The 922,746-nt window shown below is 62.4% G+C and carries 795 protein-coding genes, 20 tRNA genes, 1 other RNA gene, 2 pseudogenes and 1 riboswitch (1 of these 819 only partly in view); of the genes and pseudogenes, 393 read left to right on the forward strand and 425 right to left on the reverse strand.

Annotation, left to right across the window (positions count from 1 at the left end; all coding sequences use genetic code 11):
* Window positions 1–7 precede the first annotated feature (7 nt).
* From OUZ30_RS07915 to gyrA, 13 genes are all read left to right on the forward strand, one after another.
* On the forward strand, window positions 8–526 hold the full coding sequence (locus OUZ30_RS07915; RefSeq protein WP_266181686.1) for a ribosome maturation factor RimP: 519 nt from the start codon (window positions 8–10) through the stop codon (window positions 524–526).
* A 47-nt stretch (window positions 527–573) separates the two neighbouring features.
* Entirely contained in the window at window positions 574–2,079 is a 1,506-nt protein-coding gene (gene nusA / locus OUZ30_RS07920; protein WP_266181687.1) for a transcription termination factor NusA, read from the forward strand.
* Window positions 2,080–2,204: 125 nt separating this feature from the next.
* A complete protein-coding gene (infB, locus tag OUZ30_RS07925) occupies window positions 2,205–5,096 on the forward strand; it encodes a translation initiation factor IF-2 (protein ID WP_266181688.1) in 2,892 nt (963 codons plus the stop codon).
* 138 nt (window positions 5,097–5,234) lie between these two features.
* Entirely contained in the window at window positions 5,235–5,621 is a 387-nt protein-coding gene (rbfA, locus tag OUZ30_RS07930) for a 30S ribosome-binding factor RbfA (RefSeq protein ID WP_266181689.1), read from the forward strand.
* Window positions 5,618–6,568, forward strand: coding sequence for a tRNA pseudouridine(55) synthase TruB (gene truB, locus OUZ30_RS07935; RefSeq protein ID WP_266181690.1), 951 nt, complete (start codon window positions 5,618–5,620; stop codon window positions 6,566–6,568). The genes rbfA and truB overlap by 4 nt, the downstream gene beginning before the upstream one ends.
* A gap of 138 nt (window positions 6,569–6,706) precedes the next feature.
* Window positions 6,707–6,976: a 30S ribosomal protein S15 gene (rpsO, locus tag OUZ30_RS07940; RefSeq protein ID WP_266151271.1), complete on the forward strand. Its 270-nt coding sequence runs from the start codon at window positions 6,707–6,709 to the stop codon at window positions 6,974–6,976.
* Window positions 6,977–7,056: 80 nt separating this feature from the next.
* Window positions 7,057–9,162 carry a polyribonucleotide nucleotidyltransferase gene (gene pnp / locus OUZ30_RS07945; RefSeq protein WP_266181691.1) on the forward strand — a complete coding sequence of 702 codons (2,106 nt, stop codon included), beginning with the start codon at window positions 7,057–7,059 and terminating at the stop codon, window positions 9,160–9,162.
* Between the two features lie 198 nt (window positions 9,163–9,360).
* Window positions 9,361–10,440 carry a poly(R)-hydroxyalkanoic acid synthase subunit PhaE gene (locus OUZ30_RS07950; protein ID WP_266181692.1) on the forward strand — a complete coding sequence of 360 codons (1,080 nt, stop codon included), beginning with the start codon at window positions 9,361–9,363 and terminating at the stop codon, window positions 10,438–10,440.
* Window positions 10,441–10,449: 9 nt separating this feature from the next.
* Window positions 10,450–11,517 (forward strand): class III poly(R)-hydroxyalkanoic acid synthase subunit PhaC, encoded by a 1,068-nt coding sequence (phaC, locus tag OUZ30_RS07955; RefSeq protein ID WP_266181693.1) that lies wholly within the window; start codon window positions 10,450–10,452, stop codon window positions 11,515–11,517.
* Between the two features lie 26 nt (window positions 11,518–11,543).
* On the forward strand, window positions 11,544–11,729 hold the full coding sequence (locus OUZ30_RS07960; RefSeq protein ID WP_266181694.1) for a PspC domain-containing protein: 186 nt from the start codon (window positions 11,544–11,546) through the stop codon (window positions 11,727–11,729).
* Window positions 11,730–11,797: 68 nt separating this feature from the next.
* Window positions 11,798–12,811, forward strand: a complete 1,014-nt coding sequence (mtnA, locus tag OUZ30_RS07965; RefSeq protein ID WP_266181696.1) for an S-methyl-5-thioribose-1-phosphate isomerase — start codon at window positions 11,798–11,800, stop codon at window positions 12,809–12,811.
* A complete protein-coding gene (locus tag OUZ30_RS07970) occupies window positions 12,808–13,218 on the forward strand; it encodes a GtrA family protein (RefSeq protein ID WP_266181697.1) in 411 nt (136 codons plus the stop codon). The genes mtnA and OUZ30_RS07970 overlap by 4 nt, the downstream gene beginning before the upstream one ends.
* A gap of 138 nt (window positions 13,219–13,356) precedes the next feature.
* Window positions 13,357–15,945 (forward strand): DNA gyrase subunit A, encoded by a 2,589-nt coding sequence (gyrA, locus tag OUZ30_RS07975; protein WP_266181698.1) that lies wholly within the window; start codon window positions 13,357–13,359, stop codon window positions 15,943–15,945.
* A gap of 171 nt (window positions 15,946–16,116) precedes the next feature.
* Here gyrA and OUZ30_RS07980 read toward each other — a convergent pair whose 3' ends face one another.
* Window positions 16,117–16,596 carry a peroxiredoxin gene (locus OUZ30_RS07980; protein WP_266181699.1) on the reverse strand — a complete coding sequence of 160 codons (480 nt, stop codon included), beginning with the start codon at window positions 16,594–16,596 and terminating at the stop codon, window positions 16,117–16,119.
* 230 nt (window positions 16,597–16,826) lie between these two features.
* Between OUZ30_RS07980 and OUZ30_RS07985 the strand changes: the two genes are divergently transcribed.
* Complete coding sequence (locus OUZ30_RS07985) at window positions 16,827–17,729, forward strand: DnaJ C-terminal domain-containing protein (protein WP_266181700.1); 903 nt, start codon at window positions 16,827–16,829, stop codon at window positions 17,727–17,729.
* Window positions 17,730–17,790: 61 nt separating this feature from the next.
* Here the strand turns inward: OUZ30_RS07985 and pilH are convergent, their stop codons facing one another.
* From pilH to OUZ30_RS08030, 9 genes are all read right to left on the reverse strand, one after another.
* Window positions 17,791–18,156 (reverse strand): twitching motility response regulator PilH, encoded by a 366-nt coding sequence (gene pilH / locus OUZ30_RS07990; protein WP_266181701.1) that lies wholly within the window; start codon window positions 18,154–18,156, stop codon window positions 17,791–17,793.
* A gap of 68 nt (window positions 18,157–18,224) precedes the next feature.
* On the reverse strand, window positions 18,225–19,232 hold the full coding sequence (locus OUZ30_RS07995) for a YhdH/YhfP family quinone oxidoreductase (RefSeq protein ID WP_266181702.1): 1,008 nt from the start codon (window positions 19,230–19,232) through the stop codon (window positions 18,225–18,227).
* Between the two features lie 31 nt (window positions 19,233–19,263).
* Window positions 19,264–19,860 (reverse strand): LOG family protein, encoded by a 597-nt coding sequence (locus OUZ30_RS08000; protein ID WP_266181703.1) that lies wholly within the window; start codon window positions 19,858–19,860, stop codon window positions 19,264–19,266.
* A gap of 177 nt (window positions 19,861–20,037) precedes the next feature.
* Window positions 20,038–21,462 (reverse strand): dihydrolipoyl dehydrogenase, encoded by a 1,425-nt coding sequence (gene lpdA, locus OUZ30_RS08005; protein WP_266181704.1) that lies wholly within the window; start codon window positions 21,460–21,462, stop codon window positions 20,038–20,040.
* 125 nt (window positions 21,463–21,587) lie between these two features.
* Complete coding sequence (gene odhB / locus OUZ30_RS08010; protein WP_266181705.1) at window positions 21,588–22,811, reverse strand: 2-oxoglutarate dehydrogenase complex dihydrolipoyllysine-residue succinyltransferase; 1,224 nt, start codon at window positions 22,809–22,811, stop codon at window positions 21,588–21,590.
* A 144-nt stretch (window positions 22,812–22,955) separates the two neighbouring features.
* On the reverse strand, window positions 22,956–25,796 hold the full coding sequence (locus tag OUZ30_RS08015) for a 2-oxoglutarate dehydrogenase E1 component (protein ID WP_266181706.1): 2,841 nt from the start codon (window positions 25,794–25,796) through the stop codon (window positions 22,956–22,958).
* Window positions 25,797–26,054: 258 nt separating this feature from the next.
* A complete protein-coding gene (locus OUZ30_RS08020; RefSeq protein WP_266181707.1) occupies window positions 26,055–27,002 on the reverse strand; it encodes a GNAT family N-acetyltransferase in 948 nt (315 codons plus the stop codon).
* On the reverse strand, window positions 26,999–28,192 hold the full coding sequence (locus OUZ30_RS08025; RefSeq protein ID WP_266181708.1) for a cupin domain-containing protein: 1,194 nt from the start codon (window positions 28,190–28,192) through the stop codon (window positions 26,999–27,001). The genes OUZ30_RS08020 and OUZ30_RS08025 overlap by 4 nt, the downstream gene beginning before the upstream one ends.
* Before the next feature lie 45 nt (window positions 28,193–28,237).
* Complete coding sequence (locus tag OUZ30_RS08030) at window positions 28,238–28,993, reverse strand: sulfite exporter TauE/SafE family protein (RefSeq protein WP_266181709.1); 756 nt, start codon at window positions 28,991–28,993, stop codon at window positions 28,238–28,240.
* 192 nt (window positions 28,994–29,185) lie between these two features.
* On the opposite strand from OUZ30_RS08030, the gene OUZ30_RS08035 reads away from it, so the two are divergent.
* The 4 genes from OUZ30_RS08035 (at window position 29,186) to OUZ30_RS08050 (ending at window position 35,210) form a co-directional block, all read left to right on the forward strand.
* Entirely contained in the window at window positions 29,186–30,955 is a 1,770-nt protein-coding gene (locus OUZ30_RS08035) for an assimilatory sulfite reductase (NADPH) flavoprotein subunit (protein WP_266183135.1), read from the forward strand.
* Between the two features lies 1 nt (window position 30,956).
* Complete coding sequence (gene cysI / locus OUZ30_RS08040; RefSeq protein WP_266181710.1) at window positions 30,957–32,651, forward strand: assimilatory sulfite reductase (NADPH) hemoprotein subunit; 1,695 nt, start codon at window positions 30,957–30,959, stop codon at window positions 32,649–32,651.
* Window positions 32,648–33,370, forward strand: coding sequence for a phosphoadenylyl-sulfate reductase (locus tag OUZ30_RS08045; protein WP_266181711.1), 723 nt, complete (start codon window positions 32,648–32,650; stop codon window positions 33,368–33,370). The genes cysI and OUZ30_RS08045 overlap by 4 nt, the downstream gene beginning before the upstream one ends.
* A gap of 70 nt (window positions 33,371–33,440) precedes the next feature.
* Complete coding sequence (locus tag OUZ30_RS08050) at window positions 33,441–35,210, forward strand: bifunctional sulfate adenylyltransferase/adenylylsulfate kinase (protein ID WP_266181712.1); 1,770 nt, start codon at window positions 33,441–33,443, stop codon at window positions 35,208–35,210.
* Between the two features lie 121 nt (window positions 35,211–35,331).
* Here OUZ30_RS08050 and OUZ30_RS08055 read toward each other — a convergent pair whose 3' ends face one another.
* Complete coding sequence (locus OUZ30_RS08055) at window positions 35,332–36,351, reverse strand: LysR substrate-binding domain-containing protein (RefSeq protein WP_266181713.1); 1,020 nt, start codon at window positions 36,349–36,351, stop codon at window positions 35,332–35,334.
* A gap of 347 nt (window positions 36,352–36,698) precedes the next feature.
* On the opposite strand from OUZ30_RS08055, the gene cysG reads away from it, so the two are divergent.
* Both cysG and cysK read left to right on the forward strand, forming a co-directional pair.
* Entirely contained in the window at window positions 36,699–38,135 is a 1,437-nt protein-coding gene (gene cysG / locus OUZ30_RS08060; protein ID WP_266181714.1) for a siroheme synthase CysG, read from the forward strand.
* A gap of 88 nt (window positions 38,136–38,223) precedes the next feature.
* Window positions 38,224–39,165 (forward strand): cysteine synthase A, encoded by a 942-nt coding sequence (gene cysK / locus OUZ30_RS08065; protein ID WP_266151296.1) that lies wholly within the window; start codon window positions 38,224–38,226, stop codon window positions 39,163–39,165.
* A 175-nt stretch (window positions 39,166–39,340) separates the two neighbouring features.
* Here the strand turns inward: cysK and purB are convergent, their stop codons facing one another.
* Window positions 39,341–40,708 carry an adenylosuccinate lyase gene (purB, locus tag OUZ30_RS08070; protein ID WP_266181715.1) on the reverse strand — a complete coding sequence of 456 codons (1,368 nt, stop codon included), beginning with the start codon at window positions 40,706–40,708 and terminating at the stop codon, window positions 39,341–39,343.
* Between the two features lie 136 nt (window positions 40,709–40,844).
* On the opposite strand from purB, the gene OUZ30_RS08075 reads away from it, so the two are divergent.
* Complete coding sequence (locus OUZ30_RS08075) at window positions 40,845–42,242, forward strand: class II fumarate hydratase (protein WP_266181716.1); 1,398 nt, start codon at window positions 40,845–40,847, stop codon at window positions 42,240–42,242.
* A 24-nt stretch (window positions 42,243–42,266) separates the two neighbouring features.
* On the opposite strand, the gene OUZ30_RS08080 is transcribed toward OUZ30_RS08075, so the two are convergent.
* A complete protein-coding gene (locus OUZ30_RS08080) occupies window positions 42,267–42,833 on the reverse strand; it encodes a DUF2884 family protein (protein WP_266181717.1) in 567 nt (188 codons plus the stop codon).
* Window positions 42,834–43,419: 586 nt separating this feature from the next.
* Here OUZ30_RS08080 and OUZ30_RS08085 point away from each other — a divergent pair.
* On the forward strand, window positions 43,420–43,779 hold the full coding sequence (locus OUZ30_RS08085) for an outer membrane lipoprotein (RefSeq protein WP_266181718.1): 360 nt from the start codon (window positions 43,420–43,422) through the stop codon (window positions 43,777–43,779).
* A 99-nt stretch (window positions 43,780–43,878) separates the two neighbouring features.
* On the opposite strand, the gene OUZ30_RS08090 is transcribed toward OUZ30_RS08085, so the two are convergent.
* Genes OUZ30_RS08090 through OUZ30_RS08105 form a run of 4 tightly spaced genes read right to left on the reverse strand, consistent with a single transcriptional unit; the run spans window position 43,879 to window position 46,408 of the window.
* Window positions 43,879–44,847, reverse strand: coding sequence for a hypothetical protein (locus OUZ30_RS08090; protein ID WP_266181719.1), 969 nt, complete (start codon window positions 44,845–44,847; stop codon window positions 43,879–43,881).
* A complete protein-coding gene (locus OUZ30_RS08095) occupies window positions 44,844–45,701 on the reverse strand; it encodes an ABC transporter ATP-binding protein (protein ID WP_266181720.1) in 858 nt (285 codons plus the stop codon). The genes OUZ30_RS08090 and OUZ30_RS08095 overlap by 4 nt, the downstream gene beginning before the upstream one ends.
* Window positions 45,698–46,084 (reverse strand): GntR family transcriptional regulator, encoded by a 387-nt coding sequence (locus tag OUZ30_RS08100; RefSeq protein ID WP_266181721.1) that lies wholly within the window; start codon window positions 46,082–46,084, stop codon window positions 45,698–45,700. Before OUZ30_RS08100 ends, OUZ30_RS08095 begins: the two co-directional genes overlap by 4 nt.
* 6 nt (window positions 46,085–46,090) lie before the next feature.
* Window positions 46,091–46,408 carry a hypothetical protein gene (locus tag OUZ30_RS08105; protein ID WP_266181722.1) on the reverse strand — a complete coding sequence of 106 codons (318 nt, stop codon included), beginning with the start codon at window positions 46,406–46,408 and terminating at the stop codon, window positions 46,091–46,093.
* 289 nt (window positions 46,409–46,697) lie between these two features.
* Between OUZ30_RS08105 and OUZ30_RS08110 the strand changes: the two genes are divergently transcribed.
* Complete coding sequence (locus OUZ30_RS08110; protein WP_266181723.1) at window positions 46,698–47,483, forward strand: SDR family NAD(P)-dependent oxidoreductase; 786 nt, start codon at window positions 46,698–46,700, stop codon at window positions 47,481–47,483.
* Window positions 47,484–47,756: 273 nt separating this feature from the next.
* On the opposite strand, the gene OUZ30_RS08115 is transcribed toward OUZ30_RS08110, so the two are convergent.
* The 4 genes from OUZ30_RS08115 to ssrA all read right to left on the reverse strand — a co-directional run bounded on the left by OUZ30_RS08115 (window position 47,757) and on the right by ssrA (window position 52,941).
* The gene (locus OUZ30_RS08115) at window positions 47,757–47,978 is read right to left on the reverse strand and encodes a TonB-dependent receptor (protein ID WP_266181724.1); all 222 of its coding nucleotides are present in this window, start codon (window positions 47,976–47,978) and stop codon (window positions 47,757–47,759) included.
* A 367-nt stretch (window positions 47,979–48,345) separates the two neighbouring features.
* Window positions 48,346–49,527, reverse strand: a complete 1,182-nt coding sequence (locus tag OUZ30_RS08120) for an FG-GAP repeat domain-containing protein (protein ID WP_266181725.1) — start codon at window positions 49,525–49,527, stop codon at window positions 48,346–48,348.
* A gap of 158 nt (window positions 49,528–49,685) precedes the next feature.
* A complete protein-coding gene (locus OUZ30_RS08125) occupies window positions 49,686–51,857 on the reverse strand; it encodes a choice-of-anchor tandem repeat GloVer-containing protein (RefSeq protein ID WP_266181726.1) in 2,172 nt (723 codons plus the stop codon).
* Window positions 51,858–52,550: 693 nt separating this feature from the next.
* Window positions 52,551–52,941: a transfer-messenger RNA gene (gene ssrA, locus OUZ30_RS08130) on the reverse strand.
* 119 nt (window positions 52,942–53,060) lie between these two features.
* Here ssrA and OUZ30_RS08135 point away from each other — a divergent pair.
* Entirely contained in the window at window positions 53,061–53,513 is a 453-nt protein-coding gene (locus tag OUZ30_RS08135) for a GNAT family N-acetyltransferase (protein ID WP_266181727.1), read from the forward strand.
* Window positions 53,514–53,528: 15 nt separating this feature from the next.
* Here the strand turns inward: OUZ30_RS08135 and smpB are convergent, their stop codons facing one another.
* Entirely contained in the window at window positions 53,529–54,017 is a 489-nt protein-coding gene (gene smpB / locus OUZ30_RS08140; protein ID WP_266181728.1) for an SsrA-binding protein SmpB, read from the reverse strand.
* A gap of 81 nt (window positions 54,018–54,098) precedes the next feature.
* Between smpB and OUZ30_RS08145 the strand changes: the two genes are divergently transcribed.
* The gene (locus tag OUZ30_RS08145) at window positions 54,099–54,530 is read left to right on the forward strand and encodes a type II toxin-antitoxin system RatA family toxin (protein WP_266181729.1); all 432 of its coding nucleotides are present in this window, start codon (window positions 54,099–54,101) and stop codon (window positions 54,528–54,530) included.
* Window positions 54,523–54,804 (forward strand): RnfH family protein, encoded by a 282-nt coding sequence (locus OUZ30_RS08150; protein WP_266181730.1) that lies wholly within the window; start codon window positions 54,523–54,525, stop codon window positions 54,802–54,804. Before OUZ30_RS08145 ends, OUZ30_RS08150 begins: the two co-directional genes overlap by 8 nt.
* 21 nt (window positions 54,805–54,825) lie before the next feature.
* On the opposite strand, the gene OUZ30_RS08155 is transcribed toward OUZ30_RS08150, so the two are convergent.
* Window positions 54,826–55,275 carry an outer membrane protein assembly factor BamE gene (locus OUZ30_RS08155; RefSeq protein WP_266181731.1) on the reverse strand — a complete coding sequence of 150 codons (450 nt, stop codon included), beginning with the start codon at window positions 55,273–55,275 and terminating at the stop codon, window positions 54,826–54,828.
* Window positions 55,276–55,351: 76 nt separating this feature from the next.
* Here OUZ30_RS08155 and fur point away from each other — a divergent pair, with 76 nt between their 5' ends.
* Window positions 55,352–55,768 (forward strand): ferric iron uptake transcriptional regulator, encoded by a 417-nt coding sequence (fur, locus tag OUZ30_RS08160; protein WP_266151316.1) that lies wholly within the window; start codon window positions 55,352–55,354, stop codon window positions 55,766–55,768.
* 341 nt (window positions 55,769–56,109) lie between these two features.
* Here the strand turns inward: fur and OUZ30_RS08165 are convergent, their stop codons facing one another.
* Window positions 56,110–57,705 carry an MASE1 domain-containing sensor histidine kinase gene (locus OUZ30_RS08165; RefSeq protein WP_266181732.1) on the reverse strand — a complete coding sequence of 532 codons (1,596 nt, stop codon included), beginning with the start codon at window positions 57,703–57,705 and terminating at the stop codon, window positions 56,110–56,112.
* Window positions 57,706–57,787: 82 nt separating this feature from the next.
* Here OUZ30_RS08165 and OUZ30_RS08170 point away from each other — a divergent pair, with 82 nt between their 5' ends.
* Window positions 57,788–58,423, forward strand: coding sequence for a response regulator transcription factor (locus OUZ30_RS08170; protein ID WP_266181733.1), 636 nt, complete (start codon window positions 57,788–57,790; stop codon window positions 58,421–58,423).
* 37 nt (window positions 58,424–58,460) lie between these two features.
* Here OUZ30_RS08170 and recN read toward each other — a convergent pair whose 3' ends face one another.
* A complete protein-coding gene (gene recN, locus OUZ30_RS08175) occupies window positions 58,461–60,131 on the reverse strand; it encodes a DNA repair protein RecN (protein WP_266181734.1) in 1,671 nt (556 codons plus the stop codon).
* A 120-nt stretch (window positions 60,132–60,251) separates the two neighbouring features.
* Between recN and hrcA the strand changes: the two genes are divergently transcribed.
* The 6 genes from hrcA (at window position 60,252) to OUZ30_RS08205 (ending at window position 67,544) form a co-directional block, all read left to right on the forward strand.
* Window positions 60,252–61,316, forward strand: a complete 1,065-nt coding sequence (gene hrcA, locus OUZ30_RS08180) for a heat-inducible transcriptional repressor HrcA (protein ID WP_266181735.1) — start codon at window positions 60,252–60,254, stop codon at window positions 61,314–61,316.
* An 87-nt stretch (window positions 61,317–61,403) separates the two neighbouring features.
* A complete protein-coding gene (grpE, locus tag OUZ30_RS08185; RefSeq protein WP_266181736.1) occupies window positions 61,404–61,922 on the forward strand; it encodes a nucleotide exchange factor GrpE in 519 nt (172 codons plus the stop codon).
* Between the two features lie 158 nt (window positions 61,923–62,080).
* Window positions 62,081–64,009 carry a molecular chaperone DnaK gene (gene dnaK, locus OUZ30_RS08190; RefSeq protein ID WP_266181737.1) on the forward strand — a complete coding sequence of 643 codons (1,929 nt, stop codon included), beginning with the start codon at window positions 62,081–62,083 and terminating at the stop codon, window positions 64,007–64,009.
* A 128-nt stretch (window positions 64,010–64,137) separates the two neighbouring features.
* A complete protein-coding gene (gene dnaJ, locus OUZ30_RS08195) occupies window positions 64,138–65,265 on the forward strand; it encodes a molecular chaperone DnaJ (protein WP_266181738.1) in 1,128 nt (375 codons plus the stop codon).
* Window positions 65,266–65,388: 123 nt separating this feature from the next.
* The gene (dapB, locus tag OUZ30_RS08200) at window positions 65,389–66,192 is read left to right on the forward strand and encodes a 4-hydroxy-tetrahydrodipicolinate reductase (protein WP_266181739.1); all 804 of its coding nucleotides are present in this window, start codon (window positions 65,389–65,391) and stop codon (window positions 66,190–66,192) included.
* Between the two features lie 98 nt (window positions 66,193–66,290).
* Window positions 66,291–66,435: riboswitch (yybP-ykoY riboswitch) on the forward strand.
* Window positions 66,436–66,536: 101 nt separating this feature from the next.
* The gene (locus OUZ30_RS08205) at window positions 66,537–67,544 is read left to right on the forward strand and encodes a sodium:calcium antiporter (protein WP_266181740.1); all 1,008 of its coding nucleotides are present in this window, start codon (window positions 66,537–66,539) and stop codon (window positions 67,542–67,544) included.
* 56 nt (window positions 67,545–67,600) lie between these two features.
* Here the strand turns inward: OUZ30_RS08205 and OUZ30_RS08210 are convergent, their stop codons facing one another.
* Window positions 67,601–68,296 carry a 2OG-Fe(II) oxygenase gene (locus OUZ30_RS08210; RefSeq protein WP_266181741.1) on the reverse strand — a complete coding sequence of 232 codons (696 nt, stop codon included), beginning with the start codon at window positions 68,294–68,296 and terminating at the stop codon, window positions 67,601–67,603.
* Between the two features lie 212 nt (window positions 68,297–68,508).
* Here OUZ30_RS08210 and carA point away from each other — a divergent pair, with 212 nt between their 5' ends.
* The 3 genes from carA to greA are packed head-to-tail and all read left to right on the forward strand — an operon-like array spanning window position 68,509 to window position 73,338.
* Window positions 68,509–69,636, forward strand: coding sequence for a glutamine-hydrolyzing carbamoyl-phosphate synthase small subunit (gene carA / locus OUZ30_RS08215; protein ID WP_266181742.1), 1,128 nt, complete (start codon window positions 68,509–68,511; stop codon window positions 69,634–69,636).
* Between the two features lies 1 nt (window position 69,637).
* Complete coding sequence (carB, locus tag OUZ30_RS08220; RefSeq protein WP_266181743.1) at window positions 69,638–72,865, forward strand: carbamoyl-phosphate synthase large subunit; 3,228 nt, start codon at window positions 69,638–69,640, stop codon at window positions 72,863–72,865.
* Complete coding sequence (greA, locus tag OUZ30_RS08225) at window positions 72,862–73,338, forward strand: transcription elongation factor GreA (protein ID WP_266181744.1); 477 nt, start codon at window positions 72,862–72,864, stop codon at window positions 73,336–73,338. The genes carB and greA overlap by 4 nt, the downstream gene beginning before the upstream one ends.
* 76 nt (window positions 73,339–73,414) lie before the next feature.
* Here greA and OUZ30_RS08230 read toward each other — a convergent pair whose 3' ends face one another.
* Window positions 73,415–74,191 carry a CPBP family intramembrane glutamic endopeptidase gene (locus OUZ30_RS08230; protein ID WP_266181745.1) on the reverse strand — a complete coding sequence of 259 codons (777 nt, stop codon included), beginning with the start codon at window positions 74,189–74,191 and terminating at the stop codon, window positions 73,415–73,417.
* A gap of 68 nt (window positions 74,192–74,259) precedes the next feature.
* Between OUZ30_RS08230 and OUZ30_RS08235 the strand changes: the two genes are divergently transcribed.
* The gene (locus OUZ30_RS08235; RefSeq protein WP_266181746.1) at window positions 74,260–74,907 is read left to right on the forward strand and encodes a TetR/AcrR family transcriptional regulator; all 648 of its coding nucleotides are present in this window, start codon (window positions 74,260–74,262) and stop codon (window positions 74,905–74,907) included.
* Between the two features lie 59 nt (window positions 74,908–74,966).
* Here the strand turns inward: OUZ30_RS08235 and ykgO are convergent, their stop codons facing one another.
* From ykgO to OUZ30_RS08255, 4 genes are all read right to left on the reverse strand, one after another.
* Window positions 74,967–75,092, reverse strand: coding sequence for a type B 50S ribosomal protein L36 (gene ykgO, locus OUZ30_RS08240; RefSeq protein WP_029213509.1), 126 nt, complete (start codon window positions 75,090–75,092; stop codon window positions 74,967–74,969).
* Between the two features lie 80 nt (window positions 75,093–75,172).
* The gene (locus OUZ30_RS08245) at window positions 75,173–76,069 is read right to left on the reverse strand and encodes a LysR family transcriptional regulator (RefSeq protein WP_266181747.1); all 897 of its coding nucleotides are present in this window, start codon (window positions 76,067–76,069) and stop codon (window positions 75,173–75,175) included.
* A 238-nt stretch (window positions 76,070–76,307) separates the two neighbouring features.
* Window positions 76,308–78,326 (reverse strand): NADPH-dependent 2,4-dienoyl-CoA reductase, encoded by a 2,019-nt coding sequence (locus tag OUZ30_RS08250; protein ID WP_266181748.1) that lies wholly within the window; start codon window positions 78,324–78,326, stop codon window positions 76,308–76,310.
* A gap of 336 nt (window positions 78,327–78,662) precedes the next feature.
* Entirely contained in the window at window positions 78,663–78,920 is a 258-nt protein-coding gene (locus OUZ30_RS08255; protein WP_266181749.1) for an acyl-CoA-binding protein, read from the reverse strand.
* Between the two features lie 116 nt (window positions 78,921–79,036).
* On the opposite strand from OUZ30_RS08255, the gene cmk reads away from it, so the two are divergent.
* The 11 genes from cmk to OUZ30_RS08310 all read left to right on the forward strand — a co-directional run bounded on the left by cmk (window position 79,037) and on the right by OUZ30_RS08310 (window position 89,418).
* Entirely contained in the window at window positions 79,037–79,717 is a 681-nt protein-coding gene (gene cmk, locus OUZ30_RS08260; protein ID WP_266181750.1) for a (d)CMP kinase, read from the forward strand.
* Between the two features lie 164 nt (window positions 79,718–79,881).
* Complete coding sequence (gene rpsA / locus OUZ30_RS08265) at window positions 79,882–81,555, forward strand: 30S ribosomal protein S1 (RefSeq protein ID WP_266181751.1); 1,674 nt, start codon at window positions 79,882–79,884, stop codon at window positions 81,553–81,555.
* Between the two features lie 75 nt (window positions 81,556–81,630).
* Complete coding sequence (locus OUZ30_RS08270; RefSeq protein ID WP_266181752.1) at window positions 81,631–81,918, forward strand: integration host factor subunit beta; 288 nt, start codon at window positions 81,631–81,633, stop codon at window positions 81,916–81,918.
* Between the two features lie 181 nt (window positions 81,919–82,099).
* Window positions 82,100–82,366 (forward strand): lipopolysaccharide assembly protein LapA domain-containing protein, encoded by a 267-nt coding sequence (locus tag OUZ30_RS08275; protein WP_266181753.1) that lies wholly within the window; start codon window positions 82,100–82,102, stop codon window positions 82,364–82,366.
* Window positions 82,363–83,538, forward strand: a complete 1,176-nt coding sequence (gene lapB, locus OUZ30_RS08280) for a lipopolysaccharide assembly protein LapB (protein WP_266181754.1) — start codon at window positions 82,363–82,365, stop codon at window positions 83,536–83,538. Before OUZ30_RS08275 ends, lapB begins: the two co-directional genes overlap by 4 nt.
* A gap of 7 nt (window positions 83,539–83,545) precedes the next feature.
* Window positions 83,546–84,574: an MraY family glycosyltransferase gene (locus OUZ30_RS08285; RefSeq protein WP_266181755.1), complete on the forward strand. Its 1,029-nt coding sequence runs from the start codon at window positions 83,546–83,548 to the stop codon at window positions 84,572–84,574.
* A complete protein-coding gene (locus OUZ30_RS08290) occupies window positions 84,564–86,459 on the forward strand; it encodes a polysaccharide biosynthesis protein (protein ID WP_266181756.1) in 1,896 nt (631 codons plus the stop codon). Before OUZ30_RS08285 ends, OUZ30_RS08290 begins: the two co-directional genes overlap by 11 nt.
* On the forward strand, window positions 86,460–87,332 hold the full coding sequence (gene galU / locus OUZ30_RS08295) for a UTP--glucose-1-phosphate uridylyltransferase GalU (protein ID WP_266181757.1): 873 nt from the start codon (window positions 86,460–86,462) through the stop codon (window positions 87,330–87,332).
* A 155-nt stretch (window positions 87,333–87,487) separates the two neighbouring features.
* Complete coding sequence (locus OUZ30_RS08300; protein ID WP_266181758.1) at window positions 87,488–87,691, forward strand: hypothetical protein; 204 nt, start codon at window positions 87,488–87,490, stop codon at window positions 87,689–87,691.
* A gap of 84 nt (window positions 87,692–87,775) precedes the next feature.
* On the forward strand, window positions 87,776–89,065 hold the full coding sequence (locus tag OUZ30_RS08305) for an NAD(P)/FAD-dependent oxidoreductase (RefSeq protein WP_266181759.1): 1,290 nt from the start codon (window positions 87,776–87,778) through the stop codon (window positions 89,063–89,065).
* Window positions 89,062–89,418 carry a tRNA-binding protein gene (locus OUZ30_RS08310; RefSeq protein WP_266181760.1) on the forward strand — a complete coding sequence of 119 codons (357 nt, stop codon included), beginning with the start codon at window positions 89,062–89,064 and terminating at the stop codon, window positions 89,416–89,418. Before OUZ30_RS08305 ends, OUZ30_RS08310 begins: the two co-directional genes overlap by 4 nt.
* 18 nt (window positions 89,419–89,436) lie before the next feature.
* Here the strand turns inward: OUZ30_RS08310 and OUZ30_RS08315 are convergent, their stop codons facing one another.
* Together OUZ30_RS08315 and OUZ30_RS08320 are read right to left on the reverse strand one after the other, a co-directional pair.
* Window positions 89,437–90,384 carry an MBL fold metallo-hydrolase gene (locus OUZ30_RS08315; protein ID WP_266181761.1) on the reverse strand — a complete coding sequence of 316 codons (948 nt, stop codon included), beginning with the start codon at window positions 90,382–90,384 and terminating at the stop codon, window positions 89,437–89,439.
* A gap of 116 nt (window positions 90,385–90,500) precedes the next feature.
* A complete protein-coding gene (locus OUZ30_RS08320; protein WP_266181762.1) occupies window positions 90,501–91,202 on the reverse strand; it encodes a pirin family protein in 702 nt (233 codons plus the stop codon).
* A 292-nt stretch (window positions 91,203–91,494) separates the two neighbouring features.
* Here OUZ30_RS08320 and OUZ30_RS08325 point away from each other — a divergent pair.
* From OUZ30_RS08325 to OUZ30_RS08350, 6 genes are all read left to right on the forward strand, one after another.
* Window positions 91,495–91,570 (forward strand) — tRNA-Gly (locus OUZ30_RS08325).
* A gap of 84 nt (window positions 91,571–91,654) precedes the next feature.
* Window positions 91,655–91,728 (forward strand) — tRNA-Cys (locus tag OUZ30_RS08330).
* Between the two features lie 114 nt (window positions 91,729–91,842).
* Window positions 91,843–91,929: transfer RNA gene (locus OUZ30_RS08335), tRNA-Leu, on the forward strand.
* Window positions 91,930–91,953: 24 nt separating this feature from the next.
* Window positions 91,954–92,292, forward strand: coding sequence for a hypothetical protein (locus tag OUZ30_RS08340; RefSeq protein ID WP_266181763.1), 339 nt, complete (start codon window positions 91,954–91,956; stop codon window positions 92,290–92,292).
* A gap of 258 nt (window positions 92,293–92,550) precedes the next feature.
* Complete coding sequence (locus OUZ30_RS08345; RefSeq protein WP_266181764.1) at window positions 92,551–92,796, forward strand: hypothetical protein; 246 nt, start codon at window positions 92,551–92,553, stop codon at window positions 92,794–92,796.
* Window positions 92,797–93,032: 236 nt separating this feature from the next.
* Window positions 93,033–93,686 (forward strand): response regulator, encoded by a 654-nt coding sequence (locus OUZ30_RS08350; protein ID WP_266181765.1) that lies wholly within the window; start codon window positions 93,033–93,035, stop codon window positions 93,684–93,686.
* Window positions 93,687–93,765: 79 nt separating this feature from the next.
* Here the strand turns inward: OUZ30_RS08350 and OUZ30_RS08355 are convergent, their stop codons facing one another.
* Entirely contained in the window at window positions 93,766–96,921 is a 3,156-nt protein-coding gene (locus OUZ30_RS08355; protein WP_266181766.1) for an Rne/Rng family ribonuclease, read from the reverse strand.
* Window positions 96,922–97,261: 340 nt separating this feature from the next.
* Between OUZ30_RS08355 and OUZ30_RS08360 the strand changes: the two genes are divergently transcribed.
* Complete coding sequence (locus tag OUZ30_RS08360; protein WP_266181767.1) at window positions 97,262–98,275, forward strand: RluA family pseudouridine synthase; 1,014 nt, start codon at window positions 97,262–97,264, stop codon at window positions 98,273–98,275.
* Here the strand turns inward: OUZ30_RS08360 and OUZ30_RS08365 are convergent.
* Both OUZ30_RS08365 and OUZ30_RS08370 read right to left on the reverse strand, forming a co-directional pair.
* Window positions 98,243–99,748 carry a CPBP family glutamic-type intramembrane protease gene (locus OUZ30_RS08365; RefSeq protein WP_266181768.1) on the reverse strand — a complete coding sequence of 502 codons (1,506 nt, stop codon included), beginning with the start codon at window positions 99,746–99,748 and terminating at the stop codon, window positions 98,243–98,245. The two genes, OUZ30_RS08360 and OUZ30_RS08365, sit on opposite strands and share 33 nt — an antisense overlap.
* A 32-nt stretch (window positions 99,749–99,780) precedes the next feature.
* Complete coding sequence (locus tag OUZ30_RS08370; RefSeq protein ID WP_266181769.1) at window positions 99,781–100,122, reverse strand: 4a-hydroxytetrahydrobiopterin dehydratase; 342 nt, start codon at window positions 100,120–100,122, stop codon at window positions 99,781–99,783.
* 142 nt (window positions 100,123–100,264) lie between these two features.
* On the opposite strand from OUZ30_RS08370, the gene OUZ30_RS08375 reads away from it, so the two are divergent.
* Window positions 100,265–100,873 carry an NfuA family Fe-S biogenesis protein gene (locus OUZ30_RS08375; protein ID WP_266181771.1) on the forward strand — a complete coding sequence of 203 codons (609 nt, stop codon included), beginning with the start codon at window positions 100,265–100,267 and terminating at the stop codon, window positions 100,871–100,873.
* An 81-nt stretch (window positions 100,874–100,954) separates the two neighbouring features.
* On the opposite strand, the gene OUZ30_RS08380 is transcribed toward OUZ30_RS08375, so the two are convergent.
* Complete coding sequence (locus OUZ30_RS08380) at window positions 100,955–101,308, reverse strand: c-type cytochrome (RefSeq protein WP_266181772.1); 354 nt, start codon at window positions 101,306–101,308, stop codon at window positions 100,955–100,957.
* Window positions 101,309–101,326: 18 nt separating this feature from the next.
* Complete coding sequence (locus OUZ30_RS08385; RefSeq protein ID WP_266151365.1) at window positions 101,327–101,650, reverse strand: c-type cytochrome; 324 nt, start codon at window positions 101,648–101,650, stop codon at window positions 101,327–101,329.
* Between the two features lie 185 nt (window positions 101,651–101,835).
* Here OUZ30_RS08385 and OUZ30_RS08390 point away from each other — a divergent pair, with 185 nt between their 5' ends.
* Complete coding sequence (locus tag OUZ30_RS08390) at window positions 101,836–103,002, forward strand: glycoside hydrolase family 18 protein (protein WP_266181773.1); 1,167 nt, start codon at window positions 101,836–101,838, stop codon at window positions 103,000–103,002.
* Between the two features lie 236 nt (window positions 103,003–103,238).
* On the opposite strand, the gene OUZ30_RS08395 is transcribed toward OUZ30_RS08390, so the two are convergent.
* The 4 genes from OUZ30_RS08395 to OUZ30_RS08410 form a co-directional block, all read right to left on the reverse strand.
* A complete protein-coding gene (locus tag OUZ30_RS08395) occupies window positions 103,239–104,471 on the reverse strand; it encodes a TraB/GumN family protein (protein ID WP_266181774.1) in 1,233 nt (410 codons plus the stop codon).
* Between the two features lie 93 nt (window positions 104,472–104,564).
* A complete protein-coding gene (locus OUZ30_RS08400; RefSeq protein ID WP_266181775.1) occupies window positions 104,565–105,455 on the reverse strand; it encodes a carbon-nitrogen hydrolase in 891 nt (296 codons plus the stop codon).
* Window positions 105,456–105,608: 153 nt separating this feature from the next.
* Window positions 105,609–106,643 carry an agmatine deiminase family protein gene (locus tag OUZ30_RS08405; RefSeq protein ID WP_266181776.1) on the reverse strand — a complete coding sequence of 345 codons (1,035 nt, stop codon included), beginning with the start codon at window positions 106,641–106,643 and terminating at the stop codon, window positions 105,609–105,611.
* Window positions 106,644–107,158: 515 nt separating this feature from the next.
* Window positions 107,159–107,500 (reverse strand): hypothetical protein, encoded by a 342-nt coding sequence (locus OUZ30_RS08410; protein ID WP_266183137.1) that lies wholly within the window; start codon window positions 107,498–107,500, stop codon window positions 107,159–107,161.
* Window positions 107,501–107,674: 174 nt separating this feature from the next.
* On the opposite strand from OUZ30_RS08410, the gene OUZ30_RS08415 reads away from it, so the two are divergent.
* The 4 genes from OUZ30_RS08415 to OUZ30_RS08430 all read left to right on the forward strand — a co-directional run bounded on the left by OUZ30_RS08415 (window position 107,675) and on the right by OUZ30_RS08430 (window position 114,025).
* A complete protein-coding gene (locus OUZ30_RS08415; RefSeq protein ID WP_266181777.1) occupies window positions 107,675–109,585 on the forward strand; it encodes an ABC-F family ATP-binding cassette domain-containing protein in 1,911 nt (636 codons plus the stop codon).
* Between the two features lie 8 nt (window positions 109,586–109,593).
* A complete protein-coding gene (locus OUZ30_RS08420) occupies window positions 109,594–110,514 on the forward strand; it encodes a phosphoglycerate mutase (protein WP_266181778.1) in 921 nt (306 codons plus the stop codon).
* On the forward strand, window positions 110,511–112,226 hold the full coding sequence (gene recJ / locus OUZ30_RS08425; protein ID WP_266181779.1) for a single-stranded-DNA-specific exonuclease RecJ: 1,716 nt from the start codon (window positions 110,511–110,513) through the stop codon (window positions 112,224–112,226). Before OUZ30_RS08420 ends, recJ begins: the two co-directional genes overlap by 4 nt.
* Before the next feature lie 122 nt (window positions 112,227–112,348).
* Window positions 112,349–114,025, forward strand: a complete 1,677-nt coding sequence (locus OUZ30_RS08430; protein WP_266181780.1) for an amidohydrolase — start codon at window positions 112,349–112,351, stop codon at window positions 114,023–114,025.
* A gap of 158 nt (window positions 114,026–114,183) precedes the next feature.
* On the opposite strand, the gene OUZ30_RS08435 is transcribed toward OUZ30_RS08430, so the two are convergent.
* Window positions 114,184–114,768 (reverse strand): FMN-dependent NADH-azoreductase, encoded by a 585-nt coding sequence (locus OUZ30_RS08435; RefSeq protein ID WP_266181781.1) that lies wholly within the window; start codon window positions 114,766–114,768, stop codon window positions 114,184–114,186.
* 114 nt (window positions 114,769–114,882) lie between these two features.
* Between OUZ30_RS08435 and OUZ30_RS08440 the strand changes: the two genes are divergently transcribed.
* The 3 genes from OUZ30_RS08440 (at window position 114,883) to OUZ30_RS08450 (ending at window position 117,839) form a co-directional block, all read left to right on the forward strand.
* Window positions 114,883–115,836 carry a LysR substrate-binding domain-containing protein gene (locus OUZ30_RS08440; protein WP_266181782.1) on the forward strand — a complete coding sequence of 318 codons (954 nt, stop codon included), beginning with the start codon at window positions 114,883–114,885 and terminating at the stop codon, window positions 115,834–115,836.
* A gap of 66 nt (window positions 115,837–115,902) precedes the next feature.
* Window positions 115,903–117,048, forward strand: coding sequence for a pyridoxal phosphate-dependent aminotransferase (locus OUZ30_RS08445; RefSeq protein WP_266181783.1), 1,146 nt, complete (start codon window positions 115,903–115,905; stop codon window positions 117,046–117,048).
* Entirely contained in the window at window positions 117,036–117,839 is an 804-nt protein-coding gene (locus OUZ30_RS08450; RefSeq protein ID WP_266181784.1) for an amidohydrolase, read from the forward strand. Before OUZ30_RS08445 ends, OUZ30_RS08450 begins: the two co-directional genes overlap by 13 nt.
* Window positions 117,840–117,991: 152 nt before the next feature.
* Here the strand turns inward: OUZ30_RS08450 and arsC are convergent, their stop codons facing one another.
* From arsC to OUZ30_RS08470, 4 genes are read right to left on the reverse strand one after another with little or no spacing between them, the layout of a single operon-like run.
* Window positions 117,992–118,339, reverse strand: a complete 348-nt coding sequence (gene arsC / locus OUZ30_RS08455; RefSeq protein WP_266181785.1) for an arsenate reductase (glutaredoxin) — start codon at window positions 118,337–118,339, stop codon at window positions 117,992–117,994.
* 14 nt (window positions 118,340–118,353) lie between these two features.
* Entirely contained in the window at window positions 118,354–119,904 is a 1,551-nt protein-coding gene (locus OUZ30_RS08460) for a pseudouridine synthase (RefSeq protein WP_266181786.1), read from the reverse strand.
* Window positions 119,901–120,776, reverse strand: coding sequence for an SMC-Scp complex subunit ScpB (scpB, locus tag OUZ30_RS08465; RefSeq protein WP_266181787.1), 876 nt, complete (start codon window positions 120,774–120,776; stop codon window positions 119,901–119,903). The genes OUZ30_RS08460 and scpB overlap by 4 nt, the downstream gene beginning before the upstream one ends.
* Before the next feature lie 59 nt (window positions 120,777–120,835).
* A complete protein-coding gene (locus OUZ30_RS08470) occupies window positions 120,836–121,741 on the reverse strand; it encodes a segregation and condensation protein A (RefSeq protein ID WP_425601485.1) in 906 nt (301 codons plus the stop codon).
* A gap of 472 nt (window positions 121,742–122,213) precedes the next feature.
* On the opposite strand from OUZ30_RS08470, the gene dinB reads away from it, so the two are divergent.
* Together dinB and OUZ30_RS08480 are read left to right on the forward strand one after the other, a co-directional pair.
* On the forward strand, window positions 122,214–123,389 hold the full coding sequence (gene dinB, locus OUZ30_RS08475) for a DNA polymerase IV (RefSeq protein ID WP_266181789.1): 1,176 nt from the start codon (window positions 122,214–122,216) through the stop codon (window positions 123,387–123,389).
* Between the two features lie 97 nt (window positions 123,390–123,486).
* The gene (locus OUZ30_RS08480) at window positions 123,487–123,858 is read left to right on the forward strand and encodes a PilZ domain-containing protein (protein ID WP_266151387.1); all 372 of its coding nucleotides are present in this window, start codon (window positions 123,487–123,489) and stop codon (window positions 123,856–123,858) included.
* A gap of 74 nt (window positions 123,859–123,932) precedes the next feature.
* Here the strand turns inward: OUZ30_RS08480 and OUZ30_RS08485 are convergent, their stop codons facing one another.
* Complete coding sequence (locus OUZ30_RS08485) at window positions 123,933–125,621, reverse strand: AMP-binding protein (protein ID WP_266181790.1); 1,689 nt, start codon at window positions 125,619–125,621, stop codon at window positions 123,933–123,935.
* A 137-nt stretch (window positions 125,622–125,758) separates the two neighbouring features.
* Between OUZ30_RS08485 and OUZ30_RS08490 the strand changes: the two genes are divergently transcribed.
* Window positions 125,759–126,202 carry a phosphoheptose isomerase family protein gene (locus OUZ30_RS08490; RefSeq protein WP_266181791.1) on the forward strand — a complete coding sequence of 148 codons (444 nt, stop codon included), beginning with the start codon at window positions 125,759–125,761 and terminating at the stop codon, window positions 126,200–126,202.
* Between the two features lie 184 nt (window positions 126,203–126,386).
* Here OUZ30_RS08490 and acnA read toward each other — a convergent pair whose 3' ends face one another.
* A complete protein-coding gene (gene acnA, locus OUZ30_RS08495) occupies window positions 126,387–129,137 on the reverse strand; it encodes an aconitate hydratase AcnA (protein WP_266181792.1) in 2,751 nt (916 codons plus the stop codon).
* 406 nt (window positions 129,138–129,543) lie between these two features.
* On the opposite strand from acnA, the gene OUZ30_RS08500 reads away from it, so the two are divergent.
* Both OUZ30_RS08500 and OUZ30_RS08505 read left to right on the forward strand, forming a co-directional pair.
* The gene (locus OUZ30_RS08500) at window positions 129,544–132,135 is read left to right on the forward strand and encodes a bifunctional aconitate hydratase 2/2-methylisocitrate dehydratase (protein ID WP_266181793.1); all 2,592 of its coding nucleotides are present in this window, start codon (window positions 129,544–129,546) and stop codon (window positions 132,133–132,135) included.
* A gap of 92 nt (window positions 132,136–132,227) precedes the next feature.
* A complete protein-coding gene (locus OUZ30_RS08505) occupies window positions 132,228–133,139 on the forward strand; it encodes a LysR family transcriptional regulator (protein ID WP_266181794.1) in 912 nt (303 codons plus the stop codon).
* 747 nt (window positions 133,140–133,886) lie between these two features.
* Here OUZ30_RS08505 and hflD read toward each other — a convergent pair.
* Genes hflD through OUZ30_RS08520 form a run of 3 tightly spaced genes read right to left on the reverse strand, consistent with a single transcriptional unit; the run spans window position 133,887 to window position 136,157 of the window.
* Window positions 133,887–134,510, reverse strand: a complete 624-nt coding sequence (gene hflD, locus OUZ30_RS08510; RefSeq protein ID WP_266181795.1) for a high frequency lysogenization protein HflD — start codon at window positions 134,508–134,510, stop codon at window positions 133,887–133,889.
* A 10-nt stretch (window positions 134,511–134,520) separates the two neighbouring features.
* Entirely contained in the window at window positions 134,521–135,666 is a 1,146-nt protein-coding gene (gene mnmA / locus OUZ30_RS08515; protein WP_345781043.1) for a tRNA 2-thiouridine(34) synthase MnmA, read from the reverse strand.
* The gene (locus tag OUZ30_RS08520; RefSeq protein ID WP_266181796.1) at window positions 135,663–136,157 is read right to left on the reverse strand and encodes an NUDIX hydrolase; all 495 of its coding nucleotides are present in this window, start codon (window positions 136,155–136,157) and stop codon (window positions 135,663–135,665) included. Before OUZ30_RS08520 ends, mnmA begins: the two co-directional genes overlap by 4 nt.
* A gap of 156 nt (window positions 136,158–136,313) precedes the next feature.
* Between OUZ30_RS08520 and clpS the strand changes: the two genes are divergently transcribed.
* Window positions 136,314–136,640, forward strand: a complete 327-nt coding sequence (gene clpS / locus OUZ30_RS08525; protein ID WP_074546739.1) for an ATP-dependent Clp protease adapter ClpS — start codon at window positions 136,314–136,316, stop codon at window positions 136,638–136,640.
* 61 nt (window positions 136,641–136,701) lie between these two features.
* A complete protein-coding gene (gene clpA / locus OUZ30_RS08530; protein ID WP_266181797.1) occupies window positions 136,702–138,969 on the forward strand; it encodes an ATP-dependent Clp protease ATP-binding subunit ClpA in 2,268 nt (755 codons plus the stop codon).
* Between the two features lie 152 nt (window positions 138,970–139,121).
* Here the strand turns inward: clpA and infA are convergent, their stop codons facing one another.
* Both infA and OUZ30_RS08540 read right to left on the reverse strand, forming a co-directional pair.
* Window positions 139,122–139,340, reverse strand: coding sequence for a translation initiation factor IF-1 (infA, locus tag OUZ30_RS08535; RefSeq protein ID WP_019466733.1), 219 nt, complete (start codon window positions 139,338–139,340; stop codon window positions 139,122–139,124).
* A gap of 83 nt (window positions 139,341–139,423) precedes the next feature.
* Window positions 139,424–139,699 carry a polyhydroxyalkanoic acid system family protein gene (locus OUZ30_RS08540; protein ID WP_266181798.1) on the reverse strand — a complete coding sequence of 92 codons (276 nt, stop codon included), beginning with the start codon at window positions 139,697–139,699 and terminating at the stop codon, window positions 139,424–139,426.
* Between the two features lie 100 nt (window positions 139,700–139,799).
* On the opposite strand from OUZ30_RS08540, the gene OUZ30_RS08545 reads away from it, so the two are divergent.
* The 5 genes from OUZ30_RS08545 (at window position 139,800) to kdsB (ending at window position 145,110) form a co-directional block, all read left to right on the forward strand.
* Window positions 139,800–140,567, forward strand: a complete 768-nt coding sequence (locus OUZ30_RS08545; RefSeq protein ID WP_266181799.1) for an FHA domain-containing protein — start codon at window positions 139,800–139,802, stop codon at window positions 140,565–140,567.
* Between the two features lie 104 nt (window positions 140,568–140,671).
* The gene (gene serC, locus OUZ30_RS08550; RefSeq protein WP_266181800.1) at window positions 140,672–141,757 is read left to right on the forward strand and encodes a 3-phosphoserine/phosphohydroxythreonine transaminase; all 1,086 of its coding nucleotides are present in this window, start codon (window positions 140,672–140,674) and stop codon (window positions 141,755–141,757) included.
* Window positions 141,758–141,837: 80 nt separating this feature from the next.
* Entirely contained in the window at window positions 141,838–142,926 is a 1,089-nt protein-coding gene (gene pheA, locus OUZ30_RS08555; protein ID WP_266181801.1) for a prephenate dehydratase, read from the forward strand.
* 39 nt (window positions 142,927–142,965) lie between these two features.
* Entirely contained in the window at window positions 142,966–144,276 is a 1,311-nt protein-coding gene (aroA, locus tag OUZ30_RS08560) for a 3-phosphoshikimate 1-carboxyvinyltransferase (protein WP_425601510.1), read from the forward strand.
* A 60-nt stretch (window positions 144,277–144,336) separates the two neighbouring features.
* Window positions 144,337–145,110, forward strand: coding sequence for a 3-deoxy-manno-octulosonate cytidylyltransferase (kdsB, locus tag OUZ30_RS08565; RefSeq protein ID WP_266181803.1), 774 nt, complete (start codon window positions 144,337–144,339; stop codon window positions 145,108–145,110).
* Window positions 145,111–145,152: 42 nt separating this feature from the next.
* Here kdsB and OUZ30_RS08570 read toward each other — a convergent pair whose 3' ends face one another.
* Window positions 145,153–146,379 carry an MFS transporter gene (locus OUZ30_RS08570; RefSeq protein WP_266181804.1) on the reverse strand — a complete coding sequence of 409 codons (1,227 nt, stop codon included), beginning with the start codon at window positions 146,377–146,379 and terminating at the stop codon, window positions 145,153–145,155.
* A gap of 160 nt (window positions 146,380–146,539) precedes the next feature.
* On the reverse strand, window positions 146,540–146,698 hold the full coding sequence (locus OUZ30_RS08575) for a hypothetical protein (protein ID WP_266181805.1): 159 nt from the start codon (window positions 146,696–146,698) through the stop codon (window positions 146,540–146,542).
* 138 nt (window positions 146,699–146,836) lie between these two features.
* Between OUZ30_RS08575 and OUZ30_RS08580 the strand changes: the two genes are divergently transcribed.
* From OUZ30_RS08580 to OUZ30_RS08595, 4 genes are all read left to right on the forward strand, one after another.
* Window positions 146,837–147,313 carry a low molecular weight protein-tyrosine-phosphatase gene (locus OUZ30_RS08580; RefSeq protein WP_266181806.1) on the forward strand — a complete coding sequence of 159 codons (477 nt, stop codon included), beginning with the start codon at window positions 146,837–146,839 and terminating at the stop codon, window positions 147,311–147,313.
* A 19-nt stretch (window positions 147,314–147,332) separates the two neighbouring features.
* Window positions 147,333–149,159, forward strand: a complete 1,827-nt coding sequence (uvrC, locus tag OUZ30_RS08585) for an excinuclease ABC subunit UvrC (protein WP_266181807.1) — start codon at window positions 147,333–147,335, stop codon at window positions 149,157–149,159.
* 50 nt (window positions 149,160–149,209) lie between these two features.
* Window positions 149,210–149,818 (forward strand): CDP-diacylglycerol--glycerol-3-phosphate 3-phosphatidyltransferase, encoded by a 609-nt coding sequence (gene pgsA, locus OUZ30_RS08590; RefSeq protein WP_266181808.1) that lies wholly within the window; start codon window positions 149,210–149,212, stop codon window positions 149,816–149,818.
* Between the two features lie 56 nt (window positions 149,819–149,874).
* Window positions 149,875–149,950, forward strand: a tRNA-Gly gene (locus OUZ30_RS08595).
* A gap of 84 nt (window positions 149,951–150,034) precedes the next feature.
* Here OUZ30_RS08595 and OUZ30_RS08600 read toward each other — a convergent pair.
* The 4 genes from OUZ30_RS08600 to OUZ30_RS08615 all read right to left on the reverse strand — a co-directional run bounded on the left by OUZ30_RS08600 (window position 150,035) and on the right by OUZ30_RS08615 (window position 153,384).
* A complete protein-coding gene (locus tag OUZ30_RS08600; protein WP_266181809.1) occupies window positions 150,035–150,784 on the reverse strand; it encodes a 2OG-Fe(II) oxygenase in 750 nt (249 codons plus the stop codon).
* The gene (locus OUZ30_RS08605; RefSeq protein WP_266181810.1) at window positions 150,781–151,233 is read right to left on the reverse strand and encodes a methylated-DNA--[protein]-cysteine S-methyltransferase; all 453 of its coding nucleotides are present in this window, start codon (window positions 151,231–151,233) and stop codon (window positions 150,781–150,783) included. Before OUZ30_RS08605 ends, OUZ30_RS08600 begins: the two co-directional genes overlap by 4 nt.
* Before the next feature lie 227 nt (window positions 151,234–151,460).
* Window positions 151,461–152,399, reverse strand: a complete 939-nt coding sequence (locus tag OUZ30_RS08610) for an AraC family transcriptional regulator (protein ID WP_266181811.1) — start codon at window positions 152,397–152,399, stop codon at window positions 151,461–151,463.
* A gap of 100 nt (window positions 152,400–152,499) precedes the next feature.
* Window positions 152,500–153,384, reverse strand: a complete 885-nt coding sequence (locus OUZ30_RS08615; protein ID WP_266181812.1) for an oxidoreductase — start codon at window positions 153,382–153,384, stop codon at window positions 152,500–152,502.
* Window positions 153,385–153,774: 390 nt separating this feature from the next.
* Here OUZ30_RS08615 and OUZ30_RS08620 point away from each other — a divergent pair, with 390 nt between their 5' ends.
* Window positions 153,775–154,698: an alpha/beta fold hydrolase gene (locus OUZ30_RS08620; protein ID WP_266181813.1), complete on the forward strand. Its 924-nt coding sequence runs from the start codon at window positions 153,775–153,777 to the stop codon at window positions 154,696–154,698.
* Window positions 154,699–154,802: 104 nt separating this feature from the next.
* Here OUZ30_RS08620 and OUZ30_RS08625 read toward each other — a convergent pair whose 3' ends face one another.
* The 3 genes from OUZ30_RS08625 to OUZ30_RS08635 all read right to left on the reverse strand — a co-directional run bounded on the left by OUZ30_RS08625 (window position 154,803) and on the right by OUZ30_RS08635 (window position 159,190).
* A complete protein-coding gene (locus OUZ30_RS08625) occupies window positions 154,803–156,011 on the reverse strand; it encodes an acetyl-CoA C-acyltransferase (protein ID WP_266181814.1) in 1,209 nt (402 codons plus the stop codon).
* Window positions 156,012–156,101: 90 nt separating this feature from the next.
* Window positions 156,102–158,489, reverse strand: a complete 2,388-nt coding sequence (locus tag OUZ30_RS08630; RefSeq protein WP_266181815.1) for a 3-hydroxyacyl-CoA dehydrogenase/enoyl-CoA hydratase family protein — start codon at window positions 158,487–158,489, stop codon at window positions 156,102–156,104.
* Between the two features lie 77 nt (window positions 158,490–158,566).
* Window positions 158,567–159,190, reverse strand: coding sequence for a TetR/AcrR family transcriptional regulator (locus OUZ30_RS08635; protein ID WP_266181816.1), 624 nt, complete (start codon window positions 159,188–159,190; stop codon window positions 158,567–158,569).
* Window positions 159,191–159,425: 235 nt separating this feature from the next.
* Between OUZ30_RS08635 and ndk the strand changes: the two genes are divergently transcribed.
* The 8 genes from ndk to moeB all read left to right on the forward strand — a co-directional run bounded on the left by ndk (window position 159,426) and on the right by moeB (window position 167,480).
* Entirely contained in the window at window positions 159,426–159,851 is a 426-nt protein-coding gene (gene ndk, locus OUZ30_RS08640; RefSeq protein WP_266181817.1) for a nucleoside-diphosphate kinase, read from the forward strand.
* A gap of 6 nt (window positions 159,852–159,857) precedes the next feature.
* Complete coding sequence (rlmN, locus tag OUZ30_RS08645) at window positions 159,858–160,991, forward strand: dual-specificity RNA methyltransferase RlmN (RefSeq protein ID WP_266181818.1); 1,134 nt, start codon at window positions 159,858–159,860, stop codon at window positions 160,989–160,991.
* The gene (gene pilW / locus OUZ30_RS08650) at window positions 160,981–161,778 is read left to right on the forward strand and encodes a type IV pilus biogenesis/stability protein PilW (protein WP_266181819.1); all 798 of its coding nucleotides are present in this window, start codon (window positions 160,981–160,983) and stop codon (window positions 161,776–161,778) included. The genes rlmN and pilW overlap by 11 nt, the downstream gene beginning before the upstream one ends.
* A 71-nt stretch (window positions 161,779–161,849) precedes the next feature.
* Window positions 161,850–162,809 (forward strand): helix-turn-helix domain-containing protein, encoded by a 960-nt coding sequence (locus tag OUZ30_RS08655; protein WP_266181821.1) that lies wholly within the window; start codon window positions 161,850–161,852, stop codon window positions 162,807–162,809.
* A 150-nt stretch (window positions 162,810–162,959) separates the two neighbouring features.
* Window positions 162,960–163,604 carry a YfgM family protein gene (locus OUZ30_RS08660; protein ID WP_266181822.1) on the forward strand — a complete coding sequence of 215 codons (645 nt, stop codon included), beginning with the start codon at window positions 162,960–162,962 and terminating at the stop codon, window positions 163,602–163,604.
* Complete coding sequence (bamB, locus tag OUZ30_RS08665) at window positions 163,601–164,827, forward strand: outer membrane protein assembly factor BamB (RefSeq protein ID WP_266181823.1); 1,227 nt, start codon at window positions 163,601–163,603, stop codon at window positions 164,825–164,827. Before OUZ30_RS08660 ends, bamB begins: the two co-directional genes overlap by 4 nt.
* 21 nt (window positions 164,828–164,848) lie before the next feature.
* Complete coding sequence (gene der / locus OUZ30_RS08670) at window positions 164,849–166,246, forward strand: ribosome biogenesis GTPase Der (protein WP_266181824.1); 1,398 nt, start codon at window positions 164,849–164,851, stop codon at window positions 166,244–166,246.
* 64 nt (window positions 166,247–166,310) lie between these two features.
* A complete protein-coding gene (gene moeB / locus OUZ30_RS08675; RefSeq protein WP_266181825.1) occupies window positions 166,311–167,480 on the forward strand; it encodes a molybdopterin-synthase adenylyltransferase MoeB in 1,170 nt (389 codons plus the stop codon).
* 90 nt (window positions 167,481–167,570) lie between these two features.
* Here the strand turns inward: moeB and OUZ30_RS08680 are convergent, their stop codons facing one another.
* Window positions 167,571–168,692, reverse strand: a complete 1,122-nt coding sequence (locus OUZ30_RS08680; RefSeq protein WP_266181826.1) for a GNAT family N-acetyltransferase — start codon at window positions 168,690–168,692, stop codon at window positions 167,571–167,573.
* Between the two features lie 65 nt (window positions 168,693–168,757).
* Between OUZ30_RS08680 and folD the strand changes: the two genes are divergently transcribed.
* The 3 genes from folD to guaA all read left to right on the forward strand — a co-directional run bounded on the left by folD (window position 168,758) and on the right by guaA (window position 172,917).
* Complete coding sequence (gene folD, locus OUZ30_RS08685; protein ID WP_266181827.1) at window positions 168,758–169,627, forward strand: bifunctional methylenetetrahydrofolate dehydrogenase/methenyltetrahydrofolate cyclohydrolase FolD; 870 nt, start codon at window positions 168,758–168,760, stop codon at window positions 169,625–169,627.
* A 112-nt stretch (window positions 169,628–169,739) separates the two neighbouring features.
* Window positions 169,740–171,197 carry an IMP dehydrogenase gene (guaB, locus tag OUZ30_RS08690; RefSeq protein WP_266181828.1) on the forward strand — a complete coding sequence of 486 codons (1,458 nt, stop codon included), beginning with the start codon at window positions 169,740–169,742 and terminating at the stop codon, window positions 171,195–171,197.
* A gap of 139 nt (window positions 171,198–171,336) precedes the next feature.
* The gene (gene guaA / locus OUZ30_RS08695) at window positions 171,337–172,917 is read left to right on the forward strand and encodes a glutamine-hydrolyzing GMP synthase (RefSeq protein ID WP_266181829.1); all 1,581 of its coding nucleotides are present in this window, start codon (window positions 171,337–171,339) and stop codon (window positions 172,915–172,917) included.
* 81 nt (window positions 172,918–172,998) lie between these two features.
* Here guaA and OUZ30_RS08700 read toward each other — a convergent pair whose 3' ends face one another.
* The gene (locus OUZ30_RS08700; protein WP_345781044.1) at window positions 172,999–173,700 is read right to left on the reverse strand and encodes an SDR family NAD(P)-dependent oxidoreductase; all 702 of its coding nucleotides are present in this window, start codon (window positions 173,698–173,700) and stop codon (window positions 172,999–173,001) included.
* 75 nt (window positions 173,701–173,775) lie between these two features.
* Entirely contained in the window at window positions 173,776–174,639 is an 864-nt protein-coding gene (locus tag OUZ30_RS08705) for an NmrA family NAD(P)-binding protein (RefSeq protein WP_266181831.1), read from the reverse strand.
* A gap of 112 nt (window positions 174,640–174,751) precedes the next feature.
* On the opposite strand from OUZ30_RS08705, the gene OUZ30_RS08710 reads away from it, so the two are divergent.
* Window positions 174,752–175,663, forward strand: a complete 912-nt coding sequence (locus OUZ30_RS08710; protein ID WP_266181832.1) for a LysR family transcriptional regulator — start codon at window positions 174,752–174,754, stop codon at window positions 175,661–175,663.
* A gap of 115 nt (window positions 175,664–175,778) precedes the next feature.
* Window positions 175,779–176,267 (forward strand): tRNA adenosine(34) deaminase TadA, encoded by a 489-nt coding sequence (gene tadA / locus OUZ30_RS08715; protein WP_266183143.1) that lies wholly within the window; start codon window positions 175,779–175,781, stop codon window positions 176,265–176,267.
* On the opposite strand, the gene OUZ30_RS08720 is transcribed toward tadA, so the two are convergent.
* From OUZ30_RS08720 to OUZ30_RS08730, 3 genes are all read right to left on the reverse strand, one after another.
* Window positions 176,264–177,187: a CHAD domain-containing protein gene (locus tag OUZ30_RS08720; RefSeq protein WP_266181833.1), complete on the reverse strand. Its 924-nt coding sequence runs from the start codon at window positions 177,185–177,187 to the stop codon at window positions 176,264–176,266. The two genes, tadA and OUZ30_RS08720, sit on opposite strands and share 4 nt — an antisense overlap.
* Window positions 177,188–177,261: 74 nt before the next feature.
* On the reverse strand, window positions 177,262–178,116 hold the full coding sequence (locus tag OUZ30_RS08725; protein ID WP_283256020.1) for an NAD-dependent protein deacetylase: 855 nt from the start codon (window positions 178,114–178,116) through the stop codon (window positions 177,262–177,264).
* Window positions 178,106–178,822, reverse strand: a complete 717-nt coding sequence (locus OUZ30_RS08730) for an HAD family hydrolase (RefSeq protein WP_266181835.1) — start codon at window positions 178,820–178,822, stop codon at window positions 178,106–178,108. Before OUZ30_RS08730 ends, OUZ30_RS08725 begins: the two co-directional genes overlap by 11 nt.
* Window positions 178,823–179,069: 247 nt before the next feature.
* On the opposite strand from OUZ30_RS08730, the gene OUZ30_RS08735 reads away from it, so the two are divergent.
* Together OUZ30_RS08735 and OUZ30_RS08740 are read left to right on the forward strand one after the other, a co-directional pair.
* Window positions 179,070–180,095: a LacI family DNA-binding transcriptional regulator gene (locus OUZ30_RS08735; RefSeq protein WP_266181836.1), complete on the forward strand. Its 1,026-nt coding sequence runs from the start codon at window positions 179,070–179,072 to the stop codon at window positions 180,093–180,095.
* A 20-nt stretch (window positions 180,096–180,115) separates the two neighbouring features.
* Window positions 180,116–182,686 (forward strand): glycoside hydrolase family 3 protein, encoded by a 2,571-nt coding sequence (locus OUZ30_RS08740; protein WP_425601486.1) that lies wholly within the window; start codon window positions 180,116–180,118, stop codon window positions 182,684–182,686.
* A gap of 10 nt (window positions 182,687–182,696) precedes the next feature.
* On the opposite strand, the gene OUZ30_RS08745 is transcribed toward OUZ30_RS08740, so the two are convergent.
* The 4 genes from OUZ30_RS08745 to OUZ30_RS08760 all read right to left on the reverse strand — a co-directional run bounded on the left by OUZ30_RS08745 (window position 182,697) and on the right by OUZ30_RS08760 (window position 186,378).
* Complete coding sequence (locus tag OUZ30_RS08745; protein WP_266181837.1) at window positions 182,697–183,101, reverse strand: group III truncated hemoglobin; 405 nt, start codon at window positions 183,099–183,101, stop codon at window positions 182,697–182,699.
* Window positions 183,102–183,243: 142 nt separating this feature from the next.
* Entirely contained in the window at window positions 183,244–183,993 is a 750-nt protein-coding gene (locus OUZ30_RS08750; protein WP_266181838.1) for an SDR family oxidoreductase, read from the reverse strand.
* A gap of 238 nt (window positions 183,994–184,231) precedes the next feature.
* Window positions 184,232–186,082 (reverse strand): amidohydrolase, encoded by a 1,851-nt coding sequence (locus OUZ30_RS08755; protein WP_266181839.1) that lies wholly within the window; start codon window positions 186,080–186,082, stop codon window positions 184,232–184,234.
* Window positions 186,083–186,102: 20 nt separating this feature from the next.
* Window positions 186,103–186,378, reverse strand: coding sequence for a DUF1427 family protein (locus tag OUZ30_RS08760; protein WP_266181840.1), 276 nt, complete (start codon window positions 186,376–186,378; stop codon window positions 186,103–186,105).
* 341 nt (window positions 186,379–186,719) lie between these two features.
* Here OUZ30_RS08760 and OUZ30_RS08765 point away from each other — a divergent pair, with 341 nt between their 5' ends.
* Complete coding sequence (locus OUZ30_RS08765; RefSeq protein ID WP_266181841.1) at window positions 186,720–187,964, forward strand: OprO/OprP family phosphate-selective porin; 1,245 nt, start codon at window positions 186,720–186,722, stop codon at window positions 187,962–187,964.
* A gap of 23 nt (window positions 187,965–187,987) precedes the next feature.
* On the opposite strand, the gene OUZ30_RS08770 is transcribed toward OUZ30_RS08765, so the two are convergent.
* The 3 genes from OUZ30_RS08770 to OUZ30_RS08780 all read right to left on the reverse strand — a co-directional run bounded on the left by OUZ30_RS08770 (window position 187,988) and on the right by OUZ30_RS08780 (window position 190,276).
* The gene (locus tag OUZ30_RS08770) at window positions 187,988–189,280 is read right to left on the reverse strand and encodes an acetyl-CoA C-acyltransferase (RefSeq protein WP_266181842.1); all 1,293 of its coding nucleotides are present in this window, start codon (window positions 189,278–189,280) and stop codon (window positions 187,988–187,990) included.
* A 37-nt stretch (window positions 189,281–189,317) separates the two neighbouring features.
* The gene (gene msrB, locus OUZ30_RS08775) at window positions 189,318–189,806 is read right to left on the reverse strand and encodes a peptide-methionine (R)-S-oxide reductase MsrB (RefSeq protein WP_266181843.1); all 489 of its coding nucleotides are present in this window, start codon (window positions 189,804–189,806) and stop codon (window positions 189,318–189,320) included.
* A gap of 77 nt (window positions 189,807–189,883) precedes the next feature.
* Complete coding sequence (locus tag OUZ30_RS08780; protein ID WP_266181844.1) at window positions 189,884–190,276, reverse strand: TraR/DksA family transcriptional regulator; 393 nt, start codon at window positions 190,274–190,276, stop codon at window positions 189,884–189,886.
* A gap of 259 nt (window positions 190,277–190,535) precedes the next feature.
* On the opposite strand from OUZ30_RS08780, the gene fusA reads away from it, so the two are divergent.
* From fusA to OUZ30_RS08830, 10 genes are all read left to right on the forward strand, one after another.
* On the forward strand, window positions 190,536–192,665 hold the full coding sequence (gene fusA / locus OUZ30_RS08785; protein WP_266181845.1) for an elongation factor G: 2,130 nt from the start codon (window positions 190,536–190,538) through the stop codon (window positions 192,663–192,665).
* Between the two features lie 429 nt (window positions 192,666–193,094).
* Window positions 193,095–193,445, forward strand: a complete 351-nt coding sequence (locus OUZ30_RS08790) for an alpha/beta hydrolase (RefSeq protein ID WP_266183146.1) — start codon at window positions 193,095–193,097, stop codon at window positions 193,443–193,445.
* Between the two features lie 69 nt (window positions 193,446–193,514).
* Window positions 193,515–194,168 (forward strand): hydrolase, encoded by a 654-nt coding sequence (locus tag OUZ30_RS08795; RefSeq protein WP_266181846.1) that lies wholly within the window; start codon window positions 193,515–193,517, stop codon window positions 194,166–194,168.
* 57 nt (window positions 194,169–194,225) lie between these two features.
* Window positions 194,226–194,504 carry a XapX domain-containing protein gene (locus OUZ30_RS08800; protein WP_266183147.1) on the forward strand — a complete coding sequence of 93 codons (279 nt, stop codon included), beginning with the start codon at window positions 194,226–194,228 and terminating at the stop codon, window positions 194,502–194,504.
* Window positions 194,501–196,384 (forward strand): amidohydrolase, encoded by a 1,884-nt coding sequence (locus OUZ30_RS08805; protein WP_266181847.1) that lies wholly within the window; start codon window positions 194,501–194,503, stop codon window positions 196,382–196,384. The genes OUZ30_RS08800 and OUZ30_RS08805 overlap by 4 nt, the downstream gene beginning before the upstream one ends.
* A gap of 52 nt (window positions 196,385–196,436) precedes the next feature.
* On the forward strand, window positions 196,437–196,892 hold the full coding sequence (locus tag OUZ30_RS08810; protein WP_266181848.1) for a DoxX family protein: 456 nt from the start codon (window positions 196,437–196,439) through the stop codon (window positions 196,890–196,892).
* A gap of 68 nt (window positions 196,893–196,960) precedes the next feature.
* Complete coding sequence (locus tag OUZ30_RS08815) at window positions 196,961–197,887, forward strand: glyoxalase (RefSeq protein WP_266181849.1); 927 nt, start codon at window positions 196,961–196,963, stop codon at window positions 197,885–197,887.
* 235 nt (window positions 197,888–198,122) lie between these two features.
* The gene (locus OUZ30_RS08820; protein ID WP_266181850.1) at window positions 198,123–199,388 is read left to right on the forward strand and encodes an alginate export family protein; all 1,266 of its coding nucleotides are present in this window, start codon (window positions 198,123–198,125) and stop codon (window positions 199,386–199,388) included.
* Window positions 199,389–199,440: 52 nt separating this feature from the next.
* Complete coding sequence (locus OUZ30_RS08825) at window positions 199,441–200,133, forward strand: YoaK family protein (protein ID WP_266181851.1); 693 nt, start codon at window positions 199,441–199,443, stop codon at window positions 200,131–200,133.
* Between the two features lie 46 nt (window positions 200,134–200,179).
* Window positions 200,180–200,698, forward strand: a complete 519-nt coding sequence (locus OUZ30_RS08830; RefSeq protein WP_266181852.1) for a Dps family protein — start codon at window positions 200,180–200,182, stop codon at window positions 200,696–200,698.
* A 94-nt stretch (window positions 200,699–200,792) separates the two neighbouring features.
* On the opposite strand, the gene OUZ30_RS08835 is transcribed toward OUZ30_RS08830, so the two are convergent.
* On the reverse strand, window positions 200,793–201,476 hold the full coding sequence (locus OUZ30_RS08835; RefSeq protein WP_266181853.1) for an aspartyl/asparaginyl beta-hydroxylase domain-containing protein: 684 nt from the start codon (window positions 201,474–201,476) through the stop codon (window positions 200,793–200,795).
* A 271-nt stretch (window positions 201,477–201,747) separates the two neighbouring features.
* Between OUZ30_RS08835 and OUZ30_RS08840 the strand changes: the two genes are divergently transcribed.
* The 4 genes from OUZ30_RS08840 (at window position 201,748) to OUZ30_RS08855 (ending at window position 205,278) form a co-directional block, all read left to right on the forward strand.
* Window positions 201,748–202,005: a hypothetical protein gene (locus OUZ30_RS08840; RefSeq protein ID WP_266181854.1), complete on the forward strand. Its 258-nt coding sequence runs from the start codon at window positions 201,748–201,750 to the stop codon at window positions 202,003–202,005.
* 265 nt (window positions 202,006–202,270) lie between these two features.
* Entirely contained in the window at window positions 202,271–203,047 is a 777-nt protein-coding gene (locus OUZ30_RS08845) for a ferredoxin--NADP reductase (RefSeq protein WP_266181856.1), read from the forward strand.
* A 62-nt stretch (window positions 203,048–203,109) separates the two neighbouring features.
* The gene (gene ispC / locus OUZ30_RS08850; RefSeq protein WP_425601511.1) at window positions 203,110–204,327 is read left to right on the forward strand and encodes a 1-deoxy-D-xylulose-5-phosphate reductoisomerase; all 1,218 of its coding nucleotides are present in this window, start codon (window positions 203,110–203,112) and stop codon (window positions 204,325–204,327) included.
* A gap of 72 nt (window positions 204,328–204,399) precedes the next feature.
* Window positions 204,400–205,278, forward strand: a complete 879-nt coding sequence (locus OUZ30_RS08855; RefSeq protein WP_425601487.1) for a polyprenyl synthetase family protein — start codon at window positions 204,400–204,402, stop codon at window positions 205,276–205,278.
* 51 nt (window positions 205,279–205,329) lie between these two features.
* On the opposite strand, the gene OUZ30_RS08860 is transcribed toward OUZ30_RS08855, so the two are convergent.
* The 6 genes from OUZ30_RS08860 to OUZ30_RS08885 all read right to left on the reverse strand — a co-directional run bounded on the left by OUZ30_RS08860 (window position 205,330) and on the right by OUZ30_RS08885 (window position 214,059).
* Complete coding sequence (locus OUZ30_RS08860) at window positions 205,330–206,997, reverse strand: copper resistance D family protein (RefSeq protein ID WP_266181859.1); 1,668 nt, start codon at window positions 206,995–206,997, stop codon at window positions 205,330–205,332.
* 49 nt (window positions 206,998–207,046) lie between these two features.
* Window positions 207,047–207,418 (reverse strand): copper resistance CopC family protein, encoded by a 372-nt coding sequence (locus tag OUZ30_RS08865; RefSeq protein ID WP_266181860.1) that lies wholly within the window; start codon window positions 207,416–207,418, stop codon window positions 207,047–207,049.
* Window positions 207,419–207,448: 30 nt separating this feature from the next.
* Window positions 207,449–210,076 carry an MMPL family transporter gene (locus tag OUZ30_RS08870; RefSeq protein ID WP_266181861.1) on the reverse strand — a complete coding sequence of 876 codons (2,628 nt, stop codon included), beginning with the start codon at window positions 210,074–210,076 and terminating at the stop codon, window positions 207,449–207,451.
* Between the two features lie 79 nt (window positions 210,077–210,155).
* A complete protein-coding gene (locus tag OUZ30_RS08875; RefSeq protein WP_266181862.1) occupies window positions 210,156–210,893 on the reverse strand; it encodes a phosphorylase family protein in 738 nt (245 codons plus the stop codon).
* On the reverse strand, window positions 210,890–212,860 hold the full coding sequence (gene shc / locus OUZ30_RS08880; RefSeq protein ID WP_266181863.1) for a squalene--hopene cyclase: 1,971 nt from the start codon (window positions 212,858–212,860) through the stop codon (window positions 210,890–210,892). Before shc ends, OUZ30_RS08875 begins: the two co-directional genes overlap by 4 nt.
* A 32-nt stretch (window positions 212,861–212,892) precedes the next feature.
* The gene (locus OUZ30_RS08885; RefSeq protein WP_266181864.1) at window positions 212,893–214,059 is read right to left on the reverse strand and encodes a phytoene/squalene synthase family protein; all 1,167 of its coding nucleotides are present in this window, start codon (window positions 214,057–214,059) and stop codon (window positions 212,893–212,895) included.
* Window positions 214,060–214,376: 317 nt separating this feature from the next.
* Here OUZ30_RS08885 and hpnA point away from each other — a divergent pair, with 317 nt between their 5' ends.
* Window positions 214,377–215,354 (forward strand): hopanoid-associated sugar epimerase, encoded by a 978-nt coding sequence (hpnA, locus tag OUZ30_RS08890; RefSeq protein WP_266181865.1) that lies wholly within the window; start codon window positions 214,377–214,379, stop codon window positions 215,352–215,354.
* A 6-nt stretch (window positions 215,355–215,360) separates the two neighbouring features.
* On the opposite strand, the gene OUZ30_RS08895 is transcribed toward hpnA, so the two are convergent.
* The 5 genes from OUZ30_RS08895 to hpnI all read right to left on the reverse strand — a co-directional run bounded on the left by OUZ30_RS08895 (window position 215,361) and on the right by hpnI (window position 220,825).
* Entirely contained in the window at window positions 215,361–216,254 is an 894-nt protein-coding gene (locus tag OUZ30_RS08895; protein ID WP_266181866.1) for a ferritin-like domain-containing protein, read from the reverse strand.
* Between the two features lie 28 nt (window positions 216,255–216,282).
* Window positions 216,283–217,317 carry a flippase-like domain-containing protein gene (locus OUZ30_RS08900; protein ID WP_266181867.1) on the reverse strand — a complete coding sequence of 345 codons (1,035 nt, stop codon included), beginning with the start codon at window positions 217,315–217,317 and terminating at the stop codon, window positions 216,283–216,285.
* The gene (gene hpnK / locus OUZ30_RS08905) at window positions 217,314–218,144 is read right to left on the reverse strand and encodes a hopanoid biosynthesis-associated protein HpnK (RefSeq protein WP_266181868.1); all 831 of its coding nucleotides are present in this window, start codon (window positions 218,142–218,144) and stop codon (window positions 217,314–217,316) included. The genes OUZ30_RS08900 and hpnK overlap by 4 nt, the downstream gene beginning before the upstream one ends.
* A gap of 22 nt (window positions 218,145–218,166) precedes the next feature.
* Window positions 218,167–219,594, reverse strand: coding sequence for a hopanoid biosynthesis associated radical SAM protein HpnJ (gene hpnJ, locus OUZ30_RS08910; protein WP_266181870.1), 1,428 nt, complete (start codon window positions 219,592–219,594; stop codon window positions 218,167–218,169).
* Window positions 219,595–219,667: 73 nt separating this feature from the next.
* On the reverse strand, window positions 219,668–220,825 hold the full coding sequence (hpnI, locus tag OUZ30_RS08915) for a bacteriohopanetetrol glucosamine biosynthesis glycosyltransferase HpnI (RefSeq protein ID WP_266181871.1): 1,158 nt from the start codon (window positions 220,823–220,825) through the stop codon (window positions 219,668–219,670).
* 47 nt (window positions 220,826–220,872) lie between these two features.
* On the opposite strand from hpnI, the gene OUZ30_RS08920 reads away from it, so the two are divergent.
* From OUZ30_RS08920 to OUZ30_RS08945, 6 genes are all read left to right on the forward strand, one after another.
* Entirely contained in the window at window positions 220,873–221,472 is a 600-nt protein-coding gene (locus OUZ30_RS08920) for a DUF2147 domain-containing protein (protein WP_266181873.1), read from the forward strand.
* A gap of 135 nt (window positions 221,473–221,607) precedes the next feature.
* Window positions 221,608–222,264 (forward strand): isopentenyl-diphosphate Delta-isomerase, encoded by a 657-nt coding sequence (idi, locus tag OUZ30_RS08925; protein WP_266181875.1) that lies wholly within the window; start codon window positions 221,608–221,610, stop codon window positions 222,262–222,264.
* Window positions 222,265–222,388: 124 nt separating this feature from the next.
* On the forward strand, window positions 222,389–223,531 hold the full coding sequence (hpnH, locus tag OUZ30_RS08930; RefSeq protein ID WP_266181876.1) for an adenosyl-hopene transferase HpnH: 1,143 nt from the start codon (window positions 222,389–222,391) through the stop codon (window positions 223,529–223,531).
* Between the two features lie 5 nt (window positions 223,532–223,536).
* On the forward strand, window positions 223,537–224,643 hold the full coding sequence (locus OUZ30_RS08935; protein WP_266181877.1) for a glycosyltransferase: 1,107 nt from the start codon (window positions 223,537–223,539) through the stop codon (window positions 224,641–224,643).
* A 118-nt stretch (window positions 224,644–224,761) separates the two neighbouring features.
* A complete protein-coding gene (fabV, locus tag OUZ30_RS08940) occupies window positions 224,762–225,967 on the forward strand; it encodes an enoyl-ACP reductase FabV (protein ID WP_266181879.1) in 1,206 nt (401 codons plus the stop codon).
* Between the two features lie 168 nt (window positions 225,968–226,135).
* A complete protein-coding gene (locus OUZ30_RS08945) occupies window positions 226,136–227,554 on the forward strand; it encodes a cryptochrome/photolyase family protein (RefSeq protein ID WP_266181880.1) in 1,419 nt (472 codons plus the stop codon).
* A 1-nt stretch (window position 227,555) separates the two neighbouring features.
* On the opposite strand, the gene OUZ30_RS08950 is transcribed toward OUZ30_RS08945, so the two are convergent.
* A complete protein-coding gene (locus tag OUZ30_RS08950; protein ID WP_266181881.1) occupies window positions 227,556–228,764 on the reverse strand; it encodes a cation:proton antiporter in 1,209 nt (402 codons plus the stop codon).
* Between the two features lie 63 nt (window positions 228,765–228,827).
* Window positions 228,828–230,306, reverse strand: a complete 1,479-nt coding sequence (locus OUZ30_RS08955; protein WP_266181882.1) for an MFS transporter — start codon at window positions 230,304–230,306, stop codon at window positions 228,828–228,830.
* A 237-nt stretch (window positions 230,307–230,543) separates the two neighbouring features.
* Here OUZ30_RS08955 and rnk point away from each other — a divergent pair, with 237 nt between their 5' ends.
* The 4 genes from rnk (at window position 230,544) to gloA2 (ending at window position 234,934) form a co-directional block, all read left to right on the forward strand.
* Entirely contained in the window at window positions 230,544–230,954 is a 411-nt protein-coding gene (rnk, locus tag OUZ30_RS08960; protein WP_266181883.1) for a nucleoside diphosphate kinase regulator, read from the forward strand.
* A 236-nt stretch (window positions 230,955–231,190) separates the two neighbouring features.
* Window positions 231,191–233,581: an NAD-dependent DNA ligase LigA gene (ligA, locus tag OUZ30_RS08965; protein ID WP_266181885.1), complete on the forward strand. Its 2,391-nt coding sequence runs from the start codon at window positions 231,191–231,193 to the stop codon at window positions 233,579–233,581.
* Window positions 233,578–234,534 carry an EF-P lysine aminoacylase EpmA gene (gene epmA / locus OUZ30_RS08970; protein ID WP_266181886.1) on the forward strand — a complete coding sequence of 319 codons (957 nt, stop codon included), beginning with the start codon at window positions 233,578–233,580 and terminating at the stop codon, window positions 234,532–234,534. The genes ligA and epmA overlap by 4 nt, the downstream gene beginning before the upstream one ends.
* Window positions 234,535–234,538: 4 nt before the next feature.
* Window positions 234,539–234,934, forward strand: a complete 396-nt coding sequence (gloA2, locus tag OUZ30_RS08975) for an SMU1112c/YaeR family gloxylase I-like metalloprotein (RefSeq protein ID WP_266181887.1) — start codon at window positions 234,539–234,541, stop codon at window positions 234,932–234,934.
* 198 nt (window positions 234,935–235,132) lie between these two features.
* On the opposite strand, the gene aqpZ is transcribed toward gloA2, so the two are convergent.
* The gene (gene aqpZ / locus OUZ30_RS08980) at window positions 235,133–235,831 is read right to left on the reverse strand and encodes an aquaporin Z (protein WP_266181888.1); all 699 of its coding nucleotides are present in this window, start codon (window positions 235,829–235,831) and stop codon (window positions 235,133–235,135) included.
* A gap of 311 nt (window positions 235,832–236,142) precedes the next feature.
* On the opposite strand from aqpZ, the gene OUZ30_RS08985 reads away from it, so the two are divergent.
* Window positions 236,143–237,468 (forward strand): MFS transporter, encoded by a 1,326-nt coding sequence (locus OUZ30_RS08985; RefSeq protein WP_266181889.1) that lies wholly within the window; start codon window positions 236,143–236,145, stop codon window positions 237,466–237,468.
* Between the two features lie 691 nt (window positions 237,469–238,159).
* Here OUZ30_RS08985 and OUZ30_RS08990 read toward each other — a convergent pair.
* On the reverse strand, window positions 238,160–238,846 hold the full coding sequence (locus OUZ30_RS08990) for a DUF2461 domain-containing protein (RefSeq protein ID WP_266181890.1): 687 nt from the start codon (window positions 238,844–238,846) through the stop codon (window positions 238,160–238,162).
* An 11-nt stretch (window positions 238,847–238,857) separates the two neighbouring features.
* Window positions 238,858–240,306 (reverse strand): exodeoxyribonuclease I, encoded by a 1,449-nt coding sequence (gene sbcB, locus OUZ30_RS08995; protein ID WP_266181891.1) that lies wholly within the window; start codon window positions 240,304–240,306, stop codon window positions 238,858–238,860.
* Between the two features lie 125 nt (window positions 240,307–240,431).
* Between sbcB and orn the strand changes: the two genes are divergently transcribed.
* From orn to OUZ30_RS09015, 4 genes are all read left to right on the forward strand, one after another.
* Entirely contained in the window at window positions 240,432–240,995 is a 564-nt protein-coding gene (gene orn / locus OUZ30_RS09000; RefSeq protein WP_266181892.1) for an oligoribonuclease, read from the forward strand.
* Between the two features lie 51 nt (window positions 240,996–241,046).
* A complete protein-coding gene (gene folP / locus OUZ30_RS09005; RefSeq protein WP_266181893.1) occupies window positions 241,047–241,955 on the forward strand; it encodes a dihydropteroate synthase in 909 nt (302 codons plus the stop codon).
* Between the two features lie 58 nt (window positions 241,956–242,013).
* Window positions 242,014–243,366 carry a phosphoglucosamine mutase gene (gene glmM, locus OUZ30_RS09010; protein ID WP_266181894.1) on the forward strand — a complete coding sequence of 451 codons (1,353 nt, stop codon included), beginning with the start codon at window positions 242,014–242,016 and terminating at the stop codon, window positions 243,364–243,366.
* A gap of 102 nt (window positions 243,367–243,468) precedes the next feature.
* Window positions 243,469–244,404, forward strand: a complete 936-nt coding sequence (locus OUZ30_RS09015; protein WP_266181895.1) for an isopenicillin N synthase family dioxygenase — start codon at window positions 243,469–243,471, stop codon at window positions 244,402–244,404.
* 138 nt (window positions 244,405–244,542) lie between these two features.
* On the opposite strand, the gene OUZ30_RS09020 is transcribed toward OUZ30_RS09015, so the two are convergent.
* Window positions 244,543–245,358 carry an SDR family NAD(P)-dependent oxidoreductase gene (locus OUZ30_RS09020; protein ID WP_266181896.1) on the reverse strand — a complete coding sequence of 272 codons (816 nt, stop codon included), beginning with the start codon at window positions 245,356–245,358 and terminating at the stop codon, window positions 244,543–244,545.
* A gap of 121 nt (window positions 245,359–245,479) precedes the next feature.
* Here OUZ30_RS09020 and tpiA point away from each other — a divergent pair, with 121 nt between their 5' ends.
* The 9 genes from tpiA to OUZ30_RS09060 all read left to right on the forward strand — a co-directional run bounded on the left by tpiA (window position 245,480) and on the right by OUZ30_RS09060 (window position 252,822).
* Window positions 245,480–246,229: a triose-phosphate isomerase gene (gene tpiA, locus OUZ30_RS09025; RefSeq protein ID WP_266181897.1), complete on the forward strand. Its 750-nt coding sequence runs from the start codon at window positions 245,480–245,482 to the stop codon at window positions 246,227–246,229.
* 24 nt (window positions 246,230–246,253) lie between these two features.
* Window positions 246,254–246,712 (forward strand): preprotein translocase subunit SecG, encoded by a 459-nt coding sequence (gene secG / locus OUZ30_RS09030; RefSeq protein ID WP_266181898.1) that lies wholly within the window; start codon window positions 246,254–246,256, stop codon window positions 246,710–246,712.
* A 7-nt stretch (window positions 246,713–246,719) separates the two neighbouring features.
* A tRNA-Leu gene (locus OUZ30_RS09035) sits at window positions 246,720–246,804 on the forward strand.
* A 472-nt stretch (window positions 246,805–247,276) separates the two neighbouring features.
* Window positions 247,277–247,657 carry a pentapeptide repeat-containing protein gene (locus OUZ30_RS09040; RefSeq protein WP_266181899.1) on the forward strand — a complete coding sequence of 127 codons (381 nt, stop codon included), beginning with the start codon at window positions 247,277–247,279 and terminating at the stop codon, window positions 247,655–247,657.
* 282 nt (window positions 247,658–247,939) lie between these two features.
* The gene (locus OUZ30_RS20410; protein WP_486599072.1) at window positions 247,940–248,125 is read left to right on the forward strand and encodes a ParB N-terminal domain-containing protein; all 186 of its coding nucleotides are present in this window, start codon (window positions 247,940–247,942) and stop codon (window positions 248,123–248,125) included.
* Window positions 248,126–248,229: 104 nt separating this feature from the next.
* Entirely contained in the window at window positions 248,230–248,517 is a 288-nt protein-coding gene (locus OUZ30_RS09045; RefSeq protein WP_266181900.1) for a hypothetical protein, read from the forward strand.
* Window positions 248,518–248,944: 427 nt separating this feature from the next.
* Complete coding sequence (locus tag OUZ30_RS09050) at window positions 248,945–249,337, forward strand: hypothetical protein (RefSeq protein WP_266181901.1); 393 nt, start codon at window positions 248,945–248,947, stop codon at window positions 249,335–249,337.
* Window positions 249,338–249,879: 542 nt separating this feature from the next.
* Window positions 249,880–251,643, forward strand: a complete 1,764-nt coding sequence (locus OUZ30_RS09055; protein WP_266181903.1) for an aspartyl protease family protein — start codon at window positions 249,880–249,882, stop codon at window positions 251,641–251,643.
* A 75-nt stretch (window positions 251,644–251,718) separates the two neighbouring features.
* A complete protein-coding gene (locus tag OUZ30_RS09060) occupies window positions 251,719–252,822 on the forward strand; it encodes a M50 family metallopeptidase (protein WP_266181904.1) in 1,104 nt (367 codons plus the stop codon).
* 514 nt (window positions 252,823–253,336) lie between these two features.
* On the opposite strand, the gene OUZ30_RS09065 is transcribed toward OUZ30_RS09060, so the two are convergent.
* A complete protein-coding gene (locus OUZ30_RS09065; protein WP_266181905.1) occupies window positions 253,337–254,098 on the reverse strand; it encodes a DUF2971 domain-containing protein in 762 nt (253 codons plus the stop codon).
* A gap of 325 nt (window positions 254,099–254,423) precedes the next feature.
* Here OUZ30_RS09065 and OUZ30_RS09070 point away from each other — a divergent pair, with 325 nt between their 5' ends.
* Window positions 254,424–255,263 (forward strand): hypothetical protein, encoded by an 840-nt coding sequence (locus OUZ30_RS09070; RefSeq protein ID WP_266181906.1) that lies wholly within the window; start codon window positions 254,424–254,426, stop codon window positions 255,261–255,263.
* Window positions 255,264–255,489: 226 nt separating this feature from the next.
* Here the strand turns inward: OUZ30_RS09070 and OUZ30_RS09075 are convergent, their stop codons facing one another.
* Window positions 255,490–256,071 (reverse strand): hypothetical protein, encoded by a 582-nt coding sequence (locus OUZ30_RS09075; protein WP_266181907.1) that lies wholly within the window; start codon window positions 256,069–256,071, stop codon window positions 255,490–255,492.
* Between the two features lie 512 nt (window positions 256,072–256,583).
* On the opposite strand from OUZ30_RS09075, the gene OUZ30_RS09080 reads away from it, so the two are divergent.
* Window positions 256,584–256,931, forward strand: coding sequence for a hypothetical protein (locus tag OUZ30_RS09080; protein WP_266181908.1), 348 nt, complete (start codon window positions 256,584–256,586; stop codon window positions 256,929–256,931).
* Window positions 256,932–257,055: 124 nt separating this feature from the next.
* Here the strand turns inward: OUZ30_RS09080 and OUZ30_RS09085 are convergent, their stop codons facing one another.
* The 4 genes from OUZ30_RS09085 to kdpA form a co-directional block, all read right to left on the reverse strand.
* Window positions 257,056–257,637: a DUF998 domain-containing protein gene (locus tag OUZ30_RS09085; RefSeq protein WP_266181909.1), complete on the reverse strand. Its 582-nt coding sequence runs from the start codon at window positions 257,635–257,637 to the stop codon at window positions 257,056–257,058.
* Window positions 257,638–257,815: 178 nt separating this feature from the next.
* Complete coding sequence (locus OUZ30_RS20365) at window positions 257,816–259,894, reverse strand: alpha/beta hydrolase domain-containing protein (protein ID WP_266181910.1); 2,079 nt, start codon at window positions 259,892–259,894, stop codon at window positions 257,816–257,818.
* A 162-nt stretch (window positions 259,895–260,056) separates the two neighbouring features.
* A complete protein-coding gene (locus tag OUZ30_RS09095) occupies window positions 260,057–260,389 on the reverse strand; it encodes a YnfA family protein (protein WP_266181911.1) in 333 nt (110 codons plus the stop codon).
* 73 nt (window positions 260,390–260,462) lie between these two features.
* Complete coding sequence (gene kdpA / locus OUZ30_RS09100) at window positions 260,463–262,265, reverse strand: potassium-transporting ATPase subunit KdpA (protein ID WP_266181912.1); 1,803 nt, start codon at window positions 262,263–262,265, stop codon at window positions 260,463–260,465.
* Between the two features lie 738 nt (window positions 262,266–263,003).
* Between kdpA and OUZ30_RS09105 the strand changes: the two genes are divergently transcribed.
* Window positions 263,004–263,351, forward strand: a complete 348-nt coding sequence (locus OUZ30_RS09105) for a hypothetical protein (RefSeq protein WP_266181913.1) — start codon at window positions 263,004–263,006, stop codon at window positions 263,349–263,351.
* 76 nt (window positions 263,352–263,427) lie between these two features.
* Here the strand turns inward: OUZ30_RS09105 and OUZ30_RS09110 are convergent, their stop codons facing one another.
* On the reverse strand, window positions 263,428–263,694 hold the full coding sequence (locus OUZ30_RS09110) for a hypothetical protein (RefSeq protein WP_266181914.1): 267 nt from the start codon (window positions 263,692–263,694) through the stop codon (window positions 263,428–263,430).
* Between the two features lie 186 nt (window positions 263,695–263,880).
* Here OUZ30_RS09110 and OUZ30_RS09115 point away from each other — a divergent pair, with 186 nt between their 5' ends.
* The gene (locus OUZ30_RS09115; protein WP_266181915.1) at window positions 263,881–264,393 is read left to right on the forward strand and encodes a PepSY domain-containing protein; all 513 of its coding nucleotides are present in this window, start codon (window positions 263,881–263,883) and stop codon (window positions 264,391–264,393) included.
* A gap of 423 nt (window positions 264,394–264,816) precedes the next feature.
* Here the strand turns inward: OUZ30_RS09115 and OUZ30_RS09120 are convergent, their stop codons facing one another.
* The 5 genes from OUZ30_RS09120 to OUZ30_RS09140 are packed head-to-tail and all read right to left on the reverse strand — an operon-like array spanning window position 264,817 to window position 267,317.
* Window positions 264,817–265,521 carry an aquaporin gene (locus OUZ30_RS09120; protein ID WP_266181916.1) on the reverse strand — a complete coding sequence of 235 codons (705 nt, stop codon included), beginning with the start codon at window positions 265,519–265,521 and terminating at the stop codon, window positions 264,817–264,819.
* Window positions 265,521–265,913 carry an arsenate reductase ArsC gene (locus OUZ30_RS09125; protein ID WP_266181917.1) on the reverse strand — a complete coding sequence of 131 codons (393 nt, stop codon included), beginning with the start codon at window positions 265,911–265,913 and terminating at the stop codon, window positions 265,521–265,523. The genes OUZ30_RS09120 and OUZ30_RS09125 overlap by 1 nt, the downstream gene beginning before the upstream one ends.
* Complete coding sequence (locus OUZ30_RS09130; protein WP_266181918.1) at window positions 265,913–266,407, reverse strand: arsenate reductase ArsC; 495 nt, start codon at window positions 266,405–266,407, stop codon at window positions 265,913–265,915. Before OUZ30_RS09130 ends, OUZ30_RS09125 begins: the two co-directional genes overlap by 1 nt.
* 23 nt (window positions 266,408–266,430) lie before the next feature.
* The gene (locus OUZ30_RS09135) at window positions 266,431–266,919 is read right to left on the reverse strand and encodes an ArsI/CadI family heavy metal resistance metalloenzyme (RefSeq protein ID WP_266181919.1); all 489 of its coding nucleotides are present in this window, start codon (window positions 266,917–266,919) and stop codon (window positions 266,431–266,433) included.
* Window positions 266,916–267,317: an ArsR/SmtB family transcription factor gene (locus OUZ30_RS09140; RefSeq protein WP_425601488.1), complete on the reverse strand. Its 402-nt coding sequence runs from the start codon at window positions 267,315–267,317 to the stop codon at window positions 266,916–266,918. Before OUZ30_RS09140 ends, OUZ30_RS09135 begins: the two co-directional genes overlap by 4 nt.
* 92 nt (window positions 267,318–267,409) lie before the next feature.
* Here OUZ30_RS09140 and OUZ30_RS09145 point away from each other — a divergent pair, with 92 nt between their 5' ends.
* The gene (locus OUZ30_RS09145; RefSeq protein ID WP_486599070.1) at window positions 267,410–267,676 is read left to right on the forward strand and encodes a GDCCVxC domain-containing (seleno)protein; all 267 of its coding nucleotides are present in this window, start codon (window positions 267,410–267,412) and stop codon (window positions 267,674–267,676) included.
* A 25-nt stretch (window positions 267,677–267,701) separates the two neighbouring features.
* On the opposite strand, the gene OUZ30_RS09150 is transcribed toward OUZ30_RS09145, so the two are convergent.
* The 8 genes from OUZ30_RS09150 to OUZ30_RS09185 all read right to left on the reverse strand — a co-directional run bounded on the left by OUZ30_RS09150 (window position 267,702) and on the right by OUZ30_RS09185 (window position 276,358).
* On the reverse strand, window positions 267,702–270,881 hold the full coding sequence (locus OUZ30_RS09150; protein WP_266181921.1) for an efflux RND transporter permease subunit: 3,180 nt from the start codon (window positions 270,879–270,881) through the stop codon (window positions 267,702–267,704).
* Window positions 270,878–272,161 carry an efflux RND transporter periplasmic adaptor subunit gene (locus OUZ30_RS09155; RefSeq protein ID WP_266181922.1) on the reverse strand — a complete coding sequence of 428 codons (1,284 nt, stop codon included), beginning with the start codon at window positions 272,159–272,161 and terminating at the stop codon, window positions 270,878–270,880. Before OUZ30_RS09155 ends, OUZ30_RS09150 begins: the two co-directional genes overlap by 4 nt.
* Window positions 272,158–273,450, reverse strand: coding sequence for a TolC family protein (locus tag OUZ30_RS09160; protein WP_425601489.1), 1,293 nt, complete (start codon window positions 273,448–273,450; stop codon window positions 272,158–272,160). Before OUZ30_RS09160 ends, OUZ30_RS09155 begins: the two co-directional genes overlap by 4 nt.
* A gap of 72 nt (window positions 273,451–273,522) precedes the next feature.
* Window positions 273,523–273,942, reverse strand: a complete 420-nt coding sequence (locus OUZ30_RS09165; protein WP_266181923.1) for a hypothetical protein — start codon at window positions 273,940–273,942, stop codon at window positions 273,523–273,525.
* Between the two features lie 182 nt (window positions 273,943–274,124).
* On the reverse strand, window positions 274,125–274,544 hold the full coding sequence (locus OUZ30_RS09170) for a DUF1801 domain-containing protein (RefSeq protein WP_266181924.1): 420 nt from the start codon (window positions 274,542–274,544) through the stop codon (window positions 274,125–274,127).
* 54 nt (window positions 274,545–274,598) lie between these two features.
* Window positions 274,599–275,009 carry a VOC family protein gene (locus OUZ30_RS09175; RefSeq protein ID WP_266181925.1) on the reverse strand — a complete coding sequence of 137 codons (411 nt, stop codon included), beginning with the start codon at window positions 275,007–275,009 and terminating at the stop codon, window positions 274,599–274,601.
* Window positions 275,010–275,048: 39 nt separating this feature from the next.
* Window positions 275,049–275,498 carry a helix-turn-helix transcriptional regulator gene (locus OUZ30_RS09180; RefSeq protein ID WP_266181926.1) on the reverse strand — a complete coding sequence of 150 codons (450 nt, stop codon included), beginning with the start codon at window positions 275,496–275,498 and terminating at the stop codon, window positions 275,049–275,051.
* A 71-nt stretch (window positions 275,499–275,569) separates the two neighbouring features.
* A complete protein-coding gene (locus tag OUZ30_RS09185; RefSeq protein WP_266181927.1) occupies window positions 275,570–276,358 on the reverse strand; it encodes a DoxX family protein in 789 nt (262 codons plus the stop codon).
* A gap of 537 nt (window positions 276,359–276,895) precedes the next feature.
* Here OUZ30_RS09185 and bcsB point away from each other — a divergent pair.
* The 9 genes from bcsB (at window position 276,896) to OUZ30_RS09230 (ending at window position 291,315) form a co-directional block, all read left to right on the forward strand.
* On the forward strand, window positions 276,896–279,208 hold the full coding sequence (gene bcsB / locus OUZ30_RS09190; RefSeq protein WP_266181928.1) for a cellulose biosynthesis cyclic di-GMP-binding regulatory protein BcsB: 2,313 nt from the start codon (window positions 276,896–276,898) through the stop codon (window positions 279,206–279,208).
* Window positions 279,209–279,235: 27 nt separating this feature from the next.
* A complete protein-coding gene (bcsZ, locus tag OUZ30_RS09195) occupies window positions 279,236–280,396 on the forward strand; it encodes a cellulose synthase complex periplasmic endoglucanase BcsZ (RefSeq protein ID WP_266181929.1) in 1,161 nt (386 codons plus the stop codon).
* The gene (locus OUZ30_RS09200; protein WP_266181930.1) at window positions 280,378–284,169 is read left to right on the forward strand and encodes a cellulose biosynthesis protein BcsC; all 3,792 of its coding nucleotides are present in this window, start codon (window positions 280,378–280,380) and stop codon (window positions 284,167–284,169) included. Before bcsZ ends, OUZ30_RS09200 begins: the two co-directional genes overlap by 19 nt.
* 30 nt (window positions 284,170–284,199) lie before the next feature.
* Complete coding sequence (bcsE, locus tag OUZ30_RS09205) at window positions 284,200–285,948, forward strand: cellulose biosynthesis protein BcsE (protein ID WP_266181931.1); 1,749 nt, start codon at window positions 284,200–284,202, stop codon at window positions 285,946–285,948.
* 7 nt (window positions 285,949–285,955) lie between these two features.
* Window positions 285,956–286,159: a hypothetical protein gene (locus OUZ30_RS09210; RefSeq protein ID WP_266181932.1), complete on the forward strand. Its 204-nt coding sequence runs from the start codon at window positions 285,956–285,958 to the stop codon at window positions 286,157–286,159.
* Window positions 286,156–286,962 (forward strand): cellulose biosynthesis protein BcsQ, encoded by an 807-nt coding sequence (bcsQ, locus tag OUZ30_RS09215; protein ID WP_266181933.1) that lies wholly within the window; start codon window positions 286,156–286,158, stop codon window positions 286,960–286,962. The genes OUZ30_RS09210 and bcsQ overlap by 4 nt, the downstream gene beginning before the upstream one ends.
* 365 nt (window positions 286,963–287,327) lie before the next feature.
* Window positions 287,328–289,526: a UDP-forming cellulose synthase catalytic subunit gene (gene bcsA, locus OUZ30_RS09220; protein WP_425601514.1), complete on the forward strand. Its 2,199-nt coding sequence runs from the start codon at window positions 287,328–287,330 to the stop codon at window positions 289,524–289,526.
* Window positions 289,527–289,537: 11 nt separating this feature from the next.
* On the forward strand, window positions 289,538–291,121 hold the full coding sequence (gene bcsG / locus OUZ30_RS09225; protein WP_266181935.1) for a cellulose biosynthesis protein BcsG: 1,584 nt from the start codon (window positions 289,538–289,540) through the stop codon (window positions 291,119–291,121).
* On the forward strand, window positions 291,121–291,315 hold the full coding sequence (locus OUZ30_RS09230) for a hypothetical protein (protein WP_266181936.1): 195 nt from the start codon (window positions 291,121–291,123) through the stop codon (window positions 291,313–291,315). The genes bcsG and OUZ30_RS09230 overlap by 1 nt, the downstream gene beginning before the upstream one ends.
* Window positions 291,316–291,355: 40 nt before the next feature.
* Here the strand turns inward: OUZ30_RS09230 and OUZ30_RS09235 are convergent, their stop codons facing one another.
* The 3 genes from OUZ30_RS09235 to OUZ30_RS09245 form a co-directional block, all read right to left on the reverse strand.
* On the reverse strand, window positions 291,356–293,113 hold the full coding sequence (locus OUZ30_RS09235) for a GGDEF domain-containing protein (protein WP_266181937.1): 1,758 nt from the start codon (window positions 293,111–293,113) through the stop codon (window positions 291,356–291,358).
* A 476-nt stretch (window positions 293,114–293,589) separates the two neighbouring features.
* Entirely contained in the window at window positions 293,590–293,979 is a 390-nt protein-coding gene (locus OUZ30_RS09240; RefSeq protein WP_266181938.1) for a hypothetical protein, read from the reverse strand.
* A 226-nt stretch (window positions 293,980–294,205) separates the two neighbouring features.
* Complete coding sequence (locus OUZ30_RS09245) at window positions 294,206–295,048, reverse strand: hypothetical protein (RefSeq protein WP_266181939.1); 843 nt, start codon at window positions 295,046–295,048, stop codon at window positions 294,206–294,208.
* Window positions 295,049–295,280: 232 nt separating this feature from the next.
* Between OUZ30_RS09245 and OUZ30_RS09250 the strand changes: the two genes are divergently transcribed.
* Both OUZ30_RS09250 and OUZ30_RS09255 read left to right on the forward strand, forming a co-directional pair.
* Window positions 295,281–296,735, forward strand: a complete 1,455-nt coding sequence (locus OUZ30_RS09250) for a DUF3300 domain-containing protein (RefSeq protein ID WP_266181940.1) — start codon at window positions 295,281–295,283, stop codon at window positions 296,733–296,735.
* Between the two features lie 2 nt (window positions 296,736–296,737).
* Window positions 296,738–297,637: a DUF2950 domain-containing protein gene (locus OUZ30_RS09255; protein ID WP_266181941.1), complete on the forward strand. Its 900-nt coding sequence runs from the start codon at window positions 296,738–296,740 to the stop codon at window positions 297,635–297,637.
* Between the two features lie 132 nt (window positions 297,638–297,769).
* Here the strand turns inward: OUZ30_RS09255 and OUZ30_RS09260 are convergent, their stop codons facing one another.
* From OUZ30_RS09260 to OUZ30_RS09275, 4 genes are all read right to left on the reverse strand, one after another.
* On the reverse strand, window positions 297,770–298,228 hold the full coding sequence (locus OUZ30_RS09260; protein WP_266181942.1) for a hypothetical protein: 459 nt from the start codon (window positions 298,226–298,228) through the stop codon (window positions 297,770–297,772).
* Window positions 298,229–298,546: 318 nt separating this feature from the next.
* Complete coding sequence (locus OUZ30_RS09265; RefSeq protein WP_266181943.1) at window positions 298,547–299,191, reverse strand: hypothetical protein; 645 nt, start codon at window positions 299,189–299,191, stop codon at window positions 298,547–298,549.
* 104 nt (window positions 299,192–299,295) lie between these two features.
* Window positions 299,296–300,000 carry a response regulator gene (locus OUZ30_RS09270; protein WP_266181944.1) on the reverse strand — a complete coding sequence of 235 codons (705 nt, stop codon included), beginning with the start codon at window positions 299,998–300,000 and terminating at the stop codon, window positions 299,296–299,298.
* 226 nt (window positions 300,001–300,226) lie between these two features.
* On the reverse strand, window positions 300,227–302,479 hold the full coding sequence (locus tag OUZ30_RS09275; RefSeq protein WP_266181945.1) for a patatin-like phospholipase family protein: 2,253 nt from the start codon (window positions 302,477–302,479) through the stop codon (window positions 300,227–300,229).
* A gap of 465 nt (window positions 302,480–302,944) precedes the next feature.
* Here OUZ30_RS09275 and OUZ30_RS09280 point away from each other — a divergent pair, with 465 nt between their 5' ends.
* The 3 genes from OUZ30_RS09280 to OUZ30_RS09290 all read left to right on the forward strand — a co-directional run bounded on the left by OUZ30_RS09280 (window position 302,945) and on the right by OUZ30_RS09290 (window position 305,704).
* Entirely contained in the window at window positions 302,945–304,543 is a 1,599-nt protein-coding gene (locus OUZ30_RS09280) for a sensor histidine kinase (protein ID WP_266181946.1), read from the forward strand.
* Window positions 304,495–305,142 (forward strand): response regulator, encoded by a 648-nt coding sequence (locus OUZ30_RS09285; RefSeq protein ID WP_266181947.1) that lies wholly within the window; start codon window positions 304,495–304,497, stop codon window positions 305,140–305,142. Before OUZ30_RS09280 ends, OUZ30_RS09285 begins: the two co-directional genes overlap by 49 nt.
* A gap of 154 nt (window positions 305,143–305,296) precedes the next feature.
* Window positions 305,297–305,704, forward strand: coding sequence for a response regulator (locus OUZ30_RS09290; protein ID WP_266181948.1), 408 nt, complete (start codon window positions 305,297–305,299; stop codon window positions 305,702–305,704).
* A gap of 94 nt (window positions 305,705–305,798) precedes the next feature.
* Here the strand turns inward: OUZ30_RS09290 and OUZ30_RS09295 are convergent, their stop codons facing one another.
* The 6 genes from OUZ30_RS09295 to napE all read right to left on the reverse strand — a co-directional run bounded on the left by OUZ30_RS09295 (window position 305,799) and on the right by napE (window position 310,829).
* On the reverse strand, window positions 305,799–306,236 hold the full coding sequence (locus OUZ30_RS09295) for a hypothetical protein (RefSeq protein WP_266181949.1): 438 nt from the start codon (window positions 306,234–306,236) through the stop codon (window positions 305,799–305,801).
* A gap of 364 nt (window positions 306,237–306,600) precedes the next feature.
* Window positions 306,601–307,200, reverse strand: coding sequence for a cytochrome c3 family protein (locus OUZ30_RS09300; RefSeq protein WP_266181950.1), 600 nt, complete (start codon window positions 307,198–307,200; stop codon window positions 306,601–306,603).
* Window positions 307,201–307,202: 2 nt separating this feature from the next.
* Entirely contained in the window at window positions 307,203–307,763 is a 561-nt protein-coding gene (locus OUZ30_RS09305; RefSeq protein ID WP_266181951.1) for a nitrate reductase cytochrome c-type subunit, read from the reverse strand.
* Between the two features lie 12 nt (window positions 307,764–307,775).
* Window positions 307,776–310,271, reverse strand: a complete 2,496-nt coding sequence (napA, locus tag OUZ30_RS09310) for a periplasmic nitrate reductase subunit alpha (protein WP_266181952.1) — start codon at window positions 310,269–310,271, stop codon at window positions 307,776–307,778.
* An 11-nt stretch (window positions 310,272–310,282) separates the two neighbouring features.
* Window positions 310,283–310,564 (reverse strand): chaperone NapD, encoded by a 282-nt coding sequence (locus tag OUZ30_RS09315; RefSeq protein ID WP_266181953.1) that lies wholly within the window; start codon window positions 310,562–310,564, stop codon window positions 310,283–310,285.
* A 106-nt stretch (window positions 310,565–310,670) separates the two neighbouring features.
* Window positions 310,671–310,829, reverse strand: coding sequence for a periplasmic nitrate reductase, NapE protein (gene napE, locus OUZ30_RS09320; RefSeq protein WP_266181954.1), 159 nt, complete (start codon window positions 310,827–310,829; stop codon window positions 310,671–310,673).
* Between the two features lie 208 nt (window positions 310,830–311,037).
* Between napE and OUZ30_RS09325 the strand changes: the two genes are divergently transcribed.
* A complete protein-coding gene (locus OUZ30_RS09325; protein ID WP_266181955.1) occupies window positions 311,038–311,577 on the forward strand; it encodes a molybdopterin-dependent oxidoreductase in 540 nt (179 codons plus the stop codon).
* Here OUZ30_RS09325 and OUZ30_RS09330 read toward each other — a convergent pair whose 3' ends face one another.
* From OUZ30_RS09330 to OUZ30_RS09355, 6 genes are read right to left on the reverse strand one after another with little or no spacing between them, the layout of a single operon-like run.
* On the reverse strand, window positions 311,578–311,808 hold the full coding sequence (locus OUZ30_RS09330) for a formate dehydrogenase subunit delta (RefSeq protein WP_266181956.1): 231 nt from the start codon (window positions 311,806–311,808) through the stop codon (window positions 311,578–311,580).
* Window positions 311,805–312,650, reverse strand: coding sequence for a formate dehydrogenase accessory sulfurtransferase FdhD (gene fdhD / locus OUZ30_RS09335; RefSeq protein WP_266181957.1), 846 nt, complete (start codon window positions 312,648–312,650; stop codon window positions 311,805–311,807). Before fdhD ends, OUZ30_RS09330 begins: the two co-directional genes overlap by 4 nt.
* Window positions 312,650–315,532, reverse strand: coding sequence for a formate dehydrogenase subunit alpha (fdhF, locus tag OUZ30_RS09340; RefSeq protein ID WP_266181958.1), 2,883 nt, complete (start codon window positions 315,530–315,532; stop codon window positions 312,650–312,652). The genes fdhD and fdhF overlap by 1 nt, the downstream gene beginning before the upstream one ends.
* Before the next feature lie 14 nt (window positions 315,533–315,546).
* Entirely contained in the window at window positions 315,547–317,106 is a 1,560-nt protein-coding gene (locus OUZ30_RS09345) for a formate dehydrogenase beta subunit (protein ID WP_266181959.1), read from the reverse strand.
* A complete protein-coding gene (locus tag OUZ30_RS09350; RefSeq protein ID WP_266181960.1) occupies window positions 317,103–317,603 on the reverse strand; it encodes a formate dehydrogenase subunit gamma in 501 nt (166 codons plus the stop codon). Before OUZ30_RS09350 ends, OUZ30_RS09345 begins: the two co-directional genes overlap by 4 nt.
* Window positions 317,604–317,625: 22 nt before the next feature.
* Complete coding sequence (locus OUZ30_RS09355; protein WP_266183150.1) at window positions 317,626–319,137, reverse strand: OFA family MFS transporter; 1,512 nt, start codon at window positions 319,135–319,137, stop codon at window positions 317,626–317,628.
* Window positions 319,138–319,561: 424 nt separating this feature from the next.
* On the opposite strand from OUZ30_RS09355, the gene OUZ30_RS09360 reads away from it, so the two are divergent.
* The 11 genes from OUZ30_RS09360 to OUZ30_RS09410 all read left to right on the forward strand — a co-directional run bounded on the left by OUZ30_RS09360 (window position 319,562) and on the right by OUZ30_RS09410 (window position 329,123).
* Window positions 319,562–320,839: a molybdopterin molybdotransferase MoeA gene (locus OUZ30_RS09360; RefSeq protein WP_266181961.1), complete on the forward strand. Its 1,278-nt coding sequence runs from the start codon at window positions 319,562–319,564 to the stop codon at window positions 320,837–320,839.
* Window positions 320,836–321,180, forward strand: coding sequence for a hypothetical protein (locus OUZ30_RS09365; protein ID WP_266181962.1), 345 nt, complete (start codon window positions 320,836–320,838; stop codon window positions 321,178–321,180). Before OUZ30_RS09360 ends, OUZ30_RS09365 begins: the two co-directional genes overlap by 4 nt.
* 73 nt (window positions 321,181–321,253) lie before the next feature.
* A complete protein-coding gene (gene modA, locus OUZ30_RS09370) occupies window positions 321,254–322,030 on the forward strand; it encodes a molybdate ABC transporter substrate-binding protein (RefSeq protein WP_266181963.1) in 777 nt (258 codons plus the stop codon).
* A 5-nt stretch (window positions 322,031–322,035) separates the two neighbouring features.
* The gene (gene modB / locus OUZ30_RS09375; protein ID WP_266181964.1) at window positions 322,036–322,719 is read left to right on the forward strand and encodes a molybdate ABC transporter permease subunit; all 684 of its coding nucleotides are present in this window, start codon (window positions 322,036–322,038) and stop codon (window positions 322,717–322,719) included.
* On the forward strand, window positions 322,712–323,800 hold the full coding sequence (modC, locus tag OUZ30_RS09380; protein ID WP_266181965.1) for a molybdenum ABC transporter ATP-binding protein: 1,089 nt from the start codon (window positions 322,712–322,714) through the stop codon (window positions 323,798–323,800). Before modB ends, modC begins: the two co-directional genes overlap by 8 nt.
* A gap of 102 nt (window positions 323,801–323,902) precedes the next feature.
* Entirely contained in the window at window positions 323,903–325,105 is a 1,203-nt protein-coding gene (locus OUZ30_RS09385; RefSeq protein ID WP_266181966.1) for a molybdopterin molybdotransferase MoeA, read from the forward strand.
* Window position 325,106: 1 nt separating this feature from the next.
* A complete protein-coding gene (gene moaA / locus OUZ30_RS09390; RefSeq protein ID WP_266181967.1) occupies window positions 325,107–326,156 on the forward strand; it encodes a GTP 3',8-cyclase MoaA in 1,050 nt (349 codons plus the stop codon).
* Window positions 326,157–326,231: 75 nt separating this feature from the next.
* Window positions 326,232–326,732: a cyclic pyranopterin monophosphate synthase MoaC gene (gene moaC, locus OUZ30_RS09395; protein ID WP_266181968.1), complete on the forward strand. Its 501-nt coding sequence runs from the start codon at window positions 326,232–326,234 to the stop codon at window positions 326,730–326,732.
* Window positions 326,729–327,334: an NTP transferase domain-containing protein gene (locus tag OUZ30_RS09400; protein WP_266181969.1), complete on the forward strand. Its 606-nt coding sequence runs from the start codon at window positions 326,729–326,731 to the stop codon at window positions 327,332–327,334. The genes moaC and OUZ30_RS09400 overlap by 4 nt, the downstream gene beginning before the upstream one ends.
* Window positions 327,331–327,573: a MoaD/ThiS family protein gene (locus tag OUZ30_RS09405; RefSeq protein WP_266181970.1), complete on the forward strand. Its 243-nt coding sequence runs from the start codon at window positions 327,331–327,333 to the stop codon at window positions 327,571–327,573. Before OUZ30_RS09400 ends, OUZ30_RS09405 begins: the two co-directional genes overlap by 4 nt.
* Window positions 327,570–329,123 (forward strand): ThiF family adenylyltransferase, encoded by a 1,554-nt coding sequence (locus OUZ30_RS09410; protein WP_266181971.1) that lies wholly within the window; start codon window positions 327,570–327,572, stop codon window positions 329,121–329,123. Before OUZ30_RS09405 ends, OUZ30_RS09410 begins: the two co-directional genes overlap by 4 nt.
* Window positions 329,124–329,134: 11 nt before the next feature.
* On the opposite strand, the gene OUZ30_RS09415 is transcribed toward OUZ30_RS09410, so the two are convergent.
* The 5 genes from OUZ30_RS09415 to OUZ30_RS09435 form a co-directional block, all read right to left on the reverse strand.
* Entirely contained in the window at window positions 329,135–330,139 is a 1,005-nt protein-coding gene (locus OUZ30_RS09415; protein WP_266181972.1) for an aldo/keto reductase, read from the reverse strand.
* Window positions 330,140–330,149: 10 nt separating this feature from the next.
* Entirely contained in the window at window positions 330,150–330,992 is an 843-nt protein-coding gene (locus OUZ30_RS09420) for an oxidoreductase (protein WP_266181973.1), read from the reverse strand.
* 141 nt (window positions 330,993–331,133) lie between these two features.
* Window positions 331,134–332,021, reverse strand: a complete 888-nt coding sequence (locus OUZ30_RS09425; protein WP_266181974.1) for an alpha/beta fold hydrolase — start codon at window positions 332,019–332,021, stop codon at window positions 331,134–331,136.
* A 183-nt stretch (window positions 332,022–332,204) separates the two neighbouring features.
* Window positions 332,205–332,855, reverse strand: a complete 651-nt coding sequence (locus tag OUZ30_RS09430; protein ID WP_266181975.1) for a glutathione S-transferase N-terminal domain-containing protein — start codon at window positions 332,853–332,855, stop codon at window positions 332,205–332,207.
* A gap of 150 nt (window positions 332,856–333,005) precedes the next feature.
* Window positions 333,006–333,893: a LysR family transcriptional regulator gene (locus OUZ30_RS09435; protein ID WP_266181976.1), complete on the reverse strand. Its 888-nt coding sequence runs from the start codon at window positions 333,891–333,893 to the stop codon at window positions 333,006–333,008.
* Window positions 333,894–334,067: 174 nt separating this feature from the next.
* Here OUZ30_RS09435 and OUZ30_RS09440 point away from each other — a divergent pair, with 174 nt between their 5' ends.
* The 3 genes from OUZ30_RS09440 (at window position 334,068) to OUZ30_RS09450 (ending at window position 336,610) form a co-directional block, all read left to right on the forward strand.
* Window positions 334,068–334,742 (forward strand): DsbA family protein, encoded by a 675-nt coding sequence (locus tag OUZ30_RS09440; protein ID WP_266181977.1) that lies wholly within the window; start codon window positions 334,068–334,070, stop codon window positions 334,740–334,742.
* Window positions 334,739–335,104, forward strand: coding sequence for a nuclear transport factor 2 family protein (locus OUZ30_RS09445; protein ID WP_266181978.1), 366 nt, complete (start codon window positions 334,739–334,741; stop codon window positions 335,102–335,104). Before OUZ30_RS09440 ends, OUZ30_RS09445 begins: the two co-directional genes overlap by 4 nt.
* Before the next feature lie 126 nt (window positions 335,105–335,230).
* Window positions 335,231–336,610 carry an FAD-containing oxidoreductase gene (locus tag OUZ30_RS09450; protein ID WP_266181979.1) on the forward strand — a complete coding sequence of 460 codons (1,380 nt, stop codon included), beginning with the start codon at window positions 335,231–335,233 and terminating at the stop codon, window positions 336,608–336,610.
* Between the two features lie 67 nt (window positions 336,611–336,677).
* On the opposite strand, the gene OUZ30_RS09455 is transcribed toward OUZ30_RS09450, so the two are convergent.
* Window positions 336,678–337,679 (reverse strand): zinc-dependent alcohol dehydrogenase family protein, encoded by a 1,002-nt coding sequence (locus tag OUZ30_RS09455; protein WP_266181980.1) that lies wholly within the window; start codon window positions 337,677–337,679, stop codon window positions 336,678–336,680.
* A gap of 151 nt (window positions 337,680–337,830) precedes the next feature.
* Here OUZ30_RS09455 and OUZ30_RS09460 point away from each other — a divergent pair, with 151 nt between their 5' ends.
* A complete protein-coding gene (locus OUZ30_RS09460; RefSeq protein ID WP_266181981.1) occupies window positions 337,831–338,682 on the forward strand; it encodes a LysR family transcriptional regulator in 852 nt (283 codons plus the stop codon).
* A gap of 71 nt (window positions 338,683–338,753) precedes the next feature.
* Here OUZ30_RS09460 and tehA read toward each other — a convergent pair whose 3' ends face one another.
* Window positions 338,754–339,728 carry a dicarboxylate transporter/tellurite-resistance protein TehA gene (gene tehA / locus OUZ30_RS09465; RefSeq protein ID WP_266181982.1) on the reverse strand — a complete coding sequence of 325 codons (975 nt, stop codon included), beginning with the start codon at window positions 339,726–339,728 and terminating at the stop codon, window positions 338,754–338,756.
* Between the two features lie 273 nt (window positions 339,729–340,001).
* Between tehA and OUZ30_RS09470 the strand changes: the two genes are divergently transcribed.
* The 7 genes from OUZ30_RS09470 (at window position 340,002) to OUZ30_RS09500 (ending at window position 348,142) form a co-directional block, all read left to right on the forward strand.
* The gene (locus OUZ30_RS09470; RefSeq protein WP_266181983.1) at window positions 340,002–340,970 is read left to right on the forward strand and encodes a gluzincin family metallopeptidase; all 969 of its coding nucleotides are present in this window, start codon (window positions 340,002–340,004) and stop codon (window positions 340,968–340,970) included.
* A 285-nt stretch (window positions 340,971–341,255) separates the two neighbouring features.
* Window positions 341,256–342,437, forward strand: a complete 1,182-nt coding sequence (locus tag OUZ30_RS09475; protein WP_266183152.1) for an acetyl-CoA C-acyltransferase — start codon at window positions 341,256–341,258, stop codon at window positions 342,435–342,437.
* Between the two features lie 153 nt (window positions 342,438–342,590).
* Window positions 342,591–343,178 carry a TetR/AcrR family transcriptional regulator gene (locus OUZ30_RS09480; RefSeq protein ID WP_266181984.1) on the forward strand — a complete coding sequence of 196 codons (588 nt, stop codon included), beginning with the start codon at window positions 342,591–342,593 and terminating at the stop codon, window positions 343,176–343,178.
* Between the two features lie 164 nt (window positions 343,179–343,342).
* Entirely contained in the window at window positions 343,343–343,867 is a 525-nt protein-coding gene (locus tag OUZ30_RS09485; RefSeq protein WP_266181985.1) for a winged helix-turn-helix transcriptional regulator, read from the forward strand.
* A 15-nt stretch (window positions 343,868–343,882) separates the two neighbouring features.
* Window positions 343,883–345,004, forward strand: coding sequence for an HlyD family secretion protein (locus OUZ30_RS09490; protein WP_266181986.1), 1,122 nt, complete (start codon window positions 343,883–343,885; stop codon window positions 345,002–345,004).
* A gap of 50 nt (window positions 345,005–345,054) precedes the next feature.
* Window positions 345,055–346,593 carry a DHA2 family efflux MFS transporter permease subunit gene (locus OUZ30_RS09495; protein ID WP_266181987.1) on the forward strand — a complete coding sequence of 513 codons (1,539 nt, stop codon included), beginning with the start codon at window positions 345,055–345,057 and terminating at the stop codon, window positions 346,591–346,593.
* Between the two features lie 46 nt (window positions 346,594–346,639).
* On the forward strand, window positions 346,640–348,142 hold the full coding sequence (locus tag OUZ30_RS09500) for an efflux transporter outer membrane subunit (protein WP_266181988.1): 1,503 nt from the start codon (window positions 346,640–346,642) through the stop codon (window positions 348,140–348,142).
* Window positions 348,143–348,192: 50 nt separating this feature from the next.
* On the opposite strand, the gene OUZ30_RS09505 is transcribed toward OUZ30_RS09500, so the two are convergent.
* From OUZ30_RS09505 to OUZ30_RS09515, 3 genes are all read right to left on the reverse strand, one after another.
* On the reverse strand, window positions 348,193–349,092 hold the full coding sequence (locus OUZ30_RS09505; RefSeq protein ID WP_266181989.1) for an RNA polymerase sigma-70 factor: 900 nt from the start codon (window positions 349,090–349,092) through the stop codon (window positions 348,193–348,195).
* Between the two features lie 151 nt (window positions 349,093–349,243).
* Window positions 349,244–349,669 carry a cupin domain-containing protein gene (locus OUZ30_RS09510; protein ID WP_266181990.1) on the reverse strand — a complete coding sequence of 142 codons (426 nt, stop codon included), beginning with the start codon at window positions 349,667–349,669 and terminating at the stop codon, window positions 349,244–349,246.
* An 82-nt stretch (window positions 349,670–349,751) separates the two neighbouring features.
* Window positions 349,752–350,231: a carboxymuconolactone decarboxylase family protein gene (locus tag OUZ30_RS09515; RefSeq protein ID WP_266181991.1), complete on the reverse strand. Its 480-nt coding sequence runs from the start codon at window positions 350,229–350,231 to the stop codon at window positions 349,752–349,754.
* 272 nt (window positions 350,232–350,503) lie between these two features.
* On the opposite strand from OUZ30_RS09515, the gene OUZ30_RS09520 reads away from it, so the two are divergent.
* From OUZ30_RS09520 to fdhE, 8 genes are all read left to right on the forward strand, one after another.
* Entirely contained in the window at window positions 350,504–351,544 is a 1,041-nt protein-coding gene (locus tag OUZ30_RS09520; RefSeq protein ID WP_266181993.1) for a LysR family transcriptional regulator, read from the forward strand.
* 145 nt (window positions 351,545–351,689) lie between these two features.
* Window positions 351,690–352,466: an SDR family oxidoreductase gene (locus OUZ30_RS09525; protein WP_266181994.1), complete on the forward strand. Its 777-nt coding sequence runs from the start codon at window positions 351,690–351,692 to the stop codon at window positions 352,464–352,466.
* A complete protein-coding gene (locus OUZ30_RS09530; protein ID WP_266181995.1) occupies window positions 352,463–353,080 on the forward strand; it encodes a glutathione S-transferase family protein in 618 nt (205 codons plus the stop codon). Before OUZ30_RS09525 ends, OUZ30_RS09530 begins: the two co-directional genes overlap by 4 nt.
* Window positions 353,081–353,283: 203 nt before the next feature.
* A complete protein-coding gene (locus tag OUZ30_RS20475; protein ID WP_465251863.1) occupies window positions 353,284–353,877 on the forward strand; it encodes a hypothetical protein in 594 nt (197 codons plus the stop codon).
* A gap of 12 nt (window positions 353,878–353,889) precedes the next feature.
* On the forward strand, window positions 353,890–356,358 hold the full coding sequence (gene fdnG / locus OUZ30_RS09535; RefSeq protein WP_486599071.1) for a formate dehydrogenase-N subunit alpha: 2,469 nt from the start codon (window positions 353,890–353,892) through the stop codon (window positions 356,356–356,358).
* A 10-nt stretch (window positions 356,359–356,368) separates the two neighbouring features.
* Window positions 356,369–357,286, forward strand: coding sequence for a formate dehydrogenase subunit beta (gene fdxH, locus OUZ30_RS09540; protein ID WP_266181997.1), 918 nt, complete (start codon window positions 356,369–356,371; stop codon window positions 357,284–357,286).
* Window positions 357,283–357,942 (forward strand): formate dehydrogenase subunit gamma, encoded by a 660-nt coding sequence (locus OUZ30_RS09545; RefSeq protein ID WP_266181998.1) that lies wholly within the window; start codon window positions 357,283–357,285, stop codon window positions 357,940–357,942. Before fdxH ends, OUZ30_RS09545 begins: the two co-directional genes overlap by 4 nt.
* Window positions 357,939–358,868: a formate dehydrogenase accessory protein FdhE gene (gene fdhE / locus OUZ30_RS09550; protein ID WP_266181999.1), complete on the forward strand. Its 930-nt coding sequence runs from the start codon at window positions 357,939–357,941 to the stop codon at window positions 358,866–358,868. Before OUZ30_RS09545 ends, fdhE begins: the two co-directional genes overlap by 4 nt.
* Window positions 358,869–358,944: 76 nt before the next feature.
* On the opposite strand, the gene OUZ30_RS09555 is transcribed toward fdhE, so the two are convergent.
* On the reverse strand, window positions 358,945–359,967 hold the full coding sequence (locus OUZ30_RS09555) for a permease (protein WP_266182000.1): 1,023 nt from the start codon (window positions 359,965–359,967) through the stop codon (window positions 358,945–358,947).
* A gap of 410 nt (window positions 359,968–360,377) precedes the next feature.
* Between OUZ30_RS09555 and selA the strand changes: the two genes are divergently transcribed.
* The 3 genes from selA (at window position 360,378) to OUZ30_RS09570 (ending at window position 363,849) form a co-directional block, all read left to right on the forward strand.
* Entirely contained in the window at window positions 360,378–361,811 is a 1,434-nt protein-coding gene (gene selA, locus OUZ30_RS09560; protein ID WP_266182001.1) for an L-seryl-tRNA(Sec) selenium transferase, read from the forward strand.
* Window positions 361,808–363,739, forward strand: a complete 1,932-nt coding sequence (selB, locus tag OUZ30_RS09565) for a selenocysteine-specific translation elongation factor (RefSeq protein WP_266182002.1) — start codon at window positions 361,808–361,810, stop codon at window positions 363,737–363,739. Before selA ends, selB begins: the two co-directional genes overlap by 4 nt.
* Window positions 363,740–363,753: 14 nt before the next feature.
* Window positions 363,754–363,849, forward strand: a tRNA-Sec gene (locus OUZ30_RS09570).
* A 17-nt stretch (window positions 363,850–363,866) separates the two neighbouring features.
* Here OUZ30_RS09570 and selD read toward each other — a convergent pair.
* Window positions 363,867–364,907 carry a selenide, water dikinase SelD gene (gene selD, locus OUZ30_RS09575; RefSeq protein WP_266182003.1) on the reverse strand — a complete coding sequence of 347 codons (1,041 nt, stop codon included), beginning with the start codon at window positions 364,905–364,907 and terminating at the stop codon, window positions 363,867–363,869.
* A gap of 264 nt (window positions 364,908–365,171) precedes the next feature.
* Here selD and OUZ30_RS09580 point away from each other — a divergent pair, with 264 nt between their 5' ends.
* Window positions 365,172–366,194, forward strand: coding sequence for an alpha/beta fold hydrolase (locus OUZ30_RS09580; RefSeq protein ID WP_266182005.1), 1,023 nt, complete (start codon window positions 365,172–365,174; stop codon window positions 366,192–366,194).
* Between the two features lie 141 nt (window positions 366,195–366,335).
* On the opposite strand, the gene OUZ30_RS09585 is transcribed toward OUZ30_RS09580, so the two are convergent.
* The 3 genes from OUZ30_RS09585 to OUZ30_RS09595 all read right to left on the reverse strand — a co-directional run bounded on the left by OUZ30_RS09585 (window position 366,336) and on the right by OUZ30_RS09595 (window position 367,973).
* Window positions 366,336–367,073, reverse strand: a complete 738-nt coding sequence (locus tag OUZ30_RS09585; RefSeq protein ID WP_266182007.1) for a 2OG-Fe dioxygenase family protein — start codon at window positions 367,071–367,073, stop codon at window positions 366,336–366,338.
* Between the two features lie 93 nt (window positions 367,074–367,166).
* Entirely contained in the window at window positions 367,167–367,499 is a 333-nt protein-coding gene (locus OUZ30_RS09590; RefSeq protein ID WP_266182008.1) for a YnfA family protein, read from the reverse strand.
* Between the two features lie 9 nt (window positions 367,500–367,508).
* A complete protein-coding gene (locus OUZ30_RS09595; RefSeq protein ID WP_266182009.1) occupies window positions 367,509–367,973 on the reverse strand; it encodes a hypothetical protein in 465 nt (154 codons plus the stop codon).
* A 187-nt stretch (window positions 367,974–368,160) separates the two neighbouring features.
* On the opposite strand from OUZ30_RS09595, the gene OUZ30_RS09600 reads away from it, so the two are divergent.
* Window positions 368,161–368,472 carry a hypothetical protein gene (locus tag OUZ30_RS09600; protein ID WP_266182010.1) on the forward strand — a complete coding sequence of 104 codons (312 nt, stop codon included), beginning with the start codon at window positions 368,161–368,163 and terminating at the stop codon, window positions 368,470–368,472.
* 94 nt (window positions 368,473–368,566) lie between these two features.
* On the opposite strand, the gene OUZ30_RS09605 is transcribed toward OUZ30_RS09600, so the two are convergent.
* From OUZ30_RS09605 to OUZ30_RS09615, 3 genes are read right to left on the reverse strand one after another with little or no spacing between them, the layout of a single operon-like run.
* Window positions 368,567–369,316: a LytR/AlgR family response regulator transcription factor gene (locus OUZ30_RS09605; protein ID WP_266182011.1), complete on the reverse strand. Its 750-nt coding sequence runs from the start codon at window positions 369,314–369,316 to the stop codon at window positions 368,567–368,569.
* Window positions 369,309–370,433 (reverse strand): sensor histidine kinase, encoded by a 1,125-nt coding sequence (locus OUZ30_RS20370; protein WP_266182012.1) that lies wholly within the window; start codon window positions 370,431–370,433, stop codon window positions 369,309–369,311. The genes OUZ30_RS09605 and OUZ30_RS20370 overlap by 8 nt, the downstream gene beginning before the upstream one ends.
* Window positions 370,385–371,083: a hypothetical protein gene (locus OUZ30_RS09615; protein WP_266182013.1), complete on the reverse strand. Its 699-nt coding sequence runs from the start codon at window positions 371,081–371,083 to the stop codon at window positions 370,385–370,387. The genes OUZ30_RS20370 and OUZ30_RS09615 overlap by 49 nt, the downstream gene beginning before the upstream one ends.
* Before the next feature lie 55 nt (window positions 371,084–371,138).
* Between OUZ30_RS09615 and OUZ30_RS09620 the strand changes: the two genes are divergently transcribed.
* Window positions 371,139–371,864, forward strand: a complete 726-nt coding sequence (locus OUZ30_RS09620) for an ABC transporter ATP-binding protein (protein WP_266182015.1) — start codon at window positions 371,139–371,141, stop codon at window positions 371,862–371,864.
* Entirely contained in the window at window positions 371,857–374,226 is a 2,370-nt protein-coding gene (locus tag OUZ30_RS09625; protein WP_266182017.1) for an ABC transporter permease, read from the forward strand. The genes OUZ30_RS09620 and OUZ30_RS09625 overlap by 8 nt, the downstream gene beginning before the upstream one ends.
* A gap of 242 nt (window positions 374,227–374,468) precedes the next feature.
* Here the strand turns inward: OUZ30_RS09625 and OUZ30_RS09630 are convergent, their stop codons facing one another.
* The 3 genes from OUZ30_RS09630 to OUZ30_RS09640 form a co-directional block, all read right to left on the reverse strand.
* On the reverse strand, window positions 374,469–375,155 hold the full coding sequence (locus OUZ30_RS09630) for a hydrolase (RefSeq protein WP_266182018.1): 687 nt from the start codon (window positions 375,153–375,155) through the stop codon (window positions 374,469–374,471).
* Between the two features lie 993 nt (window positions 375,156–376,148).
* Window positions 376,149–377,549 carry an aldehyde dehydrogenase family protein gene (locus OUZ30_RS09635; RefSeq protein WP_266182019.1) on the reverse strand — a complete coding sequence of 467 codons (1,401 nt, stop codon included), beginning with the start codon at window positions 377,547–377,549 and terminating at the stop codon, window positions 376,149–376,151.
* 241 nt (window positions 377,550–377,790) lie between these two features.
* Entirely contained in the window at window positions 377,791–378,384 is a 594-nt protein-coding gene (locus OUZ30_RS09640) for a TetR/AcrR family transcriptional regulator (RefSeq protein ID WP_266182020.1), read from the reverse strand.
* A 144-nt stretch (window positions 378,385–378,528) separates the two neighbouring features.
* Between OUZ30_RS09640 and OUZ30_RS09645 the strand changes: the two genes are divergently transcribed.
* From OUZ30_RS09645 to OUZ30_RS09665, 5 genes are all read left to right on the forward strand, one after another.
* Window positions 378,529–379,515 carry an SDR family NAD(P)-dependent oxidoreductase gene (locus OUZ30_RS09645; protein ID WP_266182021.1) on the forward strand — a complete coding sequence of 329 codons (987 nt, stop codon included), beginning with the start codon at window positions 378,529–378,531 and terminating at the stop codon, window positions 379,513–379,515.
* 951 nt (window positions 379,516–380,466) lie between these two features.
* Complete coding sequence (locus tag OUZ30_RS09650) at window positions 380,467–380,721, forward strand: YtcA family lipoprotein (RefSeq protein WP_266182022.1); 255 nt, start codon at window positions 380,467–380,469, stop codon at window positions 380,719–380,721.
* A gap of 12 nt (window positions 380,722–380,733) precedes the next feature.
* Complete coding sequence (mdtN, locus tag OUZ30_RS09655; RefSeq protein WP_266182023.1) at window positions 380,734–381,771, forward strand: multidrug transporter subunit MdtN; 1,038 nt, start codon at window positions 380,734–380,736, stop codon at window positions 381,769–381,771.
* A complete protein-coding gene (locus tag OUZ30_RS09660; protein WP_266182024.1) occupies window positions 381,764–383,731 on the forward strand; it encodes an FUSC family protein in 1,968 nt (655 codons plus the stop codon). Before mdtN ends, OUZ30_RS09660 begins: the two co-directional genes overlap by 8 nt.
* Window positions 383,712–385,109 (forward strand): TolC family protein, encoded by a 1,398-nt coding sequence (locus OUZ30_RS09665; RefSeq protein ID WP_266182025.1) that lies wholly within the window; start codon window positions 383,712–383,714, stop codon window positions 385,107–385,109. Before OUZ30_RS09660 ends, OUZ30_RS09665 begins: the two co-directional genes overlap by 20 nt.
* A gap of 92 nt (window positions 385,110–385,201) precedes the next feature.
* Here the strand turns inward: OUZ30_RS09665 and OUZ30_RS09670 are convergent, their stop codons facing one another.
* Window positions 385,202–385,903 carry a Rossmann-fold NAD(P)-binding domain-containing protein gene (locus OUZ30_RS09670; protein ID WP_266182026.1) on the reverse strand — a complete coding sequence of 234 codons (702 nt, stop codon included), beginning with the start codon at window positions 385,901–385,903 and terminating at the stop codon, window positions 385,202–385,204.
* A 124-nt stretch (window positions 385,904–386,027) separates the two neighbouring features.
* Window positions 386,028–386,912: a LysR family transcriptional regulator gene (locus OUZ30_RS09675; protein ID WP_266182028.1), complete on the reverse strand. Its 885-nt coding sequence runs from the start codon at window positions 386,910–386,912 to the stop codon at window positions 386,028–386,030.
* 96 nt (window positions 386,913–387,008) lie between these two features.
* Between OUZ30_RS09675 and OUZ30_RS09680 the strand changes: the two genes are divergently transcribed.
* From OUZ30_RS09680 to OUZ30_RS09700, 5 genes are all read left to right on the forward strand, one after another.
* Window positions 387,009–387,881, forward strand: coding sequence for a pirin family protein (locus tag OUZ30_RS09680; protein ID WP_266182029.1), 873 nt, complete (start codon window positions 387,009–387,011; stop codon window positions 387,879–387,881).
* Between the two features lie 51 nt (window positions 387,882–387,932).
* Window positions 387,933–388,379, forward strand: a complete 447-nt coding sequence (locus OUZ30_RS09685; RefSeq protein WP_266182030.1) for a DoxX family protein — start codon at window positions 387,933–387,935, stop codon at window positions 388,377–388,379.
* On the forward strand, window positions 388,339–389,019 hold the full coding sequence (locus OUZ30_RS09690; RefSeq protein ID WP_425601490.1) for an NADPH-dependent F420 reductase: 681 nt from the start codon (window positions 388,339–388,341) through the stop codon (window positions 389,017–389,019). Before OUZ30_RS09685 ends, OUZ30_RS09690 begins: the two co-directional genes overlap by 41 nt.
* Window positions 389,020–389,408: 389 nt before the next feature.
* On the forward strand, window positions 389,409–391,130 hold the full coding sequence (gene poxB / locus OUZ30_RS09695; protein WP_266182032.1) for a ubiquinone-dependent pyruvate dehydrogenase: 1,722 nt from the start codon (window positions 389,409–389,411) through the stop codon (window positions 391,128–391,130).
* A 60-nt stretch (window positions 391,131–391,190) separates the two neighbouring features.
* Complete coding sequence (locus OUZ30_RS09700; RefSeq protein WP_266182034.1) at window positions 391,191–392,444, forward strand: MFS transporter; 1,254 nt, start codon at window positions 391,191–391,193, stop codon at window positions 392,442–392,444.
* Window positions 392,445–392,619: 175 nt separating this feature from the next.
* Here the strand turns inward: OUZ30_RS09700 and OUZ30_RS20415 are convergent, their stop codons facing one another.
* From OUZ30_RS20415 to OUZ30_RS09730, 8 genes are all read right to left on the reverse strand, one after another.
* A complete protein-coding gene (locus OUZ30_RS20415) occupies window positions 392,620–392,898 on the reverse strand; it encodes a c-type cytochrome (protein ID WP_425601491.1) in 279 nt (92 codons plus the stop codon).
* On the reverse strand, window positions 392,784–393,323 hold the full coding sequence (locus OUZ30_RS20420) for a c-type cytochrome (protein WP_425601492.1): 540 nt from the start codon (window positions 393,321–393,323) through the stop codon (window positions 392,784–392,786). Before OUZ30_RS20420 ends, OUZ30_RS20415 begins: the two co-directional genes overlap by 115 nt.
* Window positions 393,324–393,523: 200 nt before the next feature.
* Window positions 393,524–394,498: a DUF4331 family protein gene (locus OUZ30_RS09705; protein WP_266182035.1), complete on the reverse strand. Its 975-nt coding sequence runs from the start codon at window positions 394,496–394,498 to the stop codon at window positions 393,524–393,526.
* A 205-nt stretch (window positions 394,499–394,703) separates the two neighbouring features.
* A complete protein-coding gene (locus tag OUZ30_RS09710) occupies window positions 394,704–396,380 on the reverse strand; it encodes a hypothetical protein (RefSeq protein WP_266182036.1) in 1,677 nt (558 codons plus the stop codon).
* A gap of 380 nt (window positions 396,381–396,760) precedes the next feature.
* Window positions 396,761–397,231, reverse strand: a complete 471-nt coding sequence (locus OUZ30_RS09715; protein WP_266182037.1) for a hypothetical protein — start codon at window positions 397,229–397,231, stop codon at window positions 396,761–396,763.
* Window positions 397,232–397,440: 209 nt separating this feature from the next.
* The gene (locus OUZ30_RS09720; RefSeq protein WP_266182038.1) at window positions 397,441–398,904 is read right to left on the reverse strand and encodes an efflux transporter outer membrane subunit; all 1,464 of its coding nucleotides are present in this window, start codon (window positions 398,902–398,904) and stop codon (window positions 397,441–397,443) included.
* Window positions 398,901–400,115: an efflux RND transporter periplasmic adaptor subunit gene (locus OUZ30_RS09725; protein ID WP_266182039.1), complete on the reverse strand. Its 1,215-nt coding sequence runs from the start codon at window positions 400,113–400,115 to the stop codon at window positions 398,901–398,903. Before OUZ30_RS09725 ends, OUZ30_RS09720 begins: the two co-directional genes overlap by 4 nt.
* Before the next feature lie 23 nt (window positions 400,116–400,138).
* Window positions 400,139–403,306, reverse strand: coding sequence for an efflux RND transporter permease subunit (locus OUZ30_RS09730; RefSeq protein ID WP_266182040.1), 3,168 nt, complete (start codon window positions 403,304–403,306; stop codon window positions 400,139–400,141).
* A 114-nt stretch (window positions 403,307–403,420) separates the two neighbouring features.
* On the opposite strand from OUZ30_RS09730, the gene OUZ30_RS09735 reads away from it, so the two are divergent.
* Window positions 403,421–403,906: a winged helix-turn-helix transcriptional regulator gene (locus OUZ30_RS09735; RefSeq protein WP_266182041.1), complete on the forward strand. Its 486-nt coding sequence runs from the start codon at window positions 403,421–403,423 to the stop codon at window positions 403,904–403,906.
* Window positions 403,907–404,256: 350 nt separating this feature from the next.
* Here OUZ30_RS09735 and OUZ30_RS09740 read toward each other — a convergent pair whose 3' ends face one another.
* The gene (locus tag OUZ30_RS09740; RefSeq protein WP_266182042.1) at window positions 404,257–404,793 is read right to left on the reverse strand and encodes a carboxymuconolactone decarboxylase family protein; all 537 of its coding nucleotides are present in this window, start codon (window positions 404,791–404,793) and stop codon (window positions 404,257–404,259) included.
* Between the two features lie 384 nt (window positions 404,794–405,177).
* Window positions 405,178–406,134 carry an AraC family transcriptional regulator gene (locus tag OUZ30_RS09745; protein ID WP_266182043.1) on the reverse strand — a complete coding sequence of 319 codons (957 nt, stop codon included), beginning with the start codon at window positions 406,132–406,134 and terminating at the stop codon, window positions 405,178–405,180.
* A 388-nt stretch (window positions 406,135–406,522) separates the two neighbouring features.
* On the opposite strand from OUZ30_RS09745, the gene OUZ30_RS09750 reads away from it, so the two are divergent.
* Complete coding sequence (locus OUZ30_RS09750) at window positions 406,523–406,813, forward strand: hypothetical protein (RefSeq protein WP_266182044.1); 291 nt, start codon at window positions 406,523–406,525, stop codon at window positions 406,811–406,813.
* Window positions 406,814–407,019: 206 nt separating this feature from the next.
* On the forward strand, window positions 407,020–407,895 hold the full coding sequence (locus OUZ30_RS09755) for an alpha/beta fold hydrolase (RefSeq protein WP_266182045.1): 876 nt from the start codon (window positions 407,020–407,022) through the stop codon (window positions 407,893–407,895).
* A gap of 122 nt (window positions 407,896–408,017) precedes the next feature.
* On the opposite strand, the gene OUZ30_RS09760 is transcribed toward OUZ30_RS09755, so the two are convergent.
* The 15 genes from OUZ30_RS09760 to OUZ30_RS09830 all read right to left on the reverse strand — a co-directional run bounded on the left by OUZ30_RS09760 (window position 408,018) and on the right by OUZ30_RS09830 (window position 420,997).
* Window positions 408,018–408,365: a hypothetical protein gene (locus OUZ30_RS09760; protein WP_266182046.1), complete on the reverse strand. Its 348-nt coding sequence runs from the start codon at window positions 408,363–408,365 to the stop codon at window positions 408,018–408,020.
* A gap of 454 nt (window positions 408,366–408,819) precedes the next feature.
* The gene (locus OUZ30_RS09765; RefSeq protein WP_266182047.1) at window positions 408,820–409,281 is read right to left on the reverse strand and encodes a DUF6130 family protein; all 462 of its coding nucleotides are present in this window, start codon (window positions 409,279–409,281) and stop codon (window positions 408,820–408,822) included.
* A 111-nt stretch (window positions 409,282–409,392) separates the two neighbouring features.
* A complete protein-coding gene (locus tag OUZ30_RS09770) occupies window positions 409,393–409,914 on the reverse strand; it encodes a tautomerase family protein (protein ID WP_266182048.1) in 522 nt (173 codons plus the stop codon).
* 136 nt (window positions 409,915–410,050) lie between these two features.
* Window positions 410,051–410,488, reverse strand: coding sequence for a hypothetical protein (locus tag OUZ30_RS09775; RefSeq protein WP_266182049.1), 438 nt, complete (start codon window positions 410,486–410,488; stop codon window positions 410,051–410,053).
* 45 nt (window positions 410,489–410,533) lie between these two features.
* Window positions 410,534–411,808 carry an epoxide hydrolase family protein gene (locus OUZ30_RS09780; RefSeq protein ID WP_266182050.1) on the reverse strand — a complete coding sequence of 425 codons (1,275 nt, stop codon included), beginning with the start codon at window positions 411,806–411,808 and terminating at the stop codon, window positions 410,534–410,536.
* A gap of 157 nt (window positions 411,809–411,965) precedes the next feature.
* Window positions 411,966–412,367: a cupin domain-containing protein gene (locus OUZ30_RS09785; protein WP_266182051.1), complete on the reverse strand. Its 402-nt coding sequence runs from the start codon at window positions 412,365–412,367 to the stop codon at window positions 411,966–411,968.
* A 137-nt stretch (window positions 412,368–412,504) separates the two neighbouring features.
* On the reverse strand, window positions 412,505–413,401 hold the full coding sequence (locus OUZ30_RS09790; RefSeq protein WP_266182052.1) for an alpha/beta fold hydrolase: 897 nt from the start codon (window positions 413,399–413,401) through the stop codon (window positions 412,505–412,507).
* A 257-nt stretch (window positions 413,402–413,658) separates the two neighbouring features.
* A complete protein-coding gene (locus OUZ30_RS09795) occupies window positions 413,659–414,576 on the reverse strand; it encodes an SDR family NAD(P)-dependent oxidoreductase (RefSeq protein WP_266182053.1) in 918 nt (305 codons plus the stop codon).
* A gap of 30 nt (window positions 414,577–414,606) precedes the next feature.
* Window positions 414,607–415,584: a carbon-nitrogen hydrolase family protein gene (locus OUZ30_RS09800; RefSeq protein WP_266182054.1), complete on the reverse strand. Its 978-nt coding sequence runs from the start codon at window positions 415,582–415,584 to the stop codon at window positions 414,607–414,609.
* 52 nt (window positions 415,585–415,636) lie between these two features.
* The gene (locus OUZ30_RS09805) at window positions 415,637–416,107 is read right to left on the reverse strand and encodes a MarR family winged helix-turn-helix transcriptional regulator (protein WP_266182055.1); all 471 of its coding nucleotides are present in this window, start codon (window positions 416,105–416,107) and stop codon (window positions 415,637–415,639) included.
* 311 nt (window positions 416,108–416,418) lie between these two features.
* A complete protein-coding gene (locus OUZ30_RS09810) occupies window positions 416,419–417,291 on the reverse strand; it encodes a pirin family protein (protein WP_266182056.1) in 873 nt (290 codons plus the stop codon).
* A gap of 271 nt (window positions 417,292–417,562) precedes the next feature.
* Window positions 417,563–418,495 (reverse strand): LysR family transcriptional regulator, encoded by a 933-nt coding sequence (locus OUZ30_RS09815; protein ID WP_266182057.1) that lies wholly within the window; start codon window positions 418,493–418,495, stop codon window positions 417,563–417,565.
* A gap of 339 nt (window positions 418,496–418,834) precedes the next feature.
* Window positions 418,835–419,794: an enoyl-CoA hydratase/isomerase family protein gene (locus OUZ30_RS09820; protein ID WP_266182058.1), complete on the reverse strand. Its 960-nt coding sequence runs from the start codon at window positions 419,792–419,794 to the stop codon at window positions 418,835–418,837.
* 164 nt (window positions 419,795–419,958) lie between these two features.
* Window positions 419,959–420,306 carry a hypothetical protein gene (locus OUZ30_RS09825; protein WP_266182059.1) on the reverse strand — a complete coding sequence of 116 codons (348 nt, stop codon included), beginning with the start codon at window positions 420,304–420,306 and terminating at the stop codon, window positions 419,959–419,961.
* Between the two features lie 34 nt (window positions 420,307–420,340).
* A complete protein-coding gene (locus tag OUZ30_RS09830; RefSeq protein WP_266182060.1) occupies window positions 420,341–420,997 on the reverse strand; it encodes a helix-turn-helix transcriptional regulator in 657 nt (218 codons plus the stop codon).
* Between the two features lie 554 nt (window positions 420,998–421,551).
* Here OUZ30_RS09830 and OUZ30_RS09835 point away from each other — a divergent pair.
* Together OUZ30_RS09835 and OUZ30_RS09840 are read left to right on the forward strand one after the other, a co-directional pair.
* A complete protein-coding gene (locus tag OUZ30_RS09835; protein ID WP_266182061.1) occupies window positions 421,552–421,935 on the forward strand; it encodes a RidA family protein in 384 nt (127 codons plus the stop codon).
* 32 nt (window positions 421,936–421,967) lie between these two features.
* Window positions 421,968–422,183, forward strand: a complete 216-nt coding sequence (locus tag OUZ30_RS09840; protein WP_266182062.1) for a thiamine pyrophosphate-dependent enzyme — start codon at window positions 421,968–421,970, stop codon at window positions 422,181–422,183.
* Between the two features lie 421 nt (window positions 422,184–422,604).
* Here the strand turns inward: OUZ30_RS09840 and OUZ30_RS09845 are convergent, their stop codons facing one another.
* Window positions 422,605–424,002 (reverse strand): amidase family protein, encoded by a 1,398-nt coding sequence (locus OUZ30_RS09845; RefSeq protein ID WP_266182063.1) that lies wholly within the window; start codon window positions 424,000–424,002, stop codon window positions 422,605–422,607.
* 238 nt (window positions 424,003–424,240) lie between these two features.
* On the reverse strand, window positions 424,241–425,221 hold the full coding sequence (locus tag OUZ30_RS09850) for a sensor histidine kinase (protein ID WP_266182064.1): 981 nt from the start codon (window positions 425,219–425,221) through the stop codon (window positions 424,241–424,243).
* Between the two features lie 280 nt (window positions 425,222–425,501).
* On the opposite strand from OUZ30_RS09850, the gene OUZ30_RS09855 reads away from it, so the two are divergent.
* Window positions 425,502–426,389, forward strand: a complete 888-nt coding sequence (locus OUZ30_RS09855) for a LysR family transcriptional regulator (protein WP_266182065.1) — start codon at window positions 425,502–425,504, stop codon at window positions 426,387–426,389.
* Between the two features lie 550 nt (window positions 426,390–426,939).
* On the opposite strand, the gene OUZ30_RS09860 is transcribed toward OUZ30_RS09855, so the two are convergent.
* Window positions 426,940–429,453, reverse strand: coding sequence for an ATP-binding protein (locus OUZ30_RS09860; RefSeq protein ID WP_266182066.1), 2,514 nt, complete (start codon window positions 429,451–429,453; stop codon window positions 426,940–426,942).
* Window positions 429,454–429,690: 237 nt separating this feature from the next.
* On the opposite strand from OUZ30_RS09860, the gene OUZ30_RS20425 reads away from it, so the two are divergent.
* Together OUZ30_RS20425 and OUZ30_RS09865 are read left to right on the forward strand one after the other, a co-directional pair.
* On the forward strand, window positions 429,691–429,798 hold the full coding sequence (locus OUZ30_RS20425) for a protease inhibitor I42 family protein (protein WP_425601493.1): 108 nt from the start codon (window positions 429,691–429,693) through the stop codon (window positions 429,796–429,798).
* A 187-nt stretch (window positions 429,799–429,985) separates the two neighbouring features.
* Window positions 429,986–430,543: a GNAT family N-acetyltransferase gene (locus tag OUZ30_RS09865; protein WP_266182067.1), complete on the forward strand. Its 558-nt coding sequence runs from the start codon at window positions 429,986–429,988 to the stop codon at window positions 430,541–430,543.
* A gap of 296 nt (window positions 430,544–430,839) precedes the next feature.
* Here the strand turns inward: OUZ30_RS09865 and OUZ30_RS09870 are convergent, their stop codons facing one another.
* From OUZ30_RS09870 to OUZ30_RS09960, 19 genes are all read right to left on the reverse strand, one after another.
* Window positions 430,840–436,086, reverse strand: a complete 5,247-nt coding sequence (locus OUZ30_RS09870) for an eCIS core domain-containing protein (protein ID WP_266182068.1) — start codon at window positions 436,084–436,086, stop codon at window positions 430,840–430,842.
* A 5-nt stretch (window positions 436,087–436,091) separates the two neighbouring features.
* A complete protein-coding gene (locus OUZ30_RS09875) occupies window positions 436,092–436,673 on the reverse strand; it encodes a carboxypeptidase-like regulatory domain-containing protein (RefSeq protein WP_266182070.1) in 582 nt (193 codons plus the stop codon).
* Between the two features lie 93 nt (window positions 436,674–436,766).
* The gene (locus OUZ30_RS09880; protein ID WP_266182072.1) at window positions 436,767–440,294 is read right to left on the reverse strand and encodes a DUF6519 domain-containing protein; all 3,528 of its coding nucleotides are present in this window, start codon (window positions 440,292–440,294) and stop codon (window positions 436,767–436,769) included.
* Between the two features lie 9 nt (window positions 440,295–440,303).
* A complete protein-coding gene (locus OUZ30_RS09885) occupies window positions 440,304–442,526 on the reverse strand; it encodes a hypothetical protein (RefSeq protein WP_266182074.1) in 2,223 nt (740 codons plus the stop codon).
* The gene (locus OUZ30_RS09890; protein WP_266182076.1) at window positions 442,519–445,026 is read right to left on the reverse strand and encodes a baseplate J/gp47 family protein; all 2,508 of its coding nucleotides are present in this window, start codon (window positions 445,024–445,026) and stop codon (window positions 442,519–442,521) included. The genes OUZ30_RS09885 and OUZ30_RS09890 overlap by 8 nt, the downstream gene beginning before the upstream one ends.
* Window positions 445,023–447,599, reverse strand: coding sequence for a baseplate J/gp47 family protein (locus tag OUZ30_RS09895; RefSeq protein ID WP_266182078.1), 2,577 nt, complete (start codon window positions 447,597–447,599; stop codon window positions 445,023–445,025). The genes OUZ30_RS09890 and OUZ30_RS09895 overlap by 4 nt, the downstream gene beginning before the upstream one ends.
* The gene (locus OUZ30_RS09900) at window positions 447,599–447,976 is read right to left on the reverse strand and encodes a GPW/gp25 family protein (RefSeq protein ID WP_266182079.1); all 378 of its coding nucleotides are present in this window, start codon (window positions 447,974–447,976) and stop codon (window positions 447,599–447,601) included. Before OUZ30_RS09900 ends, OUZ30_RS09895 begins: the two co-directional genes overlap by 1 nt.
* Window positions 447,977–448,315: 339 nt before the next feature.
* Window positions 448,316–448,873, reverse strand: a complete 558-nt coding sequence (locus OUZ30_RS09905; RefSeq protein ID WP_266182080.1) for a phage baseplate assembly protein V — start codon at window positions 448,871–448,873, stop codon at window positions 448,316–448,318.
* The gene (locus OUZ30_RS09910) at window positions 448,873–449,934 is read right to left on the reverse strand and encodes a phage late control D family protein (RefSeq protein WP_266182081.1); all 1,062 of its coding nucleotides are present in this window, start codon (window positions 449,932–449,934) and stop codon (window positions 448,873–448,875) included. Before OUZ30_RS09910 ends, OUZ30_RS09905 begins: the two co-directional genes overlap by 1 nt.
* Window position 449,935: 1 nt before the next feature.
* A complete protein-coding gene (locus tag OUZ30_RS09915) occupies window positions 449,936–450,211 on the reverse strand; it encodes a hypothetical protein (RefSeq protein WP_266182082.1) in 276 nt (91 codons plus the stop codon).
* An 8-nt stretch (window positions 450,212–450,219) separates the two neighbouring features.
* Window positions 450,220–450,897, reverse strand: a complete 678-nt coding sequence (locus OUZ30_RS09920) for a hypothetical protein (RefSeq protein ID WP_266182083.1) — start codon at window positions 450,895–450,897, stop codon at window positions 450,220–450,222.
* Window positions 450,898–450,959: 62 nt separating this feature from the next.
* Entirely contained in the window at window positions 450,960–451,595 is a 636-nt protein-coding gene (locus OUZ30_RS09925; protein WP_266182084.1) for an eCIS core domain-containing protein, read from the reverse strand.
* On the reverse strand, window positions 451,592–451,828 hold the full coding sequence (locus tag OUZ30_RS09930) for a hypothetical protein (protein ID WP_266182085.1): 237 nt from the start codon (window positions 451,826–451,828) through the stop codon (window positions 451,592–451,594). Before OUZ30_RS09930 ends, OUZ30_RS09925 begins: the two co-directional genes overlap by 4 nt.
* A complete protein-coding gene (locus OUZ30_RS09935) occupies window positions 451,825–453,936 on the reverse strand; it encodes an ATP-binding protein (protein ID WP_266182086.1) in 2,112 nt (703 codons plus the stop codon). Before OUZ30_RS09935 ends, OUZ30_RS09930 begins: the two co-directional genes overlap by 4 nt.
* The gene (locus OUZ30_RS09940; RefSeq protein WP_266182087.1) at window positions 453,933–455,204 is read right to left on the reverse strand and encodes a Pvc16 family protein; all 1,272 of its coding nucleotides are present in this window, start codon (window positions 455,202–455,204) and stop codon (window positions 453,933–453,935) included. The genes OUZ30_RS09935 and OUZ30_RS09940 overlap by 4 nt, the downstream gene beginning before the upstream one ends.
* A gap of 817 nt (window positions 455,205–456,021) precedes the next feature.
* The gene (locus OUZ30_RS09945) at window positions 456,022–456,726 is read right to left on the reverse strand and encodes a hypothetical protein (protein ID WP_266182088.1); all 705 of its coding nucleotides are present in this window, start codon (window positions 456,724–456,726) and stop codon (window positions 456,022–456,024) included.
* Window positions 456,727–456,831: 105 nt separating this feature from the next.
* Window positions 456,832–457,332, reverse strand: a complete 501-nt coding sequence (locus tag OUZ30_RS09950) for a phage tail protein (RefSeq protein WP_266182089.1) — start codon at window positions 457,330–457,332, stop codon at window positions 456,832–456,834.
* A gap of 62 nt (window positions 457,333–457,394) precedes the next feature.
* Window positions 457,395–459,773, reverse strand: coding sequence for a phage tail sheath family protein (locus OUZ30_RS09955; RefSeq protein ID WP_266182090.1), 2,379 nt, complete (start codon window positions 459,771–459,773; stop codon window positions 457,395–457,397).
* A gap of 477 nt (window positions 459,774–460,250) precedes the next feature.
* A complete protein-coding gene (locus OUZ30_RS09960; RefSeq protein ID WP_266182091.1) occupies window positions 460,251–460,856 on the reverse strand; it encodes an AfsR/SARP family transcriptional regulator in 606 nt (201 codons plus the stop codon).
* Window positions 460,857–461,933: 1,077 nt separating this feature from the next.
* Between OUZ30_RS09960 and OUZ30_RS09965 the strand changes: the two genes are divergently transcribed.
* Together OUZ30_RS09965 and OUZ30_RS09970 are read left to right on the forward strand one after the other, a co-directional pair.
* Entirely contained in the window at window positions 461,934–462,923 is a 990-nt protein-coding gene (locus OUZ30_RS09965) for a helix-turn-helix domain-containing protein (protein WP_266182092.1), read from the forward strand.
* 737 nt (window positions 462,924–463,660) lie between these two features.
* Window positions 463,661–464,428, forward strand: a complete 768-nt coding sequence (locus tag OUZ30_RS09970) for a hypothetical protein (protein ID WP_266182093.1) — start codon at window positions 463,661–463,663, stop codon at window positions 464,426–464,428.
* Between the two features lie 485 nt (window positions 464,429–464,913).
* Here the strand turns inward: OUZ30_RS09970 and OUZ30_RS09975 are convergent, their stop codons facing one another.
* Window positions 464,914–466,311: an NAD(P)/FAD-dependent oxidoreductase gene (locus OUZ30_RS09975; protein WP_266182094.1), complete on the reverse strand. Its 1,398-nt coding sequence runs from the start codon at window positions 466,309–466,311 to the stop codon at window positions 464,914–464,916.
* Between the two features lie 989 nt (window positions 466,312–467,300).
* Here OUZ30_RS09975 and OUZ30_RS09980 point away from each other — a divergent pair.
* Window positions 467,301–468,215: an MBL fold metallo-hydrolase gene (locus OUZ30_RS09980; protein WP_266182095.1), complete on the forward strand. Its 915-nt coding sequence runs from the start codon at window positions 467,301–467,303 to the stop codon at window positions 468,213–468,215.
* Window positions 468,216–468,757: 542 nt separating this feature from the next.
* Here the strand turns inward: OUZ30_RS09980 and OUZ30_RS09985 are convergent.
* Window positions 468,758–468,988, reverse strand: a complete 231-nt coding sequence (locus tag OUZ30_RS09985) for a hypothetical protein (RefSeq protein ID WP_266182096.1) — start codon at window positions 468,986–468,988, stop codon at window positions 468,758–468,760.
* A 368-nt stretch (window positions 468,989–469,356) separates the two neighbouring features.
* On the opposite strand from OUZ30_RS09985, the gene OUZ30_RS09990 reads away from it, so the two are divergent.
* The 5 genes from OUZ30_RS09990 (at window position 469,357) to OUZ30_RS10010 (ending at window position 474,172) form a co-directional block, all read left to right on the forward strand.
* Entirely contained in the window at window positions 469,357–470,259 is a 903-nt protein-coding gene (locus OUZ30_RS09990; protein WP_266182097.1) for an RNA polymerase sigma-70 factor, read from the forward strand.
* Between the two features lie 564 nt (window positions 470,260–470,823).
* On the forward strand, window positions 470,824–471,435 hold the full coding sequence (locus tag OUZ30_RS09995) for a TMEM175 family protein (RefSeq protein WP_266182098.1): 612 nt from the start codon (window positions 470,824–470,826) through the stop codon (window positions 471,433–471,435).
* Between the two features lie 175 nt (window positions 471,436–471,610).
* Window positions 471,611–472,684 (forward strand): LysR family transcriptional regulator, encoded by a 1,074-nt coding sequence (locus OUZ30_RS10000; protein ID WP_266182099.1) that lies wholly within the window; start codon window positions 471,611–471,613, stop codon window positions 472,682–472,684.
* A 499-nt stretch (window positions 472,685–473,183) separates the two neighbouring features.
* Window positions 473,184–473,663, forward strand: coding sequence for a carboxymuconolactone decarboxylase family protein (locus tag OUZ30_RS10005; protein WP_266182100.1), 480 nt, complete (start codon window positions 473,184–473,186; stop codon window positions 473,661–473,663).
* Window positions 473,664–473,746: 83 nt separating this feature from the next.
* Window positions 473,747–474,172, forward strand: a complete 426-nt coding sequence (locus tag OUZ30_RS10010) for a cupin domain-containing protein (RefSeq protein ID WP_266182101.1) — start codon at window positions 473,747–473,749, stop codon at window positions 474,170–474,172.
* A gap of 639 nt (window positions 474,173–474,811) precedes the next feature.
* Here the strand turns inward: OUZ30_RS10010 and OUZ30_RS10015 are convergent.
* The 4 genes from OUZ30_RS10015 to OUZ30_RS10030 form a co-directional block, all read right to left on the reverse strand.
* The gene (locus OUZ30_RS10015; RefSeq protein WP_266182102.1) at window positions 474,812–474,961 is read right to left on the reverse strand and encodes a DUF2474 domain-containing protein; all 150 of its coding nucleotides are present in this window, start codon (window positions 474,959–474,961) and stop codon (window positions 474,812–474,814) included.
* On the reverse strand, window positions 474,961–475,968 hold the full coding sequence (cydB, locus tag OUZ30_RS10020) for a cytochrome d ubiquinol oxidase subunit II (RefSeq protein WP_266182104.1): 1,008 nt from the start codon (window positions 475,966–475,968) through the stop codon (window positions 474,961–474,963). The genes OUZ30_RS10015 and cydB overlap by 1 nt, the downstream gene beginning before the upstream one ends.
* A 15-nt stretch (window positions 475,969–475,983) precedes the next feature.
* Window positions 475,984–477,399 carry a cytochrome ubiquinol oxidase subunit I gene (locus OUZ30_RS10025; protein WP_266182105.1) on the reverse strand — a complete coding sequence of 472 codons (1,416 nt, stop codon included), beginning with the start codon at window positions 477,397–477,399 and terminating at the stop codon, window positions 475,984–475,986.
* Window positions 477,400–477,527: 128 nt separating this feature from the next.
* The gene (locus OUZ30_RS10030) at window positions 477,528–479,000 is read right to left on the reverse strand and encodes a catalase (protein ID WP_283255889.1); all 1,473 of its coding nucleotides are present in this window, start codon (window positions 478,998–479,000) and stop codon (window positions 477,528–477,530) included.
* A gap of 224 nt (window positions 479,001–479,224) precedes the next feature.
* Between OUZ30_RS10030 and OUZ30_RS10035 the strand changes: the two genes are divergently transcribed.
* Window positions 479,225–480,505 (forward strand): PAS domain-containing sensor histidine kinase, encoded by a 1,281-nt coding sequence (locus OUZ30_RS10035; RefSeq protein ID WP_266182107.1) that lies wholly within the window; start codon window positions 479,225–479,227, stop codon window positions 480,503–480,505.
* A 191-nt stretch (window positions 480,506–480,696) separates the two neighbouring features.
* Here the strand turns inward: OUZ30_RS10035 and OUZ30_RS10040 are convergent, their stop codons facing one another.
* Window positions 480,697–481,518 (reverse strand): alpha/beta fold hydrolase, encoded by an 822-nt coding sequence (locus OUZ30_RS10040; RefSeq protein WP_266182109.1) that lies wholly within the window; start codon window positions 481,516–481,518, stop codon window positions 480,697–480,699.
* A 581-nt stretch (window positions 481,519–482,099) separates the two neighbouring features.
* Window positions 482,100–482,975 (reverse strand): HD domain-containing protein, encoded by an 876-nt coding sequence (locus tag OUZ30_RS10045; RefSeq protein ID WP_266182110.1) that lies wholly within the window; start codon window positions 482,973–482,975, stop codon window positions 482,100–482,102.
* Window positions 482,976–483,795: 820 nt separating this feature from the next.
* Here OUZ30_RS10045 and OUZ30_RS10050 point away from each other — a divergent pair.
* The 7 genes from OUZ30_RS10050 (at window position 483,796) to OUZ30_RS10075 (ending at window position 492,088) form a co-directional block, all read left to right on the forward strand.
* Window positions 483,796–484,185 carry a hypothetical protein gene (locus tag OUZ30_RS10050; RefSeq protein WP_266183154.1) on the forward strand — a complete coding sequence of 130 codons (390 nt, stop codon included), beginning with the start codon at window positions 483,796–483,798 and terminating at the stop codon, window positions 484,183–484,185.
* A gap of 193 nt (window positions 484,186–484,378) precedes the next feature.
* On the forward strand, window positions 484,379–484,612 hold the full coding sequence (locus OUZ30_RS20430; protein WP_425601515.1) for a YgaP family membrane protein: 234 nt from the start codon (window positions 484,379–484,381) through the stop codon (window positions 484,610–484,612).
* A gap of 1,206 nt (window positions 484,613–485,818) precedes the next feature.
* Complete coding sequence (locus tag OUZ30_RS10055) at window positions 485,819–486,310, forward strand: acyloxyacyl hydrolase (protein ID WP_266182111.1); 492 nt, start codon at window positions 485,819–485,821, stop codon at window positions 486,308–486,310.
* A 425-nt stretch (window positions 486,311–486,735) separates the two neighbouring features.
* Window positions 486,736–487,524, forward strand: a complete 789-nt coding sequence (locus OUZ30_RS10060) for a cysteine hydrolase family protein (protein WP_266182112.1) — start codon at window positions 486,736–486,738, stop codon at window positions 487,522–487,524.
* A 113-nt stretch (window positions 487,525–487,637) separates the two neighbouring features.
* Window positions 487,638–488,663: an alpha/beta hydrolase gene (locus OUZ30_RS10065; RefSeq protein WP_266182113.1), complete on the forward strand. Its 1,026-nt coding sequence runs from the start codon at window positions 487,638–487,640 to the stop codon at window positions 488,661–488,663.
* A 425-nt stretch (window positions 488,664–489,088) separates the two neighbouring features.
* Window positions 489,089–491,008 carry an AI-2E family transporter gene (locus OUZ30_RS10070; protein WP_266182114.1) on the forward strand — a complete coding sequence of 640 codons (1,920 nt, stop codon included), beginning with the start codon at window positions 489,089–489,091 and terminating at the stop codon, window positions 491,006–491,008.
* Window positions 491,009–491,176: 168 nt separating this feature from the next.
* Window positions 491,177–492,088, forward strand: coding sequence for an MBL fold metallo-hydrolase (locus OUZ30_RS10075; RefSeq protein WP_266182115.1), 912 nt, complete (start codon window positions 491,177–491,179; stop codon window positions 492,086–492,088).
* A gap of 182 nt (window positions 492,089–492,270) precedes the next feature.
* Here OUZ30_RS10075 and OUZ30_RS10080 read toward each other — a convergent pair whose 3' ends face one another.
* Window positions 492,271–493,023 (reverse strand): SDR family oxidoreductase, encoded by a 753-nt coding sequence (locus tag OUZ30_RS10080; protein ID WP_266182116.1) that lies wholly within the window; start codon window positions 493,021–493,023, stop codon window positions 492,271–492,273.
* A gap of 250 nt (window positions 493,024–493,273) precedes the next feature.
* Window positions 493,274–493,438, reverse strand: a complete 165-nt coding sequence (locus OUZ30_RS10085; protein ID WP_266182117.1) for a hypothetical protein — start codon at window positions 493,436–493,438, stop codon at window positions 493,274–493,276.
* 208 nt (window positions 493,439–493,646) lie between these two features.
* Here OUZ30_RS10085 and OUZ30_RS10090 point away from each other — a divergent pair, with 208 nt between their 5' ends.
* Window positions 493,647–494,069 carry a cupin domain-containing protein gene (locus tag OUZ30_RS10090; protein ID WP_266182119.1) on the forward strand — a complete coding sequence of 141 codons (423 nt, stop codon included), beginning with the start codon at window positions 493,647–493,649 and terminating at the stop codon, window positions 494,067–494,069.
* 156 nt (window positions 494,070–494,225) lie between these two features.
* Window positions 494,226–495,164, forward strand: a complete 939-nt coding sequence (locus OUZ30_RS10095) for a sigma-70 family RNA polymerase sigma factor (RefSeq protein ID WP_266182120.1) — start codon at window positions 494,226–494,228, stop codon at window positions 495,162–495,164.
* Between the two features lie 156 nt (window positions 495,165–495,320).
* Here the strand turns inward: OUZ30_RS10095 and OUZ30_RS10100 are convergent, their stop codons facing one another.
* The 3 genes from OUZ30_RS10100 to OUZ30_RS10110 all read right to left on the reverse strand — a co-directional run bounded on the left by OUZ30_RS10100 (window position 495,321) and on the right by OUZ30_RS10110 (window position 499,431).
* Window positions 495,321–496,316 carry an HlyD family secretion protein gene (locus OUZ30_RS10100; protein WP_266182121.1) on the reverse strand — a complete coding sequence of 332 codons (996 nt, stop codon included), beginning with the start codon at window positions 496,314–496,316 and terminating at the stop codon, window positions 495,321–495,323.
* 29 nt (window positions 496,317–496,345) lie between these two features.
* Window positions 496,346–497,863, reverse strand: a complete 1,518-nt coding sequence (locus tag OUZ30_RS10105) for an MFS transporter (protein ID WP_266182122.1) — start codon at window positions 497,861–497,863, stop codon at window positions 496,346–496,348.
* A gap of 80 nt (window positions 497,864–497,943) precedes the next feature.
* A complete protein-coding gene (locus OUZ30_RS10110; RefSeq protein WP_266182123.1) occupies window positions 497,944–499,431 on the reverse strand; it encodes an efflux transporter outer membrane subunit in 1,488 nt (495 codons plus the stop codon).
* Between the two features lie 537 nt (window positions 499,432–499,968).
* On the opposite strand from OUZ30_RS10110, the pseudogene OUZ30_RS10115 reads away from it, so the two are divergent.
* From OUZ30_RS10115 to OUZ30_RS10125, 3 genes and pseudogenes are all read left to right on the forward strand, one after another.
* Window positions 499,969–500,345, forward strand: a pseudogene (locus OUZ30_RS10115) (integrase core domain-containing protein); the annotation flags it as partial.
* A gap of 301 nt (window positions 500,346–500,646) precedes the next feature.
* Window positions 500,647–501,834 carry a hypothetical protein gene (locus tag OUZ30_RS10120; RefSeq protein ID WP_266182124.1) on the forward strand — a complete coding sequence of 396 codons (1,188 nt, stop codon included), beginning with the start codon at window positions 500,647–500,649 and terminating at the stop codon, window positions 501,832–501,834.
* A gap of 4 nt (window positions 501,835–501,838) precedes the next feature.
* Window positions 501,839–502,636, forward strand: coding sequence for an Ig-like domain-containing protein (locus tag OUZ30_RS10125; protein WP_266182125.1), 798 nt, complete (start codon window positions 501,839–501,841; stop codon window positions 502,634–502,636).
* A 175-nt stretch (window positions 502,637–502,811) separates the two neighbouring features.
* Here OUZ30_RS10125 and OUZ30_RS10130 read toward each other — a convergent pair whose 3' ends face one another.
* The 6 genes from OUZ30_RS10130 to OUZ30_RS10155 form a co-directional block, all read right to left on the reverse strand.
* On the reverse strand, window positions 502,812–503,858 hold the full coding sequence (locus tag OUZ30_RS10130; RefSeq protein WP_266182126.1) for an FUSC family protein: 1,047 nt from the start codon (window positions 503,856–503,858) through the stop codon (window positions 502,812–502,814).
* Window positions 503,859–504,234: 376 nt separating this feature from the next.
* Window positions 504,235–505,164, reverse strand: coding sequence for an MBL fold metallo-hydrolase (locus OUZ30_RS10135; protein ID WP_266182127.1), 930 nt, complete (start codon window positions 505,162–505,164; stop codon window positions 504,235–504,237).
* Between the two features lie 1,204 nt (window positions 505,165–506,368).
* Window positions 506,369–506,833, reverse strand: a complete 465-nt coding sequence (locus OUZ30_RS10140; RefSeq protein ID WP_266182128.1) for a cupin domain-containing protein — start codon at window positions 506,831–506,833, stop codon at window positions 506,369–506,371.
* Between the two features lie 250 nt (window positions 506,834–507,083).
* On the reverse strand, window positions 507,084–507,833 hold the full coding sequence (locus tag OUZ30_RS10145; protein ID WP_266182129.1) for an SDR family NAD(P)-dependent oxidoreductase: 750 nt from the start codon (window positions 507,831–507,833) through the stop codon (window positions 507,084–507,086).
* A 30-nt stretch (window positions 507,834–507,863) separates the two neighbouring features.
* A complete protein-coding gene (locus OUZ30_RS10150) occupies window positions 507,864–508,178 on the reverse strand; it encodes a putative quinol monooxygenase (protein WP_266182130.1) in 315 nt (104 codons plus the stop codon).
* 43 nt (window positions 508,179–508,221) lie between these two features.
* Window positions 508,222–509,940, reverse strand: coding sequence for a GMC family oxidoreductase (locus OUZ30_RS10155; protein ID WP_266182131.1), 1,719 nt, complete (start codon window positions 509,938–509,940; stop codon window positions 508,222–508,224).
* 113 nt (window positions 509,941–510,053) lie between these two features.
* On the opposite strand from OUZ30_RS10155, the gene OUZ30_RS10160 reads away from it, so the two are divergent.
* The gene (locus tag OUZ30_RS10160) at window positions 510,054–511,082 is read left to right on the forward strand and encodes a GlxA family transcriptional regulator (protein ID WP_266182133.1); all 1,029 of its coding nucleotides are present in this window, start codon (window positions 510,054–510,056) and stop codon (window positions 511,080–511,082) included.
* Window positions 511,083–511,873: 791 nt separating this feature from the next.
* Here the strand turns inward: OUZ30_RS10160 and OUZ30_RS10165 are convergent.
* The 6 genes from OUZ30_RS10165 to OUZ30_RS10190 form a co-directional block, all read right to left on the reverse strand.
* Window positions 511,874–512,224: a hypothetical protein gene (locus OUZ30_RS10165; RefSeq protein WP_266182135.1), complete on the reverse strand. Its 351-nt coding sequence runs from the start codon at window positions 512,222–512,224 to the stop codon at window positions 511,874–511,876.
* A 336-nt stretch (window positions 512,225–512,560) separates the two neighbouring features.
* Window positions 512,561–513,565: a catalase family peroxidase gene (locus OUZ30_RS10170; RefSeq protein WP_266182136.1), complete on the reverse strand. Its 1,005-nt coding sequence runs from the start codon at window positions 513,563–513,565 to the stop codon at window positions 512,561–512,563.
* Window positions 513,566–513,599: 34 nt separating this feature from the next.
* Window positions 513,600–514,082: a hypothetical protein gene (locus OUZ30_RS10175; RefSeq protein ID WP_266182137.1), complete on the reverse strand. Its 483-nt coding sequence runs from the start codon at window positions 514,080–514,082 to the stop codon at window positions 513,600–513,602.
* Between the two features lie 39 nt (window positions 514,083–514,121).
* The gene (locus OUZ30_RS10180) at window positions 514,122–515,519 is read right to left on the reverse strand and encodes a Dyp-type peroxidase (RefSeq protein ID WP_266182139.1); all 1,398 of its coding nucleotides are present in this window, start codon (window positions 515,517–515,519) and stop codon (window positions 514,122–514,124) included.
* Window positions 515,520–515,552: 33 nt separating this feature from the next.
* The gene (locus OUZ30_RS10185; RefSeq protein WP_266182140.1) at window positions 515,553–515,996 is read right to left on the reverse strand and encodes a DUF6841 family protein; all 444 of its coding nucleotides are present in this window, start codon (window positions 515,994–515,996) and stop codon (window positions 515,553–515,555) included.
* Window positions 515,993–517,045 carry an NAD(P)-dependent alcohol dehydrogenase gene (locus OUZ30_RS10190; RefSeq protein WP_266182141.1) on the reverse strand — a complete coding sequence of 351 codons (1,053 nt, stop codon included), beginning with the start codon at window positions 517,043–517,045 and terminating at the stop codon, window positions 515,993–515,995. The genes OUZ30_RS10185 and OUZ30_RS10190 overlap by 4 nt, the downstream gene beginning before the upstream one ends.
* A 150-nt stretch (window positions 517,046–517,195) precedes the next feature.
* On the opposite strand from OUZ30_RS10190, the gene OUZ30_RS10195 reads away from it, so the two are divergent.
* From OUZ30_RS10195 to OUZ30_RS10205, 3 genes are all read left to right on the forward strand, one after another.
* Window positions 517,196–518,140: a LysR family transcriptional regulator gene (locus OUZ30_RS10195; RefSeq protein WP_266182142.1), complete on the forward strand. Its 945-nt coding sequence runs from the start codon at window positions 517,196–517,198 to the stop codon at window positions 518,138–518,140.
* Between the two features lie 316 nt (window positions 518,141–518,456).
* A complete protein-coding gene (locus OUZ30_RS10200; RefSeq protein WP_266182143.1) occupies window positions 518,457–519,845 on the forward strand; it encodes a hypothetical protein in 1,389 nt (462 codons plus the stop codon).
* A gap of 773 nt (window positions 519,846–520,618) precedes the next feature.
* Window positions 520,619–520,990: a hypothetical protein gene (locus OUZ30_RS10205; protein ID WP_266182144.1), complete on the forward strand. Its 372-nt coding sequence runs from the start codon at window positions 520,619–520,621 to the stop codon at window positions 520,988–520,990.
* 169 nt (window positions 520,991–521,159) lie between these two features.
* On the opposite strand, the gene OUZ30_RS10210 is transcribed toward OUZ30_RS10205, so the two are convergent.
* Window positions 521,160–521,609 (reverse strand): DUF3693 domain-containing protein, encoded by a 450-nt coding sequence (locus OUZ30_RS10210; RefSeq protein ID WP_266182145.1) that lies wholly within the window; start codon window positions 521,607–521,609, stop codon window positions 521,160–521,162.
* 201 nt (window positions 521,610–521,810) lie between these two features.
* Here OUZ30_RS10210 and OUZ30_RS10215 point away from each other — a divergent pair, with 201 nt between their 5' ends.
* From OUZ30_RS10215 to OUZ30_RS10255, 9 genes are all read left to right on the forward strand, one after another.
* Window positions 521,811–521,951, forward strand: a complete 141-nt coding sequence (locus OUZ30_RS10215; RefSeq protein ID WP_266182146.1) for a hypothetical protein — start codon at window positions 521,811–521,813, stop codon at window positions 521,949–521,951.
* Complete coding sequence (locus OUZ30_RS10220; RefSeq protein ID WP_266182148.1) at window positions 521,948–523,027, forward strand: replication initiation factor domain-containing protein; 1,080 nt, start codon at window positions 521,948–521,950, stop codon at window positions 523,025–523,027. The genes OUZ30_RS10215 and OUZ30_RS10220 overlap by 4 nt, the downstream gene beginning before the upstream one ends.
* Window positions 523,009–523,293 carry a single-stranded DNA-binding protein gene (locus OUZ30_RS10225; RefSeq protein WP_266182149.1) on the forward strand — a complete coding sequence of 95 codons (285 nt, stop codon included), beginning with the start codon at window positions 523,009–523,011 and terminating at the stop codon, window positions 523,291–523,293. The genes OUZ30_RS10220 and OUZ30_RS10225 overlap by 19 nt, the downstream gene beginning before the upstream one ends.
* A gap of 223 nt (window positions 523,294–523,516) precedes the next feature.
* Window positions 523,517–523,759 carry a hypothetical protein gene (locus OUZ30_RS10230; protein ID WP_266182151.1) on the forward strand — a complete coding sequence of 81 codons (243 nt, stop codon included), beginning with the start codon at window positions 523,517–523,519 and terminating at the stop codon, window positions 523,757–523,759.
* Between the two features lie 98 nt (window positions 523,760–523,857).
* The gene (locus tag OUZ30_RS10235) at window positions 523,858–525,288 is read left to right on the forward strand and encodes a hypothetical protein (protein ID WP_266182153.1); all 1,431 of its coding nucleotides are present in this window, start codon (window positions 523,858–523,860) and stop codon (window positions 525,286–525,288) included.
* Window positions 525,288–525,578: a DUF2523 family protein gene (locus tag OUZ30_RS10240; protein WP_266182155.1), complete on the forward strand. Its 291-nt coding sequence runs from the start codon at window positions 525,288–525,290 to the stop codon at window positions 525,576–525,578. Before OUZ30_RS10235 ends, OUZ30_RS10240 begins: the two co-directional genes overlap by 1 nt.
* A gap of 9 nt (window positions 525,579–525,587) precedes the next feature.
* Window positions 525,588–526,772: a zonular occludens toxin domain-containing protein gene (locus OUZ30_RS10245; protein ID WP_266182156.1), complete on the forward strand. Its 1,185-nt coding sequence runs from the start codon at window positions 525,588–525,590 to the stop codon at window positions 526,770–526,772.
* Window positions 526,773–526,926: 154 nt separating this feature from the next.
* Window positions 526,927–527,259, forward strand: coding sequence for a hypothetical protein (locus OUZ30_RS10250; RefSeq protein WP_266182157.1), 333 nt, complete (start codon window positions 526,927–526,929; stop codon window positions 527,257–527,259).
* Window positions 527,260–527,695: 436 nt separating this feature from the next.
* A complete protein-coding gene (locus tag OUZ30_RS10255) occupies window positions 527,696–528,016 on the forward strand; it encodes a hypothetical protein (RefSeq protein WP_266182159.1) in 321 nt (106 codons plus the stop codon).
* A gap of 1,807 nt (window positions 528,017–529,823) precedes the next feature.
* On the opposite strand, the gene OUZ30_RS10260 is transcribed toward OUZ30_RS10255, so the two are convergent.
* The 7 genes from OUZ30_RS10260 to OUZ30_RS10290 all read right to left on the reverse strand — a co-directional run bounded on the left by OUZ30_RS10260 (window position 529,824) and on the right by OUZ30_RS10290 (window position 534,806).
* Window positions 529,824–530,975: a zonular occludens toxin domain-containing protein gene (locus tag OUZ30_RS10260; RefSeq protein WP_266182160.1), complete on the reverse strand. Its 1,152-nt coding sequence runs from the start codon at window positions 530,973–530,975 to the stop codon at window positions 529,824–529,826.
* A gap of 2 nt (window positions 530,976–530,977) precedes the next feature.
* Window positions 530,978–531,277: a DUF2523 family protein gene (locus tag OUZ30_RS10265; protein WP_266182161.1), complete on the reverse strand. Its 300-nt coding sequence runs from the start codon at window positions 531,275–531,277 to the stop codon at window positions 530,978–530,980.
* Between the two features lies 1 nt (window position 531,278).
* Complete coding sequence (locus OUZ30_RS10270; protein ID WP_266182162.1) at window positions 531,279–532,808, reverse strand: hypothetical protein; 1,530 nt, start codon at window positions 532,806–532,808, stop codon at window positions 531,279–531,281.
* A 10-nt stretch (window positions 532,809–532,818) separates the two neighbouring features.
* Window positions 532,819–533,064, reverse strand: a complete 246-nt coding sequence (locus OUZ30_RS10275; protein WP_266182163.1) for a hypothetical protein — start codon at window positions 533,062–533,064, stop codon at window positions 532,819–532,821.
* A 202-nt stretch (window positions 533,065–533,266) separates the two neighbouring features.
* Window positions 533,267–533,551 (reverse strand): single-stranded DNA-binding protein, encoded by a 285-nt coding sequence (locus OUZ30_RS10280; protein ID WP_266182164.1) that lies wholly within the window; start codon window positions 533,549–533,551, stop codon window positions 533,267–533,269.
* Window positions 533,548–534,609, reverse strand: a complete 1,062-nt coding sequence (locus OUZ30_RS10285) for a replication initiation factor domain-containing protein (RefSeq protein WP_266182165.1) — start codon at window positions 534,607–534,609, stop codon at window positions 533,548–533,550. Before OUZ30_RS10285 ends, OUZ30_RS10280 begins: the two co-directional genes overlap by 4 nt.
* Complete coding sequence (locus OUZ30_RS10290) at window positions 534,606–534,806, reverse strand: hypothetical protein (protein WP_266182166.1); 201 nt, start codon at window positions 534,804–534,806, stop codon at window positions 534,606–534,608. The genes OUZ30_RS10285 and OUZ30_RS10290 overlap by 4 nt, the downstream gene beginning before the upstream one ends.
* A 201-nt stretch (window positions 534,807–535,007) precedes the next feature.
* Between OUZ30_RS10290 and OUZ30_RS10295 the strand changes: the two genes are divergently transcribed.
* The 5 genes and pseudogenes from OUZ30_RS10295 to OUZ30_RS10310 all read left to right on the forward strand — a co-directional run bounded on the left by OUZ30_RS10295 (window position 535,008) and on the right by OUZ30_RS10310 (window position 538,958).
* Entirely contained in the window at window positions 535,008–535,361 is a 354-nt protein-coding gene (locus tag OUZ30_RS10295) for a helix-turn-helix domain-containing protein (protein WP_266182168.1), read from the forward strand.
* Between the two features lie 664 nt (window positions 535,362–536,025).
* Window positions 536,026–536,436, forward strand: coding sequence for a DUF2726 domain-containing protein (locus OUZ30_RS20435; protein WP_425601516.1), 411 nt, complete (start codon window positions 536,026–536,028; stop codon window positions 536,434–536,436).
* A gap of 263 nt (window positions 536,437–536,699) precedes the next feature.
* Window positions 536,700–536,858: pseudogene (locus tag OUZ30_RS20375) on the forward strand (helix-turn-helix domain-containing protein); the annotation flags it as partial.
* Window positions 536,859–536,909: 51 nt separating this feature from the next.
* Entirely contained in the window at window positions 536,910–537,596 is a 687-nt protein-coding gene (locus OUZ30_RS10305; protein ID WP_266183156.1) for a LysR substrate-binding domain-containing protein, read from the forward strand.
* A gap of 378 nt (window positions 537,597–537,974) precedes the next feature.
* Window positions 537,975–538,958 carry a methyltransferase gene (locus tag OUZ30_RS10310; protein ID WP_266182169.1) on the forward strand — a complete coding sequence of 328 codons (984 nt, stop codon included), beginning with the start codon at window positions 537,975–537,977 and terminating at the stop codon, window positions 538,956–538,958.
* A gap of 60 nt (window positions 538,959–539,018) precedes the next feature.
* On the opposite strand, the gene OUZ30_RS10315 is transcribed toward OUZ30_RS10310, so the two are convergent.
* Window positions 539,019–540,422, reverse strand: coding sequence for an aminotransferase-like domain-containing protein (locus OUZ30_RS10315; protein WP_266182170.1), 1,404 nt, complete (start codon window positions 540,420–540,422; stop codon window positions 539,019–539,021).
* A gap of 259 nt (window positions 540,423–540,681) precedes the next feature.
* On the opposite strand from OUZ30_RS10315, the gene cyoA (OUZ30_RS10320) reads away from it, so the two are divergent.
* The 4 genes from cyoA (OUZ30_RS10320) to cyoD (OUZ30_RS10335) are packed head-to-tail and all read left to right on the forward strand — an operon-like array spanning window position 540,682 to window position 544,546.
* Window positions 540,682–541,530: a ubiquinol oxidase subunit II gene (cyoA, locus tag OUZ30_RS10320; RefSeq protein WP_425601495.1), complete on the forward strand. Its 849-nt coding sequence runs from the start codon at window positions 540,682–540,684 to the stop codon at window positions 541,528–541,530.
* Between the two features lie 14 nt (window positions 541,531–541,544).
* Window positions 541,545–543,563, forward strand: coding sequence for a cytochrome o ubiquinol oxidase subunit I (gene cyoB, locus OUZ30_RS10325; protein WP_266182172.1), 2,019 nt, complete (start codon window positions 541,545–541,547; stop codon window positions 543,561–543,563).
* Between the two features lie 9 nt (window positions 543,564–543,572).
* The gene (gene cyoC / locus OUZ30_RS10330; protein ID WP_266183157.1) at window positions 543,573–544,169 is read left to right on the forward strand and encodes a cytochrome o ubiquinol oxidase subunit III; all 597 of its coding nucleotides are present in this window, start codon (window positions 543,573–543,575) and stop codon (window positions 544,167–544,169) included.
* Window positions 544,166–544,546, forward strand: a complete 381-nt coding sequence (gene cyoD, locus OUZ30_RS10335) for a cytochrome o ubiquinol oxidase subunit IV (protein ID WP_266182173.1) — start codon at window positions 544,166–544,168, stop codon at window positions 544,544–544,546. Before cyoC (OUZ30_RS10330) ends, cyoD (OUZ30_RS10335) begins: the two co-directional genes overlap by 4 nt.
* 67 nt (window positions 544,547–544,613) lie before the next feature.
* Here cyoD (OUZ30_RS10335) and OUZ30_RS10340 read toward each other — a convergent pair whose 3' ends face one another.
* Both OUZ30_RS10340 and OUZ30_RS10345 read right to left on the reverse strand, forming a co-directional pair.
* A complete protein-coding gene (locus OUZ30_RS10340) occupies window positions 544,614–545,441 on the reverse strand; it encodes an SDR family oxidoreductase (RefSeq protein WP_266182175.1) in 828 nt (275 codons plus the stop codon).
* A 107-nt stretch (window positions 545,442–545,548) separates the two neighbouring features.
* Window positions 545,549–546,448 (reverse strand): LysR family transcriptional regulator, encoded by a 900-nt coding sequence (locus OUZ30_RS10345; protein WP_266182176.1) that lies wholly within the window; start codon window positions 546,446–546,448, stop codon window positions 545,549–545,551.
* Window positions 546,449–546,659: 211 nt separating this feature from the next.
* Between OUZ30_RS10345 and OUZ30_RS10350 the strand changes: the two genes are divergently transcribed.
* Window positions 546,660–547,073 carry a (R)-mandelonitrile lyase gene (locus OUZ30_RS10350; protein WP_266182177.1) on the forward strand — a complete coding sequence of 138 codons (414 nt, stop codon included), beginning with the start codon at window positions 546,660–546,662 and terminating at the stop codon, window positions 547,071–547,073.
* Between the two features lie 21 nt (window positions 547,074–547,094).
* Window positions 547,095–547,436 (forward strand): carboxymuconolactone decarboxylase family protein, encoded by a 342-nt coding sequence (locus OUZ30_RS10355; protein ID WP_266182178.1) that lies wholly within the window; start codon window positions 547,095–547,097, stop codon window positions 547,434–547,436.
* Window positions 547,437–547,554: 118 nt separating this feature from the next.
* Here OUZ30_RS10355 and OUZ30_RS10360 read toward each other — a convergent pair whose 3' ends face one another.
* The 3 genes from OUZ30_RS10360 to OUZ30_RS10370 form a co-directional block, all read right to left on the reverse strand.
* Window positions 547,555–548,523, reverse strand: a complete 969-nt coding sequence (locus tag OUZ30_RS10360) for an SOS response-associated peptidase family protein (protein WP_266182179.1) — start codon at window positions 548,521–548,523, stop codon at window positions 547,555–547,557.
* A gap of 96 nt (window positions 548,524–548,619) precedes the next feature.
* A complete protein-coding gene (locus OUZ30_RS10365; protein ID WP_266182181.1) occupies window positions 548,620–549,009 on the reverse strand; it encodes a GlcG/HbpS family heme-binding protein in 390 nt (129 codons plus the stop codon).
* Between the two features lie 47 nt (window positions 549,010–549,056).
* The gene (locus OUZ30_RS10370) at window positions 549,057–549,893 is read right to left on the reverse strand and encodes an enoyl-CoA hydratase/isomerase family protein (RefSeq protein ID WP_266182183.1); all 837 of its coding nucleotides are present in this window, start codon (window positions 549,891–549,893) and stop codon (window positions 549,057–549,059) included.
* 372 nt (window positions 549,894–550,265) lie between these two features.
* Here OUZ30_RS10370 and OUZ30_RS10375 point away from each other — a divergent pair, with 372 nt between their 5' ends.
* Window positions 550,266–550,751, forward strand: a complete 486-nt coding sequence (locus OUZ30_RS10375; RefSeq protein ID WP_266182185.1) for a cupin domain-containing protein — start codon at window positions 550,266–550,268, stop codon at window positions 550,749–550,751.
* A 217-nt stretch (window positions 550,752–550,968) separates the two neighbouring features.
* Here OUZ30_RS10375 and OUZ30_RS10380 read toward each other — a convergent pair whose 3' ends face one another.
* The gene (locus OUZ30_RS10380; RefSeq protein ID WP_266182186.1) at window positions 550,969–551,643 is read right to left on the reverse strand and encodes a type 1 glutamine amidotransferase domain-containing protein; all 675 of its coding nucleotides are present in this window, start codon (window positions 551,641–551,643) and stop codon (window positions 550,969–550,971) included.
* Window positions 551,644–552,752: 1,109 nt separating this feature from the next.
* Between OUZ30_RS10380 and OUZ30_RS10385 the strand changes: the two genes are divergently transcribed.
* The 3 genes from OUZ30_RS10385 to OUZ30_RS10395 are packed head-to-tail and all read left to right on the forward strand — an operon-like array spanning window position 552,753 to window position 556,135.
* Entirely contained in the window at window positions 552,753–555,056 is a 2,304-nt protein-coding gene (locus OUZ30_RS10385) for a PAS domain-containing sensor histidine kinase (protein WP_266182187.1), read from the forward strand.
* Window positions 555,057–555,061: 5 nt separating this feature from the next.
* A complete protein-coding gene (locus tag OUZ30_RS10390) occupies window positions 555,062–555,421 on the forward strand; it encodes a response regulator (protein WP_266183158.1) in 360 nt (119 codons plus the stop codon).
* Between the two features lie 39 nt (window positions 555,422–555,460).
* Window positions 555,461–556,135, forward strand: a complete 675-nt coding sequence (locus OUZ30_RS10395; protein ID WP_266182188.1) for a response regulator transcription factor — start codon at window positions 555,461–555,463, stop codon at window positions 556,133–556,135.
* A gap of 39 nt (window positions 556,136–556,174) precedes the next feature.
* On the opposite strand, the gene OUZ30_RS10400 is transcribed toward OUZ30_RS10395, so the two are convergent.
* Window positions 556,175–557,143: a GlxA family transcriptional regulator gene (locus OUZ30_RS10400; RefSeq protein WP_266182189.1), complete on the reverse strand. Its 969-nt coding sequence runs from the start codon at window positions 557,141–557,143 to the stop codon at window positions 556,175–556,177.
* A 44-nt stretch (window positions 557,144–557,187) separates the two neighbouring features.
* On the opposite strand from OUZ30_RS10400, the gene OUZ30_RS10405 reads away from it, so the two are divergent.
* From OUZ30_RS10405 to ahpF, 6 genes are all read left to right on the forward strand, one after another.
* On the forward strand, window positions 557,188–557,940 hold the full coding sequence (locus OUZ30_RS10405; protein ID WP_266182190.1) for an HD domain-containing protein: 753 nt from the start codon (window positions 557,188–557,190) through the stop codon (window positions 557,938–557,940).
* A 300-nt stretch (window positions 557,941–558,240) separates the two neighbouring features.
* On the forward strand, window positions 558,241–559,101 hold the full coding sequence (locus OUZ30_RS10410; protein ID WP_266182191.1) for an alpha/beta fold hydrolase: 861 nt from the start codon (window positions 558,241–558,243) through the stop codon (window positions 559,099–559,101).
* 119 nt (window positions 559,102–559,220) lie between these two features.
* Window positions 559,221–559,922, forward strand: a complete 702-nt coding sequence (locus OUZ30_RS10415; RefSeq protein WP_266182192.1) for a hypothetical protein — start codon at window positions 559,221–559,223, stop codon at window positions 559,920–559,922.
* A gap of 653 nt (window positions 559,923–560,575) precedes the next feature.
* Window positions 560,576–562,837 (forward strand): catalase/peroxidase HPI, encoded by a 2,262-nt coding sequence (gene katG / locus OUZ30_RS10420; RefSeq protein WP_266182193.1) that lies wholly within the window; start codon window positions 560,576–560,578, stop codon window positions 562,835–562,837.
* Window positions 562,838–563,163: 326 nt separating this feature from the next.
* Window positions 563,164–563,727, forward strand: a complete 564-nt coding sequence (gene ahpC / locus OUZ30_RS10425; protein WP_266182194.1) for an alkyl hydroperoxide reductase subunit C — start codon at window positions 563,164–563,166, stop codon at window positions 563,725–563,727.
* Window positions 563,728–563,892: 165 nt separating this feature from the next.
* Entirely contained in the window at window positions 563,893–565,473 is a 1,581-nt protein-coding gene (ahpF, locus tag OUZ30_RS10430; protein WP_266182195.1) for an alkyl hydroperoxide reductase subunit F, read from the forward strand.
* 215 nt (window positions 565,474–565,688) lie between these two features.
* Here ahpF and OUZ30_RS10435 read toward each other — a convergent pair whose 3' ends face one another.
* Window positions 565,689–565,811 carry a hypothetical protein gene (locus OUZ30_RS10435; RefSeq protein ID WP_266182197.1) on the reverse strand — a complete coding sequence of 41 codons (123 nt, stop codon included), beginning with the start codon at window positions 565,809–565,811 and terminating at the stop codon, window positions 565,689–565,691.
* A 237-nt stretch (window positions 565,812–566,048) separates the two neighbouring features.
* Here OUZ30_RS10435 and phbB point away from each other — a divergent pair, with 237 nt between their 5' ends.
* The 7 genes from phbB (at window position 566,049) to OUZ30_RS10470 (ending at window position 574,377) form a co-directional block, all read left to right on the forward strand.
* Window positions 566,049–566,771, forward strand: coding sequence for an acetoacetyl-CoA reductase (phbB, locus tag OUZ30_RS10440; protein ID WP_266182198.1), 723 nt, complete (start codon window positions 566,049–566,051; stop codon window positions 566,769–566,771).
* A gap of 184 nt (window positions 566,772–566,955) precedes the next feature.
* Window positions 566,956–567,507, forward strand: coding sequence for a GNAT family N-acetyltransferase (locus OUZ30_RS10445; protein WP_266182200.1), 552 nt, complete (start codon window positions 566,956–566,958; stop codon window positions 567,505–567,507).
* Window positions 567,508–567,699: 192 nt separating this feature from the next.
* Window positions 567,700–568,122, forward strand: a complete 423-nt coding sequence (locus tag OUZ30_RS20440) for a host attachment protein (protein ID WP_425601517.1) — start codon at window positions 567,700–567,702, stop codon at window positions 568,120–568,122.
* Between the two features lie 441 nt (window positions 568,123–568,563).
* Window positions 568,564–569,565 carry a glycosyltransferase family 9 protein gene (locus OUZ30_RS10455; RefSeq protein WP_266182204.1) on the forward strand — a complete coding sequence of 334 codons (1,002 nt, stop codon included), beginning with the start codon at window positions 568,564–568,566 and terminating at the stop codon, window positions 569,563–569,565.
* Between the two features lie 78 nt (window positions 569,566–569,643).
* Window positions 569,644–571,410 carry an ArnT family glycosyltransferase gene (locus OUZ30_RS10460; RefSeq protein ID WP_266182206.1) on the forward strand — a complete coding sequence of 589 codons (1,767 nt, stop codon included), beginning with the start codon at window positions 569,644–569,646 and terminating at the stop codon, window positions 571,408–571,410.
* A gap of 106 nt (window positions 571,411–571,516) precedes the next feature.
* Window positions 571,517–573,187, forward strand: a complete 1,671-nt coding sequence (locus tag OUZ30_RS10465) for an ArnT family glycosyltransferase (protein ID WP_266182207.1) — start codon at window positions 571,517–571,519, stop codon at window positions 573,185–573,187.
* 164 nt (window positions 573,188–573,351) lie between these two features.
* A complete protein-coding gene (locus OUZ30_RS10470; protein WP_266182209.1) occupies window positions 573,352–574,377 on the forward strand; it encodes an aldo/keto reductase in 1,026 nt (341 codons plus the stop codon).
* 20 nt (window positions 574,378–574,397) lie between these two features.
* Here the strand turns inward: OUZ30_RS10470 and pgm are convergent, their stop codons facing one another.
* The 4 genes from pgm to OUZ30_RS10490 all read right to left on the reverse strand — a co-directional run bounded on the left by pgm (window position 574,398) and on the right by OUZ30_RS10490 (window position 578,684).
* Window positions 574,398–576,050, reverse strand: a complete 1,653-nt coding sequence (pgm, locus tag OUZ30_RS10475; protein WP_266182211.1) for a phosphoglucomutase (alpha-D-glucose-1,6-bisphosphate-dependent) — start codon at window positions 576,048–576,050, stop codon at window positions 574,398–574,400.
* 182 nt (window positions 576,051–576,232) lie between these two features.
* Window positions 576,233–576,499 carry a DksA/TraR family C4-type zinc finger protein gene (locus OUZ30_RS10480; RefSeq protein ID WP_266182213.1) on the reverse strand — a complete coding sequence of 89 codons (267 nt, stop codon included), beginning with the start codon at window positions 576,497–576,499 and terminating at the stop codon, window positions 576,233–576,235.
* Window positions 576,500–576,671: 172 nt separating this feature from the next.
* The gene (locus tag OUZ30_RS10485) at window positions 576,672–577,094 is read right to left on the reverse strand and encodes a GNAT family N-acetyltransferase (protein WP_266182215.1); all 423 of its coding nucleotides are present in this window, start codon (window positions 577,092–577,094) and stop codon (window positions 576,672–576,674) included.
* A 93-nt stretch (window positions 577,095–577,187) separates the two neighbouring features.
* Window positions 577,188–578,684 carry an efflux transporter outer membrane subunit gene (locus OUZ30_RS10490; RefSeq protein WP_266182217.1) on the reverse strand — a complete coding sequence of 499 codons (1,497 nt, stop codon included), beginning with the start codon at window positions 578,682–578,684 and terminating at the stop codon, window positions 577,188–577,190.
* Between OUZ30_RS10490 and OUZ30_RS10495 the strand changes: the two genes are divergently transcribed.
* The 4 genes from OUZ30_RS10495 to OUZ30_RS10510 all read left to right on the forward strand — a co-directional run bounded on the left by OUZ30_RS10495 (window position 578,683) and on the right by OUZ30_RS10510 (window position 581,624).
* Window positions 578,683–578,961 carry a hypothetical protein gene (locus OUZ30_RS10495; RefSeq protein WP_266182219.1) on the forward strand — a complete coding sequence of 93 codons (279 nt, stop codon included), beginning with the start codon at window positions 578,683–578,685 and terminating at the stop codon, window positions 578,959–578,961. The two genes, OUZ30_RS10490 and OUZ30_RS10495, sit on opposite strands and share 2 nt — an antisense overlap.
* Window positions 578,962–579,097: 136 nt before the next feature.
* Window positions 579,098–579,505, forward strand: coding sequence for an OsmC family protein (locus tag OUZ30_RS10500; RefSeq protein WP_266182221.1), 408 nt, complete (start codon window positions 579,098–579,100; stop codon window positions 579,503–579,505).
* A gap of 49 nt (window positions 579,506–579,554) precedes the next feature.
* Window positions 579,555–579,791, forward strand: coding sequence for a hypothetical protein (locus tag OUZ30_RS10505; RefSeq protein WP_266182223.1), 237 nt, complete (start codon window positions 579,555–579,557; stop codon window positions 579,789–579,791).
* Between the two features lie 198 nt (window positions 579,792–579,989).
* A complete protein-coding gene (locus OUZ30_RS10510) occupies window positions 579,990–581,624 on the forward strand; it encodes an MASE1 domain-containing protein (RefSeq protein WP_266182225.1) in 1,635 nt (544 codons plus the stop codon).
* A 36-nt stretch (window positions 581,625–581,660) separates the two neighbouring features.
* Here the strand turns inward: OUZ30_RS10510 and OUZ30_RS10515 are convergent, their stop codons facing one another.
* Window positions 581,661–582,125, reverse strand: a complete 465-nt coding sequence (locus OUZ30_RS10515) for a hypothetical protein (protein ID WP_266182227.1) — start codon at window positions 582,123–582,125, stop codon at window positions 581,661–581,663.
* 474 nt (window positions 582,126–582,599) lie between these two features.
* On the opposite strand from OUZ30_RS10515, the gene OUZ30_RS10520 reads away from it, so the two are divergent.
* Together OUZ30_RS10520 and OUZ30_RS10525 are read left to right on the forward strand one after the other, a co-directional pair.
* Window positions 582,600–583,598 carry an MBL fold metallo-hydrolase gene (locus OUZ30_RS10520; protein ID WP_266182229.1) on the forward strand — a complete coding sequence of 333 codons (999 nt, stop codon included), beginning with the start codon at window positions 582,600–582,602 and terminating at the stop codon, window positions 583,596–583,598.
* A gap of 38 nt (window positions 583,599–583,636) precedes the next feature.
* Window positions 583,637–584,644: an NAD(P)H-quinone oxidoreductase gene (locus tag OUZ30_RS10525; RefSeq protein ID WP_266182231.1), complete on the forward strand. Its 1,008-nt coding sequence runs from the start codon at window positions 583,637–583,639 to the stop codon at window positions 584,642–584,644.
* A gap of 53 nt (window positions 584,645–584,697) precedes the next feature.
* On the opposite strand, the gene OUZ30_RS10530 is transcribed toward OUZ30_RS10525, so the two are convergent.
* Complete coding sequence (locus tag OUZ30_RS10530; protein ID WP_266182233.1) at window positions 584,698–584,928, reverse strand: hypothetical protein; 231 nt, start codon at window positions 584,926–584,928, stop codon at window positions 584,698–584,700.
* A 123-nt stretch (window positions 584,929–585,051) separates the two neighbouring features.
* Here OUZ30_RS10530 and OUZ30_RS10535 point away from each other — a divergent pair, with 123 nt between their 5' ends.
* The gene (locus OUZ30_RS10535) at window positions 585,052–585,279 is read left to right on the forward strand and encodes a hypothetical protein (RefSeq protein WP_266182235.1); all 228 of its coding nucleotides are present in this window, start codon (window positions 585,052–585,054) and stop codon (window positions 585,277–585,279) included.
* Window positions 585,280–585,285: 6 nt separating this feature from the next.
* Here the strand turns inward: OUZ30_RS10535 and OUZ30_RS10540 are convergent, their stop codons facing one another.
* A complete protein-coding gene (locus tag OUZ30_RS10540; protein ID WP_266182237.1) occupies window positions 585,286–585,720 on the reverse strand; it encodes a universal stress protein in 435 nt (144 codons plus the stop codon).
* A 333-nt stretch (window positions 585,721–586,053) separates the two neighbouring features.
* On the opposite strand from OUZ30_RS10540, the gene OUZ30_RS10545 reads away from it, so the two are divergent.
* Both OUZ30_RS10545 and OUZ30_RS10550 read left to right on the forward strand, forming a co-directional pair.
* Entirely contained in the window at window positions 586,054–586,491 is a 438-nt protein-coding gene (locus OUZ30_RS10545) for a universal stress protein (RefSeq protein WP_266182239.1), read from the forward strand.
* 182 nt (window positions 586,492–586,673) lie between these two features.
* Window positions 586,674–587,255, forward strand: coding sequence for a GNAT family N-acetyltransferase (locus OUZ30_RS10550; RefSeq protein WP_266182241.1), 582 nt, complete (start codon window positions 586,674–586,676; stop codon window positions 587,253–587,255).
* Window positions 587,256–588,041: 786 nt separating this feature from the next.
* On the opposite strand, the gene OUZ30_RS10555 is transcribed toward OUZ30_RS10550, so the two are convergent.
* The 4 genes from OUZ30_RS10555 to OUZ30_RS10570 are packed head-to-tail and all read right to left on the reverse strand — an operon-like array spanning window position 588,042 to window position 593,735.
* Window positions 588,042–591,119, reverse strand: a complete 3,078-nt coding sequence (locus OUZ30_RS10555) for an error-prone DNA polymerase (protein ID WP_266182243.1) — start codon at window positions 591,117–591,119, stop codon at window positions 588,042–588,044.
* Entirely contained in the window at window positions 591,116–592,525 is a 1,410-nt protein-coding gene (locus tag OUZ30_RS10560) for a Y-family DNA polymerase (RefSeq protein WP_266182245.1), read from the reverse strand. The genes OUZ30_RS10555 and OUZ30_RS10560 overlap by 4 nt, the downstream gene beginning before the upstream one ends.
* Before the next feature lie 12 nt (window positions 592,526–592,537).
* Window positions 592,538–593,161: a translesion DNA synthesis-associated protein ImuA gene (gene imuA, locus OUZ30_RS10565; protein WP_266182247.1), complete on the reverse strand. Its 624-nt coding sequence runs from the start codon at window positions 593,159–593,161 to the stop codon at window positions 592,538–592,540.
* A 4-nt stretch (window positions 593,162–593,165) separates the two neighbouring features.
* Entirely contained in the window at window positions 593,166–593,735 is a 570-nt protein-coding gene (locus OUZ30_RS10570; RefSeq protein ID WP_266182249.1) for a LexA family protein, read from the reverse strand.
* A 195-nt stretch (window positions 593,736–593,930) separates the two neighbouring features.
* Between OUZ30_RS10570 and OUZ30_RS10575 the strand changes: the two genes are divergently transcribed.
* Genes OUZ30_RS10575 through OUZ30_RS10585 form a run of 3 tightly spaced genes read left to right on the forward strand, consistent with a single transcriptional unit; the run spans window position 593,931 to window position 596,034 of the window.
* Window positions 593,931–594,206 (forward strand): hypothetical protein, encoded by a 276-nt coding sequence (locus OUZ30_RS10575; RefSeq protein WP_266182251.1) that lies wholly within the window; start codon window positions 593,931–593,933, stop codon window positions 594,204–594,206.
* The gene (locus OUZ30_RS10580; protein WP_266182253.1) at window positions 594,203–594,463 is read left to right on the forward strand and encodes a hypothetical protein; all 261 of its coding nucleotides are present in this window, start codon (window positions 594,203–594,205) and stop codon (window positions 594,461–594,463) included. Before OUZ30_RS10575 ends, OUZ30_RS10580 begins: the two co-directional genes overlap by 4 nt.
* Before the next feature lie 11 nt (window positions 594,464–594,474).
* Window positions 594,475–596,034, forward strand: coding sequence for a PepSY-associated TM helix domain-containing protein (locus OUZ30_RS10585; RefSeq protein ID WP_266182255.1), 1,560 nt, complete (start codon window positions 594,475–594,477; stop codon window positions 596,032–596,034).
* A gap of 27 nt (window positions 596,035–596,061) precedes the next feature.
* On the opposite strand, the gene OUZ30_RS10590 is transcribed toward OUZ30_RS10585, so the two are convergent.
* Window positions 596,062–596,379 carry an antitoxin Xre/MbcA/ParS toxin-binding domain-containing protein gene (locus OUZ30_RS10590; protein ID WP_266182257.1) on the reverse strand — a complete coding sequence of 106 codons (318 nt, stop codon included), beginning with the start codon at window positions 596,377–596,379 and terminating at the stop codon, window positions 596,062–596,064.
* An 87-nt stretch (window positions 596,380–596,466) separates the two neighbouring features.
* Here OUZ30_RS10590 and OUZ30_RS10595 point away from each other — a divergent pair, with 87 nt between their 5' ends.
* The gene (locus OUZ30_RS10595; RefSeq protein WP_266182259.1) at window positions 596,467–596,589 is read left to right on the forward strand and encodes a hypothetical protein; all 123 of its coding nucleotides are present in this window, start codon (window positions 596,467–596,469) and stop codon (window positions 596,587–596,589) included.
* A 75-nt stretch (window positions 596,590–596,664) separates the two neighbouring features.
* Here OUZ30_RS10595 and pdxR read toward each other — a convergent pair whose 3' ends face one another.
* On the reverse strand, window positions 596,665–598,101 hold the full coding sequence (gene pdxR, locus OUZ30_RS10600; RefSeq protein WP_266182261.1) for a MocR-like pyridoxine biosynthesis transcription factor PdxR: 1,437 nt from the start codon (window positions 598,099–598,101) through the stop codon (window positions 596,665–596,667).
* Between the two features lie 107 nt (window positions 598,102–598,208).
* Between pdxR and OUZ30_RS10605 the strand changes: the two genes are divergently transcribed.
* Window positions 598,209–598,646, forward strand: coding sequence for a carboxymuconolactone decarboxylase family protein (locus tag OUZ30_RS10605; protein WP_266182263.1), 438 nt, complete (start codon window positions 598,209–598,211; stop codon window positions 598,644–598,646).
* Window positions 598,647–598,679: 33 nt separating this feature from the next.
* Here OUZ30_RS10605 and OUZ30_RS10610 read toward each other — a convergent pair whose 3' ends face one another.
* The 9 genes from OUZ30_RS10610 to prfB all read right to left on the reverse strand — a co-directional run bounded on the left by OUZ30_RS10610 (window position 598,680) and on the right by prfB (window position 610,678).
* Window positions 598,680–600,401: an esterase/lipase family protein gene (locus tag OUZ30_RS10610; RefSeq protein WP_266182265.1), complete on the reverse strand. Its 1,722-nt coding sequence runs from the start codon at window positions 600,399–600,401 to the stop codon at window positions 598,680–598,682.
* A gap of 159 nt (window positions 600,402–600,560) precedes the next feature.
* Window positions 600,561–602,138, reverse strand: a complete 1,578-nt coding sequence (locus OUZ30_RS10615; protein WP_266182267.1) for a phospholipase D family protein — start codon at window positions 602,136–602,138, stop codon at window positions 600,561–600,563.
* Between the two features lie 89 nt (window positions 602,139–602,227).
* A complete protein-coding gene (gene zipA / locus OUZ30_RS10620; protein ID WP_266182269.1) occupies window positions 602,228–603,226 on the reverse strand; it encodes a cell division protein ZipA in 999 nt (332 codons plus the stop codon).
* 11 nt (window positions 603,227–603,237) lie between these two features.
* Window positions 603,238–606,747, reverse strand: a complete 3,510-nt coding sequence (smc, locus tag OUZ30_RS10625) for a chromosome segregation protein SMC (RefSeq protein WP_266182271.1) — start codon at window positions 606,745–606,747, stop codon at window positions 603,238–603,240.
* A gap of 262 nt (window positions 606,748–607,009) precedes the next feature.
* Window positions 607,010–607,273, reverse strand: coding sequence for a BolA family protein (locus OUZ30_RS10630; RefSeq protein ID WP_266182273.1), 264 nt, complete (start codon window positions 607,271–607,273; stop codon window positions 607,010–607,012).
* A complete protein-coding gene (locus tag OUZ30_RS10635; protein WP_266182275.1) occupies window positions 607,270–607,575 on the reverse strand; it encodes a YciI family protein in 306 nt (101 codons plus the stop codon). Before OUZ30_RS10635 ends, OUZ30_RS10630 begins: the two co-directional genes overlap by 4 nt.
* 3 nt (window positions 607,576–607,578) lie before the next feature.
* Window positions 607,579–609,099: a lysine--tRNA ligase gene (gene lysS, locus OUZ30_RS10640; RefSeq protein ID WP_266182277.1), complete on the reverse strand. Its 1,521-nt coding sequence runs from the start codon at window positions 609,097–609,099 to the stop codon at window positions 607,579–607,581.
* A gap of 104 nt (window positions 609,100–609,203) precedes the next feature.
* Complete coding sequence (locus OUZ30_RS10645) at window positions 609,204–609,560, reverse strand: hypothetical protein (protein WP_266182279.1); 357 nt, start codon at window positions 609,558–609,560, stop codon at window positions 609,204–609,206.
* Window positions 609,553–610,678 (reverse strand): peptide chain release factor 2 gene (gene prfB, locus OUZ30_RS10650; protein WP_266182281.1). Its coding sequence is split into 2 segments (ribosomal slippage): window positions 609,553–610,602 and window positions 610,604–610,678, totalling 1,125 coding nucleotides; the frame shifts between segments, so codons are not numbered across the junction. The genes OUZ30_RS10645 and prfB overlap by 8 nt, the downstream gene beginning before the upstream one ends.
* Before the next feature lie 309 nt (window positions 610,679–610,987).
* Between prfB and OUZ30_RS10655 the strand changes: the two genes are divergently transcribed.
* Both OUZ30_RS10655 and OUZ30_RS10660 read left to right on the forward strand, forming a co-directional pair.
* Complete coding sequence (locus OUZ30_RS10655; protein WP_266182283.1) at window positions 610,988–612,043, forward strand: AI-2E family transporter; 1,056 nt, start codon at window positions 610,988–610,990, stop codon at window positions 612,041–612,043.
* Between the two features lie 71 nt (window positions 612,044–612,114).
* Window positions 612,115–612,453, forward strand: coding sequence for a gamma-glutamylcyclotransferase family protein (locus OUZ30_RS10660; RefSeq protein WP_266182285.1), 339 nt, complete (start codon window positions 612,115–612,117; stop codon window positions 612,451–612,453).
* Between the two features lie 12 nt (window positions 612,454–612,465).
* Here the strand turns inward: OUZ30_RS10660 and asnB are convergent, their stop codons facing one another.
* From asnB to OUZ30_RS10740, 16 genes are all read right to left on the reverse strand, one after another.
* Window positions 612,466–614,139, reverse strand: a complete 1,674-nt coding sequence (gene asnB / locus OUZ30_RS10665; RefSeq protein WP_266182287.1) for an asparagine synthase B — start codon at window positions 614,137–614,139, stop codon at window positions 612,466–612,468.
* A gap of 93 nt (window positions 614,140–614,232) precedes the next feature.
* Window positions 614,233–614,421, reverse strand: coding sequence for a hypothetical protein (locus tag OUZ30_RS10670; RefSeq protein WP_266182289.1), 189 nt, complete (start codon window positions 614,419–614,421; stop codon window positions 614,233–614,235).
* Window positions 614,418–614,810, reverse strand: a complete 393-nt coding sequence (locus OUZ30_RS10675; RefSeq protein ID WP_266182291.1) for a SpoIIAA family protein — start codon at window positions 614,808–614,810, stop codon at window positions 614,418–614,420. The genes OUZ30_RS10670 and OUZ30_RS10675 overlap by 4 nt, the downstream gene beginning before the upstream one ends.
* Before the next feature lie 77 nt (window positions 614,811–614,887).
* Window positions 614,888–616,336 carry an efflux transporter outer membrane subunit gene (locus tag OUZ30_RS10680; protein ID WP_266182293.1) on the reverse strand — a complete coding sequence of 483 codons (1,449 nt, stop codon included), beginning with the start codon at window positions 616,334–616,336 and terminating at the stop codon, window positions 614,888–614,890.
* A gap of 89 nt (window positions 616,337–616,425) precedes the next feature.
* Window positions 616,426–618,060 (reverse strand): proton-conducting transporter transmembrane domain-containing protein, encoded by a 1,635-nt coding sequence (locus OUZ30_RS10685; RefSeq protein ID WP_266182295.1) that lies wholly within the window; start codon window positions 618,058–618,060, stop codon window positions 616,426–616,428.
* The gene (locus OUZ30_RS10690) at window positions 618,057–619,562 is read right to left on the reverse strand and encodes a complex I subunit 5 family protein (protein WP_266182297.1); all 1,506 of its coding nucleotides are present in this window, start codon (window positions 619,560–619,562) and stop codon (window positions 618,057–618,059) included. The genes OUZ30_RS10685 and OUZ30_RS10690 overlap by 4 nt, the downstream gene beginning before the upstream one ends.
* Before the next feature lie 24 nt (window positions 619,563–619,586).
* Entirely contained in the window at window positions 619,587–619,934 is a 348-nt protein-coding gene (locus OUZ30_RS10695; protein ID WP_266182299.1) for an NADH-quinone oxidoreductase subunit K, read from the reverse strand.
* On the reverse strand, window positions 619,931–620,875 hold the full coding sequence (locus tag OUZ30_RS10700; RefSeq protein ID WP_266182301.1) for a hydrogenase subunit MbhD domain-containing protein: 945 nt from the start codon (window positions 620,873–620,875) through the stop codon (window positions 619,931–619,933). Before OUZ30_RS10700 ends, OUZ30_RS10695 begins: the two co-directional genes overlap by 4 nt.
* Entirely contained in the window at window positions 620,872–621,165 is a 294-nt protein-coding gene (locus tag OUZ30_RS10705) for a cation:proton antiporter (RefSeq protein WP_266182303.1), read from the reverse strand. The genes OUZ30_RS10700 and OUZ30_RS10705 overlap by 4 nt, the downstream gene beginning before the upstream one ends.
* Entirely contained in the window at window positions 621,162–621,449 is a 288-nt protein-coding gene (locus OUZ30_RS10710; protein WP_266182305.1) for an MrpF/PhaF family protein, read from the reverse strand. The genes OUZ30_RS10705 and OUZ30_RS10710 overlap by 4 nt, the downstream gene beginning before the upstream one ends.
* Window positions 621,442–621,969, reverse strand: a complete 528-nt coding sequence (locus OUZ30_RS10715; RefSeq protein WP_266182307.1) for a Na+/H+ antiporter subunit E — start codon at window positions 621,967–621,969, stop codon at window positions 621,442–621,444. Before OUZ30_RS10715 ends, OUZ30_RS10710 begins: the two co-directional genes overlap by 8 nt.
* Window positions 621,966–622,577: a hypothetical protein gene (locus OUZ30_RS10720; protein ID WP_266182309.1), complete on the reverse strand. Its 612-nt coding sequence runs from the start codon at window positions 622,575–622,577 to the stop codon at window positions 621,966–621,968. The genes OUZ30_RS10715 and OUZ30_RS10720 overlap by 4 nt, the downstream gene beginning before the upstream one ends.
* A gap of 24 nt (window positions 622,578–622,601) precedes the next feature.
* A complete protein-coding gene (locus tag OUZ30_RS10725) occupies window positions 622,602–625,676 on the reverse strand; it encodes an efflux RND transporter permease subunit (protein WP_266182311.1) in 3,075 nt (1,024 codons plus the stop codon).
* Window positions 625,673–626,785 (reverse strand): efflux RND transporter periplasmic adaptor subunit, encoded by a 1,113-nt coding sequence (locus OUZ30_RS10730; protein WP_266182313.1) that lies wholly within the window; start codon window positions 626,783–626,785, stop codon window positions 625,673–625,675. Before OUZ30_RS10730 ends, OUZ30_RS10725 begins: the two co-directional genes overlap by 4 nt.
* Before the next feature lie 179 nt (window positions 626,786–626,964).
* Window positions 626,965–628,218 (reverse strand): arginine deiminase, encoded by a 1,254-nt coding sequence (arcA, locus tag OUZ30_RS10735; protein ID WP_266182314.1) that lies wholly within the window; start codon window positions 628,216–628,218, stop codon window positions 626,965–626,967.
* 32 nt (window positions 628,219–628,250) lie between these two features.
* Entirely contained in the window at window positions 628,251–629,675 is a 1,425-nt protein-coding gene (locus OUZ30_RS10740; protein ID WP_266182315.1) for a basic amino acid/polyamine antiporter, read from the reverse strand.
* A 550-nt stretch (window positions 629,676–630,225) separates the two neighbouring features.
* On the opposite strand from OUZ30_RS10740, the gene OUZ30_RS10745 reads away from it, so the two are divergent.
* From OUZ30_RS10745 to OUZ30_RS10760, 4 genes are all read left to right on the forward strand, one after another.
* Window positions 630,226–631,620 (forward strand): tetratricopeptide repeat protein, encoded by a 1,395-nt coding sequence (locus OUZ30_RS10745; protein ID WP_266182316.1) that lies wholly within the window; start codon window positions 630,226–630,228, stop codon window positions 631,618–631,620.
* Between the two features lie 110 nt (window positions 631,621–631,730).
* Entirely contained in the window at window positions 631,731–633,248 is a 1,518-nt protein-coding gene (locus OUZ30_RS10750; RefSeq protein WP_266182317.1) for a Na+/H+ antiporter NhaC family protein, read from the forward strand.
* 185 nt (window positions 633,249–633,433) lie between these two features.
* A complete protein-coding gene (locus tag OUZ30_RS10755) occupies window positions 633,434–634,159 on the forward strand; it encodes a cytochrome c oxidase assembly protein (protein ID WP_266182318.1) in 726 nt (241 codons plus the stop codon).
* On the forward strand, window positions 634,156–634,668 hold the full coding sequence (locus OUZ30_RS10760; RefSeq protein ID WP_266182319.1) for a HemJ family protein: 513 nt from the start codon (window positions 634,156–634,158) through the stop codon (window positions 634,666–634,668). The genes OUZ30_RS10755 and OUZ30_RS10760 overlap by 4 nt, the downstream gene beginning before the upstream one ends.
* Here OUZ30_RS10760 and OUZ30_RS10765 read toward each other — a convergent pair.
* Window positions 634,632–635,144 carry a DUF2231 domain-containing protein gene (locus OUZ30_RS10765; protein WP_266182320.1) on the reverse strand — a complete coding sequence of 171 codons (513 nt, stop codon included), beginning with the start codon at window positions 635,142–635,144 and terminating at the stop codon, window positions 634,632–634,634. The two genes, OUZ30_RS10760 and OUZ30_RS10765, sit on opposite strands and share 37 nt — an antisense overlap.
* 81 nt (window positions 635,145–635,225) lie before the next feature.
* Here OUZ30_RS10765 and coxB point away from each other — a divergent pair, with 81 nt between their 5' ends.
* Genes coxB through OUZ30_RS10785 form a run of 4 tightly spaced genes read left to right on the forward strand, consistent with a single transcriptional unit; the run spans window position 635,226 to window position 640,111 of the window.
* Window positions 635,226–635,885: a cytochrome c oxidase subunit II gene (gene coxB, locus OUZ30_RS10770; protein WP_266182321.1), complete on the forward strand. Its 660-nt coding sequence runs from the start codon at window positions 635,226–635,228 to the stop codon at window positions 635,883–635,885.
* Complete coding sequence (ctaD, locus tag OUZ30_RS10775) at window positions 635,882–638,419, forward strand: cytochrome c oxidase subunit I (protein ID WP_266182322.1); 2,538 nt, start codon at window positions 635,882–635,884, stop codon at window positions 638,417–638,419. Before coxB ends, ctaD begins: the two co-directional genes overlap by 4 nt.
* Window positions 638,416–638,754: a hypothetical protein gene (locus OUZ30_RS10780; RefSeq protein ID WP_266182323.1), complete on the forward strand. Its 339-nt coding sequence runs from the start codon at window positions 638,416–638,418 to the stop codon at window positions 638,752–638,754. The genes ctaD and OUZ30_RS10780 overlap by 4 nt, the downstream gene beginning before the upstream one ends.
* A gap of 31 nt (window positions 638,755–638,785) precedes the next feature.
* Window positions 638,786–640,111, forward strand: a complete 1,326-nt coding sequence (locus OUZ30_RS10785) for a ferredoxin reductase family protein (protein WP_266182324.1) — start codon at window positions 638,786–638,788, stop codon at window positions 640,109–640,111.
* Window positions 640,112–640,225: 114 nt separating this feature from the next.
* Here the strand turns inward: OUZ30_RS10785 and OUZ30_RS10790 are convergent, their stop codons facing one another.
* Together OUZ30_RS10790 and OUZ30_RS10795 are read right to left on the reverse strand one after the other, a co-directional pair.
* The gene (locus OUZ30_RS10790) at window positions 640,226–640,894 is read right to left on the reverse strand and encodes a TolB family protein (protein WP_266182325.1); all 669 of its coding nucleotides are present in this window, start codon (window positions 640,892–640,894) and stop codon (window positions 640,226–640,228) included.
* Window positions 640,895–640,915: 21 nt separating this feature from the next.
* Window positions 640,916–641,164, reverse strand: a complete 249-nt coding sequence (locus OUZ30_RS10795) for a hypothetical protein (RefSeq protein ID WP_266182326.1) — start codon at window positions 641,162–641,164, stop codon at window positions 640,916–640,918.
* 290 nt (window positions 641,165–641,454) lie between these two features.
* Here OUZ30_RS10795 and OUZ30_RS10800 point away from each other — a divergent pair, with 290 nt between their 5' ends.
* Window positions 641,455–642,357, forward strand: coding sequence for an META and DUF4377 domain-containing protein (locus tag OUZ30_RS10800; RefSeq protein WP_266182327.1), 903 nt, complete (start codon window positions 641,455–641,457; stop codon window positions 642,355–642,357).
* Between the two features lie 69 nt (window positions 642,358–642,426).
* On the opposite strand, the gene OUZ30_RS10805 is transcribed toward OUZ30_RS10800, so the two are convergent.
* Together OUZ30_RS10805 and OUZ30_RS10810 are read right to left on the reverse strand one after the other, a co-directional pair.
* Entirely contained in the window at window positions 642,427–644,304 is a 1,878-nt protein-coding gene (locus tag OUZ30_RS10805) for a potassium transporter Kup (RefSeq protein WP_266182328.1), read from the reverse strand.
* A gap of 363 nt (window positions 644,305–644,667) precedes the next feature.
* Window positions 644,668–645,291, reverse strand: coding sequence for an OmpA family protein (locus tag OUZ30_RS10810; protein WP_266182329.1), 624 nt, complete (start codon window positions 645,289–645,291; stop codon window positions 644,668–644,670).
* Window positions 645,292–645,848: 557 nt separating this feature from the next.
* Here OUZ30_RS10810 and OUZ30_RS10815 point away from each other — a divergent pair.
* Complete coding sequence (locus OUZ30_RS10815; RefSeq protein ID WP_266182330.1) at window positions 645,849–646,724, forward strand: alpha/beta hydrolase family protein; 876 nt, start codon at window positions 645,849–645,851, stop codon at window positions 646,722–646,724.
* A 174-nt stretch (window positions 646,725–646,898) separates the two neighbouring features.
* Here the strand turns inward: OUZ30_RS10815 and OUZ30_RS10820 are convergent, their stop codons facing one another.
* From OUZ30_RS10820 to OUZ30_RS10840, 5 genes are all read right to left on the reverse strand, one after another.
* Window positions 646,899–649,340, reverse strand: a complete 2,442-nt coding sequence (locus OUZ30_RS10820; RefSeq protein ID WP_266182331.1) for a TonB-dependent receptor — start codon at window positions 649,338–649,340, stop codon at window positions 646,899–646,901.
* 137 nt (window positions 649,341–649,477) lie between these two features.
* Entirely contained in the window at window positions 649,478–651,490 is a 2,013-nt protein-coding gene (locus tag OUZ30_RS10825; RefSeq protein WP_266182332.1) for a tetratricopeptide repeat-containing sulfotransferase family protein, read from the reverse strand.
* Window positions 651,491–651,583: 93 nt separating this feature from the next.
* The gene (locus OUZ30_RS10830) at window positions 651,584–652,981 is read right to left on the reverse strand and encodes a M20/M25/M40 family metallo-hydrolase (protein ID WP_266182333.1); all 1,398 of its coding nucleotides are present in this window, start codon (window positions 652,979–652,981) and stop codon (window positions 651,584–651,586) included.
* Window positions 652,978–654,180, reverse strand: coding sequence for a 3-oxoadipyl-CoA thiolase (pcaF, locus tag OUZ30_RS10835; protein ID WP_266182334.1), 1,203 nt, complete (start codon window positions 654,178–654,180; stop codon window positions 652,978–652,980). Before pcaF ends, OUZ30_RS10830 begins: the two co-directional genes overlap by 4 nt.
* The gene (locus tag OUZ30_RS10840) at window positions 654,173–654,991 is read right to left on the reverse strand and encodes an IclR family transcriptional regulator domain-containing protein (RefSeq protein WP_266182335.1); all 819 of its coding nucleotides are present in this window, start codon (window positions 654,989–654,991) and stop codon (window positions 654,173–654,175) included. Before OUZ30_RS10840 ends, pcaF begins: the two co-directional genes overlap by 8 nt.
* Before the next feature lie 228 nt (window positions 654,992–655,219).
* On the opposite strand from OUZ30_RS10840, the gene OUZ30_RS10845 reads away from it, so the two are divergent.
* The 11 genes from OUZ30_RS10845 to OUZ30_RS10895 all read left to right on the forward strand — a co-directional run bounded on the left by OUZ30_RS10845 (window position 655,220) and on the right by OUZ30_RS10895 (window position 671,687).
* Window positions 655,220–656,416 carry an aminotransferase family protein gene (locus tag OUZ30_RS10845; RefSeq protein ID WP_266182336.1) on the forward strand — a complete coding sequence of 399 codons (1,197 nt, stop codon included), beginning with the start codon at window positions 655,220–655,222 and terminating at the stop codon, window positions 656,414–656,416.
* Window positions 656,417–656,426: 10 nt separating this feature from the next.
* Entirely contained in the window at window positions 656,427–658,010 is a 1,584-nt protein-coding gene (locus OUZ30_RS10850) for an aldehyde dehydrogenase family protein (RefSeq protein WP_266182337.1), read from the forward strand.
* Window positions 658,011–658,124: 114 nt separating this feature from the next.
* Window positions 658,125–658,970, forward strand: a complete 846-nt coding sequence (locus tag OUZ30_RS10855; protein WP_266182338.1) for a CoA transferase subunit A — start codon at window positions 658,125–658,127, stop codon at window positions 658,968–658,970.
* Window positions 658,967–659,770, forward strand: coding sequence for a CoA-transferase subunit beta (locus OUZ30_RS10860; protein ID WP_266182339.1), 804 nt, complete (start codon window positions 658,967–658,969; stop codon window positions 659,768–659,770). Before OUZ30_RS10855 ends, OUZ30_RS10860 begins: the two co-directional genes overlap by 4 nt.
* On the forward strand, window positions 659,767–661,116 hold the full coding sequence (locus tag OUZ30_RS10865) for an acetyl ornithine aminotransferase family protein (RefSeq protein ID WP_266182340.1): 1,350 nt from the start codon (window positions 659,767–659,769) through the stop codon (window positions 661,114–661,116). Before OUZ30_RS10860 ends, OUZ30_RS10865 begins: the two co-directional genes overlap by 4 nt.
* 4 nt (window positions 661,117–661,120) lie before the next feature.
* Window positions 661,121–663,670, forward strand: a complete 2,550-nt coding sequence (locus tag OUZ30_RS10870; RefSeq protein ID WP_266182341.1) for a CehA/McbA family metallohydrolase — start codon at window positions 661,121–661,123, stop codon at window positions 663,668–663,670.
* On the forward strand, window positions 663,667–665,703 hold the full coding sequence (locus OUZ30_RS10875) for a S9 family peptidase (RefSeq protein WP_266182342.1): 2,037 nt from the start codon (window positions 663,667–663,669) through the stop codon (window positions 665,701–665,703). The genes OUZ30_RS10870 and OUZ30_RS10875 overlap by 4 nt, the downstream gene beginning before the upstream one ends.
* A gap of 63 nt (window positions 665,704–665,766) precedes the next feature.
* On the forward strand, window positions 665,767–666,837 hold the full coding sequence (locus OUZ30_RS10880; protein ID WP_266182343.1) for an aromatic ring-hydroxylating oxygenase subunit alpha: 1,071 nt from the start codon (window positions 665,767–665,769) through the stop codon (window positions 666,835–666,837).
* Window positions 666,834–668,132: a Xaa-Pro dipeptidase gene (locus tag OUZ30_RS10885; protein ID WP_266182344.1), complete on the forward strand. Its 1,299-nt coding sequence runs from the start codon at window positions 666,834–666,836 to the stop codon at window positions 668,130–668,132. The genes OUZ30_RS10880 and OUZ30_RS10885 overlap by 4 nt, the downstream gene beginning before the upstream one ends.
* An 18-nt stretch (window positions 668,133–668,150) precedes the next feature.
* The gene (locus OUZ30_RS10890; RefSeq protein ID WP_266182345.1) at window positions 668,151–669,464 is read left to right on the forward strand and encodes an amino acid permease; all 1,314 of its coding nucleotides are present in this window, start codon (window positions 668,151–668,153) and stop codon (window positions 669,462–669,464) included.
* 135 nt (window positions 669,465–669,599) lie between these two features.
* On the forward strand, window positions 669,600–671,687 hold the full coding sequence (locus tag OUZ30_RS10895; RefSeq protein WP_266182346.1) for an oxidoreductase: 2,088 nt from the start codon (window positions 669,600–669,602) through the stop codon (window positions 671,685–671,687).
* A gap of 12 nt (window positions 671,688–671,699) precedes the next feature.
* Here the strand turns inward: OUZ30_RS10895 and OUZ30_RS10900 are convergent, their stop codons facing one another.
* The 19 genes from OUZ30_RS10900 to OUZ30_RS10985 form a co-directional block, all read right to left on the reverse strand.
* Window positions 671,700–675,137, reverse strand: coding sequence for a GH92 family glycosyl hydrolase (locus OUZ30_RS10900; protein ID WP_266182347.1), 3,438 nt, complete (start codon window positions 675,135–675,137; stop codon window positions 671,700–671,702).
* 123 nt (window positions 675,138–675,260) lie between these two features.
* Window positions 675,261–678,224 (reverse strand): TonB-dependent receptor domain-containing protein, encoded by a 2,964-nt coding sequence (locus OUZ30_RS10905; protein ID WP_266182348.1) that lies wholly within the window; start codon window positions 678,222–678,224, stop codon window positions 675,261–675,263.
* 214 nt (window positions 678,225–678,438) lie between these two features.
* The gene (locus tag OUZ30_RS10910) at window positions 678,439–680,886 is read right to left on the reverse strand and encodes a GH92 family glycosyl hydrolase (RefSeq protein ID WP_266182349.1); all 2,448 of its coding nucleotides are present in this window, start codon (window positions 680,884–680,886) and stop codon (window positions 678,439–678,441) included.
* A 510-nt stretch (window positions 680,887–681,396) separates the two neighbouring features.
* Window positions 681,397–681,873, reverse strand: coding sequence for a hypothetical protein (locus OUZ30_RS10915; protein ID WP_266182350.1), 477 nt, complete (start codon window positions 681,871–681,873; stop codon window positions 681,397–681,399).
* An 85-nt stretch (window positions 681,874–681,958) separates the two neighbouring features.
* On the reverse strand, window positions 681,959–683,038 hold the full coding sequence (locus OUZ30_RS10920; protein WP_266182351.1) for an MBL fold metallo-hydrolase: 1,080 nt from the start codon (window positions 683,036–683,038) through the stop codon (window positions 681,959–681,961).
* Window positions 683,039–683,444: 406 nt separating this feature from the next.
* Entirely contained in the window at window positions 683,445–684,116 is a 672-nt protein-coding gene (locus tag OUZ30_RS20380) for an ankyrin repeat domain-containing protein (RefSeq protein WP_266182352.1), read from the reverse strand.
* A 176-nt stretch (window positions 684,117–684,292) separates the two neighbouring features.
* Window positions 684,293–684,808: a hypothetical protein gene (locus OUZ30_RS10930; RefSeq protein ID WP_266182353.1), complete on the reverse strand. Its 516-nt coding sequence runs from the start codon at window positions 684,806–684,808 to the stop codon at window positions 684,293–684,295.
* A 22-nt stretch (window positions 684,809–684,830) separates the two neighbouring features.
* The gene (locus tag OUZ30_RS10935) at window positions 684,831–685,325 is read right to left on the reverse strand and encodes a hypothetical protein (RefSeq protein WP_266182354.1); all 495 of its coding nucleotides are present in this window, start codon (window positions 685,323–685,325) and stop codon (window positions 684,831–684,833) included.
* A 204-nt stretch (window positions 685,326–685,529) separates the two neighbouring features.
* The gene (locus OUZ30_RS10940) at window positions 685,530–686,051 is read right to left on the reverse strand and encodes a hypothetical protein (RefSeq protein ID WP_266182355.1); all 522 of its coding nucleotides are present in this window, start codon (window positions 686,049–686,051) and stop codon (window positions 685,530–685,532) included.
* Window positions 686,052–686,259: 208 nt separating this feature from the next.
* A complete protein-coding gene (locus OUZ30_RS10945) occupies window positions 686,260–687,831 on the reverse strand; it encodes a hypothetical protein (RefSeq protein WP_266182356.1) in 1,572 nt (523 codons plus the stop codon).
* A gap of 1,179 nt (window positions 687,832–689,010) precedes the next feature.
* On the reverse strand, window positions 689,011–689,232 hold the full coding sequence (locus tag OUZ30_RS10950; protein ID WP_266182357.1) for a hypothetical protein: 222 nt from the start codon (window positions 689,230–689,232) through the stop codon (window positions 689,011–689,013).
* 777 nt (window positions 689,233–690,009) lie between these two features.
* The gene (locus tag OUZ30_RS10955) at window positions 690,010–690,705 is read right to left on the reverse strand and encodes a hypothetical protein (RefSeq protein WP_266182358.1); all 696 of its coding nucleotides are present in this window, start codon (window positions 690,703–690,705) and stop codon (window positions 690,010–690,012) included.
* A 229-nt stretch (window positions 690,706–690,934) separates the two neighbouring features.
* On the reverse strand, window positions 690,935–691,354 hold the full coding sequence (locus OUZ30_RS10960; protein WP_266182359.1) for a hypothetical protein: 420 nt from the start codon (window positions 691,352–691,354) through the stop codon (window positions 690,935–690,937).
* A 55-nt stretch (window positions 691,355–691,409) separates the two neighbouring features.
* A complete protein-coding gene (locus OUZ30_RS10965; protein WP_266182360.1) occupies window positions 691,410–691,823 on the reverse strand; it encodes a hypothetical protein in 414 nt (137 codons plus the stop codon).
* 339 nt (window positions 691,824–692,162) lie between these two features.
* Window positions 692,163–692,591 (reverse strand): DUF4279 domain-containing protein, encoded by a 429-nt coding sequence (locus tag OUZ30_RS20445; protein ID WP_425601496.1) that lies wholly within the window; start codon window positions 692,589–692,591, stop codon window positions 692,163–692,165.
* A gap of 65 nt (window positions 692,592–692,656) precedes the next feature.
* Window positions 692,657–692,932, reverse strand: coding sequence for a hypothetical protein (locus tag OUZ30_RS10970; RefSeq protein WP_266182361.1), 276 nt, complete (start codon window positions 692,930–692,932; stop codon window positions 692,657–692,659).
* 154 nt (window positions 692,933–693,086) lie between these two features.
* Window positions 693,087–694,319, reverse strand: a complete 1,233-nt coding sequence (locus tag OUZ30_RS10975) for an FG-GAP repeat domain-containing protein (RefSeq protein WP_266182362.1) — start codon at window positions 694,317–694,319, stop codon at window positions 693,087–693,089.
* A 450-nt stretch (window positions 694,320–694,769) separates the two neighbouring features.
* Window positions 694,770–696,950 carry a choice-of-anchor tandem repeat GloVer-containing protein gene (locus tag OUZ30_RS10980; protein ID WP_266182363.1) on the reverse strand — a complete coding sequence of 727 codons (2,181 nt, stop codon included), beginning with the start codon at window positions 696,948–696,950 and terminating at the stop codon, window positions 694,770–694,772.
* Window positions 696,951–697,930: 980 nt separating this feature from the next.
* Entirely contained in the window at window positions 697,931–698,230 is a 300-nt protein-coding gene (locus OUZ30_RS10985; RefSeq protein ID WP_266182364.1) for a hypothetical protein, read from the reverse strand.
* A 690-nt stretch (window positions 698,231–698,920) separates the two neighbouring features.
* On the opposite strand from OUZ30_RS10985, the gene OUZ30_RS10990 reads away from it, so the two are divergent.
* Window positions 698,921–701,089 (forward strand): choice-of-anchor tandem repeat GloVer-containing protein, encoded by a 2,169-nt coding sequence (locus OUZ30_RS10990; RefSeq protein ID WP_266182365.1) that lies wholly within the window; start codon window positions 698,921–698,923, stop codon window positions 701,087–701,089.
* Window positions 701,090–701,688: 599 nt separating this feature from the next.
* Here OUZ30_RS10990 and OUZ30_RS10995 read toward each other — a convergent pair.
* Entirely contained in the window at window positions 701,689–703,872 is a 2,184-nt protein-coding gene (locus tag OUZ30_RS10995; protein WP_266182366.1) for a choice-of-anchor tandem repeat GloVer-containing protein, read from the reverse strand.
* Between the two features lie 1,085 nt (window positions 703,873–704,957).
* On the opposite strand from OUZ30_RS10995, the gene OUZ30_RS11000 reads away from it, so the two are divergent.
* The 4 genes from OUZ30_RS11000 (at window position 704,958) to OUZ30_RS11015 (ending at window position 709,354) form a co-directional block, all read left to right on the forward strand.
* A complete protein-coding gene (locus OUZ30_RS11000) occupies window positions 704,958–705,848 on the forward strand; it encodes a right-handed parallel beta-helix repeat-containing protein (RefSeq protein ID WP_266182367.1) in 891 nt (296 codons plus the stop codon).
* 297 nt (window positions 705,849–706,145) lie between these two features.
* A complete protein-coding gene (locus OUZ30_RS11005) occupies window positions 706,146–707,261 on the forward strand; it encodes a hypothetical protein (RefSeq protein ID WP_266182368.1) in 1,116 nt (371 codons plus the stop codon).
* 254 nt (window positions 707,262–707,515) lie between these two features.
* A complete protein-coding gene (locus OUZ30_RS11010) occupies window positions 707,516–708,403 on the forward strand; it encodes a hypothetical protein (RefSeq protein ID WP_266182369.1) in 888 nt (295 codons plus the stop codon).
* 420 nt (window positions 708,404–708,823) lie between these two features.
* The gene (locus OUZ30_RS11015; protein WP_266182370.1) at window positions 708,824–709,354 is read left to right on the forward strand and encodes a phosphatase PAP2 family protein; all 531 of its coding nucleotides are present in this window, start codon (window positions 708,824–708,826) and stop codon (window positions 709,352–709,354) included.
* A gap of 143 nt (window positions 709,355–709,497) precedes the next feature.
* Here the strand turns inward: OUZ30_RS11015 and OUZ30_RS11020 are convergent, their stop codons facing one another.
* Window positions 709,498–710,427, reverse strand: a complete 930-nt coding sequence (locus OUZ30_RS11020) for a LysR family transcriptional regulator (RefSeq protein WP_266182371.1) — start codon at window positions 710,425–710,427, stop codon at window positions 709,498–709,500.
* A 96-nt stretch (window positions 710,428–710,523) separates the two neighbouring features.
* Here OUZ30_RS11020 and OUZ30_RS11025 point away from each other — a divergent pair, with 96 nt between their 5' ends.
* Complete coding sequence (locus tag OUZ30_RS11025; RefSeq protein WP_266182372.1) at window positions 710,524–711,111, forward strand: lipocalin-like domain-containing protein; 588 nt, start codon at window positions 710,524–710,526, stop codon at window positions 711,109–711,111.
* Between the two features lie 6 nt (window positions 711,112–711,117).
* Window positions 711,118–711,252 carry a hypothetical protein gene (locus tag OUZ30_RS11030; protein WP_266182373.1) on the forward strand — a complete coding sequence of 45 codons (135 nt, stop codon included), beginning with the start codon at window positions 711,118–711,120 and terminating at the stop codon, window positions 711,250–711,252.
* Window positions 711,253–711,280: 28 nt separating this feature from the next.
* Here the strand turns inward: OUZ30_RS11030 and OUZ30_RS11035 are convergent, their stop codons facing one another.
* The 5 genes from OUZ30_RS11035 to OUZ30_RS11055 form a co-directional block, all read right to left on the reverse strand.
* Window positions 711,281–712,141: an alpha/beta fold hydrolase gene (locus OUZ30_RS11035; RefSeq protein ID WP_266182374.1), complete on the reverse strand. Its 861-nt coding sequence runs from the start codon at window positions 712,139–712,141 to the stop codon at window positions 711,281–711,283.
* 721 nt (window positions 712,142–712,862) lie between these two features.
* Window positions 712,863–713,222, reverse strand: a complete 360-nt coding sequence (locus OUZ30_RS11040) for a DUF1428 domain-containing protein (RefSeq protein ID WP_266182375.1) — start codon at window positions 713,220–713,222, stop codon at window positions 712,863–712,865.
* A 337-nt stretch (window positions 713,223–713,559) separates the two neighbouring features.
* Complete coding sequence (locus tag OUZ30_RS11045) at window positions 713,560–714,564, reverse strand: N-acyl homoserine lactonase family protein (RefSeq protein ID WP_266182376.1); 1,005 nt, start codon at window positions 714,562–714,564, stop codon at window positions 713,560–713,562.
* A 285-nt stretch (window positions 714,565–714,849) separates the two neighbouring features.
* A complete protein-coding gene (locus OUZ30_RS11050; protein ID WP_266182377.1) occupies window positions 714,850–715,416 on the reverse strand; it encodes a DUF488 domain-containing protein in 567 nt (188 codons plus the stop codon).
* A gap of 11 nt (window positions 715,417–715,427) precedes the next feature.
* Window positions 715,428–715,640 carry a hypervirulence associated TUDOR domain-containing protein gene (locus OUZ30_RS11055; RefSeq protein ID WP_266182378.1) on the reverse strand — a complete coding sequence of 71 codons (213 nt, stop codon included), beginning with the start codon at window positions 715,638–715,640 and terminating at the stop codon, window positions 715,428–715,430.
* 575 nt (window positions 715,641–716,215) lie between these two features.
* Between OUZ30_RS11055 and OUZ30_RS11060 the strand changes: the two genes are divergently transcribed.
* Window positions 716,216–716,626 (forward strand): DoxX family protein, encoded by a 411-nt coding sequence (locus OUZ30_RS11060; protein WP_266182379.1) that lies wholly within the window; start codon window positions 716,216–716,218, stop codon window positions 716,624–716,626.
* A 318-nt stretch (window positions 716,627–716,944) separates the two neighbouring features.
* On the opposite strand, the gene OUZ30_RS11065 is transcribed toward OUZ30_RS11060, so the two are convergent.
* Window positions 716,945–717,778: a bestrophin-like domain gene (locus OUZ30_RS11065; RefSeq protein ID WP_266182380.1), complete on the reverse strand. Its 834-nt coding sequence runs from the start codon at window positions 717,776–717,778 to the stop codon at window positions 716,945–716,947.
* Between the two features lie 337 nt (window positions 717,779–718,115).
* Here OUZ30_RS11065 and OUZ30_RS11070 point away from each other — a divergent pair, with 337 nt between their 5' ends.
* On the forward strand, window positions 718,116–718,808 hold the full coding sequence (locus OUZ30_RS11070; RefSeq protein ID WP_266182381.1) for a dihydrofolate reductase family protein: 693 nt from the start codon (window positions 718,116–718,118) through the stop codon (window positions 718,806–718,808).
* Here OUZ30_RS11070 and OUZ30_RS11075 read toward each other — a convergent pair.
* The gene (locus OUZ30_RS11075) at window positions 718,785–720,725 is read right to left on the reverse strand and encodes an AI-2E family transporter (protein WP_266182382.1); all 1,941 of its coding nucleotides are present in this window, start codon (window positions 720,723–720,725) and stop codon (window positions 718,785–718,787) included. The genes OUZ30_RS11070 and OUZ30_RS11075 overlap by 24 nt on opposite strands.
* Window positions 720,726–720,993: 268 nt before the next feature.
* Between OUZ30_RS11075 and OUZ30_RS20450 the strand changes: the two genes are divergently transcribed.
* The 4 genes from OUZ30_RS20450 (at window position 720,994) to OUZ30_RS11095 (ending at window position 723,002) form a co-directional block, all read left to right on the forward strand.
* Window positions 720,994–721,287: a TM2 domain-containing protein gene (locus OUZ30_RS20450; RefSeq protein WP_266182383.1), complete on the forward strand. Its 294-nt coding sequence runs from the start codon at window positions 720,994–720,996 to the stop codon at window positions 721,285–721,287.
* A gap of 182 nt (window positions 721,288–721,469) precedes the next feature.
* On the forward strand, window positions 721,470–721,841 hold the full coding sequence (locus OUZ30_RS11085; protein WP_266182384.1) for a hypothetical protein: 372 nt from the start codon (window positions 721,470–721,472) through the stop codon (window positions 721,839–721,841).
* A gap of 61 nt (window positions 721,842–721,902) precedes the next feature.
* Window positions 721,903–722,292: a hypothetical protein gene (locus OUZ30_RS11090; RefSeq protein ID WP_266182385.1), complete on the forward strand. Its 390-nt coding sequence runs from the start codon at window positions 721,903–721,905 to the stop codon at window positions 722,290–722,292.
* Between the two features lie 77 nt (window positions 722,293–722,369).
* Window positions 722,370–723,002: a hypothetical protein gene (locus OUZ30_RS11095; RefSeq protein ID WP_266182386.1), complete on the forward strand. Its 633-nt coding sequence runs from the start codon at window positions 722,370–722,372 to the stop codon at window positions 723,000–723,002.
* A 119-nt stretch (window positions 723,003–723,121) separates the two neighbouring features.
* Here OUZ30_RS11095 and OUZ30_RS11100 read toward each other — a convergent pair.
* From OUZ30_RS11100 to OUZ30_RS11125, 6 genes are all read right to left on the reverse strand, one after another.
* A tRNA-Ser gene (locus OUZ30_RS11100) sits at window positions 723,122–723,211 on the reverse strand.
* Between the two features lie 110 nt (window positions 723,212–723,321).
* On the reverse strand, window positions 723,322–723,684 hold the full coding sequence (locus tag OUZ30_RS11105; protein ID WP_266182387.1) for an LrgA: 363 nt from the start codon (window positions 723,682–723,684) through the stop codon (window positions 723,322–723,324).
* A 7-nt stretch (window positions 723,685–723,691) separates the two neighbouring features.
* Window positions 723,692–724,972: a serine--tRNA ligase gene (serS, locus tag OUZ30_RS11110; RefSeq protein WP_266182388.1), complete on the reverse strand. Its 1,281-nt coding sequence runs from the start codon at window positions 724,970–724,972 to the stop codon at window positions 723,692–723,694.
* Window positions 724,973–725,217: 245 nt separating this feature from the next.
* Complete coding sequence (locus OUZ30_RS11115; RefSeq protein ID WP_266182389.1) at window positions 725,218–725,790, reverse strand: hypothetical protein; 573 nt, start codon at window positions 725,788–725,790, stop codon at window positions 725,218–725,220.
* A 117-nt stretch (window positions 725,791–725,907) separates the two neighbouring features.
* On the reverse strand, window positions 725,908–726,537 hold the full coding sequence (locus OUZ30_RS11120) for a 2-hydroxychromene-2-carboxylate isomerase (protein WP_266182390.1): 630 nt from the start codon (window positions 726,535–726,537) through the stop codon (window positions 725,908–725,910).
* 142 nt (window positions 726,538–726,679) lie between these two features.
* Window positions 726,680–728,017 carry a replication-associated recombination protein A gene (locus OUZ30_RS11125; RefSeq protein WP_266182391.1) on the reverse strand — a complete coding sequence of 446 codons (1,338 nt, stop codon included), beginning with the start codon at window positions 728,015–728,017 and terminating at the stop codon, window positions 726,680–726,682.
* A 332-nt stretch (window positions 728,018–728,349) separates the two neighbouring features.
* Between OUZ30_RS11125 and OUZ30_RS11130 the strand changes: the two genes are divergently transcribed.
* From OUZ30_RS11130 to OUZ30_RS11140, 3 genes are all read left to right on the forward strand, one after another.
* The gene (locus OUZ30_RS11130; RefSeq protein WP_266182392.1) at window positions 728,350–730,527 is read left to right on the forward strand and encodes a TonB-dependent receptor; all 2,178 of its coding nucleotides are present in this window, start codon (window positions 728,350–728,352) and stop codon (window positions 730,525–730,527) included.
* Between the two features lie 2 nt (window positions 730,528–730,529).
* On the forward strand, window positions 730,530–731,237 hold the full coding sequence (locus tag OUZ30_RS11135) for an acid phosphatase (RefSeq protein ID WP_266182393.1): 708 nt from the start codon (window positions 730,530–730,532) through the stop codon (window positions 731,235–731,237).
* 434 nt (window positions 731,238–731,671) lie between these two features.
* Window positions 731,672–734,704 carry a ligand-binding sensor domain-containing diguanylate cyclase gene (locus OUZ30_RS11140; RefSeq protein ID WP_266182394.1) on the forward strand — a complete coding sequence of 1,011 codons (3,033 nt, stop codon included), beginning with the start codon at window positions 731,672–731,674 and terminating at the stop codon, window positions 734,702–734,704.
* 129 nt (window positions 734,705–734,833) lie between these two features.
* Here OUZ30_RS11140 and OUZ30_RS11145 read toward each other — a convergent pair whose 3' ends face one another.
* From OUZ30_RS11145 to OUZ30_RS11155, 3 genes are all read right to left on the reverse strand, one after another.
* Window positions 734,834–735,502, reverse strand: coding sequence for a YoaK family protein (locus OUZ30_RS11145; RefSeq protein ID WP_266182395.1), 669 nt, complete (start codon window positions 735,500–735,502; stop codon window positions 734,834–734,836).
* 8 nt (window positions 735,503–735,510) lie between these two features.
* Entirely contained in the window at window positions 735,511–736,173 is a 663-nt protein-coding gene (gene lolA / locus OUZ30_RS11150; protein WP_266182396.1) for an outer membrane lipoprotein periplasmic chaperone LolA, read from the reverse strand.
* 241 nt (window positions 736,174–736,414) lie between these two features.
* Window positions 736,415–738,742: a DNA translocase FtsK gene (locus OUZ30_RS11155; protein WP_266182397.1), complete on the reverse strand. Its 2,328-nt coding sequence runs from the start codon at window positions 738,740–738,742 to the stop codon at window positions 736,415–736,417.
* 691 nt (window positions 738,743–739,433) lie between these two features.
* Between OUZ30_RS11155 and trxB the strand changes: the two genes are divergently transcribed.
* From trxB to OUZ30_RS11170, 3 genes are all read left to right on the forward strand, one after another.
* Window positions 739,434–740,399, forward strand: coding sequence for a thioredoxin-disulfide reductase (gene trxB / locus OUZ30_RS11160; RefSeq protein ID WP_266182398.1), 966 nt, complete (start codon window positions 739,434–739,436; stop codon window positions 740,397–740,399).
* The gene (locus OUZ30_RS11165) at window positions 740,400–741,053 is read left to right on the forward strand and encodes a DsbA family protein (RefSeq protein ID WP_266182399.1); all 654 of its coding nucleotides are present in this window, start codon (window positions 740,400–740,402) and stop codon (window positions 741,051–741,053) included.
* Between the two features lie 104 nt (window positions 741,054–741,157).
* Window positions 741,158–742,321 carry a GNAT family N-acetyltransferase gene (locus OUZ30_RS11170; protein ID WP_266182400.1) on the forward strand — a complete coding sequence of 388 codons (1,164 nt, stop codon included), beginning with the start codon at window positions 741,158–741,160 and terminating at the stop codon, window positions 742,319–742,321.
* 23 nt (window positions 742,322–742,344) lie between these two features.
* Here the strand turns inward: OUZ30_RS11170 and OUZ30_RS11175 are convergent, their stop codons facing one another.
* Window positions 742,345–743,751: a serine hydrolase domain-containing protein gene (locus OUZ30_RS11175; RefSeq protein WP_266182401.1), complete on the reverse strand. Its 1,407-nt coding sequence runs from the start codon at window positions 743,749–743,751 to the stop codon at window positions 742,345–742,347.
* A 108-nt stretch (window positions 743,752–743,859) separates the two neighbouring features.
* Here OUZ30_RS11175 and aat point away from each other — a divergent pair, with 108 nt between their 5' ends.
* The gene (aat, locus tag OUZ30_RS11180; protein WP_266182402.1) at window positions 743,860–744,573 is read left to right on the forward strand and encodes a leucyl/phenylalanyl-tRNA--protein transferase; all 714 of its coding nucleotides are present in this window, start codon (window positions 743,860–743,862) and stop codon (window positions 744,571–744,573) included.
* Between the two features lie 93 nt (window positions 744,574–744,666).
* Here aat and OUZ30_RS11185 read toward each other — a convergent pair whose 3' ends face one another.
* The 8 genes from OUZ30_RS11185 to ispG form a co-directional block, all read right to left on the reverse strand.
* A complete protein-coding gene (locus tag OUZ30_RS11185) occupies window positions 744,667–745,341 on the reverse strand; it encodes a MarC family NAAT transporter (RefSeq protein ID WP_266182403.1) in 675 nt (224 codons plus the stop codon).
* 154 nt (window positions 745,342–745,495) lie between these two features.
* The gene (locus OUZ30_RS11190) at window positions 745,496–746,602 is read right to left on the reverse strand and encodes a glutathionylspermidine synthase family protein (RefSeq protein WP_266182404.1); all 1,107 of its coding nucleotides are present in this window, start codon (window positions 746,600–746,602) and stop codon (window positions 745,496–745,498) included.
* Window positions 746,602–747,078 carry a hypothetical protein gene (locus tag OUZ30_RS11195; RefSeq protein ID WP_266182405.1) on the reverse strand — a complete coding sequence of 159 codons (477 nt, stop codon included), beginning with the start codon at window positions 747,076–747,078 and terminating at the stop codon, window positions 746,602–746,604. Before OUZ30_RS11195 ends, OUZ30_RS11190 begins: the two co-directional genes overlap by 1 nt.
* A 6-nt stretch (window positions 747,079–747,084) precedes the next feature.
* Window positions 747,085–747,486 (reverse strand): DUF350 domain-containing protein, encoded by a 402-nt coding sequence (locus OUZ30_RS11200; protein ID WP_266182406.1) that lies wholly within the window; start codon window positions 747,484–747,486, stop codon window positions 747,085–747,087.
* Between the two features lie 88 nt (window positions 747,487–747,574).
* Entirely contained in the window at window positions 747,575–748,387 is an 813-nt protein-coding gene (locus OUZ30_RS11205) for an HD-GYP domain-containing protein (RefSeq protein WP_266182407.1), read from the reverse strand.
* A 114-nt stretch (window positions 748,388–748,501) separates the two neighbouring features.
* A complete protein-coding gene (locus OUZ30_RS11210; protein WP_266182408.1) occupies window positions 748,502–748,795 on the reverse strand; it encodes a DUF1905 domain-containing protein in 294 nt (97 codons plus the stop codon).
* 37 nt (window positions 748,796–748,832) lie between these two features.
* A complete protein-coding gene (locus tag OUZ30_RS11215) occupies window positions 748,833–749,504 on the reverse strand; it encodes a class I SAM-dependent methyltransferase (protein WP_266182409.1) in 672 nt (223 codons plus the stop codon).
* Between the two features lie 10 nt (window positions 749,505–749,514).
* Window positions 749,515–750,762, reverse strand: a complete 1,248-nt coding sequence (gene ispG, locus OUZ30_RS11220) for a flavodoxin-dependent (E)-4-hydroxy-3-methylbut-2-enyl-diphosphate synthase (protein WP_266182410.1) — start codon at window positions 750,760–750,762, stop codon at window positions 749,515–749,517.
* A 248-nt stretch (window positions 750,763–751,010) separates the two neighbouring features.
* Here ispG and OUZ30_RS11225 point away from each other — a divergent pair, with 248 nt between their 5' ends.
* Complete coding sequence (locus OUZ30_RS11225) at window positions 751,011–751,712, forward strand: helix-turn-helix domain-containing protein (RefSeq protein WP_266182411.1); 702 nt, start codon at window positions 751,011–751,013, stop codon at window positions 751,710–751,712.
* Here the strand turns inward: OUZ30_RS11225 and OUZ30_RS11230 are convergent.
* Window positions 751,709–753,679: an acetyl-CoA hydrolase/transferase C-terminal domain-containing protein gene (locus OUZ30_RS11230; protein ID WP_266182412.1), complete on the reverse strand. Its 1,971-nt coding sequence runs from the start codon at window positions 753,677–753,679 to the stop codon at window positions 751,709–751,711. The genes OUZ30_RS11225 and OUZ30_RS11230 overlap by 4 nt on opposite strands.
* Window positions 753,680–753,781: 102 nt before the next feature.
* Here OUZ30_RS11230 and OUZ30_RS11235 point away from each other — a divergent pair, with 102 nt between their 5' ends.
* From OUZ30_RS11235 to OUZ30_RS11265, 7 genes are all read left to right on the forward strand, one after another.
* Window positions 753,782–755,260: a phospholipase D-like domain-containing protein gene (locus OUZ30_RS11235; protein ID WP_266182413.1), complete on the forward strand. Its 1,479-nt coding sequence runs from the start codon at window positions 753,782–753,784 to the stop codon at window positions 755,258–755,260.
* 127 nt (window positions 755,261–755,387) lie between these two features.
* Window positions 755,388–756,782: an exodeoxyribonuclease VII large subunit gene (gene xseA, locus OUZ30_RS11240; protein ID WP_266182414.1), complete on the forward strand. Its 1,395-nt coding sequence runs from the start codon at window positions 755,388–755,390 to the stop codon at window positions 756,780–756,782.
* 113 nt (window positions 756,783–756,895) lie between these two features.
* The gene (locus OUZ30_RS11245; RefSeq protein WP_266182415.1) at window positions 756,896–758,539 is read left to right on the forward strand and encodes an acetolactate synthase large subunit; all 1,644 of its coding nucleotides are present in this window, start codon (window positions 756,896–756,898) and stop codon (window positions 758,537–758,539) included.
* Between the two features lie 16 nt (window positions 758,540–758,555).
* Window positions 758,556–759,986, forward strand: a complete 1,431-nt coding sequence (locus OUZ30_RS11250; protein ID WP_266182416.1) for an aldehyde dehydrogenase family protein — start codon at window positions 758,556–758,558, stop codon at window positions 759,984–759,986.
* A 178-nt stretch (window positions 759,987–760,164) separates the two neighbouring features.
* The gene (locus tag OUZ30_RS11255; RefSeq protein WP_266182417.1) at window positions 760,165–761,748 is read left to right on the forward strand and encodes an inorganic phosphate transporter; all 1,584 of its coding nucleotides are present in this window, start codon (window positions 760,165–760,167) and stop codon (window positions 761,746–761,748) included.
* A gap of 71 nt (window positions 761,749–761,819) precedes the next feature.
* Window positions 761,820–764,240 carry a DEAD/DEAH box helicase gene (locus OUZ30_RS11260; RefSeq protein ID WP_266182418.1) on the forward strand — a complete coding sequence of 807 codons (2,421 nt, stop codon included), beginning with the start codon at window positions 761,820–761,822 and terminating at the stop codon, window positions 764,238–764,240.
* Window positions 764,241–764,293: 53 nt separating this feature from the next.
* Window positions 764,294–765,055, forward strand: coding sequence for a ribonuclease H-like domain-containing protein (locus OUZ30_RS11265; RefSeq protein WP_266182419.1), 762 nt, complete (start codon window positions 764,294–764,296; stop codon window positions 765,053–765,055).
* Window positions 765,056–765,061: 6 nt separating this feature from the next.
* On the opposite strand, the gene OUZ30_RS11270 is transcribed toward OUZ30_RS11265, so the two are convergent.
* A complete protein-coding gene (locus tag OUZ30_RS11270) occupies window positions 765,062–765,493 on the reverse strand; it encodes a GFA family protein (RefSeq protein WP_266182420.1) in 432 nt (143 codons plus the stop codon).
* Between the two features lie 209 nt (window positions 765,494–765,702).
* On the opposite strand from OUZ30_RS11270, the gene OUZ30_RS11275 reads away from it, so the two are divergent.
* Entirely contained in the window at window positions 765,703–766,413 is a 711-nt protein-coding gene (locus OUZ30_RS11275) for an rRNA pseudouridine synthase (protein ID WP_266182421.1), read from the forward strand.
* 67 nt (window positions 766,414–766,480) lie between these two features.
* On the opposite strand, the gene OUZ30_RS11280 is transcribed toward OUZ30_RS11275, so the two are convergent.
* On the reverse strand, window positions 766,481–767,689 hold the full coding sequence (locus tag OUZ30_RS11280; RefSeq protein ID WP_266182422.1) for a DUF2252 family protein: 1,209 nt from the start codon (window positions 767,687–767,689) through the stop codon (window positions 766,481–766,483).
* A gap of 311 nt (window positions 767,690–768,000) precedes the next feature.
* Here OUZ30_RS11280 and OUZ30_RS11285 point away from each other — a divergent pair, with 311 nt between their 5' ends.
* Window positions 768,001–769,035, forward strand: a complete 1,035-nt coding sequence (locus tag OUZ30_RS11285) for a TraB/GumN family protein (protein ID WP_266182423.1) — start codon at window positions 768,001–768,003, stop codon at window positions 769,033–769,035.
* Window positions 769,036–769,132: 97 nt separating this feature from the next.
* On the opposite strand, the gene OUZ30_RS11290 is transcribed toward OUZ30_RS11285, so the two are convergent.
* The 3 genes from OUZ30_RS11290 to OUZ30_RS11300 form a co-directional block, all read right to left on the reverse strand.
* Window positions 769,133–770,296 carry an acyltransferase family protein gene (locus tag OUZ30_RS11290; RefSeq protein ID WP_266182424.1) on the reverse strand — a complete coding sequence of 388 codons (1,164 nt, stop codon included), beginning with the start codon at window positions 770,294–770,296 and terminating at the stop codon, window positions 769,133–769,135.
* Window positions 770,297–770,663: 367 nt separating this feature from the next.
* A complete protein-coding gene (locus OUZ30_RS11295; RefSeq protein ID WP_283255893.1) occupies window positions 770,664–772,229 on the reverse strand; it encodes a S10 family peptidase in 1,566 nt (521 codons plus the stop codon).
* Between the two features lie 264 nt (window positions 772,230–772,493).
* On the reverse strand, window positions 772,494–773,432 hold the full coding sequence (locus OUZ30_RS11300; protein ID WP_266182426.1) for an AraC family transcriptional regulator: 939 nt from the start codon (window positions 773,430–773,432) through the stop codon (window positions 772,494–772,496).
* A gap of 176 nt (window positions 773,433–773,608) precedes the next feature.
* On the opposite strand from OUZ30_RS11300, the gene OUZ30_RS11305 reads away from it, so the two are divergent.
* Window positions 773,609–774,670 (forward strand): NAD(P)-dependent alcohol dehydrogenase, encoded by a 1,062-nt coding sequence (locus tag OUZ30_RS11305; protein ID WP_266182427.1) that lies wholly within the window; start codon window positions 773,609–773,611, stop codon window positions 774,668–774,670.
* Window positions 774,671–774,760: 90 nt separating this feature from the next.
* On the opposite strand, the gene OUZ30_RS11310 is transcribed toward OUZ30_RS11305, so the two are convergent.
* Entirely contained in the window at window positions 774,761–776,524 is a 1,764-nt protein-coding gene (locus tag OUZ30_RS11310) for a chloride channel protein (protein WP_266183159.1), read from the reverse strand.
* 187 nt (window positions 776,525–776,711) lie between these two features.
* Window positions 776,712–777,467: a YdcF family protein gene (locus OUZ30_RS11315; protein WP_266182428.1), complete on the reverse strand. Its 756-nt coding sequence runs from the start codon at window positions 777,465–777,467 to the stop codon at window positions 776,712–776,714.
* A 255-nt stretch (window positions 777,468–777,722) separates the two neighbouring features.
* On the opposite strand from OUZ30_RS11315, the gene OUZ30_RS11320 reads away from it, so the two are divergent.
* From OUZ30_RS11320 to OUZ30_RS11335, 4 genes are all read left to right on the forward strand, one after another.
* A complete protein-coding gene (locus tag OUZ30_RS11320) occupies window positions 777,723–778,277 on the forward strand; it encodes an RNA polymerase sigma factor (protein ID WP_266183160.1) in 555 nt (184 codons plus the stop codon).
* Window positions 778,274–779,104: a hypothetical protein gene (locus OUZ30_RS11325; protein ID WP_266182429.1), complete on the forward strand. Its 831-nt coding sequence runs from the start codon at window positions 778,274–778,276 to the stop codon at window positions 779,102–779,104. The genes OUZ30_RS11320 and OUZ30_RS11325 overlap by 4 nt, the downstream gene beginning before the upstream one ends.
* Window positions 779,097–779,693 (forward strand): IMPACT family protein, encoded by a 597-nt coding sequence (locus OUZ30_RS11330; RefSeq protein WP_266182430.1) that lies wholly within the window; start codon window positions 779,097–779,099, stop codon window positions 779,691–779,693. Before OUZ30_RS11325 ends, OUZ30_RS11330 begins: the two co-directional genes overlap by 8 nt.
* A gap of 83 nt (window positions 779,694–779,776) precedes the next feature.
* Entirely contained in the window at window positions 779,777–781,546 is a 1,770-nt protein-coding gene (locus OUZ30_RS11335; RefSeq protein ID WP_266182431.1) for an ABC transporter transmembrane domain-containing protein, read from the forward strand.
* Window positions 781,547–781,611: 65 nt separating this feature from the next.
* Here the strand turns inward: OUZ30_RS11335 and OUZ30_RS11340 are convergent, their stop codons facing one another.
* From OUZ30_RS11340 to OUZ30_RS11390, 11 genes are all read right to left on the reverse strand, one after another.
* A complete protein-coding gene (locus OUZ30_RS11340; RefSeq protein ID WP_266182432.1) occupies window positions 781,612–782,343 on the reverse strand; it encodes a copper homeostasis protein CutC in 732 nt (243 codons plus the stop codon).
* Window position 782,344: 1 nt separating this feature from the next.
* Window positions 782,345–783,364, reverse strand: a complete 1,020-nt coding sequence (locus OUZ30_RS11345; RefSeq protein ID WP_266182433.1) for a glycosylasparaginase — start codon at window positions 783,362–783,364, stop codon at window positions 782,345–782,347.
* Between the two features lie 113 nt (window positions 783,365–783,477).
* Window positions 783,478–783,684 carry a cold-shock protein gene (locus OUZ30_RS11350; protein WP_026633225.1) on the reverse strand — a complete coding sequence of 69 codons (207 nt, stop codon included), beginning with the start codon at window positions 783,682–783,684 and terminating at the stop codon, window positions 783,478–783,480.
* A 160-nt stretch (window positions 783,685–783,844) separates the two neighbouring features.
* Window positions 783,845–784,591 carry an S-methyl-5'-thioinosine phosphorylase gene (locus OUZ30_RS11355; RefSeq protein WP_266182434.1) on the reverse strand — a complete coding sequence of 249 codons (747 nt, stop codon included), beginning with the start codon at window positions 784,589–784,591 and terminating at the stop codon, window positions 783,845–783,847.
* Between the two features lie 25 nt (window positions 784,592–784,616).
* A complete protein-coding gene (locus OUZ30_RS11360) occupies window positions 784,617–785,171 on the reverse strand; it encodes an NADPH-dependent FMN reductase (RefSeq protein ID WP_266182435.1) in 555 nt (184 codons plus the stop codon).
* 52 nt (window positions 785,172–785,223) lie between these two features.
* Complete coding sequence (locus OUZ30_RS11365) at window positions 785,224–785,772, reverse strand: hypoxanthine-guanine phosphoribosyltransferase (protein WP_266182436.1); 549 nt, start codon at window positions 785,770–785,772, stop codon at window positions 785,224–785,226.
* Window positions 785,769–786,800, reverse strand: coding sequence for a beta-N-acetylhexosaminidase (gene nagZ / locus OUZ30_RS11370; protein ID WP_266182437.1), 1,032 nt, complete (start codon window positions 786,798–786,800; stop codon window positions 785,769–785,771). Before nagZ ends, OUZ30_RS11365 begins: the two co-directional genes overlap by 4 nt.
* Window positions 786,794–787,321, reverse strand: a complete 528-nt coding sequence (locus tag OUZ30_RS11375; RefSeq protein WP_266182438.1) for a CYTH domain-containing protein — start codon at window positions 787,319–787,321, stop codon at window positions 786,794–786,796. Before OUZ30_RS11375 ends, nagZ begins: the two co-directional genes overlap by 7 nt.
* Before the next feature lie 77 nt (window positions 787,322–787,398).
* Window positions 787,399–788,712 (reverse strand): 23S rRNA (uracil(1939)-C(5))-methyltransferase RlmD, encoded by a 1,314-nt coding sequence (gene rlmD, locus OUZ30_RS11380; RefSeq protein WP_266182439.1) that lies wholly within the window; start codon window positions 788,710–788,712, stop codon window positions 787,399–787,401.
* A 90-nt stretch (window positions 788,713–788,802) separates the two neighbouring features.
* Window positions 788,803–789,408: a YdbL family probable chaperone protein gene (locus OUZ30_RS11385; protein ID WP_266182440.1), complete on the reverse strand. Its 606-nt coding sequence runs from the start codon at window positions 789,406–789,408 to the stop codon at window positions 788,803–788,805.
* A gap of 35 nt (window positions 789,409–789,443) precedes the next feature.
* Window positions 789,444–791,465 (reverse strand): translocation/assembly module TamB domain-containing protein, encoded by a 2,022-nt coding sequence (locus OUZ30_RS11390; RefSeq protein ID WP_266182441.1) that lies wholly within the window; start codon window positions 791,463–791,465, stop codon window positions 789,444–789,446.
* A 44-nt stretch (window positions 791,466–791,509) separates the two neighbouring features.
* Here OUZ30_RS11390 and OUZ30_RS11395 point away from each other — a divergent pair, with 44 nt between their 5' ends.
* The gene (locus tag OUZ30_RS11395; RefSeq protein ID WP_266182442.1) at window positions 791,510–792,259 is read left to right on the forward strand and encodes a response regulator; all 750 of its coding nucleotides are present in this window, start codon (window positions 791,510–791,512) and stop codon (window positions 792,257–792,259) included.
* Window positions 792,260–792,263: 4 nt separating this feature from the next.
* Here the strand turns inward: OUZ30_RS11395 and recO are convergent, their stop codons facing one another.
* The 11 genes from recO to OUZ30_RS11450 all read right to left on the reverse strand — a co-directional run bounded on the left by recO (window position 792,264) and on the right by OUZ30_RS11450 (window position 804,655).
* The gene (recO, locus tag OUZ30_RS11400) at window positions 792,264–792,974 is read right to left on the reverse strand and encodes a DNA repair protein RecO (protein ID WP_266182443.1); all 711 of its coding nucleotides are present in this window, start codon (window positions 792,972–792,974) and stop codon (window positions 792,264–792,266) included.
* A 116-nt stretch (window positions 792,975–793,090) separates the two neighbouring features.
* Complete coding sequence (gene era / locus OUZ30_RS11405) at window positions 793,091–794,032, reverse strand: GTPase Era (RefSeq protein ID WP_266182444.1); 942 nt, start codon at window positions 794,030–794,032, stop codon at window positions 793,091–793,093.
* A 240-nt stretch (window positions 794,033–794,272) separates the two neighbouring features.
* Window positions 794,273–794,929 carry a ribonuclease III gene (gene rnc / locus OUZ30_RS11410; protein WP_266182445.1) on the reverse strand — a complete coding sequence of 219 codons (657 nt, stop codon included), beginning with the start codon at window positions 794,927–794,929 and terminating at the stop codon, window positions 794,273–794,275.
* Between the two features lie 15 nt (window positions 794,930–794,944).
* Window positions 794,945–795,325 (reverse strand): DUF4845 domain-containing protein, encoded by a 381-nt coding sequence (locus OUZ30_RS11415; RefSeq protein WP_266182446.1) that lies wholly within the window; start codon window positions 795,323–795,325, stop codon window positions 794,945–794,947.
* A 137-nt stretch (window positions 795,326–795,462) separates the two neighbouring features.
* Window positions 795,463–796,353: a signal peptidase I gene (gene lepB, locus OUZ30_RS11420; RefSeq protein WP_266182447.1), complete on the reverse strand. Its 891-nt coding sequence runs from the start codon at window positions 796,351–796,353 to the stop codon at window positions 795,463–795,465.
* Window positions 796,354–796,437: 84 nt separating this feature from the next.
* On the reverse strand, window positions 796,438–798,228 hold the full coding sequence (lepA, locus tag OUZ30_RS11425) for a translation elongation factor 4 (RefSeq protein ID WP_266182448.1): 1,791 nt from the start codon (window positions 798,226–798,228) through the stop codon (window positions 796,438–796,440).
* Window positions 798,229–798,465: 237 nt separating this feature from the next.
* Window positions 798,466–799,950: a DegQ family serine endoprotease gene (locus tag OUZ30_RS11430; protein ID WP_266182449.1), complete on the reverse strand. Its 1,485-nt coding sequence runs from the start codon at window positions 799,948–799,950 to the stop codon at window positions 798,466–798,468.
* Between the two features lie 115 nt (window positions 799,951–800,065).
* Window positions 800,066–800,719 carry a sigma-E factor negative regulatory protein gene (locus OUZ30_RS11435; RefSeq protein WP_266182450.1) on the reverse strand — a complete coding sequence of 218 codons (654 nt, stop codon included), beginning with the start codon at window positions 800,717–800,719 and terminating at the stop codon, window positions 800,066–800,068.
* A complete protein-coding gene (gene rpoE, locus OUZ30_RS11440) occupies window positions 800,712–801,311 on the reverse strand; it encodes an RNA polymerase sigma factor RpoE (protein ID WP_266182451.1) in 600 nt (199 codons plus the stop codon). The genes OUZ30_RS11435 and rpoE overlap by 8 nt, the downstream gene beginning before the upstream one ends.
* Before the next feature lie 286 nt (window positions 801,312–801,597).
* Window positions 801,598–804,159, reverse strand: a complete 2,562-nt coding sequence (locus OUZ30_RS11445) for a putative bifunctional diguanylate cyclase/phosphodiesterase (RefSeq protein WP_266182452.1) — start codon at window positions 804,157–804,159, stop codon at window positions 801,598–801,600.
* A gap of 1 nt (window position 804,160) precedes the next feature.
* Window positions 804,161–804,655 carry a hypothetical protein gene (locus OUZ30_RS11450; protein ID WP_266182453.1) on the reverse strand — a complete coding sequence of 165 codons (495 nt, stop codon included), beginning with the start codon at window positions 804,653–804,655 and terminating at the stop codon, window positions 804,161–804,163.
* A gap of 204 nt (window positions 804,656–804,859) precedes the next feature.
* On the opposite strand from OUZ30_RS11450, the gene OUZ30_RS11455 reads away from it, so the two are divergent.
* The gene (locus OUZ30_RS11455; protein ID WP_266183161.1) at window positions 804,860–806,959 is read left to right on the forward strand and encodes a 3-hydroxyacyl-CoA dehydrogenase NAD-binding domain-containing protein; all 2,100 of its coding nucleotides are present in this window, start codon (window positions 804,860–804,862) and stop codon (window positions 806,957–806,959) included.
* An 81-nt stretch (window positions 806,960–807,040) separates the two neighbouring features.
* Here OUZ30_RS11455 and OUZ30_RS11460 read toward each other — a convergent pair whose 3' ends face one another.
* From OUZ30_RS11460 to OUZ30_RS11480, 5 genes are all read right to left on the reverse strand, one after another.
* Entirely contained in the window at window positions 807,041–807,637 is a 597-nt protein-coding gene (locus OUZ30_RS11460; protein WP_266182454.1) for a DUF2058 domain-containing protein, read from the reverse strand.
* Window positions 807,638–807,681: 44 nt separating this feature from the next.
* Entirely contained in the window at window positions 807,682–807,900 is a 219-nt protein-coding gene (locus tag OUZ30_RS11465; RefSeq protein ID WP_266182455.1) for a SlyX family protein, read from the reverse strand.
* Between the two features lie 2 nt (window positions 807,901–807,902).
* Window positions 807,903–809,240 (reverse strand): UDP-glucose dehydrogenase family protein, encoded by a 1,338-nt coding sequence (locus tag OUZ30_RS11470; RefSeq protein WP_266182456.1) that lies wholly within the window; start codon window positions 809,238–809,240, stop codon window positions 807,903–807,905.
* 193 nt (window positions 809,241–809,433) lie between these two features.
* The gene (locus OUZ30_RS11475; protein WP_266182457.1) at window positions 809,434–810,216 is read right to left on the reverse strand and encodes an FKBP-type peptidyl-prolyl cis-trans isomerase; all 783 of its coding nucleotides are present in this window, start codon (window positions 810,214–810,216) and stop codon (window positions 809,434–809,436) included.
* 221 nt (window positions 810,217–810,437) lie between these two features.
* Window positions 810,438–812,207, reverse strand: coding sequence for a cation:proton antiporter (locus OUZ30_RS11480; RefSeq protein WP_266182458.1), 1,770 nt, complete (start codon window positions 812,205–812,207; stop codon window positions 810,438–810,440).
* 217 nt (window positions 812,208–812,424) lie between these two features.
* Between OUZ30_RS11480 and OUZ30_RS11485 the strand changes: the two genes are divergently transcribed.
* From OUZ30_RS11485 to OUZ30_RS11495, 3 genes are all read left to right on the forward strand, one after another.
* Window positions 812,425–812,500: transfer RNA gene (locus OUZ30_RS11485), tRNA-Ala, on the forward strand.
* Between the two features lie 13 nt (window positions 812,501–812,513).
* Window positions 812,514–812,589: transfer RNA gene (locus OUZ30_RS11490), tRNA-Glu, on the forward strand.
* A gap of 34 nt (window positions 812,590–812,623) precedes the next feature.
* Window positions 812,624–812,700, forward strand: a tRNA-Asp gene (locus OUZ30_RS11495).
* 131 nt (window positions 812,701–812,831) lie between these two features.
* Here OUZ30_RS11495 and OUZ30_RS11500 read toward each other — a convergent pair.
* Both OUZ30_RS11500 and ppsR read right to left on the reverse strand, forming a co-directional pair.
* Window positions 812,832–813,323 carry a DUF1249 domain-containing protein gene (locus OUZ30_RS11500; protein WP_266182459.1) on the reverse strand — a complete coding sequence of 164 codons (492 nt, stop codon included), beginning with the start codon at window positions 813,321–813,323 and terminating at the stop codon, window positions 812,832–812,834.
* Window positions 813,324–813,352: 29 nt separating this feature from the next.
* The gene (ppsR, locus tag OUZ30_RS11505) at window positions 813,353–814,168 is read right to left on the reverse strand and encodes a posphoenolpyruvate synthetase regulatory kinase/phosphorylase PpsR (RefSeq protein WP_266182460.1); all 816 of its coding nucleotides are present in this window, start codon (window positions 814,166–814,168) and stop codon (window positions 813,353–813,355) included.
* Between the two features lie 233 nt (window positions 814,169–814,401).
* Here ppsR and ppsA point away from each other — a divergent pair, with 233 nt between their 5' ends.
* The 4 genes from ppsA to OUZ30_RS11525 all read left to right on the forward strand — a co-directional run bounded on the left by ppsA (window position 814,402) and on the right by OUZ30_RS11525 (window position 818,871).
* Window positions 814,402–816,774: a phosphoenolpyruvate synthase gene (gene ppsA, locus OUZ30_RS11510; RefSeq protein ID WP_266182461.1), complete on the forward strand. Its 2,373-nt coding sequence runs from the start codon at window positions 814,402–814,404 to the stop codon at window positions 816,772–816,774.
* A 230-nt stretch (window positions 816,775–817,004) separates the two neighbouring features.
* Window positions 817,005–817,679: a signal peptidase I gene (lepB, locus tag OUZ30_RS11515; RefSeq protein WP_266182462.1), complete on the forward strand. Its 675-nt coding sequence runs from the start codon at window positions 817,005–817,007 to the stop codon at window positions 817,677–817,679.
* A 90-nt stretch (window positions 817,680–817,769) separates the two neighbouring features.
* Window positions 817,770–817,859 (forward strand) — tRNA-Ser (locus OUZ30_RS11520).
* Window positions 817,860–818,169: 310 nt separating this feature from the next.
* Window positions 818,170–818,871, forward strand: a complete 702-nt coding sequence (locus tag OUZ30_RS11525) for a PP2C family protein-serine/threonine phosphatase (protein ID WP_266182463.1) — start codon at window positions 818,170–818,172, stop codon at window positions 818,869–818,871.
* A 56-nt stretch (window positions 818,872–818,927) separates the two neighbouring features.
* On the opposite strand, the gene dnaQ is transcribed toward OUZ30_RS11525, so the two are convergent.
* Genes dnaQ through OUZ30_RS11540 form a run of 3 tightly spaced genes read right to left on the reverse strand, consistent with a single transcriptional unit; the run spans window position 818,928 to window position 820,802 of the window.
* A complete protein-coding gene (gene dnaQ, locus OUZ30_RS11530) occupies window positions 818,928–819,650 on the reverse strand; it encodes a DNA polymerase III subunit epsilon (protein WP_266182464.1) in 723 nt (240 codons plus the stop codon).
* Window positions 819,647–820,090 carry a ribonuclease HI gene (gene rnhA / locus OUZ30_RS11535; RefSeq protein ID WP_266182465.1) on the reverse strand — a complete coding sequence of 148 codons (444 nt, stop codon included), beginning with the start codon at window positions 820,088–820,090 and terminating at the stop codon, window positions 819,647–819,649. The genes dnaQ and rnhA overlap by 4 nt, the downstream gene beginning before the upstream one ends.
* Window positions 820,091–820,118: 28 nt before the next feature.
* The gene (locus tag OUZ30_RS11540) at window positions 820,119–820,802 is read right to left on the reverse strand and encodes a methyltransferase domain-containing protein (RefSeq protein ID WP_266182466.1); all 684 of its coding nucleotides are present in this window, start codon (window positions 820,800–820,802) and stop codon (window positions 820,119–820,121) included.
* A 223-nt stretch (window positions 820,803–821,025) separates the two neighbouring features.
* Here OUZ30_RS11540 and gloB point away from each other — a divergent pair, with 223 nt between their 5' ends.
* The 3 genes from gloB (at window position 821,026) to OUZ30_RS11555 (ending at window position 823,938) form a co-directional block, all read left to right on the forward strand.
* A complete protein-coding gene (gene gloB, locus OUZ30_RS11545) occupies window positions 821,026–821,790 on the forward strand; it encodes a hydroxyacylglutathione hydrolase (protein ID WP_266182467.1) in 765 nt (254 codons plus the stop codon).
* A gap of 32 nt (window positions 821,791–821,822) precedes the next feature.
* Window positions 821,823–823,046: a LysM peptidoglycan-binding domain-containing protein gene (locus OUZ30_RS11550; protein WP_266182468.1), complete on the forward strand. Its 1,224-nt coding sequence runs from the start codon at window positions 821,823–821,825 to the stop codon at window positions 823,044–823,046.
* A 109-nt stretch (window positions 823,047–823,155) separates the two neighbouring features.
* The gene (locus OUZ30_RS11555; protein WP_266182469.1) at window positions 823,156–823,938 is read left to right on the forward strand and encodes an enoyl-ACP reductase FabI; all 783 of its coding nucleotides are present in this window, start codon (window positions 823,156–823,158) and stop codon (window positions 823,936–823,938) included.
* 79 nt (window positions 823,939–824,017) lie between these two features.
* Here OUZ30_RS11555 and OUZ30_RS11560 read toward each other — a convergent pair whose 3' ends face one another.
* The 11 genes from OUZ30_RS11560 to OUZ30_RS11610 form a co-directional block, all read right to left on the reverse strand.
* Window positions 824,018–825,922 (reverse strand): SurA N-terminal domain-containing protein, encoded by a 1,905-nt coding sequence (locus OUZ30_RS11560; protein WP_266182470.1) that lies wholly within the window; start codon window positions 825,920–825,922, stop codon window positions 824,018–824,020.
* 87 nt (window positions 825,923–826,009) lie between these two features.
* Window positions 826,010–826,086, reverse strand: a tRNA-Asp gene (locus OUZ30_RS11565).
* Between the two features lie 9 nt (window positions 826,087–826,095).
* A tRNA-Val gene (locus OUZ30_RS11570) sits at window positions 826,096–826,170 on the reverse strand.
* 21 nt (window positions 826,171–826,191) lie between these two features.
* Window positions 826,192–826,464, reverse strand: a complete 273-nt coding sequence (locus OUZ30_RS11575) for an HU family DNA-binding protein (RefSeq protein WP_019465590.1) — start codon at window positions 826,462–826,464, stop codon at window positions 826,192–826,194.
* A gap of 125 nt (window positions 826,465–826,589) precedes the next feature.
* Window positions 826,590–826,793: a hypothetical protein gene (locus tag OUZ30_RS11580; protein WP_266182471.1), complete on the reverse strand. Its 204-nt coding sequence runs from the start codon at window positions 826,791–826,793 to the stop codon at window positions 826,590–826,592.
* A gap of 3 nt (window positions 826,794–826,796) precedes the next feature.
* Window positions 826,797–829,325 carry an endopeptidase La gene (lon, locus tag OUZ30_RS11585; protein WP_266182472.1) on the reverse strand — a complete coding sequence of 843 codons (2,529 nt, stop codon included), beginning with the start codon at window positions 829,323–829,325 and terminating at the stop codon, window positions 826,797–826,799.
* 176 nt (window positions 829,326–829,501) lie between these two features.
* Window positions 829,502–830,797 carry an ATP-dependent Clp protease ATP-binding subunit ClpX gene (gene clpX / locus OUZ30_RS11590; protein WP_266182473.1) on the reverse strand — a complete coding sequence of 432 codons (1,296 nt, stop codon included), beginning with the start codon at window positions 830,795–830,797 and terminating at the stop codon, window positions 829,502–829,504.
* Between the two features lie 106 nt (window positions 830,798–830,903).
* Window positions 830,904–831,533, reverse strand: coding sequence for an ATP-dependent Clp endopeptidase proteolytic subunit ClpP (gene clpP / locus OUZ30_RS11595; RefSeq protein WP_266148686.1), 630 nt, complete (start codon window positions 831,531–831,533; stop codon window positions 830,904–830,906).
* A 37-nt stretch (window positions 831,534–831,570) separates the two neighbouring features.
* Window positions 831,571–832,863, reverse strand: coding sequence for a trigger factor (tig, locus tag OUZ30_RS11600; protein WP_266182474.1), 1,293 nt, complete (start codon window positions 832,861–832,863; stop codon window positions 831,571–831,573).
* A gap of 79 nt (window positions 832,864–832,942) precedes the next feature.
* Window positions 832,943–833,027: transfer RNA gene (locus OUZ30_RS11605), tRNA-Leu, on the reverse strand.
* 252 nt (window positions 833,028–833,279) lie between these two features.
* On the reverse strand, window positions 833,280–835,226 hold the full coding sequence (locus tag OUZ30_RS11610) for an SUMF1/EgtB/PvdO family nonheme iron enzyme (protein ID WP_266182475.1): 1,947 nt from the start codon (window positions 835,224–835,226) through the stop codon (window positions 833,280–833,282).
* A 105-nt stretch (window positions 835,227–835,331) separates the two neighbouring features.
* On the opposite strand from OUZ30_RS11610, the gene rnd reads away from it, so the two are divergent.
* Entirely contained in the window at window positions 835,332–836,450 is a 1,119-nt protein-coding gene (gene rnd / locus OUZ30_RS11615) for a ribonuclease D (RefSeq protein ID WP_266182476.1), read from the forward strand.
* Window positions 836,451–836,513: 63 nt separating this feature from the next.
* Window positions 836,514–836,589, forward strand: a tRNA-Ala gene (locus OUZ30_RS11620).
* A 140-nt stretch (window positions 836,590–836,729) separates the two neighbouring features.
* Here OUZ30_RS11620 and fabI read toward each other — a convergent pair.
* Window positions 836,730–837,512, reverse strand: coding sequence for an enoyl-ACP reductase FabI (fabI, locus tag OUZ30_RS11625; protein WP_266182477.1), 783 nt, complete (start codon window positions 837,510–837,512; stop codon window positions 836,730–836,732).
* Between the two features lie 138 nt (window positions 837,513–837,650).
* Window positions 837,651–839,987, reverse strand: a complete 2,337-nt coding sequence (locus OUZ30_RS11630; protein WP_266182478.1) for a DUF3141 domain-containing protein — start codon at window positions 839,985–839,987, stop codon at window positions 837,651–837,653.
* A gap of 717 nt (window positions 839,988–840,704) precedes the next feature.
* On the opposite strand from OUZ30_RS11630, the gene OUZ30_RS11635 reads away from it, so the two are divergent.
* From OUZ30_RS11635 to OUZ30_RS11675, 9 genes are all read left to right on the forward strand, one after another.
* A complete protein-coding gene (locus OUZ30_RS11635) occupies window positions 840,705–843,437 on the forward strand; it encodes a cation-translocating P-type ATPase (protein ID WP_266182479.1) in 2,733 nt (910 codons plus the stop codon).
* A gap of 81 nt (window positions 843,438–843,518) precedes the next feature.
* Complete coding sequence (locus OUZ30_RS11640; protein WP_266182480.1) at window positions 843,519–845,213, forward strand: Na/Pi cotransporter family protein; 1,695 nt, start codon at window positions 843,519–843,521, stop codon at window positions 845,211–845,213.
* Between the two features lie 23 nt (window positions 845,214–845,236).
* A complete protein-coding gene (ppk2, locus tag OUZ30_RS11645) occupies window positions 845,237–846,070 on the forward strand; it encodes a polyphosphate kinase 2 (protein ID WP_266182481.1) in 834 nt (277 codons plus the stop codon).
* A gap of 185 nt (window positions 846,071–846,255) precedes the next feature.
* Window positions 846,256–846,906 carry a DUF2076 family protein gene (locus tag OUZ30_RS11650; protein WP_266182482.1) on the forward strand — a complete coding sequence of 217 codons (651 nt, stop codon included), beginning with the start codon at window positions 846,256–846,258 and terminating at the stop codon, window positions 846,904–846,906.
* Between the two features lie 325 nt (window positions 846,907–847,231).
* Window positions 847,232–848,509 carry a Vi polysaccharide biosynthesis UDP-N-acetylglucosamine C-6 dehydrogenase TviB gene (gene tviB, locus OUZ30_RS11655; RefSeq protein WP_266182483.1) on the forward strand — a complete coding sequence of 426 codons (1,278 nt, stop codon included), beginning with the start codon at window positions 847,232–847,234 and terminating at the stop codon, window positions 848,507–848,509.
* A 29-nt stretch (window positions 848,510–848,538) separates the two neighbouring features.
* Window positions 848,539–849,549 carry an NAD-dependent epimerase gene (locus OUZ30_RS11660; RefSeq protein ID WP_266182484.1) on the forward strand — a complete coding sequence of 337 codons (1,011 nt, stop codon included), beginning with the start codon at window positions 848,539–848,541 and terminating at the stop codon, window positions 849,547–849,549.
* 111 nt (window positions 849,550–849,660) lie between these two features.
* Window positions 849,661–851,337 (forward strand): GMC oxidoreductase, encoded by a 1,677-nt coding sequence (locus OUZ30_RS11665; RefSeq protein WP_266182485.1) that lies wholly within the window; start codon window positions 849,661–849,663, stop codon window positions 851,335–851,337.
* A gap of 5 nt (window positions 851,338–851,342) precedes the next feature.
* Complete coding sequence (locus OUZ30_RS11670) at window positions 851,343–852,098, forward strand: 4'-phosphopantetheinyl transferase family protein (RefSeq protein ID WP_266182486.1); 756 nt, start codon at window positions 851,343–851,345, stop codon at window positions 852,096–852,098.
* A 182-nt stretch (window positions 852,099–852,280) separates the two neighbouring features.
* Complete coding sequence (locus OUZ30_RS11675; RefSeq protein ID WP_266182487.1) at window positions 852,281–853,681, forward strand: TIGR03013 family XrtA/PEP-CTERM system glycosyltransferase; 1,401 nt, start codon at window positions 852,281–852,283, stop codon at window positions 853,679–853,681.
* Here OUZ30_RS11675 and OUZ30_RS11680 read toward each other — a convergent pair.
* Window positions 853,678–854,352 carry a hypothetical protein gene (locus tag OUZ30_RS11680; RefSeq protein ID WP_266182488.1) on the reverse strand — a complete coding sequence of 225 codons (675 nt, stop codon included), beginning with the start codon at window positions 854,350–854,352 and terminating at the stop codon, window positions 853,678–853,680. The genes OUZ30_RS11675 and OUZ30_RS11680 overlap by 4 nt on opposite strands.
* A gap of 156 nt (window positions 854,353–854,508) precedes the next feature.
* Between OUZ30_RS11680 and OUZ30_RS11685 the strand changes: the two genes are divergently transcribed.
* From OUZ30_RS11685 to OUZ30_RS11760, 16 genes are all read left to right on the forward strand, one after another.
* Entirely contained in the window at window positions 854,509–855,276 is a 768-nt protein-coding gene (locus OUZ30_RS11685; RefSeq protein WP_266182489.1) for a hypothetical protein, read from the forward strand.
* Between the two features lie 80 nt (window positions 855,277–855,356).
* Complete coding sequence (locus OUZ30_RS11690; protein ID WP_266182490.1) at window positions 855,357–856,295, forward strand: cupin-like domain-containing protein; 939 nt, start codon at window positions 855,357–855,359, stop codon at window positions 856,293–856,295.
* Window positions 856,296–856,548: 253 nt separating this feature from the next.
* Window positions 856,549–857,466, forward strand: coding sequence for a cupin-like domain-containing protein (locus OUZ30_RS11695; RefSeq protein ID WP_266182491.1), 918 nt, complete (start codon window positions 856,549–856,551; stop codon window positions 857,464–857,466).
* A 51-nt stretch (window positions 857,467–857,517) separates the two neighbouring features.
* Window positions 857,518–864,804, forward strand: coding sequence for a hybrid non-ribosomal peptide synthetase/type I polyketide synthase (locus OUZ30_RS11700; RefSeq protein WP_266182492.1), 7,287 nt, complete (start codon window positions 857,518–857,520; stop codon window positions 864,802–864,804).
* The gene (locus tag OUZ30_RS11705) at window positions 864,801–871,220 is read left to right on the forward strand and encodes a non-ribosomal peptide synthetase (protein WP_266182493.1); all 6,420 of its coding nucleotides are present in this window, start codon (window positions 864,801–864,803) and stop codon (window positions 871,218–871,220) included. The genes OUZ30_RS11700 and OUZ30_RS11705 overlap by 4 nt, the downstream gene beginning before the upstream one ends.
* 30 nt (window positions 871,221–871,250) lie before the next feature.
* Window positions 871,251–872,381 (forward strand): glycosyltransferase family 2 protein, encoded by a 1,131-nt coding sequence (locus OUZ30_RS11710; RefSeq protein WP_266182494.1) that lies wholly within the window; start codon window positions 871,251–871,253, stop codon window positions 872,379–872,381.
* Between the two features lie 20 nt (window positions 872,382–872,401).
* The gene (locus tag OUZ30_RS11715) at window positions 872,402–873,484 is read left to right on the forward strand and encodes a polysaccharide deacetylase family protein (protein ID WP_266182495.1); all 1,083 of its coding nucleotides are present in this window, start codon (window positions 872,402–872,404) and stop codon (window positions 873,482–873,484) included.
* Window positions 873,472–874,737 carry an O-antigen ligase family protein gene (locus OUZ30_RS11720; protein WP_266182496.1) on the forward strand — a complete coding sequence of 422 codons (1,266 nt, stop codon included), beginning with the start codon at window positions 873,472–873,474 and terminating at the stop codon, window positions 874,735–874,737. The genes OUZ30_RS11715 and OUZ30_RS11720 overlap by 13 nt, the downstream gene beginning before the upstream one ends.
* Before the next feature lie 76 nt (window positions 874,738–874,813).
* Window positions 874,814–876,172: a phenylacetate--CoA ligase family protein gene (locus OUZ30_RS11725; protein ID WP_266182497.1), complete on the forward strand. Its 1,359-nt coding sequence runs from the start codon at window positions 874,814–874,816 to the stop codon at window positions 876,170–876,172.
* Window positions 876,169–877,278, forward strand: coding sequence for a glycosyltransferase (locus tag OUZ30_RS11730; RefSeq protein WP_266182498.1), 1,110 nt, complete (start codon window positions 876,169–876,171; stop codon window positions 877,276–877,278). The genes OUZ30_RS11725 and OUZ30_RS11730 overlap by 4 nt, the downstream gene beginning before the upstream one ends.
* Before the next feature lie 3 nt (window positions 877,279–877,281).
* Window positions 877,282–878,460 carry a glycosyltransferase family 4 protein gene (locus OUZ30_RS11735; protein WP_266182499.1) on the forward strand — a complete coding sequence of 393 codons (1,179 nt, stop codon included), beginning with the start codon at window positions 877,282–877,284 and terminating at the stop codon, window positions 878,458–878,460.
* Window positions 878,457–879,098, forward strand: coding sequence for a polysaccharide deacetylase family protein (locus tag OUZ30_RS11740; RefSeq protein ID WP_266182500.1), 642 nt, complete (start codon window positions 878,457–878,459; stop codon window positions 879,096–879,098). Before OUZ30_RS11735 ends, OUZ30_RS11740 begins: the two co-directional genes overlap by 4 nt.
* The gene (locus OUZ30_RS11745) at window positions 879,095–880,273 is read left to right on the forward strand and encodes a glycosyltransferase family 4 protein (protein WP_266182501.1); all 1,179 of its coding nucleotides are present in this window, start codon (window positions 879,095–879,097) and stop codon (window positions 880,271–880,273) included. Before OUZ30_RS11740 ends, OUZ30_RS11745 begins: the two co-directional genes overlap by 4 nt.
* Window positions 880,270–881,502, forward strand: a complete 1,233-nt coding sequence (locus tag OUZ30_RS11750) for a hypothetical protein (protein ID WP_266182502.1) — start codon at window positions 880,270–880,272, stop codon at window positions 881,500–881,502. Before OUZ30_RS11745 ends, OUZ30_RS11750 begins: the two co-directional genes overlap by 4 nt.
* A gap of 2 nt (window positions 881,503–881,504) precedes the next feature.
* The gene (locus tag OUZ30_RS11755; RefSeq protein WP_266182503.1) at window positions 881,505–882,449 is read left to right on the forward strand and encodes a class I SAM-dependent methyltransferase; all 945 of its coding nucleotides are present in this window, start codon (window positions 881,505–881,507) and stop codon (window positions 882,447–882,449) included.
* Complete coding sequence (locus tag OUZ30_RS11760) at window positions 882,446–883,195, forward strand: glycosyltransferase family 2 protein (protein WP_266182504.1); 750 nt, start codon at window positions 882,446–882,448, stop codon at window positions 883,193–883,195. The genes OUZ30_RS11755 and OUZ30_RS11760 overlap by 4 nt, the downstream gene beginning before the upstream one ends.
* 949 nt (window positions 883,196–884,144) lie before the next feature.
* Here the strand turns inward: OUZ30_RS11760 and OUZ30_RS11765 are convergent.
* From OUZ30_RS11765 to OUZ30_RS11810, 10 genes are all read right to left on the reverse strand, one after another.
* A complete protein-coding gene (locus OUZ30_RS11765; protein WP_266182505.1) occupies window positions 884,145–885,683 on the reverse strand; it encodes an oligosaccharide flippase family protein in 1,539 nt (512 codons plus the stop codon).
* Between the two features lie 52 nt (window positions 885,684–885,735).
* A complete protein-coding gene (locus OUZ30_RS11770) occupies window positions 885,736–887,469 on the reverse strand; it encodes a hypothetical protein (protein WP_266182506.1) in 1,734 nt (577 codons plus the stop codon).
* A 7-nt stretch (window positions 887,470–887,476) separates the two neighbouring features.
* Window positions 887,477–888,472, reverse strand: a complete 996-nt coding sequence (gene galE / locus OUZ30_RS11775; protein WP_266182507.1) for a UDP-glucose 4-epimerase GalE — start codon at window positions 888,470–888,472, stop codon at window positions 887,477–887,479.
* Window positions 888,469–889,296, reverse strand: a complete 828-nt coding sequence (locus OUZ30_RS11780) for an alpha/beta fold hydrolase (RefSeq protein WP_266182508.1) — start codon at window positions 889,294–889,296, stop codon at window positions 888,469–888,471. Before OUZ30_RS11780 ends, galE begins: the two co-directional genes overlap by 4 nt.
* Window positions 889,293–890,078, reverse strand: coding sequence for an alpha/beta fold hydrolase (locus OUZ30_RS11785; RefSeq protein ID WP_266182509.1), 786 nt, complete (start codon window positions 890,076–890,078; stop codon window positions 889,293–889,295). The genes OUZ30_RS11780 and OUZ30_RS11785 overlap by 4 nt, the downstream gene beginning before the upstream one ends.
* Complete coding sequence (locus tag OUZ30_RS11790) at window positions 890,075–891,418, reverse strand: porin family protein (protein ID WP_266182510.1); 1,344 nt, start codon at window positions 891,416–891,418, stop codon at window positions 890,075–890,077. Before OUZ30_RS11790 ends, OUZ30_RS11785 begins: the two co-directional genes overlap by 4 nt.
* Window positions 891,419–891,492: 74 nt before the next feature.
* Window positions 891,493–892,278: a P-loop NTPase family protein gene (locus tag OUZ30_RS11795; RefSeq protein ID WP_266182511.1), complete on the reverse strand. Its 786-nt coding sequence runs from the start codon at window positions 892,276–892,278 to the stop codon at window positions 891,493–891,495.
* Window positions 892,275–893,807 carry an XrtA system polysaccharide chain length determinant gene (locus tag OUZ30_RS11800; protein ID WP_266182512.1) on the reverse strand — a complete coding sequence of 511 codons (1,533 nt, stop codon included), beginning with the start codon at window positions 893,805–893,807 and terminating at the stop codon, window positions 892,275–892,277. Before OUZ30_RS11800 ends, OUZ30_RS11795 begins: the two co-directional genes overlap by 4 nt.
* A gap of 51 nt (window positions 893,808–893,858) precedes the next feature.
* Complete coding sequence (locus tag OUZ30_RS11805; protein WP_266182513.1) at window positions 893,859–894,482, reverse strand: XrtA/PEP-CTERM system exopolysaccharide export protein; 624 nt, start codon at window positions 894,480–894,482, stop codon at window positions 893,859–893,861.
* 346 nt (window positions 894,483–894,828) lie between these two features.
* Complete coding sequence (locus OUZ30_RS11810) at window positions 894,829–895,653, reverse strand: methyltransferase, TIGR04325 family (RefSeq protein ID WP_266182514.1); 825 nt, start codon at window positions 895,651–895,653, stop codon at window positions 894,829–894,831.
* Window positions 895,654–895,836: 183 nt separating this feature from the next.
* Here OUZ30_RS11810 and OUZ30_RS11815 point away from each other — a divergent pair, with 183 nt between their 5' ends.
* Entirely contained in the window at window positions 895,837–896,637 is an 801-nt protein-coding gene (locus OUZ30_RS11815; protein ID WP_266182515.1) for an SDR family oxidoreductase, read from the forward strand.
* A 115-nt stretch (window positions 896,638–896,752) separates the two neighbouring features.
* Here OUZ30_RS11815 and OUZ30_RS11820 read toward each other — a convergent pair.
* From OUZ30_RS11820 to rlmE, 7 genes are all read right to left on the reverse strand, one after another.
* Window positions 896,753–896,828, reverse strand: a tRNA-Lys gene (locus OUZ30_RS11820).
* 15 nt (window positions 896,829–896,843) lie between these two features.
* A tRNA-His gene (locus OUZ30_RS11825) sits at window positions 896,844–896,920 on the reverse strand.
* Between the two features lie 14 nt (window positions 896,921–896,934).
* Window positions 896,935–897,011, reverse strand: a tRNA-Arg gene (locus OUZ30_RS11830).
* A gap of 26 nt (window positions 897,012–897,037) precedes the next feature.
* Window positions 897,038–897,114 (reverse strand) — tRNA-Pro (locus tag OUZ30_RS11835).
* A 177-nt stretch (window positions 897,115–897,291) separates the two neighbouring features.
* Window positions 897,292–897,368, reverse strand: a tRNA-Arg gene (locus OUZ30_RS11840).
* 312 nt (window positions 897,369–897,680) lie between these two features.
* Window positions 897,681–899,630 (reverse strand): ATP-dependent zinc metalloprotease FtsH, encoded by a 1,950-nt coding sequence (gene ftsH, locus OUZ30_RS11845; RefSeq protein ID WP_266182516.1) that lies wholly within the window; start codon window positions 899,628–899,630, stop codon window positions 897,681–897,683.
* Entirely contained in the window at window positions 899,627–900,277 is a 651-nt protein-coding gene (gene rlmE / locus OUZ30_RS11850; RefSeq protein WP_266182517.1) for a 23S rRNA (uridine(2552)-2'-O)-methyltransferase RlmE, read from the reverse strand. Before rlmE ends, ftsH begins: the two co-directional genes overlap by 4 nt.
* A gap of 84 nt (window positions 900,278–900,361) precedes the next feature.
* Between rlmE and yhbY the strand changes: the two genes are divergently transcribed.
* Window positions 900,362–900,658: a ribosome assembly RNA-binding protein YhbY gene (gene yhbY / locus OUZ30_RS11855; RefSeq protein WP_266182518.1), complete on the forward strand. Its 297-nt coding sequence runs from the start codon at window positions 900,362–900,364 to the stop codon at window positions 900,656–900,658.
* Window positions 900,658–901,032 carry an Mth938-like domain-containing protein gene (locus OUZ30_RS11860; protein ID WP_266182519.1) on the forward strand — a complete coding sequence of 125 codons (375 nt, stop codon included), beginning with the start codon at window positions 900,658–900,660 and terminating at the stop codon, window positions 901,030–901,032. The genes yhbY and OUZ30_RS11860 overlap by 1 nt, the downstream gene beginning before the upstream one ends.
* A 110-nt stretch (window positions 901,033–901,142) precedes the next feature.
* On the opposite strand, the gene OUZ30_RS11865 is transcribed toward OUZ30_RS11860, so the two are convergent.
* From OUZ30_RS11865 to surE, 4 genes are all read right to left on the reverse strand, one after another.
* A complete protein-coding gene (locus tag OUZ30_RS11865) occupies window positions 901,143–902,105 on the reverse strand; it encodes a peptidoglycan DD-metalloendopeptidase family protein (RefSeq protein ID WP_425601518.1) in 963 nt (320 codons plus the stop codon).
* A 65-nt stretch (window positions 902,106–902,170) separates the two neighbouring features.
* A complete protein-coding gene (locus tag OUZ30_RS11870) occupies window positions 902,171–902,779 on the reverse strand; it encodes a YqaA family protein (RefSeq protein WP_266182521.1) in 609 nt (202 codons plus the stop codon).
* 20 nt (window positions 902,780–902,799) lie between these two features.
* Window positions 902,800–903,450, reverse strand: a complete 651-nt coding sequence (locus tag OUZ30_RS11875; RefSeq protein WP_266182522.1) for a protein-L-isoaspartate(D-aspartate) O-methyltransferase — start codon at window positions 903,448–903,450, stop codon at window positions 902,800–902,802.
* Window positions 903,451–903,496: 46 nt separating this feature from the next.
* Window positions 903,497–904,294, reverse strand: a complete 798-nt coding sequence (gene surE / locus OUZ30_RS11880) for a 5'/3'-nucleotidase SurE (protein ID WP_266182523.1) — start codon at window positions 904,292–904,294, stop codon at window positions 903,497–903,499.
* Window positions 904,295–904,506: 212 nt separating this feature from the next.
* On the opposite strand from surE, the gene OUZ30_RS11885 reads away from it, so the two are divergent.
* A complete protein-coding gene (locus OUZ30_RS11885) occupies window positions 904,507–905,052 on the forward strand; it encodes a Smr/MutS family protein (protein ID WP_266182524.1) in 546 nt (181 codons plus the stop codon).
* A 155-nt stretch (window positions 905,053–905,207) separates the two neighbouring features.
* Here OUZ30_RS11885 and truD read toward each other — a convergent pair whose 3' ends face one another.
* From truD to cyoA (OUZ30_RS11940), 11 genes are all read right to left on the reverse strand, one after another.
* The gene (truD, locus tag OUZ30_RS11890; RefSeq protein WP_266182525.1) at window positions 905,208–906,224 is read right to left on the reverse strand and encodes a tRNA pseudouridine(13) synthase TruD; all 1,017 of its coding nucleotides are present in this window, start codon (window positions 906,222–906,224) and stop codon (window positions 905,208–905,210) included.
* Between the two features lie 146 nt (window positions 906,225–906,370).
* A complete protein-coding gene (gene ispF / locus OUZ30_RS11895) occupies window positions 906,371–906,844 on the reverse strand; it encodes a 2-C-methyl-D-erythritol 2,4-cyclodiphosphate synthase (protein ID WP_283256058.1) in 474 nt (157 codons plus the stop codon).
* Window positions 906,845–906,857: 13 nt separating this feature from the next.
* Window positions 906,858–907,550 carry a 2-C-methyl-D-erythritol 4-phosphate cytidylyltransferase gene (gene ispD, locus OUZ30_RS11900; RefSeq protein ID WP_266182527.1) on the reverse strand — a complete coding sequence of 231 codons (693 nt, stop codon included), beginning with the start codon at window positions 907,548–907,550 and terminating at the stop codon, window positions 906,858–906,860.
* 267 nt (window positions 907,551–907,817) lie between these two features.
* Entirely contained in the window at window positions 907,818–908,144 is a 327-nt protein-coding gene (gene ftsB, locus OUZ30_RS11905; RefSeq protein ID WP_266182528.1) for a cell division protein FtsB, read from the reverse strand.
* Window position 908,145: 1 nt separating this feature from the next.
* A complete protein-coding gene (gene eno, locus OUZ30_RS11910) occupies window positions 908,146–909,459 on the reverse strand; it encodes a phosphopyruvate hydratase (RefSeq protein WP_266182529.1) in 1,314 nt (437 codons plus the stop codon).
* 91 nt (window positions 909,460–909,550) lie between these two features.
* The gene (kdsA, locus tag OUZ30_RS11915; protein WP_266182530.1) at window positions 909,551–910,384 is read right to left on the reverse strand and encodes a 3-deoxy-8-phosphooctulonate synthase; all 834 of its coding nucleotides are present in this window, start codon (window positions 910,382–910,384) and stop codon (window positions 909,551–909,553) included.
* Window positions 910,381–912,051 carry a CTP synthase gene (pyrG, locus tag OUZ30_RS11920; protein ID WP_266182531.1) on the reverse strand — a complete coding sequence of 557 codons (1,671 nt, stop codon included), beginning with the start codon at window positions 912,049–912,051 and terminating at the stop codon, window positions 910,381–910,383. Before pyrG ends, kdsA begins: the two co-directional genes overlap by 4 nt.
* Window positions 912,052–912,298: 247 nt before the next feature.
* Window positions 912,299–912,676: a cytochrome o ubiquinol oxidase subunit IV gene (cyoD, locus tag OUZ30_RS11925; RefSeq protein WP_266182532.1), complete on the reverse strand. Its 378-nt coding sequence runs from the start codon at window positions 912,674–912,676 to the stop codon at window positions 912,299–912,301.
* A complete protein-coding gene (gene cyoC, locus OUZ30_RS11930) occupies window positions 912,676–913,308 on the reverse strand; it encodes a cytochrome o ubiquinol oxidase subunit III (protein WP_266182533.1) in 633 nt (210 codons plus the stop codon). The genes cyoD (OUZ30_RS11925) and cyoC (OUZ30_RS11930) overlap by 1 nt, the downstream gene beginning before the upstream one ends.
* 3 nt (window positions 913,309–913,311) lie before the next feature.
* The gene (cyoB, locus tag OUZ30_RS11935; protein ID WP_266182534.1) at window positions 913,312–915,333 is read right to left on the reverse strand and encodes a cytochrome o ubiquinol oxidase subunit I; all 2,022 of its coding nucleotides are present in this window, start codon (window positions 915,331–915,333) and stop codon (window positions 913,312–913,314) included.
* A gap of 3 nt (window positions 915,334–915,336) precedes the next feature.
* Entirely contained in the window at window positions 915,337–916,281 is a 945-nt protein-coding gene (gene cyoA, locus OUZ30_RS11940; protein WP_266182535.1) for a ubiquinol oxidase subunit II, read from the reverse strand.
* Window positions 916,282–917,219: 938 nt separating this feature from the next.
* On the opposite strand from cyoA (OUZ30_RS11940), the gene OUZ30_RS11945 reads away from it, so the two are divergent.
* The 4 genes from OUZ30_RS11945 to OUZ30_RS11960 form a co-directional block, all read left to right on the forward strand.
* Complete coding sequence (locus OUZ30_RS11945) at window positions 917,220–919,019, forward strand: aminopeptidase P family protein (RefSeq protein WP_266182536.1); 1,800 nt, start codon at window positions 917,220–917,222, stop codon at window positions 919,017–919,019.
* A 206-nt stretch (window positions 919,020–919,225) separates the two neighbouring features.
* The gene (gene parE / locus OUZ30_RS11950; protein ID WP_266182537.1) at window positions 919,226–921,115 is read left to right on the forward strand and encodes a DNA topoisomerase IV subunit B; all 1,890 of its coding nucleotides are present in this window, start codon (window positions 919,226–919,228) and stop codon (window positions 921,113–921,115) included.
* Window positions 921,116–921,323: 208 nt separating this feature from the next.
* Window positions 921,324–922,394, forward strand: coding sequence for a PLP-dependent cysteine synthase family protein (locus OUZ30_RS11955; protein WP_266182538.1), 1,071 nt, complete (start codon window positions 921,324–921,326; stop codon window positions 922,392–922,394).
* A 62-nt stretch (window positions 922,395–922,456) separates the two neighbouring features.
* A protein-coding gene (locus tag OUZ30_RS11960) for a 3-hydroxyanthranilate 3,4-dioxygenase (RefSeq protein ID WP_266182539.1) crosses the window boundary here: on the forward strand, window positions 922,457–922,746 show its 5' portion. 235 nt of this gene lie beyond the right edge of the window; 290 of the gene's 525 nt are visible here — the first part of the coding sequence; its start codon is at window positions 922,457–922,459; its stop codon lies beyond the right edge, outside the window.

Raw genomic sequence — 922,746 nt, forward strand, 5'->3', positions numbered from 1 at the left:
GCGAACTATGGATACGCAGGCATTAGCTCAACGCTTCAGCGAAGTTCTGGTCGATTTGGGACTGGAATGTATTGGCGTGGAGTTCACCCCGTCGCAGGGGCAGAGTACTCTGCGGATCTACCTGGACGTGCTCGATCAAGGTGGCGAGAGCCGCGAAGTCGGCCTCGACGACTGCGAGACGGCGAGTCGCGAGCTGTCGGCGCTGCTGGACGTGGAGGACCCGATTCCGGGCCACTACGTGCTGGAGGTTTCTTCCCCGGGCATCGATCGCCCGCTGTTCACCGCGGCACAGTTCGCCAAGGTGATCGGTGCGGAAGTGAAAGTATTGCTGAAGGCACCGCTGGAAGGCCGTCGTCGTATGCGCGGCAAGGTGGTGTCGGTCGAAGGTGAGCAGATCTTGCTGGAAGGCGAGGGCAAGAACTTCGAATTCGAACATGGCGCGGTGGAAAGCGCGCGCGTGGTGCCTGATTGGGTGGCGCTCGGTTACGTGCCGCAGCCCAAGCCGGGCAAGAAGCCTACAAAGTAATCAATCGAAAGCGATCGGGCGCGGCTAGCGTCTACGGAGTTGCTGCAATGAGCAAAGAACTTTTGCTGGTGGTTGACGCGGTTGCCAATGAAAAGGGCGTGCCGCGCGAAGTGATTTTCCTGGCGATGGAAGCGGCTCTCGCGTCCGCCGCCAAAAAGCGTTACCCGGACGAAGATTCAGACATCCGCGTGTCCATCGATCGCCATACCGGCGACTACGAGACGTTCCGTCGCTGGGAAGTCATCGCAGACGATGGTGAGATGGAGTCGCCGTTCCACCAGGTACGCCTGATGGACGCCCTGGACGAGCGTGAAGGCTCGCAGATCGGCGAATACATCGAGCAGCAGATCGAAAACGCCGAGTTCGGCCGTATCGCCGCGCAGGCTGCCAAGCAGGTCATCGTGCAGCGCGTACGCGAAGCCGAGCGCCAGCAGGTCGTCGATGCGTTCCAGGAGCGCGTGGGCGAGCTGGTCACCGGTATCGTCAAGCGCGTCGAGCGCGGCAATGTCTATCTGGACCTGGGCAGCAACGCCGAGGCCTTCATTCCGCGCGACAAGACGATTCCGCGCGAGTCGGCTCGCGTCGGCGACCGCGTCCGCGGCTACCTCTACGAGGTGCGCTCGGAGGCTCGCGGTCCGCAGCTGTTCGTGTCGCGCGCCGCACCGGAATTCATGATCGAGCTGTTCAAGCTCGAAGTGCCGGAAGTCGGCCAGGGCCTTGTGGAAATCAAGGGCTGCGCCCGCGATCCGGGCGACCGCGCCAAGATCGCGGTGGTCGCACACGACACACGCACCGATCCCATCGGCGCCTGCATCGGCATGCGCGGTTCGCGCGTCCAGGCGGTGTCCAACGAGCTCAATGGCGAACGCGTCGACATCATCCTGTGGCACGAGAACCAGGCCCAGTACGTCATCAATGCGATGGCGCCGGCAGAAGTCCAGTCCATCATCATGGACGAGGAAAAGCACTCCATGGACATCGCCGTGGCCGAGGACAAGTTGTCCCAGGCCATCGGTCGCGGTGGCCAGAACGTGCGCCTCGCCAGCAAGCTCACCGGCTGGCAGCTCAACGTGATGACCCAGGACCAGGTCGCCGCCAAGAGCGAGGCAGAGCAGGAATCCGCCCGCCAGCTGTTCATGGATAAGCTGGAAGTGGACCAGGAGATCGCCAACATCCTCGTTCAGGAAGGCTTCTCCAGTGTCGAAGAAATCGCCTATGTCCCCAGCGCCGAGCTGCTGGCCGTGGAAGGCTTCGACGAGGACATCGTCGAGGAACTCCGCGCCCGTGCCCGCGACGCGCTGCTGACCGAGGCACTGGCCGTGGAAGAAGGCATCGACGAACATCAGCCGTCGGGCGAGATGCTCGCCTTGCCAGGCATGGACGAGGCCACGGCATATGCGCTGGCTTCGCGTGAAGTGGTGACGGTGGACGATCTGGCCGATCTGGCGGTTGACGACCTGATCGATATTGAAGGCATGGACGAAGATCGCGCCGCGGCGCTGATCATGGCTGCACGTGCGCCGATGATCGCGCGTCTGGAGAAAGGTGGCTAACCGCGGACGGCAGCGCCCTGGAGGGGCGCGCCGAGGAGAGCTGAAAGGCTCTCCACCAGGGATGGGGGTGGACGTGCAGGCTAGGCCGCACGGACTTAGCGCGGGAACGGCGGAGAAAGAACACGATGTCGGACGTTACAATTAAACAGCTAGCCAAGGTACTTGGCATGCCGGTGGACAAGCTGCTTGGTCAGCTTGGCGAGGCCGGTATGAAATTCTCCGATCCGGAGCAGATCATCAGCAGCACCGAAAAGGTGAAGCTGCTCGGATTCCTTCGCCGTACGCATGGCAAGAGCGAAGTCACCACGACTGAAGCGGAAGACAGCTCGCCGCGGCAGATCACGCTCAAGCGCCGCAAGGTCAGCGAACTCAAGGTCGCTACCCCGGGTGCCCGCGGTGCGACCGCCGCCAAGACGGTCAACGTCGAAGTGCGTGCGAAGCGTACCTACGTCAAGCGCAGCGTCATCGCCGAAGAGGCCAATGGTGACGTTGAGCGCGAAGACGCCGTGCGCAAACTGCATGAATCGCAGCAGGAGCGCGAGCACGAAGAAGCCGCGCGCGCCGAGGCCGATCGCCAGCGCCACGAAGAGGCCCAGCTGCGCGCCGAGGAAGCCCAGCGCCAACGGGAGGCCGAGGAAGAGCAGCGCCGCCAGCAGGCGGAGGCCGAGGCGGCTGCGCATGCCAAGGCGCAGCAAGCAGCCCAGGCCGGTCAGGTCGAAGAGCCTGCTGCGGAGTCTGTGGCTGCCCCGGTGGTCGCCGAATCGAATCAGAAGCCTCCCGTCGAGAAGGCTCCGGCCGTCGAGGCCGTCCAGCCGCCGCAGCGCGTCGATCACAGTGTGTTCGGCATGATCGTGCCGACCATCCATGAGCCGCGCCGTCGTGAAAAGAAGGTGGTGATCACGCCGGCCCCGGTGGTTGCGCCTGTGCGCCCGGCGGCGCCTGTCGCTGCGGCGCCGGCGCCCGCGCCAGCGTCTGGCGCGCCCCATCGCGCGGGCGGCAATGCACCTGCTAATGCGGGTGCCAGTGCCCCCAGTGCCAACGCCAATGCCAACAAGCCACGGCATGGGCGCGACCGCGACGAAGGCCCGGGCGGCAAGCGTTTCGCCGGTGGCGAACTGCATTTGAGCGATGCCGATCGTGCCCGCCGTTCCAACAAGCGTGGCAAGCCCGGCAAGGGTTCGGGTCGCGAAGCGTCGCGTAGCGGTTCGTCCGCGGCCGCCGGTTCCCACGGCTTCTCGCGCCCGACCGCACCGGTGGTGCGTGAGGTCGTCGTGGGCGACAACAATGTCGTCGCCGATCTCGCCCAGAAGATGGCCGTCAAGGGTTCGGAAGTGGTCAAGGCCCTGTTCAAGATGGGCGTCATGGCCACCATCAACCAGACCATCGACCACGACACGGCTGTGCTGGTGATCGAAGAGCTCGGCCATACGGCCGTTGCCGCGAGCGAGAACAACGCCGAGGCCACGCTGGCCGCTCACACGCAGAGCGCGGAGCTGGAAGGCGAGAAGAAGCCGCGTCCGCCGGTGGTCACCATCATGGGCCACGTCGACCACGGCAAGACCTCGTTGCTCGACTTCATCCGCCGCACCAAGGTCGCCTCGGGCGAAGCGGGCGGCATTACCCAGCACATCGGTGCGTACCACGTGGAAACGCCGAAGGGCGTCATCACCTTCCTGGATACCCCAGGCCACGCGGCGTTTACCTCGATGCGTGCACGCGGCGCCCAGTCCACCGATATCGTGGTGCTGGTCGTTGCAGCGGACGACGGCGTGATGCCTCAGACGGCGGAGGCCGTGCAGCATGCGCGCGCCGCTAAGGTGCCGCTGATTGTCGCGCTCAACAAGATGGACAAGTCCGACGCCAATCCGGACCACGTCAAGCAGGGTCTCGGCAACCTGGAAGTGATTCCGGAAGAATGGGGTGGCGACACGCCGTTCGTGCCGGTATCGGCCAAGACCGGCATGGGTATCGACGCCCTGTTGGACGCCATTTCGGTGCAGGCCGAAGTGATGGAATTGAGGGCGGTCGAAGACGGCCCGGCGTCCGGCGTGGTGATCGAATCCAGTCTGGATCGCGGTCGCGGCCCGGTAGCTACGGTGTTGGTGCAGCAGGGCACGCTCAAGCGCGGCGACTTCGTCGTGTGCGGCATCGAATACGGCCGCATGCGTGCGTTGATCGATGAAAGCGGCAAGCAGGTGCAGGAAGCCGGTCCGTCGATTCCGGTGCAGGTGCTGGGTCTTTCCGGCGTGCCGGAATCCGGCGACGACTTCGTGGTCGTGGCCGACGAGCGCCTCGCCCGCGAAGTGGCGGCCGAGCGTCACCTCAAGCGCCGCGAGACGCGCATGGTCAGCAAGGCCAACCGCCTTGAGGACATCATGGCCCAGATGAGTCAGGGTGTTGAGCAGCAGACGCTCAATATCCTGGTCAAGGCCGACGTGCAGGGTTCGGTGCAGGCACTGCGCGAGTCGCTCAGCCAGATCGGCAACGAGAACGTGAAGGTCAACGTGATCGCGGCCGGCGTCGGCGGCATCACCGAGTCCGACGCCACCCTGGCGGCTGCCTCCAAGGCCCTGGTCATTGGCTTCAACGTGCGTGCCGATGCCTCGGCCCGCAAGGTGATCGACACCTCCGGTCTGGACGTGCGCTACTTCTCGATCATTTACGACGTGATCGACCAGGTGAAGCAAGCCGCTTCCGGTTTGCTGGGCAAGGAAGTGCGCGAAGAGATCATCGGCGTGGCGCAGGTTCGCGAAGTGTTCCGCAGCTCCAAGTTCGGTGCGGTCGCGGGCTGCATGATCATCGAAGGCACGGTCAAGCGCAGCAAGCCGATCCGCGTGTTGCGCGACAACACCGTGGTCTTCCAGGGCGAACTGGAATCGTTGCGCCGCTTCAAGGAACTGGTCGACGAAGTGCGTAACGGCATGGAGTGCGGTATCGCCGTGAAGCAGTACAACGACGTCAAGGTCGGCGATCAGATCGAATGCTTCGAGCGCATCGAGGTGGCCCGCACGCTGTAAGCGTCGTCGGCCTGCCAAGAGGCGGGCCGGTAACCTTCAGTAGTGTTTTTCCCAGGCGGGCGGTGTGGCTATCCACATCGCTCGCTTTGTTTCAGGGCCTGCCGCACCGGTGGGTCCTTGGTTTAGAGGAGAGGCGTCATGCCTTCACGCGATTTCAAGCGTACCGACCGCGTCGGTGCCGAACTGCGCCGCGAACTGGCCTTGCTGGTCCATGCTGCCGTGCGCGACCACGGCCTGCCCTCGGTCAGCGTGTCGGATGTGGAGGTCACCCGCGATCTCGACTGGGCCACGGTGTGGGTCACCGCCCTGCAGCCGGAGCGTTCCACCGAGGCGATGAAGGCGCTCAAGGAGCTGGCCATCGAATTTCGTCGTGAACTGTCGCGCAGCATGCGCCTGCGTCGAGTGCCCGAGCTGCGTTTCAAGTACGACGATTCAGTCGACAAGGGCGAGCGCATCGACAGCCTGCTGCGCCAGGAAAGTGCGCGCGCTGCCGGTGCCGGCGAGGAAAGTGCCGGGGACGAATGAGCCGAGTTCGAATAAAAGGCATACGTTTCCGTGAGCTGCACGGCATCGTGCTGCTGGACAAGCCGCTGGGCCTGAGCTCCAACCAGGCGCTGCAGGCTGTGCGCAAAGGTATTTTTCGGGCGGAGAAGGGCGGCCATACCGGCGCGCTTGATCCGTTGGCCAGTGGCTTGCTGCCGCTGTGCTTTGGCGAGGCCACCAAGCTCGCCGGCATGCTGCTGGGCTCGCGCAAGGCCTATCTGGCCGAATGCCGTTTAGGCGTGACGACCACCACGGCGGATCTTGAGGGCGAGATCGTGCTTGAGCGGCCGGTGCCTGATTTGAGCGACGATGCCATCGAGCAGGCCCTGGCCAAACTGCGTGGCCGCATCACCCAGGTGCCACCGGCGTATTCGGCCATCAAGCAGGATGGTGAGCGGCTTTACGTCAAGGCGCGGCGCGGTGAAGCGGTGGACATCCCGGCTCGTGAGGTCGAGGTCTATCGACTTGATCTGGTGTCCCGAAGCGAAAACAGCCTGACCTTATACGTGGAGTGCGGCTCGGGCACCTATGTGCGCAGTCTGGCCGTGGATCTAGGCGAGGATCTGGGCTGCGGTGCTCATCTGGTGGCTTTGCGGCGCTTGTGGGTGGAGCCGTTCAGGGAGCCGGCCATGGTGACGCTGGAGCAGCTGCACGCTGCCGCAGCGCAAGGCGATGAGGCCTTGCTGCCCCTGTTGCTGCCGGTTTCAGCTGGCTTGGCTGGGCTGCCCGCGCTGCATCTGGATGCCGAGCGCACGCTTGCCGTCTCACAGGGGCAGCAGATTCCGCTGGATCCGTCCATGACGGGGCAGCTCTCGCTCTACGCCGAGGACGGGCGCCTGCTAGCCCTGGGCGAGGCGATGGCCGGAAAGCTGCACATTGTGCGTGGTTTCAACCTGCCGTCGCCCGGTGCAAATAGCATTCAACGATGACGGTCTTGTTGTCATAGGGCTCCGGTCGTTACAATACGGAGCTTGTTTAAGACTTTTCATTCATCAAGGCGAAGCTTGCGCAACGTCATCCTGTGACGTTGCGCAAGCTTCGCATCCGCTTTTAAGGAAGAGATACTCATGTCCCTCACCGTTGAACAGACCAGCAAGATCATTGCTGATTTCGGCCGCGTGCCGAACGACACCGGTTCCCCGGAAGTCCAGGTGGCCTTGCTGTCGGCCCGTATTGACCACCTCACCGGTCATTTCAAAGAGCACAAGCAGGATCATCATTCCCGCCGTGGCTTGCTGCAGCTGGTAAACCGCCGCAAGAGCCTGCTTTCGTACCTGAAAGATCGCGACCTGGCTCGCTATCAGACCCTGATTGAGCGCCTCGGCCTGCGCCGTTAAGTTGATATTTGCGTTCATGCTTGAACGCGAAAATCACGAAGTGGTCATCCCTGGCCACAACCCCAATTCAGGAAAAGACCGTGGCGAAAGTAACCAAGTCATTCCAGTACGGTAATCACGAAGTCACGCTGGAGACGGGCGAAATTGCCCGCCAGGCTTCCGGTGCCGTTATGGTCAGCATGGGTGGTACCGTGGTGCTCGTCACCGTGGTGGCCGCGTCCAAGGCGAAAGAGGGGCAGGACTTCTTCCCGCTCACCGTCGACTACGTCGAGAAGTTCTACTCCGCCGGTCGCATCCCGGGTGGCTTCTTCAAGCGCGAAGGCCGCCCGACCGAGAAGGAGACGCTCACCTCGCGTCTGATCGATCGTCCGGTGCGCCCGCTGTTCCCGGAAGAGTTCAAGAACGAAGTGCAGGTCATCGCACAGGTCGTCTCCTTGAATCCCGAGATCGACGGCGACATCCCGGCCTTGCTGGGTGCTTCCGCTGCGCTCAGCCTCGCCGGTATCCCGTTCAAGGGCCCGATCGCCGCTGCCCGCGTCGGCTACGCCGATGGCAAGTACCTGCTTAATCCGACTGCCGCCGAGCTGAAGACCTCGGCGCTGGATCTGGTCGTTGCCGGTACCTCCAACGCCGTGCTGATGGTGGAATCCGAAGCCAAGCTACTGTCCGAAGACGTCATGCTCGGCGCGGTGGTGTTCGGTCACCAGCAGATGCAGACCGCGATCCGCGCGATCGCCGAGCTCGCCAGCGAAGCGGCCAAGCCGTCGTGGGACTGGCAGCCGCCGGCCCGTAACGAGTCGCTGATTGCCGCGCTGAAGGGCGCCGTCGGCAGCAAGCTGGAAGAGGCTTTCCAGGTGCGCGACAAGCTGCAGCGCCGCGACGCGATCTCCGCGATCAAGTCCGATACGCTGGACTCGCTCAAGGGCGAGGCCGAGCAGAAGGGTTGGGCTGTGGCTGAGCTGGCGAAGGAATTCGCCGAACTCGAATACCACACCATGCGCGACAGCGTGCTGAAGACCAAGGTGCGTATCGACGGCCGTAACCTGGACGACGTTCGCCCGATCACCGTGCGCGTCGGCGTGTTGCCGCGTACCCACGGTTCGGCGTTGTTCACCCGCGGTGAAACGCAGGCGCTGGTCGTGACCACGCTGGGCACCACCCGCGATGCGCAGATCATCGACGCGCCGGAAGGCGAGTCGAAGGACGCCTTCCTGTTCCATTACAACTTCCCGCCGTTCTCGGTGGGTGAAGCTGGCCGCTTCGGCGCGCCGAAGCGTCGCGAAATCGGCCACGGCCGTCTCGCCAAGCGCGGCGTGCAGGCAGTGAAGCCGACGGTCGAGGAATTCCCGTACGTGATCCGCGTGGTCTCCGAGATCACCGAGTCCAACGGCTCCTCGTCGATGGCGTCGGTGTGCGGCTCCTCGCTGGCCATGATGGACGCGGGCGTTCCGCTGAAGTCGCCGGTGGCCGGTATCGCCATGGGTCTGGTCAAGGAAGGCAACGACTTCGTCGTGCTGTCCGACATCCTGGGTGATGAAGATCACCTGGGCGACATGGACTTCAAGGTGGCTGGTAGCGCCGACGGTATCTCCGCGCTGCAGATGGACATCAAGATCGACGGTATCACCGAAGAGATCATGCGTACCGCGCTGGCCCAGGCCAAGCAGGGTCGTCTGCATATCCTCGGCGAGATGGCCAAGGTCATCACCACCGCACGTTCGGAGATGAGCGAGTATGCCCCGCGCCTGCTCACCATCAAGATCCACCCGGACAAGATCCGCGAAGTCATCGGCAAGGGCGGCGCCACCATCCGCTCGATCACCGAAGAGACCGGCACCACCATCGACATCACCGATGACGGTACCGTGGTCATCGCTTCGGTCAATCGTGAGGCGGCCAACGCCGCCAAGGCACGCATCGAGCAGATCGTGTCCGACGTCGAGCCGGGCCGAATCTACGAGGGCAAGGTCGCCAAGCTGATGGACTTTGGTGCGTTCGTCACCATCATGCCGGGCAAGGACGGCCTCGTGCACGTCTCGCAGATTTCCAGCGAGCGCGTGGAGAAGGTCTCCGACAAGCTGAAGGAAGGCGATATCGTCAAGGTCAAGGTGCTGGAAGTGGACAAGCAGGGCCGTATTCGCCTGTCCATGAAGGCCGTAGCCGAGGACGAAGGCGCCAACGCCTAAGTCCGCCGTAAGGCAGGACAAAAGCAAAAGCCCGGCACCTGCCGGGCTTTTGCTTTTTGGTGGGGCGAAGCTGGTGCTCCGCCATGACATGACTGGGCATGACCAGCGGCACCTGAAGCCACCCCCGCCCAACGGGGTTTTTGCGTCCGCTGTCATCTGCTTTTGCTAGGATGCAAAGGATGCAACGAGGAAGCGGGTATGGCCGACCAGGCAAGTGATTTGTTGAAGGATTACCAGGCGATGGCAAAGCAATCCTGGGACTCCTGGACTCGATACCTGCAGCAGCAAATGGGTGGAACGTCACCTTTTGCGCATGCCGCTTCCATGCCGCACGTCGGCAGCGGTCAAGATTTGCTCGCCCGCAGCATGGACGCCCTCAAGGGTTACGGTGAATGGTTGCAAGGGGCGGCCAACAGCGGCCTGGGGCAGGGGGGCGGCGACTGGCAGCAGTCGCTGAATCAGATGTTCGCCGGTTTTGGCGGCCAGCCGTTCGCCCATGCATTCGCCAGTATCGATAGCGAGTCGGCTCGCAGCTTCACGCAGCTCTGGCAGTCCTGGATGCAGGCGACTCAGGCCGGCGCGGGAGGCCATGCCTTCGACGTCGAACATATGGCCGCCTTCGGCTATACGCGCGAGCGTCAGCTACACCAGCAAGCCATGGCTGCGGCGATGCGCGACTATCTCGAATGGGCCGGCAAGTACCAGGCCCTGATCCAGCGCGCCAATACCGAAGGCCTTGAGCGTCTGAAGGTCAAGCTTGCCGATCTCGGCGATTCGAAGCAGCAGGTCGATTCCCTCAAGGGGCTCTATGACCTGTGGGTCGATGGTGCGGAAGAAGCCTATGCCCAGATCGCACTGTCGGACGAGTTCCGTCACGTCTACGGATCGATGACCAATGCCCAGAGTCGCCTGCGTCTGTTGCAGCAAGAACAGCTCGATGCGCTTTGCCGCGAATTGGGCATGCCCACGCGCAGTGAGGTCACTGCCCTGGGCAAGCGCCTGCAGGAGCTGCGCCGCGAGGTACGTGCCACGGCGTCGACCGCCGGGTCCGATGAAGTCTCCGCACTGCGCGCCGAAGTCGCCGCACTGAAGCGTCAGCTCGCTGCCAAGCCCGCGGCGGAAAAAGTCGTCGCCAAGAAGCCTGTCGCAAAGCAGTCACCGGCGCGCAGCAGCAAGCGCAGCTCCGAAGACGAGGTGGTCCGTCGCAGCAGCAAGCCAGCGGCGGCCGTCGTTGCCCGCAAGTCCGTCGTGCGCGGTGCCACGCGCACGCGCAAGTAAGGAGTGTCCATGTTTCCTCCCGTACGCCTCGACCCCGCCGCGCTGATGGGCGAAATCTCGGCCTTCCAGCGCAAGCTGAGTGCTGGCCTGGCCAATCTCGCGCACCAGCAAGAGCCCGAATACGCCAATACGCCGCGTGAAGCCGTGTACCGTGAAGACAAACTCACGGTCTGGCACATGAAGGGGCAAGGCAAGCCAACGGCAACGACACCGACGCTGATCGTCTATGCGCTGGTGAACACCGTGTGGATGACCGACCTGCAGGCCGACCGATCGCTGGTGCGCAACCTGCTCGAGCAGGGCGAGGACATTTATCTGCTTGACTGGGGTTATCCCGACGCTGCGGATCGCTGGCTGGGTCTGGATGACTACATCAACGGCTATCTCGATCGCTGTGTCGATGCCGTGCGCAAGCACGCTGCGGTCGGCGCAGTGAACTTGCTCGGTATTTGCCAGGGTGGCACGTTCTCGCTGTGCTACGCGGCGATTCAACCGGAGAAGGTCAAGAACCTCGTCACCATGGTGACGCCGGTGGATTTCCAGACGCCGGACAACATGCTGTCGCATTGGTCGCGCGAGCTGGATGTGGACCTGTTCGTCGACACCATGGGAAATATCCCGGCCGAACTGCTCAACTGGGTTTACTTGACGCTCAAGCCGGTTCGATTGAACCAGCAAAAATACGTAGGCCTCGTCGATGTGCTCGACAACCCGAAAGAGCTGACGAATTTCCTGCGGATGGAACGATGGATCTTCGATTCTCCGGATCAGGCGGGCGAGGCGTTTCGCGAATTCATCAAGGACTTCTATCAGCAGAACAAGCTGATCAAGGGTGAAGTGGTGATTGGCGGCAAGCCGGTGGATCTTGGCCTGATCACCCAGCCGGTGCTGAATATCTTTGCTGAGCAGGATCACCTCGTACCGCCGGATGCATCGCGCGCACTGGGCCGCCATGTCGGCACGACCGATTACACCCAGCTCGCTTTCAAGGGCGGGCATATCGGCATCTACGTGTCCGGGCGCGCGCAGCGCGAAGTGCCCCCAGCGATCCATCAATGGCTCAGTACACGAAACTGAAGCACGTTCACGAGAATTGAGTGGCTATGGACAAGCGCCTTTATCGTTCACGCAGCGACCGGAAGATTGCGGGTGTCTGCGGCGGTATCGCCGAACACTTTGGCTGGGACCCCACGCTGGTCCGCCTCGGCTGGGTCCTGCTCACTCTGATGGGTGGTTCCGGTGTCTTGATCTATCTGATTCTTTGGCTGGTCATGCCTGAAGCACCCTGACTACCGCGGTTTTGTTCACTGCCGCATTTCGTTAGCCCGTTTTTTGTTTGCATCGAGTAGCAAGACACATGGATTACGACCGTTACGACCGCATCCGCGCCGTGCAATGGCAAGGCGATCATCTGCGCCTGCTGGATCAGCGTTTGCTTCCCCAGGAAGAGCGCTGGATCGATTGCGCCACTGCCGCTCAGGTGACCCAGGCGATCAAGGATCTGGCCGTCCGCGGCGCGCCCGCGATTGGCATTGCGGCAGCCTGGGGCGTGGTGCTTGCGGCCAAGCAGGGCGAGTCGCTCGATGTCGTGTTGGCGATGTTGCGCGCTGCGCGTCCGACGGCGGTGAACCTGATGTGGGCGCTTGATCGTATGAAGGCGCGCATCGCCGCCGGTGCCGATGCGACGGCGCTGGAACGCGAGGCGCAGGCGATCCAGGATGAGGACCTCGCCGCCAACCGCCATATGGGCGAACTGGGAGCCGCCTTGATTGCCCCGCAATCGGGCGTGCTCACGCACTGCAATACCGGCTCGTTGGCCACGGCGGGTTACGGCACGGCACTGGGCGTGATTCGCGCGGGTGTGGCGGGAGGTCGAATCGAGCAGGTTTTCGCCGGCGAGACGCGTCCCTGGCAGCAGGGCGCGCGCCTGACCATGTGGGAATTGGTGCGCGATGGGATTCCGGCCAAGCTCATCGCCGATTCCGCCGCCTCGCATCTGATGCGTTCCGGCGCGGTGCAGTGGGTGATCGTGGGCGCCGATCGTATCGCCGCCAATGGCGATACCGCCAACAAGATTGGTACGTATCAGCTCGCCATTGCGGCCCGCCATCACGGCGTGAAGTTCATGGTGGTGGCACCGTCCTCGACGGTCGATATGGCAACCGCGTCGGGCGAGGAGATCGAGATCGAGCTGCGTGACGCGGCCGAACTGCTTTCCGTGGCCGGACGTCGCACCGTGGTCGATGGCGCCGAGGCGTGGAATCCCGTATTCGACGTCACGCCGGCTGACTTGATCGATGCCATCGTTACCGAGCGTGGTGTGATTGAACGCCCGAACACGCTTGCCATGCAGGCGTTGTTCGGTCGATGAGTCTGCGTCGCCAGGTTTTGATGTTCACCGTAGGCGGTGTCATTGGCTTGGTCGTCGATGCCGGTGGTGTGCAGGCGTTGGTGAGCTTTGCGCAGTGGAATCCGTACCTTGCGCGCGTGCTTTCCTTCCTGGCGGCGGCCACCGCCACCTGGTTGTGGAACCGTCGTTACACGTTCGCGCAGCTCAGTAGCGGGCGCTCCTTGTATGCCGAGTGGCTGCATTGGATCGCCTTGATGAGCGTGGGCGCGGTAGTCAATTACGGCGCCTATGCGGCGATTCTGTTGGCTTATCCACCGCTGGTCCGCTGGCCTGCGCTTGCCGTAGCGGCGAGTTCGGCGACGGCCGCCTTGGTCAATTTCGCGACCGCCCGCGGCGTGCTTTTCAAGGACGCTAAGACGCCAACGTAAGTCATTGATTTACAATGTGAAAATACTGTGAATTCGGCGACAAACGTGTTACACTTCTGAGGTTGCCTCCAAGGTCGCTGACGCACTCGCATGAGGCGTGTGCTGGGCGACCTTTCTTATCATCACGGAAGCCGATTGATGGCAGATCTCGCCAAAGAAGTCATTCGCGTCAATATCGAAGACGAGATGCGTCAGAGTTATCTCGATTACGCCATGAGCGTGATCGTGGGACGCGCCCTCCCTGATGTTCGCGATGGTCTCAAGCCGGTCCACCGCCGCGTCCTGTTTGCCATGAACGAGCTGGGCAACGCCTGGAACAAGGCTTACAAGAAATCGGCCCGCGTGGTCGGTGACGTGATCGGTAAGTACCACCCGCATGGCGACGCTTCGGTCTACGACGCGATCGTGCGCATGGCGCAGCCGTTCTCATTGCGCTACATGCTGGTCGACGGCCAGGGTAACTTCGGTTCGGTCGACGGCGACAACGCCGCCGCCATGCGTTATACCGAAGTGCGCATGTCGCGCCTCACGCAGGAGCTGTTGGCCGATATCGACAAGGACACCGTCGATTTCGGTCCCAACTACGACGAAAGCGAACACGAGCCGCTGGTGCTGCCCACGCGCGTGCCGAACCTGTTGATCAATGGTTCGGCCGGTATCGCCGTGGGCATGGCGACCAATGTGCCGCCGCATAACCTCACCGAGGTCGTCGCCGCGACGATCGGCCTGATCGACGATCCGACCTTGTCGATCGACGACCTGATGCAGTACATCCCGGGTCCGGATTTTCCGACCGCGGGCATCATCAACGGTTCCTCCGGCATCATCGAGGCCTACCGCACTGGTCGTGGCCGCATCCTGGTGCGTGCGCGCACGGAGATCGAGACCGAGTCGAACGGTCGCGAGACGATCCTCATCCACGAACTGCCTTACCAGGTGAATAAGGCTCGTCTGATCGAGAAGATCGCCGAGCTGGTCAAGGAAAAGAAGCTCGAAGGCATCAGCGAGCTGCGCGATGAGTCCGACAAGGACGGCATGCGCGTGGTCATCGAAATCCGCCGCGATTCGATGGCGGACGTGGTGCTGAACAACCTGTTCCAGCAGACCCAGCTGCAAGTCACCTTCGGCATCAACATGGTCGCCCTGTTGGACGGCCAGCCGCGTTTACTCAACCTCAAGGACATCCTCGAGGCGTTCATCCGTCATCGTCGCGAAGTCGTGACGCGCCGGACCATCTTCGATCTGCGCAAGGCACGTGCACGTGCGCATATCCTGGAAGGTCTCACCGTCGCGCTCGCCAATATCGAAGAGATGATTGAGCTGATCCGCACCTCGGCGTCGCCGCAGGAAGCACGCGAGCGCATGCTTGCGCGCAAGTGGCAGCCGGGCATGGTGAGTGCGCTGTTGGGTGCCGCCGGTGCCGAAGCCTCGCGTCCGGAAGACATGGACACGCGCGATGGACTCAAGAGCGACGGCTATCAGTTGTCTGAAGTGCAGGCCCAGGAAATCCTGGCCATGCGCCTGCATCGCCTCACCGGGTTGGAACAGGACAAGCTCTCCGACGAATATCGCCAGATCCTCGAAACCATTCGTGGTTTGATCGAGATTCTTGAAGATCCTGCGCGTCTGCTCGCGGTGATCCGCGACGAGCTTCAGGTGATCAAGGACGAGTTTGGCGATGAGCGTCGCACTGAGATCCAGCATTCGCAGGAAGATCTCAACGTCCTCGACCTGATCGCGCCGGAAGATGTAGTCGTCACGCTGTCGCACACGGGTTATGTGAAGCGTCAGCCGGCCAGCACCTATCGCGCACAGCGTCGCGGTGGCAAGGGGCGTTCGGCCTCTGCACTGAAGGACGAGGATTTCGTCGAGCAGTTGTGGGTCGTCAATACGCATGACACCTTGCTGGCCTTTACCAGCATTGGTCGCGTGTATTGGCTCAAGGTGTACCAGATGCCGGAGTCTGGCCCGAATGCGCGCGGCAAGCCGATGGTGAACCTGCTGCCGCTGGGCGAGGGCGAAAAGGTGCAGGCCGTACTTCCGGTGCGCGAGTACACCGAGGATCGTTTTGTCTTCTTCGCCACCAAGCAAGGCACGGTAAAGAAGACCCCGCTCACCGAGTTCGCGTTCCAGCTGCAAAAGGGCAAGATCGCGATCAATCTCGATGAGGGCGATGCGCTGATCGGTGTCGAGCTCACGGATGGCAACAGCGATGTGCTGCTGTTCGCATCCAACGGCAAGACGGTGCGCTTCGACGAATCTGAAGTCCGCTCCATGGGGCGCACCGCCACCGGCGTGCGCGGCATGAAGCTGGCCGAAGAGGCGAGCGTGGTTTCGCTGATCGTGGCGGCCGAGGGCGACATCCTCACCGCTACGGAACGCGGCTACGGCAAGCGCACCACGCTGGACGAGTTCCCGAAGAAGGGCCGTGGCACGCAGGGTGTGATCGGCATCCAGTGTTCGGAGCGCAATGGTGCGTTGGTTGCTGCCACGCAGGTGACTGAAGCCCACGAGCTGATGTTGATTTCCGATCAGGGCACGCTGGTACGTACGCGTGTGGCGGAAATCTCGCAACTGAGCCGCAACACCCAGGGCGTCACCTTGATCCGTCTGCCTGCCGACGAAACGCTGGTGAGCGTCGTGTGTCTCGATGCGGAAGCCGAGAACGGCGAAGGCGATGAAGGGGCGGCTGAACCCATGGTCGATACGCCCGACAGCGCCGAATAATTCACCGCTGCCATGAAACGAAAAGCCCCGGCCTTGCCGGGGTTTTTTTGTTCGTGTGATGCCGTCGCTGCATCCGGGCAGAGCCAAAACGTTCCCGTGATTCCCATGGAGGCGTCCGCAGCGGGAGGGCTGCCATGCGAATGGCAGCCGTTGCACGAGCTCGTGTGGGAATCAGCCGATGCCTTCGAGCATCGCCTCAGCGGTCGACACGCGAAATTCGCCGGGCGCCTCGACCTGCAGCTGCTTCACCAAGCCGTTTTCGGCGTACAACGCGAAGCGCTTGGCACGGAGGCCCATGCCGTAGGCGCTCCCGTCCAGCTCCAGCCCCAGCGCGCGCGTAAAGCCGCCGTTGCCGTCGGCGAGCATCAGCAATTCGTGCGGTACCTGTTGCGAGGCAGCCCATGCCTGCATCACGTAGGCATCGTTGACGGCCAGGCACATCACCTCGATGCCGCGCGCCTGGAACTCGGCGAAATGCTGCACGTAACCGGGTAAGTGGCGGTTGGAACAGGTGGGGGTAAAGGCGCCAGGCACGGCAAACATCACCACTTTGCGCCCGGCGAACAGTGGGCCTGTCTGGGTTTGAGCGATCTCGGCACCGATGGCGCGGATCTCGACGTCGGGCAGCGAATCGCCCACTTGGATGCTCATGGCTGGAGGCCTGTGGCGTTGGGAGGAGGAACCGGATGCTAGCGCCAGGTGGGGGGGCTTGTCGCCTTGAATCACGCTGTTTTCGCACCCATTTCGCGATACAGAGGGTGGCGATACGTCGCTGCGTATGACCGTTATTGGATCGGGCGGATCTAGCCTTGCTGGCGGATTCGCGGGGCACGATGATTGCTCGCGTGTCCGAGTGAGCTAGTTTCCGCCGGGGAGTGGCAGTGGAATTCAAAGATTATTACGACATTCTTGGCGTAAAGCCGGAGGCTTCGGAGGCCGAGATCAAGGCCGCCTACCGCAAGCTGGCGCGCAAATACCATCCGGACAAGAACAAGGACGCCGGGGCGGAGGACAAATTCAAGGCCATCAACGAAGCCAACGAAGTGCTCCGCGACAAGGAAAAACGCCGCGCTTATGACGAGCTGCGTGCGGGCGGCTATCGGGGTGGCGAGCAGTTTCGCCCTCCGCCGGGTTGGGGTCAGAATCACGGCTTCGACATCGGTGGCGATGGCGGTGGCGACTTCAGCGATTTCTTCGAGAGCCTGTTCGGACGTGGCGGTGCCGGTCCACGCGCTGGAGCGCCGCGTGCGCGTCGTGGCGGCGACGTGCATGCACACGTGCAGATCGACCTGCAGACCGCCTTTGATGGCGGACGTACGCGGCTAGCCTTGCAGGATTCCAGCGGCGGTGAGCGCGTGCTCGAGGTGAAGATTCCTGCAGGTATCCAGCCAGGCCAGGTGATCCGCTTGGCCGGTCAGGGTCATGCCGGCATGGGTGGCGCGCCCCATGGCGACTTGTTGCTGGAAGTCGGTATTCGGGACGATGCGCGCTTCCGTCTCGATGGCCGCAATGTATTGCATGTGCTGCCGATTGCGCCGTGGGAGGCTGCCCTGGGTACTACGGTGCCGGTGCCGACCTTGGCGGGCACGGTGGACCTGCGCATTCCGGCGGGATCCCAGTCAGGGCGCAAGCTGCGACTCAAGGGGCGTGGCCTGCCGGGTGCGCATCCGGGCGATCAGCTGGTCGAGCTGTCGATCCGCGCGCCGTTGGCGGATAGCGATGCCCAGCGTTCGGCCTATGAGTCCCTGCGCGATCAATTTCCCGATTACGATCCACGGCATTGATCCGTCTGCAAGGCAAAAAAAACGGCGCCAAAAGCGCCGTTCTTTTTTGGGCTGCCGTCCGTCAAGCGGGCAACAGCTCCTTGAGCGTCGTCACCAGTTCCTCTTCCTTGATGGGCTTGGTCACGTAGGCTTTCGCACCCTGGCGCAGTCCCCATACTTTGTCGGTTTCCTGGTCCTTGGTGGTAATCAGCACGACCGGGATATGCGAGGTATCCGGGTCCTTGCTGATCGTGCGGGTGGCCTGGAAACCGTTGAGGTTGGGCATGACCACATCCATCAGGATCAGGTCGGGACGCTCACGCTTGGCCGCTTCCACGCCCGCAGCGCCGTCCTCGGCGGTAAGGGCCTCATGCCCGAGCTTCTCGACGATGCGCTTGATGCCCAGCAACTGCGACGGCGAATCGTCGACGATCAGGATGCGTGCCATAAGGTGATATTCCCCTTGTTGTTTCGGTTGATTCTAAGACGCTGTCGTGGAGCTTCCAAGCGTGATCGTCAGGTCGCTTGGCGAATTTGTACCAGAGTACGCCCAAAGGATTCGCCAGCGAGCATGCGGCCGAACACTTCGGGCAGTTGATCGAGCGACACCTCCCGGGTGGCGATGCGCTCAAGGTGCTGCGGCTTCCAGTCACTGGCCAGGTGTTCCCAGACGCGATCACGGATGTCGCGGGCGGTACCGGCAGACGCAATGCCGAGCAGGCTGGCGCCACGAATGATGAAGGGCATCACCGTACTTTCGAGGCCGATGCCGCCGGCATTGCCACAAATGGCGACATTGCCGTAGGGGGCGATCAGCGGAAGCAGGCCGGCCAGCATGGTGCCGCCCACGTTGTCCAGCGCGCCACCGAAGCGCACGGAGTCCATCGGCTTGCCGCTGAAGGCGAGCTGGTGCCGGTCGATGCACTCAGCCGCGCCCAGGTCGCGCAGGAAATCGAAATGTGACGCTTTGCCGCTGATGGCGTGCACGGCGTAACCGGCGCGGGTAAAGATGTCGATGGCAAGCATGCCCACGCCACCCGTGGCGCCGGTGACGGCGATCGGTCCCAGCGTGGGCGTCTGCCGGTTGTCCTGCATCCGCAACAAGGCTAGTGCGGCCGTAAAGCCGGCTGTCCCGATGATCATGCTTTCGCGCAGGCTCAGGCCTTTCGGCAGCGGAATCGTCCAGGCCGAAGGGAGGCGAACGTATTCGCCGTAGCCGCCGTCGCGCGTTTCCGAAAGACCGCTGCCGGTGCACAACACGGCGTCGCCTTCCTTGAACGCCGGATCGCTGGATGCGACCACGTGACCGGCCACGTCGATACCGCCATTGAGCGGGTATTGGCGAAGGATCTTGCCCTTGCCGGTACCGGCGAGGGCATCCTTGAAGTTGATCGAGGAGTACGCCACCTGGACCAGCACTTCGCCCGGCGAGAGCACGTCGGCGCCGATCGTTTCGAGACCACCGCGGTAACCCGCGTCGTCGTTGTGGATGCGGAATGCGCGAAATGCGTTCGGCGTGCTCATGGCCAATCCTGTCGAGTGTCTGCCAGGCCCGTCAGGCCTTGACGCTGCTGCGGTCGATCCATTTGGGCGTGTGGGCGCCCTCGTAGCTTTCCATCCAGTCGAACAGCTGCTGCATGTCCTGACCGAACCATACACTCTCGCGTTGTTCGGGGCGCACGAAACGCTCCGCCACCATGTGATCCATCATCGCGCGGAGCTGTCCATAGTAGCCGCGCACATCGAGGAACGCGCAGGGATAGCGATGCAGCCCAAGCTGCGCCCAGGTCAACATTTCGAACATTTCGTCCATGGTGCCGAAGCCGCCGGGTAGCGCGACGAAGGCGTCGGATAGTTCGTACATGCGGGTCTTGCGCTGGTGCATGGTGTCGACGACGACGATCTCGGTCAGGCCGGTATGGGCCACCTCGAGCTCGACCAGCTGGCGCGGAATGACGCCGATCACCCGGCCGCCACCAGCCAGCACCGCATTGGCCACGGTGCCCATCAAACCGACCTTGCCGCCGCCATAGACAAGTGCGATGCCGCGTCGGGCCATCTCGGTGCCGAAAGCACGTGCCTGTTCGACGTAGTCAGGATGACTGCCGCTGCTGGAGCCGCAGTAGACGCATAGGGCAGAGGGTTGGGGCATGGGGGAGGTGGGGTAGGCGGGGGTAACAAAGGCCCGCCATGCCGGCGTATGCCGGCATGGCGACGGTGGGTGTTGACTACGTATATGCCACAAAAGCGAACGGCCCGCTCATGTCGCCACGAGCGGGCCGTGGATCTCGTGACACAGGCCATACTCGGCCGGCACGAGATGACGCCCTTAGTTGCCCTTGTGGATGGCGCGCTTGTCGACCGACAAAGCGGCCTCATGCACGGCCTCCGACAAGGTCGGATGCGCGTGAACGATGCGAGCCAGATCTTCCGACGAGCCCTTGAACTCCATCGCCACCACGCACTCGGCGATCAGCTCGGACACGCCTGGTCCCACCATGTGCACGCCGAGGATGCGGTCGGTTTCGGCATGCGCCAACATCTTCACCATGCCGATAGCCTCGTTCATCGCCACGGCGCGGCCGATGGCGGCGAACGGGAAGGTGCCGACCTTGTACGGGACGCCTTCGGCCTTCAGCTGGGCTTCGGTCTTGCCCGCCCAGGCGATTTCCGGTTCGGTGTAGATGACCCACGGCACGGTATCGAGGTTGACGTGACCCGCCTTGCCGGCGATCCACTCAGCCACCGCTACGCCTTCCTCGGAGCCCTTATGCGCCAGCATTGGGCCGCGCACGGCGTCGCCGATGGCCCACACGCCGTTCACGCCGGTGTGGTTGTGCTCGTCGACCACGATGCGGCCGCGCTCGTCCAGCTTCACGCCGGTGTCGGCAGCCAGCAGACCGTCGGTGTAGGCGCGGCGGCCCACGGCCACCAGCAGCTTGTCGACCACCAGTTCGTGCGCGCCGTCCTTGTCCTCATAGGTCAGGGCGACTTCATTCTTTTTGATCTCGGCCTTGGTCAGCTTGGCACTGAGTTTGATAGTCAGGCCCTGCTTGGCGAATTCCTTGGCGGCGACCTTGGCGATGTCGGCGTCAGCGACGCTGAGGAAATCCGGCAGCGCTTCGAGCACGGTCACGTCTGCACCCAGGCGCTTCCACACGCTGCCCAGCTCCAGGCCGATCACGCCCGCGCCGATCACGCCCAGGCGCTTCGGCACCTCGGTGAAGTCCAGCGCGCCGGCGTTGTCGACGATCATCTTGTTGTCGAACTTGGCGAACGGCAGCTCGATCGGCACCGAACCCGAAGCCAGGATCACATTGGTGGCGCTGATGGTCTGCTTGGAGCCGTCATTGCCGGTGATCTCGACGTCGTTGCCCTTGAGCAGCTTGCCGGTGCCGAAGAACGGCGTGACCTTGTTGGCCTTGAACAGCTGACCGATGCCGCCGGTGAACTGCTTGACGATCTTGTCCTTGCGGCCGATGAAGGTCGCCATATCGACCTTGGCGCCGTCCACGGTAATGCCGTGCACCGGCAGGTTGTGGGCGATGTTGTAGTACTGCTTGGACGAATCGAGCAGCGCCTTGGACGGGATGCAGCCCACGTTGAGGCAGGTGCCGCCGAGGGCCTGCTTGCCGTCCTTGCCGACAAACGCGTCCACGCAGGCGGTCTTCAGGCCCAGCTGCGCGGCGCGGATCGCGGCCACATAGCCGGCAGGGCCTGCGCCGATGACGATGACGTCGAATTTTTCGCTCATGGTTTTTCCTTGCGGCGTGACGCGCTGGGGGAGCGCGGCACATGTGAAGCGGGAGAGTTATGCGGCGAGCGCGCGGTGTGCGCTACGACTCGCCGCCAGAACTTCGTGCTTATTTTGCTTCTTGGTCAGAGACCAAGAAGCATGCGCTGCGGGTTCTCGAGCTGGTTCTTGATATCGACCAGGAACAGCACTGCGTCCTTGCCATCGATGATGCGGTGGTCGTAGCTGAGCGCCAGGTACATCATCGGCGCGGCGATCACCTGGCCGTTCTCGACGATGGCGCGCTCCTTGATGGCGTGCATGCCCAGGATGGCGCTCTGCGGCGGGTTGACGATCGGCGTGGAGAGCAGCGAACCGAAGGTGCCACCGTTGGTGATGGTGAAGGTGCCGCCCTGCAGGTCGTCGAGACCGAGCTTGCCGTCACGCGCCTTCTTGGCGTAGTCGAGGATGCCCTTCTCGACATCGGCGAAGCCCATCTCCTGCACGTCGCGCAGCACCGGCGTGACCAGGCCCTTGTCGGTCGACACGGCGATCGAGATGTCCTGATAACCGTGATAGATGACGTCGTTGCCGTCGACCGAGGCGTTGACGATCGGGTGGCGCTTCAGCGCCTCGGCCGCGGCCTTCACGAAGAAGCTCATGAAGCCCAGCTTCACGCCGTTGGTCTTTTCGAACGATTCGCCCAATGCCTTGCGCATCTTGACCACTTCGGCCAGGTTCACCTCGTTGAACGAGGTCAGCATGGCGATGGAGTTCTTCGACTGCATCAGGCGTTCGGCGATACGTGCGCGCATGCGCGTCATCGGCACGCGCTCTTCCGGACGGGCGCCCGGGGTCGGCTTGGCCGCCGACGCCGCCGGCGCGGCAGCGGCAGGCGCGCCACCCTTGCCGTAGTTGACCAGGTCTTCCTTGGTCACGCGGCCATCGCGGCCGGTACCGGCCACCTTGGACGGGTCGATCTGCTGCTCGGTGGCAACGCGCAGGCCAGCCGGGGAGAGGTCCTCGGCGCCCTTGGCGGCAGCCTGCGGAGCGGCAGCCGCGGGGGCGGCAGCCGGAGCCGGAGCGGCGGCTGCAGCCGGAGCGGCGGCTGCAGCCGGAGCGGCGGCAACGGCACCTTCCTCGATCACCGCGATGACCTGCTGACTGGTCACCGTGTCGCCGGTCTGGAACTTCAGTTCCTTGATCACGCCGTCGACCGGGGCAGGCACTTCCAGCACCACCTTGTCGGTTTCGAGGTCGACCAGGTTCTCGTCGCGCTTCACCGCATCACCGGCTTTCTTGTGCCAGGTCGCGATGGTGGCGTCGGAGACGGACTCGGGCAGGACGGGAACTTTGACTTCGATGGACATAAATTTTCCTTAATGAGTGCGTTCATCCCTGAACGCTAAGGTCAAAAAGCGGCCATCCATGGCCGCACTCGAATTTTGGTGCGTTCATCCCTGAACGCCAAGGTCAAAAAGCGGCCATCCATGACCGCACTTTCAAATGTTTCTTTACTCAGCGGCGTGGTCGGTGCCGATCGGTGTGACCAGCGCCTGTTCGACCAGTGCTGCCTGTTCGGCGACATGCGTATTGAGGTGGCCGGCAGCTGGCGCCGGCGAACGAGCGCGTCCCGCGTAGGAGAGGCTTTGCTTGCTGCTGACGCAGGCCTGCAGGTGGTGGCGAATCTGGAACCACGCACCCTGATTCATCGGCTCTTCCTGACACCAGATGACTTCCTTGGCGGCCGAGTACTTCTCCAGCTCCGCGCTGACTTCCGGGCGCGGGAACGGATACAGCTGTTCCACACGCACGACGGCCACGTCGGTGAGGTCGCGCTTCTGGGCATCTTCCAGCAGGTCGTAATAGACCTTGCCCGAGCACAGCACCACGCGCTTGACCTTCTTGGCAGCCAGCTCGCGATGTTCCGGAATCACCAGCTGGAAGCTGCCGGTGGCGAGTTCGTCCAGGGTGGAGACCGCCAGCTTGTGGCGCAGCAGCGACTTCGGCGTCATCACGATCAGCGGCTTGCGCGCCGGGCGCACCATCTGGCGGCGGATCATGTGGAAGGCCTGGGCCGGCGTGGTCGGCACGCAGACCTGCATATTGTCCAGCGCGCACAGCTGCAGGAAGCGCTCAAGGCGGGCCGAGGAATGCTCGGGACCCGCGCCTTCGTAACCGTGAGGCAGGAACAACGCCAGGCCACACAGGCGGTTCCACTTCGATTCGCCGGAGCTGATGAACTGGTCGATCACCACCTGGGCGCCGTTGGCGAAGTCGCCAAACTGGCCTTCCCAGATATGCAGCGTGTAGGGATCGGTGGTGGCGCTGCCGTACTCGAACGCCATCACCGCTTCTTCGCTGAGCAGCGAATCGATGATTTCGACGTCCGCCCCGTCGCGAACATTCGCTAGCGGCATGTAGGTGTAGCCCGTGTTCTGGTCGTGCAACACGGCATGGCGATGGAAGAACGTGCCGCGGCCGCAATCCTGGCCGACCAGGCGCAGGTTGTAGTTCTGGTCGATCAAGGTGGCGTAGGCCAGGTTCTCGGCAAAGCCCCAGTCGCCAGCCTGTTCCCCGCTGGCCATCTTGGCGCGATCGTCATAGATCTTGGCGACGCGTGCCTGCAGGGTCAGGTCCTTCGGGAACTTCAGCAGCTGATGGGCCAGTTCGACCAGGCGCTGCTTGGGCACGCCGGTGTCGGTCGGGGTGGACAGCTTGCCGCCGATAAAGGCGTCCCAGTCGACCTCGATGTCCTTGACCAGGGCGGTGGTCAGCTCGGCCATCGGCTCGCCGGCTTCAAGGCGTGCGCGATAGTCGTCGAACAACTTCTGCGCGTCGCCGTCGGCCAGCACGCCTTCCTTCACCAACTGCTGAGCGTAAAGGTCGCGCGTCGTCGGGCGCTTGCGGATGATCTGGTACATCATCGGCTGGGTGGCGGCCGGTTCGTCGGCTTCGTTATGGCCGTGGCGGCGGTAGCACACCAGGTCGAGCACGACGTCCTTGCGGAACTGTTTGCGGAAGTCGTAGGCCAGGCGGGTGGCCTGGATCACTGCTTCCGGGTCGTCGCCGTTCACGTGGAACACCGGTGCGTTGACCATCTTGGCCAGGTCGGTGCAATACAGCGTGGAACGGGCGTCCTGCGGATTGGAGGTGGTGAAGCCCACCTGGTTGTTCACCACGAGGTGCAGGCTGCCGCCGATCTTGAAGCCGCGCGCCTGCGACATGTTGAACAATTCCATGTTCACGCCCTGGCCGGCCAGCGCCGCGTCGCCATGCACCAGCACTGCCAGTGACTGCTTGTGCTCGCTGTCGCGGCGGCGCGTCTGGCGCGAGTGCACGGAACCGGCCACTACCGGATTGACGATTTCCAGGTGCGACGGGTTGAACGCCAGCGCCACGTGGGTGGCGCCGTTGGGCGTCTTGATGTCGGCAGAGAAGCCCAGGTGGTACTTCACGTCGCCGGAGTGCGCAGGATCATCCGGATGGTCGAACTTGCCTTCGAACTCGTTGAACAGCGTGCGAGGCGGCTTGCCGAGGATGTTGACCAGCATATTGAGACGGCCGCGATGGGCCATGCCGATCACGACTTCCTTGATGCCGTTGTCGCCCGCGGCGCGGACCACGTCGTCCACCATCGGGATCAGGCTGTCGCCGCCTTCCAGCGAAAAGCGTTTCTGGCCGACGTATTTGGTGTGCAGGTAGCGTTCCAGGCCCTCGGCCGCGGTCAATTCGGCCAGGACGCGCAGCTTGCCCGCCTTGTCCAGGCCGGCACTGCCATTGGCCTGTTCGAGGCGGGTGTAGATCCAGTTACGCTGCTCATGGTTGCTGATGTACATGAACTCGACGCCGAGGGTGTTGGTGTACACCTTCTTCAGACGTGCGATCAGGTCACGCAACTTCATGCGCTGGCCACCGCCGGCAAAGTTGCCGCAGTCGAATTCGGTGTCCAGGTCGGCGTCGCTCAGGCCGTGGAACGACGGCTCCAAATCCGGCGCCGGCAGCTTTTCAGCCAGGCCGAGCGGATCGAGGTTGGCGGCCAGGTGGCCGCGCGAGCGATAAGCGGTGAGGATGCGCAGCACGCCAGCCTGCTTGCGGGCGTGTGCGTCGTCCATCGGACCGGCGGCGACCGCAGTGCGGCGCTGCTTTTGGGCGGCCTCTATACGCGCAATGGCCGCAGAGTGGGGAACGTCCCCAGACTCGCGGCCTTTGAAGGATTCGAAATATTTGTTCCAGTCGGCGGAGACCGAGGACGGGTCCGCCAACCAGGATTCATAGAGCTGTTCGATATATTCGGCGTTGCCGCCGGCGAGTTGAGAGGATTCGAGGAACTCGCGGATCAGATTAGTGCTCACGTCACCACCGGTGAGGAAGGAAGGCTTTCAGCCGTTCCGACCGGGGCGGACGGATGGCTGGGAAAAATCCTGTTAATTATAGCCTCGTGCTGCTGCGACGCGGCAACCCGAAACGTCCAACCAAAGTGGGGTTGAACAGCCATATTTCGAGTCCCGGGGTACCGACCATCGTCGTAGAGCGCTGTTTTTCACCGGCTCTCGGCATTTTTGTGACGGCGAGACGGCTGCGCCAAAGGCGTGGAGTCGTTCAGCCAGCGGCTAGAGATCGAGCGGATGCAGCGCGCTGGCGCGTGCGGAACGCTCCCAGACTTCGTTGAAGTGCTGCAGCAGCGGTGCCTGCGCCGCGCGGTCGGTCAGGGCGGCGCGACCGGCGGCACGCTGGGCGTCGGGCTGGAACAGGTAGCCGCCCTGGTCCGTAAGCAGATAGGACGAGCTGTAGGCCAGGTCGAGGTCCTCGATTGGCGTACGCACCAGGATCACACTGGGCAGGCGCTGGGCGAGGGCGATCAGGCGATGGCTGTCGCGCAGCGCGGCGGCCGGGTCGTGCAGCAGGATACGAAGCTGCGCGCCGCGGCCCGAGGTGGCGATGCGGCGCAATTCAGCCAGCTCCTGCACGCTGGCATAGACGTCATCGGTCAGGCTGGGTTGATAAATGGACAGGCGACGACCTGCCTCGCTCAGCAGGCGTAGGCGGCTGGCGGCGATGTCGCTGCGGCTGCCGGTGGCCAGCGCCTCGCTGAAGGCAACCGGGTGGCTGGTTGCCACCGATTCGAGACCGAGGCGCATGGCCTGGTGGACCAGACCGCCATCCTCGAAGCGCTCGCCAAATGCCACGAAACCCTCGCGTTCGTAGAAGGCGAGGGCGGCGATCTGGGCATCCAGCTCCACTTGGACCTGGCCCTGAGTTCTGGCCCGGGTGATCAGTTCGCGCAACAACGCCGCGCCAACGCCTTGGTTGCGCCACGGCTGACGTACGGCGACCCTGCCGATCTTGCCTTGCGGCGTGAGGCGGGCGCAGCCGATGGCCTCACCCTGGCCGTCGCGTGCAAGCAAATGAACGGAGACCGCATCCAGCTCGTCCGCTTCGAGTGCCTCGGGCAGGTGGTGCTCCCCAACGAAGACTTCCCGTCGAATACCGCGCAGCGCCTCGGTCTCACTGGCGCGAGCCCAGTCGGCACTTTCGACGTGGAAGTCCTGCAGCTTCATCGGCGGCGTGACTTGCGGGCCACCAGGTGGCCATCGTTGACCAGCGCCAGCAGCAGGGTACGCTCGGCAGCCGGGATCTTCTTGCCGGGACTCAACTCGCGTTCGCGGCAGAGGCGTTCGGCCAGTTCGATCGATGCCGGGTAGGCATGGCCGTTGACGAACAGCGTCGCGCCACTCTTTCCACGTGCCCAGGCCATGCGGGCCCAGGGGTGGCGTAGCAACTGCGCGCCACCGTCGAGCTGCTTGAGCAGGGCCGCCTCCGTCACCGGCTTTTCGGGCGGCACCGGCACCTGGGCATTGCGATAGCGTGTGATGAAGCGTCCGAACCAGTCGATCAAGGTGGGCTCGTCCAGCGCTGCCGCAAACGGCAGGGACTTCTTCAGGCGGGCGACAGCGGCGCGATCGATCTCGCCGACGGCCTTGACGGGACTGAGATCGGCGTCGCTGTAGCGAAGTTCTTCGGGCAGGCGCTCGGCCAGGTAATCAGCGAGGTCGCCCGTGAGTTCGGCCTGGGAGGGCGCGCGCATGCCGACCGAGATGGTCATGCAGGGGCCGCCGAAGGCCATGCCGTCATGCGGTACGCCAGGCGGCAGATACAGCATGTCGCCGGGTTCCAGCAGCCACTCGTGGGTGGGCTCGAAGTGCAGCAACTGCTTCAGCTCCACATCCGGGCGGAAATCCTTCGGCGCGTTCGGGTCGGTGCTGATCGCCCAATGGCGCTGGCCGATGCCCTGCAACAGGAATACGTCGTACTGATCCACGTGCGGGCCCACGCCACCACCGGGTTCGGCGTACGAAATCATGATGTCGTCCATGCGCCAGCTGGGCAGGAAGCTGAAGCTCTGCAGCAGGGCGGCGACATCCACATCCCATTTGTCCACGTCCTGCACCAGCAGGGTCCAGTTGCTGTCTGGCGTCTTGGCAAAGTCGGCTTCGCTGAGCGGACCGGTCTTTACCTGCCAGCGTTCACGCTTTTCGTCATGCACGATCAGGCGCGATAGGGCCGATTCCTCGCAGGCGAGCCCGGCCAGGTCGTCAGGTTCGATCGGCGACTGGAAGTCGGGAAAGGCCTGGCGGATCAGTAGCGGGCGCTTCTGCCAATAGTCGCGCAGGAATTGCGTCGGGCTCATGCCCAGCGGCTGCTTGGCGCTGCCGCGGACTTCGATGGGGAGGGGGCGTGATGTGGTCATTCGCGCATTCTAAGCGAATGACGTGAAGGACCCGGTTGATCGTGGTCAGTGGGGCAGGAAACTTCTCACCACATTGTTCAAGCCGATCGCCAGCACCGCCAGCGCGGCCAGCACCGTGGCGGCACGAGGCGGCATTTTTCGCGCCAGCAGCGCGCTGATCGGCGCTGCTACGACACCACCGGCGATCAGGCCCAGCACCGAAGTGCCATGGGGCAGCCCGACCTGCATGAAGAAGCTGACGCTGGCCACGGCGCTGACCACGCATTTGGCCAGGTGCACCGTGCCGATCACCATGCGCGGCCTGACCCCGCGAGCCACCAGGGTGGGGACGCTAAGTGCGCTCCAGCCGCCGCCAGCGACGGCGTCGGCAAAGCCGGCAAGCAGGCCCAGCGGGCGGGCGATCCGGGGCGTTTCGTCATGCAGGCGGTGGCCCCGGATCGGACGAAACAGCAGGAACAGGCCCATGCCGATCAAATAAGGCGTAAGCGCCAGTTTCATCCAGGCGGGCGGCACATGGCTCACTACGTACACGCCGAGGGTGGCGCCAATCGCCCCCGGGATCACCAGGGCCCAGAACAGCCGGCGCAGCACATTGCGGGCCATCAGATGGCTTATTCCGGAGGCACCGCAGGTGAAGGTTTCCGCATAGTGCACGCTGGCGCTGGCCAGCGCCGGCGGTACGCCCAGCGTCAACAGCAAGGCCGCCGAGGTGACGCCATAGGCCATGCCTAGTGCACCGTCGACGAGCTGGGCGAGCGCGCCTATGACGGCGTACGTAAGAAAATCCGCAGGCATGGGCAATGGGAAAGGGTGAAGGGGCCAGTGTAGGGGACTCCCAGTCCTCAATGGAAATAAGCGCGTGGACATATGGTTATGCCAACACGTCCTTTCACATGACATGACCTGATGACTACTTTGGGTGTCCAGCAGTATGGACGTCCAAAGGAAGTCGATGTGAACGCGGTCGTTTCGACAGAAATTCGTCCGGCATCCATGGACAGTGCCAGGCTGTCGGCGCTGGAGCGGCTGGTCGAGGGGCTCGGTCCGGCGGAGCTTTATTGGGTCGCCGCCTGGAGCGCCGCCCGAGCGGAACAGCTGAAACACGGCTTGCCCGCTATCCAGACGCCGCCGGCGAAGGCGCTCAACGACGCGCTGACGATTATCTACGGTAGTCAGACCGGCCAGGCCAAGCGCATCGCCACCCAGCTCAGCGAACGCGTGGAAGCTGCCGGACTCTCAGTACGGCTGGTGCGCGCCGATGCCTATTCCCAGCGCGACCTGGCGAAAGAAAAGCACCTCGTCGTCGTGATCAGCACCCAGGGCGATGCCGAGCCGCCGGACGATGCCCGCGGCCTGGTCGAATTCGTGCTGGGCAAGCGCGCGCCCAAGCTGCCCGGCCTGCGCTACGCCGTGCTGGGACTGGGCGACTCCAGCTATGCGCAGTTCTGCGCCATCGGTCGCCAGCTCGATGAACGTCTGGCCGAGCTTGGCGCCTCGCGCTTCGCGCCCCTGGGCGAGGCCGATGTGGACATCGATGCGGTCGCCGGGCCCTGGACCGAACAGGCGTTCGAGCAGGCCAAGAAGGTCCTGGGAGCGCCGCCGACGCTGGCGCGAGTGGCGACCTTGCAACCCGTGCCCAGCCGAGCCATTCATTCGCGCGAACGTCCCTTTGCAGCGCCGGTACTCGACAACCAGGCCATCGTCGCGCGTGATGCTGCGCGCGATGTTCGGCACGTCGAATTGTCGCTGGAAGGATCCGGGCTCAGCTATCAGCCCGGCGACGCCGTCGGTGTGTGGCCACAGAATCCGCCTGCCTTGGTGCAGCAGTGGCTGTCGCTGCTGCAGTTGGATGGCGATGAGCTAGCGAACCACCATGGGCGCAGCCTGACACTGCGCCGGTGGCTGACGAACGAGCGTGAGTTGACGCGACTAAGTCGTCCCCTCGTCGCCGCTCTGGCCGACGTCAGCGGCGATCAGGACTTGGCACAACTGCTGAGGCCGGAGCAGTCGCGCGCCTTGGCGACGCTGCTCACCGAGCATCAGCCCATCGATCTTTGGCGGCGTCATCCGGCCGCGTGGTCGGCCGAGGAACTGGTCGCCGCGCTGCGTCCGGTGACGCCACGGCTGTATTCGATCGCCTCCAGCCAGAAGGTCGTCGGCGATGAAGTTCATCTCACGGTGGCCACGGTTGACTATGTCGCCCACGGCGAGCGGCACTGGGGTGCAGCCTCTGCATTCATTGCCGCCGCCAGCGACGAACGTCGCCTGCCCATCTATATCGAAGCGAACGAACGCTTCCGCTTGCCGCAGGACGATGCGCGCGACGTGATCATGATCGGCCCCGGCACGGGCGTGGCACCGTTCCGTGCCTTCGTGCAGGAGCGTCGCGAGACGAGTGCGCGCGGGCGCAACTGGCTGTTCTTCGGCAATCGCCACTTCGCCAGCGAATTCCTCTACCAGCTGGAATGGCAAGCGGCTTTGCGCGACGGCTCGCTACATCGCCTTGATCTGGCGTTCTCACGCGATGGAGCGTCCAAGATCTACGTGCAGCAACGCCTGCGTGAGCAGGGGCGCGAGCTTTATGCCTGGTTGCAGGAGGGTGCGCACATCTATGTCTGCGGCGACGCAAATCACATGGCGAAGGATGTGCACGCTGCCTTGATCGATGTGGCGATCGCGCATGGTGGCCAATCGCCGGAACAGGCCAAGGAGTGGCTGGGCGAGCTTTTGCAACAGGGCCGCTATGCCCGGGATGTGTATTGAGATGACGACGCCACCTTCAGACTTCGAGCGCATCAAGGCCGCCAGCCGCTTCCTGCGCGGTGGTATTGCGGAAGGCTTGCGTGATCCGGTCACCAACGCCATCAGCGACGACGACAACAAGTTGCTGAAATTTCACGGCAGCTACCTGCAGGATGATCGCGACCTGCGCGATGAGCGTCGTCACCAGAAGCTGGAGCCCGCCTACTCGTTCATGTTGCGTGCGCGCTTGCCGTCCGGCGTAGTGACGCCAGCGCAATGGCTGATCTACGACCAGCTGGCACGTGACTACGCCAATGACACGCTGCGTATCACCACGCGGCAGACGTTCCAGTGGCACGGCATCATCAAGCACCACCTCAAGCCGACGATCGCGGCCATCCACGCCGCGTTGGCCACCACCATTGCAGCTTGCGGTGATGTCGTGCGCAACGTGGTGAGCACGCCGAACCCGGTCGAGTCCTCGGCGCATGCGCTCGCTTACGCTTGGGCTGCGCGGCTTTCCGACGGGCTGGCGCCGCGCACGCGGGCCTACCATGAGATCTGGCTCGACGGCGAGCCGCTGGTGGATGAACCCAAGGAGGAAGAGCCGCTGTACGGGGCGACTTATCTCCCGCGCAAGTTCAAGATCGGACTGGCGATTCCGCCGCTGAACGATATCGATGTGTTCGCGCAGGACCTGGGGCTCATCGCGATCATCGAAGCGGGCGAGCTGAAAGGCTTCAATGTGGCGATCGGCGGTGGCATGGGTGCGACGCACGGCGATCCCAGCACGTATCCGCGGCTGGCCAGTGTGATCGGTTTCGTGAGGGCCGAGCAGCTATTGGAGGTCGCCGAAGCGGTGGTTGCCGTCCAGCGCGATTGGGGTAATCGCAGCGAGCGCAAGCACGCCCGCCTGAAATACACCATCGATCATCGCGGCCTTGACGCCTTCAAGGCTGAAGTGGAAGCGCGGCTTGGCTTTGCACTGCTGCCCGAACACACCTATCAGTTCGACCACAGTGGCGATCGTTACGGTTGGATCGAAGGCTCTGATGGCCGCTGGCACCTGACGCTGCACATCGAGGCGGGTCGGTTGGCCGATGTTGGCGAACACCGTTGGCTTACGGGTCTGCGTGAACTGGCGAAGGTGCATGAGGGCGATTTTCGGCTCACTTGCAATCAAAACGTGATCGTCGCCAATGTGGCCGCCGACCAGCGCGTCCGCATCGACGCCATCGTCGAGGCACACGGGTTGGGTGGCTACCACCGGCATAGCGGCATTCGCCGTCATGCGGTGGCTTGCGTGGCCCTGCCGACTTGCGGTTTGGCCATGGCGGAGGCCGAGCGTTACCTGCCGGACCTGCTCCCCAAGCTCGAAGCCTTGCTTGAAACCCACAGTCTCGCCGATGCACCGATCCTGCTGCGTCTATCCGGCTGCCCTAATGGCTGCTCCAGGCCTTACCTCGGTGAAATCGCCCTGGTCGGGCGCGGGCCGGGCCGCTATGACTTGCGCCTGGGTGCGGATTTTCGAGGACAGCGACTCAATCAGACCTATCGCGAGAATGTCGATGAGCAGGCCATTCTCGAAGCGCTATCGCCGCTGTTCGCGAGCTATGCCGCGCAGCGCGAGACGGGTGAGCATTTTGGCGACTTCCTGATTCGTACCGCTGTCATCGTCACCGCGTCACGAAAGATTCCTGCGGAGCTGTTGGCGTGAATGAGGCGCTGATCAAGGATGCACAGCACGATCCGGCAGCGCTGGATATCCTGAACCGGTGGCTCGACACGCTCAGTGCGGAAGAGCGTGTGGCCTGGGCGCTTGACGTCGCACCGGGCACGCACGTGCTTTCATCGAGTTTCGGAGCGCAAGCGGCGGTGTCGTTGCATTTGCTGACACGGCAACAACCCTCGTTGCCCGTGGTGCTTGTCGACACGGGTTACCTGTTCCCCGAGACCTATCGCTTTATCGACGAACTTCGCGACCGCCTGTCGTTGAATCTCAAGATCTATAGCGCGCCACAAAGCGCTGCATGGATGGAAGCGCGCGAAGGTCGCCTGTGGGAGCAGGGTATTGCGGGGATCGACCGCTACAACCAGCTGCGCAAGGTGGATCCCATGCAACGGGCGTTGAACGATCTGAACGCGGGAACGTGGTTCGCTGGACTTCGGCGGAGCCAGGCGCGAACACGCGCCGCCATTCATGTCGCCGAGCGACGCGATGATCGCTGGAAGTTCCATCCCATTGCCGATTGGACCGACCGCGACGTGGGCCAGTATCTGCGCCGCCACCAGCTGCCTTATCACCCGCTGTGGGATCAGGGATACATCTCGATCGGCGACGTGCACACCACGCATCGATGGGAGCCTGGCGCGGACATCGACTCCACGCGCTTCTTTGGCCTCAAGCGCGAGTGTGGACTGCACGGGCTCGCCTGAACTGCATACACGACCTGATTTACTCCAGCGTCTTGCGCTGGCCGCTACCCCGATCAAACAAGAAAACACCATGAGCCAGACTGCTTTTGCCCAAGCTGATGTTTCCTCATCCGAGCGCCCCGCAGACAATCAACTGATTTCCCCGCACGGCGGCGTACTCAAAGAACTATATCTGCCGCCCGCGGATGCCGAATTGCTGAAACACCGCAGTGCTGGGCTGCCGGGCGTCGACCTCGACACCCGCCAGCTGTGCGATCTCGAATTGCTTTTGAACGGTGCATTTTCGCCGCTTGAAGGGTTTCTTACCCAAGGTGACTACCTTCGAGTGGTCGACGAGCTGCGCCTGGCCGACGGCACGCTGTGGCCGATACCCATCACGCTGGACGTTAGCGAGGACTTCGCCGCCCGGCTTGCAGCGGGCAGCGAGGTGGCGCTACGCGATTCACAGGGCGTGCCGCTGGCCGTACTGACCGTCGAGGATATCTATCGGCCCGACCGCGAGCATGAGGCGCTGCGCGTATTCGGTACGACCGACCGCACCCATCCTGGCGTGGCGGAGCTGCTCGAGCGCTATCGTCCGGTGAACCTGGGCGGCCGCGTGCGTGGCATTCAAGCTCCCGCGCATTACGACTTTTCGGACTTGCGCGATACGCCCCGCCGTTTGCGCGAATGGTTCGATGCCAACGGCTGGTACCGCATCGTCGCATTCCAGACGCGAAACCCGATGCATCGTGCCCATCGGGAATTGACCTTTCGCGCAGCCCAACAGGTGGGAGCGAAGCTGCTGTTGCAGCCTTCGGTGGGGCGTACCAAGCCAGGCGATATCGACCATTTCACGCGCGTGCGCTGCTATCAGGCCTTGCTGCCGCAGTACCCGTCGCACAGCGCGCGGCTTTCGCTGCTGCCGCTGGCCATGCGCATGGGTGGGCCGCGCGAGGCGCTATGGCACGCCATCATTCGCAAGAACTATGGTGCCAGCCATTTCATCGTAGGACGCGATCACGCCGGCCCCGGCAAGGACGCCAGCGGCAAGCCGTTCTACGGTGCCTTCGATGCACAGCATCTGCTGGAGCGTCATCAGGACGAGTTGGGCATTCGTATCGTGCCGTTTCCAGCCATGGTGTATGTCGCGAACCGTGATACCTACCTGCCATCTACTGAAGTGCAGTCCGACGACGAAGTGCGCGATATCTCCGGTACCCAGCTACGCCAGCATCTGCAAGAGGGCAGTGAGATCCCCTCGTGGTTCAGTTTTCCCGAGGTCGTGCAGATTCTCCGCGAACGTCATCCCGCCGAAGCGACACGCGGCTTCGCGCTGTTCTTCACCGGACTCTCCGGTGCCGGCAAGTCAACCATCGCCCAGGCGGTGGTAGCGCAACTGCTTGAACGGACCAGTCGCGCGGTAACCGTGCTCGACGGCGACGAGGTGCGCAAGCACCTGTCGAAGGGGCTGGGTTTTTCGCGAGAGGATCGCGTCGCCAACGTGACGCGTATCGGCTATGTCGCCAGCGAGATCGTGCGCCATGGCGGCATCGCGGTGTGCGCGCCGATTGCACCATACGCGGACTCGCGGTCCCAGGCGCGCACGTTGGTGGAAGAGCATGGCGATTTCATCGAAATCCATGTCGCCACGTCGCTGGAAGTGTGCGAAGCGCGTGATCGGAAAGGTCTCTATGCGCAGGCACGTGCCGGTACCATCACACACTTCACCGGCATCAGTGATCCCTACGAAGCGCCGGAACAACCTGAGCTTCGCGTAGACGGCAACGCCGCAGAACCACTCGTGCTGGCACGCCATATCGTGTCGCTGCTGCAACAGCGGGGATTGCTGCGGAACTGAGGTCCAGGTAGTCGTTGGCGGCCGGGGAAGGTCTAGATTGACCATTCCCCGAGCCGCTGGAATGACGCCGGGAGATGGCCCAGACGTTCGACAAGACGCAGAGAGCTCGCCCAAACGCCCTTCAATGCGCGTCAACCACCTGCTCAACCACCTTGCCCGGAACCCGCCGCTCACGCCAATGCGGTACGCCCGGCCAGTTCGCGGTGCCGACGCCCGCGGTGGCCAACGCGTTGCTCACCGCTCGTCGTTCCAGATGCGGCGCGAACACGCTGATGAAATCGAGCGCGTATTCGCGCAGCACGCTCTCCTTGCGCAACACGATCCAGGTGATGCAGGGCGCGAACAGGTGGTCGGCGTTCAGCTGGCGCAGATCCGTATCGTGCTCCGGTTGAAAGGCCATCTCCGCGAGCACACCAATGCCCAGGCCTTCGCGCACATAGGTCTTGATCAGGTCGGCATCACTGGCCGTCATGGCAATCTGTGGTTGCAGGCTGGCCGCGTGGAAAGCCCGGGTCAGTGACGATTCCGGCTTGAGCGAGGAGTCGTAGCTTATCAACGGTTGTGCCGCCAACTGTTCCAGCGTCGGTGGTCGGTTGCGGCGGGCAAGCGGGTGATCGTGCGGCGCCACCACGATCCGATTCCAGCGATAAGCGGGCAGGGCGATGCCGCTCGGTGGCGGAGCGCCAGCTGTGGTACTGACAATGGCCAGGTCGACGAGGCCGCCTTCCAACAGGGAGATGACGTCCGAGTCGCTGACCGGCTGCAGATGTACGCTCACTTGCGGATAGCTTCGACTCAGCGCGGCCACGGCGCTGGGCAGGGCAAAGCGCGCCTGGGTATGCGTGGTGGCGATGCGCAGCGTGCCGTGCGCCTCGTTGCGAAGATTGGCGGCGATGGAACGGATATTGGCCGCCTCGGCCAGGATCGTGCGCGCGCGCTCCAGCACCTGGGTGCCCGCGTGGGTGATCGCATGCAGGCTGCGACCCTTGCGGTGGAACAGCTGGAAGCCTAGCTCGTCCTCAAGCTGCCGCAGCAGCTTGCTCAAGCCCGGCTGGGTGGCGTGCACCCGCTCGGCCGCGAGCGTGATGTTGAGTCCGGCGTCGGCGATGGCTATCAGGTAGCGCAACTGCGTAAGAGTCATGATGTGGGTTCCGCTGGCGATCGAGGAGGGTTGGGCTCGTGGTCGCGGAGCGGATACATCGCGTGTCCTCGCACGAAGTCCAGCGCTGGCGGGTGCTGGCGGGAGTCCCGGTGCTCGGTGATCTGCGATGGATGTGCATGGCGCTAAGGCGTCGTCAGGCAAGGCTAATTAGACGTCTATACATCTATTGGTGCGCTGCGTCAATGTTTTTGGCGCTGGCGGAGGGCGCGCTTATAACCGCAGGGCATATAGGCAGCGATACAAATTATTTGTGTGCTCGACGCCGCTTGCCTAGCGTGGGCCGGACCAACACTGCCGTTGTTATCCCCGATGGAGCCCTTGGATCGATGAAGCTGTACCCGTTGTTTGCGGATCTCTCCGGTCGCCCAGTACTGGTGGTGGGCGGTGGCGTGGTCGGCGAACGCAAGGCGTCCTCGCTGTTGGAAGCCGGCGCTCGGGTAACGGTGGGGGCACCCGAACTCAATCCGACCTTGCGAACATGGTGGGAGCAGGGGCGCATTTCCTGGCGCGCCGGAACGTTTGAGGATGCGTGGCTGGATGACATCTGGCTGGTTGTCGCGGCCACCAGCGATGCTGTCCTGCACGCGCATATGGCGGTCTTGGCCGAGGCTCGGCGCCTGTTCATCAACGTGGTCGACGATGCGGCCTTATCGAGTTTCCACGTGCCAGCTGTGGTTGATCGCGCCCCGGTGACCATCGCGATTTCCAGTGGCGGCCACGCGCCGATGCTGGCGCGACTCTTGCGCGAACGACTTGAGCTGCTGATCGATCCGGTGATGGGGCCGCTGGCATCGCTGCTGGCCGACATGCGCTCACGCATTCGCACTCGACTGCCGGACCTCGCCGTGCGGCGCCGCTACTATGAGCATTTGCTCGGTGGCCCCGTGCTTAGCCTGCTGCGGCGCCGACAGCAGGCCTTGGCCGAGGCGGCTGCGGAGCGACTGCTCGAAACCGCGCACACCGACCCGGGCGGCTCCGTGGTGTTGCTTGGCGCGGGGCCGGGAGATCCGGGCCTGCTTACGTTGCGTGGCCTTAGGGCGCTCAACGAGGCCGATGTGATCCTGCACGACCGGCTCGTCAGTGCCGAAGTGCTCGCCTTGGCGCGTCGCGACGCCGAACGCATCGAAGTGGCCAAGCAGGCCGGCAACCATCACACCACCCAGGCCCAGATCCATGCGCTGATGCTGGAGCACGCCAGGGCGGGCCGCCGTGTCGTACGGCTTAAGGGAGGCGATCCCTTCGTGTTCGGGCGCGGCGGCGAGGAGCTGGAGTTCCTGCGGGGACACGGCATTGCCTACGAAGTGGTTCCCGGCATCACGGCGGCACTGGCCTGCGCGGCCTACGCCGGGATTCCGCTGACCCATCGCGACCATGCCCAGTCGGTGCGCCTGGTCACGGCGCACTGCCAGGGGTCGATCGACACGCTTGATTGGCAGGCGCTGGCGCAGGAACGGCAGACGCTGGCCGTCTATATGGGAACCAGTGAACTGCCAAGGTTGCAGCAACAGTTGATCGCGCATGGCCGGGCCGGAACGACACCGTTCGCCATCATCGAAAACGGCTCGCGCCCCGAACAGCGCGTGATCACCGGCAGCTTGTCGACCCTGGTCGAGCGCGCCACCGGCTACGACGTTTGCTCGCCCGCCTTGCTGGTCATCGGCGAGGTCGCGGCGCTTGCCCATACGCTCGCATGGTTTGGCCGTCCGCCGCTGGGAACCGCGCTTCCGGTATCGTCGCCGAAGCCCGAGGCGCTGACCGCTTGACGTAACCTTTCCATGCGCCGGCGCACCATCGCGGGCATCCTTGCGTTTATCCGTACCCTCCTTCCATACCGTGCCACGGAGCGACCTCATGATTTACGACAGCATTCTCGACACCATCGGTAATACGCCTATCGTGCGCATTCATCGACTGGCGCCGAAACACGTGACCCTGTACGTGAAGGTGGAGGCGTTCAATCCAGCCGGCTCGGTGAAGGACCGCCTGGCTTACGCCATCATCATCGATGCGGAGCAGCGCGGCCTGCTGAAACCGGGCCAGACCGTGGTGGAGGCCACCTCCGGCAATACAGGCGTGGCCCTGGCGGCCGTGTGCGCGGCTCGCGGCTATCCCTTCGTTGCGGTGATGACGGAGACGTTCTCCATCGAGCGACGCAAGCTGATCCGCGCCTACGGCGGCAAGGTGCTGCTGACGCCGGCGGCCGAACGCGGCAGCGGCATGGTGCGCAAGGCCAAGGAGCTGTCGGAGAAGCACGGCTGGTTCCTGGCCCGGCAATTCGAGAATGAGGCCAACCCGGCGTATCACCGCAATACGACGGCCCCGGAAATCCTGCGTGATTTCGCCGGTCGCCGACTGGACTATTTCGTCACCGGCTGGGGCACCGGCGGCACGCTGACCGGCGTGGGCGAGGTGCTGCGGGTGGCACGTCCCGAAGTGAAGCTGATTGCCAGCGAACCGGCCGGTGCGGCGTTGCTGACGGGCAACGAATGGCAGCCGCACAAGATCCAGGGCTGGACCCCGGACTTTGTGCCGGCCGTGCTCAACCGCGACGTCGTGCACCAGATCCTGCCAGTGGACGATGTGCTGGCGCGTGACACTTCACGTGATCTGGCGCAGAAGGAAGGCATCTTCGTCGGCATCTCGGCCGGCGCCACGCTGGCGGCTGCCCTGAAGGTCGCGAAGGACGCACCGGAAGGTTCGGTGCTGCTGGCCATGCTGCCCGACACCGGCGAGCGCTATCTGTCGACGTTCCTGTTCGAAGGCGTCAACGAAGGCTCGGACGAGGTGGAGTAAAGCTTCTACTTCCTCTCCCCTCCGGGGAGAGGATTGAGGTGAGCCCCTAAAAGGGGGTAAAGGGCGGGTGCTCGCGGAAAGGTCTCAATAAAGCGCGCTTTGAGCAACTTCCGTCGCAAGATTGGCCCCTCACCCTAACCCTCTCCCCGGAGGGGAGAGGGGAGAGAGCGGTGTTTCAGATATCCCGCGCCAACGGCTCCGCCAGGCCGATATAGCCACCCGGAGTGAGGTCGAGCAAACGCTGCTTGGCATCAGCCGGCAGATCCAGGCCGGTGATGAAGGTGCGCATCGAATCCTTGGTGATGCCCTGGCCACGCGTCAGCGCCTTGAGCTGTTCGTACGGTTCCGGCAGGCCGTAACGGCGCATCACCGTCTGCACGGCTTCGGCCAGTACTTCCCAGCTCGCGTCGAGGTCGGCGGCGAGACGGTCGGCGTTGACCGTGAGCTTGCCTAGGCCCTTCTTCAGCGACTCCAGCGCTACCAGGGTGTGACCGAACGCCGTGCCCAGCGCACGCAGCACGGTGGAGTCGGTAAGGTCGCGCTGCCAGCGGCTGATCGGCAACTTCTCGGCGAAGTGGCCAAGCAGGGCATTGGCGAGGCCGAAATTGCCTTCGGCATTTTCGAAATCGATCGGATTGACCTTGTGCGGCATGGTCGAGGAACCTACTTCGCCAGCCTTGAGCGACTGCTTGAAGTATCCCAGCGAGATGTAACCCCACACGTCGCGCGCCAGGTCGATCAGGATGATGTTGGCGCGGCGCACGGCATCGCAGTATTCGGCGATGCCGTCATGCGGTTCGATCTGCGTGGTGTAGGCGTTGTAGTCGAGCCCCAGGCTTTCCACGAAGCGCTGCGAGAAACCGCGCCAGTCCAGCTCCGGATAGGTGATGGCATGGGCGTTGTAGTTGCCCACGGCGCCGTTGATCTTGCCGGGCACTTCCAGTGCGGCGAGCTGCTTGCGCTGGCGCTCCAGGCGCGCGACCACATTGGCCAGTTCCTTGCCTAAGGTGCTCGGCGAAGCGGTCTGGCCGTGCGTGCGCGACAGCATCGGCAGCGCGGCGTTCGTATGCGACAGCTCGCGCAGCTTGGCGATGATGACGTCGAAGGCCGGCAGCAACACCTGTTCGCGCGCATCGCGCAGCATCAATGCATAGGACAGGTTATTGATGTCTTCGCTGGTGCAAGCGAAGTGTACGAATTCCTTGGCCTGGGCCAGCGACTCATCGTTGCCGATGCGCTCCTTGATGAAATACTCCACTGCCTTGACGTCGTGGTTGGTGGTCGCCTCGATGGTCTTGATGCGGGCGCCGTCATCCACGTTGAAGTCCGCGGCAATCGCCTTGAGCTTGGCGATCTGCGCGTCCGAGAAGGCGGGCAGCTCGATGATGCCCTGGTCCGCGGCCAGGGCCAGCAGCCACTCGATCTCCACGTGCACGCGGCGGTGCATGAGGCCGAATTCGCTGAAGATCGGGCGCAGCGCTTCGACCTTGCTGGCATAGCGGCCGTCCAGCGGCGACAGGGCGGTCAGGGCATGGGAAGACATCGGGGGTGTTCCAAAAGGCGGGAAAGCGGCCATTTTACAACAGACTCCCAAAGCCCAGTCCGCGCCGCTCTTGGCGGCGCGCTAACGAAGCCGGGCCTATAGTCTCCCCAACTTTCCCGCCAGGAATCGCAAGGATATGAGTCAGTTCCGCATCGAACACGACAGCATGGGCGAGCTCAAGGTGCCGACCAAGGCGCTGTATGGCGCCCAGACCCAGCGCGCCGTGGACAATTTTCCTATCTCCGGCCTGCACCTGCCGCGCAGCTTTATCCGGGCCCTGGGCCTGATCAAGGCCGCCGCGGCCGACGCGAACCTGGCGCTGGGATATCTGAAGAAGACCCAGGCCACCGCGATTCGCCGGGCCTCGCTGGCGGTGGCAAAGGGCGACTACGACGACCAGTTTCCGATCGATGTGTTCCAGACCGGGTCGGGCACCAGCACCAATATGAATGCCAACGAGGTGATCGCCCATCTGGCCAACCGCGCTGGTAGCAAGATCCATCCGAACGATCACGTCAACTATGGGCAGAGCTCCAATGACGTGATTCCGACCGCGATCCATGTCAGCGCAACGCTCACCACCAGCGAACAATTGCTGCCGGCGCTCAAGCACCTCAAACGCACCATCGACCGCCGCGCCCGTGAACTGCGCAATGTGCCCAAGACCGGTCGCACGCATCTGATGGATGCGATGCCGGTCACGTTCGGACAGGAGCTGTCCGGTTGGGCCGCACAGATCGGCACGGCCATCGAACGCATCGAGGACAGCCTGAAACGCATGCGCCGGTTGCCGCTGGGTGGCACGGCTGTCGGTACCGGCATCAACGCCGATCCAAAGTTTGGTGCTGCAGTAGCGCGCGAACTCAGGAAGCTCACCGGTGTGCGTTTCGAAACCGCAGAGAACTACTTCGAAGGTATGGCGGCACAGGACGCAGCGGTGGAATTATCTGGCCAACTGAAGACGTTGGCGGTGGGCCTGATGAAGATCGCCAACGACCTGCGTTGGATGAACTCCGGTCCGCTCGCAGGTTTGGGAGAAATCGAGTTGCCGGCCTTGCAGCCCGGTTCGTCGATCATGCCAGGCAAGGTCAATCCGGTGATTCCCGAGGCGACCGCGATGGTCGCCGCCCAGGTCATCGGCAACGACGCGGCGATTACCATCGCCGGTCAGTCGGGCAATTTCCAGCTCAACGTGATGCTGCCCTTGGTGGCCCACAACCTGCTGGAGTCGCTCGGCATCCTGTCCAACGTCAGCGTGTTGCTGGCCGACAAGGCCATCGCCGGCTTCAAAGTGAACACCGCGCGGGTGAAGGAGGCCTTGGACAAGAACCCGATCCTGGTCACCGCGCTCAATCCGGTGATCGGTTACGAGAAGGGCGCGGCAACGGCCAAGCAGGCCTATAAGGAAAAGCGCCCGATCCTCGATGTGGCGCTGGAAACCACCGGCTTGTCGAAGAGCGAGCTACAGAAACTGCTCGACCCAATGACGCTTACGCGCGGTGGCATCCACGGTGGAGGCGGTGGCGGCGGTTGAGGTGCCGCCGCGGTGCTCAAGCCCTCAGTTTGAAGAGTGCTCGCGGCACTTCTCGACATTCGCTTCGCCCAGTGCCGTCGCATACGGCTTGAACGCGTCGAGTTGGGTGGCCAGTTCGTCCTGCGCCGCCTTCATGCTGGCCACGTCGTCGCAAATCTTCCCGGCGGCAACTTTCACGTTCTTCGCCGCCGCTTCGATCTCGTCGTGGGCGGCGGCTTTGTCTTCGTCGCTACCGGCCAGCTTGCTGGCGACCGAACCCACCGCTTTGGCCGCCGTTGCGGCGCCTGCCTTGCCGGTGGCGATGGCGTCCTCACGCATGGCTTGCGCCGATGCGTTGTAGTGCTGCAGCAATGCGCGCTGCGCGTCGTTAACGGGCACATCATGGCCGTCGATGGTGAGCTTGCCGCTGCCATCGACGACGGCATCCGGTGCGCCTTCGGCGTGGATGGTGACCTGGCCGTCCTGCAGCGTGATGCGGTGGTTGATGATGTCGGTATGTCCGCCGAACACCTGGGTATCGTTGGACGAGTTGCTGCAGGCTGTGATCATGCCGGCGATCGCCAGCAACAAGGGGAGACGTCGAAAGATCATGTGCTGGCACTCCTTATCCGGGTTCAAAGCCTGAGTTCGGTGCGACGTAGGCGGAGCTGTTGGCACGCGGGCAAGCTTGTCGCTCGGGTCGATCATACGAGCTGTGGTTCAACCCATGCCACGGAAGGTGGGTCGATCGCGGTGCCGCAGGAAACAGCGGCAATCGATGATGGCATGGCGCTCAACCTCCTCGCCGACCACATTTTCGATCGGATGGCACCGCTGAACGGGTACGCGCACAGGCATGGGCAGCCATGGACGACGCGCTTCGGTAAACGGGAGGCAACCCGGACACGGACCTGGCTGGAGCGGTCGCTCGCACACACTTTTTATGCACATTCGGTGTGCTCACTTAGGCCAGCACACTTGGCGTGCACGCTCTTCTCGAAAGCTTTGAGCACCGGGGTTGCTCCACAAGCCGAAGCTTTATTTGCTGTCCATATCACCTGCAGAAATTGAGGAGAAGACTTTTATGAATGCTCGTCTCAATGCGCTTCGCACTATGTCGTTCGCGCTCTGTGTCGGACTGCTCGTTTCAGCTTGTGAGACGCAACCTAGCGCCAACAGGTTCAGTTCCAATCAGGCCATGACGGCGCAGAGCGTCGAGCTTGGCACGGTGGAGACCGTCCGTGACGTAACGATTCAGCCTGGGAACTCCACCTTGGGCGCGGCTACGGGTGCCGTACTGGGTGGCCTCGTGGGTAGCAACATCGGCAGTGGCACCCGCGCCAATACGGCCGGTGCGGTGGCTGGCGCCGTCGGTGGCGGCCTGGCCGGCAATGCCATCGGCCGTGGCTCGAGTACGGCCGGTGTTGAAGTGGGTGTACTGCTGGATTCCGGTCGACGCTTGAACATAGTGCAGCCGGGGACTTCGAATGATTTCCGCCCGGGTGACCGCGCGCGGGTGAGCTCCGGCGGTGGCACCACCCGCGTCGTCCGCGGGTGAGCTTCGGCGGTCGTACGACTCGCGGCACGTGTTGATTTCAAAAGCTTGCCCCACCGGCACTCCGCATCCTTGCGGAAGGTGCCGGTGGGGCAAAGTACATCAGCTGTCGTCACGAACCCGGCGGAACCATACGGCACCCGCGATGAGTGCAATGCCGGCGGCCACGCCAAGCCACAGATTCGGGGTTGCCAGCAGGCCGTAGGTGTGAGCGGGGGACAGCACGCTAAGCGGATCGTTGGAGTCCATGTCCGACATGGAGCTCAGGTTGTGGTCGCTGAACACAATGCTCGAACCCGGAAACACGCTGAGCAGTACGCGCTGTACGACATGGGTCCAAAACCAGGCCGTCGGCAGGTTGAACAAGCCCATGATGCCGAACCAGCTGACCATCAGGCCGAGTACCACCGGCACCGCCATCGCCCACAGGAAAGGCTTGGTGCGTGACCAGGCCGAGCAGAACATCAGCCAGCCGACGGCGGGCAGGGCCCACAAGGTGTACAGCGGAACCGCGCTGAGCAAGCTGCCGATGACCCGGAAAGGATGCGCCAGTGTCAGCAACTGCCAGATATTCACGCCATGCAGCGACAGCACGACCGCGTAGATGAGCAGCTGCATCACGCCGCAGATGATGCTCACGCACACGGCGATGACGGGTGCTATGACCGCTGCGCTGACCACTTTCGAGAGCACGGTGCTGGTGTCGGACACCGGCAGCGATTTCCAGAACAGCACGCTGCGGTCTCGACGGTCGTCGTACAGCGAGCCCAGGCAATAGAACAAGACCACCAGGCCCATGACGATGCCGATCAGGCTCATCGAGGAGAGCATCGCCACGTCCACGGCCGAGCCGATGTGGGCCAGGTCGCCGGCGTCCGCGTGTTCGATCATCATGCGGAAATCGTTGCCGCCGATCATCATGGCGCCATGACGCGAGCCCAGCACTTCAGCGGTGATGATCGCCATCAAGTTGAGTATCAGGAAGATCGCGCCGGTAATCACGGGCGCCCAAAGCAAGCCGCCGCGATGTTCCCAGTATTCGCGCTTCATGAGCCAGTAGAAGGTTTTCATGCGTAAGTCCCCTTCATGGTGGCGACAAACAGGTCGCTGACTGTGGGGCGCCTGACTTCGCCCATGCGTTCCAGCACGGCGCGGTCGGCACCGTCGAACAGGAAGATGCTCTTGCCGAACACCTGACGCTCATCCAGCGGTTTCAGCTGGCGCGCGGCTTCGGCCTTGTCGGCGGTGACCATGACTTCGGCAAAGCGCTCGCCCACGGCATCCATATCCGTATCCAGGACCAGCTTGCCGTCGCGAATGAACATGAGGTCGGTGAGGATGTGTTCGATCTCCTCGACCTGGTGCGTCGTGACGATGATCGTCTTGTTCTCGTCGAAGTAATCCTCCAGCAGGCTCTGGTAGAACTGCTTGCGATAGAGGATGTCCAGACCGAGCGTCGGCTCGTCCAGCACCAGCAGACGGGCGTCGATGGCCATGACCAGCGCCAGATGCAGCTGCACGATCATGCCCTTGGACATCTGCTTCACGCGTTGGTTGGGCGTGAGCTTGGTGCGCGCCAGGAACGCCTCGCACTTTGCCCGATTGAAGCGTGGGTGCACGTTGGCGACAAAATCGATGGCCTCGCGCACCCGGATCCAGCGCGGCAACACCGCGACGTCGGCGATAAAGCACACCTGTTCCATCAGGCGGTCGCGCTGGCTGCGCGGATCAAAGCCAAGTACGTTCAACTCGCCCCGGAAATCGGTCAGGCCGAGGATCGCCTTCAGCGCCGTGGTCTTGCCTGCGCCGTTGGGTCCGATCAGCCCGACGATGCGGCCCGATTCAATCCTGAAGCTCACATCGTCCAGGGCGAGGGTGTTCTTGTATCGCTTGGTCAGACCAGTAGCCGTCACAACCGCGTTCATGACTGGTTCTCCCCGTTAGCCGACGCATGGTCCGGCGCTTCCCGCAGCAGGGTTTTCAGATCCAGCCCAAGGCGCTGCAGCCGGGCGAAGAGCGAGGGCCATTCCTCACGAAGGAAGCGCTCACGTTCGGACTTAAGCAGCGCTTCCCTGGCTCCATCGATGACGAACATGCCCAAACCCCTCCTTTTTTCCACCAGTTGATCATCGACCAGTTCCTGATACGCCTTCGAAACGGTCAGCGGGTTGATTTGAAAGTCCGCTGCCACCTGGCGTACTGACGGCAGCGGGTCGCCCTCGTTCAAGGCGCCGTCCAGGATCATGGCCACTACGCGCTCGCGCAATTGGCGGTAGATCGGGACGCTGTCGTTCCAGGTGATGGTCATATGCGTTTATTCCTTGCTGATACGGCCGAACGTGGTGCCGAACGAATAGTAGGGCATGGCCAGCTGGGCCCCGAGCACACTTGCGTTGGCCGGGGAGGCCGGGCTCAGCAGGTGTGAGACCGTCACGGCGGCCACACCGGCCTCGCTCAGTGCCGCAGCGCGGAAGTCTTCGGCGCTCGGGCGGACTTCGACGGGGGCCAGGTTGATGACCCGGACGCCGTTGATCTCGCTCACGGGAACCATCTTGAAGTTGGAGTTGATGGCGGCCAGGCCTGCGGTGGTGAACAGGGCAGCGGCGGTCAGTGCTAGTAGGTTCGCTTTCATGGCTGTACTCCTTTAGTGACCTCGTGGACCGGTGTTGTAGTGAACTATAACACCATATCTTGAGCTGTCAACAGGCGGATCGAAAATTCGCAACATGACTGATGGCCTATATGGCTGAACGAGTGATCCGGGCGGGCCATGGCGCCTGGAAGCCGGGGGGAATGCTGCGCCGACCGAGGCCGGCGGGGCAGGGGCGGCCATCAGGCATCGCGGGTGACAGGCATCACCTCGCCGTGTCCCGGTCGGCGCCATGATTCAATGGCGTTCGAATCCACGAAGGAGGCAATCCATGGATGTTGGTCTGGCCGGACGTGTCGTTGTCATCACTGGCGCCAGCAAAGGCATTGGACTGGCGTGCGCGATGGCGTTCGCACGCGAAGGTGCGAAAGTGGTGGGCATCTCGCGCGACCTCGCGCACCTGCATGCCGCCCAGCACGATCTGCAGCGCGAAGGGCTGCAGATGGATGTGGCCGCCGCCGACCTGACCGATAGCGTCGCCGCCCAAATGGTGACCGAGTACATCGAGAACGAGTTCGGTCCGATCGATGTGTTGGTCAATTGCGCTGGCGCAGCGAAGCGCACACCCGTCGTCGAGTTACATGCCGATGCCATGCACGCATCCATGCAGGCCAAATACTTCACCTACATGCATATCATCGATCCGGTGATTCGCCGCATGTCAGCGCGCGGACGCGGAAGCATCGTCAACGTCGTGGGGCAGGGTGGACGCCAGGCAAACCCCATGCATATCGGCGGCGGTGCCGCCAACGCAGCACTCATGCTCGCCTCCGTCGGCTACGCCACCGCCTATGCCGCGCAAGGCGTGCGCGTCAACGTGATCAATCCCGGCCTCACGCGTACCGGTCGTGTGCAGGAGGGGCTCAACGCCTCCTCACGCGCCACCGGTCGCGCGACTGATGAACTTCTCGCCGAGCAACTTGCGGAAATTCCCATGGGGCGCATGGCCGAGCCTGCGGAGGTCGCCAGCGTCGCCATGTTTCTAGCGTCGCCGTTGGCGAGCTATGTCACGGGGGCGGTGATTCCCATGGATGGCGGGAAGACGAGCGTCATTTGAGCGAAGAGATGGCTGGCTAAATGCGTGGTGATGGCCCGTACTGCTGCTCGATCAAAAGTAAGTCAACCCGCACCATCCCCATTTTCGAAATGCCTGCTAAAAAAGCACTCTGACCCGGTTTTTGATCCGGGGTTTGCTTGGGCGCATCGACCATCCGAAACATTGCGGATGGCTAAACCCAGGTGACGCGCTGTACAGCGATATCGTGGAGCGCCTTGAGTTGCTCGCGGCTCTTCCTCGGAAAGTGTCGCCACCACGCTGGAAACCACGGCCCTAATGCACGTTAACCCAAACGCCCTCAATGTCGTCTTTAACCGCGATCTGCAAATCGGCTGTGGGGAGCTTGGACACGTCAAAGACCCTTCCGTGCCTCATGCCACGGTAGATCCCATGGAAGCGAAACGTCGCCATCCAGCGAACACTGCCATTGACCGAGGGCTCGTACTCGCCCTCGTAGGCAAAGCCGTTCGAGGTCGTACCGAAAATATTAGCCATGATCCAGACCTCTCAATGCCCCAGTGCATTGACGGTACTCCGGCGGCGCATTTGCCGTGTGAACCTTTTGGTGTGGATGCCGGCCAACCAAGGCGACAGACTGACTTGCTCTGTTCAACTCGAAGCGCGGGTGTCGGTACCTTCGTGCGCTATCTCGCAAGGCATGAACGCCTAAACAAGAACGCCCGGCAATCACTTGCCGGGCGTTTTGCTATGGGCGGGTAGTGGAGTCGAGCCCACATCCGAAGGCGCTTGATGCGCGGCATGTCATGCCGAGCTCACAGCCTGTCCCGCGACGAAACTGTATACAGGAACATCGAGGGGCCAACCTTTTTCATTCAGCCCTTGCTCACGCCTGCAAGGCTTTTTATTGCCACGGCGGTGCGGCTGTCCCATTACCTGGTGCACCCACCACGTACCAACCAACCGGATAGGTCCAGCTGTCCCGGCCCGGCAATATCGGCCCGTTACCCGAAAAGAGAAGATCGGAACCCGGCAAGCCTCCCGTGCTGATGGATGGTGTAGCCGGACTGATCGCGTACAGCGCGGTTGCGTTCACTCCGTTGCCTTCAATGAGATAACCACCGGAAAGCATGGTGGGCACCGCGCCATCCCAACCCGTACCGCCCTGGAATCCGGTCTGGTTGCCATTTGCATCGAATATGCGTGAAAAGACGCCACCTGTGGCGATGCCGTTCGTGACGAATTCAATGCCCATGCCGTTGCCCATGAAGCCGCCGCCAATGGCCCAAACGTTGGCAAGGCTACCGACATGGGACGACAGGTTATACGATCGGAATCCCGCGCCAATGCTGTCCCAGATATAGAGATCGTTCGCCGCGCTGGTCCACAGGATGCTCAGCTTGTTCGATGGCTGGTAATAGCCGATGCCGATGGGGTAGTAGCCACAGGCGATATCGATGATCTGGTAACCGGTGCGCACGGCCCCCTTCATCGTCCAGTAGGCAAATTTGCATTCGGACGGATCGAGCCACAACAGGTCGTCGTAGCCATCGCCGTCGACGTCGCCCGCGCCGATCAACTGCCACTGGCTGGGATAGGTGCCAATTTCCGTCGACGTCCAGCCGCCCTGCTGGTTATTGGTCCACAGCCACAGGTCGCGATTGGCGCTGGTGAACACCAGGTCGGCGAAGCCGTCGTTGTTGAAGTCGCCCACGGCACCTACGAAGTAGCCTGGGGTTACCGGGTAGGTGCGAGTGCCGGTGCGGGTCACACCGCCACCTGAAAAAGGTACGCCTACGGTGGTGGCGTTCATGGTCCAGTAGCCAACCTGACTTGTGATCGGGTTAAACCAGAGCAGGTCGGACGTGCCGTCGCCGTTGAAATCACCAGGCACATGTGTGCTGCCGGGAATAGGCGTCGAGACCTGCAAGGCAGGCAAGGTACCGAACTTGACCACCGGTGAAGTCACCGTGGTTGAGACAGCCGCCATGGCACGCGGTGGTTCCGCGGCGTATGCGCCCGTCGCCAGAGAGGCGGCGAGCAGGAACGACAAAACAATGTTGCCCGTGCAGTATCGATTGAACATGATTTCCCCCATTCAAGTTTGACGAGTCTTCCAGACTTCCCGACGGCAACAGTCAACTCTCTACCGTGTGAAACTTTGTTTCCGGTTCATGCGCAGAGCCCCTGCATGCGATGACGCGATGAAGCGGGCATGTCCCGCTCCATCGCTCCCTGTGTCGATTACGGAGAGCTGGGGATGTTTTTCCTGAACACCGTGGTGTCGGCGGCGGGTGCCGCGAGCGTGGTCGTGGTGAACGTGCATTGCGAGGCACACGTTCCTGCGTTGGTCGACAGGATCAGGTTGCTGCCGTTACTCCACACCAGGTCGGCCAGGCCATCGTTGTTGTAGTCATCCACGCCCACGATGAACGTGTTTGCCGCGCCTGCGTTGGACACCGCGACAGTGGCCTTGCGCTGCGCGCCGTTCATCAGCCAATAGCCCCATTGAGTGCCATCGGTTTTCATCCACACCAGGTCGCTCTTGCCATCGCCGTCCATGTCAGCGGCGCCGACAACTTTCCAGCCGCTGGGGTAGGTTCCCGCATAGGCCGCATTGAAGTGTTGGCCGATCGACGCGCCGTTGCTGTACCAGATGTACAGATCGTTGTTGGCGCTGCTCCACAGCACGTCGAGCTTGCCGTCGCCGTCAAAGTCGCCTTCCGCGATGGGGTAGTAGCCAGGCGCGTACGTGGTGGCGTAGGTGGATTTAATGCTTGCGCCATTCATCAGCCAGTAGCCGAACTGGTGCGTGCTCGGGTCGATCCAGTAGAGATCGGCCTCACCATCGCCGTCGATGTCACCCGCACCCGTGACGCTCCAGCCGGCGGGATACGTGCCAACGTACACTGCCTTGAATCCCGTCGCGCCAACCTTGCCACCTAACCACATATAGAGATCGTTCTTTGCGCTCGTCCAGAGAATGTCCGGAACGCCGTCGCCGTCGAAGTCCGCAACGGCCACCGGGTAATAGCCGCTGGCCACCGTCTCGAGCACCTGTTGTGCGCCCAGCCGGTTGATCAGGCGTACGTCCAGTTTGCCTGTGCTCTTGTTGGTCAGCACGATGTCGTTCATCGGCAGGAACGGCACTTTGAAGACGGCGCCAGCATTATTGGCACCGCCCGTGATCGTCGTGCCGTAGAGATAGCTATCGGAGCCCAACATGAGCGCATACGGGTAACGACCGTCCGCCGCACCTGTTGCGCTGAAGTCATAAAGGGTCTTGAACGATCCGTCCTGGCCCATGACGAAGATGATGCCGTTGCCATTGGCGCCGCCCGAACCGGTGGTGCCGTAGAGGTTGCCATCCACACCAAGCACCAGTGGACCGTTCGGGCCCGCGCCGCCCACGTTGCCGTTCATTCCTGCAGGGAAGTCGTGCAGCACCGTGAATGTCAACGTCGACGGGTTGAAGCTGTACAGCACACCCGTACCGTTAGAACCACCCATACATAGCGCACCAAAGAGCACGCCGTTGGGCCCCGCCGTGAGGCTGCCGTTATTGCTTACGGCTTCACCCGACCCGCATCCGACGCTTGCACCTGGCGTGGGGAACGAAAAGAGCTGGGTGACTTCGCCACCTGGCGTCACACGATAGATAATTCCCTGGTCGTTGGTCCCGCCATTGCGCGTCGTACCGTAGAGATTGCCGTCACTACCGACGACGAGCGTGCCGTTTGGTGCAACGCCTGTCACCGCACTCGACGATCCGAACGTATAGAGCAGTGAGAATGTGCCCGTCGGACTCACCGAGAAGATCGTTCCGTCGCCGGAGGCGCCGCCAAAGAGCGCGACACCATAAAGCGTGCCGTCAGGGGTCTGCGTCAAGTTCGCGACCGGAAGCGAACCGTCAGCGTTGATTACGTTGAATCCGCTCTGTGTTGTAGCGCCAAAATTGTGCACGGTGGAGAACTGGCCGCCCAAAGCAAGACTGTAGATCGCGCCATTGGATGCAGCCCCGTTGCTGACCAGCATGCCATAGAGCTGGCCGTTGGTGGCCTGCATCACGCCACCTAGGGCTTGCAACTTCAGGCTGGGGTCAAAGTCGTAGAAATCGGTATAGCTGCCCGTCTGCGAGATGCGGAATACGCCACCCGCATTGCCACTGTTGCGATTTTTCGCGGCGCCATAGAAATTGCCGTCGCTACCTTGCACAAGGTGCGTATTGGGCAAGCTCAAGCCTGTCCCTCCGGGCAAGCTCGCCACCAGCGTCGGTATGATCCTTTGCGTCGGTGCTGCGAGGGCGCCGGAGGCAAATACGCCTCCCAGCGATACCAGAACCATCGCCGCGATCCTTCGCATGCGCGTGGCGCGCGAACTCGTCTGGTCAACTTTGCCGTGCTCGAACCGTTCCATCGTTTTCCCCAGTGACAGTCATGACATGAAAGAGCGGCGTTGCTGCAAAGGCAGAACCCGTGTCAGTCAACGACAAGCGAAGGGCAGGGCGAGCGTGATTCACGGGGCGCAAGCGCAATGCTGTGGGGCGGTGCTGTTGGAGTGGGTCCCTCGACGCTTCGGCCGTCCGAACGCCACGCACAATCCTTCGCCGGATACTTGCGTATCCGCCCAGCACCAACACCATGAGCACGATCGAATGCCATCCGCTGCTCTCCCTGCTTCCTTGTGGCGCACAGGAGAACCGGGCGCAAAAACTTGCGCACCTTCGATAATGCAAACCGTATTCCCCCAGCCGAGAATCGTGTCACGGCATAACCTGACGTCGCAAGTATCTATGGCGTCTTGATGAATGTGCGGAGATGGGATCCCGTGCCAGGTGCGCCGTTGCGAAATGTGCCAACCGGGCGACCGCGAACTTGCTGCACGAGCACGTTGTTGCACGGGGATTGCAAGGCCATCCCCTGGTGAAACAGCTTTATGGAAAGGTGCTCGACGATCAAAAATATCGAGTGGAGGGGAGGCCATGGACGGCCCCGCGTTGATGTATTCCTGGCCCGTTGGAAAAGTCGATGACTGATCCTGACGGCAGGGGCTGGCGAATACGACCCAACAAAAAAACGCCCGGCAATCACTTGCCGGGCGTCTTGCTATTGGTGGAGGTGGCGGGAGTCGAACCCGCGTCCGAAGGCGTTTGACGCCCGGTACTACATGCTTAGCTCACCGTTGGATCTCACCCCGCGACAGCACGATGTGCGAAGCGCATCGAAGGGCCAGCCTGCTTGATTTAACCCTAACCGACAGGCGGCAGTTTCGGGCGATTCCGTGATAGTGACCCAAATTGCTACGAGCACAGACACAAGTAGGTTTGGGGCTCGGTCTTAAGCGACCATGCCGTTATCGCAGCGTATTAGGCGGCGAGAGCGGTGGGAGCGTAGTTGTCGTCGTTGGCAACTATAAGTTTGCCGCTGGATTAACGAGGAAAGCTGCCCCCTCGGCATGCACCAAGCCATCTCACTACCCCCGTCGAAGCCAGGACACCCCCGGGGAAGATCGTATTGCTGGTCAGGCAGTATATGGAGGTTTGCGCGGATACATCAAGGCCGCGCACGGCGGTTCCGCAGCATCTATCGTTGGCGCGGGGACCATCAAAGGGAAGGGGACATGCTGCGTATCCGTTTGGCGGGACTGTCCGATGCTGGCCTGATGACTGACCTGCGCTGCACGTTTCTCGAGGAAATCGGGCAGCAGCTGGAGGACGGCTTCGCGGACTATTTGCGCAGCTGGATCGACGATGCCTTGGCCGATGGCCGCTTGCACGTCTGGCTGGCGGAGCTGGACGGTCGCATCGTGGGTTGCACGGCAGTAAATCCGTATCCGCGCATGCCATCGGCGCATTACCCGCGGGGCGTAGGCTGGCATCTGCACAACGTCTATGTGAAACCGGTGAATCGCAAGGCAGGCATCGCGCTTGCCTTGCTGTCCGCCGTGGGGGCGGCGGCGCGCGAGCAGGGCGTGGATGTATTGAGCCTGCGCACCGAACCTCAGGCGCGCGCACTTTACGAGCGTTTCGGTTTCAGCACGGCGGTCGATGCGATGAGCATGTCGCTCGTCTAAACGACGAGCGATACCTCAGGCTTTATTGTGCGCACGCATGGTGCGCTGTTTCTCGCGCTGCCAGTCGCGTTCTTTCTCGGCGTCGCGCTTGTCGTGATCCTGCTTGCCCTTGGCGAGACCGATTTCCACCTTCACCTTGTTGCCCTTCCAATACAGGGCCATGGGGATGAGGGTGTAGCCCTTGCGCTCGACGGCGCCAATCAGCGTGTCGATCTCCGCGCGATGCAGCAGCAATTTGCGCGTGCGGCGATCGTTCGCTACGACGTGCGTGGAGGCACTGATCAGCGGCGGAATGGAAGTGCCGATCAGGAAAATCTCGCTCCTGAGGACCATGGCGTAGCTGTCGCCGAAATTGATGCGACCGGCACGCAGTGACTTCACCTCCCAGCCCTGCAGCTCAAGCCCGGCCTCGAAGCGCTGGTCGATGTGGTACTCGTGGCGCGCGCGCTTGTTGAGCGCGATGGTGCCGCCAGCGTTCTTGTCTTTGTCCTTAGCCTTGGCCATGTCCGTTAAACTTCGGGCTGCTTGCCCTGATGATGATCCTGCCGTGTGGCCTGGATCCAGATGATTCCAAAAGAGGCTGATGTGATCGAAATCCGCCGCAGCGCCCTGGTGCGATATTCGCCGGCCCAGATGTTCGACCTGGTAAACGAAGTCGAAGCATACCCAAAGCGTTTCCCCTGGTGTGTCGCCGCCGAGATTCTCGAGCGTGGGGAAGATGTGCTGGTGGCGCGGCTGGATCTCAAGTACGCCGGCTTTCGGCAGAGCTTCACTACGCGCAACACCACGGCGCGTCCGCAACGGCTGCACATGAACCTGGTGGATGGACCTTTCCGCAGCCTCGACGGCCTGTGGGAGTTCATCGCACTAGGCGACGCGGGCTGCAAGGTGTCCTTTGCGCTGGACTTCGATTATGCCGGACGTCTTGGTGGCACGGCGCTCAAGCTGGGCTTCCAGGGACTTGCCGGCCGTATGGTGGACGACTTTTGCCGCGAGGCTGAGCGCACCTATGGCTGAGCAGATCACCGTCCACGTGGTCTACGCCGAGCCGGAACGCCAGTTCGTTCGCCGCCTGACCTTGCCGGCGGGTAGTACGGTGATGCAGGCGATCGAGGCTTCAGGCATCGCCCAAGCGGTTGCAGGACTGGTGATCGACCCGGCGAGCCTAGGCGTTTTCTCCCGCAAGGCAGCGCCGGAACAGGTGCTAGGCGAGGGTGACCGAGTGGAGATCTACCGGCCGCTCACGCTCGATCCGAAGGAAGCACGCCGGCGCCGAGCCCACGAGGGCTGATTCGGCGCCGACATCGCGACGTCAGTTGCCGCCACCGTCCTTGCCGCTGTCCTTCTTGTCCGAGCCACCACCCGTGCTCTTGTCACCGGAGGTTTCATCGACCGGGTAGCTGGCGTGGTACTTCTTGGTGTCGTTCACCAGCTTCTGCGCGTCTTCGGCAAAGAAGTCGCCATCGGTGCGGACCAGGGCGTCGTTGTTGAAGGTCAGCGTCAGCGTGCGGATCTTGACCGGGCCGCCACGGTGCTGCTGGGTGGAAACGTAGTTCCATTGGTTCTGGCTAAACGGCGAGTTCACCGACGGGGAACCCATCAACACCTGCACCTGACGCTTGGTCATGCCGGGCTGCAGCTGATCCACGGTTTTTTTGTCGAGCAGGTTGCCCTGGTACACGTCTGGGGTATAGATAAGACGGCAGCTGGCCAAAGAAAGGGCCAGCATGGCAAAACCCAGCGTGCGAATCAGCTTTTGCATGCGTGTTGCGTCCGGATCGTAAAGGTGTCGGATGATACACTAACGGCCCCGTGGCGCCGTGTGCGTGGAGTTTGCTATGGAACAGGAAACCAAAGAACTACGCAAAGCCGGCCTCAAGGTGACGCACCCGCGCATGCGCATCCTGCAGATCTTCGAAGACGAGGAGGCTCACCACCTCACGGCCGAAGACATCTACAAGCGCCTGCTGTCCCACCAGGAAGACATCGGCCTGGCGACGGTGTACCGCGTGCTGACCCAGTTCGAGGCAGCCGGCATCGTCGTCAAGCACAACTTCGAGGGTGGTCAGGCCGTCTACGAACTGGATCGCGGCAAACACCATGACCACATGATCGATGTGGACAGCGGAAAAGTGATTGAGTTCGTGAGCGAGGAGATCGAGCGGCTACAGCACGAAATTGCGGCACGCCACGGTTACGTTATCGAGGATCACAGCCTGGTGCTCTACGTGCGTCCGAAGCACCGGACCAAGTAAGGCCCCATCAAGGCATCGAATAGAGGGGCGGCAGCGGGCGCGTTGCCGGCCTTTTTCTTTGGCGAAGCGCGTCGGCGTTCGCCCATAAAAAAAGCCGCGGGAGGACTCCTGTCCACCCAACGGCTGATCCGTTACCGGATGGCTCCATATGAAGGCGAGTTGCTCGCTCAACCTGGATATGCCACCGACTCCGGCGAACGGCATCCTGCCGTCCTTCATGCCCACCGTCCCCACGGTTGACATGGCTCACCATCTTGCGATGGTGGCTCCCCCACATCGATGAACCGAGACTAACGAACCCTTCACGAAGCGGGTATCAGAAAATTTCCTATGCCTGTGCTCTAAGCCCGCGACAAATCAGCAATACTTGTGCTGCTGCGCAACAAAATGCGCAGGTGGACCCCCTGCGATTCGGGGCGCACGCGGAACAGACCGCCCAATGAGGTCACCCGATCACGCATGCCCTGCATGCCCCTGCCACCACGCGGCATGCGCGCTGGCAGGCCAATGCCGTTATCCCTGATGTCGAGCAGGGCCATCGCGACACCTTGTCGCTCGCCGATACGAAGGCGCAGCTGGAACATGTCCGCCTGGGCGTGCTTGACGGCGTTGGTGGCGCTCTCCTGCACGAGGCGATAGATCACCGTGCGGGTGTCGTCGTCGAGCAGGCGCGGATCCCCGTGCAACTCGGTGTGGTAGGCGACACCCGCGGCGTTGAGCAGATCGCGGATCGGCCCCTCATCCAACGCACGCAGCAGGCCGAACTCATCCAGTACGGCGGGGCGCAGGTCGTCCAGCAACCGGTGCAGCGCGCGTCGCATATGACCGAGGATGGCGTTGATCGAGATGCCGATATCGTCCATACCGGCCTGCGCCAGGCGTGATTGCGCCAGCTTTACGTGGGTCTGGATGGCAGTGAGGTTCTGCCCCAGTTCGTCATGCAGCTCGGCGGCCATGTGGCGGCGTTGGTTTTCCTCGGCCTGCAAGTTGCCGCGTGCGGCGTCGCGTAGCTGGCGTGCGAGATGGTCCAGGCGTCGATTGACCGCCGCGAGATAGACGTTCTGCTCGGCGACACGCTCACTGCTGCGCCGCAGCGCGTCGGTGGCCGAGCCAAGCATCAAGGCACCGGTGCCGGCCACGGCCAGGAACAGCTCGCCGGCGGCGCCAGGGGCTCCGTGGCCCGATATGTGATCGACCACGGTCATGCCGAGGCTGGAAATCAGCATGGCCAGGCTGGCGCCGCGCCAGCCGTGCCGGAAGGCGAAGAACAGCACCGGCGCCAGCGACAGCACCCGAGCGAACTGGGGCTGCGGCGCGCCATGCGAGGACAACACCATCAGGATCGCCAGCGATGGCAGCAGCACCAGCAGGCCGTCCATCAACAGGCTGCCCAAGGCGCGCTTGCGCAGTCGTGCCCGCAGCAGCATGACCAGCAACGGGACGACCAGCAGCACGCCCACGTAGTTGCCCAGCAGATCCTGGCCCATCGCCTGGACCAACAGGTCCGAGGTTGGGCTGGCGTGCACGAGGGCAAGCAGAATGGCGTCGGTGGCGGTGGTGGCGGCTACGGTGAAGGCTGCCGAGAGCAGCAGGCGGGCAACGTCCTCCGGGTCACGCAGGCTGGCATGGAGGTTGGCCCGTCGCATCAGCCACAGGCAGATCGTCACCACGATGGGTTCGGGAAACTCGCCCAAAAAGAAGCCCAGCCAGCCCAAGGGCAGGCCATGGGCAATGCCAATCAACCCGGTCGCCGCGAACTCAGCACCCAGCAGCCAAGGCCACATGCGCATGGGCGACAACAACAGCGCGCCGAAGCGAAGACCGTAAGGCAGCATCCAGTAGGGCTGTTCGGTCGGCCACAGCAGTAGCCAGAGCAGGAAATAGCCGAGCCCGAGCATGAGGGTGGAACCGGGGAGTGACGATGATTTCGATGGCATGCGCGGGATGTTACATGGCGCCCGCCAGCTGATATGCGCAGGGGTATAGGCGGCCATCATCGGGACTGCTATACATGTCGCCATGTACAGCATTGTTTTGGTCGATGACCACGCCATCGTCCGCGAGGGGTTCAAGCGGCTGATCGAACTGGAACCGGATCTCGAGGTGGTGGCGGAGTGCCGCTGCGCCGATGATGCGGTGGAAGCGGTTGGTTTGCGACGACCAGACCTCGTGGCGCTCGATCTCTCACTGCCCGACGGCAGTGGGCTGCCGCTGATCGAGCATTTGCGTAGCGTCGCGGTGGACACGCGCATCGTGGTGCTGAGCATGCATGACGGTGAACCTTACGTATCAGAGGCGCTGCGCCGCGGCGCCAGTGGCTACGTGACCAAGGGTGTGGCGCCGGAGGAATTGGTGGCCGGCCTGCGCGCCGTGATGCAGGGCGAATGCTTCCTCAGCTCCGATCTGCGCCGCCGTCGCGCTGAGCGACCGAGCGAGGGGCTGGATCCGATTCACCGCCTGACCGCGCGCGAACGCGAGGTGTTCCTGCTGCTGGCCGCCGGTCGAGCGCCCAAGCAGGTGGCCGGCGAACTGGGCATTGGCCAGAAGACGGTCTACATCCACCGCGCCAGCCTGATGGGCAAACTGGGAGCTGGTTCGGAGCTGGATCTCTACCGCATGGCGACTGAGCGCGGCATGCTTCCGCGACGCGCCTGATTTCCCCCTCTCCCCCAAGGGGAGAGGGGGCCAGAACTCAGGCCTGCGCGCGATCCAGCATCTGCTTGGCGTGGGCGCGTGTTTCACGGGTGATCTCGACGCCGCCCAGCATGCGCGCCAGCTCGTCGCGGCGTCCGCCGGCATCCAGCTTCTCGATTTGCGTGCGGGTGGACTCGCCGTCGCTGGCCTTGCTGACGCGCAGATGTGCATGGCCCTGCGCGGCAACCTGCGGCAAGTGGGTGACGCACAGCACCTGGCGTTGCCCGCCCAGGGCGCGCAGTTTCTGGCCGACGACTTCGGCTACGGCGCCGCCGATGCCGGTATCAACCTCGTCGAAGACCATGGTGCCAACCGTGTCCTTGCCCAGCGTCGCCACTTCGATGGCCAGGCTGATGCGGGCCAGTTCGCCGCCCGACGCGACCTTGCGCAGTGGGCGCGGCGGCTGACCGGGGTTTGCGCTGACCAGGAGTTCGCAGCGTTCGCGGCCCTGGGCATCGGGCTCATGCTCGGTCGATGCTTCCAGCTCGACCACGAGACGGCCACCGCTCATGCCGAGCTCGGCCATCAGCACGCTCACCTCGCTACCCAGGCGCGTGGCGGCATCGCGGCGCGATGCGCTGAGCTTGGACGCGCTAGCGTCGTAGTTCTTTTGCAGCTGCTCTCGCTTCAGAGCGAGCTGTTCGAGCGCATCGCCTGCACCTTCTAGTTCGGTGAGCTCGGCACGTAACGCCGATGCCTTGTCGTGCAGTTCGACCGCGGACACACGGTGGCGCCGGGATAGCTCGTGCAAACGGGTCAGGTGAGTATCGACGTCGGCATAGCGGGCGGGGTCCAGATCGACATCCTGTGCGTAGCGGCCCAGGCCGTCGGCGGCTTCGGTGAGCTGGATCGAGGCGTTGTCGAGCAGCTCCAACACGGGCGCCAGCTTGTCGTCCAGGGCCGCCAGCTTGCCCAGCTCCATATGGGCCCGGCTCAGCGCGCGACGCAGGGCGAAATCGCTGTCGCCATCCAGCAGCTCGACCACGCCACTGGCACCTTCGGCGAGGCGGCCAGCATTGGCCAGTCGCTTGTGGCTGGCTTCCAGCTCGGTCAGTTCGGCAGCGGGGAGGGCCCATTTGTCCAGCTCGCCCAGCTCGTGGCCCAGCAGCTCGATGCGCTGTTCGCGATCATCGCCACCGCTGAGCTTGCGGATGCGGGCGCCCAGTTCACGCCACTGCTGGGCCAGTTCGCGAATCTGCCCGACCAGCGTTTCGTTGCCCGCATAGGCGTCGAGCAGTTCCAGCTGATGGGCGCGCGACAGCAGGGCCTGATGTTCGTGCTGTCCATGGATCTCGACCAGCAGGGTGGCCAGATCGCCCAGCTGGCTGGCGTTGGCGGGGCGGCCGTTGATCCAGGCGCGCGAGCTGCCTTCGGCACGGATGACCCGTCGGAGCTGGCAGGTGTCATCCTCGTCCAGCTCTTCGCGCTTTAGCCAGGCACGGGCTTCGGGCAGGTCGTCCAGGCTGAACTCGGCGGTGAGTTCGGCCCGATCGCTGCCGGCGCGCACCATCCCGCTGTCGGCACGGGCGCCGGCCAGCAACATCAGGGCATCGACCAGCAGGGATTTACCGGCACCCGTCTCGCCGCTGACGACGGTAAGGCCCGGGCCGAAGGCGATCTCGGCTTCTTCAACGACGGCAAAATGGCGGACGTAGAGCGAAGTAAGCATGGGCGAGGGTATGGTGAAGTCGGTGGATTGTAGCGGTTGGTTGGGCCGGTTGACCGTGTCCGGGCTTGCGCGCGGGCGCGGCAGACCTTATTTCTTGTCTATCTCACGGATTGCTACAGCATGCCTCTTTCCTTCGGCCACGAACTCGATGCCCGCGCGCGACGCCTGCTGCGCACATTGATCGCCCAATATCTGGCCGACGGCGAGCCGGTGGGCTCGCGCACCCTGTCGCGCTCATCCGGATTGGACGTCAGTCCGGCCACCATCCGCAACATCATGGCCGACCTGGAAGAGGCGGGCCTGGTCGCCTCGCCGCATACGTCGGCGGGGCGCGTACCCACGCCACGCGGCCTGCGCCTGTTCGTGGACAGCCTCATCGAGTTGCACCCGTTGCCGCAGGACGAGATGGCCCGCCTGCGCCGCGAGTTGCCCCCGGGGCCCACCACCACGCGCGATCTGCTCGGCAACGTGTCATCCCTCCTATCGGCGATGACTCACTTTGCGGGTGTGGTCACAGTGCCGCGGCAGGTTGATTTTCCGCTGCGTCATATCGACTTCGTGCCGCTGCCGGACAGTCGCGTGCTGGTGATCCTGGTGTTTTCGGACAACCAGGTGCAGAACCGCATCGTTCAGCTGGCCAAGCCCCTCGACGGTCGCGAACTGGAGCAGGCCGCCAACTACCTCAACAGCCAGTACGCCGGTCTGCGCCTGGACGATATCCGCGCCCATTTGCTGCGCGAACTGCGCGAGACGAGCGGGGAGCTCAACCAGCTGCTGTCCAGTGCCGTGGAGTTGGCAGCCGCTTCGTTTGCGCCGCAGACCGAGGAGAGCGACGACGTCCTGGTCAGCGGGCAAACCAACCTCATGGGTTATTCCGAGCTGGCCAACCTGGAGCGCCTGCGCGAATTGTTTGAGGCATTCCAGAAGAAGAACGAGCTGCTCCAGTTGATGGAGGTCTGCTCCAAAGCGCCCGGCGTGCGCCTTTTCATCGGCGAGGAATCGGGTTTCGCCGCGTTGGATGGCTGCAGCGTGGTGACGGCCAGCTACGGCGCGCAGGGGCGCGTGTTGGGGGCGGTAGGCGTCATTGGCCCCACCCGGATGGCCTACGAGCGGGTGATCCCGGTGGTACAGGCAACGGCCAGTTTGCTCAGCGACGCCTTGAATCGCGCCGCCACGACCCTATAACGCGCCCGGGAGGCGGGATTTACCCGCAGAATTTGTTGACGGTTGGTGCCCTGGGGCGCCGGCCACGGATAAGGCTTGGAGTTATTCATGCAGAGCAACGATCCACAGGCACCGAACGAGGCACAGGGCGAGTCGCCCCAGGCCGAACTGGACGCACTCAAGGCGCGCGTCGCCGAGCTCGAGGCTGGCAACAGCGAGCTGCGTGACACCGTGCTGCGCGAAAAGGCCGAGATCGAGAACCAGCGCCGCCGCCTGCAGCGTGATGTAGAGCAAGCCCGCCGCTTTGCCAACGAAAAGCTGTTGAACGAGCTGCTGCCGGTATACGACGGTCTCGAGCGTGGACTGGAAGTGGAGGGCGGTGATGTCACCACGGTGCGTGAGGGTATCTCGCTCACGCTCAAGTCGCTGCTGAAGATTGCCGAGAACAATGGTTTGGTCCAGGTCGATCCGCTGGGCCAGCCGCTGGATCCGGAAAAGCACCACGCCGTCAGCATCGTTGATGCCCCGGGTGCTGCTCCCAACACCGTGGTCAACGTGCTGCAGAAGGGCTATGTGTTGAACGATCGACTGTTGCGCCCGGCGTTGGTAGCGGTCGCGAAGGATTGACGCCTTGCCGGAGGTCGAGGACGCCTGAACCGCGTCCCCTTCGGGCCTAGGCAGTAGCATCGGAGGTCTTGCCGGCATTGAGATGCCAGGCGTCGGGCCCCATCTGGAAACCAGTTGCGGCCGAGGGGTCGCTAAAAAGCATTCGGGAGTAGACAAACATGGGCAAAATCATCGGTATCGATCTGGGCACGACCAACTCGTGCGTCGCCGTGATGGATGGCACCACGGCGAAGGTCATCGAGAACTCGGAGGGCGATCGCACCACCCCGTCCATCGTGGCCTTCACCAAGGACAACGAAGTCCTGGTGGGCGCGCCGGCCAAGCGCCAGAGCGTGACCAACCCCAAGAACACCTTCTACGCGGTGAAGCGCCTGATCGGCCGCAAGTTCACCGACGCTGAAGTGCAGAAAGACCTGCACATCGTTCCCTACGGCATCGTGGCCCACGAGAACGGCGACGCCTGGGTGCAGACCGCCGATGGCAAGAAGATGGCTCCGCAGGAGATCTCGGCCAAGGTGCTGATGAAGATGAAGAAGACCGCCGAAGACTATCTCGGCGAGCCGGTCACGGAAGCCGTGATCACGGTGCCGGCCTACTTCAACGACAGCCAGCGCCAGGCCACCAAGGACGCCGGCCGCATCGCGGGCCTGGACGTCAAGCGCATCATCAACGAGCCGACCGCGGCCGCGCTGGCCTATGGCCTGGACAAGAAGGGCGGCGATCGCAAGATCGCGGTGTACGACCTTGGCGGCGGCACCTTCGACGTGTCGATCATCGAGATCGCCGAAGTCGACGGCGAGAAGCAGTTCGAAGTGCTGGCCACCAACGGCGACACCTTCCTGGGTGGCGAAGATTTCGACATGCGCGTCATCGACTACCTGGTCGAGGAGTTCAAGAAGGACCAGGGCATGGACCTGCGTAAGGATCCGCTAGCCCTGCAGCGTCTGAAGGATGCCGCCGAGCGCGCGAAGATCGAGCTATCGACCAGCCATCAGACCGAAGTGAACCTGCCGTACATCACGGCCGATGCCTCCGGTCCCAAGCACCTCAACATCAAGCTCACCCGCGCCAAGCTCGAGGCGCTGGTGGAAGACCTGGTCAAGCGCACCATCGACCCGTGTCGCACCGCCTTGAATGACGCCGGCCTGCGCGTGTCCGATATTCAGGACGTGATCCTGGTCGGTGGCCAGACGCGCATGCCCAAGGTGCAGGAGTCGGTGAAGGACTTCTTCGGCAAAGAGCCGCGCAAGGACGTCAACCCGGACGAGGCCGTCGCTGTCGGCGCCGCGATCCAGGGTGGCGTGCTGGGCGGCACCGTGAAGGACGTGCTGCTGTTGGACGTGACCCCGCTGTCGCTCGGTATCGAGACGATGGGCGGCGTGATGACCAAGCTGATCGAGAAGAACACCACCGTGCCGACCAAGGCCTCGCAGGTGTTCTCCACCGCCGATGACAACCAGACCGCGGTGACCGTGCACGTGTTGCAGGGTGAGCGCGAGCGCGCCAGCGCGAACAAGTCGCTGGGCAAGTTCGACCTGCAGGGCATCGACGCAGCACCGCGCGGCATGCCGCAGATTGAGGTCACCTTCGACATCGACGCCAACGGCATCCTGCATGTGTCGGCCAAGGACAAGAAGACCGGCAAGGAAACCAAGATCGAGATCAAGGCCGGCTCGGGCCTGTCCGAGGATGAGATCAACCGCATGGTCGCGGACGCCGAGGCGAACAAGGAAGAGGACAAGAAGTTCCACGAGCTGGTCAGCACCCGCAACAAGGCCGACCAGCTCGTGCACGCCACCCGCAGCGCACTGAAGGAGCACGGCGGCAAGGTGCCGCCTGATCAGCTCAGCAGCATCGAAGGCGCCTTGTCCGACCTGGAAAAGGTCAAGGACAGCGACGACAAGGCGGCGATCGAGTCCAAGATCGAGAAGCTCGAGCAGGTCGCCCAGGCGCTGTACGCAGCAGCCCAGGGCGGCGGCCAGGCGGATGCCGGCGCGCACCAGGCCGGCCCGCAGGGTCCGGCCGGCGGCCACCAGGACGATGTGGTCGATGCCGAGTTCACTGAAGTCAAGGACGACAAGAAGTAAGATGTCCCGGTCGGCGCTGCCGATCTAACGCAGCCCGCGCCCGGGACTCGACCCAGGCGCGGGCTGTTTGCTGAGGAGACATGGATCGCGCGATTCATGTGAAAGAGCGGTCTATGTCGGATGCAACAATGAGCAAGCGTGATTACTACGAAATCCTGAGCGTCGAACGCACGGTCACCGAGGCCGAGCTGAAGAAGTCCTTCCGCCGGCTGGCGATGAAGTTCCACCCCGACCGTTGCCCGGACGATCCGCACGCGCAGGAAAAATTCAAAGAGGCCAAAGAGGCCTACGAAATCCTGTCCGATCCGCAGAAGCGTGCGATGTACGACCAGCACGGCCATGCCGCCTTCGAGCACGGCATGGGTGGTGGTCGTGGTGGTGCCGGCTTCGGCGACATGGGCGACATCTTCGGCGATATTTTTGGCGACATTTTCGGCATGGGCGGCGGCCGCGGTCGTGCGCGCCGTGGCTCGGACCTGCGCTACATCATGGAGCTTGATCTCGAGGAAGCCGTGTTTGGCGTCGAGCGCAAGTTCGAGATTCCGACCCAGGTCAATTGCCACCATTGCAACGGCTCGGGCTCGGCGGACGGCAAGACCGTGCAGTGCCGTACCTGCCAGGGTCACGGCCGTGTTCGCATGCAGAACGGCATCTTCTCGATCCAGCAGGCCTGCCCGCATTGCGGTGGCAGTGGCCAGGCCATCGAGAAGCCCTGCAAGGAATGCGACGGCGAAGGCCGCCTGCAAGAAACACGCGCCTTGTCGGTGAACATCCCCGCGGGCGTGGACAACGGCGACCGCATCCGTCTGGCGGGACAGGGCGAAGCCGGTCCGGCCGGAAGCGAAGCGGGCGACCTGTATGTGGAAGTGCGCGTGCGCGAGCATGCGATCTTCCAGCGAGACGGCAACGACCTGCATTGCGAGCTGCCGATCCGTTTCTCGCAGGCTGCCTTGGGCGCCGAGCTGCAGGTGCCCACGCTGGAAGGCGAGGTGCCCATCACGATTCCGCCGGAAACGCAGACGGGTCAGCTGTTCCGCTTGCGTGGACGTGGCGTGAAGTCGGTGCGCAGCAGTCGTACCGGCGACCTGATCTGCCGTGTCGTGGTGGAGACGCCGGTGCGTTTGACCAAGGAGCAGCGCGACCTGCTCGAGCAGCTCGAGGCCACGTTCTCCGATGGCGATGCTCATCAGCACACGCCGCGTGCCAAGTCCTGGGTCGATGGCGTCAAGCAGTTCTGGTCGCGCGTCACTTCGTAAATGCATGCGCCTTCCCCGACCGGGGAAGGCGCTTCCATGCGGCCTTTCCCGTGTACGCCGCTCCTGGCTGCCGTTAGCATCGCGGCTTCCGTCTTTGCTGCTGCGCCCGAAAGGAGTCCACGCATGAGCCGTCCCGTTCGACTCGCCATCAATGGCGCCACTGGCCGCATGGGGCAATCCTTGCTCGGCTTGATCAAGGGCGACGCGCGCTTCGTCCTGGTCGCGGCCATCACGTCACCGGACTCATCTCATAGGGGCCAACCGGTCTACGTGGGTGACGACAGCTTGCGCTTCACGCATGGTTGGCCGAGCGCCAACGCGCTTGATGTGGTGATCGACTTCAGCGGTCCGGCGGGGCTGGCCGAGGCGTTGACCTATTGCGAGTCGCATGGGGTGGCCCTGGTCACCGGCACCACCGGTGTCGATGCGACCTTCAGCCAGCGACTGGCGTCGTCGGCACAACGCATCGCGCTGTTGCGTGCCGCCAATTTCAGCCTCGGTGTCGCCGTGCTGACCCGCTTGCTGCGGGAGGCCGCCGCGGCGCTGCCCGATTGGGACCTCGACATCATCGAGGCACATCACAATCGCAAGGAAGATGCTCCTTCGGGGACCGCGCTGGCGTTGGGCGAGGCTGCTGCGGATGGACGAAATACCACGCTTGCGGAAAGCGCCGTCTACGCGCGCGAGGGGCGTACCGGTCCGCGCGCGCACGGCACGATCGGTTTTGCGGTTGTACGTGGTGGCGATATCGTCGGCGAGCACGTTGCCTTGCTGATGGGGCAGGGCGAGCGCGTGGAACTGGCGCATCGCGCCACGGATCGCGCCATCTTTGCTCGTGGCGCATTGGAAGCGGCGCACTGGCTCAGCGGGCGCACGGCAGGTGCCTACGATCTCGATGCCATGCTGAGCGAACGAGCCGCGCACTGAGTAACGCCAGAATTACCTCCGTCCGTCATCCCAGCGAAGGATAGGATCCAGCGGCGCACCGGATGGCCCGAACTTGTCTGGCCACACCGCCGCGGCTACCATGGCAGGCATTGTCATTGGGGAGTAGCCATCCTCACCCCACTCGCATGCCGTCTCGGCTTGCGATTCCAGAGGAATCCACGTCAACAGACTTGAAGCCCCGGCTTCATGGCGTGGATGGCCCACCGATCACCGTCAGGGATCGGTAGCCCGGCGAGACCTTTGGCCACGACGCGCTCACCCGGCCGGGCGAGCTTGCGTCGTTGCGCCAATGGTTTTCCGCTCGCCCGGCCATGGAAACAAGCATGCTTACAGCGTTGTTATTCCTGCTTTCGGCCGGTGCGATCTATGTTGCCTGCGAATTCTTCGTCAATGGCGTGGAATGGTTCGGGCACAAGCTCAAACTTGGTGCAACGGCTACCGGCACCGTGCTGGCGGCCTTCGGCACAGCGTTGCCGGAGAGCGCCGTGACCTTCGTCGCCGTGATACTGGGGCGCACGCCGGAGCAGAGGGACATTGGTGTGGGTGCGGCGCTCGGCGGGCCGCTGGTGCTGGCCACGATCGCCTATGCCGTCGTGGGTGTAGCGCTGTGGATGAATCGCCGCAAGCTGCAGCGCGTGGATGCCCTGGTTCGAGTCGAGCATGGTCGCCTGGCGCGGGATCAGTCGTGGTTCCTTGGGATCTTCGTGGTCAAGTGCGGGCTGGGCCTGGTCGCCTTTGCGCTCAAGCCCTGGCTGGGCGTGTTGTTCCTCGCCGCCTATGCGCTGTACGTGTGGCGCGAGCTGAAGGACGACAGCACGGCGCCGGAAGAGGAGGAGCTCGAGCCGTTGAAGTTCCGCCCAAAAGCCGTCGATCCCGCGTTGTCGTGGGTCATCCTGCAGACCACGCTGGCGTTGCTGGTGATCGCGTTTGCTTCGCACACCTTCGTGAAACAGATCGAGACCATAGGTATCGCCTTACAGCTATCGCCGCACCTGGTCGCCCTGGTGCTGAGCCCGGTGGCCACCGAGTTGCCGGAAACGATGAACGCGCTGATCTGGGTGCGGCAGGGCAAGGAGCGGCTCGCCTTGGCGAATATCTCCGGCGCCATGATGATCCAGGCGACGATTCCGAGCGCGTTGGCGATCTTCGCGACGCCATGGCTGTTCGATGCGCCCTTGATGGTCGCCGGCCTGCTGACCGGTATCGCCGTGGTGTACCTGTGGTGGCTGTTCCGCAAAGGGCGCGTGGATGCGCGCTGGCTACTGCCCGTGGCAGCGCTCTATGGCGTTTTCGCCGTCTACGTCGCCTGGTATTTCAGCAGCAAGCTCTGATTTGGCCCTGCCACGCTGTCGCGTGAAGCTCGCTAGGCGCTCTGATCTGGCTTGCTTCAGTCACGATGCGAGGCGTTGCGGTCACGACCGGCACCCAGCTTGCGGTCGAGCGAACCAAAGATCTTCTTGAAGGTGCGTGCGAACTTGCCTCGCTTGGTCTTGCGCAGCTTTTCCTCTTCGCTGGTGAGCCAGGTCACCTGGATCACCCGGCGCTCGCCTTCGAAGGGGAGATGGCCGTGGAAGGAGTTGTCGCAACGCTTGAACACGGCGAACTCACCGTAAAGCGGCTTCAGCTCGGGGGCCAGCACGCTGTCGATGTTGTCGATGCTGCCGAGAAAACGCAGGCAGCCATCACTGGTGTCCGGCCACATGGGGTTGAGATAGAGCAAGGCCGTCGCCACTTTGGACGTGCTGTCCGTGTGGATGGTGCCGTGGCGCTTGTTGAGCGACCGGCACAGCGTGACCAGGGTGGGAAACTGGCCGAGATTCGGGATGCCCAGGCGCTGGCCGACGGCGCTGGCAAAGTCGCCCGAGCTCAGGCGCTGTACCAGGGCATTGACTGAAGGGCCGCAATCGCTGGAATCGTAAGGAAAGAAGCCGGCACTCGTGTAGCGCGGAAAATCGCGCTCCAGGTCGCCGCGCGCCTCGTCCGGCAGCTGCCCGTGGGCGATCAGGAACGGGAACGGCTCCAACCGAATATCCGTGTCTGGTCGGTCAAGGCGGGCGGGATCGAGCAGCACGGCTGAATTCATCGAGATCGGTCTTTGGCTTGGCGGCGCTAGTTTAGCGCCCGGATCGAGCGTTGATAGGCCTTGTCGGGGCGCTTTGTTCAGCTGTTTTTGGTGGACAGAAAAGGCTCTTGCACCTATCATTTTAACCCGCCCTACGACTTTCCTTGATCAAGGTCCACAAGCCTGCAAAGTGCGGCTTGCGGACTTTGCTGCACCTAAAAGGCGGAATTCCCATGCCTATCCCCGCTCTGCTTGCCCTCGAAGACGGCAGCGTGTTTCACGGCTACGCCGTGGGCGCGACTGGTGAGACCGTTGGTGAGGTGGTTTTCAACACCGCCATGACCGGCTACCAGGAGATCCTCACCGATCCCTCGTACGCCAAACAGATCGTCACCCTCACGTATCCCCATATCGGCAACACGGGCGTCAATCTCGAAGATGCCGAATCCAATACCGTGCATGCCGCTGGCCTGATCGTGCGCGATGTTCCGCGTCGACACAGCAACTGGCGCAGCAGCGAAAGCCTGCCTGATTACCTGCAACGCCATGGCATCGTCGCCATTGCAGGCATCGACACGCGCCGGCTCACCCGCATCCTGCGCGACAAGGGTGCGCTCTCCGGCTGCATCGTTGCCGGCGAGCAGGTCGACGTGGACGCCGCACTGGCCAAGGCGCGTGCTTTCCCGGGCCTCAACGGCATGGACCTGGCCAAGGTTGTCAGCGTCGGCGAGTCCTATACGTGGAACGAAGGCGTTTACGACCTCGACAACAAGGCATTCAATCAGCCATCCAAACGCTTCAAGGTCGTGGCATACGACTTTGGCGTGAAGCACAACATCCTGCGCCTGCTGGCCGAGCAGGGTTGCGACCTCACGGTCGTGCCTGCACAGACGCCGGCGACCGACGTGTTGGCGATGAAGCCCGATGGTGTGTTCCTGTCCAATGGCCCTGGCGATCCGGCTGCCTGCGACTACGCGGTCGAGGCGACGCGCGAGTTCCTCGACGCGAAGATCCCGCTGTTCGGCATCTGCCTGGGCCATCAGATCATGGGCCTTGCCGTTGGCGCCAAGACGCTGAAGATGAAGTTCGGCCATCACGGCGCGAACCATCCGGTGAAGGACATCGACGATAGTCGCGTGCTGATCACCTCGCAGAACCACGGCTTCGCGGTCGATCCGGCCACGCTGCCGGCGAACGTGCGCGTGACTCATGTCTCGCTGTTCGACGGTTCGCTACAGGGCTTCGCGTTCACCGATCGTCCCGCGTTCTGCTTCCAGGGTCATCCCGAAGCTAGTCCAGGCCCGCACGACATGCGCTACCTCTTTGATCGTTTTGCTGCACTGATGCAGGAGGCCCGCTGAGATGGCTAAGCGTACCGATATCAAGAGCATCCTCATCATCGGCGCAGGCCCGATCGTCATCGGTCAGGCGTGCGAGTTCGATTACTCCGGCGCGCAGGCATGCAAGGCGCTGAAGGAAGAGGGTTACCGCGTCATCCTGGTGAACTCCAATCCCGCCACGATCATGACCGACCCGGAGACGGCGGATGCCGTCTACATCGAGCCGATCAACTGGCAGACGGTGGAGCGCATCATCGCCAAGGAGCGCCCGGATGCGGTGCTGCCGACGATGGGGGGCCAGACCGGTCTCAACTGCGCGCTGGATCTTGCCGACCACGGCGTGCTCGAGAAGTACAACGTCGAGCTGATCGGCGCCTCGCGCGAAGCCATCCGCATGGCCGAGGACCGCGAGCTGTTCCGCGTCGCCATGGCCGAGATCGGCCTGGAGTGCCCGAAGGCCGAGGTCGTGCGCACGTTCGAGCAGGCGCTGGAGACGCAGGTCAAGGTGGGCTATCCGACCATCATCCGTCCCAGCTTCACGCTCGGCGGTTCCGGTGGTGGCATTGCCTACAACCGCGAAGAGTTCGAGGAGATCGTCAAGCGCGGTCTCGAGCTCTCGCCGGTGGGCGAAGTGCTGGTCGAGGAATCCGTGCTCGGCTGGAAGGAATTCGAGATGGAAGTGGTCCGCGACAAGGCGGATAACTGCATCATCGTGTGCTCGATCGAGAACCTCGATCCGATGGGCGTGCATACCGGCGACTCGATCACGGTCGCGCCGGCGCAGACGCTCACCGACAAGGAATACCAGCGCCTGCGCGACGCTTCGATTGCGGTGCTGCGCAAGATCGGCGTGGATACCGGCGGCTCCAACGTGCAGTTCGGCATCAATGCCGAGAACGGCCGCGTGGTGGTGATCGAGATGAACCCGCGTGTGTCGCGTTCTTCGGCGCTGGCCTCCAAGGCCACTGGGTTCCCGATCGCCAAGATCGCCGCCAAGCTGGCCGTGGGTTACACGCTGGACGAGCTCAAGAACGACATTACCGGCGGCCTCACGCCGGCCTCGTTCGAGCCGACCATCGACTACGTGGTCACCAAGATCCCGCGCTTCGCGTTCGAGAAGTTCCCCTCGGCCGATGCCCGTCTCACCACTCAGATGAAGTCGGTGGGCGAAGTGATGGCGATGGGCCGCACCTTCCATGAGTCGCTGCAGAAAGCCTTGCGCGGCTTGGAGATCGGCAAGACCGGTCTCAATCCGACCGGCCTGGATCTCACCACGGAAGATGGCTTGGCCGTGCTCAAGCGCGAGCTACGCGAGCCGCGTCCGGATCGTGTGTTCCATCTCGCCGATGCGTTCCGTGCCGGGCTGTCGCTGGAAGAGGTGTACCACCTCAGCCGCGTCGACCCTTGGTTCCTCGCTGCCTTCGAAGACATCGTGCTGACCGAGGGCGAGGTGAAGACGCAGGGGCTCACCGCGCTCGACGCGCCGCGCATGCGTGAACTGAAGCGCATGGGCTTCTCCGACGCGCGCGTGGCCGAGCTGACCAGTACCGACGAAGCCGCCGTGCGTCACCTGCGCCATACGCTCGGCGTGCGCCCGGTGTACAAGCGCGTCGACTCCTGCGCCGCCGAGTTCGCGACGACGACCGCGTACATGTACTCGACCTACGAGGAAGAGTGCGAAGCCGCGCCGACGAATCGCGACAAGATCATCGTGCTCGGTGGCGGCCCGAACCGTATCGGCCAGGGCATCGAATTCGATTACTGCTGCGTGCACGCTGCGCTGGCGCTGCGCGAGGACGGGTTCGAGACCATCATGGTCAACTGCAACCCGGAGACAGTATCCACCGACTACGACACCTCCGATCGCTTGTACTTCGAGCCGCTGACCCTGGAAGATGTGCTGGAAATCGTCTATCTGGAGAAGCCGAAGGGCGTGATCGTGCAGTACGGCGGCCAGACGCCGCTGAAGCTGGCGCGCGCGCTGGAGGCAGCTGGCGTACCGGTGATTGGTACCTCGCCTGATTCGATCGACCTGGCCGAGGACCGCGAGCGCTTCCAGCAGATGATCGTCAAGCTGGGCTTGATTCAGCCGCCGAATCGCACCGCCCGCACCGCGGACGAAGCGCTGGCGCTGGCCCGCGAAATCGGCTATCCGCTGGTGGTGCGCCCGAGCTACGTGCTGGGCGGCCGCGCCATGGAAGTGGTCTATGACGATGCCGACCTGTCGCGCTATATCCGTGAGGCGGTGCAGGTATCCAATGACTCGCCGGTGCTCTTGGATCGCTTCCTCGACCATGCCGTCGAGGTCGACGTCGACATCATTGCCGATGCCGAAGGCAACGTGCTGATCGGCGGCATCATGGAGCATATCGAAGAGGCCGGCGTGCATTCGGGTGACTCCTCCTGCTCGCTGCCGCCGTATTCGCTGTCGGCCGAGGTGCAGGACGAGATGCGCCGCCAGGTCGCGGCAATGGCGAAGGAGCTGAAGGTCATCGGCCTGATGAATACGCAGTTCGCGATCCAGGGCGATACCGTGTTCATCCTGGAAGTGAATCCGCGTGCCTCGCGCACGGTGCCGTTCGTGTCCAAGGCCACCGGCGTGCCGCTGGCCAAGATCGCGGCGCGCGCCATGGCTGGCAAGTCGCTGGTGGCACAGGGCACCACGCGTGAAGTCATCCCGGCCTACTACTCGGTCAAGGAGGCGATCTTCCCGTTCCTGAAGTTCCAGAACGTCGATCCCATCCTCGGCCCCGAGATGCGTTCCACCGGCGAAGTGATGGGCGTGGGTCGCAGCTTCGGTGCGGCGTTTGCGCGCGGTCACGACGCGGCCGGCATCAAGACGCCGCCGAAGGGCAAGGTGTTCGTGTCGGTGCGCGATGCCGACAAGGATCGCCTGCTGCCGATCGCGCGCGAGGTGCTGGAGCGCGGTTTCAGCCTGGTCGCGACCGAAGGCACGGCCGCCTACCTCGACAAGCACGGTGTGGCCTGCGAGCGCATCAACAAGGTCATCGAAGGTCGCCCGCATATCGTCGACCTGATCAAGAACGGCGAAATCGTCTATATCGTCAACACGACCGAGGGCAAGCAGGCGATCGCCGACTCGTTCTCGATCCGGCGCGAGGCTCTGCAGCGGCGCGTCACGTACTCCACCACGGTGGCAGGCGCTCGCGCGCTGGTGCACTCGTTGGATTATCACGGCGATGACCAGGTCAACAGCCTGCAGGAACTGCATGAGGAATTGAAGGCATGAGTCGAGCTCCCATCACCAAGACGGGATCAGAGCGTCTTCGCAGCGAGCTGGAAAAACTGAAGTTCACCGATCGGCCGCGCATCATTGCGGCGATCGCCGAGGCGCGCGCCCACGGCGACCTGAAGGAGAACGCCGAGTACCACGCGGCGCGTGAACAGCAGAGCTTTGCCGAAGGTCGAATCGCCGAACTGGAAGCGGCGCTTTCGACGGCGGAAGTGATCGACGTCAGCCGTCTTACTGCGGGCAATCGCGTGGTATTCGGGGCGACTGTCGATCTGGAAGACGAGGATAGCGGTGATGCCGTGACCTACCAGATCGTTGGCGACCTCGAAGCCGACATCAAGCAGCGTCTGATCGCAGTGTCATCGCCGATCGCGCGTGCGTTGATCGGCAAGAGCTCCGGCGACAGCTTCGAGTTCAAGGCGCCCAATGGTGTGAAACGCTACGAAATCATCGGCGTGCGTTACCTGTAAGCGCATAGGCGAGACCATCAAGGCCTCTCTCCAGCAGGAAGGAGGCTTTTTTTTGGGGCCCCTTAATGCCTTTCGCTTACGACTCGCACTTGCAGCCCGCGATCAGCGCGGCGGCTTCTTCAGGCGCATCGAGCGTAGGGCGGTATATCGCCAGCACCTGCAGATCGGCCAGGACGTGCAGAACGATTGGCAACGCGAGAGTGCCGCTAAGTATCGCCAGCATGCCCAGGGCCAGGCCGGCCACGGTTGTCCTGCACACGCCGGCCCAACCTTGATAGAGGTGACCGAGGCCGAAAGCGATCGAGCTCACCAGCCAGGCGAACACGATATTCATGTGCGGACCGCCGTCCAGGTGGCCGCGCAGGTATTGGAGCAAGAAGCCGCGGAACAGGATCTCTTCGCAGATGCCTGCGGTAAGGCTTACAAGTGCCCACCAGTAGCGTTCCCTGGGTGATACCGGTGCAAGAAAGCGTAGCGAGCGCATCGCTCTGCTGTATTTCGGTCGCGCTCGATGGTTGAGCATCGCATGCAGGCCGGGCCATAGGCCTAGCGCAAAGTAAGCGGCGGTGAGGGCGGCGGCGAGCGCGTAGATCCATGGTTGGCGCTCAAACCAGGCTGGTTCACCTGGATTTCTGGGCACGTCCCATAGCCCTGCATGCCCGGAGCAGACGATCACCACGGCTGTAACTAGCAACGTTCCTGCGACGATGCGGCGATAGTGGATCAAACGTCCGTCGGCGCTACTGTGTTGCTTGAGCCGCCGGGTAAAAGGCACATCGACGAAGGGCAGCACAAACACGAGTGCGAAGGCGCAGATATCCTGGGCGAGCCCGAGGTAGGCCTGGGTAGACATTGCCTTTCCTTGAGAGTAAATGTAAATTCACATTTACATATTGTCGTCGGCTTGTCCATAGGTACGTGATGCCCAAGACCCCGCCAGCACTTGAACCCAAACAGCAGCGCAGCCGCGAAACCCTTGAGCGGCTGCTGATGGCGACCATCAAGGTGCTGGATGAGGAGGGTTTGGAGGCCGCGGTCGTGCCGAAGATCGCGGCGCTGGCCGAGGTATCGCCAGCCAGCATCTATCGTCGTTTCGAGGACAAGGATGCGCTGTTGCGCGCGGCCTTCCTGCATATGTTGCGCAAGAGCAACGAGACGAACCGCGGGCGTCTCGAGAAGGCCTTGCTGCGCAAGACGCTGGAAGCGACCACAGCGCAATTGATGACTTTATTGTTCGATCAATACCAGCGCCACCCGCGTCTGCTGCGGGCGCTTTCGCGATTCATGGATGCCGATGCCGATAGCGATTTCGGGCGCGAGGCGCGACTGCATATCGCTGGAAACATCAGCCTGCTGGTGGACGTATTGTTGGTCTTCCGCGACGAAGTGGGCCATCGCTTTCCACGCCGCGCATTGCAGTTCGCGATCCTGTCGGCGCTGAGTTCGATGGAAGTCCACACGCTTGAGCCGGCGTCGCTATGGCACACCGTGTTGCCGCTGTCCGACAAGGAGCTGAAGGCCGAACTTGCGCGCGGATTCGTCGCGTATCTGCGCTCGTCGCAACCATGACGCAGCCAATAAAAAAGGCCGCTTGCGCGGCCTTTTCGTCACTCATCGCTGCTGAAAGATCAGCGCTGACGAGCCTTGAAACGCGGATTGCTCTTGCAGATCACGAACACTTTGCCGCGACGGCGCACAACCTTGCAGTCACGGTGCCGCGACTTGGCGGACTTCAAAGAGGAAAGCACCTTCACGGCCAGCTCCTGAAACTATAGAAAGAAAAAATACAAGAACGGAATTGTAACTGGCGGATTCGCTTGATACAAGTCTCACCCTACTGCGGTTCAGTCATGGCGCTGAGAAAGCGCCTGACCACCGGCGAGGGATTGTCCGCTCGGCTTGCCAGGGCCAGCAGCATATAGGCATCCGGATCTTCCAGGCGCAGGTAGCTGACGCCGGCCAGGCTCACCGACTTCATGGAAGCCGGCACCAACGCCAGCCCCATCCCGGCCGCCACCAGTACCAGCAGGCCGTTGATCTGCTGCGCGTGCTGGCGGATCAACGGGTGGAAGTTGGACTTGGCGGCGATCCGGGTCAGGCTGTCGAACAGCGTGGCGGCGAGTTCGCGCGGCTGCACGACAAAGGCCTCCATCGCCACTTCGCGCAGCCAGATGCTTTCTTTCTGCGCCAAGGGATGCCCGGAGGGCAGGGCGAGCAACAAGGGCTCGTGGTCAATCACGTCCAGGCGCAGGTCCTTGGCCATGCTTTCGTGCCCCGGCACGTCCCGCACGAAGCCTACGTCGAGGTCGCCGGATAGCAGGGCCGCATACTGCGCCTCCGTGTACATCTCGCTGAGTATCAGCCGCACCTGGGGCGCGAAGCGGCGATAGCGCAGCAGCGTCTGTGGCAGGGCGGGGTGGAAGGTTACGGACACGGTGTAGGCCAGGCGCAGCTTGCCACTGAACCCGGTGGCGGCGTCGGCCATCTGGATGCGGGCCTCTTCGGCCTTGTCGAGGATCTGGCGGGCCTGGTCCAGAAACAGTTTTCCGGGCTCGGTAAGCGCCACGTGCCGCTTGGTCCGCTCCAGCAGGCGCACCCCTAAATCCGCCTCAAGTGCCTGGATTTGTTGCGAAAGTGGTGGCTGCGAGATGTGCAGGCGCTGAGCCGCACGGGTGAAGCTGAGTTCCTCGGCCACGGTGACGAAGTAGCGAAGCTGACGAAAGTCGAACATATATATGGATATCGAATAAGTGACGGCCTAAATATATATTTGTTTCTATAACCTGTCGTTCGTATTATTGCCTCCGTCGCGCCACCGTCCCCTCCCCCCAGGTGGCGCCGACCCTCGCCCCGCGGCGACGCTATCCCCCCGATATCTGGTCTTCCTCCCCCCTGACCCATATCGTTGCGTCGCTTAGCGGGGCGCTTTCTTTTCCAGACACGCCCGGCCTTGGCCGGGCGTTGTCGTTTCAGAGCGTGGCAGCCAGGCGGGTGCCCTGGTCGATCGCCCGCTTCGCGTCGAGCTCAGCGGCCACGTCGGCGCCGCCGATGATGTGGGTCTTGATGCCGGCCGCGATCAGGGCGTCGGCCAGCGCGCGGTTCGGCTCCTGACCGGCGCAGATCACCACGTTGTCCGCAGGCAGCACCTGCGGCTTGCCGTCGACCGTGATGTGCAGACCTTGCTCATCGAATCGCTCGTAGGTCACGCCGCCGAGCATGCTCACGCGCTTGGCCTTGAGAGTGGCACGATGGACCCAGCCGGTAGTTTTGTTGAGGCGAGCGCCAGGGCGTCCTTCGCTGCGCTGAAGCAACCACACCTGGCGGGCGGGTGCTTCAGGCTGCGGCGGGGTGAGGCCGCCGCGGGTATCGAGCTGGGTGTCGACACCCCATTGGCGAGTCCAGCGAGCGACATCCAGGGCAGGCGACGGCGTGTGCTCGACCAGGAATTCCGCCACGTCGAAGCCGATGCCGCCGGCGCCAATGATGACTGCGCGCGGCCCCACTGGCTTGCCGCGAGCCAGTACGTCCAGATAGCTCAGCACGCGGGCGTCGTCGCTGCCGGGGAAGTTGACACGGCGCGGCGTGATGCCGGTTGCCACCACCACTTCGTCATAGCCGGCAGCGGCCAGCGAGGCGGCATCGGCGGCCTGGCCCAGCTGCAGTTCCACGCCAGCATCCTCCAGCCGATGGCGGAAATAGCGCAAAGTCTCGTGGAATTCTTCCTTGCCAGGAATCCGCTTGGCGACATTGAACTGGCCACCGATTTCGTTGGCCTGATCGAGCAGGGTGACCTGGTGGCCACGCTCCGCCAGCGTGCTGGCGCAGGCGAGGCCGGCGGGGCCTGCGCCCACTACGGCAACCCGTTTGCGTGTCGTCGCCGGCGTGATCTGCAGTTCGGTTTCGTGGCAGGCGCGGGGATTGACCAGGCAACTGGCGCGGCGATTCTGGAATACGTGGTCCAGGCACGCCTGGTTGCACGCGATGCAGGTGTTGATGCGATCGCTGCGTCCGGTCTTCGCCTTGTTTGCCCAGGCGGGGTCCGCCAGCAGCGGACGCGCCATCGACACCATGTCGGCTTCGCCGGTGGCGAGAATCCGCTCGGCCACGTCAGGCATGTTGATTCGATTGGTGGTGATCAGCGGGATCGCCACTTCACCCTTGAGCTTCCTGGTGACCCAGGCAAAGCCGGCGCGCGGCACGCTGGTGACGATGGTGGGTACCCGCGCTTCATGCCAGCCGATACCGGTGTTGATGATGCTGGCACCGGCCGCCTCGATGGCTTTGGCGAGGGTCACGATCTCGCTCCAATCCTGGCCGTTTTCCACCAAATCCAGCATCGACAGGCGATAGATGATGATGAAATCGCGGCCCACGGCTTCGCGCGTGCGACGCACGATTTCCACGGGAAAGCGCATGCGTCGCGACGCATCACCGCCCCAGTGGTCGTTGCGTTGATTGGTCCGCGCCACCAGAAACTGATTGATCAAATAGCCTTCTGAACCCATCACCTCGATGCCGTCGTAGCCGGCATCCTGGGCGAGTTTCGCGCAACGCACGAAATCCCTGATGGTGCGTTCGACGCCGCCGCTAGAAAGCGCGCTGGGCGTGAAGGGTGTTATCGGAGACTTGATCTTCGATGGGGCGACCGAGAGCGGGTGATAGCCATAGCGGCCCGCATGCAGGATTTGCATGCACAGCCTGCCGCCTTCGTCCTGCACGGCGCGGGTGAGCTTGCGGTGTCGCGCCACATGCCAGGGCATCGACAGCCGGCCGCCGAAGGGCTTCAGCCAGCCCTGGATGCTGGGTGCGATACCGCCGGTCACCATCAGCCCCACGCCGCCCCGCGCGCGCTCGGCGAAGTAGGCCGCAAGCTTGTCGTAATCGGCGGACTTGTCCTCCAGCCCGGTATGCATCGATCCCATCAGGATGCGATTGGGCAGGGTGGTGTGCCCAAGGTCGAGCGGAGCAAACAAATGGGGATAGTTCATACGGCCCGATGGTTCAAACGGTCGTATGAATGTGCCCGGTCTGGGCGTTTGAAAGCAAGGGCGAGGTTGGAGGTGTGGGTAGTGGGGGCGCCCAAACCAGTCACCTGGGGCAAGCCTGGGGGGGGGGCGGTCGACTACGGCACACTTACGGGAACATCGAAAAATTCGTCATTCCCGCGAAAGCGGGAATCCAGTGCCTTTGTGTTCACTGAGGCAAAAGTCGCTGGATTCCCGCTTTCGCGGGAATGACGGGAAAAGGTCTGGTTTTCGGGGTCCCCTTACGTCAGGTGGCCGGACTTTGCGTCCCGCTACCCATCCCTAGACTGCGCTAACACCTCAGGCCAGCAGCTCCCGCACCAGCGCGATATAACGCCGCTGCGCATCATCCTGCGACGTACCACGGAGCTGCGCCCACGCCTCGTACTTGGCCGTGCCAACGAAATCAAAGAAACCGGGTTGGTTGCTGTGCACGTCGCCTTCCGAGCCCTGTTTGTAGAGCGCGTAGAGCTTGAGCAGCGTGTCGTTGTCAGGTCGCTGACCGAACCGCTGGATATCTTCGGCGGCCTGTTCGAATTCGCGACTGAGATCATTCATGGTTAAAGCTTGCATGGGCCTGGCGGACTATTAGAGAAGCAACTGGGTATCACGCGTTCCATGCGGGACCAACGCGATAGCATAGGCGTTTTCGTCCGTCACCGTCAGGAGTCCCCATGAGCCCATCGTCGTCCGTTCCCATCCTCACCATCGACGGGCCGTCGGGATCGGGCAAGGGGACCATCAGCCGGCTGGTGGCCGATAAGCTGGGCTGGCGGCTGCTGGACTCGGGGGCGCTCTACCGGGCGGTGGGCTATGCAGCGGGCATGGAGGGGCTGGACCTGTCCGACGCCGAAGCAATGACCCGTTGTGCCCAGACCACCAAGATCCGTTTTCAGGCGACGACCGATGGCAGTGATACCCGCGTGCTGGTCAATGGTCATGACGCCACCGATGAACTGCGTACCGAAACAGCGGGTGCGGCGGCCTCGGCGATTGCCTCGATTCCTTCGGTGCGTCAGGCACTTGTCGATATGCAGCTGGGTTTCCGCAAGGCGCCCGGTCTGGTGGCGGATGGCCGTGACATGGGAACGGTGATCTTCCCCGATGCCCCGTTCAAGGTGTTCCTGACTGCAAGTGCGGCCGAACGTGCGAAAAGACGCTATAAGCAGTTGAAGGAAAAGGGGCTAAGCGTTACACTCGCTACCCTTCAGCGCGAGATCGAAGCGCGTGACGCCCGCGATGCATCGCGAACCGTCGCGCCGCTCAAGCCGGCCGCAGATGCGGTTTTTATCGATACCACCGGCATGGGCATCGACATTGTCGTCGCGAAAGTTTTGGCTGTCGCGCGGTCCTGAGGGCTGCCGATAGCCGTTCGTGCCCCTACCGCGGTTGGGGTTTTGGTCAACGGTGCCAACGGAGCCATCCGAAGGACACCCATAACCGGTGGGCCGAATGTCCGTGCGCTTTTCTTCCGACGGCGCGCACAGGACCACGGCCTTTTATCATTTCTGGAATCAACATGACTGAAAGTTTTGCCGAACTGTTTGAACAGAGCCAACAGGCTATCTCCAAGCTGAAGCCGGGCGCGATTGTCACGGGTATCGTTGTGGAAATCCGCAACGACGTCGTCGTGATCAACGCTGGCCTGAAGAGCGAAGGCATCGTCCCGATCGAGCAGTTCAAGGACGAGAGCGGAGAGCTGGAAGTGCAGGTGGGCGACGAGGTGAAGGTTGCCCTCGACGCACTGGAAGACGGTTTCGGCGAGACTAAGCTCTCCCGCGAGAAGGCCAAGCGTTCCATGGTTTGGGACGACCTCGAGCAGGCCTTCGACAAGGAAGAGACCATCACCGGCAAGATCTCCGGCAAGGTCAAGGGCGGTTTCACCGTCGACATCAAGGACGTCCGCGCATTCCTGCCGGGCTCGCTGGTCGACGTGCGTCCGGTCCGCGATCCGGTTTACCTGGAAGGCAAGGACCTCGAGTTCAAGATCATCAAGCTCGACCGCAAGCGCAACAACGTGGTCGTCAGCCGCCGTGCCGTCGTCGAGACCGAGTTCTCCGAGGAGCGCGAGAAGCTGCTTGAGCGCCTGACCGAAGGCGCGGTGGTCAAGGGCACCGTCAAGAACCTCACCGACTACGGCGCGTTCGTGGACCTGGGTGGCATCGACGGCCTGCTGCACATCACCGACATGGCGTGGAAGCGCGTGCGTCATCCGTCCGAAGTCGTCAACGTCGGCGACGAGCTGGACGTCCGCGTGCTGAAGTACGACCGCGAGCGCAACCGCGTGTCGCTGGGTCTGAAGCAGCTGGGTGACGATCCGTGGGTCGCCATCGCCCGCCGCTACCCGGTCGGCAGCCGCCTGTTCGGCAAGGTCTCCAACGTCACCGATTACGGTTGCTTCGTTGAGATCGAGCCGGGCGTCGAAGGCCTCGTGCACGTTTCCGAAATGGATTGGACCAACAAGAACGTCAACCCGGCCAAGGTGGTTCAGGTCGGTGACGAGACCGAGGTCATGGTCCTGGACGTGGATGAAGAGCGTCGCCGCATCTCGCTGGGTATCAAGCAGACCCGCTCGAACCCGTGGGAAGCCTTCGCAGCGATGCACAAGAAGGGCGACAAGGTGTCCGGTCAGATCAAGTCGATCACCGACTTCGGCATCTTCATCGGCCTGGACGGCGGCATCGACGGTCTGGTTCACCTGTCCGACATCTCCTGGCAGGTCACTGGCGAAGAGCTCGTGCGCAACTTCAAGAAGGGCGACGAGATCGAGGCCGTGGTTCTGGCCGTTGATCCGGAGCGCGAGCGCATCTCCCTCGGCATCAAGCAGATGGAGCAGGATCCGTTCGGTCAGTTCATGGCGACCAACCCGCGCGGCACCATCGTCAATGGCACCGTGAAGGAAGTCGATGCCAAGGGTGCTGTGATCGACCTGGGCGAGGGCGTCGAGGGTTACCTCCGCGCCAACGATATCGCCAAGGAGCGCATCGAGGATGCCACGCAGCATCTGAAGGTGGGCGACAAGGTTGAAGCCAAGTTCACCGGCATGGACCGCAAGGGCCGTCAGCTCCAGCTGTCGATCCGCGCCAAGGACGAAGAAGATCTGCACGACGCTATGGCCGAGTACTCGTCCGCCTCCGGTGGCACGACCAAGCTCGGTGCGCTGCTCAAGGAGCAGCTCAACAAGGCTGACTAAGCTTGTAGCAAGCGTAAGTACTGCGGGGCGGCGTTCGGCCGCCCCGTTGGTTCACGTCACGGACATTGGGGACCCATGACCAAATCCGAACTGATCGAGGCGCTGGCGCGGCGTCAGACCCACCTTGCGTTCGCCGACGTAGAGTTGGCGGTCAAAAGCGTGATCGAACAGATGAGCTACGCCCTTTCGAGTGGCGAGCGCATCGAGGTGCGCGGTTTCGGCAGCTTTGCGCTGCACTACCGTCCGCCGCGCATGGGCCGTAACCCCAAGACGGGTGATGCCGTGGCCCTCCCGGGCAAGCATGTGCCGCATTTCAAGCCGGGCAAGGAATTGCGCGAGCGAGTCAATATGGACCTGGATTGATATCCCGTTCGCAGGGACTCACGACAGGTAGATGAAGGCAGGCGGCGTTGAGCCGTTCCTGCCTTCTTTTTGTCTGCGGGCCATCGAGTTCGTGCTGAAAACGATGACGGCCAACAGGGTTCCTGAAGAAGATGTAAGTGCACGCCTGTGACGGTCATGGGCAATCGGGTAAAGTCGCCGCATGCGACTGATCGTGACGTTGATCCTCCTGCTCTTCATTGCCGCCGGCATCGTGCTGGGCGCACTCAACGCTGATCTCATTAGCTATGACCTGGGCTTCACGCGAGTCGAGCTGCCCAAGGGGGCTGCCTTACTGCTAGCCCTGCTGATCGGCTGGCTGCTTGGGGGACTCACCGCCTGGCTCGGGGTCAGCACCAAGCATCGCCGCCTGCGGCGCCGGGCATCGTCTGGCGCTGACAAGGCCAAAACCTCCTCGGCAGGTGCATGAGCGCGCTTCTGTATGTACTCGTCCTGTTGGTACCTGCCGCGTTCGCCAGTGGTTGGTGGACTGCACGTCGGGCCGGCGTAAGGCGTTCCGGCGCCCAGGTCAGTGAGCTCTCTTCCGATTATTTCCGCGGTCTGAACTACCTGCTCAATGAAGAGCAGGACAAGGCGATCGAGGTTTTCCTCAAGCTGGCCGAGTACAACCGCGATACGGTGGAAACGCACCTGGCGCTGGGCAATCTGTTTCGCCGTCGTGGCGAGGTGGATCGCGCGATTCGCCTGCATCAGCATCTGGTATCGCGCCCCGGTCTTTCCGACGCCATGAAGACCGTCGCCTTGCTCGAGCTTGGCGAGGACTATATGCGTGCGGGCTTGCTTGATCGCGCCGAGACTTTGTTCTCCGACCTCGTAGCGATGGACGCGCACGCGCCGTCGGCACTGCGTCATCTGATTGCGATCTACCAGCACGAACGCGACTGGCACAAGGCCATCGAGCATGCGCGCCGGCTGGAGGCGATGACCGGTGAAGACGAGGCCGGCATGATTGCGCAGTTCTACTGCGAGCTAGCCGAGCAGTCACGGCAGCACGGCGCGCGTCAGGAAGCCCGCGAGTATCTGCGGCAAGCTTTCACTTGCCAGGCGGATTGCGTGCGTGCCTTCATGCTTACCGGTCGGCTGTATGCCGAGGAAGGGCAGCACGCGGAGGCGGCCAAGGTCTACGAGCAGGCGGTGGAGGCCGATATCGCCTTCGTGCCCGAAATTCTCCCGCCCCTGCTCAACAGCTACGCGCGCTCCCAGCAAATGGAGCATGCCGAACATTTCCTGCGAGAAATCCTCGAGCGCTATCACGGCATCTCGCCGGTGCTCGCGCTTACCCGCCTGTATCAGCAGCGCGATGGCGAACGGACGGCCATCGAGTTCCTTACCTCGCAGTTGCGCCAGCGCCCCTCAGTGCGCGGCCTGATGGCATTGATCGACGCCACCATGGACAAGATCGAGGGTGAGGCGCGCGAGAACTTCCTGATCCTGCGCGATCTCACCAAGAAGTTGCTCGAGGGGCAGGCCATGTACCGCTGCAGCCGTTGCGGCTTTGGCGCCAAGGCCCATCACTGGCAGTGCCCGAGCTGCAAGAGCTGGAGCACGATTCGTCCGATTCACGGCGTCGCCAACGAATGAGGTCGGCATGACGTTTTCAACGCTGGCGATAGGGATGGTGCTGGCTTCGTTGTTGATCGCCTTGCTGGTGGTGCGCGGCGCCATCGCCTATGCCCGTCGGCGAGGCATGATGGACCTGCCGGGGCAGCGTCGTTCGCACACGACCCCCACGCCTCGTGGCGGCGGTATCGGCATCGTGGTCGCTGCGTTGTTGACCGTGCCGGCCAGCATCTATCTGCTGCCTGAAGCATGGCCTGCGGTGGTCACCCTGGCGCTGGCGCTGTGCACGATCCTGGTCGCTGCGGTGGGCTGGTGGGACGATCACCGCTCCCTGCCGGTCTTGCCTCGCCTGGGCATCCAGCTGCTGTCGTCGGCGCTGTTCGCCTTGGCCTTGGCCGCCACAGGCTTGTCGTGGTGGTGGGTTCCGGTGCTGATGCTGGCGGGAGCGTGGAGCATCAACCTGCACAATTTCATGGATGGCATCGACGGCCTGCTGGCTCAACAGGTGGTCTTTGTCGGCAGCGGCCTGGCTCTGCTGGCATGGGCAGCATCCCAGACGGCCTTGGCGGTTGCTGCGGCATGCGTGGGAGCGGCAGCCCTGGGCTTCTGGTACTACAACCGGCCGCGGGCGCGGATTTTCATGGGAGACGTGGGCAGCGGCACCATGGGGTTTTTGCTGTTTGCCCTTACCGGGCTGCTCTGGCGGGTGGATACGAGCCTGCTATGGCCCGCCGCGATCCTCAGTTCATCTTTTGTAGTAGATGCCAGCCTTACTCTCTTGAGCCGTATGGTGAGTGGCCGTCGTTGGTACACTGCACATCGCGAACACCTTTATCAATGGCTGGTTCGCAGTGGATTCACGCACGCGTCCGGGGGGGCGTGCTATCTGGCCTGGAACGTGTTGGTAGCGGCCCCGTTGGCTGTGCTGGCATGGTCCTGGCCTGAGGGGGCGGCGCTGATTTGCGTGGGTGCGTACCTGGTAGCGATCACTGTATGGATACTCATGAAGCGCCAGTGTTTACGGCGCGTTTTGCACAAGGGCAGTCATGTCGCTTAATAAGCTAATCGGGGTCATTCATCCGCGCACCGCTGTGGTGCTGCATGACCTGTTCATGGCAGCGCTGGCCTGGTGGGTAGCCAAGGCGCTTCGTTACGCCTTGATCGACGATTCGGCGATCAGCTTCCATTTACTCGAGTTTCCGCTGGTGCTGCTGGTGCAGGGCGCGGTGCTGAGCTGGACCGGCTTGTACAAAGGCGTCTGGCGCTTTGCCAGCCTGCCGGATCTCTGGAATATCCTGCGTGCGGCGGTGTTGGGTGCGTTGGCCATTGCGGCGGCCTTGATCCTCTATAACCGCCTGGCTGACGTGCCGCGCTCGGTGCTGCTGCTTTACCCGATGGTTCTTGCCGTCCTGCTAGGAGCGCCTCGACTGGCCTACCGTTACTGGAAGGACAGTCGGGGTGAGCTGTTGCAGGCGAAGCCTCTGCAGCGCGTGCTGATCGTTGGCGCCGACCGCGCTGGCGAGGCATTGTCGCGCGATGTGCAGCGCGACAATGGTTACACGGTAGTGGGCTTTGTCGACGACAAGGAAAGCCTGCGTGGTGCGAGCATCAACGGTCGCCCGGTGCTTGGGCGTATCGATCAGCTGCCCGAACTGGCGCGCGAAGTGGCCGCCCAGATGCTGCTGATCGCCATGCCCGGCGCGTCCACGCAGGAAATGCGCCGCGTGGTCGAGCTTTGCGACCAGAGTGGCCTTCCTTATCGCACCATTCCCAAGCTCGAAGATGTCGTCTCGGGGCGCGCGCATTTCAACGAGATCAAGGAAGTGGCGATCGAGGATCTGCTGGGCCGCGATACGGTCGAGCTGGATTGGACGGCCATTCGCGTCACCCTTACCGATCGGCGCGTGCTCGTGACCGGCGGTGGCGGATCGATTGGTTCGGAACTATGCCGCCAGATTGCGCGCCTTGGAGCACAGTCGCTTTGCGTGGTCGATAACAGCGAGTTCAATCTTTACAAGATCTCGCAGGAATTGCGCGCCGAGTATCCGGAGCTGATCTACGAAAGCATTCTGGCTGACTGCGGCGATACCGCTGCGATGCGCAAGCTCTTTGTCGAATACAAACCGCAAGTGGTGTTCCACGCCGCGGCCTACAAGCATGTGCCGATGTTGCAGGGGCAAGTGCGCGCCGCTTTTCGCAACAACGTGCTGGCCACGCGCAACGTCGCTGACCTGTCCGATCGCCATCAGGTCGAATGCTTCGTCTTGATCTCCACCGATAAGGCGGTCAACCCTACCAGCGTCATGGGTGCCTGCAAGCGCATGGCGGAGATCTGGTGCCAGAATCTCAACGAGCGCTCGAGCACGCATTTCATCACGGTGCGTTTCGGCAATGTGCTGGATTCGGCAGGCTCGGTCGTGCCGCTGTTCCGTCAGCAGATTCGCAATGGCGGCCCGGTGACGATCACGCACCCGGAGATCTCGCGTTACTTCATGACCATTCCCGAGGCTTGCCAGCTCATTCTGCAGGCAGCCAGCCTGGGCAAGGGCGGTGAGATTTTTGCGTTGGACATGGGCGAGCCGATCAAGATCCGCGACCTGGCCGAACAGATGATTCGTCTTGCGGGTCGCAAGCCCGGTACGGAAATACCCATCATCTATACCGGCCTTCGCGCCGGCGAGAAGTTGTTCGAGGAGCTGTTCCATCCGCTGGAGAACTACAGCGAGACGACGCACGCGAAGATTTTCCTCGCGCAGTATCGCCCGGTGAGTTGGGACCTGTTGAACGTACAGATGGCCAAGGCTGCTGAGGCGGTGATGGCTTATGACGAGGACACGCTGCGCCACTGCGTATCCACCCTGTTGCCAACGTTTCGCTGGAGCGATTCGGTGCAGCCGGGCAATGTGGTGTCGCTGCGTCGCAATGAATCAGGAGAGAAGTAAGTGAGCAAGCCTTTGCGCAAGGTGGTTTTCCCCGTTGCCGGCCTCGGCACGCGTTTTCTGCCTGCCACCAAGGTGGTGGCTAAGGAAATGTTGCCCGTGTTGGACCGCCCGCTGATCCAATATGCGGTCGATGAGGCGGTGGATGCCGGCGCCGATACCCTGATCTTTGTGACCAACCGTTACAAACACTCCATCGCCGACTATTTCGACAAGGCCTACGAGCTCGAGGCTAAGTTGCAGGAGAAGGGCAAGGACGAGCTGTTGGCGTTGGTGCAGGGCACCCTGCCCAAGCACGTGCGTGCGATCTTCGTGACGCAGCCCGAAGCGCTCGGGCTCGGTCACGCGGTGCTCTGCGCCAAGCCGGTGGTTGGCGATGAGCCGTTTGGCGTGGTCCTTCCCGACGACCTTATCTGGCACAAGGGCAAGGGCGCGCTGCGTCAGATGGCCGAGCTGGCCGACGCGCAGCAAGCCGGCGTGATTGCCGTCGAAGAAGTGCCGCACAACGACACGGACAAGTACGGCATCGTCGATGCCACTCGTATCGATGAGCGTAGTGCGCAGATCCGCCACATGGTGGAGAAGCCCAAGCCTGCTGACGCGCCGTCCAACCTCGCCGTCGTGGGCCGCTATGTGCTGCCCGGTCGCATTTTCGAATTGCTTGAGCAGACCACGCCAGGCGCCGGTGGCGAGATCCAACTCACTGACGCGATCGAGGCGTTGCTGAAGGAGCAGGGCAAGGTCTTGGCCTATCGCTTCGAAGGCATCCGTTTCGACTGCGGCAACAAGGCCGGCCTGGTGCGCGCCACCATGCATATGGCATTGCAGGATCCCAAGCTCGCACCCGTCGTACGCGAGTTTATTGCCGAGCTCTGATCGCGGTTCTCGGTGACAGCCACCGGCCCTCGGCGGTCGGTGGTGCGCTTGGCCATCTTCTGGGCCTTACGCACAAGTCAATCCACATGCCCCAACGTTGAGCCCTATGCCGGTTTCAGGCGCGTCCGAAAGAGGGTTCGACGGTTGCAACCCGCATGATCGTGATGACCCACCTGGGCATCCGCGTCAGGCGCGCGCTCGACGGCAGTCAGAATGTGTTCGTGCCATCCATTCGCAGCGGCCCGCCGCTGAATGTCATCATCGTTGCCGGGTTCCCCGTAAACGGCCAGACGCGCCACACCAACGCTACCTCAGCGACGTGCAACCGTTTGGACTCAACCCGGTCGAAAAGTCGGTGACCGTGCCATGCGTCATGTCGTGGCCGCGCCAATTGCCTGGGTTATGCTTGCCCGTCTGCAACGAGACAGGAACGCGCACGACGCATGACCCCGTCACCGGCACCTTCTTACTATCGCGCCACCGCAACGCGTTATGAACCCTTCACTCCACTGCAAGGGCGGGCCGATGCACGGGTCGCCATCATTGGTGGCGGCTACGCAGGCCTGCATACAGCGCTTGGGCTAGCCGAACGTGGTGTGCGCGACGTGGTTTTGCTGGAGCGCGAGCAGATTGGATTCGGTGCATCCGGTCGCAATGGCGGCTTCGTATTCGGCGGTTACTCACTCGGCGAACAGACGCTGCTCGACCAACGCGGTGAGGCGAGGGCGCAAGCGCTGTTCAAGCTCACCACGAATGCTGTGGAGCGCATTCGTCAGCAGGTGGCCCGCTATGCCATTCCCTGCGATGCCGTCGACCAGGGCGTGATCTGGGCCAACTGGTTCAGAGACCCTGCCGTGTTGCGCGTACGCCAGGAATTGCTGGCAAGACATTACGGCGTGGAGTGGGATTGGCTGCCCCAGGAGGAGTTGCGTGAACGCATCAGGTCGAAGCGCTATTTCGACGGACTCTACGAGCACAACGCGCTGCATCTGCATCCACTCAACTTCGCGATCGGGCTGGCCGGCGCTGCCGCGGCGCAGGGGGTGCGCATTCACGAACATACGGACGTGTGGAAGCTGCAGCGCGATGGCACCCGCTGGCGCATCGAAACGGCACAAGGCGCGGTTCACGCGGACCAGGTCGTACTCGCCTGTGGCGGTTACCTGGCAGGCCTGCGCCGGCAGGTTGATCGGGCGATCCTGCCCATTGCCACCTACGTGATGGTGACTGAGCCACTGGGTGACCGCCTGGCCGAATGTCTGCACACGCAGTCCGCCATTTACGACACGCGATTCGCTTTCGACTATTACCGGCCGTTGCCCGACACGCGCCTGCTGTGGGGAGGGCGTATTTCCATCCGTGACCGCTCGCCAGGGGCGGTGCAAGCGCTACTCATGCATGACTTGCTGCGAGTCTTCCCCCAACTGAAGGGAACACGCGTCGATTACGCCTGGTCGGGATTGATGAGCTACGCCCGCCACCAGATGCCACAGATAGGCTCGTCAGGTGATGGCCTGTGGTGGGCGCAGGCATTTGGCGGCCATGGCCTCGCACCGACGTGCGCTGCTGGCGACCTCCTGGCTTCGGCCATCACCGAAGGCGATGATCGCTGGAAGGAATTTGCCGATTACGGACTGGCCCGTACGTATCGACCGTTTGGTTATCTCGGCGCGCAGGCGACCTACTGGTGGCAGCAAGGCAGGGACTGGTTCAAGACGAGGCTGGAAGGATGAGTGAAGCAAATACGCCCACCCAGGTTGAAATCAGCTGGGCCGATTTCGAAAAGGTGCTGCTGGTTGTCGGCACGGTCGTCCGCGTGGAACCGTTCCCGGAAGCGCGTAAGCCAGCATGGAAGGTGTGGGTCGATTTCGGCCCCTACGGTGAGAAGAAAACCAGCGCGCAGATCGCCCAGCTTTATGGCGCCGAGGCATTACTGGGCCGACAAATCGTGGGCGTGATCAACCTTCCCGAGAAGCAAATCGGTCCGTTCCGCTCGCAGTTTCTGCTGACCGGTTTCCATACCGACGAAGGCGTCGTGATCACGGCCGTTGAGCGCCCCGTGCCGAACGGTGCGCGACTGGCTTGATCCATCGCGTGCTGCGCGCTATCGGCCACGCTTCTGCGTACTGTCCAGCCAGACGCCCAAGCCCTGCGCATTGAGCTCGATATCCATCCCAAGAATCTCAAGCAGTGCGGCGCGCTTGCCGTGCCAGCCATGAGTGCGGGCGCGAGCGGCATAGAGATCGGTGAGTGCGGACTTCATCAGCTCGTGCCGTTGCATGGCATCGCCGCCGTTCTGTTGCGCGGCATGAGCGATCGCTACCATGGCGTCTATCTGTGTGTGCAAATCGACGGCGAGCCGCTCGACGTCCGTGACGCGACCATAGTGCGTGAGATACATGGCCTCCGGCTTCAGCGCCATGAGTCGATGGATTGATGCATGCAACGCATCGGGGTCGAACTGCACTGGCGACGTGGTGGGTAGGACGAACGACCCCTTCACGGTATCGAACTCGCGATAAGACAGACCAAACGTATCGCCGGTGAAGCAGGCGTTTGCCTGTTCGTCGTAGACGCAAAGATGATGGCGGGCATGTCCTGGCGTATCCAGGCAAAGCAGCTTGCGACCGGCCAGTTCCACGACGTAGCCATCAGGGGCTTCCACCACCCGTTCGGCCGGGATCGGGCGCAACCGTCCGTACGTCGTTTCCATCACCGATTCGCCGTAGACGGCGCTGGCACCCGCCCATAGCTGGCTCGGATCCACCATGTGGCGCGCACCGCGCGGGTGCACCAGCAATTTGGCATGGGGCAGCCGCGCCATCAGCTCGCCGGCGCCGCCGGCGTGATCCAGATGCACATGGGTGAGAATCAACCAATCGACATCGGCGGGGGCCAGCCCTGCATCCTGCAATGCATTGAGCATGCGCGGCACGCCATGATTCGTCCCGCAGTCGATAAAGGCGCCGCGTCCATGTTCAACCATGAGATAGGCCGCATCGAACTGTGGACGTATGAAGCCGGTATCGATCGTGTGAATGCCGTGACTCATGGCAGACCTCGCGCGGGACGGATCACGCGAGATTAGCAAGCTACGCCCAGTGAGGCATCCTCACTTGATCGAGCGGCGGCAAGCAGAACGCCTGCCGTCGCTGACGGGTGCAACGATTACGGGGCCGTATCGACCAGTACCAATTCAGCATCTTCGAGTGCGGTGACAGTCAGCGTCGATTCGTCACGAATAGCGGCACCATCACGCGTATTCAGCGTTACGCCATTGACCTCGACCTTGCCTTTGGACGGCACCAGATAAGCCAGGCGTTTCGGACCAAGCTGATACTCCGCCTTCTCGCCAGCCTTGAGCGTGGCGCCGAGCACGCGCGCATCCGTGCGTAGGGGTAGGGCGTCCGCGTCTTCCTTGAAACCGCTGGCGAGGGCGACGAAGCGACCGGAGCGCTCGCCGACCGGAAAGGGCTTGGTACCCCACGACGGCGGGTTGCCTTGCTGGTTCGGAATGATCCAGATCTGGAAGATGCGCGTCGTACCTGGCTCAAGGTTGTACTCGGCATGCGTGATGCCCGTACCCGCGCTCATCACCTGCACGTCGCCCGCGATCGTGCGACCCTTGTTGCCCAGATTGTCCTGATGCGTGATGGCACCCTCACGCACATAGGTGATGATCTCCATGTCGCCATGTGGGTGCGGCGGAAAACCTGTCTGCGGCGCAATCGTGTCGTCATTCCAGACACGCAGTGCACCCCAGCCCATACGCGAAGCATCGTAGAAATTGGCAAACGAGAAATGATGCTTGGCGTTGAGCCAGCCGTGGTCCGCTCCACCTAGAGCATCGAAGGGTCGACGTTCGATCATGCTGTACTCCTTTGAACGGGCTGTGCCGGATCGGCTAGGCACCAAGATAGAGTGCCGCGCGCACAACACCAACGGTTGTTCGTGGAACGGACTGTTGCGAAAAGCACGCCCAATGCACAGCCTTGCCGAGCCATTGCGATGCTGTCGTGAAGGCAGCCGGGACCGATGAGGGGACGACGGAGTCATGCTCGCATGCGGTCCTCCAAGGCTCGGCGAGCTCCACTCAGGAACGAAAAATTGCCTCCAGACTCTTCACAAATCCGATCGATCTGCTATTATTTCTGACTCTGATGCGGGAATAGCTCAGTTGGTAGAGCACGACCTTGCCAAGGTCGGGGTCGCGAGTTCGAGTCTCGTTTCCCGCTCCAGTTTCCAGCAAACCTCGGCCTTCCCGGGGTTTTGTTTTTTAAGCGGATCGTGACCACGCTTTCAGGTTACGATCCGTGCGCGATGGCCTGGTGGCAGAGTGGTCATGCAGCGGCCTGCAAAGCCGTGTACGCCGGTTCGATTCCGACCCAGGCCTCCATTGCGCAACGAGCAAAAACCCGCCCAACGGCGGGTTTTTTGTGGCCGGGGTTGCCGCTGCTTTGCCCTAGGCTCGACGCGGGCGCATGTTAGGATGCGCAGCCTCAAGCATCCCGCCCGGATGGCGAAACTGGTAGACGCAAGGGACTTAAAATCCCTCAACCGCAAGGTTATGCGGGTTCGACCCCCGCTCCGGGCACCAAGTGGTCTTGCAAGGATGTCCACCATGCGTATGGCAATAGCGGTCTTCGCGGCTGTGACGCTGGTGGGGTGCGCCACTGCCGGCAGCCTTGAAGAACGAGCACCGACTTTTCAGGCCAGCACCACCAAGACCGACAAGACGTACGCCATGTGTGTCGTCGCTCATTGGGTCAGGATCGCGCCCGCAGCGCACGTCGTGGAAGCTGCGGATGGATACCGGGTGATCGTTCCCGACCACGCGGCCGGCGTCGACGAGCTGCTCGTCGTGCGGAGCAGGGCGAATGGCGCTGACGTGGTACTTCACGAACGCATCGAGATTCTTGCCATGAGGGCGTACCGGGATACGGCTCGGGCCTGTCTTTGAGTAGTCGCGAGTTGCGTTGCCGCGTGGAAAGCGTGAGTGCCGAGGTCGACTTGACGGTGCCGCAAGGCTTCGCCATGGGCCGCCCGGCATCGCGCCTTTCTGATGCGATCTTGACCTGGATCTTCGGCCACCACGGGCGCCACTGAGTGCCCGATAGTAGGGAGTGCTTTCCGGCGGCTCCGCCTAACTAGCTGGCAGTGTGCAGTTGCCCTGAGCACCGCGTACGATGTCTGCCCGATGTCAGTGGCGGGAATAGTCATGTCAGTTGTGAGGTTTCTCGGACCCTACGAAGACCGCGTCGCGGCCGAACTGGCCGAGGGTTATGTCGTCGGCACCTGTGCGGGTGATTGCGTGATTGGGCAGGGAGCTTCCATCACAGGCGTTTTTCGGCGCCTCGGCGGGCAGCGATGGACCGATGGGGATGGTCAAGCCATCGCCGTGAATGTCGAGGATTTCGACCTTGACGAAGCGGGCCTCAGGAACTGGGCGACGGGAGTGGAGTAAGCACTCCACTCAGAAAAGCGTATACGGTGAGTCAGCGACCGCGTCTGACCGATCTATGGCACGGCCATTTTGTCCGAGGCGTGGCATCCCCGGTCGCCCCGATGAAAGTCGTTGTAGGCGAATATGCAGTTGCAGTGTAGGTAGTGATCGGGAATTGGCTTCGTGGACGCTCTAGTGGCTTGCGCAAAGCCATATCGCGGCCTATGTTCGAATACTCAACCCACGGAGGGAACCCGGTGATCAAAGTAGTCTTGATCGACGATCACGAGTTGGTGCGCACGGGATTCAGGATGATCCTGCAGCAGCAGCCCGACATCATGATCAGCGGCGAAGCGGGTACGGCCGAGGAGGGCTTGCGCCTGATTCGCGCCAAGGCCCCAGACATTGCCCTGGTCGACGTCCACATGCCCGGCATGAGTGGCATCGAGCTCACCGAGCGCGTCGCACGCTCCAAATTGCCGACCCACGTCATTATCGTGACCGTCGTGGACGATGCACGCTTCCCGAAGCGTTTGCTTGACGCCGGTGCGCTAGGTTATCTGACCAAGGGTTGCGCTGCCGAGGAACTGCTGGAGGCCGTGCGTCAGGTGGCCGGTGGTCGTCGTTACCTGGCGCCGACGGTGGCGCAACAGCTGGCGCTGGCAACGCTTGATGGCGAGGGATCGCCGTTCGACGCCTTGTCCAGCCGTGAGCTCGAGGTAGCGATGATGCTGGTACGTGGCAAGCCACTGACCACGATCGGCGAGCAATTGAATCTCAGCCCCAAGACCGTCTCCACCTATAAACAGCGCCTGATGGAAAAGCTGAAAGTGGATCACGTGATCAGCCTGGCGCACTTGATGACCATTCATGGTCTGCTCGACACGCATAACAACCAGGTCGGCGGCTAGGCTGATCGAGCAAACAAGGGCATAAAAAAAGCCGGACGTGAGTCCGGCTTTTTTGTACCTCATGCACAGGGCACGGTGGTCAGCCGTGCGATGCGTCCTTCTTCACCGTGTCAGCGTCTTCGCCCGTTTCGGCATCTTCCTTGGCGGGCGCGACTGCTGCAGATGGAAGTTCGGTGTGGGCCAGCAGGTCACCCTGCGCTGGCGCGACCGGTGCCGCGGGTTCAATCGCCGGATGCGGCTCGGGTTGCACCGTCACGCTGTCTGGCGTCGCTTGCGCGGCCGCATGCCGGCTCGGTTCCTCGATCCGGGCCGCGGTTTCCAGATGGGTGTGGAAATCGATGCTCGTGCTCGCCACCGTCGGTGCAGGCTCAGCGGCCGGTGCGCTGGCGACGTGAGCATGTACGACGGTCGCTTCGACGTCGGACGTGACCGTCGTCGGAGTCGGCGCTTCGGCGACCTCGTTGGTCACAGTCACACGAGCCGCCGCGACGGCAACCGGGGTGATCGTCGTCACCGGCTCGACAGCAGGAGCTTCGACTCTGACGATCTCAGCGTCGACTTTCTCAGCCAGTACTTCCGGAATCGGCGGCAGCGTTGGCAGATTGAAGGACGCCGGCGCCACGGCACTCAGCACGGGTTCGTGTGCATGGTCCGGCTGGTCGGTCGGAGTCGACGTCGCAGCGACGGTTTCAGCCAGGGGGGCGGGTCGGATCGACGGCTCGGCCAATTCCACTGAAGCCACCGTTGCAACGGCAGCAGCGGCAGCCACGGGCGCGACAGGCGCCGTCACTACCGACGGGCGAGCCATGACGGTGGGGGCCGTACCATCCTGACTACGATCCTCGTCGTCCAGATCGAATCCGTCCTCGGTACCTTCCTGGGGCAGCGCACCGGCCTGTGCGGCGTCCTCATGGCGACGGCGGCGACGGCCACCGCGACGACCGCGACGGCGACGTGACTGGCTGCCCTCGCTCTCGGGACTGTTCTCACTGGCCAGTTCGGTATTCGTGATGGCCTCGGCCACCGGCTTGGCGGCTGCTGCTTCCTTGGCGGCTTCGGCGGCCGGCGCGGCTAGCGGACGCTGCTCGTCGGGCTGGGCGGGCTGCGACGGCTGCGTTGCGGCCGCTGGCTGCTGCGCACGCGGAGGACGCTGCTCTTGTCGCGGCTGCTGCGACTGCTGCTTGCGCTCAGGCTGGGCCTGGCTGCTGGTAGCGTCAGCAGCTGCCTTTTGTTGCTGCTGGCGCGGCTCCTGCTTGGACGTCTGGCTCTGACCTTGCTGCTGGCGCGGCTGCTGGGCCTGGTCGTTGCCACGCTGGCGATTGCCCTTGGCCTGCTGCTGGCCTTTCTGGCCTTGCTGCTGCGGCTGCTGATCTCGACGCGGTTGCTGCGTCTGGCGAGTACCCGGCTGGCCGCCCTGAGCCTGGCGACCACGCTCATCGCGGCGATTGGCGCGGGCGTTGGCCGGTGTGGGCTCGATCTTGGCGGCTGCTGCCGGCGCAGCCGGGACTGCCCCGCTGCGGAACCAGCCGAGCAGGCGCGAGATGACGCCACCAGCGGGGGCCGGCGCAGAGGCGGCCTGGCGTGCCGGCAGGCCCTGCGGCGCGGGTGCTTCCGCTGTCTCTTCGCGAATCGGAGCCGGTGTCGACGGAACGATGCCGCTGACGGCCGGTTGCTCGCCGCTGCCCAGCGCCTGGCCCATCTTCGGCAGAGCCGATGGCTCAACCGCGGTGAGGCGCTCGTAGCTGGGCTTGCTGTGCTCGCCCATGTCTGCTTCGCGGATGCGCTGGATCTCGATATGCGGCGTTTCGAGCTTGTCGTCCGCCACGATCACCACGTGCACCTTGTTGCGCAGCTCGATCTCAACGACGCTGGCGCGCTTCTCGTTGAGCATGAAGTTCGCAACCGCGGGCGGCACCTGCACCAACACCTGACCGGTGTTGTCCTTCATGGCGTGCTCTTCGATCAGTCGCAGCGTCGACAGCGCCAGCGATTCCACGCCGCGGATATGGCCGTGGCCTTCGCAGCGCGGGCAGACGATCTGGGTCGCTTCGCCCAGCGACGGGCGCAGGCGCTGGCGCGACATCTCCAACAGGCCGAAGCGCGAAATGCGGCCGATCTGCACGCGGGCGCGGTCCAGCTTCAGGGCGTCCTTGAGACGCTCTTCCACTTCGCGCTGGTGCTTGGGGCTGTCCATGTCGATGAAGTCGATCACGATCAGGCCGCCGGCGTCGCGGATACGCAACTGGCGAGCGATTTCCACCGCCGCTTCGCAGTTGGTGTTGAACGCCGTTTCCTCGATGTCGCTGCCCTTGGTGGCCTTCGACGAGTTGATGTCGATGGCGGTCAGCGCTTCGGTCTGATCGATGACGATGGAGCCGCCCGACGGCAGGCGCACCTGGCGGTCAAACGCGCTCTCGATCTGGGTCTCGATCTGGTAGCGCGAGAACAGCGGGGTGTCGTCTCGGTATAGCTTGAGCTTGCGCAGGGCATTGGGCATGACCTGCTGCACGAACTCGCGCGCATCGTTATACAGCGACTCCTCGTCAATGAGGATTTCGCCGATGTCGTTGCGCAGGTAGTCGCGCAGGGCGCGGATGAACAGTTTCGATTCCTGATAGATCAGGAACGGCGCCTTCTGGGCGCTTGCGGCGTTGGAGATCGCCTTCCACAGCTGGAGGAGGTAGTCCAGATCCCACTGCAGCTCTTCGGCGTCGCGGCCCATGCCGGCGGTACGCACGATGAGGCCGACGTCGTCGGGGACGGTCAGGTGCTCCAGCGCCTCCTTCAGAGCCTGCCGATCTTCACCTTCGATCCGGCGTGAGACGCCACCGGCCTTCGGGTTGTTCGGCATCAGCACCATGTAGCGGCCAGCCAGGCTGATGAAGGTGGTGAGAGCCGCGCCCTTGTTGCCGCGCTCTTCCTTCTCGACCTGCACGACCACTTCCTGGCCTTCCTTTAGAAGGTCACGGATGTTGGATTTGTTGGGATCAAGGCCCTGCGTGAAGTACTCGCGAGCGATTTCTTTCAGGGGGAGGAAGCCGTGGCGTTCGGCGCCATAGTCGATAAAACAGGCTTCGAGAGACGGTTCAACGCGCGTGATGCGGCCTTTGTAAATATTGGCCTTTTTCTGCTCGCGGGAAGGGATTTCGATGTCGAGATCGTAAAGGGTCTGGCCATCGACGATGGCCACACGCAACTCTTCACGCTGAGTTGCGTTGATCAGCATACGTTTCATTGTAATTTTTCCTCAGCTTGCCGCGCGTCGCGTGCCGCGGTGGCGCCGTAACTTCGGCGGCCTGCCGGGGATCGCGCCGCTGCGGTTAAGCGGCAAAATGACGGCATCGTTTCCGGTGCCGGGGTGATTCGTGGCAGTGCGTTCGTCGCCCCGGAACCCCATGGAACCGGACAAACGACAGCCCGAACCGTTACGATGAAAGGGAGCAACGACCGGCTGCCGTACAGGCGACCGGCGCTATCCTCGCCGACGTCGCGGGCGGGCGCCCCGTTTCCATCCGAACTTCGGCAGGAAGGGACATAACGCCGGCCGAGTATCCTATTTCGTCAGGTTTTTTTCAATGCAGACGGCAACTTCCCCCGACGCACCTCACGGTGTGCGTCAAGTCGAGATCGGACCCGAGCGGGACGGTCAGCGTATCGATAATGCGCTGATGACCCTGCTCAAGGGTGTACCAAAGAGCATGATTTACCGAATTCTGCGCACCGGTCAGGTGCGGGTGAACGGCAAGCGTGCGAAACCCGATACCCGTCTCGCAGCGGGTGATATGTTGCGTATTCCACCGGTCAGGGTGGCCGAAAAGGTCGTCCAGCAGGGACCTGCGCCGGGCATGGTGGCGTCCGTGGTCGACGCGATCATCTTCGAAGACAAGCACTTCCTGGCCATCGACAAGCCGGCCGGCATCGCCAGTCATGGCGGCAGCGGCGTCAGCCACGGCGCCATCGAGCTGCTGCGCGCCGCCCGTCCAACCGAGCATCTGGAGCTGGTGCACCGACTCGATCGGGATACCAGCGGCGTGCTCGTGTTCGCCAAGACCCGTGCCGGCCTGGTCGGGCTGCAGGCGGCGATCCGCGAGGGTACGGTGACCAAGCAATACCTCTGCCTGATGGTGGGGCATCCGTCCAAGGCGAAGTTCGACGTCAACGCACCGCTGCTCAAGTCGGTGCTCCAGGGCGGCGAACGGATGGTAAGAGTGGCCGATAACGGCAAGCCGTCGCTCACTTTTTTCCGCGAGATGGAGCAGTACCCAGCCGCCCGCCTGATGCAGGCAACCCTGGGGACCGGGCGAACCCACCAGATCCGCGTGCATGCCGCACACGTCGGCCATCCGCTCGCCGGCGACCCAAAGTACGGCGATAAGGAAATGAATAAGAAATTCAAGGATTTGGGCCTGAATCGCCTATTCCTGCATGCCGCTCACATGAGTTTCGAGCTCGACGGGCGCTCTTACGGCTTCTCTGCTCCATTGCCAGATGACTTGAAGGATTTCCTGGATGTCCTTGCCGTAAAAGGAAAAAGGATACGCCGCGTGCAGGAATACCTACAGGAAAAAGCGCGCACTGACCCCAAGTGAGCGAAGCAGGTGACCGGTCAGCCCGCTCTCGACCAGCAGGGCGCAGATGGCGTGGGCAACGGCGATCGGGACGAGACAGGGCGACTTCAGAAAACGCCATGCCCACCATAATTCGGCCGCGAAGCAGAGTTGCATCAGCGACCCGTTGGGCGTGTGCAACAGGCCGAACAGGGTGGCCGTGATCAGGATGATCACGGGTGGCGGCAACGCTGTGAGTCGCAACCGCCCCATCACCCACGCAAGCATGGCCCATTGCTGCACTAGCGCCCAGCCGAGATAGGCCAGCATGTGTCGTGGTTCGAGGTGAACCAGCCCATGGCCATCGACCAACATCAGGGCTGCCGTCACCAGAAGAGGGACCAGCGGCCACAGCCAGTCGGCCCAGCTTCGTCCCATCCAGTGCCACCACACCGGCCGGCGGCGCCAATCACTTTGGGCGGCAAAGACCAGGGCTGCGACGAAGGCGGTGACACCGGGAATCGACAGCTGGGTCCCCCAGCGCAGGCCGGCGATCAGCCACAGCGGGCCGGCTGCGATCGCGGCAACGTCCAGCCAGGGACGGGTGACCTCCCGAGTCTGGCGTAGAGCGATCCACACGAGAGCGGCCAGGTACGCGGCACAGACACCCCAGTCCAGCCATCCTGGCAACGGTGCGTCGCCGGTGGCCGTAAAGGACCGCCCGAACGGCAGTACCAGCGCGCCCGGCCAATGCCGTTTCACCAGATCGCGCAGCGACAACATGGTTTCTGCGGATACGCCTGCGGGCAGACGGACCAGAGGGACGCTCCGCCCCGCGTACTGCGCTGACGCAGCGGTCACGCCAGCCTGCGCCACGGCCAGGGCCGAAGGCAGCCGAATATCGGCGATGTCGGCACCGATCGTGGCGGGCAGTGGGGCAGGTTGGGCCGCCCGCAAGTCGACGTTTCCGATCTGCAGCACCGCATGCGCCGGTAGCTGAGGACGCAGTCGCAGCAGATAGGTAACGACAGCGGGAGGCTGGCACGGCTTGCCGGTGTCCGACCGCCAGCTGAGAGTGCGCAGGTCGATAACCAGATCGTTCCCCTGCGAGGGGATGCGACCGACCTCAGAGGCCAGGCAGACCGTGCTGAGCTCATTCGCCTGATAGACCAGGCCCAGGGTGCCTTCGGCGTCGCTTTGCAGCTGCAGATGGAGCAGCGGCCAGTGCGCCAGATCGACCGGCCCGGCTACCGGCAGCCCCAGATCGAAGGTCGAGCCGTCACGACTGGTGACGCGAAGTCCATGGGGACTCGGCGCGATGTCGGCGTTACCGAACACCCGTTGCGCGACCAGGTCGGCAGGGCCGCGCAGGCGCCATCGCCATAGCGGCTGGCCGTTGCGTAGGGTCGCCAGTTCACGCTGTGCATGCTCGGTCAGGTGCTCGCGCGTTACCCAAGCGGACAAGGCGGCCATGCCCCAAAGCAACAGCACGACCGCCACGCCGAAACAGGCCATGGCGAAAACCCGGTGCGTGGCGCGCAGCGTGCTCAATGCTCGAGCAGGGCCTCCACGCGGGCAGCACAGATGAAGTCGTTGAGCGACAGGCCGCCGACGTCATGGGTCGACCACAAGATCTGACAATGACCGTAACCGGCCTCAAGATCCGGATGGTGGTCTTCCTGATTGGCCATGAACCCCACCGCATTGATGAAGCCGAGCGTGTGGTGGAAGTCGCGGAACTTGAAGTCCTTCACGATGGCCTTGCCGTCGGCCACGACCTGCCAACCGGGCAGCTGGGCCAGCAAGTCGGTCACCTTGGCCTGGTCCAGTGCGTGTTCCTTGCCCTTGCGAGGCGTGCAGTGCTGGCTGGCGAGAGTGTTCGTGCTCATGGCAGTCGTTCCGTTCGTGAGATGAAAAGTACCAAAGCGTCGAAGCTTGGAGGGCAAAAGTCAAAAGCGAGCGATAAAGGCGAAATAGGACTAAAATGGTGCTGTTTCGACCCGCAGGGTCGAGGTTTTGGCTGGAGTAGACATGATCGACATTTCAGAACGCGCACAGAAGCATTTCCTTCGATTGCTCTCTCAGCAGGGCATCGATGGATTGAGCATCCGCCTGCGCGTGACCGCGCCGGGTACGCCGGCGGCCAATTGCGAGCTGGAATTTGCCGAGCCCGACGAGCTGACCGGCCAGGAATGGACCATCGTTTGCGACGGGTTCGAGTTTCATGTCGCCGGCGACAGCGCCGCCTGGCTGGAAGGTGCCAGCATCGATTTCGAGCCCAATGCCACAGGCGGCCAGCTCAATATCCGCGCACCGCGCATCAAGGGCGAGATTCCTGGTCAGGAAGCCGGGCTGATCGAACGGGTGCGCTATGTGCTCGAAGCCGAAGTGAATCCGAAGATCGCCTCGCACGGCGGGCGCGTGAGCCTGCTCGAGGTCGACGCCGACGGTGTAGTGGTGCTGCAGTTCGGCGGTGGCTGCCATGGTTGCGGCATGGTCGACGTCACCCTGAAGCATGGCGTGGAAAAGACGCTACGCGAGCGCGTGCCCGAGATCACCGAAGTCCGCGATGCCACCGACCACAGTGGCGGTAGCAACCCCTACTACAAGAAGCATGAAGGGCAGTCGGCACTCGGTTGATAGACGCCACCCTCCAGTCAACGAAAAAGGCCCGCATCGCGCGGGCCTTTTTTTTTGCTCATGCAGGGAGGGCAAGCGCGATTACTTGTCGCCCTGGATGTGGCCTTCCAGCGTGTCGAGCTTGGTCGGCTGGCTCGAGAAGAAGGCGGCGATGTCCTCGATGTCCTGGTCAGACAGCGTGGCGACGAAGCCCTTCATGATCGGGTTGCCGCGCTGGCCGGTCTTGTACTCGCGCAGCGCCTGCTGGATGTACTCGTTGTACTGGCCGGCCAGGCGCGGATACTGCGGGTCGACCGCATTGCCGTCGGCGCCATGGCAGGCGAAACAGACAGCAGCCTTCTGCTTGCCGTTGTCGATGTTGGCGGCAGCCAGCAGCTGGGTGGAAGCGAACGCCAGGACGGCGCCGAATGAAAGCAGGGTAAGCGCACGTTTCATGCGGTAAAGGTCCTTGGCTTACTTGGCGAGGCTGGAAAGATAGGCGGCGATATCGTCGATGTCCTTGTCGGACAGACTCTGCGCCTGCGCCGTCATCGTCGGATGGCTGCGTTCGCCAGCCCGGTACTCGTGGAGCGCGTTGACGATGTACTGCTGGTTCTGGCCTGCGATGCGCGGCACCGGGTAGTTCGGGTAGGCATTCGAGTAACCCGGCACGCCGTGGCAACCGTTGCAGGTGTAGATCAATTTGCGTCCGGCAGCCTTGTCACCCTCGGCATGCACGCTGGCAGTGGCGAGAAAAGCTGCGGCCACGGAGAGGCCAAGCAGTTGCAATCGAGTCATCGAGATCATTCCCACGAGTCCGGCGGGTCCATGGTGAAAAGTCGCAAAAGTATAGTGGTTGCATTCACAAACGGACAGCATGTCGCAAGCCACTGATCTTGATCAGAATGGAGCGCGACAATCGTGAAGTCGTGCACGGGGCGCGCGGTCAGGCCGTGCGATACGCAGACTCAAGGGGAACTTGAATGTCGCAGTGGAAGGTTGGGTTACAAGGTCGTCGGCCGTGCTGGAAGAAGACAGTTTTGCAGGTACTGCTGGCCGGCCTGGTGGGCGGTTTTGCCACGTTCGCTTCAGCCGCGGATGCGCCGGCGCATTACCGCATCGTCGGCTATGTGATGGATGCCAAGCCGTTGCCGCACGTGAGTGCCGACAAGCTCGACGTCATCAACTATGCCTTCGCGCAGCTCGACCCCAAGGGCAATGTCGTGTTTCCCAGCCCTATCGTCGACCAGACACTCGCCACCTTGGTGGGCCTGCGCAAGGTCAATCCCGGCCTGAAGATCATTGTGTCCATCGGCGGCTGGGGGGCGGACCATTTCTCCGATACGGCACTTACGGACGCCTCGCGTCAGCACATGGCCGACAGTGCCGCCACGCTGGTCGAGAAATACGATGTCGACGGCATCGATCTCGACTGGGAGTATCCCACGCTGCCAGGCGCCGGCATCGGCCATCGCCCCGAGGACAAGCGCAATTTCAGCTTGCTGCTGGAAACCTTGCGCGCCCGTCTGGACAAGCTCGGTGACGCACACGGTGGCCGCCATTACCTGTTGTCGATTGCCGCAGCGGATGGTGAGTTCGTGCAGGGCATCGAGCTGGAGCGCGTGTCGCGTTCGCTCGACTGGATCAATTTGATGACGTACGACTTCCACAACAGCCTGACGCCCACGACGGGACATCACGCCGGGCTGCATCTGTCCAAGCTGGCACCTGCGGATGATCGTGCTGGCGACAAGGCGGTCGAACAATTTCTGGCGGCTGGGGTGCCGGCGAAGAAACTCAACCTCGGCGCAGCTTTCTATGGTCGCGCCTTTTCCGGCGTGAACCCGCAGGACAATGGGCTGTATCAGAAGTACGCCAAATACGCGGGTGATCCGTCTTGGCGCAAGCTGGTTGCCGATTACATCGACAAGCATGGCTATGTGCGTCATTGGGACGAGCAGGCCCAGGCACCGTATCTATGGAATGCCGCCACGCGCAGCTTTGTCAGCTATGAAGATCCGCAGTCGCTGCGTGCCAAGGCGGCCTTCGTCACATCGAAGGGACTGGGCGGCGTGATGTATTGGGAGCACGGTCTCGACAAGCACGAAGAGTTGCTGGATGTGCTGGATCAGTCCTTGAACAAGCACTGATCCGTAACTGCCATACCCCGGCACCGCACCCGGGGACTTCGAAAGACCGCGCCTTTTGCCGTCATTCCCGCGTAAGCGGGAATCCAGCGACTTTCGCCCACTGAACACCAAGTCTCTGGATTCCCGCTTGACCAGCCGTCCGGCTGTTGAGAGCCGCGGGAATGACGAGTCTTGCGAAGTTGCCGCCTGTGACATCCCAGCGTTTGTCTGGATGTCGCTGCGACGTGTGGTTTCGCCTAGAGCAAGCTCTTCAGGATATGAATGCCCGCGGTGTACTCGCCGACGATGGTGCCGAGGCTGACCAGGAAGAAATTGAGCAGCGTGCGCGCGACGCGGTTCTTCCACCAGCCACGCCAGTGGCCAATGTCGTCGCGCAAGGTCTCGAAGTCGGCCACGCGCGGACGACGAACCCACGCTTCCACCATGGCGCTGATACCACCTGAAGGAATGCCGGGCCGGAAGGGTTTGAGGGGCGCAGCAATAAACGCCGAAAGCATGCTTAGCGGGTGAGCTCCCGCGATGATCGCGCCAAGAACGGCGAAGCCACCGGTGAGCAGTACCCAGTCGCGCAGCGCCGCCGCGCCCAGCGCCGTGTCGCGATGGAAGGCGAAGCCGATGGCGGCGAACACCGCCAAGACCAGTCCGAGCGCCACCCACTTTGGCCAGCGTGACTTGGTCGGCGTGCTGGCGAGCTCGGCGGCTTCCACGACGGGATCGCCCTTCTGCGAGCGAAGCAGCTCGCACAGGCCCTTCAGATGGCCTGCGCCGATCACCACGAGTACGCGACGCCCTTCGCCAAAGCCCGCGCGCGTCGCCTGCTCGCGCAGTCGGGCCGCCATGTAGGCGTCGCGCTCGGCGATCAGGCTGCGGAACAACGGCGCCGATTCGCTGGCAAATTCGCTGAAGGCGCTCTCCAGCATGTCGCCCTGCTTGAGCTTCTCGATTTCGGTTTCCTCGATCGCCTCGCGTTCGAACACGCTGGCGATCAAGCCACCGAGCAGTCCAAAACGTTGCCAGAAACCGACGCTATGCCAAGCGCGGCGCAGCGTGGTGCCGACCTCGCGATCCACTAGCCACAGCGGCAATGCGCGTTGCTCGGCGCCGTCCATTGCAGCCTTCATCTCGGCGCCCGGCTGGATGCCGTACTGCTCGGCCAGGCGCTTCTGGAACGAGGACAACACCAGGCTGGCAGCGACCATGCCGGCCTTGCCCTGGCGGATTACCTGGAACAGATCCATTTGCTTGAATGCGTCGGGATCGCGCATGCCCTGGGCACGGCTGTCACACAACTCAACCGCGACGGCATCGAAAGGCTCATGGGCGAGCAAGGCGTCGACCGCCTCGACGCTGGCGCGCGAAACGTGCGCGGTGCCCAGTACGACGTATTCCACCCCGTCCCGGGTAACCCGCTCGATGGGCTGGTCGCGCAGCACGGGCGGGAGGGAGTCGGCGATATCGGTCACTGTCATGCGCGGCGTCGATCTGGCAGGGGAACTCCCTGCATGGGGTTGGCTGGGGCATGGCACAAGCCATGCCCCGGAGGGCGAGCAGCGAATCAGGCCTCAGTCACGGAATCGCTTGAGCAAATCACTATACGCATCGATGCGGCGGTCGCGCAGGAACGGCCAGATCCGGCGCACGTGCTCGCTGCGCGCCATGTCCACGTCCACCACCAGCAGTTCGCGCTGGTCCGTGCCCGCCTGGGCCAGGAATTCACCCTGCGGCCCGGCCACGAAGCTGGTGCCCCAGAACTGGATGCCGCGACCCACACCCGAGGCATCGGCCTCGTAACCGGTGCGGTTGCACGACAGCAGCGGCAGGCCGTTGGCCACGGCATGGCCACGCTGCACAGTGACCCAGGCTTCGCGCTGGCGATCCTTCTCAGCTTGATCGTCCTGCGGATCCCAGCCAATGGCGGTGGGATACAGCAGCAGGTCAGCGCCCGCCAGCGCCATCAGGCGTGCGGCTTCCGGATACCACTGGTCCCAACACACCAGCACGCCGAGGCGGCCCACGGACGTATCGATGGGGTCGAAACCCAGGTCGCCCGGCGTGAAGTAGAACTTCTCGTAGAACGCCGGATCGTCCGGAATATGCATCTTGCGGTACTTGCCCGCGATCGTCGCCGAACGGTCAAACACCACCGCGGTGTTGTGATAAAGCCCGGTAGCGCGCTTCTCGAAGATCGAAGCGACCACGACCAGTTTCAGCTCTTCGGCCAGCTTGCCGATGCGCGCGGTGCTGTGGCCGGGAATGGTTTCGGCCAGGTCGAACTCATCGACCGACTCGTGTTGGCAGAAGTACGGACCATTGTGCAGCTCCTGCAGCAGCACCAGTTCGGCACCCGCCGCCGCGGCCTCGCGCAGGCCCGCCTCAATGGCATCGAGATTCGCATCGCGGCTGCCGCGGTGGGTTTCCTGCAACAGGGCGACTTTCAAGGTCTTGCGGGTCATGGGCGTACTTCCGGCGTGAGGGCCTGCCGGCAAAGGCAGGCCGCGCATTCTAATGGATACGACGCATCGACACCGATCGTGCCGGCGGGGGTAGACCCCTCATATGGGCCTGTCCGGTGCTGGTTTCCAGCACCCGGCACCGACTTTCCCGGATCAGACGATGCCGGCCGGCAACTGCATGGTGATGCAGTGCAGGCTGCCGTTCTGCCAGATCAACGGACGGCACGGCACCTGCACGATCTCGCGATCGGGGTGCGCTTCGCCAATGATGCGCGCAGCCTCGTCGTCAACCACGTCGCCATAGGCCGGTACCAGCACGGCACCGTTGACGATCAGGTAGTTCGCGTACGACGCCGCCAGGCGGCGACCTTCGTCGAGGATGGGGCGCGCCCAGGGCAGGGGATAAAGCTGGTACGGGCGACCATCCGGCGTGCGCAGGGCCGCCAGCTCCTCGCCCATGCGCTTGAGTTCGTCGTGATGCGGATCGCTGGCGTCGTCGCAGGCCTGGTACACGATGCGATCGCCGGGAGCGAAGCGCGCCAGCGTATCGATATGGGCGTCCGTATCGTCGCCTTCGAGATAACCGTAGTCGAGCCACAGCACGCGCCGGGCGTGCAAGCTGTCACTGAGGATCCGACTCATCTCCTCGCGAGACTGGTCCGGATGTCGCTGCACCAGGCAGCGCCAGGTCGTCAGCACCGTGCCCACGCCATCGCTTTCAATGCCGCCGCCTTCCAGCGCCCAGTCGATGCGCTTGTGCGCCGCCTTGCCGAACACGCCGTCGCTGACCAGGCCGGCGATCAGCGCGTCATCCTGTTCGGCGCCGAACTTGCCGCCCCAGCCGGTGAAACGGAAATCGGTGAGCTGGAACGTGCCATCAGCGGATTTCAGCGTGATCGGGCCCGAATCGCGCAGCCAAGTGTCGTCGTAGGGCTGCTCCACCAAGCGAATCTGCGACAGGTCCACGCCTTCACCGGTCAGCAGCGATTGCACACGGATGCGCAGTTCGTTATCCGCGACCACGATGATCAGCGGCTGGAAGCAGGTGACCGCGGCGGCCAGCGCCACGTACGTCGTCTCCACTTCGGCCAGGCGCTCGGCCCAGTCGGTGTCGGCATGCGGCCAGGCGATCAGCACGGCCGATTGCGGCTCCCATTCCGCCGGTAGACGCAGGCTAGGGTCAATCATCGAGTCGTTCTCTTGCATCGGGGACAGCAACCAGCCACCAGGGCGGGCTGCAAGGGATGCGAAGTGTAGTCGATGCTGCCGCGTCCTTCTCCCTTTTGGGCGGCCCGAAGGTAGCCGCGGTGAGGCGCGGCGGGCGTTCCGGTTACTCGCTTTTGCTCCTTCTCCCCAAAGGGGAGAAGGTTGGGATGGGGGGCGGGTGCTTGCCTTTGACGCGACGATCGAGCGTTATCGCCGGCGTGCCGCCTACGCAGCGGGCGTTCCGAACCGCTGCCGCGGTCCGGAACGCCCGCTGCGTAGGCGGCACGCCGGCGATAACGCTCAGTTGCCGCGCGAAAGGCGAACGCCCACTCCTCAGGAACTCCGCTCGATCGTACGCGGCACGTTTCGGCGCCATGCGGGGTCTTTTCCAGCCAGCCATTGGGCGACCAAAGACCCGGAAAAGGGCGCGCGCCCAGGCCGTCAGAAACGACAACGCGGCCCGTGTCACCACGGGCCGCGCGGCTTGGACCTCGAAATTACTTGACTGAGGCTGGATTGGTATTGTTGCCCGCCGGTGTATTAAGCACCGCGTGGATCACGTGGTTCTGCTCGAAATACACGATGAAATTCGAGTAGTCCCAGCGGTTGATCACCGGTTGCCGAGGGTTGCTGCCGCCGCGCGGTTCAAGCTTGCGCTGCGGGGCGCCGAACTTCTGTTCGACCTGGGCCATGGTCATGCCGCGGGTGGGCAGGTTCATGCCCTGTTCCTGCTGCACGCGATTGACGAGCAGGCTGTCCTGGCCGGCCTGGACAGGCGTGGATGCGCCGGCCGCGGCCAGCAACACGGTCATGGACAGGCTGATGCTGAACTTGCTGATTCCGTACTTGTTCACGGGTCCCCTCTCCGCGCAAGGCGATGCCGCGTCGTTGTAGCAGAACTATCCGGGCTATTCCATGCGAATCTGCGGCGAATGCGATGGGGTGGGCATTCGCTCCCGGTATGATGGGCGGCTGCGGGCGGCAGGACGCCCGGTCCGGATAAGCTCTTTACTATGATTTCCTTTCGTCGCTTTGCCCTCCGCCGTGGCAGCCGCTTGCTGCTTTCCGATATCGATCTGGTGATCCAGAGTGGCTGGCGGCTGGGTGTGGTCGGCCGTAACGGCTGTGGCAAGTCCAGCCTGTTCGCCGCACTGCAGGGCAAGGTCGATGCCGATACCGGTGACCTGGACATCCCGTCCAAGCTGCGCATGGCTTCCGTGGCGCAGGAAACCCCCGCGCTACCCGACCCGGCCATCGAATATGTGATGGGCGGCGACGAGGAACTGGCGATCGCCCTGCGCGACGAACTCGACGCCGATGCGCGAGGCGATACCGAGGCCATGGCCAGGGCCCACCATCGCATCGAGGAATTGAACGGGTACGACGCACGCGCTCGGGCTGGCCGCCTCTTGCATGGCCTCGGCTTTTCCGCGGATACCCATGAGACGCCGGTGCAGGAGTTCTCCGGTGGCTGGCGCGTGCGTCTGAACCTGGCACGCGCCCTGATGGCGCCGTCCGAGCTGCTGCTGCTCGACGAGCCCACCAACCATCTCGATCTCGATGCCGTGCTGTGGCTGGAGGAGTGGCTGCGTCGTTATCAGGGCACGCTGCTGGTGATCTCACATGACCGCGAGTTCCTCGACGGCGTCATCACCCACACGCTGCATTTGAACGATGGCAGCGCCAAGCTCTACACGGGCAACTACAGCGCCTTCGAACGCCTGCGCGCCGAGCAGTTGCGCCAGCAGCAGATTGCGCATGAGCGTGAGCAGGCCGAGCGTGCGCACCTGCAATCGTTCGTGGATCGCTTCAAGGCCAAGGCCAGCAAGGCCAAGCAGGCGCAGTCGCGCGTCAAACGACTGGAGAAGCTGGCCGGCACCGAGGCGGTGCGTGCGGAGCGGCAGTTCCGCTTTCAGTTCGCCGTACCCGATCGGCTACCCGACTCGATGCTGCAACTGGAAGAGATCGAGGCCGGCTATCCCGGTGAAGACGGCGCGCCGCCGACGGCGATCCTGCACAACCTACGATTCCGCCTTGAAGCGGGCGAGCGCATCGGCCTGCTCGGTCCGAACGGCGCGGGTAAATCCACCCTGGTGAAGACCTTGGTGGGCGAACTTGAGCCGCTCGCTGGCGAGCGCAAGGCGCACAAGGATCTGAAGATCGGCTACTTCGCTCAGCACACGGTTGAAAGCCTCGAGGAGGGCTCCTCGCCGTTCGATCATCTGCAGGACAAGGCGCCGGGTGTGGGCGCGCAGGCGATCCGTGATTTCCTGGGCACCTGGAATTTCGCGGGCGATCGCGCGTTCGAATCGGTCGATGGCTTCTCTGGCGGCGAACGCGCGCGACTGGCGCTGGCATTGATCGCCTGGGACAAGCCCAACCTCCTGCTGCTCGACGAACCCACCAACCATCTCGACCTGGACATGCGCGAAGCGCTCGCCGATGCGCTGGCGGACTTCGATGGTGCGCTGGTACTGGTGTCGCATGATCGCCATTTGCTGGGACTGGTCTGCGACAGCTTCTGGCGCGTGGCCGATGGTGCGGCGGAAGGCTTCGATGGCGACCTGGACGACTACGCGCGCTGGTTGCGCAGTCGCGGCGCTACCAGCAAGAAGAACAAGAAGAAGGAGGCCGAGGCGAAGCCGTCGGCCCGGGTCGAATCACCGGAAGAGCTTCGCCAACGCGCCGCCGCCCAGCGCGAGCTCGAAAAGGTCGCGCGTCAGCGCGTCAAGAAGATCGAGACGCGCGTGGCCACCATCGAAGGCGAGCTGGGCGCGCTGGAAGCCAAATTAGCCGATCCGGCAACCTACAACGAGCCGACCTCGGAGATGATGCGCATGAGCCAGCGCCAGGCGGAGTTGCGCGGCGAGAAGGAAACACTGGAAGGCGAGTGGCTGAAGCTGTACGAACAGTTGGAGGCATGAGTCAGCGCATGAATGCTCCCGGGCCGAATCCGCTGGAACTGTGGCTGCCCGACCTGGGGCGTTTCGATCCGCAGCATCCCGTGCATGCGCTGCTGCGCAAAGCGGATGGCCTGGAGCCAGGCGCCAAGGGCTATCTCGCGGGGCTCGCCGGGCGTTTCGTGGTTTCCGGTGGCCTGCCGGCAGCGGCTTTGACGCGCGAACTGATTGCCGGCGATGCGGGCGACGCCACTTGGCTGTGCGCCGATCCTGCCTGGGTGCAGCCGGATCTCAACGGTGTACGCCTGCTTGCCTGCGGGCAGCTGCAGTTGAGCATGGAAGAGGCGCAGGCGTTCGCCAGGCCATTGAAGCCTGTCTTCGGCGATGCAGGAATGATTCTGGAAGTCTCATCGGCGGATCATTGGCACGTACGTCTGCCGACCAATGCACCGTTGCCGGCGTTCGCCGCTCCCGAACAGGCGCTGGGCGAAGACTTGTTCGAACATCTGCCGCAAGGTGCGGACGGACGTCGATGGCGCGTGCTTATCAATGAAGTGCAGGTGCTGTTGCATCAGCACCCGCTCAATGCCGAGCGTCGTACACGGGGCATGCCGCCGATCAACAGCCTGTGGTTGTGGGGCGGCGGACGCTTGCCCGACGTCGTGCGTACCAAGCTGGCCGGTGTCATTGGCGATGACGTATTGCTTGGTGCACTGGCCAAACGTGCCGGTGTTGCCGTGGTCGCGCGTTCGGCTTCGAGCGTCGAAGGAGCTGCACCGGGCTGGATGATCGATCTGCAGGATCTGCCGATGGATGACCTGGCCACGACCTGGTGGCCGAGCGTGCAGGCACTCGCTCAACGCCAACCCTTGCAACTTAGTTTCGCGAGCGGTGAGCGTTGGTTGTATCGTCCCTGGCACCGCATGCGCTTCTGGCGCGGGAGCGCCAAATGAGAATGGTCAGCCTGCGTCGACGCGTGCCGCAGGGTGTGCCTCATGGCTGGAGTACGGCCGTCCATCCGGTCCTGCAACAGGTTTACGCGGCGCGCGGTGTGCTGTGCCCGGAACACGCCGAATATCGCCTGGCGCGCCTGCTCGACCCGCAGCAGCTGGGTGGTCTTGAGCAGGCGGTCACGCTGTTGATTGAAGCGATTCGCGGCGACTGGTCGATCCTCATCGCAGGTGATTACGACTGCGACGGTGCCACGGGTACGGCCGTGGCGGTCCGCGGCTTGCGCATGCTGGGCGCGCGCCATGTCCGCTATGCCGTGCCGAATCGCTTCATTCACGGTTACGGACTCAGTCCGGCGCTGGTCGAATCGCTGCAACCCAAGCCGCAGTTAATCGTCACCGTGGACAACGGTGTGGCGAGCGTGGCCGGTGTAGCGGTCGCGCAAGCGCAAGGTATCCGCGTCATCGTGACGGATCATCACCTGCCGGGCGAGCAGTTGCCGGCCGCCGACGCTATGGTCAATCCCAATCTGTTTGGCGATGAATTTCCCAGCAAGGCACTCGCCGGCGTGGGTGTGATGTTCTATCTGTTGCTCGCCTTGCGCGCGGCATTGCGCGAGCAGGGCGACTTCGCGTCTGGGAACGAACCCGATCTTTCGGTGCTGCTGGATCTGGTCGCCGTCGGCACCGTGGCGGACCTGGTGCCGCTGGATTTCAATAATCGCGTACTGGTCGAAGCAGGCCTCAAGCGTATTCGTAGCGGTCGCGCTTGCGTGGGTGTGGTTGCCCTGGTGGAAGCAAGCAAGCGCAGCCTGGCAACGCTTTGCGCCAGTGATCTGGGCTATGCCATCGGGCCGCGCTTGAATGCCGCCGGCCGGCTGGAAGATATGCGGCTGGGCGTTGAGTGCCTGCTCACCGACGATGTGTCACAGGCTCGCCACTATGCGGAGTTGCTCAGCTCCATCAATCAAGAGCGCCGTGAGCTGCAGGCGACGATGGTGGCCGAGGCCGAGGTCATGGTGACACGCGCCGCCGACACCGATGCGGTCGGCGTGGCGCTGTTCGAGCCGAGTTGGCACGCCGGCGTGGTCGGCCTCGTGGCATCGAAACTGAAAGAGCGCCTGCACCGGCCCGTGATCGCCTTTGCTCCTGCCAGCGAGGATGCTGCCGACGAGCTGCGTGGATCGGCGCGATCCATCGCCGGTTTCCATATACGCGATGCGCTGGCGATGATTGATGCGCGCCATCCAGGCCTTATCGAGCGCTTTGGCGGGCATGCGATGGCTGCCGGCTTGAGCCTCAAAGCAGCCGATTACCCGCGCTTCGCCGCCGCGTTTGACGCCCTTGCGCGCGAATGGCTGGACCAGGACCACCTTCAGGCTGTGCAGCTTTCAGATGGCGAGTTGCCGCCAGGCGCAGCCACGCTGGACCTGGCGCATCAGCTGCGGGCGGCGGGCCCATGGGGCCAGGCGTTTCCCGAACCCATCTTCGATAACGTGTTCGAATGCGCGAGCTGGCGCTTGATGGGCGAGCGGCACTTGCGCTTGAGTCTGCGCGACCCGCGTGACGGTTCAGTGCATGACGCGGTGATGTTCAACGCCTACGAGGGTTCTCCGCCGCCGGTGTCGTTGCGCGCGGTCTACGAGCTGGTGATCAACGACTGGCAGGGGCGCGAGAGTCCGCGCCTGTTATTGCGGCATATCGAAGCTTTGTAGCTGCCAGCATGTAGGTGGCCGGGCCAGGGGAACCCTTGGTGCTGGCTCGTTGTTGCACGGCCGCTTGTCTGAATCGCGTGGGCTAGGCAAAGTCGCCAGACGTTTCGTGAGGGAACCTGCCCATGCGCTTGTCGCTTCGTTGCTCTTCGATCGCCTTGCTGGCCTTGGCTGCCCTGCCGCTGCAGGCCGCCACCTTGCTGGTCAACGCGCATATCCACACCATGGACCCCGCGCAGCCGGAAGCCACGGCGCTAGCCTGGGGCAACGATGGCCGCCTGCTTGCCGTGGGCGAGGCGACTGACCTGCAGACGCGCTATCCCGATGCTGGCAAGGTCGATGCGAAAGGGGCCACGGTCATCCCGGGTCTGATTGACGCCCATGGCCACATGCTGGGTCTTGGCGTTACGCACATCCAGGTAGATCTGGTGGGCACGAGTTCCAAGGCGCAGATACTCGATCGCCTAAAGGCCTTTGCTGCCAGGTTGCCCAAGGACGCGTGGCTGGTCGGGCGTGGCTGGGACCAGAACCACTGGGCCGGCAAACAGTTCCCCACGGCGGCGGATCTGGACGGGCTATTTCCCGATCGACCGGTCTATCTGGAACGCATTGATGGCCATGCTGTCTGGGTCAATTCCGCGGCCATGAAGCGGGCGACGAAGTCGCTCGATGGCGACTGGCAGCCCGAAGGCGGTCGCATTCTGCGTGTAGGTCAGAAGGCCAGCGGCGTGCTGGTGGATGGCGCGCAGCACCTGGTTGGCGACGCGATTCCACCGTTGACTCACGCGCAGACCCGCGACGCCTACAAGGCCGCCTTCGCGGACGCTGTGGCGGCCGGCTTGACTGGCGTGCATGATCCCGGCGTCAGCCTCGATGATTTCAAGGTGCTGCAGGAAATGGCCGCGGCGAACGAAATTCCGCTGCGTCTCTACGAGATGGCCGACGGCAACCATGCCGCACTCGACTGGCTCTGCGCGCAAGGCGGTCATTGGACGGATGCCGGCGGGCGTTTGCAGATGCGTACGGTGAAGCTCTACATGGATGGTGCCTTGGGTAGTCGTGGCGCGGCGTTGTTGGACGACTACAAGGACGATCACGGCAACCGCGGCATCCTGGTCACGTCGCCCGATGCTTATCGCACCGCCGTCGACAAGGCACATCGCTGCCATGTCCAGGTGGCGACGCATGCCATCGGCGACCGTGGCAACCGCATGGTGCTCGATACCTACCAGGCGGTGCTGGGTGACGATGCTAAAAGCGATCACCGCTGGCGCGTCGAGCACGCGCAGATCGTCGCACTCGACGACATCCCGCGTTTCGCGCAACTGCGGCTGATCGCCTCGATGCAACCGACCCATGCCACGTCCGACATGCCGTGGGCCGAGCAGCGTCTGGGTGCCGAACGGCTGAAGGGTGCCTACGCGTGGCAGCGTTTCATCCATGAGAGTGTGCCGCTGGCGTTCGGCTCCGACTTTCCCGTGGAGCACGTCAACCCGATGCTGGGCATCTATGCAGCCGTGACCCGCCAGGATCTCAAAGGGCAGCCGCCCGGTGGCTGGCTGCCGGATCAGCGCGTCAGTCGCAACGAAGCATTGGCCGGCTTTACCCGCGGAGCGGCCTATGCAGGCTTTATGGAAAACGACGTGGGCATGCTCAAGCCGGGCATGCGCGCGGACTTCGTCTTGCTGGACGGTGACCCGATGACGGTGCCGCCACGGCAGCTTGCCGATCTGAAACCGCTGAGCACCTGGGTGGATGGCAAGGCGGTTTATAGAGCGGAAAAGACCAACGCCGCGCAGTGACGCGCGGCGTTGGCTTAGCCTTTCCCTCGCCCCTCTGGGGAGAGGGAAAGGTGAGGGGACAATCTTGCGATAGGGCTAACTTACAAGCAGGCTTCGCTTAGCGCGAGCACCCACTCCTCACCTCGGTCCTCTCCCCGGAGGGGAGAGGAAGCAGGAGCTTAAGCGGCCTTGCGGGCAACCACACCGATCGAGGCGTGAGCCGACTTCAGCGATTCAGCCTTGTTGTCATCGCTAATCGCCACGCCTTCGGCACGCACGAACTCGATGTCGGTGACGCCGAGGAAACCGAACACGGCGCGCAGGTAGGTTTCCTGGAAGTCGAACGGCTGGGCGGCGCTGCCTTCGCTATAGATGCCGCCGCGGCTCGAGGCGATGATCACGCGCTTGCCACCGGCCAGGCCTTCCGGACCGTTGGGGCCGTATTGGAACGTCTTGCCTGCCACGGCAATGCGATCGATCCAGGCCTTGAGCTGGCTGGGGATCGAGAAGTTGTACATCGGTGCACCGATGACCACCACGTCGGCGGCGAGGAAGTCATCCATCATCTGAGCGCCGAGCACGGTGCTTGGATCGCTGGCGTCGGAGACGGGGGTCCAGTGCGAAAGCGGGTTGGCCACCAGGTCGTGGTAGACCACTTCGGTGCCGGGCTGGCTGCGGGTGAGTTCGGCTACGATGGCGGCGGTCAGACCACGTGAAACAGAGTGGCCACCCAGGGCGCTGGCGTCGAGATGCAACAGTTTCATGGTGTTTCCTCAGTGACGGGCCGGGTCTACCGGCGACCGAGCTAAGGTACATTCGCGACAATTCGCTGATAAGTCGGGTAAAGTTGAACGTATTGTTCCATCAAGGAAACGGTGATGACGGTGTTGGATGGCGCCCTGCAGGACCTCAACGACCTGTACTTCTTCGCGGCCGTGGTCGAACACGGCGGTTTCTCCGCTGCCGGCCGGGCCTTGGGCATCCCCAAATCGCGCCTGAGCAAGCGCATTGCGCAGCTGGAAGAACGCCTGGGCGTGCGGTTGCTGCAACGGACGACCCGTCGTTTCGTGGTCACGGAAGTCGGCGAGCGCTTCTATGGCCACTGCCGCGCTGTGCTGGAAGAGGCGAGGGCAGCCCAGGACGCGGTCGACGAGTTGCGCTCCGAACCACGCGGCGTGGTGCGGGTGAGCTGCCCGGTATCCCTGGTGCAGTCGGTGCTGGCTCATATCCTGCCTGATTTCCTGGCGCAACACCCCAAGATGCAGGTACGCCTGCAAGCTACCGATCGTCGCGTCGATGTGATCGGCGAAGGCTTCGATGTGGCGATCCGCGTTCGCAGCAAGCTGGATACCGATGCCACCCTGGTCATGCGCACGTTTGGTCAGTCGCGCGTGTTGCCGGTGGCGAGCCCCGACCTGCTCAAGCGGCACGGTCGTCCGCACATTCCCGCGGACCTGTCCGGACTACCGGCCCTGACCATGAGCGAGCATGAAGGTGCGCAGAGCTGGGAGCTGCTCGATGCACAGGGTGAGCGCGTCGTGGTCGACATCCAGCCGCGCCTGATCTGTGGCGATTTCGCCGCGCTGCTGGCGTGTGCGAAGCGCGGCATCGGTGTCACCCTGCTGCCCGAGTTCGTCTGTGGGCCCGCGGTATCGCGCGGCGAGCTGGAAGTGGTGTTGCCCGAATGGAGCGTGCCACAGGGCACCATGCATTTCGTCTACCCCAGCCGCCGCGGCTTGCTGCCGGGCGTGCGCGCTTTCGTCGATTTCCTGGCCGAACAGTTGCCCGATGCCGTGCGCCGCAATCACGAGGAATGCAGCAAGTTCGTCTAGTTCTGTGAGAAGTGCGCAGCCGTGCTGCGTGCTAGCATCTTATTTAGCCATCCAGACATCCGAATCATGCATATCGATACCAAGCTTCCGAAAGTAGGGACTACCATCTTCAGCGTCATGAGTCAGCTGGCGATGGAGCACAAGGCTGTCAACCTTGGGCAGGGATTCCCGGATTTCGAACCGCCGCAGCCGCTACGCGATGCCATCACCCGGGCCATGAGCGAAGGGCGCAATCAATATGCGCCGGGCATCGGCTTGCCGACGCTGCGCGAACAAATCGCGCTCAAGACCGAGCGCATGTACGGTCGAAAGATCAGTGCCGATAGCGACGTCACCGTGACGTCGGGCGCAACCGAAGCGCTGTTCGCCGCCATTGCAGCGGTCGTGCGGGCGGGCGACGAAGTGATTGTGTTCGATCCGGCCTATGACAGCTACGAGCCGGCGATCGAGCTGCAGGGCGCGCGTGCAGTGCATATCCCGCTGGTCGCGCCGGCCTTCTCGGTCGATTGGCAGCGTGTGCGCGATGCGGTAACGTCCAAGACGCGCATGATCCTGATCAACAGCCCGCATAACCCGACGGGTGCGGTGCTGTCGTCTGCCGATCTGGAAGAGCTTGCGGCGATCGTGCGCAATACCGAGATCGTGGTGTTATCGGACGAAGTGTACGAACACATCGTGTACGACGGCGCCCAGCACGAGAGCGTGTTGCGTCATCCGGAACTGGCCGAGCGCAGCTTCGTGGTGTCGTCATTCGGCAAGACCTATCACTGCACCGGTTGGAAACTGGGCTATGCGGTGGCGCCCAAGGCGCTGTCGGCGGAGTTCCGCAAAGTGCATCAATACCTCACGTTCTGCACGTTCCATCCTGCCCAGGTCGCGTTTGCCGAGTTCATGGCGAGCACGCCGGAGCATTACCTGGAGCTGCCGGCGTTCTACCAGGCCAAGCGCGACAGCTTCCGCGAATTGATCAAGCCGTCGCGGCTGAAGCTGCTCGACGTGCCGGGTGGTTATTTTCAGTTGGTGGACTACTCGGCCATTAGCAATCAGGACGACATCGCATTTAGCGAGTGGTTGGTGAAGGAAGGTGGCGTAGCGGCGATTCCGTTGACGCCGTTCTATGACGTCGCGCCGGGCACGCATCTGCTGCGCCTGTGTTTTGCCAAGAGCGATGCCACCATGGAAGCAGCCGCGGAGCGTCTATGCAAACTCTAAGAGTCAGCCTGGTGCAGGGCGCGACGCGTTGGCATGACGCGCCGGCCAATCGCGCCTACTACGGTGAGCTGGTGCGGCGAGTGGCAGGAAAGACCGACCTGATCGTGCTGCCGGAGACGTTCATGTCCGGCTTCAGCAACGACATCCGCGCCAGCGCCGAGACGATGGAAGGCGAAGGGGTGGCGTGGATGCGGGCTTTGGCATCCGAGGTCGACGCTGTGCTGTGCGGCAGTCTCGCCATCCTCGAGGGCGGGACCGTGTACAACCGCCTGATCTGGGCGCGACCCGACGGCAGCTACGCGCAGTACGACAAGCGCCATCTGTTCCGCATGGCCGGCGAGCACACGCGGTACGGTGGCGGCAACGAGCGGCTCATTGTCGAGCTCAAAGGCTGGCGCATCCTGCCGCAGGTTTGCTACGACTTGCGTTTTCCCGTGTGGTTGCGCAACGGTCGCCGCGCCGAGGCAACCGGCGGCATGGACTACGACCTTGCGCTGTTCGTGGCGAACTGGCCGGCGCCGCGTCGGCAGCCATGGCGCACGCTGCTGCGCGCACGAGCGATCGAGAATCTCAGCTACGTGGTAGGTCTCAACCGCGTGGGCGTGGATGGCAACGATCTGCCCTATGCCGGTGACAGCGCGGTGCTCGATGTGGTCGGCGAGCCCCTGGTCGAGCTCGGCTCGCAAGAACAAGTCGTCACGGTCACGGTCGATCCAGCCCCGCTGCTCGCGCATCGCGAGCGATTCCCTGCATGGATGGATGCCGATCGCTTTACGCTGGACGCGGACTGAAGCATCTGTCGCGCGCCTCCCTCTGACGTCCGCCATAGAGCGCTTGTGGAATGGTGATTCGTCGCGATGCGACCTAGCATTTGCATCGAGCGGGTGAAACAGGGGAGAAGGCACGAAGGCCGCCGAGGGGGCGGCCTTCGTTGGTTTTTGTTCTAAAGAATCGCCAGTACCGCTTCGGGTGGACGGCCAATAACGGCCTTGCCGTTGGCAACCACGATAGGGCGTTCGATCAGTCGCGGGTGACTGGCCAGGATAGCGATCAGCGACGTGTCATCGAGCGAGGGGTCATCCAGGCCCAGCTCGCTGTACTCCGGCTCGCCCTTGCGCATCAAGTCACGCGGCGTCATGCCGAGCATGTCCAGCAACTGCGTCAGCTCGGCCGAGCTGGGCGGTGTGTCGAGGTAGTTGATCACCTCGCACACCTGGCCTTGCGCCTCGAGTAGCGCCAAGGTTGCGCGCGATTTCGAGCAGCGATGGTTGTGGTAGATGCGTACCGTCATGGTTTACCGTTGGCTCAGCGGTTGCCGCTGCGGTTGCCGCCGCGATTGCCACCGCCGCCGCCGTGCGGACGTCCACCGCCACCACCACCGCCATGCGGACGCGGGCCACCACCGCCACCACCCTGGGGACGACTACCGCCGCGCGATTGCGGTCGGCCGCCTTGTCCCTGACCGGGACGGCTACCCGGCTTGCCGCCGCGATTGCCGCTAGCGTTGCCGGCGCCACCGCCGCCGCTGTAAGGGCTGGTTCCGCGCCCCTCGGCCGCGCCGCGACCACCACCAAACGACCTGCCGCCTTCAGCGGGGCGTCCACCGTAGGGCTTGTTGCCGCCTTCGGCCGAGCGGGCGCCGAACGGCTTGCCGCCGCCAGGACCGCGACGGTTGCCAGCGCCTGCACCAGGGCCGGCGGGGCCGCCGCTGCGGCCGCCTTCACGGCTTTCGCCCGCAAACCAGGTGCGCACCGAAGGCAACTCCTGGCCGGGGGCAACGCCACGCCTGCTCTTGTTGCGCTGCATGGTATTGCCCGAGCGCTCGGGGCGTGCGACGTTGCCGTCCACTTCCTTGCCGCCCGGGCGACGGCGCTGCTGCTTGCCGCGCGCGGGTTCCTCGCGAATACGGTCGTAGGCGCGCAGTTCGCGGGCCTCGTCCTGATAACCAGAGCTGTAGCCACCGGTGGCGCCACGCTCGGGGCGGTACTCGGTGACATTGCGCGGCGCACGGCGCTGGTGCAGCACCGGGCTCAAGGTGAGTACCGGTTGCGGTGCGCCCAGACCCGTGGTCTTGCGCAGTTCCTTGACCGACTCCTCGCCGAGCGCTTCGCAATCACCGCGGCGTAGAGTGCGGGGTAGTTCGATGCTGCCGTAGCGGATGCGCTTGAGGCGGCTGACCAGGAAACCCTGGGAGTCCCACAGTCGACGCACTTCGCGGTTGCGGCCTTCGCGGATCACCACGCGGAACCAGCTATGGCTGCCGCCGCGGCTGATCACGGCGATCTCGTCGAAGCGTGCGGGGCCGTCTTCCAGCTCCACGCCGGCCTTCAGCTTTTCGATGATTTCGTCGGGCACTTCGCCGTGGACGCGACAGAGGTATTCGCGCTCAAGCCCGCTCTTGGGGTGCATCAGTGCATTGGCCAGCTCGCCATCGGTGGTGAGCAGCAGCAGGCCGGTGGTGTTGATGTCCAGGCGGCCTACGGCAACCCAGCGCGCACCCTTCAGGCGCGGCAGCTGTTCGAACACGGTGGGGCGGCCTTCGGGATCCTCGCGCGTGGTCACCACGCCTTCGGGCTTGTGATAGACCAGCACTTCGGTCTCGTCGCGATTGTCGGTAGCGACGATGAACTGCTTGCCGTCCAGCACCACGCGGTCGCCGGCATGCACGCCGGCGCCAATGGTGGCGGGTGCGCCATTCAATTCAACTTCACCCGCCTGAATGCGCTGCTCCAGCATGCGACGCGAGCCGAGGCCGGCGTTGGCCAGCACCTTGTGCAGGCGCTCTTCAAGCGCGGGGGCGGCGTCTTCGCGCGGGGTGCGCTTAAGGGTCAAAACGGATTTTTGCGGCGCAGTCATGCGCGGTACTCCTCAGTGTCTTGCGTGGCGTCGCCGTGGTCGGCGTCCGCGCGGGTCGCTGCCTCGTCGGCAGTGTCAGTCGGTGATACGGCGTGCGTGGCATCGCCGGGTTCGGATGATGCGCTGGCAACGTCAAGGGTCAGCGCTTGTTCTTCGGAAGGTGCTTCGATAACGGCTGGCGCCTGGGCCTCGTCGTTATCGGTGGATTCGGATGTTTGGTGGGCGACAGCTTCGGCTTCTTCACCCGCTACCACCAGGGGTTCGTTCTCTTCGTCCGGATCGATCGGCAGGTCGCGCACGATACGGGCGGGGAGCGGGTTCTGGTCGATCCGCATCTGCGGGTCTTCCATGTCGCGGATTTCAGAAAGCGCCGGCAGTTCGTCCAGCGATTTCAGATTGAAGTAGTCGAGAAAAGCACGGGTGGTGCCGAACAGCGCGGGCTTGCCAGGAACGTCCCGGTAGCCGACCACGCGGATCCATTCGCGCTCTTCCATGGTCTTGATGATGCTGGAGGACACCACGACGCCACGGATCTGTTCGATCTCCGGGCGGGTGATCGGCTGGCGGTAAGCGATCAAGGCCAGCGTTTCCAGCAGGGCTCGCGAATAACGGCTCGGCCGTTCAGTCCACATCTTCGAGAGCCACTGATGCATGTCCTGGCGGACCTGGTAGCGGAAGCCGGAAGCCACCTCTTGCAGTTCCACGCCGCGACCGGTGCAGTCTTCAGCCAGCGCTTCCAGCGCCTTGGCCACCTCGTCGCGACCGACCTCGTCCTCCTCGCCGAACAGCTCCAGCAACTGGGGGATGGTCATGGGCTGCGTCGTCGCCAGCAGCGCCGCCTCGATAATGGGTTTGAGTTGCTCGATCTGCATTTAGAGCGTGGCTCTCAGGTCGTATGCGGATTCATGGGGGGCCGGCGGATGGCTGCCGCCTATTCGGCAGCGGTTGCCGGTTCGTCGGAGATGTCTTCGACGGGCTCCTCGGCGCGTCCCATCTTGGCTCTTACGTAAATCGGCGCCAGTGATTCTTCCTGCACAATCTCCACCAGCATCTCCTTGGCCAGCTCCAGCATGGCCAGGAAGGTCACCACCACGCCCAGGCGTCCTTCGTTCACGTCGAACAGTGTCTCGAAGCGCTGGAACGTATGGTCGTCCAGCCGAGCCAGCAGTTCGCCCATGCGCTGGCGGACACTTAGCGCCTCGCGCTTGATGGCGTGATGCCCGAACAGCTCGGCGCGGTGCATCACGTCTTTCAGCGCCAGCAGCATTTCCTTGAGATCGAGCGGTGGTGGCAGCTTGATCACGTTGCGCTCGCCCACATCGGCGTGGGCCGGCGCGAAATCGCGCTCCATGCGGGGCAGGGCGTCGATGTCCTCCGCAGCCCGCTTGAAGCGCTCGTACTCCTGCAGCCGCCTGACCAGCTCGGCGCGAGGGTCTTCCTCCAGGCCTTCCTCGGCCGGCGGCCGCGGCAGCAACAGCCGCGATTTGATCTCGGCGAGTATGGCCGCCATCAACAGGTACTCGGCCGCCAGCTCCAGGCGCATCACGTCGCGCATCATGTCGATGTAGTCCATGTACTGCCGGGTGATCTCGGCGACAGGGATATCGAGAATGTCCAGGTTCTGCCGGCGGATCAAATAGAGCAAGAGATCCAGCGGTCCTTCGAAGGCTTCGAGAATGACCTCGAGCGCATCCGGCGGGATGTACAGATCCTGCGGCATCTGCAACATCGGTTCGCCGCGCACGATGGCCAGCGGCATTTCCTGCTGTTGCGGTACCGACGCAAACGCGTCTTGCGGCGCTGTGATCGCCTGAGGCTCGGTTGGCTCAGTACTCATCAATACATGTCGTTGGGCCGCCCATGACGGCTTGCGTTGCATTCAACACGTTATAGGAAACGTTCTGTCCCATCGGCATTCGTTCGACGAATGTCCCCGCCCGGATCGCGGCCACTGGCTGGCAATCCTTTGAAGCTAACTTGCGCGATGCCTAGCCGGTGCGCCTCGCGTCACCGCCACGGGCATGCATGATGAAATCGCGCCATTCGCGTTTCGACCAGGCTGACCGTGAACGACCTTTGAGCGGCTCCGGCGCGTAAGAATCACGGCAAAGACGCAAGCCAAAACGTGACGAAACCCGCGTCATTGGCTCCCAATAGGTCGGCTGAGTGCATCGGGATGGGGGGGCCGTTGCGGTCGATCTTGGCCGATCGTGCGGCGCACCCGTGGACCTTTGCGAGACCAAGATTAGCCGCTGTCAGCCGGCAAGTCCAGTACACGTAGGGCCCGCCAGGCGTCAAAATAGCAAGTCATGCCGATGACCCAACGCGCGATCATTCATGTTGATATGGACGCCTTCTATGCGGCGGTGGAGCAGCTCGACCGTCCGGAGCTGCGTGGCTGCCCGGTGATCGTTGCGGGCCTGGGCCCGCGCGGGGTTGTGTCTACCTGCAGCTATGAAGCGCGCCGATTTGGCGTGCGTTCGGCCATGCCCACGGCGCAAGCGCGGCGGTTGTGCCCTGATGGCTACTATCTGCGGCCCCGCCTGGACCGCTACGAGGCCATCTCGGATCAGATCTTCGACATCTTCCACGAGGTGACGCCGATGGTCGAAGGGCTGTCGCTGGACGAGGCGTTTCTTGATGTGAGCGCCAGCTTGCGGCTGTTGGGGCCGATCGAGGTGATCGCGCGTCGCATCAAGGGCGCAATCCTGGAGCGCACCCAGTTGGTGGCTTCCGTGGGCATGGGGCCCAACAAGCTGTTGGCCAAGCTGGCGAGTGAGCTGTCCAAACCTGACGGCTTCCACGGCATTTCTTTCGATCTGGCCGCGTCTGAGCTCGCACCGTTACCGGTGGGGCGCTTGTGGACCGTCGGTCGCGTGACCGAGCAGACACTACATCGCCTGGGTATCCGTACCATCGGTGAATTGGCAGCATGTGACACGGCGCGTCTTGCGGGTGCGCTGGGGCGTCAGGCCGCATCGCTGCAGGCGCTGGCGCGAGGGGAAGATGAGCGTTGCGTCGAGCCCGAGCAGGCCGAACAATCCATGGGCTCCGAACACACCTTTGATATCGATTTGACGGATAAGGTGCTGGCCGAATCGTGGTTGCTGCGGCAGTGTGAGCGTATTGCCGCGCGTGCGCGGTGGCGCGGGTTGCAAGGGCGCACGGTCACGCTGAAACTACGAGAGCCGCCGTTTGTCACACATACTCGTCAGGCGCAAATGCACGCAACGAGTGCGTCTGCCAGCGAGATCTATGGCGTGGCACGACGCTTGCTAGAGGTTTGGTGGCAGGCGCAATCGCGACCGCGCCTGCGCCTTCTGGGTGTCAGTCTTTCCGGCTTTGGAGAGCAACGGCAGGGCGACATGTTCAGCGCGGCGCCGAAAGGGCGCGTGACGGACGAGGTGCAGGATCGCGTCAATTTGCGTTTCGGTTCGGGCAGTCTGGTGCGAGCCGGGGTGTTGCGGGCGCGCAAGCAGGATTGAAGTTGTAGCGGAGCGCTCCACATCGACAGGGTGGGGTGGTTTCAGGAAGAACGTGATAGCACCACGATGCGCGTGGCGCGGGGAGAGGACACCAAGTATGAGCAGAGCGGAAGACAACGCCAGGAACGGCTCCGATCCGGAGCAGTTGCGACCGGCGCGGATGCGTATCGAAACCACGGTACTGATGAGCCGTGTCGACGAATCGCATCCGACCGAACTGGTGGACATCTCCGCGACCGGGGTCTTGCTGCGTCGGCCGCTCGGCTGGCATGGCGAGATCGGCCAAAGCTGGATCCTGGACATGATCTTCGGCCACGACCTGCATATCCATCTGGAGGCGCAGGTGGCGCGGGTGTCGGAACGCCATCTGGGGTTTGCCTATACGCGCATCCCCGAGGATAAGCAGGTGCCGTTGTGGAACTTGCTGGGCGGCTATGCCGACATTCTGGAGTTGTGGAACGAAGAGTGAGCCTCCTGGCGGATGCTCCCACATGAAAACGCCCGCCGAATGGCGGGCGTTTGCTTTCCAGCCGTCGCTCAAGGTCAGCTGTGCGCGGCAGCAGGCTGCTTTTCGTCACGCAGTTCGCGACGCAGGATCTTGCCCACATTGCTCTTGGGCAGCGAGTCGCGGAACTCGATGATCTTAGGGCGCTTGTAGCCCGTGAGATTCTCCCGGCAGAACTGCTTCAGCTCCTCGACGGTCAGGTTCGGGTCCTTGCGCACCACGAACAGTTTGACCACCTCGCCGGAATGCTCGTCGGGGACGCCGACAGCCGCGACCTCGGCAACGCCCGGGTGCTGCATGACGATGTCCTCGACCTCATTCGGATACACGTTGAAGCCGGACACCAGGATCATGTCCTTCTTGCGGTCGACGATATAGAAGTAGCCGTTCTCGTCCATCCGGGCGATGTCGCCGGTATGCAGCCAGCCATCCGGTGTAAGTACCTTGGCGGTTTCGTCCGGACGCTGCCAGTAGCCCTTCATCACCTGCGGGCCACTCACCATCAGCTCGCCCACCTCGCCCTGCGGCAGCGGCAGGCCGTCCTCGGACCAGATGGCGACATCGGTGGACGGAATGGGCAGGCCGATCGAGGCGTTGTAGGCCTTCAGGTCCAGCGGATTCATGCATGCCGCCGGCGACGTTTCGGTGAGTCCGTACGCCTCCACCAGGGTGACGCCCGTCACCTTCTTCCAGCGCTCGGCCACGGCGCGCTGCACCGCCATCCCTCCACCCAGGGACAGGTGCAGGCGGGAGAAATCCAGTTCGGCGAAACCTGGCGTATTGAGCAGGCCGTTGAACAGCGTGTTGACGCCAGTGATGGCCGTGAAGCCGGACTGCTTCAGTTCCTTGACGAAGCCAGGCATGTCGCGTGGATTGGTGATCAGCCAGTTCAGCCCACCCAGGCGCATGAAGACCATGCCGTTCGCCGTCAGCGAAAAGATGTGATAGAGCGGCAGGGCGGTAATGATCACTTCCTCGCCCAGCTTGGTATTGCTGCCTACCCAGGCGCCGGCCTGCAGCATGTTGGCGATCATGTTGCCGTGCGTAAGCATGGCGCCCTTGGCCACACCGGTCGTGCCGCCGGTGTACTGCAGGAACGCGATGTCGTCGTGACTCAGTTCCACCTTGGGCAGCGGATGCTTGGCGCCGCGCGTCAGCACATCATTGAAGCGCACCGCGTGCGGCAGCTGGTACGGCGGCACCATCTTCTTGACGTACTTGAGTGCGACATTGATCAGTACACCCTTGAGGCCGAGCAGATCGCCGATACCCGTGGTGATGATGTGCTTCACTTCAGTCTCGGCCACGACCTGCTGCAAGGTGGCGGCGAAATTGTCGAGCACCACGATGGCCTTGGCGCCGGCGTCCTCAAGCTGATGCTTGAGCTCGCGCGCGGTGTACATCGGATTGGTGTTGACCACCACGAGGCCCGCGCGCAGCGCGCCGAACAAGGCAATGGGGTACTGCAACACGTTGGGCATCATGATCGCGATGCGATCACCCTTGCCGAGCTTCAGCTCGCCGGTGAGGTAGCCGGCGAACTGGCGGCTCATCTCATCGACCTGACCGTAGGTGATCTGCTTGCCGAAATTGGAGAAGGCAGGACGGTGGCTAAACCGTTCGAACGCCTCTTCGAGCACCGCTGCCACGGAGGCGTACTGATTGAAGTCGATTTGCGCGGGTACGCCTTCCGGGTAATGGGCCAGCCACGGACGCTCGATACTCATGTTGGATCCAAAGCTCCTGTATTGACCGGCCCGTTGGTGACGATAGGGCGGGTGGGGCATGATGATGTCGAGGCATTGGAGCATACGCCCGCGTATAGCAGCAAGCCGCGTTGCAGCGAGATTTTCGGAAGCCGTCGATGAGAAAAATATGGTCGAAAATGCTGTTTTGCACGGTTGTTTTGGCGGCACTGGCCGGCTGCCGATCCACGCCCAACGAGGCACTCATCCGGCAAGGCATTGAAGCAGCGGCGAATGCTGCCGAGCACGCTCACGCAGCGGCGCTTGGCGACGTGCTTAGTGAGGACTTCGACGGCAACGCGGGCGCCCTGGCGCGTAGCGACCTTCTGCAGCTGCTGCGTGCCGCCGCATTTCGCGGCGAGACGATTCATACTCTGACCGGGCCGGTCGAGATCGAACAACGTGGGGCGCGCTACGTCGCGCGCTTTACCGTCACGCTGACCAGCGGGGGCAAGCTGCTGCCTGCGCAAATGGGTGTGTACAAGGTCGAGACCGCCTGGCGGCGGGATGGGCGCGAATGGCATTGCTATTCGGCCACGTGGACGTCCGTCGGCCAGGACTGACGATGCCTCTGTAGGAGCGCACCCAGTGCGCGACCGAACGCCGAGGCGTTTACGCTCCGTCAGGGGCTTCCTTGGGGGGCAGGCTTTCGCGCACCGGGTGCGCGCCTGCAGGGGGAGCGGCCGGCGACGAAAACGCCGCGCGGTGGCGGCGTTTTCTTCAGGCGAACGGCCGTTTGCGTGAAACTCAGGCCGCCTTCTTGCTGGCGAGCTGGCGAAGCACGTATTGCAGGATGCCGCCATGGCGGAAGAACTCGCGTTCCTTCGGCGTCAGCAACAGCACCTTCACGGTGAACTCCTTCTTGCTGCCATCGGCGGCCGTCGCGGTGACCTTGGCGGTCTTCGATTCGCCACCGGCGAGACCGGTGATGTCGAAGGTCTCCTTGCCGGTAAGGCCAAGCGACTGCGCGTTCTGGCCATCCTCGAACTGGCACGGCAGCACGCCCATGCCAACCAGGTTGGAGCGATGAATGCGCTCGAAGCTCTCGGTGATCACCGCCTTCACGCCCAAGAGCAAGGTGCCCTTGGCGGCCCAGTCACGCGACGAGCCTGTGCCGTATTCCTTGCCAGCCAGCACCACCAGCGGCGTCTTCTCCGTTTTGTACTTCATGGCCGCGTCGTAGATGGCCAACTGCTCGCCCGACGGTACGTGCAGCGTGTAGCCGCCTTCGACCCCATTGAGCATCAGGTTCTTGATGCGGATGTTGGCGAAGGTGCCGCGCACCATCACGTCGTCGTTGCCCCGGCGCGAGCCGTAGGAGTTAAAGTCCTTCGGGTCCACACCCTTGGAAATCAGGAAGCGGCCCGCCGGGCTGTCCTTCTTGATCGAACCGGCAGGCGAGATGTGGTCGGTGGTGATCGAGTCGCCGAACAGGCCGAGCACACGTGCGCCATGGATGTCCTCGATGGTGCCGGGCTGCGCACTCATGCCATCGAAGTACGGCGGATTCTTGATATAGGTGGAATCGTCCCAGCGGAACAGGTCGCCGTCCGGCGAGGCGATCTGGTTCCAGCGGCTGTCGCCCTTGAAGACGTCCGCATAGTTCTTCTGGAACATTTGCGGATTGATCGCACCGGCGATGGTGTCGGAGATTTCCTTGTTGCTGGGCCAGATATCCTTCAGATACACCGGCTTGCCATCGCTGCCGGTGCCGAGGGCATCCTTGGTCAGGTCGATATCGAGCGTGCCGGCCAGTGCGTAGGCCACCACCAGCGGCGGCGAGGCCAGATAGTTCATCTTCACTTCGGGGTGCACGCGGCCTTCGAAGTTGCGGTTGCCTGACAGCACCGAGGCGACGGCAAGATCACCTTCGGCCACGCCTCGGCTGATCTCAGGCGGCAGCGGGCCGGAGTTGCCGATACACGTGGTGCAGCCATAGCCGACGATATAGAAGCCGACTTTTTCCAGTTCCTTGAGCAGGCCGGTCTTCTCAAGATAGTCGGTGACCACCAGCGAGCCCGGGCCAATCGAGGTCTTCACCCACGGCTGCGCCTTCAGCCCCCTGGCGGCGGCTTTCTTGGCGACCAGGCCGGCGCCGAGCATGACCGCCGGGTTGGACGTATTGGTGCACGAGGTAATCGCGGCAATGACGACTGCACCGTCGCCCAGCTTGAAACTCTCGCCATGCATCTCGACGCGCACACCGGTATCCGTGATGTCGTTGGCCGGGTTGCCGATGGCGGTTGCACCACCTTCATTGGCGAAGTTCGCGGTGTCGCCATTCCTCGGCTTGCGGTTGGCGGTTAGCGGGCCGACGGCGTCTTTGAAGCTCTTCTGCACGCCTTCGAGCAACACGCGATCCTGCGGGCGCTTCGGGCCAGCCAACGAGGGCCTTACATCGGCCAGATCCAGCTCCAGCGTGGTGCTGAAGCGCGGCTCGTGCGCGTTTTCGTCATGCCACAGGCCCTGGGCCTTGGCGTAAGCCTCGACCAGGGTGATCTGCGCTTCGTCGCGGCCGGATAGACGCATATAGTTCAGCGCTTCCTGATCGACCGGGAAGATGCCGCAGGTCGCGCCATACTCCGGCGCCATATTGGCGATGGTGGCGCGATCGGCCAGCGGTAGGTGCTTGAGGCCGTCGCCGAAGAACTCGACGAACTTGCCGACCACGCCCAGCTTGCGCAGCATCTGGGTCACCGTGAGCACCAGGTCGGTGGCGGTAACACCTTCGGACAGCTTGCCCTTGAGCTTGAAGCCGACCACCTGGGGAATCAACATCGAGGACGGCTGGCCCAACATGGCTGCCTCCGCTTCGATGCCGCCGACGCCCCAGCCCAGCACGCCGATGCCATTGATCATGGTGGTATGGGAGTCGGTGCCGAACACGGTGTCCGGATAGGCCCACGCCTGGCCATCCTTCTCCGCCGTGAACACGACCCGGGCCAGATGCTCCAGGTTCACCTGATGCACGATGCCGGTACGGGGCGGCACCACTTTGAAGTTGTTGAAGGCCTTCTGGCCCCAGCGCAGGAACGAGTAGCGTTCCTGGTTGCGATGGAACTCGATCTCGACGTTTTGCTCGAGCGCCGACGCCGAGCCATAGACATCGACCTGCACCGAATGGTCGATCACCAGTTCGGCCGGGGCCAGCGGATTGATCTGGTTGGCATTACCGCCCAGCTTCACTACGGCATCGCGCATAGCGGCCAGGTCGACCACGCAGGGCACGCCCGTGAAATCCTGTAGCACCACGCGCGCCGGCATGAAGGAGATTTCAGTGTCGGGCTCGGCCTTGGCGTTCCAGTTGGCGACCGCCTCGATTTCCTTCGTGGTCACATTGAGGCCGTCCTCATGGCGCAACAGGTTTTCCAGCAGGATCTTCAGCGAATAGGGCAGGGTCTTGAGGTCGAAGCGTTGACCGAGTTTGGTCAGGCTGGCGATCTGGTAAGAGCTGCCGTTGACCTTGAGGGTGTCGCGGGTGGCGAATGAATCCAGCATGGGTAGGGCTCCTGTTGCCAAAGTCGAGCGAGCGCACGTGGCGCAGCCCAGTGATCCTAGAACAGCCAGTGTGAGCGTTATTGCAAGAAAAAAGCGTGAGTCGGGTGGGTAGCCAACAGCTTGGGGTGGGGTGCCTAGTGTGCAAGCGCCCGCCGCCGTCATTCCAGCACCACGCCATTGCAAGATTTCGAACGCTGCCGGAAGCGTTGCTTTGCGTTGCGGGCACTACCCCGCGGCTGGCAAAATAAGCGGGTTATGTGCCGCCAAAAAACGGCATCAAGGCAAGGTTTTGCGCCTTGTCGCGCGTCGGTAGCGGCCACGCGGATTCGGCTTACGCCAGCGACTCCTCGGCGCCTGTGCAAACAGACGCACGCTGCCTCTTTCGTAGTTCATCGGACGAGATCACATGCTAAACGCCTACCGCCAACATGTTGCCGAGCGCGCCGCGCTGGGTATTCCGCCGCTGCCGTTGTTGGCCCCGCAGACCGCTGACCTGATCGAGCTGCTGAAGAACCCGCCCGCGGGCGAGGAAGCCTTCCTGGTCGATCTGGTCACCCATCGCGTGCCGGCTGGCGTGGACGATGCGGCCAAGGTGAAGGCGTCGTATCTGGCGGCCGTGGCGTTCGGTACCGAGCGGTGCGCGCTGATCTCCCGCGAAAAGGCCACCGAGTTGCTGGGCACCATGCTGGGCGGCTACAACATCCATCCGCTGATCGAGCTGCTCGACGATGCGCAGGTCGGTGTGATCGCCGCCGATGCGCTCAAGAAGACCTTGCTGATGTTCGACGCCTTCCATGACGTCAAGGACAAGGCCGACAAGGGTAATGCCAACGCCAAGGGCGTGCTGCAGAGCTGGGCCGATGCCGAGTGGTTCACCAGCCGTCCGGAAGTGCCGCAGAGCCTGACCATCACCGTGTTCAAGGTGCCCGGCGAGACCAATACCGACGACCTGTCGCCAGCGCCGGATGCCACCACGCGCCCGGACATCCCGCTGCACGCGCTGGCCATGTTGAAGAACAAGCGCGACGGCGCGCCGTTCCAGCCGGAAGAAGACGGCAAGCGCGGCCCGATCCAGCAGATCCAGGATCTCACCAAGCAGGGCCATCTGGTCGCCTACGTGGGCGACGTGGTCGGCACCGGCTCCAGCCGTAAGTCGGCCACCAATTCGGTGCTGTGGTGGACCGGTGAAGATATTCCGTTCATTCCGAACAAGCGCTTCGGCGGCGTGTGCCTGGGCAGCAAGATCGCCCCGATCTTCTACAACACCATGGAAGACGCCGGCGCGCTGCCGATCGAGCTCGACGTCTCCCAGATGGAGATGGGCGATGTCGTCGAGCTGCGCCCATATGACGGCAAGGCGTTGAAGAACGGCCAGGTCATCGCCGAGTTCCAGGTGAAGTCGGACGTGCTGTTCGACGAAGTGCGCGCCGGTGGCCGCATTCCGCTGATCGTTGGCCGTGGCCTCACCGCCAAGGCGCGCGAAGCGCTGGGCCTGCCGGTGTCCACCCTGTTCCGCCTGCCGCAGCAGCCGGTCGATACGGGTAAGGGCTTCACGCTGGCGCAGAAGATGGTCGGCCGCGCCTGCGGTCTGGTGGAAGGCCAGGGCGTGCGCCCGGGTACCTATTGCGAGCCGAAGATGACCTCGGTGGGTTCGCAGGACACCACCGGTCCGATGACCCGCGACGAGCTGAAGGACCTGGCCTGCCTGGGCTTCTCCGCCGATCTGGTGATGCAGTCGTTCTGCCACACCGCGGCCTATCCGAAGCCGGTGGACGTGAAAACCCACCACACGCTGCCGGAATTCATCAGCACCCGTGGCGGCATTTCGCTGCGCCCTGGCGACGGCGTGATCCACTCCTGGCTCAACCGCATGCTGCTGCCCGACACCGTCGGTACCGGCGGCGACAGCCACACGCGTTTCCCTATCGGCATTTCGTTCCCGGCCGGCTCCGGCCTGGTGGCGTTTGCCGCTGCCACCGGTGTGATGCCGTTGGATATGCCTGAATCCGTGCTCGTGCGCTTCAAGGGCGAGTTGCAGCCGGGCGTCACCTTGCGTGACCTGGTCAACGCCATCCCGCTTTACGCCATCAAGCAGGATCTGCTCACGGTCGCCAAGCAGGGCAAGAAGAACATTTTCTCCGGTCGCATCCTGGAAATCGAAGGTCTGCCGAACCTCAAGGTGGAGCAGGCGTTCGAGCTGTCCGATGCCTCGGCCGAGCGTTCCGCTGCCGGCTGCACGGTGCACCTCGACAAGGCGCCGATCATCGAATACATCACCAGCAACATCACCCTGCTGAAGTACATGATCGCCCAGGGCTACAAGGACGCCCGCAGCTTGCAGCGCCGCATCAAGGCGATGGAAGCGTGGCTGGCCGATCCGAAGCTGATGGAGCGCGATGCCGATGCCGAATACGCCGCGGTGATCGAAATCGACCTGGCTGACGTGCACGAGCCGATCGTGGCCTGCCCGAATGACCCGGACGATGTGAAGACCTTGTCCGATGTGGCCGGCGCCACCATCGACGAAGTGTTCATCGGTTCGTGCATGACCAATATCGGACACTTCCGCGCGGCGTCGAAGCTGCTGGAAGGCAAGCGCGACATCCCGACCAAGCTGTGGGTGGCCCCGCCGACCAAGATGGACCAGCAGCAGCTGACCGAGGAAGGCCACTACGGCGTGCTCGGCACCGCCGGCGCCCGCATGGAAATGCCGGGTTGCTCGCTGTGCATGGGTAACCAGGCCCAGGTGCGCGAGGGTGCCACGGTGTTCTCCACCTCGACCCGCAACTTCCCCAACCGCCTGGGCAAGAACTCCAACGTGTACCTGGGTTCGGCCGAACTGGCCGCGATCTGCTCGCGTCTGGGTCGCATCCCGACCAAGGCGGAGTACATGACCGACGTCGGCGTGATCAACGCCAACGGGGACAAGATCTACAAGTACATGAACTTCGACCAGATCGCCGATTACCAGCAGGTCGCCGACACCGTCACCGCCTGAGTGTTGTAAAGAAAGTCCCTCGAAGCCCGGCCCTGTGCCGGGCTTCGTCGTTTATGCTTCACGATGACACAGCGAGACGACAGGCAGCACGGATGATCTCCACTCACTTATCGGTAGTCTCGCTGCGTGACCTGATGCTGGTGCAGGCCGTGCGCCGCCACGGCAGTTTCAACAGCGCGGCGCGTGCGATGCACATCAGCCCCTCTGGTCTTTCGCATCAAGTGCAAAAGGTGGAGCAGGCGCTAGGTGCGCCGCTGTTCGAGCGTGGCGGTCGGCGCGTGGTGCCGACCGCTGGCGGGCAACGCTTGCTGGAGCAGATTGACGCCGTGCTGGCTTCCGCCGAACTGTTGCAGCAGGTGGCCCGTGCGGGTGAGGTGGCCTTTGGCGGCGAGTTGCGCTTGGGTGTCCCGGCCTCGCTAGGCCCTTATCTTCTGCCGCACCTGATCGAGCCGTTTCCGCAGCACTTTCCCGGCACACGTTTGAGCCTGTCCGAAGGTAAGCCGCGTGGGTTGCTGCGACGCTTGAACGAAGGTGAGCTGGATGCTGTGCTGGCGCCGCGCGTGACGCCGCTCAGTGGTACGGCGATGCGGCCGCTGTTCTTCGAGCCGTGGGAGCTAATGCTGCGTGCCGACCATGCGCTGGCGGGCAAGCGCAGCGTCGCACTCGATCAACTCGATCCCAGTGAAGCCACCTTGATGATGGAAAGCCACGCGGATGATGTGCTCGGTGGTGGCCATGTGCAGGACGTCAGCCTGGAAAGCCTCGCGGCCCTGGTTGGCCTGCGTGGCGGCTATGCGCTGGTGCCCGCGCTCGCCCACGATCGCCTTGCGTCGATGCCGGATATCGTTCTTTCGAAGATCAAGGGGCAGGCGACGGGGCGCGAAATCGCGCTCTATTGGCGCGAGGCCTCGCCGTGGAGCAGCGACTTGCAGGCGTTTGCTTTGTTGTTGCGGCGGTTGGCGAAGCAGCGGCCGGGGTTGAAGTTGGTGGGTGAGGGCGCGTAGCGCCCTTTCGCTCTGTTCGAGCGCCGAGCCACCCGCTCTTAGCCCCTTCTCCCCTCCGGGGAGAAGGTTGGGATGAGGGGCGGGGCTTGCGATCTTGCGACAACTGAGCGTTGTGGCCAGCATGCCGCTTACGCAGCGGGCGTTTCGATCGCCTGCCGGCGCTCGAGTCACTTTTCTTTTGCTGGCCCAAAAGAAAAGTAACCCAAAGAAAATGGCCTCAAGAGCTGGTAGCACTCCGTCGGATAGAAGCGTTGGAGGGTTTACGCGAGCAGACAGTTGGCTGCCCACGGCGAGACACAGCGGCTACCCCGCAACGCGCCAAGGCGGTGAGGACTTAAAGCAGGCTTGGCCGACGGTCGAAACGCTTGCGGTGTCCCGCCGCTCAGATACCCACCAACCATCCACGCCTTAAGCCCTCTGCGCCTCGGCGCGTTGCGGTGTAGCCGCTGTGTATAGGCCGTGGGCCGCAACCTAATCTGTCTGGCCACGCCCGTCAGGCTCGTATCTTTCGCAATGCTATGAGCTCCTAAGGCCATTTTCTTTGGGTTACTTTTCTTTTGGGCCAGCAAAAGAAAAGTGACCCGGACCGCGGCAGCGGTTCGGAACGCCCGCTGCGTAAGCGGCAAGCTGGCGGAGAGGCTCGGCTGTCGCGTGATCGCAAGCACCCGCCCCTCATCCCAACCTTCTCCCCGCAGGGGAGAAGGAGCGCAGCGCGTCGGAAATCGTGGCTGCGCAAGCCTCGGACCATCACGTATTGTTGATGGTGGACCCCGTCAACAACCCACGCGCCAGCATGCTGCACTGGCGCCGATACAGCAGCATCTGCCACTGGCGCCCACCCAACTGTCGCCACAACACCGCCGAACGCACCGCGGCGAGCAGGTTTGCGCGCACCTTTTCCACCACGTTCGGCTGCTGCAGCTGCTGCGGATTACCCGTCACCATCACGCGCGGCTTCAGCGTTGAAAGGGTGCTGGCGTAGAGCTCGGCCAGTCGGCTGACCACCTGCGGTGACTCCGGACCGAAGTGTTCCACCTGGCGTTGCGCGGCGACGATGCCCTGCTGCAATCGGTCGAGCAGGTCCGGACGGCGGGACAGGCTTCGTTCCAGCCGGATCACCGTAAACGCCATGCGCGTGATCGCGACGTCGCGGTTGTTCTCGTCGAGCAAGGTAATCAGCTGGCGCAGACCCAGGCGCACGCCGGACACATCGCCGTAGACGCCGACCACCGACGGGGCATCGATGCGGAATACGCTGCCGATGCTGGAGGCCATGGCGGTTTCGTCGCAGCGACCTTCGTTGGCGAGCTGCTGGGCCAACCCGGTGGCCTGGAACAGGCCGGCCAGGGCCAGCACGCGCTCTTCATTCATGGCAAAGGCTTCAAGCACCGGGGATCGACTCGCAGAGGATGGAGGGAGACAACGCGGTTTCATCATTCCAGCCGCCGTACGGTGCATCGGTGCGCTCGATCACAGCGCCGCCGAGGCAGGCATCGCCGTCATAGAACACGACCGACTGTCCTGGGGTAACCGCGCGCTGGGGTTCGTCAAAGATCACTTCCAGGTGGTCTGCGTGCACGATGACTTCGCACGTTTGATCCTGCTGGCGATAGCGTGTCTTGGCACTGCAGCGGAAGCGCGCGGCAGAGGGCTCGCCTGCCACCCAGCTCGGCCGTTCGGTGAGCAAGCGGCTCGAATACAGCCAGTGGTTCTCACCGCCCTGAGCCACGTACAGAATATTCCTGGCCACATCCTTACCCACCACATACCAGGCGTCGCCGCTGGCTCCGTGGCGGCCACCGATGCCCAGGCCATTGCGTTGCCCAAGCGTGTAATACATGGCGCCCTGGTGCTCGCCCACGGTCTCGCCTTGGGGCGTGCGCATGGGACCGGGCTGGGCGGGAATGTACTGGGCGAGGAAACTGCGAAAATCGCGCTCACCGATAAAGCAGATACCGGTGGAGTCCTTCTTTGCGTGGGTCGGTAGAGACGCTTCGAGGGCCATCTGGCGCACTCGCGACTTCTCGATCTCGCCCACCGGAAACAGCGTAGCGGCCAACTGCTGCTGGCCTAGCGCGTGCAAGAAGTAGGTCTGGTCCTTGGCGGCGTCCACGGCGCGCAACAACCGGTATTTGCCGTTGTGAAAGTCCACGCGGGCGTAGTGGCCAGTGGCGATCTTGTCGGCCCCAAGCGCACGGGCTTCGTCCAGAAACGTCTTGAACTTGATTTCACGGTTGCACAGCACGTCCGGGTTGGGCGTGCGGCCGGCCCGGTATTCGGCCAGGAAGTGTTCGAACACGCCATCCCAGTATTCGGCGGCGAAGTTGCGCGCGTGGAACGGGATGCCCAGCCGACCGCAAACCGCGACGGCGTCCTTGCGGTCGGCATCGGTCGTGCAGGGGCCGTCGCGGTCGTCTTCTTCCCAGTTCTGCATGAACAGGCCTTCGACCTCACAGTCGGCCTGTTGCAACAGCAGGGCGGCCACCGAGGAATCGACGCCGCCGGATATGCCGAGCATCACCTTCACGGGTAACGATCCTCCACCAGCAGGCTGTGCAGCGCGGTCAGCGGGAGACGATGCCCGGCCAGCCATGCATCGATGCTCATCAGCACCAGCGGGCTGCGCAGGCGGTCACCCAGGGCCACGATCTCGTCCCGGGTCATCCACAGGGCGCGCAGGATGCCGGTATCGAGCGGACGCTTTGGGTCGTGGCCTAGCGGCCGGGCGGCAAAGCTGAAACGCACCACGCCGTCGCCGTGCTCGGTGCTACGCCATTGATGGATGCCGATCAGGTGTTCCAGCTCGACCGTCCAGCCGGTTTCTTCCAGGGTTTCGCGCACGGCGGCGCTGACCAGGCTTTCCTTGTCATCCAAATGGCCAGCTGGCTGGTTATAGGCAAGACGGCCGTTTACTTCTTCTTCCACCATCAGGAAGCGGTCGCCATCGGCCACGACGCACGCCACAGTGACGTGCGGGCACCAGACGGACGGGGAGGAGGGGAATGCGGAATCGGCCATGGGGGATAAATGGCGCCGGCAAAGGCACTGGAAAAGTAGTCATTGTGCCATCACCTGAAGACAACCTGCCGGCGACGGTAACCCGGGTCCAGCAGTTCGGGCCGGCATCGGGGCTGCGGCGGTATACTTTTCCCCAGGATATTTCACGTAGAACCCATGGCTCACGAACCCGAACACGAACAAGGCAGCGGTCACGGCCTGGCGCTGGAAACCTCAAGGCCGGAGGTGGCTCGTCCACCCCTGTTCCAGGTGGTGCTGCTGAACGACGACTTCACCCCGATGGATTTCGTGGTCGAGGTGCTGCGCAGCTTCTTCAGCCTGGATCAGGAGCGGGCGGTACAGGTCATGCTTCACGTCCATACCCGTGGCAAGGGGGTTTGTGGCGTCTTTACCCGGGAGGTTGCAGAGACCAAGGTGACTCAGGTAAACGAATATTCACGTGCTCATCAACACCCTTTGTTGTGCACTATGGAAAAGCTCTAAGCGTCCCCATTTTGTAGCCATCGCGGTATAGCCCGCCTGCCACTTAGCGGAGTAGGTCCGGATGTTCAGCAAGGATCTCGAAGTCACCATCGGCCAGTGCTACAAACAGGCCCGCGAGCAGCGTCATGAGTTCATGACGGTGGAACACCTGCTGCTCGCACTTACGGATAACCAGTCGGCACTGGGTGCCCTGCGTGCCTGCGGCGTGGATCTGCCGCGGCTGACGCGCGAGCTGGAAAAAATCATCGCCGAGACCGTGCCGGTACTGCCGCACGGCGACGAACGCGATACCCAGCCCACGCTCGGCTTCCAGCGCGTTTTGCAGCGCGCTGTCTACCATGTGCAGTCTTCCGGCCGTAAGGAAGTCACTGGCGCCAATGTGCTGGTGGCTATTTTCGGCGAGAAGGATTCGCATGCGGTGTATTTCCTGCACCAGCAGGAGATCACTCGTCTCGACGTGGTTAATTACATCTCGCACGGCATCGCCAAGATCGGCGACGAGCCGTCGCAGAGCATGCCCGGTGGCGAGCGCGATAGCGAAGACGGTGAGCCCCGGGGCAATCCGCTGAGTGAATACGCCAGCAACCTCAACGAGCTGGCGCTGGAAGGCAAGATCGATCCGCTGATCGGTCGCCAGGACGAGATCGAGCGCACCATCCAGGTGCTGTGCCGTCGCCGCAAGAACAACCCGCTTTATGTCGGTGAAGCCGGCGTAGGCAAGACCGCGCTGGCCGAGGGCTTGGCCAAGCGCATCGTGGACGGCGACGTGCCCGAGGTACTGGAAAACGCCACCATCTGGTCGCTGGATCTCGGCGCCCTGGTTGCCGGCACCAAGTACCGTGGCGATTTCGAGAAGCGCCTGAAAGCGGTGATCGGCCAGCTCAAGAAGCAGACGGGTGCGATCCTGTTCATTGACGAGATTCACACCATCATCGGTGCCGGTTCCGCTTCGGGCGGCACCATGGATGCGAGCAACCTGATCAAGCCCATGCTGGCCTCGGGCGAGCTGCGCTGCATCGGTTCCACCACGTTCCAGGAATTCCGGGGCATCTTCGAGAAGGATCGCGCGCTGGCTCGTCGCTTCCAGAAGATCGACGTGGTCGAGCCGACCGTGGCGGACAGCTTCGAGATACTCAAGGGCTTGCGTTCGCGCTTCGAAGAACACCACAACGTGGCCTACACGATAGAGGCACTGAAAGCCGCCGTGGATCTGTCGGTGAAGCACATCCCCGACCGTCTGCTGCCGGACAAGGCCATCGACGTGATCGACGAGGCCGGCGCACGTCAACGCCTGCTGCCGATCGACCAGCGCACCGGCAAGGTCGACGTGCCGGAAGTGGAATACATTGTGGCCAAGATGGCGCGTATCCCAGCCAAGCAGGTGTCGGCCTCCGATCGTGATGTGCTGCGCAACCTGGAGCGCAACCTCAAGATGGTGGTGTTCGGTCAGGACCCGGCGATCGAGGCCTTGGCTGCTTCCATCAAGATGGCCCGTTCGGGCCTGGCCGACCCGTCCAAGCCGATCGGTTGCTTCCTGCTGGCCGGTCCCACCGGCGTCGGCAAGACCGAGGTCACCAAGCAGCTGGCCATGCAGTTGGGCATCGAGATGATCCGCTTCGACATGTCCGAGTACATGGAAGCCCACTCGGTGTCGCGCCTGGTCGGTGCCCCTCCGGGCTACGTCGGTTTCGACCAGGGAGGCCTGCTCACCGAAGCCGTGACCAAGCATCCGCATGCGGTGTTGCTGCTGGACGAGATCGAGAAGGCGCATCCGGATGTATTCAACATCTTGCTGCAGGTGATGGACCGCGGTGTGCTGACCGACACCAACGGCCGTGAAGCGAACTTCAAGAACGTCGTGGTGGTGATGACCACCAACGCTGGCGCTCAGCAGGCTTCGCGCCGTGGTATCGGCTTCGTCAAGCAGAACCACTCAATGGATGCGATGGAAGTGATCCGTCGTTCGTTCACGCCGGAGTTCCGCAACCGCCTGGATGCAATCATCCAGTTCAATGCGCTGGACTTCGATCACATTCTTCGCGTGGTCGACAAGTTCCTAATCGAACTGGAATCCCAACTCACCGAGAAACATGTGAGCCTGGACGTCGACGCCGATGCCCGCCGCTGGTTGGCCGAGCACGGCTTCGATCCGCAGATGGGCGCGCGCCCGATGGCTCGCGTGATCCTGGAGAAGGTGAAGCGTCCGCTGGCCGACGAACTGCTGTTCGGCAAGTTGGCGGAGGGTGGCAAGGTGAGCCTGAGCGTGCATGACGGCGAACTGGTCGTCGCCACCGAGGCGGCAGAGGCCGTTCCTGCCGTGGTGAGCTGACCGGTGCGCCGGCTTTGTTGAGGGCAACACAAAAAGGCCGCGCTTACAGCGCGGCCTTTTTTTCGTAGGAGCGCACCCTTGTGCGCGAAAATCCTACGTAGCGGTAACGCCATGATTGCGCACAGAGTGCGCTCCTACAGCGGGCCGCTCGATTACTTCATGCGGTAGGTGATACGGCCCTTGGTCAGGTCGTACGGGGTCATCTCCACCTTCACCTTGTCGCCAGTGAGGATGCGGATGTAATGCTTGCGCATGCGCCCGGAGATATGGGCCGTAATGACGTGGCCGTTCTCCAGCTGCACGCGGAACATGGTGTTGGGCAGGGTCTCTTGGACCGTGCCTTCCATTTCAATGACGTCGTCTTTGGCCATGCGTTCCGGTGGGTGCGATTGGGGCCGTCATGGCCGCTTAAGCGGTCGATTATGCCACGGAAACTGGAATGGTTAAAGAATCATCAGCCGAAGTGCTCGTCGAGCTTGCGGCGGATCTCCTGCTCGACCATGCCCTTCAGGGGCGCCAGCATCATGCCCAGCTCGGCTTTCACGTGGATGGCGTCGCTGGCCACCGCGATACTTCCAGCCACTCCCGGACGGGAAAAACGCAGGGTATCGCCTTGCCACTGGCCTTCCATGCCAAATTTCTCGTGCATGCGCGCCGCTACCTTGTCGACCACGGCACGGGCCTCGGCGAGGGGCAGCTGGTGCGGTCGATGGATGTCAATCTTGGGCATGGATAAGCTCCGAATCGGCAAATGCGCATGGTAAGCCAGATGCGCTCGGAGACAATGCAAGCATCTGTTAGAGTCCCGGCGTCTATCGACTGGTTCACCGATGCGTATCGAGTTTTCCAATTCGGCCCGAGAGGATTTCCACTGGGATGCCCCCGCATTGCGGATCGGCAGCGCACCGGACAACGATCTGATACTGGCCGGCCATCAGGCTGGCGAGCACCATTTGCGCATCCAGCTCGACCGTCGCGGTTGGGTGCTGCAGGTCTTGCCGCAAGGCAATCGCGTCTATGTGAACGCTCGGCCCGTGCGCGAGAAAGCCTTGCTGCGCGCCGGTGATGTGTTGAGCGTTGGTGATTGCCGCATGTTGCTGCGGGTCGATGAGGAGCCTGCCCACACCCCACCCGTGACCGTGCCGGCGGAAGGCCGCTGCACGGTTGCCTTGCGTGCTATGGCCGGGTCGCTGTCGGGTCGCGTGCTGTCGCTGCAGGACAAGCTGGAGCTGGGGCCCATGGGTCGCTTTCCACTGGAGCTGCCCCAGGGCGAAGTGGCGTCACTAGCCGTTTTCTGGCGTGACGGGCAGCTCATGCTCGAGGCGGGTCAGCCATCTGCCCGTTATCCGTTGCGCGTCAACGGCGTGGTGGTGACACAGGCAGCCTTGCGTCCAGGCGACCAGATTGGTCTGGCGATGCACCGTTTCGTGGTCGACGCCCCCGGGCTGGAGCTGGAGCCCGAGATCATCAGGCCGGAGCCGCCTCATGCGCACCTGCCAGAGGAAGATGCCGGTCCGCGTGGTGAAGTGTGGTGGTTGATCGCCACCGCGGCCGTGCTGGCGCTGGGCATCGCCGTTGCCTTGTTGGTGCGCTTCTAAGGCGCAGGGCGGGGCCGTTCAGAGGCATCAACGATCCGGTTGACGATGCATTGCTGCGACGCGGCATAATGCGGTGATTCCTCCCATGAAGGCGCCGTCGGTCAGTGAGCAGACTCTGGAATTTCAGCGCAGGCCCGGCGGCGATGCCGCAGGCGGTACTTGAACGCGCCCAGCGCGAACTACTGGACTGGCAGGGCTGCGGCGCCTCGGTGATGGAGCTCTCCCACCGAGGCAAGCTGTTCATGGGGTTGGCCCAGCAGGCCGAGGCCGATCTGCGCGAGTTGCTGGCGATTCCCGCCGATTACGCCGTGCTGTTCCTGCAAGGTGGCGCGACCCAGCATTTCGGCCAGATTCCGATGAACCTAGCCGGCGAGGGTGACAGCGCCGACTACATCGTCACCGGGCATTGGGGCGAAAAGGCCGTGAGCGAAGCCGCGCCCTACGTGACGGTGAATATCGCGGCCAGCAGCAAGGATCAGCATTACTTGCGTCTGCCGCCGCGTGATACGTGGCAACTGGATCCGCGCGCCGCCTATGTGCACTACACGCCCAACGAAACCATCCACGGTGTCGAGTTTCACGATATTCCCGAGGTGGGCGATGTCCCGCTGGTGGCGGACATGTCGTCCAACATCCTGTCCGAGCCACTAGACATTTCGCGCTTCGGCCTGATCTATGCCGGCGCCCAGAAGAACATCGGTCCATCGGGGCTGGTGGTAATGATTGTCCGCCGTGATCTGTTGCAGCGGGCTACACGTCCGATGTCGCGCATCTTCCGTTACGCGGATCATGCGGCGAACGACTCCATGCTCAATACCCCCAACACCTGGGGCTGGTACCTGGCAGGCCTCACCTTCCAGTGGCTGAAGGAGCAGGGTGGCCTGGTGGCGATGCGCGAGCGCAATCTCGCCAAGGCGGAGTTGCTGTATGGGACCATCGAAAGCTCGGGCGGCTACTACCGCAGCCCGGTCGAGCACGCGTCGCGTTCGCGGATGAATATACCGTTTACCCTGCACGACAGTGCCCTGGATACCGATTTCCTCAGGGAATCCGAGGCCGCAGGCCTACTCGCGCTCAAGGGGCACAAGGCGCTGGGCGGCATGCGAGCCTCGATCTATAACGCGGTGCCGTTGGAGGCTGTGCAAGCGCTGGTGGCCTTTATGGACGATTTCGCCAAACGTCACGGATGAAACGGTTGCGCATGAGTCTGCATATCAAAGACTATCCCCGGTTCACTGTTTGGACATCTTTCCTTCCGTAGCGCCAAGACATGACCGACAAGAAATCCTCGCTTTCCGATGTGCGCGAGCGCATCGACAGTATCGATCAGCAAATCCAGCAGCTGATCTCGGAGCGTGCCGGTTGGGCGCAGGAAGTGGCGCGCGTCAAGGGCGAGGGGCTTTCGGCGATTGACTATTACCGCCCCGAGCGCGAGGCGCATGTGTTGCGCATGGTGGTGGATCGCAACCACGGCCCGTTGTCCGATACGGAAATGGTGCGCCTGTTCCGCGAGATCATGTCGTCCTGCCTGGCACAGGAAGATCCGCTCAAGGTCGGTTTCCTGGGGCCAGAAGGCACCTTCAGCGAACAGGCGGTGCGCAAGCACTTCGGTCACGCGGCCTACGGCTTGCCGCTGGGCAGTATTGAGGAAGTATTCCAGGAAGTGGCCGCCGGCCATGCCGATTTCGGCGTGGTGCCGGTAGAGAACTCCGGGCAGGGCATGATCCAGGTGACCCTGGACATGTTCCTCACTTCCGACGCCACCATTTGTGGCGAGGTCGAGTTGCGCGTGCATCAGTGCCTGCATTCCCTGAGCGGCAAGCTCGAGGACATCAAGCGCGTCTATGCGCATGCGCAGTCGCTGCAGCAGTGCAAAACCTGGTTGCGCATCAACCTGCCGGGCGTGGAATGCATCGCAGTAAGCAGTAATGCCGAAGCGGCTCGGCTTGCGCGTCATGCGGATGACGCGGGTGCCATCGCAGGCGAAACCGCCGGCCGCGTTTACGGGCTCAAGACCGTGGCCCAGGCCATCGAGGACCGCGCGGACAACACCACGCGCTTCCTGGTGATTGGCCGATCGCTGTTTCCGCCGTCGGGCAACGACCGTACGTCCTTGCTCATCACGGTGAACGATAAGCCAGGTGCGCTGTATGACGTGCTGAGCCCGTTCGCCAAGCACGGGCTCAGCCTCAATCGCATCGAGTCGCGCCCCGCACATTCGGGCAAGTGGCAGTACGCGTTCTTTATCGACGTCTCGGGCCACGTCCACGACGAGCCCATGCAGGCGGCGATGCAGGAAATGGGCTCGGCCGCGACCAAGGTACGCGTGCTCGGTTCCTACCCGGTGGCCTTGCCCTGATATGTATGCGGTCGCTTTGGAGCGGCTGCCGGAGAATTCATCGTGAGTCGACTCGACTGGATCAGTCATGCCGGCCGCGCGCTGCAAGGCAGTGTGCGCGTCCCCGGCGATAAATCGGTATCGCACCGTGCCCTGATGCTGGGTGCGCTGGCGGATGGCACATCGCATATCCGTGGCTTCCTCGAAGGTGAGGACACGCGTGCCACCGCCGCCGTGCTGCAACAACTTGGCGTGTGTATCGAAACGCGCGCCGAGGGCGAGCGTCGCGTGCATGGCGTCGGCCTGCATGGCTTGCGTGGTGCAGCGCAGCCTTTGGACTGCGGCAATGCCGGCACGGGCATGCGCTTGTTGGCAGGACTCCTTGCGGGGCAGGCCTTCGATAGTACCTTGGTGGGCGACGAGTCGCTGTCGAAGCGGCCGATGCGCCGCGTCACCGATCCGTTGGCCACGATGGGCGCGAAGATCGACAGTCGTGATGGCTTGCCGCCGCTGCACGTGCACGGCCGCCAGGCGCTGCACGGTATTGAATACACGCTGCCGGTGGCGAGCGCCCAGGTGAAGTCGGCGCTGTTGCTTGCCGGTTTGTACGCGCAAGGCGAAACCCGGGTCATCGAGCCGCACCCCACGCGCGACTACACGGAGCGCATGCTGGCGGCCTTTGGTTGGCCAATCGATTTCGAGCCAGGCCGTGCGCGCCTGAGCGGTGGCCATGTGCTGCGCGCCACCGACGTGGACGTGCCCGCCGATTTCTCATCGGCAGCGTTCTTCCTGGTGGCAGCCAGCATCGTGCCGGGTTCCGAACTGCATCTGCCGGCGGTGGGCTTGAATCCGCGTCGCACGGGCTTGCTGTATGCCTTGCGCTTGATGGGCGCCGATATCCGCATCGAGAATCCGCGCGAGAGCGGTGGCGAACCGGTCGGTGACCTGCTGGTGCGCCATGCCCCGCTGCATGGCATCGAACTGCCCGAGGCGCTGGTGCCGGACATGATCGACGAGTTTCCGGTGCTCTTTATCGCCGCGACGGCCGCCACCGGTCGTACCGTGGTGCGCGGCGCTGCCGAACTGCGCGTCAAGGAATCGGATCGCATCGCCACCATGGCGACTGGCTTGCGTGCGATTGATGCGAAGATCGAAGAGACGCCGGATGGCGCCATCATCGAGGGCGGCGCCATTGGCGGTGGCAGCATCGAGAGTCATGGCGATCATCGCATCGCGATGAGTTTTGCCGTCGCCGGGCTGATCGCCCGTGATGCCATCCGCCTCAACGATTGCGGCAACGTCGCGACTTCGTTTCCAGGCTTTCTCGAACTGGCCAATAGCTGCGGCTTTGCCCTGAACCCAGCAAACTGACCCGCCCCTCGTTTCCCGCCGCACTTGCAGCTAGGCTTCCAGCCTCACCGAGAGGTCGCCATGTCCGCTGACACCCCGCCGTTCATCGTCGCCATCCCCGCCCGTTACGGCTCAACGCGTCTGCCGGCCAAGCCGTTGCGCGAGATTGCCGACGTGCCGATGGTGGTGCGGGTGGCGCAGCGCGCGTTGCAGGCAGGGGCGACCCAGGTCGTCGTCGCCGTGGACGACCAGCGCATCGCCGATGCCCTGGCCGGGCAGGGCGTTGAGGTATGCATGACCCGTAGCGATCATGCATCGGGCAGCGACCGTTTGGCCGAGTGCGCGGTCCACTACGGCTGGCCCGATGACGCCATCGTGGTGAACCTGCAAGGCGACGAACCGTTTGCTCCCGCTGCGGGTATCCGCGAAGTGGCACGTGCGCTGGCCGACGATGATGCGCCAGTCGCGACCTTGGCAACGCCGATCACGGAAGCACACGAGCTGTTCGATCCCAACGTGGTGAAGCTCGTGCGCATGTCGAATGGCCGGGCCTTGTACTTCAGCCGTGCGCCCTTGCCCTGGGCGCGCGATGCGTTTGCCGTGCATCGCGACGTACTGCCGGCCGAAGTGCCGTTCCTGCGACATATCGGCATCTACGCCTATCGCGCGGGCTTCCTCAAGCGCTATACGCAATTGTCGCGTACGCCGTTGGAGCAGGCAGAGTCGCTGGAACAGTTGCGCGTGCTCGAACACGGCCATGCCATTGCCGTGCGCCTGACGCCCGAACCGTTTCCGCCAGGCATCGACACCTTGGCCGATCTTGAACGCGCGGAGCAGTGGCTGGCGCGCGGCTGAACGCTTTAAAACCCGGGTTGCTGATGCAAGCCTCGCTGAGTTTCATACAGCGGCTGAATCGCGAGGACGCTCCTCCGGCTCCTGCATGATCGGCGCGGTCATCGGATCGAGAATGCCGAAGGGGCGAGCGACATGGGCGGGAGGCGCCCTCAGCCGGATGCGCCTGGCGACCAACGCCGCTAACACAGCCGTCGCAACGGCCATGAAGTAGAGCAGTCCATTGATGCCCAGCCGCGCCATGACGCTTGAACCGATCAAGGGGCCTAGCGCGGAGCCGATGCCATTCACCAGGATCAGCTTTCCGCTGACCGCAACCATGCGATCGGCCATCATGTGGTCCAGCGCATGGGCGACGCAGACCGGATAGAGCGTGGACATGAAGCCGCCCAGCAGCGCCGCGGCCGGCAGCACCATCACTAACGCATGAGGTAGCACCACCAGCAAAAGGGCCACCATCGAGAAGCCCAGCGCCAGACCGATCAGCACGACGCGTCGGTCCCCACGATCGGAAAGCCGGCCGACGGGTATTTGAAAGGCAAGCCCGCCGAGTACGGCGACGAACATGAACATCGCAATGGTCGACTGATCGGTACCCGCATCCAGCATCCACGCCGGTACCAAGGCGTAGAACGCGCTGTTGACCAGGCCGCCGACCACGCAGCCGATCACGGCTGTAGGCGCCCGCTGGGTGAGCTCGGCCAGGCCCAGGGTGCCCTCCGATGCGAGGCCCGGTGCCTCCGCTCGCGTCGTGCTCATGATGACCAGGGCGAAGGAGAACAGCCCCATGATGATGAAGAAGGGAGCTGCCGATGCCATGACCACCACGCTGATCAGCAACTGCCCGATCGCAAGGGCCACGAAGGTGCCGACCATGTAGATGGAGAACACACGGCCCCGCTGTTCGGGGCGCGCCTTGGCGTTTAGCCAACACTCCGTCGTGATGAACAGCCCGACGCAGCCGACGCCGACGATCAGGCGACAGACTATCCAGACGACGGGCTGGACGAGCAGCGGAATGATGGCAGTCGCCACCACCACCATGCCGGCAAAGGCGGCGTAGGAGCGGATATGCCCGATGCGCCGGATCAAGCGCCCGCTCAACATCGCTCCAACTGTAAAGCCGGCAAAGTAAGCGCTGAGGATGAGGCCGTTCAATCCAGGGCCGAAATGCTCGGCGGTCAAGCGCAGGGAAAGGAAGGTGTTGAAGAAGCCGATCGCGAGCTGCACGAGGCTCGTCGCAATGATGAGTACGCCGATTTGAACAAACATCGGCCATATCCTCCGAACGCATCGATCAACCCAGGCCGGGTGCTTGCGACTTCGACAGCATCGCTAGTTCAGCGCGAAAATCAAATGAATCCCGCAAAACGCGCCGGTGGCGAGCAGGCGCGCGATCGCCCTGGAGCGCGCCAAGCCATGCTTGGCGCATTCAGCGCCGGCGCCGGACCAGCGCGATGAACAGCCCTGCCAGCAACAGGCCAAGCGCCAGCCCCATGCCGGCGCCCCACAGCGCGCCGCTTGAACCGCCCACGGCCTTGCCGATCAGAAAGCCAACTACGAAAAGTATCGGTAACGGCAGACAGCCCATGGTCGGTCCTCCGTACCCATCCTTGCAGTGCTCCATGGCGACGCGCAACGCTGAGGTGCTCAAGCTTGTGTTGGCGGTGAGTCGCCCATAGCTCTCGTGCAGGCATGGCAGCGGGCTATGCAATCGGAGACTGTCCTGATGCCTTTGAAAGACCGGCCGACCTCTGTCCTGTTCGTTTGCTTGGGCAATATTTGTCGCTCGCCCCTGGTCGAAGCCGTGGCGCGCCAGCGCTGTGTCGAGGCCGGGCTGGATGTGGTGCTGGCCTCCTGCGGTACCGGCAACTGGCACGTGGGCAAGGGCGCCGACGCGCGCATGCAGCAGGCGGCAGCGGCGGCGGGATACGATCTTTCGTTGCATCAGGCACGGCAGGTGCGTGCGGACGATTTCCTTACGTATGACTGGGTGCTGGCCATGGATCGCAATAACCTGGAGGCACTCGCGCAGCTGCGGCGATCGCAAGGTTCGCGACCCGAGTTGTTCCTGCCATGGAGCGGCGTGCGTTCGCCGCTGGAATTTCCCGATCCCTACTTCGGCGAAGCCTCGGACTTTCGCGAGGCTGTACGACTGGCCGAGCACGGTGTGGATGGACTGATCGCGCGCCTGCGCGGTAGCTGAAACCGGCTAGAATTCGCCCATGCAGCCCTCACCGCCGCAAGCCTTCGACGGCAAGGCCTTCGTCAAAACCCTCACGACCTCGCCTGGCGTCTATCGCTACTTCGACGCGGATGGCGATCTGCTGTACGTGGGCAAGGCCGGCAACCTGAAGAAGCGCGTTGGCAGCTACTTCCTGAAGCCCAGGATGGAGCCGCGCATCGCTGCCATGGTGGCGCAGATCGCACGCGTGGAAATCACGCTGACGCGGACCGAGGGCGAGGCGCTGCTGCTGGAATCGCAGCTGATCAAGTCGCTCAAGCCGCGCTACAACATCCTGCTGCGCGACGACAAAAGCTATCCGTATATCTACCTCTCCGGCGGCGAGGACTATCCGCGACTCGCCTTTCATCGCGGTGCGCGCAATATGCCGGGGCGCTATTTCGGTCCGTATCCGAGCACGTTCGCCGTGCGTGAAAGCCTCAACCTGATGCAGAAGCTGTTCAAGGTGCGTCAGTGCGAGGACAGTTATTTCAAGAACCGTTCGCGACCTTGCCTGCAACACCAGATCGGTCGTTGCACGGCGCCTTGCGTGAAGCTGATTACCGTGGACGACTACCGTAACGACGTGCGCCATGCGGAAATGTTCCTCGAAGGACGCAGCAGCGCGGTGATCGACGAACTGGCCGGTTCGATGGACCAGGCCGCCAAGGCGCTGGAGTTCGAGCGAGCTGCGGCCATGCGCGACCAGGTCGCAGCGCTGCGGCAATTGCAGGCGCAGCATCATGTGCAGGGTGCCAGCGCCGATATGGACGTGCTCGCCTGTCGCATTGAAGCGGGCATCGCGTGCGTCAGCGTATTGTTCTTCCGCAACGGCATCAGCCTGGGCACGCGCGATTTCTTTCCGCGCCTTCCGCTCGATGCCGAGCCCGCCGATGTGCTGGAGCAGTTCATCGCGCAGTACTACCTCGATCGACCCGTGCCGCGTGAACTGATTCTTGGCGAGCCAGTGCCGGACCAGGCGATCCTGGCCGAACTACTGACCGCGCAGTCCGGGCGCACGGTCGAACTGAAATCCAGCGTGCGCGGCGAACGGGCGCGCTTCCTGCAGATGGCCGAGCGCAATGCGCAGGCCTCGCTCACCGCGCGCCTGGCCAGCCGGCAGACGCTGGGGGCTCGCTTTGATGACCTGCAGAAACTGCTGGAACTGGACGAACCGCCGCGCCGCCTGGAGTGCTTCGATATCAGCCACACGCAGGGTGAGCTGACCGTGGCCTCGTGTGTGGTATTCGGTGCGGAAGGCCCAGAGAAGTCCCACTACCGTCGTTTCAACATCAGCGGCATTACGCCCGGCGATGACTACGCCGCCATGCACCAAGCCCTCGTGCGCCGCTTCCGCAAGGTCGCGGAGGGCGAGGGCGCCCGTCCAGATGTATTGCTGATCGACGGTGGTAGCGGGCAGGTGGCGCAGGCGTTGGATGTGCTGAAGGAACTCAACGTCACCGGTATCCACGTGATCGGCGTGGCCAAGGGCCCCGGTCGTCGCGCCGGTGAAGAGACCCTGATCCTCGCCGACTCCGGCCGCCATCTGCACCCTGGTCCGGCATCACCTGCACTGCATCTCGTCGCCGCAGTTCGCGACGAGGCGCACCGATTTGCCATCAGCGGCCACCGCAAGCGCCGCGAAAAGGCGCGCGAGCGTAGTGTGCTGGAGGACGTGCCAGGCATCGGCGCGCGTCGCCGCACGGCGCTGCTGAAGGCGTTCGGCGGCCTCGCGGGCGTCGAGGCCGCGGGTGTGGAGGAGCTCATGCAGATCAAAGGCATTGATCGCGGCCTGGCCGAACGCATTTATGCTGTGCTCCATGGCTAGGCAGCATTGAAGCCGCCGCGCCCCTGAAAGTACTCACCCGGAAAGGATTTATGCGCATTAACCTGCCAACCTGGCTCACCTTGTTCCGCGTAATGCTATTACCGGTCATGGTGGTGGTCTTCTACTGGCAGTTTCCGGGACACAACATCACGGCGGCCATCGTGTTCCTGCTGGCCGCGATCACCGATTGGCTGGACGGCTACCTCGCACGCCGCATGAACCTCACCTCGGCCTTCGGCGCGTTCCTGGACCCGGTCGCGGACAAGCTGATGGTGGCGGTTACGCTGTTCCTGCTGGTGGAGTCACATCGCGGCGGTTGGCCGGGCATCCTGATGGCGGTGACGGCCGCAATCATCGTGGGTCGTGAGATCAGCGTCTCGGCGCTGCGCGAGTGGATGGCCGGGATCGGCATGCGCGCCACTGTCAAGGTGGCCTTTATCGGCAAGCTGAAGACGGTGATGCAGATGGTGGCGCTGGTGGTGCTGATCGTGCAGCACGAAAAGAGCGCCGAGGCACTGCGCCTGTACCACATCGGCGAGGCCTTGCTGGTGATCGCCGGCATCCTCACCATCTGGTCCGGCGTGTACTACCTGCGCGCCGCCTGGCCCAGTCTTCGGGGCGACCATCCGGTTCCCGTCCCGCGCGGCGAGGATGAATGAATTTGTGACGGAGGCTTGACGGCCGTCGTTTAGTCATTACAATGCGCGGCTCCGATGCGGGAATAGCTCAGTTGGTAGAGCACGACCTTGCCAAGGTCGGGGTCGCGAGTTCGAGTCTCGTTTCCCGCTCCAAATTCCGTTGACCGATGCATCGCGGTCAACACTCAAAAGCGGCCATGGGCCGCTTTTTTGTTGCCCGTGCGCAAGGCGGCTTCGTTATTGCGCGTCGTGAAAAATGATGCCTAGCGTGTGGCGCTGCCCCGAGCGTATGCGGCTGACGCCGTGGCGCAGGTTCACCCGGTAGGTGCCGCGCGTGCCCTGCACGGGGCGGTGGTGCACGGCGAAGATCACCGCATCGCCTTGACGTAACGGCACAACCTCGGGACGCGATTGCATGCGTGGACGCTGCTCGGTCAGTACGAATTCACCGCCGGTGAAATCTCGGTCGGGTGCCGATAGCAGGATCGCCATCTGCAGCGGAAACACGTGCTCGCCGTAGAGGTCCTGGTGCAGGCAGTTGTAATCGCCGGGGCCGTACTGCAATAGCAGCGGTGTCGGGCGCGGCTGGCCGGCGGCGTGGCAACGTTTGATGAATTCGACATGTTGGGGCGGATAGCGCTCGTCGAATCCCATGGCCTCGTTCCACTGGTTGGCCAACGGCACCAGATGAGGGTAGATCGCCGTGCGCAGTTCGGCGATGAGTTCGGGCAGGGGATAGCGGAAGTACTTGTACTCACCGCGACCGAAGCCGTGGCGCCCCATCACCACGCGACTGCGGAACAGTCGTTCCTCGGTGTACATCGCGGCAAGCGACGAGCATTCGTCGGCGGATAGGAATCCGTCCAGCATCGCGCATCCCTGCGCGTCCAAGTCCGCGGTGACACGTGACCAGTCGATCGCTTCAATACGTGCCGCGATGCCTCCCTGCCGATCGAGTGCCAGGTTGCCTTGTGGCCGTGCAGTCATGCGCGAGCCTCCCGCTGCAGCAGTATGCGTTTGCGTTCGACGCCCCAGCGATAGCCGGACAACGCGCCATCGCTGCGCACTACCCGGTGACAGGGGATGACGATGGCCAGGTGGTTGGCGGCGCAAGCCTGGGCCACTGCGCGCGCCGCTCGCGGGGCGCCAATGCGGCGGGCGAGGTCGGCATAAGTGGTGGTCGACCCGGCCGGAATATTCCGCAGCGCCTGCCAGACCCGTTGCTGGAATGCCGTCCCGCGCATATCGAGAGGGAGCTCGACGGTTGTCTTCGGCGACTCTGCCAGCGCAACGACCTTGTGCAGAAGCCGCATTGCCTGGTGATCGCCCTCGATCATGGCGGCGTCGGGAAAGCGCTGCTGCAAGTCGCCCAGTACGTCCGCTCGCGAATCACCGAGCAGGATGGCGCAGATGCCGCCGCCATGGCGGGCGACCATCAGCGTGCCAAGCGAGCAGGTGCCGATGGCGAACGCCAGGTTTTCCGTTGCGGTTGCCGTGGACGCCCATGCAGGCGCGCGGTGCCGCGCGTCCCGCGTTGCTTCAACGTGTTTTGCGTTTGTCCCAAACGAAATCATCGATCGTCTCCCAACGTGGATGTCATGGAGCCAATCTAGCGATCGGGGCGGAGCCGCACACTCCGATTCTTGCGATACGCCGTTTCAGGTCATCCCGCGGCCGCTGTGCGCCAGCGCGTGGGTGTTTCTCCCTCCCATTGACGGAAGGCGCGGTTAAAGGAGTTGAGTTCCTCGAAACCGAGCAGGAAGGCGATCTCGCCGGTATCCAGGTCGGTTGCATTCAGCAGGCGCTGTGCCAGGTGGCGACGCACCTGATCCAGCAGTTGCTGGTAGCTGGTGCCCGCCTCACCCAGTTTGCGCTGCAACGTGCGTGGACTCAGATGCAAGGTGTCGGCGACTTGGGCCATACGCAGATGACTGCCGCGCATGCCGCGTGCCAAGACATTCCATACCTTGTCGCGCAACGAGGTGGTGGCGCTCTGTTCCTGCAGCGAAGCCTCGAGCGTGGGGAGCAGCGTGGCCAGATGATCCTGGTCGTGGGTGATGAAGGGCAGGTCGAGATCGGCCCGGTCGTACACGATACGATCCTGCGCCCCATTGAAGCGCAGCTCGCAGTGGAAATGCGACGACAGTACGTCGGCGGCGGTGGGCCTGCGCGTCAGCTCCAATCGTTTCAGGCGAATAGTGCGACCAGTTCCGCGTTCAGCCAGAGCCAGATGAGCGGCAAACACCGCATCGATCAGGAAATGCGGTGCGTGACCTTCCGCAAGCATCCAGCGCGCGCTCACGGCTGCCTCATCACGGCTCAACTCGATGCTGATATCTTCAGGACAGGTAAGGCGCTTGTAGCGAGCCAGCTTCTGTATGGCTTCGCCGAGGGTCGCTGAATGCAACGCCGCCAGCGACACGACGTCATAGACCTCCACGCGAGTGGCATCACCCAAGCGCAAGCCGAGGCTTGGGTCGTCATAGAGCGTTTCGGCGGTACGCCAGAGGTTGAAGAATTGAGACGTGGTTAGAACGGCGCGGGTCTGCCCGATCAGGTCATCGGGCAAACCCGCGTGTTTCAACACGGCTGGCACATCCATTCCAAGCGCCGTCAAGCGTTCGAATACACCACGGCTCAGTGGAATCTGGTCGGCTCTCACGTTTGTAATCTCACCAAATGGTCTAGCTATTTCGATGTCATCAGCCTAGCGAGCGCAGCATGCGAAAGCGTTCTTCAATCGCCTCTGGCGTGCTGTCGAAATCGGTGGACAGGCTGAGCGTACGCCATTTCGCATCTTCGGCGGCCATGCGCCTGGATTGTTGCTCGGCGAGAAAGACCGCATCGGAACCCAGCAGCAAACGCAACGGTGGTTCATGCGTATGGGCGATGCTGAGAATCGCTTGCGCTGCCTTCACCGGATCCCCCGCTTCGTTTCCCCCATGGGCCCGCATCATGTCGATCATCGGGCCAAGGGTGGGCGCGTAATCGGAGTCCGCGCGGGGCGGATGGATTGTCATGGAAGGACCCGCCCAGTCGGTGCGGAAGCCACCTGGCTCGACCAGCGTGACGCGAATGCCAAATGGGGCGACTTCCTTGGAGAGTACCTCGGAGAAACCTTCGACCGCCCATTTGGCGGCTTGATAGGCAGCGACGCCCGGCACGCCAATGCGCCCGCCAATGGACGAGAACTGGATGATGTGACCGCTGCGCTGTTTGCGCAGTATCGGCAAGGCGGCGCGAGTGACGTTCACCACGCCGAAAAAGTTGGTTTCCAACTGGGCGCGGAAGTCGGCATCGTCGCCTTCTTCGATCGACGCCAGATTGCCGTAGCCGGCGTTGTTGACCAGCACATCCAGTCGACCGAACGCATCGACGGCTGCCTGCACGGCAGCGCGTGAGGCGGCGGCGTCGGTGACGTCCAGGGCGACCGCGCGTACACGGTTGCCATAGCGTTCCACCAGCGAAGTGAGTTGAGCCGGATTGCGCGCCGTGGCGATCAATGAATGGCCGGCGGCGAGCACCGCCTCGGCCAGCGCTTTACCAAAACCGCGCGAGCTACCGGTAATAAGCCAAACCTGGGACATGGGGAGCCTCCTAACGTGGGTCATGCGGGCGGGGAATGCCCGGGATGTGACGACCTTAGGCGGGAGGAGGGTGGAAGAAATAATCGGATTGCGCCAAATTGGGCGGGCCAGATCCGGCGGCGTCCTTCAGTCTGGTCAGAAAAGGGGGCAATCCAAAGTCCAACAAAGTTCCGGCGTCCATGGCAGCCGTTGCCGATTCATGCGTCGAGTGCCTGAGGTCAAGCGGAGATCATCCGCGCGGCTCTGGGTCACATATGCGCGACACATCGCCCGATGATCCTCGGCACCGGGGAACCTCGTCTTCGTAGCTCATGAGTGCGTGCCAGCCAGGTCAGCACGGCTGGCGATGCTCTTGTGCGCATCACCGCTTCCAGCAAGAGGGTCAACATCATGTATCGCTTTCTGCTTGGCGTTCTAGGCGTACTCGCCATCAGCCTGCCCGCGGCGGCCGCCGTGAAGCCTTACCCCGCTTCATTCCAGGTCAAGGACATGCAAACCGATGGCGCCACGCTGCACGTACGCGTGGGTGGCAAGGGCCCTGCCGTGGTTCTGTTGCATGGATTCGGCGATACGGGAGACATGTGGGAGCCGCTGGCCGAGGCATTGGCGCGCCACCACACGGTGGTGGTTCCTGATTTGCGCGGCATGGGCCTGTCGTCGCATCCCGAGGAGGGGTACGACAAGCGGACTCAGGCGGCCGATATCCGCTCCGTGCTGAGTCAGTTGCAAATCGATCATGCGGTGATTGTGGGTCATGACATCGGCACGATGGTGGCTTACGCCTATGCTGCGCGCTATCCGGACAAGACCGACAAGCTCATCGTGATGGATGCACCGGTCCCGGGTATTCCACCGTGGGACCAGATCGTCCGCTTGCCGGCGCTATGGCATTTCGATTTCGGCGGGCCTGATATGGAGCGGCTCGTGGCGGGGCGTGAGCGTATCTATCTCGATCGTTTCTGGAATGAGTTTGCAGGGGATCCGTCGAAAATGGACGAAGCATCCCGTCAGCATTACGCCGAGATTTATGCGCGGCCGGGCGCCATGCACTCCGCATTCGCGCAGTTCCGCTCGATCCGCAAGGACGCAGAGGACAACAAGCTAAGCATGGCAACGAAGTTGCCGATGCCGGTCCTGGCCATCGGCGGTGAGAAATCCTTTGGCGCCAATGAAGCGGCCGTCATGCGCAATGCCGCGACCAACGTCACCGAGTTAGTGGTACCGAATGCGGGCCATTGGCTGATGGAAGAGGCGCCGGGCCCGACCATCACGGCGATAAGCAGCTTCATTGATGGACCCAAGACGCATCCTTGATCGCATCGGCTGCCTGCAGGGTTTTGCGGTGGCTTGGACGCAGAAACAAAAACGGCGCCGTATCGCTACGGCGCCGTTTTCGTCTTAGGCGATGGTGCCTGGAATCAGAGCGCCTCGAACACGCCTGCCGCACCCATGCCGGTGCCGATGCACATGGTCACCATGCCGTACTTTTGCTTGCGCCGACGCATGCCGTGGATCAGCGTGGCGGCGCGGATAGCGCCGGTGGCGCCGAGCGGATGGCCGAGGGCGATGGCACCGCCCAGCGGGTTGACCTTGCTCGGGTCGAGGCCGAGATCGCCCATGACGGCGAGGGCCTGGGCAGCGAAGGCTTCGTTGAGCTCGATCCAGTCCAGCTGATCCTGCTTGATGCCGGTCTGCTTGAGTGCCTTCGGAATCGCTTCCTTCGGACCGATGCCCATCACTTCCGGCTTCACGCCAGCGACGGAGAAGCCGACGAAGCGGGCAATCGGGGTGAGGTTGTAGTCCTTGATCGCCTGTTCGCTGGCGAGCAGCAGGGCGCCGGCACCGTCGGACATCTGCGAGGAGTTGCCGGCCGTCACGCTGCCGCCGAATTTGTCGTTGCGGAATACCGTGCGCAGCTTGGCCAGCACTTCCAGCGTGGTGCCGGCGCGCGGGCCTTCGTCGGTGTCGATCAGGCGGCTGTCGGTCTTGATGCCGCGGCTGATCAGGTCGGGGTAGTGGTCGTCGAGCTGGAACGGCGTGATCTCGTCCTTGAACTCGCCAGCAGCAATCGCGGCGAGCGCGCGGCGATGGCTTTCCACCGCGAACGCGTCCTGTTGGTCGCGCGTGATCTTCCACTGTTCGGCAACTTTCTCGGCGGTGATGCCCATGCCGTAGGCGATGGCGCGGTCTTCGTCGTTGGCGAAGATGGCGGGGTTCATCGCGATCTTGTGGCCCATCATCGGCACCATGCTCATGCTCTCGGTGCCGCCAGCGATCATCAGGTCGGCCAGGCCGAGCTGGATGCGGTCGGCCGCCATGGCGATGGCCTGCACGCCGGAGGAGCAGAAGCGGTTGATGGTGACGCCGGGCACGGTGTACGGCAGGCCGGCGAGCAGGGTGCCGATGCGCGCCACGTTCATGCCTTGCTCGGCTTCCGGCATGGCGCAGCCGATGATGGCGTCGTCGATGCGGTGCTGGTCGATGCCCGGCGCCTGCGCCATCACGGCGCGGATCACGTGGGCCAGCATGTCGTCGGGACGGGTATTGCGGAATACGCCGCGCGGCGCCTTGCCGACCGGAGTACGGGTGGCGGCGACGATATAGGCGTCTTGTACTTGCTTGGTCATGGTTTTGCTCCGTGGCGTCGCGCGTGTGTCGCGGCGACGCGCTCAAGTTTTTGTTCGTCATCCCTGCCTGCGCAGGGACGACGAGCCTCATCAGTTACGCAGCGGTTTGCCCGTGGTCATGGTGTGGGCGATGCGGGCCTGGGTCTTCTCCGTCTTGGCCAGCTCGACGAAGTGCTTGCGCTCCAGGGACAGCAGCCATTCCTCATCGACTGCCGAGCCGCGTTCGATCTGGCCGCCGCACAGCGTGTCCGCAATGCGCGCCGCGATGGCCACGTCATGCGGCGAGGCGAAATAGCCTTCCTGTAGATTGGCGAGCGAGGCCTTGAACGTTGCGGTGCCAACATCGCCAGCCGCCGGGATGGCGCGGGCCGGCATCGGCGGACGCCAGCCGCTTTCGGCCAACGACAGCGCCACCTTCTTGGCGATGTACAGCAGCTCGTAGCTATTGAACACGACAACGTCGGTATCGCGCAGGAGACCCAACTGCTTGGCTTCCATGGCGCTACCAGACACCTTGGCCATGGCGATCGTCTCGAACACCTTCTTCAGTGCTTCGAACGGATCTTCCGGATTGGCCTGGGCTGCACGCACGGCCAGCTCCTTCAATCCACCACCCGCCGGCAGCAGGCCCACACCGGCTTCGACCAGGCCGATATAGCTTTCGAGTGCGGCAACCGTGCGCGCCGAATGCATCTGGAACTCGCAACCGCCGCCCAGGGCCAGGCCGCGCACGGCAGCCACCACCGGCACCAGCGAGTGCTTGATACGCATGCTGGTGCGCTGGAAGTTGGCGACCATCTTGTCGAAGTCGTCGAACTTACCAGCCTGCAGCAGACCCAACGCACCCTTGAGATCGGCGCCGGCCGAGAACGGCTCGCCGGTCTGCCACAGCACGACCGCCTTGAGCTGCTGCTCGGCGATATCGATCGCCTGCTGCACGCCATCGAGTACGTAGTCATTGACCGTGTTCATCTTGGTCTTGAACGAGATGATGCCCACGCCATCGTCGCCCAGCGTCCACAGGCGGACGCCGTCGTTCTCCCACACCGTGGTGCCCTGGTCGAACTTCTCGCCCAGGATCGGATCGGGGAACAGCTGGCGCTGGTAAACAGGATGCTGCGAGCGCGACTTGTAGCTGCTCGATGCGACCGACCAGGAGCCTTCCTTGCCGTGCACGCCGGTGCGGCCATCGGTCACCCATGCGGGCAGCGGCGCTTTGCTCATGGCCTTGCCGGCGGCGATGTCTTCAGCGATCCAGCCGGTAACCTGCTGCCAGCCGGCGGCCTGCCAGGTCTCGAACGGACCCAGCTTCCAGCCGTAGCCCCAGCGGATGGCGAAGTCGACATCGCGTGCGGTGTCGGCAATATCGCCCAGGTGGTAAGCGGTGTAGTGGAACAGGTCGCGGAACGTAGCCCACAGGAACTGCGCCTGCGGATCAGCTGAGGCGCGCAGCTTGCCGAACTTCTCGGCCGGATCCTTGATGGCGAGGATCGCGGACACCTCATCCGACGCCTTCTGCTCGGACGGGCGATAGTCCTGCTTGGCCACATCGATGACCACGATGTCCTTGCCGGCCTTGCGATAGAAGCCGGCGCCGGTCTTCTGGCCCAGCGCGCCCTTGGCGATCAGGCCCTGCAGCCATACCGGCGCCTTGAAGTACTCGTGCCACGGATCATCGGCCAGCGTATCGGCCATGGTCTTGATCACGTGCGCCATGGTATCCAGGCCGACCACGTCGGCGGTGCGATAGGTCGCACTCTTCGGACGGCCCACGGCCGGACCAGTCAACGCGTCAACGGTGTCGAAGCCGAGCTTGAACTGCTCGGTGTGATACATGGTCGCCAGCATCGAGAACACGCCGATGCGGTTACCGATGAAATTCGGCGTGTCCTTGGCGTAGACCACGCCCTTGCCCAGCGCCGTGGTGAGGAACGCCTCGAGACCAGCAAGCACGTTCTGGTCGGTGAGCCTGGTCGGGATCAGTTCGACCAGGTGCATGTAGCGCGGCGGATTGAAGAAATGCACGCCGCTGAAGCGATGGCGCATGTCTTCCGGCAACGCCTCGGCCAAGGCGTTGATCGACAGGCCGGAGGTGTTGGACGCAATCACCGCTGTCTTGGACAGGTGCGAGGCGATCTTCTTGTAGAGATCGAGCTTCCAGTCCATCCGTTCGGCAATCGCTTCGATCACCAGGTCGACGTCCTTCAGGTGCTCCAGATCGTCGTCGTAGTTCGCCGGGATGATCGCCGCAGCGACGTTCTTGTCCGCCAGCGGGGCAGGCGAGAGCTTCTGCAGATTGGCGATGGCCTTCAGTGCGATGCCGCTCTTGGGGCCCTCCTTGGCGGGAAGGTCGAACAGCACAGTTTCGACACCGGCGTTGGTCAGGTGCGCGGCGATCTGCGCGCCCATGACGCCGGCGCCGAGTACCGCGGCCTTGCGGATACGTAGCGCTGCCTTGGGTAAGGATGGTGCGGTCATTGGCTTCTCCGTAGTACGAGACACATAAAGGGTGAAACGGGCGGCCGTACTCGGCCGGGGGATATCCGGTGACGAATTCAGGGTGACTTGAGGCCTGCGGCGGCGAAGCGGATCAGGTGCTCGGCGGTTTGCTCGCGGTGCTGATGCTCCGGCACGTCGCTTTTTCGCTGGATCATGCCGAAGCCCGACATGGCATGGGTCAGGGCGCCGGTCACCAGGTCGACGCGCCAATACAGCTCTTCCTTGCTGAGATGAGGCAGCAGGCGGGCGAATTCAGCGGTGAACTGGCGCATCACGTGGCCATAGTTTTCCGACAAGAACTTACGCAGGGTGTCGTCGTGCTCGGCGAAGGCCCGGGCCAGCACGCGCATGAACAAGGAACCACTGCCATCGTGGGAAAGCTCCAGTGCAGGCACGATGAAGGCGGCCAGCACGTCCTCGACGGTGGCGCCCGCATCGCCGGCGATCTGTTGCAGGGCGGCCATGCGGCGTCCGTTCAGCTGGTCCAGTCGGCGCCGGAAGACCTCCTCGATCAGGCGGTCCTTGGAGCCGAAGTGGTAGTTCACGGCAGCCAGGTTGACCCCGGCGGCGGCCGTCAGCTGGCGCAGCGACGCGCCTTCGAAGCCGTGGCGGGCAAACAATTCCTCGGCGGCACCGAGGATGCGTTCCTTGGTCGGCAGGGCGGCACTGGATGCGGGCATGGTTCGTGGGCCTGAACGAGGAATCAAACGATCGTTTGAGCATACGCGGGTCGATTTGCAGCCGTCAAACGATCGTTGGGCCCGGCCGTCCAGGGCCCTGCGCCCGGCTTGCGTATCAGTTAGAATCTGTCAAACTTTCGTGAGCTAAATCCGCATATAACCGCCGGATTTGGCGTAATTTGCCGGTAACGACCGGCCCGCCCATTCAGATACCCGTTTTCCCGGAGCAGACCTCATGGCGCTGGAGCGCACCCTTTCCATTATCAAGCCCGACGCCGTTGCCAAGAACGTGATCGGTGAAATTTACGCCCGCTTTGAAAAGGCTGGCCTGAAGATCGTTGCTGCCAAGATGAAGCACTTGTCGCGCCAGGAAGCCGAAGGCTTCTACGCCGTGCATCGCGAGCGCCCGTTCTTCAAGGCACTGGTCGAGTTCATGATCTCGGGTCCGGTGATGATCCAGGCGCTTGAAGGTGAGAACGCGGTCCTCAAGCATCGCGACCTGATGGGCGCCACCAATCCAAAGGATGCGGCGCCGGGCACCATCCGCGCCGACTTCGCCGATTCCATCGACGCGAATGCCGTACACGGTTCCGACGCCGCCGAAACGGCGAAGGTCGAGATCGCATACTTCTTCGCCGAGACCGAGACTTTTAGTAGGTAATACGTTGTGAACCAGGCAGTTTCCACTACATCCGAGAAGGTCAACCTGCTCGACTTCGATCGCCAGGGCTTGCGTGATTTCTTCGCGCAGCTCGGTGAGAAGCCTTATCGCGCCGAGCAGGTGATGAAGTGGATCTATCATCGCCTGGAAGACAACTTCGAAAACATGACCGATGTGGGCAAGACGCTTCGAGCCAAGCTCGAGGCGTCGTGCTACGTCGGCCCGCCGAAGACCCTGTTCGAGAAGGGTGCTGTCGACGGCACGCACAAGTGGCTGCTCGGCATGGATGGCGGCAACGCCATCGAAGCGGTGTATATCCCGGAGCCGACCCGCGGCACGCTGTGCGTGTCCTCGCAGGTCGGCTGCGGCCTCAATTGCACGTTCTGCTCCACCGCGACCCAGGGCTTCAACCGCAATCTGTCCACGGCCGAAGTCATTGGCCAGATGTGGGTGGCGGCAAAATATCTTGGCAACGTCACGCACCAGAACCGCCGCATCACCAATGTGGTGATGATGGGCATGGGCGAGCCGCTGCTGAATTTCGACAACGTCACCAAGGCGATGAGCCTGATGCGCGATGACCTGGGCTTCGGCCTGGCCGCCAAGCGCGTCACGCTGTCCACCGCCGGCCTGGTGCCGATGATCGACAAGTTGTCGGAAACCATCGACGTGTCGCTGGCCGTGTCGCTGCATGCGGCGAACGACGAGCTGCGCACCGAGCTGGTGCCGCTCAACAAGCGCTATCCGATCGCCGAGCTGATGGCGTCCTGCCAGCGCTGGCTGGATCGCAAGCCGCGCACCTCGATCACCTTCGAGTACACCCTGATGAAGGGTGTCAACGACCAGCCCGAGCACGCGCGCCAGCTGATCAAGCTGATGCGCCGCATGCCCACGTGCAAGGTCAACCTGATTCCGTTCAATCCATTTCCTGGCACTCGTTTCGAGCGCTCCGACGCCGAAACGATTCGCGCCTTCCAGACCCAGTTGCTCAATGCTCACGTGCTGACCATGTTGCGCCGCACCCGCGGTGATGACATCGACGCGGCATGTGGCCAGCTCAAAGGGCAGGTATTGGACCGCACCCGTCGCCAGGCCGAATTTCGAAAGCGTCTGGACGAGGGGGCGAGTCATGCGGCTTGATCGGATTCTGTTGAGCGCCGGTGTTGCGATATTGCTGGCGGGTTGTGTTTCGACGACGACTAACACGGCCGGTGGTTTGTCGACCAAGATTCCGCGCACCACCAAGGCCGACCAGAAGGAGGAGGGCGCACGCGTCCATACCGAGCTCGGTCAGCAGTACATGCAGAACGGCAACCTGCAAGACGCCCTGGTCAAGCTCAACAAGGCGCTGGAGTTCGACCCGAACTACGTGCCGGCCCACACCGTTATCGCGGTCCTCTACGAGCGCATCAACGATCTGCCCAATGCGGAGCTGCATTACCGCAAGGCACAGTCACTGGCGCCGGGCAAGGGCGATACGAACAACAATCTGGGCTGGTTCCTGTGCAGCAAGGAAGGCAAGGCGGCCGAGGCCGTTCCGTACTTCCAGAAGGCTGTAGCCGACCCGTTCTACCAGACGCCGTCGCTGGCCTGGACCAACGCCGGTACATGCCTGATGCGTGGGCAGGACTATGCAGGCGCCGAAACGGACTTCCGCAAAGCCCTGCAGATTGACCCGATGAATGGCGAGACGTTGTATCAGCTCGCTAATGTGCTTTATCTTCAGGGTGATGCGTTCCGTGCCCGGGCCTTTGTTCAGCGTCTCGATGCGCTGAATCAGCCCACGGCGCCGGGACTCAAGCTTGGTCACGATATTGAAGCCCGGTTGGGCAACAGGGATGCTGCTCTCAACTATGGTAGGCGACTGCAAAGCCAGTTCCCGGATTCGGAGCAGGCGCGCGCCCTCGACGCAACTGCAAGCCAATGACATCCCATCAGTCAAATTCGGCCCACAGCGGCAACCGAGCCATCCCTCTTACTGAAACACCCGAAGCCACCATGGACACGGAACACTCATCGTCGGAAGCGATTAAAGGCAGCCTGGGCAGCCGTCTGCGTGCAGCACGCGAAAAGCGGGGCGTGGACATAGAGTCATGCGCGCACGCGTTGCGCTTGCCTACCAGGGTGGTTCGCCAGCTCGAGGGCAACGATTACAGCGGCATCGACTACCAGGTTTACCTGGAGGGCTACCTCACCAAATACGCACGCTACCTGGGGCTGGACGAGGCCGAGGTGAAGGCGGAACTTCGGCATTTCCGGCCGAGCCAGCCAACCCTGGTCGCCACCGGCGGCATTTCGCATTCGCGTTATCTGCTGGAAAACTACGCTCGCGCGGCCACGTATGTGGTGCTGACTGCGGCCATTGTCGTGCCCACCATCTGGCTCGGCGTGCGCGGCACACTTGATCGCGATGTCAGTCATCTGGCTCCGCTTGATGCCGCTCCCGTGGCCCAGGTTGATGCGCCGGCGAACCCAAGCAGTGCTGCGGCTTCCGTAGCCACGCCGGCAGAAGGTGACGCCAACAACGCCAGCACCGTTGCCTCTGCACCCGCGGCTCAGCCGGCGCCGGCCACGTCGTCTCCGGCGCCGGACCAGCAGCCGCTGATGGCATCGATGGCGCCCTTCCCCAATCTTGGCAATGACGCGTCCCACGCGCCGGCACCTGCCGCCACGGCCGTCGGCAATGGTGCTCACAGCTTGGTGCTGAGCCTGGAGGCCGCCAGCTGGGTCGAGGTCACGACGAAGGATGGCTCGCGTCTCGAATACGGCTTGTTGCCGGCGGGCAGCTCCAAGACTTACCACAGCGACCAGCCGATGGAAGTGCGCATCGGCAATGCCACCGGCGCGCAGGTCACGCTGGATGGTCAGCCGATGGCGCTGGACAGCTATCGTCGCGCGAATGTCGCCCATTTCCGCATCGAAATGCGCGACGGCAAGGCCGAGCCGGCCGGCGCCTGATCATCGCGCCGGACCTGTGCGGTCCGGCGCAATCGGTTATGCTTGCCCATTGTCTGCTCGACAACGAGCGGACTGGTCGAGCTGATTTATTTTTCCGCATGCTGGGCGCATCGCAAGTGCCTTCGATGTGCGGTTCCCAAGGGTGATTGCATGGCATTTGAAGCGTACGACGATTACGAACAGAGCGAACTCGTACAGCGATGGCTGCGGCAGAACGGCCTGTCGATCGTCGTTGGCATCGCGATCGGTCTGGTCGGTATCTTTGGCTGGCAGCAGTGGAACAAGCACAAGGCCGGCCATGAGGCCGAAGCCGCCAACCTCTATCAGCAGATCCAGGCTGCGGTGTCGTCGGGCAAGTCCGAGGGCGCGGACACGCTGACCGAGCAGTTGCTCAAGGACTATACGGATACGCCGTACGCTATGTTCGCAGTGAGCGATCGCGCGCAGCGCCAGGTGCAGGCGAATCAGCTGGACAAGGCTGTCGAGTCGCTCAACTGGGCCGAGAGCCATGCGGACAATACCGAGCTGAAGGCGCTGGCGGAAATGCGCATCGCGCAGGTGTTGCTGGCACAGGGCAAGGGCGCTGACGCGCTGGCCTCGCTCGATCGCATGCCTCCCAAGAGCTATGAAGGCTCGGCCCAGGAACTACGCGGCGATGTGCTGGTCAAGCTTGGGCGTCCAGACGATGCCCGCAAGGCGTACGAAGCCGCCAAGTCGGCGTTGGGCGAGAACGCGCCTCAGAGCGTGCAGATGAAAATCGATGATCTGGCCGTGGCCGGGAAGCAGGGTGCATGAAACCTGAAGTGATGAAGCTCGGTGCGATGAAGTGTGTGTTTCTTGTTGCGCTGACCTCCATGGTGGCCCTTGCCGGCTGCCATTCGTTCAAGAAGGAAAACGTTCAGCCGCCGACGCCGCTGGCCAAGGACTTCAAGCCCACGGTCCAGGTCACCCGCGTGTGGACCAACTCGGTGGGCGAAGGCGCTGGCGAGAGTGGCGTTCGTCTGCGTCCGGCCTTTGCTGATGGCGTGCTGTATGCCGCCAGCACCAACGGCAAGATTTCCGCGATCGATGCGGCAACCGGCAAGACCCTCTGGTCCAAGAGTTCGCGCACGCAAGGCTGGTTCGGCTGGGGCGACAAGAAGCGTGCTGATGCGCTTTACGCCGGCGGCCCGACGGTCTCGGGCGACCTGCTCGTCGTCGGCACGCTCGATGGCCACGTCTACGGCATCAATGCGAAGGACGGTAGCCCGCGTTGGGAGTCCGTCGTCAATTCCGAGGTGGTGGCTGCTCCGGCCATCGCCGACAATCTGGTGATTGCGCGTACGGCGGATGGTCGTCTCTACGGCTTCGATCGCGCCACCGGCGAACGTCGCTGGGTCTATGACCAGGGCAACGTGCCCCTGCTCAGCCTGCGCGGTGAAGGCCCGCTGTTGGTGGCGAACGGCGTGGTGTTCTTTGGTAGCGACGACGGCAAGCTGGTCGCGCTGCGCCTGGACACCGGCGACAAGCTTTGGGAGCAGCGGCTCGCCAGTGGCGAAGGGCGCACCGAGATCGATCGTCTTAGCGATGCCGATGGCGGCATCCTGCTCGATGGCAGCACGCTGTTCGGTGCCGCCTATCACGGCAACCTGGTCGCCGTTGATGGTCCCAGCGGCCGTCCGTTGTGGGGCCGTCCGTTCTCCACCTTCACCTCGCTCGATATCAGCAACAACGCGCTGTATGGCGTCGACGGCGATTCGCAGGTGTGGGCGTTCGACAAGAACGGCGGCGCCGACATGTGGAAGAACGACAAGCTCAAGTACCGCTGGCTTACCGGGCCGGCCGTGCATGGCGACTTTATCGTGGTAGGCGACCTGGAAGGCTACGTGCATTGGCTGCAGACCGGTGACGGTGCGCTGGCCGCTCGCGAGCGCCTGTCCAAGAAGCCCATTCGCGCCCAGCCGCTGGTGGTGGGTGACACTGTGTTCGTGGTCGACGTGAAGGGCCGCATCGGCGCTTATCGTCTGACCGCACACTGATAGCGGAACGGATGTCTAAGCATGTTGCCCGTCATAGCTCTGGTCGGTCGCCCCAACGTCGGTAAATCGACCCTTTTCAATGCAATGACGCGCAGCCGTGACGCCCTGGTAGCAGATATGCCAGGCGTCACCCGCGACCGCCACTACGGTGTGTGCCGTACCGGCACCCGCCCGTTCGTGGTGGTCGATACCGGCGGTCTTTCCGGTGTGGAAGAGGGCATCGATGCGCTTACCGCGCAGCAAGTGCGCTTCGCCATCGAGGAAGCAAACGTCCTGGTCTTCGTGGTCGATGCGCGCGATGGCCTGTTGCCGCAGGACCGCAGCATCCTCGCCGAGCTGCGTCGTAGCGGTAAGCCGATCATCGCCGCGGTCAACAAGACCGATGGTCTCGATCTGCAGAACGCCATGGCGGAATTCGCCGTCTTCGGCATTGCCAACACGCTGCCGCTGGCTGCCGCGCATAACCGCGGCACGGAAGACCTGGTCGCCGCCACGGAAAGGCTGCTGCCCCCCGAGGTCGAGGAAGTTGTCGATCCGGGCGAGGCAGGCAGCATTCGCGTCGCCATCGTTGGTCGCCCCAACGCCGGCAAGTCCACGCTGATCAATCGCCTGCTGGGTGAGGATCGTCTGATCGTCTCCAGCGTTGCCGGCACCACGCGTGATCCGATCCGCGTGCCGCTGGAACGTGACGGCAAGCGTTACACGCTGATCGACACGGCCGGTGTACGCCGCAAGGCACGCGTCGAAGAGGCCGTGGAGAAATTCAGCGTCATCAAGACCCTGCAATCCATGGCTGCCGCCCAGGTGGTGGTGGTGATGATCGATGCGCGCGAAAACCTGGCCGACCAGGATCTCACCCTCATCGGCCACGCCATGGACGAGGGCAGGGCGTTGGTGATTGCCGTCAACAAGTGGGACGGTATGGACGGCTACGCGCGCGAGCAATGTGAACGTGCGCTGGAGCGCCGCCTGCAATTCGTCGACTGGGCCAAGACGGTATTCATCTCCGCGCTGCATGGTTCAGGTCTGCGTGAACTGATGCGCGCCGTCGTGCGTGCCCATCATGCCGCGACCAAGGAGCTCACCTCCTCCGAGCTCACCAAGACCTTGGAGCTGGCCTACGAGGGTTATCAGCCGCCCTTGGTTCGTGGCCACGCGCCCAAGTTGCGCTTCGCGCATCCGGGTGGCTCCAACCCGCCGACCATCGTCATCCACGGCAGCCGTACCAAGCACATCGCTCCGGCGTATCGGCGCTATCTGGAGAACTTCTTCCGCAAGCGCTACAAGCTGGAAGGCACGCCGGTGCGCATCGCGTTCCGCGATGGCGAGAATCCGTTTGCCGGCAAGAAGAACGTGCTTACGGAAGGCCAGATGCGCAAGCGCCAGCGCATGATTCGCGAGATGAAGAAGCGCCGCTAAGCGCTGTGGCATCCAGCCGCGGCCATGATGCGCCGTGGCCCGGCATACGCTTTATGCTAGTCGCATGAGTACTGCCAACGATCGCGACACCTGGCTGGCCGATTTACGCCAGCGCATTCCCGAGATTGCTCCGGCCGACGCCTTGGCGCGCCAGGCGCAAGGCGCACTGTTGATCGATGTTCGGGAAGACGGTGAGCGTGCTTCGGGCACGCCGGTTGGCGCGCTGGGTCTGCCCCGCGGTTTTCTGGAGCTGCGCATCGAGCAGGTCGAGGCGGACCGGGAGCGCCCGCTTATCGCTTTATGCGGCAGCGGCCAGCGTTCGTTGCTTGCCGCTGAAGCGCTGCTCCGGCTTGGCTATCGCCATGTGGTTTCCGTCGCGGGTGGCTACAACCGCTGGAAGGCCGAGGGTTTGCCCACCGCTACGGGTGCGCTGGACGCCGATGCCGCGGAACGTTACGCGCGTCAGTTGCGTCTGCCGCAGGTTGGCGAGGAAGGGCAGGCCAGGCTTTCACGTGCCAGCATCGTGCTGCTGGGCGCGGGTGGTCTGGGTGCGCCAGCGGCGTTGTATCTTGCGGCCGCCGGTGTGGGGCGGCTTACCCTGATCGACGACGACCGGGTGGAGCGGTCCAATCTACATCGGCAGGTAGTTCATGCAGACGCGCGGGTTGGCATGGCCAAGGCGGAGTCGGCTCGCATCGCCTTGGCGGCTTTGAACCCGCGTGTGCAGGTGGAGACGCGCGAAGAGCGTCTGCAGGCGGATAGTGTCGAGCGCCTGCTCGGCGGCCATGATCTGGTGATCGATGGGGCCGACAACTTCCCGACACGCTATTTGATTGCAGCTGCGTCACAACGGCTTCGGATGCCGATGATTTATGGCGCGGTGGAGCGTTTCACGGGCCAAGTCAGCATGTTCGATCCGAGGCGCCCGGATTCGCCTTGCTATCGCTGCCTCTTCCCGGAGCCGCCGTCGGCGGCCGAGGCGCCCAATTGCAGCGAGGCTGGCGTGCTGGGCGTATTGCCTGGGATCGTTGGCTTGCTGCAGGCGACAGAGGCCCTGAAGTTGATCCTTGGTCTAGGCGAGCCCCTGGTGGGACGATTGTTGAGTTTCGATGCACTGTCCATGGGCTTTCGCGAGACGCGATTACCGCGAGATCCGGGCTGTCCAGGTTGTGGCACGGACGTTACGTTCCAGGGTTATCACGACATCCAGCAGATGTGCTCTGCGGCCGGCTGAGCCCGCTTATAGCGCGGCAACGGAGCCGTTTTCGCCAGCTTGCCACATGCGACCGAAACGCCTGATCACACAGAGATTTTGAACAATTTCTTAGGAAAGATCGGCGGCGATAAGCGAGTACATGGCTGCATCCTGTGGCTGCCCGTGCAACGTCAGCCGCTGGCGGGCGATACCCTCGAAGCGGGCGCCTGCCTTCTCGGCCACCCGGCAGCTTGGTCTGTTATCCGCCACCGCCACGATTTCCAATCGTCGCAACTCCGATGACTTCAGGGCATGTCGCGCCAGCATGCGCACGGCCAGAGGTGCCAGGCCCTGGCCCTGGCGGGATTGGCGCACCCAATAGCCCAGGTTCGCCATACAGTAATCAGTCTGCCAATGGTTGAGGGTGACGCTGCCGATCAGTTCGCCGCTGTGACGGTCGAGCATGGCCAGTGCACATTCATCGCCCACGCCACGCCAGGCGAGGCGACTCCTGGCAATCCAGCGCCGGCCGTCTTCGCGTGTATAGGCCGACGTGCACCAGTCCTGCCAGCGTCCGATGCTGTCCATGGATTCGTGCAATGACGTGATGAGTCCGTCGAGGTCGGCCTGGCGAAACGGGCGAAGTTGCAACGGGCCGTCCTCCAGCGTTGGCCCGTCCAATTCGGTGGCATCGTCGGGCGGCAGTAGCGAGTACACCGCCGCGGCGATGGCTTGCCCCTGGTGGCATAGGCGATTAGGGCAGATGCCATCGAGATGCGCGCCGGCGCGCTCGGCCACGCGCCGACTGGCCCGGTTGTCGGCGGCGGCAACGATTTCGATGCGTATCAGTCCCAGCCTTTCGAAGGCGAGCGTGGCCACAGCCTGCACAGCGGCCGGTGCGATGCCCTTGCCTTGTTCTTGCTGGCGGACCCAATAGCCAAGATTGGCGCTGGCGTGCTCGCGGTCCAGCCGGTTGAGCGCGATGCCGCCGAGCAGGCGGCCCTCGCTATTAAAGATGCCAAAAGCATAGGGTTCGCCGCGTGCCCAGCCGGACTGGCAATGTTCGATCCAGGCAACGCCGTCCTCCCATGCATAGCCCGCGTGGCACCAGGCCAGCCACTGACCGACCGACGCGATCGATTCCTGGGCGGCCTCATACAGTGCCTCGGCATCGCCCGGTCGCCAGGGGCGCAGGCGAAGCGTGGCGGCGGCAAGTTCCAGCGAAGCGGGCAAGCGTTTGATGGTGGCCATCCGATCTGGTTTGTGTGCGTGCGGTGGAGCCGGGATAATACGTCTCTTTGCAGGCAGCCCCGACCATGACCGCACGCATCCTCGACGGTAAACGCATCGCGCAGGAACTGTTGGATCGCATCGGTCAGCGGGTGGCCGAACGCAAGGCGCAGGGGCTGGCTGAGCCGGGCCTGGCCGTGGTGCTGGTGGGCAATGATCCCGCGTCGGCCGTCTATGTGCGCAAGAAGCGCGAAGCCTGCCAGCAGGTGGGTTTCCGTTCCTTCGAGCACGACTTCCCTTCCACGGTGACGCAGGATGAGCTGTTCGCACTGATCGATCAGCTCAATGCCGACCCCTCGGTGCACGGCATCCTGGTGCAGTCGCCGCTGCCCGAGCATATCGATGAGGATGCGCTGGTGGATCGCATCGATCCGGGCAAGGATGTCGATGGTTTTCAGGCGGTGAATATCGGTCGCCTGGCCTTGCGCCGCTTTGGCCTGCGCCCGTGCACGCCGCGTGGCGTGATGACCTTGCTTGGGCATACGGATCGCCCGGTGCGTGGACAGCATGCCGTCGTGGTGGGTGTCTCCAACCACGTCGGTCGACCGCTGGTGCTGGAACTGCTGATCGCCGGTTGCACCACGACCTGTTGCCACCGCTTTACGCGTGACCTGGAAAGCCATGTGCGCCTGGCCGACATCGTGATCGTGGCGGTGGGCAAGCCGGGCCTGGTCAAGGGCGAATGGATCAAGCCCGGCGCCGTGGTGATCGACGTCGGCGTCAATCGACTCGATGATGGCCGTCTGGTCGGCGACGTGGAATTCAAGCCGGCCGCCCAGCGCGCCAGCTGGATTACCCCGGTGCCGGGCGGCGTGGGCCCGATGACGGTGGCCACCTTGCTGGAAAACACCTTGGACGCGGCAGAGGCTCGCGCGCTCTTGCATCACGGCGGCTGATACGGCGTTGCCGCAGCGATCGTCGCGCTGTCGGCAACAAACTGTTCATGCAGCGTGTGGCGAGCACGCGGTGTTCCGCGTATAATTTCATCTTTGCAGCGGGACTTTTCGCATGCGCATCATCGCCGAGGCTCTCACCTACGACGACGTTTATCTGGTTCCGGCCCATTCGGTTGTTCTGCCGCGCGACGTGGATACCTCCACGCGGCTGACCCGCAATCTCCGCCTGAATATTCCCATCGTGTCCGCCGCCATGGATACGGTGACCGAAGCCCGCCTTGCCATCACCATGGCCCAGAACGGCGGCATCGGCATCATCCACAAGAACATGACCGCCGAGCAGCAGGCCGCCGAAGTGCGCCTGGTGAAGAAGTTCGAAGCCGGCGTCATTCGCAGCCCCATTACGGTAGGTCCGCAGACCTCGATCGGTGAAGTGCTGCGGCTCACCCGCGCCCACAATATCTCGGGGGTGCCGGTGGTCGAGGACGAGAAGCTGGTGGGTATCGTCACCAGCCGCGACCTGCGTTTCGAGCGTAAGCACGAAGATCCGGTGCGCAACATCATGACCCGCCAGGACAAGCTGGTGACGGTGCGTGAGGGCGCCAGCCAGGACGAAGTGCTGCAGTTGCTGCACAAGTTCCGCATTGAAAAGGTCCTGGTCGTCAACGACGACTACCAGCTGCGTGGACTGATCACCGTCAAGGACATCCAGAAGGCCCGCGACAATCCGAACGCCGCCAAGGATCGTCACGAGCGCCTGCTGGTCGGTGCCGCGGTTGGCGTGGGTGGCGACACCGAGCAGCGCGTCGAGGCCTTGATGGATGCCGGCGTGGACGTGATCGTGGTCGATACCGCGCATGGCCATTCGCAGGGCGTCATCGAGCGCGCGGGCTGGGTAAAGAAGCATTATCCGCAGGTGCAGGTCATCGCCGGCAATATCGTCACCGGCGAAGCAGCGCGCGCGCTGCTCGGCGCCGGCGTGGATGCGGTGAAGGTTGGCGTGGGCCCGGGCTCGATCTGCACCACGCGCGTGGTCGCTGGCGTGGGCGTGCCGCAGATCACCTCGATCGACATGGTGGCAACGGCACTGAAGGACGAGATCCCGCTGATCGCCGATGGCGGCATCCGTTACTCGGGTGACATTCCGAAGGCGCTGGCCGCTGGTGCGTCCACCGTGATGCTCGGCTCGATGTTCGCCGGCACCGAGGAATCGCCGGGCGAAGTGGAGCTGTTCCAGGGTCGCTCGTATAAGAGCTACCGTGGTATGGGCTCGCTGGGCGCGATGGCGCTGGGTTCCAAGGATCGCTATTTCCAGGACGAGGCGGACGCTGACAAGCTGGTGCCGGAAGGCATCGAAGGTCGCGTGCCGTACCGTGGTCAGCTGAGCAACATCATTCACCAGCTGATCGGTGGCTTGCGTGCGTCCATGGGCTACCTGGGTGCAGCCACGGTTGAGGACGTGCGCCAGAAGGCGCAGTTCGTGAAGGTGACCGGCGCCGGCGTGACCGAGGCCCATCCGCACGATATCCAGATCACGAAGGAAGCGCCGAACTATCGGCTCAATTCGTAAACGGATACGCGCCGGCCTTATGGCCGGCGCATCGTTTTAACGGAAGGCTACGTGCAGGGCGTGATGCCCGATGTGGTCTTCGCATTCCAAAGATTCAGACGCGGCGCGATACCCGCTCGCCGCGCATCGGAGCCGGACCGTGACCGACATCCATAGCGACAAAATCCTCATCCTCGATTTCGGCGCGCAGTACACCCAGCTGATCGCCCGCCGCGTGCGCGAGATCGGCGTGTATTGCGAGATCTGGGCGTGGGACCACGACCCGGCCGAGATCGCCGCGTTTGGCGCCAAGGGCATCATTCTCTCGGGCGGCCCGGAATCGACGACATTGCCGGGTGCACCGACGGCGCCGCAGCAGGTGTTTGATGCGGGCCTGCCCATCCTCGGCATCTGCTACGGCATGCAGACCCTGGCCGCGCAGCTGGGCGGTGCCACCGAGGCGGCGGACGCCCGCGAGTTCGGCCACGCCGAAGTCGACATCGTCACCAAGAGCCGTCTGTTTGATGGCCTGAGCGATCACGACAACGGGCATCGGCTCGATGTGTGGATGAGCCATGGCGACCATGTCGCCAAGGCGCCGCCGGGCTTCGTCATCACCGGTATGACCGACCGTATTCCGGTCGCCGTGATGGAGAACGAGGACAAGCGCTGGTACGGCGTGCAGTTCCATCCGGAAGTGACGCATACCAAACAGGGCAATGCGCTGCTCAAGCGTTTCGTCACGGAAATATGCGGTTGCCAGACTTTGTGGACGGCAGCGCACATCATCGAGGACCAGATCGAGCGCGTGCGCGCGCAGGTGGGTGACGATCATGTGCTGCTGGGCTTGTCCGGCGGCGTGGACTCCTCCGTGGTCGCGGCGCTGTTGCACCGGGCCATCGGCAAGCAGCTCACCTGCGTGTTCGTCGATACCGGCCTGCTGCGCTGGAAGGAAGGCGACCAGGTGATGGCCACCATGGCCGAGCACATGGGCGTCAAGGTGATTCGCGTCGACGCCGCTGAGCGCTACTTCAAGGCGCTGGAAGGCGTGGCCGACCCGGAAGCCAAACGCAAGATCATCGGTCGCCTGTTCATCGAGATCTTCGACGAGGAATCGGCCAAGGTCACGGCGTCGGGCGACGGCCATGTGAAGTGGCTGGCGCAGGGCACCATCTACCCTGATGTGATCGAGTCGGCCGGCAGCAAGACCGGCAAGGCCCATGTCATCAAGAGCCACCACAACGTGGGTGGCTTGCCTGAGCACATGAAGCTCAAGCTGATCGAGCCATTGCGTGAGCTGTTCAAGGACGAAGTGCGCCGTATCGGCGTGGAGCTGGGTCTGCCGCGCGAGATGGTCTATCGCCATCCGTTCCCCGGTCCCGGCCTCGGTGTGCGCATCCTTGGTGAGGTGAAGCGGGAGTACGCCGAGCTGCTGGCCCGCGCCGACGCCATCTTTATCGAAGAGCTGCGTGCCTGGGATCTGTACGACAAGACCAGCCAGGCGTTCGCGGTGTTCCTGCCGGTGAAGTCGGTGGGCGTGGTCGGCGACGCTCGTGCCTACGAATGGGTGATCGCGCTGCGCGCGGTGGAGACGATCGACTTCATGACCGCGCATTGGGCGCACTTGCCATACGACTTTCTTGGCAAGGTTTCGAATCGCATTATCAATGAGTTGCGCGGTGTTTCTCGTGTCGTTTATGACATCAGTGGCAAGCCACCTGCAACCATCGAGTGGGAATAAGGTTTCGTCAGCGCTTCACGCTCGAGGTTCTCAAGAAAGTCATATATCTATTTGATATTTCGTGACTTTATTGGAGTTTCTCTACCAGGCTACGATGCGGCCTTGGTAATCCAGGTACTGCAGGCCGGGCACGCCGGCCTGCGCGCTGACCGTGTCGACCACGCGGGGAATGCTCTCCTCGATCGATAGTTCGGCCTCAGGTCCACCCATATCCGTGCGCACCCAGCCGGGAGCGATGAGCAAAAAGCTGCGCGGGTCACCGGCGTGACGGGCAGCGAAGCTGCGCATCAGCGTGTTGAGGGCCGCCTTGCTGGCCCGATAGGCCTCCCAGCCACCATCGACGTTGTCGGACACGCTGCCGAGGTCCGAGGACATCGCGACGATCGTGCCGCTCGGTGGCACCAGGGCGTGCAGGGCTTCGATCACACGCATCGGGCTTAGCGCGTTCGTCACCATCACGGTGACGAAATCCTCGGTGCTCACCTTGCCGATCGCAACGTCCGGATCGATGGCGACGCCGGCATTGACGAACAGCAGGTCAAGATGGCGCTGGTCGAGTCGTTGGCGCAGGTTGGCGACGTCGTCGCGCGCATTGATGTCAATCATCTCGATCTGCAAGCGCCCTTCGGATGCCGCAGCGAGATCGTGCAAGAGCGTGTGTCGTGACCCTCGCACCGTGGCGATCACGCGCCAGTCGCGTTTCAGGTATTCGTTCGCCAGGGCGAGACCCAGCCCGCGCGAGGCTCCGACGATGAGGGCGGTGCGGTTTTCCGGCAGGGGCATGGGCATTTCCACTATCGACAAGGACGGGGGGCGGGGCGCAGGCACCGCGGTTACGGTGTCGGCAACGGGGCTTGCTCAGCGGCTGCGTTCGACCAGCTCGCGCAATACGCTGTCCAGCGTGACGGTTCCTTTGCGCAACGTGTCCGGGCCGTGCTCGAAGTCGATCCAGCCTTCGTTGAATCCGTCCAGCATACGCATGCGCGGCTCCGGATGCTGCATGCCCTGAGTGCGGAAAAGTGCCTCCCAGGTGTCGCGCGGTACGGGCTCCATGCGAACGGGGTGGCCAAGCACTGTAGCGAGTCCGGCGGCAATATCGTTGGCCGAGTAGCGCCGCGGGCCTTCGAGCTCAACGACGCGGGAGCCGGTCCACTGCTCCAGCAGCACGTCCGCCACGGTACGCCCGATATCGGCCGTGGCGACCATCGGAATCGGATGGTCCAACGGCTGCAGGAAACTGGGCGCCATACCGTTTCGGGCCGTTGCTACATCCCAGGCCGCGTTTTCCATAAACCAGGCGGGGCGAACGAAAGCCATTGGCACGGGCAGGGTGCCCAAGGCCTGCTCGATCATCCTTGCGTTGTTGAGCAGGGAGAATTCCTCGACATGCGCACCGACGCTCGAGAGGAACACCACCTTGCCGGGGCGAGCCGCTTCGATGGCGGTGCAAATGCTGTCGATGATCTGGTGGATTCGCGGAAATCCGGGTGCCGGATCGTAGTCAGGCGGAATCATCAGGAAAGCGCCGTCCACACCATGGAGCGCGCTGGTCAGGCGCTCGACGTCATCGATCGGCGCCAGCGCAGTCTCACAGCCTCGACTAATCCAGGGCTCTGCCTTGGCGGCATCGCGAACGACAGCACGCACGTGTTGGCCGGCGCTGAGCAGTCGGTGTGCAACGTGACCGCCGACCTGACCGGTGACTCCCATGATGGCAAACATTTCGGTGACTCCTTGAGGCGATGTACTCGCGATGGGCCGCATTCTCCGCCTCGTGTAATAGTTTCGCGATAACATCAATGTCATTTGATAAATGACAAAAAGGCACGAATGCATGGCCTTCGACGAACGCATGTTGAACGGCATGAGCGTCTTCGCGGCGGTCGTCGACAGCGGCAGTTTCGCCGCTGCGGGCGACGTTCTGGACATGTCGCCACCCGGTGTCAGCCGTGCGATAGCCCGGCTGGAGGCAAGGCTCGGCATTCGCCTGTTCAATCGCACCACGCGTTCGGTGGCACTCACCGACGAGGGCCGTCGTTTCCATGCCCAGGTGCTGCCTCTGCTGGCCGGGCTGGAGGAGGCTGCGGCCAGCGCCGCCCAAGGCGCCACGGCAGTGCGCGGCCGGCTTCGCGTCCACATGGACCCGCTCTTTTCGCGGCTGATGCTCGGTCCTCGGCTGGGCGAGTTCATGGATGCGCATCCGGACTTGGAGCTCGAGCTGGTGACCCGCGACCAGCTGGGTGACCTGGTCGCCGAGGGTTTTGACCTGGCCATACGCTTCGGCGAGCCTCCTATATCGGGCTTGGTCGCGCGCAAGCTGCTGGACACGCGCATCCTGACTGTGGCGGCGCCGTCCTATCTTCGGCGCCACGGACGCCCCGGTATGCCGCAAAGTCTGGAGGGCGGCGCGCATGTCTGCATCGAATTTCGCGATTCGGCCACCGGGCGAACCTTTCCTTGGGAATTCCACCGCAAGCGTCGGACGCTGGTGGTGAGGACGGCGGGCCGGCTGATCGTCAACGATGGCGGTACCCTGCACAGCGCCTGCCTGGCTGGCTACGGCGTCGCCCAGGTCATGGCCTTGGGAACCGAGCGATGGCTCGCCGATGGGCAGCTTATCGAACTCTTTCCCGATTGGCCGGACGAGCGCTTCCCTCTTTACGCGCTGTATCCGTCGCGCCATCACCCGTCGGCCAAGGTGCGGGCCTTCCTCGATTTTGTGGTCTCGATGACGAGGGCCGGCTAAGCGTCTGTTCACGGGCCCAACGCGGGCCACGCGGAGATGGTGAACAGGCTCCAAAGGCGAAGGTTTTGCCGAGTCGGCGATAGAATGGCGAGCCGTGCCTGACTTTTCCGACCTGATGACCGACGACATCCTGCTTTCGCCGCCGCCTTTTTCAGCCGAAGACGAGGGCTACATGCGCCGCGCCCTGCAATTGGCCGCCCATGCACGCGACGCCGAGAACGAGGTGCCTGTGGGTGCCGTGCTGGTGCAGGAAGGCGACATCATTGGCCTGGGCTGGAACCGCAATATCACCTTGAGCGACCCGACCGCGCACGCCGAGATCATGGCCCTGCGCGCCGCTGGCGAGAAACTCGCCAATTACCGCATGCCCGGCGCCACGCTGTACGTGACGCTGGAACCCTGTGCGATGTGTGCGATGGCGCTGGTGCATGCCCGTATCGGGCGCGTGGTGTATGCCGCTACCGATCCCAAGACCGGGGCCGCCGGCAGCGTGTTCGATACGCTGGTTTCGGATCGCCACAATCATCGCGTGGAAGTGCAAGGCGGACTGCTGGCGGAGGAATCGTCCAGCATGCTGCGGGAGTTCTTCCGCTCGCGCCGCTAGGGCGCTTTGCGCCAGTAGTGGCTCAGTTTGTCCAGCTTGGTCAGGGATTGCGTCATCTTGCTGGACGCGTCATAGGCTGACTTCCGAGCCCAGCGCCGGAACGCCTTGACCGGGTCCTGGTCGTCATCGGCCAGCGGAAGTGTGGCGACCAGATCTCGCCCCATCAGTCGATCATGGGCGCGGCCCAAGTGAGCTTGCAGGTCAGCTAGCTGCTTGAGCCAGGCGCTTGCCGCGCGCTTGGGAAACAAGTGCTGGTACAACTCCATGCTGTAGCGCAGTTTCTTGATGGCTGCGCGCAGGCGATGCAGGCGCTTCCTGCCGCCATTGAGCTTGGCAATGCGCTTTTTCACCGCGTTGAAACGGTCGTCGATCACCGCGGCCGCGTTTTCCCGAATGCGTCGGTCGCTCGGTGGATCGATGGCGGCTGCCCAGTGACGCCAGGATTGAACGGGAATTGCCAGGCTGGTTTTTTTCAGGGAGGCGATGGCCAGCGCGTGCGCCCGGCCCTGCAGCTCGGCGACGGCTTGCTGCATCATCGCCGCCGGCGGAGGTATCACAGGACATTCACGCAGGAAGGCAGGCAGGGTCTCCTGGGCGAGGATGTCGACGTCGCGGCAGTGGCCGGTGGCTTCGCGGCAGGCCCGTAGATGGCATACGACATCGTCCAGGCCATCATCGGAAAGATGCGTCACGCTGTTCAGCGTGGCGGTAACGCGTCTCAAGCTGACGCGCCATGCATGCAGCTGCTTCGGGTCGTAGGGTTGCTCAAGCAGGCGCTTGCGCGCATCCACGGCCTTGCCCAGATAGCCGTCCAGATTCTGGCGGATGCGCTCGAACTCCGGGGTTGCGTGCGATTTGGCCCGCGCACTGGCTCGCGAAGTCCGCGACGGAGAGGCTCGATGCTGCAACCTGGCAATCATGAGGCACCCCCACCGACCAGTCCGTCTACTTTGCATCAAATTGTCACAATGCGCGAGCGGCCAAAGCAAGCTGCTCAGGCTATGAAGGCCAGGGCCTCGGCGCAGGATTGTTCGACCTTGAGGCTAAGCAGGGGGTCGGCCCGCGTGTGCCCGCGGTTGACGGCGGCTATGGGCTTGCCGTCCCGTGCTGCTGCCGCCACGAAGCGGTACCCAGAAAAGACCATCAGCGACGAGCCGACGACCAGCACGGCATCCGACGCGTTCAACGACGTGATGGCGGCGTCAACACGATCGCGCGGCACGTTTTCGCCGAAGAACACCACATCGGGCTTCATGATTCCGCCGCAGCTCGGGCAAGGAGGAATCTGGAAACCGGAGAAATCCCGACCCTCCAGATCCGCATCGCCATCGGGCGCATCATTGGCGTCGAGCAGGGCCCATGCCGGGTTGAGCTGCACCAGTTCGTGCTGGAACGCTTCGCGTGGCGTGCGATGGGCGCAGGCCATGCAGCGGACTTCGTCGAGCCGGCCGTGCAAGTCGATCACCTTTTGCTGGCCGGCCGCCTGGTGCAGGCCGTCGACGTTCTGGGTCAGCAGGGTGGCGACCCGGCCCTGTTGCTCCAGGCGGACGAGCGCACGGTGAGTGGCATTGGGCCGGGCACGACCAAAGCGTCGCCAGCCCACCAGGCTGCGCGCCCAGTAGCGCTGGCGTGTGGCACGTTCACCCATGAAGGCCTGGTAGGTGACCGGTTGAGGCCGCTTCCAGCCGCCATTCGTGTCGCGGTAGTCCGGGATGCCGGAGTCCGTACTGCAACCGGCGCCGGTCAGCACGAACAGGCGCGGATGCGCCTCGATGAAATCGCGTAGGCGCGCGCGGTCCTGGTCGAGTGACGCGGCGCCAGCGACGTTGGGGGTGGGGTCAGGCCGCAGCACGGGACTGCAACTCCTCGAGCGCCTGGGCAATGCTGCCTGGGGCTTCGACCTGGACCACGCGTGATGCGTGGTCGACGAAATCGGTATCGGTCTCGTGCGCCCAGGTCACGTGATAAGGCATGTAGATGCCCCAGCCGCCCAGTTGCACGACGGGTGCAATATCCGAACGGAGCGAATTGCCGATCATCGCAAAGCGTTCGGGCGTGACGTCGAACTCGCCGAGCACGCGGCGATAGGCGCGATCGTCCTTTTCCGAGACGATCTCGATACGGTGGAACAGATCGGCCAGTCCGCTGCTCGCGACTTTCTGTTCCTGGTGGAACAGGTCGCCTTTGGTGATCAGTACGACCCGATGATGCGCGGCCACCGTCTCCACGGCGGCACGGATGCCGGGTAGCAAGTCCACCGGATGCGCCAGCACCTGTTTGCCGATCTCGATGATGCGATGCAGGTCGGCGGCGCTGATGCGTGATGCCGTCATTTCGATCGCCGATTCGATCATCGACAAGGTCATGCCCTTGGCGCCATAGCCGAACAGCTTGAGATTGCGCCGCTCGGTGGACAGCAGGCGATCATGCAGCCGCGCATTGGCGAGGTCGACGTACTCGCCGAGGATGCTCTCGAATGCGCTGCTGGCCGACTGGTAGTAGCCCTCGCTATGCCACAGCGTGTCGTCGCCATCGAAACCAACCAGCTCAATCACGATCTATCACCTGCAACGGAACGTTTAGGGGCAGCCTCTAGGTTGGGCCGTTTCGCCATTTTTCCAGAAAAGACGCCCGCCGGCAGACGACGCGGCGCGGCCAGGATGGGCAGACTGGTCGTCCGCGCAACGCATGCTAGGATGATTTGGCTTCCGCCCCGGGGGGACATGGCGGTCGCAAGGCCGTCTTCAGGCTCATCCGCGGTGACACGCGGCACGTCCTTCGTGATCGTTACTTCAGGTGACTATGCGCGCACGCATCGAGGACGTGGCCCGGGTGGCGGGGGTTTCTCCCAAGACCGTCTCGCGAGTGCTCAACAACGAGCTTCATGTCAGCGAGAAAACCCGCGCGCGCATTCTAGAGGTGGTCCAGTCGCTGGGCTATCGCCCGCATCCTTCGGCGCGCAGCCTGGCGTCCAATCGTTCGTTCCTGGTGGGGCTGCTTTACGACAACCCCTCGCCCAGTTACATGATGGAGGTGCAGAGCGGCGTGCTGGAAGCGTGCGACGCGCGGCGCTACAGCGTGCTGATGCAACCCGTCGATGCGAATGACCCCGACTTTGTCGAGCAAGTGGAGACCCTGGTCGGCGGGCGCCGTCTCGAAGGTCTGATTCTCACCTCGCCCGTCAGCGACCACCCGGGCTTGCTGGCCCGTTTACGCGAATGGGGTATACCGTTCGCCAGCATTTCGCCGCGCGATCGCGATGGCGTCGGCGTGGCGCTGGACGAACGCAAGGCCGCATGCGAGATGGTGGTCCACCTGTCCTCGCTGGGGCATCAGCGGATCGCGCATATCGCGGGCCACCCCGATCACGGCGCAACCACGTGGCGGCTCGACGGCTATCGCGACGGACTCGGCCAGTGCGGGCTTCACTACGACGCGTCCTTGGTGGTGCAGGGGCATTTTACGTTCGACTCCGGTGTCTCCGCTGCACGTGACCTGCTTGGGCTGACAGCACCCCCAACGGCGATCTTTGCCGCCAATGACGACATGGCGGCGGGCGTGATCTGGGCCTGCAGCGAGGCGGGTTTATCCGTGCCTCGCGACTTGTCGGTCTGCGGTTTCGACGACACGCCGATGTCGCGGCAGATCTGGCCATCGCTGTCGACCATCCGTCAGCCGTGCCGCGACATGGGACGCATCGCGGCCGACCAGTTGCTGCGGGTCATACGCGACGGCGTTGGCAGCATGATCTGGCAGGATTTTTCCTTGTGCCTGCGCGGCTCGACCGCGCGCGCTCCCGACCCGCGCTTGGGTTCAGCCACGCCATAGCGGGTCCGGCTATCACGCCGATGGACGATGTGGTCGCTTATCATCGGTTACCCAGCTTGATCGCCAAGGGGCGCCCCGTGTTGCTATCCCATACCCGCTCGTCTCTCATCGCTGCCGCGTTGGCCAGCGCGATTTGTGGTTCCGGTCCGGCGCTCGCGGTCGAATCGACCACCGTGCATCCCGGGCAGTGGCCGCGCGCCACCTGGCCGTTTCCCGTCGATGCGAGTTTGGAGAAGCGGGTCGCGGCCTTGATGGCGAAGATGAGTGTGGAAGAAAAGGTCGGCCAATTGATCCAGGCCGATATCACCACCGTGACGCCGGACGATGTGCGCAAATACCGCCTGGGCTCGATCCTGGCTGGTGGCGATTCCAAACCCCATGGTCAGAGGTTTGCTACGCCCGAGCAGTGGAAAGCACTCTCGGATGAGTTCTACCACGCCTCGATGGATACCCGTGATGGCCATGTCGCCATCCCGCTGCTGTTTGGCATCGACGCCGTGCATGGGCACAACGACACCACCGGGGCCACGCTGTTTCCGCAGAACTCGGCGCTGGGCGCGGCGCACGATCCCGCGCTGATACGCGAAATTGGCGCTGCAACGGCGGCGGAAGTGCGCGCCACCGGCATCTCATGGACGTTTGCCCCCACCATCGCGGTGCCGCAGGATCTACGTTGGGGGCGAGCGTACGAGGGCTATTCGCAAGATCCGAAACTGGTGGCCGAGTATGCCGCCGCCATGGTCGAAGGTCTGCAAGGCAAAGTAGGAACGCCGCAATTTCTCGACAGCTCCCATGTGGTCGCCACCGCCAAGCATTTTCTTGGCGATGGCGGCACCCGGAATGGCAAGGACGAAGGCGATACCGAAGTCAGTGAAAACGTGCTGCGTACCCTGCACGCGGCGGGTTATCCGCCAGCCATCGACGCAGGTGTGCAGACGGTGATGGCTTCGTTCTCGAGTTGGAACGGGGTGAAGATGCATGGCAACAAGGCGCTCCTCACCGATGTGCTCAAGGGACGCATGGACTTCCAGGGTTTCGTGGTCGGCGATTGGAACGGCCATGGCCAGGTGCCTGGCTGCACCAAGGAAGACTGCCCCGCGTCCATCAATGCGGGCGTTGACATGTTGATGGCGCCCGATAGCTGGCGTGGTCTTTACGATCACACGCTGGCAGAAGTGAAGTCGGGCGTGATTCCGATGGCGCGGGTTGATGATGCCGTCGCCAGGATCTTGCGCGTCAAGCTTCGCGCCGGTTTGTTCGAAGCAGGATTGCCATCGGGGCAGCCTCTGGCGACCAAGGCGGCTGAGATCGTCGGCAGTCCGGCGCATCGCGCGCTGGCGCGGCGCGCCGTGCGCGAGTCGCTGGTGCTGTTGAAAAACAACGATGGGCTGTTACCGCTCGACCCTCGCAAGCACCTTCTGGTGGCGGGCAATGGCGCGGACAATATTTCCCGCCAAAGTGGCGGTTGGACGCTGAACTGGCAGGGTGCCGGCTTCAAGAACGAAGACTTCCCGGGCGCACAATCGATCGGTGCGGGTATCGCAGAGCAGGTCAAGGCCGCGGGAGGCTCTGCCGAGATCGCGGCGGACGGGCACTACACGGCCAAGCCTGACGTCGCCGTGGTGGTATTCGGGGAAGATCCTTACGCCGAGTTCGAGGGCGATCTTCCCAATCTGTTGTATCGCCCGGGCGACGATCGCGATCTCGCCTTGATCCGTCATTTGCGCGGCGAAGGCATCCCGGTGGTCGCGGTGTTCCTGAGTGGGCGCCCGTTATGGGTGAATCGCGAGATCAATGCCGCCGATGCGTTCGTGGCGGCGTGGCTACCGGGCAGCGAGGGTGGCGGCGTGGCCGACGTGCTGTTGCGCACGCGTGATGGCCGCGTGGCCAACGATTTCCGCGGCAGGCTGGCCTACACCTGGCCCAGCACCGCCGTGCAGGGCCACGGTGCGCCCTTGTTCCCGCTAGGCCATGGCCTGACTTATGCCGATCATCAAACGCTGCCCAGGCTGCCTGAAGAATCGGGCATCACCGAAGCACCGGCTCCGACGGATAGCTATGTCGAGCACGGCAAACCGGTTCGTGGCTATACGTTGATGCTGACGGGTGCGGACGGTGTTGCGTCCGCCGGGGAAGCAGCGACCTCGGTGACCACGGACGGCAGCTTGCGCATGACGGGTGTCGACTACAAGGCACAGGAAGATGCGCGGCAGTTTGCCTGGGGCAAAGATGGCGCACGTCTCGCGATTCACGCCAAGGCGCCACTTGATCTCGACCGCGAAGCGACCAGCGATTCGATGCTGGTCGTGACCTTGCGCGTCGATGCTCTGGCCAAGACCGGCGCATGGGCCAGCATGGGATGCGGAAAGAGTTGCGGGGGGCACATCGAGCTTGGCGCCCAGTTGGGCAAGGTGAAGCCCGGGCAGTGGACGCGCCTGGGCATTCCCCTCCGTTGCTTCCGTGCGCTCGGCGTCGACATGCATCACATCGATCAACCGTTCGTGCTGGAGGCCGCAAAAGGCACGCAGTTTGCCATTGCCAGCGTGGCGCTGGGAAATCAGGCGGATCAGGTCATGGATTGTCCGCGCTGACGGCGAGCACTCAGCCGCCAACGATAGGGACGCTGAAGGGTCGTGCTCCCTCGCGCCCGGACAGGCCGAGGCCGTAGCGCAGGCTGCGGCCTATGCGCTCGGCGTATTCGATCATGCGGGTGGCGGCGGCATCCTCCAGTACGTCGGCGCAGGTGACTCGCCACAAGGTAAGCCAGTGCTCGAAGTGCATCGCCTTGATGGAATGCTGCCGATGCACGGCCATGGGAAAGCCACGATAGGTACCGGTTCCCAGCGCGACGGAACACCAGAACGAGGTCAATAGCTGCTTGTGTTCGTCCCAGTCTTCAATGGCGGCGCTAAAGACCGGCCCGATCGACGGTTCGGCGCGAACGGCGTCGTAGAAACGATCGACCAGGACGGCGATGGTGTTTTCGTTGAGCGGAAGGCGTTGCATGGGATAGGCAGGGTGTGTCGGTGGCAGAGAGCCATTATCCGGGACCACGGCGACGCCCTTGGGTGGCGTGTTGACGCACCATGCGTTGATGACCGGGTTCTCACGGGATGGCCCGGCCGCAGGCGCGGCCGGGCAGGGCAGTTCACAGTTGGCTCATGCCGCCGTCGGCGATGATTTCGGTGCCGACGATAAAGGCCGACTCCGGCGCCGACAGGTGCAGCACGGTGGAAGCGATCTCGGCGGGCTGGCCGAAACGGCCCAGCGGGACTTGTGCCTGGATCTGGGCGGCGGTGGCTTCGAGTGCGGCCTGATCGAGACCCAACTTGCCGTAGATTGGCGTATGCACCGGACCCGGGCTGACCACGTTGACGCGCACGCCGACCGGCAGCAACTCGGCTGACAGCGTCTTGGCCAGCGAAATCACCGCGGCCTTGCTCGCCGCGTAGACCGACGAGCTGGGCATGCCGATGCGCGCATTGATCGAACCGTTGATGACAATGGAGGCGCCCGGGTTGAGCAGCGGAGCCAGGGCCTGGATCTGAAAGTACGGGCCCTTCACGTTGGTATTGAAGGTGAGATCCCACAGCGCGTCGTCCACGTCGGCAAGCGGGGCAAACTTCGCCACGCCCGCGTTGAGGAAGACCGCGTCGAGCTTGATGCTCTGGGCGGACAGTGTGCTGGCAAGTTCCTTGGCGGCGACCGCTGAGCCGGCATCGTTGCGGATGGCGATGGCATCGCTGCCGAGCGTCGCCAGCGCCGATTCCAATGCGGCTGCATCGCGGCCGGTGACGATGACCCGAGCGCCTTCGGCGGCGTAGGCCTGGGCCGTGGCAAGGCCGATGCCGCTGTTGCCGCCGGTGACGAGGATGGTTTTGTCGTTGAAACGGTTCATGGCGTGCTCCTGGAATGCAGGGTGGTGGGTGACGACGTCATGTTGCTCGTTGAGGGGCGTCTTGCCGTATCGCCCTATCGACGAACACGTTCGATGATGTCGAACATGTTTTCCGGCATCGCTGCGGACACGGGTGGCGCTTTGCTTGGCCAGGAAATCCCGTGGCGCTCGCGGAATGGCGCCGCACGGCAAGCGGTGTGTTCAACAGCGAGCTTATGGATGGCCTGGCTGGCCCAAGTCAAAAGGCCCAACACGTGCAACCGGATGGACCCCATGGCTGCTGCCGCACATCGATAGGCAGATGCCCGCAAGCCGATAGCGGTCCATGCGGGGCGTGCCCGACGGAGGCCAGCTGCGTAGCGTGTTGCACGCGCGCATAGGCCTGTGGCAATTTCCAGTAGCGGCTGCCAAAGTTCACCGGTGCCCAATCGGGCATTGCAACGGGTGGCGCCGGATCATGCTGCTCAAAATCGCCACCGGCGTAGACGATGTGGCCATCCACGACGGTGAGATCGGAAACGATTTGCCGGATCGCTTCGTCGTCGACTTCGAAATAGTCCTGCGATAACAGCGCGAAGTCGGCGAGCTGCTCGATGTCGATCTGGCCCTTCAGCTCTTGCTCGCCGGAGAACCAGGTATTGGCCCGTGTGTACAGCGCGAGTGCGCTGGCGCGATCAACGCGGTTGCTGTCGGCATACAGCGATAGTCCACCCAAGGTCTTTCCGGTGGTCAGCCAGTAGAGCGCGTTCCATGGGTCATAGCTGGCAACGCGGGTGGCATCGGTACCGGCACCGACATGGATGCCCATCTCCAGCATGCGTTTGAATGGTGGCGTGCGCGCGGCCGCCTGGGCTCCGTAGCGCTCGACGAAGTATTCGCCCTGATACGCCATGCGATGTTGTATGGCGATCCCACCGCCCAGCCGGGCGATGCGTTCGAGGTTGCGGTCGGACACCGTTTCGGCGTGATCGAAGAACCACGGCAGACCTTGCAGGGAGACTTCCCGGTCGATTTTCTCGAACACATCCAGCGCGCGGCTGATGGTTTCGTCGTAGGTGGCGTGCATCCGCCAAGGCCAGCGGCGGTTTGCGAGCAATCGCACCACGTGTTCGAGGTCGGCCTCCATACGTGGCGGCATTTCGGGGCGCGGCTGGCGAAAGTCTTCGAAGTCGGCGGCCGAGAGCGCTAGCATTTCTCCCGCGCCATTGAGACGGTAGAACTCGTCGCCCTGGCCATACTGGTTGTGGCTAGTCCAATGCGTGAAGTCCTGCAGTTCTTCCGCGGGCTTCTGCGTGAACAGGTTATAGGCGATGCGCACGGTGAGCTGGTGATGCTGGTGAAGCTCCTCGATCACCCGGTAGTCGTCGGGATAGTTTTGAAAGCCACCGCCGGCATCGATCACGCTGGTAACGCCCAGGCGATTCAGCTCGCGCAGGAAATGACGCGTGGAGTTGAGCTGGTATTCGTACGGCAGCTTGGGGCCCAGCGCGAGGGTGGCGTAAAGCAGGGCGGCGTTCGGTGTGGCCAGCAAGAGGCCTGTAGGCGTACCGCTGTGGTCGCGCACGATCTGGCCACCGGGTGGGTCGGGTGTGTCTTTGGAGTAGCCGCAGGCTCGCAGCGCGGCCGCATTCAGCAGCGCGCGGTCGTACAGGTGCAGGATGAAGACGGGCGTCTCGGGTGCCACCTGGTTGAGTTCCTCCAGGCTGGGCAGTCGGCGTTCGACAAACTGCTGCTCGGTGAAACCGCCCACCACGCGCACCCACTGTGGGGCCGGCGTGCGTGCCACCTGGTCGGCGAGCATGCGCATCGCATCGGCGAGCGAAGGAACGCCATCCCAGCGCAACTCGAGGTTGTAGTTGAGACCGCCGCGTATCACGTGCAGATGCGAGTCGATCAAGCCGGGTATGACGCGCCGCCTGCCGGCATCGATCATCACCGTGGCTGGGCCGGCTAGCGCCTTGATCTGCCCATTGGTACCCACGGCAGCGAAATGACGGCCGTTGACCGCCAGCGCCTGCGCTTCCGGGCGCCTCGATACGCCGGTATGGATACGGGCGTTGTGCACGATGAGGGTGGGGTGCGTGACCATGGGCGTCACCTCGGGGTCAATCAGCTCGGGTCTTCGCTGTGTTTGGTGTCTGGTTTGGGGTGGTGCTGGGGCAGTTGGGCAAATGTTTGTTCACGCAATTGCTCGGCGCAGTAGGCGGCCGTGACGCCTCCGCCCAGGATGACTTTCTTGGCGATCGGTACCGCCTGCTCGCCAAGCAGGATGCCAAGCAGCCCTATGAGGGCGACGACGGGTGGTGCCGGGGAGCGAACCTGGATCAGTCCATAGACCACCCCGACCAGTAAGCCGGCAGCCAGCGATAGCAGGTAGATCTTCATAGTGATTTCCTCCAGCCAGGACGCCACATTTACGGTCAGGCGTGTCTAGCTTTCGTGACCGACCGTCCGGCATGGGTTTTGGCTGGCTCGCGGCAAGCAGGCGACCTCGTTGTCAAGCGTCAAACGCAACGGTGTGCATGTCGGCGGTGCTTACCATTCGTTCGAACTGGCCTGAAGTGCGTCAGCGGGAAGTTGGGATGGGTGGCCCGCACTTTGCTGGATGGACGTCCAAATCGTGCCATCGAGACAGGAGAGTCAACGGAATGTGCATATGCACAATCTTTATTTCCGGGTACGGTCGGAGTTAGACAGCATGAAGGTTCTCGTTGGGAGGCGAGCCCATGACCAAGCTGCAAGTCTTTTCCCCGGCACAGTCCCGGTCAGCCCGCTGGATGCGTCGAGCCGTCGTCCTTTTGCTGGCATGGCCCCTGGCGGGTTTCGCGGATGACTACAACTTCTATAGCAACTGGCCAACGCATATCACCACGTCCGATGGCACCGACTTCGGGCTGGCCGTGCTGTATCAGTACGACATCAACCGCTTCTACAACGATGATGGGCATTTCGAAGACGCGAGCACCAATCGCCGCAAGTACCTGGGCCTGTTTATCAGAAAGCCCGGGCTCTACGACGCCATCGTCCAGTACGATTTCCAGGCGAAGCAATGGGTGGACACCTTTGTCCGCGTTCGCACGAGTGGATTCCTGGGCGACGATCTTGGCAATGTCAGGCTGGGTTATTCGAAAACCCCAGTAGGCTTCGAGGGTGTCACCAGCTCGTCGGCAACCACCTTCATTGAAACGGCGTTGCCGACGCAGGCCGTGTGGGAGGGACGTCGTGCCGGTGTGGACTGGGCCTGGATCCGCCCGCACTGGGTGATCAACCTGGGTGACTACTTCTGGCACAAGGATTTGGACGGCAACAATCCTGGCCAGACTCTGGCAGGCCGCGTCGCCTGGGTGCCGATCAACAAGCCGGGGCATACGTTGCATCTGGGCGTCTCTGCCTCCAAGGAAACGCTGGATTCAGCGGACGACAGCAGCGTGCCACCGTCGGCGCGCTTGCGTGCCCGACCCGAAGACGGCTTGTCGCCTGTGCGGCTGGTCGATTCGGGCACCCTGAGTTATAGCAAGAGCATCGAGCGCCAAGGTTTCGAAGCGTTGTGGATCGATGGCCCGTGGTCCGTGCAGGGCGAATACCTGCAGGCGCAAGTGGACCGCTATCACAACAAGCCTGACTTCGAGAGTAGCGGCTACTACGTCTTCACCACCTGGACGCTGACCGGCGAGGCGCGCTACTACAGCGATGGCAATGTGGCCGATCGCCGTTACAACGGCCGCGACTTGCAGGCGATCCGCCCGACCCGCGCCTGGGGTGCAGTGGAACTGGCACTGCGTTACAGCGAACTGGACTTGAACGATGGCGCCATCACGGGCGGCAAGGAGCACGACTGGACCTTGGGTGCCAACTGGTACATCGGCGAGCACCTGAAAGTGCAGGCCAACTATGTGTGGGCGTTTAGTGATCGCGGCAACCTGCAAGTCAACCCGCGCATCTTCGAAATGCGGGCCCAGGTGTATTTCTGAGCCGGCTGTTGTCGTTCACCCGATCAGCCGGCCTCCAGCAAGGCCACCGTGCCCTGGCCGCCATCCGCACAGATGCTGACGATGGCGCGCGTACCCGGGGGCTGTTGCGCGAGTTCCTTGACCGCCTGACTGAGGATGCGTGCGCCGGTGGCACCGAACGGATGACCGATGGCGAGACTGCCGCCATGAGGATTCATCCGTTCGCGTGGGAATGGCCCGAAGTCGCGATCGATGCCCGCCTTTCGACAGAGGAAATCACCGTTCTGCAAGGCCTCGATGTGCGCAAGCACCTGGGCCGCAAACGCCTCGTGGATTTCCCACAGGCCGATGTCCTGGTAGTGGAGGCCATGGCGTGCAAGCAGGCGAGGGATGGCATAGGCCGGAGCCATCAACAGGCCTTCGCTACGGAAGTCGATGGCTGCGATTTCCCAGTCGACCAGGTGCACACGTGGGACCTGCTCGGGCAGGCGCTCCAGGCCGCGCTGTGTGGCCACCCAAAGGCTGGCGGCCCCATCGGTCAAGGGTGAGGAGTTGCCGGCGGTCAGGGTGCCATGGCCGCTGGTGCGGTCGAAACTCGGTGGAAGTTTCGCCAGCTTTTCCAGCGACGTGTCCGCGCGCGGAATGCTGTCACGCTTGAAATCACCGATCGGTATGACCAGGTCATCGAAGAAGCCGCTGTTCCAGCCCTCGACCGCGCGCCGATGGCTGTCGTAGGCGATCTGGTCCTGGTCCTCGCGCTTTAGTTGCCAATCTTTCGCGGTGATCTCGGTGTGTTCGCCCATGCTCAGCCCGCTGGTGCGATTGACGATGCCAGGTATGTACAGGCTGATATCGCCGAGCTTGAGGCTCAGCACTTGCGACACCTTTTCTCCCAGCGACCGCGCTTTCTGAAAATGGCGGATGCCGTCGGAGAGCCGCTGGTTGAGGCCAAGCTGGATGCGGCTCAGGCTGTCGACGCCGCCGACCAGCGCAAGCTGCGCGCTGTCGTCGTCGAGCATGCCTGCCGCTTCGATCATGCCGATCATGCTGGTTGAACAGGCCATGATGGTGGAGAACGCCGGAAGCGTTGCCGGTGCACCGGCATCCATCAGGATTTCGCGTGCGATATTGCTCCACGTCAGGTTGGGCACCACCGTACCCCAGACGGCGAAGTCGGGCCGCCCGCCATGGGGAAGGCTCTCGAGCATGTGACGCGCGACTGGAACCGACAGCTGGATGGCGTCGTAAGAGGCCAGCGCGCCATCCACCTTGGCAAACGGCGTGCGTACGCCCGCGGCAAGCCACACGGGCTGTCGATAGCGCGATCGAAGAGTCATGGGCTAGTTCCCGGGGCAGGCTGGCGAAGGGCTCGGGTCAGGTGGCGGCGGGCATCCATACGACGCCTTCCGGCACGCCGCGCCCGAGCTTGTCGGGCAGGGCATCGGTAGCGGCGACGAAGGCGAGCGAGATCGAGTTGATGCAATAACGCTGGTGCGTCGGCGGCGGGCCATCGTCGAACACGTGGCCTTGATGGCTGCCGCAGCGGGCACAGCGTATCTCGGTGCGGACCATGCCGTAGCTGGCATCGCGCACATAGGAGAGGTGTTGCTCGTTGAAGGGGGCGGTAAAGCTCGGCCAGCCGGTGCGACTTTCAAACTTCGTGCCACCCAGGAACAGCGGCAGCCCGCACAGGCGGCAGCAATACAGGCCAGCGCGTTTTTCCGTGAGCAGGACACCGCAGAACGGGGATTCGGTACCGTGCTCCAGCAGCACGTCGCGCTCGTCCTGGGTAAGCGACGCGCTCAGCTGGTCCAACTGAAGCGGGGACGGTGGCGACAGATCAAACGGCGTAGTGGCGCTCACTGACACTTTCTCCTCGGCGATGACGTCGAGCACATATCGCGGCGGAGCGCTGGCGGCACAAGTGCCGCCGGCGCGAATCATCCGCCCGATGACCGGCTCCCTTCGCGGCCCCGTTCTTCCTCGATGGTCAGGATCGCCTCGGGAGTGGCTTCCAGGCGTGCCCTGGGAATGGCCTTGCCGCTGACGTCGGAGACGCCGTAGGTGCCATCGTCGATCTTCTGCAGGGCCCGCTCGATATCGCGCACGCGTCGATCGTCGACGTCATGCTGGGCCTGGCGGACTTCCTCCTGCGCGAAGTCCTGCGCCGTGTCCTCAAATTCCTCGGCCTCGTCGCCGTGATCTTCCTGAAACGCGCGCCGCGACGCGGTGGCCGCTTCTTCACCCCCAAGAACCTGGCGGCGCAGGGCCTCGAGCCGCTTGCGTTGCTGCTCGATGAACTCGCGAGTCAGTGGGGCCTGCTGGTCTGGCATGGTTATGCTCCGAGGGCCAAAGGGCGATGGCGCCAGCCGCAGGGTACCCATCGCGAACGGAACCCGCCTGGCAATGCCTAGCTATCGCACAGTATTCGTCGGGACTCGGTGAAGGTGGCCGGGCCAAGGTCCTGTCCGGCATTGAGGCGGCCATGAATGACCCAATATCCCGCTTGCTGACGAGCCGGGCGAAAGCCGGTCTCGGTCACCTGGAAACGAACGTCTGGTATAGCTATCTGAAATCTTGGAGCGGGACCCCATGGCACGACACAAACCACTTCCGTTGTATCGCAACATCGGCATCATTGCGCATATCGATGCGGGCAAGACGACCACCACCGAGCGCGTGCTGTACTACACCGGCAAGAAGCACCAGATCGTCGATGTCCATGACACCAAGGAAGGCAAGGGTTCCACCACCACGGACTATCTGGAGCAGGAGCGCAAGCGTGGCATCACCATCCAGTCGGCGGCTGTGTCCACCGAATGGAAAGGACACCAGATCAACCTGATCGATACGCCCGGGCACGTCGATTTCACCATCGAGGTGAATCGCAGCCTGCGTGTGCTCGACGGCGCTGTCGTGGTGTTCGACGGTGTGGCCGGCGTCGAGCCGCAGACTGAAACCAACTGGCGTCTTGCCGACCAATACAACGTGCCGCGCCTCTGCTATGTCAACAAGATGGATCGCATTGGCGCCAGTTTCGCCCATTGCGTGAAGGGTATTCGCGAGCGCCTGGGCGCCAATGTGCTGCTGTGCCAGGTGCCGCTGGGCAGCCATGACGAGTTCGTCGGCATGGCCGACCTGGTGGCCGGCGTCGGCTACATCTGGAAGGGCGATGACAAGGACAGCCCATGGGATACCGTGCCGCTCGAAGAGATCGCTGGCCGCGTCTCGCTCACCGAGGTCGCTGATCGGGAGTGGGTCGCCAACCTGCCCAAGTTGCGCGAGGAAATGCTTGAGCGCGCACTTGCGATGGACGATGCGGCCTTCGAGAAGCTGATCGAATCCGGCGAATTCGACCAGGACACGCTGAAGCGCTGCATTCGCAAGGGTTGCGTGTCAGGCAAGCTGATACCCGTGTTCTGCGGCTCGTCGTATCGCAACAAGGGCGTGCAGCAGTTGTTGGACGGCGTCATCGACTACTTGCCGTATCCGGGCGAGAACGGCGGCATTGCCATGGTGGACGAAGACGGCCACGTCATCGGCGACCAGGGTGTGGTCGACGAGGCGCCGGCGCGCGCACTCGCGTTCAAGGTGATCAACGATCAGTTCGGCACCTTGACCTTCTGCCGCATTTATTCGGGCGTCATCAAGAAGGGCGACACGCTGCTCAATGTCACCCGCGGCAAGAAGGAGCGCGTGGGACGTATCGTGGAAGTGCAGGCCAACGCGACCAAGGAAATCGACGAGGTCCGCGCCGGCGACATCTGCGCCTTCGTGTCGATGAAAGAGACCGAGACGGGCGATTCGCTCTCCGATCCTGCGCATCCGGCCCTGCTTGAGCGCATGCGTTTTCCCGACCCGGTGATCAGTGTGTCGGTCGAGCCCAAGCATCGCAACGACGTCGACAAGCTTTCCACCGCGCTCTACAAAATGGTCAAGGCCGATCCTTCGTTGCGACTCGAAGTGGACAAGGAAACGGGTGAAACCGTGCTCAAGGGCATGGGCGAACTGCACCTTGAAGTCACCATCGACCGCATGCGCACCGAACTGGGTGTCGATGCCAATATGGGCAAGCCCAAAGTGAGTTTCCGGGAAGCGTTCGGCAAGAGCGTCGAACACACCTACACGCACAAGAAGCAGTCAGGTGGTTCGGGGCAGTTTGCCGAAGTCACCATGGTGTTCGAGCCACTGGCGTCGGGTAGTGGCGTGGTGTTCGCCGACGAAATCGTCGGTGGTCGCGTGCCGCGTGAATACATACCCGCGGTCGAGCATGCGGTGACCGTGGAGTCGCGCGAAGGTCAGATCGCCGGCTACGAGGTGGTCGACTTCAAGGCGCGCCTGATCGACGGCAAGTTCCATGATGTCGACTCGTCGGCGCTCGCCTTCGAAATCGCCTCCCGCCAGTGTTTCCGCGAGGCGCAGCGACTGAGCAAGCCCAAGTTGCTGGAGCCGGTGATGCGACTGGAAGTGGTAACCGAAGCGGACTACCTCGGTGACGTCATCGGCGACATCAATCGCCGTCGTGGCACGGTCAGTGACCAGGGCCAGAAAGGCACTCAGGCGTTCGTGCAGGGCTTCGTGCCGCTGGCCGAGATGTTCGGCTATATCAACTTCCTGCGCTCGGCGACACGTGGACGCGGCACCTTCACCATGGAGTTCGACCACTACGAGGAAGTGCCGGCCAACCTGGTCGACAAGCTGATGGACAAAGAGGCGAAATAGCCTCGACCGGCGCCGTTTCCCCCGTGATGCGCATGAGTCGCGCGATGACTCATGGCGTCACGGAAGGGAGCGGAAGGCATCGGGTCGGTGCCACGGGCCGCACCGATGTCGTCACGCTCGCAACGAAGCGTGGCATCTTCGATGCCTGATCCACGCGGTGAAGGAGATGCCTTCGGCAGCTCTTGCCGAAGCGGGCGAACGCATGCCTACGGTGCCCACTTGGCGCGTGCGATGAGCTGCCGGCCTCCCGAGGGGCCTCCTGCAAGGGCAGAATTACCCGTTCGGGTATCCAGGAATTGCCTTGTTGGGGGCTTCGCAGAACCTGCCATCAGGGAACAATGATGGGCATGTTCACGCCAGCCTCAAGTTCCGCTTGATCCGTCCCCCAACGCATGGTGATGCCGTGTGGCGAAACGTCGCCATCGCGGCATGCCTCAGTACCCGCAGGAACGGTACATTAGCGATCAAGAGAGCCGCCATGTCGACCAGCGATCGGCTCCACCGCGCCAACCACCCGAGCGCAGCTTCTTGAGCGTCGTCGCGACGGCTTCTGCAGCGATGGCATTACCGATCGCAAGCCCCGCCATGGCTCCCCGCGTGCCCACACTCGTCATTCACGGCGATGATGATCAAATCGTACCGATCGATGACGCGGGCAGGCTTTCGGCCAAGATCGTGAAGCACGCAACGCTCAAGGTCTATCCGGGTGCGCCGCATGGTCTCACTGCTACCCATCAGGACCAGGTCAACCATGATCTGCTGACTTTCATTCGCTCTTGATGACGCAAACGGATCGGCCACGAGTTGCGTGGCCGATCCATCAACGCTGCACTGTCCAGGAGAATATGCATGGCGATTACCGCAACCGCGACACCCGGGAAGCAATTGATCACACCCACGGATCATGCGCTGATCATGATCGACTTCCAGTCGCAGATGTCCTTTGCGACGCGTTCCATCGATGCGATCACGCTGCGCAACAATGCCGCGCTGGTGTCGCACGCGGCGGCCAGCTTCAAGGTGCCGACCATCCTCACCACCGTGGCCGAGAAGAGCTTTTCCGGACCGATGTTCAGCGAAGTGACCGAGCCTTTCCCGGGGCAGGCCTTGCTCGACCGCACGTCGATGAATACCTGGGAAGATGCGGCCGTGATCAAGCGCGTCAACGAGATAGGCAAGACTCGAATTGTGCTCGCTGGCTTGTGGACCTCGGTGTGCATCGTCGGTCCGACGCTGTCGGCGCTGGAGCAGGGCTTCGAGGTGTATGTGGTCTCCGACGCCTGCGGTGACGTCTCCGTCGAGGCGCACAACCGGGCGATGGATCGCATGATCCAGGCCGGTGCCCGACCCATGACTGCGCTTCAGTACCTGCTGGAGCTGCAGCGTGATTGGGCCCGCGCCGATAGCTACGACAGCACGACCGGCATCGCCAAACGCTTCGGCGGCTCCTATGGGCTTGGCATCATCTACGCCAAGAGCATGTTCAGCGCGCACGAAGGCTAAGTGCACCGTGCTTGCGGTTGCCGACCACAAGCGCAACTCGACTCGCAGGGCATGCCGATGAAACCGTATTTGCTATCTCTCGCCGTCGGCTTGCTGGTCGGTGTCGTTTATAGCCTGTTGAATGTGCGGTCGCCGGCGCCGCCGGTGATCGCGCTGGTGGGTTTGCTCGGCATTCTTGTCGGTGAGCAGGTTCCCCCATTGATGAAAAACCTGTGGAACCGCGACATTGCCGCGACCAGCTGGGTCCACGAACACGTCAAGCCGCATGTCTTTGGCGAACTGCCGAGGGCCCGGCCCGTCTCGAATGTGGTTGAAAGCACGAGGATTCAACGATGAACGCGCAGTTGACCAAGGCAGACCTCATTCTCCATGGCGGGCGTTTCACCACGCTTGACCGCTCTCGTCCCGAGGTCGACGCGGTCGCCATCGCCGATGGAAAGTTCCTGGCGGTGGGTGGCGCGTCGGAGATCATGCTGCTGGCTGGGCCGCACACGCGCATCGTCGATTTGAAAGGGCGTCGCGCCTTGCCGGGCCTGATCGACAACCACCTTCACATTATTCGTGGTGGCTTGAACTTCAACATGGAGCTGCGTTGGGACGGTGTCCGCTCACTCGCCGACGCCATGGCCATGCTCAAGCGGCAAGTAGCTATCACGCCATCACCCCAATGGGTGCGCGTGGTCGGTGGCTTCTCCGAGCATCAGTTCGTCGAAAAGCGACTGCCGACCATTGAGGAACTGAATGCGATCGCGCCGGATACACCGGTATTCCTGCTGCATCTGTACGATCGCGCCATCCTCAATGCGGCAGCACTGCGCGTGGTGGGCTATACCCGGGACACGCCGGCGCCACCGGGTGGCGAGATCGTCCTCGATGGTGCGGGCAATCCGAGCGGATTGCTGCTGGCCAAGCCGAACGCTGCCATCCTCTACGCCACGCTGGCGAAGGGTCCCAAGCTGCCGTTTGACTACCAGCTCAATTCCACGCGTCATTTCATGCGTGATCTGAATCGCCTTGGCGTGACCGGTGCAATCGATGCGGGCGGCGGCTTCCAGAATTATCCGGACGATTACGCCGTCATCGAGAAGCTGGCGGCCGACGGCCAGCTCACCATCCGGCTGGCCTACAACCTGTTTACGCAAAAGCCCAAGCAGGAAAAGGACGATTTTCTGAACTGGACGCGCACGTCCACATACAAGCAGGGCGACGATTACTTCCGCCACAACGGGGCGGGCGAGATGCTGGTGTTTTCGGCCGCGGATTTCGAGGACTTCCGGCAGCCGCGACCGGACATGCCCTCGCAGATGGAAGGTGAGCTGGAACAAGTCGTGCGCATCCTTGCCGAGAACCGCTGGCCCTGGCGCATGCACGCGACCTACGACGAAACCATCAGTCGTGCGCTGGACGTCTTCGAAAAAGTGAACAGGGATATTCCGCTGCAAGGGCTGAACTGGTTCTTCGATCACGCCGAGACGATTTCGGAGCGTTCGATCGATCGCATTGCGGCGCTGGGCGGTGGCATTGCCGTGCAGCATCGCATGGCCTACCAGGGCGAGTATTTCGTGGAGCGCTATGGCCCCGCGGCGGCGCAGGCGACGCCACCGGTCGCTCGCATCCTGGAGAAGGGCGTCAAGACCTCGGCCGGCACGGATGCCACGCGCGTCGCGTCCTACAACCCATGGGTGTCGCTGGCCTGGCTGACCACCGGCAAGACCGTCGGTGGCCTGGGGCTGTATCCGCGCCGCAATTGCCTTGACCGCGAAACGGCCTTGCGCATGTGGACGGAGAACGTTTGCTGGTTCTCCAATGAGGAAGGCAAGAAAGGGCGTATCCAGGTGGGCCAACTAGCCGACCTGATCGTGCCGGATCGCGACTACTTCAGCTGCCCCGAAGACGATATCGCGGACACCACCTCACTGCTGACCATCGTGGGCGGGCGCGTGGTCTATGGCAGCGGCGAGTTTTCCTCGCTGGACGATGTCAAGGTACCGGCAGCGATGCCAGAATGGTCGCCGGTGCGCGTCTATGGTGGCTATGGCGCGTGGGCGCAGCAGCGTGGCCCGGCCCAGCAGGTTGCGGTGCAGGCGAGTTGCGCTTGTCGCCATGACTGTGGTGTTCATGGTCACGATCATGCCACTGCGTGGTCAAAGCAGATGCCGGCGTCGGATCTGAAATCGTTCTGGGGTGCGCTGGGTTGTTCGTGCTGGGCGGTATGAGGCGACGCAGCTTCGGCGTCATCGCTCACATCCTGAGCTTGGAGAGCTGGTGGTGAACACTATTCATGCTCGATCGGACTTCACGACACGCCTGGCGTCGGTGTTTGCGACACGACCCGTGCATTGGCTGGCACTGCTGGGGCTGTGCGCGGCTTATCTTCAGGGCGGCATCCAGAAAGCGATGGACCTCGGCGCTGCAACGGCCGAGACCGCGCACTTCGGACTAGCGCCCGCCGGTCCCATCACGCTGGCGACCATCGTGCTGGAACTGGGTGCGTCGCTATTGATCCTGCTGGGTTTCTATCGCTGGCTAGGTGCCATCCTGTTGGCTGGCTTCACCTTGATGGCCACCTTTCTGGCAAATCGCTTCTGGGATGCGCCGGTGCCCGAACGCTTCATGCTGACCAACGCGTTCTTCGAACACCTGGGGCTGGTGGGTGGCTTCCTGCTTGTGGCCTGGTACGACCTGCGCAGTCGTGTGGCGGTCACCCAGCCTGGCTCGGGATAGCGTCGCGGCTCCGGTCCTTCCACATTCGTTCTGTCATTCACTCAAAGCACGTTTTCAGGGAGTCACTCATGCGCATTCCGTCAAAGGCAGTGGCCGCCGTTCTTGGCTTAGGGCTGTTCGGCTTCGTATCGCTCACCGTCATGGACGCTGTGCAGGCAAAAGAGTCGACGCAGGCCGCGGCGCCCATGGTTGCGGTAGGCTCGCAATACGACACCACGCACGTCTACGTGGCACCGGCCGACGTCGATCGTTTCGCCAACAGTTTCATTGGGACGTTTGGAGGCCAGAGCACGAAGCAGGTGGTTGCCACCGTGACCCCGACGCCGAGCAGCACCACGTCGCAGTTGTTGCAGACGCCGGTGGGTACGGTGTCTTTGTTCGGCTTCAAGACACCCATCCCGTTTCCGTTCGGCGACGAGCGCACGGGCTATCTGGTCACCGACATGGAAACGGCCGTTCGCTCTGCGCGTGCCGCGGGCGCCGATGTGCTGGTATCGCCGTTCCCGGATCCGATCGGCCGCGACGCCGTCATTCAGTGGCCGGGTGGACTCAACATGCAGCTCTACTGGCACACCACGCCACCGTCGTATGCACCGTTCCAGACCATTCCCGAGAATCGGGTGTATGTGTCACCCGATCGCGCCGATGCGCTGGTCAAAGGCTTCGTGAAGTTCTCGCACGGCAAGGTGGTTTCCGATGAGGCAAAGGCGCCGGGTGTGGAGATTGGCCGGCCGAACGACACGTATCGGCGCATTCGCATCGAGTCGACTTTCGGCAAGATGACGGTGCACGTTACTGACGGACATTTGCCCTATCCCTATGGACGTGAGGTGACCGGCTACGAAGTGGTCAAACTTTCCGATACGTTGGCCAAGGCCAAGGCGAATGGCGCACAGGTGTTGGTCGAGCCGTTCACTAGCCAAGGGCGCGAGTCCGTCGTCGTGCAATTCCCGGGCGGCTATGTGGCGGAGATCCACGCCAACGCTGGCCCGTAACTCCATGGGAGAGCGGGGGCCGTCGTACCATCGCGTGCGGCAACGGATCGACGGCGCCCGCCATCGCCCGGGATGGAGCGCGGCCCGGCTTGTGCTTGCCGGAGGCGTGTTGCTCTGCCCGGGGCATGCATGGGCACAGGATGCCAGCAACGAATCCACTCAAGCCGCGCCAACGCACAATGCCACGACACGTCCCAAGCTGAGCAGCAATCGATGGCAGGAGGATTGGTCGGCCTTGGCCGATCCGTCCCTGCGCACCGAATGGGGTGATGCACTCAAGTACCTGTCACTGAGCGCGGATGATCCCAAGAGTTATCTTTCGCTCGGCGCCAATCTGCGCGAGCGCGTCGAAATGCTGGATGCGCCCAGTTTCGGTGTGGGCGGAAGCGCCAACAACACCTATTTGTTGCAGCGCCTGCAGGTGCATGCCGATCTTCGTCTCGACGAACATTGGCAAGGCTTCGTGCAGATCGAAGACGCCCGCACCGTGAACAAGGACGTCATTGGTGGGGCCGATCGCAATCCCTGGGACCTGAGGCTGGCGTTCGTGGCCTACACGAAGAGTTTTGAGGCCGGCACGTTCAAGGCCCGCGTGGGTCGGCAGGATTTTGCCTTCGATTTGCAGCGCTTTGTATCGCTGCGTGACGGACCCAATGTGCGGCAGTCCTTCGACGCCATCTGGGCGGACTGGGAAACCGGCAAGTGGCGCTTTATCGGTTTCGTGAGCCAGCCCGTGCAATACAAGGACGAGCATCCGTTCGACGATGTGTCCAATCACCGTTTCCGCTTCAACACCTTGCGTGTTGAACGCCTGTTGTGGGGACATGACGAACTGTCCGCCTATTACTCGCTCTACAGCAGGGACAACGCCAGGTATCTGGACGCCGTCGGCGACGAGCGGCGCGACGTGTATGACATGCGCTTTGCCGGTTCGGCCGCGGGGCTGGACTGGGATCTGGAAGGTATGGAACAACGTGGCCACGTCGGCTCGAAGGACATCGATGCCTGGGGCACGGGAGCGCGCGTCGGCTTTACCTGGGACGGGCCGTCATGGCATCCGCGGTTTGGCATCCAGTTCGATGCGGCGTCGGGTGATCGGCAACGCAATGACAACACGCTGGGCACCTTCAATCCGCTGTTTCCCAACGGGTATTACTTCACCCTGGCGGGCTTCACCGGCTATGCGAACCTGCTGCACGTGAAGCCGACGCTGACCATCAAGCCGGTCGTCGGTTTGACGGTGACAGGTGGCGTCGGTTTCCAATGGCGCGAAGTCACCAGTGATGCGATCTACCTGCAGCCGAATATTCCGTTAGCAGGAACCGCCGGGGAAGGTGGCCGCTGGACCGGCGTCTATGGCCAGCTGCGTGCGGACTATAGTTTCAACGCGAACTTCACCGGCGCAGTGGAAGCTGTGCACTACGACGTCGGTCACGCCATCCGCCAGGTCGGCGGGCGAGACGGTGATTATCTCGGCGTCGAGCTGAAATACATGTGGTGAAGTGCGAGATGACCGTCGATCGACTCACGTACCAAGGGAGCGCGTAAACACCATGGCCGACAAGCCCATTCTGCCGACGATACTCAGCTTGAACGCAGGCTACGTCGACACCGCTGGCTTCCTGGCCTTGCATGGCCTGTTTACCGCGCACGTCACCGGAAATTTCGTCACCATTGGCGCGGCGCTGGTGACGGGGGCGTCGGGAATCACCGCCAAGTTGCTGGCGTTGCCGGTGTTCTGCCTGGTGATCATGCTTGCGCGGCTGCTCAGCTTTCGTCTGATCGCACAGGGGACACCGGTGCTGCGGACCATGCTGCTGATCAAGCTGATCCTGCTCGTTGCTGCGGCGCTCATGGCCTTGCGTTTTGGGCCCTTTGGCGTCGGCGACAGTTGGTCGGGCACGCTCACGGGCATGACCCTGGTGGCTGCCATGGCGATCCAGAATGGATTGCATCGGGTCCATCTGGCCGGTGCTCCACCCTCGACGCTGATGACGGGCACGACCACGCAGATCATGCTGGATCTCGCCGACCGCATTCACGGCGTTCCCTCGGAACAACAAGCAGCCATCAATTCGCGTTTGGCGCGCATGTCGGCCGCGGTGCTGGCTTTTGCTGTGGGTTGCGCGGCAGGGGCGTTGCTCTATGCGTTTGTCGGCATGTGGTGCTTTGTCGTGCCAGCCTTGCTGGCGCTAGGGGCTTATCTCAGGCATGCGGACGCAGCGGTGCCCGCTGCGCCAACGTGAGTCAAATCGTGTTTCCCCCCAACATGGCATACCTCGGAGGCAAGTCATGAACGACCCAAGCAAGGCCAAGACCCGCCGCAAGGCTGCTCTCACCACGCCATCCGCCCTTGGCGGAGACGCCACGCGCGACATTTCCGGCGAACTCAACGCACTGCTGGCCGATGTGCTCGCTCTGTACATCAAGACCAAGAACTTCCACTGGCACATGTCGGGGCCGTACTTCCGCGACTATCACCTGCTACTGGACGAGCAGTCGGATCAGATTTACGCCACGCTCGATCCCATTGCGGAACGGGTGCGCAAGTTGGGCGGCACGACCCTGCGTTCCGTCGGGCATGCGTCACGCATGCAGCGCCTGATGGACAATGACGCTGACTTCGTCACGCCCGATGACATGCTGGCCGAGCTGCGCGAGGACAATATCCAGCTCGCGGCCTATATGCGCGCCACCCATCAGCTATGCGACGGCTATGGCGATGTCGCCACGGCAAGCCTGCTCGAGAACTGGATCGACGAGGGCGAACGCCGCGTATGGTTCCTATTCGAGACGGGGCGTCGCGCCTAATACATACATCCCATGCCTTGCCGGTCACTCGAGTGGCCGGCAAGGGCAGCGCGGGGATGGCAGTTTGCCGTGTGCCGCTTCAGAAGCGCACTGATCAGGCGAAGCCTCGCCAGCGCGCCACCATGCCAACACCCGCCGTAACGGCGCGCGACAGCAGGCGCAGTCTCAGTGGCATATCGGGGCGGCGCACGTCCAGCAGCAAGGCGATGCGCGTCTGCTCACTGTGATTCCACACCTCGTGCGGATACGTGTCGTCCCATAGCAGGCATTCGCCATTGCCGAGCCGGTGTTCGTGGCCGGCGAGCCAGAGCACGCTACTTGGCTGTCCCCTGGCATCCACCGGTGCCTCGAGGTTGAGCTGAAAGCGCAGGATGCCGCGGAAGGGCCCGCAATGACGCGGAACGTGTTTCTGCGGGGCCAGGAAGGAGAGGGTGGCCGAGAGCACATCGGGCGACGACGATACGAGTTGCGTCAGTAACGGGCAGGCTTCCATGTTGGTCTCGATCGCCTGGCCGTAGACCTTCAGCACGAACATCCGCCAATCCCTGCCGTCAGCCGCCGAGATCTCCGCCTGCGAGGGCATGATCTCGTGGAATCTCGGTATGGCCCGGGCACCTTCGAGAATGGCCAGCGCTTCCTGGCGAATCTGCGGCCATGCCGCCACGAACCGCCGCCCATCGGGAAAGTAAGTGTCGATATCCAGTACAGGCGGCGTCTTGATGCGCGCGTCGTAGACACGGCGAATCGCTCGCGACGACCACTCATACAGCGAGTCCATGTTCGGTTCTTCCTCATTGCCCGATGGGGGATTGGGCCGACACCTGGACGACAGCGTCGTCGCGGTTCGGCGCTTTTTTGGTCACGGTAGCCGTTGGCGGCTCCTTGTTGCGTGAATGCCTGGCGCACGGGTCGGTGTCCGCCAAACGGCGGTGAACAGCTTGCTTTTGCTTGAAAATCTTTCGCTTAGTTGTTGCTAAGTAAAGGGTTTTTACTTGATAATTTATGTGACGTCACTTAAAATATGCCCGCCAAAACGAGGAGGAGATGCCATGGTTGACCCTTTCGATCCCGGGACGCTTGCGATGCCCTTGATCTTCAAGCGCAGGCGCGGCCGCCCACGAAAAGCGGATGCGTTGAGTGCGGCGGAGCGGGCACGGCGTTATCGCGCGAAGCGGAAATTGCAGGCCGTGCAGGCGGTGCCCACGGTCATTTACGAGCAAGTGGTCCGCGAGCGCGATGAGGCGAGGGCTCAGATCTTTCGATTGCACGCGGAACTGGAGCAGTTGCGCCCCCTGCTCGGGAGCTGATCAGACTAAGGTGGGCCTGCCGGGCTGGCGGCGTCCGACTCGAAACCGGATCGGGCGTGCTGCTGTTCGGCCAGCCGCATCCGAACAGGCCCAGTGCACTTCTCATTGACTTATGTTTGTCGAAACTGGCACGAAGGCGACGACCGACGTGAGCGCACGTTGCACGTGAACGTGGATAAGACCGACGAGATCCGGTGTCTGCCAGCCCGCTCGGTGGCGTGGCCGCGAAGATCCCTCACTCTCAATCACTGGAGCGGTGGCTTGTATGGTGGCATTGGCGACGGAATACGTGATTGACGTACACCACTGGAACGACAACCTTTTCAGCTTCCGCACCACGCGCGATCCGGGCTTCCGCTTCGACAGCGGCCACTTCGTGATGATCGGGCTGGAGGTTGAAGGGCGACCGCTGTTGCGCGCCTACTCGATCGCCAGCGCGAACTACGAAGAGCACCTGGAGTTCGTCAGCATCAAGGTGCCCAATGGCCCACTGACCTCACGTTTGCAAGGCCTGCGCCCGGGCGATCCGGTGATGGTCAGCCGCAAGCCTACCGGCACGCTCGTGCTCAACGACCTCAAGCCAGGCAAGCATCTCTATCTGCTCGGTACAGGTACCGGCCTGGCGCCGTTCCTCAGCATCGTGCGTGACCCGGAAACCTATGCCCGCTTCGACAAGATCGTGCTGGCGCATGGCGTGCGCAGGATCAGCGATCTCGTGTTCGCCGAATACCTGGAGAAAATGCTGCCCCGGCACGAATATCTGGGGGAGCTGGTGCGGGACAAGCTGGTCTACTACCCCAGTGTGACGCGTGAACCGTTCCGCCATCGCGGACGACTGACGGATGCCATCGTCGAAGGAAGCATGAGTCAGTTCGCCGGCTTGCCCCCGTTGAACCCGCAGACCGATCGGGTGATGCTGTGTGGAAGCCAGGCCATGCTGGACGACTCCTGCGCACTGCTCGATGGTCGCGGATTCCAGGCATCGCCTCGCACCCGCGAGCCTGGCGATTATGTGATCGAGCGCGCTTTCGTCGAAAAGTGAATCGAAACTGACGACTTTCTCGACGTACGGTGCCCTTTGGAGGTCGCGTCATGAGTAGCCCAATCGCATCGAATGAACGACAGCGTCTCGCCATCCTTGGCTCCACGGGTTCGATCGGTGGCAGCACGCTGGATGTGGTTGCGCGCCATCCCGATCGGTTCGCGGTGACCGCGCTCACGGCACATCACAGCGTCGACCGGCTTTACGACCAGTGCCTGGCATTTCGTCCCGCACTCGTCGTCGTTGGTGCAGCGGAGGATGCGACCCGGCTTGAACAGAAATTGCGCGCCGCGCACCTGGATACTGAAGTGGCGCATGGGCCGGATGCGTTGTGCGCCGTCGCCAGTTCGGACGAGTGCGACACCGTGATAGCGGCCATTGTAGGTGCCGCGGGCCTGCCATCCTCGCTGGCGGCTGCCCGCGCGGGGAAGAAGATCCTGCTGGCCAACAAGGAGGCCCTGGTGATGTCAGGTGCGCTGTTCATGCGCACCGTCGCCGAGCACGGCGCCACCTTGTTGCCGCTGGATAGCGAGCACAATGCGATCTTCCAGTGCCTGGGAACCAGCTTGAAGTCGGGCGCTGGCGTTGAGCGCCTGATCCTCACGGCATCCGGCGGGCCTTTCCTCAACCGTGCTTTGGATAGCCTCGATGAGGTCACGCCTGATCAGGCATGCGCCCATCCCAACTGGGTGATGGGTCGCAAGATCTCGGTCGATTCGGCCACCATGATGAACAAGGCACTGGAGACAATCGAGGCGCGTTGGCTGTTCAACATGCCACCCGAGCGCATCGAAGTCGTGATTCACCCACAGAGCGTGATCCATTCGATGGTGGCTTACGCCGACCAATCCGTACTCGCCCAACTCGGCAACCCCGATATGCGCACGCCGATTGCGCATGCCCTGGCTTATCCGGAGCGCATTGACTCCGGCGTCGCGCCGCTGGATCTGACCCGCATGGCCAACCTGAGCTTTGCCGCGCCGGATCTGTCGCGCTTCCCTTGTCTTCGTCTGGGGCTGGAAGTGCTGCGCGATGGCTGCGCCGCCAGCGTGACACTCAACGCAGCCAACGAGGTCGCGGTGGCTGCTTTCCTGCAGGGGCAGATTCGCTTCACCGCCATTGCCCAGGTCGTGGAGGAAGCGCTGCACCGGTTGCCACCCCTCGCTGCGCATCATCAGCTCGAAGACATTTTTGCAGCCGACGTTGCGGCGCGTACGATGGCGCAGCAAATAGTCCGCCATCTGCCGGCCTTTGGGGTACATCGGGTTGCCGTTCATTAGGGGGAGATTTCCGTGAGTGAAGTTATACAGCTCTGGCCTGCGTCGTCTGCTCCCGTCTCGGGTTCTGAGCCTATGGATAGCTGGATGAAACGCATCGTCCAGCGCACCGAAGTCGCGCTGGCGGCTTCTTTGCCGTCGGCCGGGAGTCCACCCGAGACGCTGCATGAAGCGATGCGCTACGCCACCCTGGGTGGTGGCAAGCGTGTCCGTGCCTTGCTTTGCCACGCGGCCGGCGAACTGGTAGGTGCCGCGCCGTCCCTCCTCGACGCTGCGGCCAGCGCGATCGAAATGATCCATGCGTATTCGCTGGTGCATGACGATCTGCCGGCCATGGACAACGATCTGCTGCGTCGTGGCCAGCCCACCGTGCATGTGCGCTATGGCGAAGCCATGGCCATCCTGGTCGGCGACGCCTTGCAGGCCCAGGCCTTTGCGACGATCGCTGACTCGCCTGCATCAGCAACGCAGCGGGTCACCCTGATGCAGGAATTGGCGAAGGCAAGCAGTTCGCTGGGTCTGGTCGGCGGGCAAGCCATCGATCTGGCCAGCGTGGGCAGCATCCTGCCGCGCGATGAACTCGAACGGATGCACCGCATGAAGACGGGCGCCTTGTTGCGCGCGGCGGTCTTCATCGGCGCCCACTGTGGGCCGGAGCCACTCGCGTCCGACACGCTGGTGGCACTGGATGAATACCAGCGATCGGTCGGTCTGGCATTCCAGGTCGTGGACGATATTCTCGATGTCACCATGGACGCGGCCACGCTAGGCAAGACGCCCGGCAAGGACGCGCAGGACCATAAGCCCACTTACGTCTCGCTGCTGGGTCTTGATGCGTCGCGTGAACTCGCACGGCAACTCGGTGAGCGCGCCCAGGCTGCACTGGAGCCGCTCGGCGCAGCAGCTGTGCATCTGGATGCGCTGGTCGACATGGTGGTCAATCGCGTGCATTGATCCCGCCCGGTGGCGAAAAGCCTTTGCTGAGCCGAACCCGTGGAGTTCGACTCAGGCTTCCCGATACCAAAGCAGAATGACGCCGATCAACATGAAGCATATCGGCCAGACGATGCCGGCGATGCGACCACCGCGTCCAGGCAGGCGCAATTCCAGCCAGCGCGCCCAGCCCGCCGCCACCCCGCTCAAAGCCAGTGGCGTATGCGTCAACTCGATCAGCATCTGGTCCTTGACGTTGGATATCTGATGATTGTGGGTGAGCAGCATCGCGCCACCGACGGCGACCAGCAACGGAAACACGAGGGCAGCGCGTTCGTCGCGTAGGCGACCCGTTCGCACCGACCACTCGAAGTAGCCGAACAACACGATCAGCAGCACGAAGAAGCGATGCTGGGCGACCTCCACGTCGCGCCACGCAACCCACCAACCCTCATGGCCCAGCGGCCATACTTCCGGGTCGGAGCGGACCAACAGGAAGGCTGCCATCGCCAGGAACAGCAGTGGCCAGTGCTTGGCCCATCCGACGCCGGCGCGATTGAGCAGGGCAAGCACGCCGATCAGCAAGACGAAGATGCCGGCCCAATGGTGGTTGTACTCCGACCACGCCATGTCCTGCGCATTGCGTGGCGGAGCGATGCCGGAGCCGGGCACCGTTGCCGATGCTGCCACCTGGTGAGCGCGGGCAGCGTCGCTATCGAGTTGCGCCTGTACCTGCGAGACCGCCAATTCGTCGTGGTCCGGCGAACTGAGCCGCGGCCATGCAGGTGCGTTGCGTACAGCGATTTCGTGGAGGCTCACACGATCCGTGGTGAGATCAATGGCGGGTGGCACGGACGTCAGGGATGCGGCCGCAAAGAAGATCGTGAACCCGATGCCGATCTCCACTTCGGCAAAGCGGCGCATGCGAAGCACTTGCGCATGCTGCCCCTTGCGCAGGCGCTCGGTGACCCGGAAGTTGCCAAAGCCCAGCGCCAGCAGTGCGAGGAACATGGCGATCTTGGCGCCCACCATGACGCCATAGGCCGTGCCATAGAACCCCGCCAGGTCGCCGATGTAGAACACGCACATGATCGCGCCGGAAAGCAGGATGCAAGCAACCCCAATCATCGACATCCGGGAAAAGCGCGTGCCAACCAGGCGTAAACCGTCGGCGTCCTCAAGATGCCGCAATACCAGAACGAAACTCGGAATGGCGCCGATCCAGATGGCGGCACCGAACTGATGCAGGCCTTCGACAAAGAGCAGCAAGAGGTTGTCGGTCAGCCGTGCATAGGCATGGGTAGTGACCGTGGCCGCGGCGAGCTCAATGACGCCGAGCAACAGAAGCAGCAGACGGGAGCGGCTCCCAGCCTGGGTCTGATCGCCCAGGCACAGGAAGATGAGGGCGGCGCTGAGCATCTTCACGCCGCCCGAAACCGCGAAGGCTGCCTGCAGCACGTTGGATAGCGGCAGATCAACGGTCGCCACCAGCACGGAGACCTGTAACGCCGTGGCGGCCAGCTCGGCAACGACCAGGCCAAACGCGCTGAGGCGCGTCAGGCGCACCACATGTTGCTGGAGCTCGTCGCCGTTCGTCAGCGTGCGGGCCAGAGGGTGAAGCAGGAAGACCAGAAACAACAGGCCGCCCAGGGTCATGGACTGGGCCACGATGACCAGGCTGTGCAGGATGACGCTGAGATAGCCGAAGAGGTCGACGAGCAGGGTCACGGAAACACCCATGGATGATCGGTGGATGTTGCGGGTGGTTGGAAAACTTGGAAGCGCCGGTTTACGGCTTGGCGCTCACCGTGAAAGCCAGGTCGCCTCGGGTGATGTGTCCATCCAGGGCCAGCGCCTGCCAGTGAATCACGTAGGCACCCGGACTTAGGTCTGCCGCGCTGTCGATCTCGTTGGGCCGGTCCGCGCTGGCGGTGATGGGAAGTGGCGTTTCCTTGTGATCGGGGCCGACCAGTACCAGTCGGGAACGTCCTTGGTCGATCTTGCTGTTGTACTTGAGCACCAGCGAAGCATGGCCCGCCGAAACGCTTCCGTTGGCCTTGGGCGTGCTATCGACAAGAATCGCGTGCGCGCTCGCACTGATGCTCACGAACGTACCGACGATAGTGAGGACGACGATCGCGAAACGGTGCTGATAATCCATGTGCAGACTCCACGTTGCAGAAGCGGTGCGCTAGGCAGGCCGCGAGTGACCGCTTGTTTTGGTCGAATCGGGTGGCCGGATCGAAAAGAGGACGGCGGGAAGGAACGCGAAGGTCGACAGCAGTACGGCAAGCAGGCTCAGCAACAGCACGATGCCCATGCTTGCGGTGCCCGGGTGTCGGGAAATGGCCAGGCTGCCGAAAGCGGTGCCGGTGGTAAGCGCCGAAAAAAGGATGGCACGCGCCGTCGGCGAACCCAGGAACTGGTGCATGCCGTGGCGCCAGTTCATCACGAAATACACGTTGAAGGACACGCCAACGCCAAGCAGCAAGGGCAGGGCGATGATGTTGGCAAAATTGATCGAGATGCCCAGCAGTCGTGCCAGCAATGCGGTGAGCAGCGCGGACATCAGCAAGGTGGCCAGCACCAGTCCGGCATCGCGGAATCGCTGCAGTACCAACATCAGTACGATGCCAATGGCGAGCGTGGCGTAGACCGCGGCTTCGCGGAAGGCGTCGAGAATGGTGTCGGCAGCCTTGATCGTATCGACGGCCGAACCGGCAGCATCCGGTGCCACCTCTTGCACGACTTGCACGAAGCGACGCAGGCCGGCTGTGTTTTGCGCCTTGGCGGTCGGCGTTACCTGGATGCGTACCTGGCCGTCGGGCGTGAACCAGTCGCGTTTGAGATCGGCGGGCAGGCTCTCCATGGTGATCTTCTGGGCCGACAGCGAATCGGCCAATTGATTCAGCGTATAGGGCAGGAATTGCGTCAACGCCTGGTTTGCGATGGCCATCTGTTCGTCCGAACCTTGCGCCAGCTGCCCCAAGGCCTTGCCGATACGCAGCAACGGCGAGTTCGATGCGAGCTTGTCGGCAACACTGGCAATGCCCTCGCTGGTGTCCTTGGCGCTTGCGCGCATCTCGGCATAGCTGGGCGGCGCGACCTTTTCACCTGGGTTCAATACCGCGTACATCAAGTCCGAGGCTTGCGCGATCTGTTCGAGCTTGTCGGACTGGTCCGCGGGTACGAAATCGACACCCGAAACGATTTGCGCCACCTCAGGCAGTTTGCCCAGTCGCCCGCTCAGTCGTTGGGCGGTGACGAGATCCTTCACCAGCACGTCCATGGTGAACGGATTGGTGTTCGGATCGTCGATCAACGAGGTCAGCGTGCGCATGGCTTCACTGTTCGCGTTTTTCGTATGTAACGGGTTGGCATCGAAAGGAATGGTGATCGCACCCCACAGGCCGGCCAAGCCCAGCAGGGCGAAGACCACCAGCACCGGCTTGCGCTTGCGCTCCAGCCATCCATCCGCAGCGGCACCGCCCGGCAAGGCTACTTCCGCATGTGGCGATCCCTTGCTCAACAGTCGAAGCAGGGCCGGCAGCACGGTGATCGTGCAGAGCAGGGCCAGCAGCATGCCAACGCCGGCGATGGTGCCCAGTTCGGCCACGCCGGTGAAATCCGTGGGTGCGAACGCCAGGAAACCACAGGCGGTAGCCAACGCCGCCAGGCCGACCTGGCTCACCACGCGATGCGCCGTTTCGTGCAGCGAATCGTCGAACGTACGGTCGCTGTACTGGCGGGCATGCAGGCGCACGCCAAACTGGATGCCGAAGTCGACGGCCAGGCCGATGAACAGCACGGCAAAGGCCACCGAAACCAGGTTCAGGCGGCCGATGGCGAGCGCGGCGAAGCCCAGCGTGTAGATGAGTCCGACGACAAGCGTGATCACTACCGGCACGATCAGTCGCCAGGTGCCCAGCGCCAGCACCAGCCAGAAGATCAGTATCAGGCTGCTGCCAATGGCGATGGGTCCAGCTCGGTCCGTGAGCGAGGAGAATTCTTCGTCGGCGAGCGGCACGGAACCGGTGTAGTTGATCTTCGCGCGTCCCGCCTTGACGGCGGGCAACTCGGCGGCAAGACGCAGCATCGCATCGGTAGCCGCACGTCCCGGCTCCAGGGCTCCATAATCCATCACCGGATGCACCAGCACGAACTCCTGACCGCCGTGGGCGCCTACCAGATTGGGCGTCAGCAAGGCTTGCCAGGACAGCGGCGACGCATGACCGGCCAGGGCACCTTCCATGCTCTGCGCCACATTGCCGAGCGCGGCGTCATACGACGACAGATCGTCGGCCATGCCGCGCCGCACGCCTTCGACCATCAGGTCGATACCCTTGAACAGGCCACGTGCGGAATCATCAGTCGCGAGCGGTCCTAGCAGTGGCTGCGCTTGCAGCATGCTGCTGATCGTGTCCGACAGATCTTTCGGTGGCAGCAGCACGAGTCCCTGACGATTGAAGAAGGGGCTGATACCGGGCGTGGATGACGAGCGGAAATGGGTGGTGTCCGCCGCCAGTTTCTCATTCAGCGCCTGGGCGGTGATGCGCGCTTCCTCGGCGGTCGGCGCGCGGACGACGACGGTCAGCGTATCGCTGAACTGGGGGAACTGCCGCGCAAAGGCTTCGCTACGCTGGCGCCAGGGCAACTGGTCGGAAAACAGGTGGTCGGAGTTCGTATCGATGCTCAGATGATGGGATGCGGCCAACAGGCTGAGCGCCGCGAGCAGCGCCGCCAGCACCAACACGATGTAGTGATGGCGACCGCTTTGGTCGACCAGCCAGACCAGACCTTTGTGCAGTGCTCTGAACACGCCGTCGTCTCTCCTTAGCTTCGATCCGACCGGCCGTACGTCGAGGCCAGGCCTGACATCCGAAAACGTTGCCTCAAGGTTAGCAGGGCCCTTGAGGTTCGCGGGCCAGATCCGTGCCTGCCACGACCACGGCGGCCTGCAAGGCGCGGGTGGCCTTGCCCATGCGACTGGCGAGGCCGGGCAAGCGTTTGAGCAAGGCAGGATGACGCGCCATGGCGACGAGCATGTGTACAAGGTGCGGGCGTCCCCACGCGTCGACGCCTGCCTGCAGTTCGAGCGGGATCTCGTCATCGCTTTCATCGACGATGGCGCGCAGCACGACAAAGGGGAGATGCCGTTCGTTCGCCACTGCAGCGACTGCCGCACTCTCCATGTCCACGGCGACGGCCAGGTGGCGGTCCCGCATGGCTGTTTTTTCCGCCGCGCTCGACAACGGCGCCGGCAAGCTGAGCAGGCTTCCTTCCATCGTCAATGCCAGTCCCCCAGCGTCAAGGCGCTGGCTGAGCGCCGCGCGCCACGACGGTGTCGGCGTATAGTCGCGTCCTTGCTCGTCGAAGATGCGATGCGGACACAACAGCGTGCCGCTACGCAGCCCTGGTGCGAGCGCTCCCGCTACGCCAAACACGGCCAGGGCAGTTGCGCCTGCGTCGATCAATGCCAGCGCCCCCTGTCGCGCAGCCTCTGGGCCCATGCCACTCAGCCACAGGTTGGCGCCGTTGCCAAGAGGCGTCAGCTTTTGTGGATGCAAGCGCTGGCGAGTAAGCGCCTTCGCCTCGGCTGCGAGTGCCGTCACGATGCCCACGGAGTGCAGGTTCACTGTGTCCCCGAAGAGGGCGTTGATTTCATTAGCCGCCGATAGCGGCTCAGGGCCCATAGCGGAAAGTAGGCGGTATAGCCGTGGTACTTGAGGAAGAATACGCGCGGAAAACCTGGGGCATTAAAGCTGGGGTGATACCACAACCCTCCCTCGCGCTCATCGTTGGCTTGCTGGTCGTCGAGCAGCCATTGAATGCCTCGGCGAACCGGTTCGCTGCGGTGCTCGCCGACCGCGAGCAGGCCCAGCAGGGCCCAGGCCGTGCTGTGCGCCGTGCTTATGCCGCTGTTGCTGCCACGAAGCGCGGGATCGAAATAACTGTCGTTGGTCTCGCCCCAGCCACCGTCGGCGTGCTGCCTGGAGACTAGCCAGTCGATGGACTTGCGGATCCATGGCTGACTCAGATCTTCGCCGACCAAGGCCAGCCCGGCCAGTACCGACCAGGTGCCGTAAATATAGTTGGTGCCCCAACGTCCCCAATAGGAGCCGTCGGCTTGTTGGGCGGTTTTCAGGTAGGCCACGCAACGGTCGATGGCGACACGATCCTGCGCACGCTGCAGGACACCCAGGCAGGCCAGGACGCGACCGGACACATCCTCGGTGGGCGGATCGAGCATGGCGCCATGGTCCGCGAAGGGAATCTGGTTGATGTGATAGTGCGTGTTGTTGCGATCGAAGGAGGCAAAACCGCCATTGTCGGACTGCATGCCCACCAGCCAATCGGCTGCCCGCTCGATGCGCGCGCGGTACAAGCCTTCATGCGGCGTACCCAGAACAGCCACGTGCAGCAGGCCGGCGACCAGCGCGGTGTCGTCCAGGTCAGGAAAGTAGGCATTGGCGTACTGGAAAGCCCAGCCGCCGGGGGGCAGGTCGGGCGCCTGTGCCGCCCAGTCGCCTTTCACATCCAGTTCCTGCAATGGCGCCATCCAGTCCAGTGCACGTTTCACCGCGCTCTGCGTGGCATCGTCGCCAGCGGCCCGCAGCAAGGCCATGGCGGCCCAGCCGGTATCCCACACGGGCGATACGCAGGGTTGGCAATAGGCCGTGCCATCGGCGCAATGCACGATCAGCTTCTGCAATGATTTGAGGCAGGTGGCACGCGCGGGGTGGTCCTTCGCGTAGCCGAGCAGATCCATCGCTTCCAGCGCATTGACCATCGGGGGAAAGATGGCGCCCACGCCATCCTCGCCGTTGAGTCGCTCAATAAACCAATCTTCGGCCTTCTTTACCGCTTTTTGCCGCCATGCCCTGGGAATGAGCGGGTCACAGGCGCGCCCGATCTTGTCCAGCACGAGAAAGCATCGGCTGGCGAAGCCACGGCTCGGGAAATAATGCCGCTCCTGTGCCGGCGGCGTCACGAACAGTTCGGGTACGCCAATACGGCGCGGATTTTTTGCCCGCGCCTTGAGCGAGCAAAGGATGAACAGCGGCACCATGGTGGCGCGTGCCCAATACGAAACCTTGTCCAGATGAAACGGTGCCCAGCGGGGAAACAACATGATCTCAACCGGCACATACGGCGCCGCGCGCCAGGGCACCTGTTCGAACATGGCCAGCAGGATGCGCGTGAACACATTGCTCTTGGCGGCGCCACCCAAACCCAGAATGGCGCCGCGGGCGTGCCGCATATGCGGCGCCTCGGCGGCGTCGCCCGCGGCTTTCAGTGCGTAGTACGACTTGACCGTGCAGGACAGGTCGATGGCGCCGTCCTGGTAGAGCGGCCAGCCGCCGTGAGTATCCTGGCGTTGCTTGAGCCGGATATAGCGCGCGAGTTGTTCCTGCAGCACATCGTCGATTTCATCGAGGAAGTGCATCATCAAGATGTATTCGGCAGAGATGGTGCAGTCGGTTTCGAACTCGAAGCACCAGTGCCCGTCGGGTCGCTGCCGGGCAAGCAACGCCTTGCGCGCGCGATCGATGGCCTGATCGAGGCGGGTGGTCTCAGGCTCTCCATTGCGATGGTCCAGCACGGCCGCATCGTCAACAGGAGCTGGCGTATCCGTCATAGCGATCGTGCGTTCTTGGCATCGCGCCGGGAGGGCATTCCATTCAAATAAGAGGCCCTGCGCCTGGGCCATGTGCGCGGGGGGTCCTGGGGCTCTTCCCACTCGGGCGACAGCGGCGTCAGCGGCAGCTTGCGTGCGGCTGTGGTAAACAGCCAGCGAACGCCGGTGTCGTATTTGTCGGTCAGTCGGGTCAGGCCCATGGTCTGGGCCACGGCCGCGCGGGAAACCTTGACCTGCGTGCCGCAAGAGAAATCGAGCCGGTCCTGCAGATTGCGCAGGGTCAGCACGGCCAGGCCGATGCTCCACAAACAGAAACGGCGAAAGCCCGCGTGCCTGGCCGGCACGATGAGCGTGTATTCCACCGCACGGCAGAGATGCGAATGCGCCACGCCGATCAGTTCGATCATGGCCTTGGCGTAGTTGTCATCCTGATAACCGGGACGCAGTTCCTGCAACTGCGCGCCGTGGCGGGAGAAGACATCCTGCGGCAACCAGCACACACCATGACTGCGATCCTCCCACTGGTCCTTGAGGATGTTGGTCATCTGCAGGCCCTGGCCAAATGACACCGCCAAACGCATCAAGGTCTTCGATTGCGGCGCCAGCTCCGGTTCGAAGTTGATCAGCAGCTTCGTCAGCATCTCCCCTACGACGCCTGCCACGCAGTAGCAATAGCCGTCCAAGTCGCGCAGCGTCGCCAGGCCTTGCAGGCCAACCACGCACTGAAAGTCGTGCATGCCGTTCGACATGGTTTTCAGGCAGTCGACAATGGCCGTGTGCTGGGTCGGATTGAAGGTTTGGGTGACCTCCAAAACCAGCGGCAATCGGGACAATAGCTCGCGCTCGCTCGCGGACGTTGCCTCGGAGAGTTTCGGCGCCAGTTCGGAAGCGAAGCGTTGTGCATCGATGCGGCCGGTGACCGCGTCAACGAATGCGCTCTCGTAGATGCCTTTTTCGTCGACCGAGAGAGTCGGTTCGTCTTCAATGGTGTCGGCAATGCGGCACAACAGATACGCGTTGGCAACCACCTCTCGAAGTGCAGGTGGCAGCTGCGGTATCGTCAATGCGAACGTCCTGGATACTCTCGGAAGTATGGCTTCCTGATAAGCACTGGCGTTGGCTTGTGCGATCGCAGCGACGTGCTTCGAGTCGAACATTGACATGCCTCGGCTTTCCTTATGTATTCACATACAGAAAAACGTACGACGAAGGCATGTTAGCACCCCGGTCTTCAATGACGCAGCCATCTGACCAAAGAGAATGTCTTCGAAGTGTCGAGGCTACGCCGGAGGCCTGCTCCCGTCCCTGAAAGCCAGGGGAAAGGAAGCTGGCCCCGCGGCAGCGTCGCTGCGTTTGCGCCAATGGCGCGTGGTTCATCCATAATGGACGCATGCCTTCCCCCGTGTTCATGGATCACCGGCCTTATGTACCCAGGGTTCATGCTGGCGATGCGCAGGCGTAGCCTGGCGGCTACACCACCATGAAGACCTTGGTCACCGGAGCGACCGGCTTCGTCGGTACGGCGGTTGCCCGCCGCTTGCTACGCGAGAACCACAGCATCCGGGTGCTGGCGCGTGCCGGCTCGGATCGTCGCAATCTGCAAGGGCTCGACGTCGAGGTCGTCGAAGGCGACCTCACTGATGCGCCTTCGCTCGCCAGGGCGTGCAAAGGCTGCGACGCCCTGTTCCATGTGGCGGCCGACTACCGCCTGTGGGCGCCGAAGCACGAGGCGCTCTATCGAACCAATGTCGACGGCACCCGGGCCTTGCTCGAGGCTGCCGGTCAGGCGGGCGTGTCGCGCATCGTCTACACGAGCAGCGTGGCGACCTTGGGTATTCCTCGCGACGGCAGCCCCGGTGACGAGAGCACGCCGGTGTCGCTCGACGACATGGTGGGCCACTATAAACGCTCCAAGTTTCTTGCCGAGGCGGTGGTCACGACGTATGCGGCGGCAGGACTGCCGGTGGTGATCGTGAACCCGTCGACGCCGGTAGGTCCTCGCGATATCAAGCCCACGCCGACCGGGCGTGTCGTGCGCGACGCCGTCGCTGGCCGGTTGCCCGCCTATGTCGACACGGGCCTCAATGTGGTCCACGTGGATGACGTGGCGGACGGTCATTGGCTGGCTTTCCAGCATGGAGTGGTGGGAGAGCGCTACATATTGGGCGGCAGCAACCTTAGCCTGCGCGAACTATTGACCGAGATTGCGGACATCGTCGGGCGCGAGCCACCGCGTTGGCGGCTGCCGCACGCAGCGGTGATGCCGGTAGCGTACGTGGCCGAGGCGTGGGCGAGGTTGAGCGGAACCCAGCCCATCGCCACGGTGGAGGAAGTGCGCATGTCCAGGAAGCGCATGTTTTTCTCCAGCGCGAAGGCTGAGCGCGAACTCGGTTATGCGGCGGGCCCGGTCCGGCTCGCCCTGGAAGATGCCGTGGCCTGGTTCAGCCTGCATCACTGAGACCTCTTAGCGCACGAAGCGACGAGCCATACGGGCCATGCGTGGCACGAACGTGGGGCGGAGCAGGCGTTCGTCGTAGCCGTCCATACGATACTTGTCCTGGCTCAGGCAAAGGTCGAGCATCTCGCCGAGATTCAGATCCAGCCCGATCTGCTGGTGGCCGGTGAGCGTGAAGTTGGCATCCTGCATCTCGCCGCCGCTGTCCAGGCCTCTGGCGATGCCTATGCGCTCCCAGATCAGGAAGATCCATACCCGCATCACCTTCAGCTCGAACGGCAGTCGCCGCCACCATGGCAACTTGCGCCGATACCAGGCCACCCAGTTGGCGAAAAACAGGATGTGGCGGGCCTCTTCCTGGATCACCGGTTCGAACGTCTCCACCAGTTCCACCGGGAAGTAGCCGGTGCGTTTGGCGGACTCGAACAGGCCAAAGGCAAAAAAGCTGTCGATGCATTCGCTGTAGCCGGTGACCAGCCAGCCCCATTCGGGGTCCTTGGGGACTTCGTACTCGGGCTCCGGAGCCAGCGCGATGCCATAGGCCTCGACCATCTTGCTGAGCACGACCTTATGGCGGGCTTCTTCACCGCCATCCATGATCAGGGCATCGCGCAGCAGCGGATCGTCGACAGTCTGGGTATAGGTCTCTACGCGCAGGGTGGCACGGCCCTCGGTCTGCACGGCGATGTCCCAGATCGGCAGCGAGGTGATGCGCTGCAGGGCATCCGGGGTCAGCGTGGGCCAATCGATGACGGCCGGCTTATACGGATTATGCGTGTCCAGCAACATGCGGCAGAACAGCCGCTTGTGCGCTTCCGAGCCGATCTTGATACGACCGGGTTCGGTGCCTAGCCAATGCCGCATGGCGTGGTCGGCGGCGGCGACGGTGGCGTCGTGGGACATCGGTCACCTCATGGTTATGACGGCTTGGTTATGACGGCTTGCTGTTGTGCGCGTCAGGCAACGCGGCGGCGCCACGCGCGCGCCAGCCGAGCCGCAAGCGACGGGCTTCGGCCCATTGCCACGAAATCAGCATGGGCAAGCCGAAGCCGACTTCGCGTGCACGCTTGACCAGTGACAGTGCGATCGCTGCGTCGGCCGGCAGGCCAATGATATTGCCGAACAACACCAGGCCACCTTCTTGTATGCCCAGGCCAGCCGGCACGAAGAAGATGATGTGACGCAACGACTGCGTCACCGCTTCGATCGCGATGGCATCCCATACGGTGATCGGATAGCCCAGCAGTAGCAGTGCGAACCAGGTCTCGAAGCTGCCCAGGATGAAGCCGGCGAGCTGCCACGTGCAGGCCACGGCGAGCCGCAGCGGCTCGCGGTAATACGCGCGGATTTCTTCATCGAGGCGCGAGCCGTCCAGCAGCTCGGTAAAGCGCGAGGGGCCTCCCATGGTCTTTTCCACAAACGCTTCCAGGCGCGAAAACAGCTGGCCATGACGCAGCAGGTAAATCAGCACGATGGGTAAGGGCAGGCTGGCGACCAAGCCGCCAATGACCGAATTCAAGGTGCCGATATGCCTGGTCAAGCCAATCAGCATGAGGATGCCCAGCGCCGCGAAGATGTACTGGCTGACCAGGGTCAGCAGCACTTCGATCACCACGCTGGCGGCCACCACGGCGCCGCCGAGGCCGCGCCATTTGACCAGCCGGATACCGACGATCTCGCCGCCGATATTGGCTACCGGCAGGAGGCGATTGCAGGCCTCGCGGACGGCTCCCACCCAGAACAGGAATGGCACGCCAGCACGTCGTTGCGGATCGCGTGGCGCCAGCAGGGCGCGCCAGCCCATCACGTCCACCAGCAGCGGCACGGCATGGAAGGGCAGCAGCCAGAGCAGCGCCCAGCCCGCATGATCGAAGGCGTTGCGGATGGCGCCCCAATCCTGGTGCACAACCAGCACGACGGCGGCAGTGAGGCCGAGCAGGCCGGCAAGATAAACGAGATATTTCATGCAGCCGCCGGATCGCCAAAGCCATGACACAAAAGACAACGTTCCGCGATGGCGCGTTGCACACGTGGGGATAGTAGTGCGGCCAACTCATCCGCGTGACGGTAGTCGGCCATGCTTGAAGTCAGTTCGCCGTGCATGGCTGGATGCAAATAAAGCTCCGACAGACCCTCCGGCAAGCGCTGAAGCACATCCAGCAGCGCACTTTCGTCCATGCCACCACTGTGCCGGATACCGAACACATGATCGTTGCAAAGCACGCCTGCCCGCCGCAGGCGTCGGCGCATCAGCGCCAGCCACGGTTGCAGCCACGGCCCCATGCCTGGCTCGGCCGGCAAGCGCACCGCACGCAAGCCGTAGTCGCGGCCGATGGAGAGCATCAGAGACAGCACGGTGGGATGCAGGTGGAAATGCTTGTGCGCATTGACGTGGTCCAGGGGCAGGCCGGTGGCGGCGAAGGCCTCGAATTGTGCGCGAATCTCGGCCGCCAGTTGGCGTCGCACGCCCGGCAGGAAGAAGAAGCGGAGGCCATCGCGCGCCATGGCGTTGCCGAAATTGCCGCGGGCGTCGACCAGGTCAGGGATGCGCGCTGGTGGCAAGGCGGATGGGCCATCCGCCAACACCAGATGCAAACCCACGGCGAGGCCGGGCGAGCGGCGGGCACGCGCTACGGCGTCGGCCACCGCGGGCGCCGTCACCATCAGGCTGGCGGCGCGCAGTACGCCCTCACGATAGCCGCGCTCGACTGCCTCGTTCACCGCTTCGTGCAGGCCGAAATCATCGGCCGTCACGATCAGACGCGGTCGAGCAGGCGCCAGCACGACATTCATGGCTGCAGCGTGAGCTGCCCGCTCAGGCCTCGTGCGCATGCAGGAAGCGGAAGAATTCCACTCCTTCGCGCAATCGTCGCTTGGTCATCTCCCAGCTGCCCGCCATTTCCTTGACGATCTCCCAGATCTTCGAAGGTCGGAAGTAGAAGCTTCGATAAAACGTCTCCACGCCATGGAAGATTTCTTCCGTCGACAGGTGCGGATAACTGATCTGCGCGATCTGCACGCCCCTGTTGTCGACCAGGTTGACCGCCTTGGTGGCCTCGAGCCAGCCGTTCTCGATGGCTTGCTTGTATAGGCTCGTGCCAGGGTACGGCGCGGCCAGCGACACCTGGATGGTGTTCGGGTTGATTTCCTTGGCGTATTCGATCGTCTTGGCGATGGTTTCCTTGGTTTCGCCCGGAAGACCAAGGATAAAGGTGCCGTGCACCTTGATACCCAGTTTGCGGCAGTTCTCGGTGAACTTGCGCGCGATATCCGTGCGCAGTCCCTTCTTGATGTTGTGCAGGATCTGGTCGTCGCCCGACTCATAGCCCACCAACAGGAAGCGCAGGCCGTTGTCCTTCATGATCTTCAGCGACTCGTAGGACACGTTCGCCTTGGCATTGCAGCTCCAGGTCCAACCCTGCGCACGCAGCCCACGTGCGATCTCGTGCACGCGTTCCATATTGGCGCTGTCGGTAAACGTATCGTCGTCGAACATCAGCTCGCGGACCTCGGGCATGTTGTCCTTGATCCACTGCGTCTCGGCCAGCACGTTGGCGACCGAGCGCACGCGGTAACGATGCCCGCCGACGGTCTGCGGCCACAGGCAGAACGTGCATTTCGAGCGGCAGCCACGACCGGTGTAGATCGACACGTAAGGGTGCAGCAGGTATCCGATGTAGTAACCATCAATCTTCAGGTCACGCTTGTAGACGGGTGCCACGAATGGCAGGTCATCCATGTTCTCGATGGTGGCCCGCGCCGTGTTGTGCTGGATGCTGCCGTCGGCAAGCTTGTAGCTGATGCCGTTGATCTCGCTGAAGGGGCGTCCCTCGGCGACTTCCTTGCAGGTGTAGTCGAATTCCTCGCGAGCCACGAAGTCGATGGCCGCTGACGCCTGCAACGACCCATCCGGGTCGACCGCCACCTTGGCGCCGATCATGCCGATCACGATGTCCGGCTTGCGCGCCTTGAGCAGTTCGGAAAATCTCACGTCGGTAGGAAAGGACGGCGTGCTGGTGTGGATGATCACCAGCGGGTATTCCGCTGCGATGTCCAGCGTCGCCTCGACGGATAGCTCTTCCACCGGAGCATCGAGTACGCGTGAGTCCGGCACCAGGGCGGCCGGTTGAACCAGCCAGGTGGGGTACCAGAAACTCTTGACCTCGCGCCTGCATTGGTAGCGGGAGCCCGCACCACCATCGAATCCGTCAAAGGACGGGGCTTGCAGAAATAGCGTCTTCATGGGAATACCAAGCTCCTGCAGCAGTTCGTTCTAGATCCGCAATGAGTTGTTAGTCGCACTTTCGCAATCGCTTTCAAGAATACCGCGTGGGCGCATGATTGCGAGCATGCAATACGCGTCCGCGCCACTCGACCCGCCAGCGGGTGAGTGCCATCGCCCATTCGAACAGTAGCAGCACGTCACGGTATGGGGTCAACCCGATGTCGTGCCAAGGTGAAGGTCGTGCCTCGCCACGCCGTTGCGCAACATAGCGCATGACCCTTGCGCCAGCGCCTGCCAGCGCCAACAACCCATTCGGCAGGGTAGGCGCCAGGACCAGGCCGAGCGCCAGCACGGGCCAGGTGAAGCACACGAAGGTCATGGCGAAACCGACGGGGGCGATCGCACGGATCGTGCGCAGCCAGCGCAGCTCATGTGTCCACAGCGCGTGAAAGCTCGTCTCGCTGACCTCGGTGCCCACCACCAGGTCGGACAACACCGTGCGCAGTCCCTCACGACGGCTCAACTCGCCCAGCCAGAAGTCGTCTGCCAGTGTGTCGCATAAAATCTCGAATCCACCGATGGCGTCCAGGGTCTCGCGGCGCAAGGCGATGGTGGAGCCGAAGGCAAAGCGGGTGGAGCCAAAGGCATGGGCAAGCCTTGCCGACGGTGCGAACCAGTCATCGATGAACAGACAGCCCAGCCGGGACCAGAACCCGCCTTCGGCGACGCCATGGTAAAGGCAGGTGATGATGCCCACGCCCGGATCGGCCAGCGGAGCCGTCACCCGTGACAGATAATCCAATGGCACGCTGATGTCGCTATCGGCCAGTACCAGCCAGTCGTGCTCCGCGTGAGGCACCAGATTGATCAGGTTGCTGACTTTGAGGTTGGCGCCGTGGACGCGTGGTTCGACCACCAGGCGGATAGTCAAGGCAGGGAATTCCGCTATCAGTCGCTCGACCACGGCGATGGCCGCATCATCCGCTTCGCGCACGCCGAACAGCAGCTGATAGTTGGCGTGGTCTTGCAGGCAGAAGCTGCGCAGGTTTTCGTAGAGGCGTGGCTCGGGGCCGTGCAGGGGCTTGAATACGCTGACCGGGTGGATAGCGCGGTCTGTCCGTTGCCTTGCCTGCGCGCGGCTGCAGCGAAACCACGCCCATAGGCTGGCGCAGGCGTAACCTGCTGCCGCCAGATTGAGGCCGGTGCCGATCCAGAGTAGAAGCATGTCGGTAACGGGCAGGGTCGGCATGGTAGCGATGCTTTGGCGCCTTCCACGGTTGTTCCTAAAGTTACCCCATGAGTCAGGCAAAAACGCAAATCCGCGGTGAGCATCATCACGCCACTGTGATCCGGCGCCGGCAAACTGCGCTGCGCCGGTGGCTTGGATGCATCGTGATGGGCTTGCTCGGCCTGCTGGTGTGCAGTTCGCTTGCTGCCAGCACTGGCGCAGATCAGCCGCAAGCGGGTCCGACGCCATCCATCGTGGGCTACTGGCTTGTTGAGAGCCGCGATGCAGTGATCCAGATCGAGCAGGTAGGCGACCAATACGAGGGGCATATCGTCTGGCAGCTGCATGACACTTACGGCCCGGAGGACGGCCCTGAGCTGAATGGGAAAACCGTTACGGACCGCAAGAATCCAGACCCGGCGCTGCGTTCACGACCGTTGACGGGGCTGCGTCTGCTGTGGGGCCTGCGTTATGACCCCGACCGTCGTACCTGGGTAGATGGGCGCGTCTACAACGCCGACAACGGCAAGGTTTACCACTGCCAGATCCGCCTGCTCAGCGCAGACAAGCTGAGCCTGCGCGGGTATATCGGCGTCAGCCTGCTTGGCGGCAATACGGTATGGACGCGCATGCAGGGTCCTGGGCCGCCTTCGGCAAAATCGTCCTAGATTTCCAGACGGGCCGATGCGCGAGGCTATCGACTCACGAAAAACGAGGGCTACTCATTCGATGCCATCATTTGTTAGCCTGACCCTGCGCCCTTGACGGGCTGTCTTCCTGGTTACTGCATATGTGATGCCGACGTGAAGACCAAATCCGAGTTCCGTCCGCTGGGTGAGAGAGGGTCGACCTTGACTAACCGAGAGTTGGATTACTACGAAGGGCAGTCGTCGAGCAGTGTCGTGTCCTTTCATGACGAGCCGCTGGTTCTGGTGGATGAGCGCGACCAGGTGATGGGATTCCTCGACAAGGCTTCCGCGCATAGCGGACAAGGCATCTTGCATCGGGCTTTCTCGCTGTTCATCTTCAATCCCCAGGGTGAGTTGCTGCTGCAGCAGCGCGCTCAGGGCAAGCGTTTATGGCCGGGCTTCTGGTCCAACACGTGCTGCAGTCATCCGCGGCGTGGCGAGGCCATGGAAACGGCGATTCATCGGCGACTCGCTGAAGAGCTCGGCATGCAGTGCGAGCTGGCCTTCCAGTTCAAGTTCCAGTATCAGGCGCAGTTCGATGACGAAGGCGCCGAGCATGAGTTGTGCTGGGTTTATGTAGGGCACAGCGATGCCTTGCCTGTCGTCAACGTGAACGAGATTTCCGGATTGCGCCATGTGTCGCCAGCGGCGCTGGACGAGGAAATAGCGGCGCAGCCGCAGATTTTCACGCCCTGGTTCAAGATCGAATGGGAGCGCCTGCGTAGGGAGTATCCTCACGCCATGGCGCCACCAGCGCTGCTTCCGTCCTGAAGGCTCCGAGGTCGTTTGGATGGATATACTCAACATCTACGCATGACGGCTCCGGCGCTTGATTCTCGCCATGGGTATGGCGAAGCGTCGGAGAGGTCGGTCGATACGCTACGAGGAGATTCCGTTGGGCATTCCTCTTATTCAGCAGGTCAAGATCGCCAGCTACATCGTCGGCAAGAAACTCAGCGGCCAGTCGCGTTATCCGCTGGCGATGATGTTGGAGCCATTATTCCAGTGCAATCTGGCCTGCGCGGGTTGCGGCAAGATCGATCATCCCAAGGACATCCTGCAGAAACGCATGAGTGTCGAGGACGCCTTGAGCGCCGTGGACGAGTGCGATGCGCCGGTGGTTTCCATTCCCGGTGGCGAGCCGCTGATTCACAAAGACCTGCCGCAGATCGTGCAGGGCATCATCGCGCGCGAGAAGTTCGTCTATCTGTGCACCAACGCAATTCTGTTGCCGAAGCACATCGACGAATACACGCCCTCGCCGTATTTTACCTGGTCGATTCATCTTGACGGTCTGGAGAAGCGCCACGACGCATCGGTTTGCATGGATGGCGTGTTCGACAAGGCGGTGACGGCGATCAAGCTCGCGTTGTCGCGCGGGTTCCGTGTGACGATCAACTGCACGCTGTTCAATAACGAGCCGACGGAGGAGATCGCTGACTTCTTCGATTTCGCGATGTCGCTCGGCATCGAAGGCATCACGGTGTCACCGGGCTACAGCTACCAGCACGCGCCGCGTCAGGACGTGTTCCTGGGGCGCACTGAAAGCAAACAGCTGTTTCGCGACATCTTCAGGCTCGGCAAGGAGCGCAAGAGCAAGTGGGTGTTCAACCAGTCGTCGATGTTCCTCGACTTCATCGCCGGCAACCAGAGTTATCAGTGCACGCCCTGGTCCAATCCCACTTACAACATCTTCGGTTGGCAAAAGCCCTGCTATTTGCTGGTCGACGAGGGTTACGCCAAGACCTACAAGGAGTTGATGGAGGACACCGAATGGGACAAGTACGGGGTCGGCATCAACCCCAAGTGCGATAACTGCATGGCGCACTGTGGCTTCGAAGGTAGTGCGGTCAACGATACCTTTGCGCATCCGCTGCGGGCCGCCCGCGTGGCTACGTTTGGTCCGCGCACCGATGGCGCGATGGCTCCGGACCTGCCGGTAATGTATGGCGAGCGTGCCGATGCTACTGCGGTGCACATCCCGATCAGCGCCATCCAACGCCGTAGCGCCACGCCAGGAGTGGATGCCGGCCACTGACGCCGATGTTCATGCTTGCGTGTGCGCTCGTGCCCGCCTTGATGTGGCTGGGTCTGTTGCTGGTGCCGTGGCGGCCCTGGAGCACGCGCGAACATCTCGAGGCCGATCCCTTCGCGGGCCAGGCCTTCGATCTTAGCGACGTAACCGTGCTGATTCCGGCGCGTAACGAGGGTGACGTGCTTGGCCTCACCCTCGCTGCTTTGCAATCGCAGGGGACGGGGCTTCACGTCATCGTGGTCGACGACCAGTCCACGGATGACACGGCCAGCATCGCTGCGGCATTCCCGCGTACCCGCGTGATCAGCGGCCAGCCTTTGCCTGAAGGGTGGGCCGGCAAGCTATGGGCATTGGAGCAGGGCAGCAAGCAGGTGCACACGGCGCTGACCTTGTTGCTGGACGCCGATATCCAGTTGCAGCCGGGCATGCTGGCCACCCTGGTGGCGCACAAGCGCCGCGAGCAACGTCAGTTGGTGTCGCTGATGGCCGACCTTCGGCGTACCAGCTTCTGGGATCGCCTGTTGCTGCCCGTCTTCGTCTACTACTTCAAGCTGCTCTATCCGTTTGCGTTGTCCAACGCGAAGAGTCGTTTCGTGGCGGCGGCGGCGGGTGGCTGCATCCTGGTGGATACCGAGGTGCTGCGGCGTATCAGTGCGTTTGCCAGCCTGCGTGATGCCTTGATTGACGATTGCACCTTGGCGCGTCAGGTCAAGCAGGCGGGCTATCGCATCTGGCTTGGGCTGAGCCGTGATGTGGTGAGTCTGCGCCCTTACGGGAGTTTGGCGTCCATCCATCAGATGGTGGCCCGATCGGCGTTCACCCAGCTCGGCTATTCCACCACGCTGTTGCTGGCGGTGACAGCAGTCTTTGCCCTGGCCTACGGTGCGCCGCTGGCCTTGCTCGGTGCGCCGCAGGTCTGGCCGCTGGCTTTGACCGCGTGGCTGGCCATGACCGTGAGCTACCTGCCGATGCTCCGCTACTACCGGATGTCCCCGCTGTGGGCACTGCTGCTGCCGCTCAGCGCGACCCTCTATCTCGCCATGACCTGGAGTTCGGCCATCCGTTTCTGGCGCGGCGTGCGCTCGCACTGGAAAGGGCGCGTCTACAACGCCTGATGCCGACCTGATTCCCCTGTGACGGGCGGGGTTCCCGCTGGCCGTATCCCTACGGCGGCGAATGGCCCTGGGCCCGGGTTATCATGTGGGTTTGCGGTTTGCTACCAGGAGCTAGCGAGTGATCATCAATCCCAAGGTGCGTGGCTTTATCTGCATTACGGCTCATCCGGTCGGATGCGAGCGCAATGTGCTTGAACAGATCGACATCACCAAGGCGCAAGGCAGCCTGGGTGACGGTCCCAAGCGCGTGCTGGTGATTGGTGCCTCCACCGGCTACGGTCTGGCCTCGCGCATCACGGCAGCCTTTGGCTATGGCGCGGCGACGCTCGGCGTGTTCTTCGAAAAGCCCAGCAGCGAGACCAAGACCGGCACCGCCGGCTGGTACAACTCCGCCGCGTTCGACAAGCTGGCCAAGCAGGCCGGCCTATATAGCAAGTCGATCAACGGCGATGCGTTTTCCAACGAGACCCGCGCCCGCGCGATCGAGCTGATCAAGAACGAGATGGGCGGCCCGATCGACCTCGTGGTCTACTCGCTGGCCTCGCCGGTCAGAAAGTTGCCGGACACGGGCGAAGTGGTGCGTTCCTCGCTCAAGACCATCGGCGAAGCGTTTACCGCCACTTCGATCGACACCAACAAGGACGCCGTCGTGCAGGTGTCGGTGGAGCCGGCGACCGAACAGGAGATCAAGGACACCGTCACCGTCATGGGTGGCGAGGACTGGTCGCTGTGGATCGACGCTCTGAGCGAGGCTGGCGTGCTGGCCAAGCACGCCAAGACGGTGGCCTACAGCTATGTGGGCACCGAGATCACCTGGCCGATCTATTGGCACGGCACCCTGGGCCAGGCCAAGCAGCATCTGGACAACACGGCGCGTCAGCTGAAGCAGCGGCACGCAGCCGAGGGACTCGAAGCCTACGTCGGTGTGATGAAGTCGGTGGTGACGCAGGCGAGTGCGGCGATCCCGGTGATTCCGCTGTATGTCTCCATGGTATTTCGCATCATGAAAGAGAAGGGCCTGCACGAAGGCACCATCGAGCAGATCAACCGCTTGTTCCGCGAATCCCTGTATCGCAAGGACCACCAGGCGGCGACCACGGACAACGAGGGCCGTCTGCGCCTTGACGACTGGGAACTGCGAGATGACGTGCAGCAGGCATGCAAGGCAATGTGGCCCACCGTGACCACCGAGAACCTCCCGCAGCTCACCGACTACGCCGGCTACAAGCATGACTTCCTGCGCCTGTTCGGCTTCGGTCGCGAAGACGTGAACTACGAGGAAGACGTCAGCACCGATCGTCGCTTCGACTGCGTCGAGCTTTGATCGACGCTTGAGGGAACCCTCGAAAAGATGCTCGTCATTCCCGCGAAAGCGGGAATCTAGTGACTTTGTCTTCAGAGGGCCGAAAATCGCTGGATTCCCGCTTTCGCGGGAATGACGGAAAAATGCACTGCTTTTGGAGACCCGCGCCCCAAAAGCTAAGCTGCACCCATGACCACCGCCATCGTCTGGTTCCGCCGCGATCTGCGCCTCGCCGACCATCCTGCCCTGAGCGCCGCCTGCGACGCGCACGATCGGGTGTTGCCGCTGTATATCCATGCGCCAGAGGAAGAGGGCGACTGGATGCCCGGCGGCGCCAGCCAATGGTGGCTGCATCACTCGTTGGCCGCTTTGCAGGCGCAACTCGGTGAGCGGGGCATGTCGCTACATATCAGACAAGGCGACAGCCTTGCCGTGCTCCAGCAGCTGCTCGCGCAAACCGGCGCCACGTCGGTGTATTGGAATCGGCTTTATGAGCCGGCCGCCATCGCGCGGGATCGTGGCATCAAGGCGGCACTGCGTGAGCATGGTGTGCAGGCGCAAAGCTTCAACGCCGCGCTCTGGTGCGAGCCCTGGCAGATCGAAACCAAGCAGCAGGGGCCGTATCGCGTATTTACGCCCTTCTGGCGAAGCTTGCGCACTGAGTTGGGCATCCCCCAGCCCTTGCCGGTGCCATCAGCCTTGCGTGGTGTGGAGGCGGTAGGCGGCGCGCCGTTGGAAGCGTTGCGCTTATTGCCCCGGATCCCCTGGGACCGTGGCCTCAGCGAAGCGTGGCGGCCGGGCGAGTTGGGCGCACAGGAACTACTGGAGATCTTTGTCGACGATGCCATCGCCGACTATCCGCAGGCGCGGGATCTGCCGTCGCGTCATGGCACGTCGCGGTTGTCGCCACATCTGCATTTTGGCGAGATCTCGCCGCGGCAAATTCATCACCAGTTGGCGGATCGGATCGCCGCTACGGATGCCCGACGCCGTCCGGATATCGAGCCCTATCTACGCGAACTGGGCTGGCGCGAATTCGCGCATCATCTGCTTTACCACTTTCCCGACACACCGACGGCGAACTTCAATGCGCGCTTCGATGGTTTCAGCTGGGCGGCGGAGGACGGTGCATGGCTTGAGCGCTGGCAGCGCGGCCGCACCGGCATTCCCCTGGTAGACGCTGGCATGCGCGAGCTCTGGCATACCGGCTGGATGCATAACCGCGTGCGCATGATCGTCGCCAGCTTCCTGTGCAAAAACCTTCGGCAGCATTGGCGTCACGGTGCCCGTTGGTTCTGGGACACCCTGGTGGACGCTGATCTGGCCAACAACACGCTGGGATGGCAGTGGGTGGCCGGAAGCGGCGCGGACGCCGCTCCGTACTTTCGCGTGTTCAACCCGGTGACCCAGGCGCAGAAGTTCGACGCCCAGGGGCACTATCTGCGCCGATGGCTGCCCGAGCTTGCATCGGCCGCGCTGCCCCTGCTGTACGAGCCATGGAAGGACGCAGCCCTGCTCAGGCGCAGCGGCTATCCCGCGCCGATGGTGGACTTGGGCGCCACGCGAGTTGCTGCACTTGATGCCTATCGCTCCATGCGCGGCGACTAGGTCAGCCTTTCGCCTCGGGTACCTCAATGGGGTTCTGGGCCGCGCCACCGCGGCGGAGCAACCACGCCAGCACCGGCGGAGTAATCATCGCCGTGAGTAGCGACATGGCCACGATGATCGCGTAAATGCGGTCGGTGAACACACCGGCGGTCAAGCCGAGGCTGGCAATGACCACGCCCACCTCGCCGCGCGGCACCATGCCGAAGCCCACGATGGTGGCGCTGCGCCGACCCAGCGACAGCGCGCCGAGAAAACCGCCGATCAGCTTGGAGGCGATGGCGATCAGCGTCACCACCAGCAACATGATCTCGGTTTCGGCATTGGCCAGCAGGTGCAGGTCGATCTTGCTGCCGGTGATGACGAAGAAGAATGGCGTGAGCAGCGCGAGCAGTGGCTGCGTCTGCTTTTCCAGCGTGTGCTGTTGGCGCGTCTCCGACGCGATCATGCCGGCGAGAAAGGCGCCGATGATGGCGGCCAGGCCGAAGCGGGTGGAGACGTAGGCCAGGCCCAGGCATAGCGCCAGCACGATGGCCAGCGCCGACTGCGGATGTTGCGGCTTGTCCAGCCAGCTGGAATTCCAACGCATCACGCGCGCACCACCAATGCCAATCACCGCGATGAAGCCGATCGCGCCGACCAGCACCGTCAGCAGGTGGATCGGGTCGAAGCCCTCGCCGCCCTGCAGGGACACCACCACGCCAAGCAGCAGCATGGCGAGAATGTCGTCGATCACCGCCGCGCCCAGGATCACCTTGCTCTCGACGCGTTGCAGCGCACCCAGTTCCTGCAAGACGCGAGCCGTGATACCCGCCGATGTAGCGACAAAAGCCGCGGCGACGAACAGCGAGCGACTCCAGTCGAAGCCGCTGCCGTGTGCCCACAAGCTGCCCATGCCGAACGGCACGATCACGCCGAGCACGCCGACCAGGAAGGCCACCTTGCCGACCTTCTTCAGGTCCTCCAGGCGCGTTTCCAGGCCGACTGAGAACAGCAGCAGGACGACGCCAATCTCGGCAAGCACGTCGAGCGGCGTGCCCGCGGCAATCTGGTCGGGCACGATCCAGCCAAGCACCGAGGGGCCGATCACGCAGCCAGCCGCGATCTCGCCCACCACGCCCGGGAGCTTCAGCCGTTGCGCGATCTCGCTGCCGATCTGGGCAGCCACGAACACGATGAATAGCGTGAGAAGAATGTCGCCGGCGTGATGCATGCAGAGGAACTTGGCAGCTGGACAGTGCCTTGCATGCTACCTGCTTGGGCCGGCCGTCGCCGCCTAATCGCTGGCGCGAGCCCCGCGCGAAGAACGTTCCGCTGGCAGGCGGCTGAAGACCCAGCTGGCGGTGGCCGTCACCACGCCAAGCAGCAGCACCGTCCAGCGAAATGCCGGGATGTAGTCTTCGGGCGTGTGGCCTTTCAGCAGCGCTTCCATCAGCAACGAGGCCAGCGCGATGCCGAAGCTCATCGACAGGTACTGCGCGGTGGAGGCCATGGACGAGGCCATCGAGGCGTATTTCACGTCAAGGTCGTTAAAAATCAGCGTGTTCATGGCGGTGTACTGCATACCCATGAAGCCACCGTAGACGAAAACCATCGACGCGATCAGCCACATCGGCGAGCTTTTGCCGAGCAGGGCAAAAGAAGCCAGCAGCAGTGCGACCATCAGCGTGTTGGCAAATAGTAGACGACGGTAGCCGACCCGACTGAGCAGCCGGTTGATAAACCACTTCGCTGCAATCGAGCCCATGGCCTGCGGCACCATCATCAAGCCCGCCATCAGCGGCGACCAAGCGCAACCAATCTGCAGGAACAGCACCAGCAACAGGAACATGCCCGACACGCCCAGACGCGTAAACAAATTGCCAGCCAGCGACACCCATACGCTGCACACGCGCAGCAAGCTGAGGTCAGCCACCGGGTGTTCAGTGCGTCGGCTATGCCATACATAGATGCCGCCGAAGACCACGGCCAGCACGCCATACGTGGCAATCCACAGCCATCGCCCGCCGCCGCCGCTGGCCACTTCGGAGGCGGTCAGCAGCATGGCCGACGCCGCGGCAAACAGCAGGAAGCCGATGGCGTCGAACCGGTGCACGTCATCGACCCGGTAGTCGGGCATGCTGCGTCGATTCATCCACATGCCGATGAGGCCGACGGGCACGTTGATCAGGAAGATCAGTCGCCATGTCGCGAACTGGGCCAGCGCACCACCGAGTAGCGGGCCGAGCACCGAGCCAAGCAATCCAACCGTTGCCACCGTGCTCATCGAGCGCACGAAGTCGCGCTTGTCGATACTGCGCACGAGTACATAGCGACCCACCGGCATCAGTGCCGCACCGCCCAGGCCTTGGAGCACGCGCGCGGCCACCAGCTGCGGCAAGGTCTGCGCAATGCCGCAAAGGAGTGAGCCGATGGTGAAGGTGGCGATCGCCGCGGCAAAGATGCGTCGCGTGCCGAAACGGTCACACAGCCACGGGCTGGCCGGAATGAAGATGGCCAGGGTCAGCACATAACTGGTGAGCGCCGTGCGCATGCCCAGCGGCGTGACCTTGAGCGCCTGGGCCATGGCGGGCACGGCGGTGTTGACGATGGTGGAGTCCAGCGCCTGCATGAAGAAGGCGGCCGCGACCAGCCAGATAAGTCCGCGATACCGTTCCCTCGACGATGGGGGTTCGGTAGTCGATTGCGGTCCCGCGTCTTCCGGTGATGGCGAGACGGGCAGGGATGCCTCCGTAGCGGCGATGTTCTCGGGCATGGCCTCTTATGATACCTGCTGCGATGGCTTGCTTTTGCGCAAGGCCACGTCCAAAGTCATGGCTGTTTCAGTTTAGAACCCGTTCGCTGTTGCTGCTTTGATGGCAATGAGCGCGAACAGGTATGGATCGCAAGCGATCACATTGACCTGGCGCGTCGGGGCGGTTCCGTCCCGACGCGTCGTCTTTTGTGGTCACCCGCACGCAGGCGCCGCTCGCGCCAACGGACAGGAGTCATCATGAGCAGCAAGCCATCCATCGTCGTTTCCCGCCTGGACCTGGAGCGCATCGAAGCGCTGCTGGAGCGCATGCCGCCCGCGCAAGCGGCCCAGTACAACGCGTTGCGCGGCGAGCTGGATCGGGCCGAGGTGGTTGAGCCCGCGGCGGTGCCGGCTGACGTCGTGACCATGAATTCGGTGGTGACCTTCAAGGACGAGGGCGTTGGCGAGGAGCTGACGGTAAGCCTGGTCTACCCTTCCGCGGTACGCGCCGACGGCACCGTGTCCATTCTTGCCCCGGTGGGCAGTGCCTTGCTCGGCTTGACCAAGGGTCAGCAGATCGACTGGCCCACGCCCGATAGCCAACAGCGCCAGCTCCGTGTGTTGGACATCGCGTACCAGCCAGAGGCAGCCGGTGACCTGCACCGCTAGGGATGGTCCGAACAAGTCGTCATCCCCGCGAAAGCGGGGATCCAGTGTCTTTGCAACCATTTGAAGTCACTGGATTCCCGCCTTCGCGGGAATGACGGGTAGTGACTTATTCGGACCTTCCTTAGGCCTTCGCGTGACGATCATGTGTTTTTCGTGCTGAAAGGCGCGACACCGGCCGGGTGATGAAGCAGAAACGGCCCGCGACTCGTTAAACTTCGGCTTATGAGGACATCCGCATGAGCCAGAACCCGGCCCACGAATGGCAAGCCCGCGCGATCGAGCTGCGGGAAATGATCGAACGCGCCAACTATCGCTACCACGTACTCGACGATCCGGAGATCACGGACCTCGAGTACGACCGGATGCTGCGCGAGCTGGAGGCGCTGGAAGAGGCGCATCCAGCCTTGGCTACATCCGATTCACCCACGCGCCGGGTGGGTGCGCGGGCGCAAGGGGGCTTCGCCGAGGTCCGTCACGCCATCCCCATGCTTTCGCTCAACAACGCCTTCGAGCAGGAGGGCGAGGGCGATCGCGAGCGCTTTCGCGAGGTAGCCGACTTCGAGCGGCGCATCGAACAGACACTCGATCGCCGCAGTCCGGTGTTCTCGGTGGAGCCCAAGCTCGATGGCCTGGCCATCAGCCTGCGTTACGAAGACGGCGTTTTCGTGCAGGGCGCCACGCGTGGCGATGGTGAAAGCGGTGAGGACGTCACCGCCAACCTGCGCACGGTGCGGGCCATTCCGCTGCGCCTGAGGGGCGAAGGCTGGCCGCGCGTGCTGGAAGTGCGTGGCGAAGTGATCATGCTGCATAAGGACTTCGAGGCATTCAATGCGCGTGCGCGCGCCGCCGGGGAAAAGACCTTGGCCAACCCGCGCAATGGTGCGGCAGGTTCGCTGCGCCAGCTCGATCCGGCCATCACCGCCAAGCGCAAGCTGAGTTTTTTTGCCTACGCCGTGGGCGAAGTTCAGGGGGGCGAATTGCCGCCGACCCATTCGAAAACCCTGGCGGCGCTGCGTGAATGGGGCCTTCCGGTGTCGCCCGAGGTGGACACGGCGCATGGCTTCGAAGGGTTGATCAAGTTCTACCAGCGCATAGGCGCCAAACGCGATGGCTTGCCTTATGACATCGACGGCGTGGTCTACAAGCTGGACGACTACGCCGGTCAACGCGCGATGGGCTTTGTCTCGCGCGCGCCACGCTGGGCCATCGCGCACAAATTCCCGGCGCAGGAACAAACCACGACGGTCGAAGCCATCGAGATCCAGATTGGCCGCACCGGCGCCGCCACGCCGGTGGCGCGCCTGGCACCCGTGCAGGTGGCGGGCGTCACGGTAACCAACGCCACCTTGCATAACGCCGATCAGGTGGCGCGTCTCGACGTACGCGTGGGTGATACGGTGATCGTCCGCCGCGCCGGTGACGTCATTCCCGAAGTCGTGCGCGTGATGCCTGAGTTGCGCCCGACGCATACGCACCCCTGGCACATGCCGTCGCATTGCCCGGTGTGTGGTTCGGCCCTGCTGCGTGAGGAAGGCGAGGCGGCCTGGCGTTGTTCGGGCGGCTTGATCTGTCCGGCGCAGCGCAAGGAAGCCTTGATCCACTTTGCCGCGCGTCGAGCCATGGATATCGAAGGCATCGGCGAGCGCTTCGTCGATGCGCTGGTGGATTTCGGCTATGTGCATACGCCGGCCGATCTCTATCGCCTCACGCTCGACGATTTCCTCGAGATGAAGCGCCGGGCCGACGAGCGGGATGGCAGCACGCCGGAAACCGTGAAGCAGGGCAAGGTCGCCACCAAATGGGCCGAGAACCTGATCGAAGCGATCGAGGCCAGCAAGCGCACCACGCTGCCGCGCTTCCTGTTCGGCCTGGGCATCATGCATATCGGTGAAAGCACGGCCAAGACGCTGGCTGCATGGCTGGGCAGCCTGGCCGTGATTCGCCGCATGCCAGCGCCGATCCTGCGCGTGCTGCCCGACGTCGGCAATGAAGTGGCGACTTCGATTGCCGGCTTTTTTGCTCAGGCGGGCAACCAGAACGTGGTGGATGCACTACTTGCTGCGGGCATCGTATTTGCCGACGAGACGCATCCGTCGCCCAAGTTGCGCGCGCAACTCGATCTCGCCGTGCTGCTCGATATGGCGGGGATCAACAAGTTGGGGCCGAAGAGCACGAAACTGCTGGCCGAGCGGTTTTCCACGCTGGATAAGTTGATCGCCGCCGGCGCGTCACACTGGATCGTGGCGGGCCTGCCTTCCGCCGCGGCTACCAATCTCGAAGCCTTCCTTGCGCACGAGAAAAACCTTCGTCCCTTGCGCGAGGCCGATGCGGCCATGCACGAGTTGCTCGATGCCATTCCAAGGGCATCGGCGACGACCACGGCGGCTTTGGAAGGTCAAACCGTCGTGCTGACCGGCACCTTGCCGACGCTCAGTCGTGATGAAGCGAAGGAGCGGCTGGAGGCACTGGGTGCGAAGGTCGCCGGCTCGGTGTCCAAGAAGACCAGTTTCGTCGTGGCGGGTGAAGCCGCAGGCTCCAAGCTCGACAAGGCGCACGAACTCGGTGTGGAGGTCTGGGATGAGGCTCAGCTGCTCGCCTTGCTGGCCACGCACGAGCGCGCGTCATGACCCTGCATCTTTCTGGGCGCTTGCATCTTCGTGCGCACCTGAATGCGTTGATCCGCGCGTATTTTGCAGAACGCGCGGTGCTGGAAGTGGAGACGCCCATACTCTCCGCCGCCGGCAACACCGAACCGAATATCCAGAGCTTCAGCACCACGTTCAGCGGTCATGTCGATGCAGGTTCGCGTGAGCGTTGGTTGCGTACCTCGCCGGAGCATCCGCTGAAACGCTTGCTCGCCACTGGCGTGGGTGACTGCTACGAACTGGGTCGCGTGTTTCGCAATGGCGAGGCCGGCGGGCGACACAATCCCGAATTCACCATGCTAGAGTGGTATCGCGTCGGCTGGGATCATCATCAGTTGATGGAAGAGACCATCGGGCTGGTGGAAGCGTCGTTGGCGATGGTGGGGCGGCGGGCCGAAGTACTGGTCGAGGGCTACCGGCAGTTGTTCATTGACGAGCTCGGCATCGACCCGATGCATGCGCCCATCGAGGAGCTGCGCGCCACCTTGCATGAATACAACATCGAGCCTGCGGGCTTGACCCGGGACGACTGGCTCGACCTGATCATCACGCACAAGCTGCAGCCAGCGTTTCCGCGCGATCGCATTACCGTCATCCATGACTACCCGGCGTCGCAATGCGCGCTGGCCAAGGTTCGACCCGGCGATCCGCCGATGGCCGAACGCTTCGAGTTGTATCTGGGGCGTTACGAATTAGCCAATGGCTACCATGAACTCAACGACGCGACGGAGCAGCGCCGCCGTTTCGAGCGCGACAACGACGTGCGACGCGGGCGCGGGCAGCACACCATTCCCATCGACGAACGCTTGCTCGAGGTGCTCGATGCGATGCCCGATTGCGCCGGTGTGGCGCTAGGCATCGAGCGCCTGTTGATGTGCCTGGTCGGCACCGACGCAATTGCCGACGTACTGACCTTTCCGTTCTCCTCGGCCTGATCGCGTGACATCGCCCTTGTTGCCGGCCATCCATCACGTGGCGCTGATCTGCTCGGACTATGCGCGATCGAAAGCCTTCTATAGCGAGACGCTCGGATTTCGCATCGTCCGCGAGGTGTATCGCGAGGCGCGCGATTCGTGGAAGCTCGATCTTGAGGTGAGCCCGGGTGTGAGCCTGGAGTTGTTTTCCTTTCCGAGTCCGCCGCCGCGCCCGTCGCGACCGGAGGCACAAGGCCTGCGCCATCTGGCGTTCGCCGTGCCGGATATCGATACGGTGGTAGCCACGTTGCACGATCGTGGTGTGGCTTGCGAACCCATCCGCATCGACGAATACACCGGGGGGCGCTTTACGTTTTTCGCGGACCCGGATGGATTGCCGATCGAGTTGTACGAGCTTTAGCGGAGCGCCGGCGCTCGCCGAGGCGCACGCGAGGACGACCACCTCCGAGCCCGTCATCCCAGCGGCTTTAAACAGCCGAAGGGCTGGTCAAGCGGGGATCCAGTGTCTTAGCAGCAGACCGAAAGGCGCTGGATTCCCGCTTGACCAGCCCTTCGGCTGTTTAAAGCCGCGGGAATGACGGACAAGAAGCAGCGTGTCCTAGTCCCGCGTTTCCAACACATACCGATAAATCAAGCCACCCACCGCGCCGCCGATCAGCGGCACCAGCCAGAACATCCATAGCTGCTGGATGGCCCAGGTACCTTGGAAGAACGCCACGCCGGTGCTGCGTGCCGGGTTCACCGAGGTGTTGGTGATGGGAATGCAGACCAAGTGAATCAGGGTAAGCGTCAGGCCGATGGCGAGCGGGCCAAAGCCGGCGGGCGCACGCTTGTCGGTGGCGCCATGGATCACGATAAGAAAAAACGCAGTAAGCACGAACTCCGCCACCATGCATGCATGCAACGAATAGCCGCCGGGCGAGTGATCGCCAAAGCCATTGGAAGCGAACCCGGCACTGGCGTCAAAGCCCGCCTTGCCGCTGGCAATCGTATAAAGCACCGCACCCGCGGCGAGGCCGCCGATCACCTGGATGACGATGTATGGCACCACGTCCTTGGCCGGAAAGCGGCCGCCGGCGCACAGGCCCAAGGTCACGGCGGGATTGAAATGGCCGCCTGAGATGTGGCCAACGGCATACGCCATGGTCACTACGGTGAGACCGAAGGCGAGGGCGACACCGGCAAAGCCGATGCCTAACTCGGGAAAGGCCGCAGCGAAGATCGCACTGCCGCAACCGCCAAAAACCAACCAGAAGGTACCGAAAAACTCGGCCCCCAAACGCTTGCCCATACTCATCGGGACTCTCCTTGCCAGGGTTTCATTGGAAACGTCAGAAACGTTCTTGCATGACTTCCATTGCAATGCTGATTCGGTGCTGGCGCCAGGACCTAGGTCCGAGCGGGCCTAGGCTAGCAAAACTCCATGACTTCTGGCCTAGGAAAGTTCCTAATGATGCCGTACGAGTGGCATGGCGATACCTGCCTGTCCAGTTGCGGAGCGCGCCAACTTAGCCAGGATGGGAAATGAATTTCTCGTAGACAGCCATGTTTGGCCACGTGCTTGGTGTAAGGTTTCGCGTCACCTTCACCTAGCCTGCAGGACAGCCGATGTCGCAAGTCTTCACGCCCGTATCGTCGCCCGCAGCCGTTGGCCGCACCTTGGGCGGCAGCGATATCAAGACGCTGGTACTGGCGTCGCTGGGCGGCGCGCTGGAGTTCTACGACTTCGTGGTGTTCGTGTTCTTTGCACTGCCACTGAGCAAGCTGTTCTTTCCGCATGACACCGCGCCCTGGCTGGCCCAGTTGCAGGTCTACGGCATCTTCGCCGCCGGCTACCTGGCCCGCCCGCTAGGTGGCATCGTCATGGCGCACTTTGGCGATCGCCAGGGCCGCAAGCGCATGTTTACGCTCAGCGTATTCCTTATGGCATTGCCGACGCTGGCGATCGGCTTGCTGCCGGTCTACGCGTCCGTCGGTGTGCTGGCCCCGCTGCTGCTGTTGCTGATGCGCGTGGTGCAGGGCATTGCCATTGGTGGCGAGGTACCGGGCGCCTGGGTATTCGTGGCCGAACATGCCCCCACCGGGCGCGTGGGCTTCGCCTGCGCCTGTCTCACTTCGGGGCTGACCGTGGGCATTCTTATCGGGTCGCTCACCGCGGCATGGGTTAATCACCATCTCTCGCCTGACGACGTGCTTGGCTGGGGCTGGCGCTTGCCGTTCCTGCTCGGTGGCGTGTTCGGCTTTGTTGCGGTGTGGCTGCGCCGCTGGCTTAGCGAGACACCGGTATTTGCCGCGCTGCGCGAACGCAAGGCGCTGAGTCGCGAACTGCCGTTGCGCATGGTGCTCACCGCCCATCGCGGTGCCGTGCTGATGTCGATGGCAGTTACCTGGGTGCTCACCGCGGCGATCCTGGTGCTGATCCTGATGCTGCCAAGCCTGGCGCAGAAGTCGTTTGGCATCGCCGCCGACAAGGCCTTCCTGGGCAATAGCCTGGCCGCGCTCGGCCTGTGCATCGGTTGTCTCGCCTATGGCTGGCTGGTCGACCGCATCGGCGCCGCACGCGCGCTGTTGGTTGGCTCGCTGGCATTGGTCGCCGGGACGTATGCGCTGTTTGCGGATCTTGGCGCCGGCGGCACGCACTTCCTCTGGCTCTATGCGCTGACCGGCTTCCTCGTCGGTGCGGTGGGCGTGATCCCAACGGTCATGGTGTCGGCATTTCCCGCGCCGATCCGCTACTCGGGTATCTCGTTCGCCTACAACGTGGCGTATGCCGTGTTTGGTGCCAGCACGGCGACCTTGATCGGCTACCTCGCTGAGCGTGCGGGTCCGATGGCACCGGCGCATTATGTGGCGATGACGGCTGCGGTGAGCGTGGTGGTCGCGTTGTGGTTGATGCGGGTGCGGCCTTCGGCGGATCTGGAGTTGGCGCGGTAGTTCGCCCTGCTCTTGGATGTTTGCATTTTCGCGATCGGGCTCGCCCGGCGCGGCTTCGGCTCCTTCTCCCCACAGGGAAGAGGGTTGGGATGAGGGGCGGGTGCACGCGATCGCGCTACAACCGAGCGTTATGGCCAGCTTGCCGCTTACGCAGCGGGCGTTCCGAACCGCTGCCGCGGTCCGGGTCACTTTTCTTTTGCTGGCCCAAAAGAAAAGTAACCCAAAGAAAATGGCCTAAAGAGCCAGAGCTCATAGCATGGCGCGGGATACGAGCCTGACGGGCGTGGCCAGCCTAATGAGTGGCGGCCCACGGCCTACACACTGCGGCTACACCGCAACGCGCCAAGGCGGTGAGGGCTTAAGGCGTGGGCCGTGCGGTGACCATCTGGGCACTTGGATGCGACATCGTCACGACCTTCGGCCGAGCCTGCTTTAGGTCCTCATCGCGTTGGCGCGTTGCGGGGTAGCCGCTGTGTCTCGCCGTGGGCGACCAGCTATTTGCTCGCGGGAACCTTCCAACGCTTCTATCCCACGGAGTGCTACCAGCTCTTAAGGCCGTTTTCTTTGGGTTACTTTTCTTTTGGGCCAGCAAAAGAAAAGTGACTCGAGCGCCGGCAGGCGATCGAAACGCCCGCTGCGTAAGCGGCACGCTTGCGGAGGGGCTCGATTAACGCGTGGTTTGAGGCGGAGCCTAAAAATCCAACTCCTGCGCCGCACACAAGTAATCCACCAGCGGTGCCACGCGCTGGAACGTCGCCACCACCGTGGGCAGCAACTCCGCCGAGCACGCAAGCGCCTCATCGAAGGCCTCGCCGCAGGCGAAGTCCTTGCGCTTGATGTCGTCGATCAGTTCGTGGTTCGGGTCGAAGCCGCGTGGTGGGCGGGTGAGTGACTCACCCCAGAACTCGAAGTGATCCCGAAACGCCTTGCTGCGCGTGGCGCGCTTCCACGCCGCGGGGTTGTCCGCCATGAAGTCGCGGATGCGCTTGAGGGCGTCGGACTCCGGATGCCACATGCCACCACCGGCAAAGCAATCGCCCGGTTGGATCTGCAGGTAGAACGATGGCGCGGGAATCTCGTGGCGGCGTTCGTGAAAGAAGCGCGCGCCTTGCCATGGCTTGTACGGCTGCTTGTCGTTGGAGAAGCGCGTGTCGCGGTAGATGCGAAACAGCGAGCCGCCGTTCTTGCGCGGGTCGGCCCGGTAATGCGGGCTGATCTTGGCCAGCGGCGCCTGCAGATCGGTGATCAAGGCCAGGAACGGCTCGCGCACGTGGCGCTCGTAATCGTCCTTATGGTCCTGGAACCACTCGCGGCTGTTGTTGCGCGCCAGCGAGCGCAGGAAACGGAAGCTGGCGGCAGAGAAATAGGCGGTCGGCATAGGCTTGGCTATCAGGCGGAAGGTGGGGCGAACTCGGCGGCCAGCATCTCGCCCCAAAGCTGCAGTTGATCAAGCAGGGGGAGTTTCTGCTGGTTGGCGGCGTCGGTACGCAGCTCGGCGATGCGGGCGAAGTAGTCGTCCAGGGTAAGGTTGGTCAGTGGCGTGTGCTTGAACAGTCGCTCGCGGCAAAATTCGCCCCAGCGCGCTTGTTCGTCGGCGCTGAGCGTCTCGGGCCAGTTGCGTGCCCGGTAGCGGAACAGCAGCTCGGGATAACGCGGGTCGCGGAAAGGGAAGGCACGCTCGCCCAATTGTTGTGGCGGGGTGGCTCGCACGTCCGCCAGCAGGCGCTTATCCGAATCCGGCAGGAAGCTGCCATAGATCGCCAGTTCGGGGTCTTGCGCAGGTGGCAGGTCAGCCGCGCGCTGGAAGACGCGGCGCAACTTTTCCTTGAGGCCTTCGGCCGCTGCGAGTATGTCGCGATGGGCCTGGATGCGCTCCAGGTCAACCTGCAGGCGCTCCAGGTCGACGCCCTTGAGCACGGAAAGCGGTGCCAGCGCGGGCGCGCGATTGGCCCGCACGGTGCGCAGGGGGATACGCGTCACGCCTTCGGGAAGGTCGGCGCGCGCGGTGAAGATACGGTCGGCGATCTCCTCGTCATCCAGCGCCAGCCACTCGGACGGATCAGTGGCAAGGTCGTAGACGATGATTTCGGTCGGGCGGCTGGGGTGGGCGGCGAGCGGCGCGACCACCGCCAGGCAGTGCCGACTGGACGGATAGCGCGAGGACACATGCACCACCGGCGTCATGCTGGTCACGTCGAGCAGCTCGAACGCGCGCTGCTTGCGACGCAGGCTCAGATACCAGTCCCACAGGCGCGGCTGGCGCACACGGATGAGCCGGGCCAGGTCGATCAGTGCGTGGACGTCCGATAGCGCGTCATGCGCACGTTCCTGCTGCAAGTGATTGGCCTTCGCCAGATGCTCCAGCTTGAAGCTCGGCGAGCCATCATCGCGCAGCGGCCACACGATGCCTTCCGGCCGCAGGGCCTGGCACATGCGGACGAGGTCGATCAGGTCCCAGCGGGAGTTGCCGTTCTCCCACTCGCGCCCATAAGGCTCGAAGAAGTTTCGATAGAACAGCTGGCGACTGACCTCATCGTCGAAGCGCAGCGAGTTGTAGCCCACGCCGCAGGTGCCCGGTTGGGCTAGCTGCTCGTGGACGCGCGCCGCGAAGTCGGCCTCGATCACGCCCTCGCGCTCGGCCTGCTGGGGCGTGATGCCGGTGATCAGGCAGGCCTCGGGGTGCGGCGGCATCTCGCGTGGTGGCTTGCCGAAGAACATCACCGGCTCGCCGATGATCTCCAGGTCCATATTCGTGCGGATGCCGGCGAACTGCACCGGGCGGTCACGCCAGGTGTCCGCGCCGAAGGTCTCGTAGTCATGCCAGAAGAAGGTCTGCATGCCCGGATCATCGCATGCCGTCCATGCGGGCTTCACGCCCGGCGGTGCTGCCGGGACGGTGGGAGCAGACCCCTGCGGGACGGCACTTCGCCTCGTGCTGCTAGACTCCGCGTCCAGGAGGGCGCATGAGCCAAGCGAACGACGACAATTTGATCTGGATCGATCTGGAAATGACCGGGCTCGATACCGATGCCGACTCCATCCTCGAGATCGCCACCATCGTCACCGATCGAAACCTTCGCATCCTTGCCGAGGGCCCGGTGTTTGCGATCCGGCATCCGCTGGAGCGGCTGGAAGGCATGGACGCGTGGAACCGCAATCAGCACCGCAAGTCGGGGCTGTGGGAGCAGGTGGTGGCCTCGGCCGACGACCATGCTGCCGCCGAGCGGGCGACGCTCGATTTCCTCAGGGTGTGGGTGCCCCAGGGCAAGTCGCCCATGTGTGGCAACTCGATCTGCCAGGACCGTCGCTTCCTGCATCGCGAAATGCCGCGCCTGGAGCGCTTTTTCCACTACCGCAATCTCGACGTGTCCACCCTCAAGGAGCTGGCCCGGCGCTGGGCGCCCTCGATCAGCAAGGGTTTCTCCAAGGAGTCTGCCCATACGGCGCTGTCGGATATCCGCGATTCGATCGACGAACTGCGCTATTACCGCCAGTTCATGGGCCCGCTGGGCGGCGGCGAGTCCTGAGCGCTCCGGCCGCGTGCCGCGTGTCATGCCTTACCGAATCGGGGAGTAACCATGTCCATTGATCTGTTCGCTCCCGTGCTTGACTGCGCTGGCCGGCCGCTGCGGCTTGACCGTCCGCGCGTGGTCGGCATCCTCAATGTCACGCCCGATTCCTTCTCCGATGGCGGCAGTCATGCCAGCTTGGAGCAGGCCGTGGCGCATGCGCTGCGCATGGTCGAGGAGGGCGCGGACATGCTCGACATCGGCGGCGAGTCCACCCGGCCCGGCGCTGACGATGTGTCGATCGAGGACGAACTGAGTCGCGTCCTGCCGGTGATCGAGCAGCTCGCTGCGCGCACCCAGGTGCCGCTGGCGATCGATACCTCCAAGCCGGAAGTGATGCGCGCCGCGGTGGCGGCGGGTGCTGGCATGGTCAATGACGTGTATGCGCTGCGTCGCGAAGGTGCGCTCGATGCCGTGGCCGAGCTTGGTGTGCCGGTGTGCCTGATGCATATGCAAGGCGAACCGCGCAGCATGCAGGCCGAGCCGCACTATGACGATGTGGTCGGTGACGTGCATCGCTTCCTTACGGATCGTTTGTTCGCTTGCGAACTGGCGGGCATCGATCGGCGCAAGGTGATGGTTGACCCCGGCTTTGGCTTCGGCAAGTCGCTGGAACACAACCTCGCGCTCCTGCGCGCGCTGGAGCGCTTCGCCAATCTCGGCAGTGGCGTCTACGTTGGCCTGTCGCGCAAATCGATGATTGGCGCGATGACCGGCAAGACCACGCCGGCCGATCGCGCTGCAGGCTCGGTCGCCGCCGCGCTGATTGCCGTGCAGCGCGGCGCGCGGATCGTGCGTGTGCACGATGTGGCCGCCACCGTTGATGCCCTGGCCGTATGGCATGCCGTGCAGGCCGGCGATACGCCCGAGCGCCGCGATAGCAAACCCGCCCAGCCACGCTGGCCGGACGACGAGTAATAACAGCATTCAAGCGGCATCGCGCGGCTTTCGACACGCGCGGGCCCGGAGTTGAACCATGACGCAACGCAAGTATTTTGGAACGGACGGTATTCGCGGGCTCGTCGGCCAGTGGCCGATCAGCGCGGATTTCATGCTGAAACTGGGCCGCGCCGTCGGCGTGGTGCTGACCCGCGGTGGCCCGGTGCGGCCAAAGGTCCTTATCGGCAAGGACACCCGCGTGTCCGGCTATATGTTCGAGTCGGCGCTGGAAGCGGGCTTGGTCGCCGCGGGCGTCGACGTGGGCTTGCTCGGCCCGATGCCCACGCCCGCTGTGGCCTTTCTCACGCGATCGCTGCGCGCGCAAGCGGGCATTGTGATCAGTGCCTCGCACAATCCGCATCATGACAACGGCATCAAGTTCTTCTCGGCCAATGGCGAAAAACTGTCCGATGAGATCGAGATGGCGATCGAGCACGAGCTGGAGCTGGCGTTCACCACCGTAGCGTCCGAACAGCTGGGCAAGGCCATTCGCGTCGGCGATGCCGTGACGCGTTATGCCGAGTTCTGCAAGACCACCGTGGCCGAGGACTTCAGCCTGCGCGGCATGAAGATCGTGCTCGATTGCGCGAACGGTGCCACCTATCAGGTCGCGCCCAAGGTGTTCTCGGAGCTTGGCGCCGACGTCACCGCCATCGGCGACAAGCCGGATGGCTTCAATATCAATCGCGATGTCGGTTCCACCCACCCGCAGGCGCTGATGCGCGCCGTGGTGGAGCAGGGCGCGGATATCGGTATCGCCTTCGACGGCGATGGCGACCGCGTGCAGCTGGTCGATCGCCACGGCACGCTTTCCGATGGTGATGACATTCTGTACGTGCTGGCGTGCAGCTGGAAAAAGCAAGGCTTGCTGCAGGGCCCCGTCGTCGGCACGCTGATGAGCAACTACGGCTTGCAGTTGGCGCTGAAGGGGCTAGGTGTCGAGCTGATCCGCGCTAACGTGGGCGATCGTTATGTCATGCAGCAGCTCAAGGAGCATGGCGGCAATCTCGGCGGCGAAACCTCGGGCCACGTGATGTGCCTGGATCGCGCCACCACCGGCGACGGCATCGTGTCCGCGCTGGCCGTGCTCGAAGTGCTGGTGCATGAAGGCATGGATCTGACCCAGGCCCGCCAGGGCCTGCACAAAATGCCGCAGGTGATGATCAACGTGCGCGCCGATGGCGCCCGCGAAGCCCTGCACAGCGACGCGGTGCGCGAGGCGCTGGCTGAGACGGAGCGGGCCCTGGCGGGACGTGGCCGGGTGGTGTTGCGCGCTTCGGGTACCGAGCCGCTGGTGCGTGTCACGGTGGAGGCGGCCGACGCGGCCGAGGTCCAGCAGATGGCAGGTTGGCTGGCCGATATCGTAAAATCCGCCGCAGAACGCTCGTGAGCCTGTAAGAGTTTTTGATCCAGGTCGCCAAGGATTGGCCCGACGTGCCCCGCCCCTGCGGTGGCGGATTGAAGTGGACCGCACGCACAACCTGGACCAGCCATGAAGAATGTTCCGACACTCGACATCCGTCGTTATGACTCCGATCGCGCGGCCTTTGTCGCCGAACTCGGTGCCGCCTATCGCGAATTCGGTTTTTGCTGCATCAGTGGACACGGCATTCCCCGCGAACTGATCGACGGCGCTTACGACACGTTCCAGCGCTTCTTCGCGCTGCCGACCGAAACCAAGATGAGCTACCGTGTCCCCGGCACGGGTGGCGCTCGTGGCTACACGCCGTTCAAGGTGGAGACCGCCAAGGACAGCACGCACGCCGACCTGAAGGAGTTCTGGCATATCGGTCGCGAGATTCCGCGCGATTCGAAGTTTGCCGACGTGATGCCGCCGAATATCTGGCCGTCCGAAATAGCGGACTTCAAGTACTACGGCTACGGCCTGTTCGACGCGCTCGACCGGCTTGGCTCGCGCGTGTTGCGTGCGCTGGCGCTGCATATCGATCTGCCCGAGAACTATTTCGAGGACAAGACGGACCAGGGCAACTCCATCCTGCGCCCGATCCACTACCCGCCGATTACCGAGGAGAACATCCCGAACGTCCGTGCGGGCGCACATGAAGACATCAACTTCATCACCCTGCTGGTGGGCGCCAGTGCGGAAGGCCTGGAAGTGCTGACCCGCGACGGCGAGTGGTTGCCGATCACCACCGAAGGCGACGCCATCGTGGTGAATATCGGCGACATGCTGCAGCGCCTCACCAACCACGTGTATCCCTCCACCTCGCATCGCGTGGTGAACCCGCAGAACGACAACGCCCGCAAGCCGCGTTATTCGGTGCCGTACTTCCTGCACCCCAACCCCGACGTCGTACTCGACCCGCTGCCGCAGACCATCACGCCCGACAACCCGAGCCGCTACGACACCAGCATCACCTCGCACGAATACCTGATGCAGCGCCTGCGTGAGATCAAGCTGATTTAAGCGAGCCATTCACTCCCTCTCCCCTTCGGGGAGAGGGTTGGGGTGAGGGGCGGGTGCTCGCGTCCGCGCCAAATATCTGCGCCAACGCCCGCGCTTTTCATCCCATTCGCGCCAGCACCTCCCTCTAGAACAACAACCTCACGGCATATTCTCCAACGCCCGATACCTCTTCGACTCCCGCGCCGACAACCACAACGTCAGCCGATCCGGCAGCAACTTCATCAACGCCTTGATGAAGCGATTCACGCGCCCCGTCACATGCACAGCCTCGCCACGCTCAACCGCTTCATATCCCTCACGCACCACCGCCTCAGCCGTCTGCCACATAAACCCAGGCAGCGCGTTCATCAGCGAGCGCGTCCCCGTCACGTCGTGAAATTCCGACCAGGTAAACCCCGGGCACAACGCACACACCTGCACGCCAAGATGCCGATTCTCCAGCGCCAGCGATTGCGAAAACTTGATCAGATACGCCTTGCTCGCCGCATACAGCGTATGTCCGGCCGAGCCCGGTACGTGACCCGCCAACGACGCCACATTGATGATGCGTCCGTAGCCACGCTGGCGCATGCCGGGCAGTAGCCGCCAGGCCAACTCAGTCGGTGCGGTCATCAGCACCCGGAAAAAAGCCTCATGCACCGGCCAATCGACGGCCTCGAAGGTGCCCGGCACGCCATAGCCGGCGTTGTTCACCAGCCAGTCCACGGCAAGACCACGTGCAACCAGTTCATCGCAGAGTGTGCCTACCGCCCGCGGCTCGGCCAGGTCGGCCGTGAGTACGGTGACGGCACACCCGTGCCGGGTTCGTAGTTCCTGGGCAAGCGCCTCCAGGCGGTCGGTGCGGCGGGCAGTAAGCACCAGGTCGTGCCCGCGCGCGGCGAGGTCGCGTGCAAAGGCGGCGCCGATGCCGGCGGAGGCGCCGGTAATCAGGGTGAGCGGGCGGGTAGGTGGCATCAAGTGGTCTCTTTGTGGTTTTGCCGATTTTTCTCGTCAGAGCAGTGGCTTGTCTGCCCTGCGTTGCCAGTGGCATGGTCCATCGCTAAGATTTCGCGTTTGTACGCAGGGGAATCATGACATGCGCAAGAAACTCGTCGCCGGCAACTGGAAGATGTACGGCAGCCGCAGCATGGCGGCCGCCCTGGTGGGCGACATCGTTGCCGCGCTGCCTTCCTCCATCGACGTGGCGGTGTTTCCACCGTTCCCGTATCTGGGCGAGCTGGCCAGCCAGCATGTCGGCTCCGGCCTGGGCTTCGGTGCGCAGGACGTGAGTGAGCGTGAGGGGCAGGGCGCCTATACCGGCGAAGTGTCCGCCGCGATGCTGGCCGACGTGGGGGCGCAATGGGTGCTGGTGGGGCATTCGGAGCGGCGCCAATACCATGGCGAGACCGACGCCCTGGTGGCGCGCAAATTCGCCGCCGCACGCGCCGGCGGCCTCACCCCGATTCTCTGCGTGGGTGAAACGCTGAACGAGCGCGAACAGGGCTTGACCGAGGCGGTGATCGCGCGACAGCTTCAGGCGGTGATCGAGCTCAATGGCATCGCCAGTTTCGATACCGCGGTGATTGCCTATGAGCCGATCTGGGCCATCGGGACGGGTCTCACGGCCTCGCCGGCGCAGGCGCAGGCGGTTCACGCGTTCATCCGTAGCCAACTCCAAAAAGAAGATGCTATGATTGCCCGTCTGACTCGGCTGCTTTATGGCGGCAGCGTCAAAGCGGCGAATGCGGCGGACTTGTTCGCGCAGTCGGACGTAGATGGAGGACTGATTGGAGGCTGCTCACTAGTAGCTGCCGAGTTCCTGGGAATCTGCGCTGCGGCGCACTAAGCGCAACGGATCCTTTAGACAAACATGTTCGTCATCTTCAGCGTCTTCTACATTCTGATCGCCGCGGCGATGATCGTGCTGATTCTCTTGCAGCGCGGCGCCGGTGCGGATGCGGGCTCGGGCTTCGGCGGCGGTGCTTCGGCGACCGTTTTCGGTGCACGCGGCTCGGCCAGCTTCATGACCCGTGCGACGGGCGTGCTCGCGGCTCTGTTCTTTCTGCTTAGCCTTGGCATGGGTATTTACCTCAGCCGCCACGGTACTTCGCAGGCTGCGAGCGGTAGCGATCTCGGTGTGATGTCGGGTATTGCCAATAAGCCGGCTGCAACGCAGAATGCGCAGCCCGCCGCTCCGGTCAACGCGGAAATCCCGCAGGCGACCAAGCCGACGGCCACGCAGGGCGATGTCCCGGCAGCCACGGCACCGGCCAAGCCGCCGGCAGGCGAAGTCCCCGCCGCGACGGAACCGGCAAAGAAAACACAGTAAGACACCTGCCCAGGTGGCGGAATTGGTAGACGCACTACCTTGAGGTGGTAGCGCCGTAAGGCGTGGGGGTTCGAGTCCCCCCTTGGGCACCATAACGAAAATTTAACATTCAATCCTGTATAGGGCGGAATGTTGGGTTTGTAGAAACAACGACTTAGGCCATCCGAAAGGATGGCCTAAGTCGTTTCAGGCTACTGAAATTGCACAAGGGCACCAAAAGGGCACCTTGAAGGGCACCAAAAGGACACCTCGAGGGCACTAAAAGGGCACCTCGAGGGCACCAGCACTCGCCTCTTGAACACCGCACGGGCTGATGAGTTGCTCTCGATTGCCGCTAGTTGCGGTTCGTTGCAGCCGCGCACACGAATTGGTCTCTAGTTTGCACACCGACCCACTGTGTTCTACCGCTAGTCTCTCCGATTGGTCGTGGTGTCAGCCCAGTGGTTGCTTCCTATACATATCTGTAAATTGGATCCGCGTAAGGTCTGCTTCCGACTCATAGCGGACATCGCCTTGCTGATCGACAAGTAGCGGTAAACCAACTTTCATGGATGGGAAGGCTAAATGCAGGTCACCAGCGAAGTCTTTGAGAAGGGTCTATCGGAAGGGATTACCTGGGAGGAACAGGTTTTCATTTTCTGTGAATTCAGGGGCATCCATGGCGAAGGATTGCATGTCACCTCTGCCTTCCTCGACTCTACGTTTAGGCAATGTGACATCTACTGGGCGCTGTTCAACATCGCCACTTTTGTCGGAATCAAATTTCACGGTTGTGACTTTCGAGGTTGCTCGTTCTCGGGATGCCGGTTCGTCGAATGTGAGTTCGAAGACTGCCGCTTCCTGCCCGATAACCTCAATGGAAGTTGCAGCTTCGCTGATTCGCGGTGGTACGGCTGCACGCAGCGGCGAACCGAGGGTTTGAGCACGGAATTTGCCCCTGTTTAGATGACCACGAAGCGTCCGCTTGGGACCCGAGGCGGGTGTTCGATCCCGAGTCTTATAGGTAATCGCAGATTTCGTTCGAGGGTCAGCGGGTCAGGCACACCAAGGGCTCCCATGAACTACATAATTCCCGAGGAATGGCTAAGTTTTTGCGACTTCGAGCGGGTGTCACCCGGCTATCGGTTTTATTGCTACGAGCCGCACTCGAATGCTCAGGCAGTTCCACTAACTGAAATTGAGCCGCCCGTTCGAGGCGTGGGTGTCGAGCCTTTCAAGAAATACAAGATGGTTCCCGTGCTTATGGCCATGATGGACCCGAATGGATCTTTGCCGCCCATAGTCGTGGCTCCAATTGAACATCCATCCACATATAAATACAGAGTTATGAACGGCTTTCACCGTTTCTACGCTTCTGCGCAAAGGGGTTACCCAGAGATCCCTATCCTGCTAAACGACGGCTCGGGTAGCTAAGTGGAATATCCGACGTATCTAGGGCACCAGTTGAGGTCCGCTTTCGACCCGAAGCGGACGCATTTCGCGGCGTGGACTCAGGTTTATAGGTCAGAGCTAAACGTATGAAAACCTCGCATGTACTTGGGAGCATAACGGCAGCGATCTGGGTCTTCTTTGTATGGAAGGGCTACAGCTCGCTTAAGTATTTGGATGGCCAACATGTGCCTGGCTACCCATCATCCGGCCAGGTCAATTTCTACTTTCACTTTCCAATTGTGGTGCTCTTGATTGTTTTGATTGCATTGGCTGCTAGCCGCTATCGAATGCTCAAGATTCCCGCGGTCTTGCTATATACGCTAAGCCTATTGGCCGTTCTGCCGTATCTATTGGGCTACACGGGAGGTGTGTGATTTGGCTATCAGTGAGCCGTCATGTCGGCTTTCGACCCAGAGCAGACCTAAGCTGAGAGGGGCGGCCGCCACCATGCCGACTGTTTACGTAGTGCTGTTGAACGAAGGAACCGATGCCTGGCGCCCTGTTGCTGCGCGCCACTTAGGCGATTCGAACTACGAACTTCTGGGGATTGTTCCAAGCCAAGAGGAATGGAAGTTCTTGCCAGGCCAGGCGGTCGAATGTGAACCACGCGTACTTTCGGGCGACGTGGTGCTTTTAGCTGCCCGTTTGGCACAGGTCCGGTAGGCTTGTGGAAGCTCTGCTTCCGACCCAAAGCAGACCTAACCAACGGCGGAGCTAGGGCCCCACGGGTATCCGCTCTCTTATTCCTTAGGTCAAAGCCATACGAACGGATGAGAATCGAGAAACCAATAAGGAACGCATGTGAGAAATCCTATTTTTGCGGCATTGGTCCTGGCAGCAGCAAGTGCGTCCGCAGCAGATTCCTTTGATAGCCGTGTCGCCGTCGCTAGGAAACTAGAGGACGCGCCTGATGGTCAGGCGTATGACCGGGTTCTCTATGGAGCCATCGGCAATTACATCCGAGATGCGATGGTCGAATGCTTTCCGGATGGCGTGACCCGAGACACAGGGAGCTTTACGCTTGTGGCAGACATCATGGCCAATGGTACGGCGACTCGGGTCGAAGTCCGCCCAAACACCAAGATGTCGGCCTGCTTCAGAGATAAATTCGCAGGAGCACCTTTTCCAGCTTTGCCGACTTATGCCAGCGCCGATGGCTTACCGATCTTCATTGATATGAAGATTACGAATTAGTCAGAGGTTGGACTGCCTTTGGGCGTGGTCGAGAGGGTTGTTCGCCACATATGAACGTCCGCAACCCAAAGCGGACTTACCGGTGCCCGCTAGTGCGCAACGCAAGGCTCACGTTGGGACGCCACCGGAATGGTGGTTGGCCATCACCGGCGCTGCACAAGCAATCATTCCTCGGTTTTGGTCCCTAGCAGGGACTCGAATTTGAGTGGGCACCAAAAAGGCACCAAAAGTGGCTCTAGCCCTTACGCACCAACGTTTCTGTTTGCCCCCCTTGGGCACCAATAAGTGGATTCAGTGGTTGAGACGCTGGGTCCCAGCAGTACGAAGAAACCCGCCCTTGTGGCGGTTTTTTTTGTGGCTGAGTTTCTGGGGCGCCTTCAAAGCTAGCTAGGCCAAACCTGCGAAAGGTAAGTTCGCCCCCTTGTTGCTGACCGGGCATTCGTTGAGCATGCCCTGGGGGTGCTTCCCGGCTTGCTGGACGGCGGGCCGTGAGCTGCGCAAGTACATTCTGCGGACATGGCAAACAGGGGGGAGTGATGGGGATGTTGCGTTTTTGCGGTCTGGGCTTATGCGTTTTCTTCGTCGGCCAAGCTTGGGCCGACGGCTGCCATTTGAAGAGGTACGGCACTTTACCGGTGGAAATGGTCGGCGAACGCGCCACGACCATGGTGAAGATCAATGGGAACGATGCGCGATTTATTCTCGATACGGGTGCTTCCTCCAACCTCATGTCGAATGCCAACGCCTCGTCGCTTGGACTCAAGCTGCAACATGCGCCACTTGGCTATCGCATCAGCGGCATTGGAGGCGACGCCTTTGTCCAGCAAACGCACGTCAAGGAATTTGGCATCCTCGGTACGACGTTCAAGAATGTTGCTTTCATCGTCGGCGGCAGCGATGCCGGTGATGGATTGCTTGGGGCCAACCTGCTCGATTTCGACGATCTTGACATCGATCTTGCGCACGGCAAATTGACGCTGTTCAAAGCGGAGCACTGCGATAAATCGGCGCTGGCGTATTGGGTAAAGGATGACAATTACAACATCGCCGATATCGAGCCGGCCGACAACCAGTTCGACCAACGCACTTTTTTCAATGTGACCATAAACGGCAAGAAAGTGAGGGCACTGCTCGATTCAGGGGCCACCGCCACCTTACTGACTCGTGACGCTGCCGAGCGAGCCGGCATCAACTTACATGCGCAAGATGTCAGGGCTGGCATGAGCAGCTACGGCCTTGGCGCGAAGCAACTCAAGACATGGACCGTACGCGTTGATTCGTTCCAAGTCGGTACGGAAATAATCCAGCACAGCAAGATGCAAGTTATTGATGGAGATATTGGAGACGGTTCAACCGACATGCTACTCGGTGTGGATTTTCTCCTCGCCCATCACATGTTCATCGCCAACAGCCAGAAGAAAGCCTATTTCAACTATAACGGCGGGCGCGTGTTTACCTTCGCTGACGCACCAGAAAACAGCGACAAACCCGATGCCGGAGCTACGGCGCACGAAAACAGCGCTGTCCCCAAGACCGCTGGTGATTACGCGCTAACAGGCCAAGCGCACCTGTCTCGTGGCGAACCGAAGGCTGCCATCGCTGACCTGGATGAAGCGATCCGCATGGCGCCCGATCAAGCCGCTTACTATGTTGCCCGTGCGCGGGCACATGCGGTGGACAAACAGCCCGATGCCGCGCTCGCCGATCTGGACAAGTCTTTGAGCCTGGATCCGAAGAGCTTCGAGGCGTTGCAGATGCGCGCCGAGCTCCGCCTCTCGCGCATGGACCGCACGGGTGCCGCAACCGATGTGACGGCGGCAAGCGCTGTGGCATCCGCGGGATCAAGGCAGGCACGATCGATTGCTGCCCTCTACATCCAACTCGATCAGCCCACTGCGGCTCTACCCATTCTCGACGATTGGATTCGCCTGCATAAAGATGACGCCATGCTTGGCTCCGCACTCAACGAGCGCTGTTGGGCGCGCGGCCTGAGCAATCAGATGCTCGACGACGCCTTGAAGGACTGCCGTAAGGCGATCAAGCGTGATGGCGAAATCCCGGCCTATCTCGACAGTCTTGGCTTGATCGAGTTGCGGCTGGGACATTTTGCCGAGTCGATCAAGGCCTATGAGCAGGCCGCAGCGCAGAAGCCGCTCTCCGCGTGGGCGCGTTATGCCCTTGGGCTGGCGAAAATTCGCGATGGCCAGACGGACGCAGGTAATGCCGATCTGGTCGCCGCGCGCACGCTCGATCCGCAAATCGAAGTGCGAGCTACAAGGTATGGCTTGCCGGCGGCGGGGTCATAGAAATCAAACGGGGTCAGGTTCACTTTTGATCGCCAAGGAAGTGAACTTGACCCCGTTTTTCAGGAAGGGGATACCGTGAAAGCTTGGATGAATCGATTCGCTCTTTGTGCCCAGGTCGTGCTGTCAGTGGTGACAGGTGCCTTGGCGACATCGCTGTGTTTTGTTTGGCTTGGCGATTCTTCGACGAATAACGCCGCCGCGTGTCTGACTGCTGGGGTGCTGTTTATGCTCGCTCTGGTCGTGCACGAGTTAGGCCACGGCGTTTGCGCGCGACTTCTTGGCATGACCGTGTGGGCGGTCAATATCGCGGGGCTAGAGTTTCATGCACAGCGGCGTGGCTGGAAGGTTCGCTGGTCCCGGGGCGGACGACGCCAACTAGCAGGATTCGTATTGGCGTTTCCGCAATTTGGTCAGCCGATGCGCAAACAAATTATTGGGATGTGTCTGGGCGGCCCCGTTGGCAACATGGCGTTTGCGATCTTGTTCGGGGCAGTTGGATGGTTGTGGCGACAGCCAATGGGCTCTCTGTCATTGGCCTTTTCAGTCATGAACGCGGGATTTGCTCTGATCAATCTCGTTCCGCACCAAGGCGCTATCGCCTCGGATGGCTTGCGCCTTCTTACTTGGCTCCGAGGCGTGGACGAGGCGGGACCCAACCTCGCATATACACGAGTGATGTCGCGCTCTCTCGCCGGGCAGACGGCAAACCAGTTGCCAGAGGACGAACTGGCATCCCTGGAACAACAGCCCACGCCGATGCCGCTCGTCGCTTTATGGTATCGATTGAAGGCGGATCAAAATCGCGGTGACTGGCCGAGTGCAGTATCGCGAAGCGCGCAGTTCAATGCGTTGACTGCAGCGCTTGATCCCGCGAGACGAATGATGCTGACCGAGCTAGTGGCGACATTGCGGACAGAGCTGGCGTTTTCAGAAGTAATGCTCACTGGAGATGGGACGGGATTGGTCGATGATCTGCTGCCTGCAAATGCCGCGTGGACGTCTCCCTGGCTCCTTCCGCGTTGTCAGGCGTTGTGCGCGTCCTTGCGTGGCGATCAAGAACGCTGCGCACGACTACTGGAGGTTTCGAGGCGAAAGGCGGAGAACGCCATCGATCAAGCTTTGTGGCAAAGCGAAACCTTGTTGCGCGGGTATGTCGCTGCAACTTCCGGTAATTCGTAGTTCCGAATTGTCCGCGCGCTCAGGTGCAGCCCTACCCAATTACGGCACGAGTTGCGATTGAGGTTAGATGAACGTCTATACCTACGATAACGTGGTCAGGTTCCCTTCTCGGATTGAACGCTAACTATAGAAGGGAGCCTGACCCCGATTTTTGGCATGTCACGTTCTCAGTCATTCAGAGCTTTGCCGCCACGTGATGTCCCTAGCGTGTACTTGGTTCGCGTCTTGCTCGACTTCCTGAGCTTCCGACTCTCCACCGCGTACGGAATGACCCAGCAGAAGATCGCAATCAGGAACCCGCGCCAATTGACGGATAGATCAACGGCCCCTCGCGAGAGCATTCCTAGCAGCCATGGCTGCCGCACTTGAAAATGCTGCCCCGGTCGCTGATTCTGAGCCTAAGCTCAGCTGTTCCAGGGGCCGATTACTTCTATACGTGGAGCAGTCGGCCCCTTTGCTTTGCAACGCGCTGTATCGCGTTCTAAGCGCTTCGCACGCTAAGAGCTAAGTCTGACTAGCTCTCTTTGTTGATGACGATCACAGGGCTTGGGTCGTAGACGGAGCGCTCGGGAGGATATTTCCAGTACAGCTCGTGCTTCTGCTCGACCATCCGGAAGGTGCGATATGCAGGGCGAGCTTTCCTAACGACGACGCCCTTGTATTCGGTCAGGGCTTCGGAAATCTCCTCAGGCGTAGAAGTGCAGTTCGCACCGACAATCACTTCGCGCAGGGTCAGACCGACGTTGAAGTTGGCAAAGTAGAGATTCTTTTCAGCAGCAACGTTGTATTCGGCCTCATTCAGATCAGTGAACAGCCGGAACTCATCCTCGTAGCTCCAGTGGGCGAACTTTGTTCGCATCGCCGACTTGAAGATCTCTGTAAGGACAGGATCGTCTGGGTCCAGGTTGATTTCATGCGGTGCGATAGGGATGGGACTTCGAGAGCGCACATAGTTGACCTGCACCGGCAGGTGGGGCGGAACGTCAAAGCCGAGGCAGATCCCCTTGTGGTGATCCGCGTAGTGGCTCCACTGGACGGGATCGCGCCATGTCCGGCTGAAGCAAATGAGGCCGAACTTGTCGTTATAAGCCTCCTTCATCCCATTCATCGTGGCGCGCCACATGCGGTTTTCCAAATCCGCGCCGACGAACTCAAATGGGTCGTTCAGCTCCATGATCCGGGCAATCTTCAGGCGCTGTTTCACGATGTCCTGAATCGCGAACTCTTTAGAGGTGAAGTGGTAGAGCCGAATAGGCTTAGCTGCTGGCTTGTCCATGCTGTTCCCCCTGTGCTCCGAACATCATATCTGACAAGGGAATCGCCCCTGAAAAACGACAATTACAAGTCCACCGTCGAGGCTCCTCCGAAATCGTCACCTCCTCGACTGCCGAAGCCAGAGCTGAGCATCGAGGAGCTGGAGCGTATCGAAGAGCAAGGGGGAGGAAAGAGCAGCGCAAACACTTAGGAACCGGTGGCCAAATGAGGTAAACGGATTCTGAGTGGAGCGGCACATCATCTGGCTTTCCCCTGTGAGCTTCCGTAGCATCGGCCCTGGTCAGGTGTTGACCACCATTTGCGCTACATCGGAACAGGGGATTCAAATGGAAAAGTTGAAGGTCGCCGCAATAGCGACTATTTGCGCTTTGCTTGCAGGTTGCGGAAGCAGCGCTGTCAGTGCAGTGAAGGACATGAAGTTCGACCTTGACCCAACATTCACCGTTGGTCAGATTCTTGACAATCGAAGTGTCTGTGAGTCGAAATCTTGGAAAGCAACCAAAGATGATCGCGGTCGAACCGTAGTTGAATATCGTTGCGACCTCAAGAACGCTAGCGAGCCTTTGAAGTCGGTGGCGAAGCAATACATTGTCGAAGAGGAGCAGACTCTCGCAGCCTGGAAGGCCACTCTTCAAGGAAATATCGAGAAGACAAAGGCTTTGGCCCAGGCCCACGAAGAGCTTCTGGCAAAGATTCAGGCGGCGACTTCCGATGCAGAGCTAGCCCCGTTGCTTCAGATGGAGCGGGATGACGTAAGCAGTCCAGAGGTTTTCCACGGCCGAATCGAAAAAGAGAAAGAGCGTCAGATAGGAAACTTGCAAAGCAGTATCGCCGCAGGCAAGGCGGACATCGAACGCAATGAAGGATCCTCGGGTGGCACAGTTGATCAGCTGGCGAAAGAAACCGACCAGAAGCTCCAGCTTGCCAAGACTCTCGAAGGCACGAGCAGGGTCGAAGAGGTTTACCAGTGGGTGATCGACCCCGATGGCAACCCGCTTCACTCTGTCGCTGGCTTTGATTTCATTGGCGATGCTGGCAAGAGCATCTACTCTCTGAACTTCCGCTCAGGGGCGTTTCTGATGAATATCGCCAACACTAAGGTGCAAACCTTTGCGGAGTACGTCGGGGATCAGGGTGTCATCCGAATCATAGGTGGACAATTCTGATCAACACGCCGTAACCGAGCGAGTCCCTAAAGCCAGCGTCTAGCTGGCTTTTTTAATGCGCAGAGAAAATAAAGAAGTCGTAGTGAGAGAGCCCCGTGTCTGGGTACACGTTGGAAGGTCTGGATGGATCTAAGCAGAAGGTTTGCGATTGCCGCGACCGTATCGACAATCACCGTCGAGACAACACGAACTCGGTCATGCGGACATCCGCGCGGCTATCGTCCTCTCATTTATCCGACAGCAGGATAAGAACCATGGGGACGCCTACGATCGACGATACAACCAGCAAGATAATCACCATGCCAATGGGATTAGCGACGAATTTCGGGAATCGAATGTGGCAGGCGGACCACATGTCTGAGGCTGTCAGGAATGCCCCATAGAGTCCGATGATGGTCAATACCGTGGACGAGATGCCAAGAAAAAGGCCCTTCGACGTCATTGGCAGGCGGGCTTGGCTGGCGAGAAAAGTACCTGCAGTTATGTAGGCCGCCACAGACACCATATTGTTCATCCCATTGATGAACTGGTTTTGGAATTTGTCCTTCTTTTCTTCGTAACTCAATTCTCTTGTTGCTTTGTGAAACGCCCGTCTCGAGCTTTCGGCGCACGCTGCGGCCCTTCTCGATTCGCTCAGAGCGATATTCGTTGCGATGGCAAGAGTTACCCTCTCTGCGTCGCTCAATGCCTCTGTGGCTGCGTTGCTGAGTGCGTCCGCCATCATCTTTGCTTGGGCCCCGGCCTCCTTTGCTTCGTTCACAGCCTCTGTCAATTCATCGATCAGGGCCTGCTTCTCAGACTCGTTCATAGCCGTTGTCCGGCAATGGGATTGCGCCCGAGGTTATATGGAGGTACGCAATGACAGCGTGTAGCTACTCATCCAGTACCAGGGGAGCCGCGCGAACCCTGAGGCCATCATGGGCCACCGTGGGCTCGGGCGAAATTAGTGAATGGAGGTGGCTAAGTGGGGTGCCGAGCTCACCCAATATTCCACCTAAATACCTGCTTCCCCCGTTTAGCGCCGTGGGCGACTCACCGCCATGGTTGCCAGCGCAAGACGGCGCATACGCACAACATCTTCCGCTGAGGCTTGCTGATCTTCCGGTCTGACACCGGCGCGTTAAGCCGGCTTCTCCTCAACCGCTTCCCAATATTTACCTGACGGACAGGCCCATCGTCGTATGCGATGGTCGCTCGGTCGTGGTGATTCTTGTCAGATGCTTTGTCACCAGCGACAGCCTGGCAATGAAGTAGCGCGGGCCGCGTGAGGTTGCAACTCACGCGACCCGCTAGCCACCACCAACTTCTGAGGAGTTGATAATGGATAAGTTTGATCATACGGAACACGCGCAAGCTTGCCAGCCCTCGGGCACACGTCCCAGCAACCCACTCGGCCGTCCCTACTGGACGCTAACCCTCGCCGAGAACGCCAAGCAACGCCGGGCGGCGCGTCTCGGCGGCTTATGCCTTGGCATCCACGCCCTCTCGCGAATTCTCGCCAACAGCGATGCATTTCGTGAGTTGCAGACCACCTGCGAATCCACCGAGCCGGGGCATTGGCCGCTTCAAGGGGACATCACCGAAGGTCTGTTTGCTGCGTTGTATTTCCTGGGCGAGGAAGCCAAAGCGCTGACTCAGCCTTTACCGGATCATCCCGCTTTTGAGTAAGGCATTGCGGAGTGGGGCGGCGAGGAGGCCGCCCCTTGCATCGCCATCGAAGAGCGCGTGCACGTATCGCTTGCGCATCACTCGGATCCTGAGCGGACATCATGAAAACCACGTCCGAAGATGATCAGGCGACGGCGTGCTTCGGCGTTAGGACTCGCTTGTCACGTTCGAGGAGCTTGAGGCTCGCATATCCAAACCAGCCGAACATCGGAATGACAACCAAGCGTTGGGTACGTCCCTTCGTAGCTGCCGGTTCCACTCCCGTCAGTAGGGCCCACATATAAATGAGGACCAGGGCGGCCGCCGCGAGTGAAATGTGGTCCGTTGGACGATCGCGCTCTGCGGCGAAAAAGGCAGGCACGAGAATGACCGACATGCCGATCGCATAGAGGCCATGCAATGGGCTTCCCATCGTAAATACGCCGTTCGACACCATGCTGATGCCGAACACAAACGCGGCGACCGAGGTAAACGGCAGGCGTTGCCTGTCTTTCGAAACGAGCGCTAGCGCGAATCCAATGATGGAGATTCCTGCTATGAATCCTCCTGCACGACACGCCATGGATGCGGCGGGCGACTGCAGCTCCAACTCACTCATGTGCTGATGAATGGATGAATAGCCCAGGAGAAAGAAGCCAACGAGCATCGGAATGAGCATGCCAGCGAGCGGTAACACAACAGCTTGGCGCAACAATAGTGTTCGCATGAAACAGCTTTCCTTGCCTGTTATTGAAGTAAGAAAGGCTAGCGCGCTTACGATCGGCGACTGAATGTGTCATTCGTCACCAATAGCGCCTAGTTCACGTACGTTGCTTCGGCGGCTAACAGAGAGGCGGGTGGGGTGCTTTCATGACCGACATCTACCTCACGAAGGCGCGCTGCTCTTAGTTGAAAGAAAAGGGCCACATATAGGCGCAGCTCATATCGTTCGGGCCACGGGCGAGGATGCGGTCGTAAAGCGTGGCCTGGGCGTCGATGACGCGAGCCTCATCCTCGGCGAGCAGAAGATGATCCGCCACCGCCTTTTCTGCCGCCACGCGCGCTTTCTTGATGAAGTCCGCGCGTGATTCATAGCGCGCTTCCAGCGACGGGCGCGTATCGCCGGTGGCTTTGCGTTCGGCCTCGGTACGCGAAAACGGCTGGAATGAGCCCTCGAAGCGATCGAGCGCCCAGCTGAAGCCGGTCGACTCGTGGCGCGGATTCCAGCCGGCATAAGTACCCAGGGGAACGGCGACTTCGACCGGTCGCACGCCGGCCGCATCGGTGCCGTCAGCGTCCGGGGCGGGAACCAGCGCGGCATAGGGTGTGCCGGCCGTTGGCTGCAGATGGTCGATAACACCTCGAGCAGCGAAGCTTGGGCCAAAATCGAGATGCCGGGGAGTGAAGGCCATGCTTGGCGGTGTCAATGCCGTGCCCTTGGGAAACAGCTGGGCATAGCGTGCGGTCGTCACGAGAGTGCCACTTGCGAGCGTGGGGTAAGCATTGGCGGGTGGCGACGTATCGTCACGCACCCATCGATTCAGATCGAGCAACAGCGCGCGCAGCGTGGGTAGATCATCGATGGGGCTGGAACAGTGAAGCGCGCTTCCTCGCGTAGGCTCTGGCGTCAACAGATGTTGAATGCCCGCCAGTAGATAGAGGCGTGTGTGGGGATCCACGGGGACATCGGCGCGCCCATCGGGCGTGGTTTGCAATAGCGATGCGGAGCGTCCCCAGAATTCCGTGGACTTATTCACGAAGAAGAGCTTGGGTGTTCGGCCGTCCTTGTCGCGAGCCCTCGATAGCAGCGAGCCGGATTCACCCGTCGTATCGTCATGCTCTTCGGCGGTGGTGAACGGAAACAGGTCGGTGGGGTAGCCGCGGTCGGCCACCATGCTGGCGGCGCGCGTCGGAAAAGCGAAGCGATGATTGAAGCTACCCCGGCCACTTCCGCCCACGAGCGACATGGCGCCGTCAAAGACAAGCGCGCCTTGCTCGTCCACATTGAACCCCTCGTAGAGCATGTGCTGGATAAGCCGGCCCGTCTGGCTGACGCCATACAGAAGGACATGCTTTGGCGCGGGGATACCCTCGAACGGGTGCGTGCGAAACCAGGACAGCAAGTCACGAATACCGGCCAGTCCGGTACCGACCACGTACGGGTCGCGGGCCACATAAGTCAACTCACAGATTTGCCCGGGCTTGAATCCGCCCTTCATCGAGATCGTGCTTGGTGGTTGATCGCCGGTAGCGGGTGCGAACGTCCAATGCTTGCGCTCTATGACGATGCGTGGGTCTTCCGGGCGGGCTCTTACGGTCAATACCGCCGCGGGATCATTGGCGATCGCGGCAGGGTAGGCCCGTCCATCGATACCCACGAATGAAGCGACGTCGGCGGGTTTGTCCACGGTAAATTCGTTAGCGATTCTTCCCGTGATCGGGCGGCCGTTATCCACGGCTACCGGGGGCTTGAACACCAGTGCCTGATCATCGCCATCCTCCGGCGTGACGTCCCACTGCCAGGCAGAGGTGAGCACAGAGAATCCATTGCGCTGCAGGAAGCCGGAATCGACTAAGGGCGGCTTTTTGGCGGGATCGATCACGTAATTGAGCATGCCGGTGACGCCGCCACCCCGATTGACGGCGTCGTAGAGCAACGTGGAGTCGACGGCATGCACGGGCCTGACAAGGACGAAATCCGTCGAGAATTCGACCAGTCCACCGCTGTCGCGTGGTGCCAGCTTCAAGTCGACGATCCGAAGGTTCGCCTTGTTCTTGGGGTCCAGCGTGAACCATGCACGCCCACGAATGACTTCATAGGCGCCCGTGCCGGGAAATACCCGACCATCCTGATAAGGCTTTCGGTCGATGACCTCGATATGGTCGACCGCAGCAAAGGCGCGCGGTGAAACAAGGAGCGGAAGTACTGCCAACAACGTCCATGGTGCATGCCACCAGCGAGGTGCGCGTCCTTTCCAACTCACCGAGATCCCCTAATTGATTGACCAGCCGGTCGCAAAGTATCTGCATCCCGGACTAATGCCTAGCCCTTCGTTGGGGCTCGTTGACTGCGGCCAATAGCGCGGAGCCTTACAGCGCGAGCGTGGTCACGGCAGTCCCGGGATGTGAGCTTTCAAAAGCCGACACTACGCATGAGGCTGTACGACGATGATCGTCATGCCCAATAGCGCTACGCATGCGCCGGCGACGTCCCAGCGTGTCAGCGCTGCGCCATCCACAAACCGCAACCACAGCAAGGCGACCGCAATGTAGATTCCGCCATAGGCTGCGTACGTCCGTCCAGCTGCCGTAGGGTGCATTGTAAGTAACCATGAAAATAGTGCGAGCGACACAACCGCCGGCACCAAAAGCCATGCTGTTTTCCCTTGCTTAAGCACCAAAAATGGTAAGTAGCAGCCAATGATTTCAGCCAGGGCGGTGACAATGAACAGTGCCGTTTGCCTTAAGAGATCGAACATTCTTCATCCAAGTCTGTGTTCAGAGCTACTTACCCGTTTTCATATTGTCACCTAGATGCTTGGAAGGTCCGCCTCAGTGCGCCGACATCAGGTATTCAGCGATGGGGCCGAGCGCCAGGGCGGGCAGGAAAGTCAGTGCACCTACAACGATGATCACGCAGGTGAGCAGGATCACGAACAACGGCGTATGCGTCGGCAAGGTGCCGGCCGAGGCGGGCACATGGTTCTTGGCGGCCACCGAGCCAGCTAGTGCGAGCATGGTGATCGCCAACGCGTAGCGTGCCAAGGTCATGCACACGCTCAGCATGACGTTCCAGAAGGGAATGTTCGCTGACAAGCCGCTCAATGCGCTGCCGTTGTTGTTGGTGACCGAGGTTACCGTGTAGAGGATTTCGCTGAAGCCGTGCGCACCTGGATTGCCGACGGTAGCCGTAGCAGCGGGTGTCATCACCGCAATAGCCGTGCCGACGACCGCCAGCGCGGAGGGAATCAGGACGGCCAGGCTGGCCATCTTCATCTCATACGATTCAATCTTCTTGCCGAGATACTCCGGCGTGCGGCCCACCATCAGTCCGGCGATGAACACCGCCACCACCGCGAACGCGAGCATGCCGTAGAGGCCCGAGCCCACGCCGCCGAAGACGACTTCACCAAGTTGGATCAGCCACATCGGCACCAGGCCGCCCAGCGGCGTAAGCGAATCATGCTGGTTGTTCACTGCGCCGCACGACGTGGCGGTGCTCAGCGCGGTAAACAGGCCGCTGGCGGCGATGCCAAAGCGCGTCTCCTTGCCTTCCATATTGCCGCCTGACTGCAGCCGTGAGGCGTGCTGGTCGATCGACAGGCTATGCAGGACAGGATTGCCGGCTTGTTCCGCCGCCGTTACGACGAGGGTCAGCGGGATGAAGATCATCAGCATCGTGGCGAGAATCGCCCAGCCCTGGCGGCGGTCTCCCACCATTTCGCCGAAGGTGATGCACAAGCCAGCCGGGATCATGAGGATCGCCAGCATTTCCAGGAAGTTTGAGAACGGTGTTGGGTTCTCGTAAGGATGAGCCGAGTTGGCGCCGAAGAAACCACCACCATTGGTGCCCAGCATCTTGATCGCGATCTGTGAGGCGGCTGGACCCATCGGCAAGGTCTGCGTGGTCAGCGGCACAGCCTTGGTTTCAGCGTGGCCCGTGGCATCCTTCACCGGGTTGCCGGCCGCATCGGTCACCGGTTGGGCGTATGAGCTGGTTTGCACGACCGGTACATCGACATACGGCTTCAGGTTCTGAATGACGCCTTGCGATACCAGAAGCATCGCCAGCACCAACGAGAAGGGCATCAGTACATAAAGCGTGGTGCGTGTCAGGTCGATCCAGAAATTGCCAATACCCTTGGCCGATCCGCGTGCAAAGCCACGGACCACGGCGATCAGCACCGCAATGCTGGTCGATGCCGACAAAAAATTCTGCACGGCCAACGCCGCCATCTGGGTCAGATAGCTCATCGTCGACTCGCCTGAATAGGCTTGCCAGTTGGTGGTAGTGACAAAGCTGATCGCCGTATTCATGGAGAGATCAGGGCTGAGCGCTGGAAAATGCTGGGGGTTCAGCGGCAACCACTGTTGCGTGCGCTGGAAAATGTAGACAGCCAGCACGCCGCAAAAATTGAACGCCAGCAAGGTGATCGCATAGCGCTTCCAGCTCATGTCCTCATCGGACTTGATGCCGCAGACACGATAAATGAACCGTTCCACGCCGCCGCCCAGGCGGGTGATACGGTTGGGCTGGTCCGCATAAACATGCGCCATATAGCGGCCAAACGGCTTGATGAGCAGCAGCATGACAACCAGGTAGATGCCGATCTGGATAAAGTCGTTGGCAGTCATTCGAGCCACTCCAGCTTCGACAACGCCGAGCATAAGTCAATGGTCATCATGGTCACGGCGGCCAGTCCGTAAAGGCAGTTCATGGGATGAGCTCCAAAAAAGTGAGTCGAAGGTCGCCATCGTGCCGCGCGCGGTTGGCTGCCTCGCTCGAGGCGATCGCAAAGTCATGGGGATCCGAGCGCAGCCGAAGCCAGCACAGAATCAAAATGAGCTAGACAACGTCCACGGATGCACTCAATGCTGCACGACTGCGTACTTTAGGCATTCGGGCATAAAGAGCGGATAGGAAAAACGCGCAGGGGTGTACACAAGACGTAAAATCGGCTGCTTCGCGCTGCTGCATCTGCTCGCGTAGCGGATGTCTGTTGAGGCACTAGAGGACTCAATGCGGTCGGCTCCGTCAATGGAGAAGGAAAGCGACTACCTGCTTCCTTTTTTGGACCGTGGACGCTTGGCCCCGATAGTTTTCGGTGCATGACGGCGCAGACGCACAACATCTTCCGCTGAGGCTTACCGATCTTCTGTCTGACGCCGGCTCGTTAAGCCGGCTTCCCCTCGGCCGTTCCCTGATATCCGCCTGACGGACAAGGCCATCGCCGTGTGCGATGGTCGCTCGGTCGTTGTGATTTTGGTTCGATGCCTTGTCACCAGCGACAGCATGGGAATGAAGTAGCGCGGGCCGCGTGAGTGGACGCTCACACGACCCGCTAACCACAACCAACTAAAGGACAGTTGATGATGGCTACGCCAGATAATACGGAACACGCGCGCGCTGACCAGCCCTCGGGCGCACGTCCCAGCAACCCGCTCGGCCGTCCCTACTGGACGCTGACCCTCGCCGAAAATGCCAAGCAACGCCGGGCGGCGCGTCTCGGCGGCTTATGTCTTGGCATCCACGCCGTCTCGCGGATTCTCGCCAACAGCGATGCGTTTCGTGAGTTGCAGACTACCTGCGAATCGACGGAGCCGGGGCATTGGCCGCTTCAGGGGGATATGACCGAAGGTCTGTTTGCCGCGTTGTATTTCCTGGGCGAGGAGGCCGAAGCGCTGACTCAGCCTTTGCCGGATCATCCCGCCTTTGAGTAACGCATAGGCGAAAAACGGGGTCAGGTTCACGTCCTAGCGGTCCGACTGCAAAGGAGGGCCTGACCCCGATACCGGATTAAGCCTCCTCCGGAGGCGGTTGCAGCGTCACTGCCAGTTCCTCAAGCGCCGCGATCTCATCGTTGAAAGCGTCGTGAAGTTCGCTTTGGCGCGACATCAATGTCTCGATTGGCTCGACGTGCTTGAGCTTCCGCAACTCGCCGTCGAACAGCAGCCATTGCGCCGTCAGCGTTTCGACGTTGTTCTTTGCGTAGTGACGCATCTCTTTCAGTTGCGCGAGAACGTCGTTGACGTGTTCGAACGGAGTCTTCGTATCAGCGGTCATGGCGCTACCTCCGGCTCTGATTCGTCGCTCAGGATAGTCGCCCAAAACCGGCTGTTGCCTAAATGAGCGAACGCAAGGGCGCATATGAATAGGCGCTAAGTACAAGCCGCCAGTTCATGGTGGCTTCAACGGGGCGTGCGCACGCTTACAACCCCCATTCTGTGGCAACAGCAGAAGGAGTTCATCATGATCAAGCGCATGCTTCCGTTATTGATTGGACTGTCGGCTTTCGGCATCGCGTCCGCGCAGGATCTTCCAGTGGCCGTACAAGCCGCGAGCGGATCCACCCAGACGACCCAAACCACGACGACGGTGACGACATGGACGTCCAAACCACCCATGGGCGCGTTGACTGAGGACGCCATCAAGACGGCGATCGCCAATGCCGGTTACAAGGAAGTGAAGGGCCTGGAGTTCAAGGATGGTGTGTGGCGCACCGAGGCCCGCGGTGGCAACAAGCAATGGGCAAAACTCGCGGTCGGACCCATCAACGGCAAGGTCTACCCAGCCGATGGACCGTCCAAGCTCAATAAGAATGAGGTGAGTGCCCAGCTGACTTCCGCCGGCTTCCAGGACATCAAGCATGTGAAGTTCGAGGACGGGCTTTGGAATGCCGAGGCCAGGAGCACGAGAGGCGGCGACGTGAACTTGAAGGTCGATCCCAACGATGGCAGCGTGGTGGCCAGGTCGCACGATTGATAGGTCAATATCGCAATAACTAGGGAGAGGCCCGACGCGGTTTTCGCGTCGGGCCTCAGTCATCTTCGTTCCGGAAGAGCGGGGCCAGGTTCACTTCTCAGATTGAAGCCTAGCGATAGATCTGAACCTGACTCCGCCTCTTATGAACTAGAGATTTCTCATTTCGGCGACGAAGGCATCAGGGTCGGGTGGCGACACGAGGATGTCATAACCCGCTCGGGTAGGAATGACGACGACTTTGTCGCGAAGGGTGATCGCAACAAACGCCTTTACGTTGCCAGTTGTCCTGTGCCAGCCCAGAGCAAGCGGCGAGGAGGTCGCCCCTTGCGCCGCCGCCGAAGCGGGCTAGCGCATCGCGCTCCCACGCTTGATAGCTACCGTGTCGCATGTCGATAGTGCTGCTTCCTTGGCGGGAGCAAACAACTACTTTGGCAAAGCCCGACCTAGTTCCATCCCATCAGCTTGAGTCTGTCTTTGAGCTGGAATCAGCATGTGTGCTGTAGCGCAAGCCATGAGCGCGCCGAGGAGCTGTGCCGCGACGAAGCCGGCCACATCCATCGGTCGGATACCGGCAAAGGTCTGGGTCAGTGAGCGCGCTACCGTCACTGCCGGATTGGCGAACGATGTGCTGGCGGTGAACCAGTAGGCCGCGAAAATATAGCTCGCCACCAGCATGGGAATCGCTGTGGGCCTATGCCGTGCGCCGAGCAGGATAGTAAGCAGCAAGCCGAAGGTGGCAACCGCCTCGCTGAGCCACTGCGCCACGCCCGTGCGCGCATGCGTACCTGGCTGAAGCAGCGGCAGGCCGAACATGGCGTGCGCCAGCACGACGCCAACCACCGCCGCCACCACCTGCACGACGATATAGGCCACGGCTTCGCAATTGCCAAGCTCGCCGCGCAGCCGCATGGCGAGCGTCACGGCGGGATTGAAATGCGCACCCGAGATCGGACCAAACAGTACGATCAGTACATAGAGGGCACCGGCCGTTGCCGCTGCATTGGCCAGCAGCGCGATGCCATCGTTTCCGTGGGAAAGCGCCACACCCATGATCCCCGAGCCCACGACGGTGGCTAGAAGCAGCACAGTGCCAAGGAACTCGGCCAGAAGTTTGCGCGATAGCGACATCACAGTTCCACCAACAACGCCTTCACGCGTGCTGAGATCTCGTCGCGGACCGCTCGATAGCCATCATCATCCATGTGCTTGGGATCGGGCAGCCCCCAGTCTTCGCGGCGCTTGGCCGGCACCCACGGACAGTTGTCACCACAGCCCATGGTGATGACGGCATCGAACTCCCCGTCGATCTCATTGAGCGACTTCGAATCGTGCGTGGTCAGGTCGTACCCCAGTTCGGACATGAAGCGAATCGCTTTCGGGTTGATCTGCCCCGATGGCTGTGAGCCGGCACTCAGCGCTTCGACTTGGTCACCGCCGTGGATGTGGGCAAAGGCCTCAGCCATCTGGCTGCGATTGGAGTTTTCGATACAGACGAATAGAACGCGCTTCATGGTGGCCATCAGGAGTGTGGAGTTTGTTGGGCAATGTTGTGCAGTTGCTGCTCAAGGGCTAATTGATCGAGCTTGCCGAGCGGAAGCGCCAGTAGCAGCTCGACGCGGCGCCGGAGGATCTGCCATGCGTTCTTGAAGGCCTGGGGATCATCTGGCGTAAGTGCGGGATCGGGCACACCCCAGTGCGCCATCGCAGGATGACCTGGCCACACCGGACAGGTTTCGCCTGCGGCGTCGTCGCACACCGTGATGACGAAATTCATCGCAGGGGCGCCGGGCTTGGCGAACTCGTCCCAGCTCTTGGTGCGCAGCGTCTGAGTCGGCATGCCCAAGTCTGCGATGAGTTGCGCCGCCAGCGGCTGGACATGTGCCGCCGGATGGCTGCCCGCACTGTAGGCGCGTATGCGCCCCTTGCTCATGGCATTGAGCAGGGCTTCAGCCATCTGGCTGCGCGCAGAGTTCCCAGTGCACAGGAACAGCGCGTTGTAGGTAGCCTCGGTCACGGTGTGCTATCCATGGCGTCTGCTCAGCAGCAACCCGATTGCGGCGCGCAGCAGCCGGAACCCTTGTCGACCTTGGGTTTCGCCGTGCGGACGTCGGGAGAGCAGGCGGCCCCATCGGTGGCACAGGCGGCGTCGCCCGCGTAGTAGGTCGTGGCGTCACCAATGGTATGGAAGGTTTCCCAGCGCGTGCCTTGCGGATCTTCGGTCCACAGCTTGTCGGACTGCGCGTAGCAGCAAATGGTGGCTTCCTCGGGCACGACAGCGCCGCCGGCTGCATCAAGGCGATGACCGAGTTCAGCGAGGTCGCCTTCACTGTCCACCTGGATACCGAGGTGATCGACGCCCGGCGCACGGCCGGTGTTGGAGATGGCGAAATTGACTCGCGGATTCTCCAACACCCATTTGGCGTAGTCGGACTTCAGCACCGTCGGTTCCGCTGCGAACAACGTGGAGTAGAAACGCACACTGGACGTCAGGTCAGACACATTGAGGTGGACGTGGAAGCGACTCATCGCGAAGCTCCTGATTTGCGAGGTGTGCAGACGGATACGGGATCGCAGCTGACCTTGCCTTCGCAGCAGTTCTCGGTGAGGTAGGCAAGCAGGGCGTTCATTTGCAGATAGTTCGCGCGTACTCGGATCACGCGGCCCTCGCGCTCGTCGTGGACCAGTGCGGCAGCACGGAGAATGTTGAGGTGCGCCGTGAGCGTGGCTGGGGGAAGATCGAGGTGCTCACGCAGCTCGCCGACCGACATGCCATCGGGGCCGGCCTGAACCAGTTGGCGAAACGCCGCCAGCCGCGAATCGTGGCTGAGGGCGCTGAGGGCTTCGAGGGCGGCTTTCGTTTCCATGATTCGATAATTCCGAAAATATGGAAATAAGTCAACAGGCACCGGGTCGATAGCCATCATCACCTGGACCGCTGGGCGTGCCACAACCTGGCTTTTGCGACTCTGCTTGCCTTGCTCTTTGCGCCGATAGGCATCGATGTGCTGACATCGGCATGGCTGCAGTTCCGTTTGAAACTCGTCTCACTTGGAGTACGACGTTGGATTCCAAACAGACACTCGTCCTGCAAAGCACGGTAACTTGCCCGTTCTGCGGGCATCGGTCCATCGAGCAGATGCCCACGAACAGTTGCCTGTTCTTCTACGACTGCCCGGCTTGCGGCGCATGGCTGCAGCCGAAAGAGGGTGACTGTTGTGTCTTCTGCTCCTACGGCACGGTGCCTTGCCCACCGAAGCAGCAGGAAGGTTCCTGCTGCCATTGATCCTGAGTACGGGGGCAGGGGCTCTTCATGGGGCGGTTCCTTGGCTCGGCGTCAGTAAGACGTTTGCCTTGCTGGCCTTGCGCAAGCGATGCAGGACCAGCAGGCGAAATGCCGCGGGGATCATGAGCATCGATAACAGCGGTGCCGTGAGCATGCCGCCCACCATCGGGGCGGCGATGCGCTGCATGACTTCGGAGCCGGCGCCGTGGCCCAGCAAGATGGGGAAGAGGCCGGCGAGAATCACCGCGACGGTCATCGCTTTCGGTCGAACGCGCTGCACGGCGCCTTCACGAATCGCATCGTCCAGCTCGGTGGGGCCGGCCTGGGGATTGAGTGCGAGCTGATGCTCCCAGGCGTGGCGCAAGTACAACAGCATCACCACGCCAAACTCGGCGGCCACGCCGGCCAGGGCGATGAAGCCGATCATCGTCGCCACGGATACGGCGTGGCCCAGTAGCCAGATCAGCCACAGCCCGCCGACCAGGGCCAGCGGTACGCTGGCCATGATCATGGCCGCTTCGCTGGCACGACGAAACACCGCATAGATCAGCGCGAAGATGATGACCAGCGCGATCGGCACGACGACCTTGAGTCGCTCCATGGCGCTGGCGAGGTACTCGAACTGCCCCGACCAGGCCAAGGTGATGCTCGGCGGCAACGTCACCTGTTGGGCAACAGTTCGTTGCAGATCGGCAACGACGGCGCCGAGATCGCGGCCAGCCGTATCCACGTAAACATAAGTCGCCAGCTGTCCGTTCTCGCTTTTCAGCATGGGCGGTCCGACATCCAGCGTGATGTCGGCGACCTGGTCCAGGGTCAGCTGTGCACCACTGGCGGCGATGATTGGCAACTGGCGCAAGGCCGCGATCGAATCTCGTTCGATGCGTGGATAGCGAACCACGATCGGATAACGCTCGCGTCCCTGGACGGTTTGTCCGATCGGATCGCCTCCCACCAGGGTGGCAATCATCGCTTGCACCTGTTGTTGGGTCAGTCCATAGCGGGCTGCGTCACCGGGGCGTACGTGCACATTGACGTAGCGTCCGCCCTCGGCGCGTTCGGCAATGGCCGAGCTGACGCCGGGCACTTTCCTGGCAACGGTTTCGATCTGATCGGCGACGGTTTGCAAAGTGGTTGGATCGGGTCCGAGCACCTTGATGCCGATCGGGCTCTTGATGCCGGTCGCCAGCATGTCGATGCGGTTGCGGATCGGCGGTACGAACAAGTTCGTCAGCCCGGGCACGTGCACCGCCTTGTCCAGTTCGCGCTTGAGCTTGTCCATGGTCATGCCCGGCCGCCACTGATCCTTCGGCTTGAAGGTAATCGTGGTCTCGAACATTTCCAGTGGTGCCGGATCGGTGGCGGTCTCCGCGCGTCCGGCCTTGCCAAACACGTGATCGACCTCAGGCACGGTCTTGATCATGCGGTCGGTGAGTTGCGCCAGTTGCGATGCTTTACCGGCCGACAAGCTGGGTAGCGCCGTCGGCATGTACAGCAGGGTGCCTTCATCCATCGGCGGCATGAATTCGCTGCCGAGGCGGCTGAAAGGAATCGCGGCGCTGAAAAACAGGACGCTAGCCAGTACCAGCGTTGCCTTTGGATAACGCAGCACGGCTTCCAGGATGGGGCGGTACAGCGCGATCAGGCCTCGATTGAGCGGATTGTCGCGTTCGGCGCGAATCCGTCCGCGCACCAGATAGCCCATCAACACCGGCACCAAGGTGATGGCGAGCACGGCGGATGCAGCCATGGCATAGGTCTTGGTGAAAGCGAGTGGCTTGAACAGCTTGCCTTCCTGGCCTTGCAGCGCAAACACCGGCACGAACGACAGCGCGATGATCAGGAGGCTGACGAACAGTGCCGGACCCACCTCGGCCGCGGACTCGGCCACCAGGGTCCAGCGCGCTGCGCCCTGGGGTTCTTTTCCCTCGTGCGCATCACGCCAATGCTCCAGGTGCTTGTGGGTGTTCTCGATCATCACCACCGCCGCATCGACCATCGCGCCGATGGCAATCGCGATACCGCCGAGCGACATCAGGTTGGCCGTCACGCCTTGCAGATGCATCACGATGAAGGCGGCCAGTACGCCGAGCGGCAGCGTGATCACGGCCACCAGCGCCGAGCGCACGTGGCCGAGGAACAGCGCGCAGACCAGGGCGACGACGATGAACTCCTCCAGCAGCTTGCCCCACAGGTTCTCCACGGCCGCATCGATCAACTGCGAACGATCGTAGGTCGGGACGATCTCCACGCCGGGCGGCAGGCTGTGTTTGAGTTCGGCGAGCTTGGCCTTGACGGCGGCGATCGCGGCCTTGGCGTTCTTGCCCGTGCGCAACACCACGACACCGCTGGCGACTTCGCCCTGGCCGTCCAGTTCGGTGATACCACGCCGGAAGCTGGGGCCGCGTCGTACCGAAGCGACATCGCGCAGCAAGACCGGAACGCCGCCGGCGTTGGCCGTAATCGGTACACGTTCGAAGTCCTCGCGACTGCGCAGATAGCCTTCGCTGCGTACGATGAACTCGGCTTCGGCTTGTTCGATCACCGAGCCGCCGTTCGCGCCATTGGCGGCACGAATGGCCTCGACCAGCTGTGTCACCGTGACGTTACGCGCGGCCAGTTGCTGCGGATCAGGTACGACCTGCCAAGCCTGTTCCATGCCACCCAGGCTGGCGACTTCAGCCACATCCGGTACGGTCTTGAGTTGATAACGCAGGAACCAGTCCTGCAAAGCGCGCAGCTGGCCGAGGTCGTGCTGGCCCGTGCGATCGACCAGGGCGTATTCGAAGATCCAGCCCAGGCCGGTGGCATCCGGGCCCAGCGAAGGGCTCACACCTGCGGGCAAGCGATCGCGGACCTGGCTCAGGTACTCCAAGACACGTGAGCGCGCCCAGTAGAGATCCGTGTTGTCGTCAAACAACACATAGACGTAGGAGCCGCCGAAGAACGAAAAACCGCGGACGGTCTTGGCCCCGGGCACCGACAGCATGGTGGTGGCCAAGGGATAGGTCACCTGATCCTCGATCACCTGGGGTGACTGGCCCGACCAGTTGGTCTGGATGATCACCTGGGTGTCGGACAGATCGGGCAGGGCATCGATCGGCGTGCGCGTGGCCGCGAACACACCCGCCATCGCCAGCGCCAAGGCGGCCAGCAGCACGAACACGCGGTGCGTAATGGCGGCACGGATGAGGGCGGTGATCATGGCTGGTCTCCCGGCATCGGCGCACTGGTGGCGGGTGCGGGTTTCGTCTCGGGACCGTTCAAGCGATCGAGTGCCCCCGACAGGCTGGCCTCCGAATCGATCAGAAACTGGCCGGACACCACCACCTTCTCGCCACCGCTGAGGCCATCGAGAATTTCGGTATAGCCGCCGGCCGTACGCCCGGCGTGTACTGCGACGGCACGAAAGCGCCCGCCGTCTTCGGCGACGATCACCCGCGCGTGCTCGCCCGTGGAGATCAATGCATCGTCGGGCACCACAGGCACAGCCGTACCCGGACTCGGTTCGAGCTGCACGGTGGCGAACATGCCGGGACTCAATGCGCCATCCGGATTGGCGAGCACGATGCGTGCGCGCTGCGTTCGCGTGGTCATGTCGAGATCGGGCAGTAACGTTTCCACCTTGCCGTGAAAGGCTTGCCCGGGCAGGGCATCGACGTGGACGGTGACCGGTGTATCCGCGTGCACCGTGCCCGCCACCGCTTGCGGCAAGGCCGCCTCGACCCACACCGTGGACAGCCCGTTGATGGTCATCAGTGTTTGCCCGGCATTGACGCGCTGACCCTCACGCACATCCAGCGTGCTGATCACGCCAGCTTGCGGTGCATGCAAGGTGATTTGGCCGCCACTTCCGATCGTGTGGCCATCGCCCGGCGACAGACCGAGCGCCTGCAGGCGTTGTTGCGCCGCGCCGCGCAAGGCTTTGGCTTCGTCTGACTGGACGTGCTGCAAGGCCTGGGATTCGGCTACGGCGCTGCTCCACTGCGGCGCGAGCAAATCGGCCAGCGGGGCACCGGAAGCGACGTTCGTATACGGCGCGCGTGCATACAGCTTGCTCACCACCGCGTCCACGCGCGCGCTGACGACGACGGCCTGGCGCAGATCCCAGCTGATCGTTCCTGGCACCTGCACGCTCGCCGGTAACGCACGACGTTCGACCGCTGTGGTGCGCACGCCCAGGTTCTGTACGGTGGCCGAATCGATGTGTACAACGCCCTGGTCGGTGCCGGTATCAGCGTACTTGGGGATCATCTTCATACCCATCGACGACAAGCCGGGCTTGTCATGATGCTCGGCAGGAATCATCGGGTCGTACCAGTACAACGGCTTGGCGCTTGCAGCCGGCGCTGGCGATCCCGTGTTGGCGGGTTGATCGGCGGGAGACTCTGCCGAACCGCTGCCGTGGCGGCCTGCCCAGTAGGCGATGCTCGCCGTAACCAGCAGCACGATAAGCGTGAAGGGAATCAAGAGTGCGCGCTTCATGGGGTATCCCCCTCGGGCAGCAGATAGGTCAAGGCTGCCCAGGCGCGACCGTATTCGGTCAGCATGCGGGCATAGTCGGTGTGGTGGGAAATTTCGTCACGGCGCGCTTCCAGCAAGGGCTGGATGTCACCGCCACCGCGATAGGCCGCCAAGGCCAGCGCAGTGCGATCGTTCGCTTGCGGCAATAGTTGGTCGAGGTGCCGACGCGCTTGCCGTCCTAGTGCGTCCCATTGTGCCCAGGCAGCCTGCACGGCTTCGATTTGCTGTCGCCGCGCATCGTCGTGTTCGGCACGCACGGCATCGAGATCGTCGGCACGCGCGCTGATACCGCGGTCCTGCCGATTGCGAGTGAATAACGGCAGGCTCACGCCGACCTGCAACGACACCATGTCAGACAGGCCGCGCACGCGGGAGCCGTAAGTGAAGCCGACACTCCACTCGGGATGCTTCTCGGCCTTGGCCGCCTCCAGGGCGGCTTCGGCGGCGTGTTCGCGAGCGGGCCAGTCGAGGAGGTTGCCTTGCTGATCGAGGCTGGCAAGCAGGGAAGACTCGTCGTGCGGAAGCACGGTGAAGTCCGGCGCGTCGCCCAGCGGCTCCTTGACCGGAGTACCAAGCCATCGCCCCAAGGCCGCCCGCGCCTGAGATTCGCGCGAGGTCGCGTCGTCGATACGGTTTTCCAGATCGAGCGCTTCCGTGCGCATGGCCAGCACGTCGGCCGCCGAGCCGGTTCCACTACGCAATCGCGCTTCGGCGATCGTGACGTCCACGGCCCACTCGCGCCGCATGGCCTGCAGCATCTCGGCTTCGTGGTGAGCGCCCCACGCACTGATCCAGGCGGCGGCGACCTGTTGCTTGATCGCGAGTCGGGTCATCACGGTGGTCGATGCGGCTTGTTCGACATGGGCGCCGGCGGCGTCACGCTGTGCCTGCCGCTTCGCGCGCGAAGGCAACACCTGGGTAAGTCCGACGGTGCGTTGGGTCTGGGGGTCGCCACCGGCGGTAAACGCGCCCGGCCCCTGGATGGCCAGGTCCTCGATGCCGACAACGAGTTGGGGATCCGGCAAGGCACCCGCGCGCCCAGCTTCTTCTCGGGCTGCATCTTGAGAGGCAAGGCGCGCGTCCAGAAGGGGCGCGTGCTCTGTGGCCTTGCGTGTTGCGGCCTCCAAGGTCAGGGCCGTTGTGGACTCGTCCGCCCAAGCGGGTGACGTGGCGAGACATAGGGCTGCGCATACATGGCACAGCCAGCGACGTGCCGGGAAGGCACGCGTCCAGATTTGATGCGAAAACATGACAAGCTCCGATCACAAAACCGTACGGGCCATGCACGCAGGCATGACCGCCGAGTGGCTAGTGATCGAGGGCTAAATCAACAGCGAGCAGAACCGCAACGTGGGCGGTGGCTCGGGACGGCGCAGCGCAAAGTCCGGCAACGGCACTTGCTCAGGCGCATGCACGATCGTGCCTGCCAGCATGGGCGATGCCGGCGGCAGCAGGAGTGGCGGAACCGTTGGTACACGTGCGTCAGGCCTCGACGTCACGTGACTACTGCAGTGCTCGGTACACCGCGGATCTGGACTTGAATGGACGTGCTTGGATGCGGACGGCGCTTTTGAGGCCATGCCCATCGCGGCACATTCGCCGGTCAACGCCGCATCGACCGGCACCGCTGGTAGCGTGCAGACGTAACTCGCCATGGCCAGCTGCTGGAACAGCAGACAAAACAGCACCGTCCCTATCCAGAGGATGCGGCGACGACGACTTGGGTGGAAACGTCTGGACATGGCCGACGTACTATAGCCCAGCGGGATCAAGGTTTTATCAAGCGATTTGTATCGTTTTGTAGCAGGGTCAGGGCTGCTGACCTGATGGGCATGAAGCAGTAGTGCAAATCCAGATTCACATGGATTTGCACGTCTACTCTTTCCATTTGCCTTTCACAGTTGCGCGAAACCAGGTCATGGATTCACGCTGTTTTGCTTTTGCTCGCCTTGGCACGAGCACTCGCGGGCGCGTTCTTCTTCAACTTTGTCAGGTTGTATTCAATCGCAGCGTGGACAAGGTTTTTCAGCGCACGCTTGTTGATCTTGTCGCCCTCGAAGAAGTCAATCGCTCGCCATGTGCCGCCTTCGAGCCCCGCGTTGAACAGCTTGTCGGGATCTGCAAGCTGCGCGCCGTGGGAAAAGGTCAGCTTCACCTTTTCCTTGTGGGCATTACCGACTGCGATCATGCCATCGCGCTTCCACACCGGGCTTCCCATCCATTTCCACTCCTCGACGATGCCCTTGTCAGCGTCGAGGATGACCTTGCGGACCTCGGCGAGCGTCTTGCCGCGCCAGTCCGTGATGCCTGCGATCAACTGGTCAATGCGTTCCGATGCGTTCATGTCATCCTCCTCACTCTGTCGGCCCAATCGAATGGCGATGGATGAGTGCAAGACTCAGCGCAGCTGCTGGATGCGGATCATGTTGCCGGCGGGATCGCGGACGGCGCAGTCGCGGACGCCGTACGGTTGATCGGTCGGCTCCTGGACGATATCGGCGTCACTGGCCTGCAAGCGTTCGAAGGTCCCTGCGAGGTCTTTGGTGGCCAGGAGGATGATGCCGAACGTGCCCTTGGCCATCATCTCGGCGATGGTGCGGCGTTCGTCATCCGTGATGCCGGGGCTCGCTTCCGGCGGATACAGCACGATGGACGTGGCGGGCTGGCCCGCCGGGCCGACCGTGATCCAGCGCTTGCCACCGTAGCCGACGTCGCCACGGACTTCGAAGCCAAGGGTGTCCCGATAAAAGGCCAGTGCCGCGTCCGGGTCATTCTGCGGGAGGAAGCTAGAGTGAATGGTGATGTCCAAAGCAATCTCTCTCTCGATGGGTGGTGAGGTCCACGGCGATCAGTCTAGTTCCGGCTCGCGGGCGGGCGCTTCTCGATTCCTGATCGGTCGCGTCACCTGTCGCGCCAGGCACGACGGCATCCCCACGGTCGCCTGCGCCTCCTGGCGCCGATAGGCGCCGGGCGACAGGCCGACCAGCTCGGTGAAGCGCGTGGTGAAGGTGCCCAGCGAAGCGCAGCCCACCGTGAAGCAGACGTCGGTGACGCTGAGGTCGCCGCGACGCAGTAGCGCCATCGCCCGCTCGATGCGCCGCGTCATCAGATAGGAGTAGGGAGATTCGCCGTAAGCGAGCTTGAACTGGCGGCTGAGATGTCCTGCCGACATATGCGCGCCACGGGCCAGCGCCTCCACATCCAACGGCTGCGCGTACTCCCGGTCGATGCGGTCGCGAACGCGCCGCAATCGTGCAAGATCACGCAGTAGCTGTGTCGTGTCAGGTCTGCTGGTCATCGACTTGATCGTGTCACGTCGTACCGGAGCGCTCAAGCCGGTTGCCTTTTGCGTATACCGTGCAAGCCTCGTCAACGCTGGCGCGCGCCAACGGCGAGCCAGGGGCTGCCGCGATATGAATCGGCCACTACCCAGGCGCTGGCCGTGAGCGCCCAGGAGATGATGGTTTCGCTCCATTGGAAGGCATTGGCGCCAGCCGCCACGATGGGTATCCACACCAGCAGGGTGAAGATGCCCATCTGTAGTGCCGAGAGGGCGGCTGCCAGCCGTGCATACGCGCCGATGAGCATTGCCACGCCCGCCGCGATGAAAGTGCCGCCGAAGAAGTACGCCCAGGCCATGTGCCATGGCAGCCAACCCGGAACCAGCGCGGCGGTCTCGTGGGCATAGCGGAAATGGGCGAGGCCGAAGGGGATCATGGCGAGGCCGTAGAGGATTCTCGCGATGCGCAGACCCTTGTCGCCGGTGGCGAAACCGAGGCGCCGTCTATCCCAGTCAGCGGCGAACCACGCATACAGTACCCAGGCGCCCGCCACGACTACGGCCGTTTCACCGCAGCCCGACCAGGAGTCTTGCGACGTGGGCGAACGAACGATGGCGACCGCTCTGAACAGCAGCAGCCAGAGCACGAGCCACGCGAGCAGCGCGCGGGCAGCGGAGGCGGCGGTGCGCTGCCAGAGCAAGCCAAAGCCCGATGCGAGGGAGATGAAGGCGCAAAGATAGGCCAGGATGGCGCGTGCGGGTACATCCTTGGGCACCGGTGCCCATACCGGGGTGAAATCGCCTTTGATCAGGCCCAGGATGCCGAGGGCGATCATGGTTGCCGCAAAGACCGCCTGTCCCACGCTTGCGATGCGCATCACCGACTCCTCAAAAGCGCTAACGGCGGACCGTTCTCATGATTCTGCCACGGGTCTGGAAGGCTGGACTCGACGACGTCAGATCGTCGGCAAAGTCCCGCCAGCGGGGTTTGGCGCACGATTTACTCCCGACCCAAGGGCGGAACTACAGGTTCACGCGTGGCCAACGTAGGGAGGACGACAGTACAACGTGATTCACGCTTTCTTTATCACGGTTTCATTATTCGTCTTGGCCGGGCGACGATGCTTTGGGTCATGGCCGCGTGAACGTGCGAAGACGGTTTGGTGGCGTGCATCCGGATTTGTGTTGTCGCTGGTAGAGATGGATCGATACGCATAGCTGGGGCTTTGAGAGCTTGGGGTCGATGATGGGTTGCAGGTGCAGCTGACCCTGCTGCTGAGCGTGCTCAGGTAACGCGAAGCCTTGGCGTGCTCCGTTACAACCGTTCGTTGATAGGGCATGAGTTGGAGATGTCGAGCCCACGGAGCGGACCGTCGAGTCCGCGACGTTCCATCATTCATCCAAGGCAACACGTCATGTGGTTCTCTCATCGTGTTCGTCTACGCGTCCTGCTCTTGGGTTGTGCGTTGGCTTTCGGTGCTACTGCGCTGGCCGGCGGTAACCAGAACGGCGACAAGCCCGGCGCTGTGATCAAGGCACCCGTGTCAGCGGCTTCCAGCGCGCCCGCGCAAGCGAACAGCGAAATCGCTACGACGCCAGGCGCAGCGCCTGGTTACACCCGTCAGCTTTCCTTGAGCCAGATGGGTGCCTATGGCGCGATCAGGCTGCGCGGTACAGACCCGACCGGCACGTTGAATGTGTCGGTTCGCAACGACGAGGTGGTGACGGCGGCCAAGCTCACGCTGGTCTATACCTATTCGCCCGCGTTGATTTTCGAACTCTCGCACCTGAAGGTTTCCCTCAACGGGGAGATCGTCACCACGCTTGCGCTGGATAAGACCCTGGCCGGCCAGCCCGTGACCAAGGTGATCGATCTCGATCCGCGCTTGTTCACCGACTTCAATCGCATCGACGTGCAGATGATCGCGCACTACACGCTCGATCACTGCGAAGACCCGTACCACTCCTCGCTGTGGGCCAATATCAGCCCCGGCACGCAGCTGAGCCTCACCACGTCCCGGGTTAGCTTGCCCAACAATCTGGCGCTGCTGCCGGCGCCGTTCTTTGATCGTCGCGACAATCGACGTCTGACCGTGCCGTTTGTGCTGCCGGCCCACGTCGATGCGTCCACGCTGCGCGCCGCGGGTGTGGTGTCTTCGTGGCTTGGGGCGCTGGCGCAGTACCGCGGCGCGCGTTTTCCCGTATCGCAGGCGCCGCCGGCGGATGCCCATGCGATTGCCTTCGTCCTGCCGAACGCACAACCCGCGGGGATCAGCCTGGGCGAGATCAAAGGGCCCACCGTGATGGTGATGGTCAATCCTGCCAGTCCCGCTGACTCCGGCTTCAAGCTGCTGGTGATCGCGGGGCGCGATGCCAACGAATTGCAGTTGGCCGCCAATGCCCTGGTACTCGGTCAGGTGGGTATGTCGGGCAGCGCGGCCATCGTGAAGACCATTGATATGGGTCCGGCGCGTCGTCCTTACGACGCGCCCAACTGGGCGCCAGTGAACCGTCTGGTGTCATTCAAGGAGCTCGTTACCGATCCGCAGCAGCTGCAGGCGTCGGGTTTCAACCCACCCGCCATCCGCGTCGACATGCACCTGCCGCCCGATCTGTTTGCCTGGGCCCGCCATAGCGTGCTGCTGGACGTGCACTACCGATATACCGCGCCTTCGATATTCAACGACTCGATGCTCAACGTCGGCATCAACGATCAGCTGTTACGTTCGGTCCGCTTGCGGCCGGCGAGTCCTTCGGGTGTGGAGCGGCAGATCAACGTGCCGCTGCTATCGGGCTCGGAAGCGCGCGGCGAGGAGGAGGTTCGCGTGCCGGCGCTGCAGATTGGCGGCACCAACCAGTTCCAGTTCCAGTTCCATCTGGATTCGGAAAAGACCGGGCTGTGCGCCTCCGCCGCCAGCGACGGCGCGCGCGCCGCGGTCGATCCCGAATCCAGTATCGACTTCAGCCAGTTCGTGCATTACACGTCGATGCCGAACCTGGCTTTCTTCGCCAATAGCGGGTTCCCCTTCACGCGCATGGCCGATCTGGCTGATGCCGCCGTCGTGGTGCCCGACGCGCCGGACGCCAAGGAAATGGAAGCAGCGCTCACCATACTGGGGCAGATGGGACGCTGGAGTGGCCTGCCTGCGCTGCGCGTCACCATGGTGCCTGCCAGTGCAGTGGAGTCGGTACGCGATCGCGACTTGTTGATCATCGGCACGGGGTCGTCAGGAGAGCTGCTGGCGAAATGGGGCCAGGGCTTGCCGATGTTGATCGAGCGTAGCCGCAACGAGCTGGCATTGCGCGACCAGGCTGGCGTCAGCAGCCGCGTGATGAAGGCCCCAACGGGTCGCGCCGCCCTGATCGTCAATGGTCCCACCGCTGCGTTTGTGGGCTTTGAATCGCCTCTCGCCCGCGGCAAGAGCGTGGTGGCGCTGGCGGCCAGTTCGTCGGACCAGCTTGATCGCCTGCTCGATGCGCTGGGCGACGACACCAGCGTCAGCGACGTTCGTGGCGATCTCACCGTGGTGCGGGGAAAGATCGTCACCGGGCTGCGTGTGGGTGACACTTACTTCGTTGGCCATCTACCGTGGTATGCGTGGCTGTGGATACATATTTCCCGGTATCCCGCGCTGATGGCGCTCGCCGGCGTCCTGGCAGGCCTGTTCGTCGCACTTACCGTGTTCTGGGCCTTGGGTCGCATTGCCGCGCGTCGTCTCGACAGGTGATGCATGCGAGGCGCGCGGATTCAGCTGATGCGAGTGCTGCTGATGGCAGCGACGACGATCGCATCCGGTGGCGCGATGGCGGGCAGTTGCGCGTGGCCTGACTGGGAAAGTTTCAAGCAGACCACGATGAGCGATGACGGCCGCGTCATCGATAACAGCTCGCCGCAACAGATCACCGTGTCCGAAGGCCAGTCCTATGCGCTGTTCTTCGCGCTGGTGGCCAATGATCGTGCCACCTTCGACCGCGTGCTCAACTGGACCCAGAACAATCTGGCCCAGGGTGACCTGGCCACCCATTTGCCGGCGTGGATCTGGGGGCGCCGCGACGCGAAGGCCGACGCGGGCGCCAACCAGGACAAGACCCCTGTGCCGGCCTGGGGCGTCATCGACGCCAACCCGGCTTCCGACGCGGATCTGTGGATCGCCTATGCGTTGCTGGAAGCCGGACGGCTCTGGCATGAGCGCAGTTACACCGCCTTGGGCACGGTGCTTGCGCGCAACATCCTGGCCAAGGAGACGGCGGTGTTACCGAGCCTGGGGCGCACGCTGCTGCCTGGGCCGGTGGGTTTTCACCCGCAAGACAATGTGTGGCGACTGAACCCCAGTTACGTGCCCCTGCAAGTGGTGCGGCACTTGGCGACAGCGCTGCCACAGCAAGCGGAATGGAGCGCGGTGTTCGACAGTTCGGTGAGGCTGGTGACGGAAACCGCACCGCATGGCTTTTCACCGGACTGGGTGCTGTATCGCCGCGACCAGGGCTTTCTGCCGGACGAGGCCTCCAAGGCCGAGGGTGCTTACAACGCAATCCGTGTCTATTTGTGGGCGGGCATGCTCGCGCCTGATGCGCCATCACGCGCCGCGACGTTGAGTGCGTTTCGTCCGCTGGCGGATTTCGTGGCGGCCAACGGTTTTCCGCCGGAGCGCGTGGATACGCGGACCGGCACGGTGGGCAGCAATGCCGGCAATGCGGGCTTCTCCGCCGCCGTGGCGCCTTACCTGGCCGCGCTGGGCCGGAACGATCTGGCCCAGGCCCAGGTGCAGCGCGCCCGCGCGCACCAGGCAGCGCTGGGTTACTACAGCCAGGTGCTCGCCCTGTTTGGTCTCGGCTATCTCGATGGACTTTATCGTTTCGATGCAGATGGTTCGGTCAGCCCTGCCTGGACGACGACATGTTCCGCGTCGCACTAAGCGACCTGTGCATGCCGGTAGCGGCGCTGATGGTGGTCGTCAGCGCGCCGCTGTCCGCATGGGCGCAAACGGCGACACTGAGCCCCCCGATGAAGCAGCTGCTGGACTCCGCTCGCGTATGGCTGTCCAAGAACCGGCCCGACATGGCGCGTGGCATTGTCGAGAAGGCGCTGCTGATCGAACCCATGCAACCGGACGCGCTGGCCCTGCTGGGCGAGATCGAGCTGGCTTCGAACCGGCCCGCCGAAGCCGGCAAGGTATTGCAGAAGTTGCAGGCGTTTCATCCGAACCATCCGGCAACTCTGGAACTGGCCGACGCGTACCGTGTCGCCACCACCGACAAGATGGCCCTGGCGCAGGCGCGCCTGCTGGCGCGTTCGGGCAAGTCGGCGGAGGCCTGGGAAAGGATGCAGGCGCTGTTTCCCCACGGCGCGCCCCGTGGCGCGTTGGCCGACGATTACTACCGTGTGATGGCTGGTGCGCCGGGCGGGCGCGAGCGGGCACTCGCCGAATTGCGCACGCGCGTCGCCCAGGATCCCGATGATCTGGAGCTTGCCTTGACCCTGGCCAATCTGCTGACCGACCGCAGTGGTACGAGGATCGAAGGCCTGAGCATCATTTACCGGGTCTATCAGCGACAAGACAGCAACCGCGTGCGGGCGCTGGATCTGTGGCGACGCGCGCTGAACAGCGCCGGCGGTGACGACCCCGCCTACTATGTCTGGTACCAGCGCTACCTCAAGGAAGTGCCCGACGACACCAGCGCGAAAAACGCCCTGGCTGCCTTGGCCAAAAAGGGGGGGGCGGCCTATGTGCTGCCGCCCAACGGGACCCAGCCCACGGCTGTGACTTCGTCGGCGCCGAGTGTGCCATCAGCCACGGCGCGCCAGGGTGCAGCGGCGGGCAATCAGGGCCTGGTCCTGATGCGCGAGGGTCGCCATGACGAGGCGCGCGCCCAGTTTGCGCGTGCGCTGCAGCTCGATTCGGACAACGCCGGCAAATGGCGCAGCCTGATGGCGAGCAGCACGTTCTGGGGCACGCTGGCGAAGGCCAGGGCCGCGAATGCACAAGGACGTCCGGAACAAGGCGAAGCCTTGGCGCGCGAGGCGCTGCGCCAGCAACCCAACCAGGCGGATGCCAATGAAGTGCTGGCGACTTCGCTGATCGCGCAGGAGAAGTGGACACAGGCGGAGGCCGTGCTGCGCCCCTTGGTGGATGCACCGCAGCCCAACGTGGATGCGCTGGCGTTGCTGGCCAAGGTCCTGATCCAGACCCATCGCGCGGACGAAATCACCGCATTGATCGACCGCGCCGAGCAGCGTTACACCGGTTCGGGCGAAGGGATGGTCAAGCTCCGCGCACAGCTGCTGTCGATCCAGGCCGACCAGCTGATCGCCGAAGAAAAGCATGGCGCAGCGGTGTTGAAGCTAGAACAGGCCGTTCGCCTCACGCCGAAGGATGCGTGGCTGCGCTACACGCTGGCACGCCAGTACCGCGACCTGGATTTGCCAGCGCTGGGACGCTCGGTGATGGAGGACGGGCTGGCGCTCGCGCCCACGCCGGACATGCGCTATGCGACGGCGCTTTATCTCAACTCCCTGGACGACATCGATACCGCCAGCACGGTGCTGGCACAGGTGCCTGAAGCGGGCCGTTCCACCGGCATGCGCGAATTGGCCGCCAACCTTAAGGCGCAGCGTGAGCTGCGCGAGATACAGCCACTGGTGGCGCAAGGTCGTCGGCAGGAGGCAGGCCAGCGGCTCGACCGCCTTGCCGCTCAATCGCGCGATGATCCGCAAATGCTGGCCAGCGTGGCGCGCGCGTGGATCGCGCTGGACGAGCCGGACAAGGGCCTCAAGCTGGTGCGTGACTGGCTGGACGCGCATCCCGACGATCCGGCCATCAGCGTGCGCTTGCGTTATGGCGAGCTGCTGGTGGCAGCCAACCGCGACGACGCGCTGCCGGCGTGGATCGCCAACGCGCGTGCACGCCCTGGCGTAACCCAAGAACAGCAAGCGCAATTTGATGACCAGCTGCTGCGCTTGTCGCTACGCACGGCCGGTCGACAGATCGATGCGGGTGAACTGAAACAGGCGGCGCACACGCTGGATGCGGTGCCCGATGCGGGCAAGGCCGATCGGCGTTGGCTGCTGGCCCAGGCGGAGCTGCGCGAAGCCCGGCGCGATTACCGTGGCGCCGAGGCCGCTGCCCGCCAGGTGCTGGTGAACCACCCCGGCGATGTCGAAGCGCGCCTGACCATTGCCCGCATGCAAGCCCACATGGGACAGCGCAGGCAAGCCGAGGCGACGGTGCGCGAGGTACTGGCCGATACGCCGGCGGACGACGTGGATACGCGCCTGGCCGTGGCGCGTCGTTTCTCGGCGCTGGGACGACGCGACGAGGCACGTGCGGTGGTCGATCCGCTGCGGCAGCAGTATCCCGATCGTTCCGACGTCACCTTGCAGGCAGGACGGGTGGCGCAGGCCCAGGGCGACTTCAACGGCGCCGCCCGGCTTTACCGGACGGCGCTTGCGCAGGAACAGGGCGAGGGCGAAACGCCCAGTCCCGACGACGGCCTGACCTCGGCCGGGCGCGCGCTGCAAGGGCTGGACGACCGACGCCAGGGCCAGCTGGCCACCGGCGTGATCCAGTCCAACGAGTCCGGCAGCAGTGGCGTGTCGCGACTGGACGCCACGGAGATACCGATTTACCTGCGCATTCCCGACGGCTATACCGGGCACTACTTCTTCCACGTCGACGCGGTGCGACTGAACGCGGGCCGCCTGCCAGCCGACCAGTTCGACCCCGCCTACGAGTTCGGCCAGATCGCGGCGCTGGGCAATGTCGGCCTGGCGCCGGTGCAGGAGAACGACAAAGGCGTGGCCCTGGCCGCAGGCTACGAGTTCAATGGCGCCGACAACAGCTGGCGAGCCGATATCGGCACCACGCCGCTGGGCTTCACCGTCACCAACGTGCTGGGCGGCTTTTCGTACCGGCACGACTTCTACAGTTCGTCGTTGAGCGTGGACGTTTCCCGTCGCCCCGTGACCAGCAGCCTGGTGTCCTATGCCGGAGCGCGGGATCCCGCCTCAGGCGAGACCTGGGGTGGGGTCGTGCACACCGGTATCAGCGTGCGTGGCGCGCAGGACGTGGGCATCACCACCTTGTTTGCCTCGCTGGGATACGGACAATTGACGGGCCACCATGTCGAGGACAACCACGACTTCAAGCTGCGTACGGGCATCGACTGGCCCGTGCTGGTACGGCCCGACCAGCGCTTCAGCAGCGGCCTGGTGATCAATTATTGGCACTACGACAACAACCAGCATTTTTACACCTTTGGCAACGGCGGCTACTACAGTCCGCAGAAATACGTGTCCGTCTCGATTCCGCTTGACTGGAGCGGGCGCCACAAACGCTGGTCGTGGGAGCTGGAGGCGTCGCTGGGCAACTCCTGGACGCGCGAGGACGAATCGCCGTTCTTTCCCACGCGCTCCGATTTGCAGGCGCAAGCGGTGGCACGCATGGCGGCGGCGGACCTGGGTTCGCCGTACTTCGGCAACGGCACCGGTGGCGGTTTCAGTTACACCGTGGCGGCCGCGCTGGAATACCGAATCACGCCACAGTGGGTCATCGGTACGCGCCTGAAGCTGGATCGTTCACACGATTACGCACCCAACCTTGGCACGATCTATCTGCGTTATTTCTTCGACAGGCAGCGATTGCCGGTGCCATTCCCTCCCGATCCGGTGAAACCGTATTCCGCGTACTGACCGGCAGTCTTGCCTCTTGGGACGACCACTGTGACGAAGGTTTCTCAACCCGCTTTCGACCCGACCCGGCCGCGCCTCTCGCCAGCCATGCTACGGCTCAACCAGTCGCTGGCCATCGATGGGTTGCCGCCGTCGCTGGCCGCGCTGGCGACGGGATACGTCTATGCGGTGTACGCGAGTCGTTCAGCCGCTCGCGATGCCCTGTTCTGGAAGACCGCGGTGAACGCCTTGCTCATTCCGGTGAACGTGCTTTCCACGCGCTCGGCGGAGGACATCGCACTGGCGCTAAAGCAGCACGGCATGGATATCGACCACCCGAGCGCCCTGCACCCGCGCTCCAATGTGTGCTCCTTGCGAATGCCTGCCAACCGCGATGGCTGTGAGGTGCTGATCGAGGCGCTACAGGCCATGTCAGATCAATGCGCCACGCCGGCCACGCAGTTCCTGATCGAGGGCGCGGCGGCGTGCTTCGCGTGGCAGGATCGACCCACGCTGATCCGCCAGGGTGCGGCCCTGGCCGGCTGGTGCGCGCAAACCCGTCACAGCGTGCTGCTGGTCATGCTGCCGCCACTGGTGCGGGAAGGGGGCGGCTTCCTGCCGCTGACCGATTTCCAGATCCGCTTTGGCGGCGCGGCACAACTGCAGCAGGTGCAGGGCGAATATCGCTGGGAGGTGGCGTTTTGGCATGACAACCGCGGCGTGCTGACGGCCAGTGAATCGATTCCGCTGCGCTTTTCGCCCACCGATCATCGGCTGGTGGCGGTCGTCGATGAGACGAAGGAACGCATCGGCTTGCTGGCACCGGACGAAAACGTGGTGATGGTGTCGCGTGACGCTGTCCTGCATGAGCGGTCGGTGCCACGGCAGTGGAAGGTCCTGCCCGATAACGATGCCGTGGTGGTAGCCGCCACGCATGCGGTGGCCGCCACCGTGATCCTGCATTACGGCATCAAGGAAAACCTGGCCACTCTTGCGAAGCACGTGAACTTCCTGCGCAGGGAATGCGGCAAGGCGCTGAAGATTCTCGTTCGGGAAGACAACGTCAACATCCGCTACGAGCTGGTACTGACGAGCCTGGGGGCCAACGGCATCATTCCGCGCAGCACCTCTTCGGCGCAGATGGAGGTGATGGTGGAAGGGGCGCAGGGGCAACTGTTCTCGCGTCCCGTGCCGGACGACTACCGCGCCGTGCTCTCCGCAGCGATTGCCGATTCGACGACCGGCTATGTCCCTGCGCATCGTTTCGTTGAACTGGTGCGCGAGGCGGTGGAACGAAGTCGTCCCATTCGTCTGCCGAACGTGTTGCTGCAATTGCTGCTGGAGCCGGACGTGGCCGGCATCGATGCGGTCAAGGCCTGCCGGATGCGCCGCGCCGGGGACCTGTGCACCGCCAGTGGCGACAGCCTCTACGTGTTCTTGTTCGCCTGTCACGTCGACGATGCCGGCGAGGCCATCGGCAGGGTGTTCGAGCAGCCGTTGGCGGAACTGTTTCGCGGTGAATTGCGCGGTGGCGACCGCGACTCGATTCTCAGCGAGCTGGATACGCTGGAAAAAGACATCGCAGAACTGCCGCCGCCGGACTACTCCAGTCTTTTGGTGCCGACGGTGGCCAGTGCAACGGCGGCGGGAGACGTGACAACCAACGACGAGCCAGCAGCGCCGGCACCCGCAGGCCTTCCGCTGTGGAGCATGGCCGACATGGCCAGCAGGGAGTCGGTCAGCGCCGTCAACGTGTCGCCACCGCGGCTCGCCGCGCTGCCACTGAAGCTCCCGGGTTAGCGCCGCCATGGGCAACTTTTTTGGCTATTTCATCTGGGGACTGATCCTGGCCGCACCGCTGTGGTGGCTGGCATGGCGGCTGCACCTGGCGTACTGGGTGCCGCGCCTGCTTTCGTTGCTACGTCGTCGTTCGGTGCATTTGCCTCCGCAGCTGCAACCGTTGGTCCTGCTGGGCAAGCGGCAGCACGAGGATGAGGGGAGGCGCGCATGAGGACCATCGCCATCATTTCCCCGGTGGGCGGGGCGGGCCGCACCATGCTTACCGCTGCACTCGCTGGTCTATTGAAGGGGCGCAAGCACGCCGTGCTTGCGGTGGAATGCGATCCCGCCAACGTGCTGGCGTTGTATTGCGGCTTGCACGAACCGGCCCGGCAAGGGCTGGCTTCGTATCAGTCGACGCCTGCCGGCACCGTGGCACAGGCCGCCCTGGAGAGCGACGACGGCGTGCTGTGGCTGCCCTGGGGCGGTGCTCGTGGCGATGATGGCGGACCCGATCTCGACCAGAGCAAGGCCATGGCAACAACCTTGCAGGCACAGCCGTCATGGTTGCGCGGCCTGCTAAGTCGTGTGGACCTACCCGAACCAGGCATCGTCCTGGTGGATGCGGCGACGTGGCCTTCGGTCCATGCTGCCCAGGCCATCGATGCAGCCGACCTGGTGCTGGTGGTGGTACCGCCGCGGCCGCTGGCCTGCGCCACGCTGCCTCGCTTGCGTGCCGAGTTGAAGCGGCTTGGCAAGTCGGGCCTCTATGTTGCCAACGCGGTGTCGCCGGCGGCGCAGCTGCATATCGACATACTTGCCATGTTGCGCCATTCGCTGGGGGCAGAGCTGTCTGCGTATCGCATCCATGCGGACGCCGGTATTCCCGAGGCCCTGGCGCGCAACCAGAACTTTTATCTCAGCGCGCCGCATTCGCAGGCGGCGCATGACATGCAGGGCCTGGCGTCGTGGTTGTCATCCTGGGCAAGGCAAACGCTGGGTTCATACACTCACGCCGCCGGAGATAGGCCATGAGCGGGGCGGCGCCCGTGCGTGCAGTAGCACGCATCAAAGCGATGCTGGCGCAGCAGCTGGGTGTCGACGCGGACGGCAGCCGCCGTCTGTGGCTGGTGCGACTGTTGTTCCGGCCGCCTCGACCCGGTCAACGCGACTGGGCCATGCACTGGAGCGATGAGGTGGCGCGTCACCTGCACGACGAACTGGCCGTGGGCGAGGGAGAGGGCGCTGGCGTATGGCTCAAGCGCCTGTTGTTCCGGCCGCCGCGGCGTCGCGTCCACCTCGCGGCCGACTTGCATCGCACGCGCCATCGCCGTGGCGAGCAGCGCCGATCAATGTTGCTGGGGCGGATCAGTCATCGTCTCAAGCCGGTGCTTGACGTCGTGGCTGGTGCAGAGCGTGCGCTAGCCGCCAGGTTGCCAAGCGTCCCTTGGCAAAAAGTGAGTGAGCGTGTCCACCCATGGTCCTCAAAGCTCGATCGCGTGCCCTTCATCAAAACGTTGCTGCTGCTGATGGCGCTGGCCGTGGCTCTGGCGTTCTGGACCACGCCTTTGCCGCTGGCTGCCCAGTTCCGGCTTTTCATCTTCGTCTGTGTGGTAATGGTGGTTGCCCGGCGCATTCCGGGGCGCTGGCCGACCATGCTGATGGTGTCGCTTTCCATCCTGATGGCAGGGCGCTACATCTGGTGGCGATCCACCGAAACACTGCGTTTTTCCACCGCGACTGAAACCATCGTCGGCTCGGTACTGTACGCGGCAGAAATCTACACCTGGATCGTGCTGATCTTCGGTTATATCCAGACGGCCTGGCCGCTGAATCGACGGCCCAGGCCATTGCCCGAGAATGTGGGTAGCTGGCCGACGGTGGACGTCTATATTCCCACCTACAACGAACCGCTATCCGTGGTGAGTCCGGCGGTGCTGGCAGCCAAGAGCATGGACTGGCCACGCGACAAGTTGCGCGTCTACCTGCTGGACGATGGCAGTCGCGAGGAGTTCCAGCGCTTCGCGGCCGATGTCGGCGTGAGCTACCTCACGCGCGAAGAGCACCACTTCGCGAAGGCCGGCAACATCAATCATGCGCTGGGGCTGACCAGTGGCGACTACATCGCCATCTTCGATTGCGACCACATCCCGACGCGGTCGTTTTTGCAGACCACCATGGGTGAGTTTCTGGTCGACCCGAAGTGCTCGATGGTGCAGACGCCGCACCATTTCTTCTCGCCCGATCCGTTCGAGCGAAACTACGACACCTTCTTGCGCATTCCCAACGAGGGGAGCCTGTTCTACGGGCTCGTGCAGGACGGCAACGATTTCTGGAACGCCACCTTCTTTTGCGGCTCGTGCGCGGTGATCAAACGCGCAGCGCTCGAAGAGGTGGGCGGCGTTGCCGTGGAGACGGTGACCGAGGATGCGCACACCTCGTTGAAAATGCATCGTCATGGCTATCGCAGCGCCTACCTGGGCATCGTACAGGCGGCGGGATTGGCCACGGAGAGCTTGTCCGGACTTGTCGGTCAGCGTATCCGCTGGGCGCGTGGCATGGCGCAGATCTTTCGCGTGGACAACCCCTGGGCCGGCAAGGGTCTGAGCTTCTTCCAACGCATTTGCTACAGCAACGCCATGCTGCATTTCTTCTACGGCTTTCCGCGCCTGATCTTCCTGATCATGCCGCTGGCGTACCTGTTCTTTGGTCTGCACGTGTTCAATGCGGACGGGGTGTCGGTGATGGCCTATGTGTTGCCCTATCTGTTCGTTTCAGGGTTGGCCAATTCGCGCATCCAGGGGCAGTATCGCCATTCGTTCTGGGCCGAGGTATATGAGTCGGTGCTTGCCTGGTATACGGTGTTGCCAACCACCGTCGCCTTCCTCAACCCAAAGAAGGGCAAGTTCAACGTCACCGCCAAGGGTGGGCTGATCGAGCAGGAATACCTCGACTGGGCCATCTCCAGGCCTTATGTGTGGTTGCTTGCCATCAACTTCGCGGGCCTGTTGGCGGGCGTGGTACGCATCTTCACCATCCAGAGCGACGAGCCCGCCACGGTACTGATGAACATAGTGTGGGGTTTGTTCAACGTGGCCATGCTCGGTGCCGCCGTCGGCGTGGCCAAGGAAACGCGGCAAGTCCGCGTGGCGCACCATGTTCCTCTGCGTGTGCCGGCCACGGTGATCCTCGCCAACGGCACGACGATTGCCTGCCACACCGAAAACTACTCCACCGGTGGTCTGGGCATCGTGTTACCCGCGGCCCTGGACCTGAAGCGCGGCGACAGCGTCGGCGTGGCCTTGTCGAGAGGCCCCATGGAGTATTACTTCCGCGCCATCGTTGCACGCCATAGCGAAATACATCTTGGCCTCAAGTTCGAGGACTGGTCTTACGAAAAAGAGCTGCAACTTATTCAGTGCACTTTTGGCCGTGCCGATGCATGGGTTCGTTGGGACGAACAATTGGTGGCCGATGCACCGCTACACAGCTTCATTGAGGTCGTCGAGATGGGTTATCAGGGCGTGCTACGGCTGTTCGATGCCGGCCTGGATGTCGTCGAGGCCACCGTGCTGCGCCGACCACGTCAGCCACGATAACGGGATCGCCCATGGGATTTTGGAATCTTTACTTCATCGCCAAGATCTACCTGGCAGCGGCCGGCAAACTCAGGCCGTTGTGGTGGCTCAATCTGCTCTTTGCGCTCGCATTGATCGTTCCGTTGCGACAGCGTTCGCTGCGCGTGCTGCGGCTGGTGCTTGCCGTACTGGCAGGCGCGGCACTGGCCTACCGCGAATCGGATCTGCCGCCGTTCGCTTACGTTTTGCGGCAAATACCGGCACTCGCAGCGTTCTCGCCGACCTACATGATGGAGCTGGCACGACGCATTTTCACGCCGGCCATGGTCTATGTCCCCCTTGTGGCGGTGGCGGCCTATGCCGTCGTCAACCGCTGGGTGCGCGTAACCACCTTCGTGCTGCTCGCGTTGGTCTTGTTCCCGCTGTGGGAGGGCGTCGAGGCGCTGGCTGCGAAAGTGACCACACCCTCCGGCTATGCAGACAACGCCGGCGCCAACACCAGTGCGGCAGGCGCTGGTGCCAACGGCAGCACCGGTAGTTACGACGAGCAGCTCGCTGCGTTCCACCAGAGCGAAAAGAATCGACGCGTCGCTTTCTTTCCGATGGACGCCGATCCTGCCGCGCAGTTCGACATCATCGTTATCCATATCTGCTCGCTTTCCTGGGATGACCTCGAGGTGGTCAGCATGAGCGACAACCCGTTGCTCAGCCGCTTCGACTACATCTTCAAGAACTTCAGCAGTGCGGCCAGTTACAGCGGCCCGGCCGCGATCCGTGTACTGCGCGCCTCCTGCGGACAGCAGGCGCACCAGGATCTGTACAGCCCGGCACCCCAGGATTGCCATGTGTTTGCCGATCTCGCAGCTGCCGGCTACGACGTACAGTTCATGATGAATCACGATGGCCACTTTGACGACTTTCGCGGCATCGTCGAGCGCGAGATCGGACCCGCCGGCCTGCAACCGCAATCGACCGAAGGGCTGCCGGTGGCCATGAGGGAGTTCGATGGGTCACCGCTGGTCGGCGATTTCGATGCCCTGGCCAAGTGGTACCAGGGTCGCATCGACAAGGGTGGTGGTCCGGTCGCCCTGTACTACAACACGGTGACCCTGCATGACGGCAACCGTCTGCCCAACAGCAATCTGAGCAGCCAGCAGTCCTATCCGATGCGCCTGAAGAGTCTGTTGGGTGATGTCGATCGACTGATCGACCTTATTGCACGTTCCGGTCGAAAGGCCGTCGTTGTGTTTGTGCCTGAGCACGGCGCGGCATTGCGCGGTGATGCCGGGCAGATTTCCGGGCTGCGTGAGATACCGACACCTCGCATCATCCATGTACCGGTCGGCGTCAAGCTGATCGGCCTGCCGGTGGCCGCGCACCGACAGGGACCTGGCGTGGTCATCGACACGCCGACCAGCTATCTCGCGCTGGCGCAGCTGCTCTCTGCCCTGGTGGCCCATAGCCCGTTCCGAGCGGACGCGCCACCCTTGCAGCAATACGCCACCGACTTGCCGCAGACGCGCATGGTGGGCGAGAACGAAAACACGGTGACCCTGAGCACACCCAATGGATATGTGATCCACACGCCGGATGGGGTCTGGATGGAGGGCAAGTGATGGCCGTGTCGCAGGACGAACACCTCAAGCTGATGCCAAACGACATTGAAACCTATGCCCGTTACGTCGAAGGTGTCGATCCATCCCGTTACTACGACAGCCAGGAGCGGGACGTCTGGTGCGCGGCCGCGCAGCGATGGCCGTTGCTGGCTGCCGTGCTCCATGCCGATGTCGGTCGCGACGTGGATCAATGACCATCGGTCGCCTACGGAGGCAGACGACGGCAGCGGAGCGTCATGGTTCGTCGTCGGCCTCGATGCGGTCTCGGCCATTCTCCTTGGCACGGTATAGCAACGTGTCGGCTCGTCGGAGAAAGGCGTCGAGATCGGGTTCATTGGCTCGAAGCTCGATGGCGATGCCGAAGCTCACTGTCATCTGGAACACTGCGCCGCTGACAGCGGTAATGGGTTCTTGATGAAGCCTGCTGCGCATCCGCTCGGTCAGTTCGCGAGCCTGCGCCATATGGTCGACGCAAAGCAGGATCGCAAATTCCTCGCCACCGATGCGCGCGATGATGTCGTCCGCACGCAAGGTGTCGCGGCAGAGCGCGGATAACATCACCAGGGCGCGGTCGCCGGTCTCGTGGCCATAGGTGTCATTGATCCGCTTGAAATGGTCGATATCGAACATCACCAGCGCCACATACGGCGTAGTGCGCCGTTTGTCCTGCAGTAACGTCGTGGCCTTGGTGGTAAAGGCCCTGCGATTCGACAGGCCGGTCAGTGCATCGGTTTCGGCCATGGTCCGGAGCTCTCCGATCAGGCGCTTGCGCTCTCCTTCGAGCCGGACCCTTTCCGCACTGTTCTGTTTCAGGATGTCCAGTGCGCCAAACAGATCCTTCACCTCGCCGCTATAGTCCGCCGCGGGAATGGCTACGGCCAGATTGCCGGAAGCGATGGCGAGAATAAGTCTCCTGGCCTCCACGAACGGGCGAACGATCTTCTCGCGAAACCGCCACATCATGATCAACAGTACGCCGGTGAGTGCCGAGGCGAGAAGACCGGCGCCCACGAGCAGCGCAATATGCCTGCGTAGACTGGCGCGGATAGTCTTGTCCGCAAGTGCGAGGGATGCGTCGCGGAAACTATCGATAGATGTCATCAGCGGAATGTAGCGATCGACGAATTGCATCGCCGTGATGCCTGCACCGCTCGGTTGCATCGCCGACGAGCGTAAGTCGTCGATATAGGAGCGTCCTTCGCCAAAGTAGCGCTGGGACACGTCGAAAAAATCCGCCTGCAGGTGAGCGGGCAGACCGTGAATGCTCGGTCCGATCAGCATCCGTAGCTGATCGATCCTGCCTAAGGTTTGTGCGATACCGAAGGTCTCATCCTCAGTGAGCGCCCGGCGGTGAATCAGCGACGGCAGGAACTTCGAGCCGAGCAGCCCGGCATGCTCCCGCAGCAGCCCCGCCAGCCGCGCCGTCAGCAAATAACTCTGCACATCCGCATTTTCCCGGATAACGCCCGTTGCAGTCGTATCGGCGATGGAAGAAAGCGTCGGTATCGTGCCAACCATGGGATCGAACGCGCGCAAAATGTTCGCTTCGCTGCGATCATCAGGGTCCTCTCGACCGACCGCGTCGAGTTCACGCCGCGCGTCGGCCAGGTTCGTGCGCATTTGGTCATATTGAGTGATCAATGACGCGCAGGTACCGCAACCGGGATTGCGTAGTGTCACGCCTAGTTCGTCCAGTCGCGCGTCGACGGCACGGCGAGTAGCTTCCAGTGTCGCGATCTGCTGGCTTGTGGTGGGAATTTGCTGCTCTAGAACGGTAAAGGTGCGTTGGCGTTCTGCGGATATGCTGGCCATGGCGCGCAGCGCCGCCTGGAGCACGTCAAACTCTGTTCGTGCCTGAGCCGCGTCGCGGTAGCCCAGCCATTGCTGGACAAACAGCATCAGCACCAGCGACAGCACCACAACGTAGATGACGATGACGATGTGGCGGAATCGACGATTGATGGAATCGCTGGCTGGCGCTTTGTCTGGCATGACCGAGGTGGCCTTTGCTGTGTCCTGCTTGAAGCGGGGCCGCTGTGGGAGCCGGACCGGTCACGGGGTTAACCAACAGGCATGCATTAGCATCCTCGTGATTCAGGCGATTTTCCAGACCATCCTGGGCAGGACGACGTCGTCGACGCCATGGGTGGCGCCGAGTTCAGCGGTTGGATCATGGCCTATGGACAGCTGATATCCGGCAGCGGGAATGATTGTTCGCCTGTGGCTGCTGACTGACCTTGCAGTCAGGGCGCGGGCTCGGCAAGCTGGGAACATCCGTCCTTGATGGCGATTTCAGCCGATCGATCCAGCATAGGGACGAAATCGTTCGCCCGTGATCCAGAGTTCAACCTCGCTCGGGACGCTCGTTAACCGGCTATGGATAAATCGCAATGATCAGCTGCAGTAACTTAGACCCCAAAGATCTCGAATGCCTCGGCTGGGTGGCCGTCGGCAGGCCGGACCTTGTTTCAGAAGCGTCCCTGGAGCGTCTGCACAGCGCGGGACTCGTGCGCAAGCCGGATCGGATCGCTGAAAGCGCCGTGCCACTTGAGCTTACGCCAGCAGGGCTCGCCTTGATCCGGTCGAGCGATCAGTGAACGTGGCAACCATGGGTTGGTCGACATGGAGCTTGCTGGCAGCATCTCCGTAGTTGCGCCTCCGTATCGAGTGGCTATGGCGCAGCCAACCATCATGGATATCGACGAGAAAAACGTTCCCACCAGATGATCAAGAATGGTCTTGCCCGGAACTACGCTGAGCCAGGTCGGTGCGAACGGAATCTGCGTGGCGAGAGCAAGCATGATGGCGATCTTGTAGTCAAACAGCAGGAGCTGTATTTCTAAGGCTTTGGCGGCCAAATCGAAGCACGCACTATAAGTCTAGCGGCAGCCATGCAATGCAAATGAGCATCACGCTGCGAGGCAGCGCAATCGGGCGATCCTGAGGGCGCAGAAGGCCCATCCGGCGAAGCACGATGACGTGCGTGGGCTCAGCGAACAGGTCTCGTTCGTTGGACCTGGTTTTCTCGCCCTCGTGGACACCCACGGCTTGGGTTGCTTTTCAAAGGCGGGCGGAAACGTGCGCTTAGAACTGGAACGTGGCGCTGAGTGAGGGGCCGCCCAGGCGGACCTTGCGCAGGAAGTTGTCGCCACCACTCTTGTGATACTCGATGCCGCGATAGACGAGCGCGATGGCGCCCCAGTCAAAGGCATAGCCGACGCCAAGCTTGGCCTGGTAGGTGGTTTCCGATCCGCCGCTGCCAATATCGCCGTAATAGGGGAAAAAGACCCTCTTGTTGTCGAACGGTGTCCAGATGCCACGTACGCCGATGATGCCGTCGGTGAGGTTGGTCTGGCCACGCAGGCGGCCGCTGTCGGCCAGGTTCACTCGTCCTGCATTACCCGTGAGGGTGAAGTCCCAATCGACATTGCCCTTCAACCACAGATAACGCACGCCAACCAGCACGTCGATAAAACCATTCTGCCCATGCGCCGCCGAGTAAAGGCCGGCCACATTGAACACGCCACCCTTGAGATCCCAACTGGTATCCAGATTCGCATTGCCAGCGAAGCGGTCGCCGCCGATACGCCTGAAACGGCCCTCTTCATTGCTGAAATTGACCCAGTCGACATCGCTGTAAATGCCCCAGTGACCCTTGCGGGCCACGCCCTCGAGCATGAACGCGCCGCTGAGGTAGCTGAAAATGTCCTTATTCGTGTTGTTCTGGACGGTCCCCGTTCCAGGCACCTGGTAACGCGTGCTGGCCTGGATGCCGGGTAACCATACATAGGGCGTGAGGCTGAAGTGCCAGTTGCCATCCCACAAATCCGGCTGATCTGCCTGGGCGCTGCCGATGCCTGCCATGAAGAGAGCCAGCGCGAGGGCGGCGATGCGCGAACCGGTACGAGCGAGGGGACGGGATTGCATGGCAGCGCTTCCTGAAGTCGAACCCAATTGCATATTGAGGCGTCTTACCGGTGCTGCCCAGCGAACTACTACCTAGCAGCGACTAAGTAAAGTTACGGAGTCGCCCACTCGACTCGTGAGTGCTTTGCCCGCTACGTACTTTTGCTTAGTGCCGACTCCGCATAAATGCGCTGTGCTGCTTGCCGTGTTGGTGGCAAGCTGGGAAGTGCGCGAGATTCCCGGGAGCGACGCAATGAAAACGGCGACTCGGTATGGATGGGTGCAGGCCAGTCTGCTGGCGGTTCTGGTTTGTTTGACGGGAATGGCGGTGGCCCAGAATCCACCACCCCAGCAAGGCAGCCAGCCGACGGGCAATCCGTCGCAAGGTAGCCAGCAGGTATTCAAGCCAGAGCAACTCGACCAGATGCTGGCACCGGTGGCCTTGTATCCGGACGCCTTGTTGTCGCAAATCCTGATGGCGACAACCTATCCCGGCGACGTGGCTGAGGCCGCAGCCTGGTCGGCAGCCAACCCAAAGGCGCAAGGCGACGCGGCGGTGAAGCAGGTGGAGGACAAGCCATGGGATCCCAGCGTGCAGTCACTGGTCGCCTTTCCCCAGGTGCTGATACAGATGAAGGATCGTCCCGATTGGGTACAGAACGTCGGCGATGCCTTCCTGGCCGAGCCGGATAAGGTGATGGCTTCGGTGCAGCGTTTGCGCGCGAAGGCGCAACAGGCCGGCAACCTGAAATCGAACGAACAGCAGAAAGTGGTGGTGCAACAGGCGCCGGCGGAGGCCGCCGCGCCGAGCACCACGATCATCCAGATCGAGCCGACCAATCCTGAAGTGGTTTACGTGCCTTCTTACAATCCCACCGTGGTGTACGGCAGTTGGGCGTATCCAGGCTATCCGCCCTATTACTGGCCACCGCCGGCGGCTTACTACCCCTACGGCGGCGCGTTGGCGGCAGGTCTGATGTTTGGTGCCGGCATCGCAATCACCAATTCGCTATGGGGCGGCGCCAACTGGGGTACGGGTGACGTCAACATCAACACCAATCGCTACAACAACATCAACCGCTCGAGCAATCGCATCAGCGGTAGTGGCAATACCCGTTGGAACCATAATCCGGACAATCGACGCGGCACGCCATACCGGGACCAGGGGAGCCGGGATCGTTTCGGCCAGGGCGTGGGTGGTGCGGATCAGCGCCAGGGATTCCGCGGTCGCGATGGCGCAGCGAACGGCGACCGGCAGCGCGCGATGCAGAGTTTTGATCGCACGACGAACAACGGTTCCTCGCCGTCCGCGCGGCGCGGGGCGAATGGTGGTGCAGCCGGACCTGCCAGGGCAGCACCCGGTGATCGGATGGCTGGCAACGGTGGCTTTGACCGGGGTGGGCAAGGGGCAGGCGGGTTAGGAGATCGCAATGCGGGAGGGGGCAATCGCATGGCCGGAGCGGGAGGCGGGGACCGTGGGGCGGGCGGCAATTTTGGCCAGCGCAATGGTGGTGGTGGTGGCAGGTCGCAGGCGCGGGACAACGCGTTCGGTGGTGTGCAGTCACCAGGCAGCTCGCGCACGCAAATGAATCGCGGCCAGTCGAGCCAGCGTTCCATGGGTAGTTCACGCGGCGGTGGCGGAGGGCGGCAAATGTCCCGTCCAGCACCTAGCCGTGGCGGTGGCGGACGTAGGCGATTGGGAGCATGACCATGAATCTGACACTATCCGGACGTGGCCTTTGCCTTTGCTTCGCGGTGGCCGTCGGCTGCTCGCTTTCAGCCGGCGTTCTTGCGCAAGAGGCGAACTATCCCAGCGCCGATGCCGCGGCGAAGGCCTTCGTGGACGCCTTGCGCAATAACGACAAGGTCGCGCTGGCCAAGGTGCTCGGCGCTAACTGGAAGGATTACATCCCGACGGAAGGTATTGATCGTTCCGACGTGGATGAATTTCTTGCCCGATACGATGCAGCCCATCGCATCGACGGTGATGCCAAAAGCGGACATCTCGCTGTGGGCAAGGACGATTGGACCTTGCCGATTCCTCTCGTGCAGGGGCAGTCTGGTTGGCACTTCGACGTCAAGACGGCGCAGGGCGAGATCCGCACGCGGCATATCGGCGCCAATGAGCTGGCGACAGAGAAGGCGATGCTTGCGTACTACGACGCGCAACGCGACTACGCATCGAAGGATCGCATGGGCGATGGCGTACTGCAGTACGCGCAGAAGTTCATGAGCACGCAAGGCAAGCACGATGGCTTGTATTGGCCCGTCAGCGGCGACGAACCTGAAAGCCCGCTGGGTCCGCTGTTCGCTGAAGTCACGCCAGGGCAGGGCTATCACGGGTATCGCTATCGCATCCTCTCGGCGCAGGGTCCTTCAGCGCCGGGTGGTGCCTACAACTACATGGTGGGTGGCCGCATGACGAGTGGTTTCGCCCTGGTGGCGTGGCCGATCAAGTACGGCGAAACCGGTGTGATGACCTTCATGGTCAGCCACGATGGCGAGACCTTCGAAAAGGATCTCGGCAAGGACACCGACAAACTGGTCCAGACCATCAAGCGCTTCGATCCGGACAGCAGCTGGGAAGAGGTCAAGGACGACGAGAAGTGACGATGCGAGCCGGCGCGCGGACGGGGTGGCTTGAGTGGATAGAAGCTACCCCTCATCGTGCCTGACCTTGTCGAGGAGCTGAATCTGGCGCTTGCAGGCAAGGACAGCCTTGCACGCATGCAGAGAGAGCCTTCAATTGACGGTATAGCCCTTGCCCTTCATGCAGGCGCCAAACGCTTGGCCGTAGGCTGCCGAGTTCTGCGCTTGCGTGTTCGCCGAGGCTGCGTTGTCGGCACGGCGCTGCTGTCGTGCACGCGCGCCGCCGGCGACGACGCCTGCCGCTGCACCCACACCCGCGCCATGTCCGGCATCGCCGTTGGCGGCACCGCCAATGACGGCGCCAGCGGCGGCACCGCGGGCGGCGCCGGCGACGCGCTGGCCACCACCTACCGCAGGTCCGGTCTGCGGTGGTGGTGCCGGCTGGGTGGCGGCATTGCTTTGCGCCCATGAAGCGCAGGCATTTTTATCGGCAGCCTGCTGCTCGGCATTCTGGCCTTGGGCGGGGTAGGCTGCCGGGAGCTGCTGGGCGCTTATAGCCACGCTGGTGCCGCAGGCGAACAGTGCGGTGAGGAGTTTCAGAGAAGTAAGCATGGTCTGGCTCCTGTGCGCATGCGGGAACAGCGCGGTGATGAGGAAGCGGTAAGCACATCCATGTGGTCCGGCGCTGTTGGAGGTCAGTCAGTAGCCCACGCTGTCGGTAAAGCTCATCGGCAACTCGCCGATCCGTGCAGCCACTTGCTTGACCGCTCTGCTGCCGACTGCGCATGGACGCGGTAACGGTCTTGCCCCCCCGGCGCTGATGGCGCTGCCGCCGGAGCAGCCATGATGGCTAGTGGATGCGCCCGCCATGGCTTCTGTATGACCATGGTCCGATCCGGGACGGGCGGGCGCGTCCGCACGATGTCGCCATCAGTGGATGATGCCGTTCTGCCTGAGCCGCGGGATGAGGGTGCTGGCGAGGTTGCGGGTCATCCGCGGGACGTTGTTGCTGGCAACGCCCTGGGTCGAGACCACCCACACCACGGTCTCGGTGCGTGCATCCCAGATGCTGGTTTCAAGCGTGACTTGTTCCGTGACGGTGACCACCGGCGCCTGTTGCCAGGCGTTGCCATACCAGCCATAGAAGCCACGGCGGCCGGGCGGGCCCCGCCAGCCAGGACCACCCCAGCCTGGACCGCCCCAGGGGCTGCCCCAGGCACGTCCCGGCGCACCCGGACTGACGTTGATCCGTTGCTCCACGCTTTGCACGCGGGTGACCAGGATGGCATCGGCCCCCGAGGACTTGATCAGATTCTCGACATTGACGGACGTATCGTTGGGTCCAATCTGCGTATAGCTGGCCGTCGCGGTGACGCCGGCGGTCTGCAGCTCCTGCACGAAGGTGTCCTCGAACACCCGGCGCGTGCTATCGCTATTGGAAATGCCGATGACGGCGATATGGGTGGCGGGTGGACCGGGCCAACCGGGGTCCCGCCATTCGTTGGTGATTCGTAACGTTGAGCACCCGGCCAGCGCAATGAGCAGGCCCAATGCAGCGACGCGTAACAGTTTCATGGCCGTGATCCTCTGGTTTTCATCATGTGAACTCGCAAGAGACAACGGGTCTGCCATCCGTTGGCGGCTTTGTCGTGCGATAGGCAAAGGCGAAAAAACGCTAGCTACTCATCCAGTAGGTCCGTCGCGAAAGGCGCTGGGTTGCTTTCGTCTGATGAACCGGGGGCAATCAGGCCGAGGCGTTCCGCTTCGCGGATCAGCGCCACGCTGCTATGCACGCCAAGCAGGCCGAGCAGGGCCTGCCGATGGCTTTCGACCGTGCGAACGGAAATGCCAAGCTCCGCAGCGATCTCGGTAGTCCGTCGTCCTCCTGCCATGCGATCGATCACTTGTCGTTGCCGATGGGTGAGCGTGCGGGACATCACCGGTTCCTGCAGCAGAGATGCCATCAGGCTCGGACTGATGTAGTGCTCGCCGCTCGCGACAGCCGCGATCGCCGCATACAGCTCCGCACTGGCCGATTGCTTGAGCACATAGCCATTGGCGCCCGTCTCCAGCGCCTGGCGGACGATCAATGGCTCATCGTGCGCCGTAAGTACAATAAAGGGGACGTGACAACCTTGTGTACGCAGCTTGCCCAGGGCCTGTATGCCACCAAGCACGGGCAGGCCGATCTCGGAGACGACCATGTCGATGCTTCCGTCCAGCACGCTGTCCACCAGCGACTCGCCGTCATGCACGATCGCCACGGAGTCGGTGATGGGTGCGAGCAGGCCGGCGAGTCCCTCTGCAATGCAGCGGTGGTCGTCGGCCAGCAGCAGCCGCGGCTTGCGTCCGTATCGACCGTGCTGTCGGCGAGAGCTATGCATGGCCTAGCGCGAGATGCTCATGTCGCGTGTTCGGTCGCCAGCGACAGGCCGGCGGCGGCGAGCGACTCGGCAACCAGCATGGCGGTCAAACGTCGTCTTGGCATGAAGTGATCCCTCGTCGCTGGTCGCGGTCACCCAGCGCAAGATTGGCCCGATCGCGCCCGCCTGGTAAGCGAATTTCCACTGGGACTTTTCCAGTAAAACTACGGAAGCCCCCGGGGCAGGCTCAGGGGCGGGGGCGCAGCAGGGAGCCGAACGTGAGATAGATCGCGCTGTGCCCGCCATCGGCATAGCCGTAGCCGAGAAACACCGGGCCCAGGGGCGATTGCAGGCCTGCGAAGATGCTGCCGGCGTAGATCAGCGAGTCCAGCCGCACGTCGTTCCTGTTATGCCAGGTATTGCCGGCCTCGAGGCTGCCGCCGATATAGAACGGCGTCGAGAAAATAGCATCCATCCGCCCGGTGCGGCGGTAGATGACGGCGCGCAACAAGGCTGCCTGGTTTCCGTAGAGCGCGCGCTCGGGATAGCCGGAGAGATTGAGGAAACCGCCCAGGAAATCCTGCGTCTCGAAGAAGTTGGTGTTGTCGATTGCACTGGACAGGCGCATGCCGAGCAGCAGGTGATAGCGACTGTCCGGCGCCCAGAAGCGGGGCACCCAATCGGCGGTCAGGCGCGCGACGTCGCCGTTGACCTGGCCACCCAGGACGGTCCGATACATCTCGTAGCCCAATTGGACGTGCGCGCCCTCGGTCGGGAATTGCGCGCTGTCCAGGCTGTCCCAGTCCACCCCCACCTTGAACATCGAGTAATTGGACGTCTGATTGGGAAAGTCGGTGGGGCTGCCGACAACCAGACTCGCGGCATCGTGTCCGCGGTTGAACTGGGCCAGCAACCGCCAGTAGGAGACGGGTGACCAGCCGGCTTCCAACCCCACTTTGCTACGCCTAATACGATAGTCCGCCAACTGACGGTTACCGCTGCTGTCAAAGATAGGTAGATCCTCTTTGCGGAACAGGACTGAAGGTTGCACGTACGTGGTGGCGTTCTGGCCCAAGGGTTGGAAGAACTCGGAGGCGATGCCGCCGATACGCCCGCCCCATAGAGTGCTGCGCCATTCGGCCCCGTAGCGATTGACGTTGGTGGCGTTGATTTCCCCGGAGAGCAGGTACTGGCTGTTGCCGTTGAAGTTGTTGTCGAGCTGCAGCCCTATTCTTCCGTAGACGGGGCCCCACGGTTTATCCGCGGGAATGATCAGCAGGCCGCGTTGACCGTCTTGCTGCTGCAATCGATAGTCGATCTGCTGGTAGTTTCCCCGTCCGTAGACGGAGCCGATCTGGTTCTCCAGCCGGTCGGGGTCATACGGCTTGCCCACCTCGGAGGCCATGCTGTTCTTGATAAACGGCGCTGTTTGCGTATTCGTGCCATCGACCTTAAGAAACGCGATCAAGGCCGGATCGAAGTCGCGCAGGCGATGACGCGCCTCGAATGCCTGCCACTCCGCCGGCGAGGCTGACAGTGCGCGCAGTTGCGGCAAGGCAGCTTCCGCGGCTGCCTTGCCTATGGCGATAGCCTCGGCGCCACGATTGAACTGCGCCGCGGTGATATCGCCCAGGGCGGGGCGGATGAGGATGTCGTCCGACGCCAGCGTGGCCAGTTGGCGCTGGGTTTTCTCATCCATCAGCGCGCTCACCATCTGGCTGAGCAAGGCCACGGGGTTGGTGAGCTGGTCTTCCTTGGCGAGCGGCGAGCCCACGTCCACCACGATCAGCCGGTGTGCGCCCATCTGGCGAATCACGTCGATGGGGATGTTATCCATCACGCCACCATCCACCAACAGCTGGCCGTTCACATTGACTGGTGCGAACGCCCCGGGTACCGACATGCTGGAACGAATGGCCAGCGGAAGTTCGCCGCTGCCGAACACCACCGGCTTGCCGGCGACGATGTCGGTGGCTACGGCGCGGAAGGGAATGGCCAGTTGGTCGAAATCGTGGACATCCCAGGTGGAGATGAGCAGGCGGCGTAGCAGGAGCAGCAGTTTCTGCCCCTGGACGAAGCCCGCGGGCGTGATGATCCGTCCATTGCGATAACCCACTTCGAAGTTCAGCAGGTAGCGATAGTCCGCATCCTTGCGACGCATCGGCATGTCCACCCGCGCCGGGTCGTCGGAGAACATGTCCCGCCAATCCAGCGTGGTGACGATATGAGCCATTTCATCCGGGGAGTAGCCGGCGGCGTAGAGCCCACCCACGATGGCGCCCATACTGGTACCCGAGACGCGGCAAATCGGTATGTGCTCGCGTTCGAGCACTTGCAGTACACCGATATGGGCGGCGCCGCGCGCGCCACCGCCACCGAGCACCAGGCCGATGCAGCCGGGTTCTGGCGGTGGTCGCGCGGGCGGCGACTCTGCGCGGCCATTCGACGACCCGATCGCAACCCATGCGACGATCCATGGCAGGAATGATCGTATGCGCATCAGCACCACTTTCCGGCATGGTTGACGGTCGGGCGAACAGGTTGGGCTCGGCGTACGCTGCGACCGCAAGTCTGGCCGCAATGGCGCGCTTTTGGCAGCGAAGAAGCACGGTCGATTTCTGCGTATTTCTACTTAGAGGCTTTCAGCAGGAATCCGCCGCACGTGTGCTGCATGAGACGTCTCGCGGGATTTCTCGCGGCTGGCGAAATGGCGTCGCGGCCGCCATGGCGTTTGGCGGCACATGGATGAAATACCGCCGATTTGCCAGTAATTCTACGTATCGGCGACTCGTTTGATGGATTCATGAATGTCCTGTAACTACATGAAAGAAAGCATCTATTTTTGAATTCTTCGCCCGCCGTCGAGTGCGCACATCATCGCCTCTTCACGTACCAGGTTCTATGAAGGCGTAGAGGGGAGATCTGGCTAAGCGCCACAACGTGGTGACGTGGTGATTGGGGGCGCATGCTACGCAGCAATGCAAATGGAGTTCCTCCCCAATTCACGAAAGCGGCTCTTCTGTTCGCGGGGAGCCTCGGGGCGCAGCTGATTTCCGCGGTTCTATGGAGCCAACAAAGCGATGCGCCGATGGTGTGGTTTACCGGAGGCGTGTTGCTTGCCGCGCTGTTAGTCCAGGAGGGGAGGAACTGGCCTGCTTGCGTCGCGGGTTGGGTCGCCGGGCTGCTGGCATCGTCGGTGGCATTTCCCCGCTCGCTGAGCAACCTTGCCGTAGTGACCTTGCCGCTGGTCGGCTTGATCCTGGCCGCGGCCTGGGCGCTGCGAAGGGTGTGCCCAGGGCGCCGCATCGACGACTTCGGACGGCTTGCGGCGTTCTTCGCGATAGGCGGGTTTGCGTTACCGTTCTTCTCCGCCCTCATCATCGTGGGATTGGAGCGGTACCTGATTCCCGTCGAAGCGAGCCCGCTCCACAGCTGGATGCATCTGGCGCTGGCCAGCGCGCTGGGATACATCCTGCTGGTACCTGCTTTGATCAGTGTGGTGGATCCAAAATCCATCATCCGCAACGAGCGGGCGCCGGGGTGGTTGGTCACGTTGGCGGCGATCGGCGCGCTCGCGCTGCTGTGGCTGGCATGGCGATATTTTGGACACGCCCCCCTGGTGCGGCCGCTGCTCCTTCTGCTGCCGCTGACCATGGTGATATTCGCGGCCTTGCGTACGCAGATACCCGGAACCAGCGTGGCCATTTTGCTGTTCGGCGTGGTCGCCATGCAGATCAGCCTGGAGGGGCGCGGGCCGTTTCTGGGGGCGGATATGGCGACGACGACGTTGAGCGTGCAGTTGTGGACCCTGGGCATGTCGCTTGCCGGTCTGTTTCTCGCCGCCTTGGTCGAGCAACGACGCATGACGCAACGTGCATTGCTCGACAGTAGCGGCCAGATACGCGAGCTGGCTGGCCGATTGATCGTTGCTCAGGAACAGGAACGGGCGCGTATTGCACGCGATTTGCACGACGACATCAACCAGCGGCTCGCCCTGGCGTCAATCCAGCTGAGTGCGATCCGGCGCAAGGTTGACAAGGACAGCCAGGAGGACATCAGCCACCTGCAGCATGAGCTGATCGCACTGTCCGACGATGTGCGGCATCTTTCACACGACCTTCATCCCAGCATGCTTAGTCATACGGGCTTGACGGCCGCGCTTGCCGAACTATGCCATGCGCAGCGTCAGCGCAATGGGCCGAGAGTCGACCTGCGGGTTTCCCCGCATGTCGGTCAACTTTCGCAGGACGTGGCTTTGTGCCTGTATCGGGTGACGCAAGAGGCGTTGAGCAATGCGATACGTCACGCTCACGCTCAGCGCATCAGTGTTGCCGTGGACATGAACGTTACGCATGTGGAGCTGGACGTCATGGATGATGGCAGTGGCTTTGAATTGTCCGGGGATGAGCATGGAGAAATGGCCAAGGGGCTTGGCCTCTTGAGCATGGACGAGCGAGTGAGGTCGCTGGATGGCGAGCTTCATTTGATGTCGACACTAGGGAAAGGGACGCAGTTATGCATTCGTATTCCGCTACGGCACCCAGAGGCGTCCGTCCCAGGCTGATCATTGCGGATGACCACCGCATGGTCGCCGAGGGCATTCAACGCATTCTCGGTGATGATTTCGAGCTGTTGGAGATCGAGTCCGACGGCAATGCGCTATTCGAGGCGGTATGTCGATTGAGGCCCGACCTGGTGGTGACCGATATCAACATGCCCGGCACCAATGGCCTTGATGTGCTGAAGCGACTTCGAGAGCAGGGCGACCGGACCGTATTCGTTTTCCTAACCATGCATGCGGAACCCGCGCTTGCAGCATCGGCGATGCGGGCAGGCGCCAGTGCTTATGTGCTGAAGAATGCAGCCGGCGAGGACCTGCTTACGGCGGCCCACCAGGTGCTTGCCGGTGGAACCTATGTAACGCCTTCGTTGGGGGCGCATTTCATCAGTAGCCGCATCCAGGACCTGCAACAGTTCACGGCCAAGCAGCGCGAAGTCCTGCGGCTGGTGGGTTGCGGCATGCGCTCCAAGCAGATTGCAGATGAGCTGAAGCTGTCCGTGCGCACGGTTGAGGCACACAAGTACGTGATGATGCAGATACTCGGCGTCCATTCCACGATGGAACTGGTGAGGCGCTCGGAAGAGCTGGGTCTTCTGCTCTGAGACGCCCTTCGGCATGGTCGGAGCAGCCGTCTCATGCGGCTACTTACTTAAGCGGCGTAATTCTACTTAGTCGGAACTCGGTTCATTTTCGCTAGGAATTTGGCAAGAACTCGCTGATGCTCACGTTATTGCGACAGCTAGCGTGAGCAGCGGCATGAGTCGAGCCACGATCATCCTGGCGGAAGACAACCCTCCCATCGCCGAGCAGATGTGCCATCTACTTGCGGAGGAGTTCGACGTGCTCGCCGTGGTCGGACATGGCGAGGCGTTGGTCAAGGCGGTGCTGCGATTGCATCCGGATGTGGTGGTCACCGATATCAGCATGCCGGGCATGGATGGCATGCAGGCGGCGCGGGAGTTGATCAGCGAGCGCCCAGCTCTCGCCGTGGTCTTCGTGACCGTCCACGACGACCCGGCTCTGGTGCGCAAGGCGCTCGATATCGGCCGGGGTTACGTGCTCAAGGCCTCTGCAGGCGAGGAATTGGTCGACGCGGTGCAGAGCGTGCTCAACGGTGGGCGCTTCGTTTCCGCTTCGCTGAGGTCGATCGGCAGCAATCGTTGAGATGCTCAGAAGGCCCTCGCTTGGCGAGGGCCGTCCCGGGGCGTGATGAAGCCGGGCGATGGTGTCGACCTGGCGACATCATCAACCTGCGCGATTATTTGAGGATCAACTCCCGCGTCAGCAGGCTGCCCTGAAGCTCACGCAACGACTCGCGGTCCATGCTGGCTTTATCCCGTTGGTCCATGGGGCCTAGCGTCTTGGTGGCGATGGCGTCGGCCTCATCGGTGCGGTCGAGCGCCGCCATGTTCGGGTAGGTGATCGTCAAAACCAGATCGGCGTCCTGTGGCGATCGCGCTTCCTCGCTGTAAATAGCGTAATTGGTGATCAGTCCGGCCTTCTTAAGCGCTTCCATTTGCGCCTTATAAGGTCCGTCAAGGTATTTCATGTAGTTATTGAATTGCCCGGGTTTGACTTTGACGAAGTTGACTCGTGTTACGTGGCCTTCTTTATAGGCCTTCGCATCCTGCGCATAGGCCGATCCCACGGCAGCGAAAATCAGCAGCGACATGAAAAGCATGGTGATACGCTTCACGGGTTATCTCCTCGATCGGGGTGATTGAGCTGGTGATTTTCACGCTACGCGCTGCCATTTGACCCGTCAATTGGGAATATTTCCATGACGATGGCCTTGGATGTCTATATGTTTCAAGATTGAATCAGTCGCGTTATCGGGCGACTTTTTTATTCAAGTTAAGGGCTGAATAACTCGTCGCGACAGCGCGCTCTGTAACACGGCTGATACAACCTTGGGGGTATCTTAAAAATCCGCCCCATTTCCCGTCATTCCCGCTTGACCAGCCCTTCGGCTGTTGAGAACCGCGGGAATGACGAGCTGTCCGAAATTCCCATAGTCAAGGTGGCATCCGAGAGCCCGCGTGGCTCCAGCAGGGCGCACTTCAACCCTGCGGTATCCCCGTCATATCGGGCAGATGATGCGCTATGCCCTTATGGCAATCGATGCAGGTTTTCTCGCCCGACATCAGCCAGCGCTTGTGTATCTGCGCGGCTCGCGTCGACTGCCGCGTCAGATCCATGGACGCGTAGTTATGGCAGTTTCGACATTCCAGCGAGTCATTTGCCTTCAGGCGTGCCCATTCGTGCTCGGCGAGCACAATGCGGTGGTCGAGGAATTTCTCGCGTGTGTTCACCGTGCCAAACACCTTCGCCCAGACTTCTTTGGAAGCCTGCATCTTGCGCGCGATCTTGTCGGTCCAGTTATGCGGCACGTGGCAATCAGGGCAGGTGGCGCGCACACCGGAACGATTGCTGTAGTGGATCGTGGTCTTCAGTTCCTCGAACACGTTGTCGCGCATCTCGTGGCATCCGGTGCAGAAGGCCTCGGTGTTGGTTGCTTCGAGCGCGGTGTTGAATGCTCCCCAAAAAACCACGCCCGCGATGAATCCACCGAGGGTGAGAAAGCCAAGGCTGTAGTGCACGCTGGGTTTGCGCAGGATGCGCCAGAACGTCGCCACCCATGGCTTGACCCGTGACCACATGGTCAGTTCTCCTTTTTTTGTTCGGAGAGCACGGTGTCGATGTCCTTGAACGTGTTGGCGACCAAGGGCTTGGCGTCCGTCTGCACGACGTGGCACTGGTTGCAGAAGTAGCGACGCGGCGAGATGGTCGCGAGGAACTGGTCGTTGCGATCCATATAGTGGGTGACGCTTACCGGCGGCGCCTGAAATTTGTCGGCATTGGCGCGCGAGTGACAGAGGAGGCAGCGATTCGAATTCTTGTCGATCTGATAGTTGTCGATCGAGTGCGGAATGGTCGGTGGCTGCATGGGATAGGCGCGGTTGCGCCGGATGTCCGTATTTTCGACCCGCGCCATCGGCGGCGGGGGACCTTCCTCGCTGATCGGTATGCCTCGGCGTAGCGCGTCGATCTGTTGGCCCGGCGGGGGTGCTTCAGCCGGCGTGGGACGCGGCGCCGATGCCGGCATGCCGACCATGGCATGCGATCCGGCCCCATGTCCCATCTTTTCACCCGCGATAAAGGCGACGGCGGCCACCACCACGACGACCACACCGCCAATGACCATGAGAGGCTTGTCGCGCATGTGCGTGCCCTCCTAGACCGCCAATACCTTGACGGCGCACTTCTTGTAGTCGGTCTGCTTGGAGATCGGGTCGGTCGCGTCCAGCGTGACCTTGTTGATCAGCTGTCCTGCGTCGAACCAGGGGACGAACACCATGCCGCGCGGCATGCGGTTGCGGCCGCGGGTCTCGATGCGCGAACGCATTTCGCCGCGACGGGAGACCACCTTCACCTCGTCACCGCGCTTGAATCCGCGGGACTTGGCGTCGTCCGGATTCATGAAGACGACCGCCTGAGGGAAACTCCGGTACAGCTCGGGTACGCGCATGGTCATGGAGCCCGAGTGCCAATGCTCGAGCACGCGGCCGGTCGACAACCACAGGTCGTATTCGGCATCGGGCATCTCGGCGGGCGGCTCATAGGGCAGCGCCCAGATCACCGCACGCCCGTCAGGGTTGCCGTAGAACTGGAACCCGGTTCCTGCCTTCACGTAAGGGTCGCTGCCTTCGCGATAGCGCCAGCGCGTCTCCTTGCCTTCGACCACGGGCCAGCGTATGCCGCGGGCTTTGTGATACTCGTCGAAATAGGCGAGGTCGTGCCCGTGGCCACGGCCGAACTCGGCGTATTCCTCGAACAGGCCCTTCTGCACGTAGAAGCCGAACGCAGCGGACTCGTCGTTCTGGTAGCCCTCCTCGATCTGCGACACCGGGAAGCGATCCACCTTGCCGTTCCGATACAGCACGTCGAACAAGGTCTTGCCCCTGAACTGAGGGTTGGCGGCGAGCGTTTCCGCGGGCCAGCATTCGTCGGTGGTAAAGCGCTTGGAAAACTCCATCAGCTGCCAAAGATCCGATCGCGCGCCACCCGGTGCCTGGACCAACTGGTGCCAGAACTGGGTGCGCCGTTCGGCGTTGCCGTAGGCGCCTTCCTTCTCCACCCACATCGCGGCGGGCAGGATCAGGTCGGCCGCCTGCGCGGTGACGGTGGGGTAGGCGTCGGAGACGACGATGAAGTTTCTTGGATCGCGATAACCCGGATACGTCTCCTGCATCAGGTTCGCACCGGCCTGCATATTGTTGTTGACCTGCACCCAGTAGGCATTGAGCACGCCGTCCCTCAGCTTGCGGTTCTGCTCCACGGCGTGGAAGCCGGGCTTGGGCTGGATGATGCCGTGCGGGATATTCCAGATCTCTTCCGCGTGTTTGCGGTGTTCCGGATTGGTCACCACCATATCGGCCGGCAAGCGATGGCTGAAGGTGCCCACTTCACGCGCGGTGCCGCAGGCGGAAGGTTGTCCGGTCAGCGAGAACGGGCTATTGCCGGGTGTGGCGATCTTGCCGGTAAGCAGGTGTAGGTTGTAGACCATGTTGTTGGCCCACACGCCGCGCGTGTGCTGGTTGAAGCCCATGGTCCAGAACGACGTCACCTTGATCGTGGGATCGGCATAGAGGTCGGCCAGCTTTTCCAGCCAGCCACGTTCCACGCCCGTCATCTCCACCGCCTTTTCGATGGTGTAAGGCGCGACGAAGGCGGCGAACTGATCGAAATCGATGACTTCGCTGCCACCGGGGTCCTTGGCGTTCTTGGCTTTCAACTCGAGCGGATTGTCGGCGCGCAGGCCATAGCCGATATCGGTATTGCCGCGCTTGAAGCTGGTGTGCTGGTTGACGAAGTCCTTGTTGACGCGGCCCGTCTTGATGATGTGATTGGCGATGTAATTGAGGATGACCAGGTCCGTCTGCGGCGCGAACACGATCGGCAGGTCGGCCAGTTCGAAGCTGCGATGCTCGAAGGTGGACAGCACCGCCACCTTGACGTGGGGGTTGGACAACCGGCGATCGGTGACGCGCGTCCAGAGGATCGGATGCATCTCCGCCATGTTGGAGCCCCACAGCACGAACGCGTCAGCCGCCTCGATGTCGTCGTAGCAGCCCATGGGTTCGTCCATGCCGAACGTGCGCATGAAGCCCATCACCGCCGACGCCATGCAGTGGCGCGCATTCGGATCGAGGTTGTTACTGCGGAATCCGGCCTTGAACAGCTTGTTGGCGGCGTAGCCTTCCCAGATCGTCCATTGACCGGAGCCGAACATGCCGATCGCTTCGGGCCCCTTTTCCTTCAGCACGCGCTTGAATTGCGCAGCCATCACATCGAAAGCTTCGTCCCACGACACCGGCGTGAAGTCACCGTCCTTCGCGTAGGCACCATCTTTCTTACGCAGCAGGGGCTGGGTCAGGCGATCCGCACCGTACATGATCTTGGACAGGAAATAGCCCTTGACGCAGTTGATCCCGCGATTGACTTCGGCCAGCTCATCGCCGTGGGTGGCCACGACGCGACCCTTCTTCACGGCTACATTGACGCCACAGCCGGTACCGCAGAAGCGACACGGCGCCTTGCTCCATTTCAGCTGGGTCAGGTCTCCCTCAAGCAGCACATTGGTCGCTGCGGCCGGCAGTGCCAGTCCCGCCACATTGGCCGCTATGGTCACGGCAGTGTTACGAATGAATTCCCGTCGCGTCATGCTCATGCGTCAACTCCTCAACTCGACAAGCCAGGCTCCATCGGCTGGTCAAGCTCGCTAAGCGATTCCACATGGTGATAGATCAGTGACACGTTCAGTACGCCGGGCAAGGCCTGCAGCGCGTCGATGCAGTCCATCAGCGAGCGTTGATCGCCGGTTTCGCAGAGCACGACGCAGCGGCAATCGCCATGCGCGGCAATTTCAAGCGCGGCATGGGCCTCCACCAGCGCCTTGATGGCCGGCATGGCTTCATGACGATGCATTAGCACGAGGCTGGAGATGTGCTGTTCGTCGTTCATGACGCGACACCTGCTTGGGCTCGGCAAGGCGTTGCGTTCGCACGCACTTTCGGTGCAACCAGTGTCGCGAGGAGGCGTGCGTGGGAAGAGGCGTCTGCGAACATGCTCAAGTCCCCGGCGGGCCGTTGAACATCTGCCAGATCCAGACCGCGAACCCATAGGAAACGACGATTGCCACCGCCAGGGCCGGAAACAAAGCCACGGTCAGGAAGAGGAAGACGGTCCGCTCCTGCTGTTTTGTAATCGTCTCGGGTGACGCTTCCATCTGGACCTCGGCGAGGCAGAGAAGACGCGACTGGAACCGTCTGGTGAGTCTACATCGCCGCCGCCCTGCTTTCGCGGACGTTTTGACGCATTCGATGGAAGCCACCGACCCGGGCGCCGCAGGTTCGATATAGAGTGCGGCGAACGCCTGCAGGGACCTCCCTCCTGCGTGTGAAGGTCAAGTGAACTCTTTCCTGCGAGGATGACTGATGGCGAGCAAGGCGGTGGCGTCGTTTCGAAGTGCGTGTCTGGCGATGGGTTGTTTGCTCGCGTTTGCTGTGGGTGCAGCGGAGCTATCCACACCGGCCGCGCGCGGGCAGGCGGTCAGCCTGTTGCTGCCGGGTAAAGCGGCGCTGACGCTCGATGCATCCGCGCTCGCCGCCATGCCGCATATCAGTATCCGGGCGGCGTCGCACGATGAGCCATCCAGCGATTGGCGCGGCGTGCCGCTGCGGGAGATCCTGCTGCGCGCAGGCGCGCCGCTCGACAAGCCCCTGCGGGGCAAGGCGCTGGCGCACTTCGTGCGGGTGACTGCGACCGATCATTATCAGGTCGTGTTTGGCATGGCCGACCTCGACCCGTCGCTGGGGAATACGCAAGTGATCCTCGCGGACCAGCGGGACGGCAAACCGCTGGCCGAAGACGGACCTTTTCGGCTGGTGGTTGGCGGCGATCAGCGACCCGCGCGCTGGGTTCGTAACGTGGCCGGCATCGAGATCGTCGACGGCTCGACGACGGACAAGCCCTGATCAGCCAGCGTCTGGCGGCGGCACGTCCAGGGCGGCCACGGCTTCCTTGGCGAGCGGCAGCAGGCCTTCACCGCCGTCGCCAAGGTGAGCTTTTAATTGCCGGCGCATGACCGGGTCCCAAAATCGCTTGAGGTGGTCGCGCACGCTGGTCACCGCCAGCTCGTGATCTGGCTCGACCTCGAAGAAGGTCGCGATGTCGTTGGCCATCGTGACGAGCCGTTCGATGTTCATGACAACTCCTGCCCGGCGACAGGGAGCAGCCGATCGGGATGGGCGTAGACGTTGTGGCTGCCGGGGCGCGTAAAGCCCACCAGGGTGATGCCGGCACTGCGCGCCAGCTCGATTGCCAGGGCGGTTGGCGCTGAAATGGCGGCCAGCACGGTGATGCCGGCGCTGGTCGCCTTGGTGACCATTTCGTAGCTGGCACGGCTGGTCACCAGCGCCAGGCCATTCTCCGGGTCGATGCCGGCGCGACGCATGGCGCCAATCAACTTGTCCAGCGCGTTGTGGCGCCCGACGTCCTCGCGTACGAGGGCGATCTCGCCGTCGCGCGTAGCCCAGGCAGCGGCATGCACCGCACCGGTGGCCTCGTTCATCGGTTGCCGTGCATGCAGTTCCCGTTGCGCGCGCTCCAGAGCGTCGCGTGTGAGCGTGCGGCCGGCGCCCACCGGCGGGTGTTGCCGGATCGCCTGTTCCAATTCACGCGTGCCGCAGATACCGCAGCCGCTACGCCCGGGCAGCAGGCGTTCGCGCTCGCGGCCGATGTGCGCGCCGGGAGCGTCCTCGGAAACCCGCATCGCCAGTTCGATCCCCTCGAGCAGCGCATGCTGGTCCAGTTGGAGCAGCTGCGACGGATCGTCGATCAGGCTCTCGCTGAGCGAGAAGCCCAGGGCGAAGTCGTCCAGGTCGTGCGGCGTGGCCATCATCACGGCGAAGGTGGCGCCGTTGTAGACCATGGCTACCGGCACTTCCTCGGCGATGCAGTCGTCCTCGCGGGTGACATGGCCATGCCGCCAGCGTTCGACGGGCCGGACCACAAACCCCTCGTGCGGTGTATCAGCTGCCGACGTCATCAGGCGGGCTTCGCCGACGGATCCAGCAACGCTTCCTGCGCCTCCGAGAAAGCGCGATGGCGTTTCTGCCAATCAGACGGTTGCGTGACCCGGGTCACTTGTACGGCGGTGACCTTGTACTCGGGACAATTGGTAGCCCAGTCGGAGTTCTCGGTGGTGATCACATTGGCGCCGGAACCGGGGAAGTGGAAGGTGGTGTAAACCACGCCCGGCTGCATGCGCTCGGAGATCATCGCGCGCAGCACGGTATCGCCGGAACGGCTCCGGATGCCCACCCAGTCGCCTTCGTTGATGCCGCGTTCCTCGGCATCGTGCGGGTGTATTTCCAGCCGATCCTCGTCGTGCCACATCACATTGGCGGTGCGCCGGGTCTGCGCACCCACGTTGTACTGGCTCAGGATGCGGCCGGTAGTGAGGATCAACGGATGCTCGGCGTTGACCTTTTCCGAGGTCGGCACGTACTCGGTAAGCATGAAGCGGCCCTTGCCGCGCACGAACTCGTCGACGTGCATCACCGGCGTGCCGAACGGATGCTCGTCATTGCACGGCCACTGGATCGACCCCAGTTGATCGATCTTGTCGAAGCTGACGCCATGGAAGGTGGGCGTGAGCCGCGCTATCTCATCCATGATCTCCGTTGCATGCTGGTAGTTCATCGGGTATCCCATCGCCTGCGCCAGCAACTGGGTAATTTCCCAGTCGGCGTAGCCGCCCTTGGGCTCCATCACCTTGCGCACGCGTGAAACGCGGCGCTCCGCATTGGTGAAGGTGCCGTCTTTCTCCAGGAACGAGCTGCCCGGGAGGAAGACGTGGGCGTAATTGGCGGTCTCGTTGAGAAACAGATCCTGCACCACGATGCATTCCATGGCGGTGAGGGCAGCGGTGACGTGCTGGGTATCGGGATCGGACTGGGCGATATCCTCGCCCTCGATGTAGAGCCCTTTGAAGCTGCCGTCGAGCGCCGCCTCGAACATGTTGGGAATGCGCAGGCCCGGTTCGCTGAGCAGTGGCACGCCCCATGCCTGCTCGAACGAATGACGTACGGCATCATCGCCGACGTGCCGATAACCGGGGAACTCATGCGGGAACGAACCCATGTCGCACGAGCCCTGCACGTTGTTCTGTCCGCGCAGCGGATTCACGCCGACGCCTTCGCGGCCGATATTCCCGGTGGCCATGGCGAGGTTGGCGATGGCCATCACCGCCGTGGAACCCTGCGCATGCTCGGTGACACCCAGGCCGTAGTAGATCGCACCATTGCCACCCGTGGCGTACAGCCGCGCCGCGCCGCGCACGATGGCCGCGGGCACGCCGGTCACCGATTCCATCGCTTCGGGGCTGTACTTTTCCTGCGCCACGAAGGCGCGCCACTTGGCAAACGCTACCGCTTCGCAGCGCTTGGCCACAAAGTCCTCGTCGACGAGGTTCTCGGTGACGATGACATGGGCCAGCGTGTTGAGCACCGCGACATTGGTGCCCGGGCGCAAGCGCAGGTGGTAGTCGGCCTTGATGTGCGGTGTGCGCACCAGGTCGATGCGGCGCGGGTCGACCACGACCAGCCTGGCGCCCGCGCGCAGGCGGCGTTTCATCTGCGAGCCGAACACGGGGTGGGCGTCGGTCGGATTCGCACCGATCACCAGCACGACGTCGGTCGACTCGATCGAGTCGAAATCCTGCGTGCCCGCCGATTCGCCCAGCGTAGCCTTGAGGCCGTAGCCGGTGGGCGAATGGCAGACGCGCGCACAGGTATCGACGTTGTTATTGCCGAAACCGGCACGCACCAGCTTCTGCACCAGGTAGGTCTCCTCGTTGGTGCAGCGCGAGGAGGTGATGCCGCCCACCGAGTGCTTGCCATAGTGAGCCTGCAGCCGCTTGAACTCGCTGGCGACGTGAGCAATGGCTTCATCCCAACTGACCACGCGCCAGGGATCGGAAATGCGGGCGCGAATCATCGGCGTGGTGATGCGATCGGGATGCGTGGCGTAGCCAATCGCGAAGCGTCCCTTGACGCAGGAGTGGCCGTGATTGGCGTGGCCATCCTTGTTCGGCACCATGCGCACGATTTCCTGGCCTTTCATCTCGGCACGGAAGCTGCACCCGACGCCGCAATAGGCGCAGGTGGTGACGACGCTGTGCTCCGCCTGGCCCATGTCGATCAGCGACTTCTCCGACAAGGTCGCGGTCGGGCAGGCCTGTACACAGGCGCCGCAGGAGACGCATTCGGAATCGAGGAAGCGGTTGTCCTGGCTCGCGGCGACCTTGGATTCGAAGCCCCGCCCCTGGATGGTCAGCGCGAAGGTGCCCTGCACCTCGTCGCAGGCGCGCACGCAGCGCGAGCAGGCGATGCATTTGGACGGGTCGAAGGTGAAGTAGGGGTTGGAGATGTCCTTGGCGACGAACAGCGGATTGGTACTGCCGTCCTTGTTTTCGGCATAGACATGGTTGGCGCCGTCGTAGCCGTAGCGCACCTCGCGCAGGCCAACCACGCCCGCCATGTCCTGCAATTCGCAGTGGCCGTTGGCGGGGCAGGTGAGGCAATCGAGTGGATGATCGGAGATGTACAGCTCCATCACCCCGCGCCGGATCTCGGCCAGCCTGGAGGTCTGCGTATGCACCTGCATGCCGGGACTGACCGGCGTGGTGCAGGAGGCTGGGTAGCCCTTGCGACCTTCGATTTCCACCAGGCAAAGCCGGCACGAGCCGAAGGCCTCGAGCATGTCGGTGGCGCAGAGCTTGGGGATGCCGATGCCCATCTGTGCCGCTGCGCGCAGCACCGAGGTACCCTCAGGCACCTGCACGCTGCGACCGTCGATGTGCAGCTCGACCATCGTGGTGGACGTGGCCTTCGGCGTGCCGTAGTCGATCTCGACGATGGACAACATGACCTTCTACCTCCTCAGTGCGCAGCTTGGTCGGCGGCGCCTGCGAAATCCTCGTGGAAATGGTCCAGCGCGCTGAGCACCGGGAAAGGCGCCATGCCGCCGAGCGCGCACAGGGAACCGTCGATCATGGTCTGGCAGAGATCGCGCAGCAGGACCTCGTTGCGTTCGCGCTCGTTGGCGCTGCCGGCAAGCATGCGATCGATCACTTCGACGCCGCGGGTCGAGCCGATGCGACATGGCGTGCACTTGCCGCACGATTCGATGGCACAGAATTCCATCGCGTAACGCGCCTGCGCCGCCATGTCGACGGTGTCGTCGAAGACCACCACGCCGCCGTGGCCCAGCATGCCGCCAATAGCGGCAAACGCTTCGTAGTCGATCGGCGTGTCCAGCCGCGATGGCGGGATATACGCGCCGAGCGGGCCGCCGACCTGCACCGCGCGCAGCGGGCGGCCACTGGCGGTGCCGCCGCCAAAATCGTCAATCAACTCGCGTAGCGTGGCGCCAAACGCCAGCTCCACCAGGCCCGTTCGCTTTAGGTTGCCGGCGAGCTGGATCGGCAAGGTGCCGCGCGACTTGCCGGTGCCGTAGTCGCGGTAATAGCCGGCTCCCTGATCCAGGATGATCGGCACCGAGGCGAGCGTCACGACGTTGTTGATCACCGTGGGTTTGCCGAACAGGCCTTCGATCGCCGGCAGCGGCGGCTTGAAGCGCACCTGGCCGCGCTTGCCTTCCAGCGATTCGAGCAGCGAGGTTTCCTCGCCACAGATATACGCGCCGCCGGCCATGCGGACTTCCAGATGGAACGCCTTGCCGCTGCCACAGACGCTGTCGCCGAGAAAGCCGGCCGCTTCGGCGGCGGCAATGGCCGCCAGCAGCGCCCGCTGTGCGTGCGGGTATTCCACGCGCAGATAGATGTAACCGCGGGTGGCTGCGACCGCGAGGCCTGCGATGGTCATGCCCTCGATCAGCACGAACGGATCGCCTTCCATGATCATGCGATCGGAGAAGGTGCCGGAGTCGCCTTCGTCCGCATTGCACACGATGTACTTCTGCTCGGCCGGCGCATCGAGGCAGGTCTTCCACTTGATCCCGGCGGGAAACGCCGCGCCGCCGCGACCGCGCAGCCCGGCATCGAGCACGGCCTGCACGATATCGATGCAGCCCATGCGCAGTGCTTTCGCGAGGCCGCGATAACCGCCGTGGGCACGGTAATCATCGAGGCTGCGTGGATCGACGATGCCGACACGGGCGAAGGTCAGGCGCTGCTGGCGCTTCAGATAGGGGATTGATTCGGTCGGCCCCAGGGCGAGCGCGTGCTGGCCTGCATGCAGGAAGTCCGCATCGAACAGGGAGGGAACATCGGCGGCCTGCACCGGGCCGTAGGCGACGCGGCCATCGGCCGTTTCAACTTCGACCAGCGGTTCCAGCCAGTACATGCCGCGTGAACCGTTGCGCACGATCCGTACGTCGCAGCCGCGGCGCGTGGCTTCCGTAGCGATCGCCTTGGCGACGGCCTCGGCGCCCAGCGAGAGCGCGCTGGCATCGATCGGCACGTAGACCGTGACGCTCATGTGGCCTCCGCATCGAGCCAGGCGTCGAACCGTTCGGGCGTCATGCGACCCTTCAGGTCACCATCGATCATCATTGCCGGCGAGCACGCACAGTTGCCGAGGCAATAGACCGGCTCCAGTGTGTAGGCGCCGTCGGCCGTGGTCTGGTGAAAGTCTATGGCCAGTCGCCCCCTGATGTGTTTCTCCAGCGTGACGGCACCCATCGCCTGGCAGGATTCGGCACGGCACAGGTAGATGAGATGCCGCCCGGCCGGCTGCTGGCGGAAGAAGTGGTAGAAGCTGACGACCCCGTGCACATCCGCGCGCGACAGGTTCAGCTCGCGGGCGATGAGCGGCACCGCGTCCGCCGGCACATAACCGAGCGCGCCCTGCACCCCGTGCAGCACGGGGAGCAGGGCGCCGGGCATAGCCTTCAGCCGGGTGGTGACTTCGAGTACGGCGGTGCGAATGTTTTCCGGGATCTCCGGCAATACGGTGATGTCTATCGCGCGCTTCATGTTTCCGCCGTCTAATCGCCGCTCAGAACAGCGCGGCCGCCTTGGTAAGAGCTATCCATACACCGATCAGGAAGGGAACGCCAACCAGGGCCCAGGCGATGACCCCGACCAGCCCGAAGCCACCGCGCGCCGCTTCCTGTGCATGTGCCGAGACGGTAGCGGCCTCATGTTGCAGGGATCGTTCATGCGCCAGTTCGGCATCGGTCATCAGGGCGTTTTCCTTGACCGGGCGGATCAGGAAGTTGCTGATCATGCCGATCAGCAACAGCGCAGCGAGGATGTAGAGCGTGCGGTCGTACACCAGGTTCTTGGCGATGCCAGCATCGAGCTGGGCCTGGCGCACGGCGGCAATCAGGAACGGACCGGCGATGCCCGCCACCGACCACGCCGTCAGCAGCCGTCCGTGGATCGCCCCGACCATCTGGGTGCCGAAGATGTCCGACAGGTACGCCGGCACCGTCGCGAAGCCGCCGCCATACATGGTGAGGATGATGCACGCCGCCGCCACGAACAGGCCGGCAAGACCCATGTGTCCCAAGGTGGGCAGACTGCAATACAGCAGGATGCCCAGCGCAAAGAAGATGAAATACGTGGTTTTGCGGCCGATGAAGTCGGACGTGGACGCCCAGAAGATGCGCCCCAGGCTGTTGAACAGGCTGATCAGGCCGACCAGGCCCGCGGCCGACGCCGCGATCGCGGCTTTCTGCGCGGTACTGAGCGTGGCCGAGGCATCCAGTCCCAGCAGACGCCCGCCGAACACATCCTGGAACATCGGGCTGGCCATCGAGATCACGCCGATACCGGCGGTGACGTTCATGCACAGCACGACCCAGATCATCCAGAACTGCGGTGTCTTCCAGGCAAGGCTCAGGTGCACATGGCGATGGGTGATCAGCTTGTTCGCTGATGCCGCCGGCGGGGTCCAGCCGAGTGGTCGCCAGCCGCTGGGCGGCACGCGAAAACCGAAGGCGCCGGCTGACATCGCAATGAAATAAATCACGCCCATGCACATCAGCGTGCTGGCCACGCCGGGCACGCCTCCCGCACTGAATTTCGCCATCAGCGCGACGGCAATCGGTGCACCGATCATCGCGCCGCCGCCATAGCCCATGATGGCGAAGCCGGTGGCCAGGCCGCGGCGGTCGGGGAACCATTTGATCAACGTGGAGACGGGCGAGATGTATCCCAGTCCCTGGCCGATGCCTCCCAGCACACCGGCGCCGAGATAGACCAGCCACAGTTGATGCATCGATACGCCGATGCCCCCCACCACCAGTCCACCGCCCCAGCACAGTGCGGCGATGAAGCCTGCCTTGCGGGGGCCGGCATGTTCCAGCCAGCCGCCCCAGATCGCGGCGGAAATGCCGAGCATGGCGATGAAGGTTTCGAAGATGTGGTTTACCGCGGGCACTGTCCAGTTACAGGCGGTACTGAACAGTTGGGCGAAGAAACCCAGGTTGGCGCACATGGCCGGATCGGCCTCGGTCACCAGTTTGCTCATCGGCAGCCAGAACACGGAGAAGCCGTAGGCCATGCCGATGCTGAGATGGATGGCCAAGGCCGCTGGCGGCACCAGCCAGCGATTGAAACGAGATCCCGCGATGGTGCGTTCCCTGGACAGTACTCCCGGCGCCCTTCCTGGCGCCGGATTCAGAACGTCTGCTGCAGGTACGCTGTTCACAAGCATCACCCCCCAGTGTGTAAGACGACCCTATAGCTTGGCGTGCGGCGCGATGGTCGAGCGGACTCGCCCAGTGCGCCACCCGACTTAAGTCGAACGCCTGGCTACTGCGTGTACTGACTTTCCCCGTCGCCGATCATCAGGCCTTTGCTGCCGGATTGGTTGCTGCACCGCAGCGCAAGGGGCGTAGAGCTTCCCTGCCTCTTGCATCGCCGGGCGCGCGCGTCGAGCATGCGGGTCTCTAGTCCCGGGTAAGCAGGATGCGCAGCCTCGCACCATGATCAGTTACGACCAGGCCCTGGAACGACTGCTTGCCCACACCCGTCGGCTACCGGGTGAGTCCCGTTCGCCAGTCGATTCGTTGGGCTGCGTGCTGGCTCGTGATGTCCGCAGTCCTATGGACCTGCCATCGTTCGATCATGCGGCGATGGACGGCTATGCGTTGAGTGCACGCCAACCGCTCGCCGCCGGTTCGGAGCACCTTGTGGTGGGTTCCCAGGCTGCTGGCGATGCGGCGCGCGCGTCGCAGGGCATCGCCTGCGAGATCATGACCGGCGCACGCTTGCCCGATGGCCTGGATGCGGTCGTTGCGGTGGAGCGTACCCAATGGCTGGCTCGCGGCGACGACGGCACCCCCGCGCGCATTCGACTGCTCGATACGCTCGCCGCTGGCTATAACGTGCGCTATGCCGGCAGCGATGTCGCCAAGGGAGCGCTGGTTGTGGCCGCCGGTACGCGTATCGAGCCCGCCCATGTCATGTTGCTGGCAGCGCTTGGCGTGACTTCGGTCGAGGTAGTGCGTCAGCCGCGTGTGGCGATTATCGGCACCGGCAAGGAGTTGTTGGCGGACCCGACCCAGCCACTCGCGGACGAGCAGATCCACCATTCCAACGGTCCTTATCTGAGGGCAGCGTTTGCGGCGGCCGGCGTGCAGGTGCTGTCCTGTGAGACGCTGGACGACACCGCCAGCCACTACCGCGAAGCCGTAGTGCGCGCACGCGAAGCCGGCGCCGACCTGATCGTCAGTACCGGCGCGGTTTCGATGGGTCGCTATGACTTCGTCCCCGACACGCTGCAAACGCTTGGCGCCGAGCTTCTGTTCCACAAGGTGGCGATCCGTCCGGGCAAGCCGATGCTCGCGGCGATGCTGGGTGATGCCACCCTGGTGCTTGCGCTTCCCGGCACGCCGATGGCGGTTGCTGTCGGCTTCCGATTCTTCGCCGCGCCCGTGCTGCGGGCTTGGGCGGGGCAGGGCAGCGAAGCGGTGCTGCATGCCGTGCTTGATACGCCGCAGCAAGCGAAGCCGGGTCTGCGTCACTTCCTGCGGGCGAGGCTCGGCCAAGGTAGTGATGGGCGTCTTCACGCGAGTTTGCTCAAACTGCAGCAACCTTTTCGCATTCAGCCGTTCGCTGAAGCGGGCGCCTGGGTGCTGCTGGGCGAGGACGCTGGCGACTGCCTTCCCGGCATGCTGGTCGAGATCGCCAGCCTTCATCCAGGGGGACCGTTGAGCGTCAGCACCATCCGTGACATGAACTGCCAGGGAACGCCAATATGAAACTGCAGATCGAAGGTCAGAGCCTGCGCGTGCGCATAGGTGAGGTCGAACTGGGCACGCTGATGGCGGGCGACGCTCTGGTGTCGCGCACTGGCTTTGCGCAGGCCTTCGTCATGACCTGCACGGTGCGGCTTGGCGCAGGCGATGCCGCACTTTTCTCGGGTCGTCCCGATGCATGGCTGATCGAGATTCCCGAGGCTGCGGTGCGGGACCATGCGCGGCGGCTGCCTACCCGGGAGGGTTTGAAGTTCATCCTGGCCGGTAAAGAGGAAGGTGATGCGCTGGAACTACGCTTTGATGTCGACGTTCGCGACAGCGTGCGCCGGCGCCGCTCGTCGTAGGGAGTCTGCATACGCTTCTGTTGGGCTACTCTCAACGCGCCGACACGATAGACGCAAACGGAGATGGGATCGTATGACTCGCCTTTTCTTGCTTCGACTGCTGGCCTTGGGCATGACGCTGTTGCCGTGGACACCCGCAGCGGCGGACGATGATCACATCACGATAGCGGCGGCGGCCGATTTGAATGGGGTGATGAACACGCTGGTGGATGCCTACAAACAAGACCACCCCGATAGCAGGATCGACGTAGCGTACGGCTCGTCCGGCAACCTGCTGACGCTTATCGAAGAGGGTGGGCCGTTCGATCTGTTTTTTTCGGCCGACAGCAGTTACCCGAAGAAACTGGTGGCTGAAGGCAAGGCCAGCGGCCAGCCAGTTCCTTATGCCTACGGGCATATCGTGCTGTGGAGCGGGAGTTTCGATATGTCCGAGGTGCGGGTGGCGGACCTGCTGCAGCCCTCCTTTGGGCGTATCGCCATCGCCAACCCACAACACGCACCCTACGGCAAGCGAGCCGAACAGGCCTTGCGCGCGGCAGGTGTCTGGGACGCGCTGCAGCCGCGCCTGGTGTTCGGCAATGACATCGCGCAGACCGCGGAGTTCGCGCAGAGCGGCAATGCCCAGGTCGGCATCATCGCAGAGTCGCTCGCGCGGGCGTGGACCGGCAAGGGCAGCTATATCCTGGTGCCGCCCTCGTTGTACGAACCCCTGCAGCAGAGCTTTGTGCTAACCCAGCGTGGCGCCGACAACGCGCTTGCACAGGATTTCGCGACGTACGTGCAGAGTCCGGAGGCGCGGGCCATCTTTGCGAAGTACGGCTTTAACTTGCCGGAGACAGAGGAGCATTGAGCGCCGTGTCCCTACTGTCCGGCGAGGACCTGCAGGCGCTTTGGCTTACCTTGCGGCTGGCCACGACGGTGACCGTGCTGCTGTTGCTGCTGGGCGCGCCGTTGGCGTGGTGGCTGTCACAAACGCGTTCGCGCTGGCGGCGACCGATCGCCGCCGTCGTGGCGCTGCCGTTGGTGTTGCCGCCGACGGTGCTTGGTTTCTACCTATTGATGTTGCTCGGTCCCCACGGCGCCGTGGGCCGGCTGATGGCGGCGATCGGTCTCACGGCCCTGCCATTTACGTTCCAGGGCCTGGTGGTGGCCTCGATGCTGTCCTCGTTGCCCTTCGTGGTGCAGCCGCTTCATAACGCCTTCGACACCATTGGCCGCCAGCCACTGGAAGTGGCCGCATGCCTGGGTGCGGGGCCGCTGGATCGCTTCCTGTCGGTGGCGCTGCCGTTGGCCGTGCCGGGTGTGGTCACTGCGGCCGTCTTGGGTTTCGCGCACACCGTGGGCGAGTTCGGCGTAGTGCTGATGATCGGCGGCAATATTCCGGGCCAGACCCGGGTGGTCTCGATGCGGATCTACGATCACGTCCAGGCCGGCGAGTATCACCAGGCTCATGTGTTGTCGCTTTGCCTGTTGCTGGTGTCATTTGTGGCCCTGCTCGCCACGTCGTTGTTGCGCTCGCGCAGGTACGCGCGTGTCTGAAGCCCAGCATGGCTTGTACGCCAAGCTGGCGTGGCGCCAAGGCGCACTCGCCCTTGATGTCGACTTTGACCTGCCGCCGCGCGGTATCACTGCGCTGTTTGGTCCATCCGGCGCTGGCAAGACGAGTTGCCTGCGTGCAATAGCCGGGCTCGAGCGTGGCGGCCGCGGCCGGGTGACCTTCGGTAACAAGGTCTGGCAGGACGATGCACATGGTGTTTTCGTGCCACCGCACCGGCGGCGCTTGGGTTATGTATTCCAGGAACCGAGCCTGTTCGTTCACCGATCCATCTCCGGCAATCTCGATTTCGGTTTTCGACGTGCCGGACGGCCTGCGCATGTCGATCGCGAAGGGCTGATCGACCGCTTCGGTCTGCGTACCTTGCTCGACCGGCGCGTCGATACGCTCTCCGGTGGTGAGCGCCAGCGAGTGGCGATGGTGCGCGCCTTGATGTCCGATCCGACCTTGCTGTTGTTTGATGAGCCCTTGTCGGCACTCGACGTCGCCGCCCGATCCGAACTGCTCGGTTGCCTGGAAAGCCTGCACTCCTCGCTCGCGGTCCCGATGATCTACGTCAGCCACAACATCGACGAAGTGGCCCGCCTGGCCGATCACCTCGTGCTGCTGGATGCCGGGCATGTGGTGGCCCAAGGGCCACTGCAGGCGACGCTGACCCGGTTGGATCTGCCGCCAGCGCTGGGCGAGGCGGTCGGCGCCGTGATCGAGGGCAGGGTGACCGGCTACGACGCACACGACCAGCTCATCGAGCTCGAATTTTCAGGCGGCAAGCTGTGGCTGCCTTATCGTCGCGAAGTGGTAGGGCAGGCCTTGCGCTGCCGCATCGGTGCACGCGACATCGTGCTGGCCCGCAGGTCCATGGTGGGGAGCAGTGCCCTGAACCAGATTCATTGCCGCATCCTGGCCATGGCCGACGCGGACCATCCCTCGCAATGCCTGGTACAGCTGGATGCGGGGGGCAGCATCCTGCTCGCGCGGATTACCCGGCGGTCCTGGCACGCGCTCGGGCTGGCGCCCGGAAGCGAGGTCTGGGCACAGGTCAAGGCCGTGGCCCTGGGCGCGTGACCTGGTTGGCCACGCGGTTGTGATCCCACCGGGCGCTCACCATAATCCTGGGCAGCGCTGCCCCCTGGGTGCCACCGGCCACAACCGCGCATTGTCATGTCCATGACCGAGTTGATCAGCATCGCCGAGGCCGAATCCCTGATTGCGGAGCACATGCCGTCGTTCGGCTGTGAACGGATCACGCTGGAACGGGCGGCTGGCCGCATCCTGCGCCAGGCGGTACATGCCGAGCACGATCACCCGCCGTTCGATCGCGTGATGATGGATGGCATAGCGGTGAGCTGGAGCGCCTCGCTGCCGCGCGAATTCACGATTGCCGGCGCCCAGATGGCCGGCATGTCGATGCGCACGCTCGCTGACGCGACGGGCTGCATCGAAGTCACTACCGGCGCCGTGCTGCCGGCAGGTTGCGATTGCGTGATTCCGGTGGAGCAGCTTCGCCGCGAGGCTGCGCATTACCAGCTCATCGATGGTTACCAGCCCAGCCGCGGACAATTCATCCATACGCGCGGTTCGGACTGCGTGGCTGGAACGTTGCTACTTGAGGCCGGCATGCGCATCGGCGCGCCGGAAGCGGCGCTGCTGGCTGCGAACGGCCTGGCCACGGTCGACGTTGGCAAGACGCCTTCCATCGTCATCGTTTCGACGGGCGATGAGCTGGTCGACGTGGGCTCGTCACTGGGCGAAGGGCAGATTCGCCGTTCCAACGATATGGCCATCGCCACCGCCTTGCGCCTGCATGGCTTCGATCGCGTCGCGCTGGAGCACATCGCCGACGATGTCGCCGCCACGCAGGACCGGCTAGGTCGTCTGCTGGGCGAACACGATGTACTCATCCTGTCAGGTGGCGTGTCGATGGGGCAGCGCGACTACGTGCCGGCGGCACTGGATGCGCTCGGCGTGCGGTGCGTGTTTCATCGGATCGCCCAGCGACCCGGCAAGCCGATGTGGTTCGGCATCGGTCCGAGGCAGCAGGCTGTCTTTGCGCTGCCGGGTAATCCGATGTCTGCGCTGGTCTGCGCCATCCGTTATGTCAGATCGGCCCTGCTGGTTTCGCTCGGTATGACGCCGGCACCGACGGAAGTGGTCCGTCTTGAGGCTGACGTGGATACCAACCCGATGCTGACCTGTTTCGTGCCCGCCCACGTGCAAACCGACGCGCATGGGCGGAGCATGGCCAAGCCGGTGCCGGCGCGCACGTCAGGCGACTTCTCCGCGCTGCCACATACGCACGGTGTCGTGCAGTTGCCCCCCGGCAACGATCGTGTACCGGCAGGCACGGTAGTCGAGTTCTATCGGTGGTGACATGAACCTGTTCCAGGCCAGTGACGAAGCTGCGACGGCGTTGCCACGGGATCAGCGCGGCCGGCCCCTGCACGACCTGCGCATTTCGGTCATGGACCGCTGCAACTTCCGCTGTCCGTATTGCATGCCCGAAGCCACCTACGGTGAGCACTTCAGCTTCCTGCGCAACGACGAGCGGCTGAGCTTCGACGAGATCGAGCGGCTGTGCCGGCTGGCCGCCGCGCTGGGCGTGAGCAAACTACGCCTTACCGGTGGCGAGCCGCTGCTGCGGCCGCATCTGGCCGAGCTGGTCCGGCGCTTGCGTAGCATTCCCGGCATCACCGATCTGGCCTTGACGACGAATGGCATGCTGCTGGCCCGGCACGTTAAGGAGCTGCGCGAGGCCGGACTCGATCGCGTCACCGTCAGCCTGGATACGCTCGATCCCGCCCTGTTCCATCGCATGAGCGGTGGGCGTGGCGCCCTGGACGAGGTGATGGCCGGTATCGAGGCGGCGCGGGCGGCGGATTTTCCGCATGGGGTCAAGCTCAATACCGTCGTGCAGCGTGGCGTCAACGAACATACCGTGCCCGACCTGGTCGAACGCTTTCGTGGCAGCGGCATCATCGTGCGTTTCATCGAATACATGGATGTAGGCAACCGGAACGACTGGAGCATCGACGACGTGGTGCCGTCGCAGGAGCTGATCGCGCTCATCGACGCGCGTTGGCCGCTGCGGGCCGTGCCGCCGACCTACCCGGGCGAGGTGGCTACGCGTTACCGCTTCCTCGATGGTGCCGGCGAGATCGGCATGATTTCCTCGATCAGCCAGCCCTTCTGTGGCGCTTGCACCCGCGCCCGGCTGTCGTCGGAAGGCATGCTGTATACCTGCCTGTTCGCCACTGAGGGCGCGGATTTCCGCACTGCCCTGCGCGGTGGCGCCAGCGACGAGGCGTTGACACAACGCCTGCGCGAGGTCTGGCTGAACCGCAACGACCGCTATAGCGAGGAGCGCGCCGAACGCCATGGCAAGACGCAGCACAAGATCGAAATGCACTACATCGGCGGCTAGACGGTTTCTTAATGCCGCCCCTGCCAGCCAGGCCGATAATGCGCCACATAACCTGCCTCGCTTCCGGAGCCTGATGTGACTCTCCCTCCCGCCAAGCTTTCCCACGTCGACGAGGCACAGCAGCCGCGTATGGTCGACGTCGGTGCCAAGCCGGTGACGAATCGCACGGCCCAGGCGCGGGCAAGGATCACGTTCCCCGCCGAGGTTGCGCAGGCGCTGCGCGCCGCCGGTTATGTCACGCCCAAGGGGGCCGTGCTCACGGTGGCGCAGATCGCCGGTGTGATGGGCGCCAAGGCGACACCGCAGCTGATTCCGCTATGCCATCCGCTCAGCCTGGATCGCTGCGACATCGCCATCCACATGGAACACAACGATGCGCTGATCGATTGCACGGTAGGCTGCCGTGGTAGCACCGGTGTGGAGATGGAAGCACTGACCGGCGCCAGTATTGCGGCCTTGACGATCTACGATATGTGCAAGGCGATGTCGCACGATATGGTGATCGGTGACATCCGCCTGGTGAAGAAGACCGGCGGCAAACACGACGTCGGAGCGGACGCGAAGGAGACGCCATGAGCGAGCAGCCCAAGGCACCACCACTCTACGGCTTGCTGCTCACGGGCGGCGCCAGTCGTCGCATGCAGCAGGACAAGGCGGTGTTGGCATATCGCGGCGAGCCGCAATTGCTGCGCGCGTGGCGTCTGCTGCAAGCGGTGACGGAACGCGCCTTCGTTTCGGCACGCGACACTCAGCGCGACGATCCGCTGCGCGCCGGCCTGCCGCTGATTCTCGATCGCTACGAAGCGATTGGGCCGGCCGCGGGTATTCTTTCCGCGCAGGACCAGTATCCCGAAGCGGCATGGTTGGTGCTCGCCTGCGACCTGCCGTTGCTGGACGCCGTCACCTTGCAGCAACTGGTGGCGCGTCGTGACCCTGCGGTGGCCGCCACCGCGTTTACGAGCAGCCATGACGGACTGCCCGAGCCGCTCTGCGCCATCTGGGAGCCGGCCAGCCATGGCTTGCTCAAACAGCGTTATGAGAGCGGCAGCTATTGCCCGCGTAAGGCACTCATGCAATCCAATGCACTGTTGTTGCCGACGCCTGGCGAGGCGCTGGATAACGTCAACACGCCCGAAGAGCGCGAGGCCATGCAGCATCGGCTGGAGACGCTGGCATGATTCTGGTGCATCTGCAGTACTACGCACAGCTGCGGGAACAGGCCGGCATGAGTGGCGAGCAGGTGAAGACGACCGCCACGTCGCTGCGCGAACTGTATGAGGAGCTGCGCCTGCGCCGTGGTTTCTCGCTGGCGGCCGACGTACTCAAGGTGGCGGTCAATGCGCAGTTCAGCGCGTGGGATCGGCCGCTGCGCGATGGCGACACCATCGTCTTCATTCCGCCGGTGGCAGGTGGATGATGCGCTTCAGTCTTTCAGACGAATCGGTGGACATCGCCTTGCTGCACGAAGCGTTGAAGCACGCTGGCAGTGGGGGCTTTTGCGCCTTCGAAGGCTGGGTGCGCGACAGCAACGAGGGGCGCGAGGTGGATGGCCTAGAGTACGAGGCCTATGCCGAGCTGGCGCAGGCGGAAGGCGAACGCATCCTCGAGGAAGCGATTACCCGTTACGGCGTCACCGACGCGCGTTGCGTGCACCGTACGGGACATCTGCATGTGTCCGACTTGGCGGTGTGGGTAGGCGTTTGCGCGCCGCATCGCGACGAGGCGTTCCGCGCCTGCCGCTACATCATCGACGAGATCAAGCATCGGCTGCCAATCTGGAAGAAGGAACACTATCTCACCGGCGAGTCCCACTGGGTGGCCTGCACCCACGTGTATCGCGAGCACGAACACGAAGCGCATCAGCCGCCTGCGCATCACGACCACGCGCGGGCCTTCGTGCCCGACTACTCGCGCCAGACCCGTCTGCGCGAGGTGGGCGAGGCAGGGCAGGCGAAGCTGGCGGCTTCACGTGTGCTGGTGATCGGTGTCGGCGGCTTGGGTTGTCCGGTACTCGGCTACCTCGCGGGTGCCGGTGTGGGGACATTGGGCATCGTCGACGGCGATCGCCTGGATGCGAGCAACCTGCATCGGCAGACCATGTACGACGCGCGCGACATCGGCGAGCGCAAGGTGGATCTGGCCGCACGTCGCATCGCTTTGCTCAATCCTGCCGTGACGGTACGTACCTGGACGGAACCGTTGCGCGCCAGCGACGTCGTGGAGGTGTTCCGCCAATTCGACCTGGTGGTGGAATGCACCGACGATATGCGCAGCCGCTATGTGAGCAGCGACGCAGCCGTGCTGAGCGGGACGCCGCTGATCATGGCCAGCGTGTATCAGTACGAAGGCCAACTGCAGGTCATCCCGGCTCGGCCGGGCACGCCTTGCCTGCGTTGCCTGTGGCCGCGTGCACCGGCACCGGAAACCGTGGGCAGTTGCGCGCAGTCCGGTGTGCTTGGCCCGGTACCCGGGGTACTCGGCACGCTGCAGGCAGCCGAGGCATTGAAAATACTGCTCGACCTGCCGCGCCCGGAAGCAGACGCCTTGCTGCTGGTTAACCTGCTCGACCTCACCATGCAGCGACTGCCCATCGACGCTACCCAGGGTTGCGCCTTGCATGGTGGCTGCGTCGAGGTTGCGCGCGAGTCGCTGGCGCTGGCGCGGGAGCAGGGTGAGGTTGATCTCGTCTTCGATAGCCTGGAGGACGCGATGGCCTCAGGCTTCACCCTGGTCGATCTGCGTGAACCCGGTGAAATCGCGAGCGACCCCTTGCCAGGTGTGCCGTCGCTGGCTATTCCGTCCGCACAAGTCCTCGCTCGCGCGAACGAGTTGACTACGTGCCGCCCGCTACTGGTTTGCGCCAGTGGGCAACGCAGCGGCCACGCTGCGCGTCTTCTGCGCGCCAACGGATTTTGCGATGTCCATTCACTCGCAGGCGGCTTGCGCGCCTTGCGCACGTACGGTTAGCTCCCTGAGCGCTAAAGCGCCTGCCGTCCCTCGATCGGATATTGAGGGTCGGTATAGCCCGGTGTGGAGGCATGGCCGGGCGGCACCAGGCTATCGATGAACGCCTCGTCTTCGGGCCCGAGCTGAACCTTCAGCGCCTCGATGTAGCTATCCCAATGGGCCTCGGTACGAGGTCCGGCGATCGTCGAGCTGATCAAACGATTCTTCAGTATCCAGGCCAGGGCGAACGCGACCGGCGTGGTGCCGCGCTCTGCGGCATGAGCGGCAATCTTCTGCGCGATCTCGATCGACTCGGGACGCCACTCGGTCTGCTGGATGCGTTTGTCGCCGCGGCCGGCGCGGCTGTCCGGCGGTGCCGGTGCGTCGTTGCGGTACTTGCCGCTTAGCACGCCACGCGCGAGAGGACTGTAGGAGACCACGCCAAGGCCGTAATGAGCGGCCGACGGCAATTGTTCGACCTCGGCCGTGCGGTCGACAATGTTGTAGAGCGGCTCGCTGGCCACCGGACGATCGATGCCGAGCTGGTCGGCGATGCGGACCACCTCGGCGATACGCCAGCCGCGAAAGTTGGAGACGCCGAAATAGCGCAGCTTGCCCTGGCGGATCAGATCGCCGACGGCGCGCACGCCTTCCTCCAGCGGCACGTCGGGCAGGGCCCGATGAAAATACAGGATGTCGATGTACTCGGTACCCAGGCGCTTGAGGCTCGCGTCGACCGTCTGGTAGATCCATTTACGGGATTGACCCCGCTCGTTGGGAGCGCGGGTGGTGTGAAAACCGAACTTGGTCGCCACTACCCAGGCATCGCGGTGTTCCGCAATGGCGCGGCCAACGATTTCTTCCGACTTGCCGGCGCGGTAAACATCGGCCGTGTCGATGAAGTTCACGCCCTGCTTGAACGCCTTGTCGATGATCCGTTTGGCGGTGGCCTCGTCGGTTTCACCGCCAAACATCATGGCGCCCAGGCACAGCGGCGATACCTTGAGGGCACTGCGGCCGAGATAGCGGTATTCCATGTTCAATCCTTCAAGCGAAGTCGGTAGAGCGACTGACAGGCTCCCAGGTATCGATCTGCGCCAGGAGATCAGCAAGGTGTCCTCGTACCACGTTGAGTGCGTCGCTGCCGAGCAGCAGATGCACCGGGGCTTGCTTGGCATCGATCAACTGCAACAGCGCCTGGGCAGCGCGCCCCGGGTCGCCAGCCTGCTTGCCGCTCTTGTCCTCGCGCGCCTTGCGGATGGGATCGAAGAGCGCATCGTAGTCGGCAATGCTTCGCTCGCTACGAATCATCGAGCGGCCCGCCCAATCGGTGCGAAACGAACCGGGCGCGATGGCCGTCACCTTGATGCCAAAGGCCTCCACTTCCTTGGCCAGCACGCCCGTAATCCCTTCGAGTGCGAACTTGCTGCCCGCGTAGTAGGCAATGCCGGGAAGCGGGGTGTAGCCGGCCATCGACGACATATTGATGATATGGCCGGATCGGCGCTCGCGCATGCCAGGGAGCACGGCCTTCATCATGGCGACGGCGCCAAAGACATTGACCTCAAACTGATGGCGCATGGCCTCCAGTGGCGACTCTTCCAGCACACCTTCGTGGCCGTAGCCGGCATTGTTGATAAGCACGTCGATGCGACCAAACTCGTCAATCATCGAGGCGATGGCGCCATCGATGGCAGCGAAATCCGTGACATCGAGAACCACCGCGCGAGCACTCCCCGGGGCGATCGCCTCGAACGGCGCGCGATCGTCCTCGCGGCGGACCGTGCCGATGACCTGATGACCCGCTGCAACTGCAGCCTCGGAGAATGCGCGGCCGAAACCCGAACTGACGCCGGTGATCAGGAAGACCTTTTTGTGATCGTGGTTCATTCGCTATACCGCCTCTTGCGTGGGGAAGAAGCTAGACTCTGGGCGCATCGAGGGGTTGAGTGAAGCGCTTGCTGGCGGAAGTCAGCCTTTCGATCCGCGCACAAATCGACTCGGCCCGGTGCAAGGATCGCCACTCGACCATTAGCGGGCACCGCCTGCCACGCGCACCATGTGATCTCGCTGCCGATTCAGGAATTGCAGCGTGAAATCGGCAACCTCCTGGCCTTTCGTGTCCATCGCAAAATGTCCGGCATCAAGGATGTGGACTTCGGCATCAGGCACGTCTTTCTGGTACGCCCATGCGCCGGCAACGGTGAACGAAGGGTCGTACTTTCCCCAAAGTACCAACATGGGCGGGTGGTGCGCCTTCAGATAAGCCTGCCACGCGGGGTATGACGCGACGTTGGTGCGGTAGTCATAGAACAGGTCTTCTTGAATGCGGCCCTCGCCTGGACGGCTGAGGAAGGCGAACTCGTCGGTCCATGCATCCGGATCGTAAAGGCTGGGATCGGGATCCGTGCCGACATGGCGCTGTTTTGCCGCCTCAAGCGAAATCAGGTTCGCGCGGAGCTTGTCGGCGTATGCTTCCCGGTTGGCCCAATACTGACGGCGAGTCGTCCACAGCGGGCCCAGGCCCTCTTCGTGTGCCACCGCGTTCTGTATGACGATCGCCGCGATCCGCTCGGGGTGTATCTGCGCCAGGCGAAACCCGACCGGGCCCCCGTAATCCTGGACGAAGAGCGCGTAGTGCTGGATACCGAGTTGCTGCGTGAAGGCATCGATGACGGACGCCAGGTGGTCAAACGTATAAGCAAACGTCTCGGGAGGCGGCGCGTCGGAATGGCCAAAGCCTGGATAGTCAGGCGCGATCACGTGAAATCGCCGCGCCAGCACGGGTATCAGCTTGTCGTACATCCGCGATGAGGATGGGAAGCCATGCAGCAAGAGCACCGCGGGCGCGTGACTGTCGCCCGCTTCGCGATAGAAGATGTTCAACCCGTGGACATTGGCCGTTCGATACCTAGTCATCACATCACCTGCGGGTGGGTGATCGTCATCGCGACTGACTGCGGAAGCGGCGAGTGGACTTGCGCAGGCTATCGCGCAAGCCATGAGGAAGGCCATTCGTCTCATGGGTTGGACCCTTGATGATGGGTTTCTACGGTGGAGTGCGGGGGTGAAGCTCCTTTCCTGCGCGGATGGGTGCACGCATCAAGCGATGCGCTTTTCAGGCGTGTAGTCGCTGAGGACAGCCATTCCCTTGACCACCGCAGGGCGCGCGGCAAGGCTTTCCATCCAGCGTTTCAGTGACGGCCGCGTCGCTGCTAAGCCACCAAGAAGTTGCGGAATATTGGCGATCACTGAGGCCACCCAGGGGTAGATGGCGATGTCGGCGATGCTGTAATCGTCGCTTCCGACATACTGCGAAGCGGCAAGACGGCGCTCAAGCACGTCGAGCAGCCGATTGGATTCGGTGAGATAGCGATCGATGGCGATCGGCATCTTCTCTTTCGCACGATTCGCGAAAAAGGCCAGTTGGCCAAACATGGGGCCCAGGCCACCGACCTGCCAATACAGCCATTGCAAGGTCTCGTAGCGTGCGGCACCGCTGCTGGGAAGAAGCTTTCCAGTGCGGTCAGCCAGGTACTCCAGGATGACACCGCTCTCGAAGATCTTGAGGCCATTCGAATCATCGGCCAGGGCCGGAATCTTGCTGTTCGGTGAGATGGCAACGAAATCCGGCAGGAATTGCTGCTGGTTATTGATATCCACCGCATGCACCACGTAATCGAGCTGCAGCTCTTCCAGCGCAATCGCCGGTTTGCGCCCGTTTGGCGTCTTCCAGGTATAGAGATGCAGCATGAGTCCTCCGGCAGAGACAAGTCAGTAACGCGAGTCGACCATCCTATTCGCGTCCATGCCAAGGCATAAATGGGGTTCATGGTACTTCTGTTGATACGCGATGTAACAAGCCCGCTGGGTGATCTATTCCGAGGACTGGGCGAGGGAGACTCAGGTCATCTTTTGGACCAGAAAGTCGATGAAACTCCGCACGCGAAACGGCACGTGTCGGCTTGATGGGTAAAGCAGGTTGAAAGGACGCGATCGCCCCGAGGCTTCCTGCAGGACTTCGACGAGTCGTCCCGCGCGAAGATCGCCTTCCACGACGAAGCGATAGGTTTGAAATAGACCGGCGCCGTGCCGCGCGAGCGTCACGCCACCCAGGATATCCTCGGAAAGGGAGTAGCCACCCTCGGTGCGCAGTTCGATGTCGTTGCCCTGGTCCCTGAATAACCACGTGATCCGGCGACCACTACTGGGGAGGTCGAACTGAATGCAGTCGTGCGCACGCAGATCATCCAGGCTCTTCGGGGTGCCGCAGCGCGCCAGATAGGCAGGCGATCCGACCACGACGAGTGCCGCATCTTCCAGGTGGCGCACGATAAGCCCTGAATCTCCCGGTGAGCGCACGCGGATGGCCAGGTCAAATCCTTCCTCCGAAAAATCCACGTTGCGGTTGCCCACATGGACCTCGACGCGCACGTCGGGATGCAGTTCTCGAAATTCCGGAAGCAAGGGAAGCAGCCGGTAATGCGAATAAGTTGTCGGCGCACTGATGCGTAGCGTCCCGACGGGATGCAGTTGCTCACCCCCTGCGACTCTTTCGGCTTCCACCAACTGGTCGAGCGCCTGACGACACTGCTCGTAATACACACGGCCGGCGTCGGTCAGGCGCATGTGTCGGGTCGTTCGTACGAACAGGCGCACGCCCATGCGCTCTTCGAGCCTGGCGACCGATCGACTGACGGCCGCCGGCGTCACACCCGCCGTGGCTGCGGCCGCCGTGAAGCCGCCAAGCTCAGCCGACAGACAGAACAGCTCGATGCTGCCGAGCGCCATGTCGTCAAACCGCCTGGGCATGATCTGTTACACCACGCATCAAATGAATTGCATTGAACCATATTTATCCCTGATCGAAGCACAAATAGAGTGTCCACCAAGTCAAAAGGCGGGTTCCCATCATGGCCCCGGCAGTGACAGACGACTCCCATAGCAACTTTCTGGATTAATCACATGAAACTGATTTTTGTCGGCGATCCGATGTGTTCCTGGTGCTACGGCTTCGGCAAGCAATTGGCCGAGGTGCGGGGCGCGTTTCCTGAAATCGAGCTCGATATCGTCGTCGGCGGTGTCGGTGCGGGTGCGACGGAACCGCTGACGCTGGCCCAGCGTGAGTTTCGACTGGGCCACTGGTCGCGCGTTGAGGCGGCGAGCGGATTGCCGTTTGACCGTGAAGCATTCAAGGCTCGCACGGGCTTCGTCTACGACACTGAGCCGGCTTGCCGGGCTGTGGTCGCGGCTCGCTTGATGGCGCCATCGATCGACCAGTTGAGCGTGTTCCGAGCCATCCAGCACGGCTTCTATGCCGAAGGCCTGGATATCACCGAGGGCGCCCTGTTGGCCGAACGGGTGGCGGAGACGATGACAGGCATGGGATTTCCGACCACCGCGGAGGCGTTTCTTACGGTGTGGCGGGCGCGCGAAACCGTCGCCGCCACGCAAGAGGACTTCCTGCAGGCCCGTCGATGGGGAGTTTCCAGCTTCCCGGCGCTACTACTGCAAGACGGGAGCAAACTGTACAACCTGGTCACGGGTTTCGTCGCCGCCGCCGAGCTGCATTCGCTGATTGAAACCAGCGTCAAGGCGTTAGCACCCGGCGCCACCAACAAGGGAGTCCGCTACGCATGAGCAGCCATGATGCAGTCCTGGGGGTGATGCATGCCTACTTCGATAGTATCTATACGGGAAACGCTGATGGCCTTCGGGCCGTCTTCCTGCCCGACGCGAGGGTGACGGACAACGTACAGGGCCAGCTACGCGTGCGCTCGGCCGAGGAATACATCCTCGCCGTAGCCTCGCGGAAAAGTCCGCATGCGCTAGGCGAGCGACAGGCGATGAACGCCATTTCGATCGACGTGCTCGATGGTGTGGCCAGTGTCACGGCGCGCCTGGAGATGCTTGGACAGAGGTATTTCAACGTGCTGTCGCTGCTGAAGCAGAATGGGCGTTGGGTCATCGTGCACAAGCTGTTCGGCAATATCGAGTCCTGAAGACGCCCCTCAAGCACACCTCATACGCCAGCTCACGTGATTGGCTGGCGTATGGAGTGCCTGCATTGACGCTTCCTTGCTTCCCTTGGTGCCACGCTTGCCAGATTCTTCCTTGGGGCGAGTGCGATGGGGCAGCAATTCGATGCAGTGGTGGTAGGGACGGGGCAGGCGGGTCCGTCGCTGGCGGAGCGCCTGGGGAAGTCCGGACGCAAGGTGGCGGTGGTCGAGCGCAAGCTGGTGGGCGGCACCTGCGTCAACACTGGCTGCATTCCCACGAAGTCGATGGTGGCAAGCGCCTATGTTGCGCACATGGGGCGCCGCGCAACCGATTATGGCGTCGACAACGGCGGCGACGTGCGCGTGGCCATGCAGCGTGTGTGGGAACGCACGCGCGGCATCTCCGAGCGTTCGCGCAGCAGTGTAGAGAACTGGCTGGCCGGCATGCCGAATGTCACCCTGTTGCGTGGACACGCGGCATTCGAATCACCGCATAGCCTGCGTGTCGGTGATCAGCTGATCGAAGCCGGCGAGATCTTTCTCAATGTCGGAGGTCGCGCGACCATGCCCGATTTTCCAGGCATCGATACCGTGCCGTTTATGACCAACGTGGGGATCATGGATCTGCGCGAGCTTCCGCAACATCTGGTGATCGTGGGCGGCAGCTATATCGGGCTGGAGTTCGGGCAAATGTTCCGCCGTTTTGGCGCCAAGGTGAGCATCGTCGAGCGCAGCGAACGCCTCCTTCCTCGGGAGGACCCCGAGGTATCGGCGGCCATCGTTGACATCCTTCAGCGCGAGGACATCACCCTGCATCTGGCCGCGGAGTGCATCGAGCTTCATGGCAAAGCAGGCGACCTGAGCGTCGTGGCCACATGTGCAGAGCCGCGCATGGAAGTGCGTGGCACCCACCTTCTACTAGCCGTGGGTCGGCGACCCAATACGGATACGTTGGGCCTGGACAAGGCTGGCGTGGCCATGAACGAGCATGGCTACATCGTGGTGGACGACCAATGCCGCACCAATGTCGAAGGCGTTTGGGCGATGGGTGATTGCAACGGCAAGGGCGCCTTTACCCACACCTCGTACAACGATTACGAGATCGTCGCGGCCAATCTGCTGGACAGCGAGCCGCGCCGCATTTCCGATCGCATCCCGGCCTATGCGCTATTTATTGATCCGCCCTTGGCGCGCATCGGCATGACCGAGCAGGAAGCCTTGCACAGCGGTCATGACGTGCTTGTCGGCGTCCGTCCCATGGCGCGCGTAGGGCGTGCCGTCGAACGTGGCGAAACGCTCGGCTTCATGAAAGTGATCGTGGATGGAAGCACTGAGCAATTGCTGGGCGCTAGCATCCTTGGCGTGAATGGCGACGAGGCCATCCATTGCCTGCTCGACATCATGTATGCCAAGGCGCCTTATCGCACCGTGACGCATGCCGTGCATATCCATCCAACCGTTGCAGAGTTGCTGCCGACGACGTTGCAGAGCCTGACGAAACCCACCTGAGGGCGACACCACCGCTGTTGGTACCGAGCGATCCGGTACCGTTGGCGTGCCACGGGCGAGGCAGGCGCTAGCCAACGACATCGATGACGACTTTCCCCTGCGCCTGGCGCGACTGCAGCAGTTCGTGAGCGTTGCCTACGGAGGTCAGGTCGAAGCGGCTCGGATCGAGTCGCGGCAACAACTTTCCCGTCTCGGCAAGCCGCGTGGCCTCGCGCAGGATGTCACCATGATGGGCCTTGCCTTCGCCTGTCAGTAACGGAAGCAAGGTGAATACGCCTGAATACGTGGCAGCGCGGAACGAAAGCGGCGCGAGCGCATGCGTTCCCCAACCCAGTGAGCTGACCACGTGGCCAAAACGCTTCACCGCCTTGAACGATGCATCCAGGCTCACGCCACCCGCGGTGTCATAGACAACGTCAAAGCCACGGCCCGAGGTATGGGTCGCCACATAGTCTTCGACCGTGCACCGCGCGTAGTCGATCGGCGTCGCTCCCAAGTCGGCAATGACATCGGCGCTGGATGCGGCATGGGTGGCGAAAACGCTCGCCCCGAGCGCGCGTGCAATCTGGATCACCATGGTTCCCACGCCGCCGGCGCCGCCTTGCACCAGAACGGTTTGTCCGGCGCCCAGGCGTGCACGGTCCACCAGGCCCTCCCATGCCGTAATGAAGATCAGTGGCAGTGACGCGGCTTCGCGCATGCTGAAGTTGGCGGGCTTGAGCGCCAGCAGGTCGGCATCGACGGCGGCATACTCGGCCAGCGATCCCTGCACGCCGCCCACGCCGCCGGTCATGCCGTAGACCTCGTCACCCCGACAAAACGTCGTCACGCCTGGGCCTACGGCGTCGACCACACCCGCGAGATCGATCCCAAGGATGGCCGGCAGCGGATGTCGGGCATGCTCCGCCTTGCCGCTGCGAATCTTCAGGTCCAGCGGATTGACGCCACTCGCCTTGATGCGCACCAGGACCTGCCCGGCGCCGACAAGCGGGCGGGCGATCGTGGCGTGGCGAAACGGCCCGCCGTGGGTTTCCAGAACAGCGGCGTGCATGGTGTTCGTGGTGCTCATAGCCAAGGTCTCGATGAGGGATGTCGCTAAGCTATCCCCATTTATTTCGCATGGAAACCCAAGAAATTGCATTCTAATCATGCATAAATGCATGGTATGAAGGCCGCATCTGTCCAGGCCATCTTGGCCAATCGCGGGGGGAGGAGCTCTTATGGAATGGGATGACCTTCGCGTCTTTCTTGCGGTGGCTCGCGAGGGAACGCTCGGTGCAGCGGCCCGCAAACTGGGGCAGACCCAGCCGACCATGGGCCGTCGCTTGCGTGCGCTGGAGGGAGCGGTGGGACAAAAATTGTTCCAGCGTACGAACGACGGCTTCGTGATCACCGATGAAGGCGCAGCGGTGCTCAATCATGCGGAACGCATGGAGGAGGAGGCCCTGGCGCTCCAGCGGCAACTGGCCGGCCAGGAACAACTGCTCGATGGTTCTCTGAGGATCACTTCGTCGGACTGGTTCGGCGCCTATGTGCTGACGCCGGTGCTGGCGGAGTTTTCACACGCGCATCCGCGCGTGACGATCGAACTGCTGACCGACGCCCGCTTCTTGAGTCTTTCACGCCGCGAGGCGGACCTGGCTTTTCGCATCCAGCCCTTTGAAGAGCCGGACATCGCGTCACGCAAGCTGCTGTCCATGCCGTATGGGCTCTATACCCGCACCGGCTCGGTGCATCCCGTGGCGGGCAACGGCGCGGATGTCGTCCTGGTCACCATGGATACGGCGTTTGGCAGCATGCCGGACGTTGCCTGGCTGCAACGCATGTTGCCGCGTGCGCCGGTCGCCGTGCGCAGCAATGCCCGCCTCATTCAGGCCCAGATGTGTGCCCAGGGTGTTGGCGTGGCCGTCCTGCCGCGACCTCTGGGCGATGGCTTTGCCGGGCTCGAGCGCATTGAGCTTGGCGAAGACCCGCCATCGCGGGATACCTGGGTCGGCTATCACCATGATCTGCGACGCCTCGGGCGCTTGCGCGCCTTGCTGGACATGGTCTTCGCGCGCCTGGCGAATTGATGGGTGTGGCGTGCATGGCGTCCGGACGGATGGGGTGCGCCCAGTGGGTGCACCGATGCCAGCCTTCCGCGCTACGGCCCCGGTGCAGGCATCACCGGAGCGGGCGGCAAAAAACGGCCTTGCGACAGTCGCCACAAGCTACCCAGGAGCAGCGCGATCATCGCCACGTTGGCTAGCACGAAAGCGGGCAGGGCGAGGACCGCGATCGCTCCGGTCGTCCCGCGCCAGACCATGTGCAGTGCGCCCGTGGACAACGCGGTGATGCCGAAGCTGAAAGCCCAATAGGAAGCCGCGAAGGGTTGCCGCGTGATCCACGGCGCCAGGCGCAACAGCATCAACAGCTGGAACACGCCGTAACCCCACATCGCCTGCGCGAAAAGGTCGGGTAAGCCCTGTGTGTTCGCGAGATAGGCCAACGAGCCCACCACGGGTGGGGCAAGTTGGATTCCCACGGCAGGGCGCAGTGGCTCGTTGATCGGCGCGCCCATCCACAAGCGGAACAGGATGACCGACTCCATGACCACCCAATTGAAGAAGCCCGCGCCGAAGAACAGTACGCCCCAGCTCGGCTGACCTAGTGTGCCGGCTGCAATCGCGCAAATGAAATTGCCCGCCACGGTGGGCAGGAACAGAATCGGCGTCACCGTCGCCAAATCGCGACCACCGCGCCACATGCCGCCGGAGCGAAACAGGCCGAAGGCGAGCTGTCCCGCGCTGCCGACGATCCACAGACCTATCGCCACACCGTGGTGATACGGCCCGATCGCCAGCGCCATCAGCGCGAACGTGGCGGGTGCCAGGCCTATGAAACAGCATTGCACAGCATCGCGCGCTTCCGCCAAGGCGCGGTCGCGAGACCATACCCACTTGACCACATACAGCGCGACCAGCAACGCCCAGACCAGGGCGCCAAACAGCATGATGGCTTCCCCGATGGCATGCGGTAGCTGCCATAGCCGACCTGCCATGCGCCAGCTTCCACCCAGCCCGATGATGCCGAGCACCGTGCCGAAGAAGGATGCCGGTATTGCCTTGAGACTGCCCATGGACGTGTCCCGACAAGAGTGGGTCGACGGAATGCGCGGCGCGCGTCATGCGAACAGCCGCATCATGCTATGGCAACGGCGGCATACGCTACCGCGCCAACGGGTGGCGGGCGGCTTCAGGTGCCGGCGCGTTGACGTTACCTTGCGTGCCGCGGTGGCATGGTCGCGGTCTGCGCGAGCACCGGTCGCGGCTTCACCGAGGCGATCGGGCAAGCGCCAACATGGCTTGCGCGGGACGCCCCGGGCAAAGGATCCAGGCTTGGGCCGATCACGATGAAACGCAGGCAATTTCTCGGTGCAATCGTCGGCGGTGTGGCCGCGGCATGCTTGCCGTCCGCGGAGCTCTCGGCGCAAGGCTTCGAAGATGCACGCGACGTCTATGCCGCATTGCGTGGCCGTCCCGACCTGAGGCTGGCGATCGGCGGTGGCGACATCTTCGTGGTGTTCGCGGACGGCTCATCCGCGCTTGATCGGAGCCGGGTCGCTGCCTGGATCCAGCGCAGTGCCGTCGCCGTCTCCACCTATTTCGGCCGCTTCCCGGTAGAGCGTGTCGGCCTGCTGGTCATCGCCGGGGAGGGTGACCACGTTGGCCCGGCAACGGCTTACGGCATCGAAAGCTCGGCCATGCGCGTGCATGTCGGTGCCGCAGCAAGTGATGCCAAGTTCATGAACGACTGGGTGCTGGTCCACGAAATGGTTCATCTTGCCCTGCCGAACGTGCCGAGGCGAAGTGAATGGCTGTTGGAAGGTAATGCAACCTATGTCGAGCCCATCGCGCGTGCGCAGGCAGGACAGATCACGCCGCAGGCCGTGTGGCGATGGGCGGTCGAAGACATGTCCAAGGGGCAGCCTGGCCCTGACGACCAGGGTCTCGATCACACGCATACGTGGGGACGCACGTATTGGGGCGGTGCGATGTTTTGGCTGCTCGCTGAAATAGCCATTTACGAGAAGAGCGCAGGACGCTACCGGCTGCAGGACGCGCTACGTGCGATCAACCGGGCGAGCGGAGGCAATACGAAATTTTGGGAGGTCGAGCAGGTGTTGGCGGCAGGTGACGCTTCGGTTCGCCTCGACGTTATGACGACGTTGTACAACGAGATGAAGGACCGTCCGGTCCACGTCGATCTCGATCACGCCCTGCAGCGATTGGGTATCTCCGAAGTCGACGGAGAGATTCGCTTCGACGACGGCGCTCCGCTGGCGGCGCTGCGACGTTCCATCACCGCCTCGCCGCATTGAGGTTGAGAGCGTTGCGGTTGAGCTGGCACGACGCGTATCCACTCGATCATCGCGTCATCGGATACCTGGTGAGCACGGCCGTGGTGCAGTCCGCGGCCGCGAGTCACGCCGCCCCTTTAATTTGAAATTATAGTCATCATATTATCGTTCGCGTGAGCCCCGCGATTGGATTCGGCGCGTCGTCGTGCGTGCCGGATCGAGTCGTTGGACAGTCACGTCCGCGGGCGAGCCATGAGGCTGCGCGGAACAGTCACTCCTTCACTCTGCGAATCTCCCATGACCACCATCGATCCTGTTGTCATCGTATCGGCCGTACGCACCCCGCTTGGCCGCTTCCTGGGCGAACTGGCAACTCAGCCCGCGCATAAACTTGGCTCGCTGGCCATCGGCGCAGCCATCGCCAGGGCCGGCGTAGATCCTGCATCAGTGGATGAAGTGCTGATGGGATGCGTGTTGCCGGCGGGCCAGGGCCAGGCACCGGCACGCCAGGCTTCGCGCGCGGCCGGTCTGCCGGACGCGGTAGGCGCGACAACCGTCAACAAGGTCTGTGGTTCAGGCATGAAGGCGGTGATGTTGGCCCATGATCTTATTCGTGCCGGGTCGGCCAATGTCGTTGTGGCCGGCGGCATGGAGTCCATGTCGGGCGCGCCTTACCTGCTGAGCAAGGCACGCAGCGGTTACCGGGTCGGCCACGATCAGATCTTTGACCATATGATGCGCGATGGCCTGGAGGACGCTTACGAAACAGGGCGCCCGATGGGAGACTTCGGTGAGGTGGCCGCCAAGGCCTATGGATTCAGCCGGGACGATCAGGACGCCTGGGCCATCGAGACGCTGAAGCGGGCGCAGCAAGCCATCGAGAGCGGAGCATTCCGCGAAGAAATCGTGCCCGTAGAGCTCGCGGCGAAGAATGGCAGTGTATGGATCGAGCACGACGAGCACCCGCAGAAGGTATCCGCCGAGAAAATTCCCGCGCTCAAGCCGGCATTTCGCGCCGACGGGACGATTACGGCGGCCAGTGCGTCGGCCAATGCCGATGGTGCGGCGGCGCTGATCCTGACCCGACGCTCGATCGCCGAGCAGGTAGGCCTCCCCATCCTGGCAACCATCAAAGGGCACGCGACGCATTCGCAGGATCCCGCGTGGTACACCACGGCGCCGATTCCTGCGATCCAGAAACTGCTGCGGAACCTGGATTGGAGCACGGACAGTGTCGATCTCTTCGAGATCAACGAGGCGTTTGCCGTTGTTCCGATGATGGCGGCGAAAGAGCTTGGCATTCCACGCGATAAGATCAACGTGCATGGCGGTGCGTGCGCACTTGGTCACCCGATCGGCGCTACCGGCGCTCGCCTGATGGTGACTTTGTTGCATGCGCTGCGCCATACGGGCGGCCGTCGCGGTGTAGCCTCGCTATGTATTGGTGGTGGCGAGGCCACGGCGATCGCCATTGAATTGGAGGCCTGATGGATCGGCTGTTGGCGTGAACGTTGGCCATCGCATGACGGTGGCCACACGCCTGGACTGAGGTCATGGGTGACCTTGGTCCAGCGTGGATCAGCGTATTTGGATGAAACTGGCCGCGTGTCGGTTCGGGTATGTAGGGGGAGGAGTTAAACCATGCGTTACGACAAGGGTCACAAAGAAGCCACCCGCCAGCGGATCATCGAGGCTGCCGCCGCGCGTTTTCGCGAGGAAGGCATTGCTGCCGTCGGCGTCGCCAACCTGATGAGCGACATCGGTCTTACCCAGGGTGGTTTTTACAATCACTTTGAATCCAAGGACGATCTCGCGCGCGAGGCGATCATGCTCGCCTGGCAGGGCACCTACGAGCGTTTACGCAAGGCGCTCGAGCGTGCGAAACATGGCGGCATCGCAGCGCTGATCGATACCTATCTCAGCGAGTCGCACCGCAACCGGGTTGCCGAGGGCTGCGTGGCGGCCGCGCTCTCCGCCGAAATCGCGCGTGGATCGGAGTCGCTGCGAGATGCGTTTAGCGAGGGCACGGCGCAAACGACGGCGCTGATTGCCGGCGCGCTGCCCGGAAACCTGACGCCCAAACAACGCCATGGCATCGCAATGGCCGTGCTGTCCTCCTTGGTCGGCACCCTGATGCTGGCTCGCGCGGTGAGTGATCCGGCCATGTCTGACGAGCTGCTCGCCCAAGGGCGCCGGGCGGCGCTCGCGTTGGCCGAGGTCGCGAAATAGCGCGCACCTTTCGCGGCTTTCCGCCGACGCGAAGGATCCCCCTCGCGCAGGTCTAGTGACGCCTTTGGCGCCTTCACGTCGTCGTCACAACTAGTCACTTGCATAATGATAGTTACTGATCATATGATGACCATCATCTTATTGGTCACGGCAGGTCTTCCGTCATGCAACGCAAGAGCTTCGAGGGTATGCAATGCGCCATTGCGCGCAGCCTGGAGCGGGTAGGCGAGTGGTGGAGCATGCTGATCCTGCGCGACGCCTTTTATGGCATCACCCGTTTCGACGAGTTCCAGCAAAGCCTGGGGATCGCACCCAACATGCTGAGTCGGCGGTTGAGCGGACTGGTGGAGAGCGGGCTGCTGGTTCGCCGTCCTTACCAGGATCGCCCGGTACGTTACGAATACGTCCTGACGCCGGCCGGCGAGGACTTTCGCCCCGTGCTGATCACCTTACTGGCCTGGGGCAATCGCCATTTCGCGCCTGAGGGCGTGAGCTCGCATCTGACAGACGTGCGTACCGGGCAGGCGGTCGAGCCTGTCTTGGTCGACGCACATACCGGTGAGCAGATATCGCGCGCGCGCCACGTCCTGCACGCGGGCCCTGCCGCCAGCGAGGGCATGCGCGCCCGCATCGAACTCAGTCGCCAGCGCCGCGAACGGCGTGGCGACGACAAGTCATCCTCAAACTAGAGCTGGAGTTTTCCCATGAGCAGCGTCACCGTTGTCAAGCGTGCGGAGGTGCCCCCCGAGATTGAGCCCGAGGTCACCCCGGCACCCCGAAGTCGGCGAAAACTCGCCTTGCGTGCGGCCATTGGCGTGGCCCTGGTCGCTGGCGTGATTTATGGCGTGCACTGGTGGGGCGTAGGGCGTTTCATTGAAAGCACGGACGATGCGTATGTCGGTGGCGATGTCACCGTCATCGGCCCCAAGGTTTCCGGCTACATCACCCAACTGGCGGTGACGGACAACCAGGTCGTTCACGCCGGCGATTTGCTGGTCAAGATCGATGATCGTGACTACCGTGCGGCGCTGGCCAAGGCGGATGGCGCGGTAGCCGCCCAGGAAGCCCTGTTGGCCAATCTGGAGGCCACCGAGCGCTTGCAGCAGGCGGTGATCAACCAGGCGAAGGCTGGCGTCTCCGCCGCGGACGCGGAATTCGTGCGTTCGCGCGATGATGAAACGCGTTACCGCGATCTCTCCAGCCGCTCGGCCGTCTCAGTCGAAAGCGCGCAGCGGGCCGACGCCACCTACAAGACCGCCCAGGCCAACACGGAAAAAGCCCAGGCCGCGCAGATTGCCTCGCAGCGGCAGCTGGACGTCATCGCTTCGCAGAAGCAGCAGGCGCTGGCCGCTTTGCAGCAGGCCAAGGCCGAGCGGGACATCGCGCAGCTCAACGTCAATTACACCGAGCTGCGCGCTCCGGTCGACGGCGTGATTGGTAATCGGCGCGCAAGAGTCGGCGCATTTGCTGCTGCTGGCACGCAACTGCTCTCGGTGGTGCCTGCGCACGGCCTATGGGTGGATGCCAACTTCAAGGAAGACCAACTGGCACGCATGCAGGCCGGCCAGGTGGTCGATGTTCGTGCGGATGTGATGCCGGGCAGGGTGTTCCATGGCCGTCTTGGCAGCCTGGCGCCGGCCACCGGCGCGCAATTCAGCGTGCTCCCTCCGGAAAATGCGACCGGCAATTTCACCAAGGTCGTGCAGCGCGTGCCGGTGCGCGTCGTGCTTGATCCCAAGGATGACGCGCTTGGCGTGCTGCGGCCGGGTCTGTCCGTGGTCGCCGACGTAGACACGCGTGCTGCAGGTCGGGCCGGCGCCCCATGAACACCACGGCCGCGCGCTTTTCGATGCCGATGGATCCATCGGCGTTGAGCATGGCGCAGAAGATTTTCGCGTTTTCCAGCATGTGCGTGGGCATGTTCATTGCGCTGCTGGATATCCAGATCGTGTCGGCTTCGCTGCGCGACATCGGCGGCGGCCTCTCGGCAGGCACGGACGAGACCGCGTGGGTGCAGACCAGCTACCTGATTGCCGAGATCGTGGTCATCCCGCTATCGGGCTGGCTGTCGCGGGTGTTCTCCACACGCTGGTTGTTTGCTGCTTCTGCCGCCGGCTTCACCGTCACCAGCATGTTGTGTGGCCTGGCGTGGAATATCCAGAGCATGATCGTGTTCCGGGCCCTTCAGGGTTTCCTGGGTGGCTCGATGATTCCGATGGTCTTCACGACGGCGTTTGTCTTTTTTCACAACAAGCAGCGCGTCGTCGCAGCAGCCACCATCGGTGCACTGGCCTCGTTGGCTCCGACCCTCGGCCCGACCCTGGGTGGCTGGATCACCGACCACTCGTCGTGGCACTGGCTGTTCTATATCAATCTCATCCCGGGCATCTTCGTCGCCGTTGCCGTGCCATTGCTGGTCAACATCGATGCACCCGACCTGTCGTTGCTGCGCCGTGCAGATTATTTCGGCATGGTGCTGCTCGCGCTGTTCCTCGGCTGCCTTGAATACACACTGGAAGAGGGGCCGCGCTGGAACTGGTTTAGCGATGCCACGATCCTGACGACAGCGTGGATTTCCGGTCTGGCTGGCGTGGGCTTTGTCGTCCGTAGCCTGACCTACGATCACCCGGTGGTGGATCTGAGCGCACTACGCGAACGCAATTTCGCACTCGGCTGCTTCTTTTCATTCGTCAGCGGGATCGGGCTGTTCGCCACCATCTACCTGACCCCGTTGTTTCTTGGCCGCGTGCGCGGATACAGCGCACTGGAAATCGGCGAAGCGGTATTTTCGACCGGCGTATTCCAGATTCTCACCATCCCGCTGTACTCGTATCTGGCGCAACGCGTGGATCTGCGCTGGATCTTGATGGCCGGCCTGGCACTGTTCGCGATATCGATGTGGGACTTCACTCCCATTACGCACGATTGGGGCGCCCATGAGTTGCTGCTACCGCAAGCCCTGCGTGGCATGGCGCAGCAGTTGGCGATTCCGCCGACGGTCACGCTGACCCTTGGCAGCCTGGCACCATCGCGACTGAAGCTGGCCTCCGGGTTGTTCAACCTGATGCGCAACCTGGGCGGCGCCATCGGCATCGCCGTCTGCGCCACCATCCTCAACGATCGCACCAATCTGCATTTCTATCGCATCGCCGAGCATCTCAACAGCACGAACGAAGCCATGGGCCAGTGGCTCGCGCAGGCCGGCGGTCATCTCGCGGAGCTCGGGCAATCCGTCGATGGTTCGGACGATGGCGCCTTGCACCAGTTGTGGCTGCTCGCCTATCGCGAGGCGCAGACGTTGTCGTATGCCGACGCCTTCCTGGTGATCATGCTCTGTTTTGCGGTGGCTACGGTGATGGTGCCGTTGATGCGCAAAGTGGTTCCTCCGTCTGCGCCGTCCGCGGACGCGCACTGAGCCCCCCATGAATTCCTCACAGTCTCACTCCGTTCGGAGTATCCCCATGTCCCTTCGATCAAAGTTCATCCCCGTTCCGCGCATGCTGGCTCTGGCGTTGGCGATCGGTGGTCTCACCGCCTGCATGGCGGGTCCGGATTATGTTCGGCCGGAGCTGCAGACCCATGCGGATTACGTGGCACAGTCGACGCTGGAAAATCGCGCGACCACGCTGCCAGCACCTGCACTCGACAGCTGGTGGGCGGGTTTCGATGATCCTGTGCTCACGCGCATCATCCAGCGCGCGTTGGCTGAGAATCTCGACCTTGCGGCATCCATGGCCCGCGTCGATCAGGCCCGTGCCGCAGCGCGCGAGGCCGGAGCGGAGCTGGCACCCCAGGGTAGCCTGGATGCCAGTGTGCTGAAGCAACGCCAATCTCTGAAGAGCCCACTGGGTGAACTGGGTAGCGCGCACCCGGGCTATACGCGTTCGCAAACGCTGGAAAATATCGGCGTGGGCGCCAGTTGGGAATTGGATCTTGCCGGCGGCCTGCATCGCGGTGCAGAGGCGGCGAGGGCAGAAGCCGATGCCGCCGAAGCCAATCGGGATGGTGTACGTGTCTCGGTAGCGGCCGAGGCAGCGGATGCCTATTTCCAGGTGCGTGGCGCGCAGGAGCGCATTCGTCTGGCGCAACAGCAGATCGACACCGAGGCACAGTTGCTTGAGCTGGTGAAGGTAAGGCTCGCTGGCGGCCTGGCGACCTCGCGTGAACTGGCTCAGGCGCAGGCGTTGGTACTGCAGGCGCAGGCTACCTTGCCTCCGTTGCGCATCACCCTGGCGCAGCAGTTGAATCGGCTCGACGTCCTGATGGGGGCGACGCCCGGCACTTATGCCAGCGAACTGCGCGATAGCCCGCAGACCTTCAGCGTCCCCGCGATTGGCACCCATGGCGGCCCCGACATGCTGCTGCGCCGCCGCCCGGACGTCATTGCGGCCGAACGCCGACTGGCCGCGTCCAACGCCCGGATTGGTGTGGCAGTGGCCGAGTATTACCCCAAGGTTTCGATAGGCGGCCTGCTCGGCTTCGAGAGCCTGCAAAGCGGCTCACTATTTTCCTCCGCTGCGTTCCAGCCGCAGGCGGTGCTCGGCTTGCATTGGCGGCTGTTCGACTTCGGCCGCATCGATGCCGAGGTCGCGCAAGCCAAGGGCGTCAACGCCGAGGCGCTGGCGCAATACCGTCAGTCGATGTTGCGTGCCACCGAAGACGTCGAGGACGCGATCACTGCGCTGGCCGAACTGGAAGTCCAGCATCGTGATCTCACGCAAGAGGTGGCTGCGCACGAGCAGGCCCGTGGCGCTGCGCAAGACGCCTACAAGGGCGGAGCAGTCAGCCTGATCGAAGTACTCGACGAAGACCGGCAATTGCTTGCCGCGCGTGACGAGCTTGCCCGCGTACACGCGGACGATGCGCGCGCTGCGGTGGCGACGTTCCGTGCGCTGGGCGGTGGCTGGCCGGGAGCGGTTGATACGCCAACGCCCGCGGCTGAAGGCACGGTTGCCGCGCGCTGAGCGTTCTGATCCTTGCATGCGCTCACCGCTTCGTTCGCCACCCGAACCGGTCAGGCAGATGGCTGGCTGCGGCGCCGCGCCATGGCCGCCATCAAGCGGGCGAGTTTCTCGGGGTTGCGCTGGACGTATACGCCGGTGATGCGCTCGCCATCGCTTTCGTAGGACTGGGCGGACTCCAGCTCGCCGTTGATATAGCGCAACACGGCGTACTGGCCATTGATCATCGCCAGCTCGATGCGCAGCGCCTCCTTGTAGCGCAGGTTGGCGGCGAAGAAGAGCTGGGCAATACGCTGCCCGCCGACCATCGGCTTGGGGAAGGTCGTGACAAGACCGCCACCATCGCCCATGAGCACGGCTGCTTCGGCCAGCATCGACTTCATCGCGGCAAAATCGCCTTGCGCGAGGGCATCGGCGAAGCGCCGCATCAGCTTCTGGTGGGCCGCGCTGGGGGCCGCAAGCGGCGGTCGCTCCTGGCGCAATTGCGCTTTCGCCCGATGCACGATCTGGCGACAGGCGGCCTCGCTTTTGCTAATCACCTGGGCGACTTCGCCGTAGTCCATGTCGAACACTTCGCGCAACAGAAAGGCAGCGCGGGCTTCCGGGGTCAGGCGTTCAAGCACGATAAGAAAGGCGACCGAGACCTCGTTGGATAGCTCCTCGATGTCCTCTGGCGTGGCGGGCCACTCGGTGAGTACCGGCTCGGGGAGCCATATGCCCACGTACTGCTCTCGTCGTGCCTTGGCCGAGCGCAGTCGGTCGATCGCTATCCGGGTGGTGGTCGTCACCAGCCATGCTTCAGTGTTGTTGACGCTGGCCTTGTCCGCGTCATGCCAACGCAGCCAGACGTCCTGCACGATGTCCTCGGACTCCGACACGGAGCCAAGCATACGGTAGGCAATACCTTGCAGCCTCGGGCGCAGGTGGTGAAACGTGGCGGTGGCGGCGTCCATGGTTCGAAGACGTTTGATCGGGTGCAGTTGTGACAGCCTACGCCGACTGCTTGGGCACCGTCGCATTCAGTGCTCGCGTTGCAAGCCCCTCGGTGGCCCGCCACCTCAACGAACTGTTCGCGGCGGACCAGGGGGCGTGGAGGCGGGAGGCTCAGGGCACCAGGCGCAACACAGGCTCGTTCTCGTTCTTCAGCAGCAGCACGAGAAACTTGGCCGGCTTGGTGTTGCTGGCGTTGCGGCCAACGGTGTGTACGTCGTCCGGCCCTTCGTAAAACGTTTGCCCTGGCGTCAGCGTCACTTCCTTGCCACCCTTGAGGCCCATCACGATAGAGCCTTCGAGCACGTAGACGAAGGCATGGGCGTTGTGGCGATGAACCGGGTCGACGGCGCCGGGCGGATACACCACGGTGATCATCAGCGCTTCCTTGCCGGGATAGTCCTTCAGCGCCTTGCTCATCAGCTCCGACACCTTGGCCTCAGGGGGAGTCGCAGCAGTGGACGGCGGCGCAGCCGCCTGCGCGACAGCCGCGCCGGAAGCGAGCAGGCAGAGCAATCCGAACATCTTGAACATGCGCATGGGTGTTTCCTCGTGCGTGGCCCGCAAGTGGGTCATCAAGTGGAACTGGCAGTCGACGCGGCAAGGCCGCGCCGGGCAGATCTCAGGCAAGGCCGGCCTTGTCGAGTCCGTACGCCTTGTCGAGCACGCCGGGGACAGCCCTGAAAGCGATGTTGATGCGATTCCAGGCGTTGATCGCCGTCACCGCGTAGGTGAGATCGGTGAGCTCCTTCTCGGAGAACTGCTCGCGCACGAACTCGTAAATATCATCAGGGACGCCCTGAGGCGGCAGCTGGGTCAGTACCTCGGTCCAAGCCAGCGCGGCGCGCTCGCGGGCGCTGAACAGGGTGGAATCGCGCCAGGCCTGCAGGTGAAACAGGCGCAAAGGTCGTTCGCCATCAATCACAGCCTGCTTGAGATGCATGTCCAGGCAAAAGGCGCAGCCATTGATCTGTGACGCGCGAATCTCCACCAGGTGGCCGATCGATTTTTCGATGCTGGATTGGCTCACCAGGGTGCTGAAGGCGACGAGTTTCTTGAACAGCTCCGGCGATTGCTGCAGATAGTCGATGCGCTGGGTCATGGTTTGAATCCTCGGTAGGCGCGTGGCCATTCCTCAGATCGGCTGAGGCACCCGCTCGCGCTGCATAGCGTGACGAGCCCAGCCTAGGTTCGCTGCCTTGCTCCCGGTAGATCCGCCGACGGGCTCGCCGTGTTGCCTTGTAAGCACCAGTCTTTTGATCCTGTCACAGGCAGGGTCATTGAAACGTCTATCAGGTAAGGACCGGCCGACACCGGTGTTCGATGTGCCTCGAGGCGTTAATGCGAAGCCATCATGCTTTCGATAGGCGACCCATGACGTTTGCATCCCAGGAACGACGCCGCTGCGCGAGCAACGACGCGCTGGCGTCCACCTTCTCCGCGAGTTACGCCGGTGTGGTCGCGTTCATCGCCGTGGCGACCGAGGGCAGTTTCGCTCGTGCCGCCGATCGACTCGGCATCGGCCGCTCGGCGGTCAGCCGCAGCGTGCAGAAGCTGGAAGCCCAGTTGGGTGCGCGGTTGTTCCTGCGCACCACCCGAAGCACCTCGCTGACACGCGAAGGTGAGCTGTTCTACCGGAACTGCCATCCTGGCGTGGAGCGGATCGTCCAGGCGCTGGAAGACATGCGCGACCTGCGCGAGGGACCGCCGCGCGGACAGCTGCGGATCAGCGCGGCGGTGGGCTTCGGACGCCGCATCGTGGCGCCGCTGCTCAACGGTTTTCGTGCGCGCTTTCCGGATATCGCCATCGACCTGTTGCTCGACGACCGCGCCATGGACTTCAGCACCGATCGGCTGGACGTGGCCTTTCGCAACGGTCGCATGGAAGACAGCCAGGTGATCGCCAAGCGGCTGATGCCGATGCCGATGATGGTCTGTGCGTCGCCGGCGTATGTGCGCGCCCATGGGCTGCCGCGGCGCGTGGAGGACTTGGCAGGGCACGCCTGCATCAAGTTCCGCACGGCGTCGGGACGGATCGTCGAATGGGAGTTCAAGGTCGCTGGCCGGAATCAGAAGTTCCTGCCGTCGTCGACCTTCACGTTCAACGACGACGAGCTGGTCCTGCAGGCGGTGCTTGACGGCCAGGGCCTTGCACAGATGGGCGGCTGCCAGATCAGCGAACACCTGCGCGAAGGTCGGCTGGTGGCGTGCCTGGCGCCGTACGCGCCCGACGATCGAGCGCACTACCTTTGTTACGTGAGTCGGCGGCAGCTGCCGGCGCGGATTCGCGTTTTCATCGACTACATGACCACCGCGATACGCGCGCTGGACCCGCAGGGCGCGGCTGGCCTGACGTTGGGGCCCGGGGCGGTCGCGGGCAAGGCAAGGGAAGTCCTCGCGGCGGGCATTGCCTGACGCCGCCGCACCTCCCGTGGCGGCATCGATTGATGCGCCGCGGGCAACATCGCGAGCCCGTCGGCAGTCCTACCGGTCGTCGATGGCCGTGCCTAGCATGAACTCACGACGCGCCATGGGCGCTGACGCAACCCAGAGGTCTCTCATGAAAATCGTAATCATCGGCGGTACCGGACTCATCGGCAGCAAGGTCGCCGAGCGCCTGCGCAAGCGCGGCCATGAAGTCATTCCCGCGGCGCCGTCGACCGGCGTCAACGCCCTCACCGGCGAAGGCCTGGACGAGGCGATGGCGGGCACGGACATCGTGGTGGACCTGGCCAACTCGCCCTCCTTCGAGGACAAGGCTGTGCTGGACTTTTTCGAGACGTCGGGACGCAACCTGGTCACCGCGGAGAAGAAGGCCGGCGTGGAGCACCATGTAGCCTTGTCGGTGGTGGGCACCGGTCGTCCTGCTTTTGCGGCGAGCGGGTACATCCGCGCCAAGATGGCCCAGGAAAAGTTGATACGCGACGCCGGCATTCCGTACACCATTGTCCACTCGACCCAGTTCTACGAGTTCCTCAACGGCATCGCCGGAGACGGCGGTGCAGGGCAGGAGATCCGCATTTCCAGCGGGCTGATGCAGCCGATCGCCTCAGACGACGTCGCTGATGCGGTCACCGATGTCACGCTCGCTCCGGCGGTCAACGGCATCATGGAAATTGCCGGTCCCGAGCAGGCGCCGATGGCGGAACTGGTCCAGCGCTTCCTCACCGCCATCGGGGATCCACGCAAGGTGGTCGCGGACGCGAAGGCGGCTTACTTCGGCGCCGTGCTGGAGCCGGATACGTTGCTGCCGGGCAAGGGCGCGCGGTTGGGCAAGCAGGACTTCCAAACCTGGTTCGCCCGTTCGCCGTTTGCCGGGCACGGTACGGCGAAGTGAAGCTGTACTACCTGCCGGGCGCCTGCACGTTAGCCGGGCACATCGTGCTCGAATGGATCGGCGCACCCTACGAAGCGGTCAGGCTTGGCCACGACAGCCTCAAGACATCGGCCCGCCAGGCCCAGCCCGGCGGCTTAGCCGTGCCGATGCTGGAACACACCGACTTCGCGCTTACGGAGAACATGGCGATGCTCGGCTACCTCGCTGACTTGCATCCCGAAACGGGCTTGCTCGGCGATGGCACGCCACGCGCACGCGCCGAGATCATGGGTTGGCTGGGGTTCCTTTGCGCGGATGTGCACATGGCGTTCCTGCCGATCTTCAAGGCATCGCTTTTTCTCAAGGAGGAAACCCTGGCCGGGGCGCTGGCGGAAAACGCCCGTGAGCACGTCCGCACGCAGCTGGAGCAACTCGATGCACGCCTGGATGGCCGTGACTGGCTGGCCGGAACGCGCTCGGTGGCCGATGCGTACCTGTTCGTGATCCTGCGCTGGGCCGTAGGCATGGACATCGGCCTGTATGGCCTGGATCACCTGATGCGTTTTGCCCGTCGCATGGAGGCCGACCCTGCCGTGCAGGCTGCGCTGTTCGCCGAAGAGGGCATTCCTGCCTGAAGTGGACCCGGCTGCGTTCCCGCCGGCAGGCCATGGCACCGGCCTGCCGCTGCATAAGACGTGCCGGACCCTTCACTTATTCTGTGCTAAATTTTTGCACAGGCAACGGGCTCAACCCCGTCGCTTTCAAGGAGATTTTCGAGCCACGTCCACCCCCTTCCACCGGGCGGTATGTCTAGCCAAATTTCCCGGGAGCGCAAGCGATGCCACTCACTCGCCGAGAGTTCATCAAGTTCACCGGTCTGGCCCTGGCAGCGTCAAGCCTCGGCATGCTTGGCTTCGGGGAGTCGGGGGAGGCGCAAGCCGCCGCTGTGCGACCCTTCAAGCTCACCCGCGCGACCGAAACGCGCAACACCTGCACGTACTGCTCGGTCGCCTGCGGCATTCTGATCTACAGCATGGGCGACCGTGCCAAGAATGCGCGCTCCAACATCATCCATATCGAAGGTGATCCGGACCATCCGGTGAACCGTGGCACCCTGTGTCCGAAGGGATCGGCCCTGCTCGACGTGGTGCATGCGCCGACGCGACTGAGGGTGCCGCGCTATCGGCCACCGGGCGGCACCGAGTTCAAGGACGTTTCCTGGGACTACGCGCTGGATCGGATCGCCCGGCTGATGAAGGACGATCGCGACAAGAACTTCATCGCGAAGAACGCTGCCGGCACCACCGTCAACCGCTGGACCACCGTCGGCATGCTGGCGGCCTCGGCATCATCCAGTGAGACCTCGTACCTCACCTGGAAGGCGGTGCGCTCCCTTGGCATGGTGGTGTTCGACAACCAGGCGCGCGTCTGACACGGACCGACGGTGGCCAGTCTGGCCCCATCATTCGGTCGCGGTGCGATGACCAACACCTGGCAGGACATCAAGAACGCCAATGTCGTCATCGTCATGGGAGGCAACGCAGCCGAAGCGCATCCCTGCGGTTTCAAATGGGTGATCGAGGCAAAGATCGAGAACGGCGCCAAGCTCGTCGTAGTCGACCCGCGCTTCACGCGCACGGCGTCGGTGGCGGACTACTACGCCCCCATTCGCCCAGGCACCGACATTGCGTTCCTTAGCGGCGTCATTCGTTATCTGCTGGAGAAGGACGCCATCCAGCATGAGTATGTGCACGCGTACACCAACGCCAGCCTGATCGTGAAGGATGGCTTCACGTTCCAGGACGGCCTGTTCAGCGGCTACAACGAGGACACCCACAGCTACGACAAGTCGACCTGGGACTACGAACTGGACAAGGACGGCTTTGCTCAGTTCGACGATACCTGGCAGGACCCACGATGCGTCATCAACCTGCTCAAGCATCACGTATCGCGCTACACGCCGGAGATGGTCTCGCGCATTTGCGGCACGCCACAGGACAAATTCCTGCATGTGTGTGAGTTGATCGCGAGCACGGCTGCGCCGGATAAGGCCATGACCAGCCTGTTTGCGCTGGGTTGGACGCAACACTCGGTGGGCGCGCAGAACATCCGCAACATGGCGATGATCCAGCTGCTGCTCGGCAATATCGGCGTGGCGGGCGGCGGCATGAATGCCTTGCGCGGACACTCCAACATCCAGGGCTTGACCGACGTCGGCCTGCTTTCCAACCAGATGCCGGGCTACATGAACCTGCCCACCGACAAGGAAACCGACTTCGACATTTACATGTCGACCAGGCAGTTCAAGCCGTTGCGTCCGGGCCAGATCAGTTTTTACCAGAACACCCGCAAGCTCTTCGTGAGCCTGATGAAGGCGCTGTATGGCGATGCCGCCACGCAGGACACCAATTGGGCCTACGACTGGTTGCCCAAGCTCGACATACCGTTGTACGACATCATCAAGGCGTTCGAGATGATGAACAACGACCAGATGACCGGCTACATCTGCCAAGGCTTCAATCCGCTGCAGGCGTTCCCGGATCGCGGCAAGATCCGCCGCGGCCTGAGCAAGCTGAAGTTCCTGGTCACCATGGATCCGCTCGATACGGAGACCTCGCGTTTCTGGCAGGACTTCGGTCCGCAGAACCCGGCCAATTCCGCCGAAATCCAGACCGAAGTATTCCAGCTGCCCACCACCTGCTTCGCCGAAGAGAACGGCTCGCTGGTCAATTCGGCGCGCTGGCTGCAATGGCACTGGAAGGCCGCGGATGCGCCCGGCATTGCCATGTCCGACATCTGGATCATGAGCGGCATCTTCCATCGCTTGCGCGAGTTGTATCGCAAGGAAGGCGGCGCCTTCCCTGATCCCATTCTCAACCTCACCTGGAAGTACACCGACCCCATCAGCCCCGATCCGGAAGACCTGGCCAAGGAAATGAATGGCCGCGCGCTGGCCGATCTCACCGATGCGGCCACCGGCGCGGTGACCAAGGCCGGCACGCTGCTGGATGGCTTTGCGCAATTGCGTGACGACGGCACCACCTCATCCGGCTGCTGGATTTTCGCCGGCTCGTTCACCGAGAAGGGCAACCAGATGGCTCGCCGCGATGCCACCGATCCACGCGAACAAGGCATCGCCCCGAACTGGGCGTGGGCATGGCCGGCCAACCGTCGCATCCTGTACAACCGCGCCAGCGCCGATCCGGCTGGCAAGCCGTGGAATCCGGCCAAACCGGTCATTTCGTGGAATGGCACGCGCTGGGTGGGCATCGACGTGCCCGACTACACACCGACGTTGGACCCGTCGGCGGGCGTCAGTCCGTTCATCATGAACGACGAGGGGCTGGGTCGCCTGTTCGCTCGCAAGCTGATGGCCGAAGGGCCGTTCCCGGAACACTACGAGCCGATGGAATCGCCGGTGGCAAACGTGCTGCATCCGAAGGTGCAGAACAATCCGGTTGCCCGCGTATTTGCGAATGATCGTGCCGCGTTTGGCAGTCCAAAGGACTTCCCGTATGTGGCGACCACCTACCGCCTCACCGAGCACTTCCACTTCTGGACCAAGCATGCGCTGATCAACGCGATCCTGCAGCCGGAGGAGTTCGTGGAGATCGGTGAGGTCCTGGCCAAGGAGAAAGGCATCGCGCAGGGCGGTTGGGTAAAGGTGTCGTCCCATCGCGGCCACGTGGTGTGCAAGGCTTATGTGACCAAGCGCATCAAGCCGCTCACGGTCGACGGCAAGCCAACCCATGTGATCGGCGTGCCGTTGCACTGGGGCTTCACTGGGCAAGCAAGAAAGGGCTATGGCGCCAACACGCTGACGCCGTCTGTCGGCGATGCCAACACGCAGACACCCGAGTTCAAGGCGTTCCTGGTCAACATCGAGAAGACCAGCGCACCGGTCGCAGCCTGAGGAAGCCGACATGTCAGACCTGCAATCGCAAGACCTGGTGCGGCGTTCCGCATCGACCATGACGCCTCCCTCGGTGCGCAGTCACGTGGAGCAAGTCGCCAAGCTGATCGACGTCAGCCGCTGTATCGGCTGCAAGGCCTGCCAGGCGGCGTGCATGGAGTGGAACGACCTGCGACCGGAAATCGGTTACTTCGAAGGGTCGTACGAGAATCCGATGGACCTGGATCCAAGCGTGTGGACCTTGATGAAATTCGCCGAGTACGAGAACGAACAGGGCAACCTCGAGTGGCTGATCCGCAAAGATGGCTGCATGCACTGCGAGGACCCGGGTTGCCTGAAGGCCTGTCCGGCTCCTGGTGCGATCGTGCAGTACGCCAACGGCATCGTCGATTTCATCAGCGACAAGTGCATCGGCTGCGGCTACTGCGTGAAGGGCTGCCCGTTCGATATCCCGCGCATCAGCAAGCAAGACCACAAGGCGTACAAATGCACGCTTTGTTCCGACCGCGTGGCGGTCGGGCAGGAGCCCGCCTGTGTCAAGGCCTGTCCTACCGGCGCGATCATGTTCGGCGCCAAGACGACCATGCAGGAGTGGGCAGGGGAACGCATCGTTGACCTGAAATCCCGTGGCTTCGAACAAGCCGGGCTATACGACCCGCCGGCAGTCGGCGGCACGCATGTGATGTATGTGTTGCATCACGCGGACCGGCCATCGTTGTACTCGGGTTTGCCCGATCACCCGCGGATAAGTCCGGTGGTCGAAGCGTGGAAGGGCATCCTCAAGCCGCTGGCCCTGATTGGCGTCGGGCTCGCGGCCGTCGTCGGCTTCTTCCACTTGATCGTCGAAGGTCCGAACGAAGTCACCGACGAGGACGAGGCCGAGGGCGAGCGCGTGCTGCGCGAATCGGAAACGGAGAAGCCATCATGAGCCGGCCGAAGAACGTCATCGTCCGCTACACCGCGGCAAACCGGGTCAACCACTGGATCACCGCAATCTGCTTCGTGTTGCTGGTGCTGTCGGGTCTGGCGATGTTCCATCCGATGATGTTCTTCCTGTCCGGCCTGTTCGGTGGCGGGCAATGGATGCGCGCGGCACATCCATGGATCGGCATCGTGTTGCTGATCAGTTATCTGTGCCTGATCGTGCAGTTCTGGCGCGAGAACCTCGTGCACCGGGACGACATCGAGTGGCTGAAACAAGCCCGCTTCGTCGTGTCCAATCAGGAGGAACTCGCCCCGCCGACCGGCCGCAACAACGCCGGCCAGAAGCTCGTGTTCTGGTCGATGGCGCTGCTCATTCCCGTGCTGTTCTTCACCGGCCTGCTGATCTGGGAAGTGTATTTCGGCGAAGCGACCTCCATTCCGGTGCAGCGTGCGGCAGTGCTGATCCACAGCCTCGCGGCGATCGCGGCCATCCTTGTCTGGATCGTGCATGTATTCGCGGCGATCTGGGTCCGCGATTCGGTGCGCGCCATGACGCAGGGCTATGTGACGCCGGGATGGGCCTGGCGCCATCACCGCAAATGGCTGTGGGAACTGGCGTCCGGCCAGCACGAGAAAAGCAACGACAGGAAGCGTCCGTGAAGCAAGCCGAAGCACCACCCGACTCCAAATGGAGCGGGCCGGCCCACGCCGGCGTCAAGTCCCCCGATCCGATCCTGCTCGCCCATCCGGCGCAACGCTTCGCGGCCACCGCGCAACGACTGGAGCAGCTCGCCACCGGGCATCCGATGAATGCCTGGCTGCGCTTCATGGCCCGGCTGGCGCACGCTCAGCACGTCGTAGCATCGACGCTTGCCCCCGCCGCCGCGCTGAGCCCGGCTGTCGTGGCTCAAGCCGCCGAGGCGCGTCTGCCGCCGCTGGCGGCGGATGGTCATCGTCGCGAAGCGAGCTGGCGCGAAGGACTCACCTTGCTGCTCGAGCATATCGACGGAAGCGAACTGCCACTCGCTGCGCGCGAGGCCATGGAGCAATTGCGGCGCAGCGAAGCTGTCACGCTGGACCAGCTGGCTGACGATTTCCTGCGCGGCGAGCTGGTCGCCACGGATGCAGGTGCCGCCGTCTATGTCGCCGCCGCCCTGCAGGTTTATTTCACCTGCTCAGCGGCGCGCCTCCGCGCCGAGGACTTACGGCTGCTCGAAGAGCGTGCGCTATGCCCCTGCTGCGGCTCACCGTCCGTATCCGGCCTGATCACGGCCACTGGCGTGATACCCGGCACGCGCTACCTGTATTGCTCGCTGTGCTCGACCGCGTGGAACCACGTGCGCGCCATGTGCATCACCTGCGGCGGCACGCGTCAGCTATTCCTGCAAGGCATCGAAGGCGATCCCGGCGTGATCAAGGCCGAGACCTGCGGCGACTGCCACACCTACGTCAAGCTGCTCTACCAGCTGCACGACATGCAGGTCGATCCGTATGCAGACGATCTCGCCTCGCTGGGCCTGGACATCCTGGTCGCCGAGGAGGGCTTCGCCCGGCACGCACCGAACCCGTTGCTGTTGATGGGATAGCGAAGCGGTGGCCGACTAGACACCGTCCAGCACGGCATCTGCCTTCATCGTCGTGAAAGTCGGCGTGAGCAGATCGTCAACGCATCCCCAGCCATGCGGCGAGCGCTCCGCCGAGGAGTCCACAGCCGAACACCGCTGCGGCCATCACCGCCAATGTCCGCACAGGAAACGAGCGCCCGAGCATGGCAAGCGACGGCAGGCTCACCGGCGGCAGGGTCATCAGCAACGCGGCGGCTGGTCCGCCTCCCATGCCCAACGCCAGCATCGCCTGCACGATCGGTACCTCGCCAGCCGTCGGAATGACGAACAGCATCCCGGCCAGTGCAAAGCCCGCGATCCAGAACCACTGATTATCGATCGCCGGTCCAATGTGAGGGAACATCCATGCGCGTATCGCGCCCAGCAGCAGCACGATCACGACGTATTCCGGAATCAGCCGCACCGTCATGCGTCCGAAGATCCGCCCCCAGCGCTTGCCGACCTCGGCCGCTGAGCGCGGCTCGGGCTCCGTCGGCAGTAACTTGGTCGCCACCGGGGAACCCGGTTCCGTGATCCGGTTGGCCAAATAGCCCAGCCCAAACACCATTGGCACACCCAGCAGCATGCGCAGCAAGGTCCAGTGCCAGCCGAGCACAAAGCCGGTGAACACCAGGGTTGCAGGATTCAGCACCGTGTTGCCAAGCCAGAACGCGATCGCCGCCCCGGGCGCCGCCTGGTGTTGGCGCAATCCCACAACCACCGGTGCTGCGCAGCACGTGCACATCATGCCGGGCATGGCCAGCAGGCCGCCGGCCAGCACGCCACCGAAGCCGCGGTTGCCCAGCACACGCTGCACCCAGTTCACCGGCAGCAAGGCCTGGATACCCGAACCCAGCAACAAGCCCAGGAGCATCGCCTGCCAGATCGCCTTGCCGTAGGCCAGCGCATAGCCAAGCGCAGCGCTCCAGGACGGCGCCGGCGCGCTCGCCTCCTCACCCATCAGGATCGAATGGCCAATGGAATGGTGTGCCGCGGCCACCAAGGCGCGTCCGTAGTACGGATACCACTTCACATAGAACAAGCCGGCGACCGCCAGCAGGACGAACACGGACACGCGCACAGTACGCGCTCTTTGCAAGGCGACGGCCATCGATCTTCCCCCACTAACAGTCCGGGACATCACGGCCCTACAGGGCACGACATTGCCAACCGTATGCCGCAGGCCAGGTGCGCTGCGGAGGGGCAAGACCATAGAGCAACGGCGAACGCGATCGTAGCGCGGGGCATGCTACGGCCAGGGAGCAAAGTCGCTGTCGCTCGCGACCGCATGGTGTGAAACGTACGCCTGCGCGCAAGAAGCGTGGCCAGTGCCATGTGATGCTGATGTGTAGGCGAGCACTGCTCGCCATCGGGCATTCGCCATGGGCGTTCGCCTTGACCCAGGCTCAGTCGGCACCGCAGCATAGGGACTGCCGAGTCTTCGCCGCCGCGCTCTCGAATCTGGGCTAGGGTGTTCGGCGATGTCACTGGATGAGCGCCATGGCCGAGTCCGAGGTTTCCTCCTTGCGTCGCTTGCCTGCGGTTGCCGCGGTGCTGGCGACGGCCGAAGCAGTCTTGCTGCAGCAACGCCATGGGCGTGTCCCCACGACCAGGGCCATACGTCAAGCCATCGACGAAGCGCGCCAGGCCTTGCGTGCGGGCTCGGTTGCAGCGCCCAGCGTCACCGAACTGGCGCAGCGTGCCCAGACTCTGTTGGAAGCACACACAGCGGGCCTTCGCCCACTGTTCAATCTCACCGGCACCGTGCTGCACACCAACCTCGGTCGCGCGGTGTTGGCCGAAGCTGCGATCGATGCGGCTGTCGCAGCGATGCGCCATGCGGTGGCGCTCGAATACGACCTGGACGATGGCGCGCGCGGAGAACGCGACGATCACCTGCGCGCCTTGCTTTGCGAATTGACCGGGGCGGAAGATGCCACCGTGGTGAACAACAATGCCGCGGCCGTGTTGCTTTGCCTCAATACGCTCGCGCTCGGGCGCGAGGCGGTGGTGTCGCGCGGCGAGCTGATCGAGATAGGCGGCGCCTTCCGCATGCCCGACATCATGGCGCGGGCCGGCGTACGCATGGTCGAAGTGGGCACCACCAATCGTACCCACGCAGCCGATTATCGTGATGCTCTCAATGAAGGCACCGGCCTCGTGCTCAAGGTGCATACCTCGAACTACCGTATCCAGGGCTTCACGGCGGACGTCGGCGCGCGCGAGCTGGCAGCGATTGCCGATGCTGCCGGTGTGCCGCTGCTGAACGATCTGGGCTCCGGCAGCCTCGTCGATCTGTCCCGCTACGGGCTTGCCAAGGAGCCCACCGTGCGCCAGGCCGTGGCCGAGGGCGCGCGGCTGGTGACCTTTTCCGGCGACAAGCTGCTGGGCGGCCCGCAGGCCGGCTTCATCGTGGGGGACCGCGCGCTGATCGCCCAAATCAACCGCAATCCGCTGAAGCGCGCGCTGCGCGTGGACAAGCTGCGCCTGGCGGCCATCGAGGCCACGCTGAACTTGTACTGCGATCCTGATCGCCTTGCCGAACGGTTGCCCACCTTGCGCGTCCTGACTCGGGATAGGGATGACATCGAAGCGCAGGCGCACCGCCTGCAGCCGACCGTGGCCAAGCGACTTGGCGATGCCTTCGTGGTCGACGTCGGCGCGTGCTTCAGTCAGGTCGGCTCCGGCGCGTTGCCACTGGATACCCTTGCCAGCGCCGCGCTGCTGATCCGCCCGCGCGGCGGCCAGCGCGCGCTGGAACGGCTGGGCGCCACGTTGCGCGCGTTGCCGCGTCCGATCATCGGTCGCGTTGCCGATGGCGCTCTCTATCTGGATCTGCGTTGCCTGGCCGAAGCGGAAGAATCGCTGTTCCTGTCGGCCCTGTCCCAGCTCGACACGGACGGCCTGGCTGCGCGCGCCCCATGATCGTCGGCACTGCTGGCCATATCGACCACGGCAAGACGTCGCTGGTCAGAGCCTTGACCGGCGTCGACTGCGATCGCCTGAAAGAGGAAAAGGTCCGCGGCATCACCATCGATCTGGGCTTCGCCTATCTGCCGTTGCAAGACGGCCCCATCCTCGGCTTCGTCGACGTACCTGGTCACGAGCGGTTCGTGCACACCATGGTTGCCGGCGCCAGCGGCATCGACATCGCCCTGCTGGTGGTGGCAGCCGACGACGGGGTGATGCCGCAGACCCTGGAACATCTGGCGATCCTGGATTTGCTGCGCATCCCGCGTGGCCTGATCGCCCTCACCAAGGCTGATCTGGCAACGCCCGAACGGCTGCTCGAAGTAAGCGCGCAGATCCGCGCAGCGACCGCGGGCACCGCGCTCGAAGGCGCCGACATCCTGCCGGTCTCTTCGACCACAGGCGAGGGCATCGACGCGCTGCGCGATCGCCTTGCCGCCGAGGCACAGGCGCAAGGTGAACGCGCCGACGACGGTCGCTTCCGCCTTGCGGTCGATCGCGTGTTCACCCTGGCCGGCATCGGCGTGGTGGTGACTGGCACCGTGTTGTCCGGCGTGGTGCGCGTCAAGGATCAGGTCCTGCTGAGCCCTTCGGGGCTGAGCGCGCGCGTGCGCTCGCTGCACGCGCAGAACCGCGAAGTGGAACGGGGAAGGGCAGGCGATCGTTGCGCTCTCAACCTCGCTGGCGAAGGCATCGCCAAGGGCGCGATCCATCGCGGCGACATGGTAGTCGATCCCTTCCTGCATGCTCCGACCGATCGCATCGACGCGAAGCTGCATCTGTTGCCTGGTGAAGCCAAGCCAATCGGCCAATGGTTTCCTGCGCGGCTGCACCACGGCGCCGTCGAGGTAGGCGCCCGCATCGTGTTGCTCGACGGTGAGCAACTGCGGCCCGGCGGCGCGGCAGACGTCCAGCTGGTCTTGAGCCGACCGATCGCAGCCGCTGCGCTTGACCGCTATGTACTGAGGGATGTCTCCGCCCAACGCACGATCGGCGGCGGACGGTTTCTCGACCTGCGCGCACCTTCGCGCCAGCGCCGCACCGCTGAGCGTGAGGCCCAGCGCGCGGCGCTGGCCATGGCTGATCCACAAGAGGCATTTGCCGCCGTGCTCGACGCGCCGCCATTCGTGTGCGATCTCTCGGTCTTCGTGCGCGATCGCGCACTGTCGGCGGCCAGGCTCGACGACATCGTCGTCGCACTGTCACCCGTCGTCTTTCACGTTGGCGAGCAGCGTATTGCACTCAGCTATACGCATTGGCAGCGCTTCGTCGGCGGCCTGATCGAGCGTGTGCAGGCCTTTCACGCGGCCAACCCGGACCTGCAAGGCATGGGTCGGGAGAAACTGCGACTTGCCTTGCAACCGAGGCTACCCGCTGCCGCATTTGCGCTGGCCCTGCAGCATGCGGACCTCGCCGGCCGTGTGGTTCGCGACGGCGCCTTCGTGCGCCTGCAAGGCCACTCGCTGCAGTTGAGTCCGGAACGCGAGGCGTTATGGCGGATGATCGCTCCTCTGCTTGGTGACGATGTGCGTTTCCGCCCACCGCGGGTGCGCGACATCGCCGGGATGCTTGCGCGTCCGGAGCAGGACATACGGCAGCTGATGACATTCGCGGCGCGCTTGGGCCTGGTCGACGAAGTGGCGCACGACCATTTCTTTCTGCGCGCGACCATGCACGAGATGGCGCTGATCACTGCCGATGTCGCCACCCGGGCAGCCGGCGGCCGCTTTACGGCGGCGCAGTTTCGCGACCGCCTCGGGATCGGTCGAAAAGTCGCGATCCAGATATTAGAATTTTTCGACCGGCAGGGCGTCACGCTCAATCACGGCACCTTGCGCAGGATCCAGGCACGCTACCTCGACTTGTTCGGGCCCGTGCCATAGTGAACGTGATCCATGGAAGAGCATCGTCCCCGGTGGGGCGTCCGGACTTCAAATCCGGGTGAGGCAGCCAGACTGTCTCGGGTGGGTTCGACTCCCACTCTCTTCCGCCACGCTGCTGGCGGCTACGTCAGACCACTTCAATGCCCGGAATACCCGCCACGGCCGCTCCGATGATGCTTGCGCGCGGATAGCCAGCAGCCTCGATCATCGTCCGGATAGCGTCGGCGCGCTCCGCCTTGCATGCGACCAGCAGCCCACCCGAGGTCTGTGGGTCGGTCAATAGCGCGCGGCGCCATGCCGGCAGGTCCGGGGGCAGGCCGACGCGATCGCCGTAGCTGTTCCAGTTTCGCTGGGAGGCGCCCGTGATATAGCCTGCCTCGGCCAATGCCTCGGCCTGGGCGAAGAAGGGAAGGCGCGCCTGTTCAATCCTGAGTCGCAGGCCGCTGGCAACGGCCAACTCCAGGCCGTGGCCCAGCAAGCCAAAACCGGTGACATCCGTCATCGCGTGCACATCCTCATCCATGGCCAACTCGTGGCCGATGCGGTTGAGCAGGGTGGTCGAGGCAAGCATCTCCGCGTACGCATCGGCCGGCAGGACCTGCTTCTTGAAGGCGGCCGAGTAAATGCCGACGCCCATACCCTTGGTCAGGATCAGCGCATCGCCTGCTCGCGCATCGCCATTGCGGCGCACGTGGGTGGGCTCGCACAGCCCGATCGCAGCGAGACCATAAATCGGCTCGGCCGAATCGATCGAGTGGCCGCCGGCAATGGGGATGCCGGCCTGCGCGCAGATCGCTTCACCTCCTGCAAGGATGGCGCGCACGGTCTCCACGTCGATCTTGTTCAGCGGCATCCCCAGGATGGCCAAGGCCATGATCGGCTTGCCGCCCATCGCGTACACGTCGGACAACGCATTGGCCGCAGCGATGCAGCCGAAATCAAACGGATCGTCGACTACCGGCATGAAGAAGTCGGTGGTGGCGATCACGCAGGTACGCTCATCGATCTGCCACACGGCTGCATCGTCGTTCGACTCGGTGCCCACCAGGAGTTGTGCAAACGGCATCGCTGCCGGCTTGTCGGCGAGCAGTTGCTGAAGCACCGAAGGTGCCAGCTTGCAGCCACAGCCACCGCCGTGGGTGAGTTCGGTCAAACGAACGGAGGTCATGGTGATCCTCGGCGAGTCCCGATAGCGCGGTGCCTACGTTCCGCGCAGCATAGCGAAATGCCTTCGAACGTAAAGTGCGTCGAGGGACTTCTTGCCCTGCGGCCGCCACAACGTGCAGGGTAGGTGTTGCGGGCGGGGTGGGCGGCGGCGTGGCGGCCCCTGTGGCATCTATATCGATTCGCCGATAGACACCTATTTCACCTTCATGGATATAAGACGCAGCGATCAGGCTCCCGGAAGGGACCGTCGAGGGGAGGGCTCCACATGGAATTCATGATCACGTTGCGTAACGCCGACGGATCCGACGGGGTAGGGCCTGTGCGCTACTTGACCTTCACGGGTGAAATGGGGACCGACAACGATCTCGCACTGAATGACTGGCGCGCACGCGTCATCGCAACTTTTCCTGCAGGTGACCGCAATCCCGCGGGTCATCCGGATCGGACCGGCGACATACTTTTCCTGGTGCACGGTTTCAATGAGAGCCACGAGTCGGCAAAAGCGTTGCACCTGAAATGTGTCAAGGCCCTCGCCGACGAGGGCTGGTTCGGCCGCGTCATCAGCTATGACTGGCCGTCCGATGGTCTCGTCTTTGCCTACCTGCCCGACCGCGTCAATGCGCGCGCCGCTGCATCGGCGCTGGTAAGCGGTGCGATTGCCGTACTCGAAGGTGCGCAGCAGACGCAGTGCACCATCAACGTGCACGTCCTGGCGCACTCGATGGGTGGATTCGTCGTGCAGCAGGCGTTTACCTGGTCGTATCAGGATGTGCCGGCTGACTGGAGAATTGGCCAGCTCATGTTTGCCGCCGCCGACGTCGACTACACCGTCTTCGAGGTCGACACGCCTAGCACCAAGGCGTTTGCCTCTCACGCCGGACGCTTGACCGCCTACAGCAATCGCTATGACAAGGCTTTGCTCGTCTCTAATGCCAAACGGCTCGAGCTGGCACCGCGCATGGGCCGGGTGGGTTTACCGGACACCGCGCCACCGATGATGTGTGAGGTCAACTGCAGTGCGCTGTTCGAGAAAGTCTTCCCTGGCATCCAAAACGATCTCAGTCCCAGCGTCACCCACAGTTTCTATTTCGACCGGCCGGAATTCTGGCGCGACGTGGTCCTGAATCTTGGCGGAGGTATCGATCGCGGCGTATTCCCTACGCGTGAGCCGGACCCTTCCAGTTCATCGGCCAATCGATTTGAACTCGATCCAGCGGGTATCGATGATGCGACCTACTGGGCTGCACTGGCTCGTGCGGCGACGAGCCCATCTATTCGAGTGCCTTGAATGGTGGTTGCCCGCGCCGAGTGGCACGGTGACTTGGGATGACATGGCTCAAGCGACATCGGCCAGGCCAAGGGGGCTGCGACCGGGAAGATTCCGTTGGATCGCTTCCGCCCGCTTCGATCACGTTGAGCCGGCCACTTGTTAAGGTGGTGCCGCTCTGAATGTCACCACCAGCACATCACGAAACGCCGGTTCGTCGGCAACGAGAGGCATCACCGGAGTAACACCATGGAAGACCCTGGGATCATGAATCAACGCCGCATCCAAGGGGCGGGCAAGCGTGAATTCCCCTAGCAGTCGCCCGTCCGGCGCATGGATGGTCGTCGTGCCACTCGCTATGTTGTGGCGATTCACCAGCAGCACCAAGACGTAGTCGACGCCATCACGATGACTCCCTTCGGGCGTCGGCTCGCCTGCGACACCGGCCGTGGCTTCAATGCGAAATTGATGGACCTCGATATGCCAGCGAGGTGCAGGGGACGCCAACGAGCTAAAAAACTCATTGCAGAATTTGAGGATGGTACGCAAGGTGGGGCCAGCCACTACAGCGGCTGACATCGGCTCGAACCACCGTTGGATATCGCCCTGTAGCGCGTTGTACTGCAGGGCCTGAAAATGCGCCTGATGGGGCTCCGGCACCATGGGGCCCTGTGCCGTGGCGGAAAACGTCGCGTGGCGCCTTCGGCGAAACCGCCCCTTGGCTGCCAGATACGGATCGGGCTCCAAGAAGTTCCAGCTATCCACGAACGCGGCCCAATCAGACAGATCTCCGGTCGACACGAGTAGTGGACGCATGCTGTCGGCTGCGGCAAAAGCGAATCCATCGCGACTCACTTTTTTGAGCAGCGTCGAAACTTGCAAGTCGGCTTCATTGAGCATGCTTCAATAGTAGGCGATTTGAGCGATTCACTCCAAAGACCTCGCATGGAACTGGGCGCGCGGCGGAGCCTGCTTTCGCGCCGGAGCGGACTTCTACGCTTGTGGCTGAACAACGATGATGGCCATTCCCACAAGGGCGATGCAGGCGCCGCCTATGTCCCAGGAAGTCAGCCTTACGCCATCAATAACGCGTAGCCAGGCCAACGCCACCGCAATGTAGATTCCACCATAGGCGGCGTAGGTGCGGCCGGCGGCGGCCGGGTGCAACGTCAATAGCCATGCGAATAGGGCCAGTGACATCAGTGCGGGTATTAGAAGCCATGCAGGCTTTGCTTGCTTCAGCACGAGCCATGGCAAATAGCAGCCTATGATCTCGGCAAGTGCCGTGAGAACGAACAATGCCGCTTGCCTGAAGAAGTCAATCATCCCATGGCACTAGCCATCGATGCCGTTGCCCGTGGTGAGCGCATCCCGATGGCGACCCATCTCCAGGCACCGCAGGGCAAGGCGAAGACCAATCCGATAGCCGCTCTCGATGTTGCCGTTGATGATGACCGTGGCGACCGGGGCCTTGTGCAGCCCGGCGCAGCATTCGCGCCCGTCACCAAAATCGTCATGCACGTCGATATACGGTGCACGTAGATCGTCAATCGCCTCGCTCAGGCCCGCCTCGGGATGCGCGCGCATTTCGGGAGCCAAATCACCCGGATCGAGCAGGACGAATTCAGTAGCCTCGGACTTGGCCGCACCCACCAGCGCAATGAAGTCGCGCAAGGCGCCACACGCCCGTAGTTCCAGCGTACGTCCTGCTTGAAGGGCTTGCTGCTGAAGGTGGTAAAGCAGATCGGCGGTGAGGGAATGGCCGCTACCATGCGGCCCGCGAACAATCAAAATACTCACGACATCGCACTCGTAATAAGTTGCCCAGAGCGAACGCGCCATGCTGCGGTCAAAGGGTGTAAAGCCGCTACGCTTGAACCGACGCTGTGGCGTAAATTCTTTGCAAGGAAGCAGTCGCGTCGCCGGTGATTCCCGGGGCGACCCATCTGGGGCCGCACAATGGGGTAGTTGGGCCTACAATGGCTCGATGGATTATCAGCTCGTCATCAAGTTCTGGCGCAAGTCTCTGGCCGACGAAGCCTTTCTCGCGGCGATTGAGGCCAAGTTGAAGGAGGCATTGGGCGATGCCGTCGAACTGGAGGGCTACGACGTCAGTCCAAAAGAGATCAATCTTTTCATGCTCGCGTCTGACCCGCGACATTCCTTTCGGCGCGCAAAAGACGTGCTGGAAGGATTGGGCGTCATGAACGGCATGTCGGCTGCCTTCCGCGTGGCAGGCGGTACCCGCTTCACATCAATCTGGCCGCTGCGCGCCACTCGCAAGTTCAGGCTGCCGTAGTGCTATTGAAAGCCTGACCACGTCCTGCCGCCTTTGTTGTCGCCCTCAGGATCTTTCTGTCCCGGTCTTGAAGTTCGCACGGGAGAGGGCGTGATCAACGAGCCAGTTCGCGAAACACGTGCGCTTTGCTTTTGCTGACCGGCAATTCGACGCCCGTGTGCAGAACAGCCGTCAGTCGGCCATCCAGCTCACGTCTGAAGCGTGCCAGCTGGCCGAGATTGATGAGATGGGCACGGTGGATGCGGGCAAAGTGCTGCGGGTCAAGTCGCGCCTCGAGACGGCTGAGCGCGAGGTGCAAGACATGTTCGCCGCTTGCGGTATGGGCCACGACGTAGTCGCCGACCGCCTCAAACCAGTGGATATCGGCAACGGCCACTGGCTGGATGCTGCGTCCATTGCGCACGAAAAGGCGCTGCATGGGGGTATTGGCCAGCATTTCGCCATAGCGGTCCAGGGTTGGCGGCAGCGGCTCCCCGAGTGAGGCACGAACCCGGTCGAGGGCCGCGGCCAGGCGGGTGACCCCAAAGGGTTTGAGCAGGTAGTCGAGCGCGCCAAGTTCGAAGGCGGCAACGGCGTGTTCGGCATACGCGGTAGTGAAAATGATGCGCGGGGCAGGGAGTGGCAACTGACGTAACACGTCGATGCCCGAACATCCCGGCATCTGGACATCCAGCAGAATCAGTTCGGGCTGCAGCCGGTGAATCGCCTCGATGGCAGCGTGGCCGTCCGCGGCTTCGCCTACGCAATGAATCCAGTCGATCTCCTGCAATAGATGACGCAAGCCAGCGCGGGCCAGGGGCTCGTCGTCGACGATCAGGGTTAGGACTGCGTTGCGCTCAGTCATTATCGTGGCTTGTCGCGTGGACGCGAGTGTGCACGGCCTGGCTTGCCGGCCAATGCAGTGTGGCCGTGACTCCTGTCGGGGAGGCCTGGATGGCCAGCCTGGCATTGCTGCCGTAGAGGACGGTCAGCCGCTCGCGCAACCGGTGCAATCCCGTGCCACCGCCTTGGTTCACGGCGGAGGGTTCAGCGCCGACGCCATCATCGCCGACCACAAGACACAGCCGCCCTTGTTCGATGCGGGCTTCAATATTCAGACGGGTCGTGCCGAGCTTGGGGGCGGCGCCGTGCCGCACGGCGTTCTCCACCAGCGTCTGCAACGCAAACGAAGGCAACGTGGCGCCCATCAGGTCAGCGGGTAGGGTGGTGGCAATTTGCAGCCGATCGCCGAAGCGCAGTTGCTCGATGGCCAGATAGCGCTCTACGAAGCGCCATTCCTCGGCCAGGGTGACCTGATCCCGCTGCTCGTCCAGCGCAGAGCGCAGCAGTTCGGCAAGTAGTTCCGCCGCGTGGCTGGCCTTGGCGGGATCAAGCGGGATCAACTGCACGACGGTGTGCAGGGCATTGAACAAGAAATGCGGATGCAACTGAGCGTGCAAGGCGGCGAGCTGCGCCCGCGCCGTCGCCGCCTGGATCAGAGCGGTGCGCTGGGCGGCCTGCTGGGCATAGGCCACCGCTGCGATCATCAGATAGAGCCAGATGCCGGTCAGCATGAAGCGGCCGAAGCCGGGGCCCACCATGAACACGATGTTCCATCGAACCAGGCTTTCGATCAGGTTGTATGTCGCTATCCACAGCACGGCATACAGAACGGCGGCGGCCGTATGGATCAGCAGGAAGCGCCAGCGGAATGGGTATGGCCATGGACACCGCTGGACCAGCGCACGCACGCCCAGTCCCACGATGGCGCCGCCGACGATCATGCGCAGCGCCACCCGTGCCGCTCCGGCGAAAGGTGCCCCGTGCACGCTCATGATCAAGACGGTGAACAAGGCCCACATCGGCAGCCAGCCGATAATCAGCTGCAGCCAGAACCAGCTGCGTGGAGGTGACGGCGAATTCGTCACGCCGGTCAGCTGCCCGAGCGACTGGCGTTGAGTGTCACGTGAGCCGTGTCCCACGTCTTTCCCTCATCGTATGAGCGGTCTTGCACCATGCGGAATCCCGTTGAGGTGATGGCGTTGAAATGGGTGCGGCTTCGATAGCGCGTGCCATCGTGGTCCGTGCCGCTGCCGATGACTACCATTTCGCCATCTTGCCAGCGGCCTGTCGATGATTGCCCGCGGCCATCGCGGGCATCGATCCCGGTGATCTTCCAGCAGTTTTCTTCTCGGGAAAAGATGCGTGTGAAATGCACCGAGGACACGGGGTTGCCCGAGGCGTCGGTCAGACGCAGTTCGTCCTCGATGCCTTTGCCATCCGCGGCATGCCAAGCCTTCCAGTCGCCAGCCAATTTTGGCGCACCGTGGATCATGGCGACCAGTCCACCGACTTTCACTTCTCCCTTCACTTGCCATTGACCAAGCAGAAAATCGAACTGATGGAACTCGGCTGCGTTGGAAACCTGGATGCCGGCGTCGGCTGCGACGGCTTGATCAACGACAGGGGCGAGGCTCAACGACAAGGCAACGACGAATGCCTGACGAACAAACGGTGTCATGGTGATGCCTCGATGGTGGAAAGGACGCGTCGAGACTGCCATGGCTCCACGTGCCTCGGGCAGCGGGATTCGCTGAATCGCCGAAACAGGCCGGTGAACGGCAGGCGCCAACCCTGCGGGCCTGCTTACGCTATGCAGCATCGCCAGGCCAGGTCGGGAGTTGCCCGTGTACCTTTCAGCAGCCCAGTCTCTTTCGCGCGAGCCGGTGATCCGGCTACGCGGTGTCAACAAGACTTACGCCGGCGGCGGCGCGACCTGCGTCGCGCTTGCCGATGTCGACTTGCAGGTTTTTGGTGGGGAGTTCGTCGCCATCACCGGCAAGTCGGGCAGCGGTAAATCGACCGTGCTCAATCTGCTGGGCGGGCTCGATCGGCCGAGCGCCGGTGAAGTGTGGGTCGACGGCCAGGCGCTGCAGGTGCTATCGGAACAGGCCTTGGCGCGCTGGCGTGGGCGTTCGGTTGGCATCGTGTTCCAGTTTTTCCAGCTCATGCCAACCCTGTCGGCGGTCGAGAACGTCATGCTGCCCATGGATCTCGCGGGGCGCTGGCCGGCGAAGGAGCGCCGCAAGCGCGCACAAGCTCTGCTCGATCGACTAGGCGTTCTGCCCCAGGCAGACAAGCTCCCGTCGACCATGTCCGGCGGGCAGCAACAGCGGGTCGCCGTGGCGCGCGCGCTGGCCAATGCCCCCGCCTTGCTGCTGGCCGACGAGCCGACCGGCAACCTGGATACGCACAACGCGTCGGCCTTGCTGGACTTGCTGGGCGAGTTGGTGGCCGAAGGACAGACCCTGGTGATGGTGACGCATGACCCGTCGGCGCTGCGCCGGGTCGCTCGCACCGTGACCCTGGAAGATGGCCGCGTGGCATCGTGCGAAGAGGGCCGCCATGTTTGATACGCGCTGGCGCAAAACGCTGCGGGATGCCTTGGGGCATCGTGCGCGGACCTTGCTCGTGGTACTCGCCGTGGCGCTGGGACTCATGGGCGCCGGGGCGATACTGGATGCGTGGGCCCTGGTGCGCGTGACTACGCAAGCCAGCTATCTCGCGAGTCATCCGGTCGCCGCGACGCTGCAAATTACGCCGCTGGATGCTGCCTTCCTGGCGCGCGTCCGCCAGATCCCGGGCGTGGCGGCTGCCCGGCTGCGACGGACGGTGGTTGTAACCACGCAAGGGTCAGGCGAGCACAAGACGGTCGTGCTGCACGCCCTCGACGATGTGGCCCGCCCCGACATCGGGCGAGTGCAGGACGTGCAGGGTAGTTGGCCGCCGAATGACGGAGAGATCATGATCGAACGTTCGTCGCTCGATTATTCCGGCGCGACCGTGGGCACGGCACTCCCCGTGGCCATCGCGGGCCAGCCCCCCATCACGCTGCGCGTCGGCGGCATCGTGCGCGATGTCTCGGTGGCGCCGGGCTGGATGGATCACCTGGTGTACGGCTTCACCAGCCCGGAAACCTTGTCCCGGCTAGGCGCGCCATCCGGGTTCGATGAGCTGCAGATCACCGTATCAGACCCGCATCCCAGTCAGCAGTCCGTACGGCAACTGGCGTGGCGCATCAAGGCGCTGGCGGAAGCGGAAGGACGCCGAGCCGACCACGTCGACGTCCCCGTACCGGGTCAGCATATCCACGCTGCCCAGATGGATACCTTGATGTTCACACAAGGAGGCTTCGGCGTTTTGACCCTGCTCGTGTGCGGCTGCCTGATCGTCAATCTGATCTCGGCGATGCTGGCGGGCCAGCGGCGCGAGCTCGGCATCATGAAGGCGCTTGGCGCCAGTGGGCGACAACTGGCCATGCAGGTTCTGGCCTTGGCAGGCGCATTGGGGTTGCTTGCCGTGGCCATCGCGCTACCGGTGGCCGCCTGGCTAGGACGACGCTACGGCAGCTTCCAGGGAGAGCTGCTGAACTTCCCGGTCGATCGCTATGCCATTCCCCTGTGGACATTCGCCGCCCAAGTTGCCGTCGGCGTGGCGTTGCCCGTGCTGGCCGCTGCCGTGCCGGTCGCCCGGGCCTGCCGCCAGTCCGTCGTGGCGGCGCTGCGTGAGCAGGCGCTGTCCGATGGCCCCGCCGCCATTCGCGCACGTCATTGGCTGCAAGGTGTGCCTCTCGCGCGACCACAGCTACTCTCGTTGCACAACGCTTTTCGCCAGCGTCAGCGTTGCGCGCTGACCTTGATGGCGCTCGCGACCGCGGGTTCCGTCTTCATCGGCGCAAGCAACTTACGCACGGCGGTAGAGCAATCGGTGGATCTGCTCTTCGTCAATCAACATCACGACCTCACGCTACGCCTGCTCGAGCCACAACCGGCGAGCCGCTTGATCGCGACCGCGAATGCGGTGCCGGGCGTCGCCTTGGCCGAAGCCTGGGGCGGCACCAGCGTCGGCCTGGTACGCGCCGATGGCACTGTGGGCAACATGTTTGGTCTCTTTGCGGTTCCGCGGCGCAGTCGTCTGCTGACGCCCTCGATACGCAGCGGCCGCTGGCTGCGCGATGACGATGCCAACGTCGTGGTAATCGGCAGCGGTTTGCTGAGAACTGATCCAGGGCTGAAGGTCGGACAACCCATACAGCTGACGATTGATGGCCGGCAGGCTTCTTTGCAGGTCGTCGGCATCATGGACAGCGGGCCCGAGCCGGTGGCGTACATGTCCCAGCCTGGGTTCGCTGCCTGGCGCGGCCGAGATCTCGCTTCACTACTGCTGGTCAGGAGCGTTGCCCGCGACAAGGATGCTCAACTCGACCTCATTCGGCGGTTGCGCGATGCCTTCGACAACCAGGGGCTGGCGGTTGCCAGCAGCCATTTGCTCAGCGAAGAGCGGCAAGGCATCGAGGATCACTTGCAGATGGTGGTGAGCTTTCTCGGCGTCATGGGCTGGGTGATGATCGTGGTCGGCGGTATGGGCCTGGCATCGACCATGAGCGTGGCCGTGCTGGAACGTCAGCGCGAGATCGGTGTGTTGCGGGCCATTGGGGCGCGCGGCCGCACCATCCTCGGCATGGTGCAGTTGGAGGGTCTGATGATGGCGTTGCTTGGCTGGCTGGTATCGCTACCGCTGTCCGTGCCCGTCAGCGTGGCGTTGTCGCGAAGCTTCGCCAATGTCATGTTCCCCGTGCCTGCCTCGCTGATGCCCGAACCGGTCGGCGCATGGCGTTGGCTGGTCCTGGTAACCATCGTCTCGGTGGTTGCATGCGCCTGGCCGGCACGGCAAGCCATGCGCTTGTCGGTAGTGAGGGCGCTGCAATACGAGTGACCCATGCTCACCTCGATCCGGTACTCGTGCCCGTGGATTTCACCTGATCTTCGATTTCCAGGCGCTCTGACGCTTCAGCCTCGCGGTTTGTTCATCGGGGCGCTGTTGTACCGCGGCCGCGAAACGGCGGGCCGCTAATCGCGACGACCGAAGCACACACGAACCGCAGGCAGGTTCGCATCACCCTGGCTGCATGGATCGTTACCGCGAACGCCTCGATGTCCCAGGAGTTTGGTGTTTCGCTACCCTAACGCTTTCACAGGATTCGGGCCAATACGCTTGCCATGCTTGACCCGTTCCGGGCCCTTGTGCACGTGGGTAACTGCGTAGTCGACACCCATGCCATACGCGCCGGAATGCTCCTTCACAATGGCCATGACCTGGTCATAGGTTTCCTTCCTCGCCCAGTCACGCTGCCACTCAAGCATGACGGGCTGCCAGGTCATTGGCACGACACCCGCTTGAACCATCCGATCCATCGCGTACTTGTGAGCATCCGCCGATGTTCCGCCTGAAGCATCGGCCACCATATAGATTTCGTAATCCGTGTCCCGCATGGCGCTCAATGCGAACGTCACGTTGCAGACCTCGGTCCACAGTCCGGCGACCACCACCTTCTTTCGCTTGTTGGCAGCCAATGCGTCGCGGACATTTTGATCGTCCCACGAGTTCATTGATGTGCGCTCCAAAATATCCTTGTCTGGAAATACGGCCAAGAGTTCGGGGTACGTGTTTCCTGAGAAACTTTCGGTCTCCACCGTCGTTATGGTCGTTGGAATATTGAAGACCTTTGCGGCCTTGGCGAGTGCAACCACGTTGTTCTTCAACGTCTGACGATCGATGGACTGGACGCCGAATGCCATCTGAGGCTGCTGGTCAATGAAGAGGAGCTGGCTATTTTGCGGTGTCAAAACTTCACGGTTTGACATTGTCGTGTTCCTTTTGTGATGAATAGTTAGCAAGTGCACCCTGCGAAGCGCGTGATTCGACCAGCTTTTCGCGGCCTCCATGGCATCGCGGATTAAATTGGCACCACATCACTGCCTGTTCTTCGGCTGTCCGCGGTGCTTCGCGTCCATGTTGGTGATTGATGCCGCGCTATGAGGGGCTCCTGACGATTCGCGGTATCACCAGTCCTTAGGCATATGGAGCGGCCCAAAAAGCAGTCGCATGGGGTAGATCACCAGCCGAGCGCGAGGTAGATCCCGATGTCGTTCCCTTCTGTCCACCCGCGCGAGGGATCTCGTCGTCGGCGCCGAAGTGCACGGCCTCAAGAGCGAGCTCCGCTGAGCGGGCATAGGCCCAGTCAATTGACTTTGGCGGCGCTTTCGAGCCGGCCAAGTGGTGTGTTTTACCTGATGTCAGGTGAAAGTGAGATATTCGCAAGCGCCAGGAGGCCAGCCTCGAATGCTGTGATTTTTCGCGAATGCATGCATGAGGCAACGGGTGCGCGGCCGCTGACTCTTGATCGAGCGCCTGGTATCCGCTGATAGGCGTGTCAGACCGTGGCAGCCCGGGAGCAGGCCGTTTTGTGTGATCCGCTGTTGGGCTTGAGTGCCCCCCAGCGTCCAGGTGTTGCCGGGGGCATCTAGAAAAATGCTCCGTAGCACGATCGTGATCAGAGGGGGCATCGTGGGTAAATCAACCGACGAAGGAAGTCCAAGAAAGCGAAGCATCTTCGAGTTGCCGGGTGAGCTCGGGAGCTCGGCTTGATCGGCGCAGCGGGACAAAAGCGACGAATCGCTCCAACACTGCGACTTCATCTCCGTGCCATCGATGGCGCCCTGGTTGGTCATTCGCGCGCTGATCTGGGTAGCGATCGGTTCCATGGTCGCGTAGTGCAAGGCCGTCAGTGCGGATGCGGCCATTGCGATTTCAACCCCAAAACGGTTGGGGTGCCCGAGAAATCAGGGGTGGTCCAACTAGGTTTTGAATACGATCATCTTTTCCGCGGTCATCTCGTGCATGGTGAAGGGAATGCCGCCGACGCCGTGGCCTGACACGTGACGACCCGCGAATGGCATCCAGTCGACCCGGAAGGCGGTGTGGTCGTTGACCATCACCGTTGAGGCGTCCAGTCGCTCCGCAGCATCCAGTGCCGATGCAAGCTCGCTGGTGAAAATGCTCGATTGAAAGGCCACTGGGAGTGAGTTGGCTTCGCTGATGGCCTCATCGAGAGTGCGGAACGAATACACACAGGTCAGCGGTCCAAAGACCTCCAGCGTGGAAACCTTCGCGTCCTTGGCTGGATGGACCAGGATCGATGGGAGGAGGGTGGTTTCATTCAGGCGTCCACCGCCAATGAGCCGGGAGCTTCCTGGAACAGCCTCGTCGATCCAGCTCTGCACACGGTCGGACTCTGCCGGCGTAATGAGCGGACCGACCTCTGTTTCAGGCAAGGTCGGATCGCCCACCTTCAACGCGGTAACGCGACGGGCGAAACGCTCCACGAACTCTTGTTCGATGTCCTGATGCACATAGATGCGTTGGACCGAGACACACACTTGACCGGCATGGTAATAGCCGCCCTTGGCCAGTGGCTCAATGACCTTGTCCAGGTCGGCGCTAGCGTCCACGATGACAGGCGCGACGCCGCCGTGTTCCAAGGCACAACGTGCGCCCGGCGCCAGCTTGGAGCGCAAATGCCAGCCCACTCGCGCCGATCCGATGAAGCTGAGAAACGCCACACGCGGATCTGAAGCAAAAGCCTCCGCAAGTTCACGTTCTTCAGGCAGGAACGTCTGCACCCAGTCTTCGGGAATGCCGGCCTCGTGCGCCAGTTCGACAAGCTCAAAACAGCTGAGCGGCGTCGTGGTGGCCGGTTTCACGATAACGGGACAGCCAGTAGCGATGGCAGGCGCAATCTGGTGCACGATCAGATTGAGCGGGTGATTGAAAGCGGAGATGGCGGCAACGACGCCAATGGGCTCTTCGATGGTCCATGCCCTGCGATTGGCGCTCCCTTTGGTGATTCCCATCGGAATTTCGCGACCAGCTCGCGTCCTTAAGATTTCCGCTGCATTGCGTAGGCCGTCAATGGCGCGATCGGTTTCCACAAGAGCGTCGGCATAGGGCTTTCCACCCTCCCGGGCAATCTGCTTGCCGAAGTGATCGCGTCGACCTTCAACCAGCGTCGCGAGCTTGTGCAGGATGTCGATCCGTTCGTAGGGCTTGAGCCAGGTACGTCGATCCTTGAACAGCCGATACGCGGTGGCGAGTTTTCGTTCGAGGTTTTTCGCATCGTCGTTGGGCAACTCCGCGATGGGTTGCCGGTCAAATGCTTGCACTACCTTGATCATTTCATCCTCCCGGCGCAGAGCCACGGCCAAATCGACGACGTGCGAAGCAGGGAAATACAAGAAAGCTGGACGGTTATGGGAAGGGGAGAGACAGCTGTCCGCACCATCAAATGACTGATTGAATTAGGTCCGATAAATCATGGGCCTAAAGAACGTCAGTCACGATATCGCCAGCCGGCCACCAGAAACAATGCGGACAATTCAGTGTCGTGCCCCTGATTGTCCTGATCACAGCGTGTGCACTCAGTGAGCGCTGGGCTAACAGCTATGGCGCGGCACCACTCGCGAGGCCAGCGATCAAAATATCGATGAGTCGATAGGCGCGCGCAACCCATTCGCTCTGATCATTAGTTTTTGAAAACCCGAAGACGGCATAAAGAAGGTCGAGCGCGACAACATCACCATGAATGTCGCCGCTTTCGATGGCGTGGGCGACGAGTTGATTTGCGGAATCTATGATTTGGGCTGACGAGTATTCAAACAATGCCGCACTGTCGCTGGTTGCTGCATTGAGTGCGGGGACGATGAGTTTTTTTGTTCCGATGTACTCGACGAACAGCCGTAGCCATGCGCGCAGTGCCTCCAGCGGCTTCATGGATGCGAGTAAGCGGGTGGCGGCCTCGGCCAGTTGCTCCACTTCATGACGATAGACCGCTTGCAGCATCGCATCGCGCGTAGGGAAGTGACGATAGAGCGTGCCGATGCCCACGCCGGCGCACCGCGCGATTTCCTCCAACGTGACGTCGCCGCCGCGCTCCGCAAACGCCGTCTTCGCCACCGCCATCAGGCGATCACGGTTGCGCTCGGCGTCCGCCCTTGGTTTACGTGGGGTGCCGGAGTTCTTTTTCGCTGTGACCATGGGCGCCCCTTGAAAAGCGGAGGGGTCCTCCATATAAATATACGGAGCCATCCTCCGGTTCGTCGCCATCATAGCCGAACACCCGGCGTATTGTAGCCGCGGCAACTGATTTCCCTGCAATTTTCGCCAAATAAAGAGACAGCCATGACCCCATCATTCAGTGCAACATCGACCACGGACCAGGTGCTTGAAGGCGTAGATCTTCGCGGCAAACGCGTGCTGGTGACGGGCGTTTCGGCTGGCATTGGCGTAGAGACGGCGCGCGCTTTGGCCGCTCGTGGTGCCTATGTTGTCGGTACGGCGCGCGATCTGGCTAAAGCCGAGGTGGCTACAGCACAGGTGCGCGCCGATGCGGCAGCCCACGGTGGTGGCTTTGAACTGGCCGCCCTTGACCTCGCTGATCTGAAAAGTGTCCGTGCTTGCGCCGACGATCTGCTGGCAAAAGGGCAGGGCTTTGACCTCGTCATTGCGAATGCCGGCGTCATGGCAACCCCCTTGAGTCATACAGCCGATGGCTTCGAGACTCAGTTCGGCACCAATCATCTCGGTCACTTCGTGCTGGTGAACCGCTGTGCATCGTTGCTGGGCGCGGGAGCGCGGCTGGTTAATCTCGCATCTTCGGGCCATCGTTTTTCGAATGTCGATTTGGACGATCCGAACTTTGCACGCACGGCTTACGATCCGTTTGTTGCGTACGGCCGTTCGAAGACGGCCAATATCCTCTTTGCACTTGCGTTCGATCAACGCCATCGCCATCGCGGCGTGCGTGCCACGGCAGTCCATCCGGGCGGCATCCATACGGAGCTGGGACGCCACATGGACTCAAGCCAGCTCGAGGGCATGATCGAAAATTTGAATGAGCAACTTGCTGCCGAAGGCAAAGCACCTTTTCAGTGGAAGACGATCCCGCAAGGCGCAGCGACCTCGGTTTGGGCGGGCGTGGTCGCCCCAGCGGAGGCGGTCGGCGGCCAATATTGCGAGAACTGCCACGTCGGTAAAATCGTGGCCGATGACGTCGTCATCAGCGCCATCAGCGAGGGTGTTCGCGGCTATGCGCTCGACTCCGCCAACGCCATTGCGCTTTGGAGAAAAAGCGAAGAAATGGTCGGCGAATCCTTCCCTGCGCCATGAGAACGACAGGCATCGCTTGGCTATGGGCTTGTATGGCGCGAACGCGCTATGCGAAGTTATCCGAGCTGAGCCACCGGCGAGTGCCAGGCCTAGAGTGATTAGCCTGTGTTATCGCAGGTCGGGTAGGTTGCGCAGAGGCCCGGCGGCCCACCTGTAATGCGAGCTCGCCCGGATCGGTAATAGAAAATCGGCAGCGCCCAACCTGGCGGCATGCGGTTGAACGACGAGGTCCTCCGGAGGAACAGAAACAGACGTGGCTGCCGAAGACGGCGGCGATCGAAGAAGTCTGTTCCTTCGGCTTGACCGAAAATGGCCATACGGATCGTGCAGAACGGATCACCCCGACCCAGGCCCAGGGGCCTTCGACTTTCCCCATGGCAGGACGAGAGAAGCATGCGCGACGGACACGCCTTGCCGACAAAGGGAGTGTGCTCGGTTCGCATGCGAGAAACGGTTGGCTGAGCACGGGAGTTGCTGGGCGCGAACGGGATCGTGCTCGATCAGCACGTCGGCCGCTCTGTCGCCGATGCGGGGGCCCTCTACTCCTATGTAGGTACACGGGAAATGAAATCGCTGATCGTCGGTAGGGCCATCATTGGCTTCAGTGCCTTCCTCTGGCCGCGCGATCGACCGGGACGTTCACGAAGAACCCGTTTGGCCAGCTGATCGTACGGCGCGAAGAAATTCTGAGTAAAATTGCCGCGAGCGCGCCGCCGGCGATTCGTTTTTCGCTCGCAGTCGTTCAGCACCGCATGGACGCCGGAACGCCCGGGGGATGGGCGCTCGAAAGTGCATATTTCGCATGCGTGCCTCCCTGGAGGACCTGCGCGAAGGTACCTCCGCCTTCCTACGGAAGCGCGCTTCGAAGTTCGAGGGGGTTAAATGCGACCGGCTGGGCTAATGCGATCAACGCGAGATAGGCGGCCGAAAGCGTTCGGAGCTGGTCATGTCTTGCCGCGAGTCGCTTCGCTGGCCGTGGCGGGTGGCCTGCTCCAGGCCTGCAGTAGCGCGCCATCACGAAACATACTCGGCTCGTACTTTCCCTCGTGGATGGTGTGCACGCTGGTCGCCTTGGTCCTCACCTTCATCGTGCGTGGCGTCTTCGTTCGCACAGGCATCGATGCAGTACTTCCGGCGCCGCTGATCGCCTATCTGGCGCTGTTCGCGGCCTTCACGTTCGCCGTGTGGCTGATCTGGCTTGCCTGAGTGGGTGCCCCCATGACGACAACAGCGAATCAACCTTCGTGGCTTGGGCGCAGCATTACCCTGCTTATCCTGGCGGTGGCCCTTGTCTTGCTCGCCGCCGTGGTCTTCGTGGTGGACCGGCGTCCGAGGACCCACGATGCACATTTGTTTGCCTACACTGCCGGCATTGCGCCGGAGGTAAGCGGCCGCATTACCGCGATCCACGTGGTCAACAATCAGCGGGTCAAGCAGGGCGACGTGCTTGCACAGATCGACCCCGAGCCTTTCGAGCTCAGGCTGCGGCAAGCGAAGGCCAAAGTCGCCGCGCTGAAGGCGGACATCGATCTCACGGGTCGCCAGGTGAATGCACAGACCTCGGGCGCCAAGGCGGCGTCCACCCAGATCCAGCGGGCCCAAGAGCAGTTCGCGCTGGCTCGCTCGACGCGGGAACGACTGGAGCCGATGGTGGGCAAAGGCTATGTCACGCAGCAGCAGATCGACGAGGCGCGCACCAATGAACGAAGCGCGGCGACCGCGCTCTCCACGAGCACGCTGCAGGCGGCGCAGGCACATGAAGCGGTCGGCGACACGGCCAGCCTGGTCGAACAACTCGACGGCGCCGAGGCTGCCGAGGCACTGGCCGCCCGGGATCTGCGCGAAGCGACGATACGCGCTCCGTTCGATGGGCGCGTGGTCGGCGTGCAACTGGCGGAGGGCGCGTTCGCCGCAGCCGGCAGTCCGTTATTCACGCTGATCAAATTGCACGAGTGGTATGCCGTTGCCGATTTTCGGGAGACCGATCTCGAGCACATCCATATCGGTGACAAGGCCACGGCCTGGCTGATGGGCAGGGAAAACCAGCCAGTGCATGGCCATGTCGAGAGCCTGGGCGCCGGCGTGCAGCCGGAGGACAAGGCCGGACCCGGGCTGCCCGTGGTGGAAAGGTCGCTCAACTGGGTGGTAGTGGCGCAACGTTTTCCGGTGTGGGTGCGGCTCGACGACCCGCCCGAGCAGCTCATGCGCATCGGCGCGACGGCTTCGGTCAAGGTGGAGCACGATCACCATGACTAGCAGTCAGCCGGAACGCCAGACGCTGCTCGGCTTCCTGCGGCATGAGTTGGTACCGCGTCCAGGGAGGATGCGGGCCGTCTGGCGCATTACTGCCGGCAGTACCTTGGTCGTCGCGCTCGGCATGGTTTTCCAGATTCCCCTGCCGGCCTATATGGCCTACATCGTGTTCCTGGTCAGTCGCGAGGAAACGGCGGCAACCCTGCTCACGGCCATCGGCGGTGCTTTGGCAGCCACGGTAGCCGTGGCGCTATCCTTTTTGTTCTATTTGCTGGATGCGAGTGAACCCGGGCTGCGTCTTCCGCTGTTGGCGGTCAGCACCTTCATCGCCATGTTCTTTGCCCGCACCAGCACCCTGGGGCCGATCGCGTTTCTCGCCGGCTTCGTGCTGGTGCTCTCGCAGACGCTGATCGATGACGTTCCCTCCGCCGAAGTTCTGACCCGAATCCTGCTGTGGCTGTGGGTGGTCGTGGCTGTGCCTGCCTTCGTCACCGTGCTGATCGACCTGGCGTGGGGTGAGAATCCGGTGCAGCTGGTGCGAAGACGTGCCGATGAATTGCTCCGACGAACGGCCGACATACTCGATGGACGGGGCGAGGCCGACCCGGTGAAGCTGCGGGAAGAGGCTGTCGACACCATGGCCCTGCACGAACACGCCTGCCTGTGGGACCGGCAACTGAAGGCGAAGACGGCGGTCGACCTGCAGATGTTCGAGGGACTGGTCACCTTGCTTTCCTTGCTCTGCCTGCTGCCGAAGGACACCTCGCTCGCCGCACGCGTGCCCATAGCGCAGGCCATCGATGCCTGTCGCGACGCATTGTTGACCGGCACAGCACCTCGGGTACGCGAATGCGTGGTCGACGCGCGCGGGCTCGCCGCCCTCGACGGTGCATCCCGGCCGATCATCCTGGCGCTGGCGCGCACGACGAACGAGCTATTGAAGAGCGCGACAGAAAGGCCCGTGGCCGTGGCTCCCGCGCTCAAAGCCAAGCACCTGTTCGTACCCGACGCCTTCAGCAACCGGGGCCACGCACAGTTCGCCCTGAAAACGACACTGGCGGTGACGCTGGCCTACTGCATCTACACCCTGTTGGATTGGCCTGGCATACGTACGGCCATTACGACGTGCTTCTTCGTCGCCCTGGGCAGCATGGCGGAGACCATGCACAAGCTGAGCCTGCGCCTTTCCGGCGCCATTGCAGGCGGCATCCTGGCGGGATTCTGCATTGTCTATTTGTTGCCTCACCTGACCGACATCGGCGATCTGAGCCTGCTGATCGCTGCCGCATCGGCGCTTTGTGCCTGGGTGGCCACCAGTAGCGAGCGCCTCGCCTATGCCGGCATGCAGATGGCGTTCGCGTTTTACCTTGGTGTGCTCCAGGGCTATGCGCCGGCCAGCGATCTGACCGTATTGCGTGATCGCCTCGTCGGCATCGTGCTCGGAAACATCCTCATGTCGATGATCTTCAGCACGCTGTGGCCCGTGAGTGCGTTGCAGGTGGTCCGTTCGTCCATGTCCAAGGCGATAGGGCTGCTGGCCAGCCTGGTGTCGGATGCGACGAGCGAGAATCGTCTGCTGCGTCTGACGGTGGCCCAGGAACTGGTGCGTTCGCGCAAGCTCGCCTCCCTGGCATTCTTTGAGCGCGGCCTGTTTTCCTCACCAATGTCGGACGAGGCGTCAGGTCGCCTGGCGCTCGGACAACTTGATCGGGTGGCCGCAGCGGCGTTCGCCGTACCCAGCCAGGGAAGTGACGTAGTCGAAGAGACTGCATTGGAGGGCGAGCGTGGCGAGGCTGCGCGCTGGCTTTCGGAAACGGCCATACGAACGGGGCAGGGGCGCTCGCCACCGCCGTGGACAGGAGGGCATCCGGCCAAGGCAGGCGCGACTGCCGCGTCGCGAGCGCAACGAGAGGCCATGGCCTGCCTGCAGAAGGAGATCGTGGATGTCGCGCCGGCCCACTAAGCGGGTGCGTGGCATCTTCACGGCCATGGCCATGTGCCTGGCCGCCTTCGATGCCTGCGGCGAAGAGGCTGCCCCGCAGCAGGCGCATTGCATGGAAGCGCCGTCGACACCCCATGGCGGCTACGATCTGCCGCGCTTGCTCGATATCGCGCAATGCCTGAGTCCCGAGACACGCGAGGCCTGGGAACACACGCGACAGGCGGAGCTGGCTGTCGACGTCGTCCGCAGCAGCTACGCCCCGCAAGTGTCTCTCGAGGCGGTAGGCGGCTTCCAGCGCACGCCACTGCCGATTCCGACCAACCTGATATCACGCGGGTACTTCACCTCCGACACGCGTGAGTTTATTCCCTCCCTGTCCGTGAAGTGGCTGTTGTTCGATTTCGGTCGTCGCGCGGGTGTGGAGGCAACGGCGCGCGCCAACCATGCGGCCGCCGAAGTGGCCTACAACGGCGTGCAACAGCGACTGGTCTTCAGTGTGACGCGCGCGTATTTCGACTATCAGTCCAGTCGCGAACAATTGCTTGCAGCCGAGGAAGCGGTCAAGGCGGCGCAAACGATTCAGGACGCCACTGAAGCCCAGCGCCGCAACGGCCGGGCCACCGTCGTCGCAGCGGCCCAGGCCGAACGCCAGACGGCGATGTCCAGGCTCAATCAGGTCAAGGCGAATGGCGCGGTGCGCACGGCATATGCGTCACTGATAGCGGCGATCGGCCTGTCCGCCGACACGCAATTGACGATCGGCGAAGCGAAGGACCAGGCCTTGCCCGCGCTTCCCGCCGAATCCATCGATCATTACGTGCAGAAGGCACTCGCAGGTCGACCCGATGTGCGTGCGGCGGAAGAGAAGGTGAAGGCCGCGGAAGGCGAAGTGCAAAGTGCGCATGCCGCCTATCGTCCGATCGTCAGCTTCGCCGGTAACTACTACCAGAATATTGGTGCGTTGAGCACGGATGGCAGTCCGTACTATTCGATCAACAAGCCGGGCGGCGCCGTCTTCCTCAATTTCGAGTTGCCCCTTTTCGATGGCGGCTCGCGTTCGGCGCATCTGTCGATCGCGCAGTCCCAGGTCCAGGCGGCTGAAGACCAGCTGGACCACGTGCGCGACGGTGTCGCACAGGAAGTGGTGAAGGCCTATAACGATCTGCGTACCAGTCGCGAGGCCTACACCGAGGCGCAGGCCTACTCACACGCGGCTGGTGTGGCCTACGAGGCGGCTCTCGACGCCTATCAGCATGGCGTCGGCACGTATACGGACCTGGCCAACGACGAAGCGCTCATGGCGCAGTCGCAAGCCGCGCTGGCGAGTGCCAGCGCCGACGCTCAGATTGCCTGGGTGGGCTTGGCCTTGGCGACCGGCGACATTCACGTGACGCCGTGAGACTCGCAATGAATCAATTCGAGCGTGGAGCATGGGTCCTGCGGCTGACCGCAAGGTGCCCGATCGCGTTCTACGGGCGGGGCACGGCCACCTCACTGAAGAGAGTGCCGACTCCCGCTTGCTGTTTCGGAGCTCGCAGCGGCGTGGATGTCCGCGGGCCCCAGGATCGGCGACTGCGCCCCGTGCCGAGCCACCTGGAGCATCGCGAGCCCGATGGTTCGCGTCGTACTGATGGACCGAGGGAAGAGTCGCTGCAGCGGAGGCAGCAACGCGCCGAGCAGGGTGTAGAAAAGCCGATAGCTCGCCGTCTTCGACCGGATGCCATCCAGCGGCACGATCACCCCGGGCCGAAACATGTAAGCCGCCTTGAACGGCAGGCGAAGTAGCGCATTTTCCGTCGCGCCTTTCACGCGTGCCCACATGCTTCTGCCGCGCTCGGAGCTGTCAGTGCCCGCCCCGGATACGTACACAAAGGTCATGTTGGGATTAATCCGAGCCAACAGGCCGGCCACCGAGAGCGTCATGTCGTAGGTCAGGTGGCGATAGCTCTCCTCGGACATGCCGTTCGAGGAAACTCCCAGACAAAAGAAGCACGCATCGAGGCCGCTCAGGCTGCCTTCGATCTGATCCAGTGCAAACAGGTCCTCTTTGACGAGTTCCTCAATCTTCGGATGCTGCGTCCCCAGGGGCGTGCGCCCAATGCAGACGACTTGCGAGACGGCGGCGTCCTGCAGGCATTCGCGCAATACACCTTGGCCGACCATCCCGGTCGCGCCGAACAGAGCCACTTTCATAGGTACGCACCACTTGATCGTGTCGTGCAGCCAGTGTCGCCGTTGCCCGGTGAATCGGCTAATCCGATTGCGCCAAGACTTCCCCGCATCACGACATCGACGCTATCGACAGATCGAGGTGTCGTCAGTAGCGCAATTGCGAGATGAAGGCGCGGCCGGTCGGCCCGGGAAGCGCGTCCTTGCGATAGACCACGTGCATGGGGAGGAACACGTCGCGCGGGAGCCCCTCGATCTTGATCTTCACCAGGTTTCCCGCGTCGAGATCCTTCTTGACCATAGGCAACGGCATATGGCCCCAACCCAGTCCTGCGGTTAAAAACGCGTGCTTTGCACCCAGATCGGCGAGATGCCACGTCAGTGGCGAGAGCACACCGAACGTTCTGCCTTCGGACAGCGACGTGCGATCCGTCAAGACCAACTGCACCTGCTTCTCGAAGTACTTGCTACCGATGGCGCCCTTGTGACGGGCCAACGGGTGTGACGGCGCCACCACGGTGACGAGGGGAAGGTCGATCAGCGGTTCCGATGCGAGCTCATCGGGTATCACTGGCAGCGAACCCACGATGCCGATGCGGCATACGCCCTCCATCACCGGCCGGATCACGCCGCCCAGCGCCTCCACGTAGATGCGCAAGGGCGTATGGGGGAAGAACTCGCGGCAATAGCCGGCGGCGCGCGTAAGCCCATCCATGGGATACATCACGTCGACCGCCACGGATAGTTCGGGCTCCAGGCCTTCTTTCATGGAGCGGGCACGGGCCTTGAAGCCATCCATCTGATCGGCCACGCCGCGCGCTTCGGTCAGCAGCGCCACGCCTGCTTCGGTCAGCTTGGGATAGCGCTCGCTGCGATCGAACAGCGTGACACCCAGCTGCGCTTCGAGATTCAACAGTGTCTGGCTGACCACCGATTGCGCACGCCGCAGCTTTCGACCGGCCGCGGAAAAACTTCCCTCTTCCGCTGCGGCAATGAAGGTGCGCAGTTGGTCCAGCGTGACGGCGTCGAGCATATATCGTCCTAAGCGATAGATGTCATCGAAATATATAGGCTATTCAGATGCTTGGGCAAGGCCTAGCCTTTCTCCATCGCAGACGAGGACGCCCCCATGAACGCTGTTGCTTCCTTTCTATCCCCATCCGAATCGACCATCGAGCCGGTGGCCGCGCCGCGCAAGATCTGGACGGTCACCACCGGCTATCACCGTGGCCCCATTACCCGCCTGGTCAGCCCTTCCGATCTCGGCCAGTGGATCAAGCCTTTCGTCTTTCTGGACGCGGGCGTCCTGCCGCCGTCAGCGGGTCCCTTGTTCGGCATCCACCCGCACTCGGGTATCGCGACCTTGACGGCCGTGCTTTCGGGCCGCGTGGCCTACGAAGACACCACCGGCAAGCAGGGCGAAGTGCTGACGGGCGGGCTGGAGTGGATGAGGGCGGGAAGTGGTGTGTGGCATGACGGTCATGTCGTCGGCGACACGCCGGTGGAGTTCTTCCAGCTCTGGGTGACGCTGCCGCCGGAGCAGGAAAATGGCGCCCCTGAAAGCCAGAACATCGCACCGGAAGAGGTCCCGCTCGTGGGTCCGGCGCGGGTACTGCTAGGGCAGTACCAGGGCGCGACCAGCCCGATCCGCGCTCCCGCCGGCATCACCTATTTGCATGTGCGCCTGAAGGCGGGTGAGCACTGGCGCTTTCAGCCGAACCCGAACGAGACCGTGGCGTGGATCGCCTTGCATCAAGGTACGACCAGCGTGCCTGAGGGCCTCACCGCGGGCGACCTCGCCATCTTTGAAGAATCCGACCACGCCATCGACGTGGTGGCGCATGACGACGCGTCCTTCGTGCTGGGCGCCGCCGTGAAGCACCCGTATCCCTTGGTGATGGGCAAGTACTCCGTCCACACCAACGCTCGCGCGCTCGCCCAAGGCGAAGCGGAGATCGCACGTATTGGCCGCCGGCTGCGTGCAGCAGACCGCCTGAAGTAAGTCCTAGCTGTTCATCCGATTGACCCATCCATCCCCATCTGAGAACCCATCATGAGCACCAAGACCGAAACCGTTAGCTATGCATCATCCCTCGACCAGACCCAGGTCACGTCGAGCCTCACCCTGAAGAGCTTCGCCGAACTGGCCGGCCGCGTCCTGATTGCTGGTCTGTTCCTGCTTTCGGGCGTAGGCAAGATCACCGCCTATGCAGCCACCGCGGGCTACATGGCCTCGGTCGGCGTACCCGCCGGCATGCTTCCGCTAGTGATCGCCACCGAAGTCCTGGGTGCTGTCGCCATCATGCTCGGCTGGAAGACCCGCATCGTTGCGTTCTTGATGGCCGGCTTCACGCTACTGACCGGCCTCCTGTTTCACACGAGTTTTGCCGACCAGATGCAGATGATCATGTTCATGAAGAACGTGTCGATCGCCGGCGCCTTCCTGCTGCTGACCGTCAATGGCGCGGGCCCGCTCAGCCTTGACCACAAGTCGCGCTAATCCCTCACAACTTTCCCATCTAGTCTTTATCAGGAGACATCTCATGAGCTACGCCATCATCGGCTCAGGCGCCGTTGGCAGCGCCCTGGCCAAGCAATTTGCCCGCAACAAGATCAAGGCAGTCATCAGCAATCGTCGCGGACCCGCCTCGCTGGAAGATGCAGTGCAAACCTTCGCTCCCATCGTAAGCGCCACGGAAACCACCGTCGCATTGGATGCGGACGTGATCATCCTCGCCGTCCCGTTTGGGGCGGTGGAGGAGGTCGCCCAGTTGCGCAGCGACTGGTCCGGCAAGATCGTGGTGGATGCCACTAACGCGATCGAGTTTCCCGCGTTCAAGCCGCTGGATCTTGGCGGGCGCCCCTCCAGTGACGTCGTGGCAGCAAAGTTCAAGGGCGCCAAGGTCGTCAAGGCATTCAATACACTGCCGGCGGCGGTGCTCGCGGACGAGCCGCGCCAGGGTGAAGGTCACCGCACGATCTTCGTTTCGGGCGACCACACCGATGCAAACGAGCGGGTGGCATCGCTCGCCACGGTACTCGGCTTCGCCCCCATCACGTTGGGCCGCCTTGGAGAAGGCGGATTGCTGCAACAGTTCGGCGGCCCGCTGACCGTGCACAGCCTGATCAAGCAGCGCTAACGCGAGCAGACCTACTGCGTCGCTACGAAACGGAGCGCCCAGTGGGCGCTCCGTTTTTACTTCTGCTGACTACCCGCCGCGTACCTCGTCCTCCATGAGCTTGGCGACGCACGCGTGCATCAAATTTATCGTCGACGATACCTGTCGCAAGACCAACACGACACGAAAATTCCCACGAAAGTCCGCACTTCGATATCCGATCTGAAACGAAACGCGTTCGCTTGGCCATCACTATCGGAGTGAGAGCATTTGCGACTCTGACCTCTCGTGTGCGGAAGCCAGGGTGGAGCACGAACAACCATGGATGAGGCCCGGCTGGGCCTGCCATTGAGTAGTGAACGAACGCTTCGAGGGGATGCCAATCTCCTCCCTTTCCGATAGAGGCGATCATGACGACTGTAGCCGAGAGATTGGTTGAAACCCTGGAAGCCGCCGGTGTGGAGCGCATCTATGGGCTGGTGGGCGACTCCTTGAATGGCATCACCGACTCACTGCGGGCGCACAAGCGTACGCAATGGATCGCCGTCAGGCATGAAGAGGTGGCGGCGTTTGCAGCAGGTGCGGACGCGCAGCTGACCGGCAAGCTGGCCGTGTGCGCCGGCAGTTGCGGCCCTGGAAACCTTCATCTCATCAACGGGCTGTTCGACTGTCATCGCAATCGCGTGCCGGTGCTTGCCATCGCCGCACACATTCCCAGCACGGAAATCGGTTCCGGCTATTTCCAGGAAACCCATCCGCAATCCCTGTTCAAGGAATGCAGCCACTACGCCGAGTTGATCAGCGACGCGGACCACGTTCCGCGCATCGTCGAAACGGCCATTCGCGAGGCCATCAGCAAGCAGGGCGTGGCGGTCATTGTTATCCCTGGCGATGTGGCCCTGCGCGAAGCGGTCGGCCGCAAGCCGTCGCCACAGTTGATTCCCCGGCTACCCAAGGTCCTGGCGCAGGATGCGGACATCGATGCGCTGGCCGAGCTGCTCAATGCCGGCAAGCGGATAACCCTGTTGTGTGGCGCAGGATGCGCAGGTGCGCACGATGAAGTGGTCGCGCTGGCGGCCAAGCTGAAGGCGCCGGTCGTTCACGCCATGCGTGGCAAGGAGCACGTCGAGTGGGACAACCCGTTCGACGTCGGCATGACCGGGTTGATCGGGTTTTCATCTGGCTACTACGCCATGTTGGCGTGCGACACACTGCTGATGCTTGGCACGGATTTTCCCTATCGCCAGTTCTATCCTGACAAAGCACGTATCGCGCAGATCGATATTCGCGGCGAGAATCTCGGCAAGCGGTGTCGCCTCGATCTGGGCGTGATCGGAGACGTGCCCGAGGCACTGAAACGCCTGTTGGGTCGCGTGTCGGAAAAACCAGATGATTCGCATCTCACCATAGCAGTCGAGCACTACAAGAAAGCCCGTGCCGAGCTGGATGCCTTGGCCGTCGGTCACGCAACCAAGCGAGGCATACACCCGCAGCTGGTGGCGAAAGTGGTCAGCGATCTGGCCAGCGAGGATGCCATCTTTACCTGCGACGTTGGCGAGCCGACCGTATGGGCCGCGCGCTATCTGCGCGTCAATGGCAAGCGCAGGCTGCTCGGGTCTTTCCTGCACGGCTCGATGGCCAATGCCATGCCTCAAGCCATCGGTGCGCAGGTCGCTTACCCGGGGCGGCAAGTCATTTCCATGTCGGGCGATGGCGGTTTCAGCATGCTGATGGGCGACCTGCTGACCCTCAGGCAGTCCAAATTGCCGGTGAAGATCGTGATCTTCAACAACAGCCTGCTGGGTTTCGTGGATATCGAAATGAAGGCTGGCGGCTTTCTGCCTGTGGGCACGCATCTGGACAACCCGAGCTTCGCCAAGATTGCTGAAGGGGCGGGTATCCATGGCGTACGGGTGGAGGACCCTTCGCAGCTTGCGGATGCCGTCAAGCAGGCGTTCGCCCATGACGGACCCGCGGTCGTCGAGGTGGTCACCGACCCGCTGGAGCTGGTCATGCCGCCGAAGATCACGCTGGAGCAGGCGAAGGGATTCAGCATCTGGATGATGAAGGCAGTGCTTAACGGTGAAGCCAACGAAATAGTCGAATTGGCGCGTACCGCTTTCGGACGCTGAGCAACCAGCCAGGGCAGGGGTGGCAAGCGCGACCTGCCTCGTTAGCACAGGAGTATTCCCGTGAGCAGCGTATCCATGCCCTCGGCGATTCCGCAGCCACAAACTCGGGCGTTTGCCATCGCCTGGGGCTGTGCGCTGCTGTTCTACTTCTTTGAGTATGCCGGCCGCTCGGCGCCTGCGGTGATGATTCCGGAGCTCTCGCAGGCCTTCGGGGTCAGTGCGCTTGGCGTCAGCTCGATCCTCGGCACCTATTACTACACCTACTCCACCACCAGCCTGATCGCTGGCGTACTTCTCGATCGGCTGGGCGCAAAGTACGTGGTGCCGGCGGGCATGGCCATTCTTGGTTTGGGGTGTCTGCTCTTTGCGCTACCCCATGTGGCGGCTGGCAATGGCGGTCGCCTTCTTCAGGGCGCCGGATCCGCTTTCGCGTTCACTGGTGCGGTATATCTTGCAAGCCACGGCTTTTCCGCACAGCGATTGGCAACGGCCATCGGTCTCACGCAGTGCCTGGGAATGCTTGGCGGTTCCGCCGGGCAGATCGTCGTCGGACCGCTGATTCACGGGGTCATGTCGGTGGCGGGCTTCTGGGTGTTGTTGGGCGTGCTCGTGCTCGTTACCGGCGCGATCTTGATGGTTCTCACGCCGCGGGAGCCTCCCGCCGTCGTGGAGAGTGGCGTGTCGGGGCTGCTCGACACCTACAAGATCGTATTCTCAAATCCGCAGTCGTATTTGTGTGGTCTGGTTGCGGGCCTGCTGTTCGTGCCGACCACGATTGGCGACATGGTGTGGGGCGTGCGCTTCTTTCAGGAAGACAAGCTGTTCACCTACCAGAGTGCCGTGTTTGCTGCGTCCATGGTGCCCTTGGGTTGGGTCATTGGCTGCCCCTTGCTCGGTTGGCTTGCCGATAAGTTGCATCGACGCAAGCCAGCGTTGACGGGGGGCATCGTGGTGATGTTGATATGCGTGGCCCAGCTGACTTTTCTGCCCGCACTTCTACCCGCATGGCTGACACTACTCATTCTTGGCGTGGCTTCAGGCGCCGCCATGATCCCTTACACCATCATCAAGGAAGTCAATCCGGATCGGGTGAAGGGTAGTGCCACAGGCGGGATCAATTTTCTCACCTTCGGCGTAACAGCCGTGATCGGGCCGATATTCGCCAGTCATTTCGGCAAAACACTGGGTGCCGTCAACGCCGATCCCGCAGAACATTTTCGTCACGCGGGCGTATTTTGGATTGTGATCATCGCCTTGGCTCTACTTGTCTCCCTCGTTCTCAAGGAGACGGGGCAGGGAAACCTAAAGCGATGACCTGGGAGAGGCCGACACACCTTTCAAGTAGCCTGCTCCCCCGGTAAAGCGCGCAGATTCTGGACGCCTTCGAATTGGGGCGCGACTTACGGCGAAGTCTGGCTTCATCACACTCGCTCGTGGCGGTGGGCACCATTACTTGCGAACCGGAACAAGCCACGGGCGAATAGCGGGATCACCTCGGCGAGATGCCGGACAGATACGTTGCCACATCGCGAATCTGCGCGTCAGAAAGTTTGGAAGCCACTTCCGTCATCGAACCAGGTTTGGGAGTGCTGGCCCGCGCGCGCGCCTGAAATTCGTGCAGTCGGTTCACGATGTAGGCGGCCGGCTCGCTGGCTATGCTTGGATAGCGCTCACCGTTACCTCTCCCATTCGTTGCATGACAGCTGAAACAGGCGGGAATGCTTCTGTTGTCACCCTGGATCGCCAGCGCCTTGCCAGCGGCAACCATGTCAGGCGAGGGTGGGTTGGGGAGGGGGCAAGAGGAGGTTGTTGGGCGGCGAAGTATTTGGCTAGCGCGTCAATATCCGGGTCGGAAAGCGTGCGAGCAATGGGCTGCATCGTGTCGCTGTGACGGCTACCCGTCTTGAATGCCGCAAGCGTGTGAGCCAAATAGTCGACATTCATGCCGGCAATACGCGGAATACCAGAGGCGTTTCCAGCACCCCCGACACCATGGCACGCGGAACAAACCTGCACAGCTTCGGGCATCGCAGACGATGTTGATGCGTTGGCGGGCGGAGTCGCATGAGCAGAAAAGCACAGCAGTGACAACAAGAGGCCACCCAGTGGCCCCCCGGCACTTGCTGACAACGTGGCAAGACGCTGGGACTTCGATGACGACGTCGACGCGCCAGGGTGGATCGTCGCGGGCATGGCTGAGCCTCGAGTTCGCGAGTGGCTACTGGCGGGTGTCCAGCATCAGGCATCCCATGTGAATTTGATTTTTTATACCGCAGCCATCAATGAAAGCTATGGTGCGACGTGAGCGCCAGCCTGGCGGTCAGCGGTTTCACTCGCTTGGCGACATGCAATCCGCAAGCGATGGCGCGCCGAGCGACGCGCGTCCGCTCGCATCACTCGCCGTGCGGCGGTCCAAGGTAAGGAAACTCGCTAAGCAGATCCGTGTGCGGACCGACGTTGTCACTCGTGATTCGGCCATTGGTGAGTATCGCTATGAACTGGTCGGCCGCATCGTCGGTGAGCCCTCGTCCGTTCTGCGGAAACGAGGCTGGTTGCATCGGGTCGTAGGACAGAAGGTCAGGCAACAGTGTCTTGGCCACCCGCAGAGCTTCTTCAGCTGCGTAGCCTCCAGCATGTTCGAGCGAGTGCGCGAAGGTGGCGATGAAACGCGCGTCGTCGGCGGGTTGGGACGCCATGTAGTCGCCTTGCTGATCGCCCGGTAGAAACACGGCCTGCTGCGGACGCCCGCCACGCTCCACCTGCACATAGCGGCCAATTCCACCATCCATCGTGCGAGCCCACAGGCGGACAGGTCCCGCACCCAGTGCAAGGTTGGGTAGTTCGATCACGAAGCTGCAAACGTCTTTGTCGTGGAAGAAATCGTGCCCGGTAAAACGCAGGCCATCCAGCGCGCCCAGCGCATCGAAGAAAAAAGGGTCACTCCGCCAGCCCGCGAAGAACCGATGGTCACCTTTAGTCGACACGATCGCCTCGCGTCCCATCGACACCCATGCGTCTTCCAGGATGATCTCGCCAGCATCGTCCGCGCCAGCCGCAGGCGGACCGGCCGTGCGGGTCAGTGTCACGCGTTGAGTCGCGCCAACTGAAGAAGATACGCGCATGCGAAATGCAATGTCGGCCACCGCGTCGCCGTCCGTATCGATCTTGAGCTCGTACAGTCCCGCTGGTGAGAAGGGTTCGCGTGTCGTTGGTGCCACCGGTACGACGGAACTTGACGGGTGCACGTTCATGATAAGGATGGACTTGCCCGTGTCGCCTGGCTTCGGAAACGCGTAGATGTCGGTGAGGTCGAGGCGTGCGTCACTATGCGGGAAACCAAAGTTTGGTCCGGAATAATGGTGCGACATTGTGGCTTCGCTCCTCTCGTCAAAGAATGTGATTTTCCAAAAGTCGATGGCGATACTTCCCCGTGCGCGCGACGCGGTGTCAGGTCATTACAGGCCTCTGAGCGTGGCCTTGAAAGTTGCGTGGGGCCTCACCTCCCTCAGCAAGGTGCCGGCGCGTTGGCGCCAGCACCTCCATTCGACTACCAGCCAAGCGACAGTCATCGACTCAGCGGCGGTCGTCGGCATCCTGTTCCGGCGTAAACGACACGCCTCGCAGTACTTCGGCAAAGCTCGCGGTACGCAATGTCACGAAGGCTTCCTGGGCCGCCGTCGTGGCACTGCTGTTCTTCAGCGCGTCGCGGATCGCCACCAGCCGGTTCGGATCGGCACCCACATCGCCATTGCCGCTGACCGTCGAGGTCGTGGCCCAGATCGTCACCTGGCCGTCGCGATCGACTCGACCCACCAGGTTGCGCAGACCGGCGGTCGCTGGCGACCACGGCAGGTCGGTGGCGGCATTGGTACCGGTCGGATAGCCGGATACCGTATAGGCCTGGCCCAGGTTGAGTCCCGATTGCAGGGTATAGGCCAGCGACCAGGTCTTGCTGCCGCTGTTGTATACCCACTTCTGCAGGCCCGCGGTGGTCTGCGCGGCTGCGTGCGTGTACAGATCGGGACCTCCTACATAGCCGTCACCCTCGTCGGCTACGTAGAGCGTGTTGGCGTCGGCGAACCACAAGGCGAACGGATAGGCGAGCGTTTTGGCGGTCTTCGCTGGCGTGGTCGGGAATCCGGCCAGGATGCACATGTTGGTCGGCAATCCGTTGCTCTGCAGCGTGCTCGCGTCATAAGCCAGTGGCGCCTTGGGCAAGGACGCGCCGGCGACCGGCACGCCGACACCGTTGGGGCAGGCCGTGCCCGTCGTATCGACGAAATACACCGTGTTCACGCCATTGCCGCCGCTGCCCTTGGTGAAATACACCACGTTGTCATGCACGGTCATGCCGCGGAAATTGTCGTCCTTGCCGATCTTGTCGGCCTTCAGGCCCAGCGCGGTCACGGAGAAACTGGCTAAAGGCGTACTGGTTCCTGGGAGCTGGGCGATTTCCGGCAGGTGCGCCGGCGCAATGAACTGCGTGCCGGCGCCGAGGACGACGCCAGCGGGTTGTGGATTGCTGCCATTGCCTGCATTGCCGGCGGTGAAGAAGTAGTCAGCGCCGTCGCGGTCGAGCAGGATGGCGGCACGGCCATTGTTGCCGCTGTAAGCATTGGTCTCGGTGAAGCTGAAGTGTCCCTTGCGGTCGACCGTGGCCACCGCCCGGTAGAAGCTTTGGCCATCCGGGTTGGTCGGATCGACGGCGCCGGGCGTGTTCGAATTGGACACATCGAGCGTGTTCACCGGTGCGACGTAGCCCATGAAACTCAGGTGTTTGCGATCCTGCGAAAGATGCAGCGCAAGTTCCGACTTCGAGCTGAAGCTGGTTACCAGCGCGCCTTCCGGCGCCGTCGGCAGCAGGCTATTGGGAACCTGTAGCGAATCAATCAGATGGCCATCCGGGGTCAGCTGATCCAGATAGATGCGCGCCGTGATGCCGAAGCTGGCGTCGTACAGATCGTTGTTCCATACATAAGGGTAAGTACCGTCGTACGGCGCGCCGCTGGCAGCGCCGCAGCCGCCCGTCGTATGGGCGCAATTGACTGGCAGGATCGTTCCGACCTGGACGTTGCTGGCCTTGTTGTCGTACACGCTGCGGCTCAGGACCAGATTGCCCGGCCAGAAATGGATGTCGTGCTGATGCCTGGAATCATCGGCATGGGCGAGAACGCCGGTGCCGAACAAAACGAGCGCGAGGGTCGCGCTGATACGCCGCCGAGCAATGCGAAGAGACAAAGCTTTTGTCATGGTGCTCTCCAGGGGTCGTGGCTTGCCCAGGAATGGGCAAGCAGGGCCACGCTAGAGACAACTGGTGAAGGATTCTTGACAAAGCGCGACGTTTCGAACGAAAGGCCAACGATCGGCGCATCTCTGTTACACGTCCAAGCGCACTGATCGCAAAAGGTTGCGAGCGGAAGTGACCATGAAATACATGGTGGTCGCCCGGCCACGCCGCCGCGCTATTCGCCCCGGGCGTATGGCGAGGGTTTCTCGATCAGAAAGGCAGCTAGAACCTCCTTGCACTTCGGCGGCAGCCCCTCGGACGGCGTCCGTGCTTGGGTTGCAGCCCGTGCACGGTATCAATTTGCCTTCATGCCACCCAGCGGTGGCATGACGATGGTTCGTTTTCACAAAGTCTCGGGCACGCCTGTCGCTGCTCCGTTCCTGGCTTCGATGGCCTCAATACTGTTCGCAAAAGCCCTTTCCAGAACGGACCTGCCGACGCTTCCAAGTACTAACGCGAGTAAACGTCCCTTGATGTTCTTGCCTTCGCGCACCAGGACCGCGTCTAGTGCAGTCGTGCCATCCGGCAGGCGCGTGAATGTGTAGACATGACTTGAACGTCCTCCCCATACGTTGGAGTCGGTTGTCGTCATGACGACGCGATCGGGATCGGACCAGTTGTAGTGCAGTCGTTCCCAGATGCCCGCCGAGCCCTCCGTTACGTCAGCCTCTGAGGGGCCGCGGTGATGCACCTTTAGGTACTCATCGGAACTGTTGCCAAAGAGCATCGAGCGGCCGGGCCCGAAGTCGGTGAGCCCAGCGATAAACTGCTCGGGCGTCGAAGTAGTTTTGTAGTGAAAGCGGATCGTCGACATGATGAGGTCCTCTGTAATCACTGAAGTCGGATGGGTTACTCGCGAATTTCAAGGTTGAGAGTCATGAGCCAAGTTGGAGCTGGCGTATGGCGTGATAATTGCCGTCTGGGCGTGCAGGGGAACCAAGATTTCCCCACACAGAAGCAGCACATTTATCAGTTGGTTTTTACTTGGGAAATCGAGATCCGTCGCTTCAGCGCCAGACTTTTTCATTCCGCACGCGCCTTCCCAGCGACATCAACGGAAGTCGAAGACAGATCGTCGCGCTGCCATCCGCCACCAAGTGCTTTGATCAGAAGAACGCTTGAGGTCATTCGTCGAGTCTTGATGTCGGCAGCGGTCAGGCGTGCGGCCAGCTCTGTGTTCTGCGCTTGAACGACGTTGAAATTGCTTTGTAACCCTCCTGCATAGAGGTCCGTGGCGTGGCGCGTGGATTCGGCGGCGGCAGCGACCGCCGCCTGCTGTGTCTGGGCTTCCTCGCTCAAGCGATGCAAGGACGACAGGTTGTCTTCCACCTCACCGAAGGCGTTGAGCGCGCTCTGTCGGTAGGCAGCCACAGCCTCGGCGTGGCCTGCGCGGGCTTTGGCGGTGCCAGCCTTACGGCGGCCGCCATCGAAGACGTTGAGAAGTGCGGTGGGGCCGAACGACCAGGCTTCCGATGGCGCACTGAACAGCTTGCCTGCCGCGGCGGATTGCACGCCGAAAAGTGCCGTGAGGTTGAGCGTAGGGAAATAGGCGGCGCGCGCCACGCCAATATCGGCATTGGCCGCAGACACGCGATTTTCTGCCGCAGCGATGTCGGGCCGGCGCTCAAGCAACGTCGACGGGATGTCGACGGCGATGGCCGGCGGCTCGACGTCGAGCGGACGCGCGGGCAGGGACAGGTTGGACGGCGGCGCGCCGGTAAGAATGGCGATGGCGTGTTCCAGGTTCGCGCGCTTGAGCCGCATCTCGGTGGCTTGCGTGCGGGCACCCTCCAGTTGCGCCTGGGCGGTGGATACGTCCCCCTTGCGGGCATATCCGACCTGCACCCGTGCCTGCGTCAGCTCCAGAAATTTTTGGTAGTTGCGGACGGTGTCGTCAAGGATGTTCTGCTCAAGGTCGTAGCCGCCGAGCACGAAGTAGTCGATGGCCAGCTCAGCATGGATGCGCAGCTCGACCCCTGCCAGATCGTCGCCAGACGCACCCGCCCGGAACTTACCCGCCTTCACTTCATTGCGGACGCGGCCCCACAGGTCGATCTCGTAATTGAGGTCAAAGCCTGCTTCGTATTGCTTGAACGTGCGGTTGTGCAGCGGATCGGCCACGGAGGCGGAGAGATGGTTGCGCGTTGCCGACCCGGTCGCGTCCACCGTGGGATAGTAGTCTGCCTGCGCTACACGCGCGTCAGCGCGGGCCTCGTCGAAGCGGGCGATCGCCCCCTGGATATCCTGGTTGGCCTGGGTGGCTTGCTCCTCGAGCTTGTCCAGGGTGGGGTCATTGAAGACGTGCCACCAGTTACCCGGCGGCTGTCCGCCACCCGGCTGGGCCACAGTCCAGTCGCCGATTTCCTTGTATGCCTCGACCGGTGGAAGTGTTGGTCGCGCGTCCTTCGGCGCCAGATCGCAGGCACCCAGCATGGAAACGGCGAGCGCGACGCCTATCACGCGTAAGCGCAGCGACGTGGTTTTCATGATTTGCCCGCCTTCGATGTCACCGCGGCATCACCCGCGGCCAGGCGTCGATCCGCACCCGCGGCAGGCGTCTGGCGAACGCGCACGCTGGAGCCGCTCGCGAGCGAGGCGGGCGGGTTGAGGATCACCGCGTCGCCAGGCTGGAGGCCGGTCGTGATCTCCACCTCGGTGCCGAAGTCGCGGCCAAGCGTGACGGCATGGAGCACCACGCGGCCGTTCGGGGCCGCCGTCGCCACGCGCAGGCCTTCCGACTGGAACAACAGGGCATTGGCCGCCACGCGCACGGCGTGGCTGGTGTTGGGCAGGGTGAAATGGACGTCCGTATAGCCGCCCGGGAACAGTTCGCCCTTGGCGTTGTCCGTTTCCAGCTCGACCAGCAGCGTGCGGCTGACCGGCTCGATGGCATTGGCCGTACGAACCAGTTGGGCCTCGAAGACCCGGCCGGGCTGCTCGGGAAACTGCAGCTTGACCGGCACACCCGGACGAATACGTGCGGCGTAGTTCTGCGGCACCTGCACATAGATGCGCAGCTTGCTCAGATCAGCGACACGGAAGAGTTCCGGACCGTTGCCGCTGCCAGCATCGATCAGCGCGCCGATATCGGTCTTGCGCGTGGTCACTACACCATCGTAGGGCGCCACCACCCGTTCGAAGCCCACCAACTGCCTCAGTCGATCGACGTTGGCCTCGCTTGCCGCGACCAACGCGGCCTTGGCAGCCGCGTCGCTCGACGCCTGGTCCTCGTCCTGCTGTGACACGGATTCCGTGGGGAGCAAGGCGTGGACGCGTTTTGCCGTGGCTTGGGCGACACGGTCATTCGCGCGTGCAGTCAGCAGGTCGGCCTCGGCCTGGCGAAGTTGACGGTCTACTTCAGGCGAATCGATGTCGGCCAGCAGGTCGCCCGCTTTCACCTTGCTCCCAATATCCACGTACCAGTGCTTGATGTAACCGCTGGTGCGGGCGTAGATGGGCGTGTCGAACTTCGCCTGGACCGTACCGGGAAGCACGACGTCTTCCTGGTCTGGCGTAGGCTTGGCGGATGCCACGGAAACGGTCGGCACCGAGGCCTCTTCCGTGGACTTGATCACGGCCGCTTCGGCTTCGTGCCTGGACCAAATGCCAGCGATCGCCAGCGCCAGGAGGACGGCCGTCCCTGTGTAGAGCGCCGGGGCCGCGCGCCGGCGGGCAGGGGAGTGGTGTTCAGTAGTCATGTTGCTTGACCCTATGAGTAGTCTTAAATCGGTTCGGCGGACAGGCGAAGTGAGCCGGCGCTCTGCCGGCGCGCGTGGACAAGCGAGAACACCGCCGGCACAAAGATCAGCGTCGCAACCGTGGCCAGGCACAGGCCGCCGATCACCGCGCGGCCGAGTGGAGCGTTCTGTTCGCCGCCATCGCCCAGTCCCAGCGCCATCGGGAGCATGCCGATGATCATGGCCAGTGCGGTCATGAGCACGGGACGGAAGCGCATGAAGCCCGCCTCGAGTGCCGCCTCCAGCGCATTGCCCGTTTCGGCCAGTCGTTCCCTTGCGTGGCTCACCACCAGGATGCTGTTGGCCGTGGCGACGCCGACGCTCATGATGGCGCCGGTGAGTGCCGGCACGCTCAGCGTCGTGTGCGTCAAAAACAGCGCCCACACGATGCCCGCCAGCGCCGCGGGGAGTGCGGTCACGATGACGAAGGCGTCAGTCCACGACTGGAAGTTGATCACGATGAGCAGGTAGACCAGCAACACCGCGAAGGCCAGTCCCCCAAACAGGCCTCCAAACGAAGACTGCATCGTCTGCACCTGACCGCGGATGGTGATGGTCGAGCCCTTCGGAAGGTCCTTCTTCATGCTGTCGACCACCTTGGCCACGTCGGTGGCGACAGCGCCGAGGTCGCGGTCCTGCGGCGCCAGGTAGATGTCGATCAGCGGCGCGACGTTGTAGTGCGAGACGACGGCGGGGCCCACGCCACGCGTGATCGAACTGATCGCGCCCAGGATTTGCGGCTGCGTGCCGGCCGAGCCCGTCACGGGAATGTTCCTCAGTGCATCCAGCGAATTGAGCTGCGGCTGGGGCGTCTGCGTGACCAGCGGGTAGGACACGCCGGACTTTGCATCCATCCAGAACGTGGGGTTGGTCTGGAAGCTGCCGGTCAGGGATACCAGCAGGTTGTTCGCCACGTCACGTTGCGCAAATCCCAGCTCCAGCGCGCGACTGCGATCCACCTTGACGTCGAACTCGGGATAGTCGAGCGCCTGCTGGATGCGCGCGTCCGCCACACCCGGCACATGGCGCAGGCGTTCCAGCAGGTTCTGCGCGAACGTGTTGTTGGCCGTGACATTGAAGCCGCTGACCTGCACGTCCACGGGCGCCGGCGAGCCGAAGCTGAGGATCTGCGTCACGATGTCCGCCGGCAGGAACGAGAAGGTGACGCCCGGGAATGATTGCGGCAGCGTCTGGCGCAGGCGGCGGACGTAATCTCCCGTCGATCCGTGCTTTTCATTCAGTGTGATCAAGATGTCCGCATCCGATGCCGTCGTGGGCGCGGAGTTGCTGTAGGCAAGGTTGATGCCGCTCACCGGCAGGCCGACGTTGTCGACCAGGCTCTGGATTTCCTGCCCCGGGATGACCTTACGAATCTGCGCGTCGATCTGCTCGGAAAGCTTTGCGGTTTCCTCAACCCTCACGCCTGCGTGCGCCCGGAAATGCAGCTTGATCTGGCCCGTATCCACCGACGGGAAAAAGTTCTGGCCGAGCCATGGCGTGAGCAGGAGCGATGCAAATACGCCGCCCAAAAACACGGGGATAAACACGCGGCGCCGATCGATGACGGCCTTGAGCAGATCCTGGTAGCGAAGCCGGATCGCTTCGAACTGACGCTGGAAGGTGTGTTGGAAGCGGGCCATCGCGTGGCGCGGTGCGCTGTCTTCGTGATGCTGGTGCATGCGTAGCCAATACTTGGCCAACGTGGGTACCAGCGTGCGCGAGAGCACGTAGGAGGCCAGCATGGCGAAGCAGATTGCTTCGGCCAGCGGCACGAACAGGTAGCGGGCCACGCCATCCAGGAAGAACATGGGCACGAACACGATGCAGATGCACAGCGTCGCCACGAAGGCGGGCACGGCGATCTCGTGCGCACCGTTGAGGATGGCCTCCTCGACGCCTTCGCCGCGCTCCAGGTGGGTGTTGATGCTTTCGATGGCAACCGTCGCGTCATCCACCAGGATGCCGACCGCGAGCGCCAGGCCGCCAAGCGTCATGATGTTGATGGTTTGCCCCAGCAGCGACAGGCAGATGATCGACGCCAGGATGGAAAGCGGAATCGAAATGGTGATGATCAAGGTCGATCGCCAGCTTCCCAGGAACAGCAGGATCATCAGGCCCGTCAGCGCGGCGGCGATGATGGCCTCGCGCACGACACCGTCGATCGCGCCCTTGACGAACAGCGACTGGTCGCCAATGGGGTTGATGTTCAACGCGGGTGGCGAGGCTTCCCGCACCTGCGGAAGGCGTTGCTTGATCTGCTCGATGATGTCGAGCGTCGAGGCATCGCCTGTCTTCTGGATGGTCATTAGCGTGGCCGGGGCGCCGTTGACGCGGACGATGTTGGTCTGCGGGGAAGAGCCATCGCGTACGTGGCCAACGTCGCGGAAGTAGACGATCGAACCGTTGCTCGTCTTGATCGGCAAGTTGTTGTATTCGTCGACCGCCCGCGGGCTTCCGTTCAACCTGATGTTGTATTCGAACTGCCCGACTTTTTCCGTTCCCGCCGGAATGATGAGGTTTTGGCCGGCGACCGCGTTGACCACGTCATTGGCCGAGACGCCACGCTCCCTCAGCAGGCGCTGATCAAGGTCGAACTGGATCTGGCGCTGGCGGCCTCCGTAAGGGTAGGGAATGGAGGCGCCAGCCACGCCGGCCAGTTGCGTGCGCACGAAATTGTTCGCCTGGTCGAACAGGCCTTGCTCGTTGATCGTCGGGCTGGACAGCGCCAGCTGGATGATGGGGACGCTGGAGGCGTTATAGGCAAGGATCTGCGGCGGCGTTGTTCCGGGCGGCAATTGCTTGAGCCAGGACTGCGAGACCGCCGTGAGCTGGCTCATCGACAGGTCGACGTTCGTCCCCTTGTGGAAGAAGAACTTCACTACCGCGATGCCGTTCAACGACTGCGACTCGATGTGCTCGATGTTGTTCACGGTAACCAGGGAGACGCGCTCGAAGCCGCCCGTGATACGGCCACTCATCTCGTCCGGCGGCAAGCCGTTGTAGTTCCAGATGACGCTGACGACGGGGATGTCGATGCTCGGAAAGATGTCCTTGGGGGTGCGGACAATCGTCAGTACGCCCAGGATCAGCAGCAGCAGCGCCAGCACGATGAAGGTATAGGGCCGGCGCAGTGCCAGCTGGACGATCCACATGAGGGGATTGCTCTCAAAGGTTGCATAATTAAACCCTTTATAGTCAAAAAGGTTTTATAATGCAACCGTTTTGTGCTATGTTGTTCGCGGGTTTTCTTGCAGAGGTAGCCACGCATGCGACGCGTAAGCTTGATGGAAGCGACTTGCCCTATTGCTCGGGCGCTCGACGAGATCGGCGACTGGTGGACGCTGCTGATCGTGCGAGATGCCTTCGGTGGCATGACCCGCTTCAGCGAGTTCCAGAAGAGCCTCGGGCTCGCCAAAAACATTCTCAGTGAACGACTCAGGACGCTGGTTGCCAATGGTGTGCTGGAAAAGCGGCCTGCTGCCGACGGCGGCGCGCGCAGCGAATATCACCTCACCGAAAAGGGACGCCAACTCCGCGTCATTCTGTTCGCCTTGCGCCAGTGGGGCGAGGATCACCTCTTCGAAGAAGGTGAGGAAATGATGCTCGCTCGTGACCGTGGCAACTTGCCTATCGCACGCTTGAGCCTGGTCAATGCAGCCGGCGAGAGCTTGGCGCCTGACGACATCGTGGTGGCCAAAGGTCACAAGCGAAAGCGTGTTGGTCGCGCAGACGGGCAGGCGACGCTCGCCTGACTGTCGACGGGTAGGGTATCGCCGTAGCTGCCTTCCCGCGGACGCCACTCTTCGAGGTCGTCCGTGCATTCGACCTCAGCAAGTATGCCCGCAGCGCCCAAGATTTCCGAAATGGCTGGCAGATCCAATTCCCAGCTCATCCTGAAGGCATCGTGCTTTCCCGGACCTTCTTTGGCGCATGGCCGAAACAGGACTTAAAGGCGCGACTGAACCCGTCCACGACGACTGACTTGTCGGTGGCATAACACCGCGCGCGGCAACCCATGCCGCCAAGGCAGGTTGGCGACCAAGGATCCTCCACGAGAGCTGCAGGGCTGAGGCGCTGTCCGCCTCAGCCCTGCGCCATTCGGTCACGCGGCTTTCGGAAAATCGAGCACGGTATCGTTGACGCGATTCAACATATTGGTGAACAGGATCGCGCTCACGGCCAGGATGCTCTCAACGATCTGACGGTCGCTATACCCGGCCTTCTTCACGTTTTCCACCGCCTCTGCAGACAGCGTGTTCGACGTGGACACCAGGGTGATGGCGAACTTTACGAGCGCATGGATCTTGGCGTCGCCCTTGAAGCCGCCTTTCCGCAGCTCGAGAATTTCTTCGGACGAATAACCGGCCATCTTGCTGGTCATCGTGTGCGCGGCCAGACAGTAGTCACACTGAGACGCTTCGCTAACGGCCAGGTTGATCGCCTCCAGCTCACGACCCGACAGCTGACCCTGTTTCAGGACAGCGCCGGTTTGCAGGATGTTTGCCAGGACATGCGGGGCATTGCTGCCGATGGTGGCGTAGGCGTTGGGGACCATGCCTACCGCTTTGGTGATGGCGGCGAACAGGCCGGCAGTCTCGCCGGTGGCGTCGGCGACGCTAATAGTATGTAGACGATTCACTATGGACTCCAGGATTTCTGGTGGGGAAGGGTGCGGTATTGCATGGCCGCGGAGGAAGGCTGATTTACGGCATCGGGGTGGTCAGGCTCAGTCGCGAGCGCCGCCTCGGCAAACCGTGTCGGTACGATAGACAGGAGGGATCGCGGGCGTGATGCCCGCCAGGCGCAATCCGATGCCCTGCCGGATCAACTACGCCCAGAGGTCTCTAGAGAACCTCACCCGCGATCGATGGGTGACGGCGTAGCGTGTCGATCGATGATTTCAGGAGGGTGCGCGCCACGGGAGAGGTATCGCGCCTTCACGTCCGCCATTCAGGACGAGCTCGATGGCGGACGGCCCGCTGAGTTGGCCAAGGCGTTCGGCCGCAGTTGAAGCGTGTGCAATCTACGCGTTCTCGTCCGCTGACATGGCCAGTTTCCTGGATGCGCCGGGGCGAACGCCGAAGCGACGATGAAACGCGCGACTCATCGACGCTTCCGACTGAAATCCTGCCTCGATGGCGATCTTCGCCAAGGGCTCACGGCCCGACTGCAGTCGTTGATGTACCAGTCCGAGCCTGAGCTCACTGAGAAACGCGAGTGGCGCAAAACCTGATGTCTTGCGAAAAGACCGGACCAGCGTGGCGCGCGAGGTCGCGGCGAGATCAGCCAGATCATCCAGTGACCAGGCTCTTGCCGGCTCGCGCACCATGGCCTGCACCGCCTTCGAGGTGATTCGATCAGCAAGCAGCTTGAGCAACCCGCTCTCGGTGGTCCTCTGTAACTCAAGATAATTGCGCAGCATCATCACGAACAGCGCGCTGGCGATGTCTGTCGCAATCGCCAGAGAACCCGGCCGACCGCTATCGAGTTCCTCCTGGATGGCCGACATCAGGGCGCGATACCGCTCCAGCGAAACGCCGTTCGCCGCCTTTAAGACGATGACATTGGGTAGCACCGACGCGACGAGGCCTTTCGCGGCCGCCTCGAAATGCAGTCGACCGCATACCAGCTCCGTCTCCACCGACATGGTCGCGGTGGACTTCTTGCGGATGGAATTCTCAAACTCCACCAGGAAAGGTTCGTGTGAGTATTGATTCCTGAGACGGGATCGCACCGCGTGGGTATCGCCATGGGGAAGCACGAGCACGTCTCCCTCCGTGAGCTCGAGCGGCTCGTTGCCCGGGCGGTCGAGAAGACAGTGCCCGCGTGTAACGATATGGAAATAGGCGACGCCCTGAGGCGCCGCGTCATGTCCCGCGGTCCACGACCCGCCAAATCGGCAGAAATCATCGAGCTCGGGACGCACGCGGAGCACGGGAGCCAATTCCGTCAAAGCGTCACGCACTGCCTCAGTGGACATATCGCGTCTCCTGCCTTCCATTCACGCGCCGTCAATCGTGCGACCCAGGCCGAGTTGACGACGTGCGAACCGGGGGCGCTCTAATCAAAACCACGCCAATGCCGCGGCAGGTCAGGATAGACGCTGAAGCGGTGGATGAAATGCTACGCCGCCGCCGCCCGCCAAAGTAGTGGAAGGCGCCCTAAGAGGGTTCTGGTGTGAAAGCTGATCCGCCTGGACATCTCATTGAGCCTGCTGGCCATTAGCCAGTTGAGCCCCCTTCGATATGCTTAGAACGTGAGCGCCAGCCTCTGTTTGTCATGGATTGGCGTCGTCACCGCCCTCCAATCACCGCAGTTCGCGGACTTCACAGCTTGATCCTGAAAACGACCTATTTGGAGAACACCACATGAAAGTCATGGCAATCGCCACCAAAACCGCTGCCTGGACACCGGAGCAATTTGAAAAACTCATTCCGCATGAAGCACCGCACACGCTGCAGCTGTACCTCGACGGAAAGATCGAGCAGTTCTGGTTTCGCGACAAGATGGGCCCCATCTTTCTGATGAACGTCGAATCTCTTGATGAGGCCAGGGCGACGCTGAATACGCTGCCGTTTGTATCGGAAGGGTTGCACACCTATGAGCTCATGGCAGTCGCTCCGCTTGCTCCGCTCAGCCGCCTCATCCAGGGCAAGTGACACCCGGCCCAGCCGGCATGGGCCATTGCTGCTCGTCAAAGTATTTCTGAGATCAAACTTGAAACCTGACGATCGTCATTTCTCCTGAACGGTATAGTCATGAAAACTCTGTTAGAAACCCTCTCTCCCCTGCGCTTGGCGTCATCCTGAGTACTGGCGCCCTGCCTCAAACCCATCATTCATCCAGCACCGTGCCGGCGCCGAAGATGCAAATCAGCGAAGTTCAGGTCAGTTCCGATATCAAATTGCGCAGCATGGTCTATCGGCCGTCCCACCCGAAAGGCACGGTGCTGTTCCTGCACGGCTTCCCGGAGTCGGTGTATGCGTGGAAGGCCATCGCCGAATCGTTGTCCCGCGATTACGAGGTGCATGCGTTTGACTGGCCTGGCTACGGTCAGTCCTCGCGTCCAGGCGCCGATCGCTTCTCCTATGCGCCGAAGGATTACGCCAAGGTACTTCAGGACTATATCCGCGCATCTGGCATCGACCGCTCGAAGTTGGTGATTTACGCGACCGATATTGGGGCCTTGCCGGCGCTGTTGGCCGCGCTGGAAGACCCCCAAATCGCCAGGGAGATCGTCGTCGGGGATTTTGCGCCGTTCAACCGTCCGCAGTACATGTACCAAAGCTTGCAGGGCTTGAAATCCGAGCCTTCGGCTGAGGCCGTGCATGCCGCCATGAACAAAGGTCGAGATGAAATCCTGGCAAACACGTTCTTCCGCGGCCTGCCGGAAGACGAGCACTATACGTTGTCGCAGGAGTTCAAGGACGACATCGCGAAGGGTTGGGGTGGCGACATTACCGCGGCCGATGCGTTCTACCACTACTACGCCAATTTCACGCGCGATCAAGATGACTTTGAAGCAAATATGGCCAAGCTGAAGGTGCCCGTGAACGTGGTGTGGGGCGAGAAGGACATCTACATCATGAAGGAGATGGGCGTTGAGTTTGCGAACCGTACCCATGCAAAACTGACGATTCTCCCCAACCTCGGCCACTATCCCCATCTGCAGGCACCCGATCAGACAGCCGAGGAACTTCGGGCCACATTCCGTTCTCTCGACAATCCCACGGGTGACTGAGTCGCGTTGAATCGTTTGTTCCGACGTCTTCGCTGTGCCAACGATTGAGCTCAAGCGAATGTGCACGCACTCTTCGACGGCCGTGCGAGGGGCGGCCTTCTCGCCGCCCCTCTCTTAACGCGTTATTCAAAGGCGGGATGGCCCGGCAAAGACTGAGTCAGCGATTCGGCCTCCTCGCCCAGGAAATACAACGCGGCAAACAAACCTTCGATAATGTCCCCCTGGAGCGGCCAAAAGCCCGGCGCGGTCGATTCGCAGGTGGTCTGCAACTCACGAAACACGTCGCTGTTGGCGAGTATGCGCGAGAGGGCGTGGATGCCAAGGCACAAGCCGCCGAGGCGCGCCGCCTCCGTTTGCCTGGCGTTCTCGGCGAGGGTCAGCTTCCAGTTGGGGCGGCCTAGTGGGTTGCTGGGGCGTGCGCCCGAGGGCTGGTAAGCCTGTGAGTGTTCCGTATGATCTGGCGTAGCCATGATCAACTCTCCGTTAGTTGGTTGTGGTTAGCGGGTCGTGTGAGTTAGAGGCTCACACGGCCCGCGCTGCTTCATTCTCAAGCTGTCGCTGGTGACCAGGCATCGCACCAAAACCACCACGACTGAGCGACCATCGCACACGACGATGGCATTGTCCGTCAGGTAAAGATCAGGAAACGGCCGAGCAGAGGGCGGCTTGACGAGCCGGCGTCAGGCGGAAAAATCGGTGAGCCTCAACGGAAGGTGTTGTGCGAATACGCCGTCATACGCTGGCAACCACGGCGGCATGGTCCGCAAAAAGCGGCACCGTGCGTGATCAGGCTGCTATCGGGGTTTGCATATATTCGTGGGTCAAGCGTGTGCGCGTCTCGGCAGCGCAGCCTCGCAGCTGTCTGACACAGGCTGGCCATGAGAACCAGCCCGTGTTGAAAGTCGCGACGACGATATCGAAGGGTCAGTGCGCCGGCGACGCGGCTATCTTCTGTTCCGGAATGGCCACGGTCACCGTTTCGCTGGTGAGAATCTTGTGCGTAGGATCGGCCACTTCGAGCTTGATCTGATGCGTGCCCGGCTTCAGGGCATTCACGATGATGGGGTCCTGGCTTGTATGGGCCCAGCCTCCCGGCCAATCGTCGACCGACACATGAAGATGGCCAACGCGCGGCGACACGTTCAGCGCCCCCTTGCCGAAGACGGGAATGACGCGCAGGTTCTCCGTGCGGAACGGAATGATGACGACGCCACGAGCCAATGGCTCCGGTTCGGGCGGATACGCAATCAGTTTAGGCGCTGGCTCCGAAGCGACGGGAATGACCGTCGGTGGGCGGTTGCCATCAGGCGCGCTCTGGGCCCAGGCATGGGCGCAGAGAAGAGCGCCAACGGCGATGATGGGGAGATATTTGATTCGGAATGACATGACTTTTTCCTGCTGCGAATGCAAGCGTTGATTGTTCAAGAGGCCTGCCCCGCGTCACGATGACGACGATGTTTGAGCTGGGAAACAACTCGGGTTTCCCGAGGTGAGGCCCTAGTCTTGTTGCGTAGCGTCGAGCGCCGCCGCCAGGGTGATGCCCGCTTTCTCGCGGCGCCTGCGCGCGAGCCGCTCGGCTCCCACATGACGTTCGGCTTCGCCCACGAGCATGGCGTGGATGTCGGGCAGCCGGTTGATGATCCCATTGGCTCCCCATTGGCCATCGGGGATTTCCGTGGGGAAGATCCATACGCGCGGCGCGATCTCCTGGTAGGGCGTGTTCTCGGCGCGCGCTACCGCTTCCGTGATCTCTTTGACCAGGTTCGCGCGCGATTCGTCGGTGTATTGACCTTCCGGCGCTGAAGGAATGATCCGGTAGCGCGGCGACTTCGAAGGCTCGCCACCGACGAAGACGGCAGCGGGACGATGGAGGTGAAGCACGGAGACGCGTTGCGCATTGGTGTTGCTCGGGTCGTATCCCTCCGCGCGGATCAGGATATCGGTGAGTTCCTTGAGGAGGCGCGTCTCGGCCTCCGGCGTCAGGGCGTGTTCCGGGATAAGAGCGTCGATCATGGGCATGGTGGCAGTCCTGCTTAGTGTGTGTTGGTACGGCGCCGGCCCGGCAGGTCGGCGTGGCACCGCATCGGGGGTGATTGCGGTGCGTGGGGAGGGGTTCGCTCCCGGCGTCTGTCGCGTGACGCCGGGAGCTGTCGCGTTACTTGCCTGACGCCTTGTTCAGTCCTTCGGACTGCGCGGCGGTCAAGTACAGTTCGCCGAAGCGGTCACCGAATTTCTCCCACATGAGACGTGAGAATTCGTGCACGCCGCTCAGCGGATAGTGATGGATCAGTACCGAGTCAGCCTCGCCCGCGGCGTTCGTGTGGACGATGATGGAGCACTCCAGCGGAACGCCATTGACGCTCGAGCGATATGACTCAAGGAAGAATTGATCGCTGATGTTGCCGAAGTAGGTGTAGTCCTGAAATTCGTACAGCGTGCGGGCATGCGAGATGAGCGCGAGGATGTTGTCCTTGCCGTGTACGGGGCGCTTCAGTACGGCACCTTCGAGCGTGGCGTCCTGCGCAAGTTTTGCTAGCCACGGCGGCGGGCCGGCGGGGCGGGGAAGGGTGGGTGCGGTGTCGGTGAATTTCATGGTTCAGATCCGGTAGAAAATGATGGAGTGAATGGTGGATGGGTATCAGGCGCGCAGCGGCCTCAAGCCGGCGCGCACTTCTTCGACGAAGAGCTGCGGTTGCTCCCACGCCGCGAAATGGCCGCCATCCTTGACGCGGTTGTAGTAAATGAGGTGGCGATAAGCGCGCTCGGACCAGCTTCTCGGTGCTTCGTAGTTCTCGCCCGCGAAGACGCTCACCGCCGTTGGCACGGAAATGTCCTGCGCAACGTAGAAGTTGGCATGCGACTCCCAGTAGAAGCGCGCGGACGATACGCCCGTGTTGGTCAGCCAGTAGAGCGTGAGATTGTCCACGACGTCGTCACGCGTCAGCGCGCCGGGGCCGTGGCCGTTCACCGGCTTTCCCTGCAAGGCTGAGATGATCGGTGCGGCCGGCTGGCCCCAGCCATCGCCGTGATCGAGCATCCAGGCCGCCAGTGCGATGGGCGAATCGGCGAAGCCATAAAGCGTCTGGGGGCGCGTGCCCATTTCCTGTGCGTAGGCGCGTCGCTTCTTGATCAGCACGCTCAGTTCTTCGTAGGCGCGCTTTTCTTCACCCGCGAGATCCGAAGGCATGGGGTCGCCGACCTGCAGCGATCTCAGAATGTCGGGGGGCACGGTCGCCGGGAAGTTCACATGAATGCCTCGCAATTCGGGTGGCGCCTGTTTGGCCATCGTATTCGCGACCACGGCACCAAGATCGCCTCCCTGCGCCGCAAACTGCGCATAACCAAGACGCTTCATGAGCGTGACCCACGCACGTGCGGTGCGTTCGGGCCCCCACCCGGTGGCAGTCGGTCTGCCCGAGAAGCCGTACCCAGGCAGAGAGGGAATGACCAGGTGGAACGCATCCGATGCTTTGCCGCCGTGTGCGGTCGGGTTGGTCAGTGGATCGATGATCTTCAGTTGTTCGATCACCGAGCCTGGCCATCCATGCGTCACGATAAGCGGCATGGCGTCCTTGTGTTTCGAACGAACGTGGATGAAATGGATATCCAGCCCGTCGATCTCGGTGAGGAATTGGGGGAGTGCGTTGAGCTTGGCTTCGCACTTGCGCCAGTCGTAGTCCGTTGCCCAGTAGCGCGCGAGTTCTTGCATGACGGCGAGTTGCACTCCCTGCGAATCATCTTCAACCGTTTCGCGATCAGGCCAGCGCGTGGAGCTGATGCGCCGACGCATATCGACGAGCTCCGATTCCGGCATATGCACCCGGAAAGGACGAATGGCGGTATTGTCGCCATTGGCCAGTGAAGGCAAAGTCGGGGACGCACCCGTCGTCTGGGCGAAGGCAAGTCTGCTCAACGAACTCGCCGCAATGAGTGTGGCCGAGGCACCCAGGAAGCGGCGCCGGCTCGGAGATGAGATAGAAGTATCGTTTGACATGGGAATTCTCGAGAACGATCACGCGTGCCGGCCTGCCGGTAAGCGGTCATTCGATCAATTACCGCCTCAAAATCGCTTACTTGATCCATTCAATAAGCGGCTTACCCTTCGGCACGATATAGGTGCCAAGCTCTGCTGCATTGGTCGTTCCTACATTTTTGGCACTATGAATGACGCCAACGGGAACGAACAGCACATCGCCAGCCTTGAGCGTGACAGGCGGCTGGCCTTGGAGCGTGTATTCCAGCGTGCCTTCGATCACATAGATGATTTCTTCGCCGGGATGCCTGTGATTAGGGGCAGTCTTGCCGGGATCGACGTCGAGGCGCTGCTGGAACTCCTCCCACCCAGGCATGCTGAGGTCGTGTTGAGACAGTTGTTGGCGGTGGATTCCCGCCTGCTGCGCTTGTGCGCCCTGAGGTGCCAGGGTGCTTGCGATGGACAGCAGGGCCGCGGCTCCAAAGATAAACGTTTTCATGTGATTTTCTCGCTGATGTGTAATGACTGGGTCTTCAATACGAAGCAGGCCGTCAGAACGACGTGGTTGCCTCAAGCGTCGCCGCTACTTCTTTGAATCAGGGTGTTTGCTAGTTCCGATCCCTCACAGCTATCGTTTCACTTGCTTGAGGGCGCCTGGCCCTGCAGAAAGTCGAGCATGGTCTTGCTGACGAACTCAGGCTGCTCTTCCTGCACAAAGTGGCCACTGTTTTCCACCGGTAGCGCGGTCAGGTTGGTCGCCTTTTTCCCAACAACGACTTTCATCCATTGATAGGCCGGTCCGGCCAGCACCAGCACGGGCATGTCCAAGGCGCCGTAGTTCTTGTTGTCAGCGATGTCCTGGGTAAACGCCTGGTACCAGCCGTTGCTGGCACGGATCGCTTCACTGCTGTTGTATGCCTGCTCGTACACGGCGCGGTCGCGCGCGTCGACGGCGTTCTCGTTGATCAGGAAATATTTGAAGAGCCAGTCTTGCTCGATGCGAATGCGACCGGCGAGCAGTTGCTCCGGAAGCCCGTTGACCTGGTTGAACGCGAACCACCAGAGGAACGGGCGTGATGCGCCCACTTTATCGCCTACCGGGGCCTGCGCAGGCAGCAGCGGGAACTTCGTCAGGCCTTCGTCGGGATGAGGAAATTCCATCATGACGAGCTTGTTGGTGGCTTGAGGGTAGTTCTCCGCATAGGCATACGCCACGGCGGAACCAATGTCATGTCCGGCCACGTTGACCTTGTCGTAGCCCAGGGACTTGACCAGTTCGTTGATGTCCTTGGCCATGGTCTTCTTGTCATAGCCATCGGCAGGCTTGGAGGAACCACCCATGCCGCGCAGGTCCACCGTGATGACGGTGTAGTGTTCGGCCAGCGCAGGCATGATCTTGTGGAATGTCCACCAGGTTTCCGGCCATCCCGGAAGGAGCACCAGCGGCTCACCCTTGCCGCCGACGACATAATGCAGGCGCACGCCGTTAACGTCGGAGTAGTCGTTCTTGAAGCCCGGCAGCGACTTGACCAAGGTTGAGTCTGAGACGTTGACTGCCCGGTGAGAGGACGTTCCCGACGAGGGGGCGTCCGTTGCGTGTGCAGCAGACATGGTGATGGCGAGCGCCACCGCGATGGAGCGGAATAGTGAGGCGAGTTTCATAGGTGTGATACTGGGATTGTTTGAGTGATGGAGCGGCGACGTAGGGGTTGCCAACGCTGCCGGTCTTGGGTGATCCAGAGGATGTTGCCGTGTGGCGCGCGCGAAGATCGAACCGTCACGTCATGACATCAGCCAGGCGTAAAGGCGGCCACGTGACGCTTAACGAATTCCGCCGTACCCATCGGTTCCTGGCCGGTCAGCTTGAACACGTCATCAGTGATTCGGTCGTAGCGTCCCTGCGTATGCAGACGGGCCATCACTGCCAGGTGGTTAAGGAGATGCTGCGGAACGCCAAACTCCTTGAGCTTCTCCGACCACGGCTCCACCGGGACGTCGCGATAGCGAATCGTGCGACCGAGGGCTTCGGAAAAGGCGCGTGCATGCCGTTCCACATCGACCGACTCCGGGCCAGTGAGGTTGTAGATCTGACCGATGTGCGGGGCGGGGTTGTCGAGAATCGTGGCCACGACACGCGCCACGTCATAAGCAGCGATGGGGGAGGTCTTGGCGTCCCCCAGCGGCAACGCGAGTTCGTCGTTGTCGCGCACGCCCATGGCGCCCAGGCGCAGGAAGAAGCCTTCCAGGAAGACGGTCGGACGCACATTGACTACCGGAAGCCCCGACCACGCCAGCACCTGTTCGGCCAACCAATGCAGCTTGTGTTGCGGGCTGTCGGTCGTGTCGTTGATGCCCATCTGCGATACCGTCATCTGCGACATGTTGACGATGACCTCGACGCCGTAATGCCGGGCGACCGCGGCCACGTTGGCCGTAGCCTCCAAATAGGCCGCCGAAATCGACATGCCGAAGTAGATGCGCTTGCAGCCTTCGACGGCGCGGTGCACTGACTGCAGGTCCGTGAGGTCGCCGACGACGACCTCGGCGCCGAGCTGGCGCAGGGCCTCTGCGCGCTCGTCTTCACGGCGCACCAGTGCGCGCACCTTATGGCCCTTGGCGATCAGCATCGCGACGACGTTGCGGCCAATGGCGCCGATGTCACCGGCTGCGCCGGTGACCAGGATGGGGCTTTCGTTGGAAGTGCTCATGGGTTTCTCGCTTGAACGTGGATGGCGTGATTACAGAATTTCGACGGCGCGCGCGGCGGGAATGGCCGGGTGCGCAGCGCGCTCACGGAGATTGGCTGTCGGTGTGCGGTCGATGATCAGGCTGAGAAGTTCGGGGCGGTTGTAGTGACCACGCGAATCCATCTGCTGCTTGCGGCGATAGATCAGGTTGAAATCGAGATCGGCGATGACTTCACCCTCGCCAGCGCGAAGCGGTTCGCCCAGCAGCGTGCCGTCCGGAGCTACGATCGCGGTGAAGCATCCGCCCGAGATCGGGCCGATCTGGCAACCCGTGTCTTTCATGATCTGTGCCTGCTGATCGGCGTCGAGCCAGGCGGTGGCGTTCACGACGAAGGCGCCGGACTCCAATGCGTGCTGGCGAATGTTGATTTCCATGCGCATGGCAAACCCCTCACCGAACGCGGAGCCCGGGTACATGGCGGAATGAATCTGCTCGCCATCGGCCATCAGCGCGTAGCGCGCCAGCGGGTTGTTGTGCTCGAAGCAAGCCAGCTGGCCAATGCGGCCGACCTTACTATCGACGGCGCGCAGGCCCGAGCCATCGCCCTGACCCCAGATCATGCGTTCGAAATGGGTGGGCGTGATCTTGCGGCGACGCTGGATCAACGTACCGTCGGCATCAAAGAGCAATTGCGTGTTGTAGATGGTGCCGCCGTCGCGCTCATTAACGCCGATAGACACCACCATGCCAGCCTCGCGGGCCGCCTGGCCGATCGCGTCGGTGGCGGGGGAGGGAACCGTCACGGATTGATCGAGCAACCGCAGATACTCGTCGCCAAACAGTTGCGCCAGCGGCGTCTGGACGGCCGAAAAGTACGGGTAGTAGGGGATCACGGTTTCGGGAAAGGTGGCAAACTGCACGCCCTTCTGGCCCAGCTCGCGGATTTTCTGAACCACCTTTTCGACGGTGGCTTCACGGCTGTAGAGCACGGGGCTGATCTGGACGGCGGCGGCTTTGACGATGGTCATGCAGGAATCCTCAATACTTAATGGTGTATATGCAACATAGTGGATAAAAAAATTAGCCGGCCAACTCCTCAACGGGGAGGCCGGAGGACAACTGGACAATGGCGGAGGCGCCGTCAATACCAAGTAACTGATTGGCTTTGACTTGGGCAGCGCGCCATGCCGGCATGGCTTGCGCCAACAGCTCGCGCCCTTCTTTGGAGATCCTGATGGGGCGGCTGCGCCCCTTTTCGGGAACGATTTCCTCCGCCCAACCCTGATCAAGCACCAACTGGAGATTGCGCGTGGAAGTGGAGCGCTCCTGAAAGTTGGCTCGACCGATCTCCGCTTTGCTCGCACCGTCCATACGGGCGATCAGCACGAGGAGGGAAAACTGGGAGGAGCTCAGGCCGAACGGACGCAGTTCCTGGTCATACAGGTTCGTCACCACCCGCGAAATGCGCCGTGAGCGCGTCATCAGACAGTCCTGCGTGACCTCCTGGACGATGGTGGCGACAGCTTCGGTTTTCCGGGGAGGCTTGTTCATGGGCCGGGACAATAGTGCATATACACCATGATGTCAAGCCGACTCGACGTGGAATGGGCTGGTCGAACAGGCACCCAGGTAGGTCAGATGGTAATCACGGTCGACCGAATGCTTTGGGTGGAAGGGTGCGCGCTTGACCTAGGGCAGATCTTGCGGAGCCCGCACTTGGCCGATGCGTGGCTGTAGGGCAGGGCGATTAGAGAGGGTTGTCGTGGGTAAGAGCATCCCCGCGGAGCTCGTGGCCTGGCCACCGCAATGCGCGCCGGAGTAGTAGATCGATTGTGCTCAGGCTTGGTACGGAAAGCGCATGGCTACTTGAGCCGCCCCTGCTGGCGCAGGTCATTTGCGATTTCCTGGATACGGGTCTCCCCGTGAAGAAGCGTTTGCGGGCTGGTGTGGACCGAGTAGTGACCGAGGACCAACTCGTAAGGATGCTTCGTCGCCGAACCCATGACGAATTCCGTATCCCGTACCGCTAGAAATTCGATGGCGTCCTCACCCTCTTCGAAGGTCGCCATCTCCCCGGCCTCAATGAGGCCCGGCGTCAGCAAAGAGCCAACACTCACGGCCGCCCAGGCGACTTCATGCCCAAGAGGTGGTTGGTATCGCCAGGTTTCGCCGGCCTTGAGCTTGACTGAAAAATAGTTGATGGGTGAGGGCGACTCGATGTTGGCTTTAGCCTGTCCATATTGGCCCAGCAGGACAGTCACCGGCCCCTCGATGGAGCGGGAATCGGGGTGAACGTATCGGCTATAGGGCTGCGTGAGTTCTGACGATGCAGGCAATGCCACCCAGAGCTGGAAGCCGCGGAGTCGATCGGACTTTCCGAACCCGCCGCCATGCCAGGCACCGCTGCCCGCATGCATCCACTCCATCCAGTCGTGGTCAATCTGGCCTCTTCGCCCCAGGTCGTCCTCGTAGTTGACAGACCCTTCGAATAACCACGTCAACGTTGCAATGCCTGAATGTGGATGCAGCCCCATGCGCTGCTCGCCAGCGTGGGCCAAGTCCTTGGCATCAATAAGATCCAGGAACACAAATGGCTTGAGTATCTCGCCGTGATCGGCAGGGCTCATGAGGCGAGTGACCGGGCCCTGCGTATACCCCCTTGTCCGGAAGGCGATGGCACGATGGCTATCGACTGGGTTGACTGTGATTTCACCGGGGGGCAGGGGCTTCAGCATGTTCGTAATCTCCGCAAAAGGTGGTCGGTCCATGGGATAGGGGTGCGTCTCACGCGGTCTGCCGACGTGCATCGCCGGCGCCAAGCTTCTCGAGCATTCGGCACGGAACGTTGCGTCATCACAATGTGGCGAAAGTGAGCTGCTGGCACTAGCTAGTGCGGATGGATTGCATTCATCCATCGATGGCGGGAATGCAGAGCTGGCGAGCCTCTCGCAATCGTGATCTACGGAGCGCGCCGCAACGGAACTTCTTCGAAAGTAAGGGAACGGACTAGTGGTCTTGGCTCGAAGCGGGCGGGGCGGTGGCATCTACCAGTCCGGCGGTAACCATTCGAGCCGTGATGAATTCGATGAATGCAGTCATGGCGTGGGGCATCTGGCGACGGCCCTGGTAAACGAGAAACAACTCGAAACCCTCGATGCCGTATGCGGGCAACACCTGGACAAGCTGGCCATCATCCACGTAGTGAGAAGTCATCACGTCTGGCAGGAGGGCGATTCCCATATCGGCGATGCATGCTTTGAGCAGCGCGAGCGCCGAATTGACATAGAGTCGCCCCTGAACATGAATCTCGACGGTTCCGTCAGGGCCATCGAGATGCCAGGCCACTCTGCCGGCCGCAGGCGGAGTCGCGATGCAGTCATGAGTTGCCAAATCCTCTAATGATCGCGGAACTCCACGTGCGGCGAGATATGCCGGGCTCGCCACGAGACAGGCTCTGTTGCTGCCAACGCGGCGTGCAATCAGCGATCGTTCGGTTACGGCACCAGTACGTATGGCGACGTCGATGCCCGCTGCGACCAGGTCAGCGCGGGCATCGCTGAGTGCGAATTCCAGCCGGACCTTGGGATAAGTCGCAAGAAACTCTCTTATCCATCCGAGCTCAAACCAGTTAAAGAAATCGGCGGGCGCGGCCACGCGTACCTTTCCGCTGGGAATCCGGCTTCCCTCAGCGAGATCCAGCGTGGCCTCTGAGAGTGCGTCGATCTGATCCGAGCTGCGCACGTACAGTGCCTCTCCAGCATCCGTCAACGTTAGGCGACGGGTCGACCGGTGCAGCAAGCGAAGCCCCAACTGCTCCTCCAGCTTCTGGATGCGTCGACTGGCGGTGTTCGATGGAATGCCGGCTCGTCGTGCGGCCTCAGCAAAGCTCCCTGCCTTCACAACCTGTACGAATAGGGCGATATCGTTGAGATCAACCATAAGATTCCTGCCGAGGAGAGCCTTCGCTGCGCCGGAGGCAGTGCGATTGTCGCCGAGACAGAGGCTTCCCGCACGAGGCGGCAATCGGTAACCGGGTGCCTGCGCCAAGCGGTTCAGTGGTAAATACGAGCACCGGCTCGCCACGGCGACGATGGCGATGACTCCGTTGACGACGCGGCGGCCGCCGAAGCGGCCCATTGGACGACCGGCGGCTAGGTTGCTAACCGCTGCCCTCAGAGCAACAGCAAAGTAGCCAGAGCGTGGGCGTCACCGCCAGTGGCTCGTGCGATCAAGTGAAGCACGTGATGACGACACACGTTGGCACCACGCTGGCTAGGATCACTTCGCGGGGTCGTCGAGCAATCCCGTGTAATGGGGGAGGTTCACTTCGACGTCAGGCTTGGTCTGCAACCCGAGTTTCATCAGCTGTTGAATGCGATGTTGCGCCTGCGGGCGCTGCACCGAAGTGATGAACGAAGCCCATTCGCCACCAAGCTCTTGGTCCGGAGGCAGGCTGGCGAGGTCGACGCGCTGCTTGATGTCGGCAAGGGTCTGCTTGTCGAACTTGGAAATGCGACGAGCCAGGTTGTCGACAAAGCCATCCAGCTCAGCATCGGGAAATGCACGATTGACGTAACCATATCGCTCGGCGAGCTCACCGTTGATGTCATCACCGCTGAGGAGCACTTCAAGAGCGCGCCCCCGACCGATCAGGCGAGGCAGGCGAGCCATGGGTCCGCCACCCGGCGTAAAGCCGGCACCGACCTCGAACTGCGAGAGAACGGCCTTTTCGCGACTGGCGAAGCGCATGTCGCTCGCCAGCGCCAGTTCGCTTCCGACGCCCGTGGCCCGACCGCGGATCATTGCAATCGACACGACGGGTGCGCGGCTCAAGCGTGCCAGCATGTCGGGAAGCGGAGGAAGTCCCGTGCGCCCCGCGGCCATGCTGGTCGTATCCGAGAGTGGCGGAACAAAGTTGTAGTGCGTCAGGAAGAAGCCAGGCACGGCACTATCGAATACCACGACCTTCACGCGCGGGTCTGTCTCGATCTGCGTGATCGCATCGTTAAGCTGAGGGATCGTCTCCGGGCCGAAGATGTTGTAAGGCGGATTATCCATCGTGATGCGCCAGTATTCGGGCGTGACGCGTGTAATCCGCACTTCCTTCCGGTGGATGGGGTGATCGACGTGTTCTTGCGCGGGCGAATTGGACACATCTTGCGCGGCACTAGCATGCGCAGGGAGAGTGGCAGCGATAGCACCAGCCGCAAGTGTGGCGGCGATATGGTGGAGTTTCATAAGAAAAAACCTATGGGTGGATGGATTGAGCAAATGGTGCGATTACACATGCGCGATTAGAAACGCCGTCACTCGAAAGCGACGTTTCGATCAGGCGGAGGCATGCCGTCTCACCGGTTGGAATACGGAGGAATGGCGCGTCTTTTGTTTTAGATGAGGCTGCATTAGACGCGACTGGATTCGCGCTGTTCCCTGGCCGTATCCATCGCCATCTCCCACGTGACGCGATCAAGAAAAGCGATCACCTGAGCAGGTCTTCCCTGAAGGACGATGTGCATGGCTGTTCCGCCAAGTTCTTCGATGAAATCGTTCTCAAACCAGTCCATAACCATCTCCAGGTCCGGCTCGACACGCATTGCCGCCTTGATGACCTGCGCCAAATGGCCGATGACAAGGTGGAATCGCGGTGGCCAATCCATGGTTACCTCAGCTTCGATGATGTGTTGATTCGCAGCGCGTCCGTCGATCAAACCGATGGGCCGGAGCGGCCGGCTAGTCGCCTGATGGATCATCCTCATTACTTCCTTTTCACCGAGATGCGGCATCTCAGGCCGCGGTGACCACGGTGTGGGTGCTTCCCGTACTTCCTTCGAACGTTTCAGATGGCAGGGCATCCATGCATCGGCGTGCGTACTGAAGCGGTGTCATGCCCACGGCACGACGAAAGTGCCGCGTCAAGTGACTTTGGTCGGCGAAGCCGATCTCGACGGCAATATCACTGATGCGCATGGCACGCAGGCGCAGCAATGCCTTCGCCTGCTCCAATCGCACCTGCAGCAGGTATTCCATCGGGCTGTAGCCCGTGCTGCGGCGGAACAGTCGGGCAAAATGGAAGCGGCTCATGCAGGCCGCGTCTGCGATGTCCTGTAGCGTCATTTTTTCGCCCAGTCGCTTGTGGATAGCGTTGATAACCCTGCAAAGTGAAACACGCGGGAGGCCGCGCTGCCGGACAACGGATTGCCCCGGCAAAATGCGGCCACCGGCGTCGCCCCTTGCATGATGGTCATCGAGGCGCATGCCAACGATGTCGTTGCGTTTGGAGTCCAAGTAAGTCAGGAATCCCGGCCAGGTGGGATCGGCGCGCGCGTGCATCGTGGTCTTGGCTGGTTTCCCTGAAGCCGACGCGGCAGAACGCGCCGACTCATCCCCGAGCTTCAAAAGAGGGGCGATCTCGCCCGCCGGCAAGTGCCATAGCTCCGTCATGTCGTCTCCAGGTGCCAGTGTCGTTCCGCATGGACGTGAGGTGAAATCGCTTTGAGAGATCATGTGCTTCCGAACAAGTCGTCAACGTGTGGCGGATTGGGCCAGCCGTTTCTCTCAGGCCATAAAGCTAACCGCCAGCTTCAGGTCACGAGCTGCTCGCCGGCGTGCTTAGAAGACCGTCTTGACGTATCCCGGATGTGTCGTCGCCGGTGATAAAGCGTGTTGAAATGTGTGTGGGGCGACGTCGGATACGTTTGGATACAAAAAAGCGGACTACTACTCGTTCTTAGGGTCCACCGGATGACTCTGAGGAACGCGCGGCGATGCCTGCGCCGTGGTACGGGTGAAGAAGTGTCACGATGCGGTGACAGAAGGGTTCGACACGAAGGATGTCCGTGCGCTGGATGTGCCCCAGCCTGGCATCGCTCAATTCAACGCCGACACCGCGTGCCTCCGTCACAGTGCTGCGTCCTCGACGTATGCGCACTGATGTTCTATGGCGCCCGTGCAACCGTGTCTATGTTGCGTCTACGACAACACACGGGAGTAGCCCAATGGATCGCAGTATCATTCACACCGACAATGCGCCCGCCGCGATCGGGCCATACAGCCAGGCCGTGCGATGCGGCAATACGGTATACCTTTCTGGCCAGATACCCATCTGCCCGCAGACGCAGCGTCCGGTGAACGATACGGTCGAGGCGGAAATCCACCAGGTATTTCGCAATCTCAGGGCAGTGGCGGAAGCCGCTGGCGGTGATCTGTCGCGCATGGTCAAGCTCAATGCGTACCTTACGGACCTTGCCGACTCCCCCAAACTCAACGCCATCATGGGCGAATACTTCACGGCACCTTACCCCGCGCGCGCCGCCGTGCGCGTAGCCGGTTTGCCCCAGGGCTTCCGCATCGAGGTCGAAGGGATCCTGATGCTGGACTGATGCCGCAGGCATCCCCGATGCGCTGACTCAGTGTGGGAACTGACCTGAGCAACCCGTACCTCGCCTCCATGGCGCGGTCGATGGATATCCGTGGCATTCGGCTGGAGCGACCGGAGGAAATCGAGGAGCGACTGGCGGAGGCCTTGTCGCATGACGGCTCGGTGCTCGTTGATCCCTTGGTCAGCCGCACCGAGCTGGCCATGTCGCCCAGCATCACCCGGCCGATGGCGAAGGGCTTCTCGCTGTAGATGGTGCGCGTGGTCATGAATGGGCGCGCCGATGAAGTGCTGGATCTCGCGTTGCACAATCTCTGGCGTCGACCGGTTGCATTGACGTCCGTCGACGAGAGCCGGGCCGGCGGCGTTGCCGCCCGGCTTTTATCGAGAAGGCCGCGTCGGGCCATGACGGCTATGGTTCATGTCTCGCGCTGCGGTGTCGCCCGCAGTATGGCCGATGCGTGCCCACTTCGATCCAAGCTGCGTGCGCGGTAAGGCACTTGTGTCTGACGTCGTCGTGGTCGGCATCCAGATGATCCATGGATGCGGTCCGGATGGCGATCGGCACGTGAACGGGTAAAGCAATGCGTCGGCGATCCGGCGTGGTGAGTTACAACGCGTGGCCATGCATCACCGCGGATGCATGGCCACGATATCGATAGGAGTGGAAACGTCAGGCGGGGTCTATGGCAAGGATGCGCTCGCCTCGCGCCTCGATATCCGCGCCGGCAAGCAGGCACAGATCTTCCCTGAAGCGCGCGGAGACGATCTGCACGCCGACGGGCGTGCCATGCGCGCTACCCGTGGCGACTGACAGGCCAGGTAGGCCCAGCGCGGGAAATGCGCGCAACAGCAATTGGGCGTCCCACACGCGCTGGAAGCCCACGTGCCCCTGGAGATCCAGGTCATCCGGGAAGGGGAGTTCTGCCGACACTGGAACCAACAATATGGGGTGGCGCGCGAAGAACAACTGCCATTCGCGGGCTGCGGTAGCACGACGTACAAGCGCCTTCGCTACCGCGTCGGGTGTCAGCGCCGCCACGCGGTCACGCACGCCTTCAACGACGGCCCGCGCACCAGGGTCGCCATCGCGTTCCACCGAATTGATTAGATTGGCGAAGCCGTCACCAAGCCAAAGATGCTCCTGGATTTCAGCGGCTTCGGTGACCGACGGCGTGTCATGGATCTCCTCGACGCGCCAACCCGCATCCACCAATCGGTCGCGTGCGTCCCACAGGGCTGCCTCAACCTCCGGGGAAATGGACATGCCGCCGGGACGCAGGCATAGCGCGGCGCGCCGCGGCATGACCGGACCAACGAGCGGTTGGGGTACGTACCAGGGGTCGCGCAGATCTGCGGCCGACATCACGGAGAGGCCGAGCGCAATGTCTTGTATCGTTCGAGCCATCGGGCCGGTGGCGGACATCAGTTGCGGACCGATGCCGCGTTCGGGTGACGACGCGTTGTAGGCGGGCACCCGGCCAAAGCTCGGGCGCAGCCCGTGGATGCCGCAGGCGTAAGCGGGATGGCGCAGCGAGCCGCCGATGTCGGTGCCCAGCGCAATGCTGCCGATGCCAGCCGCAACCGCCGCGGCACCACCACCCGACGAACCGCCCGGAGTGAGCCGCGGATCGCGCGGATTGAGCGTCTTGCCGTGCACGAGATTGCTTGTGAACCAGCGCAACGCGAACGTCGGCGAGTTGCTGCGACCAAGCATCACCGCACCGGCGCGCAACAGGTTGTCGACCGCCGGACTGTTGGTTCGCGCGATCAATTGTTCCTGCAGTTTCGTGCCGTTGGTGGTGGCGTAGCCTTCCACGTCGGTGTTGATCTTCACCGTCACCGGGACGCCCGCGAGCGGCCCGGGATCATCTCCCCGGGAAAGCGCGGTATCGACGAGGACCGCCTGCCGAAACACCTCATCAGGGCGGCACTCAACGATGGCGTTGATGCGGGGATTGACAGCATCAAGCCGTCGCAACGCATCTTCTGCCACTTCGCGAGCGGACACCTCGCGTGAGCGGACCAGTGCGGCAAGATCGCTCGCCGCCATGCTCCAGAGTTCAGTCATGTTGCCTCCAAGAACGGCTTAGACAAAGAAACGGTAAACGGGCGATCGAACATAGGAGGCATTGAACGTCCGCCATAGAACGCGAGTGCGCACCCGCTCGGCCTGGCTTCATGTTAAAAGCGTTTCCGCTCAGCAAAGAGCTGCGTGCCCCCTTTTTCAATACCTTGCCGCGAGCGAAGTAGCACCGCAGCGCCGACGCTGATGCGCATCCACTAGTTCGCCTGCAATGGGTGACCGTCTACGGGATCGTTATGGTCGCCACCAGGCCACCACCGTCGCGATTGGACAAAATCAGATTGCCCTCAATCGATCTGATCAATTGAGTGACAATAGCGAGTCCAAGGCCAGCTCCGTCGATGTCACAGTGGCGCGAACCAGCCGATCGATAAAACGGCCGAAGCACCTTTCTGAGCTCGCTCTCGGGAATGCCAGGGCCTCGGTCTGACACGGAGACGCATAAGGCATCACCTTCTTTTAGGTGCGCGGAAACCTCAGCTTTTCCAGCGTATTTGATGGAATTGTCGATCAGATTGCCCAACACGCGCCGGAGAGTCTTGGGGCAGGTCGTGACCTGACCCCCGATGGATGCGGAGAGCGTTACGGGCCGGCCCATGTCCTGATAGTCGAAGACGAGGCTCTCAAGAAAGGCAGCCGGGTCGATCTTAACCCGTGTTTTAGCGCCGCCGAACGTGCCGCGTGCGTAGGACACACCCTCGCGAACCAGGTGTTCCATTTCACGCAGATCGTTGACGATTTTTTGCTGCTCCGCGCATTCCCCCAGTGCCTCGACGCGCAGACGCATGCGCGTGATGGGTGTCTGAAGATCGTGAGACATCGAGGCGAGGATCTTCAAATGCTCCTTAAGATGACTGCTAATGCCATCCTGCGCTGATTCGCAGGCCATCACTTCATCTGGCTCTTGCTCGGTGAAGCCATCCGTAGCCCTGGTGCGTGCGGCCTTCACAGTGACGCCGATGCGCGCATCCTCCTGCCAACCCGCCTCAACTTGGGCCGGTTCATGAGCGCCAAAGAGATCCCCCTGGGATGTGACAATGGCCCGCCTGGCCTCACGATGCGATCGTTCAGTAAGTGCATCAAGTTGAATACTGTCACGAGAAGCCAGCACTAGATCAGGCGCTTGTTCGGCCAAGCGATTGGCGCAAATGGCACATAGGCTGGAAGAGAGGTCGTGGGCTGAATCGGCGGGTTTGACTATCATCCAAGAATCCTCTGGCGTAGGCGCGAAGAGCAATGGCTTCGCGCCACTCTCAACGTCAACCTCAACGTTCTCGATACTTGTCGTCGGTGACTTGATCCAGGCTAACCATCGGCCTGATCAGCGAGTGCGACTTCATCGCTGAGGCAATCTGTACTTCAGGTTCGAATACGGTATTGGCGAAAAATCGTTGATGCGTGGCTTCCCGGCGATACAAAGTGTGAGCGCCGCTTAGGCATAAATCCAATACAATTGGCCGACGCCACCCATATACAAAATGCATATGAACATCCATCACTTGGCTGTCTTCAATGCGATCGCCGAAACCGGAAGCATCTCCGCTGCGGCGCAACGGATGTATATCTCGCAGCCCGCGCTATCCCGAGAGATCAAGGATTTTGAGACGCGCCTTGGCATCACACTCTTCGAGCGCCTGCCCCGTGGCATGCGCATGACCCATGCTGGCGAGGTGTTGCAAGAATATGCAATTCGGCTGTTCGAGATCGCGCACACTGCGGAAGCCGCGATGAGAGAAATTGCCGATGCGCGCATGGGGAACTTGTCGATTGGTGCAAGCAATACCAACGGAACCTATGTCCTGCCTCAACGATTGGCGATATTTCGTCGAGCCAATCCTGGCGTGCGCATCACGATGTTCGTTGGTAACACCGAACAGATTTCCCAAGGCGTCGCCGACATGCGCTTCGCCCTCGGCTTCATCGAAGGTCCGTTACATGTCACTGGATTGATTGCCGAGCAGTTCCAAAAAGACGAACTTTTGCCCGTGGTGGCGGCGAATCATGAGCTGTTGAAAAAGAAGCGCTTGTCGGCGATCGACTTCAACGGCCAACCGCTACTGATGCGCGAGAAAGGCTCAGGCACGCGCGAACTCATTGCGGAGACATTGGATGCCAACAACGTCCAGCAAGGCAGCGTGATGGAGTTCGGCAATACTGAGGCATTGAAGCAAGCCGCTGTGCACGGCGGCGGGATCGCATGGTTGCCTCGCATCAGCATCACGAAGGAACTCGGCGAGGGAACGCTACAGTTACTTCCCGTCAAGGGCCTAATGATCCAGCGTCCGCTCAGCATTATTCGCCGCGCCAACGCGCATCTTGGGCCTACGAGCGAGGCGTTCCTGGAGTCCCTTCGCGCCAGTCTCCAGGGTTGAAGCCATGACGTTAGGCGCGCGATCAGCCCTCGTGCTGGTTTTCGATGGCGTAGTGCTTGATTCGACCAGCTCGTCCCCAATCCTCTACTTCTTCTCTACGTTACGGGCCCTGGTCGTTTTTCGCTGGATCAGAAGCTGAGATTTCTCTGATCAGCGTCTGTCGTCACAGCGGGTACGCACCTCCCGCTTATGGAAACTGGAATCCGTACCCGTGGCAGTCGCGAACGCACGCGGCGCGCGCTCAGTCGGACCTTAGGGCATCCACCTCAGGAAATGAGGCGTCGGATGACAAAGTCGACTTCGGGCAGGCGGTGCTTTGTGGATTTTGTAGGAGCGACATACCGGCCGCATTGCCACCAGGTCACTGTGGCGCTGTCCTATGACTTACTGTCGGACTGGGATAAATGCACCCAAAATCCATCCGCGTCTGGCCTCCTCATGCCTGACGTGGGCAGGGTGGGGTGATTAGGTCAAGTTGTCGGGGGTAGGGTGGTTGCGATTCGCCATGAGCCTGGGGTCCGGAAGGTGAGCTTTCGCTGGCCCGTCGATGTTAAACGGATGCCAGCTTGGCCAGCGCGTAGCGCGCTTCGGCTGCAATCTGCTCGATGCGCGTGCAAGCACCGTCCTTCTGCAGCGACTCCAGGGATTGTCCGAGCGCATTGCGCACTGTTCGCTCAGCTACCACTTGCGCTTTGCGCCAATGCGGCATTAGCGGCCCGGAGGTCAATGTGCGCACGCGGGAAGCAGCACCTAGGAATCGTGCCGCCTGGCGTACCTCACCACACTCACCCAACAGGTAGGCTGCACCTTCGACGCAACCGGCTACCCCGCGCCAGTGTTCCAGTGCAGCGAAGACGTCTATGCAAGTCAGCCAGTCTTCCGCCGCTCCTCGCTTCTTGCCTAAGTAGTGGCGCTGCAGGGCGCGGTTAACCAGCACATACACCGACTGATACTTGCCATAGCCGGGAACGGATACCGCCTCGAACGCCTCACTGAGGCAGGCCTCTGCTTCACAATGGCACTCATCCAAAGCCAATGCTACGCCACGCGCTAGCAAGGCCATGGAACGCAGCCACGCATCGTCTTCTGCATCCGCCATGGCCAGCGCTGCGTCTGCGCTGCTTTTCGCCCCAGCGGAGTCCCCCGAGGTTGCCAACTCAATGGACATGACGGCTTGGCCCGCCGCGGCCAAACGCGGATCTCCGAAATGCCGTGCCACCTTGATGCCCTCGCGGAGTAATTCCTTTGCGCGGTCGTGTTGTTGGGACTGGTGGTACATGATGCCGCACGCGATCAGAGCCCGAGCACGCTCCCGTGTTGGCGCCTTTTTTGCGCGCAAAGCTTGATCGAGCCAATGCGCAGATTCATCGTAGTTGGCACACATTCTAAAGTACCAACAAAGGTTGCCGCTCAAGGCCAAGGCGTCCCCGGCGTGTTCTGGCTTCGACAGGGCGTAGTCGAGTGCCGCATGCAAGTTCGCCCAGTCGCGCCTGATTCGATCACACCACTGTTGCTCACAATCCCCCCTGATCCCCGCATCGGCGCGATAAGAGAGATCCACGAAATGAGCGAGATGCGCGCTTCGCATGCGTGCTTCATTGCCACTCTCCGCCAGTTTTTCCAAGGCGAATAGCCTTACGCTATCCAGCAGTCGGTAGCTCGGAGGACGAGTTGTAGGGTCAGCTACCAGCAGTGATTTATCGACCAGTCCACCGACCGCGTCCATTACCTGCTCATCATCTAACTTGACCACCGTGCCGACCGCATTGGCGCCTCCAAGCGTGCAAGTGCCGACAAAAATCGCCAGGCCACAGAGCAATGAGTGTTCGCTATCTGAAAGTAACGAAAAACTCCATTCAATCAACGCGTGGAGGGTCTGATGGTGGGCGGGGCGGCTTGGGCTGGCCTCGGCCAGACTGAGAAGATGGGCGTCCATTCGATTTAGCAGCTGTTCCGGACTGAGTAAGCGAAGTCGAGCCGCCGCAATCTCAAGGGCGAGGGGCACGCCATCCAATTGGCGACAAATCCGAGCGACAACGGATCCATTTGCCGGCGTCAATGTAAACGTCGATGCGAACGCGCGAACGCGTGCCAACAGTAATTCGACGGCTGGCACTTTGGACAAGCGCGCGATGTCGTCGTCCGTGACCCATTTTTCCGCAGGTGGGACGGCTAATGGCGGCAGCCAGTACACGATCTCACCTGGGCAATTTAGGCGGTGCTGGCTAGTAACCAGCACCCGCAACTCCGCGCTCGATGCCAGTAAAGCGGAGATGATTGCGCCCACCGGTCCCGCAATCCGTTCGCAGTTATCAAACACTAGCAATACGTGCCGGGTACGCAGCAATTCACTTATACGCTCGATCAAATCGTCTACACCTGCCGCCATGCGTACATCAAACAAGCCGGCAAGCCAGTGCGACAAACCCTCGCCGTCGGCATGCGTTGTGCAATCAAGCAACCATACGCCGTCGGTGAAATTTTCGGCGCTCTGTCTCGCCAATTCCAACGCGGCCTGCGTCTTGCCGATACCTCCCGAGCCGGCAATAGTTACTAGTCGAGCATCGCGAAGAAGCTGCTTAATTTGGTGCAGGTCTGCGTCGCGTCCGATCAAAGGGGTTACGGGCTCCGGAAGACGAACTCGTGCTGGTGGAGCGACGCAAAGCGCCGGCGCCGGTTCTGATGGCTGGCCGTTCAGGGTGGCGATGAAGCGGTAGCCCAGCCCGTGCACAGTTTGGATGTAGCGCGGCTGGCTGCTGTCGTCCGCCATGGCGCGGCGTAATTGAGCTATGACCCGACTAAGTGTAGAGGGCGTGACGTAACTGTGACCCCACACGGCATCTAGCAGGTCATCGCGGCTGAGCAATTGGCCAGGATGCGCCAGTAGCTCCAGCAGCACCGCAAAGGCTTTCGGTTCCACATTAATTTCACATCCGCCGCGCACCAGCCTATGGGCCCACACGTCGACCACCACGTCCGCAAACACGAACGCGGCAGTTTTTGCTGGACTTGCCGAGTAGCTAGCGCTCCCCATGTCCAAGCACACCTTTTCAGACTTGGCCAAGGCATTCCGTGCCGAGCCGAATCTCGATATTCCCTCACCGATTCATCAAGACTCCGCGCCCCTAGAAGCAGAGCTTATACCCAGCGAGCACTGCACGCTTCCAAGACAAACAGAAGAGGCTTCCATGCGTACTCACTTGAAAACGATCACCGCCCTTGCCGCGATTGGCCTGACGGCACCGACAGCGCCCCTTAGCCCCGGGCCTGCGGCTTTGACACGGCCAACCACTCTGGTCGTGTGGTTGGTTCAGGCGGCGAGGCCATTTTCCGCTTCAAGGTGCTTGACGCTGGGTCTAATGCTCTAGCTCTCAAATACTGGCAACCATGGGAGCGGTTTCGTCGATAGTTCACCGTTACTCCGCAACCACAGACGCCTATTTCTAGCCATTAAGGGTGTCGATACGATATTTCGAATGTGGGAGCACAGCTCGTGAAGGGTGTCCGGACTCGCAGCTAAGGCCTGCTTTCGAACTAAACTGAACACTTGGCCAGTGCTACTGGCGCATCTGAATGCCAATGGCTGAGGCTTGTATATGTTTGAGCCCGTTATCATCGAGACTAGGCGTACTCGACTTCGACCTCTCCAGAAAGATGACGCGTCCGTCTTCTTTGAAGTGTGGTCTGATCCTGAAGTGGCGCATTATTTTTCCTTTCCGCCGATGCAACATATTTTCCAAGCGCATCAACGCGTCACTGAAAAGCTACGATCATCTTCCGAAGGGAAAGGCATCATTTTTGTTATTGAATCAAACGATAGTGGAGAAGTGCTGGGTGATTGCGGACTGCACAATGCTGACTGGCGTTGTCGGCTCGCAGAAATAGGCTTCTGCTTGGCGCGCAGGCATTGGGGAAAGGGATATATGACCGAGGCAGCTCAAGCCCTCATCGATTACGGTTTCAGGGAAGCGGGCCTTCGTCGCATTGAGGCAAATATCGATCCACGCAATCGACCCTCAGTCATGGTGGTTGAGCGCATCGGTTTCAAGCTGGAGGGGTACTTGCGAGAGCGCTGGGTCACCGGCGCTGGAGAAGTGTCGGACATCCTCCTGTATGGCCTTATTCAAGGCGACCGTCAAAGGGAAGGAGCCTGAGCATTGCAAGCCCGGCACAATCGTCCTTGTCGGTAACCCGAAGCAGACCTCAGCGTTTGCCTGGGGGAGAGCCGCGCTGAGTTCGAGCCACCGCCACGCGGCGTCGATTAGCCCGTGTTATCGGGGGTGGGGAGGCGCCCGCAGATTCGGGTTGTGCGCAAACGGTTGCGCTTGTCGGACGCCTTTATTCTGGTCGCCCCGAATCAGAGGTCGCTGAGTGAACAGGCACCTTCGCGAGTCAATGGGGCCGCCCGATAGGCCACTTGGCAATCGCGTCCATATCAGCGAGTGCGGAACTATATCGACGCGTTCGCTTGGGCCATCGTCTCGGCCTTACGTTCAGACGGGTCGGAGGCTGGGGCGATTCTGAATCCGTACTGCTTCCTTTCGGCGCGAGGTGACCAGGCTGCGTGCGTGAGTTCGTGAGCCAACAACTGCTCGCCGGCGGCTGTCTCTGGTGCGTACTCACCGACGTCAAAATGAATGTTGCGGCCCACCGTATAGGCCCGCGCGTCTATGGCTTGTGCGGCAACGGCGGATGCGGCCCCGGTGTGCAGGCGGATCTCGGAAAGATCGGTACCTAGCGCCGATTCATAACGACGCCGGATGGCGCTTGGCAACGCGACCCCTGAATCGCCGACGGCTGCTTCCAGAGCAGCCTGGGCGCTGGTTGCGATCGTACCTGCACCGCGGACCTTCCGATTGAGGTTGTAGCCGCGATCTACGGGCAGCGGCGACCAGTAGTCTGCATAGGCATCGCCGGTGTCCGCATTGATCGAGGATGTCGTGGGTTCGACTTTGAGCATATCAAGTGCGTGCCATAGGGCGAAGCCGATGGCCTTGTCTGGCGACGGCAGGATCGAATCACTGAGCTCATGTCGCTTCACGCCACCGACATCGATCTTGTATTCGTCCGCGACGAGGAAGTCCTTTTCGAGGTGCAGCGTTTCGGATCCGATATAGCGTTCACGGCGAATCACCCCTAGTCGGCCGGCTTTCACCAAATATTGCGCGAAATCCCGGGTGCCTTCGATCGCCCGTTCAACCATCGTTTTGATTGCACTGACGAATTCGAAAAAGCTACTCCAGGCAAGCTTCAGTACCTTCTTGATGATCGTCACGACAAAATCGACGATTCCCCAAGGCGACGACGGCAACTCGAGTTCGAAGAGATCGTACAGATCCTGCTCAACGGCGCCGATGGCGTCCAGCAATGGCTCCAAGATGTGGAAAAGAAGAGGATCGATCCTCTTTCCGAGGAATTCCTTGAGGTAGCCAGCCACGTTGTGCTTACCCATCGCCTTGATGATGCCGACGATTAGATCGATTGTTCCGCCAACCCACTTCCGTACAAAGTTGACAATGGCGCCGACGAAACCGCTGATCGCATCCCAAACTTGCGCGGCGGCGTCGAGGATTGCGAACGCTTTCGCAAAGCTCGGTTCATTCTTGAGTCCGGCGACCAGAGATGCGAGATCGAAGCCGCCCTTGTTGTCGGCCTTTGGTTTGTCCTCGGGTTTCTTTTCCTGTGCCTCCTTCCTCCTAACCTCGGACGGCGTCGCCTTGCCGTCCGCCTTGGCGGTGATCGGGTGTTCGGTGTTAGGGATCTTGGGGGGATTCTCTTGCTTCTCTGGGATCGGCGGCTTGGTTTCCGTTGTGAGCGGGTTTCCAAAATTCACGACGTAGGTAAAGATCGGTCGTTCCTTAAGCAGCACGAAGCTTGTTAGCGGATCGCCTTTCCATTTGTTCTCGTAGGTGCCATTGAGCACCGAGAAGTCGGCGTAAGGAAGGACGGCGCCGGTCACGCCGAACAGCAATGTCAGCCCAACCTCGCCGCCCGCACTGATACCACCCTCGGGTGTGTATACAACTTCGACGGTTACCGGCGGCTTGAGCGCTAACGCTGCTCGACCTGTGATCGGGATCGCGATGCCACCGCCGCCTCGAAGTAGCTTGGTGCTGATGATGAATACGCCCAGGCCAACATTGGGCGTCGCCGTCAGGGTCGCCGCCAACTCGCCGAGAAACTGCATGCGCGCCCTTGCGCGCGCGAACTCGAAGGTCTTGAAAGAAAAATCTTCGAGCGTGACCGCGGGTCTTAGGCGCAGATCGAAACTATAGGAGAAGGCGAGGTTGAAACCGACATCGAGGTAGAGTCCGACGACCTCGTAAAAGGAAATCAACTCCACCTGTTTAGAGAGATCGACGAGGGAATGCTCTTTGGGTCCGTACCTCAGTAGCGTGATTTCTTCGACGGACAGGGATGCGGTCACGGTCTCCTTCTTGTTGTCGTAGTACGCATCGCCACTGGCGACCAGACCCTCCTTGATGCGGACGTGAATCTTGCCGCCAACTGTTAGGTCATCCTTCTCGTAGCGGATGCGCAACGAGCCCCAGACTTTGTCCTTGTCGCTACCAAAGGCGAATTCGCCACTGGCGCGATCGATATGAAATCTGGATTGATCGACGGTCGCGTCGACACTGGCGTCCTTAAGTGGCCCGATGTCGATTACCTGGAGCGTGAAGTGCAGCGCAATGGCACCCTTCTCGTCGACGTCAGCATGGAAACGCGGAATCTGAAAGTGCTTGCCAAGCTTGAGCGTGTCGGTAGTGCCAATAGTCGAGCGAACAAACTTGCCGTCATCAATCTCGACCTTACCTTTGACGCCCAGCTTACCGTCCTTCGTGAGGCGCTTGAGCGGCGCGGCATCGATCGCGGCGTCGACCTCAATAGAGCCACCAAAAAGCGGCTGGTCTCCGGGCTTCTGGCCGGCGGTGTAGGTCACGGCGCCTTTCAGCATACCGGAGAGGGCGGGATTCGTCTTCGGATAGGCAAGCGTTGGCGTTTTGTAAACAAGGGTCGCGTTTTTGATTTGGTTCGCTTCAATTACGACGTTTTCTGCGCTAGCTTCGCCGAATGCACCCAATTGAGCGAAGAGGCTGGCCGAACCGCTAAATGCACCGGTGTTCGCATCCAAGTCGAGGTTCGTCGCGATACCGCTAATGGTGATGCCACCATACTTTTTCTTGATGCCAACCTTGTCGGCATGGACCTTCTTGGTGCCCTCCTTGGGGGCGCAGGTGAAGTTGGCCTTGAACGGCTCGAGTCCCTCGACGATGTCTGTGACGGTAACGTCGCCTACAATGTTCCATTGCCCGCCAGAGTTGTCGTAGGTGACGGCGATGGCGCCCTTGATGGTTCCCTCTTGGTTCGAGAGATCGACTCGCCCATGGGCCGTTAGGCCCTTCTTTCCGTAGGTGATCGTGACCTTGGCGCCGACGGTGATGCCTCGAATGCCACTTGGCCCTGGGGCCACGTCGAGTGTTCCCTCAACGCCGGCGTCGGTCAGTCTCGCGTCGGCCGAAACACGCTTATTGAAGAAACTATCAAGGGATGTCGTTAGATTGTCGAAGTTATTGTCAGCGTGGCCGTAGATCACGGCTCCCTTTTCTTTAACGGACCCGGCTTCTCCGTCTGACATCGGATGTATCGCCTGGGGTTTTGGTTCGCCTCCGGATTTGACCTCGTCACCGAGATCGAGGGCGATCAAGATGCTCCCTGAGGCAATCTCAGCTTCCCGTATCTGCGCCAGCTTGAAGTCGGCGCGCTTGATATTGGCACCGGTTAGTTTTTTCGGTATGTTCTCGACTTTCTGCTCGACTTGGTCAGGATTTGGGATCGGAAGCTCGATCAGAGGGTTGATCTTGATCGTCGTCTTTTTTGCTGGATCGCCCGAGAGGTTTGGGTGGATCCGATAGCCCTCGGGCTTGCGCGGCTTCTTCTTGGGATCAATGAAAGCCCTGTCTAGTTCGGTCGTCCACGCCTCGGCTAGCTTGTAGAGCGGATCGCCCTTTACCGGGATCGTGGAAATCGCAAGGTAGTATTCGACGGCAGTGAACTCGCCCATATCACGTGAGATATTGCCTTCACTGAGGAGGTACCCCTTAATGCGCGGTGGCGTGATGATGCGCTTGTAGTCCTTCATCTGCTCGATTTCCTCGTCGCTCGGCGGTGACGTTCGCGCCTTGCTTTCGAGGATGTGATAAGCATTACCGACCTTGATGTAACCGTCACCGCGGCGCAGAGCCTGGAGCTCGCCAGACGGCTTGACCTTGAGGTTCTCATTTTCGGTGAACTCTTCACCGAAGTAGACCTGCGCTGCCGTGGCGGAGCCGCCCTTCCGCAGCTTGGCAATAAATCTCGCTTGGAGATCGCCTTTTATTGGATTCCAGTTCTTGGGGAACCCTTCCGGATGAATTACCAGCGCGAAGAATTCATCGATGCCAGTGTATTGCTTGAGGACCCAATCACGCAGTTTCTCTCGACCCTTCCCGGCGTCCTTCATTGGCTTGAGCGCTTTGATCGCGTCTTTGACTTCATCGGCACCGGTTAGCGCTTTCTTCTTTTTCTTCTTCTTTGCAATGGTGACTAATCGACCGACTATATCGATATAGGAGTTCAAGCTTTCGACAGGATCGGCATTGTCGCGCTCATAACGGCCTCGTTCATTGACGGTCTCGCGTGGATTTTCATCGCCAAGCTTGGGATTGATCTCTCTGTTATTGAATTGACAGGCGCCGAGAAACACGTAACGCGTCGTACGCAGGTCTGCAGTCTTGGTGTCTATGTCCTGGGGAACGGCGCGCGAAGTCCATATGCTGCTATTGCCTATCGAGAAGGCCGTGCGCGCTATGGCATCAGCGTTTAACTTGCCTCCGGATCCGCGTTTGAAGACGTGGTCCGACAGTTCGTATCTGGCTCGGCGCTTATCGATGGTGACGTTTTCCACCGGGTTGGCCGCTATATAGTCTTCCAACGTCCACGAGTTTTCCGAACTCCTTAAGAAGGCCGGATTGAATGTGGGGTCGGGGCTATTGATGTCCTTGGAGACGCCGAAATGCGGAGCTTCTCCAGCCTTAAGAGTCTTGAGAGCGAACCCTGCGACACTGGCCAGCTTGACAAGTCGCTTCTTAGCTTCGGTCGCGGCGGTCACCGGCTTGTCTTCGTCGTTCTTGTCCTCGCGCTGGACGGCAACCGGGGCGCCTCGATGGACTGCATTGGTATGACCGGCGGCCGCCGCATCGGCCTCGCGCTCGACCTCGCTTCCCGAGGGGCCGAGGCGGATCGAGCCGGGCTCATACCGTGCTGGCGCCGGACACCGGATGCCATCCTGTTGACGGACATGGGCGAACTCGTGCCGGACGAGCGAGAGGCTTGGTCGTGGATTGGCGAACACGACCAAGTTCTGAATGGCGAAGGCACGTGCATCGATGAGGCGACACGCTGCTGCTGCGGCCTCTCCGGCATGGATCTCGAGAGCGGACAATGACAGGCCAAAATCGCGGGCGACTGCGGCCGCATGCGGCACCTGCGCGCGTGGCGCCGTGCGTGCCTGCTGGACGATGTTGGCAAGGTCGCCGGCTGGGCCGGCCTGCAAGTGATTACTTGCCGCCGCGCGCCGGGGAGATCCCGCCAGCTTCCGAGCGGCCGCCGGTTTCTGCGTGCTGGCCGGACGGATTGCCTGGACCTGAGCGCGGCGCATCGGTGCTACCCGTTGTTGAGCGTGTCTGCAGGCGAGGGGATCGCGAGCTCACGCAGAACGATGTCGCCTGCTTGCAGCGTGATGGCTTCGTCGCTCTTCAGGACCGTTTGCCCATTTGTCACGACTCCCAGGTGGATCGTGACCGAGGGCTTTCCTGAGTCGCGCACCGCCTTCGCACGCGGTGACGCAGTTCGAGTGACGGGCAATACAAGCAGATAGCTTCCGTCAGCCGCGGTGGTCGCTTTATTGCTTTTCGCACCCGCGTTCTCCATGGCGACGACACTCGCGTTGGCGACCCCGGCGCCCGATGCATCGACGACGCGGCCAAAGATGCCTGCTGCGCCTGTGGGAATCGACGGGGGCTGCAATTGCGCGCGGGCTTGTGCAACCTGGAGGAACTGGGTGAGCGTCGCGCAGGCTCGTAAGCGCGCATCGATGTCGCTGACCTGGCTTGAAATCGGGCCGTACTTCACGGCATTGCGTGCGCGATTGATCGCGAGCACCCCTTGTTGGGCCGCCTGCAAAGTGAGGGCCGTGGATAAGCAGCCAACCCTGGCGGCGTCGGCTGCTGGCACGATTTTCGGCAATTGGTCTGCGACCGCGGCGTGCTGTTGGTCGACATAGGTGTTGTCTAGGTTCATCTTGATCTCCCTTCGGATTTGCGTCGGGCGTTTTGTTTTTCAGGGATAAGGGCCGAATATCCCCGTACACACGGCATTCGTCCCCGAGACGTCGGCTACCGCGAGGTTATCGTGCTGGATGCTTCCCGACGGTTTGACCAATCTGTCGACGTAAATGCAGTGTGTACTCTGGTTGAGCGCCACGGTGCGGAGGACGCCGAAGCCAATCCCGGATAGCAGGCAGCCAGCCTGCGTTTCACTCATGCGATTGCCTATCATCCGGAACGATCCGGCCACTATGAGAAGGTCGCTCAGGAGGAGCATTCCCCCTGTCCACGCCGACAATTGATTGGCTTGTGCGCTCACATCATCGAGGCTTATCAGCGTCACTGAACTGACGACAAGGGGCGCCCGGCCGCCCGCCATCTCCAGGAGTACTTGATTGTTGTCAAACATGACCGCGCCGCGCGGCAAGATGACGGGCGCGGCCTGCAAGGAGGCGAACCTGGCGTTTGTGAACGACCCGGTGGTGGCCATTTCAGAACTTATTCCGAGATCGAGTACAACGACTGCCGCGCCAAGCTGGAGAAATGACTGCGCGAGCCCGGTGCTTGGTGCTTTACCGCTTAACGCGTCCGCTGCGACGCTAAAGGCACTCGCACCGCGGCTCGTCAGAGAATTTCGATGGATGCTGACAGCACCGCACGCAGCGACGATAACCAGTGCCTGGCCATCCTCGCAGACCACCACATTGTCGAACAGTCGGGCCGCAGGCCTGGCCTCTGGTCCGGAATCCTCACCGGGGGCCGTTACGAATCCGAGGAAGATGCCGCCGCGCAATCCCGGCTGTGCGGTGCCAGCGCTGTTGATACGGGGCCCGTTGTCGCGAATGGTGTTGTTTTCGATGGCCACACCGGTACCCGCAAGCAAGAAGATGCCGCAGATGGGCTGAAGGTGCGAGCGGCCGTTATCCACGATCGCATTGCTGCTGATCTGCAGGTCGGTGACGATGGCGAGTGCGATTGCGCCATACGCGGCCCATCCAGCCAACGAACCGTTGATCTCGGGCAGCTCGATTTGCAGGCAATGGTTGATGCGGTTTTGCCGGATGGCGAGACGGTCGACGATGATGGATTGCTGGCTGCTCGAACCGTCAAAGAGCATGGCTACGCCGATACCTGCCTGGCCCATGCCCGTGATTTCGTTTTCCTTGATGAGAATATCGGTGAGGTGGCCGGTCGAGACAGGTATCTGCGGGGCACCATTGGGGTCATTGGGTGACGGCGGATTGGGGACGTACTGAATACAGCCGTTTTCGCCGACCGTCAGGTGCCCATCGAGGCCGGCATAGGCCCATTGTTTAGTGAGTCCAAGGAAGTCGTGGTCTTTCGCAAACTGGTTGAGCGCGGTCGCAGGGACATACGCAATGGATCCCAAAGTAATGCCGTTACCATTGCCGCCGATGATGCGATTGCGACGAATCGCGATGCGCTCCGAACCTCCAGCGACCTGGATACCGCCCATCGCCAGGCGGGAACGGATCATGGAGGCGGCGGCCTGGTTGGTATAGGCGGCCACCCCCATGAAAGTCGACAGCGGTGTTTTGGTCAAAGACTGCGCCTTGATGGTGTTGCGTTCGACCAAAACGTCGTCAGCGGCAATGAATACGGCGGGCCAGTGACCGCTCGGCGAATTGGCCGCAACGTCCGCCACTAGGTCCGCCGTGATCGCGCTTTCGGTGAGGTCGATAAAGCGACCGCCCGCCATGACCACGGCCGAAAGATCGCGGCTTTCGATCGTGAGATGGTGCAGATGAATATCGCCAAGCCGCGGTCGCCCCGTTGCCTTGGAGGCTGGCGCCTGCACACCAGCGAGATCGGGAGGCAGGTTGAGCGCTTGCGCCTCCAGGCGATCCACCAACTGAAGAGGGATCCGTTGCGCATTTGTGATCGCAAGGTCCGTCAACACGATGGCACTGCTATCGGCGATCGTGACCACGGCGCTCTGCTTACTCCCGGCGGCGCCAACGATCTTAGTGCGCGGCCCGCAGCCTTCGATGCGCAAGCTCTGGAGGCCATCGACGCGGAAGTCCTGCGCGTACGTGCCTGCGAGGATGCAAAGGCAGCCGCCGCGCGGCGGCAGGTGATCGATCGCATCCTGGATGACCGTGTAGTCGCCGTGAGTAGTGACGCCGTCTCCGACCGTGAAGGTACAGCACGTGTCGCGCTGTGTGAGCGGCTGGAAAGGAGTTCGGCAATCGTCAATCTTGCCGGTCGTATTGCCGTTGCTGACGGACCAGGAGATTTGACCGATCGGCGTGAAGAAGCGCCGGATGCCGTGCGGCGCGCGGCCATCAAGCAGCTCCCACGGCACCGCGCGGGTCGGAGCCTCGGGTCGAGCCGCGATCACCCAGTAGTCTCCCGGCACAAAGACGCTGCCGGTCAGAGTGACGAGGACACCCGTATTGCCAAGGGCGACTGGCGTGCCAGCGGCGAAGGCGATCGCGGAAGGCGACGTCGTGTCGCTGCCGCGCGGCCAGACCCGCATGAAGAAATAGGTCGTCGCTGCCGCCAGATCACCTCGCCCTTGCCATTGCGTGCCGAATTGGGCCGGCAGAGGATTGGCAAGCGTCAGCGTATGCAGATCGGGGTCATACGCACCGGCAACGGTCGTGAGGTAGCCACTGATCTCGGCGAGCTTCTCGCCATTCGGAAGCAACGAAGACCACGCGAGAATCTCCACGGTCTGGCCGGCCTGCATCCAGTGTGCCTGATCCTTGGGTTCGGTCTGCAGGGTCACGGTTTGGTTGTCGGCGGCGACGGCGACGCGAAAAAGCGGGGAGGCGTTATCGAAGCCCCAAGTAAAATGGCCGCTATCGACGATCTGGACGCGGATCGCCTGATTCTCCGCACCGAGGTAGCCGCCAACCACCGATGGTGAGCAGAGATCGTTCTTCTTGCCCGTGTTATCGAACGTCACTTGCAGCTTGGTGTCCGGCTCGCAGAGGCCGGACGCGGGGTTCCACGGGCCGTAGGTTGCCTCGATCTGCTTGAGTTCCCCTGTCCACGCCGAGGCGCAATCGTCGCCGCCGAGTCCTGCGCCAAGCATCATGCGACGCATCAGGCGCACCCTGGTCGCCGTGTCCGGTCCGCCGAGTGCCGTCTCGAAGAGTTCAGAGTCCTCGATGGCCTCCACGGGTTGCTCCCAGGCCATCACATAGATCAGATCGGCGCGTCCGTCGGCCGGCGCGGCGCGGTCGGTCGGCTGCTGCTCCAGCCAATCGACTTGCTGCGCGTAGGTCTCGCCAAAACACTCCAGGCGCAAACCGCCGAGATAGAGCGTGCCGGCGCCGATATCGAAATCGAGATCGCCCTTTGCGTTGAGGCGTGGATTCCTGATGGCGAAGCCGCCGTCCGGGCTGCCCGACGGACCGATGATGTCCAGGGTGGTCTGCCGCCCATGCTCCGCGTCGAGCCTGGCGCCCTCGTTGTAGTCATCGTCCGTAGTGACACGACCTTGTTGAAGCCGGATGCCCTCGTAACGCTTTCGAGGGGAAGTGCCGTTGCGCGAAATGTCTTCGGTCGCCATCGGGATACCTCAGGTCTCGAAAATGAAAGTGGGGATCAAGCCGAACGGCATGTACTCAGTCACCTTCGCGGTGATGCCGTCGAGTACGATCGGATTGTTGAGACTGCTGAACGCGCCGATCTCGGAACCATCCTCGGCGCCGCGACGTATGCTCACGGCGGCAGCATCGCTAATCTGGCAATAGTCAGCGTCGCCGAATCGGGTCGACGTCAGCGTGATGGCGCCGATGGCGAGTTCCGTCGACGCAAAGGGATGCGGTAGCCGACTGCCCGCGAGTGCGGCACTGAAGCGGAAGCAGCCCCATTGCGTGTCACCCACCGTGACCATGCCGACCACCAGGGTTTCCGTGGCGTACAGGCGGTCAAGCGACAAGTTGCCCACCACGGTGACGCGCGCGAGGTTCGCTTTGCTCAGGGTCAACGCAATGGCGGGCTGGTTCGGAGCCGACTGGAGGATGCTGTCGGAAACGGAAAGCTCGTCGATCACGCCAGCACCCGGCGCACTGATCGAGCCGAGAATGGAGCTCTCAACGACGAGGCTCTGAACATTACCGCTGATGACCAGCGGCACCGCCGCGATCTGCTGTCCGTCCGCGTCGACGCCGCCGGGATCGAGAGTCATGCGGCGCAACGTGACTTTGGCCCACGTGCCAGCAAGTTGGATCTGCGCGCCGGCATCGCCGCCGATCCAAAGCCCGTCAAGCACAAGCGTGCTTTGGCCGCCCGGCGCGGCAGTCAGCACCCACGGCGAAGTGAGCCGGATATAAGGGCGCTGCAGGTTGTCCGCCTGCACTACGAGGTCTTGGATGCCGTTGACTGATGCGACGGGCGAATAGGTGGCGCTGTCGTCGATCGACAGGCCGCCGGCTGCCGGCAGGTCGGCGGCCGTGATGGCGCCACCACCGTTGACTTGGGCGGAGGCGGGCAGGGTGGTTACGTCCGCGAGACCTGCTCGCCGGTCGTCCGTGCCCGCGCCGACAGGGCCCGGAAAACCATAGTAATAGTCGACCGTGACAGGATGCGCCGGTGCGCCCGCAAGCAACCTGAATCGACCTCGTTCCGGATCGATGACCAGATCCTTGTTCGGCGGATTGGCGGACCAGTCGTCGAGGGATCCGGATGTGGTGAGCGCGACCGGAACCGCTGATCCGCCGACATCGACCTCGATCGCGTCCGGCAGCAGCGCTGCCTTTCCGCAATCGGCCACCAGGGCGCCATCGAGGATCGCCCGAATCACCGGCGCTGCCAGGAGCGACGCCTGTGACGGCAGGGCGGCGATCCGTGCGCGCAAGGCTGTTTCGGAGTCGAAGCGAATGTCGCGCAGCGCCACAAGATAGTTGGCCGCTGCTGCGGGCTGGCCGGCGGCGATCAGCACGGAGCCGAGCGCGAGAATCACCGCCTCGGTGATCACGAAGGCTGCATCGCCCAGGAGCCGGCAGGCAATCGGCGCGGGCAGTTCCCATGGCAGCGGGAAACGCCAGGCTTCCCAGTCCGGTACGACGCGGCGCGGCGCGAACAAGGGGATGTCGCGACCGGAGGGATCGAAAAGGAAGGTGCCAGCAGCAGCGCGGCCATGCGGCATGACGCCCGTGACGGGGAGGGCAGGCAATCTGAACAAGAAGAACAGCAGCTTCGGGATGTTCCAGAGTCCGTCGAGGCCGTGTTGCTGCCGCATATCCGCAACGTGCGCATACTCATCGAACGGACCATCGGCGAGCGTCGATGCGAAGGGCCTCCGCAAGTCCGCCGTGCCGCCGCGCGGCGTGCCGGAGAAGCGTCCGAGCTGCGATGAAGGTGGCGCGTCGAGGCCGTGATGTGTCCGGCCCAGCCTGCGGAACGCCTCAACCATCGTCCCGTCCCACGGCGTGATGTCGGCGATCAGCTCCTCGAGTACCCGCGGCGTACCCTTGCGTCGCCGATAGTAGATGGTCTTGGCTACGTCGATGCGGCGTCCGCGCTCGTCGAGTGCCGAGATCATGCGTGTGCCCACGAGATCGCCAATATAGGGCACCGCCCAGTCGTCGCAAAGATCGATGTAGCTGTCGTCCCACAGGCGATCCTGGTCGCGACGGAGGATCGCAGCCTGTCCAGCGAGGGTCTCGATCAAGCCGCGCAGGACGCCCTTTTGTTCTCCGTTGCCGTCGAGATTGCGATAGACCGCGGGCACCAGCGACCACAACTTCTCGGTGAAGTAGGCTTCGTAACCGTCGTCGGCGCGCGCTGCATCAGCCATGGGATGGACTCCCGGTTACGTTGAGGGCCCCTTCGAAGTCGAAATACTGCCCCGCACCCGGATTGCGGCCATAGGGCTCGAAGGGGGTGCCGTTGATGGTCAGCGCGCGGACGGCAATCGCCCCGGATACCGACAGCACCGTGTCGAATAGGTTGCTGCGAAAGAGCGTATTGCCGATCCCCTGGGTCTCGGGTTCGAGCAGGCCTTGCCCGGTGGCTTCAAGGGCGCCGCGAACGGCGGCCAGGACGGTCGGCGTGTCGTACGTCGGATCGGTCTGAACGTCGATGGCGAGCGCCGCCGGTACAGGCGTCGCCTGCATAACGTCAATGGGCGTCGCCGGATCGGCGATGCCGCGCAACCGCTGCGATACTAGGCTCTTCAGCCCGGCGGTCCCGACATACCAGACCTGTACCACCGCGCGCTGGCGTAGCGCCGACCATCGCCATTGCGCGGTTGCCAGGCGGACGCTACCGACGGCGGCCGCAGCGGCGGCGAAATCCTCGATCGACACGGCCCGGCCGAGGAGCAGTGCGGTCTTGGGTGCGGAACTTCTCACCGAATCGGTCCCTTCCACGTCTGCCCCACCGGCAGCGGCGACAGGGTTCACGATCGACTTGAGGCCGGGCACCGGGCGCGCGATCTGATTGATGCCGAAGGCTGGTGGCGATGCGGCGCCGGCCCCGAAACGATATTGGGCCACAATATTGCCGATGCCCGTTGCCAACGGCGAGCCGAAGGTTATTTTGGCGCTGCCATCGTCTTGGCGCCTGACGATGTAGACGCGATCCGCCTGGCCGACACCGTAGAGTGTCGGAACTTCAGTCCACAAGATGCCGCTGACGAAAATGCGTAGCGTACTGATGGCGCCCCAATCGTTCTGCACCGTTGCCGATGGCACATAGGTGAGCGGCCTATTTTGCAGGGTGAAGGTTTGGAAGCTCTGCGTAGCGTCGCCGTTACCCAACACTTCAGCAACCACGGTTTCACCACGCGTCACCTGAAGCACATTGCCGTAGACCTGCACCGGCAACTCGAGTGGCGGATCCCACGTCGTCGTCGGGTCCAGTGTCAGGGTCGCGGCGGCGAAATCGACACTGCAGGGACTGTCGACGCCACGTTGGTCCGCGCTTGCCAAGAGCACATCGGTGACCTTTGGCGGACCGGTCGGCGCCACGTGCACGCCCGTCAGTTCAATCGTGGTTGAGTCCGCCAGAGCGGTGTCGGCCGGTGACATGACCGTACCTGCATCGACGAGGCCAAAGTGGATGGCGAGTTCTCCCGGCGTCGCCCAGTTCGAGTCGTTGACGGCGGCTGGATCGGTCGGATCGGGTATCACTGCGTCAGCGAAGAGACGCGTGGTGGGTATGCGAGTCGCGGGTGTTGTGACGTTATTGCTCCCGACTGTGATTGTTTGTGCGGGCACGACGGTCACGAGTGGCTCGTCGATCTTCGCTACATGCACCGCCTCGTAGTGATCGCCCGGCACCTCGAGGAAGATCCGGTCGCCGACTCCGATGGTCCGATTCAGGCTATTCAAGAGAAGCGTCGTTCCCGCCTCGCCCGAGGCGGCGTCCTGCCAGCTTTCCTCGACGGACGGGTCGTCAGAGTTCGAGGTGAGCGCATACGCGGCGGAGGCCATGGCCGATGACAGGCCAACGCCTTTTTTCGTGGCGGTTTTGACGGCAAAGAGAAGAGGCAGACGCGAAACCCATAGCCCCGTCTTTTGCGTTGGAATCATCAATCGCGTCAAAGCGATCGATCGCGGCTGCTTCAATGTGAGTGGCGAGACCAAATCGACGCGCACGTAGCGGCCGCCGTCGGCGAGCGTCACCGTCGATACCTGCTGGGCACGACCGAGCCAAATGGTGGATGAGGCACCGCCGCCGAGCTCCAGCCACAGGAGGCTGTCGCGTTGGACGCGGGACGTCGCCGGATCAAGCAGGAGGTAACTAACGGTGCCGCTGAGGGTCGCGGCCCGTGGTGGGACAACGCCCCACTGGTTCGCGGCGGGGTTGGTCATCGCGTCGACAGAGGATTCGAAAACCTGCGGAGGCTCCGTTCCAAAAGCGGCGGAACGAAACGCCGTTCCCGCCGGAATGACCACCGGCAGGCGACCTTCTACCAGGGCGCCGATATCAGCAAAGGCGGCAAGTTCGGGGCGAGGTAGGTAGCCGATGAGTTCGACCAAGCGTCGCAACGATGCCGGCAGGACGGCAGTGCGCAGATAGGATTCGTTGGCATGGGCCTGGTCATAGAAGGCAACGATGTCGCATACGTAGGCCCACATCTCGAGCAGCATGAGTCCGAAATCCTCGGTATCACGCGCTCGCCACTTGGCAAGTGGTGGATAGTCCTGCGCGGCCGCAGTGATGCTTGCCAGCAAAGCGCCGCGAAATTCCGGGAAGTTACCGAGCTGGCGCGGCAGCGCCGACAGTCCGGCCGGAATGTTCAAAGTCGGTGGAAAAATCCGCAGGTCGCAGTGGCAGACAGGATCATTCATGCGCCACCTTCATGGAATAGTCGCAAGGTTCCCCGATCGGGGTGCAGCGGATCATTGTCGAGACGCACGATTTCATTCGGCTGGACCACGTAGACCAGTTCGATGAAGGGGCGCCAGTCGAACCATCCACGTCGACGGATGCGCACGCGCTCCACGGCCTTGACGCCGGGTACATTCATGATCGCCGCCTCGAGGCGACTCCGATAAAGCGGCTTGCCGAAGGTGAAGTTGTCCGGACTGAAGAAGCCAGCTCGTGCAAGCGGCCCCTTGGTACCTAACAACATCGTTTCGACCTCGCTGGCGACGTCAGTGCCATAGCGCGTCGGCGCTACGCATATGTCGATCTGGAGATCGACGTCGGCATAGATAGGGTCGGGCACGATGGTCTCGCGACCGGCTTGGCGGAAGCGATCGAGTTGTTCCTGGAGATCGTCGCGCCTGTCTTGCGCTAGCGTGTCAGTGTCACGCGGATCAGGCGTCACCATGGCGCTTAGCCAACTGCCGGTCCAGCGGAACTCCGATCCTGCCTGCTGGACCCACGCGAGACGTTCGGCAGCCTCGGCATAGTCTTCCGGCCGAACCGCACGATAGGTGACCGCGCGGAAGGCATCCGGCGCGTTGCGCTGCACGGCATCAAGCGATTCCGGCTCGAGGCCGCCCATGGTCGGCAAGGGGTTGGTGATCGAGGCCACCAGTGCACCCAGGGACGCCACGTTGAAGACCGTCAGAGTGTCCGCCCCCAGATTGGTGGCGATGCCGTTGCCGAGTCGGTAGCTGACCTCGAACACCGTGCCAGGCAAAGCACTGGGGGATGGTATGGCGCCAAACGTGCCGTCGCCGAATCGCAGCGTGACACCGTCGCCGTTGGTCTTGTCGGCCTGAACGTAGTCTTCGTGGACCAGTGTATCGAGCGGCCGTCGATAAGCGACGATCCGGCGCCAAAGTCCATCATCCAGGGTGAAATGCAGATCGTCCGCCTGTGAGCTCGACACGCCGAGGAGGGAGCGTCGCCACTCCCAGCCGATGTGTTGATCCCACTGCGAACCGTTCCATTTCGGAGCAGATGCAGGTGTTGCGAGCGCCGCGCGATAGAGACGAAGCTCCGGCGCAGCGGTTGTCGGATCATCGCCCAGCCAGGTCAGTCCCTCGAACTCGGAATCGGGCAGGCTGAAGACGTAGGCCAGGCTCTCGTTTGGTCCGGTCCGTTCGACGGCCCTTGGCACAGGCGCGTAGGTCAGCGGATCACCGTTAAGCGGCGGCGTTAGCTCGGCATAGTCGCTGGGGCCAATGCTGAAGCGACGAACGACCGTGCGCCCCGCCGTGGCAGGCAGGATGTTGCCGCGCAACGTGAGGATGGTTTGATCCAGCTCGAAAGGCAGCGCCTGCGCAACCTCCCAGGTGATCTGCGTGCAATTCGCGCCCAACAACGTATCGACGACGTCCACGGCGTTGATCAAACGAACCAGCCAGCGACGCGCCGGCAGCGCGCGATCCGCGGGGTCGGTGCGCAGGATCACCCAGCGCCCTGGCACCATGCCGACGGGGACGTCGTCTAGCGGCAGATCGGAGGCATGATGGCCGGCGAGGTACATGCCGGTCGCACCAACCGGCAGGCAAGCTTGCGAGGAGTCCCATAGGTAGGGTGCAAGGGCATTGCGACGCGGTGAGATGGCATAGCTTCGAGGACCACCCGGCAGATCGCGTTCGTCGAAACCGCGACCGATCTCGAAGGTAATCGGCAGGATGGCCCCATCCGGCAAAGGCTGGTTGCCCGAAAGCGGGGTGACAAGCTCGCCCGGCGTCCGCGCCAGTCCGTCGCTTATCCCCTGCACAGGTGTGCCTGCCGCAAGCCCGCCGTCGGCGAGCGCGGTGACATCGAGCCAGCCGGACGCACCCAACCCGTCGTGTACGGTGTAGTCGACAAGGCGCGCCATGCGCCGCACGGAGCGCCTCTGCGTTGCGGTTTCAAGCTTGGTTTCGCGCGCGATGCGATCCTGGATATAGGCAAACTCGTCGCCGATCGCGCTAATCACGTCGACGAGCATATTGCCGACATCGGCCTCGAGCCTGTCCTGCCAGGCGGGATAGCGTTGACTGGCGAACTCAAGCAGGGCGGTGCGCAGGCTCCAGAAATCGCGGGCGGTGTAGTCGATCGGGAAATCGACCACTGGCTCGGGCGGGCATTCATCCGGCGGTGGTGCACAGTCTATGTCACGCGGGCATGCCGCCTTGAAGCTGAAGGCAATGTCGTTGAAGTACGGATCGATGCGGGGATCGGCAATGCTCAGATTGTACGGAGCGAAGCCGCCCGGTTCCGCCGCGGTGAGCCGAAGGATGTCGCGGCCGTCCACGCCGGTGCGCCAAGTCGCTGTGACCGGGATGTCGGCCAATCCATCCGCATGGATGCGCACGCTGTATTGGAATTGCGGTGCCACAACAGGTGGCACAAGCGTACTGGGTTGCTTGAGAAAATAGACGTCGAGCGTCACTTGGTCTGCATTCACCAGGACGAAGTCGACGCCGGTCAGATTGTTCTGATCGAGCAGGGTCTCAAGGCGGTCGCGGCCGGCCATCAGGGGGCCACCTCGAGGTTGAGGTAGCGGCGCTGCTGGCGCGCGAGCAACACGTAACTGAGGCTGATCGTTAGTGTCGAGTCGACGGCCTCGACCGTCACCTGGTCGACTTTGAGCACGGAGCCGAGCCACTGATCGAGCGCCTGATGCACCAAGACCTGCGAGAGCGAGGCGCTCACGTCCGAGTTCGGCGCAAACAACATGCGGCGTACCCCGCACCCGAATTCGGGACGGTTGATCCGCTCGCCTGGTGCAGTCAGCAGCAACTGTCGAATCATCTGATCGACATGCTCTTCGTAGCTGCGCTCGACACTGAGGCGGCCAAGACCGGTATCGATGCCCATCGGATAGCAGATGGAGGAGAAAGGTAGGTTCATCGCCTTAGCTCCCTTTCACGCGAGGCTGTGTCGCCACCACGGAAACCGGCCCCTGCGGCGCGCCGGTCGCCGCCATGCAAAGACCAATGCTGGCTGCATCAAGAGCCTGGTTGCCGCCTGCCATGACCCGCAGGCCGGGAACGACCCATTGCACTTGGATACAAGGACTGGGGGTCGGCCCGGGCAGGGTGAAAGGGCAACCGGCGATGACAAAGGTGTCAGCGGCTGTGGTGATCGGCGCACCTCCCGCCTTGGCACGGGGGCTGGACGGGATAATTGCCACTTGGCCGCCGTGCGGGCACATCAGCGTCGCGCTGGAGGTCAGGCTGGGACCGGCCATCACACGACCTCCAAGGCGCCGCCATTCACGCTGAACGAAGCGCTCGTGAGTTCAGTTTTGTTGGGCGATATTTCGGATGAAACACCGGTCGGACTCACGGTGTGTTTACTCTGGCTGGCCTGTGTGACTGCCTCTGTGGTCAACGTGATCGACGCCCCGGAATCGACGCTTAGGCTCGCCTGCTGGGCGGCGTCGTCCAGGCGCAGGCCGAGCTTCTCGGTCTTCAGTAACTTGATGTCCGGGTTGCCCGCCTCCGGCGCCTCGCCGTCGGCCCAGAAGCACCCAACCCAAATCGGATAGGAGATGTCGCCGCCCTCGAATTCCACCCAGACGCCAGCGCCGACAGCGGGAATGGCGGAAAACCCGACGTTTTTTCCAGCGTAGGGCACGCAAGGCATGGCCCATACCGCGAGGCTGGGCGGCAGGATGGAAGAAACGCTGACCTTGACCCGGCCCTTTTGCTTGGGATCCTGGTTGTCAGTCACGGTGCCGCGGTACTTGCCGAAGCGACGGCTGCGCACATGCTCAACTAGCATTCGAATGACATCGCGTTCCATCAGGACCCCCAACCGTTGCGGACCAGTTCGAATTCCATGCGATGAGTTGCGGCGTCGATCAGGTGGCGCACACTCGACACGAAATAAGCCCCGCTGTGGCGCGTGCCCGTGCCCTGCAACTGCACGACTGCGTGCGCATGCAGGATCGCCCCCAGCGCATGCACCGTGGTTTCACCGGTGACCGTCAAGAAGAAGTCAGATTCGATGAGCGCGGCTTCGCTACGACTCTTCAAGTCGCCGGCATCGTCCACCGGTGAAGTGATCAGGGTGTTGCGCGTGTCACCCGTGATGTCCGAAAAACCTTTGCCGCCCAGCACCTTCTGCGGCGAACGGGTGACGCCACCGTCAATCTGGCTCTTATCCGAGAGATCGAGCTCCCATCCCACTGCGCTGGACGGCCGCTCGACATCCCACGAAATATTGAGTTCGTTGAGGTTAGGCGAGTCGAGGTTGATCGCCAGGTGCGCCGAGCTGGCGCTGTCGAGCTGTGGCCGGCGAAAATGTGCGGTCTGCAAACCAGTAGAATTGGTCGACACCCAGAAAAGGCAACCATTGCGGCGGGCCAGGCGCCGCACGAAACGCAGGTCACTATCGTGTTGCACCAAGGTGTGCTTGGCCTCGGTGTGAACTGCGGGCGTGTCTTGAGAATCCGACGTGAAACCGTAGGGCGTCACGATCTGGCCGAAGACGTCACTGTCGCGTACCGCATCCCAGATCTTCGCCTTGACCTCGCGATCCATCACGATCGAGGTGTCGCTGCCAAGTACATCGACGTACGAGCCTGTGCCTCCGTGCAGCAGGCGAATCTGTTGCCCATGCACAGGGCCCTTGACCAGACAGTCGGCGACGTTGTCCTGCAGCGACAGGATCTGGATCACCGAGCCGGGGTCCAGGCGGCCGTCCGTCAGCATCGGCAGGTCTCCCGCAGTGATGTCGACCTCATAGCGCATCCGGAAGGTCGTCGGCTCGCCCATGCGTTCGAGAACCTCCACGACGGAGGCCTGCGCGAGCTGCGCATCGGCAGAACCGCCCACCAATACTGCGAGGCTCGTCTGCGCCATGTCAGCCTGCCTTCACCGGGATCGGGATGTCGCGAGCCTCTGCAAGCGCATCGGGCAGCATGACGTCGGAGAGTTCGCAAATACGCCAATAACCGGCCGGATCGGAGAGATAGTGGTAGGACAGGTGATCAAGACGCTGGCCTTGAATGCGCCGATGCAGTCCCAGCAGCACTTGCGCTGGCTTGTCGGGGGCAGGGATCACCCTAACGACGCGGCCGCGGGAGTCGAGCGCGCTATAGCCCATCACGGCAAGATATCGGCTGGTCGGATCAAACATCGCGCCCCCTAGATCGGCAACAAGCCGAGAATGGATTCGACGTCGTTCGCGACATTGGCAAGCGCCAATACACGCTTTTGCGTCATCGTGAACTTGTAACAAGCACCCGCCAGCTTCTCGATCGTGTCGGGAGTGCTGCCGAAATCGTCATCGGTCAAGACCTGCATGCCGAGAGACACTTTGGCCCGCAATGGATACAGCATCGGATTGCAAAGCTGCTCGTCGACATTGAAAGTGTTGATTCGGACCGGAACGATCCGCCCTGGCCCCCAAACGAAGAGAATCGTCGGCGACTTGCCCTTTGGTACCGGCTGGGCCTGTGCCGCGGCCTCTGGGGTTCCCGCGGGACTGAGGCTGCCGCCGACTGGAAGCGAAAGCGAGAAACCCAGCCCCTTGGAATCCTCCGCGTAGAGCAGCATCTCGAGCGCTGCGAGCCGGTCGGCCACGCCGCTGACGACGGCCACCGGATGCAAGTCCGGCACTTCAAGTGCGTCGCTTGCATCGAGCTGCAACGTGAGCGTGAACTTCTCGACCGGCGGCTTCGGTTGGGTGGTCGTGGGTGCAGTCGTCACGGCCTTGTCCGGGCCTGCCGCCTTGCTGTCGGGAAGCTGATAGGGCTCGATCGTGCGCGACAGCGATTCGGGGTTGTATTGGAAAATGATGATGTTGGGAATCGGCACAATCATGGGTGCGCTGAATTGAACCAGCGCACCACGGAGCAATTTGGGGGACGTGGGCAGGCCGCCGCTCACTGTTTTCCTCCCCAGCTACGTTCGGGTTTCAGGATCTCCTCCTTCGCCGATGGATCATCCCGACGCGGTTTCTTGATATCCGTACGCTGCACCTCACCAGCGCCGTCTGCTTCGGTAGCGCGCAGGTAATGCGTGGAAGCCGTGCGGGCGGTTTGTTGCAGCACGTGCGCGACCTCGTGCGCCAGGAGCTGGCGGCCAGCCTCGCTGTGCGGTTCGTAGCAGCCGTCGCCGAAATAGATGTCGCGGCCGGCAGTGAATGCGTGTGCATGCTCTGCGCGCGCAGCGGCCGCCGACTCAGTGTCGTGATGGATGTGCACGGCGGAGAGGTTGGCGCCAAAGGCCGTCTCGAGCCACGCACGTTGAGCCGCGGGCATGGGTGTGCCGTGCGACGGAATGGCCACGGATGCGGGCGGCGCTGGCGTCAGGGTGCGGCCCAGGTCGCGCTGTCCGCGAACCGCGTTGCTTCCCGCTTGGCTCGCCTGGGCCTCCCACCCGTTTTCCATAGGGCCGATGGCGACATGGTTCAGGCCATAAGGACGTCCCATCGCCGCTTTTCGCTGCGGCGGCGGGCCCGGGCGCCGATGCGTTGCCACCTTGCTGGATTGCCTATGCGAAGGAGTTGCGAATTTCATCGCAAGGCCTCCAGGATGCGCTGCGTGATCATCTCGGCCATTTCCTCATGCGGAGTTCCGTCCGAGATGCGAATCGACACGACGGCTCCGGCGGGAATCGGATACATCTCCATGCGCCCAACGGCACGTGCCAGTCTGTTGGCAACATCCTTGGCAATGCGACCTCCCTGCTCCTCGTCGAGCGCGGAAAGACGCAGCACCAACTCGTCGATGCGTAGCGTCCGCGGCATCATGGCGCACGCAGCCTTTCGCGATCCCGCTCGCTGAGTGCACGGCCATCTTTGATGAGTTCGCGTTCGAGTCCGCGAAGAAGATGACTCACATTGACGGGCTCGCCATCGCGACGCGAAGCGAAAACGGCAGTCAGAACGGCGTACTTGATTTGCGCGCCCGTCACCTCGATCGATTCGGCCAAACGATGCAGAGCAGGGGTGAGTCGCGTCGCAGCCTCGCTCCCCGCAAGCTCTCCGACGAGTCGCCGCCACAGTTCGGAGCGTTCCGCGGCTTCCGGTTTCGGGAAGTCGAGGACGTAGCGAAGACGGCGCAAAAACGCAGGGTCAATATTCGACTTTCGATTGGTCGCCAGCAGGGCGAGGCCACCATAGGTCTCGACCGCTTGCAGAAGATGGTTCGTGTCCGTGTTGGCGTAGCGGTCGTGTGCATCCTTGATCTCCGTGCGCCGAGAAAAGAGCGCATCAGCCTCATCGAACAGCAAGACCGCATCCATTTCCTCGGCTCTCGCGAAGACGCGCTGTAGGTTCTTCGACGTCTCGCCGACATATTTGCTCACGACTTCGGACAGCGAAATCCGAAAGAGGTCAAGGCCGAGTGTCGCGGCGATCGTCTGGGCAGTCATGGTTTTGCCTGTGCCAGGTGGCCCAGCCAGGAGTGCGAAGAGCCCGCGACCCTGGGAAAATAGCCGTCGCGCGGCAGATTCTTCCCAGACCTGCATGCGGACGCTGGCCTCGAAGACGAGATCCTCCACCGCCTCCCGCAGCGTCACTGGCAGCACCAGGTCGTCACGCGTGAAGGGGCATTCGATCCATTGTGCGATGTTGCCCAGGCGGTTGCGTTGGTGATTCCGCACCCTTTCCGTGGCATCGTCCGGTCCGGAGGGTCGCTGGCGCCCCAGGGCGGCAATCTCGCCAATAGAAAGGCGGTGGCGCGACGCCAAGGTCGCAGCCGATCCCTCAGCCCAAGTCTCCACGCCAGGTACGAGGTTGTGCAGCAGCGCCTCACGCTCGGTCAGAGTCAGAGGCGCCGTGACAATCACTTCATCCATCGCATCGACTGCAGAAGGCGATAACTGCCCTGGTTCGACGACCACGAACTGAAGCGGGAACGGTGAGACGTGACGTGGCCAGAGCCGATGTGCAACGCGCTCGCCGGTCCAGGCGAGTGCGCAGCGATCGAGGAATGCTTGGCGTTGCGCGCGAGCGAAAACCCGCGGCCAATTGTCCTCGTCGATGGCATCGGAATCGATTGCCAGTAACCGAAGGCCGAGGCGCGAAGCGATGACGGCGGCGAGGGTACGCCTCCCGCTTCCTGGTGTGCCCTGCACGGTGATCTGCGCCCGACCACGGCCAGCAAAAACTCGCTCGATGCGCGCCACCGATGTTTCGATGGGCCAATGCGACAGGGGATCGGCCAAGGGGAGGGGACGGGCGATGCCGACCAGTGCTTCGTCAAGATGATGACCACCCAGTACCCACGCCCGAATCAGCGGATCGCACATGATCGCCGGCGGCTCCCCAGGAGCGACCGTTTCCTCCATCACGAGCTGCCATCGGCGCAGGGCAGAGTCCGCGTCGAGTACGGCATGCCTATCGTGCTCAAAGAGCTTCGCCGTCAATTCCTCCGTCACGTAAGTGCGGCACGCCACGTCCTGCAGGTAGGCAAACACGCGCGCCAGACCGGGGTCGAGGCTTGCGGCGAGACAGGCTTCGAGAAGATCCACTTCGCGCGGAGTGAGCTCAAAGAGATTGATCAACACCTTGAGTCGTGACGTCTTGTCTTCACCGATCGCCAATTCAACTCGCATCAGCGCATCGGCGGCGGCTCGTGCGGCCGGATAGCTCCGCCGAAACGCGACCTCGGCTTCACGCGTATCCCACTCCTCGAGTACCGCATCCACTTGAGCATGGCTAACCACACGTTGCACGCTGCCTTCGCTCTCGCGTCGCCACATGGTGCGTAACCAGAGCACCCTAAGTTGAGTACGCAGTCTGATACGCATCAGCAACCGCTCGATCGGATCGGCGGGTATTTCGCTAGGAATGGCGATGGCCTCTTCCGAAGCGATGCCATGTCTCAGCGGCGCGGCCTGATGTGCGTCGGTCATGGCGACACTACCCATCGTGGCGGCGCTTCGCTGCCGGAGACGATGACGCGTAGGGGAACGATCGTCTTTGACGCGGTTCCAGCGGGGAGGCGCACGAGCAACGAGGTGGCGCTGACGACAGCGAATTCGCCCGGGTTGAGTGCGGCAGAACTTCCAGGTTCTGCGCGGTTCGCGCCTAAATAGAGCGTCACGTCGGCAGCCGGTGAGAAGCCGACTCCGGAGATCGTGAACTGTCCATTGACGTCGGGTACGTCGATCGCTGAAATCCCCGGAGCAATGGCGATCTGTACCGCGTTTGACAACTGGTTGATCACGCGGATGCTGCCATCGGGCATCTTCAGTTGACGTGCGATCTGGACCGTCGCGGCATAGAGGCCCGGTGGCGTCGGCGTGCCGCTCGCCGTTGTCTGGGCACGAGCGGTGATGCCTTCGGCAGTCACTTTGACTAGCCAGTTGGCGTCGGCCACAAGCATCGTCGTGGAAGAAACTTCCCGAAGCAGAAGCGTGGGAATGCCGCCTGCCAGCCCCACGCCAAGCAGCGTGAAAGGATCGCCGGCGCCGATTTGCGTCACCTGCGCCGGCTCAACCACGATGCTGCGATTTTGCGTCTCGCCGGGCAGCCGATACGTCACCACGCTCTGACTGGTGTCGAGTCGCGGCCCGCCGGTCGTGAAGGTCTGAATGCCGTACTGAAGGACCCGGCCTGTACCTTGTGGCGGCGTGTCGGGCTCGAGCATGACGACGCTCACCTGATAGTAAGCGGAGAGGCGGAGTGGGGACGAGCCCGCCGTCCAATAGCTGACCGCTTCGGCGGCGGGAACCGGCTGCAGGACAATGCGCAAGCGGTTCTCATCGCCGCGAATCGCCGGGTCGAGAACCTGTGTGCCGCCGATACGCGTACCGTCGTCGATCATCGGCACATCACGCAGCGCCTTGACAGCCAGCCCCATGATGAGCTGCTCGGTCAACGTGCCGGCGTCGCTCTCGCCGGAGTGGGCGCTCAACACGTAGAAAAGATCAATCGACATCGGCGTGAAGCGCAGGCCCTCATTCCCGGCAGGGGGCGGTTGATTTTTGAAGGCCGCGTCTTCGCTTAGATGGTAGAGATAAAGCCCCGCCTGCGGATCGCCCGACAACTTGTCCGGCGGCAGCGGCGAGACAGCGAGCTTAGGTGAGGGCAGGGGCGGCCAGGCCGGCGAGGCGTTCACCGACAGGTCGATGACCTTCATCAGTGTACGAGTGACTGCTCCGAGGTCGAGCATGGTCATGGTCAGCTCTGCCCCAAGCCGAATCGCTGACCAAGCATCGGGCTGCCCGAGAGCAAGCCGAGCGGCGCGGGCGAGGCGGCCCGACTCGGCGCCACAGCGGCGGGAACAGGTGTCGGCGCCGACACCGTGACCTCGATGCGGCCAATGTGAAGCGTGGCGCCGCGAGAGGACGGCGGAGGGCTCCTGGTTGCAACGCGTGACTCTGCCGGGCTCCGCACTGCCTCCGGCTTGGAAGTGGCCGGTGTCGCGACAGGACTCCGGGGCGGTAGTTCACGCGGCCGAACCGGCTGCATCCACGGCGAATTTTCAGGTATTGCCGCCCGTAGAGGAGGGCGCGTCGCCCGCTGCAATACTGCTGACGTAATCGTTGCCGCACTGGATTGGCCTGACGTCCGCGGCGCGTCTTGCGCTTCGTTCTCCAGTGGTGGAGTGGCCGCAGGCCATTTACCCGTTTCGCCCACTGGCGATCCTGATCTCGGAAATGCGGCAGGCAGTGGTTTTTTTGGGGGGCTAGATGGCGGTGCCAACAACGGCGCCGGCGCCACATGCTGCGATGAGGATGGCGAAGGCGAGCGCTCAATCCGATCGGAGGCAGGCGGCGCTTCGGTGCTTGCAAAGCGAGTCTCTCGGGCGTCCGGCGAGACTCGCGGCAGGGGTTTCTCCGCAATGGTCGCTTCAATCAATTCTGGCGCCCCATCGGCAAAGCCTCCAACCTCCGTCGGGATCGACCGCGGCGGTGGCGGTGTCGCCCGGACCGCTTGCGGCGTCCGTCGACTCTGCGATCTCGTCGCCAGTCTTTGGAGATATCTGGTCACGGTTAGAAACCGCCGACTTGGATGCTGCGATCACGTTCAATGGCCATCGCATACGCGCGGCGATGCCTTCGGTCGAGGCCGAGAATCTCGTGCAAGCTCCAGCCGTAGGTCGAGGCGAGCAGGTGAGTCTCGACGATTCTGGTCGACGTCTCCTGCATGATGGTGGTAAGCAAATAATGTTGAAGATCGAAATGCGCTTGCATCGTCGCGTTGCATTCGGGACAAGTCACTTCGAGTTCGACATCCAAGATCGGCGCCACGCTATCCAGCAGTTCCAGGACCGCCTTGTCTTCCACAGTGGCTTCACCTTCGACCATGCACAAAGCGAGGAGGGCAGCTTCGGCCTGCGCGATCGACATGCCTTGCAGTTTCAGCTCATCGCTTCCGCGAGGAAGGCGTACACGCCTCCCGTCCTCAAGCACCAAGATAGACTCCTGAGTATCGGTAGCATCGGTCGGCGGAAACCGAAGGCTCGCCAGTAAGTCGGGTAGCTGAAAATCGATATCGAAGGGGCTGCCGCAAGCGTCGCAATGCAGCACGCAGGCGATGTGATTGCCGAACTCCGCTGCGTATATCTCCGCCAACAGACGATCGCGATCCGATGCCGTGAGAGCGCTGGCCTCGCCTGGCCCTAGCGCCGCACCCTTGTTGGGCATGAGCAACTGATTGAGCAAGTCGATCGCGGCGGCGGTGTCGGTGTCGACCACCGCCTCCTCGTCTATGCCACGAAGATGCCGAAGAGCCACCCACGCACCCGCGGCCCCATTCGGTGGCGCAAAATTGAGGAATAGTCGATGCATGCCTGCATCCCATCAGGTCTGAGTAGGCTCGACCACAGCCAGGTCGCGATCCCAGCCCTCGTTCTCCAGCTTGAGCATTTCAATTGCAACCGCGTTTGCGTTTGCGTCAAGATCTGGCAGCGCGTGGTACTCGGAGACCCAGCAGCGATAAACGTTGTAGGCCTTGGCGACAACGCCGTTCTCGTTGAGAAGTTCAATGATGATGTCTTTGCGGAAATTCTTGAGGGAGATCGATCCCGCTGCGCCTGGTGCGTAGATCAAGTTGGCCCAGTTTTCGAATTCGGGATCGTGGGTAACGCCACGTTCGAGCGTGATAGCCTCGAACGACGTCGTCGTCGGCATATGGAACGGCGTACTAAGGCCGTTCGCCTCCCGGTGTTTGGCGACTTCGGTCGTGCGCTTCAGCATACTGACCTTACTGATGCCGGCTACGTACTTGCCGTCCCATTTCACGCGAAATTTGAAGTTCTTGTAAGGATCAAAGCGATAGGAATTGACCTGAAATTGTGCCATTGGTCGGGTCCTCATCTGATGCCGCAGCCGTGACCGCAGGTTGTCGGTTCGTCACGCCCTCGTCAGGCTGTGGGCAGTCCGGCAATTTGCTGGATGTAAAGCACGACAAATTCTGCAGGCTTCAAGGGTGCAAAGCCTACCCAGATATTCACGATGCCGAGATCCTGGTCGCTCGGCGGTGTCGTCTCGGCGTCACACTTGACGAAGTAGGCATCCTGCGGGGTGGTGCCAAAGAAAGCGCCCTGACGGAACAGTCCATTCATGAATGTCCCTACGTTCAGGCGTATGGACGCCCACAATTTGTCGTCATTTGGCTCAAATACGACCCACTTAAGGCCCCGGTAAAGACTCTCTTCGATGTAGAGGGCGAAACGGCGGACTGGCACGTATTTGTACTCGCTTGCGAACATGTCGGCGCCGTCGTTAGTGCGTGCACCCCAGCTCAACACGCCCTCTGGCATGGCGCGAATCCCGTTGATGGCCAGCGGATTGAGTTGTCCACTATCGCCATCGGTGAGATTAAGATCGACACCTGTAACACCCCGGAAGTCCGCCTCGGTACCGGCCGGCGCCTTCCATACGCCCCGATTGGCGTCGGTGCGGGCATAAATGCCGGCAACGGCACCCGCCGCACCTACGGTGACGTTGAGCCCACCCTCGTTGATGGTGAGGTGCGGAAAGTAGACCGCGCTGTAGTCCTTGACCAGGCCGATACGGAACATCCCGACATTGCTTGTCGCGGCTTGCGGCGATGTCCATGCGCTCGGCGGATCCATGAGTAAGAAGGCGCGCCGCTGCTGACAGAAGACGCTGGCGTTGGCGTAGAGCGCTTCCACCGCAGTCCCACCCGTAGGCGGTAGAATCATCAGGTTGAACAGATCGACAGCATGGTCGATGACGCCATAGGCTGTGTCGTAGTCGGTTGCGGCGGGTGGATTGCCGTCGACGCCGGCGACACCGGCGTTCTGAAAAGTTCCGCCGCCGGAGAGGCCAAGTCTGTAGTAGCGGACATTTGTGATCGCCGTTGGAGTCTTGGTGACATCTGTGGCCCCTGTGGCAAAGGGCGGGATGGCATTGTCGTCGCCGGCCGTAGGCAGAAATGCAATGCGCATGCCCCACACCTGCGCAGTCCAACGGAAGGTTGATGGATTGGCTGCCTGATAGGCGTTAACAGCATCCGCCCAGCGCGCCAGTTTGGTGGTAAGGAGGGAGCCCTGCCAATTGTTGTTCGCCGCCGGCGAGTCAGCGAGGGCCAATGGCACAGCCTGCGACACAAGATTTCCCGAACCATCGAACGCGTCCAACGTGACAGAATTGACCGCCGTGGCGCCGGTCTGCGGCAGGTTGAGAAACGCACTAGCGCTTCCTAACGTCGCCTGGTCATAGGCTTTGTAAACGACGCCCGTTGGCGCGGGGCGCCGCGCGGAGTACGCCGAAATCTCCACGCCTCCGTTGCTCGCGCCAAGACCCAGCGCCGCAGCCGCATCGTTGACTGATGCCGACTGAATCAGTACGTCGCCTGTCTTGGTGCTTTCGATGAAAAGCACTTCCGAGGCCGACGGCGTGGCGTCCGGCCCCGGCTGGAGCACGTTTGGCTGAACCGTTGGACCACCCAAGGCATTGTTGATGAGAGTCACAATTGCCGCATTGAACTGACTGCGCAGTGCGCCGACGGCTGTTCCGGGAAATTGCGCAGTGCTGCTGAAGTCGCCAAAGGTGACGAGTGCAGGAGGGCTGCCGTCGACGCAGATCTGGATCGAATTCCCCACCTTCAGGGCTGCGGCAATCTTCGTTCGGTAATCGATCGCATTTGCTGCAGCAGGATCGTACTCGATCGGTGCTGTCGAAAGTGAGGAACCGTTGACCAGCGCCGCCACTTTCGGATCGGTCGCGTTCACCAGTACTGATTTCTGCGTCAGAACTGTGGGGGCGTATGACGACGAATTCGGGTCCATCGAGAGGTTGTTCCAGACCTCGCGGTTGGTCTGGACAGGTTGACCGCGGCTGTCGAGCGTACTCTGGAACAAGGTGAGGTTGAACGTGCTCTCAGGCGTCGGCGTGTTGTAGTCGACGGCTGCGCGAATCGTGTCACCGAGCGTGCCTGCACTAAGCGCGGTCAGTATCAGGGCCGGCTTGCCCGCTTCGTTTAGCAGAGTGACCGATGAGGCTGCCGCCCCGCTGGAGATGCGAGTGACGTAGCAGACGGTGCCGCCATTGAGGAAAAAGAGCCGGACGTAACGGGACATGTCACCGACGCCGGCATCGTCGCCGAAGGTTCGGATGAAATCGGTCAGGCTCTGAATGCGAGTCGGCGTCGATAGTGGTCCCGATTTGGTGCGACCAACGAAGCAGGCGATCGAGGTGCTGACGCCGACGATTGTTCTGACACCGCTGGGAACTTCTTGAACGTAGACCCCTGGATACGCAACTTGAACGGCCATGAGGCCTCCCTAGTTCGCTGAACCAGAATCGGATGTTCTCTGTTGGATCAATCAGGCTGCAGCCCCCCTTTGACCCTGCGCCACCGGAAAGAGCTTTTCCCCATACGAATCGCTACGTTGCTTTACCTGCCGTCAAATCTTCACCAACCGCCTGGACGGCCGTGGCGCGCCCACCCGGCTGCGCTCGGCCTCAAAGGCTTCATTAGCTCAAGTTAATCCGATGGCAAGGCGCCTTGCGCGTGGTCTTGGCACAACTTCCAACGGTGCAGCGCGGCTAGTTGAGCAGATGAGCCGTCCATTTCGGTGCGCCCGCGCGCTACACTTCCGCTCGCCAGCACTGCGCCTCCCGTCGCCTGTGCGTAACGGCCTCGTCATGCGAGCGTCCTCGAATCGTCCATCGAACGTCCGCAGTCAACTATCAGGCGCCATCTGTGCCAGCCTTGCGCAAGGCGCGGACAATGGTTGCGCTCGACTGGCTCAGGGCGTGGTACCCGTGGGCAGCCCAATGGCTGAGAAGCGGAGGGACAAGGCGGGATCGGGCAGGACGCCCAGTTCGCTGTGCAGCCGTTGTGCAAGTAAGCGGAAGCACTGTACGGCCTCATAGCGATTCCGCTGCGCAAGATGCGCTTCGATGAGCGCTTCGGCGGCCGACTCCCTCAGCGGTTCCGCCGCGACGGCGGCAGAGCCTGCCTGGGTCGCAAGGCCGTGCTGACCCAGTGCTGTCATGTTTCGGCACGCGGCTTCCAGTGCTTGCAGGCGAAGCTGGTGAAATCCCTCGCCAGCCTGAAGCGCCCACTCTTCGTACCAGCCCGGAAGCACATCGTTCGACAGCAGGCTAATTTCATCATAGGTCAAGGCTTGACCTTGAAGCGCTTTGGCAGCGACATGGTACGCATGGGAGTAATCGGTCTCTGCGTCCAACTGCAACTGGTCACCGATTGCCAGCACCCAGCCACGCGGCAACTGCCAAAGCGTGCGCCGCAAATTGGCCCGCCCTGAGTCGTCGGGAAGATCAGGCCAGAGCGCCGCCGAAGCGCGACCACGCGCGACAGGACAGCCGTGGACAGCAAGATAGGCAAGCATGCGGCTCCCGGCTAGCGACAAGCGAGCCACAGGGTGAATGCCCAGGCGGCCAATCACAGCCACCATGCGCTTCGCATCGCTCATAGCTCGAATCCTTCGGCCATGGGAAGACAGCTATCGGCCGTTTCCGCAGGCTTCTCGACGATCGCTGTCGGAGTCAGTGACTTGTGAACATAAAGAGGGCATGCCGATTGCCCATGCGATGGTGAGCATCCGACTCACTTCCCCGCGAACAAATTAACCGGCCCTTCGTATGACCACATCATCCAGATGGCCTGAATTTTCCTTTCGGGAGAATCGCTCGACAAGCGTAGAGTCACGTATCCAGGGGGCCGTAAAATTACCTATTGTTCGCTTCAATAGTCATGTCCGCTTTCGACCAGGACACCAACCGATCAGCGCGACACCCCCGACTCTGCGCGGAAATATGCTCGCGCTGGCCAAGATGTATTGGGTATATCCCTCGACTTTCGCCTTGGTGCGGCCACGTCGCGGCGCAAGATGCCGGGAACGGTTAGGGCATGGCATCGAAGTGTGTCAGAGACCAGTATTGACTGAATGGCCCACTTTGGCGGGGCTTCGGCCGATCTTGCTGCGCCCTTCAACACAATCCCGTCCACCCAGGCCCGGCTACGCCCGTCCCACCTTGGGCCCTCTAGTCTTGGATAGAGCCAATGACGCCACTGGATAGCCCCGAGGAGACGCACTCATACCGAGGCGTCGTTTCCACCTTAGGTGGGATGGATAGTTGGTCAAACTTGGAGTTACACCTTGAAGGGATATCGCTCTACGACTTCCAAGAGCAAAGTGGTGGTCCTTTCGAACTGCTGCAAAATTTGCCCGCGCGATAGCGGTCAAGCCGGCGCAGGGCGGCGAACACCATCATGCGAAAAGGAGCCATGTGTCATAAAGCCGGGCTAACCCTTTGATCAGGGCCCCGCTTCCAACAGAGTCAAGCCGGGCGTGGGGCATCAAGTCATATTTACTAAATATCTTGACGGCGATGCTCATCTTGGTGACGATATGTGTACTTCATCTTTCATGAAATTTAGTACACCACGCCCTGGAGCCCCCGCCGTGAGCAGCAATGCCCTGGTCCAGCTAGCCCTAACCGCCACTGGCTACAGCCAGAAGGAGCTCAGCCTAAAGCTCGGCGTGTCCCCGACCCAGGTAAGCAAGTGGAAGAAGGGGGACTACATCTCCTTCGAGATGGAGGGGCGACTCCGTGAGTTGGCCCAGATCGGCGACCTAGATCCCGACGTCGTGGTGTCCGCCGGTTCCCTCGAAGCAGCAAAGAAGTGGCAGCGACTGATCGCATTCCTAGCCAACTTTGCGCTCGAAGGCGCCGAAACGGGCTACACCACCGTTCCGCTGCAAGACGAACTTGATCTGTTGATCGGGGCGACGGTCAGCATTTTGAAGGAGATCGGCGCCCCGATCCCACCCGCCTATCCTCGCGACATCGATCTGAATTTCGACGACGCCTGGGAAGACGAAGCCACTGATTGCGCACTTCTAGATGCCATTGAAGCCAATCCTTATTCGCGCACGATTCTGGCGATTTTTAGGGCGCTCAATGACGTCTACGGCTTCTACGCGGCGTACCTGTGCGAGCTCTTCGATCGCGAGGAGCTGGGCCTCATGGAAACTCCCGCCGAGAACATCGAGCCCGGCCTGATCGAGTTGGCGGCGACCAAGGTGGACGTGGACAAGGACTTCGCGCCTCATTTCGGCAGGTTTCGCGCCAAGATTCGCGCCGATTACGAGAAGTGGATCTGCCTGGTCAAAGACAAGGCGTTTCAGGCGGGCGTCCCCCTGAGGGCCGAGTTATTGAATCTGGTGTACGACTCCAGCGATGCGTTGAGCCATAAGGCGGAAGCGGAGAGCCTGGGCTTCAACGCGGGGCGCATTCATCCCGACATCTATATGAACGAGCTGCTGGTCGGCATGCGTGTGATCCACCAGGTGCTGCCGGCCATCCTCAAGAAGCTGGGTATTGATGAGGAATTCAAACTGGACCCATCCGAGCTGAGTCTCGGAGATTTCCCACGGCCCGAGGATGACTAGAGGTGCCACCCGATGCCGCGGAACCTACAGGCGGCTGGAAAAGGCAAATCTGCGGCCCAAGTTTCTTGGCTCAAGCAGCGCACCGGCCCATCTTTTTCGGCAGTCGAACGAAACAGCACAAGTTTTTTAGGCAGAGATGGCTCAAGTTGTCGGTCGATGCGGCTCAAGTTTCAAGGCTGCGAGCACACATGGCGAACCAGCCTAGTCAAGGCCACAGGCAGCCGGAACCACCTTCGACGGGACGCCTTTGATTTCGCATTCTTGGTAGTTACGGATTCCGTTGCGTAGGCTAAAGTCCTGGCACCCAGACTTATTTGCTGGAAATGCTGACCATGGCCGTTGCGAGACTCGGAAGGGTAAAGCGTTGCGTGCCAGTCGCGGGGCGTTGCAACGCCTTAGCAGGCTGTTGCGCGAGATCCAGCAGTCGGGTGTTGCACCTGGCAGGGCGGCTTGTAACGTCCCGGCAGCTCTCGATACTGAGAGATTGCAGTGCCGGCTTGCTTGGAAGCCAAGCTCGCTTCAGTTGATTAGGTCAAGTTATCGAGGGTAGGGAAGGGCGACTGCTTTCGCTCACAAGGGGTCTGTCACTCGTGCTGCAAACAGTGAATCCGAAGCGCAAAGCCGCATGAGCCTGCGCGATACGACACCTGATTTGGACTTGCCATAGTCCATACGACGTGTAGTTGATGCCTGTTTCTCTCAGTACGGTCTGCGAGCCAAGCACTGAGGGAGGGGCTATGCGCCGCGCATATGCAGCTTCATTAACGGTATTTCCTGCGATATTGCTTACGGCATGTTGCAACCAACCAGTAAAGCGAACCCCGCCAACAGTTCCTTTGTCCGAGGTTCTCAGCCTGGCACGGGCTGAATTTCTCGCTATACCGACTTACAGTTTTGTCGCGGCCCCAGGTAGTTCGTCGCAAGATTGTCAAGTCATACTGAGAACTCAGCCGGCAACGCTGACGGTCACGCTAAAGACCACCGGCACTAAAGATGTAAAAGCCGTAGTTGGGGTTGTGGTCGGCGGGCTAGTGAACCTCTCTGACACGTACGATTACAGTCGCGGCGATACTGGTCAAATAAGCGTTAACTGGCAAGCAGACCAAGTCAAAGCGGCAGCCCCGTTGTCGGGCAGTTGGTCTGGCGGACATGGTGGAAATGGCAAGTGGAAGGTGGATCAAGAATCCAGTCCACCAACTCATGCAGCCACAACACTTCCTGAGGACACGACCGATACCAATTTGAATGCGGTTGTAATTCACGCGCTGCGTTCGATGATCATCGCTCAGCACGCAGATCGATGCGTGTATCCGACGAGCATCGAAATCCATCGCGGTTTCGAAGTTGTGGTATCCGACGAGGCGGATATCGGGTCAAAGACCATAATCTGGAACGCCGGCGTGTCCCTGACAGGCAAGGATGACGTCGTGCAGGACTTCGACTTAAAAATTCCGTTTTCGCCAGATTCGCAGACGCTTCAGCAGCAACAACCACCAGGCAAATAAAGGTTGTCGATCCTGGCGCGTGGCTGTGCGCTCATGCCATGGGCCGGCGAGTCCAGGCACACTTTGTAAGCAATACCAAACATTGACGTGTTAAGTATTTTCTATGGTCAATGCTCCGCATGACATAGTGCTTGTCGGTGGCGCGAAGTCCCGGCTTTGGAACGAACACTTGCAACTTGAGAGCCCGATGCCCGCTGCAAGCCTGCCTCCCGCCAGGGCGATTAGCCCGTGTTATCGGAGGTAGAGAACTGGGGCGAGGACCTGGTGTTCATCACTTGGCCTGTGGAGAAGAATGATCAGGTCGTCGACGTTGAACCTGTCACTGCGCGCGATCGTTATCCAGGTCTGTTACTTCAACTTCAGGGGGACGACGAGAAACCGTCTTTCGGACGGCCGTCGACCTGCCGGCATAGATAGTCGGCTTCAAAGTCGGCGGATATCCTGAAGGCGATCATGGCGAGCACGCCTAGGCGCCTTCGCCGGAATCACAGTGTTGACCGGTGATGGCGATGATCCATGCCGCTTCGCGTTTCGATTTCAGGCGCGGCAATCGATTGCCCTCGCCGCCGGTTACCCCGCCAGACCCGCCTGGCGATGGCAGGGCTGAGCAGCGAGGTCGGCGGCATCATCAGGTTGACGACCTTCAGAAACGCGATCGCCAGCGTGCTGTCCTTGGTCGCGGCAAGATGAAGCTTGCCGATATACCAGTTGATGAAGCGCAGCATCGGCGGGCGGGCGCCTTCGACTTGCCGATTGCGGAGGTCGCTGCCTACCGCTATGTCCCATGGAATGTCCACGATCGTCGCGGCCGCCTTGAAGAATCGGCGCGCAAGATCAGTGGAGCCCGCGCGAAGGCACTCTTGCAGGACCTGCGCCTCTAACGCCGCGACCGTCATGCCCTGGCCGTAGATAGGGTTGAAGCTGCAGAAGGCATCACCAAAGACCAGGTAGCTTTCGGGGAAGCGCGCGAGCTTCTCGTAACGCTGTCGCTGGCTGGCGACGTAGCCGTAGCGAGTGAATTCAGTTAAAGGCTCCGCGCGCGCGACAACATCGTGAATCTCGGTGGTTGGCAGCGTTGCCAGAAATGCGAGAAAGCCTTGCTCATCGTCGGGCGCGTCATCGCCAAGAAAACCGCCGGCACTCACGATCCAACTATCGCCCTCCTGCGCAAGCATGGCGCCGTTCCGCCAGTTTGGCTCGCTACCGGCGACGACGACGCCGAGCTTGCCGCCAAGATCCGTTGGCCGACGCCGGTAGGTACGCGTCCTGTAGGAGATGCCGATATGGACCTTATCTTCGACTGGCGCCTGGTAGCCGAGCTTTTCAAGCCACTTCGCGCTGGACGAGCCGCGACCAGTCGCATCGACGACAAGGTCCGCGTTGATCGTCTCTTCCTGCTTGCCCTCGACACATGCGCGCACGCCGGTCACGTCCTGGCTATCGGGGGTGGCGGCAAGACCCCGCACAGCGCAATGTTCCATGGCGCGAACGTTCGGCAACCGCAGAAGCCGTCGGCGCAGGTGGCCTTCGAGCACGGGACGACTCGCAAGCAGTCCGATCAGGTCGCTCTTGCCATTGGCAAGCCTGACGTTGCATCCCATCCAGATCACGTCGTTGACGACATCACCGGTCAACCCACCGCTTTGCGTGACGACCTCGGTGTTATATCCAGGAAAGAACTCTTCGAGTAGCGTGCTTCCGCGCGCAAGCAAGCCGTGGATATGGCGACCCTGTGGGACGCCCTTGCGCGGCGTGTCTGCTGCAGGGAAGGCATCGCGTTCGAGCACGGTGACCGTGGTATAAAAATCCGATAGTGCGCGGGCGGCCAGGAGCCCACCGATGCTGGCACCGATCACGATCGCATGCTCGCCCAGATTCTTCATGGCCATCCTCCCGCTCAAGCGGTCGCGCTGAGTGCAGTAAGCGTCGCCCACACGGAATAATAAGACTGCCTCGTCCCCTGGGCGTCCCCTGGACGCCATCATTGAGGGCCCCTCGCTATGGCTCTGTTCAGCGTGCGGACGCTTAGATTTCCAGAGATCCGTCGGGACGATCGGCAGTGCCCGCTGGCCTTGCGCGAAGGCCTCACTGCCGGTTTACCTGGCCGAAGCGAAGGGCGCAGTCGGGCGTGACGCCCTGGCCACGATGTTGTGGCTGGAAGGCCGCGAAGAGGTTGTACGGGCGCGATTGCGTCGCCCGCTGCGTCGCCTCCAGCTCACGCTCGGCGACGAGGTTTTCACGATCGACCGGCCGACCTGCAGGAGGATACTCAGCTGTTCGAGCAAGCTTGCGACCACGGCGAGTTCGAGCGGGCGAGCCGTCGTTATTTCGGTGACCTTCTCGAGGGTGATTAGGGAGCGTTATCGAGGGTAGGGCGGCTCTTGCTATTCAGGCAAAGGCAGGCGGTGCCGCTCCACTGAAGGAGACGAACTGCAAACGGACCTCCTCTTACAACCCAGACCCGACACCGCCAACAAGCAAGCATAAGAAGTTCCACGCCGCAGACTCACTATTTGAGCGTCAAATCCGCCGCAGTGAGTGATCTACCGTCTCGCGATCGGACCTCCATGCGCGCCAATGGCTTTCCGGTCTTGGCCTCAACAAGTCGTCCGTACGTATCGCCAGGCGAAAAGCATGTCTCGGATCCCCATTGGCGCAGGGCGACGATGACCGTGAGCAGGCCTTCGCCTTTGGTGCGCATCAGGCACCAGAGTGATCTCGGTTGCAGGCCTACTGCATCGCGCCTTTGCTATCTACGCTGAGCCGTCGCCGTGACCCGTGCCCGAAAGACCTGGGCGCTGCACGGAGACTTGCCGCTGGTCGATCGACTGGTTTGGCCCGGCACTCGGGCAGTCCTCCTGGAGATTTCATAATGTTTTCCGTAGATAACACTTCGCGCCCCGGTAACCAGGGCCTCGACGAGCTGGTTCCGTCCCGTTACGCGCTGCGGATCGGCGAGATTGACGTGCTGGTGATCAGCGATGGGGTGCTTTCACTGCCAGCCGCGACATTGGCCACCAATGTCGATTCGGCAGACCTGGCGGCCTGGCTGAACGATGGGCACCAGCCGACGGACGTGTACAAGTGGCCGCTGAACGTGGTCGTGGTGCGTAGCGGCAATCGGACCGTCCTCGTCGACTCTGGGGCAGGGGCGGAATTTCCGGACATCCCGGGAATCGGGCGGTTGGCTTCTCGATTGGACGCCGCAGGCATCGATCCTGCATCTGTGACCGATGTGGTCCTTACTCACCTGCACGTGGACCATGTGGGTGGGTTGCTCGCCGACAGTCTCAGGAATCGGCTGCGTCCGGACGTACCGATCCACCTGGCGGCCGCCGAGGCCGAGTTCTGGGCATCGCCAGATTTCTCGCACAATACGTTTGGCGGGTTTCCGGACGCCCTCCGGTCAGCCGAAGAGCGGTTTGTCGATATGTACCGCAGCCAGCTACGCCCATTCGAAACGGAGTACGAGGTAGCCCCGGGGGTGCTGGTCTGTTGCACCGGCGGCCACACCGCCGGGCATAGTGTGGTCCGCCTGGCATCGGGCGGCGACCGGCTGACCTTCCTCGGCGACGCCGTATTTCCGAACCATTTCGATCACCCTGACTGGCACAACGCTTTCGACCACGACCCTGATGAGGCGGTCCGCGTTCGGAACCACCTTTTGCGAGAGTTGGCAGCGACCGGTGAGCCGGTGGTAGCTGCCCACTTACCGTTTCCGTCCGTCGGCCGGGTGGCGATCGCTGGCGACGCGTTTCGCTTTATACCGGCCGGCTGGGATTACTGAGCGGGTGTCGGCGTGATGGACCCGAAGGGTCCTGCGTTAAGTAGGTGCTGATCCAATCATCGGGCGTTGTCGCAACGGGCTTGTGCCGCGGTGATGGCCAAGCCCCCCGACGAGAGGCGCGCGACGCTGGGCCAGCGCATCTCTGCTGGTGCCGAGTACACGATGAAGAGGATGCTCCCGCGGCGCGAGAAGTTCCTCTCCGCGATGGAAGGCATCGCGCCGCAAGCTAGTGCTTCGGTAACTCAAGGTGGAGGTGGATAGAACCCATCTCCACCAATTCGACGTCAAAGGAAATCCGATCAGTGCCGGACGCCCGGAGACAATCTAGGTATCCGGCAACTTTCGCCAAATGGGTGCCTAACGGGGCGGCCTTCCGTAATGCGTCTGAAGCGGTCAACGATCCGTCAATGCATGGCGAAGCCATGTGAAGCGAGGAGAAGTTACGGTCGCGTGGAAGAAGCGCAGTGTGATTTCACGATATCGCCGTGCCCTGGGTGCCTCCCGCGAATCTCCTTCGAACTAAAAGACGCCTTAGGCAACTCCTAGCCACCTAAGAAGAAGGTGGGCGGCAAGCGACAGCGGTCGGCATACGCGTCATCGACGCCGACACGTTGATCCTGAATGAACTGGCTTACGTGCAGCGCTTGCAAGCCGCCAATGCCTTGCCGTTTCATCTCATCGGCAAGCTCAAACAAGCACACAAGTCTGACCATCACCACCAGTCTCAGCTTTGCCGGGCGGGCCAGCGCGTATGGCGATGCCAAGATAACCACGGCGCTCCTCGACCGGGGTTGCGCGACGCTGCTAAATCCTGGAAACCGGTGACAGCAACTAGCGCTTCAGGAGCCATGTAACCGCTACCGCAAGAGGGGTGCTATACCTCACCTTCACCAAGCATTCGAGCTAACCGCAATCACGTGCCAGTAGTTGACCTTTCGCTGAAGAGTGGGGAACAGTTTTTGCCGGAATGCACGAGCTAGGGTAGGAGTCCGATGTGCGGGGCGTGCTCAATGATGGATAATTCGCTCCATCTTGTGAGCTATCGGAATCGCGGCCTCGTGATTTTTCGGTCATCTTCACGGCGCCGTGACAAATAGGTCCATCACTTCAATGGGGCTGGGTTAGCCAGCGGCTGATTGCTGTGAACGATGCCAATGCCACCTTCCATCGAATTCGGGCCCGCCTGCAGGCCATTGCCTATAGCATCCTGGGCTCGATGGCGGACGCCGAAGACGTCGTACAGGATGTCTGGCTTCGGTGGCATGACACCGAGCAGTCCACCGTCAAGAACGCTGAAGCGTGGCTAGTGACAGTGACCACGCGAGTGGCAATCGACCGTCTCCGCGCATTGAAAGCTCGTCGTGAGCACTATGTCGGCCAATGGCTGCCCGAGCCTGTATTGACGGAAGGCCCTGCAACCCCTGAGCAGATCCAAGAGCGTCACGGCGAAGTCTCGGTGGCACTGCTCTCCATGCTGGAGCGTCTCGCGCCCGAAGCCCGCGCCGCATTTCTCTTGCGCGAAATCTTTGACGAGAGCTACGCCGACATTGCAAACGGGATCGGCAAGAATGAGGCGAGCGTTCGTCAGATAGTGCATCGGGCAAAGTCACAACTGCGAGACGGTCAGCCGCGGTTTACCGTGTCACCGGAGGCGCACGGGCGAATCGTTGAGCGATTCGCACAGGCGCTGTCTCTCGGGCAATTCAAGCTTCTAGGGTCTATCTTGGCCGAAAACGCCGAAATGATCGGCGACGGCGGCGGTATGAAGCCTAGTTTCCCTGAGCCGATGCTTGGCGGCCAGCGGATAGCACAGCTCCTGTACGCAGCTACTCTGAGGTACAAAGGTAACGTTCGGGTCCAGCTGGCATCCATCAATGGCGAGACCAGCGTGCTGCGCTATATCCACGATTCGCTTGAGTCGGTGCAGACGATCGAGACGGACGGCGATCATGTCGTTCGCCTCCTCATTCAGCGCAACCCGGAGAAGCTCGCTCGCGTTGCGTCTAAGCTTGGCGTCCCGTTATTTGCGACCATTGGAAGATGATCACCAGCATGGTCGCTCGCGATCGGCCGCTGACCCAACTGCCGCGACCATCCGATTCGAGGGTCGAAAGACGGACGACGTGGCCCACGCCCTAGCGTGCTGCGGTGACGCTTCCCGCGCAACTCTCGGTCAAGTCCGTTTCAGATAGTGGTCCGATGTGTCGGTGAATATTCTGGATCGGTCCGGCAGGCCACCCAACGCAAATTGATCCCTGATCTGGTCGAATAACGATCGTTATGGAGCGTCTGGCACTGTAAATCGCCAGTATTCGATCTTTGTGATACGCGACAGTACCAAAGGCAAGGCGACGGCTGCTTTATCACCAATGCTAGATAAGAAGATCGATTGCCAGTAGGTGCGCTTAGGTATCTGTCAAATTGCCAGTGGCGCACCAATTTTTCGCTCCATTTTTGTCACAAGTCCCTTATCGTGTGCAGATTGACTCGTCCGTTTCACTGACTTTAACCACGTCGCGAAAGCGTGGCGACCATGATCACCTTCCGCCGCATTTTCCGCATGCCTTTGAACCCGTGCATCTAGCGCTTCGCTCGCCGTGGCGAAACGGTGCATAGTCCTCCGTCAGGTGTCGTCATCGAAAAAGAAAGACTCGAGACTTTTTCCGACGGTGTCTTCGCCGTCGTGATAACGGTCATGGCGCTCGATTTGAAAGTTCCTTCGGCGCCGACGTGGGGATCGCTCCTGGAAGAAGGAGGCGTATTCCTGAGTTATGGCATCAACTTCCTCTATGTGGGCTTTTACTGGAACAACCATCACCACGTTCTCACGTTGATCAGGCGCATCAACGGCACGGTGATGTGGTCCAATCTCCTGTTTCTCTGCTGCTTGTCGCTGTTCCCATTCTCCATTGCTTGGCTAAACAAGGCCACGCCGAGACCCGCATGCGTCCCAACGGTCTTCTACGGTCTCACCTTGTTGTTAACGATGCTTTCATGGAAGTTCCTCTCTTGCGCCCTGGTCAACGCCAATGGTGGTACGCAGTCGGACCTTCAGAAGACTCTTGGATTCTGTCGGAAGACGAAGCTTTCTATCTGCGCTCACGTCGTAGCGATCGTGCTTGCTTTTCGTTGGCCGGGCATGTCCTGCGGCCTATACGCGGCGGTGGCGGGAATGTGGTTTGTGCCGGAAAGCTCGAGTCGAGCAAAGAGCGGGGGATAGGAAGGGCCCTGGAGACCATCGCACGGTTTGACCCGATGTGGTTGATCAGGGGTGCCGCGAATCCATGTCACAAATCCATTGGCTGATACGACTAGGTCGCACGGGGTAGCCGGTTTTGGCCTTACTGCGCGCCGTCACCCGCATTTCAGGCAGGAAATCAGCAGGTATGTCCCATATGACTCTCGATCTTCACGACAGGCCACATAGCGACGCGACGGATTCGTTGGCGTCCAGCTTTACAGCCAGCTACACCGGTGTCGTTGCATTCATCGCCGTGGTCGCAGAAGGCAGCTTCGCCCGTGCGGCCGACCGCTTGGGAATTTGCCGCTCCGCGGTCAGCCGGAATGTCCAGAAGCTTGAGGACCAACTCAACGCGAGACTCTTTCTCCGAACGACACGAAGTACCTCCCTGACAAGGGAGGGTGAGCTCTTTTATGAAAACTGTCACCCCGGCGTCCAGCGCATCGTGCAGGCCCTCGAAGACATGCGAGAGCTGCGGGCCGGTCCGCCGCGAGGTCATCTGCGGATTAGTGCTTCAATGGGTTTTGGCCGTCAGATCCTGGCACCACTGTTAGCGGACTTCTGCGCCCGCTATCCGGAGATATCGCTTGATTTGCAGCTGGATGACCGACCCGCAGACTTCATCATGGACCGCGTTGATGTCGCCATTAGAGACGGGTTGCTCGAGGACAGCCGGATAATCGCCAAGCGCCTGGTTCCCATGCAATTGCTAGTCTGTGCATCCCCAGCATATATCCGCCGATACGGTGCGCCACAAAGCGTTGATGATCTTGCGAAGCACATCTGCATCAACCTTCGGAACTCGTCAGGGAGAGTTGCCGATTGGGAATTCAAGATCGATGGCCAACGTCGCAAGATCTCGCCGCCGTCGATATGCACGTTCAATGATGTGGGCCTTGTGCACCAAAGTGTGCGGGATGGCTTCGGCATCGCGCAGCTCGCTGGTTATCAAGTGGCCAGTGACTTGCGTGATGGTCAGCTCGTGCCGTGCCTGGAATCACAGGCGCCCGATGATCGTGGTCATTACTTGTGCTATCAGAGCAGGCGGCATCTGCCTGCCCGAATTCGGGTGTTCATTGACTATGTCACAGAGGCAGTTCGCGCATTGGACCTAAAATATGTGGTGGGTAATTCAGTGCCTTCACTGGCTGCAAACGAATCGATTCACACCCTCGAACCGAGCCGCGAACACATCGTTAACTCCCGCATCCTCGATGCGCTCGATTGATGTCTTGCCGGCAACGCAGTGAGTCAACGCCGGCACCAACGAGCGCGGCACATCGACATCGGCAATCGCTAAAGCGGCCGATGGGATCGGGTGTCTGCCCTAAGTCACATCGATGAAGCCACCGGAACGGTGATAAACGCGATGACTTCAGTGTAAGTCGCTGAGAAACTTAATGCGATGGGTTCACTACTCGCCGAGTGGACGTGACCAGGGCGAGATGGGGCATTGGTCGTCTATTTATTGAATATCGGTTTCGTGTCGGCCACCGAGAGTGGATTGGATTCAAACTGCAGGTAGCCCGTTCCAAGTAGACGATTCGGTTACTCCGCTTGTGACACGATCGGCGAATTGTTGCGCACGCAGCAACACGGTGAAGCCTTCAAGGGAACTACTGGGAGCGAGGGAAGCATTTTATGCTTGCGCAGCTACGCCCTTCAGCGTGTGGCGGGCACCTCAGCCATCCTGAGGCATATTCACGCGCCTACCGAGGATTCAAGCCATGTCCCAGCGGATTGACTATTTTAAGAAATCCCCCGAGCTCTTCAACAAGTTGGTCGCCTTCAGCACTCAGGCGAGCCAGTCCAGCGTCGAAAAGTCCATATGCCATCTCGTCGAAATTCGTGCATCGCAAATCAACGGCTGCACTTTCTGTCTTGACATGCATCTCAAGCAAACTGTGATTGATGGCGAACGACCGTTGCGCCTGTTTCACTTGCCGGCTTGGTATGAATCCACACTGTTTAGCCCCCGTGAACGCGCCGCACTGGCGTGGACCGAGGTGTTGACCCAGCTGCCGTATGATGGCGTTCCCGACGACGTTTACGAGCACGTACGCGAGCAGTTCTCTGAGCAAGAACTTGTCGATCTCACCTACGCAGTCATGGCGATCAACGCGTGGAACCGCATCAACGTCGCCTTCAGGCCAGTCCCTGGCGGACTCGATAAGGCGTATGGACTCGACAAGGCCGGATTGACCTGACTTTGCTCTGACGCGGCTCTGCCGCGTCAGCTGTCTGTGCGACTCTGCGGCTGCCATGTGGCGCCGCACTAAAGGAAATGCGCATGCGTACATTGAAAGCATTTGTACTGCTCGGCCTGCTGGGCTCCGGAGTTGCTGTTGCCCATGCCACTGCGCCGGCGTCTACTGGAGCGGCACCTCCCCAGGCCAAGGTGGCGGAGCTGATGACCAAAGCCCTGAAAGACTATCCCGGCAAGGAAGCCCTGATGCTCACCGTCGTGTATCCGCCGGGTGCTGTCGATCCGGTGCATCGCCACAACGCCCATGCGTTCGTCTACGTGCTCGAGGGCTCCATCGTGATGAGCCTCAATGGGGGCAAGGAAGTGACGCTGACGCCGGGGCAAACCTTCTATGAAGGCCCCGATGATGTCCACACGGTCGGTCGCAACGCAAGCCGCTCGAAACCAGCCAAGTTCGTGGTTCTTCTTCTGAAGAACCAGAATGAACCCGTGTTGCGGGTTGTGCCCTGAGCTCCAACTTCACTGCCTCTGGTCAGCCGCCGCATCGAGAGCGGCGTGCCAGAGGAGGGCTCGCGCTGCAAGCGACGTGGCCAGGGTAGTCGGCGGGGCGTTGCATTTGCACCGAGTCTAAGCCGTTCGGACCATGGAAGCCGCAATAGTCGATCGAACGGCCGGCACATTAGAGAAACGCTAAAGGAGCGTGCCATGAGCGGCTGCTGTGCTCATGCAGCCCCGGTCGAGAGCGGAACGGCATTGGCCGAGCGCGTTTACAACCATGCCGCCGGCGAAGTCGCGTATTTGCTTCCATCTTGATCCCATGGCTTCCAACTCAGGCCTTTCCACGAAATGGCGCCGGTAGTCGCATAGATCGGCGACATGACCTCGCCATGCGAGTCGCCGGATACAAGAGGCGATATTTTCTTCCTTCTACTTCGTGTTGACGCCCGGTTCCCGGGGCATTGAGCGATGCATCCCACGCCATGGGCATGCTTCGCCCAAGCTCGGTTTTGGAGGAGGCCGGGTCGTTCGAATCGGTCACGGAGATACTGGGCGGGCTTATCCGTCGCGGCAAGCCTTATTCACGAGGGGCATACCTGGCAGGCTCGGTCAGATTGCCAGTACTTCACAAGCCCTGGCGGCTACCGAATGTCATGCAGCCATTCCGGCGAGCTTCATCAGCATGCGCATCGCGAGCGCCACAGTGCCCAGCGCCAATACGCTGCATAACCAGATGAGAATGAGCCAGCCGACACGATGAGGGAGGGTCTGGTTTTTGCCTGCGTGGGACGCGCGCTCCATTAATGATAGCCATCGCCAACGCGGACTTTTCCACGGAAGACGTAATACGACCAAGCGGAGTAACCAAGGATCATGGGGATGATAAGCAGCGCGCCAACCAGGGTGAAGCCCAGGCTTTGGGTAGGTGCGGCGACCTCCCAGATCGAGATGGAAGGGGGAATGATATTCGGCCAGATACTTATGACGAGGCCCGAGTACCCTAGGAAAATCAGAACCAGTGACCACAGAAACGGGCCCGCATGAGGGTCGTTCTTCAGCATGCGGAGAATGAAGGCCGTGGCCATGACGACGAGGACTGGGACGGGCGTGAAGAACCAGAGGTTGGGCAGCTTGAACCATCGATGCGCGATGGCTGGATGAGCAAGCGGCGTCCACAGGGCAACGATCACGATGGCGGCCAGGACGGCCATAGTGATGGGGCGAGCGATGTGGATCATGCTGAGCTGGAGTGCGCCCTCCGTCTTCAGGATGAGCCACGTTACTCCGAGCAGGGCATATGCGATAACCACACCGATGCCCGTGAAGATTGGGAACGGCCTCATCCAAGACATGACCCCGTCGGCACTGGCGCCATCGACGACGTGTACGCCATCGATGAAAGCGCCGAGCACAACGCCCTGAAAGAAGGCTGCCGTAAAGGATCCAGCTATGAATGCCTTGTCCCAGAACGGCCTATGCGTATCGTCTGCCTTGAACCGAAATTCGAACGAGACCCCGCGCCAGATGAGTCCCGCGAGCATCAGAAGTAGCGGGACATAAAACGCACTGAGCAAGATGCCATAGGCCTTGGGAAAGGCAGCCATGAGGCCAGAGCCCCCCAGTACAAGCCAGGTTTCATTGCCATCCCAAACCGGAGCCACTGTGTTGACCATCGTGTCGCGGTGGTCACGCTCGCGGATGAAGAGGAATAGGATTCCGATGCCGAGATCGAACCCATCCATGATCACATACATCATGACCCCGAATCCGATGATTAGTAGCCACAAAAGAGGCAGATCGATACCCATGTCTCGTCTCCAGGACTATTGCTTCCGCTCAGCGGAATTCGAGGGCCCCACGGCTGCGGACAAAGGGCGTGATGGCCTTTGATTCAAGGAATCGCCTTCGGCGACGTCATGCTCCCTCGGGCCTTGCTGGACGAGTTTGAACATATAGGTGATGCCAGTGCCGAAAACGACCGTGTACATCACCATCAGCACGAGGAGTGCGACGGATAGTGTCAGCACGGAGTGATTGGACACCGCATCCTTGGTTCGCATGAGTCCGTAGACGACCCATGGTTGGCGACCGATCTCCGTGGTGAACCAGCCTGCCAGCATGGCGATGAGTCCGGCGGGGCCCATGAGCAGCGTGAAGTGAGCCAATATTCGCGACTCATACATGGTTCCTCGCCAACGCGTATAGGCACCCAGCATCGCAAGGAAAACCGTCAGGACGCCGAGTCCGACCATGACGCGGAAGCTCCAGAAGAGAATAGCGGCGTTGGGCCTGTCCTCGCGGGGAAATTCTTTAAGGCCCTGGATTGTGCCGCTCCACGTGTGGGTGAGGATAAGGCTGCCGAGGTGGGGCACTCCTACCCCATAGTCCGTCCGCTCCTCTCCCATGTTCGGTAGACCGAAGAGCAGCAGAGGTACGCCTTTCCCGTTGGCTATGTTGTCCCAGTGACCTTCGATAGCTGCGATCTTGGCAGGCTGATGCTTTAGCGTATTGAGACCATGGGCATCGCCAATGAGGATCTGGATGGGGGCAGCAAACAACAGCATCCACATGGCCATGGAAAACATCTTCTTGATCGCCGGCCGGCGATCTCCCTTGAGAATATGCCAGGCGCCCGAAGCGCCGACGAAGAGGGCTGTGGCGATCATGGCGGCCATGCACATGTGCGCGAGACGGTATGGGAAGGAAGGGTTGAAGATGACAGCGACCCAGTCCACCGGGACGACCACGCCGTCAACAATGCTGTAGCCCTGCGGGGTCTGCATCCAGCTATTGGATGCCAGGATCCATGTCGCGGAAAGTAACGTTCCGATCGCGACCATGATGCTCGAAAAAAAATGGAGATTTCGGCCTACCCTCTTCCATCCGAAGAGCATCACGCCGAGAAAACCCGCCTCCAAGAAAAAGGCGGTGAGCACTTCGTAGGCCAGCAAAGGGCCGGTGACGCTCCCGGCAAATGACGAATAGCGGCTCCAGTTGGTGCCGAACTCGTAGGCCATCACCAGGCCGGAGACGACGCCCATGGCGAAATTCACGGCAAATATTTTCGACCAGAACAGGTACAGGTCCTTGTAGATGTCTTGCTTCTTCCACAGCCACACCCCCTCCAGCACGGCCAGGTAGCTCGCCAGGCCGATGGTGATGGCTGGAAAGATGATGTGAAAGGCAACAGTGAATCCAAATTGGATTCGTGCGAGCTCTAGGGCCGTGAAGGGAAGCATGACTGGATCTGAATTTCTCGAGGTGGCCTTCTAAAAAGGACGCGGGATTTGGCGATCGAGTCGACGTGTGTCGATCGGCGATGTCACGACCACCGTCCCATGGTGATCTGCGATGCTCCGAAGAGGCACTAGCCTGCCTGTCCCAACTTGGCAATTGCGTCAGCGACACCTTTCCCATAGGCCGGATCCGCCAGGGTGCAGTTGGCAATGTGTCGATCAATGACGTCCTGAGACACACCCTTGATTGATCGGGCTGAGTTCTCGAACAGCATTTGCCGTTGCCCGGGCGTCATCATGCGGAAGAGATCGCCAGGCTGAGAGAAATAGTCGGTGTCCTCACGATGATTCCATCGCGACGCTGTTCCCTCAATGTTGAGGGGAAGATCTGCGTAGGTGGGTTGAGCCTGCAGTTCGCCGCGACTATTTGGTTCATAGCTGGTCGACCCGCCGCCATTGCCGTCGACGCGCATGGCGCCATCCCGGTGATAACTGGAGAACGGGCACTTCGGTGCATTGACGGGAATCTGCGAGTAGTTCACGCCAAGGCGATAACGCTGGGTGTCGCCGTAGGAGAAGAGGCGGCCGTGCAACATTTTGTCCGGTGAGAAACCTATACCCGGAACGATCACCGCTGGGCTGAACGCCGCTTGTTCCACGTCCGCAAAGAAATTATCCGGGTTGCGATTCAGCTCGAACTCGCCTACCTCGATCAACGGATAGTCCCTGTGGGGCCAGACTTTCGTCAAATCAAAGGGATTGATGTGATAGCTATTAGCTTCAGCTTCGGGCATGACCTGGACGTAAAGCGTCCACCTGGGGAATTCGCCGCGTTCAATGGCCTCGTACAAATCACGTTGATTGCTCTCCCGGTCCGAGCCAACCAACGCCGCCGCCTCCTGGTCGGTCAGGTTCTGGATGCCTTGCTGAGTCTTGAAGGTGAACTTGACCCAGAATCGTTCATTCTCCGTGTTTATGAAGCTGTAGGTATGACTGCCAAACCCGTGCATGTGACGAAAGCTGCGCGGTATTCCTCGATCGCTCATGACGATTGTCACTTGGTGTAACGCCTCTGGAAGTAACGTCCAGTAATCCCAGTTATTTTGGGCGCTACGCATACCGGTGCGGGGATCTCGTTTTACGGCATGATTGAGGTCGGGAAACTTAAGCGGATCTCGAATGAAGAACACGGGTGTGTTGTTTCCCACCAGATCCCAATTGCCCTCTTCGGTATAGAACTTCAGGGCAAATCCACGGATGTCGCGTTCCGCATCCGCTGCGCCTCGTTCACCTGCCACGGTGGAAAACCGCGCAAACATCTCCGTCCTCTTTCCGAGGCAAGAGAAGACCTTTGCTTTCGTGAAACGAGTAATGTCATGTGTGACGGTGAACGTGCCAAAGGCGCCAGCGCCCTTTGCGTGCATGCGGCGTTCTGGAATCACCTCGCGATCGAAATGCGCGATCTTCTCAAGAAACCAGACGTCTTGGAGAAGCGCCGGTCCGCGTGGTCCGGCGGTCATCGTGTTGTTGTCGTCAGCGACTGGTGCGCCGAAAGACGTCGTAAGCTTGCTCATGGTGTCACCTTGGTGGGAGGCGATGAACATCCTGACCTTAGGCACCTGTTCGTTGTAGGCCCCCGCGAAGCGTTACTGTGTTTCCATCGCAGCACCAGTGACGTGCGAAAGCACCCGCTTCGCGTGATATGGAAAGCGACTTTCCACCGCGCTTCGTGGTTTGCTTACCTCTTAAAGCACCGCCCATTGTTGCGTCCCGATCAACGGAGAGATCAATCGTCAGTCTCTATCAGGGCAGACGTCAGTCGCATAGCATGAACCTGATTATTAAGACGCCGGCCTCGCTAACCGTGAAGGCTTGCCTGTCAATGGACAAGAGTCTTAGGGCTTATATGACGGATCTGACAACGCCACAGATTGGGCCAAGAGCATTGGCCGACCCAGGAACCCAGTGGGGGGTTGCTGCCGCTTCCTCAAGATCCGTGGCGATCATCATCACCGACCACGACGGCATGATCCTGGCGTGGAATGCGGGGGCGCAGGATATGTTCGGCTATAACGCATGCGACATGATCGGTCGATCCATGCTGGCCGTGGTTGACTCCTCCGCGTCATCTGAAGCCGCGGAATCCTCACTAGACCCGTTTTTCGACAACGGGCACTCAAGGTGGTATCGCCACAGATCCGGTCGGCGGGTCTTTTGCATGGCAAGGATGTCTATCCTCGGCGCAGAAGTCGATGGGTCTGGAAGGCGCGCGTTGTTCCTATGCAATGTGACCGAGATTCGGGAACGATTTGATGCTTTGCTATCGCGACTGATTGCACAGGAAGTTCGCTGTGACGAGGCATTGAACGCCGACGCATACAAAGACCGATGTATCGCCTTGATATCCCACGAACTTAAGCAGCCCTTAACCATGATTCTTATGGTGATCGAACGGCTTCTGGAGGTTTCGGATGACGCGCGAGAACAACGGACTCGTGAAGATCTTCGAGATTTGCGTGGCGCCACCCGGCGAATGACAAGGATCGTCGACGATCTCCTCGAGCTATCTCGGGCCAGAGCTGGAAAGATCAGGCTCGAACCCATTCTTGTCAATGTCGATGAGTTGGTGCGTGACGTGTCGGCCGCAATGGCGGAATCTGCACCCGACAGAAGCATCATCGTTGACATCGAAGGATCCGATTACGGATGCATAGGCGATCCGGTGAGAATGGAACAGATCGTCTCGAATCTCCTGCACAACGCAATCAAGTTCAGTGAGTCAGGAGGACGCATCCATGTTTGCGTTGGAGCGGATGATGGCTTTGCAAAGATTGCAGTGGCCGATGATGGCGTCGGCATATCGCGAGAATTCCTCCCGCATGTGTTCAGCATGTTTGATCAGGAGTTAGGAGCGCATCCTTCCACCACCGATGGACTTGGTATTGGTCTGGCGGTAGTCAACGAGCTGGTAAAAGCTCACGCTGGGCGCATAAGCGTCCTGTCGGAGGGACTGGGGCGGGGTGCGAAATTCACCGTGTGGCTTCCACTTGCCAGGAAATCGATGTCAGCACAATTTATGTCTTCGCCGGCGATGGAAGGACTTGCTTAGCACGGAGACATGGGGAAAATCGACGCTCAATCCGATAAAATTCAGTGCATTTGAGGACCTGGCATGGAGTGCAGTTTCTCGCCTCTCTTTGGATGCGGTCGCGTAACGCAAAGAGGGTAACCACTACACGGGTAGGGCAGGCGACATAACTGAGATGCCGCCCGCGCCGCTGACATGGTGACCGGTTGCGATCAGGTCTTAAGGAAGGCGAGCAGGTCCGCGTTGACCTGATTCTGGTGCGTCGTCGTCATGCCGTGGGGCGCACCTGGATAGAAGATGGCTTTGGCTCCCTTGATGAGGGTCATGGATTTCAGGGCCGACTCCTTGATCGGTACGATCTGGTCGTCCTCACCGTGAAGAATCAAAGTGGGGATATCGAACTTGGCAAGGTCATCCGAGAAGTCCGTTTCGGAAAATGCCTTGATGCACTCATAGGCATTCTTCAGGCCGGCCTGCATGCTCCACGTCCAGAACTGCCGGAGCGTTCCCGGCGAGACCTTCGATCCCGGACGGTTCGCGCCGTAGAACGGTAGCGAGAGATCTTCGTAGAACTGCGATCTATCCCGGCTGATTGTGCTGCGCATCTCGTTAAATACGTTCAGAGGAATGCCGTCGGGATTCGCATTTGTCTGAACCATGATCGGTGGAACCGCACCTATAAGGATGGCCTTGGCCACGCGGCTGGTGCCATGTCGGGCGATGTAGCGAGCCACCTCGCCGCCGCCGGTGGAATGACCGACCATGGTGACATCTCTCAGATCGAGCTCTTCGACGAGAGCCGCAAGATCGTCAGCATAGCCATTCATATCATTTCCATGAGTCGCCTGGCTGGAACGTCCGTGACCGCGACGGTCGTGCGCGATGACACGAAAACCATTCTGCGCAAGAAAGAGCATTTGACCGTCCCACGCGTCCGCGGTTAATGGCCAGCCGTGAGAGAATGTGACGACTGGACCGTCGCCCCAGTCCTTGTAATAGATCTCGGTTCCATCTTTGGTGGTGAATGTACTCATAGCTCCAACTCCAATCTCATCGTGCGAGGGATATGTACGGAAGGCGAGGGGTTGATATCAGACCGAAAGGGTGGGTCCGTCCAATGCTTGTAGCGATCCTTGGAAATCGCTTTCGCCATGCGATTGGCGCTCCATAAGCTGGTCTGCGTAATTTCAAAGTGGCGCGGCGTAATCAGTAAATTCTGGCCACCGAGTCAATGATGAAGTTGACCCTGTTCTTATGGCACCAGGCTTCCAGCTCGTGTCTAAGTACTGGCCACTTGTCCCTTGCCCAATGAGGCGCGTCAATCAACCAGGACTCCTCAGTGGGTAGGTAAGCCGTGGCAATGACCATGGGTAGCTCGAGCTCAAGCGTGCCTCCTGGACCGGTGCAGTAAAGTCCACCATTCCACTTTGGGTAAAACCGGAAAGTACTCATAGTTCGATTCAGAAGATCCATCCAGTGCGCCCGTACGTTGCCCGTTCTGTACCGCCAAATAGCGGTCACTCTGTGTTTCGGGCGGGACCGGTAAGAGGTGGCTTCGGCTTACAGCCGCGATGCATGACGGGAACGTGGGTCTTCGAGATGCGGGTAGTCACACCTACTCTTCAAACGGAGAATTGAGCAATGAGTCAACGAGTGACGGTCGACGGTAGCCGGGGATAAATCGCTCACCAAAATCTCGCGCAAAGTTGTCATATGTCGTCTCAGGTCGTGACTCAACAATCCCGCAAATAGTCCGTGTGAAGCGTTCCTTCATTTTCAATCGTGGAAAAGCTTCAACTATAGATTTCATCCGATGATCATCGATGGAGTCGTAGCACCACCCGCCGCCCCAGTCGACGCCAATGCCCATCGTGCAAAGTGCCACCTCTGATTCTTTGTGGAGTCCTATCGATGGCGTGGAGTTCAGTGCGACGCTGTCCCAAATAAGCTGCGCTCGCCGCTCGTCCAGACCTTCCTTGCGGGCAAATGCTCGGGCGGCATTTGCGCTCTCTACTTCGAATCGAAGCGGACCGCTGAATGCTTCAGCCAGACCGAGGTCATGTAAGAGCAAGGACACGGCAAGTACTTCCGGATCGTATGGCACCCCCCGAAACTCGGCGAGCGTGGCGGCGAAGAGCCACGAGCGCATCACATGGTTGAAAAGGTAGGGTTCGGAATAATCGCGAACATATTCGATGGCGCGGGATACCAGCGGTGTATTCGGGACGGCAACGTTGGCGATCAGGCGCCTTGGGAACGTTGACCCTATCGTGGTGGAGGTAGCCAGTGCGTGGCTAGGAGTTGATCTCTGTTTCATAAGCCTATTTCGGATAGCGCCTGACAAATTCATCGGATAGCTCGACCAATCGGCAGAAGCCCACAAGGGCTTTGGCGGTGCGATTGGATCCGACAGGGCGTAACTCGCTGCGCGAGGAACCCGCTGTGGCACCGCGACCATACGAGCAGCAGGCCATGCAACGGTGATCTTCACCTATCGCCTGGTTTTCGCTGGACCGTGGGTGGTTCCGTCACCCAGATGCCATAGCGTTACCAGCAAAACCTCGCAAACCTATGACGAGCGAGCCCGCGCCCGGGGGAACTAATGGCTGACATCTTGAGCTTAGACGTTGTTGAACAGTAGGTCCTCACGAGACGTCACTATGTTTCCGTTTGAGAACCAATGCGGGCAATCGGATATGGCCAGCTGGTTCACGCTAACGAAAGCGCGCTTGATCTAGCTGGAATTCAGGTATCTCCACGCCCTGTCGTCGCGGCGCCATGGCGGTGCGTGCGCGTCACATCGGGGATTGGTGCGCGCTCCGCAACACTGCGAATACAAGAGCGGACCTACCGCCACATCGTGGTCAAAACTACGCTTTGTTCAACGCCAGCGACCACTCAGATTGAGTCAGCCGTCTTCGAGACTTCAATCGGCGCTTATTTTTGCCGGGGCCGGTGAATCGTTCGCGAATGCCATTGTTGGCGGGAGCGTGTTGTTATGACTGGCATGTCTTTGAACAAACCTATCGCTAAGTCATCGCTGCGTTTGCTTGTGGTGGCGGCCTACGCAGCGGACCCATCCGACAAACTGATATCGCCTGTTGGCGAACACAGCTACAGCACCCTGTTCACTCTGATACCCGTAGCCCTGGCGGTGCTACGAGTGGCCGCCGAAATAGAGTCAAGGCCGGCCGCCGTCACGGAGTGGTACAGGACGACACCAATAGCAGAGTTGGGACATCTCACTGCAGAGCAGTTAGTGGCGCTGGGTCGGGCAGAAATAGTGATTTCGTTCCTAAGATCCATTCGTGATGGCACGCGCTGCTGATCGTAACGCGGGTCAATCTCCTGCTCTCTTTTTGAAGCCGCAAAGGAGTACCAAGGTGGACAAATCAGGTAGCACGTTTGAGGACATCGCAAATGATATCGCGAGTGTCGTGATGTGGCGCGAGGAGTTGGTCTCCAGCGCGATCGATATTCTCGAATATCGGCATCCGAAATTGGCGCTAGCGTTAATTGAAAATGTTGGCAACAGAAAGCGAGCTGGTCATTGGATATGTACGCACCAACGCGTCAACGGTGGAAAATCTCCGTGCGAGTTGTTGGCAGATGGCGATGAAGACAGCGTGTGGGACCTACTGGATAGCATTTGGCGGGTGGATGGATCACCGGACAAAGCGCGCACGAATCTTACGTACTAAAAAATGTCTGGGGGCATATTTATCGCCGGAATCTAATCGATCTTTTGGAATCTTGAGCCTCCGCTGAGGGCGGAGGAGATTCGCACAAATGAGCGTCTTCTCCGAACTACGTAACTGAATATTTGTTCGCTGAGACACGCGCCATTGAGTCGTACGGCTGATACAACAAATAGGAGTCGCTGCCATGTCTTTTATGAGAACTGCATTCTTTGTGAAAAACATTCCTAGCGGGGAGCGCATCACGCGCGTCGTACTCGCCGCGATCGCTGCCATGCTTGGTATCGTCATGATTTCCCATCCGTGGAACTGGGTCGTCGCACTGGCGTGCGTAGGATTCGGTTTCACAGGCGTGGTGGGGTTCTGCCCCGCCTGTGCGCTCGCGGGAAGGCGATTGGCAAGAAATAGTGAGCTGCGGTACTGGCGATGAGTGGCACATTGGCTCGCCGACGCACGAGATCCTACTCAGAAGCGCGCATTTCTTCAGGAGGCAGTGAGTGATAAGCCATGCGGATCTTAAGAGTTCGCTGCTGGCGACCAGGATCGTAAGTCGATGCCAGAATCAGGGAGCGGGCTCCGGTCGGGCTCACCGTGCGCCTGCGATGTCTCCCCATAGTCTCGCCGAGCCCCGCATCCCTGCGACGCGTTCCGGCTAACGCCTAGTCCTAACTACGCACGTTTTTAGATCGACCCGGTTTTACCATTGCTGTCGCAACAAAAAACTTCGGCCGAGCTATTTGAAATCGGCCCGCTTCTGCGGGCCATCGGCTGTTGGGTGTCGCGCGCATTTCGACGCGTCTGACTCCCATGGCTAGCTGGTGTCTGTGAGCCTTGGAGATCTCCGACGTACCCGCGATCTGTTGAAGGGTTCGGTTAAGGAGCGCTCTTTTGATTGCGTTATCGGAACGCCAGGCCACGTGTGCGTAGGTCACTTGGTTGCTGCAGTTTTCGACAACCTCGATGATATCCGGCCCGTTAATCCCGTTTCGATCATCTAGGTTGTCGCAGCGTGCCTTCCGCCGATGAGAGAGAAAGCTCCAGCGCCACTTGTGCAAATAGTCAGCTTGCTTGCGCCGTGGTTCGTGTGGATGACGGCGTAATGGGGCAGGGCGGGCGATCGTGGCTGGACTGAGCAAAAAGCCGCCGAGCTAAACGAAGAGAGGGGCGATATCCCGCGTCTTCGTGCTCGGTTTCGGCGCGTTCACGAAAAGATCGACATTTTGTAAGGAGCTGCACAGCGCTTCGCCCATAGGCTTGAGAAAAATAATAATTCAATGCTTCGGATGTTGCGTTGCTGTCACCGCATCATCCTGTCCGCGTCCTGCTTCCACCGACAGTGCGGATTAGTTGCATTTTCGCCCCGAAAATAATGGCGTTAACGTCTAGATATTTTTGACTATTGATGCGCACCGGACAACACAGTAACCACTCGCTGATGGCTACCTCCATGCAGTGGCCAAGCCTACGCTGTCACCCATGCCAATCACATGAATTGCCAGGCGGGTTACTCCTCTGCCTCCTTCATAAACATCCGGTAGCAGTCAAGACGGCCGAAATAATGTCGAGCGAATATCATTCCTTTCCGCTTCAGCCACTAAAGACGTACGTACGAAGAGGCGTTGCGATTTGCTTTGCCATGGTGGTGACTGAAAGCATGGCAGATCCACGAGTTGAACTGCAGGTTGGCCGAAGCTACATGGATAGCAACGGCGCGACGACAGTATTTGCCGAAAAGGTCTTTTCGGGCGGTTCCATTGGCTCAACTCGCTTCAGCTGGGCTCCACAAATAAGTGCGGGCTGGATCGATGGTCGTGACATGGAACGTTACCAACGGGCCAATTGCACCACCACAGACGCAGTCTGGCTGGTCGCTGGAGGTGTGCGTCTTCGTTACGGCACAGAGGGCGACTGGTTTCATTCGCTGTTCTTCAGCTTCCAGCCCGCTCTTCATAGTGGCAGGACGATGGCCTTGAGCAGCCCTTACGAGTTCGTCAGCTCCTTCGGGTGGCAGGGCAATCGCTTTAGCTTTCAATTTCGACACATTTCAAACGGATCGCTTCGCGAACCAAATCGCGGAGAAACAATGGCTCTATTGGGCATAAGACTCGGTCGTTGGCAGGCGCCCTGATGGTCGAGGAAATCAATAGTGGCGCTGATATGAGGAGGCAATGCGAGGTGGCAACTGATATGGATCTCACCGACTCAGGTCGCAGTCTTCCCCGCCGAATGAGAGCGAAGAAATTCGCTGACCCCGCTCAACATTCGTGTGGTCGTGAGGGTGGTTGAAGCTTCAAATCGGCCGGGACTCCTTTGTTGGCGGGATCTTTTTGTATCTCGTTCCGGTGATCCATCCGCGACGGCGCGCCCTAGTGAGAATGAGGTGCTTCGAGAACGCGCTCTCTGATTCGAGCCCGAAGAGAAGGCTAGCCGAATAGCCGCCAGGGTGCCGAACCGCCAATGACGGGCGCCGTCCTTTCCGAAAAGGCGCGCTTTCCTTGCATGTCTCCAGCCAAAGGGGCCGCCAGCCCCCGGCCTACCTTTGAGGATCTGACCATGGACTTCCGGAACACGTCTCGCAAACTTCTCTCGTGCGTCGCATTGCTGGCCGCCGCCCTGGTGGCGCCAACCGTAGCGATCGCCACAGACAATCCCTACACCGATCCAGACAAGCCAGCGCTTCCCGCGTCGACGTTCCAGTGGGATGCAAGTCGAACCGCCCTGGTCGTCATCGACCCGCAGATCGACTTCATGAGTTCGAAGGGTGCGGGTTGGCCGGTCTTTGGCCAAAGCGTGACGGAACAGAATCTCGTTCCGCACCTGAGCAAACTTTTCGCCGCGTTCAAGCAGGCGGGGGTGACAGTCGCGATCTCGCCACACTACTACTATCCGCACGACCATCACTGGCAGTTCGAAGCGCCTGTGGAGACCGTGCAACACAAGCTGGGCCTGTTCGATCGCAAGGGTGCGCTGACTCTAGACGGTTTCCGCGGCTCGGGCGCAGATTTTATGCCGGAGTTCAAGTCCTATATCGAAGATGGCAAGACCATCGTCGCTTCGCCGCACAAGCTATACGGTCCACAAAGTAACGACCTGATGCTCCAGCTTCGCAAGCAGCGGATTGACAAGATCGTTCTGGCCGGGATGGCGTCCAACCTCTGCGTCGAGTCGCACCTGCGTGAGTTCCTCGAACGTGGTTTCGAAGTGGTGGTCGTGCGCGATGCAGTCGCCGGTCCGAAGCTGCCGGACGGCGACGGATACGGCAGTGCATTGATCAACTTTCGCTACATCGCGAACGGGGTCATGACGACCGACGAGGTCGTTGCCAAGCTCCAGGGACACTGACCATCGAACAGTTTGCGTATATGCCGTACCACCGGGACGAAGTCGCCCGCCTCTGTAGAAGCGCGCGCCTGCTGATCAGCATCAAATCACCCTCAGTAATCAAGGAGTAAATCATGAATCGATTCAGCAAGAGTATTTTTAGCGCGGCGCTAGTTGGCGCGTCCTTCGGCTCAGCGATGGCGTCGGATGCCCTCCTTGAGCCAAGCACGCAAAAATTCATTGATGGTCTGTCAGCCGCAGGCGGCCCGCCACTGTATACGCTCGCTCCCGAAGCGGCGCGCAGGGTCCTCGTGAGCGTGCAGTCATCCGGTCCGGTGCACATGCCGGACGCCGATGTGATTCATCGCACCATCGCCGTCGGCCCTAAAGGTCGCACAAACATCGTAGTCGTTAGGCCGCATGGCGCTAAGGGCGTTCTTCCTGGCGTTGTGTATTTCCATGGTGGTGGTTGGATTCTTGGCGACTTCGGTACGCATGAGCGCCTGGTTCGCGATCTGGCCGTAGGGACAGGCGCAACCTTCGTTTTCGTAGAGTATGACCGCTCACCCGAGGCGCACTATCCAGTTGCGATCGAAGAAGACTATGCCGTCCTTAAGTACGTCGCCGAACATGCGGGCGAGTTCGATATCGATTCTTCCCGCCTTGCCATTGCTGGCGAGAGTGTCGGTGGCAACGCGGTCGCGGTCGTCGCGCTCCTCGCCAAAGAACGAAAAGGCCCATCGCTTCGAGCGCAGGCCATGTTCTATCCGGTGACCGACGCGAGCATGACGACTCCATCGTACGGTGCATTCGCGGATGGTCCGTGGCTCACCGCGAAGGCCATGAACTGGTTCTGGAATGCCTATCTGCCAGACGTCGCATTGAGGAAGGATATACACGTTTCGCCCATCAACGCGACCAAGGAGCAGTTGAGTGGATTGCCAAACGCGCTGGTCATGACCGACGAGAACGATGTGCTTCGTGATGAGGGTGAGGCCTATGCGCGCCACCTGGCTGAGGCTGGCGTCCGCGTTACCGCCGTTCGCTACGATGGAACCATTCACGATTTCATGCTGCTAAACCCGATTGCGAACGCGCCCGCTTCAAAGGCAGCGGTCCAGCAAGGCGCGGATTTCCTGAGGGATAACTTGAGCAAGTAGCGGACGACTAACGAGGCTGCCCCGTCCCCGACGTGGGCAGTTCGTAGTCGATCGACCGAGAATGGCTTTCAAGTCCCAAGGGACCCACGGATCGAGGAGGGCGCGGCAGGATCCCTCGCCATGCAGTATCGAGTCGTTAGCCTCGTCGGTCGGGCTCGAACAAGCGAGAAACCGTTTGATGCGCGCCGCTCGAGTTATCGTGCGGCGCGCATCAGGGGCTCGAGGTTCTAACGCGCATTTTCCTTACGCAGAAAGTAAGTGTTGCATTGGCTCTTCGAGACCGAAGACCGACATTGATCTGGTGATCTGCAGCGGGCATTTCATCGCGGTCCCGTGAATAGCCTGACATCGTGCTTTCACTTGGCCCGTGGTGTTGGCGCAATGCTCTTCAAGATCAAGAGCTACTTGGCGAAGGAGATTTTCCCATGGCTCAAGATTCTCATGGATTGCCAACGACCTCGGCATCTCAGCGTCCGATCACCATAATCGCTCACGCGACCGTGTTGGCGCTGTTGTACTTCGGAAAGGAAGTGCTGGTTCCGATTGTCCTTGCTTTGTTCCTTAGTCTACTTGTGGCGCCATGGATTCGTCTCCTCCGGCGGGTTGGCCTGGGGCACGGTGCATCGGTGTTTGTCGCTGTGCTGTGTCTGGCTCTTGTCATGACAGGGTCGGTAGCCGTTGTTGGCTTGCAGGTCGTTCATATGGCGCGAAGCCTGCCCAGGTACGAAACTACCATTCACGCGAAAGTTCAGACGTTGCGCGCCATCACCGTCGGGCGGATAGAGACGATGCAAGGAAAATTCGGCGAGGTGGTCAATCAGTCTGACGACCGAAGTACCCGTCTGCCCATGGATCCCGGTATCGCGCGATCGAGCTTGGCGTCGACTGCAACTAACGTGGCTCCACCGTACGCGGGGGCGTCGAGCGCTCCAATGGCGGTCCTGACGCGCATCCTTTGCTCGGCATGGACTCCACTGCAGACAGCGGGCATCGTGTTGGTCGTTCTGATCTTCGTTTTGCTTGAGCATGAATCCTTGCGCGATCGCTTCATCCGACTCGTAAGCGGTTCGGACCTGCGTGCAACCACCGCAGCGATCAATGACGCATGTGCTCGATTGTCGCGATTCTATATCTCAACTTTCTCGGTCAATTTCGGGGTTGGCTTGGCGATTTGGTTGGGTTTGACGCTCATCGGCGTACCCAGCGCGCCGCTTTGGGGTGTTCTCACAGCAACGTTGAGATTCGTGCCGTATGTGGGTGTGTGGGTCGTGGCCGTGATCAGCGCGCTGTTTGCGGCGGCCGTGGCTCCGGGTTGGTCGATGCTGCTTCAGACCCTGGCGTTATATGCCATTGTTGAAGCAGTCGTGTCCCAGCTGGTTGAACCCTTTCTCTACGGTCACACCACAGGCTTGTCGCCATTGGCCGTCGTCGTGGCAGCGATTTACTGGGGCTGGCTGTGGGGGCCGATCGGGTTGATCATGTCCACACCATTGACGCTGTGTCTCGTCGTCACTGGGCGATACGTCAAGGCACTGAATTCAATAAGTGTCCTACTGGGCGACACGCCGGCATTGACGATGCAGCAGAGGCTCTACCAACGTGCTCTTTCCGGCGATGCTGACGAAATTGTGGTGGAAGCGCGCGCCTTCCTGAAGCGTAAGTCTTTTGTCGTCTATTGCGATGCGGTTCTTACGCCGGCACTGGAGCTCGCCCGCTCGGATCTGGCGCGTGGGGTCATCAGCCGAGAACAGCAGGCTGGCGTTCGAGAAGTCATAGTGACGGTCGTTGAGAAGCTTGGCACGGAGGGCCGCAAACTGACCCGCCGGCATCGCGGGGCATCGGTTCTCGACGAAACAAGCATCGGGCGACAACTACGTCGGCAACGCGAGGACGTCAGCGGTCGCTGGCAGGGACCGCTGTCGGTGGCTCGGCAGTCGGTAGTGCTTTGCGTGGGCTTTGGATCGCTCGCCGATGATCTGGCTACGGAACTCCTTACCCGCATTCTGCGTGACCAGCATATTGATGCGCGGCATCTGTCCACCGATGATTTCGCCGCCTTCGAGGCCGAGCCGCATCCGGATCTGACGCCAAATGCCGTTTCAATGCTCTTTATCATTAGCACTGATCTGAGCAGGGAGCAGCACATCCATGGCGTGGCAGTCGACCTGCGCGGGCGGTTTCCCGACGCATATATTGTTGCTGCACTGCTTACGGAACCATCGGCGTCAAGGGAGGCGCTGGCAGTCGTCGGCCCCGACGTAAATGACATCGTGAACTCGCTCGAGGCGGCCGTCCTGCACGCTATGAATAAGTTCCCCAAGAGTACAGCAGCCTCCTCGACGTAGACACGAACGCATGCCGCCGCGCTCGGGTTACACAAATTCTTCAGTGGCGGAGAGAAGGGGGACGCGGCACTTGTCTGGGATAAAAGACCTGCGCGACAATTGCGTTTCCGCTAGCGGGGGAGCAGACGAGGCATCTGCTGGTAAGGCGGTTACCAGGAGGAGACAAGCATGAGCTTGGACATCACCTCTCATCCCCATAGGCCAGGGCCCAGCGAACTGGTGCCGTCGCGATATGCACTGCGGGTCGGCGACATAGAAGTGCTGGTGATCAGCGATGGGGTCTTTTCGCTACCAGCCGCGACGTTGGCCACCAATGCCGACCCAGCCGCCCTGGCGGCATGGTTGAACGACAGACTCCTGCCGCCGGACGTCTACTTATGGCCGCTGAACGTGCTCGTGGTGCGCAGCGGCGACCGAACCGTACTCATCGATTCCGGGACCGGGATGGAGTTCCCCGACTCCCCGGGAGTCGGGCGGTTGGCCGCGCGACTTGATGCCGCCGGCTTCGGACCCGCATCCCTGACCGACGTGGTGCTCACCCACCTGCACGTGGACCACGTTGGCGGGCTGCTCGCCGACAGTCTGAGGAGTCGATTGCGTCCGGACGCACCGATCCACCTGGCCGCTGCGGAGGTCGAGTTTTGGGCATCGCCCGATTTCTCCCGCAACACTTTTGGCGGGTTCCCGGATGTGCTTCAGTCGGCTGAAGAGCGGTTCGTCGATATTTACCGCGGTCAGCTACGGCCATTTGGGGCGGAGTACGAGGTGGCGCCGGGGGTGGTCGCCTGTTGCACGGGTGGACACACCCTCGGACACAGCGTCGTCCGTTTGGTGTCAGGTGGTGACCGGCTGACGTTCCTTGGCGATTCCGTGTTCCCGAACCATTTCGAACACCCAGACTGGCACAACGCCTTCGACCACGACCCCGAGGAGGCGATCCGTGTGAGGATCCGTCTTTTGCGCGAGCTGGCGGCGACTGGTGAGCTCGTGGTGGCCGCTCACTTGCCGTTCCCGGCCGTTGGGCGGGTGGCGGCCGCGGGCAATGTCTTCCGTTGGGTCCCGTCCGCTTGGGAATACTGACCGCTTGTTGGGTGAAAGCAGGACCAGGTCATCAAGTCCGAAAGCATTCCGACGCCTTGGGCTTCGATGCTAGGCAGCGCATGTTATCGAAAATATGCGCCGCCCGTTCGAGCACAAATGTGCGCGACCGCGGCCTGGCCGCGCCCACGTAGGAAGTTTCAACCCGCCGCTCCTCGGTTGGTTTACGCCAAGCGAGCAAACCAGGTTTTGAAGTCCTGCTTGCCCAAGCGCGCGACGCCGCCTGGCAGCAGGGAGTCCGGCTCCAGCACGGCGCCAAAATAAGGTGCCTTCGGGTCGGGGATGACCTTGCGCGGATCTGCTTTAGCGGAGAGGAAGCGCTGTACCAGCTCAGCCATCGGAGCCTTCTCGGGGCCGGCAATTTCCACAATGCCGTTGACCGCCGGACCAAGCGCGTAGTCGGCGACCGCATCAGCGACGTCGTCAGAGGCAATGGGCTGCATTAGCCCGCTCGAAATGCGGATCTCCTGTCCCGGGCCACCGGACTCGGCGATGCCGCCAAGGAACTCAAAAAACTGGGTTGCGTGGACAATGGTGTAGGGAATACCGGCAGCGCGTATCAGTTGCTCCTGGGCCATTTTGGCGCGGAAGTATCCGCTCGACGCGAGCAATGGACGACCGGTGCCAACCACTGAAAGAGCTACGTGATGTTTCACACCAGCATTTGTCTCTGCGGCGGCAAGGTTTCGTCCCGACGTCTCAAAAAAGTCGAGAACGGCCTTATCCTCGAACGAGGGGGAATTGGACAAATCCACCACAACGTCCGTGCCCGCCATCGCCTCGTTCAGTCCTTCGCCGGTGATGGTATTGACCCCCGTGGACGGCGCTGCGGGAACAACCTCGTGATTGTGTTTGCGCAGGCGCTCGACGACTTTGCTACCAATAAGTCCGGTGCCACCAATAACAACGAATTTCATGGGAATTCTCCACTTTGCGTTGACGTTATGGGCGCGTCTCGAGTTCATGCTCGGCGTAATCGGCGAGAGTCCTTCCGCCGCCGGATGTCTCGCGGTGTTGGCTCGGCGAAACGATCGATGGCGTCGCAGGAAAGCGACGGCATCACGCGAAGTCCGCAAGCGAGTGCTTATTGCGTAGTGCCAGGGACAGCCGCTGGGTCATCATGCGTCGTGACCTTCAGCACCAGCGCGCACGGTGGCACGTCGCCACTCAGGGCGTGTCCAAAGTCGTACTGAAGCCCTTGGCGCGGCCAACAAACAATAGGCCAATAGTAATATCTGCTTCGCGCTCGGCGACCACTTTACAGCGACCTTGCAGGAGGGCATCAATATTTTGGATAAAAACTGATTCGTCGCGCATCGGAAACATTGCCATATCACTCCTTACTGGAATGTACCGAATGCTGAAAACAGTCTGCCTTTGCCCGAAGGACGCTTCAGTTACGCCGTTTGTGAAAGCCGATAAGAAATACGGACTCGACAAGACCGGGCTGGCATAACAAGTGGTTGGCACGATCGCGCCTGCCGATTGTTGCTTCGACGCCCGACGCCGAGCGCGCGGGCCTTTCCTGAGGAGACAACGTATGCGCATGTTCAAGACAATCGGCCTGCTGTGCTTGCTCGGTTGCTCCGTAACCATCGCACCACTGGCTTTAGCCCAGAGTGCTTCGACCGCGGCCCAAGCACAGGTCGCAGAGCTCATGACCAAGGCCCTCAAGGACTACCCAGGCAAGGAAGGGAAAATGATCCTCGTGACGTACCCGCCTGGCTCTGCCGATCCGGTTCATCGCCATGACGCCCATGCCTTCGTTTACGTACTCGAAGGCTCCATCGTGATGGGGCTGAAGGGTGGCAAGGAAGTGACGCTGGGGCCCGGACAGACCTTTTACGAAGGGCCGGACGACATCCACACGGTTGGCCGCAACGCAAGCCTTACCCAGCCGGCGAAGTTTGTAGTGTTTCTGCTAAAGGACCAAAACAAGCCGGTGCTGACGCTGGTGCACTGAGCTTTCGCGGAGCCGCTTCGGGCCGCTATGCGACGGGCGTCCGCCATTCGACGTGGCGGGTCGGAATCAGTCGCGCCAGGTCGGCGCAGGAAGGACATATCCTGCACCGGCTGGCGTTGTCTGTCACAAACGTGCCTGTGCAAACGTCTTCGGTACATGGACATCGCAACCGCCACCTTTTACCACCTGCGCCCCAGGCTGCAGGGCATCGCCTACCGCATGCTTGGTTCCGTTTCGGAATCCGAGGACATTGTGCAGCACGCCTGGCTGCGCTGGCTCGAAGCGGACAAAGCTAGCATCAGCAACGCCGAAGGGTGGCTGGTGGCGACCACCACCCGAATTTCAATCGACCGCCTGCGTGCGGCCAAAGTGCCTAGACAGCCATGCGTCGGCATTTGGCACCCGGAGCCCGTGCTCGCTGAGCCGCCCGCGGCGCCTCAAGAGATCGAAGCGTTTTCCCGCGAAGTCTCCTTGACATTTCTGACCGCGCTTGAAGAGCTGCCGCCCGACGTCCGCGCCGCGTTCCTGCTGCGTGAGCTGTTCGACTTTGGCTACGACGAGGTGGCCGGGTTGCTCGGAAAGAGCGAGGCCGCCTGTGGTCAACTCGTGCAACGGGCCAAGACACTGCTGCGTGAAGGACGCCCAGTGGGTCGCGTGCCCAGCGAGGCCCACCAGAAGCTGATGCTCAGCTTCGCCCACGCCCTCGCTCAAGGCGACCTTGCGGGGTTGGCGTCAATGCTTGCCGATGAGGCGATGCTCATGGACGATGACGGCGGTCACGTCACGGCCTTGTCCAAGCAGATCGTCGGCGGGCGGCGCATCGCCGAGCTCTTGTGCGCAGGGACGCTGCGCCAAAAAAGTGCATTGCGGGTCGAACTCGCGATGATCAACGGCCAGTACGTCGTACTGCGCTATATCAACTGCGAGCTCGAGTCCGCACAGTGCTGCGAAAACGATGGCGAATGCATTGTCCGCATCCACGTACAACGCAACCCTAAGGAGCTGGCCCAGCTAGTGGTGGCCATCACAAAACGACAGGCCCTGCTGGCAGTCTGTGACGATAAGGGTATGCGATTTGCGTGCCATTGGAGCTAACTCATCCCTTCTGCGATTTTTGGATTGAGCAGCAAAGTTCGAGTTCTGCAGCGTGCGGGAATTCGCGCATCTAGCAGGCCGGCCGGCCGGCTGAGTTTAGCTTCCAAAAGGCAAAGGGATCCGAGCCACCCCGAAGTGGCTCGGAGGGGCGACGTATCAGCTGGGGTCGACGCTGATGTTGGGGCGGACCGACATGCCTACGCGCAGCCGGCGGATGTCATCCTGGTTCGGGTCCAGACGAATGCGCACTGGTAGGCGTTGCACAATCTTGGTGAAGTTCCCGGTGGCGTTATGGGCAGGCACGGCAGAGAAGCTTACGCCGCTGGCCGGACCCAAACTCTCCACCGAGCCCTTGAGGTGCGCTCCGGGCAAGGCATCGACGGTGATGTCCACTGACTGGCCGACTCGCATGCGGGCAAGTTGCGTTTCACGGAAATTCGCCTCCACATAGACCGCATCGAGCGGCACCAGGGTCAGTAGCGGCTCGCCTACACGAGTGTATGCACCGACACGGGCCCTACGTTGGGCCACGATACCGCTGACCGGCGCAACGATCGTGGCATAGGACAGCTTCAGATCAGCATCCGCCTTCGTGGCCTTAGCCTTGTCCAGATTGGCCTGGAGAATAGCCACTTGCTGTTCCGCTGCTCGTAGCCCAGCGCGGTCGCGTTCTAGCGTGGCCTGCTGGATATCCCATGCGGCATCCGCTTGTTGGCGGGCCAGGATGGTGCCAGAGCCATCACGAGCGAGGTTTGTGAAGCGGTTCCGATTGGCCTCGGCGAGCTTTAGGTTGGCAGCGGAGGCCGCGACCGTTGCGCGGGCTTCCGCAATCAAGCTTTGCTGCTGATCGAGCTGGCCCTGCAGGCTGTCTGCCGTCGCCTTCGCATTAACGGTAGCGATGCGCAGATCGCGTTCGTCGATGTTCAAGAGGAGCGCGCCGGCGTGGACGTCCTGGTTGTCTTCCACCGCCAGGCGGGTAATGACACCAGCCACTTGGGGGGCGATGACGGTGGAGTCGGCCTGCACGTAGGCATCATCCGTGCCTTGCTCTGACGCAGTCGATTCGGAGTGATTCAGGATCATGAAAGCGCCTGCCAGCGCGAAGGCGGTGATAACGCCGATCATGATGCGAAAGCGAGTGTTGGTAGCCATAGGATGCCGCGTACTGAGAAAGAGAGGGGTCAGGAGGCTGCGCTTGCCGAAGGAGCGGCAGAAGGTGGAGGGGGTGGGGTGGTGGGTGTTGTGGGTGCCGGGACGTGCTGGAGGTTCAGTACGACAGGAATCAGTACGAGGGCGAGTAACCCGAAAGCGCGATAGACATCTGCAGTAGCCAGCACGCCGGCTTGCTGCGCGATGGTGGCCCCCACAGATGCCCAGCGTGGGTCGTCCGAGGGCATTCGGGCGGCCAGACGGCCTGCCTCGTCGAGTAGCATTTCGGCGTGAAAGCGGCTGCGCACGGACGAAAGTTGGCCGACTATGGCACCGCCAAGCGTCGCGCTGAGCGCGCGGAACACGTTGACGATGCCCGACACATAGGGGCCTTCCTGCGGCTGCACGACGCTTGTGATCAGGAAGAGCAGGGGAACGATCGTCATCGGCAATCCGAGCGTGTACAGGATCTCCGGACTAACGAACTGCGCCACCATCCATTCGCTGGTAATAAGGCTTCCCAACCAGCAGGCGGCCGCAAGGCAGACGAGTCCCGCAGCAAAGATATGGCGGGCGTCTATCCAACGTTGATAAAGCAGCCCCGCCACGCACGAGCCCAGCACCAGCTGCGGCAGCCCGACGATCAGACCAATGGCCGCGCTTTGCTCCAAACGAAAGCCCTGCAGCTGCCCCAGTACATTGGCGGGCAAAGTGACCGCGGTCGCGCCAATGAGCAGCAGCAGGACGAACACGCTGAAACCCAGCCCCAGATTGCGGCGCTGGAGCATCTGCAGTTTGATGAACGGTGCAGGATGTCGCCATTCGCATGCCATGAACAACCCGGTGAGCATGGTTCCAGCGAGCAACGCCGCGGTCATAGCCGGGGAATGGAACCAGTCCAGGCGCACCCCTTGGTCCAGACCCACGACGAGCAACGCTAAGCCAGGAACGCCGAGCGTCAAGCCAACCCAGTCGGCCTCCCTCAAGCGTGGTAACGCCGTGGGCATCTTCGGCAAACCCCAGGCCACCAGCGCCATCGCCACTACGCCGATGGGGATCACGTGCCAGTAGACCCAACGCCAATCGCCTAAGCGATCGATGGCCAGCGTCGCCAGCCAGAGCGCGATGTTTGGCGAGAAGGTCGAGGTCAACGCGTAGAGCGCCAAGCCATGCAGTCGGAGGGACATAGGAAGGAAGCGCAGCGCACACATCATCAGCAGCGGAATCAGCGCACCGGAGAAGAGGCCTTGGAGCGCACGCAGAACAAGCAGCAGATGTAGTTCGCGCACGAAAGGCATGAGCGCTGCCAGCGCTAGTGCCCCTGACAACATGGCTAAGTGGAAGCGCCGTAGCGAAAAGGTGATGGCGAACCAGGACGCAAAGGGCATGGCCACAAGTTCCCCGGCAGCGTAGGCGGTACTTAGCCAAGAGCCATCGTCGTGGGCAAACCCCAGGACGCCCTGTAAATCAGCTAGGACTAGGCCGGGGACGCGACTGTTCAGCCCCGCCACCATGGCTGCCAACAAGACGCCGAGCAGGCCCATAGACATGCGAAAACCAAATACGGGCCCAGGTAGCGCAGCTGGCGGCGGGCTGCCTGGTTCCCCTGCTTGGGCGGTTGCAGCGGCCGTCATGATCGCTCCCCTCCAACCGCCGACGCTGTCAGCAACTCAGGCGACCAGCCACCACCCAATGCTCGATAAAGTGACACGACTGACAACGCGGACGCTGTTGCGCAATCGATCAGCTCGGCCTGACTGGCCAGCAGCGAACGTCTAGCCACCAAGACAGAGGTGAAGTCGGCTGTGCCTTGCTGATATCCGCGTTGCGCCACCTCGAGTGCGGTCTGGTTTTGCGTCAGTGCTTCTTGAAGTTGCTCCTGCCGTTTTAGTTCAGTGGTGTAGGCATTGAGCGCATCGTCAACCTCGTGCCAAGCTTTCAGGACCGTCTGCTGATACGCGATGCCTGCTAGGCGATGCCGAGCCTCACTCAGCTCGAGATTGCGCTCGAGTCGCCCGCCCTGAAAGATCGGTAGATAAAGTGTCGGACCGAAGGCAAACTGTCGCGAGCTCCAACTCCCCAGGTCGGTCCGGTCGAACGCTTGCACGCCGAGATTTCCTGTCAGGCTGATGCGGGGATAGAAATCCGCTTTTGCCGCGCCGATGTCGGCGACCGCCGCGCGTAAACGAGCTTCGGCTTGAAGGATATCCGGGCGATCGTGAGCCAGTTCGGAAGGCACACCGACGGGCAGATGCTGCGGCACGGAGGGCAGGGCGGCGCTGCCCAGGCGCGCATCCAGTTCCCGCGGCGGCTTGCCTAGAAGGAGTGCAAGTGCGTTCATCAAGGCGTCGCGCTGCTGGTGGAGTTGCGACAGGCGTGCCTCGATGGTCGCTACATCGGCGCGAGACGATGCTGCATCAAAGCGGGTCGCCACGCCGTTCTGCAGACGGCTATCGGCCAACTTCACCAGGTGTTCGGCGATCTGGCGATTCTCTTCAGTAATGGTGATCTGCGCTTGCGTACCACGTAGTAGCAGGTATATACGCGCCACGTCGCCGGCAACGGAGACCTTGACCGAGGCCCTACCAAAAGCACTGGCTTGTAAGCTGGCGTCTGCCGATTCACTCAGGTGACGCAGGTGGCCCCACAGGTCTAGCTCCCAACTAGCTTCCGCGCCGAGCAACCACGTATTGGAGGCACCGGTGGGGGCCCCGACTGCAGCCATTGGCGAGTGTTGGCTGATCCCGGAACGCGTATAGCTGGCTTCTGCGTCAAGTTGCGGCTGCCGTTCCGCGTTGGCCAGCCCAAGCTGCGCACGGCTCTCGTCAACGCGCGCGGCGGCAGCCTGAAGATCCAGATTGGACGCGGACGCCTCAGCTTCCAGGGTCGTCAGCGTTGCATCACCGAACAGTTGCCACCATTCGGACGGTAAGGATTCCTCTGTCAACGCGAGCGACTCGGCCACCGTAGCCCGGCGCACCTTTTCGGCTGCTGCGGGCACTGCGAGCGTTGGTGGACGAACGTCTGCCAATCTCATGCAGCCGGCGAGCGCCAGAGCCAAGACGGGCGCCATATAAACGGCACGGCCCAGATTTCGGCGTCGAATTGCTCTGTTCATTTGGAGTCCTAAAACGCTGATGTGCGCGGCCATCCACGCTCACGACCTTCGTTTGCTAAGAGGAACCACTGGGTGCATCTTGCCGTCACGCTCTTTCTTGACGCATTTGGTCCGGGTTCCGAAAAGAAACCACGCCAAAACAAAGGAGTACTTGATCCGGACGAATGGCCACTTTCGTTCGATCACTGGCGACCGTTCTTCCCTCGGCGTACGCCCGAGTCACGAACAGCACGAGGCCGCAGATGCTTGCGGCGATCAGAAATGAAATGATGCGTCCGAGGCCGGACGATGAGTTAGCGGACATGATGGCTGCCTCCAAACAAACAGAGATCGCTATGTGAAATGTTCACTTTTTCCTGCGTTGGATGACGCCAAGACGGAGTGGTCGGTGGCCGGCGTGACGGCGCGTCGCGGATGACGAGTCAAGAGCGATGCTAGTCGGCATCCATGCGTCGCGGAACCAGCTGTTGATGCATCATCACGTTGCGCCCGGAACAACAATGCCTCCGCGGCCGCTTCTCATCGAATGCCTCGGCAGTCGTCGATGACGCCATACATGAGGCCGTCGAACGAGCCATCCTCGGCACAGGCGTGACGGGTCGCCGGGCGCTCACCCGCAGCCTTCCCAAGGTGATCCGTCGCGACAACGGCAAAGAGCGTTGCGGCAAGGCCATGGTTGTTTTGGCTCACGCGCATGGCGTGCACCTACGCCTGATCGAATCAGGCTAGCGAAACCAGAGCCCCTATATCCCTTCGTTCAACGTCTTCTTGAGCGACGAGTACCTCAACGAACACCGCTTTCACAGTCTTCAACACGCGCCTACAGGGATCGAAAACTGGCGCCGAGAATACAACGAGGAGCGACGAAGAAGGCGTTGGGCGGCTTGGCACTCGCCGCCTACGCCGAGCAGATACGTGACCCTAGGCTCTCATTAGTGTTGTCACTGAAGCGGGGGCGTTTTCGGGCCACGAGAAGACATTATCCCTGCGTGAAATGTCATTTTTTGCAAGCTTTTCACAACTGTATTTTTTCCTAATGACTAGCGGCAAAAGTTGGAGATTGCCTGGCATCGGCGCAAAATACGGGCCTAGCCGGGGCCGCCTTGCAGGGCCTGAAAGCCATTACGGGCGACGACCCCGGCTCACTTTGGAGGTTCATTCCACGGTCGTATCAAGGGGTAATTTATGCTCCGCTCAATTATTGCCATGGGCTGCATGCTTGGCCTGTACGTCAATGCATTCGCCGCGGACGTTAAGTCGATCTCACGCCTCGCCGCCGGACCCGATAACATTCTTTTCGTCGCCGATTGGAAAGCCGCGGAGGTTCACGCCATCGAGCTTCCACCGGCGGCGCAACAGCCCGCGGGGACCACGTTCAACGTCCTCGACCTGGAAACGCTGCTCTCGCAACAGGTCGGCGGTGCAAGAGTGGCCGTGGAGGACATGGTGGTTCGCCCCGGAACGGCGCAGGTCTTTGTCGCGATTAGCTACGGCCCGGAGAAAACGCCGGCATTGTTCATCGTGACCAGCGACAAGAAAGCGCATAAGGTCGATCTGAAGGCCGCGCGTTCGACCTCGGTGGCGCTTCGCGACGCGCCCGCGGCAGACGAAAAGTTCTGGAAGAAGTTTCCCGAGCGAAGCTTCACGGTCACTGACATGAAGTGGCATGACGGCGAGCTGTTTGTGGCCGGACTTTCGAACCAGGATTTTGCCTCGACTCTACGCCGCGTCCGCTATCCGTTCGACGCCAAGCAGTCGATTAGCTCCGTGGAGATCTTCCATGGCGGGCATGATCAGCTCGAGACACGCGCGCCGATCCGTGCAATGAGCTTCGCGAACCTTGGCGGAAAGCCCTACCTCGTCGCCGCTTATACGTGCACACCGCTGGTGATTATTCCGATCGATGATCTGAAAGATGGCGCTCATGTGCGCGGCAAGACAGTGGCCGAACTTGGCTACGGCAATACGCCCGCTGACATGGTCTCATTCACGAGAACCTCGCAGGGTAAGACTACGGACCTTCTCATGCTTGTGAACTACAACCGGATAGCGGACGTCATCCCGGTGTCGGAACTGGAAGCGGCACGTGTCCGTCCCGGCATCGAAAAGCAGGTTCCGTACGGGCAGATCACCGGGCTCGATGTGGGGGAGGCCCCTCTTGCCGGCGTGATGCGCCTCGACAACCTCGATGACAAGTCGTTCGTTGCTGTTCGTCGCGACCTTCAGCAGGACGAGCTGCAGTTGGTCACCATGGGCAAGGACCTGAGCTTTCGTTTGACGGATCACATCTCGGAGTACACCTTCCCCGATTTCAGCTTCAAGGGAAAAAAGCCCCAGCAGCAATACGTCAACATGCTGCTGAAGGATGAAGAGCTACCGGAGTTCATCAAGGCTTCGGATTAAAGCCATGCGCTGGCGAAAGCTCCTCGGTGGCATGGCCTTTGCCATGGTGTTGCAGGTCGCAACGGCCGGACCGTCTGAGCCGCGGGTCGTACTCGTGCAGCCATCAGGTGCCGTGGCTCCCGCTAACCTTCTTCGTCTGTCGGTCGTGTTCGATGCGCCGGTCGAAGGTGCAGTGCTGCCGAGGATCGCTCTTTCCCATGCCGATGGTCGACCGCTGCAGGAGCCATTCCTGCAACAGGAGTTGTGGTCACCAGACGGAAAGATCCTGACGCTGCTGTTGCATCCCGGGCGCGTCAAGACAGGTCTGGTCGCGCGCGAGCAGCTGGGTCCTATCTTAAGTGCGGGGGATGACGTGGTACTCACGTTCGATGGGCATCTCATCAAGCAATGGCACGTAGGTCCCGTGGACGCGACGGGTCCAGTCGCGTCAGCGTGGAAGTTGTCGCATTTACGCTCCGGTTCGCGTCAACCACTCGTCGTTACTCTCGACGGACCGATCGACGGTCGCGACGTCGACTACTTGGCGGTCGTTGGAGCTGCAGATCGTCTCGTCGAAGGGAAGGCCCAATTGCAGGAGGGCGAAACGACGTGGACGTTCACGCCGGTTGCGGCATGGCAGCCCGGAGAATACCGCTTAGTCGTGCGAGATACTCTGGAAGATCCATCTGGCAATCGACTCGGTGGGCACTTCGAAACGCCCATAGGGGCTCCGCAGTCTAGGGCGACTGTGACCGCCATCGCTTTCAAAATTGGCCCGGACTCGTCGTCTTCGGGCAGGGCCGGCCTCGAGCGCAGTGATTAGTCATGGTTATCTCGGAGAGGGGAGGGGCTCCGCCAAGATGAGTAATGTACCGTTCCGACTCGATATCGGTATTCCGCCCCGTTCTCAGTGACCATGTCATGGCGGCTAGGTAGCTGGCCGAGAGAAGGGCAGCTTTGCCTTGCGCCACGTAACAAGTCACCGCTTCCAGCTAGTTTCACGCTAGTGGCGACACGCCAGTGATCGCGTTCAGGGCCTTGCGCGCGATCCAGAACAGTATTTCCGAAAAAGCAAGTAAACCGAAGCCGAGAAGAATGCCGAGAAACCGATGTTCGGCAGGCGAAGTGTCTGCTAGCGCGTAGCGATCGGGCACAAGGACGACCAGAAAGGCCAATGCGAACTGGACGCCCACATACCCGTATTGATGGGGGCCGTTCTCAACAAACCGTCCGATGGCCACGCCAAGACAGAGCCCCAGGGTAATCAATACCGGGTTGTGGTGGCTCAACAGCAAGATGCCTGCCGCCAGCAATGCGCCCATGGCACAGCCAACGACACGATGTACGAGCCGGACGTGCACGACGGATCGTCCGCCATCGAGAGCAGACAAGGGAACCGTCATCACGGCGATCACCGTAACCCCTGCCTGGATAAGCAGTGGACGGGAGATCCAGTTGGGAAGTAAGGCGAGCCAAATGACCGTGAATCCCGTCTCGAACGAGTGCCATGCGCCAAGGGTGTGCCAGCTCAGGCCCGAGGGATTTGAAGGGGGCGGCCCGCATGGGCTAGCCGCCCTCCAGGTCTTTGAAGCGACGTAACCCACCAACAAGCTGGCCATCGTGCCGATCAGAACATCTTCTATGCGCGACAGGGCAAATGTGGTCGGTGGAACGTGATGCGCCGACATACCCTCGACAAATACCATCAGGAAGGTCAGACCCGTAAACAGCCACGCATATGGGTGACGCCACAGCAGGGTCAGGTACATCGTAACGAATACGACTGCACCCAGCAGAAGGCCGGCCCCGAGCCCCGGTCCTGCGATAGGCGTGGCTATCAGCACGCCGACGAAAGCACCCGCGAGCGTACCAAGAATGCGAAGCGTGGCACGTTGAAGGCTGACGGCGAAGTTCGATCGGATAACCATGAATGCGCTGAAAGCCGCCCAACCAACGTGCGCTTCACCCACCCATTGCGCGACAACCGTTGCCAGCAGCACGGAAGCAACCGCTTCCGCGGCATCGATCCAAAGTTGCGAGGGCATGGGATGGGGGCGTTGGCCCTTCATTCGCTTAGGTTCGCGGCGTCGCCGTTATACGAGGCTGCGCAGAATCGCGTTGCCCCAACGCCGCGCTCAGAGGGAAACCACTTTAGCGAAGAAGCAAGATCTAAAGCCCGCGTTGCTTCATGTCGATGGCAGCTGACCAGGCGCTGGTGGCCTCCAGTTGTCAGATGATCCCAGCTAAATTCGTTACCGAGCAACGCAACCGCATTTGAAGCGACGTTCAGCTGGTTCTCCTGGCGTTTGCGTTGACGGGTTGAATCCGCAATCCAAGGCAATGAGATGGACTCCTCGCCGTCTTTGGCATCGAGTGCCAGACTGGAAGAGACGCCCAGGGTGCCCTAGCAAGAGCAAGCGGTCAGTATGCCCAGTTGGCCGGCACGTAACGAAAGGCTTTGCCGTCGACTGCGACTCGGCCGAGGGTCGGGAACGACAAGTGACTGGCCATGAACAATTCGCCGGTCGCCGCAGCCTCCTTCAAAAGGCGAATCCGGACGCGAGTCGCCTCCTCGGGCTCGTGATCGAAGGCGTTCTGCCATTCGGGGCACTCGACACCGACCGGGACCAGGGCGTCACCAGCGAACGTCAGTAGCTCGCCGCCGGACGCCACTCGAACCACGCTGTGCCCGGGGGTGTGGCCGCCGGTGAGTGTGACGACGACCCCTGGCGCTACCTCGTACTCCTTGTCGAACGGCCGCAACTCGTTGCGGTACGCGTCAAGGAACTTCCGGGCACTCGACCGGATGATGTCCTGAATACCGCCAAACGTGTTGTGAGAGAAATCGGGCGACTCAAAGAATTCGACGTCGGTCTGCGACACGTGGATTCGCAGGTCCGGACGCATCCGACTTCTCAATCGCTCATCGAGCAGGCCGCCAATGTGGTCCATGTGAATGTGGGTCGCTACCACATCGGTCACCGACTCGGGATCGATGCCAGCGCTCTCCAATCGTCGTGCCAACCGCCCGGCCCGCGTGGCGTCGGGCATCTCCGACCCCACCCCTGCGTCGACGAGAATTGTCCTGCCACCGCTACGGACCACGATGACGTTCAGTCCCCAATCGATCACGTCCGGCAGGAATCTGTCACGCAGTGCGGCGTCCCGGACTGCCGCATCGACGTTGGTGCCGAGGATATTGGCTGGTATCGGTATTGCCCCATCACTGAGCACCAGTACGTCGATATCGCCGATGCGCGTAGCGTAACGCGACGGAACCAACTCGCGATCAGCTTGGTGTGATTCGTGACAAATGCACATGTTTGACTCCTGCTTCCGCAGTCGTTTCATTGCCGACGATCCTCATGACAAAGGTTCCAGGTCGCCGGTCCGTTGGATTTTCGCTACAAGTAACTTACGGAGTCGGCCCATCGTCCGGTAGACATGCGAACGGGCACATTGTGGTGCGCCCCGGGCAATAATCACGGATGGCGAGAACACCGGCCACGTAACACCAGCATCCCCGATCCGCACACTAGATCAATGAAGTGCTGTTTCTGCACGGATTGAGCTAGGCAGTGTGGGCAAAGGACCCTCTCGTTGAACTCGACAGTTCGAAGATCGCCCCAATGACGCATTCGGCTGCCGACGTTTTTGTTCTCATCGGCGCGGTTTATGCGTCACCTGCGAAGACGCGATGGGCAGTGGCACTTGGATGACCTTTATGTTGACTATGGCGCTGGAGCGATCTTCTCCGGCTCATATGAAGGCCGTTGCGTTCGCTGCTACGTGGAGAAACGCAATGCTTTCCTAGCCAAGGAGACTTCAGGCAGGGCGGCCTTTTCGGACGTTATCCGCCGATATAAAGCTTTGATCCACACCGCTGCTCTCGAGTCAATCAAGCGGAGTGGCGTCAGTGCAGATCCTCGGGGCAACCATGTATCGGCCCAAGATTTTGATGCTGCGGAAGAGGCCCGCGAGGCGGGCCGGTAATGTCCGCTTCCAACGGAATCCGCAGCCCAATGCGGACTTTAGCAAATCCCGAAACGCTCACCCCTTGGCCGCCACAGGGCAGGGTGATTAGGGCAAGTTATCGTGGCTAGACACTGACCGCTTCTCTAGGCGCCGATAGTGGCCCATGCGAATTCATCGACTCGTGCTTGGCGTCAGCTTCATGTTCTGAAACTTGATAGTCCTAGGCTCACCACCATGGACGATGCCGCACAATCCTTCTTGGCGTAGCCTCCAAAGTTGGCCGCCTACTGGTCATGATGCTCGGTCTCTCGAAACTCGTCACGACTCGGGGTCGGCTCGCGCGTCTAACCAAAAGCCATTGGACAGTTCCGGACTTGTCAGCCGCGCACGCCTCAGAATGATTGCGGCGATTGCCGCTGGGACAGCCCCCTGATTAATCCACATATGCCGCAACAGGCGGAAGAGGGGAGCCAGCGCGACCAAACGCGGTCCATTCAGACCTGGTTGGACTACGGCATCACCTACGCTAGCTACCATCTGCGATTCTTATTTCAACCTCACTCATGCATTCAGAAAGGTTTTACAAGTAGGTCAGGTGATATTTTTTCTGCAGCGCCTTAAGCACCGCCGGATCAGGTTTCGCGGGTGCGGCCGCTGCGATCAGTTCGCCGGCGTCTTTGAAGAAGCCTTCCGCGCCACCGGGCGTAAAGGTAGTGAGGAACCGACAAGGTGTGCTGCCGGAATTCCGGAATGTCTGCGTGATTCCACGGGGCGCGACGACGTAGTCGCCGGGGCCTGCGTCGTAGACTTGATCGCCGATCGACATCTGAAGTTGGCCTTCCAGAATATAGTTGTTTTCGTCTTCACTCTCGTGAATGTGCAGTGGCACAACTCCACCAGATGGCAGGACAGTCTCCATCAAGGAATAGGTTCCGCCGGTTTCTGATGCGAAAACCTTGATGTTCATGTCTGCACCCGTCGGATGCTTGACGTTGTGACCATCCGAATGAGCGATTGCGCGGGCTGTGAGGGTTTGCGTGTTCAAGTTGTTATCCTTTGTCATTGAGTTAACCCGTTTGTTCTCACGGACGCGGCGGGTCCTGCTGGCATTGTCTGGTCGAATGTCTTGGTTCGACGACGACGACCCGTGGCCCGTTAGCGTTCGTGTCGATCAGGCTATGTTGGCCTCACTAGTGAAGCGCGAAATTCCATTGAACGTCGGTTATCGACGTTCATCTGCCCGACCGCGATCGTCAAGATGGAGGCGATCTGCATTTCACAGTCTGGCAATCTTGTCAGCCAGTCGTGAACCCGCCGTCGACTGCGTGGGTCGTACCGGTCGCATAGCTGGAGTCGTCCGACAGCAGGTATGAGACGAGGCCCGCCACGTCTTCGGGCGTGCCGTGACGGCGCAGGGGAACGGTCTCGGCAAAGCTCTTGTTGCTGCCGGCGAACACCTCGTCAGCGAGTTTGAACGTCATGCGGCACGCGATGGGGCCTGGCGCCGCAGCGTTGACCCTGATCCCACGCGGCCCCTGCTCGAGGGCCGCAGTCTTGGTCATGCCGATGATTGCGTGTTTGGAGGCCACATAGGCGACGATGCCGGCGCCGCCCACCACGCCAAGCGCACTCGACATGTTTACCACCGATCCTCCGTCGCGCATCCGCGGAAGTACGTGCTTCATGCCGAGGAAGACGCCGCGGACGTTGACAGCCATGACCCGGTCGAAGTCCTCTTCGGGGAATTCGACAATCGAACGCACTGGCGTCTGAATACCGGCATTGTTGACGAAGCCGTCGACCGGCCCCCAGAGCGCGAAAGCACGAGTGGCGTAGCTGAGGACCTCTTCACCGTTGCTGACGTCGGCGACGAAGATTTCCAGGACCCCGGCACCGGAGACCTCAGCGACTAGGTGCGACAGACCTGCGTCATCAGAGTCCACCGCCAAGACGTTAGCGCCCTGACAGATCAGGCGTTTGATGATCGCCGTGCCGAGATCGCCCGAGGCGCCGGTAACGATGATGTTTTTTCCTGAGAAGAGCATGAGACTTACCTTTGGAGTTGGGGGCAACGGTCAGGCGCCCTGCGTGGCGAGGGACGAAATCATCGAGAAGCGACGCAGACGAATGTCGCCGGCGATGAGGTTGGGGGCGACCTCAAGGAAGGCCTGCAGGTGCGGGGCTTTCATGTGGGCGTCAAGGCCCTCTGCCGAGCGCCAGTTCTCGTAAACGAGCCAGACGTCGGCTTCGTCGAGCGACCGATGAAGGTTGTAATTGAGGCGTTCGCTCTCGGCGCGGGTGGGAGCAACGAACGCGCGGAGGGCCGCACCCAAGGCTCTGGTCTGGCCAGGTCGAGCTCGGAAAAACGCGAGGTTGGTAAACTGAGTCATGGCGAATACCCTTCTTGGAAATTACCGGACGCCTTAGTCGAGATCAGGCGGTGAGGATCTCAGCCAGGCGTTCGCCAATGACTACGCAGGGCGCCTGGGTGTTGCCCGTGGTGATGCTCGGCATGATCGAGCCGTCAGCGATGCGCAGGTTCTTCACGCCGTAAACCCGTAACTGCGCGTCGACGACCGAGAAATCGTCCTGGCCCATCTTGGCGGTGCCGGTCGGGTGGTGCATCGACATCGCTCCGTCGCGGACTAGGTTGTCCAGTGCCTGGCCTTCGAGGGGGCCCGGCAGAATCTCGCGCTTGACGAACGGCCTCATCGCCTCGGAATTTCCGAGCTGGCGCGCGATCTCCATGCCCTTGCGCAAGGCAGCGAGGTCGCGTGGATCGGCCAGCATGTTGGCGTGAATTTCCGGTGCTTCGCGAGGATCCGCCGATTTCAGCCGCAGGAAGCCACGGCTCTCCGGACGCGCCAGGCCCGGACTGATCGACCAGGCGTTCTCAACCGCGTACCGCCCGGTGACTTCGGAGAGATAAGGCGCCTCGATGTGCCAGATATGAAGGTCGGGCGTATCAAGTTCCGGACGGCTCTTGACGAAGAGATTGGCTTCGGCCGCGTTGTTGCGAAGGGGCAGCGGTTCCGGTGCTTCCCACAGCCCGCCGCCGATGATCGGGTGATCCTGGAAGTTCTGCCCGACGCCCGGCAGATGCGACACCGTAGCAATGCCGAAGCCGCTCAGCTGCGCACGATCGCCGATCCCCGAGAGCATCAGGATCTTCGGCGTCTGGATCGCTCCGGCCGACAGCACCACCTCGCTCGCGGCCTTGATCGTGCGAAGTTGCCCCTGCCATTCAAACTCGACGCCGGTAACCGTGTTGCCCTCGACGGTGAGGCGATTGACATAGGCGCCAGTCAACACGGTCAAATTGGACTGATCCATCACGGGATAGAGATAGCTGGAGGGAATGTTCAAACGGCGGCCGTCACGGATGCGCACATTGGTGATCGCTGCGCCACCGGGCCCTTCCTGCATGACGCCGTTCTGATCAGCGAAGGTGGGTACGCCCAGGGATTCGGCGGCGCTCAGGAAAGCGGGCGCGATCGAACTCGGATGGGGAGCGGGCTGGACGAAGACCTCGCCACCACTGCCGCGGCGGCTGGAATCGGGGGCGCCGTGCCAGTCTTCGATGCGCCGGTAGATGTCGAGGACGTGCTGGTAATTCCACGCGTCATCGCCGGCTTCCTTGGCCCAATGGTCGAAATCGTTCTTGTGACCGCGAGCCCAGACCATGCCGTTGATGCTGGTGCCGCCGCCGAAGGCTTTGCCCATCGCCTGGACGATCGAGCGCTGGTTGACGCTTGGGCTTCGCTCGGCGCCGAAGTTCCAATCGAACTCGCCACCTTGATTGAAGAACCAAGTTTCGGTGATCAGGATGCCGGGCGTGAGATCCTCGCCGCCCGCTTCGAGCAGGAGTACTTGCGCGTTTCGGTTCTCGGCTAAGCGTCCCGCGACGACCGAGCCGGACGCGCCGGAGCCGATGACAATGTAGTCATAGGTGGATCGCAATGCGGCACGACGGGTCGCCTGATTGCTGGCGATGGCAACGAACTTGTCGGCCGCCTCCGCAACGACTGCAGCGGGTAGACCCAGGTTTGCGGCGCGCTCGACAAAGGTCGCGCGGTCGATTTGACGGCTGAGCAGTTGGCCTTCCAGCAGTGCGAACTTCACGCTGTTCGAGGCAGAGGCGGTATCAAACATGGTCGTTCTCCGGGCGCTAGGGGCGCGGTTTTGGCCGGCCCTCGTGATTGACAGGGAGAGCCTAGGCATGCGACTGTTTGGCCGCAATGACTTATAACCCTTGATTTCTGCCAATGACCAAGCAAAACGATTCGCTCGCCCGCTGCGTCCTGTTTGTTGCCTTCGAAGGCATGGGCCTGCTTGATCTCACCGGCCCGCTCACAGTGTTCTGGTCAGCGTCCAGGTTCATGGAACAGCAGGGCGACCACGGCTACATCCGACATACGGTCAGCCTTGATGGCGGACCGATCGTGACCGTCGAGGGCGTGACGATCGACACCGTGCCAATCTCACGATTCAATGCCGCGGAGATCGACACGATCGTGATCCCTGGGGCGCTGGAGATGGAACCGACGCTTGCGGACCGTCGTCTCGTCGATTGGCTGGCGATCAACGCTGTCAGAGCCCGGCGCACTGCATCGGTCTGCGCCGGCGCCTTCCTGTTGGCCGAGGCCGGCCTGCTCGACGGGCGCCGGGCCGTGACTCATTGGGCTTCCTGCGAACTGCTGGGTCAACGCTACCAGAGCCTGACCGTCGAGCCCGATGCTATCTTCATCCAGGACGGGCCGATTTGGACCTCGGCCGGGGTCAGCGCAGGCATCGATCTCGCACTTGCTCTGGTCCAGGAAGATGGCGGCCGCAACATTGCCATGCAGGTTGCCCGTCAGCTCGTGATCTATCTGAAGCGACCTGGTGGCCAATCGCAATTCAGCGAGCTGCTGCAGTCGCAGACCATGAGCTCGACGACCTTCGAGAAGTTGCACCTGTGGATCTCGAACAACCTCAGCAAAGATCATCTAAACGTTGACCTGCTGGCCGAGCACGTCGGCATGAGTCCGCGAAATTTTGCCCGAAGCTACAAAGCCAAAACCGGCCGCACACCGGCTAAGGCCGTCGAGATGTTCCGGCTGGAAGCCGCCCGTCGGCTGCTGGAAGACACCGAGGATGGCGTCGATCGCATTGCTCGCCGCTGCGGATTCGGCGATGAAGAGCGCATGCGCGTCACCTTTCAACGACACTTGGCGATTTCGCCGCGTGACTATCGGCGCCGCTTTTCGATTCATGCGCTGACGGCTGCGACGAATGAAGGCCTGGACACTTGAGGCGTCGAAGACCATTGAATGAAACTTGGCTGCAATCCTGTGGCAGGTTCGCCGATCACTTCCAGTCGAACACGGGTGCGTTGAAGCTCAGCTACAAATTTTAAGCGTTCGTGAGACCGGGTGCCGCGGAAAGTCTTGTCGCGGCGCCCGTGAACTTTGCAGAACAGCACGTTTCTCGATAGAGCAGAGTGTTTAGCCCGAATTATCGCGGGTATGTTCCTGTCTCGGCGCCTCAACACGCCACCGCCTTAGACGAGAGATCGGCCGGCAATTCCGCCATGACGGCCGCCTTAACTGAGGGGCCAGATCGGCTCCGGTCCATGACGATCCACCGCCGCAAGTGATGAAGTCACAATGAGGAAAGTGTTCAGAGGGGACATGCGAGAGCCCTCGATAAGGGGATGCGGCCGAATTAGGGCGCTAAAATTCGACGCACCGTGGCGAGCAAAGCCCATAGGCCAGCACCGACTAACGACGTTTGGATCAGTGTGAGCAGGTACTGTGCATAGACGTTCTTCATAGATTTTCCTCCGCTCCGAAGGGGGCCGCCATCGAGCTACGTTTCGGCGTTTGAGGCGGCCTTCCTGCTGGAAAAGTTAGGCCGAGCAACCGCGAACTTATTGAATGATCTTGCAAACGATTGCGTGTTCCTGTGCAGTCGCTCGTCTCACCATTTATTCTGACGAGGCGTTCGTCACTTGCGGTGGTAAACGTTGCACAGCCTGAGCCTTGAGAGGCGCGAGGGTGTGTGGGTGCAAACAAGGGTGTGCTGCAGCGATGCGGAGCACACGTTACCCACGATCGCCCCGATAAATAGCGTTGAGGAACGCCAACACCGCCGCACCGTCCCCTTGAGTTACAAGTTGTAGAGCCGTCATGTCGCCAAACTCTTTAATGGGTACCTCGCAATACCATTTGAGCGCCAGCACGAAGCCTGGCTCAATTTCTCGAGCGAGCTCCAATACAGCCAGGGCCGCGGCAAGCGAAGGAGCCTTTACACCTTCGAATAATCGTTGACTGAAGGATGGCGGTCTAATTGCTTGGTGGTCGGTCCTAGACTCACGCTGGATTGATTCATGAGGGGTGGTCATGGCTAAAACTTCGATTGGTGTCGCACACATGGGAGTAAGACTTTTGAGCATGGCTTGCTTCCTTTAGCTAGATATCGGTCATCACAGCGTTTCAGTGCACAGAAACCCAAACCCTGACCCAGCGGATGAACCTGGTGGCAAATGGCAATGACGGCACGAAATACGCTGTCGTCAGCGCCGGCTTGCACTGCCTAGAAATCTGTGGCCAGGAATAATCGCCAGCACTTCCCTATAGGCCGATCAAAACGGCGGCAACAAGAGTGTCACCAGAGCATCAGAAGAGTGAACGCATCGCCGACGGTAGCTCGTGTTTTGCGCTGAGAGCGATCTACGTCGAGCCAGTGTTCACTGCCATACTTCGGGAAACGGACATGCCGTTGAACCGAGTTACTTGACGGCATTCCCACCGAACGGACAGCCCGCACGTTCCAGTGCAGCCAATCGCCCCTTCCAGCCGCCCGTGCGGTAAGCAACCGAGACTTCGTACACGCCGCGGCGCACCGCGAGGACAGGGTCATTGGATGGCTCAATGCCATCGGTCAATCGCGTGGGATCGTGCATCATGACCGGATCGCCGATCTCTTCGACGGTGGTCGTTCGAACGATCTGGAGCTGTCCAATGCGTACACGCGGACGATCTTCGGGCCACGGCGCATTCGGGTCGTTCTTCGGGTCACCCGAGCCCGCAAGCTGCAAGACTAGATTGAAGATCACTGGCGCCTTGCGCAACCGCGCTTCGAGTTCTTCGAAGAGATATGAAGGTGGAAGCTTTTGCAACTCATCCAAGGTCTGGCCGGCAACGCCAGCGTCAGGCTCCCAGTGATAGCGCGCGTATTGCACCTCACCCGCATCGTTCACAAAGCGGAAGGCGTGCAGCATGTGAAAGGCTGTCTGGGCAAGACTGATCGATGCCGGCAGGTTTTTGGCGAGCTGGACAGCGTGTGCGACCCATGGACGGGCGGCCAGAAATGGCTCGATACGATAGGGATCGGGCTTGCCGGTTCCGGGGTCAGGCCGCACGGCCTCGAGAAATTCGAGGGTCTCCTCGGGCGTTCGCGCGAAAAACAGTGGAAAGGGCAGCGAGACAAGATCCGTCACTGTGCCATCGGGAAGATAGAATCGTGCCGACATGGAGGCCGTTGTGGCCGGCCCCCAAGGATTTCCCGATCCGCTGTTCGAATAGCGCACTGTCACTGGCACGGAATCGCCCTGCAGATGTACGGCTCGACTGAGTGCTTTCGCTTCGGGTGTGGCCCTGAACACACCGGCATAGTAACGACCCGATGCATGAACATCTCGATAGCCGGGATGAAACCCCTGAAAATCCTGGTGGATCATCTCCACCAGCTTTGCGGACAGATGGTACTGACCGTGATTTACGTTATGTTCCACGTCGCACTCCTTAAGCGGTTCTATCAGGGCTGACTCAGCTTGCGGCCGAGTCCAGCAGGTCATCGAACGCCTTCTGCGTTCTCAAGGCTTTCCACACCTCCCGAACCGATGCGTCGGGATACGCGCTATAGAAGCCCACAGCCGTGACTTGCTGGCTCACGATCCAGTCCTTGATGCCGGGGCTGTGGATGCCGGGATAGCCTGTACATTCGTGAAATAGGAGGTCGATTTCATCGGGAATGATGGTGGCGAAATCGTCGATATAAGACTCCCAGCTACCATCAAAAGTGGAGGCGAAAATGACGCGGGTGTCGTTATCAAAAATAACGAACCGCAGGTCGTGTACCGTGCCGATGCGATCGGTGTTCTTTTGACGCTCGCCATCGAATCCTCCGGCCAGGAGCTTGCGCATCCGTTCCGCGCCTCCTGGCTTGATTCCGCAGATCAAGGTGAACTCGTTCGATTGTCCGGCCTTCGTGCCAGGCCGAGCCACGGGAGCTGTCGTCGTGTGATTCATGGGTGCCTCCTCTGGGCATAGTGATCTCGGTCTTTGTCGTCAGCTTCGATTGAGTGGGTTTGGTTCGCCGTTTTCGACATCCATACCGGCCAACCATCTCAATGCACGCAGGCCAGGCATGAAGCAGTATTCGCCCCCGCGGACGGCAACGAACTGCGGTAGTCCATGAAGTCGACGACGGACGGGGCGCTTAGGAATGGTGAAGATCCCGTCACCTTCCGCATTGCCCACGATGGGGTCCTGCTCCTCTGCGTGGCCGATGAAGTTTCCGTCGGTCATCCATTGTGATTGCACGAATTCGAATTGCCGACGAAGGTGCGCACCCACAAAAAGGAAAACACCGCCGCGCTCTTCGCCGTCATCCTCTACTACGCCTTCGGGCAATGCCGGGCCGTAGTTCGTGCCACGTCGCAGAAAGTGGTGAAGATTTACCGCAGCCACATCATTGCTCAGGGCATCTCTGGGATTGACCCGTCGAATGTGTGCGCTGAATGGGCACTTCAATCCCTGCATGTCGTTTGCATAGCTGAAAATGTCATTTCGTTCTGCGTCCGCGCCCAGCGTGGCGTCGTCTTGCTCAGGAGAAAGAACAAGTGGCGCACCACTACGCCATCGGCCGACCATCTTCGCTGCAATCAACTCTTGTTCCTCTGCCGAGGAAGCGTGTTCAATTAGATACTCTCGAAAGGCAGCGACTCTGGTGTGGAACTTGCGAAAGGCCAAAAACGTACCGTTACGGCGTAACACGTCTGGCTGTGGACTCGTCGCCGTCTCTCCCAGCTCGTCCGGATAGCCGAGGATGAATTCGCCAGCCTTAATCGAAGGTCCAAAGCCGGGATGCGCGGGGGCACCACTGCCTTCAACGTGAGGGTTGTGAAGTCCATCCTTGAACCCAAACGGATTGCGCCCGCCGGGAAGCTCGCTGAACTTCATGCGATAGATAACCGGAACCTCTGGCAGGTCGTTATGGCTTTGCCTCGCCCGATCCAATACCAGTTCGAGGCTTTGGTCGTCCCTGGCATAGATCGCCAGCGCAACATGCATGTCCGTGGTGCCAAACGGATATTCCCAGTTAGAAGGCGCGTTTCCTCCGAGGTCATTGATAGCGAAGGCTCGTGCCGCCATTCCTTCTCGAAATTCGGGAGGAAAACTGTCCAGTGACGCCTGTGGCACGCCCAGTGCCCTGAGGCCCTGATAGGTGAAAGCGATGCCCAACCAACCGGGCAGGGTGGGTTCCCACCAGTCATTCGCAGTTGCCACGTGGGGAATGATCCGGCGAAGCATTTCGCGCCCTTGCACCGCATCATCGATGCGAAGTACCACGTACTCGCCTCTATACGGAGAGGGGCGAGGGCGCAGGACGGTGGCTTGGATGTCGCTCACGTCCAGCGCGACGGCATCTCTAGCAAACGTGCTCGTATCGGTTTTCGTGTCCATTTCGCTTCCGCTCGATTGATTGAATCGGCGCTTTCATTCGGAGGTGTTGACAGCTGACGTGATGCGCCATCCGCCTGCTGCCAAAGTCACTAGGTAGATCACGGCGAATCGCGACATCACGGCGCCTGTGCCGTCGCGTCGGATCCACACCGCGTCAACCAGTGCTGCTCGCGGATTGAGCACGCAGATTTCGCATCTATCGAGCGATGACCCCGAGAAGCCCGCTTGACGCAACCGAGCGAGTTCTCCACCCATCCCGTCTGCGCCTGTAATCGCGGCATCGCTCTCCATGACCATGTGGAATGTTGAGCCGATGAATCTAAGTGGCGCACCGTAGAACGCGAGCAGTGCTTCCACGTCCGAGCGTTTACCGGTGGCCAGTTCCACAAAGGTCGGGCCATAGTTCTGGAAGAGCTCCCGAATCCGCGAAACGATCTCGGCTTCACCTGGCACCGCGGTGGCGTTCGGTAGCTTCATGAGATTGACTCCGTCACTCCCGGTATGCAGACGGCTCGGCCGCGTAGTTTCCCGTCGGCAAGCGCGCGGTATGCATCCGCAACGTGGTCCAGCGGATAGCGATCGACGATCGCCTCGATCCGCCCGAGCCTCGCCAGTTCAATGACTTCCCGCAAGTTAACGGTGCCACCGTTGAGGCTCGTTGTGAGCTGAGCCCCCCACGGCACTTCGTGCAATCCAAACGGAATCGTTTTCAGCGCTGCACCGACGAGGGTCAAGCGCCCCAGTCTTGCCAATGCTGCAACACCGGTCGTGAGTGTGCTTTCGGCACCCACGCAATCGAGCACGAAACTCGCGCCAGCGCCGGACGTGATGTCCCGAATCAGTGCCGCGGTGCTCGCATCACTTGAAAGTGCGACGTCTGCGCCGTGTTCCTTGGCAAGCTCCAGATGCGCCGCATCGGTGTCCACCGCGATCACGCGCGCGGCGCAAAGAGTTCGAAGGAACTGCACGGCTAACATCCCGAGGCCGCCGACGCCGATCACCACCGCGGTGGAGCCAGGTACAAGTGACGGCAGGGCCGGCTTGATTGCGGTATAGGTCGTAAGGCCGGCATCAGTCAGCGGTGCGGCCAGAACCGGGTCGAAGTCACCCATGGGAACCACGAATCGCGCCTCGACAAGCATGTACTCCGCGAGCCCGCCATCGAGTCCCACGCCGGCGCCGATCAGGCGCGAAATGTAGTAGCAGAAGTTCTCTTCACCGCGTCTGCACGGAGCGCAGTGCCCGCAGCTTCCCCAGACGGGTACAACTGCGACCGGCTCACCGCTCTTGAACCCGACAACGCCCTGGCCGATCTGTGCGACCCAGCCGGCGATCTCGTGCCCCAATGTCAGCGGAGGCGGCGTATCAAACCATTCTTCCCTGGTGCGTTTCATCAGGCCTAAGTCTGTGTGGCACAGTCCACAGCCACCCACCTTGATAAGGAGCTGGCCCGGGCCCGGCGACGGTCGTGGAATCTCCTCAAGCCGCGGAGGTTCTTGGGGCTGGATCAGGCGAAAAGCGAGCATCTACGCACCCCTTGGTGATAATGCTGAATCCGACGGGTTGGTCCGAAACGACTTGCTGCTCCGCTCCGGTGATGTCCACGCTATGCTCTACCGGCCTGCCGAACTAGTGGGTAAAGTTGCAATGCGACCTTGCAACATACGAGAGGCCATATGGACCGAGTCGATGCCATGCGAATGTTTCTCGCCGCGGTCGATACCGGTAGTTTTTCTGCCGCGAGTCGCCAGCTCCAGATATCGCTTGCAACAGTCAGTCGACGCGTCGCAGAGCTTGAGGAGCACCTTGACGCTCGCCTGCTGCTGCGGGGAACGCGTAAGCTAGAGTTGACCGATGCCGGGCGCGCACTTGTAGATTCGTGTCGCCGCATTGTTGAAGACGTGGCCGAGGCCGAACGTGTCGCTGCGGGGGAGTTCCGTGTGCCGCAGGGAGAGCTGGTGATTAGCACGCCCACCGTCATGGGCCGCACGCATGTCGTTCCGGTGGCGGTCGATTTTCTCAACGCCTACCCAAGCATTAGCCTGCGCGTGCAGTTCACGGAGCGAAAGGTGAATCTACTGGAGGAGCACGTCGATGTGGCATTGCGCATCGGAGCGCTGCCGGACAGCAACCTGGTTGCCGTTCCTGTCGGACTGATTCGACAGGTTCTATGTGCGAGCCCCGCCTACCTGGAGCACCGGGGTGCGCCGAAGGTGCCGGAGGATCTCATCAACCATCACTGCGTGACCTACGAAAGTGTCTACGTCACTAAGGATAGGTGGGAATTCAGCGTCAAAGGCAACGCAAGCACCATCCAGGTTCCGTCTCGGGTGGTCGTGAACTCACTCGACGCGGCGTTAGCCGCGGCTTTGGCAGGGGCGGGAATCGCCAGAGTCATGTCGTACCAGGTCGATGACCTTGTTGATGCACACAAGCTGGTCCCGCTTCTCGAAGGCTTTGAACCTGCTCCGCTGCCGGCAAATCTCATCTACCCCGGCCAGCGCTGTGTGCCTCAGAAATTGCGAGCCTTTCTTGACTTTGCGGTTCCCCGCCTGAGGGAGAGGCTTGCAAAGCATGCATCTCTACCCCTCTGCGCAGGTCTACGTCCCCAATCAGACTAATCGGAATATCGTGGTCGCAAGTGACAAGGCACAGCATCGACTGAACCCTTCCTCACGATAGGGTTTCAAGCGGACACAAGTGGAGCTGAGGCGACCGAGATACGGGTGGTGTCGAGCTGGACGCCAGCATGGCCATCAGTGTGCACTGGGGCAGGGCGATTAGCCCGTGTTATCGGGGGTAGGCTACAGCCACGGCCTGATGGCGGCGCGCCGCCGGCTGCGTCGAAGATAAATGCGCGAGACAATTTTGGTTGCTCTAGGAAGGCACACGGAGGAGCAGTAAGGTAGGCAGACTCTTCCATCCAAAGGGCACTAAATGGACTTTCTCGATGCTTTCTTGGGGGATGCCAAAAAGTGGATTGTTGGCGAATGCTCAATCGACTTAAGGTTTGTGGCCAGGAAGTCCTCCACCCCTGATACCTACGAAATTGTTCATGCTTCGCTTGCTGTGTTGCCTCTTCCGGACCAGCGGAGCAAGGATTTGGACTTCGAATTGGAAGCCAATGGCTTCTGGTTCGGTCAACAGCACGCCGACGGGTTGTCGGCGCAAGAAGCGATCAATATTGTTGCGGACGCCTGCGCTGGTTTTGTCGTCGCCTATGGAAGGCACCTCAAGCTTACGGGGTACGGTCGTAACTTCCGAGCACTGCCAGTGGACAATGAGTGGGTGGCGAGCACCCTTGGAATTTCCATTGGGTCACAGGCACCGTGGGGACATAGGGAGGACGTTTCCCTGCTTGAGGTGAACGAGACACTTCGTAGGTCGTCTCCGCCATTTGATGGTCTCGAAGACATACTTTCTTGGCTTGCCCTTCAAGCTGACCTAGGAAGCGAAGATCGGAAGCTGAATTTGATTGTCCATGCCCCTGTAAATGTTCGAGCAGACAAGACAAAGGTAGAAGACGGTGCAGTACACCTCACTGTGGTTGCGCATCCCAATCTCGAGTTCGACGATGTAACGGTCGCCCTCCGCGGCGCGCCCCCAAAGGGGGTGGCTCACAGGATGCAGGTGGCGGACAGGATTGTCTGGGCCGACTCGGAGGACGACGTGCGGTACGGTACCGCGAAGATCGAAATGCCTGGGATCGATGCTGCACAAGTCATACTTTCCCTAGGTTTCCGATATATTTTTCGTCAGTGGTTCACGGATGCTGTTCGCTCGAGAAATGAACGATACTTGGCGGTTCGGCTGTTCGACGCCAATTTGAAACAGTTGCGTCGCTTTGTTTTGGAGGATTCAAATTCGGACAAGTTCGAAATTGCGATCGCAGCACTTGCGTTTATGAGCGGCTTCAGCCCTGGGATGACGTTGGAAACAAGTGCTCCGGATATCGTAGTTTCGACGCCGACAGGACGTCTTGTGTTAGTCGAGTGCACAATTAAGACGTCGGATGTGCACTTAAAAATCGGGAAGCTAGTCGATCGTCGTGAGGCCTTGCGCAAGGCCCTCCAAGGCGACGGACGTCAGGTTTCACTTCTGTCCGTTCTCGTGTGCCAAAGCTCGAGGGAAAACGTCGCCGCGGAAGACCGAGAGCTTGCGCAGAAAGGAATACTTTTGCTTTGTCGCGAGGATCTCCAGACGCATTTGGACGGTGCCCTGCACGCGCCGATCGATCCGGACCAAATGTATAAGGACGCTCTGGATCACTTGATGCTCCTTAGTAGGCCGACCTCGACGCCTTCGACGAGCGGGGATCTGTTTTGAGCCGCCCATGTTGTCGAATGATTTAGCCGGCCCTACGTTGGATTGACATAACGTTTCCGCGGACCTTTGAAAGTGTCTAAATGGTCCGACATCCGGCCATCGTCTTCCGGCGCTCCGCCAGCTGAGTCGTGCGGATCTAGGCGCGTCCACTCGGGTCGCAAGCCTCATGGGCCAGTTGGTGCTCGGTGTAGTCGAGGCGGAAGAGTAGGGTGATTGGCCCGTGTTATCGGGGAGGGCTAAGCTTCATGGGCCAGCGGTCGTCTCGCGCGCGTCAGGCTCTCGATTTCGAGGCGCCCGAACGGCAATCCTATTGGCCCGAGATGGATAAAGGCATTCGGACGCCGCGCGCGCCTCAAGCCTCGAATCCGTACATCTGCTGAAGAAGGTGCACTTGAAGTTCGTGCGCCCGCTCTGGTCCCATATGGAACTTGATCACCTTGTCGTCCGCACACAGGGCCGGTATGACTCGGCCAGAGATCAGGTGCGCCACTTAGAACAGGAAGTCGCACGCCAAACGGGCCAAGTCACAGCTTTGGAAAAGGCGCTCTCGGAGGCTTACGCAGCAGCGCCAGTAAAACGGAAGGGTTCTCTCGCTGCACCCAAGACCAGTATGAAACAGGGCCAACGAAAAGATGTCCCGGTACGCGCGCGGGTCGCCAACAAACGGTCTGGCAAGTAGCTTGGGAGCAACAATCGCTATCAACGTGGCGATACACTGAGTTCCGCATTGCGGCGTGAGTACGGCGAAGGGTGCGCACCAGAATGATTACGCCATGATCCCGACTCGTCTTTCTGAACAAGCGTTGGATCCGCTAGGGTTCACCGAGGCGGGTCGAGTGCAGAGCCATCGAGTACTTCGATGGTTTGGGCTTTCTGTGAATGAGCTGGAGTGCATGCTCGATCTCACGCGCGAACACAACGGTAATCCCGCCACCGCTGATCAGTTTGTTGTGAAATTGGCCTTCCTGGCAAACACCGTCACTTCATGCTTCCAAAGCGAGGCAAAGAGCGCCGCCTGGTTTCGGGCCGTCAATCCATTACTGGGCGGGTTGTCTCCCATAGAGATGATTGCACATGGCCGAATAAACCGCCTTGAGCGATGGATCGAGGGAGCGCTCCAATCTTTCAATGAGTATCCGATGTAGTCGAACAGAAATGCTTGCTTCGGCTCCAAGTTGGCTGGCCGCAATAGCACAGGTCTTCGACTGACGCGGCTCACATCTGCTGGCCACAATCACCGGTTTTGAGTGCCTAGCGACTGAAGGCGTTACATTCTCTGACTAAGGTTCATTTCGCCGGATGTAACGCAATCACTTAGCGGGGCGTAACGAAAACACCTGTTTCGGCTGGAACGAAGCCATGCCAGTGCCGTGCCAAGCCAGCTCCGGACCCGTTTAATTTCGCATAATGTATAGACGTCGTACTTTCTGCGACAGCGAAATGCTGCTTGACGGCCTCGGCGTGAGCCGGGAATAGCCCGACTGTTAGGGCGATTGCGGCAGCAATTTGCGCAAGTCGAAGCCACACCTTTCGGGCTTCTGGATTTCGAGCGCGTTCGGCTTCGATCAACGGGAGCCAGTGAGCTATTGACTCGCCAGTTGCTTCGCACATGCGCGCAACACTGTCTGCGTCGGGGTGCGAGCGAGCTGTTCTCCACCCACTGACTGCTTGTTTCGTGACGCGCAGTTTTGCTGCCAAATCCTTGTCCTGCTTGATGGAGCAGGCGTCAGCGTATTTGTCAAGCAATTTAATTGTTGCGTTCACGGTCTGAGACCCCTTGACTGGAGAGTACGAGGGTACTTTACTCCGCCCTGAGTCTGAGAGTCTCAGACTGCCAAAGGGGCCATTCATGACAGTTCTGGGCATCTCCTGTTTCGCCGTAGCTGTGTTCTGGGCCGGCTACCTCGTTCGTGGCCTCCGTGATCTGCATGTGTCCACTGCGCTCACTCTGGAAGGGGTGGGCGTTTGAACGCCGATCACGTTCTGCTTGCGTGCTGTGCGTATTTCATGGGCATGGTTACCGGCAATTTTGTGGGCATGTGGATGGTCGATTGGCTTCGGGCCGGTCGTCTGCGCAACAAGCGTCGCATGCGGGGCATCGCGTGAGCCGCCGTCCTGATGACGCTTTCGACTTTTCCCCGGTCGGGGTGGTGGAAAGGGTAGGGGGTGATGGCCCGAACACTAACAGGGGCCAAAAGGGTGGGGTAACCGGCTTCGCCCTAGGAATCGACTGGCTGACGGTCACTTTCCCTTTGGCCCGTCTTGAAGAGTGCTCTGTTTTCGATCTGGCCACCGTGTGCGATTTCATTTTCGGCAGTGCGGCGGGTTTCAAGGTCATGCGCCCAACGGGCCGCAAATTTCAGTTTTACAACGACTATTGCGTGGTTCTCGACCGCGAGGATCAGCTCGCCGGCCGTATCTGTTTCGGCGGCAACAACGAGCGTATGCAGGTCGAGTTGACCGGTGCCGGCTGTCATTGGGTGCCGTCTTGGTCTTACGTGCATTTTCAGCTTGAGATTTTGTCGGCGCGTATCACGCGCTGCGACGTGGCGCTGGATGATTTTCAGGGTGTCGCGCTGGATCTTCATGAGTTGGAAGCCCAGGCAAAGGCCGGTCTTTTCAAGGCCAATGGTCGTCCTCCCAAGACGCGGTTTATCGACGACCACGGCAACGGCACTGGCTGCACGCTGTATGTAGGGAAGAAGGGCCACAAAGAGTTGTGCGTCTATGAGAAAGGCAAAGCGCTGAAGGATGAGACGTCGCCCTGGCTGCGGGTGGAGCAGAGGTTCTATGGGAAGCACGTCGGGGAAGAGAACGCGGCAGGTGAGCGCGTGGGTTCTGGCCTGCCGCTCGATATCGTTCTTCATCCGCTCCGTTACTTCCGTGCGGCCCATGAGTATTTGGCTGAGTTGTGTGACCGCTGCGGGATTCTGGATGTCGCCAACAAGTTGAAGGTGGTGAAGGCGAAGGTCGAGGCGACCGTTTCCGCTGCTGTTAAGTGGTTCAAGACGCAAGCGGGCTCGTCACTGAATTTGTTTATGCAGGCCCTCGGCGATGACGCCGATGGCGTCCTGCGGAAAAACCTGACGCGGGAGCCGCTGCCGTCGCGTTTCAAAGGTCTTGGTGCAGCGGAAAAACTACACGAACTAGTGAGGCACGAACTATGCCCCGTATCCATGTAAAGGACACGAAAGTCCATGAGCGCACTTTCACCGGCAAAGATGGCAAACCCCAAATCATTCGCGAGCAGCGAGCTGCGGTCGATACAGGTGACGGCTACGAGCTGCCGTTCCGAGTCGGCCTCGGCCCGGTTGGGGCCGTCCATCCGGTGGGCACTTATGACATCGCCCCGGAGTGCTTCTCGCTCGGAAAGTACGGCGATCTTGAGCTGTCGCGCTACGTGAAGCTTGTGCCGATCGCTGCGCCTGCGCCTGCGCTGTCGAAGTAACCAGTTTGGGGAGCGTGGACGGTGAATGATCCTGTTTTTATGACGTGTGACCCTGCAAACGTGGACCCAACGTCGGGTGTTTGCTCGGTGCCGGTGTGGGTCACTCAGCCGTCCATGTTCCCTTCGTTAAGCGCCACTGATGGCGCAGCTATAGGTTTCGCGATATGTGCCTGCTGGGTCGCGGCCTATATGTCCAGAGCACTCCGGCAGGGAGGTGGTTGAGATGAGCAAGTTTCAGGGTTTCATGGCGCGCTGCGGCGCCAAGGCTTCGGGCCTGAAGAAGATCGCAATCAATGCCGTGGCGGCTTCGGCTGTCATCGGTGGTGCCGCTATGGCTGACGCCAGCGATCCGACTTCGACTTTCGTGTCCACGCTGGGCACGTATGCCGTCGATGTGGGCCTGCTGGCTGTGGCCGTGCTGGGCATCTACTACGGCAAGAAGCTGGTGGGCTACCTGAAGGTTTAATTTCGGGTGGAGATTCCGGGGCTTCGGCCCCGGTGTTCTCTGGGGGTCTTTATGGACATGTTGGGTTATTGGGTCATTGTGGCGCTGCTGGGGTCTGCATGGATTTTGTTCGCACCATCCAACGACGATTGACCGCGCCGCTACTCGTCGCGTTATTGGTGCTTGTTGGTGGAATCTTTGCGCCTAGGGTTGCAGACGCTGCTACGGCGTACCCGACCTACTCGGCCGCGCTGTCTCACTGTCAGTCGCTACTTCCACAGTTCTCTGCGGGTTCCACGTGCTCGAATACGAACACGCCGCCTTCGTCTTGCTACGTTTCGTTGCTGTACCCGAACGGCACTTTGTATAACTCGTACACCTATCCATGCATCTCTGCCGGCAACCCGTGTTCAGGCGCGACGCCGTACCCGAATTTTCCCTATGGTGGCAAGGTCACTTCGGGTATGACGATCAGTATGCCGATGACGGACCCGTCGAGCGGCGTCACCGTTCAATGTGGTTACACGGCCACGGCGTTAGGCCCTCCAATTGAGAACCAGTGGGGCAGTTGGCATACTCAGCTTTCGCTGACGGCGACGGGCAATCCTGCGGGCGGTGGCGGCACGCCCGGGCAGTTCTCGAACGCCAATGGCAGCACGCCTAACCCTGCACCGCCGAATCTCAATCCTGCGGCTCCGCCTCCGACAACGCCAACGCCGGGGCCTGACACATGCGGCGAGGTGAGTTGCGCGAACCCGAACACGGGGCAGGTGTGTTTTGCTGTGAACGGCTCTCCCACGTGCACGAATTTTCCGCCGTGGAATTCGGGCACGCCTTCGGGGGCGTGCGCTTCGTCCGGTGATTCGACGATCTGCGCGGGGACGCCTTCTGCTCCTTTGCCGCCGTCTTCGAATGTCCCTGATCCTGCGACATCGGCGACCGGCAACGATCGCTACACCGGTGCTGATCCGACGACGGGCACTAACTACGGTGTCACCGTGGGCACGTACACGAACCCGGGCGGAACGCCTACAACGAGCGGTTCCAAGACAGGCGACACGACCCCTAAGAATCCGTCGTCGGGTTTGCCGGCTTCGTCGAGTACGGCGGCGTCGTCGTTTAGCGGCGGTGGCGATTGCAACTCGCCTCCGATTTGCTCGGGCGATGCGGCCATGTGCGGCACGGCGGAGGAAGAGTGGCACGCGATGTGCCAGGCCAAAACGGATCAGGAGAATATCGACAAGCATTTGGCCGGTGATGGCAACGGGCCTCCGACGCTTGCCGCCGATGAGGCGAAGTACTCGCAGTCGAGCGTGTGGAGCCAGCCCAGTGTCGGTAACACCCAGGGCGATCAGGCGAATGCGGGCTCCTACAATCAGGGCGGGTTTGGCTATTCGCGGCAGTGTCCGTTACAGGATTTCAGTTTTACGTCGGTGCCATTCGTCGCCAAGCTTTCGTTGGGCTGCGGGGTGTTGGAGGCGGCTGGCGACATCATTCTTGCGTTCGCGCTCTTTGCGGCGTACCAGATCACGAAGGGGAGTAACCGCTAATGCCTGTGGTCGTTGCGTGGATTGGCGAAATGCTGCTGTCGGTAGTTGGTCAGATGGTGCTTTCCGCGCTTGTAAGTGTCGGTATCGGGTTCGCGGTGAACGCCGGAGCGACGGGCATTATTGATAGCACGGGCTTGCAGTCGATGTTGGGGCAGGCGGGTCCGCTTCTGGGGTGGGTTGGTGTGCTGCGTATTGACCAGTCGATGACTGTGATTCTTAGCGCGTGGGCAGGCCGCGCCATTGTGGACGCCGCTCGCGTGCACATGACGTCTATGAAGAAATCGAGCTAAGGGGGCGTTATGCCGGTCGCGTTGTTCACGGGTTTGCCGGGTGCCGGGAAGACGGCTACGTTAGTCAAACGCATCACTGAATTGCAGGAAAAGGAGCCGGGTCGTCCTGTCTTTCAGTACGGTATCAACGGTCTTAAGGAAGGTCTGGCGATCACTCTGACGAAGGAGATGCTCGATAAGTGGTGGGAGCTTCCGCCCGGTTCGATCATCTGTCTTGATGAGTGCCAGGAGGATGGTTCATTCCCGGGTACGCTGGCGTTGATGCCGAAGGACAACGGGCGTCCTGCGGATTGGGTGCAGCGGATTACGAAGGTCCGCCACTACGGCATGGATTTTCTGCTGACTACGCAGCACCCGGCCAACATGAGCGCCTATGTGCGTCGGCTGGTCGATCATCATGTGCATGCCGTGAGGCGGGCCAAGGGTGTTCGTCAGACGTTTACGTGGCAACGCTGCATGGACGATCCTGACGCACGCACGGCTAAGAAGACCGGGCAAATGTCCTTCGACCCGCTGCCGAAGGAAGTGTTTGATCTCTACAAGTCCAGTTCTCTACACACAATGAAGGTGCGGACGCCGCGCATTGTTTACTTTGCTATCGCGCTCGCTGTTGCTGGTGTGGCTCTGGCGGTGATCATTCCTTATCGTATGCACAAGCTGACGCAGCCGTCTGAGGCTGTGCAGGCTTCTGTGGGTTCATCCTCCGGTTCGTCCTCTGTGTCTCAGTCCGATGCGTTGCGTAATAAGGATTTCGCCAAGTGGATGACGCCGCGTGTTCCCGGCGTTCCGTGGTCGGCTCCGATGTTCGACCACTTGGACGTCCAGGCGAGTCCTCGCCTTTTCTGTATCGCTGCCGACGATGGTCGGTGCAGTTGCAATACGGAGCAGGGGACTCGCTACGAGGTGGCTGTGAAACAGTGCCGCTTGATTGTCGCCAACGGCATGTACAACCCCTTCGTTTCGCCTGTAGGCGGTTCGGGTGGCGCAGTTGATGATGGGGGCACACACTCCCAACCCCCTGCCAGCCGGGAAGCGGCTTTGCCGCCCGGCAGGCAGGGGGTGGCGGGTGTGTATTCGGAAGAGGGCGCTGTGGGGCCGCACAAGGATCGTCAGACGGCTACTGCATACACCCCGCCTGAGTATCACGCCTGGAATTCTGATCCCTTCGGCAGTGGCGGGAGTAAGTCGCCGTAGTGTTTCTGCTGTCCGCAGGACGGATACGCCGTTGATCTAGGTGTGTGGCGTGTTGCTGCGTTTGCCGGCCTGCGTCTCACCTACTGAGATTGCCTTCATTGCCACCCGACAAACCCGCTTTTGATACCCTGTTCGGACAGGACAGGGGATGGTTATGCGCAAAGTGGACTTGGTGTTGTCGGCTTTCATACTCGTCGCCGTCGTGATGGGCGTCGCCGCTTACCGGGCTTGGTTTCCTGCTCAGGTTTCGGGCTCGGCTCTCGTTGGCGTCGATAATCTGCCAGATTTGCCACCTGTGCCGATGGGCCTGTACTCGATTGAGGCTGGAACTGATGTGGCGGCGTTTGATGGCGCGAATGCGGTTTGCCGGGATGGTTTGATGATTTGGAATGGTCCGCGTGGACCTCAGGGAACGACCATTGGTGGCCAGATCGTGCGTTGTCTGATGCCTGTGCATCGGCTTGTGCAGCCGAGAGCCACCGGTTGAACTGTCGGGCGTTCTCTGGCGTGATGTTTGCGCCCTTGATTGATCCGCCTGGGGGTACGAGTGCACGGCCGCGCATTTTCCAGCCGATCCACGGTCCTTGGAAGTCGTGAGTGCTGGTGAGCTGGTCTTGCAACAAGGCCGCGATCTCATGCAGTGAGATGACGCGGCCTGCGGGCGTGGTGAACTCTTGGCGGTTTTCGTTGTACAGCCAGGTCAAACGGGTACGGCGGCGGGACATTGACGCATTCCATGCGTGAGGGAGCGTAGCCAAGCGAGGGCCGTGCCAAGGGCGCGTCGGACCATGTTTAATTTCGCATAATGTATATTATGTCAAATTATGTCAGCAGGCTTGCGCGACTCTTCAGGCACGCCCTGGCGCGGTTTGGCAGCCACTTTGCTTCCTCTGGAACCCCCCCGTTCCTGCAGGAAGCAGCCCATGTCGTTTAACTGGACCTTCGATCCCCGTTCCCAGACCTTGCGCGCGCCGTCTGGATTGGCCATTACTGTCCGCGAGATCGCCCAGATGCTCGCGGATCGCCGTGACTGTCGTTATGACTTTGCCGGCGACTGGTCCGGCTGGAAGATGCGCGGCAATAAGCTCATTCCGCCGCACACCGGCAAGAACGGACCAAAACTCACACCACAGAACGCCAAACTATTCTTGGTGTGGGTTAACGAACCGAGCCGTGAGTCCTGTCCTCGCAACGTGCCACGCGGCCGGCCGAGTCTACGACTTGTGTATACACGTTCCCTCTGACTTGAACGACAACGCCGCCTACGCAACGCTGATCAGCCAGGAGCGTGGGCGCATCGGGAATCGGTGTCATTACTGACTCCGTTGCGCCGCAAATATGCATGTTGCCTTGAACGTCCATGTAGCCGCTAACTTCGCCGGGCGCAGGCGCATCGCTCGGTTGGCCGTGTATGTAGACTCGATCGCCCACACAGTGCGCATCCGGATAGACCCAGCTTCCGTTCGCCAGATGCACCATGCCGGCGTAAGGATCACTCAAAGGCGGGCGTGATGTTGGAGTGTGCTCAGCCTCCACCTGGGTAGATGGATTCCACGCCCGATAGGCCGCAACACCCATCCCTACGGCGACGAGTGTAAGAAGCGAAAGCACGACATCCGTTGTTCGCATGAGAATTCCCTGTCCTTTTCAGGCAGGGTATCAAAAGCGGGTTTTCCGGGGATGGATGAGGAAGGTAGGCCGGGTCGGACCACGTAGCCCGCAGGAGCGGGCTATATGTCGGTGGTGGCTTCCACGACAGCAAAAGGGCGTATCCGTAGGGGTTTCACCCCTACACCCCAATCACGCTCTTGTGAGGGGCGGTTTTAACCCCATAGACGGCTTACAACCGTTGAACTTATAGGCGGTTGGCAACCGCCTGATTAATGGACGGTTGATAGACGTTGCACTTATCAAAAACCTATATTTCGAGGAATTCTTATGACGCGAAAGAAAAAGCCGGCACGCCGCCAGTAGAAGCGCTGGGCGTGGTTCCGCCGAATTCACGCAGCTTATAAATGGGCAGACTAGGTTATCTCCCCACTCATAAAGCTTCATGAGTACTGGTTGATTTGGGAGATATGCCGGCATCTCTTGCATCACTTGCCCTGGAAGTAACGTCATCAAGGCCTCGACAATTATGCCGGGGCCTTTTTTATCCAGGAGCCCTATCACCCTGTCTTCAAAGCCCCAAAAAAAGGTCCGCTATGGGTCGGGAGCGGACCTTAAATTATTAGCCTAGCCAGCCTCAATTTCCGCGCCGAGGGTCTCTAGGATCATGCGAAGGCCCTCCATTTCGGACTCTCGGATCCCTTCGATGGTCATGGGTTGCTTCGACATCACTCGCTGCGCGATCAACCTAATCTGGCGAGGAGACACCTGCAACGCTCGCCGCAGGCGCTTCGGCAGCTCTGACCCGGCATGTCCAGACCACCCCGTAACACGGGGGCTATCCGTATAGCTGGAAATAGTGAGCGAATTCATGTCGCGGATTATCCAGTGTCGTTGCCATCAATTCTGTCCGCTCCGGGTCGAAAGCGGACCTAACCTCTAGTCTAAAGATCGCGAGCCTTGGTTACGTGCCAAGCAAAGCATTCTGCTAGATCCGATGGTATTCCTGGGGCACTTTTGATCGCCCAAGCACGAATACTGGCCTCCTCATCGGCCCGGGCTCCGCCACTCCACAGCGTGACGTAATGCACTTTGTCGGGCGCGCCATGGAAGAAGATGAAAGGTGGATCAGAGCTTGGAGCATCGACGTAAATGATCTTCCAGTCGCTCATCTCGAAGGCTTGGAGAACCGTCACACTGGTTACGTTGAGCTGCCTTGCGATGGCGCCAGCCCATTCGGTCCTCTGCGATTCCGACAAGTCACGCCTAACCAAGTCGCATGGTGAAGCTGCGGTAACCCCGCTGACCAAGAGCAATCCGATCAAAAGTAATGAACGCATACGTCCCCTGACTTGGTATCTCGGCAATGTCCGCTTTGGGTCGAAAGCGGACCTTCCCAGCTTGCCGAGTGACTGGCATCGCCGCAAGGGCTGGCACTCGGCTCTACCTCTTTGAGCCCCACGGATCGGCGTTCCAAGGCATCGAGCCGGGTGGCTGGTAGCTGTCAGGGCCTACGCCGGTTTTCCAGCCGCTGGATTCCATGACCACAGGGGTGGCCTGTCCGATAGCGCCTGCGGCCTGCTGTGAGGGCTGCGGAGGCGGTACATCGTCGCGGCGGCGGTCAGGCTTGAACGGATCGTAAGCGCCGCCGTTCTCAACAATGTCGCGGCACACGTCCTCTTCCATCACATAGCGCGTGCCCTGCTCCGTAATGCAGCGGCATTTACCGGGCTTGACCTCGGAGGCGCAGAAGATCTGCGGGTGCTGCGTGACGGCCTGGCCGTCGTAAAGCGGGGCAGACCACGGTTGCGTGATAACGCGGGGCATCTGCGCTGCCACGTATTCGCGCGTGGTGGCGTAGCCGTTCGGCTTGGAGCCAGCCGAGCCACTGAACGGCGAAGCCTGCGCCTGGGGCGTGGAGGGAGCCTCGGTCAGCTTCCCCGCGTGGTTCTTCTGATAGTCGTGGATCGCCCAGGCGAACCAGCCAAGACCGCCGAGTGCCACGAGGCCAGCAAATGCGAGGCCAAGACGCCCGAGCACCTGTTTAAGCGGGCGCTTGGCGCGCTTCGTGTGCATGGTGGCCGAGTCATAGAACTCGTACAGGCGGGCTGGGTAGTGCCACTCACTAAAACCGCCTTCGTTGCGCAGTGCATTGTCCTGCACATCGTCGTGACACTCGCGCCATTCCCAGCGAAGCGCCGAAGTTTTCGTATAGGCCGAGAGATGCACGTGCACGTTGATCAGCTTACGAATGTTCGCATGCAGGAACGTCGGGTGCTGCGTCATCATCACGATGTCGATGCCGTCGTGACGGTGCGTCTCCATCTCAATGATGGCCTTGGACGGCTCGCCGGAACGCTGCGCTCGCCAATAGCGCTGAGCCTCATCGACCACAATGAGCGAGTTTTTCTCGCAGTGCTCGTGCCAACTAAGCACGCCCTCATCGTCGAGCGGCACCACGCCCGGCAAGCGCATGCCGGTGATGTTCGCCGAGTAGATGATGCGGTCCGGGTTTTCCTTCTGCTGCTGCTCGATGAACTCCATCGCGGAGAGCGTCTTACCGGAACCGGGCGTGCCTGTGAATAGATACAGCATGGCTATTTCTTCATCCGTTGAATAGCGAAGTTGGTCAGCGATGCTGCCGCATAGGCGCTGATGATGATGGTCAAAGCTGCATCCACTTGGAGGAAGCCAACCCACCCGAGAACGTCAGCGGTCATGCCGCCGAATGCCCGTGCCAAGCCCGCCTTGATCGGGTCGGCTGCAAACTTGTTCGACACGAAATTGATGCCGAAGAACAGGAGGATTTGCAGTACCCACTGCCCTGCCCTCGATGCAATCAGGCGCGACAGCGCCGCCATGGAAACTTCAAGGATGGCGAGAACGGCAGCACCCATGTCAGCCTCCCGACTTCATGCGCGCCGTGATGAGCGCCGCCACGGCATAGCCCATGGCAAGGATGAACGCGGACAAGATTTCGCCCGTGCGGCAGATGCCATCGGATGGAAGAATGTTCATGCCGAGATACTCGATGGGTGCGAAACCGGGGCAAACGCCATGCCCGCCGAGGAAACCGGTGCTATCCAGGCCCGCGAGGCCATCACCAGTGCCAGAACCTGAGCCCTCGGAGAAGACCTCATCCGGTGAATGATCGTCACCTTTGGACCGATCTGCGCCATCGAAGTCGGAAGCCTTCAGGCCTTGCTTGTCGCCCTGGCAACGCACGTGGTGCATATCGATGGCGATGGCGCCAAGCAGCGGATCACCGGCTACCGAAGGATCGCCGTCACACGACGCACCGATGTAACGGTCGTTGCACAGATCACCCGGCTTGCAATCGGGCTTGCCCGTGCCAGTCGTAGGCGGCCCAATGTCGCCCGTTTTCTGGCCGCTCGTAGAGGTCTGCCCGCCCGGGTTCGTGTACGTGTTCACCGGCACGGTGATATTGCCGCCCGTGCTCGGGTTGGCTTGCGTGTAATTGTCCGTGTTGTTCAACGAACCCGCAGGATCGGGAATGTTTCCACTCGGTGGACGCGGCGCGTTAGGCGAGCCAGCGCACACCGTCGAATCGCCCGACGACGCGCAGCCGCCCGTGGAATTTCGTGCCTGCGAACCGGGGACGCAGATTTGCGAGCTACCCACGGTTGCGCAGTATTGATCGCTCGCCGGGTCGTAGCAGCTGCCGCCGCCGCAGGTTTTCGGCGCGGGCGTCGTAGGCGGCGTGGAGTCCGGCGAAGGAGGCACGGGAAGCGGGTCCGGCTGGCCGCTGGGGTTCTTCCAGCCGTTGCCAGCACCGCCGCTGCCGTCACACGTATCGCCGCTTGGCGCGAGCGTTCCCGCGGTATGCCAGGAGCCCCACTGATTCGACGTGGGCACGCCTGACGGGGTGAACGTCATCGTGCAGGAAACGGTAGTGCCCTTCCCTGTGGGAACGCCGCCCTTACACCACGTCATCGTGCTCGTGATCTTGCCGGCGAAGCCGCCCGACATACCCGGCGCATTTGCCGTACACGGATTCGACGGCACCGAATCACACGGATAACTGTAGCTGTTGTAGATCGTTTTTCCGTCCGGGTAGAACAGCGTGATGTAACAACTCGCCGGAACCTCGACACACGCGGACCCCTGCGCTAGCTGCGCATTGACGGTCTGACAATGCGCCATTGCCTCCGAATAGCTCGGATACGGAGTCGCGGCGCGGACGGGTTCCGAAAACAGGCCCGCTGCCAGAAACACAAGCAGCGGTAGCAGTGTCAGCGCACCAAAACTGCCGCGAACATGAGGTAAGCCAAAAGAACGATATAGCCGGCCATGCGGATTCCTCCAAGGTGTGGGGGCTGCTGTCAGCCGGGTTCGGCGAGCCGAATCCCGGCAGGCAGACAGCAGCCCCACGATGCGGCGGATGGCCGCGAGTGCGGAAGCGACCATCCTCATTGCCTTAACCGCCGCGACGCGGCAGCTTGGACGCCTTCATGCCCAGGATGGCACCGGTCATGGCGACCGACACCAACAGGCCCGCAGCGACGCCGGCAGCGATCTTGGCGAGCACGTCGGTCACATCGACCTCATCACCCGCAGCGAACGCCATGCCGCCGAACGCGACCAAACCACTACCCACAGCCACGCGGCGGCAGGTGTTGTCGAACTTCTCACGCGCAACCTGCGCAATTGCCTTCAGCTTCATAAATCACCTCTCGTTTAAGCCCGTCGAGGAAGTTTGGACGCCCAAATGACCACGCAGCCCGCAATGATTGCGAACCCGATCATCTGGCCGTCCGCCGCCGAGAGCGACGGGAATACGCTCGGCGGGGGTTCTACCCATGCTTGCTGCATGCAGGTCTGCGACGCCGGATCGAACTGCACGCATGTCAGAACCGGCGCGGCCATTACGCTGCTGCTCGCGTTGCGGCCTTCTCTTCGACGCGCACGAGCTTGTAGCTGCGGGACACTTCGATATCGCCGTATTCGCCCGCGTAGAAGCTCGCGGGCGTCAGGGTGTAGACGCCTGCCGGGTAAGGCGGCTGATGCTCGTCCAGGGGCACGCGGCACGGCTGCGGGAAGTCGTTGCCGTTGTCGATCGCGCCGGCCTGGTGGCGGAACACCTTGCCAGCGGCTTTGCCGCTGCCGTTGCGGGTGTGAACGTTGTCGGACTTGATGAGAATACGGATCATGGCGATAGCTCCATGCGGCCCTCGATGGCCGCGTTAATGACAGATGCCCCGAACGGGTTGGATTTGAGCCACGGCGGGGGCGTCTTTTTGGCGACGTGGCGAGAAATGAACCGGGCGAATAGCTCCGGCTCCGGAAGATGCTCAGCGAGCAAATTGATCAGGCTGCCGTACTGACGGCGTGCCCAGCGGATCGAGTGCGCGAGGTTCGATGCGGCGCGAACCTTGGATGTCCGCATGCGGCTGCACACGGCCTCGATCCAGTATTGAAGCGGCGGATAGTGGCCGACGAGGTAGGCCACCGGATCGGTCAGCACGTCAAGCGGGATATCGCGATACGCGGAGCCGAAGCGTGCTTCCCAGCGCACCCAGTTAACCCCTTCGTCATCGTCGCGTGCGCCCTGCTCCCTGCCCTTCTCGTAGACGACGAGCTGCTGGTTACCGGTGTTCTTGCCGATGTAGACGGATTTGCCGCTGCCATCGTCCCAGCCAACCACCTGCAAGGCAGGTGGCCGGCCGGACGTGGTGAATAGCCCTTGGCCGTGCCACTTGATGGCGTGCTCAACGTTGTAGCGGCCCTCGTAGTCGTCGTGTGCAACGTCCACGCGGGTAATGCGTGCGCGGAGTGCTTCGAGACGTTCGCGGACCCTGCCCCACGCCGCGACGTGGGCGCAGCCCGCGCCTGTCATCTGGATCATGATGGTGTGGTGCTGCCGTTCACCACCGAAGGCAATGAGGCCACACGGCTCGGCTTCGGGCGTGTGCAGCTTGAAGTGGTGATCGTAGAAATGGCGGAAGCCGCCACGACTACCATTGACCTCGATGCCCAGGCCCAGATGGCTGATGAGCATCTGTGCGACTTCGCGCTGTGAGTCTTCGTGCTGCGCGTCCAGGCCGGAACACATGGCCTTGTCGCCGTCGAGCATTTCCTTCACCGCATCAAGCGGCAGAGTCACCGTCAGATAATCGATGATCGCGGCTACGCGGTCCTCGGACGGCGGGATAACCGGGGGAGACTTTAGTCCCTTGTTAAACGTCGGGACCACAGCGGCGGCGCTCATGCGCACACCGCCAATTCGAAGGCCCAGGAGCTTTCCTGCTCGGCACGCTCCGCGTACACGGCGGCGCTCGACCAGTCCTCAACGGAGACGTAGACGGATTCGAGAGTGAGTGCCTTCTCACACTCGACGGCACAGAGCACGATCTGATCGCGGTTCATGCCCTGCCCCAGCAGGCCTTCGGTTAGCACGATGCTCATGCGCGCACCCCTGCCAGCGTGGCGCGCTGACGGGCGGCAAGGTCGCGAAACGGGGAGACGATGGTGCCGGCCCAGAAGGCGGCGAGAACGAACGGGAGTGCGGCAAGAACGTCCATGAGTGCCCTTAGTCAATGTCCCGTATCACGGGACAGTGGGCACATGTATAGTGGTACGGGACACCACTGTCAACAGGTGAGGGACATGACCGCCACACTAACGCTGCTGGACAAGTACAAGGTCGCTAGCTCGATCACGTCCGATAATGCCTGCGCCGTTTCTCTAGGCGTCTCCAGGCAAGCGGTGAGCAAGTGGCGGAATGGGGAAAATCATCCCGATGCGGACATCATCGAAGTGATGTGCGCAGCCACCGGGGAATCGCTGGCCCATTGGCTTCCCCGTATTGAAGCGGATCGAGCCCGGAGCCCGGCGGTTAGGAAAGTGTGGCTTCGACTTGCACAAGCGGCTGCCGTGCTGACCCTTGCTGTGGGGCTATTCCCTGCCCACGCGCATGCAAGTTCTTACGCCCATAATTCGGGCACTCTGTATATTATGTAAAATTATGGGTGGCCGTATCAGGAGGCTCACACGGAGCTTTAGGCGTTCCCTGATTTGGTTTGGCCTTCGCCTCGCTTCCTCTGGGACACCCCAGTTCCTGCAAGAACCGGCCCATATCCTTTAACTGGACGTTCGATCCCCGTTCCCTGACCTTGCGCGCGCTGTCTGGGTTGACCATCACTGTGCGCGAGATCGCTCAGATGCTCGCGGATCGCCGGGATTGTCGCCACGACTTTGCCGGCGACTGGTCGGGCTGGAAGATGCGCGGCAACAAACTCATTCCGCCGTTTAGCGGCAGAACTGGCCCCAGGCTAACGCCACAGAACGCCAAGCGATTTCTCGCCTGGGTCAATGACCCGCAGAACGCATACGGCCCCCCGCAGGCCACCGGACGGCCGTCCACACCTACGGCTTGGTGTACCCAGCACCGTTGGCCTGCACTGCCCTGGTTCTAGCCACGGACGCCCCTCTAATGGGGCGTTTTCTTCATGCGTATACTTGGGCCGCCCAGATCGGCCCAGTCAAGGAATGCACCCATGGAAGGATTACTGCTGCTACTGGTCGCGGCCCTCGTCTTCGGAGCGATCCTCAAGATCGTGGGCAAGAATAAGCGGGCACCCCTGGAAAACGGGGAAAGAAATACGAGTACAGGCAACGCCAGCTCATCAACAAAACGGAATGGCTGGTCTACCTCAAGCTCAAATTGCGATTTCCTGGGGCCGTTGTGCTGGCACAAGTCGCCCTTGGGGCGATCATTGAGCCCATTGCGAAACAGAGCACAAACGGCTCGGAACGCTGGCAAATTGCACAGAAGTACGTTGACTTCGTTATTTACGATCCTTCAACACACAAGGTGCTGATGGTCATCGAGGTCGATGGACCCACGCACCAAAGGGCTCGCCAGCAGAAAGCGGACGCCGTGAAGGATGACGCCCTGGCTTCCGCGGGGATACAGGTGGTTCGCCTTAGCGCAGACCGCTGGCAAGAAGACGCTCTCTTTCAGAATCAGATAGCCCCTACCCCTATGCCAGCGACGAGAAGCAAAGCAGGGTTAGCGAGTGGCGATCCGGCCTAGGCAGCCAGACGGTGCTCGTAGTAAAGCCGGGCCCGGTCATCGAGAATGGCGTACAGCGCTGCTAGATTGTTCGGGTCCGGATTGAGCCAAAGCGCGAGGCGGCGGCCGACGCAAGCCGCGCGACCACGGTAGCATTCGGATCGACGCGCGCCGAGATGGTGTCGGGTTGCGAGTCGCCGAACGCTCGCACCTTGAGCTCACTACCCAGTAAATTCGGTAGGAAACCTTTCCATAGGTGAGAGGCTATGGACCGACTCGAAGCCATGAGAATCCTGCTCGCGGCGGTGGACACGGGCAGCCTTTCCGCAGCCGGTCGCCAACTGCACATCCCCTTGGCCACCGTAAGTCGTCGTGTATCGGAATTGGAGGAACACCTCCGTATCCGGCTTTTACTCCGAGGCACGCGAAAGCTCACCCTGACCGACGCGGGCCGCGAGTACGTCGCCTCGTGCCGGCGCATCCTGGAAGACCTCGTGGAAGCCGAGCGCACGGCATCCGGTGAGTATCGATCGCCTCAAGGGGAGTTGGTCATCAGCGCGCCGCTGGTCATCGGCCGCCATCATGTTGTCCCTGTGTTGGTAGAGTTTCTGCGGGCCTATCCGGAGATCCGCGCCCGTATTCAGTTGAGCGATCGCGTCACCAACCTGCTCGAGGAACATGTCGATGTCGCGGTCCGCCTGGGCGAGCTTCCGGATAGCGACATCATCGCCACGCGCATCGCACTCATCAGTCGCGTGCTTTGCGCCAGCCCTGCCTACCTGGCATCGCGTGGCGTCCCAATGGACCCAAACGATCTTGTCTCACACGAATGCATTACCTACGAGGGTTACTCTGCCGCAGACAAATGGGAGTTTCGCTTCGAACGAACTTCCCAGCTGATCCAAGTAGCGTCGCGCCTCACGGTGAATTCAGCTGAAGCCGCGGTCAGCGCCGCGATCGCCGATGCCGGCATTGCCCGGGTCCTATCGGACCAGGTCGCCGACCCATTGAATTCCGGCGCGTTGGTGCGGCTGCTCGAGGCTTTCGAACCAACACCCATGCCCGCGAGCCTGGTGTATCCAAGGCAGCGCCACGTAGCGTTGAAGCTGCGTGCATTTCTGGACTTTGCAACGCCGCGCCTACGGCAGCGTCTTGGTTATGAAAGTCCGGAAACCTCTTAGGTCAGGGCCACAGGATGGGAACCGCGGTAGTTCCCAAAGCGGTGGCGCCAGGTGGTCGCGTCGAAGTGCTCCGGCGAAAACTTCAATTTGTCTACGAGGCTGTCTTGCCCCTCGCTTCAATGAAGCATGCTTGATCAATCGGTGACGAACGGCCTATGACCTTGGTTCGAGCATCTTAAGTTGTGTTTTTTTGCGTGCATGAGCAGCGTTAAATTCCCTCCTCCACAACAACGCACGTGAGCGGAATGGCGCCTCAAAGTCAGGGGTTGGCGCTTTACGACGCGTCCACCTGGAGGGCTTATGAAGCACACGCCACACGCCTCTCGCGCAACAACCATCAACAACCCCACCCAAGTGGACGAGCTCACGCCTGCTCGGTTGCTGCAGCTGGGCATGGGCTTTTGGGGCGCCAAAACGATGCTTTCCGCCGTTGAGCTTGGTGTGTTTACGCATCTGGCCAGAGGTGGTCGAACGGCGAGGGAGCTTGAAGCTGTGATTGGTCTGCACCCAAGGTCTTCGCGTGACTTTCTCGACGCCCTGGTTGCCTTGGGTGCCCTGGGGCGAGAAGGTGATACGTACCGAAATGCCCCGGACGCGGACCTGTTCCTGGACAAGGCAAAGCCCAGCTATGTGGGCGGCCTTCTTGAGATGATGAACTCGCGCCTCTATGCCCACTGGGGTCTACTCACCGAGGCACTGCGCACTGGCGAACCGCAGAATGCGGCAAAGCACGAAGGCTCGCCATTTGACGAGCTCTATCGCGATGAAGCTTCGCTGCGAAATTTCCTTCATGCGATGACCGGCGTGAGCCTGGGTGCGGCGAAGGCCATCGCACAGAAATTCCCTTGGCACAACTACCGTACGTTCATCGATATCGGCGCTGCGCAAGGGGCTTGCCCGGTGCAGATTGCGCTTGCTCATCCACACTTGCGCGGGGGTGGTTTCGACCTGCCCTTGGTTGCACCCGTCTTTGACGATTACGTGGCGTCACATGGGCTTCAGGACAGGCTGCGCTTCTACCCGGGTGACTTCTTCAAGGATCCCTGCCCCACGGCGGATGTGCTGGTGATGGGGCACATCCTCCATGACTGGGATCTGGCGGAAAAGAAAGCACTCTTGGCGAAGTGCTATGACGCGCTGCCCGCTGATGGGTGCCTGATCGTCTATGACGCGATCATCGACGATGAGCGCAAGGAGAATGCCTTCGGCCTGCTGATGAGCCTGAACATGCTCCTCGAAACGCCGGGCGGCTTTGACTATACCGGCGCGGAGTGCCGCGAATGGATGAGGGAGGCGGGCTTCCGCGAGACGCGTGTCGAGCCATTGCTTGGCCCGGACTCCATGGTCATCGGCATCAAGTAGGGCTCGTTGTGCCCTGTCATGTAGGCATATTGAGCCATGCCTATGGCTTCCTCGAACCGATCAGATCAAGAAGCGATCGAAGGGCGTGGACTTTCGCTCAAGAAGTCCCGCGAGTTTCCGTAGCGCGCGCTCAAGGTGGTGCCGCTCTCTCACCCCACCCAGCGAAACACGAATCGCCCGTGCGTTGCTTGCGCCGGCAGAGAACGCATCCGAAGACGTAACGGCCATGCTTTCCATGCGCGCCGCGATAGCCAGTTCTTGAGGTGTCCACACGTCAGGCAGTTCGATCCACATATGAATGGCCGTGCGTGGCCAGCGTCTTTCGGTGCCGCGGAAAATCTGCTCGGCGAGCTTTTGCCGCGCGCTTGCCTCGGCCTTCACGCCTTCAAGAATGTTTCCCGCGGTACCGTCGTAAATCCATTGGGTAGCCAGTGAGGTCGCCAAGGGAGCCGACATGAGTGTGATGGCCCTCAGCGCCGATAGCAGGTCGCCTTGAGCCGCATCGCTTGGCGACACCACATAGGCCGTTCTCAACCCGGGCGAGAGGCACTTGGACAACGTTGCTATGTAGTGCACGCGATCAGCCGCCCAATGAACCAGCGGCGATGGCGCGTCCTCAGCCAATAGCCAATAGGGGTCGTCTTCGATGATCTGACGATCATGCCGCTCGGCGACTCGCACAATATCGCGCCGACGTTCCGCGGGCATGGTGGTGGTGGTAGGGTTCTGAAGTGTTGGATTGAGGTAGACAACGCTTGCCTGGTGATTGCGGCAGGCTCGCTCCAGTGCATCGGGAGTCATGCCATGCGCATCGCTTTCCACCACCTTGAGCGTTCGGCCTAACTCGCGCGACGCACTCAACAAGCCGGGATAAGTCATTGCCTCGGTGAGAATGCTATCGCCCGGCTGGGTGAGCGCCAGGATCAGGCCAGCCAAGGCAGCCTGAGCACCCGGCGTTACCGCAATACGTGCGGGATCCACCAGCCCCAGCATGGGTGCCAGCCACTGCGCTCCCGCGGCTCGCTCTGCCTTGCCACCTCCGCTGGGCTGATAGTTCATCAGCTTGTCGGCGTCGGTATAGGTCAATACCTGCGCTATGCCGCGCTTCAAGAGATCGGTGAAGTCGATTCCCACGGGTGGCGGCGGAATATTCATGCTCAAGTCGATAACGGGCGACAGCTCTACCTTCGGCACCGACACGAAAGTTCCCAAGGCGCCGCGCGCATGAATCAGATCGCGCGCACGCGCCTCGGCATAGGCACGCGTCACCGTCGTCAGGTCGAGATTGAGCTGCTCGGCGAGTTGCCGCTGAGGTGGCAAGCGATCTCCCGGCCGCAACTGGCCGTCGGTAATGGCCCGCTCCAGAAAGCGGATCACCCGCTGATAGCGGGGACCCTGCCCGTTCAGTGCGCCGGTCCAGTCAAGCGCGCCAGGCGGTCCTTGTATGGATCTTGTCCGAGGCATTTTGTCGCCGATGTATGGATTTTGTCGACGACTAGTATGCGCGCATGAATCCTCGGGAATCCATGCAAGCTGCCCGCAGACCCCAGGTTCGGATGCCCCTCCCCCTGCTTTTGGTGCGCCCTCAATGTTTGCCCGCTTAGCCCGCTGTACCCGGGCCGCCCTGTGGAACCTCAGGGCATGCCGCCTCCCCTCGCCTGGCCGCCTTGCCCGAGTCCTCAGTATCGGTTCGGTCGGACTGCTCGCCGGATGCCATCTCGCCTTGTTCGATCCGAAGGGCGACATCGGCATGCAGGAACGTCACCTCATCCTGCTGTCGCTGGGGCTGATGCTGATGGTGGTGATTCCGGTCATCGCACTGACCCTGTTCTTCTTCTGGCGTTATCGCGCCACCAACACCAAGGCGACTTACGCGCCCACGTGGGCGCACTCGACACCAATCGAAATCGTAGTCTGGACGATCCCTTGTGTGATCGTCGCCTTCCTTGGCGTGCTGATCTGGCGCACCACGCATAGCCTCGATCCGTATCGGCCGCTGGACTCCCATGTAGCGCCAGTGCGCGTCCAGGTGGTGGCGTTGAACTGGAAGTGGCTCTTCATCTATCCGGACTACGGCATCGCCGCGGTCAACCAGCTGGTGATACCCACCGGGACGCCGATCGATTTTGAGCTCACCGCGGATTCGATCATGAATTCGTTCTTCATTCCACGCCTTGGCAGCCAGGTCTATGCGATGGCGGGCATGCAGACGCAGTTGCACCTGATCGCCGATGTCCCGGGCGTCTACGCCGGCCAGTCATCCGCCTATAGCGGGTCCGGCTTCTCCGATATGCATTTCCAGACGAAAGCGATGTCGAATATCGAATTCAGGCAATGGGTCCAGCAGGCCAAGGCATCGCCGTTGAAGCTCTCGCGCGACGGCTATCGCGCGCTGGCCCAGCCGAGCAACGGCTACGCACCGACCGTCTATGCCGCGGTGGACCCGAGTCTGTTCCAGGCGGTGCTCAACCAGTACATGACCATGCCGAAGGCCGGCGAGTTCTGTGGGTCGGTGCTGCCGTCCCTTCGCCCCCTGCCCTCCGCGCCACGCGCCAACTTGCCGCACCTGTGAACGAGTAAACAGCTATGTTCGGAAAACTCACACTGGATGCCATCCCCTACCACGAGCCCATCATCATGGGCACGCTGGTGGTGGTGGCCTTGGCCGGCGCCGCGTTGCTCGGCGCGATCACTTATTTCGGCAAATGGAAATATCTGTGGACCGAGTGGCTGACCTCGGTCGACCACAAGCGCATTGGCGTCATGTACATCATCCTTGCGCTGTTGATGCTGCTGCGCGGATTCGCCGACGCCATCATGATGCGCGTGCAACAGGCGATTGCTGCGAACGATGCGGCGGGCTATCTACCGCCGCATCATTACGACCAGATCTTCACGGCGCATGGCGTGATCATGATCTTCTTCGTAGCCACGCCGCTGATTCTCGGGCTCATGAACGTCATCGTGCCGCTGCAGATCGGTGCGCGCGACGTGGCGTTTCCGTTCCTCAACCAATTGAGTTTCTGGTTGTCGGCGGTGGGCGCGGTACTGGTCATGATGTCGATGTTCGTGGGTGACTTCGCGGCGACCGGCTGGGTGGCCTATCCGCCGCTCTCCGAGCTTGGCTATAGCCCCACGGTCGGCGTCGACTACTACATCTGGTCCTTGCAGATCTCAGGACTCGGCACGCTACTGACCGGCATAAACCTGGTCGTGACCATCCTGCGCATGCGCGCGCCCGGCATGGACCTCATGAAGATGCCGGTGTTCACCTGGACCGCGCTGATCACCAACATTCTGATCATCGCCGTGTTCCCCGTGCTCACCGCGACGCTGGCCCTGCTCACGGCCGACCGCTACCTGGGCATGCATTTCTTCACGAACGAGCTCGGCGGCAACGCGATGATGTACATCAACCTGATCTGGGTGTGGGGCCACCCGGAGGTGTACATCCTGATACTGCCGTGCTTCGGTGCGTTCTCGGAAATCATCGCCACGTTTTCGGGCAAGCCGCTGTTCGGCTACAAGTCGATGGTGTATGCCACCTCGTCGATCGGCGTGCTGTCGTTTTTCGTGTGGCTGCACCACTTCTTCACCATGGGATCGGGCGCCAACGTCAACGCATTCTTCGGCATCATGACGTCCATCATTTCCATCCCGACCGGCGTGAAGCTGTTCAACTGGCTGTTCACCATGTACCGGGGGCGGATCCGCTACCACTCCTCGACGTTGTGGACGGTCGGCTTCATGGTGACCTTTGCCGTGGGCGGCATGACCGGCGTGCTGCTTGCCGTGCCGGGTGCGGACTTCGTGCTGCACAACAGCCTGTTCCTGGTGGCCCACTTCCACAACGTGATCATCGGAGGCGTGGTGTTTGGCTGCCTGGCCGCCATCACCTTCTGGTTTCCCAAAGTGTTCGGTTTCACGCTCGACGAGTTCTGGGGCAAGGTCTCGTTCTGGTGCTGGCAGATCGGCTTCTACCTGGCCTTCATGCCGCTGTACGTGCTCGGCTTCGACGGCATGACCCGTCGCATGAACCACTACAGCAATCCGGACTGGCACCCCTGGCTCATTGTGGCGCTGTGCGGCGCGGTGATCATCGGCGCCGGCATCGTCGCCATGTTGATCCAGTTTGCCGTGAGCATCCGCCGTCGCGATGCGAACCGTGACATCACCGGCGATCCATGGAATGCCCGCAGCCTGGAATGGGCGACCGCCTCACCCGCGCCGTTCTACAACTTCGCCCACATCCCGCAGATCACCTCGCTGGAACAACACTGGGATGACAAGGTCACCGGCCGCGCCTATACGCAGCCCGAGACGTATGAGGATATCCACATGCCGCGCAACACCGGCGCAGGTTTCATCATCGCGATGGTGTCGCTGGTGCTCTGCTTTGCGCTGGTCTGGCACATCTGGGGGCTCGCCGCCGTCTCCCTGATCGGCGTGATCGGTGCCTTCCTCGCCCGCACCTACGATCGCAACGTGGACTACTACGTGCCCGCCGCTGAAGTGGCGCGCATCGAGCACGAGCGCTTCGCTCGCCGGTGGACCTCCGCGTCTTCACTGGAACTTCGCCCCCAGCGCATCGAGAAGGCGGCCTGAATCATGGAAATGAGCTTGGATCACGCTTCTCACCACACCGACGCCCACGATACCGCGTCGACGACCACCGTCGGGTTCTGGATCTACCTGATGAGCGACTGCCTGATCTTCGCGGTGCTGTTCGCGACGTTTGGCGTCCTCGTTGGCAGCACCGCCGGCGGGCCTAACGGCAAGGAGCTGTTCGAGTTGCCTTATGTGTTCGGCGAAACGGTACTTTTGCTGTTGAGCAGCTTCACCTTCGGCGCGGGCATGCTCCAGGCACGCGCCGGCCGTAAAGAGGCGTTGCTCGCCTGGCTGGCCGTTACCTTTGCACTGGGGCTCGCCTTCGTCGGCATGGAAGTACACGAGTTCGTCGCCCTGGTGCACGCGGGTGCCGGCCCGACCAGCAGCGCCTTCCTGTCCGCGTACTTCACCCTGGTGGGCACGCACGGACTGCATGTTGCCTGCGGTTTGCTGTGGCTTGCCGTGATGATGCATCAGGTCGTGCGCTACGGCCTGGACGGCATCGCGCATCGGCGCCTCGCCTGCCTCAGTCTGTTCTGGCATTTCCTCGACCTGATCTGGATCTGCGTCTTTACCTTCGTCTATCTGCGTGAATTCCTATGAACACATCCCGCTCCGGCCACGCGATATCTGCTGACGCGCACGAATCGCACGGCAGCCTGCGTACGTATGTCGGGGGTCTGCTGATCTCGCTGATGCTGACGGCCGCCGCCTTCGGCGTGGTGATGACGAGCCAGGTGCCACACCCGGCCCGCCTGGCAGCCATCGTCGTGCTATGTGTGGCGCAGCTCTACGTGCAACTCGTGTACTTCCTGCATCTTGGATCGGCCAAATCGCAACGAGCGAACACCGGGATCTTCGTCTGCACGACACTGCTCATCGCGATCCTCGTCGCCGGGTCGCTGTGGGTCATGCATAACGCCAACGTCAACATGATGCCGATGCCCATGTCGACGCAGGAGGCCCTTAATCGACCATGATGGCGCGAGCCGCGGCGCCTCGCTCCGGGAAACGGCGCCAGCCGACCAACCTTGACGCCGCCCAGAGTTACTTGGGTGCAAGTTCGCCGTACCAATATGAGGCGGTGACACCGCCATCCATCAGGAAATCGCTACCGGTAATAAAGGTGCCCTCCGGCCCCATAAGGAGGGCACCAACCGTGCCGACCTCATCGGGCGTGCCGCCGCGCCCCACCGGGCACAACTCGATCATGCGTCGGTAGCCCTCCCCTCGCGGACCGCTTAGCTCATCCCTCGCGAGCGGGGTAAAGATAATGCCCGGGCTGATGGTGTTCACTCGCGCGCCGCGCTTTCCCCACCTCACGGCCTCGGCCATCACACGCAAGGAATTACCACGCTTGGACAGCTGATAGGCGTGGAGCGAATCCTTCACTTGATCGGGCTGGAGAAACGGAAGTGACAGCAACTCTTCTGCCGGCGTTTTCGCCAGCGCCTCATTCTGGTCGGCAGAGAGAGCGCCAAGGCGATGGCCAGATTGCGAGGCGATGACGACGCAAGAGCCACCGCGAGCGATGACATCTCCAAATACTTCGAGAATGAGTGCCGTGCCATACAGGTCTACGGCCAAAATCGTCGCGGGCGATGCCTGCGATGGGGATACGCCGGCGGCGTGAATGACACCCGTCACATCGCCTAGCGCCGTGGCTTTCTCGACTAGTGCGTGCACGGACGCACGCGAAGACACATCGACGGTGGTCGTACTGACGGTAAATCCGGCATCGAAGAGAACCTGAGCCGCAGCATCCGCGTTCTCCTGGCGGAGATCGGCCAGCAAGACGTGCTTTCCGACACTGACGCGCCGGGCGATGGCTTGACCAATCGACCCCGTGCCAATCACAACGATAACGTCACTCATGGGTGTCTCCCAGTGAAACCGGACAAGTAGTTTTTGGCCTTTCGAACAGTGCCGCGCGCCATATCTTGGTTGAGCGCGGCGGGCACCCTGCGATCGGTCCAATGGTCCTATTTGTTTGGGCTGTAATGCAGCGCGTCAGCAATGATTTTGAAAGCTGAGCTCTTCTGCCGCCGGCTGGGATAGTAAAGGTGATAACCAGCGAACGGCTGGGACCAGTCGCCCAGCACTTCCTCGAGCTTGCCGCGCGCGATATGAGGAGCGGCCATGCGTTCCGGCAAGTACGCAAGGCCGAAGCCGTCCAACGCGGCAGCAAGAACCCTGCTCGAGCTGTTGAAAGTAACCTGCCCTTCCCCACGCACGCGAAGGCTGCGTCCACGCTTCTCGTACTCCCAGGGCAAGAGTCCACCGTAAGTAGGTAGACGAAGGTTGATGCACCGATGCGTAGTCAGATCCTGAGGCGATTTCGGGCGAGGATACCTGGCGAGGTATGAGGGGCTGCCAACAGTCACCAGTCGCATCGCCGGTCCTATCGGGATGGCGACCATGTCTTTGGCAATGGCCCCGCCAATACGGACGCCGGCATCAAAGCGCTCGGCGACGATGTCAGTAAGTCCATAGTCGACGACGATTTCCACGTGTATGTCCGGGTAGGCGGGGAGCAACTTGCGTAGCGCCGGCCACAAGATCGATTCGGCTGCATGTTCGTCGGCGGTTATTCGCACGGTGCCCGCCGGCTTGTTGCGAAGCTCACCCAACGCAACCAGCTGGCCCTCGAGCTCGTCAAGCAATGGAGACAGCGAACGGAGAAAGCGTTCGCCGGTCTCCGTGGGTGCCACGCTTCGGGTGGTTCTTACCAGCAATTGAACGCCAACGCGATCCTCCAGCGCGCGTATCAAGTGACTTAGCGCGGAAGGCGTCACACCCAGTTTTGCAGCCGCGCGCGTAAAGCTGCGCTCGGTCCCGACCGCGACAAAGGCCACTAGATCGTTGATGTTGATCCGAGACATTGCTGAGCCACCCTCACAACTGCATCAAGCGAAATGCGTATTATCAAACAATCCGACCGGGCCTAGCATGTTCCCACCTGACCAGGGCAAGCGGCCCAGTCCTTGAGCGCAAAAGGCGAACGGGCTGCCATGGTTGATTGCACCCGGAAGGCAGATAGCCGGGTCACTGCTTCTAAGCCATAGCATCCAGCGCGCCACCAGGAGTCCATTTATGAAAATCACCCGCAACGGATCCCAAGCCTCCGTGAAAGGTTCGAGTGAGTTCTTCACCGGCTCGGTTCGGATCGACAGCTTTTTTCAAGGCGAGGCGCCTGCGCGCGCAGGCGGGGCCATCGTCACGTTCGAGCCAGGTGCACGAAGCGCATGGCACACCCATCCGCTCGGTCAGACGCTGGTCGTGACCTCAGGCGTGGGTTGGACCCAGTGCGAGAGTGGCCCTCGCACCGAGATTCGTGCGGGCGACGTCATCTGGTGTCCGTGCGGAAAGCGGCATTGGCATGGCGCCACCGCGACGACGGCGATGTCGCACGTAGCCATTGCCGAGTCACTTGATGGCAAGGCCGTGGTGTGGATGGAACCGGTAACGGACGAACAGTACCTCTCAGGGCCGCTTGTCACCGATTGAATAATCCTCGAGGAACCCCTTATGCCTGACCAAATCTCACCCGCACGCCAGGCATTTGGCGACATCGCGCCGGCGCTCGCCACTTACACCGATGACGTACTGTTTGGAGATGTCTGGAAGCGACCCGGCCTGGGTCCGCGCGACCGCAGCCTGATCACCGTCGCAAGTCTTGTCGCGCTTTATCGTCATAACGAGCTGCCCTTTCATCTTCAGTTCGCCATCCATAATGGCGTCACGCGCGATGAACTGGTCGAGTTGATTACCCATCTCGCTTTCTATGCTGGCTGGCCATCTGCCAGTACGGCGCTGCAGATCGCGCGTCGGGTCTTCAATGAGATTGAAGAGGCTAAGGATGAGGCCTGATTTCCGACGACACTCTTGCGGCAACGTGGTCGCCAGCGCTCAGCTCCAATCTCCGAGCCGACGCGGATGCAGCGTAGCGACGCCTGGCACTGCGTAACGCCGAACGAGTAGCCGAGCGTTACGCCGCCAGCCGATGCTCGTAATAAGGACGCGCCCTGTCGTCGAGGATGTCGTACAGCGCTTTCAGGTTGTTCTGGTCGGGGCTGAGCCACGCGTCGACGAATTCCGGCTTGATGGGAACAATGCAGCGGTCATGGCCCGCGGCCAGCACTTCAGGCGGCGGCTCATCGGTGATCGCCGCAAACGAGAACAGATCAGCGCCATGGTCGCCGGCTGGCGACAGGTTCCACAAACACGCCACCAGCATCTCCTGCGGCGGCTGCGGGTCGAACGCCAATACGACGTTTTCCTCTCGCTCGCCCGGCCGCAGTTCCCTGCCCTCCATCTTGTGGCGGGCCACGTTCTCGTAGAAACGGGTCACGATCATGATGCCGTGACGGTGACCGAACAGCTTTCCCCAGGCCTTTTCAAGATTGTCCCGCCTGGCGTTATAGGTCCCAGGCTTCTGCCGCTCCATCGATTCGGTCCAGCCAGGTAGCCGACATTGATAGCGCATGGGCACCACGATGCGCTTGCCGTCCTTCTCGATCATGACCGGCGCATATTGGCCGGGGTAGATGCGGGAGTCCTTGTCCAGGGGCTCCTTGCGGTGCATGTCATCGAGATTGCGTTGGGCGGCCTGGATCTTTCTGTTAGCTACATCCCGATCCTTGGCGGCCGTCTTCGTGGGCTTCGGTCTCGCGAGGATTGCCTCAGCCCTCGCCAAGCGTTCGTTCTGTGCCTGCAGTTCGGCCTCATACTTTTCGATCTGCTCGCGGTCGCCCTCGGCGACCAATTTGGCGAGCGCGAATGCGTCCTCGCCACGGGGCTTTCGGAACGCCTCCCGCATCGACTTGGGGATCTTCACCCACTGGCCATCCTTGCGCTTCTCCCAGAACAGCTCCACGAAGCGCTTGAGGCTGATGACGGCGCCCCACTCACGCACGAATTTGTCGTAGTCGGCGGCGATCTGGGCGGAGTAGCACATGGTCAGGTGCTCGGCTGGCGGGTTTGGCGCCCGCGGGAGAAACAGCTTACCCCTACAGCGATCGGCGCATCGCAGCGCGGACGCTTGCACTGGGCCCTATCGGACCGCCGCCTCGACGATGGCGATGTCTTGCTCAGTCGTTCCACCACTGACGCCGACGCCGGCGAACACCTTGCCATCTTGTGACAATGGCACGCCGCCGCCCATGGCGGTGTAGCGCCCCCCGGCCAACGCGAGTAGCGGAAAGAGCGGCTGTCCTGGCTGCGTGAGCGGGTCGAGATCGGCGGTGCGTAGCCCAATGAGCGCTGACGTATAGGCTTTGCGCTCGGAGATCTGGAGCGAGAAGAGCGGCGCGCCGTTCATGCGATGCTGGAGCACAAGGTTGCCGTGGACGTCGATGACGCAGACTGAAACGGGCACCTTGACCTGCGTCGCTTCGGCCTCCACGCGCTCGGCCAGCGCCTTTGCAGTTGTGAGCAGATCCATACGTTCGTCCTCTTCCGCAGCGGCGAGAAACCACTTCGCGCGCTGACCTAGCGCTCGATCTGGCCTAGGTAGTAACCGAGACGATTTTCGACATCTCCCGGCTTATGGAAGCCAAGCGCGAACAAGGCCTTGAAGCTTTGCTGCGCGGCGGGCCGCGCTATAGACGCGAGGCACGCGTCCCACCCGGCGCCAAGCTCGACGTCGGGCGGTAGCGTGGTGTTGACGAGACGCTTGGTGTTGGCGATGGCCCACTTGTCAAACTTGGCGATCCGGGCCGCCAGCGCTTCCACGAACGCTTCGAGCTCGGCATCGGGCAACGCTCGGTTCACGTAGCCATAGGCCTCGGCCTGGTCGCCCCTGATGTCTTCGGAGCTCAAAAGCACTTCCAGCGCGCGGTTCCGGCCGATGAGCTGGGGCAGCCGCGCCATGGGACCTCCGCCGGCGACCAAGCCCACGCCGACTTCCCATTGCGAAAGGATGGCTTTTTCTCGGCTGGCAAAACTCATGTCGCAGGCGAGTGTGAGCTCGCTGCCATTACCGGTTGCCCGCCCGCGGATGAGGGCGATGGAGACGACGGGCGCGCGTGTCAGCCGCGCCAGGAAGTCCGGCCACTGCGGCAACCCGGTTGGGCCGGCCGGCAGCGAGGTCAGATCCTCGATCCTGGCCTCGAAATCGGAATGATTCAGGAAATAGCCGTCCACCGCGCTGTCGAAGACCACGACCCTGACTTGCTCGTCGGCCTCGAGGGCGTCGATGAGCTCGTGGAACTGCACGACCATCGGCGGGCCCATGACGTTAAGCGGCGGGTTGTCGATCGTGACACGCCAATAGGCAGGGGACCGCTTGGCAACCTGAATCTGAGTGGAGTTCGTCGTCGCGTTCACTGGGGCCTCTTATCGGCGACTCGCGCTAGGGCTTCAGGTTTAGCGCCGGCTTCCGGGTCGCGCCATTACACGAAGGTATTGCCGAGACCATCGTATGAATGGGGCTTAGTCGTGCAACCTCAGCCCCGGATGAATACCCTCCCTGCCCTTTCCTGTCGCCGGCACGATGCGTTTCCAGATAGTCCGGGGCATGGCTGACACCTTGGTGCAATGGCGGTTACGTCGTCGTCTCCGATAACTTCGTGGAGCTAAACAGTCATGGCCGCAGCAAGAGCCTTTCCGGGTTACGCGCGGCGCTTCTGATCAGCGGTCATTTCGAAGGTCACGGGCAAGCGCGGATTGAGGTGCAATCGTGTGATCGGGAGTAGTGCCATGCTTCTTCAAAAGATGCTTCTCCCAGTGATCATGGGTTCAATCGCATGGATTGCACCTCATCTGGCTTACGCAACCGGCTTGCCCGCGAAAACCTTTGGTACCGTATTGCCGGAAGACGTAACGTGGGAGCCCTTCCCGGCCTTCCCTCCCACGGCACGCCTGGCCGTGCTGGTCGGCGACACTCGGAAGCCAGGACCTTACGTGGTGCGCGTAAAAGTGCCCGCCGGCGTGAAACTCATGCCTCACACGCACCCCGAGGATCGCGTCTATACGGTCATCTCAGGCGTCTTTTACATCGGCCTGGGAAAGACCTTCGACGAAACCAAGCTCGTTGCCTATCCGCCGGGCAGCGTCGTCGTGCTGCCAGCGAACACACCCCACTTTCACTGGGCAAAGTCGGGGGAGTATGTCACGCAGGTCTCTGGCTATGGCCCGCTCGGCATCGAGTACGTCGAGGCCAAGGACGATCCGCGCCAAAATTAGCCAATGGGGGAGCACATCCGTCAATGGGCAAGCCGGCGCGATTCACTCGACCTCCGCGTAGAGCGCCGCAGCCCCGTAGGCTGCTCAGGTACTGGAGGCGTCACGTTGCTCAAAGGCCAAAACGCCCACGTCGTCAGCGCATGCGCCGTCAATGATTCAACGGCGCAGCCGCATAAGAAGACCGGCGAGAGCGGGTCTTCTTATGCAACGAAAGCATTCATTTCATAACGCTGAGCAGCGCCTCTGCTGTAATCGTAGAGGAAGCAGGATTCTGGCCCGTAATGAGGCGACCATCGACGACGGCGAACGGGTGCCAGTTATCGGTCTTTTGAAAGTATCCACCGAGACGCTTCAATTCATCTTCGACCAGGAACGGCACAACCTTGGTTAGCTGCACTTCCTCCTCTTCGGTGTTGGTAAATCCAGTAACGCGCTTTCCCTTTACGATCGGCTCTCCCTTGTACTTGACATGACGCAGCACGCCTGGCGCATGGCAGACCGCGGCGACAGGCTTGCCGCTGTCATAGAACGATTCGATCAATTTGGCGGAAACCGGATCCTCTGCGAGGTCCCACATGGGGCCGTGCCCGCCGGGATAGAACACCGTGTCGAAATCCTTGGACGAGACGGAATCAAGCCGCAGGGTGCTGGCCAGCACCGCTAGGGCTTTCTTGTCCGCCTTGAAGCGAGTCTGCGCAGCCGTCTGATTGTTGGGGTCGTCACTCTTGGGATCGATCGGAGGCTGGCCGCCCTTCGGGGATACCACCGTTACCGTGACCCCGGCATCGGTGAAGACAAAGTACGGGGAAGCAAATTCTTCCAGCCAAAAGCCGGTCTTGCGCCCGGTGCTTCCCAGGATGTCGTGAGAGGTGAGTACCATGAGTATCTTCATGCATTTTTCCTTTGGCAGGGTGACGCTCGATTGAATATCACTAACCAGGAACCGGGAGCACGAACCTTGCCGGAACGAGCCATCCGTATCCAATGACTTTCAACGCAGAGGCACTGTCGCCAGAGCGCCTCGCGCTGGCGAGACTTCCGAGGCATGCGTCGAAGACGACAGGAAGACGCAAGTCGCCGCGGGCGCGTACCGATGCAGTAAGTAACTGCCATCGACTGGATCGGATGAATTCTGATGCCATGACGATCTGACGTCTTTGAGACTCCGCACATATGGCGACCCTTTCGCGCCGCTCGCACATTTTGCGAGCGTGCGCCTGACCACGGGTTATCGTCTATGCAGCTTTGGTATCGGTCGCGATCCACGTCGGGAACCCGCTTCAATCTCGCGAACCCGATAGGTCTGTTCCGCGCTATCACCCACACCAGCATGCTTGCCCAGGGGAGAGCCCTAGGGTCGATTACCTTGAGCGAACTTTTTAGCTTGAGGGAAACTGGACGCTCGTGATCGACATCGCGGATGCGGGCGCAAGACGCGATGCCATGCCCACGCGACGCATACCACCCAGCATAGATCGTGCCGAAGCGGGAGGAGGCTTTGGCAGTATTCGGCCTGGCCTCGTGATTCCTCTTCATGCTGAGCTTCTCACCGAACAATGAAGGCGTCGTAGTCGTACTACGGCTAGCGCAGCGAGTGGCATGAGGCGAATTTAAACGACACCGTTGGCAGTACTTTCACGTCTCAGTCATCCGCCGTGCACGGATGTACCAACGCGCGCTATTGCAAACTGGTCGTTTCCACACATGTGCCGATTGGAATGTATTGGACGATGACGTAGACACGCCCTGACGCGGCGCGGCATGACCAGCGCGTTTGAGGAAGCATTCGCACCTCATCTTTGGCCCCATGGATGGCCCGAGAGAGGGTGCGATCGCTATCCGGCGTCCAGGTCGACGATGAAGGCGTCCCCAAGCGCGCCTGCAAGCTTGACACTTCCCTCGGCGCCGAATTGCACGGCGCGGCCGCCGGTCCTGTGCCAACACCAAAGTACGATGGACGGACCTCTGAAGAGTGGCGCATAACGTTCGAGGAAGAATGCAGTGGAAAACGAATTGATCAGGATCTTCGACGCGCTCACGGGGTTCGCGTGGACGACACTTCCCGAGGGAAGCGTGGGCTTGATCAACAAGCGCTGGTGTGAATACACAGGGCTAAGCATCGAGGAGGCCAAGGGCCACGCGTGGAAGTCTGTGGTCCATCCAGACGATTTTCCCACGTTACTTCAAGGCTGGCACTCGATGGTGGCTTCCGGCAAACCGGGGGAGCTCGAGGTGCGAATGCGCCATTGCGATGGAGATTATCGCTGGCTACTTTTCAGAATGAGTCCGTTGACGGACCCGTCCGGGCGTGTCTTCAAATGGCGGGGCATCAACACCGACATCGAGGAACGCAGGCGAGCTGAGAGAACCTCGCGACTAGGTGAACTCAATTTGTCGGTCATCATCGACAGCTTTCCGTTTCCTGTCGCGGTCACGACGCCCTCGGGTGAAGTTTTTGACCTCAATCAACCTACCCTCGATTACTTCGGCAAAACGCTCGATGAACTGAAAGGCCTGAAAGTCTGCAACCTCACCCATCCGGATGATCGTCCGGGCATGCTCGCGGTGCAGTTGAAGGCGCACGAAACGGGTTCTGCCTACAGCGTTCAGAGTCGCCATCGCCGATATGATGGCATCTACCGCTGGTTCAACGTTGCCGGCATGCCCGTTCGAGACACGCGAGGCCGCATTTTCTGTTGGCTCCATTTGCTCATCGATATCGATGATCGAACGCCGCCTGGAGACGTGCTGCGCGCAGCCGAGCCCGACCTCAGCTCGATCATCAATACGATTCCGGCGCTGGCATGGTCTGCGCGTACCGACGGCTCCGGTGAGTTCTTCAACCAACACTATCTTGACTACGTCGGCTTATCTGCAGAACAGGCGAACGAATGGGGCCTGACGGTCGCGCTCCACCCTGAGGACGTAGATGATTTGACTGCCTGGTGGCAACTCATCATGGCCTCGCAAACGCCTGGAGAAACCGAAGCCCGACTGCGTCGCTTCGACGGTGAGTACAGGTGGTTTCTGTTTCGTGTCAACCCACTGCGGGACGAGTCCGGCAGCATCATCAAGTGGTACGGCATCAGTATCGATATCGACGACCGGAAACGGGCGGAGGAGAAGCTGCGACGCAGTGAGGCCTTTCTCGCCGAGGGCCAACGCACCAGCTTGACCGGCAGCTTCTCCTGGTGCCTGGAAACCGACGCCATAGTATTTTCGGAAGAGCTTTATCGCATCTTCGAATTCGAGCCAGGCACGGTCGTTACGCTGGAGCGGATCGCCGATCGGATCCACCCGGATGACATTCCGCTCTTATCCGACAAAAAGGCTGATGCGCGAGACACGGGTGCCGACCATGATTACGAGATTCGACTGCTGACACCTGGCGGCTCGATCAAGTACCTGCACGTCGTTTCCCACAGTACGCGAGGTCGATACGGAGGACGGGAGTATATCGGCGCGATCCAGGACGTGACGCAGCGCCGTGTCTCGGAAGAGACGCTCGGTGCGCTGCGCTCTGAGCTGGCCCGCATGGCCAAGGTCAACAGCCTCGGCGCGTTGACGGCCTCGATCGCGCACGAGGTGAATCAGCCGCTGTCGGGCGTCATTACCAATGCAAGCACCTGCCTTCGGATGTTGGCCGCCGATCCTCCCAACGTCCACGGCGCGCTCGAAACGGCGAGGCGAACCATCCGCGACGGCCATCGCGCCTCCGATGTCATCACACGCGTACGTGCCCTGTTTAGCAAGAAGGATTCGATTGCCGAATGGGTGAATCTAAACGAGGCTGCGAAAGAAGTGATAGCGCTTACGCAGAGCACGCTAAAAAGTAGCCGGGTGATGTTGAGGACAGAGTTTTCCGACGACCTCCCGCCCGTCACTGGCGACCGAGTCCAACTGCAGCAGGTCATCTTGAACTTGCTTCTGAATGCTGCAGAGGCCATGAGCGATGTCGATGACCGCCCCAGGAAAATTGTGATTAGCACGGAAGAAGATGGAGACGACTTTGTCCGACTGACCGTGCGGGACTCGGGAGTGGGTTTCGGGCCAGAGGTTGTGAGCAAGATGTTTGAGACGTTCTTCACAACCAAAGGTGGCGGCATGGGTATTGGGCTATCTATTAGCCAATCCATTGTCGAGCGGCATCATGGGCAGTTGCAGGCGACTGCGAATGATGGGCCCGGCGCGACCTTTTGGTTTTCCATTCCTCGCGCAAGCAGCGATGAGGCGGAAAGAGACGGGGCGGCCGCGACGGATATGCCTGGCGGAACGGATACAACGCGCACTACGGGGAATCCGTGATAGCCATGCACCCTTTAATCACGGTTGTGGATGACGACGAGTCCGTTCGTGAATCGCTGCCCGACCTGCTCACCGAATTTGGTTTTTCGGTCCGGGCATTCTCGTCCGCGGAAGAGTTCCTCACTTCCGATTGCCTCGGAACGGCCAAGTGCCTGATTCTCGATATAGCCATGCCTGGCATGTCCGGTCTCGACCTTCAGCGTGAACTGGCGCTCAGCGGTCGGCATATCCCCATCGTTTTCATAACCGCCAGCAGGGACGAAACCGTTCGGGCGCTTGCGCTCAAGCGGGGCGCGGTAGATTGCCTTTTCAAGCCATTCAGCGAGACGGTGCTGCTCGCAGCACTCAATGCGGCCATTCAATGAAGTGGGCGAAGGGTCGCGCTCTTGCTTCCGGAGACAACCATGCGTTTGTTCAATGAATCCGGCCATGGAGCTAAACCAGCTACCATTCCGCCGGCCACCCCTATCGTTTTTGTCGTTGACGACGACATTTCCGTGCGTGAATCGCTTGATGCGCTAATCCGTTTCGAAGGCTGGCAGCCCGAGACGTTTGCGTCCGCCCGGGATTTTTTGGCGCAACCTCGAATCTTCGCTCCGAGCTGCCTGGTGTTGGACGTTTCGCTGCCAGATCTCAGCGGCCTGGATTTGCAAAAGCTCATCGCTGCTGATCGGATCGATATGCCGATCATCTTCATCACGGGTTACGGTGACGTGCCTATGACGGTCCAGGCGATGAAGGCAGGGGCCATCGAGTTCCTGACCAAACCGTTCGATGACGAAGTGTTGTTGCGTGCCATACGGCATGCCATCGAACGTAGCCACTCTGCACTTGAGCAAGAGGCGGAGCTGGGCGTTCTCGAAGGTCATTATGAAGCGCTCAGCAGGCGCGAACGCGAGGTCATGGCTCTGGTGGTCATGGGCCTGTTGAACAAGCAGATCGCCGGCGAGCTTGGCATCAGCGAGATCACGGTAAAAGCACACCGAGGCCAGGTGATGCGCAAGATGAAAGCCGGTTCGCTGGCCGACCTGGTAAACAAGGCGGCACGGTTCGACCAGGCGCATGCGGGCAAGCGTTGAAGAATGTTTCTCGCAGCCGTTCACGCCAATCCCGTCGTGCTAGCTCATGTCGGCGGAGTGATGCTGGCGTCGATAGTCGGCAGGTGTCACGCCAAGCCTGCGCACGAAGGCACGTCGCAGCCCGTTGACGTCAGCGTAGCCGCAAAGGCCGGCCACCCGCTTGGGCGCGTCGTTGCCGATCTCAAGCAATCGGCGCGCGGCTTCCACGCGAACGGATTCGACGTACTCGGCAGGCGGGACGCCGACTTCCTGATGGAACACGCGCGCAAAATGGCGCGGACTCAAGCCCGCGCGGCGGGCGAGCGAAGCCACCGAGTGGTTCTCCGCGGGGTTGGCGCCGATCCAGCGTTGCAAAGCCTGTATGGCCGCGTGGCCTGCCAGCTCAACCTCGCCATGTCGACTGAATTGCAGCTGCCCGCCCGGTCGCTTGAAAAACATCACCAGCTGGCCAGCGACCCGCATGGCCAGGTCGCGGCCGAGATCCTCCTCGACCAACGCCAGGGCCAGATCCATTCCCGCGGTGACTCCGGCGGCCGTGCACACGCGTCCATCTCGCACGTACAGTGCGTCAGGTTCGACGATCACGTCCGGGTGTCGCTGGCGCAAAGTCTCGACCACACCCCAGTGCGTCGTGATCCGGCGCCCCTCGATGAGGCCACTGGCAGCCAGGACGAGCGCGCCATTGCAAATGGAACCGAAGCGCCGGCTCTTGCGGGCAACGCCACGGAGCCACTCGAGCACGGTCAGGTTGACCGATGCCTCGGGCAGGCTGGGCGCGCCGGCCACCAGCACGGTATCAAGCCGGCCCAGCGCATCGCGCAGGGTCGCATCGGGCATCAAGCGAACGCCCGAGGAACTTTCGATGGCGCGCCCGGAAATTCCGACCACCAACAGCTCGTAGACCTTCTGGCCGGCCTGCCGATTCGCCTCGGCGAACACGTCCAGGGGGCCCGAGACATCCAGAAGCTGGACGCCTGGACAGGCGAGGATGGCGATGGTCTTGGGCATGTCGGTTGGCGCAGATGCACGCGCATGTCTTGATGAGCTACACAATGGCACGATTTGATATATCACTTCAATACATGCCATGTGAATTTGAGGTTTCAATGGTGGCTACAACGCGGACACGCGTTCGCATCCACCAATCTCACGCCTGGAGTACACACATGACCACCATTGCAGGAATCCAGATTCCGGACAGCCAGCTGGCCCGTGAAGTCACTGATCTCGTCAGGGACACCGAAACTGATCTCCTTTTCCACCATTCGCGCCGGGTCTTTTTGTTTGGCGCCCTGACTGGCAAGAAGCAGCAGCGAGAGTTTGATCCGGAGCTTCTCTATTTGGCCGCCATGTTTCATGACATGGGGCTCATGCCTGCGCATAGCAGCCCCGACAAGCGTTTCGAGGTGGATGGCGCCAACACGGCAGCGGATTTCCTGCGTCGTCACGGCATTGCCGAAAACACCGTCGACCTCGTCTGGACAAGCATCGCGCTACATACGACACCGGGCATTCCTGAGTTCATGAAGCCCGAAGTGGCGCTGCTCACGGCGGGCGTCGAAATGGACGTGATGGGCCTGGGCTTCCCCAATGTCGATGACGGCGATCGTGCGTCGATCGTCGAAGCGCATCCGCGCGGGACGCAGTTCAAGCAGGACATCATCGAAGCTTTCTACCAGGGCATCCGGCACAAGCCGGACACGACCTTCGGCAACGTCAAGGCCGACGTGATGGCGTTCAAGGATCCGCATTTCCATCGCGGCAATTTCTGCAGCATCATCCTGGGTTCGGCATGGCCAAATTGAGCCTTGAAGTCGGGCGTGGCAGGGCGAGCTACCGGGCGCCAGTGATCCGGCTTCGAAGCACGGCCACTTGAAGGACAGCGAGACCTTCCCTTCCCCATCGCCGGACTGACCATGACCACGCAGCCGGCGATCTACTGACCTTTGGTGCAATAGGCAGCGGCGTCAAATCGCTCTAGCCTCGGTGCCCTGGTGTGTCGGGCGTGCGTGTGTCTGCGAGCCACGACGATCACGTTTCGTCAGGCAACGCGCCCGGGCGCATGCCGCTCATCAGCCACTCAGGCCAGAGGGGGGGGGCGTAGCATGCAAGTCACCTACAAGACGCAGCACGTCGACAATGTCGCGGTCTTCTATCGGGAAGCAGGCAACCCTGAGAAACCCACGATTTTGCTCCTGCATGGTTTCCCGACATCGAGCCATATGTTCAGGGACCTGATCCCCCTGCTGGCTCCGCACTACCACCTGATTGCACCGGATCTGCCTGGCTTCGGCCAAACCAGGTCCCCGCCACGCGATACCTTCAACTATACGTTCGACCATCTGGCCCAAATCATCGACGGTTTTGTGTCGGCCATTGGATTGAAGCGTTACGTGCTCTATGTCTTCGATTACGGCGCGCCCACCGGCTATCGCTTGGCAGTCGCGCATCCCGAGCGAGTCATCGCCATCGTCAGCCAGAACGGCAATGCCTACCTCGAAGGCTTGAGTGATGAGTGGGGCCCCTGGCAGACCTACTGGCGCGAACCGACTCAGGCGCATCGCGAGGCCTGTCGCGCCTCGCTCTCCGCCGACACTATCAAGAACTGGCAATATCTCACCGGCGTGAACGCCGAGCACATGTCGCCTGACGGCTACACGTTGGACATTGCCTACATGGCGCGTCCCGGTGCCGAGGAAATCCAGCTCGACCTGATTCTCGACTATCGCAGCAACCTGGCGAAGTATCCCGAGTTCCAGGCGTATTTCCGCGACCACCAGCCGCCGTTCCTGGCCACCTGGGGCCGGCATGACCCAGCCTTTGTTCCGCCGGGCGCGCACGCATACAAGCGGGATATGCCCAAGGCCGAGGTGCATCTGCTCGACACCGGTCACTTCGCTCTGGAAACGCACGCATCTGAGATCGCCAGGCTGATGAGCGACTTTCTCAGCCGCCATAGCGCCTGAGTGCCTGGGCGGGCATGTCCGCCCAGCTCTAAAAGAAGCGCACCGTTCAAGCGTGCGCGCGACTGCTGGCAATCGGCCGATTTCGCGTCGCACAAGGTCCATCGTGACGGGAGTACGCCATGCACCTCGAACTGCCGGAAGCACAGCTTCGATCATTCAAGGATTTCATCAAGCACTACCTGATGATTGTTCTCAGCATTCTCACTGCACTTGGCCTTGAACAGCTCATTATCAGCGCGCACGAGCATCACGCGGCACAGAGAGCCAGTGCCCAGATTGAAGAGGAAATCCGGCTCAATCTCGCCGATGTCCACGCCGCCCGCATGCAGGATGCCGCGCAATCGAAGATGCTCGATAGCGTGCTGGGCGACCTGGTGCAGGACGTCAAGTCCGATGTGCCGGACGCCCAGATCGCGGAGCACATTCACTCAGTGGCGGGTTCAAACCATTTCAACCTCAACCTTCGCTGGCCCACGTTGCGTCACGAAGCGTGGGATGTGGCCGTGGCCGACCAGTCTGCGGGCTGGATCGACACGGAGCGTCGACGTCGCTATGCAGCCGTCTACGCTTATCAGCGCGATGCCACCATCGGCATGAGCGCCGACATCGCCTTGCTGATCAATGGGCCGCGTCTGATCGATGCACTGACGGACCTTCGGGCGGGAAGCGTCCAGCCCAGCGAATTCCTGCATGTGGTTGGTCAGATGTCCGCCATGCTCAACGAATCGCAGGGCAATCTCGCACAGCTGGAGGATCGCCTCGACAAGGCCTTGTCGCAGCAGCCGATGCACGACCCGGCAACGGAGCACTCCACGCACTGACCATCCGGCAGGCGGACTCCACTGGCGTCAGCGCATTGGAGACTGCCTGACCGCGAAGCCAGGCAGCGCACTGGCCCTGGCTGCCCCTCTTCAAGCCGGCGACATCATCGCCATCCTGGGCGAAACTTTAGGTGAGTTTTCACTTGAGATTATAATTCTATGTGACTGTATTATAAATCTATTATTCATACGCACGGGGTGGGATGAGCGGTATCAACCCCTGCTTGCCGGTCCTCTGCTCGTCGTTCCGACAGCACGAACAAGCGTCCGCCACGGCCGCCATTCCATAGCCTCAGACTATGGTTCGCATCAAAACAATCGATTTCCTTCGCAGGAAACGCTGACCTAGACTCTGGGCGCTAGCGCCTCCCCGAGAAATGACAGCAGCGCACGCGCACGTCTCTTCCTGCCACTGCAAAGGACGCCAAGCGCATGTCGAAAATCGTTGACACCGGTCGCCTGCATACGGGTTGCCGACCGCCAGGGCTCACTGACGCGATGCATGCGCGCGTTGTGCTGTGCTGAAGCGGCACCCCATTGAAGCACTGGCGTCAGCAAGATCGCCTTCACCATAGCGACACCTATTTTTATCGGTACTCGGGCTCCTAACCGGGCCGAGCGGTTGTACTCAAACGACCAAAGGTAGGGATTACATGTCAACCGAAACGAAGTGCCCGTTCACTCACACCGCTGGCAGCGGTACGTCTAACAGTGACTGGTGGCCGAGCCAGCTGAACTTGAAGATCCTGCACCAGCACTCGCCCTCCTCCGATCCGATGGATCATGGCTTCAACTACGCCGAAGCGTTCAAGAGCCTCGATTACGCGGCCGTGAAGAAGGATCTTCTGGCGCTGATGACCGACTCGCAGGACTGGTGGCCGGCAGACTTCGGCCACTACGGACCTTTTTTCATCCGCATGTCCTGGCACGCCGCCGGCACTTACCGCATCGGTGACGGTCGCGGCGGAGCAGGCTCCGGTCAGCAGCGCTTTGCACCGCTCAACAGCTGGCCCGATAACGTCAGCCTCGACAAGGCCCGCCGCCTGATTTGGCCGATCAAACAGAAATATGGCCGAAAGATTTCCTGGGCCGACCTGATCGTGCTGACGGGCAACGTCGCACTGGAATCCATGGGCTTCAAGACCTTTGGTTTCGGCGGCGGACGCGAGGACGTCTGGGAACCTGAAGAGGACGTCTACTGGGGCAACGAGAAGACCTGGCTGGGCGGCGACATCCGCTACGGCAAGGGCCCCACCGGCGAAGGCGAAGGCGTGATCGTGGCTGAGAAAGAACTGCACGGCAGCGAGACCAGTCGCACCGACCACGGGCGGCATTTGGAGAATCCATTGGGCGCCGTGCAGATGGGCCTGATCTACGTCAACCCGGAAGGCCCCGACGGCAACCCGGACCCGCTCGCCGCGGCGCACGATATCCGCGAGACCTTTGCGCGCATGGCGATGGATGACGAAGAAACCGTGGCGCTCATCGCGGGCGGCCACACTTTCGGCAAAGCCCATGGCGCCGGCCCGGCAACTCACGTAGGACGAGAGCCCGAAGGCGCGGGCATCGAGGAGCAAGGCCTAGGCTGGAAGAGCAGTTTCCGCACCGGCAAGGGCGGCGATGCGATCTCCAGCGGCCTGGAAGTGACCTGGACCAATACGCCAACGAAGTGGGACAACAGCTTCTTCGAGATCCTGTTCGGCTACGAATGGGAGCTGAGCAAGAGCCCCGCAGGTGCCCATCAATGGACACCGAAGAACGGCGCCGGCGCCGGCACCATTCCGGACGCCCACGACCCGTCGAAGCGTCACGCGCCGACCATGCTGACCACCGACCTTTCCCTCAGACTCGACCCGATTTACGAAAAGATTTCCAGGCGCTTCCACCAGCATCCGGACGAGCTTGCCGACGCGTTCGCCAGGGCCTGGTTCAAGTTGACCCACCGCGACATGGGCCCGGTCGCGCGCTATCTCGGCCCCGAGGTCCCCAAGGAACACCTTATCTGGCAAGACCCTGTCCCCGCGGTCGACCACGCCTTGATCGATGCCAAGGACATTGCCTCGCTCAAGAGCAAGATCCTGGCGTCGGGCTTGTCTGTCTCGCACCTGGTATCCACTGCCTGGGCCTCGGCGTCGACTTTCCGGGGCTCCGACAAACGCGGCGGCGCCAACGGTGCGCGCATTCGTCTCGCCCCGCAGAAGGATTGGGCCAGCAATCAACATGGGGAGCAGGCCAAAGTCCTGAAAACCCTTCAGCAGATCCAGAGCGAGTTCAACAACGCGCAATCTGGCGGCAAGAAGGTTTCGCTGGCCGACCTGATCGTGTTGGCCGGTTGCGCAGGCGTCGAGCAGGCCGCAAAAAATGCCGGGCGCGCTGTAGCGGTTTCCTTCAGCCCGGGACGCACGGACGCCTCGCAAGAGCAAACCGATGTGGAATCGTTCGCCGTGCTCGAACCGATCGCCGATGGCTTCCGCAATTATCAGAAGAAAAAATACAGCGTGTCGGCCGAAGCCTTGCTGGTGGACAAGGCGCAACTGCTCACCCTCTCTGCACCCGAGATGACGGTGCTCGTCGGCGGCATGCGCGTCCTCAATACCAATGTTGGCCAGACCCAGCATGGCGTTTTCACCAAACGACCGGAAGCGCTGACCAACGACTTCTTCGTCAACCTGCTCGACATGGGCACGGAGTGGAGGGCGAGCTCGAACGACCAGGACGTATACGAAGGGCTTGATCGCGCCACGGGCAAGGCCAAGTGGACCGGCACGCGTGTCGACCTCATCTTCGGCTCGAACTCCCAGTTGCGGGCCCTGGCGGAGGTTTACGGCAGCGCGGATGCGCAGGAGAAGTTCGTCAACGACTTCGTGGCCGCCTGGAGCAAGGTAATGAACCTGGACCGTTTCGATCTGGCGTGATCTCGGCGCACAGGCCATGAACATCTAGCTGGCCGCCTCGACCTGGTATCGGGCTACCCCGAACCAGGTCGAGACCGGATGCCGCCCTGCGACCCGGCGCTGTTGCTGACACCCCTGCCTCGTCTCCTCGCCGGAAACCCAGCGGCAGGCTTCCCTACGAATCGCCCTATAGCCCCGAGTTCCGGGGCGCATTGGGCCGCAATGAAGGGCTGGCCTCGGCTTGGCCATAGCCCATGTCAATCGCGTTCATGGCAACAATCAATTGGCTCAATCGTGTCAAGGCCGCTAACCTTGCGCTTCCATCAACCACTGCGGAAGAAATCACGATGTCGCTGATCAATACCGAAATCAAACCGTTCAAGGCCCACGCTTTCAAGGACGGCCAGTTCATCGAAGTCTCCGACGCCACGCTGAAGGGCAAGTGGTCGGTGGTGGTGTTCTACCCGGCCGACTTCACCTTCGTGTGCCCGACCGAGCTGGAAGACCTGGCTGATTTCTATCCGCAGTTCCAGAAGCTGGGCGTTGAGGTTTATGCGGTCTCGACCGACACCCATTTCGCGCACAAGGCATGGCACGACACCTCCGACGCGATCAAGAAGGTGCAGTACACGATGATCGGCGACCCGACCGGCGCGATCACCCGCAACTTCGACGTCATGATCGAGGAAGAAGGCCTGGCGCTGCGCGGCACCTTCGTGATCAATCCGGAAGGCCAGATCAAGCTGTGCGAGATCCATGACAACGGTATCGGCCGCGACGCGTCCGAGCTGCTGCGCAAGGTCAAGGCCGCCCAGTACGTCGCCTCCCACCCGGGTGAAGTGTGCCCGGCCAAGTGGAAGGAAGGCGAGACCACCCTGAAGCCGTCGCTGCACCTGGTTGGCAAGATCTAAGCCGGCCGCGATCCAAGTAACTGTGTTCTGTTTGGCGGCTCGCTGCATCGAGCCGCCCCAAACCTGGCGCATCGCCAGGTTTGACCTCCGAATTCCCTGCATCCGTGACGCCCGGCTCCGCCGGGTGATGATGGGATGCACCCCGAAGAAAGCCGAGGAGTCACCATGCTGGATGCCGATCTGAAGTCCCAATTGCAGGCTTATCTCGAAAAGGTCGTGCACCCGATCGAGCTGGTGGCCTCGCTTGATGAAAGCGCCAAGTCACAGGAGCTGCTGGGCTTGCTGCAGGACATCGCGTCCTTGTCGGACAAGATCTCGCTGAGCCCCGATGGCGGCGACGCGCGCAAGCCGTCCTTCGCGATCAATCGCCTGGGCACGGACGTCAGCGTCGGTTTCGCCGGCATCCCGCTCGGTCATGAGTTCACCTCGCTGGTGCTGGCCCTGCTGCAAGTGGGCGGCCACCCCTCGAAGGCGACCCAGGAGGTCATCGAACAGGTGCGCAACCTCGACGGCGACTATCGCTTCGAGACGTTTATGTCGCTGTCCTGCCATAGCTGCCCCGACACGGTGCAGGCGCTGAACCTGATGAGCGTGATCAATCCGAACATCAAGCATGTGGCGATTGACGGCTCGCTGTTCCAGGACGAGGTGAACGAGCGCCAGGTGATGGCGGTGCCTACCGTGTTCCTCAATGGCGAACCGTTCGATACGGGCCGCATGAGCATCGAGCAGATTGCGGCTCGCCTGGATAGGGGCGCCGAGGATCGTGCGGCAGAGCGGATCAAGTCCAAGCCGGCGTTCGACGTGCTGGTGATCGGCGGCGGCCCGGCCGGCGCTGCAGCGGCCATCTATGCCGCGCGCAAGGGCATCCGCACCGGCGTCGTCGCGGAGCGCTTCGGCGGCCAGGTGCTCGATACCATGTCCATCGAGAACTTCATCTCGGTGCCGTATACCGACGGCCCCAAGTTGGCCGCTGCGCTGGAGCAGCACGTGCACGAATACGACGTGGACGTGATGAACCTGCAACGCGCCGATCATCTGATGGCGGCGGATGAGCCGGGCGGACTGCACGCGGTGCGCCTGGCCAACGGCGCCATGCTGAAGTCGAAGACGGTGATCCTTTCCACCGGCGCGCGCTGGCGCAACATGAACGTGCCGGGCGAGCAGGATTACCGCAACAAGGGCGTCACCTATTGCCCGCATTGCGACGGCCCGCTGTTCAAGGGCAAGCGCGTCGCGGTGATCGGTGGCGGCAACTCCGGCGTGGAAGCGGCGATCGATCTGGCCGGGATCGTGGGTCACGTGACCCTGCTGGAGTTCGACAGTAAGCTGCGTGCGGACGAAGTCCTGCAGCGCAAGCTGCGCAGCCTGCCGAACGTCGACGTGATCGTCAGTGCGCAAACCACCGAAGTCCAGGGCGACGGCCAGAAGGTCACCGGCCTGGCCTACACCGACCGCAGCAGCGGCGACAGCCGTCAGGTGGCGCTGGAAGGCGTGTTTGTGCAGATCGGCTTGCTGCCGAACACCGAATGGCTCAAGGGCACGCTGAAGCTCTCGCCGCGCGGCGAGATCGAAGTGGACGCACGAGGCGAGACGTCACTGCCTGGCGTGTTTGCCGCGGGTGACGTCACCACGGTGCCGTACAAGCAGATCGTGATCGCCATGGGCGAAGGCTCCAAGGCATCACTGAGTGCATTTGACTACCTGATCCGCTTGCCGGTGACGGAAGAAGCGCTGGTGGCCTAAGGGCTGTGGGAACGGGATGCGCCGATCCTCGGGATCCGCGTCCCTGCCCTGCTCAGCGTTGCCGGCTGTTATGAGCCCCTGCGATGACGAGCCACGCAGGCGATCGTTCGAGGCGCTCTCGAGGTACGCATGAACCAGCAAACGCGACGGTCCTCAGCCAGCGTTGGCTGCAGCAGGTCCCGCGTCGATCGCGTGCCCTTATCTCAGGAGAGTGTCTAGGATTGCGCCTCACGGCGAGCATCTCTCGCGACAATCCAGCGCGCTTCCAGTGTGCGCATGATGGCGATTTCGATGACCAGCGCCGAAATCGCGAATGATGCAAACAGCACGGACGACATAGGTGTCCTCCTCATTGAGAGAGCGTCAAGGTCGGCGCCGATCAGCGTGAGCCACCGCTCCGACGGTGATGACTACAACACGGCCATGTTTCGACTTTGTTGCGCATCAATCTCACCCGCGATGGTACGCGACGGCCTGCTCAGGCCCTGGCTAGCCGCCCCCCCCTAGTGCTGAGCCTTCAACAAACGTTTACGCCCACAGGCGCAACCTGACTGTGCAATAGGCGGGAGGCTGTCATGAGTCGCATTGCCGTAGTCACGGGCGGGACACGCGGATTGGGCCGTGCCGTTGCCGTTGCGCTGAAAATGGATGGTTTCCAGGTCGTCGCACTATATTGCGGCCATCACGAGGCAGCCGAGGTGTTTCGCGAGGAAACATCCATCCCCGTCTACCACTGGGACGTATGCAATTTTCAGGCTTGTGCCGAGGGGGTGAAGCGCGTGGAGGCGGAGGTCGGGCCGATCGACGTACTCGTCAACAACGCCGGGATCACCCGCGATGCCATGCTTCACCGAATGAGCGAGCAGCAGTGGACGGAGGTCATTTGCACCAATCTCGGCTCGATGTTCAACATGTGCCGGAACGTGATCGAAGGCATGCGCGAGCGTGGCTATGGCCGCATCGTGAATATCAGCTCGATCAACGGACAAAAAGGACAACTGGGCCAGGCTAATTATTCGGCCTCGAAGGCGGGTGTACTGGGGTTCACCCGCGCGCTCGCCCTGGAAAGCGCCTGCAAGGGCATCACGGTCAACGCCGTGGCGCCGGGCTATTGCGAAACCGAAATGATCGAGGCCGTTCAGCCGGAGCTGTTGAAGGCGATTGTGGCGGCCATTCCGTGCGGTCGTCTTGGTCGGGCGCAGGATGTGGCGCAACTGGTTTCCCTCCTCGTCAGCGAAGGAGCCAGCTTCATCACCGGCGCCACCATCAGCATCAATGGCGGGCAATGGATGGGCTGATGTCGGGCCGATATCGCATGACCTGATCGGCGTGCGATACGGCCCGTCACATCGGGCGGAACTGTCCTTCGATTCGGCGTATCGTTGAGTGAGTCAGTGGACGACTTTCAGTGGACTAGTCCAGGGAAGTGCCCGGTCAGCCAGGATCAAATATCGGCCTGTTACCTGCGACGAGGGCCGCGCTATGCAACAGATCTCCGCCCACTTTTCGGCCGCACCGAACCCGGCGTCCTGGAAAGGACGACTGCGTGACGGCCGCCTGATCCATATTCGCCCCATCGATCCGGCGGATGTCTCGCTGGAACGTGATTTCCTCTCGCGCCTGACCCCTGAAGGTCTGTCGTATCGTTTTCTGGGGCTGATCAAGGACGACAGCGAGGAGGCAGCCAGGGACCTGACGCATTTTGATCCACGCGAATTGGCGCTGGTCGCCATTGCGGATGAAGACGGCAGCGAGGTCGAGGTGGGCGTGGCCTGTTACCGCGCTAGCGACGATGGCACGCGTTGCGACTGCGCCGTGACGGTGGATCCGGCGTGGCAGAAATGCGGTGTCGGCGGGATCCTCATGCAGCACCTCATCGGGATGGCACGGTTGCGTGGTATCCGGCGGATGTACGCAGTCGACGCCGTTCGTAGTGCCGGCACGCACGCGCTGGCGCGGCATCTTGGCTTTCACAGTCGTCCTGACCCGGAAGATCCCGCTTCGGTCACCTTCGAGCTTGAGCTTAACGACTAACGGTACGCACCAACGCCTGCCCTGCACTTCCGTTGAGGCGTCTCGACTTGTGTATGCCGCGCCGGCAGCACGCGGCTCCGGCGGCCTCGTAAGCCGCGAGCATCAAAAACATGCTCACCGATGTCATGGGGAGGACATATGTCGAACGCGTGGATTCTGGTGTCGGACGCGGCGAAGGCGCGGCTATTCGAAATGGCCAGGCCCTCCTATGCCCTGGTCGAGATTGCCTGCTTCACGAATCTCGACGGACGGGGCGCAAACCGTAACGGCCTCGGTCGGAGGCTGCCGCGCGCCAGGGACAGCCTCGGGCCGGCGCGGCATGCCACCGCGCCGCACAGGACGTGGCGCGAGAAGCATGCCCTCCAATTTGCGAAATCATTGAAGAAGGCTTTGATCAATGGCCAGGTACATCACCAATTTGAGCGCCTCTTCCTGGTTGCCCCGCCTCGCTTCCTCGGCGTGCTGCATGAGAGCCTCGACGACCACCTCGCGGCACAGGTGGCTGGCGAGATAGGCAACGATCTCATTGCGCTTCGACCCAGCGACCTTCTCGATCGCCTGCATGTGGCCTTTCCGCACGATTTCCGGGCGCAGCCAGCGCATGCAGCGGCGTAGCAGACGAGCCCGTTGCAATGTACTCAGTGCATCCAGCACATTGCCCGAGAGATGGAGCGCGTAGGTGCGGGTGGCATAATGGCGGACCGCTAACCCCCGAGCAATCTGGATCAAGGGCAACGCGTGGCGTGCCATGGGCACGTCGGCATGCTGTTTCGGTGGTGCACAAGCGCTTCGCCGGGCTGGAGAGGCCCTGAGCGATCCACACAGATCTAAGCGCCATGAAAGCCACTTGAGCCGATACTTCGTAATCTGGGAAAATGAAAAATCTTTGTCCAGCAATGAGTTGGCGCGACCTCAGTTAGGTCCAGCTGGATCAACCATCACTATCGGTGCCGCTTGAACAAAACCTTCGTGAATCAAACGCAGGAACCCATCCCTCGAAAGGGAATTTACCGGGTCCTTGTGTGCCGACCCAATCATCGGCTGGGCAATATGGTCTTGCTCACACCGCTCATTACTGAACTTGAGCGTCTTTATAAGGGCGTCGAGATCGACATCCTTGCCGAAGGCGATATCGCGAAGGAAGTGTTCAGTACGTTCTTCAGCGTCAAGAACATTTATTGCTTGCCCAAGCGCGGATTCAAGCGCCCCGTGCGTTTTCTCGGCATGCTGCTGCAGGTGAGAAAGACCCAGTACGACCTGATCATCGACCCCATCGTGGGATCCGGCTTCAGTCGCGCACTGGTGAAATTCACGAAGGGCCGCCTCAAGCTGGGCTACAGCGATACACCGGAGAAATCGGGGCTCACGCATAGCGTGCCTTTTGATGCCGCCCCGGAGCACATGGCGAAGCGTGCGATCGATCTGTTGCATTGGGATCCGTCCCACGCCAGCGACGTATCCATCGACTATCCCACCCTGGATATGCGACTGACCGATGCGGAGCGTGCGCATGGGCGCACGGTCATTCGTGACATGCTTGATGTCTCGCACCAGGCCATGACTCCACTGGTCGTCGGTGTATTTGCCAATGCCACCGGTGCGAAGCGCTACAGCAAGGAGTGGTGGAAGGAGTTCATGAGCACCTTCAGGGACATGAGCCCGTCGTCGAACATCGTCGAAATCGTTCCCATGCATGGGCGTTCGATGCTCGATTCGGAGTGGCCCGGCTACTTCACCACCGATATCCGCCGGATGAGCGCCGTGATGGCGGGCGTCGATCTGATGATCAGTGCCGACTGCGGCGTCATGCATCTTGCGGTCGCGTCTCGCGTCCCGACCGTGGGCCTGTTCAGCGTCACCGACGCCGCTGTTTATGAGCCTTACGGTCTCGGTAGTTGCGCCCTGGTCACCAAGGGCCTGACGGCGCGTGAAACCGCCAACAAGGTGGTCGAATTGTTTTCGGGCTTGCTCACGAAGGCGCCATCCGTGCTGGCACCGCGTGAATCGACCCCATCAGCCAGGCCGGCCGAAGCCATCGTCGGCCCGGCCGGACCGTAAGCGCGGGTTGATTCCGCGAGACAGGAGGACGCGTATCTGGCACCCTGCGCGTCCTTACTGCACACACGATGACTTCCGATGGCGGCTGAACAAGCGTTGCCGATTCCGCCGGTGCCGGCGGAAAAGCCATTGCGGCGCGAACGAGCCCAACGCTGGCTGCTGATGTTCGGCGCGCTCCTGCTGCTCGCTGCGGGCATGGGCTTGCGCGGCCCGACGCCTTCGGACGAGCCACGCTTCGCCCTGGTTGCGCATCAAATGGTGGCTTCCGGCAACTGGCTGATCCCCCATCGGGGAGCGGACTGGTACTCCGACAAGCCGCCTACCTTCATGGCGATGCAGGCGCTGTCGTACTCCCTGACCGGACAATGGTGGGTGGCCTTCCTGCTGCCCTCCCTACTCTGCTCCCTCGGCACGCTCTGGCTGATCTACGACCTGGGCCGGCGGCTTTGGGGACATCGTGCCGGCCTGTGGGCCGGGCTGGGGCTGCTTTTCACGGTGCAGTTCCTGTTCCAGGCCAAACGCGGCCAGATCGACCCTACGGTGACGTTCTTCGTGACGCTGGCCAACTATGGGCTGCTGCGTCATTTCCTGCTGGGCCCCGACTGGCGTGCGTTCTGGCTTGGCTGCTTCGCGGCAGGACTCGGCGTCATTACCAAGGGTGTTGGCGTGCTGGCCTTCCTGATGTTTCTGCCCTGGCTGTTCGCGCGCCAGCAAGGCTGGAAGCAACTGCCATCGATCAAGGGGCACGCACTCCTCTGGCTGGGTGGCGCCGTCGCGTTCATGGCAGCCATCGCACTGTGGCTGGTGCCGCTACTGCTCTACGTGCACACGCACGACAGCGTGACCGCACGGGACTACCTCCACGACATCTTCTTCAACCAGACGGTGAATCGTTATGTTCACCCGTGGAACAGTTTTCAACCGCCGTGGTTCTACCTCGAAGTGATCATCACCTCGTGGCTGCCGCTGACGCTCGCGCTGCCGGGGCTGCTGCCGGCGTGGCGGCAACAGGTGCGGGAGCGTGACGCGCGCTTCCTGTTGCCGATGGTGTGGGTGGTCTTGCTAATCGTGTTCTTCAGCCTGACCCGGGCGAAGCGCGACGTGTACATCATGCCCGCGCTGCCGCTGCTTGCGCTGTGCGCAGGCCCCTTCCTCGACACGATCCTGGAGCGGCGCTGGGCGCAGTGGACCGCCATCGGCTTCCTGCTCCTGCTCGCGCTGCCGGCACTGGGCCTGGGCGCGCACTCGTTGCTGTTCCATTCGGCGTTCGCCACGCGCTTTGCCGCTGCCAGGCAGCTCGGCGACCAGGCCGCTTCGATCTGGTGGATGTTTATCGTGGCGGGCGCGTGGCTGTTGCTGTGCGTACTGGTTTTCCGAGTGCGCCGCGCGGGCGTGGCGTTGCTCGCCGGCCTGGCCGGCTTCTGGCTGCTCTGGAGCCTGTGGGGCGCACCGCTGCTGGCGAAGGCGAGCTCGCCGGCGGGTCTGGTGCAACGGGTTGAACAGACCATCGGACCAGACGGAGAGCTGGCACTCGTTGCCTGGAAGGAAGAGTTGCCCTTGGCGTTCGAGCGCAAGGTGACCGATTTCGGCTTTGTCACGCCGTGGCATCGCCAGTTGTCTGACGCCATCCTGTGGCAAGAAAAAGATCCTGCCCATCGCTGGGTGTTGATCCTCTCGGACGTGATGGCGCCGTGCGTCGATCACGACGCGTCCATCGACATGGGCGTGACCAGCGGGCGCGACTGGCAGCTCTACCGGCTTGATGCCATCGCACCTGCGTGCCGAGGCGGCAAGGTGCCTGAGGGCAAAGTCGAGGACTGGGGCGGTATCGACAGCCGACGCTGATGCGGCGACCGCGCCGTAGGACGAAGTAGCCGAGCGATATCGATCATTCCCTACCGAAGCTTGCCCCCAAGCAACGCCAACTCAATATCGAAGCCGAGTCATCCACGTGACACCATCCAACAATCCAGGCCAGCCCATCGCCGCTATGCCGCGCCAGCTAATCGCGTGGGGCGCGCAGTGGTCATGGCTGCTGTTTTGGGTGCCCGCGGCGCTGATTGCGATCTTCCAGCACGGCCCGATGCCGATGTATTCCACGCGGACCTTGTCGGTGGCGTGGGAGATGTGGATTCATCACAGCTTCCTGGTTCCCTACCTCAATGGCGTGCCGTACAGCGACAAGCCACCGTTGCTGCTGTGGCTGATCCATCTGGGCTGGGCGATCGGTGGCGTTGGCGATGTGTGGCCGCGCCTGCTCGAAGTGACGCTGGGTGGCCTGCAGCTGATCCTGGTCTCGACGCTCGCGCGCCGATTGTTTCCCGCACGGCCGCTGGTCGCCCATGTCACGCCGTGGATCCTGCTCGCGTTCTCCTACGGCTTCCTGTTCGGCCTGCAGGTGATGTACGAGGTGCTGTTGGCGAACTGCGTGCTTGCCGCACTGTTGTGCCTGGTGCCTGCGCCACGCCGCGAGGCACCTCGCTTTGCGTGGTTTGCCCTGGCGGTCGGACTGGGTCTGCTGGCCAAGGGGCCGGTGATGCTGTTGCATGTGGCCTTCCCCTGGCTGCTGGGTCCGCTGTGGAGTCGGTGGGCGCAGCGTGAGCGACGCCAGTGGTATCTGCGCGGCGGCGCAGCCATCCTCGTCGGTCTCGCCCTGCTGCTGACGTGGGCTTTGCTGGCCGCATGGGCCGGTGGTGAAGCGTATCGACAGAAGTTGCTGGTGCACCAGACCGCCGGTCGCGTGGTGGACGCCTTCGCCCATGCCGAGCCATTCTGGTGGTATGTGCCGGTGATTCCGATGCTGGTGTTTCCCGTCGTGCTGTGGCCGCGCGTGTGGGTGGCGCTGGCAAGTTTGCGCCGTCCGTTCGAGTCGGGGCTGCGCTTCCTGTTTGCGTGGATCGGTCCCGTCTTGCTGGGCTTTTCGCTGGTCAGCGGCAAGCAGCCCTATTACCTGTTGCCCGAATATGCCGGCTTCGCCATGTTGATGGCCGTCGCCCTGCTGTACCTGCAGGACCGGCGTGGCAGTGGCAGTCGATGGCTAGGCCCGTGGCCGATGGCCATCGTGAGTGCGGTCCTGGGCGTGGGTCTGATTTCGTTGGGCACGCTTGTCCGGCACAGCATCATCAAGGAGCCGCAGTTTGTCGGTCTGCTGCCCTATAGCGTGCCTTTTGGCGTGCTGTATGTGCTGATCGCACTGGGCCTGGTGATCATTCGCAAGGGTGAGCTGTATCGGGTCGCGGGCGCCGGCCTGATTGCCACCGTCGCCGCCAATGGCCTCTTCAGCCTGACGCTGTGGCCGGCCTACGATTTCACGCCTGTGGCGGCGCTGCTGGCAAAAGCCGAAGCCCATGGTCAGCCCGTTGCCAGTGTCGAGACGAATGACGGGCAGTACACCTTTCTCGGCCGACTGACTCGTCCCGTGGAGCAGGTGCACGGCGTCGACACTACCCGGGCATGGGCTGCCGCGCATCCCGATGGCCTTATTGTGACCTACCCGAAACGCTTGTCAGACGCTGACCGGGCGCACGCTGTCTACACCCAACCATTCCGCGGTATTTGGTTGGCCGTGTGGCCCGCACCCGCCTATGCGGAAGCGCTGGAAAAACAGCAGGTCTCCTACTAACCCACGTTTGAAGTAGCCCTGGGGGATCCAGCGCTTATGGCGCCGGGCGTTTCATCCCACGCGCGCCGGGGCAGCCGGGCGATCCCGTATGCAGATGTGCAAAGCCTTGGATCGCCGGTATCCGCCCCCATCCCGATAGGCTCCACCACCCCAGAGGCTTTCTCATGGAATACCGGCAATTGGGTGCATCGGGCTTCAAAGTCCCGGTGCTGAGCTTTGGCACGGGCACATTCGGCGGCAAGGGCGAGTTCTTCGGCGCCTGGGGCTCGACCGATGTGACGGAAGCACGGCGACTGGTCGACATCTGCCTCGATGCAGGCCTGAACATGTTCGATAGCGCGGACGTCTATTCGGACGGCGCCGCCGAGTCGATCCTCGGCGAGGCCATCAAGGGGCGACGCGATCGCGTACTGATTTCCACCAAGGCCACGTTCCGCTCCGGCGAAGACCCGAACGACGTCGGCTCCTCGCGCTTTCATCTGCTCAAGGCCGTCGACGCCGCCTTGAAGCGCCTGGGCACGGACTACATCGACCTGTTCCAGCTGCATGGATTCGACGCCAGGACGCCGGTCGAAGAAACGCTTTCGACGCTGGATGACTTGGTGCGCGCCGGCAAGATCCGCTACGTGGGTGCGTCCAATTTCTCCGGCTGGCATCTGATGAAATCGCTCGCCGTGGCGGATCGCTATGGTTATCCGCGCTACATCGCCCACCAGGCCTACTACGCGCTGATCGGTCGCGACTACGAGTCCGAACTGATGCCGCTGGGCCTGGACCAGGGCGTGGGTGCCGTTGTATGGAGCCCGCTGGGCTGGGGCCGGCTTACCGGCAAATTGCGCCGCGGCGCCGCCCTGCCCGCGCAAAGTCGCCTGCACGCGACGGGCGACAAGGGGCCGCAGATGGATGACGACTATCTCTATCGGGTGATCGATGCGCTGGATGCCATCGCCGCCGAGACCGGCAAGAGCGTGCCGCAGATCGCCCTGAACTGGCTATTGCAGCGCCCCACGGTCGCGACCGTGGTGATCGGTGCGCGCAATGAGGAACAACTGCGCCAGAACCTGGGCGCCGTGGGCTGGAACCTCACGGCGGCACAGGTCGCCAAGCTGGATGCGGCCAGCGCGTTCACGCCGGCGTATCCCTATTGGCATCAAAGCGGCTTCGCCGAGCTCAATCCGTCACCGGTCTAAGCGCCTGTTCGTTGCGCCCGTCACGCCGCGCCCAGCGCGGCGTCGACCATGCCTTGCGCCTCCTGCAGCAGCAACTGCAGGTGCGCTTCATCCTTGAAGCTCTCCGCGTAGATCTTGTAGATGTCCTCGGTGCCCGAGGGGCGTGCGGCGAACCAGCCACTTTCCGAAATGACCTTGATGCCGCCGATCGATGCGCCGTTGGCAGGCGCCCGATCGAGCACGCTCACGATCTTTTCGCCCGCCAGTTCGGTGCTCGTTACTTGCTCGGGCGAAAGCTTGGAAAGCCGCGCCTTCTGCTGTGCATTGGCTGGCGCGTCGACGCGCTCGGATAGCGGGCTACCCAGCGCCGCCGTCAACTGACGATAGCGCTCGCCCGGATCGCGGCCGGTGCGCCCGGTGATTTCCGCGGACATCAGCGCGGCAGCGATACCATCCTTGTCGGTGCTCCACACGCCGCCATCCCTGCGCAGAAACGAAGCGCCCGCACTTTCCTCGCCGCCAAAGCCGAGCGAACCATCGAACAGGCCATCGACAAACCATTTAAAACCCACCGGCACTTCGTGAAGCCGACGGCCGAGGCGCTTGGCCACGCGGTCGATCAGTGCCGAACTCACCAGGGTCTTGCCCACGGCGGCGTCGGCACGCCACTGCGGCCGATGCTGATAGAGGTAATCCACCAGGACGGCGAGATAGTGGTTGGGCAACAGCAGGCCGCTGCTGCGCGTTACGATGCCATGGCGATCGTGATCCGTGTCGCAAGCGAAGGCGACGTCGTAACGATCCCTGAGGTCGATCAATCGCTGCATCGCGTAGGACGAGGAAGGATCCATGCGGATCTTGCCGTCCCAATCCACGGTCATGAAGCGGAAGGTGAGGTCCACCTCGTCACTGACGACGGTGAGATCGATCTTGTAGCGTTCTGCAATCGGCGCCCAGTAATGCACGCCGGCGCCGCCAAGCGGGTCCACGCCGAGATGGACGCCGCTGCCGCGCACTACATCGAAGTCGATGACGTTGCCCAAATCACGCACATAGGTATCGAGGAAGTCATGCTCTTGCGTGGTCGATGCACGCAGCGCCTGCGTGAACGGCATGCGACGCACGCCCCTGAGCCCGTTCTCCAGCAGCTCGTTCGCACGTTTCTGGATCCAGCCCGTGACATCGGTGTCGGCGGGACCGCCATTGGGCGGGTTGTACTTGAAGCCGCCACTATCGGGCGAATTGTGCGAGGGCGTAACGACGATGCCATCGGCAAGGCCCGTGTGCCGGTCGCGATTGGCGGTCAGGATCGCCTGCGAGATGGCCGGTGTCGGCGTGTACTCGCCGCCCTTGGCGATCATCGTCTGCACACCGTTGGCCGCCAACACTTCCAGCGCGCTTTCAAACGCCGGCTGGGACAGCGCGTGGCTGTCGATGCCGATATACAGCGGTCCATCAATACCTTGGCTCTGGCGGTATTCGCAGATGGCCTGGGTGATCGCCAGCACATGCCATTCGTTGAAGCTGCGCTCGAACGAACTGCCACGATGCCCCGACGTACCAAACGCCACGCGCTGGGTCGGTACGCTGGGGTCGGGGCGCAGATCGACGTAGGCATCGCGCAGGCGGGATATATCGACGAGCAGCGATGCCGGCGCCGGCTTGCCGGCTAGCGGGCTGATCCTGGAGCTCATGCGCGCACCTCACGGCGGGTCGACGCATGGATTTCAGTGGTGGAAAAGGACATCGTCATGCGACTACGCACTCTATACGCGGCAGAGAAGAGTGCTATTGACCCGCGCTTCGCCGACCAGTGTCAATACCGACACTCATCCCCTCGCCCCTGGAGGCGCGTGGTCACACGACCGTGAGGCCATCAACGCAGCTGGCTGTCCTTGCTGCCGCGACGGTTGTAGCCGCTCGAAGCCGCCTGCTCCTGGTCATGCGCTTCCTGGCAGGCGATGCACAGCCGGACGCCAGGCACGGCTTCACGCCGCGCCTCGGGAATCGGCGCATCGCAGTCTTCGCAGCGGCTCAGGCTCGGGCCCTTGTTGAGACGGCTACGCGCGCGCTTCACCGCATCTTCCACGGTCGCGTCAATCTGATCTTGTACAGCGCCGTCACCGGCCCAGCCTGTTGCCATGATCGCCTCGCGAATTGCTGCGGCAGTGCGCCCTTCAAATGGCGCGGAACGTGTTGGCGACGCCAGCCTGCTCGTTGCCGCCGCCCAACGATACGAGATTTGTAAATGAGGGCGCCACGACGGATATCCAGCGAACCAACCCCGTCTCTTACCCGGGCAGGACGTGTTTTGTTCAGTCGAAGCGCTTGCGCAGGAAGTACCGCGCGCTGCCCACGGGATGATCCGGAATCTCGCCGAACACGCTATAGCCGAGCCGCTCGTAGAAGCCCCGGGCCTGGAACGCAAACGTATCCAGCCAGGCGCCCACACAGCCGCGCTCCCGCGCGATTTCCTCGGCCTTGCGCATCAGCGACGTTCCCACGTCCTGGCCGCGCAAATATTCAGGTACTGCCAGTAGCTCGATATAGAGCCAGTCGAACAGGGTCCTGCCCCAGAGCCCGCCCACCGTCTGCCCCTGTTCGTCCTGCAGCAGGATGGCGACCGGGAGCATTTCCGTCGGCGCTGCATGCTCACGATTGTAGGCGCGGAGCGGAGCCACGATCGCCTCACGATCATCGAGGGTCGGCTTGTCGAGGCTGAGCAATCGATGCGTCATAGGGGCCTTCGGGCGGGATGGGAATTCAATGTATCTGGGCTCGCTGCATGCAACGTGCTCCTCTGGATTCAATTAATTTGCCTCGCGCCACACTCAGCGGCTCGAATCGCTCTTGGCCGACGAAGCCTGCTGCGGCTGTTCGGCATTGACTTCGGCCACTTCGGCCGCACCGTCAAAACCGCCGCCCAAGGCTTCGATCAGACGGATGGAAATATCCGTCTGCTGGCTTTCCAGCAGGGCGAGCCGTTGCTGTGCCTGCAGCAGTTGCTGACGACTCGTCAGTGGCGTCAGCGGTCCCTTCAGGCCGCCACGGTAGGCCTTGATGGCGTCATCCCAGCTCTTCTGCGCGTCTTCTTCCGAGCGCTTCTCCAGCACGATCTGGGCCCGCACCGAGCTCAAGGCGGACACCTGGTCGGATACGTCGTTCAAGGCGTTGACGAGCAGGCCGTTGTAGCGCGCCACCAAGGCATCGTAGCCCGCATCGGCACCCGCAAGCTGGGCGCGCCGGCGACCGCCATCGAAGATCGGCAGGCTTAGCGCGGGACCAAACGCGTAGTCTCGCGCCGGCAGCTGGAACACATTGGTGCTGCCACCGACGGCAATGAAACCGGCCAGCGCAGTCAGGCTGATATTGGGCAGGAATTCGGTCTTGGTGGCCTTGACGTCTTTGGCAGCGGCTTCGATCTGCCAGCGTGCGGCGACAAGGTCGGCGCGACGACCGATCAGCTCCACCGGCAGCTTGTCCGGCACTACCGCGGGACCGATATCCACCAGATGCGGCCGCTCGATGGCGAGGCCACGATCCGGCCCCTGCCCCAGCAGGATCGAAAGACTGCTGCGTGCCGCATCGATAGCACGATCGGCTGCCACTTTCTGTTGTTCCGCGCCAGCCACCTGCGAGTCAGCCAGATGTTGTTGTTGGCGCGCCTCGAGACCACCGGCCACCAGGCGGCGGGTCACGTCCAGGGCCTCGGTGGTGCGCTGCAATTCGGCTGCAGCGACATCCTGCTGGGCGAATGCGTAGCCCAGCAACACATACGCGCGCGCCACGTTGACGGACAACTGGATGCGTGCAGCATACGCGTCGATCTGAGCGGCGCGACTACGGCCCAGGGCCGCCTCCCATGCATCGCGCTTGCCGCCCCATAGGTCGAGATCCCACGAGAATCCGGCCGTAACCGACTTGCTCCAGGCAAACGTGCCCAGCACGTAGACCGGATAGATCGGATTCTTCTTTGAGAGATAGGCGCCGGTGATCGAGGCATCCAACTCCGCTTGCGGCTTGCGGCCAGCGTTGTAACTGTCAGCCACGGCTTGTGCCTGCCGGGCCCGCGCTTCGGCTTCATCCAGGCTTGGATTGGTCTTGAGTGCCTCGTTGATCAGCGAGGTCAATTGAGGATCGCCAAAAGCAACCCACCAATCCTGCGCCGGCCATGCGGTGGCACTGAGCTTGACCTCCGCCAGGCTGCGCTCGGACGCCAACTTGCCCGGATCGGTCAGCGTACCCGTGGTGTGCAGGCCGCGACTGCTGACGCAGCCCGCCAGCGTGAGACAAAGCGCCAAGGCGGTGGGAAGAACAGGTGAACGCATGGAGAAGATCATCCGGGGAAGGAAAGAGGGGCGCACGACGATGCCGGTCTTTGCCCATGTCGCGAAGCCGCGCGAGGGAACCATGGCAAGACATCATGCACTGCCAAAGCCAGCAATGCCTGGCGAAAACAAGAACGCCCGAGTGTCGCAATTATATCGCCCCACCCTGCTGCGTGCATCGCGGAAACCGCACGCTCCAAGCGGCGACTGCGATATGGTCGAATACGCAGCGGACAAGGGCGTATCACGGTACTGCTACCTTGGTCGAATTGCATGATCGCGTGCGATGGCATCCGACATGCGTTTGACGACGCGGCCGCGCCATGGACGTGGGCGTGCCTGGTCGAGCTCAACGGTACTGCGCGGCGTCACCGAGGCGCGTGGAATAGCAACACTCATGGGAGATTCACGACATGCCACCCGTTTCACTCGCCAGCATTGAATCCACGGGCGCCAACTATCTTCACCACATCGAGGCGAATCACTTCGCGCTCGACACCGATGAGCCGGCCAAGCTCGGTGGCCAAGGTGCCGGACCCGCACCGTTCGACTATTACCTCGCCTCGCTTGCGGCCTGCACGGCAATCACGCTGCGCATGTATGCACAGCGCAAGGGATGGGAGCTGGGGCGATTCCGTGCCGAGCTTGCATTGACTCGCGACGATGACGGCCGCATGCATGTGCATCGCATCCTGCGCTCGGACCAGCCACTGACCGACGAGCAGTGGCAGCGCCTGCTCGAGATCGTGGCCAACACGCCGGTGACCAGGGCCATGCGCGAAGGTGCAGAAATATCCAGCGCGCGCGGTGACGCGCTTTAAGTGAGGCGCGGGCAAGCCCCCTGCCGATGGCGCAAGACAAGCACATGCCGTGACCCTGCCCGGCGCCCTTCAAGCGCGATACATTGCCTTGCCGATCCGGCGCTTGGCAGCGAGTCATGCAGCCATCGCTACGATCATGCGCGACTTCTCGCTGATGTCGCAAAAACTCGCGATCAAAGACCACGCCCGCCTTGGGCCGCTCTTCACCAAGAAATCACCGGTGAACGTGCCAGAGTTCGTTTTGGGAATCCCAAGCGAGACACGTGCCGGGTGGCATGCCATCTGACGCAAGACACGCTTCCTGACAAGGACTCCTTTCAGGGAAGTCGAGTGGACTTGCGCGCAGCAACAAGCCGTCCAAACAGCGCGCGGAGCTCGAGGCATCGCAGGCACTCAGGGCGTCGCGTCGCGGCCGCCCGGTCTATCGGATTACCTCGTACCCGGGCACGCCTCGGGAAAAGTAGCAATCAAGGGGAAGAAAGCGATGGGGGAAGCAACAGGGCGATTCACCGGGGGCCGCCAGCTTGCCATCGCCGCGGCTTATGCGGCCTGTTACGTATTGCTGCGTAGCGTGTCCACCTCGCACTGGAACCTCCCGGCCGGACTACGCCTGGCATGTCTGCTGCTGGTTCCCACTCGTTACTGGCCTGCGCTGATCGTCGGTGAATTCATTCCCGTCGGCTACCATGCATGGAATTGCCGGGACGAGTTCGGGTGGCAATGGGCATTGCTGACGGCCATCCCTCCCATCGCCCCACTGGCCATGCTGGTCGCGTGGTGCCAGCACCGTTCCCGCCTGTTTCGCGGCGACCACCAGATCAACATGATCATGTTGCTTGGTGTGACGATGTTGGCCGGGCTGCTTGCCGCGGTCTGCAACGCCGCCATCTTGAGCACCGTGCAGATGTCCGGCCATGCGGCCGCGCCCGCGGTTACCGCACAAGTCGTATTTGGCTACTTTCTTGGCAATTACCTGGGTGCGCTTACGCTCGTGCCTGCCGTCCTTGCCCTCTATCTCTGGTTGACCGAGAGCCCGGGCGCACACTCGGAGGCGACGCTTTGGCAAAGCCATCTGGCGAGGGATTGCGTGATCGGCGTGCTGGTGCCCTTGCTTACGCTCATGGGCCTGGTCCTCAGCAGTCATGGCGACAGCATGCAAGTATTGCGCATCGCCATGTTTCTTCCGGTGGTGTGGCTCACTTCTCGCCACGGTTGGCAAGGCGCCGCCCTGGGTGGCATGTTGGCAAGCATGGCCGTGGCGACCACATCAACCATGGTGCGCGATCCGGAGGTCATCCAGGCGCAGGCGCTGATGGCCTTCGCCATCACCACCCTGCTTATGCTCGGCTCGCGCATTGCGCATCAGACCCATTCGGCACAGTCCAGCCAGGTCGATACCTTGCGCGGTTTCCAGCTGGCGCAGCAAGGTCTTTATCTTGAGGAATTGCGACTGCGCCAGGCTGCCGATACGCTCGAACATATCGGCCAGAACATTCGCGAGAATCACAATCGCCTGCTGGATCGCCTTCGACACGTGTTGCCGGCGAATGAGGAGCGCGCCTATTCCCGACAGGCCGCGATCACGCAACACGAAATGCATCGACTGGCCAACGCGCTCTACCCCCGCGGCTGGCGTGAGCGTGGCGTGCCGGCCACGTTGCGCGAAGGGCCGTTTGCCCAGGCTGTCGGCATGGCAGGCGCCAGCTATCGCTGCGAACTGTCGGGGCGCGGGTTGAGCCAACTGGCGCCGGATGTCCATATGGCACTCTATCGCCTGGCCTGCGAGGTGCTGATTTACGTGCTTTCGCGCGGGCAGTCGCAGCACATCCATCTGCAAGTACGTGGCGGCCACACGGGTGGCCAGCGTTGGGTGGTCATGCGCCTGGTCGGCAAGCGAGGATCGCCCGGTGACGATGCAACCGCAGCTTCAGCGGAGTCCTGGAAGCAGGCGATGACGTTACTGGGAGCGAGCGGGCTCGGTATCGCCAGCATTCGCGACCGCGCACAGATCTATGGCGGCTACGTGCATTTGCGTGACTTGCCAGACGGCATGAGTGTCACGCTGCTGCTGCGTGATTCACTGCGCGCCTTCCCGCTCCATCGAGGCGCCTCCGCTTAGGAGGCGCCTCGGCTATCCTTCACGACGCTCAAATCGTCACTGAACCCGCGACGTGCACTCGATGGGATCCGTGCAATCGCCGCTCGCTGCAAACACGCGCAACGTGCCATCCGCCTGGGGTGCCACGAACACTTTGACGGCGGCGTCCTGATAAACGATTTCACCCCTCTTGCTGGCCGGCGGCGGCAATGGCTCCTGCGGAGTCGCCAGGCCTGCCGAATCCACTCCCACGGGCAGCCCCAGGAAATTGCCAGACGCCGCAGCAAACGCCGTACGCACTTTGCCGTTCAAATCATTGACCTGGATATAGCGGATGCCCTCCCGCTGAAACACATAGACATGCCAACGAGGACTGGCACTGACATCGGTGGCATTGGGCCAGGACTGCCCGAGCCCTGTCGACGACAGGCCGCCTGTTGCCATCGCGCTGGATATACCCGATGCCATGACCAACAAGCCAACCGCTGCAAAGCGGGCAAACCGATTCGATACATGGTGCATGTGCTTTCCCTTCATAGCCGACCCCTGATTCCTTGATGCCGTCGGGCATCCACCGATGGGTTATCGGAACGGCGTCACCTCTCGTGGCGAGGCCGCCGATCCGCCGAATTCGCCTTGCCCACCGACATGCACAAGCATCCCCGGATGCATTCGCGGCAGTAAGGCTAGAGCTACCCAACGGCGACGACACACTTACCGGGCGGTCGTGATGCGCTTGGCTGGGTACACCCTATAGCCCGTCAAACGCCGTGTAGCCGACGTGAATTCACTTGAGATGAAGGGTTTGAGCGACGTTTCACGATGCCCATTCACGCGGAACCAAAAGCTCGCGCATCGACCCATGAGCGATGCAGCATCCTGAATGCAATAGCCCCGTCGAACGACCTGCTTTAAACCTTGTCCCTCCAACTCGCATCCGACGCCCGGGATTGTCCTGCGCCATGGTGGCGCGCCCCTCATCACTGGCGAAGCACAATGAAACGCATGCTGTATGTGTTACTGGCTTTCGGTTACCTGCTTGCCGGCGCGGCCTCCGCGCAAGTGGCCGGCGGCTCGATGGACGTGCAATGGGATGGCGGAGCGGCGGACTGCAGTGCGAATCAACCACGCCCGTTGCAGGTTCATCGCTATAACGAACACACCTACATTTTGCGCGAAGGCCTCTGCGCGACCTACGAGGCGCCGTTCATGTACCTGCTGATCGGCGACTCCAAGGCCTTGCTGATCGACAGCGGTGACGTCACCGAGGCTCAAAAGATGCCCTTGGCCTCAACGGTCATGTCGTTGCTGCCAACCATCCGCGGATCGAAGCTACCGCTTATCGTGGTCCACACACATGGCCACCTTGATCACCGTTCCGGCGATGCGCAATTTGCTTCGCTACCCCAGGTGACGATCGTTGGCACCGATCTCGCGCACGTCACCGGGTACTTCGGCCTCTCGCACTGGCCTGATGGTATCGGCCAGGTGGATCTCGGCAACCGTATCATCGATGTCATTCCCACGCCGGGGCACTACGCCTCACACGTCTCTTACTATGATCGTGCGACGGGGCTTGTTTTCACCGGTGACTTCTTGCTGCCGGGCCGACTCATCATCGACGATGCCGATGCCGACCGTGCCAGCGCCGCGCGCATGGCGGACTTCATTCGTACGCATCCCGTGACTTACGTACTGGGCGGACACATCGAATTGGACCGCAACGGCCAGACGCTGGAGATGGGTTCGACCTATCACCCGAACGAGCATGCGCTTCCACTGGACAAGGAGGCGTTGGTGAACCTGCCATCCGCGTTGGCTACGTATAACGGCTTCTACGGACAGCATGGCATGTTCGTCATGTACAGCCAGAGGCGCATGCTCCAGGGTCTGGGCGTCACCGCCGTCGTGCTTCTTATCGGCATGGCCTTGGGTATACGCTGGCTCGTCCGACGCCGAAGGCACCGTCACACTCCACCTGGAACTGCGGCGTAAGAGGCGATAAAGCACTCAAGACACCGGAAGCAAACCTGATGAACCCGACACTGCCCAGTACGATGACCGAAATCCAGATCACCGTGCCCGGCGGGCCCGAGGTACTGCAGCCGCGCAGCGTGCCGACGCCGCGACCGGGGCCCGGCGAATTGCTGATACGCAGCGAGGCGGCGGGAGTCAATCGACCTGACGTACTCCAGCGCGCCGGGCACTATGCGATACCGCCCGAAGCCAGTCCCATTCCCGGCCTGGAAGTGGCCGGCACGATTGCGGCGCTCGGCGAAGGCGTCCACGGATTCGCCATCGGCGATGCGGTTTGTGGACTCACCAATGGCGGTGGCTATGCCCAGTATTGTGTGGTTCCGGCGGGTCAGGTGCTGCCGATTCCGCATGGACTGACCTGGCAACAAGCGGCCGCTATTCCCGAGACCTTCTTCACGGTGTGGGCCAACCTGTTCGAGATGGGACACGCCAGCAACAGTGACACCGTGCTGATCCATGGCGGCACCAGTGGCATAGGCACGACGGCTCTCATGCTGTGTCGCGAATTCGGCATACGCGCGTTGGCTACCGCGGGTAACGTGGAAAAATGCAACGCCATTCGTGAACTGGGCGGCGAGCCCATCAATTATCGCGAAACGTCGTTCGTCGACATCGTGTTGGAACAGACCAACGGACGCGGTGTGGATGTCATCCTCGACATCATGGGCGGCAGCTATTTCAACGATAATCTACGCGCGCTCGGCCAGGACGGCCGCCTGCTGCTGATCGGCTTTCTCGGCGGAGCCGTTGCCCCACAGGTCAACCTGACTACCATCGCCCACAAGCGCGCCCACATCACCGGCTCCACCATGCGCCCCCGCACCGCACAGGAGAAGGCAGCCATTGCCGCGTCATTGCAGACGCATGTGTGGCCGGTTCTGAGCGAAGGCCGTTGTGTGCCGCTGATTCACGCTGTGTACCCTCTCGAACGTGCTGCGAATGCGCATCGCGCGATGGAGGATGGGCAACACATCGGCAAAATCGTGCTTGAGGTCAGCCACTGAGCGCCGCGACAGGCGGCCGCCAGGCTTGCTCGCCCCCTGCCTACCGCCGCCTGTCAGATCAAGGATGCCTCGTAGTGCGTCATGGTCGGACACGGGGTATGTCCCCGGGTGGTCTCCACCAGCTCTTCCATCTGGCGCCTGGCCTCCCGAATCTGCATCTCGCCCGATGGATGTCGCCTCAACTGGGCACAAAGCAGCTCCACCTCCTGTTGCAGTAGCGAGTTCTGCTCAAGCAGTTCATCGCATGCACGGGAAAGCAGGTCGTTTTCGCGTTCCGATTCCATGATCGCATCGCCTCGTCGCCCATGAGGGGTATTCAAGCTGCCGCTGTCGCCGTTAAACCAATGTGACCCTTTGGCTAAAGATTTCGCGCTACGTTGATGGTAGCCCGGTGTAGGCTCGTCGGCATGGCCAAGACGCATGCCGAACTCGATCAAATGCTCGATGCCCTGGATGAATTCGTCCCCGGATTGGTGCAAAGCAAGTCGAATGCCAACGACTTCTGGTCCACGTTCAAGCATCTGGCGGACGCAGTCCAGGCACATGCCCGACCCGACGACCAGGGCTGGATCTGCGACCGTCTTGACGCCATCCAGGTGAAACATCACTTGGTGCCGCCCGCTGATCAGATCTGATCAGCATCAGTGACAGACCAGTACGGGAAGGTCGCAACACAGCATGACCTTGTGCGTGACGCTGCCCAGCAGCACGCGCTCTAGTCCCTGTGCACCACGCGACGACATGACGATCAGGTCGCAATGATGTTTCGCCGCCATCGCCACGATGGCCACGTAAGGTCGCAGATCGAAGACATATTCGGTCTCGCATGGCACCCCGGCGGCGCTAGCGCGCCTGCAAACCTCGCCCAGGTAGCTTTCAGCGCGCGCCTTGGCAAGCTGCGTGTAGGAGCTCCGCGACTGGATCAGTTCGGCGACATATGAAACCGCGGGCAGTGGCGGAAGCACATGAACGGTATGTATTCGGGCCCCGAGTTTTCCCGCCAGCTCAATGCCGATATCCACCGCGTTAAGCGCATGCGCGGAACCATCGACGGGAAGAAGAATGTGCTGAAACATGTCAGAACCTCCCTTTGGCGGAGCCTGCATTAGTGTAGGCCGATGAATACGTGACGCGCTGCCTGCAGTTTGTCTGGCTGCCTGGCGATCTATCGCATTGACCCTGGTCACTCCGCGTGAAGAATCCCTGGATCACAACATCGGCAGCTGCCCGGGCATTCCGGCGCAAGCCCATTTGACCTGGATCAAAAACCCACCGACGAGCAAGCCTAAGCTCATGACGGGCGTTCCACGTTCCCCGCACGATGCTGGACGCCACGACGCGGCTATACGCGCATCCTTACCACGCCCCTCCCTACTCCATCGCCCCTATGGCACTCAGCGAGGACGCCCATGTACAAGCACATTCTCCTACCCATCGATGGCTCGGAACTATCCCTGCGAGCCGCAAGAGCGGGCATCGAGCTGGCCAGGATTTGCCAGGCACCCGTCTATGCCCTGCATGTGGTCGCGCCGCTCCAGAGCATCGCCTATATGGGCGCCATCCTCGCGGCCACGGAATTTGCCTATAACGAGGAAGCCAAGACTCATGCCGAGCGCTATCTGGCAGATGTCCGAGCCCTCGCCGAGGCCGCAGGCGTGCTTTTCGACGGTCAGGTGGCGTTCGGCGGCCAACCCGCCGAGACGATTGTGCAGACGGCAAAGGACAAACGCTGTGACCTCGTGGTCATGGCGTCGCATGGCTGGCGCGGCATGACGCGCCTGCTACTGGGTAGTGAAACCCAGAAGGTCTTGTTGAGCACAGAAGTACCTGTGCTGGTGTATCACTGAGTTCACATGTTTCCCCCGGGCCACTTCTCCGCATCGCGGTTCATGGCCCATGCCGGCTGACGCATATCAAGGCGGTCAAAAGTCCCGAGGCGTACAAGTCTTAAGGGAACGCAGTCATCGATTCCCCCTCGCCGGGAAACGAGCTTTGCCTGGCGATTCCTCACTTGACCGGAGGCTTAGCCATGTCCATTTCCATTCGTTCGCTTGAGCCCTCACTCCGATCGGGCTTTAGCTATATGGCCGAAACCCTCGGGGACAACCACTGGATCGACCATCTGCGCGATGGCACGCCGGTTCTTATCCGCCCTTTGCAGGCTGGGGATCGCGATCTCGAAACGGACTTCATTCGCGATCTGTCGCCCAAATCGCGGCGCCTGCGCTTCCTCTGTAACTTCAAGCAGCCCAGCGAAGCGCTCATCGATCAGCTGATGAATCTCGATTACCAGAAGCGCACGGCCTTCATCGCACTGATCCATGACCAAGGCAAGCTGCGAGAGATCGGCGTGAGCCGTTATTGCGCCACTACGAGAGAGCACATTTGCGAGAGCGCCGTGACTGTGGCCGATGACTGGCTGAATCGCGGGCTCGGCACCCTGCTGATGCGCCACTTGATCGACGAGGCGCGCAAGCACGGATTCAAGCGCATGGTCTCGATGGACTCGGCGTCGAACCAGCCCATGAGTGGTCTTGCCAGGCACCTCGGCTTTGAACGCCGACTGGATCCCGCCGATCCGTCCCAAACCATTCACACGCTCAACCTATGACTCGCACGCCGACGACACCCACGACACCGCCCTCCTCTCCTACGCAGGCAAGGGAAAGGTAGTTCCTGTGGGAGAGAACGTTGGGATGATGGGTGGGTGCTTGCGATCACGCGATGACCGAGCGATATCGCCAGCGTGCCGCTTACGCAGCGGGCGTTCCGAACCGCTGCCGCGGTCCGGGTCACTTTTCTTTTGCTGGCCCAAAAGAAAAGTAACCCAAAGAAAATGGCCTGAAGAGCTCATAGCATGGCGCGAGATACGAGCCTGACGGGCGTCGCCAGCCGAATTAGTTGCGGCCCATGGCCTATACACAGCGGCTACACCGCAACGCGCCGTAGCGCAGAGGGCTTAAAGCGTGGGTCGTTCGGTGACCATCTGCCCACTCGGATGCAGCAAGCGACGCGATCGTCGGCCGAGCCTGCTTTAAGTCCTCATCGCCTCGACGCGTTGCGGTGTAGCCGCTGTGTCTCGCCTTGGGCTGCCAACTGTCTGCTCGCGTAAACCGTCCAACGCTTCTATCCGACGGAGTGCTACCAGTTCTTGAGGCCGTTTTCTTTGGGTTACTTTTCTTTTGGGCCAGCAAAAGAAAAGTGACTCGAGCGCCGGCAGGCGATCGAAACGCCCGCTGCGTAAGCGGCACGCTGGCGACATCGCTCGGTCTTATCGCGACCGCGAGCACCCGCCCCTCATCCCAGCCTTCTCCCCGGAGGGGAGAAGGAGCAGAAGCTATGTCCCACAGTAAGCCAGCTCAACTTCGCAGCCGCGAAGTTGGCCACGCCACCCGCCTCAATGGAAGTCGCGCGAGCGGCTGTCGAGCGAGCCGAGCAACGAGCTGAAATCGATCAGCCGATGCGCAATCAGGTGACTGACCCCATCCACATGCTCCCAGCGACCTTCGACACCCAGCAGGCTCGCTTCCAGATAGACGCGCCGCTGCCGCTCGGCCACATGGCTCCAGACCACGACATTGATGGAACCAAATTCGTCTTCCATGGTGATGAAGGTGACGCCGCTGGCCGTCTGCGGCCGTTGCCGTTGCGTCACCAGGCCAGCCGCGCGCACATGACTGGCATGCGGCTGATGACTTAGCGCGCGCCCATCCATGCAATGCAGTGCACGAAGCCGCGTGCGCAGCTGTCGCAAGGGATGCGGCCCAAGTGTCAGGCCCACGCGCGCATAGTCGGCCAGCGTATTTTCAGCCTGCGACGGCGGCGGTAGCGCGACAGCCGGCTCCTCCGGACTGGCGTGGCCGAACAAAGGAAGTTGTGCTTCGATGCCAGCGATGGCCCAACGCGCGCGATGGCGATGACCCGCCAGTCCGCGCAGCGCATCGGCCTCGGCGAGTGCTTCCTGCTGCTGTCGATTCATGCCGGTGCGCGCGCACAAGTCGGCCACATCATCAAAGGGGCGGCGCGCTCGTTCCGTCGCAAGCCGTCCCGCCATGTCCTGGCGGCATCCTCGAATCTGGCGAAGGCCCAGTCGAATAGCGAAGCCGCCCACGGATGCGGCGTCATCCTCCAGCGCGTTGTCCCACGCGCTGTAACGCACATCGACGGGACGGACGTTGACGCCGTGGCGCTGCGCGTCCTGCACCAACTGGCTGGCGGAATAGAAGCCCATCGGCTGCGCGTTGAGTAATGCACACAAAAACTCCGCCCGGTAGTGGCATTTGAGCCAGCTACTGGCGTAGACCAGCAACGCGAAACTCGCGGCATGGCTTTCAGGGAAACCATACGAACCGAAGCCCTTGATCTGTTCGAACAGGCGCGCCGCGAACTCCTGTGAGAAGCCACTCTCCAGCATGCCCTTCATGAGCTTCACGCGATGGACTTCCATATCACCATTGCGCCGCCATGCCGCCATCGAACGACGCAATGCGTCAGCCTCGCCCGGCGAGTATTTGGCGGCGACGATAGCCAGCTTCATCACCTGCTCCTGGAACAGCGGCACGCCGAGCGTGCGCTCGAACACGCTACGCAAGGCTTCCGACGGATAGGTCACCGGCTCCTCGCCGCGCTTGCGGCGCAGATACGGATGCACCATGTCTCCCTGGATCGGGCCCGGCCGCACGATCGCCACCTGGATCACCAGGTCGTAGAAATTCTCCGGGCGATGCCGCGGCAGCATGGCCATCTGTGCGCGCGATTCGATCTGGAACACGCCAACGGTGTCGGCGGCCCGGATCATCTCGTAGGTCTTTGGATCTTCCTTCGGCATGCTGGCCAGGGTCAGTTCGCGGCCGTGATGCGCCTTCAACAGATCCAGGCATTTGCGGATGCAGGTCAGCATGCCCAGCGCCAGGCAATCGACCTTGAGCAAACGCATCGTATCCAGATCGTCCTTGTCCCACTGGATGATGGTGCGGTCCGGCATGGACGCGTTTTCCACCGGCACCAGGTGCGATAGCGGCTGATCGGAAATGACAAAGCCGCCGACGTGCTGGGAGAGGTGTCGCGGAAAATCTCGCAACTCAGCAGTGAGGGCCAGTACGCGCCGCAATACCGGGCTATCCGGGTCGAAGCCGCGCTCACGCAACCGCCCTTCCAGCGGATCATCGCCATCCTGCCAGGCAAAGACGCGGGACAGCAGGTCGGTCTGATCCATCGGCAAGCCGAGCGCACGCGCCACGTCACGCACCGCACTACGGCCGCGATAGCAAATGACGGTGGCAGCCAGCGCGGCGCGATCACGACCGTACTTGTTATAGATGTACTGGATGACCTCCTCGCGCCGCTCGTGCTCGAAGTCGATATCGATATCCGGCGGCTCATCGCGCTCCGCGGAAATAAAACGTTCGACCAGCAGGGTCGTATGCTCCGGGTCCACCGCCGTGACACCCAGCGCATAGCAGACGGCCGAGTTGGCGGCCGAACCGCGGCCCTGGCAGAGAATGTCCACGCTGCGGGCGTAGCTGACGATGTCCTGCACGGTGAGGAAATACGATTCGTATTTGAGCTGCTCGACCAGGGACAACTCATGTTCGATCTGCTCGCGCACCTTGGCCGAAGCACCTTGCGGCCAGCGCCAGCGAACACCTTCCTCAGTCAGATGTCGCAGCCACGCGGTTGCCGTATATCCCTCGGGCACCAGTTCGGCCGGGTAGCGATACTTCAGATCGGTCATGGCAAAACGACAGCGATCGGCGATACGCGCCCCCTCTTCCAGCAGGCGTGACGGATAGATCTCCGCCAACGCCTCGCACGTGCGCAGATGACGTTCGCCATTGGGAAACAGCAGGTCGCCGGCCTGGGCCACGGTGCGGTGATGGCGCAGCGCGGTCATCACATCCTGCAGGGCGCGCCGACGACGCACATGCATATGCACATCGCCGGCAGCTACTGTGGGTATGCCTAGCGAATCGGCCAGCGTCTCCAGCTGTGCCAGGCGACGCGCATCGTCAGGGCCACGATGCAGTTCGATCGCCAGCCACAAGCGATCATGAAACAACGAGTGCAGCCACGCGCCCTCTTCGCGATCGGGTTTGCTGGCCGGCATCCACAGCGCCAAGGTGCCGGGAAGACCATCAACGAAGTCCTGCCGCGTTACGCGATAGCTACCCTTTTCTGCGGCACGTCGCCCCCGGGTGATAAGTGCACATAGCGCGGTATAACCGGCAAGGTTCTCGCACAGAAGGGTCAGTTTCGGCCCATCGTCCAATTGAAATTCAGCACCAACAATCAGCGCCACACCGGTATCGCGCGACGCCTCGAAGGCACGCACGATACCTGCAAGCGAACACTCGTCCGTGATGGCCAGTGCGCGATAGCCGCAATCCCTGGCCCGCTCGAACAATTCGCGCGCACTCGATGCGCCGCGCTGAAACGAGAAATTCGACAGGCAATGCAGTTCGGCATACGCGCTCATGCGAACCATCCATGCAACATCCACGCGCCCTGCTCGCCCGGCGCACAGAACACCCACGCGTACTGGCCTTGCGAAGTGCGCACCACGTAGTAGTCGCGACGCAGATCGCCGCCGTCCCACCAGCCGGTTTCGATGCGTTCGGGGCCGGCCAGGATGGTCGGTGGCGGGCCGCGTAACGGCCGCGGCGATTCCAGCAACCAGGAGGGACGAGGCAGCGATGCCACGCTGGTGGCGCCTACGCCCGCTGTAGTGGTCTGCGCAAACTCGGGGCGCGGATCCACCGTGCGGCGAAGATGCTGGATGGACGCTTCGCCCAGACGTGCGCGCAGACGTTCACGCAACTGCTCCAGTGGCACCGCGTTGGTGGGACGCGTATCGAACAGGTCGCGACCTGCCGGCACGAAAGGCGGCAACTCACGCGCCATCAGGCGCATTGCGACCACCGGCTGCGACAGCTCCAGTCGCTCCATGCGGCCACGCGCGCAATCGAACAACAGCGTCGCATCGCGAGCGGCCGACAGCATGCCCACCGTCACTCTCGTCGGTGGTCCGCTGCGGTGCTCCAGCTCAAGCTCGAAGCGCTGCACGCCGCCATCGCGCCCAGCCAGGTAGGCCGACAGATCGCCGGTCAGGCGGCGTAACGGAAAGACCAGCGCCTCGACGTGCTCGATCTCGTGCGTCCACTCCATGCGCTGCTCGAACGTATCGGGCGGGCGATAGTTTTCCATCGGCGAAGGCTCGTCGCCGGCAAGCCGATCGAGCTGTGCCACCAACTCGCCACCAAAACGTCGCTGCAAGCCGGCGCGCGGCAACGCGAACAACTGCCCCAGGGTGCGAATGCCCATCGAAGGCAAGGCCTGCGTCACGTCGCCAGGCAGGCGGGCACGCGCTATCGGAATGGGCGACAGTGCACGTCGCAGCGTATCGGGTGTCATCACCGCCAGGCCATCGTGGACACCGGTCAGCACATAGGCAGCATGTGGCGTGGGGGCGAGCGCGATGCGGTGGCGAAAACCCAGCTCCTTGAGGTCATCACGCAACAGCGACTCAAAGCGCGGCCACGGCCCAAACAGATTCAGGCTGCGACTCACCTCCAGCACCAGCGCATGTGCCAGCAAGCCGACTTCGCCGCTATAGCGATAAGCCCAGGCCGCCAACAGGTGATGCCAGCGCGCCTCGTCCTCGGGGTCGTGCTCGACCATCGCAAACTGGCTCAGCAGCGCTTGCGCTGCCGTGAGGCGCTGGCCGCGATACAGGCCGGCGGCACGCGCGGAGCGGTTCGCCGCGTGCACGACACGCGCCTGCGCTGGACCACTGACCAGCACCAGTGGCGCCTCCGTGGGCGGCTGTCGCCGGAGGACACCATCCAGCGCCAGCTGCGGCAGCAACACACAAGCCCACAGCATGTCGCGCCCTCCTCACGACCAACCGGCGGCAAGCGGCAACATGCCAGCTGGCGGTTGCCCGCCACGGCATTTGCGTATGCGTACCTGCAGCGAGGGCTCGCTTTCCAGTTCCAGCCGCAACGCCGCTGGCGACGCCTGCAGCGCATGGCGCTGATCGCGAAACACGAACGCCAGCGCCTTGCCTGTATCGGCGGCCACCTGCAGGCGGCGCAAGGCGCGATCATCCGCCTGCAGCGGCCACGCCAGCACCGCCGCACAGCTACCCGAACGCAGGCATTGCTCGGCGGCCCACAGTACGTCGCGCTCCCCGGCCTGCACGATATCGACGTGGGCCATCACCACGCCACGCGCTTCCCAGCCAGGCACATAGGGTACATACGGTGGCGCGATCAGCATCACGCTGCGTGCCTCTCGTGTCAGTCGCGCCAAGGTGGGTAGTACCAGCTGAAGTTCTCCGACGCCATCGATGGGCAACAGGATTTCTGTCATCGCGTGTTCGGGCCAGCCGCCACTCGGCAAGGCGGCATCGAGCGCGGGCCAGCCCGTGGGTTGACTGCTATCGGGCAGCGGTACCGCGCGCCCTTTCCAGATTTGGCGGGCATGTAGCAATGAGTCCAGCGCGACTACTTGGCCCATGGCGTCACCGCAACGTGCGCAGGCAACGGGTTACGACACCCCAGATCTCCAGCGTCTCACCTTCCCGAAACACGATGGGTTTGAAGTGGGCGTTCTCCGGCAACAAGGCGACATGACCATCCACCTTGCCGAGCCGCTTGATGGTCAGCTCGCCATTGACCACCGCCACCACGATGTCACCCTGACGCGGCGCGAGTGCACGATCCACCAGCACTTCATCACGATCAAAAATGCCTGCGCCGATCATCGACCAGCCCGATACCCGGATGATGAAGGTGCTCGGCTCGTGTCCGGGCAGGACCAGGTGCTCGTTGAGGTCGACCACTTCGTCGACGTCATCGTCCGCCATCGACGGCACACCTGCCGGTACACGACTCAGGAAGGCGGTAAGCCCCACGGTCGAGGGTGTCAACGACATTGGCCGCGGGGCCTCCAGTGAAGCCGTACCCCGATAGGCGTCCAGATAAGCCAGCACCGACGGCACCTGGCTTTCAGGCACGCGGATACGCTGACTGGGTTCGCCGGCAGGACGACCGGCGCCTGGGCGACTACCACCGTGATCGGAAGAAGGCATGAGGGTCATCTTGAATAATGGACCGATAATCAAGATACCACTCTCTGCATCTCACTGCCTGAGATACATCGCGTAATGTCAGCTTTTTCTCGTCAGACTTGGCCTGTCGAGGTTGACATGGCGCCTCTTCGAAATAAGAATAATTCGCATTAAAAGCAATCAACCGCCTTTCCGATCCGACAAGGAATACGCCACGTGATAACCCTCAGCGCGCTGCTGCTGAATCTGGCAGGCGCCGCTCTCGTTTATCTGGCGAGCGGGCAACAGACCCTGTTGAAAGCCCCACTGCGTGTCACGGCACGCCTGGCGGGCTGGGTGCTGATACTCGCAGGCACGGTCTGCTGGCTGATCGTTGCGGGCGCCGGGGCTGGCATTTCCGCGACGCTGACCACCTTGATGCTGGCCTGGGTCATTCTGCCCTATCTCGCCTGGTGGCGCGGCCCCGACGCAGCAGAGACGGATACCCGATGATCGCGCGCTGCCTTGCCGGCGCCCTGCTCGGTTTCCCGCTTGCCGCGACCCTGATCGCGTTGTCACTGCGACTGTTGCCGCATGGCGGTGCGGCGTTTCTTATCCCGGCGATGATCCTGTTCTTTCCGCTATGGATCGCCTTGATGGCCGGCACTTATATGTTCCGCAGCGGTGCACGCGCCTGGATGGTGCTCGGCCTCGCCAATGCGGCGGCCTTTCTCGTGTTGTGGGCCACGCGTTCGGCGGGCTTCCCGTAACGGATGACACGATGAAAGCCTCCACCATTCGCACTTATCAAACGGTTCACACCTGGACCGGCCTGTTGGCTGGCTTTGCGTTGTTCGTGGCGTTTTACGCCGGCGCACTGACCGTCTTCCACAACGACATCGCCACTTGGCAGAACCCGCCGTGGCGCAGCGCGGCGGATGCCGGCGTACCGGTGCACACGCTGATCGATCGCCTCACCGCCACCCAGCCGGCGGCGAAGGACAACTTCGGCATCGTGCTGCCCACCGATGCCTCGCATGCGGCCTATGCGTTCTGGCAGGACAAAGACGATGAGCGCTTTGCCAGCGCCAGCCAGTTGCATGCCCCCCGCGCGGAAGCCGGCGAAAACGAACTCGCCGACTTCATCTACGCCTTGCATGATTCACTTGGCTTGCCGGTAATTGGCCTGACCCTGATGGGCATCGTCAGCGTGCTCTACGGTCTGGCGCTGGTATCAGGCTTCCTGATGCACCTGCCGCAGCTGGTGAGCAGCCTGTTCGCCATCCGCGCAGGCCGCAATCTCAAGCGGCTATGGCAGGACGCGCACAATGCCATCGGCGTGATCAGCCTTCCTTTCCACATCATTTTCTCGATCACCGGCGCGCTGTTCTGCCTGCTTGGCCTGACCCTGGCCACACTCAATACCGTCGCGTTCGACGGCAAGCTGTACAGCGCCTTCGCCCAAGCCACGCAGACCACGCCCACGATCACCGCCAGCGGCACGCCGGCCGTCATGTTGTCGCCCGAGGTGTTGTTGGAACGCGCCCGCGCCACGGCATTGACCTTGGGGGTCACCACGTTCGAACCCGATTACATGCACTTCGTGCACTACGGTGACTATAACGCCGTGGCCGAGGTGCGTGGACTCTCGCAGCATACGCTGGGCACCTTCGGCACGATCGTGCTGTCCGCCCGCGACGGCCGCGTGCTGCGCACGTTTGCCGGTGATGCGTACAGTCTCAATGGCATCAGCTATGCCGCGCTCTATGGCCTGCACTTCGGCAGTTTCGGCGGACGCACCGTGCAGTGGCTGTATTTCATCCTTGGGCTGGCCGGTGCTTTCCTGTTCTATTCCGGCAACCTGTTATGGATCGAATCACGTCGCAAGCGACGCCATCTCGATCAACCGCAGCGTACGCGCGTGATGGCGCGTGCCACCATCGGGGTCTTCCTGGGCACTTGCCTGGGCATTTCGGGCGCCTTCGCCGCGACCTGGATAGCCGTCCGGTTGGGCGCCGATGCCGGCCTGCCACAGCGCATCACCTGTTATGGCCTGTTCCTCGCCGCTTGTGTGTACGCCTGCATCCGCCCCATAGCGAAGGCCACGGTGGAATTGCTCATGGCCACGGCTGCGCTCACCATCGTCGTGGCCGTCGCCGACCTGATCAGCAACGCTGGCGCATTCGCTCAGGCGTGGACGCCGCTGACCCCAAGCGTGCTCGGCGTCGACCTGACTGGCATCGCCCTCAGCATCGTCTTTGCCTGCTTTGCACGCGCAACGGCTCGACGCGCCCGTACGGGTAACGCCCATAGTGTGTGGGCACTGCCGGCCGCCTCCTGAGCCAGCGCACCTGACGCTCTTCGATGGTCAATAAGCCATCCGCACCGCGCCGGGGCGGGCGACAGCGGGCGCGTCACCCATCAGCGCAATCTCGTCCCATACCGTGTCTGCCTCGCCATCAGCAAGCAATTCGTAAGCCGTGCGCCCACCAAACGCATTCTGATGCCGGCACATCCAGCGTACGGCGCGATCCCGGTCGCGCAGACTCTGCACCAGCATCGTGGCAAGCGAGGCTTGCTGCTTTTCCAGCGCGCCAAAGGCGCGCTCCATGACGTCATCCCGCAAGGTGTTGATCTGAGCAAGCTCCGTGGCGACGTCTTGAAATTTGATCGTAACTTTGCGCATACGTTCGCTCCTTATATGCCCGCATCCACACGCCTCTCGTCTGTGTCAATTGCTGCTCCCGACCTCCCCTTCGATCGGATCAGCGCAATGACCAAGTCTTCCCTCCCTGTGCAACCCGCCATTTCGCCGAATACCACGCTGCATCCGGCCATCACGGCGATACCGCCCATGCGACTGGATCATGCGCAAGGTTATGCTGAATTCGCGTGAATTCTCTAGGCTGATCAGCTACGACTTTTGGTTAGTCTTGGCGACCTTGCAACCGCGCCTTTGCTTGCACCAAACTCAAAGAGACAGACTGGCCAGTACCGATTTGAGCCGGGACATGGATGCGTGAATGGCAGCCACCGAAATATCGCCATAGCCGAATATGATTCCCTGCCTCGCGCGTCGTCCGGCATAGAAACGCGAGATGCCATATAGCCCGATCGACTCGATACGCGCCTTGGCGATCAGCTCATCCTCGCTTAGCCCCTTGCGTAACATGGCCGCAAGATGGATGCCAGCAACTGGCGCGATGGGCTCCAGCCAGCGCGACAGCTCACCCTCCAAATGCCCCAGCAAAGCCTCGCGCCGCTCCGCGTAATACCGATGCATGCGGCGCAGGTGCTTGCCAAAATCGCCATCCAGCATGAAACGCGCCAGCGCGGCCTGGGTCAGGCTGTTGCCGTGCCAGTCGTTGATCTGCTTGGCCTTGAGGAAGTCAGTGGCGAGCGATTCGGGTGGTATCACGTAGCCCATGCGCAACTCAGGAAAGATCGTCTTGGAAAAGGTGCCCACGTAGGCCACCACGCCGCTGCGATCGAGACTCCTCAACGACTCCACGGGCCGCCCTTCGAAGCGAAACTCGCCGTCGTAATCGTCTTCGACGATCAGGGCACCGCGTGCCGAAGCCCATTCCAGCAGCGCGATGCGGCGCTCCAGGCTCATGGGCATGCCCAGCGGGAATTGATGCGAGGGGGTCACGTAAACCAGTCGGGCATGATCCGGCAGTGCGCTCACCACCAGCCCTTCGTTATCCACCCGAACAGGTACGACGCGCGCACCCAATGCCAGCAGGGCGGAGCGCACCGGCGGATAGCCCGGCTCCTCCACCGCGACGGTATCGCCGGGATTGACCATGACACGGGCGGCCAGGTCGAGCGCTTGCTGTGCCCCCTGGGTAGCCACCACATCCTGCCAGTTGCAAGTGACACCGCGGTTGAACCCGACATATCGCGCAATGGCCAACCGCAACTCCTGCTCGCCGCCCGGGTCGTGGTACATGCCGCGCCCGCGCGCCTGTACACGCAAGGCATGGTTGATGCACCTGCGCCATACGTCCCCGCGAAACAGCGCCTTGTCGGTAACGCCGCCCAGGTAGTCATAGGTGAGCTGCGTACCGGGCTTGGGCATCGATAGCGCCTCCGGCACTCGCTTCCACACGGCGGCGGCCTTAGGGGAGGCGACACTGCGCGCACGCGTGCTTACGGGTGCTGGCGCCAGCCCTTCCGCGACATAGGTGCCGTCTCCCGCATGGCTGATCAGAAAACCCTCGGCGATCAACCGCTCGTAGGCCTCGAGTGGCGTCTTGCGCGACACGCCAAGTTGCCGTGCCAGATCGCGCGTGGACGGCAGCCGTTCCCTGGCAGGCAAGCGGCCATCCACGATGGCGGTACGTAGCTGCCGGTACAACTGGCCCGTCAGATCCCGGCGGCCGGCGATGGTCAATTGAATGTCCATCCAGTGGTCACCTTAAATTGCTAAAAATTGGATATTTAGGTAGTCCAATAATGAGCATAGCCTTATCCCACCTTCCCCGCTGAATTCTGTTACCAAGGAGCACAGACATGAGCGAGCGTCTCGATTTTTATAAAGCCAGCCCCGACGCCATCAAGGCGATGATCGGCCTGGAGCAGCGCATCGGCAAAAGCGGCCTGGAAAAGTCACTGATCGAACTGGTGCGCCTGCGCGCCTCGCAGATCAACGGCTGCGCCTATTGCGTGGACATGCATGCCTCCGATGCGCGCAAGGCCGGCGAAAACGAACGCCGCCTGTCCACGCTGAGCGTGTGGCGCGAAACGCCATTCTTCACCGATCGCGAACGCGCCGCGCTGGAATGGACCGAAGCCGTCACCTTGATCTCCCAAAGCCACGCGCCGGACACCGTGTGGGAAGCGGTGCAGCCACACTTCTCGCCCGAAGAGCTGACCGATCTGACCTTGCTGATCGTGGCGATCAACGGCTGGAACCGTTTCGCCATTGCCTTCCGCAAGCTTCCTGCCTGATGCCGCGGTGTCCGCTCAACGTGCCGAGTCAGCTCAGGGCTGACGAAGGATCTCAAGAATCTTCGTCAGCACTTCGTCCTTGAGATACAGCTGGTGCCCACTTTTCACGATGGTGGTGGAGGTGGCCCCGGGCAGAATGGCGCTGCTGAGCGGCACGAACCCGTCTCCGGGCGGTCGCGCACCGGGAAGGCTGCCGGCAAAAGTGTAGTAACGCACGCTCGCGACCGGCATCAGCGATTGCGCGGCATGGCTCACCGGCTGTTCCGGACGCAGGGTGCTGATGCTGCTCAGGCCTTCCTTTTGATAGTCAGCCGCCAACGCCACCGACTCATGTTGGCGATTGGCCTTGGCCACGCGCAGCAGCGCATCCACCTCCGGGGCACTGACCCGCACCAGGCGCAAGGCAAGCTGGCCGATGAACTCGTCGGCAACCGGACTGCCCTTATGCGGTGCAGCCAGGAAAATGGCCCGGCTTACGCCCGGATACGCCTTGAAGTGAAAAATGCTGTCTACCACGGCAATATCGGCGGGAGTGCCGCTCAACGCAGTAACGGGTTCATCGAACACGGCATTCCAGATCACTTCGTCGCTATTGGACGCGAGCAGGCGCGACATCACACCACCCAGGCTGTGCCCGATCAGCACCATGTTCTGCCGTGCCGGCGCCGTGCCTGACGGATCCAGCGCGCGCCAGCCATCGTCGAGAAATTGCTGGACGCGGTGGCGATCGAGCAAGATCGGCGTATTGGTGGGAAACACCACGTGCCAGACCTGGTAACGCGCATGCAATTCGGGCGAGCCGAAGATCATATTGGTCAGCCGGGCCCAGATCAGCGGACTGCGCCCCAGGCCATGCAACATGATGATGGGCGTCTTGTTCGGGTCGTAGTCCTCCAACAGGTAAAGGCCCTCGCGAACCGCCAGTTCGGTACCGCCAAGCAGGTTCCATATCGCCAGGCGATCAAGCCGAGATCTGTCGTACAAGGCGGCCAGCGGCGCAGTGACGTCACTGGCAAGCACGACATGCTGATCGGCCACCACGATGTCCGGATGCAGGGTCGGATCGGTCATGACCAACTGGGGCATGCCTTCGCCGTCCTGCTCGACCCATGCCGTCACCGGACGGGCCACCCCCTCCGACGGGAAAAGGCGGCAAGCCGGGTGATCCGTGCAGCGCGCCTGGATGGCCACCAGCGGTATACCCAGGCCCGGCGTCGCATAGCGCGTGCCCATCACAGGCGGGATGAGCACGGTATCGGCGCGGATCAAGGCCATCGTTCCCGACAGGCTGCTCGACACCCCACGGAATTCGACGGCAAGTTTTGACTCACCGACGCTCAGCGTTTCGGAGGTCCAGCGCGGCGGCTCGTGCTCAAGCAGAAAGTCCACCAGCAATCCGCTGCACGTGTTGCTGATGGCCTCGGCCTCGCGCCGCTGGCCAGCATGGCGACTGCCCAGGGCAAGGTAAGCGTACGCTGCGCAATGCATGGCGATCCGTGCGGATGTCTCTGGGTCCGACTGGTGCGGCAGCTCACGCCAGAGTCGCCTGGCTTCGACCAAGGGGTCCGGCGGCGCCGTCGACGGCGTGCCCTGATGCGGCACCGAGGCGCAGGCAGCCAGCAGCAGGCAGAGCGTCCAGAGTCCCAGCAAGCGCCATGAGGCCGCCGGGCCACGCCTGACCTGCGCAGCCAAGCACGAGGTCGTCTTGAAGCGTGCCGCGATGGTTCGGTTGTCACCAGCATCAAGACGGCGCATGCAAGCTCCCATCGCCAGCAGTAGCCCTATCCAACCCGCATCGATGGCTGGGTGCGCAAGTCCAGCCAGCCGCCCTCAAGTTACGCTTGTCGGCATGCGCATGCATCTGTCCCGCCACGGCGAGGCCGGCGCGGGCGACCCGGAGAGAGCGAGCCGCCCCTAAAGCAGGTGCTCGATCGGCAAAAGGTCGCCCAGCCCCACCTTGAAGCGTCGCCACCAGGTCGTTTCGGGGGCGTGGTCATAGCGGATCGCTTGACCATCGGACTGCTGCCCCTCCCAGTAGACGCGACCCGTCGACGCATCCAGCAGCACGTTATAGCTGTGCGTTGGCCTGGTGGCATCCGCGAAGATGGCGAGCAAGGCCTGGGCCAGCACCGGTGATTCGATGATCACGCCGTCCTCGGTATTGAGGTCGAGGGAACGCGGATCGAGGTTCATCGAGCCGACGAACGCATGGCCGTCATCCACCACGATCGCCTTCGCATGCAGGCTGTTGGAGCCCGAGCTGGAGCCAAAGAAATGGCTGCCCCCGCCATGCCCACCGCTGGCGTCGGGCTTCAGCTCATACAGGCTCACCCCCATCTTCAACAAAGGTGGCCGGTACGAGGCATAGGCGTTATACACATCGCCCGCGTCGGTCGAAGCCAGCGAATTGGTCAGTACATGGATTTCCACGCCACGGTCGCGCAAGGTCTGCAGATAAGTGACGCCTCGCTCGCCGGGCAGGAAGTAAGGATTGATCAGGGTCAGACGATGCTGCGCCGAATCCGTCCAGGCCCGCATCGCCGGCACGATGTTCAGGCCTTCGTTGCTGGTCGTCGGGTTCGCCTTCTCGGGATCATCTGCCAGATAGGTGGCTGGCCCCCAGGCCCAATCGGTGGCAGGCACTTCATGCGTAAGATCACCCGCACGGGTGACCAGGTTCTGCGCGTAGTTGCTCTGGCTGAACAGGCGCGCGTTGACCCTGATGTCTTCGCGGATGCTCGCCGCCTCGGCCGGGCTCAAGGCCTTGTGATGAAACGCGCCAATGGGAAATGACAGCTGGCTGTTCCAGTAGCTGTCGAAGGCGGTGCCGATCTCGTTGACGACCGGACCGACGACCAGCACATCGAGATCGCGGAAGTTGACGTTCCCGCTGGCGTCGAAGTACTCGTCACCGATGTTGCGGCCACCCACGATGGCCATCGAGCTATCGGCGACGAACGCCTTGTTGTGCATGCGTCGATTGAGTCGCGAGAAATCGCCGGCGAACTGCTTGCCGATGCTCCATATCGACGAATTGCGCTCCAGGAACGGGTTGAACAACCTGATTTCGATATGCGGGTGACCATCCAGTGCCCGCAGCACTTCGTCGTTGCCGGCCACATGCAGGTCATCGAGCAACAATCTCACTCGTACGCCGCGATCAGCCGCGGCGATCAGGTGGTTGGCAAGCAACTCGCCGGTCGCGTCGCTGTGGAAGGTGTAGTACTGCAGATCGAGCGAGTGCACGGCGCGATCGGCCAGGGCGATGCGCGCCAGCAGCGCTTCGTTCGCATCGCTGATCAGGCGCACGCCCGATTCGCTGTTGTGCTTGATGGTGATGCGGGTCGCGTAGGTAGCCAGCGGCGCGTCGGCCGCTGCCGGCAACATCGTACTGGGAATGCGTGGGTAGTCTGGGCGCAGGTCGGAATGCGTGCATGCGACGAGCGACAACAGTCCCAGCCACGCGAAGTGACGCAGCGATTTGCAGGCCATGTCTCCCTCCTTGGAGCCAGACTCTGGCGAAGTCGCCGGTGCTGCGCAAGCTTTCTCTTACCCGCCTTCCAGGGACTGGCGGACCGGCATCAGCGACCGAAGGTGATTTCCTTGCCTTCGTGGTCGCGGTCCCAGCCGCGCAGCTCGTCACGAATATGCGCCACTCTTTGGCGACCGAGCGCGTTGCGCTCCTCATCCAGCACCTGGCCATCCAGCAGTTCGGCCAGCCGCTGGGCGGTCGGCAGCATGGTGTCCCAGGCATCCAGCGCGGGAATCGGCGCCGGCAGGGTCATGAAGAAACTCAGGCCGGGCGTCAGCAAGGCATCCAGTCGGGTCAGGTCGAAATTGCCCGGCTTGAGCATGTTCGCCACGCTGAAGATCGGACCCAGCTCGCGCTTGCCGTCCACCAGGCGGTGATAGATGCCCATGTCGCCGAACTCGAGGCCGGCCTTCTCGGCTGCCACGATCAAATCGGCGCCGTTGAATACATTGCCTTCGCGCGCCACCACGAACAAGGTGACGATACGCTCCACCGGCAGGCGCTCCGGGCGGCGACCTACATCCGACCGCGGCGGTACGCGCGGTGCGGCGGGAGCCGGTGTGGGTTCGGCAGTCGGGGCGCGGGCTGGCGATACCGGTTCAGCGGAAGTCGCCCCAGCAAGGCTGTTCTCGAACTGTTCCGGCGGCGCGCGCAGGGCGTCGACGATCGATCCGGCGATGCCGCTCGGCCTGGTCAGCGGCGCCGGCTCGATCCGGTCCTTGCCGCCGGCCAGCGTCGCGCCGAGCCGTTCCAGCTCCTCGCGCAGGCCCATGTCCAACTCACCCTGGTGCGGCTGGCCCGCGTCCAGCGGATCCAGGTGGAAGTCGTCGCGCGCGCTGAAGGACGGCTCGTCATGCGACTCGCCCTCGCTGCCGAAGGTCGGCTCGCGCCGCTCACCGGCCTGGCCGAGCACAACACGCCGCCTGCCCTGCTCCTTCTTCGGCTGGCCGAACAACCAGATCAGCGCGAGCACGATCAGGCCGACGATAAGCAACGGAATGCCGACGGCGGGATTCCAGGCGAACGCAAGCACGGGTTGTACGGTCATGATCAAACTCCTCAAGCAGCGCCCGCAAGTTTAGCCGCTTCGGCGAGATCCACCTGCACCAGGCGCGACACGCCTGCTTCGCGCATGGTCACGCCGCACAGCTGCGTGGCCGCCTCCATGGTGGCCTTGTTATGGCTGACAAAGATGAACTGCACCTTTTCGCTCATCTCCTTCACCATGCTGGAGAAGCGGCCGACGTTGGCCTCGTCGAGCGGCGCGTCCACCTCGTCGAGCAGGCAGAACGGCGCCGGGTTCAGGCCGAAGATGGCGAACACCAGCGATACCGCGGTCAAGGCTTTTTCGCCGCCGGACAGCAAGGTGATATTGGACACGCGCTTGCCCGGTGGGCGCGCCATGATCGCCACGCCGGTATCGAGCAGGTCGTCGCCGGTCAGTTCGAGATAGGCGTGGCCGCCGCCGAACAGGCGCGGGAACAATTCCTGCACACCGGCATTCACGCGGTCGAAGGTTTCCTTGAAGCGCTGGCGCGTTTCGCGATCGATCTTCTTGATCGCCGCTTCCAGCGTCTCCATGGCGCTCACCAGGTCGGCGAGCTGGTTGTCGAGATAGGTCTTGCGCTCGCTCTGCTCGGCATGTTCCTGGATCGCGGCGAGATTCACCGGTTCCAGGCGCACGATCTTCTGGCCGATCTCGACCAGTTGCGTGCGCCACTGGCTGGCGTCAGCATCTTCCGCCAGCTCAGCCAGCAAGGGCTCGAGCTCCAGGCCGGAGGCCGTGATCGCTTCGGCCAATTGCTCGGCGCGCAACTGCAGTGCCTGTGCGGCAAGGCGCTTCTGCGAGAGTTTCTCGCGCAGTCCGTTGAGGCCATGTTCGATGCGCTGACGCTCCTGCTCCAGCCGGCGGAACTCGGCGTCGCAATCTTCCAGCGCACGGCGCGCCTCGACCAGCTGCTTGTCGACCAACAGGCGCTGATCCAGATAGGTCTGGCGCTCGGCTTCCAGCTCGGCGATGGGGTCGGAACCGGCGGCGAGCTGTTCGGCGATTTCGCTACGGCGCGCCTCGATCTGGCGCAGCTGCGTATCCATGCGCGACAGCGCCTGTTCCAGCGAGGCCAGCGACGAACGCTTCGACTCCAGCGCCAGCGCCAGCGCATGCGACTGGTCGGCCGCCTCGCGCGCGTTCATGCGCGCTTCCTCGCGCGACTCGAGCAGGGCGCGGCGTTCGTTTTCCAGCTCGCGGCGCTGGTCTTCCAGGTCGCCCATGTGGCCGACCGATTCGTCCAGGCGCGCACGCGCGTCGCGGGTCTGCGCCTGCAGCTCGTCCAGCTGGCTGATCAGGTCCGACAGTTCGCCGGCCACTTTCTCGGCGCGGGCACGCGCGGTTTCCATCTTGCCGCGATGGCTTTGCAGTTGGCCGGCCAGTTCGGACTGGCGGCGGTGCGCGTTGTACAGCTCGCGCTGCGCATCGTCACGGGAGCGCTCGGCTTCGAACTTGCGCGTGCGCAGGTCATCGAGCGTGTTGGTGGCCTCTTCGATGCGCTCTTCCAGCGCCATGATCTGCTCGGCCAGCGTACGCATCTCACGCTCGCGCGCCAGCACGCCGACCTGGTTGCCCTGCGCTCGGCGTACGCGCGCCCAGCCAGGGCCTAGCCATTCGCCGTTGCGCGTCATCACCGACTGGTACGGCGCCAAGGCGGAAAGCTGGGCCACGCGCTCATGCGCGTGTTCGATCGAGTCGGCGGTCAGCACGTGACTGAGGATGGACACGGCAGCCGCCGGGCCACGCACATGCGCCGCCAGCGTGCCTGCGGTATTGGCGCCGCCTTCGACCGCATTGACCAGGGCGACGTCGGCGTTTTCCAGCGAACCAAACTCGGACGCCAGCGTGTGCGACTCGTCCACCAGCACGCTGTCGAGGAATCCGGCCAAGGCGGTTTCGACGGCGGTTTCCCAGCCCGCCTCGACCTGCAGCGATTCACCTAGTCGACGCGACTTGTCGAGTCCGAGGCGTGCCAACCAACCGCTGGCGGCACTTTCCTCCTGGCCCAGGGCGGCGTGCTGCAAGGCTTCCAGCGACGACTGACGTCCGCGAGCGGATTGCAGCTGCTGGCGCGCCTCGTTGAGCGCGGACTGTACCTGGCGCTCTTCGTCCAGCACCTTCTCGTAGCCGGTCTTGTGCTGGTCGAGCAGGCTGCCCAACGACTCCACCCGCTCGTGTTGCGTTTCGTGCTCGAGCTGCAGCTGCTCGGCGGCAGCATCCAGCGCCGCCACATCGGTGGCTTTCTGCTCGGCTTCCAGCGCCTCGCGCCGACGCGACAGGTCGACCGCCTGGCGGTCGAGGTAGTTGAGCTTGGTGCGCTCCACCTCAGCGGCGCGGCTGGACTCACCCGCGGTACGCGTATGCGAGTCCCAGCGCTGCTGCCAGTCGGCCAACTTGGTTTCGGTGTCGCGCAGCGAGTCAGCGGTGTCGTCCTGCATCTGCTGCAGGGCTTCCAATCGCGGCTCACCCTCGGCCAGCGCCATGCGCAGCGTTTCCACCTGAGTGCGATCATTGGCGATGTGCTCGGCCAGTTCGGCGTATTCGCGCTCCGTCTCGCCCTGCGAACGCAACAGGCGATCGGCCGTCTCGCGGTTGTAGCGCACCTGCTGTTCGACGCGGGCGATCTCGGCGCCGACCTTGTACACCTCGGCCTGCACCGCATTCAGGTGTTCGGAAGCGCCGCTGTGGCGCTCGCGCACGCTTTCCAACTGGGCTTCGACATGGCGCTGGCCAGCCAGCTGGCGCTCGATCTCGATCTCCGCGGCAGACAGGCCCGCGCCTTCGCCATCGTGCTGGCCCTTGAGCCCCCGATATTCGAGTGCACGCAGTTCGGCTTCCTTGCGCGTCTGCTCGTCCTTCAGGGCTTTCCAGCGCTCGGCGGCGCGGGCCTGACGATTGAGGTGTTCGAGCTGCTTGTCCACCTCGTCGCGCACGTCGCGCACGCGGTCGAGGTTCTCGCGCGTGGCCTTGATGCGGCTCTCGGTTTCCTTGCGGCGCTCCTTGTACTTGGAGATGCCGGCCGCCTCTTCCAGATGCGTGCGCAGCTCGTCGGGCGCCGCCTCGACGATCTGGCTGATCATGCCCTGCTCGATGATCGAATAGCTGCGCGGACCCAGGCCGGTACCGAGGAACAAATCCGTGATGTCACGGCGACGGCAGCGCGCGCCATTGAGGAAGTACGCCGACTGACCGTCGCGGGTGACCTGGCGCTTCACCGAGATCTCGGCGTACTGGCCGTACTCGCCCTGGATGGTGCCGTCGGCGTTGTCGAAGATCAGCTCGACCGTCGCCTGACCCACGGGCTTGCGCGCGTTGGAGCCGGAGAAGATCACGTCGGTGAGCGAGTCGCCACGCAGGCGGCTGGCGGCACTTTCGCCCATCACCCAGCGGATGGCATCGATGATGTTGGACTTACCGCAGCCATTAGGCCCCACCACGCCGGTCATATTGGTTGGCAGGTGCAGCGTGGTCGGGTCCACAAAGGACTTGAAACCGGCGAGTTTGATCGTGGTCAGGCGCATTCGGGCATCAACGCTGGGTGAGATGCCCGAGGCTTCCGGGCGATGGGGCACTGTGCCAAACGCAGGCCGTAGTCGCAATGCGTTTCGGCGGGATGTTTCACTTTAGCATTGATGGCTATATCAATGTTATATAACGATTTACCGCCGACCGCTCAACTCGTCATTCCGGCGAAAGTCAGAATCCAGTGACTTTCGCGGGCATCGGGCGCCCAAGGCGCTGGATCCCAGCTTGCGCTGGGATGACGGCCAGGTGGGGTTGGGGTTATTCCCCGGGTGCCTTGGCGTCGATGGATAGCGCGTGGATACCGTTATCCATCAGCCCTTCCAGCGCCGCATAAACCAGGCGATGGCGCTTGATCGACAGCTGCCCGGCAAACGCCGCGCTGACGACGCGCACGTGGAAGTGCCCCTTGCCCGCATTGGCATGACCCGCGTGCTTATGCCCCTCGTCCAGCACGTCCAGCGCCAGCGGATCGAGCGCCTGCTGCAGGCGCTCGCGGATCTGCTCGACCATCGGCGCGCTCATGCCCGCGGCAGCGCCTGGATAAACGGCTTCACGCTGACGCTGGCGTAGACGCCGGCGTCGACATAGGGATCGACCCTGGCCCAGGCTTCCGCTTCGGCCTGCGACGGGAAATCCGCCAGGATCAGGCTGCCGGTAAAGCCTGCCGGGCCCGGATCCTGCGCATCGATGGCTGGAAACGGACCGGCGACGAGCAAGCGCCCTTCGTCCAGCAACTGCTGCAGTCGGCCGACATGCGCCGGCCGAGCCGACTTACGTTTATCAAGAGAATCAGGCACATCCGTGCCAATGATGGCAAACCACATGAATCAGGCCTCCGGACGCATATAGGGGAACAGCAAGACGTCGCGGATCGACGACGCGTTGGTCAGCAGCATCACCAGGCGATCGATGCCGATGCCGAGGCCGCCGGTCGGCGGTAGGCCCACTTCCAGTGCGCGGATGTAGTCCGCATCGAAGTGCATCGCCTCGTCGTCGCCGGAGGCCTTGGCGTCCACCTGAGCCTGGAAGCGCGCGGCCTGGTCTTCCGGGTCGTTCAACTCGGAAAAACCGTTCGCCAGCTCCTTGGCGTTGACGAACAGCTCGAAGCGGTCGGTGATGCCAGGCTTGGTATCGCTTTCGCGCGCCAGCGGCGACACCTCCACCGGATGGTCGGTGATGAAGGTCGGCTGGATCAGCGTGTGCTCCACCGTCTTCTCGAAGATCTCGAGCACCAAGCGACCCCAGCCGAACTCGCCCTTGAGCGGAATGCCCAGGCGCTTGCAGTGGGCCACCAGCGCATCACGATCGCGGAGGTCTTCGCGGCGGATTTCCGGATTCAGCTCCAGCACGGCGTCTTCCATGCTCCAGCGGCGGAACGCCGGGCCGACGTCGATCTCGGTGCCGTCCCAGGTGAGCTTGGTGGTGCCGATCACCGCCTTGGCCGACTCACGGATCACCGCTTCGGTGAGGTCCATGATCTCGGTGTGGGTGGCGTAGGCCTGGTACAGCTCCAGCATGGTGAATTCAGGGTTGTGCCGGGTGGACACGCCCTCGTTGCGGAAGTTGCGGTTGATCTCGTACACGCGATCAAAACCACCGACCACCAGGCGCTTGAGGTACAGCTCCGGTGCCACGCGCAAGTACAGGTCCATGTCCAAGGCGTTGTGATGGGTGACGAACGGACGCGCAGTGGCTCCACCCGGGATCAGGTGCATCATCGGCGTTTCCACTTCCATGAAGCGGCGCGGCTCGGACTCGAGCCACTGGCGCATAAAGCCGATGATCTTCGAGCGTTGGGCAAACGTACGGCGTGCTTCTTCGGTGACGATCAGGTCGACATAGCGCTGGCGATAACGCTGTTCCACGTCGGCCAGGCCGTGGCGCTTGTCCGGCAGCGGACGCAGGCTCTTGGTGAGCAGGCGTAGCACATCAACCTTCACCGACAACTCGCCGGTCTTGGTGCGCATAAGCACGCCTTCGGCGCCGACGATGTCGCCCAGGTCCCAGCCCTTGAAAGCCTTGAAGGTGTCCTCACCCACCGTGCCCTGGTGGATGAATAGCTGGATGCGGCCGCTGAAGTCCTGCATCTGCACGAACGCGACCTTGCCCTGGTCGCGCTTGAGCATGATGCGGCCGGCCACTTTCACGCGCCGCGCGGCGCCCTCGATGGCCTCGGCCGTCCATTGCTCGACATCGGCGAATTCGGCCTGCAGGTCGCCCGCAAACGCATCGACCTTGAAGTCATTCGGAAACGCCACGCCCTGCCCCCGCAACGCCTTCAGTTTCTCGCGGCGCTCGGCGATCAGCTTGTTTTCGTCGATGGGCTGGATATCGGTCGGTTCAGTCATGAGGTTTCCGTAGCTGCCGGCGCCCGCGCCGTTCGGCGGACGCATCTCTAGTTGTCATCCAATCAGCGGACGGGCGGGACAGTGCTTTCCCGCGACGCCGACTGTCAATCGCCCTTGCCGAACACGTGTTTCACTGCGTGTTTGGTGGCCTCCCAGCCTTCTTTCGCGCCATGCCCGATGCCTTGGCCTGCTTCTTTCGCGCCGTGGCCGACCGAAATGGCTGCGCTCTTGGTCGCGTGCCCGATATCGCGGGCGCCGTCGCCAATGTCCTTGCCGGCCGCCTTGGCATCTTGCTTGATACCCTGACCGGAGGAGGACGACGTGCTTTCCTGCTGCGCGCCGGCCACGTCGCTGCATGCCGCCAGGGCGGCCCACACGACCAGAATGGGGAAAGTCTTCGTTCTGTTCATGCAGGCAACACCTCGGTCGTCGTGCAGATTCGATGGCTCGCGATCAGGCATCCACGCGCTTGGCGCCCGCATCCAGGCCCGACTTCAAGCTCGCCTCAATGAATTCATCCAGGTCGCCATCAAGCACCTTCTGCGTATCGGAGCGTTCGATACCAGTGCGCAGGTCCTTGATACGGCTCTGGTCGAGCACGTAGTTGCGGATCTGGCTGCCCCAGCCGATGTCCGACTTGCTCGCTTCCAGCGCGTCCTTCTCGGCATTGCGCTTTTGCAGTTCCAGCTCGTACAGCTTGGCCGCGAGCATCTTCATGGCGTGATCGCGGTTGGCGTGCTGGCTGCGCTGGGTCTGGCAAGCCACCACCGTATTAGTCGGGATATGCGTGATACGCACGGCCGACTCGGTCTTGTTGACGTGCTGGCCACCGGCGCCGGAGGAACGGTACACATCGGTGCGCAGGTCGGCCGGGTTGATATCGATATCGATATCGTCATCCACTTCCGGCGACACGAACACCGAGGTGAAGCTGGTGTGGCGGCGATTATCCGAATCGAACGGGCTCTTGCGCACCAGGCGATGCACGCCGATCTCGGTCTTCAGCCAGCCATACGCGTAGTCGCCTTCCACCCGGAAGGTGGCGGACTTGATACCGGCCACTTCGCCACCGCTGACTTCCATCAACTCGGTCTTCCAGCCGCGCGATTCGCACCAGCGCAGATACATGCGCAGCAATATTTCGGCCCAGTCCTGCGCTTCGGTGCCACCGGCGCCGGCCTGGATGTCCACGAATGCGTTGTTGGCGTCCATCTTGCCGGAGAACATCCGCTGGAATTCCAGCTTGCTCACCTTGGCGTCGAGGCCCCGCAGGTCCGCGACCACCGAGTTGACGGTGTCTTCGTCGTTATCGGCAGCGGCCATTTCCAGCAACTCGCTGGCGTCGATCAAGCCTGCGGTCATCGTATCGATGCCGCTGACGACGGTTTCCAGGCGGGCGCGTTCGCGACCCAGTTCCTGGGCGCGCGGAGGATCGTCCCACACGGTGGGGCTTTCCAGTTCGCGGCTTACTTCTTCGAGACGCTCACGCTTGGTGGCGTAGTCAAAGATACCCCCTAAGCGACTCGACGCGGCCCTTGAGGTCCGCAATCTGCGCAAGGATCGGATTGGTTTCGATCATTTGGGTTGAGGTTCCGTATCAGCAGCCGTTTAGGATAACAGAGGACTCCGATTTGCCGGTAAGGCGCCACGCCTCAGGCGCCGCGTGACTCGTGCGTGCCCGTCCCCGGCCCCTGCCAGCCCGGTAGCGAGGGAACGGCACGGGTGCCAACCAGGCTGCCCTGAGCGAGCTGCCCGTCCATCGATCCCCTGGCAAATTCACAAAAAAAAGTCGCTGGACAGGTAAGTCTCAGACACGGTTGGTACCGGACGGCAACGCTTGACGCTGCCAGCCCCGATGACGCGCCTCTTTGCCCGGACCCATGCCCGCATGAACGAGCGATTTCAGTCCCTGGTCTATGGCGTGGTGCTCGCGTTGGCCGTGGGATGGGTGCTGCACGTCGGCAAGAAAATCTTCGAACCGGTGGTCCTGAGCATCCTGGTGGTCTACGTGATCGTCGGCCTGACGCGCCTGCTCTACCGCATCCCAGTGCTCGGCCCGCGCTTACCCATGAAAGTGCATTACGCGCTATCGATCCTGGTGATTGCACTGGCCTTGATGGCCATGGCGTCCCTGATCATGACCAACCTCACGCGGGTGGCGACCTTGGCCCCGCAATACCAGGCCACCTTGCTGAACATGATCCAGAAAGGCGCCGCGAGATTTGGCTTCGAGTCCGAACCCACCTGGGCCACGCTGCGCCGTGACCTGCTCGGCCAGGTCAATATGCAACGCCTGATCGGCTCTACCGTGATGTCCATCACCTCGATTGCCGCGAGCCTGATCGTGGTCTTCCTGTATGTCGCGTTTCTTCTGGTCGAACAGCGCAGCCTGCCCAACAAACTGGCCCATATTTCAGATGAGCCACGCAACGTGGCGCAATTGCAGAAGATCATTGTTCACATCAACCAGCGCGTGGGCACCTATCTGGCGCTCAAGACCCTGCTCAGCTTACTGACCGGCCTGGTCAGCTGGGCCGTGATGGCCTTCTTTGGACTGGAATTTGCCGCGTTCTGGGCGGTACTGATCACGCTGCTGAACTACGTACCGTATATCGGCTCGTTCCTCAGCGTGTTCTTCCCGATGGCCTTTGCCATTGTCCAGTATGGCGACACGGACACCGTGCTGATGCTGGTGATTGCGCTCTCCGTGCCACAGTTCTTCATCGGCAACTTCCTCGACCCGTACCTGATGGGAAACTCGTTGAACCTCAGTCCGTTCGCCATCCTGATCAGCCTGACCGTATGGAGCGCGCTATGGGGCATCCCCGGCGCGTTTCTTGCCGTACCGATCACGGCTTGCTTGACGATGGTGTTCTCGGAATTCCCCGGCACGCGTCCCATTGCTGTGTTGCTCTCCCGTAGTGGTGATCTCGAAGAGAATTGATCGAGCCTTTTGCCCACTCTCTGCTTCGGAAAGATGGTCGGGCTGAGACGGTTGCTGCTACCGTCGCGCCTATGACTAACGCACTTTTCTCCTTCGGCACGCTCCAGCTCCCGCGCGTGCAGCAATCTTTATTCGGCCGCGAGGTTCCCATGGCCACTGACAGTCTCGCCGGCTACGCCGTGTGTGAAGTGCGGATCACCGATCCCGCGGTCATCGCGGCCAGTGGCAGTGACGTGCACCCCGGCCTCGTGGCCACGGCCAACGCAGCAGACGCCGTCCCCGGCCGCGTTCTTGAGCTCAATGACGACGAACTCGCCGCCGCGGATCGATACGAGCAGGCCGCCTACGCCCGTGCAGGGGTCGTGCTGGTGTCGGGACGGCATGCTTTCGTGTATCTGCCCAGAGCCTGAGCTCAGAGGCCGCTACACCAACGCCTGCTGATGCACCCCGCGCACCGCACGCCCTGACGGATCAGCCGCCCCCGCAAACGCCGGATCCCATGCCAAGGCCGCGGGTGAGGAACACGCGATGGACTTGCCGCCCGGCACCGTCGCCGCGCACGCCTGCCCCGGATAGAAGCGTTCGAAGATGCGCCGGTACAGATAGGCCTCCTTGGTGGCGGGCGTGTTGTGCGGGAAGCGTGTAGCCGCCGCCGCGAACTCTCGATCGCTCACCGCCTGTTCGGCATGCGCCTTCAGGCCATCGATCCAGCCGTAGCCGACGCCATCACTGAACTGCTCCTTCTGGCGCCACAGAATCTCGTCCGGCAACGCACCCTGGAACGCCTCGCGCAATACCGCTTTCTCGATGCGCCCCTTGCCTGCCATCTTGTGACTCGCATCCATGCCCATGGCCAGGTCGAGAAACTCCAGATCCAGGAACGGCACGCGCGCCTCCACACCCCAGGCCATCATCGACTTGTTCGCACGCAGGCAATCGTAACTGTGCAACGCATCGAGCTTGCGCACGGTTTCCTCGTGAAAGGCCTCGGCCGACGGCGCCTTGTGGAAATAAAGATAACCGCCAAAGATCTCGTCCGAACCTTCGCCCGACAGCACCATCTTTACGCCCATCGCCTTGATCCTGCGTGCAAGCAAGTACATCGGTGTGGAGGCGCGAATGGTGGTGACGTCATACGTTTCGATATGGCGGATCACTTCGGGCAACGCATCCAGCCCTTCCCAGAACGTATAGATGAAGCCGTGATGCACGGTGCCAAGCGCATTGGCAGCAACTTGTGCAGCGGCAAGATCAGGCGAGCCCTCCAATCCGATCGCGAAGGAATGCAGTCGCGGCCACCAGGCCTCAGCGCGGTCGTCATCCTCGACGCGGTGACGCGCGAAGCGCGCGGCGCAGGCCGCGACCAGGGAGGAATCCAGTCCACCGGAGAGCAGGACGCCGTAGGGCACATCCGTCATCAGCTGGCGATGCACGGCCTGCTCGAACGCCTCGCGCAAGTCATCTGCCGAAACATCGTGGCCTTTCGTGTGGGTGTAATCGCGCCAGGGCTTCTGGTAGTAGCGGCGCAGCTCGCCATCGGTGCTGTCATAGACATGGCCCGGTGGAAATGGCGCCACGTCGGTGCAAATGCTGGCTAGCGCCTTCATCTCCGATGCTACGCAAAGCCGCCCCTCGCCATCGTGCCCCCAATACAACGGGCAGACACCGATGGGATCGCGGGCGATCACATAGCGGGCTGCCTCGCTATCCCACAATGCAAAAGCAAAGATGCCGTTGAGTTTGGACACCCATGCAGCTGGGTCAATCGGTTCGCGATACAGCGCATTGATCACCTCGCAGTCCGAACCCGTGGTGAAGTCATAGCCGCTGGCGGCGCGCAGATCGCGGTGGTTGTAGATCTCGCCGTTCACGGCCAATGCCAGCGCACCATCGCGTGATCGTAGCGGCTGCGCGCCGCTGGCCGGATCGACGATGGCCAGGCGTTCATGCACCAGGATCACGCCGGCGTCGACGAACACGCCGCTCCAGTCCGGCCCACGATGGCGCTGGCGCTGGGAGAGTTCCAGCGCCTGCTGGCGCAGTGCTGCCAGGTCATCGCCTGGTTGCAGGTCGAACATGCCGAAGATCGAACACATGACACAGGTCCCTTGGTTGGTTTTTCGTGTGGCGGAAAAACAAAAAGGCCCGCTGGGAGCGGGCCTTTTTGCGTGAATGCTTGCAGTTTCTGCTTACACGCCGGCCCACCCGTCGATGCGGGTATTGTTATTGGCGTTGTTATTCAGCGCGCACGCATGAGTACGTGCCGTCGCGGAAGCGGCGGTCGCGGTCATGGAAACAAAATGGGCGCGAATGCAGGACATGGCGTGGACTTCAACACAAGCGCCGGCCGCTGACAAGCACCCTGCAAACAGTTTCATTTGTTCTCTTCTTCCGTCACGGGCTTCGGCTCCCGGATCCAGTCGATCGCGAGCACCAGCTCGGCATTGCTGAATAGGCGGAACTCGGCGGGTACTACAAAACCCATGGCGGTCGCCGCAATGCGCAGCCATGCCACGTCGGTCACCAGCGCCACGCGATCCCAGCCGCTGAAATGCCGGAAGCCGAGCATCATGTCGTCCCACATCGCGCCCGGATCGAACCCGGTGAAATCCGGGCCGACGTGATAGAGCAGACGCAACTTGCGATTCAAGGCAAACGCCGCCTCGATGTCCGGCACCAGTACCCGCTCGTAGTCAGCGGCCGTAACCTGTCCGCTGGCGCGGAATCCCAGTGTGCCCGGCGGTAAGCCCTGAATCTGTTCGATCATGGTGGGTGTCCCTGTGGATGAGTCATTTGTATCGCAAAACGCATGTTATAGACACGTCATCGGCCACGCACGCGCCATCACTTGTGTGGCTGCACCGAACCCAGCGGCACGGGCGTCATGGCATCGGCGATGTCCACCCATCCACCGCCCATCGCCTGATAAACGTTCACCACCTGCGTGTAGCGTTGCGCGCTGAGGCTCGCGAGCGACAGTTCGGCGGCGAACAAGTCATTTTCGGAGACCAGCACGTCGATATAACCGATCAGGCCGTTTTCGAACTTGAGGCGCGAAAGCCGCGCATATTCGCGCAACGAATCCACCCGCTGCTGCTGCAAGACCACCTGCTCGATGGTCTTCTGCGAGCCAATCAACGCATTGTTGGTATCACCAAACGCATTCAGTACGGTCTGTTGGTAAAACAGCTGGGCCTGTTGCTTCTGCGCTTCGGCAGATCGCACCTGCCCGCGAATCGCTCCTGAGGTAAAGATAGGCCCGGTCAGCCCTGCCCCCACCGACCACGCCTGGGCCGGGCCGGTCAGGAAGTCGCTGAAGGCCGTGCTGATCGACCCGAGCACGCCGGTCAACGAGATGTTGGGATAGTAGAGCGCGCGCGTGGCGCCGACATTCGCATTGGCGGCCACCAGATTCTGCTCGGCCTGCAGGATATCCGGACGCCGTTCAAGCACCGTCGAAGGTATATCCGCCGGGATCACCGGCAGCATCAGTTGGTCGATCGACTTGCCGCGCGGAATCGGGCCCGGATTGTGCCCCATCAGGACCGAGATGCCGTTTTCCAGGATGGCGATCTGCTGATCGATGGCCGGTATCGCCGTCTGTGCCAGCTTGAACTGCGAACGCACTTGCGACACTTCGGTTTCGGAGACCAGGCCTGATTTGTAACGCAACTCGAAGATGCGCATGGTCTCGCCGAAGTTGGCCGCCGTCGCCACGGCAATCTCGCGCTGCCGATCCAACCCACGCAAGGTGATGTAGCTGTTGGCTACTCCCGCCACCAGCGAAAGCACGACGCCTCGCTGGGCCTGTTCGCTTGCATATACCTGGGCCTGCGCGGCCTCGTTGAGACGGCGGACGCGGCCGAACAGATCGATTTGCCAGGCCGCAGCCAACGTTCCTTGATAGAGATTGAACTCCGGATTGACGCCGGACGGGAGCGGCGGCTGCCCGACCTGGCTGGCGCGGCTCCGGCTGATATCGGCACCGTAGCCGATCTGCGGCAACGCCTGCGCACGCGATGAGCGCAGCAGGCCAATGAACTGATCGACTCGCGCCGCCGCAACGCGCACATCCAGGTTATCGCGCAGCGCCGTTTCGATGAGTTCATTCAATACCGGATCGCCAAACTGCTCCCACCATTTCGTGTTGACGACTTCCTCGGCCTTGGGCAGGTCGATGCGCCAAGCCTCCGGCGTCTGCACAGTGGGGCGCTCGTAATTCGGCCCGACCATGATGCAGCCGGCAACGCAGACCGAGACGGCGGCAAGCATCATCAATGTCAACCTTCTCATGGCGTATTCCCCGTTGAAATAAACAGACCGGGACCGACTCAACCGCGCCTAATGTGCGCGTTGGCATGTGATGAAATCGCACGCCCGCATCAGCCTGCCACCATCAGCGTCCAACCAAACAACAACGACACCAGCAACAAGGCGATGCATGACACGGCCCAGCGGCGCGAGAACGCGTCCACGCGCTCGAACCAGCCGCCTGCCGCCCTGCTGGTGTCTTCCAGCGGATACAAGACCTCGCCCACATCGCCCGCGGGCAGCTTGGGTATCCGCGTCCCGAGCTGATCAAGGCCAAAAGCCAGCACCGCACCCGCCAGAACGGGCCATAGCGCGGCCCACAGAGCAGCCGGCGCCACGGCCTTAGGCAGCGTATCGATGGGAATCAACAGATAAAGCGCCCACGGGATGACCAGCGACACGAGCGCCATGCCGAGCCACGAGCCAGCCATCGCCGCCGGTGCACGCGCATCGGGGTCCGCGGCCGTCATCGCGCTCAAACGACGCAGGAAATGGATCATCAACAAGGTGGTGGCGATCGAAGACACCACGGCGACCGAGCCGGCGAGGCCCTCGCCGAGCAAATCCTTGGCCGCGTACTTCGTGAGCGCGCCCCCCGTCAGCGGCAAGCCACCCAAGCCCAACGCGATGACGGCAGCGGGCACCAGCATCGGCCAGCGGTGCTGGCGGCCCGTCAGCATCACCGCGCCCACACAAAGGAACAGCGCGCCCTTCACCAGCAGATGGTGGGCGGCATAGAAGGCCGCCGCCAGGGCCGTGCCGGTATCACCGGCCGCCAGCCCCATGCCTATGACCGCCACCAGGAAACCCATCTGGCTGACGCTCGAATAGGCAAGGATGAGCTTGGGGTGCGCCTGGGTGATGCCGATGAGCACGCCGTAGATCGCACCAAACAGGCCGATCAATGCCAGCGCATGTCCGGCATCGGGGAGCATAGCGCCCCATGGCAGGAAACGGATCAAGGCGAGAATGCTGGCCTTGACCACGGCACCACTCATCACCGCCGCCGCGGGAATCGGCGCTTCGCCGTAGGCCAACGGCATCCAGAAATGCAGCGGCACCAAACCCGCCTTCATGCCCAGGCCGGTGAGGAGGAGCACCAGGGTCACGTCGCGCCATGGCGAGCTCGGCAACGCCGCTGTCGCATCGCGGATCAACAGGCTGCCGTGCGGTGTCGCCTGCGCCAGCAGGATCAGGCCCGCCAGCAAAAAGGCTTCGGCCAGCAAGGCGAGTCCGAGATAGATCGCACTGGCGCGTATCGCCTGCGAACCATCGCCCTGCAGCACCAAACCGCTGGCGCCGACGCTGAGCACCGCAAGCAGGAAGTAGAAGCCGATCATGTCGGCGGCCAGGAAGACACCGACGCAACCGGTCAGCGTCATCAGCCAACAGACCACCAGGCCATCGCCATCCACCCGGTCACGCAGATAGCGCCAGGCGAAGATGCCCGCGAGAGTCCACAGCACGGCGGCGCAACCCAGCAGCATCGCGCCCGGCAGGTCGAGCGCAAAACGCAGGGCGAAGCGTGCATTGCCAAGCACCAGCATCGATTCATGGCCAGCGCACAGAGCGGCCGCAAGCGCGGGCAGCGGCGCGATCACGAACAGCGCCGGCATGCGACGGCGCAGGCTGGCTGATGCGCAGGCCAGCAGCAGTAACAGCGGCAGGCCGATGGCGGCGGCAAGCAGGATCCGAGTTGTGTTCATGGCGATCCCACCAGCGGTGCGACCGTGCGGCCGATCTGTGCCATATCGACCGGCAGCAGCGCCGCCAGACCGAGCAGGAAGGAACACAGGGCCAGCCCCAGCACAGCAGCCTGCTGGTAGCCCGGCACCTGCTTCTTCGGCGACCACCCAGGAGCGGCCGGCGCCATGGCGCGCACCACCACCATGAATACATAGGCACTGGTGAGCAGGCCACCGACCAACATCACCAGCACCCACCACCATTGAGCCGTGGCGATGGCGGCCGACAACAGCAGCCACTTGGCCAGGAAGCCGCCCGAGGGCGGCAAACCGATCAACGAAGCGCCGGCCAGCGCGAACGCCGTGATGGTCATCGGCAAGGCGCGCCCCGCACCGCGAAGATCGGCCATGCGGTCGTGCCCAAGCGTGCTGTAGATCAGGCCAGCGGCCATGAACATGGCCGCTTTCGCCGTCGCGTGCGAGATCGCTTGCAGCACACCACCGGTGACGGCCGCGGCGGTGTCGAGTCGCATCGCGTTGAGCGCCTGGACCAGCGGAAACATCAGGAACAGATAGCCGATCTGGGCCACCGTCGAGTAGGCAATCAGCAACTTCAGCCTTGCCTGGCGCAGCGCCACGATGTTGCCAACGATGATGGCCGAGGCGCCCAGCGCCGCGAGCAACTGCGCCGCCGGCAGGGTCACGATGCCCGCAAATACATCAACCCAGAGCCGCACGACCAGAAACCAGGCGCCCTTGATCACCAGCGCGGAAAGCAGCGCGCTCGCCGCGGCCGGCGCGCCCGCGTGCGCAGGCGGCAGCCACAGATGCAACGGAAACAGCGCGGTCTTGGCCAGCAGGCCGGCGGTCATCAGCGCTGCGGCCATCCAGGTCACCGGTTGCGATCCGACGCGCGCGGCCAGCAGTGCGATGTCGAGCGTGCCGTAAGCGCCATAAAGCAGGAACGTGCCCAGCAGATAGAACATCGAGCCGAGCAAGGCGTACACCAGATAGCGCAGCGCTGCCTGCAGCGTCTCGGCGCGTCCATCGAGCGCCACCAGCGGAACGCCGGCGAAGGTCAGTAGTTCGAGCGCGACGTACAGGGTGAAGATGTCGCCGCTCACGAAGACCAGATTTAACGATCCCCACACCGCCAGCAGCAAGAGCCAGAAGGCCAGCGGCGCACGCGCTTCGCTTTGGCCAGCGGGCGTGCCGAAATCGCCATTCGCGTAGACGCCGACTGCGCCGACGACCAAGGCGACCACCAGCATCATGCAGACCGACAGACCGTCCGCGCGCAGCGCGACGCCTAGCGGTGGCGCCCAGCCTCCCAGCAGATAGACCAGCGAGGCGCCCGAGTTCAGCAGGACCCGCGTGATCGCAAGCACGATGCCTATCCCGAGCAGGATCGTCACCCACGCCACCCGCTGCGCATGGCGGCCGCCGAGCACCAGTCCGAGCAGCACGCCGGTAAAAGGCAGCAGCACCGCGAGCACGAGCAACAGGCCGGCTGGCGTCGTCAAGTTCACGGGCGCCGCGGGCGACACTTAGGCCTCACCGTCGGCAGGCGGCTTCGCAGGCGCGGGACCTGGGTCGGACGAGAGCGAGTTCGAACCGGTTTCGTCGCACTGGCGCAACATCAATGCCACGGCAAGCGCGGAGGCAGCGAAGGCCACCACGATAGCGGTGATCAACAACGCCTGCGGCACCGGATCGCCACCCACGCCTGCGGCCGCGCCACGGCGTGCAATCACCGCGCAAACCAAAAAGACGCCGCTACCGATCAGGTTGAAGGAGAGCACCTTGCGCAGCGGCTGCGGATGCACGATCAGGCCATACAGACCAAGACCTACCAACACGGCGGCGCACAGCCCAAACAACGTCGGTGCGTTCATGGGGGTGACTCCGATCGTTGCGGCGGCCCGATCAGCAGCAGGGTCAAGGTAACCGCCAGCGAGGGCAGCAGCGCCACCTCGATGACGATGATCAACGGCTTGGCGAAACCCGCCGGATAGGCCAGGAAGGCGTTGGCCACGAACACGCCGAGCACACCGACGAGGATGAAGACGGCCGGCCCTCCAATCAGCACCAGTCGCACCCAGCGTCGGCTTACCGCGGGTGCATCGTGCAGCCCGGACATCATCAGCAGCAGCCACATCGCGGCGAGCACCGTACCGCCCTGGAACTTGCCACCCGGGTAGTCGGCGCCCACCCACAGGATATAGATGCCAACCACGATGCCGATCGGCGGCAGCACGCGCGCCAGATAGGCCAGGATGCCGTTGGGTTCGTAAACCGGGGCCAGTCCCGGCCGACCACCCCAGTAGCGATCCGATGCCAACGACCAGATAGCGATCAATCCGAACAGCAGCACGATCGCTTCAAGCATCGTGTCCATCGCGCGGAATGACATCAGCACCGCCGTGATCGGGTTGCCCACGCCGGTCGAGGCAAGGTTCTGCGCCACCTCGGGCGCCAAGGTCGGCGCGGGATCCGGCAGCAGCAGCACGCAGGCAGCGATGGCCGCGGCAACCGCGCTAGCAACGATGGCCGCCAGCACGCGCGTCGCCCGACCGGGCCACTCGGTCCGGGCTGCCGCTTCGGTCTTGCGCAAGCGGGAAGCCGCACCGATCAACAGCGCACCGGTCAGGCCCGCACCGATCGCCGCCTCGGTCAACGCCACGTCGACGGCCGACAGCGCCACCCACGCCAGGGTCAGCAGCAAACCGTAGGAAACGAAACCCGCGACAGCCGCAAACGTCTCACGCGCGACGACGGTCCAGAAAGCCAGCGCGAGCAGCAGCGCGATCAGGGCGAGGTGGAGCGCGTCACTCATGAAGGCGGCCCATCACGGCGCGCCGCACGCGCGATGAGTTGGGACACCGTGGCAGACGCGAGCAAGACCAGCAGCCACACCAGAATCATCTTCAGGCCAGCGAACACACTGTTGGACTGCGGCAGCAGCCCCAGTACCACCAATCCAAGCCCGAGATTGTCGGCCTTGGTCAGCGCATGCAGTCGCGTCAGCGTGTCCGGAAAACGCAGCAGCCCGACCGTGCCGGCCAGGAAAAAGAACGCACCGGTGAGGATGGCGACGATGGTGAAGATGTCGGCAGCGATCCTCATGATCCCTGCTCCGGCCGGTTCTCGTCTTTTGCCGACGACTCATCGGCCTTGACGAAAGCCACAGCCGCGAATGCCGCCAGCACCGACAGCGTCAACACCACGTCGACCACACCTTCCGTGCCATGCGCCACGCCCACCAGCAGCAGGGCCGCGATGCCACCGGTACCGAACAACTGCACGGCCATCATGCGGTCGGCATTGCTCGCCCCGCGCAATACGCAAAACAATCCCACGGCGACCATCACCACCAGGAAGAAGGTCATGGCAAGCAGGAAACTAGTCATGGCCGTCACCTCCGGTCAGGGCTGCGGTCAGCCGCTTTTCCTCTTCCGCCAGCTGTTCGGCGACGGGCTGTCGGATATCCAGCGCGTGATAAACGATCGCCCCTTCGGCTTCGCCCGCGGGCACCGAGCCCGGCAACAGGCTGGTGATCACCGCGAATTCATTGCGCGCGGGTCCCGGCGGAAAACTCACGCGACAAACCACGAATCCCGGCCGCAAGGGCATGCGTGGGTCGAAGGCCCGACGCGCGACATCCACGCCCGCCAGCACCGACTGCCACATGAAATGCGGCACGAAGGCCAGCAAGGCGCCAAAGCGCAGATAGCCTGACTCAGGTGGCAGCAGACGCAGGCTGGCCCAGGTGGCCAGCACCGCCGCGATCAACCCTACTACCAGGTCGGCCATTTTCGCGCTCGGCATCAGCACCAGCCATACCAGGAAGAACAGCAGGCCGCGCTCCAGCACCGTAGGCACGCTGGAAGGAGTTGCAGGCTTCTTGCGCTGGTCCGGAGCGGGCCTCATGACGGCACCCCGTCCTGCTTCTGCATGGCCACCAGGCGCACCTGCAACTTGCTCAAGCGCTCGAACAGACACGCCTCGGCGCGGATCGGCCACCAGTCATAGAGGAAGATCTCCATCGGCCGCCACAGCGCCACCCAGGCGCCGATGACCAGGCTGTCCTCGATCAGCCTGGCAGAGCGTTCGCTGCTCATCACGGCGAGTAGTGCTTCGCCGATGAGGGTGGCGGCGCCGACGAACAGCACGCCGATTAGCAAACTGATGCGTCCCACGCGGAACAGCTTCTTCAATCCCCGTCGGGTGACATGCGCACGTTGACCGTAATACGCGTGCACGGCCTCAGCCACCATGACTGTGTCTTGCCCAGTGATGGAGGGATTGCCGAGATGGATAACCAGCTGCAAGGACTTTTCTGGCGGTAACTCCTGGGCCCACTCGACGATGAACGCGTCCGTTTTTGCATCGAGGTCGCGTTCGCGCAACGGCGCCAGGTCCATGGCGTCGAACAGATGCGCCAACTCCACCACGTACAGATCGAGCACGTCGGCGTGTGCGTCGTCGACCGGGGTCCCCGCAGGAGACCCCGTGATCGCCGCCGATGTGGGTGCCATCCTCATCGCGTCCGTCCTCATCCATCACAGCGAGGAGTCTTTCGCCGTGCCGGATAGCGCCGGCGTTCGCTCCTCTTTACCAAACACCACCATGTAAAGCGCCGGCAGGAAGATCAGGGTCAACACCGTGGCCACCAGCAGGCCGCCCATGATGGCAATGGCCATCGAGCCCCAGAACACCGTGGGTGCGATCGGGATCAGGCCCAACACGGTCGAGATCGAGGTCAGCATCATCGGGCGCATGCGTGACGTGCCCGACGCCACTACCGCATCCAGCACGCTCATGCCTTCGCTGCGGTAGGTTTCGATCTGCACGATCAGGATCACGCCGTTCTTGGCGATCATGCCGATCAGGGCCAGGATGCCGAGGATCGCCACGAAGCCGAGCGGCCGGTTGAAGATCAGCAGCGCCAGCACCACGCCGATCATGCCCAGCGGCATCACGCAGACCACCATCGCCAGCCGCCTGAAGCTCACCAGCAACACCATCATGGTGATCAGCATCAGCAGAATCATCAGCGGCACCACGGCAAACACCGAGGCGCTCGATTCCGCGCTCTCCTCGTACAGGCCGCCGGTCTCGACCTTGTAGTCCTTGGGCAGCTTGGCATTGAAATCCTTGAGCTTCGGCGCCAGCGTTTCGACCACTTCGTCCGGCAGCACGCTACGCCGCACATCCGCGCGAACAGTCAGCGTCGGCACCCGATCACGCCGCCAGATCAGTGGCGTCTCCTGCTCCTCCGCAAACGTCGCGAACTGGCTGAGCGGGACCATCCGACCGCTCGGCGTGGGCACCTGCAGCGTACTCAGGGTGCGAATCGACGTGCGTTGCTCCTCGCTGGCGCGAGCCACCACATTGACCAGGTAGATGTCGTCGCGCACCTGGGTCACCGTGGTGCCGGTGATGGTGGCGTTCATGATGCCGGCCAGCGCGGCGCTGCTGATGCCGAGCTGGCGGGCCTCGTCCTGATTGATGCGGATCTGGATTTGACGCGCGGGTTCCATCCAATCGAAATTCACGTGGCGCGTACGCGCATCCGAGCCCACGATGCCGGCCAGGTCCAGCGCAATCTTGCGAACCTCGTCCTTGTCCGGACCGGAGACGCGATACTGCAACGGCCATCCCACCGGCGGGCCCAGTTCGAGCGGCGAAATACGCGCGACGATATCCGGGAACTGTTCGGCCAGCGCTTTTTCCAGCTTCAGTTGCAGCCGGTCGCGCGCCTCCAGGTTCTTGGCCACCACAACCACCTGGGCAAAGAACGGATTGGCCAGCTGGACGTTGAGCGTGAGAATGAAGCGCACGGCTCCACGGCCGACATAGGTGCTGAAATGATCGACGTCGGGATCGTCCTTCAGCAACGCCTCGAAACGCTCGGCCTCGGCCTCGGTCGCATAGATCGAGGCGTTCTGGCGCAAGGTCAGGTCGACGGTCAGCTCGGGTCGATCCGACGCCGGGAAAAATTGCTGCGGCACGAAGCGGACCAGGAACATCGAGACCACGAACGCGGCGAGCGTGAGCCCGATGGTCAGCCACCTCGCGCGGATGGCGCCCTTGAGGAAGCCGCCATAGGCATTCGTCAGCTTGCTCGGCTTGGCCTCGGCATCCGCCTTGGGCGCCTTGAGTATCGCCTTGCCGACCAGGGGCGCAAAGATCACGGCGCCGAGCCAGGACACAATCAGGGCGATCGCCACCACGGCGAAGATCGAGAAGGTGTACTCACCCGCCGAGCTGCGGGCGAAGCCGATCGGCACAAAACTCGAGATCGTGACCAGGGTGCCGATCAGCATGGGCGCGGCCAGCGTCCGGTAAGCAAACGTGGCCGCCTGATCCTTGCTGTCGCCGGCGGCCAGGCGGTTGATCATCGCGTCGACCGTGGTCATCGCATCGTCGACCAGCAAGGTCAGCGCAATGATCAACGCGCCGAGCGAGACCCGGTGCAGGTCGATATGCACGATGTCCATGATGGCGAATACGATCGCCAGGGTCAGCGGAATCGACAGCGCCACCACCATGCCCGGGCGCACGCCCAGGCTCACGAAGCTGCACACCAGGATGATGATGATGGCCTGCCACAACGAGGCCATGAAATCGTTGATCGCCACGTCGACCGTCACCGCCTGGTCGGCCACCAGGGTCGGCTCGATGCCGTGCGGCAGGTTGGCGGTGACATCGGCCATGACGGCCTTGATGTTGTGTCCGAGCGCGAGGATGTCACCGGCGTCGCGCATCGCGATGGCCAGGCCGATCGCCGGCTTGCCGTTGACGCGGAACATCGGCTGCGGCGGATCGGTGTAGCCGCGCCGCACCGTCGCGATATCACCCAGCCGGATGATGCGTCCGCTGAGGACCAGGTTGACGTTGGCGATGTCCTGCTCCGAATCGAAGGAGCCACTGACCCGCATGAATACGCGTTCCTGGTTGGTATGCAGCACGCCGGCCGGGCGGATCACGTTCTGCGCCTGCAAGGCCGCGACGATAGTCGGGTAGTCCAGGCGCAGGCCAGCCAGCCGCTCGGTCGAGAACTCGATGAAGATCTGTTCGTCCTGCGCGCCCAGCACCTCGATCTTGGAGACGTCCGGCACCAGCAGCAGGCGCGAGCGGATGGCCTCCACCCGGTCGCGCAATTCACGGAAGCTGTAACCGTCGGCGGTGAACGCGTAAATGATGCCGAAGGTGTCGCCGAAATCGTCGTTGAAGAACGGTCCGACCACGCCGGCCGGCAGCGTCATGCGCATGTCCCCGATGTTCTTGCGCACCTGGTACCAGATGTCGGGGACCGCGGCGGGCGGCGTGGATTGTTTGAGATCGACGAAGATCGTCGTCTGCCCCGCCGTCGTATAGCTACGCACGCGTTCGAGGTGACTGGTTTCCTGCAGCGTGCGCTCGAGTCGCTCGGTCACCTGCGAGGTCGTCTCGTCCACCGTCGCTCCTGGCCACGCCGCCACCACCACCATGGTGCGAAAGGTGAATACCGGATCCTCGGCGCGACCCAGCTTGAGGAAGGCCATCGTGCCTGCGATCACCGAGATGATCATCAGGAACACCACGAGTGAACGCTTCGAGAGCGCCCATTCCGACAGATTCGGGCCGATCATTTTGTCGCCTCGGTCCAGCGGACCTTCTGCCCTGGCCGCAGCGCCTGCACACCGGCAGTGACGATCACATCCCCAGGGGCCAGCCCTTGCGATACCTGTACGCGCTCCGCGTCATAGGCCCGAAGCTCCACGTTGCGCTCGGACACCGTTCCTGTCTTGGTATCCACGACCCATACAGCCGGTTTCCCACCCGGTCGCATCAACGCGCTGGCCGGAATATCGAGCGCGGGCACGCTGTCGAGCTTCATGCGGCCCGTCACCGTGCTACCCAGGCGCATCGCCGCCGGTGGATTGATCAGGCGCACGCGCACCGTGAACGTGCCGGTAATCGGATCGGCGCGTGGCGACACCTCGCGCACCTTGCCCACGGCGGTGACCTTGGGATCGCCTCCCAACGTCACGAGGATGTCGGGATTCGCGGGAGCGACGTCCTTGACCGCCGCCGGTACATCGAAGACCGCGTCGACCGCGCCCTCGCGCGCCACCTGGACGATCATGCGTCCCGCGGCCACGACTTCACCCGCCTCGGGACCGCGCGCGGTGACGACGCCGGCAGCATCGGATATGAGGGTGGTGTAACTCAGCCGGTTCCCGGCGATCTCGACCAGCGATTGCGCCGAATCGATCTGTGACTGGGTGATCTTCTGCATCGCCTCGGCCTGCTCGAACGAGGCGCGCGACACGGCATGTTCGGCCAGCAGATCGCGCATGCGGGTATAGCTGGTGCGCGCCTCCAGTCCCTGCGCCTGGGCCGCGGCCAGTTGGGCACGCGCCGATTGCAGATTGCTCTGCTCATTCATCTGGTCCAACCGCGCCAGCACCTGGCCGGGACGGACCCGGTCGCCGACATCGACGTTGCGCTCGATCAGTCGCCCGTCGATGCGGAAGGACTCGTTGACTTCGGCCTGCGCCTGCAGCCGTCCGGTCAGGGAAATGCTGTCGCCCACCAGCTGCCGTTCGATGGTGATGACGCGCACCGGACGGATTTCAGCGGCCTGCTCCTCCTCGCCATGCCGGCACGCCGACAGCATCACGGTTGCCGCAAACGCGCATAGCACCAGGGCCGCAGGAGCATGAACAACTCGACGGATCACGGAGTTCGCAGACACGGGCGTCTTCCTGATAGTGGCTTGGTTGCCGCCCCGAGTGTCCGGGAACAACCCGGCAGCGGCCTTGGAGCTCGATACTTTCTCTGAAATCGTGGCCCTCCCGATCCCGCCGGCCACGACTCGGGCCGGCAGATGCCATGGTGCTCCCGCCTGAAAGCGACGGGAGCACCGCGTAGCCGTTAGAAATCCACCGCGTCACGGACAATCGGGCACGTCATGCAATGACCACCGCCGCGTCCGCGACCCAGTTCAGCGCCCACGATCGTGATCACTTCAATACCGGCCTTGCGCAGCAAGGTGTTGGTGTAGGTATTGCGATCGTAGGCGTAGACGACACCGGGAGAGGCGCAGACAAGGTTGGCGCCACTGTCCCACTGGGTGCGCTCGCGCTGGTAGTCGCTGCCGCCAGCCTCGATGACGCGCAGCTTCTTGAGTCCCAGCGACTCGGCCACCACATCGACGAAGTCCTTTTTTTCCTTGTGCAGCTCGACGCCGCTTGGGTGGCCGCTCGGCCGGTACGAGAAGGCGCGCGTCTGCGCCAGGAAGTCCGGCGCCAGCAAGACGCAATCGCGGTCCGCAAACGTGAACACCGTGTCCAGATGCATGGCGGCGCGAATCTTCGGCATGGCCGCCACGATCACCCGCTCCGCCGCACCCTTCTTGAACAGCGTGGCCGCTAGCTGGCTGATCGCCTGGCGCGAGGTGCGCTCACTCATACCGATCAGCACGACGCCTTTGCCGATCGGCATCACGTCGCCACCTTCCAGCGTGGCCAAGCCGTGATCCTCAGTCGGGTCGCCCCACCACACGTTCACCTTGCCGGCGAAATCCGGGTGGAACTTGTAGATCGCAGTCGTGAGGACCGTTTCCTCGTGGCGCGCCGGCCAGTACAGCGGGTTCAACGTCACACCACCATAAATCCAACACGTGGTGTCGCGCGTATACAAGGTATTGGGCAGCGGCGGCAGCAGATATTCGGTGACGCCGGCTGCTTCCTTGACGACGGCCAGCGCCTTGCCGCCTACGTCCTCGGGAAAGTCATGGGTCGACAAGCCACCTAACAGCGTTTCGGCGAGCTTGCGATGCTCCAGGCCTTCAAGGTAGCTACGCAGTTCGTCGATGAAGCCCAGTCCCACCTGGTTGGGCACGACCTGGTTGTCGAGTATCCACTTCTTGCCTTCCGGGACCGCCACGGTTTCTGCCAGCAGGTTGTGCATTTCCAGCACTTCGATATCGCGATCGCGCATCTTGTTGACGAAATCGAAATGATCGCGCTTGGCGTTATCCACCCAAAGCACGTCGTCGAAGAGCAGTTCATCGCAGTTGCTTGGCGTCAGGCGCGAATGCGCGATACCTGGCGCACATACCATGACCTTGCGCAACTGCCCGACTTCCGAATACACACCAAATTCACCCGTTTTCCCACTCGCCATGATGTTCTCCGATCTCAGAGACTAGTGAACGTCTAAATCGTGATGTAGCCCGTTGCGATCCAGTAGATGCCAATGACCGCACCGATCACCGCAAGGGCGAAGATGATCCAATCCGATGCCTTGGCGAAAACGGGCTTGTTCTGTTCGCGCTGGCTCCAGAAATAGAGCGCGGTGCCTGGCGCATAGAGCACAGCCGACAAGACGATGAACTTCATGCCGCCGGCGTAAAGCAGGAAAGCCGTGTAGATGGTGGCGATGATGGCAATGACGAGGTCGCGGCTGCGTTCACCCGGCCGCACTTCATAGGTTTCACCGCGCTTCGTAAGCTGCAGGCCGTAGCCCGCCACGAGCAGGAAGGGAATCAAGGCCATCGCGCTGGTCAGGTTCAGCATCAACGAGAAAGCGTCACGCGACCAATAGGTGGTGATGACGATCAACTGGACGACGATATTGGTCAGCCACAGCGCCGCCACCGGCACCTTGTTCTTGTTCTCCCTGGCGAACACCGATGGCATGTCCTTGGTCTTCGCGGCGGTGAACAACACTTCGGCGCAGATCAGCGACCAGGCGAGATAGGCACCCAGCACCGAGACCAGCAAGCCGATGCTGACGAAGACCGCGCCCCAGTGCCCGACCACCGCCTCGAGCACCGCGGCCATGGAAGGCTGGCGCATGCCGGCAACATCAACTCGCTGCAGCACGGCATACGGGAGCAAGGTCACCAGCACCATCAACGTGGTCACAATAATGAAGCCGGTAATCGTGGCCGTGCCGACATCAGAGCGTTCCTTCGCGTAGCGTGAATACACGCTGGCGCCCTCGATGCCGAGGAAGACGAACACGGTAACCAGCATGGTCGCGCGCACCTGCTCGAAGATGCCGCCTTCCAGGCCGCCGCCATAGAAGTTCCCGCTGAAGATGTTCATCCTGAAGGCGAAGATCAGGATCAGGATGAAGACCAGGATCGGAATGACCTTGGCCACCGTGACAATGCTGTTGATGAACGCGGCTTGCTGGACGCCCCTCAAGATCATGAAATGGAACAACCAGATGCCGATGGAGGCGACCACGATGGCGGTGACCGTATTGCCATCGCCGAATACCGGGAAGAACGCCCCCAACGTCGACTTGATCAGCACCCAGTAGGAAACGTTGCCGATACAGCTGCCGATCCAGTAGCCGAAGGCCGAGAGGAAGCCCGGATAGTCGCCGAAGCCGGCCTTCGCGTAGGCATACACACCGGCATCGAGATCGGGTTTGCGCTCGGCCAGCGACTGAAACACCCGCGCCAGCATGTACATGCCGGTGCCGGCGATGAGCCACGCGATGACGGCGCCAAAGGGGCCGGTTGCATTGGCGAAAGTGCGTGGCAGCGAGAAAATACCCGCACCGACCATGCCACCCACCACCATCGCGGTCAGTTGCATCCGCGACATTTTCTTTTCGGTCGTAGCCATGCCTGCTCCCTATCTAGTCATGTAGATCGGAATTTCAGATATGCGCCGGAAATTTGCCCCCGTTCTCCACCAGGCACGTAATCGACCAGCCCACTTACCATCGCCCCGCCTGCCGATGGTAAGTAAAATGGTCGGTAATTAGATATCAGTAAAAATACTGGCCAAAGGCGGGCCGAGACCATGGTCGCAAAGGCGAAAAAAATCACCCCTTCTACACAATCCACCGACGCCTTTCAGGCGCGATCCTGCATGCCACAGCATCGGCAAAACGAGTCCTTCGCAATTGAAACCATCACGTCGCCTGCACGATGGCGACCATCACGCTCTCTTCATGTACCGAGCCGCTAAAACCGCCGAAGATGGGTGGTCATTCGCAGCTGGCGAGCGCTTTACGAACAAACGAGAAAATTCGCAATTAATAAAGGCAAATAATTTCGACAAGCGGGATTATTTAGAGCTGCGCTTTAACGCAAGCAAAGTAATCATTTATTAGGCATGAAAATCTTCAACGACCGGGCATAGTTAATCCACATCAAAACAAGGAAATGCCATGCATGGACTGACTTCCACGCGCACCGTTTCCCGCGACCGCCCGCGTTCGAAATGGTCAGTCGCACTCATGCTTCTCATCACCGGCTTGGCATTGCAACCCATCCATACCGCGTTCGCCAGCGCATCCGCTCCCCTGACCGGCTCGGCCTCAGGCACTGATCTTTCACAGGCCCGACAGTTGCTGCATGAAGGCAAGTACGCCGAAGCCTACGACCTGCTCTCGCCGGTGGCTGATGCCAACCGAGACGACGTCGCCTTCGACTACGTGTTCGGTCGCGCCGCCCTTGGCGCAGGCCACGCCGAACAGGCGAGGGAACTGTTTCAGGCCAGCCTCGCGGCGCAGCCTGACTCGCCGCCCGCGCATCTCGCACTGGGCCGCGCGTACTACGCCCTCGGACGCTACGCGGAGGCAAAGATCGAATTCGAAACGGTGCTGCATTTCGATAATCTGCCGCCGGACTTGCTGAGCCAGGTCAGGATCTACAACGAGGTCGCCAGGCAGTCCGTGGAAGAAGAAAGGCGCCTGACGGCGTTCGGGTATGCGGAAACCGGCATCGGTGTCTACGACGTGCATGACACCATCGGGACGCAGACGTTTGGCGGCAGTGATCGCAAGGACACCTTCTACAATCTTCGCGTAGGCGGCGGGCTCAACTACGCACTCGACGACGGCTACGCGCTCAGTGGCACGCTGGACTATCGCTTCCGCTACTTCGACAACAACGACAGCCGGGACAACGCCGATCTGCGCTGGAACATGGCGGGCAGCCGCTCGTTCGGCGACAACAACCTGTCGGCGGGCTTCAGGGGCCGGGTCAGCTATCGCGGCAACGGCAACTATCGCAACGATGCCGGCATTTATGCTGACTATCTCCATCGTCTCGATGCCGCCAATCAGCTCAGCTTCGAACTGCTCTACTCCCGACGCTGGTATCCGGGCGAACCGGTCGTCACCTGGACCCGTACGACCGCCCAGGGCACAGCGGGCTGGATCCATTCATTCATGGACGGCCGAGCCAGCCTCAACGTCGACGGCCGCTTCGGCCGCTATGTCTCGACAACCCTTCCGGACGGCAACTCCGATCTGTACGGCGCGTCCGCAACCCTGGATTTCGCGTTCACCGACACGGTGGACTGGGGTATCTATTACTGGTGGGAGCACAATGCCTACGATCAGGAGGCGCTCCATTTTCACCCTGAAGCGCTCGACGGCGTGATCCTGGCGCAGCGCAACGACAACCTGCACGAGGCGGGCACCTACCTGACCTGGGAGTTCGCGCCAAGCTGGTCGTTGCGGCCATCGATACTGTGGCTGCACGACAAGAGCAATGCCGACATAGGATTCAACTACAGCTCGACGGAGATCTTCGTCAACGTGCGCAAGAGTTTCTGATACATCCGCGGATCCTTCGCCAACGAGTTACCGGCGGCGACGTCATGCCGTCCACTTAGCCTGAGAGCGAAATCGTCCTTAGCCGCTCCACGCAGTCAGTCCAGGCACCCATGAACCACGCACCCCCGACACCCCGCACGATAAAGCCGCCTTCCTACCTGGATGCCATCCTCCCGCTGCTGGCACTGATAGGCCTGGTGGGCGCATCCGTGGCGCTGTTCGGCCTCAAGGCGGTCGACGGCCCACTGCAGGTCGCGATCATCCTCAGCACGATGGTCGCCATCCTCATCATCTTCAAGAATGGACATGTGTGGGAGGAAGTTCAGGAATCCGGCCGCAAAGGCATCGCCACCGTGGTCGGCGCGATTTTCATCCTGCTTGCGGTGGGCGCCTTGATCGGCACCTGGAACATGTCCGGCACCATTCCCACCCTGGTCTACTACGGCATCAAGCTGATCACGCCGGCGTGGTTCTACCCGATTGCCTTCCTGGTGTGCGCCGCCACCTCCCTCAGCATCGGCAGTTCATGGACCACGGCCGGCACCTTGGGCGTGGGCCTGGTCGGGCTGGCCAATATGATCGGCCTGTCACCGGCCGTCACGGCGGGGGCGATCATTTCCGGCGCCTATGTCGGCGACAAGGTCTCACCGCTTTCGGAAAGCACTGTGCTCGCGGCTCAATTGGCCGGCGTGGATCTGTATGTGCATATCCGCTCGCAAGTGTGGACCACGATACCCGCCGGCCTACTTGCCCTGGTCGCCTTTGCGGTACTCGGCCTCAGTCGGGGTGGCGGCTTCGACCACGCGATGACCGATGGCGAACTGGCCAGGCTCGACGCACTGTTCAACATTACCCCCTGGAACCTGATCCCCCTGCTGTTCCTGCTGGGATTGTCCATACGCAAGGTGCCAGCGTCACTGGCGATCATGGGCTCGGCCCTGTTGGCCGGCGTCATGGCATCTTTCATGCAGCCGCAGGCGATCGCACGCTTCATCGCCGAACCGGATACGCCTGCGCCGATCGCCGCGATCAAGGGTACCTGGCTGGCCATGGCCAATGGCTTCCAGGCGAATTCCGGCATCCCCCAGGTGGACGCACTGCTCTCGCGTGGCGGCATGGACAGCATGCTGCTCACCATCTGGCTGATCATTGGCGCAGTGACCTTCGGCATCCTGGTCGACGACTTCGGCTTGCTCAGCAAGCTGGTTACGCCCGTACTGCTGCGCGCCAAAACGGTGGCTCGGCTGTTCTTCACGGTCGTCATCACCGCGATCGGGCTCAACATCGTCGCGGGCGATCAATACATCGCGCTCTTGCTGCCGAGCCGGTTGTTCAAGGCGGAGTTCGCCAAGCGTGGACTGGCGCCGGAGAATCTTTCGCGCTCGGTGGGTGATGCTGGCATCGTCACGTCGCCCCTGGTGCCTTGGAATTCCTGCGGCGCGTACATGGCGGCGGTGCTGGGCGTATCGACGCTGGCCTACATGCCTTTCGCGCTATTCAATATCCTCGCGCCGATCTGCACCTTGCTGCTCGGCATCACCGGCTTCAAGGTCCGTCACATTCCGATCGAGCCGACCGTTGCGACGCCCGGCGTTCACGCGGACGACACACCGAAAGCGGGGGAATAGCCTGGCGAACCGAAGTCGGCAGTACGCCCGAGTCATTGGACACGGATCGGTTTGCATGGCCATGCAAAGACCCATCGGTAGCGAAAAGCCGCTGGTCGACCAAGGGGATCCCGTAGTCTCGTTACCCAAGCGTGGGATTGACTGCAGATTGTCGCGGGGCGCGGACCCTGAAAGGACATCGTGTCATGCCAGGTTCGATGATTGCCTACTGTGGTCCCGCCGCCATCCCGAGCGATGTGTGGGCACGCTGGAATACCGACCCGGTCGTCATCACCGCACTTGCCATCCTGGCCTTGGTGATAGCGCGTGGTCGTTCGGCCCATTCACGGGCGGGCTGGGGGGCGATCGCACTGATGTTCGTCATCTTCGTGTCGCCGCTTTGCGCGCTGTCATCGGCGTTATTTTCGGCGCGCGTCCTGCACCACATGCTGCTGGTCGCCGGTGTGGCGCCCCTGCTGGCGCGCGCGTTTCCGCAGCGGCGTGCAAGCCCAGTGCCGCTTGCCGTTCTGGTCGCAGCGCATGCCGTCATCCTGTGGTTGTGGCATGCACCGGGGCCGTATACCTGGGGTCTCGCCAGCGTACCGGCGTATTGGCTGATGCAGCTGTCGCTGCTCGGCAGCGCGTGGCTGATGTGGCGCGCCATCCTTGCGCCGTCGCTGCAGACCGGGCCGGCCCTGCTGGCCCTGGCCACCACGATCGGACAGATGGGCCTGCTTGGCGCGATCATCGTGTTCGCGGGCGAGCCGCTTTACGTGGCGCATCTGACCAGCACGGCGGCCTGGGGCCTGTCGCCCATCGTTGACCAGCAACTTGCCGGATTACTGATGTGGGTGCCGGCCATGCTGCCTTATGTGGGCGTGGGCCTCTGGCTCGCCTGGACCAGCCTGCGTCCCAGCGAGTCCACCCTATGACCACCGCGCTGAAGTTCATCCATCTGGCGGCGATCGCCCTGTGGTCGGGTGGTTTGATCGCCCTGCCGTTTCTGTTCTGGCAGCGTCGCCTGCTCAAACCGGGGGAAGAACTCGAACAGCTGCATCGCGTCACCCGGCTGGTCTTCGTCGAACTGACCTCGCCCGCTGCATTTATCGCGATCGCCAGCGGCACCGCGCTGATCTTCCTGCAGCGCACGTTTCAGGAATGGTTCTCGCTGAAGATGGTGCTGGTGGGGATCATGGCCATGCTGCACGTCACCGCCGGCCTGGTGATGCACCAGCTATTCCTGCCCAACGGACGCTTCAGCCGGCTTGCCTACCTCACACTGTCCAGCGCCTACATGCTGGTGATTGCAGGCATCCTCTGGGTGGTGCTGGCCAAGCCGCATATCGATGCCAACCAGATCGCCGCGCATCTGTTCGAGCCCGGCGGACTGGCCCGATGGCTGCATCAGTCCTTCGGCGAAACCAAGATGCCGACGCCATGATCGAACACCAGTTTGCCTCCGTGCCAGCCGGCAAAGCCGACCATCACCGTGGCGATGGCCGAGACGACCAGTCCATGCGGCAGGACATCGGCCGGATTGACCAGGCGAATCCCCCAATTGGCCCCGGCGATGCCGACCAGGGTCATCGCGGCCACCGCATGCGACCAGCTCGCTTCCAGCATGCGGATGCCGCGCACCAACAGCAGCTCGCCGGTGCCGACGATGCTGGCGGCCACGCCACTCCAGAAGGCCATGCCGGCGGACCACAGGCCGGCGCGCACCCAGAACGCGTCACCCGACCACCAGTAGAGAATGTCGATGCCGAACGTCGCCACCACGAACGCGACGGGGAAGTGCACCATCATCACGTGGATCGGGTGCCCGACCAGGGCCACTGCGGAACCCACGTCCAGCCGCTTCATTTCCAGCAGGACCTTGCTTCTGGGCTGACCGTCGGAATCGCCTTGCTTCGCCATGACCGTCGTCCTTCGCCTCGTCTACGTCGGCTGTTTTCGCAGCATCGTCGTCTTGGTCACGTGATGGTCCAGGCGGGCTTGATGGCCGCACTGTGCGGCTGCAGCGGCCCGCTGTCGACGCTCGATCCCTCGGGGCCATCCGCGGCATCGATCGCGACGCTTTGGTGGGTGATGCTGGCGGGCGCCGGCGTGCTCTTTGCACTGGTCTTGACGCTCTTTCTGCTGGTGATCCTTCGTCCGGGCTGGGGCTCACGGCTGCCACCTTCGCGCTGGATCACGCTGGGCGGCCTGGCACTTCCCGCGGTCATCCTGCTTCCCCTGCTCTGTTATGGATTACTGGCCGGCGAACGACTCCTGCCGCTGCCTGGACACTCGCCACCCCGGATCGAGGCTGTGGCCAGGCAATGGGTCTGGACGTTCCGCTATCCGGACCGGGGCAACGTGGAGACCACCAACGTCCTGCACCTGCCCGCGGGCACGCCTGTCGACATCGATGTCAGCAGCGAAGACGTCATCCACGCGTTCTGGGTGCCGCGCCTCGCCGGCAAGATCGACGCCGTTCCCGGGCAAGTGAACCACCTGCGGCTCCAGGCCGACACGCCCGGCCGCTATGAAGGCCAATGCAACGAGTTTTGCGGCGTCGGCCACGCCAGGATGCACTTCGTCGTCATCGTTGATCGTCCAGCAGACTACCCTGCCGCACTCGCTGGCGCGGCGGCCACCACCAAGGCGGAGCCATGAGCGCTAGCGTCGAACAGCCACCCGAGGGTGCACCGGCTCTGCGGCTGCATCGTCAACTCGAGAAGATCTGGGCCACCGGCCCGGGATGGCAACGACTGGCCGCGGTCAATCACTCGGTGATCGGCTTGCGCATGGTGATCACGTCGTTCGTGTTCTTCGCCATCGGCGGCGTCCTCGGCATGCTGACGCGCGTGCAGCTCGCGACACCGAATGGCGACTTCATGGATGCCGAGACCTACAACCAGGTCTTCACCATGCATGGCTCCATGATGCTGTTCCTGTTCGCCATTCCCATGGTGGAAAGTTTCGCGGTGTACCTGACCCCGAAGATTCTCGGTACCCGCGACTTCGCCTTCCCTCGGCTCACCGCCTACGGCTACTGGTGCTACTTGCTGGGCGGCACCATCCTGACCGTCTCCTTGCTTGCAAGGGTGGCGCCGAACAGCGGCTGGTTCATGTATACGCCGCTGAGCTCCAACGTCTACACGCCGGGCGTCAACGCCGATGTGTGGCTGCTTGGCGTCACCTTCGTCGAGATATCGGCGCTATCGCTGGCCATGGAGATCGTCGTCTCGGTGCTCAAGATGCGTGCACCTGGCATGTCACTGGATCGCATGCCGATTTTCGGCTGGTACATCCTGGTAACCGCCATGATGATGATCGTGGCGTTTCCGCCACTGATCCTCGGCTCGATCCTGCTGGAGATCGAGCGCGCCTTCGGACTGCCTTTCTTCGATCCGACCCGCGGTGGCAGCGCCTTGCTATGGCAGCACCTGTTCTGGCTGTTCGGCCATCCCGACGTCTACATCATCTTCCTGCCCATGGCGGGCGCGCTGTCCACGATGATCCCGGTGTTCGCCAACCGGCCACTGGTCGGCTATCGGGCCATCGTCGTGGCGATCATCGCGCTGGCCTTCCTCAGCTTTGGCATCTGGGTGCACCACATGTTCACCGTGGGCATACCTCATCTCGCGCTGGCATTCTTCTCGGCCGGCTCGGCGATCGTGGCGGTGCCGACGGCGGTGCAGTTCTTTGCCTGGCTCGCCACGCTGGCTCATGGCAGGCCACGTTGGGACGTGCCGATGCTGTACATTTTCGGCTTCTTCTTCGTCTTTACGGCAGGCGGCCTGACGGGTGTCATGCTCGCCATCGTTCCGTTCGACTGGCAGGCGCACGACACTTATTTCATCGTCGCGCACATGCACTATGTGGTGGCCGGCGCGCTCGCCTTCCCCATGCTTGCCGGGTTCTATTACTGGCTGCCGTTGCTGACCGGGCGCACGGCCGCCTACCGGCTCGCCGTGCCTGCGTTCTGGCTGATCTTCATCGGCTTCAACCTGACCTTCTTCATGATGCATCTCACCGGTTTGCTCGGCATGCCGCGGCGCGTCTTTACCTATAGCGGCGATGAAGGCTGGAACTGGCTGAACCTGCTGTCCTCCGTGGGTAGCTTCGTGATGACGATCGGCTTCGGCATGGCGGTGATCGACATCATCGTGCAGTTGCGCTTCGGACGTCGCGTTCGACGCAACCCTTGGAATGCAACGACCCTGGAATGGGCGATGCAGATGCCTCCGGCACCTTATGCCTTCGCCTCGATTCCTCGCATTGCCACCGGCTCGGAGCCTGTTGCTCCCGACCAGCTCGCGCTGTCACTGGCGCGCGGCGAAGGCTATCTCGGCTTCGCACGCAACGGCTGGCAGGAGGCGCTCGGCGTACACATGACATCGGGTGAGCCGGATCAGGTGATCGTGCTGCCTCAGCCCACGTACCTGCCGCTCATTACCGCACTATTCACCGGCGCCGCGGTGCTGGCGATGCTATTCAAGCTTTACCTGCTGTCGCTCGCCATGGTGTTGGTGACCCTAGGTCTGTTCGTGCTTGCAGGGCAGCGTGCGGGCCTCGGGCGCGACTATGGCCCGCTGCCCATCGGTCACGGTGTCAGTGTGCCACCGCACACCGAAGTCGCCAGTGCGCCGCCATGGCTGGCCTTGATTTGCACCTTGGTCGCCGACGGCACGCTGTTCACTTCGCTGATATTCGGCACGTTCTATCTTTGGATTGCCGCACCGCACTGGCCGTCCAACCTCGCGCCCCAAGCCAATCGCATGCTGGCCCTGGGCGTCATCGTCGCGCTCGTCATCGCCGCGGCGGCGGCTCGCGGTTCGCTTCGCTCGACATCCGCCGGCAGCAACGCCCAGGGCTGGATCGGCTTGGCCGCGATCGCGCTGCTGGCGGCCATGACGGCGGCGGTAGGGCTTATCGGCAGCGTCACGCCGCATCCGCATGAACATGCACTCGGTGCCACCGCCTGGGCACTCATTGGCTTTGTCGCCCTGCACGCGGGCATCGGCCTGCTGTTCCTGATCAGCAACCTCCTGCGCATCAGGGCCGGCTTCATTTCGCCACGACGCTTGACTGATCTGCGCTTGACCCGACTGTGGCTCGACTACACCACCGTCACCGGCGTCATTGCGCTCGGTTTGGTGCTGGCGCTGCCCGCGCTGGTGGCCACCTTGGGCGCCCGGCCATGAACGGGCGCCCGGTTCCCCCGCGGCGACTCTGGTTGCTGGCGGCAGGCTTCCTGGTGTGGTGCAGCGCGCTGGTCGTGCTTTATGCATTGCACGCCATTGGCTGCGCGTTCGGCTGGCAGGCGGGGGCGCTACGCTGGAGCCTCGCCATCGTGCTACTCGTGCACCTGATCGCCATTGCGTGGATGTGGCGTCACCTGGCCACGGCCCGACCCGATCCCGAACTCGGCCAGGCGGCGGTATTCCTGCAGACGGTGGTGGTCTGGACCTTGATCGCTGCCCTCGTAGCCACCGTCATCACGTTCGCACCGTCACTGGTGCTCAAGACCTGCATTTGATCTGTAGGCCACTGCCGAGGGGATGACATCGATGCAGGCACGCGATCTCCTACACAAAGCCCTCTGGTCGGCCATCTATTTGTTGTTCATCCTCGCCCCGCTGTTCGCCTTGCTGACCCGCGCGCTACCGCCCAGCCGGGGTTTCGGCACGGAGTTTTCGATCGCGCTCGGCTATTCGGGGCTGGCCATCATGGGCCTGCAGTTCGGGCTCACGGCGCGCTTTCGCTACGTGACCGAGCCCTGGGGCGAAGACGTCATCTACCACTTTCATCGCCGGGTTTCGCTTATTGCAGTCAGCCTGGTCATGGCGCATCCCATCATCCTGCTTGCGGTGGGCTCGGAGTCGATGGTGCTTCCGCAGTCGATCCCTGAACTCCCGCTGGGCGCGGTCTTTGCGGGACTGTCGATCGGCTCGCTGATCCTGCTGGTAGTGATGGCACTGTGGCGCACCCGACTGAAGATCAGCTACGAAACCTGGCACCTCACGCACATCGTGCTTGCACTGACGGCGGTGACCGCCGGTATGGCGCACATGGTGGCCTGGGGCTATTACCTGGTCAATCCATGGAAGCGAGCGTTGTGGCTGGGCATGGCGATTTTCTGGATCGCCCTGCTGCTCTACGTGCGCATCATCAAACCCCTGTTCATGCTGCGCCGGCCCTACCGCGTCGCCGAAGTGAGGAGCGAACGCGGCGACACCACGACCCTGGTCATGCGACCCGATGGCCATGCCGGCTTTCGTTTCCGCCCCGGCCAGTTTGGCTGGCTGACGCTATGGGGCAGCCCGTTCAAGATCACCGGTCACCCATTTTCGTTCTCGTCGAGCGCCGAAGTCAGCGACGGGCGCGTCGAGATGTCCATACGCAAACTGGGCGACTTCACCAGCGCCGTGCCGACGGTAGCCGTCGGGCAACGCGTCTACCTCGATGGACCCTATGGCGCCTTCACCATCGGCAACCCGGCCGACATGCACGTATTGATTGCGGGCGGCATCGGCATCACGCCGATGATGAGCATGATCCGCACCCTGGCCGACCGCGGCGACCAGCGCCCCTTGATCCTGCTGTACGGCAGCAAGGACTGGGAGTCGATCAGCTTCCGCGAAGAACTGGAAACGATGAAGTCCCGTCTCCACCTGACCGTCGTCCACGTGCTCTCGCAGCCACCCGAAGGCTGGACCGGCGAAAGCGGTTACATCAATGCCGACCTGTTCCAGCGCCACTTGCCAGCGGGCTACGCCGATCACGAGTATTTCATTTGCGGACCGAACGTGATGATGGACGCGATCGAACGTGCACTGGGCGAGATGAAAGTGCCGCTGGCCAAATACCACTCGGAGCGCTACAGCTTCGTCTAGGAGGTTTCCATGCGCCGCTTATTTGCCGATCGACTCGTCGTCGCCACCGGCGTCATCGTCGTCCTTCTGGCCCTCGTGTTTGCCTTCGTGCGGGTAAGCACCTAGCGCTTGTCTTCACCTCGCGAGTTTGGCATGCGCGTCCAGCCAGGGCGCCAACGACACCTGCCAAATGTTGTATTTGCCGTTATCCCAATCGGCGCGTGTAGCACCCGGAGGCATGTCGCTAAGGCGATCGCTGGCGAAATACAGCGTGCGATGATCAGGGCTCAGGCGCGCTTCGGCATCGGAGCCCGCGCTGTTCACTACATCGCCCAGATGTATGGGCGTACCCCACTGTCCGTGATCACGAAACACGATGAACAGATCGATCTGGCGTGCCGGTGCGCGATTGGAACCGAACACGACGAACGACTCATCCGGCGCGACTGCCGGGTCAACGTCGGTCGTCGTGCCATCGCTGAATGGCAACGGCTGTGGCTCCTGGTAAACACCGCCCATATAGGCAGCACGATAAAGCCGGAAGTGCGTCGGATCTTCCGCGGGATGCATGAAATACAGCGCGCCGTCAGCCGCCACGCTCGGTGCAAAACTGGAGTCGCTGCGATTGACCATGTCGGCCAGGCGTACCGGCACACTCCAGCCACCACCTTGGCGCGTCACCCTCCAGAGATTACCTCCGGCGCCGGGGAAGCTGCGCCCCATGAAGAAGCCATCCAGTGGTTTGCCACCGGTGTCCTTCGGTCGATTGGAGATAAACACCAGAGCCTGCCCATCCGGCGACATGCTCGGCTCCATATCACTCCACTACCCGGAGAACGGCGCCGTCGAGGGTGGCGACCAGTGGCCTCGCTTGAGATGGCTGACCAGGATGCTTGAGTGTGGCCCATCGCTGCGTGAGAAGAACACCGTCTTGCCATCCGGTGTGAATGCCGGCGCGCTATCGTGCAAAGGGCCCGAAATCACGCCGGGAGCGAAGACGGTGGGTGCTGCATCGGCGGCCCAGGCCGGCACGACGCTCAAGGCAAGCAAGCTGCTGAACACGTGGCGGAGCATGGTGTGTCCTTGGCCAGGCACGGAAGGAAGGCGGCACCACTGAACGGTCGAGCACTCAAGTGAATCGATAGCGGCGAAGCATACCGGCTGGATTCACGAAGATACGCGGAACCTGTCGATGGTCACGGAAACCCTGGCGCGAGGCACGCAGGTTGGGGGCCCCTGCCCCTTCACTATTCGAAGACGAGGACACATCGATCTTTCACCCTGGAATCGCCGGACGCGACGTCCCCGCCACCGACAACCCCGCGCAAACCTGGCAACTCCGCCCTCTTCAACGGAGATACCCCATGAAATACCGCCTGCTCGTTCTTCCGCTCGCGCTCGCCGCCTGTTCGCAATCACCGCAATCGACGGCCCCTGCCTCTTCGACGACCACAGCGAGCGCGGCCACGGCTGCAGCGACACCACCGGTTGCAATGACGGCGCCAGCCGCTGCCGCAACGACGGCGGCGCCGACCGATACCAGCCTGCTCGGCCGCTATCACTGGCAACTCAATGACGCCACCGATACCAGCGGCAAACGCATCGATGCGCTGTTCGTCCGTACCGACAAGCCGGTGCAGCTGGACTTTAACGGCGGCCGTATCAACGTCATCAACAGCTGCAACGTCATGGGCGGCGGCTACAGCGTCGAGAACGGGCGACTGCAGATAGGCACGATGATGCAGAGCAGGATGGCCTGCGTCGAACCCGGCCTCGCCGCGCTAGACGGCGCCATCAGCCAGCGCCTCCAGGGCAGCCTGAAATTGAGCCTGCAAGCCGAGAGCGCCACACCCCACCTGCAATTGATCACCGACAGCGGCGACACGTTGAGCTTCACCGGCGTGCCGACGGCGGAGACGCGATTCGGCGGTCCGGGCGTCACGGCCTTCCTTGAAGTGGCCGCGCAAACCGTGCCATGCAACGGCCCCGTGCCGGCCAATCATCCCGTATTGGCCAACCATCCCGTGCTTGGCAACCGGCCATGCCTGCAAGTGCGCGATCGCTTTTTTGATGAGCACGGCCTGGCGAGCGGCACGCCAGGCGAGTGGCGCCCGCTCAATCAGCAGATCGAGGGCTATACCCACGAACCGGGCATTCGCAACGTGCTGCGCGTGAAGCGTTTTACCATCAAGAACCCGCCCGCCAATGCACCGTCTTCCGCATATGTACTGGATCTGGTGGTGGAGTCGGAGAAGGTCGCGCAGTGATGAAATCACCCCGCCCGCACGTGGCAGGCGGGGTGCAGGTAGCCGCGGTTCGTGCCAATGGCTTAGCCCTCAGATCGACACCTGCCGTCCTATATCCACCACCTGGCCCGGCGGCACGTGCAGGTAGTCGGTCAGGCGCGTGCTATTGCGCAACAGCACGCTGAACAGCGACACCATCCAACGCGGCAGACCGCGGCCGTCCATCCGCGGCACGATCTTTTCCATGCCGGTGAAATAAGTGAGTTCGTGCGTATCGATAGGGCAGCCACAGGCGGCGATCTGCGACATCAAGGACGGCAGGTCGGGTTTTTGCATGAAGCCGTAGTTCGCCGTGATCGACCAGAAATTCGGTGCCAACTCCACCATGGTCAGGCGATTTTTTGCCGCGATGTAAGGTGTCGACGCGACATCCAGGGTTACGGCCAGCACGCGCGCGTGCAAGGCGTGGGTGTGCTTGACGTACCAAATCATTACCGGAGGTGTCGTGGCGCGGGCACGCGTCAGGAACACCGCTGTGCCAGGCACGCGAGATACCCCGGACTCCGCCATGTCGCTAAGGAACGCGTCGATAGGCACGGGATTCTCGTCAAGCCGGTTTGCCACGGCCTTGATGCCTTTGTGCCACACGAACATGATGAGATAGACCATGGCCGCAAGCAGCAACGGTACATAACCGCCCTCAAACAGCTTCATCATGTTCGACGAGAAGAAGGCGGCATCGACCACGAAGAACAAGCCGGCCACCGCACCACTCGCGACGAGGTTCCACTTCCAGATTTCGCGCATCGCGATGAACAATAGCGCCGTGGTCATCAACATCGTGGCAGACACGGCGATACCGTAGGCGCCGGCGAGGTTTTCCGACTTGCGAAAAGCCAGTGCCAAGCCAATGGTTACCAGCATCAGTATCCAGTTGACGCCGCCCACGTAGATCTGACCGTAACCCTCACCCGAGGTTTGCCGAATTCTCAGGCGTGGCATCCAGCCAAGCTGGATCGCCTGCCGCGTCATGGAAAACGCGCCGGTGATGATCGACTGGCTGGCGATGATGGTGGCGACGGTCGCGAGAATGATCAGTGGCAGTGTCAGCGATGCAGGGCACAGATGGTAGAAAATATTCCCCTCCGTCGGCGCGCCTTCCAGCACGATGGCGCCCTGCCCCGCGTAGTTCAGCACCAGACTCGGAAACACCAGCGACGACCATGCCAGCTTGATCGGACCTGCGCCAAAGTGACCCATGTCCGCGTACAAAGCTTCCGCACCCGTCACGCACAAGAACACGCCACCCAGCACCAGAAACGCGCCACGACCTCCGTGCACCAGGTAGGTCAGCGCGTAATACGGGTTTAGCGCCCACAGGATCCCCGGATGCCGCACAATGCCCCACACGCCAAGCACCGCCATGGTCAGAAACCAGATCGCCATGATGGGACCAAACGCGCGCCCGATTTTCGCGGTCCCCATGGGCTGCAGTGCAAACAGGGCCAGCAGGATCACCACGGTTAGCGGCAACACATAGGGCTGTACCGATGGTGCCGCAATATTCAAACCTTCCAGGGCCGACAACACCGAGATGGCCGGCGTAATCGCACCATCGCCATAAATCAGCGCGGCACCGAACAAGCCAGCAGCCACGATCGCCGGGCGCTTGCGTCGCTTTACGCCAAGCAGGGCCATCAAGGCCAAGATACCGCCCTCACCGTCATTGTCGATGCGCATGGCAAAGCCGGCGTACTTCACCGTCGTGACGATGATCAGCGTCCAGATCAGCAGCGAAATCACCCCGAAGATGGTTTGCGCGGAATGACCGCCAGTCAAATCCAGCACCGTCTTGAAGGTGTAGAGCGGACTGGTGCCGATGTCGCCGAAGACCACACCAAGGGCCCCGACACCAGCTACCAGTGTCGAGGGCTTCTTCCAGGGGCTCGATGTGGAATCCTGGCTCACGGGGCACCTGATCGACGCCAAACGAATAAGGCGGCAGCGTACTGCCCCTGGGTGACACTCAATATAGAGAGGGACAGTGAAACGCCGGACCCGCGCGCCTTCACCAGAAATGGCGCCGCAGACATTCCAGACAATGACCGCTCCGCAAGAGATGCCGTGCAAGAAGCACGGCGCCACCCGCGCGTGAAGCGCGCACGCTCGGAGGACGCCCACGCACGCTCAGGCAAAAGGCTGGCCCGACTATTCGGTGCATCGAAGCCATCCGCTGGCACGGCACGCAGCCAAAGGCCGCCACATGGCGGCCTTTGCCATCAGGACAAATGTCGCACCAGCGACTCCATAGGCAGGTGCAAGACGAACTACTCAGCCACTGCTATTGCCGGTATTGCTCGCAGCGGGTGCGCTCTCTGCATTGCCGTTGAAATCGACGACCAGTGCCACACGACGATTGGGTAATCCTTTTTCGCCATAGGCTCCGGCTACCACTTGTCGATTCTTCGCCTGACCATAGCTCACTGCCCGCACCTGGCTGTCGGCAAGCCCGCCCGTCTGCACCAGGTAATTGCGCACCGCTTCCGCACGCCGCATGCCCAGCCTGTAGTTGTGACCTGCCGAGCCGGATGGGTCGGTGAAACCCTCGACGGTAACCAGTGCATTGGAGTGGTGCTCTTTCAGCACTTTCGCGTAATCATCGAGCAGTGCCTTGTCCTGGTCGCGCAAGTCCGCCTTGTCGGTGTCGAAAAGCGCAATCGTGTCAACGCGAATACGACCCTGCATCTCGGCGATCGCCGCATCGTACTTGGCGAACCGCTGCTGCATCTCCTGCTTGATAGCATCGATTTCCTGCTGCTGCCTTTGGTCGTTGTTCCGTAATTCCGTAATGGCGGTGTCGAAATCGGCCTTTTTGACGAAATCTGAGCAGCCGCCGAGCGCCATAGCGCATACACACACGAACCCGTAACCGATTCGAGAGCTCACGCGTACCATGATCGATCTCCTCTTCTTGGGCGGCATGCTCACGGGCATGCCGATATCAGGAGCGCGCAAGGTGGCTCAGCAAGAAAGAACATCCACTGCACGCGCTATGCCTCTACACCGCTGCGACGCTCGCGAAGCGCGGCCCGCCGGGAACATGCAACAAATCACAACGACCTGAACCACCCCCTGGGTCGCACGAATTTGCGACGCTCGCGAAGCGTGACTCGTCGGGAACGCGTCGAGCGAAACATGCGCTATGAGACGGCAAGCTGGCGTGAATATGCATGCTGTTTGACGGGGCCTGATGGCCGCCGTGGCGCCTCGTTAATGCACCATTTCTGAACTATCCGCTCGAGCCCTGGCCGTGGTCGCGCCGACCCTTGACCCGAATCGTCCCTGGCCGCGGAATCGAAAACCATGCATGAGGGAACGTGAACATGAGGCGCTACGATGGGCCCATCATGGGCTGTTGACCGGCCCGTTCACGACATGGCGAGGAACGCATGAGCATGTGTCGCCCCATGTTGGCGAGTCAACTGATCGGCGTGGCTCTCTGCGCGTTTTCGTTGCCTGCCGCGATGGCGTCCAATGATGCGCCTGCCATCACGGACGCGCGATGTTTTGGCGGCGCGCAAGAGGCCAGCACGGTCATAACGAATCTGGCGGGCGTTCCGGCGATGATTCGCATTCCCATCAATGTGAGCCGGCCGCCGATCGTTCTGTGGCACGGCTTCGGGCCGCCGGACAGCGAACAGGCGCTGATGACTGCGCTTCCCCTGGATGACGTGCCGGCGATCAAGGTTTATCTGGGGCTGCCGCTGTTCGGGCGGCGCGCTCCGGCGGGCGGCAAGACCGAACTCGTCCGTCGGCAGACGGAGGATGTTGGTCTTCTCGTTTTCAAACCGATTGTGATGGGCGCCGTCGATGAGCTGCCTGCCGTTGTACGGGAACTTGAGCAACGCGGCTGCATGAAGGCGGGTGAAAAGATCGCACTGTTTGGATTTTCCGCGGGCGCAGCGGCGGTGTTGGTCTCGCTCGCGGAACACAACGTGCCAGTCAGTGCCGCAGTGGCGCTCAATCCCTCTGCGGGGTTGAGTGCATCGATCGAAGCGTACGAGCATGCAACAGGACGGCCGTACGCGTGGAGCCGGGAAAGTCGCGCACTGGCTGCCCGCACTGATGTCGCGGGACGCTCCGCGAATATCGCTACCGGTAGGCCACCCCCGGCCCTGCTTGTGCTTCAGGGGAGCGCAGACGACGTCATGGCGCAAGATAGTCTGCGCGAACTCGATGACGCCCTGAGGCTTAGCTACGCGCAGGCCCACGCGACAGGACGCTTCAAGAACAGCGTCGTGGAAGGCCTGACCCATCAATGGGCCAATCAAGCCGGGCAGGCCGAGGTGCGTCGACAGGTCGCCGACTGGTTTGACCGCTATCCCTGAAAGCCTTTAGAAACCCGAACCGAGGCGAGCAGTGACGAGCGCTCGTGTCCCAGAAATCGCCGACGGACGGGTTACGCCTTCCGCACCTGCGGCGCGTCTGCGCCTCGCCGCCCCTATAAATGAGGAGCCCCGGTCTGTACCGGGGCTCTTCTGGCCTCTCACGACTGCCCTGGCCTAGAACTCCTGCGAGAAACGCAGGCCAAACGTCCGCGGCTGCGTCATGACGGTATAGACCTGTCCGTTGGGATAGGCCGGCACCACGTTGTGTGCCGCGCACACCGCTTCCGCACACTCGGCGAAGCGGTAGAGCTGTCCACGCTTGTCAAACACGTTGGTGATATAGAAATCCAGCGAACGGCCGTTCTTCTTGATGCCGGAGGAAAAGTCCGCCGTGGTGTAGGCCGGCATCTTTCCCAGCAGTCCGCGTTCATACAGCCGCAGATCGGACTGGCGTTCGCCGACATGCACCACCGCCGCCTGTACGAAGACATCCTTGCCCCCGATGTCCCACGAGTAGCGCGCCGTGAGGTTGCCCTTGAAGCGTGGCGTTACTGGCAGCTGGGTGCCAGAAGGCGCCTGAGGCCCGGTGACCGTGTCACCGGTAAGCGGATTGACGGTACCGGCCGGACAGTAGGTGATCGGGTGGCCGTTGGTGTCGGTGAAGCCGCAGTAGTTCTCCGTGAGCTTGGCGTTGTACAGGGCGAAGCCTGCGCTGAGCTGCAGGTTATAGGTCGCGGCCCAGTTCAGATCCGATTCCAGGCCGTCAATCTGCGCCTGGCCTGCGTTCTTGATTTCGGTAAGCCCGTTGGCGCCGAGAATGCTGAACTGGAAGTCCTTCCACTTCTCGCGGAACACCGCCCCGTTCCACGACAGCCGGTTGTCGAGCCAGGTGGTCTTCCAGCCGAGCTCGTAGTTGGTGAGCCAGTCCGACTGGTATGGCGGCAGGCTGCCACGGCGATTGATGCCTCCGGGACGGAAACCCTCGGACCAGGTGCCATAGATCATCTTGTCGGGCGTGATCTGCCAGGTCAGGTTGACCTTGCCGAGCGAACCGGTTTCGTTGGTCTGCTTGGCGAAGTCCTGGCACGGCGCGCCGCGATACGGCGTGGGCGAAATGCAGCCCGCTTCGCCGTAGCTGGAACCGGGCGCGTAGCCCGCACTGAAGCCGTAGAACCCGCCCAGGCTGTTGTCGGAGCGGAAATAGCGCCCGCCGATCGTACCGGTGAGCGTCTCGGGGATGAAGTCGTACGACAGCTCGCCGAACACCGCTTCGTTCTTGTCGATGCGTCGCTGCTCGGTCAGCCACAGGGTGTCGGGCCAGCCCGTCACGGAGAGGCTGTCAGCGAAGCCATTGATCATGTAGCGCTGTTCGATATCGTGCACCTGCTTTTCCCAGAACAGGCCACCCACCACGCGAAGGCGATCGTCCCTCGGCGAGGCGATGCGCAGCTCGTGGCTGTCCATGGTGTAGCGGTCCTTGCCCTGGATGAACTGCGACGGATTGATCAGGTTGCCGGCGTTGTCCACAATGTACGCGCCGTAGCCGGCCAGCGTGTCGTACCAGAACGAGTAATCGCTGTAGTCGCTCTCTTCCTCCTGATTGCGCTTGAGATGCGAGTACGCATAGGTCAAGTCGAAGTTGCCGATCTTGCCCTCCACGGTCAGCGCTGCCTGGATCCAACGGTCGTCGGAGTGTTCCGGGTAGAAATGCGTGATCGCCAGACTGCCGACCTGTGGGTCGGAAGCGACATTACCGTTGGCGATCGTCTGCTGCCCCATGACGGTAGGACTGATCGACCAGTCATCGTTGATGCCAAACTTCAGCGCCATGCGACCGCCGCTGATATCGACGTCGTTGTAGTTTTTCTTGGCGGCCCCGGTGCACACCAGGGTCGGGGTTTGCGTGCAGCCATGCGCATTGCTGACCGTGATGCCGGAGGTCGGGAACGTGCGCGAACCCACTTCGTTGTCGATGTAGCCGGCATCATGCTCGTGCCAGCCAACCAGGCGAATGGCCGAGCTGGTGGACATCGGTATGTTGATCATGCCCTCGGCGGTATAGCCCACACCGCCATGATCGACCGAATCGACGCCCGCACTGTAGCTGGCGGCAAAACCGCTGGGATCGGGCTTGTTGGTGATGATGCGCAACGCACCCGCTTGCGCGCTGGCGCCATATAGCGTGCCTTGCGGACCGGCGAGCGCCTCGACGCGGGCGATATCGTACATGTGGATATCGAGCGGCCCCTGGATCGTGGTAACCGGCTGCTCGTCCAGGTACACGCCCACGCTCGGCTGCGAACCGGAGTGGTTACCGTCGCCGCCACTGGCCACGCCGCGCATGTAGATCAGGGCAAAACCCGGGCCGAACGTCTGGTAGGAAACACTCGGCAGATACTTCACGTAGTCGTCGAAATTCTTGACGTGAAGTTCCTCCAGCCGGTCCTGGCCCAGCACATTCATGCTGATCGGCACCTTCTGCAGATTTTCCTCGCGCTTTTGTGCGGTCACCGTCACCGCATTGAGCGTCTTGGCGGCCACGGGCGCTGCCGGCGCCGCGGCCGGCCCCTGGCTTTGGCCAGCGTCCTGCGCGAGCGCCGGTGCAGCAACAGCCATACAGATCGCCGCGGCGAGCGGCAATCGCACCAATCTCACCGATTGCTTACTACTTCGTTGTCCGAGCCTGCCCCTATGCATCGACTTCCTCCCCCAAATTCTGATGACGGCGACCCTTCGGCGCCTGCTACGTCACGTCATTCCGGCGGATCGGGATATCGCCCGAGCACCGGCCCCAATGCCTCCACCAATGGCCCCAACCAGGCTGCGTAATGCCGCCAGTGATCCACACCCTCGCGGTAAATCGGTCTGCGCACCTGTTCGGAACTCGCCGTGCGCACCGGCCGGGCGTTCTCAAAAAAACGCAGGCACGATGGCTCGAACGGCAGACCGCAATAGTCGAGAAGACGCCGAACCTCTCCTTCGGTGTCCTCGACCATATGCTCATAGATGACGCGGTGGATGCGCCCCGGCAGCACCTCGTCAAAATGGCTCATCAATGAAACGTAATCGTGGTAGTAGCGCCCGAGGTCTTCCTGGCTGTAGCTGAAGCTCTGGCCCCTGGCAAAGTGCTGCTTGAAACCGGAAAAGCAGCAAGCCAAGGGATGCCGACGTGCGTCGATGATCTTCGCGTTCGGCAGGATCAAATGGATCAGGCCAAGATGCATGAAGTTGTTCGGCATCTTGTCGATGAAGAAGGGTGCCGGTGTCTTGCGCTGGATGCTCGTGTGCGCAAGATAGCGTTCGCCCAGCTCGCACAGCGCGTCACCGTCGATGGCCGCCAGCGCCTCGTGATAGGGCATGACGCTGCCGGCATCCCCCTGAGCGCGCAACGTGCGCGTGATCGAAGTGATTTCCGGCAGCTCCATCGTGCCTTCCACCTGACTGTGGCTGGACAGGATCTGCTCGATCAGGGTCGAGCCCGCGCGCGGCAGGCCGACGATGAAAATCGGATCGGGCGCGCGGCAACCCGCGCCGGCGCGCGCACCGAAGTACTCGCGTGTATAGCGCTCGCGAATATGGCGTACGCGCGCGCTGGTTTCGTCGGCGCTGTAGTGCAGCTGCCCGCGCCGGATCGCATTGCCCTGCGCGTAATGCCGGAATGAAGGCTCGAACTCGCCCGCATCCTCCAGCGCTTTGCCGATAGCGAACTCCAGATGCAGTCGATCGTCCTCGCCCAGGTCGGTACGCGCCAGCTGCACGCGCATGGCAGCCAGATCGTCGGCGCTGAAACGGAAGGTCTTGAGGTTGGCCAGACTCCACCATACTTCGCCGAAGGACGGCTCCAGTTCCAGGCTGCGCCGATAAGCGGCAATCGCACGGTCGCTCGAACCCGTCGTCTTCAGCGCGTGCCCGTAGCTCATCCACACCTTCGGGCTGCCTGGATGCTGCTCGAGCAGGTCGGCGTAGATGCCGATGGCGGGCGCGTAATCGCCGATGCGACACAGCATCGCCGCCTTGAGGTTGCGATAACCGGGGTGACCCGGCGCCACCGCGAGCAATCGCTCGATCTCGGCCAACGCCCGCTCGGACTGGTTGCTACGGTGCAATAGCAGCGCATAGTTATGGCGCGCGGCATGGAAGCCGGGCGCCAGCTCCAGGCATTGCGCGAGCAGACTCACGGCATCCTCGGTGCGCCCCTGGCGCGCGGCGAGCTCGGCGAACATGCGCATGGCAGCAACGTCGGTTGGCGCCTGGCGCAGATGCTCGCTTAGCAGAGCCTCGGCCTCGGGGATACGGCCTTCAACCAACGCGGTGGCGGCAGAAAGCAGGATCGGATCGCGAGTGGAGTGACGGACATGCTGGGCATAGGCGGTATCGGCGGCGTCGTGCTCGCCTGCTGCCATCAGTTGATCGCCGAGCTCACGCCAGGCTTGCGGCAGGTCGGGTTTCAACGCCACCGTCTTGCGCAGCGCGGCGATCGCCGCGTGTCCTTGCCCGCCACGGCCCAGCGCCACGCCCAGGTCGAGATGGACCAGCGCCCATGTCGGCTGCGCCTGCGCCAGCGGTACAAGTAGGTCGATCGCACCCTGCAAGTCGCCTTGTGCCGCGCGTGCCAGCGCCGACACGCGCACGGCCATCGGGTGGCCGGCAACGATCTTGAGGATTTCTTCAGCCTGTTCGCCAGCCAGCACCGGATCGCGCGCCAGCAGGCGCTCCGCGTGTGCCAGCGCTTGCTCCAGCGTACCGGTGGCATGTTCGGTCATCATGCGTACGCCCCGCACCGTTCGGCACAGCGGTCCGGACGGCATGCGGGGCGCTTGGTTTGGGACACCGTGCAGTGCATAGGGCGACGAAGCTCCTTAAAGGTCCTTGAGCAACCGGTAGTTGAATTCCAGCGACTGGTAGTAGGCATCGACCAGAATGCGTTCGTCCTGCCCGTGCGAACGATCGTCGTCCACGTCATAAGGAAGCCCGTTGAACACATATGACGGCCTGCCGGCCGCGCGCAGGAACACGCTGTCGGATGCACCGGCGGCCATATAGGGCGACACCGGAATCGGCCCCCACAGGCTCTTTGCCGTGCTGGCGACCTGCGCGAACAGCGCCTTGTCCACCGGGCTCGGCGGACTGGGTTTGGGCGGGGCGACGCGTGCGATCTCCACCGCGGGGTCGGCCACTGCGCGCTTCAGCGCGGCATCCACCTGGTCGAAGTCTTCGTCCGGCAACAGGCGACAGTTGATCGTTGCCCGCGCCAGCTGCGGCAACGCATTCTCGGCATGCCCGCCTTGCAGCAGAGTCGGCACGCAGGTGCTGCGCAGCTGTGAATTGTTGTATGCAGAGGTTGCCGCGAGTCGCGCAAGCGCCGCGGGATCGGACGGTTCATGCGCCACCGCGCGCATGTCGGCGGCCGTTTGACCGGTATAGAACGCTGCCAGCCCTGCGTAGTAGCCGCGCGTCGCCGCATTGGTGCGCAACGGAAACTGCAACGACGACAGCCGATCCAGCGCCTTGGCCAGCCGATAGATGGCGTTGTCGGCGGTCGGCAGGGAACTATGGCCGCCGGGGTTGTGCACGGTGAGCGTGTAGCTCAGGAACACCTTCTCCGCGGTTTCCACCGATAGCACGGCGGGCTTGCCGGCGCGGATCTCAGGCCCGCCACCGTCGACATTGATCGAGTACGCCGAGCGGATCAGGTCGGGGCGATGCGCGAGCAGCCACTCCACGCCGTTGGAGACACCATCCTCCTCACCAGCGGTGAGCGCCAGAATGTAGTCGCCCTTGGGCTTGATGCCTTCGCGATGCAGTCGCAATAGCGCACTGACCAGCCCCGCCCCGCCCCCCTTGATGTCCATGGTGCCGCGACCGTAGAAGTAGCCATCGCGTTCGGTCAGCGTGAATGGGTCGACGTGCCAGTCCTCGCGACGCGCCTCGACCACGTCCAGATGGGCCAGCAGCAGCACCGGCTCGCGTTCGCCGCGGCCGTGCAGCCGCACCACCAGGTTGCGCCGTTTCGGATCATCACCGACCACCTGCACGTCGGCCGGTGCGAAGCCTGCGGCGAGGAACCGCTGCGCCAGCTTTTCGGCAACCACCGTCGTGCTGCCATGTTCCGATGTCGAGTCGATGGCGATCATTTCGCTCAACAGCTCGCGGCCAAGAGCGTTCTGGCTGCCTGTCGCGTCCTGCGCAGCGTGGGCAGCCAGTGGCAGCAGCGCGGCCAAGGCCGTGACGAGACGGAATTTCAGGATACGTTTCATGCTCGCTCCAAAGCCAGGGCCAGACCCTGTCCGACACCGACACATAGACTGACCAGCGCGCGACGCTGGCCGTGCCGACGCAGCGCAAATGCTGCCGTCATCGCCAGCCGTGTACCACTGGCGCCTAGCGGATGGCCGAGGGCAATCGCACCACCATTCGCGTTGAGATGCTCGGCATCGTCGGGCAAGCCGAGCATCCGCGAGCAGGCCAACACTTGGGCCGCGAACGCTTCGTTGATCTCGATGCGATCGAAGTCGGATAGACCCAGGCCGGTGCGTGCGAATAACTTGCGCATCGCCGGAACCGGTCCGATACCCATCACGCGCGGTGCGACGCCGGCCGAGGCCATGCCAACGATGCGCGCCAGCGGTTGCAGGTCGTACTTGCGCAGCGCCGCCTCCGATGCCAGCAGCACGGCGCCGGCGCCGTCGTTGAGTCCGGACGCATTGCCGGCCGTGATGCTGGTGTTCGTGCCAAGCAGCGGCTTGAGCGCAGCGAGCTGCGCGACCGTAGAGTCCGGGCGCAGATGCTCGTCGGCATCGACGGTAATGATCTGCTTGCCTTGCGGTGCTTCGACGACGGTGATCTCTTCGGCCAGCCAGCCCTGCTGCTGCGCACGCGCGGCGCGCTGCTGGCTGCGCCATGCATAGGCATCCTGATCGGCACGGTCGATGGCATGTTCGCGCGCAAGGTTTTCCGCGGTCTGCGTCATCGAATCGATGCCGTAGCTAGCCTGCATCCGCGGGTTGACCAGACGCCATCCCAGCGTCGTGTCTTCGAGCTTCTGCTCGCGCGTGTAGGCGCCCGTCGCCTTGGCCATGACATAGGGCGCGCGCGACATGCTCTCGACGCCACCGGCGATGACCAGATCCGCCTCGCCGCAGGCAATCGCGCGCGCGCCCTGTCCCATCGCTTCCAGTCCCGAGGCGCAAAGCCGATTGACGGTGACCGCGGGAACGCTCTCCGGCAGCCCCGACAGCAGGACCGCCATGCGCCCCACGTTGCGGTTGTCCTCGCCCGACTGGTTCGCACAGCCGAGAATCAGTTCGTCCAGCGCCGCCCAGTCGATGCCCGGGTGGCGCTTCATCAGCGCCGTGATCGGCAGTGCCGCCAGATCGTCGGCGCGCACGCCAGCCAGCGCGCCCGCATGGCGGCCGAACGGCGTGCGTGTCGCGTCGACGAGGTAGGCGCTAGTCATAGACTCCTTGCATCGCCATGTGTGGTTGCCAGCCACCACGCTGGATCGTGTGCTCGATCGAACGTTGCGCATCCTGCAGCGCCGGCAAGATCAGTTTCACTGCACGCGCCAGCGCGTCCTCGCTATAGGGCATGCCGACGTTCAATGCCGCAACGATGCGGCCGTCGCCCGCGTGGATCGGCACGGCGATCGAAAACAGACCGACTTCGAGCTCGCGCGATGCGACCGCATAACCCCGCTCACGAACGCGCTTTATCTCAGCCTTGAGTGCCGTTGCCGTGCGTAGCGTAAACGGCGTGAGGTTGCGGAATTTCTGGCCGCGCAGCCAGCCGGCCAGCTCGGCCTCGGAGAGGCCGGACAGAATGGCGCGCCCCATCGAGGTAGCGAACGCCGGCAGGCGCGCGCCAACGCCAAGCGCCACACTCATCACGCGGCGCACCGGCACGCGCAGCACATAGACGATGTCGCTGCCATCCAGCACGGCCATCGAACAGGACTCGCCAACACGCTCCGCCAGCAAGGCCATGCTCTGCTGCGCCAGTTCGGTCAAATCCAGCGAGCTGAGGTAGCTGTAGCCAAGTTCCAGCACGCGAGGCGTGAGATAGAAGCTGCGGCCCTGGCTGCCGACGTAACCCAGATGCTGAAAGGTCAGCAGCAGACGACGCGCCACCGCACGCGACAGGCCAGTGCGTTCGGCGACCTGCGAAAGGCTGGGACTGGCCAGTTGGCGATCAAAGGCGCGCAGGACCTGAAGTCCGCGCGCCAACGATTGCACGTAGTCCGCACTGTCTTCGAAGAGGTTCGATGCCATATGCCACGAAGGTCCATTGACAGATCGAGCGTAGAAGGATTCCAATGAGTTCGCAATACGAATTATTGTTCGGTAATCGAACAAGGTCGATCCGGGGGGAGAGGCTTGGTACACGAAGGCGATAGCGTTCTGCACAGCTGGTGTGTGCAGTCGGAATGGCGAGCGCCGACAGTCGTCGGCGGCAGCGGCGCGCACCTTGAACTAGCCGACGGCCGTCGCATCCTGGACATGAGCAGCCTGGCCGAATGCAGCAATCTCGGCCACCAGCATCCTGCCGTGATCGAGGCGATCCGCCGCCAGGCCGAACAACTGTGCTTCGTCACTTCGGCATGGGGTGCCGAGCCGCGCGCCGCCCTGGCGCAAGCCCTGCTGGAGAAAGCCGACTTCGAAGGCGGCCGGGTGTTCTTCACCCTGGCCGGGGCGGACGCCAACGAGAACGCGGTGAAGTTTGCGCGCCAGGCCAGCGGCAAGCCACGCGGCCACATCATCACGCGCGACCGCTCCTACCATGGCGCCAGCTACGCCTGCATGGCCCTGTCGGGCGATGCGCGCACGCGTGACCAGGTCGATCCGCAAGCGCTCGGTGTGCTCCACGTGCCACCGCCGTATGCCTATCAAGGTGCCTTCGGCAGCCATGACGCGACGATCTGCGGCGAGCGTGCGGTGGTGGCGATATCCGAGACCATCGATCGTCTCGGCGTGGACACTATCGCTGCCGTACTGATGGAGCCCAACGCCGGTACCAATGGCATCGTTGCACCGGACAACTATTGGCCGAACCTGCGCCAGGCGACCCGTTCGCGCGGGGTCTACCTGATTGCCGATGAAGTGATGAGCGGCTTCGGCCGCTGCGGCGAATGGTTTGCCTGGCAACGCTATGGCGATATCGGCAAGCCGGATCTGATGACGCTGGCGAAAGGCCTCACCGGCGCCCATCTACCGCTCGGTGCCGTCGTACTGTCGGCCGAGATCGCCGCGCGGCTGCAGCACGACATGCTTTATACCGGCCTCACCTATTGCGGACACCCCTTGTCCTGCGCCGCCGGCCTTGCGGCGCTGCAAGCTTACGAGAACGAAGACCTGATCGTCCGCTCGCGCACGCTTGGCGCGCGGATGTTCGCCGAGTTGAAGACCATGCAGGGTCGCCATGCGGTCATCGGCGATGTCCGCGGCGGGCATGGCCTGTTCGCCGTGATCGAGCTGGTCGCCGATCGCGTCACCCGCGAGCCACTCGCACCGTGGCCGGCCATGCCGGCCGCGCTCAACGCGCTGGTCGAAGCGGCGATGGCCGAGGGCGTGTCGTTCGCATGCCGCGGCAACCTGATCCTGCTGGCGCCGCCACTGGTCATCGACGAGCACGCCCTGGCCGATGCGCTGGCCCAGCTCGATCGCCTGCTGGCGCGCTTCTTTCCTGCACCATCCTGAGGGCTCGTCGATGAGTTTTCGTCTCACCTACGCCACCATGTACAACCCGCCGGAGGCGATGCACGAGCGCTTCGATGCCGCCATGCTTCGGGTCGAGGCTGACCTGGGTGGCCGCCATCCTTTGTTCGTCAATGGCGCCGACTGCTACACCGCGGAATACGCCGATCGCCGCGCACCGTTCGACAGCGATCTGCGGCTTGGTGAATTCGCCCTGGCCTCGCCGGTCGACGCCGACGAAGCCATGGCGGCCGCGCAGGCGGCATTTCCCGCCTGGCGCGCAACACCGGTGGCCGAGCGCGCGCGGCTGGTGCGACGTGCCGGCGACTTGATGGAACAGCGGGTCTATGAGATTGCCGCCGCGCTCACCCTCGAAGTCGGCAAGAACCGCATGGAGGCGCTGGGCGAGACACAGGAGACGGTCGACTTCTTCCATCACTACGCCAGCGATTTCGAAAGCCATGCCGGTTACGTGAATCCGCTTCCGGACGACCCCATCGAGGGCATCGCTTCCCACAATGCCAGTGTGATGCGGCCCTATGGCGTGTGGGTGGTGATCGCACCGTTCAACTTCCCGCTCGCACTGGCAGGCGGCCCCACCGCCGCCGCCCTGGTCACCGGCAATACGGTGGTACTCAAGGGCGCAAGCGATACGCCATGGGCCGGCCGCCTGCTGGCCGATTGCATCCGCGACGCGGGCCTGCCGCCCGGCGTGTTCAATTACCTGTCCGGCTCGGGGCGCGACATTGGCGAAGCCCTGGTGCAGCATCCGCACACGGCGGGCATCACCTTTACCGGCTCGGTCCCGGTGGGCCGGCAGCTCATGCAACAGATGGTGAGCGGGGCGTATCCGCGCCCATGCATCGCCGAGATGGGCGGCAAGAACCCCTGCATCGTCACCGCCCGCGCCGACCTCGATCGCGCGGCCGCCGGCATTGCGCGATCCGCGTACGGCATGACCGGGCAAAAGTGTTCTGCACTGTCGCGAGTGTACGTGCATGAGAGCATCGCCGACGCGCTGATCGAACGCCTGCAAGCACAGATCGCCGCCATCCGCATCGGTGATCCGCGCCGGCGCGAACATTGGCTGGGACCGGTCGTCAATGCTTCCGCCTACACCAACTACCTGCGCTACGCCGACGATCTGCGGGCCTCGGGCGCGCGTCTGATCAGTGGTGGTGCCCAGCTTGGCACGGCCAGCGATGGCGACCCGGCGCTCGCTCGCGGCTACTACGTCGAGCCCCTGCTGGCCGAGGCACCGCTGGCACATCCCTTGTGGCGACAGGAGATGTTCCTGCCGATCCTGATGCTTCACCGCTATGGCGATCGCGACGAGGCGATGCGACTGGCGAACGATACGCCGATGGGACTCACCGCGGGCTTCTTCGGTGGCGAGGATGAGGTGGCCTGGTTCCATGATCACATCGAGGCCGGCGTGACCTACGCCAATCGCCCGCAGGGCGCCACTACCGGGGCATGGCCTGGCTACCAGCCATTCGGAGGCTGGAAAGGTTCGGGCTCCACCGGCAAGGCCATCGCCTCGTTCTATTACCTCGCGCAATACCTGCGCGAGCAGTCGCGCACGGTGGTGGAGTGAAAGTCACTTGAGGTCGCGCCGTTGTGTACCGATCGACCGCTCCTCGCTCGTTCTCGTCCTGCGCGCATGCCGATGCCAGCGCGGGCCTTGTGCAGACCATCAAGAGGCTCTTGCATGTTCTTCTCCTTAGCCGATGCGATCCACGACTACATCACCGATGGCGCCAGCGTGGCCCTGGAAGGCTTCACGCATCTGATCCCCTTTGCCGCCGGCCACGAGATCATTCGCCAGCGCAAACGCCGGCTGCACCTGATTCGCATGACACCGGACCTGGTCTACGACCAGATGATCGGCATGGGCTGCGCACGCAAGCTCACCTTCTCGTGGGGCGGCAATCCCGGCGTGGGCTCGCTGCATCGCCTGCGCGATGCCGTGGAACACCAGTGGCCAAACCCGCTGGAACTGGACGAGCACAGCCACGCAGGCATGGCCGCCGCCTTCTGCGCAGGTGCGGCGCGCCTGCCTTTCGGCACGCTGCGAGGCTATGTCGGCACCGACCTGCCGGCACGCAACCCGAATATCCGCAGCATCACCTGCCCCTTCACCGGCGAATCACTGGCGGCCGTACCGGCGATCAATCCGGACGTCACCATCCTGCACGCGCAGCGCGCCGACCGCGAAGGCAATGTCGCCATCGAGGGCATTCTCGGCGCGGCACGTGAAGCAGCGTTGGCGGCCCATACGCTGATCGTGACTGTCGAGGAGCTCGTCGATGAGCTTCCTCCGGCGATGAATGCCATCGTGTTGCCGCACTGGATCGTCACGGCGGTCGTGCATTGCCCGGGCGGCGCGTACCCGTCCTATGCGCAGGGGCACTACACCCGCGACAACAGCTTCTACCAACGCTGGGACACGGTCGCGCGCGAACGCGACGACTTCCTCGCCTGGATGGACCAGCACGTGCTTCGCACGAATGATCACCGGGCGTTTCTCGACGGCCTCAGCCGGGCGGAAGGATGAGCGGATGTTCGCGCAATGAATGGATGACCATCGCCGCCGCACGCCTGCTGCGCGACAAGAGCGTGTGCTTCGTCGGTATCGGCCTGCCGAGTGCTGCCTGTAACCTTGCCCGCCTTACGCACGCGCCAAGCCTCGTGCTGATCTATGAATCAGGCACCATCGGCACGCGGCCGCGTGTATTGCCGCTGTCCATCGGCGACGGCGAACTGGCCGAGACGGCAGCCTACGTGGTGCCGCTGCCGGAAGTCTTCAGCTATTACCTTCAGGCCGGGCGCGTCGACGTCGGTTTCCTCGGCGCAGCGCAGATCGATCGCTACGGCAACCTCAACAGCACCGTGATCGGCCCCTACGATAAGCCGACGACACGCCTGCCAGGCGCCGGTGGCGCGCCTGAAATTGCCTGGCACGCCAAGCAGGTCTTCGTGATGGCCAAGGCAACGAAGCGCAGCTTTGTCGAGCGCCTGGACTTCTGCACCAGCGCGGGCTACCTCGAGGGTCACGGCGCGCGCGCACGCAGCGGTGCGCCTGGTGGCGGACCGCGCGCGGTCATCACCGATTTCGGCATGCTGGCGCCGCATCCGCAAACCGACGAGCTGCAACTGATCGCGCTGTTCGCCGATGCCAGCGTCGAAGAAGCGCGCGCCGCGGTGGGCTGGCCGCTCGCGCTGGCCGACGAAATCGACACGATCGCCCCACCCACGGCGCATGAACTCGACACGTTGCGTGCGCTCTTTGCCCACACTCGTGAAGCGCATTCCCGCCCTGTCCACCTGCCGCTACCACCCGAAGGACTGCCGTGAACACCAGCCCTCCCAACCCGAATCACATCCGGACCGCCCTGCCCGGTCCGAACGCGCGCGCCATGCTCGCCCGTGACGCCGAGGTGATCTCTCCTTCGTATCCACGCGACTACCCCTTCGTGATGTCGCATGGCCGTGGCACCGAAGTGTGGGACGTCGACGGCAATCGCTTTCTCGATTTCGCGGCTGGCATCGCGGTGTGCGCCACCGGTCATGCGCACCCGCAAGTGGTAGCGGCGGTGAAGGCGGCGGCCGATCGGTTCCTGCACATCTCCAGCGACTACTGGCATGAAGAGATGACGGGTCTCGGCGAGCGACTCGCGCGCGTGAACCCCATGACCACGCTCACTGGTGAGCCGGCGATGAGCTTCCTGTGTCAGTCCGGCACCGAGGCGGTCGAAGGTGCGCTGAAGCTGGCGCGCTACGTCACGCGGCGGCCACGTTATCTCGGTTTCCTGGGCGGATTCCATGGCCGCACCATGGGCTCGCTGTCGTTCACCTCGAGCAAGTACACACAGCAGCTCGGCTTCGCGCCGACCATGCCCGGCGTGACCCACGTGCCGTTTCCGAACCCGTACCGGCCACTGTTCGCCGGCGCCGACCAGGGCAAGGCCGCGCTCGATTACATCCGCATGTTGTTCGAGCGCAGCGTACCCGCCGCCGAGGTCGCGGCGATCCTGGTCGAACCGATCCAGGGCGAAGGCGGTTATCTCGTGCCGCCGGACGGTTTCCTCGCCGGGCTGCGCGCCCTGTGCGACCAGCACGGCATCCTGTTGATCTTCGACGAAGTGCAGTCCGGCGTTGGCCGCAGCGGAAAAATGTTCGCCTGCGAGCACTGGGGCGTCGCCCCCGACATCATGACGCTGGCCAAGGGGCTAGGTTCGGGCCTGCCGATCGGCGCGGTGGTGGCAAAGAAATCGCTGATGTCGCAGTGGAAGCGCGGCGCGCACGGCAACACCTACGGCGGCAACCCGCTGGCCTGCGCCGCTGCCAATGCCACGCTCGACCTCGTCGCCGACGGATTTGCCGAGAACGCCGCCGGCGTCGGCGAACATTTCATGACACGCCTGCGGGAGCTTGCACGCGACTATCCCTGTATCGGCGAAGTGCGCGGCAAGGGTCTGATGATCGGCATGGAGCTGGTGGAGAACGACGCGGAGCGCAGCCCTGCCCGCGCGCTCTGTGACGACGTGGTCACCCGCGCCTTCCACAACGGCCTGCTCCTGCTTTCCTGCGGCACCAGCACGGTGCGCTTCATGCCGCCTTTGAACGTCAGTACCGGCGAGGTGGACGAGGCGATCCTGCTGTTGCGCGCAAGCCTCGACCAGGCACTCAAGGGGCACTGACCCGATGCATCGTCGCCATTCGATCTTCCTGCTGGCTCTCCTGTCGTGCATGGGCACGGCGCAGGCCGCACGCGAGCCTGTGCTCAAGCAGATCGACCTGCCGCACAGCTACTACTGGCGCGAGCTGTACCTGCCCCAGGTCACCACCGGCCCCGGCTCGGTGAGCTTCCTGCCCGACGGCGATGCGCTGATCTACAGCATGGCTGGCTCGCTGTGGCGGCAACGCATCGATGGCGACACCGCCACCGAACTGACCCACGCCGCGCACGCCTACGACGACCAGCCCGATGCGGCGCGCGACGGCCGCAGCGTAGTCTTCGCCCGCTACGACGGCAACGCCATCGAACTGTGGCGACTGGACCTGGTGAGTGGCAGCGAGAAACCACTCACTACGGGTGGGGCGGTCAACGTCGAGCCACGCTTGTCGCCCGACGGGCGACAGCTGGCCTGGGTGTCGACGCAGGGTACCGGCCATTTCAACCTGTTTGTCGCCGACATCGACGCGTCCGGCTTGCGCCACGTGCGCAACCTGCTCGGCGAGCGCAAGAGCACGCTGGACCGTTACTACTATTCGGCCTTCGATCACGCGATCAATCCTTCGTGGTCACCTGATGGCAAGACGCTTTATGTCGTCAGCAATCCGGAAATCGCCTGGGGCACGGGTGACCTTTGGGCGGTGCCAGTCGCCGATCCAGCACAACGCAGGAAAGTCCTCAGCGAGGAGACCAACTGGAATGCACGGCCGGAGCTCGCGCCCGATGGCAAGCGGCTGCTCTACGCGAGCTATCGCGGCCGGCAGTGGCAGCAACTCTGGCTCACCACGCCGGGTGGCGCTGCGCCCTTGCCGTTGACGTTCGGCGATTTCGACCGCCGCAACGCACGCTGGTCGCCCGACGGCCGACGCATCGCCTACATCGATAACCAGTCGGGCAATACCTCGCTACAGGTCATGGACACGCTGGGCGGCGCCTCGCACGCGATCGTTCCCACCACTCGGCAGTACAAGATGCCGATGGCGCGCCTGGTGCTCGATATCGTGGACGAACATGGCGAGCGCACACCGGCGCGTGTCGCCGTACTGGGCAACGATGCGCGTGCCTATGCGCCCCGCGACGCCTGGATGCATGCCGACGACGGCTTTGACCGCAAGCTACAGGCCACCGAGACGCATTACTTCCATTGCGCCTCGCCCTGCGCACTCGACGTACCCGCGGGACAGGTGCAGCTATGGGTGCAGCATGGCTTCGTCTATTCACCATGGCGAAAGACGCTGCAGGCGCCAGCAGGTCGCACGACATCGCTGCGCGCTGCACTGCAGGCACAGCCCCTGCCTGCCACGTTCGGCGACTGGATCAGCGCCGACCTGCATATCCACATGAACTACGGCGGCCACTACCGCAACACGCCGGCCAACCTTGCCCAGCAGGCGCGCGCGGAGGACCTGGACCTCGCCTATGACCTGGTGGTCAACAAGGAAGAACGGGTGCCCGATATCGCGTCGTTCCGCACCGACGCCGATCCGGCCAGCACGCCACGCAGCCTGGTCCAGCACGGCCAGGAATTTCACACCAGCTTTTGGGGACATCTGGGCCTGCTGCATCTGGGCGACCACTTCCTGACGCCGGATTTTTCCGCCTACCGGCATACCGCGTTCGCCAGTCCCTACCCCACCAATGGCGCGATCGCCGATCTGGCCCACGCCCAGGGCGGAGTCGTCGGCTACGTGCATCCGTTCGACACCTTGCCCGACCCCGTGCACGACGCCGTGCTCAGCGACGAACTTCCCGCCGATGTGATCGAGCACAAGGTCGACTACATCGAGGTGATGGGCTTCTCCGATCACCAGGCCACGGCGCAAGTGTGGTATCGCCTGCTCAACCTGGGCTTCCACCTGTCTACCGGCGCGGGTACTGACGCCATGGCCAACTACGCCTCGTTGCGCGGTCCGGTGGGACTTAACCGTGTGTTTCTGGATACCGGCGGCAAGCGCGACGTCGACTCGGCCATGGCCGCACTGAAGGCCGGCCACGGCTTCGCCAGCAACGGCCCGCTACTTGGACTGCTGCTCGATGAGGGAAAACCTGGCGACACGCTCGGGACAACCGGCCGCCATCACTATCGCGTGGCCTTGCGCTCGCCGGTGGCAGTCGAACATCTGGAACTGATCCACAACGGCAAGGTGGTGAAGACCTTCGCGCTGACGGGAGATCATCGGCAGTTCGACGCTGCCGGCGACCTTGATCTCGACGGCGGCTGGGTGTTGCTGCGCGCGTGGAACGACCACGCCGATCCACAGGTGCTCGACTTGTATCCCTACGCCACCACCAACCCCGTGTGGCTGGGCGAGCATGTGTTGGCGCCAAGCGCACGCGACGACGCGGCCTGGTTCGCCAGCTGGTTGTCTCGCACCATCGAGGCGGCCGCTGCACGCGACGACTACAACACGCCCGAGGAGAAGCGCACGACGCTCGACTATCTCAGTCAGGCGCGCGATGCGTATCGCTCCCTGGCAGGCGGCGAAGCTTCCACCCGATCCGTGCAAGGCACCCCATGAAGCGATTCTCGACTCAGGTCATGTCCCTGCTGGTGCTGCTCGGCAGCGCCACTTTCGTGCATGCCGACGATACGCGCTTCACCGCGGCTGACATCAACCGACTCGCCGACGTTGGCGAGCCGGCGTTGTCGCGTGACGGCCAATTCATCGTCTATACCGTCACCACCGCCAACCCCGACCGCGATCAAGCGCAGTCGGACCTGTGGCGCGTGCGCTACGACGGCAGCGCGGGCATCCAGCTTACCCGCACGCCCGACAGCAATGAGTCGCGGCCGCAATGGTCGGAGGATGGCAAGTTCATAGCCTTCCTGTCCGACCGCAAGCTGGACGGCAACGCCACTGACGACGACACGAAAACGCAGGTGTGGATGATGCCCGCCGATGGCGGCGAAGCGCGCCGGCTCACCGACATGCCCAGCGGCGTGGAGGACTTCGTGCTTGCGCCGGACGGCAGGCAGCTCGCCGTGATCGCATTCGACTCCGAGCGCCCGGCCGACGCAAAGAAGCCGAAGAACCCGCCGCCGATCGTCACCGACCGTTTCCAGTTCAAGGACGACGACGACGGCTGGCTCAACCACCGCCACAAGCACCTCTACGTCGTCGACATCGGCAGCGGCAAAGCCAGCCTGCTTACCACGGGCAAGCATGACGAAATGCTGCCGGCGTGGTCGCCCGACGGCAAGCTGATCGCCTATGTCACCAAGCGCGGCGACGATCCCGATCGTCACCTGAACTTCGACATCTATGTGATCGCACCGCAGGTCGGCGCCAAGGAACGCCAACTCACCACGTTCCCGGGTTCCGACCTCGATCCCTACTGGGAAACGCGCCCGGCATGGAGCCCCGACAGCAGCCACATCGCCTACCTGCAAAGCGACGAAGACCGCTGGATTTACTACGCCCCCTGGCAACTTGCCGTAGTCGACGTGGCCACCGGCAAGGCCAGGCTGCCGGCGCCGATCGACCGCTGCTTTACCAAGCCGCGCTGGTCACCGGATGGGCGCAGCGTGTATGCGCTGGTCGAACAGGCCGAAGTCACCCACCTGTCGCGCATCGACCTGGCCACGGGCAAGGTCACGGCACTGACCCATGGCGATCGCTTCGATTCCGATCTGGACGTCTCCGCCAACGGCCGCATCGTGGTGCTTGGCGCGGACGACAGGCACCCCGCTGAGCTGGCCGCCGTCGAACACGACACCCTGCGCGCCCTCAGCGATCACAACGGCTGGTTGGGTGACAAGCGCCTCGCAGCCGCCGAGACTGTGCACTTCAACAGCGCCGACGGCACCGCGCTCGACGCCCTGCTGACCAAACCGCTCGACTACGTGCCTGGCCATCGCTATCCCACCATCGTGCGCGTGCACGGCGGCCCGGTGTACCAGTTCAGCCACGAATTCATGCCCGACTGGCAGGTCTACGCCGCCCATGGCTATGCCGTGCTCGCCGTGAATCCTCGTGGCAGCTCCGGCCGCGGCTTCGAATTTTCCAAGGCCATCTACGCCGACTGGGGCAACAAGGACGCACAGGACGTGCTGGCCGGCGTCGATCACGCGGTACAACTTGGTGTTGCCGATGCGGAGCATCTGGGCGTCGGTGGCTGGAGTTACGGCGCGATCCTCACCGATGAGCTGATCGCGCGCGACACACGCTTCAAGGCCGCCATCGCCGGTGCGGGATCCGGCAACATGTATGGCATGTACGGCGACGACGAATATTCGCGCGAGTACGAGCTCGAACTTGGTACGCCGTGGGACCACCGCGCCACCTGGGACCGCGCCAGTTACCCGTTCCTGCATGCCAACCAGATCAAGACGCCGACGCTGTTCCAGTGCGGCGAGCGCGACTTCAACGTGCCGTGCATCGGCGCCGAGCAGATGTACCAGGCCCTGCGCTCACTGCGTCTTCCCACCGAACTGGTGGTCTATCCGGGCCAGCATCACGGCCTCACCGTGCCCAGTTATTTGCGCGACCGCATGGAGCGCAACCTGGCCTGGTACGACCGCTTCCTCAAGCGCGCGGGCGACGCGCCATGAACCGTGTAGTCTCCGTCGAACAGGCCTTGCGGCCACCAGTCCCAGCCGAGAGTGAAACCACGCATGCCAGCTGACACCACCATCACCAGCCTCGATCACGCCCGCGCCCTGTCGCCTCGCTATTACTTCGGCGACAACATGCTGACGATGGAGCAGCGCGCGGTATTCGCGCGCAGCTGGCAGCTGGTGGCGCACCAGGGTCTGCTGGCCGAGCCGGGCGATCACGTGGTCGAACACGTGGGTGGCGTGCCGGTGCTGCTGGTGCGCGGCCAGGATGGCGTGCTGCGTGCCTTTCCCAACGTCTGCCGCCACCGTGCCGGGCCACTGGCCTTGTGCAACGGCAAGGGCGCGCGCTCACTGCACTGCAAGTACCACGGCTGGACCTACACGCTGGAAGGCCAGCTGCGCGTCGCGCCCGAGATGCAGAGCGCCTGCGATTTCCGCGTCGAGGACATTCGCTTGCCACCGTTGCGCGTGCACGAGTGGCAGGGCCTGGTATTCGTGGCGCTGGACCCTTCCGTGCCTCCGTTCGAGGAAGTGTATGCGGATATCGCCGAACGCATCGCTCCGATCGACCTGTCCGCCATGCGCTACCTGCGCCGCGACAGCTACGACATCGAGTGCAACTGGAAGGTCTACATCGACAACTTCCTGGAGGGCTATCACCTGCCCCACGTGCACCCGGGCCTGTCGAGGGTGCTCGATTACCGCGTCTACGACACGGAGTTGTTCCCCTGGTACTCGCTGCAGTCCTCGCCGCTGCGCAACAGCGCGGACATCTATGGCGATGGCCAGGCGTTCTATTACTTCATCTATCCCAATGTGATGCTCAACATCATGCCGGGTCGGCTGCAGACCAACCGCATCCTGCCGCTGGGGCCGGGGCGCTGCCGCGTGGAATTCGACTACTACTACGCGCAGGACGATGCCGCACAGGCGCGCATCGCGGCCGACCAGAGTTTCAGCGACGAAGTGCAGCAAGAAGACATCGACATCTGCGAGGCCGTGCAGAAGGGGCTGGCTTCCGGTTACTACGAGCCAGGAAGGCTGTGCCCCAGGCGCGAAGGCGGCGTCTGGCATTTCCACAACTTATTGCGCACGGCCTACGCCCGTGACGCGGGAGATTCTGCATGAGGATGAAGCTGTCCAGCCTGTTCTGCGCCATCGTGGTGATGGCAGCCATGCCTGCCGCCGCCCAGGGCGCGGAGCGCACGGTGGTGCATGCCGGCCACCTGCTCGACGTCGACACCGGCAAGATGCTGGCCGACCAGGCCGTGACCATCCAGGCCGGTCGCGTCGTCAGCGTACAGCCGTGGTCCGCTGCCGCCGCCAGCGGCGCGAAAGTCCTCGACTGGACCGGCTACACCGTGGTGCCCGGCCTGATGGACATGCATACCCACATCGCCGATGAAACCGAGACCGCCGACCCCGGCGCGGCGTTGAAGAGCAACCCGGCACGCGATGCCTTCATCGGCGCCAAGAACGCGCATGACACCTTGCGTGCCGGCTTCACCACGGTGCGCGACGTCGGCGTCTATCGCGGCTTTGCCGATATCGCCCTGCGCGACGCGATCAATGCGGGCGAAGTGCCGGGGCCGCGGATGTTCGTGGCGGGCGCCTATATCACCATCCCGGGCGGCGGTGGCGAGATCACCGGCTTGCCACCTGGCACGGAAGTGCCGATGGAGTTTCGCCGCGGCGTCTCCAAAGGCGTCGACGACGTGCGCCGGCATGTCGACATCATCCTCGACCATGGCGCCGACCTGATCAAGGTCATCGCCACCGGCGCGGTACTCACCGACGGCACCGAGCCGGGGCAATCGGAGTACACCGAAGCGGAGATCCACGCCGCCGTGGAAGAGGCCGCCAAGCGCGGCAAGTTCGTGGCCGCGCACGCTCATGGCGCCGAAGGCATCAAGCGCGCGGTGCGCGCGGGCGTGCGCTCGATCGAGCATGGCTCGTTGATCGACGATGAAGGCATCGCGCTGATGAAACAGCACGGCACCTGGCTGGTAGCCGACGTCTACAACGGCGACTACATCGACAGTGTCGGTCGAAGCGAGGGCTGGTCCGCCGAGAAGCTGCGCAAGAACATCGAAACCACCGACGCCCAGCGCGAGGGTTTCCGCAAGGCGGTCAAGGCCGGCGTGCACATTGCGTTTGGCACGGACGCGGGGGTCTATCCGCATGGTGACAACGCGCGCCAGTTCGCGTACATGGTTCGTTACGGGATGACGCCGCTACAGGCGATCCGCGCGGCCACCATCGATGCAGCTCGCCTGCTGGGCAAGGAGAAGGAACTGGGCTCGATCGCACCCAACAAGGCCGCCGACCTGGTGGCCGTGGCCTGCGATCCGCTGCAAAACGTCGAGTGCCTGCGCAAGGTGCAAGGCGTGGTCAAGGACGGCCAGCCAGTTTCCCTCGACTAACCTCTCAAGAGTGCAGACATGAGCGACGGCAACAAGATCGGTTTCTGGACCTGCACGGCCCTGGTGGTAGGCAATGTCATTGGCATGGGCATCTTCATCCTGCCCGCGTCGCTCGCACCGTACGGCTTCAACGCGCTGATCGGCTGGATCGTCACCCTGGCCGGTTGCCTGGTCCTGGCGCGCGTGTTCGCGCATCTCTCGCACGCGCTGCCAGGCGCCGACGGTCCCTACGGCTATATCCGCAGCACCTTGGGCGAGCTGCCGGCGTACATGGCACTGTGGGCGTACTGGGTGTCGTTGTGGCTTACCAATGCCGCGCTGGCCACCGGGGTCGTCGGCTATATCACCGTGGTGATGCCGGAACTGGGCAGGATTCAGCCGGCGCTGTTTGCACTGGGCCTGCTGTGGTCGTTCGTGGCCGTGAACCTGTTGGGTGTGCGCACGGGCGGTGGCGTGCAAATCGTCACCACCGTGCTGAAGCTGCTGCCCATGGTCGCCATTGCGGTGCTCGGCGGCTGGATCCTGCTGACCACGCCAGCCACCTTCGTCGCGCATCCGCCGGTGACGCCGGTGACGCTCTCCGGCGTGATGGCGGCATCCACCATCGCCCTGTATGCCATGCTCGGCATCGAATCGGCCAGCATTCCGGCAGGCCGGGTCGACAACCCGGGACGCACGATTCCGCGCGCCACCATGGCCGGAACCGTACTGACCGCGTTGGTCTACATCGTCGTCTCCACCGTGCCGATCCTGCTGATCAAGCAATCGGAACTGGCCACCTCGGGCGCGCCGTTCGCCACGCTGATGGACCGGTATGTAGGCGCCGGCGTCGGACGCTGGCTGTCCCTGTTCGTGGTGGTCAGCGGACTCGGCGCGCTCAATGGCTGGACCCTGCTGGTGGGCGAACTCACCCGCACCATGGCCGTCAACGGCGTGCTGCCTGCCGTGTTCGCGCGCAACAATCGCCACGGTGCACCAGCCATCGCCTTGATCGTCACCGGCGTGCTCGCGTCGATCATGATCTGGATGAGCTACAGCAACTCGCTGGTGGCGGCATTCACCTTCCTCACCCGGGTGGTGACCGCCGCCAATCTGCCGCTCTATCTGTGCTGCTCCCTCGCGCTCGCCGTGCTGTGGCGTCGTGGCGCGGTCGCCCAGGTCGGACGGCGAGCACTACTGGTCGCCATCACCGGCGCGCTCTATGTGGCCTTCGCGTTCATCGGCAGCGGCGAGGAACCGTTCCTGCTCGCCCTCGCCCTGATGGCCGCGGGTCTGCCGCTCTATGCCTATATGCGCCTGCGTCGCCACACCGTCGCCCCCGTCAAGGCCTAAGGAGCGGGCCTGTTTGGCAGCCTTCCTGCGTCATCGCTCGGGCATGTATCGACATACACTCATACGTTCTTCATCGTCGGTCGCACCAACAGATTCAGGCGCGACCCACGTGCAGCTATCGAACAGGTTCTAACCATGCGCGATCCCCGCTACGACATCCTTTTCACCCCGCTGAAGATCGGCCCGGTAACGGCCAAGAACCGCTTCTTCCAGGTGCCGCATTGCAATGGCATGGGTCACGCGATGCCGCTGGCCCACGCGGCCATGCGCGAGATCAAGGCCGAGGGCGGCTGGGCCGTGATTTCGACGGAAGAGTGCGAGATCCACCCAAGCAGCGACCTCACGCCGTACGTGGAGGCGCGACTGTGGGACGACCGCGACATCCCCGCACTGGCGCTGATGTGCGACAAGGTGCACGCGCACGGCGCCCTGGCCGCGGTGGAGCTGTCGCACAACGGGCCCACCGCATCGAACCTGTACTCGCGCGAAGTGCTGCTGGCCCCATCGCATCAGGTATCGAAATACGGCTACCCCTCGCAAGCGCGGGCGATGACCCGCCATGACATCCGCGAATACCGGCGCTGGCACCGCGAAGCCGCCCTGCGCGGCAAGCGCGCAGGCATGGACATCATCTACGTCTATGCCGCACACGACCTCTCGCTGCCGATGCACTTCCTGCAGCGCCGCCGTAACCAGCGCAGCGACGAGTACGGCGGTTCGCTAGAGAATCGCGTGCGCCTGCTGCGCGAAGTGCTGGCCGACTCGCGCGACGCCGTCGGCGATACCTGCGCCGTCGCCCTACGCTTCGCCACCGAGGAACTGCTCGGTCCCAGCGGCGTGGAACTGGCCGAGGCGCAGGACATCGTCGGCCTGTTGGCCGAGCTGCCCGACCTGTGGGACGTCAATCTAGCCGCCTGGTACAACGACTCGGTGCCGTCGCGCTTCGCCACCGAAGGCGCGCAAGAACCGTTCATCGATTTCGTCAAGAAAACCACCACCAAGCCGGTGGTTGGCGTCGGCCGCTTCACTTCGCCGGACACCATGGTGTCGCAGATCCGCCGTGGCGTGATCGACATGATCGGCGCCGCGCGCCCGTCCATCGCCGATCCGTTCCTGCCGCGCAAGATCGAGGAAGGGCGCGTCGACGATATTCGCGAGTGCATCGGCTGCAACATCTGCGTGTCCGGCGACATGACCATCTCGCCTATCCGTTGCACGCAAAATCCGACCATGGGCGAGGAATGGCGCAAGGACTGGCACCCGGAGCGTATCCAGCCCCGTCGCACGGCGAGTCGCGTACTGGTGGTGGGCGGCGGCCCCGCAGGCCTCGAGGCGGCGCGCGCCCTCGGTCAGCGCGGCTACGGGGTTAGCCTCGCCGAGGCACGCCGCGAACTGGGCGGCCGCGTCACCCGCGAAGCACGCCTGCCGGGCCTGGCCGAATGGGCGCGCGTGCGCGACTGGCGCGTCGGCCAGATCGGCAAGCTCACCAATGTGTCCATTTATCTCGACTCCGCGCTCACCGCACAGGACGTGCTGGACTTTGGCGCTGAACATGTCGTGCTCGCCACCGGATGCCATTGGCGTCGCGACGGCTTCGGGCGCAGCAACGGCCTGGGCATCGACGACCTCGCCAACAACCCGCGCGTGTTCACGCCTGACGACCTGCTGGATGGCCGCATGCCGAGCGGCCGCGTCGTGGTGTTCGACGACGACGGCTTCTACCACGCGAGCGTTGCGGCCGATCTGCTGCGCCAGCAAGGCTGCGACGTCGTCTACGTGACGCCGGAAGACAGCGTCGCGCCATGGAGCGTGAACACGCTGGACTATCGCCACATCCGCAAGCGGATGGCCAAACAGGGTATCGAAGTGATCGTGTCGCACAACATCGCGGCCTTCGCCGAGACGACCTTGACCTTGGAAAACGGCTGGGACGGCCAGCGCCATGAACGCGCCTGCGACGCGATCGTCCTCGTCACCTCGCGCCTGCCCGACGACGGCTTGTACCAGGAGCTGCTACTGCGTGAGGCGGACTGGGCGGATGCAGGCATCCGCTCGCTACGCTGCATCGGCGATGCCGAAGCCCCCGGCCTGATCGCTCACGCCATCTACGCCGGCCATCGCTATGCACGCGAACTGGAAGAAGCGCCGCCTGGCGAGGTCGCCTTCAAGCGTCATTTCCACACCGCAGAATCCGACGACTTGCGACGCATCCCACCGGCATGAGGTGGGCCTCGATCAGGACTCGGGCGGGTACCCGAGCCACTCGATCTCGGACACGGCGACGGCGTGCGTCGCGGCGTTCGGTTCGATGCGTAAGCGGTAGTAAGTGAAGTCCCCTGGATGGGTAGCCGCGAACACACGGGTCTGCCGACGCCAGCGGAACGTTTCGTCACGACGTTGATCCAGCGTGGTCCAGTGCTCGCCATCGGAGGAACCTTCCAGCTTCCAACTGCGAGGACCCTGACCTTCCTTGGCCGCCGATGTGATCGTGTACATCAGCACCCGCTGCGGGGCGTCGAAGCGCACCTGGACGGCGGGCCTCGCACCCGTCAACACCGCTTCCGTCTCGGATGTGTTGTCGCTGACCGCCCGGGCGGCGGCGATGTCGCCATCGACTGTCACCTGTGACTTCACCGCGTCCACGAGATCGACCAGCGGCGACGGCGGTTTGTCACCCTGCGTAAGCGACGGCAGCCGGGCATCGTCGCCCGCGGTGCCCCAGCGTGACGGCTGCGGCCCCATGTGGAATACAAGCGCGGCACCCCGGGCAAGATCCGCATGATTCAGCCAGCTCTTTTCGTATGGCTGACCATTGAGCGTCACACTCTGGATGTAGCGGTTGCGGTCGCTCACTTCGGGTGCGCGAATGTCAATGTCACGACCATTTTCCAGATGGATGATCATGTGCGGAAAGTAGGGCGCGCCAACGGCATAGGTCGGCGTGCCCATGCGCAGCGGATAGAAACCGGCAGCGCTGAACAGCCACCAGCCCGACATTTCGCCATTGTCCTCATCGCCGGGATAGCCCTGCCCGATTTCGCTACCCACGTAGAGTCGAGACAAGGCATCACGGACTTTGTCCTGCGTTTTCCATGGCTCGCCGACCAAGTCGTACATGTAGAGAATGTGATGCGATGGCTGGTTGCTGTGGCCGTACTGGCCCATGCGCACGTCGCGCGCCTCGAGCATCTCGTGGATCGCCTCGCCATACGCGCCGACTTGAAAGTCGGTGCCCGCGTCGAAGAAGGCATCGAGCTTCCTGGCCAGGCCTTCGCGACCACCGTAGAGGTTAGCGAGGCCCTGACCATCCTGCACGCCTTCGAAGGCCATGTTCCAGGCGTTCGTCTCGGTGTAGTCACCACCCCAGGAGCGGGGGTCGAAATGCGCGGCATCGGTGCGCCAGGCGCCGCCGGGCGTGCGGCCCACGAAAAATCCAACGGCCGGATCGAACAACTTCGTGTAATTCTCCGCGCGACTATGGAAGTAACGCGCGTCATCGGCGTAGTGATCCGTGTAGGCATCCTTCGCGTCGTGCGCTGCGGCGAGAGTTTTAGCCAGTTCACCGATGCCGAAGTCGTTGAGATAGCCAGCCATTGACCAAGACAAGCCTTCATCGACGCTGTTGTCCACGTAACCGTTAAAGACGGAACGGCTCAGTCCCTTGCGACCTGCCCCGGCGATATCGCTGACCACCGTCGCGTCCTTCAGCGCAGCCTGGTAGAACGAGCGCACATCGAAGTTGCGCACACCCTTGTTCCAGGCATCGGCAAACGCAATGTCGGCGCTCGTGCCTACCATCAGGTCCGCGTAGCCCGGCGAGGACCAGCGCGCGATCCAGCCGCCATCCCGATATTGCTGGACGAAGCCGTCGATCATCTCGCCGGCCTGCGTGGGCGTGAGCAGCGAATACGCGGGCCATGCGGTGCGATAGGTGTCCCACAGGCCGTTGTTGACGTAGGGCCGGCCGGCCAGCACGCGTGCTCCGGTCTGCGTGGGTGTACTGGGACCCACCGCTGCGGAGAATGGACTGGCGTAACGATAATCAGGCTGCGCCGTCGTGCCGACGTTCTCGAACGCTTCGTTGGGATAAAGGAACAGGCGATACAGGTTGGAGTAGAGCAGCACCTTGTCCGATGGCCTGGCGTCGGGTAGCTCGACCACGCCGAGTAGCTGGTTCCAACGCGCCGCCGCACGTGCCTGCACCGTGTCGAACGAGTCGCTCGAAGTAATTTCCTGGGCCAGGTTGCGCTTGGCCTGATCGCAGCTGATCAGCGACGTGGCGATGCGCATGGTCACCGTCTTATCGGTGCTGGTGTCGACGCCAAACCAGGCGGCGACATGGTCGCGCCCTGCCCCGGTCAGTCGGCCGCTTTCCACGACGGGGCGGTCGATGGTGGCGTAGAAGAACAGCCGCGTCGCTCCGGTGGAGAGTCGACTCGCGACATCCGAATAACCGCTGATGCTCTGCTGTGACGGCTCCAGCGAGATCTCGCCATGGTCATTGCGGTTGTCGAACACCAGCTGCGCGCGATTCCCGGTGAAGGTGAAACGGAACATCGCCGCATGGCTGGTCGGCGTCATCGCCGCCGTCATGCCGTTATCGAAGTGCACCTGGTACAGGTCGGCGCGGGCGACTTCGTGGTCGTGGGTGAAACTCAGCGCTCGCGCGGAACGATCCAGCGGTGGCGCGCCGGCAGTGACTTCGGCGGGCATCACCTGGAAGGTTTGGCGGTCCCCCATCCAGGGACTGGGTTCGTGGCTGAGCGCAAACGCCTCGATCCGCGGATGATTGTTAGCGTCATTGCGCTCCTGGTACTGATAGATCCAGTCGGAACCCGCGTTGGTGGTGGGTGTCCAGAAGTTGAAGCCGTGCGGCAGCGCGACGGCGGGAAACGTATTGCCGCGCGAGTAGTGTCCGTTGGCATAGCTGCCGCGCCGCGTATCGACATAGCTGTTGGGCTTGGCCATCGCGTCCACGGACGCTGCATCACCCAGACGTACGTCATCGACATAACCATGGAAGCCCGGACTATGCACCGGGGCATCCTCGGTCAGTTCAATCGCGATGACGGTGCGTCCATCGGCGACGGCGCCGACATCGACATCCAGCGCGTTCCACTGGTTGTCGTACAGCACGCGCGCGCTTCCCTGCGCGCCGGCGTTGGCAGGCACATTATGTTGGTCTTGGGCATTCAGTGCGGACAGGCGCGATCCATCGGCGAATAACAGGTCGACGGCGACGTACTGCGCAGGACTTTGCGCACCCTCGCCGGACCTGACCGGAAACGTCACGTACGACAGGTGGGTGTTTGCATCCACGCGCTGGCGAAGCCGAAACAGCGTCGCGCGCCGAGCATGCTGTTCGCCTACGGCGTCGGCGTCATAACGCAAGGCCTGCGTGCCTGAAAAGCCGACGCCCGGCTTGGAGGTGGGAGGCTCCTCCTTGCCGGGGCCGGGTACTACGCTCAGATGCCAGCCCTTTGGGCCAGCCAATCGGGGGGTTGCATCGCCCGCTTCGAACGAACTCATGAACGTGGCGCCCTCGTTACCGGCGCCGCTCTCATGACCAGCCGATGCGCACGCGCCAGCCATCAGGAACAAGGCCAGCAACAGGCACATCAGATGCGCCCATCGATAGGGAAAACCGCTACGTTCGGGCGATGCGTTGTTCATTCATGCCATCCAGTTTTGCTTTGAGCGATACACGTTCGTGTCCTGGTTGACCCGATGGCCTTTGAGAGGGCTGCGCTTGCGTCCACGCAGCCCTCCAAGGCCATCGCCTTACTACTGGCCGAGTTAGAACTTGACCGTCACACGCGCCCAGAAGTAGCGGCCCATCAGGTCGAAGTCGCTGGGGTCGGTATTGGCATTGATCGTGTTGTTCGCGTACAGCATAGGCGGCTGCTTGTCGAACAGGTTGTTCACGCCAAAGTCCACGCGCGTATTGATCGGTGCGACGTTGTAGCCAAGCGAAACGTCGTTGTACATCGTCGAGCCGTAGTGCAGGATCGTGCCCGGTTCGAAGTTCGGCTGCGTGTCATTGACCGAACCCGCGGCGCCGCCGTTGGTGAAGCTGCTGATCCAGCGCATACGCCACTGGGCACTCCAACCGCCCTGCTGCCAATCCACATAGCCCTGTGCACGCCAACGCGGGAACAGGCAGCCGCCGATGTTGTCCGGACAGGCTGCTGCTTGCGCGGAACCGCCTGGCAGATAGCGGCCGGCATTCTGGTAGGTGATATTGCCAGCCACGCCCGGTGCAGTGTTCTGCGTGTAGTACTTCAGGTAGGTCGCGTTGACGCCAACATTGAACTGGCCAAAGGCGAACTGCGGCAACTTGTAGTTCGCCGACCAGTCGATGCCGCTGGTGCTGATGCTGCCCAGGTTGCCGGTGGGCTCGACCGTGGACTGCAGCAGCTGACCTGCATTCGGGCCGGTGGGCGTACGCTGAATGTACTGACAGTAGATGGTCGAGCCGGCGGCACAGAGATTGAGCAGACTCTGCAAGCCCACGCTGGTGATCGTGTCGTTCAGGGTCACGCGCCACACGTCAACCGTGGTGGAGAGGCCTGGCACATACGACGGGCTGTACACCGCACCAAAATCATACGAGGTGCCATGTTCCGGCTTGACCGGGAAGCCGGCCACGCGGGCACCCTGCGTTACCGTGCCCGCCTGCGTCTGCGACGCCACGGCGTTGTTGACGAAGGTACCGTTGGTCGGCACGTACTGGCATGCCAATGCCATCGGCGAGCCAGCCGGCGCACCGGTGAATCCGGTACACGGATCGGTATGGATCATCGGTGAATCGGAACCCGAGCTGTAGAGCTCGGTGAGGTTCGGCGCGCGGAACACGTCTTCCATCGTGCCACGCAGCAGCAAGTCGTCGAACGGCTTGTACTCGAGTGCGAACTTGAAGTTGTTGGTGCTGCCGAAGGTCTGGATCTTCGAATAGCGGTCGCCGATGGTCAGGTTAAGCGACTGCACGCCCGGCAGGCCCGCCAGCAGCGGAATGAACGCTTCGGCATAGATGTCCTTGGTGCTATAGCCACCTTGCACAGCGCTGAGGCACTGGCTGCCGAGGACACAGTTGCCGGTACTGGGATCGAGCAACAACTGCGGCGCAGGAATGGAGCGCTCGTAATCCGTGCGGTATTCAGCGCCCACGGCGAGCTGCACGCCACCGGCCGGCAGGCTGAACACCTCGCCGCTAAGGCCGGCGTGCCAGGTCTTTTCGATCGTATAGAGGTTCGAAGGGGCCGTGACACTGGCGGCCTTGATCGCCGCCACGGAACCTGGTGAGTTGATGTCAAACGGATTGAACTGGCAGGCCACGACGCTGGGGCAACCGGCACCTGTCGCCACGCCGTCGGCACCCATGGTGGAGGCGCCCGTATACAACTGGGTTCCGTCAACCAGACCACCGACCGTTTTGACGACGCTCTGGTGACCGTAGTTGTAGCCCGCGTCCCAGTTCCAGTTCTTGCCCCAGGCGGTGAAGTCGCCGCGGAAGCCGGTATTGATCTGGGCGTCCGTGCTGCCGTTCATCGCCGTGCGATTGCCATTGGAGGTCAGGCGCGAGGACAAGGTGTTTCCATTCGCACCGAAACCCACGCCGAACGGATTGAACGCATTGTTCTGATCGATCACCGCACCCGTCGACGCCGTGCCGTACACCGTCGGCGCCAACTGAGCGTTGGACGAGGTCTTCTGATAAATGGCATCCACATAGGCCGTTACGTGATCGCCGAGGTGGTAGTCGCCATTGAGGAAGCCGCCCGTGCGCTCCTGTGGCGTCATGATCAGGTTGACAGCAGCGTAGTTGTACTTGTCGCCGTTGCCGTAGCAATGATAGTTCGCGTTGTTGACCGCCTGGCTGTTGCCGCCGGCGTTCAACGACACGTAGCCGCAACCGAACTGGCCGGCAAGCCCGCTGGCTTGAATACCCTTGGCCGGGTCCGCCACAGTGCCGGGGAGCTGGATACGGCCGACCGGCGTGGATGCCGAGCCACCGACCACCACGTTGCTGCCGGACAGCGTCAGTGCATGCTTGGAGAACGCGCGGTCGGCAGCCAGCACGCCGTCCTGCTTGTTGTAGTTGAGACCTGCCATGAGGCTTCCCTTGTCGGACGATTGTCCGAAAGTGAAGGTATAGCCGCTCTGGTTGCCGTCGTTCCGATCGGACTGGCCGACGTTGGCGGTGAAGGTGGCACCCTGGTAATTCCTGCGCAGGATGAAGTTCACCACGCCGCCGATCGCATCCGAACCGTAGGTCGCCGAGGCACCCGTCGGCAGCACTTCGATGCGCTCGATCGCGTCGGCCGGAATGGCGTTCGGATCCTTGCTCAGCAGGCGCTGGCCATCCACCAGGATCAAGGTGCGGTTGGAACCGAGGCCGCGCAGGTTGATGCTCGAACCGCCGGTGCCGCCGCCGTTGTTGACCTGCGGGTTGACGTTGCCGCCGGTCATCGCTGGAAGCTGCTGCACCAGATCACCCAAGGTCTGCTTGCCGGTGGCCTGGATCTGGGCGCGATCGATGGTCACGACAGGGCTCGCCGTTTCGACGTCTACACGGCGAATCAGCGAACCCGTGACGGTGACCGTGTCGAGTGTCTTGCTCTTGGCCTGTTCCGGCGCCGCGTTACTCGCCGTCTGCGCGTCCTGCGCGAAAGCCGCTGTCCCGTACGTGCTCGCCGCAAGCATGCCCAGCGACAGCGCCAGACGCACCGACGTGCATAGTTTGTTCTCTCCGATCTTCATCAAGCACCCTCTTTTTTTATCGATGTGTTCAATTATTTTTTTTAGACGTATGCGGGCTATCGCTCAAAGCTCTTGGTGCGATGGAAGACCAACGCCCTCCCTCACCGGCCACCAAGCTTGCAGAGCACCCGCAGCTGACCATCCAGACCATGCAAACTCGCCATGCTTTGATCGATCCAAATTTGAAACGAAGGCCGCCCCCGAATGCCGCCGCTCAGGACTGCGGCGGTGGAAAGGACGGTGGAGCCTTCGTGATATCGCTGCCCCAGTGCAGGTCAGGCACGGTGCGCAACGTAAAGTCGAGATGCCCGCCGTGGATCGCGAAGTCAGCGGGCAACCACGGACTGTCATGAGGCTGGCCATTCACCGTGAGCGCGTGCACGAACGGCGCATCGGTTGTCGCGCCAGAGGCCTCAATCGTCACGTCGCCGCCGGTGCGATGGATGACGGCGCGCGGAAACAACGGGCTGCCGACCACCAGCTCGGCGCGCCCCGGAATGGCTGGATAGAGGCCAAGCGCCGACCACACGTACCACGATGACATCTCGCCCAGGTCGTCATTGCCGGGAATGCCCTCCGGCGCGTTCTTCCACAGTGTGTTGAGCACGACGCGCACGGCTTCCTGCGTTTTGTAGGGCTGGCCGGCGAAGGCGTAAAGCCAGGGCGTGCCGATCGAAGGTTCGTTGTCGAGTTCGGCATGCAGCGGACCGGATCGGGTCAGCGCCCATTGGCCCTTATCGTCATGGAAGAAGCGATCGAGTCGCTCGATGGCCTTGCCATAACCACCGAGCTGATCGAACAACCCGTGCACGTCAAACGGCAGCATCCACAGATAGACCGACGCACTCCCTTCGACGAAGCCGTCCTCGGTCTCCGGCGTAAACGCCGGCCAGCTTCCATCGGCGTTACGGTTCTGGATATAGCCACCTTGCGGCGCGGCCTTGGGATTGAACAGATTGCGCCAGTAGCCCGCGCGGGTAAGAAAGCGGCGCTCGCCCTCGGCATCACCGACGCGTGCCGCCAGTTGAGCCAGGGTGAAATCGGCCGTGGCATCTTCCAGCGTTTCTGCGGCACCGGCCCAGGAGTGCGAGGTGGTGGCGATATAGTGCAACTGCAGCCACTGGTCCAGTGACGGCCGCTGACCCACGCACTCCACATTGCAACCATCGTCAGAGAGGTCATGCGCCGTGGTTTCGGTGGCCGCCTTGACCAACGAGGCATAAGCATTCTTCAGGTCGAAGTTGTGCCCACCGAAGGCATCGATGGCCGCCAGCGCTGGCACGGCCGGGTCGCCACTCATTACATGCGTGCCGCCGCTATTGTGCGTCCAGCGATCCCACTCGCCGCCATTCTGGGTGGCCTGGTTGTACAGCGACTGCGCGATATCGCCGCCCGCCTCGGGATCGAGCCAGGTGAGCAATTGCAGCTGCGAGCGATACACGTCCCAGCCGGAGAAGTTCGCGTATTGAGCGCGTTGCGTGCCAGTCACGCGATGCACCTTCTGGTCGAAACCACGGTATTCACCGTTGCTATCGCTGAATACGTTGGGATGGATCAGCGAGTGATAGAGCGCGGTGTAGAACGTGGTGCGCTGATCGTCGGTGCCACCCTGGATCGCGATTTTGTCCAGCGCCTCGCTCCAGGCATCGCGCGTGCGCTCACGCACTTGCGCCAGCGTCGTGCCCTTGGGAATCTCCGCGTCGAGGTTGGCCTGCGCATTGGCCACGCTCACATAGGAAATACCGACGCGCACCTGCACAGTGCTGTCGCCCGGCGCAAAGCCAAGCCACACGCCAGAGCCCTTGCCCGCTTCCGGGTAACCCTTGTCACCGTAGCCGGTGCCGCCATGCGTGCTTTTCTTGCCAGGCTGCACCGTGCCGTCGTGCCAGGCGCCCTTGCTGGCAAATGGCTGATCGAACTTGGCCACGAAATAAAGCGTGTAGTAGCTGCGCTGATCCGCCTGCGCCAGATAGCCGCAGAAGTTGCCACTGGTCACGGAGCCGCTGACGGTTCGCGTCGCCGCGTCGATCTTGACGCTGGCGTCGCTGCTGCCGACTTCCGAATCCGAAGCGCGGATCAGCAGGTTCGCGGGCTTGCCCGCCGGAAACGCGAAGCTCGCCATGCCGCTGCGCGTCGCTGCGGCCAGGGCCACGCGTACGCCGCTGGACAGGCCAACGCGATAGTCGCCGACCTTTGCCACCTCATCGGCATGCGCAAAGTCACTGCCATAGATGCTGTCGGTGAGGTCGGCGGATGGCGAACTCACTACCGACACGGTGACCGGCATGAAGGGAATGTCGCCACTGGCACCGGCGCAGCCAGCCCCGGAGAGGTGGGTAAGACTGAAGCCGCGAACGCGGGTGGCGTCGTACTGGTAGCCGCTGGGCGACGCCGTGTGCGCGTGCTTGCCGCGCGTGTTCTCCGGGCTCCACTGCAACATGCCCAAAGGCATCGACACGCCTGGGAAGGTGTTGCCGCCATTGCGACTGCCGATGAGCGGATTCACCAGATCGGCGGTGCGACTCGTCTCCTGCGCCATCGCCTGCGCCGCCACCGTGGTGATGAGTCCAGCCAGCGCGATAGCGAGGCCTCGTGACCACGAACGCCCCCTTGGGTTAACCCTGCATCCCGAACGATTCATGGCAGACGACAGTTGATTCATAGGAAACGCTTCCCTGGCATTCGTTGGCCCAGCGGTTGGCTGGCAACGATCCCAGCCCCACCCATTGGATTTAGATCGATCTAAATTCGTACCAAAAAAAATGGCGGACGCAGTCGCACGTGGTTATCGAGCCCCTGGCGATAGCCAAGGACCAGAGAAACACGCAACGCCAAAAGGGCCGACGCGTTACGCATGGGCGTGGACTCTATATCGACTCCACCCCACAAAGCTTGCTGCATTGCATGAAAACTTCGCCGCGCCCGACCTGACGCCCCGCTCCCCAGGAGACGCCGCTCTGCAGGAACGCACCTTGAGCGCGACCAACCCTAAGCAAAATTCAGCGTCATGGCCACGCGAGGGTTGGCTTGCCCTCGCCTACCAACGTGCCTCCCACTGTCGCCATTGAAGGGAGGGTCTGCTATGGGTCCGTAGCGGTCGTTCCAACCGATGAACTTAGCTACCTGAAGAGCCGAAGCGCATGCGCCGCGATTCACCAGTGGTCGGGCCTTCCTACAGCTTCGAGAGTATCTGCGTTGCAAGCGTTTGCTCCGCCGCCTTGGCTTCACTCAAGGGCATTCCGCTCACGATGACCGTAAAGCCAACACCTCCTTTTTTCACATGAAGGCTGGTGTTGGTTGCGCCCATCGTCACTTGAAATGCAGCATCGCCAATACCGCTCACAGGCGTCGATTCACGCCTACCTGGCATAGAAGGTAGTTGCGACATGGCATCGAATTCCTTCGTATCCCCGATGCTCATCGAAACTTTTTTTTTCGCCGTGGCGTCAGTGGGATACCACACGCAGGACTTAATGCCGGGGCCCAGGTCGGACCCTAGCTTGGCCGCCGAAACGCCCATGGCGGCGGCAGCCTGACTAGGCGTGATCAACGCACTACATGGAGGGGCCGCGGCGACGGCGGTCCCTCCCATCAGTGATAGGCCGAGCACGATACTCACAGAACCAACCATTCCGCGCGTGCGTTGCATGTCTTGTCCTCCAAATGGCATGTAGAAAAATACTCAGATGAGGTCAGTCGGGCCAGATGCGCTTCGTGGCAGCCCGAACGAAACGCTAGTCCGACGGGGTAGACCGGGCCAACGGGGGCGCATGCGTGTCAGGCGTCGGCAGGTCGTCGCTGCCTCCTAACAGCCGGCGGTAGTTGGCATGGTCTTCAAAGTCCCAGGCAACGCTCCTGGCCTGACGGGTGACGCCAAGATCGAGCACCGTGCCCACGCCCGCAAAAAGATAGCGCTCACCGAACGCCCGCTTGAGGGCTTCGAAAGTCGGTTCGCCGGTGCAATGTCCCGGAGCAATCCACTCTATGTGGTAAGTCTCGTGCAACGCAGTGACAACGTGGGCGATGGTGGTGTCGTCCGCAGTCACCAGATGGAACCCGCCCGCGACAAGGTGGATGTGCGGATTGATCCTGGCGGCCTCGGCGACGATGCCTTCGATCCCGGGGTGGGCGCAGCCGACGATCAGGATCAGTCCTTCCGGTGTGTCCAGAGCCAGCGACAGCTCTTTGAGTTCGCGCGTTCCTGGCGTTTCGGAAACCTGGGCGATCAGGGTGATGCCCGGCGATATTTCCGTGGACTTATCAACCAGCTCGATATTGGCTCCAGGCCAGGCCTTGCCAAGCCGCAGCACTGGCGGCGGATTGCCGTCGTAGTAGCGCATCTCGGCGGGCAGCTTCTCATCTTTGCGGTAGAACGAACTTGGCTTGTCAGACCCGAACACGCCGCCGAGCCCATCGTTGGGCGCATAAATCTTGACCTTGGGGTTGACGCTCAGCAGATAGCTCAGGCCGCCTACGTGGTCCCCATGGCGGTGGGACATCACCACAAAGTCCAACTTCGTGAGGTCAACGCCGGCGGCCTTGACGTTATGCGCAAAGATATCCGGATCGCCGCCTGTATCGAACAGAATGCGCTTGCCGGCAACCTCGACGAGCGCCGCGTACCCCCAATCCTTCTGCATGGACGCATCTTTGCCGAAGGCGTCATACAAAATGGTGATTCGGGCTGTCGAAGGAGCCGGTGCTGCGCTGTCCTTTCCTGCAGCCGCACTGGCGTAGCCGCTAATAAACAGCACGAGCATCGCTGCAAGCGAAAGTACCCGGCCCATGAAAAACCCCACCCCGGTCTGACGCATCGCCCTTCTCCTCTCGAAAGAGCCGGTCCCCCGGTGAGCGGCAAGCAATCAGATCACTAGCGGTAAGTGCCTGCAATGGAGGCGGTGTGAATGGCAGATTGTGGGGCCGTGCTCCGTCCGCCCCGGAATCCGTTGCCGCCTCCATCTTTGAGGACTGCTACCAAGTGCCCTTGGAGCGCGCACCTTCTACGAGCACCGAAGGCCCGACTATCACGTCGGTTGTCGCCAGTAGTTCCATCGCCATGGGTCTTCAAAACCAAGTGCCCAGCCAGCGATTGCCATTGCGCCGATCGGCCAAAGCGCCAACATGCCTCGTTCCTTTGTTTGAGCGATCAATGCCAGGTCTACCAATCCAAGCTTTGTCTACGGCCAGAGCGAATGTCGGATATGGGTCGGAAGCGGACATTTAGGAGTCGGGAAATTTTATCCCCCGCTCCTCGGCCAAGTGCGTTGTCTTGGCATCCGGACGAGCCCCACCGTGTACAAGGGTATCGACCATGCGCTGGTTCTTGCACATCACCGCGGCGCGCAATGCACTAGTGCCGTTCGGCAGCGCAAGATTGACGTCGGCTCCGGCTTCAAGCAATACGGTGACGTTATCCAGCCTGTTCGCCCAAGCCGCGGCCATGATGGGTGACCATCCGCCCGGTTGCCGTATGTCCGGACGAAGGCCGTGTCGCAGGAGCGCCTTGATCATCGCAGGCGAGCCGTGTTGGGCCGTGTCATACATGGCCATACTGTTGGCGGGGTCTTGGCGCCATTGGGCTCCCCGAGCGAAAAGGCTATCCAGGAGCCGTACGTCGTCAGCAAGCGCGGCCAACCCGAGCGGTGTGATGTCCATGGATCCAAACGGATAACTCGCGTTGGGATCCGGCAGCGCCGCGACTAAAGCGGCGAGTTTCATCCGGTCCGGTCGCTTGGCGTCATGTGCAACGCCTCGGCAGATGGGGGCACCCTGCAAGTTTCCCATTACCACGTCGAGCGCGGCGGCAAGCACGGCCGGGTCACCCGCCGCCCGGGCAAGTGTGGATGATGATGCGATCAGCAAGACGACGAGCAGATACCAAAGTCGGCGCACCCAGTCCCCCTAGTTCCCTACCCCATTCACCCAAGGCCGTTCATTTTGAAAAGGTTCGCTACGGGTCGCTAGCAGACCTAATCAACCGCGAAGCTCGCGAGGCAGCTCGCGAGCTTCCTTCCTGCCGTAGCGCCCAATCGGTGGCGCTTATCAAGGTCACCTGCCGCAATGGGCTTTCAGGGTCCTTTTGCCAGTGCGGCTCCGACGATGGCACTACGTAGTTCAGCCTGCGTCAGGGCGACGGTTGCCGACTGGCGGACCGCAACTGCTTTCATCGATTGCGGCTTAAGCATCAAGTGACGCTGAGCTTCCCAGCTCTTCGCCAGGTGTTCCGCCTGGGCAAATTCGGCTGGCGTGGCTCCGACGAAAGCCACAACCACATAACCATTCAAGTCGACGGTGTAGGTTTCAATCGCTGCATTGGCCTGTCCAATGAAGGCGAAGCCCAAGGCGATAACCGCGGGGATAATCAAGCGCTTCATGATGATGGCCTCCTCTAACGTGGATGCACCCACCTGGGCAGGCTCGATGTTGAACTCGTGCTCCCCAGAAGACATGAGGGATTTGCACAAAATAATGAGGGCTTGGTGAGAGTTGGCTGCGACCTGAACAACGTGCTTGGGTTGGTCACCTTGCGCTGTTGCCCAATTTAGACCGTGTCGAAAGGTCCGCTGCGGGTCGAAAGCGGACATTGATCAAGCACCTTTGCAAGGCTCAGCGAGCCGCCTGTTTTTTTGGCAGAGGCAAAAGGTACGTCCGTTCCAGAATCCCATCGTCTACCGCGAACCGAAACCCACTGTCATCCTTTGTCACTCGACCACACAGCGCCATATCCTGCCTGTAGTAGCGGATCATCGTCAGGTCCGGCTTGAAGTTGTCTCCTTCAGCCTCCTGCAGTTTTCGAAGAAGATCCTCGCGCACGTTAACGCCGGTGCTTTGCGATGGCGCATTGGCCCTGGCGTATCTGAGGCTTTCGTCGTCGGTGGTCTCCAGCAATCCAGAGAGCGAACGTTCGTTCTCTCGGTAGAGCGTGTACTCCTTGGCGTCAGTCGTAACGACCACATGAGTCCGGACGCGCCGGCCAATCATCAGGGCTTTGTCTTGCACGACCTGGTCGAAGGGCACATACGGCGCCGTGCCACAAAAAGTTTCCCCATGGCACAGGCTGCTGACCAGAACGAGCATCAAGGCGGGTGACCATTTCTTCATCGCTCTCTATCCCATATGGATCAGATCAGCACGTCCGCTTTGGGTCGAAAGCGGACCCTCTTGGAAGCATCGAGGTCTTTATGCCAGATGCACTGACCGCCGGGGCCAAGATCGCCGTGGCGCTCTGTGATGGCCGGCATACGTATTCAAGCAGGCCAGAAGCTGGCGTTCCACCAGCACGACGCAGTGAGACACGTCTTGTGCTCACTTGCTTTTCGGAAAGGGGTACGTCGGGTCAAGAGAAGCAATAAGCCTCACCATTTCCGCCTCGATATAGGGATTCGCCTTGTCGTCAGGATTAGTAGTCACTTCCTGGTGGATGGGAAGCTTTTGAATCACAGTGCTGGTGGCTGCATCGACGACATACACATCTGCCCTATAACCGACCCTTGGCCTATCGTAATTGCCGGTCGCATACATACCCCCTCTGAACTGAGAGAAGCTTGGAACAACCAGCGGTTTGATCTGTAAGGCCAAGCGATATGGCTTATCAATGGCTTTGTCCGAGGAGCGAGGGCGTCCCGTGAACACGGCATCATCTTCGTCGACCAGATGAAGTCGAATGCGTCGCTCACCCGTCCACTCCGAGAAGATCTTGTGTACTGTCGAGCAGCTTTCATCCTCGCTCCTGCAAGCCACGTACACAATGAACTGGGGAGTACCTTCTTTGGTGAACAGCGGAGTCGACTCGAGCGACTGCCGCTGATCCTTGCCGAATATAGACAAGGACCCTACGCATCCCTGGACCGCCAACGCCAGGAACCCTAGTGTCACGAGCACCACTGATCGCATAGCTTTACCTCCATGTTCATCCGGTGACTGAAGATTTCCTGCCTCTTGGTGTCCGCTTTGGGTCGCAAGCGGACGCCACAACACCGAATATTCGCCCTGACTTCCCGTCCATCGAGCCATAGCCAATAGGCCTCTCGACCGACTAATTTCTAACAAACTCGACGTCCAACTTGCCGTCGCCAAGCGCAATGATGCTACCGCTGCGTGTGATGCAAAATCGCGGAACTTTCTCAGCATCATCAAGCAGGCTTGAACATTCGTCAGGCAACTCCTGGTCAAACGTCCAGTCCGATCGGGCCGAATTGAACTTGTACAATTCGAGCGCGGCTGTAGCGAACTTCAGCTTCTTTCGTACAGCAAACCCATCACCGGAACTGAGAAATTGCACGTCCTGAATGATGTACGGGGGCCTTTTATATTCTTTCCACGTCGCCCCCATATCGTCTGAGACATAGAGCTTGGAGAACATGCCAGCCGGATGATAAGCACTGACGACCTTGCCATCCTTTGAGACTGCAAACCCCTCGACGGGTCCGGATAGCGATACGCGCGACCAACTCATCGTTGCGAAGTCGAGCCGCATGAGATCGGGCGACATATTTATGTAGTAACCGCCTGATACCACTTGTGCGTGGACGGGTGCGAGGAGCAGGTTGGACGCGGGGTCTACAACCTTGATCTTGGTGAGCTTAGTTATATCGTCATCACTCGAAGCATAAACGCAGAAGCGATTGACGCGAGCGAGCTTGTTGCTGTCCAAATACACACCCGCAGTGGTGGCGAGCCACCGATTCCCGCTCCAGCTTATGTCCACGACCGTATCGGCACAGTCAAGTGATGCAACAAGCTGCCACGATGTACCGTTGTCATTGCTCCGACGAATCGTTCCATCTTCGAATCCAGCAATGAGCGATCCGTCTCGTCGGGTGAGCGCCGTCACCGTCTGTAACGCTCCCGTATCCAACGCCCCCCAGCTGCCATGGGGGTCTCTGACTCGCACCTGCCCGTAGTCGGCGCCGTAGTAGAGATTGCCTTGCTCATCAACAACGCCAATGTGCGTCAGTGGCGGGCTCGCCGATTTGGCGATTGCGAAGAGCGTCGCAGCATCAGGTGACTTCAAGAGCTGCTGCTGAAGGGATGGCCTGTTCACCTTAGCGACGTAATCTAAGATCAGATTCGCAAGCGCCCCAAGATTAGGGCTAGAAGGGTGCGGTGGGTCCGGATATTTTAGCGGCGACGGGACGCCCGACGGACTCCAAGCAATCACTTCAGAGCTTGATAAGGAGGGCTGCAGAGCTCGCAGAACGAGGGACAACGCATCTTCGTCCTCTCTGAGCTTCAGCGGCAGAACCACGAACTTGTCTTCCCCGACATCTACGGGCACGAGACTACCCAGATTGGTGACTTTTCCGGATTCGACGTGAAACGGTGCGTATGCGCCGAAATCTAGGCCATTCCACTTGACGATCTGATAATCGCCCTCAGGAAGCCACCTTCCTTCACTTGGTGTTTTTGACCCTACGAGATATGAGAGGTCATAGGTCGAACCGTCTTGAGCAGAACGGACAGAGATGGTTGCAGCGGCATCGCCCTTCGGTGTGCTCGCGAAGACATAGCCGTCATTTCCCGTGCGCGCGGCAACCACGACGTCCGCCTCGGCGGTACCCGCCGTCAATAAGGACGCCAACGCAAATCCGTAGAAGACCTTTTTCACCATACCCCCTATATGGGAAACCGCAAATTGCCCCAGACAGGACACAGTATCCCTGTCTCGGACCCAAGATTGTCATCCGAAATCGGATGTTACATACAGACAGAAAGTCCTTTTCGAGACAGAGGCGGCCATTCCCTCATACGCAATATGTCCCAACGCCCCTTCTGATAAGGAAGAAGGCCCAGGCGACGGGCAATAGGGAGGCTGCGAAAAATGCCGACTCGGTGAGGCTCGAGTGTCCCAATCCGAAATGACCGCAGATATTTACTATGACTAGAACGCCGGCGCCAAGCCGCGCGAGTGACCGCCACCTCTGGACCGCGGAATCTTTGGCTCTGACCTGGTTGAGCACCTTATAGAGAGGGACGCCAAATCCAATAAAAGGCGGAATTGCGAATCCGAATCCGAACCACGCTCCCCACTGCATGACTCCCCCGCCAAAGACCTGAGGTTCGGGCATCCTACTGGAAAGGCTGATGTCCGCTCAGGGTCGGAAGCAGACCTTTGCGGCCTAATATTCTCAGCGTGTTCGGAAACCCGGACTTCAACTCGAGGTGCTGCCCTTCTGGGATCGTCGGCTATGCTCGCTCGCCCAAACCACGATGGTAAAAGAGATCAGATATATCGATAGAGCGACGATCGACAGGCGTCTATCGAAGTTCAGTGCACCCGCCATATAGAGCACTAAAAATGACACCGCGGATATTGCGTAGTCTTTCGGGCCACCAGGGGCCCCGACTCTAGCGATGCACCTTTTCTTAACCCCCATAGCCCAGACTAGCGGCACCGGAAAGAAGGTGATCAGAAGGGCCAACCCGCCGGCCCGCGGCCTCAATCCCGGGTTCGCGACGAGTTCGTCAACCCACGGCCGATAGAGCTCTGCTAGGTCGTAATCGAAGACCCAAAATGCCACTACGTTGCACAGAGTGAAGGCAGTTACAGAGACCCAAAGCGCCAACAGCACCGCTGCAAATGTCGCGCGTGAGCTTGCGTCGCCATTCCTCCCTATGCGAGCCATTCTCAAATATAGGTAGTCGATCGCTTCGGAGATCAAGCACTTCCTCCCTTCGTTGATGCCCGGACCCCAACGGCCGGTGGCCTTTTGGCCGGTTTGGTGAGAGTCCGCTTGGGGTCGCAAGCGGACGGTTTGCGCTGAGTATCGACACGGTCAAATAAGGATTATTCCGGCCACAGCTCCAGGTCATCTTCGTGGATTTCCGTGGACGATCCATCCTCAAACTCAACGCTGTAAATGACGCCCGGCGGAAACCGCTCAAAGTAGCTGCCTGGTCTTTTTTCCCCTTCAAATACGCCAACTATCCAGGCTTGCTTGGGCGAACGAAGCTGCGTCCGGGAGTTGGCAGCGACGCAAACGATATCGTCCCAGGTGAACTTTGGCATTCCACTGTCCCGAAGGGGGCGACTGCAATTTACTTTTTGGCACTAGGTCCGCTCCGGGTCGGGAGTAGACATCTCACCCATAGACACCCCAAAGGGGTTCGAACCGAAGCTCGACCGTCTTCGGCGACCGATCAATGATCGCCTGATAGGTAGCGTCATGCTCCAGAACCTCTCGTAGCCGGCCAAGGTCGGGCAGCTCCCAAGCGTAATGGTTGGACTGCGGAAGGCCTGAATCAGGACGACCAAGCCAACGAACCACATCGAGCCAATTGAAGCATAGAGACAGCCTCAGTCGCGACGGCTCGAAAGAGCCATTCGCTGATTTGAACAGTCGGAAGAATGCGAGTTCGAAGCGGGTCCCTCGTTCTCTAAAGGGCATCGAGCAGCTATAGGCGAAGCCATCGCCGTCGTGCGAAGCGTCGTCGACCCGGAACGATCTATAGAACTCTAAGGCGGCTTCAAGGCCGTCTGGAACACTGAGTGACTTCAGTGTTTGGCCACGTCCTTTCAAGAACCGCCGAAATTCCGTGTACGACTCATCGGGCCTCATGGGCATCCTTTGCGGTATTTTGGAAGGTCCGTTCCGGGTCGGAAGCGGACGTTCCTTTTCAACATGGTTCGGTAACGCCAGTCTTAGTGACCCGGAGGTCCTGCGCGGGGTCCTCGTCATAATCGCTTTGATGTGGTGTCCACCGCGCGCACATCTGAGTGCGCACATTTCGCGCATCGCAACCTGAGCCCGTTCTGGCTATAAGCGTTGATCGGGCTTCTTAAACCTCAGTCAGGAAGACTGTCTCCGAATAGGTAGACACGAAAGTTCACCAAGGAGAGAACGAACATCCAGGCAACAGTGCACTCACAAAAAACCGCCAAAGCACCATAAATAGCCAATGCCAGCCAGTGATCATGGATACTCGCAAGGATTGCCGGAGACCTCTCGCCGGCGCATGCAAAGTGTCCATTGAAGAACGTTGGAAACCCTATCAATCCAAGATTGCCCAACATATAGAGAGCAAGCAATACGACGCCAAGGAGAAAAGTCATCCTCTGCTTTGTGCTCAAACTCGCAGCCTTTGCTCGTGAGGCGTCTCGAACGCCTTTGGCCCATGGTGGAACCACGATAAACCAGTAGTACAAATACGGAATAACAGCTAACCACTGCACCCCATATACAAAGGCAAACCGTGCAGGCGAAGGAGACGACGCTGCTATGCAGGCAGCCGAGGGAATGTAGGCCATCGCCCGATGTGCCAACCAAAGCTGCACGTCACTCTCCGACCAGAAAATCCCTCCCCCGAGCACGGCAAAAAAGAGGGAAATGCATAAAATGACAGGCAGCGGCCACAGCACTCGTCTATCGCCACTTGCCACTGACTCGTTTCTGGAGGCGTTGGTGTTAGTAGTCACGATTTTGCCTTGTGCTCGATGGGCCATCCACGCCAATCTTCGTAAGGACCAGGACAGTGCCTTCATGATGGGCACGTACAGCCTGCGCTCCCTCTCTGTGAACTGTGCGCACCCACAACGAGATGTCCTCGCGTATCTCCGATTCCGTAGCCATAAGCCCCCCTGCCTGGCCCATCAGCGCATCCTAGCTAATGTCTGCTCCGGGTCGGAAGCGGACGTCGCCCTCATGTCGACACGGTGGTGGTGCGCTCAACAAAGACGCGCTCTCATTGAAACAGGATTTCTCCAAGAAGCATCAGTCCGCGATTCCGCCCACAACCGGACCCGACCAGCCATCGGTAATCCAGAATCGCATACGGCCGTTATCCTGTTGCCGGTGAATCACGTAATCGTGGCCGCGCTGAGCAACTAGCGTCAACCGGCCCTTCGCACTTGCACCCATGAACATGTAGATAATTTCGAGCTTATGTGGGCCTTCGCTGAGGTAGGCCTCTTCGGGCCTGAGTCCAACGCCTGCATGTGTGTCTTTACCATCGATCGCCCAGATGTAGATGCGCTGGTCCCATCCCGCAACTTGGCTTGAATGGTCTGAATCTGTCACAACATGTGCGGAATCATTGGTATTAATACCCGGCTGGACAAACGGCTTTCCCACGCCGCAACCTGCGAGCAGAAAAACGGATGTGATAACAGACGCGATTGCATAGCTCTTCATAGAGTCTCCATATAAATTTCGCGCGAGGCCGCAGAGCGCGCGCCAGTTGGATGAATTAAGAGCGTTTCTCGCTGACAGTTGGCCCCGCCTCACCTTCAGTAATCCAGACCTTGACGCTATAGCCCAGCACCTCGTGATGCACCACGTACTCCGCACCAGCTTTGACGGTTACGAATAGGTGCGACTCAGCAGACATGCCAGCGTGTTGGTATTCAAGGTCGATCGCGTGTTTGCCGGGCAATAGATAGACGTCAGTCGGCGCCTGCACAACGCGGTCCGTCGTGTGCTTGCCGTCGACGCCTCTCACATAGAATCGTCTTCCGTCACTACTTGCCGACTGAAGGTCAAACTCAGATACCACGTGTGCGGTGGTGGACAAATTAACCCCATAGGGCACGAAAGATCGACTGGTGGAGCAACCAGCAAGCGCAAAGACGCCTAGCGCGAGGCTAATGCCGGTGAACTTCATGAATTTCCCCTGATTCTTTGACGGATGACTCCGCGTGAGGCGGAGCAACCATTGGCAATCAACTTGACGCCGTGGTGCTTGCGCAAGTGATGTACATCCTTTCTCAGACGCCAGCCCTTTGCAACTTGAAGAGCCAATAGCGCGCGTAGAGGCACTCGCACGCGGCTGTCTGCCGGGCCATGCCATAGCGCATCATCCTCCAACGGACCAGCCGACGGACACCATTTCCCTGGATGCGCGATAGATGGCCGACGATAACCGCATAAGAATGGGCGGCTTTTTTTTTGCAGCAAGGGAAAGTGTCCGCTCCGGGTCGGGAGCGGACCTCGTGTTGACACGCTATTCGGTTTCGTCCGCATCCGAAAAATAGTTGTCGAGATATAGAGGAACGCCAAATTCACCCAGCCTCTCTAGTAGCGCAACAGATAAGGTCGGGCCGCCGTCAAAACTGGACTGGAAGTGGCCACACCACCAAATAACATGGAAGTGGCGTGAATATGCTCCGATTGACGCGCGTTTGGGCCAAAGGGCATCCATGACCGATGACAGTCCTTCCTCTAGGTTGCTCCACTCCCTTACCTGGCCGTCAGAAGAGCCATCGTAGGACCACATCGATTCGGGCCATAACTCTTTTGTGCTTCTCGGCTGCCCCTTTCGTCTCACCTGGTTAGGCTCAAGACCGATCTGATCGGTGATTTCATCGGGACAGAGTTCCGCCCCGCTAATCCTGAGTTGTACAGAGTATGTGTGCATGGCCCTTTGAACCATGTGCAAAGTACCCCTCGCAGTGAGATCCCGATTAGGTCTGCTTCGGGTCGGAAGCGGACCTTACCCTACTCACTGATCGGGAAGAAGATCAGGGAGGAGCTCCAAACGGCGTAGAAAACGATGAATAGGAAGCTGGGGTAGAACATCCAGCGTCCAGATTTTTCTAGGGCGGCGCGGCGTATTCGCGGAGAAACGAGCGCCAATATCGCGACACTCGATAGAAAGAGCAGGCCCAAGCCTATGCCGTCTCTCCATCGGTCAAACCACCCCGGTAAACGTAAGGACTGGAAAAAGGCGAGGATGGTCAACGCCAAGGCCAAGTAATTAGCTGGGATCAACATGACTCACCACTCCTTTTCCGCCTCATCTTCTAATTAGGTCGCGAGAAGCTGCTTTTCAGGTGTCGGCCTAGGGTCGGGAGCAGACCATTCGCTCTTCAGAAAGCCATCCAACGCGAAAGACGGCTCGATTGGATGGCTTCCGGTCTCCTGCTTATTACGGCTGCGAGCAAGATAGGCAAAACCACCCGGGAGTACCCACGATGGTCCAGCCAGTGGGGTAGCTCCATGCATCGCCGGAACCTGCTGCAACCACCGGATCTGGAGCGTCGCCAGACGATGTAGCGTTGGACGCGGGAAGACCGTAGGTACTTATCGTATAGGTACTTGCCGTCGTTGGATTCCAGAGATAGAGGCCGGTGGCATTGATGCCGTTGCCTTCGATGATGTAGCCACCGGAACCGACGCCGCCCCCCGTATTGCCACTCCAACTCTGGACCTTCGTCATTGCAGTCTGGTTGCCCTGCGCGTCGAACGATCGCGAAAATAGGTAGCCTTGGCCCACGGGATTCGGCGAGCCGACCGCATTTTGCTGATAGGTTTCAATGCCGATGCCGTTTCCCATGTAGCCGCCGCCAAAAGCCCAACTAACGGCGAAGTTGGACAAGGGACCATTGATATAGCCGGTTAGGTCGTAGGCGTTGAAACCCGTAGGCGTACTGTCCCAGATGTAAAGGTCATTTTGGAGGCTCGTCCAGACAATGCTGAGCCTGTTCGTCGGCGTGAAGTAACCGATGGCAATGGGGATGTAGCCGCAGGCGATGTTGATGATCTTGTAGCCCGTGCGAACCGCACCGCGCATGGTCCAATAGGCAAATTGGCACGTGCCCTGATTGATCCACAACAGATCGTCATAACCATCGCCGTCGATGTCCCCCGCACCCACAAGCGCCCACCCCGCCGGATACGTCCCGATCTTGGTCGAGGTAAAGCCAGCATGCTGGTCATTCGTCCACAACCAGACGTCGTTATTGGCGCTGGTGAAGACCAGGTCGGCATAGCCATCGTCATTGAAATCTCCAACGGCGCTGACCTGATAGCCCGGCGTCACGTTGTACGAGTGCAAACCGGTGCGCGTAACGCCCCCGCCCGTAGTCGGAACGCCGACTGTTGTCGCAGTCATCGTCCAATAGCCAATCTGGCTCAGTGATGCGTTGTACCAGAGGATGTCCGAGGTTCCGTCGCCATTGAAATCACCCGGCACGTGAGTACTGCCTGGAATAGGCGTGCTGACCTGAAGCCCTACCTGAATTATCGGGTTAGACCCGGGACTAGGAATAAATGACGCTTTCGGTGGCGTTGCGCCGCTGGCATGCACGATAGTGCTCAGTGTTACGCAGAGTAGACAAATCAACAGGTGTCCGCCGAACCGACCCGATACGTCAGTCATAAGCCCCCCCCTTTTAGGCCGCCGGAACGCGCGCTCCGACAAAATGGCCGTCCGTAGTCTACAGGCAAATAGACGTCCAACCCCCGAAAATGACCGCAAGATATTTCGCCTCAAGGAGGTGACAACAGCCGCTGCGGCTCTACACGGTGGATTGACCTCCTCTGCCAAGCTCCGGTCACGCCTTGGCTGCCGCCAGGATTTCGCGCTCGCCTTGCCCGCTACGGGTTGGGGATTCAGCCGGTCGATGCAACACACTGAAGACTGCGCAAGCGTACCTTTGCGGATTACCTGGTCTCATCTTGACCACAGCCCTGTTCCAGCGATAAGGACTGGAAGGCTTCGGGCACGACTGGCAGAACTGAGAGCCGCCAGTCGCTGTTGATGTCCTCGATGGAGGGGAGCGTCTCAATGCTCAGACAAGTATCGATCGTGGTGTCTGCGTTAGAGGCGTTACTGGCTCGGAATGCCCGTGTTGAGAAGCGTCGATCCGGCCGGCAGCGTCAATTGCATGGTCGTGGTCTGCGACGGGCACGCGCCGTTATTGGCGCAGTTGCCCAGGTTGTTCCACTCGACGAACTGCGAGCCTTTCCGCCAGATCACGTCTGCTACGCCGGTCCCGTTGTAGTCGCCCGCCGCGACCACGGTGTATCCAGCAAGCGAACCAGGTACCTGCAGCGACACCACGCCGGGACTTGCATTGGGATGCATGAGCCAATAGCCCCATTGCGTTCCGTTGGTATTGGTCCAGACGAGGTCGTCCACGCCATCGCCATTGAGATCAGCCACCGCCGAAATGGTCCAGTTTGCCGGATAGGTCGTGATGTATCGCGAAGCAAACCCACTGCCCGTGCTCGACCATAACCAAAGGTCACGATTGGCACTCGACCACAACACGTCGACTTTGCCATCACCGTCGAAATCACCGAACGCCACCGGGTAATAGCCCGCCGCGTAGGACGTCGTGTGCGAGCCCACACGCGTGGCGCCCTTCATCAGCCAGTAGGCGAACTGATGCGTGGAAGAATTGATCCAGAGGATGTCGTCCTGGCCGTCACCGTCAATGTCACCGGCACCCACCACGCGCCATCCGGCCGGATAGGTGCCGACATAGGCCGAGGTAAACGTGCCGTCGGCGTGCGCATACCAGATATAGAGATCGTTGTTGGCACTGGTCCACAGCACGTCCTGCGAGCCGTCACCGTCGAAGTCGCCCGTGGCCACCGGGTAATAACCCGCCGCGACAGATTTGTTCGTCGTCTGCACGAGACCCGTGGCAGTCAACCCACCGACGGCCAATGACCCCGGTGCAGAGGCAATGATCTTCGAATAACCCGTGCCTCCCAGGTCGTTCTTCGTCGACAGCGCCATCTGGAAGACCGTGCCGCCATCTTGTGGACCACCAATGTCCGTCGTGCCGTAGAACGTGCGCGGAAACGGTCCCGGCACCAGGCTGGTGGGTTTGGCGGCGGTACTGCGGTCGAAGCTGTGCACGGTGGAGTAGATGCCAGATGTCGTCAACCGAAACGCCGAACCCCAGCCGTTCGCACCGCCCCAATAGGTGACGCCGTAGAGGTTGCCGTCGAGGCCCATCTGCAGCGAGCGCGTCTGGTAGCCACCATTTGAGGCGTCGCTGTAGCCAGGCAGGAAGTCAAATGTGTGCAGCACGGTGAACTGGCCGCCCTGTGTCAGACGGAAGACGACGCCACCGCCGGTGCTGCCGCCAAGGATCGTCGAACCGTAGAAATTGCCATCCGCCGCAAGGATCAGATCGTTGGGCATCACACCATCGGCGTTGTGACCATTGGCGTCCGGTGCAGCAAAAGCATGCAGCACTGAGAAAACACCGGCGGGCGTGACCTCGAAGACAACGTCGGGCAGCGACACCGTCTGCCCGCCCACGGTCTGGTTGCCGGCGGGACGGACGCCGTACAAATTGCCGTCGCCGCCCATGACCAGGCCGGTGGGCGGCGCATTGGGGAAACGGTAGAGCACGCTCTCCTGGCCGTCGGGCGTGAGCTTGAAGATAACGTTATCGTTGAAATCGACACCGGCAACGGCCAGCCCGTAAAAGGCGCCGTCCGGGCCCTGGAACACTTCCGCTGGCGTTGTGCCTGTCGCCGGCACGAAGTGGTAAAGCGTCGATACGCTGCCCGCCAGCGATACCTTGAACAGGCTTCCACCCGAGTAGTCGACACCGCCGGAGCCGTCGGCGAAGGTCCAGGCATAAATATTGGCGCTGCCATCCAGCAGCAAGGTGGGCGCTGACATGATGCTCGACGTCTGGTTGACGTCCTCGAGCGGGCCGAGGCTGCTCGGGAGCGACATCATCTCCGCATAGGTTCCATTCGCCGCCACGGTGAAGAGGCCACCATTGCCGGCAGTGCCGCCGCTGGATGCCGTACCGACCAGCAGGCCGTCCTGGCGCAAGACCAGGCCCGTGGGCTGGGCGAGCGGGCCGCTGCGCGCATACATGGCGCCCGGCAGATTGGTGAGTACGGTCACGCGTGAGGCTGCGGCCATCGCCCTCTCCGGCACGCCTGCGAGAGCCAATCCCAGCACCACGCCACCCGTGGCCAATGCGCGCGCACGACGACGACACGCCGAGCTCGGCGTCATTCCAGTTGTGCTCATCCCTCATCCCCTTGAGTTGACGTTCTTGTGCGCCGCCATGCGGCGCCAGTCAATGCGACACAAATAATGACGACGCGCCACTAAGGGCGCAAGTACGGTCGAGCCAACCCAAAGGGTTTCGGCCCCGAAGGCAACCAGCGCACCTCCGAATGCATGACCATCGTGCCCTCGTCGAACCTCGCCACCCGTGGGCGGCCTATTCCCTTGCCCAACGAGTACGCCACCGGCCGCATGGCCTGGTCAGCAAGGCGCCGATGGGTCGGGTGACGACAATCAACGGCACGCCACAAAGCGCGTTTCGGCCCATGGCCCACGAAACGGACATCCAAATACATGGGTACCGCGCGGCGTTGTGGCGTTGGGCGATAGCCAAAAGGCCTTTTCTACGGGCAAGCCCCTCGCGATCCGACAGGCGCGCACCCGGGCGATGCGTATTATCCCCCTGTAGACCCAAGCTGCCGCCGTTCGCGCGTGGCTCTAAAAACGACCTGAAAGCATGTCTACCGACGACATGACGATGTCGGTTTCGGGTAGTAAGCGGGCCTTTCAATAAGGCGCAACCCTCACGACTTTCATGTCAGCTTTGTCCACTTTGCAGGCCGTACCTTCATCAATTACCGGTCGCCCGTGAAAGGGCTTGAGCCCAAAGTAGAAGGTATAGGAGTCAGGGCTTCCTCTGGCGACAAACGTATAACTATAGGGGGATGCGGCAAATCGCTGAAAGTCCTTCTCAGGGGATTGGGCCTGTAGATCCTTAGCGAACTGCTCGAGCGCTGCATGACCCGCGAAGCTCCTGTACGGACCGTGCGCCTGGCGGTGCAGGAGCGGCATTGAGACGCTTACAAGATGCAAGACCAAGTCGCATGGTGAAGCTGCGGCAACCCCGCTGACCAAGAGCAATCCTGTCAAAGCAATGAACGCATACGCCCCTGACTTGGTATCTCGACAAAGTCTGCTCCGGGTCGGGAGCGGACGTTCGATCACTTCAGGTTACCTGTGATTGCCGCCACCAATAGCGGAACGCCAATACACGCGACAAATACCCCAATGGCGATGAAGCATTTCCGGCGATAAGCCAATCCCTCGGCCGTCAGTAACTGAGGATTGAGAAGGGCGTTTGCTGGATTCCACAGCGTCTCTCGCCCCCAAAGCCGAACTCCAGCTTGCGTTCGGCGCACGGCTTTCACCGCAAAAACGATGGCGGAAAACCAGGCTACGACCGCCGTACACCAGGCGGCAACGAACCCAAAGAGCGCAATAGCGGCAAGGACCTTAGTCATGTGCGTGATTATGTCTGCTTCGGGTTGCGGATTCAGCCGGTCGATGCAACACACTGAAGACTGCGCGAGCGGCAGGAGTGTTGCATCGATCGGCTGAAACCGCAGTCGGAAGCGGACCTTGGCGCCGGACCTCTATCGTAGATGGTTCGCCGGCGAGCAAGGCATCCCGACCGCGATAGCCCCCGGTGTGGCTTCGGCGTTGATCAACGCATCAGAGCAGTCCAGCCAGCCGGGAAATACGGCAGCATGCATAGCCTTCTTGCCGCCGCTTCCCGAATCTCAAACTGAAAGATCGTCTAAGTATTCCCAAGACTACAAATGCCTGGACACACCCATTAAATAGACGTCCATGTTGTCATGCCATGGGCGCGGCTGATGCAAGCCCTCGGCGTACCCCTGCCATCGGCGACACTTGCGACGGCAGCTTGCGGCATGACACGATTTCCCGCGGGGGGAAGTCGACTTACTGCAGTGCAGGCGTTCGCAATTTGTTGCGAGCCGATTTTCCCTGTGCGATTCAAGCTAGCGAAGGGACACAGCCACTTGCTCGGCGATCTGCCTGCGAGGTCACGGATGGGGCATCCGTCGATCCCTCGCGGGTGGAAGCAGATCGTCCTTGCCTTGCGTCGCCGATACGCGCTTGTCTGAGCGGCCATGCCGCACCTTCACATCATTGACACTGGGGAAAACATGGAACGGATGCATCAGTGCAAATCGGTCAGCCCGCGCGCCTTGCGTAACAAGCGCATCGCCGCGTGGATAATTGCAGCGCTGGGAGGCGTCCTGTCGTTATCCGCTGGCGCAACCACGACGGCTCCCACCGTGTTGGTGAGCCTGCCGGGCGGAACAGGCCTACGGGGACCGACGGGATACCTGCTGCAGGGCAATGACGGCTATCTATATGGCGCGGCATTCTCCCGCAACAGCACGCCCTCTGGCGGCGTATTCCGCCTTTCTCATGCGGGCGTCTACACGGACCTCTATGATTTCAATCCTGCCGCGCAACAGCAGCCATTCGGCGGCCTGATGCAGGCGAGCAACGGCCAGCTCTACGGCACACTGGTCACCACATCAAACGCTACGGTGCCGGCCGGTGCCGTCTACAGCCTCACCACCACCGGCCAGTTCGCCACTGTGTATACCTTCGCCGACGAGACATGGAACGGCCAGACCATGTTCAACAGTGACGGCGCCATCCCGATGACGAACCTGACGCAGGTCGCCGATGGCACGCTTTACGGCGTCACGTTCTCCGGTGGCTCGATGGGCCAAGGCACGCTCTACGCGATCAGCCCCGCGGGCGCATTCACGTTGCTCTATACATTCGGTACGTCCAGCGCGGTCTCGGGTGTCTCGCCCAGTGGGTCGCTGGTCGCCGGCAGCGACGGCAATTTGTACGGTACGACGTCCGGCGGTGGTGACAACAACTCGGGCGTTATCTATCGCGTCACTCCAGGTGGCGGCATCTCGCAGGTCCTGTCGCTTCCGGCGATGAGTGCAGGCAACGGATGTGGTTCCACCAACCTCACGAATGCTGATGGCACCATGACGGCGGGTACCGACGGCAAGCTCTATGGTGTCTTCTGCGCGGGTGGCACCTACGGTGCGGGCCTGATCTACAGCTTCGATCCGGTCACCACGACGTTCACTGCGCTGCATGATTTCGGTGCGGGTGCGTTGGCCAAGCAGCCGGGCTGGGGACCCAACGGCCCGCTGGTGCTGGGCAAGGACGGCGATCTGTACGGTACGACCGGTTCGGGCGGGAGCGGTCAAGGGGGTACGATCTTCAAGATGGCGCCGGATGGCTCGTCGTTCCAATTCCTCTACAGCTTCAGTGCATCGGGGCAGTCGGACGGTCAGTATCCACGCGCGCTCGTGCTGGGCTCAGACAACAACCTCTATGGCACGGCCGCGGTTGGCGGCGCCAATGGGGCCGGCACGGTCTTCCGCTATCCGTACATGGCGCCGAACGACATCGTGATGCTGAGCGGCAGCACGCTCGACGCTCGTCTCGTTAACATGCTGGGCGCGCAGCAAGTGTCGATGGCGGTGGCCAGCGGGTATTACCCGGTGGCGGTGGCAGACTTCAACGGCGATGGTTTTCAAGACATCCTCTGGACCAGCGCCAACAACGACCTGTACCTGTGGCTGGGCGGCAAAGACGGCGGCAACGGCTTCACGTCGGTTTCCATGGGAACCTATCCTGCCGGCTGGAGGGTGACTGGCGCGGGCGACATCGACGGCGATGGCAAGGTCGATCTCTACTGGATCAACGACAGCACGCATCAATTCGGTTACTGGCTCCTGGACGGCACGACCATCAAGAGCACGTTCATCACGTCGTATACGCCGGGCTACTACCCCATCGCGGAAGGCGACTTCGACGGTGATGGCAAGCTCGACGTGATGTGGAGCAGCGCCAAGAACGACCTGTACCTGTGGTCCAGCAACGGCACTACGGGCAGCACGCGCTTTACCTCGACCTATGCGGGAGCCTTTCCTGCCGGCTGGAAGGTTGTGGGCGCCGCGGACCTGGACGGCGATGGCAAGACCGACCTGGTCTTGATGAAGACCGACAACACCCGCTGGGGCTACTGGCTGATGTCCGGTATCACGCGCTTTTTCACCACTTCGGTGGCCAACACCAATGGCACGGACTGGAGCATTGTCGCCGTTGGCGACTACAACGGCGACGGTCGCGCCGACTTGGTGTGGAGCAATGGCAGCCAGCTGACCCTTTGGACGAACGACCACAACGTCAATTGCCCTGACATCGGCTGCTCATTCACGCCAAGCACGCTCGCCCCACCCAAAGCGGGCGCGATCTTCTTCAAGAACAACGTTCCTAACACGCCATAAGGGCCTCCGGCGATGGAGCGGGCGCGCCCGCTTCATCGCCGGACTTCACTGCGCCATCGGATCTCGACGAAGGCTTTGCCGCACCGCTGCTCAGAAAAGGATCGCATCAGATCCAGCTTCGACGAGCAGCTGACGAAGCAGCGCGTCGAAATCTTCGTCAGACAGCCCCTGCGTCTTGCCCGGACCGCGCCAGTGCCTGGTCAATTGCATGGCTTCACCCGACAGCCCTGGAAATTCCTTCCAAAGCAGCTCTCCAAGTCAGACGTTCCCGATAGACGGGTCTGCGGAGATGAGTTGACGGAAGACGACAGTGGGTCGCTCACCGTCCAGGATACCCTTCAACATGGCTCCTACCCGAGGTCCGCTCTGGGTCGGGAGCAAACATTGACACTATCCGATGGCATAGTGGCCAAAACAGGCGAAAGCGGGGTCACGGTGCACTTCAGCAGTCCCTCACGGAAGCAAGAAGCAGAGGGAAAATCCACTCTGCCCCCCAGTTTTTGACCCTATGTTTTTGATCGCAAGAATTGGCTACTTCGCCAGAACACACCCTACGTGCGGGTCCGCTATTTCGTAGGGTGAGGCGTTGCAATGAACGCTTATGGGTGCGCGACACCCGTGTTCAGGAGCATCTGACCCGCCGGCACAGTCATCGGCACGCTTGAGGTTATCCACGTGCAACCCGCCGCATTGCCGCAGTTGCCGGCGTTCTTTGACATCGCGAGCTGCGTGCCATGCTGCCAGAGGATGTCCGCTCGCCCATCGCCGTTGTAGTCCGCCGCGGCCGCGAGGGAGTATCCCGTCACGGCGGCAGGTACCGCCATCGGCACCACCGTGGGGCTCGCATTCGGATGCAGCAGCCAGTAGCCCCACTGGGATCCATCGGTGGTGCTCCAGACAAGGTCGTCCACCCCGTCGCCGTCAATGTCGGCAACGGCGGAGATTTTCCAGTTTGCCGGATAGGTCGCGATGTAGCGGGAATTGAATCCACTGCCGGTACTCGACCATAGCCACAGGTCGTGATTGGCACTCGTCCACAGTACGTCGGTCTTGCCGTCGCCATCGAAGTCGCCGATGGCCACGGGATAGTAGCCCGCCGTATACGATACCGTGTGCGAGCCGATGCGCGTGTCGTTGCTCATCAGCCAATAGGCAAATTGATGCGTGGAAGCATTGATCCAGAAAATGTCTTCCTCGCCATCGCCATCCACGTCGCCGGCACCAACCACGCTCCAGCCCGCCGGATACGTACCTACATAGTAGGGCGAGAAACCGCCACCGGCTCGGCCGTTCCAGATGTAGAGATCGTTATTGGGACTAGTCCAGAGGATGTCGGCAACGCCGTCGCCGTTGAAGTCGCCGGTGGTCGCGGGGTAATAACCCGCCGCCACGGATGTGCCTGTCACCTGCACTGAGCCATCGCTCGCCGGCAGGCCGTTGGTCAATGCTCCCGCGCCATAGGCAAGGATGTTCGCATTGCCCGTGCCTGCCAGATCGTTCTTTTTCGCCGCCAGCACCATCTTGAACACGGTGCCGGCATTTTGCTGACCGCCAAGCATTGTCGTCCCGTAGAACGTACGCGCCTGTGGGCCGGCGATCAGGCTGGTCGGCGTTCGGGCCCATTCGCTGTTGAAGTCGTGCAAGGTCGTATAGACGCCAGCCGTGGACAAACGAAATGCCGTGCCGCCGCCGTTTGTGCCGCCGCCGAAGGTCACACCATAGAGGTAGCCATCGTTGCCCATCTGTAGCGAACGAGCCTGATAACCGCCGCCGACAAATAGGTTGTCGAATGTGTGCAACACAGCGAATTGACCGCCTGGCGTCATGCGGAAAACCGTGCCACCACCCGTGTTGCCACCGAGCACGGTGGATCCGTAGAAATTGCCGTCAGCCGCGGGGATGAGGCTATTGGGCGCGGAACCATCGTTGTTCCGGCGATTGGGGTCGAGCGCGTCAAAGGCATGTACGACGGAAAAGGCGCCCGCGGGTGTGACCTTGAAGATCACATCCGGCAGTTGTTGGAACTGACCATTGCCGATGGAGATGAAGCCGCCAGCCGGACCGATGCCATAGAAGTTGCCGTCAGCTCCCAGGACCAATCCCGTGGGCGGCGTGCCAATAAACGTATAGATCACGCTTTCCTGGCCATCGGGGGTGAGCTTGAAGATCACACCGGCGTTGAACGTACTGCCAGCATTCGCGAGGCCATAGAAGTTGCCGTCCGGGCCGATGAACACTTCCACGGGCGAGGTGCCGGTCGACGGCACGAAGTGATAGATCGTCGATGGGGTACCCGCCAACGTCACGCTGAATAGGCTTCCGCCGCTGACACTGGAACTGAGGTTGCCGTCGGAGAAACTCCACGCATAGATGTTCGCATTGCCATCCAGCAGCAGGGTCGGTGCGGACATGAGATTCGCTGTCCTGTTGACCTCCTCCATCATGCCAAGGCTAGTGGTGAGCGGAAAAAGATCCGAGTACGTGCCCACGTCGCCCACTGGCTTCACCATGAAAAGGCCGCCGGTGCCGTTCGTACCTCCGATGGCTGCCGTGCCGATCAACACCCCGGACGGATGCCACACCAGGCCGGTGGGCTGGGCCATGGGGCCGTTGGGTTGCTCCAAATTGCCTGGCAGGTTGGCCAGAACCGTGACGTGTCCCGACGTTGCCGAAGCTGTGCCCGGCACGCTTAGACAGGCCAACGCGAGTACGAAAGCACCCACGCCCGACAGAGGCGCACGGCGCCACCACGCCGACTTCGGCGTCACCACGGATCTGCTCATCTCATTCCCCCGAGTTGACTTTCTAGTGTGGCGTCATGGCGTCACAAGTCACTGTCCGGCAGATAGTGACGAGGGGTCGCGGTCAGCGCAAGTACTTGTCAGGGCATCTTCCTGTTAGGGACCAGGATCCTGAGGCGCACCTCGGAGGGCACGGGCCGACCGCACTCGTCTAACGCCAGCATGACCACCGCTTAGCCCACGGCCTTGTTCAAGAAGTGACGAGGCAGACGCATTGGCTCGTCGCCGTAGCACTGGTCGGCGGAGCGCAGTCGATCGACAGCTTAAAGACGCAAATGCCCTTCCATGGACTCACGATCGTTCGCGCCAGTCCAGCCACGGCAATTTTCCGACATCTCGAAAAAGAGATCGCACAACTTGTCGGACCTGACGTCGTAAACCCGAACCACGGCACTAACAGGGTTGCACGAGAAGCGAGCAATGAACTGGCAGCCGTCGTAGCCCGTAAGGCCACGTGGAACCAGACTCTGGAATCGGAGACAGGCGCTGCTGTCTGCATCGTAGACTTCGAACGCATCCATTTGCGGTCCATCCGAAGTCGCTGCCTTTACCGAATAATCCTAATGTCCGCCGTCGGAAGCGGCCAATGCACCAGCAGAACCTCTAGCAATTAATGATCACAGTGCTGCATTCAGCTGGACGTCTTTTTGTAGGCAAACCCGTTGATAATATAAGCCCGGCCGAGGCATATACCCGTCATGTGCCCCCTCTTGGCTCAAGACTTGGATAGAGTCCGCGCCTTGCCCCGGACCTTTAAGCATGAAAGGGCGCAAAGGGAGCTTAGGACCTAAAAGGGAAGCCCTACTTAGCCGTCGTCCGTCTGTTCTCGGCGAGGATGTATAGGCGTCACTGCTGAGACGTGTCGCCCCAAGGCGCCCTCTGTCATGGTCTGGAATCGTCAGATTTGCGACCTCCGTCCCGTTTTCTATAAGTTTTCTATATCCTTGCTTGTCGGCGCGACACTCTGCGACCGACAAAGCTAGTGCGTCCATGTACCCGGCCTTTCGACAGATTTAAGGTCCCGGACCCATGGACGTTGGCGCTTTTTGACCTACAGGGGAAGTTCCATGAAGCGTTTTCTAAAGATAGTCCTGCTGTCCGTCGTCGTCGCATTTGGATTCGCGGCAACGGCACATGCACAAGCAACGCGTACCTGGGTATCGGGAGTGGGCGACGACGCCAATCCCTGCAGCCGAACCGCACCTTGCAAAACCTTTGCAGGAGCCATTGCTAAAACGACGGCGGTAGGCGAGATATCAGTACTTGATCCGGGTGGCTTTGGCGCATTGACCATTACCAAAGCCATCACGCTCAGCGGCGGCGGCGAGCTGGCAAGCATCCTCGTTGCCGGCACCAACGGCATTGTCATTGCCGCTGGCCCGACTGACACCGTCATCCTGCGCAATCTGGAATTCCACGGCAGCGGAAGCGGGCTTTCCGGCGTCCTGATTCAGAGCGCGGGCAAAGTCATCATCGATCACTGCACCTTCCAGGGGTTTACCGCGGATAACGTCGAAATAGCCGTGACGTCCCCGACCTATGTGACGGTGCTGGATTCGGTCATGACGGGTGGCGCCATAGGCGTTTCGATCGATAGCACGTCGGGTCCGGGGCCAGTCGTGGCGCTTCTGAAAAACGTGACCATCCAGGGAGCTGGCGTGGGCGTACAGACCATGCGTGGTGTTGTCGATATCACCCATTCCACCTTTCAGAACAACAAAACCTACGGCGTCTATGCTTCCGTGGGATATATCAACATGGCCGACAGCGCCCTGGCTTTCAACGGCACTGCAATCCAAGCGTCGACGGGGGGCTCAGTTGCCATCTCAAATGTCAGCCTCTTCAACAACGGTGTCGGTATCGGATCGGGCGGCGGCAGCGTTCAGTCGGCCGGCAACAACCTCTCGGCCGGCAACACCACACCCGGCGCGCCGAATGGGGCCGCCCTGGTTCAGTAACACTTTCAGAGCCTACGGCGCATGATCAACTGATCACCGCAGACTCATGCGCTCGCTAATGGCGGAACCACAGAGGTGATTACTGTTTGTCGGTAGAACCGCTGATCAAAACGCCAGAAAAAGAAAAAGCCCCTGAATATCAGGGGCTTTTTTTATTCCGGCGGAGAGAGCGAAGATTTGAATCCACGCCGGGCTTACACCTGCGGCGGTTTTCAATACCACTGCCTTGGACCACCAGAAGCTTAAGCCAGCACAACGGCATGGTGCCCGCCAGGCGATCTCCTATAGGCTATCTCCATGGAAGCGAATGGACACCCGAGACCAGGCGGTCAGCGCGTCTTGTTAAGCCCGTTCGGCTTGGCCCTGACCTTGCTTACCGCATTGGCCGTCCTGGCTATTGGCCTGAAGAAGCCCTACAACAACTGGGACGAGATCGGCTATGTCGCTGTCGCGTTGAGCTCGGACGGCCACCATGGCGCCAGTTTGAATGAGGCCACCTACGGTAGCCTGAGAAACGCCGTCGACGCCGCCACCTTCGATCAAATGATCCAGGGCGACTACCGGGCCACGGTATTTCGCGACCCAACATCCTTGCAGCAGCAATTGCCGTTCTACAGCATTCGCGTGTTGTACATACAGTCGCTCAAGGTTGTGCACGCCTTGGGTTTTGACTACCCCGAGGCCACTCATATCGTGAGCGCCACGTTTGCCGCGCTATCGGTCTTGCTGTTGTCCGCTCTCAGTGTCAGGTTGAGCGCGCCCATAGGGTGGATTCCTTTTATCGTCCTCGCTTGTGGCTTGCTGGATATCGCACGCCTGTCCACCCCCGACGCCATGGCCTGCTTTTTCTCGCTATGGACGGTCTATGCCTTGATCAAGAAGAGCCCCTTGGTCTTCATCCTGGCAGCGTTGCTCCCGTTGGTCAGGACCGACGCCCTGCTACTGTCCCTGCTGGTGCTGGCATACACCTTCGTAAATGGCAGGAAAACGGTGTCTGTAGCGTCCGCGATGGCTGCCGGCGCGCTCTACTTGTTCGCCACAAAATCGAACGGCGGCTATGGATGGCTGACTTTGTTCAACATGTCATTCATCAACAAGACGCCGTATCCGGCCACACTGATTTCGTCACACGCCCTGCGTGACTACATCCGGCCCTATATCTCAACGGCTTTTGGCTTCACCCAGCAACCCCATTTTGTCATCTTCGGACTCGCCTTGGCTTGGCTGCTGCTGAAGAGAGCTCGCGGAACGGTAGATGACACGGCCCCGATGATCACCATTTGCCTGAGTTTCGTGGCACTACATATGCTGTTTTTCCCGGCGGACACCTACCGTTTTTTTGTGTTCGCGGCGGCGGCTTCGCTCACGGTGTTGGTGGCTGATCCCTATGCCTCGGTCAGGCGTGCACCCTGAACTGGCTGACACGTGGCATATCTCCATTCACGCGCGGCGCCATGGACAAGTCAGCACGGGCGTCGACAACACATGTCAGAGCGCGCTCTTCCCGAAACTCGACTCCGCCCCCTGATTTCGTCGGCGAAACAAACCGCGGTCAAGGCACGCTTTCCCTCTAAGGCCACCCTGCCCCCACTGGGTTCGGCATGCCTACTCGATTCAGTTACGATGGCACCCTGGCCTTAGAGCGCTACTCGAAGACGAGGGCGACGATGAAACCTCCATCGGATGAAGCTGGCGCCGCCTCAGATCAGAGCCAACGCCAAGCCCACGCCGGCCCTGCGGACTCGCCCCATCTTCTAAGCGGGCATTCCCCGTTCGTCGATGCCGTCAACCTATTCTTCTTTGCGACGTGGGTTGCCATCTGCTCCGCCTCCCCAGAGCTTATCTGGCAGGGCTTGCTTACGGTCGTCCACCACTTCAGCTGGACCACCGCCGGGTCAGTGCTGTTCGTTGGTGCGATCGTGGCTTTCTTCGTCGAACCTCTAACGGAGCGGCTACGATTCATGAGGCTCGATCTTGCCCACCGACATCGAACTACGACCCATGCAACGCTCGCCGCTTTCAGTTTTGCGGTACTGGCCGTGCTCGTGCACGAAGCCATTACCAGCTATGTGTCGGCCGCCAATGCGCATAATCAAGGGAGGGACAGCCTCGCCTCCGCGATCGAGGAGGTCCTGCAGTGGTCGTGCATTCCGTTCATGGTGACGGTGGCCTGGCTATGCGCGCACAAAACGCGATGGCTAAGCTTCCCAGCACTATTCGCTGCCCTACTCACGATCCCTCTCATTGGCGTCATTTTTGATTGGGATTGGAACGACATATTCACGACCACCGTCCCCTGCGCGTGCATTCTTCTCGCAGGCTTTATCAGCAAACAAAAGTCCAAGGAGCCATGGAATCTTTCGCAGTGCGTGAAGTTGACGACCGTGATCGCCTTGATATGGCTCGTTTCGACGGGGCTACTGCAACTGACGCTGCTGCTTGCGTCCAAACCCCTGGTCATCTACTCATGGAGTGAGTACACGATCGATATCCGTTTTTATGTAGGCTGGGTGATTGGCCTCGCCATTGCGCCCAAACCTACGGTGCATCACTAATCAACCTCTGATTTAACCGGCAACGACCCACGAGTCCGCCTCTAATACCTGGCCACGATCGAACGTTCCAACTCAGCACTCGTGATCACCAAGAGTTTTTCTGCGCTGTGCCCGGCTAACCATCGGCGCATAACCGGATCAAGCGCGCCGGCCTGTAGCCACACATGAAGTGTCACGAAGTGGCCGCATTGGCTCGGAAACAGGCCTAAGCAGCTTGCCGATTGGCCCATCAGACCGCGACAAGTGATTTCTGCGGCGTAAGCGAAAAGAAAGCAGGCAGGCGTAGCTTTTCTAGTAGCAGCCGAAGCCCACTTGCAGTCCGGAGGGCTTATGCGAATTCGCTGTCTGGCGGCTTTTGCTTTCGTCCTTGCCTGCAGCCCTGCCTGGGCGGGCAGCGGGCTCCTGGGCCTGGACCATCTCGTGGCCTACGACGACAGCGGTATCTGGAAGCGCAGCAATCAAGAAATCCTGATTTACGGATCCATTGTTACTGTTGCCGGTGGCGCCCTCTGGCTTGGCGATAACGACAAGCTCGGGGATACGTTCTGGCGCTCGGTTGACTCCATGGTCGTTACGGGCGTGGGCACACAGGCGCTCAAATGGACTTTTCAGCGCGAACGTCCCTCGCAAACCGACAACCCCAACAAGTGGTTCCAGGGCATCCACGCCCAGAGCTTTCCAAGCGGTGAAGTGGCAGCAGTCACCGCCGCGGTCACGCCGTTCATGGCCGCTTACGGCAGCGAACATCCCACGATCTACCTGCTCGCACTGCTGCCCGCTTACGACGCCGTGGCCCGTGTCAAAACGCACGGGCATTGGCAAAGTGATGTGCTGTTCGGTGCAGCCATTGGAGCGGGCGTAGGTCTGTGGGCGTCGCATCGCGAATCGCCATGGATCATCTCCCTTCTACCCGGCGGTTTTCAGATTGGCTTTGTGCACCACTTCGATTGAGCGCGGAGCGCGTTCTCGACGGGCGCAACGACTGCAAGTGCACAAGAGCCGCGAACATGTCACAACGCGTCATTCATAAGTTGGAGCTCGACGGCGTGAACGCCTCTTTCGGCGGCGTCCGCTAAGGGTTGCGGACACGCGGATCATGGCTCCCTCTTGAATGCCGACGCCAAGGCGTTCTCGTCTTCGGTCGCATACCGCTGTGAAAACTTTTCCTGAAGGAAGTCGACGAAGCGGCGTACGCGTGGCGGCTGAAACACGTTGGGATGGTACATCGCGTGGATGGGAGATGGCGCGGACCAGCCAGGCGCATGGACGAGCTTCAGCCTGCCAGCGCTTACATCCGCCGTGACCGCCCAAAGTTGTCGGTACGCAAAACCGCGTCCCAAAACCGCCCATGTGCGTATCACTTCACTGTCGGTGCACTCGTGATATCGCCGGACGCGTACGACATCCTCACCGAGTTGCCACTCATTTCTGGGCCCCGCCTGGGTGGTCAGTACCAGCGTTGGCAGCTCGCCGAGTTGCTCGGGTTGTGTTGGCATGCCATGGGTCTCGATGCATGCGGGCGATGCACACACCACACGCCAGCTGTCGGCAAGGTGACGCGCGACGAGGTCACTGTCCTGCAAAGGACCAACGCGAATGGCGACGTCGACATCGTCCGGCACGAAGCGCGAGAGTGAGTCCGACAACGTCAGCACAACGCGCACGTCCGGGTGAAGCTCCATGAAGCTGTTGAGGATATGGACCAGCAGGTTGCGCCCGAGATCCGACGGCGCCGATACGCGCAGCGTTCCGCTAACCGCGTCGGTGCCGCTGCGTACCGCGCGCTCGGCCTCCTTCATGGTTTCGATCGCCACCCGGCAGGAGGCGATGTAGATGCGTCCCTCATCCGTCAGGCGTAATTGACGCGTCGTGCGCTCGAACAACCGTGCGCCAAGCATCGTCTCCACGCGTAGCACACAGGCGCTGGCAGCGGCCGGTGAAAGCCCGGCCCGACGCCCGGCCGCCGACAGGCTGCTGAGGTCGGCTACATCGACAAGGAGCTGCATGTCGCTGAAGCGGTTCATGAGTTCCGGTCCTGGCGCGGAAGGCTTGAGCCGGATCATCTTCAAATGGCGTTTGAAGGTCAATAACCATGGAGACCCATTATCAAAGCGAAGACCATGAGCGAGTATGCGATCCATCCCTCCACCGAAGGTGTCGCCATGTCAGTCGCCAAATGCGTACTCGTTTCCTGCTTCATCGCCTCCATGGCCGCGTCACCGGTCCTGGTCGCTCAGGACGCCATGAAGCCTGGTGAAAGCGCCGACCACGGCATGGTTCCAAAGGAATTGGTCGGCGTGTGGACGCTTGTCCGTTGCGACAACGTCTATCCCGATGGCCATCGCGTGGAGCTCTACGGACCCAACCCCGCGGGCATGTGGCTTATCGACGCCCAGGGCGACTACATGATGCAAATCGTGCGCGCAAAGCGCATGCCCTTTGCGGCCAACGACAAATCCAAGGGCACGCCCGAGGAGTATCGCGCTGCCTCGATGGACAGCAATGCCCACTACGGTCACGTGAGCGCCGACGCCAACGTCATGCGCAGCGACATCGTGCACGCATCGTTCCCCAACTGGGACGGCCGCAGCGGCGACTCGAGTTACACCATCGATGGCGACGAGCTGACCTATCGCGTCGCCAAGCCATCGAGCGGCGCGGCCGAAGGCGCCCATGGCGAAGTCGTGTGGCGTCGCGTCCGTTCATAGAGGTGCATGCCGGCGCAGCAGGTGCAATCGCATGGCGATGCGTTGGGGATGGTTTTGATGGCAAATTTCCATGAAGCAGACATCGCGCAATGCCCGCGCCAGTTGCCTGCTGGCGCGGGCGATGACACTGGTGGTGATTGAACCTCAGGCCGCGAGATCGGCCTCTTGGTTAGCTCGCCTTGATGAATGCCAATAGGTCGGCATTGATCAGGTCGGCGTGCGTCGTAGGCATACCATGGGGCAACCCGGGATATGACTTGAGCGTTCCATGCTTGAGTAGCTTCCAGGAGACCGCGCCCGTGGTGGGGAACGGACAAATTTGATCGTCCTCACCATGCATGACCAGCACGGGAACATCGATCACCGCGAGGTCATCATAAAACTCGGTTTCAGAGAGGACTCGAACGCATTCATAGTGGGCCAAAATGCTGCCCATCATGCCTTGGCGCCACCAGTTCTCCCTGATCCCTTCGGAAACATTCGCCCCTGGCCGATTGAAACCGTAGAACGGAATGGTGACGTCCTTGTAGAACTGCGAGCGATGGTTTGCGGTGCCGTCACGAATGCTATCGACGACCTCTTTGGGCACACCGTCAGGATTCTTGTCCGTCTTCATGAAAAGCGGCGGGATCGCGCTGATGAGCACTGCCTTTGCTACGCGTCCCTTGCCATGTCGTGCAACGTAACGAGTGACTTCGCCGCCACCGGTGGAGTGGCCAATGTGTATCGCGTTCTTCAGATCGAGGGCCTCGACCACCGCAGCAACGTCGGCCGCGTACGTATCCATATCGTGGCCCTTGTCGGTCTGCGTCGAGCGTCCATGACCACGGCGATCGTGCGCGATGACGCGATACCCTTGCTTCAGGAAAAACATCATCTGTGCGTCCCAATCATCCGCACTCAGCGGCCACCCGTGATGAAAGAAGAGCGGCTGGCCCGTCCCCCAATCTTTGAAGAAAATCTGGGTCCCATCGCTGACCGTGACAAATGAATTACTGGCACGCTTCGCATCACCCAACTGCTCGCTCATGTCATTACCCTTCTTAAAGTGAGATTGATAGAGGGAAAGAACGGTCGAAACTATGGCTACTTGGAAATTGAACGCGCCTTCCGTTGGCGGACTGCGTCAGGACAGCCTCTTCAGGGAAGATCGACGACCCGAAGGAAGCACTATTCAATGCGTCGTGCTTGAGCGGTGAAGCACTTACCGAGTACATCACGGGGCGCACGATGCCCTCGCGGGGGCTGCTCCATGGGAGTGGGACCTCGCGGAAGTCCTGCCCACCCATTCGAGCCCTCGCATGACAGACTGGGTGATCTCGGCCTGGATAGAACCGGAATGCAGTGCGGTCGCCCCATCAATGCTGTGAAAGCGACCGTCCAGCACGACACTGGCGATCCAGATCGCCTCTGCGTCATTCCACTCATCGTACGAGACGCAAACCGTCGCCCTGCGAAAGTTGCAGATGAAAGTTTTCATGCATTGCTCCCCGCCCGAAGCAGGCAGACGAGGCTGATGCCATATATCAAAGGGCGCAAGTCGTCCGTTTGGCTGATCCGCGAACGACCGGTCGTTTAGGCATGGCCGAGTCGACTTTAGATTGGGTCCGCTCCGGGACGGGAGCGGAAACTCAGCGTTTGGCAAGCCTGCGGGGAGGATGGCTGGTCGAGGTTTGACGTCAATCGGGAAAATGCTTGGCCAGCTTCACTATTGAAAAGCGCCTTGCTGGGATGACGGGCAAAACCAGGTCTCACTGGCTCGGCAGGCTGACCACTGGTGTGAAGCCGCCGAAGATCATGCGCTTGCCGTCGAAGGGCATGTCGCTGGCGGCTGGCATGCGCGGATCTTCCATGAGTTTCGCCATGCCGGCATCGCGGGTGGCCTTGTCGGGCCATTCCACCCAGGAGAACACCACGGATTCGTCCTGCTTCGCCTGCACGGCGCGCCGGAAATCGGTGAGCTTGCCGTCGGGCACGTCGTCGCCCCAACACTCCACGATCCGGGTAGCTCCGAACTCCAAGAAAATGGCGTCGAAGGTACGCGCGTGTTCGATGAATTGCTCGCGGTTGGCGTCGGGTACGGCGATCACGAAACCATCGATGTAGGACATGACTATCTCCTTCGCGGAAATGGCGGCCAGCGTGGTCACCTTCAAGTATGCGACGAACGAGTGCTTGCGGGATCGACACGGGGCCTGACGCCGGTTCCCATCTTGGGAATGGTCTGCACTCGACAGACTGTTGGAGGCCAGGCCAGTGACTGCCTACCGCAGGTCTGCTGTGGGTCGGGAGCGGACGGTCAGCGCGTGGCGATCTCAGTAGCCGTGAGCAAGATGGTCGTCGGCTCAGGTGGCAGGCTTGAGCGGACAGAGGAAGCACGCAACGCCCGCCAACGCCATCCGACGCCACTCCGCGATTGAGTGTATCGAGTGCTAGGTACTGATAGCGCTAATCGTAAAAGGCAGGCAGCAACTTGAGCGTGTCGGTTTGCTTCTTGTCGTGGTTGATGAAGATCGTTGCTTTGTACGTGGCGATCAATCGCTTGATTTCTTCCATCGATGCGATGGACTCCGCACGATCCGTATTAAGGGTCGGCACTACGTCGTTCCGCAGGTTTTCGGCAGAGTGGGCGACATCACCGGACAGGATGATGAAGCCGGATTTTTTCAGGTGCACCAACAGCGACTGGCTGCCCGGGGTGTGCCCGGGTGTGGAGATCAGAACGACGCTTCCGTCACCGAATACGTCGGTGTTACCGTCGAGTAGCTGCAGCTTTTTCGGCGTACCGAGGAGCTTGCGCGCCAAGGCCATCAACTGGTTGACGTTTTCGTTTGGTCCGTTGTTGGAGTGGATCCAGTTGTATTCAGCCCGCTGCATCAAGACCGTCGCCTCAGGGAACAAGTCGACGTTGCCTATATGGTCTCCATGCGTGTGAGATACGGCGACATAAGTGATATCGCCGGGTTTCAGACCAATCTCGGCAAGCTGGCTGGTCAATGATTTGTCCAAGTGATACACGATTAGCTTAGGCAATGTCGACCAGCCTCGTGGATCGTTGAGCGTGGCCTCGGGGACACCCGTATCCCAGAGCAACCATTCATCCCGGTGCTTGATCAGCCAGCAGGTAGATGAGAATTCAATGCTGCGGCCAACGTTTTTTCCCGGAGTCCATACCGACTCATCGTTCGCAAGCGAGTGGCCGCAATCCAATCGATAGAGACGCTCAGTCACGCCGGCCCTTGAGGGGTCGGGTAATGGCGAGGTGGCGCTCGCAGCGGACACGTACATCATTAGAATCAACCCGGCCGCTATCGCCAACATCGCCGTTGTCTTCGCTTGTCTCACCATGACTGTTTCCTCGTCGAATTGAAAAGACGCAGTGAATAGCCAACGCGACTGGCGGGGCGCGCCACGCGCCATAGCATCACAACTGATCAGATCGAGCGATCGCACCTTGGTATCGGATCGCGAACGGAGCGCGACGCGGAGGGTCATCCTACGACACGCGATGGTCATGGTCACGATCTTGCGAGACCGAATCCTTCCGCCCGCGAAAAATGTCCGCTGCGGGGCGGAAGCGATCACTCGGTTTCGCGAAGACTAGCACTACAAAGCGCATCCGATTCGTCGTCACACCGCCACCTGTAGAAAGCGGTGTCAGGTCCACTTCTGATCCCCGGGAAGGGAACCTGACCCCGTTCTTGGCAGGTTGGGCAAAGGATCGAGTCTGCGAGACAATCAATCCTCGTAAATCGCCACCACTGCTTCATCTGCGGCACTTGGATAGATGACCGTGCCATCGGGTTGAACGATGGCGCCACGCGTAAGCTGCGCCGGCTCTATACGGCCACCGCCCATAATGTGAAAAACCTCTTCACCGCCCGCTATGAGGTAGTCGGCGACAATGCGTCGATGGCAGCGCCACCACACCGCTTCCGAACACATCATCGCGCACCGCCGTTTGCGCCCGTCGACAATCAGTTGTGCCAGCCCCTCGCGAAATTCTGGTGACAATGCGTAGTCTGCATAATTGTGGAAACTGCGATTCGTCCAGAAGTCATTCATCTCACGCGAAATGGATGGCGCCTTTTTTCGTAAGCCACCCAGTGCAGCGATATGTTCGTATGAGATACCAAACGATGTCAGCGAAGCGGGAAGCGCATCCTCGTTGAATTGATGATGCGTTCGCGATCGAGGCATCTTACGAATGTCGACCACAAGGGCTACCCCAGCTTCGATCAGCAGCCCGGCGAACACGTCGAGACTTCGGTCGGAATGGCCAATGGTGAAGAACGGTAGTTTCATACTTGCTTCTGTCATCGCACGGGTTTGAGCGCACCACCTTTATGCGAGGCGATATGGTCAGTCGTGTCGCTCTTGATCTCGTATTGCGGATCATCTTCCGTGGCGTGGTGGACGTAGCCCTTATAGACAAAATCCTTGGTATGGATCGCGATGATGTGACCAGATACGTGTCCGGCTTCTGAATTCCAGATCACGTGGTCGCCGATATTGAAGGGATGGCTCATGGCAGCTACCTCTAGGAACGGCCTGACGGGCAGCCTGACGGCGAACGCATAAAGCCCTCACGCAATCCAAGTACGTCCGCGCAGGCAGGGGTAATGGTGTCCGCCGGGACGTTCTTCGCCAGCAAGACCGTCATGAATAAGGTACCCCTGTTTCACTTCTCCCAGCCAGTCGCTCTCGGCCGAAGCTACACCCGCCGGCTTAGGCTAGTCCGCCCCGAGATAACACATCAAACATAAGTGGCCCATGCCCTCGCTATTTGACGCGCAAAGGCCCTCCCTGGTGCGCCACCAAGCCGCCCAGGTGACGAAAGCAGGCCGGCGAGCAAGGGCGAGCCACTGCGCTGCAGGGTCTTTGCGTCCAAGTCGACACCTTCGTCCAATTGAAACGTTGATGCTCAGCCAGGATAGTTTTGCGCGATCCCGCTCGCATCCTCCTAGGAGCTCTCCTTGGATCAGATTTCCGGAAATCTCGGGTAAGCAGCCTCAGGGACGCGGAGGCGCGGGCATTATTTAATCCAGATGATTAAATGGACATTGTTCACACCACGCGGCTGCTACAGCATGGGCTTGGCCTCGTGCCGGTCGCCCTCGCGATCAACCGCGCCACCGTCGGCACGTTCTTCACCCTTTCCGGCTATCAAAAACTATTCAAACGCAGTCGGCATGACGAACTGGTGAGCACACTACACGCTGACGACGTGCACCAAATCCGCATCATGCAATGGCTCATTCCCTCCGCCGAGTTTGCGGGTGGGCTGGCGCTACTATCGGGTACGCTATCCGTGATCGCCGCGCTCGGACTCATGGTCATTATGGGCGGCGCACTGTGCCTTGACGGCGTCAAACGCATCGCCGCCTGGAAGCCACTCGACCGCATCGACTGGCTCGACGATCTGCTCTACCTACCGGAAGCGCCTTACCTGCTAGCGCTGCTGCTTGTCGTGCTCGCCGGTCCCGGAGCGCTGGCAATCGATTCCCTGCTTTAACACTGGCTGGGTGCTGCATCCAAGCCCTGATGAAGGGAGAAGACTCATGCGGCTCCCTTCATTCGTCGAACCAGGGGGCGAGCTCGTTGACACAGCCAACTCCCCTTCGCCGACGTTACAATGCGAGACGCGAGCAGCGCTGAAAGACAGCTCACCAGCATGCTTGATCTAAGCACCTACCCCCCAGCTGATCGCCTCGCCAATCATGTCCAGGTCTGCTTCGGGTTGCGGTTTCAGCCGGTCATTGCAACACACTGCAAATGACCCGAAACCTGCATTGACGGGCTACGACAACATTTTTCGGGCACATGGTTCAACTCACCGCTCGCCGAGCAACATATGAGCCAACGCACCGCGCATGGATTGGCTTGGCACGATGATGAATCCGCGGAAAAGTGTGTCGAAATCGACGATCACGTAGACAACGGACGCCAGTAACACGGCCCCCAGCCCAATCGTCACGAGCGCCAAAGCATTGTGCGGCGCAATCAACCCGAAGCTGAAGAAAATGACGAACAACCAAAAGGCGAGTGTCATGAGAAATGGCACGGAAATGGAGCTGTGCGCCTCGTCGATTAGTTTCCAGTGCGCGCTCATGGTGCGGGCAAATTGCTCCAACCCCTCATTCCTCAGGGCCTGATGGTACGGGTCCATTGCAGCCAGGCGGCGAACCTCCTTTCCCGCCTCATTCAGGAGCTGGTCGAGCCGGACATCGTCCAGGTTCTCGGATACATCCTTGAGTTCCATATTTTTGGGGTAATAGTCCCCCGGCGGGCGCTTTTCGTGGGGCCATGTACTGGCGATGGTTGCCGCTGTATAGGAGCGCAAAAGCAGGCGCGCCTTGTCACCCTCTTCGCCGAAGGCGCGAAGCGTCGTGTCCAACTGGATCAGGTCTGCCGCGAAAACGTGGAAGTCATCTGCGACGTTATCGAAGCTCGCCTTGGATGAAGCGGTCAGTAAGCTAAGTAGAAGTGCGGCAAACGTCACCAGCATGCCAATGGTGAGTTGGACGAGCTGGACTGTCTCCTGTGCCTTATGTTCCTCCGGCAAAACCCGCCTTACGCTGACGCCAATCAATGCGGCAACGATAAGAGATACGAACGCCCATAAGGCGGATGACGCAGGAAACAGCATCTCGACATGCTCCAGCAAGCGACGGATGCACCTCTCTTTCTACGCTCGCGACTGGCCCGTGAAAATCGCGTCAACTGGCAGTCGATCGCCAATTCGTGGTGCTCTAAATGCGTCCGCCCTGGGTTGCGGATTCCGCCGGTCGTTGCAACACACTGAAGACTGCTCGAGCAGCAGGAGTGTTGCATCGACCGGCTGAATCCGCTGCCGCGGCAATGGCATCAGTGGCATTAGGATCGCGTTCCAGATGCTAGCTTAAGCGCGGGCCGCCGAACCCAAGCAGGCGCCGCGACGCCGTTGCCGGCGAACCCGCGATTCGACCCAAAGGAGAGCACGCATGGCTGACAACAAGATCGTTATGAAGCGCAAGCTGATCGGCGCCTTCTTTCAGTCACTGGACGGCGTCATCCAGGCGCCGGGCGCACCTGAGGAGGACCGGTCTGGCGGCTTCCGCTTCGGCGGCTGGAGCGCGCCGTTCTGGGACCAGAGCATGGAGCAGCCGACCGCCAGGATTTTCGACGAGCCGGAATATGACCTGCTGCTCGGCAAGCGAACCTACGATATTTTTGCCGCCTACTGGCCGTATAACCTGGACAATGCTATCGGCGTGAAATTCCAGCGCATCAACAAATATGTGCTGACGCATGCCGACGAGCCGTTGACCTGGGAAGGGAGCCACAGGCTGTCCGGCGACACCGCCGAAGCAGTTGCCGCGATCAAGCAGAGCGATGGCCGCGACCTGCTGATCCAGGGCAGCAGCACGCTCTATCTGCCGCTGCTTGCCGCGGGACTGATCGACCGGCTGATCCTGATCACCTTCCCGGTCGTGCTTGGCCAGGGCAAGCGCATCTTAGACGGCTCGCAGAAACCAGGCGCACTCAAGCTCGTCGACCATTTCGTGTCAGATAGTGGCGTGGTGTTGGCGACCTATGAACCGGGCGGCGAGGTGCCAACCGGCTCATTCGAGACCAAGGCGCCAAGTGCAGCGGAGCTGAGGCGGCGCGAGCAATGGGCGCAGGAAGACGCATCAACCTCGAGATCGACGCGCTGAAACCGCTGGGTTGTCGCCTACTTTGGGAAACCTGGCGATGGCTTGCTGTGCGGCCGCCTCCAGCGACTCCACGACTTCGCTGACATCCGCACCGACGGCCGGCAGTTCCTCTCGCGGGCTCAGCAATTCCGGCAGCAGTACCGCCACGATGCAGGCATTGGGGAAGCGCACGCGCATGTCGCCGGCCAGTGCATCGGCCTGCTCTGCACGGGCCGGAGCGGCGCTGACGATGTAGAGCATGGAGACCGCATTGGGCGTCAGCTCCGGATGCGATTCGGCCTCGAAGGCGACGAAGTCTTCCGCCGAAAGATGCCGCGCATCAACATGCAGATTGCGCAGAATGCGCGTGAGTATCTCCGTGGCCAGGTCGTCGGCCATGGAACCCAAGCCCACGCAAAGCACCACGGATTCCGGCGCCACCGACAGCGGCCCCTGCCAGCGTCCGCTGATATTCTCGCGCTGCTGTCGCAGGCGACGACCAATGCTTACGTCATCGAGCACCGAGGTGGGGCGCCGCGGGCTCGACCACCGTCGCGCTTCGCCCCCCAGCGTCTCGACCACGGTCACGATGGCATGTCGCACGTCTTCCTGCTGCTCGCGATTGATCGCGCCCCGCGACAGGTCGATGCGGGCAAGCTGCATGGCCGGCATCAGCACAGCATCGCAATAGGCCGCAAACGACTTGCGCTTCAGAAACGCGCGGGCTTCGGCAATGATTTCCTGCGAGTCGCCGGAAAGCGCGCGCTGATAAAGCCGCTGCGGCATCGTCAACGCGGGCGCATCGCCCAGCAGGATGCTAAGCAAGTCCAATGCCTTGACGTGACGCCCGGCCACCACGAGGCAGAGCGTCAACGGCGTGGACATGATCAGCCCGACCGGCCCCCACAGCCAGCTCCAGAAGATCGCCGCCACCACGATCGCCAGCGGCGACAGGCCCGTGGTGTGCCCGTAAAGCAGAGGCTCGACCAACTGGGACACCACGAGCTCGACCACCAGATACAACGCCAGCGTCATCAGCAGCAGCGACCAGCCCGGAACCACCGCAGCCGCGAAGACCGCAGCGACCACCGCAACCATCCATACGCCCACATAGGGCACGAACCGGAGCGCCGCGGTGAGCCCGCCCCAAAGCGGCGCGCCGGGCAACCCCATGAGTGAAAGCCCTAGCCATATGGCCGCACCCACGCCGACGTTGACCGAGAACGTAGAGACGAAGAATCGCGACAGGCGCTCCCCCGCGTCATTGATGGCTGCGGTACTCGCGCGCAGATCCGCGCCGCCCGCCAGGCGGATAAAGCGATCGCGCAAAGACTCGTGTTCCAGCAACACAAACACCAGCACGACCAGCACGATGCCCGCCGTCTGCAACGGAATCCATGCGGTGGAGAGGATGCGTGTGATCACCTCCGTAGGCGTGGCGGGCATGGGTGCTTGCACCGGCTCGGTGCTCGGCGCCGTCGGCGCCAGATACGAAGGCGCGCTGGCCGATGTCAGCGGCGGATAGACGTTGCGCACTTCGGGCTGGCTGATGACCTTGCCGAACTCGCCCTGCATCAGCTCCAAGCGACCGACCGTCATGGCGCGCAACGTCTGCGCCTTGGCGTGGATGGTCGCCTCGTACTGCGGAAGACTGCGGGCCATGCGCACCACCTGGGAGCCCATCACCGTCGTCAGCCCGGTAACGATCACCACCAGGGCGAGCACGGCGATCATCACCGACAGGCCATGCCCCAAGCCCAGGCGCCGATACAGCCGCACCCAGGGATCCATCAGCAGGCTGAAGAACAGCGCCAGCGCGATCGGCACCAGCACTTCCCGGCCGAAATAGAGCAGCGCCAACACCGTGGCCGAAGCGATGATGGTGATCGCGCGCTGGCTGGGTGAGGCGGGTGGCACTACTTGAGATTCAGAAGACATGAAACCCTCCAGCCACTCGCGTTGATCCGGCGTCGGATCGTTATGCTGTCTTTAGGCTGGCTAGAGCATAGCTTGACGACGTCGTCGACGTCGCCAGCGCGGTGACGATCGCCCTCGGACTCTAAAACTCGGTGCTACGCAAAGTTGGAGAACGTCGCTATCCCAGGAAACCTCTCGTCGATCGAACCCTAAAGAAATACAGCAAGGGGCCGATATCTCGTCTCTAGGGAGCGTTCGCGCTTGGTACTTAGCAGCGAGGGGGAAGCAAATGGCATTGGTGTACTGCAGAGAATGTGGCAAGCAAGTTTCGGAGAATGCGGCCACATGTCCGGGGTGTGGCGCAGCGAATGGTAGGCGCGGCACGAAGAGTCATGTCGCAGCCGGCATCTTAGCCCTGCTTCTTGGGGGCATTGGGATCCACAAGTTCTATTTGGGGCGTCCTGGCCAAGGCATTCTCTACGTCCTCTTTTGCTGGACGCTCATTCCCTCGTTCGTCGCCTTTATTGAAGGGATCATCTATCTCTGCACGAGCGACCAGAACTTTCAGGCCAAGTACGGCTAAACGCGCGTTAACGGGACGGGGGTAGTTAAGAGCGCAACGGACTCCCGACCTGACTGCATTCCATCATAGGCTACCGCTCGCCCAACCAAGTCGAGCGACGAGCTGCACGGCATATCCTCGCTTGCTTCTTGTCTGCGGCTCGCGCCACCATCTTGCCATTCTTAAGGATGGGGAGTTCACGCATGGCTGGCAGCCCGTGGCATCAAGAGGAGACTTTCAAATCGCTGACTACGCTGTCGATAGAGGCTCTTAGGTTCATCTCCATAGCAAATGGCGGAGCGGCCATAGCAGTAGTTGCGTATGGACTCGGCAAACTGCCGAATGCTTCCCTGATGCGCCCGATGACCTGCTTTCTCGCAGGTGTGACTCTTACTGCGATTGCATATGTGCTGGCCTACGTAACGCAGCTTGCTCTGTACAATGAAACCGCCGAGCTTAAAAATGGACTGCCTCCACATGGCGCCTGGCTTTGGGCAACAGGCATCGTCGGTGTCCTAGCGGTAGCGGCATTCATTACTGGGTGCGTAGTGGTCGTGTCAATGCTTGGTGGCTAACATCATGCCGCCTCCCTGACGCTGCGCTATGCTGCCGCCACTTTTGAGGGGGAGTTCACGCATGGCTCGTTTTGCTCCTGACATCGAGAAGGCTCGCCGCATAGCGCAAGCAGTCAACAAGGCCGGAAGTGATGGCGACGTTAGTGAGTCCGCGCATAACGTGTTGGCTGAGGAGCAACCAGACCTGCAAACACTTGCTGCCGCCATCGGCATGCTTGTCCCCACCTCGACCAACGCGGCATGGCATGCGCAGATGCGCCTTGCACTGACGGCTCCCCTGGACGTCGCCATCGTCGAAGCAAACATGGCGTCCCAGGACGCGCTTTCCACCGCTGCCGATAAGCTGGCAAAGAGGAATCTGTACGTCTCGCTTGCAAGCATGTTCGTTGCACTAGTCAGTCTCATCGTTGCCATAGCCAGCTCGGTCACTCATATCACGCTGGCCCCCTGACGCTATACGCCCACGGCGTTACGCCTAGGTCACTTCTCGGGCAAGATGTTGCAATTCGAAAGCATGGGAATTCACACATGGACTTTGATCCCGGCTGTGTTGCGCCTGTTGCACACGGTCATTCGCTGCCGTCCTGGCTTTGGTGGCTTTCTCTGACTGCCGCCGATCAGGGAGCATGGGCTGGCGCGCTCGTGAACTCTCTCGTGGTTGTGGCGACTTTTGCAGCAGCGTGGGCTGCTCTACACCTTGGTACGCGCGATGCGCGGGAGCGCCAGCGCATGGCCGAGGCGAGCTCCGATGTCGCCGCTGGCCTGATGTTCACGGCAACTGTTGCGATCCAGAACTCGTGCGACCTCATTGGCAAACTTCTCACCGGAGAAGAGTTCAACAAAGATCGAGTTGCCGCCATTCGAGAGCTCGCCAGGCGCGCAGCCGAGATCAGGCGATTTGTCGACGTGTTGGATCGAGGCTGGATTGCTGACCTCGCCAAGACAAAAAAGGAGATGGCACTTGCCTTGGCGTATGCGTTCGGAAGAGCAGAGATGCTGCCGGACGTAGTCATCAGCTTCAACGACCATCTCCGGGCTGGGCATGATCCGACCATCGAGCACCTTCAGCGCACGCTAGACCGGCTGAACGAGTTCCAGGCCCAGGTTTCTGAGTACGTCGCTTATTGCACTAAGCATTTCGCGCGACCGACCCCCGAATAGTGCCGCATGAGGCCTGATAGGCGGGCGAGCCACGTTCGTGCGTCTGTATGGGGTGGCGTGTGGGACGCCAAACGCAGGACACAAAAAAACCCCTTATTTCAGGGGCTTAGTTGCGTTTCTGGCGGAGAGAGTGGGATTCGAACCCACGGTAGGCTTACACCTACGGCAGTTTTCAAGACTGCTGCCTTAAACCACTCGGCCATCTCTCCGGATTTTTGCTGCGTTTCCGGCGCATCCAAAGGCACGGGTTCCTGCTTTCGCAGGAATGACGAGCGGGTGTTTCTGGGATCCCGACTCGTCTTGCAGGGCCGACATCCTATCAGGAATGGGGTGCGGTGCCCTGCCCTTTTTTCGACAAGGCGATCATCGCCCACAGCATGATGGCAACGGGGAAGGCGGCGCCGATCAAGGGCAGGAGCAGGATCGGTTGGCGGACCACCATCGGCACCAGTTGAGTGGCGCTGGCGAAGCCGATGATCCAGAAGCGGGCCTTGCGGCTGGTGCGGGCGAACCAGAATGCGCCGATCACCAGCACGGTGGCGATGATGGATAGCGCCAGGTCGACGGGGGGCAGCGGGAACATGCTGAACAGACCGAGGCGGGTCAGCAGTTCCGTGGCCAGGATCGTCAGCAAGGTGTAGCTGGCGGTGAGTTCGACCTTGTCCCAGCGCGGGGTGCTCATGACGGCCTCAGGCGACCTTGTCCATGCCGCGCATATACGGGCGGAGTGCCTCGGGCACGCTGATCGAACCGTCGGTGTTCTGATAGTTCTCCATCACGGCGACCAGGGTGCGGCCGACGGCGAGGCCGGAACCGTTGAGCGTGTGCACCAGCTCAGGCTTGCCGGTTTCCGGGTTACGTACGCGGGCCTGCAGGCGGCGGGCCTGGAAGTCTTCGAAGTTGGAGCAGCTGGAGATTTCGCGGTAGGTGTTCTGGCTGGGCAGCCACACTTCCAGGTCGTAGGTCTTGGCCGAGCCGAAGCCCATGTCGCCGGTGCACAGCAGCACCTTGCGATACGGCAAGCCGAGCAGCTGCAGCACCTTTTCGGCGTGGCCGACCATTTCTTCCAGCTGGGCATAGGAATCGCCGGCGCGGACAATCTGCACCATCTCGATCTTCTCGAACTGGTGCTGGCGGATCATGCCGCGCACATCGCGGCCGTAGCTGCCTGCCTCGGCGCGGAAGCACAGCGTGTGCGCGGTCATGCGCAGCGGCAGTGCGTCGGCTTCCTGGATGGTGTCGCGCACCAGGTTGGTCAGCGGCACTTCGGCGGTGGGAATTAGATAACGCTTGCTGTCGCCCACCTGGGTGGCAAACAGGTCTTCTTCGAACTTGGGCAGCTGGCCGGTGCCAAGCATGCTGTCGGCGTTGACGATCACCGGCACGTTGCATTCGAGATAACCGTGCTCGCCGGTCTGCAGGTCGAGCATGAACTGCGCGAGTGCACGATGCAGGCGGGCCAGCTGGCCGCGCATCACGGTGAAGCGCGAACCGGATAGCTTGGCGCCGGCCTCGCCGTCCAGCCAGCCGTGACGCTCGCCAAGGTCGACGTGATCCTTGACCGGGAAATCGAACTGGCGCGGCGTGCCCCAGCGCAGGATTTCCAGGTTCTCGTTTTCGTCGTTGCCCAGCGGCACGGAGGCATGCGGAATGTTCGGCAGGCCCAGCGAGATCTCGGTGAGCTTGGCCTGTACGTCGGCCAGCGCCTGTTCGTTGGCCTTGAGCTTGTCGCCGATACCGGTGACTTCGGCCATCAGCGGGGCGACGTCTTCGCCCTTGCCCTTGGCCTGGCCGATGGCCTTGGACCGCGTATTGCGCAGGTTCTGCAGTTCCTGGGTCTCGGTGGACAGCTGCTTGCGCTGACTCTCCAAGGCCTCGATGGCGGCCACGTCGAGCGTGAAACCACGGGTTTCCTTGAGGCGCTCGGCGGTTTCGGCCAGGCGCGAACGCAGCAGTGCGGGGTCCAGCATGATCGATCCAGGGTAATGACTTGGAACCCGGGATTATCGCTGGGTGGTTGGGATGGCTGCAATGTTGGGGGTTTGTGGCATCACGAAACCCCATCTGTGCTCCCTCTCCCCGGCGGGGAAAGGGTTGGGGTGAGGGGCAATCTGGCGACAGAGCCACATCCGGGCCGGTTCTTTTGCAGCCCTACCGCGAGCACCCGCCCCTCACCTCGGTCCTCTCCCCGGAGGGGAGAGGAAGCAAAACGCTCCTAGAACGTCTTCCGCCGCCGCCCCAACCACCACGCCATCACCGCGCCGGCCAGCAGCCAGCCTACGATCTGCTCGACCAGGGCGGCCATGGTCATCTGGGCGGGAAAGCGATACCAGGTCCAGTACGGCACCAATTCGCTAAGCCAGGCGAACACGGCAAAGGCCAGCGCAATGTACATGCGCTTGATCAAGCCGAATGGCCCCAGCGCCATCACAAAGGCCAGCGCGAGCGCGGCCAGGGTGTCTGAAGCCCACTGCCGCGGCAGTTGGCGGGTCATGTTGGAAAGATCCTCACCCTGCGGCATGTAGACCACCCACGCATAGGGCGACGCCTGGGACTTGGTGGAATACGCGGCGATGGTCGCCTTGTCACCCATCTTGGCGGGATCGATCGACGGCAGGATATACACGCCGGGTTCCGTGCCCAGGCCCTGATGCAAGGTGCTGAGCACCACATCCTCATTCACCGGCTGGTGAATGCCCGGATTACCCAGGCCCAACGCCATATGGGCGATGGCACCCCACAGAAACATCACGATGCCGCCCATCAGTGCCGCTACGAGTACACGCATGGTCCGCTCCCCACGAAACCTTCGGTGGGCCGAATCTATGCCCCCAGTGCGACGGGCCGCAAGCTGTGTCGCAGCAAGGCGGCTCAGGCTTGCCCAGTGAAGGCGGGCGCTGCGCGCTCAGGTGAAGCGTGCTACGCCAATCGGCAAGGTCGCCACACGCTGCATCTCAGGCTCGTCCCAAAGCAACGGATTGAGCAGGCAGGCGAGCGCGAAATCATGGGCGTCGTCGCCCCAGAAAAGACGGCCGTCCAGCGAGAGCGTGGGAACGCCAAACACGCCCTCCTCCATGGCGGCATCGAAATTCGCCTTGAGTCGCGCCTTGACCGCAGGGTCGGCGATAGCTGCCGCCGGATCGGCGATACCCAGATGCGCTGCCACCGGTGCCAATGCTTCCACGCTATCGCCCGCGTGGCCCTGCCCCCAGATCCAATCGAAGATCGCATCCGTTGCCGCCACGCTGCTGCCGGCGGCAATGCATAGCCGCAGTGAGGTCAGCGGATTGAACGGATGCGCAGGCGGAAAGCGCAGTGACTGACCGGCTTGGCGGGCGCGCCACAAGGCGTGGCGATAAGTGAACTCGCGCTTGAACGGAATTTCTGCAGGCCCTTTCTGCCCGCGACGATCGAGCACACCGGCAAACAGGATGGGACGCAAGGTCACCGGATGTGTCGTGGCGAGGGCCTTTACCTTGGGCCATTGCAGCCAGGCAAAGGGGGAGATGAAGTCGAAATACCAGGTGATCGGCATGGCATACCTCGGATGAAAGGCTGGGGCTCGTTCGTGTATACGAACCACGGCCGTCTAACACAAAGATTGATGGGCCAAACGAATTGTCATCCCAGCGTTCGCTGGGATGACGAGCATTAAGAACTCTGCCTTTTCCCGAGGATCATTTATTGCGCGCTTGGCGCCTCGCCTCGCGCAAGCTCAACAGCTTTTCGCGCAGCTTCAATTCCAGGCCGCGCTCTACCGGTTCGTAGAACACCGTGCCATCGAGCTGGTCCGGCAAACATTGCTGGTCAAGCGCCACACCGCCTTCGGCATCGTGGTCGTACTGATAGCCGGTGCCGTAGCCAAGCCCTTTCATCAACTTGGTCGGCGCATTGCGCAAATGCATCGGCACGTCGAGCGTGCCCGTTTCGCGGATCAAGGCGCGGGCCTGGTTATAGGCCTTGTATGCCGCGTTGCTCTTGGGCGCGATGGCCAGCCAGATAGCGAGCTGCGCCAGACCCAGTTCGCCTTCCGGGCTGCCCAGGCGCTCGTAGGTATCCCACGCATCCAGCGCCATGCGCCATGCGCGCGGCTCGGCCAGGCCGACATCTTCCACCGCCATGCGGGTCATGCGGCGGGCGAGATAGAGCGGGTCGACGCCGCCATCCAGCATGCGGCACAGCCAGTACACGGCAGCGTCGGGATCGGACGAACGCACGGATTTATGCAGCGCCGAGATCTGGTCGTAGAACTGCTCGCCGCCCTTGTCGAAACGCCGCGTGCGATCGGCCAGCACCTGGGTCAGCGTGGCGTCGTCGATGTGGTGGTTCTCGGCCAGCTCGGCAGCGATCTCCAACAGCGTCAGGCCGCGACGCACATCGCCATCGGCAGCGTGCGCGATCAAGCGCAGCGACTCGTCCGCAACCTCCAGCGCCATCTCGCCGAGGCCGCGCTCGTGATCATTCAAGGCGCGCTTGAGTGCGGTGACGATGTCGTCAATCGTCACCGACTCGAGCACATGCACGCGGCAGCGCGAAAGCAGCGCGGAGTTCAGCTCAAACGACGGATTCTCGGTGGTGGCGCCGATGAAGATGATGATGCCGCGCTCGATATGCGGCAGGAACGCGTCCTGCTGCGCCTTGTTGAAGCGGTGCACCTCGTCCACGAACAACACCGTGCGGCGTCCCTGGGCGAAGTTGGCCTCCGCTTCGGCCAGCGCCTTGCGCACATCAGGCAGGCCCGAGAGCACGGCGGAGATCGCACGGAAGTCGGCATCCGCATAGCGCGCCACCAACAATGCAATCGTGGTCTTGCCGCAGCCGGGCGGCCCCCACAACACCATGGAGTGCACGCGCCCGGCCTCGAGCGCGCGCCGCAGCGCCTTGCCGGGTGCCAGCACACGTTGCTGGCCGACGATTTCGTCGAGCGTGCGCGGGCGCATGCGTTCGGCCAGGGGCTTCAATTCATCGGACTCAGCAAACAGGCCCGGGGCGTCGTACATATCGCGGCGTGACATACCGCGAATGATAGGACATCGAGGCGCCACGAGCCGCAAGGACAGCGCGAGCCTCGCATGCACCATGAGCTACGAGCGCGGTTGTGGGCCTGAAACAGCGCACAGAAATCGCTTCGATCATTAATCAGATAATGATCGTTTATTACAAACCTTATGGCCAGCTTATAATTACCTTATAGCGATTATCTTCACCTTTCTTAGTATTGTCTTAGCGTAATTTAATTCGATTATCTATGATTCATCGAATAATCATTTTGTTGCCAAATTGTCATATTGCCCTATTACGGTGACGCTCCGCTTCACACCTCAATAACAATCTAATCGGGCTCCCCATGACACGGCAGACTAAGGCGCTTTATTTGCGCTCTCGGACGACTATTGCTCTTTGCCTGGCCGCAGCTCTCGCGTCACCCGCCTGGGCCAGCGACGCTACATCGGCAGACAGCAGCGCCGCGACGGCAGCGGCTAAAAACCTGGATGCGGTCCAGGTCACTGGCACCGACGTAATCAGCAATATTTCGCCGACCCAGGGTTCGGCCATTGCCACCCAGCCGCAGTCGATCATCAACAGCCTGTTTATCCAGAAGAACGTGCCGCCGACCGGCGACTACACCGATGCGATCGCGATTGCGCCCAGCATCTCCACCGTGGCGCCGAACGGCCCGGGCCTGATGGAAGCCCCGGTGGTCGCCATGCGCGGCTTCCAGGACGGCGAGTACAACGTCACCTTTGACGGCATCCCCTGGGGCGACCCGAACGACTTCACCCACCACTCGACTTCGTACTTCAACAACGCCACCACCGGCAGCATCCTGATCGATCGCGGTCCGGGCACGGCCAGCACACTGGGCAACGCCACCTTCGGCGGCACCGTCGGGGTGAACTCACTGACGCCGTCCGACCACTTCAGCATCGAGCCCTACCTCACCTTCGGCAGCTGGAGCACCGAGGTCCAGGGCGCGACGTTCAACACGGGACGCATCGATCAGACCGGCGGCACCACCGCCTCGATCAATGTGCAGAACAGCGATTCGGACGGCTATCTCACCTACTCGGGCCAGCGCCGGCAGAACGTGTTCGCGAAAATCGTGCAACCGATCGGCGACAACACCACGCTGACGTTCGCCGGCATGTACAACAACATCCACCAGTACGTGCCGTTTGGTGCCACCGCCGCGCAGATCGAGCAGCACGGTCCGAACTACGCGCTCAGCAATGATCCGACGAGCCAGAACTACTACGGCTACAACAAGGACGAAATCAGCACGTACCTGGGCTACCTCGGCCTGCACTCGGAGTTCGCTGGCTGGACCATCGACAACAAGGCCTATACCCTCGCCTACAACCACTTCGGCTACAACGGCGAAGACCCGAACGGCGAAACGCCGAACGGCACGATTTACGGCCCGGACAACGTCCCTGGCCAGCGCATGCGCAACTGGTATCGCTCCTGGGGCGATATTTTCCGCCTGACCAAGGAACTGGGGCCGGGCGAGATCCACACCGGCTTCTGGTACGACGACCAGGACAACCTGCGCTGGCTGCATGAAGTGGATGCCACCTTGAACGGCGCGCCCAACGCGGTGCCGGCTTCGGCGGCCATCGATCGCGACATGACCGACTCGCTGCGGACGTTCCAGCCCTACCTGGAATACCAGTGGAACATCACCGACGCGGGCTACCTCGTCGGCGGCATGAAGTACGTCGATTTCAAGCGCGACATCGATGCCACCGTGAACCAGAAGACCGGCGATCCGCTGAACTACTCCAAGGACTGGACCAAGGCCCTGCCCTCGGCGGCGCTGCACTGGCAGTTCACCTCGAACTGGACGGCTTACGCGCAGTGGGCCAAGGGTTTCCTCGCGCCCAACCTCAACACGTTCTACACCACGGCGCCGCAGGACAATACCGTCAGTCCGCAGCAGACCATCAATCGCCAGCTCGGCACCAACTGGAACGACGATCGCCTGACCTTGTCGGCCGACGTCTACTACATCAACTTCAACAACAAGATCGAAAGCCGCAAGGTCGGTGGCATCACCACCTTCTTCAATGAGGGCGGTGCCGTCTACAAGGGCTTCGAGGCGGAAGGCAGCTACCTGATCGGCGCCGGCGTCAGCGTGTACGCGAACGGTTCGCTCAACCGCGCCACCGACAACACCACCAACCAGTGGCTGCCGAACGCGCCGAGCAAGACCGCGGCGCTTGGCGTGATCTACAACCAGGGTCCGCTGTACGCGTCGCTGATCGACAAGTTCGTCGGCTACCGCTATGGCGACACCGGACAGACGCAGCCGTTTGGCGGCTACGCGACCACCAACTTCGCCGCCAGCTACGCCTTTGCGGATATGGCCGACCTGAAAGAAGTCCGCGTGGGCCTGCAGGTCTCCAACCTGTTCGACAACAAGAGCATCTACGCACTGGCCGGCTACACGGCGCAGGACAACACGCCGCTGTATTTCACCATCCCGGAACGCAGCTACATGGTTACGCTCTCGGCGAAGTTCTGACCATGATGCGCATGACGATCCTCTGGCTGGCACTGTCGCTGGCCCTCCCCGCCGCTGCCTCTGGCAGCGGTGGTTCCACCCCGGACCTGGTAGCTGTGCTGCCGCCTCCGCCGGCCGCAGGCTCGCTGGTGGCGCAGCACGAGCTGCAGACGGTGCTTGGCGTGCAGGCAAGTCGCACGCCGGCGGACGAAGCCGCCGCACGCGCTGACGACGAACATTCGGTGTTCCGCTTCGCCGATGTCTTCGGCAGCGGTTTCGAGGCAGCGAAACTGCCGCGCACGGCGGCCTTGTTCGTGCGGCTGGTCGCTTACGACAAGGCCGCCGTCAAGCCAGCGAAGAACTACTGGCATCACCCACGCCCACCGTTCGTGTCGACGCAGGTGAAGCCGCTGGCGCAAGAGAAGGCAGACGACTGGAGCTATCCCAGCGGCCACGCCACGCTGGGCTATAGCGAAGCCGTGTTGCTGGCCAACATGGTGCCGGAGAAGCGCGCGGCCATTTTTGCCCGGGCCGACCTGTATGCCCTGCATCGCGTGGTGATGGGCGTGCACTTCCCCAGCGATATCGAAGCCGGTCGACTGGCCGGCACCGTGATTGCTGCCGACTTGCTGCATGACCCGGATTGGCGGGCGGACTACGAGGCGGCGCGAGCAGAGTTGCGCGCCTCGCTGAAACTGCCAACCACCCCTCCCAAGGACGGACCGGGCTGACGGCCCGCAAGGCGGCATCGGCCTGGAACACCGGTGCCGCCGACAAGGCCTGTTTCAGCAACTGATGTTGGCGCCGCACATGCGAACGGCCACGCAACATCGGTACAGGATATCGCCTCGCTATACGTCGTGATGAAAAATGCCGCTGCCGTGGGCTACGCAGGTGTATCAATAGGGCAACATCGCGTCGGTAATGGACATGTCGGTAGCGGACGACGGCAACCCAGGCACTGCCAGATTGGCATGGCGTATGATCTCCCGATGATAGGGCATGTCAGCGAGCAACTCGCTGCAGCTATCATCCGGTCTCACATGCGGCATCCAGGCCGCAGTGAGGCGACATGTCACAGCGACAACGTAGGTTTTCCCCGGAAAGACCGGCGCCTGCCAGCGCTGTCCCACCGCTGTGTACTTCACCTGCGTCGGCCTCGCGTGTGGACCGTCGTCCCCATTGTCGTCGCCACTATTGGCTGACGTTCTTCCTGATACTGCTGCTGCCATTCAGCGCGGTGCGTGCTGACGATCCCTGGGCGCCGTTTGATGCGCCGTGGTTCGACAAACTTGGCATCAACGATGGGCTACCCCATTCGATCACCACGGCCATGGTGCAGGACCAGCGCGGGCTGGTATGGATCGGCACGATTGGCGGGCTGGTGCGCTACGACGGCTATCGCATGCAGGTGTTCACCGTGGCGGCCGGAGGCAGATCAGGGCTGCCTGACGCGTATGTGCGAAGCCTGCTCGCCCTGCAGGATGGCGGCGTGCTGGTGGGCACCAATGCGGGAGGACTGAGTCGCTTCGACCCCGTCAGCAATGCGCTGCACAACTATCCCGTCGGCCGGGGCGGCACTTCGGACCGCAAGATCTATGCCCTGGCGCACGATGGCGACAGCGGTGTCTGGATCGCCACCGACCACGGCCTCGATTATCTGGACCTGCACACCAACCGGATCACGCCGGTAGCCACGGGCGCCCTCGCCTCGCCACGCAACTTCAGCGTGCTGGCGGATCGTGCAGGCAATCTGTGGCTGGGTACCAGCAATGGCCTGCTGTTCCGGCGCGCCGGCGCACACAACTTCGTGCGTCCACCTCGCCCTGATGGCAGCATCGACGCCGTACTGAACGACGGCATCTGGTCTATCCACGAGGATCGCGAAGGTCGGATCTGGATCGGTAGCACCCAGGCAGGCGCCGTCTACCGGGATACCGACGGCCACTGGCAAGCCATTCCCGGCTTCAGTGGCTATCAACAGGATCATGCGCGACGCGCCACCGTGCGCGATTTCCTGGAGATCTCGGCCGACAAGATCTGGATCGGCACGGACGGCACTGGCGTGCTCACCTACTCGCCTGGCGCCTCCGGCGTTCACGCCATCGCCCACGACACCGCCGTGCCGTCGTCGCTACCCGGCGACTCCGTGCGCGCGCTGATGCAGGACCGCTCCGGCAATGCCTGGGTCGCTACCGACCTGGGCATCGCACGGCACGATCCAAACGCCCGCACCGCCTTTGCGCTGCTCCCATCGACGCGGGAAGACCGCGCGATCGCCAACACCAATGTGCGCGGCATCTATGTCGACAAGCGTGACCGTATCTGGCTGGGCATGAGCTCGGGACGGATCGACATCATCGATCTTGGCAAGGGGCAGATCCGGCATATCCAGCTCGGCGGAAATCAGGCGCGGCGCGACGTGCAGGCTTTCGCCGAGGGGTCGGACGGCACGATCTGGATAGGCACCCAGGGGCTTGCGCGCGTGAATCCGGACACGCTGGTGCTGCAGGACTCCCTGCTCGCCGAACTGGATGAAAAACCTGTGTTGAGCCTGCTCAGCGATGGCGAACAACTGTTGATCGCCACCTACGACGGCGTCTATCGCTACAACACACGCACGCACGCCGTCGTGCATTTCCGCCATGCGGCGGATGATCCCGGCAGCCTTTCCAGCGACACCGTGCGGCACATCGCCCGCGTCGATCATACGGTCTGGTACCTCACGGCCTACGGTATCTCGATTGCCGCCAACTCCCTGCAGACCCGCGACTTCACCCGCATCCTGAATCGTCCGGGCGACCCATCCAGCCTGCCTAACGACCTGGTCACGTCGCTAACGACCGATCCAGAAGGGCAGTTATGGATTGGCACGGCCGGCGGACTGAGCCTGCTGGAACCACAGGACAGCAACAGCACGTTTCGCTTCCGCCATCTCGGCAGCGCGGATGGACTGGCCAGCGACAACGTCAATGCCGTGTTGTCCGACGACAACGGCAACCCGTGGGTAAGCCTGCCCAATGGTGTGGCCATGATCGACGGCTCCACCCGTACCGTGCGCAATCTTGGCATCCGCGATGGCCTGCGCATCGCCAGCTACATCTACGCGGCTGCCGCACGCGCACCCACCGGCGAACTGCTGTTTGGGGGGCTTGGCGGACTCACCGTCATTCGGCCCGACTGGCGTCCGCCAAATACGCCCGATCCCCCGTTGATCGTCACCCAGGCCGAGCTCAATGGCGTGCCCATGCCTTTCGGCAGACTCCCGCGCACCGGCGAGACGCTAAGGCTCGGCACGCATAATCGCAGCCTGCGCGTGGATTTCGCCCTGCTGGATTACCAGGCGCCGGCGGAGACCAGCTATAGCTACCGCATGGAAGGCTTCGACGAGGGCTGGAGTGACGTTCCCCGCGGCAGCCTGCCATCGGCCATGTACACCAACCTGCCCCACGGCGATTACACGCTCCGACTGCGCGCGACGACGCAGGGTATGCAGCCACGCCGCATCGACACCACGTTTGAAGTGCTGGTCGAACCCCGCTGGTATGAAACCGTGACCGCCAGGATCATCGCGGGCCTGTTGTTGCTGGCCATGGTTATCGGACTGATCCAGATACGCACGCTCTACCTGCATCGGAAAGCCCGTCTGCTGCAGCAACAGATCGACATGCATACCCGCGAGCTGCGCGTGGCCAACCTGCGCCTCGACGAACTGGCCCATACCGATGAGCTCACCGGCATCAGCAACCGTCGAAGTTTTCTCGCCCTTGCCGAGGAAGTGCGCCAGACGGCGCCCGATGGAGGCGCCTGTATCGCCTTGCTCGACCTGGATCACTTCAAACAGATCAACGACGGCTACGGCCACCTGGCGGGTGATGCGGTGATCTGCGCTGCATGCACCGCGATCCTGAAACAATGCCGCGAAGGGGATCTGGTTGGTCGCTACGGCGGCGAAGAGCTGGTGATATGTCTGCCCGGCGGCACGCTGGCGCATGGCATGGCCGTGGCGGAACGGATTCGCCAGGCGGTCGCCGAGCAGCACGCTGTCTACGAAGGTCGCGCGATTGCAGTGACGGCCAGCATCGGCGTGGCGGCCTATCGTGAGGGCGAGAATCTGTCGCAATGGCTATCGCGTGCGGACGAGGCGTTGTATCAGGCCAAGCATGCGGGGCGCAATCGATGCGTGGCGGCGTCTTGAGGCTGGCATCTCTTAGGGCCGGTGCAGAGTCTTCGAAAGGCACCGTCATCCCAGCGAACGCTGGAATGACGAGCATAAATGTGACTGGTACGAGTACGGGACGCGCGCAACGAGATTTAGACCAGGCTGTTAGTGTGTCGCCAGCATGCGATGGCGATAAATCGCGTAGCCCAGGCCCACCACGCCGGTAAGCACCGCCGGCACCAGCAACACGCGCTCCTGCCAGGCCAGAAAGCCGAGCGCACCCAGGGTGGCGCCCACGATGAAGTGGCTGGCCACCAGCAGGCACACATGCACGCGCAGCATGTCCACCGGCAACCCGCGCAAACGCTGGCCCAGGTAAATGCCCAGGTCGGTGAAGATGCCGGAAAGATGCGTGGTGCGGAACGTCGCGCCGCTATATGTGCTGACCATGGCGTTCTGCAATCCACAAGCCGCTGACGCCAGGTAAAGGCCCAGGTCACGCTGCTCGTGGATCAAGGGAATCGCGGCGAACAGCAGCACCGATTCGATCATCAGCACGACGCCGTAGCGGCGCCCCAGCTGCAGTGTGCTCTGTTGCACGATAAAGCCACTCAACACCGCGCCCGCCAGGAACGATGCAATGGCCAATGCCCAGTGCGCGATCTCGGTTGCATCGAGGCGGGCGAGCGCCAGACCCAGCTCGGTGCTGGTCCCGGTCAGGTGGGTGATCGGCTGATGCCGAAAACAGAGATAGCCGACGGCGTTGATGCAGCCGGCTATCAGCGCCAGCAAACCGCCGCCGATCCAGGCCCAGCGCGGCAGCTGACGCAGCATTGCCGCAATCAGTTCTTGATCGGCTGGGTGCTAAGCACCGGCACGTCGCCGATGACGTCGGCGCCCGGCGGCGGTACGAAATTAAAGGTGGCAGGCGCAATCGGCACGTTGCGCTGCCAGCCGGAGAAGCGGATATCGGTGGTGGCGCCGAGCTGGTCGCGGAACACCATGCGGGCCAGGCCGTTGGCATCAAAACCGAGGTCGGCATAGTCGAACTGCGGGTCCTTCGCGGCCGAGGTGAGGCGCAGCCAGCTCAAACCATCGTGCTCGCCCTGCTCGGCCACCTTGAAGTCCTTGTCCATCTGCTTGAGATCGGTGAGCACGGTGAGCGGGCTATGCGATTCCTCTGAACTCTGCACGCGCACGGTGACCTGCTCGAGGTCCGGGTCGTACAGCCACACGCGGCTGCCGTCGGCGACGATGGTCTGCTTGTACGGCGTCAGCGTCTCCCAACGGAACTGCCGCGGCGCCTCGAGCGCCAAGGTGCCGGAACTGACCTTGGAGGCACTGCCGTTCGCGTCGGTCAACGACTGGGTGAACTTGCCGGTGAGCGAGTGCATGCCGGTGGCGAAGGCATCGAGTTTCGCGCGCGCAGGGCCGGTAGCCGCCTGGGCAAAACCGGTCATCGATAGCAGGAGCGCAGCGGTAGCGAGAACAAGCGAGCGTTTCATGGGGACCCTGTAGGTGGAGCGATGCGCAGAGTTTGGGCGGGACTAGCTTAATGGGGACTGGGCCGTACAGGGTGCAACCTTTCCTCACCGTCATCCCAGCGAAGGCTGGGATCCAGTGCCTTTGTTGGCGGCTGGTTGCGCGGTAAAAGCAAAGTCGCTGGATCCCAGCCTTCGCTGGGATGACGAGCAAAAGTGTCGAGCTCCCGAAATCGCCGCCTTGGCTGGGATGACGAGCAAATAGTCAGTTCTTCGGCGGTGGCGGCGCCAGCACTTCGCGGTTGCCGTTGTGCTGGGGTGCGCTCACTACGCCGTCCTGCTCCATCTGTTCGATCAGGCGCGCGGCGCGGTTGTAGCCGATGCGTAGATGGCGCTGCACGCCGGAAATCGACGCGCGGCGAGACTCGGTGACGATGCGTACCGCGCGGTCATACAGCTGCGCCTCGACGTCGCCACCTTCTTCGCCGTCCTGCGGCAGGCCGGAGTCGTTGATGAACTTGCCGTCGCTGGTGGCCTGCACTTCTTCCAGCACGCCTTCGATGTACTGCGGCGAGCCTTGTGCCCTCAGCCATTTCACTACGTTGTGTACCTCGTGGTCGTCCACGAAGGCACCATGCACGCGCTCCGGCGTGGCCGTACCCGGCGGCAGGTAAAGCATGTCGCCGTGGCCGAGCAACGCTTCCGCACCGGACTGATCGAGAATGGTGCGCGAGTCGATCTTGCTCGACACCTGGAACGCGATGCGGGTGGGGATATTCGCCTTGATCAAACCGGTGATCACATCCACCGACGGACGCTGCGTAGCCAGCACCAGGTGCACGCCAGCGGCACGCGCCTTCTGCGCCAGGCGGGCGATCAGCTCTTCGACCTTCTTGCCGACGATCATCATCATGTCGGCGAACTCGTCGATGATGATCACGATGTACGGCAGTGGCTCCAGCGGCTCGGCCGCCAGGTTAGGCATCTCCGGGTTCGGGCGGAACAGCGGATCGAGCAGCGGCTGACCGGCGTTCTCGGCGTCCTTCACCTTCTTGTTGAAGCCGGCGAGGTTGCGCACGCCCACTGCGGCCATCAGCTTGTAACGGCGCTCCATTTCGGCCACGCACCAGCGCAGCGCGTTGGCGGCTTCCTTCATGTCGGTGACGACCGGCGCGAGCAGATGCGGGATGCCTTCGTAGACCGAAAGCTCGAGCATCTTCGGGTCGATCATGATCATGCGCACGTCTTTGGCGCTGGCCTTGTACAGCAGGCTCAGCACCATCGCGTTGACCGCCACGGATTTGCCCGAGCCGGTGGTGCCGGCCACCAGCAAGTGCGGCATCTTGGCTAGGTCGGCCACCACCGGACGACCGGCGATGTCCTTGCCCAGCGCCAGCGCCACCGGCGACTTCATCTGGTCGTACTTGTCCGAGCGCAGGATCTCGGAGAGATAGACGATCTGCTTGCGGGTATTGGGGATTTCCAGGCCGATCACGTTCTTGCCCGGAATCACGTCGACCACGCGCACACTGACCACCGAAAGGCCGCGCGCGATGTCCTTGTCCAGGCTCGACACCTGCGAACCGCGCACGCCAGCGGCGGGCTCCAGCTCGAACCGGGTGATGACCGGGCCGGGATAGACGCCGACCACTTTGGCCTCGATGCGGAAATCCTTGAGCTTCAGCTCGACCTGGCGCGACAGCACTTCCAGGGTTTCCTCGGAATAACCGGGGCCCTGCTCCGGCGCTTCGTCGAGCAAGGACAGCGGCGGCAGCTCGCCCGGCGCCGAAGCACCGGTGAACAGCGGAATCTGGTTTTCCAGCTTGGCGCGCTCGCTCTTCACCACCGGTGCCGGCGGCACTTCGATGCGTACGGGTTCGCGCTTGGCCTGTTTGACGGCCTCGACCTTCTTGACCACTTCGCGCTCGGCGCGTGCCTGGCGGGCGGCCAACACGTCCGGCGCCTCGCGCAGCTTGCCACCGAACCAGCCGGCGAAGCGGAGTACGCCCTGCCCGGTCACGTCCATCACACGGAACCACGACAGGCCCGTGGCGAGGGTTACGGCGACGAGGAACAGAGCCAGCAACAGCAGCGGCGCGCCCTTGTCGCCCAACGCATGCATCAGGCCACGACCCACCCACATGCCGATGATGCCGCCCACGCCTTGGGGCAGCACGGGCTCATCATGGAAGTTGAGATACAGCAGCGCGGGCGCCGTGATGAAGAAAAACACCGAGCCGATAAGGCGCAGCGAGGGCTCCCACGGCTGCACGTTGTTTTCGCCGCGATTGCGCAGCACTTGCACGCCGAGCACCAGCAGCAGCAGCGGGAAGCAGTAGGACACCAGCCCGAAGATGTAGCGCAGGACATTGGCGATGTTCGCACCTACCGAGCCGCCAAAATTCCGGGCGTGCTCGGCCGTGCCGACATGACCCCAACTGGGGTCCTGGTCGTTGTAACTGAACAGGCAGACCAATAGGTACAAGGCCAACGGCAGCAACAGCAGCGCCCCAGCCTCGCGCAGACGGCGCTTCAGCTCTTCGCTGAGGCCATCACGCTCCTTTTCCTTCTTGACGTTCGCGCTACGCGCCACCGTATTCCTTTTCCTGATGCCAGTTTTCATAAGTGTCCGGTCATGCCAGGCATGGCCGGTTTTTCGTGCGTCCCCGGACGGGCGGACAAAACTTACGCCATGCCCTTGACCGCTGGATGAACCAGCTCTTCACTGCCCAGGTCGAGCCCCCCAACGCAGCGGTTCGAACTGGCGCCATTCGTTGCCGGCGGCTAGACGCTGCACGCTGGGAAGAATAGCGGGAGAAAGAGTCACCGACGAGTTCTGCCGCACAAAGCCCGTCACGCGCTTCGCGCCGAGCCGGGAAACAGAACCACCCAGGTCGGGGTGATGCAGGCTTGAATAGACCTCGTGTCTTCCCCATCCTTGCGGGTTCGGACGCAACGCTTCGGTCTTTGCGATGCGGCCAGATGAAACCGCTGCAAAGGCTGGAGCGAATGACCCACCAGGTCGCCAGCGAATGCGACGGATTATAGCGATGGCCCGGAGGCCGTTTTCACACTTTCATCATGTTGCGCCGCCAAAGCACCGGGCGAATATCGAGGAAAGTCAAAGGGATATCCATGGCAATGGGTAAAACCTGCCAAACATCCCCTAGGGAAAACGCCACCCCGCCAGCCTGTCACCCGAGCATGGTCGCCTCACGCCACGCTGGGTTTCACCACCCAAACCACCGATCATTGCCGCCTCACCACGCGGATAGAAGGAAAGCATGAACACAGTCACCAAGCACAGCCGCCTGCTGATCCTCGGCAGCGGCCCCGCCGGCTACACCGCTGCCGTTTACGCTGCTCGCGCCAATCTCAAGCCGACCATGATCACCGGCCTGCAGCAGGGCGGCCAGCTGATGACGACCACGGACGTGGACAATTGGCCGGGTGACGTCGAAGGTTTGCAGGGTCCGGCGCTGATGCAGCGCATGGCCGAGCACGCCGAGCGCTTCCATACCGAGATGGTGTTCGACCATATCCATACGGTGGATCTCAAGCAGCGCCCGTTCCGCCTCAAGGGCGACTCCGGCGAGTACACCTGTGACGCGCTGATCATCGCCACGGGCGCTACCGCCAAGTATCTGGGCATCGCCAGCGAGCAGCATTTCAAGGGCAAGGGCGTGTCCGCCTGCGCCACCTGCGACGGCTTCTTCTTTCGCGAGCAGGAAGTGGTGGTGATCGGCGGCGGCAATACCGCCGTCGAGGAAGCCCTGTACCTGTCCAACATCGCCAGCAAGGTCACCCTGGTCCATCGCCGCGACAAGCTGCGCGCCGAGAAGATCATGCAGGACAAGCTGTTCGAGAAGGCCGCGGCCGGCAAGATCGACCTGGTGTGGAACAGCACGGTCGACGAGGTGCTGGGCGACCACAGCGGCGTAACCGGCGTGCGCGTCAAGGACCTCAACACCGGCGAAACCAGTGACATCGCCGCGACGGGCTTTTTCGTTGCCATCGGTCACACGCCCAATACCGGCATCTTTGATGGCCAGCTCGACATGCATGACGGCTATATCAAGATCCGCACCGGCCTGAACGGCATGGCGACGATGACCTCGGTAGCGGGCGTGTTCGCCGCCGGCGATGTGGCCGACCATGTGTACCGCCAGGCAGTGACCTCGGCCGGCTTCGGCTGCATGGCCGCACTGGACGCCGAACGCTGGCTCGATCAGCAGGGCCCGGCCTCCTGAATGACGGTTGCCACGCTGCACTACATCCATGACCCGCTGTGCGGCTGGTGCTATGCCGCACAGCCGCTGGTCAGCGCGGTGGTCGACACGCTCGGCGACCGCGTTGCGCTGAAGCTACACGGTGGCGGCCTGTTCGATGAGCCACGCACGCTGGAACCGGAGCTGGCCGAGCACATCGTGCATTCGGACGAACGCATCGCCTCGCTCAGCGGCCAGCCGTTCGGCAAGGCGTATCAAGAGGGCTTGCTGGCTGAACAGGGCACGGTGCTGTTCTCGCTGCCGCCGATTGCCGGTGTGTTGGCCGCCGAGGCACTCGATGCCGGCAAGGCGTATCCGATGCTGGTGGCGATACAGAACGCGCACTATCAGCAAGGTCTGCGCGTCGTGGAACCGCCGGTGTTGACCGAGCTGGCGGAGACGCTGGGCCTGGATGGCGAGGCGTTCCAGCAATCCTTCGCCAAGGTCCAGGGCACCCCGACGTTGGAGCACATCCAGGGCAGCCGTCGCCTGCTGGGTGAACTGGGCGGCCAGGGGTTTCCCACGCTTGCGCTGGAAATCCACGGCAAGCGCCAGCTGTTGCCGCATCACTACGACTACGGCCGGCCCACCACCTTCGTCAATCGCATCGCCGCGTTGCTGCCGGCGGTACATTGAGCGCATGCAGCCAGCCCGCTTGACGCTGGCCCCGCCCGCTATCCCGGCGCAAGCCGGGATCCGGTTTAGTCATAAAGCCCGTGACGCTGGCGGGCTGGCTCAGGATGGCTGAACTTGCCCCATCGGCGCCTACCGTGATCGACGTCCGCTTCCATTCCCGCATCGACGATATTCCGGCCCAGGCGTGGGACGCCTTGCGGCCGGACGACAATCCCTTTGTGTCGCACGCATTTCTCGCCGCGCTGGAGCGCACCGGCTGCATTCGCGCGAACTGGGGCTGGCAGGCACATCATCTGTGCCTGTACGAGGATGGCCAGCTCATCGCCGCTGCACCGCTTTATCTCAAGGGCAATTCACACGGTGAGTTCGTCTTCGACTGGAGCTGGGCCAGCGCCTGGGAGCGGGCCGGCGGCGATTACTATCCGAAGTTGCTCAACGCCGCACCCTACTCGCCCGTGCCCGGCCCTCGCCTTCTGACCGGCACCGGGCCGCAGGCCGCGGCGAGGCGGCAGGCACTCGCATCGGCGATGGCCACCTTCGCCAAGCGCATGAATATCTCGTCCGTCCATGCGAATTTTCTGCGCGAGGAGGAACTGGCCGCGTTCGGTGACGAGTGGCTCGCGCGCTCGGACATTCAGTTCCATTGGCAAAATCGCGAGCACACCGACTTTGCCGATTTCCTTGCCGCGCTGAACCACAAGAAGCGAAAGAACATCCGCCAGGAACGCAGCCACGTGGCCAGCTGCGGACTCGCCATCGAGATGCGCTGCGGCAGTGGGCTGAGCGTGAATGAATGGCAGCGGATTCACGAACTCTACGAGTCCACCTTCGACGCCAAGGGCAACCACGCAGCGCTGACGCGCGAGTTCTTCCTGACGCTCGGTGAGGCACTGGGCGATTCAGTGCAGGTGGCCATGGCGCACGATGGGCATGACATCGTCGCCATGGCGCTGTTCCTGCAAAGCAACGACACCTTGTACGGGCGCTACTGGGGTGGTGACGTGGACGTGCCGGGACTGCACTTCGAGCTGTGCTACTACCAGGGCATCGAGTACGCGATACGCCACGGGCTGCAACGGTTCGAGCCCGGGGCACAGGGCGAACACAAGCTCGCTCGCGGCTTCCTGCCGGTGCGAACCTTTTCGCGCCATTACCTGGTGAACGAGGATTTCCGCGCCGCCGTGCGGGCGGCGCTCGTCCAGGAGGACGCGGCGGTCGAGGAGTATGCTCAGCATCTGCAGTCGCATAGTCCCTACGCGAGACGCTGACATCGCGACACCGCGCCGTCGCGCTAGCCGAATGAAAGCGACGCCACCTTGCCTGCCTCATCGATGCCCAGGCCAAACTTCAGGACGCTACCCGGCCCGAACTGGATCAGGTAATCAAACCACGTCACGGCCCCGTCCACGCGTTGGCCTTTGAAGATGAACCCCGTTGGCGCGCCGTAAGGCGAGAACTGCTTGGCGAGGCGTGCCGACAGACCGGCTTTCATCTTGGCATCGAGCTTGGAGCCGAAGCGTGAGGAGTCCTCGTTACCACGCTGCAGTTGCGTGAACGTGGTCCTGGCGGCAGCGGTCATGGCCACGTCCTCTCCCGCCGCCGGCGTGCGCATGGCGGCGTAGATGTCCGGATACAGCTCGTTGAAGATCGCCGTCGTGAGCATTTCGCCCGGCTCAGGGTTATCGCCGTTATTGGTGAAGGCGATGATGCGAATGCCCTGCTTCGGAAAGTACTCATTGGCCGTGGTGAATCCGAACGAACCGCCCGTGTGCCCCACCCGGGGCTGGCCTTCCATCGAGTCGACGAACAGGCCGAGTCCGTAATCGGCGCTGCCCTTTTCCGTCGTCATCACCGACGTACTCATCAGCGCATAGTCTGCGGGGCTGACGATCTTGCCGCCCATCAAGGCCCGGTTCCATTTCTCCAGATCGTCCAGGGTGGACACAAGATTGCCCGCCGCCCCGCCAAACGTGTCGTGAATCGTGGGTGCGCGTTCCAGTCTCCCTTGCGCATGCCGGTAGCCAACCGCCATCACGGGAAGGTGGCCCTCATCCGCGACGGTAAAGGTCTGCGTCATGCCGGCCCGATCGAGCAGATGGGTTTGCACGTAATGCCGGTAGGACTCCTGCGACACCAGTTCGATGACGCGCCCCAACATGAGGTAACCCGTATTGCTGTACGACCAGCGGCTACCCGGCGCGAAATCGAGCGGTTTGTCCCTGATGCGCGCCACCAACTCTTCAAAGGTGGCCGGCCTGGTCGCCACCTGCTCGATATCCGGCCCATCCAGGTACTCGGGCAGGCCGCTGGTATGTGACAGCAGCTGCCGCAAGGTCACCTCGTTGGCGTGAGGGGCATCCGGAAGATACGCGGCCAGCTTTGCATCGATCGAGAGCTTGCCGGCTTCCTGCAGCTGCAGGATCGCTGCCGCAGTGAACTGCTTGGTGATCGATCCGATTTCAAACCAGGTATTCACGCTGGCGGGGAGATGGCTGTCACGGTCACGCCATCCATACGCCTGACGATAAACCAGCTGCCCGTCCTTGAAGACGGCGATGGCCGCGCCAGGTGTATCCGTACGCTGCAGCACCGCGTGGACATCGGCGTCGATGCGCTTGCCGACTTCGGGGGCGGCGGGCACGGCCGCCGCAGCCAGCGAAACGCACAACAGGGACATCAGCCAAGGAAGTCGCTGCATGGGAATCCTTTACCTTAGGGAATGCCACCATGCTAATCACATCGTCATCCGGTTAGCATCTGTCGGGCGGCGCAGGCCGACCATTCCGCACTCACCCGATGGGCCACGATGATCCGCTTGCCCCTGCTCGATTCAGCCAGGCCGGAGCACTTTCCCGATCCGCGCAAGGCCCTGAACGAACCCAACGGCCTGCTGGCCTTTGGCGGCGATTTGTCGCCGCGGCGCCTGCTGGCCGCCTATGCCCAGGGCATCTTCCCCTGGTTCAACGAGGACGAGCCGCTGCTGTGGTGGTCGCCCGATCCGCGCTGCCTATTCCACACGCAATCGCTCAAGCCCAACCGTAGCCTGCGTCGACGCCTGGCACAGGTGTCGTGGCGGATCACCGTCGATCACGCCTTCCGCGACGTGGTGGAGGCCTGCGCCGCACCCAGGCCGAGCCAGAGTGGCACCTGGATCGTGCCCGCGATGATCGACGCCTATACGCACCTCTACGACCTGGGCCACGCGCACAGCGTCGAAGTATGGGAAGGCGATCGGCTGGTGGGCGGTATCTACGGCATCGCCGTCGGCCGCCTGTTCTGTGGCGAGTCCATGTTCAGCGCCCAAAGCGGCGGTTCCCGCGTGGCCTTGATGGCGCTCGCCAAGTTGTTGCAACGCTGGGATTTCCCGCTGATCGATGCGCAGGTCACCAACGCCCATCTCTTGCAGCTGGGTGCAGTGGAATACCCGCGCGCACAGTTCCTGCGCATGGTGGCGCAGATCACCCACCTGCCCGGACAACCAGGCCGGTGGGCGGAGTTCACACCGCTGGCGCAACTGTAGCGAGCGGGTGGCGACTGAAACGCATCCCGAGCATGGGGGTTCAGTGCAGGGCGCATGCGTTCTGGGCGGAGGTCATCCATTCGTCATGGCGCTCTAGGAAATCGTGATAAAGCCCCAGCCGCGCAACAAGTCGGATACCCCGTTGATGATGAATTGCACGCCAATGCATACGAGTAGAAAGCCCATCAGACGTGCCATGGCATCGACGCCGGTCTCACCGAGGAAGCCCATGATCTTGGTGGCACCACGCAGGCACACCCAGAACACCAGCGCGAATAGCAAGGCCGTGATGATCACCGAGGCATGCACCAAGGGCGACATCATGCTGCCTGGAAAGCCTGACGAGGCACTGATGATGAAAGCGATGGTGCCAGGGCCGGTGGTACACGGCATGGTCAGCGGAATGAAGGCGATGTCTTTCAACTTGGTCGAGGTGGCGTTCGACGCCATCTCCACTTGCACGTCGTCTTCCGCCACGCGCGCGGGCGGGAACAACATGCCGAAGCCGATATAGGACACGATCAGCCCACCAGCGACGCGCAGCCCGGGAATCGAGATGCCGAAGCCACTGATGATGGCGTTCCCCGCGTAAAAGCAAAGCAGCAGCATGATCACCACGTACATCGTGGCCCGGTTGATCTGCTTGTTTCGCTCGGCGTCCGGATAGCGGCCAGTGAGTGCCAGCAACACCGTGGCACTCGTCAACGGGTTGGCGATCGGCAACAGCCCCAGCAATCCCAGCGCGACATTGTCCAGCAACGTGTGCATAGAGGCCTGCTTCCTTGGGGATGTCCAAAGCCCAGCGCGTTGTGCGGTCGCCAGCGAACCACAGCCGGCAGGACAAATACGCATTGCCTACGACAAGAATCCGTGAAGGCGGGTCATGGGAAGGATCACTTCAGCATGAAGGCGGCGACGCCGTTCACCGTTCGAACAGGTGTGGCACGAAGCAGCTGGTGTTCCGGGTAATGCGGTCTGCGTCTTCCCGCATACCCATGCCTACGGCGGTATGGCCAATCACCCAGGAGCCAACCAGGGCATGCCTGTTATCGAAAACAGGCAGCGGCGCCAGCGCCTGATAGATGCACGGCTCGTCAGTGCAGGGTTCTGGTGCATCCACGTCCAGCACGATGACGCCAGCCCCTTCCCGCCCCCAACAGGGTTTGCGCACAACAGCGCCCTCGATGTCGGCGCGCCTCCGACTGGCCGCAAGCAGGTTCGGATGTCCGGGAAAGAATTCCCATAGCAACGGCAAGATGGCCTTGTTCGACAGCAACATCTTCCAGGCTGGCTCCATCCAGCGCAGAGGAACTTCCAGCAGGTGTGCGGCATAGGGTTCAGCGAGCAGCCATTCCCAGGGATAGAGTTTGAACAAGCGTGCAATCGGCGCGTTGTCGAGATCAATGAATTCACGCCCCGACCAACCAACCTGTTCGATATCCAACGCGGTGGCGCGATGCCCTGCCTGCAGGCAGGTATCGAGCAGGTAGTCCGTCGTAACCGCGTCCTCGGTGCTGTCATAGCAGGCCGCGAAATGAACATGCGACGCCTTGGGCAATACCTTCCAGCGCTCGACCAAGGCTTCGTGGATCGCATTGAACTGATCGGCCTCCGGCGCAACGTCCTGCAACCAATACCATTGGGCCACCGAAGCCTCGAATAGTGAGGTCGGCGTATCCGCGTTGTATTCGAGCAGGCGTGGCGGCGTACTGCCGTCGTAGACGAGATCCATGCGGCCATACAACGCTGGCTCGCGATCCCACCAACTGCGCTCAACCAAGGTGGCGGCACGCGTATCGATACCCAGGGCGTCATAGCGACCGCTGCGAACGACCCGGTCCACCGCCTCAAGGCACAATGCATGCAACTCGTTCGTGGCGGCCTCGATCTCGTCGATCTCCCGTGCCTCGAAGATGTAGCGAGCGTCTTCCCGCCAGTACGGTTGGCCGTCAATGGTATGAAAGGCGAAGCCGAGGGATTCAAGCCGCGCGCGCCAGTCCGGGCGGGGACTACATGCCTCGCGCCGCATCAACCGCCTCGCGCCGATACGCGGCCGGACGAGCCGAAGCCACCTCGCGTGCCGAGCTCCACCTGACTCGGTCCTCCGGCCAACCCACCCGCGACGAATCCCCCGCCGCTCGCACCCAATGTGCGGCCCGACCCCGGATCAGCCGCATTACCGCCGCCGTTACTGCGATACCAGGGACCGTAATAGTGAAGTCCGCCACCGTTCGAACCGACCGGCGTGTCTTCCTCGCACTGGCCAGTGGAGTAGTCGTGAACGCAACTTTCAAAGTTGTCGTAACGATTGCGCTGCACGTCCTGACCGTGACTCAGGACGGATAGCCCAACGACGGCCACGCCGCCCAAGGCTGCCAAGGGCACCGCAAGTGAGCGCTTCTGCGGGCGTGCCGGGAGTGGCCGAAACTGCGCATCACGCCGAGCGGGAGGGATGCTGGAGGGACGCCATTCGCCCGGACCGCCAGGTTTCTGTGGGTAGCTCATGAGGCGCTACGAGGTCATCGCTGCGGCGTTGACGACACCCACCGCCACGGCGACCCCAGCAGCCAACACGGCGACAGCGCGATTGTCGGACTCGATCTGCCCGGCCAGGTCGTGAATCAGCAAGCGCATGGCCACGTGGGCCAGCCATTGAACGACCAGGGAGACCATGCCCCAGACGGCGAGGTCCGGCAGACTGACACTGTGCGCTATGGCGCTGGCCAGCGGCGCGACAAAACCAAGCAGGGCACCGGCCAGGCTGATGGCTGCCGCCTGATTGCCATGCCGAATAAGCTCAAGTTCGCGTTGTGGCGTCAGCCAGATATGGACGGTGCAAAAGATCGCGAGAAAACTGACGCCGAAACCGAAATACGCGGCAAACGCCGGCAGCGTTGAAAGATACGACAGCACGATCATTTCCCTGTAAACGCGCCCGTCCCGAGCATTACCGGAGTGTAGCGCAGGGGTCCGGCGGGACGTCCAGTGCGCCGCTGTCAGCTCAGTGAGCGCCGTCCAGGCCAATCGCCTTCATGTCGTCGTAGTGCTCCAGAAACAAGCCCACGATCTGGGGGTCGAGCTGAGCGCCGGCGGCGTTGCGCAGATAGTCCAGCACTTCGTGCTCCGGCCATGCGGATTTGTAGATGCGCGGATAGCTCAACGCATCCCATACGTCGACCACACTGAAGATGCGCGCCGCCAACGGTATCTCTTCGCCACGCAGGCCACGCGGATAACCGGTGCCGTCCCAGCGCTCATGGTGCGCATGAGGAATATCGATGGCCGGTCGCAGGAACGCCGTACGCATCATCAAGTCCCGGCCGAGCGTCGTGTGAGTACGCATAAGCGTCATCTCGTCCGCGTCGAGTGGGCCGGGCTTGATCAGGATCGCATCCGGCAAAGCCAGCTTGCCGATGTCGTGGAGCAAGGCGCCAAACCGCACATGGCGTAACGCGTCGCCCTCCAGGCCGACGCGGCGCGCCAGCGCCACCGTCATGCGCATCACGCGTTCGGAGTGATCACTGGTTTCCTTGTGCCGGATATCCATCGCCGACACCAGTGCGCGCAACGATTGCTCATTGCCGTTCACCAGCATGTGATTGAGGTTATCCAGGCGCCGCATGTCGCGCCCGATCAACCAGTACAGCAGCAGGCCCGTACACAGGACGAACAGGCAGGCCTTGACGCTGTGCAATACGCTCAACGCATGCGCGTCGTGCACCAGCGCATACAGCACGCGGTCCGAAAACACGATCCACAACCATGCGGCCACGACGTAGATGATCACGGTGCGAATTTGCGGCTTGATCGTCATCGTTGCCTCACGCCGACTTACCCCCTGCAGCATCACCTCAGACCCTGGATGCCGGAGGCGAGCATACCCTTGAGCGTGCGGATTGACAGGGTATGTATTGTGTCGCGCGTCACATCAAATCTCTTCGGGCTCGATAAGTACGTCGACCAGTTGCCCGACGACCAGGCCCGCGGCGGCAAATAAAGCCTCGTCCAGCAACAGCCAGAAAGCGCCGGCACGCTCGACCACGGCGCCCTGAAAGTTCTGTCCATTGAGGCTACCGCGGACCCGATGGCCGTGCCCGCATTTCCACAGTGGCCGCGCTGGCGTGGACCATTGGTTCACCGGATCGAACGGTAGCGGCACAAGCCGTTGGTTGTGACCACTCTGCACGGCGGCACGAAATGCCACGGCGCGATGCCTGTTCATCCCCCGTCTCCCTTAGAGCCTGCCTAAAGTCTCAGAGTTACCCCGCCGTGAAGATAACGGACGCGGGGCGTCCAGTGCGAGGGTGCAGGGGTTCATCGATACGCAAGAGTTCCAGGCCGGCGGCCATGAAGGCAGCCAACCAGCCGCCTAGCGTGCGGAAGTACCACGGTGCCGGCGTGGCGAAACCCTCGCCGCAACCATCCCAGGAGCCCGCGCGCCAGCCATCGCGATAGGGTTCCGTGGCTGCGACCGCCAGCGGATGCAGGGTTTGCACCAGCAGGACGCCGCCAGCTTCGAGCAAGCTAGGCACCGCGGCGAGCAACTCATCCACCGACGCCTCGCCCAGCAGCGAGAAATTGCATACGACCACATCGGCGCGCTGTTTCAGCGCGCCGGCCGCTACGTCCGCGTAGGAGAGCAGATGAAATTCGCCGCCATCTTGTGACCGGGCGGCCTCGACCAGGGATGGCACCACGTCCACACCGACCACCCGCACGCCCTCGGCCGCCAAGGTCCGCGCCAGCCAGCCTTCGCCGCAACCCAGGTCGATGACCCTCCGCGGCGAGCGTGACAGCACCGCATCGACGATGGCCTGGTCGGTAACCAGCCGGCGGCTCTCGATGCGCCGGTCGCGCACAGCCCGCTCCCAGGCACGCGCATTGACCTCCCAGGCGTCGAGGATTTGCCCTTCGCTCGACGACGTCGTCATGGCCGGTGCTTCAGCCGACGCGGCTGGCGAATTTGGTGGCAACGTAACGGTCGAGAATGCCGATGAATTCGCCGGCAATATTGTCGCCACGCAAGGTCATCGCCTTTTCGCCGTCGATAAACACCGGTGCGGACGGCGCCTCCCCATTGCCCGGCAAGGAAATGCCGATATTGGCGTGCTTGGACTCGCCTGGACCGTTGACCACGCAACCCATCACCGCCAGCGTCAGATTCTCCACGCCGTCGTACTGCACTCGCCACAAAGGCATTTGCTCACGCACATGCGTCTGCACGGTGCGCGCCAGCACCTGGAAGAATTCGCTGGTGGTGCGCCCGCAGCCCGGGCAAGCGGTGACCAGTGGCGTGAACGCGCGCAAGCCCATGGTCTGCAGCAACTCCTGCGCCACAATCACTTCGCCCGTGCGCGATGCGCCAGGTTCCGGCGTCAACGAGATGCGGATGGTGTCGCCGATGCCTTCCTGCAACAGCACCGCCAGCGCGGCGGCCGACGCCGTAATGCCCTTCGAGCCCATGCCAGCTTCAGTGAGGCCCAGGTGCAAGGCGTAGTCGCAGCGCCCCGCGATATCGCGGTAAACCGAGATCAACTCCTGCACGCCAGAGACCTTGCACGAGAGAATGATGCGCTCGCGCGGCAGGCCGATGTCTTCCGCGCGCTGCGCCGAATCCAGCGCCGAACGGATCAAGGCCTCGCGTGCCACATGCGAGGCATCCCAGGGCTCGGCGCGCTGGTGATTTTCGTCCATCAGCATGGCCACCATGCTCTGGTCGAGCGAACCCCAATTGGCGCCAATACGCACCGGCTTGTCGTAGCGCAGCGCCATCTCGATGATCGAGGCGAACTGGCTGTCCTTTTTCTTGCCGAAACCGACATTGCCCGGATTGATGCGGTACTTGGCCAGCGCCTCGGCGCAGGCGGGCTCGGCTTCCAGCAGCTGATGGCCGTTGTAATGGAAGTCGCCGATGATGGGCACGTCCACGCCCATCATCTCCAACTTCTCCCGGATACGCGGCACGGCCGCGGCCGCGGCGGGCGTGTTCACCGTGATGCGCACCAGCTCCGAACCGGCGCGCGCCAGCTCGGCGATCTGCTTGGCCGTGCTTGCCGGGTCCTCCGTATCGGTGTTGGTCATCGACTGCACCACGATGGGTGCGCCGCCGCCAACGGTGATCTTGCCAATCTTGACACCCACGCTGGGTCGACGCTGGGCGGTACGCGGGGAGGAAGAGGTATCACTCATAGGATGGGTCGATCAGGCACCAAGGCCGCAAGCATGAGGCGGCGACCGATAGAGGATAACCGAACGGCAACGCACACCCTAGCAGACCTTAAAAAGCCTCAAACCCCGACAAAATCGTGTGGCAAAACGGCGCAGAGGGCCCCAATCCCGCGGTCAGCGTGGAAGATGGAAGCCTGGAAACCAGCCCGGAAAAGGAAGCCTGAACCGCCATGTTCCCCACACACTCATCCCAACGCCAAGAAACCCGTATGACGCCCTCCCAGAGCTGCGCCGGGTGTGGTCATGCATCCGTCTGTCAGGCCAGCGGTTACGATCGTGCGGAGCTATCCGGCCTGCGCCATATTGCCGAGCGTATCGGCCCGCTGCGCACGGGCGAGTACCTGTACCGGCCACTATCGCCCTTCCGCGCCATCTACGCGGTGCAGACAGGCATGGCCAAGACGGTCGCGGTGGATATCTCGGGCCGTGAGCAGGTGCTGGCATTCCATCTGCCTGGCGAAATGATCGGGCTGGACGCGATTGACCGCGAGCACCACGACAATGCCGTGGTCGCCCTTGGCAAGACGCAATTTTGCCGTTTCCCGTTCAACGCCATCCGTCAGATCGCCGCGGAGCAGCCCGACGTGCCATGGCACCTGATGCACGCAGCCAGCCACCGTATCTCGCATTTGCAGATGAGTGGCGGTAACTACCTGGCGGAAGAACGGTTCGCCGCGTTCCTGGTTGATTTGCGCGATCGCCGCGAGACGCTGGGTCTGTCCACGGACCACCTGCCACTGCCGATGTCGCGCGGCGATATCGGCAACCATCTGCGCCTGACCACCGAAACGGTAAGTCGCTTGCTGGGCCGATTCCGCCAGCGTGGCCTGATCCAGCTCGACCGGCATGGACTCAACCTGCTGGACCTCGAAGGCCTGCGCGACCTGGGCCAGTCGCTCTTGATGCACTAACTCGGGAGACGCTGACTCGACGCCTGATGGACGCGCCGCAATGCGGCTGCCATCAGACGTCGAAGCAAGCGTTCGCGCAGGCTACCTGGCTGGGCGAGGCCCATGCGTTCCAGGGCTTCCTGCTCGCCATCGACGGCGGCACCCGGCCGCATCAGCGCAGCCACGATGCCGAGCTTGCCGTGCCACGTTCCGCTGGCTGCCTGCAGCCACTTGAGTGCGGGCAACAGGCGCTGCTCCACCTCGGTAAAGTCACTGCCGAACGGGAACGCCGGCAGCAAGCCCTTGCGCTGCCATGGCGCCAGGGCCTCGCGCAGAAATTCGGGCCGGTTGTTGCGCCAGCGTTCCGGAATCTGGAAGTCCGCCGCCAGCTTGCCGTGCGCTTTGGCCTCGGCGCAAAGCGCGTCGAGAAAGCGGGCATCGCTGATCGCCAGCATCGCCTCGATGCATTCGCTATCGGTCTTGCCGCGCAGGTCGGCAACCCCGTACTCGGTGACATACATGTCGCGCAGATGGCGCGGAATCGTGGTGTGACCGTAATTCCAGCGGATATTGGTTTCGACGCCAGCACGACCGCGCCGGGTGGAACGCAACAGCAGCACCGAACGGCCATCGGCCAGTTCATGCGCCATGGCCACGAAGTTGTACTGTCCACCCACGCCGCTCACGACCTCGCCATTCTCCAGCCCGTCGGAAACAGCCGAACCCAACAAGGTGGCCATCATGCAGGTATTGAAGAAGCGAGCGCCGCGGCGCTGCATGGATGCGAGCACCTGATGATCGCCATAGAGCTGGTTGACGTTGGACACGCGACACATGTCGATGGCATCGGAATCCTCCGCTTCCATCGCGGCCAACCACTCGTATAGTTCGTGCGAACCCAGGAAAAACGCTCCCCTGAGATAGTGGCCGCCCGGTGTTTCGGGTGACAGTCGTCCACAGGCAGCGGCGCGCTCAAGCGCGATGTTGTCCCAGGCACGCCGCTTCAATATGCCGGCGCGCTGCAGGTGCATGAAGCCATCCATCACCATCTCGCTGGCGCCATACAAGCCAGCGCGAAACGGCGAGAGCCCGCCCATGCGCGCGGCCAGCGCATGGGTACCGCCACGGGGATCGATGGCAACCAGCGCGCGGCGCCATGGCGTGTTGTCCAGTTGCCGCAACCGAAGCGCGTAGACCAGGGCATCCGACAACACGCCAATGCCGATCTGCAGGCAACCGCCGTCCTTGACCAGCGCACTGGCATGCAGGCCCAAGGCGTATTCGGCGAGGTCGACCGGTTGGCGTGGCACGGCGAACAGTGGTGGCGAAGTTTCGGGGCAAAGCTCAAGGTCAAAATAGTCCTGAGCCACCTCGGCGTGCCCGCTTATGTAGGGTAAGCCCGGGTGCACCACTGCCACGCACACGGGGCGTGGCTTGCCGGCCTGCACCACCTGGTCGATGAAATCGAGCGTCAGGTCGGGGTTGCATGAAAGACTGTAACGCACGCCTTCCGCCGTCTCCCGCCGCGCCACCAGTTGCACCAGCAGGTTGATGTCCTGCACCGCGAGATCACGCGCAACCTGCGTGTAGTTTTGGCTGATGTAATTGCGCTGTGCCGTCGACGAGCCGAGCAGTGCGCCGGACTGCATATAGAACTCATGCACCGCCACGTTCGTGGGCAAGGCGTTGCGAGCCTGGTCGACCGCGTACTGCGGGTCCACCGCGTCGTCGCCGAAATGTCGCGCCAGGAAAGGCCCGCTAAAGCGCGCCTCCAGGCCCGGTACCGGGTGCGGCCGGGTCAGCGACAGTGCGGTGTAGAGCGACAGCGAACGCGACGTATCGGCCGTCGTCAGCTGGTAAAGCGCGTTCAGCAGGCCATGCGGCTTGCCCAGGCCGAGCGGTGCGGCAACGCGCAGATCAGGTCCCAGCCGTTCGGCAAGGTGGTGTGCGCAGGCCTCGGTGTCGGTATAGCAATGCTCTGGCGACATGGAATGATCATGGCAGAAGGATCGAGGGAACGACATGCACGGGTCGTGTCGCGTATTCGTGACACTGTTCGGGTGAACATGATTTGAAGACAGCCGGCAACCATGCCCTACACTCGCCCCATGACTACGACGCCGCCGCTTGCATCCGCACCCGCCCGTCTACTCGCCGAACAAGCTCTGAGCCGCGCCGCTGGCGCACCACTACTTGGCGGTAATTCAGTGGATCTGCTCATCGATGCCGCCGCCCACTTCGAGGCATGGCTCGCTGCCATCCGCAGCGCCAGGCAGCGCGTGCTGTTGGAGAACTACATCGTCCGCGACGACGAGGTGGGACACGCCTTCCGTGATGCGCTGGTCGAGTGTGCGCGGCGCGGCGTATACGTTGCGGTGATCTACGACTGGCTCGGTTGCAAGGGACAGTCCCGGGCCAGCTTCTGGACGCCACTGCGCAGCGCCGGCGGCCATGTACGCGTCTTCAATCCGATACGGCTAGGCCATCCGTTCGGCTGGATCAGTCGCGACCATCGCAAACTACTGGTGGTGGATGGCCGGCAGGGCTTTCTCTCCGGCGTATGCCTCAGCCAGAAATGGTTGGGCGATGCGACGCGCAAGGTGGCGCCATGGCGGGATACCGGCGTCGCTGTGCGCGGGCCGGCGGTAGCCGAACTGGAACATGCTTTTGCGGAAAGCTGGTCCAGCATCGGCCTGCCTTTGCCGCCACTCGCGCCGCCTGATCAGGTGACACCGATCGGCTCGGTGGCCTTGCGCGTTATCGCCACACAGCCTGCCACGGCCGGCATGTATCGCCTCGACCAGCTGATTGCCGCGATGGCGCGCAAGACGCTCTGGCTTACCGACGCCTATTTCATCGGCGTCGCGCCTTATGTGCAGGCGCTCGCAGCGGCTGCCCGCGATGGCGTCGACGTGCGCTTGCTGGTTCCGGGCAGCAGCGACATCCCCTTGGTGGCCAACATGTCACGTTCGGGTTATCGACCGCTGCTCAAGGCGGGCATCCGCGTGTTCGAATGGAACGGCTCGATGCTGCATGCCAAGACCGCGGTGGCCGATGGCCAATGGGCGCGCGTCGGCTCGTCCAATCTCAACATCGCAAGCTGGCTGAGTAACCGCGAGATCGACGTGGCCGTCGAAGATGCCGACTTCGCCCAACGCCTTGCTTCCCAGTACGAACAGGACCTGGGCAAGGCGACCGAGATCGTGCTGGCTCCACGGCGCTGGAGCCGGCGCGCTGATCACGTGCAGAGCAGCACGGCGCGACCGCCCCGTCCGCGCCGTGCGGGCGGCAGCTCCGGGCGCGCCGCTGCGGGGGCTCTACGCATCGCCAATACCATGGGCGCGGCGCTGACGGACCGGCGTGTGCTGGGCGATACCTCGACCGGCCCGCTAGTCGCTGGCGCACTGGTCCTGACCCTGCTGGCCGTGCTCGAGATCGCCTGGCCCGCTGTCCTGGGCTGGCCGCTGGGCTTGCTCTGCGCCTGGTTCGCGATCAATTTCGGCGTTCGGGCCTGGCGCCTGCGCCGACGCTCCCGGCAGCGAGCGGCCGATGCCGACGAAGCCGCCTGACCTGACCGCTATCGTTTATATTCAATGAATTAGGAAGACTGCCTCATGGCCAGACTATGCATGAGCGGGCAAGCGGATGTAATCCAAGCAATACCAGTCGGATGGTCCGTGCTAGGCTCGCGCCTCCATGCACGCGTCCGACGACTACACGGCTGATCAAGGTGGCGCTCCACCGCGCCACATCCTGACCCCCAGCTCGCTCAACCGGCTGGTGCGCGATCTGCTGGAAGACGCGCTGCCGTTGATCTGGATCGAGGGCGAGCTGTCCAACGTGGCACGACCCGCGTCGGGGCATTTGTATTTCACGCTGAAGGACAGTGGCGCCCAGGTGCGCTGCGCGATGTTTCGCCCCAAGAGCGGCTGGCTGAAGTTCAAGCCCGTCGACGGCCTGCACGTGCTGGTGCGTGCCCGGGTTGGCCTGTATGAGCCGCGTGGCGAATTCCAGCTCGTCGCCGAGCATATGGAGCTGGCCGGCGAAGGCGCCTTGCAACGCGAGTTCGAACAGCTCAAAGCTCGACTCGATGCGGAAGGCTTGTTCGACCCCGCCCGCAAGCGTGCCCTGCCCCGTTATGCGCGCCGCATTGGTGTCATCACCTCCGCCACCGGCGCCGCCATCCGCGACGTGCTTAGCGTGATGTCGCGACGCTGGCCGCTGGCCGAGGTGGACGTGCTGCCCGTGCCGGTTCAGGGGCGCGAGGCGCCGCCAGCCATGGTCAACATGCTGCGCCGGGCTTCGGCCAGCGGCCGCTACGATGTGTTGCTGCTGACCCGTGGCGGTGGTTCGCTGGAAGACTTGTGGGCCTTCAACGACGAGCAGGTCGCCCGCGCCATTCACGCCAGCGCGGTGCCGGTGGTGTCGGCCGTTGGCCATGAGATCGACTTCAGCATCGCCGATTTCGTCGCCGACCTGCGCGCACCCACGCCGTCCGCTGCTGCCGAATTATTGGTGCCCGATGCGCTTGCCTTGCAGCGCCACTTGCAGCAACTGCAACAGCGCCTGATCACACTGGAACAGCGCCGACTGCAATCGCGTATTCAACGCGTCGATCACCTGTTTGCGCGCTTGCAGGCACAACGGCCGCAAGCGCGCCTGACCCGCGACCGCGAGCGATTGCAGCACCTGCAAAGGCGCCTGATTGGGATCCAACGCGAACAGACACAGAGCCGCCGCGCCACCTTGGACCGCGTGCACGCAAGCTTGCTGGCCCAGCATCCGCGCCTGCGCCTGCAACTGCTGCAACGCCGCGTGACGGAACTTCGCCAACGCCTGCGCCAGTCGGTCGAACGACGCCTCGAACGCGATCGCCTGACCCTGCAACAAGTCGGCCGCGCCATGCATGCGGTCAGTCCGCTTGCCACGCTGGAACGCGGTTACGCCATTTTGTTCGATGCGGAAGGCAAGGTCCTGCGCTCGGCACAGCATGTCGAGCCAGGCACACCCTTGCGCGCGCGCCTCGCCGATGGTGAATTGCCGCTCTCCGTCAGGGCACGCCCCGCAGGCGACGAGTCCATCGAGCCGTGAGGCCGTCACGTCCACGACGCAAGCTTTGGCCCCACCCATTCAGAGCCCTCGCGCCTCACGTGGCGTGAACGATTTGTATCGCATCCTTCGCGCTTCCATCCGAGGAGCGCGGCATGAAGGCAGCTGTACTGTTCGTCAAGGCACTGGAAGCGGAGGGCGTGCGCAGCATCTTTGGCGTGCCGGGTGAGGAAAACCTGGATCTGGTCGAAGCGCTGCGCGATTCGTCGATCCGCCTGATCGTCACCCGGCACGAACAGGCAGCGGGCTTCATGGCGGCCACCTGGGGCCGGCTCACCGGCGAAGCCGGCGTGGCGCTGTCCACCTTGGGGCCCGGTGCAACCAATTTGGTTACCGCGGCGGCGTATGCCCAGCTCGGCGCCATGCCGATGTTGATGATTACCGGACAAAAGCCCATCCGCGAAACCAAGCAAGGGCTTTTCCAGTTGGTCGACGTCGTCGACATGATGCAACCGTTGACCAAGTTCACCCGCCAGCTGGTGTCCGCGTCGACCATTCCTGCTCGCGTGCGCGAAGCCTTCCGCCGCGCAGAGGAGGAACGCCCGGGCGCGGTACATCTGGAGCTGCCCGAGGACATCGCCCGGGACCAGGTGGACGACCCGACCCTGTTGCCCACCGAGTACGCCCGCCGCCCTGCGCCGGATGATGCCGCGCTGGTGCAGGCCGCCGAGGCGATCAGCAACGCAAAGCATCCGATCCTGATGATCGGCGCCGCCGCCAACCGCCAACGCACCACGGTGGCGCTACGCGCCTTCATCGACAAGCTGGGCATCCCGTTCTTTACCACCCAGATGGGCAAGGGCGTGATCGACGAGGACCATCCTCTCTGGCTTGGCAACGCGGCGCTCTCCGACGGCGATTTCGTGCATCGTGCCATTAGTGCGGCGGATGTGATCATCAATGTCGGCCACGACGTGGTGGAGAAGCCGCCGTTCTTCATGCAAAAGGGACGACGCACCGTCATCCACATCAACTTTTCCTCGGCCGAGGTGGACGCGGTCTACTTTCCACAGATCGAAGTCGTCGGCGATATTGCGCACACCGTGGAGCGGCTTACCGATGCACTGCAAGCGCAGGAGCATTGGGATTTCGCCTATTTCGATCGCGTGCGCGTGGCGTTCCACCAACAATTGCGCGTCCACGCGGACGATCCCCGCTTCCCCATGCATCCGGTGCGCATCGTGGACGACACCCGCCGCTACATGCCGGACGATGGCGTGCTTTGCCTGGACAATGGCATGTACAAAATCTGGTACGCGCGCTATTACCGTGCGCGCCAGCCGAACACGATCCTGCTCGATAACGCGCTGGCTACCATGGGCGCCGGACTGCCTTCGGCGATGGCTGCAAAAATGGTCTACCCCGAGCGCAAGGTCCTGGCCATCTGCGGCGACGGCGGCTTCATGATGAACGCGCAGGAGCTGGAAACATGCGTGCGACTGAAGCTCGACCTGGTGATCCTGCTGCTGCGCGATGATGCGTACGGCATGATTCGCTGGAAGCAGGCGGAAATGGGTTTCACCGACTACGGCATGGTGTTCGGCAACCCCGATTTCGTCGCCTTTGCCCAAGCACACGGCGCGCATGGACATCGTCCGGACAGCGCCGATGCCTTTCTTCCCACGCTCAAGCGCGCCTTCGACAGCGGCGGCGTGCACCTGATCGATCTGGTCATCGACTATTCCGACAACCACCCCATCCTCAACGAAGAGATCCGCCGGCTGAGTGCTGCCGTCTGATCGAGCGGAGTCATGCATGCTCGCGAAAAGCTATCCCTACTATCTCGCCAACCAGCCACAGACCTCGAAGGAAATGATGGATGTGCTGGACAAGTACAGCGGCAAGGTAGCCACGCGCGTGGCCGTACCGGATGCGAAAGCCACCGAAAAAGCCATCGCCGCCGCCGTGAAAGCCAGCGGCCCGATGCGTGAATTCAAACCCTGGGCGCGACAGCTGGTGCTGCAACACTGTGCCGATCGCTTCACGGAGCGACGTGAGGAGCTGGCCTATGCGCTGTGCGTGGAGGCTGGCAAACCGATCAAGGACTCCGATGGCGAAGTGACCCGCCTTATCGAAACGTTTCGCATCGCGGCCGAGGAAGCCGTGCGCGTCAACGGCGAGACCTTCAACATGGAGATCGCCCAACGCCTGAATGGCTATCACGGTTATACCAAGCGCGTACCGCTGGGGCCGGTGTCGTTTATCACGCCATTCAATTTTCCGCTGAACCTGGTCGCCCACAAAGTTGCCCCAGCCATTGCTGCGGGTTGCCCCTTCGTACTCAAGCCGGCCGAGCGTACGCCCATCGGCGCGCTGATCATCGGCGAGGTGCTGGCCGAAACCGATTTGCCCAAGGGCGCATTCTCCGTGCTCAATCTGGACGGCAAGCACGCCGGCCCACTGGTGGAAGATCCGCGTTTCAAGCTGCTCTCCTTCACCGGCAGCCAGATCGGCTGGGACTTGAAAGCGCGGGCGGGCCACAAGAAGGTCACGTTGGAGTTGGGTGGCAATGCCGCCTGCATCGTCGACGCCGACCAGGGACCGAAGCTGGACCGCGTCGTCGATCGGCTGGTGTTCGGCGCGTTCTATCAATCGGGCCAAAGCTGCATCAGTGTGCAGCGCATCTACGCGCACGAGTCGGTCTACGACGAACTGAAAAAGCACCTGGTCGCTGCCGTCAAGAAACTCAAGGCCGGTGACCCGAAGAAAAAGGATACCTTCCTCGGCCCGATGATCGACGAGGTCGCGGCCGAGCGCCTGCACGGCTGGATCGAGGAAGCGCGCAAGGCCGGCGGCAAGGTGCTATGTGGCGGCAAGCGCAACGGCGCCATGCTGGAAGCGACCTTGATGGAAGACGTGCCTTCTGACAGCAAGGCCCATCGCAACGAAGCGTTCGGCCCGTTTGCCCTGCTGGCGCCGTATCGCAAGTTCGATGACGTGGTCGCAATGGTCAATGATTCGGACTATGGCCTGCAGGCCGGCATCTTCACCGACAGCCTTGACCATGCCATGCGCGCCTGGAACGAACTGGAACAAGGTGGCGTGATCGTCAACGACGTGCCCAGTTTCCGCATGGACAGCATGCCCTACGGTGGCGCCAAGCTCTCGGGCATCGGTCGCGAAGGTGTGCGCTACGCGATCGAAGACATGACCGAGCTGCGTCTCATGGTGATGCGGGAGCTTTAAACGAGGCCCTCCCGCAAACCTGCTCACGATCCGCGAACGGCCGGATCACCTGTCGTCCGGCCGTTCATTGCCGCACCTCCACCTGGATTTCGCCGCACTCCATTCAACCTGCCCAGCTGTCACGTTGCTGTCTTGTGCAGTGCTTAGCTTCGGCCGGGCCGACCACGAGGGAATACCCATGCAGACCGAAGCCGCCGCTGTCGCTGTCTCGCCTCGAAGTCAAGGTTCCGGCCGGGTCTTTGCCCTGCTCTTTGGCGCGATTTTGCTGGTCGGTGCCGGCTATGCCGGCCTGCATCTGGTCGACGATCTCTCCGTCGTCAAATCGCACGCGACCGCACCCTTCATCCTGCTTGGCGTCGCCCTGCTGATCGCGCTGGGCTTCGAGTTCGTCAACGGCTTCCATGACACGGCCAACGCCGTGGCCACGGTGATCTACACCAACTCCATGCCGGCCAATATGGCGGTGATCTGGTCAGGTGTATTCAACTTCCTGGGCGTGCTGACCTCGTCCGGCGCGGTAGCGTTCACGGTGGTGTCGTTGTTACCGGTGGAGCTAATCCTGCAGGTCGGTGGCCACGCCGGCTTCGCGATGGTGTTCGCCCTGTTGCTGGCGGCCATCATCTGGAATCTCGGCACCTGGTATTTCGGACTGCCGAACTCGTCCTCGCATACCTTGATCGGCTCGATCATCGGCGTGGGCCTGGCCAATCAGCTGATCGCGGAAAACACGGCCACCAGCGGCGTCGACTGGGGCGCCGCGATCAATGTGTTCAGGGGGCTTATCTTCTCGCCGATCGCCGGTTTTATTCTCGCCGGCCTGCTGATGTATCTGTTGAAGAGCCTGGTGAAAATTCCGGCGCTGTATCGCGCACCGGAAGGCAACAAGCCGCCGCCGTGGCCGATCCGCGCTCTGCTGGTGCTCACGTGCACCGGCGTGAGCTTCAGCCATGGTTCCAACGATGGCCAGAAAGGCATGGGTCTGATCATGCTGATCCTGATCGGCACGGTGCCTACGGCCTATGCCCTGAATGGCGCCGTCTCCGGCGGCCAGGTGAAGACCTTCCATGAGGTCTCGATGGAGACCCGCCAGGTGCTGAGTGGCCTGGGCGATACCACGCCTGTCGTTGGCGATCCGCGCGCGGTGATCACTACCGCTATCCAGCAGCATGCCCTGCTGCCCGGAACGGCACCGGCGCTGGCCGCGTTGATCGCCGAAATCGATCATCAAGTGGGCAACCGCCCCTCGCTGCGCTCCGTGCCGCAGGACCAGATGGGCAACGTGCGTAACGACATCTACCTGGCCAATACCGTCATCCCCCTGGTGCTGACGCAGCCGGGCTTGAGCACGGAGCAGACGGCCACGCTCACGACCTGGAAAGGCCTGGGCACCAAGGCCATCCAGTTCATTCCGCTGTGGGTAAAGGTGGCCGTGGCGCTCGCGCTGGGCCTGGGCACCATGGTGGGCTGGAAGCGCATCGTGGTGACGGTGGGCGAGAAGATCGGCAAGGAACACCTGACCTACGCGCAAGGCGCCTCCGCCGAGTTCGTCGCGATGGGCTTGATCCAGGCCGCCGACATGTATCACCTGCCCGTCAGTACCACGCATGTGCTCACCTCCGGCGTTGCCGGCACCATGGCCGCGAATGGCTCCGGCCTGCAATGGAGCACGGTGCGCAACTTGTTGATGGCATGGGTACTGACCCTGCCCGCTTCGATCTTGCTGGCCGGCGGCCTGTACATCGTCCTGCGCCATCTTTTTTAGCCAGCCACGCCGGCAGTCTCAGCTATTGAGACCGCCGGCCGTTGCAATGCGGGCTCCGACGGAGCCTGCTGATGAACGCCTTGCCCAACCCCCTGGCCCAACGAGACGTGCGACAGGACGGGGCGCTCGCCGCGCCGGTCAGCGGAGGGGACCAACTGACCCGGCGACTCGCGCGGCGTTATCACGATCGCATCACCGGTGCCTTCGTGTTGCCTGGAAAAGAGGGCGAGTACGCTCCCCTGCCCCCGGATATGCCGGCACCGCTGATGGATGCATTGCGCGCACGCGGCGTCGACCGCCTCTACGCGCACCAAGCCCGAGCCTGGCAGGCCACCGCGGCAGGTGAGCACGTCGTCGTCGCCACGCCCACGGCTTCCGGCAAGTCCCTCTGCTACACGCTGCCAGTGATCAGCGCCGCCATCCAGCAACAATCCAAGGCGTTGTTCCTGTTTCCCACCAAGGCACTGGCACAGGATCAGGTGGCGGACTTGCTGGAGCTCAACCAGGCGGGCTCGCTGGGCGTCAAGGCGTTCACCTTCGATGGCGACACGCCCGGCGATGCGCGCCAGGCCATCCGCCTGCACGGCGATATCGTGGTGAGCAATCCTGACATGCTGCATCAGGCCATCCTGCCGCATCACACGAAATGGGCGCAGTTCTTCGAGAACCTGCGTTTCGTGGTGATCGACGAGGTGCACACCTATCGCGGCGTGTTCGGTTCCCACGTGGCCAATGTGCTGCGGCGCTTGCAGCGCGTATGCGCGTTCTACGGCGTCTCGCCGCAATTCATCCTGTGCTCGGCCACCATCGGCAATCCGGCCGAACACGCCAGCGCACTGATCGAACAACCCGTCACCGCGATTACCGAAAGCGGCGCTCCGGTGGGGGAGAAACATGTCCTGCTGTGGAACCCGCCGGTGGTGAACCCGGACCTGGGACTGCGCGCATCGGCACGATCGCAGTCCAATCGTATTGCCCGCACGGCCATTCGTGCCGGCCTGAAGACGCTGGTGTTTGCGCAATCGCGCCTGATGGTGGAGGTGCTGACGAAGTATCTGAAGGACGTGTTCGATAGCGACCCGCGCAAGCCGGCGCGCATTCGGGCGTATCGAGGTGGCTATCTGCCCACCGAACGTCGTGCGGCGGAGCGCGAGATGCGCGCCGGCCAGGTGGACGGCATCGTCAGCACGTCGGCGCTTGAGCTTGGCGTGGACATCGGCGCGCTCGACGTGGTGGTGCTGAACGGCTACCCCGGTAGCGTGGCCGCCACCTGGCAACGCTTCGGGCGTGCCGGACGGCGCCAACAGGCATCGCTTGGCGTACTGGTAGCCAGCAGCGACCCGCTCGACCAATACCTGGTCCGTCACCCTGAATTCTTCCAGTGCGCATCGCCGGAGCATGCCCGCATTGCGCCCGACCAGCCGCTGATCTTGCTTGACCATATTCGCTGCGCCGCTTTCGAACTCCCCTTCCATAGCGGTGACCTGTTTGGTCCACAGGACGCCACGCCGTGGCTGCAAGTCCTGGCCGAAGAAGGAGTCTTGCATCAGGAAGGCGCCCGCTTCGAATGGATTGCCGACAGCTATCCGGCCAACGTCGTTTCCCTGCGCTCGGTGGCGGACGGCAACTTCGTCGTCGTCGACCGCACGCATGGACGGCAGACCATCGTGGCGGAGGTCGACTTCAGCGCTGCCGCGCTGACCTTGTACGAGGGCGCCATCCACATGATCCAGTCGGTGCCGTATCAGGTGGAGCGCCTGGACTGGACCGGCCGCAAAGCCTATGTCACGCGCACCAACGCCGACTACTACACGGACGCCATCGATTACACCAAGCTCAAGGTGCTGGAGGCATTCGATAACGCGCCGGCCGGCGCGGGTAGCGCGCACCACGGCGAGGTCCATGTGGCCCGGCGCGTCGCCGGCTACAAGAAGATTCGCTATTACACGCACGAGAACATCGGCTACGGCCCGGTCAACTTGCCGGATCTCGAACTCCATACCACTGCGGTCTGGTGGCAGCTGCCGCAGCGCGCGCTCGACCAGGCCTTCGACCATCGCCAGCAAGCGCTGGACGGCTTCCTCGCCGCGGCCCATGCCTTGCATATCGTCGCGACGGTGGCGGTGATGGCCGAGGCACGCGATCTGCAGAAGGCGGTGGGCAGCGGCGATGGTGCATGGTTCGCCACGCCTGACCTCCATGGACGCGCACAGGTGCGCTCCAGCCTGGGTGAGCTTGATGCCGGCACGCACGGGCCCTTTATGCCGACGCTTTATCTCTACGACGCCTTCCCTGGCGGCGTCGGCTTGAGCGCGCCACTTTACGAGCGCCGCGAGGACCTGGTGCGGCTGGCGCGGGAGCTGGTGATGCGATGCGACTGTCGCACGGGCTGCCCAGCCTGCGTGGGGCCGGTGCTCGCTTCCGACGAGCGCAACGAAACGCCGCTGAAGGCGCTGGCCACGCGCGTGCTCGATCTCGTCGTCGCCCTATGAGCGCATTCGCGGACAGACTGCGTGGCCTCCGTCGCCAGGCTGGCGTCACGCCCATGCCGCTTCGTCGCTCCGACCCACTTCCAGCGGGCTTGAGTCAATTGCTCGGCGTGCGGCAGCGCAAGCCCGGCTTGTCACGCCCTTCCGCGGAGCGGGACGTGCTGCCCGGCCGCACCATCGCAGCGGGCTTGCAGCTGAGCGAAGTGAGCGGCATCTGGCCGCCCTCGCCTTCCACCTTCGATGCCTCGTTCGCCCGCATTGGCGAAAGTATCGAACCGGAGCGACTGCTGCTGTTCGACACGGAAACCACGGGCTTGGCGGGTGGCACGGGCACCCGGGCTTTCATGATTGGCGTGGCAGACTGGCATCAGGGCCAGTTTCGCGAACGCCAGCTGCTGATCACCACGCTCGCCGCTGAAACCGCCATGCTGGACTGCTTCGCGTCCTGGCTGCGTCCAGACACCGTCCTGGTCAGCTACAACGGCAAATCCTATGACGCGCCGCTGCTGAAGACGCGCTTTCGTCTCCATCAGCGCGCTTGTCCGTTGAACGGGCTGGCTCATATCGACCTGCTCCATCCCGTGCGCCGACGCTGGCGCGGCGTATGGGAAAATTGCCGCCTCGCCACCGTCGAACGACAACTGCTGCACGTCGTGCGCGAAGACGATCTGCCCGGTTCGGAAGCGCCGGCGGCCTGGTTAGGATTTCTGCGCGGCGGCTCGGCCGCGCCACTGCACCGCGTCGCGCGGCACAACAGCCAGGACCTGCGCAGCCTTGGCGGCATCCTGGGTCACTTCACGGATGAATCCGATGCATAGGCCCTGTTAGCGGGCCGCTTCCACGAACTCGACATCCGCGATCCAGTTGCGCTGCCGACGGGCGAGTCGCGAGGCCATGTCTTCACCCTCGAAGCTACCCATCGCGCGACGAATGAGCGATGCATCCACATCATCGAATGCGTTGACACTGACTACCGCATACAGGCGGCCATCGACCTCGCTGGTGGCCACCGGCACGACGCCGCAGCGGGAGCAGGTGTGGAATACCGCCGTCTTGGTGCCGAACGTATAGTGGGATACGCACGTCGGCTCGTTCACCACGACCTTCAGCGAGCCACCCGGACAGGAAGTCCATACGCCGCCGTGCTTCGTGCAAAAGGAGCAATCGCAGGCGCGTGCGGGAATCTCGCTGGGCTCGGGCTCCCAGATCAGCGAAAAGGCGATGTTCCCGCAATGGCATTGACCGTGGATGAGCATGCTTTCGATATCCGTTGATGAACCAGACGACCGAACCCGTTCCAGGCTCGCTTGCGCTGGAGCATACCTACCCCGTGCCGGAAACGGACCCTGCGACGGCCTCGAAGCCGCTCCCGGCCATCGGTGCGAAACATGAGGCGCTCACAGCTTTTCATGGTTGTCTTCGCAACACCGCCTACAATAAGCATCCTCACCGCTGGCCACCCCTGATGACCGAACCCGTCCGCCTCGCCAAACGTATCGCCGCCATGGCCCAGTGCTCTCGGCGCGAGGCAGAGATGTACATCGAAGGCGGCTGGGTGCGGGTGAATGGTGAGACGGTGGAAGAGCCGCAGTTCAAGGTGCTGGATCAACTCATCGAGATCGATCCGCAGGCGCAGCTCGAACCCGCCGAGCCCGCCACCCTGGTCTTGCACAAACCCGCCGGCCTTTCCGCCGACCAGGCGCGCTCCTTGATCAGCATCGAAAGCCACGCCGATGACGATGCCTCCGGCGTGCGCCTGCTGAAACGCCATTTCGCTCGACTGGAATCGCCCCTGCCCTTGCCCGACATCGCTAGCGGGCTGCTGGTGTTTACGCAGGACTGGCGGGTCAAGCGTCGACTGGAAGAGGACAGCGATCGCATTGAACAGGAGATGATCGTTGAAGTTGCCGGCGAGCTCGCGCCGAATGGTCTCGCCCTGCTCAGTCACGGGCTCAGTTTCAACAACTACGCGTTGCCGCCGATCAAGGTCAGCTGGCAGAACGAAACCCACCTGCGTTTCGCCCTGAAGCGGATCTCGCCCAACCTGGTCGAACGCATGTGCAATGCGGTTGGGCTGAAGGTGCTGGCGATCAAGCGCATCCGCGTTGGCCGCATTCCGATGTCGCGCCTCCAGCCGGGTCAATGGCGTTATCTCGCCAGCACCGACCGGTTCTGAATGCCCTATTGAGTACCTACGACGGTGCATGCTCGGGAACGCTGCACCGCAGCTCACCCTCCGGGCGCTACGCGCGGCCGCCGACATACGCCCTGCAATGATTCAAGTACTCACGTTCGTGGACGGCAAGCAAGCCGGTAACCGCGCGCCAAAGCCATGAAGGAGCGGCCAGCGTGCGCGTGTGGTGGCGATGAAGCTCGTTGCGCCAGGAACGTCGGGTGTCGATATCCATTTGCGTCGAGTGGGCACGGCCAAGCACATGAGCGAGATAGGCAGCCGACCGGACGGCCTGCTTGCGTTTGATGCGCACGATGTCCAGCTTGAGATCCTGCGGTAGCAGCTCCCGCACGAAGACCGGCTTGCCGAGCAGATGCGTTGCACGCATGCGGTCGCCCAAGGCAGGGCACAGACGCCGAGCAGCCAACACGACTCGCTCGGCGTGATCTCTGGGCATGCGCACGCCCGATGCCCGCGGGGCAACGGATGCGGCGGCTTCCTTGATATCGATAAGACAGAGGTCATCACCCTCGACGCTTCCCCCATCGACATCGAGCAAGCTTGCATAGCGCAGACGGCCCAGCGAACTGCAGCCCTTGCGCCAGTACGCGGCGTCGAGCACGGCCACCTTGCCTTGCGTGTCGCGGTGGCGCAGCTGGGTTGCCAGCTCCGCCAGTTCCGGTTCGCGGAACAGCGCCGCAATCGCTTTGCGCTCCTTGTCCGTGATCGGCCAGAACTCGGAGCCCAAGGGGAAGCGCGTCTCGACACCCTGGATGCGCTCGTGCGCCAGTGCCTTCCAATTTCGCTGTGCTGCAAGCTTCATCACCAGTTTGATCGTATCTGGCATGACGGGCTCGGGCTCGTCCACTTCGGGAAACGCTGCCTCATAACCATCCAGCACGGCTTCCATCATTTCGGCCGTGGTAATGCCCGGGAGATCCGAGCCTCGCGCCGCCATCGCCAGGGACAACGAGAGCCGGATGAGGTCGTAGGCCGGATTGCTGATGACGCTTTGATCGAAATCGCGTAGCTGTATATGCACACGACCTTGATCGTCGGCCACCGGCCCCAGGTTGCCGACATGGCAATCACCGCAGATCCAGATCGCCGGCCCATCGGGCAGAAGGGACGCGCCTTCGTCCGCAAGCCAAGCGTAGAACTGCCCGGTATTTCCGCGCACATAAGCATGGGCGGATCGCGCCATCTTGCGATGGCGCCTTGTCGCCAGCGCTGCTGCCCGGCGACGGGGCGATAGGGTGGCTTGCTTCGCGCGTGACATCGACTGCCCTCGGCCCAAGCCCTCATCCTCGTCGGCCTGCGATGAAGGATTCGTTGTCATTACCGGGGAACACGCCAGGCGCAAGTAATCGTGGCGCCGCTGCCTAACGCGAATGCGCAAATCGCCGCCGCGTTTGTCATGACCATCGAGGCTGCGGGCATTGCGCAGTGGCGCCGCGAACGCGAGTGGTGTTCAATCATCAGCGCCGGATCACCCTGCCGCTGGCGCCACCTGGCCTACGAGCAGGCATGGCCGATGGCGATGCCATTCAGGCGCCAACGGGCCGTCGTGTCACCGCGAGGAGCCTCACGATGCAAGGGAAGATCGCAATTTATGTCGCCGCCCTGATCATGGCGATGCCTGTATGGGCGCAGTCTGCCGTGCCGCCCGCGAACGCCGCCAGCGCGATCAAGCCACCATCCCCCGACAGCGTTGTCAGCCTTCAGGCCGTCACCGTGACCGGGCAACAGCCGGGTCCAGCGCTTTGGCGCGTACGCCGGGGTGATCACATCTTATGGGTGCTAGGCACACTGTCCCCCCTGCCCAAGCACGCAGAGTGGCAAACAGCACAGGTCGAAAAAGTCCTGGCAAGCGCCAAGGAATTGCTTGAACCGCCATCCGCCGAGTTGAAGATGCCGACCAGCCTCTTCAACCGGCTGGCCTTGCAGCCTTCCGCCCGCCTGAACCCCGATGGCGCGACGCTACAAAAACTGCTCCCGCCGGAGATGTACGATCGATGGCTGGTACTCAGGCGCCAGTACCTTGGCAATGACGACGCCCTGGAATACTTGCGCCCTATCGTCGTCGCCCAACAGCTCTACGAAGCGGCGCTGGCGTCGGCGGGCCTCACCAATGAAACCGATGTCGCCGCCATCGTGCAGAAGCTGGCGCGCAAGCACGGCACGCGCGTTCTTCCGGTCACCTATCAGCTGCTCATACCGCACGCGCCGCCACTCGCCCAGACGGCCGATCAGGGCAGGCAGCAGGATATCGCCTGCCTGGATCAGACCATGCACCTCGTCGAGCACGACATGGGCACGCTCACCAAACGCGCCAATGCCTGGGCTACCGGAGACATGAGGACACTGCAGAGCCTGTCGCAGGGGGCGACCTACGAGTCATGCGTGGTCGCCGCGATCAATGGCGATTTTGCGCAGCAGCTGAATATTCCCGACCTGCCGCAACGCATCGAAAAGGCGTGGATGGAGGCTGCCGAATCCTCGCTCGTTCGAAACAACCGTTCCGTCGCCGTGCTGTCGATGGAACAAATACTCGCGCCCGACGGTTTCCTCGCCAAACTCAAGGCCCAGGGCTATCGCGTGGAGGCCCCGGATGAGCAGAATTAGCCAAGCAGAACTAGCTATATCCCGGCACCGATCACTACCGCCCCGCACCACGCCAACGGGTGAAGAGCAGCGCCGACTTCGCGCTTTTTATCGGCGGCTACGGCACATCCGTCGCCATGATCGGTGACGCGGGCGCCGTCGATGCAGGCGAGGTCTCGCCGGAAGGCTTCCGGTAACGATCACGCCAACGGAGGAAGGGACGCTCCACACCGTAGTGCAATAGCGCACCGACCAGCAGCACCGCCACGGCGTAAACGACGAAGGCGGCGAAGGCATGCCCGTCCAGATGCTGGCCCAGCGCCACACGGACGAGATGGAATACCGCCTTATGCGTGAGATAGAGGCTGTACGACACCAGTGCGAGCCAGCCCGCGCCGGGAATCTTCAGCCTCCCCAGCAAGCCCTGTGCACTGGTGCCAGCCAGCACGATAAACCCGAGGCCCAATGACAGCAGCGGGTAGCCCAGCAGCGACGGGATGAAACTCGCGCGATCGCGAAACAGCCAGATGGCCGTGCCCGCGATGGCCAAGCCGATCAGCAGCAAGGCGTTCGCACGACGCTGCAGCCGCGCCCATAGCGGTTTGCGATAAGCCTTGATGGTGGCCAGCACCACACCCGCCAACAAACCATCCAGGCGCGACCATGAGGGATAGTAGATGCCTTCGAGGAAATGCCGCTGCGCTTCGGCGCCATCGCCGGCGGCCCCGGCCGGTGCCAACTCCTGCAGCCACACGTAGCCACGAATCAGCATGCCGGCAGCAATGACCGCCATGCACACGGCGATAAACCGTGGTGCCGACGGCCGGCGCGCCAACCACCACGCCAACAACGGGAACAGCAGATAGAAGTGTTCTTCGACACACAGCGACCACACGTGCGAGAACGCGAGGTTGTGCTGGGCATCGATCAGCAAGTTCACCGTGAACGTCAGGAACTGCCACAGCGGCTGGATGCCAGGCGCTTCGCGGATCGCGGGCAGCGCGAAGTAAAGAGCCACCACGACCAGGTAGGCCGGCAGGATGCGGAAAGCCCGTCGCACATAGAAGTCGGCCAGTGACAGCGCCTGGTTTTCGGCCAGCGGCTTGAGCAACTGCGAACCGATGAGGTAGCCACTGAGGACGAAGAACAAGTCGACACCCATCCAGCCGTACTCTTCCACGCCGCCGAAGTGTCCCCAACCTCCCACGAAGTAGGAGTGGAAAATCATCACCCATACGATCGCGATCGCGCGCAGAAGATCCAGGCCTGGCAGGCGGTTCATCATGATCCCTTGATGTGAATCTGGCTGGCGATCATGCCTGCCATACATGCCCATTCGGAGCAGCTTTTGGGGCGCCGCCGTGGCACGAGGCACCGATTTTCATGAAATCTGATACGTGAAAAAAAAGCGCGGCGCCACTAGCCGCCTGGCGGCCAGGATCGTGTCTAGCTATGGCGCGTGGTCTGGCCGTGGCATCACTGTATTTGGGCTTCTGCCCGCGCCCAAGGCGTCATCGTCAGGACGAAAACGACGACGCCATCGATAGCTGACGATGGCGCCAGTCATTGCCGCGGCCCCTGGGCCAACACGCTTCCCGCAGCGTCTTCATCGCAATACGGAACGCGTGGTGGCCAGAGGCTGAGCTGTCTTACTTGGCGTTGTACATCGCCGCGGCGTCAGCCTTGAACGAAGCGGCACTGGCGGGACGGCTATAGAACATGTGGCCACCCGGATAGACCGACAACTTCACGCGCTGGGTCTGACCAAAGCCGGGCATCTGGTTGAGGATCAGCTGCGAGGTATAGAACGGGCAGGACAAGTCGTTGTAGCCGTGCACGATCAGGGCCTTCATGTTCGGATCGTTGCCGATCGCCTTGCGCAGGTCGGCCACCGGCTTGTCGTTCGCATCGCCACGGTCCCATGCCTTGTTCACCGCATACGACAGCGCCTCGTAATGAGCATCGGTCTTCCAACCCACTTCGCGGGTCACGAAGTCCACCATCGCGCTCGTCGTCGGCGCAAGCAGGGCTTCCAGGATCGGATCGCCCGACTGGCGTTCGGCGGAACCGGGGAATGGATCGAACGCGGTCACGTTGGAGTCGTACACGCTGCCGATCTTCTTGTCGTTGCGATGCACTTCACGCAGGAAGGTGCCGATATCGACGCGCCCGTCGAGCTTCGCCACCACCGACGGGTCCAGACCGGTATAGGCCGAAACCTTCTGCACCATCCGGCTGATCGCGCCCGGGTCCGAACGGCCGGCCAGGAAGTCGGTGACGTACTGGGTGCGCACATAGTTTTCGACGTCGCCCATCGCCGCTGGCGTCAGCTTGCCCTGGCTCTCCAGGTGGGCGGCGGTCATCGACGGCAGGTTGATCATCCACGGCAGCGGCGACAGCGCGTCGCCATCACCAATGGCGGCCGGATCGAGATAAGGCGAAACCATTACCAGGCCATTCACGCCCACGCCCATCTGCGTCTGCAAGGCGTAGGCGATACGCGGCGCACGGTAACCACCGTAGCTCTCGCCCATCACATACTTGGGTGCGCGCAGGCGGCCGTGCTTGACCAGCCAGTCATACACCACGCGCGACAGATACTTGATGTCCGCCTCGGTGGAATAGAAGTCCTTCTTGGTGGTGTCCTCGTCTTCCAGCGAACGCGAGAAGCCGGTACCGACCGGGTCGATGAACACCAGATCGCTCATATCGAGCCAGGTGTTCGGGTTGTCCTGGGTGATCGCGGCGTCCGACGGTGCATCGCCATCCACACCGAACTGGATGCGCTTGGGACCGATGGCGCCCATGTTGAGATAAACCGACGAAGCACCCGGACCACCGTTGAAGGCGAACGTCACTGGTCGGTGAGGATCGTTGCCCGGAACGGTATACGCGGTGTAGACCACCTCGGCGATTTTCTTGCCCTTGGCGTTACGCACCGGAATCACGCCCACCGTCGCCTCGTAGGAAACGGTGCGGCCACCCACCTTGACGCTTTGCTTGATGGTCTTGTCAGCGGGCAGCGGCGGCAGCTCGATGTCGCTCTTCTTTTCGGCGGCACCCGCATCGGCAGCGGCAGGCTTGGCATCAGGCTTGGCATCAGCGGCGGCGGCAACCGTCCACGGCGCCAGCGCCAGGCCAGCTGCCAGCACAACGGCACACCAGGCGGCACGTCGCCCCACACGAGTTACACGAACAGGCAAATCACGAATCATCAGGCGTCTCACACGGAAGCGTTTCAAGGGAAGCGGCAAACTCGCCAGGTACGCGCTCCCCGACCACCGCTCTCGATGAAAGCGGCCGGATACGCGCGACATGCGAACCGCCATTGATGCGGCAAGCCGGGGGCATGTCACCAGTGCCGTAAGGCAGGGGTAAGCAGCGGTGGGCGACTTGCGGCGACTCGGGATCGAGCCTGACGTCAGCCGCAGCACGGACCGCGGCATGCCGCAGCGCAGACGCTTCGGCTCGCGCTGGACTCAGGTCATCGCGTCCGCATCAGCGAGACGCAGGCGCGTCACATCGCGCAACGGCGGCGCACCGAAATGGCGGCTGTATTCGCGACTGAATTGCGAAGGGCTTTCATAGCCTACTCGATGCGCCGCCGTGGCGACGTCGCATTGATCGACCAGCAACAGGCGGCGCGCCTCATGCAGGCGCAACTGCTTTTGATACTGCAGCGGACTCATGGCCGTGATCGCGCGAAAGTGATGATGCAGCGACGACGCACTCATGTTCACGCGCCCGGCCAGGTCATCGATACGCAGTGGCTCGTCGTAGTGGCGACGCAGCCAGTCGATGGCCCGCGAAACCTGGTGACCCTGGCTACCGGAGGTCGCGATCTGCGCGAGATGTGCGCCCTGCTCGCCCGTCAGCAGGCGATAGAGCAACTCATGCTCGATCAGCGGCCCCAGCACGGCCAGGTCGTCCGGCGCATCGAGCAGGCGCGCCAGCCGCAACAAAGGGTCGAGCAGGCCGCCATCCAGGGGACTGAACGCCAAGCCCCGTGACGACACCGGTGCGGCGCGAGGCGTTTTCACCCCGGGCAACAGTTCGCGGATGCGCTGCAGGTCCAACTGAAACGTCAGGCACAGGCATGGTTCGTCCGGTGTCGCGCGCAGCACCTGCGACGACACCGGCACATCGACCGAGGTCACCAGATACGAAGCGGGTTCATGCACAAACGTCTGCTGCCCCAGCAGGATCTGCTTGGCACCCTGCAGGGCCAGTCCCAGGCCCGGCCCGTACATGGCGCAGGTAGGCACGCTGGGCGAGTCGGCGCGGAACAGGCTCAGGGTCGGCCAGCGCGTGGCATGCACGCCCTGGCCCGGTGTCAATCGTTCAACGACCGCTGTCAATTCCTCGCGCCCCTGTTCGAGACGCAAATCCAATGCACGGGAAGAAAGCTTGTTATTCATGACTTTGCTGATATTTCGGGCCCGACTAGATTGCCTGTTCCTCCGCCCGATGGCGAGCGCGAGGCATGCAGCATCGCAGGATCAGGCAAGGATCTCGCAGGATCCGGCTACCCGTGGCCGGACCACGACTCGCATACTCCCCTCCTTCGCTATCCCCCGTCCCCAAGGAGTTACGCATGGCCCTCTCCATCCTCGGCTACGCAGCCCAATCGGCTACCACCGCACTGGCTCCCCACCATTTCCAGCGCCGCGACCCGCGTCCAGATGACGTGGTGATCGACATTCTCTATTGCGGCGTGTGCCACACGGACATCCACCAGGCCCGCAACGAATGGCATGGCAGTGTGTATCCGATGGTGCCTGGCCACGAAATCGTCGGTCGCGTCAGCGCCATTGGCTCCAAGGTGAGCAAGTTCAAGCTCGGCGACATGGTCGGCGTCGGTTGCATGGTTGATTCCTGCCAGCACTGCGCCGCGTGCGAGGCCGGGCTGGAGCCGTATTGCGTCGAAGGCCCCACCTGGACCTATAACGGGACGGATCGCCATGACGGCCAGCCGACCCACGGCGGTTATTCCGAGCGCATCGTGGTGTCGGACAAGTTCGTGGTCAGCATCTCCGACAAGCTCGACCCGAAGGCGGCAGCGCCCTTGTTGTGTGCCGGCATCACCACCTGGTCACCGCTGCGCCACTGGAACATCGGCAAGGGCAGCAAGGTCGCCGTGGTCGGCCTGGGCGGCCTGGGCCACATGGGCCTGAAGTTTGCCAAGGCGATGGGCGCAGAGGTAACACTGTTTACCCGATCCCCCGGCAAGGAAGCCGAAGCTCGCAAGCTCGGCGCCGACCACGTGGTGTTGTCCACCGATGCCGCACAGATGGCCGCGGCGGCGCGTCAGTTCGATTTCATTCTGGACACGGTGCCCTCGCAGCACGACCTCAATCCCTACCTCAACACGCTCACGCTCAACGGCGTGCTGTGCCTGGTGGGTTTGCTGGAAGCGATCGAGCCGCCGGTGCAGGCTGCCATGGTGGTGCTGGGCCGTCGCTCGATCTCCGGCTCGGCCATCGGCGGTATCGCCGAGACGCAGGAAATGCTCGATTTCTGCGCCGAGCACGGCATCGTCAGCGACATCGAAATGATCGATATTCAGGACATCAACCAGGCCTACGAGCGCGTGTTGAAGAGCGATGTGAAGTATCGCTTCGTGATCGACATGGCGTCGCTCAAGCAGACCGCCTGAGGCAACAACGACAGCTGCCAGTAGAGGCTTGAACGGGTCTTTGCTCGTCATCCCAGCGAAAGCTGGGATGACGGCTTGTTCAGACCTTCCCTAGATCTTGCCCTTATGGCTTCTATATCGACTCGCTTGATGCGCCTCGCGCAAACGCCGTGCGTGCGCAGCCAACAGGTCACCACGCGTAATGATGCCCACCACCTGCTGTCCTCCTTCGCCGCCAACCACGACCAGACGGCCGACATCCGCCTCGACCATATGGTCGGCGGCATCACGCAAGCTGTGATCTTCCCGCACCACCAGCGGCGGACGACGAAGCAAGTCAGCTACGGTCACGTCATCGGCCAAGCCAGTAGCAAGCAGGTCGCGGCGGGTCACGACACCAAGCAGTTGGGCTGCATCACCCAGCACCGGAAAGCCCTGGTGCCGGGCCACGGCGCTGTCGGCTTCGAGCCATCGACGCACCGCAGCCAGACGCTGTGTCGCGCGCAGGCTGATCACCTTGCGGCTGCACGCCTCGCCCACACTGATCCGCTCCAGATAGTCGGCGCTGTATTCGGCAGGTACACGCACGCCGCGGCGTGCGATCTTCTCGGTCATGATCGTGTTGCGCATCATCAGGCCAGAGACCAGGTAGGCCATCGCACAGGCGCCGAGCAACGGCAGCAGGCCATGCGGTTGCTGCGTCGTTTCGAACGCAAACACCACGGATGTAAGAAACGCGCGCGACGCACCGGCGAAGATCGCCGCCATACAGACCAGCGCCGCCACCCGCGGATCCACCTGCAGCCACGGCAGCCACATGACGCAGGCGATCCCAAAGACGCCGCCCAGCGCACCGCCGATGGTGAACAACGGCGCCAGCGTGCCGCCCGACGTGCCGCTGCCGAGCGCCACCGACCACGACAGCAACTTCAACAGGCACAGGGCGAGCATGCTGCCCAGCCCGATCTGCCCCGCCACGACGGCGGCGATATTGCTGTAGCCCACACCCAGGGTGGCCGGCATCACGTACCCCACGATGCCCACGACCACGCCACCGATCGCCGGCCACCACATCCAGTGGATCGGCAGCTTTTCGAAACCGTCCTCGATGGCGTAGGTCAGACGCGTGATGCCTACGCTGGCCACGCCGGCCAGCAGCCCCATCACCATATAGGCCAACAAGGAGGTGAGCGACGGCGTGGCGATTTCTGACATCGGAAACATGGGCGCATTGCCTTCCAGCACATAGCGCACACCGGTGCCGATGACCGCCGCCAATGCAACCGGGATCAACGAACGCGCACGGCGCTCGAACAGCAGCAGCTCGATGGCCAGCAGCACGGATGAAATCGGCGCGGAAAAGACCGCGGCCATGCCGGCAGCCGCGCCAGCCGCCAGCAGGGTTTTGCGCTCGTCGGCCGTCACGTGCAGATACTGGCCAACCAGCGAGCCCAGCGCACCGCCGGTGGCAATGATGGGACCTTCCGCACCAAACGGCCCACCGGTGCCAATGGCGATGGCCGACGACACCGGCTTCAGCCAGGTCATGCGCGCAGGGATACGGCTCTCGTTGAGCAGCACCTGCTCCATCGCCTCGGGAATGCCGTGCCCACGGATCGCCCGTGAGCCCCAGCGCGCCATGGCACCCACGATCAAGCCGCCGAGCACCGGCACGCCAATCACCCACAGGCCGAGATGATTGTCCGCAGGGCTGCTAAAGTCGGTGCTCCAGCGCCCATGGAAGGCGAGATTGGTCACCAGGCCGATCAATGCGGTGAGCGCACGCGCCACCAGCGCCACCACGGCGCCCAGGATCATCGCCAGGCCGGCTATCCACAGTACCCGTCGCCCCAATGGGCGGAACTGTCTCGGCATGTGCGCCGCGGCCAGCGTGGTGTCCATCGACGGGGCAAGCGGAAGCGCCGCGCGCGAGTGCGGTTCGGGCGTTTTATCGGAGAGCATGGGTAGCCGGATGGGCAGAGAGACCGCGCAAGGTTACGCGGAAGTGCGCGCGATAGCTGGCTGGAAAATGAACAGGGGGTCGCCGCGCCTACCCGGCGGATCACGACGGCAGCGGCGGTGCCTTAGGCGCGTTCCAACCCATCATGGTGTAGACGCGGTAACGCAGAATGCCCAGGTACTCATGCAGGGCCGAGTCGGTCACCACGAAGTTCCAGGAGACGGGGATCGGAATCCAGTTGGCCATGATCCAGTCGCCTGCCACCGGCTGCGGCGTGATGCCGAAGTGCGCGAAGTACAGCAGGCTGCGTTGCAGGTGAACGCCCGACGTCACCAACACGATGTGCTGCGGGGCGTATTGCGCCAACAAGGGACGGATGAATTGCGCGTTCTGCCAGGTGGTCATGCTGCGCGCCTCGAGGGTCAAGTCGGCCTCGGGGATGCCGAGCTTGCGCAGCGCGCGACCATAGACAATCGATTCGGGCTCGCCGTGATCCTGTGAATCGCCGCCGCTCACAAACAGATGACATGCCTTGCCGGCGAGTTTGCACGCGTTGTAGAGCTGCGCCGCGCGTACGATGCGTCCATTGGCGAAGTACGACGGTTGCAAGGCCTCGTCGCCCGGCCCCACCGTGCCTGCCCCCAGCAACACGATGGCATTGCGTGGCGCCCAGTCGATGGCGGGGTCCGTGTAATAAGGACCTTGCAGGCTGTCCAGCATCACGTGTGGTATCGGCCCGCACCCCATGCCGAAGAACAGCAGCCCGGCAAGCAGAACGAGCACATGCCCAAACCATCGCCGATGCAGGCGATACAAGAGCGCGGCCACCAGCAGCAGGACAAACAGCACGACGAGCATAGCGGCACCCGGTCCCTGGAAAGTCGTGGCATCTTAGGACCTGACCGCCGCGCGAGGCGATAGCGGATACGCATGGCCCATCGGAGCCGTAGATCCCTGAGGCGGAACGTCCCCTGCGATAACCCCGTTGCTGCGGCTGGCGCGTTTCACCGATATCACCCGGAGCGCCGGAAGACCCTGCCATTCATGATCGACCACCCCGTCGCCGCGATCCATGCTTACCCAACCCGGCGATTTGGCTTAACCTCGCCGCCCATGGATGCTGCCGTGGATGACGACGCAACGCTGATGCTGGCCTATGCGCGCGGCGAGATGGCAGCGTTTGATGCGCTGTATGCGCGTCATCGGGGCACCTTGTACCGATTCCTGCTGCGCGCCGCACGGCACCCGCAGCTGGCGGAGGAGCTGTTCCAGGAAACCTGGAGCCGCGTTATTGCGGCGCGCGGGCGCTATACGCCACAGGCCAAGTTCACCACCTGGCTGCTGCAGATCGCGCACAACCTGCTCATCGATCAGCATCGACGCAGACGCCCCGTCGCCACGGGCGAGGAGGCCGAAAGTGCACTGGCCGCCCTCGCCACACCCGAGCACGAACAACCCGACCATGTGTTGTCCGAGTTCCAGCGCCGTCGCCGGCTGCAGCGCGCCATCGAAGGATTGCCCGATGAGCAGCGCACGGCCGTGCTGCTACGCCTGGAGAATGACCTGAGTGTGGAGGATATTGCCGAAGTGACCGGCGTAGGGCGCGAAACCGCGAAGTCACGCCTGCGCTATGCCATGAACCGATTGCGCGAACAGTTGGCCGAATGAATACGCACGACCACCACGACGACGAATCGCTGCCCGGTGAAGACGAGTTGCAGGCGCTTTATCGCAGCCTGCCGCGCAAGGAGCCGTCGCCAGCGCTCGACCAGGCGGTGCGACAAGCCGCAGTCGAAGCCGTGCGCCCGAAGACACGGCAGCCGATCGCGCGTTGGCCCGTTGCTGCCGCCAGCGCCGCCGTGCTGGTGCTCGCCGTGGGGCTGGGTCTACGCATGCGCGAGCAGCCCCCGGGTTTGCAGGCACCCGCACCGGCAGCGGCCACGATCCCGGCGAACCCGCCAGCCGAGAGCCAGTCGTCCGCAGCCGCCACCCATGCGCCCGTGGTGTCGTCGTCCGCCGCGCCAATGGTCGCGGCGGCACCGCCTGCGGAAATCCCGCGAGCGACGCGCCGCACGCACGAGTCCGCCAAGTCGCTCGCCAAGTCACGCGTGGCGACTGCCGAGATGGCCGACCAGGCATTCGCTCCGCCACCACCGGCCCCTGCCCCGCCGATAGTGATGGCTCAATCGCCAATGGCGTCTGCAGCGCCGCCCGCAACTGCCGGCTACCGCGCCGAGCCCGCAGCACGCTCGATGGCCATGAGGACCATGGCGGCTGCCGCGCCTGCTCCAACAGCGCCCGCACCGGTGTCGGCCGTGGATGCCACGGCAGCCAACCCGAACGACACGCCCGCGCAAGAGCTCGACAAGATCCGCCTGCTGTTTGCGCAACATCGCCGCGACGAAGCGTTGCAGCGCCTGTCTGCGTTTCGCCAGGCGCATCCGGAGATGAGCTTGCCGGACGATGTGCGTGCTCAATTGCCCGACCATGAGTGAAGCGCTGTACACCCTCGCCACCGCCCACCAGCACAGCGAGGACATCAAGAAGAGCCGCTTTCTCGCCCACGCGGCACCGGTGCAGACATCCGAGCAGGCATTGGCTTTCGTGCGGCAGGTCAGCGACCTGGCAGCTACGCACAATTGCTGGGCCTACCGCATCGGCCAGGACTATCGCTTCAACGATGATGGCGAGCCCGGCGGCACCGCGGGCCGGCCGATCCTGCAGGCTATCGAAGGCCAGAGCATCGACCGTGCCGTCGTGGTCGTCACGCGCTGGTACGGCGGCATCAAGCTCGGCGCGGGCGGCCTGGTTCGCGCCTATGGCGGCACGGCGGCGGAATGCCTGCGCCTCGCCGAACGCGTCCCCATCGTGGCGATGGCGCGACTGGGCCTGCGTTGCGACTTCGCCGAACTTGCCCTGCTGAAGGCGCGCCTGCGTGAACTGGAGGCCGAGGTGACGCGGGAGGATTTCGACGCCGATGGCGTCGAACTCGACATCCGGCTACCCGAATCCCGAGTGGACGAGGCGCAGGCGCGCATCACCGATATCAGCAGGGGCCGCCACAACGCCCGCCGGCTGGATTGAATCGCCAGCCAGTCGCCCCACCTTTGGAGACAAGCACCATTGCGGTGCCCCATCCCTTTGCCAGCCTCGACCTGCGAGCACTAATGAGCGACACCGCCAACACGCCACGCCCTACCCGCCGCCTTGGCGCGTTATTGCAGTTGTGGCCATTCCTGAAGCCGCATCGCGCTCTCGCCATCGGTTGGCTGGTGTTTCTTGCGATCTCGTCGTCGGCCACGCTGGTGCTGCCGATGGCAGTGCGCCACATGATCGACCAGGGCTTTGGCCACTCCAATGCGGCCGCGATCAACGCCACCTTCCTCGGATTATTCGGCGTGGCGCTGGTGCTCGCCTTTGCCACGGCGGCCCGCTACTACTGCATCAGCCTGCTGGGCGAACGCGCGCTCGCTTCGCTGCGCGCCAAACTCTATGCGCATGTGATCCGGCTCGATGTGAGCTTTTTCGAACGCAGCCGCGTGGGTGAACTGATCTCTCGCCTGGGCACGGATACCGAGGTCATCCAGGCCCTGATCGGCTCCGGCATCTCGGTGGCGCTGCGCAGTGCCGTGATGCTGCTGGGCGCCACCGGCATGATGGTTTGGACCAGCACGCACCTAGCCGGCCTTACGGCGCTGGTGATTCCGGCCGTGGTGTTGCCGATCCTGCTGTTTGGCCGTCGCGTGCAGAAGCTTTCGCGCGCCAGCCAGGACCGCCTAGCCGACGCCGCTGCGGTGGCCAACGAAACGCTCAATGCAGCGCCGGCGGTCAAGGCCTACGCGCGCGAAGATATCGAAAGCACGCGTTACGGCAGCGCGATCACGCGCGCGCTGGCCACCGCGCGCAAGCGCATCGGCATGCGATCGGCGCTAACGGCTGCGGTCATCGTGTTGTTCTTCGGCGCCATCACGCTGGTGCTGTGGGCCGGCGCACGCGACGTGCTGGCCGGCACTTTGAACGCAGGCGTGCTGGGGCAGTTCGTGCTGTACGCCATCTTTGCTGCCGGCTCGCTGGCGGGGCTTTCCGAAGTGTGGGGCGACGTGCTGCGTGCGGCCGGCGCCATGGAGCGCATCGGCGAGTTGTTCGAAGAACATGCCGAGATCACCAGCCCGGCGCAGCCAACACCGCTGCCCAAGCCGATGCAAGGCGCGTTGCGGTTCGAGAATGTCGTCTTCCACTATCCGACACGACCCGATGCGCCAGCACTGTATGACTTCGACCTGGCGATCCGCCCCGGCGAAACGGTTGCGCTGGTAGGTCCGTCGGGCGCGGGCAAGAGCACCGTGTTCGCCCTGCTGCTGCGCTTCTACGATCCGCAAACGGGGCGCATCAGCCTCGACGGCGTCGACCTGCGTGCGCTGTCGCTGCCCGGGTTGCGCGGAGCCATCGCGCTGGTGCCGCAGGAGACCGTCATCTTCGGTGGCAGTGCTGCCGACAATATTCGATTCGGCCGCCAGGATGCTGGCGATGATGAAGTCCGCGAGGCCGCGCGAGCGGCCGAGGCGCATGAGTTCATCAGCGCCCTTGGGAAGGGCTACGAGGAGGAGCTTGGCGAGCGCGGCGTGCGCCTCTCCGGCGGACAGCGCCAGCGTATCGCCATCGCCCGCGCCATCCTGCGCGATGCGCCGCTGCTGCTGCTCGACGAGGCCACCTCCGCCCTCGACGCCCAATCGGAAGCGGCTATCCAGCAGGCACTGGAACGACTGGAGAAGGGACGCACCACCCTGGTCATCGCCCACCGACTCGCCACGGTACAGCGCGCCGATCGCATCGTGGTGATGGATGGTGGCCGCATCGTGGCCCAGGGCACGCATGAAAGCCTGTTGGCCGAAGGCGGCCTCTACGCGGAACTGGCGCGCTTGCAGTTCACCGCGTGAGCATCGCTCGCCGGGTGCGCTCGTGTAGGAGCGCACCCGGTGCGCGATCGACCCGCCGTACACCCTCAATGACCGCCCAAGGCCGCCACCAACCCTCGCACCGTGTCGATGTCACTGCGGATCTCGCCACCTGCCATCTCGGGCAGCACGGCGTTCGTCATGCGCACGGCCGATGGGAGCTCGCGCTTGGCCGAGGCGTGAAATTCTTTTGCGTCGGTCAACGTCCTCAAAGTGGCGATATTGCCGGGAGCGATGCCGGCCCCCGGCATAACGGTCAGCCGATCACCCGCCTGCTCGATCAAGGCGCGAATATGCGCGGCACCCTCCATCGCCGAGCTTGCACCACCCGAGGTAAGTAAGCGCTCCGCGCCAAGTGCGATCACGTCCTCCAACGCGCGCGATGGATCGCGCGCCATGTCGAAGGCGCGATGGAAGGTCACGCCCATGCGACCGGCGGCCGCGACCAGCTCACGGCAACGCGCCATGTCCACGTCGCCTTCGACATCGAGCGAGCCGATCACCACGCCATCGCAACCGAGCGTGGCGCAGGCCTCGACATCGCGGCGCATCGTTTCGACGTCGAGATCGCTGTAGAGGAAATCACCAGCGCGCGGTCGAATCAGCACGTAGAGCGGCAACCGCACGCGCTCTCGCACCAACGCGATCTGGGCATGGGAGGGCGTCAGCCCACCCAGCTCCAGCGCCGTGCACAGTTCGATGCGTCCGGCGCCACCTGCCTGTGCGGCCAAGGCAGAGGCCAGCGAATTGGCAGCCACTTCAAGCAGGCAGCCCGCCATCTCAGAACACGCTCTTCGCCGGCAACAGGCCGTCCTGGTGCTGCGCATCGCATACCGCATAGGAGAAGCCGGGCTGGATCGCCCAGGCACCGACGTCACCCTGGCGATTCATCGCCAGAAAACCCACCTGCAAGTCCTTGGACGCATTCGGCCGGCGCTTCACGATACGCATGACAGCTTCCCGGCATGCGTCCTGCGGCGAACGCCCCTGGCGCATCAGTTCCACCACCAGAAAGCTGCCGACGTTGCGGATGACTTCTTCGCCCACCCCTGTCGAGGTGGCGGCGCCCACATCGCCGTCCACGTACAGGCCCGCCCCGATGATCGGGCTGTCGCCCACGCGACCACGCATCTTCCACGCCATGCCACTGGTGGTGCAGGCGCCGGCCAGCCGACCCTGCGCATCAATGGCCAGCATGCCGATGGTGTCGTGGTTGCCGCTGCCGCCGGGCATGCCGGTCTTGCCGTAGCTGCGCACTTCGCTATTGACCGACGGCTGGTAATGCGCCGTTTTCAGCCACTCCCGCCAGGCCTGCTCGGATTCGGGCGTCAGCAGTTCCTCCTTCTTGAAGCCTTGCTCGAGCGCGAACTGCAGCGCACCGTCGCCCACCAGCAGCACATGCGGCGTGCGCTCCATCACTCGGCGCGCCACCTGGATCGGGTGCGCGATATGTTCCAGCGCGGCCACCGCGCCGCAGCTGCCATCGGCGTCCATGATGCTGGCGTCGAGGGAGACATGGCCGTCCCGGTCCGGGTAACCGGCGCGGCCCACGCTGTGATTCTTCAGATCGGCTTCGGGCACCATCACGCCGGTCTCTACGGCATCCAGCGCGTGACCGCCCTTGGTCAGTACGGACCAGGCCGCCTGGTTCGCCGCCACGCCGAAGTCCCAGGTGGACACGACACGTGCCCCGGTGACGGGCTTGCCCGCCGGAATGCTGCTTGCACCCGCCTTGCCGGCGAGGGCGAGTGCCGAGGCACCCAGCACGGAGGCTTTCAGGAAATCTCTACGGTCTGCCATGGCTTGCTCCAGCAATGCCTTCTTGTTACGTCTGCAACGCAAAAAACCCCGCGTCTTACGACGCGGGGTTTCCATTTACCTCGATGACCGGCGCGCGCGCCGGAACGCCGAAATCAACCAGCGATCTCGACGCCCGAAGCCTGGGCGCCCTTCGGGCCCGTGGTGACTTCGAACTTCACGCGCTGACCTTCCTGCAGGCTACGAAAGCCTTTGGAGTTGATCGCCGAAAAGTGGACGAACACGTCCTCCCCACCGTCCTCGGGTGCGATGAAGCCGAAACCCTTGGCGTCGTTGAACCACTTGACCGTACCGAAACGCATTGCGTGAACCTCTGAATCATGGACTGGATGCACCACGGCTCGCGCTGAACCACCTTGACCCCTTGGTCCGCCGCCCCTGGCACGGCCGAAGTATCAACATGTTTGATAGCAAAGCGCAATATGGTGATCGCATTCACACGATCAAAATCGAACCTATTGCTCAGGTTTTGACCAAATTGGCGAGGATGCGGGGTACTTCGGCGGTCGCCGCGGCCAGATGGGCGAAGATTTCCTCGATGCTGATCTCCGCCTCGTCGCCACAACCTGCTGCAAAATTGGCCACCAGGGCCAGGCAGGCGTACTCCAGCTCCAGCTCGCGGGCCAGCACGGCTTCCGGCATGCCGGTCATGCCGACCAGGTCACAGCCATCGCGCTTCATGCGGGCGATCTCCGCCCGCGTTTCCAGGCGCGGCCCCTGGGTGGCACCGTAGCAACCGCCCTCGATGACTGCGATGCCAGCCGTTGCCGCCGCCGCGATCAGCTGTCGACGCAGCGATTCGGTATACGGCTCGCTGAAGTCGATGTGCTTGACCTCGGCACCCTCGACGTCGCAAAAGCTCGTGTAGCGTCCATGGGTATAGTCGATGACCTGATCCGGCACCACGATGACGCGCGGCCCCATATCGGCGCGGATCCCGCCCACGGCATTCACGCCGATCACGCGGCGCGCACCCAGCGAATGCAGTGCCCACAAGTTCGCGCGGTAATTCACGCGGTGGGGCGGCACCGTATGGCTCTCGCCGTGGCGTGCCAGGAAGGCCAGGCGGCGTCCGCTGAAGTCGCCGATCACCACGTCGCCGGAGGCCGGGCCAAAGGGCGTCTCGACGCTCTGACGCGTGCTGTTCGCCAGCCCGGGAAAGTTGTACAAGCCGCTGCCGCCAATCACGGCAAGATCGATAGTAGTCACGAGTCGTTCCTGCATCGCTAGTGAGTCATCCCGCCGTCGCGGCCAGCCGCTCGGCGAATCCTTGTAGATGGCGGCCCAAGGCGTCGCGCGTGCGCTCGTCGCCAAGCCGTCCGTCGACGATCTTCGTATGTGCCTGGAATACCAGCACGTCCCCCTGGGGCTCGGTGCGGGCACCGGCACGACGCAGCACCAGCCGCAGCTGGTCCTGGGCACGCACCGTACCGGTGATGCCCGGGCTGGCGCCGATGATGCACACCATCTTGCCGGTGAGCGCGGCTACCTTGCGCCCCTTGCCGATGCGCGAGGCCCAGTCGACCGCGTTCTTCAGCACGCCCGTGATGCCGCCGTTGTATTCCGGGCAGGCCAGCAGCAAGCCGTCGGCCGCCTCGATCGCCTGCTTCAGCGCCGTCACCGGCACCGGATCACCCTGCTCTTCCACGTCCTGATCAAACAGTGGCAGGTCGTGCAGGCGATGGATGGTGATGTTCATGCCGGCAGGCGCCAGTTCCCGCGCCGTATAAAGCAGCGCCGTATTGAAGGACGCCTGCCGCAGGCTGCCGGAGATGCCGAGTATGTTCATGCGTCCGCTCCGCGGTTCGCGAGCCAGCCACGCCCTGCTGGCGCGATGAAACTCATGTCAGCGCGTAGATACCCGGCAGGTTGCGACCCTGCTCGTAGTAGTCCATGCCGAAGCCGAATACGTAGCGATCGGGCAGCTCCACGCCGTTGAAATCCGCCGCGACGCCCTCGACCAGACGGTCGTGGTGCTTGGTGCACAGGCTCACGATCAACACGCGCTTGGCACCACGGCGCAGGCAGTCGTCGCGCACGGCCTTCAGGGTGTGGCCTTCGTCGAGAATGTCGTCCACCAGCAGTACGGTTCGCCCCTGCATATCCGCCGCCGGTTCGCGCAGCCAGTGCAACTCGCTGCCCGAAGTGGCGCCGCGATAGCGCGTGGCGTGCACGTAATCGAATTCGAGATCGGTGCGGATGGCCAGCGCCAGATGACCGGCAAAGATCAGCGCGCCATTCATGACGGTGAGAAATACCGCGCGCTCGCCATCGAGCGCCGCGTCGATGCGGCGCCCCATATCGGCGATCACCGATTCCAGCGCTTCACGATCGAACAGCAGCTCGGCATCGGCCAATGCGGCGCCCAGCGAGGGTGTACTTGTGTTCATGCCTGCCCTTCCAAGGGTTGTCCTGCCACGGGATGGAGCGCCGTGACGCGCGCGACAAAACGGTCGCGCTGCGGGTTATCGGTAAGTCCTTCCCAGGTCGATGCAACGGCACCGCGCAAAGCGCTCAGTCGCTGGGGATCGCTAGCGGCGCGACCCTGCACGGCGGCAATGGCTTCCTCCACCACCTCGGGAAAACAGGCCAGCACCAGATCGCAACCGGCGTCGAGGTGGGCATGGACGCGCGCGGCGACGCCGCCAGCAGCGCCGGCGGCAGCCATGCTGATGTCATCACTGATCACGGCCCCATTGAAGCCCAGCTCGCCGCGCAGGATCTGCACGATCCAGCGCCTCGAGAAACCCGCCGGTCGATCATCGACGGCGGGATAGATGACATGAGCCACCATCACCGCCTCGGCATGTGCATCGATACCTTCCATAAAGGGCAGCAGGTCGTCGCGGCGGATCTGGTCGAGCGGTCGCGGATCGATGGCAGCGGCCTTGTGCGTATCGACGGCCACCGAACCATGCCCGGGGAAGTGCTTGAGTACCGCCGCCATGCCACCCAGGTGCATGCCGCGCACATAAGCCTGCGCCAGCTCGGCGGCGGCTTCCGGATCGGCATGCAACGCGCGCGGACCGATCGCCGCATTGCCTCGCGCAAGATCGACCACCGGCGCAAAGCTGAAATCCACACCGCTGGCGCGCAGCTCGCTGGACATGACCCAGGCATGCTCCTCGGCCAGTCGCACAGCATCGGGCGGATCGCGATCGTAGACGGCGCCAATCGCCGACAGCGGCGGCAAGCGCGTAAAGCCCTCGCGAAACCGCTGTACTGGACCGCCCTCCTGGTCGACGGCGATCAGCATGTCGTCACCGCCGACTTCGCGAATCGCATCGACCAACGACATCAACTGCTCGCGCGAGCTGAAATTACGCGAGAACAGCACGACGCCAGCGACGCCCGTCGCTTTCAGCCAGGCGTGTTCCGAGTCGGCCAGCGCCGTGCCGGCCAGGCCGATCATCAACATGGGCTCGATTCCCTTGCGGCGTCGCGCTCTTCTTGCGTCCAATGGGCGTAAGGATGCGCAATCAGGTTGACGTTGTAGTAACGAACCAGATGACTGACCTCACGCCCCAACCATGACGGCTGCGGAAACGGGGCATCGGTAGCGGCGAGCTCGATCTCGGCCACCACTAGGCCCGCGTTGTCGCCGAAGAATTCGTCAATCTCGAACAGCGCGCCATCGACGGTCACGTGATGGCGGATTTTTTCCAGCACACCATCGCATAGCGTCGCCAACATCTCTTCAGCATCGCCGAGTGGCATGGGGTATTCGAATTCGGCACGCTCGATGCCAAGCTGTGCCGACTTGATATTGAGCCAGGCATGATCGCCCGAACGGCGCACGCGCACCGAAGCCCTCGACGTGCCATCGCGCAATGCCTGTGCCCCTACGAGATAACCCTGCGCGATGCGCTCGCTGCACTCGACCGTCTCACGCCAGCTATCGTCGCTCAGGAGGAATTTGCGTTCGATCTCGATACCCATGGTTGTCGTCACATGTCTGGTTTGAGTAAGGTGGAGGCGAAACGAGGCGCTAGTGCGCGTCACGCCCCAACATCCGACTAGCGTTCGAACAGCGCAATCGATTCCACATGGGCGGTGTGCGGGAACATATCCATCACGCCCGCCGCACTCAAGCGAAAACCGTGCTTCTCCACCAGAATGCCGGCATCACGCGCCAGCGAGCCCGGGTGACACGAAACGTACACGATGCGGTGGGTGTCCTTGTGCGGCAGGTATTCCAGCGCCTTGTCGGCACCCGCACGCGGCGGATCGAGCAACAGTTTGTCCCACGACTGTTTCGCCCAATGCGCGTGGCGCTGATCCTCGAACAGGTTGGCAACTTCGAAACGGGCATGCGTGATGCCGTTACGCGCGGCATTTTCCGCGGCGCGTTCGACCAGGCCGTGTTCGCCTTCGACGCCCACGACTTCGGCCACACGGCGCGCGATCGGCAAGGTGAAGTTGCCAAGGCCGCAGAACAAGTCGAGCACGCGGTCGTTCGGTTGCGGATCGAGCAATTCCATCGTGCGGGCCATCATGCGGCGATTCATGCCGGCGTTGACCTGCACGAAGTCGAGCGGACGAAATTCCAGCTCAACATCGTCGAACGCCGCGTCACTGCTGGGAATGCGGAACGCCAGGCGCGGATGTTCCGGCCACAGCGGATGCACGCTACTGACGCCACCTGGCTGCAGGTAGATGGCGAAACCATGCTGCTGGCCAAACGCCACGAGCGCAGCCTGGTCGCGCTCGCTCAGCGGCGACATATGTCGGAATACCAGCGCCACGGTATCGTCGCCCGCCGCAAATTCGATCTGCGGGATTTCGGTGGCTGCATCCATGCCGCCGACCAGTTCGGCCAACAGGCCGATCTTCGGCCCGAGCGCCGGATGCACCACTTCGCATTGGCTAATGTCGGCAACGAAACGCGGATTGCTCTCCTCGCGAAAACCCACCAGCACGCGTCCCTTCTTGGCCACCTGACGCACGGACAAGCGGCCTTTGCGGCGATAGCCCCACGCTTCATCGGTCAGCGGTGGCAACCACAGCGCCGGACTCACCTTGCCGATGCGCTCGAAGTTGTCCTGCAGCACGCGCTGCTTCACTTCGATCTGCGATTCGGCATCCAGATGCTGCAGCGAACAGCCACCGCATTGGCCGAAATGGCGGCAACGCGGCTCGACGCGGTGCGGAGATGTTTTCAGCAGCTCCACCACCTCGGCCTCGTCGTAGTGACGATGACGTTTGCGGATGCGCAGCAAGACGTCCTCGCCGAGCAAGGCGCCGCTGACGAAGACGGCCTTGCCGTCGATGCGGGTGACGCCCTTGCCGTCGTGGCTGAGGTCGGTGATGGTGGCTTGGAATTCTTTCATGGTGCTCTGCGGTCAGCCAAAAACGAATACGCCCGGATCAACGGACCCGGGCGCGGCAATCGGGTGGGTGGTTCGGAGGGGGCGAGCGGCTTACTTCTGCTTCCAGCCGCCCGAGGCGTCCTGATAATACCAGCCCGCACGCGCACGCTCGATCCAGCCCTTGGCAAACGTGGCGCGAATCTGCGCCTCCCATTCCGGATGGTTGTTGGCATTGGCCACCTCGCGATAGAGCGCGTCACGGTCACGATTTTCGTCCGCCACGGCGGCGTTCACCGCAGCGCGCTGGTCCATCGGCAGCTTGGCCGCATCGCGTACGGCGACCAGACCGTCCTTGGTGAAACCGACCGTACCGCTGTTGAACAGGGGGGCGAGGGTGTCATGAAAGCGTTGCCGCATGCGATCGTGAATGGCCTCGGTGGTGGCCGTCTGGATGCGAATATTCGGCGTATCGGCCGCATAGGCCGCCGGAATCAACAGGTCGAGCAGCATGGCCGAGGGCTGATGGCCGTCTTTGGCGGGTGCGGGTGGCTGGTCCTTTTGGGGGGGCGCTGCCGGGGCATTGCTGTCGAGCACGGTGCCGATGAACTGATCAGCCGCCTTCTGTGCCGCCGCCTCGGGAAAATAGACGTTGATGGTGACGCACCCCACCATGGCCACCAGCAGGGTGGTCAGCAATCCATAGACAAACTTCCGCATGATCGACTCCTTCGGGGATGGGGTGTTGCCGGCCCTCAACGAACCTCCGGCGGGGTGCCTTCCGTAGCTGCCTTCAGGCGGCGCACCAGGGTGGGCCAGTCCACCTGGGTCTGGTGGCCGACGATTTGCAAGTGCGGCAGGCCGCTACCTTCGAGAATAGTGTACCCATCCGCATTGTTATCGAGACCGCCCATACGACATACCGAACCCTGCAACACGCAGCTTAGGCCGATCCGCTTATAGCCAAAGGTCTTGAACAGCTTCAGCACGGCGCCCTGCAGTCCGGTGGCCACACCGCCGCCGCCGAACGAGGTGAGGTTGTTCACAGCACGCTGACTGATGCGACCGCCGCTGCCGGCCAGTAAATTGGCCTTGAACGCGATCGGATTCCAGTTGACCAGGCGCAACTCGTCGATGGAGCCGTCCAGGCGGCCGGTGATGCTGCCGAAATCGAACACACTGGTCATCAGCGCCAGATCCAGCTGCCGCAACTGGATATCCGCGGACAAGATGGGACTTGAGCCGAACGGTCCCTGCAACGACATTCGCGTGATATTGAGGAAGCCGTCGAACACATTCACCGTCAGGCCGCCCTCCATCTCGATATGGTCGTCGATCCAACGCAAGCCCGGAATGGCGCCACCCAGGGTGCCCTGGAACTCGGGCCACCCCATCGCACGCGAGAAAGCCGCCATGTCGATCCCGGCAAAGGTGAGGGACGTCTCCAGTCGGCGCCCCCGCGCGGCTGCGGGGCGCCATTCGAGGTCCCCGATGCGGACCTTGCCGTTGAGCAGCGGCACTTCCAGCGCGCGCTGGAGGCTCAAGGCGCCCCCTCGGCTCTGCCAGCGCGACTGTGCCGGGCCGTTGACCATGCGGTAAACCTGCAAGCCCTGCCAGTTCAAGGTGGTGGCAGGGCGCTCGCCTTCAGCCGCCCAATCGACACCGCCACGCAGACCCTTGATCGACAAGCGCCCTTCGCTATCGGCCAGGTCCAGCCCATCCGTGTCGAAGTCGAAGCTGCGCAGGCCCGACGCATCGAGGTCGAGGTTGCCGGCAAGCTGGCCATCAATGCGGACGTCGCGCATGCCGAGCGTCGTGAGCCACGCCTGTCCATAACGCTGGTAAGCCGCAGGGAAGCGTGCCTGCAGCTTATCGAGCTTGAGCTTCTGCACTTCGCCTTTGGCGTTGAACGCCAACATGCCCTCAAATTGCAGTGCATCGGCGTCCGCGACGCGCAGGCGCGTGAAGTCCACCGCCCCGTTGTGCGTCGTGGCCGCCAGACTCACCTGGACGGGATGATCGGGCAATCGCGCGTAAATCGGTCCGAGCAACAGTTCGCCGCCGCGCATGCTGGCGTCGAGGTCGATACGCGATGGCGTGCTGGTGGTATCGATATTCAAACGACCATTGCCGTTGACACCCTGCCCCGCCATCGTGCCACTGGCCGTATCGAATCCGGCCGCACTGAGCGCAAATTGACCTGACGCCTGGATGCCCTTGTTCTCCAGGTCCAGCGCCATGTCGGCGTCAAGCTTGCCGGCCGTGGCGCGCCCTGACCATAGGGTGCTCAACAAGCCCTGCAGCCAGGAAACCGGCAATCCCTTGAGGCTGATCTGCGCATGCGTGGGCTGATCCAAAGGCAAGGCCATGCTGGCTTGCGCCGCTGCCTGGGAGATATCCACTTCAAGCGTATTGGCCGCCTCGTCCACGACCATGGCGACCTTGGCATTGCTCAAGGCTGCGCCTGGCGCACCCACCAGCTGCACGGTGCCGTTGAACAGCCAGCGCATATGCACATCACGCTGCAACGAGCCCTGCAGATCCGCAGCGACGCGTCGCCACCCCATGGTCGGCACGTCGGCCCTGGCGGCACGCAGACTGAGCTTCAGCCCACCCTGGCCGTCTTCACCGACCAGCGCCTGCACCTCCTGCAGCTTGAGCCCGGGCAGGCTGACTGTCTTGGCGCCCAGGGCGATATCCGCCCGCGCGGGCAACACCAGGCCGACCCCAAAAAGGATGCCTAGACAGAGCAAAAGGTGGCTTGATGAGAAGCGCATGAGACGCCATTCTGCCAAAATCAGCTGAACGACACGGACTAGTCATGCTCAACACGCTTCCCAGCGACGTTTTACGCGCCTCCACGGCCCCCGGAACCGCCCGTGCCTTGGTGGCCGACGACGACCCTGCCAGCCGGCTGTTCCTCGTCGAAGCCTTGCGCAGCCTCGGCCTTGAGGCCCAGGCCTGCAACGACGGTACAGCCGCCATAGCCCTGGCCCACGACGAAGCCTTCGACCTGCTGTTGCTGGACTGCCGCATGCCGGGGGCGGGCGCCGCGGAGGTTTTGGCGGCCCTGCGCCGGGATCCCCAAGCGCGCTCGAGCGATTGCACGGCCGTAGCCACCAGCGCGGAAATGGATCCGGCGGAGCGACGGCACCTGCTGGCAGCCGAGTTCAGCGAAGTGCTGATGAAACCTTGCAACCTGGCTGATCTCCGACGGATTCTCGGCCTGGTGCAGGCAGGCACCGCCTCGCTGCCGCTGCTTGACGATGCGCAGGCCATCGCCACCATGGGCGACGCCGATGTCGTAAACGCGATGCGCACCTTGTTGCGCGCGGAGCTGGTTGCCCTCTACCAGGATCTCGACCTGCTGCGCGGTGACCCCGAGGCCTTTGCGGAGCGACTGCACCGCCTGCGCTCGTCCTGCGGTTTCTGCGGTGCGACTGCGCTGGGCACGCAAGCCACCCTGCTGCAGCGACATCTCAAGCTGGGCCACGCGGGTTCACTGGCACCGCTTTCGCGCTTCAACAGAGCTTTGCTGGCCACCATCGAGGCCCTGGCGGGTACGGGCTGAACGCTTAGCGTCGCGACATCGCCGCGGCAAGCACGTGCCAGGCACGCAGCTCGCCTCCGCCCAGATGGAAGCGGATTACCTCGCGCATCATGAAGCGCAAGGCGGACAAGCCCGCCGCGTCGGGCATCTGGTCCTGCGCCAAGGCCAACAGGTCGCTGCCACGCAGCGCATGGGCGGTACCGGGCCGACATGGGGACGGCCCCACTTCGACGGTGTAGCGATAGAGCTGCGCCGGCTCCAGCGGCTCGCCCGACTCAGCATCCGACTCCAGTTGCAAGCCGTATCCGATCGCCTCGAGCAAATCGCGCTCGAAGCGCCGCAGCGACCATGCCAGGGACTCCGTCGTTGCCAGGCGCGGCAGCGTTCGAGCATACGCTTCGAACAATTCAGGCTGAGGGTCCTGCCGACCCGTCAGGCGAACCACGAGCTCGTTGACATAGAGCCCCGCAAGGCCCGCATCGCCTAACAGGCGACATGGCACGCCGAGGGTTTCGGCGCCTTGCAAGGTCGCCAGCTCGCCGCGCAACAATAAATCAAGCACCAGCGGCTGGAACGGCTCGAGCTGGGCACGTTGCAAGCGGGCACGTTCGCGCCGCACTCCACGTGCCACCACGCCGATCCGCCCGTGATCCTGCGTCAGGCATTCGAGCAGCATCGACGTCTCGCGGTAAGGCCGCGAATGCAATACGTAGGCCGGCTGCTGCTCGATGCGCATGGAAGTCGCTAGCGGCCAGACGCGGTTGAAGAGATGTCGTGAACGCCAATACCCGGCCCCCAGGTGCCCTGGCAAGCGTGGCCGATCGTCGAATCAGCGCTCGCCATGCCTGGCTTTCAGTCCGTATAGCCGAATTTCTTGAGCATCGTCTCGTCGTCGACCCAGCCCTCGCGAACCTTGACCCATAGGCGCAGGAACACCTTGCGCTCAAAGGTGCGCTCCATGTGACGTCGAGCCGAGGTTCCGATGGCCTTCAACTGGGCGCCACCGTTGCCGATCACGATCGCTTTCTGGCCATCGCGCTCGACCCAGATCACGGCATGGATCTCGGCCACGCCATCAGGGCGATCGGTGAACTGTTCGATCTCGACCGTCGTGGCATAGGGCAGTTCCTGGTCGAGGCGCAACATCAGCTGCTCGCGAACCATTTCAGCGGCCAGGAAGCGCTCGCTGCGGTCGGTGACCTCGTCCTCGCCGTAGACGGGGGGCTGCACCGGCAAGCGCTTGAGAATGCCCTGCTGCAGCTCCGTCAGGCCTTGTTCCTTGAGTGCGCTGACGTAATACACGTCGTCAAAGCTGTGACGTGCCATCAGGTCGGCCACGAACGGCAGCATGGTCGCCTTTTCCTTGGCCAGGTCGACCTTGTTGATGACCAGCAGGCGCGGCACCTTCTGTTCAACCAGGGCGTCGTAGAGCGCCTCGTCCTCGTCCGTCCAGCGCCCCGCCTCGATGACCTGCACCACCACATCGACTTCACTGATCGCCGAGCGCGCCGCGCGATTGAGGCTGCGGTTCATTGCCCGTTTGGCGCCGCGATGGAGGCCCGGCGTATCGACGTACATGATCTGCCCGGCCTCGCTGGTGGCGATGCCTAGAATGCGGTGACGGGTGGTCTGCGGCCGCGGGCTGACAATGGACAGGCGAAAACCGATCAACGCATTGAGCAAGGTGGACTTGCCCACGTTCGGTCGACCCGCCAGGGCCACCAGGCCACAACGGAAGTCGTCATGGGGAAGCTCGGCCGGTGCGCCGAGGTCGATATCAACGTTGTCGTTCATGATCAAAGCCTGTTTCGGATGTCCTCGTGGCCCGCGCGAGTGGGTTACGCGCAAGACACGGGAGAGATAGAGAGTGTAAGTCGTTATTCGACCTGGTGATAAGGTCGTGGAGCGGCGACGTCGCCCCCGCGTGGGTCGATGCGGCGACCGCACCCAGAGCGCCGTGCCAGGTGCCGCCCTATGAAAGCCCGCCCGATGGACGTCCCGGGGGAGCCAAATCGGACTTGGGTAACGCCGAAATCAGGCTTTCATGTCCTGCAAACGGCGCAGTACCGCCTCAGCGGCATCCTGTTCCGCTGCACGGCGACTGCTGCCGCGGCCCTCGGCCCGAATGGCCTCGGGTTCGGTGATTTCACAGGATACGTCAAATGTCTTGGCGTGATCTTCGCCGTGGCTGTCGATCAGGTCGTAATGCGGCAGTGACCAGCCGCGCGCCTGCAGAAGCTCCTGCAGGCGCGTCTTGGCATCCTTGGACGAACGCGGTATGGCCGCAACGAGCGGCTCGAACAGCGCTCGAACCACCGACCGGCATTCAGAGAAGCCGGCATCCAGGTAGACCGCCGCCATCAGCGCCTCGAAGGCATCCGCGAGAATGGATTCCCGTCGAAAACCGCCGCTCTTGAGTTCACCCGAGCCAAGCTTGAGCTCGTCGCCGAGCTCGAGCTCGCGCGCGATGACCGCCAGCGCCTGCCCGTTGACCAGTTGGGCGCGCAGGCGCGAAAGCTCACCCTCGCTGGCATGCGGGTGAGCCTCATAAAGCAACTCGGCCACTACCACGCCAAGTAGCGCGTCGCCGAGGAATTCCATCCGCTCATTGTTCGGCTTACCCACGCTCCGGTGGGTCAGTGCGAGCTGACCGAGCGCTGGATCACTAAAGCGGTATGCGAGTTTGGTCAAATCACTAGCCTGAGCTTAACCACCGATATTTCCCTGCAGTGCCACGCTCTTTTCGAAGTGCAGCAGGAAGTCGATGTTGTACATAAAAGGAACGCGCTTGTCGTACGTGACGCTGAGCTGCGCAGCATTGCCCTGACGTTTGATCGTGATGTCCTTGGGCTTGATGGTGGCATCGTCCACGTACTGGAAATCCATCTTTTTCATGAGATCGCGACGGACATCGTCCAGCGTCTTGCCTTCCATGCTGCCGGTCGCGACGTCGTTCATGGCCTTGTTGACGCCCATGAACTCGGTATAGGCCGGAATCAGCTTCATCGCCATGAAGCCAAAGAAGCCCACAATGATCAACACCACGAGAAACCCGATCAGGGTGATACCCGACTGCCTCGATTTCATAGTCCCCTCGCTATGCCGCTGCTGCGGCTATACCCCAAACGTGCCATGGCCAGCACAACACAGTGCGCCGGCCATGGCGGTTGCAGCAGATTCTGCCCTTAAGCGCACCGGCAGGTCACGTACCTGCATCACGGCATTCAGTGGATGATCGAACCGACCCGCTTGAAATCGTAGAAATTCAGCCAGATCAGGAACGCCTTGCCGGCCAGATTCTGCTCCGGCAGGCAGCCCCACCAGCGGCTGTCCGTGCTGTTATAGCGGTTATCGCCCATGGCCAGGTAGCAGCCCTGCGGCACCACCAGCGGCACGCGGGCATTCGGCAGTGGCGGCGGCGTGGCGTAGTTGGGCATCCGGGCCGTCAGGTGATTGACCACGCCACCCTGTCCGTTCGGCAGGTGCTCGTTCCACACCGTGGCGCCCATTTCAAGCATCAAGCGCGATTCCTGCCGTTTCGGATCGCCCTCGTAGGGGCCGATGAGGTCGGCCGCCACCGGCTCGCCGTTGACCAGCAACTGGTCGCCGCGCATTTCCACGCGATCGCCTGGCAGGCCGATGACGCGCTTGATCCAGTTCTGGCTGGGTACGGGCGCATGCGGATCGGCGCAACTCTGGTCACCGCTGCGCACCAGCTTGCCGTCGTCCTCGCACAGATAGCCCGGGAACCGGAACACCACGACGTCGCCGCGCTTGGGCTCGCCCAGGCTCAGGAACTTGTTATTGAAGGCCGGCATGCGCAGACCGTAGGCGAACTTGTTCACCAGGATGAAGTCGCCCACGTCGAGCGTAGGCATCATCGAGCCCGACGGAATACGAAACGGCTCGGCCACGAACGAACGAAGCAGCAACACCACCAGCACGACCGGAAACAGTGAGCGCGACCAGTCCACAATCACCGGCTCGCGCACTTCTCCACGCGCCGCTTCGGCCTTGGCCTTGCGCTGCTTGTGGAAGAACAGGCGGTCCAGACCCCACACCACGCCAAACACGACGGTGAGGCCCAGCAGAATCGCCGAAAAATCGAAATCCATGCCCTACTCCAAGGTTGCTCGGCGCGAGGGACGCCGAATCCGCAGGTTTATTATTTGTCCACCATCAATACGGCATGGAAGGTTTCATTTGTCCACCTTCAGTACGGCAAGGAAGGCTTCCTGTGGAATTTCCACGCGGCCGACCATCTTCATGCGCTTCTTGCCTTCCTTTTGCTTCTCGAGCAGCTTTTTCTTACGACTGACGTCACCGCCGTAGCACTTGGCCAGAACGTTCTTGCGCAAGGCTTTCACCGTCGAACGGGCAATCACCTGGGCGCCGATCGCCGCCTGAATGGCCACGTCGAACTGCTGGCGGGGGATCAAGTCCTTCATGCGTTCGACCAGGTCACGGCCACGGCGCTCGGCATGCACGCGATGCAAGATCAGGCTCAGCGCATCCACGCGGTCGCCGTTGATAAGCACATCCACGCGCACGAACGGGCCCGCTTCGAAGCGCTCGAAGTGATAGTCCATCGAGGCATAACCGCGCGAGACGGACTTCAGGCGATCGAAGAAATCCAGTACCACTTCGGCCAGCGGAATCTCGTAGCTGATCTGCACCTGGGTGGCCAGGTACTGGATCGAACGCTGCACGCCACGCTTCTCTTCGCACAGCGTGATGACGTTGCCGATGTAGTCCGGCGGCGTGAGGATACTGGCAACGATAATTGGCTCGCGGATTTCCTCCATGAGATGCGCTGCCGGCAGCTTGGCCGGGTTATCCAGCAGCATCACCGAGCCGTCGCTCTTGAGGATCTCGTACACCACCGTTGGCGCCGTGGTGACCAGGTCCAGGTCGTACTCGCGCTCCAGGCGTTCCTGCACGATTTCCATGTGCAGCAGGCCCAGGAAGCCGCAGCGGAAGCCGAAGCCCATCGCCTCGGAGCTTTCCGGCTCGAAGAACATCGCCGCATCGTTGAGGCGCAGCTTATCCAGCGCTTCGCGCAGCGCCGGATAGTCGTCGGCAGAGACCGGGAACAGGCCGGCGAACACGCGCGGCTGCATGGTCTGGAAACCGGGCAAGGGCTTGTCGGCTGGCTTGCCGGCCTGGGTCAGGGTGTCGCCGACCGGGGCCCCGTGCACGTCCTTGATCGACGCGTTGACCCAGCCCACCTCGCCCGCAGAGAGCTTGTCCAGTTTCTTGCGCTTGGGGGTGAACACACCCACCTCGCCCACTTCGTGAGTGCGGCCAGTGGACATCACCAGCAGCTTGTCGCCCGGGCGGATTTCGCCCTGGATCACGCGCACCAGGGAGACCACGCCGAGGTAGTTGTCGAACCACGAGTCGATGATCAGCGCCTGCAGGCGATCCGTGTCGCCCGGCTTCGGCGGCGGGATGCGCGCCACGATGGCTTCCAGCACCTCGACCACGTTCTGGCCGGTCTTGGCGCTGACGGCTACCGCGTCGTCAGCGTCGATGCCGATGACCGCCTCGATCTCGCCCTTCACCTTCTCGGGGTCGGCCGTGGGCAGGTCGATCTTGTTGAGCACCGGCACCACTTCCAGGCCCATCTCCACCGCGGTGTAGCAGTTGGCGACGGACTGCGCCTCCACGCCCTGGGCGGCGTCGACCACCAGCAGCGCGCCTTCGCAGGCCGCCAGCGAACGCGAGACTTCATAGCTGAAGTCCACATGCCCGGGCGTGTCGATGAAGTTGAGCTGATAGGTCTTGCCGTCGCGTGCCTTGTACGGCAGCGACACCGACTGCGCCTTGATGGTGATGCCACGCTCGCGCTCGATCGGATTATTGTCGAGAACTTGCGCCTCCATCTCGCGCTCAGTCAAGCCGCCACAGATTTGGATGATGCGATCGGCCAGCGTTGATTTGCCGTGATCGATGTGGGCGATGATGGAGAAGTTTCGAATCAGTTCCATGGAGCACGCTAGCTGCATTCACTGCGATGCGCGGCGCGCAGGCAGCGTATCGCCGGGGGTGGCAATACGAACCCGGCATTATCGCATGGAACCAGCGTCGTCCGGGCGTGACGGCCACCTCGCCACACCCGCATCGACGTAAGCTCGATCCGGAACCTGGGGTTCGGCCCCAAAACGGCACGGGCCCGCCCTCCTGAGAAGAGCGGGCCGGCGACGGCCGCCTGTGCAACGACAGCCTTACTCGTCCTGCTTGCCTGCAGGCACCGTCAGCCCGATAAAACCACTCTGATCTCCGTGCCGGACCAGCAACAGCACCGTGTCGCCCGGCTTGGTGTCCTTGGTCGCCTCCCGGAACGCAACGACACTGCCCACCCTCTTCTGGTTGACCATCAGGATCACATCCCCTGGCTGAAGGCCCGCCCGAGCCGCCAGCGATCCATTGATACCGCTGATACCCACGCCCTCGCCCGCTTTCAGACCCAATTGCTGGCGGGTGTCGCTGTCGAGGTCCTGCACAGCCAGGCCCAGCGCACTGGCCGACGTACGCGCGGCCGGCTTGTCAGCATCCTTCGAAGCCATCGTGGCGCTCTTGTCACGAGGCAGTTCGCCGACCGTGACACTCACGTCCTGCTTCTTGCCATCACGCAGGATCTGCACCGTTGCCTTGCTGCCTGGCGGGGTCTGCCCTACCAGGGGGGGCAGATCGGCACTCTGGGTGATGCTCTGCCCGTTATAGGCAAGGATCACGTCCCCAGGCCTCAAGCCCGCCTTCTCCGCGCCGCTCCCAGGCGTCACCTGGGTCACGGCCGCACCGGAACCGCTATCGATGTTGAAAGCCTTCGCCACGTCATCGGTGACTGCCTGAACCATCACCCCCAGAACGCCGCGCGAGACATAGCCCTTCTCCTTGATCTGCTTGACCACGTTCATGGCCACGTCGATTGGGATGGAAAAAGCGACGCCCTGATAGCCACCCGTGTTGGAGTAGATCTGTGAATTGACACCTACGACGCGACCCTGGAGGTCGAACAACGGCCCACCGGAGTTGCCGCGGTTGATCGGCACATCGGTTTGGATAAACGAGGTATAGGGCTGGTCCTGGCTACCCAGGTTGCGGCCTACGGCACTGACGATGCCTTGTGTCACCGTGTAATCGAATCCGAACGGCGACCCGATCGCCAGCACCCACTGGCCGGGCTTGAGTGCGCGCGAATCGCCAATGCTCACGGCGGGCAGGCCGGCTTTTGCATCCACCTTGAGCAGGGCGATGTCGTATTGCGGGTCGCTACCCACGACCTTGGCAGTCAGCGTGCGGCGATCCTGCAGGCGCACCGTGACCGTATCCGCATCATCCACGACATGGTTATTGGTCAGGATGTAACCGTCGCTGGAGATGATGAATCCCGAACCCAGTGAGGTGTGCTGCTGTTCGTCGGGAGACGGCATCGCTGGCATGCCGAAAAAGCGCCGGAACATCTCCATCTGCGGATCATCATCATCCGGCGCATCCGGTCCGCCGCGGCCGGTCGACTTGCTCTTGCCAGCCTTCTTGCCGCTGTATTTGGCTTCGACATGCACCACGGACGGGGCATTCTTCTGCACGATCCCGGTGAAGTCGGGCAGGCTCGGCGCAGCGGGCGCACTCTGTGCCTGCACACCACCAGCCAATGCCAGGCTCATCAAGACACAACACGAAAGTGCGCGCAGGGCGAGTCGGTTCATGGGTTCCTCCATCGATGTTTCAGGCGCACATCCACACCAGCCCGCTAAGCGGACTGGTGTGGATGAACGGATTTGGGAAAGCGCCAGGCCGCGGAGTCGAACACACGGCGGGGTGTCACTGAGCTATGGCAGGAGCCTGCGCCGGCGACTTCTGCATCGACTGATCCGGATGAATCAGTAGCAGGTAGCTGCCATCGCCGTTGTTGATACGGTACCGATCCAATTGGTATGGGGACAGGTTGTTGCGCGAGTACAGCAGGCTGCCGTTGCTATCGCTGTCCAGCGTGGCCGACGCCTGCTGACTGAGCTGCGAGGCTGAATAGGCGCTCACCCAAGGCGGCACGGCAGCAGGTGCTTCGGCGCGAGCCAGTCGCGAATCGTTGTCGAAGGTGGAGTCGTGCGAGGTCACGGATGCCGTTTGGGGCATTGCCCGGTCTGCTCCCGATCCCGCCGGCTGGGCAATCATCAGCGCCGCAACCGCCACGCTGGCCGCGATGGCTCCACCCGCCGACCAGTGCAGCCAGTGTCGACGCTTGCCATGGCCCACCACGGCTTCCTGCTCGATCGCGTGCATGACCTTGCTCGCAAAGTCGCTGGCCGCCAGCGGCGTGAGCTGGCGGCGCAGGCCTTCGCGGGCGACGTGAAAGCGCGACCACGCCTGCTGCAACGAGGCGTCATGGTCGAGCCTGCGCAACAGAAAGCGCAGCTCCTCCCTCGACAGCTCGCCGTCCATGCCGGCAGACAGGTTCTCGCGTTGGGTGTCACTCATGGTGTCGATCCTCGCGGTCTGACAGCAGTGGCCGCAGTTTTTCATCAATAGCTTCACGCGCCCGAAAAATACGTGAACGTACCGTGCCGATCGGACAACCCATCGCCTCGGCGATTTCCTCGTAGCTCAGGCCATCCACTTCGCGCAGCGTAATCGCGGTCCGCAATTCCTCAGGCAGCGATTGGACAGTGGAAAAAACGGTTTGTTCAATTTCCTGTCGCATCAATTCGCGCTCGGGCGTAGCGGTCTCGTGCATGCGGTCGGCACCAGGCACAAACGCCGCATCGTCGATAGCGATGTCGTCCGCCGGTGGGCGACGGCCCATCGCCACCAGATGGTTCTTCGCCGTGTTGACGGCAATCTTGTACAGCCAAGTATAGAAAGCACTGTCGCCGCGGAACGAGCCTATGGCCCGCCACGCGCGGATAAACGCCTCCTGGGCGATGTCCTCGCATTCGGCATAGTTCTTCACATAACGCGAAACCAGCCCGATGACCTTGTGCTGGTATTTGCGCACCAGCAGGTCAAAAGCCCGCTTGTCCCCTTGTTGGACCCGTTCGACCAGCGCGCTGTCCAGTTCGTTCTCGCCCATCCGGGCCATCTCCTTCGTCGTTGCTGCCACGCGCTTGGGGTGCCTCAGGACAGGAGTGAGTTGCTCAGACAAGAACAACGCGTCCTAGTTCAGCATGTCCGCACATGTTTACCAACCCCTGCCGGGAGAAGACGCCATCAAGCGTCGCATCACCCAGGAACGCACGAGCACGCCAAGGGCGCACCGCACCGCTATCGGATGACCCTTCCTCCCCCGCTGGCGTGGCAACCGGGGCGCACTCGCGCCTATTGCCTATCCATATGGGGATGAGGCGCGTTCGCGCAAGTCAGGCGGCGGTGCCGCTTACGCCAGCGAGCAGGTGCTGGCGCTCCAGCAGGAGTTTTTCGAACGCAGGCTGCGGTAGCGGGCGGCAGAACAGGAAGCCCTGCAGCTCATCACACTGGTTGGCGCGCAGGAACTCCATATGCTGCTCCAGCTCCACGCCTTCCGCCACGACGCCCCGCTTGAGGCGGTGGGCCATTTCGATGGTGGCGCGAACGATGGCTTCATCGTCAGGATCCACGCCGATATTGCGTACAAAGCTTTGGTCAATCTTGATGCGGTCGGCCGGCAGCTTGCGCAGATAGTCCAGGGAAGCGGCGCCGGTACCGAAATCATCGATGGCAATGCGACAGCCCAACCGGTGCAGGCCCTGCAGGTTCTCCACCAGATTGGGCGCCGCCTTGATACTGATGCTCTCGGTCACCTCCATTTCCAGCAGGCTGGCCTCCAGCCCGCTTTCGTCGAGCGCCGATGCCACGATTTCCAGCAGGTTGGGTTGCATCAACTGCACCGCCGACAGGTTGACACCCAGGCGCAGGCGCAAGCCAAAGCGCCGCTCCCATTCCTGCGCGTGACGACAGGCGGTACGCAACACCCATTCGCCGATCGACACGATCAGGCCGGTTTCCTCGGCCAAGGGTATGAAGAAGCCCGGACCGATAAAGCCCAGCTCGGGGTGCTCCCAGCGCACCAGCGCTTCCATACCGACGATGTCCTCGGTCACCGCATCCACCTGCGGTTGATAGAACACACGCAACTCGCCCTTGTGCTCCGCGTGACGCAGGCCTGATTTCAGCGCGAGGTTCTGCTGTTGTGACTGCTCGGCGCTGCCCTCGAAGATCTGATAGTTGTTGCGTCCCAGGCTCTTGGCCGCATACATGGCCTCGTCCGCATGCTTGAGCAAGGTCTCGGCATCGGGGGCATCGTCCGGGAAGAAACTCACGCCAATGGATGCCGTGACCTGCAGCTCGGTGCCATCGTCGATGCGCAACGGCGCACCCATCACCTGCACGATCTTCTCGGCAATCCGCAGCACGTCATCGCTTTTCACGATGTGGCGCAGAATCACCACAAATTCATCACCGGCGTACCGCGCCACCGTATCGGAGGCGCGCACGCTGCCACGCAAGCGTTGTGTCGTGGTCAGCAGCACTTGATCGCCGATCGCATGACCGAGGGTGTCGTTGATGGTCTTGAAGCGGTCCAGGTCCACGAACAACAGGGCGAACGATTCGCCGGTGCGATTGGCCTCGCGGATGACGGTATCGAGACGGTCATTGAACAGCAATCGATTGGGCAGTCCGGTGAGCGCATCCAGCAGCCCTTCGGCACGACCTTGTTCACGGGTGTGACGCAACTCAAGCGCATGGGCAAATCGCACAGCGGCACAGGCCAGCACAGGCTGGACGATGGGCAGTGCCGGCAAAGGCTGACGGGTGCCGACCAGCAAGGCGCCCAACACCGTGCGACGCTCGTCTTGTAGCGGCCAGCCGGCGAACCCACTCAGGCCCAGCTGTTCCAGCAGCGGATCCACCGCGGCCAACCGCGCGGCGTCGGACTGATGCAGCATGGCTTGCCCCGCCAGGACGAGGCGCAGCGAGCTCTGCAGGTGCGGCCCGGGCCAGAGCTGCTCCTCGCCCCGCCAGTACTGCACGAGCTGGATGGGTGCGCTGCCGTCATCCGGTCGCCCCGACCATACCGCCACATAGTCCAGCGCCATTTCCTCATAGAGCAAACGTGCCCCCTCGGCGATGCCTTCGTCACCGCTTCCGGAAGCGAACATGCGGGCCAGCAGACCAAGCGCCACCTCCGCGCGTGCGCCCGCGCGGTCACTGCGAAACACCAAGGCCACGGCGTCGCGCCCCGCATGGCGCACAGCACGAGCACTCGCCTCGCCACTATCGACGCCACGCGCCGAGCGACGCCGCCCGGGATACCAGCGCCGAGAGCCTTCGGCGATGACCTGTTCCGTCGTGACATCCGCAAACGTGAGCACTTCCTGCAGTGAGCGGCCGCTCAATTCGTGCTCGGCAAGCCCGCTATGACGGGCCAGCGCGGGACTGAATTCCAGGATCCGGCTTCGCACCGGGTCAACAATCAACCACTCGCTATCGACCTCGTCGAACGCAAAGCGGTAGTCGCCCTCACCTACTTCCGCACGGGCACCCTGCGCCACGCCAGGCCCAGCCGAAGTCCGTTGCAGCCGCTGCCAGCGCACCAGCAACTCGCGCTCGATCTGTGATGCATAGAGCCAGTCGGCAACGCCGGAAGGCAGCACGGCAGGCTTGAGCAACGCCTGATCGTCGAGCACGGCGATCAATGGTGCCTGCGCACAAGCCGGCAGGCCTCGCAGCACTTCAATGCCGGCCAGTGCCTCGCGTCCGTCGCCGTCGAATGCCACCAGGATGAGATCCAGTGCCGGCCGCCCCTCCAGCAGAATGCCCGCGTGGGTGGCGTCCCGCGCCGAATGCACCACAAAGTGCCCGTCGCGATCGAAGGTGTCGAACAAAAGGCGGCGCAGCTCGCGCTGGGCGGCAATGACCAGGATGCCGGCAGGATGCGTCATGTCAGAGCAACCAACGGCCATCACGCAGACGCGGGCGCTGGGCCGCCTCGGGCTGGCAGCTCAGGCGCACCAGCACGTCGTTGAAGCTGGCAACCAGGGGCTGGGGTGGGTCGAGCAAGACGATTCTCCGCACGTGGCCGGTATTGGCACGCGCCAGCTGGCGCAGCAGGGTGGCGTCTCCCATGGCCAGGGGCAGCGGCGGCCGCTGCAGCAGATAGACACCGAAATGGTTGCTCTGCTGCACATAGCGCAGGGCGATGTTCAGGCGCTGGGAACCCGGCAGGCCGCTGTGCTCTTCACGCAGATTGCCCAGGCCATTTTCCGGATTCCACAAGTAGATCGCCTGGCCGCTGCGGCGCACCAACAAGCGCATCTGGTCGATCAAACCCACTTCGTCACCGCCTTCGAGCGCGATGAGGTTCCAGCGCGCGGCCAGGATGCGCTCGAGGATCTCGGCGCCGCCCTGGATGGTTGGTTTGGGATTCGGTGTGCTCATTGGCATCTAACTTACGGGGTCTGGAGGCCTTCGCAAAGCCTGGCATACAAGCCTCGCCGGAATCGGCCCGATATTCCATGCGGCAGTGCACAGGTCGCGGATTTACGGGATCTTCATGATTGCCCGGCGAGCCCTTGGGCCGTCTCGCATTCCTCGCTACGGGAAGGTATGGTGCAAGCCTTCCCGGTCACCCTCCCCATGCCCATGTTCGAAGGACTGCGCTTCAATCACTGGAAGACGAACCTGGATGACAGCGGTATCGTCACCCTGTCCCTTGATCGCGCGGGTAGCAGCGTCAACGCCATCTCGCGCGATGTATTGGACGAGCTTGGCCAGATCGTCGAGCGACTGGCGATCGAGAAGCCCGCCGGCGTGCTGATCCATTCGGCCAAGCCCTTCGGTTTCGCCGTCGGCGCCGATATCAAGGAGTTCGTGACGTACGCCCAGCAAGGCAGCGTGCTCGAGAACATCGAGAACGGCCAGCGTGTCTTCGAGTCGCTGGCGCGCCTACCCTGTCCGACCGTCGCAGCCATTCACGGCGCCTGCATGGGCGGCGGCACCGAGCTGGTCCTGGCCTGCGGCCAACGCATCGCCGCGGACGATGAAAAGACCCGCATCGGCCTGCCCGAAGTCATGCTGGGTATCCATCCTGGCTGGGGCGGCACGGCCCGGCTGCCTCGTTTGATTGGCGCCACCGAGGCGCTGCCGGTCATGCTGACCGGCAAGTCCTTGTCGGCCAGGCGAGCGCTGGCCCTCGGCGTGGTGGACCGCATGGCGCCTCCCACCGAGTTGCTGGCCGAAGCCCGCGCCTTGCTCCGTCGCCCTCATGCGCGGCCGTTCGCACTGCGCGCCAAGGCCTGGGCCACCAATACTTGGCTGGCCCGCCAGATTCTGGCACCGATGGTTTTCAAGCAGACGGCTGCCAAGGTACGCAAGGAGCATTACCCGGCGCCGTTCGCCCTGATCGATGTATGGAAGCGCGGCGGCTCGAGCATTCAGCAGCGCCTGAAACTCGAGGCACGTTCGGTGGCGAAGCTGGCGGAGACATCGACGGCGCAGAACCTCATCCGTATTTTCTTTCTGCAGGAACGCCTGAAAGCCCAGGGCAGTGGTATTGAGCACGGCATCAAGCATGTACATGTCGTGGGTGCCGGCGTCATGGGCGGTGATATCGCGGCGTGGGCCGCCTTCAAGGGTTTCGACGTGACCCTGCAGGACCGCGAGATGAAGTACATCCAGCCGGCGCTGGATCGCGCACGCCAGTTCTATGAAAAGAAACTCAAGACGGCAGACAAGATCGAGGCGGTCGCGCGTCGACTGCGCGCCGACGTCGACGGCAAGGGCGTCGCAACCGCCGATCTGGCGATCGAAGCGATCTACGAGAACGCTGACGCCAAGAGAGCGCTCTACGCCATCATCGAACCGCAATTCCAGTCCGATGAGCTGTTGGCCACCAACACGTCGAGCATTCCGCTGGATGAACTCCGTGTCGGCTTGAAAGCAGCGCAGCGATTCCTTGGCCTGCACTTCTTCAATCCGGTGGCACAGATGCCGCTGGTGGAAGTGGTGCGCCACGATCAACTCGATGCCGCCGCCGAGAAGCGTGCACTCGCCTTCTGCAAGGCGATCGGCAAGTTACCAGTAGCGGTCAAGGGCACGCCCGGGTTTCTCGTCAACCGCATCTTGATGCCTTATCTGCTCGAGGCCATGCGCCTTTATAACGAAGGCGTGCCAGGCCCGGTGCTGGATAGGGAAGCGAAGAAGTTTGGGATGCCGATGGGGCCCATCGAACTGGCCGACACGGTCGGCCTGGACGTGTGCGCTTCGGTAGGCAGGGAGCTGGCACCGTTCCTCGGCCTCGAACTGCCGCCAGGGCTGGAAGAAAAGCTCGAAGCCGGCAAGCGCGGCAAAAAGGATGGCCAGGGCCTGTACGTATGGCAGGACGGCAAGCCGCAGAAGCCGGAAGTCGATCCCGACTATGTGCTGCCGCCGGACCTGCAGGACCGCATGATCCTGCCCATGGTCAACGAGGCGGTTGCCTGCCTGGCGGAAGGGGTCGTCGACGATGCCGACCTGCTCGATGCCGGCGTGATCTTTGGCACCGGCTTCGCGCCTTTCCGTGGTGGCCCGATCCAGTACGTGCGCAGCGAAGGCGCATCCGTGCTGCAGGGCAAGCTGGAGCGACTGGCCAAGCGCTACGGCGAACGCTTCTCCCCGAAGAGTGGCTGGGATCTGCCTGCGCTGATGCAAACCGGCTTCGATCTGTCGACGGCAACGACACAAACAGAAGCCGCCGACGCCTGAGGCCTCCATGCTCGGCAAAAGCGAAACGCCCGGCCATGGCCGGGGGTTTTCATGTGGGGCAACGCCCGGCGGCGGTGCCGGTCACCACATCAGGTCATCAGGCACGCCGTCCTCGCCCACACCAGACGTGCTGCCAGGCTCAACCAGCAGTGCCACCAGATGGGCATCGATGGCTCGCACCTGTTCGGCCATCTCACGCGTCACCAGCAGATAACGCCCCTGCTGTTGCACCACAGCCAACTCGCCGACATTGAGCGCAGCCAACTGGTCGGCATCCACGTGCACTCGACGGATCTTGCCGCCGTACTCGAAATGCCGCACGTGATCCACTTCGGCCTTGTTGAGCGTCTTGCCTTCCAGCAACTGCTGGATCTTCAACTTGCGCTCACGACGGAGGCGAGCCTCCTCGGCCGCCGCCTGCTCGGCGCGCTTGCGTTCGTTCGCCTCCGTCTGCGCGCGGATCGCATAGGCCTTGGCCAGGTCGATCTCTTCCTGGCTCTTGCCCTGCGACGGCTTGTGCGATGGCGAAGACTTGCCTTGCGGCTTGTGATGCGGCGGCTTGCCGGCGTGTTTCTGGAAAGGCGGCTTGCCTCCCTGGGGTGGCAGCGGACGCTTTTCTTCGCGGACCTGTTTGGCGATGCCGCTCTTGAGCAGCTGATCGCGCAGGGATTCGGCCATGATCGGAACTCGCTTGCGTGGTACTGAAAGAGATGGTGGTGCGATCAATAGTGCGGCGGCGGCGGCTCGCTGTGCGGATCATGACTTTGCGACACGCGCACCGTCGACAGTTCGTTGCGCAAGTCGCGAATGGCCCGCTCCAGCGCTGCGATTCGTACGGACTGCCCCGCATCCGCCGAGGCCAGCGCATTTACCGTGTCATCAATGAAGGTGAGCCTCACCTCAAGCTCGGTCAAGCGCTGCTGCAGTGAATCGTCGGACATCATCAACGCCTCAGGCTACGGCCGCGGCCGATGCCATAGTAGGCCAGACCGGCTTCCTCGACGGCGGCGGGATCATACAAATTGCGGCCATCGAAAATGGCGGGGCTCTTCAACATCCCGCGAATGCGCTGGAAATCTGGGCTGCGGAACGCCTTCCATTCGGTGACGATGGCCAATACGTCGGCACCGTCGAGTGCCTGATAAGCACCGTCACACAAGCTCAGTTCGTCGCGATCACCATAGATGCGATGGGTTTCCTTGCCTGCCTCCGGATCGAACGCACGCACTCTGGCACCGGCTGCCCACAGCGCCTCCATCAGATTGCGACTGGATGCCTCGCGCATATCGTCGGTGTTCGGCTTGAAGGCCAGCCCCCACAACGCGACCGTCTTGCCAGCCAGCTGACCATCGAAATGCCGCGAAATAAGCTCAAACAGCTTGCTCTTCTGATCGTGATTGACGGCTTCGACGGCACCGAGCAGGCGCGCGTCGTAACCGACACCGCGAGCCGTTCGCTCCAGCGCCTGCACATCCTTGGGAAAACACGAGCCACCGTAGCCGGCACCCGGATAGATGAAGTGGTAGCCAATGCGCGGATCGGAGCCGATGCCTTGGCGCACCAGCTCAACATCGGCACCCACCCGTTCGGCGATATTGGCGATCTCGTTCATGAAGCTGATCTTCGTAGCCAGCATGGCGTTTGCCGCGTACTTGGTCAGCTCGGCAGAACGTTCGTCCATCACCACCGTGCGTTCGTGGTTACGGTTGAACGGTGCGTAGAGTTTGCGCAACACATTCACCGCACGCTCGCTGGAGCTGCCGATGATGATGCGATCGGGACGCAGGCAATCCTCCACCGCATCGCCTTCCTTCAAGAACTCCGGATTGGAGACGACATCAAACTCGACCGAAACGCCACGCGCCGCCAACTCGCCGGCAATCGCTTCGCGCACACGATCCGCGGTGCCGACTGGCACGGTCGATTTGTTGACGACGACCGTGTAACGCTCCAGATGCTTGCCGATGGTTCGCGCAACACCCAGCACATACCTGAGGTCGGCACTGCCGTCCTCGTCGGGCGGCGTACCCACGGCGATAAAGACCACCTGGCCGTGCTCGATGGCCGGTTCCGGGTCAACAGTGAAATCAAGCTGCCCGCTGGCGTGGTTGCGCTTGACGATCGGCTCCAGGCCGGGCTCGTAGATCGGAATCTCGCCGCGCTTGAGGCGCTCGACCTTGCTCGCATCGATATCGACGCAGACAACGTGGTTACCCATTTCAGCCAGGCAGGCACCGGTGACCAGTCCCACATAGCCCGTGCCAAAAATGGTGACCTTCATTGTCGCGAGAACTCCTGGAAGCAAGACCACAGATTCTAGCAGGCCACGCGGCAAGCCTGGTTTACCGCCACTGCCAGCGCAACGCGTCAGCGGCACCTTTCATTCACGTCAGGCACGACATGCCATCCCCATAAAAGCAACGGGGCGCGAATTGCTTCGCGCCCCGTTGCTAGTCTTGAAGCTTAGCTGGCGCTTACTTCGCGCCGGCCGGCTGTTCGCCGCCCTGGGTCGGACCGGTCTTGACCAGGTTCACGTCGAAGACGATCGTCGCATTCGGCGGGAAGCCGTTCTGCGGCTGCGCACCGTAGGCGATGTTGGACGGGATGAAGAACTTGTAGTGGCCGCCAACCTGCATCATCTGGATGCCTTCACGGAAACCCGGAATCACGCCAGCGAGCGGGATCGAAGCCGGGCCGCCACCTTCGTGCTTGGCCGAATCGTCAAACACTTCGCCATTGACGAAGCTGCCGACATAGGTCACCTGCACGGTGTCGCTCGGACCCGGACGGGCACCGGTACCCTGGCTGATCACCTGGTACTGCAGGCCCGAAGCGGTGGTCTTCACACCAGGAGCGGCCTTGTTCTTGGCCAGGAAGGCTTCGCCTTCCGTCTTGTTCTTGGTGGCGACCTGGGTGTACTCGGCCTTGGCCTTGGCCTGCAGATTGGCCACAAATGCGTCACGAACCTGCTTGGCTTCCGCCTCGCTCATGGTCGGCTTCTGGCCGGACAGGGCGGACTGCAGCGCACGGGCGACCGTGGCCGGATCCACTTCTTCACGGACCAGCGGCGGCAGCGAGCTCGCCAGATCCCAACCGACGACGTAGCTGGCCTTGGTCTTGTCGACCGTGCCGGCTGCAGGAGCAGCGGCGGGGGCTGCAGCAGCCGGCTTGGCAGCCTGTGCGTGCACGCCAGCGGTCAGGCCCAGTGCAACAGCCAGCGCGGCCGCCGTCAGCGTGGGACGCAGAAAATGCTTCATGTGGAACTCCCTCGTATTTGGATATGCCGGCGCTACCGGACTAGCCCCCCCGATGGAGGCAGGCCCCGCATTGTGCGGCGCTTGTTGAGTCTTGGCAACGATGCCGGGCTATGACCGCCGATTCTCATCGAAAGTTCACGACGTGGCGCACTAACGTGGTTTTTTACGATTTCTACACGAAGCTTCGTGCTGGACATCGGTGCCGTCTTCACGCCACCCGGTCAACCGGGGCCGTCATCCGAGCGCCCCGGCTTGTCGATCGTGTCCCGCAAGGCGGCCTGCAAACGCGCATGTACGCGAACCAGGCCGCGCCAAAGCAACCACACCAGCAGCAGCAAAATCAGGATCAGCACGACGGCCACCTCACGCGGTGGCAGGATGGTCGAGGCCAGCGCGGCAACCAACAGGCCCAACACCCACATCGTCACCAACGGAATCACTCGCGCCAACAAAGCGCGAAGACGCATGTTGTAGGCGCCACCGATCCGCTCGGGGATGCCCAGTTCCGCCAACAGCATGCCCAGCGCAGAGGCCTTGCGGTACGCAGCGACGATCATCGGCAACGACACGAGTGCGGCAATGGACCACGCCAGACTACGCTTGATCTGCGGGCGGTCAGCCAGGAAATCCCAGTGAAAAACGCCGCGCCGATACAGAAAGGACATGATCAGGAACGCTGCCACCACCAGCATCATGTTGATGATCACGTGCCATACCAGGCGCCGGATCATCTTCATCACCACAGCACCCTGCTCGCCCAGACTCAGGCTGCCCATCCAGTACGTATAGGCGCCAAACACGCTGGTAAATCGATGGGGCAGGCGCCGCCCCAGCAAGCCGGCCAGAGGGTCGGCAGCGCGAATCAGGTAAGGCGTAAGGAACGTGGTAATCGCCGACACGGCCACGGCTACGGGATAAAGAAAGCCGCTGGTCACCTTGAGGCTTAGACCCAGTGACGCGATCACGAACGAAAATTCACCGATTTGCGCGAGTCCCATGCCGACGCGCAACGATGTGCGAGCGTCATTGCCCGCCACGAATGTACCGAAGCTGCAGGTAAGGACTTTGCCCACCACGACAACAACGGTGACGACCAGGATGGGCAACCAGTACGTCGAAAGCATGGCTGGATCGATCAGCATGCCGATCGCCACAAAAAACACGGCGCTGAACATGTCACGCACCGGACCAATGATGCGCTCGACGCGCTCAACGCTCTGCGATTCACCCACGATGGCGCCGATCAGGAAAGCACCCAGGGCGACGCTGTAGCCCATTTCCGTCACCAGCAGGCAAAAGCCGAAGCAAATGCCCAACACCGCCACCAGCAGCACATCGTCGCGGCTCACGCGGGCGATGTAATCGACCACGCGCGGCACCAGCAACAAGCCCACCACGAGCGACACCGCCATGAACAGCGTGAGTCGCCCGATCGCACTCATCGCCTCACCTGCTTCCAGGCCACCGGTGCTGGCAATGCCGGTAAGCAGGGCCATCAAGACGATGGCCAGTACGTCCTCGATGATCAGGATGCCGAACATCAGCTGGGCGAATCGCTCGCGCTTCAAACCCAGGTCGTCGAGCGCCTTCATGATGATCGTCGTCGACGACATCGACAGCATGGCGCCCAGGAACAACGCGTCCATCGTGCTCCAGCCGAAGAAGCGTCCAATTTCGTAGCCCAACCAGAGCATCAACACGATTTCGCATACGGCCGCCACCAGGGCCGCGCCACCGACTTCGCGCAGCTTTTTCAGGCTGAACTCCAGACCCAGCGCAAACAGCAGCAGGATCACGCCCAGCTCGGACATCGTGCGAATGGATTGCTCGTCGTGGATGAAGACGACGGGAAACGTATACGGCCCCACCAGCACGCCAGCGATGATGTATCCAAGCACGACCGGTTGACGCAGGCGCTGGAAGATCACCGTCGTCAGGCCCGCGATCAGCATGACGGTGGCAAGATCCTGGATGAATTGCAGATCGTGCATCGACAAAACCCGTGGGGACGTCGGGCAAGACTAGCAATCGGCCACGCGATCAGCAGCTTTTTACGTCAACGAGGTTTCCCGCCCTCGCCGCGCATCACCCATGATTCGATGTAACTGGTTGTTGTGATTCGTTCATGCCAAATTCTTGAAAAAATTTCGTCGCGAATGCTTGACGAAATCCCAATCCCGACCTATTCTTTCGGGCTTCCAGAGGCACGGGGCCATAGCTCAGCTGGGAGAGCGCCTGCATGGCATGCAGGAGGTCGGCGGTTCGATCCCGCCTGGCTCCACCAACAACTTAGACATGTCCCCATCGTCTAGAGGCCTAGGACATCACCCTTTCACGGTGGCGACCGGGGTTCGAATCCCCGTGGGGACGCCAAGTTGGATTTGGTAAGCGTCTGGAAGAAAAATGTGGAGCGGTAGTTCAGTCGGTTAGAATGCTGGCCTGTCACGCCGGAGGTCGCGGGTTCGAGTCCCGTCCGCTCCGCCACTTTACGAAGAGCCCGCCATTGGCGGGTTTTTTGTTGCCTGCAGAAAGCCGCGACGACACCGTAGGAGCGCACCCAGTGCGCGAAAAGCCTACGGTGCGGTAACGCCGGGGTCCCGCACTGGGGTGCGCTCCTACAAAGCAGCGTCAGCAGCGGAGTGATGACCTTCCAATCGCTCCAGGGTCCCCTTCGAATGCCCCTGCTCCGCCAGGTATTCCAGCCAGCGCGAGAGGAACCCGTTCATGCGCAGGCGATGCTGCAGCACCGTGTGCGCCGGCGGAAACGGCCCAAGCACCTGCCATAGGTGGCGTCCAGGATGACAGTGCAGCGCTTCGGCCACATGCGCGTCGGTATACATGCGCAACTGCGCCGAGGGTGATGGCTGCCCGGTATGCGCGTCGACGAAGTTATAGGTGAGCTCCAGTTCCAACGTATACGGATGCCGCTCCTGGATCTGCAGCCGCACGTCGAGCCCATCGTCCACGCTGGACACGTAGAAACCGGGCGGCAGCTCCTGTGGCGCAAACAGCTTGGCCAGCCGGTGATAGTTCTCCGCATACAGCCCCATCAGGAAGCCAAAGCGTCCCGGCAGTAAGGCATTGCGGCTGTCCAGTACGGCACTCATGGGCAGTAGGAACTCCTATGGCTCAGAACTCAGAACATAGTCCGCTCGATACCAAAGCGGTCGAAGATCTTGCTCGCAATTTCCTCGATGGAAACGTGCGTCGTGTTGAGGTTGGGAATACCCTCTCGGCGCATCAGCTTATCCGCCTGCGCAAGCTCCCAGCGGCACTGCTCAAGCGTCGCATAACGGCTGTTGGCGCGCCGCTGTTCGCGGATCTGCGCCAGTCGTTGCGCATCAATGGTGAGACCGAAAAGGCGGTCCTTGTAAGGACGCAACCTAGCCGGAAGTTCAAGCTTGTCCAGATCGTCGTCGGTCAACGGATAGTTGGCGGCACTGACACCGTAATGCAAGGCCATGTACAGACAGGTGGGCGTCTTGCCCGAACGCGACACGCCAACCAGGATCAGGTCGGCCTGGGCGTAATCCACATCGATGCCGTCGTCGTGCGACAGCGCATAGTTCGTCGCGTTGATGCGCGCTTCGTACTTGTCAAAGTCGACCAGGCCGTGCGAGCGGTTCACCATGCCGGAACGTTTGGCGCCCAGCTCATCCTCCAGCGGCCCGATAAACGGCGCGAATACGTCCAGCATCAGCGCGCCGCTTTCGGCCACGATTTCGCACAGATCACGCGATGCCATGGTATTGACCACGATCGGCCGCTGCCCGGTCTGTGCGTAGCGGGTCTTGATTCGGAGTGTCGCCGCTTCCGCCTTGTGGGCGTCGTCGATAAAGGGCAAGCGGTGCTTCTCGAACTGAACCCCTTCGAACTGGGCCAGAATACTGTTACCGATCGTCTCGGCCGTAATACCAGTGGAATCGGAGATGAAAAAAACCGTTCGCTGCATGGCTAACCCGAAGTCCCTGACTGTTCCTGGCGTCCACCTTAGCTCAACGTGTAAAGCCTGTCTTTGCTTGACTCGTACCTGACTGGTATGCAGCTGGCTTGGGTTTTGGCCGTAATGGTCTTCTTGTGCTCCGCACCATCGACAGCGGACAATACCAGTTCTTTGTAGCCCGGTTTCTGGCCAGCCGCGCCACCGATGACCTTTAATACCTACGAGCTCTTAAGGAGACTCCCTTGAACGACTTGGTGCTTTGGCTCGACACGCTGCGCATGACCGACCTGGGCAAGGTCGGCGGCAAGAATGCGTCGCTCGGCGAGATGATCGGTAATCTCGCCAAACTCGGTGTGTCCGTGCCTGGTGGTTTTGCCACCACGGCTGATGCGTTCCAGCAGTATCTCGACAAGAGCGGCGTGGCCAAACGTATCCAGGCGCGCCTGGCGACGCTGGACGTGGATGACGTCGAGGCGCTGACTGCAGCGGGCAAGGAAATCCGTGACTGGGTCACCGAGACGCCGCTGCCGACCGAGCTCGACCAGGCCGTCCGCGACGCCTACATCAAGCTCTGCAAGGACGCCGGCTCGGACAATATCGCCGTGGCCGTGCGTTCCTCCGCGACTGCCGAGGATCTGCCGGACGCATCGTTCGCTGGCCAGCAGGAGACCTTCCTCAACGTGGTCGGTATCGAGGACGTGCTGCACAAGGTGAAGGAAGTCTTTGCCTCGCTGTACAACGACCGCGCCATCGCCTACCGCGTGCACCAGGGCTTCAAGCACGAGGATGTCTTTCTCTCTGCTGGCGTGCAGCTGATGGTGCGCTCGGATGTGGGCGCTTCCGGCGTGCTGTTCACGCTGGACACCGAGTCCGGCTTCCGTGACGTGGTATTCGTCACCGGCAGCTACGGCCTCGGTGAGATGGTCGTACAGGGTGCGGTGAACCCAGATGAGTTCTACGTGTTCAAGCCCACGCTCAAGCAGGGCAAGCCAGCGGTGCTGCGTCGCAGCCTTGGCGCCAAGCAGCAGCGCATGGTGTATTCGGACAAGCCCGGCGAGCGCGTGCGGATCGAGGAAACCCCGGCCGAACTGCGCAACCGCTTCTGCATCAACGATGACGACGTGCAGGAATTGTCCAAGCAGGCCTTGGTGATCGAGCAACATTACGGTCGCCCGATGGATATCGAATGGGCGAAGGACGGCAACACCGGCAAGCTGTACGTCGTGCAGGCTCGCCCGGAAACGGTGAAGTCGCGCGCGCATGCCACCCAGCTCGAGCGCTTCCATCTCAACGAAAAGGGCAAGGTGCTGGCCGAGGGCCGCGCCATCGGCCAGAAGATCGGTGCCGGCAAGGCCCGTGTGATCCGTTCGCTGGCTGACATGAGCAAGGTGCAGCCCGGCGATGTGCTGATTGCCGACATGACCGACCCCGATTGGGAGCCGGTGATGAAGCGTGCCGCTGCCATCGTCACCAACCGCGGTGGCCGCACCTGCCACGCCGCCATCATCGCCCGCGAACTGGGTGTGCCGGCCGTCGTCGGCACCGGCAACGGCCTGGACGTTATTCCCGATGGCGCAGAAGTGACCGTGTCCTGCGCCGAGGGCGACACCGGCATGATCTACCAGGGCGTGCTGAAGTTTGAGCGCGTCACCGCGGACCTGGGCGACATGCCCGAAGCGCCGCTGAAGATCATGATGAACGTGGCCAACCCGGAGCGTGCGTTCGACTTCGGCATGCTGCCGAACGCAGGCATCGGCCTGGCGCGCCTGGAAATGATCATCGCCAGCCATATCGGCGTGCATCCGAAGGCACTGCTGGAATATGCCAAGCAGGACGCCGAAACCAAGAAGAAGATCGACGAACGCATGGCCGGCTACGCCGACCCGGTGTCGTTCTATGTCGACCGTCTGGCGGAAGGCATCGCCACCATCGCCGCCTCGGTGTATCCGAAGCCGGTGATCGTGCGCCTGTCCGACTTCAAGTCGAACGAGTACGCCGGCCTGATCGGCGGTTCGCGCTACGAGCCGCACGAAGAGAATCCGATGATCGGCTACCGCGGCGCCAGCCGTTATGTCGACCCGGGCTTTGCCGCATCGTTCGCACTGGAGTGCAAAGCGGTCAAACGCGTGCGCGAAGTGATGGGCCTGGACAACATCTGGGTGATGATCCCGTTCGTGCGCACGCTCGGCGAAGGCCGCAAGGTGATCGAGGTGTTGGCCAAGAACGGCCTCAAGCAGCGCGAACACGATCTCAAGATCATCATGATGTGCGAGGTCCCATCGAACGCCCTGCTCGCCGCCGAGTTCCTGGAGATCTTCGACGGCTTCTCGATCGGCTCCAACGACCTCACCCAGCTCACCCTCGGCCTGGACCGCGACTCCAGCATCGTGGCGAACCTGTTCGATGAGCGCGACCCGGCGGTGAAGAAGCTGCTGGCGATGGCGATCCACACAGCCCGCGAAAAGGGCAAGTACGTGGGCATCTGCGGCCAGGGCCCGTCCGATCATCCGGATCTCGCCGAGTGGCTGATGGACCAGGGCATTGAGTCGGTATCGCTCAACCCCGACACCGTGGTCGATACCTGGCTGCGACTGGCCAAGCGCAAGTCGGCCTGAAGCCGATAGCAAGCGAACCAAGGGGCGGTGGCGACACCGCCCCTTTCCTTTTTTTCTTATAGGAGCGCACCCTGTGCGCGAACGCGGAGTTGCCGCGTCGCCGCTGCGTAGGCTTTTCGCGCACTGGGTGCGCTGCTACAAATAAAGCCCGCTTCGAGGAAACTTTGCGGGCGCGACCGAGTCTCTGCTTGGCACGGCCGGCTCCCGCCGGCCTCACGAAGGGGAATACCATGCGCGCCGTCCTGGGCCTTATCTCCCGCAACAAGGGCTTCGTCACCTTCATGCTTTGCATGGTCATATTCCGCAGCGCCATCGCGGACTGGAACGTGGTTCCCACCGGCTCGATGCAACCCACCATCCGCATCGGCGACCGCATCCTGGTCGACAAGGCCGCCTACGATGTGCGCGTCCCGTTTACCCATATCTCGCTGATCCATCGCGCCGACCCACAACGTGGCGACATCGTGGTGCTGGACTCCGCCGGTGCCAACGAACGGCTGGTCAAGCGGGTGATTGGCGTACCCGGCGACGAGATCGCGCTCCAACAAAACCACCTCTACATCAACGGCCAACCCGCCAGCTACGAACCCATCGCTGTACAAGGCATCCGCGACGATCGCGAGGACCCTGCGCGATACGCCATGGAAAATGTCGGCGCCATGCATCATCCGGTGCGCTGGTCGATCGCCCAGGCAGGTCATAGCAACGATTTCGGGCCCGTTACCGTGCCCGCCGGCCAGTACCTGCTACTTGGCGACAACCGCGACAACAGCGCCGATTCGCGCTACTTCGGCTTCTTCCCCCGCCACGAAATCACCGGCCGCGCTACCCGCGTTGCGGTCTCACTCGACCCCGGCAACCACTACCTGCCCCGCAACGACCGCTGGGGCGCGGCCCTGCAATAAATCGCAGGGGCCTGAATCGCAAAACCAGTTGTCAGCACGCCCCAGTCCGCGTAAGATTGCCGGCTCGCGTGGACCACACGCACCGTTTTTGGAGAGGTGGCAGAGTGGTCGAATGTACCTGACTCGAAATCAGGCGTACGTGTAAGCGTACCGTGGGTTCGAATCCCACCCTCTCCGCCAGAAACGCAAAACGCCCCCTCGTGGGGCGTTTTGCGTTTCTGGCGGAGAGGGTGGTGTGGACGAACCCACTCGGTTCGACAAAATGGTCCGGAACCATTTTGGACAGCCGCAGGCTGGCCCCGTAGCGCGCAAGCGCGAAGGGGTCGGGTCCATGGATGGACCCGACAATCCCACCCCTCAGTCCCCACGCCTCGCTTCGCACAACATCACATCTTCAGCTCAGGCCAAATCAGCCGATCACTGACTCGCTTCTTTGCGCAATCCCCCCACATCCGTCATGCTCCCAACGACCCGCCAATCCAGGTCTCCCATGATTGAATTCGGACACGGAACCCACGTTGGATTGCGTCGTACGCGCAATGAAGACACTTATTACGCCGACGCCTCGCTCGGCCTGTTTCTGGTCGCCGACGGCATGGGCGGCCATCAGCACGGTGAGGTGGCATCAGCCCTGGTACGCGATGCCGTCGCGGACCTGGTTGCGCGCGGGCACAGCCTCGTTGAAGCGGTTCGTGCCGCAGACGAGCGGCTGATCCAGTTCAGCCGTAGCTTCAACGACCCTCGCCCCATGGGCACCACGATTGCCGCGCTAAGGCTGGGTCCGGAAAATTACGAAGTGGTCTGGGTCGGCGATAGTCGTGTCTATTTGTGGCAGAACCATCTGCGTCAGGTCAGTCACGATCATTCGCTGGTGCAGGAACTGGTCGCCGCCGGCACGCTTGATCCGGCGCAGGCCGCACGTCATCCGCAGCGCAACGTGATCACCCAGGCCCTCGGCATCACGGCCGCCGATCAGCTACATATCGGGATGGCGCGCGGCCGACTGGAGCCAGGCACATGCTTTTTGCTGTGCAGCGACGGGCTGACCGAAGAAGTCGGCGACACCACCATCGCAAGCATCGTGTCACGCCAGGACCTGTCGGCCCAGGAGTGCGTCGAACATCTGCTGCTCGCCGCATTGGACGGCGGCGGCAGCGACAACATCACGGCGATCCTCGCGCGCGTCAACTGAGGATCTTCGCGAGCCTCGTGCAACCGACAGAGATTAGTGCCGGTCGCCCTAGCCGGCTAATTGACGGTGCCAGCTTCCTCGCGACGCCACACGCTGATCCCACCGGCGCTCTTGTCCAGCCCATCGAGGCGATGTTCATGGCTGGCAATCTCCTCGTCGCTCGCGCGCAATACGCGTGGTCGACGATCGAGCACCAAGGGTGCCATCGCCACTGACCCGCCCTGCTCCTGCGCGCCATCAAAGCCGAGGTCGAGTCCGACCTGACCCGAGGTCATCGCCAGATACACCTCGGCCAACAGCTGCGCATCGATCAGGCCGCCGTGGAGGTCACGCGCCGAATTGTCCACCCCAAGGCGCTTGCATAACGCATCGAGGCTATTGCGCTGCCCCGGATAACGCTCGCGCGCCATCACCAGCGTATCGAGCACGCTGCAGCGATCGGCGATGCGGCCGTAGTGCTCACCCGCGCGCGCCAGTTCCGCATCCAGAAACCCGACGTCGAAGCTGGCATTATGGATGATCAGTTCGGCCCCCTCGATGAAGGCCAGAAACTCGTCCACCACATCGATGAAATGCGGCTTGTCGAGCAGGAACGCATCTTCAATGCCGGTGACCTGGCGCGCGCCTTCGTCGATCGCGCGATCCGGATTGAGATAGGTCTGATAATGAAGGCCGCTCGGGCGACGCCCGATCATCTCCACGCAGGCGATTTCGATCAGTCGATGACCCTGCCGCACTTCGAGGCCCGTGGTCTCGGTGTCGAGCACGATCTGTCTCATGCCTTGCTCCTGAACTGCTCGGCTTGCTCGCGCGCCGCCTGATCGACACGCTCGTTCTCGGCATGGCCGTTATGGCCTTTCACCCAGTGCCAGCGCACTTCATGCATCTGAGTCGCCGCGGACAAACGCTCCCACAAGTCCTGGTTTTTCACAGGCTTCTTGTCAGCCGTGCGCCAACCGTTGGCGCGCCACTTCGGCACCCATTCCTCGATACCTTGCATCACATAGCGAGAGTCGGTTGTCAGCGAGACCTTGCAGGGGCGCGTCAACGCTTCCAAGGCACCGATGGCAGCCATCAGTTCCATGCGATTGTTGGTGGTGGCCGCATCGCCACCGGCGAGCATCCGCTCGGTTCCCTTGGCACGCAATAAGGCAGCCCATCCACCCGGCCCGGGATTACCCAGGCACGCGCCATCCGTAAAAGCTTGCACGTCAGTCATTGTTACCCATCATTGCAATCGTTATTTGTCATGGTGCCGCGTTGCGACGCGCGCCGGGCGCCAATCCCACATTCACAGGCGCGGACACGGGTTTTGGCTTCAGGCGGATGGGCGTTGCCATGCGACGCCGCTTGCGCGCGATCAGCAGATACCCTCCACCGAGACTATGTGCTGCATCCAGGCCGACGCTGCTGCTGGGCCAGAGACGGCCAACCCGCTCCACTCGTTCAATGTCCAGGTCAAGCCGCCGAGCCCACCGTTCCAACAACAGCGGCGAACGCAGGGCGGGCGGGCGCCCGCGAGTACGCCACATCATCCACGGCAGCCAGGCACTGAACGGATGCAAGCCAGTGAGCGCCAAGATGCCTCCTGGTGCCAATACGCGCGAAGCCTCTTCCAGCAGCGCCTGCGGCGTACCGGATACTTCCAGCGCATGACGCAACAGCACCAGATCGAACGCGTCGTCCAGGAAGGGGAGCGCTTCGTCACTGCGCCCATACACGTCGCCCCCGTAACGATCAGCGTTAAGGCGCAATCGGGTCCAGTTGCCGAGCAAGGGTAAGACGGGCGGTACGTCGTCTGGCGCGGCACTGACCAGTAGCGCATGCGTGCCGCTGCAACGCTGCAATTCCGGCACCAGGGCCACCGTCTCTTCGGCGAGCAGGCTGCGCAACGGCGTGCTGGTGTAGATGTCTTGGTCGCGCTGCGACATGCCTGGGCGGCCCGGTATGTGTCGATATCGACAGTGTACCGGCAGCCACCCATAACGTGTCCTGGTTTGCACCAGCACCCACGACCGGTCCACGAGTCTGAACGGCATCGCCCCCGATTAACGTCTCACTAACGAGTGCGCCGCCGACCCGCTTTATAGTCGGCCACTTCGCGCATGCATAGATGCCTGCGCCAGTCGATACGAAACCGCGGAGGCGATCTCCTTGCACGTCGTACCGTTACCGGCGCTTGCCGACAACTACATCTGGCTGCTGCACGATGATGCAGGCCAAGCCATCGTCGTCGATCCGGGTGAAGCCACTCCGGTCGAGGCAGCCCTGAAGGAGCGCGGACTCCAGCTACGCGCGATCCTGCTGACCCATCATCACCACGATCATATCGGCGGCACCGAGGCATTGCTGTCCAAGCATCCGGTACCTGTCTACGCACCGCACGATGAACGCATCGCCGTCGCGGCGCTTCGCGTCGGTGGCGGCGATGTCGTAGCTCTCGATTACCCGCGGGCACGCTTCGACGTCATCGCCGTGCCGGGACACACCAGCACGCATATCGCCTATGCCGGCGAGGGCGTTTTGTTGTGTGGCGACACGCTCTTCAGTATGGGTTGCGGACGTCTGTTCGAAGGGACGCCCATACAAATGCTCGCTTCACTCGATCGACTCGCCAACCTGCCCGGTGATCTGCTGGTCTGTTGCGCACACGAATACACCGCGGCAAATGGCCGCTTCGCGCAGACCATCGAACCCGCCAATGCGGCCTTGGCCGCCCGTCAACAAGAAGTAGCGGCATTGCGTGCGCACGATCGCCCCAGCCTGCCTGTCACGCTGGATACCGAGCGGGCGACGAATCCGTTTCTGCGCACGGACTGCGACGCCGTGATCGCATGGGGTCGCCATCACGGCGTCGACGGTGACCGTGTTGCGCGTTTCGCCGCGCTACGCGCCAACAAGGACGTATTCCGCGGATGATGAGCCGACGCCTACGCACCCTACCCTTGGCCATGTCGATCTTGCTGGCCGCCTGCGCTACGCCAACGACCCAGAAGCCGCACGCCCCCGTCGTACAGGCGCCAGTCCCTGAGCCTGTGCGTGACATCAGCCATGCGGTCGCCGGCCCGGCAACACCCGGCGACGACAACGCCAATATCTGGGATCAACTGCGCGGCAGCTTCGCCATGGCGGACTGCGATGCCGATCCGGGCATCATGGAATGGGCCCGTCGCTATACCCAGAATCCACAACAATTCGAAAGCCAGATGGGCACGATCGCACCTCGACTCGCCTACGTGCAGCAGATCGCCGCCAAGCATGACGTCGCCGGCGAATTCGCCTTGTTGCCGTGGATAGAAAGTCAGTATCGACCGGTGTCAGGCGGCAAGAACATGCCGTCAGGCATGTGGCAGATCATGCTCTCCACCGCGAGTGCGATGGGCATTCGCGTCGACAGGAACTTCGACGGCCGTATGGACGTTCCAGCGGCCACGGATGCCATCATGTCGATGCTGAGCCGCTATCACGATGATCTTGGCGACTGGCGCCTGGTCGACTACGCCTATAACGCCGGCGAGTTCGGTGTGCGCCGAATGGTGGACCAGCATGGCGTGCCTGCAGCCGAACCCGTCGTACCCAAGCTGCCGGTAAAACGCGTTACCCGCGAGCACTTGGTCAAGCTGTTGGCCATTGCCTGTGTCATCCGTGAGCCTGCCCGTTTCAATGTGAGTCTGCCGCTACTCCCCTCCGAGCAACGCCTGGTTGCCGTGAACGTAAACAGCTCCATGCCGATAGAACACGCCGCCAGCCATGCCGGCATGTCGTCAAGCGAGTTGAAGGAGCTCAATGCCGGCTTCCGTAACGGCATGGTCGACACAAGCGCCGCGTCCTACCTGCTGATACCCAGCAACCGCGTGCAGCAGTTCCGCAGCTCGCTGATTGCCGACAACGAAAGTGGCGGCGATGTTCAGAGCGTGCCAGGCGCCGCGGTACTACCTCCGCTGGCCGCCGTCCTGAATGGGGCCACCGATGATCGTTCCGAGGCTTCGGCGCCAGCCTCGAAAGCGAAGCGGACCTCCTTATCGGCGAAGACGCATACCGTAAAATCCGGTGAAAGCCTGTGGAGCATCGCACGCCTCTACTCGGTCGACATCAAGCAGCTGGAACAGTGGAACCACCTGCAGGGACCTGGCGTCAAGCCGGGCCAGGTGCTGAAGGTCACTTCCCCGGGCTGACAGGGCGCGCGGCGTCGCTCCTTCGGGGGCGCCCCGCCTGGCCCGCCCACCCACTGCTAGACTCAGCGGGCAACGCCGCTGGGCGCGCTTTCTATGGCTGGGAGGACGCATGGGATTCCTGCACGGCAAAAGGGCGCTTGTCGTCGGCATTGCGAGTCGGCGCTCGATTGCCTGGGGCATTGCCAACGCGATGCATCGAGAAGGTGCACAACTCGCCTTTACCTATCAGAACGATCGCCTGAAGGACCGCGTCGACGAAGCCGCAAATACCTTCGGCTCCAACATCGCGCTGCCTTGCGATGTAGCCGATGACGCGCAGATCGAGCACCTGTTCGCCGCGCTAGGCAAGCATTGGGACGGCTTTGACATCCTCGTGCACTCCGTGGGATTTGCACCACGAGAAGCACTGCAGGGCGAGTTTCTGGACCATCTCACGCGCGAGAACTTCACCATCGCGCACGATATTTCCAGCTACAGCCTGGCCGCACTGGCCAAGGCAGCCCGGCCGATGATGGCCGGACGCGGTGGCGCCATTCTCACGCTCAGCTACCTTGGCGCCGAGCGCGCCATGGACAACTACAACGTCATGGGCCTGGCCAAGGCCAGCCTTGAGGCGAACGTACGCTATCTCGCCTTCAACCTCGGTCCGGAGGGCACTCGCGTCAACGCCATCTCCGCCGGCCCGATCAAGACGCTTGCTGCAACCGGCATCGCGAATTTCCGCAAGATGCTCGACCATGTCGATGAACATGCACCGCTGCGCCGCAGCGTCACCATTGATGAAGTCGGCAACGTGGGCGCATTTCTGTGTTCCGATCTCGCCTCGGGCGTCACCGGCGAGATCACCCACGTCGATGCCGGCTACAACATCCTGGGCATGACCGGCGTCTAGCCCCCTCCCATGGATATTCCAAATAAAAAGGGCGGCCATCCGGCCGCCCTTTTCTTTACTTCATCACGGCGGCGCCGGGTTACAGGCGCTCGGTAGCGATCTTGATCTCGGTCTTCGCCTTCAGCGCTTCGATGAACTCATGCGTCGCAATGGCGCCGTAGGCCTGGGCCATCTGGGTGCGCAGCATGGTGCGCTGCTCCGGTGTCACCTTGGTCAGATCGCCGTCCTGCACTTTGTCGACGGCCACGACGGCGAAGCTGCCATCACGCATCTGGACACGCGCGAACTGCGGCTTGCCTGCCACCGGATGCGGCAACAGGAAGGCCTGATCAAGCACTTCAGCGGGTAGTTCCTGCTGCACGCGAATGGCTTCCGGGACCGTCTGCAGGGCAGCGCCGGTCGAGGCCGCCACGGCCTGCATGTCCTCGCCCTTCTGCAAGCGCTCGAGCAAACCATCCGCACGCTTCAGAGCCGCAGCGACAATGCGCTCGTCCAGAATCTTCTGGCGGACCTGATCGCGCACTTCGGCCAACGGACGTGCAGCAGTGGGTACGTGCTTGTCGACCCGAATCACCACGGCGTGGTTGGAGCCCAGGTCGAGCAGGCCTGAATTATTGCCCTGCGTCAGCACGTCGTCGGAGAACGCCGACTCGACCAGCTTCTGATTCGCCAGCAGACCTTCGCCGCCCTTGCGCGAGAACAGCCCGGTGGTCTGGATGGGCAGGGCCAAGGCCTGCGCCGCCGGCTCCAGCGAAGAGGGATTCTGATAGGTCTGATCCGTCAGCTTGCCCGCCAGTTCGCTGAACCTGCGATCGCGCTCAGTGGTCAGGTAATCCTTGGCGATCTGTTCACGCACTTCCGCAAAAGGCTTGGCCTGACCGCTGCGAACGTCGCGCAGCCAGAGCACGTGATAGCCCTCGTCGGACAATACTGGCTTGGAAACCTGCCCTTTCTGCAACGAGAACAGCGCGGTATCGAAAGCCGGGTTGGTGACACCCTTTTCCAGCCAGCCCAGGTCGCCGCCCGAACGCTTCGAACCCAAGTCGTCCGAATTCTGCTCGGCCAGCTTGGCGAAATCTTCAGGGGTGGCTTCGCTGGCAATCTTTTCAGCCCGGGCCAAGGCCGCCTTCTGCTGATCCGGCGTGGCGTTCTTCGGCACGTTGATCAGGATGTGCGAAACGAGACGCTGCTCTGGCTGCACGAAGCGCTGCTTTTCGTCTTCGTAACGCTTCTTGAGGTCGTCCTCACTCGGCTGCGCGTCGAGCTTGAGGTCAGCGCCGTTGACTTCGATGAACTTCAACGAGACCTGCTCGGGGTTCATGAAGTCCGACTGATGTTCCTTGTAAAACGCCTCCAGCTGCGCATCGCTCACTTGCGTGTCGGTCAATGCCGGACGCGGCAATGCGAACCAGCGCAGGTCGCGGCGTTGTGCGCGCAGCGCCAGGTAGCGATCCATGTTGGCGTCGGTCACGAACGTACTGGCAGAAATGGCCTCCGGAAGGAGCGAGGTCTCCAGCGACGCGCGTACATCGTTCTCAAACATGCCCGGCGACTTGTTTTGCGCGGCTAGCACGGCACGGTAGGTATTGGCGTCGAACTGGCCATTGACCTGGAATGCCTGGATCCCGGCAATCAGGTCGCGCACGGCAATGTCCGATACCCGCATGCCCAGCTTCTCGTTAGCCTGTAGCAGCAGTTGCTCGTCGATCAGCTGCTGGAGCACCTGACGCTTCGCTTCGGGTTGCTCGAAGATCGTGGGATCGAAATGGTCGCCCTGCTGGGCCATGGCACGCTGGCGCAGCTGGTTCATCCGCTCCTGATATTGCTGCTGGCTGATCTCGTGCTTGCCAACCATCGCCACGTAGGTATCGGTCCGCGAGCTGAAATAAGACTCGATGCCGAAGAACGAGATAGCGAAAACGCAAATGCCCAGAATGACGACAGAAGGCCACCCGTGTAGCTTGTTACGTATTGCCTGCAGCATGGATTGTTCCCGGCTATTCGTTGTTCGGCGCACCATGTGCGCGGCGCTTAAAAAACAAAGGCGCCACACGGGCGCCCTTGCGAACTGTGGCGGAGCGGACGGGACTCGAACCCGCGACCTCCGGCGTGACAGGCCAGCATTCTAACCGACTGAACTACCGCTCCGCATTTTTCTGGTGGGTGCTGTAGGGATCGAACCTACGACCCTCGCCTTGTAAGGGCGACGCTCTACCGCTGAGCTAAGCACCCGAAACCAAGCAGAAGAGCCGCTTAGTTTAGGGCATCCTTGAGGGTCTTGCCAGCCTTGAATGCCGGAACCTTCGAGGCCTTGATCTTGATCGTCTCATTGGTGCGCGGGTTGCGGCCGGTGCGAGCAGCGCGCTTGCGCACGGTGAAGGTGCCAAAACCCACCACCGACACGTCGTCGCCTTTCTTCAGCGCCTTCTGCACGGTCTCGAAGAAAGCCTCGAGAGCACGGCCAGCGTCAGCCTTGGTGAGTTCGGCCTTTTCGGCAATGGCATTGATCAGATCGGTTTTATTCATTGAGACACTCCCTTAAACGGTTATGCAGCCCGCGTGGTCAGTCTGGGACAAGACGACGCCCCCTTGATGACTGGCCATCGAGGCGCCGCCAAGCAACCCCGCATCACTGCGCATCGTGCTCGGCGTCAGGCTGCGGTGTCGCCTTTATACCAGTGGCCTACAGGGTCCGCAATGACAAGCAATACCAAGGGTTCCCGCAGTTCAGCGTTATCCGAGATCGCTTGCAAAGTGGTGACCGAAACGCTAGCGACCGGGGCCAGCATCGCCATGACCCGGGCAAAAAAAACGGGCGGAAGACCGCCCGTTTTTTCAAGGGTGAAACAGGTCACGAATCAGTGCGGCCGCGTATACGACTCCTGCGACTCGTCCTGGGCATCGTCAATCGGCGCCTCGACCTTGGGCTTGCTACCGTCTTCAACGGCCTGCAGTGGCTGCAGGGGGCGCTCAAGGGCAATGTCGAGCACCTCATCGATCCAGCGCACGGGATGGATATCCAGCGAGCTGGTGATGTTTTGCGTAATATCCGCAAGGTCTTTCTTGTTGTCCTCAGGAATGATGATCGTGGTGATGCCACCACGATGGGCAGCCAGCAGCTTCTCCTTGAGCCCTCCAATCGGCAGCACGCGACCACGCAGGGTGATCTCACCCGTCATCGCCACTTCGGAGCGCACCGGCACCTTGGTAAGTGCGGACACCAAGGCGGTGCACATGGCGATACCCGCGCTAGGGCCGTCTTTCGGCGTAGCGCCTTCCGGCACGTGGATATGGATATCCAGCTTTTGGTGGAATTCCGGATCGATGCCAAGCTGATCGGCACGCGCGCGGACCACTGACAGTGCCGCCTGGATCGACTCTTTCATCACGTCGCCAAGCTGCCCGGTGTTCACCAAGCGGCCCTTGCCCGGCACCACCGATGCCTCGATGCTGAGCAGTTCGCCGCCAACCTGGGTCCATGCCAGCCCCGTGACCAGCCCCACCTCGTTCTGAAGTTCCTTACGGCCAAAATCGAAGCGACGAACGCCAAGATAATGCCCGAGATTCTCTGAGTTCACCGCGGCATAGCCGGGCGCCTTCGACTTGGTCTTGGCCGTCTTTACGGCTGCAACCGCTTTCTTGGCCTGATCCTTTGTGGCCGAACCCTTCTTGATCTGACCCAACGTAAGCTCCTTCACCACCTTGCGGCAGATCTTGGAAATCTCGCGCTCGAGATTGCGCACCCCGGATTCTCGCGTGTAGTAGCGCACGATATCGCGCAAGGCCGTCTCGTCGACGCTCAACTCCTCTGGCTTTAGGCCATTGGCCTTGAGCTGCTTGGGCAACAGGTACCTCTGTGCAATACCCAGCTTCTCGTCTTCGGTGTAACCCGGAATACGGATCACTTCCATGCGATCCAGCAAGGGACCGGGAATGTTCAGCGAGTTGGCCGTGGCGACCCACATGACCTCGGAGAGGTCCAGGTCAACTTCCAGATAGTGGTCGTTGAACGCATGGTTCTGCTCCGGATCGAGCACCTCGAGCAGGGCCGACGACGGGTCACCGCGGAAATCCATCGACATCTTGTCGATCTCGTCGAGCACGAACAGCGGGTTCTTCGATCCCACCTTGTTGAGGTTCTGCACGATGCGGCCCGGCATGGAACCAATATAGGTGCGACGATGACCACGAATTTCGGCTTCGTCGCGCACGCCACCAAGGCTCATGCGGACGAACTTTCGGTTCGTCGCCTTGGCGATGGACTGACCCAGCGACGTCTTGCCCACGCCCGGCGGACCCACCAGGCACAGGATGGGGCCGCGCATGGTATTCACGCGCTGCTGCACGGCGAGGTATTCGAGGATGCGCTCCTTGACCTTCTCCAGACCGAAGTGATCGGCATCGAGCACCTCCTGTGCCATCTGCAAATCCTTGCGCACCTTGCTGCGCTTCTTCCACGGCACGCCGACCAGCCAGTCCAGGTAGTTACGCACTACCGTAGCCTCGGCGGACATGGGCGACATCTGGCGCAGTTTGCCGAATTCCTGGCGCGCCTTGGCCAGCACGGCCTTGGGCATCCCGGCAGCCTCGATCTTTTTCTGCAGCTCCTCGATCTCGTTCGGGCCTTCCTCGCTCTCGCCGAGCTCCTTCTGGATGGCCTTCATCTGTTCGTTGAGGTAGTACTCGCGCTGGCTCTTTTCCATCTGCGACTTGACGCGGCCGCGGATGCGCTTTTCGACCTGCTGCAAATCCATCTCGCCATCGACCAGTCCGATCAACAATTCAAGGCGCTGACCGACGTCGGCCGTCTCCAGCACCTTTTGCTTGTCGGCCATGCGCACGGAGAGATGCGCCGCGATGGAGTCGGCAACACGCGAGGGATCATCAATGCCCGACAACGTAGCGAGCACTTCCGGCGGCAATTTACGACTCTGCTTGACGAGCTGCTCGAACAGCGAAACCAGCGTGCGCGACACCACGTCGAGCTCGCGCTCCTTGTTGCTGTAGACCGGCTCAATGATGCGCGACGTTGCAGTAAGCATGCCGCCGTCTTCGTTGAAGTTCTCCACAGCAACGCGAGCCTGTCCCTCGACCAGCACTTTGACCGTGCCATCGGGAAGCTTCAGCAACTGCAGAACGCCAGCGAGCGTACCGATCTCGTGCAGGTCGCCGATGGCGGGATCATCGATATCAGGGCTCTTTTGCGCCACCAGCAGAATCTGGCGCTCGCCCTCCATGGCGCGCTCCAAGGCACGCATCGACTTGTCACGCCCGACGAACAACGGAATGACCATATGGGGATAGACCACCACGTCACGCAGGGGCAGTACTGGCAGGGCTTCCAGCACGGCTCCGGTGGCCTGGGGGTTGGGGGCGTTCTTTGCCATCGAAGAGAGTCTCTCGTGGATGAGTATGTCGTTCGCCCCGACACTGCGCCGGGGCCTTCTGTACGTCAAGTGGTGGCATACGACCACGCACACAAGTGCATGACAAACCACAAAAACGAAATGGCCCCGGCAGTTTTGCCGAGGCCATCGCGCTAGCTATGCGACGTTGCAGTGAGTCAGGCGGCGTCGCCGCCCTCGCCTGCTGCACGCGGTTGCTTGAGGTTGCCGCGATAGATGAGATATGGCTCGGCCTGCCCATCGATCACTGCATCATCAACCACGACTTTGCTCACGTGCTCCAGCGACGGGAGTTCGTACATCGTGTCCAACAGCACCTGCTCGAGAATGGTGCGAAGGCCGCGAGCGCCCGTCTTGCGCTTCAATGCCTTGCGGGCAATCGCCTGCAACGCTTCCGGGCGGAACTCCAGCTCGACACCTTCCATCTCGAACAGCTTCTTGAACTGCTTGGTGACGGCGTTCTTCGGCTCCGTGAGGATCTGCACGAGCGCCGGCTCGTCCAGCTCCTCCAGAGTGGCCACCACTGGCAGACGACCGACGAACTCGGGAATCAGACCATAACGCACCAGGTCGGACGGCTCGACATCCGCCAGCACCTTGCCCAGATTCTCCCGCCGCTCCTTGCTGCGCACCTCGGCCGAGAAACCGATGCCGGTGGTCTCGGAACGCTGCTGAATGACCTTTTCCAGTCCGGCAAATGCGCCGCCACAGATGAACAGGATGTTCTTGGTGTCGACCTGCAGGAATTCCTGCTGCGGATGCTTGCGACCGCCCTGCGGCGGCACCGAGGCCAACGTGCCCTCGATCAGCTTCAACAGCGCCTGCTGCACGCCTTCGCCAGAAACGTCGCGGGTAATCGACGGGTTCTCGCTCTTGCGCGAGATCTTGTCGATTTCGTCGATATAGACGATGCCCGACTGCGCCTTCTCGACGTCGTAGTCGCACTTCTGCAGCAGTTTCTGGATGATGTTTTCCACATCCTCACCCACGTAACCCGCCTCGGTGAGGGTGGTCGCGTCGGCGATGGTGAACGGCACGTTGAGCAGGCGCGCCAGCGTTTCGGCCAGCAGCGTCTTGCCCGAACCCGTGGGTCCGATCAGCAGGATGTTGGACTTGCCCAGCTCGACGTCGTCGCTCTTCTGGCGCGACTCCATGCGCTTGTAGTGGTTGTACACAGCCACCGCCAGCGCTTTCTTGGCGCGGGTCTGGCCGACCACATACTGGTCAAGCGTCTCCATGATCTCACGGGGCTTGGGCAGCTGGCTGCGCCCGGAGGCGGCCTTCTCCTCGAGTTCCTCGCGGATGATGTCGTTGCAAAGCTCTACGCACTCATCGCAAATGAACACGGACGGACCCGCGATCAGCTTGCGCACTTCATGCTGGCTCTTGCCGCAGAAAGAGCAGTAGAGAATCTTGCCGCTGTCGTTGGAACGGCCCTGCCGCTCGTCGCTCATGCTTGGATCCTGCTGGTAAATCGGTTGCGGTTTGAGAATAGCACAGGGTTCCGCGTCTGCAGCGAGACGCGGAACGACTGGCAGAACCGGGGCCGGACGCCTGAAATCAGGCCGATTTCACCGTATCGACGGCGCGACGGTCGAGGACCGAGTCGATCAGGCCGTATTCCTTGGCCGCCTCGGCGCTCATGAAGCGGTCGCGCTCCATATCCCGTTCGATCTTGTCCAGCGGCTGGCCGGTGTGCTGAACGTAGATATCGTTCAGGCGGCGGCGCAGGTACAGGATTTCCTGGGCCTGGATCTCGATGTCGGTCGCCTGGCCGCGAGCGCCACCGGACGGCTGGTGGATCATCACGCGTGAGTTGGGCAGCGAATAACGCTTGCCCTTGGCGCCGGCCATCAGCAGCAGCGACGCCGCACTGCAGGCCTGACCGATGCACATGGTGCTGACGTCGGGCTTGATGAACTGCATGGTGTCGTAAATCGCCAGCCCGGCGGTAACGGCACCGCCCGGGCTGTTGATGTACAGATGGATGTCCTTGTCCGGGTTCTCCGATTCAAGGAACAGCATCTGCGCGACCAGCAGGTTTGCCACCTGATCGTTCACCTCGCCCACGAGGAAGATCACGCGCTCCTTGAGGAGGCGCGAATAGATGTCGTACGAGCGCTCGCCGCGGGCGGTCTGCTCGACGACGATCGGTACCAGGTTGAGGTTCTGGATCGGGTCCATGGCCATGCTTGTCGCTCTCCGGTTGATAGGCCTGAAGGATGCCTCAGGCACTGACCGGGCGCATCACCTCGTCGAAGCCCAGGTTCTGCACCGTGGTGCTGGCGTGATCTGCCACCCACTCTGCCACCTGGTCTTCCATCACGCGATTCTGCAGCCCTGACATCAGTTGGGGGTCACGATTATAGAGTTCAATGACCTTTTCCGGCTCCTCGTAGGTCGAGGCGATGGCCGCGAGCTGCTCGGCAATGCGGGTACGGTCGATCACCAGCGACTGCTTGCGGGCGATCTCACCCATGAGCAGACCGGCAATGACACGCTTGCGGGCGATCGGCGAGGCGGCCTCGATCAGCTGCGGCGGCACTTGCTGGCCGCGCGGCACGCTGCCCTGGGCCAGGTTTTGCGCCTCGGACTGCACCATCACGTTCGGCACATCCAGGTCCGGATGCGCGTCGGCCAGCTTCTCGGCCACTTCGGACTTGAGGCGGGCCATCAGCGTCGCCTTGAGTTCGCGTTCGAGGTTGGCGCGGACTTCCTTGCGGAAACTTTCCAAGTCGCCATCGACGATGCCGAACAGCTTGGCGAACTCGCCATCCACCTCGGGCAGCTTCGGCTCCTGCACCTTGATGATGTTGAAATGGACCTGGGCAGTCTTGCCGGCCAGGCTTTCGTTGCGGAAATCGGCCGGGAAAGCGATCTCGGCATCGAATTCGTCGTCTGCCTTGCGGCCAGCCAACGCCTCGTCAAGCGCCTTGAACAGGGTGCCCGAACCCAGCACGCTGCCCGCACGCTCCAGGCCGTCGGCCGGGAAGCGGTAATCGCCTGCCTGGGCCGAGTACTCAAACATGACGAAATCGCCCTCGAGCGAGGCGCGCTCGACCGGGTCGAAGCTGCGGCGCTGCGCGCGCAGGGTCTCGATCATTTTTTCGATGTCAGCATCGGTCACTTCCGCCACCGGGCGGGAGATTTCCAGCTTGGCGACGTCGACTTCCGGGAACTCCGGCATCACTTCGAAGGTAGCGGTATAGGCGATCTCGCCATCCACCGGGTTACCCGTGGTGTCGATCGCTGGGTTGGCGATCGGGCGCAGCTTTTCCTGTTCGACCGCTTCGCGCAGCGTGCTGCCGATCAGGTCGGAGAGCACTTCACCACGCACCTGGTCGCCAAAGCGCTGCTTGATCACCGCAGTCGGCACCTTGCCCGGACGGAAACCCTTGAGGCGCACAGTGCGACCCATCTCGGCAATGCGTGCGCTCACCTGCGACTCGAAGCGCTGCGCGGGAAACTTTACCGTGAGCTTGCGCTCGAGCTTGCCGACGTTTTCAACCGAAACCTGCATGACGTCTCCTGGAGTACCTGAAAGTGCGCCCGTCACAGGCGCATGGCGGCCCCCGGCCGCCTGTAAAAACAGTAAGGGATGGTGCGAAAGGGGGGACTCGAACCCCCACGAGCAAGCCCGCTGGAACCTAAATCCAGTGCGTCTACCAATTCCGCCACTTTCGCATCAGAACAACTATGAGGAACTTACCGCAAGCACCGGATTTTAAAGGGAAAAGCTGGACGAATCCGCTCTTGCACCCTACCCCGCCAGCTTCCGGACACTCCGCCCTAAGTCGATGATTCCCTTACACGAAAGCGGGTCATTTTACGGTTCGGGCAGCCGACAACACAAGCGCCAAAGCGCTCTTCGCCCGAGGCCGTGTCCATGGATGCGCGCCGTCTCGGCGAGGTTGCGACGGCGGTATGCCTTGGGCCTTAGAGCTCGCGCAAGATGCGGAAGCCGACGCGACCGCTGCGCACACTGGCATCGGCGCCTTGACGATAGGCCGAGCGCACCTGTTCCGGCGAGCTGCCCCAGGAGCCGCCGCGCACCACTCGCACGCTACAACCCGGATTGACCCAGGCTCCGCCGTCACGGGGCGCGCGCAGGTAGCTGTCGTGCCAGCAGTCCTGGACCCATTCGGACACATTGCCGTTGATGTCGTACAGACCGAACGGATTGGGTGCATAACTCATCACGGGCGCCGGCCCCCACGAGCCATCGTTATAGCCGCGAAAAGCATTGCTCCAGCGTCGCCCGCTCGGCGAGCGATCGTTGCCTCCGGTGAGGTTTTCCACTTTCGAGGTCGGCCCGCCGTCGCCCCACCAGTAGCGCGTCGTGGTGCCGCCGCGCAGGGCGTATTCAAATTCAGGCTCGCTGGGCAGGCGGAAGGTCTTGCCGGTGCGCTGGCTGAGCCATTCCACATAGGCCTTGGCGTCGTTCCACGACACGTTGACTACAGGCAGGCGGGCGTCGGCCGTGCGACCGGCATAATCCGTCTCCCAGCTCGCGTTGACGTCATCACGCATCGCCCCGGTGCCTTCGTCGTAAACACTGGCACCGCCTAACCTCACCGAATCCGGCTGATAACCACTGGCGCGAACGAACTCGCGGAACTGACCTACCGTGACGGCGGTGCGGGACAACGCAAAGCCCTTGCCGATGGTTACCTCGTGCTGCGGCGTTTCGGCGTCCTGCCGTCCGGCCTCCGCATCAGGCGCGCCCATCTGGAAGGTCCCCGTGGGTATCACCACCATCGACGGCGTTTGTCCCGGCATATCCGCAAAACGGTCAGTAAAAACCTGGCCCGGCTTGAAGCTGGCATAGAGCCTTGAGTTGGTGAGGCGCTCGCTGAAATCGCTCAGACCGGCCAGATCGGGGCTGATCGCCTTGGCCTGGTCGGCCAATTGCTGGGCCAGGGTCAGGTTGCCGGCATCGAGTGCCGAACGAGCCTGGGCGAGAATGCCCGCCCCACGCGCCTGTCGCATGCCGTCGACACGCGTATGCACATCCCGCAACGCTGGCGAATCGGGGAGGATCTGCGCCGCCTCGCCTAGCGCCTGGTCGGCGCCCTTGAAGTCGTTTTGCGCCACCGCGGCCAGTGCCCGGTCAAGCACGGCCCGCTGCACCTGCAACACGCCCTGCTCCGCCACGGCATTGTCCGGGTCCATCTGCTGCACCTGGCGATAGAGCTCCAGTGCATTGGCGCCCTTGGGCTGGTCTGCGCTGCCCTGCTGCAGCAAGGTGGCCGCCTTGGCCAGCAACGGACGCGCCTGCGACAGTGTCTTCAGCTTCACCTGGAGCTGGGCCACGTCATCTTTTGAATCGGGGATGTCCTTGAGCGTATCGAGCAGGTCGCCGGCCGACTCGGCGTCGCCAACTACCAGATCCTGGTTGATTTCCGCCACCATGCGGGCGCGTACTTCATACAAACCTTGCGCCGCACGACGGCTGTCCGGCTTCAGCTTTAGCGCCTGCTCGTAGAGTGCGACAGCGCTACTGTCGTCGCCCGCCAGCTGACCGGCGCGCAGCGCCTTGCCCGCGCGAGTCAGCAGCGCCTCGACCTCAGGCGTATCGGCACTCAACTGCTCGGGCAGATGGGTGTCCTTGTGCCCAAGGCGCGCCACGATGACCTCCGTGGGCGCCAGCGTCAGGGGCGGACCAGCGTCGATCTCCGCGACGCTCCGGGCCGGCGCTGCGGGCGTCCCGGGGGCGACGCTCGGGATCGGACCAAGATTCATGGCGCGCTTCCCCGCGACGACCGACGGCTCCACATGAAAGACGCGTGGAAAGAAGTGGAAAACGAGCGCCAAGCCGAGCACGGCAACGCCCAGGGCTCCACCCATGGCACGTTGGCGGCGTACGGATTCCTTGCTCGGCATGTTGGGCGTCCTTGGTCGGCCTGCTATGGTGCACCGCTTAACCTTAGGCACAAACCGATGTCAGGACAATGCGCGAATGCGCGTTCTGCATCGCCAGGAAGACGCATGCATCAACACTCCGCCCTCGCCCCCGACGCAGCATGGATCGATCACCGCGACGCCCTGCAAAGCTGGCTGGGAGAGTTGCCTGCCGATGCCGTGCTGGGCTTCGATACCGAATTCATGCGCCGCAATACGTTCTACCCCCAGCTGGCCCTGATCCAGCTGGGATGGAATGGACGCTACGCACTGGTCGATCCCGTGGCCTTCGACATCGGCGACGCGCTACGTCCGCTGATCGGCGACGGTGGCGCCACTACCACCATGCATAGCGCCAGCGAGGATCTCGAAGCGCTGTCGCCACTGCTGCCACACGGACCGCGCCAGCTGTTTGACACCCAGATCGCCGCCGCCTTCGTCGGCATGGGGCTGGGCATCAGCTACCGGGCCCTGGTTGCCGAGTTGACCGGTGCCGAGCTGGATAAGGGCGAAACGCGCTCCGACTGGCTGCAGCGTCCGCTTACCGAATCGCAACGTGCATACGCCACGCTCGACGTGGTCTATCTCAAGCCCGTGCACGAACAGCTCGCTGCGCGCCTGGCAGAACGCGATCGCACGGCCTGGCATGCCGAAGACTGTGAGCGCCTCAAGCAGCGCGCCTGTCACCGCGAAGGCGACCCGCAGCCGCAGCGCTCGTTTCGCGGCGCTTCCGAATGGCGACCGGAGCAGCGTGCGCTGCTTCGTCGGATCTTGCGCTGGCGCGACCAGTCCGCACGCACACTTGACCGCCCTCGTCCGTGGTTGCTCGAGGACGCGCTGGCCATGAGCCTGGCCCAGCAACCACCGTCCTCAGCCAGCGCGCTGGAACAACGGACGCGCGGACAGCGGGCACTGCGCTCACCGCAGCGAGTGGAGCTGTTGGACTTGCTTCGTCTTCCACTCGACGCCGAAGAAGTCGCAGCAGCCGACCCCATCCCCGAGTCCCCGCAGGGCGAGGCGAAGAAAGCGCTTGCCGCCATGAAAACCTATACCGATACCCGCGCCACTGAGCTGGACCTGCCCGGCGGCCTGCTTTGCCCGCGCAAGGTGCTTGAGGAATATGTCGTTACGGCACAGTGGCCGGAGTTTCTCGAAGGCTGGCGCCGCGACGTACTGCATGACGGACTGACGCGTCTACTGCCCTGACCAAAGGCTCGCCCAGGGGCTTGGCGAAGGCTGGAAGCCACTGGTAATATCGATGGCTCGTGTGGGGCGGTAGCTCAGCTGGGAGAGCGCTGCGTTCGCAATGCAGAGGTCGGGAGTTCGATCCTCCTCCGCTCCACCACTTCATTCCAATCAAAACAGCGTTTTACGCCTCGCGGCGTGAAGCGCTTTTTTGTGCTCGCAAGTCCCGGTTTTGCGTTCTCGACCAACGCTTGTACCAAGGATTGGGCTTGCTCATCCGGCCGCGCTCGATGCACGACCTCAGGCCATGATGTTGACGCCGCCGTCGATGTACAGCGTCTCGCCGGAAAGACGCCGAGCATACGGGGTCGCCAGGAATGCACAGGTGAAACCGACGTCCATGATGTCCACCAGCTCTCCCAGTGGCGCCCGCTGGGAGGCTTCGCTGAGAAGCAGGTCGAAATCCTTGAGGCCGCTGGCCGCGCGCGTTTTGAGCGGGCCTGGCGATACGGCGTGGACACGGATGCCCTGGGGGCCCAGCTCGTAGGCGAGATAGCGCGCGCAGGATTCAAGCGCGGCCTTCACCGGCCCCATCAGGTTGTAGTTCGGCACGACCTTGTTGGCGCCGTAGTAACTCATGGTCAACAGCGTGCCGCCATCCTTCATCAACGGGGCCGCCAGCCTGGCCATGCGCACGAAGGAATGGCAGGAAATATCCATCGCCGCGGCGAAGCCCTCGCTTGAACTTTGCAGCAGGCCGCCGGCGAGGTCGTCCTTGGGCGCCCAGGCGATGGCATGCACGACGATGTCGAGCTGTCCCCATTCCGCGGCGATGCGTTCGAATAGCGCCTCGAGTTCGCCAGGGTGCGACACGTCCAGCGGCAGCAACAGCGGGGCCTGCAACGCCGTCGCCAGCGGCTCGACGAAACGTCGCGCCTTGTCATTCAAATAGGTGATCGCCAGCTCGGCGCCAAGCTCATGAAAGGCCCGCGCACAGCCATAGGCAATGGAGTGCTCGTTGGCGATGCCGGTGACCAGTGCCTTGGCCCCCTGCAGGATGGGTCGCGATGCATCGATAGACATGAGACGGCTCCTTCAAGCGATCCACGCTGGCCAGGCTTGATCGACGATAACGAAGCGAGGCGTCATCGGGTTCGGTGCCACAACACGCTTGTCTTCCATCGACGCCTCCTGGCGACCATGACACGATTATCGAGATGATCAGGCGCGCGTTGACGGCGCCCCGCGCCCCGCCGGCGGCAACTTCGATGGCTCGCCGAGCACACCGCGGATCTGCGCCATCGCCGATACCTGTTCCGACGTGTGGGGTGCGCTCTGTACGCGCCGATCGCCCAGCAGCGCGTCAATCAAACCCAACAGGCGGGCACGATCTTCGGGATCAGCAAGCAGGCGCGGCAGCGTCGCCACGGCCTGCGCTGGCTCATAACGCACGATAATTTCCTGCACGCCGCGAATCCGACGCCACTCGTCGCGCGACAAGGGCGGCAGGTACTGGGCATAGTCCTTCGACAGCTCATCACGCATGGCGAGCTGGCTCAACAGCAGCGGCTCGCCCTTGCGTTCCAGCAGGTAAGCCACGCGCGCCACGGCTTGGGCATAGCCACCCTCGGCGATGGCGGCCAGCGCCTGCCTCACGTAGGACAGCTCGCGTGGATCGACCTCGGCCTGGGCCGCCTGCTTTCGCGTCTGATGGCGATCCGCCAGATGCAGCGAAAAAAGGTTGGCATAGACGCCGAAGAACAGGGACTCGGTCGCCGCATCACGCAGCGCCGTACAACAGTCGAGCGACGCACTGAGCAACGAGGCACCGGCCTTCTCGTATTGTCGCCAGGCATTGGCGCCGCCCACCGGATGGCGATCGGCCTTGACGCTCTTCGCCGCTGGCCCCAGCCACGATAGCCACGGGTTGAGGTCGGACCATGCCCATCGTTGCACGCGCAACGGATGCAGGCCACGCAGCACCTGCGCGCCTGCCTCGCTCGACAAGGACTCTACGAAAGGCTGGGCAAACAACTGGTACGCCAGCTGGTTGAATTCCGACATCTCCTCCACGGCCTGGAATGGTCGTTCATCCACGCGCCCGAATCGATTCAGTTGCGCGGCGACCTCCTCCAGTCGCAATTCGCGGAACGACACGTCATACGCCGTCTCCTGCCCAGCCACGGCGGACGGCGTGATGCTCATGCCATACAGGCCCGGCGGAAAACTCTCGATGGCCTGCAAGACCGAGACGATCTGCGCATGCTCTTTCCTGGCCACTTTGCCGGACACGAAAATGCCCAGGTGCCCCACGCTCTCGTGCATCAGGCCGACGATGACCTGGCCGCGCGCCTTGATTTCCTCGGTGCTGCCGTAGAGGTCCGCCACCCAGTTGAAAGCCTGTTGCGGCGGCGTGATGTTGTCGCCCATCGAGGCAAACAGGATGATCGGCGAGCGGATGTCGCGCAGGTCAAACGACTTGCCACTGCCATCGCTCACTTCACCGGACCACAGCTTGTTGCCTACGAAGAGATTGCGCGTGATCCATTCGATTTCCTCGCGGTTCATCAGGTAGAAGCCGCCCCACCACTGCTCGAATTCGAGGAAGCGTTCCGGCTCCGTGTCGATGTGCTCATACAGGTGGTAGTACTTGTCCCAGAAGGTGTTGGCGAGATTGAGATTCTCGAAGTTCTGCACCAGCCAGGCGCCGTCGAACTTGCCGTCGCCCAAGTCGGCGGCATACGAGGCGAGCCACGTGCCGCCGAGCAGGCCGCCCGCGTAGCGCATCGGGTTGTCGCCGGCACCCTCGCTCCATGCGCCGCTCCAGTAGGACATGGGCGCGCCGTTGATGACGATGGGTCCGGTGGTGTCCGGGTCTGAACTGGCGAGCATCATGGCCGCCCAACCGCCCTGGCAATTGCCGATGAGCGCGGGCTTGGGGCTGTCCGGATGCAGGTCGCGCACCTTGCGGAGGAAGCGTTGCTCCGCCGCGCACACATCCAGCAGGGTCTGGCCCGGCTCGGGGTCGCGATAGAAGATCACGAAATACACCGGGTGCCCGGCCCGCAACGCGACGCCGGCCTGGGAGTCGTCCTTGAATCCGCCGATGCCGGGGCCATGGCCAGCTCGGGGGTCGATGATCACATAGGGGCGCTTGCGTCCATCGACGACCACGCCGTCCGGCGGCAGGATGCGCAGCAAGGCGTAGTTGACCGGACGTTCGAAGTGGCGCGCGTCCAGCACCGTCTCATAGTCGAAGTGCAGGGCCGGCTTGAGCCCCTGCGCGGCGGCATCGACGAAGGCCGAGCCGCGCTCGCGCAAGGTGTCCCAGTAGAGGACCGAGCGCTGCGCGGCATCCACCGCATAGCGCCAGCCGTCGACCGGGTTGGCAAGCGCGGCCCACGCCTTGAGCAGGCCATCGTCCCGCCATTGCCGTTCCAGCACCCGGCCCACCTGCTCGCCGTAGCGCTCCAGCGCATGCTGGGTACGTTGATGCCAAAGGCGAGCGATCCTGGCGGCAATTTGCTGGCTCTGGGCCAACTGCGTTCCTGCGTCCATGACGTGGACCCCGCGATTCGAATGGAATGGCATGGCGGACGACACCCTTGTCGGCGCCCCAGATGGAGGCAGCTGTCGGATACGCGAGAGCCAAGCGCGCAGAGACGGGCGGGGTCGTCCCGGGTATCCAATATGAAATAGAAATGATGACAATCGCGTGTGCGCCGCCCCCATCACAAGGCGGATGCGAAGCGAGCACCGTCCTCGTTGGGGTTGACTCTCAGGGTCGACAGGGAGCGGTCCGCGCGCGAACGAAGGCGTCGCAACGCTTTGCGAGATGACCGCGGACGGCGCTCGCCGCGCTCACCAGGGCGATCTCGACCTGACGGGCAGTCAGACGAACACGACGCGCCCCTGGGCGCATTGCCAACGGCCAGACTTTCGCCAGCGTCCGTCTGACATGCCGCGCGCCGACACCTGCATCCTCGCGACAAGCCGGCAGCAGTGCAGTGCACTGCAGCATGTCGTGCGTCCCGCGACGGCCACCTACCCTAGCCTCACGCCAGCTATACACCCTGTCGCAACACACTGTGCTACCGGTAGCCAGCATGGCCGGGGAACCGTGCCCATGCCATGGTTGGGTAAGTCGTTTTGTCGATCGGCAAAGCGCTTGTTTTCCGCATGTCTGCGCCAGCCATGCGCACCCGTGACCCAGTGGTGCTTCTCTCACCGGTTCCCGGCATCTGACCCGCTAAAGACTCACAGTGGAGTTGGGCGATGAACGAAACGGCAGGCGAAGGACGGCAACAGGAGGCTCCGGCCTGGTATGCCGCGAGCGCGGAAGACGCGGCGCAAAAGCTTGGCGTCAATCCGGCGTCGGGACTGGATGCGGCAGAGGCGACGGGGCGACTTCAAAAGTACGGTCCGAACCGGCTGCCGGAAGCCGGCAAGCAAAGCCTGCTGATGAAGTTTCTCGGCCAGTTCAACAACATCCTTGTCTATGTGCTCCTCGGCGCCGGCTTCGTCAAGCTGATGCTGGGCTTGTGGATCGATGCATCAATCATCCTTGGCGTCGTCGTCATCAACGCCCTGCTTGGGTTTGTCCAGGAAGGCAAGGCCGAGAAGGCGCTGGATTCGATTCGCAACATGCTTTCTGCGGAAGCGCGAACCCTGCGCGCTGGCGAGACCCGCATGATCGCGTCCGAGCAATTGGTGCCAGGCGACATCGTGCTACTCGAATCGGGCGACAAGGTGCCCGCCGATCTGCGCCTGATTGATGTCAAGAATCTGCGCATGGAAGAAGCGGCGCTCACGGGCGAATCCGTTCCAAGCGACAAGTCGGCCAACCCCGTCGCGGCCAATGCGACGGTCGGGGATCGCCATTGCATGGCCTACTCCGGCACCCTCGTCGTTTCCGGGCGCGGGACGGGACTGGTCGTTGCGACGGGGAGCGAAACCGAACTCGGACGCATCAACCAGATGCTGGCGGCGGTCAATGCCCTGGAGACGCCGCTGCTGCGTCAGATCAAGAAGTTCGGCTACGCGATCACGGCCGTTATCTTCGTTATCGGCGCGTTGGTGTTTGCCTATGGACGCTGGGTCGAAGGCTTGCCGTTTGTCGAGATTTTCCAGGCCGTCGTCGGTATCGCGGTGTCGCTGATTCCGGAAGGTTTACCGGCGATCATCACCATTACGCTGGCCATTGGCGTGCAACGCATGGCCCAGCGCCACGCCATCATCCGGCGGCTTCCTGCCGTGGAAACGCTGGGTTCGGTGTCGCGGATCTGTTCCGACAAGACCGGAACCTTGACCTTGATGGAAATGATGGTGGTGTCGGCCGTCACTGCGGACGCCGCCTACAAGATCGAGGGCGAAGGCTATGCGCCCGCAGGACAGGTTCTGCGGGACGGCGCGCCGGCGGGCAAGGATCCGGTCCTTGATCTGATGGGCCGCGTATCCATGCTGTGCAACGACGCCGAGCTGCGCTTCGAGGAGGACCTGTGGAAGGTCGAAGGCGATCCCACGGAAGGCGCGCTGTATCCGTTTGCCAACAAGATCGGTCTGGAACGGCAGGCGCAGCAATCGGCTTATCGTCGCGTCGACGCGATTCCGTTCGAGTCGGAACATCGCTTCATGGCCACGCTCAATGAAGCGGCGGATGGCGGTCAGTTCCTTCTCGTCAAAGGCGCGCCCGAAGTCATCCTCGAGCACTGCGATCGGCAGCAGGCGAAAGACGGTCCGCAGCCGATCAATCTCCCGCATTTCCTCGCCGCGTCTGACGAGCTGGCGGCTCAGGGCGAGCGGGTGCTGGCGCTCGCCTGGCTCGATCATCCCGGTCTCGCCGATCGAAATCTCGCTCCCGCCGACTTGCCCAAGACGCTCGTCCTGCTCGGGCTGGTCGGCCTGCTCGATCCTCCGCGCAAGGAAGCGATCGAAGCGGTGAAGGAATGCCATGCCGGTGGCATTCGCGTGACGATGATCACCGGCGACCACAAGATCACGGCGGCGGCGATAGCGAAGATGCTGGGCATCGGCGACGGCAAGACGGCGCTTACCGGTGTCGAAATCGAGGCGATGGATAACGCCACGCTGCAGGAACAGGTGCAGAAGGTCGACGTGTTCGCGCGCGCCAGCCCCGAGCACAAACTTCGTCTCGTCAAGGCCATCCAAGCGAACAACCAGATCGTGGCGATGACGGGTGACGGCGTGAACGACGCGCCCGCGCTCAAGAAAGCGGACATCGGCGTGGCGATGGGCATCAAGGGCACCGAAGTCACCAAGGAAGCCGCCGCCATGGTGCTCGCCGATGACAATTTCGCATCGATCACGGCCGCCGTCCGCGAAGGGCGAACGGTCTACAACAACATAGAGAAGGCAATTCTCTTCATGTTGCCGACGAACGTGGCCCAGGCCGCCGTCATCATGGTGGCGATCCTGATCGGCTTCACCATGCCGATCACGGCGCCCCAGGTGCTCTGGGTCAATATGGTGACGTCGGTTGCGCTTGGCCTGGTCATCTCGTTCGAGCCGCACGAGTTGGACGTCATGCGTCGCCCACCCGCCGTGGCCGGGCGCCCGATCCTTACCGGGTTCGGCATATGGCGGGTGATTTTCGTCGGCATGAGCCTGCTCGCACTGACCTTGTGCGCGTTCTTCTGGATGAAGGCCCAGAACGCGTCCGATGAGCTCGGCCGGACGGTTGCAGTCAATACCCTCACCATCGGCCAGATCTTCTATCTGCTCAATACGCGCTACCGGGTCGATTCGTCACTGTCGATCAAGGCGCATCTGGGCAATCGCTATCTGCCCATGGGCATTGGCGCGGTGGTGGTCCTCCAACTGCTGTTTACCTATGCCTTGCCGCTGCAGGAGCTGTTCGGCACCGAGGCTATCCCGCTGCGTATCTGGCCGTGGCTCTTCCTTGGCGGCTTTGTGTTCTTCCTCGTGGTCGAGGCCGAGAAGTGGATCATTCGCATGTCGCGCGCATCGAAGAAATCCTCTTCGGCCTGACCTCGGGCCGGTCTTAGGACAGGACAGCTCGTTTTCGACGGCCATTCTTTTCACAGAGCGTGTCATGAGGAAAGCAAGCCCATGATGGTCACCGCACTCGCAGAGATCGAGCCGAGCAGCCTGAATCTGGTCAGGATGTTTGGCGTGCTGGTCGGCGGCCTCGCCCTGTTCCTGCTCGGCCTGGAGTTCTTGACCGGCGCCCTCAAGGCCATCGCCGGATCCAGGCTGCAGGCCATGCTGAGTGCACTGACCGCCAACCGGTTCCGCGGCGTCCTGGGTGGCGCCGTCATCACCGCCCTGCTCAATTCGTCGACCATCACCACGGTGCTGATGGTCGGCTTTGTTTCAGCCGGCCTGATGACCTTGAGTCAGTCCGTGCCCATGATCATGGGTGCCAATATCGGCTCGACGGTCACCGCGCAAATCATCGCCTTCGATGTGTCGCGATTGACACCCTTCATGCTGGCGGTCGGCTATCTGCTGCACGCCTTTGCGAAACGCGTGCTGCTACGACAACTTGGTGGCGTCATCCTGGGTCTGGGCCTGTTGTTCCTGGGCATCCAATTTATGGGCGACGCCACCCGCCCACTACGCACGTTTCAGCCGTTCATTGACGCGATGCAGGACATGGAGAACCCGCTGCTTGGCATCATCGTGGGCGCTGTCTTCACCGCGGTGGTTCAAAGCTCGGCGGCGACGCTCGCCATCGTGATTGCACTCGGCGGTCAGGGGCTGATGCCGCTGGAGGCCGGTATCGCGCTGATACTCGGCGCCAACATCGGCACCTGCGGAACCGCCTTGCTGGCCGCCATCGGCAAACCGCCCGAGGCGCTTCAGGTCGGCATCGTGCATCTCATCTTCAATGCGCTCGGCATCCTGTTCTGGGTTTTCTTCATTCCGCAGATGGCTGACCTGACGCGCTACATTTCGCCGTCGCACCCCGAGCTGGAAGGGGTTGCACGATTGGCGGCCGAAACGCCCCGCCAGGTGGCCAACGTCCATACGATCTTCAGCGTGGTCAGCACCCTGATCCTGATCTGGTTCAGCGGGCCGATCAGCAGGATCGCCCAACGCATCGTTCCATCACGACCACAGGAATCCAAACCGGCAGGCGAAGCGCTGTATCTCGACGAATCCTCCTTGACCGTACCTTCGCTGGGATTGGAGCGAATTTGCCTGGAGCTGAGACGACTAGGTGAACATGTCTTTGGCATCGTTCGACGCGGCTCGGTCACCGTCATCGATGGCAGCATGGAGGACATCAACCGGCTGCTCGAGCAGGACCGGGACACCGATCAGCTGGCGTCCGAGATCCTTCACTACATCGGCCAGTTGTCCGAAGTCGAGCATTCCAGCAAGGAAGGTCAGCGCATGGTCGGCCTCGCGCAGATCACCACGAATCTGGAGAGTGTCAGCGGGATCATCGCCACCAACCTGGTTTCGGTTGGCCAGCAAAGGCTGTCGCAAGGCATCGATCTGACGCGATTGCGCGACGAATCCACTGTGCGCTTTGCAGAAGCCGTGCTTCGAGACCTCGAGCTGGCCATCACCACGATCGGACAACCCAGCGGGGAGGCTGCGGCTCAGATCAGCGCTGCGAAAGCGGATGTCGAGGCGCTGGCCGCGGCGGCTCGGCAGGGCGTGCTCAACCGGCTGCAACTCGCCGATCGGAACGATGTGCTGAATTTTCGGCTGGCCACCGACTTGATCGAGCAATTCAGGCAAATTTCGCAGATCTCCAGGGCGATAGCGAAACGATCCGAAGACTTCAACTAGTTCAGCCCGCCGATGGTGACATCATGAGCAAACAGAAAACCAAGAAATCTGCGCCAGTGGAAAGCCCACAAGCGGCCGCCAAGGCGAAGCTGAGCCGGCAGGATTACGAAGCAAAAATCGCCGAGCTACATGCCGAACTGGTCAAGCTGCAGATCTGGGCCAAGCATACCGGCGCCAGAATCGTCGTCATTTTTGAAGGCAGGGACGCGGCCGGCAAAGGCGGCGTGATCAAGCGACTGACCGAGCGCGTCAGCCCCCGGATTTTCCGCGTGATCGCGCTCCCCGCGCCATCCGAACGGGAGCGCACGCAGATCTACTTTCAACGCTTCTTCAAGCACTTCCCGTCAGGGGGGGAGATCGTGATTTATGACCGCAGCTGGTACAACCGAGCCGGCGTCGAGCGGGTCATGGGCTTCTGTACGGACGACCAATATCACCGCTTCCTAAGGATGTGCCCGGCCTGGGAAAAGGACATCGTCGACTCGGGCATCACCCTGATCAAATATTGGTTCGAAATCAGCAAGGAAGAACAGACGCGGCGGTTCAACGGGCGCATTCGCGATCCCCGAAAGATCTGGAAACTGAGCCCGATGGACCTGGAATCGCATCGGCGCTGGTACGAATACTCGGAGGCGCGCGACGCCATGTTCGCCGCCACCGACACCAAGATAGCCCCGTGGTACGTGGTCGAGGCCGACGACAAGCGGCGGGCACGCTTGAACTGCATCTCGCACTTCCTGAGCCTGATCCCTTACAAGGAAATCGATCACCCCAAGATCGTGCTGCCCGCCAGGCAGAAGGCCAAGGGATACCGCGCGCCGGTGTACGACTATCACTTCGTGCCAGCCAAATACTGACTTCGATCCTGCCCGCCCAAGGCCCGGGCAGCCGTCGAAAGTCCCTGCGATTGGCTGACTGCCAGGCAAACGGATAGCGCAACACACTTGATGTCACGCAGAACGGGCACACTTCCGGCACTGCCCACCTGCCATGCTGCCGGTCAGAGTGGGCGCCATTCGCAGTCCACGGAGATTCGCCAGTCATGACACCGCAGGAACAACAGCTACTCGATGATTTTCTTTTGCGCCTGGCCGCTGCAAGCGGCGTGGCCAAGGACCCGCAAGCGGACGCGCTGATTCATCAGCGCCTCGCCAGTCAACCCGACGCGCTCTACCTGCTGGTGCAGCGCAGTCTGTTGCAGCAGCACGCACTCGACAGCGCCAAGGCGCAGATTGCCCAGTTGCAGGCCCAGGCGGCCGCGCAGCAAGGTGGCGGCAGTTTTCTTGGCGGACAGCCCTCCGCGTGGGGCGCCTCGCCTCCGCCGATGCCCCCGCAGGCCCAGCCACAGGCTGCCGCTCCGAGCTGGAAGGATCGTTTGTTCGGCGGTGGAGCCCCGGCCCAAGCGCCTGCCGCGCCGAGCTTCCTGGCCAGCGCAGCCACCACGGCCGCCGGCGTCGCCGGTGGCATGTTCCTGTTCGACGGTATCGAAAACCTGCTCGGCGGCCATCACGGTGGTGGCGGCTTCTTTGGCGGCGGTGGCCAGCCATCGGTGATCGAAAACGTTACCGAGAACAACTACTACGACGGCAACTCACGTGACGTCAGCTCGCGCGACGTCAGCGATCAGGACTTCGCGTCCACCGATTTTGACGATAGCAACGACGGCGGCTTCGACGACAGCAGCTGGTCCTGATCCCTGCTGACCCGCGCATGCGCTTCCACGTGCATGCGCGGGTCTTCGCCAAGCCCTGCCCTGCCATCGTCCTTGGGCGCGGGCGAATCGAAGCGGCCATATCCTCCTTCCGGCAGGCAACCAATGGCCTAGCCGCAACGATGCAATACCCTGTTAGCCTTGTTGGGCAGGCATGCCGCAGGGGCGTTCGCGTTTAAGCGGAACTTGGCACGGCCAGAGGCGCAGGGGTAGCACGCGACCCATCCGGGTGATCCATCGGATAACCTGCTGGCTAAAGCCGTGCCCTTACGCCGTGCCCTTACAAACCAGCAACCGGGACGTTGGTATGCAGAATCTGGAAAGCACCAAGCTCGCCATCATTGGCCTTGGCTACGTCGGTTTGCCGCTGGCGGTGGAGTTTGGCAAGCGCTATGACACCATCGGATTCGACATCAACCACGGGCGCATCGCCGAGTTACGCGATGGCCGCGACAACACCCTGGAAGTGAGCGCCGATGAGCTTGCCGATGTAGAACATCTGCACTTCAGCTCCGACCCGGCCGACCTCGCCGACCGCAATGTCTATATCGTGACCGTGCCCACGCCGATCGACTCGGCCAAGCGGCCGGACCTGACCCCCCTGATCCGCGCCAGCGAAACGCTGGGCAAGGTGCTCAAACGCGGCGACGTCGTCGTATACGAATCAACCGTGTATCCGGGTTGTACTGAAGAAGTGTGTGTTCCGATCCTCGAGAAAGGCTCAGGCCTGGTCTACAACCGCGATTTCTTCGCCGGCTACAGCCCCGAGCGGATCAACCCGGGTGACAAGCAGCACCGCGTCACCAGCATACTCAAGGTGACGTCCGGCTCGACGCCCGAGACGGCCGATTTTGTCGATCGCCTCTACGGCTCCATCATCACGGCGGGCACGCATAAGGCCAGCTCGCTGAAAGTGGCCGAGGCCGCCAAGGTCATCGAGAACACCCAGCGAGACCTCAACATCGCGCTGGTAAACGATCTCTCCATCCTGTTCAACAAGCTGGGCATCGACACGCTGGAAGTACTCCAGGCCGCCGGTACCAAGTGGAATTTCCTGCCGTTCCGGCCCGGCCTCGTCGGCGGCCATTGCATCAGCGTGGACCCCTACTACCTCACTCACAAGGCGCAGGAAGTGGGTCATCACCCGGACGTGATCCTGGCGGGACGCCGAACCAACGACAGCATGGGTCCACATATCGCCAACGAGGTGATTCGCCTGATGGTGCGCAAGGGCATCAACCCGGTGCGCGCGAAAGTGCTGATACTGGGCCTGGCTTTCAAGGAAAACTGCCCGGACCTGCGCAATACGCGCGTGGTGGACATCGTGCACGCGTTGCGCGGCTACAACGCCGAGATCGATGTGCACGATCCGTGGGTCAACGCGGCGGAGGCCGAACACGAATATGCACTGACCCCGATCGCGGAACCGCAAACCGGCAGCTATGACGCCGTGATCGTTGCCGTCGGTCATCATCAGTTCGTCGCGCTGGGCGCCACCGGCATTCGCGCCTTCTGCAAGCCAGCATCCGTGGTCTTCGATGTGAAATACGTACTCCCGCGCGCCGACGTCGATGGCCGCCTCTAGGGATGCTCTGATCCATAGGAATCGCCTCAATGAAAGTGTTGGTCACCGGCACCGCCGGATTCATCGGGTCTTACGTCGCGGAACGATTGCTCGATCGGGGCGATGAAGTCGTTGGTTTCGACAACCTCAACGATTACTACGACGTCTCCTTGAAGAAGGCGCGCCTTGCGCGCTTCGCGGACCGGCCTGGCTATACGCATATTCATGCCGATCTGGCCGACCGCGGCGCCATGGAGCGGGCGTTCGCCCACCACCGGCCACAACGCGTCGTCCATCTCGCGGCGCAGGCTGGTGTGCGCTACGCGGCTGAAAACCCGCATGTTTATGTGAGCAGCAACGTGGTGGGTTTTCTGCATGTGCTTGAAGGCTGCCGCCACCATGGCGTCGAACATCTCGTATTTGCCTCCACCAGTTCGGTGTATGGCGCCAACACAGCCATGCCGTTCTCCGAACACAGGTCGGCCGAACATCCGCTCACGCTCTACGCTGCCACCAAGAAAGCCAACGAACAGATGGCGCATAGCTATGCGCATCTCTATGGCATTCCAAGTACGGGGCTGCGCTTCTTTACCGTGTACGGCCCATGGGGTCGGCCCGACATGGCGCTCTTCCTTTTCACTCGCGCCATCCTTGCTGGCGAGCCGATCCGGGTTTTCAATCACGGCAGGCACAAGCGCAGCTTCACGTACGTGGACGACATCGTCGAAGGCGTGATCCGCACGCTCGACAACGTGCCCACGATCGATACGCAATGGAACAGCAACGCCCCCGATCCGGCGAACAGCGGCGTCGCGCCGTATCGCCTTTTCAACATCGGCAACGAACGCCCGGTGGAGCTGCTGCACTACATCGAAGTGCTCGAACAATGTCTTGGCCGCAAGGCGACGATGGAGCTGCTCCCGCTCCAGCCGGGCGATGTTCCCGACACCGAAGCCGATGTAACAGACCTGATACAGACCGTTGGCTATAGGCCGCAGGTGTCGGTAGAAACCGGGGTCGATAACTTTGTACGCTGGTACCGAGAGTATTTCCGTGTCTGATTGAAAGGGTCGCCAGGTAGCCTCGGATCACCTGCCCGATCCGCCACGGATCAGTTCTGAAAAACGGCCCGAGGTCGTGCTCCAGCGGGTTTTTGGCGATAGGGGGATGGAGTGATCATCGACTACCTGATCGGGTCGCATCCGGCCGACATGGATGCGGACCTGTGCATCATCGGCGCCGGGGCGGCGGGCATCACGATAGCGCGTTCGTTCATCGGCACCTCGGTAAAGGTATGCCTCGTTGAAAGCGGCGGCGAAGCGGGCGAGCAGCAAAGCCAGGCACTGTACGAAGGTAGCTCGGCGGGAGCATTAACGCTGGATCCAGGCAGCTCCCGCATGCGCGTCTTTGGCGGCAGCTGCAACTTGTGGGGTGGCGGCTGCATCCCGCTGAGTCCCCATGATCTGGACCAGCGCGATTGGGTGCCGCATAGCGGCTGGCCCATAGCCTATAGCGACCTCGTGCCCTACTACATGCGCGCGAGGGCCTTCTGCCAGATCGACGCCCACGAATTCGCCGACGGCTCGTTTGTCAGTCCGACGACCCATCCACCGCTGGATTTCGAGCAGTCCAAGCTGGTCAACCAGATCTTCGCGCGAAGCCCGATCCTGTTCGGCGAGGCGTATCGCGACGAGCTGGATCGGGCACCCAATATCCAGGTGCTGCTACACGTCAATCTGCTTGAGCTGCTGCCGACGCCGGATGGAGCGGTCGTACAGGAAGCACGGATTGGAACGCTGGGCGGCTATCGCGGCACGATTCGCGCCAGGCAATACGTGCTGGCCTGCGGCGGGATCGAAAACGCGCGCCTGCTGCTGCTTTCCGATTCGGTCGTGCCACAAGGCCTGGGTAACCAGCACGACCTGGTCGGACGCTACTTCATGGATCATCCCAGCGGAAAACTGGGCACACTTTCCACCGATGCACCTCACCGCGTCACTCGCCCCTACGACCGTCGGACCGGCAAGGGAAGCTCACCCACGTTTCCCGAAATCGGCTTGTCCCTGCAGGCACAACGTCGACAGCGATTGTTGAACGGTCGCGTCCATCCGTTCGGCGTGGAAGGCCCGCTCCCCAACGGCATTCGCGCTTTGCGCGAATTGCGCGCGGCCTTGCGCCGCCCCGTGCAGGATGAAGGGGCGCTGCTCGAGGCACGCTTGTGCGAAGCGCTTAGAAACGGCCCTGCTGGCGAGAGCTTCGCCGCACCCACCGAGAGCCTGGGCACACTGGCGCTCAGGCTAGGCCTGGGCATCGGCGACATCGCACGCGCCTTCGTGCAGAAAATCGCCGACAAACCCACGGTAAGCAGCAGCCATATCGAGTTGGTGGGATTTTTTGAGCAGGCGCCCAATCCACATAGCCGCATCACCCTCGGACCGGAAACCGATGCACTGGGGCAGCGCAAGGTAAACGTGGAGTGGCGGCTTACGCCACTCGATCACCACACTTACCGCTCGGCGGCCACGTTGTTCGGTAACGAACTGGCGCGTGCCAGCGGTGGCAGCTTTGAGCTTGAGCCTTGGCTGGAAAATGATGACGGCGCCACTCCCGAGGTACACGGCACCGCCCACCACCTGGGCACCACACGCATGTCGGATGATCCGCGCTCAGGTGTCGTCGATCGTCATTGCCGGGTACATGGCGTGCAGAACCTGCATATCGCCGGGAGTTCGGTGTTTCCCACCGGCGGCTGGGCGTTTCCGACCTTCACCATTGTCGCGCTGAGTCTTCGACTGGCGGATCAGTTGCGTAGCGCGCTTGCTACCTGCGAAAGCGTGGGTCTGTCGTAGCGGCCATGTCGGCCACACTGAGCCAGGGATTTACGCAAAGCGCCGGGGATGTACTGGATCGTTGCGACTTCGAGCCACCCGCCGCGGGCGAAGCCTGCGTCGTGCTATTCGATAGCGCGCCGTGGAGTTACTTCAGCGAGGAGGCCTGTGCACTGTTGGATCATCGCGAGCGCGAACGGGCCGTCCGCTTCCGGCATGCACGAGATCGCGATACGTATGTGCTGGCGCATGCGATGTGGCGCCATGTACTCGGCCTGACATTGCGACTGGAAGGCGCGCGGGTGCCGCTGTCCACCAGCCGCTCAGGCCAACCGATACTCACCGACACGAGCTACGCGACGAGCCTGAGCCATAGCGGCACCCAGGTTGCCATCGCGATCACGGAAGCCGCGACGATCGGTGTCGACATTGAACTCTCACCACCACGCGCCGCCTTGCGCGATCTTGCCGACGTGCTCTGCTCTACCGATGAAGCCGCCACCCTGGCATTGCTTCCGCCAGCGGAACACGAAGCGTGGCTGCTGACGCTATGGACGCGCAAAGAAGCTCTGCTCAAGGCATTTGGCGTAGGCCTCAAGGAAGCTCCTTCGAGCATGTCACTCAACGCTACGAATGTGGTTGCTCCGCCCGCTTCCGCCGGCAACGCACCCGCCTGTCGGGTTCACCTGCTACAGCTACCGCCCGGACTGGTCGGCGCATGGGCGGCGCCGGTGCACGTGGCAGGCTGTTCGTCATACGTCCTTGGGTCGCCACCGCCGTAACGATCACCGCCAGACCCGCCATCCGCATACCTCGGCAACTTGGCTGTTTCACGCCTGAAACATAGGCATGACTGCCGGCGAAACTCTGACGTAAGTTACATCGACACTGGTCATTGCACCGCTCTACTCTTTTCGCCTGCTGATGCAAAGCAGCGCAAATCTGGGGGAAAGGGGGAAGTCGGATGCTTCGTTTCCTGCGTCGGCAATCCGTACGTTGGCTCTTGCTGCTCGGCTTGTGCGAGCTGTTGTTGCTCGCGCTGTCCTTGAGCATGGCCACGTACCTACGTTATTTCCGCAGCCCGGATGAGCTGGCCGAGTTTTCGGTGCACTTGCCGGAGCGTGCGTTCGTATTCGGCACGGTCATCGTCATTGGCATGGTTGCGCTCGGTCAGTACCAGTCGCATATGCGCACCAGCCGCTTTGGCTTGCTTGCGCGACAAGCCGTGGCGTTTGCCCTCGGCGGCACCCTGCTGGTGATCGGCTATTACGTCGTGCCACAAGCCTATGTGGGTCGCGGCGTGCTGGCCATCGCGCTGTTGCTGGGCTTTGCCATGGTGTTGGGATTTCGCCTGGCCTTCCTTCGCCTGGTCGACGTGAATGCACTCAAGCGCCGGGTATTGATTCTTGGCGCAGGCCTGAGAGCCGCACAAATTCACAACCAGATGCGCCGCCGCACCGATCGACGTGGCTTCTGCGTCGTGGGTTACGTGCCCCGAATGGATGAGCCCGTGGCGGTGCCTAACGAACAACTCATGAGGCTCACCACGCCCCTGCAGGTCATTGTGCAGCGTGAGCAGATCGACGAGGTGGTGGTTGGCGTGGACGATCGTCGGGGTCACCTGCCGATGGACGACCTGCTCGAATGCCGTCAGATGGGCGTAACCATCACCGACCTGACCACGTTCTTCGAACGCGAGTCGGGACGCGTGCAGCTCACCATCCTCGATCCGTCCTGGCTGGTCTTCTCAGGCGGCTTCAATGCCACGCCATTGCGCCTGCTCAGCAAGCGCTGCTTCGATCTGGGCGCCGCCACGGTGCTGCTGCTGACGCTTTGGCCATTGATGCTGCTCGAGGCGCTGGCTATCTGGCTGGAATCGGGCCCGGGGCAACCTATCCTCTATCGTCAGGAGCGCGTCGGCGAACACGGCCGAAACTTCCTGTTGCTCAAGTTCCGTAGTATGCGTACGGACGCCGAACGCGACGGCATAGCCCGCTGGGCCAGCAAGAACGACGACCGCGTGACCCGTGTCGGACGCATCAGCCGCAAGCTGCGCGTCGACGAACTTCCGCAGTTGTGGAATGTGCTCAAGGGCGATATGAGCATTGTGGGGCCAAGGCCCGAGCGTCCCCAGTTCGTGGCTGACCTGGCCTTGCAGATTCGCTACTACAGTCTCCGGCACTGCCTGAAACCCGGCCTCGCCGGCTGGGCTCAACTGAGCTATCCCTATGGCGCCACCGTCGAAGAGGCGGCCGAGAAGCTCAAGTACGACCTGTTCTATGTGAAAAACCACAACCTGCTGCTCGACCTGCTGATTCTGATTCAGACCGTCGAGGTCGTACTGTTCGGCCGCGGCGCTCGCTAGTTGTCGGTCGCCGTTGGCACCGCGGGTGCGGTATCCGGCGTGCGCTTGGCGGTGGCCAGCGAGCGTAGCGGCGAGCTGTACCAGTCCACGACCTCGTCGTGCTCGAAGCGAATCCAGGAAGGACCGTATTCCCAGCGATCGTCATGGATGCCGGTCGGCTCACCCTCAATCGAACGCACCTGGTCGGAAGACATGCCGATCTCCAGCGCGGGCGTATTCACCGCGCTGCCTAGCGGCAGACCAGGAGTGTCCCTGGCATGGACGGAGGCATCCGGTGGTGGCGGTGACCAGGCGACGCCATTCCATAGCAGCACGGCAACGACCAGACCCACCGCCAAGACGACGATGCCCGAGCGCCGCGACGTACGGCGCCTGGATGGCAACGGAACGCGTGCGGGCTGCGCGCTCGCTTCCGGCACTGAAAAGCGCACCCGCAAGGTAGCCCCGGGCAGACGCCCGTGCTGACGCTGGAATTCCATCGCGGCGCCATAAAGCGCCGTGATGCGTTGCAGCCGGGCTTCGACCGCCGGGTCATTGGGCGCGCCAACCATCCGATCGGGATGCAGGCGTCCGACATGACGGCGGTAGGCTTGCTTGAGATCAAGCAAGCCACAACCCGGGCGCAGCCCGAGCGTTCGATACAGATCGAGAAAGTCGGTCTCGTTGGCCAAGCCGCTCCCCTGTCGGCGTTTCCACGATGCCAAACGGGGTCTGCTTAATCGCGCGGAACAAGCCACGATAGAGTGACCCTGCAGCAGAAATCATTCTTGACATAGTGTGACGTGGTTCGCAATATCTCTTTCCCAGTAGACGGAGGGGACCGCATCATGCACGGCCGTCGAAACCACGTTGCAGCCTCTTGCCGACGCGCCACGATGGCGGCCCTGCTGATGGCGGGAGCCACCGCGACCCAGGCAGCTGACGCCCCTCCCGCCGTGCAAGCCTCGCCATCGCTCGGCGCACACACCCTGCTGACGCATTCCGAGGGCATGGGTATAGCGCCGGCTGTCACCTCACCCATCGATACGCAACCCACAGGCAGCTCGCTGATCGTGCTCAACGGCGGCTATGCGGGAAACGCCGACAAGCCTGTGGACAGCTATGACAATCGCTGGAAGCGCATGGGCGACACCGTGGTCTACAACGGTTACAGCGGCGCTTTCACCGTCTCCGCCTACGTCGTGCTCTCCGCCAAAGGAGGCGCCGGCCACACGGTTACCATCGGCAAACGCGCCAATGCCGCCGGCGAGATCTCGATACCCTTTATCGAGGTCATGCATGCCGGCGTGTTGAAAGACGTGGCACAGAACTACCCTGCCCCGGCGCTCGTGCTGACCAGCGGCAACGTCACCACGACGGGGCCGGCGACCCTGGTCGCCGTCTGGTGGGGCGATGGCCCCGTCAAACGCATGACGACGCGCCCGGACCATGAGTTCACCATGCTCGACAGCTACCTGACCCTGCCGGACAACAGCGGCGTGCAAGTTGCCGTCGCTTACAGGCAGGTGGCGTCGGCAGGCACCTATAACGTCAGTTGGATTGGCTCGCCGATCCAAGGCGCCATACTTTGGCTATTCGCGTTCCAGTCCAAATAGGCCTGTGGCGCCGAAGCGCGTGATATCGACTCTGGAAACACGACTTAGCGACACGCTGGTTGCTTTCATGGGGGACGACCATGCTGGGCCAATTCATCTCACCCGCCGGCTATGCCGACATTCTGAGCCGTGGTCGCGCGAAAGAGATGCCACTGCTCGCACTGGCGCCGGAAGCCATGCGGACCGATTACAACCGCAAGCCCTTTCTGGTCGGGCATGCCCTGAGCGAACAATCGCTATTCGAGCTCGACCCGCTGTTTGCGCTATGTCGCCGGCTGCCACCGGAGCAGATCCTCTATCGCGTCGGAAAGATTCCGGGCGACACGCCGCTCGAGTCCTCGTATGACGATTTCAAGCAAGGCCTCACGCTCGAAGACGTGCTGCAGCACTTCGAGGAAAGGCAGGCCTATATCTGCATCAACAACCCCGAGCGCGACGCCACCTACAAGCCCATGATCGAAGGTCTGCTGGGCGAAATCGCCGCACAGACCGATCCGCTCGACCCCGTCATGAGCTGGTATTCCTCGTACATCTTCATTTCCGCGCGCGATTCGGTGACCCCGTATCACATGGACCGCGAAATGAACTTCCTGCTGCAGATCCGCGGCCGGAAGACGGTGTATTTGTGGGACCAGGACGACGACGAAATCATGGATTCCGAGCAGAAGGATCGCCTCCTCTCACGCATCGGTGGACGCCCGCCCTACCAGCCGTCGTTCGAAGCAAAGGCCCTGGCCTTCGCCCTGCGCCCCGGCACGGGTGTGCACCATCCGTTTATCGCACCGCATCGCGTGCATACCGGCGCGGAACTCTCCGTGTCGCTGGCGCTGACGTTCCGCACGCGGCAATCGGACATGTGGACCGACGCGCACCGCTTCAACGCCCGTATGCGGGGGCTGGGGCTGCGCCCCGCGCCGGTTGGACGCCATGTCTGGCTGGACCGCGCCAAATGCAGCCTGGCTCGCGCTGGTCAACGCCTGCATCGCATGCTTGGGGCCACCCAGCACGACGCTGCCTGAGCAAGCCGGTATCAACTCCCTTGAGCAAGGCTTCGCCTTCCCACCTGGGGCATAGGCAGTAGGGAATAGGAGCAGGAATAGCCGGGATGGACTAGGGAAATGCCCAGGCGTTCGGCCGACAATCACGGTAAATCCACGATGTCGGCCGCGTCTCTTGCCTGCGCCACAGGGCCGCAGACACTGCGTAATCAAGCCACGGGGGCTCTCGTTCCGACATCGGTCACGACTACACCGCGCTGGGGAGGTGTCATCCATGTACGCCAACGCTTCTGCGTTAATCGATATGGATTGGGAGTCATTCGATCCATGGCGACCGCAGGCGGTCCGCCATCGGCTTACTGAACATCCCTTGCTGCAGCCCGATCAGCTGGTGGCACTGGGCAAGCGCTTCGAAGGCACGACGCATCTGTTCACCTTCAACAACCAGGCTGGCGCGGACGCCAACTTTGACGAAGTCGCGCGCATGTACCCGAACCGCCGCTCGGTCACCGAAACGCTGCAACAGATCCATTTGGCCAAGGCATGGATGCTGCTGCGTCACGTGCAGGCCGACCCGGCCTATCGGGAACTGATCGACACCGCGCTGGACTCGATCCAGCCCGCGATCGAACGCCATGACCCAGGTATGTATTACCGGGCTGGCTGGATTTTCGTGGCCTCTTCTCACACGACGACGCCTTTCCACATCGATCGCAACCACGGCATCCTGCTGCAAATACGCGGCGCCAAGAAGGTGTACGTGTGGGATCAGGACGATATCGAGGTATGCAGCGAGTGTGCTCGCGATAGTTTCCACTCAAGCCACAACCTCGACCTGGTCAAGTGGCATGAGGAATTTCGCGAACGTGCCCACCTGTTCGAAGTCGGTCCCGGCATGGGTGCATATATCCCCATCACCAGCCCGCACATGGTGGAAACGGGCACCGAACCTTCCATCACCATCAGTCTCACCTACAGCACTCGCGCAACGCGCCATAACGCGATGGAGCATGTGCTGCACGATCTGCTGCGCCGCCATGGCATGTCGCCACCGCCCGTGGGCAATAACAAACTGCTGGATGAGCTCAGTTACATCAGTGAATCCGTCCTGATCGCCATGCGCGGGGTGGGCAGTCGACCGCCCGCCTGCCCGTCCTTGGCGCGCAACACCGCCTATGCCGTAGCCGATTGAGTGGCCCCGTCGCCGTAAGCGCTCGTCGCTGACTTCAACATAGTGAATGCCATGGATATCAACAGGGACGCCACTGGGGAAGACGGAATCGCCGCCTTGCGGTTGTTTGATGTGCTTCCTTGTCCGCACGGCAGCACAGCGAGCGACTGGCTGCGCTGCAGTTATGACCTGGGTGACGATTACCCGGCCCCGATCGGTCCCGTGGTCGCATTGTGCGCAGCCCTTGCCTTGGCCGAGTCGTGTCTTAGCGGCGCCGACGTCATTACCGGCAACGTATCGACCTCCCACGGTGCTTACCAGGTAAGTATCAGAGTTCCGCGCGATATGCGCCGAAACGCGTGGATGGAGGAAGTCGCCGCCGCACTGGCCGACGCTTCCAAGCCCGCCGCGCCTGCTGCCTGGCAGGTGCTCCATGATGATGGCATTGACGAAGAATCCGCAGCGCATACGTACAGCCATTGGCGCCTGCGCAGCATTCCCTCGGCGCATTTGGAAGCGACGTTCCGTTCGCCGTTCGATGCCAACGCCATCGATCTGTTTGCGGGCTGCGTGAGGCGTGCACTGACGGCACTGCTCGCTGCGGACGATGTGCCCCTGGCATCGATCGACGTGATCGACGCCGCCGAGCGCGATTGTCTACTGCACCAATGGAATGCGACGGCCAAGCCCCGTCGCCCTGATGACACGGTGCACGAGCTGTTCGCCGACGTGGCCAAGCAATACCCATCCCGAGTCGCCATCGAGGCCGCAGACGGCACACTCTCCTACGCGGAGCTCGATGCACGTGCGAATCGTATCGCGGCCGGACTCGCCGCCGCAGGCGTGAGGGCGGGTACGACGGTTGCCCTGCTGCTGGATCGCTCAGCCGAGGCGATCGCCGTGATGCTTGGCATCCTCAAAGCCGGCGCCGCGTACCTTCCGCTGGATGCAAATCACCCCGCGGAACGCCTGGCCTTCACCATCAACGACGCGCAGTCGGCCTTGGTCATCGCGCCGGCCGATACGCAGTCGCTACCCGGCATCAACGCAGCCAGGGTGACTGCAGCCCAGCTCGATACAGGCGCTCAGGCGGCCGGCCTGCCGGCACTCGATGGTGAGTCGCTCGCCTATGTGATGTACACCTCGGGCTCCACCGGAACCCCGAAAGGTGCGCAGATCATGCACCGTTCGATCATCCGCCTGGTACGCGATGTCAGCTACGTCGACTTCGGCGACGCACCGCGACTGCTGCATGCCGCTCCACTCGGTTTCGATGCATCGACCCTGGAAATATGGGGCGCGCTACTGAACGGTGGCACGTGCATCGTGCATGCCGAACGCATCCCCACCGGCTGCGGCTTGTACCGCACCATCCAGCGGCATGACGCGCACATTGCCTGGCTCACGGCGGCCCTGTTCAACGCCATCGTCGATGACGATGCCAGCCGCTTGCAAGGACTGCGGCAATTGTTGATTGGCGGCGAGGCCTTGTCGGTGCCGCATGTACTCAAGGCTTACGCCGCGCTTCCCGACGTCGTCATTATCAATGGCTACGGCCCCACCGAATGCACCACGTTTTCCACCACGTTTGCGATACCCCGCGCGTTCGATGCGCAGGCGCGCTCCATACCCATCGGCAGCCCCATCGCCGATACCACCTTGCATGTGCTCAATACACAGGGAGAGCTGGTTCCTGTTGGCGTCGCCGGTGAACTGTATATCGGTGGTATCGGGCTGGCGCGCGGTTACCTGGAACGCCCCGAGCTGACGGCGGAGCGCTTCGTGCCCGATCCCTTTGGCGGGCCCGGTGATCGCCTCTATCGCACGGGCGACCTGGTGCGTTGGCTGCCGCAAGGCGTCGTCGAATTCATAGGCCGTGCCGACAATCAGGTCAAGATTCGTGGCTTTCGCATCGAACTCGGCGAGATCGAAGCCGCCTTGCAACGCGCGCCTGGCGTGCGTGCCGGCGCTGTGCTGGCACGCGAGGATCGACCGGGTCAGAAGCGCCTGGTGGCGTACTACGTCGCCGATGACGCCGCGATCAGCGCGCGTCACCTGCGCGAACAGCTTTCCCACCACCTGCCCGAATTCATGGTGCCGGCCATCTATTTGCGGCTGGAGCGCTTCCCGGTGACCCAGAATGGCAAGCTCGATCGCCGAGCGCTGCCGGCGCCTGACGGTAGCCGCCCTGAGCTGACCGACGCCTACATGCCCCCAGTCGGCCCACGGGAACAACAGCTTTGCGAGCTGTTTGCCGAGGTGCTTGGCCTGGATCAGGTTGGGCGGAATGACAACTTCTTCGACCTCGGCGGCAATTCCCTGCTCGCCGTGCGTACGCTGGCGCGCATCCACGCCGAGCTATCGGATCGACCCAGCGTGGCCGCCTTCTTCGGCGATCCCACGTCCGCCGCCCTGGCGGCGCTGATCGAAGGTCGCGACAGCCGTTCTGCACTCGCATCGCGGATCGCACGTGGTCGTCAGTCGGATAGCGGCGAGCCGATCGCCATTATCGCCATGGCCGGGCGCTTCCCCGGTGCGGGCGATGTGGAAACGTTCTGGCAAAACCTCTGCGACGGCCGCGAGTCGATCACCTATTTCAGCGCCGACCAGCTCGATCCCGCTGTGCCTGCCGCCGATCGCATCGACCCCGCCTACGTCGCCGCACGCGGCGTGATCGACGGCGTGGAGGATTTCGATGCAGCCTTCTTCGGCATGTCGCCGCGCGAAGCCGAGCTGACCGACCCGCAACAGCGGATCTTCCTGGAACTGTGTTGGGAATGCATGGAGCGCGGCGGTTACGTGCCGGACGCGCACGAGGTTCCGGTCGGCATCTTTGGCGGCATGCACAACGCCACCTATTTCCAGCGCCATCTGAGCACGCGGCCCGACCTGATCGAGAAGCTTGGCGCATTCCAGGTCATGCTCGGCAACGAGAAGGACTACCTGGCCACCCGCGTCGCGCACAAGCTCAACCTGACCGGCCCGGCGATCAGCATGAACACCGCCTGCTCGACGTCGCTGGTGGCGATCTGCCAGGCCACGGCCGCGCTGCGCGCGGGGCAATGCGATATGGCCTTGGCCGGCGGCTCTTCCATCACCTGCCCGCCGCGCAGCGGCTATCTCTCGCAGGAAGGCTCGATGCTATCGCCCGACGGGCACACGCGCACGTTCGATGTCGACGCCAAGGGCACGGTGTTCAGCGACGGCGCCGCCGTGTTGCTGATGAAGCGCCTCTCCGATGCCGAACGTGACGGCGACGACATCATCGCGCTGGTTCGCGGTATTGCCATCAACAACGATGGCGGCCTCAAGGCCAGCTTCACCGCGCCGAGCAGCGCCGGCCAGGCCGCCGTGATCACCATGGCACTGGCCGATGCCGGCGTCGATGCCCGCTCGATCTCCTATGTGGAAGCCCATGGCACGGCGACGCCGTTGGGCGATCCCATCGAGATCGAAGGGCTTACTGCAGCCTTCCGCCAAAGTACCGACGAACGCGGCTTTTGTGCGATTGGCTCGGTGAAGAGCAATGTGGGGCACCTGGTCATGGCCGCGGGAGCGACCGGCGTCATCAAGACGGCGATGTCATTGCGCCAGCGCGTCCTGCCACCGTCGCTGCATTTCCGCGCCACCAATCCCAAGGTCGACTTCGCCGGCTCGCCCTTCGTGGTGAACGAGGCGCTGCGCAACTGGCCAACCAGCGGTGAACCGCTACGCGCCGGCGTCAGTTCGTTCGGCGTGGGCGGCACCAATGCGCACGTGATTCTGCAAGAGGCGCCGCCGATGCATCCTTCGGAAGCCGCCGACGGCCCGCACTTGCTGCTGCTTTCGGCGCGCTCCGGTTGCGCGGTCGCCAACGCCGCTGACCGGCTGGGCGCACACCTCGAGACCGAGCCCGGCGCCAATCTCGCCGATGTCGCCTATACCTTGCTGCATGGACGCAAGGCCTTCCAGCAACGCTTGCATGTCGTCGCGAACACGCCCGAGGATGCCGTGGGCCGGCTGCAACAGGCAGCCTCCGCATCTCCACGCGCGGCATCGAGTCAGCCCCCCGGCGTCGTCTTCATGTTCCCCGGCCAGGGCTCGCAGTACGCCGGCATGGGCCGCGCGCTATACGACACCGAGCCGGCTTTTCGCGCCGCCATCGACGAGTGTGCGCAGGCCCTGCTCGACGACCTGCCCTTCGATCTGCGCGAACGACTGTTTGCCGATGATGCCAATGCGCTGCGCGAAACCTCGCTCACTCAACCCGCAACGTTTGCCATCGAGTATGCACTGGCCAAGCTCTGGATGAGCATGGGCATCCGCCCCGTCGCGATGATTGGCCACAGCGTCGGCGAATTCGTGGCTGCGGTGCTGGCCGGCGTGATGCGCCTCGGCGACGGCGCACGCCTGGTGGCGCGCCGTGGCCAGCTGATGCAGGCACTGCCACCCGGGTCGATGCTTTCCGTACGCATGGATGCCACGCAGCTGGCCGCGCGCCTGCCCGCAACCCTGCAGCTGGCGGCTGAAAACGCGCCCAACGCCTGCGTGGTCAGCGGCACTACCGACGACATCGAAAGCTTCCGCGCCGCGCTGGAAGGCGACAGTATCGCCTGCCGCCTGTTGCAGACCTCGCACGCCTTCCACTCGGCCATGATGGAACCGGCGCTGGAGCCGTTTCGGCAGGAAGTGGCCAGGGTCGCGTTGTCGACACCGAGCATCCCTATCCTTTCCACCCTGACTGGCGACGTGCTCGGCGACGATGAGGCCATGTCGGTCGATTATTGGACGCGGCATCTTCGCGGCACCGTGCGTTTCTCCTCGGCGCTGCTCACCCAGCTCGCACAACCCCAGCAGGTGCTGCTGGAAATCGGACCACGCACGGCGTTGACCACGCTTGCACGGCAACATCCACAGAGCCGCTCTCACATCGTGGTGCCCTCGCTCGCCGACTCGCCCACCAACGAGCGCAGCGCGTGGCTCGATGCCATGGGTCAACTGTGGTGCGCAGGCGCCAGCGTCGACGTGGCCAAGCTCGATCGTCGCCAGCGCCGCCTGCGCGTGCGCCTGCCGACTTATCCATTCGAGCGCAAGCGCCATTGGGTCGACGCGGGGACCTTTGCGGCCGCATCGACTGCCACGACGGCAGCCATCGCGGTCAACCCCGTAGCAGCGAATGTCATTCCCTTGTTCACCACGCCATCTGCACCTCTCGCGGAGAGCTCCATGGATGCCAACCTCACCGGCGCGACAGCCGGCTCTGCACGCCCTACCCGACTCATCGCCCAGCTCACCGAGTTGTTCGAAGACGTGTCGGGCGCCGAGTTGCAGGGTGCTGACCCGACATCAGGCTTTGTCGAGCTTGGCCTCGATTCACTCGCCCTCACCCAGGTCGCCCTGCAATTGCAGAAGACCTTCGCGCTCAAGATCACGTTTCGCGAATTGATGGAGTCGTTTTCCACTTTCGAGCGTCTTGCCATGCATATCGATCAACTGTTGCCGCCGGATACCAGCGCACAGGCCGCGCCCTTGCCAGCAGCAGCGGCCGCCACGCCGATGGCCGCCCCGGCCGCTATCGCCGCCCAGCCCATGGCAGGCGGCAACCTGATGCAGGAGGTGATCCAGCAGCAGATGTTGATCATGCAGCAGCAACTCGCGCTGTTGGCTGCAGCAGGCACCGGTGCACCGATGGTGGCGGCCGCCGCTATGCCCCTGCCGGCATCGAGGCCGACGCAAACCGTCGCGGCAACTGCGCCATCCGTCGCGGCCGAGGCGCCAACCAGGCCAGCCGACGCACCCGTGCAGGATGAGGACGCGGCTCTCGCGCATACCACCTACGACGTCAAGAAGGCCTTTGGCGCTATTGCGCGCATCCACTCCACCCACACGGAACTGACCGAGCGCCAGCGTGCGCGGCTCGACGCCTTCATGCGTCGCTATATAGACCGTACCCGCGCCTCCAAGGAATACACGCAGCGCCACCGCGACCACCTCGCCGATCCGCGCGTGGTGAACGGGTTCCGGCCGTTACTCAAGGAAATGATCTATCAGATCGTGGTCAACCGCTCCAAGGGATCGAAGGTATGGGACCTCGACGGTAACGAGTACGTCGACGCGCTCAACGGCTTCGGCATGAATCTTTTCGGCTGGCAACCGGCGTTCGTGATCGATGCCGTGCGCCGCCAGCTCGACGCCGGCTACGAGATTGGCCCGCAGCATCCACTCGCCGGCGAAGTCGCCGAGCAGATCTGCGAGATCACGGGATTCGATCGCGCTGCGCTGTGCAACACGGGCTCCGAAGCCGTGATGGGCACGGTGCGCATCGCACGGACGGTTACTGGTCGCGATACCTTGGTGATCTTCACCGGCTCCTACCACGGCATCTTCGATGAAGTGATCGTGCGCGGCACCAAGAAGCTGCGCTCGGTGCCTGCCGCACCCGGCATTCTGCGCAATACCTCGGAAAACGTACTGGTGCTGGACTACGGCACGCCTGAATCACTGGCCATCATCCGCGAGCGCGCGTCCAGCATCGCCGCCGTCCTCGTCGAACCCGTGCAGAGTCGCCGTCCGGACTTCCAGCCACGCGACTTCCTCAAGGAGCTACGCGCCATCACCGCCGATGCCGGCGCCTTGCTCATCTTCGATGAAGTGGTCACCGGCTTCCGTGCGCACCCGCGCGGCGCCCAGGCCGTGCTCGGCATCGATGCGGACCTGGCCTCGTACGGCAAGGTCGTCGGTGGCGGCTTCCCCATCGGTGTGATCGCCGGCAAGCGTCGCTATATGGATGCACTGGACGGTGGCGGCTGGCAGTACGGCGACGCCTCGATTCCCACGGTCGGCGTGACCTATTTTGCTGGCACGTTCGTGCGCCATCCGCTCGCCTTGGCGGCGGCGCATGCCGTGCTCGATCACCTCAAGACCGCCGGCCCCGCCCTGCAAGAGCGGCTCAATGCCCGCACGGCCTTGCTGATGGATGAGCTCAACGCGTTCTGCGCTGGCGTAGGTGCGCCGATCAAGCTGGTGCATTTCGCGTCGGTGTGGAAAACCGGCTTTACCGAAGACCACCCGCTGCAGGATTTGCTGTTCGCCATGATGCGCAGCCGTGGCATCCACGTGCTGGACAACTTTCCCTGCTTTTTTACCACCGCGCATACGGAACAGGACTTCATTGCCATCGCCAAGGCCTTCAAGGAATCCGTGCTGGAGATGCAGGAAGCCGAGTTCCTGCCACGTCGCAAGACCGTCGAGGCGCTGACCTTCGACGCCAGCCGCCCACCGGTCACCGGCGCGCGCCTGGGCAAGGACCCGGACGGCAACCCGGCCTGGTTCGTGCCCAATCCTGATGCGCCAGGCAAGTACATGAGGGTCAACGCATGAGTCCGAACGACACGACAGCCGCTCCGGTCGCCGTCGACTACGATCCGTTTGCCGGCACCACGCTCGCACGCGTGGCGCCTACGCTGGAAACACAGCGCGAAATCTGGCTTGCCAGCAAGCTGGAACCCGAGGCCTCGCTGGCCTACAACGAGTCCATCTCGCTGCGCCTGCGCGGCGCGCTCGAGGTGCCGGCCTTGCAGGCTTCCTTGCAGCAACTGGTCGATCGCCACGAGGCACTACGCGCCACCTTGAGCGCCGAGGGCGAAGAGCTCTACATCGCCGCGCAGCTGATGGTCGCTTGCCCATTGCGCGACGTGTCCGGACTTACCGCCACTGAGCGCGAGGCGGAGGTTGCGAACACCTTGCATCACGTCGTCACCACGCCGTTCGATCTCGAGAACGGCCCCCTGGTGCGGGCGGAAATACTGCAACTCGGCCCGCAGGATCACCTGCTGGTGTTCACGGCGCACCACATCATCTGCGATGGGTGGTCGTTTGGCGTCATCGTGCGCGATCTGGCCGCGCTGTATGCGCTGCAGACCGGCCATGGCGATGGCGCGGGCCCGGTTGACGGGTTCACCGATTTTGCGCTGGCGGAAGCGAACCGCGCGAACACAGACGAAGGTCAGGCCGCCGAACACTATTGGCTGAAGCAATTCACCGGCGTGAGCTCCTCACTCGACCTGCCTACCGACCGACCCCGTCCACGTCGACGCACGTTTGCGTCCCAACGCGAGGACTACACACTGGATGCCGCCCTGGTCGCCGACATCAAGCGCATGGGTGCGCATCGCGGCGCCAGCCTCTATGCCACCCTGCTGACGGGGTTCGGTCTGCTGCTGCAGCGATTGAGCAGCCAGGATGACGTCGTCATCGGCATCCCTTCCGCGGGACAGGCTGCGGGTGGGCACGACGCGCTGGTTGGCCACTGCGTCAACGTACTGCCGCTGCGCGTGGCGATGGATCGCACAGCGCCTTTTTCAACCGGGCTCGGGCAGGTGCGCGGTGATTTGCTGGATGCTTTCGAGCATCAGCAATACACTCTTGGCAGCCTGCTCGCGCGTCTCGCGCTCCCGCGAGATCCCAGTCGCCTGCCGCTGGTCAGCGTGCTGTTCAACCTCGACCAGGCACTGGATGAGCGGACGCTATCCTTCCCCGGCCTCGAGTTCGACTTCTCGGGCAATCCGCGTGCATTCGAGAACTTCGAGCTGTTCGTCAATGCCGTGCAGGTAGCGAGTGGCGTTCGGTTGGAATGCCAGTACAACAGCGATCTGTTCCGCGGCGAGACCATTCGCGGCTGGCTCGATGCGTACGAGACCCTGTTGCGCCACGCGGTCACTGCACCTGACGCCGCCGCAGGCACACTGGGGCTGATCTCCGCATCCGCGCAGCGCGCCTTGCAGTCGCTGCAGCCCGCACCCACCCCCTACCCCGAGGCACAGCTCGCGCATCAGTATTTCGAAACGCAAGTGGATGGCGCGCCGGGCCGAGCCGCCGTCAGGCATGGCTCTACCGAGCTGAGCTATGCGGAACTTGAAGCCCGAGCCAACCGCATCGCACACGTGTTGCGCGAGCGCGGCGTGGGCCGTGGTTCGCTGGTCGGGCTCTCCCTCACGCGCGGCACCGACATGGTCGCCGCCGTGTTGGCCGTACTGAAGTCGGGCGCTGGCTATGTGCCACTGGATCCGTGCTTCCCGGCCGATCGTCTCGCCTTTATGGCGGAAGATGCCGCACTCGCCGTCCTGGTGGTGAGCGACAAGGTGCCCGCCGCCTTCGATTTCCCCACCTCGCGCGTGCTGTCGCTAGCGGCGGATGCCGCGGAGATCGAGAGTGCGAGTCCGCAACGACCTCAGCGCGATGATCGGACCGCCGCGCCGGATTCCGTCGCCTACCTGATCTTTACCTCCGGCTCCACCGGCCGCCCCAAGGGCGTGCGCGTGCCCCATCGCTCCGCTTCGAATTTCCTCACCAGCATGCAGCGCGTACCCGGCATCGACCAGGACGACCGTCTCATTGCCGTCACCACGCTGTCGTTCGACATCGCCTTCATGGAGCTGATGTTGCCGCTGAGCGTCGGTGCCGAAATCATCGTGGCCGACCACGACGATGTGCGCGACGGCGCCGCGCTGCGCACCCTGGTCGAACGCAGCGGCGCCACCATGATGCAGGCCACGCCCGCGGGTTGGCGCATCCTCGTCGAATCGGGCTGGAATGGCCGCCCGGATTTTCGCGCGGTCTCCGGTGGCGAGCCGCTGCCGCTCGATCTGGCCGAGGCCCTGCTCACACGCTGCGGTGAAGTGTGGAACGGTTATGGCCCCACCGAGACCACGGTGTATTCCACCTATTGGCGCGTCGAGCAACCACGCAACGGGATTTATATCGGTCGCCCCGTCGCCAATACCTTCGTGCATATTCTCGATGAGCTGGGTGCGCCCTGCCCGCTGGGCGTACCGGGCGAGATCTATATCGGCGGCGCGGGTGTCGCATTAGGTTATCTGAATCGGCCGGAGCTCACGGCGGAACGCTTCCTCTCCGATCCATTCGCCGACACGCTCGAAGCGCGCATGTACCGCACCGGCGATCGCGGCCGCTGGCTGGCCCAGGGTCAGCTCGAACACCTGGGTCGCCTGGATTTCCAGGTCAAGGTGCGCGGTTACCGCATCGAGTTGGGCGAAATTGAAGCCGTGCTTGCCGATGTGCCGGATGTGGCGCGGGCCGTGGTGATGGCACGTGAAGACCGTCCCGGTGATGTGCGCCTGGTGGCCTATGTGGTGCCACGACAGGGCGCCGCGCTGGACGAGGAAACACTTCGCGCCGCCATGAAACGACGCCTGCCCGAATACATGCAGCCGCAGCACGTCATGCAGCTGGAGTCGGTACCCCTGTTGCCGAACGGCAAGATCGACCGCAAGGCCCTGCCTGCGCCGCCCGTGCAGTCGGTGGCCGCCGGCACGGAACGAGTCGCCCCGCGCAACGACACCGAGCAGCGCGTCGCCTCAGCCATGGAAACCGTACTAGCCTTGCCGGAACTCGACGTACGCGACAACTTCTTCGCGCTCGGCGGTCACTCGCTGCTGGCGGCGCAGCTTACCGCACGGCTCAATCGCGACTTCGGCATAGCGCTATCGTTCCGCACCTTGTTTGACGCGCCCACCATCGAAAGCCTGGCGGCCGCTATCGACACCCAGGTCGCCAGTGGTGCCGCCACGGCCGTGGCGCCCATCCAGCGTCGCCCCACGCAGGAGCGCGCGCCGCTGTCATTGATGCAAAAACGTCTGTGGGCATTGGAAGAGCTGCAACCGGGACGCGTCACCTATAACGCACCTTCGGCACACCGATTGCGTGGGCATCTCGATGAAGCGGCGTTCGAACAGGCCATGCAGGAACTCACGCGCCGCCAACCCATCATGCGCACAGCCTTTCGCCACACCGGCGACGACATCGAGCAGATCGTCGAAGAAAGCGTCGATACACGCCTGTTCCCAGCCGAAGATCTTTCCACGCTGCCCGAGGATGAGCGCGATCGCGTGCTGATGCGGCGTCTGCAGACGCTCACCGACACGCCGTTCGAACTCAGCCGGGCGCCCCTGTTCAGCGCGCGCATGTTCCGCCTGGGCGAAGACGACCATGTGTTCTTCTTCATGCCGCACCACATCATCTGGGATGGCTGGTCGTTCGACATCCTGTATGCGGAACTTTCCCAGCTGTACCGCGCTTTTACGCAAGGATCGCCTTCGCCGTTGGCGCCGCTGCCGGTGAGCTATGGGGACTTTGCCGCATGGCATGCGCAATGGTTGGAAACCGAACCGTTCCAGTCGCAGCTCGGCTACTGGCGCGAGCGCTTGACCAAGGTGGAGGAAACCCACGCGCTGCCCACCGACCACGTCCGGCGCCCAGGCATGTCCGGTGTCGGCCGTACCGAGTGGATACGCGTACCGAAGGAAGCCACGGAAACCATGCACGGTGTCGCCCGCCAGGCCGACGCCACGCTCAACATGACCTTGCTGGCCTTGTACTACGTCTTGCTGAGCGGCATGACGGGCGAACAGCATCTGGTGATCGGCACGCCGGTGCGCGGTCGCAACCAGACGGAAGTCGAGTCGGTGATGGGTTACTTCAACAACCTGTTGCCGCTGCATGTCAGCGTGGATCCGTCGCTTTCCTTCCTCGACTTCGTGCGGCAGGTGCGTACCATCGCCATCGAAAGCTTCGGCTATCCGGACGTGCCACTGGAATATCTCCAGCGCGAATTGCGCAGCGGTCATGGCAATGGCGCCGTGCTTTACCAGGCGCTCTTCTCGTTCCAGGACGCGCGCCAGCGCATCGTGGACTGGGGCGGCCTCAGCCATGAGCAGATCCTGTTGTTCCAGAGCGGTGCCACCGAGGACCTCGGCCTGTGGTTCCTGGAAAACAACAAGGGCATGCTCGGTGGCGTCACCTACAACGCCGACATCCTGCAAGGCGATACCGCACGCCTGTTGCGCGACCGCTACCTCGCGCTGATGGCCCGAGTCAGCGAGAACCCCGCGCAATCGATCGACTCGCTCAACGCCATCAGCGCGGCCGAGTTGGAGCAGGTTCGGCAGTGGAATGCCGCACCAACGTCTTCGCCCGTTGCGGACCACGTGATCGCGCTGTTCGAAGCGCAGGTGGACCGAGCGCCTGATCAGACCGCCGTGCACGCTGGCAGCTGGGGCACGCCCTATGCGGAACTCGAACAGCGCGCCAATCGTATCGCCAGCTGTCTTCGCCAACGCGGGATCGGCGCGGGCATCGCCGTGGGCCTCTGCGTCGAAGCCGGCCTCAACCGCGTGGCCAGCATGCTCGGCATTCTCAAGGCAGGCGGCAGTTGTGTACTGCTTGATCCGACCGATCCGGTGGCGCGACTGCATGACATCATCATCGACGCGGAAATCGACCTGCTGGTGGGTGAGGCTTCCCTTGAAGCGACCCTGGGTTGGCCGCGCATGAAGGCTCTGTGGCTCGACGCGGATACCAGCGAAATCATCACCGCGTCCAGCGCCCGCAACGAAGCGGGTGGCGTATCCCAAGACACCGTGGCTTTCGCCCTGTACGGGCGAGGACCGACCGGCCAAGCGCTGGGCACGGCCATCACTCACCGTGCGCTGGCCCATCTGCTAAACGGACTCAAGGACACGCTGGGCATTAGGGCGGGAGATCGCGTACTGGGCACCGCGCCCTCGGTCACCGGCATGTCGATCGTCGAGGGACTGCTGGCGCTTTGCAGTGGCGCGAGTTTCGTCCTGGGCAATCCGCATGACACGATCGATGGCCCGGCGCTGGCCGAGCTGGTGCAGGACATCGACGCCCATGTGATGTTTGCCACGCCCACCACCTGGCAGTCGCTGCTTGCAGCCGGCTGGCCCGGTAACCCTCAGCTCAAGGCCGTGTGCTTTGGCGAAGTACCCAGCCCGGAACTTGTCACCACCCTGGTGGCGCACTGTGGCGGCCTGTGGAACATCTTCGGTACCGACGATGGCGCACTCGTGGCGAGCGCAGGTGCCGTCGAGCGCGCCAGCGACAGCGTCCATAGCGGGCGTCCGCTGGCCGGCGCCCAGGTGTGGATCCTCGACCATCAACAACGTCCTTGTCCGGTTGGAGCCATCGGCGACATTGTGTTGGGCGGTGACGTACTCAGCCAACCGTTCGGTTGTCGCACCAAGGCCGCGAACCGAGGTTTCCTGACCATAACTCAGGCAGCCTCGCCGCTCGTGCAGACGGGATTCCGTGGGCGTTGGCTGGCCGATGGGCATCTGCAGGCGATGGGTCGTCTCGATCGCCGCCTCGTCGTGAGCGGACGCGATGTGGAGCCGGCCGCGATCGAAGCCCGCTTGTTGGCCTATCCGGGTGTGGCGCAGGCCATCGCCGTGACCCGGACGGATACTTCCGGCAGCCCACAGATCGATGCCTATGTCGCCGCCGAAGCGAACGTCGAGCTTGATCGCGATCGACTGCGCATCGCACTCGCCAACACGCTGCCTGACTACGCCATGCCGCGAAATCTACTCATTCTCAAGGCCATGCCGAAGACGGCCCGCGGTGAGGTGGATGTGTCCGCACTGCCGATGCCAGACCATCGTTCCGACGATCTCGCGGCGCTCGCCGTTCAACCGAAGACGCCCGACGAACAGAGGCTCGCCACCCTGTGGTGCGAGTTGCTGCATCTCACGCAGGTGCACACCAGCGACAACTTCTTCGACATCGGCGGACATTCGCTGCTGGCGGTGGAAATGGCCGCGCGAGTGCAACGCGAGACCGGCGTGCGACTGAATCTGCTGGATATTGCCAACGGCAGCTTAGGCACGCTGGCGGCGGAGCTGACCAACGCACCACTTCAACCGGAAAAGCCGGCACCACTGGGGCAGCGTTTGCGTAACTTGTTCGGGCGACGCTGATATGAACGCTTCGGTTCGGGGGAGACCGATATGAGCTCGCTGGCTTACGCCGCGTTTCTCGCTTCTGGCTGGCTGTTGGCCTATGTCTTCATAGGCTATCCCATGGGAATCCTGTTGCTCGCTCGCCTGAGCCCGCGGCGGGTGGACAAGCAGCCGGTGACACCATCGGTCAGCGTGATCATCGTGGTTCAAAATGGCGCGCCCTACATCCAGTCCAAACTCGCCAACCTCGACACGCTCAATTACCCGCAAGATCTGCTGGAGATCATCGTCGTATGCGACGGTTGCCGAGATGGCACCGCCGCCTTGGCGCGCCAGTCTGGTGATCCGCGTGTGCGCGTGATGGACTATGTGCCACGGCGCGGCAAGGCCGTCTGCCTCAATAGTGCCGTCGCGCGCGCGCGCGGCGACGTGCTGATGCTTACCGAAGTACGACAGAAACTGGCGCCTATCGCCTTGCGCGAACTCGTCGCCAACCTCGCCGACCCCCGGGTAGGTGTCGTTGGCGGAGAATTGCTGCCGGCCAATAATGAAACCGCCTTCGCCGAAGGCATCGATGCCTACTGGCGCTACGAAAAAAAGATACGGCTCGCCGAAAGCCAGTCGGGCTCGACCATCGGTGTCAGCAACGCGCTCTACGCCATTCGGCGCGAGCTCTACGAGCCCCTGCCGCCCGGCACGATGCTTGACGACCTGCTGGTTCCGATGCGCGTGATTGCGCGCGGCCGGCGCGTGATTTTCGAACCCCGGGCGCTGGCCTGGGACCGGCAGGTGCAACACCCAGAAGAAGATCGAGAGCGCCGTATCCACAATTTCGTTGGCCATTGCCAGCTCGTTCGCCTCGCTCCATGGCTGCTTTCGCCGAAGGAAAACCCGGTCTGGCTGCGCTTTTTCAGCCACAAGCTTTTGCGCCTGGCGACGCCCTGGCTGCTGCTGACCGTCGCCTTGATGTCCGCCTTGCTGGTCCGCCGACACATGGCATGCGCCGTCACGCTGGCCTTGCTGCTTGCAGGCGCCTGCCTGGTGGCCGCCGGTCGCTTACAGCCCACCTTGACACGCTGGTTGCCGGTGAGACTTGCGGTGACGTTCTTCTATCTGAATCTCTTTTCCGCGCAGGCGATGGTGGCCTTCGCCCGCAATCGGGGACCGCTCCCATGGTGACGCAGGCGCAAGACCGCGGCATGGCTGTCGGATTGCGTGGGCAACTGGGCGAGCTGTGCTACAGCAGCGGACTGTTGCATTCGCTGCAACGCGTTCGCTCATGGCTGCAAAAGGACCTGCGCATCCTGGCCTACCACCGCATCATGCCGTTGCCCGATCCGACGGCGTACGAGTTCGATCTGGAACTGATCAGCGCGCCACCGGAACGTTTCCGCGAGCAAATGCAATTGCTGAAGAAGCGCTATAACCCGATGCGACTGACGGATGTTGCCGCCGCGCTGAATGACGGCAAATCGCTGCCGGCCGATACGGTCGTCGTTACTTTCGACGATGGCTACGACGACAATTACCGCATCGCGTTTCCGATTTTGCGTGAACTCGGCGTGCCTGCCACGTTTTTCGTATCCACCGGACATATCGACAGCGGCCGACCCTACGCCTACGACTGGCTGGTGCACATGATCCTGGTTACCGCTGCGCGACAGATCGTGCTGCCGGAGCTGGGCCTGGATGCGGCGCTGCCATCTGATCGCCAAGGGCGTCGCGCCATCGCCACCGACGTGCTGTGCCGGATGAAGGAACTTGGCGCGCTCGAACAAGCGGCGATGATCCAGCGGCTTGAGCGGGAGTGGCGGATGCCCTCCGACGCGGCGCCTACCGATTGTCGTCCCATGTCCTGGGGCCAGATTCGCGAAATGCACGCGGCCGGATTCGAAATTGGCTCGCATGGCGTCCATCACTGGATGTTGTCCAAGCTCCCGCAAGCGGCTCTGGAAAGCGAAGTGCTTGATTCAAAGGCAGCCCTGGAACGCGAACTCGGGGCCATGCCACTGCTGATGTCCTATCCCGTCGGAAGTATGCGGGCCTTTGACAAACGTGTGATCGACATTACCCGCGACGCCGGGTTCCAATTGGCGTGCAGCTATATGAGCGGGACCAATCCCGAGCCCGCGTCCAATCGTTACGCGCTCAATCGCCTGGCCATCGAACGCAACATGGGCAAAGGTTGGTTCGCCTCCATGCTCACCATGCCCCATCTGATGAGCTACCCCACGCCGACCTATCAGACCAGGAACGGCGAGGAACCGATATGTTCCCACTGATCCTGCTCTACGTTGTACTGACCATCGTCAGGCCGCAGGACTATATGCCGGCGCTGGTCGGCGTACCCGTGCTTTCGGTGGTACTGGTGCTGGCCTTTGCCAGCTGGCTGGCGTCCAGCGCCAAGACCTTTGCGGCACCGCAGTTCGTGATACTGCCGATCTTCCTGGTCGTGCTGATGATTTCAACGGCGGTCAACGGCTGGTTTGGCGGCGCGCTCGACCAGCTGCAGAAATTCGGTCCCGTGGTGATCGCCTTCTTCGTGTTTGCCACCGCCTGCACCCAACCCCGCCGCCTGATGATTTCCATGGCCGTGATCGTGCTGTGCTCTGCCCTGCTGGCCATGCACGGTATCGAGCAGGCCAGGACCGGCATCGGCTGGACGGGCATGCCGATCGGCGAGGACGGCCGCATCCAGTACGTGGGTATCTTCAACGATCCCAACGATCTCGGCCTGCTGTTCGCCGCGGCGCTGCCCATGTCGGTCCTGCTAAGCCGCCATGGCGGCTTCATCGGACGTCTGTTCTGGCTGGGCACCAGCGCCTTGCTGTTGTACGGGGTGTACCTGACCAATTCGCGCGGTGCTCTGCTGGCTGTACTGATGGTGGCCGGCGTGTATGTCTGGCGGCGCCGCGGCGCGGTGATCGCCGGCATGCTCGGTGCCGCCGGATTGGCGGGCATGAAGCTGCTGTCCTCGCGCATGCAGGAACTCGATGCTGGCGAAGAGTCCGCCAGCGGTCGCGTGGATGCCTGGTATACCGGCATGCACCTGTTCACCTCGCATCCCATCTTCGGCGTGGGCGCGGGCAACTTCACCGAATACAACGATCTGACCGCGCACAATTCGTTCGTACTGGTGCTGGCCGAAACCGGCTTTGTCGGCTACGCCCTGTGGCTGGCCTTCGTCTGCTACAGCTTCTGGATGATGCTGTCGCTGCTGCGCTACGCCCCGGCCGATGGGGACGACCCCATCCAGCCCACCCAGCTACAGCGTGAGCGGGCCGTCGCGCTCACCCTGCTGCTCTCGCTGTGCGGACTGTTCACCGCTGCGTTCTTTCTCAGCCGCAGCTATACGGTGGTGATGTACCTGATCATCGCCATGGTCACCGGCCACTACGTAGGCGCTCGCCAGCGCCTGCCCGGCTTGCGCGGATTCACGCTGGGCAAGGATTGGTGGCGCTGGGTACCGGCGGCCATGGGCAGCATCGTGGGTCTGTTCCTGCTGGTCGCCATCCTGTTGAGGACATCCGGATGAATGCCATTCATGCGATGCAACGGAATCGCGCACGCGCGGCCCTCAGGATCGCCAGTGTTCCTGGGGGGGCAACGCGATGAGCAGCTGGTACGAGCAAGCATTCCGCCATGTGTTGTATCCGGCTTATGAAACCGGACTGCGCCGTCGCGGCACGCTGGCCTGGCTCGACGCCTACGAGCGCGACCAGTGGCTGGCGCCGGAACAAGTGGCCGCACTGCAGTTCGAACGGCTCAAGCGCCTGCTGGATCACTGCTATCGCGAGGTGCCTTATTACCGCACCCGCTGGCGCGCACTCGACATCGATCCGGGCGATATTCGCAGCCTCGACGATGTCGCCCGACTACCCACCCTTACCAAGGCGGACATTCGCGAGCATGCCGACGAGCTGGTGGCGGAGAGCTGGCGCGGGCGTCTGCTTTACAAGGCCACCGGTGGCTCCACCGGCGAACCGCTGCGTTTTGGCTATACGCGCGAGAGCAACGAACGCCGCGTGGCGGTGATGTGGCGCGGCTACGCCTGGGCGGGCTCGCGCATGGGCAAACGCACGCTGTACCTGTGGGGCGGCGCGGTCGGTGAACCCAGTCGCGCCCACCAGCTCAAGGATCGCCTGTACAACGCGGCGTTCGGGCGACGCATGCTCAACAGCTTCCATATGACGGAAGCGAACATGGCCTCGTACGCCGACGCCATCGACAGCTACCGACCTGACATCGTCGTGGGCTATGTGGGCCCGCTTATGCGCATGGCGCAGTGGTTGCTGGAAACCGGGCGCACCCCGCATCGGGCCCAGGCCGTGATCGGTGGTGCCGAGGCACTGCACGAGTTTCAGCGCCAGACCATCGAGCAGGCGTTCGGCTGCCCGGTATTCAACACCTATGGCTGTCGCGAATTCATGCTGATCGCCGCGGAGTGCGATCAGCACAAGGGCCTGCACGTCAATGTCGATCATCTCCTGCTGGAACTGCTCGACGCGAATGGCGTGCCGTCTGCCTCCGGTCGCGGCGAAGTGGCGATCACCGACCTGTTCAATTACGGCATGCCGTTCGTCCGCTATGTCAATGGCGACATGGCGACGGCCTCGGCTGACCGCTGTGCCTGCGGACGCGGACTGCCGCTGCTGGACCGCGTCGATGGCCGCGTGCTCGATGCGATTCGCACGGCGGACGGCCGCTATCTTCCCGGCGAATTCTTCCCTCATATGCTGAAGGACGTACCGGGCATCGCGCGCTTCCAGCTGGTGCAACGCCAGCTCGAACGACTGGACCTGTCCATCGTGCGCGACGCGGATTTTAACGATGACTCGCTGATCACCATCCGCCGGGAGGTAAGAAAAGTCCTGGGCGAAAGCATCGAGCTCGACTGCCATTTCGTCGACGACATCCCCTTGACCCGGAGCGGCAAGACACGGGTGACGGTGTCGGAGCTGCCGCCGTGAACATTACCCATGTGGTCGAGAACCTCAATCGCGGCGGCCTGGAACGCATGGTGCTGGAGCTGGTGAAGATCCAGCATCGGCACGGCCACCGCTGCCAGGTGGTATGCCTGTTCGAACCCGGGTCGCAGGCGCATGAACTCGACGCCCTGGGTATTCCGGTCACCGGCTGTCACAAGCGACAAGGTCTGGACCTACGCGCGCTGGCACGGGCGCGACGCGTGATCCGGCGGCACGATACCGAAGTACTGCACACGCATAACGCGGTAGCCCACTATCAGGCCGTGCTGGCCAGTTGTGGGCTGGGTGTCCGTCGCGTCGTCAACACCCGGCACGGCATGAGCATCAATCAGCGCACGGGACGCCGCGAATGGCTTTATCGGCGCTCGCTCGCGCATACGGACACCGTTGTCACCGTGTGCGAAGCCGCCCGTCGCGACGCGGTGGCGCGTGGCATCGTGCCCAAGCTCAAGGCCATCGTGGTGCCCAACGGCATCCCGGTCGACACGTTTGCGCAGGCCTCGGCGGACATGCGCAAGCGCTTGCTGGAAGCGCTGGGGCTGCCACCGCACAGCAGGCTGATCGGCAATGTGGGTCGACTCAACTGGGCCAAGGATCAGGTAGGCCTGATCCAGGCCTTCCGCCGCATCCACGTACAGCGTCCGGATACCGCCCTGGTGTTGATTGGCGACGGCGAACTGCGTGCACAGCTCGAGCAATGCGCCAAGGAAGAAGGCGTATGCCAAAGCGTGCATTTCCTCGGCGACCGCAACGATGTGCATGAGCTGCTACAGGGGCTGGACCTGTTCGTACTCTCGTCCCGCAGCGAAGGCTACTCGATGGCCTTACTCGAGGCCTGCGCGGTCGCGCTGCCGATCGTGGCTACCGACGTGGGCGGCAACGGTGAAATCGTGCATGACCGACGCACCGGGCGCCTCGTCCCCGCGGGTAACCCTGGCGCCTTGGCCGACGCCATGCTCGCCTTGCTGCAAGAGCCGCAGCAAGCCACCGCCTGCGGCCGCGCCGCGCGGGCGTGGGTGGAACAAAACGGCTCATTGGAAGCCATGGCCGGGCGCTACGCGCGGCTGTACCTCGAGCCGGGGGACTGAGCCATGCGATTGCGCGTACTGGTCCTCACCAACCTGTTTCCCACGCCCTGGGACCCCCTGCGCGGCGCGTTCAACCGCCAGCAGTTCGAGCGCCTTGCGCAATATCACGATGTCGATGTGCTGACGGCGGTGGATTTTCGCGAGCGTCTCGCGGGCATGAAGGGCGAGGTGAAGGTCAACGGTCTGCGCACCGATCATTTCACGTTCGTCTATCCACCACGCATAGGACGTACCCTGCACGCGCTGTGCTGGCTTCTATCGCTGCTGATCCAGCGTGGCCGCCAGCTGCGCTCGGCCAACTACGATTGTCTGCTGGTGAGCTGGGCCTACCCGGATGCCGTCGCCGTCGGTTGGCTGGCACGGCGCCTGGGCATTCCCTATGTGGTCAAGGTGCACGGCAGCGATCTCAATGTGCAGGCCGAACATGCCCTGCGCCGCCCGCAGATTCGCTCTGCCCTGCGCCACGCCAACGCGGTGATCGCCGTCAGCCAGGCGCTCGCCACCAAGGCCATCGCCCTCGATGCCGATGCGGCGCATGTACACGTGCTCTACAACGGGGTCGACCCGCACCTGTTCGCGCCCGGCTCGCGCAGTCAGGCGCGCGCGCAGCTCAATCTTTCGCCGGACGCGCCGCTGGTGCTGTACGTAGGCAACCTCAAGCCGGCGAAGGGTTGCCTCGATCTGCTTGAGGCGTTTCCGGCGTTGCTGGCCGCACGTCCCCAGGCACAGCTGGTCTACGTGGGTGCCGGCCCTTGCCAGACGACTTTGCTCGAACGTGCCAGCGCCCTGGGCTGCGCCGACCGTGTCTTTCTTGCCGGCCCTGTCCCGCACGGTGCCCTGCCCCATTGGTTCCGCGCTGCCGACCTGCTGTGCCTGCCCAGCCACAATGAAGGCGTGCCGAACGTCGTGCTGGAAGCGATGTCTTGCGGCATACCCGTCGTCGCCACGCACGTGGGCGGCATCCCGGAGGTGCTGCCAAGCCAGGCCGGTCTGCTCGTACCAGCACACGAGTGCGATGCTTTGTCTCGAGCCTTGATCGAGGCCGCTGGCACACGCTGGGACCGCGAAGCCATCGTCAGGCAAGCCGCCGCTTTTCGCTGGGACGACAACGTGAGCCGGCTGGCCGGCATCCTGCGCGATGTTGTCGCCGCATCTCCTTCGCCATTGAGGGCTACCGCATGAACCTCAAACCAAAGCGACAGGAACTGCTCCGCCTTTTGCCGGATGCCCTGGTGCAGACGCATGCATCAAGCTATGGCGGCGCCCGCTACCTGACCTTCGACGATGGTCCAGAGCCCGACTACACGCCCCGCCTGCTCGATCTCCTGGCCGAGCATCGCGTACATGCCAGTTTCTTCATGATTGGCCAGAAGATCGAGCAGTACCCTGAGCTGGTGGAACGCATGGTGGCCGAGGGTCATATGATCGGTAACCACTCTTATACCCACCGACTGTTCAAGTCCTTGCCACTGCTCGATCAGCTCGAGGAGTTCCAGCGCACCGACGAACTATTGCGAAGCTTTGACGCGCGCCCGCGGCATCGTGTGCGCACGCCACAGGGCTACCTGGACACGCGCCTGTTGCTCCATTGCGCCCGCCACGGGCGCAGCATCGTCTATTGGTCCTACGACAGCCTGGACTACCAGAAGCCGACGCACGATGTCCTCGTCGCGAGACTGCGCGCTCAACCTCCCCTCCCCGGCGACATCGTGCTGATGCACGATGACAGCCATCGGGCCGTCGATGCGCTGCGCTCCCTGCTGCCTGAGTGGCTGAGCGAAGGCCACACGTTCCGCGCCCTGTCGGGGGACGCTCCATGAGGATCCTCTATCATCACCGCACCCGCGGGCGCCACGTGGAAGGCGTGCATATACGCGGTATCGTGCATGCGTTGCGCGGCATGGGGCACGAGGTCAACGTGCTCTCGTTCCCGGGAGCCGATCCCGAGCATGAGCACGAGACGCGCCCGCAACAGGCCAAGCCTACCCGCGGATGGCTGGCTCGAATCGTTACGCGCATGCCCGGCGTGCTGTTCGAGTTCCTTGAACTTGCCTACAACCTGGTCACTGTGGTGCGCATGCATGGCGCCTTCCGCCGGCTGCGACCCGAGCTGATCTACGAACGCTATTCGTTGTTCCTGTTCGCTACCGTCTGGATGGCGCGTCGCCGTGGTATCCCCCTGGTGTTGGAGATCAACGACTCCGCCTTGGTACAACGTGTACGTCCGCTTTACCTGAAGACGCTGGCGCGGCGCATCGAAGGCTGGTGCCTGCGCAACTGCGCCGGGCTGGTATTCATATCCAGCTACTTCCGCGACCAGGCACACCAGGCCTATGGCGAACTGGCTCCCTCGGTCGTCTCACCCAATGCCGCCGACCTGTCGCGCTTCGACCCCAGCCGCTTTGACCGCACGCGACTTCGCGCTGACCGCGGCTTGCGCGATCGCATCGTCTGCGGCCACGTCGGCGCGTTTGCCCAATGGCACGGCGTGCAGCATTTTGTCGAGAACATCGCCGCTCGCTTGAACGAGGCACCGGATCTCGCCCTCGTGCTGGTAGGTGACGGCCTGATGCTGCCGACCATCCGCGAGATGATCGCCGCGAGGGGACTGTCAGACCGCGTGCTCACGCCAGGTCGCGTGCCGCATGAAGATATCGCCAGCTGGATCGCCTGCATGGACTACGCCGTGCTCCCCGATTCCAATCACTACGGCTCGCCCATGAAACTGTTCGAGCTGATGGCGATGGGTGTGGCCGTGGTGGCTCCGGACTACGACCCCGTTGCGGAAGTCATCAGCGACGGCCATACCGGCTGGCTGTTTCCACGGGGCGAGACCGAGCGTTGCGTCGAGCGCGTGCTCGAACTCACGGCCCGCACGGACGAATGCCATCGCGTGGGCGCCGCGGCGCGGGACTACATCGTCCGCGAACGCCAATGGCGCAACAACGCCGAGCAATTGCTGACCCTGCTGCCGAGCGGAGGCGCGCCGGCATGATCGCCATCGTGCTCCTGCTCGTCATCCTGCTGTTGGCGGCGGCGGTCCTGGTCAAGGGCGTTCGCGCCCGCCATATGCAGATCTGGCTGGGCAACTATCTCCGTCGTCGCCCGCCTGCCCCGGCCAGCGGCCCCGTGCACGTGATGTTCTGCTTCGTCGACCATTTCGAACCCGCCTGGGGGCGGGCCGATCTGGAAACCCAGCGCGCACGCGTCGATCGCTGGTGCAAGGACTACCGCGAACTCGCCTCTGCCCACCGGGATGCGGATGGGCGGCCACCCCAGCACTCCTTCTTTTACCCCGAAGAGGAGTACCTGGAAGAGCATCTGAACAAGATCGCCGCGCTATGCGCGGAAGGCTATGGGGAAATCGAGATCCATCTCCATCACGACAACGACAACGAAGACAACTTCCGCACCACCATTACGCGCTTCAACGAGCTCCTGCATACGCGCCATGGCGCGCTACCGCGTGATCCACGCACCGGTGAACTGCGCTTCGGCTTCATCCACGGCAACTGGTGTCTGGACAACTCACGCCCCGATGGGCGCTGGTGTGGCCTCAACAACGAGCTGATGCTGCTGCGCGAGCTTGGCTGCTATGCGGATTTCACCTTGCCGTCGGCCCCCAGCGACACCCAGACGCGCACCATCAATGCGATCTATTACGCCACCGACGATCCACAGCGTCCCAAGTCGCACGATGTCGGCGTACCGGTGCAGGCCGGCGGAAAACCCACGGGTGACCTGATGATCGTGCAGGGTCCGCTGGGCCTGAACTGGCGGCGACGCCGTTTCGGCCTCGTGCCGCGCATCGAGAACGCCGACATCCGACGCTCCTGCCCACCCGATGCCGATCGCGTCGATGCGTGGGTTCGCACCGCCATCCAGGTCGAAGGCCAGCCCAACTGGATCTTTGTAAAGATCCACACCCACGGCACCCAGGAACGCGACATGGATACCCTGCTTGGCGAGCGGGCTCACGCCATGTACGAGCATCTGGAGCGGCGCTACAACGACGGCAACCAGCATGTGCTGCATTACGTGACGGCACGCGAGCTGTACAACATCGTCAAAGCCGCGGAGGCCGGCCATACCGGCGATCCATCGCGCTACCGCGACTACGAACTGCCACCTCCACCAGGGCTGGCAAACGCCCCTTGGCGGCGAAACGCGCAGCATCGACACGACGTCAAGGCCGCGGCCGGCTGGGCCGACCTGGAGGGATGATCATGCATTGGCGTGCCAAAGGTATGTTGCAGAAGGTGCTTGGCCACGTGCCGGGCGGTGAAGAGGCGCACTACGTGCTGCAGCGGCGCTTCGGTGGCTTGCGCGACTTCGGACGCGAGTTCGATGTGAAGATGGATGACTGGCGCTTGATGGCTGGCCATCTTGGTGAAGCCGGCAGGCCCATCGTAGGAGCGCGATTGTTTGAAATCGGCAGCGGCTGGTACCCCACGTTTCCGTTCGCCTGCTATCTCGGTGGTGCGCGCAGCGTGATCACGGTCGACCTCAACCGCCACCTCAAACCGGAGCTGGCGCGGTCTTGCGCGGTCCATCTCGGCCGCTATGCCGCCCTGATCGCGACGGCCTGCGGCATTGCCGAGGACGACGTGCGCCAACGTCAGGAGTCATTGGTTAAACGCCTGAGCGAAGGCGCCGATATCCATGCCGCGACCGACGCTGTTGTCACCTATGACGCACCCGCCGACGCCGCACAAACCCGTTTGGAGCCACGACAGGTCGACTGCGTCTTCTCCAATAGCGTGCTGGAGCATGTGCTGCCCGATGCTGTCGACGGCATCTTCCGCGAAGCCATGCGCATCCTGGCCCCGGGCGGCATCATGTTCCACTCGGTCAACTGCGGCGATCACTACGCCTATATCGACCATGAGATCAATCAGCTCAACTATCTGCAATATTCCGATGCCGAATGGCGGCGCTGGGATAACCCGTTTCTCTACCAGAACCGTCTACGCGCCTTCGAGTTCATCGATCGCGCGAAGGCCGCCGGCTTCGATATCACCATGAGCACCGAGACCGCGCGAGAAAATCGACTGAAAGAACTCGCCGCATTGCGAGTGCATTCGCAGTTCGCACATATTCCACCTGAGCGACTCTGCGTTACCTCGATCGACTTCATCGCACGCAAACACGATACGGAAATGGCGGGATGACACCGGACCTGGTCAGCGTGATCATGCCCGCGTACAACGCGGAGCGGACGCTGCGCGCATCGGTGCTATCCGTGCGCGAACAGACCTATCCCTCCTTGGAGCTGATCATCGTCGATGATGGTTCGCGGGATGGCACCACCGGGCTCATCTGTGAACTGGCACGCGCCGACCATCGCCTGCGCGTGCTTTATCAGCCCTCCAACAACGGCGTGGCCGCCGCGCGCAATGCCGGCATCGACGCTGCCCAAGGGAGCTACGTCGCGTTCCTGGACAGTGACGATCGTTGGCATCCGCACAAGCTTGAGCTACAGATCGGCCACATGCGCCGCACCGGCGCGCTGGTGAGCTATACCGCGTACGATCGCGTCACCGAGGGCGGCCACGTGCTGTCGCGCGTGCGTCCACCTTCGGTGGTGACCCATGACGACATGCTGCGCAGCAACCATATCGGCAACCTCACCGGCGTCTACCACCGCAGCCTCGGTGACACGCGTTTCCTTGCCGTAGGGCATGAGGACTATGTGTTCTGGCTCGACCTGGTACGTCGGGCGGGCGGCGCCAGTTGCGTACCATATGCCGATGCGTTGGCGTGGTACCTGGTCCATGGCGGATCGCTGTCCTCGGACAAGCTGCGCGCTGCGCGGTGGCAGTGGCATATCTATCGGGATATCGAGCGCCTGGGCTGGCTGGCGGCATCGCACTACATGTGTCATTACGCCTGGCAGGCGGTTCGTAAGCGCCGTTGAGCGCTCACGCTCTCGCTCATGCTCTCGCTCCTTCTCCCCTTCGGGGAGAAGGCTGGGATGAGGGGCGGGTGCTCGCGATCACGCGACAACTGAGCGATATCGCCAGCTTGCCGCTTACGCAGCGGGCGTTTCGATCGCCTGCCGGCGCTCGAGTCACTTTTCTTTTGCTGGCCCAAAAGAAAAGTAACCCAAAGAAAATGGCCTGACAGGCTCGCAGCCATACGATGGCTACAAGCCTTGCAGGCATCCACAAGCCGGATGCGTGGCGTGTTACCTCAGGGGGTGCGGCTACACCGCGAGGCGCCGTGGCGCTGAGGGAATGGCAGCATGGCGTGGCATACGAGCGCCGGAGGCCACTGCAAGCCGGATCGGCTACGTGCTACCTCGTGGCGTGCGGCTATACCGCGAAGCGCCGGGACGCAGAGGGCTTAAGGCTCGCGCGTACGCCTGCCTAAGCTGTCCTGGTGTCGGCAGAGCGTGCTTGCTGGGGGGCTTTAAGTCCTCAGTACAACGCCGCCCCGCGGTGTAGCCACGGTCCCTCGGCAGCGCGTCAGCTAGCCGGTTGCCTCGGGCTGCCAAGTTTGTATGTCGCGGCACGCTGCGCCCCCTCTACGCCACGGCGCACCGCGGGGTAGCCGAAATCCGCGAGGTGGCACGCTACGTCTCCGGCTTGCCGCAGCCTCCATGGCTGGTATCCCTCATCACGCTAAGAGCCTGTCAGGCCATTTCTTTGGGTTACTTTTCTTTGGGCCAGCAAAGAAAAGTGACTCGAGCGCCGGCAGGCGATCGAAACGCCCGCTGCGTAAGCGGCACCCTGGCCACATCGCTCGGTTGTAGCGTGATCCCAAGCCCCGCCCCTCATCCCAACCTTCCCCCCAAAGGGAAGAAGGAGCCAGCAGTCGCGGTGACTCCGTTTCCCCGCAGACGAGCCAAAACAAAACCACACTCCTCAAGCCGTCACCCTGACCCTCAACAGCTGCAGCCCACGCATGAACATCCGCCCCGGCAGCCCCAGCCGGCCCGCGATCGTCCCGAGCAAGGCATAGTCCTCTTCCGTCCAGTAGCGCACCAGCACGCCGGCCGGCGCATAGAGACAGATAAACGCGATGCCCGCAGGAACAAAAGCGAACCTACCCGGCACCAGCTCCAACACCAGCATTGCTACGGCGGTCGCTAGCGCACCTACGGCGAGCAGGCGCAGCATGGGTGACCAGGGAATGCCTTCGCTGGTGACACGACGCAGGTAATAGACCGCCAGGATCAGCTCGGAGATCCGCGTGCCGCTGTAGGCAAGTACGGCGCCAGCCAGACCGAACCGTGGTATCAGCACGATGCCCAGCACAATGTTGACGATCAGGGCGCCGCCGGAGAGGCGGATACGATCATCCTGGCGATCGACGACCGCCTGGAAGGCCACGATGCCATTGACAAACAACAGCGCGCCCGCCAGCACCAGGATCGTGATGATGCTTGGAATGGCCTCGGTGTATTTGTGGCCGTACATCAAGGTCACCAGGCCCGACGTCGTGACCAGGCCGAGGCCGGCAATGGCGAGTCCTGCGGCCCAGTAGAAGCGGGTCGCCTCGGACAGGAAGCGAGCCGCGTATTCCTGGCCTTTCTGCCCGAACGCCTTCGCCATGTAGGGCAGCAAGGTGGCCGTGAGCCCCACCGAGAACAGCTCCACCGCTCCCCGTGTCAAGGTCGAGGCAATGGCGAAAAAGCCCACGGCCGTTGTGGTGGAGAACGTGTTGAGCATGAACATCTCAATGGTGCCGCCCTTGATCGACGTGAGCATCACCAACGTTGCCGTAAGCCAAAGATGGCGTCGCAGTCGCACGCTCATCTCTGCCGGAATCGGGCCCGGCACGATGGGGAGGCAATAACGGCGATAAGCGATGCGATTGATCAGGTTGAGCGACAGCGACGAGACCGCGTAAATGGCGATGAAGGCGAGCAGATCTGCATGCACCACCGTTGCCGCAATCACCAGGGCGACGGTCAATACGCCGCTCAAAACGGTGGCAATGGCCTCGGGTTCGAAATGCTCCTGTCCTTTGGAAATCGCCACGCGCATGGCGTAGTTCGCCCGGGCGGATACCGCCACGATGGACAACACGATCATCGGCCCAAGGAAGACCCGCCATTCCACCGGCTTGACGATAAAGCTGATCAGCGCGAACGCGACCAGGACCAGGCAAAGGCTGACATGCTGTACGCGGTTCAGGCCGGAGGCGACATGCGAGGCGATGTCTTCCCTACCCGCGCCGTCGGCCTCGGCGATGAATTTCATCGACGAGGTGGTCAGCGCATGGTTGCTACAGATGATCAGCCAGCGACACAACCACACCGTGAACGCATAGCGACCGAAGTCCGCGGGTCCCAACGCGCGGGCCACCCACACGCTGATGAGCAGGCCTAGTCCGTATTCGATATAGGCTGATACCGATACGATGGCGACACTGCGCAGGACGGCTAGGCGCTGGTTCATGAATAGTCCATCCGCGCGGCTTTGGCTGTGTGGCGATACGGCGTCATCGGGTTCACTGGCCAACAGGGTGGGTGGCAAGCGCGGCAGCACCGCTGCCCGCCGGTTGATGGATCATCCATTGCACGACACCGCTGCCGCGATTGTTCCAGTTGAAGCGACGTGCCGTATCGCTGCGCTCCGCGCAATCGACGTTATAGGACGAAGTCAGCGCTTCCAGCCTGCGTTTGAGCGCAGCACTCTGCACAGGGTCGGTCTCGAAGTAATACGCCGCTGCCACGGGCAAGCCCAATTCCACGTTGTGGGCATCGCTGTACCAGCCGTCGGAATCCTCGATATCGGAGAGCGCCTTGGTGCTGGCCTGTGCCGAGGACCAGTACCAGGCAATGAGACCATCCGGCCCAGAGCATGGGTTGCGCCAATCGTGCGAGCCCGACATCAGCTTGCGATCGATCCAGCCATACTTCTCCATGTAGCGCCCGAAACCCGTAATCATCTCGGGGATGCGCTTGTCGCCGGTCACCAGCCATGCATGCCAGAGCGCATCAATGATGTTCTCAGTCATCCATGGCGATGCGCCACGCACATCGGTGGCCTGGTTATAGCTGTCGTTTTCATGCAGCTGCCAGCTATTGCGCCAGGAGCCGTCGTTACCCAGATGATCCGGATTGTCGCGCTGATGATCGTAGAGCCAGCCGATGCGTTGCTTGATCATGGCCAGCTCGTGCGGATTGCCGCTCAGCTCGTAGGCACTCACCGTTGCCAGCAGACCCAGCCCCACCAGGCGTTCAGTGAAATACTCCGACGGGTGGGTGTAGGGACCGGGCTCGCCACTCCAACCGCCATTGGCCCACAAGGTCACCATCTTGTTGACGGTGTCTGCATCGTGGGTCGTGTCATTGCCGGTCAAAGCGAGCGCCAGCAGGATCGGCTCGACATACACGTACTTCGCGTCGCAAGGCTTTCCGCCCAAGGCCCAGCCACCACCACACGACGGTCCCATCGGCAATCCGTCGCGCTTGATGTGCTTCATGTAGAAGCGGTAGCTGGTATCGGCGGCCTGGAGATAATCGAATCGGCCCGTGCGAATGTAAGCCTTGAACAACGTAGAAGGCCGATCGAACAACCACGCCGTCGGATCGTCCACCGGCATTTTCTGGGCCCACTGGAACTGGCGGGCCACGTACTTCGCATACGCCTCGTTCGGGCCCGCCGGGATCTGCGGTCCTGCGATCAACGACGCCGTCAGCCATTCCGGCGTCAGCGTGCCAAGGGCCATGGGAACCCTCAGGCCCTGCTCGCCATCGACCAGCCCCGTATCGTAAGGCCAACCCGCGATCTCCTCTTGCCGCGGCTTGCCGATGGCGAAGTAATAGGCCTCCTTGTCGGTGGCCAGCGGTGCGCGGAATTGCATGCGAACCGCGCGAATGCTGCCGTCCTTGAAATGCCAACGCAGCGTGACTTTAGCCACGGAGGCGACCTCATTGCCCTTCTCGTCAAGGATACGTAGCAAGCTCGGATCGGTGAGCGTGCCGGGCGGAAACGGAATGCCCAGCGATACCAGCACCGGCGATCCGCTGCCGGCATTGCGGTGAAGCACGATCTTCTGCTCGGCCACGATGTCCGACGGCGTCGACGCCGCCTTGCCGCTGCGCTTGGCCGCGGCCGTCGCCTGTGGCGCCATGCCGCGCGGGGCGGCACTGAGCGAGTGTGCGGCCAGCAGATAGGCGCTCACCATCACCAGCAACAGCAGCGACATCACGGCGCGAACAAGACGTAGCCGCGACATGGGCGTCTTAGCTGACATAGTCCACGCTCTGCGCCAGCTTCAGCTCCCACTGGAACGCGGTACGCACGATGAAATCAAGGTCGTCGTAGCGTGGATGCCAGTCGAGTACGCGTTGTAGACGGTCGCTGCACGCGATCAGCATCGGCAGATCACCGACCCGCCGTGGCAGCTCGACCACATTCAGCGCGCAACCGCTGACCCGCGTGACCGCATCGATGACCTCGCGCACGCTATAGCCATGCCCGTAGCCGCAGTTCAGCGTAAGCGACTCGCCGCCCGTGCGCAGATGATCAAGCGCGCGCAAATGTGCCGCGGCCAGATCTTCCACATGAATATAGTCGCGAATGCCGGTACCGTCCGGTGTGTTGTAGTCGGTACCGTAGATGGAGAGGCTCGCGCATTTCCCCACCGCGTGCTGACACGCCACCTTGATCAGCAAGGTGGCATGCGGCGTCGAATGACCGATACGCCCCGCGGGATCACAACCCGCGACGTTGAAGTAACGCAGGATGACATGCCGCAATGCACCCGCCGCGCTGAGATCGCGCACCATCGTCTCCGACATCAGCTTCGACATGCCGTAGGGGTTGATCGGCCGGGTCGGCGTGTCTTCGTCGGCCACGCCAGCTTCGGTCATGCCGTAGACCGCCGCCGTCGATGAGAAGATGAACTTCGACACTTCGGCTTCGGAACAACACGCCAACAGATTGCAGGTGTTACAGGTGTTATTGCCGTAGTACTTGACCGGATCGCATACCGATTCCGGCACGACTGTATGCGCCGCGAAATGCAGCACGGTATCTACCCGGTGTTCGGCCAACACCCGAGACACCAGCGGGCGGTCGCCCACATTGCCTACCACCAGCTCGGCACCGCGTACGGCATCCCTGAACCCGGTGGAGAGGTTGTCGATAACGACGACGTGTTCGCCACGCGCCACCAACTGTTGCACCACATGGCTCCCGATATATCCCGCTCCGCCGGTGACGAGGACGCCGTTCATGATGAGGTACCTGCGTGAGTCACGGGAAAGTTTCGGCGAAGCCATGCTTCGATGTGATCGATCAGGCGCTTGCGGTCGTCGACCAGCGCAAAGGTATGGTCCATCTCTTTGAGGTAACGCGTGCTTACCGCCGGGTCGGCCATGACGCTGCCGAAACACTCGCGGAACTGACGTGGGTGATTGAAGTAGGTGTTGATGCCGCCGCTATAGATCAGGCAGAGCTTCATGCCCCGCTTCAGCATTCCGGCAAAATCCGCGCGCACCACGGCTTGCGGCGATGGCACGGTACTGAAGACCGGCTCGCTGCTGGATCGCTCGGTCGCTGCGCGTCCACGTGTCAATCGGCGCCACCAGCGCAGCGGGTCAAACAGGCGTGGCAGGTAGTGGCGAATCTTGAAGCCAATGGTTCGATAAGCGTAGCCATCCATGAACACGGCGCCGGCCACCTTGTCGTCCACGCATGCCACGGTATGTGCGTTCTGCGCACCGGAACAAAGGCCTACCAGCACGAAGCGCCTGCAACCAGCGTGTTGGCGCAACAGCTCCATCGCATCGTCGGCATCGGCGCAGATCTGTTGCAAGCGAGTCTGCGATTCCCCACTGGCGCCACTGTCGCCGATCGTGGAAAAGTCGAAACGCAGCGTCGGGTAGCCAAGGGCATTAAGGCGACGTGTCATGTCGACGGCGAGGCGAAAGGGCCCCACGTGGTGCACCATGCCCGAGTTGAGCACGATGACGCCGATCGCATCCGGTGACGCGTCCGGCAGCCCCGCGATACCGATCAGGTGTCGCGCCCTGCCAAAGCGGAAGGCCTGCTCCGTCATCCGTGCGCACCTCGCAAATGAGCCGTGACGGTCTGCACCAAGGGGTGCGAAAGAATCGCCACTTCCAGCCTCGCCAGGTCGTCCCACGGTGTCGATGGCTGCAAAACCTTGATGCTGGCATCGTCGACCGCGACAGCCCGCCATGCGTGCGACGAGCTCGCTGGCAGCGAATCGAGAAGCAGGGACGGTGTCGCTTTCCAGCCCACACCCAGTCCGCTGATCTGCGCGCGAAGCTCCGGGTTGACGGCAAAGCCAAGCCACTGCTCGTCGGCAAACGCAGCCGGACGCGGCTTGATAAAGCGGCGCGTATCCTGCCTAAGCGCTTCCTGCATGGCATCGAGCGTGGCGACATGGGCTTGGCCGTCGATCACAGGGTCCCACACCACGATGTCCGCAAACCGTGCGGCGGCAAACGCCGCGAGCGCCATGTTTCCACCGAGCCGGGCGCCAAACGCCACCACGCGATCGATGCCGCAGCGCGCGCGCAACTCGTTGGCGGCCGTCACCGTGTCTCGAATGCAACGATCCCAGCGCACTTCGGCACTCGTGCCCAACGAGTCGCCACAGCCGTAGTAGTCAAAGCGCAGCGCAGGAATCCCTTCCGCCGCGAGAGCATGCGCCAGCTGACGATAGAGCCGGTGGCAGCGGATCTGGTCCTGGCCGAGCGGCGCACATAGCAAGACCGCTTTCCCGGCGGCCGGTGCGGCTGCGTGGTAGATGCCAAACAGCTCGCTACGATCACCGAAGAAAAAGGGGTGTTCGGCTTCGGTACGCATCGTCATCGCGTGAATACCACCGTCAGCAAATACTCGTTTTCGTGATAACTCTGGCCGGCAGCGTCGCTGTTGCGAATCTGACGCACGTAAGATGCATGCCAGCTCCAATGCGGCGTCCACTGGTGACCAAAATCGATGCCGAAGCGATAGTCCTTGTCGGTTCGATTGATGTTGTCGTACACGAACCGGTCCACCGTCGTGAATCCCGACAACGTCACGGTTGGTCGCAATTTGTAGGAAGCGGTAAAGCTGACGCCGCGGTCGGACTGGTTGAGCTGGGTGTCGTTGACATAGTCCAGCTTGTCGTAGGCGGGGGCGACGGTCAGTGTTAGCCGCTCGTCGCGATAGTTGTAGGTCGCAGCCAGCCGACGCTCCTTGTAGACATCCGAACTGATGATCGCCGACCCCGTATTGATGCCACCACGCACGTCGCTCAGCACCTGGGCCACCGGTTGCAACGGCACCACGTCGGTACCTATCTGGACGCTGCTGGGTTGCAGGATGCTCTGAGCCGCGTCGACGTACTGGTAGGCGCCGGATAGCGTAAACGTGCTTTGCGCGGACGGCCGCCAGCCCACGGTCACGCGCGCGAGCGGGTCGCTAAGATGCGGCCCGCTACCGCTGTAGTCGATGTTGGTCCAACCTGCCGTCAGGTTCGCATCGAAGTGGGTCAGCCGCGTCGCATAGCTGCCATAGACCTCGTAGCGGTCGTAGTTTGGACCCGCCGTCACGTCAGAGAACGTGACATGCTGGTATTCGGCGTTGAACGAGACCTGGTCGGTTGGGTTGATATCCCTGAACAAACGGAATGCCGCGTCTCCGCGTGAGGAATTGAATTCCGCCAACTTCGAGGCATAGCTGTTGATGTAGTGCAGCTCCACCTGCCCCGCCATCGCTTCGCCGACCCGGAAGTGCAGCGTCGGCCCCACCGCCAGCACATTGGTTTGCTGCTGATTGGAAGGGGCATTCGGGGCGAGCGTATCGACGGGCTGCACGCCCGCGTAGTCCTGCACGAACACATCCAGACGCTGCGGCACCACCGTCCAATTAGCCTGGGCCGACAAGTCGCCGACCGTCTGGTTACCAAAGGTGTTGCCGGGATAGTCGCGGTACTCGATATTGCCCGTGGCTGTGGCCTGAATGGTCGAGCCCTGCTGCGTATAGGCGAAATTGACGCCCGGAATGATCACGTTCTGGCTGATCGGCGCCGACGTGCTCAAGGTGATGTTGTCGCTGTGCTCGAGGGACATATAAAGGGAGTAGTCGAATTGATCCGCCAACGCGCTTCCCGAGGTGGCGGCCAGTGCAAGCCCTACGGATCGGGCGAGTATCGTGCGTACCGCCATGTTCCTTCCTCCAGTGGATACGTCGCGGCAGGAATCGCCCCCAAAAAAACATTCGTCGTTGATAAGCCGCCGGCCTACGGCAAGCGGTTGAACACCACACCCGCCATTTTTTCCGGATCGAAATTGGTTACGGCCTGACTGATGGCGGCCGGCGTGTCGCGGCCGTAACCGGCCACCACCACCACAAAGTCAGCGAGGTCGGACAGGATGCGTGCATCCGGCGAACCCTTGATCGCAGGACCATCGAGAAACAGATAACGATCCGGATAGCGTGAGCTGAGCGAGTCCAGCAGCGTGCCCATGCGATGCGATGAGAAATACTCGCCGCTGTTCTCGCGCGCCTTGCCGGCAGGAATCAAGCGCACCCGCGGAATGCCCGTTCGATAAAGCACCGGCGCGATGCCAAGCGCCGGCTGCTCCAGGAAATCAATCAGGCCACCCGCCACCGGCTCGACGCCGAGCGCCTTGTGCTGGCTCGGATAACGCAGGTTGCAGTCAATCAGCAGGCTCGTCTTGGCCTCGTCGAAGGCAAAAGCAGCCGCCAGGTTACGGGCGACGAAGCTGCCACCGGAACGCGGACTGACCGAGACCACCAGGGTGACGAAATTCTGTTCGCCGGCGATGCCAAGCAGACGCGTGCGGATCTCGCGAAACGCGTCGGACTGCCGCCGTACTGATTCCTCGCGGTGGATCAGTCGGCGCTCTTCCAGCTGCAACGGCGCAAGGCCACCCACGCCATCATTCATGCGCGCAATCGAATGACCGTGCGTCGAGTGCCGTTCCAGATTCCGGGCCGCGTTTTCCAGCACTTCTTCAATGCTGCCAGCGAGGTCCTTGTCATCCTCGTCTTTCATGCTCATTGCTTTAGCCTCAGCCAGAACATGGCCAGGTACACCACGCCCACACCGGCCACCATCAACAGAAGGATCAAGTTATGCAGACGATCGCGCCGACGATCATTCGGCGTCGGATAGAAGGGAATGGAGGCCAGCACGGCGAGCCCCGTGGCCTGTTCCAGCCGCTCGACCGAGCGCACGCGCGGGTCAAACCGCACGACGCAGAACAACAATCCCAGCGGTATCGCCAGCGATAGTGCGATGCCAGCCAGGCTGAAATGCATGAAGCGCAGGCCCGAGGGTGCCAACGGCATGACGGCGGGATTCTGGACCAGGAAGGTGAGGCCGCGCTGCTCAGCGTCCAGGTTCATCGAAACGCGGGCGTTTTCGCGCCGTTTGAGCAGGTCCTGATAGACGTCGCGGTTCACGTTGTAGTCGCGCGTCAATTCCGACGTGACATTCTCGGAGCTGGCGATGCGCGCGCTGCGCTGCAGCTCGGACTGCAACATCGCCTCGCTGGCCCCCAGGCGCGCCGCCGCTGCGGCACTGGAGGCGCGGGTCGCCGCGAGCTGCGTTTTGATCTGCTGATAGGCGGGATTGAACTGCACGCGACTGTCCAACGCAATCGGCGTACCGGATAACTGGGCCGCGGCCTTGCGCTGGTCATCCTGCGCCATCTGCTGCCGCAGGTCCTGCATCTGATGCCGAACGCGGATGACGTCGGGATATTCATCGGTATAGGTCAACAGCAGCTTGTCGAGCTGGCCCTGCAGGTCGGCCATCTGGGTCTCGTAGACGCCGCCGGTCGTCTGCACCGTGTTCACTTCCGATTCGCCGGTCAGCTGAGATGCCAGCGAGCCCTCTTGTGAACGACGCTCCATCATGTCCATGCGTGCGGTTTCGATCTGGCTGCGCAACTGGCTGATGCGCGCATTGGTGTCGGCTTCGCTGCCAGGGCGCGCATCATCGTTGCTGTCGCGATAGGCCTTGAGCTTGTCCTCGGCGTCGGTAAGCTTCTTGCGATAAGCCTCCACCTGGCTGTTGATGAATTCGTAAGCGTCGCGACTCTCGCGTTGCTTCGAGGCCAGGCTTTCGCTGATGAAAAGCTGGGCAAGCTGGCGGGTAACCAGGTAAGTGCGCTTGGGATCGCTATCGAAATAGCTGATCGTGATGAGGTTGTCGTGCGCGGTGATTACTTTGGTACGAGCCTTGATCCCGTCGATGATGCGGTCCTGCTCCACCGGCGAGGGGTGCGTGGCCATCCAACCGCCAGCTACAAGAATCTCACTCATCACCTTACGGCTGAAGATCACGTCACGCGCAATGCTCGCGCGATTCTTGTTACCCGTGGCCGCCGCCGCGCCTTCCATCAACGGCGAGATGATGCTGCTTTCCTGCGCAAGAATGGTGGTGGTGGCCTCGTACTTCTTGGGCCACAACATGCCCGTGACCAGCGCCGCCAAGGCAATCAGTGCGAAGGCGACGCCCATGGCCACGCGACGCCGCAGAGCCTCACTCACAATGGCAGGCAGCACGCTGGCAAACGTTGTCATTTCCCCGCTCATACCCTTCCCCCCCGCCTTGTCCCTAGGCGTTGGCCTGCGTCAGAAAGCTCGCATTGGCACCGTGACGACATCGCCAGGCTGCACCGGATAATTGGTCGCCAGGTCGCCCTGCTTCAGTACCTTGTCCAGGCGCACCGCGTACTGTTTGGTCACACCATCACTGCCTTCGCGATAAAGCTCGGTGCGGTCCGGAGCCGCGAATTCCGTGGTTCCTCCCGCCGCCAGAACGGCGTCGAGCACCGTCATGCCCTGGCGATAAGGAATGGATACCGGCGAGCGAACAGCACCGGTAACACGGACACGCGACAGGTATTCATGGCTGCGCAACTCCGTGAGGATCACCGCTACCTGCGGGTCACGCACGTACGACTGCAATTTATCCTTGATCTCGCCCGCGACTTCCTCAGGCGTCTTGCCGCCGGCGATGACATCGCCAATCAACGGCACCGTGATCATGCCGTCTGGCCGCACCGGTACATTCACGCTGAGGTCGGGGTTGTGCCACACCGTAATCTGCAGCTGGTCGTCGACACCGATGCGATAGGTGGTCACCGCCTGCGCGTTGGGATCGATCTTGGGCGCATCACGCGAGCCACCGTTGCTGGCGCATGCCGTCAAGGTAAGCACGAAGCACAAAGCGACAAATCGCAGCACGGTGTTCATGTGGCACCCCTGTTCGACAAAACTGTGAAACCTGTCGCGAACGAGTATAGCCAAGAACAAAAATGGCTTGACAAATCCATTCGGCCTATGACTAGAGACTACTTACTGCGCGTCTCGAACAAGAGCAACGCCAGGTCGGGGCGAAGCGAGCCAGGGAACACGCGTGTCCTCCAGCCGGTTCGCCATAGGTCATAGCCAAGACGGCCGACACGGCGCCGCGCCACCCCAGAGCCAGCATTCATTGAATGGGTGCGCTCATCCGCCAACAAGCCAGCCGGTTCGTCTTAGGAACACAGTCCCTGACCGACGCAAAGCCGTGACCGCTAGCGCGATCGCAGGAAACCGCTCAGCCGTCGCGACTCAGATAGAAACCGAAGTAGCGATCGAGCGAATGGCTCGGGTAGAACGGGATATCACACCGACGATCGGTGTTCTCCCAACGGTCACGCACCGAATAGCCCAGGGCCTTCAGCCCAACGATGAAATCATGCTCGGCGGTAACACGATAAGGACAGCATGCGGCGCCCGTGTTCTGCACGGTGAAGTACGACGCACTCATATGGATTGGCACCGAGTTCAACAGCAGATGGGCTGGTGCTCGCGCAAACCCTGCAAGCATGTCTGCCAAGGTGTAATCGAGATACTGCAAAGAGCCCGCGGCAAACAGGATGTCCGCACCATCCGCATCCTCCCTGCGCGAGGTGAACCTCAGTCGCTTCAGCGTGTCGTTCTTTTCGGCCCAGGCGATACCGGCTGCATTGACCGCAGGTACGTCCATCACCTGCCAACGGATCGACTCCGGATAACGGAGATATCGCTGATAGGCGTAATAGGCGATGCCGATATGCCCGCCCAGGTCGAACACGGAGGCATTCCTGGCCTCAAACAGCTTGGCCAGCCACCACATCATCGGATAATCGTTGAGGAATACACGGCGGGTACGTTCGCGATAAAGCCCCGCCGAGTCGGCGTTGTCGTATCCATTGGCAACCCTTTCCGGGATGCTCGACTGCGCCTCGGCAAAGCTCGGGAAAACCCCGCGGTACAGGTTCCGCATCGTCGAGACATGCGCAAAAAAGCGACGCTCGTACTTCGCCTCGAGCACCTGCCGGATACCCGGCCACTTCGACGCCCGCTCCGCCGTTGCGCGGATCGTAGGATGCATCTCCATGCGAACAGCGCCCCCCGTATTCGGATGCCGAATATAGCGATTGGGCCCCAGCCAGGATGCCCGGTCCGATGATGCCCTTCGATCCACTATCAGGCATTTCTGGCCGTGCATGCAATTTCGCCGAGGCTCTATAGCCATTAGCCTATGGACGACTCCATCCATTTCGCCATGCGAGGTAGCGCCATGATTCGTCCTCCCGCGATTGCCGGACACGATCCCCATCCCATGCATGGCCGGGTGATCCTGGTGACAGGTGGCGCGCAAGGCATTGGGCGTGGCATTGCGCAGGCCGTCCTCGGCGCCGGCGGCAGCGTCATGATTGGCGACCTCGATGCCGAAGCAGGACAGGCGTGCCTGGCGGAATGGCGGGAGCGTGAACGTGCTGCGTTCGGTCGCCTGGATGTAGCGCGCGAGGCGAGCGTGAAGCGTTGGATCGCCTCAGCGCTAAAGCGCTTCGGCCGCATCGATGGACTGGTGAACAACGCAGGCATCGTCAACCCGCACGCTGCCCCGGTCACCGAGTTGTCGCTCGCCCGCTGGAACGACTATCTGGCGACCAACCTCACCGGCGCGTTCCTGTGCAGCAAATACGCCCTGCCCGCCCTGTCTGAGCACCAAGGCGCCATCGTCAATATCGCATCGACGCGCGCCTTGCAGTCCGAGCCCGATTCGGAAGCCTACGCGGCCAGCAAAGGTGGCCTCGTGGCGTTCACGCATGCGCTGGCCGTCAGCGCCGGGCCACGGGTACGGGTCAACGCGATCTTGCCAGGATGGATTGCCACGAATGCCTGGCAAAAGCCGTCGGCGCGAAAGGCTCCGAAACTGAGCCGCCAGGATCACGCCCAACATCCCGCTGGACGCGTCGGCACGCCCGAAGACATCGGCGCCATGGCTATTTATTTGCTTTCAAGCGCATCCGGCTTCGTCACCGGCCAACATATCGTCATGGATGGCGGCATGACCGTGAAAATGCAGTACGTCTAGAGCGAGCGCATGCCCCCGAATAGGTGGAGAAGCGGTTTGCCAGCGCTCGCATCGCGGGTGCTCCCAGCTGCGCAAAAGAAAAGGCACCTAGGTTTCCCTAGGTGCCTGTTCCGATTGGTGGGCCGTGAGTGATTCGAACACTCGACCAATTGATTAAGAGTCAACTGCTCTACCAGCTGAGCTAACGGCCCGACAAATTTTTAAACTGGGGTGGAAGATGGGACTCGAACCCACGACCCTCGGAATCACAATCCGATGCTCTAACCAGCTGAGCTACATCCACCGCAAAACTGGAATTGGCGCGCCCGACAGGAATCGAACCTGCAACCGTCGGCTTAGAAGGCCGATGCTCTATCCGGTTGAGCTACAGGCGCTCGTGCACTTCGTGCATAGCATCTGCTGGTCGGGGCAGAGGGATTCGAACCCACGACATCCAGCTCCCAAAGCTGGCGCTCTACCAGGCTGAGCTATACCCCGATTTCGAACCCTCAACCGCCAAGGCGGGCTGAAGCATTAGAAATGCTACGGGTGACGCCTAGCCTAGTCAATCCGTATCAAAGCACACCGGACTTCAAACATCTTGTCCAGCTCGCCTGGCGATGTATTGCCTTGCGATCCAAGCCGTGAATAAGTCACATCACAACTTGCTTAAAATGGCGCGCCCGGAGAGATTCGAACTCCCGACCACCAAGTTCGTAGCCTGGTACTCTATCCAACTGAGCTACGGGCGCGTTTTTAAACTTTAGCTCTGTCGCCAACCACCGAAGTGAAAGCGCCGAAGCCAGAAGCGGAATTATTCAGATTCGTGGCGTGTGCGTCAACTCTTTTTTTCATTTTTTTTTCACGACCGTCGTCAAATCTTCACTTTCGACGGCAAGAGCACTTCACCCGAGCCGGTTATTTTAGCCGTCCGTTCGCGTTTCGGCTATAGCTTTTGATGAACTTCCTTCGAGGATGCGCGCCTCGTGCGCGGTCGCAATGACGACTAGATGCAAACAAAAAAGGCGGCACAGGGCCGCCTTTTTTCGTTTGCCGAATGGCGATCAGCGATCGGCCATACGACTCTGCGTGGCGGGATCACCCACCTTCGCACCCGCATCGCCACGCGGCGGCGGTGGCGGCGGCGTGGAGCCCGTCGACGACGTCTTCGACCAGTCGGCCGGCGGACCCGGCACGCGGCCATTCATGATGTCGTCGATCTGGTGCGCGTCGATCGTCTCGTACTGCAGCAGCGCATCGGCCATCACATGCAGCTTGTCGATGTTGTCCATCAGCAACTGCTTGGTCCGATCGTAAGCGCGATCCAGGATGGCACGCACTTCCTCGTCGATCTTGCGTGCGGTCTCGTTGGAGACGTTCTTGTGCTGCGTGACGGCGCGCCCCAGGAACACCTCGTCCTCTTCCTCGCCGTAGGTCATCGGGCCGAGCTTGTCGGACAGACCCCACTTGGTCGCCATATTGCGCGCCATCTTGGTGGCGCGCTCGATGTCGTTGGAGGCACCCGTGGTGACCTTGTCCTCACCGAAGATCAAGGCTTCGGCAACACGGCCGCCGTATAGCGAGCACAGCTGCGACTGGATCGCCACGCGATTGATGCTGTACTTGTCGCCTTCCGGCAAGTACATGGTGACGCCAAGCGCGCGACCGCGCGGAATGATCGTGACCTTGTAGACGGGATCGTGCTCCGGCACCAGGCGACCGACGATGGCGTGACCCGCCTCGTGGTAGGCGGTGAGCTTCTTCTCGTCCTCGCTCATGGCCATCGAGCGGCGCTCGCTACCCATCAGAATCTTGTCGCGTGCCTTGTCCAGATGGATCATGCGCACGTCACGGGCGTTTTCACGCGCGGCATACAATGCCGCTTCGTTGACCAGGTTGGCCAGGTCGGCGCCGGAGAAGCCCGGCGTGCCACGCGCGATGGTCATCGCATCGACGTCGGCCGCGGTAGGCACGCGGCGCATGTGCACCTTGAGGATCTGCTCTCGACCCCTGACGTCCGGTAGTCCGACCACGACCTGGCGGTCGAAGCGGCCTGGACGCAGCAGCGCCGGGTCGAGCACGTCCGGACGGTTGGTGGCGGCGATGACGATGACGCCCTCGGTACCCTCGAAACCGTCCATCTCGACCAGCAACTGGTTCAGCGTCTGCTCGCGCTCGTCATGACCACCGCCGAGACCAGCGCCACGATGGCGACCGACCGCGTCGATTTCGTCGATGAAGATGATGCACGGCGCGTGCTTCTTGGCCTGCTCGAACATGTCGCGAACGCGGCTGGCGCCCACACCCACGAACATTTCGACGAAGTCGGAACCGGAGATGGAGAAGAACGGTACCTTGGCCTCGCCGGCGATGGCCCTGGCCAGCAGGGTCTTACCCGTACCCGGGGGGCCCACCATCAACACGCCGCGGGGAATCTTGCCGCCCAGCTTCTGGAACTTGCTCGGATCGCGCAGGAACTCGACCAGTTCGCCGACTTCTTCCTTGGCCTCGTCGCAGCCGGCCACGTCGCTGAAGTTGACCTTGATCTGGTCCTCACCCTGCAGCTTGGCACGTGAACGACCGAAGCTCATCGCTCCGCGACCGCCGGCACCGGCCTGCATCTGGCGCATAAACCAGATGAACACGCCAACGATAAGAATGATCGGCAGCCAGTTAAGCAGCAGACCAAGCAGCGAGAAGCCGTTGTTGGACGGGTCCTGGCGCACTTCCACGCCCTTGTCCTGCATCTGCTTGACCACCGAGTTGGTGGACCAGCCGAGCACCGGCGCAACGGTGTGGAACGAGCTGCCGTCTTTCAGCTTGCCGCTGATCGAGGCTGGCTGATCAGCACTGATCGTGGCCGTGGACACGTTGCCGTTGTCCACGCTCTGCACGAAGCTGCTGTAGGCCAGATCCGAAGAGGACGTGCCACGCGGATTGAAGCTCTGGAATACCGTGAGCAGGACCACCGCGATGATCAGCCAGAGCAGCAGGTTTTTAGCCATTTCATTCATGCACGGTTCTCGCCCGGTTGCCCGCCGGAAGCCTTCCGGCCGACGGCTAATGCGTACACCTCCCGCGAACGCGCGCGGGAGGCCTTAGGTTTACGCATGGTCACGCGGGTGAAGTCTGCGCGCAAGCTGCGTACGTAATCGTCAAAGCCAGTCCCCTGAAACAGCTTGATCAGGAACGACCCGCCGGGTTTAAGCCATTGACGGCTGAAATCCAGCGCCAGATCGGCCAGATCCATCGCACGGATCTGATCAGCCAAGGCCACACCACTCATATTGGGGGCCATATCGGACAGCACAAGATCAACCTTGTTGCCCTCCAGGCGCTCCTCCAGCTGGTGCAGCACGGATTCTTCACGGAAATCGCCCTGCAGGAAATCCACGCCGCCAATCCCCTGCATGGGCAGGATATCCAGCGCAATGATGGTGCCATTGTCGCCCAGCCGCTTGCGTGCCAGCTGCGACCAACCGCCCGGGGCGGCGCCCAGGTCGACGATCCGCATGCCGGGCTTGAGCAGGCGATCGCGGTCGATCAGCTCTTCCAGCTTGAAGGCCGCACGCGAGCGTAGACCCTCGGCCTGGGCCTTCTTCACATAAACATCATCGAAGTGCTCCCGCAACCAGCGGGAACTACTTTTGCTACGAGGCATGGTCGGCGCGGGCCACTAATACGGGGGAGGTGGCCTGCATGATACCCTTAGCAGTCTCATTGCCGCGAATCCGAGACTGAACGCATGGCTCTTTCCCCCTCGCAGCGCCGTTATCTGCGCAGCCTCGCCCACGATCTTCATCCCGTCATCCTGCTTGGCGCCAAGGGTGCCACCGAGGCTGTCCTCAAGGAACTGGACCTGGCGCTGTCCCATCACGAACTGGTGAAGGTGAAGCTGTCCGGCGGCGACAAGGAAGAACGCGACGCGCAGATCGCCTTCCTGGCGGAAGGCACGCGCGCGGAAAACGTGCAGCAGATCGGCCATATCGTGGTGCTGTTCCGCCGCAACGAAGACGACCCCAAGCTCGCCCTGCCGCGCTAATGGACCTGTCGCTCGACCGCCCCGGCAACTACTTGTACATACGTCGCGTCGGCCCGCGCAGCGTCACCGTGGTCGATCGCGAGTTCACCGCCAGCTTCTTGCTGTCGCCGGATCGCGCCGTAGAAAACTGGCCGGTAGCCGCGTCCAGCGAGCTGGATGCCAGTCATATCGAGGCCATTCTCGAGCTGAAGCCGGAACTGGTCATCGTAGGGACCGGCGAACGCCAGGTGTTTCCTGCCGCAGCCTTCATGGCAGGCCTGCTGCGCAAGGGCATTGGCGTGGAAGTGATGGACAACGGTGCCGCCGCGCGCACCTATGACCTGCTGGCCGCCGAGAGCCGCCGCGTAGTCGCGGCGTTTATCTTGCCGACCTAGAGCGTCGCCAGGCGCCACCGTAGGAGCGCACCCTGTGCGCGAAAAGCCTACGAAGCGGCCATGGCCTAGCACCCGCCATCGCGCACAGGGTGCGCTCCTACAGAGCAGCTTCAGCGCGACGGCAGATAACCCATCGGGTCGACCGGGTTGCCGTCTTTGCGGATCTGGAATTGCAGCTCATCGCGTGACGCACCCGTGGCGCCCATCTCGGCAATCTGCTGCCCGGCGCTGACGCGCTGGCCTTCCTTCACCAGGCGCTTGCTGTTGTGACCATAGGCGGACAGGAAGCTGTCGTTGTGCTTGACGATGACCAGCTCACCGTAGCCCACCAGACCATTGCCGCTATAAACCACCACGCCATCGGCTGCCGCACGCACCGGATCTCCCGTCTTGCCTGCGATCTCGATGCCCGGAATCGCATCGCCTGACTGGAAGCGCTTGATCAGGCTGCCGTCCGCCGGCCAGCGCCAGGTCACGCCGCCATTGTTGCGCTCCGCGCCCGGTGCCGCCGGCGCTACCGGCGCGGGAGGCGGCGTGGCGTTTGCCGTCTGGGCGGGCGCGCCCGCGACCGGAACGACCTGCGTCATCGCGACAGCAGGCGGGGACGACGCTGCCGATGAAGCCGTCGTGGCGGCGACCGCGGATTCGGTGACCGGCGCAAAGCCCGGTTGGGGCTGGCTGCTCGCCGGCGCCGGACGAGGCACGGCGGGCTTGGCCGTGGTCACTACTGCCGTGGAATGCACGGGCACCGCTGTGGGCACCTTGCCGTTGGACGGCGCCAGCTTCAATTCCTGGCCAGGCCAGATCGTGTAGGGCGCGGCGATATTGTTCCAACCAGCGAGATCGCGGAAATCCACGCCGTTACGGAAAGCGATCGAATACAGCGTGTCGCCCTTGCTCACCTTGTAGATGCCACCCGGCGCCGGGCGTTCCGGCGTGACCGTGCGTGGACCCGCGCCTCCCGGTGGCGGCTGGACCACGACCGTACGCTGGGTCGAGGCGCAGGCGGCCAGGACCAGGAGGGTGACTGTCAGGGCGAATGAGCGGAGATATCCATTCATGGGCGCCAGCATAACGAGGCGTAGCGGTATTTTCATTCAGATAACCACAACGAGCCGGGTGACCTGCCGGCCGCCGTTCAGTGCGCCCACAGCCACCACGCCAGCAAAGCGCCCAGGATCACCACGGCAGCCCAGCCAATCCATTCGATGTGCTTGTGCAGGATGCGCTCGGCGCGCTCGCCGAACAGGCGAATCAGCAGTGCCAGCAGCCAAACGCGCTTGCCGCGACCCACCGCCATGCAGACCAGGAACGGGATGACCGGCACGCCGACGATGCCCGAGGCCCAGGTGACGAATTTCATCGGCACCACCGGCTGCAACGCCGCCAGCGCCAGCACCAGCAACAAACCCAGCCAATGCTGATTCATCTGCGTGCGGAGGTTCGCCACGCCGGTTTCGATCGGCGCCAGCAGATGCATGGTGTCGAGCAGCGGCGACAGCGCGTGGAAAGCCCAGTGGCCCAGCGAATAGCCCACCAGCGAACCGATGAGCGAGAACAGCAGGCTGATGTTGGCGTAGAAAAATGCCTTGTGCCGCTTGCCGAGCATCATCGGCGCCAGCATCACTTCCGGCATGATCGGGAAAATAAACGCCTCGACGAAGCTCAACCCACAAAGGTAGTAGACAGCCCTGGGGTGGCGCGCCCACGTCAGTGCGCGCGCATACATCGATCCGAAAAGACGCATTCAATAACTTCCGTGTGGCATCAGCCGATGCCGCCGAGTAAGGGCACGAAACTGACCGCGGCCAGCTCCTCCTGGATGAAATCGCCCTGCCCGTCGCCGCGCATGCGGATCAGCATCTGGTTACTGGGCGAACCCACCGGCGCGACCAGCACTCCGGTCGGGCTCAGCTGGTCGAGCAAGGCCGTGGGAATGGCGTCACCCGCTGCGGTGAGGATGATGGCGTCGAACGGTGCCTCGTCGGCCCAGCCCAGCTTGCCGTCGTCATGGCGCGAACGAATGTTGCCCAGACCCAACTGACGGAAGCGACGGCGCGCCTGCCGCAACAGTTCTTCGATGCGTTCGACGGTGTAGACCTGCGGCACCACCGAGGCGAGTACCACCGCCTGGTAGCCCGAGCCGGTGCCGATCTCCAGCACTTTCTGCGGCATGCCCTGCTTGGGATCGAAATGTTCGAGCAAAGCCTCGGTCATGCGCGCCACCACCCAGGGTTGCGAGATGGTCTGGCCATGGCCGATCGGTAGCGCCGTGTTCTCGTAGGCGCGCGAATGCAGGGCCTGGTCGATGAAGTGATGTCGCGGCACGTTGCGGATCACATCGATCACGCGCTGATCGCGAATACCTTCTTCCTTCAACTTGGTGACCAGGCGATCACGCGCGCGCTGCGAGGTCATGCCCTCGCCCTTCAATGCAGATGGCGGCAATGGATGCACGTTCACCTCACGCCGCCTTGTCGCCGACCGGTTTGTCACCGGCCATGCCTTCGGTCAACGAACTCACCCAGCTGCTGACCTTCTCGAGTGCCTGGAAGCGCGTGAGATCGACATGGATCGGCGTCACCGACACATAACCGCGGCGCACCGCGTTGAAATCGGTACCCGGGCCAGCATCGTCCACGTCGCCCGCCGGACCGATCCACCAGATCGTCTTGCCGCGCGGATCGGTCTGCTTGATACAGGGCTCCGAGCGATGACGCTTGCCCAGCCGGGTGACCTCAAAGCCACGGATGTCGTCCCACGGCAGATCGGGCACGTTGACGTTGAGAATGGTATCGGCCGGCAGCGGATCGACCAGCAAACGATTCATCAATAACAAGACGGCGTTGGCCGCCGAGTCGTAATGCACGCCGTTGTGGTCCTTGCTGACCAGCGACACGGCGATCGCGGGCAGCCCCAGAAAACGGCCTTCCATCGCAGCCGATACCGTGCCGGAATAGATCACGTCATCGCCAAGATTGGCGGAGTTGTTGATGCCCGACACCACGATGTCCGGCTCGTAGTCGAGCATCCCGGCCAGCGCCAGATGCACGCAGTCGGTCGGCGTGCCGGCGACACGGTAGTAGCCGTTGTCCATGCGTAGGGCCCGGATCGGCGCATCCAGGGTGAGGGAATTGCTGGCGCCGGAACGATCCCGGTCCGGTGCCACCACCGTCACCTGGCCGACCGCGCCAAGGCGCTCGGCTAGCACGCGAATGCCCGGTGCATCCACGCCATCGTCGTTGGAAACCAGAACTCGCATGATGATCCGTTCAGAGCCAATCGCAGGGCACCGCACTGAGGGCGACGCACACCTGATGAAGCTTGAAGTCTACCGGAGCGGGGGGACGGTTTCACAGCGTTACGCATGTCCCCACGCGAACCGTCACAAGCGTCTACGACGCGGCCTGGCGACCCGCCGGCTCACGTGATTGCGCGACACCCGGCGTCAGCGGCTGCATTAGGATGGGAACGATGAAACATCGTCCTCCCGCCCAGGTCTCCGACGACGACGCCCAGCTGTTTCGCGAGGCTATCGGCGACGTGCGCCCGTTCGATCCGGTGGCACCCGCCCCTTCAGCTCCCAAGCCCAAACCCCATCCGCACATGCTGGAAGCCGACGAGGCTGCAGTCCCGGGCGAGCTGCTGGACATGGCCTTCGATCCTGGCCTGATCGAGGTCGGCGAAGAGCTGAGTTATCTCCGCGATGGCTACCCACCCAAGCTTCTACGGCAGCTCAAGCGCGGCCAGTACAGCATCCAGGACGAGATCGATCTGCATCAGATGAATGCAGCGGCAGCCCAGGCCACCATCGTGGACTTCCTGGCTGAGGCAAAACAGCATGGATTTCGCTGCGTTCGCATCGTGCATGGCAAGGGGCTGCGCTCACGCGCCAGCGGCCCGGTGCTGAAGGCGCTTACCGATCGCATGTTGCGACGGCGGGATGATGTGATCGCATTTGCGTCGGCGCGACCGATGCAGGGCGGGACGGGGGCGGTCGTGGTGTTGTTGAAGGCATAGCCGCCCTTACTCCCTCTCCCCAGAGGGGAGAGGGCTGGGGTGAGGGGTCAATCTTGCGATAAGGCTGCACTAGAGCCGGCTTGTTAGTCGGTTTGCGCGAGCACCCGCCCCTCACCTCGGTCCTCTCCCCGCAGGGGAGAGGAAGAAAACCAGCGCTAGACCGTATGCGCCAACTCACGCACCACCGTCGTCGCATAAGCACCCGCCGGCAGCTCGAAGCTCAGCTCCAGCGACTCAACGTCCAGCCAGCGCCAGGTCAGGCTTTGCGGAATCATCCGCAACGGCCGGCGCTCCTGATCCATCCTGGCGCCGACCAAGCCTTCGGCCAGATCCGCATGAGCAGCAGCAATGGCGTCTTCCAGCGCCCCAGCATCCGCCTTGGCCGGCGTTTCACCGCGACCCCAGAGTGGGCCCGAGGGATGGATGTCCCCGCGAGCGAGCCGCTCCGACAACGTGGCGTCGAAGGGTTCAGGGCCGAACCAGGAACGCGAACCGGCCAGCGACCAGATCTCGCCCTCCATGGGTGAATTCCACACGCCCTGCTCCACGCGCGCAGCCAACACCGCATTGAAGATATGCGAGCGCGCCGCCGACAGCAGGAACGAGCGCTTGTCGCGATCGACGCGACGCCCAGCGAACATGGCACGTGCTTGCGCCACGTTGCTGCCTTCGCGCCCGAAGCGCTGTTCGCCAAAGTAATTGGGCACGCCGCGCTGCGCGATCTGCTTCAACACTTGTTCGGCAACGGCGGCCTCGCCCTGCACCTGGCGTAGCACCAGCACGAAGCGATTGCCACGCAGCGCACCCCGCTTGAGCTTGCGCGAATGGCGAGTCGCTGCGAGCACCTTCACTTCGGCGTGCGGAAATGCCGACCAATCCGGGTCGGGGCGCCCCGGAAGCTGCACAGAGAACGTTTGACGGGTCACTGCGTGCCGATCCTTCAAGCCCGCGTAGCCCACATTCAACGGCGGTACCTCGGCGTAGCGTGCCAGCTCGCGCGCTACCCAATCGGTATTGGCGCCGCGCTTTTCGACCCATAGCAGGGCGTGCTCGCCTTCGCCGTCCGCGTCATAACCCAGGATTTCTTCTACCTGGAAGTCCTCGGGCTCGCTTCGCAGCACGGCGGTAAGTGGCGGGTTGCCATAGGCGTAGGGCAATTCAAGATCGGACATTTGACTCCGCCGGTGTCGCCGGCTGCAAGAAAACAGGATGCGGCAGCGCGACGGCGCCGACCAGAGGCATTACATCAGGGACGACGTGGCGAGACCGAGAAGGCAAAGCAAGGGCGCAGCGCCATGGACTACCCCAAGGGGCCAGCTCAGGCCAGGGTCAACAGCACGCAGGCTTGCGCCGCGATGCCTTCGCCACGCCCGGTAAAACCCAGCTTTTCGGTGGTGGTCGCCTTGATGCTGATACGCCCGATCTCGCAGCCAAGCTCGGCTGCCACGCATTCGCGCATGGCCTGGGCGTGCGGCCCGACCTTGGGCGCTTCGCAGATCACCGTGACATCGGCATTGCCCAGCGCATAGCCCTGCTCACGCATCAGCTTGGCCGCATGCTGCAGGAAGATCCGGCTGTTCGCGTTACGCCACTGCACCTGCGTGGGCGGAAAGTGCCGGCCGATATCGCCCAAGGCCAGCGCGCCAAAAATGGCATCGCACAACGCATGAATCACCACGTCACCATCGGAATGGGCGACCAGGCCGCGATCGTGCGGCACACGCACGCCGCCGAGCATGACGTGGTCACCCTCGCCAAAGGTGTGCACGTCGAAACCCTGGCCAATTCGCATCATGACGTGATCCTCATACGGTTCTTGGCAATAGGAACTCGGCCAGCGCGAAGTCCGCGGCCGTCGTCACCTTGACATTGTCCTCGGCGCCTTCGACCAGCAGCGGGGCATATCCTGCGCGCTCCATGGCCATGGCTTCGTCGCTTACGTTGACACCAGCCTGGGATGCGGCAAGCAGAGCCGCCGACAGCTCGCCGCGCCGAAACATCTGCGGCGTGAAAGCACGCCAGCGCTGATCGCGCGGCTCGGTGACCTGACTGCGTCCGTCGGCATTCGCGCGCTTGAGCGTATCGCGTAGCGGTGCGCCTAGCAGCCCGCCACCGGCCGGCACGGCCAGTTCGATCAGGCGACGGATATCGGCATCGCGTACGCATGGCCGCGCCGCATCATGCACCAGTACAAAGTGGTCGTCGGCGACATCGGCAGGCAGTGCGCGCAGGCCGGCCAACACCGAATCGTAACGTTCGGCGCCACCGAGGGTTGTCAGCACCGGCTTGCCATTGAGCTGATCGAGCCCAGGCCAGTGCGGGTCCTCGGCGCCAAGCACGATCATCAAACCCGCGATCAAGGGATGCGCGGACAGTCGCTGCAGCGTATGCAGGATCAACGCCTGGCCTGCCAACGGGAGATATTGCTTGGGAATATCGCCGCCGACGCGGGCGCCTCGCCCGGCCGCAGGCACGACACACCAAAAGAGCCGGCTCATGGCTTTTGTGTAGCCATCGTTGAGCCCGTGTGCCAGCCAGGGAGTGGCGCGTGGCGCAGCGCCTGACTGGCCGTCAGGTCAAGCCATGCGTCAGTTCCTGGCTGGCACACGGGCTCAACCCTTCGGGCCGAGGCTGATTGCCCACAGGCCAGCGTCATCACTCGGTCGTGTATCGACATACACTCCTTCCCTCTTCCTTGTCCTGCGGGCAATCAGCCTCGGCGCTGGCCACACAAAAGCCATGAGCCGGCTCTGAGGCCGCCATGCTCAGTGCCCGCCAGTGGATGTTGCTGAAGCGGGTGCCGCGTTGGCACCCGGCTTCTCGACGACCTGATAGAACGTCTCGCCCGGCTTGATCAGGCCCAACTCGGCGCGTGCGCGCGCCTCCACGGCCTGTTCACCGGTCTTCAGATCATTCACGTCGGCGCCCAGCGCCTGATTGCGCTGGGTCAGCTTGTCGTTGTCTTCGCCTTGCTTCTTCACCGCGGCGCGCAGGGTTTCCACCTCATGCACGCCGCCGTTGCTGCCGCTCCACAGTTTCATCTGCAGAGCGATCAGCAAGATCAGAAGGATCAGGGCGACCCAGCGCAGCATGTCAGCCCGGCAGAGTGGTCAGGTTGGGGAACGCATGGCGACCGGCATAGCGCGCGTCGGCACCCAGTGCTTCTTCGATACGCAGCAGCTGGTTGTACTTGGCTACGCGGTCGGTGCGGCACAGCGAACCCGTCTTGATCTGGGTCGCGGTAGTGGCCACGGCAATATCGGCGATGGTGGTGTCTTCCGTTTCGCCCGAACGATGGGAAATCACCGCCGAATACTTCGCGGCATCGGCCATCGCGATGGCTTCGAGTGTTTCCGACAGCGTACCAACCTGGTTCACCTTGATCAGGATCGAATTGGCGATGTGCTTCTCGATGCCTTCGCGGAAGATCGCCGGGTTGGTCACGAACAAATCGTCGCCGACGATCTGGATGCGATCGCCGATCTTGTCGGTGAGCAGCTTCCAGCCGTCCCAGTCGCCTTCGGCCATGCCGTCCTCGATGGTGACGATCGGATACTGCTTGGCCCAACTGGCCAGCAGATCGACGAATTCGGCCGAGCTGTACTGCTTGCCTTCGCCGGCCAGATCGTACTTGCCGTTCTTGTAGAACTCCGAGCTGGCGGCATCGAGGCCAAGCAGGATGTCGCTACCGATCTTGTAACCGGTCTTGTTGATCGCCTCGAGAATGGTGTCGAGCGCTTCGATATTGGAGCGCAGATCCGGCGCGAAACCGCCTTCGTCGCCCACCGCGGTGTTCAGGCCCTTGCCCTTGAGCACGCTTTTCAAGGCATGGAAGATTTCCGCACCGGCGCGCAGCGCCTCGGCGAACGTCGGCAGGCCGACCGGCAGCACCATGAACTCCTGCACGTCGACGTTGTTATCGGCATGCGCACCGCCGTTGATGATGTTCATCATCGGCACCGGCAGCGCGCCCGGCTTGCCGGTGGTGCCGTTGATGCTGGCCAGGTACTGCCACAGCGGCTGGCGATGTTGCGCAGCCACCGCGTGCGCGGCGGCCATGGAAACGCCGAGGATGGCGTTGGCGCCCAGCTTGCCCTTGTTCGGCGTGCCGTCCAGATTGATCAGCTTGGCGTCCAGACCGCCCTGGTTGGCCGCGTCGAAGCCCTTCAGCGCGCTGGCAATCGCGCCGTTGACGTTGCCGACCGCATGCTTCACGCCCTTGCCCAGGTAACGCGACTTGTCGCCGTCACGCAGTTCGACCGCTTCGCGCGAACCGGTGGACGCGCCGCTCGGCACCGCAGCGCGGCCAAAGCCGCCGCCAGCCAGGGTCACTTCTGCTTCGAGCGTGGGATTGCCGCGGGAATCGAGGATTTCACGGGCGTGGATGCGGGTGATTTCGGTGCTCATGGGGTCCGTAGCTGGTTGAGGTGACTGAAGCGGGGGAGAACATCCTGCCTGAACTGCGGGGGATTCGCTTCATTCGCCTCCCCCCGGTGGCTCAGAGCGTATGTTCGAGGAAGGTGTGGCGCTTGGTGACTTGGTCCAGTTCGAGCAAGGTCTCCAGTAGCGCTTCCATCTTATCGAGCGGCCAGGCGTTAGGGCCGTCGCTGAGTGCCTTGGCTGGATCGGGATGCGTCTCGGCAAACAAGCCGGCCACACCCACGGCCACGGCGGCACGCGCCAGCACGGGCACGAACTCGCGCTGGCCGCCCGAACTGGTGCCCTGCCCGCCCGGCAGCTGTACCGAATGGGTGGCGTCGAACACCACCGGGCAGCCCGTATCGCGCATGACGCTAAGCGAGCGCATGTCCGAAACAAGGTTGTTATAGCCGAAGCTCGCGCCGCGTTCGCAGACCATGATGTCGTCGTTACCGACGGCCTTGGCCTTCTCGACCACGTTCTTCATGTCCCACGGCGCGAGGAACTGGCCCTTCTTGATGTTCACCGGCTTGCCGGCGCGGGCCACGTTCTGGATGAAGTCGGTCTGGCGACACAGGAAAGCCGGCGTCTGCAGCACATCGACCACGGCCGCCACTTCGTTCATCGGCGTGTATTCGTGCACGTCGGTGAGCACGGGCAAGCCCAGCTGGCGCTTTACTTCGCCCAGGATCTTCAGGCCCGCTTCCATGCCGGGGCCGCGAAAGCTATTGCCGGAGGAGCGATTGGCCTTGTCGAAGCTGGATTTGAAGATGAAGTTGATACCGAGCTTGCCGGTGATTTCCTTCAGCTTGCCCGCGGTATCCAGTTGCAACTGCTCGGACTCGACCACGCAGGGACCGGCGATGAGGAACAGCGGCTGGTTCAAGCCGACCTCGAAACCACACAACTTCATGCGACCGACTCCTTGGCCAGGCGATCACCCTCGCGCACGGCCTTGAACTCGCGAGCGGCGTGTACAAAGCCGATAAACAGCGGGTGGCCATCGCGCGGCGTGGAAGTGAATTCCGGATGCGCCTGGCAGCCGAGGAACCACGGGTGCTTCTGCGGCGATAGCTCGACGATCTCCACCAGCAGGTCGTCCATCGACTTGCCGGAGATCACCAGGCCCAGATCCTCGAAGGTCTGGCGGTAGCGGTTGTTGAACTCGTAACGGTGACGATGACGCTCGCGCACCACGTCCTGGCCGTACAGTTCGCGCGCCAGCGTGCCGGACTTGAGGCGGCATTCCTGGGCACCCAGGCGCATGGTGCCGCCCAGATCCGAGCGCTCGCTGCGCTGCTCGACTTCGCCCGTGGCGGTGGTCCATTCGGTGATCAGTGCGATCACCGGATCGGGCGTATTGCGGTCGTTCTCGCTGGAATCGGCATCGGCGAGACCGGCCACGCTGCGGGCGAAATCCACCACCGCCGCATGCATGCCGTAGCAGATGCCGAAATACGGCACGCCGTGCTCGCGAGCGTAACGCGCTGCCAGGACCTTGCCCTCGAAGCCGCGCTTGCCGAAGCCGCCCGGCACGAGGATCGCGTCGGCGCCACCCAGCGCCTTGGCGGCGCCCTCGGCTTCGACCTGTTCGGAATCTACCCAGTTGAGATTGACCCGGGTGAGCTGCTTGATGCCACCGTGGCGCAACGCTTCGCCCAAGGACTTGTAGGCGTCCTTGTGCTCGACGTACTTGCCGACAATAGCGACGGTGATTTCGTCCTTCGGATGCTCGACCGCATCGACCGTGCGCTGCCAGCCGGACAGATCGGCCTTGCCGGCCTCGAGCCCCAGGCGCTTGACCACGATCTCGTCCAGGCCCTGCTTGTGCAGGTACAGCGGCTGCTTGTAGATGATGTCCACGTCGGCCGCGCTGATCACGGCGTTCTCGGGCACATTGGTGAACAGCGCGATCTTGCGGCGCTCGCTGTCGGGCAGCGGCTGTTCGCAACGGCACAGCAGGATGTCCGGCTGGATACCGATGGAGCGCAGTTCCTTCACCGAATGCTGGGTCGGCTTGGTTTTGATCTCGCCGGCCGCCTTGATGTACGGCACCAGGGTCAGATGCATGAACAGCACCTTCTCCGGGCCATGCTCGATACGCAGCTGACGAATCGCCTCGAGGAATGGCAGCGACTCGATGTCGCCGACGGTGCCGCCGATCTCCACCAGGGCCACGTCGAAGCCACGAGTGGCCTCGTGGATGCAGTGCTTGATCTCGTCGGTGATGTGCGGGATGACCTGCACAGTGGCGCCCAGGTAGTCGCCGCGACGCTCCTTGCGGATCACCGACTCGTAGATCTTGCCCGTGGTAATGGAATTCTTTCCGGCCAGGCGGGTATGGACGAAGCGCTCATAGTGGCCGAGATCCAGGTCGGTCTCGGCACCGTCGTCGGTCACATAGACCTCGCCGTGCTGGAAGGGACTCATGGTGCCGGGATCCACATTGATGTACGGATCCAGCTTCATCATGGTGACCGAAAGGCCACGCGCTTCCAGGATGGAAGCCAGCGACGCCGCGGCGATGCCCTTGCCAAGCGAGGACACCACACCGCCGGTGACGAAAATCAGGGGGGTCATGGGATGCAGCCGTGCTGGAAATCAGCATTTTAGAGGAAGAACGCTCTCGCCGCGAGTTCTTGAAACGATTGGCGGCGGATTTGTTCAACTTCAGGGGGGATCAAGCGGGGATGGGGGGATGGGTAGCGGGGGCGCACAAACGAACGCGGCGGCCAAACGGGCCGCCGCGCAATCGAGCTAAGAGAACTAAAGGTGCCGGAGGGTCGGCTCAGTGGTTGGGCATGCGCCCCACCCCCACCCCGCGCCATCACTCCACCGGCATCATCTGCGATGTCGGATGCATCATGTTCTCGTTCATGTTGTGCAGCACCCACAGCGAGCCGACCACCACGATGGCCAGGATCAGCAGGGTGAACAGCATGATGCTGAGGTTGCCGCGCTGCGACGGCGACGTGCCCATGTGCAGGAAGCACACCAGCTGCACCAGCAACTGGGCCACGCCAAAGGCCACGATGCCCGGCATCATCAGCTCATGCGGCACCAGGCCGCTCATCACGACGCCGAACGAAGCCAGGGTCAGCACCACCGACAGGGCAAAACCGATGACATAGGACTTGGTGCTGCCGTGGTCGGCGTGGGCGGCCTCGTGCTGGGTCGCGTCATGGGAATGGTGAGCGCCGGCCATCAGATGGCTCCCCGCAGGTAGACGAAGGTGAACACGCAGATCCAGACGATATCCAGGAAGTGCCAGAACAGGCTGAGGCAGGACAGGCGGCGACGGGTCGCGTCGGTGAGGCCGAAGCGGCGCATCTGGTCCATCATCACCACCAGCCAGATCAGGCCGCAGGTCACGTGCAGGCCGTGGGTGCCGACCAGAGTGAAGTAGGACGAGAGGAAGGCGCTGCGACTCGGACCTGCCCCTTCATGGATCAGGTGGGCGAATTCGTAGACCTCCATGGCAATGAAGCCGGCGCCGAACAGGAAGGTCACCGCCAGCCACGCGATCACCTTATTGCGCCGGCCGGCATGCATATTGAGCATGGCCATGCCGAAGGTGACGCTGCTGATGAGCAGCAGCATGGTCTCGCCCAGCACGTAGGGCAGCTCAAACAGCTCCTTGCCGCTCGGGCCGCCAGCCGTGGCATTGGCCAGCACGATGAAGGTGGCGAACAGCGCCGAGAAGATCAGGCAGTCGCTCATCAGGTAGATCCAGAACCCCAGCAGGGTCTTGGATCCGTCGTCGTGATGGTGCACGTCCCCGCCGTGGGAGACGTCCTCGAAGGCGCCGTGGGTGGCGCTTAGTGCGGTACTGCTCATCGGTTAAGCCACCTTCTGGCGCGAGGGTGCCACCGGCACGACCTGCGTGGTGTGGAGCTGCTGCAGCTTCGCCAGGCGCGAACGCTCCAGCTTCTCGACCTCGGCCGCCGGCACCCAGTAATCGACATCCTGGTCGTAAGCGCGGGCAATGAAGGAACCGATCATGCCCAGCAGGCCTACCGCCGCCAGCCACCAGATGTGCCAGACCAGGGCGAAACCCAGGACCGTACCGAATGCGCCCATCACTACACCGATGCCGGTGTTGCGGGGCATATGAATGTCTTCGTACTTGGCAGGCTGCACGTAAGCGACTCCGTTTTGTTTGTCTTCCCAGAACTGGTCCAGCTCGGCTATCCGCGGTACCAGGGCGAAGTTGTAGAAAGGTGCTGGCGAGCTGATCGACCATTCCAGGGTGCGGCCACCCCACGGGTCGCCGCTGGGATCGGTGAGCTTGTTGCGGTCACGCACGCTGACGTAGAGCTGCAGCACGGTGAAGAAGATGCCCATCGCGATGATCACGGCACCGACCAGGGCCACCACCAGATAGGGCTGCCAGTCGGGGTTGGCGTAATGGTTCATGCGGCGCGTCATGCCCTTGAGGCCAAGGATGTACAGCGGCACGAAGGCCACGTAGAAGCCGACCAGCCAGCACCAGAACGAGGCCTTGCCCCAACGCTCATTGAGGCGGAAGCCGAACGCCTTCGGGAACCAGTAGTTGATCGCGGCCATGCTGCCGAACACCACGCCGCCGATGATCACGTTATGGAAGTGCGCAATCAGGAAGACGCTGTTGTGCAGCACGAAGTCCGCGCCCGGCACCGCCATCAGCACGCCGGTGACGCCGCCGACCACGAAGGTGATCATGAAGCCGATCGTCCACAGCATCGGCACGGAAAGCTCGACGCGACCGCGGTACATGGTGAACAGCCAGTTGAACAGCTTCACGCCGGTGGGCACCGAGATGATCATCGTCATGATGCCGAAGAAGGCATTGACGTTCGCACCCGAGCCCATGGTGAAGAAGTGGTGCAGCCACACCAGGAACGACAGCACGCCGATCGCCGCGGTGGCATAGACCATCGAGGTGTAGCCGAACAACGGCTTCTTCGAGAAGGTGGCGACGATTTCCGAGTACGCGCCAAAGCAAGGCAGCACCAGGATGTAGACCTCGGGGTGACCCCAGATCCAGATCAGGTTCACGTACATCATGGCGTTGCCGCCAAGCGTGTTGGTGAAGAAGTGCATGTCCAGGTAACGGTCGGCCGTCAGCAATGCCAAGGTCACCGTCAGAATCGGGAACGCCGCCACGATCAGGATGTTGGTAATCAGCGCCGTCCAGGTAAACACGGGCATCTTCATCATGCTCATGCCAGGGGCACGCATCTTCATGATGGTCACGATGAAGTTGATGCCGCTCAGCGTGGTACCCAGGCCCGATAGCTGCAGCGCCCAGATGTAATAGTCCACGCCGACCGTTGGACTGTATTCGAGGCCCGACAGCGGCGGGTAAGCCAGCCAGCCGGTCGCCGCGAAATCGCCGACGAACATCGAGACCATCACCAGCACCATGCCGGACATGAACAGCCAGAAGCTCAGCGAATTCAGGAACGGATAGGCGACGTCGCGCGCACCGATCTGCAGCGGCACCACCAGGTTCATCAGGCCGGTGATCAGCGGCATGGCCACGAAGAAGATCATGATCACGCCGTGCGCGGTGAAGATCTGGTCGTAGTGGTGCGGCGGCAGGTAGCCGGCCGAATCGGCCGAGGCCATGGCCTGCTGCGCGCGCATCATGATGGCGTCGGCGAAGCCGCGCAGCAGCATGACCAGGGCCACGATGATGTACATCACGCCGATCTTCTTGTGGTCCACGGTGGTGAACCACTCGGACCACAGGTAGCCCCACATGCGCATGCGCGTGAGCAGGACCAGCAGCGCCAGACCGCCGAGCAGCACCACGGCGAGCGTGCCCATGATGATCGGCTCTTGGAACGGGATCGCCTCTAGGGTGAGCTTTCCAAACATGGCTTACTTCTCTGCCTTTGCCGCGGTGATGGGCGAGGACATCGCGTCCCCGTCCGCGTGGTGATCCATGTCCATCGACATGGCCTCGTGCGACATGCCTTCGTGCGACATGCCGCCCATGTACTTGTTGAGGATGTTTCCAAACAGGCCCGGCGTGACGCTGCCGTAGTAGGCCACCGGCACCTTCATGCTCTTCTGCGCCAGTGCCTGGTAGGTCTCGTCGTTGAGCACGACCGGCGTGGCCTTGGCCTTGGCGATCCAGTCCTTGAAGCCGTCCTGCGAGGTGGCGATGGCCTGGAAGTGCATGTCCGAGAAGCCTTCGCCGCTGTAATTGGACGACAAGCCCGCATAGTTGCCCGGCTCACGCGCGATCAGGTGCAGCTTCGTCTCCATGCCGGCCATGGCGTAGACCTGGCTGCCAAGCTGCGGGATGAAGAACGCGTTCATCACCGAATCGGAGGTGAGCTGGAAATTCAACGGCACGTCGGTCGGGAACGCGATCTCGTTGACCGTGGCAATGCCGTAGTCTGGGTAGACGAACAGCCACTTCCAGTCCAGCGCCACCACCTGGATCGTCACCGGCTTGGCGGTTGACTCCAACGGCTTGTACGGATCGAGCGTGTGCGACGTCTGCCAGGTGATCACGGCGAGGATCGCCACGATGATGGCGGGAATCGTCCACACCACCACCTCAATCCTGGTCGAGTGCGCCCAGGTCGGCGCATACGTGGCTTGCTTGTTGGATGCGCGGTAGCGCCAGGCAAACCACAGCGTCATCGCGATCACTGGAATCGCGACGATGGCCATCAGGCCGAGCGCGATCAGGATGAGGGACTTCTCATGGGCTCCGATATCGCCCTTCGGATTGAGAACTTCCATGTTGCAGCCGCTTAGGAACACGGCGGCGCCAACGCTTGCGTAGCGCAAGCGCGAGAGAAGAGCATGCATTTTCACGGACAACCTACGGGGGGTACGGCGTGGGGACGGGCGGCATCCTAGCGACTTGCATGCCGATTTGGTCGCGCTTGAGACAGAATGTCGCAGTGGTAAATTCTTGCGCATTGCACTGCGGCGACTTGACACGCAAATGCAATAGCCAGCACCTCCTTTTGCGCGGAAATGAAGCTCCCTCAAAATCTCTTCATCGCGCGCCCCTGCCCCTTCTCCCCCCAAGGGGGAAGGCTGGGATGAGGGGTGGGTGCTTGCGATGGCGCATCTATTAGCGTTATCGCCAGCTTGCCGCTTACGCAGCGGGCGTTCCGAACCGCTGCCGCGGTCCGGGTCAGTTTTCTTTTGCTGGCCCAAAAGAAAAGTAACCCAAAGAAAATGGCCTAAAGAACTAGAGCTCATAGCATGGCGAGAGATACGAGCCTGACCGGCGTGGCCAGCCTAATGAGTGGCGGCCCACGGCCTACACACCGCGGCTACACCGCAACGCGCCATGGCGCAGAGGGCTTAAAGCGTGGGTGGTGCGGTGGCCATCTGCGCACCCGGATACCGCAAACGTCACGACCCTCGGCCGACCCGGCCTTAAGTCCTCGCCGCTTTGGCGCGTTGCGGGGTAGCCGCTGTGTCTCGCCTTGGGTCACCAGCTATTTGCTCGCGCTAACCTTCCAACGCTTCTATCCCACGGAGTGCTACCAGCTCTTAAGGCCGTTTTCTTTGGGTTACTTTTCTTTTGGGCCAGCAAAAGAAAAGTGACTCGAGCGCCGGCAGGCGATCGAAACGCCCGCTGCGCAAGCGGCACGCTGGCGGAGAGACTCGGTTGTCGCGTGATCGCGAGCACCCGCCCCTCATCCCAACCTTCTCCCCACAGGGGAGAAGGAGCCGCAGCGTCCACCGCGACGCCAAGCAGACACGATGCGATGCCCTGCTAACATGCCGCGATGGACCAGACCACGCCCGTCAAACTGGCCGCCCTGCGGCAATCCATGCAGCAACACAAGGTCGCTGCCTGCCTTATCCCGAGCGCCGATCCCCACCTATCGGAATACCTGCCCGATCACTGGCAGGCGCGTGCCTGGTTGTCCGGCTTCACCGGATCGGCCGGTACCCTGGTGGTCACCGCGACGCATGCGGGGCTATGGACGGATTCGCGCTACTTCGCCCAGGCCACCCAGCAGTTGGCCGGCAGCGGCATCGACCTGATGAAGCAGCGCATTGCACATGCGCCGGAACACCTGGAATGGCTGCAGCAGAACCTGCAAGCGGGCCAGACGCTTGCTGTCGCCGGCGACAGCATCTCGCTGGCTACCGCCCGGCAAGTTGAACATCGGCTCGAGAGCATCGGCGCCGGGCTGCGCACGGACCTGGACCTACCGGGACTGATCTGGAGCGACCGCCCCGGCCTGCCTCTTGATGCCATCGTCGAACACCCGGCCCGCTACGCCATCCTGTCACGCGCCGACAAGCTCGGGCGCTTGCGCACGGCGATGCGCAAGCTGGAAGCCTCCCACCATCTGCTATCGAGCCTGGACGACATTGCCTGGCTAACCAACCTGCGCGGCAGCGATGTCGAATGCAATCCGGTCTTTCTTGCCCATCTGCTGGTGCAGGCCGAAGGGCACGCCACGCTGTTCGTGGACCGGGGCAAGCTAAGCGACGCCCTGGTAGTCGCCCTGGCGGCTGACGGTATCCGCATCGCCGACTATGCGACGGTTATCGACGCCCTCGCCGAGCTGGAGCCGAAGGACCGCCTTCTATTCGACGCCGGCCGCGTCGTGGTTGCGGTTGCTGGCGCGCTCACGTCGGCGGTGCGCACCATCGAGGCAGCCAACCCCACCACCCTGTTCAAGGCGCGCAAGAGTGAGCCCGAGCTGGACCATGTGCGCGACGCGATGCGTCGTGACGGTGCGGCGCTGGTGCGCGCTTTCCGTCGCCTCGAAGAGCGTCTCACCGCAGGCATGACGCAGACCGAGCTGGATGTGGACACGCTGCTGCGCGAAGAACGCTCGGCGCAGCCGGATTTTGTTGGCGAAAGTTTCGCCACCATCGCCGGCTACCAGGCCAACGGTGCCCTGCCGCATTACCGCGCCACGCCCGAGCAGCACTGCACGCTAAAAGCACAGGGGTTGTTGCTGGTCGACTCCGGCGGCCAATACCAGGGCGGCACCACCGACATCACCCGCGTGCTGGCCCTCGGCGAAACCACCGCCGAGCAACGCCGCGATGCCACCCTGGTGATGAAAGGCATGATCGCGCTCAGCCGCACCCGTTTCCCCAAGGGCGCCAGCGGCCCGCAGCTCGACGCTTTGGCTCGCGCCCCGCTATGGGCCAGTGGCATGGACTACGGTCATGGCACCGGCCACGGCGTGGGCTACTTCCTCAATGTGCACGAAGGGCCGCAGGGTATTCGCCCACCGGTTTCAGGGGCTGCCCTGGTGGCGCTGGAGCCCGGCATGATCACGTCGATCGAGCCCGGCCTGTACAAGCCCGGCCGGCACGGCATCCGCCACGAAAACCTCGCCGTGGTGGTCGAAGCCGACAAGACCGAGTTCGGCGAGTTCTATGCCTTCGAAACGTTGACCCTATGCCCGTTTGACCGCCGTGCGCTGGAACCCGGCCTGCTCAACCCCGAGGAACGCGCCTGGCTGGACGACTATCACGCCACCGTGCGGGGAGCCCTGGCGCCGTTGCTGGAGGAAGCCGACCTGGCCTGGCTCGAACGCCACTGCGCTCCCCTTTGATCGATGGCAATCCCCGGTAGGAGCGCACCCAGTGCGCGACCGCCGAGGCAAGTCGTCACCGCCGCGCCGGGTTCTCTTGAGGGATAGGGTTTTCGCGCACTGGGTGCGCTCCTGCACACACAGGAGAGGGGTGCTCCGGGAAACCCTTGACCTCCCGCCCCCCGGCAACCCATCCTCCCCTGTCTAACCCCGCCGAACCTTCCCGCATGAGCAGTCGCTACAACGCCGCCGACATTGAAGTCCTCTCTGGCCTTGACCCAGTCAAGCGCCGCCCCGGCATGTATACGGACACCAGCCGCCCGAACCATCTGGCGCAGGAGGTCATCGACAACTCGGTGGACGAGGCCATCGCCGGCCATGCGAAGTCGCTCGACGTGATCCTGTATAGCGACGGCTCGGTCGAAGTGACCGACGACGGCCGCGGCATGCCGGTGGATATCCATCCCGAGGAAGGCATCCCGGGTGTCGAGCTGATCCTTACCCGCCTGCATGCAGGCGGCAAGTTCTCCGGCAAAAACTACAACTTCTCAGGTGGTCTGCACGGCGTGGGCGTGTCAGTGGTGAACGCGCTGTCGAGCCGCGTGGAAGTCACCATTCGCCGCGACGGCAACGAATACCGCATGGCCTTCGAACACGGCGACCGCGTCAGCGATCTCGAGATCATCGGCACGGTGCCGAAAAAGAAGACCGGCACCACGGTGCGCTTCTGGGCCGACCCGAAGTACTTCGACTCGCCGAAGATCCTGCTCTCCAAGCTGCGCCACCTGCTGCGCGCCAAGGCCGTGCTGTGTGCGGGCCTCAGCGTCAAGCTCACCGACGAAGCCAGTACGGAAGTCAACGAGTGGTATTACGAGGATGGCTTGCGCGACTACCTGCGCGACGAACTCGACGGCGCCGAAGCGATTCCCGCCGAACTTTTCGTGCACCACGTGCAGCGCGAGGCCGATGGTCTCGACGTGGCGCTTGCCTGGCTGCCGGAAGGCGAGCTGGTGCAGGAGAGCTACGTCAACCTGATTCCCACCGCCCAGGGCGGCACCCATGTGAACGGCCTGCGTTCCGGCCTCACCAATGCCATCCGCGAATTCTGCGATATCCGCAACCTGCTCCCGCGCGGCGTGAAGCTGGCGCCGGAAGACGTATGGGAGCGCCTCGCCTTTGTGCTCTCGACCAAGCTGCAGGACCCACAGTTCGCCGGCCAGACCAAGGAGCGACTGTCGTCGCGCCAGGCCGCCGGCATGGTCGAAGGCGTGATCCACGACGCCTTCAGCCTGTGGCTCAACCAGCACGTCGAACTGGGCGAACGCATCGCGCAGCTCGCCATCGAGCGCGCCAGCGCACGCCTGAAGGCGGCCAAGCAGGTCATCCGCAAGAAGATCACCCAGGGCCCGGCCCTGCCCGGCAAGCTGGCCGATTGCACCGCCACCGACCTCAGCCGTACCGAGCTGTTCCTGGTGGAAGGTGATTCCGCCGGCGGCAGCGCCAAGCAGGCGCGCGACAAGGAGTTCCAGGCCATCCTGCCGCTGCGCGGCAAGATCCTCAATACTTGGGAAGTCGAGTCCGGCTCGGTGTTGGCGTCCGAAGAAGTGCATAACCTCGCCGTGGCCATCGGTTGCGATCCGGGCAAGGACGACCTCAGCGGCTTGCGCTACGGCAAGGTCATCATCCTGGCCGACGCGGATTCCGACGGCCTGCATATCGCCACCCTGCTCAGTGCGCTGTTCCTGCGTCACTTCCCCACCCTGGTACGCGAAGGCCACGTCTTCGTGGCGATGCCGCCGCTGTTCCGCGTCGACGTGGGCAAGCAGGTGTTCTACTGCCTGGACGAAAACGAAAAGAACGCGATGCTCGAACGCATCCAGCGCGAAAAGATGAAGGGACAGGTCAGCACCACCCGCTTCAAGGGCTTGGGTGAGATGAATCCGTCGCAGCTGCGCGAATCGACCATTCACCCCGATACGCGCCGCCTGGTGCAGCTCACGGTCGATGGTGACGACGGCACCATCAAGCTGATGGACATGCTGCTGGCCAAGAAGCGCGCCAGTGATCGCAAGGCCTGGCTGGAGGAAAAGGGCGACCTGGCCACGCTGGAAGTCTAAGGCTTCTAGCGCCCTCTCCCCTCCGGGGAGAGGGCTGGGGTGAGGGGTCAGTCTTGCGACCACACCGGTTCAGAGCCGGCTCTTTTACAGCGCCATCGCGAGCACCCGCCCCTCACCTCAATCCTCTTCCCGCAGGGGAGAGGAAATAGAAGCGCCGCCTCTGATCCACATCAAGGCCTGGCATCGACGTGAGTGCCATCCTGGTCCGATGCATGCCGCATGGACCCGCCGCGCGATCCAAATCCTGGAGGCCGAAGCCCATCGCTCGGCCGACACCCATCTCATTCGCCTGGACCTGCCCGCCTTTCCCGGTATCCCCCTGTATTTGAAAGACGAGTCGGTCCACCCCACCGGCAGTCTCAAGCATCGCTTGGCCCGCTCGCTGTTCCTCTACGCCATCTGCAACGGTTGGCTGGATGCGGACCGCCCGGTGATCGAAGCGTCCAGCGGCAGCACCGCCATCTCCGAAGCCTATTTCGCGCGCCTGCTCGGCCTGCCGTTTTTTGCGGTGATGCCGCGCAGCACCTCGCGCGACAAGGTCGCCCAGATCGAATTTTTTGGCGGCCATTGCCATTTTATCGACGGCACCGATGTCTACCGCGCCCCGCAGATGCTGGCAGCGGAACTGGGCGGCCACTACATGGACCAATTCACCAATGCCGAGCGAGCCACCGACTGGCGCGGCAACAACAATATCGCCGAATCGATCTTCCGCCAGCTGCAAGGCGAGCCCGACACGGAGCCACGCTGGATCGTGGTCCCCGCCGGTACCGGCGGCACCTCGGCCACCATCGGGCGCTATCTACGCTATCGCTCGGCGCATCACGCGCCGACGCGTCTCGCCGTGGTCGATCCGGAGTTCTCGGTGTTCTACGACTATTACGTGAGCAGGAACGCGAGTCTGCAGCTGACGCGGGGTACCCGCATCGAGGGCATTGGCCGCCCGCGGGTCGAGCCGTCCTTTCTGCCCGGCGTGATCGATTGCATGCTGCATGTACCGGATGCGGCTTCGATAGCCGCACTGCGTGTGCTGGAGCAACTGCTTGGCCGCCGCTGCGGCGGTTCTACCGGCACCAGCCTGGTGGGCGCCTTGCTGCTGATGACCGAGCTCAAGGCCGGTGGCGAGCACGGCCCGGTGGTCACGCTAATATGCGACGGTGGCGACCGCTATCGCGACACCTACTACAACGAGGACTGGATCCGCGCCGAAGGTCTGGACGTCCCGACCCAGTTGGCCCGCCTGCTGTCCATCGTGCACGAAGGCCGCTGGATCGACTAGCCATCTTTCCCCGTAACCGGTTACCGCACTATCTTGTTGCCACTCTACCGCCGGAACGCCCCATGTCCCTGCTGCCTCCCATCGACCTGAAGCGCTGGATCGACGAACATCGGCACCTGCTCAAGCCGCCGGTGGGCAACAAGTGCATCGTCGATGGCGACTTCATCGTGATGATCGTCGGTGGACCCAACTCGCGCACCGACTATCACTACGAAGAAGGTCCCGAGTTCTTCTACCAGCTCGAGGGCGAGATGGTGCTGAAAGTGCAGGATGAGGGCGTGTTGCGTGACATCCCGATCCGGGCCGGCGAAATGTTCTACCTGCCGCCTTGCGTGCCGCACTCGCCGCAACG

The organism is Dyella humicola (assembly GCF_026283945.1).
In the GTDB taxonomy this organism is placed as follows: domain Bacteria; phylum Pseudomonadota; class Gammaproteobacteria; order Xanthomonadales; family Rhodanobacteraceae; genus Dyella; species Dyella humicola.

Coding starts and splice junctions, on each gene's coding strand:
- OUZ30_RS07915 (WP_266181686.1), top strand. CDS start 8: ATGGATACGCAGGCATTAGCTCAACGCTTCAGCGAAGTTCTGGTCGAT.
- nusA (WP_266181687.1), top strand. CDS start 574: ATGAGCAAAGAACTTTTGCTGGTGGTTGACGCGGTTGCCAATGAAAAG.
- infB (WP_266181688.1), top strand. CDS start 2,205: ATGTCGGACGTTACAATTAAACAGCTAGCCAAGGTACTTGGCATGCCG.
- rbfA (WP_266181689.1), top strand. CDS start 5,235: ATGCCTTCACGCGATTTCAAGCGTACCGACCGCGTCGGTGCCGAACTG.
- truB (WP_266181690.1), top strand. CDS start 5,618: ATGAGCCGAGTTCGAATAAAAGGCATACGTTTCCGTGAGCTGCACGGC.
- rpsO (WP_266151271.1), top strand. CDS start 6,707: ATGTCCCTCACCGTTGAACAGACCAGCAAGATCATTGCTGATTTCGGC.
- OUZ30_RS07950 (WP_266181692.1), top strand. CDS start 9,361: ATGGCCGACCAGGCAAGTGATTTGTTGAAGGATTACCAGGCGATGGCA.
- phaC (WP_266181693.1), top strand. CDS start 10,450: ATGTTTCCTCCCGTACGCCTCGACCCCGCCGCGCTGATGGGCGAAATC.
- OUZ30_RS07960 (WP_266181694.1), top strand. CDS start 11,544: ATGGACAAGCGCCTTTATCGTTCACGCAGCGACCGGAAGATTGCGGGT.
- mtnA (WP_266181696.1), top strand. CDS start 11,798: ATGGATTACGACCGTTACGACCGCATCCGCGCCGTGCAATGGCAAGGC.
- OUZ30_RS07970 (WP_266181697.1), top strand. CDS start 12,808: ATGAGTCTGCGTCGCCAGGTTTTGATGTTCACCGTAGGCGGTGTCATT.
- gyrA (WP_266181698.1), top strand. CDS start 13,357: ATGGCAGATCTCGCCAAAGAAGTCATTCGCGTCAATATCGAAGACGAG.
- OUZ30_RS07980 (WP_266181699.1), bottom strand. CDS start 16,596: ATGAGCATCCAAGTGGGCGATTCGCTGCCCGACGTCGAGATCCGCGCC.
- pilH (WP_266181701.1), bottom strand. CDS start 18,156: ATGGCACGCATCCTGATCGTCGACGATTCGCCGTCGCAGTTGCTGGGC.
- OUZ30_RS07995 (WP_266181702.1), bottom strand. CDS start 19,232: ATGAGCACGCCGAACGCATTTCGCGCATTCCGCATCCACAACGACGAC.
- OUZ30_RS08000 (WP_266181703.1), bottom strand. CDS start 19,860: ATGCCCCAACCCTCTGCCCTATGCGTCTACTGCGGCTCCAGCAGCGGC.
- lpdA (WP_266181704.1), bottom strand. CDS start 21,462: ATGAGCGAAAAATTCGACGTCATCGTCATCGGCGCAGGCCCTGCCGGC.
- odhB (WP_266181705.1), bottom strand. CDS start 22,811: ATGTCCATCGAAGTCAAAGTTCCCGTCCTGCCCGAGTCCGTCTCCGAC.
- OUZ30_RS08020 (WP_266181707.1), bottom strand. CDS start 27,002: ATGAAGCTGCAGGACTTCCACGTCGAAAGTGCCGACTGGGCTCGCGCC.
- OUZ30_RS08025 (WP_266181708.1), bottom strand. CDS start 28,192: ATGACCACATCACGCCCCCTCCCCATCGAAGTCCGCGGCAGCGCCAAG.
- OUZ30_RS08035 (WP_266183135.1), top strand. CDS start 29,186: ATGGACAGTGCCAGGCTGTCGGCGCTGGAGCGGCTGGTCGAGGGGCTC.
- cysI (WP_266181710.1), top strand. CDS start 30,957: ATGACGACGCCACCTTCAGACTTCGAGCGCATCAAGGCCGCCAGCCGC.
- OUZ30_RS08050 (WP_266181712.1), top strand. CDS start 33,441: ATGAGCCAGACTGCTTTTGCCCAAGCTGATGTTTCCTCATCCGAGCGC.
- OUZ30_RS08055 (WP_266181713.1), bottom strand. CDS start 36,351: ATGACTCTTACGCAGTTGCGCTACCTGATAGCCATCGCCGACGCCGGA.
- cysG (WP_266181714.1), top strand. CDS start 36,699: ATGAAGCTGTACCCGTTGTTTGCGGATCTCTCCGGTCGCCCAGTACTG.
- cysK (WP_266151296.1), top strand. CDS start 38,224: ATGATTTACGACAGCATTCTCGACACCATCGGTAATACGCCTATCGTG.
- purB (WP_266181715.1), bottom strand. CDS start 40,708: ATGTCTTCCCATGCCCTGACCGCCCTGTCGCCGCTGGACGGCCGCTAT.
- OUZ30_RS08075 (WP_266181716.1), top strand. CDS start 40,845: ATGAGTCAGTTCCGCATCGAACACGACAGCATGGGCGAGCTCAAGGTG.
- OUZ30_RS08080 (WP_266181717.1), bottom strand. CDS start 42,833: ATGATCTTTCGACGTCTCCCCTTGTTGCTGGCGATCGCCGGCATGATC.
- OUZ30_RS08085 (WP_266181718.1), top strand. CDS start 43,420: ATGACGGCGCAGAGCGTCGAGCTTGGCACGGTGGAGACCGTCCGTGAC.
- OUZ30_RS08090 (WP_266181719.1), bottom strand. CDS start 44,847: ATGAAAACCTTCTACTGGCTCATGAAGCGCGAATACTGGGAACATCGC.
- OUZ30_RS08095 (WP_266181720.1), bottom strand. CDS start 45,701: ATGAACGCGGTTGTGACGGCTACTGGTCTGACCAAGCGATACAAGAAC.
- OUZ30_RS08100 (WP_266181721.1), bottom strand. CDS start 46,084: ATGACCATCACCTGGAACGACAGCGTCCCGATCTACCGCCAATTGCGC.
- OUZ30_RS08105 (WP_266181722.1), bottom strand. CDS start 46,408: ATGAAAGCGAACCTACTAGCACTGACCGCCGCTGCCCTGTTCACCACC.
- OUZ30_RS08110 (WP_266181723.1), top strand. CDS start 46,698: ATGGATGTTGGTCTGGCCGGACGTGTCGTTGTCATCACTGGCGCCAGC.
- OUZ30_RS08115 (WP_266181724.1), bottom strand. CDS start 47,978: ATGGCTAATATTTTCGGTACGACCTCGAACGGCTTTGCCTACGAGGGC.
- OUZ30_RS08120 (WP_266181725.1), bottom strand. CDS start 49,527: ATGTTCAATCGATACTGCACGGGCAACATTGTTTTGTCGTTCCTGCTC.
- OUZ30_RS08125 (WP_266181726.1), bottom strand. CDS start 51,857: ATGGAACGGTTCGAGCACGGCAAAGTTGACCAGACGAGTTCGCGCGCC.
- OUZ30_RS08135 (WP_266181727.1), top strand. CDS start 53,061: ATGCTGCGTATCCGTTTGGCGGGACTGTCCGATGCTGGCCTGATGACT.
- smpB (WP_266181728.1), bottom strand. CDS start 54,017: ATGGCCAAGGCTAAGGACAAAGACAAGAACGCTGGCGGCACCATCGCG.
- OUZ30_RS08150 (WP_266181730.1), top strand. CDS start 54,523: ATGGCTGAGCAGATCACCGTCCACGTGGTCTACGCCGAGCCGGAACGC.
- OUZ30_RS08155 (WP_266181731.1), bottom strand. CDS start 55,275: ATGCAAAAGCTGATTCGCACGCTGGGTTTTGCCATGCTGGCCCTTTCT.
- fur (WP_266151316.1), top strand. CDS start 55,352: ATGGAACAGGAAACCAAAGAACTACGCAAAGCCGGCCTCAAGGTGACG.
- OUZ30_RS08165 (WP_266181732.1), bottom strand. CDS start 57,705: ATGCCATCGAAATCATCGTCACTCCCCGGTTCCACCCTCATGCTCGGG.
- OUZ30_RS08170 (WP_266181733.1), top strand. CDS start 57,788: ATGTACAGCATTGTTTTGGTCGATGACCACGCCATCGTCCGCGAGGGG.
- recN (WP_266181734.1), bottom strand. CDS start 60,131: ATGCTTACTTCGCTCTACGTCCGCCATTTTGCCGTCGTTGAAGAAGCC.
- hrcA (WP_266181735.1), top strand. CDS start 60,252: ATGCCTCTTTCCTTCGGCCACGAACTCGATGCCCGCGCGCGACGCCTG.
- grpE (WP_266181736.1), top strand. CDS start 61,404: ATGCAGAGCAACGATCCACAGGCACCGAACGAGGCACAGGGCGAGTCG.
- dnaK (WP_266181737.1), top strand. CDS start 62,081: ATGGGCAAAATCATCGGTATCGATCTGGGCACGACCAACTCGTGCGTC.
- dnaJ (WP_266181738.1), top strand. CDS start 64,138: ATGAGCAAGCGTGATTACTACGAAATCCTGAGCGTCGAACGCACGGTC.
- dapB (WP_266181739.1), top strand. CDS start 65,389: ATGAGCCGTCCCGTTCGACTCGCCATCAATGGCGCCACTGGCCGCATG.
- OUZ30_RS08205 (WP_266181740.1), top strand. CDS start 66,537: ATGCTTACAGCGTTGTTATTCCTGCTTTCGGCCGGTGCGATCTATGTT.
- OUZ30_RS08210 (WP_266181741.1), bottom strand. CDS start 68,296: ATGAATTCAGCCGTGCTGCTCGATCCCGCCCGCCTTGACCGACCAGAC.
- carA (WP_266181742.1), top strand. CDS start 68,509: ATGCCTATCCCCGCTCTGCTTGCCCTCGAAGACGGCAGCGTGTTTCAC.
- carB (WP_266181743.1), top strand. CDS start 69,638: ATGGCTAAGCGTACCGATATCAAGAGCATCCTCATCATCGGCGCAGGC.
- greA (WP_266181744.1), top strand. CDS start 72,862: ATGAGTCGAGCTCCCATCACCAAGACGGGATCAGAGCGTCTTCGCAGC.
- OUZ30_RS08230 (WP_266181745.1), bottom strand. CDS start 74,191: ATGTCTACCCAGGCCTACCTCGGGCTCGCCCAGGATATCTGCGCCTTC.
- OUZ30_RS08235 (WP_266181746.1), top strand. CDS start 74,260: ATGCCCAAGACCCCGCCAGCACTTGAACCCAAACAGCAGCGCAGCCGC.
- OUZ30_RS08245 (WP_266181747.1), bottom strand. CDS start 76,069: ATGTTCGACTTTCGTCAGCTTCGCTACTTCGTCACCGTGGCCGAGGAA.
- OUZ30_RS08250 (WP_266181748.1), bottom strand. CDS start 78,326: ATGAACTATCCCCATTTGTTTGCTCCGCTCGACCTTGGGCACACCACC.
- OUZ30_RS08255 (WP_266181749.1), bottom strand. CDS start 78,920: ATGAATGATCTCAGTCGCGAATTCGAACAGGCCGCCGAAGATATCCAG.
- cmk (WP_266181750.1), top strand. CDS start 79,037: ATGAGCCCATCGTCGTCCGTTCCCATCCTCACCATCGACGGGCCGTCG.
- rpsA (WP_266181751.1), top strand. CDS start 79,882: ATGACTGAAAGTTTTGCCGAACTGTTTGAACAGAGCCAACAGGCTATC.
- OUZ30_RS08270 (WP_266181752.1), top strand. CDS start 81,631: ATGACCAAATCCGAACTGATCGAGGCGCTGGCGCGGCGTCAGACCCAC.
- OUZ30_RS08275 (WP_266181753.1), top strand. CDS start 82,100: ATGCGACTGATCGTGACGTTGATCCTCCTGCTCTTCATTGCCGCCGGC.
- lapB (WP_266181754.1), top strand. CDS start 82,363: ATGAGCGCGCTTCTGTATGTACTCGTCCTGTTGGTACCTGCCGCGTTC.
- OUZ30_RS08285 (WP_266181755.1), top strand. CDS start 83,546: ATGACGTTTTCAACGCTGGCGATAGGGATGGTGCTGGCTTCGTTGTTG.
- OUZ30_RS08290 (WP_266181756.1), top strand. CDS start 84,564: ATGTCGCTTAATAAGCTAATCGGGGTCATTCATCCGCGCACCGCTGTG.
- OUZ30_RS08300 (WP_266181758.1), top strand. CDS start 87,488: ATGATCGTGATGACCCACCTGGGCATCCGCGTCAGGCGCGCGCTCGAC.
- OUZ30_RS08305 (WP_266181759.1), top strand. CDS start 87,776: ATGACCCCGTCACCGGCACCTTCTTACTATCGCGCCACCGCAACGCGT.
- OUZ30_RS08310 (WP_266181760.1), top strand. CDS start 89,062: ATGAGTGAAGCAAATACGCCCACCCAGGTTGAAATCAGCTGGGCCGAT.
- OUZ30_RS08315 (WP_266181761.1), bottom strand. CDS start 90,384: ATGAGTCACGGCATTCACACGATCGATACCGGCTTCATACGTCCACAG.
- OUZ30_RS08320 (WP_266181762.1), bottom strand. CDS start 91,202: ATGATCGAACGTCGACCCTTCGATGCTCTAGGTGGAGCGGACCACGGC.
- OUZ30_RS08340 (WP_266181763.1), top strand. CDS start 91,954: ATGCGTATGGCAATAGCGGTCTTCGCGGCTGTGACGCTGGTGGGGTGC.
- OUZ30_RS08345 (WP_266181764.1), top strand. CDS start 92,551: ATGTCAGTTGTGAGGTTTCTCGGACCCTACGAAGACCGCGTCGCGGCC.
- OUZ30_RS08355 (WP_266181766.1), bottom strand. CDS start 96,921: ATGAAACGTATGCTGATCAACGCAACTCAGCGTGAAGAGTTGCGTGTG.
- OUZ30_RS08360 (WP_266181767.1), top strand. CDS start 97,262: ATGCAGACGGCAACTTCCCCCGACGCACCTCACGGTGTGCGTCAAGTC.
- OUZ30_RS08365 (WP_266181768.1), bottom strand. CDS start 99,748: ATGGCCTGTTTCGGCGTGGCGGTCGTGCTGTTGCTTTGGGGCATGGCC.
- OUZ30_RS08370 (WP_266181769.1), bottom strand. CDS start 100,122: ATGAGCACGAACACTCTCGCCAGCCAGCACTGCACGCCTCGCAAGGGC.
- OUZ30_RS08375 (WP_266181771.1), top strand. CDS start 100,265: ATGATCGACATTTCAGAACGCGCACAGAAGCATTTCCTTCGATTGCTC.
- OUZ30_RS08380 (WP_266181772.1), bottom strand. CDS start 101,308: ATGAAACGTGCGCTTACCCTGCTTTCATTCGGCGCCGTCCTGGCGTTC.
- OUZ30_RS08385 (WP_266151365.1), bottom strand. CDS start 101,650: ATGACTCGATTGCAACTGCTTGGCCTCTCCGTGGCCGCAGCTTTTCTC.
- OUZ30_RS08390 (WP_266181773.1), top strand. CDS start 101,836: ATGTCGCAGTGGAAGGTTGGGTTACAAGGTCGTCGGCCGTGCTGGAAG.
- OUZ30_RS08395 (WP_266181774.1), bottom strand. CDS start 104,471: ATGACAGTGACCGATATCGCCGACTCCCTCCCGCCCGTGCTGCGCGAC.
- OUZ30_RS08400 (WP_266181775.1), bottom strand. CDS start 105,455: ATGACCCGCAAGACCTTGAAAGTCGCCCTGTTGCAGGAAACCCACCGC.
- OUZ30_RS08405 (WP_266181776.1), bottom strand. CDS start 106,643: ATGATTGACCCTAGCCTGCGTCTACCGGCGGAATGGGAGCCGCAATCG.
- OUZ30_RS08415 (WP_266181777.1), top strand. CDS start 107,675: ATGATTTCCTTTCGTCGCTTTGCCCTCCGCCGTGGCAGCCGCTTGCTG.
- OUZ30_RS08420 (WP_266181778.1), top strand. CDS start 109,594: ATGAATGCTCCCGGGCCGAATCCGCTGGAACTGTGGCTGCCCGACCTG.
- recJ (WP_266181779.1), top strand. CDS start 110,511: ATGAGAATGGTCAGCCTGCGTCGACGCGTGCCGCAGGGTGTGCCTCAT.
- OUZ30_RS08430 (WP_266181780.1), top strand. CDS start 112,349: ATGCGCTTGTCGCTTCGTTGCTCTTCGATCGCCTTGCTGGCCTTGGCT.
- OUZ30_RS08435 (WP_266181781.1), bottom strand. CDS start 114,768: ATGAAACTGTTGCATCTCGACGCCAGCGCCCTGGGTGGCCACTCTGTT.
- OUZ30_RS08440 (WP_266181782.1), top strand. CDS start 114,883: ATGACGGTGTTGGATGGCGCCCTGCAGGACCTCAACGACCTGTACTTC.
- OUZ30_RS08445 (WP_266181783.1), top strand. CDS start 115,903: ATGCATATCGATACCAAGCTTCCGAAAGTAGGGACTACCATCTTCAGC.
- OUZ30_RS08450 (WP_266181784.1), top strand. CDS start 117,036: ATGCAAACTCTAAGAGTCAGCCTGGTGCAGGGCGCGACGCGTTGGCAT.
- arsC (WP_266181785.1), bottom strand. CDS start 118,339: ATGACGGTACGCATCTACCACAACCATCGCTGCTCGAAATCGCGCGCA.
- OUZ30_RS08460 (WP_266181786.1), bottom strand. CDS start 119,904: ATGACTGCGCCGCAAAAATCCGTTTTGACCCTTAAGCGCACCCCGCGC.
- scpB (WP_266181787.1), bottom strand. CDS start 120,776: ATGCAGATCGAGCAACTCAAACCCATTATCGAGGCGGCGCTGCTGGCG.
- OUZ30_RS08470 (WP_425601485.1), bottom strand. CDS start 121,741: ATGAGTACTGAGCCAACCGAGCCTCAGGCGATCACAGCGCCGCAAGAC.
- dinB (WP_266181789.1), top strand. CDS start 122,214: ATGCCGATGACCCAACGCGCGATCATTCATGTTGATATGGACGCCTTC.
- OUZ30_RS08480 (WP_266151387.1), top strand. CDS start 123,487: ATGAGCAGAGCGGAAGACAACGCCAGGAACGGCTCCGATCCGGAGCAG.
- OUZ30_RS08485 (WP_266181790.1), bottom strand. CDS start 125,621: ATGAGTATCGAGCGTCCGTGGCTGGCCCATTACCCGGAAGGCGTACCC.
- OUZ30_RS08490 (WP_266181791.1), top strand. CDS start 125,759: ATGAGAAAAATATGGTCGAAAATGCTGTTTTGCACGGTTGTTTTGGCG.
- acnA (WP_266181792.1), bottom strand. CDS start 129,137: ATGCTGGATTCATTCGCCACCCGCGACACCCTCAAGGTCAACGGCAGC.
- OUZ30_RS08500 (WP_266181793.1), top strand. CDS start 129,544: ATGCTAAACGCCTACCGCCAACATGTTGCCGAGCGCGCCGCGCTGGGT.
- OUZ30_RS08505 (WP_266181794.1), top strand. CDS start 132,228: ATGATCTCCACTCACTTATCGGTAGTCTCGCTGCGTGACCTGATGCTG.
- hflD (WP_266181795.1), bottom strand. CDS start 134,510: ATGAATGAAGAGCGCGTGCTGGCCCTGGCCGGCCTGTTCCAGGCCACC.
- OUZ30_RS08520 (WP_266181796.1), bottom strand. CDS start 136,157: ATGGCCGATTCCGCATTCCCCTCCTCCCCGTCCGTCTGGTGCCCGCAC.
- clpS (WP_074546739.1), top strand. CDS start 136,314: ATGGCTCACGAACCCGAACACGAACAAGGCAGCGGTCACGGCCTGGCG.
- clpA (WP_266181797.1), top strand. CDS start 136,702: ATGTTCAGCAAGGATCTCGAAGTCACCATCGGCCAGTGCTACAAACAG.
- infA (WP_019466733.1), bottom strand. CDS start 139,340: ATGGCCAAAGACGACGTCATTGAAATGGAAGGCACGGTCCAAGAGACC.
- OUZ30_RS08540 (WP_266181798.1), bottom strand. CDS start 139,699: ATGCCCAAGATTGACATCCATCGACCGCACCAGCTGCCCCTCGCCGAG.
- OUZ30_RS08545 (WP_266181799.1), top strand. CDS start 139,800: ATGCGTATCGAGTTTTCCAATTCGGCCCGAGAGGATTTCCACTGGGAT.
- pheA (WP_266181801.1), top strand. CDS start 141,838: ATGACCGACAAGAAATCCTCGCTTTCCGATGTGCGCGAGCGCATCGAC.
- kdsB (WP_266181803.1), top strand. CDS start 144,337: ATGTCCGCTGACACCCCGCCGTTCATCGTCGCCATCCCCGCCCGTTAC.
- OUZ30_RS08570 (WP_266181804.1), bottom strand. CDS start 146,379: ATGTTTGTTCAAATCGGCGTACTCATCATTGCGACGAGCCTCGTGCAG.
- OUZ30_RS08575 (WP_266181805.1), bottom strand. CDS start 146,698: ATGGGCTGTCTGCCGTTACCGATACTTTTCGTAGTTGGCTTTCTGATC.
- OUZ30_RS08580 (WP_266181806.1), top strand. CDS start 146,837: ATGCCTTTGAAAGACCGGCCGACCTCTGTCCTGTTCGTTTGCTTGGGC.
- uvrC (WP_266181807.1), top strand. CDS start 147,333: ATGCAGCCCTCACCGCCGCAAGCCTTCGACGGCAAGGCCTTCGTCAAA.
- pgsA (WP_266181808.1), top strand. CDS start 149,210: ATGCGCATTAACCTGCCAACCTGGCTCACCTTGTTCCGCGTAATGCTA.
- OUZ30_RS08600 (WP_266181809.1), bottom strand. CDS start 150,784: ATGACTGCACGGCCACAAGGCAACCTGGCACTCGATCGGCAGGGAGGC.
- OUZ30_RS08605 (WP_266181810.1), bottom strand. CDS start 151,233: ATGGTCGCCCGCCATGGCGGCGGCATCTGCGCCATCCTGCTCGGTGAT.
- OUZ30_RS08610 (WP_266181811.1), bottom strand. CDS start 152,399: ATGGATGTGCCAGCCGTGTTGAAACACGCGGGTTTGCCCGATGACCTG.
- OUZ30_RS08615 (WP_266181812.1), bottom strand. CDS start 153,384: ATGTCCCAGGTTTGGCTTATTACCGGTAGCTCGCGCGGTTTTGGTAAA.
- OUZ30_RS08620 (WP_266181813.1), top strand. CDS start 153,775: ATGTATCGCTTTCTGCTTGGCGTTCTAGGCGTACTCGCCATCAGCCTG.
- OUZ30_RS08625 (WP_266181814.1), bottom strand. CDS start 156,011: ATGACCAAGCAAGTACAAGACGCCTATATCGTCGCCGCCACCCGTACT.
- OUZ30_RS08630 (WP_266181815.1), bottom strand. CDS start 158,489: ATGACCGCACCATCCTTACCCAAGGCAGCGCTACGTATCCGCAAGGCC.
- OUZ30_RS08635 (WP_266181816.1), bottom strand. CDS start 159,190: ATGCCCGCATCCAGTGCCGCCCTGCCGACCAAGGAACGCATCCTCGGT.
- ndk (WP_266181817.1), top strand. CDS start 159,426: ATGGCGCTGGAGCGCACCCTTTCCATTATCAAGCCCGACGCCGTTGCC.
- pilW (WP_266181819.1), top strand. CDS start 160,981: ATGCGGCTTGATCGGATTCTGTTGAGCGCCGGTGTTGCGATATTGCTG.
- OUZ30_RS08655 (WP_266181821.1), top strand. CDS start 161,850: ATGGACACGGAACACTCATCGTCGGAAGCGATTAAAGGCAGCCTGGGC.
- OUZ30_RS08660 (WP_266181822.1), top strand. CDS start 162,960: ATGGCATTTGAAGCGTACGACGATTACGAACAGAGCGAACTCGTACAG.
- bamB (WP_266181823.1), top strand. CDS start 163,601: ATGAAACCTGAAGTGATGAAGCTCGGTGCGATGAAGTGTGTGTTTCTT.
- der (WP_266181824.1), top strand. CDS start 164,849: ATGTTGCCCGTCATAGCTCTGGTCGGTCGCCCCAACGTCGGTAAATCG.
- moeB (WP_266181825.1), top strand. CDS start 166,311: ATGAGTACTGCCAACGATCGCGACACCTGGCTGGCCGATTTACGCCAG.
- OUZ30_RS08680 (WP_266181826.1), bottom strand. CDS start 168,692: ATGGCCACCATCAAACGCTTGCCCGCTTCGCTGGAACTTGCCGCCGCC.
- folD (WP_266181827.1), top strand. CDS start 168,758: ATGACCGCACGCATCCTCGACGGTAAACGCATCGCGCAGGAACTGTTG.
- guaB (WP_266181828.1), top strand. CDS start 169,740: ATGCGCATCATCGCCGAGGCTCTCACCTACGACGACGTTTATCTGGTT.
- OUZ30_RS08700 (WP_345781044.1), bottom strand. CDS start 173,700: ATGCCCCTGCCGGAAAACCGCACCGCCCTCATCGTCGGAGCCTCGCGC.
- OUZ30_RS08705 (WP_266181831.1), bottom strand. CDS start 174,639: ATGTTTGCCATCATGGGAGTCACCGGTCAGGTCGGCGGTCACGTTGCA.
- OUZ30_RS08710 (WP_266181832.1), top strand. CDS start 174,752: ATGGCCTTCGACGAACGCATGTTGAACGGCATGAGCGTCTTCGCGGCG.
- tadA (WP_266183143.1), top strand. CDS start 175,779: ATGACCGACGACATCCTGCTTTCGCCGCCGCCTTTTTCAGCCGAAGAC.
- OUZ30_RS08720 (WP_266181833.1), bottom strand. CDS start 177,187: ATGATTGCCAGGTTGCAGCATCGAGCCTCTCCGTCGCGGACTTCGCGA.
- OUZ30_RS08735 (WP_266181836.1), top strand. CDS start 179,070: ATGCGCGCACGCATCGAGGACGTGGCCCGGGTGGCGGGGGTTTCTCCC.
- OUZ30_RS08740 (WP_425601486.1), top strand. CDS start 180,116: ATGGACGATGTGGTCGCTTATCATCGGTTACCCAGCTTGATCGCCAAG.
- OUZ30_RS08745 (WP_266181837.1), bottom strand. CDS start 183,101: ATGCAACGCCTTCCGCTCAACGAAAACACCATCGCCGTCCTGGTCGAT.
- OUZ30_RS08750 (WP_266181838.1), bottom strand. CDS start 183,993: ATGAACCGTTTCAACGACAAAACCATCCTCGTCACCGGCGGCAACAGC.
- OUZ30_RS08755 (WP_266181839.1), bottom strand. CDS start 186,082: ATGGTCACGCACCCCACCCTCATCGTGCACAACGCCCGTATCCATACC.
- OUZ30_RS08760 (WP_266181840.1), bottom strand. CDS start 186,378: ATGAAGATCTACCTGCTATCGCTGGCTGCCGGCTTACTGGTCGGGGTG.
- OUZ30_RS08765 (WP_266181841.1), top strand. CDS start 186,720: ATGACCAAGCTGCAAGTCTTTTCCCCGGCACAGTCCCGGTCAGCCCGC.
- OUZ30_RS08770 (WP_266181842.1), bottom strand. CDS start 189,280: ATGACTCTTCGATCGCGCTATCGACAGCCCGTGTGGCTTGCCGCGGGC.
- OUZ30_RS08780 (WP_266181844.1), bottom strand. CDS start 190,276: ATGCCAGACCAGCAGGCCCCACTGACTCGCGAGTTCATCGAGCAGCAA.
- fusA (WP_266181845.1), top strand. CDS start 190,536: ATGGCACGACACAAACCACTTCCGTTGTATCGCAACATCGGCATCATT.
- OUZ30_RS08790 (WP_266183146.1), top strand. CDS start 193,095: ATGCCTCAGTACCCGCAGGAACGGTACATTAGCGATCAAGAGAGCCGC.
- OUZ30_RS08795 (WP_266181846.1), top strand. CDS start 193,515: ATGGCGATTACCGCAACCGCGACACCCGGGAAGCAATTGATCACACCC.
- OUZ30_RS08800 (WP_266183147.1), top strand. CDS start 194,226: ATGAAACCGTATTTGCTATCTCTCGCCGTCGGCTTGCTGGTCGGTGTC.
- OUZ30_RS08805 (WP_266181847.1), top strand. CDS start 194,501: ATGAACGCGCAGTTGACCAAGGCAGACCTCATTCTCCATGGCGGGCGT.
- OUZ30_RS08815 (WP_266181849.1), top strand. CDS start 196,961: ATGCGCATTCCGTCAAAGGCAGTGGCCGCCGTTCTTGGCTTAGGGCTG.
- OUZ30_RS08825 (WP_266181851.1), top strand. CDS start 199,441: ATGGCCGACAAGCCCATTCTGCCGACGATACTCAGCTTGAACGCAGGC.
- OUZ30_RS08830 (WP_266181852.1), top strand. CDS start 200,180: ATGAACGACCCAAGCAAGGCCAAGACCCGCCGCAAGGCTGCTCTCACC.
- OUZ30_RS08835 (WP_266181853.1), bottom strand. CDS start 201,476: ATGGACTCGCTGTATGAGTGGTCGTCGCGAGCGATTCGCCGTGTCTAC.
- OUZ30_RS08840 (WP_266181854.1), top strand. CDS start 201,748: ATGGTTGACCCTTTCGATCCCGGGACGCTTGCGATGCCCTTGATCTTC.
- OUZ30_RS08845 (WP_266181856.1), top strand. CDS start 202,271: ATGGTGGCATTGGCGACGGAATACGTGATTGACGTACACCACTGGAAC.
- OUZ30_RS08855 (WP_425601487.1), top strand. CDS start 204,400: ATGGATAGCTGGATGAAACGCATCGTCCAGCGCACCGAAGTCGCGCTG.
- OUZ30_RS08860 (WP_266181859.1), bottom strand. CDS start 206,997: ATGGGTGTTTCCGTGACCCTGCTCGTCGACCTCTTCGGCTATCTCAGC.
- OUZ30_RS08865 (WP_266181860.1), bottom strand. CDS start 207,418: ATGGATTATCAGCACCGTTTCGCGATCGTCGTCCTCACTATCGTCGGT.
- OUZ30_RS08885 (WP_266181864.1), bottom strand. CDS start 214,059: ATGTCAATGTTCGACTCGAAGCACGTCGCTGCGATCGCACAAGCCAAC.
- hpnA (WP_266181865.1), top strand. CDS start 214,377: ATGAAGACCTTGGTCACCGGAGCGACCGGCTTCGTCGGTACGGCGGTT.
- OUZ30_RS08895 (WP_266181866.1), bottom strand. CDS start 216,254: ATGTCCCACGACGCCACCGTCGCCGCCGCCGACCACGCCATGCGGCAT.
- OUZ30_RS08900 (WP_266181867.1), bottom strand. CDS start 217,317: ATGAAATATCTCGTTTATCTTGCCGGCCTGCTCGGCCTCACTGCCGCC.
- hpnK (WP_266181868.1), bottom strand. CDS start 218,144: ATGAATGTCGTGCTGGCGCCTGCTCGACCGCGTCTGATCGTGACGGCC.
- hpnJ (WP_266181870.1), bottom strand. CDS start 219,594: ATGAAGACGCTATTTCTGCAAGCCCCGTCCTTTGACGGATTCGATGGT.
- hpnI (WP_266181871.1), bottom strand. CDS start 220,825: ATGCCGACCCTGCCCGTTACCGACATGCTTCTACTCTGGATCGGCACC.
- OUZ30_RS08920 (WP_266181873.1), top strand. CDS start 220,873: ATGAGTCAGGCAAAAACGCAAATCCGCGGTGAGCATCATCACGCCACT.
- OUZ30_RS08935 (WP_266181877.1), top strand. CDS start 223,537: ATGTTCATGCTTGCGTGTGCGCTCGTGCCCGCCTTGATGTGGCTGGGT.
- OUZ30_RS08945 (WP_266181880.1), top strand. CDS start 226,136: ATGACCACCGCCATCGTCTGGTTCCGCCGCGATCTGCGCCTCGCCGAC.
- OUZ30_RS08950 (WP_266181881.1), bottom strand. CDS start 228,764: ATGCATCACGCCGGCGACATTCTTCTCACGCTATTCATCGTGTTCGTG.
- OUZ30_RS08955 (WP_266181882.1), bottom strand. CDS start 230,306: ATGCCCGAGAACATCGCCGCTACGGAGGCATCCCTGCCCGTCTCGCCA.
- rnk (WP_266181883.1), top strand. CDS start 230,544: ATGAGCAGCAAGCCATCCATCGTCGTTTCCCGCCTGGACCTGGAGCGC.
- ligA (WP_266181885.1), top strand. CDS start 231,191: ATGAGCCAGAACCCGGCCCACGAATGGCAAGCCCGCGCGATCGAGCTG.
- epmA (WP_266181886.1), top strand. CDS start 233,578: ATGACCCTGCATCTTTCTGGGCGCTTGCATCTTCGTGCGCACCTGAAT.
- aqpZ (WP_266181888.1), bottom strand. CDS start 235,831: ATGAGTATGGGCAAGCGTTTGGGGGCCGAGTTTTTCGGTACCTTCTGG.
- OUZ30_RS08985 (WP_266181889.1), top strand. CDS start 236,143: ATGTCGCAAGTCTTCACGCCCGTATCGTCGCCCGCAGCCGTTGGCCGC.
- OUZ30_RS08990 (WP_266181890.1), bottom strand. CDS start 238,846: ATGCCGACCGCCTATTTCTCTGCCGCCAGCTTCCGTTTCCTGCGCTCG.
- sbcB (WP_266181891.1), bottom strand. CDS start 240,306: ATGCAGACCTTCTTCTGGCATGACTACGAGACCTTCGGCGCGGACACC.
- orn (WP_266181892.1), top strand. CDS start 240,432: ATGAGCCAAGCGAACGACGACAATTTGATCTGGATCGATCTGGAAATG.
- folP (WP_266181893.1), top strand. CDS start 241,047: ATGTCCATTGATCTGTTCGCTCCCGTGCTTGACTGCGCTGGCCGGCCG.
- glmM (WP_266181894.1), top strand. CDS start 242,014: ATGACGCAACGCAAGTATTTTGGAACGGACGGTATTCGCGGGCTCGTC.
- OUZ30_RS09015 (WP_266181895.1), top strand. CDS start 243,469: ATGAAGAATGTTCCGACACTCGACATCCGTCGTTATGACTCCGATCGC.
- OUZ30_RS09020 (WP_266181896.1), bottom strand. CDS start 245,358: ATGCCACCTACCCGCCCGCTCACCCTGATTACCGGCGCCTCCGCCGGC.
- tpiA (WP_266181897.1), top strand. CDS start 245,480: ATGCGCAAGAAACTCGTCGCCGGCAACTGGAAGATGTACGGCAGCCGC.
- secG (WP_266181898.1), top strand. CDS start 246,254: ATGTTCGTCATCTTCAGCGTCTTCTACATTCTGATCGCCGCGGCGATG.
- OUZ30_RS09040 (WP_266181899.1), top strand. CDS start 247,277: ATGCAGGTCACCAGCGAAGTCTTTGAGAAGGGTCTATCGGAAGGGATT.
- OUZ30_RS20410 (WP_486599072.1), top strand. CDS start 247,940: ATGGTTCCCGTGCTTATGGCCATGATGGACCCGAATGGATCTTTGCCG.
- OUZ30_RS09045 (WP_266181900.1), top strand. CDS start 248,230: ATGAAAACCTCGCATGTACTTGGGAGCATAACGGCAGCGATCTGGGTC.
- OUZ30_RS09055 (WP_266181903.1), top strand. CDS start 249,880: ATGTTGCGTTTTTGCGGTCTGGGCTTATGCGTTTTCTTCGTCGGCCAA.
- OUZ30_RS09065 (WP_266181905.1), bottom strand. CDS start 254,098: ATGGACAAGCCAGCAGCTAAGCCTATTCGGCTCTACCACTTCACCTCT.
- OUZ30_RS09070 (WP_266181906.1), top strand. CDS start 254,424: ATGGAAAAGTTGAAGGTCGCCGCAATAGCGACTATTTGCGCTTTGCTT.
- OUZ30_RS09075 (WP_266181907.1), bottom strand. CDS start 256,071: ATGAACGAGTCTGAGAAGCAGGCCCTGATCGATGAATTGACAGAGGCT.
- OUZ30_RS09080 (WP_266181908.1), top strand. CDS start 256,584: ATGGATAAGTTTGATCATACGGAACACGCGCAAGCTTGCCAGCCCTCG.
- OUZ30_RS09085 (WP_266181909.1), bottom strand. CDS start 257,637: ATGCGAACACTATTGTTGCGCCAAGCTGTTGTGTTACCGCTCGCTGGC.
- OUZ30_RS09095 (WP_266181911.1), bottom strand. CDS start 260,389: ATGTTCGATCTCTTAAGGCAAACGGCACTGTTCATTGTCACCGCCCTG.
- kdpA (WP_266181912.1), bottom strand. CDS start 262,265: ATGACTGCCAACGACTTTATCCAGATCGGCATCTACCTGGTTGTCATG.
- OUZ30_RS09105 (WP_266181913.1), top strand. CDS start 263,004: ATGGCTACGCCAGATAATACGGAACACGCGCGCGCTGACCAGCCCTCG.
- OUZ30_RS09110 (WP_266181914.1), bottom strand. CDS start 263,694: ATGACCGCTGATACGAAGACTCCGTTCGAACACGTCAACGACGTTCTC.
- OUZ30_RS09115 (WP_266181915.1), top strand. CDS start 263,881: ATGATCAAGCGCATGCTTCCGTTATTGATTGGACTGTCGGCTTTCGGC.
- OUZ30_RS09120 (WP_266181916.1), bottom strand. CDS start 265,521: ATGTCGCTATCGCGCAAACTTCTGGCCGAGTTCCTTGGCACTGTGCTG.
- OUZ30_RS09125 (WP_266181917.1), bottom strand. CDS start 265,913: ATGGCCACCATGAAGCGCGTTCTATTCGTCTGTATCGAAAACTCCAAT.
- OUZ30_RS09135 (WP_266181919.1), bottom strand. CDS start 266,919: ATGAGTCGCTTCCACGTCCACCTCAATGTGTCTGACCTGACGTCCAGT.
- OUZ30_RS09140 (WP_425601488.1), bottom strand. CDS start 267,317: ATGATGGCTATCGACCCGGTGCCTGTTGACTTATTTCCATATTTTCGG.
- OUZ30_RS09145 (WP_486599070.1), top strand. CDS start 267,410: ATGGCTGCAGTTCCGTTTGAAACTCGTCTCACTTGGAGTACGACGTTG.
- OUZ30_RS09150 (WP_266181921.1), bottom strand. CDS start 270,881: ATGATCACCGCCCTCATCCGTGCCGCCATTACGCACCGCGTGTTCGTG.
- OUZ30_RS09155 (WP_266181922.1), bottom strand. CDS start 272,161: ATGAAGCGCGCACTCTTGATTCCCTTCACGCTTATCGTGCTGCTGGTT.
- OUZ30_RS09160 (WP_425601489.1), bottom strand. CDS start 273,450: ATGTTTTCGCATCAAATCTGGACGCGTGCCTTCCCGGCACGTCGCTGG.
- OUZ30_RS09165 (WP_266181923.1), bottom strand. CDS start 273,942: ATGTCCAGACGTTTCCACCCAAGTCGTCGTCGCCGCATCCTCTGGATA.
- OUZ30_RS09170 (WP_266181924.1), bottom strand. CDS start 274,544: ATGAACGCATCGGAACGCATTGACCAGTTGATCGCAGGCATCACGGAC.
- OUZ30_RS09180 (WP_266181926.1), bottom strand. CDS start 275,498: ATGACCAGCAGACCTGACACGACACAGCTACTGCGTGATCTTGCACGA.
- OUZ30_RS09185 (WP_266181927.1), bottom strand. CDS start 276,358: ATGCGCATCGCAAGCGTGGGACAGGCGGTCTTTGCGGCAACCATGATC.
- bcsB (WP_266181928.1), top strand. CDS start 276,896: ATGTGGTTCTCTCATCGTGTTCGTCTACGCGTCCTGCTCTTGGGTTGT.
- bcsZ (WP_266181929.1), top strand. CDS start 279,236: ATGCGAGTGCTGCTGATGGCAGCGACGACGATCGCATCCGGTGGCGCG.
- OUZ30_RS09200 (WP_266181930.1), top strand. CDS start 280,378: ATGTTCCGCGTCGCACTAAGCGACCTGTGCATGCCGGTAGCGGCGCTG.
- OUZ30_RS09210 (WP_266181932.1), top strand. CDS start 285,956: ATGGGCAACTTTTTTGGCTATTTCATCTGGGGACTGATCCTGGCCGCA.
- bcsQ (WP_266181933.1), top strand. CDS start 286,156: ATGAGGACCATCGCCATCATTTCCCCGGTGGGCGGGGCGGGCCGCACC.
- bcsG (WP_266181935.1), top strand. CDS start 289,538: ATGGGATTTTGGAATCTTTACTTCATCGCCAAGATCTACCTGGCAGCG.
- OUZ30_RS09230 (WP_266181936.1), top strand. CDS start 291,121: ATGGCCGTGTCGCAGGACGAACACCTCAAGCTGATGCCAAACGACATT.
- OUZ30_RS09235 (WP_266181937.1), bottom strand. CDS start 293,113: ATGCCAGACAAAGCGCCAGCCAGCGATTCCATCAATCGTCGATTCCGC.
- OUZ30_RS09245 (WP_266181939.1), bottom strand. CDS start 295,048: ATGCAATCCCGTCCCCTCGCTCGTACCGGTTCGCGCATCGCCGCCCTC.
- OUZ30_RS09250 (WP_266181940.1), top strand. CDS start 295,281: ATGAAAACGGCGACTCGGTATGGATGGGTGCAGGCCAGTCTGCTGGCG.
- OUZ30_RS09255 (WP_266181941.1), top strand. CDS start 296,738: ATGAATCTGACACTATCCGGACGTGGCCTTTGCCTTTGCTTCGCGGTG.
- OUZ30_RS09260 (WP_266181942.1), bottom strand. CDS start 298,228: ATGCTTACTTCTCTGAAACTCCTCACCGCACTGTTCGCCTGCGGCACC.
- OUZ30_RS09265 (WP_266181943.1), bottom strand. CDS start 299,191: ATGAAACTGTTACGCGTCGCTGCATTGGGCCTGCTCATTGCGCTGGCC.
- OUZ30_RS09270 (WP_266181944.1), bottom strand. CDS start 300,000: ATGCATAGCTCTCGCCGACAGCACGGTCGATACGGACGCAAGCCGCGG.
- OUZ30_RS09275 (WP_266181945.1), bottom strand. CDS start 302,479: ATGCGCATACGATCATTCCTGCCATGGATCGTCGCATGGGTTGCGATC.
- OUZ30_RS09280 (WP_266181946.1), top strand. CDS start 302,945: ATGCTACGCAGCAATGCAAATGGAGTTCCTCCCCAATTCACGAAAGCG.
- OUZ30_RS09285 (WP_266181947.1), top strand. CDS start 304,495: ATGCATTCGTATTCCGCTACGGCACCCAGAGGCGTCCGTCCCAGGCTG.
- OUZ30_RS09290 (WP_266181948.1), top strand. CDS start 305,297: ATGAGTCGAGCCACGATCATCCTGGCGGAAGACAACCCTCCCATCGCC.
- OUZ30_RS09300 (WP_266181950.1), bottom strand. CDS start 307,200: ATGTGGTCACGGGTCAAGCCATGGGTGGCGACGTTCTGGCGCATCCTG.
- OUZ30_RS09305 (WP_266181951.1), bottom strand. CDS start 307,763: ATGCGCGACAAGCCTCTCATGGTCATTGGCGGTGTGGTCGTCGTGGTG.
- napA (WP_266181952.1), bottom strand. CDS start 310,271: ATGAGCATGACGCGACGGGAATTCATTCGTAACACTGCCGTGACCATA.
- OUZ30_RS09315 (WP_266181953.1), bottom strand. CDS start 310,564: ATGAACGACGAACAGCACATCTCCAGCCTCGTGCTAATGCATCGTCAT.
- napE (WP_266181954.1), bottom strand. CDS start 310,829: ATGGAAGCGTCACCCGAGACGATTACAAAACAGCAGGAGCGGACCGTC.
- OUZ30_RS09325 (WP_266181955.1), top strand. CDS start 311,038: ATGGCGAGCAAGGCGGTGGCGTCGTTTCGAAGTGCGTGTCTGGCGATG.
- OUZ30_RS09330 (WP_266181956.1), bottom strand. CDS start 311,808: ATGAACATCGAACGGCTCGTCACGATGGCCAACGACATCGCGACCTTC.
- fdhD (WP_266181957.1), bottom strand. CDS start 312,650: ATGACGTCGGCAGCTGATACACCGCACGAGGGGTTTGTGGTCCGGCCC.
- fdhF (WP_266181958.1), bottom strand. CDS start 315,532: ATGTTGTCCATCGTCGAGATCGACTACGGCACGCCGAAGGCCACGTCC.
- OUZ30_RS09345 (WP_266181959.1), bottom strand. CDS start 317,106: ATGAGCGTCACGGTCTACGTGCCGATCGATGCCAGCGCGCTCTCGCTG.
- OUZ30_RS09350 (WP_266181960.1), bottom strand. CDS start 317,603: ATGAAGCGCGCGATAGACATCACCGTATTGCCGGAGATCCCGGAAAAC.
- OUZ30_RS09355 (WP_266183150.1), bottom strand. CDS start 319,137: ATGGCCTACGGCTTCTCCGTGTTCTGGCTGCCGATGAGCAAACTGGTG.
- OUZ30_RS09360 (WP_266181961.1), top strand. CDS start 319,562: ATGATCAGTTACGACCAGGCCCTGGAACGACTGCTTGCCCACACCCGT.
- OUZ30_RS09365 (WP_266181962.1), top strand. CDS start 320,836: ATGAAACTGCAGATCGAAGGTCAGAGCCTGCGCGTGCGCATAGGTGAG.
- modA (WP_266181963.1), top strand. CDS start 321,254: ATGACTCGCCTTTTCTTGCTTCGACTGCTGGCCTTGGGCATGACGCTG.
- OUZ30_RS09385 (WP_266181966.1), top strand. CDS start 323,903: ATGACCGAGTTGATCAGCATCGCCGAGGCCGAATCCCTGATTGCGGAG.
- moaA (WP_266181967.1), top strand. CDS start 325,107: ATGAACCTGTTCCAGGCCAGTGACGAAGCTGCGACGGCGTTGCCACGG.
- OUZ30_RS09400 (WP_266181969.1), top strand. CDS start 326,729: ATGAGCGAGCAGCCCAAGGCACCACCACTCTACGGCTTGCTGCTCACG.
- OUZ30_RS09405 (WP_266181970.1), top strand. CDS start 327,331: ATGATTCTGGTGCATCTGCAGTACTACGCACAGCTGCGGGAACAGGCC.
- OUZ30_RS09410 (WP_266181971.1), top strand. CDS start 327,570: ATGATGCGCTTCAGTCTTTCAGACGAATCGGTGGACATCGCCTTGCTG.
- OUZ30_RS09415 (WP_266181972.1), bottom strand. CDS start 330,139: ATGGAATACCGCTATCTCGGCCGCAGTGCCCTCAAGGTATCGCCGCTG.
- OUZ30_RS09420 (WP_266181973.1), bottom strand. CDS start 330,992: ATGAACCACGATCACAAAAAGGTCTTCCTGATCACCGGCGTCAGTTCG.
- OUZ30_RS09425 (WP_266181974.1), bottom strand. CDS start 332,021: ATGACTAGGTATCGAACGGCCAATGTCCACGGGTTGAACATCTTCTAT.
- OUZ30_RS09430 (WP_266181975.1), bottom strand. CDS start 332,855: ATGCTGCATCTCTATACCTGGAAGACGCCAAACGGGCGCAAACCGGCG.
- OUZ30_RS09435 (WP_266181976.1), bottom strand. CDS start 333,893: ATGGCGCTCGGCAGCATCGAGCTGTTCTGTCTGTCGGCTGAGCTTGGC.
- OUZ30_RS09440 (WP_266181977.1), top strand. CDS start 334,068: ATGAAACTGATTTTTGTCGGCGATCCGATGTGTTCCTGGTGCTACGGC.
- OUZ30_RS09445 (WP_266181978.1), top strand. CDS start 334,739: ATGAGCAGCCATGATGCAGTCCTGGGGGTGATGCATGCCTACTTCGAT.
- OUZ30_RS09450 (WP_266181979.1), top strand. CDS start 335,231: ATGGGGCAGCAATTCGATGCAGTGGTGGTAGGGACGGGGCAGGCGGGT.
- OUZ30_RS09455 (WP_266181980.1), bottom strand. CDS start 337,679: ATGAGCACCACGAACACCATGCACGCCGCTGTTCTGGAAACCCACGGC.
- OUZ30_RS09460 (WP_266181981.1), top strand. CDS start 337,831: ATGGAATGGGATGACCTTCGCGTCTTTCTTGCGGTGGCTCGCGAGGGA.
- tehA (WP_266181982.1), bottom strand. CDS start 339,728: ATGGGCAGTCTCAAGGCAATACCGGCATCCTTCTTCGGCACGGTGCTC.
- OUZ30_RS09470 (WP_266181983.1), top strand. CDS start 340,002: ATGAAACGCAGGCAATTTCTCGGTGCAATCGTCGGCGGTGTGGCCGCG.
- OUZ30_RS09480 (WP_266181984.1), top strand. CDS start 342,591: ATGCGTTACGACAAGGGTCACAAAGAAGCCACCCGCCAGCGGATCATC.
- OUZ30_RS09485 (WP_266181985.1), top strand. CDS start 343,343: ATGCAACGCAAGAGCTTCGAGGGTATGCAATGCGCCATTGCGCGCAGC.
- OUZ30_RS09490 (WP_266181986.1), top strand. CDS start 343,883: ATGAGCAGCGTCACCGTTGTCAAGCGTGCGGAGGTGCCCCCCGAGATT.
- OUZ30_RS09495 (WP_266181987.1), top strand. CDS start 345,055: ATGGCGCAGAAGATTTTCGCGTTTTCCAGCATGTGCGTGGGCATGTTC.
- OUZ30_RS09500 (WP_266181988.1), top strand. CDS start 346,640: ATGTCCCTTCGATCAAAGTTCATCCCCGTTCCGCGCATGCTGGCTCTG.
- OUZ30_RS09505 (WP_266181989.1), bottom strand. CDS start 349,092: ATGGACGCCGCCACCGCCACGTTTCACCACCTGCGCCCGAGGCTGCAA.
- OUZ30_RS09510 (WP_266181990.1), bottom strand. CDS start 349,669: ATGCGCATGTTCAAGATGTTCGGATTGCTCTGCCTGCTCGCTTCCGGC.
- OUZ30_RS09515 (WP_266181991.1), bottom strand. CDS start 350,231: ATGACCCAGCGCATCGACTATCTGCAGCAATCGCCGGAGCTGTTCAAG.
- OUZ30_RS09520 (WP_266181993.1), top strand. CDS start 350,504: ATGACGTTTGCATCCCAGGAACGACGCCGCTGCGCGAGCAACGACGCG.
- OUZ30_RS09525 (WP_266181994.1), top strand. CDS start 351,690: ATGAAAATCGTAATCATCGGCGGTACCGGACTCATCGGCAGCAAGGTC.
- OUZ30_RS20475 (WP_465251863.1), top strand. CDS start 353,284: ATGCCACTCACTCGCCGAGAGTTCATCAAGTTCACCGGTCTGGCCCTG.
- fdxH (WP_266181997.1), top strand. CDS start 356,369: ATGTCAGACCTGCAATCGCAAGACCTGGTGCGGCGTTCCGCATCGACC.
- OUZ30_RS09545 (WP_266181998.1), top strand. CDS start 357,283: ATGAGCCGGCCGAAGAACGTCATCGTCCGCTACACCGCGGCAAACCGG.
- selA (WP_266182001.1), top strand. CDS start 360,378: ATGAGCGCCATGGCCGAGTCCGAGGTTTCCTCCTTGCGTCGCTTGCCT.
- selB (WP_266182002.1), top strand. CDS start 361,808: ATGATCGTCGGCACTGCTGGCCATATCGACCACGGCAAGACGTCGCTG.
- selD (WP_266182003.1), bottom strand. CDS start 364,907: ATGACCTCCGTTCGTTTGACCGAACTCACCCACGGCGGTGGCTGTGGC.
- OUZ30_RS09580 (WP_266182005.1), top strand. CDS start 365,172: ATGGAATTCATGATCACGTTGCGTAACGCCGACGGATCCGACGGGGTA.
- OUZ30_RS09585 (WP_266182007.1), bottom strand. CDS start 367,073: ATGCTCAATGAAGCCGACTTGCAAGTTTCGACGCTGCTCAAAAAAGTG.
- OUZ30_RS09590 (WP_266182008.1), bottom strand. CDS start 367,499: ATGATTGACTTCTTCAGGCAAGCGGCATTGTTCGTTCTCACGGCACTT.
- OUZ30_RS09600 (WP_266182010.1), top strand. CDS start 368,161: ATGGATTATCAGCTCGTCATCAAGTTCTGGCGCAAGTCTCTGGCCGAC.
- OUZ30_RS09605 (WP_266182011.1), bottom strand. CDS start 369,316: ATGACTGAGCGCAACGCAGTCCTAACCCTGATCGTCGACGACGAGCCC.
- OUZ30_RS09625 (WP_266182017.1), top strand. CDS start 371,857: ATGTTTGATACGCGCTGGCGCAAAACGCTGCGGGATGCCTTGGGGCAT.
- OUZ30_RS09630 (WP_266182018.1), bottom strand. CDS start 375,155: ATGTCAAACCGTGAAGTTTTGACACCGCAAAATAGCCAGCTCCTCTTC.
- OUZ30_RS09640 (WP_266182020.1), bottom strand. CDS start 378,384: ATGGTCACAGCGAAAAAGAACTCCGGCACCCCACGTAAACCAAGGGCG.
- OUZ30_RS09645 (WP_266182021.1), top strand. CDS start 378,529: ATGACCCCATCATTCAGTGCAACATCGACCACGGACCAGGTGCTTGAA.
- mdtN (WP_266182023.1), top strand. CDS start 380,734: ATGACGACAACAGCGAATCAACCTTCGTGGCTTGGGCGCAGCATTACC.
- OUZ30_RS09660 (WP_266182024.1), top strand. CDS start 381,764: ATGACTAGCAGTCAGCCGGAACGCCAGACGCTGCTCGGCTTCCTGCGG.
- OUZ30_RS09665 (WP_266182025.1), top strand. CDS start 383,712: ATGTCGCGCCGGCCCACTAAGCGGGTGCGTGGCATCTTCACGGCCATG.
- OUZ30_RS09670 (WP_266182026.1), bottom strand. CDS start 385,903: ATGAAAGTGGCTCTGTTCGGCGCGACCGGGATGGTCGGCCAAGGTGTA.
- OUZ30_RS09675 (WP_266182028.1), bottom strand. CDS start 386,912: ATGCTCGACGCCGTCACGCTGGACCAACTGCGCACCTTCATTGCCGCA.
- OUZ30_RS09680 (WP_266182029.1), top strand. CDS start 387,009: ATGAACGCTGTTGCTTCCTTTCTATCCCCATCCGAATCGACCATCGAG.
- OUZ30_RS09685 (WP_266182030.1), top strand. CDS start 387,933: ATGAGCACCAAGACCGAAACCGTTAGCTATGCATCATCCCTCGACCAG.
- OUZ30_RS09690 (WP_425601490.1), top strand. CDS start 388,339: ATGGCGCGGGCCCGCTCAGCCTTGACCACAAGTCGCGCTAATCCCTCA.
- poxB (WP_266182032.1), top strand. CDS start 389,409: ATGACGACTGTAGCCGAGAGATTGGTTGAAACCCTGGAAGCCGCCGGT.
- OUZ30_RS20415 (WP_425601491.1), bottom strand. CDS start 392,898: ATGGTTGCCGCTGGCAAGGCGCTGGCGATCCAGGGTGACAACAGAAGC.
- OUZ30_RS20420 (WP_425601492.1), bottom strand. CDS start 393,323: ATGCCCGCGACGATCCACCCTGGCGCGTCGACGTCGTCATCGAAGTCC.
- OUZ30_RS09705 (WP_266182035.1), bottom strand. CDS start 394,498: ATGTCGCACCATTATTCCGGACCAAACTTTGGTTTCCCGCATAGTGAC.
- OUZ30_RS09710 (WP_266182036.1), bottom strand. CDS start 396,380: ATGACAAAAGCTTTGTCTCTTCGCATTGCTCGGCGGCGTATCAGCGCG.
- OUZ30_RS09715 (WP_266182037.1), bottom strand. CDS start 397,231: ATGTCGACGATCCGCTTTCACTACAAAACTACTTCGACGCCCGAGCAG.
- OUZ30_RS09720 (WP_266182038.1), bottom strand. CDS start 398,904: ATGAAAACCACGTCGCTGCGCTTACGCGTGATAGGCGTCGCGCTCGCC.
- OUZ30_RS09725 (WP_266182039.1), bottom strand. CDS start 400,115: ATGACTACTGAACACCACTCCCCTGCCCGCCGGCGCGCGGCCCCGGCG.
- OUZ30_RS09730 (WP_266182040.1), bottom strand. CDS start 403,306: ATGTGGATCGTCCAGCTGGCACTGCGCCGGCCCTATACCTTCATCGTG.
- OUZ30_RS09735 (WP_266182041.1), top strand. CDS start 403,421: ATGCGACGCGTAAGCTTGATGGAAGCGACTTGCCCTATTGCTCGGGCG.
- OUZ30_RS09745 (WP_266182043.1), bottom strand. CDS start 406,134: ATGTCCACTGAGGCAGTGCGTGACGCTTTGACGGAATTGGCTCCCGTG.
- OUZ30_RS09750 (WP_266182044.1), top strand. CDS start 406,523: ATGAAAGTCATGGCAATCGCCACCAAAACCGCTGCCTGGACACCGGAG.
- OUZ30_RS09755 (WP_266182045.1), top strand. CDS start 407,020: ATGCAAATCAGCGAAGTTCAGGTCAGTTCCGATATCAAATTGCGCAGC.
- OUZ30_RS09760 (WP_266182046.1), bottom strand. CDS start 408,365: ATGGCTACGCCAGATCATACGGAACACTCACAGGCTTACCAGCCCTCG.
- OUZ30_RS09765 (WP_266182047.1), bottom strand. CDS start 409,281: ATGTCATTCCGAATCAAATATCTCCCCATCATCGCCGTTGGCGCTCTT.
- OUZ30_RS09770 (WP_266182048.1), bottom strand. CDS start 409,914: ATGCCCATGATCGACGCTCTTATCCCGGAACACGCCCTGACGCCGGAG.
- OUZ30_RS09775 (WP_266182049.1), bottom strand. CDS start 410,488: ATGAAATTCACCGACACCGCACCCACCCTTCCCCGCCCCGCCGGCCCG.
- OUZ30_RS09785 (WP_266182051.1), bottom strand. CDS start 412,367: ATGAAAACGTTTATCTTTGGAGCCGCGGCCCTGCTGTCCATCGCAAGC.
- OUZ30_RS09795 (WP_266182053.1), bottom strand. CDS start 414,576: ATGAGCACTTCCAACGAAAGCCCCATCCTGGTCACCGGCGCAGCCGGT.
- OUZ30_RS09800 (WP_266182054.1), bottom strand. CDS start 415,584: ATGACCATCGTCAAAGCCGCCGCCGTCCAGATCAGCCCCGTGCTCTAC.
- OUZ30_RS09805 (WP_266182055.1), bottom strand. CDS start 416,107: ATGAACAAGCCTCCCCGGAAAACCGAAGCTGTCGCCACCATCGTCCAG.
- OUZ30_RS09810 (WP_266182056.1), bottom strand. CDS start 417,291: ATGCTGAAGCCCCTGCCCCCCGGTGAAATCACAGTCAACCCAGTCGAT.
- OUZ30_RS09815 (WP_266182057.1), bottom strand. CDS start 418,495: ATGGTTGATCTCAACGATATCGCCCTATTCGTACAGGTTGTGAAGGCA.
- OUZ30_RS09820 (WP_266182058.1), bottom strand. CDS start 419,794: ATGAAACTCCACCATATCGCCGCCACACTTGCGGCTGGTGCTATCGCT.
- OUZ30_RS09825 (WP_266182059.1), bottom strand. CDS start 420,306: ATGATCCATCAGGCGACTAGCCGGCCGCTCCGGCCCATCGGTTTGATC.
- OUZ30_RS09830 (WP_266182060.1), bottom strand. CDS start 420,997: ATGACGGAGCTATGGCACTTGCCGGCGGGCGAGATCGCCCCTCTTTTG.
- OUZ30_RS09835 (WP_266182061.1), top strand. CDS start 421,552: ATGGATCGCAGTATCATTCACACCGACAATGCGCCCGCCGCGATCGGG.
- OUZ30_RS09845 (WP_266182063.1), bottom strand. CDS start 424,002: ATGACTGAACTCTGGAGCATGGCGGCGAGCGATCTTGCCGCACTGGTC.
- OUZ30_RS09850 (WP_266182064.1), bottom strand. CDS start 425,221: ATGATAGTCAAACCCGCCGATTCAGCCCACGACCTCTCTTCCAGCCTA.
- OUZ30_RS09855 (WP_266182065.1), top strand. CDS start 425,502: ATGAACATCCATCACTTGGCTGTCTTCAATGCGATCGCCGAAACCGGA.
- OUZ30_RS09865 (WP_266182067.1), top strand. CDS start 429,986: ATGTTTGAGCCCGTTATCATCGAGACTAGGCGTACTCGACTTCGACCT.
- OUZ30_RS09870 (WP_266182068.1), bottom strand. CDS start 436,086: ATGCGCCGCGCTCAGGTCCAGGCAATCCGTCCGGCCAGCACGCAGAAA.
- OUZ30_RS09880 (WP_266182072.1), bottom strand. CDS start 440,294: ATGGCGACCGAAGACATTTCGCGCAACGGCACTTCCCCTCGAAAGCGT.
- OUZ30_RS09885 (WP_266182074.1), bottom strand. CDS start 442,526: ATGGCTGATGCAGCGCGCGCCGACGACGGTTACGAAGCCTACTTCACC.
- OUZ30_RS09890 (WP_266182076.1), bottom strand. CDS start 445,026: ATGAATGATCCTGTCTGCCACTGCGACCTGCGGATTTTTCCACCGACT.
- OUZ30_RS09895 (WP_266182078.1), bottom strand. CDS start 447,599: ATGGCCGGCCGCGACCGCCTTGAGACCCTGCTCGATCAGAACAATCTG.
- OUZ30_RS09900 (WP_266182079.1), bottom strand. CDS start 447,976: ATGAACCTACCTTTCTCCTCCATCTGCTATCCGATGGGCATCGATACC.
- OUZ30_RS09905 (WP_266182080.1), bottom strand. CDS start 448,873: ATGGAACGCGATGTCATTCGAATGCTAGTTGAGCATGTGCGCAGCCGT.
- OUZ30_RS09910 (WP_266182081.1), bottom strand. CDS start 449,934: ATGGCGCAGACGAGCCTCGCAGTATTGGTGGGCGGTTCTGCCGATGCG.
- OUZ30_RS09915 (WP_266182082.1), bottom strand. CDS start 450,211: ATGTTTGATCCGACCAGCCGATATCTTGCCGTGATGGGCTATAGCGCG.
- OUZ30_RS09920 (WP_266182083.1), bottom strand. CDS start 450,897: ATGATTGTGCCGATTCCCAACATCATCATTTTCCAATACAACCCCGAA.
- OUZ30_RS09925 (WP_266182084.1), bottom strand. CDS start 451,595: ATGAAATTCGCAACTCCTTCGCATAGGCAATCCAGCAAGGTGGCAACG.
- OUZ30_RS09930 (WP_266182085.1), bottom strand. CDS start 451,828: ATGATGCCGCGGACGCTACGCATCGACGAGTTGGTGCTGCGTCTTTCC.
- OUZ30_RS09935 (WP_266182086.1), bottom strand. CDS start 453,936: ATGACCGACGCACATCAGGCCGCGCCGCTGAGACATGGCATCGCTTCG.
- OUZ30_RS09940 (WP_266182087.1), bottom strand. CDS start 455,204: ATGACCATGCTCGACCTCGGAGCAGTCACTCGTACACTGATGAAGGTC.
- OUZ30_RS09950 (WP_266182089.1), bottom strand. CDS start 457,332: ATGGCACAATTTCAGGTCAATTCCTATCGCTTTGATCCTTACAAGAAC.
- OUZ30_RS09955 (WP_266182090.1), bottom strand. CDS start 459,773: ATGGCCGTTCAAGTTGCGTATCCAGGGGTCTACGTTCAAGAAGTTCCC.
- OUZ30_RS09960 (WP_266182091.1), bottom strand. CDS start 460,856: ATGCTTGCCTATCTTGCTGTCCACGGCTGTCCTGTCGCGCGTGGTCGC.
- OUZ30_RS09970 (WP_266182093.1), top strand. CDS start 463,661: ATGCGCCGCGCATATGCAGCTTCATTAACGGTATTTCCTGCGATATTG.
- OUZ30_RS09975 (WP_266182094.1), bottom strand. CDS start 466,311: ATGAAGAATCTGGGCGAGCATGCGATCGTGATCGGTGCCAGCATCGGT.
- OUZ30_RS09980 (WP_266182095.1), top strand. CDS start 467,301: ATGTTTTCCGTAGATAACACTTCGCGCCCCGGTAACCAGGGCCTCGAC.
- OUZ30_RS10000 (WP_266182099.1), top strand. CDS start 471,611: ATGACTCTCGATCTTCACGACAGGCCACATAGCGACGCGACGGATTCG.
- OUZ30_RS10005 (WP_266182100.1), top strand. CDS start 473,184: ATGTCCCAGCGGATTGACTATTTTAAGAAATCCCCCGAGCTCTTCAAC.
- OUZ30_RS10010 (WP_266182101.1), top strand. CDS start 473,747: ATGCGTACATTGAAAGCATTTGTACTGCTCGGCCTGCTGGGCTCCGGA.
- OUZ30_RS10015 (WP_266182102.1), bottom strand. CDS start 474,961: ATGGAGCGCGCGTCCCACGCAGGCAAAAACCAGACCCTCCCTCATCGT.
- cydB (WP_266182104.1), bottom strand. CDS start 475,968: ATGGGTATCGATCTGCCTCTTTTGTGGCTACTAATCATCGGATTCGGG.
- OUZ30_RS10025 (WP_266182105.1), bottom strand. CDS start 477,399: ATGCTTCCCTTCACGGCCCTAGAGCTCGCACGAATCCAATTTGGATTC.
- OUZ30_RS10030 (WP_283255889.1), bottom strand. CDS start 479,000: ATGTTCATCGCCTCCCACCAAGGTGACACCATGAGCAAGCTTACGACG.
- OUZ30_RS10035 (WP_266182107.1), top strand. CDS start 479,225: ATGAACCTGATTATTAAGACGCCGGCCTCGCTAACCGTGAAGGCTTGC.
- OUZ30_RS10040 (WP_266182109.1), bottom strand. CDS start 481,518: ATGAGTACATTCACCACCAAAGATGGAACCGAGATCTATTACAAGGAC.
- OUZ30_RS10050 (WP_266183154.1), top strand. CDS start 483,796: ATGGCACGCGCTGCTGATCGTAACGCGGGTCAATCTCCTGCTCTCTTT.
- OUZ30_RS20430 (WP_425601515.1), top strand. CDS start 484,379: ATGAGAACTGCATTCTTTGTGAAAAACATTCCTAGCGGGGAGCGCATC.
- OUZ30_RS10055 (WP_266182111.1), top strand. CDS start 485,819: ATGGTGGTGACTGAAAGCATGGCAGATCCACGAGTTGAACTGCAGGTT.
- OUZ30_RS10060 (WP_266182112.1), top strand. CDS start 486,736: ATGGACTTCCGGAACACGTCTCGCAAACTTCTCTCGTGCGTCGCATTG.
- OUZ30_RS10065 (WP_266182113.1), top strand. CDS start 487,638: ATGAATCGATTCAGCAAGAGTATTTTTAGCGCGGCGCTAGTTGGCGCG.
- OUZ30_RS10070 (WP_266182114.1), top strand. CDS start 489,089: ATGGCTCAAGATTCTCATGGATTGCCAACGACCTCGGCATCTCAGCGT.
- OUZ30_RS10075 (WP_266182115.1), top strand. CDS start 491,177: ATGAGCTTGGACATCACCTCTCATCCCCATAGGCCAGGGCCCAGCGAA.
- OUZ30_RS10080 (WP_266182116.1), bottom strand. CDS start 493,023: ATGAAATTCGTTGTTATTGGTGGCACCGGACTTATTGGTAGCAAAGTC.
- OUZ30_RS10085 (WP_266182117.1), bottom strand. CDS start 493,438: ATGGCAATGTTTCCGATGCGCGACGAATCAGTTTTTATCCAAAATATT.
- OUZ30_RS10090 (WP_266182119.1), top strand. CDS start 493,647: ATGCGCATGTTCAAGACAATCGGCCTGCTGTGCTTGCTCGGTTGCTCC.
- OUZ30_RS10095 (WP_266182120.1), top strand. CDS start 494,226: ATGGACATCGCAACCGCCACCTTTTACCACCTGCGCCCCAGGCTGCAG.
- OUZ30_RS10100 (WP_266182121.1), bottom strand. CDS start 496,316: ATGGCTACCAACACTCGCTTTCGCATCATGATCGGCGTTATCACCGCC.
- OUZ30_RS10105 (WP_266182122.1), bottom strand. CDS start 497,863: ATGTCTATGGGCCTGCTCGGCGTCTTGTTGGCAGCCATGGTGGCGGGG.
- OUZ30_RS10110 (WP_266182123.1), bottom strand. CDS start 499,431: ATGAACAGAGCAATTCGACGCCGAAATCTGGGCCGTGCCGTTTATATG.
- OUZ30_RS10120 (WP_266182124.1), top strand. CDS start 500,647: ATGCTTGGCCTGTACGTCAATGCATTCGCCGCGGACGTTAAGTCGATC.
- OUZ30_RS10125 (WP_266182125.1), top strand. CDS start 501,839: ATGCGCTGGCGAAAGCTCCTCGGTGGCATGGCCTTTGCCATGGTGTTG.
- OUZ30_RS10130 (WP_266182126.1), bottom strand. CDS start 503,858: ATGCCCTCGCAACTTTGGATCGATGCCGCGGAAGCGGTTGCTTCCGTG.
- OUZ30_RS10135 (WP_266182127.1), bottom strand. CDS start 505,164: ATGAAACGACTGCGGAAGCAGGAGTCAAACATGTGCATTTGTCACGAA.
- OUZ30_RS10145 (WP_266182129.1), bottom strand. CDS start 507,833: ATGCTCTTCTCAGGAAAAAACATCATCGTTACCGGCGCCTCGGGCGAT.
- OUZ30_RS10150 (WP_266182130.1), bottom strand. CDS start 508,178: ATGACTCAGTTTACCAACCTCGCGTTTTTCCGAGCTCGACCTGGCCAG.
- OUZ30_RS10155 (WP_266182131.1), bottom strand. CDS start 509,940: ATGTTTGATACCGCCTCTGCCTCGAACAGCGTGAAGTTCGCACTGCTG.
- OUZ30_RS10160 (WP_266182133.1), top strand. CDS start 510,054: ATGACCAAGCAAAACGATTCGCTCGCCCGCTGCGTCCTGTTTGTTGCC.
- OUZ30_RS10165 (WP_266182135.1), bottom strand. CDS start 512,224: ATGCTCAAAAGTCTTACTCCCATGTGTGCGACACCAATCGAAGTTTTA.
- OUZ30_RS10175 (WP_266182137.1), bottom strand. CDS start 514,082: ATGAATCACACGACGACAGCTCCCGTGGCTCGGCCTGGCACGAAGGCC.
- OUZ30_RS10180 (WP_266182139.1), bottom strand. CDS start 515,519: ATGGACACGAAAACCGATACGAGCACGTTTGCTAGAGATGCCGTCGCG.
- OUZ30_RS10185 (WP_266182140.1), bottom strand. CDS start 515,996: ATGAAGCTACCGAACGCCACCGCGGTGCCAGGTGAAGCCGAGATCGTT.
- OUZ30_RS10190 (WP_266182141.1), bottom strand. CDS start 517,045: ATGCTCGCTTTTCGCCTGATCCAGCCCCAAGAACCTCCGCGGCTTGAG.
- OUZ30_RS10195 (WP_266182142.1), top strand. CDS start 517,196: ATGGACCGAGTCGATGCCATGCGAATGTTTCTCGCCGCGGTCGATACC.
- OUZ30_RS10200 (WP_266182143.1), top strand. CDS start 518,457: ATGGACTTTCTCGATGCTTTCTTGGGGGATGCCAAAAAGTGGATTGTT.
- OUZ30_RS10205 (WP_266182144.1), top strand. CDS start 520,619: ATGATCCCGACTCGTCTTTCTGAACAAGCGTTGGATCCGCTAGGGTTC.
- OUZ30_RS10225 (WP_266182149.1), top strand. CDS start 523,009: ATGCCCCGTATCCATGTAAAGGACACGAAAGTCCATGAGCGCACTTTC.
- OUZ30_RS10230 (WP_266182151.1), top strand. CDS start 523,517: ATGAGCAAGTTTCAGGGTTTCATGGCGCGCTGCGGCGCCAAGGCTTCG.
- OUZ30_RS10235 (WP_266182153.1), top strand. CDS start 523,858: ATGGATTTTGTTCGCACCATCCAACGACGATTGACCGCGCCGCTACTC.
- OUZ30_RS10240 (WP_266182155.1), top strand. CDS start 525,288: ATGCCTGTGGTCGTTGCGTGGATTGGCGAAATGCTGCTGTCGGTAGTT.
- OUZ30_RS10245 (WP_266182156.1), top strand. CDS start 525,588: ATGCCGGTCGCGTTGTTCACGGGTTTGCCGGGTGCCGGGAAGACGGCT.
- OUZ30_RS10250 (WP_266182157.1), top strand. CDS start 526,927: ATGCGCAAAGTGGACTTGGTGTTGTCGGCTTTCATACTCGTCGCCGTC.
- OUZ30_RS10255 (WP_266182159.1), top strand. CDS start 527,696: ATGTCGTTTAACTGGACCTTCGATCCCCGTTCCCAGACCTTGCGCGCG.
- OUZ30_RS10260 (WP_266182160.1), bottom strand. CDS start 530,975: ATGCTGTATCTATTCACAGGCACGCCCGGTTCCGGTAAGACGCTCTCC.
- OUZ30_RS10265 (WP_266182161.1), bottom strand. CDS start 531,277: ATGGGTGCTGCCGTTCTCGCCATCCTTGAAGTTTCCATGGCGGCGCTG.
- OUZ30_RS10270 (WP_266182162.1), bottom strand. CDS start 532,808: ATGGTCGCTTCCGCACTCGCGGCCATCCGCCGCATCGTGGGGCTGCTG.
- OUZ30_RS10275 (WP_266182163.1), bottom strand. CDS start 533,064: ATGAAGCTGAAGGCAATTGCGCAGGTTGCGCGTGAGAAGTTCGACAAC.
- OUZ30_RS10280 (WP_266182164.1), bottom strand. CDS start 533,551: ATGATCCGTATTCTCATCAAGTCCGACAACGTTCACACCCGCAACGGC.
- OUZ30_RS10285 (WP_266182165.1), bottom strand. CDS start 534,609: ATGAGCGCCGCCGCTGTGGTCCCGACGTTTAACAAGGGACTAAAGTCT.
- OUZ30_RS10290 (WP_266182166.1), bottom strand. CDS start 534,806: ATGAGCATCGTGCTAACCGAAGGCCTGCTGGGGCAGGGCATGAACCGC.
- OUZ30_RS10295 (WP_266182168.1), top strand. CDS start 535,008: ATGACCGCCACACTAACGCTGCTGGACAAGTACAAGGTCGCTAGCTCG.
- OUZ30_RS10315 (WP_266182170.1), bottom strand. CDS start 540,422: ATGCCTCGGACAAGATCCATACAAGGACCGCCTGGCGCGCTTGACTGG.
- cyoB (WP_266182172.1), top strand. CDS start 541,545: ATGTTCGGAAAACTCACACTGGATGCCATCCCCTACCACGAGCCCATC.
- cyoC (WP_266183157.1), top strand. CDS start 543,573: ATGAGCTTGGATCACGCTTCTCACCACACCGACGCCCACGATACCGCG.
- cyoD (WP_266182173.1), top strand. CDS start 544,166: ATGAACACATCCCGCTCCGGCCACGCGATATCTGCTGACGCGCACGAA.
- OUZ30_RS10340 (WP_266182175.1), bottom strand. CDS start 545,441: ATGAGTGACGTTATCGTTGTGATTGGCACGGGGTCGATTGGTCAAGCC.
- OUZ30_RS10345 (WP_266182176.1), bottom strand. CDS start 546,448: ATGTCTCGGATCAACATCAACGATCTAGTGGCCTTTGTCGCGGTCGGG.
- OUZ30_RS10350 (WP_266182177.1), top strand. CDS start 546,660: ATGAAAATCACCCGCAACGGATCCCAAGCCTCCGTGAAAGGTTCGAGT.
- OUZ30_RS10355 (WP_266182178.1), top strand. CDS start 547,095: ATGCCTGACCAAATCTCACCCGCACGCCAGGCATTTGGCGACATCGCG.
- OUZ30_RS10360 (WP_266182179.1), bottom strand. CDS start 548,523: ATGTGCTACTCCGCCCAGATCGCCGCCGACTACGACAAATTCGTGCGT.
- OUZ30_RS10365 (WP_266182181.1), bottom strand. CDS start 549,009: ATGGATCTGCTCACAACTGCAAAGGCGCTGGCCGAGCGCGTGGAGGCC.
- OUZ30_RS10375 (WP_266182185.1), top strand. CDS start 550,266: ATGCTTCTTCAAAAGATGCTTCTCCCAGTGATCATGGGTTCAATCGCA.
- OUZ30_RS10380 (WP_266182186.1), bottom strand. CDS start 551,643: ATGAAGATACTCATGGTACTCACCTCTCACGACATCCTGGGAAGCACC.
- OUZ30_RS10390 (WP_266183158.1), top strand. CDS start 555,062: ATGCACCCTTTAATCACGGTTGTGGATGACGACGAGTCCGTTCGTGAA.
- OUZ30_RS10395 (WP_266182188.1), top strand. CDS start 555,461: ATGCGTTTGTTCAATGAATCCGGCCATGGAGCTAAACCAGCTACCATT.
- OUZ30_RS10400 (WP_266182189.1), bottom strand. CDS start 557,143: ATGCCCAAGACCATCGCCATCCTCGCCTGTCCAGGCGTCCAGCTTCTG.
- OUZ30_RS10405 (WP_266182190.1), top strand. CDS start 557,188: ATGGCACGATTTGATATATCACTTCAATACATGCCATGTGAATTTGAG.
- OUZ30_RS10410 (WP_266182191.1), top strand. CDS start 558,241: ATGCAAGTCACCTACAAGACGCAGCACGTCGACAATGTCGCGGTCTTC.
- OUZ30_RS10415 (WP_266182192.1), top strand. CDS start 559,221: ATGCACCTCGAACTGCCGGAAGCACAGCTTCGATCATTCAAGGATTTC.
- katG (WP_266182193.1), top strand. CDS start 560,576: ATGTCAACCGAAACGAAGTGCCCGTTCACTCACACCGCTGGCAGCGGT.
- ahpC (WP_266182194.1), top strand. CDS start 563,164: ATGTCGCTGATCAATACCGAAATCAAACCGTTCAAGGCCCACGCTTTC.
- ahpF (WP_266182195.1), top strand. CDS start 563,893: ATGCTGGATGCCGATCTGAAGTCCCAATTGCAGGCTTATCTCGAAAAG.
- OUZ30_RS10435 (WP_266182197.1), bottom strand. CDS start 565,811: ATGTCGTCCGTGCTGTTTGCATCATTCGCGATTTCGGCGCTGGTCATC.
- phbB (WP_266182198.1), top strand. CDS start 566,049: ATGAGTCGCATTGCCGTAGTCACGGGCGGGACACGCGGATTGGGCCGT.
- OUZ30_RS10445 (WP_266182200.1), top strand. CDS start 566,956: ATGCAACAGATCTCCGCCCACTTTTCGGCCGCACCGAACCCGGCGTCC.
- OUZ30_RS20440 (WP_425601517.1), top strand. CDS start 567,700: ATGGCCAGGCCCTCCTATGCCCTGGTCGAGATTGCCTGCTTCACGAAT.
- OUZ30_RS10460 (WP_266182206.1), top strand. CDS start 569,644: ATGGCGGCTGAACAAGCGTTGCCGATTCCGCCGGTGCCGGCGGAAAAG.
- OUZ30_RS10470 (WP_266182209.1), top strand. CDS start 573,352: ATGGAATACCGGCAATTGGGTGCATCGGGCTTCAAAGTCCCGGTGCTG.
- pgm (WP_266182211.1), bottom strand. CDS start 576,050: ATGAGCTCCAGGATCAGCCCGCTAGCCGGCAAGCCGGCGCCGGCATCG.
- OUZ30_RS10480 (WP_266182213.1), bottom strand. CDS start 576,499: ATGGCAACAGGCTGGGCCGGTGACGGCGCTGTACAAGATCAGATTGAC.
- OUZ30_RS10485 (WP_266182215.1), bottom strand. CDS start 577,094: ATGACGCATCGATTGCTCAGCCTCGACAAGCCGACCCTCGATGATCGT.
- OUZ30_RS10495 (WP_266182219.1), top strand. CDS start 578,683: ATGGAGAAGATCATCCGGGGAAGGAAAGAGGGGCGCACGACGATGCCG.
- OUZ30_RS10490 (WP_266182217.1), bottom strand. CDS start 578,684: ATGCGTTCACCTGTTCTTCCCACCGCCTTGGCGCTTTGTCTCACGCTG.
- OUZ30_RS10500 (WP_266182221.1), top strand. CDS start 579,098: ATGCCACCCGTTTCACTCGCCAGCATTGAATCCACGGGCGCCAACTAT.
- OUZ30_RS10510 (WP_266182225.1), top strand. CDS start 579,990: ATGGGGGAAGCAACAGGGCGATTCACCGGGGGCCGCCAGCTTGCCATC.
- OUZ30_RS10515 (WP_266182227.1), bottom strand. CDS start 582,125: ATGCACCATGTATCGAATCGGTTTGCCCGCTTTGCAGCGGTTGGCTTG.
- OUZ30_RS10520 (WP_266182229.1), top strand. CDS start 582,600: ATGAAACGCATGCTGTATGTGTTACTGGCTTTCGGTTACCTGCTTGCC.
- OUZ30_RS10525 (WP_266182231.1), top strand. CDS start 583,637: ATGAACCCGACACTGCCCAGTACGATGACCGAAATCCAGATCACCGTG.
- OUZ30_RS10530 (WP_266182233.1), bottom strand. CDS start 584,928: ATGGAATCGGAACGCGAAAACGACCTGCTTTCCCGTGCATGCGATGAA.
- OUZ30_RS10535 (WP_266182235.1), top strand. CDS start 585,052: ATGGCCAAGACGCATGCCGAACTCGATCAAATGCTCGATGCCCTGGAT.
- OUZ30_RS10540 (WP_266182237.1), bottom strand. CDS start 585,720: ATGTTTCAGCACATTCTTCTTCCCGTCGATGGTTCCGCGCATGCGCTT.
- OUZ30_RS10545 (WP_266182239.1), top strand. CDS start 586,054: ATGTACAAGCACATTCTCCTACCCATCGATGGCTCGGAACTATCCCTG.
- OUZ30_RS10550 (WP_266182241.1), top strand. CDS start 586,674: ATGTCCATTTCCATTCGTTCGCTTGAGCCCTCACTCCGATCGGGCTTT.
- OUZ30_RS10555 (WP_266182243.1), bottom strand. CDS start 591,119: ATGAGCGCGTATGCCGAACTGCATTGCCTGTCGAATTTCTCGTTTCAG.
- OUZ30_RS10560 (WP_266182245.1), bottom strand. CDS start 592,525: ATGCTGTGGGCTTGTGTGTTGCTGCCGCAGCTGGCGCTGGATGGTGTC.
- imuA (WP_266182247.1), bottom strand. CDS start 593,161: ATGGGCCAAGTAGTCGCGCTGGACTCATTGCTACATGCCCGCCAAATC.
- OUZ30_RS10570 (WP_266182249.1), bottom strand. CDS start 593,735: ATGCCTTCTTCCGATCACGGTGGTAGTCGCCCAGGCGCCGGTCGTCCT.
- OUZ30_RS10580 (WP_266182253.1), top strand. CDS start 594,203: ATGATCGCGCGCTGCCTTGCCGGCGCCCTGCTCGGTTTCCCGCTTGCC.
- OUZ30_RS10585 (WP_266182255.1), top strand. CDS start 594,475: ATGAAAGCCTCCACCATTCGCACTTATCAAACGGTTCACACCTGGACC.
- OUZ30_RS10590 (WP_266182257.1), bottom strand. CDS start 596,379: ATGCGCAAAGTTACGATCAAATTTCAAGACGTCGCCACGGAGCTTGCT.
- OUZ30_RS10595 (WP_266182259.1), top strand. CDS start 596,467: ATGACCAAGTCTTCCCTCCCTGTGCAACCCGCCATTTCGCCGAATACC.
- pdxR (WP_266182261.1), bottom strand. CDS start 598,101: ATGGACATTCAATTGACCATCGCCGGCCGCCGGGATCTGACGGGCCAG.
- OUZ30_RS10605 (WP_266182263.1), top strand. CDS start 598,209: ATGAGCGAGCGTCTCGATTTTTATAAAGCCAGCCCCGACGCCATCAAG.
- OUZ30_RS10610 (WP_266182265.1), bottom strand. CDS start 600,401: ATGCGCCGTCTTGATGCTGGTGACAACCGAACCATCGCGGCACGCTTC.
- OUZ30_RS10615 (WP_266182267.1), bottom strand. CDS start 602,138: ATGGCCTGCAAATCGCTGCGTCACTTCGCGTGGCTGGGACTGTTGTCG.
- zipA (WP_266182269.1), bottom strand. CDS start 603,226: ATGACCGTACAACCCGTGCTTGCGTTCGCCTGGAATCCCGCCGTCGGC.
- smc (WP_266182271.1), bottom strand. CDS start 606,747: ATGCGCCTGACCACGATCAAACTCGCCGGTTTCAAGTCCTTTGTGGAC.
- OUZ30_RS10630 (WP_266182273.1), bottom strand. CDS start 607,273: ATGAGCGCGCCGATGGTCGAGCAGATCCGCGAGCGCCTGCAGCAGGCG.
- OUZ30_RS10635 (WP_266182275.1), bottom strand. CDS start 607,575: ATGTGGTTTGCCATCATTGGCACGGATGTGCCTGATTCTCTTGATAAA.
- lysS (WP_266182277.1), bottom strand. CDS start 609,099: ATGACTGAACCGACCGATATCCAGCCCATCGACGAAAACAAGCTGATC.
- OUZ30_RS10645 (WP_266182279.1), bottom strand. CDS start 609,560: ATGCCTGATCGCGAGCCATCGAATCTGCACGACGACCGAGGTGTTGCC.
- OUZ30_RS10655 (WP_266182283.1), top strand. CDS start 610,988: ATGAACGAGCGATTTCAGTCCCTGGTCTATGGCGTGGTGCTCGCGTTG.
- OUZ30_RS10660 (WP_266182285.1), top strand. CDS start 612,115: ATGACTAACGCACTTTTCTCCTTCGGCACGCTCCAGCTCCCGCGCGTG.
- asnB (WP_266182287.1), bottom strand. CDS start 614,139: ATGTGTTCGATCTTCGGCATGTTCGACCTGCAACCAGGCGATGACCTG.
- OUZ30_RS10670 (WP_266182289.1), bottom strand. CDS start 614,421: ATGAAACTGTTTGCAGGGTGCTTGTCAGCGGCCGGCGCTTGTGTTGAA.
- OUZ30_RS10675 (WP_266182291.1), bottom strand. CDS start 614,810: ATGATCGAACAGATTCAGGGCTTACCGCCGGGCACACTGGGATTCCGC.
- OUZ30_RS10680 (WP_266182293.1), bottom strand. CDS start 616,336: ATGAGAAGGTTGACATTGATGATGCTTGCCGCCGTCTCGGTCTGCGTT.
- OUZ30_RS10685 (WP_266182295.1), bottom strand. CDS start 618,060: ATGAACACAACTCGGATCCTGCTTGCCGCCGCCATCGGCCTGCCGCTG.
- OUZ30_RS10695 (WP_266182299.1), bottom strand. CDS start 619,934: ATGAACGCACCGACGTTGTTTGGGCTGTGCGCCGCCGTGTTGGTAGGT.
- OUZ30_RS10700 (WP_266182301.1), bottom strand. CDS start 620,875: ATGAGTGACGCGCTCCACCTCGCCCTGATCGCGCTGCTGCTCGCGCTG.
- OUZ30_RS10705 (WP_266182303.1), bottom strand. CDS start 621,165: ATGAGGATCGCTGCCGACATCTTCACCATCGTCGCCATCCTCACCGGT.
- OUZ30_RS10710 (WP_266182305.1), bottom strand. CDS start 621,449: ATGACTAGTTTCCTGCTTGCCATGACCTTCTTCCTGGTGGTGATGGTC.
- OUZ30_RS10715 (WP_266182307.1), bottom strand. CDS start 621,969: ATGAGGCCCGCTCCGGACCAGCGCAAGAAGCCTGCAACTCCTTCCAGC.
- OUZ30_RS10720 (WP_266182309.1), bottom strand. CDS start 622,577: ATGGCACCCACATCGGCGGCGATCACGGGGTCTCCTGCGGGGACCCCG.
- OUZ30_RS10725 (WP_266182311.1), bottom strand. CDS start 625,676: ATGATCGGCCCGAATCTGTCGGAATGGGCGCTCTCGAAGCGTTCACTC.
- arcA (WP_266182314.1), bottom strand. CDS start 628,218: ATGGCGAGTGGGAAAACGGGTGAATTTGGTGTGTATTCGGAAGTCGGG.
- OUZ30_RS10740 (WP_266182315.1), bottom strand. CDS start 629,675: ATGGCTACGACCGAAAAGAAAATGTCGCGGATGCAACTGACCGCGATG.
- OUZ30_RS10745 (WP_266182316.1), top strand. CDS start 630,226: ATGCATGGACTGACTTCCACGCGCACCGTTTCCCGCGACCGCCCGCGT.
- OUZ30_RS10750 (WP_266182317.1), top strand. CDS start 631,731: ATGAACCACGCACCCCCGACACCCCGCACGATAAAGCCGCCTTCCTAC.
- OUZ30_RS10755 (WP_266182318.1), top strand. CDS start 633,434: ATGCCAGGTTCGATGATTGCCTACTGTGGTCCCGCCGCCATCCCGAGC.
- OUZ30_RS10760 (WP_266182319.1), top strand. CDS start 634,156: ATGACCACCGCGCTGAAGTTCATCCATCTGGCGGCGATCGCCCTGTGG.
- OUZ30_RS10765 (WP_266182320.1), bottom strand. CDS start 635,144: ATGGCGAAGCAAGGCGATTCCGACGGTCAGCCCAGAAGCAAGGTCCTG.
- coxB (WP_266182321.1), top strand. CDS start 635,226: ATGGCCGCACTGTGCGGCTGCAGCGGCCCGCTGTCGACGCTCGATCCC.
- ctaD (WP_266182322.1), top strand. CDS start 635,882: ATGAGCGCTAGCGTCGAACAGCCACCCGAGGGTGCACCGGCTCTGCGG.
- OUZ30_RS10780 (WP_266182323.1), top strand. CDS start 638,416: ATGAACGGGCGCCCGGTTCCCCCGCGGCGACTCTGGTTGCTGGCGGCA.
- OUZ30_RS10785 (WP_266182324.1), top strand. CDS start 638,786: ATGCAGGCACGCGATCTCCTACACAAAGCCCTCTGGTCGGCCATCTAT.
- OUZ30_RS10790 (WP_266182325.1), bottom strand. CDS start 640,894: ATGTCGCCGGATGGGCAGGCTCTGGTGTTTATCTCCAATCGACCGAAG.
- OUZ30_RS10795 (WP_266182326.1), bottom strand. CDS start 641,164: ATGCTCCGCCACGTGTTCAGCAGCTTGCTTGCCTTGAGCGTCGTGCCG.
- OUZ30_RS10800 (WP_266182327.1), top strand. CDS start 641,455: ATGAAATACCGCCTGCTCGTTCTTCCGCTCGCGCTCGCCGCCTGTTCG.
- OUZ30_RS10810 (WP_266182329.1), bottom strand. CDS start 645,291: ATGGTACGCGTGAGCTCTCGAATCGGTTACGGGTTCGTGTGTGTATGC.
- OUZ30_RS10820 (WP_266182331.1), bottom strand. CDS start 649,340: ATGGCTGTTGCTGCACCGGCGCTCGCGCAGGACGCTGGCCAAAGCCAG.
- OUZ30_RS10825 (WP_266182332.1), bottom strand. CDS start 651,490: ATGATGACCGAACATGCCACCGGTACGCTGGAGCAAGCGCTGGCACAC.
- OUZ30_RS10830 (WP_266182333.1), bottom strand. CDS start 652,981: ATGAAACGTATCCTGAAATTCCGTCTCGTCACGGCCTTGGCCGCGCTG.
- pcaF (WP_266182334.1), bottom strand. CDS start 654,180: ATGACTAGCGCCTACCTCGTCGACGCGACACGCACGCCGTTCGGCCGC.
- OUZ30_RS10840 (WP_266182335.1), bottom strand. CDS start 654,991: ATGGCATCGAACCTCTTCGAAGACAGTGCGGACTACGTGCAATCGTTG.
- OUZ30_RS10845 (WP_266182336.1), top strand. CDS start 655,220: ATGAGCAGCCTGGCCGAATGCAGCAATCTCGGCCACCAGCATCCTGCC.
- OUZ30_RS10850 (WP_266182337.1), top strand. CDS start 656,427: ATGAGTTTTCGTCTCACCTACGCCACCATGTACAACCCGCCGGAGGCG.
- OUZ30_RS10855 (WP_266182338.1), top strand. CDS start 658,125: ATGTTCTTCTCCTTAGCCGATGCGATCCACGACTACATCACCGATGGC.
- OUZ30_RS10860 (WP_266182339.1), top strand. CDS start 658,967: ATGAGCGGATGTTCGCGCAATGAATGGATGACCATCGCCGCCGCACGC.
- OUZ30_RS10870 (WP_266182341.1), top strand. CDS start 661,121: ATGCATCGTCGCCATTCGATCTTCCTGCTGGCTCTCCTGTCGTGCATG.
- OUZ30_RS10875 (WP_266182342.1), top strand. CDS start 663,667: ATGAAGCGATTCTCGACTCAGGTCATGTCCCTGCTGGTGCTGCTCGGC.
- OUZ30_RS10880 (WP_266182343.1), top strand. CDS start 665,767: ATGCCAGCTGACACCACCATCACCAGCCTCGATCACGCCCGCGCCCTG.
- OUZ30_RS10885 (WP_266182344.1), top strand. CDS start 666,834: ATGAGGATGAAGCTGTCCAGCCTGTTCTGCGCCATCGTGGTGATGGCA.
- OUZ30_RS10890 (WP_266182345.1), top strand. CDS start 668,151: ATGAGCGACGGCAACAAGATCGGTTTCTGGACCTGCACGGCCCTGGTG.
- OUZ30_RS10895 (WP_266182346.1), top strand. CDS start 669,600: ATGCGCGATCCCCGCTACGACATCCTTTTCACCCCGCTGAAGATCGGC.
- OUZ30_RS10900 (WP_266182347.1), bottom strand. CDS start 675,137: ATGAACAACGCATCGCCCGAACGTAGCGGTTTTCCCTATCGATGGGCG.
- OUZ30_RS10905 (WP_266182348.1), bottom strand. CDS start 678,224: ATGAAGATCGGAGAGAACAAACTATGCACGTCGGTGCGTCTGGCGCTG.
- OUZ30_RS10910 (WP_266182349.1), bottom strand. CDS start 680,886: ATGAATCAACTGTCGTCTGCCATGAATCGTTCGGGATGCAGGGTTAAC.
- OUZ30_RS10915 (WP_266182350.1), bottom strand. CDS start 681,873: ATGCAACGCACGCGCGGAATGGTTGGTTCTGTGAGTATCGTGCTCGGC.
- OUZ30_RS10920 (WP_266182351.1), bottom strand. CDS start 683,038: ATGCGTCAGACCGGGGTGGGGTTTTTCATGGGCCGGGTACTTTCGCTT.
- OUZ30_RS10930 (WP_266182353.1), bottom strand. CDS start 684,808: ATGTCCGCTTTCGACCCGCAGCGGACCTTTCGACACGGTCTAAATTGG.
- OUZ30_RS10935 (WP_266182354.1), bottom strand. CDS start 685,325: ATGAAGAAATGGTCACCCGCCTTGATGCTCGTTCTGGTCAGCAGCCTG.
- OUZ30_RS10950 (WP_266182357.1), bottom strand. CDS start 689,232: ATGCCAAAGTTCACCTGGGACGATATCGTTTGCGTCGCTGCCAACTCC.
- OUZ30_RS10955 (WP_266182358.1), bottom strand. CDS start 690,705: ATGAAGGCACTGTCCTGGTCCTTACGAAGATTGGCGTGGATGGCCCAT.
- OUZ30_RS10960 (WP_266182359.1), bottom strand. CDS start 691,354: ATGAAGAGCTATGCAATCGCGTCTGTTATCACATCCGTTTTTCTGCTC.
- OUZ30_RS10965 (WP_266182360.1), bottom strand. CDS start 691,823: ATGAAGTTCACCGGCATTAGCCTCGCGCTAGGCGTCTTTGCGCTTGCT.
- OUZ30_RS20445 (WP_425601496.1), bottom strand. CDS start 692,591: ATGGTTCAAAGGGCCATGCACACATACTCTGTACAACTCAGGATTAGC.
- OUZ30_RS10970 (WP_266182361.1), bottom strand. CDS start 692,932: ATGTTGATCCCAGCTAATTACTTGGCCTTGGCGTTGACCATCCTCGCC.
- OUZ30_RS10975 (WP_266182362.1), bottom strand. CDS start 694,319: ATGACTGACGTATCGGGTCGGTTCGGCGGACACCTGTTGATTTGTCTA.
- OUZ30_RS10980 (WP_266182363.1), bottom strand. CDS start 696,950: ATGAGCACAACTGGAATGACGCCGAGCTCGGCGTGTCGTCGTCGTGCG.
- OUZ30_RS10985 (WP_266182364.1), bottom strand. CDS start 698,230: ATGACTAAGGTCCTTGCCGCTATTGCGCTCTTTGGGTTCGTTGCCGCC.
- OUZ30_RS10990 (WP_266182365.1), top strand. CDS start 698,921: ATGGAACGGATGCATCAGTGCAAATCGGTCAGCCCGCGCGCCTTGCGT.
- OUZ30_RS10995 (WP_266182366.1), bottom strand. CDS start 703,872: ATGAGCAGATCCGTGGTGACGCCGAAGTCGGCGTGGTGGCGCCGTGCG.
- OUZ30_RS11000 (WP_266182367.1), top strand. CDS start 704,958: ATGAAGCGTTTTCTAAAGATAGTCCTGCTGTCCGTCGTCGTCGCATTT.
- OUZ30_RS11005 (WP_266182368.1), top strand. CDS start 706,146: ATGGAAGCGAATGGACACCCGAGACCAGGCGGTCAGCGCGTCTTGTTA.
- OUZ30_RS11010 (WP_266182369.1), top strand. CDS start 707,516: ATGAAACCTCCATCGGATGAAGCTGGCGCCGCCTCAGATCAGAGCCAA.
- OUZ30_RS11020 (WP_266182371.1), bottom strand. CDS start 710,427: ATGAACCGCTTCAGCGACATGCAGCTCCTTGTCGATGTAGCCGACCTC.
- OUZ30_RS11025 (WP_266182372.1), top strand. CDS start 710,524: ATGAGCGAGTATGCGATCCATCCCTCCACCGAAGGTGTCGCCATGTCA.
- OUZ30_RS11030 (WP_266182373.1), top strand. CDS start 711,118: ATGCCGGCGCAGCAGGTGCAATCGCATGGCGATGCGTTGGGGATGGTT.
- OUZ30_RS11035 (WP_266182374.1), bottom strand. CDS start 712,141: ATGAGCGAGCAGTTGGGTGATGCGAAGCGTGCCAGTAATTCATTTGTC.
- OUZ30_RS11040 (WP_266182375.1), bottom strand. CDS start 713,222: ATGTCCTACATCGATGGTTTCGTGATCGCCGTACCCGACGCCAACCGC.
- OUZ30_RS11050 (WP_266182377.1), bottom strand. CDS start 715,416: ATGAAACTACCGTTCTTCACCATTGGCCATTCCGACCGAAGTCTCGAC.
- OUZ30_RS11055 (WP_266182378.1), bottom strand. CDS start 715,640: ATGAGCCATCCCTTCAATATCGGCGACCACGTGATCTGGAATTCAGAA.
- OUZ30_RS11070 (WP_266182381.1), top strand. CDS start 718,116: ATGAAGCGCAAGCTGATCGGCGCCTTCTTTCAGTCACTGGACGGCGTC.
- OUZ30_RS11075 (WP_266182382.1), bottom strand. CDS start 720,725: ATGTCTTCTGAATCTCAAGTAGTGCCACCCGCCTCACCCAGCCAGCGC.
- OUZ30_RS20450 (WP_266182383.1), top strand. CDS start 720,994: ATGGCATTGGTGTACTGCAGAGAATGTGGCAAGCAAGTTTCGGAGAAT.
- OUZ30_RS11085 (WP_266182384.1), top strand. CDS start 721,470: ATGGCTGGCAGCCCGTGGCATCAAGAGGAGACTTTCAAATCGCTGACT.
- OUZ30_RS11090 (WP_266182385.1), top strand. CDS start 721,903: ATGGCTCGTTTTGCTCCTGACATCGAGAAGGCTCGCCGCATAGCGCAA.
- OUZ30_RS11095 (WP_266182386.1), top strand. CDS start 722,370: ATGGACTTTGATCCCGGCTGTGTTGCGCCTGTTGCACACGGTCATTCG.
- OUZ30_RS11105 (WP_266182387.1), bottom strand. CDS start 723,684: ATGAGCACCCCGCGCTGGGACAAGGTCGAACTCACCGCCAGCTACACC.
- serS (WP_266182388.1), bottom strand. CDS start 724,972: ATGCTGGACCCCGCACTGCTGCGTTCGCGCCTGGCCGAAACCGCCGAG.
- OUZ30_RS11115 (WP_266182389.1), bottom strand. CDS start 725,790: ATGCGTGTACTCGTAGCGGCACTGATGGGCGGCATCGTGATGTTTCTG.
- OUZ30_RS11120 (WP_266182390.1), bottom strand. CDS start 726,537: ATGCCGATCACCTGGTATTTCGACTTCATCTCCCCCTTTGCCTGGCTG.
- OUZ30_RS11125 (WP_266182391.1), bottom strand. CDS start 728,017: ATGTCACGCCGCGATATGTACGACGCCCCGGGCCTGTTTGCTGAGTCC.
- OUZ30_RS11130 (WP_266182392.1), top strand. CDS start 728,350: ATGACACGGCAGACTAAGGCGCTTTATTTGCGCTCTCGGACGACTATT.
- OUZ30_RS11135 (WP_266182393.1), top strand. CDS start 730,530: ATGATGCGCATGACGATCCTCTGGCTGGCACTGTCGCTGGCCCTCCCC.
- OUZ30_RS11145 (WP_266182395.1), bottom strand. CDS start 735,502: ATGCTGCGTCAGCTGCCGCGCTGGGCCTGGATCGGCGGCGGTTTGCTG.
- lolA (WP_266182396.1), bottom strand. CDS start 736,173: ATGAAACGCTCGCTTGTTCTCGCTACCGCTGCGCTCCTGCTATCGATG.
- trxB (WP_266182398.1), top strand. CDS start 739,434: ATGAACACAGTCACCAAGCACAGCCGCCTGCTGATCCTCGGCAGCGGC.
- OUZ30_RS11165 (WP_266182399.1), top strand. CDS start 740,400: ATGACGGTTGCCACGCTGCACTACATCCATGACCCGCTGTGCGGCTGG.
- OUZ30_RS11170 (WP_266182400.1), top strand. CDS start 741,158: ATGGCTGAACTTGCCCCATCGGCGCCTACCGTGATCGACGTCCGCTTC.
- OUZ30_RS11175 (WP_266182401.1), bottom strand. CDS start 743,751: ATGCAGCGACTTCCTTGGCTGATGTCCCTGTTGTGCGTTTCGCTGGCT.
- aat (WP_266182402.1), top strand. CDS start 743,860: ATGATCCGCTTGCCCCTGCTCGATTCAGCCAGGCCGGAGCACTTTCCC.
- OUZ30_RS11185 (WP_266182403.1), bottom strand. CDS start 745,341: ATGCACACGTTGCTGGACAATGTCGCGCTGGGATTGCTGGGGCTGTTG.
- OUZ30_RS11190 (WP_266182404.1), bottom strand. CDS start 746,602: ATGCGGCGCGAGGCATGTAGTCCCCGCCCGGACTGGCGCGCGCGGCTT.
- OUZ30_RS11195 (WP_266182405.1), bottom strand. CDS start 747,078: ATGAGCTACCCACAGAAACCTGGCGGTCCGGGCGAATGGCGTCCCTCC.
- OUZ30_RS11205 (WP_266182407.1), bottom strand. CDS start 748,387: ATGACGATCAAGCCGCAAATTCGCACCGTGATCATCTACGTCGTGGCC.
- OUZ30_RS11210 (WP_266182408.1), bottom strand. CDS start 748,795: ATGAACAGGCATCGCGCCGTGGCATTTCGTGCCGCCGTGCAGAGTGGT.
- OUZ30_RS11215 (WP_266182409.1), bottom strand. CDS start 749,504: ATGACGACGTCGTCGAGCGAAGGGCAAATCCTCGACGCCTGGGAGGTC.
- ispG (WP_266182410.1), bottom strand. CDS start 750,762: ATGAGTGATACCTCTTCCTCCCCGCGTACCGCCCAGCGTCGACCCAGC.
- OUZ30_RS11225 (WP_266182411.1), top strand. CDS start 751,011: ATGACGCCCTCCCAGAGCTGCGCCGGGTGTGGTCATGCATCCGTCTGT.
- OUZ30_RS11230 (WP_266182412.1), bottom strand. CDS start 753,679: ATGTCGCCAGAGCATTGCTATACCGACACCGAGGCCTGCGCACACCAC.
- OUZ30_RS11235 (WP_266182413.1), top strand. CDS start 753,782: ATGCCCTACACTCGCCCCATGACTACGACGCCGCCGCTTGCATCCGCA.
- xseA (WP_266182414.1), top strand. CDS start 755,388: ATGCACGCGTCCGACGACTACACGGCTGATCAAGGTGGCGCTCCACCG.
- OUZ30_RS11245 (WP_266182415.1), top strand. CDS start 756,896: ATGAAGGCAGCTGTACTGTTCGTCAAGGCACTGGAAGCGGAGGGCGTG.
- OUZ30_RS11250 (WP_266182416.1), top strand. CDS start 758,556: ATGCTCGCGAAAAGCTATCCCTACTATCTCGCCAACCAGCCACAGACC.
- OUZ30_RS11255 (WP_266182417.1), top strand. CDS start 760,165: ATGCAGACCGAAGCCGCCGCTGTCGCTGTCTCGCCTCGAAGTCAAGGT.
- OUZ30_RS11260 (WP_266182418.1), top strand. CDS start 761,820: ATGAACGCCTTGCCCAACCCCCTGGCCCAACGAGACGTGCGACAGGAC.
- OUZ30_RS11265 (WP_266182419.1), top strand. CDS start 764,294: ATGCCGCTTCGTCGCTCCGACCCACTTCCAGCGGGCTTGAGTCAATTG.
- OUZ30_RS11270 (WP_266182420.1), bottom strand. CDS start 765,493: ATGCTCATCCACGGTCAATGCCATTGCGGGAACATCGCCTTTTCGCTG.
- OUZ30_RS11275 (WP_266182421.1), top strand. CDS start 765,703: ATGACCGAACCCGTCCGCCTCGCCAAACGTATCGCCGCCATGGCCCAG.
- OUZ30_RS11280 (WP_266182422.1), bottom strand. CDS start 767,689: ATGTCACGCGCGAAGCAAGCCACCCTATCGCCCCGTCGCCGGGCAGCA.
- OUZ30_RS11285 (WP_266182423.1), top strand. CDS start 768,001: ATGCAAGGGAAGATCGCAATTTATGTCGCCGCCCTGATCATGGCGATG.
- OUZ30_RS11290 (WP_266182424.1), bottom strand. CDS start 770,296: ATGAACCGCCTGCCAGGCCTGGATCTTCTGCGCGCGATCGCGATCGTA.
- OUZ30_RS11295 (WP_283255893.1), bottom strand. CDS start 772,229: ATGATTCGTGATTTGCCTGTTCGTGTAACTCGTGTGGGGCGACGTGCC.
- OUZ30_RS11300 (WP_266182426.1), bottom strand. CDS start 773,432: ATGAATAACAAGCTTTCTTCCCGTGCATTGGATTTGCGTCTCGAACAG.
- OUZ30_RS11305 (WP_266182427.1), top strand. CDS start 773,609: ATGGCCCTCTCCATCCTCGGCTACGCAGCCCAATCGGCTACCACCGCA.
- OUZ30_RS11310 (WP_266183159.1), bottom strand. CDS start 776,524: ATGCCGAGACAGTTCCGCCCATTGGGGCGACGGGTACTGTGGATAGCC.
- OUZ30_RS11315 (WP_266182428.1), bottom strand. CDS start 777,467: ATGCTCGTCGTGCTGTTTGTCCTGCTGCTGGTGGCCGCGCTCTTGTAT.
- OUZ30_RS11320 (WP_266183160.1), top strand. CDS start 777,723: ATGGATGCTGCCGTGGATGACGACGCAACGCTGATGCTGGCCTATGCG.
- OUZ30_RS11325 (WP_266182429.1), top strand. CDS start 778,274: ATGAATACGCACGACCACCACGACGACGAATCGCTGCCCGGTGAAGAC.
- OUZ30_RS11330 (WP_266182430.1), top strand. CDS start 779,097: ATGAGTGAAGCGCTGTACACCCTCGCCACCGCCCACCAGCACAGCGAG.
- OUZ30_RS11335 (WP_266182431.1), top strand. CDS start 779,777: ATGAGCGACACCGCCAACACGCCACGCCCTACCCGCCGCCTTGGCGCG.
- OUZ30_RS11340 (WP_266182432.1), bottom strand. CDS start 782,343: ATGGCGGGCTGCCTGCTTGAAGTGGCTGCCAATTCGCTGGCCTCTGCC.
- OUZ30_RS11345 (WP_266182433.1), bottom strand. CDS start 783,364: ATGGCAGACCGTAGAGATTTCCTGAAAGCCTCCGTGCTGGGTGCCTCG.
- OUZ30_RS11350 (WP_026633225.1), bottom strand. CDS start 783,684: ATGCGTTTCGGTACGGTCAAGTGGTTCAACGACGCCAAGGGTTTCGGC.
- OUZ30_RS11360 (WP_266182435.1), bottom strand. CDS start 785,171: ATGAACATACTCGGCATCTCCGGCAGCCTGCGGCAGGCGTCCTTCAAT.
- OUZ30_RS11365 (WP_266182436.1), bottom strand. CDS start 785,772: ATGAACACAAGTACACCCTCGCTGGGCGCCGCATTGGCCGATGCCGAG.
- nagZ (WP_266182437.1), bottom strand. CDS start 786,800: ATGTTGATGATCGGCCTGGCCGGCACGGCGCTGGCCGACTCGGAACAC.
- OUZ30_RS11375 (WP_266182438.1), bottom strand. CDS start 787,321: ATGGGTATCGAGATCGAACGCAAATTCCTCCTGAGCGACGATAGCTGG.
- rlmD (WP_266182439.1), bottom strand. CDS start 788,712: ATGAAAGAATTCCAAGCCACCATCACCGACCTCAGCCACGACGGCAAG.
- OUZ30_RS11385 (WP_266182440.1), bottom strand. CDS start 789,408: ATGCGGAAGTTTGTCTATGGATTGCTGACCACCCTGCTGGTGGCCATG.
- OUZ30_RS11390 (WP_266182441.1), bottom strand. CDS start 791,465: ATGCGCTTCTCATCAAGCCACCTTTTGCTCTGTCTAGGCATCCTTTTT.
- OUZ30_RS11395 (WP_266182442.1), top strand. CDS start 791,510: ATGCTCAACACGCTTCCCAGCGACGTTTTACGCGCCTCCACGGCCCCC.
- recO (WP_266182443.1), bottom strand. CDS start 792,974: ATGCGCATCGAGCAGCAGCCGGCCTACGTATTGCATTCGCGGCCTTAC.
- era (WP_266182444.1), bottom strand. CDS start 794,032: ATGAACGACAACGTTGATATCGACCTCGGCGCACCGGCCGAGCTTCCC.
- OUZ30_RS11415 (WP_266182446.1), bottom strand. CDS start 795,325: ATGAAATCGAGGCAGTCGGGTATCACCCTGATCGGGTTTCTCGTGGTG.
- lepB (WP_266182447.1), bottom strand. CDS start 796,353: ATGGATTTCGATTTTTCGGCGATTCTGCTGGGCCTCACCGTCGTGTTT.
- lepA (WP_266182448.1), bottom strand. CDS start 798,228: ATGGAACTGATTCGAAACTTCTCCATCATCGCCCACATCGATCACGGC.
- OUZ30_RS11430 (WP_266182449.1), bottom strand. CDS start 799,950: ATGAACCGACTCGCCCTGCGCGCACTTTCGTGTTGTGTCTTGATGAGC.
- OUZ30_RS11435 (WP_266182450.1), bottom strand. CDS start 800,719: ATGAGTGACACCCAACGCGAGAACCTGTCTGCCGGCATGGACGGCGAG.
- rpoE (WP_266182451.1), bottom strand. CDS start 801,311: ATGGGCGAGAACGAACTGGACAGCGCGCTGGTCGAACGGGTCCAACAA.
- OUZ30_RS11445 (WP_266182452.1), bottom strand. CDS start 804,159: ATGACGCATCCTGCCGGCATCCTGGTCATTGCCGCCCAGCGCGAGCTG.
- OUZ30_RS11450 (WP_266182453.1), bottom strand. CDS start 804,655: ATGAGCACACCGAATCCCAAACCAACCATCCAGGGCGGCGCCGAGATC.
- OUZ30_RS11455 (WP_266183161.1), top strand. CDS start 804,860: ATGTTCGAAGGACTGCGCTTCAATCACTGGAAGACGAACCTGGATGAC.
- OUZ30_RS11460 (WP_266182454.1), bottom strand. CDS start 807,637: ATGGCCGAATCCCTGCGCGATCAGCTGCTCAAGAGCGGCATCGCCAAA.
- OUZ30_RS11465 (WP_266182455.1), bottom strand. CDS start 807,900: ATGTCCGACGATTCACTGCAGCAGCGCTTGACCGAGCTTGAGGTGAGG.
- OUZ30_RS11470 (WP_266182456.1), bottom strand. CDS start 809,240: ATGAAGGTCACCATTTTTGGCACGGGCTATGTGGGACTGGTCACCGGT.
- OUZ30_RS11475 (WP_266182457.1), bottom strand. CDS start 810,216: ATGAAGCATTTTCTGCGTCCCACGCTGACGGCGGCCGCGCTGGCTGTT.
- OUZ30_RS11480 (WP_266182458.1), bottom strand. CDS start 812,207: ATGCACGATCTGCAATTCATCCAGGATCTTGCCACCGTCATGCTGATC.
- OUZ30_RS11500 (WP_266182459.1), bottom strand. CDS start 813,323: ATGAGTGCCGTACTGGACAGCCGCAATGCCTTACTGCCGGGACGCTTT.
- ppsR (WP_266182460.1), bottom strand. CDS start 814,168: ATGCAGCGAACGGTTTTTTTCATCTCCGATTCCACTGGTATTACGGCC.
- lepB (WP_266182462.1), top strand. CDS start 817,005: ATGCGCGCCGTCCTGGGCCTTATCTCCCGCAACAAGGGCTTCGTCACC.
- OUZ30_RS11525 (WP_266182463.1), top strand. CDS start 818,170: ATGATTGAATTCGGACACGGAACCCACGTTGGATTGCGTCGTACGCGC.
- dnaQ (WP_266182464.1), bottom strand. CDS start 819,650: ATGAGACAGATCGTGCTCGACACCGAGACCACGGGCCTCGAAGTGCGG.
- rnhA (WP_266182465.1), bottom strand. CDS start 820,090: ATGACTGACGTGCAAGCTTTTACGGATGGCGCGTGCCTGGGTAATCCC.
- OUZ30_RS11540 (WP_266182466.1), bottom strand. CDS start 820,802: ATGTCGCAGCGCGACCAAGACATCTACACCAGCACGCCGTTGCGCAGC.
- OUZ30_RS11550 (WP_266182468.1), top strand. CDS start 821,823: ATGTCGATCTTGCTGGCCGCCTGCGCTACGCCAACGACCCAGAAGCCG.
- OUZ30_RS11555 (WP_266182469.1), top strand. CDS start 823,156: ATGGGATTCCTGCACGGCAAAAGGGCGCTTGTCGTCGGCATTGCGAGT.
- OUZ30_RS11560 (WP_266182470.1), bottom strand. CDS start 825,922: ATGCTGCAGGCAATACGTAACAAGCTACACGGGTGGCCTTCTGTCGTC.
- OUZ30_RS11575 (WP_019465590.1), bottom strand. CDS start 826,464: ATGAATAAAACCGATCTGATCAATGCCATTGCCGAAAAGGCCGAACTC.
- lon (WP_266182472.1), bottom strand. CDS start 829,325: ATGGCAAAGAACGCCCCCAACCCCCAGGCCACCGGAGCCGTGCTGGAA.
- clpX (WP_266182473.1), bottom strand. CDS start 830,797: ATGAGCGACGAGCGGCAGGGCCGTTCCAACGACAGCGGCAAGATTCTC.
- clpP (WP_266148686.1), bottom strand. CDS start 831,533: ATGGCCATGGACCCGATCCAGAACCTCAACCTGGTACCGATCGTCGTC.
- tig (WP_266182474.1), bottom strand. CDS start 832,863: ATGCAGGTTTCGGTTGAAAACGTCGGCAAGCTCGAGCGCAAGCTCACG.
- OUZ30_RS11610 (WP_266182475.1), bottom strand. CDS start 835,226: ATGCCGAGCAAGGAATCCGTACGCCGCCAACGTGCCATGGGTGGAGCC.
- rnd (WP_266182476.1), top strand. CDS start 835,332: ATGCATCAACACTCCGCCCTCGCCCCCGACGCAGCATGGATCGATCAC.
- fabI (WP_266182477.1), bottom strand. CDS start 837,512: ATGTCTATCGATGCATCGCGACCCATCCTGCAGGGGGCCAAGGCACTG.
- OUZ30_RS11630 (WP_266182478.1), bottom strand. CDS start 839,987: ATGGACGCAGGAACGCAGTTGGCCCAGAGCCAGCAAATTGCCGCCAGG.
- OUZ30_RS11635 (WP_266182479.1), top strand. CDS start 840,705: ATGAACGAAACGGCAGGCGAAGGACGGCAACAGGAGGCTCCGGCCTGG.
- OUZ30_RS11640 (WP_266182480.1), top strand. CDS start 843,519: ATGATGGTCACCGCACTCGCAGAGATCGAGCCGAGCAGCCTGAATCTG.
- ppk2 (WP_266182481.1), top strand. CDS start 845,237: ATGAGCAAACAGAAAACCAAGAAATCTGCGCCAGTGGAAAGCCCACAA.
- OUZ30_RS11650 (WP_266182482.1), top strand. CDS start 846,256: ATGACACCGCAGGAACAACAGCTACTCGATGATTTTCTTTTGCGCCTG.
- tviB (WP_266182483.1), top strand. CDS start 847,232: ATGCAGAATCTGGAAAGCACCAAGCTCGCCATCATTGGCCTTGGCTAC.
- OUZ30_RS11660 (WP_266182484.1), top strand. CDS start 848,539: ATGAAAGTGTTGGTCACCGGCACCGCCGGATTCATCGGGTCTTACGTC.
- OUZ30_RS11670 (WP_266182486.1), top strand. CDS start 851,343: ATGTCGGCCACACTGAGCCAGGGATTTACGCAAAGCGCCGGGGATGTA.
- OUZ30_RS11675 (WP_266182487.1), top strand. CDS start 852,281: ATGCTTCGTTTCCTGCGTCGGCAATCCGTACGTTGGCTCTTGCTGCTC.
- OUZ30_RS11685 (WP_266182489.1), top strand. CDS start 854,509: ATGCACGGCCGTCGAAACCACGTTGCAGCCTCTTGCCGACGCGCCACG.
- OUZ30_RS11690 (WP_266182490.1), top strand. CDS start 855,357: ATGCTGGGCCAATTCATCTCACCCGCCGGCTATGCCGACATTCTGAGC.
- OUZ30_RS11695 (WP_266182491.1), top strand. CDS start 856,549: ATGTACGCCAACGCTTCTGCGTTAATCGATATGGATTGGGAGTCATTC.
- OUZ30_RS11700 (WP_266182492.1), top strand. CDS start 857,518: ATGGATATCAACAGGGACGCCACTGGGGAAGACGGAATCGCCGCCTTG.
- OUZ30_RS11705 (WP_266182493.1), top strand. CDS start 864,801: ATGAGTCCGAACGACACGACAGCCGCTCCGGTCGCCGTCGACTACGAT.
- OUZ30_RS11710 (WP_266182494.1), top strand. CDS start 871,251: ATGAGCTCGCTGGCTTACGCCGCGTTTCTCGCTTCTGGCTGGCTGTTG.
- OUZ30_RS11715 (WP_266182495.1), top strand. CDS start 872,402: ATGGCTGTCGGATTGCGTGGGCAACTGGGCGAGCTGTGCTACAGCAGC.
- OUZ30_RS11720 (WP_266182496.1), top strand. CDS start 873,472: ATGTTCCCACTGATCCTGCTCTACGTTGTACTGACCATCGTCAGGCCG.
- OUZ30_RS11725 (WP_266182497.1), top strand. CDS start 874,814: ATGAGCAGCTGGTACGAGCAAGCATTCCGCCATGTGTTGTATCCGGCT.
- OUZ30_RS11735 (WP_266182499.1), top strand. CDS start 877,282: ATGCGATTGCGCGTACTGGTCCTCACCAACCTGTTTCCCACGCCCTGG.
- OUZ30_RS11740 (WP_266182500.1), top strand. CDS start 878,457: ATGAACCTCAAACCAAAGCGACAGGAACTGCTCCGCCTTTTGCCGGAT.
- OUZ30_RS11745 (WP_266182501.1), top strand. CDS start 879,095: ATGAGGATCCTCTATCATCACCGCACCCGCGGGCGCCACGTGGAAGGC.
- OUZ30_RS11750 (WP_266182502.1), top strand. CDS start 880,270: ATGATCGCCATCGTGCTCCTGCTCGTCATCCTGCTGTTGGCGGCGGCG.
- OUZ30_RS11755 (WP_266182503.1), top strand. CDS start 881,505: ATGCATTGGCGTGCCAAAGGTATGTTGCAGAAGGTGCTTGGCCACGTG.
- OUZ30_RS11760 (WP_266182504.1), top strand. CDS start 882,446: ATGACACCGGACCTGGTCAGCGTGATCATGCCCGCGTACAACGCGGAG.
- OUZ30_RS11765 (WP_266182505.1), bottom strand. CDS start 885,683: ATGAACCAGCGCCTAGCCGTCCTGCGCAGTGTCGCCATCGTATCGGTA.
- OUZ30_RS11770 (WP_266182506.1), bottom strand. CDS start 887,469: ATGTCGCGGCTACGTCTTGTTCGCGCCGTGATGTCGCTGCTGTTGCTG.
- galE (WP_266182507.1), bottom strand. CDS start 888,472: ATGAACGGCGTCCTCGTCACCGGCGGAGCGGGATATATCGGGAGCCAT.
- OUZ30_RS11780 (WP_266182508.1), bottom strand. CDS start 889,296: ATGACGGAGCAGGCCTTCCGCTTTGGCAGGGCGCGACACCTGATCGGT.
- OUZ30_RS11785 (WP_266182509.1), bottom strand. CDS start 890,078: ATGACGATGCGTACCGAAGCCGAACACCCCTTTTTCTTCGGTGATCGT.
- OUZ30_RS11790 (WP_266182510.1), bottom strand. CDS start 891,418: ATGGCGGTACGCACGATACTCGCCCGATCCGTAGGGCTTGCACTGGCC.
- OUZ30_RS11795 (WP_266182511.1), bottom strand. CDS start 892,278: ATGAGCATGAAAGACGAGGATGACAAGGACCTCGCTGGCAGCATTGAA.
- OUZ30_RS11800 (WP_266182512.1), bottom strand. CDS start 893,807: ATGACAACGTTTGCCAGCGTGCTGCCTGCCATTGTGAGTGAGGCTCTG.
- OUZ30_RS11805 (WP_266182513.1), bottom strand. CDS start 894,482: ATGAACACCGTGCTGCGATTTGTCGCTTTGTGCTTCGTGCTTACCTTG.
- OUZ30_RS11810 (WP_266182514.1), bottom strand. CDS start 895,653: ATGGAGATGCATCCTACGATCCGCGCAACGGCGGAGCGGGCGTCGAAG.
- OUZ30_RS11815 (WP_266182515.1), top strand. CDS start 895,837: ATGATTCGTCCTCCCGCGATTGCCGGACACGATCCCCATCCCATGCAT.
- ftsH (WP_266182516.1), bottom strand. CDS start 899,630: ATGAATGAAATGGCTAAAAACCTGCTGCTCTGGCTGATCATCGCGGTG.
- rlmE (WP_266182517.1), bottom strand. CDS start 900,277: ATGCCTCGTAGCAAAAGTAGTTCCCGCTGGTTGCGGGAGCACTTCGAT.
- yhbY (WP_266182518.1), top strand. CDS start 900,362: ATGGCTCTTTCCCCCTCGCAGCGCCGTTATCTGCGCAGCCTCGCCCAC.
- OUZ30_RS11860 (WP_266182519.1), top strand. CDS start 900,658: ATGGACCTGTCGCTCGACCGCCCCGGCAACTACTTGTACATACGTCGC.
- OUZ30_RS11865 (WP_425601518.1), bottom strand. CDS start 902,105: ATGCTGGCGCCCATGAATGGATATCTCCGCTCATTCGCCCTGACAGTC.
- OUZ30_RS11870 (WP_266182521.1), bottom strand. CDS start 902,779: ATGCGTCTTTTCGGATCGATGTATGCGCGCGCACTGACGTGGGCGCGC.
- OUZ30_RS11875 (WP_266182522.1), bottom strand. CDS start 903,450: ATGACCTCGCAGCGCGCGCGTGATCGCCTGGTCACCAAGTTGAAGGAA.
- surE (WP_266182523.1), bottom strand. CDS start 904,294: ATGCGAGTTCTGGTTTCCAACGACGATGGCGTGGATGCACCGGGCATT.
- OUZ30_RS11885 (WP_266182524.1), top strand. CDS start 904,507: ATGAAACATCGTCCTCCCGCCCAGGTCTCCGACGACGACGCCCAGCTG.
- truD (WP_266182525.1), bottom strand. CDS start 906,224: ATGTCCGATCTTGAATTGCCCTACGCCTATGGCAACCCGCCACTTACC.
- ispF (WP_283256058.1), bottom strand. CDS start 906,844: ATGCGAATTGGCCAGGGTTTCGACGTGCACACCTTTGGCGAGGGTGAC.
- ispD (WP_266182527.1), bottom strand. CDS start 907,550: ATGAGCCGGCTCTTTTGGTGTGTCGTGCCTGCGGCCGGGCGAGGCGCC.
- ftsB (WP_266182528.1), bottom strand. CDS start 908,144: ATGCTGCGCTGGGTCGCCCTGATCCTTCTGATCTTGCTGATCGCTCTG.
- eno (WP_266182529.1), bottom strand. CDS start 909,459: ATGAGCACCGAAATCACCCGCATCCACGCCCGTGAAATCCTCGATTCC.
- kdsA (WP_266182530.1), bottom strand. CDS start 910,384: ATGAAGTTGTGTGGTTTCGAGGTCGGCTTGAACCAGCCGCTGTTCCTC.
- pyrG (WP_266182531.1), bottom strand. CDS start 912,051: ATGACCCCCCTGATTTTCGTCACCGGCGGTGTGGTGTCCTCGCTTGGC.
- cyoD (WP_266182532.1), bottom strand. CDS start 912,676: ATGGCCGGCGCTCACCATTCCCATGACGCGACCCAGCACGAGGCCGCC.
- cyoC (WP_266182533.1), bottom strand. CDS start 913,308: ATGAGCAGTACCGCACTAAGCGCCACCCACGGCGCCTTCGAGGACGTC.
- cyoB (WP_266182534.1), bottom strand. CDS start 915,333: ATGTTTGGAAAGCTCACCCTAGAGGCGATCCCGTTCCAAGAGCCGATC.
- cyoA (WP_266182535.1), bottom strand. CDS start 916,281: ATGCATGCTCTTCTCTCGCGCTTGCGCTACGCAAGCGTTGGCGCCGCC.
- OUZ30_RS11945 (WP_266182536.1), top strand. CDS start 917,220: ATGGACCAGACCACGCCCGTCAAACTGGCCGCCCTGCGGCAATCCATG.
- parE (WP_266182537.1), top strand. CDS start 919,226: ATGAGCAGTCGCTACAACGCCGCCGACATTGAAGTCCTCTCTGGCCTT.
- OUZ30_RS11955 (WP_266182538.1), top strand. CDS start 921,324: ATGCATGCCGCATGGACCCGCCGCGCGATCCAAATCCTGGAGGCCGAA.